The organism is Pseudomonas sp. LBUM1672 (assembly GCF_059695655.1).
The window spans coordinates 2,906,917-3,670,000 of record NZ_CP166781.1; the positions used below are offsets into that span (position 1 = coordinate 2,906,917).

A 763,084-nucleotide genomic window follows, 5' to 3' on the forward strand; every position below is an offset into this window, starting at 1 on the left:
CGGTTACGACCACAAGAAAATGGGCATTACCGCCAAAGGCGCGTGGGTCGGCGTTCAACGTCACTTCCGCGAACGCGGCATCAATGTCCAGGAAGACAGCATCACCGTGGTGGGCGTCGGCGACATGGCCGGTGACGTGTTCGGTAACGGCTTGTTGATGTCCGACAAGCTGCAACTGGTCGCAGCGTTCAACCACCTGCATATCTTCATCGACCCGAACCCGGAGCCGGCGAACAGCTTCGCCGAGCGTCAGCGCCTGTTCGACCTGCCGCGTTCGGCGTGGTCGGATTACGACACCAGCATCATGTCCGAAGGCGGCGGGATCTTCTCCCGTAGCGCGAAAAGCATTGCGATTTCCCCGCAGATGAAAGAGCGCTTCGACATCCAGGCTGACAAGCTGACCCCGACCGAACTGCTCAATGCCTTGCTCAAGGCCCCGGTGGACCTGTTGTGGAACGGCGGTATCGGTACTTACGTCAAAGCCAGCAGCGAAAGCCACGCCGATGTCGGCGACAAGGCCAACGATGCACTGCGCGTGAACGGCAACGAACTGCGCTGCAAAGTCGTGGGCGAGGGCGGTAACCTCGGTATGACCCAACTGGGTCGTGTCGAATTCGGCCTCAATGGCGGCGGTTCCAACACCGACTTCATCGACAACGCCGGTGGCGTGGACTGCTCCGACCACGAAGTGAACATCAAGATCCTGCTGAACGAAGTGGTTCAGGCCGGTGACATGACCGACAAGCAACGCAACCAGTTGCTGGCGAGCATGACCGACGAAGTCGGCAATCTGGTGTTGGGCAACAACTACAAGCAGACTCAGGCCCTGTCCTTGGCGGCCCGCCGTGCTTTCGTGCGGATTGCCGAATACAAGCGCCTGATGAACGATCTGGAAGGCCGCGGCAAGCTGGATCGCGCCATCGAGTTCCTGCCGGCTGAAGAGGCAATCAACGAACGCCTCGTGGAAGGCCATGGCCTGACCCGTGCCGAACTGTCGGTGCTGATCTCCTACAGCAAGATCGACCTCAAGGAAGCGCTGCTCAACTCCCTGGTGCCGGACGACGACTACCTGACGCGCGACATGGAAACCGCTTTCCCGCCGAGCCTGGTGAGCAAGTTCTCCGAAGCCATGCGCCGTCACCGTCTGAAGCGCGAAATCGTCAGCACCCAGATCGCCAACGATCTGGTGAACCACATGGGCATTACCTTCGTTCAACGACTCAAAGAGTCGACCGGCATGAGCCCGGCGAACGTGGCCGGTGCCTACGTGATCGTGCGTGACATCTTCCATCTCCCGCACTGGTTCCGTCAGATCGAAGCCCTGGATTACCAGGTCTCCGCCGACGTGCAACTGGAGCTGATGGACGAGCTGATGCGCCTGGGCCGTCGCGCCACGCGCTGGTTCCTGCGTGCCCGTCGCAACGAGCAGAATGCTGCCCGTGACGTCGCGCATTTCGGTCCGCACCTGAAGGAGTTGGGCCTCAAGCTCGACGATCTGCTCAGCGGCGAGATCCGCGAAACCTGGCAAGCGCGTTATCAAGCGTACGTCGAAGCCGGTGTGCCGGAGTTGCTGGCGCGCATGGTGGCTGGCACCACGCACCTGTACACCCTGCTGCCGATCATCGAAGCTTCCGACGTGACCGGCCAGAACCCTGCAGACGTGGCCAAGGCTTACTTCGCCGTGGGCAGCGCGCTGGACATCACCTGGTACCTGCAACAGATCAGCGCTCTGCCGGTTGAAAACAACTGGCAGGCCCTGGCCCGTGAAGCGTTCCGTGATGACGTCGACTGGCAGCAACGTGCGATCACCATCTCCGTCCTGCAACAGGGCGACGGCACTCAGGACGTGGAAACACGCCTGGCGCTGTGGATGAAAGAGCACAACGGCATGATCGAACGCTGGCGCGCCATGTTGGTGGAAATCCGTGCCGCCAGCGGCACTGACTACGCCATGTACGCGGTGGCCAACCGTGAACTGTTGGACCTGGCGTTGAGCGGGCAAACGGTAGTGCCTGCGCCTGTCACTGCAGCTGCCGAGCTGGAACCGGCTGCCTGATCAGGCGTTGAATGAAAAAGCCCCGCATTGAGAGATGCGGGGCTTTTTTTTGCCTGCAGGTTTTGTGTTGGCTGATCTGGCCTCATCGCGAGCAGGCTCGCTTGTATGTTTAGACTTGAAGGGGTGGGTGGGACTACAGACTCGATTCTGACTCTGACCAGTACAGACTGTGGGAGACTTCTCGTCCCGCCCCTTCTACCCAAAGCGCCGATAAGGAATTCATCGGTAAACCGACGATAGAGACAAGCCAGCGCAACGGTAGACCCCAACAAGCACTTAAACCCTAGCTCCGAGGATTCGTCATGACAATCCTTACTTCGCAGACGGTTGTTGGTATCGATATCGCCAAGGCCCAAATTGCTGTCTATCGCACCGACCTGCAAATCATTCAAGACATCAAGAACGATCGAACCGCCCTCAAGCGTTGGCTTAAAACCCTGCCTGCCCAAAGTGCTATCGCCGTTGAAGCCACCAACATCTACCACTTGGACACGGTAGAGCTGGCCCATGAGATGGGTCATCAGGTCTACGTGGTGGATGCTTATCGCGTGAGTCATTACCGCCGTGGCGTTGGCCAACGAGCCAAGAACGATCCCTGCGATGCGCGTTTGCTGGCGCGTTACCTGGAGAATGAACAAAGCAAACTGCGGGTCTGGAGCCCGCCACCCAAGGCCTACAGCTCGCTGAAAAGCCTGCTTCACAGACGTGCAACGCTGATCCAGAACCATGCTGGGCTGATGTTGAGTTGGGCCAATGAACCCTTGTTGAAGAAAGTGCAGGTCGCTCAGCAGAAGGCGTTCAAGCAAGCGGATCAGGCGATTCAGAAACTGCTGCGCAAGGTCAGCAAAGAGGCGGGAATTGAGGCGAATATTGATCGCTGCAAAGCCATCGAAGGCGTTGGGGAACTGACCGCAACCGGGTTGGCGACGACCTTTATGCGGGGCGATTTTGCGAACAGCGATGCGTTCATCGCATTCCTGGGAATGGACTTGGCAGTCGAAGACTCCGGCAAGAAGAATGGGCAGCGGTACCTGACCAAAAAAGGAGATCCGGAGGTTCGTCGTTTGGCGTACAACGCCGCAATGGCGGCGTGTCGCTCGCCTAAATGGAAGCCGTTTTACGAGGCATACCTGGCTAGAGGCTTCTCGAAAACCCAGGCCTTGGTTGCCTTGGCCCGAAAGCTCTGTCGAGTGGCATTTGCCCTGATGAAAAATCAGAGCGAATACCTGTCAGCCTGAGAATTCAGGGTTGCCGGGCAACATAGAATCTCCCACATTGGAATGCATTTCAAACTGTGGGAGCGAGCCTGCTCGCGATGGGGACATTAGCCTTAATACAACTTCTGAGCTGTTGTGTTATCAATCATCGACACTTTATTTGTCGGTCTGGTCAGTAAATTACTGAGCGACTGGTCAAACTTCTGCAGTGCCCTGACTTGCATGTGCTGCTGTTCGTTAATATCCGCCACGATCTCTTCACTGCGTTTGTAATCCGCCCATACCGGACTCAATGCTCTGGCATCATGCCCTTGTGCAGTGCCGATGTAGTTGAAGTTGGAGTCATAGAACTGCGCACTTACATTCGCCTCGATATCCGAACTGCGCGACGTCATCAATTGGCTGCGGGTGTCGACAATGGCGACCACATCGGGCTTCGCCGCCCTGAGGCTTTGCATATTCGGGTACACGGTTACCGAGCCGAACTGACGTTGCAAGGATGCCTTGACCCAATCTACCGCATGGTCCGGTCTGGAGGTGGCGACGTAGGCGTCGTGGATCGACTGCACCAGCAGGCTCTGGCCGAAACCGGTGCCGGCGTTGGCTTGGTAGTGCTGCAGGTAGGCACGATTGGTCTGGGTGTTGCGGCTGTAGACGACGCCCAACGAAACCTGGCTGCCGTTGGGAACCTGCGTGGCACTGCTGCGGCCAACCGGTTCGCTGAAGAGGCCGTCCAGCGAAGACACGGCTTTGGGCGCGGTGGGAACCGAGCAGCCGGCCAGGAGAACGGTCATTGTTAATGTACTGACGAGCGCAAGTTTCATGGTGTTTCTCCAGTGAAACAACTTGAGTCGGAACGTTGTAATGTCGGATTAATCCGGCGTGGGTCCAGACTAAACCTGTCGCTGCTGAATGAAATAGCCAATGACCGAACTTGTTGGGTGGCCAATAGTTTAATTAGGTTTAAAACATGCCCGGTAATGACGCCGGGAAATAAAAAGACCCGGAAAGTTAATTCGGGTCTTTTTATTTATGGCTATCTCTTCAGCTATCAGTTTTCCAAAGGGATCAACACTTTTTCGTCCGGCGACAAGACCATGAATACCAACAGCTTGGCAGGCTTGGTTGCACTGGCGTTTTTCGAGACCAGGTGTTCCGAACCGGCCGGTTCGTACCAATACTGCCCAGCCTTGTAGGTGGTCGCTTTCTCGCCCTTCACTTGCGAGGTGACCGCGCCATCAAGGACGTAGGCCATGGCGGTGCCGTCATGCTTGTGGGCAATCGAGGATTGGCCGGGTTTGTAGTCGACCTCGATCATCATGGCTTTTTTGCCCGGCACGTTTTTCAGCGCCTCATCCTGCAGAACCGTGACCTTCTCCGAAGGGCCTTCGTGGGCAATGGCAGTCGCTGAAACAGTCAGGGCGAGGGCGGTTAACGGAGCAGCAAGGAAACGCAAAGCTTTCATGGTTCTTCACCTGCGGTGGTTAGTTGTCAAAACCAACGATAGTCCGCAGGTGGGGCCAATCAAACAGCCAATATTCGCGAAGGTGAGGGGACCAATCCAGCCCATGATTGATGTAACTGCCCTGTGGCGAGGGGATTTATCCCCGTTCGGCTGCGAAGCAGTCGTCAATCCTGCAAACTCTGTTCGTCTGGAGGAATGCAGGGGGCCGCTTCGCGGCCCAACGGGGATAAATCCCCTCACCACAGGGTATCTACAGGGCGTTCAGCGAATCGGGAAGCTGTTGAAGTCGACGGAGTTAGCCAATTGGCTGTCGATCAGGCCAATAAACCCTTGTACTTCGGGGCAGTTGAAATGCGATTGCATGGCCGCTTCCGATTGCCAACGGGCGCTGACGGTCCAGCGGTTGCTGTCCTCGGGGCAGCGGTCGACCATATAGGAATCACAGCCCGGTTGCTGACGCAGGGTGTCGACAATCTTTTGCAGTTGCTTACCCAGTTCTTCCGAGCGGCCGGCGGCGGCCTGCACCATTACGGTATTGGTCACTTCGTTGGACATTGCTCACACTCCTGAATCAGGCCGGACGAATCCTGCTCATTGAGGGATAACGCTTATGCAGGATAGGCCTGCACCTTGGGACCGCCAATAGCCAATCACCGGATAAAGCCGCAGACCAATCGGTCAGGCCACCTGCTGCAAAATGTCACGTAAACGGTCCAGGGCGATGTCGATGTCCAGGGTTTCGATGGCGCCAAAGCCCAGGAAAAACCCTGCCCGTGGCGTTTGCTGGTAGAAAAAGCTGTCGATGGCGTAGAGCCCGACTTCGACCTTTTTCGCCAACTCGATCACCAATGGAATATCGATAGGCACTTTGCACATAACCACCATGTGGAACCCGGCGGTGGTGGGCACCGGTTCCAGCCAGGGTGAAAGGTCGCCTGCCATGCGCGACAGGATCCGTTCGCGGCGCCCGGCATAGATCGTATGGCAGCGTCGGATGTGCTTGAGCAGGCAGCCTTCGGCGATGAATTTGGCCAGTGCCCATTGGGGCAGGGTGGAGGTGTGCAGGTCGGTGAGCTGCTTGGCGCGGATCACGGCTTCCAGAATCGCCGGCGGCAACACCGCATAACCGAGCCGCAGCTCCGGCAGCATGGTTTTTGAAAAGGTCCCGACGTAGGCGACGATGCCGCGCTCATCCATGCTTTGAAGTGAATCGGTTGGGCGGCCTTCGTAGCGGAATTCGCTGTCGTAATCGTCCTCGATGATGATCGCGCCCAACTCGTAGGCCCGTTCCAGCAGCGCAACCCGGCGCGCCTGACTCATTGGCATGCCCAGCGGAAACTGGTGGGACGGCGTGACGTAAATCAGCCGGGTGCCCAAGGGGATTTTATCCACCTCAATCCCTTCGGCATCCACCGGCACCCCTATCACCGTGGCCCCGTGGGTGCCAAACAACAGGCGTGCCGGCGGATAGCCGGGGTCTTCCATGGCGACAATGCTGCCGGGACGCGTCAACACGCGGGATATAAGGTCCAGCGCCTGCTGCGCGCCGTTGCACACCACCACGTCTTCGTCCTGGCAATTGACCCCGCGGGAAAACGCGATGTGCCGGGCGATGGCGTTGCGCAGCGCCGGCAAGCCTTCCGGCAGGCTGTAGAAGCCTTTTGAGGCGGCAATCTGGCGCAACGCGTGGGAGGTGCAGCGCCGCCAATCGTCCTGCGGGAACTGGCCTTTGCTGGTCGCGCCACCGATGAAGTCGTAGCGTAATGAGCCTTCCAGCGTCGGGTGGCGCAGAAACACCGGCAGGTTGCGCCAGGACTCGATCACCTCAAAGCTCGCCAGCTGCGAATGGCTTTGCTTGGGTGCGGCTTTGGCTATGCGGGCGTTGACGAAGGTGCCTTTGCCGATCACACCGGTGAGGAAGTTCTCATAGGTCAGTTGCGCGTAGGTGTCGGAAATGGTCTTGCGCGAAATGCCCAGCTGTTCGGCCAGCAAGCGGCTGGGCGGCAGCTGCGTCCCGGCTGCCAGACGACCGGATTCAATGGCGCTGCGCAGTTGGTTGTACAACTGGCCTGCCAGGTCCTTGCGGCCGTTGATGACAACATGAAGTTCCATACCGGCGAGGCTCCTGGGGCGATTGAGGCGCGTGTGCGTCGCGCCAGATTACCCGCATGAGCGGCTGCGCAGAAGTTGCGTGGACGAAAAACCGCGGATTGGTCTGGCGGCGAGTGGTCCACGACTTTTTCGCTGAATTGGATCTGTAAGGTCCGCGCATCAACGCCTACCTTGGAGGTCTCTATTCGATCCCAGAGACCGCCCCCCATGAGTTCCCGCCTGGATTACTACAGCGCATCGCCCAAGGCGATGAAAGCGATGATTGCCATGGAGGCGTTGACCAGCAATCTCAGTATCGAGCCGGCGTTGCTGCATCTGATCAAGATCCGCGCCTCGCAACTCAATGGCTGCGCCTTTTGCACCGACATGCATTCGGTGGACGCCAGGCGCCTCGGCGAGACTGATCGGCGTTTGTATTCGATTGTGGTGTGGCGCGACAGCGGCTTCTTCAACCCTCGCGAACGCGCCGCGCTGGCCTGGACCGAAGCAGTAACGCTGCTCTCTGAAAGCCATGTGCCGGATGACGTCTACGCCTTGGCTCGGGAGCAGTTCAACGAAAGTGAAATGGTCGACTTGACCATCGCCGTCACGACCATCAATAGCTGGAATCGTCTGGCGGTGAGTTTTCGGCAACCCCCCGGCGGCTGAATCGATTTTCCGCTTCGGCTGTCACGTCAGGTTCATAAACGCTGCGCAGGATGAGGGCTTCAAGGATAGATCGACAGGAGTCATTGATGTCATTCATGGAATCCACCCGCGCCGCCGGTATCGATCCGGTACTGGCGCAGTCTTTCCGGGTCAGCGCCCGTTGCGGTTGTTTCATGCAGGCGGCCCGCAGCCTCAATATCAAATCAACCCAGTTGCGCAAACACCTGGCGCAGCTCGAAACGCAATTGCAGTGTTCGTTGTTCAATCATCAGGACAATGGCCTGGCCTTGAGCCGCGAGGGGTTGCAGCTTCAGGCGCAACTGATCGCTCTGGCCCATGAACACGACGTGCCGGTGATCGAACAGCCGTTGATCCGCCTGGCTGTTTCCGAGTCGATTCTGCACGACATCCTGGGCCGCGACCTGGTGTCGCTGCTGCGACGCAACGCCAGCGTGCGCCTCGACATCATCACGTTGGACAGTGAGCTGTCGCTGCAAGCGGTCAGTGCCGACGTGGTGCTATGGCTGGCGGGCCCCGAGTCACCGCTGCCGGGCCCGAGTTTCCCGATCAGCGAGCCTCAGCCTTTGGCCCGACTGGATTATCTGCCACACATCGCCAAACGGTATTCACGGGTTGCGGCCCGGCCCGACAGCCTCGATGACCTGGCCGATTTCATGCTGGTGCAATGGCAGCCAGACCGTCAGGTCGAGTGTTTCCGGCCGTGGAATGGCGTGGTGGATCAGCGTTTGGCCGGTGTGGTGCAGTTGCATTCTTATGAGCTGATGCTGGAGATGATCCGTTGCAGCGCCTGCATTGGTTTGCTGCCCAATTACATGAGCCAGTTTGATCGGGGGCTGGTGGCGTTGTCGGGGTTGTTCGACCAGCCGATGCAGCGCCAGGTGTGGATGGCGGTGAATGCCGAGTCGGCGGGTCAGGCGGAGGTGCAGATGATCGTCGAACTGATCCATAACACCTTCAATGAACGGCGAGACTGGTTCGTAAGCTGAACACTGTCCCATTGTGGGAGCGGGCTTGCTCGCGAAAGCGGAGGGGCAGACAAATCAATGTTAACTGACCCACCGCATTCGCGAGCAAGCCCGCTACCACAAAGGTTCTCGCCAGACAGGAAGAGCGCGTTATAGAGTGATCGGCCATGTCTGCATCAAGGATGAGTCACCCATGCCCGCCACCGATTCTGTCATCACCCTCGAACGCTTCAGCGAATCCCACATCGTCGGCGTCACCGCGCTCTACAACGATCCGGCGATCACCCGTCAGGTCTTGCAAATGCCGTTTCAATCCACCGAGATCTGGCGCCAACGCCTGGCATCGGACAACGAGCGGCTGGTGCAACTGGTGGCGCTGCATCAGGGCGTAGTCATCGGCAACATTGGCCTGGAGCAATTCTCGCGAATTCGCCGCAGCCACGCCGGCAGTCTCGGCATGGCGGTCGCAGTGGAATGGCAGGGCAAAGGCGTGGGATCAAAACTGCTGGCGGCGGCGTTGGACGTCGCCGACAACTGGATGAACCTGCAACGGGTCGAGCTTTCGGTGTACGCCGACAACGAAGCGGCCATCGGGCTCTACCGCAAATTCGGTTTCGAGACCGAAGGCCTGTTCCGCGACTATGCCGTGCGTGACGGCCGACTGGTCGACACCTTGAGCATGGCGCGCCTGCGTCGCACGCCAAGGTCTGACTGACTCAGTCGCCCAACGCGAACGCCACCGCCGCCTGCGCATGCAGTGCGGTGGTGTCGAGCAAGGGCAGGGCGCTGTGCTCGGGTTTGATCAGCAGGCCGATTTCGGTGCAGCCGAGAATGATCGCCTGGGCGCCTTGCCGGGTTAGCGATTCGATGACCTGCTGATAAATCTTGCGTGATTCCTCGCTGATCACCCCGACGCACAACTCGTCATAGATAATCCGGTGCACGGCCTGGCGTTCCTCTGTTTCCGGCACCAGCACCGTCAACCCCATCGTGCTCAGACGATCCTTGAGAAAGTCCTGTTCCATGGTGAAGGCAGTCCCGAGCAAACCGACTTTCAGCGCTCCAGCGTCCACGGCGGCCTGGCCGGTCGGGTCGGCGATGTGCAAGAACGGAACACTGATCGCTGCCTGAATTTGCCCGGCAACCTTGTGCATGGTGTTGGTACACAGCACCACGCACTCGGCGCCTCCGGCCTCGAGCCGGCGCGCCGCATCCACCAGAATTGCCGCCGCATCGTCCCAGCGCCCGGCATGCTGGGCCTGTTCGACAGGGCCGAAGTCGACGCTGTACATTAGCAATTTCGCCGAACGCAACGGCCCGAGCCGGTCGCGAACCTGTTGGTTGATGAGGCGGTAGTACTCGGCGCTGGACTCCCAGCTCATGCCGCCGATAAGGCCGATGGTGCGCATGGCGTGCTCCTGTTGTTGGCAACCCTTTGCGAGAGAGTGTCCAGTGGATCCCGGTTTCGATCTATCAGGAAATTTCACATGCCTGACGTCATGAGTCAGCGTTTGTTCGACGGCAAAGTCTGCCTGCAACTCTTGCCCCGTGCGGCGTACAGCGCGCGTGACGCGGCGCAGTCGCAAACGCTCGGGGTCACGCTGGAGCGTCAGCAGGGCGTACACGCCATCGATTCTGACCGTCGAATGGATTTCGATACCTTGCCCGGCGTCCTGGCTTATACACCGATCGGCGTCGAGGTGTTTTCCGAGTCTGCCACCGGCGGCGAATACCTGCTGATGCGCCTGGACGAACAGTTTGCCGAGGAACAGTTACCCAGCGTCACCCACCGTATGCAGTCTTCAGGCAATCGACCTGCGCTGGCCCTTGCACGAGAGTTGCGGCGGCTGTTGCTCGCGCCGCAGTCCGACCTACTGGCGCTTGAACAATGTGCGCTGGCGCTGGTTGGCCTGACCCACCGGAAAATCGACACCCCGCAGCGGATCACGTCCACGTCCTTCGATCGGGTGCTGGACCAGATCGCCGAACAGTTCCAGCAGCCTCTGACGATCGCGGAATTGGCCGATACCTACGGGCAGACCCCGCTGCGTTTTCTTCGCGATTTCACCCAGGCGATCGGCCTGACGCCCCATGCTTTTCTGGTGGAGGTGCGGCTTCAAGCGGCACGCCGGATGATCGAACACACAGACCTGACCCTGGCCAGCATCGCCCTCGATTCGGGATTCGCCCATCAATCACACATGGGCAGTGCATTTCGCAAATACCTGGCCATGACCCCCAGCCAATACCGTTCACGCTTTTAGTCGTACGCCGATCCCGCGCATCTGCCATGCTCAACGTCCGCAGCACCGCTTCAACCAAAGGAACACCGCAATGGACGACGTACAGCAACTGGGCGAGATGCTTCGCCACTATGCAGAAAGCGAAGCGCACAAGAAGCAAGTGTTTGAGTCGCAATCGGCCGTGTGGGCGACGCGCATCGGTGAACTGTTCGACCAGATCCAGCAGTGGCTGGAACCGGTCCAGGTGCCGAATCTGCTGGAAGTGAGTCGCGAGGTGTACGTCGCTTCAGGGCCGAGCGTTCCCGTCGAGACGTCGACGTTCAAGACCGAGAAACTGAGCATTGTCATCGCCGGCAAACCGGTGGAGTTTGTGCCGGATGTGATGGGCGCCGGTGGTCAGATTTCGTTGGCGGTGATGGGCTTGACGGCTGCCCGGTATGGCAGCATTTCGCTGGTGTGCCTGCCGCCGGCCTCGAGCTGGCAGTGGCGCAAGACCAATGGCTTGAAGGATCCGGATACGTTTGCGTTCGATGCGAACTTCCTGGCGCAGCAGTTGCAGAGCCTTATTCCCCGCGAACGCGGCTGAATCCACCAATCCATTGTGCGGCCGAGCTTTTGTGGCGAGGGGATTTATCCCCGTTGGACTGCGCAGCAGTCCCTTTTTTGGGGCCGCTTCGCGACCCAACGGGGATAAATCCCCTCGCCACAAAGGCTGCCTCCAACATTAGTCAGGTGAGGTGTCAGATTTCGAGGTTGCCCCAACCAAGTTTAGCTTCTTCCGGCGCCACCGCTTTCACGGTTTTCCCCGTCGCCAACTCCACCCGCCGCGCCACCTCAGGGTCATCCGCAAACGGAATCAGACTCGCATCCTCCAGACTCTCAGCCGTCTGGTGTTTCAGGCAATATTCAATCGCCAGCCAAAACCCCACGACCCCAAACAGATTCAGCACAATCTCGGTCATCTCAAACCTCACGCAAACTGCGCATCACGTTCGGCCATCGCCACGTCCGCCACCCGCACGGTGCGCCACACGTTGTACGCCATCAGCAACATCCCGCTGAGGAAGAACACCCCGCCGGCAAAGCGCACCACAAACCCCGGATGGCTGGCCTGCAAGGCTTCCACAAACGAATAGGTCAACGTGCCGTCGTCGTTGATCGCACGCCACATCAACCCTTGGGTGATGCCGTTGACCCACATCGAGGCGATGTACAACACCGTGCCGATGGTTGCCAGCCAGAAGTGCAGGTTGATCAGCGGTGTGCTGAACATCTGCTCGCGGCCGAAGACTTTCTGGACCATGTGGTAGATGGCACCAAAGGTGATCATCGCCACCCAACCGAGGGCGCCTGCATGCACGTGGCCTATGGTCCAGTCGGTGTAATGGGAGAGGGCGTTCACAGTCTTGATCGCCATCATCGGCCCTTCGAACGTCGACATACCGTAGAAGGCCAGCGACAGCACCAAAAAACGCAGGATCGGGTCGGTGCGCAATTTATGCCAGGCGCCCGAGAGCGTCATCATGCCGTTTATCATCCCGCCCCAGCTCGGCGCCAGCAGGATCAGCGACATCGCCATGCCCAGCGACTGCGCCCAGTCCGGCAGCGCGGTGTAGTGCAAGTGATGCGGGCCGGCCCAGATGTACAGGGTGATCAGTGCCCAGAAGTGCACGATCGACAACCGATAGGAATACACCGGCCGGCCGACCTGTTTCGGCACGAAGTAATACATCATCCCGAGGAACCCGGTGGTCAGGAAAAAGCCCACGGCGTTGTGCCCGTACCACCACTGCACCATGGCGTCGGTGGCCCCGGAATACACCGGATAGGACTTGAACCAGTCCACCGGGATCGACAGGTGATTGACCACGTGCAGCATCGCGATCACCACGATGAACGCGCCGAAGAACCAGTTGCCGACATAAATGTGTTTGGTCTTGCGCTGCACCACGGTGGTGAAGAACACGATGGCGTAAGCGACCCACACCACGGTCATCCACACCGCGCCGGAGAACTCGATCTCGGCGTATTCCTTGGTGGTGGTGTAGCCCAGCGGCAAAGTGATCAGCATCACCACGATCACCGATTGCCAGCCCCAGAAAGTGAACGAGGCCAGTTTGTCGGAGTACAGCCGCACCTGACACGTGCGCTGCACCGCGTAGTAACTGGCGGCGAATTGCGCGCTGCCGGCAAAGCCGAAAATCACCAGGCTGGTGTGCAGCGGGCGCAAGCGGCCGAAGGTGGTCCACGGCAGGTCGAGGTTCATCTCGGGCCATACCAGTTGCGAGGCGATCCACACCCCCATCGCCATCCCCACGACACCCCAGACAATGGTTGCCACGACGAATTGGCGCACGACCTTGTAGTTATAGGCCTGTCCGATTGTTGCTGTGCTCATGGTCAATGCTTCCACGGTTGCAAAGTCTTGCCAGGCCACCCGGACTGGCATGCCGTCAACTGTAGAAAGCCTGCCTTAAACAAAACAGACTCAGAAAAACCGAGTTTATGCGGATCAGATATGAGGCCTGCCTGCGGTGATCTGACGCAGTCTGATACGGTTTTTTAGTGCTCAGGTGAATCTGTAACGCGCTGCGCCGCAGGTTCATAGTCACTGCCTCAACGAGCCACAGAGCTCGGCACCCACCGCAATCCCTGTGGGAGCGAGCAAGCCCGCTCCCACAGGTTCTATGCCAGATCCTGATGAGGTAGCCACATGTATCAGTACGACGACTATGACCGGGCCCTGGTCTTCGAACGGGTTGCGCAGTTTCGCGATCAGGTCGAGCGTTTCATGAGCGGCGAGTTGAGCGAAGAAGAGTTCTTGCCGTTGCGCCTGCAGAACGGCCTCTACATGCAAAAGCACGCCTACATGCTGCGCGTGGCGATTCCCTACGGCACCCTCAGCGCCACGCAAATGCGCACGCTGGCGAGCATCGCCCGAGATTACGATCGCGGTTATGGCCACTTCACCACCCGGCAGAACATGCAGTTCAACTGGATCGAGCTGGCGCAGGTGCCGGACATTCTCGAACGCCTTGCCCAGGTCGAAATGCACGCGATCCAGACCTCCGGCAACTGCGTGCGCAACATCACCACCGAAGCGTTTGCCGGTGTGGCGGCGGATGAGCTGATGGACCCGCGACCGCTGGCCGAGATTCTGCGTCAGTGGTCGACCATCAACCCGGAATTCCTCTACCTGCCGCGCAAGTTCAAGATCGCCATTTGCTCGGCGGAGCAGGACCGCGCCGCGATCATGATGCATGACATCGGCCTTTATCTTTATCGCGATGACAACGGGCAAATGCTGTTGCGGGTCATTGTCGGCGGCGGGTTGGGGCGCACGCCGATCCTTGGCTTGCAGATTCGCGAGGGTTTGCCGTGGCAACATTTGCTGTCCTACGTCGAGGCAGTGCTGCGGGTCTACAACCGCCACGGCCGGCGCGACAACAAGTACAAGGCGCGGATCAAGATTCTGGTCAAGGCCCTGGGCATCGAAGCGTTCGCCAGGGAAGTGGAGGAGGAATGGCAATACCTCAAGGACGGTCCGGCGCAATTGACCGACGTCGAATATGAGCGGGTTGCCAGTGCCTTCGTATCCCCCGACTACCGTTCGCTGTCCGACACGGACCTGGATTTCGGCACCCGCCTGGCCGAGAACCCGGCGTTCGCGCGTTGGGTTACACGCAACGTTCAGCCGCACAAGGTCGCGGGCTACACCAGTGTGGTGCTGTCGACCAAACCGGGGTACGACTCACCGCCGGGTGACGTGACGACCGCGCAAATGCTGGCGGTGGCCGAGTGGTCCGAGCAGTTCGGTTTCGGCGAGATTCGCATCGCCCACGAACAGAACATCGTGCTGCCGGACGTGCCCAAGGCCGATCTTTATACGCTGTGGTGCCTGGCCTGCGAGCAGGGCCTGGGCTGCGCCAACATCGGCTTGCTGACCGACATCATCGCCTGCCCCGGCGGCGACTTCTGCGCGCTGGCCAACGCCAAATCGATCCCGATTGCCCAGGCGATCCAGGCACGTTTCGAAGACCTGGATTACCTCCACGACCTGGGCGACATCAGCCTGAACATCTCCGGCTGCATGAACGCCTGCGGTCACCACCACATCGGCAACATTGGCATTCTGGGGGTCGATAAGAACGGCAGCGAGTGGTACCAGATCACCCTCGGTGGCAGCCAGGGCAAGAACAGCGCCTTGGGCAAGGTCATCGGCCCATCGTTCAGCGCAGCTGAGGTGCCCGGGGTGATCGAGCGGATCATCGCCACGTTCGTTGACTACCGCGAGAGCGAGGAACTGTTCGTCGACACCTTGCAGCGCATCGGTCTGGAGCCGTTCAAGGAGCAGGTGTATCCGAAGATGCTGGAGGTTTCGGCATGAACAATCTGTTGCGACTGGAGGAGGGTGACGCGCGGATTGTGACTGACGATCCGTGGGTGCTGGTCCGGGACGTAGAGGGTGAGCTGCCGGCCGGGTCGGTGATTTTGCCGCTGAGTCGCTGGCTTCAAGCGCCAGCACCGCATGCGGTCTGGCTGGGGCCGGACGATGAGGTGGAAAGCCTCAGGCCCTGGTTCGAGAAGCTGCCCTTGATCGCCCTGGATTTCCTGAGTTTTCGCGATGGGCGCGGTTACAGCCAAGCGTATTTGCTACGAACTCGATTGGGCTGGACCGGCGAATTGCGCGCGGTCGGTGATGTGCTGCGCGATCAGCTCAGCCACATGCGCCAATGCGGGTTCGACAGCTTTGCGGTTCGTGAAGACAAATCCGCTGAGGACGCGCTGAAGGGACTGGCCGGGATGAGTGTGCTCTATGGACGTTCAGTGATTGAACCGCGGCCGTTGTTCAGAAGACGCTGACACGAGAGTGTCAGATTTTTTGTAGCAGCTGTCGAGCAGCGCCCTGTGGTGAGGGGATTTATCCCCGTTCGGCTGCGAAGCAGTCGTGAATTCAGACCACGCGGTGCATCAGAAAGACCGTGCGTTCAGGTATTACGACTGCTTTGCAGCCGGACGGGGATAAATCCCCTCGCCACAGTTGCTACGAGGCGTGCTCTTGTATTTTTTCTTGGGCCGATGATGGCATTTTGGTAGAGTCCGCAACTCGAAAGGGAGTCAGTCAAGAAAGGAGTCTGGTTTGAGTGTGGGCAAGAAGGTTTTGGGGCTGATTGCGCTGTTGCTGATGTTGGCGCTGTGGGCCAGTTATTTTTATGTGTTCAAGGAAAACCGTGACGGCCAGTTGGGCGGAGCCTTCGACAGTACGGCGTGGTGCGGCACGCCACCGGCCAGCGATGCCGCGGCGCTGGGCAAGGATCAACTGACGCTGCGCATCACCAACACCGTGCGCGGGGAGTTCATGCTCAGTGGCGCCGTGGTGGTGTCCGAGCGTACCTTCAACCGCTACGACCTGGGTCGCAACGAACTGCGCCTGCGCCTGGAACCCCTGCAGTGGTCGTTCGGCGTCACGCCGATTTTCCTTGAACAGGTCAAGGTTCAGCCGCTGAGCCGCAACCTCGCGTCGGCCAGCAAAAGCGCCTACGCCGAACTCGAACCAAGGCCCATCGGGGTTCAGGGCCGGGCCACGGATTTTCCCTTCGATACCTACCGCTACGGCTACAAACCGGTGTTGTATTACCTCAAGGGCAACGAGCGCATTGATCTGAGGTTCAAGAACATCACCACGCTGATGGAGATGTCGAACACCTTCACGCCTATCCAGAAGTACAACCGCGTCGACTACATCAATGAACGTAACTCGATGATCCGTGACGAGGACTACAAGGCTTACGGCGCCCACGAATGCGCGTTCAGCGTCGAGCGCAAAGGCTCATTCAAAGTGATCGTGCTGCTCTTGTTGCTGGTGCTGTGCCTGCCGCTGCTGCACGTGTTCTACCGCGATGAGCCGGGGATCGATTTTCTCGCCACGCTGGTGAGTATCGGTGCGATCCGGGTCTTGTTGGTGGGGCCGATGAAAGACTTCCAGTTGTACACCATCGACTTCCTGTTCGCCGGGGTGATTATCCTGGTGGGCACGGTGTCGTTGATCAAGGCGATGCGGGCGAACAGTCGGCGGGAGTTGGCGTTGAAGAGTGGTTCTTCGTGGTGAAGACCCGGCGCTTGTGAGCCAATGCGCAGCGATAGATGAATATTGTGCTTTTTGAAAACAAAACGCTGTGTGTTGGCTATAACTGTAATTCCCCTATGCAATACCGTTGTCGGCCTTCTGACAGGAGTTACAGCATGAAGCTTGCGTTAATGATGGGCACGTTGTGCATTGCCTCGATCGGGGTTGTGGGATGTGCCAGCAAAGTCGTTGAGCCGGACCAGTATTCAGGTTTTCTCAAGGACTACAGCCAACTCAAGGAAGCAAAGTCGCCCTCCGGTGCGACGGTGATGCGTTGGGTCGACCCCAAGCTCGACATGAGTAAATTCACCAGCGTCTACATTGAGCCGACTCAGCTGTATCCGAAACCGCAACCGACGGTGAAAATCCCGCAGGCCACCCTCAATGGCATCACCGGTTACTACGACCAGGCGCTGAAGCGTGAAGTGGGTAAATCCCTGCCATTGGCCGCAGGTCCCGGCCCGGGTGTGATGGTGGTGCGTGCTGCAATTACGGCGGTGAGCAGCAAGACAGAAGGGCTGAAACCTTATGAAGTGATCCCGATTGCGCTGGTGGCGGCGGCGGTCAGCACGGCCAGCGGTATTCGTGATCAGCAGACCGATCTGGCTACCGAAGCGGTGTTCCTCGATGGCGGCAATAACCATGTGTTAGCCCAGGTCGTGCGCAAGGGCACCGGCAAGCCGCTGGAAAACGATTCTCAGGTGATGAAGGCCGATGATGTGAAAGGGGTGATCGATGGCTGGGCGTCGGATTTGCATCAGTCGTATCTGAAGCTCAAATCCAAATAATGCGTTGAAGCTGATGGCCTCTTCGCGAGCAAGCCCGCTCCCACAGGTTTATGCGTTCCTCCTGTGGGAGCGGGCTTGCTCGCGAAGGCGGCCTTACAGGCACCCTATCTCTCAATACTCTGCACGGGCCAACCGGTTGTAATGGCTGATCAACGAGTCATACCCACGGGTAACAGCGTAAAAGTCATCACTCAGCCGCTGCGGCTCAGCCTTGTTCTTCCAGTCCCTGTGCAGAGCATTCAAGGCATCCAGATACGTCTGTGTTGGCCTGGCAATGTGCGACCAGAGATAACGGGGTACTTCGTTACGATTTTGCGTTTCCGGTAATTGGTATCGGCTGAACTGCTGCCGGTAATCCCAGGCCAATTGCAGTTCAGCGATGGTTCTAGCCAGTGCCGGCGGCGTCAGGGTTCGATTTTTCACACCCTCGGTTACAAGGTTCAGCGTGTCCCTGGCCTGGATCATGTAGGCCAGCAAATACCAGTGAATGTCCTTGCCCAGACGTGCTTCGATCAGATTGAGTTGCTCGCGCCGTTGTTCAAGGTCGAGCGATTCAACCTGCTGCCTCAGTACCGTTGACGCCGTGAGGTAGTCCTCGGCCCTGGGCCTGAATTGATCGGCAAAGGCGGGCTGCACCTCACTGATGGCGGTCGAAAAACGCGCCTGTCGGTAAAAGGTGATTTGCTGCGTAAAGGGCGTCACTTGCTGTAATGCCTGCGCGTAGGCATCGGCTTTCAACGCCAGCGGTGGGTCGTAGTTCAGTAGCTTGAGTTTTTCGCTTATTTTCGGCGAACAGATATCCCTTTGAATGCCGGGCGCATCACTGGCCCCGTTGTCGTCAAAATCATGCTGGTTGGCGATCCAGTCTCGCACCGGTTCCGCAGGTTGCTTCGGCGATTTGTACAATTCGTAGGCGACCCGCCAATGCACGTCGACCCGGTTGATGCAATCGATCACCGGGCTCAGGGCGTTGGCCTGCGCGGTGAGCGGAGCGTCGTGTCGATCCAGCCACAAATCGATGCGGGCGACAAATTTCGAAGAACCGGCCAGCCCCATCAGGATCAGCATCACAATGGTGGCCCCCGGGAACAGCCATTTCGGGTTCATGGCTGTTTCTCCTGGCCGTACCACTGCTCAACAGTGGCCGGTGCGTTGCAGTCGCTGGCGGTAACCGGCATCCGGCTGCACAAGCGTTCGGTCCACTGTTGCAAGCCCTGGTTGCGGTTGACCGTACCTTGGCTTGAGATCACTTTGAACACGCCGAGTATTAAAACCAGCACCAAAATGCCCGCGCCCATCAGGCAACGTTTGAGCAAGGGGCTGGCGTGTTGCCACGAAACCTGCGGTCTGACCTCCCGCCGGCGTATAAGTCCGACACCCGTCAGTGTGGCGACGTAAACGATGCTGCCGACCACGCCATATACGTTGCCAATGCCCGCCGCCATCGCAATGCAGGGAATCAGATCGCGCAGCACGCCAAACGGCAGGGGCATGAGCGAGGGCGAAAGGCGCACACTCAATCGGTCGTCCAGCAACCAGAAGCGGTGGGCAACGTGCGCCGTCAGCCAGTTGAGTACCCAACCGACGACCGCGAAAATCACCGACCAGAACACAGCGATGCCGATCAATCCGCCCAGACGCGTGCCCAACGGCGCGTACTGAACAAAGGTGCCGATCAGGCAGGCAAAGACGATCCCCAGGTACATCGGCCAACTGTCGTAGGCATGTTCCCAGTCACGCCAGAAGAACGGCGTGCCACCTGGCAGGCCTGCGCAGATGTCCGGGTGGTGGGCGTATAACGCAGAGCTGAGCTTGCGGCATTGCACCCAATCGTCTTCGCGCAAACGTCGGGCGAGGGCGCGGCGCTGACTGAATGAGCCCGGCGCCAAGAGCAAATGGGCAGCGCGATGCTCCGGCGTGGCGGCTGGTTCTGCGGCGAGACGCCGTTGCCCGGCCAGGAATATCGGTGCTTCACGACGCTCGGCCAAGCGCTTGCGCTGCTGCGATAACGCTTCGATCAGCTCTTCGTCCAGTTCCAGTCGCTGCCAGAGACTGAACCAGTGAAACGTTTCCATCGCCCAGTCGAGCAGCGTTTCGGATGTCTCGAAGTGTTCGACGCAATGCCTCAGCACCGCATCTTCCATGACATCGGCCGCGCCATGTTCGACGGCGATGGCATGGCGTCGTTCGAGCTCGACACGGCTGATTCCGTCCAGCGAACGGCTGACCAGTTGCAGCGTGTCGACTTCAACCACCGACAGCCCGGTCAGGTCCCACGGGGCGTCGTCGCTAGCGTCATCCTCGCGCAACTGCTCCCATTCCTTGATGCTCAGCGCCTGCTCATAGGCCTCACGCAGGCGCTGGAAGCCCTCGGGGTCTTCATCTGGGCGCGTCTGTTTGAGCAGGATGGCGTATTGGCGTTTGATACTGCGCGTATCGGCATCGGCCGGGAGACCGAGGAGGGTCCAGCAACTCATTGCGTGTGCAACTCCATGAAAACCCGCGACGCGACAGCTTCCCTGAAACCGGGGGATGGTGGCAGTTTGATTTTGCGCACCCTACCTGTTTCCCGTCGAAAAGTCCTCGGGTCTTGCCTTCAGTCGCCGATCACAGGGGTCAACAGGGGCATTTCCCATTGGCCGCTGGTGACTTCCGGTTTCGGCAGGTACAGGCGTAATACCCCGAAGAACGGGCCTTCTGGCGCTGGCAGCCAGTTGCTTTGCAAGTCCTTGGACGGTGCCTCGTTTTGCAGATAAAGGGTCAGGCCACCGTCGGCGTCGAACTTGAGCTCGCGCAGCATCCGCGAGTTGATCAGATAGCGATTGATCGGGTTGGCCACCAGCAATTTGTTTTTGCCGTCGTACATCGTCAGCGACCAGAACGCATCGGCTGGGGGCAGGGCACCTTTGTCGAAATGCAGGGTGTAATCGTGTTTCGAGGCATCGAACGGTTGGCCATCCTTGTCGACGAAATAGCCGATGTAATTCGCCTCTTCGGCCGAGTTGCCGAAGATCCCCATGTTGGCGCCGGCGTAGCGGTACAGGTAATTGCCCTTGAGGTGATCGCGGGTGCCGTAGAAATCGCTGCTGGTGACCTCGTGAGTATCGACTTTGTCTTTCTTGAACCGGGCGAATTCGGCCTTGGCATCACTGATACCGTCTTCCAGGGCCTGGCGTTGTTCCGATGTGAAGTCGTGCAGTCTGAAAGGTATGCCGGCTTCGATACCGATGGTCTTGAAGCGCGCGAGCAGGTCCTGTTCCGCGTCCTGCGCCGGGGCGAAGGCCAGCATGAAGTTCAGGTAGCGGAACAGGTCCGGCGTATCGCTCATGGTCGGAGTGGGTTTCGGCCAGGCAATCTTCGGCGCGGCGGGCGGGGCCTTCTTTTTGACGTAGTGGCTCAGCGTTTCGACTTTGTAGCCTTTCTGGACTTTCTTGACCTTGGCCAGGTCCTTTTCATCGAACAGCTGCGTGCGATACAGGGCGTAGGCAATGTTGGTTTCGCTGCGCAGCATTCGATCCATTTTTATCGGTTGCTGACCCTGCCAGTTGGGGCCTGCGACCATGAAGTGTCCGCCGTTGTTCCCCGTACTGCGGGTGCCCAGGTACGCAAAGTTCTGCGTGTAGGCGTCGATCAATTGCACAGAGTAGTAACGGTGTTCGTCGATGGGCGGCAAGGTCAGCACCACCGGTTCGGCGCGCAGGTCCATCCAGACGAACGAGTAGGGCGTGTCGGCGTTGGGTGTGACGAACGCAGTGTCCTTGGCGGTGAACGCCTTCGCGGTGTTGCCGATCCGGTTGAACGGCGCCTTGAAGTTCGCGCTATTTTTGTCGACCGCCTGGGAGTAGAGGGTTTTGTACATCTCCACCACCGGGAATCCGTACAGGTAGGCTTCCTTGGCGATGCTCCGGGCTTCTTCAGGCGTGGCGGTGAAGTCGGCCCAGGCGCTGGTGCTCAGGGCGAGCGACAGCGCGGTGAGCAACAGGCGGTTATTCATAAAATTCCTTATTGAACCCTTGGGCGTCATTCCACGTCCGTTGCGTCGTCGTTTGCCGGACGGGACGGCAGATTGATCACCAGCGGACCGGCAGAGAGCCAGGGGATCGCTTCATGGGCCCGCAGACTGTTTTCCAACATCTTGCCGACTCGGGTATCGAGGTCCTGGGCACCGACGCCGCAACTGACGAACATGGTCATCAGGCTGTAGCCGGCCAAGCGAATTGCACCGTGCATAGAGATATCCTCATTTACCGAACGTGACATTGAGCCCGGCGAACAGCGTGAACTGCAGCAGGCCATCGCCTTTGCGCTCCACGGTCCATTGCGGTTCGATGAAGGCGTTGAGAATATTGGCCCCGGATTTCCACACTTTTGCGCCCCACAAATCGAGTGGGATGTAATGGGTGTCGTTCCTTACCGTTTACGACGTAATCTCTTTCCTTTCAAGCCTGTAGGACACGTCTGTTGAAGTTAGCAGCTAACTTCGGGTTAGCCAGTCGGTATGAGGGCGCATTGGATTTTTGAACAAGTTTTCGGAGTTTGTTTGTGTACTGGAGTTAATGCGAATCAGGTGGGGGGGCGCGGACAAGCTCGCGCCGGTAGGACCGAGGCTTGCCCACGAAGAACGATGATGCAGTGGTGTGCCGTTTAATGCCCTGAACGGTTCAACGCTTTTTCATCTGCTCGCGAATCCGTTCTTCCTGCTCGCGCAGTTGCGGGGTGAACTCTTCGCCGAAATCTTCGGCCCCATATATAGGGCGAATCTCGATCTCAGCTTCGGTACCCGGCATCGGATTGGGGCAGCGTTTGACCCACTCGATCGCTTCCTCTTTCGACTTGACCTCCCATATCCAATAACCGGCGATCAGCTCCTTGGTTTCGGCGAACGGGCCGTCGATGACCGTGCGTTTTTCGCCCGAGAATCGCACCCGGGCGCCTTTGCTACTCGGTTGCAGGCCGTCGCACTCAATGAGGATGCCGGCCTTGGTCAGCTCTTCGTTGTAATTGCCCATCGCGGTCATCAGTTCCTCGGTGGGCATTACACCGGCCTCGGAGTCCGGGCTGGCTTTCACAATGATCATGAATCGCATGGTCTTGTCTCCGCTGGATTGTGGGTGATTCGCTGTCTAGTCGAATAACCGGGGCCTGAATCGACAACGCTGACGAAAGTTATTTGTACGCGCCAATCTGTTTTCGACTCGCCGCCTGGATAGCTGTCGACTGTCGGTGTAATGGCCACCCTATAACTATGTACCGCACCGGACCACTGCTCCACCGACATGCTGCGCCCTACAGACAAGGAGTGACTGTATGGCACAACAAATACATAACGATGGAACGTCAGGAAGTGTCGTCATCCGGTCGGGCCCGCCCGCTTCAAGCGGTGGTTCCGGTGGAGGAGGTGGCGGCGGCGGAGGGGTTTCAGGCGGGTTCGGTAAAACCAGCAAGAAAAAGAAGAAGGCCCGAAAGCGGGCCATAGAGGCCGCTCGTCAGGCAAAGGAAAACGAGCGTGTGCAGGCAGGTATTCAAGCGCAAGCCTTGGCGGCTCAAGCTCAAGCTCAAGCTCAAGCTCAAGCTCAAGCTCAAGCTCAGGCAGCCGCGGCACAGGCTCAGGAGCAATCTCGCGTTCAGGCCTTGCACCAATTTCTCAACGGCCTGGCCCAGCGTCATGACGCTATCAGAACCGAGGTGGACCGAAGTTTTGCGGTTAAGGCCAGTCAACTCGCCCCCTCCCTTGAACATGAAATCTCCGGTGTTCGACGACCGCCGGACAGCGGTTCGAGCGAGCGTTGGCAGCTCTACACCATCACCAAGGAAAAAAACGAAATTGACGGGCTGATCGCCCGCAAAACCGCAGAGCTCAATGCAAAGAATGCGGTTGCCAGGTCCTTCGATGGACATGACCCACTCACCCGCACTTCGAACGATTACCTGACACGACTGGGTGAGTTCGGCCAGGCGCTCAACGACGGCCACCAGATCTGGGAAAACGCCTACAACGCCGCCCACGAAGCCCGGCTTCTATCCGCGCAGATAAACGCGCTTACGGATAAATCCAATGCGCTGGGCAGACATCATGCCGAGCAGACCATTGTCTGGCGTGAGCGGGAAGCGGTGTGGGAGGCGCTCCGTCAGTTTTCCGAGCAGCGCGATGCTCGAGTCCGGTTCAAGCAGCAGGCTGATGAAGACTCTCGCGTCGAACGGGTCAGGCGGGTCAACACGCTGACTGTGCCCATGTCGACGCCGGCCACCGGCGGGATGTTTTTGACCCGTGAGGGTGTGCTCGTTGCTCAGGACGTCGCGGCGGCAATCGAGGCTGCTTCCAGAGCTGCGGGCAGGCTCCTTGGCGATTTTGCTCGCATTGCAGCCAGAACAGGACCGGTATTCGTTACCGCCATGGTGTACTCGCCGACGCTTGGCAATGGCGAGCTGACGCCCGAGCAACGCAGGCGCCTGTTCCATTCAGTCGGCGTGCCGGCGCAATCGCTAGGCCTTGCTGACAGCAGCGTCTTGCAATCGATCGCTGATGCGGGCGGATCGGTTGAAATGGCCTATCGGCTCAAAGCCGAAACGGTGCCGGAAGGCACCGCGATCATCGCCGTCAGTACTGGCGGCGGCATTGACGCACAGGTTCCGGTCGTCAATGCAGTGCTCGATCTTCTGACGGGGGCCTATCACGCCGAGATCCCCGGATATCCCGGCAGGCACTTGCAGTTCACTCCAGACGTCCCCTCTCTTCGGACAACGGCGAGTCAATCCGGATTGGCGGTGATCACTGCGCAGGTCCAGAACATCCCGGAGGGTGTCGATCTACGCATACAGGATTGCATTGTGTGCGTGCCAGGCCTGCCACCGACTTACTTCTCTTTCGGTTTGCCGGCGATGGGATCTGGTGTCGTCACCGGCATCGGTCAACCCGCCGGCCTTGACTGGTGGAAAACAGCCAGCCAAGCGAGCGGTGCAGCTATCCCGGTAGAGATTGGCGATCAGTTCCGTGGCCGGGAAGTCAATTCGTTCGGGGCCTTCGATGAAACGCTGTGGCGAACAGTTGGCGAGTACCCGGCACTTGTCGCCGAATTCGATGAGGTGAACAAAAAACGCCTCGAGCAAGGCTTTGCACCCTATGCCCCGAAAAACACCTGGGTCGGTGAGCGGCGTGAATTCGAGTTGCGTTATCAAACGCTCGCAGAGCTTGGCGAAAACCCGTTCAACCTCGACAAAATCAGCATTACTACTCCGCAAAGCAGCCAAGGACGGCTGGGCATAACACCGGCAATTTTGCCTTGGCCAATACGTCCTGTTGGCGTCGGTACCTGGATACCCCTCGTTCCACCGGGGATCGAACACCTCGGTCCTACAACTTCACCGGTCATACCGTCGATTCCTGCGGTTTATCCCGGTACTCCGGCCATCCCGGTCCTACCTCAAAACGAGACGTTTCCGGCTGTTGATCAAGGTCTGGTCGGTGGCAGTATTCCCGGATTCCCGGCGGACATGGAGTTGCCTTCGTCGGATGTTCTGTTTCTTGACCGGCGGGATGATCCGGGGACTGCAACGGGGTGGGGATCCGACGTTTCAGAAGTTTGGCTTGGAGACGATGCGAGGGGAGATGGGGCGCCGATACCAGGGCAAATCGCGGACCATTTGCGGTGGAAGGAGTTTCGAAACTTTCATGGTTTCAGGCGGGCGTTTTGGAGGGCTGTTGCGGAGGATGCAGAGTTAAGTCGCCAGTTTTCTCGAAGCAATCTGGACAGAATGCGGGATGGATCTGCTCCTTTTTCGGCAGTTGTAGACCAAGCTGGTGGACGTAGGACGTTTGAACTTCACCATGAAGTTGAAGTTTCAAAAGGAGGAGATGTCTACGGCTTGGACAACCTCTCGGTGATGACCCCTAAACGTCATATTCAACTTCACATAGAGAGAAACAGTCATGATTTTTAAAAAGAGGTTGGAGGACTACACAGAGACAGAGTTCTTGGCATTTTTGGGGGAGTTTTTCCATCAGACGAGCGACCTGCGAGGGCAGGCACTGGAGGATTACAGAGATGACCTCCTTGATCATTTTGAATTGGTCTCAGAACACCCAGACCGCTCAGACGTCATTTTCTACCCCAAGGAAGGCCAGGAAGACAGTCCCGAAGGCATCCTGAAAGCAGTCAAGGAATGGCGCGCACTCAATAACAAACCCGGCTTCAAGCCGGAGTAATGCAGTCACCTCGAGCGAAAAACCATCTGCTCATCATTAATGAGCAGATGCATCTATCTTGCAGCTGTTAAGTGTCTTCTCTACAAGGAAAAACCAGGGATGGAACTCAAAGCAACACTCAAGGATTACACCGAGCCGGAATTCCAGGCGTTGGTGAACAGAATATGGGCCGTCGATTTGCCTAAAGTGGACCATGACCGACTCATCAACCACTTCGACCGGATCGTCGGCCACCCCAAAGGCGCAGATCTGTTGTTCTACCCTGCAGAGGACGATTACAACGGTCACACCACGGGCTCGGTTGTGTACTACGTCAAAGACTGGCACCACAAGAAAGGGCAGCCTGCATTCAAGGGCGAGGGCATCCCCATGCCGAGCTCCAATGCCAATTGGCCGTCCACTCCGATGACGTTTGCCCAAGTGACGCAACTGCGCATCGCTCAAAGTCTGGCAGCGGCACAAAAAGTCGTCATGGACGTGGCAACTTCCCAGAATGATGTCGAGCCAGCGTTAAGCCTTTTAGAGCGCCGTATCAAGCATCTGCGCAGCCAACAGAACGCTGAAGTGGACATCCGTGGGCGTGAGGCGGACATCCGCAGTCTCGAAATCGCTGAATTTGATACACGTCTGGTGGTCAGGCGCTACGAGTTCTGGGAAATGAGGCTCAAGTTCAAAAGGGACGCTGCCCAACGCGATTTGACTTATGGCCGCGCCGAGCAGGCACAGTGGCAAAACATCGCCCAGTTGATCACTGCCACTGAGTCTCGGTATCTGGCGACGTTGAGCGTCGTCAGGCAGCGCCTGAATCACCTGCAAATCGAGGCTGAAACGTTACTGATCAATGCGCAAACCCAACTGGTACGCCAACGCTATCAGGGCGGAGTGGGTCCCGTTCAGACCCCGGGCCTTTTGTTGGCGTCACTGGGCCACGTCAATTCGCGGCCCGGCGTCTGGATCGATGGGGCGCTTTCGCAGCCAATGGAAACTTACCGGGTCGCTCTGCAAAAATCGGTGCGTTCTGCGGTGGCAGAATTTACCTGGCAGATCACCTCCGGTACCGAAGCCCATCAGGGGCAATACGCGGCGGTTCTACGAATGGAATTTTCAAGTCGCGCCGAGGTTGGCAGGTATGTGGTGTGTGTGCCTTTGCACGAGTTCCAGCCCATCGAGGGGCATGATTGGCACGACCTTGCAGCAAACGCGGCAGACGTGGACATTGCTTTCAGGATGATCAGCGGTACATACGATGTTCCCGCAGGGACGCTGTCTCAAGGCGTGAGATTGATAAGCACGCTGTTACAGGTGGCCATAACGCCAACGAATGGCAACACCTTGTCGTCCAAAGTGAGGGTGCGCCCCGCGGTCTGGAAGGACTCGATGCAAGCTTACTGTCTCACCGCCGATGGACCGGCCCCGGTCACTGTCAGCTGGCGCGCACCTGCGGCGCTTGAAACCACACCGGACCAGGGGTCGACCACCGAGTATCGCCTGGGGTTTTTGCAATCTCCGCCTGTTCCGTTATTGGAGCCATTTGATGGCACGAGCGAGATCAAATTCGATGACTACATCGTTGTCTTCCCGACAGGCTCCGGGGTGGACCCCCTTTACGTCATGTTCCGGGACAGAAGAGAGTTTCCGACCCCCGAAACCATAAATTGATGTGCCTGCCACGCTTGCCACTTCACTTCCTGCCAAACAATGGAATGTCACTGCAAATGCCTGTGTTGCAAATTACTACGCTCATCCCCGGCCGGACACCGGCGCAAGTCCTCGATTACTGCCTGGAAGGTGTCAACTTTCCGAAGATCTTCCCGGGGCGGGTGACGCTATTAAGCAATATCGACTTAAGCAATCTTCGAATCGAAGCCGGGCGCCAGTTCCGTTTTCGACACTGGATGTTCAATTTCATACCTGCCGATTGGACCGTGGTGATTCGCGAGGTTGGCGAGCATCATTTCATCGATGAAATGCTCAAGGGACCAATGGCTGCCTTTCGTCATGAACACCGGGTGGAGACGGGAGAGGGCGGTACGCTGTACACCGATCATGTGACGTATTCGGCTTTCGGTGGCGCGTTGACAGAGGCGCTACTGGTAAATGCGTATATGCGCCGGATCTTCGAGGCGCGACACCGCAATATGTTGCGGTTGCTGGCCTGACCCCGACCCTGTGGACCTTGTGGCGAGGGGGCTTGCCCCCGTTGGGTCGCGAAGCCTCCCCATAGCCGAAGTTCAGGGGACTGCTGCGCAGTCCAACGGGGGCAAGCCCCCTCGCCACAAAGGCTCGCTCCCATCAGGGATTTGGGTTGTATACAAGTTTTGTACAGGGGATAGGTCGTCGGACCATTTCGTGGTTAACTTCGGCCTCTTCAAAATTCTCCACAACAACGTCAGAAGGACTCCGTTCATGGCTCAAGTCACTCTTAAAGGCTCCCCGGTTCAAGTCAACGGCCAATTGCCACAAGCCGGTTCCAAGGCGCCAGCCTTTTCCCTGGTTGCCGGCAATCTGTCCGACGTGACCCTGGCGAACTTCGCCGGCAAGCGCAAAGTGCTGAACATCTTCCCAAGCGTCGACACCCCGACCTGCGCCACTTCGGTACGCAAGTTCAACGCCCAGGCCAACGACATCGCCAACACCGTAGTGCTGTGCATCTCGGCTGACCTGCCGTTCGCTCAAGCACGCTTCTGCGGCGCCGAAGGCCTGGACAACGTTCAGAACCTGTCGACCCTGCGCGGTGCCGAGTTCATCGAGAACTACGGCGTGGCCATCGCTGACGGCCCGCTCAAAGGCCTGACTGCCCGTGCCGTCGTAGTGCTGGACGAGAACGACAACGTGCTGCACAGCGAACTGGTCAAGGAAATCGCTGAAGAGCCGAACTACGAAGCGGCACTGGCCGTTCTGAAATAAGTAAAGCATTACAATTGTTAACGGCCTGGCCCTGTCCAGGCCGTTTTCATTTGTGCTTCAGTGTCTTAGATAAACCTCCTGTTACGTAAGCCGAAGGTAAATTGCCGGTAAAGGCGCTTTGCTTAATACCCACCAGTGCTTATCGTTCAGCCTCCTGTAGAAAGAAGCTCACGCGCCCAATGGTTGATCATTCCATGCAATCCTCCGCTTCCCGTAAACCTCGTCGCTGGCTCCTCGGCCTGCTTGTCCTGTTGGTCATCGCTGGCCTGTGCTGGAAATTCTGGCCCGCCGGTACTGCCAACAAGGACGGCGCTGCGCCGAAAGCCGTGGCCGGCCACACCGGCAAGTCGGGGGGGATGCGTCCGGGCTTCGGCGGGGCGACCGGGCCGATCCCGGTGCGCGTGGCGCCGGCGGTCAAGGGAGATTTCCCGTTGTACTACAAGGCGCTGGGCACCGTTACCGCGCTGAACACCATCAATGTGCGCAGCCGGGTTGGCGGCGAATTGATGAAGATCTCTTTCGAAGAAGGGCAGATGGTCAAGGCCGGCGACCTGCTGGCTGAAATCGACCCGCGTCCTTACCAGAACGCCTTGCTCCAGGCCGAAGGCACGCTGCTGCAGAACCAGGCACAGTTGAAAAACGCTCAGGTCGACGTCGAGCGTTATCGCGGCCTGTTCAAGGAAGACAGCATCGCCAAGCAAACCCTGGACACCGCCGAAGCACTGGTCGGTCAGTACCAGGGCACGGTCAAGACCAACCAGGCGGCGGTCAACGACGCCAAGCTCAATCTCGAATTCACCAAGATCCGCGCCCCGATTGCCGGGCGTGTGGGCCTGCGGCAGCTGGACGTCGGTAACCTGGTGGCGGCCAACGACACCACGGCGCTGGCGATCATCACCCAGACCCAGCCGATCAGCGTCGCCTTCACCTTGCCGGAAAACAGCCTCGACGTCGTACTGGCGCGCTATCGCGCCGGCGCCAAACTGCCGGCCGAAGCCTGGGACCGTGGCGACACCAAGTTGCAGGCCACCGGCGTGTTGCAGAGCCTGGACAACCAGATCGACGTGACCACCGGCACCCTGAAATTCAAGGCGCGCTACGAGAACCGTGATCAGGCGCTGTTTCCCAACCAGTTCGTCAACGTCCATCTGCTGGCCGACACCCTCAAAGATGTGGTGCTCGCACCTTCCGCGGCGATTCAGTTCGGCACCAACGGCACCTTCGTCTACGCCCTGGACGGCGACAAGAAAGTCGCGATCCGTCAGTTGAAAGTCGGCGCCAGTGACGGTGAAAACACCGTGATCACCGAAGGCCTGGCCCCCGGAGATCGCGTGGTCCTCGAAGGCACCGACCGCCTGAAGGAAGGCAGCGAAGTGGAAGTGGTCAACGACACCAAGGACGTGCCGACCACCCCGACCGGCCACCTGCAAGGCAAATCGGCGGCCAGCTCGACTGAGCCGGCGACCACCGACAAGGCGAAAAAGGGCGGCGCATGAACATCTCGCGGCTGTTCATCCTTCGCCCGGTCGCCACCACGCTGAGCATGCTGGCCATCATCCTGGCCGGCGTGATCGCCTATCGGCTGCTGCCGGTGTCGGCATTGCCTCAGGTGGATTACCCGACCATCCGCGTCATGACGCTGTATCCCGGCGCGAGCCCGGATGTCATGACCAGCGCCGTGACCGCGCCGCTGGAGCGTCAGTTCGGGCAAATGCCCGGGCTGACCCAGATGGCATCGACCAGCTCTGGCGGCGCTTCGGTGCTGACCCTGCGTTTCAGCCTCGACATCAACATGGACGTCGCCGAGCAGCAGGTGCAAGCCGCGATCAACGCCGCGACCAATCTGCTGCCCAAAGACTTGCCGGCGCCGCCGGTGTACAACAAGGTCAACCCGGCGGACACCCCGGTGCTGACCTTGGCCATCACCTCCAAAACCATGCTGTTGCCCAAGCTCAATGATTTGGTCGACACGCGCATGGCGCAGAAAATCGCCCAGATCAGCGGCGTCGGCATGGTCAGCATTGCCGGCGGCCAGCGTCAGGCGGTGCGGATCAAGGTCAACCCGGAAGCGTTGGCGGCCAATGGCTTGAACCTGTCGGACGTGCGGACCCTGATCGGCGCGTCCAACGTCAACCAGCCCAAGGGCAACTTCGACGGCCCGACCCGGGTGTCGATGCTCGATGCCAACGATCAACTGACCTCGCCCAAGGACTATGCCAACCTGATCCTGGCCTACGCCAACGGCGCGCCGTTACGCCTCAAGGACGTGGCCGAGATCGTCGACGGCGCAGAAAACGAACGTCTGGCAGCGTGGGCCAATGAAAACCAGGCCGTGTTGCTGAACATTCAGCGTCAACCCGGGGCCAACGTCATTGAAGTGGTCGACCGGATCAAGGCCTTGCTGCCGAGCATCACCGACAACCTGCCGGCCGGTCTCGACGTTACGGTCCTCACCGACCGCACCCAGACCATCCGCGCCTCGGTCACCGACGTGCAACACGAATTGTTGATCGCCATCGCGCTGGTGGTGATGGTCACGTTCCTGTTCCTGCGTCGGGCCAGTGCCACGATCATTCCGTCGGTGGCCGTGCCGCTGTCGTTGATCGGCACCTTCGGCGTGATGTACCTCGCCGGTTTCTCGGTCAACAACCTGACCCTGATGGCCCTGACCATTGCCACCGGTTTCGTGGTGGACGATGCGATCGTGATGCTGGAGAACATTTCCCGGTTTATCGAAGAAGGGGACAGTCCCTTGAATGCCGCGCTCAAGGGCGCCAAGCAGATCGGCTTCACCCTGATTTCCCTGACCCTGTCGCTGATCGCGGTACTGATTCCGCTGCTGTTCATGGCCGACGTGGTAGGGCGGCTATTCCGCGAGTTCGCCATCACCCTGGCGGTGGCGATCCTGATTTCCCTGGTCGTGTCCCTGACCCTGACGCCGATGATGTGCGCGCGGTTGCTCAAGCGTGAGCCCAAGGAAGAAGAACAGGGCCGTTTCTACCGCGCCAGTGGCGCGACAATTGATTGGATGATCGCGGCTTACGGGCGCAAGTTAAAGTGGGTTCTCAAGCATCAGCCGCTGACATTGCTGGTGGCAATCGGCACGTTGGCGCTGACGGTGCTCCTGTACATGGTCGTGCCCAAGGGCTTTTTCCCGGTGCAGGACACGGGCGTTATCCAGGGCATCTCCGAGGCGCCGCAGTCGATTTCCTTTGCTGCGATGAGCGAGCGTCAGCAGGAACTGGCCAAGGTCATCCTGGCCGATCCGGCGGTGGAAAGCCTGTCGTCCTACATCGGCGTCGACGGTGACAACTCGACGCTCAACAGCGGTCGGCTGCTGATCAACCTCAAGTCCCACAGCAACCGCGACCTGAGCGCCACCGAAGTGATCGCCCGCCTGCAACCGGAACTGGACAAGCTGGTCGGTATTCGCCTGTTCATGCAGCCGGTGCAGGACCTGACCATTGAAGACCGCGTCAGCCGCACGCAATACCAGTTCAGCATGTCGTCGCCGGATTCCGAGTTGCTCAGCCTGTGGAGCGGTCGTCTGGTAGACGCACTGGCGCAACGGCTTGAGTTGACCGACGTCGCCAGCGACCTGCAGGACAAGGGCTTGCAGGTCTATCTGGTGATCGACCGCGATGCAGCGTCGCGGGTCGGTGTATCGGTGTCGAACATCACCGATGCGCTGTACGACGCCTTCGGCCAGCGGCAGATTTCAACTATTTACACCCAGGCCAGCCAATACCGCGTGGTGCTGCAATCGCAGTCCGGCGAGAAGATTGGCCCGGACGCGTTGAACCAGATTCACGTCAAGACCACCGACGGCGGGCAAGTGCGCCTGTCCAGCCTGGCGCACATCGAGGAGCGGCAGGCGCAGTTGGCGATCACGCATATCGGCCAGTTCCCGGCGGTGATGATGTCGTTCAACCTGGCACCCGGCGTGGCGCTGGGGCATGCGGTGGAAATCATCGAGCAGGTGCAGAAAGACATCGGCATGCCGATTGGCGTGCAGACTCAGTTCCAGGGCGCGGCCGAGGCGTTCCAGGCCTCGTTGTCGAGCACCTTGCTGCTGATTCTCGCGGCGGTGGTGACCATGTACATCGTGCTCGGCGTGCTCTACGAGAGCTACATCCACCCGATCACCATTCTCTCGACCTTGCCCTCGGCGGCGGTCGGCGCCTTGCTGGCGCTGCTGCTGAGCGGCAATGACCTGGGGATGATCGCGATCATCGGCATCATTTTGCTGATTGGCATTGTGAAAAAGAACGCGATCATGATGATCGACTTCGCCCTCGACGCTGAACGCAACCAGAGCATGGACCCGGAAACAGCGATCTATCAAGCGGCGCTGTTGCGTTTCCGGCCGATTTTGATGACCACGTTGGCCGCGTTGTTTGGCGCGGTGCCGTTGATGCTGGCCACTGGTTCCGGCGCGGAATTGCGCCAGCCGTTGGGTCTGGTAATGGTCGGTGGCCTGTTGTTGAGCCAGGTGCTGACGCTGTTCACCACGCCGGTGATCTATCTGTATTTTGACCGCCTCGGCCGGCGCTGGGGTCGCAAGTCTGAAGCCGCGGAAGCGGTCGAGCAGCCATGAACCTGTCCGGACCTTTCATCAAGCGCCCGGTCGCGACCATGTTGCTGAGCCTGGCGATCATGCTGCTGGGCGGCGTGAGCTTCGGCCTGTTGCCGGTGGCGCCGTTGCCGCAGATGGACTTTCCGGTGATCGTGGTCCAGGCCAGTCTGCCGGGCGCCAGCCCTGAAGTGATGGCCTCGACCGTGGCGACGCCGCTGGAGCGCTCCTTCGGCGCCATCGCCGGCGTCAACACCATGAGCAGCCGCTCCAGCCAGGGCTCGACCCGGGTGATTTTGCAGTTCGACCTCGACCGCGACATCAACGGCGCGGCCCGGGAAGTGCAGGCGGCGATCAACGCCTCGCGCAACCTGCTGCCGAGCGGGATGCGCAGCATGCCGACCTACAAGAAGGTCAACCCGTCCCAGGCACCGATCATGGTGCTGTCGCTGACCTCCGATGTGCTGGAAAAAGGCCAGCTCTACGATTTGGCCTCGACCATTCTTTCCCAGAGCCTGTCCCAGGTGCAGGGCGTCGGTGAAGTGCAGATCGGCGGCAGCTCCTTGCCGGCGGTGCGCATCGAGCTTGAACCCCAGGCGCTCAACCAGTACGGCGTGGCCCTGGACGATGTGCGCAACACCATCGCCAACGCCAACGTGCGCCGGCCCAAGGGCTCAGTCGAAGACGGTCAGCGGTTGTGGCAGGTGCAGGCCAACGATCAACTGGAGAAAGCCAAGGATTACGAGTCGCTGATCATCCACTACGCGGACGGCGCGGCGTTGCGTCTGAGGGACGTGGCCAAGGTCAGCGATGGCGTCGAGGACCGCTACAACAGCGGCTTCTTCAACAATGACGCGGCGGTGCTGCTGGTGATCAACCGCCAGGCCGGTGCGAACATCATCGAGACGGTCAACGAAATCAAGGCGCAGTTGCCAGCGTTGCAGGCGGTGCTGCCGGCCAGCGTCAAATTGAACCTGGCAATGGACCGGTCACCAGTGATCAAGGCGACCTTGCACGAAGCGGAAATGACTCTGCTGATCGCCGTGGCGCTGGTGATTCTGGTGGTGTTCCTGTTTCTCGGTAACTTCCGCGCCTCGCTGATTCCGACCTTGGCGGTGCCGGTGTCGCTGGTCGGCACCTTTGCGGTGATGTACCTCTACGGATTTTCCCTTAACAACCTGTCGTTGATGGCGCTGATCCTGGCCACGGGGCTGGTGGTGGACGACGCCATCGTGGTGCTGGAGAACATTTCCCGGCACATCGACGAAGGCGTACCGCCGATGAAAGCCGCGTACCTGGGGGCTGAGGAGGTCGGCTTTACGTTGCTGTCGATGAACGTCTCGCTGGTGGCGGTGTTCCTGTCGATCCTGTTCATGGGCGGGATTGTCGAAAGCCTGTTCCGCGAGTTTTCCATCACGTTGGCGGCGTCCATCGTGGTCTCGCTGATAGTCTCATTGACACTGACGCCGATGCTTTGCGCCCGTTGGCTCAAGCCGCACACGCCGGGGCAGGAAAACCGTTTGCAGCGCTGGAGTCAGCGGGCCAACGAGTGGATGGTCGGCAAATACGCGACCAGCCTCGATTGGGTATTGCGTCACCGCCGGTTGACTTTGCTCAGCCTGATCGTGACGGTCGGCGTTAACATCGCCCTGTATGTCGTTGTTCCTAAAACTTTTATGCCGCAACAGGATACCGGTCAACTGATCGGTTTCGTGCGCGGCGACGACGGTCTGTCGTTCAGCGTGATGCAGCCGAAAATGGAAATCTTCCGCCGCGCCGTGCTCAAGGACGACGCGGTGCAAAGCGTCGCCGGTTTCATCGGCGGCACCAACGGCACCAACAACGCCTTCATGCTGGTGCGCTTGAAACCGATCAAGGAACGCAACATTTCCGCGCAGAAAGTCATCGAGCGCCTGCGTAAGGAAATGCCCAAGGTCGCTGGCGCGCAATTGATGCTGATGGCCGATCAGGACCTGCAATTCGGCGGCGGTCGTGAACAAACCACGTCGCAGTATTCCTACATCCTGCAAAGCGGCGACCTCGGTGATTTGCGCGAGTGGTACCCGAAAGTCGTCACCGCTCTGAAAGCGTTGCCGGAGCTGACGGCGATTGATGCCCGTGAAGGGCGGGGGGCACAGCAAGTGACCCTGATCGTCGATCGCGATCAGGCCAAGCGCCTGGGCGTCGACATGGACATGGTCACCTCGGTACTGAACAACGCTTACAGCCAGCGGCAGATCTCGACGATTTACGACAGTCTCAATCAGTACCAAGTGGTGATGGAGGTCAATCCGAAATACGCCCAGGACCCGATCACGCTCAAGCAAGTGCAAGTGATCACCGCCGACGGTGCGCGGATTCCGCTGTCGACCATTGCCCATTACGAAAACAGCCTGGAAGACGACCGGGTCAGCCACGAAGGCCAGTTCGCCTCCGAAAGCATTGCCTTCGACATGGCGGAAGGCGTCACGGTGGAGCAGGGCAGTGCCGCCATTGAGCGCGCGATTGCCAAGGTCGGCCTGCCGGAAAGTGTGATCGCGAAAATGGCCGGCACCGCCGATGCCTTTGCGGCCACGCAGAAGAGCCAGCCGTGGATGATTCTCGGCGCACTGGTGGCGGTGTATCTGGTGCTGGGTGTGCTGTATGAAAGCTACATCCATCCGCTGACCATCTTGTCCACGTTGCCGTCGGCCGGGGTCGGCGCGTTGCTGTCGATTTATGCGCTGGGTGGTGAGTTCAGCCTGATTTCGTTGCTCGGGTTGTTCCTGCTGATCGGCGTGGTGAAGAAAAACGCCATTCTGATGATCGACCTGGCGCTGCAATTGGAGCGTCATCAGGGCATGGCTCCGCTGGAGTCGATTCGCAGTGCTTGCCTGCAACGTCTGCGACCGATTCTGATGACCACCCTGGCGGCGATCCTCGGCGCGTTGCCGTTGCTGCTGAGCCGTGCCGAAGGGGCGGAAATGCGTCAGCCGCTGGGTCTGACCATCATTGGCGGGCTGATCTTCAGCCAGGTGTTGACCCTTTACACCACCCCGGTGGTTTACCTCTATCTCGATAAACTGCGCCATCGCTTCAACAAATGGCGTGGAGTGCGTACCGATGCTGCTCTGGAAACTCCGCTATGACTGACCGTTCGCTTATCAATCTGGCCACGCCGTTGGCCGCAGCCCGGGGCTCGCGCTTGCTGAGCCTGGCGCTGTGCGTGGCGATGCTCAGCGCTTGCGCTGTCGGCCCCGACTACCAGCGCCCGCCAGCCGCCGCGCCGGTGCAATACAAGGAAGCCGCCGGCTGGCGTCAGGCCAGCCCGAGTGATTCCCTGGCCCGCGGCGCCTGGTGGGAGTTGTATGGCGATCAGCAGCTCAATGGCCTGATCGAAAAACTCAACAGCTCCAACCAGACCGTCGCCCAGTCTGAAGCCCAGTACCGTCAGGCCCAGGCCTTGGTGCGCAGCGCCCGGGGTGCGTTTTTCCCGACGGTGGATCTGACCGTCGGGAAAAACCGCTCCAGCCAGGGCACCGGCAGCAGCAGTTCAAGCCTGACCAGTTCCTCCAGCGGTATTCGTGACACCTACACGGCGCAAGCCGGGGTCAGTTGGGAAGCGGACATCTGGGGCAAGTTGCGCCGAGGCCTTGAAGCCGACACCGCCAACGCCGAGGCCAGTTTTGCGGATCTGGCGGCGATGCGCCTCAGTCAGCAATCGGAGCTGGTGCAGAACTACCTGCAACTGCGGGTGATTGACGAACAAAAGCGCCTGCTGGAAGCGACCGTCGAGGCCTATCAGCGCTCGCTGAAAATGACCGAAAACCAGTACCGCGCCGGCGTCTCCGGCAAGGACGCGGTGGCCCAGGCGCAAACGCAGCTCAAAAGCACCCAGGCGGACATGGTCGACCTGATCTGGCAACGTGCTCAGTTCGAAAACGCCATTGCCGTGCTGATCGGGCTACCGCCAGCCGAGTTCGACCTGGCCGAAACCAAGAATATTCCGGCGTTGCCCGAAGTACCGCTGGGCCTGCCTTCGCAGTTGCTCGAGCGTCGCCCGGACATCGCTTCCGCCGAGCGTTCGGTGATGGCGGCCAACGCCAACATCGGCGTGGCCAAGGCTGCCTACTACCCGGACCTGACCCTGAGTCTGAATGGCGGTTATAGCAGCAGCACCTATGCCAACTGGATCAGCGTGCCGAACCGCTTCTGGTCGGTGGGGCCGCAACTGGCCATGACCCTGTTCGATGGCGGCCAGCGATCTGCCGAGGTCGATCGCAGCGAGGCCGCTTACGACGAAACCGTCGCCAAGTACCGCCAGACCGTGCTCGATGGTTTTCGCGAGGTGGAAAACTACCTGGTGCAACTCAAGGTGCTGGAAGACGAAGCCGGCGTGCGCCAGGAAGCACTGGATGCCGCGCGTGAATCCCTTCGTTTGACGCAAAACCAGTACAAGGCCGGGGTGATTGCGTACCTGGACGTGGTGGTTGTCCAGGCCACCGCGTTGAGTAATGAACGCAGCGTGTTGAGCCTGTTACAGAGTCGGTTGATTGCCAGTGTGCAGCTGATTGCGGCGCTGGGTGGTGGCTGGGACGGAGCGCTCCAGGTAAGCGAAAACAAATAGCGCGATCCCTGTAGCAGCTGTCGAGCTTGCGAGGCTGCGTTCGGCGACGCAGTCGTCGTAAAACCTGCGCATGCGGTCTTCCTGAAACACCGCGTCGTTTGACTTCACGACGACTTCGTCGCCGGACGCAGCCTCGCAGGCTCGACAGCTGCTACCAGCGATTGCTTGAGTCATCGGGGTGTCAAACAAGCGTTTCATCGGTTTGATGGCCATTTGATTACTTTTGTCAGTGCGTTCTTTTGTGCAATCAGTACAATCGCCCGTTTTGCCCTCCCGAGAACGGAAGCAGTACGGGAGGGCGATCGCGAGATAGTCACATGCTCATCGGTAGCTATTCCCCCACGCTGGTAATCATTTCGCTCTGCGTAGCGATTCTCGCCTCTTACACCGCGCTCGACCTGACCGAGCGCATCGCGACCGCCAAAGGCCGTGCCGTGTTTCTATGGACGGCGGGCGGCGCCTTTGCCATGGGCGTTGGCGTCTGGTCGATGCACTTTATCGGCATGCTCGCGTTCACGTTGCCCATCGACCTGGGTTACGACTTCACCCTCACGGCACTCTCGCTGTTGACCGCGATCCTGTCCTGCGGCTTTGCCCTGTGGCTGGTCAGCCAGCCCCGGCTGCCGTCCTGGCAACTGGGGTTCGGCGCGTTGATCATGGGCGCCGGGATAAGCGCCATGCATTACACCGGCATGGCCGCCATGCACATGCAGCCGGGCATCGATTACGACCCGACGCTGTTTGGTGCGTCGCTGCTCATCGCCGTTGGCGCCTCCGGTGCGGCGTTATGGATCGCCTTCCGCCTGCGTCAGCACACGCCATACGTAGGCCTGCTTCGCGCCGGTGCGGCGGTGATCATGGGCCTGGCCATCGTCGGCATGCACTACACGGCCATGGCCGCGGCGCGCTTCCCGGACGGCAGTTTCTGTGGCGCCGCCATCAGCGGCTTGAACGGCAAGGGCCTCGACAACCTGGTGCTGATCACCACGCTCGCGGTGTTGAGCATCGCTTTGCTGACTTCGGTGCTCGATGCGCGTCTTGAAGCCCGTACCGCCGACTTGGCGCGGTCGCTGACGGAAGCCAACCGCGAACTGACCCAACTGGCCCTGCACGACACACTCACGGGTTTGCCCAATCGCATGTTGCTGGCTGACCGCATCGAGCAGGCCATGTCCAAGGTGCAGGAGCAGGGCGGTTGTTTTGCGCTGATGTTCATAGACCTCGACGGCTTCAAACCGGTCAACGATGCCTTCGGCCACCACATGGGCGATCAGTTGTTGCGCGAGGTCGGTATGCGTCTGCGCGAGGACATGCGTAGTCAGGACACGCTGGCGCGGATTGGCGGCGATGAATTCGTCCTGCTGGTGCGCCTCAGCGAGCCAAACGACGCGCTGAACGTGGCAGCGCGGCAGGTCGGGCTGATCGGCAGTGCGTTCCGGGTCGCCGAACACGACCTGCAGATTTCCGCCAGCCTCGGCATCGCGTTGTACCCGGGCAACGGCCAGACCGCCCAGGAATTGCTGATGAACGCTGACGCGGCGATGTACCACGCCAAGGGCGCGGGGAAAAACGGCTACAGCTTCTTCGACGCGTCGATGAACAGCAACGCGCGCAAACAGCTGCAATTGCTGCAGGATTTGCGCAATGCCCTCGAACAGCAGCAGTTCAGCCTCTATTACCAGCCCAAGTTCGACGCCGGCAATGGTCGCCCGGTAGGCGCCGAAGCGCTGCTGCGTTGGGAGCATCCGACCCAGGGCATGCTGCTGCCGGACAAGTTCATCGATCTGGCGGAAAGGACCGGGCTGATCATTCCCATTGGTGAATGGGTGCTGAATGAAGCCTGCCGCCAGATGCGCGAGTGGTACGTGCTCGGCTATACCGACTGGCGCATTGCGGTGAACCTCTCGGCGTTGCAGTTCTGCCATGCGGGTCTGGTCAAGAGCGTCTCCAAAGCCTTGGCCACGCATAAGCTGCCGGCCAATAGCCTGACCCTGGAAATCACTGAAACCACCGCCATGAGTGATGCCGATGCGAGCATGACGGTGCTTCAGGAACTCTCGGAAATGGGCGTCGACCTGTCCATCGACGACTTCGGCACCGGTTATTCGAGCTTGATGTACCTCAAGCGCCTGCCGGCCAACGAACTGAAGATCGACCGCGGTTTCGTCCGCGATCTGGAACACGACAGTGACGACGCCGCCATCGTCTCGGCCATCGTCGCCCTCGGCCAGGCGTTGGGCTTGCGCATCGTCGCCGAGGGCGTGGAGACCGGCGTCCAGCAAGACTTCCTGACCAAACTCGGTTGCGATTCGTTGCAGGGCTACCTGCTCGGACACCCGCTGCCGGCGGATCGTTTCATGGCCGACATTGTTCGCGGGGAACGATTGGCGACGGCTTGAATACCGTTGTGATTGATGTGAGTCCATGCAAATCCGTGCAATGGCGGGTATTCTTGGCCCCGACTGCTTACGCGTGAAGGGGGAAAGTCAGCATGGACAAAGTCATTGTCATCACCGGCGGAGGCCGTGGTATCGGCGCGGCAACCGCGCTGCTGGCCGCTGAGCTTGGCTATCGGATCTGTATCAACTATCAATCCGACGAATCGGCCGCGCATGGCGTATTGGCGCAAGTCCGCGCTTTGGGCGCTCAAGCCATCGCGGTGCGCGCCGACGTCAGCATCGAAGACGAAGTGATCAGTCTGTTCCACCGGGTGGACACCGAACTGGGTCGAGTCACCGCGCTGGTGAACAACGCCGGCACCGTCGGGCACAAGTCCCGAGTCGACGAAATGTCCGAATTCCGCATTCTCAAAACCCTCAAGACCAACGTCCTGGCACCGATCCTCTGCGCCAAGCACGCGGTCATGCGCATGTCGCCCAAACATGGCGGGCAGGGCGGCAGCATCGTCAACGTGTCCTCAGTGGCTTCGCGTTTGGGCTCGCCTAATGAGTATGTGGATTACGCCGCGTCGAAAGGCGCGCTGGACAGCTTCACCATCGGTCTGTCCAAGGAAGTGGCGGGCGAGGGGATTCGCGTCAATGCGGTGCGACCGGGGTTTATCTACACCGATTTCCATGCGTTGAGCGGTGATCCGGATCGGGTCAGTAAGCTGGAGTCGGCGATCCCGATGGCCCGGGGCGGACGGCCGGATGAAGTGGCAGAGGCGATTATCTGGTTGCTGTCGGACAAGGCGTCATATGCGACCGGGACTTTTGTTGATCTGGGGGGCGGGCGTTAAACCCAAAGATTCTTTTTGCCGGATCTGACCTCATCGCGAGCAGGCTCGCTCCCACAGGGGGTTAGTGTTGTTCACAAATACTGTGTTCACATCAATCCACTGTGGGAGCGAGCCTGCTCGCGATGACGGTAGCCCAAACGACATCAAACCCTCAGAACGACCGCACAATCCGCCCCAACGTCTCCATCGCCTTCTCCGACTCCTCGGTCCACGGGCTCCCATAATTCAGCCGAATACAATTCCTGAACCGCTGCGTCGGTGAAAAGATCGGCCCCGGCGCGATGCTGATGCCTTGCGCCAGTGCCATCTGAAACAACTTCAGCGAATCCATCTGCGGCGGCAGTTCCAGCCACAGGAAATAGCCGCCGGCCGGTTGGCTGACGCGCGTCTGTGCCGGGAAGTAGCGGGCGATGGCGGCGAGCATGGCGCTTTGCTGTTCTTCCAGGGCGTAGCGCAGTTTGCGCAGGTGTCGGTCGTAGCCGCCGTGTTGCAGGTAGTCGGCGATGGCGGCTTGGGCCGGCATCGAGGCGCACAGCGAGGTCATGAGTTTAAGGCGCTCGATCTTCTGCGCGTAACGCCCAGCGGCAACCCAGCCTATGCGGTAGCCGGGGGCCAGGCTTTTGGCGAAGGAACCGCAATGCATCACCAGCCCTTCGGTATCAAACGCCTTGGCCGGTTTCGGCGCCTGCTGGCCGTAATAGAGTTCGGCGTAGACGTCATCTTCGATCAGGGGCACCTGATGGCTGCGCAACAACTCGACCAGCTCCTGCTTCTTCGCCTCGGGCATGGTGGCGCCCATCGGGTTCTGGAAACTGGTCATGCACCAGCAGGCCTTGATCGGGTGGCGTTCCAGGGTTTGCGCGAGTACGCCCAGGTCGATACCGTCACGCGGGTGCACCGGGATTTCGACGGCTTTCAGTTTAAGCCGCTCCAGGATTTGCAGGCAGGCATAGAACGCCGGCGCTTCAATGGCCACCAGGTCGCCGGGTTCGGTGACCGCTTGCAGGCACAGGTTCAGGGCTTCCAGTGCGCCGTTGGTGATCAGCAGTTCTTCCATCGGCAGCATCAGGCCGCCGACCATGTAGCGCAGGGCAATCTGGCGTCGCAATTGCGGGTTGCCCGGTGACATGTCGGTGACGACCATGCGCGGGTCCATGTCCCGGGCGGCGCTGGCCAGGGAGCGGGACAGGCGCTGCAACGGGAACAGCGTCGGGCTGGGGAAGGCCGAGCCGAACGGCACGGTGGTCGGGTCCTTGATCGAGTCGAGGACCGAGAACACCAGTTCGCTGACGTCGACTTCGGTGGATTCATTGACCTGGCTGCTGATCACCGGCTCCGAGAACGGACTCGGCGCGTGCGCGTTGACGAAGTAGCCGGAACGCGGCCGGGCGCGGATCAGGCCCCGGCGTTCAAGCAGGTAATAGGCCTGGAACACGGTGGACGGGCTCACCCCATACGTCTGGCTGGCATAGCGCACCGACGGCACGCGCTGACCGGGGCCGAGGACGCCGGAGCGGATCAGTTCAGCGATGTCGTCGGCGAATTTTTCGTAGCGTTTCATCGAGTGCCTGGTGTGAAGTAATTCAATGGGTACGCTGTTGTGGCGAGGGAGCTTGCTCCCGTTGGGGTGCGAAGCGCCCCCAGAATTTACGACTGCTACGCAGCCGAACGGGGCAAGCCCCCTCGCCACAGGGCACCGCAGTCTAAGGGATCAACGGTTCATCGGCGCAACAAACCGGCTTTTGGCCACGCTATAAATGTCCGGTTCGTCGCTGTCGGCAATCTTGAAATTGATCGTCTGCGAGCTGCTGCTTGGCCGTTCGGTGGTCATGGCCACCGACACCGGCACATCGACAATCTCACCCGGCGCCAGGCTCAGCTCGGTCTTGCCTTGCAGGACGAAGCCTTCGCCGTCCACCAGGCTCAGCCGGTAATCCTGACGCAGCTGGGTCTTGTTGATGACCTTCAGGCTGTAGATGTTTTCGATCTGCCCCTGACTGTTCTCGCGGAACAGGCCACGGTCCTTGCTCACGTCCAGCGACACCATCGGCCGTTCGACCAGCGCGAGGGCGAGGGCACCGATCATCACCAGCAGCACCGCCGTGTAACCGATCAGCCGCGGTCGCAGCAGATGAGTCTTGCCACCCTGCAACTCATGCTCCGAGGTATAGCTGATCAAGCCACGGGCGTAGCCCATTTTGTCCATGATCGAATCGCAGGCGTCGATACACGCCGCGCAGCCGATGCATTCCATCTGCAAGCCGTCGCGAATGTCGATCCCGGTCGGGCAGACCTGCACGCACACCTGACAATCGATGCAGTCACCCAGGCCCACCTCGGCCGGTTTGACCTCACGTTTGCGCGGGCCACGGTTTTCGCCACGGGCCACATCGTAGGAAATGGTCAGAGTGTCCTTATCGAACATCACGCTCTGGAACCGCGCATACGGGCACATGTGCATGCACACCGCTTCACGCAGCCACCCGGCGTTGATGTAAGTCGCACCGGTAAAAAACAGCACCCAAAACAGACTGACACCGCCCATTTGCAGGGTCAGCATCTCTTCAGCCAGGGGCCGGATCGGGGTGAAGTAGCCGACAAAGGTCAGCCCGGTGAGCAGGCTGATGGCCAGCCACAGCGTGTGCTTGGCCGAGCGGCGGACCAGTTTGTTCAAGCCCCATGGCGCGGCTTGCAGCTTGATGCGCTGGTTGCGTTCGCCTTCAGTGATCTTCTCGCACCACATGAAGATCCAGGTCCAGGAACTCTGCGGGCAGGTGTAACCGCACCAGACGCGACCGGCGAACACGGTGATCGCGAACAGGCCGAACGCAGCAATGATCAACAGCGCTGAGAGCAGGATGAAATCCTGGGGCCAGAAGGTCGCGCCGAAGATGTGGAATTTGCTCTCGGAAAGGTCCCAGAGCACCGCCTGACGGTCGCCCCAGTTCAGCCACACGGTGCCGAAAAACAGCAAAAACAGAAATCCTGCGCCGCTCAGGCGCAAAGTGCGGAACAGGCCGGTGAAGCTGCGGGTGTGGATCAGGTTGTCGCTGGACTTGGCCTTCATCTTTGGACGCGAAGGCTCAAAGCTCTGTACTAAAGGGACGCTTTCTACGGTTCGGACGGGGATTCTTTCGCTCATGGTCTTTCGCTCATCAGCCTCCATCAGGCATGAGCACTATGACCAGCGATCTGTTTGCATAACAGACTCAGGTATTGCAATAAAAAGCGGATCAGATGGACTTTGATCCGCTGCCTGCGACAACTTGATGCACCCCGTCACAGCGGGACGCAGACGCCTATAACAGGCGCCTGCGGGCGTTGTTGATCCGCATCAGTCAAATCACCGAATCACTGTCGGTGGCTTTCAAATGCTTACGACCGTCCACTGCGCCTGCTACGGTCAATGCGTCGGCTTCTGCTTCGGTGATGTAGATGCGCTGGCCGTTGAGCTCAACCGCCGACATGGCTTTTTCCGAGTCGGTGATGATCGTGACATCGGGGCACAGGCGAATTTCTTCGCCGTTCTCGGTAACGAAAAAGCAGGTCTGGTTTTCGATGCGCACAGTCATGGAGGTGTCCTTTTTTTAGCGGGTTCTAAACTGTTAGGGCGCATCCGACGGACATCGTTCTGTGCAACTGATTAATGGTCGGCGCGGTCCATCCTCCCATAATGATCAATCACAAGGATTGCACCATGAACGCCTGGTGGCATGAGGTTTGGGTAACGCTGCAAGCGGAGTTCGCCGACATCGGCGATGCGTCACAACTGACGCGTATCACCGTGAGATTGCTGATGGCTGCGATTCTTGGCGGCATTCTCGGCTTCGAGCGCGAGCAAAAGGGCAAGGCTGCCGGGGTTCGTACTCACATGCTGGTGGCGCTGGGCGCGGCACTCTTTGTCCTGGTGCCACAGATGTCCGGCTCCCAGGCCGATGCCATGAGCCGGGTGGTGCAAGGGGTGATCGCCGGGATCGGCTTCCTTGGCGCCGGCACCATCCTGAAAAACCAGGAAGGCGATGAAGGCCACGTCAAAGGCCTGACGACCGCCGCCGGGTTGTGGATGACGGCCGCCATCGGCGTCTCGGCCGGGTTGGGTCGAGAGGCGACGGCGGTCTTGAGTACGATACTGGCATTGGCGATTTTCAGCGTGATGCCGAAAATCGTGCAACTGCTCGACAGGGATAAAGACGAGCAGGAGCGGCCGTAGTCATCACTCGGGCGCAACGATCACCGGCGGCATCGTGCCCGGTGGATCTTCTCTGGGCGGTGGCGTGGTGCCGGGCGGCTCTTGCTCGGGCACCGGTTCCGGTTCGGTCGGCGGAATGGTCGGGGTGTCGATGTTCGGATCAGGCGTCTCGGCCGGGATAGGAATACTCATCGTTGAAGCCTCCAGTGGCACATGGCGTAAGTCGTGCTTAAGTGAGTTGACCGTCGCGCGAGGGATTTGATTCCCCGGCAAATGGGCGTGAACTTTTCCCCGCGCTTGTCGCTCGGAACCTAAGTGAGTTCATTTCGGGACCGACGGTTCTGCGTGAACGACGAACAGACACAAGAGCGTCCATGGGGCGTTAAGGAGAGATGCTCGATGACTGCTGAAAAACCGACTGAGTTGAACTACAACCCTCATATGCCGCTGTCGCAGGCGCTACTGCTGCCGCGCATCGCCATTGAAAACATCATGCCGACCCTCGATGGCGGGCAGTTCGCTGCCAAGGCCGTGGTGGGCCAGGACGTGGTAGTCACCGGCAAAGTGTTCGCCGACGGCCACGACAAACTGGCCGTGCGCATCCGCTGGCGTGCCGATGGTGACGAGGCGTGGCAGAGCGAGGCCATGGCCGAGCTCGGCAATAACGGCTGGCAGGGCCAGTTCCGGGTTGAGGATCAGGGCCGGTACGTCTTTTGTATCGAAGCCTGGATCGATCAGTACGCGAGCTTTCTGTATGAGATCGAGAAGAAACATATCGCCGGCGTGCCCATCAGCCTGGAGTTGCAGGAAGGGCGCAATCAGGTACAGCAAGCGGCCGAGCGAGCAGAAGGGCCACTGAGCGAAGCACTGGCGGCGTTGCACCATGAGCTGTCCGGCCTGCTCGAAGCCGAGCAGGTCGCCCTGTTTCTGCACCAACGCAGTGCTGACCTGATGGCCCAGGCCGATCACCGCGCTTATCTGAGCCTCAGTCCTGAATTTCCGCTGGACGTCGAAAGGGAACTGGCCCAGTTCGCCAGTTGGTATGAGCTGTTTCCGCGCTCGATCACCGACGATCCGGCCCGCCACGGCACGTTCAACGACGTGCACTCGCGACTGGCGATGATCCAGGACATGGGTTTCGACGTGCTGTATTTCCCGCCGATCCACCCGATCGGACGCAGCTACCGCAAAGGCCCGAACAATTCATTGACCGCTGGCCCCGACGACCCGGGCAGCCCGTATGCCATCGGCAGCGAAGAGGGCGGGCACGAGGCGATTCACTCCGAACTCGGCACACGCGAAGATTTCCGCCGATTGGTGGCAGCCGCGGCCGATCACGGACTGGAAATTGCCCTCGATTTCGCCATCCAGTGTTCCCAGGATCACCCGTGGCTCAAGCAGCACCCGGGCTGGTTCAACTGGCGCCCGGACGGCACGATCAAATACGCCGAGAACCCGCCGAAAAAATACCAGGACATCGTCAACGTCGATTTCTATGCCAGCGATGCGATTCCGAGTTTGTGGGTCGAGTTGCGCGACGTCGTGGTCGGTTGGGTTGAAGAGGGCGTGAAGATCTTTCGCGTCGACAACCCTCACACCAAGCCGCTGCCGTTCTGGCAATGGCTGATCGCCGATGTGCGGGCGTTGTACCCCGAGGTGATTTTCCTCGCGGAAGCCTTTACCACGCCAGCGATGATGGCGCGGCTGGGCAAGGTCGGTTACTCCCAGAGCTACACCTACTTCACCTGGCGTAATACCAAAACCGAACTGGCGACCTATTTCACCGAGCTTAACGAGTCGCCGTGGCGGGAATGCTACCGGCCGAATTTCTTCGTCAATACGCCGGACATCAACCCCGCATTCCTCCATGAGTCCGGACGCGCCGGTTTTCTGATCCGCGCCGCGTTGGCCACCATGGGCTCCGGATTGTGGGGCATGTATTCGGGCTTCGAACTCTGTGAAGCCGCGCCGGTGCCGGGGAAGGAGGAATACCTCAATTCCGAGAAGTACGAGATCCGTCCGCGGGACTTCAACGCGCCGGGCAACATCATTGCCGAAATCGCCCAGCTCAACCGCATCCGCCGGCAGAATCCGGCGCTGCACACGCACCTGGGTTTAACGGTCTACAACGCCTGGAATGACAACATTCTGTATTTCGGCAAGCGCAGTGCGGATGGCAGCAACTTCATTCTGGTGGCGGTCAGCCTCGATCCGCATAACGTCCAGGAAGCGAACTTCGAGTTGCCGCTGTGGGAAATGGGCTTGCCCGACGACGCCAGCACCCAGGGCGAAGACTTGATGAGCGGCCATCGCTGGGCCTGGCACGGCAAGTACCAGTTCATGAGGATCGACCCGGCGCATCAACCGTTTGGTATCTGGCGAATCACCACTTCCTGACAGCGGTGAGAGGGGGCTTTTGTGGCGAGGGGATTTATCCCCGTTGGGCTGCGAAGCAGCCCCTAATCCGCCCAAACACCGCATCAGCCAGATCAAAATTATGCGACTGCTTCGCAGCCGAACGGGGACAAGTCCCCTCGCCACAAAGCCCTATACCCAAGCGACTGGCTCGGTGGTGGCTATTTCGAATTCAACAGGAGTTTCAAATGGCGAAGAAACCCAAGGCAGCCACCTTTATCAAGGACCCGCTCTGGTACAAGGATGCGGTGATCTACCAGGTACACGTTAAGTCTTTTTTCGACTCCAACAATGACGGGATCGGCGACTTTCCCGGCCTTATCGCCAAGCTCGATTACATTGCCGACCTCGGCGTCAACACCATCTGGCTCTTGCCGTTCTACCCGTCACCACGGCGCGACGATGGCTACGACATTGCCGAGTACCGCGGCGTGCACCCCGACTACGGCACCATGGCCGACGCCAAGCGTTTCATCTCCGAGGCCCATAAACGCGGCCTGCGGGTGATTACCGAGTTGGTCATCAACCACACCTCGGACCAGCACGCCTGGTTCCAGCGTGCGCGTAAAGCCAAACCCGGTTCGGCGGCGCGGGACTTCTACGTCTGGTCCGATGACGACCACAAATACGACGGCACCCGCATCATCTTTCTCGACACCGAGAAGTCCAACTGGACCTGGGATCCGGTCGCCGGCCAATACTTCTGGCACCGCTTCTATTCGCACCAGCCGGACCTGAACTTCGACAACCCGCAAGTCATGAAAGCGGTGCTGTCGGTGATGCGCTACTGGCTCGACATGGGCATCGACGGCCTGCGGCTGGACGCGATTCCGTACTTGATCGAGCGCGACGGCACCAACAACGAAAACCTGCCTGAGACCCACGACGTCCTCAAGCAGATCCGTGCCGAGATCGACGCCAATTACCCGGACCGCATGCTCCTGGCCGAGGCCAATCAATGGCCGGAAGACACCCAGCTGTACTTCGGTGACACCGACAAAAAAGGCCTTAACGGCGACGAATGCCACATGGCCTTCCACTTTCCGTTGATGCCACGCATGTACATGGCGCTGGCCCAGGAAGATCGCTTCCCGATCACCGACATCCTGCGCCAGACCCCGGAGATTCCGGCCAACTGTCAGTGGGCGATTTTCCTGCGCAACCACGATGAGTTGACCCTGGAAATGGTTACCGACAAGGAACGCGATTACCTGTGGAATTACTACGCGGCCGACCGAAGGGCGCGGATCAACCTTGGTATCCGTCGCCGCCTGGCGCCGTTGATGGAGCGGGATCGTCGTCGCGTCGAACTGCTCAACAGTCTGCTGCTGTCGATGCCGGGTACGCCGACGATGTATTACGGCGATGAAATCGGCATGGGCGACAACATCTACCTCGGCGACCGTGACGGCGTGCGCACGCCGATGCAGTGGTCGATCGACCGTAACGGCGGCTTCTCCCGCGCCGACCCGGCGAGCCTGGTGCTGCCACCGATCATGGACCCGCAATACGGTTACCTGTCGGTCAACGTCGAGACCCAGGCCGGCGACCCACACTCACTGCTGAACTGGACCCGACGCATGCTCGCCGTGCGCAAGCAGTCCAAGGCCTTTGGTCGCGGCACGCTGAAAATGCTGTCGCCGAGCAATCGACGGATTCTGGCCTACACCCGTGAATACACCGGGCCGGATGGAAAATACGAAACCATCCTGTGTGTTGCCAACGTCTCGCGCAGTGCGCAAGCGGCGGAGCTCGACCTGTCGGCCTACGTCGGCATGGTGCCGGTGGAGATGCTCGGTGGTAACGCCTTCCCGCCGATCGGCCAGTTGAATTTCCTCCTGACCCTGGCGCCTTACGGCTTTTATTGGTTCGGACTCGCTGCGGAGAATCAAATGCCGAGCTGGCACGTAGAACCGGCGCAAAGCCTGCCGGACTTCACCACCCTGGTGCTGAAAAAACGCATGGAAGAACTGCTCGAAGCGCCGTCTCGCGCCACGCTGGAGCAGGGCATCCTGCCGAACTGGCTGCAAAACCGCCGCTGGTTCGCCGGCAAGGACGCGCCCATCGAGAAGGTCAACCTGGCCTACGGCGTGCGCTTCGGCGACGCGCAGCATCCGGTGCTGCTGAGTGAAATCGAAGTCACCAGCGGCGGCCAGACCAGCCGTTACCAGCTGCCGTTCGGCTTCATTGCCGATGATCAGGTCGGGCCGGCGCTGCCGCAGCAATTGGCGCTGTCCCGGGTGCGACGTGGCCCGCAGGTGGGGTTGATCACCGATGCGTTCAGCCTGGAAAACTTTATCCGCGCGGTGTTGCATGGCATGCAGGAAAGCACCGTATTGCCTTCGGACGGCGGCGAGATTCGTTTCGAACCGACTGCCGAACTGGCCAAGCTGGGCCTGAACGCAGAATCGGAAGTGCGCTACCTGTCCGCCGAGCAGTCCAACAGCTCGGTGGTGATCGGCAACAGCCTGGTGCTGAAGCTGATCCGCAAGATCGCCTCGGGCGTGCACCCGGAACTGGAAATGAGCGCCTACCTGACCAACGCCGGTTTCAGCAACATCTCGCCGCTGCTGGGCTCGGTGGTTCGCCGCGATGCCCAGGGCGAAGACAATCTGCTGATGATCGCCCAAGGCTATTTGAGCAATCAGGGCGATGCCTGGGAATGGACCCAGAACAACCTCGAACGGGCACTGCGCGACGAACTGGCCGACGCCATGTCCGAGCAAGAGCAACACTACAACGCCTTGGGTGAACTGAAAGACTTCGCCGGCATGCTCGGCCAGCGGCTGGGGGAAATGCACCAGGTGCTGGCGGCCCCGACCGATGACCCGGACTTCGCGCCGCAGGTCACCACGCAGAAAGACGCCCTGGCTTCGGCCAAGGACGTCGCGGCTCAGCTGGAACACTCGCTGAAGTTGCTCAAGCAACATCAAAGCGAACTGAACCCGGCGGACAAAGCGCTGGTCACTCGTTTACTGGACAACAAAAAAGCCATCCTCAGCCATGTCCAGGACCTGGGCAAAAAAGCCGTCGGTGGTTTGCGCATTCGCGTCCACGGCGACTTGCACTTGGGGCAGGTGCTGGTGATCAAGGGCGACGCTTACCTGATCGACTTCGAGGGTGAGCCGGCTCGGCCGTTGAGCGAGCGACGCGGCAAGCACAGCCCCTATAAAGATGTCAGCGGCGTGTTGCGCTCCTTCGATTACGCCGCGGCGATGGCGATCAACGTGCACAACGTCGACAACACGGCCGAGGCCCAAGCGGCACGGCAACGGGTAGCCGACCGCTATCTGAATGAAGCAAAACAGGCATTTGTCGACGCTTATCGGCTGGCGGCAGCTAGTCTTGCTCATGCGTGGCAAGATCCGGAAGGCGAGGACGCCGCGCTGGCGTTGTTCGGGCTGGAGAAGGCGGCGTATGAGGTGGCGTATGAGGCTGAGAATCGCCCCACTTGGCTGCCGGTGCCATTGCACGGTTTGTATGGATTATTGAGTGGGCTTAAACCCTTTTCCGATCTTGGTGGAGAGTAGTTATGAGTTTCTCGAACAAGGAACAGGGTCACGCTAAAGAGGCGCTGCTGCCCAGATCGCGGGATATCGACGCGCTGGTTCGCGCCGAACATCAGGACCCTTTTGCAATTCTCGGCCCCCACGGCGATGACGCCGGTGGGCAATTCATTCGGGCTTATCTGCCGGACGCACTGAGCGTTCAGGTACTGGCCAGGGACTCCGGGGAAGAACTCGGCAACCTCGAAGCCACCCAGACCCCGGGCCTGTTTGTCGGTCACTTCGACAGAGCGCAGCCGTATCTGCTGCGCACCCGTTGGGCCGGCGGCGAACAGGTTTCCGAAGACCCTTACAGCTTCGGCCCGCTGCTCGGCGAGATGGACTTGTACCTGTTCGCCGAAGGCAATCACCGTGACCTCAGCGCCTGCCTCGGCGCGCAATTGAAGAACGTCGACGGTGTCGACGGCGTGCGTTTCGCCGTGTGGGCGCCAAATGCCAAACGGGTGTCGGTGGTCGGTGACTTCAACAATTGGGACGGTCGTCGGCACCCGATGCGCCTGCGCCATCCCACCGGGGTCTGGGAAGTCTTCATTCCGCGCCTGCAGGCGGGGGAAACCTACAAATACGAAATCCTCGGCGCCCACGGCATTCTGCCGCTCAAGGCTGACCCGATGGCCCTGGCGACCTCGCTGCCGCCGGATACGGCGTCAAAAGTCGCTGCACCCTTGAACATCGATTGGCAGGACCAGGCGTGGATGCAATCCCGTGGCGAGCGGCATCTGCCGAGCGCGCCGCTGTCGATCTACGAATTGCACGCTGGCTCATGGCAGTGCGAGCTGGACGATCTGGGTGAAGTGGCACGCCAGTACACCTGGCACGAGCTGGGCGAGCGGCTGATTCCTTATGTGAAGGAACTGGGCTTCACTCACATCGAACTGATGCCGATCATGGAGCACCCGTTCGGCGGTTCCTGGGGTTATCAGCTGTTGTCGCAATTCGCCCCGAGTGCCCGCTATGGTTCGCCGGAAGATTTCGCGGCTTTCGTCAACGCCTGTCACCAGGCTGATATCGGCGTGATCCTCGACTGGGTGCCGGCGCATTTCCCGACCGATACCCACGGTCTGGCGCAGTTCGATGGCACCGCGCTGTACGAATACGGCAATCCGCAGGAAGGTTTTCATCAGGATTGGGACACGCTGATCTACAACCTGGGCCGCACCGAAGTGCATGGCTACATGCTCGCTTCGGCACTGCACTGGCTCAAGCATTTCCACGTCGATGGCCTGCGGGTCGATGCCGTGGCGTCGATGCTCTATCGCGATTACTCGCGCAAGGCCGGGGAGTGGGTGCCGAACCGTCACGGTGGGCGCGAGAACCTCGAAGCCATCGACTTCCTGCGTCACCTCAACGACGTGGTCAACCTGGAAGCGCCGGGTGCCTTGGTGATCGCCGAGGAATCCACCGCATGGCCGGGTGTCAGCCAAAGCACCCAACAGGGTGGACTGGGTTTTGACTACAAATGGAACATGGGCTGGATGCACGATTCGCTGCATTACATCCAGCAGGATCCGGTGTACCGCGGCCATCACCACAACGAACTGAGTTTTGGCCTGGTGTATGCCTGGTCCGAGCGCTTCATCCTGCCGATCTCCCACGATGAAGTGGTGCACGGCAAGCACTCATTGATCGACAAGATGCCCGGTGACCGCTGGCAGAAATTTGCCAATCTGCGGGCCTATCTGAGCTTCATGTGGGCGCATCCCGGTAAGAAGCTGCTGTTCATGGGTTGCGAATTCGGCCAGTGGCGCGAGTGGAACCACGATCAGCAGCTGGATTGGTACCTGCTCCAATACTCGGAACACAAGGGTGTGCAGAAACTCGTCGGCGACCTCAATCGGCTGTACCGCGAAGAGCCGGCAATGCATGACCAGGACGACGCGCCGCAGGGCTTCCAGTGGTTGATCGGCGACGATGCGATCAACAGCGTTTATGCGTTCTTGCGCTGGAGCAAGGAAGGGCGGCCGGTGCTGGTGGTGGCGAACTTCACGCCGGTGCCGCGCCAGGCCTATCGCATCGGCGTACCGTTCGCCGGGCGCTGGGGCGAGATGATCAACAGCGATGCGGCGATGTATGCCGGGTCCAACTATGGCAACAGCGGCGGAGCCTTTACCGAAGAAGAGCCGAGCCATGGTCAGGCGCTTTCGCTGGTGTTGAATCTGCCGCCGCTGGCGGTGTTGATCTTGCGGCCTGAGGGTTGATCTAGAACCGAGCCGCTCCATTCGCAGCAAGCCCGCCCCCACATTGGTTTTGTGTACGACACAGCTCCAATGTGGGAGCGGGCTTGCTCGCGAAGGCGTCCGACCTGACACCGAATCACTCAAGCCGAAAAACCTCACCACCGCATCCGCACCCCAAGACTTCCAATCAACCCGTTCAAATCGTTGTCATCCACATCACTGCTGTAATCGGCGCTGACGTAAAAACTCACCGCAGGCGTGACTCTGGCCACCAGCCCCAACCCCACTTCGACCGTCGATGAATTGCGACTGCTGCTGATCTTGTCGACCTGATCGAGGGTCACGGTATTGCCGGTGTACACGGTGTGCCACAAGTTGGTCCGCACATAGGGTTCGACGCCCAGTCCGTTGATGTCGTAACTCCCTTTCAACCGGGCACCGACCCGGCCGCTCCAGGACGTCAGGTCGCTGGACGACGCATTGCTTGAACCGGCATAAGGCGTATCCAGGGTGATGCGTTGATTGATCAACTGCGCTTGCGGTTCAACCACCCAGTTTTCGCTTACGCCAATCGGAAAACCGCCTTCTACCGACAACGTGACCGCGCTGCCTTCGGTCGCCATCCGCGCGCCCTGGTCGTTACGGCTGTAGCCGTTGACCCGCCCGCCACTGGCCGACAAATCCACGTGCCAGCCTTGTGGCCCGGTCAGGCTCCAGTAGGCGCCTAGGCTCTGGCCTTGCAGGTTGAGGGTGTCGTTTGCCGGGTCGGCGAGTGCACGACTGGTCAACAGGCCGTTGCTGTTGCCTTGTAACTGGGTCATCCCGCCGATCAGACCGACCCGCTGGGTATGGCCACTACCGCTCTGCAGGGTCAGGATCGCCGGGCCTTTGAATTCGGTGCTGCCGGGGATTGAATAACCCTGGGTCATGACATCGGTCTGTGCTTGGCGCGATGCCTGACCGTAAAGCTGATCCCAGGCCGAAGGCGCGGCATCTTCGATGGTCAGGCGTGAACTTCGTGTATCGGAGGCGGCGCTGAAGTGGCCGGGGTAGGGGGCGGTGACAGTGATCGTGGGCAAGGTCATTGCCGGAACATCCTGGCGATACCAGGGGGCGGTTTCTTCCTCTGCGGGCCCTGCTTGCACCTCCATGGAAGAACACAGCAGCAGTGAACTTGAGACAGTGCAAAAAGTGACTTTGATCTCTTGTTGGGTGAATGAAGTTTTCATGGGGGTCTACCTTGCAATCGCATGCCGTATCTCGCTCTGGCGTCTCTCCTACCCCGAATGAGGGGCGACCGAATGGATTGAGGCAAGCCGCTGGCCGCCCGATTTCGCGGGTGTCTGGAGGTTTGCCCCTGGTGGATTTCCGGGGGTAGTAACGTGAAGCTAAGAAGACCCTTGACAAGGCGTCAAGAAAATGGCCGATAAGTGGTAGTGTTATTTTAGTGCTCGCAAGTGACTGATTTTTGCCGCGCATCTAAGTTCTTGTTTGTTCGAAAAATCGTCAAAAACCCCGCGTGCCAGAGCCTTTGGATAGTGGGCTATCGGTCTGCCGGGGTGAGGTAGAGTGCAAGGTTGTACCGCTGATCCGGTGTCTCGATTCTGTCAGTAATGCAGCGCTGAGATGAACGCAAGGTGACCGGCGTCTTCACGCCGGTTTGTCTGTCTGGCGAACAGGGTGGGCCGCGACTAGGCTGAATATTCAGCCATGAAATTCGGCGGCACCCCGGTGCAAGGACAGGAGCGGAACCCATGAAAACCCAACCCAGTGTTTTCTGCCTGATGGTCACCCTGGCCCTTGCTCCGGGGGCTCGCGCCGAAGAAGCACCCCCGGCGGACACTGCCCCGACGATCAACCCTCAGGTGGTCGACAAGTTGATTGATATGGGCGATTACCTGCGCAGCCTGTCGAAGTTTCAGGTAGACGCCGAAGTGTCCCGGGATACCGTTCTGGAGACCGGTCAGAAGATCAAGTCCGAGGCGGCCACGACCCTGAAAGTGCTTGGGTATGATCGAATGTACGCCAGGACAGAAGGCGATATTCGAACGCGGGAATTTTTCTACAACGGCAAGAAACTGACCCAGTACTCACCGTACCTCAAGTACTACACCACGGTGGATGCTCCGCCCAAGGTGGCCGAAGCCCTGCACATGATCGAAGACCATTACGGTATTCAGATTCCCATGGAAGACCTGTTTCTGTTTGGCAGCGATCAGGCACAGATCGATGCCCTGAAAGAAGCCCTGTACGTTGGGCCCTCGACGATCAAGGGTCAGCTCTGTGATCACTTGGCCTTTCGGCAGGAGGGCGTCGACTGGCAATTGTGGATCACCCGTTCCGAGAAACCGCTGCCGTGCAAACTGGTGATCACCACCACCGACGAGAAGAGCTTTCCGGAATACAGCGCGGTGTATCGCTGGAACCTCAAGCCTGGCCTTCAGGAGTCGATGTTCACCTTCAAACCGGCCAAGGGCGACGTGGCGATTCCGTTGAAGAAAGCCGTTGAGCAGGGAGGGGAATGACATGAACCGGACAATGTCGTGGAGCCTGTTGTTATCGCTCGCCGCTGCCACCATGCTGACCGTCGGCCTGATCGCCGAAGCGGATGCCCGACCGCGAGGCCAGGGGCAGGCAAGGGCCTCGGTCAATCGAGCGCCGGCACCCAATGCCCAGCGGGCGCAGCGGATGAATACCTCGCAACGGGCGACCAATGTGAATGCGGCCAATCGGGTGAACTCAGGCAACCGGGTCAATGCCGGGAACAACGTCGGCAACCGCACCAACATCAACAACAGCACCCGTAACGTCAACATCAACAACAATCGCGATGTCGACATTGATGTCGACGGGCGTGGCCGCTATGGCTACGACAATCACTACCACCCGATCGCCGCGGCGGCGGCCGTGACCGCGACGGTCGCGGTGACAGCGGCCGTGGTCGGCTCGATCTTTACGCCTGCGCAAATGCCCACGAGTTGCGTGGAGGTCATGCAGTACAACACGTTGTACATGCAGTGTGGTTCGACCTGGTATCAACCGCAGTATCAGGGCAGCAATGTGACCTACGTCGTGGTCAACGCGCCTTGACGCGCTGACCACTTAGAGGTGCACTTCGACTGCCAACGGCAAGTGATCCGACAGGTGCGTCCAGGGTTTGTTGCCGAGGATTCGCGGGTTGTGGCTGCTGGCGTTGCGCAGGTAGATCCGGTCCAGGCGCAGCAGCGGAAAGCGCGCCGGGTAGGTTTTTGCGGGTCGGCCATTGTGGCGCTCGAACGCTTCGTGCAGGTAATCGCGACGGGCGAGGGCGGCGTTGCCTTGTAGCTGCCAGTCGTTGAAGTCGCCGGCGATGATCACCGGCGCATCGTCGGGCAGGGATTCGAGCAGCAGGCAGAGCAGCTGAAGCTGCAACTGGCGATGACTTTCCAGCAGGCTCAGATGCACGCAGATTGCGTGGACTTCAGCGTGCCCCGGTACATCGAGGATGCAGTGCAACAACCCGCGCCGTTCGGGGCCGGTGATCGAGACGTCAAGGTTGCGGTGTTCGCGAATCGGGTATTTCGACAGCAGCGCGTTGCCGTGATGGCCGTTGGGATATACGGCGTTGCGACCGTAGGCGAAATCGCTCCACATGCTGTCGGCCAGGAACTCGTATTGCGAGGTCTGCGGCCAATCGTTGTAACGTGAAGAGTGCCGATCGTGCTCACCGACCACTTCCTGCAGGAACACCAGATCGGCCGACGTACTGCGCACCGCTTCGCGCAGCTCCGGAAGGATGAAACGCCGGTTGAGGGCGGTAAACCCCTTGTGCGTGTTGACCGTCAGCACCCTCAAGCGATGAATCGCCGGGGGCGAGTCCAAGGGCACTGATTCGACGGCTCGCTGCTCGGCATCGCTGGTCACGTTCACTCCTCTGAATCTGGGCTGCTTAGTCATGCGACTGATTCAGCGGCGGGCAGTTCAGAGTGATTCGTCGCCAGCAGCCTTCACACAAAAATGTAGCAGCTGTCGAGCTTGCGCTGTGGCGAGGGGATTTATCCCCGTTGGGCTGCGAAGCGGCCCCCAGCATTCCGGCATTCACACCGCACTTGCAGGATTCACGACTGTTCCACAGCCGAACGGGGATAAATCCCCTCGCCACGGTGGCTCGACAGCTGCTACAGAGAGCGTGTTCGGTCAGACGAAGACGACTTCATAGGGCAGGCGCATCCGTTCCAGGATCACCCTGGGCAGTAGCGGTGCGATGCCGATGGCCGGTTCGCCGTCGAGCTGGCTGGCGTAGGCGTGGGTGGCGTGGCTTTTGCGCGCGACGGTCCAGGTGTCGAGGCGGATTTTGCGGGCACGATGCCAGGGAAACAATCCTTGATCCCGGGTGGGCCAATGCCAGGCCCAGACCGGCAGTTCGTTGATCGTCGCACCGACCATGCTCGCTGCATTGGCGCTGGCGCGGCCGACGGCGTCATGGTCAGAGGTGCCGTCTTCGCGCCAAGTGCTGAACACCACGTCACCGGGGCGCAAATAACGGGCGATGAATTGCGTCAGTTGGGTTTCACGCTCGGCCAGGGCGTTGTCGGTGAAGCCGCCGCGAATCCACTTCAGGCTGTGCATCGGCAATCCTAGCCGGCGCAAGGCTTCGACGCTTTCCTGGCCGCGAAACACACTCAGGCGCTTCTCTGACCATTGCTGCGAACCCGGATGGCTGGCGCTGCCATCGGTGATCGATATCAATTGCAAGGGATGACCGAGGGAGGAAAGAAGTTGAAGCAGGCCGCCACACATGACCACTTCATCGCCGGGATGCGGCGCGATCACCACCGCGCGGGCGCCAGCAGGGACCAAGGTCTCGGTGTTGATAACGGGGATGTTGTCCAGTTGCTGGGCGTTGTTCCAGATCTGTCCCGGCAAGCTGCTGTCGATGATGGAAACGGGTTTCATCGGGCTACGTCCTTGTTCTGTTTGATAGCAATAGGCAGCGCTCCATACCCTGGATTGCCGCGAGCAGAGTATTGCTCAAGTCAGGCTGTTCGTCGCGTGGTGGTGTTGTCTGAGCCGGTTTTTTTTAACCAACCTGTGCCAGATCCCGCAAATAGTCGCCAAAACCGCCGCGGGCCCGGCTGTCCAGTCGGGCACTGGTGAGCACTTGCGGACGATGGCTCCACGCGATGTTCGCGCCACAGCGTTCGAGTTGCCGCACCAGTTGCACATCTTCATCGCAGGCCAGCGGTTCGAAACCACCGGCGCGCCGGTAGGCGTCGGCACTGATGCCCAGGTTCGCGCCGTGAATGTGCCGATGGCCGTCGCGGGCCTGATAATGCTGGTGATAGCGAATCTGTGCCGACTCATCGATCGACTCGTGCCATTCGTCCACCGTGACCGTGCCGCACACGGCATCGACGTCGAGGGCCAACTGCGCCACCAGCCAATCCTGCGCCACACGGCTGTCAGCGTCGGAACAGGAAATCCAGCGCGCCCCGCGATCCAGCAGAAACCGCGCCCCGGCGGCGCGGGCCTGACCGACGTTACGCGCCTCGATCACCAGGCTGTGCACCGGGTAAGCACTGACGATCTCCAGGGAGCGGTCGGTGCAACTGTCAAGCACCACCAGCACCTCGACGGTTTCACCGCCCAGCAGCTCATGTTTTGCGGCGAGCAGGGCCGCTTCAAGGCAGTCTTCGAGCAAGTCTTCTTCGTTGTGCGCGGGGATCAGAATGCCAATCATCGCAAACCCTCCAGAGCCGCCACGGAGCGGGGTTCACGACTCCAGAGTTCCAGCAGGAAATCCGCTTCCTGATGCAGGACCAGGCGCGGCAGATGCAAATGTTCGTGCAGCAAGTCATGCACTTGCCGGGCATTCAGCGGGCAACCGTCGATGGGCGGGCGCCAGTGGCAGGCCAGCAGTTGGCCGTCGGCGGTCAGCGACTCTGCGGCCTGTTCGATCAGGCGTTTCAGGTCGTCGGCGTCGAGGTAATAGCCGATCTCGCTAAGCACGATCAGATCGAATTTTTCGTCCGGCCAATCCGCGGGCAAGCGAAGGTGACGGACTTCGGCGTGGTCGAACGGGCCGAGTCGGGTGCGGGCCAGCGTCACGGCTGCGGGGGCGGTGTCGCAACACAAAAGACGATCACAACGACTGGCTAGCTCAAAGCTCAGTTCGCCGTTGGCACAGCCGGGCTCGAAGATCGCTCGGTAGTGTGGGCGGGGCAGTGCGGCGAGGGTGATTGCGCGTTTGCGTTGTTCATACCAGCGCTGACGAAAGGACCAAGGATCGTCGTTGCCGGCAAACAAACCGTCGAAGTAGCGATCCTCCACGCTCATAAAAACACCACCTCGAACGGTTGCAACAGTCGTTCCAGCACATAAGGCGCCAGCACTGGCGGCAGGCCGATTTTCGGGTCACCTTCCAACTGGCTGGCAAAGGCGTGGATCGCATGGCGTTTGCGCGCGACCAAATGCGGCGCCAGCAGGATCTTCCGCGCCCGGTGCCATGGCACGAAACTGTCTTCGGGCGTTGCCCAGTGCCAAGTCCACACGGGCAATTCGTGCACGGTCGCACCCGCACGTTTCGCCGCTTCGGCGCTGGCCCGGCCGACGGCTTCGTGATCACAATGACCGTCTTCGCGCCACGTGGTGAACACCACGTCGTTGGGGCGCAAATGACGTTCGATGAATTCGCTCAATTCGTGTTCTCGAGCGGCGACCTGGCTGTCCTTGAAACCGCCGCGCAGCCATTTCAGGCTGTGCAGTGGCAGCCCAAGACGGCGCAAGGCTTCGACCGACTCCTGAGGCCGCACCGCGCTCAGGCGCTCCACCGGCCAACGCTCGGACCCCGGATGACTGGCGCTGCCGTCAGTGACCGAGATCAATTGCAAGGGCCGGCCAGCGGCAGCGAGTAATTGCAGGAATCCGCCGCAGCCCAACACTTCGTCATCCGGGTGCGGGGCGATGATCACCGCGCGGGCGCCTTCCGGCACCAGGCTCAGGATATCGATGACCGGCAACTGCGCCAGGTGGCTGGAGGTCTGCCACCGATGAAGTGGCGTGCCTTGGCCGACGATAGGGTTGGTTTTCATAACGTCCATGTTCCGCTGATGACGGTCTGTCCGAGGGCGGCGAGGTCCCGTTCGGCGTGGCTTTGACGCAGGAATACCGGCAGGTCGGCGATCAATCGGGCGAACTGCCGATCCTTGCAATAGGGGCCCGCTCCGAGGGCGTGGCCGACGTGCAACAGGACTTGTTCAGCAGCGTGTTCCATCACTGCCCGGGCGCGCCGGGCCAGCACTTCGGCGTCGTCCAGCGGCGCGGCGTCGATCATCAGTGAGCTGACCCGCAACACTTCGGCAGCCGCATGCAACGCACTGTCGACGGCGCCCAGATGGGCGAGGGCGTGGGGTTCATCATGTTGAGCGCAGTGCGTGCGCAGGCGTTCGGCGATGCTCTGTGCCGCGCCGTACCAGCAGGCGGCAATGCCGATGCCGCCTTGCCAGAAACCGGGGCGATTCAGGTAGTCTCCCCGGTAGCCGATGGCTTGTGCTTCGGCGCCTTCGAACAGCACCTCGACGCTGCCGGTGGCGCCCATGCCGACCGCTTGCCAGCCCTGATCGGTGATGGTCACGCCGGGTTGATCCAGCGCCACCGCGACCAGTTGCTGGCAGTCCTGATGATCCCAGGCCGTGAGCAACGCATGACTCAACACCGCCGCGCCCGAGCACCAGGCCTTGCGCCCGTTCAGCACGACCATATGGCCCTGCGGACGGACGCGCACCCGCGCCTGTGGTGGTTCGGCCGCCCACATGCCCCACGTGCTGCCGGGGGTTGGCGAGCCACCGAGTTGCTGGATGATCGCCAGCGCGTCGGTATGCCCTTCGTACAATTTGCACAACCCGAGGTCATGAGCACCGACCTCGGCCAGGCGCTGGAACCGCTCCAGCGTCTGGCCACTGCCCGGCAGCGGAAGCTGATCAAGACCGGCCTCCACCAGCGCCCGCAGGCACCGGCCTAGCGCCTGAGTATCGGCGTAGTCCGCTGGCTGGCGATCGAGAAACGCTTGGAGGTCCATTTCACTCATCTTCCTCATGCTGCAATTCGAACAGCAGCAGCGAACGACCGGTGACGGAATATTCGACACCGAACTCGAAGCGTTCCTGCCCGCGAATCGACGGTTGATTGGTGTCGATCATGCACGTCCAGTGACCGCCGTCCGGCACTTCTGGCAAGGTGAAATTGACGATGTCGTGGTGCGCGTTGACCACCAGCAACAAGGTCGCGTCACCGCCCTTGCGGCGGATACCGGTTTCCTGGGCACGGCCATCCATCAGCATGCCGAGGCAGCGGCCGTGGGCTTCTTCCCATTGTTCGATGGACATTTCACTGCCATCCGGGGCGAGCCAGGTCACGTCCTTGACGCCGATGTCTTCGTTGTAATTGCCCACAAGGAAGCGTCCGCGACGCAGGATCGGATAAGCCAGGCGCAACTTGATCAGGCGTTTGACGAACTTGAGCAGGGCCTTGCCGTCTTCGCTCAGGTCCCAATTGACCCAGCCGATCTCGCTGTCCTGGCAGTAGGCGTTGTTATTGCCATTTTGTGTCCGGGCGAATTCGTCGCCGGCCACCAGCATCGGCGTGCCTTGGGACAGCAGCAGCGTGGCGAAGAAATTGCGCATTTGTCGCAGACGCAGTTCGTTGATTTCCGGGTCGTCGGTCGGGCCTTCGACGCCATGGTTCCAGGACAGGTTGTTGTTGCTGCCGTCCTGATTGTTCTCGTCGTTGGCTTCGTTGTGCTTGTCGTTGTACGACACCAGGTCATTGAGGGTGAAACCGTCATGCGCCGTGATGAAGTTCAACGAGGCGTAGGGGCGCCGGCCGCGCTGGTTGAACATTTCGCCGGACGCGGTCATGCGGCTGGCGAAGTCCGCGAGTTGGCCGTCATCGCCTTTCCAGAACGCGCGCACGGTGTCGCGGAACTTGTCGTTCCACTCGACCCAGCCCGGCGGGAAACCACCGACCTGATAACCACCAGGGCCGCAATCCCACGGCTCGGCGATCATTTTTACCTGACGCAGCACCGGGTCCTGACGACAGGCGACGAGGAAGCTGTGACGTTCGTCGAAGCCTTCGTGATAGCGGCCGAGAATGGTTGCCAGGTCAAAGCGGAAACCGTCCACGTGCATTTCCGTGGCCCAGTAACGCAGGGAATCGGTGACCATTTGCAGCACGCACGGGTGACTCAGGTCGAGGGTGTTGCCGGTGCCGGAATCGTTGATGTAGTAGCGCTTGTCATCGGGCATCAAGCGGTAATACGAGGCGTTGTCGATGCCGCGCATGGACAGGGTCGGGCCTTGTTCGTTGCCCTCGGCGGTGTGGTTGTAGACCACGTCGAGGATCACTTCCAGATTAGCCTCGTGCAGGTGCGCGACCATCTCCTTGAACTCGGCGATCTTGCCGCTGGCCAGGTAACGCGGGTCCGGGGCGAAGAAGGCAATGCTGTTGTAGCCCCAGTAATTGGTCATGCCTTTGTGCAGCAGATGCTGGTCGTTGACGAAGGCGTGGATCGGCAGCAACTCAACTGACGACACCCCGAGCTTGCGAATGTGTTCCAGCACGTCATCGACCATCAACCCGGCGCAGGTGCCACGCACGTTCTCGGGGACGGAAGGGTGACGCATGCTGATGCCGCGCAGGTGGGTTTCATAAATGATCGTCTTGTCCCACGGAATGCTGACCCGTTGATCATTGCCCCAGGTGTGAGCCGGGTCGATGACTTTGCACTTGGGCACGAACGGCGCACTGTCGCGCTCATCGAAACTCAGGTCAGCGTCCGGGTGGCCGATGGTGTAGCCGAACAGCGCTTCGGACCATTTCAGCTGGCCGACCAATTGCTTGGCGTAGGGGTCGATCAGCAATTTGTTGTGGTTGAAGCGATGGCCGTTGGCCGGGTCGTACGCACCATAGACACGGTAGCCGTAGATCAGCCCCGGATGGGCGTCGGGCAAATAACCGTGGTAGATCTCATCGGTGTATTCGGGCAGTTCGATGCGCTCCAGTTCCACCTCGCCGGCATCATCGAAAATGCACAGTTCGACCTTGGTGGCATTGGCGGAAAACAAGGCAAAGTTGACCCCCAGACCATCCCAGGTCGCACCCAGCGGGAAGGGCAAGCCTTCACGGATTCGCGAGGCCTCGGCGTGAGGTTCTGGCGCGGCATTCTTTGGATTGGTCATACATGCTCCTGCAAAAAGGGGGGATTCTTTGTAGGAGCGAGGCTTGCCCGCGAAGGCGGTGTTTCAGTCACATTTGAATCGACTGACATGCCGCCTTCGCGGGCAAGCCTCGCTCCTACAGGTTTTTCGTGGGCGAGCGAGCCCACAGTGGCCAGCGGGCTGGCCACGAGGTCAATCAGAACAGGTTTGGGAAGCGTCAGACCGCAGGCGGTTTTCGCGCTGCTTTAGGCTTCTTCTCTGCAGCTTTTTCGCCAGGCGGAATCACCTTCGACGCCGCGGCAGGCTTGGCCTTGGCTTTCGGTTCCGGGACCTTGCCATTGGCGGCTTTGGCCGCAGCAGGCTTGGCAGCCGGTTTGCTGCCGGTGGCTTTCGGCGATTTTTTGGGGGCCAGGGCTTCGGCTTCAGCCAGTTTGCGAGCCATCTCCCAGTGCCGGGCTTCCTGGCCTTCGGGCTTGCCTTCCGATTCCCAGATTTGATAGGCAAATTCGCGAACGCGTTTATCGTCGGTACTCATCGCAATACTCCTGAACTGAACTCAAGCTTGGGTAAACGTTTGAATAAAGAGATTGACCGGGAAATCCCCCAGCGCGGCGCTGATGTTCAGCTCCCTGTGGTGTGTGACTGCCGAGCTCGAAAAAAGTCCCTTCAGATTTTCCTCGGGGGCGGTGAACGGTAATTTCACCCGCGTATCGCCCCAGCGCAGCGCATCCACCAAGGGGGCGGCACTGTTTCCCAGCAGTGGGGCGCAACGGATCGGTACGATCACGAGGGCCCGTTTTCCTTCATGTTCGCGACAAAACGCCAGCACTCGGTGAGCCTGACTGCCGAGGACTTCGAGGGCGTGATACGTCCCTCGCCGAAACAGCTCGGCATGCTCGGCACGCAGGTTCAACACCTGCTTGATCAGGGTCTGCTTGATGCGCCCGTCACGCCAGTTGGCCAGCAGGTCGGGCAGGTTCAACGGCTCCTGCATCGCCTGTTGGCGGTTGACGTAATCCACTGGCCGGCGGTTGTCCGGATCGACCAGCGAGAAGTCCCAGTATTCGTTGCCCTGGTACAGGTCCGGGATCCCCGGTACGGTCATGCGCAGCAAGGTTTGCGCCAAACCGTTGATTGCGCCGGGCGCGGTAATCGTTTGAACCGCTTTGCCGAGGGCCGCGCGTAACAGCTCACCCTCGGGGCTCAGCAGCAGACGCTCGATAAAGAGCTGCATGGCTTTTTCATAAGGCTCGTTCGCCGCGCTCCAACTGCTTTGCAGCTTGGCTTCACGCAAGGCTTTCTGCTGCCATTGCCATAGGCGTTTAGCGTAGTCCTCCAGCGCGGGCTGATCGTCACTGCGCAGGTCCAGCGGCCAACTGCCGAGGATCGCCTGATAGAGGATCAACTCATCGCCCGCCGAGGGCATCTGATCGTCGTCACGCAAGGGCCGGGCGAGTGTTCGCCAGAGCGGAACCTGCTCGGCGTACCAGGCACTGCGTTCACTCAACACCGCCAACCGCGCGCGAGTGTCTTCGCCGCGTTTGTGGTCGTGGGTGGCGGTGGCCAGCAGGTTGTCCGGAAACTGTTCCAGGCGGTTGATGCAGACGGCATGGAAGTCAGACACCGGCGCACTGAACTGCTCGGTGCTGAAGCCCACGTCATTGCGCGACAGCAGCACCGCCGAGCGATAAAACGCAGTGTCTTCCACCGCTTTGGCGGCCGCCGGGGACGTCAGTTGCTGGAATCGCACGCAAGCGTGCTTGAGGATCTTGCGCGGGCGTCCCACCGGGCGTTTGCGCCACGGCTCACCGCCCAGCCAACCGGCCAGACAATCCAGTACAGGCCAGTCGGCCTCGCTGAGGGTTTGCCGTGCACCGTCCATGGCTTGCTGGAAAAACACGTCGTCTTCGGCAGAACGGCCACGCGGGCTGATGTAAGTGCGGTACACCGGGAAGTGCACGATCAGTTCTTGCAACGCCCGACGGATCGCGCCAAGGGTCAGGTCGCGGGTCATTACATCGTCACGGGCCACTTGCAGCAGCGCCTGGGCGACACTTTCGAAGTCACCGGCCAATGAACCGTTGAGAATCTGCTGGCGCGCCAGTTGCGCTTCCTGGCGGAAGTCGGCGGGCCGCTCGCTGTAGCGATTCCACAGCTCACCCAAGGTTTTTCCACCGTCGGGATCGTGCTGCAGCAACGACAACTGATTCATGAATTCATAACCGGTGGTGCCGTCCACCGACCAGTCGCGGTGCAGGGTTTCGCCTTCACCGAGGATCTTCTCGACGTAGATCGGCAAGTGCCGGTCGGGCGACAGCGTATCGACCCGACGCCGCAGTTTGCGGCAATAACCGCGTGGGTCGGCGAGGCCGTCGATGTGGTCGATGCGCAGCCCGTCGACCAGGCCTTCAGCCACCAATTCGAAGATCTTCGCGTGGGTCGCTTCGAACACGGCCGGGCGTTCGACACGCAAACCGCCCAGCTCGTTGATATCGAAAAACCGCCGCCAGTTGATGTCATCCGCCGCCGTGCGCCAACTGGCCAGGCGATAACTCTGGCGTTCGAGCAGGTGATGCAGGCGTTGGAAACCCTCGGGTGTCAGGGAATCGTAGGCGCTGAGATTCTGCTGGATGCATTGCAGGAGTGCAGGGTCGCTGGCCAGTTCACGTAACTCTGCCTTCAGCGGTTGCGCCAGGCTGTGAGCATCGGTCTGGTAGCTCAATGCACTGAAGCGGTCGGCGAGAAACCTGAGCGGTTCGTCGTCGGTTCGCAGCAGCTCACCATAGCTCGACGGGCAGATCGGGAAATGATGCTCGTAGTGCTCGACATAAAACGCGCCGCGCTCTGCATCGAAACGCAAGGGCAGGGTGCCGTCCTGCAGGGCGACACCGTAATCGCTGCCGAGGAATGGCAGCAGCAACTGGCCCTCCATCAACGGATCAGGCGAGTGCCATTGAATGTCGAAGAACTCGCCGTAAGGGCTCAGGCGTCCCCATTCCAGCAAGTCCAGCCACCACGGGTTATCACTGCCACCGACGGCCATGTGGTTGGAGACGATGTCGAGGATCAGCCCCATCTTGTGCTCGCGCAGGGCCGCGACCAAACGGCGCAAGGCGGCTTCACCACCCAGCTCGGGGTTGACCGTGGTCGGGTCCACCACGTCGTAGCCATGCATGGAGCCGGAGCGGGCGGCGAGCAGTGGCGAGGCATAAACGTGGCTGATGCCCAGGCTGGCAAAGTACGGCACCCGCGGCACCGCTTGATCCAGGGTGAAGCCTTTATGAAATTGCAGGCGCAGGGTCGCGCGCAGCGGTTGGATTAACGGATGAGTCATTGGTCACGCTCGCCAGCCTGAAGTCGCGCACAGGCGAGCAATTCCAGGCGCCGTGCGGCGTCCGGGTCATCGAGCAGCGCTTCGCTGCCGCCGGGCAGGCGCCGCGACCAGTTGGGGTGCGTGTCGATGGTGCCCGGCAGGTTGGCCTGCTGTTCAATGCCCAGGGCATCTTCCAGCGGCAGCAACACCAGCGGTGCCTTGGTATGACCGAGGAAACGAACTGCGGCATCCAGCACCTGGTCGGTTTCATGGGACTCTTCGCGAAAGTTTTGCGGGTCCTCGCTCAGCACACGGCGCAGGCCTTCGCGCTCGCGTTCACGGTGCTGGCGCCATTCGATTTCACCCGTGGCATCGACCAGGCCCAGTCGGGCATTCCAGTCGATATCGCGGCCATGCCACCAGCCATTGAGCGTCGGCAAGTCATGGGTGCTGGTGGTCGCGAGGGCGTTGTCCGGCCAGTCGAGAATCGATTTGAAGTGCGCGTTGTCCTGTTCGAACAACAACACCCGCATGCCGAGGATCGAACGGGCGATGAGTTTTTCCCGCAGGCCATCCGCCACGGTCCCGAGGTCTTCGCCCAGGACGATCGCCTGATGACGATGGGATTCAAGGCTGAGCAAGCGCAGCAGGTCGTCCACCGGGTAATACAGATAGGCGCCGTCAGCGGGCGGCGAATCATTGGGGATCACCCACAGCCGTTGCAGGCCCATCACGTGGTCAATGCGCAATCCGCCGGCGTGGGCGAAGTTGGCCCGCAGCATTTCGATGAACGCGCGAAAGCCGTTGCGCACCAGGCCTTCTGGGGAGAAAGCAGAAATGCCCCAGCCCTGGCCGGTACGGTTAAGAATGTCCGGCGGCGCGCCCACCGTCAGTGAGGCGAGTAATTCGTCCTGGCGACTCCAGGCCTGACTGCCACCGCCGTCGGCGCCCACGGCCAGGTCCGCGATCAGGCCGATGCTCATCCCCGCGCTGCGGGCGGCGGTTTGCGCGCGCTCCAGGCAGCGGGTGATCAACCACTGGCTGAACGCGAAGAAGCCAATGCGCCCGGCGTTCTCTTCGGCAAATTCGGCAAGGGCGGCACTGCGCGGGTCGCGCCATTGTTCCGGCCACTCGCGCCAGTCGAGGGTTTCACCCTTGGCAGCGCGGGTTTCTTGAATGGCCTCGAAACGGCAATGATTTTCCAGGGCTTCGCCGGCAGCATGGCGGAAGCTGCTGAAGTCGGCATGCAACGGGTGTTCGCCCTGGACGAAGCCTTCGTACAAGGCTTGCAGCAAACGATGCTTGGCTTCGGCGGCCACGGGCCAGTTAATCAGCGGCTGTTCTTCCAGCTGTTGCAGTTCAGCGGCCAGGCCGGTGGCGTCAATCGCGGCCCGCCATGCACGCTCGCCGAGGATTGCACCCGGCGCGGCATAGAGGCTGTTGAGAAACAAACGGCTGGACGGTGAATACGGGCTGTAGCGCTGGGTGTCGCTGCCGAACATTGCATGCAGCGGACTGATCGCCAAGGCCTCGGCGCCGCGTTCGCCGGCCACTCGGGCGAGGTCTTCCAGCGCCTGGGTATCGCCGAATCCGCAATCGCCAGGTCGACGCAGCGAATACAGCTGCACGCTCAGGCCCCAGGTACGCGGAATCGGACTGTCCACGGCATCGCCGACGCTGTAGCAACGGGTCGGTGCCACGGCCAGGGTAAAAGATTGCCCGTCGATGCTGACGTGTTGATACCCGACCGGAACCAGACCCGGCAGCATCGCCTCGGTATCCAGTTTCAGGTTGAGCCGTGAGCCATCTTCAAGGTGGATCTCACACGGCGTTTCGGGTTCAAAGAAATGCGCCAGATCGAGGCTGACGCCGAAATCGGCTGTGATCAGCGGCGGCAGATGCCGGGTCTGTTGCACCTCCTGCAATTGCAGGAGGCTGGCGTCGATTTCCTGTGCGGTGCTGGCCGGGTGGCCGAGTCCGATCAGGACGTTACGCAATACCGATGGAGCGACTTTCTGCGGGCGGCCGTTGGCGTCGATCCAGTCGACTGCCAAACCGGCACGGCTGGCCAGTATTTCCAGTTGCGCATCACTCATTGGCGCTCTCCATCCGGGGGTAGCAAGGGGGCTGCGGCCATGAGGCTGACTAGCGCGCAATACGGGGCAAGGGTGCCCTGTTCCAACAGGCCGGCGGACTGAGGTGGAGTTTCGAACAACAACCTGGCGTCGGCCTGTGGGGAGTGGACCACTGGCGTGTCGCTGAGGTTCAGGTCAATGCGCAGCTGTCGGCCATTACCCAGTAGCCAGCGCGCCGTCACCGCACCTTCGGCCAGCACCTCGGCCCCCAGGGCCTGAGCCCCCGGCAGATGCGGGATGATGTGGTCATGACGAATCCGCAACAGCTGGTGATACAGGTCCTGCATGGCCGATTGCCGGGTGGCGGTCAGTTTCGGCCGCGACGCTTCAAAGGTCTGTTGCGCGTTCGGATCGGGGATCTGTTCGCGTTTATGAGGATCAGTAAAGGCGCTGAAGGCTGCAAATTCATTACGTCGTCCTTCACGAACCAGTTCCGCCAGTTCACCGTGGTGGCTGGTAAAGAACAGGAACGGTTCCTCGGCCGCGAATTCATCGCCCATGAACATCAGCGGAATCATCGGTGACAGCAACAACAGCGCGGTAGCGGCTTTCAAGGCGTCGAGGTCGGTCAGTTGATGCAGCCGCTCGCCGAAGGCACGATTGCCGATCTGGTCATGGTTCTGCAAGAACAGCACAAACGCGCTGGGCGGCAAGTGACCACTGGGCTCGCCCCGGGTTGTACCGTGTCGGGTCACGTGGCCCTGAAACACGAAGCCCTGACTCAGGCAGCGCGCCAATTGTTCGGTGGGTTTGTCGGCATAGTCGGCGTAATAGGCGTCGGTTTCACCGGTCAGCAACACGTGCAACGCGTTGTGCCCGTCATCGTTCCACTGCGCGTCGAAGCCTTCTTCCAACAGGCTGGCCTGGTTGTGTTCGTTCTCGACCGTCAGCCACACATGCCGCGCCGGATCGGTCTGTTGCCGGACCCGTTGCGCCAGTTCCTGGAGAAAGTCCGGGCTCTCGATGGCGTGCACCGCATCCAGGCGCAAGCCATCGAAGCGGTATTCCAGCAACCACATCAGCGCGTTGTCGATGAAGAAGTCCCGCACCTCGCGCCGCCGGAAGTCGATGGCTGCGCCCCAAGGCGTGTGCTTGTCTTCGCGAAAGAAGCCCTTGGCGTAGTGATGCAAGTAATTGCCGTCCGGGCCGAAGTGGTTGTAGACCACGTCGAGAATCACCGCCAGACCATGGCCGTGGGCGGTGTCGATCAGGTGTTTGAGTTGTTCGGGAGTGCCGTAGGAGGCTTGGGGCGCGTAGGGCAGAACCCCGTCGTAGCCCCAGTTGCGGTCGCCGGGGAACTGCGCCAGCGGCATCAGTTCGATCGCGGTGATGCCCAAGTCGACCAGCCGCGCCAAATGCTGCTCGACCTCACTGAAGCCGCCAAGTGCACCGACGTGCAATTCATAGATCACGGCCTCATTCCAGGGCCGACCGGTCCAGGCGCTGTTTTGCCATTGATAGGCGAGGGGATCGACCACCACGCTGTGGTCGCCGATATCGCCGGCCTGCGCCCGGGAGGCCGGGTCCGGCACCTCCAGTTCGCCATCAATGTTGTAACGGTAACGCGTACCCGCCGGGCAGCGGGTCTTGATCACGAACCAGCCATCAGCCTGAGGCAGTAGCGGCAAGGATTGTCCATCTTCCAGTTCGACACTGACGTAAAACGCATCTGGCGCCCACAAGGCAAAACGCGTGTGTTCTGCGTCCAGCATGATTGCGCCGTGGGGCCAGGTCTCAAGGGTCCGTAACGGCATCGGTGAAAACCTCTTTTTTACTGCCTGCCCGATTTACCCAGGGCTTTGGCGACAAGTTGTTCGTAGAGTTCGGCGTAGGGTTCTACCGCCTTGCACCAGTTGAAAGGTGCGGCCATGGCGCGGCACCGCATGGCGTTGAGCAGGCCGGGGAAGGCAAACACCTTGAACGCGCGGCTCAGGGCTTCCTGGTAGCTTTCGACGGTGGATTCGTCGAACAGGAAACCGGTCACGCCGTTTTCAATGGTGTCGGCCAAGCCGCCGGTGTTGCGCGCCACCGGCAGCGAACCGAAGCGCTGGGCATACATCTGGCTCAGGCCGCAAGGCTCGTAACGCGACGGCATCAGCAGGAAATCGCTGCCGGCGAACATGCGACGGGCGTCGGTTTCATTGAAGCCAATGCGCACGCCGATTTGCCCGGGGAAGCGCAGGGCCAGTTCACGCATGGCTTGTTCTTCTTCCGGCTCGCCTCGACCGATGATTGCGATCTGGCCACCGTTTTCGACGATGTATTCGGAGACCGCTTCGGTCAGGTCCAGGCCTTTTTGATAGACCAGGCGTGAGACCACCGCAAACAGCGGGCCTTCGGAGTCTTCCAGGCCGAACAGCTCACGGACATGGGCGGCGTTGACCGCTTTGCCATCCCAGTCGCCGATGCTGAACGGGCAGAACAAATGCGGATCGGTGGCGGCGTCCCAGCTTTCATCAATACCGTTGGGAATACCGCTGAGCAGACCTTGCTGGGTCTTGGCGGCGAGAAAGCCGTCGAGACCGCAGCCGAAGGCCGGCGTGGTGATTTCCTGGGCGTAGGTGGCGCTGACGGTGGTGATGTGGCTCGAATAGGCCATGCCAGCCTTGAGGAACGACATCTTGCCGTAGAACTCCATGCCTTCCTGTTGCAAGGCATGGTTGGGAATGCCGAGTTCCGGGCACGAACCCAGGCTGGTGACACCTTGATAGGCCAGGTTGTGAATGGTGAACAGCGTCGGGGTGCGCTGTCCACGCCAGTGCATGTAGGCAGGCGCCAGGCCGGCCGGCCAGTCATGGGCATGCACCAGATCCGGGCACCAGTGGATTTGTGCAAGATTGGCGGCAATATCGGCGGCGGCAAGGCCCAGGCGGGCGAAACGAATGTGGTTGTCCGGCCAGTCGCGGCCGTTGTTGGCGCCGTAAGGCGAACCTTCGCGCTCGTAGAGCTCGGGGCAGATCAACACGTAAATGACCAGACCGTCCGGCATGTCCATGCGTCCGATCTTGCAGGGCGGCAGTGCGGCATGCCCACCGAGTTCACCGATGATGTGAATCGGGTTTTCGCTGTTCAGCACTTGCGGATAACCGGGGATCAGCACCCGCACATCGTGCAGCAGCGCCATCGCACGGGGCAGGGCTGCGGACACGTCACCCAAACCGCCGGTCTTGACCAGATCGGCAATTTCGGAGGTGACGAACAACACCTTCTTTCTATTCGGGTTCTGACTGGCAGCCGGTGTCAGCGTCTTGGTGCCCGGTACGCTGATCGATTGGGCGCTCGGAGCATTCACGGCGCTCGATTCGCCGACCTGCTGATGAGCACGCTCTCCCTGAATATCTAAAGCCGCACTAATCATATGAATCTCCCGTGTTGTTGATCTAATTCCAGGTCCGGCACAAACGGTGTTCGTGGCCAAATCCTGTGGCCGGGCGCAAATGCGCTTCGCATCGGTGAGCAATGCTGCCCCATGCGCTAATGCAGAAAGGGTGGAGGGGCCTTTGCAAGGAATGCACCAGTCGCTGTGGCCCTACCTTTAACCTGACCCCCGGTCAGGACCAAAAGTTTCGAGTTTCTTACCGCCAGATGACTGACCGGTTTTACCTCGCGAAAATGAGTCTAGGCCAGATCCTAGAGCGGGGCAGGTCAAGTGGCGAAATTGTTCGACAATCGGTGGAAAGAGGGTAAAGGCACAGCGCCTGTAGGGGGAAACGCACCGACGAAGGGCAGGTTTATTTTTCAGAGTGGGTCAAAACGGGACTGGCCAGTCAGGGAAATGGGCGTGGTTTGGAGCCAAATGCACCATTGCGGTGCGAGGTGTGTGGGGGCTGAGGGCCCCATCGCGAGCAGGCTCACTCCTACAGGGATTGCGTAAATCCTGTGGGAGCGGGCTTGCCCGCGATGAACGATAACTCGGTTTCAGCTGAGCAAACGAATCGGCTCGCCCGCCGACCACGCCTGAATATCCTCGATCATCTGTGAAAAGAACTGATGGTAGTTCTGCTGGCTGACATACCCGACATGCGGCGTCGCCAACACATTGTCCAGCGTTCTGAACGGATGGTTCACCGGCAAAGGCTCCACGTCGAACACATCTAGCGCAGCCCCCGCCAGCCGATTCTTCTGCAACGCCTTGATCAGCGCCGTCTCATCGACAATCGGCCCGCGGGCGGTGTTGACCAGCAGCGCCGAAGGTTTCATCCAGGCCAGCGCCTGGGCGTCGACCAGTCCCCGGCTGCGGTCGCTGAGCATCAAGTGAACCGACAGCACGTCGGCCTGTTCGAACAGCTCTTGCTTGCTGACATAGGTCACGCCCGCTTCGGTGGCGCGTTCGGCCGTGAGGTTTTCGCTCCACGCGATCACCCGCATCCCGAACACCTGACCGAACTGCGCGACACGTTTGCCAATGCTGCCAAGGCCGAGGATCGCCAGCGTCTTGCCGTGCAAATCGCCGCCCAGGCCTTGCTGCCATTTCCCGGCGCGCAGGGCATTGGCTTCGACCACGAGGTTGCGGGTTGCGGCCATGATCAGCGCCCAGGTCAGTTCCGGAGCGGCGTGTTTGTAGCTGTCGGTGCCACTGACCTGGATGCCCAGTGCTGCGGCGGCCTTGAGGTCCAGCGCGGCATTGCGCATGCCGCCGGTGACCAGCAGTTTGAGTTTTGGTAACTGACGCAGCAGGTCTTCATCGAACCGGGTGCGTTCGCGCATCACACAGATCACCTCGAACTTGCCCAGACGCTCAGCCAGTGTTGCGTTATCGGCAGGGTAGTCGTGGATAAAACTCACCTCGCCGAGGCTCTCCAGCACCGACCAGTCGACCACATCACGGGCCACGTCCTGCCAATCATCGATCACCGCAATCTGCACAGCCATCAGCCTTACCTCATTAACGCACGGGATTGGTTTTGTTCAGCCAGTCGAGCAATGCCTGGTGGAATTTCGCCGGTTCTTCCATTTGCGGCGCGTGGCCCATGCCGGGGAATTCAACCAGGGTGGACTGGGGAATCAGTTTTGCCACGTGCTTGCCGAGCACATCGTAATGACCGAGCTTCGCCTTGACCTCCGGGGAGGCAATGTCACTGCCGATGGCCGTGGTGTCGGACGTGCCGATCAGCAACAGCGTCGGCATTTTCAGGTCCTTGAATTCGTAATACACCGGCTGGGTGAAGATCATGTCGTAGATCAACGCCGAGTTCCACGCCACTTGCGTGTGGCCCGGGCCTTTGTTCAAGCCGGCCAGCATGTCGACCCAGCGATCGAATTCAGGCTTCCAGCGGCCGCCGTAATAGGTGTTGCGTTCGTAAGTGCGGATGCCGTCGGCGCTCAGCTTGAGTTCGCGCTCATACCATTGATCGACGGTGCGATACGGTACGCCGAGGGCTTTCCAGTCTTCCAGGCCAATGGGATTGACCAGCGCCAGTTGCTCGACCTGATCGGGGTATTGCAGCGCATACCGGGTGGCGAGCATGCCGCCGGTGGAATGCCCGAGCAAGCTGGCCTTCTGGATGCCGAGGGCTTTGAGCAGTTGCTGGGTATTGGTCGCCAGTTGCTGGAATGTGTATTGATAGTTGTCCGGTTTGCTGGAGGTGCAGAAACCGATTTGATCCGGCGCAATGACCCGGTAACCGGCTTCGCTCAGGGCCTTGATCGAACTGTCCCAGGTAGCGCCGCAGAAATTCTTGCCATGCATCAACACCACGCTGCGCCCGTTGGCCTTGCCATGGGCGGCGACGTCCATGTAACCCATCTGCAGGGATTTGCCCTGGGACTCGAACGCGAAATGCTTGACCGTGTAGGGGTACTCGAACCCTTGTAGTTCCGGTCCGTATTCCGGGCCTTCAGCGTGGGCCAGAACAGGCAGTGCAGCCGTCAGGAACAGGCCGGGCAACCAGCGCGAAAGAGCAAGGGACATGGGTGGACTCCGTAGGAAACGGCCGATGCTGGATCGGCATGATTAGGGCGACATTAAACACAGGCAATTGCCGCCGCTGATCGTTCAACCGATCCAGCCCAGCGTGGCCAGGGCCAGCACCCCGTAACGAGCACCTTTGGCGAGGGTCACGATCAGCAGGAACCGACCCAGCGGCTCGCGCATGACGCCGGCCACCAGCGTCAGCGGGTCACCGATGAGAGGCACCCAGCTCAGCAGCAATGACCAGTGACCATAGCGTTGATAGTGTTTTCGGGCCTGTTCCAGATGGCGCGGGCTGACAGGAAACCAGCGTCGGTCGCGAAACCGTTCGAGGCGACAGCCGAGCCACCAATTGACCACGGAGCCGAGGACATTACCCAGCGTCGCGACGGCCAGCAGCGACCACAGCCAGTACTGCTCGCTGAGCAACAGGCCCACGAGCAGCGCTTCGGATTGCAAAGGCAGCAAGGTCGCGGCACCGAATGCCGCAAAAAACAGCCCGATGTAGGCGCCGCCGATCAATGGGCCGGGTAGTCCGCCACCACCACATCAGTGCCGTCCTTTTTCAGGCCGATCACTTGGTAGGCATCGCTCATGCCGTCCATTTCCATGCCCGGCGAGCCCATGGGCATGCCCGGTGCCGCAACACCCAGCAGGTCATCGCGTTTGCTCAAGGCCAGGACTTGATCCGCCGGCACATGACCTTCAACGAATTTGCCGTTGATCAGGCCGGTGTGGCAGGACGCCAGGCGTGGAGGCACGCCGTGCTGTTGCTTGAATTCGCTCATGTTGGATTCCACGTGGTCTTCAACCTTGAAGCCATTGGCTTCCAGGTGGCTGATCCATTTTTTGCAGCAGCCGCAGTTGGCGTCACGGTGGACTTCGATCGGGACGAGGTCGGCGGCCTGGGCCAGGGAGGAGATGAAAAGGGCGCTCAGGGCGACCAGACGCAGGTGGGTTCGCATGGGGATTTCGTCTCGGGGTGGCGGGCAAAATAAGATGCATTTTGACCATTTTTTGCCGCGAAGAGATACGAGGTTGTTTCGAAGTAATACAGCAAACGCTGAGCCATTGTGTTGAAGGGGGCTGTTGTGGTGAGGGGATTTATCCCCGTTGGGCAGCGAAGCGGCCCCAAAAAATCTACGACTGCTGCGCAGCCGAACGGGGATAAATCCCCTCGCCACAAAAGCTCCGCACCACCACAACCTTTTACTACACCAGCTCCCTGGCCACAGGGAGCTTGTGTCATCGGGCAGCGGTCAACGCACCTTGAATCGCCCCATGATTGAGCTGACGCGCGCGTTGGCTTGCAGCAGTTGCTGGGTGTTGAGCTCACTGGCCTGGCCGCTTTTCACCAGCTCATCCACCATGTGGCGGATTTGCACCATGCTGCGGTTGATCTCTTCGGTTACCGCGCTTTGCTGCTCGGCGGCGGTGGCGATCTGCGTGCTCAGGCTGTTGATGTGGCTGACCGAGCCGGCCATTTCATCCAGCCCCGTGTTGACCCGCGCCGTGGCATCGGCGGCGGACTGGCAGCTGGCCTGGGTGTTTTCCATGGCGCTCACCGACGAACTCACGCCTTGGGTCAGGCGCTTGAGCATTTCATTGATTTGCGAGGTGCTGGCCTGGGTGCGAGCGGCGAGGGCGCGGACTTCATCGGCGACCACCGCGAAACCGCGACCTTGCTCACCGGCCCGGGCTGCTTCGATGGCGGCGTTGAGCGCCAGCAAGTTGGTTTGCCCGGCAATCGCGCCAATCACCCCGAGAATCTCGGTGATGCGCTGCGCATCCTCCTGCATGCTTTCGACTTTATGAGTAGCGCTCGCCACCTCGTCGATCAACGCGATCACGCTGCTGGACGCTTCTCCGACCACGACCCGCGAACGGTCGGCGTTTTCGTTGGCGCGTTGGGTGAAGGCCGCGGTTTCGGCCGCATTCTGCGCGACGCTTTCAGCCGTCGAACTCATCTCGGTAATCGCCGTCACCGTCTGATCGGTTTCAGACGCGTGCCGCACCAGAATCTGGCTGGTGTGGGCCGAGGTGCGTTGCAGGTTGTCGAGGCTGGACGCCATGGCGCCGGTGGCCTGGGTGACTTCGCCGATCATGTTCTGCAGATAAATGATGAACGCGTTGACCGAGTGCCCGATGGCGCCCAGTTCGTCTTCGGCGCGGATGGTGATGCGCTTGGTCAAATCGGCATCGCCAGCGGACAGGGCGTCGATGTTGGCCTTGAGGATTTTCATGCGCTGGATCAGTTGGCGAATCGCGTAGATCTGCAGCAACACCAGCAGGATCACCATCGGAATTTGCAGCAGGCTCAAGGTGCTGAGCACGTCGTCACGCTGGGCGGTGATCAGCTTGGTCGGCAGGGCGGTGGCGAGGAACCACGGCGTGCCTTCGATCGGGCGCATGAAGAAGGTGTTGGCTTCGCCGTTGTTGTCGAACTCGACACGCTGCGACTGATCACGGTTTTGCAGGCCGGCCTTCACTTGACTGGCGAATGGCGAGTTGCCGGCCAGTTCACTGATGTTCTTCAGCACAATCGGCCCATTGATCCGCGAGCTGTTGCTGATGATCTTGCCGTCGGCCTCGACGATCAGCATTTGCGCGCCGAGGTCTTTTTCCTTGCGCGCGATCAGGTCATTGAAAAAGCCCAGGGTCACGTCGATGGTCGAGACGCCATACGCCGCACCATTTTTCTGAATGGCCATGGCGCAGTTGGTGCGTGGCTCGGCGCTGGCGTCATCTTTGTAGGCCGCGGCCCAGGCGCATTGGCCTCGCGGGGTTTGCATGCCGCCCTTGTACCAGGTCTGGTCGTAGTAGTTGGGGGCTGCGTCGCTGTTCCAGAATGTATTGACCGCCAGCTTGCCCGAGGCATCGCGGTGCCAGAACGTGCTGAATTTGTTACGCCCGGCTTCGCGCTGGCCTGGCAACGGCCAGATCCCGCCGCCGAAGACTTTCAACTCGCCATATTGGTCGACCAGGCCCGGCAGCACCGTGTCGATGGCGGCGCTGTCGAGCAGCGGAATGGTCTGGGTGATGCTGCGTTGTTGTGCCTGAACCTTGTTCAGCTCGCCCTGGATGTGCTCGGCCACTTCGGCGATGCGGTTGAGGGCGACCTGTTCTTCGGTGTGACGAAGTTTAGGCGCGACCAACTGGCTGATGCCGACCACTGTCAGGACAAATAACAGCAGGATGAACAGGACCAGAAACAGCGTGTAGCGAGCCTGGATGGTGCGGAATGCGGGCATGGGACCGGTCCTTGTGCAGCGTTTTTTATTGTGGTTTTCGATCAAAAGATCGGCGCTTCGAAGGGCTATCGGCCTGCGAAAGACGAGCTTTAGGTACGAACGTACAAGATGCGGGCGGGGTGACGGACGGTCGGGTCATGAAGGTGTCGATGTGGATACAAACGAGGCTGATCAGTTGCCAGTCCAATGACGGCGAGTTGGTATAGACCAATGAATCAAGGCTCTTGGTGCTTTGTATCGTAAATGTACGAAAACTGTAAAAACCGCAAATACTTGTTGGTATGGCAAGTTGCCACGCTGATACTTGGCCGCTCTAAATCGGGGTTAACAAGGAGTTTTTTATGGTCACGCCGTCGGGAGTGCAATCATGACTATCGGCTACGCCGGGGCTTGGACATCCAAGGCAGGTTTATTGGTTCAGGATACGGGCGGCGGCAAGCCTATCAAGCAAAGCGCCCGGATCAAGCAAATGCTGTCACTGGTGGGGAGCAATCCAAACGCGCTGAGCACGGCGAAAATGGATGCAATGAAAATCCATCGAAACGTAAAAGGTTTCGATCCGGAAAATGTCTCCGCCAAACAACTGGGCAATCTCAGTTCCTTTTTGAGAGGCAAGGGACTGATTTCCGACATCACGTGGATGACGTTGATGAATGCCGGCGACAAGTTTGACCGGTTCGGCGTGCAGAAAGACCCGGATGCAAAATTCAATGCGCTGGAGTATTTCGCCACGCAACTGGACACCATCCAGAGCAACAGCATCAAGGGCGACAAGTATTCCGCTGGCCTGATCCCGGAATTCAAGACGGCAATTTACGTACTGCAGAACTTGCAGACCTACGGCAAGGGCAATGGCACGACGGTGCCTCCTACCGATGGTGGCGTCAGCTCCAAGGCCTGACGCTCGGTAATGCTGGCCCACTCAGACTGAGTGGGCCAGGCGTCGGTTACCGGTCAAGCAACTTCATGACTTCCTCTGGATAGCGCAAGCCGGCGGTGGCATTGGCCGGGAAGATCGCCTCCAGCGCGTGCAACTCGTCACGGCTGAGTTTTATTTCCAGTGCAGCAACATTCTCTTCAAGGTATCTACGCTGTTTGGTCCCCGGAATCGGGATCAGATAATCACCTTGCGCGAGCACCCAGGCCAACGCCAGTTGGCCCGCTGTCACCCCTTTGTCGACGGCCAGGGCCTGAACTTGCTGCACCAGCAACAGGTTCTTCGCAAAATTATCCCCTTGAAAGCGCGGGCTGAAGCGACGGTAATCGTCGGCGGCGAAGTCATCCGCGCTTTTCAGTGCGCCCGTCAGAAAACCTCGACCCAATGGACTGTAAGGGACGAAGGCAACGCCCAGGCGCTGACATGCGGCCAGGCAACCATTTTCTTCCTGATCGCGGCTCCACAGCGAATATTCACTTTGCAGGGCGCTGATGGGATGAACCTTGTGCGCGCGCTCCAGCGTGTCGGCTGACGCTTCACTCAAGCCCAGATAACGCACCTTGCCGGCTTTGACCAACTCGGCCATTGCGCCGACCGTTTCCTCGATGGCCACCTGCGGATCGATGCGGTGCTGGTAGTACAAATCCAGGGTTTCAACGCCCAGGCGTTTAAGCGTGCCGTCGATAGCGTCGCGAATGTACTCCGGGCGACCGTTGACGCCCCGGGCGCCGGGGTTGGACGGATCGCGGACGATGCCGAATTTGCTGGCCAGGAACACCTGCTCGCGCTTGCCGACAATGGCCTTGCCGATCAGTTCTTCGTTGGTGTGCGGGCCGTACATGTCAGCGGTGTCGAGCAGGTTGATCCCCAATTCCAGCGCCCGATGCAGGGTGGCGATGGCTTCGCGGGTGTCAACACCGGTCGTGTAGAAATCGGTCATGCCCATGCAGCCCAGACCGATGGCCGAAACCTGCGGGCCATTTTTGCCCAATTGACGTGTTTGCATAAAATCAACTCCCTGTGGTGTAAGACCCCAGTGTTGACCTCGACAGAAACAAGATAAACCGGGTAAAACTGCTATCACTGTTTGCAAATTCTAAACAATCACTTGGAGCGCTCTGACCATGGACCGCTTTAACGCCATGCGCGTGTTCACCCGAATCGTCGAGTTGGGCGGCTTTGCCAAAGCGGCAGACAGCCTGCAGTTGCCCCGCGCTTCGGTGACCATCCTGATCAAGCAGCTTGAAGCGCATCTTGGTGTGCAACTGTTGCAACGGACCACGCGGCAAATCAGCCTGACCCTCGACGGTGCGGCCTACTACCCGAGATGCGTGCGATTGCTGGCTGATCTGGAGGAAACCGAAGCAGTGTTCTCCGCCGCTCGCCAGAACCCCAAAGGCCTGCTGCGAGTGGACATGCCGTCCGGGATCGGGCGTTTGATCGTGATTCCCGCATTGCCGCACTTCACCCGTCGCTATCCCTTGATCGAACTGGACATCGGCTTGAATGACCGACCTGTCGACCTGATTCGTGAAGGCGTCGATTGTGTGCTGCGCGGCGGTTCGGCGCTGGATGACTCACTGGTGGCGCGGCCGCTGGTCATGCTCGATCAGGTGACCTGCGCCAGCCCCGATTATGTGGCGCATTACGGCGCCCCCCAAACCCTGGCGGACCTCGAGGGCCATCGGATGGTGGAGTACTTCTCCAGTGCAACCGGAAAACGCTTCGGCCTGGACTTCATGATCAACGATCAAATCCGCCAGGTAGATCTGCCCAAGCATGTCTCGGTCAACAGTGCTGATGGTTACATTGCGGCCTGCGAGGCAGGCTACGGGCTGGTGCAGACACCGTACTACCACGTTGCCCGTCAATTGAAGGAAGGGCGTTTGTGCGAAATCATGAAATCGACGCCGCCCCCCGGAATGCCATTGACGGCCCTCTATCCCCCACACCGCCAGTTGTCCCGGCGGGTAAGGGTGTTTGTCGACTGGCTGGTGGAGCTTTGCGCGCAGCCGGGCAATGACTTTCACAGATAAGACTCAAGCAGCTGAGCGAGCGCTGGCCAGTGTTTCGGTATTGCGCTGCAAGTCGTCGTGCAGCTGTTGCATGTAGGGGCAATGCAGGTTGAGGGATCGAGGCTGCGCTCCTCTATGAAACAGGGCGAACCATCCATGATTGCCGGGTGCGGGCATCAACCCGGTGAAGGTGAAACCCAGCAGCGTCAAACTGCGCAGGTCTTCGGTGAAGTGCCGTGATAACGCAACCCGGGTCGAGATCATCCAGTGACCGGGCAATTGCCGGATCTGGTCGAGCAGGCGTTTGCTCAAGCGCTGAACGACCATGTCGAAGCGGTGATGATGTTGCTTGATCTGCAAGGGCATCGAAGGTGGTGCTGGTATTTGCGGATGAGTCCCGAACAGCGAACACAGGTGCTGCATAAATCCTCGATAGCGCTCAGGCCAGGGAATGTCAGGGAGCGGGCGCGCGTGGCCTTCAACCACGTAGCAACCCATCACAATGGTTTCCGGGTGCGGCTCGCCGAAGGGCGAAGGGACGTAGTCGGGAAGCACGCCCGTGCTGTGGAAGCCGATGTTTGCAGCCATGCGTTGAGTGTACGGGTGGTGGGTCACTTGTTTGATCACGACACTCTTGAAGCCCAGTGGTCCGGCCTGCAACAGTAACTCCCGGCCCAGGCGGGTCGCGATACTTTGCCCCTGCGCGGCGGGATGCACCACGCTGAGCGCCAGTTCCGCAGTTTGCGGGAACACTTCCTGGCACAACGCGGCATGCCCGAGAACCCTTACGTCGTCCACCGCCAGCATCGATTTCCAGCGGCCGTCGGCAATGTGCTGGCTGATCATGTTCGGCAGGTAAACATCCGGTTGAACGTAATGATCGCCATAGACCTCACGAAACAGCTCGCTCACGGCGCGGGCGTCGGAAGGGCGAAAGCGTCGAAAAATCAGGTGAGACATCACGCAGTCTCCAGTGATGGCGCGTCATAGGTGCGCAAATCCAAGACCCGCATCTGTTTTCCCGAGCGAGGGTGAAGCTTCAGTTCGGTGGCGGGGCAGGACAGCACCCGCAGCTCCAGCAACCCTTCGCGATTCAGTTGCTCGAGCGCGGGATAGTGGGTCACAAGCGCTGCATACAGCGCCTGGCACATCGGCGCGGTGGTCAGTGCTGGAACGCCGGGCACCCATTTCACACTGACGATGTCCTTGTAGCCGTCATGTTCGATGCGCAATTGCCACTGATCGGTATCGGCAACGCGCTGGACGATCTGCAGAACTTCGTCGATCAACAACGACATAGACCCCACCCGAACCCGCTGACTATGGGCGCTCCGTCCCTTGAGGGCGAATTTGCGCATCGGGGTTGTGCCTGGCTCACGCCAGCAGGCGCGGTCGCCCACCGGATAACGCAGCAGTGGCATCAGTCGGCGTGTCAGGTTGGTCACCACCAACACTCCAGTACGGTCGCATTCTTCGATGACTTCGCCGGTGAGTTCATCGACGATTTCCAGCAAAGTCTGCGGTTCAAACACCCGATGCTCGCCCAGGGCGCAGTCTCGGCTCGTCGCCCCGATCAGACCCGCATCGACGCTGGCATAGCCGATTGAGGCGATGCGCACGTTGGGAAACACCTGGGTGAATATTGCCATTTGCGGGCCGAACAGGCTTTCGCCGCCGTACAGCAACGTTTCAACCCCACACAGAACCCGCTGATGCTGGTTCAGGTAGGCCGCAAAGCGCAATAACTGCGCCGGCACGCCGACCAGCACGTTGATCCGGTGCTGATCCAGCGCATCCGCCAGGACATCCATGCTGACTTCGCCAGTGAACGGAAACTCACAGATAGACCGTTTGACGTGCGTCAGCGAGTCGTGGATGAACAGAAAGCTGGCATAGAGATCGCCGCTGAAGAACAGATTGGCGACGCGGTCGCCGTTTTTCAGTTGGCAGGAAATACTGTCGCCGAACGTGCTGACCAACGTTTGCCATTCATCCTTGGAATACACCGATAGTTTGCCGTGGCTGGTTGAACCCCCCGTTTTGAACACCAGCCCGTTACTGATCTGTCCGGTCAGTACGGGCCATTCAGTTAGATCGTTACTGTCTGCCCAATAGTCGGCAACATTGGTTAATGGAAGGTCTTTTAAAGTGTTTCCTTCCAATGGCAAGTGTTGCAGGTGTTTGCGATAGAAGTTTGAGTGTTGCCTTATGTAATTCACGAGTTGTTCAAGCGAATAAGGTGTGTTCACCGGGTTCTCTTTTTATCAGGCGTTTCTACGGTTGAAAAACTGGCAACAGGTTTATTTCCTGTTATCGATAACCAACGGTGTTTTCCCGCTGTGTTTGTTTCTGGTGAACCCGGATTCAGCGCACTGGTGAACTTCCACCGTTAACAGTGCAGCGTTCACGGCATTGGCCAATGCTTCATGGTTCAACAAGTTTGCATAAACCTGGTCGGCATTCAGGTTCGCTAGAACCGTCAGTCGCTCCCGGCCATCGAGGGCATGGTCCAGGACCAGTTGAACAGGCAGGCCGACACTCTCCTGTAGTGCCAACGGAGAAATGAATTCCGTGCCCATGCGAATCAGCTTGCCGTGACGCTGCAGCAATTCGAATCGCGGAGAGTCGAGCCCGCACGGACAGGCTCCGGGTATCCAGCGCCCGGTGTCGCCAACGTCGTACCGGCGCACGCTTTGGCCTTGCCGGGCGCGGGAGGTGAATAGCAACCGGCCGACCTCATCGGCCTGCACCGGCACATCGTGTTCGAGATGCACGATTTCCAGATGCTGTGTGTCGCACATCAAATGAAAGACGCCGTCTTCGGTTGCCGTGCAGGCATGCCCCAGCGGGCCGGCGTCGACCGAGCCATAGATCGCCGAGCGAATCGTCAAAACCCCGCAGCTTTCCATCAGGCGCAGGCTGGCCTCGCCGGGGTGCTCACCGCCGAGGAACACTTTGCTGATGCCGGCGTATGCGCGAAGTCGGCTTTGTTCGTTGAAAAACAGGCGGTGCAACGTACTTGGCATGCCGATTAACACGGTAATTCGGTGGTCCACAATCAGCTGGGCAATTTCACTGAAATCATCATTGTGCGGCGCGCCCATTGGGAAGTGCGTAACGCCCATCTGCTCCAGAACCTTGGTGAAACTGGAGAAACCTCCATACAGGCTGCCGCCGTAAAACAGGTTCATCGCCCGGTCTGTTGATGGGTCGAGACCGGCGGCAAACATCCCATCAGCCGCCGCGCGCATTTGCCGTAGAAAGTCGTGATAGCTGAACCCGGCCAGGGCCGGCGTGCCGCTGCTACCGCCGGAACGGAAATACAACTGTGCAGAGGCGTTGATCGGTTGGGTCATGAACGCGGTTTTGTCCATGATCGGTTCGTGACGTGTATCGGGAGCGGGAGGTGGCGCATCGAGCGTTGCCCGACCAGGCACTGCTTCCGGCGGCAGACTCACTGAGAGGCGACGACTGAAGCGTGACAGCGCGTACACGCCGTCATGGGGCTCCCCGGGGTAACCGTCATGAATCGAACCGCACGGGGCGATACGCGTGACGCCGGCATTGACCAGCGTGCGTATCAGCCCGGGCGTCTGTGCAGGTGAGCAAATCAACGCGCAGCTTTGCAGGACCGTGCGCCAAGGCAACAGCGTCTCGGCGATCAAGTGTTGCGGCACCGGTTTGAGTAGCAACGTGCGAAACAACGGCGAGGGCGCGAGCGTCTGGTTGTGATCCCAGATGACTCTCCATCCGGGGCCGGCCCAGACCTGACCAGTCCGGTTTGCAAAGCAATGTTCCAGGCGCGCCATGGCGGTGCGGGTGGTGATCTCCGAAGCCTCCTGGTCTGTCGGAATCAGCGCCGGCCAGTGTGAGGCACGACGTGTGAACGCTTCGGCCAAACGTTCACCCAGGTCCCGCAAAACCGCCGGATCGTTGCTGTCCACCAGTAGCCATTGCGGGCTGGAACACGCTTGTTGATCGAGGCTGCACACTTCATCCACCAACGCGTCCAGCGTCGAAGGGCTAGCCGCGTCGGGCGACAGGTAAGCGAAACTGATCCTGTGGCCCCAATCGATGAAGCGACACCCGGCCGGGATCTGCTGACGAATCGCCTTGAGTGCTTGTTCACCGCCCCAGGCGGCGACACCATCAGCGTGGGTGCAGAGTCGCGTTATCTGAGTAGTGCTGACCGGCAACACCGCAATGAAATCAGCCAGCTTGCCGCGGGTATCGCAGTGCACCAGCGCTGCGAGTAACCGGGCGGTCAATCCATCATCGCTGGAGCTGGGGCGCAGCCAGTTGATGTTACCGGCCAACAGGCTTTCGACGACCGCGCAGAACGCCAGCATCGGCGCATTGCCCGGCGTGATGTGAACCACCAGACCCAGCGGGTGCCAGCTCTCAAAGCACGCTTGGCGGTAATCGATACGCCGCAGGGAGCGCGGTTGCACACCCAACTCTCGCTCAAGCTTGGTGACGAGGTTGCTGCGTTGGCAGAAGTCGACAAGCCCCAGTCGTTGATCGTCGTCGAGGGGCACGTCCAGCCTGCCAGCCTGCAATTGCAGGATAAAACGGGCCGCTGCGTCGATCACGGTGGCGCTGTCGATCGGCGCGTTCAGCAGCCGTGGCAGTTGTGGGTGCAGTTCACCGAGGGCGGTTTCGAGGGTGACGTCGTCACGCAGTTCGCCATGGATCAGGTACATATCAGGCTCCTCCAATCAGTTCAGACGCGGCCATTGCGCAGCTTCGGCTGGCGCTCGTGCCGGCGCGTCCATGCAGTTCAAACCAGTCGGTCTGCAAGCCGCATCCGCAGCTTGATCCGGGGTGCAGCGTCGCCAGATCCCCCATGACCACGGCATGCGCGGGGCTGGAAGAAATGTAGGGCGACACGAACTCCAGCAACCCGCGCCGGCCGTAGGGCAGGACGGTGAAGTCGGATGGATTGCGCACGAAGACCTTCGAATAAACCGGCACATGAAAATGCTGGTGAGCGCACTGGACGTAGGGCACGGCATGCTCGACAGCGCCGTAGCCGTCGCGGCAGCGGGACAGGTCGATACCCAGTTGGCGGTTGATCCGTTCATACAACTGCGACAAAGGAATTTCCTGCGCCGCCTGGGTTTTCCAGCCGCCACCGAGAAACACCAGTGACTCGGCCGGCAACTGCAGATCCGCCACGCCGGTGTCTGCCATGTGTTGCAGCGCGTGGGAAAGGAACGCGGGGAAGCCGAGAATACGCACGGGTAAACCTTCTTCGGCAAACGCCTGCAAGGCGCTGATCACCCCGAACAGATCGAACGCGTGACCTTCTCCGGTCAGGCGCAATCCGTAGGCGACGCGGTTGACCGGCGCGTAACTGCACAAAAACTGGTCGGTGTAGGCGGTACCCAATGTGATGGCGGCCTTGGGTTCATAGCTCAGGAGCAAGTAGTTGCAAGGGGTGTCGGGGGTGTCCCAGCCGTAATGGCGAAAAATGTGGCTCACCATCCCTTGGGCGGCGGCCATGCTGCGCTCGTCGTAGCGCAAGCGACTCTTCTGGCCGCTGGTGCCGGAGGATGTCAGCTCCAGCGCGTCTTCGCCTGTGGGACCGAACAACAAGTGACGTTTGAAATAATGGGCGAAAATCGGTGGCAGCCTTGACCAGTCATCCAGTGTCTCCAGGTCTCGTGCAACGAGACCGTTAGCATTGAGCCAGCGCTCGTAGCCGGGCGTGTGGTGACAATGAAACAGGCTGATTTCCCCCATAGCCTGGTCGAACAGGCCTTCAGGCACGGAATCCAGGCAATAGGGGTGCGTTAACGCGCAAAGCGCATCGGTGTGGGGTAAATGGATCATCGAAGGACCTATCGAGTGGGGTCAGGCAGCAAGCGGGGGAAGGGCGCGCCGCAGGAACAGGCGCAAGGGCAGCAGGCACAAGAGCCCTGCGACACCCGCCATCAGGGCGAAGGATTCGTGACTGACGCCAGCGCCGGCCGCTGCCATCAGCGAGCCGCCGCCGCCCATGACGGCGATCGAAATCATGCCGATCATGGCCGAGACCAGGCCTTTGCTGTCGTCGCTTGAAAATAGCGCGAGCCGGTACAGTGCGGCATTGCTCATGCCCAGGCCGATGGCGTAAAGCGCCAGGGCGCTGATCAGCAAAGGCGTCGACGCACCGTAGACACTGCTGGCGAGCAGCGCGATAAGCCCACCGCAAAACGGCCAAAGCGCGTATCGAATCAGTTGTGGCAACTCATTGTTGGCAATCAATCGGTTGAGTATCAGGTTGCCGAGAATGACTGCCGCAAATACCGGGATTTGCCACAGGCCGTACTCAAGCGACGAAAACCCCTGGTTCTGAATCAGCAGGAGTGGCGCCAGTCCGATCCAGGCGATCAATGGCAGGCTCATCACGCCTAGTGCAACAGAGGCCGTCATGAATCGCAGGTTGGTGAGTAAAGCGACATAGCGGCGAAAGGTGCCACGCCATTCAAAGGGCATTGCAGCCAGGCGCTGACCATCGTGGCGCAAAGTTCCCACGGTCTCCGGCATGAAGATGAACAGCGCAACCCAGGCCAGCACGCCAATGACGCCCAGCAGTAAAAACAGCTCCCGCCAGGAGATCCATTCCAGCAACAAACTGCCCAGCAAGGGCCCCAGAAGAGGTGAAAGCAGGGCAACATTCCCTAGTAGCGCCATGATTTTTACTGCATCGGCTTCGCAGAAGACTTCTTGCAAGGCCGGATAGCTGACGGCAATGACAAACCCCAGCCCCATTCCTTGAACCAGACGCAAGGCGTTGAAGGCATATATGGTTTTCACGTTGAACGTGGCAACGCAGGCCAGGGCGAATAGCCCGCAACCGATAAGCAACATTCTGCGGCGACCGTACTGATCGGACAGCGGCCCGATCAGCCACTGCAGGAGAACGCCCCCGGCTAAATACAAATTAAAGGCATAAGGGACATGCTCGGGACTGGAATTCAGTTGTTGGGTGACAGTTAGCATGGCCGGCATGATCATATCGCTGGCCATATAAGTGAGTAGTTCGAAAAGAGCAATTGCGATGCAAAACCCGAATAATCGAATGGGGCTTATAGTTATCAAGGCGCTGCGCATGGAGTTCCTTCGGGGGGCTTAAGTTATAAAGTAAGTTCTCAGGTGGTGGAGCAAGAATAGTCATTATCGATGAGTAATTTCATTGCGATAAGTGAGACACAAAATTTCAGAAGTTTTGCGGCCCGTCTAGTGCGCGGGTCAGAGAACAAAAGAGAGAGTTTTTGTGAAGTGACGTACATTGGTGCAGGAGAAATCCTACACGAAAATACCCGCTACTAAGCGGGTATATCGAAAAGTCTTACAGGGTGCGTTTGTGTTTTTACAAGTGATTAGTTTTACTTTCGAAGAGGTTTTAACGGTGCTGGTAATAACCAGGTCCACCTCTGTCGTAATGGTGGTCACCGTGCCAGCCCCCGTGGGGGAAAACGATGCAACCGCTAAGGGTTAGCAGAGCGATCAGGGGAATCAGCAACGTGATTCGACGTAACATTTGAAAATCCTCATGGTTATCGCTGCAATAAAGCCAAATCTCTTCATCGGCTGTAACATGAGACCCCGTTTGCAGCGTCCCATTCCCGCACAAAGGTAGGGGCTTGGCATGCTTTCAGATACAAAACGGATACATTTTTCAGGTTCAGGAACTCGCAATGACTCAGTCGCAACGTTTGAAATACTCGATTCTGATCTCCCTGGTGGTGCTGGGGATCATGTTCGGCCTTTCGTATCTGCAAAACGCAGGTGTCATCAGCGAGAAGCTGTTTCAGTACATCGCCATCGGCGTGGCGGTGATCGTGGTGGTGATCAATGGCGTGATGCGTCGCAAGGTCAAGCCTTGAACGACGCATTGAACTGATCAGTCGCGATGAAGCAGGGCTACAGCCTGTGGATGCAGGCTGTAGCTTTTGTCCGCGTTGAGCGTGATTACGCCTTCGCTGCACAAGCGTTTCAACACTTCTCGCACACTGAGAAAGGACAGGGGGATATCCAGGTCCAGCAAGTGGCCATGCACGCCGCGCACGCCCAGGCTGCGCTCGCTTTCGGCGGCGGTCAGCAAGGCGTCGATGACCTTGAGTCGAATCAGACTGGTTCGCAGTCCATAGCTTTTGAGCAGCAACCTGATCCGCTCGTTGCCATTGCGCTCGCCTTGTTGGCTGAAGACCCCGGAGCTCATGGCTGAACCCTTGGGCGCGTGACTACCGTCCGTTGGCAGTTGCGAGTTGTACATGCAAAAACTCCTTTTCCGAGCCGGCCAGGAAATGTGATGGGTGCTCTCATTGAATAAGACGTACGAGCACACCAAATAATGAACGCCCGAATGTAGAAAATTCGTCACCGGCATGTCAGCAGCCTGTGAGATGGCCGGAAAAAGCGCCTTTCAGGGCCTAAATTTTTGTCGTCGATTTCGTTCCTAGGGGAAGGCGCGGTGCGTGTTTGACGCAGGGTGTTTGTCTTTTCGATCAGGAGCGAGCGTGATTATTTCCAGGCAATTAACCAGGTTGAGCCTGGCGGGCATGTTGGTGGGGCTGAGTCTTGCGGCAAGCGCGCGCAGTACGCCCGAGGAGGCGAGCGCCGATATTCGCCGCACCAGTTTTGGTGTGCCGCATATCCGTGCCGAAAACGAGCGTGGTCTCGGTTATGGCATCGGTTACGCCTACGCCCAGGACAACCTGTGCTTGCTGGCCAATGAGATTGTCACCGTCAATGGCGAGCGTTCACACTATTTCGGCCCGGACCAACTGACGGTCGAGGAGCGCGAAAACCAGGTCAGCGATCTGTTCTTCACCTGGCTCAATACCCCTGACGCCGTCGCCGGGTTCTGGAAGGCGCAAACCTCACCAGTGCGTGATCTGGTCGAAGGTTATGTTGCGGGCTACAACCGCTCGCTGAGCGAACGCCGCGCACAGGGTTTGCCGCAGCAATGCCAAGGCGAATGGGTACGCGATATCACCTCGCAGGACCTGGTCAAGTTGACCCGCCGTCTGTTGGTCGAAGGCGGAGTGGGGCAGTTCGCCGAAGCGCTGGCGGGGGCGACGCCACCCAAGGCCGTCACGAAGGCCGCAGGCGAAGGGTCGTCGTTTCAGCTGGCGGCCACGCGCATGCAGCGGTTCGCGCTGGATCGCGGCAGCAATGCGGTGGCGGTCGGCAACGAGCGGTCGTTCAATGGCCGTGGGATGCTGCTCGCCAACCCGCATTTCCCCTGGATTGGCGGGATGCGCTTCTATCAGATGCACCTGACCATTCCCGGCAAGCTGGATGTGATGGGCGCGGCGTTGCCGGGGCTGCCGATGATCAATATCGGGTTCAACCAGCACCTGGCGTGGACCCATACGGTGGACACGTCCAAGCACTTCACCCTGTATCGCCTGCAACTTGATCCCAAGGATCCGACTCGTTACCTGCTTGACGGCAAGTCGCTGCCAATGGACAAGCAAACCGTGACGGTGAACGTGAAACAGCCCGACGGCCAGACCCGAGCGGTGTCTCATGTGGTCTATAGCTCGCAGTTCGGTCCGATCGTGCAGTGGCCCGGCAAACTCGACTGGGACAATCAATACGCCTACAGCCTGCGCGATGCCAACCTGGAAAACGACCGGGTGTTGCAGCAGTGGTACGCGATGAATCAGGCCACCAGCCTCAAGGATTTGCAGGCCTCGGTGCACAAGATTCAAGGCATCCCGTGGGTCAACACCCTGGCGGTGGATAGTCAGGGGCAAACGCTCTACATGAACCTGTCGGTGGTGCCGAACGTCAGCGCCGACAAACTGGCCAAGTGCAGCGACCCGCGCATCGGGTTGCAGATGATCGTGCTCGACGGCTCCAACAGCGCTTGCGCGTGGGACAGCGATCCGAACGCCGCGCAACAGGGTATTTATGGGGCGGACAAGTTGCCGCAACTGCTGCGCAAGGATTACGTACAACACTCCAATGATTCTGCGTGGATGGCCAACCCGGCGCAGCCGCTCACCGGTTTCTCGCCCCTGATCAGTCAGGAAGGCCAGGCACTGGGGCTGCGCTCGCGTTTCGCCCTGGATCGATTGAGCACGCTGAGCAAGGCCGGCCTGATCTCGGCGGCGGATTTGCAACGAATGGTGATGGACGATCAGGTCTATCAGGCCGGGCAAGTGATGCCGGATCTGTTGCAGTTCTGCGCTGGCGATCTGGGCGCCGATGCCGCCACGCTCGCGCCGGTATGTGCGAGCCTCAAGGCGTGGGACCGCAGCGCAAATTTGGACAGCGGGCTCGGGTTTGTTCACTTCCAGAACGTAATGGAACCGTTGCAGCAAGTCCCGGACATCTGGCGAGTGGCATTCGATCCGAAAGACCCGCAACACACACCGCGCGGGCTGGCACTGGATAATCCGCAGGTGAGCCGGGCGATACGCGAAGCAATGCTGGCGTCGGTGGAGCAGGTCAAAAAGCTTGGGCTCAAGGATGACAGCCGTTGGGGCGACATTCAGGTGGTCAGCAGCGGCGGCCAGCAGACGCCGATCCACGGCGGGCCGGGCACGCTGGGCGTGTACAACGCCATCCAGAGTGTGCCGAGGACCGATGGCAAACTCGAAGTCATCAGCGGCACCAGCTATTTGCAAGTGGTGACCTTTGATGACAAAGGCCCGCACGCGCAAGGTCTGCTGGCGTTCTCGTTGTCCAGCGATCCGACATCGAAGTATTCCCGGGACCAGACCCTGGCCTTTTCGAAGAAACAGCTGAGTCCGTTGCCGTTTACCGAGCAGCAGATCACGTCAGATCCGCAGTATCAGGCGCAGACGATCCGCGAGCAGGATGAAAAAGCCGGGAAGGTGGCCGCTCAATAAGAAGAGGGCGGTGCAAGCGACAAATGAAAGGCCGCCTCCCGTTGAGGGTTGCGGCCTTTCAGCTTTTCGGGGTTTGTTGCGGGATCGAATTGAGTACCGGATTACCTTCCTTGTTTCGGGTCAGGTAGACCGGCAGTACTTTGGGCAGGGAAGCCACCAGGTTGTTGAGTTCCTTGATGTTGTAGATGCCACCCAGACGAATCGTGCCGGTGCTGTGGTCAGCGACCATGATCGGTTTGCTCAGGTAACGGTTGATCAACGGCAGGGCATCGTTCAACGACAGATCATCAAGCACCAGTTTGCCGCTGCGCCAGGCCAGGGCGTTGTCGTTGGGATAGGTCTGATTGATCTGCGGGGTGAAGTCGCCGTGTTTATAGCGCGCCTGCATGGCAGGTCCGAGACGCAAGCCATCGCCCGGAAGATCATCGTTGCTGCTGACCAGCACTGAGCCCTCAATCAGGTTCACGCGTACCTGATCCTCGTACATCCAGACGTTGAATTTGGTCCCGGTGACCCGAATTCTTCCCTCCGCTGCCCTGACAACAAAAGGGTGAGCCAGGTCGTGGCTGACACTGAAGAAGGCCTCGCCTTTTTCCAGCGTGACCCGGCGCTGATCCTTGTAGTTGCTGAACGTCAGCTCGCTGTCCAGGTTCAACTCCACTTGGCTGCCATCGCTCAGGGTGACCTGACGAACCGTGTCGCTGGCTTCGAAGTGCTGATACGAATTTGGTAGCCAGCCCATGTTCCAGCCGCTGTACGCCGCCAACGGCAACGCCAGGGCACAAACGGCGGCGGCAATACCAATCGTGCGCCAGGGCGTGGCAGGTTTGAAACGAGCAACCGGTGCGACGGCTTCGGGACGCGGCAAATCCCCCGCGACTTCCCAGATTTCCAGCATGGCCTCGTACTCGAACGCATGCAGCGGATGAGCCTCTCGCCACTGTTCGAAGGCGATCCGCTCTTCAGCGGTGCAGTCCACGGCGTGCAGACGCATGCACCAGTGCGCAGCGGCATCGGTGATGGCGTCATATTCGGCTTGCGAGAGAGAATTGTCGGTCATTGACTCATCCTGATTTCCCACATTCTAACCTTGTGGGGAAGCATGCGAGAACAGCCGTCATGGCAATTAACCATCAAATGGGAATTATTTTTGACATCAGGGCGTGCTGACGTGCAGTTGACGGCCCAGATGACTGATCAGCCAGGCGACGCTGTCGGCGTTTGCGAGTTGGACCGACAGCCTGGCCATTGGGTCTTTCCTGAATGTGTGGCGGGCACCGCTCAGGTTTTCTGCGCCGGTCAAGGCCAGGATATGCTCTCTCACACTATCGGTATCTTCACCGGAAGTGCTGCCCAGGTCCTCCCACACCTCGGTATCCGGATCCTGGACCATAAACAACCGGGTAAGAGGGGTCTTCAGCGACAGTGCGGTGCTTTGCAGTTCGCGTAATGCTTTTTTCAGAGCGCTGGCGGTCAGGGTCGCTGTTCCGATCAGATCGGGAAAAGGTCTGCCGGAATCAAGGTACGAAATATCCGAGGCCTTGCAGGCAGTGTGGGCGAGCTCATGAATCAGCGTCGTCGCTCGGGCATGGGTACTGATAGGGAAGGCAGTGTCGGAAAGATGCTCGCGGTAATGATTGAATCCGGGGGCGAAGAATTTTTCTGCCAGATAGATCCTTTGTTTTACATCCGTTGGAACGGTAAAGCCGAACGTATGTTCCGCCCCTTCGATCAGCCTGCCCACCACAAAACGCTTCGATTTGGGCTTCCTGAGCGAGGGATCCAGCAACGCTGCAAAAATATCGCCCACCACTTTTTCAAGTTTTTCCAACTGGGCCGCTGACACCGACGGCACGTCGATAAAATCCATGATGAGCTGATGTGCGGGAGTGACTGTTCCATCGGTCGATTTGAGCAATTCCAGATTCCGAAACGCATTCCAGGCATAGGTGGTCGCCAGGTCCAGCGCGGAATCAATCTGACGCGCCTTCTTCGGAAACAGCTGGCGGATCCGGTGCATGCCATTGGCGTCGACATTCATGCCCTCCCAAACCGTCAGGGCCGTTTCCAGCCGTTTGACGAGGCCGGGCCGTTCTGCCGACGATTGCCTGTCCAGCATCCATTGTTTCGCGACATTCTGGCGCAGTCGAGGCCCCCTTTTTTTTCCGTCGCTGATGCGCCAGCGGGTGCCATGTTTGGCGACGGGATAGACTTTGCCCTCGACTGCCCCGAAGCGCTTTTTGGTTGTCGGGTGCGTGTAGAGCCCAAGCGTAGAGTCGTGTGTCAGCGACCCAAGGTCGGCTTCGAGGCTTTCATGGCGCTGCAGACGAGTGCGTTCCGGTGCCGTTATATCGACGTTCTGCCACTTGACTCGGGTGTCTTGGGGTTGCGTCGCCGGCGCGACTGGCGACGAAGGTTGCTGCGGTTCATCTCCCAGCGATAGGCGTAACGAGGCCAATTGTGAAATGCCGCTGATAAACGCGCTGATCGCCGCGCCCCATTTGTGCATCTGGAGGTCCTCGGCGGACTGCTTGATATCGCGATAACTGCGCCACACCGTGAGGGGGTAAGCGAGTTTGCCCATGCAGAACGAAAAGGCTTCGTGCACATCTTCGCCCAGCACATGCTTGATGGTTGCCCATTCGCCTTGCTTCTGGTTATCCGACTGAAAACCAAGCAATCGCCCCAATAGCGCGGCATTGTCATTGAACAAATGCTTGAACAGATTACCTTTGACTGGATTGGACGCCAGTGTGACCGGCGTCAACTGGGGGCTGGTGGTCATCATCCGGTATTGCACATGCGTGCGGTCAGGCTGTGGGAGGTTCATGAGTACCCAATCCAACAATCCGCCCTGGTTCTTCAGTTCCGTCAGCAAGTGTGTTTCGTTGGCGTATTCTTTGACCCCGTGCTGCGGGCTGTGAGGCGCGACAAGCACGTGTGGCGCCTTGCTATCGGCCTTGGAACCGATCAGATAAACGCCAGGCACTTTGATCGACTGCCCGTTCCCGATACCCAGAAACTCCAGCGGACGAATGATCGCGTTCGCACCCTCGATTGCCGCACGGGCGATGGCGTCGGGCATGTCCATGACTTGCCGGATCAGGTCAAACCCCGTCTCGCTCAGACGCTCCTGGAGTTTTTCCGAGTGGGCGTAGTGCATCAGTTGCCACGGTAATTGGGTGTAGAACCGTTTCCTGCGCCCCGCGTTTGTCTCCGTGTCTGCGAGGGCGTCACTCAAGATCTTTTGTTGATGCTCGCCCGGTTTCAGGTTGCGTATCAGGTCTTTGATGTAGCTTTCGTCCATATCCTCAGGAATCACAGTGGCATCCAGCGACACCAGTTTGAAATGGGCCTTATCCAGATCCTCAAGGTGATTCAACGCAAAATCGGTCAGGATTTGCGGCCTGACCGCAGCGCCTGGGCGTGCGTTGATACGGACCTGGACTTGATCCGGATCGATGTTGAACATGTCTGCCTTGAGCTGTTTCTCAAGTTCATCGTGAGCCGTACGGCGCAGTGACGGAATACCGGCCAGGTAGTCCCGGTCGTCTTTGACGTTATCGAGGTATTGCTGCAGCAGTTCGCCCTGCAGAATCAAGTCTTTGATCGGCGCTTTTGCCAGCCACGCCGGGAGTTTTTGCCGGGTTGTCAGAGACTGGGCAATGTCCTTGGCGCGGCGTAGTCCTGTCTGGGGCTTGCGTAGTCCCACCAGATTCAAAAGGCTGGCGAGTGGCGTGGCGGGGAGCTTCGTGGCGAGCGCGCGGCCGACCATCGTTTCGTCCAGACAGACATAGGGTTTTTGCAGGTAATCGAGAAAATGGCCAAAGATCCGTTGCAGCGGCGCCAGCGTGTAAGTCGTTCCCGGCAAGCGCTCGCTGCGGCCAAGGTTTTCTAAAAGGGTTGTCCGCTGATCATCGTCTTTGAGACGTCGATCGAGTTCGTCCAGCAGCGGCGTCAGAGTCTTGAACGCTTCGAATCCGAACGCAGGTGTCCACAAGATCGCTTTGCCCGAATGCACAGGGTCCAGGCCACCTCGCTCAGTCAGCAAAAAACAACTGGCCAGTTTCAGCACGTCTGTCCCAGCGCCGGCCTTTAATGCCAGGGAGAAGACATCGGGCAAGAAACCGTTTAATGCCGCGCGTTGCAGGTGTACCGGGGAATCGAGCACGGTACTGACGATGGCCTGTTCCGTCGGCCCCAGCGTGCGGGTGACAGCGCGCAGCTTCAGTTCACTGCGCAAGGCTGTTGACAAAGTATGCGTAAAACTCGATTGCAGGCTCGCCACCGATGAGCTGACGAGGTTCAGCGCCTCGGTCAGCGTGCTGGTTGTTGCGGGAATGGCCGGGTGGTTTTCAAGGCGCTGATCAAGCGCCTGCTCAACGGTATCAAGCAGTGCCAGTTCGGCTTTGGCCGACTCGGCGCGCACAGTAGCCGGTCGCGCGCTCCGGCGATGGTCGACCCGGGTACTCCAGCGCCCCCCGGCGTCGCTGGTCAGCAGTCGGTCATCAATCAATCCCCGGACGTCCAGCGCCTTATCAATCAAGGCATAGGGGTTTAGCGTGCCTTCACTTTCGCGGTACAGGCCCAACGCATGGCTCAGGTTATCCCGCTGTTTGATCAGGATGTCGGCCATCAATTGTTTAAACACCGGGCCGACGATCGTTTTGCCTTCAATCACGCGCTCATCTGGCTCGAACGCAAGAAAGGTCTCGCGTTCGTTCAACGACATGAAATTGAATAACGTGTCGTCATGTCCTTCGCTTTTCATCATCTGCAGCACGATTTTCTTGATGGCTGGCAGATTGCTCGTCGCCTCGATACCTCTGGATGGGGTGTACAGAAAGCCCAGGGTGTTGACGCTCCCGATCATCAACGTCGAGGCCAGCTCGGCGAAATGCTTGAGGGGCGCGGTGACACGTACCTTTTCGATACGAAGCGGGTCTCTTCGGTCAGGCGTCAGGCTGACATTCATCAGTCGCAGGTATTCCTGCGTCGTCAACGTCCCTTGTTGACGCTGGTTGAGCAGTCTCATGTGGAAGGTGTCGCGCAGGCACTCGGTGAAGAATTCCAGCCGTGACAGCCCGTTGCTCATGGGCGTATTCCAGAATGTGCCGAGCAGGCTTTGCAGATGGGGCGTAAAGCTGTGCGCGATCTCTTTTATCGCGTTCTCCCAGGCCTGGTTGTCGGCGTCGCTGCTCACACCGTGTTCGTGGTTGGAAAAAACCCTGGAATCACCCGCAGGCCAGTGATGGGTCAGGTAAAAGTGCAACAGCGCATCGCTCAGTGAGTACGAGGAAATCGTATGCTGGTCTTCACCGTCGTCGAAGGCTGAGATCGTCCTGACATAACTCTTGAGGCGCGTCAGGCGCTGGTCCAGTTTGGGGAAGGGTATTTCCAACGCATTCCTGAGGGCGTCGTCGAGCATCGATTGCAGGGTCGGCGTCTTGACCAGTTCAGCCATCATCGTCGTGATGTTTTGGGCCTGATTGCGGTCGAGGATGAGCTGTTGGTCCTGGAAGACCGCGCCTTTGATGTCTTCCGTTGCAATGTCGGGTACGGAGGCGGCGGGCAAGGCGCTGCGTTGCTCGATGGAGAGAAATCGCAGCAGCTCGCGCTTGCCGATGGTCTGCGCCAGCCACTCCTTGAGCCAGCTTTTGAGGTCGTCCATGTCGGCGAATTTGATCAGGCCTTTCCATGGCGTGTAGAGCGTGACTTCGCCGTCGTCGGGTCGACTCATGGCGAAGGCTCCAGCCAAGGGGATATCCGGGGTGCCCGTCACCCGCAGCAACAGCTGACAGGCGAACATCGGGTCTTTTTGCGTGATACGGGCGGCGTGGGTGGCCAGATACACGTTATTCAGCCACTTCAGATCATCCATCGAGAACGTCAACGCTTTCTCGCGATCCCCAGGCTGTTTAGCCTTGGAGGCACGTTCTGCTTCGTCAAAAAAATACGGCAGGGCGGGATCAGTCATGTGTTTTCCTCAGTGTTACGACCGGCGGTTGATCGCGGGTCGTCAGGTCGGGAAAAAACACTACGGTCATTGGAAGGCGTCGGTGCGGTACATATTGCTTGAGAAGAGCAAGCGCTCGAGACTTGACAGGACGCCGGTACAACAGCGCTTAATCGACGTCTGCTGTTGGTTGCCATGCAACCTCGTTTCCCCTGGTGCCCGTATTCAATAATAAAACTGGAGCTTCAGATGACCGCAACGCCCGAAGTGGCCGTCAGTTCGACCACCCCCTCGCTCGATTTCGACGCGCTCGTTCTATTGCTTGAGCAAATTTTTCTGCGCCACGGCACCTCCGCCGATGTCGCCAAGACTCTGGCGCTGAATTGCGCCGGCGCTGAACGCGATGGCGCCCACAGCCATGGCGTGTTTCGTATTCCAGGTTATGTCTCGACGCTCAAGAGTGGCTGGGTCAATGGCCAGGCCGTGCCGGTGGTCGAGGATGTTGCATCGGGGTTTGTCCGGGTCGACGCGGCTAACGGTTTTGCCCAACCCGCGCTGGCGGCGGCCCGTGCACTGCTGGTGGAAAAAGCCCGCAGCGCCGGGATTGCGGTGTTGGCAATTCGTAACTCCCACCATTTCGCGGCACTGTGGCCGGATGTCGAGCCGTTTGCCTATGAAGGGCTGGTGGCGTTGAGCGTGGTGAACAGCATGACGTGCGTAGTGCCACACGGCGCCGACCGGCCGTTGTTCGGCACCAACCCGATTGCCTTCGCCGCGCCCCGGGCTGACGGTGAACCGATTGTCTTTGACCTGGCCACCAGCGCCATTGCCCATGGCGATGTGCAGATTGCCGCGCAAAAAGGTGAGCGCCTGCCGGCGGGCATGGGCGTGGACGGCCTTGGTCAGCCGACTCAGGATCCGAAGGCGATTCTGGAGGGTGGCGCGTTGCTGCCGTTCGGTGGGCACAAGGGTTCAGCGCTGTCGATGATGGTCGAATTGTTGGCGGCGGCACTGACCGGCGGCAATTTCTCCTTCGAGTTCGACTGGAAGAACCATCCGGGAGCCAAGACGCCGTGGACCGGGCAATTGCTGATCGTGATCGATCCGAGCAAGGCGGCCGGGCAGAATTTTGCCGAGCGCAGCCAAGAACTGGTTCGTCAGATGCACAGCGTGGGGCTCAAACGCCTGCCGGGTGATCGACGTCATCACCAGCGAACCAAGTCGAATGCCCAAGGCATTCAACTGGATGCCCAGACGTTGGCGAATTTGCGAGCACTGGCAGGGCTCTGAAACCGGAGCAAAACGCGGACAAGAAAAAGGCGAGCGCAATGCTCGCCTTTTTGCAGTGTGGCTATTGAAGCGGGACCGTTTAACGGCGGCCCAGCAACAACCCGACCACCAGGCCGAAACCGGCTGAGATGGCGACGGTTTGCCATGGATGACCACCGATGTAGGTCTCGGTCGCGTCGACTACCGGTTTGGTGCGGTCGCGAACACTGGTGACCGAATCCCGGGCCTGCTGGAGTTTCTGGGCGATTTGCCCACGAAGGGTCTCTGCTTCCTCACCCACTAATGAAGCGCTGCTTTTCAGCAGTTTTTCCGACTCTTCGATCAAGGATTGAAGTTCGCTGAATGCCTGATCCTTGATCTGGTCATTGGCGACTTGTGTGGCTGTTTTCCGGGCCATTGGGTACTCCTTGCAGGTAAATGGGCAGTGAACAATGGAGTCTGCGGCAACCGAAAAAGTTGCAGTGAATTTGCGCACTGACTGTGAGTCGAGGAAAAATCCCGAGTCAGACATTTCGTCCTACAGTGTAAGATGGCGCCTATTTTTACGCAGCAGGTAACTCCCCATGAGCTTCAATCTGGCCGACAAACCCCTGGCTGAGCGCGCAGCGCTTGAAGATGAGAAATCCCGTCTGTTCGACCTCTGGCAAAGCAACCTTGGCAAATCCAAGGGCGAAGCCGCGCGGTTGTTTGGCGAGCGGGCCAAGCGCAAAGGCAAATGGGCGGAATGGGTTCGTGCCGAACTTGACGCCATGTCACCGCCGGAATTCGCGAACATGGTGCGCAGTGAAGTGAACCGTTTGATGGCCGCCAAGTAAGACCGGCCTCAGGCAAAACTCGCGACAATGGCCTCGCGCACTTTCAACACCACCGGATCGAGTTGCGTGCTGGTACGCCAGCCCAGTTCGATCGGGTAGCGTGGCAAGGCCAGAGGGCAGGGCAGCAGCGCCAGTCCGCAGAGCGCCGCAATGCTTTTGGCCGCGTGGGCCGGAATGGTCGCCACCGCCTGACTGCCCTTGAGCAGGTGTGGCAATGCTGCAAAGTGCGTGGTCGAGGCGCACACCCGCCGATTCAGCCCCAACGCTGCCAAGCCCTCATCGGTGATCCCGATAAAACCGCCCGATGACACCAGAATGTGCTCGCGGGCCACAAACTCTTCAAGGCTGATTGCCTGTTGCCCCGGTGCCAGGCTGAGCGGATCCACCAGGCACAGATAACCGCCTTCCCCCAGCACTTGGCGACTGAGCAATCGCTCGGTGAAACCGCCCGCGGTGATTGCCAGATCAATACTGCGCTCCATCAATGCCTGAGCGACGATCTGACTGTGCGTCTGCCGAAAGATCAGGCGTAATTTCGGCGCGCTTAGGGCAATGGCCTCGATCAACCGCCGACCGTAGGCGATCTCGAAATCATCCGACAACCCCACCGTGACCGAACGTCCGTCGTAATGATTGGCCGCCGGGTCGACCATCGCCAGGCTCTGCCGGCATTTGTTCAGCGCGTCGCTCACCACCGGTTTCAACTGGTTGGCCCTGAGCGTCGGCGCCAGGCCTCGGCCGGTGCGCACGAACAGCTGATCGCCATACAGCTCGCGCAACCGTCGCAGCGCCGCGCTGACGGCCGATTGCGTTACGCCCAGGCGCAACGCCGCACGGCTGGCGCTGGACTCTTCATGCAGCGCTTCGAAGACTTTGAGCAGGTTGAGGTCAACGGTCGCGATATTCATAAGGTTCATATCATTCAGCAGTGAATCGGGCTTTATTGATGATCCGGTGGCGCCTGAGAATGAGCAACACCTCATTGCTTTCGGAGTGACAGACATGCCCAAGTCCATTGTTGCAGCGTTGCAAATCGGCGCCTTGCCCGGCGGCAAGGCCGAGACCCTTGAACAGATCCTTGCGTGGGAAAACGCGATTATCGAATCTGGTGCCGCGCTGGTGGTCATGCCCGAAGCGTTGCTGGGGGGTTACCCCAAGGGAGAGGGCTTTGGCACTCAGCTGGGCTACCGGTTGCCGGAAGGTCGTGAAGCCTTTGCCCGCTATTTTGCCAACGCCATCGACGTGCCCGGCGCCGAGACTGAAGCGCTGGCCGGATTGTCGGCCCGCACCGGGGCCAATCTGGTGATCGGCGTGATTGAGCGCGCCGGCAGCACGTTGCATTGCACGGCGCTGTTGTTCGATCCGCAGGCCGGGCTGGTCGCCAAACACCGCAAGCTGATGCCGACCGGCACTGAGCGTCTGATCTGGGGCAAGGGCGACGGCTCGACGCTGCCGGTGATCGACAGCCAGGTCGGGCGCATCGGTGCGGTGGTGTGCTGGGAAAACATGATGCCGCTGCTGCGCACCGCGATGTACGCCAAAGGCATCGAGGTCTGGTGCGCGCCGACGGTGGACGAGCGGGAAATGTGGCAGGTCAGCATGCGCCACATCGCCCATGAAGGACGCTGCTTCGTGGTCAGCGCGTGTCAGGTCCAGGACTCACCGCAGGCCTTGGGCGTGGAGATCGCCAACTGGCCGGCGGATCGGCCGCTGATTGCCGGCGGCAGCGTGATCGTCGGCCCCATGGGCGACATTCTGGCGGGGCCGCTGCGTGACGGGGCGGGGTTGCTCGCCGCTGAGATCGACACCGACGACCTGATCCGCGCGCGGTACGACTTTGATGTGGTCGGTCACTACGCGCGCCCGGATGTGTTTGAGCTGACCGTTGACGAATGTTCCAAGCCTGGGGTCCGCTTCACCGCATAACCCACCCGTGAAAGCTGATGTTGTTCACTCAATACCATCTTCAGGCGAGCACGAAACCTGTGGTGAGGGGATTTATCCCCGTTGGGTCGCGAAGCGGCCCCCGCGTTTGTTCAGACAGGTCGGTTTGTCTGGATTGACGACTGCTTCGCAGCCGAACGGGGATAAATCCCCTCGCCACGGGCGCTCCCACAGGGGATATTTATCGTCGGTTTTACCGCGTGCCGGTCGTAGACCCCAGGCTCAGTTTGCCGGTGTCCACAAAACGCATCGTGCCAAACAAACCACCCGCCAGTTTGCCGCGCAGCACGTAGGGCAGGTTGTTCAGCGTTTGCGTCTGGCTCAGCCCCAATGTCTGGCGTATCACCGAGAACGCCGAAACGCTCACCGGCACGCTCAGCACGGTTTCGGAAAAGCGTGCAATCGAGCCCGACTGATCACTGACTCCGGAAGCCAGCGGCTGGCCATTGACCTCCAGGTCCAGCGCCAGGCCGTTGTAGTCGATCGGTGTTTCGTTAGGGTTTTGCACGCGGATCTTCACGGCAAAGCGCACTTCCATGTCCTGGCTTTGCAGCGGTTCGATGCCGACCACATTGATGTTCAACGGGTCGCGATGGGGGAAGAGGGCGCAGGCGCTCAGGGAGAGCAACAGCAGGGAAAGGATGACGGCGTGGACGCTGCGCATGTAGACGCTCTCATAAAGAAAAGGGCTGAACCGCCACAGGCTCAGCCCTTGAGCCTTTCTAGCGGTTCAACTGTGCGACCGCTTGAGTGCGTGCGGGTTCACCCTTGGCCGGGACATCGGGGTTTTCCATGACCTGCAGGATCGAAGCTTCCGGGTCGAAATCGTCCTCTTCCAGCTCGATGAACTCCTCGGGCAGGAAGATGTTCAGCACGATAGCGCACAACGCCCCGACGGTGATTGGCGATTCGAAGATGTTGTGCAGCGCCTTCGGCAGCTCGCGCAACACGTCCGGCACCGCCGCGACACCCAGGCCCATGCCGATGGAAATCGCCACGATCAGCATGTTGCGCCGATGCAAACCGGCTTCGGCGAGGATCTTGATCCCGGCCACCGCCACGGTGCCGAACATCACCAGCTCGGCGCCGCCGAGCACCGGTTTGGGCATCAACTGCAGCACCGCGCCGATCATCGGGAACAGTCCCAACAGCACCAACAGACCGGCGATGAAAAACGCCACGTAGCGGCTGGCCACGCCCGTCAACTGGATCACGCCATTATTCTGGGCGAAGGTCACCATCGGCATGCTGTTGAACACTGCCGCCATGGCCGAGTTGAGGCCGTCAGCCAGCAGGCCGGATTTGATCCGGCGGATGTAAATCGGGCCCTTGACCGGCTGCCGGGAAATCATCGAGTTGGCGGTCAGGTCGCCAGCGGCTTCCAACGGCGACACCAGGAAAATCACCGCCACCGGCACAAACGCGACCCAGTCAAAATTGAAGCCGTACTTGAACGGCACCGGCACACTCATCAGCGGCACGTCGGGCAGGCTGGCGAAATTGACGTCGCCCATCAGCCATGCGACGACATAACCCAACGTCAGGCCAATGACGATTGCCCCCAGGCGCAGGAACGGCACATCGACCCGGTTCAACACCACGATCGTGCCGAGCACCAGCGCCGCCAACGCCAGATGACTCGCCGCGCCAAGGTCCGCTGCGCCGAAGCCGCCGGCGATGTCGGTCATGGCGACCTTGATCAGCGACAGGCCCATCAGGGTAATGATGGTGCCGGTCACCACGGGCGTGATCAGCATCCGCAGCTTGCCAATGAACTGGCTCAATACCACTTCGATGAACGCGGCGAAAAAGCACACACCGAAGATCGTCGAAAGGATTTCATCGGTACCGCCACCCCGGGCCTTGACCATGAACCCGGCGCTGAGAATCACGCTGATGAACGAGAAGCTGGTGCCTTGCAGGCACAACAGGCCGGAACCGATCGGGCCGAAGCGCCGCGCCTGAACAAACGTACCCAGACCCGATACAAACAGCGCCATGCTGATCAGGTACGGCACTTCGCTTTGCAGACCGAGGGCACCGCCCATGATCAGGGTCGGGGTGATGATGCCGACAAAACTCGCCAGTACGTGTTGCAGGGCGGCGAAGACCGTGGCGGTGAGATGGGGGCGATCGTTGAGGCCGTAGATCAGGTCGGAACGGGGCTGGGGTTTTGCGTGTTCGGAAGAGGTCACGAGGAAAGCGCCAGGGGCCAGGTCAAAAAATGGAGGCGCAGGATGCCAGAAAGACTTTTTTGTAGCGAGCAATGAACCCGGAACCCAGCACAATCCCAGTTGTGGTGGGGGGATTTATCCCCGTTGGGTCGCGAAGCGGCCCCCGCGTCCGTTCAGACAGACCGGTTTGTCCGGATTGACGACTGCTTCGCAGCCGAACGGGGATAAATCCCCTCGCCACAGTTCGCTCCCGCAGGGTTCGTGCGTGTTCATGCAAACGCGGCGAGCAGGTCTTCTTCAAATGCCTTCTGCGCATCCCCCGGCACCTGCGCACGATGGCGCGCCAGGTGAAACGCCACATCAAAACTCAGGTCATCCCGGCGTACGGCGCGTAGCAAACCTTTGTCTTCCCAGCTACGGGCGAAATGATCGGGCAAATAACCGACATGCTTGCCGGAAAGAATGAAGGCGAGGGTGCCTTCAACCTGCTCGGACCGTGCCGAACATAATTTGCCTTGAAACGGCTCGTCGCTGCGCAGGAAACGATAAGGGTGATCAACCCGATCACACGCCTGCAACGCCAGATCATCCGGCGCATCATCGGTAAACAACGGATGCCCGGGAGCGCAATACAGGTGCTGGGTTTCGCTGAACAGTTCGCGGTAGTCAAACGCGCTTTGTACCTGGGAGAAATAGCCGATCGCCAGGTCCAGTCTCTGTTGCAACAGCAGGCGTTCCATTTCCCCGGGCATGGCACTCATCAACTCGATGCGCACTGACTCGTCCCGCTCACGAAAACGCCGGATCGCACCAGCAACTTTCTGCAGCACCGATTGATCAAGGGCTTCGGACAGGCCCAGGCGCACTTCGCCGATCAACCGTCCCGCCACGCCGTTGGATTGATGACGGAACGCTTCGATGGATTCAAACAGCCCGCGCGTCGCGCTCAGCAACTGTTCGCCCTTGGGCGTGATCCTGAATCCACCCTTGCCGCGACTGCACAAGCGGTAGCCAAGCCGGGTTTCGAGTTTGGCCATTTGCTGGCTGATGCTCGACTGGCTCAAACCCAGTTCACCTTGCGCCGCGCTGAACCCGCCGCATTCCACCACGCGGACAAACAAGCGCAGCAGTTGCAGGTCGAGGTCGTGGAGTTGACCGAGCATCAAACATTGCTCCGCAATAAAGTCAGGTTAACAAACTTGATATTTCGCCAATGTATCCGAGCGCGCACGCTGCAACCACTTCCTCTGGTCAGGTGATCGTCATGGCTCCCGTATTCAAACTGTGTTTGCCCGCGCTGTTTCTCGCCATGGCCGTGTCGGCCCAGGCCGAGGAAAAGACGCTCAACCTCTACAGTTGGGCCGATTACGTGGCGCCCGAAACCTTGCAGCGTTTCGAACAGGAAACCGGCATTCACGTGCGTTACGACACCTTCGATTCGTCCGAGGTGCTGGAAACCAAACTGCTCACCGGCGGCAGCGGCTATGACGTGGTGGTGCCGTCATCCAGCGTATTGGCCCGTGGTTTGGCGGCCGGTGCGTTGAAGGAGATTCCTCACGACGGACTCAAGGGTTACGCCAACCTCGATCCGGACCTGCTGGAAAAACTTGCCGCCGTCGACCCCGGCAATCGTTTTGGCGTGCCGTATACCTGGGGCACGCTGGGTTTGGGCTTGAATGTCGAGGCCGTGAAAAAACGTTTGCCGGATGTCCCTCTCAATAGCCTCGATCTGCTGTTCAAGCCGCAATACGCCAGCCAGCTGAAGGACTGCGGCATCGCGATTCTCGATTCGCCGCAAGAGGTGATCGGCCTGGCGTTGCACTATCTCGGCAAAGATCCCTACAGCACCGACAAGGCCGATCTGACCGCCGCCGAGGCGTTGTTGCATCAGCTGCAGCCCAATGTGCTGTACGTCGCTACCGGGCGGCAGATCAATGATCTGGCCAACGGCAGCGTGTGCCTGGCCTTGACCTACAACGGCGACGCCAGCATGGCCGCCGACCAGGCGCGCAAGGCCAATAAACCGTTCGAGGTGGCCTACCGGATTCCCAAGGAAGGCACGCTGGTCTGGCAGGACAACCTGGCGATTCCCAAGGACGCGCCGCACCCCGAGGCAGCCCGGGCGTTCATCGAATTCATGCTGCGCCCCGAATCCGTGGCGGCGCTGACCAACACGCTGTTCTTTGCCACGGCCAACCAGGCGGCGACGCCGCTGGTGGATGAAGCCGTGCGCACCGACCCGGACATCTACCCCTTGGCCGACACCCGCGAACGGCTATACGCCGACCGCAGCATGAGCCTCAAGGACATGCGTACGCGCACGCGCCTGTGGACCACTTTCCGTAGTCGCCAATAAATAAAAAGGAGATCTCCATGGACGCCCCGATGCAAAACGATCAGGCCCTGACCCGCGACAGCCTCTATGGAACTGCCGCCGAAAGCACCTACGCCGGTATCACCAGTTTTATGCGCCGTCGCTACAGCCGTGATTTGCGCGGTGTCGACGTGGTGGTCAGCGGTGTGCCGTTCGACACTGCCACCAGCAACCGTCCCGGTGCACGCTTCGGACCGCGCGGCATTCGTGCCGCGTCTACCGGGATTGCCTGGGAGCGCCACTGGCCGTGGACCTTTGACCCGTTCGATCATCTGGCGGTCATCGACTACGGTGATTGCGACTTCGATTACGGCTCGCCGCACTCGGTACCGGAAAGCATCGAGGCCCACGCCGAGCAGATCCTGAACGGCGGTTGCGCAATGTTGACGTTCGGCGGCGATCACTTCATCAGCTACCCGCTGCTCAAGGCTCATGCGCGCAAACATGGTCCGCTGTCGCTGATTCACTTCGATGCGCACAGCGACACTTGGCCGGACGAAGAGGGCAAGCGTGTCGATCACGGCACGATGTTCTGGCACGCGGCCAAGGAAGGACTGGTGGATCCGGCGCGCTCGGTGCAAATCGGTCTGCGCACCACCAATGATGACCACCAGGGCTTTCAAGTGCTGGATGCGCGGCACGTGCATCGGCAAGGGTGTGAGGCGATCGTCGAGGCGATTCGTGCGCGGGTGGGGGATAACCCGGTGTACCTGACGTTCGACATCGATTGCCTCGACCCGGCGTTCGCGCCGGGCACCGGAACGCCGGTGTGCGGAGGTTTGAGCACGGTGCAGGCGCTGGAAATTCTCGGCGGGTTGCGCGGGATCAATCTGGTGGGGATGGACGTGGTGGAAGTGGCGCCGGCCTACGATCATGCGGACATCACCTCGCTGGCGGCGGCGACGTTGGCGATGGAGATGCTGTGTTTGTACGCGGCCAAACACAAAACAGACCGTTAAAACACAATCCCAATGTGGGAGCGAGCCTGCTCGCGATAGCGGATTTACATTCAACATCGTCGCTGAATGCAATGGCCTCATCGCGAGCAGGCTCGCTCCCACAATTGGATCTGTGTCAGGCCACGGGAATGATTGGCAGGTCAAGGGTTTCACCGCCGCTATACCGCGCCATCGACCCGGCAATGGATTCATGCGGCACACCTTTCGCCACCTCGCTTACCCCATCCAGCCGCGACAATTGCTCCGCGCTCATTTGCACGTTCAGCGCGCCCAACGTCGCATCCAACTGCTCACGAGTCCGCGAACCCAGGATCGGGATCAACGCCGTCGTCGAGCGTTTGGCCTTTTCGCGCAGCCAGGCAATGGCCACGTGCGTCGGACTGGCTCCAAGCTCCGCCGCAACGGCCAGCAAGGTATCGAGCAGGGCGGTTTCCCGTGCACTTTTTTCGGCGTGAATCAGCATGCCGAGTTTGGCGGCGCGGTTGTCACCATCACTGTTGCGGTACTTGCCGGTCAGGAAACCGCCACCCAATGGCGACCATAACGTCGCGGCCAGGCCCAATGCCTCGGCCATCGGCAGTTGTTCACGTTCAGCCGTGCGCTCGGCGAGGCTGTACTCGGCTTGAATCGCTGCAATGGGCGAAAAACCGCGCACTTCGGCCAACACATCCGCACGAGCGATGCGCCAGGCCGGGAAGTTCGACAGCCCGGCGTAGTGAATCTTGCCGGCACGCACCAGATCGTCGAAGCCACGCAGGATTTCTTCCATCGGCGTGACGCCGTCGCTCATGTGCGCCCAGAACAGGTCGATGTGATCGGTGTTGAGCCGTTTCAGGCTTTCTTCCACGGCACGAACCATGTTCTTGCGGTTATTGCCGGTGTGGGAAATGCCCGCGGCGGGTGTGGTCCCCAAGGTGTATTTGGTGGCGATGACCAGGCTATCCCTTTCCGCTGCAATGAACTCGCTAAGCATGGCTTCCGACTGCCCGCCCTGATAGCCGTTGGCGGTGTCGATAAAGTTGCCGCCGGCCTCCAGGTAGCCATCGAAAATGCGCTTGGCTTCGTCACGCTCGGCGCCATGGCCCCAGCCGGTACCGAAATTGCCGGCGCCCAGCGCCAGTTCCGAAACCCGCAAGCCGGTTTTGCGACCGAAGACTTTGTAATGCATGAGGTGACTCCTGAGGAACAACGGCGGGATTTATTTAAATGTCTATCAGCATGTATTAAATATGATGTCAGTAATATGAGCCGTCAAGGCGCTTTTTCATTCAGGGCAAAACAGCCGACCACCGGGGATAACGTTGTCAAACTCAGCACAATCTTCAGTCGAGCAAAAAACCTGTGGCGAGGGAGCTTGCTCCCGCTTGAGTGCGTTGCACTCATAAAAATCTGCGTTGCTGTCTCATTTTGGGGCCGCTACGCAGCCCAGCGGGAGCAAGCTCCCTCGCCACAAAGTAGGTGTGACTGAGAGTCCGCGCAGCATTTTGCTCCTGCCAGTTTCTGACAGCAGCCTCTGCTAAGCTCCGACGACTTCTCAGGAAAGAGACTACAGATCGTGTCGCGTACCACTCGTTTACTCACGTTGCTGCAAGTGCTGCGGGGCAAAAGTCGTCCCGCTACGGCTGCAACGCTGGCCAGTGAATTGGAGATTTCCGAACGCACGCTGTACCGCGACATCGCCGAGCTGACGGCGCTGGGTGCACCGATTTTCGGCGAAGCAGGGGTTGGTTACGTGTTGCGCAGCGGTTTGTTCCTGCCGCCCTTGATGCTCAATGCCGACGAAACCGAAGCCATCGTGCTCGGATTACGTTACGTCGATCAGCGTGGCGACGAGGTGTTGAGCAAAGCTGCGGCCGACGCCCTGGCGAAGATTGCTGCGGTGTTGGCGCCTGAAGCTCAGGACGCCTTGCGCAACCCGACGGTGCTGCCGGGCCCGCGCGGTTATGGCTATCCGCAAAATGCCGTACCGTTAAACGTGTTTCGCCAGGCCATCCGCGATCAGTCCAAGCTGAACATCGACTATGCAGACGCCCATCAAGTGCCCAGTCAGCGGCTGATCTGGCCATTGGCGCTGGGTTTTCTCAATGAGGTGCGGATCATCGTCGCCTGGTGTGAATTGCGCAGTGCCTACCGCACGTTTCGCACCGACCGGATCTCGGCCGCCACTGAGCAGGGTGAGCGCTATCCGGGGCGACGCAGCGACCTGTTGCGCACCTGGCACAAGCAGATGCAACTGGATGACGCCGGGCGTTTCACTCCTGACAAGAACTGACACAGACCTGTTCTAGCATGGCTCCAGAATCAAACAACAAGGAGCCGCACCCATGTCCAATCCAGCCTCTTCACTGGCACCCGCCATCGCCGCCTACATTGCTGCCGCCAATGCCCGCGACACCTCGCGGGTCGGCAGTTTTTTTGCTGAGGACGCCAACGTGTTCGATGAGGGCCAGCACCGGATCGGCACGCAAGCCATCGCCCAGTGGATGCAAGACACCGCGCAGCGTTATGAACCTCGGGTCGAAGTGCTAGACGTTCAGCAACGTACCGGCAAAGTCTTGGTGCACAACCTGATTTCCGGGACGTTTCCCGGCAGTCCTCTGGAGTTGCGCTACATGTTTCGCCTCAACGAACAGGGCAAGATCGCCAGGCTAGACATCTCTCTGTAAATCCGGGCGCCGTGGCATACTGCCGCGCATGAATGTCGACTCTCCCCTAAGCGCCTGGCAACACGCCATTGAACAAAAGGGCTTCGTCCAGGACGAAGCCCAGGAACATGCCGTGTGGGCGCTGCAAAAATGCCACGAAGCGTTGCATGAAGGGCGCACACCAGTCACCGGCGTTTACCTTTGGGGTCCGGTCGGGCGGGGAAAAACCTGGTTGATGGACCAGTTCTACCAAACCCTGAGAGTCCCGGCCCGACGCCAACACTTCCACCATTTCATGGGTTGGGTGCATCAGCGCTCGTTCCAGCTGACTGGCACCGCAGACCCGCTGAAGGCGCTGGCCCGTGAGTTGAGCCAGGAAGTGCGGGTGTTGTGTTTCGATGAGCTGTTCGTCAACGACATTGGCGACGCGATCATTCTCGGGCGTTTGTTTCAAGTGATGTTTGAGCAGGGCGTGGTGGTGGTTTGCACCTCCAATCAGCCGCCGGACCAACTATACGCCGACGGCTTCAACCGCGACCGTTTCGTGCCCGCCATCGAGGCGATCAAACAACACATGCAGGTGATCGCGGTGGATGGCGGCGAAGACCATCGCCTGCATCCGGGCGCTGCGCTGCAACGTTATTGGGTGGCGGATTCCGGGCAACCCAGCGCGCTCGGTGAAGTGTTCAAGGCGTTGACCGTTGGCCAGTCAACATCCAGCGAGCCGATTACGGTCGGTTATCGCTCGATCAACGTGGTACAGGCCAGTTTGACGGTGCTCTGGTGCCGCTACGCCGACCTGTGCGAACAACCGTTTGCCGCCATGGACTTCATGGTGCTGTGCGACACCTTCAGCGCTATTCTGTTGAGTGACGTGCCCAATCTCAGCGCGCAGAAACGCGAAGGACGTATCGCCCGAGGCACCGAGGACGGTGCCGAGCGGGTCGTGGCCGGTGATCGCGAGCTGCCGCAATTGTCGGTGCATGACGACGGTGTCCGGCGTTTCATCGCCCTGGTGGACGAGTGTTACGACCGCAAGGTGCCGCTGTACCTCGAAGCGCGGGTGCCGATGACGGCGTTGTACACCGAGGGCTATCTGGAATTCCCGTTCCGCCGTACGTTAAGCCGTTTACAGGAAATGCAGCTGCAACGTTTCGCCGAAGCCTGATGGCCGGGAGCCGCGAATATGAATCAGCCTCTGTCTCACCATTTGTTGACCATGGCTTATCAGAATGCCTGGGCCAATCATCGACTCGCCAAGGCCTGGAATCAGTTGAGCCCGGCTGAACTGGCGGCACCGCGCGTCAGCTTCTTCCCCAGCCTCATTGCCACCCTCAACCACATCCTGACCAACGACTGGTTTTACGTGGATGCGCTTGAGCGGGAACTGCGCGGTGACGATCCGCATCCTGATTGCCATGTGTTCTTCGTCAAGGACGAACCGTTCACTGCGGGTGCCGATCTGCAGCGTGAACAAGCGCATGTGGACTGTCGCCTGATTGCTTATTGCGAACAACTGCGCGACGCCGACCTGGGGCGAATCGTGACCATTGCCCGGGACACGCCGCAACATGACAGCCGTTTGCGCCTGCTGTCGCACCTGTTCGAGCACCAGCTTCATCACCGTGGCCAGGTTCACGCGATGCTCAGCGGCACCTCGGTCAAACCGCCGCAACTGGACGAGTTTTTCTGTGCCGGTGAATCGCAGTTAAGAGCCAATGATTTTGCCGAGTTGGGCTGGACCGAAACGCTGATCTGGGGCGTTTGAGGCAGGTTCGGGTTGTCGCCGATTGCGCCTCGCGATAATGTCCGTCGACCTCCCGGCGCGAGCGACGCGCCGGGACCACTTGACGGGACGTTGACGATGGAAATGGAAGCCGCAGAAATTCTGGTACTTCAAGCCAGCTACACCAATCCGCTGCATGCCGAGGCTATCGGTGTGGTGCTCAATGCGTACGCCGAAGACCCGATGGGCGGCGGTCAGCCACTGTCCGAAGACATTCTGCAACAACTGCCGGGAGAGCTGGCGAAGCGTCCCCATGCGTTCAGCGTACTGGCGTTTGTCCGTGGCGAACCGGCCGGGCTGGTCAATTGCTTCGAAGGTTTCTCGACGTTTGCCTGTCGGCCGCTGGTCAACGTGCACGATGTGTCGGTAGCGCCGAAGTTTCGCGGTCTGGGGCTGAGCCAAAGAATGCTGCAAAAGGTTGAAGACATCGCCCGCCAACGGGGTTGCTGCAAAATCACCCTGGAAGTGCTCGAAGGCAATGCCGTCGCGCAGGCCTCCTATGGCAAGTTCGGCTTTGCGCCCGGCATGTTCGACCCGGCCCATGGCCGCATGCTGTTCTGGACCAAGGAGCTTTAACGCCACATGAACAGCCTCGATGGTGCGCAGGACAGCACACCCGTGACAAAAGACAAGCCGTGGGCGATTTTCCTGATCTTCCTCCGTCTGGGGCTGACCTCGTTTGGCGGCCCTGTCGCGCATCTGGGCTATTTTCGCAGTGAGTTCGTGGCGCGTCGGCGCTGGCTGAGCGAAGCCGCGTACGCCGAATTGATCGCCCTGTGCCAGTTTCTGCCGGGCCCGGCGAGCAGTCAGGTGGGCATGGCGCTGGGTTTGTCCCGCGCCGGGTTTTCGGGGGCATTGGCGGCGTGGGCAGGTTTCACCTTGCCTTCGGCGTTGATACTTACGCTGTTGGCAGTCGGCATCACCCACGGTGGCTGGGCGTTGCCAGCGGGTTTGATTCACGGGCTGAAAATCGTCGCCGTCGCCGTGGTGGCTCAGGCCGTGTGGGGAATGGCTCGTACGTTATGCCGAGGTCCGGTGCGCGTGGGCATCATGCTGGTGGCGACGGTCGGGGTGTTGCTCTGGCCAACGACTGGCGGGCAGTTGACGGTGATGGCCGTGGCGGCGGTGATCGGCCTGGTCTTGCTGCACAACGCCAATGCGACGCCACGGGAGGGCTTGTCTATTCAGGTCAGTCGCGTGGCCAGCTGGCTGGCGATTGCTGTGTTCGTGACCTTGCTGCTGGGGTTGCCGCTGATCGCGCATCACTGGCCGGACTCGATGTTGAGCTTGTTCGACGGCTTCTACCGCACAGGCGCGCTGGTGTTTGGTGGCGGCCACGTCGTGTTGCCACTGTTGCAAAGTCAGGTGGTGAATACGGGGCTGCTGAGCAATGACGTGTTTCTCGCCGGGTATGCCGCTGCTCAAGCGGTGCCGGGGCCGCTGTTCACGTTCGCGGCGTTTCTGGGAGCCTCCATCAGTGGCTGGAGTGGGGCGCTGGTGTGCGTGCTGGCGATTTTCCTGCCGTCGCTGTTGTTGGTGATCGGCGTGTTGCCGTTCTGGCAGCGCTTGCGTGGCAATGGCCGGGTGCAAGCGGCGCTGGCCGGAGTGAATGCCGGGGTGGTCGGGTTGTTGCTGGCCGCGTTGTATCAACCGTTGTGGACCAGCTCGATTTTCAGCCCGCTGGATGTCCTGTTGGCGGTGCTGGCGTTGATGGCGCTGCTGTTCTGGCGATGCCCGCCGTGGTTGCTGGTGCTGCTGGGTGGTTTATGCGGCGTGCTGCTGAGCGCTTGAAACCTTTCGATCGGGCATGAAAAAGGGCGTCCACCAGGACGCCCGTTAGTCATCGTTTATTTAGGCCGATAAGTTTCGGTCACTTGTGCGGTTTGATCGTTCGGAACCCTCAGTTCAATAGATCTGGTTTCGACGCCATTAGCCTGCTGTTGTTTGAGATGCAGGGTTTCGAAGTAATACCGCATGCGCTCGGCGCCGCCTTCGGCAAATGCGGTGGTCGAACCGAACATCATCAGACTGGCGAGGATCAACGCAGTACGTTTCATGGTTTGCCTCCCACTACGGATATCGGGTGCCTTTCATCCATGAACCAATGTTGCCGGGACATTATCCGCCGATTCCGGTATTTGGGAATCAACCGCGTTAAAGCTTCCAGTCCAGGCTCAAGGTGACCGTGCGCGGGTCGCCCCAATAGACGCCGTTGTAGAACCCGACGTTGTCGTAATACTTTTTGTCGAACAAGTTGTCGACGTTCAGCGAAGCGGACAGGTGCTTGTCGAACTCATACCGCGACATCAGCTTGACCACGGTGTAGGCCTCCTGGCGGATGTTGGTGCTGGCGGTGATGACCTCGCCATCAGCGCCACGACCGACCGGGCGTCTGGCGGCGCGGTAGACGTCGCTTTGCCAGTTCACCGCGCCGCCCACGGTCAGCGCCTGCCAGTCGCCGGGCAGGCGATAAGCGGTGGAGAAGCGGACCATGTTCAACGGCTGGTTGGTTTTGTTGCGCTGCTTCTCGCCATTGGCCGAGTGGGTGTAGGTGTAGCCGGCCGTCATGTTCCAGCCCGCCATCACCTCGCCGGAGATCTCGGCTTCAAAGCCCTGAACCTTGTTGCCTTTGCCGCCCGATCTGAAGAATTCCTCACCGGTGACCGGGTCTGGCGGTACGGAATCGTCGAGTTCGGCGACGTTGTCCTGCTTGCTCCAGAACACCGCAGTGGTGAGGTTGAGTCGCTCTTCCAGCAGGCTGCCCTTGAGCCCCAGTTCATAGTTGCTGCCGACCACCGGCTCGAGGTATGTGTGATTGCTGTCACGCTCGTCCTGCGGCTTGAAAATGTCGGTGTAGCTGACATACACCGTGTACTCGGGCGTTATGTCGTAGAGCAACCCGGCGTACGGCGTCCACATGTCGTTGTGCTGCTGGCGGTTGGTTTCGACACTGCTCAGTTGCAGATTGCCGTCGTACTTGTTGGCCGTTTTCGAGATTTCCCACGTTCCGTAGCGACTTCCGAGGACTGCGTGCAGGTCGTCGGTCAGGGTCAGGCGCGTGGCCAGGTAACCGGCCTTTTGCCGGGTGCTTTCATCCGAGCCTTTCAGTCCGGTGACGGTGTCCGGGAATTTGGGAATGCCGCCCATGTACTTCCAGTCGGGAACCCTCTCGTAATCCGCCGACCGTGGGCCGTCTACGGTGTAGGGGTTGTCTTCGCTACGCTCGGCTTCGCCATAGCCGATCATCATTTCGTGTTCACGACCGAACAGCGAATAAGGGCCGGACACGTTGAAGTCATAGGCCTTCATTTTCTGCGTGCCGACCATGTGGCTGACGTTGGCAAACATGCCGCTGCGATCCGCCTCGGGGAAACCGCCACCGCCGTAATAGATCTTGCCGTCGGTGTCACTCTCGCGGTGGGTGTAGGCCGCCTTGAGGTGCCAACCGGCACCCAGTTGCTGGTCCAGCGTGGCAAACGCGGTCTTGTCCTTCAGCGGCCAGGAACTCCACGGCGTGGCCATGTTGGTGGAGCGTCCGAGGTTGGCTTTGCTGCCGTCAGCGTTCCAGTACGGCACGGTGCCCCAGGACGTGCCTTGCACCTGTTTGTCCTGATAGTCGTAACCCACGGCCAGCACGGTGTCGTCGGTCAAATCGGCTTCGAGAATCCCGTAGCCGACTTCCCGTTGCAGCGCGTACTTGTCACGGTAGGAACCGCTGTCGCGATAGGCCAGCACACTGCGAGCGCGCAGGCGCCCGTCGAAGGCCAGCGGCCCGCCGACGTCCACATAGCTGTAGTAATCGTCATAGCTGCCGCCGCTGACACCGGTCTGGGCGGCCCATTGTGCGGTCGGCCGTTTGCGCACCATGTTGATAGTCGCGGAGGGATCGCCGGCGCCCGTGGTCAGGCCGGTCGCGCCGCGAACCACTTCGATGCGGTCGTAGATGATGGTGTCGGAATCGGACTTCATGTAGCTGAAGGTGTTGAGCATCCCGTCGATCTGGAAATTGTTGATCGAGTAACCGCGGGACGAATAGCTGACGCGGTCCGAGTCGTTGTGCTGAACCACCACACCGGTGGTCTGGCTCATGGCTTCGGACAACGTACCGAGTTTGAAATCGTCCATCTGCTGGCGCGTGACCACGGACACCGACTGCGGCGTTTCCTTTATCGACAGGTTCAGCCGCGTTGCGGTGCTCATGGCGCCGGTGGTGTACGACTCGGTGTTTTCGGTGGTAGTGCCCAGCCCCTGGGCGGTCACATTGGTGGCGCCGAGTTCAAGGGTGCGGCTCGGCGCTTGTTCCGGGGCGGTTTCAGCCAGCAAATCGGGGCTCAGGGCAGCACTGCACAGGCCCAGGGTAAAGGTCATGGAACGGGTGATAGGCGCGAACATCGCAGCCGACTCCTTGTCTTCGAGGGAAAAATTCCGTTTGTTCAAAGACGAAGGGGGGAGAGGGGATTTAGGTCTAAACGAGAATTATTGTTATTTTAAGGTGTTTCGGAGACGTTAAAGCGGGCGGCTGGTGTAAACCCTGTGGGAGCAAGCTCCCACTGGTTCCTCTACATAGTGAAAGATCGGAGCCGATCCCTCAGGACATCATTTCTGCGCGACTGACGGATCGGACGGCGTGCTTTTCGGTTTCATCAGGCTGAAATCGATCAGCGGGCGCGACTGACGTTCATATGGATTGCCGATCATCAACGGCCGCGGCGTGAAGCTGTCGCTGACCAGGCTCTTGCTGCGGTCCAGTTCATCAAAACTCAGGCCCGCCAGATCGGCCCAGGTGTGGATCAGCTGCGAACTGCTGTAAGGCCGCCCCAGGTCAGCGGCAAAACTCCAGTCGTGGGTTTCACGCCATTTCGGCGAAGCCCAGGCCATGAACGGAATGGTGTACATCGGCGCGGTCGGCTTGGCCTCGTTGCGCCCCAGCGTGCTGTGGCCCGCAGAGTCGAATACATCTTCGCCGTGGTCCGAGAGGTACATCAGGAAGCCGTTCGGATCGGACTTGGCGTAGTCCTTGATCAGGCTCGACACCACGAAGTCGTTGTACAGCACCGCGTTGTCGTAGCTGTTGTAGGTCGGCACCTGATCGTCACGCACGCCGTCCGGCACACCCTTGCGATCGGTGAACTTGTTGAAGGTCGGCGGATAACGGTACTGATAGCTCATGTGCGTGCCGAGCAAATGCACCACGATCAGCTTGCGCGGCGCGGCGTCCGCCAGAGCCTTGTTGAACGGCGCGATCACGTCGCCATCGTACTGCGCGGCATTCTGGTTGCGGTTGTTGTTCAGGTACACCTGCTCGTCGGCTTGTTCAGAGAACGTCGTGAGCATGGTGTTGCGCTTGGTCATGGTTTGCTGGTTGGTGATCCAGAAGGTCTTGTAACCTGCCTGTTTCATCATGCTCACCAAGGACGGTGTGGACAGGTAAAGGTCCGGGTTTTCTTCGTCGGCGAAGGTCAGCACCTGCTGCAACGCCTCGATGGTGTACGGGCGCGGGGTGATGACGTTGTCGAAGACCGCCATCTGATCCTTGAGCTTGTCCAATTCCGGCGTGGTTTCACGCGGGTAGCCGTAAAGGCTCATACGCTGACGGTTGGTGGACTCGCCGATCACCAGCACCAGGGTCGCTGGCTGGTTGGCCATCGTGTCCTTGAGGTTTTTTAGCGGTGGAATCTTGCTCGCGCTGTCGAGCATGTCTTGCATGCCGGCCAGGGTGTCGAGGTAACGGTGATACGCCACCGCCATCTGCCAAGGCACCGCCGGCTCGATACGGGTTTCGAATTTCTCGAAGCCGCCGGCCAGGCTGCCGGTGCGCGCGGTTTGCTTGATCAGCGGGTAACCGACCACGGCCACCAGGATCGCGGTTGCGGCAACCAGTGCGCGGCCGCGAGGCATGTACACCGGACGCAAGCGGGTCCACAGGAAATACGCGAACAGCGTGTGGGCGAGGAACGCCGCCACCATCCACCAGGCGAAATACTGGGTCATGTATTCGCCCGCTTCAGAGATGTTCGATTCGAACATGATGAAGATGACGCTCTGGGAAAATTCCTGCTGATAGATGAAGAAGTAACCCAGGCTGGCCATCGAACAGGCCCACAGCACCACGCCGATCAGCGCGGCCATTACCCGCGTCTGCTTAGGGAACAGCAGCATCGGCGCGAGCCAGATGGCGCTCATCACAAAGGCCTGGCGGAACCCGGTAAAACCGGAGGTGCCCGTCAGTTGGATCAGCAGTTGGGTAATGCCGGAAAAATACCAGAAGAACAGGAACAACCAGAGAAATCCTGCCCAATCGAAACCTTTCGCAGTCGTAGTGCTGCGTTTGAACACACTCATTCAGCGCTCCAGCCAAGAAATCACGTCGACACGTCGGGAGCCTTCCATGTTGCCGACGAACGGAAGCCGCGCGGATACCGAGCGGCCATAATTCGCGGGAGTATCAACAAGTTGATGTGAAAACTTTGTGAGTCGCCGCGAACGGCAAGACAGGCAGGGAAGCGGTGTCGGAAACAGCGGAGGGCTGTTTCCGGATCAAGCGAGGGGATCAGGCGTGTGGAGCACGCTGGGTGACGGGCAAGGGCTGTGCCGTAGAACTTTGTGTGAGTAAGCGCAGCTGCGCGAGCTCCTGCTTCAACAGGTCGCGCTCTTCTTTCAACTGGCGCAATTCATCACGACGGATCGTGACGTAAAGGGTTTGTGCTGGTCGTGCTGCTTGTACTGTGCCCATTGCTCACCTCGCAAATGGCTGTCTCAACTGTAAATCCGCCCCGACATCGGTGCTTATTTACTATCGGCGCCAATTTTGATTTCTTTTGCCCCTGATGGGAACTTTTTTATTTTTCATGGTCGTTGTGTCTTCAGTTTGATTTCTGACGTTATCAGTCAGGATCGGGCACAATGCCCGGAAACTTCACGCCAGCGCTCTGGACTAACCCTCATTAGTCGCGTTGGGCTATAACCTTTGACACACTTTATTTGTAGTAGGGAGCATCAGCACATGCAACTCGGGATTATTGGACTGGGCCGCATGGGCGGAAATATTGCGCGTCGCCTGATGCTCAACGGGCATACCACCGTTGTTTACGACCGCAATACCGCCTTCGTCGACACCCTGGCCGCAGAGGGCGCCAAGGGCGTCATCGACCTGCCGGCGCTGGTCGCCGGCCTGGCCAAGCCACGTGCGGTGTGGGTCATGCTGCCGGCCGGCGCACCGACCGAAGACACCATCGACACCCTGAGCACCTTGCTCGAAGCCGGCGATACCATCATCGACGGCGGCAACACCTTCTATAAGGACGACATCCGCCGGGCGAAAACCCTGTCGGAGAAAGGCCTGCACTACATCGACGTCGGCACGTCCGGCGGCGTCTGGGGCCTGGATCGCGGTTACTGCATGATGATCGGTGGCGAAGCCGAGGTGGTAAAACGCCTTGATCCGCTGTTCGACAGCCTGGCGCCGGGCATGGGTGACATCCCGCGCACCAAGGACCGCAAGTCGGAAGACGATCGCGCCGAGCGCGGTTACATCCACGCAGGTCCCGCAGGCTCTGGCCATTTCGTGAAGATGATCCACAACGGCATCGAGTACGGAATGATGCAGGCCTTCGCCGAAGGCTTCGACATCCTCAAGACCAAGGCCAGCGAAAACCTGCCGGAAGACCAGCGCTTCGACCTGAATGTGGCCGACATCGCCGAAGTCTGGCGCCGTGGCAGCGTGGTGTCGTCGTGGTTGCTCGACCTGACCGCCGACGCACTGGCCAGCGATCCTAAACTCGACGGTTACTCAGGCTCGGTGGCCGACAGCGGTGAAGGCCGCTGGACCATCGAAGCCGCCATGGAGCAATCAGTGCCCGTACCGGTGCTGTCGAACTCGCTGTTCTCCCGCTACCGTTCGCGCGGCCAAGGCACCTTTGGCGACAAGATTCTCTCGGCCCAGCGCTTCGGCTTCGGCGGCCATGTGGAGACTGCGAAAAAATGACGCGTCTGATCCGCAATAAATCAAAGGCAGAACCCGCACCACCGACCACGCTGTTTTTGTTCGGTGCCCATGGTGACCTGGTCAAGCGCTTGCTGATGCCGGCGCTGTACAACCTGAGTCGCGACGGTCTGCTTGGCGATGGACTGCGGATCATCGGCGTTGACCACAACGCCATCAGTGACGAAGCCTTTGCGCAGAAGCTCGAAGATTTCATTAGGACTGAAGCGGCCACCAAAGTCGGCAAGGGCGATGAAGCCCTTGATCCGGCGCTGTGGGCCAAACTGGCCAAAGGCATCAGCTACGTCCAGGGCGACTTCCTGGACGACAGCACTTATCAAGCGCTGGCGGCGAAAATCGCCGCCAGCGGCACGGGCAATGCGGTGTTCTACCTGGCCACCGCGCCACGTTTCTTCAGTGAAGTGGTGCGCCGCCTCGGTGCCGCCGGCTTGCTGCAAGAAACACCCGAAGCGTTCAGAAGGGTGGTGATCGAGAAACCGTTCGGCTCCGATCTGCACACCGCTGAAGCGCTGAACGCGTGTTTGCTCAAGGTCATGTCGGAAAACCAGATCTACCGGATCGACCACTACCTGGGCAAGGAAACCGTGCAGAACATTCTGATCAGCCGGTTCTCCAACAGCCTGTTCGAAGCGTTCTGGAACAACCATTACATCGACCACGTGCAGATCACCGCCGCTGAAACCGTCGGCGTGGAAACCCGTGGCAGTTTTTATGAACACACCGGCGCGTTGCGGGACATGGTGCCCAATCACCTGTTCCAGTTGCTGGCGATGGTGGCGATGGAACCGCCGGCAGCCTTTGGCGCCGATGCGGTCCGTGGCGAGAAAGCCAAAGTGGTCGGTGCGATACGTCCGTGGTCCACGGAAGAGGCCCGGGCCAACTCGGTGCGTGGCCAATACACGGCTGGCGAACTCGATGGCAAACCCTTGGCCGGTTATCGCGAGGAAGCCAACGTCGCGCCCGATAGCAACACCGAAACCTACGTTGCGCTGAAAGTCATGATCGACAACTGGCGTTGGGTCGGCGTGCCGTTCTACCTGCGCACCGGCAAACGCATGAGCGTGCGAGACACCGAGATCGTCATCTGCTTCAAGCCCGCGCCGTATGCGCAGTTCCGCGATACTGAGGTCGATGAACTGCAACCGACTTATCTGCGAATCCAGATCCAGCCCAACGAAGGCATGTGGTTCGACCTGCTGGCCAAGCGGCCCGGGCCGGCGCTGAAAATGGCCAACATTGAGCTGGGTTTTGCCTACAAGGATTTCTTTGAAATGCAGCCGTCCACCGGCTACGAAACGCTGATCTACGATTGCCTGACCGGCGACCAGACGCTGTTCCAGCGCGCCGACAACATCGAGAACGGCTGGCGCGCCGTGCAGCCCTTCCTCGATGCCTGGCAGCAGGACGCGAGCGTGCAGCGCTATCCGGCCGGCGAGAACGGCCCGAAGACGGCTGATGAGCTGTTGGCCCGCGACGGTCGCGTCTGGCACAGCCTCGGATGAGTGAAGCCCCGCAACAGCCCATCCGTTTCCTGCTGAGCGACATGGACGGCACCTTGCTGCTGCCCGATCACAGCCTCAGTCAGCGCACCATTGAGGCAGTTCGTTCCTTACGCGAGGCTGGTGTGCTGTTCAGCCTGGCCACCGGCCGTCCACCCAAAGCCATGCTGCAGCAGATCGAAGCCCTCGGCGTCGACCTGCCGACGGCGGCGTTCAATGGCGGCACGATCGTCCATCCGGACGGTAGTTTGCTGGTTGCGCATTATTTGCCGGCCACCGCTGCGCTGACGGCGCTGGCACTGTTTGCCGATCAGCCGGACGTTGAAGTCTGGGTGTTCAGTGGCGGTGACTGGTTGCTCAAGGACGCGGACGGGCCGATGGTCCCGCGCGAGCAGCACGGTCTCGGCTATCCGCCGGTGGTGGTCGAGAGTTTCGAGCCGTTTCTGACGCGCATCGACAAGATCGTGGCTACCAGCAACAACACGCAATTGTTGATCGAGCTGGAGGCGCAACTGTTGCCGAAAGTGGAAGGCCAGGCGCAGGTCTCACGGTCGCAACCGGTGTACCTGGACGTGACGGCGATGCAGGCCAACAAAGGCGCCGCATTGGCGACACTGGCCGAGTTTCTCGGCGTGCCACTGGAACAGACTGCCGCGATGGGCGATGGCGGCAATGACCCGGCGATGTTTCATTGTGCCGGGTTGTCGATTGCCATGGGGCAGGCGGAAGAAGCGGTGAAGCGCCAGGCCGATGTGGTGACAGGCGCCAACACCGAAGACGGCGCGGCACAGGCGATTGAGCGGTATATCCTGCCCCGGTAAGTACACAACACCAATGTGGGAGTGGGCTTGCTCGCGAAGAGGCCGTGTCAGTCAATATTTATACTGAATGACACACCGCTTTCGCGAGCAAGCCCGCTCCCACATTTTGCTCGGTGTTTACAGCCAGTAACTGACGGCGTACCAACCCAAAACACCCATCACCACCGTATACGGCAACGCCATCAACACCATCCGCCCATACGACAGCCGAATCAGCGGTGCAATCGCCGACGTCAGCAAAAACAGAAACGCCGCCTGACCATTAGGTGTCGCCACGCTCGGCAGGTTGGTGCCGGTATTGATCGCAATGGCCAGCGTTTCGAAGTGCTCACGGCTCATGTGCCCGGAGACGAATGCCTGCTTCACTTCAGTGATGTAAATGGTTGCCACAAACACGTTATCGCTGATGGCTGACAACAAGCCGTTGGCTATGAACAGCATGCCCGGCTGCTGATCGGCCGGCAGCGCCAGCACCCACTGGATCAACGGCGTAAACAGCTGCTGATCGTGGATCACCGCGACCACTGCGAAGAACACCACCAGCAATGCCGTGAACGGCATGGCGTCCTTGAACGCGTTGCCGATGCGGTGCTCGTCGGTGATGCCGGTGAAGGCGGTGATCAGCACGATTACCATCAAGCCGATCAGCCCCACTTCAGCCACGTGAAACGCCAGGCAGCCAATCAGAATCAGTGCCGCCAGCCCTTGAACGATCAGGGCTGCGCGTTGGCGCGAGGTACGCTGGGCGTTGTCTTCGGCCGCATAATTGGCCAGCACCGCGCGTACGTTGTCCGGCAGCAGCGTGCCGTAACCGAACCAGCGCAGTTTCTCCAGCAGCACGCAGGTCACCAGGCCTGCGACCAATACCGGCAATGAAACGGGCGCGACTTTCAGAAAGAACTCGGAAAAGTACCAACCCATCTCGTGACCAATCAACAGATTCTGCGGCTCTCCAACCAATGTGCAAACACCGCCCAATGCCGTGCCCACGGCGCCGTGCATCAGCAGGCTGCGCAGGAAAGAGCGGAACTGGTTGAGATCGTCATGATGCAGTTTGGGCAGGTGCTGGTCATCGCTGAACCCACTGTCCTGACGCGGATCGTTGCCCGAGGCGACGCGGTGATACACCGAATAGAACCCCACCGCAGCGCTGATGATCACCGCCGTCACCGTCAAGGCATCAAGGAACGCCGACAGGAACGCCGAGAGAAAGCAGAACATCAGGGCCAGCAGCGCCTTGGATCGAACCCCCAGCAGCAAGCGCGAGAACAGGAACAGCAGCAGGTCTTTCATGAAGTAGATGCCTGCCACCATGAACATCAGCAGCAGGATCACCGGAAAGTTGTGCACCAGCTCGTCGTAGAGCGCCTGGGGCGTGGTCATTTTCAGCAGCAGCGCTTCGACCAGCAGCAACCCGCCGGGTATCAGCGGATAGCACTTGAGCGCCATGGCCAGGGTGAAGATGAATTCCAGCACCAGCAACCATCCGGCTGCCACCGGACCGACCGTCCACAACACCAGTACGTTAAGTATCAGGAAGCCGACAATGCTCGCCTTGTACCAGCGGGGTGAGTGGCCGAGAAAGTTGTGCGCGAAGGCGTGGGCCATTGAACCGGACATCGGCTACTCCTTGTATTCAGAAGCGCGCAACTTGCCGTAAGCCGAAGGGAAGATCAAGGGTGGGAAAATTCGTTGGCCTAACCGAGATAGCGCGCCACGATCGCCCGGTAGTTACCGTCCAGCGAATAACCCGCTACGACGATTCCTCCATCCGCTTGAACAGCCACCGACGTGGCGGTATCCAGGCTGCGGCCCAGGCGGGTGCGAACCCAGCAGGTGCCCTCGGCAAAGCCAGGATCCAGCTGTCCGCCCGGTAAATACCGGGCCAACAGAAAGTCGGCTTCAACTCCGCCAATCGTGGCGCCCACTGCCAGCACGCGACCGTCTGGCTGGAGCTGTGCGGCGTTCCACTGGCAACCGCTGCGCCCGATCTTTAGCAAGTGTGGCTGGCCACTGTTGCAATGAACGTCCGGGCGACCGTTGCTGTGCAGTTTCAGCGCCAGGCTATGCATCGGGTCGCGGCTGCTGCCAAAACACTGCAAATCGCCATTTTCCTGCTGGACGATCTGACTGACCTGAGCGCTGTGCCCCTCAACACTGAAGGTCATGAAACCATCCACGGCGAAGTGGTTATCCAGGCTGCCGTCGGGGAGGTAGCGCGCCAGCAAGCCTTCTTCAGGGAAATTGATCGAGCCGCCGACCATGATCCGACCGTCCCGCTGCACCATCAGGCTGCTGAGCCAGGAGTTCATCAGCAAATGCCGGACCATGACAAAGCCGCGGCCGTTGAAGGAGCTATCGAGCTCGCCCGTGTCGGTGAGGCGAATCAGCAGGCCCACGTGGTCGGCCAGTTCGAAGGGGTGATTGGCCAGCAGCAGGATGCGACCGTCAGCCTGAACCTGGACGTCGCAGGCTTCGGCTCCCGGGACGCCAGGAGGAAGCCAGGCGTTGCGCACGCCCCGTGACAGATTTCCCGGCAGGCGTATGACGCAGCATCCATCGTCGCCAAAATCTCTGAGTGGTTGACCTTGCGAGTCAAACATCGCCAGAGCCGGCAGTGTCTGGTGAGCGTCTTCATAGTGCAGGCCGGCGACCAGGATGTTGCCGTCTCCCAACACCAGGACCTTGCCCGCCATGGCCTCATAACCGCGCTGGAATTGCCCGATGACACTGCCGCGAGTACCGAATGCCAGGTCCGCCGAACCGTCTTCAAGCAAGCGAGCCAGGCCAAAGCAATGGCCGCCCCGAGTGCCGACTTTCGCCGCTACCAGAATGCGACCGCTGGAATCGATCGCCACGCTGTTGGCGATGCTCGACGTACTGGCGGCGAAATACACCTGGGTTTTGCCATTGGAGGCAAAATTTTTATCGAGGTGACCGGCCGTGTACTGCGCTGCAGGTCGGGCAAAAGCAGTCTGGTCTGGCATGCACGCGTCTCCTTGCGAGCTGACCGAAACCCGGGAACCGGGAGGGCAACTGCGTGTGCAAAACATTCAATCCCTGAACGCTCGATTGCACAACCGTAACAACTAACAGGTGGAGGGTCGCTTTGTGCCAGAACAGTGTCTTTTCGAACCACTGACAAGCCTGCCAAGTAATAAAGCCAAAAGATCGCAGCCTCGTTTCACTCGACAGCTCCTACAGGGGAAAGCGTATCCGTTGTAGGCGCTGTCGAGTGAAACGAGGCTGCGTGCGATCTTTTTTACGCTTTAAATGCGAAATTCTTAGTGCGGCATGGACCACGATTGCAGCATGTAACCTTCTTCGCTCAATTGGGCGCGAGCTTCTTCAAGAAGGTGTTCGAGTTGCGCCGGGTCGGTATAGGCGCTGCATGGGATTTGTTTGCGGCCGAGAGGGGTGCTGGTGCGATCGATCACCGTCAGGCAGAGTTCGCCGTTGCCGTCTTGTGGGGCCCAGGCCACGCATTGGAAAGGTTGGAATGCGCGGTCGGCAATCAAAAGAGCTTCGTTGATACGGAGCGGGGCGGTCATGGGATCTTCTCTCTATTATGCCCAATCAAGTGACAGGCCGTCGGTTGGGCTTACCGTTCGGCTGGTTACTTGTACTGATGCCTTCAACCGGGGGTCAGGTCACACCCAAATCAAAAGAAATTTCAACTTTCTTTCATATACTCAACGCAGGGCGGTTTTTGAAAGCTGAGTGAAAGGTTGAACTCGTTAGGTAACTAACAAACCCGTTCTTATAACTAATAAAGCAATATCCCTATAGTCAAACGGTACAAGGTAGTGTCAAATTCTTGCTAATGTTACAGCCAGATCCGCCAAACGACTGTTTTTAATAATATTTCCTAAAGTTTGGCGTCAAGGAACAGTCATGATCGAAACGCCTGCGTTACGACGTCTGTTAGTAGTAGATCCCTGCGACGACTGCCATCGTCTGTTGCCGGGTCTGCGCTCTGTGGGCTGGGATGTTGACAGCTGTTCCTTGGAGAACGCCGGCGACCGAACGTGCGATGTCGGTCTGTTGCGATTACAACCCTTTCATCTGGAACGCCCCGAAGCCGTCAAAGAACTGATCAGCCGCAGCGGTACCGAGTGGATTGCCGTTCTCAACCAAGAAGTCCTGCGCCTGCAAAACGTCGGTGACTTCGTCTGCGAATGGTTTTTTGACTTCCATACCTTGCCGTTTGATGTCTCCCGGGTGCAAGTCACGCTGGGCCGGGCGTTCGGCATGGCGCGCCTGCGCGGGCAGGGCACGATTCATATCGATCAGCCAGAGCACGAACTGCTTGGCGATAGCAAACCGATTCGCGAACTGCGCAAATTACTCAGCAAACTGGCACCCACCGAGTCTCCGGTATTGATTCGTGGTGAAAGCGGTACCGGCAAGGAACTGGTGGCCCGCACGCTTCATCGACAATCCCAGCGTCACAACAGACCTTTCGTTGCAATCAATTGTGGGGCAATTCCCGAACACTTGATCCAGTCCGAACTGTTCGGGCATGAGAAAGGCGCCTTTACCGGCGCCCACCAACGCAAGGTTGGTCGTATCGAAGCGGCGAATGGCGGCACTTTGTTCCTTGATGAGATCGGTGACCTGCCACTGGAGTTGCAAGCCAATCTGCTGCGCTTCCTGCAGGAAAAACACATCGAGCATGTTGGCGGCAGCCAGCCGATTCCAGTGGATGTGCGGGTATTGGCGGCGACGCATGTCGACCTTGAGGCCGCGGTCGAGAAAAAAAGCTTTCGTGAGGATTTGTACTACCGACTGAACGTGCTGCAAGTCGTCACTGCGCCGCTGCGTGAGCGCCATGGCGACTTGGCGATGCTGGCCAACCACTTCTCCCATTTCTATAGTCATGAAACCGGCCGCCGCCCTCGCAGCTTCAGCGACGACGCGTTGATTGCCATGGGCAAGCATGACTGGCCGGGCAATGTTCGCGAGCTGGCCAATCGGGTACGTCGCGGGTTGGTGCTCGCCGAAGGCCGGCAGATCGAGGCGCGAGACCTGGGGCTGCTCAGCCAGCATACGATTCCCGCGCCGATGGGCACGCTGGAAGATTACAAGACCCGCGCTGAACGCCAAGCCTTGTGCGATGTACTTAATCGCCACAGCGATAATCTGAGTATCGCCGCCAAGGTGCTGGGGATCTCCAGGCCTACCTTCTACCGTTTGTTGCACAAACATCAGATCCGTTAGACGCAAGATCAAAAGATCGCAGCCTCGTTTCACTCGACAGCTGCTACAAGGGTTCCGTGCAAACCTGTAGGAGCTGTCGAGTGAAACGAGGCTGCGATCTTTCAATGTTCCACACACAAAAGCCCCGCCGGGATTGAAGTCGCAGCGGGGCTTTGTTGTTGTGGATCAGAAGTAGTACGGGAATTTCAGGCTGAAGGAAAAGTCTGGGGAATCTTCAGTCAAGCCGACGGCCAGGTTGGGTACGATCGTCAGGTTGTCGGAGGCGGCCAGTGTCATGCCGATGTTGAAGTTGGCCGAGTTGTAATCGCTGTTGGAAATCGACTGCCAATCACCACCGTCCGGCCTGATCTTGCTCTTGCGGGCGAACTGATCGGTGAACGAGAACGACATACTCATCTTCTCGTTCAAGGCGAACGCAATGCCGGCGCCGATCTGCCAGGAATCGCCCAGCTTCACGTCCCCTTTCACCTTGGAGCCGACCTGAGGACTGATGTCGCTGAAAGAGTCCTGCATGTTGTAGGTGTAGGACAGGCTGCCGAACAGCACGGCAGGGTCGAAGGTCTTGACCAGCGAGATGCCCGGAGTGATCGCCCAGACGCCATTGCCGGTCGGCAAGTCCTCGGGGACCGAGAGGTTGTCGTTGGTCGGGTCACTCACCAGCTTGATGCCGTAAGGGTCCTTGCCGGTCGGTGCCTTGACGCGCAGTGTAGCGACCGCGTCGGGCAGGTTGGCCGACTCATCCAGAAACTTGTAGGCAACGCCAACGTTCACATCGCCGATGGTCGGGTCGCGAGTAACGGTTGCGTCAGACGTCACCGGGCCTGCGCCACCAGCGCCACCGGAGGAATACGTCGATTCGCGATAGACGACGGGGACGTTAATGTCGAACTGCCAACGCTGTGCCACGTTGTAGCGGGCGGTCAGGTCCAGGGTCCAGTTGTCGGCCTTGATGCGATCGAGGTTGATGTTGCCGAGGAAAATCGAGTCCAGTGCCAGGAAACCGTTGAGCGTTAAGGCTCGGGTATCGTAGTGGGTGTAGGTCAGGCCGGTTTCGACGCTGAACTTGCCGCCACCAAAGAAGCCACTGGCTTCGTCATACAGGTTGGAAACGCTTTGCGCAGGCTCCGAATCGTCCTTGAGCGATTGGCCGTAAGAACTGCCGGTGGTTCCCGGCGCTCCGGCGGCCACAGCCTGGCCTCCCTTGGTGCCTTCGGCGGGGGATTTGGTCAGGCGTTTGGGAGCAGGTGTTGCCGGTGCTTCTTCGACTTGGCGAACGCGTTGCTCGAGTACCATCAACGCGTTCTGTTGTGCTTCGTAACGCTGTTTCAACTCCATGAGTTCTTGTTTTAGGATTTCGACCTGGGGGTCCGGTGCTGCGTATAGCATTGAGGCCGGGGCCAGGCTACTCAAACATACCAAAGCTCTGAACGTAAAAGATCGTTGCATGGGTTAGCCGTCCCTTCTGACTACATCTGATGAGACTGAGCGTAGATCAGAATCCGAGAGTGCGAAGGCCTTTGAGCTGGTCCAGATTGCCGCTCACCGATCCGGCTGATGGCACGTTGTCACGCAGCACCACATTGAAGGACGTGAGGTTACGGACCTGGTTGCTGCTGCCGAGCAAAGTCGTGTTCTGCATCAGTCCACCCTGGGCCAGGCGTTGTACGGTACTGCCCTGGTTGTTGTTGGCCACGATGTTGAATTGCACACCCGTACCGGTCGAGGAAACGCTCATTGAGCCCGCGCCATTGGCGCCGACCAACGTCGAGCCTGCGGCGAGTGCCTGGCCATGCTGTTGCGTTGTTGGCGCCTGGTTGGCCTTGGTGACGTTGATATCAACGTTGTTGTAGGCCGTATTGTTGTCGCCGGCAGCCCGCACGACCTGGGTGACACCTTCGGTGGTGTTGAGGCCGCTGCCGCCCGTGACGGCGCCGGTGCCGGTACTTTGCGAGCGCGCGGAGCCATTACCTTTTTCGTCGATCATCGACACATAGAACTGTGGCTTGATGGTTGATTGTTGAATTTGCATCGTGGAAGTTGCGCCGATCACTTCACCGTTGGCATTTTGCCAAGTGCTGGTCATGGCAATGCCGAAACTGATGATCCGCCCCGGCATGACATAGCGGCCTCGCAGCGTCGCCAGTTCCTGATCTTTGAGTTCAATGGGTTTGAAAGTCTGTGCCTGTGTCGGCAGGCTGGCGGCCAGGCAAACCACGGCCAGCCAGAATGGAGTCTTCATTGGATGCTCCCGGAGCGTCATGCTCGCTTGTTATTAGAAGAAGTCGCTTTGGATAAATCCAAAATCCATCAACTCTGCGTCCTGCACCGGGCTGAAGGCGTTGATGCGGTTCCTGGCGGTCAATGGCATGGGCGGGTCGAGCAGCGCGTTGTTTTTGTCGTAGCCCTGGCCAATGACGGCAAAGATGATGCCGTTCCAGCCTTTGATGAAATCCTCGACTTTGTAACGTTTATGGCCGAGTACCGGATCTCCGATGTAGACCCAGCCCTGATGGACTCTTTGCATGACCACAAAGTGTTTGTAGCCACGGATATCCATGAGGACTACGACCGGAATTCTGATGTCGCTCAAGGTTTCCGGCGCTACCCGATAGCCGCGGGCCCGCATGCCGATACTTTCCACGTAACGCTTCATGTCGAGCATGGAGAAGCCCTGGACGCGGACAAGGTCTTGATCGGAGTGAGCCAGCATGCCTTCGATGATCTGTTCTTCATCCACGTCGAGCCAATAGGCTTGGCGCAAGATGGTCGCCAACGCCGCTGCGCCGCAACTGAAGTCGGTTTTCTGTTGCACCAGGTCGGCAAATTTACGCTCGCGTACGCTCTGGATCGGCTTGTACACAACGGCGCCGCCCGGCAGGATGGACAGCGGCATTTGTGCGGCCTCGATCACGGTGGCCACGCAAAGCAAAATTGCCAAGGCGATTATGCGCATGGTGGGACGCCCCCTGATGGTGTTGAAAGAGGCCCCCGTAAGGGGGCCTCCAGAGACAGCATTTAGAACGATTGGTTGGAAATGGCCAACGAGTTGCTTTGTTGGTTGCCCACACCAGCCGCCACGTTAACGCCCAGGTTGCCACTGCCGCCATTCACCGAACCGCTCAGGGTTGCAGTGTTGGTCACAGGGTTGGCCCAGCCAGTTGGAGTCAGCACTTGATAAGAGTAGGTGTTACTCAAATCATACGAGCTGCTTTCACTCCAGCTTTTCGCTTTTGCGTACTCAGATTCGGACGACTTGCTGCCCGATTTATCGTACGAGGACGAGGACGATTTCTCGAACGAAGCATCGAACGCTTTCGCGAACTCCGATTCGCGCGATTTGTCGTACGCGGATTCACGGGATTTTTCGTACGAGGAGTCGTAGGACTTGTCGAACGAGGAATCGCGAGTTCTGTCGAACGAGGATTCGCGCGATTTGTCGAACGATTTGTCTACCGACACGTTCAGCGTTGCGTCAAGCGAAGCGTTAAGCGATGCGTCGGACTCTCTGCTGCGGGTGCGATCGCCAAAACCATTGTTGAAGGTAGTGGAGCTGGAAGACGCCGCCGCAGCGTCCAAGGTAGCGCCCAGGGAAGCATCCAAAGAAGCGCTCGATGAACCGCTTGCACTGCTGCTATTGGAACCGCTTGCACTGCTGCTGTTGGAACCGCTTGCAGCAACGCTGTTGGAACCGCTTGCACTGCTGCTGTTGGAACCGCTTGCACTGCTGCTGTTGGAGCCGCTTACATCAATGCTCAAAGAACCGCTGGCATCAGAGCTCCTGGAACCGGCCTTAGCCCAGCTCGAAGAAGCGCTTTGACTGCCGCTGGCCTCGAAGGACTTCTCGCGAGAGGCACTACCGCTAGCGGTTTTGGTAACCGTAATGGTATCGACGCGATAGGTCCGGTCGGCGGTGTTGTTCACAATCAGGCCAGGACCGTCTTGGTTGGCGGAGGCGGTGGCTCTTGCGTTACCCAGTGGCGCATTGGTATTAGCAATTGCCATGGTGTTTTTCTGCTGGTTCAGATCGCCGCCAGCAATGTTGACACCCACATTACCGCTGCTGCCGTCGGCGGATCCACTCATCACGGCAGAGTTGGTTACGCCGAAGTTGTTGACGACGTTACGGTTGCTGGTTTGCCTCACGTTGGCGGTGGCGGTGGCAGTGCCGAACACGAAGCTGTTATCGATCGCGGCGTTGTCGGAGGCTGCGTTGGCGATGGCGGCGGCGTTGTCTTGCTGGTTGCCGTTACCTGCCGCCACGTTGACGCCGACGTTGCCGCTTGCGCCTGCGGCCGAACTGCTCATCTCGGCCGAGTTTTCTACCCCTTCATTCCAGATGCGGTTGTTGGTGCTGCTCTGTCTGTCGTTAGCAGTGGCAGTCGCACTGATAGGGACCATTTTTGGAGGAGGGGTGTTGTTGCCACCGTTGTGATGGTTGCCACGCCGATCGTTTTGCCCAGCTTGTACAGCAACAGCCATGACCGCAGCAATTGCGAAAACCAGAGGCTTTAGTGCCATCGAAGGTTTCATGGTGATTCTCCGTACTTATTTTAGGTTAAGTGTTGTTTCCTACCTTTTTGGGTCAATCCACGACCCGTACGCTGAGGGTGTTGGCCATGCGGTTTCCCACCCCGGCGCTCTGATTCAACTGGATCACCCCACGGCTACCGGTGAAAGCCTGGTCACTGGTAGTGACTTGGCGATGGCCTGGTGCAGAGTCAGTCGGATCGGAGTTGTCGAGCAGCGTCACGTTCTGTTGCCTGAGGACGCTGTCGTCGATACTTTGCGGCTGTGTACTGATGCTGATCCGCAGCGCATTGGCTTGCTGGGTGCTGGCGCCCGCGCTCTGGTTGACGCCCAGCACACCATTGCCATGGCTGAAGGAGTCGCCTTGAATGCTGGAGTGGGCATCCATCCTGGGGTCGACAATGGTGCGCAACCGCTGGCGAATCTCCGTGGTCGCGCTGGCGCCATGGCCATTGGCGAAAGCCCGGGCGTTAGCCTGTTGCTGCAGGTCGCCGGCCGCCTGGTTGACCGCGAGGTTGCCCTGGTATTGCGAGCCCGAACCGTTGATGTCGGCGTTGTTGATGACGGGAGATTGGGCAAAGGTCGATGCACTGCAAAACATGGCGATCATCAGCAGCGTACGATTCATCTTAACGGTCTCCCGTTATGATTTTCAGAGCACCCAGGCCTTGCTGGATGTTGGAATTGACCATGTTGGCAATACCATTGCCCGAATTTCCCGAACGTCCGGCAGGGAGGTTGGAAAGTTGGGTCTGGTTGCTGATATTGCCGCCCAGGTTGTTGGTGTTTTGAGTGACCAGGCGGTTGATGCCTGCACCACTGGCGACGTTGGCAAAGTCGCCGTCGCTCAACTCGTTCGTTTGCTGGAGGATTTGTCTGGACGGGTTGGCATTGACGGTCGTGGGGTTGGGATCGGGGATTAGCGGAGGAATCGTTGCGTTGCGCGTCTGCACATCACGGGTGATGGTAATGAGGCCGTTGTCAGCCTGTGCGGGCAGCGAGACACCGGTTCCCAGTGCGCATCCGATCAACAGTAGGCCATAGATGCTTCTATCAAATTTCCCCACGGCGGCAATTCCTTCTGTAATTGGAACGCTGGCCCTTATCAGCGTTGCGAGGTAGAGAGCAGAAGGTGTGCCGCTTTCTGTTTTTCCTTGAAAAACAGTCGGTTGACTTAAATTGTCGGGGTGGTCAAAAAAATTGTGTAACACCAACGAGACAGAGCCGCGCAAAAACGCGGTCCATGCGGGCGGCGGTGCTCGCTGGGGGCATTGAACGAAGGTTGTATCACTGGCTTAACATTTTCTTGCGGGAACGCTCGAGCCGCTTTAGATCGCGGGTTTGCGCAGGAATGGGTGTTTCAGGGATGGACAGTTTCGGCGGGGTGGGGCACCCAGGTCAGGCCTTGAGCAAGCGCGTCACAGCTTCGAATGCCGCGTCCTTGCGCTGTTGCCAGTCCCCTTGCAAGACCTGGCAAGGCTGGCGGTGCAGGTCAAGCCATTCGCGGCTGGCCTGGAAAAACGTTTGGCGTTCTGCCAATTGCGGTTGGCAACGCTGCCCGTCGTCATGCCAGGCCACGGTTTCAGGGCTTAGCAGTAAATGCAGGTCGTAGTGCCGCGCCAGCAATGCGTGCTCGATCCATGCCGGGCAAGCGCCAAACAATGTGCGGCTCCAAAGGATATTGCTGAGTAGATGCGTATCGAGAATCAGCAGTGACGGTTGCCGGGCTCGTGCTTCGTCCTCCCACGTAAGCTGGCCATGAGCTATCGATGTAATGTCATCGTAGCGGGTTTCTCGAGCTTCGCTTTCGATAAAGTGCCGAACGTACTCTTCGACCAATATGCCGCCAAAGTTGGCGTGTATCTCGCCCGAAAGCCAGCTCTTGCCGCTCGATTCCGGGCCAGTGAGTACCAACACTTTCATGCGTGCAAGGCCGGGTCAGCGCGCCATTCACGCCAGCCTTGTACGGCAAGCAACAGGAACAACGCATAGAGGGCAGCAGTCAGGTACATGCCTTTATAAAGGAACAGCCCGACGAAAATCACATCAAGGGCGACCCACAACGGCCAGCACTGCACGCGTTTTTGCGCCATCCATAACTGTGCCACCAGGCTAAAGCCGGTCAGTGCAGCGTCGAGCCATGGCTGCGCGGCATCAGTCCAGTGCGCCATGGCGGCACCCAGCAACAGACTGCCGATGGCGCCGGCTGCAAGGCTCGTTGCGATCGACTTTCCATCGAGCCGGCTGACCTGCCGACCGGTATTCGCCTCACCCGCGCGGGTCCATTGCCACCAGCCGTAAATCTGCAGCGCGGCGTAGATCACTTGCAGGAGCATGTCCGAATACAGCTTCACTTCAAAAAAGATCCAGCTATAAAGCAGCACCATGACCAGACCGATCGGCCAGCACCAGGGGTTCTGTTTGACCGTCAACCAGACGGCAATCACGCCGAGGGAGGCGGCAAACAGTTCAAGCCCGGACATGGAGGTTCCTTGGTGAAAACGAAAGAGGGGGGCGGATTGTACCGACAGACGTCGCGAAGTAGAACCAACCCATAGCCGCTGTCGAGCAGCGTCCTGTGGCGAGGGGATTTATCCCCGTTCGGCTGCGAAGCAGTCGTAAAACCTAAACGCACGGTCTATCTGGTTTACCGAGTTGTCTGATTTCACGACGACTTCGTCGCCGAACGGGGATAAATCCCCTCGCCACAGGGTTCTGTGTTTGCTTTTACACGCGGAACTGTTTGAGAAGGCTGTTCACCTGCTCGCTCAAGTCCTTGAGCCGAACGCTGGCCACACTCGATTGCTCGGCTGCCAGCGCAGTGCTGTGGGACAAGCCTGCCGCCTGGGTGACGTTCTGATTGATGTCTTCCACCACATGGGCTTGCTGCAGGGTCGCGCTGGCGATCGAGGCGTTCAGTCCGTTGAGGTTGCGCAACGCCTGGCCGATTGCATTCAGGCTGGCGCCTGCCAGACCGGCCTGTTCGATGGTCAATTGCGACGCCCGGCTGCTGTCGCCGATCACTTTGACCGCCGCTTCGGAGTGAGTTTGCAGGCGTTCGATCATCGACTGGATCTCCGCCGTGGACTTCTGCGTACGCTGGGCCAACAGGCGCACTTCATCGGCCACCACAGCAAAGCCTCGACCTTGTTCACCGGCCCGGGCGGCTTCGATGGCTGCGTTGAGGGCCAGCAGGTTGGTTTGCTCGGCAATGGAGCGGATCACCTCCAGCACGCTGCCTATCTGGGTACTTTCAGCCGCCAGGGTACGAATCACTTCAACCGCTTGATCAATGGTGCCGGACAGTTTGTCGATCTGCTGCAAGCTGCCATCAATGTTGATCTGGCCCTGCTGCGCCTGGGATTCGGCATCGCGCATTTCGCTGGCCGCATGTTCGGCATTCTTGGCCACGTCCTGCACGCCGTAAGTCACTTCATTGATCGCAGTCGCCACAAGTTCCATTTGCTGGGACTGTTGCTGGCTGCGCTGCTGAGCCTGTGCGGCGTCGTTGCCCAATTCGCTGGAGGACTGGCCCAGGGCACTGGCGGACACTTGCAGCTCGCTGATCACCCCTCGCAGTTTGGCGGTGAAGGCATTGAAGTGCCGGGCCAACTGAGTGACTTCATCCTGGCCATGGGTGTCGAGGCTGCGGGTCAGGTCGCTTTCACCGCTGGCAATATTGGCCATGGCGTTCACCGTGGCCTGAAGCGGACGTACGATGCTGCGAGCAATCATGATCACCAGCAACGCCATGATCAGCGCAATCACCAGGCCGACGAAAGAAGCCTTCCAGACCTGGGCATGGAACTCCGCCTGCATGTCATCGATATACACGCCGGAGCCAATTACCCAACCCCACGGCTCGAACAGTTTGACGTAAGAGGTTTTTTCAACCGGATCGCTGGCACCCGGTTTAGGCCAGCGGTAGTTGACCGTGCCGGCGCCCTTGGCCTTGGCCACGGCGACCATTTCGTTGAACAGTGCAAACCCGTCGGGGTCGCGGATCGCCGAGAGGTTCTGGCCATCGAGTTTGGGGTTGGCCGGGTGCATCACCATCACCGGCGTCAGATCGTTGATCCAGAAATAGTCGTTCTGGTCATAACGCAGCCCGCGCACGGCGGTCAGTGCCTGTTTCTGCGCGGCATCGCGGGTGAGCGTGCCGGCGGTTTCCAGGCCATGGTAGTAAGTCAGAATGCCGCTGGCGGTCTGCACCACGTGCTGGGTTTTCTGGGCCTTGGCCTGATACAGGTCGTCATGGATCTGCTTGAGCATCAACACGCCCAAGGTTAATAACATCACCACCGACACGATCAAGATGAGCCACAAGCGTCGGCTGATCGACACACTGCGCAAGCTGTTCATAACGCTGTCACTCCGATTTCTTTTTCTTGTAATAAACGATTGCCAGCATCCAACCACGCTTTGCCGGTCGGGCATATGCGACCCAAGTCTCATTACGCGGCAGCGTTATCGAGGCTTGTCTGATAGGATTTCGGCCCCGCGCGGAAAAACCTGAATCCAAGTTGATTTTTCACGGAATTTTTACGGTTTCGTCTGGATCCTTTGTGCGCGGGACTTCGGCTACGCTTGGCGCAGTGAACGATTAAAAAACTAACGGGGCATGCCTTGGCGCATCGCCTTTGGGGGATTGATGGATCTTTGGACCGCCTTTCAGGCATTGATTCTCGGGGTTGTAGAGGGGCTGACGGAGTTTTTGCCGATTTCGAGTACCGGTCACCAGATCATTGTGGCTGACCTGCTCAACTTCGGTGGCGAGCGCGCCATCGCTTTCAACATCATTATCCAGCTGGGGGCGATCCTGGCCGTGGTGTGGGAGTTTCGCCGCAAGATCTTCGATGTGGTCACCGGCTTGCGCACTCAGCCGAGCGCTCGACGCTTTACCGCGAACCTGCTGATCGCCTTCATGCCGGCCGTGGTGCTGGGGGTGATTTTTTCCGATTTGATTCACCACTACCTGTTTAACCCGATCACGGTGGCCACGGCATTGGTCGTGGGCGGTATCGTCATGCTCTGGGCTGAACGGCGCCAGCACGAAGTGCACGCCCACACCGTCGACGAAATCACCTGGAAAGATGCCCTGAAAGTCGGCTTTGCCCAATGCCTGGCCATGATTCCCGGGACTTCGCGGTCCGGCTCGACCATCATTGGCGGTCTGCTGTTCGGGTTGTCGCGCAAGACTGCCACGGAGTTCTCGTTCTTCCTGGCGATGCCGACCATGGTCGCGGCAGCGGTGTATTCAGGCTACAAGTACCGCGATCTGTTCGTGCCGTCTGACTTCCCGGTATTTGCGCTCGGCTTCGTCACGGCGTTCATCTTCGCGATGATTGCCGTCAGGGCCTTGCTGGTCTTCATCGGCAGTCACAGCTACGCGGCATTCGCCTGGTATCGCATCGCGTTCGGCCTGGTGATCCTGGCTACTTGGCAGTTTGGCTGGGTCGACTGGACCGCGGTCAATCCATGAGTGACGCCAGCGCGCGCAACAACCCCGGACGCCGGTCCGGGGGCGAGTGGTTCCAGCATCCACGGCTGAAACTGCTGGTGTTGGCGGTCCTGTGCGCGCTGCCGCTGACGGGCTCGGTGTCGCTGTGGCTGCACGGGGTTTCGCTGATTCCCCTGGCGGCCTATGGCATCGTCAGCGTGCTGGCGTTCTTTCTGTACTGGAGCGACAAGCGCAAGGCGCGCGCCGACAGCTGGCGGACCCCGGAAAACGTGTTGCACGCGGTGGAACTGGCGGGCGGTTGGCCGGGTGCCTTGCTGGCTCAGCAGGTGTTTCGGCACAAGACCCGCAAGGTTTCGTACCAGCTGGTGTTCTGGCTGATTGTGCTCATGCACCAGGTGTTCTGGATCGATCAGCTGTTTCTTGGCGCCCATCTGTTTGCATTGTTCTAAAAGAAAGAACACTAAAGCAGCAGGCTGACCTGGGTACGCTTGGGCAGCTTGCTCACCACCAGTTGGTGCGAACGTTTCAACAATTCCTGCAGTTCCTCGGCACCCAGCGGGTAGGGCGTTTGCATGATGATCCATTGCGCCCGCGCCAGATACGGCGCCGGGTGGATGCCCGGACGGTCGCAATGCCCGAGGAACAGGTCCTTGTCGACCTTGAACGCCAGGGAATCGCCGCGCAGGTTCTGCAAGGCGAACATCTTATTCCCGGCAATCGAAAACACCCGAACGCCTCCCCATTTGTAGTCTTCCCGCGCGCCGGGCAGCGCGAGACAGAATTGCGCGACGTCCTCTTCGCTCATGCGTCCAGCCTTCATATCAATCGGTCCCCGCAGGCATTGAATGATTCGATCAGATGGTCGATCCAGGCCCGCACGGCCGGCATCACGCCGCGCCTATGAGGGTAGACCGCTTGCAGCCAGCCGCCAGGCAATGACCAGTCGGGCAGCAACTGCACCAGCGAACCATTTTCCAGTTCCTGTTCGCAATACATCATCGGCAGCATGGTGAAACCCTGGCCGGCGAGCGTGCAGGCCTTGCGCACGATGAAATCGTCGATGCCCAATCGCGCTTCCAGGCTCAAGTCATAGCTTTTGCCCTGTTGATCGAGCATGCGGATGTGCACCATGCGGTCGGCTTCCAGCGCGCCGAGCACCGGCAAGGTTTTCAGGTCTTCGGGGTGGTTGATCTCACGGCCGTGCAGGAAGGCCGGGCTGGCGACCATCGCCATCTGAGCCTGGCGTAAGCGACGAGTCACCAGTAACGGATCCTCATCGCCCAACTCACGGACGCGCAGCGCGACATCGACGCCCTCGGTCACCAGATCGACCCGGCGATTGAGCAGCATGACTTCCAGCTGCACCTGGGGGTGTTTTTCCAGGAATCTGCTGATCACCGTCGGCAGCATTTCGTGGGCCAGGCCGACGGGGCAGGACACCCGCAAACGCCCCCGGGGTTCGCTGGACATGCTGGCCACGGCCTCATCGGCCATCTCGGCTTCCAGCAGCATCGCCTGACAGTGCCGCAAGTAGCGCTCGCCCACCGCCGTCAACTTGAGCTGGCGGGTGGTGCGTTGCAGCAGGCGTGCGCCGAGGCGTTCTTCCAGCTCGGCAATGCGTCGCGACAGCCGGGACTTGGGAATCCCCAGCAAACGCCCGGCCGCTGCGAAGCCGCCGGCTTCGACCACCTTGGCGAAATAGTAGAGATCATTGAGGTCTTGCATGACTGGACATCCGATTGTTCTATCAGTGGGACGAACTATCGCATTGTTGCGGGCTAATCAGCTATTGGTTTCATCTGTAGGATCCTCCCCATCAGATCGCCCGGTGGCGATCCCCACCTGGAGATCCCTTATGAAACTGTTGCATATCGATTCGAGCATTCTTGGTGACAACTCGGCTTCCCGTCTGCTGAGCAGCGAAGTCGTCAAAGCCTGGCAAGCCGCCGAGCCATCCGCCGTGGTGACCTACCGCGACCTGGCCGCTGATGCCATCAGCCATTTCTCCGCCACCACCCTGGTTGCCGCCGGCACCACCGCTGAACTGCGCAACGCCGCGCAACAGCACGAAGCCGAACTCAGCGCCACCACCCTGGCCGAATTCCTCGCTGCCGACGCCGTTGTCATTGCAGCACCGATGTACAACTTCACCATCCCGACCCAACTCAAGGCCTGGATCGACCGCATTGCCGTTGCCGGTCAGACCTTCCGTTATACGGAAGCCGGTCCTGAAGGCCTGTGCGGTGGCAAGAAAGTCGTGATCGTCTCGACGTCCGGCGGTCTGCATGCCGGTCAGGCGACTGGCGTTGCCCACGAAGAGTACTTGAAGGTGCTGTTCGGCTTCATCGGCATCACCGACATTGAGTTCGTTCGCGCCCACGGCCTGGCCTACGGTGACGAAGTGCGCACCAAAGCCATGAGCGACGCTCACACGCAAATCAGCGAGCAACTGTTCGCCGCTGCGTAAGACTTGCGTAAAGCGCTCAAACAGCTCAGGCACCACCCAAAAAACTCTGTATTCTGATCACGCAAGTGCCAGATACAGAGTTTTTTGTTTCTGGCTATTACAGGTTGTGGCCCGGGTTATGCAGTCCAGGGTTACCGACTCAGGTCCAGTAATAAGGTGGGGCATCCCATGGTGCGTCTTTGTGCAACGTTTCTGATTTGTCTGCTCAGCAGCCTGAATTCAGTGCACGCCGCGCCTGCGCCGCATCCTCACTGGAGCGTCGGCTTTCATGAAATGAGTTTTCTCGACCCGCTGGATTTGCAGCCGATGCGCGCCATTGCGTTCTATCCCTCCAGCGATCGGGAGCACACCAGCAAAATCGAGGGTTACACGGTCGAAGCCGGCGAAGACACCCGCGTTGCCATGGGTCGCTTCCCGATGTTGATGCTGTCTCACGGCAACACCGGAACCCCGCTGGCATTGCACGACCTTGCCACCTCGCTGGCGCGCAAAGGGTTTGTGGTGGTGGCGGTGATCCATCCCGGTGACAACTCCAAAGACCACAGCCGCCTCGGTACGTTGAGTAACCTTTACGGCCGGCCCATCCAGATTTCCGAAGCCATTACCGCGACCTTGGGCGACCGGATGCTCGCGCCGTTCGTCAATGCCGATCAGGTCGGCGTGATCGGTTATTCGGCGGGAGGTGAGACGGCGCTGATCCTGTCCGGCGCGACGCCTGATCTGGATCGTCTGCGCCGCTATTGCCAGGAACGCCCTGACGACCATGATGCCTGCAACACCCAAGGCGAACTGATTGTCGACCGCGACGACTTGCAACCCGTGGCGGATCCCCGCGTGCATGCGTTGCTGCTGATGGCGCCGCTGAGCCTGAAGTTCGGCCGCCACACCTTGGCTGACGTGCATGTGCCGGTGCTGCTCTACAGCGGCGATGGCGACAAACTGGTGGCATTCGACAAAAACGCCGCCGCCCTGGCGCGCAAACTGCCGATCGCGCCGGACTTCAAACTGCTGGCCGGGGCAGGGCACTTCGTGTTCATGGCGCCCTGCAATGAAGAGCAAATCGCCGCCATGCCGGCGCTGTGCACCGATGCCGACGGCGTTGACCGCGAGGACATCCATCGCAACATGGTGTCCGAAGCCGGGCGGTTTTTCTCCCATGCGCTGGGCAAACCTACCCGGGCCGGGATGCAGACCGCCGATCAGTGATTTTCCCCGAACTCCTGTGGGAGCACAGGTGTCAGGCCATTGCGCGGCGTTTGAGTAGCAAGGTCAGTCCGAGTCCGGTCACCGACAACAGCGCCGCATTGAAGAAAATCCACGAATACCCCAGGTTCAACGCGACAGCGCCCATCAACGGTCCGGCAATCGCCAGTGCCAGATCGAAAAACACCGCATAAGCACTCAAGCCCGCGCCGCGACTGGAGTTGGGCACCTGCTTGATCGCCTCGACCCCCAGCGCCGGATACACCAGCGACAGACCGAACCCGGCCAGCCCCGCGCCGATCAGCGTATAAGCGGTCGAGGGCGCGAGCCACAGCAGCACCAGGCCCACGGTTTCAATGCTCATGCAGGCAATCGCCGAGGTGAAACCGCCGAAGCGGCTGATCGCGGAGATAAACAGCAACCGCGACAAAATAAAGCAGATGCCGAAGACCGTCAGGCAGTAGGCCGCGCCGGTCCAGCCACGACTGACGTAATACAAAGTGATAAAGGTCGTCAGGGTGCCGTAACCGATGGAGGCGAGGCTCAGGCTCGCACCAAACGGCGCAATGCGCCCGAACACCGCCCAGAACGGCAGGCGCTCGCCGCGAATCACCGGCACCGAAGGTTTGTTGCGGATCAGCACCAGCGCGGCCAAGGCCAGTAGCGACAGCGCGATCCCAAGGCTGGCAAAGCCGTACTCGGCGACCATCACCACGCCCAGCGGCGCACCAATCGCAATGGCGCCGTAAGACGCAATGCCGTTCCATGAAATCGAGCGTGCGGTGTGCTCCGCACCGACCTGGCCCATGCACCAACTGATCGTGCCCACGCCAATCAAGCCCTGGGCGATGCCAAGCAACAAGCGGCCGGCGATCAGGATCAACAGGCTCGGCAGCGGAAAGCTTTGCAGCAGTGTTGAAATTAACGTCAACACGCCGCTCAACACGATCCCCGACAAGCCGTAGACAATCGCCCGTTTGGTACCAATGGTGTCCGACATGCGCCCGGCCATCGGGCGGCTGAGCAGGGTGGCCAGGTATTGGGAACCGATGGTCAGCCCCGCAACGATTGCGCTGAAACCCAGTTGCTCATGGACATAACCCGGCAACACCGCAATCGGCAAGCCGATGCAGAGGAAGGCAATAAAGGTATAGAAAACGATGGAGACGATCTGCAGGGTGATCGCCATTGAGCTTTGCGGTGGCAGTTGCTGCACAGACATGGCGGCTCGTTCGCGGGCGGCGGTGGGAGAGCTGCATCATGGCTTGGGTAGGGAATAAAAGGAAGCAGGCTAACTATATCGGGCCTCGAATTTTGCGGTGCCATTGAGGGCCTCTTCGCGAGCAAGCCCGCTCCCACAGGGGGAGCGCATTCAAAATGTGGGAGCGGGTTTGCTCGCGAAGGTTTCAGCACCAACGGATTTTTGGGCCCTGAAACGCAAAAAGCCCCGTCACAAGGACAGGGCTTTTCATTTATAGCGAACGCTTAGAACACAACGCCCTGGCTACGCAGGTAGTCATCATAAGTGCCGCTGAAGTCGATCACGCCGCTAGGGCTGAGTTCGATAATGCGGGTGGCCAACGACGATACGAACTCACGGTCGTGGCTGACGAAGATCAGCGTGCCCGGGTAGTTCTCCAGCGCCAGGTTCAGCGCTTCGATGGATTCCATGTCCAAGTGGTTGGTCGGTTCGTCCATGATCAGCACGTTCGGCTTTTGCAGGATCAGCTTGCCGAACAGCATGCGACCTTGCTCACCACCGGAGATGACCTTGACCGACTTGAGGATCTCGTCGTTGGAGAACAGCATCCGGCCGAGGGTGCCGCGAACGATTTGCTCGCCACCCTGGGTCCATTGGCCCATCCAGTCGAACAGGTTGCAGTCGTCTTCGAAGTCGTGTGCGTGATCCTGAGCGTAGTAGCCCAGTTCCGCAGCGTCGGTCCACTTCACAGTACCGGCATCCGGGGTCAGTTCGTTGACCAGGGTGCGCAGCAGGGTGGTTTTACCGATACCGTTCGGGCCGATGATCGCCACACGTTCGCCAGCTTCAACCTGGAAGCTGAAGTCCTTGAACAGCGGCTTGCCGTCGAAGCCTTTGGCCATGCGCTCGACGATGACCGCCTGACGGTGTAGCTTCTTGGTTTGTTCGAAACGGATGAACGGGCTCACACGGCTCGAAGGCTTGACCTCGGCCAGCTGGATCTTGTCGATCGCCTTGGCGCGGGAAGTGGCCTGCTTGGCTTTCGAGGCGTTGGCCGAGAAGCGGCTGACGAACGATTGCAACTCGGAAATCTGCGCTTTCTTCTTGGCGTTGTCCGACAGCAGCTGCTCGCGGGACTGGGTCGCCACAGTCATGTACTCGTCGTAGTTGCCCGGGAACAGGCGCAGCTCGCCGTAGTCCAGGTCAGCCATGTGGGTGCACACGCTGTTCAGGAAGTGACGGTCGTGAGAGATGATGATCATCAGGCTGGAGCGCTGGGTCAGAATGTTTTCCAGCCAGCGGATGGTGTTGATGTCCAGGTGGTTGGTCGGTTCGTCGAGCAACAGCACTTCAGGATCGGAGAACAGCGCCTGTGCCAGCAATACACGCAGTTTCCAGCCTGGGGAAACCTCGCTCATCGGGCCGAAGTGCTGTTCGATGCCGATACCCAGACCCAGCAGCAATTCACCGGCACGGGATTCGGCGGTGTAGCCGTCCATTTCGGCGAATTCGGTTTCCAGCTCGGCCACAGCCATGCCGTCTTCTTCGGTCATTTCCGGCAGCGAGTAGATGCGGTCGCGCTCGGCTTTAACCTTCCACAGCTCTTCGTGACCCATGATCACGGTGTCGATGACGGTGAATTCTTCGTAGGCGAACTGGTCCTGGCGCAATTTACCCAGACGCACGTTCGGCTCGAGCATGACCTGGCCGCCGGACGGCTCGAGGTCACCGCCGAGGATTTTCATGAAAGTCGACTTGCCGCAACCGTTGGCGCCGATCAGGCCATAGCGGTTGCCCGCGCCGAACTTGACCGAAACGTTTTCGAATAGCGGCTTGGCGCCGAACTGCATCGTGATGTTAGCTGTAGAGATCAAAGGTTTTTCCTGCGAAGCATTCAGAGTAGCTAGGGTTGCGGCAGTACCGATTCAGTACCCGTTTCCGGTTTTCAAACCACGGGAAATGCATCCCGGTCAGAAGCGGAAGGTCCATCTGGCAATAAGTGGACAGCAGCAGTTGGAGCGCTTGGCCCGAGTCGAAGTGCGCTGAGACGGGGTTCATTCCCGTCATCAACCAAGGGGGGCGCGTAATGTTTGGCGGCGATTGTACTGGTCTGGCTCTTTAAACGATAGGGCGTTGAGGCCGCACGGACGCTTTGGCGGCACCAGCGGACAGATTTTCACATTTGAAGGTTAACTATTGGTTACAAAATGAGACTAAAATGCCACTTTCCACCAGACGCCGACCGTCGGCGCAGGCTCAAGGACGTGCCACCGGGACCGCTGTTTCGTATTCAGACGCTGCACAAGTCCCCTGTGCCGCTAGGTTGGCCGGGGAAGCAGTTTGTTCACCTCTGACGTGTGACGATTTCTGTGAAACTGATCATTGCCGCTATCTATGTAGTATCCATTGCCTATGTCCATCTGCGCGGTCGGGTGCGCCACAAGCTGGGTCGCCAACTGAGCGATCACTCGTCGTTTCTCGCGCCGATCAATTGCTTCCTTTATCTGTTCTCGAAAATCCCCAACAAGCCTTACCTCAATCCGGCCGATTTCCCGGACCTGAGCCCGTTGCAGGAGCATTGGGAAGAAATACGCGCCGAAGGCCAGAACCTGCTCAGGGCCGGGGAGATCAAGCGTTCGAACCAATACGACGACGTCGGTTTCAACTCATTCTTCAAGACCGGCTGGAAGCGTTTCTACTTGAAGTGGTATGGCGACAGCCATCCTTCGGCGACGAAACTCTGCCCACGTACCACCGAGCTGGTGCAAAGCATCGGGTCGATCAAAGCCGCGATGTTCGCCGAGTTGCCGCCGGGGTCCAAACTGGTCCGCCACCGCGATCCCTACGCCGGCTCTTACCGTTATCACCTGGGCCTGGAGACGCCGAACGATGCCGGTTGCTACATCAACGTCGACGGTGAGAACTACCACTGGCGCGACGGTGAAGCGGTGATGTTTGACGAGACTTTCATTCATTACGCCGAAAACACCACCCAGCAGAACCGCATCATTCTGTTCTGCGACGTCGAGCGGCCGATGAAGTATCGCTGGGCGGCTGCGTTCAACGGCTGGTTCAGCCGTAACGTGATGTCGGCGGCGGGCGCGCCGAATGATGCGGGGGACAAGACTGGTGGCATCAACCGTCTGTTCGCCAAGATTTACAAGATTCGCCTGCGGGGCAAGGCGCTGAAGAAGAGTAATCGCAAACTTTACTACCTTGAGAAGTGGGCGATTTTTGGTGGGTTGCTGGCATTCTTTGTACTGATCTGAACTCTGCGTCGCCGCTTATTACGCCATCGCCAGCAGGCTGGCTACCACAATGAAATGCATTCCAACTGTGGGAGCTAGCCTGCTGGCGATGGGGCCGGTAGATTCTCCGAAAAACGCTCAGACACTCCGTACGATCAACCACTCGACCGCTTCGTGGTTTTTTTCGCTGCTGCCGGTTTCTCCGCAGCCTTCGGTTTCGCAACCGTCTTCCCGCCAGCCTTGCCCCCCAAACTGCGTTTAAGCAACTCGGTCAAATCGATAACATCCGCCGTCTTGCGTTCCTCTTCACCTGTCGCCGTCTCGACATCCTCAATCTTCCCTTCATTCGCCTTCTTCTCGACCAGCGCCATGATCTTGTCTTCAAAACTGTCGCGGTAATCCTCAGGTTTCCAGTCCGCGCTCATGTCTTGCACCAGACGCTTGGCCATGTCGAGCTCGCCCTTGGCCAGTTCGGGCTTGGTCACTTCAGTGCCCAACTCCAGCGTATCCAGACTGCGCACTTCAGCGGGCCAACGCAGCATCACCAACACCATCGCCGATTCCAGCGGCATCAACGCCGCCAGGTGCTGACGGGTATGCAGAACAACGTGGGCGAGGGCGACCTTATTGGTCTTGCTCAGGGTCTCGCGTAACAGCGCATACACCTTGCCGCCGCGTTTATCCGGCGCCAGGTAGTAGGGCGTGTCGATGTTTTGCAGGGGGATCTGTTCGGCGTCGACAAAGGAAAAGATGTCGATGGTCTGCGTGGATAACGGGTGCGCCGACTTGATCTCTTCCTCGCTGAGGACCACATAACGGCCCTTTTCGTACTGCACACCTTTGACGATATTTTCCTTGGTGACTTCCTTGCCCGTGACCTTGTTGACGCGCTTGTAACCCACCGGCTCCATGCTGCGGCTGTCGAGCCAGTCGAAATCCACCCCTTGCGAAGACGTCGCCGAGACCAGCGCCACAGGGATATGCACCAGCCCGAAACTGATTGCGCCTTTCCAGATTGCCCGTGCCATGGTCGTCTACTCGCAAGTGATGTGTTCAGGTGACCCGCAGCGCGGCGCAAAAGTTTCAGCGGGCTGCGGCCCGGTCCTGCTGGGCCGTCAACTGGTGTTACATCTTGTGAAAGAGGTTTTAGTTAACAAATCCGAACCCCGGGCGTAGCGTGCTATCGAAGATCCTATCTACGTCGACGCCCGGAGACCTTCCATGAACCGATTCGTGCTCGCCTGCACCGCACTGGCATTCAGTGGCCTGTTGAGTCAGCTGGCCCAGGCCGACGTCGAAGTACCGTCTTCCACTTTACTGCTGGCCCAAAGTCCGACGGGCGCCGGCAATAACAACCCTTACAACAGCCCGATCCGCCGGGCCAATCCCAATAGCATGCAAGGCACGCAACCGAATGCCCCGGTCATTCGTGGGCCGAACACCGTGCCAGTGCCGCGACCACCCACGCTGGATAACGGCGGCATCGGCAATCGCTATCCCCAGAACCGAACGGCGCCCGCCAGCCCTCCCAAATTCATTCACAATCCGCCTCATCGAGACGCAGACACCAGCAACCGTTGAACGGCAGGACAGCGTTCTTGCCAGCCATTCGAACGACAAAAGGAATCGTGCATGTTGCGTAAAACCCTCTTGGCCACCTTCTGCGCCAGCGTACTGATCACCGCCACGCCCCCCGTTCTTGCGGCGCCGTCCCAAGAAATGAAAAGCGAACAGGGCACTCTTGAGGTCACGCAAGTCGCCAAAGGACTTGAACATCCATGGGCCCTGGCGTTCCTGCCTGATCGCAAGGGCATGCTGGTCACCGAACGACCCGGCAACCTGCGGGTGGTCGGTTACGACGGCAAGCTTTCAGCACCGATCGATGGCGTGCCCGAGGTCTGGGCCAAGGGGCAGGGCGGCTTGCTGGACGTGGTGTTGTCGCCTGACTTCAAACAGGACCGCACGGTGTATCTGTCCTACGCCGAAGGTGGCGGCGCGGGCGACAAGGCCGGCACCGCGGTTGGTCGGGGACAATTGTCCGAAGATTTGAAAACCCTCAAGGATTTCAAAGTGATTTTCCGCCAGGCGCCCAAGCTGTCAGTCGGCAATCACTTCGGCTCGCGATTGGTGTTCGACCGCGACGGCTATCTGTTCATTACCTTGGGTGAAAACAACGATCGGCCGACCGCCCAGGACCTCGACAAGCTGCAAGGCAAGGTCGTGCGGATTTATCCCGACGGCAAGGTGCCGGACGACAATCCCTTTGTCGGCCAGGCCGGGGTGCGTCCGGAAATCTGGTCCTATGGCCAACGCAATCCGCAAGGCGCGGCGCTCAATCCGTGGACCGGCGTCCTCTGGGAAAATGAGCATGGCCCGAGGGGCGGCGATGAAATCAACATCATCGAGCGCGGCAAGAACTACGGCTGGCCACTGGCAACCCACGGCATCAACTACTCCGGCCAACCGATCCCGGAAGCCAAGGGCAAGGCCGCCGAAGGCACTGTGACGCCGCACCATGTCTGGGAAAAGTCGCCGGGCATCAGCGGCATGGCGTTTTATGACGCTGATCGCTTCAAGGCCTGGCAGCACAACGTGTTCATCGGTGCGCTGGTGAGCCAGGAGTTGATTCGCTTGCAGTTTGATGGGGACAAAGTGGTTCACGAAGAACGCTTGCTCGGTGAGCTCAACAAGCGCATTCGCGATGTTCGGCAGGGGCCGGATGGCTACTTGTATGTGCTGACCGACGAATACGACGGCGGGCTGTACAAAATCGGACTGAAGTAACTGGTTCCTGAAACCACCACTTCCCCTGTGGGAGCGAGCCTGCTCGCGATAGCGGTGTATCAGTCACCGACAGTGTCGGATGTGAAACCGCAATCGCGAGCAGGCTCGCTCCCACAATGGATAGGTGGCGTCACCGGTCATGCAGGATAACCGCCGCCCGAAGCTTGCCCCGGCCAAAACTGCACATCTTCTCGAACTCCCCATGGCTGACCGGCAAATGCTGGCAATCCATCGGTTGACGATGCTGGCTGTGGTCCACATCCGGGTCGTGCAGGTAGACGAATTCGTCATCGCAATCGGTGACGATCACCCAATGCGGCGCTTTGGAGCGGGTCAGCCGATAGCTGCTGATCAGCACCAGCGGTTGACCGCCATCGTTCAGTAACCGAGGAAGGTCCAGCGGACCACCTATCACTCGCTCCACATCAGTTTCTTCCAACTGTGTGGTGAATTCGTCGTGCACCAAACGCATTACGTCTTTTTTATGCTCATCGCGTACGCCATCGAGAAACAACGGTCCGGCCATGCTCAGTTGCAGCCGCACCCGAAAACCCCGTCGCCACCCCGCCAACGCCAGGCCTTGAGGGCTGCAGCCGCCATGACCTGAGGTCATGAACACCGTCGTCGCCTCGCGCCAGATTTGCAGTTCCTCGCGACGTTCCAGCCATCGATCACCTTGCAGCGCCCCCATGGCCATCAGCAGGCAAGCCGGTCCACAGGTGAAATCGGTGGTTTGCCGGTACCAGGGCACCTTGATGTTGCGCGAATCGCGGTGCTCAAGAATGCGTTTTTCCAGGCGCAGCGCATCGGCATGATCCTGGTAATAGTCATGGATCAGCGCGAAACGCCGGTAACCGTTGCGCTCATACAAGGCAATCGCCGCGGGGTTGTCGATCCGCACTTCAAGCCGCAAGTAGGCGCAATCATGTTCTAGGGCGCAGGATTCGATGCGTTCGAGCAACTGCTTGCCCAGTCCACTGCCGCGCGCCCCGGTCGCGATGGCAATCGAATACAGCCGCGCCAGCGAAGTGCCGCGGTGAAACAGCACCACCGCGTAGCCGACCAATTGCTCGCCACGCTGGGCCACCAGTAACTGGCCATGCGCCCGGGTGATCATCCACAGAAAGCTGCGACCGTTGAGCCGATCCGTGGTGAAACATTGCTGTTCGAGTTCCAGCAGTGCGGGTAAGTCTTCAACTACCGCCAAGCGAAAGACAGTATTCATATGACCGCCGTAAAAGTTGCGTAACGAAACGGGACTTTCGAAAAAGTTCGTGCTTAATAGGAAAGGTCTTGTTCTCCAACGGATCAATCACTATGTCAGCGGTACAAGGTCATTGGCGCGAAGTATCCGAGCAAACTTTGCCGGCAGCAACTTATTTAAATGACGCAGGCAGAACTTCCAGTCAGTTGATTATCATCGTCGAACGCAAGGAAGACTGGGCCTCGTATTTTCCCAGCGAGGATATTGTCAGCGCCCAGGAATACCTCGAGCAGACGCGGGACAACGAACAGGGCAAACGGGTCCAGGTGATCAACCTGTGCCGCAGCTACAAGTATCTGGGCCACGGTTATTACTGCTCGTTGCTGGCCGAAGCGCGGGGGCACAAGGTCATTCCTTCGGTGCGGACCATCAGTGAGTTGACCAAAAAATCCCTGTACGGCCTGGCGCTGGACGACCTGGATAAACCCTTGGAAAAAGCCCTCAGTAACCATCTTTACAGCGATACCGAAGGCTTTACCCTGACGTTGTACTTTGGCAAAACCAATATCGAGCCGTTGCAGGATCTGGCGCGGCAGTTGTTTGAAGTATTTCCGTGTCCGATATTGTTAGTTGAGTTTCGCCGAACGAATGGCTGGCACATCGAAGGGATAAAGTCGGGCGCCTTGCATAAGTTACGCGAAGATCAGGAAGATCAATTCGCCAACTCCCTGGACAGTTTCAGTCGCAAGATCTGGCGTGTGCCGCGTTCACGGCGGCTGGCCCGTTATGACCTGGCCATCCTGCATGACCCGCAGGAAGCCTTGCCGCCCTCCAACGCGAAGGCGCTGGATAATTTCGTACGCGTGGGCAAGACCTTGGGCATCGATGTGGAGTTGATCGAGCGCAAAGACTACGCGCGCATCGCCGAATACGACGGCTTGCTGATCCGCGAGACCACCAGCGTCGACAACCACACCTATCGCTTCGCGAAAAAAGCCGAGAGCGAGGGACTGGTGGTGATGGACGACCCGACGTCGATCCTGCGCTGCACCAACAAGGTCTACCTGACCGATCTGCTCAAGAGTCATCAACTGGGCATGCCGGTCACCGAAATCCTCTACAAGGATCGACCGGAAGATTTCGAGCGGGTCGGCGAACGCCTGGGTTTTCCCTTGGTGCTGAAGATCCCGGATGGCTGCTTCTCCAGGGGCGTGATCAAGGTCGAAAGCCAGCAAGCCTTGCTCGAAGCCACCGCCGAGCTGTTCGAACACTCGGTGCTGTTGCTGGCCCAGGAATTCTTCTACACCGAATACGACTGGCGCATCGGCGTGCTCAACCGCAAACCGATCTTCGCCTGCCAATACTTCATGTCCAAGGGCCATTGGCAAATCTACAACCACAAGGCCAAGGGCCAGGACATCAACGGCGAGTGCCGTACCCTGGCTGTCCACGAAGCTCCGCGAGCCGTGGTCGACCTGGCCGTGAAAACCGCCAACCTGATCGGCGACGGCCTTTACGGCGTCGACCTCAAGCAGTCCGGCGACAAGGTGGTGGTGATCGAAGTCAACGACAACCCGAACATGGACGCCGGAATCGAAGACGCGTACCTGCAGGACGATCTGTACTCGCTGGTGCTGGAGGAGTTCGTCCGTCGGCTGGAACTGAAGCGTCGCGGCCAGGCCTGGTGATCGGCCGATGATCAGAAGCTTTCAACTGGTCGGCGGCGCCTTGCAATCGGTCGAGCGACTAGACGCTGAGGTGATGTTGTTCAGCAATCCCGATGCCGCCGAACGGGATCTGTTGCACAGCCATTTCAAGCTCGATGAGCACGCGCTGGCCTCGGCCCTGGACCCTGACGAGGTGTCGCGCATCGAGTTTCACCCCGACAACCTGTTCCTGATCTGGAAGCGCCCGGAGAATTACTCCGGCGCCGGCAGCCTGGCCTTTGAAGTGTCGTCCTGTGGCCTGTTGTTTTCAGCGCAGCGATTGCTGGTGATTGCCACCGACGATGCGCCGCTGCACGGGCTCGGCACCCGGCAGCGGTTGAATACGCCTCTGGATGTGCTGCTCGATCTGCTGTTCAACAACATCCATCACTATTTGGGTCATCTGAAGGTGATCAAGCTGGTTGCCCGGGAGTTGCAACAGAAATTCAACGCCTCGATGCAGAACCAGCACCTGATCCAGATGTTCAACCTCAGCGAAAGCCTGATCTATTACATCAACGCGATTCACAGCAACGGCGCGGTGCTGACGCGGCTGCGCAATCACGCGGCCAAGGAACACTTCAGCGCCGAAGCCATCGGCCTGATCGACGACCTGATCATCGAAAACAACCAGTGCTACAAACAGGCGGAAATCTATTCCACGGTGTTCTCCGGGCTGATCGATGCCCGGGGTAACCTGATGAACAACAGCATGAACAACCTGCTGCGCAAACTGACATTAATTAACGTGGTGTTTTTGCCGCTGAACCTGATTGCGAGCATTGGCGGCATGTCCGAGTTCAGCATGATGACCGGGGACACGCCGTGGTGGGTGTCGTATCCGTTGTTTCTGACGGCGATGATGGTTGGAGCGGGGGCGATGGTGCTTGGGCTCAGGCGGTTGGCGAAATGACGGTGTTGGCAGTCAGGCCGCAATCGCGGGCAAGCCCGCTCCCACAGGTCAGGTGTCGTCTGTAAGAACACCGATAACCTGTGGGAGCGGGCTTGCCCGCGATTGCTTTAGCAGCATCAAAACAACTTCCGAATCAGGCTTGCTGGCTCGCATCGACGCAATTCCTGCGGTTCTTAAGCCCCCGAACCACGAGGTACAACAACGGCCCGACAGACACGAAAACCGCGGTGATCAACAAATACGGAATCACCGACAACCCCGACTGCCCACGCTTGCGCGCATCCTGGTACATCCAGACCCCGGCCAGAATCGCCAACAGATAAAGATCAATCACCACCTGCGCAGTATCCGGGCGCGACATCAGGCTGATGCCGAAATCGATCAACGACTGTTCCGCCTGGAGCATCACGGAAACGGTGTAACCGGCAAAGGCGATCAGGGCAATGAGGGGCAGGGCGACAGACTTCATGGTTTCCTTCCTTGGGCGATGAGCAGTGTCGCCAGCCTACAGAGGCCGCAGAAAATTGGCCATTGACTTGCCCTCGATGCCCGGCTAATTTCCAGCCATGACTTCCACCGTATTGCGCTGCCAGCCAAGCATTATTACCGCCATTCCTTATTTGGCGGGCTAGCTCACGACTGCAGCACCCAACCCGCCCTAGAGGCGGGTTTTTACTTTCTGTCTCCCGGGCTTTGATCAATGTCAGGAGACGACCATGAGCAGCACCCCCGCCCAGCAGGCTTTGCTTGAGCACTACGTGAAAAAGATCCTCGCCGCGCCGGTGTATGAACTGGCCGTGCGCACACCCTTGCAACCCGCGCCAGCGCTGTCCGAGGCCTTTGGTAATCAGGTCCTGCTCAAGCGCGAAGACTTGCAACCGACCTTTTCATTCAAGATCCGCGGCGCTTACAACAAACTGGTGCAACTGAGCGATGAGCAAAAGGCTCGCGGCGTGATCACCGCTTCAGCGGGCAATCACGCCCAAGGCGTGGCACTGGCGGCGCGTGAGCTGGGGATCGCCGCGACCATCGTCATGCCCTGCACGACGCCAGAACTGAAGGTGCTCGGGGTGCGCAGTCGGGGGGCTGAGGCGGTGCTGCACGGAGAGAGTTTTCCGTTCGCTCTCGAATTTGCGCTGAACCTGGCCGAGCAAACCGGTCGCACCTTCGTCTCGCCTTTCGACGACCCGGATGTGATCGCGGGGCAGGGCACCGTCGCCATGGAGATCCTTCGCCAACATCAAGGCCCGCTGGACGCGATCTTCGTCCCGGTGGGTGGCGGAGGATTGATCGCCGGCATCGCGGCGTACGTCAAATACCTGCGACCTGAAGTGCGCATCATCGGCGTCGAGTCAGAACATTCGGCTTGTCTGTACGCCGCGTTACAGGCTGGCGAGCGGGTTGTATTGCCCAACGTAGGAACATTCGCCGATGGCGTGGCGGTCGCACAGATCGGCGCTTATGGATTCGAAGTGTGTCGGTTTTGCGTTGATGAGGTATTGACTGTGAGCAACGACGAGCTGTGCGCCGCGATCAAGAATATCTACGACGATACCCGCTCGATCACCGAACCTTCCGGCGCTTTGGCGGTGGCCGGCATCAAGAAGTACGTCGCTCGGACCGGTGCGCGTGGTCAAACGCTGGTGGCGATCGACTCTGGCGCCAATATCAATTTCGACAGTCTGCGGCACGTTGCCGAGCGCGCCGCGTTGAGCGGCGCCTCAGCATGAGGAGGGGCAACGCGATTATTCCTGAACGGCTTTCTCTACCTTGCTCGACGCCGACCAGATCCGATAGCGGACTTCGACGTCCTTGGGCACGTAGAGCACGATCGGCAATTTGCTGTTGTAGCGAAGCATGAAGCCGTCCCCGACCACCGGCACGAACTCCTTTTTACTCTTGCCGTCGGGACAGGCCATCATCGTGCTCATCGGGCCGATGACTTTTTCCAGGCGGTAAAAGGGGTAACCCCAGCCTTCAAGATTCTTTTCTTCAAGGATACCGCCCAGGCGTTGGCGATTGCAGTCTACGGTCAGGGTCTTGCCGGCCAGCACCTCAACCTGGAAGTTTTCTTCCTGGGGCTGCGGCGCTACATGAATGACCTGGCGGGTAAATCCGCTCTCGGCTTTGGGAAACGGCGCGACCGTTTCGAGCTTGGCGGCATGGGCCGCGCCGGACAATCCGGCCACAATCAGCCCGACGGTAGTGATACAGGTCGATGAACCCATGATGCCTCCTTGCGTGTGAGTAAAGTCAGCAGATACTGGATTGAAAGGCGCATTCTTACCGTCGCCCACCACCAATGCAAATCCGCTCGGGGTTGTATGCAAATTGCAGGGCTTGAACGGCCCTTTCTTGCAGATTGCATGAAGCCATTTATATGCAAATCCGCTAAATCATTGATTTGCCGATGAGCTGCACGGCGAAATTTGCGGCATGTTTTATGCTCAAGCAGTTCATAGGTTGACCGGGACAATATTGAGTCAGCTGTGGAACGAGAAAACGGTCCGTTGTTGAGACGCAGATGCCCCGCGAAGGAAGTAAAGCGGGAGATCTCAGCACCCGCCGACGTTGGATATTAATTGGCAATCTCACAATTAGGAGAGGGTCGCCATGTTTCTTTCTGCCTTGGAGTTACGCAATATCGTTGAAAGCAGTTTTCTGCCGAAACGCTGTCAGTGCACGCTGTCGCCGGACCTGTCGATGACCGTCAAGGTGTATTCCGATCGTGAAACCGATCACCTCGATCTGATGGTGACAGGGATAAATGCCAAACACCTGAACGGTTGCCGTGAAATCAACGACTTGATTGCAGGTCTACGTTCTGAGATGCAGCAGCGGGACGCGAGTCAGACACTGCATCCCGACAGGAAAGCGCTTTAGCCCGCAGTTTCGAGTTCTGCTGAAATGCGCCGGGTCTGGATAAACCCCAGTCCCAGCGCCGACTCGACCATCACCGCCAGCAAAATGCCCGGCCCGGCATGGCCATTGAGCCATTCGCCGAAACCCAGCACTGCCAGGCCAAAACAGCCGACGGTAAACCCGGTGCTCAGCGCATTACGGGCGACAGACGTCGCCTCGTTTCGAACCAGATAAAACATCACGCCCAACGCCGCGAACAGCACCGCACTGCGCCGCGCAACAAACCCTGCCGCCGATGAAAATTCAATACTCCAGATCGCCAGTAGCCAATCCGGCATCAAACCCCAGACCAGGGCCAGCAGAAAACATAGAAGGGAAGTGAAGGTCGACAGAGTGCGAAACGATAACTGCATGGCGAATCCTTGCGGCAGTGAGGGAGGCGCCAAAGCATAGCGCCAGAACCCTCACATGAGTACCGCAAAGTGCAAAATCAGACCTTTCAGTCAGTTCTGATAACTGCACGCGTCAGAAAGCTTCCGGTAGCTGATTTCTTCAGGCTTGCCTGACGTATCGATGTACTTCATATCGGCCGTGATCACTTTGCATTCCAGTGTGTTCGGCTCAGTCAGCGCGACTACTTTGCCGATGTTCAGTGGCATGCCGTAGTGATAAGGGGTGGCTTGAGAGGGCGACGTGTCGTTGGCCTGCGCAAGACCGGTAAACGCGGTGCAGGCGAGGGCGGAAGTCATCAGCAGCGTGCGGATGTTCATGGGGCGATCTCCAGTGCAGACGTTGAGTCAGCTCGACGGATTGAGCGTCGAACCTGCCGCACTGGGCGTCAGAGGTACCTGAGGGCGTGCGGTCCAGTAAAGTCTTGGACCGCGCGGTTAACGGATGGTTAACCCGGCTGAACGCCGCCTGTCGCGAGTTTTTTCTGTCGGATGATTCGTTAGGAAAGCGTCTACGAAGTCTTCGGCTTGGTCCTACAAGGTCAGGCGCTTTGTCGACTTTCGCCGGATGGGTTGAAGCGATTACTGTTTGGGCTCGCTGCAAAATCAGCGGACAGGTTTGGTCACCTGTGAGAACAGTGCACATATGTGTGCCATGATTCGCCAAGCGGACATCTACGTCCTTATAGCGCATCGTTGTGGCGGCTGTGTGCAGGACGCCTTCGGGCGAGCTGAGTTACTGTTCTCGGTTGACCAAGCCTGTATACAGTCCGCCTCCCATCGTTTGGTCACGGTGGGGCGGTTACTTCAAAACAGATGAGTAACTTTCTATGACAACGCTAAACGCATTTCCCGATCGCTACCGTTCAATCAACAGCAGCGTTACCGACTCAAGTCCCTTGGTGATCGACACCGAAGCCAATCCCCAAGACATCCTCGAAGCCGCTCTACAGCGGGTCCGGGCTTCCAGTCAGCTGCTTGAAACGCTCCACTGCCAATGCTTCAAGCACGGCGATGTTCAGGATATCCCCCACATCACTCATGCGGTTTACCTTCTGACTCAGGATGGTTGTGATCTGTTGCAGGTTGCCCAGCAGCGGATGATGGGGTGGAAGGCGCCGGTCTGACGCCACTGCGGTACATAACAAGCCAGTCTCCTGCGGACACTGGCTTGTTTACACGCGTACCGAGTTAAAGCATTCCTGAAAACTACGCTGTCCTCAGGTCACTGCTGCTTGCATCAGGAATCATCGCGAGCTGGACCTCGACACTGTTTTCTTTTTTTGCCATCCAGCGATCTACGTTGATTTTATGTTCCGGCGCTTGAGTGGCGGAGCCGTAGATGTCCTCAGGCACTAGTTTGAGGAAGCTAAGGGTGTGAATCCGTTGTCTTGATGTATCAAGCCGTCCAATTTCTGCTCTCAACACATTTGCCTCTTGCTGGTACTGCCGACGGTCAGATTGGTAAGCGAACCTCAGTTCAGCTTCTTTCGCCTTCAGCCGCTCCTGCATCTCTTGCAATTGGTAGTAAACCTGGTCGTACTCTGTTTTGGTAACCACGGTAGTCCCGCTTTCCTGGGTTTGCTGCCAGCGGCGCAATGTTGCCCAAGCGTACGGAATGTAGGAGGGCACCATGTAGTGATCGCTCATCTGGAACAGTTGCATCACAAAAGCATCACGGTCGGGCATATCGCCGAACTTTTTCAATGCCTTGGTGCAAGCCGCCTCTTCGATAGAGTCGCAACCTGGGTCCCAGAGAACCGCGGATTGCTCGCGCCCTTTAAAATGAACGGGCATGAAATGGTGCAGATTACCCTGGTGTTCGTATGGAGCACCGCCAGTTCGCGACAGGCCTATAGCGAAAATAAGTGCGCCTAAAGGGGCGGTGACAAAACTGAGGACCACGCCGGGCATCCAGATACTTTTGCGGGTGTTCATCCAGGGCGCGGGAACACTTGGAATAGGGTCGTTGCTGTTGACCATGCGGTGATGGGCCAAGCCTACCGCGCCATTGACGAAGTCGGCGTCGCCGGCTCGTGGCGAGCCGTAGGTATAAAGCAATATGTCGTACGCATTTGGACTGCGTCGTAATGCTTCTGCGAGCAACGTCGCGATTGCCCCGCCTAGGCTATGTCCGCAAATAATGATCTTTTGCCCCGTGTGGAACTGGTCGAGGTAAACCTGAACAAATTTACTCATCGCCTTATAGGCCTTGTAGAAACCTTGGTGCGTTTTACCTACACCTTCTTCAAATGGAACTTGCTCTGCATCGGTGTCTCGCACAAAGTCCACGAGTTCTTTCGTTCCACGGACGGAAATCAGAATGACTTCGTCATGGTGGGTTATGAAAGCCTGAGTATCACTACCACCTTTTACTTTCCCATCATCAAAGAAATGCCATTTTGCAGGACATTCCTGCTCTTCGCCTAATTCAGGTTTGTTTTTTTCGTAGAGTGTCGGATCAAATGGTAGGACTTCGAAACGCTTCGAGTACGGCACATCTTCATAAAGCGGGTAGTAAGGGGTCGTCTGGGCTGAATTGATTTTCCAAGCTTCTTTGAAACTAGCCAGTCCATTCCCAAACAAGTATCCGACGCTCGGATCAAGAGGGAATTTGACAGTGTCTGTTGGCTGTTCGGCCGGTTCTTGACCAAAATCACAGTAGCTAAGACTGGCAAACAAAGAAAGCTGATACAAATTCAACGCGCTGAATTTATTGTCTTTTGAAAGCATGGGCCGAAAAGAGCGTAATGGACGAACTTCAAGAGCTGTGTGCTTTTCTGGAAGCAACACAACTCCCCATAGGCCCGGTTTTTCTTGACCGAATCCTAGGTCACCCATTAAGTTTAGAAGATTGTGATTCGGTGGGTATTTGCTTTTTGACTCAGGAGGAAGATGGGCATGTATTTTAACTAGGTGTTGAACTTCGACGTGAAAAAATTGGTCAGCTTTCGCTTTTGCAGGATTATTTTCAACCCGTAGGCCATCCTTGCGAATAAAGCGGGTTGTTTCGGCTCGCACCTGTAATTCGGTAATTTTTAGAGGGTAACTCGGTCGTGTCATTAGAGATTTATAGAGCTTATCGTCTCCTTTGTAGCCGCTATCAACTGTGAGAATGACAGGGCCTTCGTAATAGTCGCAAACCTTGGCGAAACCTTCAGAATCTAAAATCCCTTCATGGGATTGCTCGGTACTATCAACAAGTTTGTAGGCTAAACCGGCATAAGGTTTACCATTCCCTGACTCATCCACTAGTTGAAAACTAACCCACGTGCCTCTGAGTGGGCAAGCTTGTTTAGTGTCAGTCAGTAGCGGTTGTACTGGCTTCTTTGCTGGCATGTGTGAATTTCCTTATTCGGTGCAAGCCGGATAGACGGTGCAGTCACGTCCATCGGGCATTTTGAAGGGTTTAAAGTCAGTTTTATTGTCTCCGCAGAACGCATAAGGATCCTCAAGGCTGTCACCCATGCAACGCTTCCAGCCAGACGGGAATTTTACCCAGTTATCACCTACGGCCGGTCTTTCTTCGCTTGAAATAGCAAAAACTACTTTAACCGTCTTTCCTACCAATTGAGCACGTTGCAGCGGACCTTTTGCAACTGCGCCACTTTCCTGTTCAGGCGTTGCCACAGATTTACATTTTAGAATTTTAGCTATGTAACGATTGGGACCTACCGTACGAAACAACCATTCGCACTGTTTCTGTAGTGTCGTAGGTGAAGGAGGGCTGAGATTGTCCGCAATTCCATCCTGAAACGAAATCCCTGTGTAATCCCTGCCTAAATTGAGGCGGGCAGCTCCGTATTTTGCGTCGACCTCATATCCGAAACTTTTAAGTACTAAAGGGCAGCCTCCTTCATTGCTTACCAGTGGGACTTCGAAATGTGCCGTCTGCGCTTCGTTATTAAGTTCTTGCTCAAAAAATTTTTTGCCAGGGTAATTACGCCCATTGCGAGGCGGGATCGTACAATTCTCTCCCGTTCTAGGCACATAAGACGCTTCGCCTTTAATGCTGAATCCGGGTGGCAGTTCAGTGATCAGCGTAAAGCTATCCTGTTGTGCGACGGAGCAACCTGTAGCCCCAAACGCTCCCAAACCGATAGCCGCTGCTCGAACAAGTCCAGTGTAAAAGTCGCGATAAAGCATTTTATAGTCCTTGTTCGGTGCAGTTGGGGTAGACAGTGCAGTCACGTCCATCCGGCATCTTGAATGGTTTGAAGTTAGTCGTATTTCCGTTACAAAACCCGTAGGGGTCCTCGATGCTTTTCCCCAGGCACCGCTTCCAGCCTTCGGGAAATTTGATCCAGGTGTCTCCCATATAAGGAAGCTCTTCATGTGCCAGTGAAAATATAGCAGTTAAAGACTTTCCCAAAAGCTCGTCACGTTGTATGGCTTCGGGAGTAGTAGGGGCGGCGACTGCCTTGCAACTAAGTATCTTGCTGATATTGTTTTTTGGTCCGGCTGTGCGAAATAACCATTGGCAGTTTCTTTGAAGTGTGTTTTGGTGCGTTATTGGTGAGGTACTGATCGCTTTATCTACAAAAGAAATCCCAGCGTAGTCTCTCCCTATGTTTAGCCGGGTTCGGCCATATTTTGCGTCTACTTCATAATCAAAACGTTTAAGCACTAAAGGGCAGCCTCCTTCGTTGCTTATAAGGGGGATTTCAAATCGTGCTGTTTGCGCTTCGATTTTAAGATCTTGTTTGAAAAATTTTTTGCCCGGTTGGTTTCTTCCTTCGCGAGCCGGGACTGTGCAGCTTTCCCCCGTACGCGGCACATAAGACGCTTCACCTTTAATGCTGAACCCAGGTGGCAGTTCCGTCAGCAACGTAAAACTATCGGCAGGCTTGATGGCCGAACAGCCAGAAGCCGCCACCACGCCCGCCGCAGCGAGGAACAAAGGCAAGCATCCAGAAAAGTGTTCAGCCGCAAACGCTGTTATGCCAGCCGCCACAAACTTACTCACGCTCTGGTTTGCCCAAACTCGCGTCAAACACCCGCTGACACCGCGCAAAATGCTGCTCTGGGGTTTCACTCGGCAATGGCTGCCAAGCCACGTCTTCTGCGCATTTGGGATCAAGTCTCAGGCTGAGCATGAATTCGCGTTGTTCTGGCGTGTTCCATTGCCAGGTTTCAAGCAGGTCCATCTGTTCTTCCAGCCATTCGCGGACATTGCGGGTTTCGGAGAGTTTGGCGGCGGCCTCGACGTGGTACACCAGCAGCCAACGTTTCAGGTTTTCACGCAAGATGCTGCGGGTACGCTCCGGCGCGTTTGGAATTCGCAACCACGGCGCGGGGTTGGGCACCGGGTACATGCCGGGGCGGGCGTTATCGGCGCTTTTCCATTGCTCCTCGTCCCAATACAGCACGCTGCTGATCGGGCCTAACAGCAACGGCCATTCGGTTTCGCTCAAGTTAGCGAGGCATCGAGCAATCACCCGATTGTCCTGAAAACGGAACAACGATCGTTCGCCGTCTTCCTCAATGACCATCCGCGCTTGCCAGTGTTGGGTCAGGCCGTCGAGGTCGGCTTTTTCCATGCTGCCGATCCAGCCCCAGTTGCGCTGCGGGTCGTCCAGCAGTTTGCGGAAGGCATCGGCGTTGGGTTCGTGCAATTCGGTCAGCCACGGGCTGATGGCGGCGAAGTCGGCATATTGGGTGCGTCGATAGAGCTGCACCGAGCGCTTCATCAATCCGGCGCTGTAGAGCGAAGTGACCGGGTTCGGCTCAGCGAGGCTGTCCAGGGCCAGGATCAGCACGCGATTGAGTTTTGCCTGTTCGCCGAGCCAGTTGTTCAGTGCGTCGCTCATGCTGCAGTCCCCAGATCGCACTTGCCTTCACGGCAGGCTTCGCAAATCGGGCAGCGTATGTCGCCCGACGCACGGGCGGCTTTGGCCATGGCCATTTGTACGGCGGCCGGGACGAGCAGGGCGCCGGCTTTGTCCTGAGCGGCGGCCCACGGGATGACGGGCGGCAAAATCTGAATCCCTGTCCCCACCCCAGGCGACCCCCCGGTGTTCACTTTCACCTCAGCCCCACTGATCGTCACACCCCCCGCATCAACCTTGACGAAACTCCCGCCAGCCTTGGCCGTCAGTTCCATTCCGCCTTCAACCACCACCTTCTCGCCAGCGTGGTAATGAATCTCCTGACCCGCCTCGACAAACTGCGCCGTCCCGACCTTCACATGCTGGGTCACCGCCACGGTCAGGTGATCATCCGCCCGCGCTTCAGTCTTGCGGTCCAGATGGGTAATCCGGTGTTCTTCAACCTTGAACTCGCTGAAAACATTGGACTCGACCGTGTCATGGCGTTCATTGCCGATGCGGATTTTCTGGTCGTGTTCGATGTTTTCATCCCAGTCGCGCTGGGCGTGCAAGTAGATTTGTTCCGCGCCTTTCTTGTCTTCGATGCGGAACTCGTTGTAACCCTTGCCGCCCGGTGAGCTGAGGGTTTTGAAGGTGCTGCGGGTCTTGTTCGCCGGCAGGTCGTAGGGGACGACGTTTTCCTTGTGGAACAGGCAGCCGGTGATCAGCGGTTGGTCGGGGTCGCCTTCGAGGAAGGTGACGAGGACTTCCATGCCGACCCGCGGGATGGCGATGCCGCCGTAGGCACTGCCGGCCCAGCCGGTGGCGACGCGTAACCAGCAACTGGTCTTGTCGTTGGCCTGGCCGTCGCGGTCCCAGTGGAATTGCACTTTGACGCGGCCGTATTCGTCGCAGTGGATTTCTTCGCCGGGCGGACCGGTGACGATGGCGGTCTGGCTGCCGAGGACTTTCGGTTTCGGGTGTTCGAGGGCAGGGCGGAAGTGCGCGTCCCACGGGGTGGCGAGGAAGCGGTTGCGGTAGCCCTGATGGAAATCGTCTTTGTTGTGGGTGACGTCGCTGGTGACGTTTTTGCCGAGCACTTGCGGCTGCTTGCCTTCGTGCACGACTTCGAGCAACAGCCAGAGGTCGTTCCACTCGGCGCGCGGGTGTTCGCTGAGGGCCATGAAGTGGCCGCTGACCAGGGTGGGCTCGTCGCCTTTGCCTTCGGCGAGTTTGTAGTCGCTGCGATGGCGTTCCAGCGCGCGGGTCGCCAGTTGTTTGCCGCGTGCGCGGTCGGTGAAACGGCCAGGATAGTCGTAGTCTTCGAGGTCTGGAGCGAAGGTACTCTTGGCGGCGCCTTCGGGCAGGATGCGTGGTTTTTCGAAATCGTAGTCGCGGCGGCTGACGCGGGAGGTGCGGGTTTCCAGGCGCAGGTTGAAGCGCTTGATCACCGGTTTCGTGGCGGCCATGCCGGAGTCTTGCTGGTAGGCCACGGGCGCGAGTTTGCGGAACACCGTCTGGTCATCGCCGAAGACGAGTTTGTGGCCGCTGGCGCTGTGTTGGAAGTGGAAGTGAATGCCTTCCTCTTCACACAGACGCTGGATGAAATGCAGGTCGGATTCGTCGTACTGCACGCAGTAATCGCGCTCGGGGTAGATCGCGCCGAGCTGGAAACTGTAGGCGTCAGACAGGATGCCGCGCGCCTCAAGTACCTGGGCGATGACTTTCGGCACACTTAAATGCTGGAAGATCTGCTGGTCATGGTTGTGGCGCAGGTAAGCGAGTTGCGGGACCAGGCTGATGCTGTAGCGCGTCAGGCTTTTGCCGGAGTCGCCTTGCTCGATGCGATAGACCAGACCGTGAATGATGCCTTCGCCGGTTGCGCCGAAGGTCAGGCAGCCAGGCTTGTGCAGCAACTCTTCGAGCTTCAGGTCGGGACGGGCGCTGACCAGTTCGATGTCGAAACAGAATGGCTGATTGAGGGTTTCGCGACCGACGAAGCTGAGCACTTGCAGGTCAACGGAAACGCCTTCCAGCGTCAGGGAAATATGGGTTGCGTTCGCGTCCAGCATGCCTTTAATTCCGTCCTTTGAATAAGCTGGTGCGGATGGTGCAGCATTAAACCGCCTCGTTCAAGGCGCAAATGGCGTAGGTGTGGATGCCTTGGGCTATCAGGAAAACCCCTAGGTACACGGTTTGGGCCAATGAATGCTGGACTTAGTTCGTCATCCGTTCCTGAACATGACAGCGTCACACCTTTGCGGCGATCCCGAATTGACAGTCATTTCAGGCTTTCGATGGTGTGACCGTTGGATTGGCGGCGTGTGTTACATCGCCATCGCGAGCAGGCTCGCTTGTATGTTTAGACTTGAAGGGGTGGGTGGGACTACAGACTCGATTCTGACTCTGACCAGTACAGACTGTGGGAGACTTCTCGTCCCGCCCCTTCTACCCAAAGCGCCGATAAGGAATTCATCGGTAAACCGACGATAGAGACAAGCCAGCGCAACGGTAGACCCCAACAAGCACTTAAACCCTAGCTCCGAGGATTCGTCATGACAATCCTTACTTCGCAGACGGTTGTTGGTATCGATATCGCCAAGGCCCAAATTGCTGTCTATCGCACCGACCTGCAAATCATTCAAGACATCAAGAACGATCGAACCGCCCTCAAGCGTTGGCTTAAAACCCTGCCTGCCCAAAGCGCTATCGCCGTTGAAGCCACCAACATCTACCACTTGGACACGGTAGAGCTGGCCCATGAGATGGGTCATCAGGTCTACGTGGTGGATGCTTATCGCGTGAGTCATTACCGCCGTGGCGTTGGCCAACGAGCCAAGAACGATCCCTGCGATGCGCGTTTGCTGGCGCGTTACCTGGAGAATGAACAAAGCAAACTGCGGGTCTGGAGCCCGCCACCCAAGGCCTACAGCTCGCTGAAAAGCCTGCTTCACAGACGTGCAACGCTGATCCAGAACCATGCTGGGCTGATGTTGAGTTGGGCCAATGAACCCTTGTTGAAGAAAGTGCAGGTCGCTCAGCAGAAGGCGTTCAAGCAAGCGGATCAGGCGATTCAGAAACTGCTGCGCAAGGTCAGCAAAGAGGCGGGAATTGAGGCGAATATTGATCGCTGCAAAGCCATCGAAGGCGTTGGGGAACTGACCGCAACCGGGTTGGCGACGACCTTTATGCGGGGCGATTTTGCGAACAGCGATGCGTTCATCGCATTCCTGGGAATGGACTTGGCAGTCGAAGACTCCGGCAAGAAGAATGGGCAGCGGTACCTGACCAAAAAAGGAGATCCGGAGGTTCGTCGTTTGGCGTACAACGCCGCAATGGCGGCGTGTCGCTCGCCTAAATGGAAGCCGTTTTACGAGGCATACCTGGCTAGAGGCTTCTCGAAAACCCAGGCCTTGGTTGTCTTGGCCCGAAAGCTCTGTCGAGTGGCATTTGCCCTGATGAAAAATCAGAGCGAATACCTGTCAGCCTGAGAATTCAGGGTTGCCGGGCAACATAGAATCTCCCACATTGGATCGTTGCCGGGCACACAACCTGTGTTCACTGAAGATCTACTGTGGGAGCGAGCCTGCTCGCGATGAGGGCCTTACATTCAGCGCATTTCCAACTGCTGCCGATACGGCAAATCCGGCCCGGTCTTGCTGCAGGTCAGCGCCGCGGCACTCACCGCAAACCTCAACATCCCGTCGATTTGCTCGCGCTCAAGCGATTGCACACCTTCAACCGAATCCAGCTGCTGCTCCGTCAGCCAGGTAATCACCGCCGCCTGGAACGTATCGCCCGCGCCCACGGTATCGGCGATTTTCACTGCGCTGGCCGGCACTGACCATGAGCCATGCTTGCGGCTGAACACCGTCGCACCTTCGCCACCGCGGGTCAAAAACACCAATTGACAGCGATGCTGCAGCCAACCCTCAATCACCCGCTGCGGATCCTGCTCGGGATACAGCAGGCTCAAATCCTCATCGCTGACTTTGATCAAGTCGGCCAACTCAACCAGCGTCGCAATGCGCGACCGCCATAGGTCGATATTCGGCTCAGGATTGAGTCGCACGTTCGGATCAAGGCTGATCAGGCGTTTACCGCTTTCGCGCTGCACCAGCGTCAGCAAGGTATCGGCAATCGGCTGCACCACCAGCGAAAACGAACCGATGTGCAAACCGCGCACGTCAGGCCCCAGCTCCGGCAGGTGCTCGGATTTAAGCTGACGATCTGCGCAACCTTCACCGCGAAAGCTGTAGTGTGGTGAGCCATTGGCGCCGACCGCGACCATTGCCAGCGTGGTCGGTGCGGCGAAGTCCACCAGGTAGTCGGGACGCACGCCCTCATTCTGCAAAACCTGCTGCAAGCGTCGACCGAGGTAGTCGGTGGAGAGTCCGGCAAAGAGTGCCGCGTCCACGCCCAACCGCCGCAGTCCGACGGCGACGTTGAACGGCGAACCGCCGGCAATCGCCTTGAAATTCACTTTTGAAGCCAGGCCGCTGGCGTCGTCTTCACTGAAGAAATCGAACAGCGCTTCGCCACACACCAGATACATAATTATTCGCTCGTTAAAGGGTTACGACATGCTGTTGATAGCGTTCATAGGCCTGCTGACAGGCCGCCACATTTTCGGCAATCGGCAAGGTTTCACTGGCCGGGTCGAGCTTCACGCAACGCTCGCAAAGGTCCGCCAGACTGTCCTTGTGGCCGTTTGCCCAAGACTTGCACCACGCCGCCTGAATCGCCGCGCCGAGGGCGGCGGCTTCGCTTTGTTCGGTGCAGATGACCGGGGTGTTCATGATGTCGGCGACGATCTGGCGCCACACCGGGCTTTTCGAGCCGCCGCCGATCAGGCAAATGCTGCGGCTTTGTAAGCCATTCTGGCGCAGCAGGTCCAGTCCATAACGCAAACCGAAGGTCGTGCCTTCCACCACGGCGCGACACAGGTTGGCTTGGGTCAGGTTGGTCATGGTCAGGCCGAGCAGGCTGCCGGTGGCATGGGGCAGGGCGGGGACGCGTTCACCGTTGAGGAACGGCAACATGCACACGCCGTCGGCACCGATGGGCGCTTGTGCCACCAAGGCATTGAACTGTTCGATATCGAGCTCGAACAGCTCACGAATGACCCCGGTGGCGTTGGTCAGGTTCATGGTGCAAATCAACGGCAACCAGCCACCGCTGGAAGAACAGAAGGTCGCTACCGACGCATCCGGGCTGACTTTCGGTTGGTCGGAATAGGCGTACACCGTCCCCGAAGAGCCGAGGCTCATGGTGATCGCGCCGGGCTTGATGTTGCCGGTGCCGATGGCGCCCATCATGTTGTCGCCGCCACCGCTGGAGACCAGCGCTTGCGGGTTGATGCCCAAGTGCTCGGCGATGCTCGGCAGGATCGTGCCGACCGCTTGATGGGCGTCGATCAACTCCGGCAACGCGGCTTGCAGACGGCCGCTCGGGTCGATGTCGCGCAGCAACTGCAAATCCCATTGGCGGGTTCGCACGTTGAAATAGCCAGTGCCGGAGGCATCGCCATACTCGCTGCAACTGCGGCCGGTGAGCCAATGATTGAGGTAGTCGTGGGGCAGGAGGATGCGGGCGATTCGGGCGAAAATGTCCGGGTGCTGTTCTTTGGTCCACAGCAGTTTGGACACGGTGTAGCCCGGCGCGATGACCACGCCGAGGCGTTCCAGTGAGCCCTTTTCTCCGCCGAGGTGAGTCAGCAGACGGTCGTTCTGCGGGGTGGATTCGGTGTCGCACCAGAGCTTGGCCGGACGCAACACCTGGCCCTGTTCGTCGAGCAGCACCAGGCCGTGCTGCTGGCCGGAGACACCGATGCCGAGGATGTCCTGACCGTCGACATTCGCCGCGAGTAACGCGCGGCGGGTGGCCAGGGTGAACGCTTCCAGCCACTGGCTGGTGTCTTGCTCGCGACGACCGTTGGCACCGCTGATCAAGCTGTGCACGGCGGCGCCCTGACCCAGGACCTGGCCGCTGTGGGCGTCGAGGATCACGGCTTTGGTGCCTTGGGTGCCGCAGTCGATGCCGAGGAAGAGGTGTTGGTTTGTCATGGAGAGTCCTTGGTGTGTCAGGTCGATTTCGGTGAAGCCAATCGCGAGCAGGCCCGCTCCCACAGGAGATCTTCAGAGGCCACGATTTTGTGTGCGATACCGATCCAGTGTGGGAGCGAGCCTGCTCGCGATGACGGCAGTCAATCCACCGCCGCACTTACGCCAACACCCGCTCCAACGTCCGCGAAACCCCCACCTCCCGCAAGCTGTTGCAGCACCATTCAAACGCCGCCACAAACTCCGGCGAACGCGGAATCGCCGTACCAAAGATTTCCTCGACCTCCAGCAACCGTTGGGTAATCAACACATCATCCGCCACCAACGCCTGGCAGAACGTCGCCCGCGGATCGGGAATCGAGTAGGTATCGCCATTCTCATCCACGCCCTTCAAATACAACGCCCAGGCCGCCACCACCAACGCCGCACGCTTGGTCTCCTGGCCATCGGCGATCAAACGATTGATCGTCGGCACAGTGAACTTGGGAAACTTCGACGAACCGTCCGAACAAACGCGCTCCAGCTGATCGGCAATCGCCTGATTAGAGAAGCGCGCCACCAGCGTGTTCTTGTAGTCCGTCAGATCAATCCCCGGTACGGGCGACAGTTGCGGTGTGACATCCAAGTCCATGTAGGCACGCATGTAACGCACGAACAGCGGGTCATTCATGGTCTCGTGAACGAAGCGATAACCCTTCAAAAACCCAAGATACGTCAGGGCCAGGTGACTGCCGTTGAGCAGTTTGATTTTCATCTCTTCATAGGGCGTGACGTCGTCGGTGAATTGCACGCCGACCTTTTCCCAGGCCGGACGCCCGTTGACGAACTTGTCTTCCAGCACCCATTGCACAAAGGGTTCGCAGACTACCGGCCAGGCATCGTCCAGCGCATGTTTGTCGGCCAGTTGCAGGCGATGTTCGGTGCTGGTCATCGGGGTGATGCGGTCGACCATGGCGTTAGGGAAGCTGACGTTGCTCTCAATCCAGTCGCGCAGATCGGCATCGCGCAAAGCGGCGAACGCCAACAAGGCTTTGCGGGTGACCGCGCCGTTGTGCGGCAGGTTATCGCAAGACATCAAGGTGAAGGCCGGCGTGCCGGCGGCGCGGCGTTTGGCCAGTGCGGCGCAGAGAAAGCCGAACACGGTTTTCGGTGCGTTCGGGTTCGCCAGGTCGTACTGGATTTGCGGCAGGTGGGCCATGAACTCGCCGTTGCTGTCGTCGATGCAGTAGCCGCCTTCGGTGATGGTCAGCGAAACGATGCGGATCTCTGGGCTGGCGAGTTTGTCGATCAACGCCTGCGCGCCGTCTTCGGCCAACAGCATGTCGCGAATTGCACCGATGACCCGGACTTCGGTGTCGTCGGTATCGCCGAGTTCGAACAGGGTGAACAGGTAGTCCTGCTCCTTCAGATCGTCCCGGGCGCGGCGGTCTTCGGCGCGCAGGCCGACTCCGCAAATCGCCCAGTCCAGGCCTTCGCCGGTGTTCATCAGCGCGTCGGTGTAATACGCCTGATGAGCACGGTGAAAACCGCCGACGCCAATGTGGGCGATGCCCTGGCGCGTATCGCTCAGGGTGTAGGCCGGCAGGACCACCTCGGGGGCGAGGCGGTTGAGGTTGTGTTTATTGAGTTTCATCACAGGCTCTCTAAATCAGGCCGCTGCGCGCAACGGGCGGGTCAGCGCCACGCCGTCGGCATCGAATAAATGGCAGTGTTCGGCGTCCAGGTGCAGGCTCAAGGCTTCGCCGTAGCGGCTGGCCAGGTCGCCGCGAACGCGCATGGTCAGCGCTTCGCCGGAAGCGGTCACGACGTGGCAGAAGGTGTCGCTGCCCAGGCGTTCGCTGACGTCGGCAGTGACTTGCAAGGTGCAGTCGCCTGTTTGCGCGAGGTTGAGGTGCTCCGGACGAATGCCCAGGGTTACGGCGCCACCGACGTTCAGATTGGCGCCAGCCAGCGGAAGCGTGATGCGGGTGCCGGCGTCCAGCAGGACTTCGCAGCTTTGGCTTTCGACGCGGGTGACTTTACCCTTGAGGAAACCCATTTTCGGCGTGCCGAGAAAGCCTGCGACGAACAAATTGGCCGGCTGGTGATACAGATCCAGCGGCGAGCCGACTTGCTCGATTTTGCCGCCATTGAGGACGACCACTTTGTCAGCCATGGTCATCGCTTCAACCTGATCGTGGGTCACGTAGATCATCGTGGCTTTCAGGTCTTTGTGCAGACGCAACAGTTCCAGACGCATCTGCACCCGCAGGGCGGCGTCGAGGTTGGACAGCGGTTCGTCGAACAGGAAGATTTTCGGGTTGCGCACGATGGCGCGTCCGATGGCTACGCGCTGACGCTGGCCGCCGGACAACTGTTTCGGTTTACGTTCGAGCATCGGTCCCAGCTCAAGGATGCGTGCCGCTTCGCCGACTTTTTTCTCGACTTCGGCTTTCGGCACACCGGCCAGGTCGAGGGCGAACGACATGTTTTTGCGCACGCTCATGTGCGGGTACAAGGCGTAAGTCTGGAACACCATCGCCAGGTCACGCTTGGCCGGGCTGACTTCGGTGATGTCGCGGCCATCGAGTTCGATGGTGCCGCCGCTGACTTCTTCCAGCCCGGCGATCAGGCGCAGCAAGGTGGATTTGCCGCAGCCCGACGGGCCGACGAAGACCACGAATTCCTTGTCGTTCACTTCCAGGTCGATGCCCTTGATGATGGAAAAGCCTTCGAAGCCTTTTTGCAGATTCTTGATTTTCAGGTTGGCCATGGTGGCGCTCCTTTGTGCTTATTCTTTGAGGGCTATTTCACGGCGCCGAACGACAGGCCGCGGACCAGTTGTTTCTGGCTAATCCAGCCGAAGATCAGGATCGGTGCGCAGGCCAGGGTCGAGACTGCCGACAACTTGGCCCAGAACAGACCTTCGGGACTTGAGTAGGAGGCGATCAGCGCAGTCAGTGGCGCGGCTTTCGATGAGGTCAGGTTCAGCGACCAGAACGCCTCGTTCCAGCACAGGATCAGTGACAGCAGCACCGTGGACGCGAGGCCGCCCTTGGCGATCGGCAGCAGCACCCGGACCATTTCCTGCCACAGGGTCGCGCCGTCCAGGCGTGCGGCTTCGAGGATGTCTTTGGGGATGTCCTTGAAGTAGGTGTAAATCATCCAGACCACGATCGGCAGGTTGATCAGCGTGTAGATCACGATCAGTGCGATGCGCGTGTCAAGCAAACCGAAACTCTTGGCCAGCAGGTAGATCGGCATCAATACGCCCACCGGCGGCAGCATCTTGGTCGAGAGCATCCACAGCAGCGTGCCCTTGGTGCGCTGGGTTTCGTAGAACGCCATCGAGTACGCCGCCGGCACCGCGATCAGCAGGCTCAGGGCCGTGGCGCTGAAGGAAATCACCACTGAGTTCCAGGCGAAGCTGAAGTAATCGCTGCGCTCGTTGATGTGCAGGTAGTTCTCCAGCGTCGGCGTGAAGATGAACTGCGGCGGCGTGGCGAAGGCGTCGATTTCGGTCTTGAAACTGGTCAGCACCATCCAGAAGATCGGGAAGAAGATCAGGATCGCGATGGCCCAGGCCAGGGTGCCGAGCAGCAGGCTTTGCAGACGGCGGGATTGTTGAAGGGTCATGGCGCAGGCCTCAAGTCTTGTCGGTCAGGTTTTTGCCGATCATGCGCACCAGCACGATGGCCGCGATGTTGGCGATCACCACCGCGATCAAGCCGCCGGCGGACGCCATGCCGACGTCGAACTGCACCAGCGCCTGGTTGTAGATCAGGTACGCGAGGTTGGTCGAGGCATAGCCGGGGCCGCCGTTGGTGGTGGTGAAGATTTCGGCGAACACCGAGAGCAGGAAGATGGTTTCGATCATCACCACCACCGCAATCGGCCGGGCCAGGTGCGGCAAGGTCAGGTGCCAGAAAATCGCGATCGGCCCGGCGCCGTCGAGGCGTGCGGCTTCCTTCTGTTCCTGGTCGAGAGACTGCATGGCGGTCATCAGGATCAGGATCGCGAACGGCAGCCATTGCCAGGAGACGATGATGATGATCGACAGCAGCGGGTAATGCGCCAGCCAGTCCACCGGCTGCGCGCCGAACAGTTTCCAGACGTAGGCGAGAATCCCCGAGACCGGGTGGAAAATCAGGTTCTTCCAGATCAGCGCGCCGACGGTGGGCATGATGAAAAACGGCGAAATCAGCATCACTCGAACGATGCCGCGGCCGAGGAATTCACTGGCTTCCAGCAGCGCACTGATCAGCACGCCCAGCACCACACTGATCAGCAACACGCTGCCCACCAGCAACAGGGTGTTGGTGGCGCCGGGCATGAACCCGGAGTCGGTCAGGAAGTAGCTGAAGTTCTCCAGCCCGACGAACTCGTTTTCACCGGGATAGAGCAGGTTGTAGCGGATCATCGAAAAGTAAACGGTCATGCCCAGTGGCACGATCATCCACAGCAGCAACAACGCCACCGAGGGACTGACCAGAAACCAGCCGGGATTGGCCAGCCGGCTTTTACGCACCGGTTGGGGGATGTCCATGTGAGCTTTGGCAGTTGAAATATTCATGGCATTTAACCGATTAGGACAGACAGACGAAGATCAAAATGTGGGAGCGGGCTTTTGTGGCGAGGGAGCTTGCTCCCGCTCGACTGCGCAGCAGTCGCAAAGCTTTTGGGGGCGCTTCGCACCCCAGCGGGAGCAAGCTCCCTCGCCACAATTTGGATGGCTAGGGGTTATTTGGGATAACCGGCGCGCTTCATCTCGCGTTCTGTGGTTTGCTGGGCGGCCGCAAGCGCCTGGTCGACCGTGGTCTGGCCGATCAGCGCCGCCGAAAACAGCTTGCCGACCTGGGTGCCCACCGCCTGGAATTCAGGAATGGTCACCAACTGAATGCCAATGTAAGGCGCCGGCTTGAGGGTCGGCTTGCTCGGGTCCGCCGCTTTCAGCGATTCCAGCGTGACCTTGGCAAACGGCGCTGCACTCATGTAAGCCTCGCTGTAGGTCGAGGCCCGAGTGCCGGGCGGTACGTTGGCGATGCCATCTTTTTCAGCAACCAGCGCACCGTATTCCTTGGAGGTCGCCCAGGCACTGAAGGTTTTCGCCGCGTCCTTGGCCTTGGAACTGGTAGGGATCGCCAGCGCCCAGGAGTACAACCAGGCCGAACCTTTATCGGTTGTCTCGTGCGGCGCGTAGGTGAAGCCGACGTGCTCGCTGACCTTGCTTTGGGTCTTGTCGGTGACGAAGGAGCCGGCGACGCTGGCGTCGACCCAGATCGCGCACTTGCCGCTATTGAACAGCGCCAGGTTCTCGTTGAAGCCGTTGCTGGACGCGCCCGGCGGGCCGGACTTCTTCATCGTGTCGACGTAGAAGTTCAGCGCGTTTTTCCACTCGGGACCGGTGAATTCCGGCTTCCATTGCTCATCGAACCAGCGCGCACCGTAAGCATTGGCGACGGTGGTGATCAGCGCCATGTTCTCGCCCCAGCCGGCCTTGCCCCGCAGGCAGATGCCGTACTGTTCTTTGTCCTTATTGGTGAGTTTGCTGGCGAATTCACCGATCTGGGTCCAGGTCGGGTGCTCGGGCATGATCAACCCGGCGCCCTTGAACAGGTCGGTGCGGTAATAGGTAATGGAGCTTTCTGCGTAAAACGGCAGGGCGTAGAGCGAGCCCTTCACCGAAAGGCCTTCACGCACCGAAGGGAATACGTCGTCGAGAGCGTAAGTCGCAGGCAAATCCTTCATCGGCTCCAGCCAGCCCTTGGCGCCCCACAGTGCGGCTTCGTACATGCCGATGGTCAGCACATCGAATTGCCCGCCTTGGGTAGCGATGTCAGTGGTCAGGCGTTGACGCAGGACGTTTTCTTCCAGCACCACCCAATTGAGCTTGATGTCCGGGTGCTCGGCCTCGAAGGTTTTCGAGAGCTTTTGCATACGGATCATGTCGCTGTTGTTGACGGTGGCGATGGTCAGGGTCTGAGCGCCGAGGCTGACGCTGCTGAGGGTCATGCAGGTGAGGGCAAGCAGAGCTTTTACAGAAGGTTGCATCGTGCACTCCTTTTCTGCACCCGATGGGGGACAGAAGGACAGTTATTGTTTTTGTGTCTTCCGACGGCAGGAAGAATGTGCACTGATTACAGCCTTCAATTGAGGATGAGACAAATCATCCATCGCACTTGAATCGATACTATTTTGCACTGGGGTTTTCAACAGAAGGCACAGGAAAGCGCCTCTTCTTGATAGTGTGACATCGGATATGTACAGGTTTCAGGCCGTAAATACAGCACTTGTGGGAGCGGGCTTGCTCGCGACAGCAATGTCAGCCACATCAATTATGAATGTGCCGACGCCATCGCGGGCAAGCCCGCTCCCACAAGAATTGTGTTTTTAACCTAGATTCTGTTCGGTCAGCCGCTGTACCGCCAACCGCCGGTAATGCGAAGGCGTCATGCCCTTGAGCTGCTGAAAACGCCGATTGAAATTGGAAATATTGTTAAAGCCGGATTCGAAACACACATCGGTCACCGGCTTGTCGCCATCGGCCAGCAACTCGCAGGATTTGCTGATGCGCAGGCGATTGACGAACTCGATGAAGCAGCGGCCGGTAGCCTGTTTGAACACCCGGCTGAAGTAAGTCGGCTTCATGCCCAAGTGCTCGGCGACTTCTTCCAGCGGCAAGTCGCGGGCGTAATGCGCAAAAATGTAATCCACCGCCCGGTTGGTGCGGTCGATGTTGTGTTCATCCGCCAGTTGCGGCGTGTTGGCGCCCGACAGTAATTGAAAGTCGTCCGACGCCGCAAGCAGCTCCAGCAGAATGAAAAAGTGCCCAAGCCGGGTCACGCCTTGAGTGTCGGCGATGCGTTGCATCAACGTCGTCGCCTGGCGGATGGTGTGCTTGCATCGAAATTCGATGCCGTATTGCGCACGCTCCAGCAAAGGGGCCAGGGATTTGAGTTCAGCGAACACCTGATGACCGCTTTCGAACAACTCATCCGTAAAGTTGACCAGCATGTCGCGTTTGGGCACGACCTCATCCTCGGCCACCTGACTGATCCAGTTGTGAGGCAGATTAGGCCCGGTCAGGAACAGGCTTTGCGGGTAAAAGTTGCCAATGTAATCACCGATGAACACCTTTCCGGAACTGGCGACGATCAGGTGCAGTTCGTATTCCTTATGAAAATGCCAGCGCACCAGCGGGCAGGGGAATCCATGCTGGCGATAGATGATCGACAACCCGTTGTGGTCGTCCATCAGTTCGTAGGAGGGGTCGGTGACTCTGGCGGTTCGGGTCATGTCAGGGCGCTTCTTATTGTCATTGCGCCCTGATCATGCCTCTTTCCGGGTAAGGAATGCCAGCGTACAGCGACCCGGTGTCAGGCGGGTTCCCGATCATGCAAGGCTTCGCCGTAAACAGCTTTCATGCTGTTGGCGCTCCAGCAGTAGCGGACTATTTCCGACTCCTCGAAGAAATCCGTGCTGATGACGCTGCAGCGGGTGACCCAGTCGCGGGTTGTGTGAAACCAGTCGTCGATCTGGGTTTTGATGTGCTGGGGTCCGCCCAGCAGCGAATAGCATGTCGCCGGCAACGACCACAGAAATGTCGTATAGGGCGCGTCTATGAGCGTGGTGCGGATATGGGATTGCAGGTCGCTGGCGTCAGTGAATACCTTGCCATTCCACTTATGCGTGATTGATGGCCAGAAATTATCGCTGTACACCGCGAGATTCGGCGGTGCGGCTAGGACAATACGGCGCTGTGAACTGTCGTTTTTGAGCTGCTCGATGGTCCTGTATGCACCCCAAGCAGAGATCAGGCGCAAACGCAGGCGGCGCATCAGCAAATCATAGAGTTGCGAGTGGTCGAAAGGCTTTGACGCATCACCCAGCTGGTGGAAATCGAAGAGGATGAACTCGTCGGGATTTTCATCGAGGAAAGCCGTCACCGCGTCGATCAACTCATCAAGAATGCGGTGGGATTGGTAGCCGTTGTGATGGAAATAGAACACCGGGTCTTGTGGGCCGGCGGTATAGCCGAGCCGAATATCGAACGCTCGTGCGCCATTAGCCAATTGCCAGGCAAATGAATCGTTCTGGCAGGTCGTCCAGTTACCGAGCACCACCTCGTAGTTGGGTGCCTTTTTGTCCATACCGGCATTGTGCGTGCCGGGCCAGACAAGATCGGTCAGCTTCAACCGGCCGATGTCGAGTACGTTACTCATCCACCGGCGTTTATCTAATGTGATTGCTGTATTGCGGGTCATGACAGTTCCTTGTCGTTGATTCGCTCCATCCGTGAGCGAAACCGTTCAGGTGGGGATGTGGCGACGTGCCACATCCCTATTGATCGCCTGCGTATAAAGGCTTTCATGACCCAGCATAGAACTGTGCGGCAGCATTGCCAGTCGCGGAAATACTTGCTTAAAAATTGCCAATTAATGGCGCAGCAGCTAATGGGCTCGTTTGGCGGCTTTACTTAAATTCACCGCTCGGCAGTACGAAACAATCTTGCTCTCTTCAATAAAATCGACGTTGATAATGTTGCACCGGGTCGCCCAGTCGCTTTTATTCGGGTCAAACCACACGCCAAGTTCATCGTGAATATCAACCGGGCCACCGAGCGCGCTGTAACTGGTCGCGGACAGAGACCACGGTGCCCATGTGCCTGGCGGATATTTCATAACTTTTATAATGTACTGTTCCAATTCGGTGGCGCTCGTAATGCCGTTGCCAGACCATTTGTGCTCGACCTGTTCAATGAATACGTTTTGATCCAGTGCCTTATTCCTGGGGGCCGCCACCAAAATGCGTTGCTCGGAACTGATTTGTCTCAGTTGACGGAGGTTGAAAGTCCGATTCTTTGCAGGGATCAATCGCCATCCCAACATGTGGACAATCATTTTGTTGAAGTAAGTAAAATCAAACGAGTCCCCACTTAACTCATGAAAATCGAGAATGATGAATTCATCGGGGTTGTCCGTAAGAAAGTTCCGGACATCGGTCACAAGGTGTCCCAAGGTGCGACCATTGCGGTAACCATTGTGATGGAGGCAGAATTTCCCAAGCCCCGGGGCGTCGGCGTCGTATGTCAATCGGATGTCCAACGCGCGGGAACCATGGCGAAGCTGGGAGTAAAACGAGTCGTGCTGACAGGCCAGCCAATGGGCACCGGGGATAAGCGGCCAGGACGCTTTCCAGTCGCTACCGGCATTATGGGTGCCCGGCAGTGTCATCTCGAAGAGCGACAACGTATCGATGTCCGGTGTAGCGGCCATCCAGTTGTCCGTGGCGTAGTTATTCTGAACAATAGTGTCCATTTAATGCATCCTTGCATTGATGTGTTTCATTAAAATAAGTTGTACCAAGCCTGTTGATCAAACTTGGGTTCGGCGTGTTGTTTATAGAGCGGGTAACAGGCTTGGTCAATAATCGTGACGATGCAAAGTATGTATCGCCTGTGTGCGGCCGCTAAATCGGATTCCTGTTTTTAGCTTCAATCCATTGCCCCATGTATTGCGTGCTTTTGTGGTGGTGATGACGCAACATGCTGCCCGTAAAGTTCTGGCTTCTTAGTTGCGACAGGTGTTGTTGGCAATGCAATAATTTTTCAATCAGGGCGGGGCCATGTTGCGACTGTCGATATCGATCAGCCAATAATACTTGCCCCCGGGATTGGGCCTCCCTCCAAAACGCTTCTTCCTTGTAAAGCTGCACGGCGCAATCGGCGAATTCCTGCGCCGTGCGGGTCACTGCTCCAGGCCAGCGATGATCACCCTGCATCGCCTCGGCGCCGATGGGCGTCGTCACCGATGGCGTGCCACACAACATGGCGTCGACAATCTTGCCCTTGATCCCGGCGCCGAAGCGCAACGGCGCCAGGCACACACGTGCCACCGACATCACCTGCAAGGCGTCTTCTGCCCAGTTCATGATATGAAACCCTTGGGCCGGGTTATGCAGCGCGGTCGCTTTGGGCGGTGTGTAAGCGCCGTAGATATGCAACTGGGCCGAGGGCAGTTGCTCACGGATCAGTGGCCAGATGGCGGTTTTCATCCAGAGGACGGCGTCCCAGTTCGGCGCATGCCGGAAGTTGCCGATGCTCAGGAAATGCGCCCGTTGTTCGAACGGTATCGGCGTCGAGTCCGGTACGTCGACCATCAACGGACACCAATGCAGCAAGTTGCGTGGCATTCTGAATTGCTCGACCAGCAACTCGATTTCCACTTCGGAGATCATCAGGTTCAAGTCGCAACGATACAGCGCGGCAATTTCTCGTTTGGCTAGATCAGTGTCTGCCATCAACTCGAACTCTTCGCGCAACGCTGGTACAAACAACTCGCTGAAATCATTGTTGTCGTCACTGGCCTTCAAGCGATCCTTGAGCCGTTGATGCCGGGCATGGCGCAGGCTTTGCAAATCCGATGTTTCAAGCACACGCAACGCGTCAGGACAGTGTTTCTCTACACGCCAGCCAAATTGCTCTTCCATCAAAAACTGGTCGAACAACACGATATCCGGCGCCAGTTCGCTGATGAACGCGTCGAAGCTGCTGTTGTTCAACTCGATAGGCACTTCACGAATGCCCAGCGCCGTCAGATCTGCCCGATGTTCGCCGGTCCCGGCCGGGCTGCTGAACGTAATGTCCCAACCCTGCTGCAAGAACGTTTCGAGGATCTGCATGACATGCCCACTGGCCGCCGAAGAACGGGGCTCGGGCCAGACGTAACCAATAACCAATACTTTGGTTGCGCGGGGCTGACTCATTAACGGGTATTCCTTGGTGCGGGTAGAGGGCAGAGGAGAAACGGCAGGGCGAAACGACGAGACTCAGGCAAGCATGCCCTTGACCTTGTCCCGCAGTTGATCAATCGAGAACGGCTTGCCGATCACATGCATGCCTTCCGGCACATCAATGCTCTCGGCATAACCGCTGGCAAACAGGATCGGCAGTTCAGGGCGCAGCATCCGCGCTTGAGTTGCCAGTTCGCGGCCATCCATCACCGGCAAACCCACATCGGTCATCATCAAGTCAATGTACTGGTCTTCATCATTGAGAAATTCCAGTGCCTTTTCGCTGCCATCGGCCTCAAGGACCTTGAACTCCAGTTCCTCCAATACATCGACGATCAGCATGCGCACGATGGCATCGTCTTCTACTACCAGGATGATGGATGGGTCGGAGGACATAAGAGGGCTCTCAAGTTAGGTTCAGGGTCGCCGGACGATCGAAATCGCCGGTCTCTTGCATGAGTAAGTGGCGGATCCCGACAAGTTCCCAACGCGGTGCAAAAAAGAATAGCTGCACAAGAACCGGCAAGGATAACCGCTCCCTTTGCTCCGGAGCAGCAAAATGCGGCAATTCGCACGCAAAGACATCAGAGTGTTGGATCAAGGTGCCACTTCTGGGGCAAACTCCCTGCTTTTCAACAGTTCGACAAGGCCTTCCCATGACCCCTGCGTCTTCGGTTGATGAGCAACGATTCCGTAAACTCCTGAGCCGCAACATCAGCCTGCCGCTGGGTGTCGGTGTGCTCAGCGCGGTGTTCTTTGTCTCGCTGATCACTTACTTGCTATCGGTGATCCAGTGGGTCGAACACACCGATCGGGTGATCAATAACGCCAATGAAGCGGTGAAGCTGACCGTTGATCTGGAAACCGGAATGCGTGGTTTTCTGCTCAGTGGCGACGAACACTTCCTCGACCCTTACGAAACGGCAAAGCCGAGGATCGCGGTCGCGCTCAATACCTTGCTCGATCTCACGGCCGACAACCCGGTGCAGACCGATCGTCTGCGCCGGCTACAGGCCTTGCAAAAGGACTGGGCCACCTACGCGCAGACGATGATCGAGTTGCAGCGTTCTAGCGGCGATTACCGTAGCGCGATCAAAGCGGGCCATGGCAAACGGCTGACTGACGAGATCCGCAAGCAATTCGAAGACGTGATCGACATGGAGCAGCAGTTGCGTACCACGCGCAACGAAGAAGTGCGTCGTACCACAATCTGGAGCATTTCCCTTTACCTGTTGTTCATTCTTGGTATCAGCGGGTTGCTGGCCTACATCGGTCGCCGTGACTTGCTCAATCTTTCCCAAAGCTACAGCGCCAACCTCGCAGCGCAACAGGCCAGCGCCTGGCGCCTGGAACAGCAAGCGTGGCTGCGCAATGGCCAGACCGAACTGGCCGAGCAGGTATTGGGTCAACTGTCTCTTAATGTGTTGGGGCGCAATATCCTGCAGTTCTGCGCCCAATATCTGGGCTCTGCCGTCGCGGCCATTTATGTGCGTGAAGAACATGGCGGCCTGACGCGAGTGGCGTCTTACGGTTTTTCTCGCGAGCAGGAAGAACGTGACCAGCAAATCTACAGCGATGAGGGGATTGTCGGCCAGGTGGCGCGACAGGCTCGCTTGATCCGTCTGGATAACGTGCCCGGCGACTACTTCAAAGTCTGTTCCGGTCTTGGCGAAGGCCTGCCGCATAGTGTGCTCGTGGTGCCGACCAGTGACGATGAACGGGTCAACGGCGTGATCGAACTGGGCTTCCTGCGCCCCTTGGATGATCGCGACGTCGAGTTGCTTGAACTGATTGCCGGTAACATCGGCACGTCGATCGAGGCCGCTCGCTATCGTCAACGTTTGCAGGAAGTCCTTGCCGAAACCCAGCAGCTCAACGAAGAACTGCAAGTCCAGCAGGAAGAACTCAAGACCGCCAACGAAGAACTCGAAGAGCAGTCGAGGATCCTCAAGGAATCCCAGGCTCACCTGGAAACTCAGCAAGTCGAACTGGAACAGACCAACGAGCAACTCGCCGATCAGGCGCAGATCCTGGCCGATCAGCGTGATGCGATGGACCTGAAAAACACCGAACTCAATCAAGCCCAGGCCCAGCTTGAAGAGCGCGCCGAAGAGTTGCAGCGCTCGAGCAAGTACAAGTCCGAATTCCTCGCCAACATGTCCCACGAACTGCGCACGCCGTTGAACAGTTCGTTGATCCTGGCCAAGTTGCTGGCAGAAAACCCTCAGGAAAACCTCAGTACCGAGCAGGTGAAGTTCGCCGAGTCGATCTATTCCGCCGGTAATGACTTGCTCAACCTGATCAACGACATTCTCGATATTTCCAAGGTCGAGGCCGGCAAGTTGGAAATGCGCCCGGAGAACACCAGCGTTGCGCGACTGGTGGAAGGTCTGCGCGGGATGTTCGAGCCGATGGCCACAGACAAGAAGTTGAAGTTCGAAGTCGACTTGCAACCCGGTTCGCCGATGATGCTGTTCACCGACCGTCAGCGTCTGGAACAAGTCATCAAGAACCTGTTGTCGAACGCAGTGAAATTTACCGAAAAAGGCACCGTCAGCCTGACGGTGGCGTCCCAGCCAAACGACGGCATCGCCTTTATCGTCCGCGACTCCGGGATCGGTATCGCCTCCGACCAGCAGGAAAGTATTTTCGAAGCCTTCCGCCAAGCCGACGGCACTACCAATCGCCGGTATGGCGGCACGGGCCTGGGGCTGTCGATTTCCCGGGACCTGGCCGCGTTGCTGGGCGGTTCGATCAGCGTCACCAGCGAACCGGGGCAGGGCAGTGTCTTCACTTTGGTACTGCCTCAGCAATACGTTGAGCCGAACGAAGTGCCGGTCGCGCCGATGCAGGCCACGCCAGTCGCCATGGCACCGAGAGCAGCAACGCCTGCGCTGGTGCCGCTGATTGCCGAAGTCGACATCCCGCGTTTCGACGATGACCGCAGCAAGGCGCCGTTCACCACCCGTTGCATCCTGGTGGTGGAAGACGAGCCGAATTTTGCCCACATCCTCTACGATCTGGCCCACGAACTGGGTTATCACTGCCTGGTTGCCCACGGCGCCGATGAAGGCTACGACCTGGCCAAGGAGTTCATTCCTGACGCCATTCTGCTGGACATGCGCCTGCCGGATCATTCCGGGCTGACTGTGTTGCAGCGCCTGAAAGAGCATGCCGAAACCCGCCATATCCCGGTGCACGTGATTTCGGTGGAAGATCGGGTCGAGGCCGCCATGCACATGGGCGCCATCGGTTATGCGGTCAAGCCGACCACACGCGAAGAGCTCAAGGACGTGTTCGCCCGCCTCGAAGCCAAGCTGACCCAGAAGGTCAAGCGGGTGCTGTTGGTGGAAGACGACGATTTGCAGCGCGACAGCATTGCGCGTCTGATCGGCGACGACGACATCGAGATCACCGCCGTCGGCCTGGCCCAGGAAGCCCTCGATCTGCTGCGTACGACCATCTTCGATTGCATGGTCATCGATCTTAAGCTGCCGGACATGCTCGGCAACGAACTGCTCAAGCGTATGTCCACCGAAGATATCTGCTCGTTCCCGCCGGTCATTGTCTATACCGGACGCAACCTGACCCGGGACGAAGAGGCCGAACTGCGCAAGTATTCGCGCTCGATCATCATCAAGGGCGCGCGCTCACCCGAGCGTTTGCTGGATGAGGTCACACTCTTTCTGCACAAAGTCGAATCCAGGTTGTCCCATGATCGCCAAAGGATGCTCAAGACCGCGCGCAGCCGCGACAAGGTCTTCGAGGGCCGCAAGGTGCTGCTGGTGGACGACGATGTGCGTAACATCTTCGCCCTGACCAGCGCGTTGGAGCAAAAGGGTGCGGTCGTGGTCATCGGCCGGAACGGTCGTGAAGCGATTGAAAGACTGAATGAAGTCGAGGACATCGATCTGGTGTTGATGGACGTGATGATGCCGGAGATGGATGGTTTCGAAGCCACCATCGAGATCCGCAAGGACCCGCGCTGGCGCAAGCTGCCGATCATCGCAGTGACGGCCAAGGCCATGAAGGATGATCAGGAGCGCTGCCTGCAGGCCGGCTCCAACGATTACCTGGCCAAGCCTATCGACCTGGATCGCCTGTTCTCGCTGATTCGCGTGTGGTTGCCGAAGATGGAACGCATTTAGTGGAACGTATTGATTCAGTGGAGCGAAGCAGCGAAATCGAATTGCGGTTGTTGATCGAGGCGATCTACCTCAAGTACAGCTACGATTTTCGCGATTACTCCGGCGCTTCGATCAAGCGCCGGGTCAATCACGCGTTGGTGCAATTTGAGTGCAATACCATTTCGGCACTGCAAGAAAAGGTGCTGCACGATCCCACCGCGTTCATGCAGTTGCTCCAATTGCTGACGATTCCGGTCAGCGAGATGTTTCGCGATCCTTCGCACTTCCTGGCTATCCGCAACGAAGTGGTACCGCTGCTCAAGACCTATCCGTCGATCAAGATCTGGATTGCTGGCTGCAGCACAGGCGAAGAGGTCTACTCGATGGCAATTCTGTTGCGCGAAGAAGGTTTGCTCGACCGCACCATCATCTACGCTACCGACATCAATCCGCGCTCGCTGGAAAAAGCCAAGCAGGGGATTTTCTCCATGGAGAACGTCCGCGCCTACACTCACAACTACCAGCAGGCAGGTGGCCAGCGTTCGTTCGCCGAGTACTACACGGCGGCGTATGGCTATGCGATTTTCGACAAGACGTTATGTGAGAACGTGACCTTCGCCGATCACAGTCTGGCAACCGACAGCGTCTTTTCAGAAACCCAATTAATTTCGTGTCGTAATGTTTTGATCTACTTTAATAAAAAGCTGCAGGACCGAGCATTCGGTTTGTTCCATGAATCCCTTTGTCATCGTGGATTCCTGGTACTGGGCAGTAAGGAAACCCCGGATTTTTCGGCCTTCGGCAACCAGTTTGTGCCCTTGGTCAAACAGGAACGGATCTACCGTAAATCATGAACAGTGCAGCGGATTTGCCTTCTATAGAAGCTATTGTGATCGGCGCTTCGGCCGGTGGGGTGGAGGCGTTGCTCAACATCCTCAGCCCGTTGCGTGAAGGTTTCCTGCTGCCGATCATTGTGGTTCTGCACTTGCCCGATGAGCGTCGCAGCCAACTGGCCGAAGTCTTTGCCCGCCGGGTGGCGATGCCTGTTGTGGAAGCCAGCGACAAAACCGTCGTGGAAGCCGGAACAGTGTATTTCGCTACGCCGGGTTATCACTTGTCGGTGGAACAGGACCGCAGCTTTTCCTTGAGCCTGGAAGAGCGCGTGCACTATTCGCGTCCTTCCATTGATTTTCTGTTCGAGTCCGCTGCCGATGCCTACGGTTCAAGCCTGGCAGCCGTGTTGCTGACCGGCGCGAACCGCGACGGTGCCCGCGGGTTGGCTCAGGTCAAACACCGCGGTGGCCTGACCATCGTGCAGGACCCGGACGAAGCCCAGGTCGCGACCATGCCTCGGGCTGCGCTGGAACTGCATCAACCGGACCACATTCTCCCTATACGCGGCATCGGCCGTCTGCTTGTCGAGCTGGAACGAATAGCATGCTGAGTAACATCCAAGCCAAACTGCTGATTGTCGACGATCTGCCGGAGAACCTGCTGGCGCTTGAGGCGCTGATCAAGCGTGAAGACCGCGTGGTCTACAAAGCCTTGTCCGCCGACGAAGCCTTGTCGCTGCTGCTGCAACACGAATTCGCCATGGCCATCCTCGACGTGCAGATGCCGGGCATGAACGGCTTTGAACTGGCCGAGTTAATGCGCGGCACGGAAAAAACCAAGAACATCCCGATCGTGTTTGTCAGTGCCGCCGGCCGCGAGTTGAACTACGCGTTCAAGGGCTACGAAAGCGGTGCCGTGGATTTCTTGCACAAGCCGCTGGATATTCACGCGGTCAAGAGCAAGGTCAATGTGTTCGTCGATCTGTATCGCCAGAGCAAGGCGATGAAGCAACAGGTCGAAGAACTGGAGCAGGCTCGCCGCGAACAGGAAGCGCTGCTCAAGCAATTGCAGACCACCCAGAACGAGCTGGAACAAGCGGTGCGCATGCGCGATGACTTCATGTCGATCGTCGCCCACGAAGTCCGTACGCCGCTCAATGGCCTGATCCTGGAAACCCAGTTGCGCAAGATGCATTTGGCCAGGAACAACGCGTCAGCGTTCACCCTCGACAAGATGCACGCCATGGTCGACCGTGACGAGCGGCAGATCAAAAGCCTGATCCGTCTGATTGAGGACATGCTGGATGTGTCACGCATCCGCACCGGCAAGCTGTCGATCCGCACGACAAAATTCGACCTCGTACAATTGGTCAGCAACCTGTTGCAAAACTTCGCGCCACAGGTCGACGCCGCAGAGTGCTCCGTGACGTTTACCGCCGAACAGCCAGTGGTCGGCAACTGGGACGAATTTCGCATCGAGCAAGTGATTTCAAATCTGCTGACCAACGCCTTGCGTTATGGTGGCAAGAGCCGGATCGATGTGAGGGTCTACTGTCACGAAGGTCAGGCACGGGTCGAAGTGCAGGATCGCGGGATTGGTATCAGTGAAGAAAACCAGAGGCGTATTTTTCAGCAGTTCGAACGGGTGTCAGCCAAGACCGTGGTCGCGGGGCTGGGACTGGGGCTGTTTATTTCCGAACAGATCGTCGCCGCCCATGGCGGCTCCATCGCCGTCGAGAGCAAGATCAACGAGGGCGCCTTATTTCGCGTTTGTCTGCCGCTGTAGGAAATCAGCCGGATAAACGCAACCTCTGATCGACCCTATGGTCGTATCAGCAGCTATTGACCGAACAAAGGCTTCCCATGAGTGAAGATGCACAAGATGTAGTACTCATCGTCGAGGATGACCCCTCGATTTTGATGGTTTTGTCCGCTTACTTGTCGGGTGAGGGTTACCGGGTTCTGCAGGCCGAAAACGGCGAGCAGGCCTTCGAAATACTGGCGAGCAAGCCGCACCTGGACATGATGATCACTGACTTTCGCCTGCCTGGCGGGATCTCCGGCGTGCAGATCGCCGAGCCTGCCGTGAAGCTGCGACCGGAACTCAAAGTGATTTTTATCAGCGGCTATTCCCAGGAAATCCGCGAGACCGACAGCCCGATCACGCGCAAGGCGCCGATTCTCGACAAGCCGTTCGATCTGGATAAGTTGCAAGAGCTGATGCAGGACATGCTGTCGTAATCGACCCCGCAGCCCCCGTCATGGGGGCTTTCAGATGCGGATCATCTCCCGCACCTTGGCCGTCAACAGGTCGAAGGTGAATGGCTTGGTGATCATCTGCATGCCAGGGTCAAGGAAGCCGCCGCGCACCGCCGCGTGTTCGGCATAGCCGGTGATGAACAACACTTTCAGATCAGGTCGGTACTGCCGACCGATTTCCGCCAGTTGCCGGCCATTCATTCCAGGCAACCCCACATCGCTGATCAACAAATCGATGCGCTGGCCGGAGTCGAGAATCGGCACCGCGCTGTCGGCATCGCCTGCTTCGACGAACGCGTAGCCCAACTCACTCAATACCGCACTGACCAGCACGCGCACTGCCGGATCGTCTTCGACGATCAGTACGGTTTCACCGTCCTGGGCATGAGGCGCGTGGGCGATATTCACCCGTGTGTCCTCGACCACATCTCCGTTGTAGCGCGGTAGATACAGGCTCACTGTCGTGCCGTTGCCCACTTCACTCTCGATGGTCACGTGGCCATGGGACTGCTTGCTGAAACCGTAAATCATCGACAAGCCCAATCCGGTGCCCTGGCCAATCGGCTTGGTGGTGAAGAACGGATCAAAGGCCCTGTTGATGATGCCTTCCGGCATGCCGCAGCCTGTGTCGGTCACGCGTAGCACAACGTAATCACCCGGTTGCAGGTTGCTGTGGGCTTGGGTGAAGCTTTTGTCCAGATGTTGATTTGAAGTAGTGACCACCAGCTTTCCGCCTTCGGGCATGGCGTCGCGCGCGTTCAGCACCAGGTTGAGCAGGGCGCTTTCGAGCTGATTGGGGTCGGCCGCGGCCACCCACAAGTCCTCGCTCAACTGCATGTCCAGTTGAATGCTTTCGTTGATGCTGCGCTGCAAGAGTTCGCCCATGGACACCACCAGGGTGTTCATTTCCACGGGTTTGGAATCCAGCGACTGGCGGCGGGAAAACGCCAGCAGACGATGTGTCAGGCCCGCCGCGCGATTGGCGGAAGTCACCCCCAGATCGATCAGGCTGTCCAGGTCCTCGGTGCGGCCCCGGGCCAGGCGTCGACGCAGCAACTCGAGGCTGCCGATGATGCCGGTCAACATGTTGTTGAAGTCGTGGGCGATGCCGCCGGTGAGTTGGCCGACCGCTTCCATCTTCTGCGACTGCCTTAACGCTTCTTCGTTGTGGCGCAGTTGGGCGGTACGTTCCTCGACTTGTTGCTCGAGGGTTTCCAGGGTGTTTTGCAGCCGCAATTCGCTTTGGCTCAAGTCAGTCAACCGGTCCCTGGCTTCATACTGTCGTCGTCGCCCACGCAACGCGGTGGTGACCAGACTGATCAACGTCACCGGATGAAACGGGCGCTCGAGGAAGGTGACGTTACCCAATTGCGGGCCAAGGCGTGACGCGGGGTTCTGTTCCGGGCCGCCGTGGTGGGTCATCAGTACGATAGGCAGGTCCGACCAGGCCGGTTGTTCCTCGATCAAGCCCAGCAGCGGTTCGAGATCGCAACCCAGCAAGGCTTCCGAAGAAATCACCAGCAGGCCGGCACCCAGCGCCAGCTCGCGGCACAGAGTGACCAGATCCCGGGTGACGATACCTTCGAATCCTGCTTCGTTGAGCATCATCAGCGCAATCTGGCTGTCGCGTCCCAGCGGCGCGAGAATGATCGCGCGCTCGGACATCGCCTCGACCGCATTCACCGGACATCATCCTGAAGGAGTGGCTGGCTGGCGCCCATATAGGTCGGTACGCCGCGCAATACGCCCTGGAACGCATCCAAAGGTTCACCGATGGTCATGCCCGTGCTACCGATGCGGTATTCGCGAATGGTTGATTCGTGGCTGCCGGTGCGTTTCTTGATGATTGAAATGGCCCGGCGAACCTTGCCCAGGGCTTCGAAGTAACGCAACAGAATCACCGTGTCAGCCAGATAAGTAATGTCGACCGGCGCCTGCATGTCCCCGACCAGCCCATGTTGGGCGACCGTCATGAACGTCGCGGCGCCTCGGCGATTGAGGTACAGCAGCAACTCGTGCATGTGCAACACCAGCGCGTTTTCCTCGGGCATCGCGGCCTGATAGCCGTTGATGCTGTCGATGACCACGGTTTTGATATTGCGCTCATCGACACAACGACGAACCCGATGAGAGAACTCGCCGGGGGACAGTTCCGCGGCGTCGACTTGCTCGATCAAAAGGTTGCCGGTGTCTTGCAGCGCTTGCAGGTCGATGCCCATGTTTTTCATGCGCTCAAACAGCAATCCCAACTCTTCATCGAAGATAAACAGCGCGGCTTTTTCACCCCGGGCGACGGCGGCTGCAGCGAAGATCATCGAGATCAGCGACTTGCCGGTGCCGGCCGGGCCGAGAATCAGCGTGCTGGAACCGGTCTCGATGCCGCCGCCAAGCAGGGCGTCCATTTCCTTGATGCTGCTGGTCAGCTGCTGACGGACGTAACCGCCGCGGTGTTCTGCCGCGACCAGCCGAGGGAACACATGAACGCCGTCGCCCATGATGGTGAAGTCGTGATAACCGCCACGGTACTTCTGGCCGCGGTACTTCACGACGCGGATACGCCGGCGTTCGGCGCCATAGTTGGGCGTCAGTTCTTCCAGGCGAACCACCCCGTGCGCCACACTGTGCACGGTTTTATCGAGGGATTCGGTGGTCAGGTCATCGAGCAACAGCACCGTGGCGTCATAGCGCACGAAGTAGTGCTTGATCGCCAGAATCTGCCGGCGATAACGCAGGGAACTCTGGGCCAGCAGACGGATTTCGGAAAGGCTGTCGAGGACTACCCGGGTCGGCTTGACCCGTTCGACCACTTCGAAAATCTGCTTGGTCGCTTCGCCCAGCTCAAGGTCCGAGGAATACAGGAGGCTTTGCTGATGCTCGGCATTGAGCAGACTTTCCGGCGGGGTCAGTTCGAAGATGTGGATGTTTTCATCCAGCTCCCAACCGTGGGACAAGGCCCCTTGGCGCAGTTCGCGCTCGGTTTCGGAAAGCGTGATGTACAACGAGCGCTCGCCGGCACGGGCGCCGGCCAACAGAAAATGCAATGCGACGGTGGTTTTGCCGGTACCGGGTTCACCCTCCAGCAAAAACACATGGCCGCGGGACAATCCACCGGCCAGGATGTCATCCAGACCTTCGATGCCGGTGGCGGCTTTTGCACTGAACAACTCGTTAGATGTAGACAAAAAAAACCCTCTCATGACTAGGGGAAGCGAGGCAGCAGGCCTGAAGTGCCTGAATGGACTGCCTGATCACTTGACCTTTTGCCGTGGCGACGGTTCAACCTTTTTGTTGGCGTAGCGGAGGGTGCTTTACAAGCCTTGTTGCAACGCCGGGTCGTCTGGGTTGAGCTGTTCCAGCTGCGCCAAAAGGATTTGCACGTTCTGCAGTTGTCCGCTTTCTTTCCAGTAATTGATCAACAGCAGCCGGGCCTTGCGATCGGCCGGGTGGCGCTGGACGATTTCCTGCAGCTGTTTTTGTGCCGCTTCCAGCTCTTGCTCACCGTGCAGTGTAGTTGCCAGATCGTAGCGATAGTCCTTGTTGTTCGGTTCGATCTCGACCGCTTTGGACAGACCGAGCAGGGCGAACTCGCTTTGCCCGTGATGCAGCAACCAGAGGCCCAAGGCATGTTGCAAGTAGGCCGAGTCGGGCTGCGCCTTCAACTGTTTCGCCAGCAACTGCCGCGCTGCGTCGCTTTGGCCCTGTCTGTCCAGGACATCAATCTGCATCACCAGCGCCGGCAGATTGCCCGGGTCCAGTTGCACCGTGCGTTCCAGCGCCTGCTGAGCCTCTTTCAGTTCGGCATTGTGCAGGTGCAGGCGGGCTAGTTGGTATTGGGTTTCGGCGCTGGCGGGTTGACTCTTCAGGACCTGTTCCCAGGCATCGATGGCTTGTTGCAGCGGTCCGAAATACAAGCCCAGGTCATCTGGCGACAGGCCCAGCAGTGCGTTGATCGCGGCAAACCGCACGCTTTGTTCGCTGTCATCGAGCAACGGTCCGATCAGCAGGCTGCGTTGCCCACTGGGCACCAGTCCGCTGATGCTTTTGATCGCTGCAATGCGCACGTCGGCCGAAGGGTTTTGCAGGTCTGCGTCTGCCAGTTTCAGTGCGTGCGGGCTCGGGTAATTAGGCAGTTCGGCATGCAACCAGACACGGCGTTTGGCCGACAGGTCAGGGCGACCCAGTTGCTGGTACAAAACTCGTGCGGCCCCCGGTTGCCCGGCGCGCGCCTGGGTCAACGCTTCGCTGTAGCCGCGCTTGATGGCTTCCGGCACCACGGGTGTCGTACTGCGCAGGAAAAACCAGGCAAGGGCGATGGCGAAAAGGACACAGAGGCTGATGAGCAAGTAACGGCGGAACTGGGGCATGCAGGAATCCGGGGGCTGGCGGCTTTTGCAAAGCTGTCAGCTTCGGTCAGGTAGGCGTGTGAGTCAAACCCTGACTCGGTTCAATGTCGACGATTTGGCCTACAGGTCGCGTCGACATTGAAACCCCTCTAAGCCCTGAAGCAGTGACTACGCTTGCTGGAGATGCCTCCACGAGTGTTCCCATGCAACCGCTGCTTCAGTACTTCAAGGCAATGCTCAACCCCGGGCAAGGGGTGCTGTTGTTCGCCTTGAGAACCATCACGGCCGGGCTGCTGACGTTGTACCTGGCTTTCCTGTTCGACCTTGACCAGCCCAAGTGGTCGATCATGGCAGTGGTCATCGTCAGCCAGCCATTGGGTGGCATGGCCCTGGCCCGCAGTTTCGGCCAGGTCATCGGTACCACGCTGGGTGCGGTAGTCGCGGTGTTGATCATGGCAATCTTTCCCCAGGCGCCGATGCCTTTCATTCTTACGCTGGCCTTGTGGCTGGCGCTCTGTACCGCCGGCGGCACCTTGTTGCGCTACACCAGTTCCCAACCTGCTGACCCGGCAGGGCGACTACGCCACGGCGGGGGGCGCGTTGCTGGCATTGGTCGACAGCGATTCGTTTTATGTCAGCGGCTACTTCGAAGAAACCAAACTGCCGCGAATCGGTGAGGGCGACCGGGTCAGGACTGAATTGATGAGCGGCGAAACCTTCGGTGGCATCGTGCAGAGCATTGCTTTTGCGATTGCCGATCGGGAAAACCTGCCCGGTAACCGCCTGCTGGCCAACATCAACCCCAGTTACACCTGGGTCAAACTGGCGCAACGGGTGCCGGTGCGGATTCAGATAGATGCCGACTATGCCGCCAGGAACCGCTTGCGGGCCGGGACCACGGCCACCGTCACCATCCTGGAAAACCACAAATCTCAAGATCAACCCTAACCCTGTGGGAGCGGGCTTGCCCGCGATGACGGTCGAACATTCAATATTGATGGTGGCTGACCCACCGCAATCGCGGGCAAGCCCGCTCCCACAGGGATACGCGTTGCATTCGGAGTGAGCAAAAAAAAGCCCCGCGACTGAATGAGGCGCAGGGCTAAAAAATTGGTTGGTTGCGGCCAACCAAAGGAGCTCTTTAAAAACTTACTTGCTAGCGACCGTCTCTGGTTGCCAGCCACCGCCAAGGGCTTTGTAAATCGCGACAATGCCGCGATAGAGATCGGTTTCCGCCGAGGCTTGGGTATCTTCGGCCGCCAAGCGCTCACGTTGGGCATCCAGCAGGACGAGGAAGTCCACGGTGCCTTCGCGGTAGCGAATCTCGGCCAGGTCCGCGGCGGCACGGCTCGCTTCGCTTTGACGGATCAGCGAGATCAGTCGTTGCTGACGTTTGCCGTAGTCGCTGAACGCGTTTTCGGATTCTTCCAGCGCCAGCAGCACTTGCTGCTCGTAGGTTGCCAGCGCGCCTTCGGCATCGGCATCGGCGCCGCGCAGACGGGCCCGCACGCTGCCCAAGTCAAACGCCGCCCACGTTATGCTTGGGCCGAGCGCCCAGGCATTGGCTGCCGAGGAGCCAATTTGCGAACCGCGACCGGCCGTAAAGCCAAGGAAACCGCTGAGGCTGACCCGAGGGAACAAATCAGCCTTGGCCACACCGATACGGGCAGTGGCGGAGGCCAGTTTGCGCTCGGCGCTGAGGATGTCCGGACGACGTTGCAGCAACTCACCCGGATCACCGATCGGCAAAGCCTTGGCAATCGCCGGCAAGTCTTTTGGACTCAGGTCGACGGTCAGCTTGTCCGGGCGTTCACCCAGGAGGGTGGCGATACGGTTTTTCTGCCGAACCTGTTCGGCCTGCAATTGCGGCACGCTGGCTTCGACCGAGGCGAGGCGTGCATCGGCACGCTCCACGTCCAGTTGATCGCCGACGCCGGCATCGCGCAGGCTTTCGGTAATCTTGCGCGATTCCTGCTGGTTGTTCAGGTTGGCCAGGGCAATCTTTTCCCGCAGTTGTGCACCGCGCAGTTGACCGTAGGCGTCCACCAGTTCGGCAATCATGGTGACTTGCAGTTGGTACAGATCGGCTTCGGCCGCTTGCTGCTCGGCGTCGCTGGATTCCAGGTTGCGCTGGATACGGCCAAACAGGTCCAGTTCCCAGGCCATGTCCAGCCCCAGGTCGTAGCGTTCGCTATTGACCCGTTTGGTGGTCTGGCCCGGAATCTGGCCTTTGCCCAAATCACTGCTGGCACGGCTGGTGATGGTCGGCATGGCGTCATTGCTGGCGTCATCACGAATCGCCCGGGCCGCTTTCCACCGGGCGAAGGCCACGCGCAGATCACGGTTGCCTTGCAGCGATTGAGTCACCAACTGGTTGAGGGTCGGGTCCTCGAACTGCTGCCACCAGATGCCTTCGAAACGCGTGCGGTCGAAGTTTTTCTGACCGGCAGCGCCATCGGTGGCGGTGGTGATGTTTGCCGGTTCAGTCGCTGGAGTCTTGTAGTCAGGGCCGACGGCACAGGCACTCAGGGCCAGTACCAGAAGGCTCGGCAGGAAGGCTTTCAGGCTCATTGTTGCGCCTCCAGTTGCTTTTCCAGTTTTAGCGCCTTGGCCGCTTTGCGCTTTTCACCGCGCTCCACAAAGTTACGGATCAATACGTAGAACACTGGCGTCAGCAACAGGCCGAAGAAGGTCACCCCGAGCATCCCGGAGAACACCGCCACACCCATGGCGTGACGCATTTCGGCACCGGCACCGCTGGAGAAGACCAGAGGCACAACACCCATGATGAACGCGAAGGAGGTCATCAGGATCGGACGCAGACGCAGACGGCACGCTTCCAGTACTGCAGCCAGCGGGCTGAGACCTTCGTCCTGCTGTTTATCCTTGGCAAACTCGACGATCAGAATCGCGTTCTTACACGCAAGTCCCACCAGTACGATCAAGCCGATCTGGGTGAAGATGTTGTTGTCGCCTCCCGAAGCAATTACACCGGTAATGGCCGACAGCAGGGTCATCGGTACGATCAGGATCACCGCCAGTGGCAGGCTCCAGCTTTCGTATTGAGCGGCGAGCACCAGGAACGCCAGCAATACGCAAAGCGGGAACACGAACAGCGCGGTGTTGCCGGACAGAATCTGCTGGTAGGTCAGGTCGGTCCATTCGTAGGTCATGCCGTTCGGAAGTTCTTCCTTGAGCAGTTTCTCGATGGCGGCCTGAGCCTGGCCGGAGCTGTAGCCCGGGGCCGCCGCACCGTTGATTTCAGCGGTGATGAAGCCGTTGTAGTGCATCACGCGGTCCGGCCCCGAGGTGTCGCTGACCTTGATAAAGGTCGCCAGCGGGATCATCTCGCCTTTGTTGTTACGCACTTTCAGCTGACCGATCTGGTCCGGTTCGAGACGGAACTGTTGTTCAGCCTGAACGTTGACCTGGTAGGTGCGGCCGAAGCGGTTGAAGTCGTTGGCATACAGCGAACCCAGGTAGATCTGCAGGGTGTCGAAGATGTCGCTGACGGCTACGCCGTGGGTCTTGGCTTTTTCCCGGTCGATGGCAGCATCGACCTGCGGCACGTTCACGGTGTAGCTGGTGAACAGGGCAGCCAGTTCCGGCACATTGTGGCTCTTGGTAATGATGTTCATGGTTTCTTTGTACAGCTCGTCGTAACCCAGGTTGCCCCGGTCTTCGATCTGCAGGCGGAAACCACCGATGGTGCCCAGACCTTGTACTGGCGGCGGCGGGAAGATCGCCATGTAGGCTTCCTGAATCCCGGCGAACTGGCCGTTCAATGCACCGGCAATCGCACCGGCGGACATGCTCGGGTCTTTGCGCTCGTCGAACGGTTTCAGGGTCACAAACACGATGCCGGCGTTAGGGCTGTTGGTGAAACCGTTGATCGACAGACCAGGGAAGGCCACCGCACTTTCCACGCCAGGCTGTTTCAGAGCCAGGTCGGACATGCGCTTGATCACGTCTTCAGTACGGTCCAGGCTCGAGGCGTCCGGCAGTTGCGCGAAGGCCACCAGGTATTGCTTGTCCTGGCCGGGTACGAAACCGGTCGGGGTGTGGGCGAAACCGAAGAAGGTCAGCACCATCAGGCCTGCGTACAACAGCAGGGCAATTCCGCTGCTACGGATAACCCGCGCTACGGTGCCGACATAGCCATGGCTGGCGCGTTCGAAGAACCGGTTGAACGGACGGAACAGCCAGCCGCCCAGTAGTTTATCAAGCACTTTGGTAAAGCGATCTTTCGGCGCACTGTGGCTCTTGAGCAGCACGGCGGCCAGGGCAGGGGACAGAGTCAGCGAGTTGAACGCCGAGATCACGGTCGAGATGGCAATGGTCAGGGCAAACTGTTTGTAGAACTGGCCGGTGAGTCCGGAAATGAACGCCGCCGGGATAAATACCGCACACAGCACCAGCGCCGTCGCGATGATCGGCCCGGTCACCTCTCGCATGGCTTTCTTGGTGGCTTCGACGGGCGTTTCTCCCAGCTCGATGTGCCTTTCCACGTTCTCCACCACCACGATGGCGTCGTCCACCACGATACCGATGGCCAGTACCAATCCGAACAGCGACAGGGCGTTCAGCGAGAAGCCGAACAAGTGCATCACCGCAAACGTACCGATCAGCGAAACCGGCACCGCCACCAACGGAATGATCGAGGCACGCCAGGTTTGCAGGAACAGAATCACCACCAGAACAACGAGGATCAGTGCTTCGAAGAGGGTGTGGACCACCGCCTCGATGGAGCCGCGCACGAAGATCGTCGGGTCATAGACGATGCTGAAATCCATGCCTTCCGGGAAGTTCTTCTTCAGCTCGGCCATTTTGTCGCGAACTTCGTTGGAGATCTCGATCGCGTTGGAACCAGGGCGCTGGAAAATCGGGATCGCCACCGCCGGCTGGTTGTTCAGCAGCGAGCGCAAGGCGTATTGGCTGGACCCCAGTTCAACGCGAGCGATGTCTTTCAGACGCGTGATTTCACCGTTGTCGCCGGAGCGAATGATGATGTTCTCGAACTCTTCTTCAGAAACCAGACGGCCCTGAGTGTTGACCGACAGCTGGAACGCAGTGGCATTCGGTGCAGGCGGTGCACCCAGTGCACCGGCAGCGACCTGACGGTTCTGTTCACGAATCGCGGTTACCACATCGGTGGCAGTCAGGTTGCGCGAAGCGGTCTTGTTCGGATCGAGCCAGACCCGCAGCGAGTAGTCGCCCATGCCGAACAGTTGCACGTCACCGACACCGCCCAGACGCGCCAGCTCATCCTTGATGTTGAGCAAGGCGTAGTTGGACAGGTAGAGCATGTCGTAACGTTTGTCCGGCGAGGTCAAGTGCACAACCATGGTCAGGTCGGGCGACGCCTTGTCGACGGTGATACCGATGCGCGTCACTTCTTCTGGAAGCTTCGGCTCAGTCCGGGTCACGCGGTTCTGAACCTGTACCTGCGCGTTGTCCAGGTCGGTGCCCAGGGCAAAGGTGATGGTCAGGGTGATCTTGCCGTCAGCGGTGGATTGCGAGGACATGTACAGCATGTTCTCGACGCCCGTGATGGCTTGCTCCAAGGGAGCGGCCACGGTTTCACCGATGACTTTTGGGTTGGCGCCAGGGAAGTTCGCACGGACCACAACGGTCGGTGGCACGACTTCCGGGTATTCGCTGATCGGCAACTGGAACAGCGAGATGGCGCCGGCGATCAGGATCAGCAGCGAAAGCACCGCTGCGAAGATCGGCCGTGAGATGAAGAATTGGGAAAAATTCATCGGAGTTGTCGTCCCTTAACCGCGTGGAGTCGCAGCAGCCAGTTTCACAACCGAACCCGGCGCGACCTTGGCAGGTGCGACTTGGGGCAGGTTGCTGGCTTCCAGCGCTTGTCGTTGTTGTGCGAGTGCCGCGAGGGTTTGTTCACTGGCCATCGAAATCACTTCAGGGGTGACCGGTGAGCCAGGGCGAACCCGTTGCAGCCCCTTGACGATGACGGTGTCATCCTTGTTCAGGCCGCTGCGCACGATGCGCAAACCTTCGATCTTCGGACCGAGCTCGACCGAGCGATAAACCGTCTTGTTGTCGGCATCCATCACCAGCACGAACTTTTTACCCAGATCGGTACCGACCGCTTCGTCGTTGATCAGCACGGCGGAGTAGGTGCCGCTGCCGACCAGTTTCAGCCGCGCGTACAAGCCAGGGGTGTACTGCCCGTCAGCGTTATCAAAAACAGCGCGACCGCGGATGGTGCCTGTTTTCGGGTTGACCTGGTTGTCGACGAAGTTCATCACACCCTGGTGCGGGTTGCCGTCTTCGTTGGACAAACCGAGGTAAACCGGGGTGGTTGCACCGCGTTTGCCCTGACGCGCGAGTTGGGTGTATTTGAGGAACACGCGTTCGTCAGCGTCGAAGTAGGCGTAGACCTTGTCAGTGGAAACGACGCTGGTCAGCGCGGTGGTATCGGCGGTCACCAGGTTGCCGGCGGTGATTTCCGCACGGCTGACGCGACCACTGATGGGCGCGGTGACACGGGTGAAGCTCAGGTTCAGTTTGGCCAGGTCCAGTTGCGCCTGGAGGGCACCGACGGCGGCGCGGGCTTCTTGGGAAGCGCTGGTGCGCGAGTCAGCGAGTTCCGCGGAGATGGCGTTGCTCGCACGCAAGCGTTCACCGCGCTGGGCTTCGTTTTCGCTGCGAGTAGCGTTGGCGCGACCTTGGGCAACCAGTGCTTCGAGGCGGCGGACCTCGGCCTGGAAAGGGCGTGGGTCAATCTGGAACAGCAAGTCACCTTTCTTGACCAGTGCGCCTTCAGTGAAGGCCACTTCATCAATCTGGCCGGAGACCCGTGGACGAATTTCTACGGTTTCTGGCGCTTCAAGGCGTCCTGTGAATTCGTCCCACTCGTTGACCGGTTGTTCCAGCACCTTGGCGACACTGACTTTCGCCGCAGGCATGGTAGCGGCAGACTCCGGAGCCTTGCCGCAGGCGCTCATCACCAGTACGGCCAACATGGCCAATGGGAAGCGCAAATGTTTGAGTGACTGTTCCATGGATGCATCCGCCAATGTATTGAGATGGGCGGATGATGAGCGGCGGGGTGGTAGGGCACGAATCGAATGAAGCGAAGGTAACTATCATTCGGAATGATATAAGTCTGATGCCAGCCCTCTAGCATGCGCCTTACATTCGATGGGGATCAATTGGCTTGATGACAATTCTGTGTTGCGGGGAACGCAAAGAGCAATCTTGGAGACCGAGGTGCGGCCTTCGCGGGCAAGCCCGCTCCCACAGGGAATTGTGGTGCTAATTAAATCCCTGCAGGGGCGAGGCTTGCCCGCGAAGAGGCCATCAGCCCCCACAAAAGATCCGGATCACGCCAAGCTATCCGGATCCCCGAAGAACATCTGGATCCTGGACCGCAACCAACGCTCCCCCGGGTCATTGTCCTGCGACCCACGCCACGCCATGTGCAACTCAAAGCTGCGCACCGGCAACGGTGGATCTTCAGCCCGCACACCGCCAGCCGCTGTCAACGCATCAGCCGTGTAATCCGGCACCGTCGCGACGATATCTGTGCCGCTGAGGAGCGTGCTGAGCCCGTTAAACTGCGGCACTGCAAGCACCACATGACGCTTGCGTCCGAGCTTTTCCAGTTCTTCATCTATAAAGCCGCTCAGGTCACCGGCAAAGGAGACCAGCGCATGGGGGCGGGCGCAGAAGTCATCCAGGCTCAACGGCCCCGGCACTGTATCGGCACGTAACAGCTTCGGCATGCTGCGGCGCAGCACTTTGCGCTTGGCGTTGGCCGGCAGGTCGGCGGTGTAGCTGACGCCGATGGAGATCTCGCCCGAGGCCAACAGGCTCGGCATCAGGATGTAGTTGGCCCGACGCACCACCAGCACGATCCCCGGCGATTCGGCACGCAAACGCTTGAGCAGCATCGGCAATAGTGCGAACTCGACATCGTCCGACAGGCCAATGCGGAACACCGCCGTACTGGTCGCCGGGTCGAATTCCGCCGCACGGCTGACGGCGGTGGAGATCGAATCCAGGGCCGGGGAGAGCAGGGCGAAGATTTCCACCGCGCGAGCGGACGGCTCCATGCTGCGCCCGGTGCGCACGAATAAAGGATCATCGAACAGCCCGCGCAGGCGCGACAGCGCCGCACTGATAGCCGGCTGGCCGAGGAACAATTTCTCCGCAGCACGGGTCACACTGCGTTCGTGCATCAATGTTTCAAAAACGATCAACAGGTTCAGGTCGACACGACGCAGGTCATTACGATTCATCTGGAGTCCTGGCAGAGTCATCAAGCTTGACGAGAGCGGCCATATGAGAACAATGGCCGGCATGAATATTACGGGGAAAGGCTGCTACTCTGCACCGAATAATTCAGTTTTCCTGGAACGGATCCTCCAGATTTTCAAGACAACCGTTGATCCAACGGATGCTGCGGAATCAATGACAGGCATGTCGACTATTAATAGCCACTGATAGTCTTGGGTAGAAAGCCCAGATAGAGTTCAGGGCATTAGAGGTTTCTTTGACGAGGTTTGCGATGTCACGCACGATCCGTTTTCACAAGTTTGGTCCAGCCGAGGTGCTCAAATGCGAAGAGCATGCGGCCGCTCTCCCTGCGCCGGGCGAAGTGCAGGTGCGCGTCGAGGCGATTGGCATCAGCTGGTACGACATTCTCTGGCGCCAGAACCTGGCCTCATCCCACGCTCGTCTGCCTTCTGGCCTTGGCCATGAAATGTCTGGCGTTGTGACCGCGGTCGGCGAGGGCGTCGATGACCTGGAAGTCGGTGACAAGGTCGCCAGCTTCCCGGCTGAAAGCCCGAACGACTATCCGGTTTACGGCGAGCAGATCGTTCTGCCTCGCTCGGCACTGACCCGTTATCCGGACGTGCTCAGCCCGATTGAAGCTGCCGTGCATTACACGCCGCTGCTGATTGCCTACTTCGCTTATGTCGACTTGGCACGGGTCAAGCCTGGCCAGTTCGCTTTGGTGACTGATGCCAGTCACTGTGCCGGTCCTTCGTTTGTGCAACTGGGCAAGGCATTGGGTGTGCGGGTAATTGCCGCCACCAAGACCGCTGAAGAACGTGAATACCTGCTGTCGCTGGGTGCCGAAAAAGTAATCGTCACTGAGGAAGAAGATCTGCTTATGCGGATCAACAAAATCACCGACAACCGCGGCGTGGACGTGGTGTTCGATGGCCTCGGTGGTCCGCAGATGTCACTGCTCGGCGATGTGCTCGCGCCTCGTGGCAGCCTGGTGTTGTACGGTCTGCAAGGCGGTAACCAGACACCGTTCCCGGCCTGCGCAGCGTTCCAGAAGAACATTCAGTTCTTCGTTCACTGCATCGGCAACTTCACCGGCAAGCCGGAACTGGGCATCATCCAGGACCAGGTCGCACTGCAACGTGCCTTGCGCGACATCAACCAACTGACCGCCGACCGCGTGCTGCTGCCACTCAAGACTCGGGTCTTCCCGTTTTCCGAGTTTGTCGAGGCTCACCGCTACATGGACGAATGCCCGTGTCGCGAACGGGTCGCCCTGCAGGTCGAGCCGGCCTGACGTTCTTGAAAAAAGTCCGTGCTTGCACGGACTTTTGCATTGCCCCTCCGAAAATTCGAGACGTCCGGTCAATCTGCGACGGAACCGTTCAGCAACTGAACTGGTTTTTGCTCTCAATCTGTATCTTCTAATCACCTTATAAGCCCCGATAATTGAATGATTACTTTCATCTCAAGGAATGAGCTATGGCTGGGTATTGGATAGATACTTTTCATTGCGCTCCGGTAATACAAACTCAACAAATAGCGCGTTATCGATCATTTGCCGAAAAATTAATGACGACTTCTTTCTTTATTTCTCGTGCTACATGTCTGTGGGACTCTGTCAGATATTTCCTAGGACTCATCATTCAATCGCAGGGTGCTTGCTCTGTGGGGCTTTGCAGCCATCGCAAACGAGTGGTGGCATAAGTAAGCTCGATTCATTTCAAATAATTACAGAAAACTAAGTGTTAGGATTTGATATCAAGCCCAGCACTTTAATCATGACAGGCAGCCGTTTGCGCAATGCATACAGTTGTTTGCGTGACATCGGACCTATGTGTAGCAGGTAAACAATGATGACCCATACCCATGAACAGGCAATGAACTATGTTTATCAGCAAGTATTGCAGCGATTGCTGAGTTTTTTCTCTCGCGCCGAACGCACGGCATTGCAGCTGATGATTCAGCGTCTGGTGGTCGCGGCTGGGGGGATGGAGCGTATCGGAGAATACAAGGTGTTGGCGATCCAGTCCGGGACCCGCGACAGTTGTTACACGCTTGCATTGCTGCGTGCCGCGCAACTGAGCATCGCCGGCCGAGCCCCTGCAACCTTCAAGCTGCGCGTGGCGACTTTGCGCACGAACGGAGCAAGCTCGACGGCCCTTGAAAACATCCATCGCAGTTTCAGCGCGTTGTTTGTCTACGACGATCCTCGGGTCGAAGTGGTGATGGTCGATAATCGTGAAGTCCTGCCATTCAATCATCTGGCGTCCGCCTCCGAAGCGGGCCGCGAGTCAAATCGCCTCAATCTGCTGATGGTTGGCCACCGAAGAGCCTGGACCGGGCCGCTCGATCTATGGGATGACGGGTACCTGGCAACCGGCGAGTTTTATGGGCAGATCTCTCGTTGGGATCGGGGCGTCGATGCATTGGTCAGCAGCGATACACCTCGTCAGCAAAAGCAGTTCATGGATGGGTTGGACCGTGCAGCGCAAAAGGCCGGTCTCAAGGCATCGAGTTACCCTGAATCCGGGTACGAAGAGCTTTTCGCGCGAGTGGATGAACTGGGCGGCGATTGCTATCGCGAGTTCTATGCCGGACATGGCCAGGCCCAGTGGCGTCCGGCCGAATGTTTTGAGGCCTGTCGGCGCACGACCTTCATCGATATTCACGACATGCTGGTCAGCAACCTGGAAGATCGCTGGCCACTGCTCACCGATTTCCTTGGTTTTCAACCTGACGAATTGGCGGTCCAGCTCAGTGATAACGAATTCGTCAGCCTTTCGATTTTCGCGCACGTTCGGGGGCTGGAGGCTTGTTATGTTCACGGTCGCACGTATGAAGCGGGCGTTGCCGAATACGTGCAGCGGACCTTGGTGATGATGCGTCGCAAACAACTTCCCGAGCGCTTTTGCGAGCAGGCTCTGGAGAAGTTCGGCAATCCGACGACAATGTCTGACCAGCGAGCACGGGCATCAACCGAGGCCCAGAAAAACCTCGGTTTGAGCGAGGCTCAGCTCGTGTGTTTGCTGTTCGCACCCTTTGTCGAGAATGGCGCCTCGCTTGAGCGCTTTTTGCGCCAATGTCATCCCGGCATGCTTGTGGCGTTGCCCGACCTTCACCGGGCGATGCAGGGCAAGCCGGCACCCGAGCAGGTTCTGCAATGGATGGCCGACGTCAGCGGGCTGCCCGTCACTCTGATCGGCACGCTTTACCGCATGGGGCCGGTGGCCCGGGGCGAGATGCCTGGCCCTCAAGTCGGCGATACGCAAGTGCAAGCATTGGACATCGACGCGATTACAGCTTCGAGTGGCGAAAGGTCAACGGGGCATTGAGAGTGCCGGATTTTACCGCGTTCATCCGCAAGCGCCCCGTGCGTAGCGTGTTCGGTCGTTACCCATGAAAGGACCACGCGAAACCGACTTCGCCTATCAGGCGGTCTACCGTTACCTGACTAACCTCATCAACGAACCGGTCAGCGACACGCGGGTCCGCCTCCCTTCACTGCGGCAGTTGGCAGACCGATTGAGCGTGTCGATTTCGACAATCCAGTACGCCTATTCGCTGCTGGAAAAGGAAGGGCGGGTGTACTCGGTCGCCAAATCCGGTTATTACGCATTGCCGGTGTCGTCCATTCGCCCGCTCAGCAGCGGCAATGACCTGCTCGAAACGGTCTATGTGAATGCCAGACGTCCGGGAATGCTGGTGTTGAGCGCGGATGAACCGGCGTTGCTGCAGCCCCTGGACAGCCCGTTATTGCTGCTCGAAAGAGAACTGCTGCGTCAATACCCGCGCCAGCCGCAAACGACTTCACAACCTTGCGGTGAACTGGAACTGCGCGCCGCTCTGGCCGCACGATATACCTCCTCTCCGGCACGCTGCTGGCACGCCGATGACGTCTATATCGGCGCCGATTTGCGTGGCGTCCTGGAGATACTGATCGCCGTGCTGTGTCTCAAAGACGCCACGGTCGTCGTCGAGTCACCCTGCGACTGGACGATTCTGCGTTTGCTTCAGGACGCTGACGTTCGGGTCATCGAGCTGCCCCTGCTAGGCAATGGCAGCCTGGACCTTGAGCAGCTGACGCAATTGCTGGAGACCGAGCCGGTTCGGCTGGTCATGCTTTCATCCGGCCTCAACATGCCACGCGGCAGCGTGGCTCCTCACAGCAACAGGCAGGCAACCGCTCAGCTGTTGGAACGTCATGGCAGCTGGGTGCTGGAGAACGACTGTTACGGCGAACTCGAATTCGAGTCCGACGGACTGCGGTTTCGCGATCTGCTGAACCCGGATCGGCTGATCGTCTTCTCCACCTTCGAAAAATCCATCGGGCCTGAGGCGCCTTATGGCTTTGTGCTCTCGCGGCAATTGAGCGTCGAACTGCAGCGGCACTTCTTGTTGCGCTCATTCCGCTTGTCGCCGATTCGCCAGAAAGCCATCGCACGGCTATACAGCAATGGGCGAATCGATCAGCACTTGCTGGTCCTGCGGCGGCTGCTCAAGGACCGCAAGGCGCACATGACCCAGCTGTTGCAGGAACGTCTGGGGGATGCCTTGCACTTCGTCGACCCCGTGGGCGGTGCGACGATCTGGGTGCGGTCTTTGCGTCAGGTCGATGTACGTCGGGTGTTTCAGCGTCTGCTCAAGCATCAGGTGGTGATTGCGCCGGGGGAACTGTTCAGCCTCCACGGATTGCACGCGCAACACTTGCGCCTGAGTCATACCTTCGGCGGCGACCACGACCTCCCAGCGGTCATGGGTTTGCTGGGCGATGCGTTGCGCCTGGAGTCCATTGACTGACCAGGGCCGGGGCGTTGGTGATTGATAACATTTCGCCCGGGATCGATAACGTCGCGCTGCGGTCAAACTGCCAGTAAACTGCATTCCTATTCCTGAACCACTCTATTCCAGAGGTTTTGCATGACACTCAGTCCTTTTGCGGGCAAACCGGCGCCGGCAGAATTGTTGGTCGACATCCCGCGACTGGTAACGGCCTATTACACTGGCCAGCCTGATGCCGCTATCTCGACCCAGCGTGTTGCCTTCGGCACGTCCGGACACAGAGGCAGCTCGTTCGACCTGAGTTTCAACGAATGGCACGTTCTGGCGATCAGTCAGGCCATCTGTCTGTACCGTGAGGCCCAGGGCATCGACGGTCCGCTGTTTGTCGGCATCGACACTCACGCGCTGTCCACTCCGGCCGGCGTCAGCGCCTTGGAGGTGCTGGCCGCGAACGGCGTCACGGTGATGATTGCCGAGGGTGACGAATACACACCGACTCCGGCGATTTCCCACGCGATTCTTTGCTACAACCGCGGTCGCACTTCGGGCCTGGCGGACGGCATTGTGATCACTCCGTCGCACAATCCGCCGCAAAGCGGTGGCTATAAATACAACCCCACCAACGGTGGACCGGCCGATACCCACATCACCAAGTGGATCGAAGCCAAGGCCAACGAACTGCTGAGCAACAAGCTGGCTGGCGTCAAACGCATCAGCTACGAGCAGGCGCTGAAGGCCGGCACGACTCATCGCCACGATTACCTCAACACCTATGTCGCCGACCTGATCAACGTCATTGACTTCGATGCCATCCGTGACGCCAAGCTGCATCTGGGTGTCGATCCGCTGGGCGGAGCAGGGGTGCGTTACTGGTCGGCGATTGCCGAGCATTACCGTCTGGACCTGGAAGTGGTCAACAAGCAGGTCGATCCGACGTTCCGTTTCATGACGGTCGACTGGGACGGGCAAATCCGCATGGACCCATCGTCGAGCCATGCCATGCAAGGCCTGATCGGCCTGAAAGAGCGTTATGACGTCGCATTCGCCTGCGACCCGGATCACGATCGCCATGGCATCGTGACCCCGTCCGGTGGTCTGCTGGCGCCGAACAGCTATCTGGCGGTATCGATCGACTACCTGTTCCAGAACCGTCCGCAGTGGCGCGCCGACGCAGCCGTGGGCAAAACCGTGGTCAGCAGCGGCTTGATCGATCGCGTGGCCAAGCGCCTGGGTCGTCGTCTTTACGAAGTGCCGGTCGGCTTCAAATGGTTTGCTGATGGTCTGTTCGACGGTTCGCTGGGTTTTGGCGGCGAAGAAAGTGCAGGGGCCTCGTTCCTGCGCAAGGACGGCGGCGTCTGGTGCACCGACAAGGACGGCTTGATTCCGGCATTGCTCGCCGCTGAAATGACCGCTCGCACGGGTCGTGATCCGAGCCAGGCCTACCGTGCGTTGACCGATGAACTTGGCGAGCCGTTCTCGGTACGCGTCGATGCCAAGGCCAATCCTGAACAGAAAGCCTTGCTGAGCAAGCTGTCGCCGGATCAGGTCACCTCGACCCAACTGGCTGGCGAAGCGATCCAGAGCATCCTCAGCCATGCGCCGGGCAATGACCAGGCCATCGGCGGCTTGAAAGTCATGACCGAGAACGGCTGGTTTGCGGCACGGCCTTCGGGGACTGAGGACATCTACAAGATCTACGCTGAGAGCTTCGTCAGTGACGAGCACCTCAAGCAGTTGGTTGCAGAAGCTCAGACCTTGGTGGATGGCGCTATTTCTGCGAAGTGATTGAGGGACTTGTGGCGAGGGGGCTTGCCCCCCGTTGGGTCGCGAAGCGGTCCCGGCATTTTCCCGGCTATACCGCGATATAGATCTGACGACTGCTTCGCAGCCGAACGGGGCGATGGGGCTTTCCGACAAGCCCCCTCACCACAAAGGTTCAGATGTAAAAAGGGGCGACCATCAACGGTCGCCCCTTTTTTTGCCCTGCATTTACCCGATCAAGCCAGATCCACCAACACAATCTCACTGTCTTCGATGGCAGTCACTCGCAACACCTGCTCATCCGCCACCGCCACACCGTCTCGGGCTTGGGCCCGCAAGCCATTGACCTCAATGACCCCGGTAGCTGGAACCAGATAAGCGCGACGACCACTGTCCAGGTGATATTCAGCGGATTCACCAGCCTTCAGGTTCGCCGCCACCAGCCGTGCATCAGCGCGGATTCGCAGGCTTTGATCATCGCCGGACTTGCCACTGGCCAGGGTCACGAAACCTTCGCGCTGACCTTTCGGAAAAGGCTTGGCGCCCCAGGAAGGGGCCAGGCCGGATTCATTCGGAATGATCCAGATCTGGAAGATCCTGGTTTCACCCGCCTCCAGGTTGTATTCGCTGTGGGCAATCCCGGTACCGGCACTCATGACCTGAACGTCGCCCGCTTCAGTGCGACCCTTGTTACCCAGGTTATCTTCGTGGGTAATTGCACCTTCACGAACGTAGGTGATGATTTCCATGTCCCGGTGCGGATGTTTTGGAAACCCGGTGCCAGAGGCAATCACGTCGTCGTTCCATACCCGCAGGTTGCCCCAATTCATGCGCTTCGGATCGTGGTACTCGGCGAACGAAAAGTGGTGATGGGCATCCAACCAGCCATGGTGGGCGCCGCCCAAGGATTTGAAAGGTCTGAGTTCAAGCATGATCGTCTCCTGAAAAGGTTCGTCATGGGGCAGAGCGCCTGAGCCACGAAACAAGAACCGGTGGTTGATGGCGGGCATCATCTATCAGGCACCCATCGATAAAAAGCGTAAAAAATGCCTCATCATGATCGAATTAGTTGATGTCAATTAACCTCGAAATATTCTCACCCAGCCTTCACTTCATCGTATAAGCCAATGACCTGTAAGCATTTCACTAGAACTCAACGGCAAATACGGACACCATAGCCCTCGTCAGCCTCACACCCTGGAGTCCGCCCGCGTGCCGCAACACACCCCCGATCTTCCTCCCGAACTTCGCCCCTTGGCCGAGATGCCACTGCTCAAGCGCCTGGCCGCGCGTTTCTTTGGCCATGGCCTGACTCGTCTGCGTGCGCAACACCGTGCGTCGTGGCTACACGGGCAAGCCGATGGTTTTCGCAGCGGTCACAGCGCTGGAGTGGACTACGGCTATAAAGAAGGCAAAGCCGAGGGGTTGGAGGAAGGTCGGCAAGTGCTGTTGATCCGCGATTCGCGCTCGACCGAGCACCGGCCGCCTAATGTCGATGACAACTTGTTCGACGATTGGCGCCTGCCCTTGAGCGCCGAGCTAAAGAAGCGGATGAAGGCCGATGTCGCCCGATTGCTGCCCCCACACGCCCAGCCAAGCGCCGCCCAGTGGAAGATGATTTTCAGCGACACGCCTTCGACGTCGGTGATTGCCGGGGCCGGCGCGGGCAAGTCGACGACGCTGGTACTGCGCATATTGCTGCTGACCCATTACCTGGGCTTCGAGCTGAGTTCGATGACCGTGGTGACCTTCACCCGCGAGTCGCGCAAGGACTTCATCAATAAGCTGATCGAGTTGTTTGCCTTGTGGGATCGGGCCCTGAGCCTCAAAGAGGCGCGGGATCTGGTGCGCACCTTCCACTCACGAATCCTGCCCATGGTTCGCAGTCTGCCGGGCTTCGAACGTCTGCAAGCGTTCGAAAACCTCAGCAATCGCGCGCAGAACGGTGATGAGGAGGTCGACAGCAACCCCTTTGACCTGCGCATCAACGACGCCCAGCGTCAGCAACTCAATGCCTGTTTTCACAGCCTGCATACCCGCGATGAGCGTTTTCGCGAACTGATAAAGCCATTGTCCCGTCATGCCTTGCAGCTCAAGGAGCTGGAGCGTGATCACCCCGACGTGCAGAAACGCATGGCGGTGACCGAGTTGGCGGCCAAGCGTGACGAAGAACTCTGCGACACGATTGAAGACCTGTGGTTTCGCGCAGGCGCGTGGCCAATTAAAGGCATCGAGCCCAATCGACAGACCTTCGACATCAATGGTGCGACCTTCCATTGTCACGGTTACATCCCGACGCTGGATGCCTGGGTGGTACTCGGGTTTGACCCGCGGGAAAATCCGCAAGTGTGCCGTCCAAATGCCAAGTTGACTGTCCGCGCGGAATGGGCAGTAAAGCGCACCCTGTTTCAAGCTTTCTGTCGTAAGCCATTGATATGGATAGATAGTTACGAGTCTTCAAAGCGCATGTTGGCCTCCCTCGCAGGCGACGCCAGCGCCGGGCCGGGCTTCGATTACAAGGTCAAAGGCGAATTGGGATCGGCACCCTTGCTGGACTGTTTTGTCGCGGCAGCCGGGTTTATCGAAAACCTGGGCCTGGATGTTCCGAATGCTGTGGGTCAGATGAGTTTCGCCAAAGATGACCCTGACCGGTTTTTCTTCGAGGCCTTGAGCCTGTTCTGGCGAGCCCTTGAAGATCATTTGCTCGATCAAAAGCCACCGGTAATGACCTACAACCGAATGTTTGCCTTGTTCAGCGAACACTCCCCGGAAAATCTGAAACTGCTGAGTGATGAGCTGCTAAGACCTTTGTCTCACTTGATGATCGACGAATTTCAGGACGTATCGCCGCAGATTGTCTCGTGGATCCGCGCCAGCCTGGCCGAAATTCGCAGTCGCGGCCCGGCGATGCACGTCGGGCGTGGTGCGCAACGCTCATCCTTGCTCTGTGTTGGCGATGACTGGCAGTCCATTTATGGCTGGCGTGGCAGTTCGCCGTCGTATTTCATGGAGTTCAACAAGGAATTCCCGTCGCCGAGCACGACTAAAGTAATGCTCAGCGACAACTACCGCAGTCATCAGCACATCATTGATGCCGCCGAGCATATCGTTCGCGCAGCGCCATCGATCGCTGGAAAGAAGGCCAAGGCTACCGGTGAACCCAAGGCACTATTGCCGGTAAACGTCATGGATCGAGACGATCAGGGCATGGCTCAACGCCTGATCCAGCACTACCGACAGGGCGATTCGATCTTGATGCTTTATCGAAAAAGCAGCGATAAGTTATTGATAGAGCAACATATTCAGTCTGTAGTTAATGTGGATTCTAGCTTGCCGCACAACGCTCGCCGCATCAAACAGCTGACATACCACAGCGCCAAGGGCCTGCAAGCTGACGCGGTGTTCTTGCTCGGTGACTGCCAGCACCTGACCAGTTCTCCTTACAAGAACCAGGTCTATCGCATGGCGGGACTTGGCAAGGCTGGCGACAACGAGCCTTACGACAACGCACAAAAAGACGAAATCCTGCGACTGGCGTATGTCGGCATCACTCGGGCAGTGAGTCATTGCTATTGGTATGTCGAAGGTCAGGACACGCAGGCGGCGAATATGCCCAAGGCATCGGACAGGGTTGGCAAGGACAAGCCGTTCTTCGCTGATCATCGCCAGGGTCAACACCTGGCCTGAACCCGAGGCCCACAAAAAAGCCCACATGATGTGGGCTTTTTGTTGGGTGTTTGACCTTCAGGCATAACTCTTGAGGGCCACGGGAGGAATGAAAGACTCAAGTTCGTCTTCCACGGCTTCGATTATTCGTTCTACGTCCGCAGCATTCATCACAGTTGCGCAAGGAATGCCTGCAATGGCGATCATGGTCTCGCCACTGGCTCGGTCAAACAGGCGGGCAATCATGCTGCCCGGCGCGTCCATGCTCGCCTCGAATCCCATGGGATGAAAATGCCAGCGCATCAGCTGGCAGGCGTTTGGAAAGGTAACTTTGCTGAATGACCCTTTATTCATGTGTTGCCCGCCTTCTTCATCGAGCGCTTCCTTTAGCTCATGTTAGGAGGGAAGAGCCTTCAATGGCTCAACCGGTGACTGCCTTTAAAAGTAGCACCCAGATGTGAAAACCATGTGATTTTTTTCAGTCCGTTTGGCGATTGGTCACGTTTTTTTGATGTGGATCACGTGCCGGGCCTGGCTCGACACTGCGCCGATTCGCTCTGGTCATTGAAGCCGTTACCGAACTTCGGCAAGCTCGGTTTTTTTCGCCGAGTCCTTTATGCACGCCGATGATGATGGCCCCCTGCAAACCCAGGCCACGGGCGAGACGGTCATGCGCTACCACCTGTGCTGGAAACACCGGGATCTGGACGGTGTGATGGCGCTTTATCACCCGGACATTCAGTACAACGACTTTTTCCAGAACCGGGTCATGGGCCTGGACGAGTTGCGCGACTACGTGCGCGGCAGCATGCCGCGTAACCCGGATGAAGCGCTGGAGCATTCGGATCGCATACGCCTGGACGGCAACACAGCGTTCATCCAGTACCAGATGACCTTGCGCGGCGGCGAAGGGCTGGTGTCGTTCCGTTCCAGTGAGGCCATCACGGTGCGCGACGGGTTGATCTGGCGGGTCAACGAATATGCATCCCTGGTGCGCGAACAACCGCAAAGCAGCACCGCTGCGAACTTGCGCCCGGCCGCCAGTCGTCTCGGGCTTTCACCGCGCCAGCTGAGTTTCATGGCTGAGGACTTGCAACAGTATTTCCAGCGCCAACAGCCTTATCTGGACCCCGAACTCGACCTGCAACGGGTGGCGAAGGAGTGCGGCTACAGCCGCAATCAGATTTCCTATCTGCTGAATCAAGTGCTGGGCCAGAGCTTCTATCGCTATGTGAACCAGGCACGGCTGCAACATTTGCTCGCAGCCCTGGACGCCGTCACGCCGCCGGTGCGCATTGATGAGCTGGCGTTTGCCGCCGGCTTCAATTCGTTATCGGCGTTCTACAGTTGTTTCCGCCAGCACACCGGGCTGTCGCCCAAGGCTTACGTCAAACAAATTTCTTTGCGTGCACGCGCGCACGACAGTCCCTGAGCCCACGCACTAGGATCGACGCCATCGAAGTTTGAGTGGCGGAGTCTGGCATGTCGGCGTGGCGCACTATCAGTTTGTGGATGGATCAACTCGACGAGCCGTTGTTGGCACGTCCTGCGCTGGAGCACGACCTTGACGTCGACGTAGCCATCATCGGCGCTGGCTACACCGGACTTTGGACCGCGTATTACCTCAAGCGTCTGGCGCCAGGCCTGGACATCGCCATCGTCGAGGCGCAAACCGCCGGTTTTGGTGCGTCGGGCCGTAACGGTGGCTGGCTGATGGGCAACCTGCTGGGCGAAGACCGTCTGCTGGCCGGTTTGCCGGCGGAGCAACGTCGCGCATCCTTCGATCTGCTGCACAACATTCCTGATGAAGTAGAGATAGCCATCGAACGTGAGGGTATCGACTGCGATTATCGCAAAGGCGGCGTGCTGTACTGCGCCGCGCGTTATCCCGAACAGGAAGCCAGCCTGCGCGAATACCTCGATAAGCTGTACAGCCAAGGCCTGACCGAAAGCGATTATCGCTGGCTCAGCCCTGAGCAACTGGCGCAACAGATCAGAATTGCGAAACCCTATGGCGGTATCTATGCACCGCACGTTGCGACCATTCACCCGGCAAAGTTGGTGCGAGGCCTGGCAGAAACGGTCGAGCGAATGGGCGTTAAAATTTACGAAAACAGCGCGGTCACGCAGTGGCAGTCGGGGAGTTTGCGCACCGCCAAGGCTCAGGTTCGCAGCCGCTGGGTCGTGCCGGCGGTAGAGGGCTATTCGGTCACGCTGCCGCCACTGGGCCGCTATCAGCTGCCGGTACAAAGTCTGATTGTCGCCACTGAACCACTGTCCGCCGCGACCTGGGACGAAATCGGCTTGAGCCGTGGTCAGGCGTTCAGTGAAAGCAGTCGGCAAGTCACCTATGGCCAGCGCACGGCCGACAACCGCCTGGTGTTCGGTGCCCGGGGTGGCTATCAGTTTGCCGGCAAATTACGCCATGACTTTGACCTGACCACCAGCGAAGTGGAATTGCGGCGCTATTTGTTCAGCGAACTCTTTCCTCAACTCAAAAACGTGCAGATCACTCACGCGTGGGGCGGCAACCTGGGCATGTCCCGGCACTTCAAGCCACACATGCTCTGCGATCACGCCAGTGGCATTGCGCTGTCTGGCGGTTATGGCGGGGAGGGCGTCGGTGCCAGCAACCTGGGTGGCAGAACCCTGGCTGATCTGATTCTCGAGCGCGATACCGAACTGGTTCGCCAACCCTGGGTCATGCCCCAGGGCGGTCTCGACACACTCAGGGCCTGGGAACCCGAACCCTGCCGCTGGCTGGGTTACAACGCAATCATCCGCAGCTTCGTCCACGAAGACCAGACCCTGGCCAACCCGGCTACGGCCCCTTGGCGCCGCAAACTGGCGAGCAAGGTGGCGGGGTTCATGGAAGGTTTCATGCACTAAACAGCGCCTCCTCATCTACAGGCTCAATCGACAGGTACTCCCATGGGCATCACCCAATTCAAGAACACCGCAACACTGGAACTGGAAGAGTCGAACCCCGTCGCCGTGCCGCTGGGAACACCGGTGGCGGTGGCTTCGACCACCAGCGTCGAGCGCGACGATGGCGTCGAAACCGGCGTCTGGGAATGCACGCCCGGCCGCTGGCGTCGGCAGATCGTTGCCCAGGAATTCTGTCACTTCATCCAGGGGCGCTGCACTTTTACCCCGGACAACGGTGAAACCCTCTGCATCGAAGCCGGCGACGCACTGATGTTGCCGGCCAACAGCCTCGGCATCTGGGACATCCAGGAAACCGTGCGCAAGACCTACGTTTTGATTTTTTGATTTTTGATCCTTTGATTGCCTGCCAATAGCGCTCCAACAAAAAAAACGGCCCATACAGGAATCGACTCATGATCCGAAAGACACTGACCCTCGCACCCCTTGTGCTTGTCGCGTCCCTCAGCCACGCGGCCGAGACCGTCAAGATCTACAACTGGTCGGACTACATCGCCCCGGACACCACCAAAAACTTCCAGAAAGAAACCGGCATCGCCTTCAGCTACGACGTCTACGACAGCAACGAAACCCTCGACGGCAAGTTGATGACCGGCAAATCCGGGTACGACGTGGTGTTCCCGTCCAACCATTTCATGGCGCGGCAGATTCAGGGTGGGGCGCTGAAGAAGCTCGACAAGAGCCAGCTGCCAAACTGGAAAAACCTCAATCCGGTGTTGCTCACCGCGTTGCAGACCAACGATCCGGGCAACGAACATGGCTTCCCATACCTGTGGGGCAGCACTGGCATCGGCTACAACATCGCCAAGGTAAAAGCCGTACTGGGCGACAACGCGCCGGTGGATTCCTGGGACCTGATTTTCAAGCCCGAGAACATGGAAAAGCTGCAAAAGTGCGGCGTCGCTATCCTCGACAACGGCCCCGAACTGCTGCCTGCCGCGCTGAACTACCTGGGACTGCCGCATCACAGCAAGAACCCGGAAGATTACAAAAAGGCTGAAGCGCTGCTGATGAAAGTCCGGCCATACGTCAGCTATTTCCACTCATCCAAATACACCAGCGACCTGGCCAACGGTGACATCTGTGTAGCGGTCGGTTTCTCCGGCGACATCCTGCAAGCCGAAAACCGAGCGAAAGAAGCCAACAATGGCATCGACATCGGCTACGCCATTCCCAAGGAGGGCGCCGCCATCTGGTTCGACATGGTCGCCATGCCCGCCGATGCCCCGGACGAAAAGGCCGGCTACGCGTTCATGAACTACCTGCTGCGCCCGGACGTCATGGCCAGCATCAGCAACCACGTGCACTACGCCAACGGCAACCAACAGGCCGACAGCCTGATCGACCCAGCCATCAAGAACGACACCAAGGTGTATCCGAGCCCGGAGATGATGGGCAAGCTGTTCGCGCTGGAGGCCATGCCGCTCAACATTGACCGGATTCGGACGCGGGTGTGGAACAAGATTCGGACGGGGAGTTGAGGGTTCATGTTTTGTAGCGATTGCGGCGCGTCGGGTTCGATGGCGACGTTGTAGATTCCGGGCCTCCTTTCAATGGATCTGGAGGCAATGGAATGCCTGTTTGTTCAAATGCGGGCCTGCTACGCACTGGCCGTTTTTCTGAGCCAGGACGTATTTATCTGCTAACGGCTGTCGTTGACCAACGGCAGCCGTTTTTTGCGGATTGGCGGTTGGGAAGGCTGGTTGCTTTGCAATTGCGCGAGGCTCAAGAAAACGGCTGGGCTGATTTTTTAACATGGGTTGTGATGCCGGATCATCTGCATTGCCTGGTGCAACTGCACGACAAGTCATTGGCAGAGTTGATGTGCCGAATAAAATCGCGGAGCAGTTTGGCGGTCAACCAGGCGTTAGGGCGGCGAGGGCGGTTGTGGCAAAAGGGCTATCACGATCGGGCGGTTCGCAGGGAGGAGGGCGTGAAGGATCTTGCTCGATATGTCGTGGCTAACCCGATACGAGCGGGTCTGGTAACACGTGTTCATGATTACCCGCTGTGGGATGCGTGTTGGTTGTGAGTATCTGACGACTGCTGCGCAGCCGAACGCAGCCTCGCAGGCTCGGCAGCTGCTACAGGAACCGCGCACACCGCAATCTTTGTAGCAGCTGCCGAGCAGCGCGAGGCTGCGTTCGGCTGCGCAGCAGTCGTCAAAATCTCACACTTACTACAAATACGACTGATATCAATCCACTGGCACACATACTAATAAGTCCGAAAAAACGAGACGCCTTCGACAAAAAACAACTTACCCATATTTAATATTTAAATACGCAATTGTCAGACAATTAGTCCGAACACCATGAGCTTGAAACTATATTTCGACAGCGCAGGCATTGTTTCCGGGTACTTGCTGGAGCAGAACAATTTGACGTCAAAAAAAATGTAGACGTTTGATTTCGAATTGTGTCAGTTTTCTTTCGCCTTCATTGGGCGAGTGATAGGACGATCTCGCCAGAGATTGTCGCTATCTGACAAAAACTGTTCCATTGCTTAACAAGGAAGTGTGTTTATGTCGAAAGTTAAAAACAATGCTATTGATCTTGCCGAACAGGCCTTTTCGCCATTGCAATCATTGGCGGCGCCCAGTTCCGCCTACAACCAGATCGACAGCTTCAGCCATCAGTATGACCGGGGTGGCAATCTCACGGTCAATGGCAAACCTTCCTATTCCGTCGACGAGGCAGCAACCCAATTGCTGCGTGACGGCGCTGCCTACCAGGACAAGGACGGCAGCGGAAAAATCGAACTGACTTACACGTTCCTGACCTCGGCGTCGTCGAGCACCATGAACAAGCACGGGATTTCCGGTTTCAGTCAGTTCAGCGCCCAGCAGAAAGCCCAGGCCGTGCTCGCCATGCAATCCTGGGCCGATGTGGCCAAAGTCACGTTCACCGAGAAAGCCACAGGCGGCGACGGTCACATGACCTTCGGCAATTACAGCAGCGGCCAGGACGGCGCAGCGGCATTCGCCTACCTGCCTGGCACCGGTGCCGGTTATGACGGTACTTCGTGGTACCTGACCAACAGCAGCTACACGCCCAACAAGACGCCGGACCTGAACAACTACGGTCGTCAAACCCTGACCCACGAAATCGGTCACAGTCTGGGCCTGGCCCACCCCGGCGACTACAACGCTGGTGAGGGCGCGCCGACCTACAACGACGCGACCTACGCGGAAGACACCCGCGGCTACAGCCTCATGAGCTACTGGAGTGAAAGCAACACCGACCAGAACTTCAGCAAGGCCGGCGTCGAAGCCTATGCGTCCGGCCCGCTCCTGGACGATATCGCCGCCATCCAGAAGCTCTACGGTGCCAACACCACAACCCGCACCGGGGACACCACCTACGGTTTCAATTCCAACGCCGGTCGCGATTTCCTGAGCGCGTCTTCGTCGTCGGACAAGGTTGTGTTTTCTGTATGGGATGCGGGCGGCAAGGACACGCTGGACTTCTCCGGTTTCACCCAAAACCAGAAGATCAACCTCAATGAAGCCTCGTTCTCCGACGTTGGCGGCCTGGTGGGCAACGTTTCCATTGCCAAGGGTGTCACCATCGAGAACGCAATCGGTGGTTCGGGCAGCGACCTGCTGATTGGTAATGGCGTGTCCAACGAGCTGAAGGGCGGGGCCGGCAACGACCTCATCTACGGCGCGGGCGGTGCGGACAAATTGTGGGGCGGTACCGGTTCGGACACTTTTGTGTTCGCGGCCAGCAGTGACTCCAAGCCGGGTGTAGCCGACCAGATCCTCGATTTTGTCAGCGGCCTGGACAAGATCGACCTGACCGGCATCACCAAAGGCGCAGGCCTGCACTTCGTGAGTTCGTTCACTGGTGCGGCAGGCGATGCAGTGTTGACCTCCTCGGGCGGTAATAGCCTGTTGTCGGTGGACTTCTCCGGGCATGGCGTGGCTGATTTCCTGGTCAGCACCGTTGGCCAGGCGGCGTTCTCGGACATCGCTGCGTGATGTAATGCGATAAGGAGGGCGGCGCCGATGCGCCGTCCTCTGTGCCAAAGGCCACCAGCCGGAGTACAACAACCTATGGCTCATAAAGCCTTTACCCACCGAACAACCGCGTGGCTCCTGGCGACGTTGATGATTTTTTTTGGAGAGACAGCCATGGCGAGCAGCCTGAAATTAGCAGACCCCTCGGAACTGGCCGGCAAATGGCAGGCGACCCTGAGCGCCAAAGATGACTCGCCCGAGTCCCAGGCGTTGCAGGACAAACCCTCCAATGTGTGCGTCATCGACTTCCAGCTGAAACAAACACTGGGTGACGGTGCCGATTGCCTTAGCGCCTGGCTGAACGGAGAAACCGCTATCGGCTGGTTCCCGGAACCGGACGGCATTGCGATCACCGGCAACGAAGGTTCGAAGATTCTGTTTCTCAGTCGTCAGCGTGATGGCGCTTATAAAGCCACATTGAAATCCGCTCTGGTCATAACACTTGTGCGCCAGGCGCAGTAATGGACAGGCTGCGTCGAAAAGAGTGATGGTCATTATCGTTATAAGCACCCAACCAGATTGAAAGTTGTTATTGGTTTGTAAGCGCTAGTGCGCCAAACCTATATCCGCCGCTGTGCGGGCAGTTAATGGAAACTTCGTCAGGCATGACGAGGGATAACACCTCAGGAAGAACCCATGAAGATGGCAAAGAGCCCAGCCACCGCACCGTTATTCAAGGCACTGGGCGACTATAAAAGCATCCTTATCAGCGTCGGTTGTTTCACCGCGTTAATTAACGTGTTGATGCTGGTCCCGTCGATTTACATGCTGCAGGTCTACGACCGCGTGCTGTCTTCGCAAAACGAAACCACCCTGGCCATGCTGTCGCTGATGGTGGTCGGATTTTTCGCCTTCATCGGTTTGCTTGAGATCGTGCGCAGTTTCATCGTCATCCGCATCGGCAGCCAGTTGGAGCGCCGTTTCAACCTGCGGGTCTATCAGGCCGCGTTCGAGCGCAACCTGCTCAAGGGCGAGGGCAACGCCGGGCAGTCCCTTGGCGATCTGACCCACATTCGCCAATTCGTCACCGGCCCGGCGCTGTTCGCGTTCTTCGATGCGCCGTGGTTTCCGGTCTACCTGTTCGTGATCTATCTGTTCAATGTCTGGCTCGGTGTGTTCGCCACCGTGGGCGCGGTGGTGCTGATCGGCCTCGCTTGCCTTAACGAGGCGATGACCAAAAAACCCTTGGGCGAAGCCGCCGGCTTTTCGCAGAAGTCCAGCCAACTGGCCACCAGTCACTTGCACAACGCCGAAACCATTCAGGCCATGGGCATGCTCGGGGTGTTGCGCAAGCGCTGGTTCCAGGTGCATTCGCGTTTTCTCGGCCTGCAGAATCAGGCCAGCGACACCGGCGCCATCATCAGCTCCCTGAGCAAGACCTTGCGTCTGTGCCTGCAATCCCTGGTTCTGGGCTTGGGCGCTTTGCTGGTGATCAAAGGCGACATGACGGCCGGGATGATGATCGCCGGCTCGATTCTGATGGGCCGCGTCCTGAGCCCCATCGATCAACTGATCGCAGTCTGGAAACAATGGAGCGGCGCCAAGCTCGCTTATCGTCGTCTTGATTCGCTGCTGCAAGCCTTTCCACCGAGTGATGAAGCCATGGCGCTGCCGGCGCCGAAGGGGCAGATCACCTTTGAACAAGTCAGCGCCGGCCCTCCGGGGCAACGTGCCGCGACCCTGCACATGGTCAATTTCAGTCTGGGTGCCGGCGAAGTGTTGGGTGTGCTTGGCGCCTCCGGCTCCGGTAAATCGACCCTGGCCCGGGTGCTGGTCGGCGTCTGGCCAACCCTCGGCGGCACTGTGCGGCTTGATGGCGCGGACATCCATCGCTGGAACCGCGACGACCTCGGTCCCTACATCGGTTACTTGCCCCAGGACATCGAATTGTTCAGTGGCAGCATCGCCGAAAACATCGCCCGGTTTCGCGAGGCCGACCCACAACAAGTCGTCGAGGCGGCGCAACAGGCCGGCGTCCATGAGTTGATCCTGCGCATGCCGCAGGGCTACGACACGGTGCTCGGCGAGGACGGCAGCGGTTTGTCCGGCGGCCAGAAGCAACGGGTGGCATTGGCCCGCGCGCTGTACGGCAAGCCAAGCCTGGTAGTGCTGGATGAACCCAATTCCAACCTCGACACCGTGGGCGAAGCGGCACTGGCCGGCGCCATCGCGCAGATGAAAGCCCAGGGCACCAGCGTGATTCTGGTGACCCATCGTTCCTCGGCCTTGGCCCAGGCCGACAAATTGCTGGTGCTCAACGAAGGTCGTTTGCAGGCCTTTGGGCCCAGCCAGGAAGTGCTCAAGGCACTCTCCGGCGCCCAGGAACAGCAACGCGAAAAAACAGCGCAAGCAGCGGGCGGTCTCAGCATGAGTCGCCAGTATCAGCCCACGACAAGGAATTCGGGTGTATGACCAGCGCTCGCATGAACACTGAAAACGAAGCGACGATGGAACACGATTACATCGCTGAACGCCCGGAGCGCGATGCGCGTTTCTTCGCCCGCATGGGCTGGATTCTGGCGATCGTCGGCGCTGGCAGTTTCTTCACCTGGGCAAGCCTCGCGCCACTCGACCAAGGCATTCCGGTGCAAGGCACGGTCGTGGTCTCCGGCAAGCGCAAGGCCGTGCAATCGATGAGTAACGGCGTGGTCAGTCGGATTCTGGTGCGCGAGGGCCAAGTGGTTAAGCAGGGCCAGCCGCTGTTTCAGCTCGACCAGACTCAGGTCGCCGCCGACGTGCAATCGCTGCAGGCGCAATACCGCATGGCCTGGGCCAGCCTGGCCCGTTGGCAGAGCGAGCGGGACAACCTCAAACAGGTAAATTTCCCCGCCCAGTTGAGCAACGATCCTGATCCGCGCCTGGCCTTGGTCCTCGAAGGCCAGCGGCAATTGTTCAGCAGCCGCCGCGAAGCGTTTTCCCGCGAGCAGGCGGGCTTGCGCGCCAGCATCGAAGGCGCGAGTGCGCAACTGGCCGGCATGCGCCGCGCACGGACGGACCTGACGGCCCAGGCCAGCTCCTTGCAACAACAACTGAGTAATCTGCAGCCCTTGGCGGACAACGGCTACATCCCGCGCAACCGCTTGATGGAGTACCAGCGGCAACTGTCGCAGGTGCAGCAGCAATTGGCGGAAAACAGTGGTGAAAGCGGCCGGGTCGAGCAGGGCATTCTCGAGTCGCGCCTGAAGTTGCAACAGCACATCGAGGAATACCAGAAAGAAGTCCGCACACAACTGGCCGACGCGCAGCTCAAAAGCGTGACCCTGGAAGAGCAATTGACCTCCGCCGGCTTCGATCTGCAACACAGCGAAATCATCGCTACCGCCGACGGCATTGCGGTCAACCTTGGGGTTCACACCGAAGGCGCGGTGGTCCGCCAAGGCGACACCTTGCTGGAGATCGTGCCGCAAGGCACTCGCCTGGAAGTGGAAGGGCACCTGCCGATCAACCTGATCGACAAGGTCGGCACCCACTTGCCGGTGGACATTCTGTTCACCGCATTCAACCAGAGCCGTACACCGCGTGTACCCGGCGAAGTCAGCCTGATCTCCGCCGACCAGATGGTCGACGAGAAAACCGGCGCGCCGTATTACGTGCTGCGCAGCAGCGTCAGCGACCAGGCCATGGAAAAACTCAACGGGCTGGTGATCAAGCCCGGCATGCCGGCGGAAATGTTCGTGCGCACCGGTGAACGTTCACTCCTCAACTATTTGTTCAAACCGCTGCTCGACCGGGCAGGCTCCGCGTTGACCGAGGAATAAGGATGTTCGGCTGTATGAATAAGCTTTCAATGCTCACAGCCACCCTGGCGTTGCTGACGTGCAACAGTGTGATGGCCGCCATGGGGCCGTTCGAGATCTACGAGCAAGCGTTGCGCAATGACCCGGTGTTCCTTGGCGCCATGAAGGAACGCGATGCCGGTCTTGAAAACCGCATCATCGGCCGTGCCGGGCTGTTGCCCCGGATTGGTTACACCTACAACAAGGGCCGCAACACCTCCAAGGTCACGCAAATCAATGAAGGTCGGCCGGACTTCACCGAGGACCGCAACTACAGCAGCTACGGCTCGAACCTGACCCTGCAACAGCCGTTGCTCGATTACGAAGCCTATGCGGCATATCGCAAAGGTGTGGCGCAATCGTTGTTTGCCGACGAAGCCTTCCGCGGCAAGAACCAGGAATTGCTGGTTCGTGTGCTGGAAAACTACACCAATGCGCTGTTCGCCCAGGATCAGATCGACATCGCGCTGGCCAAGAAGAAAGCCTTCGAACAGCAGTTCCAGCAGAACGAGCAGATGTTCCGTCAGGGCGAGGGCACGCGCACCGATATTCTTGAAGCCGAGTCCCGCTACGAGCTGGCGACCGCCGAGGAAATCGAGGCGCGCAACGAGCAGGACGCGTCCTTGCGCGAACTGGGCGCGCTGATTGGCGTGCCGGCCGTCGACATCACGGACCTGGCGCCGCTGGACCAGAACTTCCAGACCTTCAGCCTGCAGCCGGCCAACTTCGACACCTGGCACGAGATGGCCGTGGCCAACAACCCGAACCTGGCCTCCCAGCGCCAGGCGGTGGACGTTGCGCGTTATGAAGTCGAACGCAACCGCGCCGGGCACTTCCCGAAAGTCAGTGCGTACGCTTCCGTGCGTCAGAACGAGTCGGAAAGCGGCAACACCTACAACCAGCGTTACGACACCAACACCATCGGCATCGAAGTCAGCGTGCCGTTGTACGCCGGTGGCGGGGTGTCGGCGTCGACCCGACAGGCTAGCCGCACCATGGAGCAGGCCGAGTACGAACTGGACGGCAAAACCCGGGAAACCCTGATCGAACTGCGGCGGCAATTCAGTGCCTGCCTGTCCGGGGTGAACAAGTTGCGCGCTTACCAGAAAGCCCTGAAGTCGGCGGAAGCGCTGGTGGTCTCGACCAGGCAAAGCATCTTGGGCGGCGAGCGGGTGAACCTGGATGCGTTAAATGCCGAACAACAACTATTTACCACCCGCCGGGATTTGGCACAGGCAAGGTACGACTACCTGATGGCCTGGACCAAGTTGCATTACTACGCCGGGACCTTGAATGAGCAGGATCTGGCCAAGGTGGACGAGGCGTTCGGCCAGGGCCCAAAGACCCAATGATTTCCTGAAGAAACACCCCTGTGGTGAGGGGATTTATCCCCATTGGGCTGCGAAGCGGCCCCAGCAGTTCGTTAGCTACACGCATTTCAGGATTGACGACTGCTGCGCAGCCGAACGGGGATAAATCCCCTCACCACATGTTTCGCCAACTGCTACAGATGCGTTGCGGCCCTTAATGGGCAAACAGAATTCTAAAAACGCCAAAAAAGCGAGAAGTAAACATGGACGTACAGATCAAGCCGATGTCGGTCGGCACGTTGTTGCTCTGGATTTCAGTAGCGCCCGGCTCGGCCCAGGCGCTTTATCAGGAAACCGGCACCCTGGGTGATGCCGCCAGTTGGCGTACCACAGAATTCCAGCGCGATTGGGGGCTGGCCCGCATGCAGGCCGATCAGGCGTACGCCGCCGGCATTACCGGTAAAGGCGTAAAAATCGGCGAGCTCGATTCAGGCTTCGATGCGTCCCACCCCGAATTCGCCACCGACCGTTACCACGCGGTGCTGACCAGCGGCAGTTACGTCGACGGTTCACTGTTCAATGTCGACGGCACCCTCAACGCCAACAACGACTCCCACGGCACCCACGTCGCGGGCACCATCGGCGCCTCCCGCGATGGCACCGGCATGCACGGCGTGGCCTACAACGCGCAGGTCTACGTCGGCAACACCAACAAGAACGATAGTTTTCTGTTCGGTCCCAACCCCGATCCGCGCTACTTCAAAGCGGTCTATAACGCCTTGGCCGACGCCGGCGTACGGGCGATCAATAACAGTTGGGGCAGCCAGCCACCGGACGTCAGCTATCGCACCCTCGGCGATCTGCACGCCGCTTACGCGCAGCACTGGAACAAAGGCACCTGGCTAGACGAAGCGGCGGGCGTTTCCCGACGCGGCGTGATCAACGTGTTCAGCGCCGGCAACAGCGGTTACCCGAATGCCAGCGTGCGTTCGGCCTTGCCGTATTTTGAACCGGACCTGGAAGGCCATTGGCTGGCAGTGTCGGGGCTGGATCAAAGCAATCAGCAAAAGTACAACCAGTGCGGCATCGCCAAGTATTGGTGCATCACCACCCCCGGCGCGAAGATCGACAGCACCATTCCCGACGGCGGTTATGCGATCAAGTCCGGCACGTCCATGTCCGCGCCACACGCCACCGGCGCTTTGGCGTTGGTGATGGAACGCTATCCGTACATGACCAACCAGCAGGCGTTGGAAACCCTGCTGACCACCGCCACCCAACTCGACGGTTCTGTCACCCAGGCGCCGAATACCCGCGTCGGCTGGGGCGTGGCCAACCTTGAACGGGCGATGCGCGGGCCGGGGCAATTGCTTGGGCGCTTCGACGCCAATCTGGGGGCAGGGCAGAGCGATGTCTGGAGCAACGACATCTCGGACAACGCATTGATCCAGCGGCAGAGCGAAGACACCGCCGAACGCAGTGCCTGGCAACAGACCTTGAGCATCAAAGGTTGGCAGAACGGTGTGCCGGCCGGTGCCAGCCAACAGGACCAGACGGATTACGCCGTCGGCATGGCTCGCGATTCAGCCGCCGCCAACCGGGTCTACGAAGGCAGCCTGATCAAGTCCGGCGCCGGTCGCTTGATGCTGACCGGTGACAATAGCTATCGCGGGGCAACCACGGTCAATGGCGGTTTGCTGTCGGTCAACGGTTCGCTGGCATCCCGTGTGACCGTCAATGACAGCGGCACGCTGGGCGGGTCGGGACGAATCGGCGCCCTGACCGCCAACCGAGGCGCTACCATCGCGCCGGGCAATTCCATCGGCACCTTGCAGGTCGCTGGCGACGTGACGTTTGCCCCCGGTTCGACCTACGCGGTGGAGCTGTCGCCGACCGACAGCGACCGCATCATCGCGGGCGGCACGGCCACCGTCAGCGGCGCGACAGTCAGCCTGTCGCTGGAAAACAGCCCGACCTTGCTCAGCACCCACCAAGTGCAAAGCCTGCTCGGTCATCAATACAACATCCTGCAAGCGGCCGGCGGCATTCAAGGTCAGTTCGGTGCGGTGCTGCCCAACTATCTGTTCATTGGCGGCAGCCTCGATTACGCCGCCACCGGTATTCAACTGAGTGTGGAGCGCAACGATACGACGTTCGCCAGCGTCGGCCAGACGCCGAATCAGCGCGCCGTTGCCTCCGCTGTGGAAGGGCTTGGAGCGGGGAATCCGGTTTACGAAAGTCTGCTGCTGTCGCCCACCGCAACGTCCGCACAGCAGGCGTTCCAGCAGTTGTCGGGGGAAATTTACCCGGCGTTGGGCTCGGTGCTGATCAACGACAGCCGTTACTTGCGTGATGCGGTCGGTGAGCGACTGATTGACGCTAAAGGTTCTCAAAGCAATGGCTGGATCAAAGCGTTGGGGGCTTGGGGCAAGACCGACGACCGCCATGACACCGCCGGTTACACCAACTCGATTGGCGGCTTGCTCGCCGGTGTCGATGGCGCGATCGACGAGCAAACCCGCATCGGTCTGGTCACGGGCTACAGCGACAGTTCCGTGAGCATGGGCTCGGGCACCCATTCATCGGCCAAGGTCGACAGCTATCACTTGGGTGCCTATGCCGGCCGCGAGTTGGGCGCCTGGCGCCTGAGTGCTGGTGGTGCCTATAGCTGGCATCGCGCCGACGTCAAACGTGACCTGCAATACGGCGACGTCAGCGCCAAACAGAAAGCTAAAGTCGATGCCGGCATCACTCAAGTGTTCGGTGAGGCGGCGTATCGCCTGAACCTGCAACCGCTGGCGCTCGAACCCTTTGCCAATCTGGCTTACGTGCACCTCGACACCGAAGGCTTCACCGAGAAAGGCGATGGCGCCGCACTGAAAAGCAGTGGCGACACGCGGGATGCGGTGCTCAGCACCTTGGGCGTGCGCGCGTTGAAAACCGTGAACCTGTCCAGCCAGCAGCAACTAGACCTGAGCGGCAGCCTCGGCTGGCAGCACAACCTGAGCAATACCGATGCTGAAGAACATCTGGCATTTGCCAGCGGCAGCACGGCGTTCTCGGTGGAAGGTTCGCCAATGGTGCGTGACGCGGCGCTGATAGGCGCCCATGCCAGCCTGGCCCTGAGCCGGGATGTTCGCGTGAACCTCGATTACACCGGCCAACTGGCCAGCCGCGAGAAAAGTCATGGCGTAGGGCTGAGCCTCAACTGGCAGTTCTGACGCGACCCTTGTAGCAGCTTCACACCATGAAAGTGTGCTTTTCAAGGCACAGGATTTCGCAACACAACTAAGGACGGTAGCTGGATGAATAAGAAGTACAACAACCTTGCCTTGCTCTGCGCGCTGGCCTCGATAGGCACCGCACAAGCGGCGCCCTACGTGGAAAGCGGTCGAGCAGGGGATCCCAACAGCTGGCGCAGCGCCGAATTCAACGCGGACTGGGGCTTGGGCGCCATCAACGCTCAGGATGCCTATGCCGCCGGTTACAGCGGCAAAGGCGTGAAACTGGGGATCTTCGATCAGCCGGTGTACGCCCAGCATCCGGAGTTTTCCGGTGCCAACAAAGTGGTCACCTTGGTCACCAGTGGTATCCGCGAATATACCGACCCGTATATCCCGGTCAAAGCCGGCGATGCGTTTGTGTATGACGGTTCACCCTCGGTCGGTTACGACGGCAAGCTTGGCTCCCACGGCACTCACGTCGGCGGGATCGCCGCGGGCAGCCGTGACGGCAACCCGATGCACGGCGTGGCGTACAACGCGCAGATCATCAGTGCCGACAACGGCGATCCGGGCCCCGAAGACGGGATCATCCTCGGCAACGACGGCGCGGTGTACAAGGCCGGTTGGGATGCGTTGATCGCCAGCGGCGCACGGATCATCAACAACAGCTGGGGCATCGGCATCACCGATCGTTTCGATCTGGGCGGCCGTGACCCGGCGTATCCGCACTTCACCGTGCAGGACGCGCAGCTGCAGTTCAATCAGATCCAACCCATCCTCGGCACACGCCAGGGCGGTGCCTACGATGGTGCGATTGCAGCCGCTCGCAGCGGCATCGTGACGATCTTCGCCGCCGGCAACGACTACAACCTCAATAACCCGGACGCCATCGCCGGCCTGGGCTATTTCGTCCCGGAAATCGCGCCGAACTGGATGACCGTCGCGGCCTTGCAGAAGAACCCGGACCTGAACAGTCCGGACCTCTATAACATCAGCACCTTCTCCTCGCGCTGCGGCTACACCGCGAGTTTCTGCGTGTCGGCACCGGGCAGCAAGATCTTCAGCGCCGTCATCGGTGGCACCAATGCCGATAACATGACCATCGGCTACGCCAACAAAAATGGCACCTCCATGGCGGCGCCGCACGTTGCGGGCGCGGTGGCGGTGCTGATGGAGCGCTTCCCGTACATGACCGGCGCCCAAGTCGCCAGCGTGCTGCGCACCACGGCCACCGACATGGGCGCACCGGGTGTCGACGCGCTGTACGGCTGGGGCATGATCAACCTGCGCAAAGGCATCGATGGGCCAGGGATGTTTGTCACCGAGCAAGACATTCCCGAAGAGTTCCGCATCCAGGGCGCCTACGGTTCCAGCCAGTTTGTCGCGGACTTGCCGGGCATCGGCGCGATCATCGATGCGGGCAAACCGACCGAGCGCGTGTGCAATGACGTGCAGTGTGGGCGGGACGTCTGGCGCAACGACATTTCCGGGCACGGCGGCCTGACCAAGCAGGGCATCGGCACGCTGGTGCTGACCGGCGCCAACACTTACGCGGGACCGACGCTGGTCAATCAGGGCCGATTGGCCATTAACGGCTCGCTGCTCTCGGCGGTCACCGTCAATGACAGCGGGATCCTCGGCGGTAACGGCCGCATCGGCGCATTGACCGCGAAAAGCGGCGGCACCGTGGCGCCGGGCAACTCTATTGGCACTTTGCAGGTGGCGGGCGACGTGACGTTCGAGCCCGGCTCGACTTACGCCGTGGAATTGTCGCCGACCAGCAGCGACCAGATCATCGCGGGCGGCAAAGCCGTGATCGACGGCGCGACCGTCAGCCTGTCCCTGGAAAACAGCCCGACCTTGCTGACCACCAGCGAAGTGCAATCCCTGCTCGGCAATCAATACAACATTCTGCAAGCGGCCGGCGGCATCGAAGGGCGGTTTGGCGCGGTCCTGCCGAACTACCTGTTCATTGGTGGTGCGCTCGACTACTCGGCCACTGGCATTCAGTTGGCGGTAGAGCGCAACGCCGCGTCCTTCTCCAGCGTCGGTCAAACCCCGAACCAACGCGCTGTCGCGGCTGCCGCCGAGCAACTGGGCGCGGGCAACGCGCTCTATGAAACCCTGCTGCTGTCGCCGACCGCCGCCGTCGCACAACAAGCCTTCCAGCAACTCTCCGGTGAGATTCACCCGGCGATCGGCACGTTGCTGATCAACGACAGCCGTTATCTGCGCGACGCCGTCGGCGAACGCCTGCGTGAGCGTGATCTGTTCGATGCCGCGGCACCGACCGATGACCGCAGCAACGCCTGGGTCAAAGTCCTCGGCGCCTGGGGCAAGAGCGATGGCGGGCATGACAACGCCAGCTCGAACAGCTCCATCGGCGGCTTGTTGGCCGGTGTCGACGGTCTGATCACTGAAGATACGCGGCTGGGTTTCGTCACCGGTTATAGCGACAGTTCGTTGAGCATGGGCGATGGCACGCATTCATCTGCCTCTGTCGACAGCTACCACTTGGGCGCTTACCTGGGCCATGAAATCGACGCACTGCGTTTGAGCGTCGGCGGCGCCTACAGCTGGCATCGCATCGACGTGAAACGTGACCTGCAGTTCGGCGACGTCAGCGGCAAACAGAAATCCAAGCGCGATGCGACCACCGCGCAACTGTTCACCGAAGCCGCGTATCGCCTGGACCTGCAACCGCTGGCACTGGAACCGTTCGCCAACCTGGCTTACGTGCACCTCAACCGCGACAGCTTCACCGAGAAAGGTGATGCCGCCGCGCTCAAGGGGGGCGAAGACAACCGAGACGCCGTGCTCTCGACCCTCGGTGTGCGGGCGAGCAAAGCGATTGCGCTGTCGGACAAACAGCAACTGGAACTGTCCGGCACCCTGGGCTGGCAGCACAACCTGAGCAACACCCGTTCCGAAGACCACCTGGCCTTCGCCAACGGCAACACCGGGTTCAGCGTGCAGAGCGTGTCATTGGATCGTAACTCCGCCGTCATTGGTGCGCGGGCCGGTCTGGCGGTGGCGCAGGATGTGCGTGTGAGCCTGGATTACAACGGACTGCTGGGCTCCAACGAGAAAGACCACGGTGTAGGTCTGACACTCGATTGGCAGTTCTGAATTCACGCAAAGGAAGCAAACAACATGGGACTGTTTGATTACAAAAATGCAGATGGCAAGGCGTTGTACAGCGACGCCATCGCGCTGACGCTGTACGCGTACACGCCCACCGGTCAGCCGCTGCCGGCTACCGGATGGGCGCCGATTGGCGCTACGCAGCTGGGTTATCAAGGCAAGGTCGGTGCTCAGGGCACCTTCTATGGCGAGAAGGACGGCTTCACCAGCGCCGAAGCCGAAGTGCTCGGCAAGTACGACGCGGCGGGCAAGCTGATCGGTATCGGCATTGCCTTCCGTGGTACCGGCGGCCTGGGGTACAGCGACACCTTCGGTGACATGAAAAACAACCTGCTGGCCGCCGTCGGCCCGGTGGATTACGCGACGAACTACGCGAAAAACGCCTTCGACAACTTGCTCAAGGACGTTGCCGCGTTTTCGATAGCCCATGGCCTGGGCGCCAAAGACGTCATGGTCAGCGGCCACAGTTTGGGCGGGTTGGGCGTCAACAGCCTCGCCGAACTGAGCGGCAACAACTGGGGCGGGTTCTTCAAGGACGCCAACTACATCGCGTTCGCTTCGCCGACCCAGAGCGCCACGGGCAACAACGTGCTGAATATCGGCTACGAAAACGACCCGGTCTTCCGGGTGCTCGACGGCACCACGTTCAGCAGCGGTTCCCTGGGCAAGCACGATGGACATCAGGACTCGGCGACTAACAACATCGTCAACTTCAATGACCAGTACGCGTCCACGGCGCAGAACCTGGTGCCGTTCAGCATCCTCAATCCGCTGAATTGGTCGGCCCACGGCTCATCGGGTTACGCCGACGGTTTGAACCGGGTGATCGACTCGCGCTTCTACGACCTCACCGACAAGGACTCGACGCTCATCGTGTCCAACCTGGCGCAATCGTCCCGGGGCAACACCTGGGTCGAGGACCTCGGCCGCAGCGGCGAGCCGCACACTGGCAGCACCTTCATCATCGGTACCGACAGCAACGATTTGCTCAAGGGCGGCGCCGGTAATGACTTCATCGAGGGTCGCGACGGTAACGACAGGTTTCGCGATGACGGTGGCTACAACATTCTGCTGGGCGGCAAGGGCAGCAACACCTTCGAGTTGCAGAAGCCGTTGCAGAACTTCAGTGTTGCCAACGATGGCGACGGCACGCTGTACGTGCGTGATGCCTACGGCGGCCTCAGCATGACCCGCGACATCGGCGCGCTGGTGAGCAAGGAGCCGGGTTCATGGTGGGGCAGCAAGGAGGTGACTTACAGCGTCACCGCCAATGGCTTGCTCAATGGCAGCGAATTGACCCACTACAACCACTCGCTCAACGGTGACGCCTACGGCAACACACTGGCGGCCAGCGTCGACGGCGACTGGTTGTTCGGTAATGCCGGCGACGATTTGCTGCGCAGCGACAAAAGCCAGGTGACCTTTGTCGGTGGCGCGGGCAACGACGTGATGCAGGCTTCGGGTGGCAACAACACCTTCCTGTTCAGCGGCGCCTTCGGTTTTGACGCGATCAATGGCTACCAGGGCAACGACAAGCTGGTGTTCCTCGGCGTACAGGGCGCGGGGCAGGGTTATGACTACAAGCAACACGCCTCGCAGTCAGGCCATGACACGGTGCTGAAGATTGGCGATTTTGCCGTGACTCTGGTGGGGGTGGGACTGGATAACCTGTCGGCTTCAGGTATTACGTTTGCGTAAAGGCTGCATGCACTAAATGCTCCGGGGCGCCTCGGGAGCGAGGCGTCCTGGTTGTGAGCTATCTCTGACAATTCCAACAAAGAGAGAGGCAATACCCATGGGTGTGTATGACTACAAAAACTTCGGCACAGCCGATTCCAAAGCGTTATTCACCGACGCGATGGCGATCACGCTGTATTCCTATCACAACCTCGACAACGGCTTTGCCACCGGTTACCAGCACAACGGCTTCGGCCTTGGCTTGCCGGCGACCCTGGTCACCGCGCTGCTGGGCGGCACCGATTCCCAGGGCGTAATCCCGGGCATTCCATGGAACCCCGATTCGGAAAAAGCCGCACTGGAGGCCGTGCAAAAGGCTGGCTGGACGCCCATCACCGCCTCGCAATTGGGCTATGACGGCAAGGTCGACGCTCGCGGAACGTTCTTCGGCGAGAAGGCCGGGTACACCAGCGCGCAGGTCGAGATCCTCGGCAAGTACGACGCGCAGGGTCATCTCACGGAAATCGGCATCGCCTTTCGCGGCACCAGCGGCCCGCGGGAAACGCTCATCAGCGACTCCATCGGCGACGTGATCAACGATCTGCTGGCGGCGCTCGGTCCCAAGGACTATGCGAAAAACTATGTGGGCGAAGCCTTCGGCAATCTGCTCGGTGACGTCATGGCCTTTGCCCAGGCCAACGGCCTGTCAGGCAAAAACGTGCTGGTCAGCGGCCACAGCCTCGGCGGGCTGGCGGTCAACAGTCTGGCGGACTTGAGCACGGACAAGTGGTCCGGGTTCTACAAGGATTCCAACTACATCGCCTACGCGTCCCCGACCCAGAGCAGCACCGACAAAGTGCTCAACGTCGGCTATGAAAACGACCCGGTGTTTCGTGCCCTCGACGGTTCATCCTTCAACCTGTCGTCGGTCGGCGTGCACGATGCCGCCAAAGCCTCGACGACCGATAACATCGTCAGTTTCAACGACCACTACGCCTCGACAGCGTGGAATGTGCTGCCGTTCTCCATCCTCAACATCCCGACCTGGATTTCGCACTTGCCGACCGCCTATGGCGACGGCATGAACCGGGTGATCGAATCGAAGTTCTACGACCTCACCAGCAAGGACTCGACGATCATCGTCGCCAATCTCTCGGACCCGGCGCGCGCCAACACCTGGGTTCAGGACTTGAATCGCAACGCTGAAACCCACAAGGGCAGCACGTTCATCATCGGCAGCGACGGCAACGACCTGATTCAGGGCGGCAAGGGCAACGACTACCTGGAGGGGCGGGACGGCAACGACAGCTTCCGCGACGGTGGCGGCTACAACCTCCTGCTGGGGGGCAAGGGCAGCAACGTGCTGGACTTGCAGCAGTCGGTGAAAAGTTTCGATTTTGCCAATGACGGCACGGGCAACCTCTACGTCCGTGATGCCAGTGGCGGCATCAGCATTACCCGGGACATCGGCAGCATTGTCACCAAGGAACCGGGGTTCCTGTGGGGGCTGTTCAAGGATGACGTGACGCACAGCGTGACGGCCAATGGTCTGGCGGTCGGCAACAACCTGACCGCGTACGCGTCATCGGTGAAGGGCGGCGCGGGGGCCGATACGCTCAAGGCGCATGCAAAGGGCGACTGGCTGTTTGGTCTGGACGGCAACGATCATTTGATTGGCGGCCAGGGCAACGATGTGTTTGTCGGCGGGACGGGGAATGACCTGATGGAATCGGGAGGCGGGATCGATACGTTCCTGTTCAGCGGTGCGTTCGGCCAGGACCGGGTGCTGGGGTATCAGGCAAACGACAAGCTGGTGTTCCTCGGGGTTCAGGGGGTAGCGCCGAATGATGACTATCGGGCTCATGCCACGGCGGTGGGGCAGGATACGGTGCTGACGTTTGGCGCTGATTCGGTGACGTTGGTGGGGGTTGGACTGGAGAGCGTGTCTGGCTCAGGGATCGTAATCGCCTGATGTTGATGTGGCGCCAGTAAAGGCCCCTTCGCGAGCAAGCCCGCACATTTAATCTTCAGTGATCCTGGCAATTGGGCACGACACAGATCAAATGTGGGAGCGGGCTTGCTCGCGAAGAACGATAACGCGGTAAACCTGCCTGGAACACGTGACCCGACAGTCACCTGCGGACTCCAATACCTTGCAATATCAGGATTGAGTACTGAATCAGGAGATTAAGGAACGTGAGTAACCGCAAGAAGCACCTCATCGGTCTGGCGCTGGCCCTGTTATCGGGGAGTGCCGCCGCGGAGTTGCCTCACAGCTCGATTTTGAGCCGCTATGGCATGACGCCAGATCAACTGCCGACGCCGGCATCGCCGGAAACCGTCGAACCCCTTGAAGAGAAAAGCCGCTTCCAGCTCCAGCCGGACCAGCCTTTTGTGACATTTCGCTCGGAGCAAAAGCATCCGGAGATCACCGGCAATATCAGCATCGATCACGCGATGCAGCAGGAATATGACCGCTGCCAGAAGATTAATGAAGAGCTGAGAAGGCGAGGAGGGAAGTTCATCTCCTGCGATAACAGTACGCCGTGGATGCCGTAGATTTTCGGCGTCTGTGAGGGCCTCTTCGCGAGCAAGCCCGCTCCCACATTGGATCCTGCAAACACTGGAGATCCAATGTGGGAGCGGGCTTGCTCGCGAAGAACGATAACGCGGTGTTCAGTCTTCCTCGCGAACCGTGGCCACGTCGTTGGCATTGACCTTCACTTTCGCGCCAGAAATATCCTCGAACTCATAGAAGCCGTCCTTGGTCTTGGTTTTCGGCATGTCCTTGGTCAAATACTGGGTGCCGTTCTGCAACGTCACGACCGTTGGCGTGGAGCAACCGGCCAGGGCCAGGAAGGCCGCCGCTGCCAAAGGCAAACCCAGAGTCTTGATATTCATACTCACCTCTCAAATGCTTGAAAAAAGCCGCTATGCCGGTTGGTGCCGTGGAACGGCAGAAAGTTCGATGGCCACCTGAAAATAACCAAATAGCGCCGCCGCTTATCCTTTTCCGTTTGCACCGGATACGCCGTAGCTGGTATCTGTACGCATAACCAGTACTCGCTTGCCATGGCCCTTTTTCCCTGTGACTGCAAATCCTCTCGACGACCCGTTCTATTACTTGAACAACTTCATGCAAGTGCTTGATTGGCTTGAACATCGCTATGCCGATGTGCTGAGCGTCGAGGAGCAAGCCTTCATCCGTGATTTCCGTCGGCAACCCCGCGAGTCCCGGGCGCTGCTGGTCAGGATGGTGATGCGCAAGGGCCTGCATTTCAGGGCCGGAAAATTGAGTTACATCGAAATCGGTGACATTGCCAGCGCTGCCGAGCCGTTGCTGGCGGCAGGCTGGATCACTGATCAGTCGCCGCTGCAGATCGAGGAACTGTTTGATGTTCTGCTCAAGGCCGAGATTCTTCACTGCTTCGGTGCGGTCATCGAGCAACCGAAAGGCAAGAAAACCGAATGGCTGGCGTTCCTGAGCGAGCAGTTTTGCGAAGCACAAAGCTTCGCGCAATGGTGCCCGCAGCTGAACGACCGACTGTTCACGTTGACTCTTATGGACCTGTGTGACCGCTTGCGGCTGATGTTCTTCGGCAATCTGTATCAGGACTGGTCGGAGTTCGTGCTGGCCGATCTCGGCATCTTTACCTATGAGAAAGTCGAGTTCTGCGTCGAGTCCCGAGGCTTGCGCTGCCGTGAAGACGTGGACGCCTGCCTGTTCCTGCATCACTGCCAGCAACGTTTCGAGGCCGGTGAAGACGTGGCGGTCATTGTCGAGCAGATCAACGAATTGCAACTCGATAACCCTTGGCTGCAACGACGTCGCGGCAAGTTGTTGTTCCAGATCGGTCAGCACTGCGAACGCATGGCGGATTTCTCCACGGCGCTGACGATTTACCGCGACTGCGTCTATCCCGGCGCACGCGTGCGACTTATTCGTGTGCTGGAGCGCTGCGGTGAATATCAGTTGGCCCTGCACTTGGCCATGCACGCGGAACAATCGCCGGAAAGCGCCACCGAGCATCAGCATGTGCTGCGTGTGTTGCCCAGGCTGCGGCGCAAACTGGGCGGGCCGGCGATGAAGCGGCCATCCCCCCGGGAAATGCTGCGCCTGGACCTTCAGTTGCCAAGGACCGATCTGGCGCTGTCGGTTGAATATTACGTTCAGGCGCATCTGGCGGAGGATTCGGCGCCGGTGCATTACGTCGAGAACAGCCTGATCAACTCATTGTTCGGGCTGTTGTGCTGGCCGGCGATCTTTGCTCCGTTGCCGGGAGCGTTTTTCCACCCGTTCCAGCGCGGGCCGGTGGACCTGCTCAATGAGGACTTCCATGCGCGTCGCGCGGATTTGTTTCAGGCGTGTCTCGCCGAACTCGATGACGGCCGCTACCTCCAGACAATTCGTGAACGTTACGTCGCCAAGTGGGGCGTGCAGTCACCCTTCGTGTTCTGGGGCGCGCTGAGCGAAGAACTGCTGGATCAGGCGCTCGATTGCCTGCCCGCCGAACACCTCAAGCACTGGTTCAACCGTCTGCTGCTGGACATCAAGGCCAACCGTGCCGGCATGCCCGACCTGATCCAGTTCTGGCCGCAGCACAAGACCTACCGCATGATCGAAGTCAAAGGCCCCGGCGATCGCCTGCAAGACAACCAATTGCGCTGGCTGGAGTTCTGTCACGAACATCAGATGCCGATCGCCGTCTGCAATGTGCAATGGGCGGAGCAGAGCGCTTGAGCTACAGCATTGCGGTGCGGGCGCTGTGTGAATTCACCGCCAAGGTCGGCGACCTCGACCTGCGTTTTACCCCGTCGCCGACCGCGCTGGAGGGCATCGTCGGGCACCGCACCGTCGCTTCGCGTCGAAGCGAGGGCTATCAAAGCGAAGTCGTCCTCGATGGCCTGTACAAAACCTTGAGGGTCAAGGGCAGGGCGGACGGCTATGACCCGGCGCAAAACTGCCTGGAAGAAGTCAAAACCTATCGCGGCGACCTGAGCAAGCAGCCGGCCAACCACCGACAATTGCACTGGGCACAGGCCAAGGTCTACGGTTGGTTGATGTGTCAGAAGCTGGACCTGGTGCAGATCAATCTGGCGTTGGTGTACTTCGACATCGTCAGCGAAAAGGAAACTTGCCTGGTCGAGGTCTTCAGCGCCGGGGAACTGCAGCAATTCTTCGAGCATCATGGCGAGCTGTTCCTGCAATGGGCGGAACAGGAAATGGCCCATCGCGCGGCGCGCAATCACGCGGCGCAGCAACTGGCGTTTCCCCATGCCGACTTTCGTCCGGGGCAACGGCATCTGGCGGAATCGGTGTTCAAGGCGGTCAGCACCGGTCGTTGCCTGATGGCTCAGGCGCCAACCGGCATCGGCAAAACCGTGGGCACGTTGTTTCCGATGCTCAAGGCCTTGGCGCCGCAGCAACTGGACAAGGTGTTTTTCCTCACGGCGAAGACCCCGGGGCGCAAACTGGCACTGGACGCCGCGCAAGTGATCCTGGATAGCCCCGATGCGCCGCCGCTGCGGGTATTGGAGATGATCGCCCGGGACAAGGCCTGCGAGCACCCGGACAAAGCCTGTCACGGTGAATCCTGCCCGTTGGCCCAAGGCTTTTATGATCGTCTGCCCGCCGCCCGCCAAGCCGCCAGTGAGTTGAGCCTGTTGAACCAGAACGCATTGCGTGTGGTGGCATTGGCGCATGAGGTTTGCCCTTATTACCTGAGCCAGGAAATGGCCCGTTGGGCAGACGTGGTGGTCGCCGACTACAACTACTACTTCGATTTCAGTGCGTTGCTGTTCGGGCTGGCCCAGGCCAATAACTGGAAAGTTGCGGTGTTGGTGGATGAGGCGCACAACCTGGTGGAACGCGGCCGGCAGATGTACAGCGCCACACTCGATCAGTCGACCCTCAACGGGGTACGAAAAACCGCACCGGACGCGCTGAAAAAACCGTTGCAGCGGGTCAATCGTGAGTGGATTGCCCTGCACAATCCGCAACTGGCGCCGTACCAGGCGTACGACAAGGCACCGGAGAAACTTCTCCAGGCGCTGTCGTCGTGCAGCGCGAGCATCGGCGATTATCTCAACGATCACCCCCAGGGCCTGGACAGCGCGTTGCAGGGTTTTTACTTCGACATGCTGCAGTTCTGTCGTGTGGCCGAGCTCTTCGACGAGCAGTTCCTGTTCGACATCAGCAAGCGCGACCTTGACCGTAAGCAAAACCTCTCGCAACTGTGCCTGCGTAACGTGGTGCCGGCCGGTTTCATCCGCCCGCGCCTGACCGCTGCGCGCAGCACGGTGCTGTTTTCCGCGACGCTGAGCCCTCGTCATTATTACGCCGACCTGCTGGGTACGCCGCCGGACACGGTGTGCATCGATGTCGAATCACCGTTCCATGCTGACCAGTTGAAAGTGCACATCGTCAGCCAGATATCGACCCGATTTGTCCATCGTCAGGCGTCCCTCGAGCCTATTGTCGAACTGATCGCCCGGCAATTCAGCCAACGCCCCGGTAACTACCTGGCGTTTTTCAGCAGCTTCGATTATTTGCAGCAAGTGGCGCAGTTAATGGCCGAACGACACCCGCAAATCACTCTGTGGTCACAGTCCCGGGGAATGGCGGAAGGGCAACGTCAGGCCTTTCTCGATCAGTTCACGGCGCACAGTCGGGGAGTCGGTTTTGCGGTGCTGGGCGGCGCGTTCGGCGAAGGCATCGACTTGCCCGGCGCACGCCTGATCGGTGCGTTCATTGCCACGTTGGGGCTGGCGCAGCTCAATCCGGTCAATGAGCAGATGAAACATCGAATGGCAGCGATTTTTGGTGCCGGTTATGACTACACCTACCTGTATCCCGGGGTGCAGAAAGTGGTGCAGGCGGCAGGACGGGTGATCCGCACCCAGCAGGATCAAGGCGTGGTGATGCTGATTGATGACCGCTTCGGCGATAGCAAGGTTAAACAATTGTTGCCGCGCTGGTGGGCGGTTGAGCCGACGCATTTTCACTCTATTGCGTAGGTTTTTTTACCTTTAAAAACAGTGGCATATCTTGAAAGACTCGCTCATTTGAACAATCGGGGAGTACGAGCTTTATTCAAAGGGCCGGCATCACTTTTCAGCCGGTTCTTTGATAAGGAAATCAAGGTATGTCAGCTGCACCGAATTACGCTTACACCTCTGAGCAAGTTACCGCCGCATTCAATGAAATAAAAACCGAGCTGTTTCGCGGTAAAACGGCCGAGGTGACACCCAAAATTCTGGTGGTTGCCGGATTGCAAGGGTCGGGTAAAACCTTTCTGTTGGTAAATAAACTCCTCCCGTCCGAGCGCTACGAAAATTATGTTCGCCTCTACCTGCCCAAGTATCGACAAAAACACCCCCAATACGCGGAGATGATCAAGATCAGTGTCCTGCATGCCTATGAACATACAGAGGCCTTTGTCCTGGAAGTCAGCACCAAGATCTTCACCGAGGCCTTTACCCTCAAATACAACATCATCATGGAGTGCGCGTTCGACGACATCCGTTTCGCTACGTTTGCGCCACTGGCGACGGCGGCCGACTACCAGTTCGAAACGCACATCGTTGCCTGCACGCAGGAATTCGCTCACGTATCGAGTATCAAGCGGGCACTTAAAAGCCTGGAAAGCCGTGAACTTGAACGATTTGTCACCTACAAGGACCTCGACGCCAGCATGAGCAATGCGCGAGCGATCATTCTGGCCTTTGAGGTCGCCTCGAAAGCAGTTAGCGGCTCGCAAATCTCCGTGTATGAACGCGGCCTCGGCGTATTGAATGAGAGGGCACTGCGTCTGCATAACACCTACACCAAGGCTGTCGATGGCACCCCCTCGACAGCGCCGAACCTGTACAGCGCCTATGGCAACATCATCAACAACGACATCTACACCCCTGCCGAGCGTGACGAAATGATCAAGGAGTGCCACTTGGCGTTACTCAAAACTCAAACCTACGCCCAGCTTGTCCCTGACTTCGTCTACAACGACCTGTACGCTTACATCGTCAAACACGTGTACCGATAAGTCGTATCCATTCGGCGGCGAAGCGATGACAGTCTCCCGGCCAGCGAGCGGTCAGCAACTGGCCATCACGGACGATGAAACCTCGTTGTGGCCGGTCCGCCGAATCACGCACTGCCAGGAATGGCCCACGCAGGAAATCCGTCGGACTGGACAGTGCGGCGGTGACTTGCGCTTCGACCGTTTGAGGATAGGTTCGGTAGTAGCGTCCGAGCCAGGCGGCGGTGATTGCCCAGGCAGGCAGTTCCATGGCATTGGCCACCAATGCGGTGACCTTGCGACCCTGCAACACTGAAAACCCGGAGACGGGGTCAAGCGTGCGGGCAAGCAGCAGCACGCCGTGACAGACCGCTGCGACCGGTTTGTCTGCCTTGAAAAAGTGCAGGACGATCCGTCGGGCCTGCTCGGACTCCAACAGGCTGCGCATGCCCTTGGCATGTCCGCCGGGAATCAGCAGCCCGTGGAACTCGCCGGGGTCGACATCGTCATAGGACAGCGGATTGCGAAATGTCGGGTCTTCGATCATCCGGGCGTAGCTGGCAAGGTCGGCCTTGCGTGTCATCAGTAGCGGGTTCAATGGGCCGAAGCCGATGTCCACCAGGCGCGAGTCGGCGTAGGCGGGCAGTCCCTCGGGTGACGCGAAGCGCACCTCGATGCCGGCCTGGCGCATGGCTTGCCACGGAACGCTGCTCTCAGTGGGATCGTAGTCGCAAGTCGGTAACAGAATCAGAATCATCGGGGCGCCTTGAAACCGCCAGGAATGGCGTTTGGCGTCGAGAATAGGTGGTCTGAGCGCTATGCTCCAGTGCACGACCGTTTTCTGGCTTACCAAGTCCTCGGTTTGTCGCATACTCCACAAAACAATAGTCACGGGTGTGATCGATGAGCGATATCCAGTCCAAAACCAAATCTATCGAGGAAATGCGCTTTCGCCTGCTGATTGATGCCGTGGTGGACTATGCGATTTACATGATTGACCCCGGTGGCATCATCACCAGCTGGAACGCTGGCGCCAAGCGGTTCAAGGGCTATGAAGAGGCGGAGATTCTCGGTCAGCATTTCTCGCGGTTCTATACCGAAGAAGACCGACGCATCGGCTTGCCCCAGCGTGCACTGGATACGGCGACTCGCGAAGGCCGTTTCGAGAGCGAAGGCTGGCGGGTTCGCAAGGACGGCTCGCACTTCTGGTGCCACGTTGTGATCGATCCGATTATCGATCCGAACGGCAAGCTGCTGGGTTTTGCCAAGATCACCCGTGACCTGACCGACCGCAAAATGGCCGAGGAAACCCTCAAGCAAAGCGAGCAGCAGTTTCGCTTGCTGGTTCAAAGCGTCACCGATTACGCCATCTATATGCTCGCCCCGGATGGACGCCTGACCAACTGGAACCTTGGAGCCCAGCGCATCAAGGGCTACCGGCCCGAAGAAGTCATCGGCCAGCATTTTTCGATCTTCTACACCCCTGAAGACCGCGAAGCCGGGGAACCGCAACGCGCGCTGGAGACGGCTACGCGGGAGGGTCGCTTCGAAAACAAGGCCTGGCGCGTGCGCAAGGACGGTACACGGTTCTTTGCCCATGTCGTGGTCGATCCGATCTGGGGCGAAACGGGTACGTTGCTGGGTTTTGCCAAAATCACCCGGGATATCACAGAGGCCACGCTCGCACAGAAGGCCCTGGAGCAGACCCGAGAAGCGCTGTTCCAGGCGCAGAAGATGCAGGCCATCGGCCAACTCAGTGGCGGGATTGCCCACGATTTCAACAACCTTCTGACCGTCATCCTCGGCAACCTGGAAATCGTACGCAAACGCGTGGGAGAAGATCCGAAAGTCACTCGATTGGTGGATAACGCCACCCAGGGTGCCTTGCGTGGCGTTTCCCTGACCCAGCGCATGCTGGCTTTCGCAAGGCGTCAGGAACTCCAGTCCGAATCCGTTGAGATACCTGCGCTGGTAGAAGGGATCAGCGGACTGTTGCGCAGCTCTCTCGGGCCTTCCGTACAGCTCGAAACACGCTTTTCCCCTGACCTCGTACCGGTCGTGGCCGATGTCAATCAACTCGAACTGGCGGTGCTGAACCTCGCCACCAATGCCCGGGATGCCATGCCCAACGGCGGCAAAATCGTCATCAGTACCCGGACCGAAGAAATCCCCGATCAATCAACGTTAATGCTGGAGGCCGGCCAATATGTCTGCCTGAGTGTCACCGATACGGGAGAAGGGATGGATGAGGCCACGCTGGCCTCGGCCATGGACCCGTTTTTCACCACAAAAGGCGTGGGCAAGGGCACGGGGTTGGGGTTGTCGATGGTCCACGGCTTTATCGAGCAATTGGGCGGGCGATTCATTCTCAAGAGTCAGAAGGACATAGGCACCACCGCTGAACTCTGGATACCCGCGACCACCGCTACATCGGTCATCAAACCCGCTGCAGCGGAAGTGGAAGCACACCCAGTGGCTCAATTGTGCGTACTGGTCGTGGACGATGACAGCCTGGTGTTGACCAGTACCGGCTTGCTGCTGGAGGACCTCGGCCACCGGGTGCTCAGTGCGATGTCCGGCGCACACGCGCTGGAGTGGTTTAACACCGCGCAGCACATTGACCTGGTCATTACCGACATGGCAATGCCACAAATGAATGGCGCGCAGCTGGCAAAAGCCATCCGGACCCTGAGGCCAGACCTGCCGATTATCCTCGCCACGGGTTATGCCGAACGCCTGGAAGGCTTCGCGACCGAACTCCCGCGTTTGTCCAAACCTTTTACCCAACTCAATCTGGTGGAGGTCATTGCCCTGGCCATGAAATGACTCGCATTGCGCTCAGCCGTTAGCGTTCTTCCTGAAGCCGCGCAAGTTCATGGCACACAGGCAAAACTGCAACACGATCAATGCATAGGCGTGGGTGTGGTAACCCCAGATCACCCACAGCAGGTTGCTGACGATAAAACAGCTGAAGCCCCACACCCTGCGCGAGGGTGTTTGTGAGCCGATCAACCACGCTGCCAGCACCGTGACCAGCATTGCCGGCCATTGCACCCAATCAAGAGAGTCCATGCGTGTCCTTAAAGTCAGAGTCTGTATCTGAGGGGACCACGGCGGCGAAGTAGCGTTCGAGCGAACGCGCATTGAGTCCGGCTGAACTTTACTCGGAAAGGTTTCTTCTAAACGCTTTCCCAGCCCATGTGTATGTCCCGTGCCCAGAATACTGACCGAACCTGCCGCCGAAGAAGCTTTATCCGAGCACAACGCCAAGATGTTCGGCTCACCAAAGGAGCGCCTGGATTTCTACCGCCGGGAAATCCAGTACGAAACCAGCATCCTCGCCAATCGAACCGATGCTTACCTGGCAGCGCAATCGTTTCTTGTAATTGCCTTCGCGTCCTGCATGTCCAACCTCAATCCCGAGTGGGGAAAACTCTTCACCCTGGTGGTGCCGCCGTTCCTTGCGTTGCTTGGGCTGCTCAGTTCGCTGAACGCCTGGCCGGGGATTCGTGCAGCCTACGACATCATCGATCACTGGCACTTCAAGCAGAGTGAGTTGTTGCGCAGCGAGCCATTGATGGGGCTGGCTTACGATGAGTCGCCGCTGTTCAGCGAAATGGAATCGTCCCACAAGGGTTATCGTAAATCGCTGCTGTTTTCCGTGCGCACGCCATGGATCTTCGCGACGTTCTGGGTTTTGCTGGGCAGCTACGCGGTTTACATTCAGGTGACCAACCCTGGCGGCTGATCCGCACATGCAAAAAGCCCGGCAAATGCCGGGCTTCTTTACATAAGTCACCCCAATCATGCTGCCAGATTAGGCGTGCTCATTTCTTTCTTGTACTGGGCTTTCAGCGTTTCCATCTGCGCACCCAACTCTTCGAGGGTGGCTTTGCCCAGCAGCTTTTTGGCCTGAGGGAACATTTCGGTTTCCTCTTCTTCGATGTGGTGTTCCAGCAGCTCCTTGACCACTTTCACACGACCTGCGAATTCCGGGGTGGATGGGTCGGTGACTTTCAGGTCCGGCAGCACCAGCGAATCCACAGTGCGATGTTCTTCCTTGGCTTCGTAATACATGACGTCCTGTTCCTTGCCTCCGGCCTTTTTATACGCTGGATACAAGACTTCCTCTTCGAGGCGGGTATGGATGGCAATTTCCATTTCAAGCTTGGCCAGCAGTTCGGTGCGTTTTTTAACGCCACGCTCGGTGGACTCGCTCAATTGGGTCAGGATGCCCTTTACACGTTCATGGTCGGCTTTCAACAGGTCGATGGCGTTCATGGTCGAATCTCTCAAATAGTCACGGGGATGGGCGCAAACGGTCTCATGGCCGTAGGTCGCTCATTGTCCTGGAGCATTTGTCGTGCCGACTTTGACTCATCAATAAAACCATATAAAACAACAGGTTGAAAAGGCTGATGGCGAACTGAGGTCGTGCAGGCTGCATGAGTCCGGAAATTGACTCATGCAGTTCGCGGCGTGAATTTTTCCCTCGAAAAATGTGAATTTTTAGCATCTTATCGCCGATCAGATTCGCACCACCGAAACCGTGCTTGCCACCTTGAGACTGGAGGGCCGCAGTCTAAGCGGTACCGGTGATGTAACACCTGACTACCAGGCAGCAAAGAGCCCGGCAAATAGCCGGGCTCTTTAGTCAGTGAGCCACAGAATGAGGCGCGCCTGGTGGGCGGCGGCTCAAGCCCGGTCTTCAAGCCGCTGGCGCAACCGGTGAGAGTTGTTCACCGACATCGGGATCGGCGGAAAATCTTCGTTGAGCACGCGCAGATGCTCGATCGCTTCCTGAAACTTCAGATCAGCCTTCCTGCGCATCGCTCGATAGCGTTCAAACCGTTCCATGTCCATCTCGCCGCCCTCAAGCATCTCGAAGGCGCAGCGGTTCAACGCCTGGGCGTCTTCGAACATCTGGCGATTGCATTCCAGGGCGAACGCCCGGCAGGCTTTGATTTGATCGGGGGTTGAACATTGGATCATGACCGGCACCTTAATCTGTTTCGAGGTCCCTTTTTGAAGGCATCGTTGCCACAGTGGAACCGAACCTGTCGGGTCCCGCCGTGCTGAAAAATCAGGCGGAATTAAGGTTGTGACTACCGGGTTGCGCAGGGATTTCAAATATCTGAGCGCGAAAATTCGATGGATCCCACCGTGAACAGGCTGACAAAAAATCAAATAACCTGTTTCTTACGCCGCTCATACCGGGCGAGGGTGGGTTGCGTGCTGACCCCGTGAATCAGGATGCTTAACGCAACCACGGACAAGGTCAGGTCCATACACAGCGTCGACACAGACTGGCCCAACCCGTGATTCACGGCGTAGAACAGGTAAAACAGACTGCCGATGCCACGTATGCCAAACCAGCCGATCAACATTCGCTGGCGCCAATCGAGCAATCGCCCCCACGGCATCACTGCGACACTCAAAGGGCGAATCAGGAAAAACAATACCCCGCCGAGCAGCAGGGCGCGCCAGTCCCAGTGAGCGATCAGCACAACGCCGAGCAGCGTCACCAGAAACACTTCCATGGCCCGCTCCACAAGGCTGCCGAAGGCGAGCATGTCCCCCATCATGATGCCCGCAGCGACCTGAGTGTCTTCAAGATTGTCGGTATCGCCATGCACAGCGTGTTGCGGTTCGACGTTCTGGTGACCGACCACAGGCTGGACCAAATGCTCGGCCGGCAGTTCGTCACTGTCTGTGGAGCTGACTTCCTCCTGGCGCAATCCGAGGCCGGCGGCGAATACCGACAAAAACCCGTAGGCGTGGATTGACTCGGCTCCGACATATGCCAACGCGATCAGGGCGAGGGCGAGGTAATCGTTCGGGGACAGCGTGCTGTCATCATTCTTGATACGCAGCGCCAACGTCAGGCGCCCGATGCCGCGTCCCATCCAGTAACCCGTCAGCAAACCCGCCGGAACGGCCCAGATCAGACTGTGCAACACCCAGTCGCCAAACCAGCCGGGGTTACCCTCGTGTTGCAGCAGGAGCAGGCCGAGGATGACGAACGGAAACGCAATCCCGTCATTGAGCCCGGCTTCACCGGAGAGGCCAAACCGCACGCTGTCGTCATCCCGCGCGTCGTTGACTTGGACGAGCGCGGCGAGCACCGGATCGGTAGGCGCCAGGATCGAGCCGATCAGCACTGACGCGCCCCAAGACAACTGCAGCGCGTAATGCAGCAACAAGCAGATGCCGATGATGGTCAGCAGCATGACCGGGCCGGCCAGGCCGATCGCAATCCTCCAGTTTTTATGCTTGAGCGGCGAGCGCAATTTCAGGCCACAGACAAACAACGAAAAGATCACCGCGACTTCCGTCAGGTGCTCCATCCAGATCGAAGCCTCAGCGGTGTCCAGCTTCAACAGCCCGAACCCGGCCGGCCCGATGGCAGCCCCCAGCACCAGGCACACCGCAGATGTGGTCACCGGCATCCAGCGCAGGTAGGACGAGGTCAGCGCCAGCGTCAGCAGTACTGCACCCAACACGGCCACCCATAAAATGAAACTCATGTTCGGTTCTCGCAGGGGGTGGGCCGCGTGTGTGGGCCTTTAGGGATCAACCGACCGTCGCGCGCAGGTATTCAGGCGTCAGCACGTTGAACCACAGCAGAATCATCTCAACCAGAATAGTCACCAAAACCAGAAGGCCGACGCCCCAGACGCACGCCGCATTCAGCAGGCCTTGCTCCTTGCGTTCGTGCATGAAGGTTGGCAGGCCGACAAACAGCAAAAACGTCGAGTAGAGGGAGGCGGCGCCCAATACCGCAATCGCCAGCCAACGACTCGGGTACAGCCCGGCAAACCCGGCCAGGAAGAACGGCGTCGCGGTGTAGGCGGCAAAACCGATGCATTGATTGAGGGTCGGCCGCGCGTCGAAGGTGCGCGACATCCAGCGGATGAACCCTCCCATCACAGCCACGCCGGCGATGATGGTGATGTACAGCAGCACGCAGAGTTGCAGGGCACTTTGGGTGCTGAGCTTGACGGTTTCGTTCTCGGCCAGGCTCCAGCCGACATAAGTGGTGCCGATGAACAGGCAGACGGCAGGGATCAACGCGAGCAGCAGCAAATGCGCGAGGTAATGGCGCGGGTGTGCTTCCTCTTCGCGGCGAATATCCGTCCAGGCGAAGTTGGGTTGGGTGAAGAGTTTGACGATAGGTGCGGACATGACGACCTCCTCGAACGGCCCGTGATGGGGGGCTAAACGTATTGATCAGGGAGATTTGTCAGGGGTTCATTTTTTTGCGCGCTCGCTGAGGTCTATGTAGCAGCTGCCGAGCAACGCGAGGCTGCGTTCGGCTGCGAAGCAGTCGTAAACCCGGCACGTACGGTTTACCTGAAACACCGTGGCTGAATGGTTTTACGACTGCTCCGCAGCCGAACGCAGCCTCGCGCTGCTCGGCAGCTGCTACAAGAAATCGATCACAGCATCGGTTTACCGCCGGTCACGCCGTAGCGCTGGCCCGTGATGTAACTGGCCTCGTCCGACGCCAGCAGCACATAAATCGGCGCCACTTCCACCGGTTGCCCCGGGCGGCCCAGCGGGGTTTGCGAGCCGAAGTCCTGCACTTCTTCATCGGGCATGGTCGAGACGATCAGCGGCGTCCAGATCGGTCCCGGTGCCACGCTGTTCACACGGATGTTTTTCGGCCCAAGCATCTGCGCCAGGCCGCCGGTGAAGTTGGCGATCGCGCCTTTGGTTGTGGCGTAAGCGAGGAGAGTAGGTTTGGGCATGTCCGAGTTGATCGAACTGGTGTTGATGATCGAACTGCCGGCCTTCATGTGCTTCATTGCGGCCTGGCAAATCCGGAACATGGCCGTGATGTTCACGTCGAAGGTCATCACCCATTCTTCGTCCGGGATGTCTTCGAAATTCTCGTGAGTCATCTGGAAGGCCGCGTTGTTGACCAGAATATCGATCCGCCCAAAGCGCTCGACCGTCTTGTCCACCAGGGCCTGGCATTGCGCTTTCTGTGCGATGTCGCCGGGCAGCAGCACGCATTGGCGTCCGGCCTGTTCGACCCAGCGTGCGGTTTCCTGCGCGTCTTCATGTTCATTGAGGTAGGCGATCGCGACGTCGGCCCCTTCACGGGCGAAGGCGATGGCCACCGCGCGGCCGATGCCGCTGTCAGCCCCGGTGATCAGGGCGATCTTGCCGTCCAGCCGGCCCGAGCCTTTGTAACTTTGTTCGCCACAATCCGGGTACGGCTCCATTTTCTTTTGCGAGCCGGGAACGGGCTGGGCTTGTTTCTTGAAGGGTGGTTTTGGGTAGTCAGTCATGGCAAATCTCCGATCTCGGGGCACAGGATTCAAAGGGTTGACCCTGGTGTTTTGCCTTGAGTTCGGTTGGATTTCGGTGCGTTCACAAAACACCGAATCCACGTTAATTCCTTGTAGGAGCGACCTGTGGTGAGGGGATTTATCCCCGTTGGGTCGCGAAGCGGCCCCAGCGTCCGATCAGACAGACCGGGTTGTCCGGATTCACGACTGCTTCGCAGCCGAACGGGGATAAATCCCCTCGCCACAGGTAGCTCCCCCAGGGGATTTGTTGTGTTGCCGAGGGGTATCAGGCCTTGAGGCTGCGCAAGCTGCGCTCCATGCGCGCCAATCCTTCTTCCAGCAACGCCCGTGGGCAGCCGAAGTTCAGGCGCACGAATTGCCGGGCGTTATCGCCGAAATCCAGGCCAGGGCTCAGGCCGACCTTGGCATGGTCCAGGAAAAATTGCTGCGGATTGTCCAGCCCCAGCGCCGAGCAATCGAGCCACGCCAGATACGTGCCTTGCGGGATGTTCATCGTCACACCCGGCAATCGGCTGCGAACCGCTTCCACCAGGTAATCCCGATTGCCTTGCAGATACGCCTTCAACCCGGCCAGCCACGGGCCGCCTTCGCTGTAAGCCACGCGAGTCGCTTCCATGCCCAGCGGGTTGACGCTGTCGACCATGCCGCAACGGGCATGATTGACCCGCGCACGCACCGCGGAGTCCTGAATGATCATGAAGGAGGTTTTCAATCCGGCAATGTTGTACGCCTTGCTCGCCGACATCAGGGTGATGGTGCGCTTAGCGATCTCAGGGCTGAGCGAAGCCGTGGGGATGTGCTCGCGCCCGTCGAAGCACAGCTCGGCGTGAATCTCGTCAGAGATGATCCACGCGTTGTGTTCAAGGCAGATATCGGCCACCGCTTGCAGCTCTTCCCGTGGGAACACCTTGCCCAGCGGGTTATGCGGATTGCTCAGCAGCAGCGCACCGCCGCCTTTCAGTGCCTGACTCAAGGCCTCGATCTGCGTGCCGTAGGTGCCGTCAGCCAACGCGTCGAATTCCAGTTCAACCTTGTTCAAGCCCCAATGACCCGGCGCATGACGCAGCGGCGGGTAGTTCGGCACCTGAACCACCACGTTCTGTTGCGGCTCGACCAACGCCTTGAGAGCCATGTTGAAACCCGACTCCACGCCCGGCAGGAAGATCAGTTCCTCCGGCAAGACGCGCCAGGCGTATTTGTTCCAGAGGTCGGCGACGATGGCGGCGCGCAAATCGTCCTGAGGCACGCTGTAACCGACCATCGGGTGTTCCAGGCGTTTGCGCAGGGCTTGCAGGATGACCGGCGGCGCGGCGAAGTCCATGTCGGCGACCCACATCGGCAACACGTCGGCCGGGTAGCGGCTCCACTTGGTACTGCCGGTGTCGTGGCGGTCGAACACCTGATCAAAATCGAAGGTCATGCTCAGTCTCATAAAAACGGGGTTGAACGTGGCGCCATGATAAACGCCAAGCCCCTGTGGGAGCGAGACGGTAATCGCCCGAACAGCACAAAACCCTGTGGGAGCGAGCCTGCTCGCGATGGCGTCAGCTCATTCAACATCTATGCAAACTGACCCACCGCTATCGCGAGCAGGCTCGCTCCCACAGGGTTATGTGTGATGGCTGGAATACGGGCACTGCCCGATGGTCGGTTTTCATGCAGTCAGTTCTCCCATTGGCTAGAGTTTGAAATGTCGGTAGTTACGCTGCCGGCACCGTGATCGTCCAGAAAAACCCGGCAAAAGTACCGGGTCTCCACCTGATCAGGAGTGCACGATGGACCTCAACCGTCGTCAGTTCTTCAAGGTCGCTGGTATCGGCCTTGCGGGCTCGAGCCTCGGCGCGCTGGGCATGCTCCCGGCGCCTGCCTTCGCCGAGCAGGTACGCCATTTCAAACTCGCCCACACCCATGAAACCCGCAACACCTGCCCGTACTGCTCGGTCGGCTGCGGGTTGATCATGTACAGCCAGGGCGATACCGCCAAGAACGTCGCGCAAAGCATCATCCACATCGAAGGCGATGCCGACCACCCGGTCAACCGCGGCACGCTGTGCCCCAAAGGCGCGGGCCTGCTCGACTTCATTCACAGCCCCGGGCGCCTGCAATATCCGCAAGTGCGCAAGCCCGGCAGCAGCGAGTGGACGCGTATCTCCTGGGATGAAGCGCTGGACCGCGTCGCCGACCTGATGAAGGCCGACCGCGACGCCAACTTCATCGAGAAGAACGACAAGGGCCAAACGGTGAACCGCTGGCTGACCACCGGTTTCCTCGCGGCCTCGGCGGCGTCCAACGAAGCGGGCTACATCACCCACAAGGTCATTCGCAGTCTCGGCATGCTGGGGTTTGATAACCAGGCGCGTGTCTGACACGGCCCGACGGTGGCAAGTCTTGCCCCGACGTACGGCCGTGGTGCCATGACCAATCACTGGACCGATATCGCCAACGCGAATCTGATCCTGGTGATGGGCGGCAACGCAGCAGAAGCGCACCCGTGCGGTTTCAAATGGGTGACCGAAGCCAAGGCGCACAACAAGGCGCGTCTGATCGTGGTCGACCCGCGTTTTACCCGGACCGCCTCGGTGGCCGATTATTACGCGCCGATCCGTACCGGCACCGACATCGCCTTCATGGGCGGGCTGATCAATTACCTGCTGACCGAGGACAAGATCCAGCACGAGTACGTGCGCAACTACACCGACGTATCGTTCATCGTCAAAGCCGGGTATGGCTTCGAGGACGGCATCTTCAGTGGATACGACGTGGCCAAGCGTGCGTATACCGACAAGTCCGGCTGGGGTTATGAACTCGGCGAGGACGGCTTCGTCAAGGTCGACCCGATTCTGCATGACCCGCACTGCGTCTATCAATTGATGAAGCAGCATTACAGCCGATACAACATTGAACTGGCGAGCCAGATTTGCGGAATGCCGGTCGATGCCATGCAGAAGATCTGGGAAGAAATCGCCACCTGCTCGCAACCGGGCAAGACCATGACGATTCTCTATGCGCTGGGCTGGACCCAGCACTCGATCGGCTCGCAAATCATCCGTAGCGCGGCGATGGTGCAACTGCTGTTGGGCAACGTCGGCATGCCGGGCGGCGGCGTCAACGCCTTGCGCGGGCACTCCAACATCCAGGGTTTGACTGACCTCGGCCTGCTGTCCAACTCGCTGCCGGGCTACCTGACCCTGCCGGGTGATGCCGAGCAGGATTACACCGCCTACATCACCAAACGCACGCAAATGCCGTTGCGTCCGGGGCAACTGTCCTACTGGCAGAACTACAGCAAATTCCACGTCAGCCTGATGAAAGCCTGGTACCGCGACAACGCCACGCTGGAGAACAACTGGGCTTACGACTATTTGCCGAAACTGGACATTCCCAACTACGACATCCTCAAGGTGTTCGACCTGATGGGCCAGGGCAAGGTCAACGGCTATATGTGCCAGGGCTTCAACCCCATCGCCGCGCTGCCTGACAAAAACCGCGTGATGGCGGCACTGGCCAAGCTGAAATGGCTGGTGGTGATGGACCCGCTGTCCACCGAAACCTCAGAGTTCTGGCGCAATGTCGGGCCGTACAACGATGTGGAAACCGCCGGTATCCAGACCGAAGTGATTCGCCTGCCCACCACCTGTTTCGCCGAGGAGGACGGCTCGCTGGTCAACAGCAGCCGCTGGTTGCAATGGCACTGGAAAGGCGCCGACGGACCGGGCGAAGCGCGCACCGACGTGCAGATCATGAGCGAGTTGTTTCTGCGCCTGCGCCAGCGCTATCAAGCCAAGGGCGGCGCTTATCCCGACCCGATCCTCAAACTGTCGTGGCCGTACAAGATTGCCGACGAACCCTCGCCGGAAGAACTGGCGCGAGAAATCAACGGCTATGCCACTGCCGATTTCACTGATGCCACCGGCGCGACAATCAAGAGCAACGCGCAACTGGCCGGTTTCGGCCAGCTCAAGGACGACGGCAGCACGGCTGCCGGTTGCTGGATTTTCTGCGGCAGCTGGACCGAGACCGGCAACCAGATGGCCCGGCGCGACAACAACGACCCATACGGCATGCATCAACATCAGGGCTGGGCCTGGGCCTGGCCGGCCAACCGGCGGATCCTCTACAACCGCGCTTCGGCCGACCCGCAAGGCAAACCGTGGGACGAGAAAAAGCGCTTGGTTTGGTGGAACGGCAAAGCCTGGGGCGGCACCGACGTGCCGGACTTCAAGGCTGACACGCCACCGGAAGCCGGGATGAATCCGTTCATCATGAACCCCGAAGGCGTCGCGCGATTCTTCGCCGTCGACAAGATGAACGAGGGCCCATTCCCCGAGCATTACGAGCCGTTCGAAACCCCGATCGGTATCAACCCGCTGCACCCGCAAAACAAGAAAGCCACCAGCAACCCGGCGGCGCGGATCTTCGATTCGGTGTGGGATTCCCTCGGGGTCGCCAAGGACTATCCGTACGCGGCGACGAGCTATCGCTTGACCGAGCATTTCCACTTCTGGAGCAAGCATTGCAAGCTCAATGCGATTTCCCAGCCGGAACAATTCGTCGAGATCGGTGAAGTGCTGGCCAAGGAGAAAGGCATCGTGGCCGGCGATCGGGTCCGCGTCAGTTCCAAGCGCGGGCATATCGAAGCGGTGGCGGTGGTGACCAAGCGGATCCGTCCGTTGCAGGTCAACAATCAGGTGGTGCACCAGATCGGCATCCCGCTGCACTGGGGATTTACCGGCCTCACGCGCCACGGTTACCTGACCAACACCCTGGTGCCGTTCCTCGGCGATGGCAACACACAGACCCCGGAATCCAAGTCATTCCTGGTCAACGTGGAGAAAGTCTAAATGGCCAGCCAAGACATCATCGCCCGTTCGGCCACCACCACGGTCTCGCCATCGGTGCGCAATCAGGAGGAAGTGGCCAAGCTGATCGACACCACCAAGTGCATCGGCTGCAAGGCCTGTCAGGTCGCCTGCTCGGAATGGAACGAGCTGCGCGACGAGGTCGGCCACAACCTCGGCACCTACGACAACCCGCAGGACCTCAGCGCAGAAACCTGGACCCTGATGCGCTTCACCGAGCATGAAACCGATGCCGGCAACCTCGAATGGCTGATCCGCAAGGACGGCTGCATGCATTGCGCTGAACCCGGTTGCCTGGCGGCGTGCCCAAGCCCGGGAGCGATCATCAAGCACGCCAATGGCATCGTCGATTTCGATCAGGACCATTGCATCGGCTGCGGTTATTGCATCACCGGTTGCCCGTTCAACATTCCACGGATCTCGCAAAAGGATCACAAGGCCTACAAATGCACCTTGTGTTCAGACCGCGTTGAAGTGGGGCTGGAACCGGCCTGCGTGAAAACCTGCCCGACCGGCGCGATCGTGTTCGGCACCAAGGAAGACATGAAGGAGCACGCCGCCGAACGCATTGTCGACCTGAAAAGCCGCGGCTTCGATCACGCCGGTTTGTACGACCCCGAAGGCGTGGGCGGCACGCACGTCATGTACGTGCTGCATCACGCGGACACGCCGACGCTCTACGCCGGTTTGCCGGGCAGCCCGACGATCAGCCCGTTGGTGGAATTGTGGAAGGGCGTGAGCAAACCCTTGGGCTTGCTGGCGATGGGCCTGGCGGTGCTGGCCGGGTTCTTCCACTACGTGCGCGTCGGCCCGCAAGTGGTTGAAGAGGATGAGTTGCCGCCGCTCAACGACCCGGCGGTGCATGAAGTCGATCCATCGGTGCACACCTTTGATCCGCGCGGGGAGGACAGACCATGATCCGCAGACAGATCCTGCGCTACACCTCGAACCAGCGTACCAATCACTGGCTGGTGGCGATTCTGTTTTTGATGGCGGCGCTGTCGGGGCTGGCGTTGTTTCATCCGGCGCTGTTCTGGCTCAGCCATCTGTTCGGCGGCGGACCGTGGACGCGCATCCTGCACCCGTTCATGGGGGTGGTGATGTTTGTGCTGTTCCTTGGTCTGGTGATCCAGTTCTTTCGAGCGAATTTCTTTATCAGCAATGACCGCTTGTGGCTCCGGCGCGTCGGGCGGGTGATGCGCAACGAAGAGGAGGGCGTGCCTCCCATCGGCAAGTACAACCCGGGGCAGAAACTGCTGTTCTGGATCTTGCTGCTGTGCATGCTGGTGTTGCTGTTCAGCGGGCTGGTGATCTGGCGTGCGTACTTCAGCGAATACTTCGGCATCACCTCGATTCGCTGGGCGATGCTGCTGCATGCCTTGGCCGGTTTTGTGCTGGTGCTGAGCATCATCATCCACATCTACGCCGGCCTCTGGATCAAAGGCTCGGTCAGCGCCATGGTGCATGGCTGGGTCAGCCGCGCCTGGGCGAGGAAGCACCATGAGCTCTGGTACCGGGAAGTGACCCGGGACGAGCACTCTGATCCGCCGATCAACAAAAAAGGATAACGACTTGGCGACGATTCTTGAGCCGGGAGAGATCGAAGCGGCGGCGGGTTCACCACCGTTCCTGCACCTGCCACCGAGCAACCTGTTCGCGTTGCGGGCGTTGCGTCTGGAGAAACTCGCGGAAGGGCACCCGCTGGCCGATTACCTGCGACTGGTGATCGACCTGTGCCGCGTTCAGCAGAATCTGTTGGACGATCCACCTTTAACTGCGCCGCTCGACCGCGAACGCCTGCGAGTGTGCCAGCAACACGGTTTGCCACCGTTCGCTGCCGACAGTCTGGTGCGTGAGGACACCTGGTTGGCGTATCTCGACGCCTTGTTGCAGCGTTACTCGCCACCGCCGCACTCCGCTGTCGAGAAAGCCGCCGCCACCTTGCGCAACGCCAATAGCGGGCAACGCAAAGCCTGGGCGATCGCCTTGGTCAGCGGCCAATATTCGATGCTGCCGGCGGCGCTGGTGCCGTTCCTCGGCGCGGCATTGCAAGCCGCTTTCAGTCACTGGCTACTGAGTACGCCAAACCTCGTACTGAAACCCGGCGACAGCCTCAGCCAGTGCCCGGCCTGTGGTTCGCCGGCCATGGCCGGAGTCATCCGTCACCGTGGCAAACACAACGGTTTGCGGTATCTGGTGTGTTCGTTGTGCGCCTGCGAATGGCACGTGGTGCGGGTCAAGTGCGTGTATTGCGAACAAAGCAAAGGCCTGGAATACGTCAGCCTCGATGACGACCGCCATGCCGCCAATCAAGCGCCATTGCGCGCCGAAACCTGCCCCGGCTGCCGCAGCTACCTGAAACTGCTGTACCTGGAAAACGACGCCGAGGCCGAAGCGCTTTCCACCGACCTGACCAGCCTGATGCTGGACATGCGGCTGGAACAGGAAGGCTACGTGCGCCCGGCGCCGAATCTTCTGCTGGCACCCGGAGGCGACTAAGCACAACGGCTACACTCAGGCGCGACAGTCAACGTTTGCGGGAGCGCCTGATGCCTGCCAGATCCGCCAGCCCAGCCTTGCGGCTGCCTTCCATCGACAGTTTGCTGCGCCACCCGGCGTGTCAGCCTTTGGCCGAGCGTTACGGGCGTGACGCGCTGCTGGCCAGTCTGCGGCAGTTGCTGGATGACCTGCGCGAGCCAGTTCTGCTAAGCCAACTCGACGCCGTTGAACTCACCCCCGAAGTCTTGGCCGGCAGAGCCGGCGAGCGCCTGGCCCTGCGGCATCGCAGCCACGTACGCCGGGTGTTCAACCTCACCGGCACGGTGCTGCACACCAACCTCGGTCGGGCGTTGTTGCCGGACGAAGCCATCGAAGCCGTGCAAATGGCCGCCCGTTATCCGCTCAATCTGGAATTCGACCTGCACAGCGGCAAACGCGGCGACCGTGACGACCTGATCGAAGGCCTGATCCGCGAACTGACCGGCGCCGAAGCGGTGACCGTGGTCAACAACAATGCCGCCGCCGTGCTGCTGACGCTCAATAGCCTGGGCGCGCGCAAGGAAGGGATCATTTCCCGGGGCGAGCTGATTGAAATCGGCGGCGCCTTCCGCATTCCCGACATCATGGCCCGGGCCGGCGTCCGGCTGCATGAAGTCGGCACCACCAACCGCACCCATGCCCGGGATTACGAGGCCGCAATCGGCCCGCGCAGTGGTCTGGTGATGCGGGTGCATGCGAGCAATTACGCCATTGAAGGCTTCACCGCCCGGGTGCAGACGGCCGAACTGGCTGCGCTGGCGCATAAGCACGGTCTGCCACTGCTCGAAGACCTCGGCAGCGGCAGTCTGCTGGACCTGACGCGATGGGGTTTGCCCGCCGAACCCACGGTGCGCCAGGCGCTGATCGATGGCGCGGACATCGTCACCTTCAGCGGCGACAAGTTACTCGGCGGCCCTCAGGCCGGGTTGATCGTGGGTCGCAAAGACCTGATCGCAAAGATCAAAAAAAACCCGCTCAAACGAGCGTTGCGGGTCGACAAGTTGACATTGGCAGCCCTCGAAGCGGTGTTGGGTCTGTACCGCAATCCCGATCGACTGGCCGAACGGCTGCCGAGCCTGCGCCTGCTGACCCGACCGCAAGCCGACATCCTTGCTCAAGCCGAACGCCTGCAACCGTCATTGGCGCAGGCCGTGGGCAATGGCTGGACCGTCAGCGCGCTGCCGGCGCTGGGCATGATCGGCAGCGGCAGCCAACCGGTGGCGCGTCTGCCGAGCGCCGCTTTATGCCTGCGACCACAGGTCAGCAAGCGCCTGCGCGGACGGCAATTGCTGAACCTTGAGGCCGCGTTTCGTCAGCTGGCCATTCCGGTGCTGGGCCGACTTGACGACGACGCGCTGTGGCTGGACCTGCGCCAACTGGATGACGAAGCCGCGTGGCTGGCGCAACTCGATCAATTGCAGGTGCCGGGGTGATCGTCGGCACTGCGGGGCACATCGACCACGGCAAGACGTTATTGCTCCAGGCCTTGACCGGCCAGGCCGGCGATCGTCGGCGGGAAGAACGTGAACGCGGCATGACCATCGACCTCGGCTATCTCTACGCGGCGTTGGAACCGGGCGCGGCATTGACCGGTTTTATCGACGTGCCTGGTCATGAACGCTTCACCCACAACATGCTGGCCGGTGCCCAGGGCATCGATCTGGTGTTGCTGGTGGTCGCCGCGGATGACGGCGTCATGCCGCAGACCCGCGAACATCTGGCGATCGTCGAACTGCTGGGCATCCCTCGAGCCTTGGTGGCGATCAGCAAATGCGACCGGGTCGATCCTGCCCGCGTGCAGGCCGTGCGCGAGCAGATCGAAACCTTACTGGCGCCCGGACCTTTTGCCGGCGCGCCGCAGATTGCGCTGTCGAGCGTGACCGGGGAGGGCGTCGAGGCTTTGCGTCAGGCCTTGCTGGATGCGCAGCGTGATGTTCTTCAGCGCAGCACGAGCGGCGGTTTTAGGTTGGCGATTGATCGTGCCTTCAGCGTGGCCGGTGCCGGTATCGTGGTGACCGGCACCGCACTGTCGGGCCAGGTTGTTGTGGGCGACACGCTGATGCTCGGTCCGCTAGGAAAAACCGTGCGCGTACGTGGCTTGCATGCGCAAAATCAAGCCGCGGACAGCGCTTTTGCGGGTCAGCGAGTCGCGCTGAACCTGAGCGCCGAGCGTCTTTCACTGGAGCAGATTCACCGGGGTCACTGGCTGGTGGCGGAGTGGCTGTATGCGCCGACCCAGCGCCTGGATATCGAGATGCAGTTGCTGGTCAGCGAACCCAAGGCCTTCGAGCATTTCCAGCCGGTACACGTTCACTTGGGCACTCAGGACGTCACGGGGCGAGTGGCGCTGCTGAAGAGTTCCAGCCTAGCGCCAGGCGAGCGAATGTGCGCGCAAATCCTGTTGAATGCTCCGGTGCAGGCGGTGAAGGGCGATCCTTTGATTCTGCGTGACCAAAGTGCCCAACGCACCCTCGGCGGGGGTCGGGTGCTCGACCCGTTCGCGCCGACCCGACACCGCCGCAGCCCCGAGCGATTGGCGCAGCTCCAGGCACTCGCCACTCGCAATGAGCTGGAAGACGTCCTGCCTGCGTTATTGCTGAACAGTGAAACCGGGCTCGATCCGCAGCGCCTTGAGCGCCAGTTCAACCGGCCGCGTGACACCTGGGTGCTGCCCGCTAATGTCCGTTTAATCGATACACGCCAAGGTCCATTGCTGTTCAGCGCTGACCGCTGGGAGTCCCTGAAAGTGCCGTTGCTGGAACATCTGGCACGCTTCCACCAACTCGAACCGGACCAGATGGGACCCGACCGGGATCGCCTGCGCCGCTTCACCGGCACTGCGCTGGACCGTCCGACCTTCATCAGCCTGCTCGACGAACTGCTCGCTAGCGGCGCCCTGCATACCAGCGGGCCGTGGCTGCATTTGCCCGAGCATCAGGTGCGTTTGAGTGAAGACGATGAAGCCCTGTGGCAACAGCTGCAGCCGGTGTTCGAACAGGCCGGGTTCAATGCGCCGTGGGTGCGCGATCTTGGTCATGACGAAGCGGCGGTGCGCCAATTGCTGCGCAAGATGGCGAGGCTGGGGCTGGTGCACCAAGTCGTCCGCGACCTGTTCTACACCGACGCAATCATCCGCCGATTGGCGGCTATGCTTGTGCAACTGGCCGCGCAGGACCCGGTGATTCAGGTCGCGGCGTTTCGCGATGCAGTGGGCCTTGGCCGTAAGCGCAGCATCCAGATTCTCGAATACTTCGACCGGCTGGGCCTGACCCGACGCTTTGGCGACAAGCGCCATCTGCGTCTCGACAATGCCTTGGCGCAACGATCAGACAACTGACTTCAAGGAAGGCAATCGCGCCCGGTGGCGCGGCCGGGCTTCAAACCCGGTTGGGGACGGCATCCGTTCCCGGGCAGGTTCGACTCCGGCTGCCTTCCGCCATTTCCAGCGCCATTGATCTCCTGTGGGAGCGAGCCTTTGTGGTGAGGGGATTTATCCCCGTTGGGATGCGAAGCGGCCCCGAAATCGAAAACCACGGTGTATCAGGTATACCGCAAACAATGGTTTGACGACTGCTTCGCAGCCGAACGGGGATAAATCCCCTCACCACACAAGCCCACTCCCACTCTGGGACGGTGGTCACTGCATTACATTCCCCTCACAGATGCCCGACGTTCAGCGGGTACTGGATGACCACGTACACCCGATCAATGTCATCGCCGGCCTGCGCCGTATTGGCCCGATGCGACACATGGGACAGTTGCAGGGACAACCCCTTGGCCTTACCGGACTGCACGATATAGCGCAGGTCGATGTCGCGTTCCCAGTGTCGGCCGCCATCGCCTTGTTGCGGCACGTAGTTACCGACGGACTCATCAAAAGGGTTGTAGGCACCGCCCTTGGGCGCATGGGTGCCGTCGATCTGGCTGCCCATGACGTAGCGCGTCATGAAATTCAGGCCGGGTATCCGGAAGGTGCTCAAGTCGAGGTCGTAGCGTGCCTGCCATGAGCGTTCGTGGGCGCCGTTGAAGTCGGCGTACTTGATCGAGTTGGCGAGGTAGATCGAATCGCCGCCGACAAAATCGAACGGCGTGTCGCCATTGATTTTCTGATACGCCAGGGTGAAGGCATGCGCCGCGACGGTGTACTTGCCCGAGAGGCTGAACGCGGTGTTGTCGATGGCGCCGGCCAGCGCTTTGCCGGTGTCCCGCGTGTGGTAGAGGTTGGCGTCGAGCAACACGCCGGGCTGCTTCAGGTGCAGGTTGGCGTAATACTGGTGCCAGGTGTCGCTGAGCTCTGACGCGTAGAGCGCGCCGCCGACGGGGCGTTGGGTGAACAGGTCGGTGCCGAGAAACGTAATGCCGCCAGCTTCGGTGTTGGCACCGTAGCCGTAGAAGTTGCCCTTGCCCGAAGAACTGTCCTGGTTCTTGAACGCTGTGAAATGACCAGCCACCAGATTCATGTCATCGATTTCGCGGCTGTTCAGCAGCAAGCCTGTGGCGTATTCCGGTTGCAGGCGTTTGTCCGCGGTGTCGAACACCGGGGTTTCCACCATCATTTCACCGAAGGCCAAAGTGGTTCGCGAGGCTCTGATTTTCAGCGCGCCGCCGCCACTGGAATAGCTGTCTTCGCTACGCCCGTCATCATCCACGGGCAACAATCCGGTTCCGGAATGCCCCTTGCCGCCATCCAGTTTCAACCCCCAAAAGGCATGGGCATCCAGGCCAAAACCAAGCGTGCCGGGTGTGAAACCGGATTCAAAAGTGCTGATAAAGCCTTGAGCCCATTCCGCTTTATAGCTTTTGCCTGTCGGCGAAGGGGAGCGGTAATCGCTGTTGAGGTAGAAGTTACGGCTGAGTACATCAAGCGTCGCGCCATCCAGAAACCCTTGTGCGGGTTCATCCGCCAAGGCGGTTCCGGCGAATAGCATCGACAACCAACAGGGAAGGACTTGCTTGCGAAACTTCATCGTCAATCACCACAAAGCAACGACTGCGCAATGTCCGCAGTCGCTGGCTATTTACAGGAAAAGCGCTTAGTGGCCTTCCGAGGCACCGAACATGGTTTTGGCGTAGATCAGGCCAAGACCATAGGAGCCACCGTTGGCAATCGAGGTTTTCACGGTTTCTTCGTAGGTCTCGGTACGCGCCCAGTCGCGCTGCAGTTCGAGCAGGTATTGCAGCGAGGTCATTGGGCGGGCGCCGATCTGGATCATGCGCTGCATGGCCATTTCATGGGCTTCGGTGCTGACGTCGCCACAGGCATCGGCAATCACGTAGACCTCGAAACCCTGGTCGATGGCCGACAGCGCCGGGCCGACGATGCACACCGAGGTCCACAGGCCGGCGAGGACGATTTTCTGTTTGCCGAAGGCGTTGACTTCAACGGCGATGCGCTCGTCTTCCCAGGTGTTCATGCTGGTGCGGTCGATGACGTTGTGTTCCGGGAACACTGACTTGATTTCGTCGAAGATCGGCCCGGAAAAGCTCTTCTCGGCGACGGTGGTGAGGATGGTCGAGACCTTGAAGCCCCGCGCGGCCTTGGCCACCAGTGCGGCGTTGTTGCGCAGGGTGACGGCGTCGATCGACTTGGTCGCGAAGGACATCTGCGATTGGTGGTCGATCATGATCAGGGTGTGGTCGGTCGGGGTCAGCAGGGTTTTGCCGGGAACGGCTTTGGCGATGGCCATGGCGAGGTCCTTACGGGTGAGTGAGGAGGCCATGGTTGCGTAGATTCGGGCGGGGATATTGAGTCGATGTGCTGTGTTTGGGATTTTTGCGAGGACGCGTGAAGAACGGCCCCGCGCACTACCGGTCAGTGTGCGGGGCAGTCTGTCATTGCATCACATAACGCCCGGGCGCGGATTCAATCGCCGTGTATTGCGCATTGCCCGTGTGCAGCACGGAAGGCTGGCGCTCGCCGGACTGCTCTGCGAGCCAGACGAACCAGTCATTCCACCAGCTACCGGCATGTTCCTGGGCATTCATGAACCAGGTTTCAGGGTCCTTCGTGACCCGATTGTTGGTCCAGTAATGGCGTTTTTCCTTGGCCGGCGGGTTGATGACCCCGGCGATATGCCCAGAGGCACCCAGCACAAAGCGCTTGGTCCCGGAGAGCAATTGGGTGCTGGCATAAGCGCTGCGCCACGGCACGATGTGATCATCATGCGTTGCGAGGATGTACGCCGGCGCATCGATAGCGCGCAGGTCGAGCTTGACCCCGCAGCAGTCCAGCTCACCGGATTTCAGGTCATTCTGCAGGTAGGTGTGGCGCAGATACCAGCAGTACATCGGCCCTGGAAGGTTGGTGCTGTCGTTGTTCCAGAACAACAAGTCGAGGGGGATCGGTTTTTGGCCCTTGAGGTATTTGTCGACGTTGTAGTTCCACCACAAATCGTTGGGGCGCAGCAGCGAGAAGGTGTTGCCCATGTCCTCGCCCTTGAACAGTCCGATGGGGCCATCCAGGCCGCCGATGGTACGCTCGCGGTAGGCCACCAGTTGCTCGTCGACGAAGATGTCAATAGGGCCGGTGTCAAGGTAATCGAGGAAGGTGGTCAACAGGCTCACGCTGCCGATGTCCTTGTCGCCGCGCGCTGCCAGCACGGCCAGCGCCGAACTCAACAGCGTGCCGCCGATGCAGAAGCCAACGCAGTTGGGACGTTGCTCGCCGCTGATCTCGCGGGTCACTTGCAGGCCTTTGATGATGCCGGTTTCGATCAGGTCATCCCAGGTGGTGCCGGCGTGCGCCTGATCGAAGTTGCGCCACGACATCAGGAACACCGGGTGGCCTTGTTGCAACAGATGGCGAACCATCGAATTGTCCGGGCGCAGGTCGAGGATGTAGTACTTGTTGATCGACGGCGGGACGATGAACACCGGGCGCCGGTACTGGGTTTCGCTTTGCGGGTAGTACTGAATCAACTGGAACAGTTCGTTCTCGAACACCACTTCGCCGGGCGTATTGGCCAGGTCGACGCCGACGGTGAAGGCGCCGCTGTCACACTGGCGCATCTTGCCTTCCTGCAGGTCGCTGGCCAGGTGCAACAGGCCGGTAAACAAGCTGCCGCCCTGAGTGTCGACGACGCGCTGCAAGGCATCGGGGTTGCTCGCCAGAAAGTTGCTGGGGGCTCCGGCGGCAATCGCTTGCTCCACCAGGTACAGCAGGCGCTGGCGGGGTTTCTTGTCTTTGATCGGCAGTTTATCGAGCAGCTTCAGCAGGAAACCGGCATTGAGCAGGTAGAACGCGGCGAGGGAGCCGAACAGCGGCGTGCTCCAGTTGCCGCTGGCAAAACGTCGATCTTCAAAGGAGAACGGCTGGCCGGTCAGCAGCCGCTGGCCCAGATCACCCCATTGGGTTTGATACTCGGTTTGCAGGCTTTCCAGGGTGGTGCGCGGCAGGTCGAACCACTCTTCGTATTCCTGGCCGGTGAACCATGGATTGGTGCTGACCCACAGGCGTAATTGTTGCACTGCAAAGGAGGCAATGAACGGGACTTGGCCGGACCAGAAGGTGTTGAAAGTGTGCGCGTTATTGTCCATGGAACTCCTTGCCCACATCGCAAAACCGGGCAGAAAAAAACCGCGGTGCCGGAATTCGGCACCGCGTCAGCAGTCAAGCAAGCAGTCCTGTGTTTCTTATTTTTATCGTTCGATGACCAGACTGACGCCTTGGCCGCCACCGATGCACAACGTGGCCAAGCCTTTTTTGCCGTCACGGCGAATCAGTTCGTGCACCAGCGACACCAGAATCCGCGCGCCTGACGCGCCGATCGGATGACCCAGCGCAATCGCGCCACCGTTGACGTTGACCTTGTTCGTGTCCCAGCCCAGTTCTTTGCCGACCGCCAGCGATTGCGCGGCGAACGCTTCGTTGGCTTCGATCAGGTCGAGGTCGTCCAGGCTCCAGCCGGCTTTCTCCAGCACCAGGCGAGTGGCCGGTACCGGGCCGATGCCCATGATCGACGGGTCGACGCCTGCGCTGGCGTAAGCCTTGATGCGCGCCAGCACCGGCAAGCCGAGGGCTTGGGCCTTGGCGGCGCTGGCCAGCAGCAACACGGCGGCGCCATCGTTGAGGGTCGACGAATTGCCGGCGGTCACGCTGCCGTCTTTCTGGAACGCCGGTTTGAGGTTGCTCAATGCTTGCAGCGTGCCGCCCGGGCGCGGTTGTTCATCCGTATCGAACACCAGCGGATCGCCCTTGCGCTGAGGGATCAGGATCGGGGTGATTTGCCCCTTGAAATAGCCCGCTTCGGTGGCGGCGGCCGCTTTCTGTTGCGAGGCGGCGGCGAAGGCGTCCTGATCTTCGCGGCTGAGGCTGTACTTCGTGGCCAGGTTCTCAGCGGTGATGCCCATGTGGTAGTCGTTGAAGGCGTCCCACAAACCGTCTTGAATCACGCTGTCCTGCAATTGCGCATGACCCAGGCGCAGACCGGTGCGTACCTTGGGCAGCACATACGGCGCCAGGCTCATGTTTTCCTGACCGCCGGCAATCACCAGCTCGGCGTCGCCGCAACGGATCGCTTGAACGGCAAGCTGCACAGCCTTGAGGCCCGAGCCGCAAACCTTATTCAGGGTCAGGGCAGGGGTGGTGAAGGGCAGGCCGGCCTTGATCGCCGTCTGGCGTGCCGGGTTCTGCCCCGAGCCTGCGGTGAGGACCTGGCCGAGGATCACTTCATCAATCTGAGTGCCGTCCAGACCGGTTTCTTCCAACAGACGGCGAATCACCGCGGCGCCCAGCTCGGTGGCTGGAATCGCCGACAAGGCCCCTTGAAAACTGCCGATGGCGGTACGAGTAGCGGCAACGATTACGACTTCGTTCATGCGTGACCTCATTAAAATTTTGTCCAGCGGGAGCAGGGCGTCCTTGCCCTGATCGGTCTACTGCATGTTCATGCCGCCGTTCACCGAGAAATCGGCGCCGGTGCTGTAGCCCGATTCATCGGAAGCCAGCCAGGCAACGATCGAAGCGATTTCTTCGGGTTGGCCGAGGCGCCCGACCGGGGTGGCCGCAATCATGGTGTCGAGGATGTCCGGGCGGATGGCCGCGGTCATGCTGGTCTGGATGTAACCCGGGGAGACGGTGTTGACGGTCACGCCCTTGCCGGACACTTCCCGCGCCAGGGCCATGGTGAAGCCGTGGATGCCGGCCTTGGCCGCGCTGTAGTTGGTCTGGCCGAACTGGCCGCGCTGACCGTTGATCGAGGAAATATTGATCACCCGTCCCCAGCCCTTGGCCAACATGCCTTCAATCACCTGCTTGGTGGTGTTGAATACGCCGCTCAGATTGGTGCCGATGACCGCCTTCCAGTCCTCGGGCGTCAGCTTGCGAAAGGAGGCATCGCGAGTGATGCCGGCGTTATTGACCAACACATCGATCGGGCCGAATTGCTCGCGCGCCATCTCGAAGGCCTTGCGCGTCGACTCCCAATCGGTGATGTCGCCGTAGACGCATTCGAACTGATAACCGGCCGCCAGTTGAGTGGCAATCCAGTCATTCTTGCGGGCGGAATCGGCGCTACAGCCGACGATGACCTTGAATCCTTCCTTGTACAGGCGCTGGCTTATCGCCGTGCCAATCCCACCCATACCACCTGTGACCAACGCAATACGACCAAGCGACTTCATAAGCTCCGTTCCTTTTTTGTTTTTGCGCTGCAAGATGGGCGATTGTTCGGTATTGGAGGGGGATGCGGAAGTGTTGGGAGGTGACGGCGTGGTGTCCAACGGTGCCACGAGCGGTTTAGTTGCATCGGGGCGACGAATGGCCCGAAACACTGGCAAAAAGTGAGGAGTACCTATACTGGGATCAATATTGGCAACGAAACAACCCGTTAGAATTTTGCTTCATCGCAGATCAGTCATGGCTCCGGACAGGATGTTCGGTTCCACAGGTCATTGAGGACGCCATGTATAGAATGAGTTCAGGCTATGCCAGCGTGCTGGTAAATACGCTCTCGGCTCAGGGACTGGATGTCGCCAGTCTGTGTCGGGAGGCTGGACTAGACATTAATGTCGCGAACAAACCAGGAGCGTTTTGCGAGCGAAAGGCCATTTATCGACTCTGGGGACTGGCCGCTGAGGCCTCGAGCGATCCGGACATTGGCTTACGGGCCTATGGCAGTTTTCACCCCGGCAGCTTTCAGATCATCGGCTACACCATGATGTCCAGCCTGAATCTGAAAAAGGCCCTTGAACGCCTGGTTCGTTTCAGTCCGTTGATTGGCACCGGGTTCAGTCTTTTCTTTACCGCGGAACAGCAACATTACCGGTTGTCCAGCCTCGACCATCAACAGCATGGTTCGGTCAAACCGCGCCAGTACACCGATGCCGCTCTGGCGTCATTGCTGAGTTTTTGCCGCAAACTGTTGGGCGGCGACGCACCGCATCCCTTGAGCGTTGAGTTCACTTATCCCGAGCCCGAAGACATCTCCGAGCATCGACGGCTGTTTGGCCCCAATCTGCAATTCGATGCACCTTACGACAGCATTCTGTTTGACGGGCAGGAGCTGATGCGACCGCTGAGCATGGCCAACGAAGCGTTGGCGGTGCTGCATGACAGTTTCGCCGAGGCGCAATTGGACCTGCTGTTTGGTTTTTGCATTGTCGGGCGTATTCGCGCGCTGATTACCGAGCGCTTGAGTCAGGGCCAGGGGCAGTGCGACATGGAGTCGATCGCAGCCGCCTTGAACATCAGCAAGCGCACGCTGCAACGGGCGCTGGAGAAGGAAGGGACACAATTCAAGGACGTGCTGAGCGCGGTGCGTCGGCAATTGGCCGATTTCTACCTGCGCCATTCTCACTTCAACATGAAGCATGTCGCGTATCTCCTTGGTTTTCATGACCACAGCAGTTTCAACAAAGCCTGTACCCGCTGGTTTGGTATGACACCGGGGCAGTATCGCTCCGATGTATCGTTCGAGATCGAGGAAACCGCGCCGGTGTGACGCGGTGAACTGCTCTAACATTTTGTAAACAACGAATCCTCTGTGGAGCGCGCTTTTGTGGCGAGGGGATTTATCCCCGTTCGGCTGCGAAGCAGTCGTAAAACCATTGTGCGCGGTGCACCTGATACACCGCGGTTTTCGATTTTGGGGCCGCTTCGCAGCCCAACGGGGATAAATCCCCTCGCCACAGAGCTCGCTCCTACAGGTTGCTCATCACGGTGCAGGAGGTTTCTTCGCGCCTTTTTTGACCTTGGCCGGTTTGCGCGTTTTGGTCGGCGTTACCGGAGCAATCGGCTCAGCGACGACCGCCGGGGCCTTTTGTTTGACGGGCTCTGGTACGACCACCGGTGTTTTCGTCTTGATCGGCTCCGGGATTATCGCAGGGGCTTTCTCCTCGACAACATCGGCTTCACCCGGTGGTCGAGTCAGGTTGAAACCCGGCAGTGGCACGTTGAGCAGCGTGTGCAGCTCACACCAGAACGGGTTATCTGCGCCGCTGGTCAGCAATTCCGGGAGCAAATTGGCGACGGCCGCCAGCACCTGTTGGCGTTCTTCGACCTCGGCCAGCATCAGAGGCAAGCTGTGCAGGCTTTCCTGTGGGTGGGTGGCGACCAGCAGTTTTTGCAGGCGCAGGGTTTCGCGCAGGTCGAGTGGCTCGGCGCTGTAGTCCTGCAGCAGCACCTGCAATTGCAGGATCAGTTTCTCGACGCTTTGCTTGCCTGGTTCATCGCTGTCGCGGCCCAGCAGAAACAGGATCCGGATCAAGGCTTCCATCAAACCGCCCAGGGGCAGGGCGTCCTGAAGGCGTTCAATCAGGACTTTATCGTGCTGCTCGGCATGCGCGTGGAGATCGCGCGCCGATGTGTTGCCGCTGAGGCAGTTGAGCAGGCCATACACGCCGTAAAAACTCATTTCCTGAGCGGCATCACGCAGGTCCCGATAGCCGTTCAAGGCGTCCTGAATCTGGTTGGAAAACAGATCCTGCCAGGCCAGCAACGGATTGGACGGGCTCGCCGGAAGGCGATCCTTGCTCACCTGGGCGGCACTGCCAGCCAGCCACCAGAGCGCCGGGTTCAGGCTGTTCCACATCACTTGTTGCTGGTGGAACGGGTGTGCCTTGCGCATCATTTCGGCGGTCGGCTCGTTGATCAACTGACGCAACCACGGCCGTACACATCCGTCGTAAAGCGTGTTGTTGAAATCGGAGGCACGCTCGACCAGCGCGAATTCGCGATCGTCGTCACGGGCCGGCTGCACTTCACCATGGATGTCGGCGATACGCCGTGGCTCGAAACGCACGGCGTACGGCGTTGGCGAATTTTCCGGCAGGTCATCGATGAGCATTTCATAGAGACCGCCCGGCAGTTCGTTGATCGCGTCGACGGCTCCCAGCAATTCGCGGTGTTCACGCCGCGCGACTTCGCCGGAAACAAAGATGCCCAGATGACCGATGCTCGCGTGCCGCAGGTAAACAATGGTGCGACCGGCATTTTGCAGGGCGAGGTCGCTGGGATAGACGTCGGTGATCCAGTCCAGCGCCTGCTGCGGCGAAGTAATGTTGTCGCCATAGGAGCAAAACACCACCACCGGCACTTCGATGCGTTTGAGGTCGAGCCCGCTGCTCTTGCGCCCGAGGCCACCCGATAACTGATTGCCGATGAACAGGTCGTCGACAATCATCTCGATTTCTTCGCCATTGAGCAGGGTCGGGCTGCCCCACCAGCGTTCGAAATCCAGGAACCGTGGGGCCTCGCTGTCGACTTCGCTGAACAAGTGGTAGTACTTGCCCCACAAGGCGTTGGCCGGGTCGAGGCTTTCGAAATTGCTCACCAGCCAGGTGCCGTCGAAACGGTCATTGCCCAGGTCGCTGCCCAGGCGCGCCATCCAGCCACCGCCCAGCAAACCGCCGGTGTAGCGCATCGGATTGCGGCCATTGACGCCAGCCCAATACGACAGCGGTGCACCATTGACGATGATCAGTCCCGGCAGTTCCGGGCGGGTCGCCGCCAGGCCCATCAATGCCCAACCAGCCTGGCAATTGCCAATGACCACGGGTTTGGCGCTGGCGGGATGTCGGGAGCTGACCTCTTCGATAAACCGCGCCTGGGCTTCAACGATGTCCGCCAGGGTTTGGCCCGGGCGTGGTGAATGGCTGAACGAGATGAAATAGGTCGGGTGGCCGGCACGCAAGCTTTCGCCGATCACCGAATCCTGTTTGAAACCGCCGATCCCCGAACCGTGGCCGCCGCGCGGGTCAATGATGATCACCGGCTGCTTTTTGCTGTCGAGCTGTTGCCCGGGGCCCGCGAGGATCTGCAACAACGAGTAGTTGACCGGGCGCGGCAGGTCTTCGCCGGCGACCAGGGTTTGATGGTTGAACTTGAGCAGCAGCGGATACCCCGCGCGTTCATGGGCCAGGGTGTTGTCGCCGCGCTGACGCAAGGTGTCCCAGAACAGCACGCTACGTTGGCCAAGGTCGGTGAGGTATTCCTGCCAGTCTGCGGCGGTTGGCTGTTTGAGCAACCCAAGGCTTGAAGGCGCGTAGGTTTTGGCCTGGCGCTGTTGCAAGGCGTCGAGAACGTTGCGGGTGTTGAGGCGCTGCAGATGGTTCAGATGCTCGAACAAACCGGACGGAGCAGAGAACCCTTCATCGTGCAGCGCAATATTTTCTTCCTGGCCCATCGTGGACTCCTGACACCCTGCGTGGGAACGTCGCCCTGACTACTAGAAGCCGAGCCGGCCGTTCGATTATCACGAGTGTATAGGGAATATAGGTCAAGGAAGCGAACTTTATTGTGCGCTGCACAAAATAGCCGTTGCCAAATTGTTTTGTGCACTGCAATATTCAACCTAACGCGATGGCTGGCAGGATCGCTTCGCGTCCTCAGGTCCATCCGGGCCTTCCAGTACCAGGAGATTCAAGCATGTCTTTTTTCAATTCGGAAAAACTGCAAACCGCTCAGAAAGCCAACCTCGATCTTTTGCAGCAGATCAGCGGCAAAGTCTTCGCCAGCGTTGAACAGCTGAGCCAGTTGCAGTTCAAGGCACTGCGTGACTCCACCGAAGAGCACTTCGAAGGCGTTCGCAAGCTGTTGGCCGTGCGTGATCCACAAGGTTTTGCTGATTTGCAGGCGTCGTTCACCCAGCCGAGCGCGCAGACCGAACGTCTGGCCGAGTTCAATCGTCAGGTTCAAGCGCTGATCGTGGGCACGCAGTCGGACATCGCCAAACTGACGGCGAGTCAGGTCGAGGCGGGCACCCAGCAGGTGAATGAGTTCGTTGAATCGATCAGCAAGAATGCACCGGCCGGTTCCGAGCCAGTCGTGGCGGCCTTCAAGTCGGGCCTGGCGAATGCCAGTACCGCGTTTGAAAGTGCACAGAAAGCCGTGAAACAGGCTTCCGATGTGGCTCAGAGCAATTTTGACGCGGCCACTGCCGCTGCCACCAAAGCAGCACCGGAAGCGGGCGCCAAGGCTACCAGCGGTAACAAGTAAGTCATATCAGGCCAGCGGCACAAACAATGGCGATGGGTTTATTCCCCATCGCCATTTTTTTTCGGCCCGCTTTCGGTGCCGGGCTTGGCGCCAAACATGCCGAACAGGTTCTGGGTATTGAGGTACAAGGCTTTGGACTGATCGACATACTGGCGCATCAGGTCCTGCATGACCGGAGCTTGTTGATGCATGAAGTCGCTCCAGGCCTCGGACGACTGCGCGCCGGTCTGCGACTGAATGTCGATAACGGTCTGGATGCTTTTGTCCAGGTAACTGCCGAGCACGCCCTGATACGGACCATAGAACTGGATAATCCCCATCAGCATCTCGCTGGTGAAGATCGGCTCACCGCCGCTTTCGGCTTCCAGAATCACTTGCAGCAGGATGCTGCGCGTCAGGTCTTCGCCGCTCTTGGCATCGACCACCTGAAACGCAACTTTATCGACGACCAATTGGCGCACATCCGCCAGCGTCAGATGACTGCTGGTGTGGGTGTCATACAGTCGGCGATTGGGGTACTTCTTGATCAGACGGGGCGTGTTCCGACTGTTATCTGGCATGCGGGGCGTCTCGTGGCGAGCCTGGTTTGCAGGCATCTTAACCTACAATCACCATTGGTGTTTTGGAGGCCGCCTTCGCGAACAAGCCCGCTCCCACACTTGACCGAGTCTCGCATGAGAATGCGGTTAAATGTGGGAGCGGTCTGGCTCGCGAAGAGGCCAGCCATGACAGCGAAAATCCACCATAAAAAAGAGGACTGCGCCGCCAAGCGAGTCCCCCTTGTGAAACATGAATCGGCTTACCAGATCGGCAGGGTGTAGCTGACAATCAAGCGATTCTCATCCAGATCACTGCCAAAGTTGGTCGACCGCACCGTTGCATTCCGCCATTTCACGCCGACATTCTTCAGCGGGCCGCTCTGCACGACATAACCAATGTCGGTATCACGTTCCCACTCCTTGCCTTGCGGACGATTGCCGCCCAGGTCGATATTGTCGCCGGTGATATAGCGGGTCATGAAGGTCAGGCCCGGCACGCCCATGGCCGCAAAGTTGTAGTCGTAACGCGCCTGCCAGGATTTTTCGTCCTTGCTGGCGAAGTCACCGATCTGCACGAAGTTCACCAGGAACGCATCGGTGCCGTTGACGTAGGCAAAACCGGTGTCGCCGCTCATGCCTTGATAACCCAGGCCAAACGCATGCCCGCCGAGGCTGTAGGTGAACATCGCGCCAATCGCATTGTTGTCGACATTGCTGCCGCCATCATCCGTGGAGCGAGCAAAACGCAGGTCCGTTTTCAACGACTGCCCCGTGGTCACCGGCATCACGTAGGTCAGGTTCACCAGGTGCTGACTGTAGAAATTGTCGAGGTGGCCGTAGCTGTAGCCGGTGGCGAGATTGCTGGTCCACTTGTAGTTGAGGCTGGCGAAATCGAAGCTGTCGCTGTCGACATGCCGCGTGGTGATGCCTTTGGCGCCGGTGCGGGTGATGCCCATGTCCTCGTAGTCCGAGGAGTCACGCTGATTGACCTGGCTCAGCCGCCCGGCATCCGCCGTCAGGCCTTCAATCTCCAGCGAGGTCAACTGACCGCCCTTGAAGGTTTGTGGCAACAGCCGAGAATCGTTGGCCAACACCGTTGGCAGTTTCGGCAGCAGCGTGCCGAGTTTCAGGGTGCTTTTGGAGGCGCGCAGTTTGGCGGTCAGACCCAGTTCGCCGTACTCGTCCTGCGCCCCTTTGCTCGTGTCGCGATGGCGTTTGAGCAGGCCGGAGCCTGCGCGATCAGGGCTGGAATCGAGTTTGACGCCGACCAGGCCAATCGCATCGAAACCGACGCCGATCAAACCGTCGGTGAAGCCCGACTCATAGCGCAGCAGAAAACCCTGGGCCCATTCCTCTTGTTTGGATTGGGCGGCGTTGTCCTGGCGATAGTCACGGTTGAAATAGAAGTTGCGCAGCTCGAGGCTGGCCTTGCTGTCTTTGACAAAGTCCGCAGCAGCGGGGGCCGAGAGGCTGATGACGCCGCCAGCCAGTAACAGTCGGGTAGCGAGGGTGCGGGTGTTGCGGTCCATGGTGAAGCCCCTTTGTTTTTATTATGGAAAGACAGGTCCCGCGGCCCTCGCCAGGCAGGCGAGGGCTTATCAATAAAAAAACGCGGACGCCGAATCGAGAGGAGCGTGGCGCCGCGTCGGTTCAATCGTTAGAACTGTTCGGCGCTCAGGCCGTACAACGAGGCGCTGCCGGCGAGAATGGAATGCTCCAGGCTCAACGTGCGCGGGAGCAGGCGACGGATGTAGAAATCGGCGGTGGCGATCTTCGCGCCGTAAAACTTGGGGTCGTCGCTGAGTTTTTTCTTCGCGACCTGGGCCATGCGCGCCCAGAGCCAGGCGTAGGCGACGTAACCGAACAGGTGCAAATACTCGACCGAAGCCGCGCCGATTTCGTTGCGATTGGTCGCGGCCTGGTCTTGCAGCCAGTCGCTGAGGTTTTCCAGACGCTGCACGGCATCGAACAGTTGCACGGAGTAGGGCGCGTCGGGCTGATGGGCGAAACGACGGATCTCCCCGGTGAATTGACGCAGCGCGAAGCCGCTATCGGCCAGCACTTTGCGGCCGAGCAGGTCCAGCGCCTGAATACCGTTGGTGCCTTCGTAGATCTGCGCGATGCGCACGTCACGGACCAATTGTTCCTGGCCCCATTCGCGGATGTAGCCATGGCCGCCGAAGACTTGCTGGCCGTTGATGCAGCTTTCCAGACCGGTGTCGGTGAAGAACGCTTTGGCCACTGGCGTCAGCAGCGCGACCAGGGTCTGGGCGCTGTCGCGCTCCTTGGCGTCATCGGAAAACTTCGCCAGGTCCAGTTGCTGTCCTACATAACTGGCAAACGCACGGCCACCTTCGGTCATGGCTTTCATGCTCAGCAGCATGCGCCGCACATCCGGGTGGACGATGATCGGGTCAGCCACTTTGTCCGGGGCAATCGCACCGGTCGGGGCGCGGCTCTGCACACGTTCGCGGGCATACGCCACGGCGCTCTGATAGGACGCTTCGGCGCAGCCAATGCCCTGAATGCCGATGGACAGGCGCTCGTAATTCATCATGGTGAACATCGCCGCCAGACCTTTGTTGGCCTCGCCGACCAGCCAACCGCTGGCGCCGTCGAAGTTCATCACGCAGGTGGCCGAGGCCTTGATGCCCATCTTGTGTTCGATCGAACCGCAGCTCACGGCGTTGGCATCGCCGAGTGAACCGTCAGCATTGACCAGCACCTTGGGCACGACGAACAGCGAGATACCTTTCGGCCCCGCAGGCGCATCCGGCAGTTTGGCCAGCACCAGATGAACGATGTTTTCGGTCAGGTCCTGATCACCACCGGTGATGAAGATCTTGCTGCCGGTGATGCTGAAGCTGCCGTCAGCCTGAGGTTCGGCGCGGGTGCGGATGATCCCCAGGTCGGTGCCGGCGTGGGCTTCGGTCAGGCACATCGAGCCGGCCCAGCGACCTTCGTACATCGGCGGCAGATAGATTTTTTTCAGGCTCTCGCTGGCGTGGGCATCCAGTGCCAGGCAAGCACCGGAACTCAATGCCGAATACAGGGCGAAACTTGAGTTGGCGCCGTAAAGCATTTCTTCGAACTGCACGGCGAGCATCTTCGGCATGCCCATGCCGCCGAAATCGGCGTTACCGGAAAGGCCCACCCAGCCGCCTTCAATGAAGGTGGCATAAGCCTGTTTGAAGCCGATCGGTGTGCTGACCTGGCCATCGAGCCACTGGGCGCCTTCTTCGTCGCCGCTGCGATTCAACGGCGCAATCAGGTGCGAGGTGACTTTCGCCGCTTCCTCAAGAATGGCGTCAGCGGTGTCGGCGTCGACATTGTCGGCCAAGGCCGGCAAGCGCGCCCACAGGGCCGGGGCATCGAACACTTCATGCAGCACAAAGCGCATGTCGCGCAGCGGGGCGTTGAATTCGGGCATAACGTGAACCTCAAAAGGTGTGCGGTGGGCACGGCGCTGCAATGGCAGGCCGTGCCCTTTCAATCAATGAGCGCAAGCGCTGGCAGCGCCGAGGCCGGTCTGGGCACGAACGAACTGGTCGGCGTAGGCATCACGCTCCTTGTCGGCCCGCACGCTGCGGTCGAGTTTGGAGACGACGATGATCACGAAGAACGCCAGCGGCATGGAGAACAGTGCCGGGTGGTCGTACGGGAAGATCGCTTGGGCATGACCGAGTACGGTGACCCAGACGGCTGGCGACAGGATCACCAGCACCAGCGCGCAGATCAGGCCGGCGAAACCGCCGATGATCGCGCCTTTGGTGGTCAGGCCTTTCCAGTACATGGCCATGATCAGCACCGGGAAGTTGGTTGACGCGGCGATACCGAAGGTCAGGCCCACCAGGAACGCAACGTTCATCTTCTCGAACAGAATGCCCAGCAGAATCGCGATGATGCCCAGGCCAACCGTGGCCATGCGCGTCACACGCATTTCCTCTTTCTGACTGGCTTTGCCTTTCTTGAACACCGTGGCGTAGAGGTCATGGGAAATTGCCGAGGCACCGGCCAGGGCCAGCCCGGACACCACCGCCAGAATGGTGGCGAAGGCCACCGCCGAGAGGAAACCGAAGAACAAGTTGCCACCGACCGCTTTGGCCAGGTGCATGGCAACCATGTTGCCGCCGCCGATCAAGGCACCGCCGACTTCACCATTAACGTAGTACTGCGGGTCGGTGCCGATGATGACCATCGCGGCAAAGCCCAGGGTGCACACAACGAGGAAGAAGAAGCCGATGAAACCGGTGGCGTAGAACACCGACTTACGCGCTTCCTTGGCGTTGGGCACGGTGAAGAATCGCATCAGGATGTGCGGCAGGCCGGCAATCCCGAACACCAGGCCCAGGGACATGGAAGCGGTGTTGATCGGGTCGGCGAGCATCGAGCCCGGGCCCATGATGTTCCAGCCACTGGCATGGGCCTGGACGGCTTTGTCGGCGAGGGTTTCGTAGCTGAAACCGAACTGCGACATGGCCATCACCGCGAGGGTGGTGCCGCCGGCGAGCAGCAACACCGCCTTGATGATCTGCACCCAAGTAGTGGCGATCATGCCGCCGAAAATCACGTAGACCAGCATCAATGCGCCAACGATCACCACGGCAACCGGGTAATCGAGACCAAACAGCAATTTGATCAATTGACCGGCACCGACCATCTGCACGATCAGGTAGCAGCACACCACCGTCAGCGAACCGAACGCGGCGAAGATCCGCACTTTGTTCTGGTCCAGGCGATAGGACACGATGTCGGCGAAGGTGTAGCGGCCCAGGTTGCGCAGACGCTCGGCCATCAGGAAGGTGATGATCGGCCAGCCGACAAAGAAGCCGATGGTATAGATGAAGCCGTCGTAGCCCTTGGCGAATACCAGGCTGGACAGCCCTAGCAGCGTGGCGGCGGACATGTAGTCACCGGCAATCGCCAGACCGTTCTGGAACCCGGTGATGCCACCGCCCGCGGTGTAGAAGTCCGACGTGGATTTGGTTTGCCGCGCGGCCCACCAGGTAATCGCCAGCGTGCCCAGCACGAAGACGAAGAACATGCCGATGGCGTGCAGATTTAGCGGTTGTTTTTCCACTGCGCCCACGGCCGGGGCAGCGAGGGCGATGGAGGCCGGCAACAGGCCGGCAGCGGCGAGGACGAGCTTACGAAGCAGGTTCATTACTTGCTCTCCTCGAGAATGGCGGCGCCCAGTGCATCGAAGCGCGTGTTGGCGCGGTAGACGTACCAGCCAGTCAGCAGCCAGGAAAAAATGATGATTGCCGCGCCCACTGGCATACCCAGGGTCAACATCCGATGTTCGGCGAGCGGCGCATGCAGCCACTGCGGGGCAAACGCCACGACCAGCATGAACCCGTAGTAAGTGCCCAGCACCGCAGCGCTCAGCGACCAGGCCAGGCGCGAACGGCTGCTGACCAATTGCAGGAACTTCGGATTGGTCCGAATGCGTTCGCAACGTTGGGTATCGGTTGAATGGATGTCGATCATGGGTGGCTCCACATGTGTTGTTATAGGCGTTTGAACGGGGCTGAATTCGGCGTGCACGAGCCCGAAGCGGCAGGTAAGGCACCTGCCGCCGGGTGGGGACAACGTCGGTTCGGGTTAGAGCGCTTTAGCCCTGTCGCGCAGGACGTACTTCTGGATCTTGCCGGTGGATGTTTTCGGCAGCAGGGTGAAAATCACCGTGCGCGGGACTTTGAAACCGGCCAGGTGCTCACGGCAGAAACTGATGATGTCGGCCTCGCGCACGTCCTGGTGATCGGCCTTCAAGGTGACGAAGGCGCAAGGCGTTTCGCCCCATTTTTCATCGGGACGGGCGACCACGGCGGCTTCCATCACGCCCGGATGGCGATAGAGCACGCCTTCCAGTTCGATGGTGGAAATGTTCTCGCCGCCGGAAATGATGATGTCCTTGAGCCGGTCCTTGATCTCGACATAACCGTTGGGATGACACACCGCCAGGTCACCGGTGTGGAACCAGCCGCCTTCGAATGCTTCGGCGGTGGCAGTCGGGTTCTTCAGGTAGCCCTTCATCACAGTGTTGCCGCGCATGAAGATCTCACCGATGGTCTGACCGTCGCGTGGGGTCGGTTCCAGGGTCTTCGAATCGCCGACCATCACGCCTTCGAGCGTCGGGTAGCGCACACCCTGACGGGATTTGATCTGTGCCCGTTCTTCCAGCGGCAACTCATCCCATTCGGCATGCCAGGCGCAGAGCGTTACCGGGCCATAGGTTTCGGTCAGGCCGTAGACGTGGGTGACCTTGATGCCCATCTCTTCGACAGCGCCGATCACTTTGGCCGGTGGTGCAGCGCCGGCAACCATGGCGTTGACCGGGTGATCGATGGCCGCTTTCGCCGATTCCGGCATGTTGACCAAGGCATTGAGCACGATCGGTGCAGCGCACAGGTGCGTGATCTGATGCTCGCGGATCAGGGTGAGGATTTTCTGCGGATCGACGCGGCGCAGGAACACATGCACGCCGGCCATTGCGGTGATGATCCACGGGTAGCACCAACCGTTGCAGTGGAACATCGGCAGGGTCCAGAGGTACACCGGATGGTTGCCCATGGCCCAGGTCATCTGGTTGCCCAGCGAGTTCAGGTACGCGCCGCGATGGTGGTAAACCACGCCTTTCGGGTTGCCGGTGGTGCCGGAGGTGTAGTTCAACGAGATGGCTTGCCACTCGTCGGCCGGCCACTGCCAGGCGTAATCCGGATCGCCTTCGGCCAGCAGCGCTTCATAGTCCAGGTCGCTGACGGCCTGGCCTTCACCGTATTCCGGGTCATTGACGTCGATGACCAGCGGCGGGTGATCGAGCATGCCGATGGCGGCATGAATCACATCATGGAACTCGCGGTCGGTGATCAGCACCTTGGCTTCACCATGCTGCAGCATGAAGGCAATGGCTTCGGCATCCAGACGCACATTGAGCGGGTTGAGCACTGCACCGATCATCGGCACGCCGAAATGCACTTCCAGCATCTCGGGGATGTTGGGCAGCATCACCGCCACGGTGTCGTTCTTGCCGATACCGCGACCGGCCAGCGCCGAGGCCAGACGACGGCAACGGGTGTAGGTCTGCGCCCAGGTACGACGGATCGAACCGTGGATCACGGCCGGGTAGTGGGGGTAAACGCTGGCAGTGCGCTCGATGAAGCTGAGCGGAGACAAAGCAATGTGATTGACAGCCGAAGGGCCTAGCCCTTGTTCATAGATCGACATGACGGGTACTCGGTGGCTGATTGTTAGCTCTATGGATGGCCTGTTCAGCTTAGCCGCTGAGGTCATCCTTTATGTCCGGTCTGCTTTATATAACAATCTGCCATGCATATGGAAGTACAACCTACGCAGTATAGTATATGTACTATATTTGATTCTTCGGTGTCCAAATGAATGCGGCGATACCTCTGGCGCCGGTATATTCTTGGCTCCCCCGGACAAAGCGGACCTGTGATGACCCTGACTCCCGTTCGATTGCACAGCTGGTTGCGCCTGCAACGCGAGGGCGTGTCCCTGGCCGCCCGGGCGGATGCGTTGTGCCGAGCGTTGCAGGAATGTCCCGAGGTACGCCGGGCGGTTTATCTGAGCTGGCAACCCACAGCGCGCATTTACAGCCACGAAGGCGCCGCACAGCATTTCCCGCCGGGCCTGGGCGATCCGTCGCTAGCCAGCGATCAGTTGCTGTTTGATCGGCTGGGCGAAACCGGCCGCCTGGACCTGGCCCAGGTGCGGCAACTCGATTGCTGGCTGTCCGGGCGGTTGCGCCGCGCCGCGATCAGCCACGGTCAGGTATTTGATCTGGCGTTGCAGGCGGGTCAGGCAGGCCTGTTGCTGGTGGAAGTCTGTGACGGCGTGAGCCTTGACTGGCTGGGCTGGGTTCAGGATTTGCTGACCACCTTGCTCAGCAGCGTCAACGGCATGCTGCGGGGGTCGCCGCTGTTAGGCCACGATCCGCAACCGAGTCTGTTGCTTGATGCACAGGGCCGGCCGCTGGAGTTCAACGCGGCGTTGCTGGCGTTGCTCGCGGAAAAGCCGCTGACCGAGGTGCTGGGTTTTCTGCCGGTCAATCACCGGGTGCTGGTGCGCGCCTGCCTTGATCAACAGCGCGCTATCGAAGGGGTTGAAGCGCAGTTCGAAGCGCAGATCCTGATCTGGACATTTATCCCCGATCCCCAGGACAACCGCGTGCTCGCCCGTTGCCGCGACGCCACGGTACAAGTGCTGGCCGAGCGCGAAGCCGCCACGGCACGCCGGTTGTATCGACTGATCATCGAGAACACCACCGACCTGATTTCCCGCCACACCCCGGACGGGCGTTTTCTCGATGCTTCGCCAGCGTCCTGGACATTGCTCGGCTACTGGCCCGAAGAGCTGCGCGGGCAAATGGCCCAGGGCCTGTTCCATGGCCAGGACCTGGCCAATCTGGTACAGCGCGCCCGGGATGCGCTGGAGCAGGACGGATATCACACGATGACGTACCGCATTCGCCACCGTGCCGGGCATTACCTGTGGTTCGAAACCGCCAGCCGGGCGATTCGCGAAACCTACACCGGCGCGGTGGTTGAAGTGGTCAGCGTGTCCCGGGACATCACCGCCCGGGTGCAGGCCGAAGAGAACAAGCGGCGCCTGGCCGAAGTGGTCGAGGCCAACACCGATCCGGTGTTGTTTATCGACCCTGACGGGCAAGTGACTTACCTCAACCCGGCGGCGCGGCGCATCCTCGGCATCGATGAGCAGCAACCGATGCCGGCCCTGGCGCAGTTGTTCGCCAGTGCTGACCTGACACGCCTGCAACGTGACGGCTGGAGCTGCGCCGAACGTGACGGCGTGTGGAGCACCGATGCGCGGCTGCAGCCCCCCGGTGGCGGCACGTCAGTGCCGGTGTCGCTGGTGCTGCTGGCGCACCGTTCGGCCGGCGGCGAGCGCTATTACTCCTTAGTCGCCCGGGACATGACCGAGCGCGAACTGCGCGAGGTGCAACAGCGCCGCCATCAAGACGAACTGGCGCACACCGCACGGCTGGTCACGCTGGGCGAACTGGCCTCGGGCATTGCCCACGAAATCAACCAGCCATTGGCCGCCGTGGTCAATTACGCCAATGCCAGCCAGCGCTATTTGCAGACGCTCGATTCCAACCCGCAGGCTGCCGAACGAGTGGCCCAAGGGCTGCAACGTATCACCCAACACGCCACCCATGCCTCGGAAGTGATCAAGCGTCTACGGGCGTTTCTGCGCAAGGGCCAGCGGCGCATGCAGGCGCTGAATTTTACCGACGTCGCCCGCGAAGCCGTGCGTTTGTGCGCCTGGGAAGCGAGCAATTGCCAAGTGACAATCGAGGATCGACTGCCGGATAATCTGCCGCCCGTTTATGCCGACCGGGTGTTGCTCGAGCAAGTACTGCTCAATCTGTTGCGCAACGCCATCGACGCCAACCGCGAACAACATCCGGGGCAGCCCTCGCTGATCGTGATGACGGCGGAGCAGGGCGGTGGTGCCACCGTGGAAATCCGTGTGCAAGACCAGGGGCCGGGCGTCAGCGAGCCCGAACTGGAGCAGATATTTACCCCGTTCTATACCAGCAAGGCCGATGGCCTGGGCCTTGGCTTGTCCATGAGCCGCAGCATCATTGAAGGTTTCGGCGGTGAATTGCAGGCCCGACGTCAACCGGTCGGCCTGCTGATGTGTTGCCGCTTGCCGCTGGCCGGTCCAACAAAACAACAACAGGAATAATTCAATGGCAGGTGTGACGGAGCACGTGGTGTATGTGGTCGACGATGACCAGGGCATGCTCGATTCAACGGTCTGGCTGCTGGAATCGGTCGGGCTCAAGGCCTTGCCGTTCACCAGCGGTGTGGAGTTTCTCAGTGCCTGCGATGCCACGCTCGATGCCTGCGTGCTGCTCGATGTGCGCATGCCCGGCATGGGCGGTTTGAACGTGCAGGAAGAAATGCGCGCTCGGGAGCTGAACCTGCCGATCATTTTCGTCAGCGGGCACGCCGATGTGCCAATCGTGGTGCGGGCGTTCAAGGCCGGCGCCCATGATTTCATCGAGAAACCCTACAACGAGCAGTTGTTGCTGGACAGCGTGCAGCAGGCGCTCAGCAACTGCGCCGCCAACCGTTCGGGCAATCACGGCCATGACGCCTTGCAGGCCCGCTTGCTGACACTGACCCCCCGCGAGCGCGATGTCTTGCTGCCGCTGGTGCAGGGTTACACCACCCGGGAAATCGCCGAGCAACTGGGCGTCAGCGCAAAAACCGTCGACCTGTATCGCTCGCGTGTGATGAAGCGCATGCAGGCCAATACGCTGCCGGACCTGGTGGGCATGGCCATTGCCGCCGGACTGGTCGATCCGCTGAAACTGCGTTGAGGCCTCGCGCCGGGTATTGAGCGTCTATGCTGGGCTAACCATCCCCACCGTTGCAGTGACCTGCAAGGAGGCATCCGTGGAGCCCACGCCCTTTTCCGAGAAAACGCTCGCACGCACGCTGCTCGATGTGCTGATTCGTGCCGGGTTGATCGCTGTCCTGGTGCTTTTTTGTTTCGAGATATTCAGCCCGTTTCGCGACCTGATGCTGTGGTCGCTGATCCTGGCGATCACCCTCTATCCGCTGCAAGAGCGACTCAGGGGGAGCCACAAACCAGGGCACGTGGCGACGCTGATCATTTTGATCGCCATTGTTATCCTGATGGTGCCGATCTACCTGCTGGGCACCTCGATTGCCGATTCGGTCGAGCGGGCGATGGAAGTCGTCAAGAGTGGCGGCTTTCATATTCCGCCACCGGCCCCGTCAGTCGCCAGTTGGCCGGTGGTCGGCCAGCCGCTCACTGATCTATGGATACAGGCCTCAACCAATCTGCCTGACCTGACGGAGAAGTACATACCGCAGATCAAACACGTCAGCCTGGGCCTGTTGGGCAAACTGGCCGGCGTCGGCATGGGTTTCCTGATGTTCATCGTGGCCTTGATCATCGCCGGAATCTTCATGGCCCATGGTGAAGGCGGCAGCCGCGCCGCCGTTCAGATTGCGTCAAGATTCAGCGGTCCAGTCAAGGGGCATAAAATCGCCGAACTGTGCACCGCGACCATCCGTGCGGTCGCACTGGGCGTGGTGGGTATCGCTTTTATCCAGATGCTGCTGGTCGGGCTCGGTTTTGTCTTCAAGGGCATCCCCGGTGCCGGCCTGTTGGCCTTGGCGGTGCTGCTGCTTGGCATCATGCAGTTGCCAGTGAGCCTGATTACGTTGCCAGTGATTGCCTTTGTCTTCGCCACGGAAGGCGCCAACACCGCGACCATTATTTTCGCCATCTATGTGTTCATCGCCGGCCTGGTGGACAACGTCCTCAAACCTTTACTGTTGGGGCGCGGTGTCGATGTGCCGATGCCGGTGGTGCTGATTGGCGCCTTGGGCGGCATGGTCACCAGCGGCATCATCGGGCTGTTCATCGGCCCGGTGGTGCTTGCCGTCGGCTATCAATTATTCTGGCAATGGGTGCAGGATCGACCGCCGGAAGGAGGAGGGCCGCCACTATGACTGCGCAGGACCAAGAACTGCTGGATCAGGTGCTGATCGCCCATGGTGGTCTGGAGCGCTGGAACAGCTTCAAAACCGTACGCGCCACGCTGGTGACCGGCGGTTCGCTCTGGGGCGCGAAAGGGCTGACCCAGGACAGCGCCCCTCGCCAGATGACCGTTTGGCTGCATGAACAGAAAGCCTCGGTAACGCCCTTCGGCGGCCCGGATAAACGGACCGCCTATACACCCGACAGAATCGCCATCGAAACCACGGACGGCACGGTGATCGCCGAGCGCCAGGCACCCCGGGAATCCTTCCGCGATCACGACGTAGACACCCCGTGGGACCCACTGCATCGCGCCTACTTCAACGGCTATGCACTCTGGTCCTACCTGACCATGCCTTTCCTGTTTGCCTTGCCCGGTGTGGTGACCGAAGAAATCGAGCCGTGGCAAGAAGGATCACAAGACTGGCGCCGCTTGCGGGTGCACTTCCCCGAGCACATCGCCACCCACTGCGCCGTACAGGATTTCTACTTCGGCGCAGACTTTTTGCTGCGTCGACACGACTACAACGTCGACGTCAGTGGCGCCATGCCGGCCGCCCAGTATGTGTCTGACTACATCGAAGCTGACGGGCTGCGCATGCCCGGCAAGCGGCGTGCCTACCGACGCGGGTGGGACGGCCAGGCCAACAAGGATGCGTTGCTGGTGGCCATCGACCTGAGCGAAATCGGCTATTCCTGATGCGACGCGGAGGGATCAATCATGACCGTACATGCCTGGGAAAAGCTCTACCTGGATGACCTGAGCCTGGGTCAGCAGTTCGAAAGCGACAGCCTGCGCGTCCATCGCGCCTCAATGCTGGCCTTCGCTCAGGAGTACGACCCGCAACCGTTTCACCTCGACCCTGAGGCCGCCGAGATGAGCCTGTTCCGTGGCCTGGCCGCCAGCGGCTGGAACACCGCTGCGTTGACCATGAAACTGCTGGTGGACAGCGTACCGTTGGCGGACGGCATCATCGGGTTAGGCATCGAACTGAGCTGGCCGACACCGACTTACCCCGATGACCTGTTGCACCTGCAATGCACCGTGCAGGCCATCGACCCGTCCAGCACCAAACCCGACCGGGGCGTGGTGACGATGTTCATGGAAACCCTCAATCAGAATGACAAGGTGGTGCAGCGAGCCACTGGCAAACTGTTGGTCTTCAGGAGACCGCCGCCTGACTGAAGAGTAGTTATAGGTTCCAGGGCACGCGCATGATGGCGCAGGCCAGATTTCACCAAGTCAGTCGAGTGCGCTCTGTCGATGGCAGGGACCGGAGGAGGCGTTGTGAAACCATTTCTGCCCAGGCCCAGCGCCTCAACGATGAACATGTTGCGTGAAGGTTGCCTGCAACGCCGTGACGCGGTGCCGCAAGAACTGACGGAACAAGCGGTCATCCCGGGCATCCCGAATGCGCGTTACTGGCTGGACCGGGACCTGACGTCGTTCATCCGGGATGCCAGCCTGGCCAATGATCGCGAGGTCGAGGCGCTCGCCGACACAGAGTTGCCCCCCGACGCGCTGCCACTGGCTTACTACCTGGCCATTTCGGGGGGCGGCGACGCCGGCACCTTTGCGGCGGGCATCATCGCCGGCTGGAGCTTGCATGGGAGCCGACCGCCTTTCAAAGTCGTCACTGGTATCAGCGCGGGCGCCCTGGTCGCACCGTTCGCTTACCTGGGGCCTGAGTACGACAACATCATTCTGGGAATCTGCAGCGCAATCGGTCCGAAAGATGTTTTCCATGCGCGAAGTGTGCTGACCCGCCTGGCCAGCGACGGCATCGCAGACAGCAAGCCGCTGGCGCGCCTCATTGCCAAGTACATCACCGCCGACGTGCTGGCGGCCATCGCCGCGCAATACGCCAAGGGACGGCTGCTGATGATCGGCACCACCGACCTCGATGCCGGGCGTCCCGTCACCTGGAACATGGGCGCGATTGCTTCCAGCGGAGCACCGGGCGCGCTGCACCTGTTTCGCAACATCATGATCGCCTCGATGAGCATTCCCGGCGCCGTTTCACCGGTCATGATCGATGTGGAGGTCGACGGCCAACAGTTTCAGGAAATGCACGTCGACGGAGGCGTCCTCACTCAAGTGTTCCTTTACCCGCCGGGCACGGTGATAGCGCTGAACAGCGTGGCCGGCGCGCGTATCCGCCAGGCCCGGCATTTCTACGTCATTCGCAACGGCAAACTGGAACCGCAGTGGGCCGGCACCAAGCGCCGCACCTTGAGCATCGGCGGCCGGGCCATCAGCACCTTGATCCAGACCCAGGGGATCAGCGACCTCAATCACATTTACCGGATCGCCCAGCAGGATGGCGCGGACTTCAATCTGGCGTACATCGGCGGCGATTTTATCTGTCCGCGCAATCAGAAATTCGATGGCGAGTACATGAAGCGTCTGTTCGATTACGCCTTCCAACTCAGCACGAAGGGCTATCCGTGGCATAAATCGCCGCACACCTGAGTTGTCCGAATGAAAATTATGCTGTAGTTTTTCATGAAATTATAAAAAGATAATTTCATGAGGCTTGTATGTTTCAGCAGTCCACGCAGCATGTCGCCAGCTATTACGCCCACAGTTGTGCCGATCGCCTGACCACCCGGCCAGCGCTTGCCGGTGAGCAAACCACCGAGATCGTCATCATCGGTGCCGGCTTCAGCGGCCTGCATACCGCGCTGCGCCTGGCCTTGGCCGGCAAACGCGTGACGCTGCTGGAAGCCAGTCGCGTGGCGTGGGCCGCGTCGGGGCGCAATGGCGGGCAGGCGATTCTCGGCTGGTCGTGCGACATGCCGCCTCTGGAAGCGGCGCTGGGCTACGAACGGGCGCGACGGTTGTGGGACGGCATGCGCTGGGCTGCGCAAGAGCTGCGTGAATTGCCGGCTCGCCATGGCTTCGACTGTGATTATCGCGCTGGCCATTTGTGGACATCGGTGATGCCCCGTCGGGTCGGTCTGCTCACCGAGTGGCAGCGCGAAGCCAGTCACAAGTGGGGCCACGATGGCTTGCAGTTCATCCATCGTGAGCAACTACCGGAGTGGGTGGCCAGCGAGCGCTATCAGGCCGGACTCTATGACCCCGAGGGTGGGCATCTTAATCCGTTGAAACTGGCCCTCGGCCTGGCCACCGCCATCGAACATGCGGGCGGGCGTATCCATGAACAAAGCAAGGCGTTGAGTTACCGAGAGGAGGGCGGTCAGTTCCGGGTGAACACCGAACACGGGTCGATTCGCGCGGATGTGCTGGTGCTGGCCAGCAATGCCTATCTCGATCGGCTCGACCCACAGTTGGCCAGTTGCGTGTTGCCGGTGGGCACTTATCAAGTCGCCACCGCACCGCTGACAGCCGAGCAGGCCACGGCGCTGTTGCCGAGCAATGTCTGCGTCACCGACAACCAGTTCGTTCTCGACTATTTCCGTCGTACGCCGGACAACCGCTTGCTGTTCGGCGGCGGCTGCACTTACCTGGGCGGCATGCCCAAGGACATTGCCGGTGCGACCCGGCCATTTCTGGAACGGGTTTTCCCACAGCTCAAAGGTGTCGAGCTGGAATTCGCCTGGGGCGGGCATATCGACCTGACGCTTAAACGCACGCCGGACATTGGCCGTTGGGGTGATCGCTACTGGCTTCAGGGTTACTCCGGGCATGGCGTACTGCCGACGCTGGCCGCCGCCCGCGCCGTGTCCGACGCGATTCTCGGCCAGAGCGATGAACTGACGTTGTATCAGGGCTTGAGTAACCCCAGCTTCCCCGGCGGTAAATACCTGGCCGCGCCGCTGGAAGCCATCGGCAAGGCGTGGTATCGACTGCGCGACAGCATCTGATGAATCACTTGGCGGAATTCCGGGCATGAACAAGCAAGAAGAAATCGCTGCGCTGGCAATCCTTATTCACGACCTGCGCAAACACAAGAAATACACCTTGAAGGACCTGGCCGACCAGATCGGTCGTTCCGTCGGCTTTCTGTCACAGGTCGAACGCGGCCTGTCACGGCCCACCGTGGCCGACCTGACGGCGATCAGCGAAACCCTGGGCGTGCCGACCACTTACTTCTACAGCCTGCCCAAACCCAAGGAACTGCCGTGGGTCACCCGGCCGGATGAACGCCGTACGCTGTATTACGCCAATGGCATCACCGACATTCTGGTGTCGCCGAAAATGCGGGCTTCATTTTCCATGCTCGAAAGTCACCTCGAAACCGGCGCCAGCAGTGGCGAGCGGCACTTGAGTGACAGCTCGGAGCAGGGCGGATACGTGCTCGAAGGCGAGTTGACGCTGTGGCTGGGCGATGACGAGGCTGTCACTTTGCAGGCCGGCGACAGTTTTCAATTCGACAGCCATACCCGTTGCCGCTACGGCAACCTCACCGAGCAGCTCACGCGAGTGCTCTGGGTCTACACCTGACAACCACAATAGGACCAACCATGATGGACGCTGATCTGCTGGCCGAGGTGCGCGCCTTTCGCCAACGCCACCCTGATGTACGTTATGTCGACCTGATTTCCCTGGACATTCCGGGGCACTTCTACGGCAAGCGCTATCCCGTTGAAATGCTGGAAAAGGTCGCGGCCGGCAGCGCGCTGAAGCTGCCGCAAAACTGCGTGCTGCTGGGTGTACAAGGTGGATTGTTCAAGATTGGCGACTACTGCTTTAACGACGGCGACCCGGATGCGCTGCGCCGCCTGGTGCCGGGCACACTCAAACCGGTGAGCTGGGAAGCGCAACCGCTGGGGCAAATGCTGATCACCTCGGACGGCACCGAGCAACCGATCGTGTTCGAACCGCGCCAGGTGCTGGCGCAGGTGTTGGACCGGCTCGCCGGCAAGGGCATTCATCCGGTGGTGGCATTCGAACTCGAGTTCTATCTGTTCGATAAAAAGCTGCGCGACGGGCTGCCGCAGTTTCCCCGGGATGACCTGACCGACGATGCCGACGATCAACCGAACATGCACATCGAGCGCCTGTCGCGCTTTGCGCCGGTGCTTGATGACATGGTCGAGACGTCGCAGGCGCAAGGCATCGACACCACGGTGATCACCGCCGAACTCGGCCCGGGCCAGTTCGAAATCAATTTCGGCCATCTCGATGATGGTTTGCGCGCGGCGGACTGGGCGGCGTTGTTTTGTCGCAGCACCCGGGGCGTGTCCCTGAAACACGGCTACCGCGCCAGTTTCATGGCCAAGCCTTACTTGCAGCACCCGGGCAGCGGCATGCATGTGCACGTCAGCCTTTACGACGCAGCCGGCAACAACATCCTCGCCGCGAATCAGCAGCAATCTCTGCGTCATGCCGTGGCAGGCTGTCTGGAATTGCTGCCGCATTGCATGCCGATCTTCGCACCGAACCAGAATGCTTTTCGTCGTCTGGGCGGCACGACTAACATCGCCACGCGGGCGAGCTGGGGCTTCGAGGATCGTGATGCGTGCCTGCGCATTCCGGAATCCGATGCGAAAAACCTGCGCATCGAACATCGCCTGTCGGGTGCCGATGCCAACCCGTATCTGGTGCTGGCGGCGATTCTGGTGGGACTCGAGCATGGCCTGGAAGCGGGCAACGAACCGATCCTGCCGCTCAACGAAGACCGCAGCAGCGGGGTCGACTTTCCGCTGGAGATGCTCGAAGCGGTGCGCGCCATGCAGCATCAACCGCAGCTGCGCGAAGGGCTGGGTGCGGAGTTCGTCGACGTGTATTGCGAGAACAAGCGCCAGGATCATCTGGCGTTCATGCAGGAGATCAGTGCCCGGGAGTATCGCTGGTATCTGTAATGCACTTTTATAAAGCTTTCGTGGTGCGTCATGCACTACGCCAAGGCAGAAACGGCAGAACCGATCCCTGACAAACCCCGGCGCAAGCCTTAAAACACTGATATTCAGCGCTTGGCACAATCGCTGCATTACATCGATCAGGCCCACCGTAAACGCAGTCGAGTGGGCAGCCCCCTCGGTCAACGACGATCGATTCGTGGGCAACATCGGTGGGTCAGGCATAGACGTCTGGTTTCAACACCGCAAAAGAACAGGCAAAGACGCCTGGAACCGCAAGGTTTCAGGCGTTTTTTTTTGCTTTTTGAACCGTGATGGGCTTAGCCGGGTGCTTCTTATGAATTCCAATGTGGCCGCGTTGAACAAGCTGCAAACGCTGATCGTGATCGGTAACGGCATGGTCGGACACCATTGTGTCGAACAGCTGATCGAGCGCGGGGCGCTTGATCACTATCGGCTGCACGTCTTCAGCGAGGAGCCGATGCGTGCCTACGACCGCGTGCACCTTTCCGAATACTTCACCGGCCGTGATGCCGAATCGCTCGCCTTGGGCGAAGCTTCGCTGTACCAGACCCCGGGCGTCACCTTGCATTTGGGTGTGCCGGTCCTGGAAATCGACCGCGCCCAACGCCAACTGATCACCGCCCAAGGCTGCGTCGCTTACGACAAACTGGTCCTGGCCACCGGGTCCTACCCATTTGTGCCGCCAATCGAAGGCGCCGAGGGCGATTCGCGCCTGGTGTACCGCACCCTTGAAGACCTCGATGCGATCCGTGCCGCTGCGTCCAATGCCCGACGCGGCGTGGTCGTCGGCGGTGGCTTGCTCGGGCTGGAAGCCGCCAATGCCCTGAAAAGCCTGGGCCTGGAAGCCCATGTGGTGGAATTCGCCCCGCGCTTGATGCCGGTGCAGCTGGACGAGCAGGGCGGTCGTGCGCTCAAGGCACAGATCGAACGCCTCGGCGTCGGTGTGCACCTGTCACGCGGCACTCAATCGATCAGCGCCGGTGAGGAATACCGCTATCGGATGAATTTCGCCAATGACGAATTCCTTGAAACCGACCTGATCGTGTTTTCCGCCGGTATCCGCGCCCAAGACACCTTGGCCCGCCAGAGCTCGCTGGAAGTCGGCCCGCGTGGCGGTGTGGTGATTGACAACCAATGCCTGACCAGCGATCCGCACATCTACGCCATCGGCGAGTGCGCCGCGTGGAACGGCAGCATCTTTGGCCTGGTCGCCCCGGGTTACCAGATGGCCCGCGGTGTTGCTGCACTGTTGTGCAACGAAGCCGCCGAGCCGTTCATGGGTGCGGACATGTCGACCAAGCTCAAGCTGCTGGGCGTCGACGTCGGCTCCATCGGCGATGCGCACGGCAGCACACCGGGCTCGCGCAGTTATCAGTTCATCGACGAAACCACCGCCAGCTACCGCCGCCTGGTGGTGGATGCGACCGGCAAACATGTGCTTGGCGCGGTGCTGGTCGGTGACAACAGCTATTACGACACGCTGCTGCAATACATGCAGAACGCGATCGCACTGCCGGCGGAACCTGCGAGCCTGATTCTGCCGTCGTCCGAAGGCGCGCCAACCCTGGGCCCGGGCGCATTGCCTGAGTCGGCCACGGTGTGCTCGTGCCACAACGTCACCAAGGGTTCCATCTGCTCGGCCATCGACGGTGGCTGCACCGACCTCGGCCTGCTCAAGTCGCAAACCAAGGCCTGCACCGGATGCGGCGGTTGTGCCGGGTTGCTCAAGCAAGTGTTCGAGCATGAGCTGATCGCCCGTGGCGTCAGCGTCGACAAGAGCCTGTGCGAACACTTTGCCTACACCCGTCAGGAGCTTTATGCGCTGGTACGGGTTGAAGGCGTCATCACCTTCGAAGAACTGCTTGCCAAGCATGGCCGCGGTCACACCGGTTGCGACGTGTGCAAGCCGGCGGTGGGCTCGATCCTCGCGTCGTGCTGGAACCAGCCGATCATGGACGCCTCACTGGTGCCGTTGCAGGACACCAACGATACGTTCATGGCCAACATGCAGAAAAACGGCACCTATTCGGTGGTGCCGCGCATCCCCGGTGGCGAGATCACCGCCGACAAACTGATCGCCATCGGCGTGGTGGCGAAGAAATACGACCTCTACACCAAAATCACTGGCGGCCAGCGCATCGACCTGTTTGGCGCGCAGTTGCACGAGTTGCCGGACATCTGGGCCGAGCTGATTGAAGCGGGCTTCGAAACCGGGCATGCCTACGGTAAATCGACTCGCACGGTGAAGTCTTGCGTCGGCAGCACCTGGTGCCGTTACGGCGTGCAGGACAGCGTGCAAATGGCGCTGACCATCGAGGATCGCTACAAAGGCCTGCGCTCGCCGCACAAGCTCAAGTTCGCGGTGTCCGGTTGCACCCGGGAATGCGCCGAAGCCCAGAGCAAAGACGTCGGCGTGATCGCCACCGAGAAAGGCTGGAACCTTTACATCGCCGGCAACGGCGGCATGCGCCCGCGTCACGCCGAGCTGTTTGCCACTGACCTGGACGATGAAACCCTGATCCGCTACATCGACCGCTTCCTGATGTTCTACATCCGCACCGCCGACAAATTGCAGCGTACTTCGGTATGGCGTGAAAGCCTGGAAGGCGGCCTCGACTTCCTCAAGGACGTGATCATCCACGACAGCCTTGGCCTGGGTGAAGAGCTCGAATCGCAGATGCAGTTGGTGGTCGACCGTTATGAATGCGAGTGGGCCAACGCCCTCAAGGACCCGGAAAAACTCAAGCGTTTCCGCACCTTCGTTAACGATAAACGCCCGGACCCGGACATCCACTTTGTCCAGGAACGCGGCCAGCGGCGCCCGATTATGGCCGCCGAACTCAACCTTATCCCTGTCACCGAGGAGATTGCCTGATGAGCCAGCCCACTACCCGCCGCATCGCTTCCCTGGAAACCGCCGACGCCTGGCAAACCGTGTGCGAACAACAGGACCTGGTCAGCAACTCCGGCGTGGTCGTGTGGCTCGACGGCGCGCAAGTGGCGCTGTTCTACCTGCCAGGCGCTGAGGGCAAGACCCTTTTCGCCATCGACAACCATGACCCGCAATCCGGGGCGAATGTCATCGGCCGCGGCCTGATTGGCAGCATCAAGGGTGATCTGGTGGTTGCGTCGCCGATCTACAAACAGCATTTCCGGCTTGAGGACGGCAGTTGCCTGGAGTACCCGCAACAGCGTTTGCGGGTCTGGCCAGTGCGGTTGAACGGCGGGGTGGTGGAAGTCGGGGTGGTTTGACGGTCATTAACGGCATTGGAGGCATGTATGAAAACAGCCGCACAGCTGCTCAAACTCAAGGTCGTGCAAAACCGTCAGGTGCACAGCATCGCGCCTGACGAGATGGTGCTGGACGCCTTGAAGCTCATGGCCGAAAAGAACGTCGGGGCACTTCCCGTCATCGAGAAAGGCCAGGTGGTCGGGGTGATCAGCGAGCGCGATTACGCCCGCAAGGTCGTGTTGCAGGGGCGTTCTTCCGTGGGCACGCCGGTGCGTGACATCATGAGCGCGCCGGTGGTGACGGCGCCGAGTCAGCAGAGCATCGAGCGCTGCATGGAAGTCATGACCGACAGCCATCTGCGTCATTTGCCGGTGGTGGACGACGGTGAACTGATCGGCCTGTTGTCGATTGGCGATCTGGTCAAGGAAGCCATCGTCGAGCAGGCCGATCTGATTCGGCAGCTGGAGCATTACATTCGCGGGCATTGAGACGGTGGGTGGTCTTGCGCCAAGGCCATCAGCCGACCGGCTCGACGGTGCAACTCATTTCCCGTGAGCCTGGTTTCTGGAAAAGCACCACGCCGCCGTCCTGCCAGAAACTGTAGTTACCCTGGTAATCCTTGCCGGTATAGCGGGTGCCTGATTCGCTCGGTACCTGGTTCAGGGTGATCGCGGTGTTGGCCCATTTCAGGTACACGACACCCGGTTGTGTGCTGAAGAAGGTGGCGGCAATCAGCGCGTTTAACCCTGCGCAACGATACGCCAGGGGGCCTTCGGTGAGTCGGTCCGGATCCTTGGTTCGGACAATGGCCGAGCCTTGGCGCAGCAGGTGCGCGCGCTCGGCATAACTTCGGATGATGCAGGCTTTTTGCTCCGGTCCCGAGGCACACTCGTTGCGGGCCGCGATCCAGAACTGCTGGTCGATGATGATGCTGTCCGGGGGCGGCACTGAGCGTTGATCCGTGAGTGCCAATCGATAAAGGCGCGTCAGTTCATTGTCCATCTGCATCAGTTGCGGATCGCGACAGATCAGCTTTTCGACGGAGGCTTTTGCCTGGGTGCAGTCGATGCCGGGAGGGGGGGCTGCATTGGCGCAGGTGCTCACCGCCGCGCACACGCTGGCAGCGAGCAGACAGGTGAAAAGGGCCGTGACCGTTTTCATGTTGGCTTCACCCAGATCATTGCTTGATGCCCGGATTGCCGTGGGTGTACGCAGTGTAAGTCAGTGCTCAAAACTTGCCACACCCGCCCGGCGGCGGGTGTGTCTCAGAATCGATCCAGACGGTACGGATCAATGGCTGGTAACCCATCGGCAGCGGTCGCCGGCGAAGCCAGTTGCGCGATGAGTTCGGCAGTGACCGCGGCCTGCGTCAGGCCCAGGTGCTGGTGACCGAAGGCGAGCAGCACCTTGCCGTCGCACACCCGGTCGATGATCGGCAGGGAGTCCGGCAAGGAGGGGCGAAAGCCCATCCACGGCGTGGCAGCCTCGGCGTTCAAATCGCGCTTGAACAGGCCGTCACTCAACCGGTGCAACTGCCAGGCGCGTTCCATCACCGCAGGCCGGTCAAGGCCGGCGAACTCGACGGTGCCAGCCAATCGCAGTCCATCGGCCATCGGGGTCATGATGAACTTGCGCTCCAGCGAGGTGACGGCGAACGGCAACCGCCCGTGTTCATGGGGCAACATCAGGTGATAGCCGCGCTCGGTATCCAACGGTACCTTTTTGCCGGTCAGGGCTGCCGTCAGCTTCGCGGAGTGCGCACCGCAAGCGATCAGGGTCTGGCGGGCGGTCAAACGGCCCTGGTCGGTGATGAGAGAGACGCCGTTCTCCTGCAGGTTTGCGCCCAGAACCTGCTGCTTGAGGAAATGCACGCCGCCGGCCTTGGCGGCATGGACCAGTTCGCAAACCACCCGGTAAGGGTCGAGAAAATGCCCGGTGCGCGGAAAGAACAGCCCGCCCTGAATCCCCTCGCTGAGTTGTGGCGCTGCCTCGCGAACGGCGTTGGTGTCCCAAAAGTCGACCGGCACCTGTTGATGACGCATCCGTGCCTCTAGCGCTTCGATCGCCTGACGCGAATCGGCGCGCTCGAACACCAACAACGAGCCGTCCTCACGCAGCAGGTCGGGGCGAGCAATGTCCCCCAGCAGGCGGTGCCAGGCGCCAAGGCTGTTTTCATTGAGCGCACGGATACCGGCCACGGTCCGCTGGAAGGGAGCCGGGCGCAGATTCAGCAACAGGCGCGTGAACCAGGGCAGGGCGCGCGGCAGGTATTTCCAGTCCAGGCGCAGCGGGCCCATCGGGTCCATGAGCATGCCGGGCAGGCGCTTGAGGATGGACAGGTCGGCGATTGGAAACACCTGTTCGGTCGCCAGATGCCCGGCATTGCCGAACGAGGCGCCCCGGCCGGGGTCCTGCTGGTCGATGACCACCACTCGCAGACCCTGGCGTGCCAGTCGCAGGGCGCAGGCGACGCCGATGATGCCGGCGCCGACCACGGCGACATCCGCGTTGTCGTGCGGGTTGTTTGCAGCGGGGGAGTCAGACATTTTCAGGGGTTTCCCTCTGGCCATCGAGCAGGCGACGCAACTGCAATGGATTGCTGTGCTTGAGCGCCGTAGGCAGCAAGGCATCCGGGAAATCCTGATAACAGACCGGCCGCAGGAACCGCAGGATGGCCGCCGTACCGACCGAGGTCGTGCGCGAGTCGGAGGTGGCCGGGAAGGGACCGCCGTGGACCATGGCGTCGCACACCTCGACACCGGTTGGCCAGCCGTTGACCAGCAGGCGACCGGCCTTGCGTTCCAGTGCAGGCAATAACGCTTGGGCGCTTGGCAGATCGGCGTCATCCAGGTGCAGGGTGGCGGTCAGCTGACCTTCAAGGTGTTCGATGACCTGGCGGATTTGGTGGTCGTCGGCACATTGCACGATCAGCGATGCGGCACCGAACATTTCTGCCTGCAACATCGTGTCGGCAAGGAAATCCTGTGCCTGAGTGACGAACAGATGGGCCTGGCACTGGTTCGGCGTTTCACCCTCAAGGCCGTTGGCGGACGCCTCGACACGTTGAAGCATCGAACCGACGCCTGCCTCATAAGCATTGAAGATCCCGGGCGTGAGCATGGTCTGCGCGGGGCTGCGCCGGACGAGGTCCGCCGCCGCGTTGATGAAACGATCAAGGGCCGGACCTTGACGGGCAATCACCAGGCCGGGGTTGGTGCAGAACTGTCCAGCGCCTTGGGTCAGGGAGGCGACAAACCCTTGGGCCAACGCTTCGGCGCGGGATTCCAGGGCAGTCGGGAACAGCAACACCGGGTTTATCGAGCTCATTTCCGCGTACACCGGAATGGGTTCGGGACGTGCCTGGGCCGCCTGGCACAACGCGATGCCGCCACTGCGCGAACCGGTGAAACCTACAGCCTTGATACGCGGGTCCGTGACCAGAGCGATACCCACTTCGCGGCCAGAACCGAACAGCAGCGAGAACACGCCTTCGTGCAGTTCACATTTCGCCACGGCCCGGGTCACCGCGCGGCCCACCAGTTCGCTGGTGCCGGGGTGAGCGCCATGGGCTTTGACGATCACCGGACAACCGGCGGCCAATGCCGACGCGGTGTCACCGCCAGCGACCGAAAACGCCAGCGGAAAATTGCTCGCGCCGAACACGGCCACCGGCCCCAGCGGCACCTGCCGCTGACGCAGGTCCGGGCGCGGCAGGGGTTGGCGTTCAGGCAGCGCTGTGTCGACCCGAACATCCAGCCATTCGCCGGCCCGCACTGTACGGGCAAAGGTGCGCAGTTGCTGGCAGGAGCGGCCACGCTCACCCTGGATCCGTGGGCGCGGCAGGCCTGTCTCGGCGACAGCCCGCTCGATCAGCTCATCGCCCAGGGCTTCGATCTCATCGGCAATCGCTTCGAGGAACTGCGCGCGTGCTGCCAGTGATGTTTCGCGATAGCTGTCGAAGGCTGAACTCGCCAGAGCGCAGGCTTGTTCGACATGCTCGTGGGTACCACCGGGATAGGCCGGTTCGAGCGGTTTGTCGGTGGCGGGATTGATCGCCCGGATCGCTTCGCGAGTGCCGGTAATGGCGTGCTGACCAATCAGCATCTGGCCTGTCAGAGTCATGGCGCTTTCCTGGAAAAGAGGGTGGCCCGCTGTGGTTTCACAGCGGGCGCGTTCAGGTTAGATCAGGCGACGTTCTGTTCTGCCGACCAGTTTTTGTACCACTGGCGGAACAACGTGTACTGGTTCTCGGCGTAATGACGCTGGGCATCGCTGAGCGCATCGGTCTCGTTGAAATGCAGCGTGTATTCCTTGTCGCCATTGAGCACCATCAAGTGCTTGTAATAGAGCACCAGGTCGCAGCCTTCATCAAAGGACGACAGGACGGCCAGCGCCGATTCCAGCTCCCTCGCCAGGCGACGAGCCTTGGCGTCGCCTTTGGCTGCCTGCTTGCTCAGGGCGACCAATTGCAGCACTTCGCGGGGCAGCGCGTTGCCGATCCCGGTGATGGCGCCGGTGGCATTGCAGTTGACGAAACCGTGTACCACTTGAGTATCGACACCGACCATCAGGGTGACGTCATCGTCCTTGGACGTGATGTTCTCGGCGGCGTAGCGCAGGTCGGCGGCACCGCCGAACTCTTTGAAGCCGATCAGGTTCGGGTGTTCGCGACGCAGTTCGAAGAACAGATCCGCACGGGTGGCGAACCCATAGTAAGGGCTGTTGTAGATCACCGACGGCAGATTCGGGGCCGCCTTCAGGATGGCGGAGAAGTGAGCTTTTTGCGCGGCCGGAGAGGCGCCCCGGGACAGAACGCGCGGGATCACCATCAGACCATGGGCGCCGACTTTGGCCGCATGGGCGGCGTGGGAAATCGCTTCCCGGCTATTGACCGCGCCAGTACCGACAATCGTCGGAACGCCGGCGGCAACCAGGCGGGCCACGCCTTCCTGACGCTCGCCTTCGGTAAGCAGGGGCCAGTCACCCATGGAACCGCAATACACGACCGCACTCATGCCGATATCAATCAGTTCGCGACCTTTGGCCACCAGCGCGTCGAAGTCCGGTTTGCGCTCGGCCGTGCAGGGGGTCATCAGGGCAGGAATGCAGCCAGTGAAGATGCTATCGCTCATTGTTGTAACTCCTTGAAGCGTTCATTCAAATGGATTGAGGGAAGTGCCGCGTGGTCGCTCAAATGCCCCACGCGAAGGGATCTTGTTCGTCGATCAGCAGCGTGCTGTCGGCGGTCATGAAGGCCTGGCCGGTAATGAACGGGCGGACACGTTCGCCTTCCCATTCATAGCTGCCGACGAATTGGCTGGCAGTGATGCTCGCTTGCACCCAAGGCTCACCGGCGGCCAGTTTTCCATCGGCCGCCAGGCACGCCAGTTTGGCGCTGGTGCCAGTGCCGCAGGGCGAGCGGTCGTAAGCCTTGCCCGGGCACATGACGAAGTTGCGGCTGTCGGCCTGGTCGTCGTCGGCGAACAATTCGACATGGTCGATGAGGGCGCCGTCTTCGCCGTGAATGCCCTGGGCTTCAAGGGCTTTGAGCATCGCCCAGGTGTATTCGGTGAGGGCTTCGACGTTGTCGAGTTGCAGCACCTGCCGGTGGTCGGAGACCAGGAAAAACCAGTTACCGCCCCAGGCGATATCGCCATAAACGCAGCCGTGTCCGGGGACTTCCACCGACACCTGTTGACGGTAACGGTAGGCGGGCACGTTGCGCAGGGTCACGGTGCCGTCGTCATGCAGGGTGGCGCTGACCGGGCCGACGGGGGTGTCGATCTTGTGCACGCCGGGGGCGATGTGCCCCAGGTAGTGCAACGAGTTGACCAGGCCGATGGTGCCGTGACCGCACATGCCGAGATAACCGGCATTGTTGAAGAAGATCACGCCGCAAGTCGCATCCGGCGAGACCGGCTCGCAATACAGCGCGCCGACCAGCACATCGTTGCCACGGGGCTCCAACAGGCAGGCTCGGCGCCAGTGGTCATGCTGATCGCGCAGGGCATCGCGTTTCTCGACCATGGTCTGGCCGGGCAGCTGGGGAAAGCCGCTCATCACCAGGCGAGTCGGTTCGCCGCCGGTGTGGGAGTCAATGACATGAACCCGTTTCATAAACCTATCCTTTAGAAGTGAGCAGGGGCAGGGCGCTGGGACGTTGTGGTGTCGGCGCGAGTCAAATCGGCTTCGCTTTCATCGTCCTCGGATTCCAGACGGACCAGATGCGCCGGAACGCCAGTCGCCGCGCCCCAGCAATAGATGCCCAGTGCGCAGACCGCCACGACCAGAGTGTCGAAGGGATGGCTGAGGACGCCCAGGCCACCGAAGCTGCCGAGTTTGGAGAGCACGATGGTCACGGCGTAGAAGCCGATCAGCCATGCGGACGAGCGTACTTGTTGGGTCAGGCTCAGATGCTGGGTCGGCACAAAACGACCACACATCAGGTACACGACGAACATCAGAATCTGCAGGCCCAGCAGCCATGACACGGTGCTCCAGCCCGACCAGTAGACGATCAGCGCCGCGATGACGAATGACAATGGACCGAGGACGCTCATCCACTTGACCCTGAACGGGCGCGGCATATCCGGCGCATTGCGACGCAGCGCGGCAACAGATACCGGCGCGACGGCATAGCTCAACACCAGCGCTGCGGATACCACATTGATCAGGGCTTCCCATGAAGGAAAGGGCAGGGTCCAGAACACAGACAGGGCAAAGGTCAGCCACAGCGCCGGGCGTGGAATGCCGGACTTTTCGTCGATGCGGGTGAAGACCTTGAAGAAGGTGCCGGTTCGCGCCCAGCCGTAGATCACTCGCGGTGTCGCGTTCATGTAGATGTTGCCGCAACCGCTGGGGGAGATCACCGCGTCGGCGACCACGAGGTAGGCCAACCAGCCCACGCCCAGCGCCAGGGCGATGTCGCGATAAGGAAGGGCCAGTTCCTTGGCCACCCCGGCCCAGCCGTTGGCCAGCATCTCGGTGGGTACGCCGCCGAGGAAAGCGACCTGCAATAGCACATAGATCAAGGTGGACAGCAGCACGGACAGGATCAGTGCGATCGGAATGGTCCGTTGCGGATTCTTCACTTCGCTGGCCACCGAGATGATCGGTGTCAGTCCCAGGTAAGCGAAGATCACACCGCCGGCGGACACCGCCATCTCGATGCCCGACAGGCCGAATGGCGCGAAGCCCTGAGCCTGGAAGTTCTCCGGTTTGAAGAAGGTGAACAGCACACCGATGACCAGCAGCGGGACGATGAACTTGAACACACTGACCAGGTTATTGGCCATGGCGAAGGTCTTCACACTCCGGTAGTTGAGCAGGAAAAACAGGCAGAGCAAGCCGAATTGCACGAGCCAGCCGATGATTGTCGGATCGCTCGAACCGGTCTTGGTCAGCTCTGGAAACCAGGCAGCGGCGTACTGGCGAGAGGCGACCACTTCGATCGCCACCAGGCTGGTGAAAGCGATCAGTGTGATAAAGCCCATCAGGTAGCCGAGCAACGGACCATGGGAATAGACCGGATAACGAACCACGCCCCCGGCACGCGGCAGCGCCGCCCCCAATTCGCAATAAACAATGCCCAGCAGCAGGACGGCAAAGCCGCCCAAGAGCCAGGAAAATATACCGGCCGGCCCCGCAATCGCAGAGACGTGACTGGCTGCAAACAACCAGCCGGAACCGAAAATGGCGCCCAAGCCGATAAACGTTAGGTCCATCAACGAAAGTTGTTTTTTGAACTTGCCTTTGCCTGACATAGCGTCGCCTTCTTGTGAGTTATTGGATAGGCAGGTGTGCATGCAATGGCGATAGAGTGAACGCGTCAGGACGCTGGCGATTGATGTTTTGCATGGATGCGAATGACGAAATCAGCACAATGCGGATGGCTGATCCGGCTATGTTCCTATCAGCTCGACACGGGGTAAGCCTTGGGGCAATCTGCCTGCGCGCGCCTCAATAACGCCGCTGAAAGGCACTGGACAACGTGCTGAGCGAAGAGGGCGCAAGCGTGTTTTTTCAGTGGGAGATCAAGATTGATGACGCAGAACGCATTGGCGATCCTGTGCCAGGGAAACGACCAGAATCGTCCCGATACCCTCGAAGCATTACTGGCGGGCGTGGCACTTCTGTTGCCGATGCTGGATGTGATCCCCAATGCCGCGATCTTTATCAAAGACATCAAGGCGCGCTATGTCATGGCCAACAGCACGCTGGTGCAGCGCTGTGGGCTGAAACAGTTGCAACCGCTGCTGGGGAAAACCAGCGCCGAAGTTTTTCCAGAACAATTGGGGCCGGGCTACACCGAACAGGACCGTCGTGTACTGGAACAAGGCTTTGTCCTGGAAGACCAACTGGAATTGCACTTGTACGGCAGTCGAGAGCCCGGTTGGTGCCTGACGCATAAACGCCCGCTGTATAACCGCCAAGGCGAAATCATTGGCCTGGCAGGAATTTCGGTCGACCTGCAATCGGCCAGTGACACACATCCGGCTTATCAGCGCCTGGCCGCCGTGGATGAACACATTCGCGCGCACTTCAATCGCCGCATCACCTTGGGCGAACTCACACGCATCGCCGGCATTTCAGTGGCGCAACTGGAAAGGTATTGCAAACGCGTGTTCCACCTGACGCCGCGACAGATGATTCAAAAGGTTCGCCTGGAACACGCACACCGTTTGCTACACACCGAGATTCCGATTACCGACGTGGCACTGCAGTGCGGCTATACCGACCACAGTGCGTTCACTCGGCAGTTCAAGGCATTGACTGGATTTACGCCTCGGCAGTATCGGCAGGCGACGGGGTATTGAGAAGAGCCAAGCAAGAGTCAGGGCCTTCGCCCCATGCCGGTGGAGAGAGGCGACCTTTGCCACCTAATCAGAAAACAGCTCGAACATCAGCTGGCGAAGCCAACGATTGGCCGGGTCCTTGTTATAGCGTGCATGCCAGAACAAATTTATTTCGATGTTAGGCAGTTCCACTGGCGTCGGTAGAACCACGAGCCCAAAGGGTTGTTCGCAACTGCTGGCGAACCGTTCAGGCACTGTTGCCATTAAGTCGGTGCGTTGAAGGATGTGACCGACTGCGACGAAATGGGGAACCTCCAGGCGTATGTTGCGCTCGATGCCGGCCCGCGCCAGAAACGTATCGACTTCGCCGTGACCTGTGTTCGCCGCTACGACGCGAACGTGGTCATAACTGCAAAAACGCTCAAGCGTTAGCGGCTCCCTGGTAGCCGGGTGGTCCTTGCGGCAAATGCAGACGTAACGATGGTGAAACAGGCGCTGCTGAAAAAAGCCGGCTTGCAGGTGCGGCAGTAATCCAACGGCGAGGTCGATCGCGCCGTTCTGCAAACCTTCGGCCAAGGTGTCGGAGGTGTTGCGTAGCGTACTGATCGAGCAACCCGGAGCGCGTTCAGCCAGAGCGTCCATCAGTCGCGGCATGAAGTAAATTTCACCAATGTCGGTCATTGCCATCGTAAATCGACGACTGCAGTTGAGCGGATCGAACGTGTCCTGTCGGCTCAGCGCATCACGCAACGTCTGGATGGCCAGTGCAACCGGCTCAGCCAACTGCCGGGCATAGGGCGTGGGCTCCATTCCTTGATAAGTGCGAACGAACAGCTCGTCGTTCAACGTGACACGCAGCCGTTTTAACGCGTTGCTGACAGCGGGCTGGGTCAACTCAAGGCTATCCGCCGCCGTTGATACCCGGCGGTCAATCAGCAGTTGGTTAAACACCAGAAGTAGATTGAGATCCAGCTCACGTAATTCCATAACGCCTCGTGCAGATTACGCGCTCATAAGGGCTATAAGTCTTTGCCCGCCGTTGGGTCTGCACCGCGCTGAAATTGCCGCCCAAGAGCCAAAGCCTAACAAGTGCCAGACCGCCGCGTCCATCGTGAGATCGATGGGGCTTTTACTACCCTTCGATCTTTATTCACGTTCGAAATAATGCGTATTCGCCTGGCTGCATTTATCAGGGGTGATGGTTTGCCCATGATTGAATCCATGTCCAGTGCTGAACGCTCTACGAAACACCATTGGGCACCGCGCAATTTCCGGAGGCATCCGATCCTCCGGCTCTATAACAATGACAAGAAGAGCGATGCCATGCGTACGATTGATGTCTCAGCCCTGATTGACGGGGCACGTTTCAATGCTTTCCATGCGCGCGTGCTGTTCTGGTGCGCGCTTATCATCATTTTCGACGGCTACGATTTGGTCATCTATGGGGTCGTATTGCCCTCACTGATGGCCGAGTGGGGCCTCAGTTCGTTACAGGCGGGTGCGTTAGGTAGCTGTGCGCTGGTGGGCATGATGCTGGGTGCGCTGTTTTTCGGTTCACTGTCGGATCGTATAGGCCGACGCAAAACCATCATGATGTGTGTCGCCATCTTCAGCGCCGTCACAGCGATCAATGGCCTGGCACGCAGCCCCGAAGCGTTTGCCTTGTGCCGATTCATCGCCGGTCTTGGGATCGGGGGTGTAATGCCCAACGTTGTCGCGTTGATGAACGAGTACGCGCCAAAGAAATCCCGCAGTACGTTGGTCGCGATCATGTTCAGTGGCTACTCGTTAGGCGGAATGCTATCGGCGGGCCTGGGCATGGTGCTGATCCCGCAGTGGGGATGGCAAGCGGTGTTTTATGTGGCGCTGATTCCTCTGTTGGCGTTGCCATTGCTGATACGACAGTTGCCTGAGTCGATGGATTTCCTGTTGCGCACCGGGCAGACCGTCAAGGCGCAAAACCTGTTGGCACAAGCCGCGCTGTCTTATGAACCAAGCGCCAATGACCAGTTGAACCAGATGGTCGCCAAAGGCACGACCGTGTCGATTGCACAGCTGTTCCAGGACGGGCGCAAGTTGAACACCTTCATGCTGTGGTTGGCGTTTTTCTGTTGTTTGCTGATGGTTTATGCATTGAGCTCCTGGCTGCCAAAACTCATGAGTGCAGCAGGCTATGGGTTGAACTCCAGCCTGGCGTTTCTGGTAGCGCTCAACGGCGGCGCGATTGTTGGGGCGGTGGCCGGAGGATGGCTGGGCGACCGGATTGGAATCGCCAAGGTCTTGTTCGTGTTTTTCAGTTGCGGCGCGTTAGCCCTGAGCCTTTTGGCGCTCAAGGCGCCGTTACCGGTTCTGTATCTGCTCATCGCTATCGCAGGGGCGTGCACCATTGGCACGCAGATCCTGGCTAACGCTTGCACGGTGCAGTATTACCCCGCGCACATACGGTCTACAGGACTTGGTTGGGCGATGGGCGTCGGTCGCACCGGCGCCATCATCGGGCCTTTGTTAGGGGGCGCACTGCACGCTTCTTCATTGCCGCTGCAGGCGAGCTTTCTTATCTTCGCAGTGCCCGGTCTGATAGGGGCCATCGCTGTTCTGGTGTTTCTGATTCAGAACTCTCCAGGCCGTCAAGCCGCATCATCCAAGCAACCGGTGCCGCAGTAACGATTGCAGAAAAAAGCGAGCTCAAGGACGAGCTCTTCTGGCCAATGACGGCTCATCCCGTGCAGTAATATTCACACTCGTAATGGCATGTATGGGAGTTACGGTATTTATCAATAGCGCTCGGATGGTGATGATTTGGTGACTCCAATAACAATCAGCCTCATGGGTAACTTGCTATGCGTACTTCTCAATCCAAACTGCAAATCGGTATTGTTGGCGGCGGTATTGCCGGCGTGGCTCTGGCCCTGGACCTGTGCCGTCATTCCCACCTGAACGTGCAGTTGTTCGAAGCGGCTGCAGCCTTTGGCGAGGTCGGAGCAGGTGTCTCCTTCGGCGCCAATGCCGTTCGTGCCATCGCGGGTCTGGGGATTGCCGAACCCTACCGCAAGATTGCCGACCAGACGCAGGATCCGTGGCAGGACATCTGGTTCGAATGGCGCCGTGGTGAAGATGCCGGTTATCTGGGCGCCAGCCTGGCCGAAGGGGTAGGGCAGTCTTCGGTACACCGTGCAGACTTTCTCGATGCCCTGGCCAGTCAGTTACCCGAAGGAATCGCCCAATTCGGCAAGCGCGCCGTTAGCGTGGAGCAGGGCGCCGAGCAGGCTCGCGTCCTTTTCACCGATGGCACTGAGCATCGCTGCGATCTGTTGATCGCCGCGGACGGTATCAAGTCTTCGATTCGTGATCATGTTCTCAGCGGTCTTGGCCAACCCCTCGTGGCTCCGCGTTTCAGTGGGACTTGCGCCTACCGTGGGATGATCGACAGCCAGCAGCTGCGCGCCGCTTACCGGGCTCGGGGTGTCGATGAGCACTTGGTTGACGTTCCGCAGATGTACTTGGGGCTCGACGCACACATCCTCACATTCCCGGTCAAGCAAGGCCGGCTGATCAACGTCGTGGCCTTTATTTCCGATCGCAGTCGCCCTGATCCAATCTGGCCGAGCGATTCTCCGTGGGTGCGCAATGCTAGCCAGGAAGAAATGCTCTCCGCCTTCAATCATTGGGGAGATGCTGCACGGGTGCTGCTCGAATGCATTCCGTCACCCACCCTTTGGGCGCTGCATGAACTCGACGAGTTGCCAGGCTACGTGCACGGCCGCGTGGGTCTGATCGGCGATGCGGCGCACGCCATGTTGCCGCACCAGGGCGCTGGTGCAGGTCAGGGCCTCGAAGACGCCTGGCTTCTGGCCCGATTGTTGACCGACCCGCAGGTTCTGGACAGCCAGCCTCAAGCGGTGCTCGCGGCCTACGACGCCATCCGTCGTCCGCGCGCCTGCCGTGTGCAACGTACTTCCTGGGAAGCCGGGGAGCTTTATGAACTGCGTGATCCAGCCGTCGCCGATGACGAACAACTGCTGGGCAAAACCCTCGCAGAGCGTTTCGACTGGCTGTGGAATCACGATATGCAGTCCGATCTTCAAGAGGCTCGTGCCCAATTGGGCTGGCGAGCAGTTGCTTGAGGACTTGAACTGACAAGCACAGAGAGAGCCTTCAGCGGCTCTCTTGCTTGCGCCTTCATTGAACTCAGCGGCTGAAACCGTCGAAAGGGGTCATGTACACCGCCCCGAACGGATCAAGGCGTTTACGGATTTCTGCGTCCGGTGTGCCGTAGACCATCAGGCTGGTAACGGTGCACAGCTCGAGGAAGCGCTTGCCGAAGGGGGCGAAGGTGGTGTCTACGTGACTGACGACGGCATCGGCGTTATAGCGTTCAAGGATGTGGACGGTGCTGTTGTCGTCGTTGACGCTGTATTCGTAAACCAGTGTGCCGGGCTCGGCGCGGGTGGCTGCCACGATGTTCGAGATCAGCGCCTTGAACTCTGGAAACACTTCAGGTTTTACAGCGAGGGAAAACAGGCAGGAGATAGGTGGGTGCATGAGTAGCCCTTGCGTCGCAGGCTTCCTAAAAAGCCAGTTGAGTATGCATCGCTGGCCAAGCCGATGCATTCGGTGCTGATGGGTCAGGATTTCTCGGGCGCGTCCCCGAACAGTTTGCCAGCGCCAGCCCAATCCGAAGCCGCAACGTCCTCGAAAATGACGTAGATGAAATTGGCATCTGTACCGGTGTGTTTAACGATGCTTTCGGTGATGTCTGCGGCAACAGCGGCTTTTTGTGCGTGTTCTTTACCTTCGAACCAGCTCACACGTACGACGGGCATGATGGTGTCCTTCTGGGCATTGATGATCGGGAGAGAGGTGCGCGACGTGCGATCACGATCTGCACCGTTACTTTTCTGGAGCCCATCTTACTGTTGAGCATGCTGGTGATAAACGACCTGAAACTATAATCTGGGTAGATTAAAACTCTATAATTATTGAGCTGGCATGGTCCCTATCGACTCGTTTCAAGGCGTCATCACATTTGTCGTGGCAGCGCGCTCGACCAGCTTCACCCAGGCTGCCGAACGCCTCGAAGTGTCCAAATCCGCCGTCGGCAAAGCCATTGCGCGCCTGGAAGAACGCCTGGGCACACAGTTGTTTCATCGCACGACTCGTCGCATTTCCCTGACTGCGGATGGTGAGGCCTATTTCGTGGCGTGCTCCAACGCCCTTGAAGAAATGGGTGCCGCAGAGAGCGGTTTGGGGCCCGATGGTGGTGAGCCCTCCGGACGCCTGCGAGTCGATATTCCCGTGGCATTCGGGCGTCGGGTCGTGGCCCCATTGCTGTTTGAGATCGCCAACAAGTACCCGGCCTTGCAACTGAGCCTGACGTTTTCCGATCACTTGGTTGATCCCTTCGAAGAGGGCATCGACTTGTTGGTGCGTTTCGGAGAACTGCAAGACACCAGCGGTCTGGTGGCGCGGCGGCTGACCCGACAACGCTGGGCCATTTGTGCCGCCCCCGACTACCTGACGCGGTTTGGCGTTCCGCAAACACTGGAAGATCTGAGCCATCACCGTTGCATTGTCGGGCACCGACGCGGTCAACCATTGGCGTGGCGGGTCATGCAAGCAGGGCAGACCGCCCGTTATGCGCCACCCTCAGCCCATCAGATTGGCGACGGCGAAGCCATGATTCTCGCCGCAGTCGCCGGCACAGGTTTGTGCCAGATGCCACGCAGCCTGTTCCAGGACGATATCGAAGCGGGCAGGCTGGTGGAGGTTCTGCACGTGTATGAACCGGAAGCTGTCGATGTGCATGCCCTCTGGCCAAAGGTGTCCCATCTGCGGCCGAAGGTGAGGTATGTGGTCGATGAGCTGGTCAAGCTATGTGCGCACTGGCAGTGATGCAGTCTGACGTCGGGCTTTTCGTCCAGACTAATCCTTTAACTTCATGAGCGGTTGTGACCTTGGATTTTGAGACCCGTTAGCCAGAAACCACGTTAGAGTGTTCATCAATGTCTGTTCATAAGGGCCCTCCATTCGATACGCGTAGCCGCGCCAAGCGGTTCCAGCGAGCGAACCGGGTAAAAAAAACCGTGTATCAATCGTTGTTTGAAGAATGAATCCTCCGCTGTTTGTTTCTCTAGACGGGCCCAAGGGAACCGGCAAAACCACACTGTTGGAGGCCGTTACGAAAGTACTGAGGGCGGACAACAAAAAGGTGATCCGACTTTCCGAGAGTAAAAGCGATCCCTTTAGGGGTGAAACAATGGCCCTCGTTAACAAGCTCGTCAGAAATCCCACCCGGGATTTGGAGTTCGAGGTTTGTGAGCGCCTTGCGGATAGCCGTACCTGGATTTCCCGGCACGTGCTGGCTAAACAGCCACCCGGCAGCATCATCTTGATCGATCGCTGGTACCCGTCTGATGCCGCGTTCCGCCGGATAATTCCGTTTGCGCAGATCCTGCAGTTGAACATTGATCGAAACGTGCGAGTGCCAGACCTGCATGTCGGGGTTGTCACCGTCCCTGAAATTTCATGGGCGAGGGCTGCGGCACGATCGCGTGGGCTGAGCAGTACGGTGATGCATAAGCTGGAAGAACATGTCGCTTGTACCCAGGCGTTCGAGCGAGCGATTGCAGATAACGGCTGGGTTTTATGCCGTAATGAAGGAACGATTGAAGACGCAACGATGCAGGTGATTTCGGAGATCTATAAAGTCCTTTGATGCCCTTTAGGCGAAGTTCGCTGCGCTGGCCTTGATGCGGTTGAGAGCGTTATAGATTTAGATCGTTAGCGGGATCAAAGGGGGATTTTGGGGTGGTCGATCCAAAGCAACACTCCATCCCATGCGCCACGCTAATAGAAAGCCTCGCAGCATAGAGCATTCAGAACAAGCGAAAAGACGGGTGTTGGCAAGCGACGGCTTGGGTAGTACAGGTGATAACCCGAGAACAAAGGGCACCAGTCCTTTAGGACTTTTACCAAACCGCACCGGCACGGTGAGCATCGTTTTCGAATTGCAGAAATTAATAAAGCATCAATGCTCTGTTTCACTCGGGCATATAATAGCGACGGGGAGATACATCAATGCCTAATGCGGTTTTTGTCAGCAGAACCATTTTGTTTGGAGACTGTGATCCTGCGGGAGTGGTTTACACTCCGCGATTTTCATATTTTGCTGTAGAAGCTATTTATGTAGCGCTTGATAAGTGGTTGGGAGTGCCCGGGCTTAGAACTTTGATGGGGTTTGATATATTGCCGCCAGTACGCGCCATGTCATTTGAGTTGCTGGCGCCTGTGACATGGGATGATCAATTAAATATTAAAGTCGGCGTGGCCACGTTGGGTGCTCACTCTTTCACTTTTTTGGTTGAGGGTTTTTTAGATAATGGAACACTGTCCTTCGTCGCGAATATCACACATGTATGTGTCTCGCCAAAAACCAAAGAAGTTGTAGCCGTGCCAGCCCAGTTGAGAGCGCTTCTTTCATAAAAGCGTCAATGGTGGATAAGTCCAGCAGCAGTGTCCCGGCGACAGAGGCACTAAGCCCCACCGCATGCAGGCATACGGTTTTCGTCCGGGCAGAAAATATCAGCCGGCCATCGAAGCGCTGCCTGCGTCCTGGTGGCGGCGGAACACTTCTAGTGCGTGACAGGCTAATGGCCAATCGAAAGCAAGCGGGTGTGCTATTACCTGACTGTTTCTTATAGTGATGCCCTGACCACCAATGGGCAATCAACTGGCTGGGCTCCCGATTCTTCAAGGGTCTCGATCAAGTGCCGGGCAGCCTTGCGACCGATCTCGTAGTACGGCAGTTGCACAGTGGTCAGCGGCGGGATGAACAGCTCGGCAATGCCGATCATGTTGTCGTAGCCGAGCACGGCGACATCGCTGGGAATTTTCAGGCCACGGCCCAACAACAGCTGATAGGCACAAAACGCAATGCGGTCGTTGCCACAGATCAGAATATCGAATTGGGGGCGACCATCAATGATGTGCCGGTCGAGGATGGCGGCGGTTTCACCATAGGCGTCATGATCGGAAAGGTCGTATTGCAGGAGCGCGTCAGGCGCTAGTCCGAATGCCTGGCAGGCACGCTGCATGCCTTTTTGTCGGAGCCCCCAGGCCAGACTCTGTTTTGGCAGATTGATACAAAGAGGGCGCCGATAGCCCTGGCTCAACGCATGATGTACCGCTCGATACTGCCCCGTTTCGTCGTCTGGCACATAACTGACCAGGCGACTGTCATCTGCCAGGCAATTGGCGAGTACCAGGGGTTTGCTCTTCAAGCGCTCGGGAATACTCACGTGGCGAAACCCCATAGCGCTGAAGATCAACCCGTCGGGACGGTGCGATAGCATCAGGTCGATATTCTGGTCGGTGGGCGGGTTGCTTAGCAGGTTGAGGATAAAGACATTCCAGCCGGCTTGTTGCGCAGTCTGTTCGATGGACAGCAGCAACTCGACCGCAAACGGTGTGGTCGCAGTGTCCAGAGCGAACACACCGATGGTGCGCGACTGGAGGTTGTCGCCGCGCATCTTGCGCGCCGACAGGCTCGGTACGAATTGCAGTTCATCAATGGCGAGACGTACCCGCTGAAGGGTTTCGGGGCTCAGTTTTTCCGGATTGTTGAGCGCTCGAGAAACCGTCATCAGGGACACGCCGGCCAGTTGTGCAACGTCTTTCACTGAAGTCATACGAGGCGAGGCCGGTCAGGTTGACGCAGGATCATGACACATGGCCCGCGCTTCTCGCGACTCGAATGAGGCTGCTCATAGCCATCCCGAGGCAAGAGGCCATGCCCTGGGAATCGAGACACGCCCGCCGGTCCCGCTTGCGAGAAGCTTTACACCCAGACTATCGCGTTGTGGATAGATGCGACTGCTGAGGCTGAAGCGCCCGTTTTCGTCGAACACCTCAATGGACGAGCGATCGAGGAACACACGCAATGCCAGCAACGCTTGTGTCGGGTCTATCGCCACGCTGCGCTGACCGGTGACTTGCGCACCCGAGCGGTTGCGGTCCAGCACCAGGCGCTGCAGCGCCGCATCGTAGTAGAGCAGGGTTTGTTCATCGCCATCGTCGCTGCAGCGCAACGCGATTCCCAGGTGGCCGTCGGTACAGCCGAGTAAATCCAGGTTCACATGGATTTCGAGCATATCGCCGTTCACTCCTGGCACCCACCGGGTGCCCGACGCCTCCCACCACGGCGTGCTCGGCAATAGCGTCTTGCGCAGAGCGGTGAGCTCCCGTGCGGGAAACACGCACAGGCGATCTGCGCACAGTTCAAGTTCGCGTGGCAATCCGAGCATGCCGCACCAGTGATGGGCCTGGCTCGGCATCGGGCTGTCCCACATGTCGAGCCACGCCCACACGAGGCGCCGACCATCGGCGGCCAGTAGCGTTTGCGCTGCATAGAAATCGTGGCCGTTATCCAGTTCGATAAAAGGCCCACCCATGAAGTGCCAGTCGCTGTCGAGTCGACCCACGCGATAACCCGTCTGGTACTTGTTGAGCCGTTCGTAACCTTGGGATGACATGCCTTGGGGGGAGTACAGCAGCACATCGCTTCCGTTCAGTCGGAACAGATCCGGGCACTCCCACATATAGCCATCGCCCTCGCTGCCACCGGCCACATAGTCAAGGAACTCCCAGACGTGCAGATCCGTGGAGCGGTACAGCGGGAGCACCGGCCTGTCGCCCAGACGTGCGCCGGCAATGAGGTACCAATAGCCATCCTCCTTCCATACCTTGGGGTCACGAAAGTGCATGATCGTGTCTTGCGGTGCGGTCTCGATGACGGCGCCATGCTTGACGAACCGGACGCCGTCGATGCTGGTGGCCAGGCACTGGACCTGACGGATGAAGCGCTCGTCACCCACTTCCCCCAGCCAGGTGTGCCCCGTGTAGATCAGCGCCAGGGTATCTCCGCACACCACCGCACTACCGGAAAAGCAGCCGTCACGGTCGAATTCATCGTCGGGTGCCAGCGCAATGGGCAGGTGCTGCCAATGAACCAGATCGGCACTCTTGGCGTGCCCCCAATACATCGGCCCCCATTTCGCTTCGAAGGGGTAATGTTGATAGAAAACGTGATATTCGCCACGAAAGAACACGACCCCGTTAGGGTCGTTCATCCAGCCTGCCGGGGGGGCGATATGATAACCGGGGCGATAGTCCTCGATGACGCGAGACAGGCCGTCACTCAGCGCACGCTGCGCAAGGTCAAGGGTAGAAGGCATTGGATCGCTCATGTGATTCGAAGACAAGGTCATAGGGCCCGTGCTCGGACTGAGCGCAGAGAGACATCATTCGGCTGGTTTTCCATGGCTTGTGGGTGGCGCTCCAGGGCCGTGCCGTCGTCGTCGAACAGGTGCAGGTTGTCGATGTCCAGCTGCAGTTCGACCCGATCGCCCACCTGCCATCCGGCGTTGACCTCGCAACGACAGATCATTGACTCGTCCTGCCCCGTTTCGAGGTGCACATACGTTTCGCTGCCCAGGTATTCGACCCCGATCACGACGATGCCGACGGCTCCATCAGCCTTTTTGAGCGAAATGTGCTCCGGGCGAATCCCCAGGCTCAACAACGTCCCCGCCGCCAGGTTCGAGCTGTCGAAGGGCAGGGTGGTCATTCCCAAAACGGGGGTGTCGACCTCGCTTGTTTCGCCCGGGGCATGCAGGCGCGCCGCCATAAAGTTCATTTTGGGTGAACCGAGAAAACCGGCCACAAAGCGGCTCGCCGGGCGCTCATAGAGATCGCGCGGTGAGCCGACCTGCTCTACGTGACCGCCATTGAGCACAACAATTTTGTCGGCCAGGGTCATCGCTTCCACTTGATCGTGGGTGACGTAGATCATGGTCGAGCCCAGTCGATCATGCAGCCGGGCGATTTCGTTGCGCATCTGCACCCGCAACGATGCATCCAGATTGGAGAGCGGCTCATCGAACAACAAAATGTCCGGCTCCCGTGCCATGGCTCTGCCCATTGCCACACGCTGACGCTGTCCTCCAGAGAGTTCTTTTGGTTTGCGTTGCAGCAGTTTGTCCAACTGAAGGATTTGCGCTGTTTTCAGCACGCGCTCGCGCAGGCTGTTCTTTTCGGTCTTGGCCAGCTTGAGGCCAAAGCTGATGTTGTCGTAGACGCTCATGTGCGGGTACAGCGCATAAGACTGAAACACCATGCCGACGCCACGCTCGCGCGGTTCCAGGTCGTTGACCCGTCGCCCGTCGATCAGCAGGTCGCCGCCGCAGATCGAATCCAGTCCGGCGATCAGTCGCAGCAGGGTCGACTTTCCGCAGCCCGACGGGCCAACGAACACCACGAATTCACCCGCCGCGATTTCCAGGCTGACATCGCGAAGAATCCGCATGCCGCCCAACTGTTTGTTCACATTATCCAGTTTCAATTTGATCACGATGCTGTTCCTTGTAATTGTCGGGCATCAACCCTTTAACGCGCCGGCAGTGAGACCGGAAACGATACGGCGCTGGAAGATCAGCACCAGAATCACTAACGGGACGGTGACCACCACCGAGGCGGCCATCAACAACCCCCAAGGCAACTCATGAGGGCTGCCGCCGGAAATCAAGGCGATGGCGACCGGCACCGTGCGTTGTGTGTCGGTGAGGGTGAAGGTCAGGGCAAACAGGAACTCGTTCCACGCTGCGATGAAGGCCAATAAGCCCGTGGTGACCAGTGCGGGCCAGAGCAGTGGCAACAGCACGCGGGTCAGCGTGACCCAGGGGGACGCTCCGTCCATGATTGCTGCTTCTTCCAGCTCATGGGGCAGTTGGCCCATGAACGTGGTCAGCACCCAGACGGTGAAGGGCAGGGTGAAAATCGTGTAGCTCAGGATCAATGCCCAAGACGTGTTGTACAGGCCCAGGGCGCGAATCACTTCGAACAGCCCCGACAGCACAGCGACCTGGGGAAACATCGACACGCCTAGAACCATCATCAAGACCGTGCCACGTCCACGGAATTTCACCCTTCCCAAGGCATAGGCGGCGGTGACACTGAGGAACAACGCCAGCGTCACAACGCTAAGCGCAACTACCAGCGAGTTACCGATAGCCCGCAGGAATGAGGCTTGGTGGAGTACCGCCGCGTAATTGGAGAAGTCGGGGCTTTCGATCCAGTAGCTCACCTGGAACAGGGCACTGGATGGCTTCAGCGAAGTCACGATGGCGTAGTAGAAAGGGAAGACCGCATACAGCAGCAAAACCCCGATCAGACACCAGAATCCGAGGCGCAACAGCGCCTTTTTGAGTAGGCGCAGGCTCATGACCGAACCTCCATTTGACGGCGTCCGAGGTAGAGATAAAGCATGGCGATTGCCGCAACGACCAGAAACAGCAGAGTCGAGGCCGCACTGCCATAGCCAACATCCTGGAACTCCACCAAGTGTTGGCGGGCATAGACCGACATGCTCATGGTGCTCGAAGAATTCGAGGTCAGCACATAGATGACGTCGAATACCCGCAGGGAATCGAGGATGCGGAAGATCGCCGCCACCAACAATGCAGGCATCAACAGCGGAAGCGTGACGCGCCAGAACACTTTCAATGGATGAATGCCATCGACCCTGGCGGCTTCGTAACAATCGCTCGGCAACATCTGCAAGGCGGCCAGCATCAGTAGCGTGACAAAAGGTACGGTCTTCCAGACGTCAACGATGATGACTGCCCACATCGACAGATCCGCATCTGCTGTCCAGGCCAAGGGGGCATCAATCAGACCGACGCTCAGCATCATGTGATTGATGATGCCGAACTGGTCGTTGAGCATCCATGACCAGATCTTCGCCGAGACAATGGTAGGAATCGCCCAAGGAATCAGAATCAACGCACGCACCAAGGAGCGGCCGGTGAACTTGATGTTCAACAGCAACGCCACCAGTAGCCCCAGGACGACTTCCAGTCCTACCGACACCACGGTGAAATGCAAGGTGTTGCGCACAGCGTTCCACCATTGAGGATCAACCAGGATGCCCGACCAGTTGGAGCCGTTGTGGAACAGATAATTGCTCAAACCTATGAAGGTTCCGCCACCGGTGTCCGCCAGGTTGGCATCGGTCAGACTGAACCAGAATGTCCGCAGCAGCGGCCAGGCGGCCACCAGGGTCAGACACAGCAACATGGGTGTCAGAAACAGCCAGGCGGCGCGTACTCGGCGGCGCTGTACAGGCGTTTCCCTGGTGAGCAGCAGCTCGTCACAGGGGGCATGGATAGTAGAGACAGACATGGTGATTTCCTTCCTTGTGGCTTACCAGTTCCGGCGTTTGATGCGCGTGAGTTCGCTTTCCAGTTCAGCCAGCGCCTGATCGACAGGCAACTCGCCCGCCAGCACGCCATGCACTCGATCGAAGAACGCGTTGGAGACCCGTGGATAGCGATCGGCGGTTATTGACGCGGGGCGCATGACCCCTTGGTTGAGAATGCTGAGGAGTTGACTGTAATAAGGCATGGCCGCGAGCAACTCGGGATCCTGATAAAGCGACTCGATAACCGGGTTATAGCCACCTACCAAAGCTCGCTGTTTTTGCTGCTGGGCACTGGTCAGGTAGGTCACCAGTTCTGCGGCAAGTTTTGGATGGGCGCTGTAACGCGATACCGCCAGACCCCAACCACCGAGGGTGGAGGCATGGGTGCCGGACATGCCGCCGCGGGGCAGGGGAGCGACGCCGACTTTATCTTTTACGGCACTGTCCTGGCTTTGTACCAGGGCCCAGACATAAGGCCAGTTCCGCATGAACAACGCATTTCCCGACTGGAATACGCCACGCCCTTCTTCCTCGGTGTAGTTGAGTACGCCACGCGGGGAGATGTCTCCTACCCAACTTTTCGCCAGGGCCAAAGCAGTTCTTGAGGCCTGACTGTTGACCACGATATCGCCTCGTGGGTTGACCAGTCCGCCTTCCGGTTGGCTGCTGATCCACTCCAGCGCATTACACGTCAGCCCCTCGTAAGCGCGCCCCTGAAAGATGTAACCCCATGCATTGGGATTCCCGGCGGTGCGCTCTGCCTGTTGAACATCCCTGGCGGTAGCGGTCATTTCCTCCCAGGTCTGGGGAACCTGCTTGGCGTACTTCTCAAGCAAGTCCTTGCGGTAATACAGCAGGCCCGAGTCGGTGAACCACGGCATCGTCACCAGCCGTCCATTCACTGTGGCGTTATCCACCTGTGCCTGGAAGTAACCGTGAGTGGCGTTGGCGGGCAGCACCTCACGCAGATCCATCAGGTGTTTGGCCAGCATCCCCGGCCACACCATATCGATCTGAATGATGTCGATGTCGCTGGACTGCGCACTGAGGATTTGTTGGTAGAACGACAACCTCTCGGTCGCCGAGTTAGGCGTGGAAACCACCTCAACGTTGTTGCCGGTCTGCTTCGACCAGGCCTCGACAGCTTCCTTGCACAATTGTAATTCCGCACCCACTGCACCGCACGAGATCGTCAAATCGGCCGCGCTCGAGAGCGATGGCAGCCCGGCACAGAGGGTAAGCAGTGCTGCTGGAAGGATAGATTTAAGCAGTTTCATAAAGCCCTCTTTATTTTTGTTTTTAGAAAAGTTAACGTTAACATCGCCAAATGTAGCAGCGTATTTGCGATGAGGCATCCTTTTTTTCGTCGATTGCGACAATTCGCAACTCACGAAAAATGGCCGGTCGCGGGAACAAAACAATAAAAACAAAACAGGGAAATCCACATGCAGAAAGCACCAGGCTGGCTACTCGCAGGCGTGCTCGGCACCTCGGCGGCAACCTCTCAGGCCGCGACTCTGGAAGAACGCATGGCCGCGTTTGAAGCCCGTGCCGCCGCAGCGGAAAAGCGCGCAGCCGCAGCCGAACAGGTAACCCAGGCACTCGCCAGGGAATTGCAGCAGATCAAGCTCGCCACTCCCGCCTCGCAGCCCGTTGCGTCCACTGCGACAACCATTGCGGCGCCCAATTTGGACACCCGGCTGGCAAAACTCGAAGCCCGTCAGCAAAGCATTGAGAAAGAGAGCAGTACCGCACACCTCACTGACGGGTTCAGCTTCAAGGGCTACGCCCGTTCCGGATTGCTGATCAACGATGGGCTGGGTGGTGGTCGTGGAGGACCTTATACAACCCCGGCCGGTTCAGTCGGTGGCGCCGTCGGGCGACTCGGCAATGAAGACGACACCTACATGCGCATCGACCTGTCGAAAGAGGCCTATGCGCAGAACGGCACCCATTCCAAATTCACGGTCTCCATCGCCGATGGTGTGGAAAGCTCCAATGACTGGACGGCCGACGAGAGCAACCTGAACGTACGTCAGGTCTTTACCGAACTCGATCATCTCGCTGCATTCAAGGGTAATTCAGTGTTCGAAAACTCCACCTTGTGGGCAGGTAAGCGCTTTGATCGAGATAACTTCGATATCCACTGGCTGGACTCGGACGTTATCTATCTGGCTGGTACCGGGGGTGGAATCTACGATGTGCAGATGAACAAGAATTGGCGCTCGAATTACTCTTTGATCGGGCGTAATTATGGGGATTTCAGTGAAGGCGGCATCAACGCCGATGTGGAAAGCTACATTCTGACCTCCAACCAGTTCTTCGACAGTGGTCAGTGGCAGTGGATGTTCAATGGCATTGGCTCAAAGAAAAACGACGTTGGCACTCGCAGCAATGAAGCAGGCCTGACGCCTGCGGATTCTGGCTTGCACAGCATGCTGGCCAATCACCAGAAAAACTTCTTCGGCCGGGAAGGCTTCTTCAAAACAGCACTGCTCTATGGGCAAGGTCTGGGGGCAGAGGTCAAGAACGTCGGCTCGGATGGGGAGCTGATTGACGATGCCCGCGCTCTACGTCTGGCACTTTACGGCGAGACTCCCATTGCGCCTGGTTGGCGCATCGGTCCCAGCTTGTTGGCCGAACAAAGCAAGGATAGATACGTCAAGGGTGACAATTACCGCTGGATGACCCTGAACATGCGTTTGGCCAATGAAATCAACAGCAATTTTGAGATGGCCTACGAAATGAGCTGGCAAACCATGAACCTCGACCCGAAGGGGTATCTACAACGTAATGCGGTCGACGGTAACTTCTGGAAATTCACGATCGCCCCGACATTTAAACCTGACGTAGGAGACCTGCTCACACGTCCTGAATTGCGTGTGTTCGCGAGCTTCATGAATTGGTCTTCGGATCTGGACAGATACAGTTCCTCAGACTCCTTCGGCAAGACGGACTTCAACGCCGGAGGTGTATGGCAATACGGTATACAAATGGAAACCTGGTTCTAATGTTTGAACGCGTCGGCCAACACGCCTCGAAAAAGAGGAGGAGGGTGACGCGTGTTCTTGATCTGCTGATCAGGTCTCCGCGAACCTCCATTACTGTCGAGTCGGCTCCAGGCTGCCCGGGAACGGATTCTTCCCGGCGCCCGGGCGAATCAGTGTGCGAACGATCTGAAGTCGCGTATCTGTCAGGCTGCGGAAAATTTGCCGTTTCAGATTGCCGATCAGGGCGACCAGATTGTCGGCTTGACGACCGCTTTGGAGCCAGATGGCGTAACCGTCCTGTAAAGCCAGAATCGCCTCGAAGTGGCAGGCCAGGATTGCGTCATCAATTGAGGTCACTCGCGCGTAGATGTTCCGCCGCTGTGTTGTAAGCGCGGTGCCTGAGTTTTAGTTGGACGTAGATGAACGGAACGAGTGTGGGCACCGGCGCCGCATCTTCAGTCTGCATGAGCAGCGGTGCGCGCTGACCTGAAGAGAAACGGCATTCAATGACTCGCCGTGAATACGTTGCACATGGCCCGTTGAGGGAGTGGGCGTCAGTAGCGGATTCGTAGAGTCAGTGGCTTAGACAGCTCATGAACAAATCCACCATGACACATGATTTAACATAATATACATTATGCGAATGGAAGGCTTGTTCCTGAGTGTTGCGTTACGCAGGAAATTACCTAGGCTCAACTGCAACGCTTCCTGCCAGAAGGAGCAGCTTCAGCTGTTGCGCTTATGCCCATTGTTCGTTTGAAAGACAATTCCGTGCCATCCGGACTCATTGGTTGGTTGCTGACCGATGACCGTGGACGACCACGCTATTGCGTCGACAGTCTGGTCTGCACTGGACGGTGCGAGCTTGGCGCCGTCCACACTACGAACCCAGCTGTCCGTCATCGAACAGCTGTACCAGTCGGCCAAACGGCTGTACCAGGCTGACTGCCTTGATCGCTTGATTGCGGAGCTCAAATTCGATGAGCTTGAAGCCTGTCTTGAGACATTTTTCATCACGGCCAGAAATCATGGTGCCCAGACTGCCGCCAACTACCATCCCAACTGGCGTGTGGCCTACGTTTTCGTCAAAAGTTGTGTTCAGTGTCTGGTGAAAAGTCATGCCGATCCTGACATGCTTTGGCTGCTGAGCATGCGCCTGGAGCGTCTGGAGAAGCTGTTTGACTCGCTGGGTATGGCGCCCGCGCCGCCGGCAGAAATTGTCCGAGCGTTGCCAAGCCCAGTGCTGGATGAGTTTTACCAGATCATTGATCCGTACTCGGTTCGTAATCCCTTTAGAAACAGTACGTTACGCTGGCGCAATTACGTATTCGGTCGCATCACACCGCACGACATGCGGCATACGTGCGCCACGGTCAGGCTGCATCAGTTTGTAGAAAATGGTGACGACCTCGAGATGGCCATCCAGCGTCTGCGTGCCTTTTTTGGCTGGGCCCGCACCTCGGATATGCCGCGACGGTACGCACGAGCTTTTTTTGAGGGTCGCTTAGCCACCGTTTGGAATCATGCATTTGACGTCCATCAGCCATCTGCGCTCCTAAAAGGGGCAGATGAAGGAGCAGCGCATGCAGCGGAGTCAGTCGGGCTTTCTCGGTATCGCGAGACTGATAGAGGCGTTGGCTCCCCTGCCTCCCCTGCCCTCTGTAATCCGTTATTGGGATGATTTTGCAGACTGCTGGAAAACAATAAGAATTCCCACGGAAAACATATTGTCATTCGAGGTTAATGGTGAATTCCTAAGATTCGACTTCAGTTCCTTTGACGGAGAATTGGTACACCTAATGAAGCTGTGGCTTGCTCGTTCCGTTTCTGAATTGGCATGCGCAACCGTTAAGATATTCCAAGCACTGCAAAGGCTCGATAAATGCCTTATATATACGACGTTAGAACCCTCACTAATCCCAACCCTAAGTATCGATGATAAGCGGCGTCGTGAAATAGTTACAGAGTGTAATAATCATCAGCTAAGCGCGCTCAAGTCGTTGCTATTATTTTGTTGCGGTCAATCCTTGGGGCTTCTGAGCAACGATTCCAGACCTCGAATTGCATCACTTCCTCAACACACCGTGGACAAATACGCCAGTGTCCGGAGTGGTGATGTATTTCTTGATTTGTATTTGATTATCTGGACTCGCTCAATGACACCTCAAGACATGATCTGGCATACCTCAAAACCCCTCTTTTAATTTGCGTTTGTATTTTATGTATTTGCTAGCAGCTTGCAATGCGTCCCAAACAGATCGCCAAACTTAAAGTCGAACATCTGAATATATTTAATTTTGAAAACTCCGTCAGTGTGCAGTTGCGATTTTTTTCGAGGGAAACAACGCAAAAGCACAGCCCCTTTAACCAGCACGTCGACGGCGGCGGGAGGCAATTCGCAAACTTTCTTGTTGTTGTTCATCTCGGGCCCTTGTTGTGATTGAAGTCGTGAGACGCGAGGTCTCATCGTCAGGCGAGGTCAAGGTATTCAATATTGAGATATTTTTCAATTTTGATGTTTTTGTCATTGATTTTTGGGATCATGCTCAAGCCGCGACGGGGCCAAGGGGCGAGCCGAATTGCGCGGCGTGAACCGAGTATGCGCGTGTGCCAGTTTCCGACCGGCGACGCTTGGCTTCAGCACCGATCAGCGTTGTCATTGGAGTAATGGCTCAAGACTGCCGAGGTTGGAGAGCCGTTGATTCAAATGGCTGGTCGATAGGGAAGTCGGGCACACCGGTTTTCAGCATCGACCCCCCTGTGAAGCTTCGCGGCGCACAACCCTGTTTTAGTCTTTAGGAATCAACCGTGGCACGTCCGCAGCCCCACCCAGATCCAGTCTTGCTCTGCTGCTTCGAATTCGAGCTCGACGAGTCCAACGCCTGCTTGTTGCGTAATGGGGAACCCGTTGCAGTTGCACCAACGCCTTTCACGTTGTTATGCGTGCTGGCACGCCAGCCAGGGTCGCTGGTGACCAAGGATGCCTTGCTTGATGCCGTGTGGGGGCATCGGTTCGTCAGCGATTCGGTCCTGAAAACGGCCATCAGCGATCTGCGCAAGGTGCTGGGCGACGACCCCAGGCATCCTCGTTTCATTGAGACGGTGTCGCGGCGCGGCTATCGCTTCATCGCCCCACCCTCCTCCGCACTTTTGCCGCCGCCTGCATCCGCGACGGTTACAGCGGCCGGCACACCTTCGTCACCGTCATTCATCGGTCGCACTGACGAGGTTGCGAGGTTGCAAAGGGCCTGGGAGCGGGCGAATGGCGGCCAGCGCGCCGTGGTTTGGCTCGCCGGCGAGCCGGGGATCGGCAAGACCACGTTGATCGAACATTTCCTCACTGGCCTTGGCGACATCGCCTGCGCACGCGGCCATTGCGTGGAGCACTACGGCGCCGGCGAGCCGTATCTACCGGTGCTGGAGGCCTTAGCCGATCTGTGCCGCAACGACCCTACCCTGCCGGCCCTGATGCGTGCCGTGGCACCGACCTGGCTGTTGCAACTCCCGTGGCTGAGTACCGCGCAGGAGAAAGACGCGTTGCGGCGTGAGCTCGCCGGCGTCGGCCCGGATCGCATGCTGAGGGAAATGGGCGAATTGCTGGACCGCTACACAGAGCAGCGCCCGCTGATGTTGGTAACCGAAGACCTGCACTGGAGCGATCGGGCGACAGTCCAGCTCATCAACTATGTGGCGCGGCGACGTGGCGGCACGCGGCTGATGTGGCTGTCGAGCTTCCGCCTGGCCGAGGTGGTTGCACTCGATCATCCCCTCAGCTCATTGCGCCACGAACTGCGTCTGCAACGTCTGTGCGAGGAAGTGGTGCTCGATCCGTTCTCGGAAACCGAGGTCGCTGACTATGTGGCGCTGCGTTCGGCCTCGCTGGCGTGCGATGAAGCCTTCGTGCGCGCCCTGCACGAGCGCACTGACGGTGTGCCATTGTTCGTTTCGTCAATCACCATTGAAGTGATGGACCCAAAGGACGACAAAGCCACCATCGAGGCTCGACTTAAGGATCTGGCGGTTCCCGAAAATCTCGCAGCCATCATTGATCACTACATCGCCAGACTGGGTCCGGAGCAACTTACCCTCCTCTCGGCCGCAGCGGTGTGCGGGGTCGAATTCCGCATCGAGACGGTTTCACTGGCCCTCGAGCGCGACCTCGCTTCGGTGGCCCACGCCTGTGAAGAGCTGATACGCGAACAGGTATGGCTCATACGGTCGCGGGCCACAGAAGTTGAAGAGACGGAAGAGCTACCCCACTCCTTCCGACATGCGCTCTTCCGCCAAGTGCTGTACGACCGCACGCCGCGCTCATTGCGCACCCAACTCCACCGCCAGGTTGGCGCTGCCCTCGAACGCGAGCGCACGGCCGGCGTGCCGGTTGCTGCCCCGGAGCTGGCGATGCACTTCGACCGCGCTCGGCAGCCGCTGATTGCGCTGCGTTACTACGCCGAGGCAGCAGAAGCCGCGCTACTGCACTTCAGCCCGGACTTGTGCATTGGCCTCACTGAGCGCGCCTTGGTTCTGTTGATGCAGGCTCCCGAAGGGACGGAGCGCAATGCCCTCGAAATTACCCTGGCTACGCTGCAGGGTGTTTCGGCTTTCCACATGTTCGGTGTCGGCAGCGAAGCAAAAGGCGCCTTCGAACGTGCCTACAGGCTGCTGACGGATGTACCTGAGCACCCCATGCGTGGTCGCCTGCTGCACGGATTCGGCTATCTGCTTGGTCTGCGCGGCGACTATGCGTTGGCGCTCGAAGTGGCGGAGCGTGCCGAAGCCCTCTCCTGCGACGCAAATGATCAAGAGCTCATGCTGGCGGCGTGCATCGTCCAGGGCGAGGTGCATCACCTCCAGGGACGCACAAAAACGACTCGCCGCTGGCTGGAACGCGCCCTCGCGATCGCCGAACCGCTGGACATCGGGACGAACGAAGTTTTTGCGGCTGATCCTCAGGTCATGCTGCACGGCATGCTGGCTATAGAACTCGTGCGTTCGGGTCTGGTTAAGCAAGCCCGAATCCACCTGCAGCAGGCGCGGGCACGCGCGCAGGCGTTGCGCCAACCCATGACCTGGCTGGTCGCCGCCTGGCAGGAGGTGTTGATCGAGGTGCGGATGGGAAACCACATGCGTGTGGCTGCGCTGGCCGACGACATGCAGGCGCTGGTCGATGAATTTTCGCTCGCACTCGGGCGAACGGCTTGCCGCTGGTGGCGCGGCTGGGCCGACGCGCGCAACGGTGCACCGCGCGACGGCTACCGTCGCATCCGTGAGGCCTATGAAGAACACACCGGGCTTGGAATGCGCTCCGGTGCCAGCGAGATACTCGGCTACGCCACCGAGGCGCTACTGCTCGCAGGTGATTGCAATGCAGCGCAAGTCGAGTTGCAGGAAGCATTTCGGGTGGGCGAGGAACTGGGCGAGCGCGTCTACCTGCCGCAGCTATTGCTGCTGGAGGCAGCGATCGCGCGAGCACAGGGTCAGCCCGACGCCAGCATCGCTACGGTGCGGCGCGCGGTTGATGAAGCTCGCGCCCAGGAAGCACCGTGGCTGGAGCTTCAAGCGCTGGTCGAACTGTGCGAGCACCCTGACGCTACGGCCGAGGACCATCTGGCATTGGCGACGCTGGTTGACCAGTCGCCGGAAACTGACGGAACCGAGCTGGCGAAACGTGCGCGCTCGCTGATTCACGCTGCCAGGCCGGCGTGAAGCGACGCGATTGCTCTGCAGTAAGGATCACTGTCCCGACCGAAGTCTGACCTTTCGCTTACGACTCGCCCCAGAGGGCCGCTTACGCTGTCGTCGAACTTTCCTGCCCCCTGGTCTGCGATGATCCTGAACCCTGAATCCAAGTACCCGAGCCGCCGCTCTTACGTAGTGAAGCTGCGCAGCGACGCCGCGCCGGGGGCCCTGGTGGGCCGCCTCGAAAACCTGGTCACCGGACGACAGCGCGAGTTTTCGTCCGCCGAAGAGCTGTTGGAGTCGATTGCCTCGGACCTCGCGTTGACAGCCGGCGAGCACACGGCAGATACCGGCGGCGAGTGACGCCTCCACCACGAACGAGTGCTCGATATGGCGACCGAACGGCGACCCTTCGCTGACGACTTCGCGCACACCGGGCCCTACGCTGATGCCACCTCGAATTTGCACGAGCCTAATCCGATGCCGCGACTTCCGAACTTCCACCTGTTGACCCGCAACACCGGGCAGACGCCCCTGCAACATGCCGAACGCATAATCGGTGTCGTAAAGGGTGCGGCGCTCGCCGCGTCCATCGCCCTGATCCTGACCGGTTGCTCCACGGAGGTGCTCGCGCCGTCGGTAGACCTGCCGAGCAACTTCTCCGCGAGCACGGCCTCCGAAATGGAACCCGAGGCGGCATGGTGGGAGGTTTACCACGACCCGGTGCTGACGGATCTGGTGCGCCGAGCCGCGCGCGAGAATCGCGACGTCAAGATTGCCGCCGAGCGCCTGCACGCCGCGCGTGCTGGCGAAACGGTCAGCCGTTCATGGCTGTTCCCGAGTGTCGGCGCATCCGCCTCCGGCAGCGATCGCAGCAGCGGCTACAGCTCGGCCACGAAACAGGGTTATCCGGATACCAAGACCACCAGTGCGGGCCTGGACGTCTCGTGGGAGCTCGACCTGAGCGGCCGCTTGCGCGCCGGCGCAGCGGCGGCTGACGCCGATGCGATGGCCGCGGAGCACAGCATGCGCGGCGTACGCCTGCTGGTGATGAGCGACGTCGTCAGCAATTACTTCACACTGCTCGGCGCGCAACGCCAGGTCGCGACACTGCGCGCCATCTCAGCGATGCAGGACGAGACGCTGCGTCTGGTTGTCGCTCGCCAGCAGGCGGGGCTGGCCTCGGCCTTCGACGTCGAACGCGCGCAGACCGACGCCTTGTCGGCGCGGGCGCAGATTCCGCCGCTGGAAACACAGGTGGCTGTGTCGCGCCATCGTATTGCAGTGCTGATTGCAGACCAGTCCTTCAATACCGCGAACATCCAGTCTTCGATCAGCGATGTGGCAGTGGTGCCCGAGGCCAAGCCAGGCCAGCCCGCAGAGCTGCTGCAACGTCGACCTGACGTGCTCGCGTTGATGGCGCAGCTCGATGCAGCCAATGCGCGCCGCAAGCAGGCCGCGGCCGAGTGGTTTCCGCGGCTGTTCCTCGACGCCTCCTTCGGCCGCCAGGGCTTGAGCCTGAACGGCGCCGATCTCGGCGTTGCACGCTTCACTAACGTGGCGGGTTTGCTGGCGATGCCGCTCTTTAACGCCGGGCGCACGCAAGCAATCAACGATGCGGCCGAAAGTGCTCAAAAAGAGGCGCTGCTGCGCGCCGAGGACGGCATCGTACGGGCGCTCGAGGATGTGGAAAACGCCCTTGTCACGCTTGCGCAGGAACGCCGCCGCTCCGGGTCGCTGCAATTGGCCGCCGCGTCCGCGGAGGCTGCGCAGAACCGCGCCCAGTCGCTCTATAACCGCGGGCAAATCGACCTGTTGCCACTGCTGGATTCGCAACGGGCGCGCCTGGCGGCACGCCTGAATTCCAACGAAAGCAACACCCGCCTGCTGCTCGACAGCGTGCAGCTCTACAAGGCACTGGGCGGGGGCTGGCAGGTGTTCGAACAACCCGCCAACTCAACCGCATCCGCCAAAGCCGACCGGCCACCACTTTCCTAAGTATCTGTCGTTTTCCAAAGAGGAACCGTCTTGAAGAATTCCCTTACTGCGGCCGGCGCCTTGGCCGTCGCCGTCATGCTGTCTGCGTGTAGCCCCGACCAGCCCACCGTGCAGGCGCCACGACCGGTGCGCACCGCTGCAATCAGCTACGACAATGCCCGCGACATCAGTCGCTATGTGGGCACCGTACAGTCGCGACATGAAGTCGACCAGGCCTTCCGCGTGGGCGGCAAGGTAGCTCAGCGCAAGGTCGATGTAGGCCAGTTTGTGCGTGAAGGCGACATCTTGGCTGTGCTGGATGACAGTGACTACCGGCTCGCCGAAGAAGCGTCGCGACAACAGTGGACGGTTGCCGTCGAGCAGACGCGCCAGGCCGACTCGGACCGCCAGCGCCTGACCGCACTGAAGGCTGACGGCTCGGTCAGTGCAGCCGACGAAGAGCGCGCGCAGACCAATGCCCAAACGGCGCATGCGACTGCCGAGGCCGAGGCACGCAAGCTCGAACTTGCGCGCAACCGGCTCAAGTACACCGTATTGCGCGCCTCGCGCAGCGGTGTCGTCACAGCGTTGCGCTTTGAGGCCGGCCAAGTCGTGGCGGAGGGTCAATCCGTTGTCTCGATTGCGAATCCGGATGAATCCGAGATCGTCATCGATGTGCCCGAGAATCAACTGGCCGTCTTCAAGGACGCGCGTTTCAAGGCCTCGCTGGCCAGTGCGCCGAACGAGATCTTCGATGTCACGTTGCGTGAGCTGTCGCCACAGGCTGCAGCACAGACGCGCACCTATCGCGCGCGGCTCAAGCCGTTGCAGGCGCTGCCGCTGGGCGCCACCGCCACGGTGATGGCCGAGCGAGTCATGACAAGTGTCTCTGTGGCGGCAGTACCAGCCACGGCATTGACGCAGATCGGCGGTCAGCCGGCGCTATGGGTGGTCACGCTCACGGGCAAGGATCCGGTAGGCATCGTCGATCTGGAGCGTGTGGCAGTTTGGGGTTACCGCAATGACGAGGTACTCGTCTCCGGGCCGCAAGCAGGCGTATTGGTCATCACCGCCGGCGTCCAGAAGATGACTTCCGGACTGAGGGTCGCGCTCCCCGGTGCGGCGATCGTTGACGCCAATACCACGCAGCAGGCCGCCCGATGAACAACTTCAACCTCACCGACTGGGCGCTGCGCCACCGCGCCATCGTTCTGTTCATGCTCCTCATTGTCGCGGTGGCTGGCGCCTTCAGCTTCACCCGGCTCGGCCAGTTCGAGGATCCGAACTTTTCCGTGCCGTCCATGACCGCCATGGTCATCTGGCCGGGCGCCACTGCCCAGCAGTTGCAGGACCAGGTCCTAAATCGCATGGAGAAGAAATTCGAGCAGATCGACAACTTCGAGAAGGTGGTCACCTACGCGCGGCAAGGCTACGCAGGCATGACGCTCACCGTACGCGGCGGCACTTCCAAGGCTGACCAGCGCGAAGCCTGGTACCAGGCGCGCAAGAAACTCAACGACCTGAGCCTCGAGATGCCTGACGGCGTGATCGGCCCGATCCTGAACGACGAGTACGGCGACGTGTATGGCCTGATGTACGCTATCAAGGGCGACGGCGTCGGTCAGGCCGACCTGTCGCACGTGGCCGAGGATATCAAGCGCCAGATGCTGAAAGTGCCGATGGTCAAGAAGATCGATCTCATCGGCAAGCAGGCCGAGCGTGTCTACGTCGAGTTCTCGCACGAGCGCCTGGCCGCGCTGGGCATCACACCGCTGGCCATCGCCGAAAGCCTCAAGAGCCAGAACGCCATGGTGCCGGCGGGCCAGATCGACACCCGCGGCGACCGCGTCATGGTACGCGTGAGCGGCCAGTTCGCCAGCGAAGAGGCGATCCGCAACGTGCCCATCTCTGCGAGCGGCCGGCAGATCAAGCTCGGCGACATTGCGACCGTTACACGTGGGTTCGAAGATCCGCCCACCTACACGGTCCGCCACAACGGCCGGCCCGTGCTGATGCTCGGCATCACGATGACCAGCGACGGCAACATCGTGGACCTTGGCAAAGAGATGGACACGGCCGTCGCCAAGATCCAGTCGGAGCTCCCGCATGGCGTGGAACTGGAACTCGTGGCCGACCAGCCGACCACGGTGAAGGATGCAATCCTGGACTTCGGACGCGCGCTGGCCGAGGCGTTGATCATCGTGATCGCGGTGAGCCTGGCCAGCCTGGGCTGGCGCGCCGGCCTCGTGGTCGCGGCCACGGTGCCGCTGGTGCTGGGCGGCGTGGCGCTGGTGATGCTGGCGATGGGCTGGAATCTCGAGCGCATCTCGCTCGGCTCATTGATTATCGCGTTGGGACTTTTGGTGGATGACGCCATCATCGCCATCGAGATGATGGTGGCGAAGATGGAAACCGGCATGGACCGCGTGAAGGCGGCCGCCTTCTCCTATCAGTCCACCGCCATGCCGCGCCTGACCGGCGCACTCATCACGGTCGTGGGCTTCCTGCCGATCGGCCTCTCGAAATCCACCACCGGCGAGTACGCGGGTGGCATTTTCTGGATCGTTGGCGCCGCGGTGCTGTTCTCGTGGATCTGTTCCGGCATCTTCACACCGTACCTGGCGGTCAAGATGCTGCCCAACGACTTGGGCACCCACCAGCACGGTGATCCACACGACACGAAGTTTTACCGCAGCCTGCGCCGCCTGATCGACACCGCCATCGAGCGTCGCTGGGTGGTCATCGGTGCGACGGTTGCCGCTCTGGTACTTGCTCTGGCCTGTATCAAGCTGGTGCCGCAGCAATTCTTCCCCAACAGTTCGCGCCCTGAACTGGTCATAGACCTGCGCGTCAAGGAGGGTTCCTCGTTCGCCGCGACGACCGAGCAGGTCAAGCACATGGAGGAGATCCTGGCGAAGGACGAGGACGTGCGTTTCTATACCGCCTACACCGGCGCCGGCGCACCGCGCTTCTATCTCTCGCTCAACCCCGAGCTGCCGAATCCGGGATTTGCCCAGTTCGTTGTGATGACCAAGGACCTGGATGCACGCGAGCGGGTACGTGCGCGGCTGGTGGCCTCGGCTGACCAACAATTCCCACAGGCGTGGGTACGTGTGACCCGGCTCGAATTGGGGCCACCTGTCGGCTACCCGGTGCAGTTCCGCGTCGTCGGGCCTGATACCCAGAAGGTGCGGCAGATCGCCCGCGAGGTGGAGAACGTGATTGCGTCCAACCCGAAGGTGCGCGATCTCCAGCTCGACTGGAACGACCCGGTGCGCACGCTGAAGGTCGAGCTTGATCAGGACAAGGCGAGCGCGCTCGGTCTCACGCCGGCCGACGTGTCACTGGCGACCCAAACCGTGATGAATGGCGCAACCTTGTCGCAACTGCGTGAGCACGAGGAACTGATCGACATCGTCGCCCGTGCCGTGCCCGCTGAGCGCTTGAGCCTCGACACACTGAAAGACATCAACCTCTACACTCGCCAGGGAACTGTTGTGCCACTGTCGCAAGTCGCACAAGTGCGCTCTGAGCTGGAAGAGCCAGTGCTGTGGCGGCGCAACCGGGATATGGCAATCACGGTGCGTGCCGATGTGAAGGATGGCGAACAAGGTGTTTCGGTGACTCAGGAGATCCAACCGTTGCTCAAGGACATCGAAGCGAAGCTGCCCTCGGGCTACCGCATCGACACGGGCGGAGCCGTTGAGGAAAGTGACAAGGCCAACAAGGCGCTGCTCGCGGTGGCCCCGCTGATGCTGATCACCATCCTGCTGTTGCTCATGCTGCAACTGCAGAATTTCTCCCGCATGTGGATGGTAGTGCTCACCGCCCCGCTGGGCCTGATCGGTGTGGTGCCGGCGCTGTTGGTGTTCCAGTCGCCGCTGGGCTTCGTTGCGATCCTGGGCATCATCGCACTGGGTGGCATGATCATGCGCAACGCAGTGATCCTGATCGATCAAGTGCAGATCGAAATCACTGAAGGGCGCGACCCGTGGAATGCTGTGCTGGATGCCGCCATTCACCGGGCCCGTCCGGTGATGCTGACGGCGCTGGCGACCGTACTTGCAATGATCCCGCTGACGCGCAGTGTGTTTTGGGGGCCGATGGCAATTGCGATCATGGGCGGTCTTACGGTGGCGACGCTGCTAACGATTTTCTTCGTCCCTGCATTGTACGCCGCATGGTTCAAGGTGGGTCGCCAGACGACCGCTGACGCTCATCAGTTACAGGGGGACGCCACGTTCGCTTCTGACTTATAAATGCCGGGGCACTGTGCCCCGATTTCACCGCAATTAGAAGGCTTGCGAGGCGGTCGTTCAGGCTATCCGGCTTCGAATGCCGCTCTCCAATCGAAGGGCGCCCCGCTCCAGCCTCTCTTTAATAGACTTGAGGAACGATGAGTTCCCGTGGCGTCGGACTGCGGGAGTAATCCTCCTGTCTTACGCGTTGCGGTAGTTCGATCACCGGTAACTCTACTTCTTCATAGGGCATCTGCCCGAGCAGGTGGTGGATGCAGTTAAGTCTTGCTTTCTTCTTATCATCGGCTTGCACCACCCACCATGGCGCTTCGGCGATGTGGGTGCGTTCCAGCATCACTTCCTTGGCCTTGGTATAGGCTTCCCAGCGCCGACGGGACTCCAGATCCATGGGGCTGAGTTTCCACTGCTTGAGCGGGTCGTGAATGCGACTGAGAAAGCGCAGGTGCTGTTCCTGGTCGGAAATGGAGAACCAATATTTGATTAGCTGAATGCCGGAGCGTGCAAGCATTCTTTCGAACTCTGGCACAGTGCGGAAGAACTCTTCGTACTGATCGGCGTTGCAAAAACCCATCACCTGTTCGACGCCTGCGCGATTGTACCAACTACGGTCGAAGAGCACGATCTCACCCGCTGCCGGCAGGTGTGAGACGTAGCGCTGGAAGTACCACTGAGTACGTTCGCGGTCATTGGGTGCAGGCAACGCGGCAACCCGACACACGCGAGGATTAAGCCGTTGGGTAATGCGCTTGATGACACCACCTTTGCCCGCGGCATCACGACCTTCGAACAGAATGACTACTTTGTGACCGGTCTTTACCACCCAGCTTTGCAGCTTCACCAATTCGCCTTGCAGGCGGAATAGTTCGCTGAAATAAACTCTTCGAGCTTCCTTCTCACTTCCTTCCTCTACCTGCTCATCGAACAGAGCATTCGGGTCAGTGCCGTCTTCGGATAATTCCAGTTCCAGCTCTTCGTCACTGTGATCAAGCAGCTCACGGCGGATGCGCTGTATCAGTGTGTCTTCGGTTGATAGCATGGGAGCAACTCGCGTCGGGAAGGGCCTGACTCAGTGTTAGTCGTACTTGGTTACGAAGTAATTACAAAAACTTTTGCTTCAAAGCAGGCTCGTATCAACGGCGGCTACGGGTGCAAGGCGATATCGAGCTGGCAGACAATTCAGTCAGCGGGATCTTGTGCCATCCGACTTTCATAAAAGCGTAACAAGATTGTTGCAGAGTTCCGGAGCCCGCTATCACAAGGAGTTCCTTCGATGAAAAATTTGATGAAGTCTGCTGCGCTCGCCATTACGGTTTCTCTTTGTGCAACCTCAGTGTCTTTCGCTGCTGAAAGCGTTCGACTGACAGGTTCCGGCGCCAGTTTTCCGGCTCCGATTTACCTCACTTGGTTCAAGGATTTCAGCAAGAAAACCGCTGGCGTCACCGTGGATTATCAATCCAAGGGCAGCGGTGCAGGTGTGCAGGACTTTTTGAACAAAACGGTCGATTTCGCCGCCAGCGACTCGGCGATGAAAGACGAGGACATCGCCAAGGTTGCCGAAGGCGCGCAGTTGCTGCCGATGACAGCGGGTGAAATCGTCCTGGCCTATAACCTGCCAGGCAGTCCTAAAGGGCTGAAATTGCCACGCGATGTTTACTCCAACATCTTCCTGGGCAAGATTACCCAATGGAACGACCCGCAGATCGTCGCGGCCAACCCGGAGCTGAAACTGCCTGCTACACCGATCACCGTTGTCGTGCGTGCAGATTCCAGTGGCACCACCGCGGTGTTCACCAAGCACTTGGCGGCAATCAACCCGGCGTTCAAGCAGGAGTTGGGTGAAGGCAACACCGTCAACTGGCCAGCCAGCGACAAATTCATCAAATCGCCTAAAAACGATGGCGTGACCGCTACCGTACGCCAGACCCCGGGCGCCATTGGCTACATCGAGTACGGCTTCGCCAAGCTGGCCAAGGTCGACTTTGCCCAATTGCAGAACAAGGCCGGTCACTACGTTGTGCCGAATGCCGAGAGCGGTGCCGAGGCTCTGGCTGCGGTGAAGATGCCTGAAAGCCTGGTGGCCTGGCTGCCTGATCCGGATGGCGCCAAGTCCTACCCGATCACTTCCTACACCTGGATGATCTTCCGCAAGCAGAACGAAAGCCCGGCCAAGGCCAAAGCCATGCGTGAAATGGTCGAGTACAGCCTGACTGAAGGTCAGAAAATCGCCGATTCGATGGGCTACATCCCCCTGCCGCAATCGGTCGTCGATCAGGTTCGCAAAGCTTCCGCCAACATCCAGTGACGCTCGCGAGACCTCTCGGCGTGTGCTTCCAGCCTCGCCGAGAGCGTTCTCCCCTACGCCGGAACAGCCCATGAACAAGCCATTTGTCGTACCGGTCAATCCGGATTCCGCCTGCCGTCCACCGTCTGCAAAGGATTTTCTGGTTGATCGCACCTTCCGCGCACTGGCGCGCATCGGTGTGGTTCTCGTTCTGGCGCTGGTCTTTGCCTTGGTGTTCGAGGTGGGACGCAAGGCACTTCCAGGCATGGAGAAACACGGTTTTGACGTCCTTTTGGGGACCGTTTGGGACGTGAACCAGGGCAAGTACGGCATTCTGCCGGCCATTTGGGGCACGCTCTACAGCGCCTTCATCGCCTTGATGATCGCAGGCTTTTTCGGCGTCAGCATGGCGATTTTCCTGACCCAGGATTTCCTGCCCGCGAAACTGGCGGCGGTTTTTCGCACCATTGTCGAATTGCTCGCGGCCATTCCCAGCGTCGTTTATGGCCTGTGGGGCATCTACGTGGTGATCCCGGCCATTCGTCCCCTCACGGATTGGCTGAACAGTGAACTTGGCTGGATCCCCTTTTTCGGCACGACCTTGAGCGGACCGGGACTGTTACCTGCCGCGCTGGTACTTGCCATCATGATTCTGCCGACCATTGCCGCCGTTTCGCAGGATGCCCTCACCGGTGTTCCGATGAAAACCAAGCAGGCGGCCTATGGCATGGGCACCACCCACTGGGAAGCGATTCTCAAGGTCATGGTGCCCTCCGCTGCCACCGGCATTTTCGGCTCGCTGGTGCTGGGTCTGGGCCGGGCCTTGGGTGAAACGATGGCCCTGGCCATGTTGGTAGGCAACTCGAACAACATTTCCCTTTCTCTGTTTGCACCCGCCAATACCTTGGCCGCCCTGTTGGCGCTGAACTTCCCCGAGGCGGGACCGACCGAGATCGAGGTCTTGATGTATGCGGCACTGGTCCTGATGCTGATCACCCTGATCGTGAACGTCATCGGATCCATGATCATGGTCTATGCCCAGCGTGGTACTAAATGATGACTGACCTCACTTCCCCTGCGGCCGCGTTGCCCAGTCTGCAGCGCAAGTTTGAAGGCCGCGCCCTGCGCAGCCTGGTGTTGACGACGCTGGTCTGGGCTGGCGCCCTGCTGGCCAGCGTGCCCCTGATTTCCGTGCTCTACATGCTGATCACGCGCGGTGGTGCCCGTCTCAGCCTGGAGGTATTCACCGAACTGCCGCCGACCGGTTTCGAGACGGGCGGCGGCTTCGGCAACGCGATGGCAGGCACCTTCGTCATGGTCGGTATCGCCGCCGCTATCGCGGTTCCGGTCGGCATCATGGCGGCCATCTTCTTGGCTGAATTGGGGCCGGAGAGCAAGCTGGCCAATGCCGCGCGCTTTGCCGCCAAGATGCTCACCGGGTTGCCTTCGATTTTGGCCGGGGTTTTTGCGTACGCCTTGGTGGTGATGACCACGGGTACCTACTCGGCACCGGCAGGTGGCGTGGCGCTGGCAGTTCTGATGCTGCCCATCGTTGTGCTGACCGCTGAAGAATCGATGAGGATGGTGCCCAAGATCATGAAGGACGCCGCCTATGGCATGGGCTGCACCCGATCGCAGGTCATCTGGAAAATCGTACTGCCGACCGGCCTGCCGGCGATCCTGACCGGCGTAATGCTGGCGGTGGCCCGTGCAGCCGGCGAAACCGCGCCGCTGTTGTTTACCGCCCTGTTCAGCAACTACTGGATCTACCACGACGGCAGCCTGGCGGTGATGAATCCGACCGCATCGCTCGCCGTACTGATCTACAACTTCTCCGGCATGCCGTTCGACAATCAGCTTGAGCTCGCATGGGCGGCCTCGCTGGTGTTGGTGATGATCGTGCTGATCGTGAATATCGTCAGCCGAATCTTCGGCAAGCCAAAGTTTTAAGAATGGGAGCACATAGTGTGAATGTATTATCTGCGCAAAAAGTCGCCCCGCTCGAGGCCCAGGTACCTGTGGTCATGGACTGCAAGCTGGACAAGATTTTCTACGGCAACTTTATGGCGGTACGTGACAGCCATGTGCCAATCGAAAAAAACAAGATCACCGGATTCATCGGCCCCTCCGGCTGCGGCAAAAGTACGGTGCTGCGCAGCCTCAATCGAATGAATGATCTGGTGAAAGGCTTTCGTTTCGAAGGCCATGTGCATTTCCTCGGCCAGGACGTCTATGGCAAGGGCGTCGATCCAGTGGTCGTGCGCCGCTATATCGGGATGGTGTTTCAACAGCCGAACCCGTTCTCGATGAGCATTTTCGATAACGTTGCGTTTGGCCTGCGCCTCAATCGCTATCAGGGCGACCTGGGTGACCGCGTCAAGCACGCCTTGCAGGGCGCGGCGTTGTGGGATGAAGTCAAGGACAAACTCAAGGTCAGCGGCCTGTCCCTCTCGGGCGGCCAGCAGCAACGACTGTGTATCGCCCGCGCCATCGCCACCGAACCGGAAGTCCTGTTGCTGGATGAGCCGTGCTCCGCACTTGACCCGATCGCCACCCGTCGTGTTGAAGAATTGATGGTCGAGTTGAAGAAGGATTACACCATCGCGCTGGTGACTCACAACATGCAGCAGGCGATCCGTGTCGCTGACACCACGGCATTTTTCTCGGTGGATATTTCCCAGGGTACGCGTACCGGTTATCTGGTTGAGATGGGCCCCACGGCCCAGATATTCGACAATCCCCGCGAGCAAATGACGAGCGATTACATCAGCGGCAAATTCAGCTAATCGACAAACGTCCGGTCAAGACCGAAAGCAGCCAATGGCAAACGACATTGGCATGCCTTCGGTCTTTTTACCTCTCACACTTCTAATCAGGATTGCCAATGTCCGCAAAGCGTCGTCTTGACTTGCCAGCAATCGAGCGTGCACTCCGTAAGGTGCAGGGTCGCTTTGCCGAGCTCAGCAGGCACTTCACCGAGCCGCGTGATCCCTTGACTGACGAAGTGCTGCGCAATGTGGTTGATGGCTATGCGCTGATTGACGACTATGTCGCCCGTGGTGTCGATCTGTTCGATCTTCAGCAACTGAACCTGATGCTGGAGATCAATGCCACCGTTCTCTGCGGCCGAGACCCGGCACGTCGTCTGGAGTACGCTCAGCACCTCGCGGCGACCGAAGAACACTTCTTCAACAACGTTGAAGGCGGGATAAAGGACTTGTACAACTGGTACTGTGCGTATCGCAGCGAATCTGTCTGGAAGCGTGCGGCCGGTGTCTATGTACGGATCCTCAGCAAGCCGCAATTGTTCATTGAAGGCAATAACCGCACTGGGTCGCTAATCGTCAGTTACTTGCTCATGCGTGCAGGGCTGCCGCCGTTCGTACTGACGCTGGACAACGCCGAGGGTTACTTCAACCCGTCATCCGTCATCCGCAACTCCGCCAAACATGGCGTCAAGGCCTTGTACGAATTGCCCAAGATCAAGAAAAAATATGCAGCCTTCCTGGAAGAACAAGCGCCTGATCCAAAGGAATTTTTTGTGAGCGACAAACCAGTGCCCGTCTATCTGGGGGGCGAATGATGAGCAGGTATCCGATGCTCGACAGATGCCGGGTTTCCAGCGGTCGAGCGTGGCAAGCAATCAAGCGTTCCATTCCGATGGACGCGTTCAGCCGCCAGCGCATCCGTATTTCGTTTGATATCGATGACACGTTGGCCTGTCAGGCCCATCACTGCGCTGTCGAGCACAGCAGGCTGCCGGCTTTTGTTCATCGTTGGCTCGGCGAACCATTGCGTAGGGGAACACGCGACCTGACCCGAGAGTTACGCCGACAGGGATGCAGCATCTGGGTCTACACGTCGTCCGGTCGGACACCATCTTACATCCGGCGCTGGTTATTACTACACGGTATCCACGTTGACGGTGTGGTCAACAGTGTTCGGCATAACCATGCCCTGACAGCGCATGGGCTTTCGAACTCCCCTTCGAAGTTTCCACCCGCATTCGATATCGACTTGCATGTCGATGATTCCGAGGGCGTGCAGATTGAAGGCTATGATCACGGTTTTCGCGTCGTGGTCGTGCGTCCGGATGATGAGAGCTGGGCGCAGAGCGTTTTAAATGCAGCAGCTGAAGTCCAGGCACAGTTAGCTTGGCAGCAACGGCACAGAAACACGGAGCCTGCGCAACAACGCTCAGAAGCTTTTTTCTCCTGAATTTCGAAACATCACGACCTTGTCTTTACTGTGACGAACATTTTGATGCGGTCGTGAATCTCCTGGAGTGCATGACGCAAAGGCTCATGTTTCTCACTGGTCGTCGGGTCTTCAAAACTCCACATGATCGCTTCATCGGAAGACGGCATTCGTGAGGCTTCTTCGGAAGACTTATCACACAGTGTGATGACGTAGTGGAACTGCTGTCCTTCAAATTCATCGATCGATTTGCTACGCAAGCCATTGCTCTCTATGCCTATGTGTTCGAGAGACTCCAGGGTGCGAGGATCAACCTCGCCCGGTTCGAGGCCAGCACTGAAAGCTTCAAAGTGTGAAGAATCAGTGTGGCGAAGCAGCGCTTCGGCCAGCAAGGAACGGACATCGTTTTTAGCGCAGACAAACAGCACCCGGAATTTGTCAGCCATTCCTTTCACCCCGCTTGGACAGTTGATCTGAAAAATGCCAATGCTTAGTTAAGCAGCGTTTTTGATCGCCCGACCTCAAGTCGATGGAATGCACTATTTCGAATTCTTTCAGCGCCCGTGCCGATTCAGCCTGTCTCCTCCAGTACGTGTAAGAGATCAACAAACTGGCCTGTCAACTTGTGATGCCGGTCGAGGTGAATCAAAGGTTGGCAGCGCTCATGTGATTCACGCATCTTCACCGAGCTGCCGAGATACACCGGAAGAATCGGCAGCCCTTCCGCGATGAGCTCTTCGACCAGATTGCGGTGAAAGCCAGTGGTGCTGACGTAATGATTGATGACAATCCCTTCAACGACCAATGACTCATTATGGTCACCCTGAAATTCTGCCACCTGTGCCAGCACCTGGTACAACGCCTGACGAGCGAAGGTATCGCAATCAAATGGAATCAAAACCGCATCCGCTGCGATGAGGGCACTGAACGTATAGAAGTTCATCGCCGGAGGCGTATCGATGTAGATCCGGTCGTAGTCTTGTGAAATGTCGTCCAGAAACCGGCACAGCTTGTTTATCTTGAACTTCGCTTCCAGTTTGGGCTGTAAATCCGAAAGCTCGCGGCTGGCAGTGATGAGGTGCAGATTATCGTAGGGTGTCTCAACGATATGAGCGCGGCTTTTTTTGGCTGCCGGCCCAGAAGACAGGGTTTGCTTGAAAAAATCCGCAATGCCCACCGGGATATCATCCCCAGTCAGGCCGGTGAGGTAATACGTGGAGTTGGCCTGGGCGTCCAGGTCGACAACGAGCGTCCGGTAGCCTTCCATTGCGCTTGCAGCAGCCAGGTTGCACACAATACTCGACTTGCCTACCCCACCTTTTTGATTGAAAACAACACGACGCATCAACACCATTCCTGCGACAAAAGGTTCCAGTCTATCGACTTCCCGCGAATCCACAGCGGCAACTTGATGAATTTTATATTGCAGTGCCCGTGCGCAATGGCTGCAACGAACAATTGCTCTGCGAACCCACTCACAAGCGAGGACGATGATGACTTTTGTCAACGATTTTGTGGCTCAGATCATTTCCCTGGAGGTCTCCCTCTATCACTCGCGCGCTCGGCTGCAAGCCAACAGTGACAGCGAAGCGCTGCATGATCTGAGGATTGCAGTACGGAAAATACGTAGCCTTTTGCGACCGCTGCGCAACATGCCAGAGGTTATCGAATTGAATCAAGCTGCCGCTGAGGTCGGCAGAGCGACGACTCCCACGAGGGATCTGGAGGTCATCGTTGATGAGCTTCGAAAAAAGGGGTACTCGCGCCAAGCAATCAGCCGAAGCGCAACCCTGACAGAGCAGTATCGGAAGATCGCTGCCAGCTCAGTGCTCGACAAACTATTTGCCGAACTGGATCGATGGCCAGAGATATTCAGGACAGCCGAGCGAGCCGGCGAACTGGTTGATGTAAAAAGACAGATTGAGAAAGCCCTGAAGAAAAGAATCACTCAACTGATCGCCGGACTTCGGGACAAACATTTTGATCGGCACGAGCTGAGGATTATTGCGAAAAACGCGAGATACCTCTCCGATGCGTTTCCAACACTGTCACCGCTCAAGGCAAAATCCAGGGATCAATTGAAGTCGGTACAAGCGTCGCTCGGCTCATGGCACGATCATCATCAATGGTGCCTGCGGGCCGAGGAGGAACCTGATTTGCTAGAAATCGCACCCTACTGGAAAGTCGCGTCAGAACAGGCGTTGGCTGATGCCGAGCTAAAATTAGCGTCGCTGCTTGATCACCTGTCGAAAGACCTGGCGAAGTCTAAAAACTGACATCAAATTGCCTTGAAAGGTCTGATGTAGAGCCTCTGACACATTATGAATCATCAAAAAATAGCGTTACCCTCCGCCGCCTCAACAGCAAAGGGTTTGCAGATGAAAATCACTATTGAAACAAATGAGCAAGGAAGCGGTTGCAAAGTTTGGCTAGGCGAAACGGCAGTTTCGATCCCCAGCCTAGAGGACGCTAAATCCTACATTGCCCAACTCGAAGAGCGGATAGAGGCTGCCTCTCATACTTTTGTCCTGGATGCTGGAAACCCAGAGGCGAGGTAAACAACTCGTCAGCGGTCGTTTATAAGGCCAGTCTGCATACGCGACCTGATTGCTCGACGAGGCTGAGCATTGACCATCACCGTTTCCAACAACCATTAGCAGCCACTGCTCGCCTTAAAGAAACCGCGAAATATTCGCCATTGCCCGCGTTATGTAAACGTCCTTCTCCCCCACCGGGGCAACATAGTGAAGAGCACTGCGTGCAGCCTCTACACCAGCTAAACGAGAGATGAACCAGGCCGCCAGATACTGCGACGATAGGCAGCCGCCAGCGGTTGCGACATTGTCCTTGGCCACAAACGGCTGATTGAGCACCGCCACGCCGGCCTCTTCAACCCATGGCTTCGTGATCAGATCCGTACACGCCGGAACGTCGTCTAGCAGGCCGAGCGTTGCAAGTATGAGCGTGCCCGAGCACTGGGCGCCCAAGAGTTGGCGAGCCGGGTCGAGTTTCAGTCGAGACATCAGTGCCTCGTCCGCGACGACGTCCCGAGTCAATCTCCCACTACCCACCAGCACTGCATCCGCGCCGCAGGCTTCCTCCAACGACGCCTGCGCCTCGATTTTCAGGCCGTTCATCGATAGCACCTTATCTGTGGGGCTGGCGATAGACACTCGCCAACCAGGCTTTTGAACCCGGTTGAGGATGCCGAACGAAATGAGCGAATCGAGTTCGTTGAACCCTTCGAAGGTAAGGATCGCAATGTGCATGGTGCGCCTCGTGCCAGAAAAGTCTTGAGGTCCATCGTAAAATCAAAAGACCAATACGTTCAAAAAATTGTAATGGATACATTTCGGTTATCTGAAGCGGCTTCGCAGCCATTTGGCGCCACTCTCGCGAGCGTCCGCAATGGATCGATTGCCGGTCGGCCACAACGAAATCGCAGCTCCTCCGTATTGGCTGTAAAAAATTCTAAGCAACCGTTTTTGGTTCCAATCTCGATCACTGTCGATCCGGGACAATTCGCTCGGAATTAGAACCTGCCTCAATCCCCCCCCCGACGTTTTGAAGCTGCTACGCTGATTTTGCTTACGCGCCACAATCCATAAATGATCCTAGTAACGAAGTTGTGGTTCTTCATTTTCCGCCGCATCCCCAAATCTGAATTGGTCAGCACGCTTGTGGCTCGTAGCGTGCCTCGACCCAGCGGCCGTTGATCTGATCAAGAAACTGCCGTTATCCGAGTTATTTCAGCGGGTTGGGACTCAACGAAGAGATCGTCGGTGTATTCACTTGCCTCGGGCTCAGCAGCATCGCTCCCCCACTGCCGTCCCTAGTCGTATACTAATGAGCGCCCGCTAAATAGCGTATGCGGTCGGTCATAGCGAGGGGTGAACTGAAGGCAACCAACGGTTCTTTCTCCCTTCAAAGTCAATCGCTAAAGCAGCAATGCCGAAAAGCCAGCGTTGTCGTTGTCGACCGGTTGAATCCACAGCCGATAGCTACCAGTTCAGATCCGCCAGCATTACCAAATTCGACAGGCACGCGGGGTTCGAACTCGTAGTTGAGCCAAAAATAGGCCTAAATCGAAAGCAGCATTTCGATAGGCTGCAGTGAATGCTTAAGGCTAAACAGCAACATTTGCTTCAGTCATTCATGCGATTGTTAGCTGAGTTAGCCCAAAAGTGTTGCGCACGGACAAGTCCTTTCACGCAACAAAACCGACTGTATGAATATTGCAACACAACAAATGCAGTTTTTTAATAAAACTCAATAAATTCAATAAGTAATGAGCCGAACAATCATCCGACCATTCCTATTTTCAGAGACATTATGTTTCGAGATTAGCCCGGTTATTACACCCAGATTTTGAGGCGATCAATTGGCCAGGCTCCTCATTCCTGCGTCAACTCTCCAATCAGCTGCGAATGCTCCGGGAATTGCTCGCTGAGCTTCTGCCGATTACCCAACTCCATATCCGCATAATCAAACCCGGGCGAAACCGCTTCACTGATCAAACCGTATCCCGACAATCCATCCGTAAGCCGCGAGGCTTTCCAGACACCGCCCGGCACATGCAGCTGCAAACATTCTCCGGCGATAACGTCGCTGCCCATCACCACAGTTTTCAACGAGCCGTCTGGAAAAATCAGGCTGTACTGAATCGCGTCTCCCAAATGGTAGTAATGCACGATGTTTGATTGGTTGAGATGGAAATGGCCTGTCGGCGAATCCTGGGTCAGCAAATAATATATGGATGTCATCAGGTAACGCGGGCCGCTATCTGTTTCAACCATGGCATGGCGATCCGACTGGAAAGTCCTGCGGTAGAAACCACCTTCGGTATGAGGCTCCAAATCCAGTGCTGCGATTAGTGCATCAACGCCAGGAACGACGGTTTTGAACACATTGTTGGTCATTTGGCTTGAGCCCTCTCATTAAGTGACTATCCACCTTTATATATCTATGAATTATAAATAAGCTAAATACCTGTTTAGTTTAGTTATATGCATTGTTCAACCCTAGCGACCGACCAGCGACGTTTCCAGCAATGCATCCAACCCCATCGGCTTGGCAAAGTAATAACCCTGGGCCTGCCCAGCGCCTATTTCGCGCAGCAAGACCAGCGTCGCTTCATCCTCGACACCTTCGGCCACCACGCTAAGGCCAAGCGATTCAGCCATTCGTACAATCGCCCGCACGATCGCGCGGCTGCGGGTGCTGGTGGTCAGTTCGAGGATGAATGACTTGTCGATCTTCAAGCCGCTGAAACGGTATTGATGCACGTAGCTCAGGGATGAAAATCCTGCACCGAAGTCATCGAGCACTACCGACATGCCGTTGTCGGCCAATTGCTGCATGTTCTGCCGGGCAATAGCCGGCTCGGCCACCAACGCTCCTTCGGTTAATTCCAGGCAGATCCGCGACGGCGCAACCTGGTGCAGCGCCAACAGTGCAAGCACATCACTGGCAAAGTCCGGGCGCGTCATGCTGTAACTGGAGCAATTGACGTGCACCGCCGGCCAATTGGCGTGCTGGGGTTGTGCGAGGATCACTGCGACGCTGGTGAGCATATACAGGTCCAGTCGACCGATCAGACGCAATCCCTCGACATTCGGCAAAAACTCACCTGGCCCGATCACTCGGCCGCCCGGCTGATGCCAGCGGATCAGCGCTTCAAGTGCCAACAGTTCGCCGCTTTCGACGCTGACAATCGGCTGGAAATACGGCAGCAATTCGTCGGTACGTTTGAGCGCATTGCGCAAGGCCCCTTCTCGCTCCATCTGGTCCGAGACTTCGCGGCGCACCTCCTGATTGAACACCGCGTAGCTGTCGCGACCGGCACTCTTGACCCGGTACATCGCCGCATCGGCATCGCGCAGCAAGTCGGCGGGTTCGTGATGGAACTGACTGTCGGCGCTGACAATACCGATACTGCAGGACGAAAAAACTTCATGGCCATTGATGAAAAACGGCAGGTCAAACGCCACCAGGATCCGTTCGGCGATTTCGATCAGCACGTCCAGCGGCGCCTCGGGAGCGAGTACCGAAAACTCATCGCCCCCCAGTCGCGCGAGCATGTCGGTGTCGCGCAGGCAACTGCGTAAACGGTGGGCGGCCTGCATCAACAGCAGATCGCCAAAGTGGTGACCGAGACTGTCGTTGACCATCTTGAAACGATCGAGGTCGATGAACATCACCGCCAGGTGCCCGCCTTCGCTGCCGAATCGCGACCAGGCCAGATTGAGGCGCTGTTGCAGGTAGGTACGATTCGGCAGCCCGGTCAGCGCATCGTGGGAGTTTTCGTGCTGCAACTTGGCATTGGCGTGATCGAGTTCGCGCGTGCGGTTCTGCACCCGGGCTTCGAGCTTGAGGTTGGCAGCGTGGATCGCTTCGGCGGCCGTGCGTCGCGACAACGCTGTATCGATGTGCCGCGACACGAACGTGAGCAGTTCCTGGTCACGCAGCGAGTAGCGCACCTGCGAGGTATAGCTTTGCACCGCCAGCACGCCACGCACCACGTCGCCATCGAACAATGGAATGCCCAGCCAGGAGTAAGATCGGACAGACTCATGGCCCAATTCGATTTCGCCCTGTGCAGACAATCGCTCAGCCTCGCCCGAGTCAATCAGGCAAGGTCGACGCTGGCGGATGATGTACTCGGTCAAGCCCCTGCGCCCACGACGTGCCTTTGGACAAGTCGTCTGTCGCTCATCGACATAATAAGGAAAGGTCACTTCACCGGTCGCGTCGTCGAACAACGCGATGTAGAAGTTTTGCGCGAACAGCAGATCACCGACGATGCCATGCAAAGTTTGGAACAACTCGGCCATATCGCCCGGCTGGCTCGACAGTTCAGCAATCTGGAACAGCGCACTCTGCAGATGTTCGGCGCGTTCTCGCTCTGCCACCTCCTGCCTCAATGCGTCGTTGAGTGCCGAAAGCTCCAGGGTGCGGCGCATGACGATGCCTTCCAGGTTCTCGCGGTGCAGTATCCGGTCCAGCGCCATGGCCACGTGACGGGCCACCACCAGAAACAGCGCGCGGTCTTCAGCGCTGTAGGTACGGGAAACGTCATAGACTTGCATGGCCAGCATGCCAAACACGTCATCCGAGGCGTTTTTCAACGGTGCGCCCATCCAGAACTCGGGACGATCCCCCACGCAGTAAAAGCGACCCTCGGCCTGAGCCTCGCAAATACCGGCGGCATCGATCAGCAGTGGCTGGCCCGTGGTCAACACCTGGCCGGTCAACGACAGATGCGAGGCATCAAGGTATTCGTAGTGCTCGGCCTCCACGGCATCAACGTCGATGATGTCGACGTAATACGGGTAGTCGATCTTGCCAGTGTGCGGGTCATACAGCGCGAGATAGAAGTTCTCGGCATCGATCAGGCTAGCCAGCAACTGGTGAACCCCCACCAGAAACACTGACCGGTCGCGGGTCGAACTGGCGAGATAGGTAATTTCATACAGCACACGCTGAGTAATCTGCGCACGGGCCAGGGTGTTGGTTTGTACTTGAATGCCCAGGCGCTGCGCAAATTCTGCGAGCGCCGACTCCTCGGCGTCATTGACTGGCGCGAGTACCCAACCCAGCACACTTTCGCCTCTGCCGGTTGGCCAGCGGTGCAACTGCCGAGTCAGGCAAAAGGCTTCGAACTCTTCATTGGCAACGCTGGATGGCCACTGCGCCTGTGGGTCGCCCTGCCCGACCAAGTGCATTTGTTCACCGGCGCGGTACACCACCCATGCGGTGGTGTGGCACCAGTGGCGCGCAGAGGCCAGCAATTGTTCGACCGCGTCGTCGTTGTTGGCGTGGGCCATGCCGACAGTTTCCGAATGACCTTTTAGTTGAGCGGCGACAACGTCGCAATCGATCGATTGCCGCGGGGAGTCGGTCAATGGACGAACACTCATCAGCGCTCCCTGAGCCAAAACTGGCGATACTCATTTATTATTTTCCGGCACTACGCCAGAGAGCCTCCCGTTTAAAGCTTATATACGTTTTTATCAATCGTTTTATTCGCTTTAGTACAAACCTACGGGTGTGCCCCAACAAGTTCCGCCGGGCGTTCGGTGGCCCTTGATGGAACGGGTGCAATGTTTCGCAGCAGGAAATGCGACAGCGCCGGGATAAGGATCAGCGCACCGAGCATGTTCCAGAGGAACATGAAGGTCAGCAGGATGCCCATGTCCGCCTGGAACTTGATCGGTGACCAGGCCCAGCACACCACTCCGGCGGCCAGGGTGATGCCGACCAGCCCCACCACCCGGCCGGTGAACGACACCGCGTTACGGTAGGCCTGTGCCAGCGGCAAGCCCTGGCGCTGGTAGTGCAGCTGCACGCTGAGTAAATACAGCGCGTAATCCACGCCGATCCCGACCCCCAAAGCGATCACCGGCAACGTCGCCACCTTCACGCCGATGCCCATGACCACCATCAAGGCCTCGCACAGTATCGACGTCAGCACCAGCGGCAACAGCGCCACCAGCGTGGCGCGCCAACTGCGGAAGGTGATCAGGCAGAACAGCGTCACCGCCGCGTACACGTAAAGCAGCATCGTATGGTTGGCTTCACGTACCACAATGTTGGTCGCCGCCTCGATACCGGCGGTGCCGGCGGCCAGCAGAAATTGTCGGTCCTCGGTGCTGTTTTCCCTGGCGAATCTGTCGGCGATGGCGACCACTGCGTCCAGGGTTTCAGCCTTGTGGTCCTTGAGAAAGGCAATCACCGGCATGACCGAACAGTCGGTATTGAACAATTCCGGCGCATTGACCGAGGCCTGCTGCGCGGCATAGTTCAGCACGTTCTGGTTGCGCTGGATGCTGTTCAGCTTGGGGTTGCCCTCGAACGATCCAGCGGTGATCTGGCGCACCGCGTTAACCAGCGATGAAGTCGCTTGTACACCCGGGTATTGCTGCAGCTCCCAGGCCAGGCGGTCAGCCAGGATCAGCGTCTGATAATTCAGGCAGCCTTCCGGCGGGGTCTTGATCATCACCGCGAACAGGTCGCTGGACAGCGCATAGTGGCTGGTGATGTAGGCGTTATCGCGGTTGTAACGCGAGTCCGCGCGCAACTCCGGGGCGCCGCTGTCGAGGTCGCCGATCTGCAGTTGCAGGCTGACCACGAAGCCCGCTATACCCAACGCCACAGCACCGAGCACGATACCCATGGCCCACTTGCGGGTGGTGAAACGGTCGAGCAAATCCCACAGTTTGCCAAAGCCGCGACTCTGCGCAGCGCGGTTGTCGATCTTCAGTGCGCGCTCGGCAGCCTTGGCGCCAACGCCGATGTAAGACAGGGCCACCGGCATCAGCAACAGCGATGTGAAGATCAGCACCGCGACGCCGATACTGGCAGTAATCGCCAGGTCCTGAATCACCGGAATATCGATCAGCATCAACACCGCAAAACCCACCGCGTCGGCCAGCAACGCGGTGACTCCGGCGATAAACAGACGCCGGAAGGTGTACCGCGCCGCCACCAGTTTATGGGTGCCAAGGGCGATGTCCTGCAGGATGCCGTTCATCTTCTGCGCGGCGTGGGACACGCCAATGGCGAAGATCAGGAACGGCACCAGCACCGAGTACGGATCGATGGCGTAACCCAGCCAGGCCACGATACCCAACTGCCAGACCACCGCCGTCAGCGAGCAGAAAATCACCAACAATGTGCTGCGCAGGCAACGGGTGTAGAGGTAGATGATGACGAACGAGGTGACCACGGCCAGACCGAAAAACATCATCACCTGGATCAGGCCGTCGATCAGATCACCGATCAACTTGGCAAAGCCGATCACGCGGACCTTGTACTTGCCCTGCCCCTCCTCCCCCGCCTGGCGTGCCTTGCTGTCGCCGGCAAACTCGATCTTGTCGCGCAGTTGCTCTTCAAGCATCTGCGCGAACGCGTGGTAATCGATGCTGTGACCGGTCGCCGAGGTCTTGTCCTGCAGCGGCACAATCAACATGCTCGATTTGAAATCGCTGGCCACCAAGCTGCCGACGATGCCCGCGCGGTTGATATTCTGGCGTAGCTGTTCGATGTCTTCGGGGGAGCCGTGGTACGCATCGGGCATCACCGGGCCACCCTGGAAACCTTCCTCGGTCACTTCGTTCCAGCGCACCGAAGGGCTCCACAATGACTTCATCCAGGCGCGGTCAACGCCTGCGGTGAGGAACAAGTCGTCGTTGACTTGCTTGAGCACGGCCAGGTATTCGGGGTCGAAAATATCGCCCTGGGTATTCTCCACCACCACCCGCACGGAACTGCCCAGGCCGCGCAACGATTTGCGGTTCTCCAAAAAGTTTTTAATGTAGGGCTGGCTCTGCGGAATCATCTTTTCGAAGCTGGGACGCAGCTCCAGGCGGGTAGCCGCCATGTAGCCCAGGACCAACGTGATCAACGCCATGAACAGCATGAACAGCGGGCGGTAATTGAATACCCAGCGCTCCAGCCGGTTGCCGGAGTGCTGATCGAAGTCACGCAAGTGGCGGATCACCGGCATGGTGTCTTGCTTGATGTTTGCCATGTCTGGGTACTCGCTCTTATTGATTCGGTTGTTACTTGACGTTCAGTACGCGTGCACCACGGCTGCCCACCAACACCAGGCTGCCGTCGGACGCCTTGATGGCGCCGGCTGATGGGGACAGGTTTTGCTGAGGCACCAATGTCAGGCGCGTGCCGTCTACGTGGACCAGCATTTGTCCTGCCTGGCTAAACAGCAGGTATCGACCCTTGGCGTCCACCGTGGCAGTGGAGATGCTGACCTGCAGGCCGGTCTTGAGCGGGGTCCAGCTGGAACCGCCGTCGAGGCTGCGAAACACATGCCCGCGCAGACCGTAGACAAGCACTTCGCCGGGCCGGCCAATCGCGCCGAAAAAGCTGCCCTGATACGGCGAATCGAGTGCCACGAAACGCTGGCCCGGGTCATCCCACTTGAGCAACAACCCCTGTTCACCAACGATGTAGAGCGCATCCCCTGTCGAGGCGATGGCATTGAGGTGCAACCCTTGCGGGTTGTTGGTGCGGTCCTGGAACGGTGTCCAGTGATGACCGCCATCGTCGGTACGCAGAATCAGGTTGAACGCACCGACCACATAACCGGTTTTTTCGTTGGCGAACCAAACGTCGAGCAGCGGCTTGTCGGCGCCCTCCTCGGTCAGCCGCTGTCCGTCGGCGGCGAGTGTCGCCCATTGTTCATTGGCCGGTTCGGCACGGGCCAGCGCACCGTAATGTTCAACCAGCAACGCACCGATCTGCCGACCGTCCAGTTGTCTGGTCCAGGTTTCTCCGGCATCGCTGCTGTGCAACACCACGCCATCATTGCCGACCGCCCAGCCCTGGGCTGCTGAAGGAAAACTGACGGCATTGAGGTCGGCACTGACCGGTACGGCGGCCTGTTGCCAGTCTTTGCCGCCATCATCGGAATAGAGAATGTGGCCACGTTGCCCGACGGCGACCAGCCGCTCTCCCGCACGGGCCACGCCCAGCAACGGGCTGCTGACCGCCAGGGCGCTGGCCTTGGCCGGCTGGTCCAGCACGTCGACGAAGCTGGTGGCGTGAGCAAAGCCCTGCAACAGAGCAAGGGCCATGCCCAGCGCCAACTGCCGGTACTTTTTGTACGAACACATACGGCGTCCTCATGAAAAAACGGTGCCGGGCGCACGTCGCGTGCAGCCCGGCGTTGCAACAGGTCGCTTTAGCGAATACCGGCGCCCGCCAGGGACTCCGGCGACCACTGCGCCTTGGACAGCGAGTCGATGTAACGGATGCCGCCGTAAGGGCCCACCACACCGTTGATGTTGTAGGACCCGCCGATCAGGTCGTAGATCATGAAAGGCGTGGAGTCAGGAACCTGCTTGTCATAGCTCTGGCTGAGGAACGCGAAAGAACCACGGTAGAGCTGACCGCGCGCGTCGTACTGGTCAGAAGCCAGTGCGGCCCAGCTGTCTTCATCCAGGTAGAAGCGGCGCTTCTGATAGACGTGACGTGCACCTGCCTTGAGGTTGCCTTCCACCACCCACACGCGGTGTTTCTCCCAGCGTACGAAGTCGGGCGCAAGGTGATTGGGCGTGGTCAGGCTTTTCGGATCCTGGGCGTAGGTCAATTTGTAGGTGTTGTACGGCACGATCATTTCTTGCTTGCCGACCAGCTTCCAGTCGTAACGATCCAGTGCGCCGTTAAACACAAACACATCGTCGTAAGTACCGGCGCCGGCAGTCCCCGGGTTCGGCGTGTCGTACGCCAGGTTCGGCGCCAATTTGACGCGGCGCTGGCCCGGCAGGTACTGCCAGGCGCGGCGCGGCTGCTCCAGCGGGTTGGCCGCATCCTTGAGCATGATCGACTCGCCGGCCCGACGCGCCGGCCCGGTGTAATACAACTTCATCTGGTAGTACACGTCAGCGCTGCTGATGGGCTGCGCCATATTTTCGTAGATCGGGTAAGTGATGAACGCCTGCCCCGTGGTCGCCAGGCTCGCCACCCCGGCCGAGTCGACGTTCCAGGAGTCGTACTTGGAGTTGATGTTGACGCCCTGATAACGCAGCAGGAAATTCCACATCGCCTCGCTGCCCGATTGCGGAATCGGGAACGGCACTCCGGGCAATACGTTGTCGATGGCCAGCCCGCCTTCCAGCGACTTGGCGCCATTGGCGTTCTTCACGCTGTTGTCCAGCACCGCTTGCGGCAAGGCGACGGTGCGATGGGTCGGGTAGACATCGACGCGGTAGCTGGGGAAGCGCTTGGCCAGTTCAACCGTGGTGGCACTGAGCATGCCCTTGTACTGATCAACGTTCTTGCCATCGATCACCAACACCGGTTTCTCGCTGGCGAAAGGGTCCGGACGCATGCTGTCGCCGGCCTTGAAACTGGCCGGGGCGGTGGTCAACCCGCCGGCATAGGCGGGAATGGAACCGTCGGCGCTGGCGGCTTTTTCGGCGCCGATCAGGGTCAGGCTGCTGCCCAGCCGGGCGGCTTCTTGTGTCGATACGGCTGCCTGTACATGAACGGCAGCGGCCATGGCCAGGGACGCGGCCAGCAGAGTTGGGACGAATTTCATGGGTCATACTCCTGCTTAGTGACTAAGCATTGGGTGAATCAGAAGGTGGTTTTCAGCGTCAGGTACAGCGCGCCACGGTCTTCGGTGGTCGCACCGCCGCCCGAGAAGGCTGAATAGCCACCGGCGTAGCACGCATAGTTTTCGTTACCGCTGAAGGCGTTCGGCGTGGAGCCGTCGCCACTTCCGGCGTTGGCCGCACCGGTGCTGTTGCCGCTGACATTGCACTTGTCAGCCTTGCCGAACGCGTCCACGTACTTGAGGTCGACGAAGTACTTGTTGTAGATCGCTGCACCAACGCCTAACGCATAGTTGCCGGTGTCTTTCGCGCCACCGCCAGAGACCGGGGAAACACCGTCCAGCCCCACGTTGACGGACATCGGCAGGCTCATGTCCACGCCCGGGAATACCTGGTACCAGGTCGGCGTGAAATTGACCGCGATGCCCCAGTTGTCACGGGTCGGCGCATCGAGACCGCGGTAAGTACTCTTGCCCTTGTAGAGCGCTTCATTCTTGTCATCGAGCTTGAGGAGATTGCTGTAATAGAGCTCGGCGAGCAGAACGGCCGAGTCGAACACCGGGGTCTTGGGCAGGGTCATCAGGCCGTTGATCGTCCAGTGCAGCGTGTCGCCGGTGGCGCTCATGCTGTCGCCATCGTGCGGGGTGTCGTAGATGACACCGGTGGCCGCAGTTCGCGGAGGCAACAGACCGAGGCCTCGGCCCAGCCCAAGCGGACTGCTGGTGCTGACAATCGCCGGGATACTGGCCAGCGGCATGTGATGGCGGATGTTCAGGTCACTGCCGACGCTGATACCGCCGATGTCCTTGGACAGGCTCAGGCCAAAGATGTCGATCTTGTCGGAGTACGCCAGTTGATAGGTGGCGGTGCTCAGCGAGTTCAGCGTGTTGACCACCGCCGGCACTTGACCTGCCGGGGCGGTGCCATTGGCATTGGCCGAGCTCAAACCTCTGGCGTCGAGCCAGGCCTGAGGCAAAATGTCCGACGTCTGGCGGTAGTAAACGCCAAGAGTGCCGTCCAGCCAGGCGGGCGACCATCTGGCCATAACGCCCCAATCGCCAGAATTACGAGGTGTCAGGTCATCGCCACGGCGCACGTTGGTCAATGCGTTGCAAGGTGCCAGGCCGCAACCCAACGGGCTGCCTGGGACCACGGAATTGGTGTTGCCCAGCAGGAACGACTGCGCGCCGAAACCCACCAGATCGGAACCGCCATAGTAGGTGCCCGCCTCTGGCAGGCGCGCGGCATCCCAATCGAAGAAATACTGGGCTCCTACTGTCAGCTCGGGATTGACCGTGAAGGACATCGACATCTGGTTGCGCGGGACAAACAGCTCCTTGGCCTCGGTGCCGGGCGATGCCGCCAGCTTGGCCAGGTCCAGGCCAGCCTGGCCGTAGCTGATCGAATGCACCGGGTTCAGGATGGTTTCGCCCCAGAACACGTTGTGTTGCCCGGCCTTGACGCTGAACAGCGACTCCTCGCCCACTTCGGTGCTGTAGAACACGAAGGCGTCGAGGATTTCACCGGAGGGACCGGTGTAGTAGCGCTGGGCGTAGTTGCTCAGGTGTGGGCTGCCGTTGCCGACATTGTCGCGAGTCACCGGCGCCAGGCGCGGGTCATTGGCGACCAGGCCCGAGGTGCCGCCATTGCCGTTGACGAACGGGTTGGAGTTGGAACCGGTGTTTTCATACGCCTTGTCGTACCAACTCGCGGCACTGACACGAAAACCCATGTGGTCCTTGTAGACCACATCCATCTCGGTCAACAGGTCGACACGGTGGGTGATGTTGGTCCCGGCCTTGCGAAAGTTGTAGTCGCCGTCGTTGTTGTTCGGCGTGCCCAGCATGCGCTTGTCCGCACTTTCGGTGCGCACGCCGTAGTTGTACTTCACGGTGTTATCAAAACGCACGGCCCAGTCAGGATTGCCGGTATCGAGCTCGACGGCGTGGGCCACCGGCATGGATGCAGCGAGAATGGCCAGGGCCAACAGACTGTGACGCGAAGGGTGTGTGTGGCCGTGACTCTTATTGTTATGCATTACGGTGTCTCCGCCATGTTGTACTTATTTTTAAGCGCAGCTTTCCTTGCACAGGCCCTGGTGAAAGGGCCGGCGTTTGTTTCTCGCGTCAGAGCAGTTGCCGGACGTATCGCGGCCGGCCAGATGCCTGACTAGCGATCCAGTTCGAGAATGAGTGCTTCGGCTTGCGGGCAATGGCCAAAGCCCGAGGCAGGGTTGAGGTGGCCGACCTCGCCGAGGTTGACCAGTTCGCTGCCCCAGTCGCGGGCCATTCGGGTGACGGCCTCGAGGCTAGCCAGGTGATCGTTGGTGCTGCCCGCGACGATGCTGCGAAAAGGCAGCTCGCCGGCAGGCAGAGGGTCCCAGCCGTGGGTTCGAAGGGTTTCAGCGGACGGATAGCCCTGGGGCCAGGAGGCATTGAGGTCCGGCGGCGTGGCCAGTAACGCACCCTTGATCGGGGCGCGATGCCGGGCCGCCCAGTGCGCGACCATCAGCACGCCGGCGCTGTGGGCGACGAGAATCACCGGGCCGTCGATCTGCTCCAGTTCATGCTGGATCGCCCGGACCCGGGCCGCGCAGTCGAGCTTGTCGGTTTCAAGCGGCGGGACGCTGCGCACGTTGCTCAACCGGGCCTCCAGCAGCGTTTGCCAGTGCTCGGCAACGTGGTCGCGCAGACCCGGTACGATCAGAACGGTTGCGGCAGTTTGCAGTTTGTTCACTTGAACACCTTCGCCTTCACGATGACTCGACTGGCTGTGTTGCCAGAATCTTTTTGTAGGTCCGACATTAAAGAGCCCACACCTGGTTCGCTTTTCATTTGACGACAGCGATTTTTCTTTTGATGACACCGGGATTGCCGCCGATGAGTCGTCGTTGAGAAGCTGAAAACGCCTCTGCAAAAACTTTTCATTTCATGACGTGCTGGCTATAGTCGGCCACGCTCATTTCCATCGAGTCCCTACCAGGAAAGACTTCTGCATGACCAAGCTTGTTCGCGCCGCCGTCTTGACCAACTACCTGGAAGTGGCCCACTACCTGGCGCTCAACCCCCATGATTTGCTGGCGAACGTCGGACTGAGCAAGGCCCGCCTGCAAGCCCCCGAGCATCGTATTCCGATCGATTCGGCGGTGCGCCTGCTGGAGGATTCGGCGGCGGCCAGCGGTTGTCAGACCTTCGGCCTGAGCATGGCCGAATCGCGTCAGCTCTCGGATTTCGGCGTCGTCAGCCTGCTGCTGACTCATCAGCGAACGCTGCGCGATGCGTTGCACGTGTTGGTGCATTACCGCCACCTGATGAACGATTCCCTGGCGATCTTTGTTGAGGAAGCCGGCAGGATGGTGATCATCCGCGAGGAAGTGGTCACCGAGTCACCGATGCCCTGCCGACAAGCCAATGAACTGGCAATCGGTGTGATGTTCCGGCTCTGCGCCGCCCTGCTCGGTGCGCATTGGCACCCCTACAGCGTCAACTTCACTCACCAGGCTCCGGACAACCTGCAGCTGCATCGGCGCCTGTTCGGTTGCAACCTGGAATTCGGCAGCGAGTTCAATGGCATCGTCTGCCCCGATGCCAGTCTCGACATGACCAACCCTCAGGCCGATCCGGCCATGGCCCGTTACGCCCAGCGCTACCTGGACTCGCTGCAGAGCCCCGAAGGGCCGTCGACCCTGTTCGAAGTGCGTAAAGCCATCTACCTGCTGCTGCCCATGGGGCGCGCCACCATCGAGCAAATCGCCCAGACCCAGGGCATGAACGTGCGCACGCTGCAGCGTCGCCTTAAAGACGATGGCTGCGCGTTCAACGACCTGATCAACGAAGTGCGCCGCGACCTGGTGCTGCGTTATCTGGAGAACCCGAATTACTCGCTGGGCCGGATCGCCGACATGCTCGGTTATTCCATGGCGAGCTCTTTCACACGCTGGTTTATCACGCAATTCGGCATGCCGCCCGCCACCTGGCGCAGCACGCAAAAGCCCGGTCTTTCCAAGGCCTTGACGGACACCCCACCCTCCCCTGGCCCCACATAATCCTGAGCAAAAAAAACGGCGACTGCTGGTGCAGTCGCCGTAAAAAACCGGTGCTTGTGACGCCGGTCGAGTGCCGCACGACGCTGGAGTTAACGCAATGCGGCGGCTGTGGAACAGGGTGCGGCATGCCGTGGGACTTACATCCCCCAGCGCAGTAAAAGCAGCACAAGAATCACAAGGAACACGGTCTCCCCCACCATCAGCAGGATCGGCTTGAGGCCAACGGCGGCCAGTTCCTTGAGTTGGGTTTTCATGCCCAGGGCGCTGATCGAAACCACTAGGCACCAGCGCGACAATTCATTGATCGCCCCCTGCACCTGCGGCGCGACCCATCCGGTGCTGTTGATACAGGCCAGAATCAGAAAACCGACAGCGAACCACGGCAACAGCGGCGGCCGTTTGCCTGTGGGGTCGGCACCTTGCATTCGCGTAATCATGGCCGCGCAGACGATCACTGGCAGCAGCATCGCGACACGCATCAACTTGACGACCGTGGCCGTATCGCCGGTCTCGGTCGACAGGCTGTAACCAGCGCCGACCACCTGGGCGACATCGTGGATGGTCGCGCCCAAAAACACCCCGGCCACCTGCGGCGACAACGACAGCCAGTTGGCGATCATCGGATAGACGATCATTGCCAGGGTTGAAAGCGCCGACACCCCAATCACGGTAAATAACGTGGCACGCTCTTTCTGCGGATGGTTTGGCAGCGCCGCCGCCAGCGCCAAGGCCGCCGAGGCACCGCAGATGGCGGTCGCCCCGCCAGTGAGCATGCCGAACAAACGCTGAAAACCCAGAGCCTTGGCCGCGATCACCGAGACGCCGATGGTCACGACCACCAGAATCACCACCAGGGCCACCGGCTTCCAACCCAGCGCCGCCATCTGTTCAAGGGTGATGCGCATGCCCAGCAACGCCACGCCGATGCGCAATACAGTGCGCGCCGTGAACTCGATACCGGCCTTGCACACGCCGTCACTCGCCAGGAAGTTGAGCGCCATGCCCAGCAACAAGGCAAACAGCATCACCGGCGCACCGTAATGCTCGGACAGAAAGGAAGCGGCAGCCGCGACGATCAAGCTGACGATGAAGCCGGGCGCCAACTCGCGCGTTCGGCTATGGATTCGGGTGAGAGCAATGGCGCTCATGGCGCGGACTCCTGGGAAACGATGACAATAAAGGCCTGGTCGTCGACCACCTCGACCGGGTAGTTGGCGACTTTGAGTGCGTTGGAGTTGAGCAAATAGCCGCTGGCCAGATCGAAACGCAGCCCATGGGCGCAGCATTGAATCGTTCGCCCGTCGAGGCGCCCGCCACACAGCGAGGCGCCTTGGTGCGGGCAGCTATCGTCGATGGCGAACAAATGCCCGTCGACGTTGAACAGCGCCAGACTTTTGTCTTCAAACTCGAACAGCGCACGGCCACCGGCCTGCGGGTGTTTGCCGACAGGTACGGGAATACGTTTGATCATGCCGGCTGCCGCTCGCGATCACTTTCCTTGAGTGCTTCATTCATGGCCCCGAGCAGCGCCTGGGCAGGTTGTGCTCCGATCACTGTCATACGGCCGTCGAACTGAAAGCCTGGCACGCCACTGGTCGCTCCGGGGAATCCGTCAAAAGGCGTGGCGTCGCCCTTCAGGCAATCGAGCACCGTGTTCGTATCGACGCCGCAGGAGCGGGCAATCGCGAGCAACGTCTCACGGCAACCGAGGTTTTCGCCTTTGCGGAAATAAGCGGCGAACAGTCGTTCGAGCAACATTTCACGCTGAGTAGCATTGCCCAGCGCGCTGACCCGCTCGAACAAACGATGGGCGTCAGCGGTGTTGGGCATCGTTTCGATGCGGCCGAGGTCGATGGCCAGTCCAACTGCCCTGGCAGCCTGCTGAACCTGGGCCTGACGCACGGTCATGGCGCCGGCATTACCCAGACGCTTGCGATAGAAATCGGCGAAGGGTTCACCTTCTACCGGCAACTGAGGCAGCAACTGCACCCCATGCCACGCCGTGGTGATCTGCACACCCGGATGGCGACTGCGAAACTGGACCTGCGCATGCTCCAATTGGCGCTTGCCGATCAAGCACCAGGGGCAGATGAAATCGAAAAACACGTCAATCCGTAAACGACCACTCACAACTTCACCTCGCACGCTGCTGTACCGGGCACGTCATCGACGCGCTCATCCCTCATCCGAGTGATGTCTTTGTGGTAATGACACAGGGCATAAAAAAACACCGCCGCCGCCAGGACACTGACGAGGGGCACCAGTTGGAAGGCGCCGTGCAGGCCGATCACATCGGACACTCGGCCGGTGATGAACGGCCCTGGCGCCAGGCCCAGCATGTTGTTGGCCAGGGTCAAGGTGGCGAACGCCGTGCCGTGGACCGAGTGATGGGTCAGATTGGCAACCATGGCCCCGGCCGGGCCGGTGGTGCCCGCGGCAATCAGCATGCCCAGGCAGATCATCCCCAGTTGCGCAGGCCCCGGCGGCAACGCGAAGGCCAGCGACAACAGCACGCAGCTGCCCAGGCAGTATGCGATGGCCAGGGACACCTTGCGCTCCGGTGAATGACGGCACAGACGGTCACTGAGCATGCCGCACAGGATCATCCCCACGCCGCTGCACAGCACGATGATCGCTGCCATGCCCCCGGCTTTGTCCGTGCCCATGTCGTAGTAGCGATTCAAATAACTGGGCATCCACACAATCACCGTGCCGCCGACGAACAGTTGCAAGCCGCTGCCAACATAAGTCGCGATCACAGAGCGGCTGGAAAACAGCGTACGCAACGGGTGCTTGATCGTCGCGGCGGCCTTGCTCACCAAGCGCTGCGGGGCGATGCGTGCTTCCTTGACGATGATCGGGTAAAGCATTGCCAGGACCAGGCCGAACAGCGCCATGCCGGCAAACGACCAGCGCCAGCCAAGCTTGGCCGCGATGGCGCCGCCCAGGGCCATGCCCAATACCGATCCAAACATGCCGCCCGCCATGAAGGCACTGGCCAGCGTGGCCCGCATGTGTTTGGGGAAGACGGAAATCACCACCGCGATGCCGACGCTGCCGTACGCCGCTTCGCCGACGCCGACCATGAACCGTGCAATGAACATCTGCTGATAGTCCTGCGCCACTGCGCAGCCCAGTGTCGCCAGACTCCACAGCAAAGCCATCAGCGCCAGGCTCTTGACCCGGCCGAAGCGATCCGCCAGCAATGACAGGGGAAATGTCAGCAGCCCCACCATCAGCGCGACAATGCCACTGAGCAGGCCGAGCTGACCGTCGCTCAGGGACCATTCGCCCTTGAGCATCGGAAACACCGCGTTCAGCACCTGGCGCGACATGTAATCGGAAATCAACAGCCCGAACGTCAGGGCGAAGACTATCCAGGCATATTTGCGCGCAACCACGACAGCACCGTCGTCATCGTCTGCGGCGATTGGGTGAAAGGCCATGCAGCCTCCTCAAAGCTTTGTTTTATTGTTGTTATCAAGCGTGTTGCAGTGCAGTGAGCGGGAGGCCACTGACCTCCCCCTTCGTCTGTCGATCAGCCGCGTTGCGGCACACCTTTCTGCCCGGCCTTGCGGTTGGGGGCCATGCCGTTGGCCAGCAGCGTTTCTTCAATGCTCTGGTACTGCACGCCGATGCGGTAGATCTCACGGGCTTCTTTGCCGGTGGCGATTTCGCGACCCAGTTCATGGGCGATGCGCACAGTCTGCTGGATCTGCGCAACTGAGCCGAAACGATCGCCCTTGTGATCAATGATAGTGTCTTCATTGCCCACACGCGGGTGCATACCCATGGCCATCGACATGGTGTTGAACGGCATGACGTTCTTGAGCAGCGACTCGGAGGTCAGGGTGCAACCGTCTGGCGCGCGGTGGATGAAGTTGAAGAAGTTGAATGGATTGGGGCCATCGAAACCGCCGCCAATACCGATCCAGGTCAGGTTCAACGGGCCCTTGTAGACGCCCTTGCGCACCAGGCGCTCGAGGGTTTCCAGCGCGTGCATGCCGGTCAGCTGGAAGTGCGGCTGGATGCCGTTGTCCATCAGACGCTTGAGGTGCTCGGCGACCCAGGCCGGGCCTGCCGGCACGGTCATCTCGCTGTACGCTGCCTGAAAAAGGGGGTTGGCCAGGGACGTGCCTTCCAGGTATTCCGGATACAGCAGTTCCATGATGTTCATCTGGGTGGTGTTGATCGCCACGGTGACCTGATCGGGTTTTGGCGTCAGCTCGGCCAGCATGTGTCGCGTATCGTCAGACAGCCACTTGGCCGCTTCGCCATCGCTTTCCGGCGCGAAGGAAATCGAGCCCCCGACCTGAATGATCATGTCCGGCACGGCTTCACGCACACCGGCGATCAACTCGTTGAACTTGGACAGGCGCTTGGAGCCCTTGCCGTCCAGTTCGCGCACGTGCAGGTGCAAAACCGTTGCTCCCGCCTCATAACAATCCACCGCCTTCTGCACCTGCTCGTCCATGGTCAGCGGGATGTCTTCGGGAAAGTCTTCAGGCATCCATTCCGGGCCGTACGGGGCCACGGTGATGACGACCTTTTCCATGTTTTCCGGGTGCAGGGAATCGTCGAAGAATTGCATGGGTTACTCCTGTTCTTATTGGTTATCCGCCCAGCCGGGATCGTGCCCGGTGGGCGCAGTGACGAGTGCGAATGCAGAGGGGTCGATCAGTAAGTCTTGTCGCCGATGATCCCGGCACGCTCCATCTTGCGGTGGCACGGCGGGTAATCCATGACCGCGTAGTGCTGGGTGCTGCGGTTGTCCCAGATGGCGATGCTGTTCGGCTTCCAGCGCCAGCGCACTTGGTACTCGGGGATGTACGCCTGGCTGATCAGGTAACGCAGCAATTCACTGGCGCCCGGATTGGCGTCCTGGCCGAAGCGCACGCGCTCGGGAGTGTGGTAGTTGCTGAAGTGGGTGGTGAAGGCATTGACGAACAGCACCTTTTCCCCGGTTTCCGGGTGGGTGCGCACCACCGGGTGCTCGGCGTCCGGATACATGGCCTTCAGTGCCAGGCGCTTTTCGACCGGCATGGCCGCGCCGAAACTGGCCTCAATGCTGTGCCGGGCGCGCAGGTCGGCGATCTTCGACTTCACATCATCAGGCAGGTTTGCGTAGGCTTCGACCATGTTCGCCCACATGGTGTCGCCGCCCACAGGTGGACATTCCACGCAGCGCAGCACACAGCCCATCGGTGGCGCCTCGCGCCAGGTTGCGTCGGTGTGCCAGGCGTTTTCGTAGCGGTCCATCGGTTGGTCCGGCTTCTTGTAGATGCGCACCAGACCCGGGTGATCCGGGTCACTGCCGGCCACCGGATGATCCTCCAGCTCGCCGAAACGACGGGCGAAGGCCACGTGCTCGGCACGACTGATGTCCTGATCGCGCAAAAACACCACGCGATGCGTGAGCAACTGGGCACGAATCTCGGCAAAAAGACCGTCGTCATGGATCGCATCGGCGAGGTTGACGCCGATCAGTTCCGCGCCGATGTTGCAGGTCAATTGTTCGACTTTCATGGCTGGCCGCTCCCTTAAATGACGAAAATCGACGAGCCGGTGGTCTTGCGTGATTCCAGGTCACGATGGGCCTGCACGGCATCCTGTAGAGCATAGTGCTGGTTAATCTCGATCTTGATCCGGCCGCTGCCGACGAGATCGAATAGTTCGCCCGCCAGCGCGGCTTTTTCCGCAGGATCGGCGATGTAGTCGGCCAGGGCCGGGCGGGTCAGGAACAGCGAGCCTTTCATCGCCAGCATCACCGGATCAAAGGCCGGGATCGGACCGGAAGCCGTGCCCACGCACACCATCAGGCCGCGCCGCTTGAGCGAGTCCAGGGAGCCCATGAAAGTATTCTTGCCCACACTGTCGAACACCACGTTGACGCCGACGCCGTCAGTCAGTTCACGAACGCGCTGGGCGACATCTTCATGGCTGTAGTTGATGACATGGTCGCAGCCATGGGCGCGGGCGATTTCGCCTTTGACGTCCGTGGAGACGGTGCCGATGACCGTCAGGCCGAGCAACTTGGCCCACTGCGAAACGATGAGCCCCACACCCCCGGCGGCGGCATGCAGCAGAATGCTGTCGCCGACCTTGAAATCATAAATACGCCGCATCAGGTACGCCGACGTCAGGCCGCGCATGGTCATGGCCGCAGCGGTTTCGAAGCTGATGGTTTCCGGCAGTTTGATCAGCGGTGCGGCCGCGATCAGGCGCTCGGTGCTGTACGCGCCCAGCGTATTGAGAAAACCGGTGTAGGTAACGCGATCGCCGACTTCGACGTGGGTAACGCCCTCGCCCACAGCCTGTACGACACCAGAGGCTTCAACGCCCATGCCGTTAGCCAACGGGATCGGGTAGGTGCCATTGCGAAAGTAGGTGTCGGCATAGTTCAGGCCGACGGCCACATGACGCAGACGAACCTGACCCGGGCCAGGTTCCCCGACCTCGACGTCTTCATAACGAAGGACTTCGGGACCACCGGTTTCGTGAAAGCGGACGGCTTTGGCCATGTTTTCTTATTCTCCAGTCTGCAATGCGTCGATTTACGCTGACTGGACTGTAGGACGCCGCCTGATGAGACGCTTCTCATCAGACGACAATGGCTTTTCATTTCATGACAATCGTCAGAACTTCTCAGCGACCCGTTTGAGTGGGTAATTCGGTTCACGGTAGCCCCCCGGCCGCTGCCGTTTAGGCAACTTCACTGTCTCGCGCGGCACCTCCTCATAGGGAATACGGCTGAGCAAATCGGTGATGATGTTCAGGCGCGCCCGCCGCTTGTCATTGGAGTTGGCCACCAGCCATGGGGCATGTCCGGTATCCGTCGACTTGAACATGTCATCGCGTGCCCGGGAATAGTCATACCAGCGGCTGTAGGACTTCAGGTCCATGGCAGTCAGCTTCCAGATCTTGCGCCCATCCTTGATGCGTTCCTCAAGCCGGCGAGTCTGTTCTTCAGGGCTTACTTCCAGCCAATACTTGAGCAGGATAACGCCCGAGTCGACTATGGCGCGCTCCACAAGGGGGATGGCCTTGAGGAAACCGGCGACCTGCTCTTTGGTGCAGAACCCCATCACCCGCTCGACGCCCGCACGGTTGTACCAACTGCGATCGAAGATCACCACCTCGCCGGCAGCAGGCAGGTGCGGCAGGTAGCGCTGCACATACATCTGGCTTTTTTCCCGGTCGGTCGGTGCAGGCAGCGCCACGACCCGGAAGATCCGCGGGCTCACCCGTTCGGTCAGCGCCTTGATCGTCCCGCCTTTGCCGGCCCCGTCGCGGCCCTCGAAGACAATGCAGATCTTGATGCCCTTGTGCTTGACCCACTCCTGCAGCTTCACGACCTCGACATGCAGTCGGCGCAGTTCGCTCAGGTAGTCCTTGTTTGACATCTTTACGCTGTCGTCGCTTTTTTTGGCGCTTTTCTTATCCTTTGCCATCACCAAGACCTCACGAGTGCCTCATTCGTTTATAGCCGTGAACCAACCGCGTCAGTCTAGTCCATGGCGCAACTGTCTACCTTCATCGAGCCTCTTCTTGCCGATCCACCTGATGGGTCAGCAAATAGCTGTCGACGGCGGCGCCTATTGTTGGGAAAAACGCCTGTTCGCCCAACTGCTCGAAGAGCCCGAACCGCTTGAGCTTGTCCTTGACCGGGTCTTTCATTTCGGCAATACACAGCTCGATGCCAGCGGCGTGCAACGTTTCGGTCAGTTCAACCAGCATGTCAGCAGAGGTCACGTCCACGCTGGTAACCGGTTCCGCCGTCACGACCAGCCACCGCACTGGCGTCGGCGATGCAGCCAAGGCACTCAGCACGCGGTCCTGAAACTGTTCGGCATTGGCGAAAAACAGCGGTGCATCCCAGCGAAACAGGACCAGTCCGGGGATAAGGCGCGCCTCGGGATAGCGCTGGATGTCATGGTAGCCCTTGAGACCTTCCACGCGTCCGAGCACTGCAGAATAGGGACGCCAGCCATCCCACAGGAATTCGATGACGGCAATCACGATTGCCAGGCCGATGCCCTCAATCGCTCCGAACACGGCCACGCCCACCGTGCAGGCGATCGACAGCCAGAACTCCCAGCGTTGCATGCGATAAATTCGCCGCAAGTCGCTGACCTCGATCAAGCCGATGGCCGATGCAATGACGACCGCCGCCAGTGCACTGGTGGGTAAATGCTGCAGCAAGTTCGGCGCCACCATCAGCAGCAAGGCGACACACAGCGCGCCGACCACGCCGGTTAGCTGGGTTCTGGCACCGGCGGCCTCGGCCACGGGAGTGCGCGACGAACTGCTGGACACGGGAAACCCCTGAAAGAACCCGGCGGCCAGGTTGGCGATGCCAAGCCCGACCATTTCCTGGTTCGGGTCGACATAGGTGCGCGTCCTGGCGGCATAGACACGGGAAAGCACGCTGGTGTCGGCGAACGAGATGAGGGCCACCGCGCAACCACCGATCAGCACGGGGACGATATCGGCGGTCGTGATCCAGGGGATGGCAAAAGAAGGCAAGCCCTGCGGGAGGGAACCGAGAATCGATACATTTGCCCGCTCGGCGAGGTCCAGCCCACCCACGGCGACGGTCGCCCCAACCACGGCAATTAGAATGCCCGGCACGCGCTTCTGGCCTTTGAGCAGCAAGATGACTGCCAGGGTGGACAGGCCGACCGTGAACACGGTCCAGTTGGTTTCGCCCTCCATGACCGCCGTGGCGATGGCCCACAGGTTTCTCAGCGGCCCGTCCGCCTCGATCGAAAAGCCGAAGAGTTTCGGCAGTTGGCTGATCAATACGGTCAGGGCTATCCCGTTCATGTAGCCGTAGCGGATCGGTTTGGACAGCAACTCGGTGACGAAGCCAAGACGTGCGATCCCCGCCAGGACGCAGACCGTCCCTGAGACGATGGCCATCATGCCCGCCAGGGCGACTGCGCGCTGCGGATCGCCGCCGGAGAGTGGCAGGACGACGGCGAGGATGACCGCAACCAATGAGGAATCCGGGCCCAATACGAGAATCCGGCTAGGCCCGAACAACGCATAAGCGAGTAGCGGGACGATGGTCGCGTAAAGACCATAAATGCCGGGCAGGCCTGAAGCTTGCGCGTAGGCGATGCCGACCGGCACCAACATTGTGGTCAGCACCAGCCCGGCCATGATGTCGTGCCGCAACCCGGCAATCGGGTATCCGCGCAGTGTCTGCAGTCCCGGCATCCAGCGACCCCAGCCGGTCTGATCGCCCGCCTTCACCCGCGGTGCAATACGCCCCGGCTCCGGGACTGGGGGCGAAACATTGGAGTCGCTCATAACTCGGTGGCCGCTGAATGGCTGAAAAAAAAAGCATAGCCGCTGGCGAACGCGCATGCCTCGCCGGGGAGCAATCAGGTAGTGCGACGACGGCGAAGGCAAAGAAAAAGCCCGGATGACCAGCGATGACGATCTTGAGATCGCTATCGCTGGTCATCCGGGCTCCATGAGAGCGACCCGTTACCTAAGCGTCATTATTCAACAACACTTCGGTCCAGCCTTGCTGCCGTAACGGGCCTCCTGGCGTTCCCGAAAGAACACCTCATAGCTCATCACCGGTTTGTCCGGGTGTTTGCTCTGCATATGTTCGACGTAGGTGTCGTAGTCCGGCATCCCCACCATCAGGCGTGCGGCCTGACCGAGGTATTTGCCGAGACGACTCAGGTCATTGAACATGGGCGCCCTCCTCCGTCACGCTTGCGGCAGCGCCTGGTACGGTGCTTCTTTATCCGTACGCTCCTTGGTGCCCCAGGCGGCAATGCCGACCTTGAGCGCAAAGAACAGAATGCTGAAGACCACCAGCAGGAACAGCGCCGTGAGCGTTGCGTTGGTGTAAGCGTTGTAGATCACGTGGTGCATCTGGTCGATGCTTTTGGCCGGGGCGAGGATCTGACCGTTGGCCAGCGCATCGCTGTACTTCTTGGCCAGCGACAGGAAACCGATCGCCGGGTTGGCATCGAACAGCTTGATGAAGCCTGCGGTGGTGGTGCAAATCAGCAGCCACACCGCTGGCAACATGGTCACCCAGACGTAGCGCTGGCGTTTCATTTTGATCAGTACGACGGTCGCCAACATCAGCGCGATACCGGCCAGCATCTGGTTGGAGATGCCGAACAATGGCCACAAGGTGTTGATGCCGCCCAGTGGATCGATCACGCCCTGGTACAACAGATAACCCCACATCGCCACACAACCGGCAGTTGCGATCAGGTTGGCGGTCCAGGACTCGGTGCGTTTCAGGGATGGCACGAACGAGCCGAGCAAATCCTGGAGCATGAAACGTCCGGCACGGGTGCCCGCATCGACGGCTGTCAGGATGAACAATGCTTCGAACAGGATCGCAAAGTGGTACCAGAACGCCATGGTGTTTTCACCCGGCAGAACGTGGTGCAGGATCTGCGCGATGCCGACTGCCAACGTTGGTGCGCCACCGGCACGGGCCAGAATGGTGGTTTCACCGATGTCCTTGGCCACCGCTTGCAGCGCTTCCGGGGTGATTGCAAAACCCCAACTGCTGACGGTCTGAGCAACCGAAACAGCATCGGAGCCCACCAGCGCCGCCGGGCTGTTCATGGCGAAATACACGCCCGGTTCGATTACCGAAGCCGCGACCATGGCCATGATGGCGACGAAGGATTCCATCAACATGCCGCCATAACCGATGTAGCGGGCATGGCCTTCACTGGCCAACAGTTTCGGCGTGGTGCCGGAGGCAATCAGCGCATGGAAACCGGAGACCGCGCCGCAGGCGATGGTGATGAACAGGAACGGGAACAACCCGCCTTTCCACACCGGCCCGGTGCCGTCGATGAACTGGGTCAGTGCCGGCATTTTCAGGTCGGGCATGGTGACCAGAATACCGATCGCCAAAGCGACGATGGTGCCGATTTTCAGGAAGGTCGACAGGTAATCACGCGGCGCCAGAATCAGCCACACCGGCAATACCGCGGCGACAAAACCGTAGCCGATCAACATCCAGGTGATCTGAATGCCCGTGAAGGTGAAGGCTTTGGCCCAGACCGGGTCAGCGGCAATCTGCCCACCGAGCCAGATCGAACCCAGCAGCAACAGCACACCGACGATGGAGATTTCACCAATGCGGCCCGGGCGGATGTAGCGCATGTAAATGCCCATGAACATCGCGATCGGGATGGTTGCCATCACCGTGAACATCCCCCACGGGCTCTCGGCCAGGGCTTTCACGACGATCAGCGCCAGCACCGCTAGGATGATGATCATGATCAGGAAGCAGCCGAACAGCGCAATGGTGCCAGGGATGCGGCCCATTTCTTCACGAACCATGTCGCCCAAGGAGCGGCCGTTGCGGCGAGTGGACATGAACAGGACCATGAAGTCCTGAACCGCACCCGCCAGCACCACCCCGGCGATCAGCCACAGCGTGCCGGGCAGATAGCCCATTTGCGCCGCCAGAACCGGGCCGACCAGCGGACCCGCGCCAGCGATGGCCGCGAAGTGGTGACCGAAAAGCACGTGTTTGTTGGTCGGCACGTAGTCCAGGCCGTCATTGTTGATGACGGCGGGCGTGGCACGATTGGGGTCGAGTTGCATCACCTTGGTGGCGATGAACAGGCTGTAGTAGCGGTATGCGACGAGGTAGATAGCGACTGCTGCGACTACGATCCACAGGGCATTGATCGCTTCGCCGCGGCGCAGGGCCACGACACTTAGCGCAAACGCTCCCAGGACAGCCACGGCAAACCAGGCGAGGTGTTTAGCCAGACGGGGCATAGCGTGTCTCCTGCCGACAGCCAGTGACTGCGGCGGTAATTTTTATAATTGTGTCCGCGGTGCGGAGCTGGCCCAATATCCCCGCATGCCGTCTACAAATAAATCCGCGTTACTACGTACGTGGCGTCTACGTAGTTCTACGTAGACGCCACCAATCTGTCAGCTGAAATGCAATACCCCTGTGGGAGCCAGCCTGCTGGCGATGGCGGACTGACATTCACCATTGATGTTGACTGTGCCACCGCCATCGCCAGCAGGCTGGCTCCCCACAGGGGGCTTGCGTTTAATTCCGGCCGCAGGTCATTCCGTCCAGCACCGCTACTGGAGCCGCGTATCTTTGGCATATGATGCCGGGCCATCGCCTTCCCTCGGTCCGGCCAGGAGCCAAGATGCAGCTCAAACACAAAATCGTCGCGCTCGGGATTCTGCCGCTGGTGCTGGCGATCGCCGTGATCTGCGCGCTGGTGATTTCCCTGAATCGCCAGCTCGGCGATCAACAGGCGCAACTGATCGAAGACAGCATTCTGGCGAGCAAGCGTGCCGAGCTGAAAAACTACGTGGAAATGGCGCAAAGCCTGATCGCGCCGCTGTACGACGACGGCCACGGTGACGAGCGTGCCCAGCAAAAAGTGCTGGAGGAACTGCGCAAACTCAGCTTTGGCATCAATGGCTACTTCTTCGTCTACGACCGCGAGGGTCGCAGCCTGATGCACGCACGCCAGACGGAACTGGTGGGCAAATACCTGTGGGACATGAAGGACCCGCACGGTTTGCCGGTGATTCAGGCGCTGCTCAAAAGTGCGCAGTCCGGCGAAGGTTTCCAGCGCTACGCCTGGAACAAGCCCTCCTCCGGCCAGGTGACCGACAAACTCGCTTATGTGGTGATGCTGGATCGTTGGGGCTGGATGCTTGGCACCGGCATTTACCTGGAAGACGTTGAACGCGCCACCCAGCAAGCACGCGACGAAGTGGCTCACGGTATCCGCAAGACCATGCTGGCGATTGCCGCCGTCGCCCTCGTGGCCGTGCTGTTTGTCTTCGCCAGCGGCATGACGCTCAACGTCAGCGAACATCGTCTGGCGGACAAAAAGCTACAGCGTCTGACCCAGCGGATCGTCAGCTTGCAGGAAGAAGAGCGATCACGGGTTTCCCGCGAGCTGCACGACGGCATCAGTCAGGTGCTCGTCTCCATCAAGTTTCAGTTCGAACTGGCCAGTCTGCTGCTGGAGAACGACCAGGGACAAGACAAGGGTTTGAGCACGCTGAAAGACGCCACGGCGCGCCTCGGCGACGCGATTGGTGAGGTTCGCAGCCTCTCCCATGACCTCCGTTCGTCACTGCTCGACACCCTGGGCCTGCCGGCGGCGATCGGCCAGCTCGCCGCAGAATTCGAGCAGCGCAGCGGTCTCACCGTGACCTACGACGACAATGAGTTCGACTGCGATCTGGTGGAAGGCGCAGCGGTCTCGCTGTTCCGTATTGTGCAAGAAGGCCTGACCAACATCGAACGCCATGCGCAGGCTAAAAACGTTTCGATTACCCTGCACGGCTCGGAAGATACCGTTCGGCTGACCGTGATCGACGACGGGATCGGTTTCAACGTCGCCCAGGTCGAACGTCGCCACGCCGGCATTGGCCTGCGTAATATCCGTGAGCGAGTCGAACATTTTGGTGGGCGTTTCGACCTGATTTCGATGCCCGGCAGAAGTGAGCTGGACGTGCTGCTGCCAATGAAAATGCCGGGCACAAAACGCTGACTCGCCCCCTTACAACAAGAGTGAATACCGCGATGAACCTGCCCCACCCGATCCGCGTCGCCCTGGTCGACGATCACTCCCTGGTCCGCGACGGGATCAAAGCGCTGCTGGCGGTCATGGCGCCCCTGGAAGTGGTGGGCGAAGCCGAGAGTGGCGCGCAGGCCATCGAGATGGTCGGGCGCTGCCAGCCAGACTTGCTGCTGGTCGACATCAGCCTGCGCGACATGAACGGGCTTGAATTGACCCGAGTGCTGCGCGCCCAGTATCCGCCGCTGAAGGTTCTGGTGCTGAGCATGTACGACAATTACGAATACGTGAGTGAGTCGGTTCGCGCCGGTGCCAGCGGCTATGTGCTGAAGAACTCACCGTCGCGGGAAATCATTGCGGCCATCGAAGCCATCGCCAGTGGGGGCACGTTCTACAGCGCCGAAATCGCCCAGCGGCTGATTGCCGAAAAAAGCACCGACAACGAGCTGACACCCCGCGAAAGCCAGGTGTTGTACAAAATGGCCCAAGGGCTGAACAACAAGGAAATGGCGCGCGAGCTGGACATCAGCGTGCGCACCGTAGAAACCCATCGCCTGAGCATCCGCCGCAAGCTCAACATCGATAAACCCGCGGCGCTGGTCAAATACGCGATCGATCACGGGATCATTTCGCGCTAGCAGGCAGGCCTCACACCGCGTCTGGAGTGACGACCTTTGCCGTGCGGATAAACAACGCCCGCACCTTCTCCCAGAAATTGCCCCCCAGCACAAAAAAGCTGCCGATCAGCATGGCATCGCCCAGCAATTGAAGCTGCCAAAGGTTCGGTCTGAACCCCGGCCAAAACGTGTCGACGTAGGGTTCAAGAAAGGCCGAGATCAACGGCAGGCAAAACATCACGATACCGATCCTGTGACGGATCGGACCTACTTCGGTGTCCATGGACGGCGCCAGCCCGGATACATAACCGAACAGCTTGCTCTTCAACTGCTGAAATCCGGCCTTGCCCATGACGGCGATGACGATGATCAGCAGGACTTTATTGCTGATGAACAAAACGCCGGTCAGCGCGGCTACTCTTGAACCTGGAATATCGAGCGCCGCGGCAATCGGCACCATCAGCCAAGAACCCAGCATGACGCAGATAATTGCGATGCCTACTTTGAAGCGCCAACCAGCGGAATGCGGTTCGACATAACCTTGGGGGTTACTCATGAGTGTCCTGCCTATAAGTGATCGCAGAAGGTTTGAGGGTGCTTGAGAAGCTTAGCAGCCGGTTGCTCATTTGGACGGCTATGCTCCAGTGACCTTTCCCGGTTGGACGATACGCGATGCATCAAGGCCGTTCCTTGCTGAGGCTGCCAGGCCACCTCCTCTTGTTCGCTGCACTTGGCCTGAGTGGCTGCGTGCGGCTGGGGCCGGACTTCCAGCCGCCGGGCGAAAAATGGGTCGAACGCTGGAACACCGCAGCCCTTGAACAGGCCAGTCAGCGCGCAACCCATCCGGATATCCGCCAGTGGTGGCAGGTCTTCAACGATCCGCTGCTCAATGAGCTGATTGCCGCGTCCGATGCCCATAACTCCAGCCTGAAGATCGCCGGCCTGCGCGTGATGGAGGCCCGTGCCCAATTGGGCATTGCGCAAAGCGGTCTGTACCCGCAACTGCAGCAAGCCAGCGCCGACAGCTTGTACTTCAACCGCCGGCAATCCGGTGGCACCAATCCTCAGGACAGCCATTTCTGGCAATACAGTGGCGGGTTCGACATTGGCTGGGAGCTGGACTTCTGGGGGCGTTTCGCCCGCGCCATCGAATCTTCCGACGCCAATTACTTTGCGGCCCAGGCCAACTATGAAGACGTGCTGGTATTGCTGCGCGCCCAGGTTGCCGACACTTACTTCTCGTTGCGCACCACCGAGGCGCGGTTGCGCGTCGCCCGGGAGAACGCCAAACAGCAAAAGCGCAACTTCGAGATCACCGAAAAGCTGTTCAACAGCGGCCAGCAAGCCGAACTCGACCTGCAACAGGCTAAAACCCAATACCTTGGCACATTGAGCACCATCCCCACCCTTGAAGACCAGTTGCAACGAACCCGCAACGCCTTGGCCGTGTTGATCGGGCAAGCGCCGGGCGCCTTACCGCTGCTGGTGAATAACGAAGGCTTGATCCCGCTGGTCGATCGCGCCGTGCTCCAGGATGTACCGGCCAATCTTTTGCTGCGTCGGCCCGATGTGCGCGCCGCCGAGCTGAATGTCGCGGCCCAGTCGGCGTTGATCGGCGTGGCCGAAAGTGATTTCTATCCGTCGCTGACCTTGCTCGGCAGCATCGTCTGGTCGGCCGATACGCTCAATGGAACGTCCAGAAGCCTGGACCTGATCGGCGGCCCCAGCCTGCGCTGGAACCTGTTCGACCATGGCCAGATCAGCAACAACGTGCGCATCCAGGATGCGCGGTTGCAGCAACTGATCGAGGCGTATCGCGACAAGGTCCGCCAGGCCGCGCGCGAGGCTGACGATGCCGCCACAGGCTTGATCAAATCCCTGGAGCGCGAACGCATCCTCAGTGAGGCCGAAGTGGCGGCCAAACGCTCACTGGTGCTGGCCAGCGCGCAGTACCGCGAAGGTTACTCGGACTTTCAACGCGTGCTGGATGCTCAGCGCGCATTGCTCGAACAGCAGGACAACTACCTGGTCGCCCGCAGCAACGCCGTGAGCAATCTGATCGCCCTGTACAAATCCCTGGGCGGCGGTTGGTACAGCGCCCAGCCCAAAGTCGATGAAGCCACCCGCCAGCAGATGGAGAAACGCACCGACTGGGGCGACCTGCTGAGCGAGCCCGCCGCCCCTCTGCCCCACAAGGTAAACAGCCATGAGTGAAGTCGCGCAGCCTGTCCCCGAGGCACCTGCCCCCAAGCCTCCCGCGCCTGCCGCCGACCCGGCGAAAAAAGGCATCAAATGGGTGCTGATCCTGATCCTCCTGAGCCTGGCGTGGTACTTGGCGGCGGACCGCTTCACGCCTTATACACAACAAGCGCGAGTGGGGGCCTTCGTCATTCCGGTCGCCTCGGAAGTGGCCGGTCGGGTGATTCGCGTCAACGTGCGCAACAATCAGGACGTCAAGGCTGGCGATGTGCTGTTCGAAGTGGACCCGCAGCCGTATCAGATTGCCGTCGACCGCGCCCGTGCCGACCTTGAATCGACCCGTCGGCAGATCGGCGCCAGCACCGCCGGCATCGCGTCGGCGCAAGCCAACTTGCGCGCTGCCCAGGCTAATGAACTCAAGGCAAGACAAGACAATCAGCGCCTAGAAGGCCTGTACCGCGAAGACCCTGGCACCATTTCCGTACGCCTGCTCGAAGTGTCTCGCGCCAACCGTGAACAGGCGGTCAGCCAGGTCGCGGCCGCTCGCGCCGAAGTGCAACGTGCGCGCGAGCAAGAAGGCGGCAGCGAGGAAGACAACGCCCTGCTGCGTAGCGCCGCCACGGCCCTGTCAAAAGCCGAGCTGGACTTGTCCAATACGCAGATTCGCGCCCGCTCAGCGGGGCTGATCACCGACCTGCGCACCGACGCCGGGCAGTTCGCCGCGGCCGGTGGCCCGGTCATGACGCTGATTGCCATCCACGATGTATGGATCAGCGCGGACATGACCGAAAACAACCTCGGCCTGGTGAAAGTCGATACGCCGGTGGCGATCGTCCTGGATGCACTGCCCGGCGAAGTGTTCGATGGGCGGGTGCGCAGTGTCGGGTATGGGGTCAGCGTCGGCCAGCCTCCCGCGCCCGGTACCTTGCCTGGCGTGCAAAACAGCCGCGACTGGCTGCGGCCGGCCCAGCGGTTCCCGGTGATCATCGAGTTCTCCGAGGACGCCCGAAAAGCCTTGCGTGACAGCCGCGCCATCCGTGCCGGCGGCCAGGCCGAAGTCATGGCCTTCCCTACCCAGGGCAATCCGCTGAACCCGTTGGGCCGGGTGTTTGTGGGGTTCATGAGCTGGTTGTCGTATGCCTACTAAACGCACGCCCCGGGAACAACGCGCATTGCGCCTCGCCACGGGCACGGCGTTGTGCCTGGCCGCGAGCTTCGGCCTGGGATTGCCGATCCCCTTTCTGGCGCCGGTGCTGTGCCTGATCCTGCTGGCCTCGATCAACCGCCCGTTGCCGTTCAAGGCCGCGGTGGTGCTCGCACTGGCCGCGATGTTGACCACGGGCCTTGGCCTGTTGCTGATCCCGATCCTGCGTTATTACCCTGTCACTGGCGTTCTGCTGATCGGCTTGAGTCTGTTCCTGGTGTTCCGTTTTGGACTGCGCGGCGGCAATGCCCTGATCGTGACGTTTCTGGTGATTGGCCTGACAATGATTTCCTCGGCCGGGGTCGCCGAATTCGATCTGGCGGCGATGGTCATCGGCGCTCTGGTCAAAGGTTTATTGCTCGCCGTTGCGGTCATGGCGCTCAGTCATGGGTTATTCCCGGATCCGCCCAATGCCCCTTCCCCGCCTCCCGCGCCCGCTTTGCCCGCCGAAGAAGTCAGTCGGGTGGCGCTGCGTGCAACCTTGATCGTGTTGCCGACGTTCTTGCTGGCCTTGATCGACCCGGCCGGTTACCTGCCGATCATCCTCAAGGCCGTCAGCCTGGGTCAGCAAAGCTCCACGACCAACGCCCACACCGCCGGCCGTGAACTCGTCGGGTCGACCTTGCTTGCCGGTTTGCTGGCGATCCTGTTCTGGAGCGCCCTCAGCTTGTTTGTGCACCTGTGGATGTTCTACTTGTGGATGCTGCTGTTCGGCCTGGTGCTCGCGCGCAAGCTGTATGCCCTGAGCCCGACCCGGTTCACCCCAGGGTTCTGGCTCAACACGTTGATCACGCTGATCATCCTGTTGGGCCAATCGGTTCAGGACAGCATCGCCGGCAAGGACGTGTACACCGCGTTTGCGGTGCGCATGGGCTTGTTCCTTGCCGTCACGTTGTATGCCTGCCTGATGGTTTATCTGCTCGAACAACGGCCACAAAAAGCTCAGGGATTAACCTGATAGCCCTTGCCTTGCAGGCAACTGGTGTACGCCGTCGAGGTGTTCGCGGCACTGGTTTTCTCTTGTGCCCGACGCTCCTGACGCTGACGCGAACCGCCGACCACCGCCCCCGCCGCGGCGGTCTCTTTGGCGCGATTCTGCCGATAGTCCTGCTTCACGTCGTCATCGACACGATCATAAGCCTCGTCATGCCGATTCCCACGCACTTGTGCCCCGGCCGCTCCGGCGGCGGCCCCCACGGCAGCACCTTTCAGGCGCCCTCCTGAGGGAGACGGCGCCGTCGACGCAGCCTGGCTGGCCGCGATGCTGTTGCATTCATTGATGTCCAACTGGGTCTGTTGCGAACTCTGCCCTTTCATCGGAACGACCGTTGCAGCCCAAACCGGGGTGCATGAAACCGACAAGAGAACGCACAGGCCAAAGGACGATACCTTGCTCATTTTGACCTCCAAAGCAGCTCGTCACTCTGCAAGAACGCAGGCTGGTAAACCGCTGACGGCTGATGACGGGCTCGATTCAGCAACAAGAAGTGTAGATCACCCGGCACTCGCTCTCCGTTGGAGGCTGCTAATTGAGGGCCTGAATTAAGGGGTCACCTGGTATCCCTTTGCCAGCAGGCAGTTTGTGTACGCCTGTTTCGTGGCGTCATCGCCTCCTTCATAAAATTCGTCATGCTGACGCCCGGGCTGTTCAGCCACGGTTGTACCGGCAGCAGGCGCCGCCGCAGTGCCCTGGCTGAGCGCTACGTCATGGCAGTCATCAATATCGAGTCGGGTTTGTTGCGAGGTCTGTCCCTGCACCGGCACGACCGTTTCGGCCCAGGCCTGGGTGCATGAAACCGACAACAGAACGCACAGGCCAATAGACGGAATCTTGTTCATGGTGACCTCCCCGGGGCCTTGTTGAGCAACCAAGAGTGTAGATCACGCGGCATCCACTCCCTGCGCGGTATTGCCTCTTCCGGACAGTCAGCAGGATTCTTTTCGATCGTTTTGGCGTGATGGCCTAACCTCATAGGTTGAGCGACCCACAACAGAGTCGAGCACTCCCATGCGTAATGCATTGAAGTTAATGATGTTCGTCGTGCTTACGCTGCTGGGAACCAGTGGCGGAGTGCTGTCGGCCGCCGACCTGCCGCCGATGCCAACCCCTATGTCAGGTACTGCGACTGTTGCTATCTCCCAGAGTGATCTGCTGGAACTGCAACTCCGCCTTGACCGAATCAAGCAACAGATTTCGCTGGCCAATAACCTTACCCAAATGACCGGCCTGCAAGACTCCGTGCAGTCGTTTATCAACGATGTGGACAGCCTCCAGTCATCCCTGCTGCCCGAACAGAAGCAACTGCAAGCCCAGCTTGATGTGTTGGGCCCGGTATCACAGGAGGATGTCGCGTCCGAGAAAACGGATATTTCGACGCAAAGAGCCTATCTGTTCGAGCAAAAGACCAAAATCGATTCCAGCCTGAAAACCCTGACGGCGCTTCGAAACAATGCCGCTGACCTCATCATTCAAATCGCCGGCATTCGCCGCAGCCTGCTGGAAACCGAAGTCACGTTGCGCAGCGGCAGCATCCTGGGCCCGGGATTCTGGGCGCCGTTGTTCAATCCGCTGAAGGAGGACCGCCAGCGGCTGAGCGATTTCATCCAGCAGGCCTCCAGTGCCATCAAGAATGCCTGGCAACCCGGCGAGCGTCTGTTTGCCGTCGCGCTGATCTTGCTGGCCGTGAGCATCTGGTCCTGGGGACGAAGAATCGCCGAGCGCGGGCTGACCTGGGTGTGTATTCATCGAATGCCGGAAGGACGTTTGCGGCGAAGTTCGCTCGCACTGGCTTCCGTTGTAGCCACGGTATTGGCCACCGCTATTGCGATGCAACTGCTGTTTTATGCGCTGACTCGACAATTGCCGTTGACGCCCCTGATTCAGACCTTTGCCGAAGAATTCGAAAAAGTCATCTACGTCTGCATCCTGATTACCGGCCTGAGCCGGGCGATGCTATCGACCAAACATCCCTCCTGGCGACTGCCGGCGATCGCCGATCCCGTGGCACTGGCAATCCAGCCGTTCCCCAGGATGCTGGCCGTCACGTTGCTGATTCTGGTGGGCCTGGCACAGATCACCAACGTCACCGGCATGAGCCCGCCCGCCATCCTCTTCGGCCGGGGTTTGATCGCGCTGGCGGTCACCTTGATTATCGGTACGTTGTTCCTGCATGCCAGCAAAGTCCGCAGAGCCGTGGCGGCCACCGGTGAAGCACCGGAGTCGAGCACCACCGTCGCCGGCCTGATTTATTCATTCGCCGGTATCGCCATTGTTGTCGCGATGATTGCCCTGCTGATCGGCTACATCTCCCTGGCGCGATTCATCACCTACCAACTGGTCTGGGGTTTTATCATCCTGTCGGGCTTCTACTTGTTGACCCAGTTGTTCAGAGACAGCTGCGAGTACCTGTTTTCTCCCAAGAGCCCCAGCGGCAAGGCGCTCAAACAGTTGCTCGGGATCGGCGACCTGCGCCTTGAACAAGTGTCGATCATTCTGTCCGGGGTCGGTCGTGCCGGTTTAATGCTGCTCGCCGTCATTTCACTGTTTGTCGGTGGCGTCGGCACCACACTCGGGCAATTGTTCACCCAGACGTTCGCTATCCTTGGCGGCGATGGCCTGCGCAAACTCAATATCATCCCGGGCCACTTGTTGAATGCGCTGCTGGCCCTGTTCATCGGCATCTACCTGATTCGCACACTGCGCCGATGGCTGGACAACGAGTTCCTGCCCAAGACCGACATGGACCCCGGCATGTGTGCCTCGCTCAGCACACTGTTCGCCAACATCGGCTATGCCCTGGTGATTCTGCTGACACTATCGTCTCTGGGCATCAAATGGACCAATCTGGCGTGGATCGTCAGCGCCTTGTCGGTGGGGATCGGTTTCGGCTTGCAGGAAATCGTCAAGAATTTCGTCTCCGGCCTGATCCTCCTGACCGAACGCCCGGTCAAGGTCGGCGACCTGATCAGCATCAGCGGCGTCGAAGGCGACATCCGCCGCATCAACGTCCGGGCCACGGAAATACAACTCAGCGACCGCTCGATCGTCATCGTGCCCAACTCACAACTGATTTCGCAGAACCTGCGCAACGTCACCCTCGGCGGCAGCGCACAAGGGGTGGCGACACTGGAACTGATGTTCCCGCTGGACATTGACCCCGAGGAGGTACAAAACCTGCTGTACACCACCTACGCCGAGCACGAAACCATCCTCGACAAACCGGCGCCCTTCGTACGGTTCAGCAAACTGAGCCCCGAGGGCATCACGCTGACGGTCACCGGTTACGTCAGCAGCCCGAGGATTGTCAGTACGACCAAGAGCGATTTGCTGTTTGAAATCCTCAAACGGTTGGGCGCGGCGGGTATTGAGCTGGCGAAACCCGCATCAACCACTTGATAAAACCGGCTTTGGCGACGTCACGTCAGTGTTGCGCGAGCGTTAACCGCACGCTTCAGCGTTTCACTCGGCAGTTCCTTGAACAACGCCCGGTAACTGCTGGAAAACCGCCCCAGATGCCAGAACGACCAGTTCATCGCCACTTCGGCGACGGTGGTGTCATTCGGTGTTCGCGCGAGCAATTCGCGGTGTGCGCTGTTAAGGCGGCGCAGGCGCAGCCAGTGGGTCGGCGTCATCCCGGTGAAAGCCTTGAACGCGTGCTGCAACTGACGCAGGGAAACCCCGGCGACCTGGGACAGCTCCAGCAGGTTGAGGGTTTCTTCCGGTGAGTCGGCGGCCCATTCGCCGATGCGTTTCATCACCGCGCGTTCTTCGGTGCGGCGCTGCAGGCCGCCGCGATCGAGGCACACGCAGGCGTTGTCGAGGATGTACAGGCAATCCTCTAGCAGTTGCTGGGTCAGCGCTTCTTTGCTCGGCGGGTCAAGCGTTTCGGCGAGCCGAGTCAAGGTGCCGCTCAACCAGCGGCTGAACAAGGCGTTCTGCCCCGAGTTCAGTGGCGACATGAACAAGCCTTCCAGCCGCGCGACATTCAAACCGTGACGCTGCACGAACTCCGGACCGAACACCACGGCAACTTCCTGGTAGTTCTCCGGGGTGATCCAGGTGTTGCGGCTTTCGCCATTCAACACATACAGCGCGTTGTCGCTGCGATCGAAACAGAACGCCAGCGAACCCTCGGGCGCGCTGAAATTCTGTTCGACCCGGGTGTTCATCTGCTCTTCGTAGATTTCCACGCCTTGCAGGTCGAGGTAGCGCACACGCCCGGCGAAATGCCCCGGCGACATCTGCTGATAATGCTGGACCCAACCCGGCGTGGCGCGGATTTGCGCGGCGACATCGTCGGTGTTGAACGCTTGAACCTGAATCGGACTGGACGCTGACATGAATGACCTTACGCACTCGTTTGGTGCGTTTTGGTGCTGCTGAAAGTGGATAGATGGAACCGCAAGGCTCGCCCAAGATAGTCGTCAACGCGCCTCAGGGGAAGTGTGTGGTGGATGAAACCACCCTCCCCGGCGTTAATAAAACCAATAACGAGGTCTTTATGAATGCCCCTTTCGATCAGCTGTTCACTTGGCTGAAAGATCACAAGATTACCGAAGTCGAGTGTGTCGTCAGCGACCTGACCGGCATTGCACGCGGCAAAATCGCACCCACCAACAAGTTCCTGCATGAGCGAGGCATGCGCCTGCCGGAAAGTGTGTTGTTGCAAACGGTAACCGGGGACTTTGTCGACGACGACATCTACTACGACCTGCTCGATCCGGCCGATATCGACATGGTTTGCAAACCCGTCGCCGATGCGGTGTATGTGATTCCATGGGCCATCGAGCCGACCGCCATCGTGATCCACGACACCTTCGACAAGTTCGGCAACCCGATCGAACTGTCGCCGCGCAACGTACTTAAGAAAGTCCTGCAGCTGTACACCGACAAAGGCTGGCGGCCGATTGTCGCGCCGGAAATGGAGTTCTACCTGACCCAACGCTGCGAAGACCCGGACTTGCCACTCAAGGCACCGCTGGGCCGTTCGGGCCGTGCGGAAAGCGGTCGTCAGTCGTTTTCCATCGACGCCGCGAACGAATTCGATCCGCTGTTCGAAGACGTCTACGACTGGTGCGAACTGCAAGGCCTGGACCTCGACACTCTGATCCACGAAGACGGCCCGGCGCAGATGGAAATCAACTTCCGTCATGGCGACGCGCTGGACCTCGCCGACCAGATCACCGTGTTCAAGCGCACCATGCGTGAGGCGGCGCTCAAGCACAACGTCGCCGCGACGTTCATGGCCAAGCCGATCGGCGATGAGCCCGGCAGCGCCATGCACATCCACCAGAGCGTGGTCGACATCGCCACCGGGCAGCCGATCTTCGCCAATGCCGACGGCACGATGAGCGAGCTGTTCCTGCACCACATCGGCGGCCTGCAAAAGTACATTCCGAAAGTGCTGCCGATGTTCGCGCCCAACGTCAACTCGTTCCGCCGCTTCCTCCCGGACACTTCGGCACCGGTCAACGTCGAATGGGGCGAAGAAAACCGCACCGTCGGCCTGCGTGTGCCGACCTCCACGCCGGATTCGATGCGCGTGGAAAACCGCTTGCCGGGGGCTGACGCCAACCCGTACCTGGCGATCGCGGCCAGTTTGTTGTGCGGTTACCTGGGCATGGTTGAACGCATCGAGCCGAGTGCGGCGGTGCAAGGCCGAGCCTACGAGCGCCGCAACCTGCGCCTGCCGATCACCATCGAGGATGCGCTGACGCAGATGGAAGAGAGCGAAACCATCGGCCGGTATCTGGGCGACAAATTCGTGCGCGGTTACGTGGCGGTCAAGCGTGCCGAACACGAGAACTTCAAACGGGTGATCAGCTCCTGGGAGCGTGAGTTCTTGATGCTTAGCGTCTGACATTTGCGTTGTCTGTGAAGGCCTCATCGCGAGCAGGCTCGCTCCCACAGGGGAACGCATTCCAAATGTGGGAGCGAGCCTGCTCGCGATGGCGGCCGCCAGGACACCAGAAAAAATGCGGAAGAATCCAATAATTAGAAGAGGTGTCGAATGCGTCTATTGAAATCCATGGTTCCCGCCGCGCTGGCCGTGCTGTTCAGTGCTGTTGCCCAGGCTCAGCCCACCGTCAGCGTCTACAACTGGACCGATTACATCGGCGAAACCACCCTCGCTGACTTCCAGGCCAAATCCGGGATCAAGGTGACCTACGACGTCTTTGATTCCAACGAAACCCTGGAGGGCAAGTTGCTCGCCGGCCGCACCGGGTATGACGTGGTCGTGCCGTCCAACCACTTTCTGGCACGTCAGGTGAAGGCCGGCGCGTTCCTTAAACTGGACCGCGCGCAGTTGCCCAACTTCAAGAACCTCGACCCGAAACTGTTGGCGCTGCTGGAGAAAAACGATCCGGGCAACGAGCATTCGGTGCCGTACCTGTGGGGCACTAACGGCATCGGCTACAACGTCGACAAGGTCAAGCAAGTGCTCGGCATCGACCACATCGATTCCTGGGCCGTGCTGTTCGAACCGGAAAATATCAAGAAGCTCAGCCAGTGCGGCGTGTCGATGATGGACTCTGCCGATGAAGTGTTCCCGGCGATTCTCAATTACATGGGCATGGACCCGCGCAGCGAGAACCCCGAGGACTTCAAAAAAGCCGAAGCCAAGCTGTTGAGCATCCGGCCGTACATCACCTATTTCCACTCGTCCAAGTACGTGTCGGACCTGGCCAACGGCGACATCTGCGTGGCTTTCGGCTATTCCGGTGACGTGTTCCAGGCCGCGAACCGGGCCAAGGAAGCCAAGAACGGCGTGAACATCGCCTACGCGATCCCGAAGGAAGGCAGTAACTTGTGGTTCGACCTGTTGGCGATTCCTGCCGATGCCGGCAACCAGAAAGAAGCCCACGCCTTCATCAACTACCTGCTCGATCCGCAAGTGATTGCCAAGGTCAGCGCCTCGGTCGGTTACGCCAACCCGAACCCGGCCGCCAAGCAATACATGGACGCTGAACTGGTGAACAACCCTGAGGTGTATCCACCCCAGGCAGTCCTCGACAAACTCTACATTTCGACCACCCCGCCCCAGGCGATCATGCGACTGATGACCCGTTCCTGGAGCAAAGTGAAGTCCAACCAATGAATAACGAACACGCACATTCCTATTACGCGGCCACCGCCAATGGCCTGACGTCCTACCCCACGCTGGCCTCGGACCTTGTGGCCGATGTCTGCGTGATCGGCGGCGGTTTCACCGGGGTCAACACCGCGATCGAACTTGCACAGCGCGGGCTCTCGGTGATTCTGCTGGAGGGTCGGCGGATCGGCTGGGGCGCCAGCGGGCGCAATGGCGGGCAACTGATCCGCGGCATCGGGCATGACGTCAGCGGTTTCACCCGGTACGTCGGTGAGGACGGCGTGCGCTATCTGGAGCGTGCGGGGATCGAGTCGGTGGAACTGGTGGGCAATCGCATCCGCGAACACGGGATTGCCTGCGACCTGCGCTGGGGATTCTGCGAACTGGCCAACACCCAGGCGCAGTTCGCGGCGTTCAGGGCGGAGCAGGAAAGTCTGACCGAATCAGGTTATGCCCATGAAACCCGTCTGGTCGGGCCGGAGCAGATTCGTCAGCAAGTGGTGGATTCAGGCGTCTATGCCGGTGGTCTGATCGACATGGGCTCGGGCCATTTGCACCCGCTCAATCTGGTGCTGGGCGAAGCAAAACTGGCGCACTCCCTTGGCGTGCAGATTTTCGAGCAGAGCCCGGTACTGGAGTTGATCCATGGCAGTACGGTGCAGGTTCGCTGTGCCGGTGGCACGGTGCGCGCCGGCACTCTGGTGCTCGCCTGCAACGCACACCTGGAAGAACTCGAACCGAAACTCAGCGGCAAGGTGCTCCCGGCCGGCAGCTACATCATCGCCACCGAGCCTTTGGCACCTGAGGTCGCCGCGCAATTGATCCCGCAGAACCTGGCGCTGTGCGACCAGAAAGTCGGTCTGGATTACTACCGGCTCTCGGCGGACCGGCGCCTGCTGTTCGGTGGCGCCTGTCATTATTCCGGGCGCGATCCGGCCGACATCACGGCGTACATGCGCCCGCAGATGCTCAAGGTCTTCCCGCAATTGCGCGATGTGCGTGTCGACTATCAATGGGGCGGCCGGATCGGCATTTCTGCCAATCGTTTTCCGCAGGTTGGCCGCTTGAGTCAGCACCCGAATGTGTTTTATGCCCAGGGTTACTCGGGGCATGGGCTGAACGTCACGCATTGGTGCGCGAAGCTGTTGGGCGAAGCGATTCATGCCGGGCACAGCCGAGGGTTTGATGTGTTCAGCGCTGTGCCGCACATGACCTTTCCCGGTGGGCCGATGCTGCGTTCGCCGCTGCTGGCGCTTGGGATGTTGTGGTATCGCCTGCGCGAACTGGTTGGCTGAGTACCTGTGGCGAGGGGGCTTGCCCCCGGTCGCCGTCTATCCCAATGAAATGTTTAGGCCTTTCGATTTGCTCAATCGCAAGGCACTTCTATATTGAGGAGGTGCTCTGACTTTCCTGCGTTCTGGCGAGTGCGGCCTATGGCTACGACTGACCCACTGATCATCTGCGAGCACTGCGACTGCGTGTATGAAAAAGTCACGCTCGCCAAACATCAAAAAACCCTGTGCACACGCTGCGGCGGCGTGCTCCAGCGCTATAACGGCCTGACGGTGGAGCAACGCCTGGCGTTGACCTGGACGGCGTTGATGCTGTGGATTTTCGCCAATTTCTACCCGGTCATGAGCATCAGCCTCAAAGGCCTGAAAAACAGCGCAACCCTCTGGGATTCGGTCTTGGCCCTGAGCCTGGGTCCGATCACCTTCATCGCCATGGTGGCCGCGATCTCGATGATCATCGCGCCGATCTTCCAGCTGTTGTTGTTGATCTGGGTGCTGAGCTACGCCCTCGCCTCCCGACGCGCACCCGGCTTTAAATTCTGCATGCGCTGGCTGGAAACCCTGCGGCCCTGGAGCATGCTCGAAGTTTGCCTGTTGGGGGCGATGGTCGCGGTGATCAAACTCGCCGGGCTGCTCGATGTGCTGCCCGGCATCGGTCTGTTCGCTTTGGCCGTGCTAAGCCTGATGATGATCCGCATCGCCGGGCGCGATGTCCGTGATCTGTGGGACACCTTATGACAAGGCCTCCGGTCGCCAGCGAACTCAACCTGTGCCTCTGTCACAGCTGCGGGCTGGCTTGTGACATGACCCATGATCCCCACGAATGCGAGCGCTGCGGCGCGCCGTTGCATCGGCGCAAAACCAACGCGCTGGCCCGGACCTGGGCCTACCTGTTGGCCTCGTTGGTGTTTTACATCCCGGCCAATCTGTTGCCGGTGATGAACACCAAAATGGTCGGCAACGGTGCTGACAGCACGATCATGAGCGGCGTCCTGGATTTCTGGCAGCACGGCGCCTGGGACATTGCCCTGATCATTTTTATCGCCAGTATCGCGGTGCCGGGCATCAAGTTCGGCGCCCTGATGCTGTTGCTGGTCACGGTGCACCGCAACAGCCTGTGGGCGCGCAAGGAACGCTCGAAGCTTTACCGTTTCGTCGAGGTCATCGGTTACTGGTCCATGCTCGATGTAATCGTGGTGGCCCTGGTGGCTTCACTGGTGAAGTTCCAGGCCCTGGCCGATATCGAACCGCGCCCGGGCATTCTGTTTTTTGGTCTGGTGGTGGTGTTCACCATGCTGTCAGCGATGAGTTTTGATCCGCGCATGATCTGGGATCAGGAGCGCGATCAACCCTCACAAAACGAGGAGGACATGGATGAAGTCGCAAGCCACTGACGGGCCGCAAGCCCCTGGCCAAGCCCCCATCAAGACCCGTCGATTCAGCATTTCGATGGTCTGGATCGTGCCAATCGTTGCGGTACTGGTGGGCATTTCCCTGGTCGTCCACAGCATGATGCAGGAAGGCCCGACCATCACCGTCACCTTCAAGACCGGCAACGGCCTCACCGCCAACAAGACCGAGGTCAAATACCGCAACGTGGTGATCGGGCAGGTCTCGGACGTGGAACTGAGCGACGATCAGAAGAGTGTCAACGCCACGATCAAACTCGCCAAAACGGCGGAAAGCTTCACCCGCGAAGACTCGCAATTCTGGGTGGTGCGTCCGCGAATCGGTGCCGGCGGCGTGTCGGGCATCGACACGTTGCTTTCCGGTGACTACATCGGCGCCGACATAGGCCAGGCCAACAACCGCTCGAAAAACTTCACGGGTCTGGAAAATCCGCCACCCATCACCTATGGCGAGCCGGGCAAACGCTTTACCTTGCACACCCAGGACCTCGGGTCGCTGGACATTGGCTCGCCGGTTTACTACCGGAAAATCCCGGTCGGCCAGGTCGTGGCCTACGCCCTGGACCCTGACGGCAAAGGCGTGAACATCGACCTGTTCATTCACTCACCGAATGACGCCTATGTCACCGAAAATACCCGGTTCTGGAACGCCAGCGGCATCGACGTCAGCGTGGGCGCCAATGGCTTTGCAGTGAAGACCGAGTCGTTGTCCTCGCTGTTGGTGGGCGGCATCGCCTTTCGCGCGCCGGAGTACAGCCCCAACGATAAACCGGCGCCGGAAGAGTATGCCTACGAACTGTTTTCCGACCAGCAAACTGCCCTCGCCCCGCCCAGTGGCAAGGGCCAATACTTGAGCCTGCGTTTCGACCAGGCCCTGCGCGGCCTCAAGATCGATGCACCGGTGGAGTTCCTCGGTGTGGAGTTCGGCAAAGTGGTGTCGATCAATCTGGATTTCGATGCGAAAAAGCGCACCTTCCCGGTCAACGTCGGCATCGTGATCTACCCGCAGCGCCTCGGTATGGCCCACACCAAAATGCTACAGGCGCTCAATCATGATCCCAATGATGAAGCTGCGGGTGTGCGGTTGATGGGCACCTTTATCGAGAACGGTCTGCGCGCCCAGGCCCGTAGCGGCAATCTGCTGACCGGCCAGCTGTACATCTCGCTGGATTTCTACCCCAAGGCCGAGAAAGTCGCGTTCGACCCGAGCGTCCGTCCAGTCAGTATTCCCACCGTCCCCGGCAGCCTCGAACAGTTGCAGGAGAAACTGGAAGGCATGGTCGACAAGATCAATCAACTGCCGATCGGGCGGATTGCCGGCAATCTGGACAGCAACCTCGTCGAACTGCGCAAAGGCCTCGCCCAGTTCAACGCCAAGACCTTGCCGGGCGTGCAAACCACCCTGGCCGACGTGAGCAAGACGCTGCAATCGGCCAGTTCGACCCTGGCCGAAGACTCACCGCAGCGGGAACAGTTGACCCAGACCCTGGACGAACTCGGACGCATGTCGCGCTCCTTGCGTGAACTCTCGGATTACCTGGGACGGCATCCGGAATCGCTGATTCGTGGCCGACCCAACAACGCCGCACCGATGGATCTGCAGGCGCCACCGCGCAACTGACCACAGGAGCAACACCATGGCTTTATCGCTGAAAATCACCTTGGTCACCGCGCTGTTACTGCTCACCGCTTGCCGCAGTGATCCAATCCAGTTCCACACCCTGATGCCGACCCAATTGGGAAATCAATCCAGAGGTGGTGCCGCGGAAATTCAGATTGAAGGCATCAGCGTTCCGCCCCAGGTTGATCGTCCGCAGATCGTCATCCGCCAGGGCAACAGCGGCCTGGCCATACTCGAAACCGAATGGTGGGCCGCCAGCCTGGTGGATGAATTGCGCAGCGCCATGGTCGATCAACTGCTCAACACTAACCCTCAGCGCAAACTGTCCGTGCGCCTGGATGTGCAGCGCTTCGACTCAATTCCGGGGCAATACGCATTGATCGACGTCAAATGGCGCCTGCGCAACCTCGGCGAAAGCGATGCCACGCTGCTGACCTGCCGCAGCACCTTGCAGACCCCTTCGGGCCCCAGCATCGATGAATTGGTGGTGGCGCATCAGAACAACGTCAAGCGTCTGGCCGCGGCTATCAGTCAGGCTGCCGGCGGAGCGTCAAGAGGCTGCCCATCCAGTCAATGATGACATCGTTTGATTCAGATCCATCGGGCAAGGGGCCGAGGTGCTGCTAATCTGAATGAAAATGACATGCATTAACGGTTTCTTTGACGTTATTTTCTCATTTTGCTCTCTACATTCCCTGCGACTCACACCCTGCAAACGGTTCGCATCGATTTGCCAGCGAATAGACGTGCATGACTTCCAACAAGAACAGGAGCTGCCGACAGAATGATCCCCCCTATCCCTTCCTTCCTCAAAACAGCCTTGCTGGCCACCACACTGCTCAGCGCCGGACAGGTGTTTGCAGCGGACACCGACGGCATCGTGGTCTACAACGCGCAACACGAAAGCCTGACCAAAGCCTGGGTCGAGGGCTTCACCAAGGAAACCGGTATCAAGGTCACGGTGCGCAACGGCGACGACACCGAGATGGGCAATCAGATCGTGCAGGAAGGCGCCGCCTCCCCGGCTGATGTGTTTCTGACTGAAAACTCCCCGGCCATGGTGCTGGTGGACAATGCGGGGCTGTTTGCACCGGTTGCGCCAACGACGCTGGAGCAAGTCGATGCGGCTTATCGTCCGGCCCACGGCAAATGGGTAGGGATCGCGGCGCGCTCTACGGTGTTTGTCTATAACCCGAGCAAACTGCCTGAAGCGGACTTGCCGAAATCGCTGATGGACCTCGCCACCCCCGCCTGGAAAGGTCGTTGGGGCGCTTCGCCGGCCGGGGCCGATTTCCAGGCCATCGTCGCTGCCGTGCTGGAACTCAAGGGCGAAGCGGCCACACTCGAATGGCTCAAAGGCATGAAAACCAACTTCACCGCCTATCGTGGCAACAGCTCGGTGCTCAAAGCGGTCAATGCCGGGCAGATCGACAGCGGCGTTATCTATCACTATTACAGCTTCGGCGACCAGGCCAAGACCGGTGAGAACAGCAAGAACACCGCCCTGCACTACTTCAAGCACAAGGATCCGGGGGCGTTTGTCAGCATCTCGGGGGGCGGTGTTCTGGCGTCCAGCCAACACAAGGAACAAGCCCAGGCATTGCTGAAGTGGATCACCGCAAAGGAAGGTCAGGAGATTCTCAAGACCGGCAATTCGTTTGAATATGCCGTGGGCAAAAACGCCCAATCCAATCCAAAACTGGTGCCATTGCAGCAGCTCGACGCCCCTGCGGTCGATGCCTCAAAACTCGACAGCAAAAAAGCCGTGGAGCTGATGACTCAGGCGGGACTGCTTTAAGTGATGCCTGAAACCCTGCCAACGGGTATCCCCACGGCGATACCCGACAACTTGCGACGCCGCGCCCGTGGCATCTTCGCCGGTCGCGGGGGCGCGTGGGTGGTCGGTTTGTCGGTGCTGGTGTCGCTGCTGGCATTAATGCCGATTGCCTTCGTCATCGGCGTGTCGATACAAACCGGTTGGGCGACGCTGGTGCCGCTGGTATTCCGGCCACGTGTCGGCGAATTGCTGGTCAACACCGTGTTGCTGGTGGTGATCACCATTCCCCTGTGCGTGGTGCTTGGCCTGGCCCTGGCCTGGCTGACCGAACGCACCAACCTGCCGGGCCGGCGTGGCTGGTCGTTGTTGGCCACCGCGCCGCTGGCTGTGCCGGCGTTCGTTCACAGTTATGCGTGGGTCAGCCTGGTTCCACCGATCCATGGCCTGTTTGCCGGGGTGCTGGTCTCGGTGATCGCCTACTTCCCGTTCCTGTACCTGCCGATCGCAGCGACCTTGCGCCGGCTCGACCCGGCCATCGAAGACGTCGCCGAATCCCTTGGGCTCAAACCCTGGGCAATCTTCTGGCGAGTGGTGATACCGCAACTGCGCCTGGCCATCTGCGGCGGCGCCTTGCTGGTGGGTCTGCACCTGCTGGCCGAATATGGCTTGTACGCAATGATCCGCTTCGACACCTTCACCACGGCGATCTTCGATCAGTTCAAATCCACCTTCAACGGCCCCGCCGCGCACATGCTGGCCAGCGTGCTCGCCCTGTGTTGCCTGCTGATGCTGACCGTCGAATCCGCCGCTCGCGGCACAGCGCGTTACGCGCGGGTCGGTTCCGGCAGCGCTCGTGAACAGCGGGTTGTGCGTCTGGGCGCGCAAGCCACCGTGTTCGGATTGATCCTGCAAATCACCACCTGCGCGCTGGCACTCGGTGTGCCGCTGATCACCCTTGGCAAATGGCTGATCGCCGGCGGCACGCAAGTCTGGGACCTGGCCGAACTGATGCCCGCGCTGGAACAAACCCTGCTGCTGGGGATTTGCGGCGCAATCCTCACCACCGGCGCTGCCATTCCGATTGCCTGGCTGTCGATCCGCTCACCGGGGCGGCTGCAACGATGGCTGGAAGGCTGCAACTACATCACCAGTTCGTTGCCCGGGATCGTTGTGGCCCTGGCCCTGGTCACCATCACCATTCATTTCGCCCGACCGATTTACCAGACCACGGTCATGGTGCTGCTGGCGTATCTGCTGATGTTTTTGCCCCGCGCTCTGGTGAGTTTGCGTGCAGGCATTGCGCAAGCACCGATAGAGCTGGAAAACATGGCGCGCAGCCTCGGTCGTTCGCCTGCGCGGGCATTGTGGCTGATCACCCTGCGCCTGGCCGCGCCGGGGGCTGCCGCGGGTGCCGCGCTGGTGTTTCTGGCGATCACCAATGAGCTGACCGCGACCCTGCTGCTCGCCCCCAACGGCACGCGCACCCTGGCCACCGGTTTCTGGGCACTGACCAGCGAAATCGACTACGCCGCCGCGGCGCCCTATGCCCTGCTGATGATTGTGCTGTCGCTTCCGTTGACCGGACTCCTTTATCACCAATCCAAACGAACGGCTGGCCGATGAACGCTCTGGAACTCGATTCGATCTACAAATCCTACGGCCCTCTTAAAGCCCTGGAGAACATCAGCCTGTCGGTGCCCAGCGGCAGCCGAACGGTGATCGTCGGTCCGTCCGGCTCCGGCAAAACCACGTTGCTGCGGATGATCGCCGGCTTCGAATCTCCGGACACTGGCAAGCTGTCGCTCAATGGCCAGACGCTGGTGGACGACACCCATGAAGTCCCGGCCCACCAGCGCCTGATAGGCTATGTCCCCCAGGACGGCGCCCTGTTCCCGCACATGACCGTGGCCGCCAATATCGGTTTCGGGTTGGCGACCAAGGGTGACGCCAAACACCAGCGAGTCGCCGAGCTGATGGACAGCGTGGCTCTCGATTCGAGCATGGGCAAACGTTGGCCCCATGAGCTTTCCGGCGGCCAGCAACAGCGTGTGGCACTGGCGCGGGCACTGGCGCAGCAGCCGCGCTTGATGTTGCTGGATGAGCCGTTTTCGGCACTCGATACCGGCCTTCGCGGCGCCATGCGCAAAATGGTCGCGCGGTTGCTGAGCGACGCCGGCGTCACCACCATTCTGGTGACCCATGATCAGAGCGAAGCATTGTCGTTCGCCGATCAACTGGCGGTGATGCGCGACGGTCGGCTGGTGCAGTCGGGCCATCCGCTGGACCTTTACCGCTATCCGGACGATGAACAGACCGCGTTGTTTCTCGGCGACGCCGTGGTCATGCCCGCCCGGATCGAGGCCGGCTGGGCTCATTGCGATCTGGGCCGAATTCCGGTCAACAACCACCGCAACAACAAATCGGCGCAGATCATGCTGCGCCCCGAGCAGCTGCAATTGGTCAGCATCCAGCCCAGCCCGATCGAAGTCGCCGGGTGCCGCGCCGTGGTGACCGAGCGGGATTTCAGCGGCAACACCTGCACCCTGACCGTGGAGTTGCAGCCTACCGTTGCCGGCGACCCGCACGGTCGATCATTGATGGTGCGCGGTTCCGGCATGTACGCGCCACCCGCTGGCAGTGCGGTTCACGTCTCGACCATCGGCCATGCCCATGTGCTGAGCGAACCGTGAACATCAGAGATCGAAGCGATCCACCGCACGCCGCCGCTCGTTGTCGTCGCGCACGTCGTAGTTGGCCGTTGTCTGGATGTTGCTGTGATGAGCGAGTTTCTGCGCGATCGACAGGTCGTGTTCTTCGATCACCCGGGTAATGAACGAACGCCGAAAATCGTGGGGCATGATTTTCACCCCGACCTGCGCGCCGCGCTGACGGGCGATGTAATAGATCGCGTGCTTGGTGATGCGCTCGCGGGTGATGTGGCTGCCACGACGGATGCGGTTGAACAGAAACGGGTCGTCCACCTCGCCTTCCTTGAGGTGCGAACGGCGCAGTTCCAGCCAGGCTTGCAGCTTTTCAAAAGCCCAGGCCGGGGCGTATTTGATCAACTGTTTGTTGCCCTTGGCGGTGACCTGCAAGCTGCGCTCGCTGAAATCCACCTGTGACAGGTCCAGGTTCACCGACTCGGATTTACGCATCCCCGAGCCATACAAAATCCCGATGATCGCTGCGTCTCTCAACCCTTGAGGACGCGGGTCAGCGGCACACACCGCCATCATTTCCTGAATCAGCGAGCGCCGCAGGTTGCGGCCCTGGGACAACCGAGTGCCGGCAATCCCCTTTACCGTACGCATTTTCAGCAGGTGTTCCTGGCTGATCAGGCTCATGCGCCACGCTTCGTTCATCACCCCGCGCACCGCGTTGACGTACAGCGAAGAGGTGTTCGGCGCGTACCCGTCTTCGCGCAACGCCGCGACCAGCGCAATCACGTTGTCGGGTTGGAGTTGATGCCAGGGAATCTCCTCGACGTTCAAGTCTTCGAAACCCAAACGGTCGGCTGCATCCTGCAAAACGTAACGCATGGTCAGCTGACTGGAGGGCGCCAGTCGGGCCAAGTAGACGGTCATCGGGTTGGTCTTTGAAGCAATAGGATCAGTATTAGCTAAGTCAATCAAACGAAACGGCCTTGAGTGGAAACAATTCAGTAAAGACAACTAAGGATTGAAACATTGTTCATATAAAGGGGACACTTCTGTAGGACCATTCTTCTAAAAATCGCGATAAACGGCAGAAGCCTGAACAGTGGCTGTATGACTTTCAGATAAACGATTCGAAGACCGTTTTTTCATGTTCCTTTTACAAAATCGGGCATAACCTTCAATCAACCCGACGAACCCTTGTGGGGCGTCACGCTGCCGGTCGCGGTCCGGAAAGTCAATTGATGGCTTCCTGCTCCGGTGGTCAAACCCTTGAAAACACGCATCTTTCGGCGATTTCGCTGAAGGGCGTCGTTCGCCCGGAGATTCTTATGAATGAGGCGTTTCTGCCCTTCTCCCGCCCCACTATCGGCGAAGAAGAAATCGCTGCTGTAGAGCAAGTACTGCGTTCCGGCTGGATCACTACCGGGCCGAAAACCCAGCAACTGGAAGAGCAATTCGCCCACTATGTCGGCTGCCGTCATGCCGTTGCACTTTCTTCGGCTACAGGCGGCATGCACATCGCATTATTGGCCTTGGGCATCGGTGCGGGCGACGAAGTCATTACGCCGTCCCAGACATGGGTGTCTACCGCCAACATGATTTGCCTGCTGGGTGCCAAACCGGTGTTCGTCGATGTTGACCGCGACACGCTGATGAGTGACCTGGCCAGCATTGAAGCGGCGATCACGCCGCGCACCCGGGCCATCATTCCGGTGCATTACGCCGGTGCCGCCTTCGACCTTGATCCGCTTTACGCCTTGGCCGACAGACACGGCATCCCCGTGATCGAAGACGCCGCCCATGCGGCGGGCACTTTCTATAAAGGTCGGCATGTCGGCGCGCAAGGCACGGCGATCTTTTCGTTCCACGCGATCAAGAACATGACCTGCGCCGAGGGCGCGATGTTCGTCAGCGACGATACCGCGCTGGCCAACCGGGTACGCATGCTCAAGTTTCATGGTCTGAGTGTGGATGCCTACGACCGACTGACCCATGGCCGTAGACCTCAGGCACAGGTGATGGAACCGGGTTTCAAATACAACCTGGCCGACATCAATGCCGCCATTGCCCTGGTGCAGCTGGAACGTCTGGACGCGATCAACGCCAAGCGCACCGAGCTGGCGCGTACCTACCTGCAACGCCTCGAAGGTTCACCGGTGCAACCGCTGGCCATTCCGACGTACCCGCAGCGGCACGCCTGGCACCTGTTCATCCTGCGCATCGATGCCGAGCGCTGCGGACTGGATCGCGATGCCTTCATGAAGTCCTTGCAGGAACAGAACATCGGCACCGGCATTCATTTCATCGCTACGCATCTGCACACCTGGTACCGCCAGCGTTTTCCTGACATTTACCTGCCCAACACTGAATGGAACTCGGCGCGCCTCTGCTCGATCCCGTTGTTCCCCGACATGACCACCGATGACGTCAATCGAGTCGTCGATGCCATTGAACACACCCTGGACGCCAGCCTGTGAAACCCTATCCGATCCGTTGCGTGTCGATCGTCATACCGGTCTACAACGAGCAAGAGAGCCTGCCCGAATTACTGCGGCGCACCGAAGCGGCGTGCCAGCAGCTGCACCATGACTATGAAATCGTGCTGGTCGATGACGGCAGCCGCGACAACTCCGCGCAAATCCTCGAGGACGCAGCCAATCGCGAGTGCAGCCCGGTGGTGGCGGTCATTCTCAACCGCAATTACGGCCAGCACGCGGCAATCATGGCCGGGTTCGAGCAGTGCAAAGGCGACGTGGTGATCACCCTCGACGCCGACCTGCAAAACCCACCGGAAGAAATCCCTCGCCTGGTGGCGCAGGCCGAGCTGGGCTATGACGTGGTCGCCACGGTGCGCAACAACCGTCAGGACTCGGCCCTGCGCCGCTGGCCGTCGAGGCTGATAAACCTCGCCGTGCAGCGCTCAACCGGCGTCGCCATGAGAGATTACGGCTGCATGCTCCGCGCCTACCGCCGCAGCATCGTCGACGCGATGCTCGCCTGCCGCGAACGCAGCACCTTCATCCCGATCCTGGCCAACAGTTTCGCCCGGCACACCACGGAAATCCTGGTGATGCACGCCGAGCGCGAACACGGCGAATCCAAGTACAGCCCCATGCGCCTGGTCAACTTGATGTTCGACTTGATCACCTGCATGACCACCACACCGCTGCGCCTGCTGAGCATCGTCGGTTTCGCCATGGCCGGATTGGGAGTGGCGTTCGCCACCGCGCTGATCATCCTGCGCCTGGTGTTCGGCGCCGAATGGGCCGGCGACGGCACCTTCGTGTTGTTCGCCGTGCTGTTCGTGTTCACCGGCGGGCAATTCATCGGCATGGGCCTGTTGGGCGAATACCTGGGCCGTATGTACAGCGACGTCCGCGCCCGCCCCCGGTTTTTCGTCGAGAAGGTCCTGCGTAGCCAACCCGCCCCCCCGGCGCCGGTTCTCACCTTTGACGGCCTCACTTCCACTTCTTCCGATCAGGTTCTCTCATGAGCGCAAAAGCTGTTGTCTTCGCCTATCACGATATCGGCTGTGCCGGCATCGAAACCCTGCTCGACTCGGGCTTCGACATCGCTGCGGTGTTTACCCACGCCGATGATCCGAAGGAAAACGCCTTTTACGCCTCCGTTGCGCAGTTGTGCGCGCGCAAGGGCATCCCGATTCACGCCCCGGAAGATGCCAATCACCCGCTGTGGATCGAGCGCATCAGCCAGCTCAATCCCGACTACCTGTTCTCGTTCTACTACCGCCACCTGCTGAGCGAACCGCTGTTGGCCACGGCGCGCAAAGGTGCATTCAACCTGCACGGTTCGTTGCTGCCGCGCTACCGCGGTCGCGCGCCGGCCAATTGGGTGCTGGTCAACGGTGAAACCGAAACCGGCGTGACCCTGCACCGTATGGTCAAACGTGCCGACGCCGGCGCGATCATCGCTCAGCAACGGGTGGCCATTGAACGCAGCGACACGGCGCTGAGCCTGCACGGCAAATTGCGCGTGGCCGCCATCGACCTGCTGCGCGATGCCTTGCCGGCGTTGCTCGCGGGTCAAATCAGCGAAACCGCGCAGGACGAATCCCAAGCCACGGTGTTCGGTCGTCGCACCGCGGCCGATGGCAAACTGGTCTGGCAAAAACCGGCCGAAGAACTGTTCAACCTCGTTCGCGCCGTCACCCAGCCTTACCCGGGCGCATTTTGCGCCGTGGGTGAGCACAAGCTGATTGTCTGGAGCGCAAAAGTCGCCAAGGGCAATGAAGGCCTGGCGCCGGGGCGGGTTATCAGCGTCAATCCGCTGCGCATTGCCTGTGGCGAAGACTCTCTGGTGATCAGCGCCGGCCAGCGCAACGACAACGGCTTTTACCTGAGCGGGCCGCAACTGGCCAACGAACTGGGGCTGGTCGAGGGTTCGGTGTTGCGTGGTGCCGAGTCTGGCCGCGCGCCGCGTCGCACTCGGGTGCTGATCCTTGGCGTCAACGGGTTCATCGGCAATCACTTGTCCGAGCGTCTGCTGCGTGACGACAAATACGAGGTGTACGGCCTCGACATCGGTTCCGATGCCATCGACCGCTTGCGCAGCCATCCGCGTTTTCACTTCGTCGAAGGCGATATCAGCATTCATTCCGAGTGGATCGAATACCACATCAAAAAGTGTGACGTGATCCTGCCGCTGGTGGCGATTGCCACGCCGATCGAATACACCCGCAACCCGCTGCGGGTGTTCGAACTGGACTTCGAGGAAAACCTGAAACTGGTGCGCTACTGCGTCAAATACAACAAGCGCGTGATTTTCCCTTCCACCTCCGAAGTCTATGGCATGTGCCAGGACCAGAACTTCGACGAAGACAGCTCCAACCTCGTCGTCGGCCCGATCAACAAGCAGCGCTGGATCTATTCGATCTCCAAGCAATTGCTCGACCGGGTGATCTGGGCCTACGGCCAGAAAGGCCTCAACTTCACGCTGTTCCGGCCTTTCAACTGGATGGGCCCGCGTCTTGACCGTCTGGATTCGGCGCGGATCGGCAGCTCCCGGGCCATCACTCAATTGATCCTCAACCTGGTGGAAGGCACGCCGATTCGTTTGTTCGACGGCGGCGAGCAGAAACGCTGCTTTACTGACATCGCCGACGGCGTCGAAGCGCTGGCCCGGATCATCGACAACGAAAACGATGCCTGCAATGGTCAGATCATCAACATCGGCAACCCCGACAACGAGGCCAGCATCCGCCAGTTGGGCGAAGAGCTGTTGCGTCAGTTCGAAGCGCACCCGTTGCGTGGCAACTTCCCGCCGTTCGCCGGTTTCCGCGACGTGGAAAGCAAGGCTTTCTACGGCACCGGCTATCAGGACGTGTCCCATCGCAAACCGAGCATCGCCAACGCCAAGCGCCTGCTGGACTGGACGCCAACGGTGGAGATGAGCGAGACCATCGGCAACACGCTGGATTTCTTCTTGCGCGAGGCCATGTTCGAGCAAGCGGAGCGCTCTTCAAAAGAGGCATGCTGATGCAGGCAGGCCTTCGAATCGATGTCGACACTTACCGAGGCACCCGTGAGGGCGTGCCGCGGCTGCTGGACATCCTCGATGAAGCGCAGGTCAAGGCGACGTTTTTCTTCAGCGTCGGGCCGGACAACATGGGGCGCCATCTGTGGCGCCTGATCCGCCCGCAATTCCTCTGGAAAATGCTCCGGTCCAACGCCGCCAGCCTGTATGGCTGGGACATTCTGCTGGCCGGCACCGCCTGGCCAGGCAAACCGATCGGCCGCGACCTCGGGCACCTGATGCGTCAGGCCCGGGATGCCGGCCATGAAGTCGGCCTGCACGCTTGGGATCACCATGGCTGGCAAGCCAATGCCGGGCGCTGGAGCGACGCGCAATTGATCGAACAGATCCGCCAGGGCGTGGACAGCCTCAGCGATATCCTCGGGCAAAAAATCGAGTGCTCGGCGTCTGCCGGCTGGCGCGCGGACGAGCGTGTGATCGAAGCCAAGCAAGCCTTCGGTTTTCGCTACAACAGCGATTGTCGTGGCCAATGCCTGTTCCGGCCGACGTTGGCTGGGGGTGGATTGGGAACGCCGCAGATTCCGGTGGACCTGCCGACCTTCGATGAAGTGGTGGGCCCGACCGTCGCAGCCAAGGACTTCAACAGTTTCACTCTCGATCGATTCACCCCCGAAAAACTCAACGTGTATACGGTTCATGCCGAAGTAGAAGGGATTCTGATGGCCAACGATTTCCGCCGACTGCTGGCCGATGCGCGCCTGCGTGGCATCGGCTTCAAACCTTTGGGCGATTTGCTGCCCGAAGCCCTCGACACCTTGCCAACAGGCCGTGTCGTGCGCGGCACGCTCGAAGGCCGGGAAGGCTGGCTGGGAGTGCAAGGCGTATGAGTCAACGCTGGGCACTGCCGCTGCTGCTGGGGATTTTTCTGTTGGCGTATCTGCTGCCATTGAGCAGCCATGGCTTGTGGATCCCCGACGAAACCCGCTACGCGCAAATCAGCCAGGGCATGCTCCTGAGTGGCGACTGGGTGTCGTCGCATTTCATGAACGTGCGTTATTTCGAAAAACCGGCAGCCGGTTACTGGATGATCGCCGCCAGTCAGGCGCTATTTGGTCAGAACCTGTTTGGGGTGCGCTTTGCCTCGGCCCTAAGCACTGGCCTGAGCGTGGTGCTGTGCTTCTTGATCGCCCGTCGACTGTGGAACGAACCGCGCAAGAGCTTTGCCTGTGCGCTGCTGTACATGAGTTTCACCGTCATTGCTGGCGCTGCGGGCTATGCCAACCTCGATCCGCAATTCACTTTTTGGGTCAATCTGAGCCTGGTCGCTTTGTGGTTTGCGCTGGACAGTGTCCGCCGTGGCCCGCGCCTGATCGGCTGGGCGGTGCTGGGACTGGCGTGCGGCATGGGTTTCCTGACCAAGGGTTTCCTGGCCTGGTTGCTGCCGGTGCTGATCGCCCTGCCCTTCATGATTTGGCAAAAACGCTGGCGTGAGCTGCTGGTCTACGGGTCGCTGGCGGTTGTCGTGGCTATCGCGGTGAGTCTGCCGTGGGCGCTGGCGGTTCACGCCCGGGAGCCCGATTACTGGCGGTTCTTCTTCTGGCACGAACACATCCGTCGCTTCGCTGGCGACGATGCCCAGCATGATGCGCCGTGGTGGTTTTATCTGCCGTTGCTGGTCGCCTTCAGTTTGCCGTGGGTGGGTTTATTGCCTCCCGCTTTGAAGCAGGCATGGCACACCCGCGCGCAGGCCCCCATCGGGTTCCTGTTGTTGTGGTTGCTGATGCCGCTGCTGTTTTTCAGCCTCAGCAACGGCAAGTTGCCGAGTTACATCCTGCCGTGCCTGCTGCCACTGGCGTTGTTGCTGGGCCACGCGCTCGCCGACCGCTTGCAGTTGGAACAAGGTCGGGCCCTTGGGATCAACGGCTTGCTGAACCTGCTGTTGGGCCTGACCACCCTGTTCATCCTGGTCTATCTGCAACTGCAAAAGCCGATTTACGACCATGAACTGCACAACCTGATGCTGGTGTTCATCGGCCTGATCGGCTGGATCATGGCCAACCTGCTGCAAGCCTTCAGACCCCTGCAATGTTGGACGGCGCCGGCGTTCGGCAGCCTGCTGCTGATCGGGCTGCTGCCCGCCGGGCTGCCCGATTCGGTAGTGGCCAACAAGATGCCCGACCAATTCATCCGCGAACATGCCCGGGAACTCGGGCAGACCGACCGCCTGCTGAGCAACGATCTCGGCGCTGCGGCCGCCCTGGCCTGGCGCCTGAAGCGCCCGGACGTGGCGTTGTACAACACGATAGGCGAACTGAAATATGGCCTTGCTTATCCTGACTCGGTGCAGCAGCGCGTCGATCCCGATCAGGTTCAGCAATGGATGCGCAACGCCCGGCAGAGCGGCTCGGTCGGCGTGGTGATGCGGGTCAAGGGTGAGGACGAGCTGCAAGAAATCGAACGCCTGCCCAAGGATGGCAAACGCTATGAACAAGGCAATCTGGTGATTCTGATCTTTCCTCAGGGTGCGTCATGAGCCTGCTCCTGCTGTTGGCCGCGTGCCTGCTGACCTGCCTGGGCCAGATCGCCCAGAAGTTCGCCGTCGAGAGCTGGCGCGCGAAGCCGTCGGCCTGGGGCGAGAAACTGCGTTCGCCGTGGTTGTGGCTGGCACTCGCAGCGCTGGGTGCAGGCTTGCTGGTCTGGCTGCTGGTGTTGCAGCGCCTTGAAGTCGGCATCGCTTACCCGATGCTGAGCCTGAATTTTGTACTGATCACCCTGATCGCCCGCTTTGTCTTTCACGAACCCGTCGACCGCCAGCACTGGCTGGGCGTGGCGCTGGTGATCGGCGGCGTGATGCTGCTGGGGCAACACGCATGAGCCTGCGTCGCGGAACTACCTTCGCCATGGGCAGCGTACTGCTCGGCAGCGCGGCGCAGTTGGGCATGCGCTGGAGCATGACGCGCCTGCCGTCGCCAGAACATTTACTGACTTCCAGTATCGATCCGACGGCGGTCGCCGTGGTTCTGGGCGCGATCCTGGCCTACGCCCTTTCAATGCTCTGCTGGCTCGCCGCCCTGCGCGATGTGCCGCTGGGCCGGGCCTATTCGCTGCTGAGCATCAGCTACGCGCTGGTGTATCTGCTGGCGGCCAGCCTGCCGCTGTTCAACGAAACGTTCAGCCTTTCAAAAAGCCTCGGGGTGGCCCTGGTCATGCTCGGGGTCATCACCATCAACACCCGTCCAGCTCGCGCGCCCGAACTCAGGAGTGCCTCATGAAAATCAGTGTATTTGGTAGCGGTTACGTTGGCCTGGTGCAAGCCGCCGTCCTGGCGGAAGTCGGCCACGACGTGGTCTGCATGGACATTGACGAGAAGAAAGTCGAGTTGCTGCAACAAGGCCACGTGAGCATTTTCGAACCGGGTCTGGCCAGTCTGGTGCGTGAAAGCCTGGAAGCCAGGCGGCTGCAGTTCACCACCGACGAAAAACTCGCGGTGCAGCATGGTCAGGTGTTGTTTATCGCCGTCGGTACACCGTCCCGGGACGATGGCTCGGCGGACCTGCGCTATGTGCTGTCGGTGGGCGAAGCGGTAGCGCGGCACCGTGAGCAGCCGGTGATTCTGGTGGAGAAATCCACGGTGCCGGTAGGCACGGGCGACACCTTGCGCGCGCATATCGACAAGTGCCTGATCAAGGTCGGCCGCTTGCTGCAGTTCGATATCGTCTCCAACCCCGAGTTTCTGAAGGAAGGCTCGGCCGTGGCGGACTGCCGGCGCCCGGACCGGATCGTCATTGGCTGCGAAAGTGATGAGGTGCGCGACGTGATGCGTGACCTCTACGCGCCGTTCAACCGCAACCACGACCGCATCATGTTTATGGACCTGCGCAGCGCCGAGCTGACCAAGTACGCGGCCAACTGCATGCTGGCGACCAAGATCAGCTTCATCAACCAGATCGCCGAACTGGCCGAACACTTGGGTGCAGACATCGAATCGGTGCGCCTGGGTATCGGCGCCGACTCGCGCATCGGCTACCACTTCATCTACCCCGGCTGCGGTTATGGCGGCTCGTGTTTCCCCAAGGACATGCGCGCATTGATCCACAGCGCCGAAGAGGCGCACTGCTCCAGCGATCTGCTGCAAGCGGTGGAAGCGATCAACCAGCGGCAGAAGCACAAGCTGTTCGAGCGCATCAATGCGTTCTATCAGGGCGACTTGCGCGGCAAGACGTTTGCGCTGTGGGGGCTGGCTTTCAAACCCAACACCGACGACATGCGCGATGCGCCGAGCCGGGTGCTGCTGGAATCGCTTTGGGCCGCCGGCGCCAGCGTGCGGGCGTTCGACCCGGAAGCCATGCAGGAAACCCAGCATCTGTATCCCGACGAGTCGAAGTTGATGCTGATGGGTACGCCGGAATCGGTATTGGCCGGCGCCGATGCGTTGGTCATTTGCACCGAATGGCAGCAGTTCAAGGCGCCGGATTTCAATCTGATCCAGCAGCGGCTGAATGCGCCGGTGATCTTCGACGGACGCAATCTGTACGACGCTGAACGCCTGGCGCGCAATGGTTTTCTGTACTTCCCGATGGGGCGTGGTGAGTCGCGCAAGTTGCCGATTCCGCATCAGCAATGGCCGGCGGCTCAGGTGGTTGCTTGATTGCGTTGTGCTAGCCCCGTAGCAGCTGCCGAGCACCGCGAGGCTGCGTTCGGCGACGCAGTCGTCGTAAAACCTGCGCATGCGGTTCACCTGATAAACCGCGGTGCCTGACTTCACGACTGCTTCGCAGCCGAACGCAGCCGCGTTGCTCGGCAGCTGCTACAGTGCCGCGCATGAATTTTATTGTCCGCCGCGCGCACTTTGACGACGCCGCCGCCCTCCCCGCCATCGAGCGTTCGGCGGCGGAGCTGTTTCGCTGTGACCCTTCACTGGCCTGGCTCGCCGATGCTCCGGTGCCTAATGCCGTACACCATCAACAGGCAATCGAGCAGGAAGATGTTTGGGTGGCAGAATCCGCCGATGGCGCACTGATGGGATTTGTCAGTGCGGTTGAAATCGACAACGAACTGCATATCCAGGAACTGTCCGTCAGCCAACTCTTTCAAGGCCGCGGCGTTGGACGAAAGTTGCTGTTAGCGACCATTGAATGCGCCCGGGATCGAGAACTACACGGTCTGACCCTGACCACGTTTCGCGATGTGCCATGGAATCAGCCGTTTTATCAGCGCATGGGCTTTGAAACATTGAGCCCGGCACAACTGAGCCCACGTTTAACAGCAGTATTGAACAACGAAGTGGCCCACGGTTTACCCGGCGAACGCCGTTGTGCGATGCATTTGAACCTTAGACCGGCGCCTTCAGATCCACACCCAACGCCCGCGCAAACGCCTTGACCAGCGGACTGCGCACGGTGTTGTGCCGCAGGATCAGATTGAACGGCGTGACGATGCTGATCAGGTCCGGGCGCACCGCGCGAAATTGCCCCTGAGCCACCATCGATGCGGCGTAATGCTGCGGCAGAAAGCCCAGGAAGCGCCCGGTCTTGATCAACAATGCCACGGCTTCCACCTGGGTCGCCGACGCGGAAAAACTGTCGTAGTGGGCAAAATTCAGTTTGTCGCGATGAATCGCGTAGCGGTGGTTGATGAACTCGTAATCCTTGAGCATATGGCTGCCGATTTCGGCGTCCGGCACCGAGAACAAGGGATGGCCGACCGCGCAGTAAACCTCCGAGCGTTCTTCATAGAGCGCGTAGTAATCAAACTCTTCACGCTTCTGATAAACCGGGACGATTCCCGCCACTAACCGCCCCTCGACCACGCCTCTTTCAACTTCATCCAGTTGCGAAGCCTGAAGTTGAAACCTTACTTTAGGCGACTCTTCATTCATCCTTCTAAGTGCAGTAACTAACGGCGAATGAGCATCAGAGATTGTATTGTCAATAACCCCCACACCCAGATCACCGACAAGTTCATTCTGCGCTGAACTAAGCCGATCACGAAAGTTGTCGACCGAGGCAAACAAGTCGATGGACGCCTGATACACCAGGCTGCCTTCTTCGGTCAGGTGAAAACCTTCCCGGCCTCGGGTGCACAGGCGCATGCCGATGCGGATTTCAAGGTCGGAGATCTGTTTGCTGATGGCCGCCAGCCCCACATTCAGCTCGTTCTGGGCCGCACTGAAACCGCCGGCCTCGACCACGGCCTTGAACACTTTGAGCAGTTTGAAATCCAGCCCACTGAGGGTCAGCGGCGCGCGATGCGACGTTTTCAGCGGCGGGTTTCCGGAATTGGAAAGTGGGGTTTCCATAATGCTTATTTACCTCTGGCGCCCTATTCAACACTCTGTGTCCAACAACAAAAACAGTGCTGGTAAATAATAATGACCACAGAAAACCAGGCTTGGCAACCGCTAATAATCCCCGTACTTCAGTGCCAACTCACTGATTCCGAACTATTAAAAGCTGACACTTCGATCAGCTCTCGCAACGATGCAACTGCCCTCTTGAAACCTGCTTTGGCCTAACCACGCCCGAATAATTTCCGGCGAGTGTTCAAGGCCTTGCACACCGAATTCAGTTCGCTTTACCGACGAGGAAAACAACAATGTCTCAAACCACCGACCGTCTCTGGGGTGCGCGCTTCAAAAGCGGCCCGTCCGAAGCCCTGGCGGCCTTGTCCCGTTGCCCTGAGCGCTACTTTCGCCTCACCCCGTATGACCTCGCCGGTTCCAAAGCGCATGCCCGTGAATTGCAACGCGCCGGACTGTTGAGCGAGCAGGAAACCCTGACCATGCTCGATGCGCTGCAGCGCATTGGCGATGACTTCCGCGCTGGCAGCATCGCGCCGACCCTGGATGACGAAGACGTCCACACCTTCATCGAGCGCCTGCTGACCGAACGCCTCGGCGCCCTCGGTGGCAAGCTGCGCGCCGGGCGTTCCCGTAACGACCAGACCGCCAACGACCTGCGTCTGTTCCTGCGCGATCACGTGCGCACCCTGGCCGTTGAAGTGCTGGCCTTGCAGCAAGCGTTGGTGGATCAGGCCGAGCAACACATCGAGAGCATCTGCCCGGGTTTCACTCACCTGCAACAGGCCCAGCCGATTGTCTTCGCTCACCACTTGCTGGCCCACGCGCAATCGATGCTGCGTGACGTGCAACGCCTGGTGGACTGGGACAATCGCACTTCGCTGTCACCACTCGGTGCAGCGGCCATGGCCGGTTCCGCCATCGCGCGCCTGCCACAGCAGTCGGCCAAGGAAATGGGCTACAGCGGCGTCTGCGAAAACTCCATCGATGCGGTGGCCAGCCGCGATCACGTCGCCGAGTTCCTGTTTATCGCCAGCATGCTCGGGATCAACATCTCCCGCCTCGCCGAAGAATTCTGCCTGTGGTCGTCGCGGCAATTTCGCTGGGTCGCGCTGGACGATGCCTACGCCACCGGCAGCTCGATCATGCCGCAGAAGAAGAACCCGGACATTGCCGAACTGGCCCGGGGCAAGGCTGGCCGGTTGATCGGCAATCTCACCGGTTTGCTGTCGACGTTGAAATCCCTGCCGCTGTCGTACAACCGCGACTTGAGCGAAGACAAGAACGGCGTGCTCGACAGCGTCGACACCCTGTTGCTGGTGCTGCCAGCCATGGCCGGAATGGTTGCGACCATGAAGGTCAACGTCGAAGAACTGCGTCGTCAAGCGCCACTGGGCTTCACCCTCGCCACTGAAGTTGCTGACTGGCTGGCGGTGCGCGGCGTGCCGTTCAAGGAAGCGCATGAAATCACTGGTGCGCTGGTCCAGGCCTGCGAGAAACACGATATCGAACTGTGGGAGGCCTCCCCGGCGCTGCTGGCCGAGATCGACCCGCGCCTCAAACCGGAAGTGCGCGACAGCCTGACCCTCGAAGCCGCCATCGCTGCGCGCAGTGGCTGGGGCGGCACCGCGCCGCAGCAGGTGCGCGAGCAGATCGGGCGCTTGAAAACCGCCCTTGCCGCGCAGCACGAGTGGACCGAGAACTATCAGGGTTTCCGACTCTAACGGCCGCCACGCATAACCCTGTGGGAGCTAGCCTGCTAGCGATTTGGCTCTGTCTGACAACCATTCGCTGATTGACACACCGCAATCGCTAGCAGGCTAGCTCCCACAAGGATCTGTGTTGGATTTGAAAGAACAGTGTACGGAGAAACAACATGAGCCAGACTCAGGCAGAACGACTCCAGCGGGAGCGAAAACTGGCGGAAAACCAGTTCGACATCACCCAGTACCACCACGTCCCCCGGCGTTACTACGGGCGGATTTTCTTCGCCACCGTGATCGTCATTGCGATTCTCGGGCTGGTGCGGGCCTTCGCCGAAGGTAAGATCGAATGGTCGTACATCGGCCAGTTCCTCACCTCGCAAGCGATCATGTGGGGTTTGCTCAACACCATCGTCATGGCGGTGCTGGCGATGGCCCTGGGCATCGTCTTCGGGGTCATCACGGCAATCATGCGCATGTCGGCCAACCCGATCCTGCGTTATGTGGCAGTGACCTACACCTGGCTGTTTCGCGGTACGCCGCTGATTCTGCAACTGCTGTTGTGGTTCAACCTGGCGCTGATCTTCCCCACCATCGGCATCCCGGGTCTGTTCGAAATGGACACCGTGAGCCTGATGACGCCGTTCGTGGCCGCCCTGCTCGGTTTGAGCATCAACCAGGGCGCTTACACCGCCGAGGTGGTGCGTGCCGGGCTGTTGTCGGTGGACACCGGACAGTATGAAGCCGCCAAGTCGATCGGCATGCCACGCCTGCAAGCGTTGCGCCGGATCATCCTGCCGCAAGCCATGCGCGTAATCATTCCGCCGGTCGGTAACGAGTTTATCGGCATGGTGAAAATGACCTCGCTGGCGAGCGTCATCCAGTACTCCGAACTGCTCTACAACGCCCAGAACATCTACTACGCCAACGCCCGCGTGATGGAGCTGCTGATCGTCGCCGGTATCTGGTACCTGGCCACCGTCACCGTGCTGTCCTTCGGTCAAAGCCGTCTGGAGCGTCGTTTCGCTCGCGGCGCCGGCAAGCGTTCTTGAGGAGTCGAACATGAGAAGCATCGTCAAGGCCGTGAGCCTGAACAAGTATTACGACCAGTTCCACGCGCTCAAGGACGTCAACATCGAAGTCGAGCAAGGCGAAGTGCTGTGCATCATCGGCCCGTCCGGCTCCGGCAAAAGTACCTTGCTGCGTTGCGTCAATCAGCTGGAAAAGATCGACAAGGGCGGCCTCTGGGTCGACGGCGAACTTGTGGGCTACCGGGTCGTCGGCAACAAACTGCACGAACTCAACGAGTCGCAGATCGCCCGTCAACGCCTGACCACCGGCATGGTGTTCCAGCGTTTCAACCTGTTCCCGCACATGACTGTGCTGCAAAACATCATCGAAGGGCCGTGCCAGGTGCTCAAGCGTTCGCCCAAAGAGGCGCACGAAGAAGCCTTGGAACTGCTCGCCCGCGTCGGCCTGGCCGACAAGCGCGACAGCTACCCGATCGAGCTGTCGGGTGGTCAGCAACAACGCGTCGCCATTGCTCGTGCATTGGCGATGCGTCCCAAGCTGATGCTGTTCGATGAACCCACTTCGGCACTCGACCCGGAACTGGTCGGTGAGGTGCTGTCGGTGATGCGCGACCTCGCGCAAACCGGTATGACCATGATCGTCGTCACCCATGAACTGGGCTTCGCCCGTGAGGTTTCCAACCGCATGGTGTTCATGGACGGCGGGCAGATCGTGGAGGCTGGAAGCCCCGAAGAAATACTAATAAGTCCGCAAAACCCGCGCACCCAAAGCTTCATTTCTGCCGTTCGAACCTAAGCGCCAGCTGGCGTAACAACACTCATAAGAGAACGACCATGAAGAACATAGTTATCCCCGCAGTACTCGCAGGCGTTATGGCTTCCGGCTTCACCTGGGCCGCCGAATTACCGGCCAGCATCAAGGAAAAAGGCGAGGTCGTGGTAGCGATCATGCCGAACTACCCGCCGATGGATTTCAAGGACCCGGCCACCAACACCCTCACCGGTCTCGACGTTGACCTGGGCAACGCCCTGGCTGAGCGCCTAGGCGTGAAGATCAAATGGCAGGAAACCGGCTTCGAGCAAATGATCAATGCCCTGACCACCGACCGCGTGGACATGGTGATGTCGGGCATGACCGACACCGCCGAGCGCCAGGCCAGCGTGACCTTCGTCGACTACTTCACCAGCGGCCCGCAGTTCTACACCTTGCAGAAGAACAAGGACTTCAACGAGATCACCGACCTGTGCGGCAAGAAAGTCGGCACCAGTCGCCGTACCACCTTCCCAGCGGAAATCGCCGAATACAGCAAGGCCCACTGCGAAGGCGCCGGCAAACCGGCCATCGTGGTCGTCGGCACCGAAGGCTCGGCCGACGCCCGCGCGCAACTGCGCCAGAGCCGTATCGATGCGGCGATGCAGGGCAGCGAGACCCTGCCGTATCTCAAGACCCAGGAAAAGGACATGTACAAGACCGTGGGCCTGCCGATCTCCCAGCAGTTCACAGGCCTTGGCGTGAGCAAGAAAAAGCCTGAGCTGAGTGAAGCGTTGAAGGTGGCATTGCAGAGCATGGTGGATGACGGCACTTACCAGACCATCCTGAAAAAATGGGATCTGGAACTGGGTGCAATCAAAACCGTGACCATCAACGCCGGGAAATAACTCGATTCGTAGCAGCTGCCGAGCCTGCGAGGCTGCGTTCGAGGACGAAGTCCTCGCAAATCCTGCGTTCACGGTGTGTCAGGCACACCCGGGCGCCTGATTTTACGACTGCTTCGCAGCCGAACGCAGCCTCGCAGGCTCGACAGCTGCTACGGGTGTTTCAACTATAAATTCCGGAGCGCCACACGATGTCCTCCTCGCCACAGCCAACCTGGCCCGACCAGCACAAAGCCTGCCTCGCCCTGGCCTTCGACCTCGACGGCCCGACCGGCGATGCGATGCTCAACGGCTCGATCTGGCGCAAGCCTGAGTATTTCGGTTTCGGCGGTTACGGCCCCTATCGGGCCTTGCCACGCATCCTCGATCTGCTCGACGACTACCGGATCCCGACGACGTTTTTCGTCCCGGCCTGGGTCGTGGAAAACTGGCCAAAGCAGTGCCAGGCGATTGTCGAGCGCGGGCATGAGGTGGCGTACCACGGCTACAAACACGAATCCTTTTACGCCCTGACGCTGGAACAGCAAAAGGACGTCATGAAGAAATCCCGCGAGGTGTTCTGGAAGCACCTGAACATCCGCGCCGAAGGTTTCCGCACCCCGTCCGGTGACTGGCGAGCTGAGACCCCGGCCATGCTGGTGGAAGCCGGCGTGACCTACTCCAGCAGCATGCGCGGCGATGACCGCCCGTACCTGGTGAAAGTGCCGGGCCATGAAACGCCGCTGGTGGAAATCCCCGGCCGCTGGGAAATGGACGACTACGCCTCCCTCGCCTACACCCGTGCGCCGGACTTTCCTTGCGGGCTGGACCGCACCGCCAGCTACGAACTGACCCTCGACAACTGGCGCCGTGAATACGACGGTGCGATGAACGAAGGGCTGTGCCTGACCACCCTGTTCCACCCCAAAATCACCGGCAAACCCGGGCGCATCCTGCTGCTGGAAAAACTCTTCGAACACATGCGTCAGCGCGATGACGTGTGGTTCGCCACCTGCCGCGATGTCGCCCAGTGGTGGCTCAAGGAGCATCACCATGGCTGATTCGAACGTCTGGCCCAAAGGCTACCGCTGCGCCGTGGTCCTGACCGTCGATTACAACGACGTCCACGGCATCCTGACCCAAGCGCCGGAAGTCGCCGGGCGCGACAAGACGCTGTCGGTCTGGCGTTATGGCAGCCAACGCGGCGTCGACCGTTTGCTCGGTTTGTTCGCCGAACTCGGCGTAAAAAGCAGTTGGTGCATTCCCGGCATCGTCGCCGAGGAAAACCCGGAACACATCCAGGCGATCCAGGCCGGCGGGCATGAAATCGCCTGCGCCGGCTATCGGCATCAGAACTACGACCTGCTCGATCTCGCTGAACAAAACGCCGAGATCGCCAAAGGATGCGACGCACTGACGGCATTGACCGGCCAGCGGCCAACCGGGTTCCGCATCCCGGCCGGTAATGGTGCGCCGGGCTTCATCGAGGCGTTGAGGGACCAAGGCATTCGCTGGTCTTCATCGTGGCGCGGCGATGATTTGCCGTTCGCCCACCCCACGGCACCCGAAGTGATCGAGCTGCCGTTGCACTACGAACTGGAAGACGAACCCTACTTCGCCTTCAACCTCAGCCCGGCGGTGCCGCCGGCGCAATCGCGAATCGCCTCTTACAGCCACACCCTGGGCAACCTGCAAATGGACTTCGCCGGGTTTCATCGGTTTGGCCTGTGTTACGTGCTGCGCCTGCACCCGGAAATCATCGCCACGCCGGGGCGGATTGGCGTGTTGCGAGAACTGCTCCAGGGCATCCAGCAGCACGATGATGTGTGGATCGCCACGGCTGGCGAGGTCGCGCAATGGTGGACGGATTCCGCCGTACCCGTGACCGAGGATCACCCGGCATCAGTGTATGAACGGCATTATCGGGATTACCTCGTATGACTGAACGCATGCAGCGACTGGCGCAGTTTTGCGTCGACACCCGTTTTGAAGACTTGCCACCCGCCCTGGTGGCCCAAGCCAAACGGCACATCCTCGACACCTTCGGCGTGACATTGGCCGGGGCGGATAGCGAGGTGGCAAAACAGGCGCGTCAGGTATTTGCAGGTGAAGCCGGCGACACCCTCGTCTGGGGCACGGACCTGCGGGTCGGCGCCGCTCAGGCCGCGATCCTCAACGGCATCGCCGCCCATGCCCTGGAACTGGACGACACCGGCGGCTGCGACCACTCCGGCGCGGTGGTGCTGCCGGCGATCATGGCCGCGGTGTCGATGCAGACAAAACCGGTCAACGGTCGCGAGTTGATTACTGCGGTGGTAATTGGCTACGAAGTCAGCCGACGCGTGCTCGAAGCCTGCGGCGGTTACTCGGCGCACAACGGCGCTGGCTGGCATTCGACGGCGACTTGCGGGGTGTTCGGCGCCGCAGCGGCGAGTGCACGGATTCTCGGCCTGGACGTCGCGCAAACCGTGTCGGCACTGGGCATCGCTGGAAGTTTCAGCGGCGGTTTGTGGGCCTTCATCCACGACGGCTCGCAGAGTAAAAAGCTGCACAGCGGTCGCGCGGCCGAAGGTGGATTGCTGGCGGCGCGGTTTGCTCAACAAGGCATCAGCGGACCGAAGAAGTTGTTCGAGGATGTCTGGGGCGGTTTTCTCAGAACCCTGGCCGGCGTGGCTTCAGACCCGAGCGCACTCGATGCGGATCTGGGCGTCGTGTGGAAACTCGCGCGCTGTTCGATCAAGCCGTACGCCGCGTGCCGGGGGACGCATTCGGCGATCGATGCATTGGGGTTGTTGCTGGATCAACTGCAGGTCCGCGCCGATCAGATTGAAGACATCGACGTTTCGGTGTGCGGGTTTCTTCAGGACATGTGCGGTGGCCAGGAGGTCCGCACCCTGGCGGCAGCGCAGATGAGCCTGCCGTATGCCCTCGCCGCTCGGCTGGTGCATGGGCATTGCCGGCTGGAGGCGTATGACGAAGCACAACGGAGCGATCCGCGGATTGCCCACTGGATGTCGCGCATTCGTCTTGAAGTGGACCCGCAACTGTCCGAGGATGGCGAGCCCGTTGTCAGTGTGCGGACCTTGGATGGTCGGCGGATGAGTCTGTGCGTCGACCCGCCGTTGGGTGCGCCGGGGAATCCGTTGAGTGATGCGGCGCTGGAGGAGAAGTTTTTCAGTCTGGCGTCGCGGGTGATGCCGCGGGAGCAAGCGGCAGAACTGCTTGAGCAATTGTGGCGGGTTGAAGAGCTGGAATCTGTCGAGGCACTGGGTGCATGGCTTGGGGGTTTGGGTGGTCGTTAAAACCACCCCTCACCCCAGCCCTCTCCCCACAGGGGAGAGGGGAAAGGGAGCTGATCTTCATGCTCTTCAAACCTGAATTCGACTCGGAGTTTCAGGTCGATGTAACTCGAAAAACACATCGATCAGTCCCCTCGCCCCTCTGGGGAGAGGGTTAGGGTGAGGGGTGGATCCCAAGCCAAACACCAAAATAAGGACATCCGCACCACCGTGGCCACTTACTCGCTCGTAATCCGCCGGTTGATGATCGTTTCGCTGACCATCGTCGTCAGCCGCGCCATCACCAGCCCGCTGCTCACCTTGTTCCTGAGCAACAAACTCGGCCTCAACCAACAAGACGTCGGTTTGCTGTTGGGTATCGCGGTGTTTATCGCCACCCTGCTCGCGCTCTACGGCGGTTACATCATCGACCGCCTCGAAAAGCGCCGGCTGCTGATCCTCGCCATGCTCTCCAGTGCCATCGGCTTCGTGTTGCTGACCTTTGCCGAAAACCTCTACCTGACCACCGCCACCCTGGTGATCACCGAAACCGCCTCGGCGCTGTTCCTGATCGGTTCGAAGGCGATCCTCAGCGAAAACCTGCCCATGGGCCAACGCGCCAAGGCCTTTTCGCTGCGCTACACCCTGACCAACATCGGCTACGCCACCGGCCCGATGCTCGGCGTGGTGATTGCCGGCGTGTACCCGATTGCGCCGTTCCTGATTGCCGGCGGCATCGCCTTCTTCAGTATTTTCCTGATGATCGGAATTCCAAAGGACTCCGCGCCGACACCCGCCATCGGACAACCGCAAAGCTTCCTCAAAACCCTGATCACGTTGAAAAACGACCGCACCCTGATCATGTTCACCTTCGGCTGCCTGCTCAGCACCGTGGTCCACGGCCGCTTCACCTTGTACCTGTCGCAATACCTGCTGGTGACTCACGATTCCAAGCGTGCGCTGGAAACCATGGCCGCCCTGCTCGCCTGCAACGCCATCAGCGTGATCCTGCTGCAATACCAGATCGGTCGTTTCCTCAAGCGCGAACAACTGCGTTACTGGATCGCGGGCGGCACCAGCCTGTTCATCGTCGGGCTGATCGGCTTCAGCCTGGCCGACAGTCTGGTGAGCTGGTGCGTGGCGATGTTCATCTTCACCCTCGGCGAAATGATCATTTACCCCGCCGAATTCCTCTTCGTCGACACCCTGGCCCCGGAAGAACTGCGCGGCAGTTACTACGGCGCCCAGAACCTCGCGGCCCTCGGCGGTGCGCTGAGCCCGGTGATTTGCGGATTCCTGCTGATGCACACACCGGCGCCGACGATGTTTTACGCATTGAGCGCGTTAACAGCCATGGGCGGGTTTCTGTGTTTCATGAGTGGCCGCCGAGTCGCTTTACAGCAAAAATAATGCACTCAAACTGCATTAATATGAATTTGTCAGCATCGGCAATGAACGGCACACTGTGTCCCGTTCCTCCCCCAATAGTTGGAACTCTTTCAAGGGCTTTCTGGGTTTCCCAGATAAGCCTTTTTTTTTCCTCGTTTTTTGCCAATGGATCGTTTGCCTCATGCTCGCTCGCTGGTTACCCGCCGCCGTCAACACCCGTCCTTCCGAATGGAGCCGCGCCGCCATTGGCATGTCCTTGGGAACGCTGTTCAGCGTCTGGCTGTGCGCTCAAGTGTTCGGCATGGAAGTGGCCCAGCATCTGATCGGGCCGCTGGGTGCCTCGGCGGTGCTGCTGTTCGCGGTGTCCTCCGGTGCCCTCGCGCAGCCGTGGTCGATTCTCGGCGGCTACTTGAGCGCCGGCGTTGTGTCGCTACTTGTCGCTCACGTACTGGGGCGAACCCTCGGCAGTGCTTGCCTGGCGGCCGGCATGGCGCTGATTCTGATGTGCTGGTTGCGTTGCCTGCATCCGCCGGCCGGGGCGTTGGCGCTGCTGTTGGTGCTGGCCGACCCGGCGACCATCGCGCTGGACTGGAAAGCTCTCGGCGCGGTGATGCTCGCCGCATTGACCATGCTGCTGAGCGCCCTGGCCTATAACAACCTGACGCGCATTCGCTACCCCAAACGTGCCGCAGAACCGGTGGCCGTGGTGCCTGCCGATCATCCGCCGATCGACAGTCAGGCGATCACCGCGCAGGACTTGAAACTGGCGTTAGCGGAGATGGAAGCGTTCTTCGATGTCACGCCGGAAGACCTTGAACAACTGATCCATATCAGTGAGTTGCATGCCAAACGTCGCAGTATTGGTGAAGTGTTGTCGCGTCGCGCATAGCGTCGAGGGATAGACCAGCGAACAACACGTCACCTTGCCTGCCGATAATCTGCGACTAGACTTCCCGGCAGACTCTGACGATGCCAAGCGCTGAAAACCCTGTGGCGAGGGAGCTTGCTCCCGCTGGGCTGCGAAGCTGCCCCAAAAGCCACAACAGCGAGCTTTCAGACACACCGCGTAATCCCGATTTACGACTGCTGCGCAGCCGAGCGGGAGCAAGCTCCCTCGCCACAGGTAAGTGGACCACCTCAGGTAAGTGCTCTCTTCAGAATTGAAGCTAACCCTGCGGGCCGATGTTATCCAGCACCCGGTTCGCCGTGATCTCCGCCATCATGATGCTGTTCGAAATACCCAAAAGCGCGTAACGCGACTCCCCCTCCAGATGATCCACCAACTGATGGACCATCACATCAACCGAGGCCAACGTCTCGACCAGATAAACCGCCAGGGTTTCAGTCGTGGCCTCGGGGTCTACGGAAAACAGGGTGCTGCGAGTTCGCGGGGTGGCTTTGATGTCGGCGTTCGATGGGAAATGGAAGTCGAGGGCTCGCTCGGCAGCCTCGTTGAGTTTTTTGGAATCGGTCGATTCGTAGGGGGAAACGTCGTCGGTTTCTGGTGGGTTGGGTGTTGGTTTGAACATTGGTGAAACTCCTCTCATCATATATAGGAGCCTTCACCCTTTCGCTACCAAACGAATGGGTGGCGGCCATGCACAGGTTGGTAGACCGGGATGTGAGGAGACCGGCGCGCCCGAAGACGCCCTGTGCATGACCACCATAAAACAGAGACGAAAAAACGCCCCAAATGGTGATGCTTAGCACCTCACATGAAACCCGGGGCTACCAAACCCCCATCGCTGTTCTTCAGCGACGGGCAAACGATAAAACCCAGGCCCAAGGCGCACAAGCCGGCGAATTCTGGCGCAGTCGTAGGCAACGGCGCAAGGATGTGTAGCCTGAGTGAGTTTCTGAAGATGTCTATTAAACAACGCTGTTTAATTCTCGCCCTGGCTGAACGGAAGCGTTCTTCGACGTCACCCCGGAAGACCTTGAACAACTGATCCATATCAGTGACTTGCATGCGAAACATCACAGCATTGGTGAAGTCCTGAGCCAAAGTTCCTGACGACACGCCTCCCCCATTTAGAGCCATGCAAATATGCAGGAAGCACCTGCACATATCCCGGTTGTACATCACAAATTTGCACTGTTACGATCCAGCATCGCTCGCGCGCGAGCTTCTCTATAAAGAACAATAAAAGCAGGGAGTTAGTGATGACTGCTCAGGTTTCATCGAAGGGGACTTGGTCCATGGATGCCACCCGAAACGAAGTGCTGGCCGAGGTTCGCAACCACGTCGGTCACCTGACCCTCAATCGCCCCGCCGGTCTCAACGCCATTACCCTCGACATGGTCCGCCACCTGCAGCGCCAGCTCGATGCCTGGGCGTTGGATTCCAACGTACACGCGGTGGTCTTGCGCGGTGCCGGCGACAAAGCGTTCTGTGCCGGCGGCGATATTCGCTCGCTGTATGACAGTTTCAAAAGCGGCGGCACGTTGCATGAAGATTTCTTCGTCGAGGAATACGCCCTCGACCTCGCCATTCATCACTACTTCAAACCGGTGCTGGCCCTGATGGACGGTTTTGTCCTCGGCGGCGGCATGGGTCTGGTGCAAGGCGCTGACTTGCGGGTGGTTACCGAGAAAAGCCGCCTGGCGATGCCGGAAGTGGCCATCGGTTATTTCCCGGACGTCGGCGGCAGTCACTTCCTGCCACGGATTCCCGGTGAGCTGGGAATTTATCTCGGCGTCAGCGGTGTGCAGATCCGCGCGGCCGATGCGCTTTATTGCGGTCTGGCCGACTGGTACCTGGAAAGCGAAAAACTCAGCACCCTCGACGAGCAACTCGATCAGCTCGAATGGAGCGATACGCCGCTCAAGGACCTGCAAGGCTTGCTGGCGAAACTCGCGGTGCAACAACTGCCCGATGCGCCATTGGAAGCGTTGCGCCCGGCCATCGATCACTTCTTCGCCCTGCCCGACGTGCCGAGTATTGTTGAGCAACTGCGCGAAGTGACGGTCGCCGACAGCCATGAATGGGCGACGACCACGGCGGATCTGCTGGAAAGCCGTTCGCCGCTGGCGATGGGCGTGACCCTGGAGATGCTGCGTCGCGGTCGGCACTTGAGTCTCGAAGACTGCTTCGCCCTTGAGCTGCACCTGGACCGTCAGTGGTTCGAGCGCGGCGACCTGATCGAAGGCGTGCGCGCCTTGCTGATCGATAAAGACAAAAAACCGCGTTGGAACCCGCCGACCTTGCAGGCGCTGGACGCCGGGCACGTCGCGAGTTTCTTCAGCGGTTTTGACCAGAGCGGGAGCTGAGCCATGCACGATATCGAATTGAGCGAAGAACAAGTCATGATCCGCGACATGGCCCGGGACTTTGCCCGCGGCGAAATCGCGCCCCACTCGCAAGCCTGGGAAAAGGCCGGCTGGATCGATGACGGTCTGGTGGCGAAAATGGGTGAGCTGGGTCTGCTAGGCATGGTGGTGCCGGAAGAATGGGGCGGCACTTATGTCGACTACGTTGCCTATGCGCTGGCGGTGGAAGAGATTTCTGCGGGTGACGGCGCCACCGGTGCGCTGATGAGCATCCACAACTCCGTGGGTTGCGGCCCGGTGCTCAATTACGGCACCGAAGAACAGAAACAGACCTGGCTGCCGGATCTGGCCAGCGGCCAGGCGATCGGCTGCTTCTGCCTGACCGAGCCGCAAGCCGGTTCCGAAGCCCACAACCTGCGCACCCGCGCCGAACTGCGCGACGGTCAGTGGGTAATCAACGGCGCCAAGCAATTTGTCAGCAACGGCAAACGGGCGAAACTGGCGATTGTGTTTGCCGTGACCGATCCGGACCTGGGCAAGCGCGGCATCTCGGCGTTCCTGGTGCCGACCGACACCGCCGGTTTTATCGTCGACCGCACCGAACACAAGATGGGCATTCGCGCCTCCGACACCTGCGCGGTGACGCTGAGCAACTGCACGATTCCCGAAGCCAACCTGTTGGGTGATCGCGGTAAAGGGCTGGCGATTGCCCTGTCCAACCTCGAAGGCGGCCGCATCGGCATTGCTGCGCAGGCGTTAGGCATTGCTCGGGCGGCGTTCGAAGCGGCGCTGGCTTACTCGCGGGATCGGGTGCAGTTCGACAAGCCGATCATCGAGCACCAGAGCATCGCCAATATGCTGGCCGACATGCACACCCGGCTGAATGCCGCACGTTTGCTGATCCTGCACGCGGCGCGGCTGCGCAGTGCCGGCAAGCCGTGCCTGTCCGAGGCTTCGCAGGCCAAACTGTTTGCTTCGGAGATGGCCGAGAAGGTCTGCTCGTCGGCGATGCAGATTCATGGCGGGTATGGGTATCTGGAGGATTACCCGGTGGAGCGTTATTACCGGGATGCGCGGATCACGCAGATTTATGAGGGGTCGAGCGAGATACAGCGGATGGTGATAGCTCGGGAGTTGAAGCATTACTTAGTGTGATGGCTGGAATTGGGGGGTGGTCTTGAAATCCACCCCTCACCCCAGCTCTCTCCCCATAGGGGAGTGGGGGAAAGGGAGCAGATCTTCAAGCTTTTCAAAACTTGAGTTCGACCTGATATTTCAGGTCGCCAATTTTCTACAATCACATCGGTCAGTTCCCTCGCCCCTCTGGGGAGAGGGTTAGGGTGAGGGGGTGGATTTCAAGGCCACCCCCCGCAATATCACTTACCGGTGAACTCGGCTTCACGCTTGGCAATAAACGCCGCCATCCCTTCCTTCTGATCCTGCGTCGCAAACGCCGCATGGAACACCCGACGTTCAAAGCGCACGCCTTCCGACAGGCTTACTTCAAAGGCGCGGTTGACGCTTTCCTTGACCATCATCGCAATCGGCAATGACTTCTTGGCGATCAACGTCGCGACTTTCAGCGCTTCCTCCAGCAGTTCATCCGCTGGAACGATCCGCGCGACAATCCCGCAACGCTCGGCTTCCACTGCATCAATCAAACGCCCGCTCAGGCACATTTCCATGGCCTTGGCCTTGCCCACGGCGCGGGTCAGGCGCTGGGTGCCGCCCATGCCCGGCAGCACGCCGAGGTTGATTTCGGGCTGGCCGAATTTCGCGTTATCGCCGGCGAGGATGAAATCGCACATCAGCGCCAGTTCACAGCCGCCGCCCAGGGCAAAACCGTTGACCGCGGCGATGATCGGCTTGCGGCGGTTGGCCACGCGATCGCTGTCGCTGAACAGGTCGTCCAGATAGATCTGCGGGTAGGTCAGCTCGGCCATTTCCTTGATGTCGGCACCGGCGGCGAAGGCTTTTTTCGAGCCGGTGAGCACGATGCAGCCAATGTTCGAATCGGCTTCCAGGCCATCGAGGGCGTGGTTCAGTTCGCTGACGATCTGCGCATTCAACGCGTTTAGCGCCTGCGGACGGTTGAGGGTGATCAGGCCGACGCGACCATGGGTTTCCAGCAAAATCGTTTCGTAGCTCACAAATGGACTCCTTTTAAAGATTGCGCGAAATAACCATGCGCTGAATATCGCTGGTGCCTTCGTAGATCTGGCACACCCGCACGTCGCGGTAGATCCGCTCCAGCGGGAAGTCGTTCAGGTAACCGTAACCGCCGAGGGTTTGCAACGCCGAGGAGCAGACCTTCTCGGCAATTTCCGAGGCGAACAGCTTGGCCATGGACGCTTCGACCAAGGCCGGTTTGCCGCTGTCCCTCAGTGCCGCTGCGTAATGCACCATCTGCCGGGCGACGGCGATTTGCGTCGCCATGTCCGCCAGGCGGAAGGCTACGGCTTGATGTTCGATGATCGGTTTGCCGAAGCTCTCGCGTTCACGGGCGTAGTCGCGAGCCGCTTCAAACGCGGCGCGGGCCATGCCCACCGATTGCGAAGCGATGCCGACACGGCCGCCTTCGAGGTTGGCCAGGGCGATCCGGTAACCCTCGCCCTCCTCACCCAAACGATTGGCCACCGGCACTTTGACGTCTTCGAAGAGGATCTGACAGGTGTCGGAGGCGTGCTGGCCGAGTTTGTCTTCGACTCGGGCGACTTTGTAGCCCGGCGAATCGGTCGGCACGATCAGCGCCGTAATGCCGCGCTTGCCGGCACTCGGGTCGGTCACCGCGAATACGATCACCACCCCGGCGTTCTGCCCGGAGGTGATGAACTGCTTGCAGCCGTTGAGCACGTAGTGATCGCCTTCCAGGCGCGCGCGAGTTTTCAGGCCGCTGGCGTCGGAGCCGGCTTGCGGTTCCGTCAGGGCAAAGGCGCCGAGCATCGCACCGCTGGCCAGCGGCTTGAGGAAGCGTTCTTTCTGATCGTCGTTGCCGTACTTGAGGATCGGTACGCAACCGACCGAGTTGTGCACGCTCATGATGGTCGAGCAGGCGCCGTCACCGGCCGCGATCTCTTCCAGGGCCATGGCGTAGGCCAGGTAACCGGTGTCGCAACCACCCCACTCCTCCGGCACCAGCATGCCGAAGAAACCCAGCTCGGCCATCTCGCCGATGGCTTCCTTGGGGAAGCGATGCTCGCGGTCCCACTCGGCAGCGAACGGTTTCAGCCGTTCCTCGGCGAATTGCCGGGCCATGTCGCGGATCTGTTGTTGGTCGTCATTGGGAATCATGGTGAATCCTTAAAATCCGGGGTACGACACAGAACTCTGTGGGAGCCAGCCTGCTGGCGATGGCGTCGTATCAGTCAATGTCGACTTTTATGACACACCGTCATCGCCAGCAGGCTGGCTCCCACAGGAGTGAGGTTGGCCTAGTAGAGGCATTCCACGGCCATGGCCGTGGCTTCACCGCCGCCGATGCAGATCGCTGCAACGCCGCGCTTCAGGCCTTTCTGGCGCAGGGCCGAGAGCAAGGTCACGAGGATTCGCGCGCCAGACGCACCAATCGGGTGGCCCAAGGCGCAAGCACCACCGTGAACGTTGATCTTCTCGTGGGGGATTTCCAGTTTGGTCATGGTCACGAGGCTGACGACGGCGAACGCTTCGTTGACTTCGAACAACTCGACGTCGTTCACCGACCAGCCGGTTTTCTTCATCAGCTTCTTGATCGCACCCACCGGCGCCACGGGAAACAGGCCCGGGGTATCGGCAAATGCCGCGTGGCCGTGAATGACAGCGAGCGGTTTCAAGCCTTGTTTCTCAGCCTCGGACCGTCGCATCAACACCAATGCCGCCGCACCGTCGGAGATCGAACTGGAGTTGGCCGCCGTCACCGTGCCGCCCTCGCGGAACGCCGGTTTCAGCGAAGTGATCTTGTCCAGCTTGGCTTTTGGCGGCTGTTCGTCGTTGCTGATCAGCACCTGTTCTTTGCCGACGGTCACCGTGATCGGCACGATCTCGTCCTTGAAGTTGCCATCCTTGATCGCCTGCTGTGCGCGGGTGGTCGAGGCGATGGCAAACGCGTCCTGGGCTTCGCGGCTGAAACCGTTGGTTTCGGCGCAATCCTCGGCGAAGGTGCCCATCAGGCGGCCCTTGTCGTAGGCGTCTTCGAGGCCGTCGAGGAACATCGAATCAAGCACGCGGCCATGGCCCATGCGGTAACCGCTACGGGCGCGGTCCAGCAGGTACGGCGCGTTGGACATGCTTTCCATGCCGCCCGCAACGACCACGTCGGCGCTGCCGGCGACGAGCATGTCGTGGGCCAGAATCGCCGCTTCCATGCCCGAGCCGCACATCTTGTTCAGCGTGGTGCAGCGGGTCGATTTATCCAGCCCCGCGCCCAACGCGGCCTGGCGCGCCGGTGCCTGGCCGAGACCGGCGGGCAGTACGCAGCCAAACAGCACTTCTTCGACCGATTCAGGGGCGATACCGGCGCGTTCGACCGCTGCACGAATCGCAGCGGCACCGAGTTGCGGTGCGGTCAGGCTTTTCAGTTCGCCCTGAAAACCGCCCATCGGAGTGCGGACGGCGCTGACGATAACAATAGGATCGTTGGAAGTAGTCATGACAAATCCTCCTTATTTGGCGGCCATGCGCAAGGCACCGTCGAGACGGATCACCTCGCCATTGAGCATGCTGTTTTCAATGATATGCCTGACCAGCGCGGCATACTCGTCCGGTTTGCCCAGGCGCGGCGGAAATGGCACGCCGGCCGCCAGGGAGGCGCGGACTTCCGGGGTCATGCCGGCCATCATCGGGGTTTCGAAAATGCCCGGGGCGATGGTCATCACGCGGATGCCGAAGCGCGCCAGTTCACGGGCGGCGGGCAAGGTCAGGCTGACGATCGCGCCTTTGGACGCTGCATAAGCCGCCTGACCGATCTGGCCATCGTACGCGGCCGCCGATGCAGTGTTGATGATCACGCCGCGCTCGCCGTCGGCATCCGCTTCGGTTTCGGCGATGGCCGCCGACGCCAGACGCAGCATGTTGAAGCTGCCGATCAGGTTGACGTTGATCACCTGGCTGAAACTGGCCAGCGCGTGCGGGCCGTTCTTGCCGAGGATCTTCTCGCCCCGCACGATGCCGGCGCAGTTGACCAGACCGTTGAGGCCGCCAAAGGCTTTTACCGTCGCTTGCACGGCAGCTTCGGCGGCAGCTTCGTCGCTGATGTCCGCCACCACGCTTTGCGCGCCGAGACGTTCAGCCTGTGCCGCAACGGCCTCGGCGTTCATGTCCACCAGCATCACTTTGGCGCCGGCTGCGACCAGCATTTCCGCGGTGGCCGCACCGAGGCCCGACGCACCGCCGGTGACGAGAAAAACCTTGTTTTCGATCTGCATCATTGTTTCCTTGATTCAAGCTGAAACGTTCTTCGCGGCGGCCTCTTGAGCCTTTGCGATTTCCTGGTTGCGCAAGATAAAGCGCTGCAATTTGCCGCTTGGGGTTTTCGGCAACTCGCTGACAAATTCGATTTCACGCGGGTACGAATGCGCCGCCAGACGCTTGCGCACGTGTTGGCGCAGTTCTTCGGCCAGTTCCGGTGTCGCGCGGTATTGCTCACAGATCACGACGAAGGCCTTCACCAACTCGGTACGTTCCGGGTCGGGCTTGCCGACGACGGCGGCTTCGATCACGGCCGGGTGTTCGATCAACGCACTTTCCACGTCGAACGGGCCGACGCGGTAACCGGATGTGGTAATCACGTCATCGCTGCGGCCGACGAAGCTGATGCTGCCATCCGGGTTCCACTCGACGGTGTCGCCGCTCAGGTAATAGTTGCCGACGAACGCTTTGGTTGGCGCGCCTTCGTAACCGGCGAACCAGCACATCGGCGACTGGGTGCGGTCGATGGCGAGGATGCCGGGCTGACCGACGCCGAGTTCCTTGTATTCGTCGTCGAGCACCACGATGCGGTGGCCCGGCGAGGCGAAACCGGCAGCGCCCATGTGGATCGGGTGCTCCAGGCCGTGGTGATTGCACAGGACCATGCCCAGTTCGGTCTGGCCGTAATGGTCGTGAATGACCACGCCGAGGTTGTCGGCGAACCAGCGGATCACTTCCGGATTCAGCGGCTCGCCGGCGCTGCTGACAATGCGCAGTTTGCCCTTGATCGACTTGGCGAATTCATCGCCGCCGGCAATCAGCAAGCGGTAGGCCGTCGGGGAACCGGTGAGGTTAGTGATGCGGTATTTGTTGATGACCCGGCAAGTGCTTTCGAGGGTGAACGGGCCGTCGTAAAAGGTGATCGGATGCCCCATCGCCATCGGCCCGGTAACGCCGAAATAGATGCCGTAGGCCCAGCCCGGATCGGCCACGTTCCAGAACGCGTCTTCGGGGCGCAGGTCTACGGCGTCGCGGGTGTAGCTTTCGAAGGCGACGATGGCCTTGAGCGGCACCGACAAGGCTTTCGACGGGCCGGTGGTGCCCGAGGTGAACATCAGCAGGAACGGGTCTTCGCCGGTCAGCAGCACCGGTTCGCACTCGGCAGAGTAATTGGCCAGTTCGGCCCAGAAACTGTAATCGCCACGGACGATGCCTTGGCCTTTCGCACCGCCGACGGTGACGATGGTCGGGCAGTCGGCAACTTCAGCGAGTTTGGGGCGATTGACCGCGTCGGTGACCACCACTTTGGCGCCGGAGCTACTGAGGCGGTGCTCGATGGCTTTCGGGCCGAAGGCGGTGAACAGCGGCTGATAGACCGCGCCGATGCGCCAGGTGGCGAAGACGGTGACCAATAATTCGAAATTGCGTGGCAAGAGGCCTGCGACCTTGTCGCCTTTCTTCACGCCTTGGGCCAGCAGGAAGTTGGCAAAACGCGCGGCCTTGTCCTGCAGGTCGCTGAAGGTGTACGTCGCGCTGGCGCCGTCGCGGCCTTCCCAGAACAGCGCAATGCGCCCCGGCAAGGCATGCCGGTCGCAACACTCGACGCAGGCGTTGAGGGCAGTCAAATCACCGGCAAGAGCGGCGTCGACGGTGTGCTGATAATTGAACTGTGACGTGGCAGACAAGTAATCGCGCATTGCCAGAATCCCTCTGTATTTTTATTAGGTTGGGGGGAACCGTAAAAATCACAGAAATACTCGCCCCGCGCGGTGATCGGGGCAATGGTCAAAGCTATCAAGTTGTCTGACTGGTTTGGCCAAGGTTCAAGAGGTGGGTTGCCTTTCCGGGCCTCATCGCGAGCAGGCTCGCTCCCACAGGGTTTTGTGGTGTGGACACTATCTATGTCACACCAAAGCCCACTGTGGGAGCGAGCCTGCTCGCGATGGCGTCAGCCCTGTCAACACAGAATCCAGATCAGTGTGCTTCGTTGAGGATCAAGCTCCGGTAATGCCCCGGATTCGACCCCGACCACTTGCGAAACGCCTTGTAGAACGAACTCGCATCCGCAAACCCCAGCCGCGTGGCGATTTCGGCGAAGCTAATGTGTGGCTCGGCCAGCCACACAATGGCCAGCTCCTTGCGCACGCTGTCCTTGAGCCCTTGATACGTCTGCCCTTCTTCCGCCAGCCGCCGGCGCAAGGTCGAAGCCGACATGCACAGTTGCTGCGCCAGCGGTTCGGTCTCCGGCCATTGTTCGGCGGGCAGTTGTCTCAGATCATGCTTGATCCGGCTCGCCAGGCTTTCCGGGTCGCGGTACTTGACCAGAATGTTCGCCGGCGCATGGGCCAGGAACCGCTTGAGCTCTTCCGGGCTGCGCTTGATCGGCAGGTCCAGGCAATCGGCCGAGAAAATCATCCGCGTGCGAGGCCGATCGAATCGCAGGTTTTCGGAGAACATCACCTGATAGTCATCGCAGAAATCCGGCTCCGGGCAGCGCAGTTCGATGGCCAGAATCGGTATACGTCGCCCGGCCAACCAACAGGCGACACCATGCACGATCATCCAGTAAGTGAAATAGGTAAAGGCGCGGCGCGGGTCCTGGTCGTCTTCCAGCAACACGATCTCCGCAAGGCTTTGCTGATGAACCAACTGCGCGGGCATGCGTTCGAGCATCAACGACAGAAAACTCAGGCCTGAGGTCAGGCCGGCCGCCAGGCTCGGCTGGATCATCGAGCTGCGACAGAGAAACTCAAGGCTGCCGGACTTGAGCTTGCGCGGGTCCATGCCAAAAAACTCGTCATCCCCACGCCGGGCGAGCAAGCGCCATAGCCGCGCATAGGCAGTTGCCGGGACCCGGGCATCGGTGGTGTGCAGCAGCGCCGGATCGATGCCGACCTTATTCAACACCTCGTCGGTGGCGGCTCCAGGGGCGCAGCTCTGCAACAGCGCTTCACGCACCAGTTGAATGGCGATGGTGTCTTTTTCCGACATTGAGCGAGGTGGGCCTTGTACTTGTTTGAGTGCCGGCATATTAGCGCACAGCGACCCAATCCTGTAGGAGCGAGGCTTGCCCGCGAAGCAGGCGACTCGGTCTTGCCCTGAAACCGCGTAATCGTTCTTCGCGGGCAAGCCTCGCTCCTACAAAGGTACGGGGTGATCTTTGATTTGTTCAGGTTAGGTTCAGGTAAATGCCAATGAATGCCATTTGAGAATGAGTGTCATTATGTTACAAATTAGCACCCTATCTAATTTCGCGACGGTGCTGAATGCTTGTCCCTTTTTTGATCATGCTGCGCGAAGGCATTGAAGCTGCGTTGATCGTTGGCATCATCGCCAGCTACCTCAAGCAGACCGGCCGTGGCCAGTGGATGCCCGCCGTGTGGATCGGCGTGTTCCTCGCCGTTGCGCTGGCCCTGCTGGTGGGCGGCGGTCTGGAACTGGTGAGCGCCGAGTTCCCGCAGAAGCAACAGGAACTGTTTGAGGGTGTGGTCGGCCTGGTGGCCGTCGGCATTCTCAGCTCCATGGTGTTCTGGATGCGCAAAGTGGCGCGTTCGATCAAGCACTCGCTGCACGTCTCCCTCGATCACGCGCTGACCGGCTCCAAACATCAGGTGACCGCGCTGATCGCCATGGTGTTTTTTGCTGTGGCCCGCGAGGGTCTGGAAACGGTGTTCTTCCTGCTCGCGGTGTTCCAGCAGAGCGAAGGCCCGGCAGCGCCGATTGGCGCCCTCCTCGGCCTGATCCTTGCGGTCATCGTCGGGTTCCTCATTTACACCGGCAGCATGCGCTTGAACCTCGGCGCATTCTTCCGCTGGACCGGTCTGTTCATCCTGGTGGTCGCGGCCGGCATTCTCGCCAACTCGGTACAGGCGCTGCATGAGGCCGGGGTGTGGAATCACCTGCAAACCGTGCTCTTCGATTTCAGTGCGACGCTGCCGATGGACGGCCCGGTAGGTTCGGTGCTGGCCGGCATGTTCGGTTACCAGGACGCGCCGACGGTCAGCACCCTCGGGGTCTATCTGATTTACCTGGTGGTGGCGCTGGTGATGTTTTTTCTCCCTGCGCCCGCACTCGCTGAACAACCCTCTTCCGTTTCCAGCCAGTAAGGGCACCCATGCCAAATCAAGCCCCTCTCCAGGCCTTGCCTCCCCGCGCCTTGCGCTGGGCGGTGGCCGGTTCGGTGATCGTGATGATCGCCGCCGGTGGCCTGTTCTATTACGCCTCGAAAATGGCGGCAGCCAAGCGCCAGACCAACCACGATGAGGTTGTGGTGACCATTCACGCGCACAGCTGCGAGCCGAATGCGCTGACCGTTCCCGCGGGCCGCGCCAGTTTTCGCATCGTCAACCGTTCGGACCGGGCCGTTGAATGGGAAATCCTCGACGGCGTGCTGGTAGTCGAAGAACGGGAGAACATCGCGCCGGGCCTGAGTCAGGTCATCAACGCCAACCTGCTTCCCGGCGACTACGCGATCACCTGTGGACTGCTGAGCAACCCGCGCGGCACTTTGCACGTGACCCCGACCGCCGCTTCCGACGCGGCGGCCAAGGCCAAACCGTCGATGGTCGCGTTCGTGGGGCCGTTGTCGGAATTCCGCGTGTACCTGAGCAGCCAGGGCAGCGCACTGATCAAAGCCGTCGCCGCCCTTGAGCAAGCCATTGCCGCCGGCGACCTGAGCCAGGCACAAGCGCTATATGTGCCCGCTCGCGTCGCTTATCAACGAATCGCGCCGGCTGCCCAGCGTCTGGCCGAGCTGGACAACGCGATCAACGCCCGCGCCGATTACTTCGAGAAACGCGAGCAGGACCCGGCCTTCAGCGGTTTCCACCGGATCGAATACGCGCTGTTCCAGCAACGCAACCTCGACGGCTTGACGCCGGTTGCCCAGCGCCTGAGCAACGACGTCACCACGCTTAAGCAGCAACTGCTCGCCCAGTCGCTGCCACCGGAGCAACTGGTGAGCATTGTCGTGCGCAATCTCAACAGCCTCTCCGATGTGCGCGCCAGCAGCGGCGAAGAAGAACGCTACAGCCACATCGACCTGAACGGTTTTGCCGCCAACCTCTTTGCTGCGCGCAAAGTTGTCGACCTGTTGCGCCCGTTGTTGACCAAGTCTGCCGCCGAGTTGCTGCCGAAGATCGACGGTGCGATCACCGCGCTCGATGCCGAACTTAATGGCCTGAAGGTCAAGGACGGCTACGCGACCTATGACACGGTCACCGCCGAACAGCGCAAACAGATCGCCGACAAGACCAAGGCCCTGGCCGACGCACTCGACGCCATCGATCCCGCCCTCGGCCTCTCCGGCCTTTAAGCAGAAGACTCAAAACGATGAACGATTCAGAACACTTCAACCTCCAGCGTCGCCGGGTATTGATGGGCATGGGCGCCGCCGGTGTCGCGCTGGCAGGCTCCGCACTGAGTTGCCCGGCAATGGCCGCGAGCCCCGCGCAAGTCACCGAGGCGCCGAGCAGCGACAAGACCGAAGACCGCCACGCGTTCCACGGCCAGCACCAGACCGGCATCGTTACCCCGCGTCCGGCGTCCGGCATGTTGGTCTCGTTCGACGTGTTGGCCAGTGATCGCGAGGACCTGGAGCGGCTGTTCCGCACCCTCAACGAGCGCATCGCGTTCCTGATGCAGGGCGGCCCGGTGGCGCAAGTCGATCCGAAACTGCCGCCGGTGGATTCAGGAATCCTCGGCCCGGTGGTCACGCCGGACAACCTGACCATCACCGTGTCGGTGGGCGATTCGCTGTTCGACGAGCGCTTCGGCCTGGCCGCTGCCAAACCGAAACGGCTAATGCGCATGGTCGGTTTTCCCAACGATGCGCTGGAAGCCGATTGCTGCCACGGCGACCTGAGTCTGCAGTTCTGCGCCAACACCACCGACACCAACATCCACGCCCTGCGCGACATCGTGAAAAACCTGCCGGACCTGCTGCTGGTGCGTTGGAAACAGGAAGGCAGCGTGCCGCCTCAGGCCCCGGCGAAACCCGGTGTGCCGGCGCAGAGCGCGCGCAATTTCCTCGGTTTTCGCGACGGCTCGGCGAACCCGGATTCCAACGACGTCAAGGCCATGGACGGCATCGTCTGGGTGCAACCGGGCAGCGACGAACCGGCGTGGGTGGCCAATGGCAGCTACCAGGCGGTGCGGATTATCCGCAACTTCGTCGAGCGCTGGGACCGCACGCCCTTGCAGGAACAGGAAAGCATCCTCGGACGCATCAAAAGCACCGGCGCGCCCATGGGCGGCGAACATGAAACCCAGGTCCCGGACTATGCCAAGGACCCGGAAGGCAAGCTGACCAAGCTCGACGCGCACATCCGCCTCGCCAACCCGCGCACCGCCGCGACCCAGGCCAACCTGATCCTGCGCCGGCCGTTCAACTACTCCAACGGCGTGAACAAAAACGGGCAGCTGGACATGGGCTTGCTGTTCATCTGCTACCAGGCCGATCTAAAAAAAGGCTTCATCACCGTGCAGACCCGACTCAACGGCGAGCCGTTAGAGGAATACCTCAAGCCGGTCGGCGGCGGTTACTTCTTCACCCTGCCGGGTGTAACGGGCGACAAGGACTTCATCGGTCGCTCGCTGCTTGACGCTACCTCACCCAAAACAAACACCTGATCAACCCCCACACGGAACCGTCCCATGAAAAAGTCGCCACTCGCGTTATTGCTGACCCTTGGCTTGCTCAATACCCCGCTTTCGGCTTTCGCGGCGACGGCGCCGTTGGAGCTGGTGCAGCCGATTTCCGATTACAAAATCTACGTCACCGAGCAACTGGATGAGTTGGCCAGCCACACCCAGCAGTTCACCGATGCCGTGAAAAAAGGTGATCTGGCCACCGCCAGGAAACTCTACGCGCCGACCCGGGTTTACTACGAGTCGATCGAGCCGATTGCCGAGCTGTTCAGTGACCTCGATGCGTCCATCGACTCGCGCGTCGATGACCACGAAAAAGGCGTGAAAGCCGAAGACTTCACCGGTTTCCACCGCATCGAGTATTCGCTGTTCTCGGAGAACAGCACCAAGGGCCTCAATGAACTGGCCGATGGCTTGAACAAAGACGTCAAAGACCTGCAAACCCGCGTCGCCGGCCTGACCTTCCCACCTGAGAAAGTGGTAGGCGGTGCTGCTGCGCTGCTGGAAGAAGTGGCGGCCACCAAGATCTCCGGTGAAGAAGATCGCTACAGCCACACCGACCTGTACGACTTCCAGGGCAACATCGACGGCGCGAAGAAAATCGTCGACCTGTTCCGTCCGCAGATCGAGAAGCAGGACGCGGCGTTTATTGCCAAGGTCGACAAGAACTTCGCCAGCGTGAACAAGATTCTGGCCAAATACAAAACCAGGGATGGCGGGTTTGAGACGTATGACAAAGTGAAAGATAACGACCGCAAGGCGTTGGTTGGGCCGGTGAATACGTTGGCTGAGGATTTGTCCACTTTGCGTGGGAAGCTGGGTTTGAACTGAGGATTTTGTAGCGTTTTGGCGGGCCCCTTCGCGGGCAAGCCTCGCTCCTACAGGGGAATGCGTCAACTGTAGGAGCGAGGCTTGCCCGCGAAGGCATTATCACGCTCACCAATATTCCTCCTACCTTGCACATAACCCGCGCTAACATCCCCCGCCAATAACAAAAGCTCACGGAAGACTCACCATGACCACCCCTGCCTTCGACCTGCGCCCACTCATGGTCGCCAACATGGCCTGTTCCATGTCGATGATGGCGTTCGTCTCCCTGATCGGGCCGATCGCTCGGGTGTTGGGCCTGGCCACCTGGCAGGCCGGCGCGGCGGTGACGGTGTCCGGGGTGATCTGGATGTTGCTCGCCCGTCCGTGGGGCCAGGCCAGTGACCGCTATGGCCGGCGACGGATCCTGCTGATCGCCACGGCCGGCTTCACCCTCGCCTACTGGGCCTTGTGCCTGTTCATCGACGCCTCGTTGCGGTTTCTGCCATCAGCGCTGCTGGGGTTTATCGGGTTGATGATCGGACGCGGCCTGATCGGCGTGTTCTATGCCGCGATTCCGGTGGGTGGCAACGCGTTGATCGCCGATAACATCGAGCCGCAACACCGAGCCAAAGCCATGGCTGCCTTGGGCGCGGCTAACGCCTGCGGCCTGGTGATCGGACCGGCGATTGCGGCGTTGTTGTCGCGCTTCAGCCTGAGCTTGCCGTTCTATGCCATGGCGGTCCTGCCGTTGCTGGCGTTCGTGGTGCTGCACTACAAGCTCAAGGGTCAGGAACTGCACCTGCGGCAAGCGCCGCGCAAGGTTCATCTGAACGATCCACGGCTACGCCGCCCGATGGCCGTCGCGTTCGTGGCGATGCTCTGTGTGTCGATTGCGCAGATCACCGTCGGTTTCTTCGCCCTCGACCGTCTCGGCATGAGCCCGGCCGATGCCGCGCAAACCGCTGGCATTGCCTTGACCATGGTCGGTTTCGCGTTGATCTGTTCGCAACTGGTGGTGCGCCGGCTCGAATGGCCGCCGCTGCGGCTCATCCGCGCGGGCGCGCTGGTGGCGGCCGTGGGCTTTGCCGGCAGCATCCTGGCGGATACAGCATGGGGGTTGTGGCTGTGCTTTTTCGTGTCGGCGGGCGGGATGGGCCTGATCTTTCCGTCGTTCGCCGCACTGGCGGCCAACGCGGTCGATGCCTCGGAACAAGGCGCCACCGCCGGCTCCATTGGCGCCGCGCAGGGCTTTGGCGTGGTTATCGGGCCGCTGGCCGCGACATTGATCTACGACATCGAACCGCGCCTGCCCTACCTGGTTGCCGCTGCGCTGTTGCTGCTGGTGGCGCTATGGCCACAACCCCGGCAACACTGAGCCTTACAGAATGCGATAGAGCAACCGCTCGATCCGCACCCGGCTGACGCGCTTGAGGAACTTGGCCACCGCCGCCGGGTATTCCAGCAGCGTCTCCAGATCCTGATAACGCTGGATGCGCGTGGTGTTCTGGAAAATCTCCTCCAGCTCCTTACTGCGCGGCTCCAGCAGTTCGCCTTTCGGGTCATCGATCAACAGCGCGTTTTCCAGGTCAAGACGGAACGCCCGTGGATTGAGGTTATTACCGGTCAGCAAGGTGTAGCGCTTGTCGATCCACATGCCTTTAAGGTGATAGGTGTTGTCGCCGTCTTTCCACAAATGCAGGTTCAGCTTGCCGCTGTCGATGCTGTGTTGGTGCCGTTTGGCGAAGCGTCGCAGGCTGATCTCGTAGAGATAAGGCAGCGCCGCAATCACCTTGAACGGCTCGCTCGGCGGAATGTAGAAGTCGTTGGCGGTCTTGTCGCCGACCACGATGTCGATCTTCACGCCACGGCCCAGGGCCCGGTTGATTTCCCGGGTCACCGGTAGCGGCAGGTTGAAGTACGGGGTGCAGATGGTCAACTGATGCTGAGCGCTGGCGATCAGTTCGCAGATCACCCGACTCAACGGGTTGTTCTTGCCCACACCGAGCAGCGGACTCACCGACAAACCGCCTTTCGCGGTACTGCCGGCGGTGGTGTCGTACGCCGCGTGCTTGAGGCGGCTGCGCAAATCGCCGATGTCGTTGCGCAGGCTGCGGGTGGTCGGCAGGTTCGGCAGGTCGAGGCGATGCACCGCTTTGGAGGCGACCAGACCGTGCTGGATCAAGTGCTGCATGGAATCAGCCAATGCGGCGTTCCGCAGCAGGTGATAACGGTCGTAGCGGTACTTGTCGAATTTGTGCAGGTAAACGTTGTTCAGGCTCGCGCCGCTGTAGATCACGCAGTCGTCGATCACGAAGCCTTTCAAATGCAGCACGCCAAACAGCTCGCGGGTCTGCACCGGCACGCCGTAAACCGGCACAACACTTTCGTGGGTGCGCGTCGCCTCTTGATACCAGGCGGAGTTGCCCGGCTGCTTGCCGGCACCGATCAAGCCACGCTGGGCGCGCAGCCAGTCCACCACCACGACCACGTCCAGTTCTGGACGCGCCAGTTTGGCGGCGTGCAAGGCATCAAGGATTTCCTGGCCGGCCTCGTCCTGCTGCAGATACAACGCGACGATGTAGATGCGCTGGGTGGCGCTGGCGATTTTTTCCAGCAGGCAACGACGGAACTCGGCAGCGCCGGAAAGAATGGTGACGGCATCGGCGGTCAGCGGAAAACTGCGCAGTTTAGGCAGCAGAGAGCGTTTGAAAAGCGACGGCATAGGGCTCGCAATGGGTCAATTCCGAAGAGTCCGAGAGCTTACACCATGGATGGGCTTGGGTCTTGCTGGTGTCTGTGCTGTCCCCATCGCTAGCAGGCTAGCTCCCACATTTGAAATGCATTCCCCTGTGGGAGCTAGCCTGCTAGCGATGGCTTTCTAATCGCCAAAAAATATTTGCTTGACCAAGGAGAACGATCGTTCTACTGTTTGCCGCATGAACGAAATCACAAGCAACGACACACGCGACATCATTCTGGATGTCACCGAAAAGTTGATCTATAAAAGTGGCATCGCCGCCACCGGGATGGATCTTCTGGTGAAAACCGCCGGCGTCTCCAGAAAAAGTATCTACCGCTACTTCGCCAACAAGGAGGAGCTGACCGTCGCCGCCCTGCAACGCCGCGACGTGCGCTGGATGCACTGGTACAGAAGTGAAGTCGATCAGGCTGAAACCCCGGCCGACCGCCTCCTTAACCTGTTTGCCGTGCTCAAGGCCTGGTTCGCCTCCGAAGGCTTCCGTGGCTGCGCATTCATTAACACCAGCGGCGAAACCGGCGACCCGCAAGACCCGGTCCGCCTGGTCGCCAAAGACCACAAACAGAAGCTGCTCGACTACGTGCGCGAGCTCTGCACCGAACATGGCGCTACCGACCCGGAGACGTTGGCCAAACAGCTGCTGATCCTGATCGACGGTGCCATTACCGTAGCGCTTGTGATGGGTGATCACAGTGCCGCCGATAATGCGCAATGCATGGCGCGAAAGTTATTGGACCTGTAACACTTGAACCAAGCCCGACAACTTGCTTGAACTTTAATTTGAGAGGGAGACGTTAAATGTCTAACGCAGAAGTTCGTCCGCCATTGCCGCCCTTCACCCGTGAATCGGCCATCGAAAAAGTTCGCCTGGCCGAAGACGGCTGGAACTCCCGTGATCCGGAACGCGTGTCGCTGGCCTACACTCTGGACACCAAGTGGCGAAACCGCGCCGAGTTCGCCTACAACCGCGAAGAAGCCAAAGGTTTCCTGACCCGCAAATGGGCCAAGGAACTGGATTACCGCCTGATCAAGGAACTCTGGGCCTTCACCGACAACCGCATTGCAGTGCGTTATGCCTATGAATGGCACGACGACTCGGGCAACTGGTTCCGTTCCTACGGCAACGAAAACTGGGAGTTCGACGAGAACGGCTTGATGGCCAACCGGTTTGCCTGCATCAACGACATGCCGATCAAGGAAAGCGACCGCAAGTTCCACTGGCCGCTGGGGCGTCGCCCTGACGATCACCCAAGCCTGTCCGACCTGGGCCTGTAACTTCACCTAAATCCATTGTGGGAGCGGGCTTGCCCGCGATGACTGACTGACATTCAACGATGATGTTGTCTGTCACTCCGCTATCGCGGGCAAGCCCGCTCCCACAGGGATCTATTGTGTTCAGACGACAGCCGTCTGCTTCTTGATAGCTGCTTTCGCTTCAAGCTCCCGCACCAACGGCAACACCCGCTTGCCGAAATACTCCACTTCTTCCTGGAAGTGCAGGAACCCCGCCAGCACCAGGTCCACGCCCACCGCTTTCAACGCCACGATGCGCTCGGCAATCTGTTGCGGCGTGCCGATCAGGTTGGTCTTGAAGCCATCGTTGTATTGCACCAGATCCTCAAACGTCGATTTCGCCCAGTTGCCCTCGCCCTCTGGTGACGCCCTGCCCGCTTGCTTTGCCGCGTCACCAAAGGCACTCACTGCTTCCGGATCGGCCTGATCGATGATTTGCGCCAAGACTGCCCGGGCCTCTTCTTCCGTGTCGCGGGCGATGACAAACGCATTCACACCGATTTTCACCGAGTGATGATTGGCTGCCGCCTTGAAGCGGATGTCGTCGACCTGAGCCTTGATGCCTTCAGGCGTGTTGCCGTTGGTGAAGTACCAGTCCGACACCCGCGCGGCCATGTCCCGGGCTGCGCGGGAACTGCCGCCCTGGAATATTTCCGGCTGGCCCAGTGGCTTGGGCTTGAGGCTGTAGTTGTCGAAGCGATAAAAGTCACCACGATAGGTGAAGTTGTCCTGAGACCAGATGCCTTTGAGTGAGCGAATGAATTCTTCGGAACGGCGATAACGCTCGTCGTGCTCGAGCCAGTGTTCGCCAATCGCCTGGAATTCGCCCTTGAACCAGCCGCTGACGATATTCACCGCGACCCGGCCGTTAGTCAGTTGATCGATGGTCGCCAGTTGCTTGGCCGCCAATGCCGGTTGCCAAGGCCCCGGCAGGATCGCGGCGATCACCTTCAGTTTGGTGGTTGAGGCCAGCAGCGCATGGCTGAAGGCGACCGACTCGTGCTGGAACTCGGCACCGTAACCGGCGGTGAAACGAATCTGGGTCAGGGCATATTCGAACCCGGCCTCTTCAGCCAGTTGCGCCAGCTTGCGGTTGTAATCGATGCCCCAGTGGGTGCGTTGTTCGATCTTGCTGACCACCAGCCCGCCGCTGACGTTCGGCACCCAGTAGGCAAATTTGACGGATTGCTGACTCATTGGCTTGTCCTTGGGACGTTGGGAAGTCCTTGGGTCGGAGCAGCAACCGTGCCAGTGCTGGTTACTTGTGAGAGAACTGTGGCGAGGGAGCTTGATCCCGCTTGAGTGCGCAGCGCTCACAAAAATTCTGGGGCCGCTGCGCAGCCCAGCGGGAGCAAGCTCCCTCGCCACAGATGTCGGTGTGTCCGGGGCAATTTGCGGATGCGCTGTTGGCTGGGCAACAGTTGGGCACTTCTGAACAGCGACCATGTCGCGCAAAACCTGGCCTGAAGCGCCAGGCATGGTCCGTGCAATCCCTCCTTGCCATTCACTGCCCAAGGAACCCTCCCATGACCGAACACCAGATCATCAACCCTCTGTCCATTGGCACTGACTATGAGGCGTTGGCCTCAAGATTCCGCCCGATCTTCCAACGCATCGCCGCCGGCGCTGTGGGGCGAGAACAGTCCCGCAGCCTGCCCTTCGAGCCGATTCAATGGCTCAAGGACGCCGGCTTCGGCGCCGTACGGGTGCCGGTGGAATATGGCGGTGGCGGCGCGTCCGTGCCGCAACTGTTCGAATTGCTGATCGAACTGGCCGAAGCCGATTCCAATGTGCCCCAGGCCCTGCGCGGGCATTTCGCCTTTGTCGAGGACCGCTTGAACTCGTCTCCGGGACCGGGCCGGGATTTGTGGTTCAAGCGCTTTGTCGACGGTGACATCGTTGGCAATGCCTGGACCGAAATTGGCAGCGTGGCCATCGGCGACGTCATCACCAAAGTCTCGCTCCACGGTGATCAATGGCGACTCAATGGTGAAAAGTTCTACAGTACCGGCAGCCTGTTTTCCGACTGGATCGACGTGTACGCCCAGCGTAGCGACACCGGCGGCGATGTGATTGCCGCGGTCCGCACCCGCCAGCCCGGGATCGTGCAGAGCGATGACTGGGACGGTTTCGGCCAACGCACCACCGGCAGCGGCACCTCGCGGTTTATCGACGCCGAAGTGGACGCCGAGAACATCATCGACTTCGCCACCCGCTTCAAATACCAGACTGCGTTTTATCAACTAGTGTTGCTGGCCACCCTGGCCGGGATCGGCCGCGCGGCATTGCGCGACGTGGCGCATCAGGTGCGCGAGCGCAAACGCATTTACAGTCATGGCAATGCTCAGCATGTCAGCCAGGATGCCCAGGTTCAGCAAGTGGTCGGGGACATCGCGGCATGGGTGTATGCCGCAGAAGCGAGTGCCTTGAAGGCTGCGGAACCGGCGCAACGGGCGTATCTGGCGCGGTTTTCGGGTGATGAAGTGCTGGAGCGGGCAGCGAATGTCGCGGCGGAAATCGAGTCGGCCAAGGCACAGGGGGTGGTTTCCGAGCTGATACTGCGGGCGACCACCCAGTTGTTCAATGCGCTGGGGGCTTCGGATGTTCGCGAGGGGAAATCGCTGGATCGGCATTGGCGCAATGCGCGGACGGTGTCGTCGCACAATCCGCTGATCTACAAGGCGCGGATTGTCGGGGACTGGACGATCAACGGGACCGAGCCGCCGTTTGTATGGCAGATCGGGAATGGGCCTTCCAGCCAGTGATGTAGCGTCTGGAAGTCAGTCATCGCGGGCAAGCCTCGCTCCTACGGGATTGTGGTGATCACAAACTGGTCGGACGACATAAATCCCGTAGGAGCGAGGCTTGCCCGCGAAGAGGCCAGACCAGTCGCCGCAGAAGTCGGATATAGGTAAGATATCGGCCCTTCCCCGCAGCCCCTTGCTGCACCCCGCCGAATAAGCAGATTTCCATGCCTTTCGAACTCAGCGTTGACCTCACCACTCTGGCCATTCTGGCCTTCGTCGCTTTCATTGCCGGTTTTATCGACGCCATTGCCGGCGGTGGCGGTCTGCTGACCACTCCGGCGCTGTTGACCGCCGGCCTGCCGCCGCACCTGGTGCTGGGCACCAACAAACTGAGTTCGACTTTCGGCTCCGCCACCGCCAGTTTCACCTTCTACCGCCGCAAGCTGTTCCATCCAAGGCAGTGGGTGCACGCCATCGTCGGCACGCTGGTCGGTGCGCTGACCGGCGCCGTGGTCGCGCATTACCTGCCCGCCGAATGGCTGAACAAAATGCTCCCGGTGATCGTGTTCGCCTGTGGCCTGTATTTGTTGTTCGGCGGCACGCCAAAAGCGCCGCTGGACAGCGACGCACCGATCAAGAAAAAGTGGCAATCGACCCAAGGCTTCAGCCTCGGTTTCTACGACGGCGTGGCCGGTCCGGGCACCGGCGCGTTCTGGACCGTCAGCAGTATGCTGATGTATCCGATTGACCTGGTGAAGGCCAGCGGCGTCGCGCGCAGCATGAACTTCGTCAGCAACATCGCGGCGCTGTCGGTGTTCGTGTTTTCCGGGCAGGTGGACTGGATCATCGGCCTGAGCATGGGCCTGTCGGTGATGGTCGGCGCGTTCTTCGGGGCTCGCACCGCCATCAGCGGCGGCGCGAAGTTTATTCGCCCGGTGTTCATCACCGTGGTGCTGGGCCTGACCGTGCGGTTAGCCTGGCAACACTGGTTCAGCGTGGCCTAAGCGCCGCGCCACGTAGACGTCGATGAGGTAACGGGCAATCGAGCGCGACGCCGGCAAAGGCGGCAACTCATGCACGTTGAACCACTGGGCGTCTTCGATCTCGTCTTCCTGGCAGACAATCTCGCCGCCAGCGTATTCGGCGTGAAAACCGAGCATCATCGAGTGCGGGAACGGCCAGCACTGGCTGCCCAGGTACTGGATGTTCTTGACCTCGATCTGCACCTCCTCGCGCACTTCGCGAATCAGGCAATCCTCGGCTGACTCACCGGGTTCGGCAAACCCGGCCAACGTGCTGTAGACCCCAGTCACAAAGCGCGGCGAACGGGCCAGCAGCACTTCATCACCCCGGGTCACCAGCACAATCATGCTCGGCGAGATGCGCGGGTAATAACGCAAATCACACGGCTCGCAGTACATCGCCCGTTCACGGGGCACTTGCGCCGCCGCCTGGCCACAGTTGCCACAAAAGCGATGCTCGCGGTACCAGGTGCCAATCTGCGCGGCATAACCGAGCACCTTGTACACCGTGTGATCGCCGTCAAGCATGAACGCCCGCAGGCCTTTCCAGTTGCAGCCCGGCACGTCGCTGTGACTGCGCAATTCCAGCAGATAGACCGGTTCGCCATCCAGGTGACCGATGCCATGCTCGGCCAGGATCGACAGGTCCTGGCGCTTGAGCCATTCGCGAGGGAACAGCGCGCCATTGTCATCGAACAGAAAGCCTTCGGGGCTGCGGGCCACGGCCCAACCGCCGGGTTGATCGGTGTCCAGTACTGCAGTGGTCCAGCGTGAAGTCATGTTTAATCAATCCAGAAATTCGGGTTTCTGTTTGCTCATATGGGCGGCCATGGCCACGCGCAAATCGGTGGATTGCAGCATGGCAGCGTTCCAGGTGGCGACGTATTCGAGGCCGTCGTCGATGCGGTGGTCGCGCATGTAGCTGATCATCTCTTTGGTGCCGGTGACCGCAATCGGCGACTTGCTGGCGATTTCCCGGGCAATGCCCATCACTCCGTCCAACAGGCTGGCATTGTCGCTGTAAACGCGATTGACCAGACCGATGCTGCGCGCTTCCTCGGCGCCGAAGGTGCGACCAGTGTAAGCCAGTTCACGCAGCATGCCGTCACCGATGATCCGCGGCAAGCGTTGCAAAGTGCCCACGTCGGCGGCCATGCCGATGTCGATTTCCTTGATCGAGAATTGCGCGTCTTCAGCGGCGTAACGCATGTCGCAGGCGGCAATCAGGTCAATGGCGCCGCCCAGGCAATAACCCTGAATCGCTGCCAGCACGGGCTTGCGGCAATTATCGACGGCATTGAAGGACGCTTGCAGGGCGAGGATTTTGCGACGCAGCAGGCGCGCATTGCGGCCGACGTCCTTGCCCAGTTCATTGGCCACCCCGGCCAGCATCATCAGATCGATGCCGGAGGAAAAGTGCTTGCCGGCGCCACTGAGCACCACCACCCGGGCTTCGTCGGTGTCGTCGATCCACTGGAAAATCTCGATGATCTCGCTCCAGAACGCGGCGTTCATCGAATTGATCTTTTCCGGGCGGTTAATCTGCACATGGGCGATTTTATCGGCCAGTTCAACGGTGAACGCGGTGTACTGAGACATGGCAGTGATCCTTTACCGGGGTAGAAATGAGGCCCGGACTATAACAAGGCATCAAGGTGGGGAGTAAGGCAGTGGTTCGGCCAAAAGCGGGACTGGCTCATGAATCTTAAGTGGATGGGCCGGCCTCTTCGCGAGCAAGCCCGCTCCCACAGGGGATTTGTGAACGTCACAGATCCCCTGTGGGAGCGGGCTTGCTCGCGAAGGCCGCACCGCTGAATCAACTGCCCTTCACCGCCACAAACGCCACAGTTTCATACGGCACGGTCACCACATCCTTCCCGCGCAACTCAGGTTCCCCGGCTATCAACGCGTGCAGCTGTTCATCCACGATCTTGCGCTGCTCTTCAGGCAACGCCGCAATAAAACTGGTCGAGCGCACCCGATTGAAAATCACATCCTCCGGCGCTCCCGTGTGCCCATGGCTGAAATGCTGCGCCTGCAACGGCCCGAACGCCGGATGAGGAAAGGCCCGACGCCAGGCTCCCGTGTAATAGCGCGGCGTATCGCCTTCCAGCGCATTGACGATCGCATCCAGTTTCGGCACCCAACTCACCTTGGTGTCCCGCCGGTTCCACACCAGGCCCAGCTTGCCGCCGGGCTTGAGGACCCGGGCGATTTCGGTCAGCGCTTCGGTGCTGGCAAACCAGTGAAAGGCCTGGGCGCAGACCACCACATCCACCGAGGCATCGGGCAGTGGGAGATCCGTCGCCGTGCCACTGACTGCCAAAACGTCCGGGAAGGCCAGCGTCAGTTTTTCAAGCATCTGCGCCACCGGCTCCACCGCAATCACCTGCGCGCCGGTCGCCACCAGTCGTCCGGTAAATTTACCGGTGCCCGCGCCCAAGTCGATGACGGTGGTGTCCGCATTCAAACCCAGGGTCTCGCTCAGCCACTCGGCCACTTGTGGTGGATAATCCGGCCGCCCGCGTACATAAGTGTCGGCGGCGGTTTTATAGCCCGCGGCGGCAGAATGATGGACCTGATCTTTCATGACAGTGCTCCCGATCGACAACGAATGCTGTCGAGCATAGCGCCTCGATTTGCGCTTTCCCTGCCAAAGAAATGAATAATTGTTCACCCTGCGGTGTTCTCCAATCAACACTCCATGAGAATTGCCCGTGAACAACCTGAACCCCAATTCACCGCCCCGTTACGACCGCCTCACCATGAGCCTGCACTGGCTGACCGCCCTGCTGGTGATTGGCCTGTTCGCCAGCGCACAGGTCTGGCAGCAACTGGAAAAAGGCACGCCGCTGCGCAAGGAATTGCAGGCGCTGCACATTTCCTGCGGCATCTTGTTGGCCGTGATCGTGATCGGCCGACTGCTCTGGCGCCTGTCCCGTGGGCGTCGGCTGCCATCCGCCAACCGGGGCGTGATGAATATGCTCGCGACGACCGCGCACTGGGCGCTCTATGCTTTGTTGTTGAGCCAGATTGTGCTGGGTTTCGTGTTTCGCTGGGCTCAGGCAGAACCGTTCAACTTTTTCGGCCTGTTCGATGTCCCAACTCTGCTGACGTTCGACAAAAGCATGCGTTCGGTCTTCGGCGGCCTGCACGAACAAGTGGCTTGGGCCATCATCATACTGGCCGGTCTCCATGCGGTCATGGCACTGGTTCACCATTACGGCTTGCGCGACAACACCTTGCGCCGGATGCTGCCCGGGCGTGGTTCAAACTGAAATGAATTCAACTGCGGAGCCTTGTTCATGAACATCCGTCTTGCTGTTTTCGCCGCCGCCCCGCTGTTGCTTGCCGTGGCATTGTCCGGCTCGCTGGCCCTGGCCGATGGCGACGATGACGCCCCTGCCAAACCCAACTGCCCCAAAGGCCAGGTTTTCGACACCAAGTCGCAGAAGTGCGTGATGCAGACCAGCAGCCTGGTTCCGGACGCCGACCGCACCGATTACGCTTATCGCCTGGCCAAGGACGGTCGTTACGAAGAAGCCCTGGCGCTGCTCGACACGCTCAAGAATCCCAATACCGCCAAGGCCCTTAACTATCGTGGCTACGCCACGCGTAAACTGGGGCGCACCGACGAAGGCATCGGTTATTACCTGCAATCGGTCAAACTCGATCCTCGGTATGCGCAAGTGCGTGAATACCTCGGCGAGGCCTACGTGATCAAAGGTCGGCTGGACCTGGCGCAAGAGCAGTTGCAGCAGATCAAATCGATCTGTGGCAGCACGTGCGAGGAATACCAGGACCTGGCCGACGCCATCAACGATTCATCGAAAACCTGACACACCGAACAGATGGAGGTCGCCATCGCCAGCGATCAGACAATACGAGCAGAACTGGGCCAGCATCTGACGCGTTTATGGCGTTACGGCCTGCTGCTGTCCCGGCAACGACATGTCGCCGAAGACCTGGTGCAAGCCACCTGCGTTCGGGCGCTTGAACGTGCCGGGCAGTTTGTCCCAGGCACTCGCATGGACCGCTGGCTGTTGAGCATTCTGCACTCGATCTGGCTCAACGAAGTGCGCTCCCGGCGGGTGCGCCAGGGACAGGGCCTGGTCGATGCCGATAGCCAGTTGTCGTTTGACGGTGAATCCGTGGCGCAGACCCATGTGCTCGCCGCCCAGGTCATCCGCCGCGTCGACGCTCTGCCCGAGGCCCAACGCGAGACGGTGTACCTGGCGTATGTCGAAGGCTTGTCGTATCGCGAAGTCGCCGATGTGCTTCAAGTGCCCATCGGCACCGTCATGAGCCGCCTCGCCACTGCCCGGGTGAAGCTGGCGGAATATCCGCCGCTGCACACAGTACCGAACCCTTTCACGGGAGAACGTCGATGAACGACCGAACGACACCCACGGACGAGCAACTGGTGGCGTACCTCGACGATCAACTTGATGCCGACCAGCGCACCCGCATCGACGCGGCCATTGCTGAAGACTCGACACTCAACCTGCGCCTGCAATGGCTGGCCCGCAGCAGCCTGCCGTTCAAAGAAGCCTACGACGAACTGGCTCAGCAGGCGCCCGTCGACCGCTTGCAGTCGATGCTCGACACCTTACCCACACCTGAACGCCCGGCCCTGAATCGACGCTGGTTCCTTGCCGCTGCGGCGAGCCTGGTGGTGGGCGGTGTGGTAGCGGATCGTTTGTTTCTTGGCTGGCAAATGAGCCAGGAAAAGAGCAATTGGCGGGGCCTGGTCGCCGACTATATGTCGCTGTACGTGCCGCAAACCCTGGAGCACTTGCCCGTCGACGAAGCTTCGCAACGGGCGCAATTGCGCACCATCGACGCGCGTCTGGGCCTGAACCTTACGCCTGCGCAACTGGCCCTGCCTCGGTCCGAATTGAAGCGTGCGCAAATCCTCGAGTACGACGGCATGCCCATCGCGCAGATTACTTATCTGGATCCGTCGCATGGTCCGATAGCCTTGTGCGCCAAGCGCTCCAACAGTGGCAGCCGGCATTTCACCCATGAGATTCGGCACAGGATGAACGTGGTGTATTGGGCGGACATGGAGCACGCGTGGATGCTGATCGGGCATAACCCGGCGGCGGAACTGGAGAGCATGGCGAAGTTATTGCGCAGCCGACTTAGCGCGTGAGCGAAGTTGTCCTATGCTTGGCGTCCGTTTTCCAAGGAGGAACCTAACCATGCCCAACGCTTCTCGCACAGCCTTGCTGGTCATCGACGTACAGAACGACTTCATTCCCGGCGGCCAACTGCCGGTGCCTGAGGGTGACCTGATCGTGCCCTTGATCAACCGACTCGGCGGCCAGTTCAAACAAGTCATCATCGCCCAGGACTGGCACCCGCCGGGCCACGCCTCGTTCGCCTCCAGCCACCCTGGCCGCCAGCCTTACGATGTGATTCAGTTGCCTTACGGCGCGCAAACGCTGTGGCCGGACCATTGTGTTCGGGCGACGACCGGGGCCGAGTTGCACAAGGATCTGGACCTGCCCCACGCACAATTGATCATCCGCAAAGGCTGTAATCCGGACATCGACAGTTATTCGGCGTTTCTGGAAGCGGATCGCACGACTACCACCGGGCTGGCCGGCTATTTGAAAGAACGCGGCATCGACACCGTTTACCTGGTCGGACTGGCACTGGATTTTTGCGTGATGTTCTCGGCGCTGGATGCACGGGCGGCAGGGTTCAATGCGTTTGTGGTGATGGATGCGTGCCGGGCGATTGATCTGGACGGATCATTGGCAGCGGCGATCGAGCGGATGCAGGTGGCTGGGGTTGGGTTGATTTCCTCCACTGAAGTACCGGGCTAACCCCCTGTAGCAGCTGCCGTTGTGGTGAGGGGATTTATCCCCGTTGGGCTGCGAAGCGGCCCCCAGCGTCCGTTCAGACAGACCGAGTTGTCTGGATTTACGACTGCTTCGCAGCCGAACGGGGATAAATCCTCTCGCCACAGGGCAGCTGCTACACCACGTGCGTCAGGCTGAGGTGGGGAGCCACAATCGGAACCGTGCACCACCCAACGGCGACGATTCGACGGTCAGCGTGCCGCCCTGCGCTTCCAGCGCTCGACGGCTGATCGCCAGCCCCAGGCCAAACCCACCCGTTGCCCGGTCGCGGCTGCGGTCCAGTCGATAGAACGGTTCGAATATCCGCTCGCGTTCATCATCGGGAATACCGATGCCGTCGTCATCGACCCAGATTTCGCAACCCTTCGCGCACACCTGCACGCCAATCTGAATGCGCTTTTCGCAGTAGCGCATCGCATTGCGCAGCAGGTTTTGAATCGCGCGAGCGGTCAGTCGCGGATCCAGCACAAAGCGTTCGAGCTGCCCATGCAGCACTACATCGATCACGATGTCCGGCGATTCCAGCTCTTCATCGACGCTGCCCAAAATACTGTCGATAAACTCATCCAGCGACACTTCGACCTGCTCCGGCAGCCGCGCCGGGTTTTGCAGGCGGCTGTAGGACAGCAACTCCAGCACCAACTCGTCCAGTTCACGAATGTGCGCGACCAGCCCTTGCAGGCGTTCGCGGCTGGCGGCCGGCAAGTCGTCGGACAGCGCCAGGGCCAGGCCGAAGTCCAGCCGCGTCAGTGGCGTGCGCAGTTCGTGGGAGACGGCGTTGAGCAGGTCGCGTTGCTGGTTGAGCAGGTTTTCGATATCGCCGGCCATGGTGTCGAAGACGTTGGCCAGGCTGCCGATGTTGGAGTGCGGGGAAATCTGCGTGCGCTCGTCGAGGTGGCCTTTGCCGAAGCGTTCGGCGGTGCCTTTGAGGCGTTCCAGGTCGCGCCAGTGCGGGCGCAGCCACAGCAAAAGGCAGGCGAGCATCGTCGCGCCAATCAGGACGTTGATGCTCCAGTACAACAGGCTGACGTCCATCGGGTCCGGCGGCACGACCATTTGCACGACCGTCGTCTTGTTCAACGGCGCCACGGCCAGGGTGCGCCAGCCCCAGTCGCCGATGCGCACGACGTTCTCGCCACGCTGCAAACGCTGGCGTTCATCGAGGGTGAAATCGGGGTCGTCATGGCGGGTCAGGACGATGTGCAGCGGCGCGAATTCCTTGTCCATCTCGCTCGCCAGCGCCGGCCACTGCGCTTCGGGCACGGCGTGGAACTGTTTGACGATGAGGGTTTGCAGCCCGCGCGAATAATCGAGGTTGTAGGTGACAAACCGCTCATGGAATACCTTGATCACCAGGTCCGGCATCAGGTAGATCGCCGCGCTGTACGAAACGATCATCACCAGGTAGAGGCGAAACAGGATCCTGAACATCGTCTCAGCATTCCCACTCGGAACGGCTGAACAGGTAGCCCTTGCCCCACACGGTCTTGATCTTGCGCGCCTCGCCCGCGTGGTCGTCGAACTTGCGCCGCAACTTGGAAATCGCCACGTCCACCGAGCGGTCGGTGCCGTTGAATTCGATGCCGCGCAGGCGTTGCAGGATCTGGTCGCGGCTCAGCACTTCGCCGGCATGCCGGGCCAGCACCACCAGCAGGTTGTATTCGCCGCTGGACAGTTCGACCAGTTGTTCGCGCCAGGTCACGGTGCGCTCGGACAGGTCGATGCACAGGTTGCCCATGAGGATGCGGTCGTTGGCGGTCTGCGGTTCGCTGAGGCTGCTGCGGCGCAACAGCGTGCGCACGCGGGCCAGCAACACGCGGGGCTCGCAGGGTTTGGTGACGTAATCGTCGGCGCCCATTTCCAGGCCCAACACCTGGTCGTGGCTGTCGTCGCGGGCGGTCAGCATCAGGATCGGCAATGTCGCCGAATCCGCCCGCAGCAACCGGCAGACTTGCAGGCCATCGAGCCCCGGCAGCATCAAGTCGAGGATCACCAGGTCCGGCGGATTGACCCGCGCCCGCTCACGCACGTGGTCGCCACGGCTGATCACACTGACGCAATAGCCATTGCGCTCCAGGTAGCTGGCAATCAGTTCGGAGAGCGCGGTGTCGTCTTCGACCAGGAGGATGTTGGGCATGGGGTGTTTCCAGAAAGTGCAGTGGCGCCTGTCAGGCCGCCATCGCTAGCAGGCTAGCTCCCACAGGGATTTGATGTGAGCACAGATTTTGTGAACATCCCCAATCTACTGTGGGAGCTAGCCTGCTGGCGATGGCGGTATGACCGTCGCAAAAAGTTTCAAGCGGCCAAGGATATACGCCCGCGCCCGCCCGTGAGTAAAACCCTTACACAATTTCACACAGCACCAACAAAGCTTCACCGCTACTCTCCTCGCCTCCCCGTAGGATGCGGGCAGTCATTATTGGGGTATTTACATGTCAAAGAACCTGCTTGCCAAGCTCAGCCTGATGGCTTTGGCATTGACACTAAGCGCTTGTGACAAGTCCTCAAGCGCCGAAGAACAGGCGCCTCTGGCCACGGTCCGCGTCGAAACCATCGAAGCCCGGCCCTTGTCGATCACCAGCGAATTGAGCGGGCGGATTGCCGCGCCACGGATTGCCGAAGTGCGTGCACGGGTTGCCGGCGTCGTGTTGCAACGCGCCTTTCGCGAAGGCAGCGACGTGAAAAAAGGCGACGTGCTGTTTCGTATCGACCCGGCGCCGTTCAAGGCAGACCTGGACAGCGCCGAAGCATCCTTGCGCAAGGCTGAGGCCAACGCCTTCCAGGCCAAACTGCAAGAACAGCGTTATGCCCAGTTGATCGAAGGCAACGCCATCAGCGGTCAGGATTACGACAACGCCCGGGCCAGCGCCCGGCAAACCGCCGCCGACGTCGCCGCCAACAAAGCCGCCGTGGACCGGGCGAAACTCAACCTCGGTTACGCCACCGTCACCGCGCCGATTTCCGGGCGCATCGGCCGTGCGCTGGTGACGGAAGGCGCACTGGTCGGGCAGAACGAAACCACGCCACTGGCACTGATTCAGCAGCTGAACCCGATTCACGCCGACCTGACCCAATCAACCCGCGAACTCAACGACCTGCGCCGCGCCTTCCGCTCAGGCCAATTGAAAGAAGTGGGCCAGGGTCAGGCCAAGGCCACGCTGATTCAGGATGACGGCAGCCTCTACCCGCTGCCGGGCAAATTGCTGTTCACCGACATTACCGTCGACCCGGGCACCGGCCAGATCATCGTGCGCAGCGAATTCCCCAACCCGGACCTCGATTTGCTGCCGGGCAGCTTCGTGCGGGTGCGCCTGGAGCAAGCGGTGAACCAGCAAGGCATCAGCGTTCCGCAACGGGCCATTCAGCGTGACAGCGCCGGTATCGCCCAAGTGCTGGTGCTCGACGCCGAGCAGCGCATCGGCCAGCAACCGGTCGAACTGGGCGCGGTGCAGAACGATCGCTGGATCGTCACTGGCGGCCTCAAACCCGGCGACCGCATCGTCACCGAAGGCCTGCAACACGCCAAGCCCGGTGAAAAAGTCCAGATCGACAACACCCCTCTTCCACTTGCCCAGGTTTCTGGTCAGTAAGCAGGACGCTTTTTATGCCGCAGTTCTTTATCGATCGCCCGGTGTTCGCCTGGGTGGTTGCCTTGTTCATCCTGCTGGCCGGCGCGCTGGCCATTCCGCAATTGCCGGTGGCGCAATACCCCGATGTCGCGCCGCCGCAGATCGAAATCTACGCCGTGTATCCTGGCGCCTCGGCGCAGACCATCGACGAGAGCGTGGTCAGCCTGATCGAGGAAGAGCTCAACGGCGCCGATCATCTGCTGTATTTCGAATCCCAGAGCAGCCTTGGCAGCGCCACCATCAAAGCCACTTTCCAGCCGGGTACCAACCCTGAAATGGCCCAGGTTGATGTGCAAAACCGCTTGAAAGTCGTGGAGTCGCGTCTGCCACAAGCGGTCAATCAGCAAGGCTTGCAGGTGGAGAAAGTCTCCGCCGGTTTCCTGTTGCTGATCACCCTGACCTCCAGCGACGGCAAGCTCGATGATGTGGCGCTCAGTGATTATCTGGCGCGCAACGTCATGAACGAGATCAAGCGTCTCGACGGTGTCGGCAAGGCCCAACTGTATGGCGCCGAACGGGCGATGCGCATCTGGATCGACCCGCAGAAGCTGATCGGTTTCAACCTGACCCCGGCCGACGTCAACGCCGCCATCGTCGCGCAGAATGCTCAGGTCTCGGCCGGCAGCATCGGTGATTTGCCGACGCGCACCACCCAGGAAATCACTGCGACCATTCTGGTCAAAGGCCAATTGTCGACGCCGGAAGAGTTCGCCGACATCGTCCTGAAAGCCAATCCCGACGGTTCCACCGTCCGGATCAAGGATGTGGCGCGAGTCGAGATCGGCAGCCAGGAATATCAGTTCGGCACGCGCCTGAACGGCAAGCCGTCCACCGCCGTCAGTGTGCAGTTGGCGCCGGGCGCCAATGCCCTGAGCACCGCGACCCTGGTGCGGGCGAAGATGGATGAACTGGCGCGCTATTTCCCGGCAGGCGTCGAATACAAGATTCCGTACGACACTTCACCTTTCGTCAAAGTCTCGATCACCAAAGTGGTTTACACCCTTGGCGAGGCGATGCTGCTGGTGTTTGCGGTGATGTTCCTGTTTCTGCAGAACATCCGCTACACGCTGATCCCGACGCTGGTGGTGCCGGTGGCGCTGATGGGCACCTTTGCGACCATGCTGGCGCTGGGCTTCTCGATCAACGTGTTGACCATGTTCGGCATGGTGCTGGCCATCGGCATTCTGGTGGACGACGCCATTGTGGTGGTGGAGAACGTCGAGCGGATCATGGCCACCGAGGGCCTGTCGCCCAAAGAGGCGACGCGCAAAGCCATGACGCAGATAACCGGGGCGATCATCGGCATCACCCTGGTGCTGGTGGCGGTGTTCCTTCCGATGGCGTTCATGCAAGGTTCGGTTGGGGTGATTTACCGCCAGTTCTCGCTGTCGATGGCCACCTCGATCCTGTTCTCGGCGTTCCTTGCTCTGACGTTGACCCCGGCGTTGTGCGCGACGCTGCTCAAGCCGATTGCCAAGGGCGAGCACCACGAGAGAACCGGTTTCTTCGGTTGGTTCAACCGTGGTTTCGAGCGGTTGACCGCGCGTTATCAAGGCTGGGTCGCCTATGCGCTGAAACGCACGGGCCGATATCTGCTGATCTACGGCGTGCTGCTAATCGGGCTGGGCTTGTGCTTCAGTCGCCTGCCCTCCTCGTTCCTGCCGGTTGAGGACCAGGGCTACACCATCACCGACATCCAACTGCCACCGGGCGCGAGCAAAAACCGCACGGTGCAGGTCGTCGAGCAAATTGAAGCGCACAACGCCACGGAACCGGGTGTGGGCGACAGCACGGTGATTCTCGGCTTCAGTTTTTCCGGCAGCGGGCAGAACGCCGCACTGGCATTTACCACGCTCAAGGATTGGTCGGATCGGGGCAGCGACGACTCGGCAAGTTCCATCGCCGACCGCGCCAACATCGCGCTGAGCCAGATCAAGGATGCCGTGGCCTTCTCGGTGCTGCCGCCGCCGGTTGACGGTCTCGGCACCTCCAGCGGTTTCGAGTTTCGCTTGCAGGACCGTGGTGGCCTGGGTCATGCCACGCTGATGAAAGCGCGCAGCGAATTGCTCACCGCCGCCGAGAAAAGTCCGATCCTGATGAACGTGCGCGAAAGCGCGCTGGCCGAAGCGCCGCAGGTGCAGCTGGAAGTAGACCGCAAACAGGCTAACGCGCTCGGCGTATCGTTTGCCGACGTGGGCAACGTGCTGTCCACGGCGGTCGGTTCGGCCTACATCAACGACTTCCCCAATCAGGGACGGATGCAACGGGTGGTGGTCCAGGCTGAAGGCGATCAGCGCAGCCAGGTCGCCGACCTGCTGAAGATCCACGTGCGTAACGATGCCGGGAAGATGGTGCCGTTATCGGCGTTTGTTCAAGCGAAATGGATTCAGGGGCCGGCGCAATTGACCCGTTACAACGGCTACCCGGCGATTGCCATTTCCGGCGAGCCATCACCCGGTCACAGCACCGGTGAAGCCATGGCGGAAATCGAGCGGCTGGTTGCGCTCGGCCCGGCGGGGTTGGGTCAGGAGTGGACCGGGTTGTCATTGCAGGAACGTTTGTCCGGCAGTCAGGCGCCGATTCTGCTCGGCTTGTCGCTGCTGATCGTGTTTCTGTGTCTGGCGGCGTTGTATGAGAGTTGGTCGATTCCGACGTCGGTGCTGTTGGTGGTGCCGCTGGGTGTGCTCGGCGCCGTGCTGGCCGTGACCTTTCGCGGAATGCCCAACGACGTGTTCTTCAAGGTCGGGCTGATCACCATCATCGGACTGTCGGCGAAGAACGCGATCCTGATCATCGAGTTCGCCAAGAGCCTTTATGACGAAGGCCATGATCTGATCGACGCAACCTTGCAAGCCGCCCGCTTGCGTTTGCGGCCGATTGTGATGACTTCACTGGCGTTTATCCTTGGCGTGGTGCCGTTGGCGATTGCCACCGGAGCCAGTTCGGCGAGCCAACAAGCGATCGGCACCGGGGTGATTGGCGGGATGATCACGGCGACACTGGCGGTGGTGTTTGTGCCGGTGTTTTTTGTGGTGGTGATGAAGTGGGTGAAGCGCATGAATAAAGGATGAATACCGCCCTAGCGGGTGACAACAATAGTTTTCACCCGCCGAACACAAGTCTGGTCTCAGCCAGAAAAAATCCACTTCAGTTATAAAAAACAGGAATCTTACACCTGTTATATCTGACAGTTACTAAGGAACGATCAAACACATAAGCTGTTTCCTGCCGCGCGGCAATTAAATACTCCCCTACCGGTTCAGGAGCGCATATGGAAATCACCACCACGGGCTTTATCAAAGCGGACTTGAGTGAAGAGTTCAACTTTCACGGAGACAAAAAACCGACTCTTTACCATGACCCTGTGCACAATTTTTGGGTCGCGAACTCAGCCGATGTAAAAGACGACGGGCAAAGCTTCTTGATCGAGCTGCGGATACCGGATGAGGGAGATGTGACGAACAAGGAGTATTCCATTGACAGTGACTATTCAAACCTTGCCACCGCCAAGGCAAGCTGGATTGAATTTCGGGATTCTAACTGGACGCCTTTTCTGGCTAAATCGGGCAAAGTAAAAGTAACCATCGATACTAAGCAACAAACTGTAACGGGCACTTTCGATTTCACCGTTCGCCTTCCAGAAAACAAGGAACTTGTCGTCAGTCAAGGCTTATTGGAGATGAAAGACTTTGAAGTCCTGGCAGCTTCAAAGGCAGATACTGCCGGCGCCTTCACGGCTACACTTGAGGGTGGCGCGTATCAAAAATACAACCCCAATCAATTCCTGCTCGTGGCACGCCCCGGGAATCCGGAGGTAGGCCTGAAGGTTCCACATTGGCTGGCATGGTCCCAGACCTATTCACACGGTGTGCCCAACCGCCCGCTGGATATAGTCACTATCTCATTTGCACGCGACCTTGGACCTGGCACTTATGACCTGGCCGCATTCAAGGATAAAATCCTCGTCAGTTACAACGAGGTTTATCCCGGAGCAGCAGGCTATCCGGCACAAAGCGGCATATTGGTGGTTGAGGAAGTGCCCGCGGATGGTTCATCGCATGGTTTGTTCAGGGGACGCCTGGAATTCATCAGTGAAGAAGCCTCCAACGGGATGCGAATTACGTTTAAAAACGGAGTTTTCACTTTCGACAGTAATCCTCAAACCCCTTGACGCTTTTGACCTGCCTTTGATTGATCTGAAAGGCAGCGCTTGATGCACCACTCACGGCAAGGCTATGGTGCTGCAAAAGGCCCTGACCGTGAGTCTCCATGCCCTTCCTCGCCCGCACCCACCCTCGCCTGTCCGCCGCCACCACCCTTGGCGTCGCGGCAGGCATCCTGGCTCCGGCCGATTCGATCATCAGCAAAATCCTCATCGGCTGGAATGTCGGGGTCTGGACGTACCTGATCCTGATGCTCTGGCTCACCACGCGCGCCAAGGCCCCGGACGTGAAGCGCATTGCCGAAGTCGAAGATGAAAACGCCGGTCTGGTGCTGTTCGTGGTGTGCATCGCCGCGATTGCGAGCCTCGCGACCATCACCTTTGAACTGGCCGGCAGCAAAGACCTGGAAACCACCCGCAAGCTGCTGCATTACGGCTTCACTGCGCTGACGGTTCTCGGTTCATGGCTGCTGATCGGGGTGATTTTCAGCGTGCACTACGCCCGTCTGTTCTACACCTGGGATGGCAAAGACCTGGCGCTGCGCTTTGCAGAAGGCCTGGAAACGCCCAATTACTGGGACTTCCTGTACTTCTCTTTCACCATTGGCGTGGCGGTGCAGACCTCGGACGTCGGCGTGGCGACCCGGGGCATTCGCAAAATCGTGCTGGCACAATCGCTGATCGGTTTTTTGTTCAACACGGCGATCCTCGGCTTCTCGATCAACATCGCGGCAGGACTGTTCAACTGATGCGTGCACAAACGTTCTAGGCATCGACCTCGGCATCGGCGTTAAATAAACCGGCAATCCGTCCCACAGGTGCAGCATGACCACTCACAACTGGATCGATCTGGCCCAGGACGCCGATACCGCCATCGAGACCCTGCGCGCGCATTTCCAGGGCCACGCCTACGACCCGCATTGGCACGACAGCTACCTGGTGGGCGTCACCGAACAAGGCGTCCAGCAATTCAATTGCCGGAGGGCGACGCATCAAAGCACGCCGGGCAAGGTATTCCTGCTCGAACCGGGTGACATCCACGACGGCGACGCGCCGACTGAAGACGGTTTCACCTACCGCATGCTGTACCTCGATCCGCAGTGGCTGAAACGTGAACTCAGTGCCGTCTTCGAAAATGCCCCCGACAACAGTCAATTGAGTTTCGCCAACATCCTGGCCAGCGATCCACGACTGGCCCACGCCACCAGCCTGGCGTTTCAAACGCTGCATCACGGCGAGCTGAAAATCGTCCGCCAGACCGCGCTCGATAGTTTGCTCGAACGTCTGACCAGCCATTTACACTGGCGCACCCGTTACGGCGAAGACCCGCGCCTGCCGTTGGTGGCGCAGAGGGCTCGTGAGTATCTACACGCCAATGCTCAATACGATATCGGCCTCGATCAATTGGCCGCAGCAACGGGTGTCGACCGTTTTCGTCTGACTCGCGCCTTTAAGGCCGCCTATGGCATGGCACCCCACGCCTACCTCGTGCAATTGCGCCTCGCCACGGCCCGGAGAATGCTGGCCCTTGGGAGTCAACCGGCAGCAGTGGCGATGGAACTGGGCTTTGCCGATCAGAGCCATCTGGGCCGCTGGTTTGTCCGGGCATATGGCTTGACTCCGGCGCTGTACCGCAAGCGCTGCTCAAATCTTCCAGACGCATGACCCGAACTTTGTGAGGATCGGCTCCAGAGATCATTCACGGAGCCCGCTGCCATGTTGTCCACCGTTCCCACACTGCTGCCATTTTTGCTGTTCGCTTTTGTCGCGTCCATCACGCCGGGGCCAACCAACATTCTGGTGCTGAGCAACAGCGCCCGCTTTGGCTTCAAGGCAGCGCTGCCGATCATTTTCGGCGCCTGTGCCAGTGCGGCGCTGATTGTGTTGCTGGTGGGGAGCGGTGTGGGTGAGTCGCTCTCCGGATTGCCAGGGGTGCAATCGCTGATGAAATGGGCCGGGATCGCCTGGCTGAGCTTCCTGGCATGGCAGATTTACCATGCGCCGCTCTCGACATTCACCGTGGAAGGTGGAAAAAGACGCGAGTTTGGATTGTGGGCAGCCGCGAGCTTGCAGTTGGTCAATCCAAAAACCTGGATGATGGCGTTTGCCGTGGTGGGTGTGTTCGCCGGGGTCGGCGATGATCGTCAACTTCAGATTGTCGGGCTGTCGCTGGCATTTTTTCTGGTTTCGCTGCCGTGCCTGACTGTTTGGGCACTGTTGGGAAAGGGTGCAAACCGATGGCTTGGCTCGGCAAAGGCCCTCCAGCGTTTTAATCGCGCAATGGCGTTGCTGCTATTGGTTTCTGCCTTGCTTGCGCTGGCGTGACGCGAGGCTTCAGCTAAAAAAATGCCCCGAAACGTTCGGGGCATTGTTGTATTGAGTTAGCTGACAGCAGCTGTCTCCATTAAAAGAAGTAGCTCAACCTCAAGCTCCCGCTCCAGTCCTGACTGACTGTCCTACCTTTGCTACCACCCATTTGACCGGACACCTGCCAGTTTTTTTGTGCAGGTGTCCATTTCAGGACTGCACCATATTCAACGGCACTGCGACCACGATCGTCATCGAAGGCGTCATCGTCATTGATCGTGACCTCGTTGGTTTTTACAAACTCATGAGTGACGGCGGTGACCAGACTCGGCTCCAACACGCCCCCACCTTCGAGCGCAATTGCTACCCCGCCCCGGATGCCGACTTTGCCTTGAAACGAACGCATGGCATCGCTTTCTACTTCCAGCCCATTGTCCAGTCGATAGTTGTCGCTCTGGGTGATGGCTGTGGCCAGTTGCACTTTAGGTTCGATAAAGTAGCCGTTGTCGAAACGAATATGTTTGCCCACCGCCACCGACCCGCTGACACCCAATGCTTTGAAGTCACCTTTGGCACGCGTGAGGTTGCTCATGGTGACCTTGGCCTTGTTATCAAACTGGTTGATCTTGGCCATGACGTTCACGAAGACACCGCTATCAACATCGGACGTGTTGCCATAGACACCGGCGTGCCGGCTTTCAACCGTTGCACTGGACCCGTACTTGAGATCCATTCGGGTATGGCTCGAACCAACGAACACGCCCAGCCCCCATGACCGGCCCGCCAGTTCGACTGTTGTGTCGGCACCGGCAGTAATACCCGTCTGGTTTTGGGTATACCCGTCGCCGTAGGCGTTCTTGATGCTGTATTGATTGCCGTACGTGCGCACCCATACGCTGTTGCTGAGGTTCTTGACCGCGCCGTCATCGGCTGCACGTACCGAACCCATCTGATTGTCGCTCATGCCACGCTCGCCCAACTGGTCGCTGAGCAAGGCCATTTCAGCGTTCATGATACTGCGAGCGCTGCCTGCCAATGCCAATACCGTATTGGTCGACGTACTGACTGTCTCCTTGTCCGGGCGCAGGTACAAGCCCTCGCCCTCCCTCGCCAGCCGGTAGACAAACGTGCCGCCGTCCACTGTTTCCCCATTATTCAAGCTGACGTCAGCGTTGCCCGAATTGATAATGCCGATGTGTACGTCCTCGGCAGTCAGCGGATTGTTGCCGGTAGCGGTGACATCAAATTTAATTTGACCGTCCGCGTGCCCGGCATTGAAAAAATCGGTATTGCCGGTGCTCAAGTCTGTCCCCGTGAAAACAGTGACGTTTCCGGAGACGTTAGCGACATCCAGCCGAAGGAACTGCTCGTTGGTGCCCATACGCACGATACCGCCGTTGGACGTCAGGTTCTGTATGGCGTTATTCCCGGTCATCACCCACTGCGCCGCGTTGTTGATGCTCAGATTGCCTGAATTGTTGACTTTGCCGGTCAATACCGACCCATTGTCCAGCAGCACGTTGCCATTGATACCGGTAACTACATCACCGGTCATGTTGCTGTCATTTTTCAGCGTAAGGCTGGAAACATTGTCGACATTGCCGTTGAGCACAGAACGGTTGTCCAGCAGCACGCTGCCAGTGGCATCAGTGAGTACGTCACCGGTCATGTTGCTGTCATTGTTCAGCGTAAGGCTGGAAACATTGGCGACATTGCCGTTGAGCGCAGAACGGTTGTCCAGCGACACGCTACCATTGGCATCGAAGAGCACGTTACCGGTGATACGACTGCCATTGTTCAGTGCGAGGTTGTCGACATTGTCGACATTGCCGTTGATTGCAGAATTGTTGTTTAAATTGACCGTTGCCGCTGTCCCCGCAACAGCCTGCACATTACCGTTCAAACTGCTGCCGGAATCGAGACTGACCCGCGTAACGTTTTGCAGATTGCCGTCAATAGAGGCTGCGTTTTGCATCGCCAGTGCGATGGTGCTGCCGGTATCGGCAATGAAATTGCCGCTCAAGGCACTTCCATCGACCTTCACGTTGGCGGTGGAACGATTGGTCGCCTGCAACGCTGTGCCATTACCACCGACAAGTTTTGTACTGCCCAGAATATTAATGTCTGCGACCGAACCCGCGGCACCGGACGAACCCAGTACGATTGCCGAACCCGACCCTCCCTTCACGAGGGTATCTTTGAGCGTTGCGGAACTGGCGTTCACGCCTGTGTTGTCAGTGATGATTTGCAGGCCATCTTGCCCGCCGGAAATGGTACTGCCCGTCGCCGAAAGTGTGGCGCCACCCAATTGCACGCCGTAGCTGGTTGCACCAGTACCAAGAATGGTCGAGTTTTCAACATTCAAAACCGCGAAACCCACGGCATTCGCGCCACCGGGAAGCCCCGTAATTGTGCTACCGCCCTTGACGGTCGCACTTGAGGAGGTGGGAGTATTGATGTTGCGCCCCAGTAGAAGTCCAAAACTATTGGTACTGGTGATTATTCCGTTATCGATAGTGGCAGAACTGTCGCTGAGCGAAATGGCGCCCCGGCCTGTTGAGCTATTAACGGTGACCCCTGTCAGCGAAAGCACTGAACTATCGCGGGCTTCGATCCGCTCACTCTGACCACCATTGAAAATGACATTGGCGCTTTGCGAAGTGATCGACAGTGCGTTTGCATTATTGATCGTCAGTGTTCCGCCTTGGGATACCGACCATGCCTCCGGCGCGGGTGGATTGGTAACGGTTGCGCTTTCTCCTGGAATAAGCGTTCTGGCATTGGCCACGGGAGTACTGAGAATAATTGCGGTAAACAGGCATCCAGTTGTTTTGCAACGTTTGAAACTTGATAGTAGGGGCATAAGAACTCCACGCAGCGAACAAATCCGAAAGCGACTTTTCTGATAAACCAAAAAATCGCCCCAAAAAACGTCCGACAGACTAATCAGCAATCTGCGAGTTAGATGTAGGAATAGTCCCTGTTCCTGTAGGATTTATCTGCAAAATGAAGGGAATTATTGAGAGTCCCCTCGGAGAAATATCAATATCGTGGGAGAGATCAATCTCTCCCACGATATACCTCCCTTACGATTCAACCATCATGTCAGCGGAACAGGGGTTCGGTCGCAGTACTCGGCACTTGAGGTGATCGTGTCCAGTTTTTTGATGATCGGAATCGAAGTTTGAACGCCCCCGATATTTGCCGTGTACCAATACATGATCCAAGCCACCGCACCCCGTCTAGGTTGTGCAAGCTTGAAGATTTCTGCACTGCCAACAGCTGCGACATCGGGCGTACCGGGGTCCTTAATGGTATACGGTTGGGAATCCGCCGTGCCCGGGATCAAGTTAGTACCCGCTTCATCGCTGTACGCTGCAATGTTCATAGTGATGACGGTACCCTGCGGCAAATTGACCGCATCTTTGGGAACACCGATTGCCACCTTCCAGTCAGTCGCCGCATTGTCCATTGCGTAGCAATCCATCTGATCTCTTAAAGGGTTGCGGATCCGGATGGTTGGCGTGAGCAAATCGATTTTCTTGCCACTGACTAGTACAGTTTCTGGACTGGACTTGATAACGTTTTTGTCAATGCCCGTCTTCTGGCGTGTCCAGTAGGCAGTTGTTTCCGGTGTCGGCAGCGAAGCCATGTGCGCAGGGGCAATGACATGACTAAATTTTATCATGTCATCGAATGGTGTAACTTCTCCTACATATTTATCGTTCAGGTAAAACCTGGCCGTTTCAGTCGAACTAAGCGGCGGATCTGCAAGGTTCAACGTCACTTCGATTTTTCCCGGTTTGTCGCGATCTCCCGGTTGTAAGTCATTCGGTGTATTGGAGGCACCGGTGACTACAGGCAAGGCAAAGGCCGGGTTTACATCGCCAGGCAACTCAGGAAACACCCCTCCAGACGGGAACAAATCCATCCAGAAGAAACGCTCTGGCGATGGAAAAGTATCGATTCCCCGAACAATCTCAGTCCATATTTTGAACTCCGAAGCTTCCTCATATGTTCCAAATAGCTCTTCAAAAAAGCCTTTATAGTCAAGTGTGAATGATACATCCGCGTCAATGATAGGGACAGGACCTACCTGTTTAAAATTAGTAACGTCCGAAGTATCTTCAACGTATATCATTGCCTGATCGCCTGGCTCCAGGTTATCAATGAATGCGCGCTCGACGATCGCCTGTATGTTGCCTGTTGCACGAAAGTCATCCAGATAAATTGTGGTGGTACCATCGGGGTCAGTCGCCGGCACCAGCGGTGCTTTATGCAAAACAGGAGGCAATGCAAGACCTAGTGTCATGAGGGGCGCGGGAGTGGAACTTGCGCTTCGGTTTCCAGCATGGTCAGTCAAGAAAAAAAAGGCCATGACCCGGCCGTTCGGGAGTTTGCGCAGTTCAGTGTTGGGCACTGGAACTGTACCGCCAGCCGGAACCGTGCCTTTGAATGCCACAATATCCACGCCACCCGAAACCAAATGGAGCTCGAGCTCATCATCGGGACGGCGATTCGGATAAGCGACGCCAAACACCAATTCCGCGTTCGCATTTGCAGGCACCTGCATCCAGGCTTCATTGACGGTCCTTTGCGGATCGGTCGGTGCATTGGTGAAAACGGCTGCGGGAACTGGTGGGGTCAGTCTTACCGTAGGAAACTTGAGCCCGAATGGCGCGTTTTTGTCAATGACGATCCTGACCTCATTGGAAGGGTCGTCGGTACCGGCACCGTCCTTGTAGACCAAGACTTTCACTATGTACGCAGTAGGACCAGCAGGCTGAGGCAAGTCCGGAAAAAGCGCTGCGTCCAGTTCAATCAAGACAGGGTCGGGACGACTGGCGACCAGGCCAAGTGGCACCATTTTAGCTATTCGGATAGGCGTTTGCCCCTCAACAGCAGCCCAAACATCACAATCATCACCGTCGCGTGGATCTACAAAGGCAGCCAACTTGATAATGATTTTTTGGGTATCCAACTGACTCTTATGAATAAAGTCATCAGCTACCGTCTCCACCGAGATTTCAGTTGCAAGAATACTATTAGCACGCCCACCAAGTTCCGGTGGAGTACCTCTGACTTTAAATACCTTTTCTTGAGCAGTCATTTCCCTTTCTCCTTCATTAAGCCCGGACGGGCCAATTTCACCAGGTGTTACTTGGTCGATTTTCACAAGCGCTTTACTTGACTCGGCAATAAGCCGGCCACCACGAAGTAATTGGCAGACAACAACTGCCGAATCATTATCGAACAGCGAAATTATGTGCGGCAGATACGGCACAACATGATCAAATCCATTTGCTATATCGGTAGCAGAGAGAGGCTTATCCCAAACACCATATGTGCCAGGCAGCTCCGGCCCACTACCGTTCAAGGATGAATATCCTCGCCAGTGAATCCTTGCAATGTCCCCGGGTACGGCGATGGTTGTAAAAGCAGAAATTCGAACGGTAGCGCCACTTGTCAAAGGAGGTTTTGTCGAGTTATTCAGATAACCCCACAATGTGGCGTGCGCAAAGACGGGCTCCGGTAACGTTACTAACGGGGTGTGATCGATGGTCAGTTGTCTGTCAGGCGAGGGATCATCGGTACCGCCTGAACCTTTCCAGATTTTGTAATACAGGTATGCGATGCCGTCAGAAGCCAAGTGTTGCGCCGTCAAATCGAAATACAAGAACGGGACGGTCAGAGGCGTTGGATAAAACTTCCTGTAGAGCCTGCGTCCCACACCGTTCTGACGAAATATCACCCACAGTTCATCGTTTGGTACCGGATCAATCCAATACGGAATAACGATACGAGTTCCTTTAATCAAAAGGTCACGAGGGACATGCCCGGCCGGATCGTTGTCGTCGACGCCTTCCACAGTAAGCGGCTTTGCCAATACGCCTACATTTCGTGGTTTATTAAATGTCATTGAGGTCATTCTTCTACCATCGACGTATAAAACACATTCGAAATACTTTGGTTTTTGGTTTGCTGTCCCGTCGAAGAAATTAGGCGCTTCAACTTGGGTATTGCCTACTGTCAGATCTGACAGGTTTTTCAACCGCCCGTCGGATATATCGGCTTCATACCCCGCTGCCGGAAACATCTGCCCTTGACGAAAACAACGAAACTGTTGTCTCCTGAAACCGGTTTCAGACAATAAGAAGACTCAACCGTGAACGATTTCTCCGCCGCCCAACGCAGCCGCGTCACCATGCTCGACGTCGCCGAACATGCCGGCGTTTCCAAAGCCAGCGTCTCGCGCTTCATCGGCGATGACCGCGCCCTGCTCTCCGATGCCATTGCCCTGCGCATCGAGCAGGCGATTGCCGAACTGGGCTATCGCCCCAATCAGATGGCCCGTGGCTTGAAACGCGGTCGTACGCGCCTGATCGGCATGCTGGTGGCCGATATCCGTAACCCTTATTCGATTGCCGTGATGCACGGGGTGGAAACCGCTTGCCGTCGTCATGGTTACAGCCTGGTGGTGTGCAACACTGATCGCGATGACGAGCAGGAACGTCAGCACTTGGCGCTGCTGCGCTCGTACAACATCGAAGGCTTGATCGTGAACACCCTGGGCCATCACCGCGATGAGTTGCGCGAGTTGCATCGGGAAATGCCGATGGTGCTGGTGGATCGCAAGGTCGAGCAGCTGGAGAGTGATCTGGTCGGGCTGGACAACCCGGCCGCCGTTGAAATGGCCCTCGCCCATTTGCAGGAGCGCGGTTATCGCGATGTGCTGATGGTGACGGAGCCGTTTGACGGCACTAGTTCGCGGATTGAGCGGGTGAGCAGTTTCAAGGCGCAGACTCAGCGACGCCCTGCTTTAACCGGCGCGGTCGTTGAGACCGGCAGCGAACTGACCTCACGGCTGAAAACCTTCCTGAACACGCCCGGCCCTGGCCCGAAAGCGTTGTTCTGCGCCAACGGCATTGCGGCGCTGGCCAGTACGCATTCGTTGCGCGAGTTGCAGTGCAATCTGTTTGAGGATGTGGGGCTGATCGCGCTGGATGATCTGGATTGGTATCCACTGGTGGGCAGCGGAATTACGGCGCTGGCCCAGCCGACGGCGGAGATGGGCGCGAGTGCCTTTGAGTGTTTACTCAAGCGGTTGCGCGGGGATGATGGGCCGGTGCGGACGATGGATTTTTCGGCGCGGTTGATTGTGCGTGGGTCGACCCTTGGGAATATTCGGTGAATATTAGGGCCCTATCGCGAGCAGGCTCGCTCCCACACTGTTTTTGTGCACGCCACAGATCCCCTGTGGGAGCGAGCCTGCTCGCGATGAGGCCCTAAAGAACAGCACAAAACTTAAGACAGCTCCTTTTTTTTGAACAAAAATGAAACCGGTTTCAGAGGTGCAAAACAATGAATAAACCACCCGTTTCCATCAGCCTGTCGAGCTATGGCGCCGACCTGGTCCGCCAACGCGGCCAAGGCAGTTTTGTCGAGGTCTTGGCCGCTGCCGGCGCCTCGCGCATTGAATGGCGCGAAGAGTTGCTGACTGATGAAAATCCGCTGCAACTGGCCGCCGACACCCAGGCCCGAGGTCTGGAAAGCATCTATTCCTCGCCGATGGAGTTGTGGCTGGCCGGCCAGTCGAGACCCAATCCTCAACTGCTCACCACCCTCGAGCGCGCCGAAATATTCGGCGCCAAGTGGCTGAAAGTCTCCCTGGGCTATTTCACCGACAACAACGATCTCCAGGCCTTGAGCCGAATCCTCGCGCAAAGCCCGGTGCAACTGCTGGTGGAAAACGACCAGACCCTCCACGGCGGTCGCATCGAACCGTTTCAACGCTTCTTCGGCGACGTCGAACAACACAACCTGCCGATCAAGATGACCTTCGACATCGGCAACTGGCAATGGCAGGACCAGTCCGCCGCCAGCGCTGCGCGGTTGCTCGGCCGGCATGTCGGCTACGTGCATTGCAAAGCCGTGGCGCGCCGGGCCGACGGCAAACTGGTCGCCACCCCGCCGGTGGCCAGCGACGTGCATCTATGGGAACAACTGTTGCGGCACATGGGCCATGGCGTGATGCGTGCGGCGGAATATCCGCTGCAAGGCGATGACCTGGTGCAGTTGACCACCGAACACGTCGCCACCCTCGCCCGCCTCGGCCAATCCCGCCGGGAGAGTGCTCATGTCTGAGTTCGATATCCTGTCGTTCGGTGAAACCATGACCATGTTCGTCGCCGAGCAGAACGGTGATCTGGCGGCCGTCAGCCAATTCCACAAGCGCATTGCCGGGGCGGACAGCAACGTCGCGATCGGCCTGTCGCGGCTGGGGTTCAACGTGGCGTGGCTGAGCCGGGTCGGTGCCGATTCGCTGGGGCGGTTTGTCGTCGACACGCTGGAAAAAGAAGGCCTGGATTGCAGCCATGTCGACATCGACCCTGCGCACCCGACCGGGTTTCAGCTCAAGTCCCGAGCCGACGATGGCAGTGATCCGGTGGTTGAGTATTACCGCCGTGGTTCGGCAGCCAGTCACTTGTCGGTGCAATCGATCTCCGAGCAGTTGCTCAATGCCCGCCACTTGCACGCCACCGGCATTCCGGCGGCGCTGTCTGCGTCGACCCGGGAAATGTCTTTCGAATTGATGTCTCGCATGCGCAACGCCGGGCGCAGTGTGTCCTTCGACCCGAACCTGCGCCCGAGCCTGTGGGCCAGCGAACAATTGATGATCACTGAGATCAACCGCCTCGCCGCCCTCGCCCACTGGGTGTTGCCGGGGTTGAGTGAAGGCCGTTTGCTGACCGGGTTTGAAGACCCGGAAGACATTGCCGCGTTTTACCTCGATCAGGGTGCAGAAGCGGTGGCGATCAAGCTCGGCCCGCATGGCGCGTATTACCGCACGCCTCTGGATCAGGGATTTGTCGCGGGCGTGCCGGTGGCAACGGTGGTCGATACCGTCGGCGCCGGTGATGGCTTTGCCGTCGGCATGATCAGCGCCTTGCTGGAAAACCACAGCTTTGCCAATGCCGTGCAGCGGGCCAACTGGATTGGCAGCCGGGCGGTGCAGAGTCGGGGGGATATGGAGGGGTTGCCTACCCGGCTGGAATTATCTGTGGAATTCGAGGCCGCCATCGCGAGCAGGCTCGCTCCCACAGGGGATTTGTGTCTGACCTAGATCCAATGTGGAGCGAGCCTGCTCGCGAATGAGGCCCGCCCAGTCACTGAAGATGTAACTACCTGCTGCGACAAAAACAACAAGCTCAGGAGCACCACCATGAAAACCGCCTCACTCGCCACCCGCCGCTGGTGGTACATCATGCCCATCGTCTTCATCACCTACAGCCTGGCGTATCTGGACCGCGCCAACTATGGGTTCGCTGCCGCCTCCGGGATGGCCGCCGACCTGATGATCACCCCCGGCCTGTCGTCGATGCTCGGCGCGCTGTTTTTCCTAGGCTACTTTTTCTTCCAGGTACCGGGCGCGATCTACGCGCAAAAGCACAGCGTGAAGAAACTGATTTTCGTCAGCCTGATCCTCTGGGGCGGGCTCGCCACACTGACCGGCATCGTCTCCAACGCCTATTGGCTGATCGTGATCCGCTTCATGCTCGGCGTGGTCGAAGCCGCGGTGATGCCGGCGATGCTGGTGTACCTGTGCCACTGGTTCACCCGGGCCGAACGCTCGCGGGCCAACACTTTCCTGATCCTCGGCAACCCGGTGACCATGCTCTGGATGTCGGTGGTGTCGGGTTATCTGGTGCAGCATTACAGCTGGCGCTGGATGTTCATCATCGAAGGCTTGCCGGCGGTGCTCTGGGCATTTATCTGGTGGCGTCTGGCCGACGACCGCCCGGCCCAGGCCAAGTGGCTGACCGACCAGGAGAAGCACGACCTGGAAAGCGCCCTCGCCGCCGAACAGGTCGGCATCAAGGCAGTGAAGAACTACGCCGAAGCCTTTCGCTCACCGAAAGTAATCATCCTGGCGTTGCAGTTTTTCTGCTGGAGCATTGGTGTCTACGGTTTCGTGTTGTGGCTGCCGTCGATCCTCAAGGCCGGCGCGCAGATGGACATGATCGAAGCCGGCTGGCTCTCGGCGCTGCCGTACCTGGCCGCCGTCATCGGCATGTTGCTGGTGTCGTGGGGCTCGGACAAATTGCAGAAGCGCAAACGCTTCGTCTGGCCGCCGCTGCTGATTGCCTCGATTGCGTTCTACGGCTCCTACGCCTTGGGCGCTGAACATTTCTGGTGGTCCTACACACTGTTGGTGATTGCCGGCGCCTGCATGTATGCGCCTTACGGACCATTTTTCGCGATTGTCCCGGAGATTCTTCCTGCCAACGTAGCCGGCGGCGCGATGGCGCTGATCAACAGCATGGGCGCGCTGGGTTCGTTTGGCGGTTCATATCTGGTCGGCTACCTGAACAGCTCCACCGGGTCGCCCGGTGCTTCTTACCTGCTGATGAGCGGTGCGTTGATGCTCTCGGTGGTGCTGACGATTTTCCTCAAGCCCGGCGCCAGTGACCGGGTCGTGGCCAAGGCCGCTGCGCAACGGCCAGTGACGGCTCACCCTTGAATTGAAGTTGAGATGATGACGATGAAAAAGCAGGTCGTGCTGTACAAGAAACTCTCGCCGCTGTTGATGGCTCGCCTGCATGAGCACACCGAGGTGACGCTGATCGACAATCTCAAGCCGGAGGGCATCGCGCAACTGCGCGACGCCCTGCCCCGCGCTCACGGACTGCTCGGTGCAAGTCTGAAGCTGGACGCCGAACTGCTTGATCTGGCGCCCAATCTTGAAGCCATCGCCAGTGTCTCCGTCGGTGTCGACAACTACGACATCGACTACCTGACCGAGCGACGCATCCTGCTCAGCAACACGCCGGACGTGCTGACCGAAACCACCGCCGACACGGGTTTTGCGCTGATTCTGGCGACGGCCCGGCGGGTGGTGGAGTTGGCCAACATGGTCCGCGCCGGTCAGTGGAACCGCAACATTGGCCCGGTGCATTTCGGCACCGATGTGCATGGCAAGACGCTGGGCATCATCGGCATGGGGCGGATTGGCGAGGCGCTGGCGCAACGTGGGCATTTTGGCTTTGGCATGCCGGTGATCTACCACAGCCATTCGCCGAAACCGGCGGTTGAGCAACGTTTTGATGCTCAGTACCGCAGCCTGACGGAGCTGTTGCAGCAGGCCGACTTCATTTGCCTGACGTTGCCGCTGACGGCGGAAACCGAAGGGTTGATTGGCGCTGCAGAGTTCGCACTGATGCGGCCGGAGAGCATTTTCATCAACATTTCCCGAGGGAAAGTCGTGGATGAGGCAGCGCTGATCGAAGCGTTGCGCACCGGACAGATTCGCGCGGCGGGCCTGGATGTGTTTGAGCGTGAGCCGCTGAATGTTGACTCGCCATTATTGACGTTGAACAACGTGGTGGCGACGCCGCACATGGGGTCGGCGACGCATGAGACACGGGAGGCGATGGCTCAATGCGCGGTGGATAATCTGCTGATGGCGTTGGCTGGGGAGCGGCCCAAGAATCTGGTGAATGTTGGGGCGTGGCAGGCTTAGGACATTTGACGCCTGTCAGGCAGCCATCGCGAGCAGGCTCGCTCCCACAGTGGATTTGTGAACGCCACAGATCCCCTGTGGGAGTGAGCCCGCTCGCGATGAGGCCGGCACTGACAACACAAATCAGTCAGGCGCGCCGCGCTTCCAGCAGGTCCGCCGCACACAAGGCGATTCGCCGACAAGCATCGGCCAGTTTCACTTGATCCACCACCAACCCGATCCGGATATGCCCCGCCGCACTCGGCCCGAACGCCTCACCGGCCAGCACAGACACGCCGTACCCCTCCAGCAAACGCTCGGCAAACCCTTGGGCACACAACCCGGTCGGGCGCACATCGACCATCACGAACATCCCGCCATCCGGCCGCACCGGTCGGAGCCCCGCGCAATTGCTCAACCGCGCACACACCAGATCGCGACGCTGGCGATATTCCTCACGCATCAGCGCGACTTCCGGCAGGTCTTCATCCAGCGCCACTTGCGCGGCTTTCTGCACAAAATCGGGAATGCCGAACAGCATGCACAACGACAAATGCACCAGATGCTCGGCCAGCATTTTCGGGCCGATCGACCAACCCACGCGCCAGCCGCTCATGGCGTGGGACTTGGACAAGCTGTTGATGGTCGCGGTGCGTTCGGCCATGCCCGGCAGGCTCGCCGGGCTGGTGTGCTCACCCTCGAACAACAGATCGCTGTAGACCTCGTCACTGATCAGCCACAGATCATGGCGCACGCACAACGCGGCCAGCGCTTGCCAGGTCTTGAGCGGCAAACTGGCACCCGACGGATTGTTCGGACTGTTGAGCAACAGGACGCGGGTCTTCGGCGTGATCAGCGCCGCCACATCCGCCGGGTCAACGCGAAAGCCGTCCTCCGGGCGCACCGCCACCGGCACCACTTTGGCGGAGCAGGCGCCGAACACGCCTTCGTAGGTGACGTACATCGGCTCGGCAACGATCACCTCATCGCCTGGATCGAGCAGGCATTGCGCAACCGAATACACCGCACACTGCGCCCCCGGAAACACAATCACATGATCGGCGTCCACCGCCTGACCACTGCGCTGTCGATGGCGCCGCGCGATGCTGCTGCGCAATCCGCGACTGCCACGCACCTCGGGGTAATGCGTTTCGCCGGCCCGCAAGCTGTCGATGGCGGCCTGGACGATGGGCGGCGGTGTGTCGAAATCCGGATCGCCAATCGACAGAAGCAGCACATCGATTCCCTGCTCGCGCATTTCCAGCGCTCGGTCATGAATCTGCCAGGCTGCCGCTCCGTCGCCGGCGATTCGTTGGGTCAAGGCTGAATAGCGCATGTAATTCTCCTGTCGCGCGCGGACTCCCAGCCACAACCCTATCTCAAATCACGAAACGCGCCACCATCGCATTCAAATCCACCGCCAGGCGCGACAGTTCATGGGTCGAGGCGCTGGTCTGATTGGCACCGGCGGCGGACTGGGTGGCGAGGTCGCGGATGTTCACCAGGTTGCGGTCGACTTCACGGGACACCTGGGCCTGTTCTTCCGAGGCGCTGGCGATCACCAGGTTGCGTTCGTTGATCAAGTGGATCGACTGGGTGATCTGCTCCAGCGCCACACCGGCGGCGCGGGCCATCTCCAGCGTGCTTTGGGTGCGCTGATTGCTTTGCTGCATCGACGAGACCGCTTCGCCCGTGCCGTTCTGGATGCCGGCGACCATTTTTTCGATTTCCTGGGTCGATTGCGCCGTGCGATGAGCCAAGGCCCGGACTTCATCCGCGACCACGGCAAAACCACGTCCGGCTTCACCAGCACGCGCCGCTTCGATCGCCGCGTTGAGGGCCAGCAGGTTGGTTTGTTCGGCGATGGCGCGGATCACGTCCAGCACTTTGCCGATGTCGCGCCCCTGTGCGGCCAGGCCTTCGATCATCAACGAAGTGTTTTGCACGTCGTGGGTCATGGTCTGGATCGCGTCGACGGTTTCCACCACACGGTCGCGGCCTTCGCGCGCGGCCTGGGTCGACTGGTTCGAGGCTTCAGACGTCGACACGGCATTGCGGGCGACTTCTTCCACGGCGGCGGTCATTTCGTTGACCGCTGTCGCGGCCTGTTCGATTTCGTTGTTCTGTTGTTGCAGGCCGCGGGACGCTTCCTGGGTCACGGTGCTCAACTCTTCAGCGGCGGCGCCCAGTTGCGTGGCGGAACCGGCGATCTGTTCGATGGTTTGGCGCAGGTTGGCCTGCATGACGGACAAAGCACCGAGCAAACGGGCCGGTTCGTCCTTGCCGTCGATCTCGATGGCTTTGCTCAGGTTGCCGCCGGCAATGGTTTCGGCGGCTTGCACGGCGCGGTTCAGCGGCGTGACGATGCTGCGGGTCAGCAGCCAGGCCAGCAGCACGGTCATGAGCGACGCCACCACCGACACCGCGATAATGCCGGTCACGGCGGTGTTGTAATTTTCTTGCGCGATAACACCGGCCGCTTTGGCGCCCTCCTGGTTGTACGCCACCAGTTTATTGAGCTGTTCGCCCATCTGGTCGGTGCCTTCCTTGATCCGCGTGTTGATCAGGGTGCGCATCTCATCGACCTTGTTCTGGCGCGACAGGTCCAACATCTCGCGCTGCGCTTGTATGTATTTGTCCAGCGTGGCGCTGAACACTTTATACAGCGCCGCTTCGTCCGGGCCCGCCTTCAATTCGGCATAACTGGCCTGGGCCTTGCGCGCTTTGTCGGTGAGCACGGCAATCCGGGCTTCAGCTTCCTGCAGACTGGCCGGCTCGCGGTTGACCAGAATGCGGAACGACAGAATGCGCATGCGCAGGATGTTTTCGGTGACATTGCCCAGGTAGCCAACGCTGGGCAGTTGGGTACTGCCCATCTCGACCGAGGCGTGACGGATGATCGACATGCGGTTCACCGCGAATACACCCAGCACGATGACGAGCAAGGCAATGAACGCAAAACCCAGGAAGGCTCGAGGCGCGATATTCAGATTACGCAGGGACATAGGACGATACTCGGGTGATTGAAGCGGCGAGCGTCCTTGCGGTGATGGCTGAGTGGCGGGCATGAGGCGCGCGCGGGGTCAGCGTGGCGCCACTGTTGTAATAGGTTTGTGTGCGCCTATTGGATGTATCGGCTGGGGATGAGGTTTTTCGCGGGGATTTGAGAAAAATATTTTTGCTGGGCGACATCTGTTTCAACGCTGAAACACAGTGGCGGCCCTGATGAACATTTGTGGCGAGGGAGCTTGCTCCCGTCCGGCTGCGCAGCGGCCGTAGATTTTGGGGCCGCTTCGCAGCCCAGCGGGAGCAAGCTCCCTCGCCACAAGATTCCTGTGTGCTGACAGTTTTGGTCAGCGCTTGCGGCTGGCCATCCGCCAAACACGCGCGATATCACTCGCCCGATCACGCAACAACCGCGGCGCCTCGGCACACGCCTGTTCCAGCGTCATCGGCCCGCTGGCCAAGGCAAACGCCGCATCAATGCCATGTTCATACAACGCCTGATAACCCTCACCCAACGTCCCCGCGATCACAATCACCGGCACGCCCTGCTCACGGGCAATGCGCGCCACGCCAAACGGCGTTTTGCCGCGCAACGTCTGGGCGTCAAAACGGCCTTCGCCGGTGATGACCAAGTCAGCGCCCTTCACCGCTTCTGCGAGCCCGACCAACTCGGCGACGACTTCCACGCCCGCCTCGAATTGCGCCTCCAGAAACGCCTTGGCCGCAAACCCCAAGCCACCCGCCGCGCCGCTGCCCGGTTCGTCCTGGACGTCCTTGCCCAACGCCTGGGCGCAGAGCTTGGCGAAGTGCCCGAGGGCAGCGTCCAATTGCCGGACCTGCTCAGGCGATGCACCTTTCTGCGGACCAAAAATCGCCGAAGCGCCGTGAGGACCGCACAGGGGATTGTTGACGTCGGCAGCGATGTCGAAGCGCACGTTGGTCAGACGCGGATCGATTTCACTCAGATCGATCTGAGCCAGGTGCGCCAACGCCAGACCGCCCGGTGCCAGCGTTTGGCCTTGCACATCCAGCAACTTCACGCCCAACGCCTGCATCGCCCCGGCACCGCCATCGTTGGTGGCGCTGCCGCCAATGGCCAGGATCACCCGTTGCGCTCCGGCATCCAGCGCGGCACGAATCAGTTCACCGGTGCCAAAGGTGCTGCTGACGCACGCATCGCGCTGCCCCGGTGGAACCAGTTGCAGCCCGCTGGCCTCGGCCATTTCGATGATCGCGGTGTGGGTGTGCGGCAACCAGCCCCACGCGGCATCGACGGTGATGCCGAGCGGACCGCTAACCTGGTTCCTGCGCAATTCGCCTTCGCACGCCGCCAGAATCGACTCGACAGTGCCCTCGCCGCCGTCGGCCATCGGGCATTTGACCAATTGCGCTTCGGGCCAGACCTCTGCCAATCCCAGGGCAATGGCATTGGCCACACCCTGGGCACTCAGGCTGTCCTTGAACGAATCGGGGGCGATGACGATTTTCATGCGAATTCTCCAGTTCCAATGCGTTCCATGCTGCCAGCAGCCCCGAACAATAACGCCGGTCCGCTGCACAAGCGGGGGTGGCGTTTATTGTTCATTTCTACAAACCCTGCCGACCTACACACTTGTTGTAGCAGCTGACGTTGTGGCGAGGGGATTTATCCCCGTTCGGCTGCGAAGCAGCCGTGAATTCAGATAGCGCGGTGTATCTGATGGACCGTGCATTCAGGTTTTACGACTGCTTCGCAGCCGAACGGGGATAAATCCCCTCGCCACAGGGCAGCTACAGAAAGAGGGCTTCAGTCGGTTTGGGGGAGGAGTTGGACGCCTAAGTACAGCGCAAGCATCCCGTCCAGTTTCAGCGGGTCAACCCCGCTCAACTCGGCAATCCGCTCCATTCGATAGCGCAAGCTATTGCGATGAATCCCCAGCGCATCCGCACACGCCTGACTCTGCCCGTCGTGCTCACACCAACTGCGCAAAGTCGCCAGCAGTTGACCGTTGCCATCCTTGGCGATGACTTTGCGCAGCGGCTTGAGCAATTCATCCAGCGCATCGTCGTTGCGATGTCGCCACAGCATCACCGGCAGCCGATACCGGTGGAGCGTCAGCAACCGCGAACACGGCAACACATCGCGCCCATACGCCAGCAAATCGCCGACCCGTCGATAACAGCGGCGCAACCCGGACAACCCATCCGCCTGCCCGCCCACGGCAATACGCAAAATGTTCCAGCCCAGACCGTCAAGTTTCTCCAGCAACCGTTCATTCTCGATCGCCTGACTCGCCGGCCGGCACCACAGCAACGAAGACTTCGCCGAACTCACGCACCAACTGTCCGGGTACCGCGAGGTCAGCCAGGCACTGAGCGCATCAACCGTTTGCCCCGGCCCATGCTCCATGCCCAGCTCGAACAGATACGGCACCCGCGTCATCTGCGGCTTGAGTCCCAACTGCTGCGCTTCATCCAGCAAGCGCGGTGAATCTCCGGCCTCGCTCAGCAGCAACGCCAGTAGATCGTCGCAACGCTGACGCCGCCATTGCTGCTCGGCCTGCTGATTGCGCTGGCCGACCAGCATCTCCGCCGTCATCCGCACCAGCTCGGCATAGGTGCGCAATTGCTCGGGCTCGCCGGTAATCCCCAGCACACCAATCAGGCGCTGATCGAGCAACAACGGCAAGTTGATCCCCGGCTGCACGCCTTTGAGATGAATCGCCGTCTGCGCGTCGATTTCCACCACGCGCCCGTTGGCCAGGACCAGTTGCGCGCCTTCATGGCGGGTGTTGATCCGCTCCGGTTCGCCGCTGCCGAGGATCAAGCCCTGACTGTCCATGACGTTGACGTTGTACGGCAGGATGGCCATCGCCCGGTCGACGATGTCCTGGGCCAGGTCGTGATCGAGTTCGAACATATCGGGATCCTTGGGAGCGTGATGGGACGGCTTGTTCACCCGCACAGGGCTTGGTTGCAAACCCTGTGCTCAGGCACAAAGACAGCAACCCCGAGGGTGGCCGAGACTCTCTGGGCGATCAACGTTACCCTGCGCATCGCAAAAAATCATAATAAAGAGAGAGCCCGCCATGTCACAGAGCGCCGCCGCTACCCAGGCCATCGTTGACGACAAAAACGCCGTCTACAAACGCATCACTCTGCGTTTGATCCCCTTCATCTTCATCTGCTACCTGTTCAACTACCTCGACCGGGTCAACGTTGGATTCGCCAAGCTGCAGATGCTCGACGCACTGAAATTCAGCGAAACCGTGTACGGCCTCGGGGCCGGGATCTTCTTTATCGGCTACGTGCTGTGCGGTGTACCGAGCAACCTGGCACTGACCAAATTCGGCCCACGGCGCTGGATCGCGTTGATGATGATCGTCTGGGGCACGCTCTCGACCTGCCTGCTGTTTGTCACCACCCCGACCGAGTTCTACACCTTGCGCCTGTTCACCGGCGCGGCCGAAGCCGGGTTCTTCCCGGGCGTGGTGCTTTACCTTTCGCAGTGGTTCCCGACCTTCCGCCGTGGCCGCATCATGGCGCTGTTCATGTCGGCGATCCCGGTGTCCGGCCTGCTCGGCAGCCCGTTTTCCGGCTGGATTCTTAACCATTTCGCCGCCGGCCAGGGCGGGTTGGCCGGCTGGCAGTGGATGTTCCTGCTGCAAGGCATTCCGACCGTGATCCTCGGCGCCCTCGCCTATTTCCTGCTGAGCGACAGCTACGCCAACGCCAAGTGGCTGACGCCGTTTGAGCGTTCGGTGCTGGAAGCCGACCACGCCATCGATCTGGCCAACAAACCGAAAACCTCTACCGACTCGTTGCTGGCCGTATTCAAGAACCCGGCGATCTGGGCGTTCGGTTTGATCTACTTCTGCATCCAGAGCGGCGTCTACGCGATCAACTTCTGGCTGCCGTCGATCATCAAGAACCTGGGCTTCAGCGATAACCTGGTGATCGGTTGGTTGAGTGCGATTCCGTATCTGCTGGCGGCGCTGTTCATGTTGATGGTCGGTCGCTCGGCGGACCTGCGCAAAGAGCGTCGCTGGCATTTGGTGGTTCCGATGCTGATGGGCGCGGTCGGTCTGCTGATCGCCGTGAACTTCGCCACGACGCCGGCCATTGCGATCCTCGGCCTGACCATCGCCACCATGGGCGCCCTCACCGGCCTCCCGATGTTCTGGCCAGTGCCTACAGCGATGTTGAGCGCAGGCGCGGCGGCGGGCGGTTTGGCGTTGATCAACTCCATGGGGCAGATGGCGGGTTTCCTGAGCCCGTACCTGGTGGGTTGGGTCAAGGACAGCACCGGTTCGACGGATGCTGCGCTGTATCTGCTAGCGGGTGTGATTGTGTGTGGCAGCTTGCTGGCGTTGCGCATGACGCGGACGTTGAGGGTTTAAAGATCAACAAAAAACGGCCCTTTCGGGCCGTTTCTTATTTCGCATGTGTACTCAGATCTTATGTGGCCAGACACACTTTTTTGGCCACACAGGCATTTGTGGCGAGGGAGCTTGCTCCCGCTGGGATGCGAAGCAGCCCCAAAAGCCGCAACCGCGAACTTTCAGGCACACCGCATATGCCGGATTTACGACTGCTGCGCAGTCGAGCGGGAGCAAGCTCCCTCGCCACAAGTAAGTGCACTTACATAGCAAAGTGTTCTTCTCAGAACTTAAGCTACCCCTGCGGGCCAACGTTATCCAGCACCCGGTTCGCAGCAATCTCCGCCACCATGATGCTGTTCGAAATACCCAAAAGCGCATAACGCGACTCCCCCTCCAGATGATCCACCAACTGATGGACCATCACATCGACCGAGGCCAGCGTCTCGACCAGGTAAACCGCCAGGGTTTCGGTCGTGGCTTCGGGGTCCACGGAAAACAGGGTGCTGCGGGTTCGCGGGGTGGCTTTGATGTCGGCACTCGACGGGAAGTGAAAATCGAGCGCTCGTTCGGCGGCTTCGTTGAGCTTTTTTGAGTCGGGGAATTCGTAGGGGGAAACGTCGTCCGCTTCTGGTGGGTTTGGCGTTGGTTTGAACATAGATGAAACTCCTAATTGAGATTAAGGAGCCCTCACCCTCGCTACCAAACGAGTGGGTGGTGGCCATACGCGGGTTGGTAGACCGGCAATTAGGACCCGGCGCCCCCGAGGGAGCCCTGCGCATGACCACCATAAAAACAGCGACCTGAAAAGGCCTGCAAACGGTGGCGCTATGCGCCTAATTGCCGGGCTACCAAACCCGATCGCTGATATTCAGCGACGGGGAAACGATAAAACCCAGGCCCAAGGCGCACAAGCCGGCGGATTCTGGCGCAGTCGTAGGTAACGGCGCAAGGATGTGTAGCCTGAGTACGTGTCTGAAGGTGTCCGTTAAACAGTGCTGTTTAATACTGTCGCGCCTGCGCCGATAAATTCACTTTTCTGCGCCCGAACGTTCTGGTATTTGATTGAAGCTTTCCCACCGGTAAAAGGATTTCGTCATGAGCTATCGCACGCTGGGTCATTCGGGTTTACAGGTGTCGACCCTGACGTTGGGCACCATGATGTTCGGCGAACAGACCAGCACCGAAGATTCCCTGCGGATCATCGACAAGGCCTGGGACCAGGGCATCAATTTCATCGACACGGCGGACGTTTACACCAACGGCCGTTCCGAAGAGATTGTCGGCGAAGCGATCGCCGGCAACCGTCACGAATGGGTGCTGGCGACCAAGGTCGGTTTTGGCCCGGTGGATGGCGTGCCGAACCGCGCCGGTTTGAGTCGCAAGCATATTTTCAATGGCCTCGATGCCAGCCTGACGCGTTTGGGCACTGACTACCTCGACATTTATTACCTGCACCGCGAAGACCACAACACACCGCTGGAAGTAACCGTGTCGGCGATTGGCGATCTGATTCGTCAGGGCAAGATTCGCTATTGGGGGCTGTCGAACTACCGCGGCTGGCGGATTGCCGAGGTGATTCGGGTGGCGGATCAATTGGGTGTTGATCGGCCGGTGATCAGCCAGCCGCTGTACAACATTGTCAACCGTCAGGCCGAGACTGAGCAGATCACGGCCGCGCAGAATTATGGCCTGGGCGTGGTGCCTTACAGTCCGTTGGCGCGAGGGGTGTTGAGCGGTAAATATGCACCCGATGTCAAACCGGATGCCAACAGCCGTGCCGGACGTGCGGATAAACGCATCCTGGAAACCGAATGGCGCGTGGAGTCGTTGCGCATTGCCCAGCAGATTCAGGGATACACCCAGGGGCGCGGCGTGGGGATTGTCGAGTTTGCGATTGCGTGGGTGTTGAACAACAGAGCCGTTGCTTCTGCCATCGTCGGGCCGCGGACCGAGGAACAATGGGATGCGTATACCAAGGCGCAGTCGGTGAAGATCACGACGGAGGATGAGGCGTTTATTGATTCGCTGGTGACGCCAGGGCATTCGTCGACACCGGGGTTTAATGACGTGAGCCATTTTGTGTCGGGGCGTAAATCGCGTACGGCTTGAGATTTATCGCGGGCAAGCCCGCTCCCACAGGATTTGTGTTGATCCGCTGGCGGTGATTTGACGCGCATACTTGTGGGAGCTGGCTTGCCTGCGATGCCGGTCTATCATTCATGCGATGTTGGAAATATTGAGCACCCGACCAATATTCAGCACAAAAAACACGTATCCTCTGCGCCCGTTTCACCTTCGACCTCGCGAGGGCAGTTTGTCTAAAGGTATCGCTTTATCGGTTTCAGCCTCGGTGCTGTTTGCCGTCATGTATTACTACACGTCGTTGCTCACGCCTTTGAGCGGCGTGGAAATTTTCGGTTGGCGCATGCTGCTGACCGTGCCCTGCATGACCGTGTTCATGGTGGTCTCCGGCGAGTGGAGACGCGTGACCGATATTCTTCGGCGCCTCAACGGCCAGCCGAAACTGATCGCTGGCCTGATCGTCTCCTCGGCCCTGCTTGGTGTGCAGCTCTGGCTGTTCATGTGGGCGCCGCTTAACGGCTACAGCCTCGATGTGTCCCTCGGCTACTTCCTGTTGCCGCTGACCATGGTGCTGACCGGGCGGCTTGCCTATGGCGAGCGCCTCTCCTACCTGCAAAAAATCGCCGTGGTGCTGGCCTGTCTCGGGGTGGTCAACGAGGTGTATCAAGTCGGTGGTTTTTCCTGGGCGACCTTGCTGGTCTGCATCGGCTATCCGCTGTATTTCATCCTGCGCAAACGCCTGGCCGCCGACAACCTTGGCGGTTTATGGCTGGACATGGCGTTGACGCTGCCGGTGGCGTTCTGGTTCGTGCAGAGTGGCGAACAGGGTTTCGGCGTGTTTGACCAACATCCGTGGTTGTCACTGCTGATCCCGATACTCGGGGTGATCAGCGCGTCGGCGCTGGTGGTCTACATCATCGCCAGCCGGTTGTTGCCGTTCAGTCTGTTCGGGCTGTTGAGCTATGTGGAACCGGTGTTGCTGCTGGGCGTTGCATTGCTGCTTGGGGAAAGCATCAAACCCGGGGAATGGTTGACTTACATCCCGATCTGGCTCGCGGTGGTGGTGCTGGTGTTTGAAGGGTTCAAGCATTTGATGCGTCAGCGCAGACCTTAAATACAGCACAAGCAAATGTGGGAGCCAGCCTGCTGGCGATTGCAATCTGTCAGTCAACATCAATGTTGACTCTGGAGACGCTATCGCCAGCAGGCTGGCTCCCACAGTTTTTTAGCGGTGAGGCGGCTTACTCGGTGGCGAGTACGCCACGACGAACCTGATCCCGCTCGATCGATTCGAACAGTGCCTTGAAGTTGCCTTCACCGAAACCATCGTCGCCTTTACGCTGGATGAATTCGAAGAACACCGGGCCCATCAGGGTTTCCGAGAAGATCTGCAGCAGCAGACGCTTGTCACCTGACTCGGACGAACCGTCCAGCAGAATGCCGCGCGATTGCAGCTGATCAACCGGCTCACCGTGGTTCGGCAAACGGCCTTCGAGCATTTCGTAATAGGTTTCCGGTGGCGCGGTCATGAAGCGCATGCCGATGCTTTTCAGGTGATCCCAGGTCTTGATCAGGTCATCGGACAGGAAGGCAACGTGCTGGATGCCCTCGCCATTGAACTGCATCAGGAACTCTTCGATCTGACCGGCACCCTTGGACGATTCTTCGTTCAACGGGATGCGGATCATGCCGTCCGGTGCGGTCATGGCTTTCGAGGTCAGGCCGGTGTATTCGCCCTTGATGTCGAAGTAACGGATCTCGCGGAAGTTGAACAGTTTCTCGTAGAAGTTGGCCCAGTAGGCCATGCGACCGCGATACACGTTGTGGGTCAGGTGATCGATGATTTTCAGACCGGCGCCGACCGGGTTACGGTCCACACCTTCGATGAACACGAAGTCGATGTCGTAGATCGAGCTGCCTTCGCCGAAACGGTCGATCAGGTACAGCGGCGCGCCGCCAATGCCTTTGATCGCCGGCAGATTCAGTTCCATCGGACCAGTCTCGATATGGATCGGCTGGGCGCCGATTTCCAGCGCGCGCTTGTACGCCAGTTGCGAATCCTTGACGCGGAACGCCATGCCGCACACCGACGGACCATGCTCGGCCGCGAAGTACGAGGCGACGCTGTGGGGTTCGTTGTTGAGAATCAGGTTGATCTGGCCCTGACGATACAGGTGCACGTCTTTGGAGCGGTGGGTCGCGACCTTGGTGAAGCCCATGATCTCGAAGATCGGCTCCAGGGTGTTCGGGGTCGGCGATGCGAATTCGATGAATTCAAAGCCCATCAGGCCCATTGGGTTTTCGTATAAATCTGCCATTTTGGCGCCTCATCATTTTTTAGAATTAACGGAACGTTAGATGCTAATAATGCTGAAGCCGGCGGGTGGCGCGCAGGAGATGCCCCGCACGCTGCGGGCGAGGAAGTCACCGTAGATCAATTGAAACCCAAAACTCTTCATTGTCGACCCAAGGCTGATGCGGGCGAGGCTTCTGCTGCCAGAAGACGATTATTATTGTATGCGTAACCCGATTCTACACAGCGTAAATAGGTTTGTCCGCCTTCTGTATCAAATCCCCTTTTTCCCTGATCGCGCAAGGGGTTTGTTGCACAGGAAAATCCCCACAAGAATCAACCCTCCTCCCAGGCACATCGCCAGCGTCAACTGCTCGTCCAGCAGCAGCGCACCGAGGATCACGGCGGTCAGCGGATTCAAGGCAATGAACACCCCCGAACGCGTCGCGCCAATCTGGCGAATGCCGTCGTAATAGCCAATGTAGGCCAGCGCCGAGCCCAATACGCCCAAATACATCAGGCTCAACCACTGTTGCGGGCCGAGGCTGACAAGCGCGCTGACACTCAGTTCACCACTTACCGCGCTGGTCACCCAAAGCATCAACGTGCCCAGCAGTATCGAATAGGTCACCGTTTGCACCGGCCCCAGCGAGTGGTTCAGTTCTTTGGAGCACAGCGAGTAAATCCCCCAGCCGAGCACGCAGCCGAAAATCAGCAGGTCGCCGACCCAGGCGTCGGCATTGCTAGCCAGCAACTGCGGGTTGCGGCTGACGATCACCAGGCTCGCCCCGGCGATGCACACCGCGATCCCGACAACCTTCGCCCGACTCAAGCGCTCCTTGAACAGCAGCCACGACGCCAGCCCGATCACGGCGGGGTTTAGCGCCACAATCAATGATGCACGGGACGCATTGATGTAATGCAGTCCATAAAAGAAGCACAGGTTATAGAAGAAGATCCCGAAGAACCCCAGCAGCGCCAATTGCAGCCATTGCCTGGGGCTCGGTTTCGCCAGAGGCACGCGGGCCAGCAGCAAAAACAGCAGCAACGCCACGCTGGCCAGCAAGAATCTCAGGCTGGCGGCGAACAACGGACTGAGGCTGTCCGCGAGAAACCGGCCGGCCACGAACGTGCCGCCCCAGATCATGGTGACGGCGGCGAGTTTGAAATAAACCGGCACATCCGATGACGTTGTTTGCGCGTAAGTATTCATAAGGCGTCGGGACTTCAATCAGGGTAGATGACGTATCATTCGACTAATGCACGATCATCGTAAAATGAGTAAATCCTCATGACCCTGACACAACTCGAGATTTTCTCGCTGGTCGCCGAACTGCGTGGCTTTACGGCGGCGGCCAATCGGTTGGGGATTTCCCAATCGGCGGTGTCGCATGCCCTGAAGTCGCTGGAGCAGGAATTGGGCGTCGAGCTGTTCAGGCGCCATCAGTCTCAAGTCGAACTGAGCGATATAGGCGAACAGCTCTTGTCGCGTGCTCGGGCGATGCTCGGACTGGCCAACACGTTGCGTCAGGAAGCCGCCGATGCTCGCGGAATGAAGCGCGGCACCCTGCGCATCGGCTCGTTCGGTCCGACTTCATCGATCAAACTGCTGCCGCAGATCCTGCAGCACTACCGCGCTGCCCACCCTGGTATCGAAGTCCACATCGACGAAGGTCCGGACCGGCAGATTATCCAGTGGCTGGAAGAGCGACGAATCGATATCGGTTTTGTGGTGTTGCCAGAAGATCGCTTCGACACCTTCGCGTTAATGGAAGACCAGATGGTTGCACTGCTGCCCTGCGAACATCCGCTGGCAGTCCGCGACCACCTGAGTTTGAGCGACTTGTGTCACGACCCGTTCGTGCTGACCGAAGCCGGGTCCTCGGAGCTGGTTTCACGGCTGTTCAATACTGCCCGGCTGACACCGAACATCCGTTATCGCTGCTCGCAGTTGCTCAGCACCCTCGACACCGTGGGCCGCGGCGACGCCTTGACCGTGGTCGCCGAAAGCTCATTGCCCGACGACGACAGCCGCTACGTGAAAAAACCACTGTTGCCATCGGTTAAACGGCAGGTCGGTCTGGCAGTGCTCGACCAGCGTCAGTCGTCACCCGCAACGCTGGCGTTTATTCAACTGGCTTCAAGCCTTGACTATGGTTGAGCGGCATAAGTGTTGATGGCCATCTATCATGCCCACTGTCTGAACTCTTTATGGGAGGCATGCCGTTGTCCTCCCGGCTTTTGAGAGCCGTCTTTCATCCTCACAGGCTTTGCGAATGCCACTGAACGCCAAAACCCGCCATAAACGCGGCAAACGAATGGCTGTAACCATTTTGAGCGGGTTGCTTCCGGTGCTCTTGGGGAGTCTCATCCTCTATGCGCAGGCTGAGCGTGCGCTCGAGCAAAGCACTGAGCTGACGGCCGAAGAAGCCATCCGCCAATTCGAACTGATGCTCGACAATACCGCCCAGGCCGCACGGGAATTGTTGCCGCTGGCCGGCCAGACCTGTAACGACGTCAAGTTGGCCCTGCGCGAACAAGTTACCCGCCGACCGTTCGTGCGCTCGACGAACCTGGTGTGGGACAACAACCTCTATTGCAGTTCGTTGTTTGGTGATTATCAGGAGACGGTCAATCCGGGCGACTACACCCAGGGCAAGTTGTGGTTGATGAATGGCAACCCGGTCACGCCCAATACCGCACTGTTGGTGTATCGACTCAGCGAAGGTAACCAGGGGGCGCTGACGACCCTGGACGGTTATCACTTGAGCAACGTGTTGCGACTGATTGGTCGCAAGACATTGCTGTTGTTGCAAGTCGGCCCTGATTGGTTGTCCGCCGACGGCAAGGTTCACGAAGATGCCCTGCCCGCCTTGCCCGTGGCCAAAAGCAAACTGACATCCTCGCGTTATGCCTTTACGGTCGCGGCCGGTTTTCCCGAAGGTGAAACCTGGCGTTACATGAGCAGCGAGTACCCGCCGCTGTTCAGTTTGCTGATCTTCTTCGGCGTGGTCTCGGGCGCAATCGGGCATGTCCTGCAACAGCGTTCGTCGTCCCCCAGCCACGAATTGCGGCGCGCGCTGGAGGCCGAAGAGTTTGTTCCGTACTTTCAGCCCGTGGTGTATGGCGATACTAAAGCGTGGTCCGGGGCCGAAGTGCTGATGCGCTGGAATCATCCGAAGGAAGGCCTGGTGCGACCGGACCTGTTCATTCCTTTTGCCGAACATTCCGGGTTGATCGTACCGATGACCCGCTCGCTGATGCGACAGACCGCAGTGTTGCTGGCGCCTGCTGTTGCGTCCTTCGACGGCCCCTTCCACATCGGGATCAACATTACCGCCAGCCATTGCAAGGACCTGGAGCTGGTTGAGGACTGCCGGGAGTTTCTCAGTGCCTTCGCGCCGGGTGCCGTCAATCTGGTGCTGGAGTTGACCGAGCGCGAACTGATCGAGCCGACGACCATCACGCTCCAATTGTTCGAGCAGCTTCATGCCTTGGGCGTAATGATCGCTATCGATGACTTTGGCACGGGTCACTCAAGCCTTGGTTATCTGCGCCAGTTCAATGTGGACTTCCTGAAGATCGATCAGAGTTTTGTCGCGATGATCGGCGTTGACGCGCTTTCCCGGCACATTCTGGACAGCATTATCGAACTGTCGGCCAAGCTTGATCTGGGCATCGTCGCCGAGGGCGTTGAAACCGAGGAGCAAAGTGACTATCTGGCCGCACACGGCGTTAACTTCCTGCAAGGTTATTTGTTCGGTCGACCGATGCCCGGCGCAGAATTCATTAAAGCATTAAGGCACCATTAACCTGCCGTTTAAGCGACGAGGCAACGAAACGGCGCACCAAATTGAATCAAAAGACTACTGTTGTTACATGAAGAAAAAGACAGGATTTACTCTTGGCCAATTAACTACTACAATTTTTCATGCCTGCGCAAGATTGGCAGGTGAGCCACTTATCACCGAGTCGCTTCAAGGCTCTTGGCTTATAGCTTTGTTTGCGGTTGGTATCAGCCAAACACACTATTGGAGTAATGAATTTGTCCAGACTCGCTGAATTTCGTGCCGCTGAAAAGGCCCTTCAAGAACAGCTCAAGCAGCTGGAATCGCTGAAGAATGACGCCGGGCTCAAGAAAGAAATCGAATTCGAAGAAAAGCTCCAGGGGCTGATGAAAACCTACGGCAAAAGCCTGCGTGACATCATCGCCATCCTCGATCCGAACCCGACAAAATCCGGACTGCAGGCAGCCGCTCCGAAAACCCGCCGCGCTCGCGTGGTCAAGGTTTATCACAACCCGCACACTGGTGAGCTGATTGAAACCAAAGGCGGCAACCACCGCGGCCTGAAAGCCTGGAAGGAACAATACGGCGCCGCTACCGTAGATTCCTGGCTGCGAGGTTAAGCACTCGCGGTGATAAAAAAAGCCCTGCCGATGCAGGGCTTTGTTTTATGGAAGACCTTTGAATTCAGCGGGCGCAGCCGATCAACTCGCTACTTGCCGACTCAACTTTAACGCTTAATCCGTTTAGGTATCTAAAGATTTCGGATCGTGCTGAAATCTGCAGTCATGCAAACCACCTACTAAAGTTTCAAGCTGTTACGGGCCGCCGTTATTTCCTCTTGACTTGCCTTATAAGCCTCGGCCTGCCCCGCGAAGGAAAGAACATAGGCTTTATCGGCGTCCACCGCCGCAACCAATGTTTGCGACAGAACATGTCGACCATTCTGTGTAATCGTGCAGGTAGTTTCCAATCCCGATAAGCGGCTCAAGGTCGCTGGATGGATTTTGTTGCAGACGCTTTGATAGCCGCCTTTAAAGAAGTCCTTCTGCACCGACTTGCGCATTTCCAGCAATACACCTTCCAGATTGACCTGATGACCGCGCTCAACTTGGGTCATGGTCAACTCCATTACCATCACCGGCGTGCCGCCCTGGTCGTTTTTCACGGCACGCTGGCGTGAAACCGTTGAGTTGGCATCGTCCAGCGGGACGGCCTCGACTTCCCAACCTTCCGGCCACGTCACCACTGGCGTATCCGCATGAGCGCTGGCAATACCCGACAGCAGGCAGAACAGAACGAAGGTCGATTTACAGAATCGGATCATTGCAATGAGCACTCACGAATTGAACCGTAAAGTCTGAGCCTCACCCGTCCGTCAGGCAATAGCCGACTGTTTGCGTTTGGTGATGTCCCAGCCCTTGCGTATCATTGTCGCCATTTGTTAGCCCCACTTATTTTCCGGAGGGCCCATGAGCCTGCACGAATTGAACGCTTTCCCCGGCGTTACCGCCCAACCCGACACCGCCACCCAGAAGTTCGTCTTCAACCACACCATGCTGCGCGTCAAGGACATCACCAAGTCCCTGGATTTCTACACGCGCATCCTGGGTTTTTCGCTGGTAGAAAAACGCGACTTCCCGGAAGCCGAGTTCAGCCTGTACTTCCTGGCGCTGGTCGATAAAAACCAGATTCCGGCCGATGCTGCCGCGCGCACCGAATGGATGAAATCCATCCCCGGCATTCTCGAACTGACCCACAACCACGGCACCGAGAACGACGCAGATTTCGCCTACCACAACGGCAATACCGACCCGCGCGGTTTCGGCCACATCTGTATCTCCGTGCCGGACATCGTCGCCGCATGCGAGCGCTTCGAAGCGCTGGGCTGCGATTTCCAGAAACGCCTGAATGATGGCCGCATGAAGAGCCTGGCGTTTATCAAGGATCCAGACGCTTACTGGGTTGAAATCATCCAGCCAGCGCCGATGTGACACTTAGCCCGCTCTCACATTGGGAATGCGTGAGACACAAAAAACCCCATGATTGCTCATGGGGTTTTGTGTTTTCAGCGTCGGCGTTTAGGCCGGTGCGGAGGTACGGATCAAGTGATCGAATGCGCTCAGCGAAGCCTTGGCGCCCTCGCCCACTGCGATCACGATCTGCTTGTACGGCACGGTAGTCACATCACCGGCAGCGAACACACCCGGCATTGAAGTTTCACCACGGGCATCGACGATGATCTCGCCGCGAGGCGACAGTTCGATGGTGCCTTTGAGCCAATCGGTGTTGGGCAGCAAGCCGATCTGCACGAAGATCCCTTCCAGTTCGACGTTACGCAGTTCATCAGTCTGACGATCCTTGTAGCGCAGACCGTTGACCTTCTGGCCGTCACCCAACACTTCAGTGGTTTGCGCACTGGTGATCACGGTGACATTCGGCAGGCTGTGCAACTTGCGCTGCAACACCGCATCGGCGCGCAGCTGTACATCAAACTCCAGCAACGTAACGTGAGACACGATGCCCGCCAGGTCGATGGCCGCTTCGACGCCGGAGTTACCGCCGCCAATCACCGCTACACGCTTGCCTTTGAACAGCGGACCGTCACAGTGCGGGCAGTACGCAACGCCTTTGTTGCGGTATTGCTGCTCGCCCGGGACATTCATTTCACGCCACCGCGCACCGGTCGCGAGGATCACGGTCTTGGCTTTCAGGGTCGCGCCGCTGGCGAAGTGGACTTCGTGCAGCTCACCACTCTTGCCCGGCACCAGTTTGTCGGCCCGCTGCAGGTTCATGATGTCGACGTCGTATTGCTTGACGTGTTCTTCCAGCGCCACCGCCAGTTTCGGCCCTTCGGTTTCCTGCACAGAGATGAAGTTCTCGATGGCCATGGTGTCGAGCACCTGCCCACCAAAACGTTCAGCAGCCACACCGGTGCGAATGCCTTTACGAGCGGCGTAGATCGCGGCCGAAGCACCGGCCGGGCCACCGCCGACGACCAATACGTCAAAGGCTTCCTTGGCGCTGATCTTTTCGGCTTGACGCTCGATACCGCTGGTGTCGATCTTGGCAAGGATTTCTTCCAGGCCCATGCGCCCCTGGCCGAAGTTGACGCCGTTGAGGTAAATGCTTGGCACGGCCATGATCTGACGATCATCGACTTCAGCCTGGAACAGCGCGCCGTCGATGGCGACGTGACGGATGTTCGAGTTCAGTACCGCCATCAGGTTCAGTGCCTGGACCACGTCCGGACAGTTCTGGCAGGACAGCGAGAAGTACGTCTCGAAGCTGAACTCGCCTTTGAGCGAACGGATCTGTTCGATCACTTCAGCACTGGCCTTCGATGGGTGGCCGCCGACTTGCAGCAGCGCCAACACCAATGAAGTGAATTCGTGGCCCATCGGGATGCCGGCGAAACGCAGGCTGATATCGGCACCCGGGCGGTTGATCGAGAACGATGGTTTGCGTGCATCGTCACCGTTATCGAGCAAGGTAATTTGGTTGGAAAGACTGGCAACGTCTTTGAGTAATGCGAGCATTTCCTGGGATTTCGCACCGTCGTCGAGGGAGGCAACGATCTCGATCGGCTGGGTGACCCGTTCCAGGTACGATTTCAACTGGGCTTTAAGATTGGCGTCCAACATACGGGCGATTTCCTTTTTGAATTCGAAAAAAAACGCCCGAGCGAATCTCGCCCGGGCGTTTTTGAGGGCGGTTGCGGCTTACTTAGGTGCGGAAACCCGCCCTGATAGTGCTTTCACAGACTTAGATCTTGCCGACCAGGTCCAGGGACGGAGCCAGAGTGGCCTCGCCTTCTTTCCACTTGGCTGGGCAAACCTGGCCTGGGTGAGCAGCGACGTATTGAGCAGCCTTGATTTTGCGCAGCAGCTCGGAAGCGTCACGGCCAACGCCGCCATCGTTCAGTTCAACGATTTTGATCTGGCCTTCAGGGTTGATCACGAAGGTGCCACGGTCAGCCAGGCCAGCGTCTTCGATCAGCACGTCGAAGTTGCGGGAGATGGCGTGAGTCGGGTCGCCGATCATGGTGTACTGGATTTTGCCGATGGCTGGCGAAGTGTTATGCCAGGCAGCGTGAGCAAAGTGGGTATCGGTGGAAACGCTGTAGATCTCGACGCCCAGTTTCTGGAACGCGTCGTAGTTGTCAGCCAGGTCTTCCAGTTCGGTCGGGCAAACGAAGGTGAAGTCGGCTGGGTAGAAGAACACGACAGACCACTTGCCTTTCAGGTCAGCGTCCGACACTTTTACGAAATCGCCATTTTTGAAGGCGTCAGCTTTGAACGGTTTAACTTGGCTGTTGATGATAGGCATCGATGACTCTCCGTCAGGGTTGAAAAGTTTGGTTGAGAAGTTGATGGGGGGAATCCTACCCACTCGATCGCCGCCTGGCTCATTGGCAAAGCTCATGCTGCTGATTGGTTTTCGCTATTAGGGGACAGTATTAATAGAAGAAAACGGTATCTAGCGCGCCAACGGCTTTTCAGCGACCCGAGCCATTCCGAGAAACGGGCTGGCTTCAACATAGCGCATGGCTGACTTCACATCCTTCCATCCCACGTAATTCATCAACGATTTCAGATCCCAACCACTTTGATGGGCCCAGCTGGCAAAGCCGCGTCGCAGGGAATGGCTGGTGTAGTGCTCGGCGGGGATACCGGCACGTTCCAGGGCTTGGCGGAGCAACGGGATCACGCTGTTAGCGTGCAAACCCTCCTCGCTCAAGTTGCCCCAACGGTCGATACCGCGGAACACCGGACCGCGGACCAACGCAGCTTCGGTGATCCATTGGATATAGGCGTTGACCGGGCAAAGCCGTTGCAGAGCCGGGGTCTGGTAAGTCTTGCCGAGGTTTTCGCGATCGCTCTTGCTGCGTGGCAGGTAGAGGGTGATGCCTGAACCGGCGCTCGCCTGCACATGCTCGATCTGTACGCGGCACAACTCATCGCTGCGAAATCCGCGCCAGAAGCCCAGCAAGATCAGCGCGGTGTCGCGTCGGGCGCGCAGCAAGCCCGCCTGATCGTTTTGCGCCTTGGCGGTTTGCGCTTCCAGTTCCAACCACGCCACCACTTGCTCCAGATGCTGAAGTTGCAAGGGCTCGGCCTGCTTCTCCTGCGCCGGGTGCAGCGCACGAATGCCTTTGAAGACCTTGCGCACCACCGGCGACTTGGTCGGGTCAGCGAAACCCTGGCTGTTATGCCACTGCGCCAGCGCTGACAACCGCAGCTTCAACGTATTGATCGACAGCACGCCCGCATGAGCCACGAGGTAACGCGCCACGCTGTCGCTCGTCGCCGGCAGGAAACCACCCCAATGGACTTCGAAATGTTCAATGGCCGCTCGATAGCTACGCCGGGTGTTGTCGCGGGTGGCGGCTTGCAGGTAGCGATCCAGATCGGTCATGGGCTCATCTCTCGAAAACGTACCGCTTTAGCGGTGTAAAACCCGCCGTACGGCGCATCACACGGGGTAATACCAGTATATCCCGCATCAGTATCCTACATTTTTTATCTTTTTATAAACGATGGTACACTGCTTACTTTAGTGGCATGTACCACAGTACGAAATCGTAGGAGAGCACATGGCTCGTGGCGGCGTAAATAAAGCGGTAGTGCAGGCGGCACGTTTGGCAATCCTTGCCCGTGGCGAAAACCCCAGCATCGATGCAGTACGGATCGAGATGGGCAATACCGGCTCAAAAACCACCATTCACCGCTATTTAAAGGAGCTGGATGACGGCGGCGAACGCGTCGAAACGCCCTCAGAGCCCATTGATGACGAACTGGCTGGTCTGGTTTCGCGCCTGGCGCAACGCCTGAAGGAACAGGCCCAAGAACCCATCGAACACGCACGCGCGCAGTTCGATCAGCAACGTAAAGAACTGGAAATCCACCTGACTGCGGCCCGGCAAGACAACGCGGAATTACACCAGCAATACGAGATTCAAAGCCTGGCGCTGACTCAAGAGTCCGAAGCCCTGCAAGAAACCCGCTCCATGCTGCAGGCAGAACAAACCCGCAACGCCGGACTGAACCAGGCACTGGCCGATTTCGAACTGCGCTTGCAAGACAAGGACGAGCAGATCCGCTCACTGGAAGAAAAGCACCTGCACGCACGCGATGCCCTGGAACACTACCGCAACGCCGTCAAGGAACAGCGCGAGCAAGAGCACAGCCGCCACGAAGGCCAGGTGCAGCAGATTCAAATGGAATTGCGCCAGGCCCAGCAAAGCGCATTGGTGCGCCAGGATGAGATCACTCAGTTGCATCGCGACAACGAGCGCTTGCTCACCGAGAACCGTGGAACGCTGCGGGAACTGGGGTTATTGCAGGAGCAACTCAAACACACCCACAGCCGCCAGGACCAACTGCTGGAGCAGGTCAACCGCATCGACAGCGAACGCACCCTCCTCCAGGAACGCTTGCGTGCCGCCCTGCTGGAAAGTCAGTCGCTCAAGCAGAGCGTCGACGAGCAGTCGCAGATCAACAAAGGGCTGGAGATTGAATTGCTCAAGACTCAGGCGAGCCTCGATGAAAGCCTGCGCCTGGCGGCTGTCATTGCAACAGCGCCAGACGCATCAGAGGCCGATAAAAACGATTAACCGCTAACCGGCGTACGCATGGTGACGAACTCTTCGGCGGCAGTTGGATGCACGCCAACTGTTTCGTCGAAGTCGCGCTTGGTCGCGCCAGCCTTCAAGGCAATCGCCAACCCCTGAACGATCTCACCGGCATCCGGCCCGACCATGTGGCAACCCAGGACCTTGTCGGTCTTGGCATCGACCACCAGTTTCATCAGCGTACGCTCCTGACATTCGGTCAGGGTCAGCTTCATCGGACGGAAACGGCTTTCGTAGATCGTGACCTCGTGGCCGGCCTCGCGAGCCTCTTCCTCGCTCAAGCCAACCGTGCCGATGTTCGGCAAGCTGAACACAGCAGTCGGGATCATCTTGTAATCCACCGGACGATATTGCTCAGGCTTGAACAGGCGACGCGCCACGGCCATGCCTTCAGCCAGCGCGACGGGGGTCAGCTGAACACGACCGATCACATCGCCCAGCGCCAGGATCGACGGCTCGGCGGTCTGATACTGATCATCGACCTCGACGAAACCTTTCTTGTCGAGTTTGACCCCGGTGTTTTCCAGCCCGAGGTTATCGAGCATCGGACGGCGACCGGTGGCGTAGAACACACAATCCGCCTCCAGCTCACGACCGTCCTTGAGCGTCACCTTCAGGCTGCCATCGGACTGCTTGTCGATACGCTCGATGTCGGCGTTGAATTGCAGGTTCATGCCGCGCTTGGTCAGCTCTTCCTGCAAGTGCTTGCGTACCGCTCCGTCGAAGCCACGCAGGAACAGCTCGCCGCGATACAACAACGTCGTGTCGGCGCCCAGCCCGTGGAAGATCCCGGCGAATTCGACAGCGATGTAACCGCCGCCCACCACCAGAACGCGCTTTGGCAGCTCTTTGAGGAAAAACGCCTGGTTGGAACTGATTGCATGTTCATGCCCCGGAATCTCCGGGATCTGCGGCCAACCGCCGGTGGCAATCAGGATGTTCTTGGCGGTGTGGCGCTCGCCATTGATCTCGACCGTGTTGGGGTCGACGATTTTGGCGTGGCCTTCATGCAAGGTCACACCGCTGTTGACCAGCAAGTTGCGGTAAATGCCATTCAGGCGATTAATCTCGCGATCCTTGTTGGCGATCAGCGTTGCCCAATCGAACTTCGCTTCGCCCAACGTCCAGCCAAAGCCCGAAGACTGCTCGAAGTCTTCGGCGAAGTGCGCGCCGTAGACCAGCAATTTCTTCGGCACGCAGCCGACGTTCACACACGTACCGCCCAGGTAACGGCTCTCGGCCACAGCCACCTTCGCTCCAAAACCGGCAGCAAAACGAGCAGCCCGTACACCGCCGGAACCGGCACCAATCACATAAAGGTCAAAATCGTAGGCCATTTTCAATCTCCTCGGCAGGAAACCAGCATACCCGCAGACGTCCGTTGGGCAAGCGCTGCAAGCGATATGGGGGCGGAAAATGAAAAAGCCACCCGAAAGGTGGCTTTTCAATACAAGCGGGTAAGGCGCTATCAGTAAGCCTTGCCAGTCTTGTAGAAGTTCTCGAAGCAGAAGTTGGTCGCGTCGATGTAGCCTTCTGCGCCACCGCAGTCGAACCGCTTGCCCTTGAACTTGTAGGCCATGACGCAGCCGTTCTGGGCCTGCTTCATCAGGGCGTCGGTGATCTGGATTTCACCACCCTTGCCTGGTTCGGTTTGTTCGATCAGGTCGAAGATGTCCGGGGTCAGAATGTAACGGCCGATGATCGCCAGGTTCGACGGTGCATCTTCAGGCTTTGGCTTTTCGACCATGCTGTGAACACGGTAGATGTCGTCGCGGATCATCTCACCAGCAATCACGCCGTACTTGTGAGTTTCTTGCGGATCGACTTCCTGGATGGCAACGATCGAGCAGCGGAACTGCTTGTACAGCTTGACCATCTGGGTCAGGACGCCGTCGCCTTCGAGGTTGACGCACAAGTCATCCGCCAGGACCACGGCGAACGGCTCGTCGCCGATCAACGGGCGACCGGTCAGAATCGCGTGACCCAGGCCTTTCATTTCGGTCTGGCGGGTGTAGGAGAACGAGCAGTTGTCGAGCAACTTGCGGATACCGACCAGGTATTTCTCTTTGTCGGTGCCTTTGATCTGGTTTTCCAACTCGTAGCTGATGTCGAAGTGGTCTTCCAGGGCGCGTTTGCCGCGACCGGTGACGATGGAGATTTCAGTCAAACCAGCGTCCAGTGCTTCTTCGACGCCGTACTGGATCAGTGGCTTGTTTACCACCGGCAGCATTTCTTTGGGCATGGCTTTAGTCGCTGGCAGGAAGCGAGTACCGTAACCGGCTGCTGGGAACAAGCATTTCTTGATCATATAAGTCCTTGAAAGGGCTGTGTGTACGAGTTTCGGCGCAGTCTAATCAGGCGGAGTGCACCTTACAATGCCCCGCGCTGGCTAACCGATGCCATCATAGAGAAATATTCCCGCGGATAGTTCCATCCGGATTTTTGCGCGGTCAAATCAGCGTAGCTCAAAGAGGCCGGCAAACTGGACCACCATACGCTTATCGCCCCCCAATGCGAGCATTTGCCGGTATCATGGCGACTTTGAACCAGTGAACGAGACAGATAGATGACCGCAGCAAAAATCATCAACGGGTACACGGTCGACAAAGGAAAAGATGGCCAGTGGCACATTACCGCCACCAATGGCGAAGATGTTTCCGGGCCGTTACCCAGCGAAGCGATGGCGATTGAAGTGGCTTCGGTGCTCGACTACACACCTCCCGCGCCGAAGCGACGCGGCAAGAGTCAGGACTGATAGCCTGCGGCACGCGCAGAGCCCTGCCATCGAGCAGGGCTTTTTTGTGGCCAGATGCAAACAAGTGGCCAATCGCTATAACCTTTTCACACTGGCGCTGTCAGAGCGTCTAGCCCCCTCGCTGAAGACGACTATGAACATGAACAGATTTTTGCCCCTGATTGCACTCCTGGCCCTGAGCGGCTGCGCCACTTCCGAAAAGATGTACCTGAACAACGGCGAGCAAGGACTGGCGATCGACTGCTCCGGTGAAGCCAACTCCTGGGCCACGTGCTACGAAAAAGCCGATGCCTCTTGCGCCGGCACCGGCTACCGGATTGTCGGTACCGACGGCACACCATCCACCAAGGAAAGTGACAAGACCCTGGGGGTCGACGTCGGCAACTTCAAGAACCGCAGCGTCGTGGTGGTCTGCAAGTAAGGCGCCCTGCCCTACATGTGAATTTCGGCGAATTTGATCCCGAGGCCGCGCACTGTCTCGATCAAATCGTCGAGACGACCAAACGATTCGACCTCATCGTTATCATCCACCAGGAAATAACTGCGCCCGGCGCTTTTCTTGAAAAACACGATCCATTCCCCGGGGTTTGCCGGATTTTGAATGACGTGGGTGGCAGAGATCAGTCCCTCTGCATGGCGTTCCCGAACTTGCTCTCGCTTCATGCGCGACTCCAGAAATGACAATGCCGCCAAAGCATGACTTTGACGGCATCAGTATGAACGGTGGCCAGTCTATCAGCCGGAAATGCACGCATTGGCGGCTTTCTGCACGTCCTTCGGACGCACCGGCACATTGGACATGCGCTCATGCAGCTTGATACCGCTGCCACCCGAGCGGTCTTCGATGTCGAATACGGCTGCCGGGGCCGACGAGAATTTCGCCGGCACGATTACACGCATCCCGTCCTTGTGCGACTCCACTTGCAGGGCGCCACGACTGTCGGCCAGTTTTTCAACCAGGCATTGCGCGTACTCATTGGGCTTTTTGCCTGAGATCACGTTCATGGTAGGCAACGTCTCGTTAATCTCCGAGACATTCGCACAGCCACTCACTACCAATGCCAACGGCAAGACCAACACACCCCACTTCATACAAAACCTCCGATAAAGACCCTCCGACAGCACAAATGCTGATTTTCTCCGAGGTTCGTTGCGTTTATCGCTCATAGAATTCCGAATAACTGTTTTTAATTGTCAAAGCGAACCCCGACGACCGGATAATAACCTGTTCGGGCTGATAAACTGCGTCAATCGCCCATGCTATCGTTTTGATTTTGTAGAAAAAGCCCTTCTGGAGGCGCCTCATGAAATTTATCCACCAGCGCGAGCACCTCAATGAAGACGACATTGTCGTCATCCAGTGCTCCCAAACCTGCAACATTCGCTTGATGAACGACGCCAACTTTCGCAGCTTCAAGAACGGCGGCCGTCATACTTATCACGGCGGTGCGTTCGACACGTTCCCGGCGCGGATTACTGCACCGAGCACCGGTTTCTGGAACATCACCATCGACACGGTCAACCGCCGGCCGATCAGCGTGACCCGCAAACCGACCCTGACGCACTCGATCAAGATCATCCGTCGCTCCAGCACAAAACTGAGCTGAGTGACGTTCCCGCACGAATAAAAGAAGGTATGACCGTGGCCCAAACGACCAAGTACGTCATCAAATACAAACTCAACGGCGAACGCCGTTTCGAATTTGCCCAGCTCGAAAACGGCACAGAAGAAGAAGCCAAGGCCGCGCTGGACGCCATTCATGGTTCGAGCGAAGACGTCATCAGCGACATCGCCGTCAGCAAAGCGCTGTAACGCGACCCGGCACCCGGAGCGACAACAAGGACGTCATGCTCCGCGCCTATATGAATTCCACCGCAAGCGCCGGAGTGTTCACTCCCTTGGCGCTCCCTAGACTGGCCACCTCGACCTTTGGTTAAGGAGTCAGAACATGTCTACTTCCTCGATTCGCTACATCAGCGGCACTTCCAGCCTTGGCGTCCTGTTACTGGCATTCAGCGCCGAAGGCCTGTGCGCGTTGTTGCTCGGTGACGACTTGATCACGCTCGAGCAGGATCTGGCACGGCGTTTCCCTGGATTGCCAACTTCGCAGCGCGATGAAAGTCTGATGCCGGCCTTGGAGCAAACCCTGCGCCACCTCGACGACCCGCGCATTGCACTCGATCTGCCGCTGGACCTGACCGGCAGCGTATTTCAACGGCGCGTCTGGGAAATCCTGCGGCAAATCCCCGTCGGCGAAACCGCCAGCTACCTGGATATCGCCCAACGCCTCGGCCAGCCCAGCGCTTTTCGGGCGGTGGCGAATGCCTGTGGGGCTAACCCGATCGCCGTTGTCGTGCCGTGCCATAGGGTGCTGCGCCAGGATGGCAGCCTTGGCGGCTATCGCTGGGGACTGGAGCGCAAACGGCAGTTGCTGGACCGTGAGGTTTCACGATGAGCGAGCAAACCTTCGATTCGCTGGACTGGGCAACCCTGGAGCAACAACTCGATCAGGATGGCTGTGCCGTCATCAAGTCGCTGCTGAGTGCAAAGACGTGCAACGAAATCAGCGCCCTCTACGCTCAGACAGCGCCCTTCCGCTCTCAAGTGATGATGGCGCGTCATGGCTTTGGCCGTGGCGAGTACAAGTATTTCAAATACCCGCTGCCGGACACGGTCGCCCGACTGCGCAGTGCGCTCTACCCTTGTCTCGTGCCAATCGCCAATCGCTGGTACGAATGCATGGACCTGCCGATCCGTTTTCCTGAAAGCCACCAAGCATTCCTGCAACGCTGCCATGCCGCCGGTCAGGAGCGCCCGACGCCGTTATTGCTGCAATATGGCCCGCAGGACTACAACTGCTTGCATCAGGATCTGTACGGCGAACACGTGTTCCCGCTGCAGGTGGCGATTCTTCTGTCAGAACCGGACGAAGATTTTACCGGCGGCGAGTTTGTGCTGACCGAACAACGCCCGCGGATGCAGTCACGCCCGCAGGTGATCGGCCTGAAGAAAGGCGATGGTGTGATCTTTGCGGTCAGCCAGCGTCCGGTCAAAGGCGTTCGCGGCTATTACCGGGTGACGATGCGACACGGCGTGAGTCGCCTGCACAGCGGAAAACGGCATACCCTTGGAATCATCTTTCACGATGCGTTATGACCCCATGATCCCGACCACCTTCGATCTGTTTGCCGATGCCGAGCCCGAACAGAAACCCAGGCGCGAGCAAATCGGCGAACAATCCTACGTCTTGCGCGGCTTTGCCCTGCAGTGGATAGATCAGTTGCTGCCGGCACTGGAAGCGATTCTAACGGCCGCCCCCTTTCGGCAGATGGCCACGCCGGGCGGTTTCACCATGTCGGTGGCGTTGAGCAGTTGCGGCACCTGGGGCTGGACCACGGATCGCAGCGGTTACAAATACACACGCAACGACCCGCAGACCGGACAACCCTGGCCCGCGATGCCCGACGTGTTTTTCGAATTGGCACAAGCGGCGGCCCGGGAAGCGGGATTTGCGGACTTTATTCCTGATTCCTGCCTGATCAACCGTTATGTCCCCGGCGCCAAGATGTCATTGCACCAGGACAAAGACGAAGGTTCCTACGCCGCTCCGATTGTTTCGGTGTCATTGGGATTGCCTGCCATCTTCCTGTTCGGCGGGTTTCAACGCAGCGATAAAAGCCAACGCGTGCCATTGCTGCATGGTGACATCGTGGTCTGGGGCGGCGTCGATCGTTTGCGTTATCACGGAGTGCTGCCGATCAAGGACGGCCATCACCCGCGCCTGGGCGAACAACGGATCAACTTCACCTTTCGAACCGCCGGATGAAACCCTCGAATTCAACCGCAAGACTCGGGGTGCAGCGCTGTTGCCGGATGGTTAATCTGCATGAAACGAGTCAACGGACATGAAGCCATGACAACTCATTCGACCAGGATCGCCACCGAAAACGATCCTCGCTGGGCCGCCGTCGTTGCACGAGATCCCAGCGCCGACGGGCAGTTTGTCTACGCCGTGAAAACCACCGGAATCTATTGCCGTCCCAGCAGCCTCGCTCGCCTGCCGAAACCGCAGAATGTCGAATTTTTCGACACCGCCGAGCAGGCCCAGGCGGCGGGATATCGTCCGAGCAAACGAGCCACAAAGGATCAAAGCGACGTCGCCGCACAACACGCGGCAACCGTAGCGGCCGCCTGCCGGCACATCGAATCCGCGGAAAACCTGCCTGCGTTAAATGAACTGGCGGACGTAGCGGGCCTGAGCAGCTTTCACTTTCATCGCGTGTTCAAAGCCGTGACCGGCCTCACACCCAAGGGTTACGCCACCGCCCATCGTTCACGCAAGGTTCGAGAACGCCTGGCCGACGGCGGTTCGGTCACCGACGCCTTGTACGACGCCGGGTTCAACTCCAACAGTCGCTTCTATGAGTCGGCCGATCAGTTGCTGGGCATGACGCCCGGTGATTACCGTGCGGCGGGCCAGAACAACGATATCCGCTTTGCCGTCGGCCAGTGTTCTCTGGGAGCGATTCTGGTGGCACAAAGTGAACGCGGCGTTTGCGCAATTTTGTTGGGAGACGATCCGCATCAACTGGTCTGCGATCTGCAGGACAAGTTTCGCCGTGCGAATCTGATTGGCGCCGATCATGCGTTCGAACAGCTGATCGCCAAGGTGGTCGGTTTTATCGAGGCGCCGGCGATTGGCCTGGACTTGCCGCTGGACGTGCGCGGTACGGCGTTTCAGGAGCGGGTCTGGCAGGCGCTGCGGGAAATTCCAGCGGGCAGCACCGCCAGCTACGCCGATATCGCTCAGCGTATCGGCGCGCCCAAAGCCGTGCGCGCCGTGGCCCAGGCCTGCGGCGCGAACAGTATCGCGGTAGCGATTCCGTGCCATCGCGTGGTGCGCAGCGACGGCAACCTGTCGGGCTATCGCTGGGGTGTAGAACGCAAGCGCCAGTTGCTGGAACGCGAGACTCGCTAATCAGCGATTCACATCAACTACAACCCGCCCGCGCAATTGCCCGGCGAGCAAGCGTGGCGCGGCGTCGATGGCTTCGCTCAAGCCGATCTCATGGCTGATCAGCGGTAGCAACGCGAAGTCCAGATCCTTGGCCAGACGATTCCAGGCTTCTATCCGCTTGGCTTTGGGTTGGGTCACGCTGTTGATTCCGACCAATGTCACGCCGCGCAAAATGAACGGTGCGACGGAGGCTGGAAAGTCCATGCCTTGCGCCAAACCGCAAGCGGCGACCGTGCCATTGGCCTTGGTGCTGGCGCAAGCGTTGGCCAACGTGTGACTACCGACGGAGTCGATCACCGCAGCCCAACGCTCCTTGGCCAACGGTTTACCCGGCGCGGACAGCGTGGCGCGATCGATGATCTCGCTGGCACCCAGTTGCTTGAGGTAATCGTTCTCGGAGGTGCGGCCCGTGGATGCCACGACCCGATAGCCGAGTTTGCTCAGCAGCGCGATGGCGAAACTGCCTACGCCGCCGTTGGCCCCGGTGACCAGCACTTCACCCTGCTCAGGCGTGACGCCGTTGTGTTCCAGCGCCAGGATGCACAACATCGCCGTGTAACCGGCGGTGCCGATTGCCATGGCCTGGGCCGCGGTGAATTCCTTGGGTAGCGCAATCAGCCAGTCACCCTGGAGGCGTGCCTTTTGTGCCAGCCCGCCCCAGTGCCCTTCGCCCACACCCCAGCCGTTGAGCAGTACCTGGTCACCGACCTTGTAGTCCGGATGATCACTGACTTCGACCGTACCGGCCAGATCGATCCCTGGCACCATCGGAAATTTCCTGACCACCGGACTGCTGCCGGTGATCGCCAGGCCATCCTTGAAGTTCAGCGTGCTGTACGCCACGCGTACCGTCACATCACCCTCGGGCAGCTGGTCGTCATTGATCTCTTGCAGTGTCGCCCGGTAACCGCTGTCGTCTTTGTCGATCAAAATACCTTTGAACATCATCGCCTCTCAATGGAGTCAATCTGGGGGTGGGGCCATTGAAATACCACAAAGAAACATCGCGCCGTACAAGACTTTAGCCAAACCGCCAACGCGCCGAGCGTTTCCATGACGTGCGGCTACGCTTTTTTTCCGCGCTTATGGAAGACCTGAAAACCTCCCGGATACAAAAGTCGGCTGGCCCTGCGACAGCCATTGCTGGTAAAAAACCGGTTCTACCCGTCGGAGAATCATTGAAATGAGCCAATGGCCAGACACCCGCATCCTTGACCTGCTCGGCATCGAACTGCCGATCATCCAGGCGCCCATGGCTGGCGCTACCGGCTCGGCCATGGTCATCGCCGCGAGCAACGCCGGCGGCCTGGGCTCGATGCCCGCCGCAATGCTGAGTATCGAGCAGTTGCGCGAAGAGCTGAAGACGATTCGCCAACACAGCCAGCGCCCGTTCAACATCAACTATTTCTGCCACCAGACGCCGGCGGCCGATGAGCAACGTGCCCGGGACTGGAAGAATTTGTTGGAGCCGTACTATCGGGAACTGGGCGTCGATTTAGAGGCGCCTACCCCGGTGTCCAATCGCGCACCTTTCGATCACGCTGCCTGCGAAGTGCTCGAAGAATTTCGCCCCGAAGTTGTGAGCTTTCACTTCGGCCTGCCGGAAAAATCCTTGATGGATCGCGTAAAAGCCACCGGGGCGAAAATTCTCTCCTCGGCGACGACGGTCGAAGAAGCCATCTGGCTGGAGCAGCATGGCTGCGACGCGATCATCGCCATGGGCTACGAAGCCGGCGGGCATCGCGGGATGTTTCTCAGCGATGACTTGAGCAGCCAGGTAGGCACATTCGCCCTCGTGCCTCAGGTCGTCGACGCGGTGAAGGTGCCGGTGATTGCAGCGGGCGGGATCAGCGATGCACGGGGCGTTGCGGCGGCTTTTCTGTTGGGCGCTTCGGCGGTGCAGGTGGGGACGGCCTACTTGTTCACGCCGGAAGCCAAGGTCAGCGCGTCTCACCACAAAGCATTGCGCACGGCCAAGGAAAGCGAGACTGCGGTGACCAACCTTTTCACCGGCCGCCCTGCACGGGGGATTCTCAATCGGGTGATGCGCGAAATCGGGCCCATGAGCGATAAAGCACCGGCCTTCCCGCTGGCTGGCGGAGCGTTGATGCCGTTGCGGGCGAAAGGTGAGGCGGACTTCAGCAATCTCTGGGCTGGGCAGGCGTTCACGTTGGGGGTTGAAATGGGGACGGCGGAGCTGACTCGGCGGCTGGCGGAGGAAGGCTTGGCCAAATTGCTTCGTCGGTAGCGAACGTTGTTGTAGCAGCTAACTTGTGGCGAGGGGATTTATCCCCGTTCGGCTGCGAAGCAGTCGTCAATCCTGACAACTCACTGTTTGAACGGACGCTGGGGCCGCCTCGCAGCCCAACGGGGATAAATCCCCTCGCCACCGGCAACAGGTCGTGCGCAATCTCAGTACCGACACATTCCGTTGGCAGGCATTTCGCTATATATTCCGCTATACAGCGTTCCATCCCCTCGTTGCATTTGCCGATAACGGAGCCGTTTCATGAGCATTCGTGCCTCACGTTTTGCCCCCACCCGCCTCGCAAGCCTGCTCGCCGTATTCGCCTTCGGGTCCGCCCAGGCGGACGAAGTCCAAGTGGCCGTCGCCGCCAACTTCACCGCGCCGATCCAGGCCATCGCTGCAGATTTCGAGAAAGCCACCGGGCATAAACTGGTCACTTCCTTTGGCGCAACCGGTCAGTTCTACACCCAGATCAAAAATGGCGCACCGTTCGAAGTGCTCCTCTCGGCGGACGACACCATCCCGCAAAAACTTGAGGCTGAAGGCGACACCGTCAAGGGTTCGCGCTTCACCTACGCTATCGGCACACTGGCGTTGTGGTCAGCCAAGGAAGGTTACGTCGATGCCAAGGGTGATGTGCTGAAAGCGAACGAGTACAAGCACCTCTCCATCGCCAACCCGAAAACGGCACCCTACGGCCTGGCTGCCACTCAAGTGCTGGCCAGGCAGGGCCTGACCGACAAAGTCAAAGACAAGATCGTTGGAGGTCAGAACATTACCCAGGCCTATCAGTTCGTTTCCACCGGCAATGCTGAGCTGGGCTTCGTGGCCTTGTCGCAGGTCTACAAAGACGGCAAAGTCACCGGCGGTTCGGCCTGGATTGTTCCGGCCGACCTGCACGACCCGATCAAACAAGACGCGGTGATCCTCAACAAAGGCAAGGACAACCCGGCTGCCAAGGCGCTGGTTGACTACCTCAAGGGGCCCAAAGCCGCCGCGATTATCAAATCCTACGGTTATCAACTCTAAATGACGCTGACGAGTGCCGACTTTTCCGCCATCTGGCTGACCTTGAAACTGGCGTCCCTGACGACGGTTATCCTGCTGATCATCGGTACTCCGATTGCGTTATGGCTGTCCCGCACCCAATCCTGGTGGCGTGGACCGGTCGGGGCGATCGTCGCCCTGCCCCTGGTCTTGCCGCCCACAGTGATTGGCTTTTATCTGTTGCTGGCGCTCGGCCCGAACGGCTTTGTTGGCCAATTCACCCAGTCACTGGGGCTCGGCACGCTCACCTTCAGTTTTGCGGGGCTTGTGATCGGTTCGGTGCTGTACTCGATGCCGTTCGTGGTCCAGCCACTGCAAAACGCTTTTTCCGCCATCGGCACTCGCCCGCTGGAAGTGGCCGCCACCTTGCGCGCCAATCCCTGGGACACTTTCTTCAGCGTGATCCTGCCGCTGGCTCGACCCGGCTTCATCACCGCGGCCATTCTCGGTTTCGCCCACACCGTCGGCGAGTTCGGCGTAGTGCTGATGATTGGCGGCAACATTCCCGACAAGACCCGCGTGGTCTCGGTGCAGATCTACGATCACGTGGAAGCCATGGAGTATGCCCAGGCCCACTGGCTGGCCGGGGCGATGCTGGTGTTCTCTTTTGCCGTGTTGCTGGCGCTCTACTCCAGCCGCAAAACCAAAGCGGGCTGGAGCTGATCGATGATTCAGATGCGTCTGAAACTGCGTTATTCGGGATTCGCCCTGGAGGTGGATCTGCAAATGCCCGGCCGTGGAGTGACTGCACTTTACGGTCATTCCGGCTCGGGCAAGACCACATGCCTGCGCTGTATTGCTGGCCTGGAGCGGGCTGAGCAGGGCTTTATCCGGGTCAACGACGAAGTCTGGCAGGACAGCGACAAGGGCATTTTCGTACCTCCGCATAAACGTGCGCTGGGGTATGTGTTTCAGGAAGCGAGCCTGTTTCCTCACCTGTCGGTGCTCGCCAATCTGGAGTTCGGCCTCAAGCGCATCCCTAAGCAACAACGCCGGGTCGACATGGCGCATGCCACTGAACTGCTGGGCATCGGTCATTTGCTGGACCGCCATCCGCAGCACCTGTCCGGCGGTGAACGGCAGCGAATCGGCATCGCCCGCGCGTTGCTCACCAGCCCCAAACTCCTGCTCATGGATGAACCGCTGGCGGCGTTGGACAGTCAGCGTAAAAACGAAATCCTGCCTTACCTGCAACGCCTGCACGATGAACTCGACATCCCGGTGTTGTACGTCAGCCACTCGCAAGATGAGGTCGCCCGCCTCGCCGACCACGTCGTCCTGCTGAGCGACGGCAAGGCGCTGGCCAGCGGCCCCATCGGCGAAACCCTGGCGCGTCTCGACTTACCCCTGGCGCTGGGCGACGATGCCGGCGTGGTGATCGAAGGCCATGTCAGCGCCTACGACCCCCACTATCAATTGCTGACGTTGCAACTGCCCGATACCAACCTGAGCATTCGCGTGACGCATGCACCGATGACTCCGGGTCAGGTTTTGCGCTGCAAAGTCCAGGCGCGTGATGTGAGCCTGAGCCTGCAAGGCGTCGAGCACAGCAGCATCCTCAATCGCCTGCCGGTGACGGTGATCAGTGAAATCGGCGCCGACAACGCTGCCCACGTACTGATCCGATTGAACGCCGCCGGCACGCCGCTGCTGGCACGCATCACCCGCTACTCCCGGGACCAGTTGGGCGTGCACCCCGGCCAGCAACTCTGGGCGCAGATCAAAGCGGTGGCAGTGCTGGCGTAAATCTGTCGGCACCACGGCGAACGGGCGCGGTCAATGGCTGTACAGGCCCCCTGACTTGATCGCCAAGGATTTTTCGCCATGTCCGATACCGCGCTGCCCGATGTGCTGCCACCCGACCTGCATTATGTCGACGACACGCAGCCTGGAATCACCCGCAAGCGCTTGCGTGGCAAATTCTGCTATTTCGATCCCGCGGGCCAGCGCATTACCGATCCAGACGAAATCAAGCGCATCAATGCCCTCGCCGTGCCGCCGGCCTATACCAATGTGTGGATCTGCGCCGATCCGCGCGGCCATCTACAAGCCACCGGGCGTGATGCTCGCGGTCGCAAGCAATACCGATACCACGCACGCTGGCGCGAAGTGCGCGATGCCGACAAATACTCGCGCCTGCGGGACTTTGGGCTGGCGCTGCCGAAACTGCGCAAACAGCTTGAAACCCTGCTGGACGCTCCGGGGTTCAGCCGGGACAAAGTCATGGCGACCGTCATTACTTTGCTCGATGCGACGTTGATCCGCGTCGGCAATACGCAGTACGCCCGGGAAAATCGCTCCTATGGCCTGACCACCCTGCGCAGCCGTCACGTCGAGGTCAACGGCAGCGCGATCCTGTTCCAGTTTCGCGGCAAGAGTGGGGTCGAGCACCAGATCACCGTGAAGGACCGGCGCCTGGCGCGAATCATCAAGCGCTGCCTGGAAATTCCCGGGCAAGACCTCTTTCAGTACCTGGACGAAAATGGCGAGCGGCATACCGTCAGCTCCTCAGACGTCAACGCCTACCTGCAAACCCTCACCGGTGCTGACTTCACGGCCAAGGATTACCGCACCTGGGCGGGCAGCGCGCTCGCATTGTCGGTGCTGCGCGAATTGCAGTGGGAACCCGAATCGGACGCAAAACGGCATGTGGTGGAGATGGTCAAGAATGTCGCCAGGCAACTCGGCAACACCCCGGCGGTGTGCCGCAAGTGCTACATCCACCCGGCGGTAGTTGAAGGCTTCATGCTCGGTGCCTTGGCCCAACTGCCGCGGCCGAGACTGCGTAAAGGGCTCAGGGCAGAGGAAGTCGGGCTCGCCATGTATCTGGAGAAGATGATCGAGGCGGCCGACTCGACGAAATGACTCGTCCATTTTTTGCACGATCGCCAGGAACTTCTATAGTTGTTGTGGACATGAATCAGCCGCGGTGACGCCATGGAAGACATTTTCGTTGTGAAGCGTTGCAACAAGATCATCATTCATGGCCGCCGGGCCGGAGAGGCCGGCCACCCGCCACCCGACGCTGCGGAGTTTTATCGAATCTTCGACACCCGCACCTTGGGCTTCTGCGGTGACGACTACGATTGTGAAGAAGATGCCCAACGTAAATGCCTACAGCTCAATGCCAAGTCACAAGTGACGGCCCGACAAGCCTGAAGTCCGGGTCTATACTGAAATCAGCTGAAGGAACGGCGACCCCATCGGCAGAAAGCTCGCACACAGCGGGCTTTTTGCTGCTATTTGCCAGGTTTCTTGAACGGAGGTGTTTGCCATGTCCGAAAAAGAGTCCATCACCACCCTGCTCACCCTGCTCGACTCCCGCCAGGCTCGACTTGCCGCTGCGTGCAAGGAGATTGCCGACTGGGTAGATCATCAAGGAGGGCACCCGACAGCCCTCAGAATTCGTGACCGCCTGAACGACATCGAGAAAGACGCGCCACTGATTCGAAATACCCTGTCTTCGTTAAAACCTGTCGATCCCCCTCTTCCGCGGTTCAGATGATCCGATCTGGACGCGCGATTCGAGAAAGGGCCTGATACAGGGAGTATGAACGGCGACCTCATCGTCACCGTGCTCGTGCCTGTCTGATTATCTTGTGTTGCACCCGCACCCGGCCTGGCGCCGGGCTTTTTTTTGCGACCGTCTTTTCACGTAATGTTCACAACACACGCCTTACAGTGAACCACTCCTTTGAGAAATACCCTGGTCTGCCCGCATGCAGACCTTTTTTTTGCCCGCCAGTCAGCCGGCGAACGTCACTGACTGCTGGAGGTCAAACAATCACACGTCACGAAGGAGACGTTCCATGGTCACCCACTTCAAAGTTGGCGGGCATCTGGCCTGCGGTCACAAGGGCAGCAATCTCACCTCAAGCAGCGAATTGACCCGCGTCAAGTGCAGAAGCTGCCGAAACACCGACGCGTTCAAGGACGCGCGCAAAGCCGAACGTAATGCAGCACGCCGTGCTGCGCGCAAGGCCAAAGTCACTCACACCGCCAATGATTGGCGCGCAGCCTGGGTAGAACGGCTTACTGCCATGGCCGGGCGGCAAAGATTACCTCGTGGTTTTACTGGCCAGCCTTTTGTTTAGAGGGCTGATTCGATACCTGGGTCGACTTTGCTCGACCCAGTCCTGTCGATGTCTCGGGCGTATTCATGCTCGCGGGCTCCATGATTTCAGCGAGCGACATGCGCTTGAACGCTTCAAACAACCTCCTCCCCTCTTCGGGCGCACAAGAAATGGCCAGGCGCATGGTCGCTTCACCGAGTTGCCAGATCAGAAAGGCACAATCCGTAACCCGCTGTGCATCGCGACCTGGAAAAACCCGCAACATCGCATCGGCTAGTATTCCGCCCGCCACACGACTCTCCTCCAGCTCCAACGCCAACAACTGCTTGTCCGCCTGCATGCCTGACCAGATATCACGCATCGCGGGCTCGGCCTGAACGATTTCGTAATACTGATCCAGCAGGTTCGAAAAAGCATCCGCCAACCCTTGGGCATCCTCAACCGCCACCAATAACTCTTCGATACAACGACGGCTGGCAGCGTTATAGCGCTCGGCCAGCGTGCGAATGACCGAGCTCTTGTCGGGAAAGTACTGATAAAGCGATCCGATCGAGATCTCCGAGCGCTCGGCAATTTCGCTCATCTTGACCTGGTCGCTGCCCTTGGTCGCGATCAGTTGAGTCGCCACGGCAAGAATCCGCTCCTGCCGCTCACGACTGCGTTGTTGAGTGGGATTGCGTCGGCTCGGCTCTGAAACAGATGGCTCAAGCCCGGCGGCGACTTTCTTTGGCACTGGTGTGATTCCGTTAACAACATGACAAGCACTCACCTTAGCACTAGCCACGGATGCCCCCAAGCGGTTGTGTCCGTACGTCGGCTTCCTTTCTAAGGTTGGTTGACGAAATAACGTGAGGGATTATCATCTTTTTAACGTGAGTATCACTCACATTAAAAAGATGGAGATGAACGCGATGAAATCCACTCAAGACACTTTCCTCGTTCTCGGTGCGACCGGTAAAACAGGAAGCAGGGTCACTCAACAGCTCAAAGCCTTGGGGTTGCCTGTGCGCCTCGGGTCGCGCAATGCGAATCCGCCCTTCGACTGGGAAGACCGGGCGACTTGGGATGCAGCGCTTGATGGCGTTCACGCGGTTTACATTTCCTATCAACCGGACCTCGCCGTTCCGGGTGCCGTCGAGACAGTCCGGGCGTTCACCGACTTGGCCATCAACAGCGGTGTCGGCAAACTGGTTCTGCTATCCGGACGCGGCGAGGTCGAAGCGGAAGAAGCCGAACGCGTGATTCAGAACAGTGGTGTCGACTGGACGATCCTGCGGGCCAGCTGGTTTTTCCAGAACTTCAGCGAGGCGCATTTTCTGGAACCGATTCTTCAGGGAGAACTGGCCCTGCCCGTCGGCAATATCGCGGAGCCCTTCGTTGATGTGGATGACATTGCAGAAATTGCCGTCGAGGCTCTGACCCAACCCGGACACTCACGCCAACTCTATGAATTGACCGGACCTCGCGCGCTGACGTTTGCCGAGGCGGTCAGTGAGATTGCTCAAGGGACCGGGCTCGAGATCGGCTTCGTCGCTGTTACGCCGTATGACTATCGGCAGGCGCTGGAACAGGCACAACTTCCAGCCGAGCTTATCGACCTGGTGCTGTATCTCTTCACGACGGTGCTCGACGGACGCAACACACCACTGTCTGATGGCGTTCAGCGCGCACTGGGCCGGCCAGCGCGAGATTTCAGCGATTATGTGCGGCGCACGGCTGCTACCGGAGTCTGGCAGAAACAGGTTTGAGGTCGACGAGACGGCCTGTCAAAAAATCACGGAGCAGAAACGACAAAGGCCTGCATGAGAAAACTCATGCAGGCCTTTGATATGTATGGTGCCCGAAGCCGGAATCGAACCGGCACGCCCTTACGAGCGGGGGATTTTAAGTCCGCATACATATCTTTATAAATCATGCATTTATGATTCATATTTTTCCGCCAGCTCCGAAAATTACAGTACCTGGAACCCAATAAAATCGAGGACTCCAAAAGAATTGCGGAATGAGCTTTCGTCGTTTCCACGAGCTATGCCGATCGACTGAATCGTCTCTTTGCCCCCCATCCATGGGGGGGAGTCCTCGTAGGATATGAAACAGACTACCGAGGAAGCCAACTCAAGTTCATTGGAGAGCTGACCAATGCATATCCTTATTGTCCAGGCACACAACGAGTCGCAGTCGTTTAACGCAGCCATGAAGAATCTCGCGGTCCAAGAACTACTGGCACAAGGACACTCCGTTGAGGTTTCTGACCTGTATGCCATGGGATGGAATCCAATCGCCAGCGCCGCCGACTTTGGCAGCCGCGCCAATCCTGAGTACCTGATCTATGCCTTGGAGCAGCGTCACAATCACTCGCAGAACACGCTTGCACCCGATATCCAAGACGAGTTGGACAAGTTACTCAAAGCTGATCTTGTGATCTTCAACTTCCCAATTTATTGGTTCTCGATGCCAGCGATCATGAAGGGCTGGATAGACCGGGTACTTATTTCCGGTGTTTGCTACGGCGGTAAGCGCTTCTACGACCAGGGAGGTCTGGCTGGCAAAAAAGCAATGCTTGCCATCACCATCGGCGGTCAACCTCACATGTTGGTCAAGGACGGCGTTCACGGTGAACTCAACGATATGCTCAAGCCCATCCTACGTGGCACGCTGGCGTATACTGGAATGGCTGTGTTGCCGACCTTTGTGGCGCATAATGTGCCGTACATCTCCTTGGAAGCCCGCGCAAACTTATTGGAGCAGTATCGTCAGCACTTGAGATCGCTGGACACGCTACAGACCGTTACATTCGTCTCACTTAATGAGTTTGACGAAAAATTGCATCCAGTTTCCGCTACGACCATCTAACTATGCTCGAACAGCCCATCGTTGATGTCCGCTTTGGGTCCAGGCTGTGTGAAAACGCCTGCGATTGTCTAATCTTCTGATCGTCGAGATCGTGGCGGGGACGATCATGAAGCGATTCATTGAAGGTGAGGCTCGGACGCAAGTCACGTTGCTGCCTGAGTGCTTGGACGATTACGTTGCCGAGGAAAATCCAGTGCGCGTGGTCGACGTTTTCGTCGATGAACTCGACTTGGGTGCACTTGGGTTTGAAGGTGTTTATCCTGCTGCAACGGGCCGTCCTGCCTACCATCCTGCGATCTTGCTGAAGATCTATATCTACGGCTACCTCAATCGGATTCAGTCCAGCCGCCGGCTTGAGCGTGAAGCCCAGCGTAACGTCGAGTTGATGTGGCTGACGGGCCGCTTGGCTCCAGATTTCAAAACTATCGCCGACTTTCGCAAGGATAACGGCAAGGCTATTCGGAGTGTCTGCCGGCAATTCGTAGTGCTTTGCCGCAACCTCAATCTCTTCTCCCAATCAATTATCGCCATCGACGGCAGCAAATTCAAAGCCGTGAACAACCGCGACCGTAACTTCACCCAGGGCAAGGTGAAGGCACGCATGCTGCAGATCGAGCAGAGCATTGATCGATATCTGGCAGCGATGGATTCGGCGGATCGGGCAACGCCCGAAGTCGCCGAGGCCAAAGCAGAGCGGCTTAAAGAAAAGATAGAAACACTGAAAAAGCAGATGCAGAAACTCAAGGAAATCGAGGCGCAGCTCCACGAAAGTCCAGACCAGCAGATCTCCCTCACAGACCCAGATGCACGCTCAATGGCCACGAGCGGTCGAGGCACCGGAACGGTTGGCTACAACGTACAAACAGCTGTCGACGACAAACACCACCTGATCATTGCCCACGAGGTGACCAACGTTGGTAATGATCGTGGGCAACTGAGCAATATGGCGAACCAAGCGCGTGAAGAAATCGAGGCTGAATCGCTAACGGTGGTGGCCGATCGGGGCTATTACAAAGGTCTGGAAATCCTTGCTTGCGAGCAAGCCGGCATCACTACCTTCGTACCGAAGCCCCTCACATCTGGCAGCAAAGCCGAAGGCCGATTTGGTAAGCAGGACTTCATCTACCTTGCTGCATCGGACGAGTATCGATGCCCGGCGGGGCAGTTACTGACTCGGCGGCATTCGTCGATGGAAGACGGCATGTTATTGCATTGTTACTACTTCTCGGGCTGCCAGTCTTGCTCAATGCAAAAGCAATGTACGACGGGTAAGGAGCGCCGTGTGAAACGCTGGGAACATGAGGCTGTAGTCGATGCGATGCAAGTTCGGCTAGAACATGATCCAGCGATGATGAGGGTTCGTCGACAGACCGTTGAACATCCTTTTGGAACGCTCAAGTACTGGATGGGAAGTACCCACTTCCTGACCAAAACCCTTCCGAGGGTGAGCACTGAGATGAGCCTTCATGTGCTCGCCTACAACCTCAAACGAATGATGAGCATCTTCGGCACCGCAGGACTGCTTGAGGCGATCAGGGCGTGAATCCAGCCGCTTGGCTCGCCCGTTGGTAGCCAATTGGGCCGCTGACGCGGCCCAATCGGCATTACAAACGTCTATGTAGCTGACTAAGCTAATTCGCGCTTCCGCCCGCTGATTCCATAGGCAACCCTCGCGACTCTCAGTTTTCGAGGTGTTTAGCGCGTTTTCACACAGCCTGGGTCGTTTTCTGCCCATCGCGACAGGCCGCAAACGACTCAAAGCGGGCATTTGACATTAAGTACTCGATAACTAACTTTTCACTGTGGCTCCAATTCTGACCATAAACAACTGCGGCCAATGCCGGCCATTAACGTTCCGTAATCTTCAAATTTACAGACATTCACCTCAGTCTGGCTCGTCCACGTTGCCTCACACTCTTCGCACACCCACAGCAAAATTTTTGTAGAGCGAACCCGCATTGCTCGAACGTAACCTTGGCCGCACCTTTGGCACTCAATCAGCATGTAAATAATCTCTGACAGGACTTCGGTGTAGTTTAATCCGATTGACCGCTTTTGGCCGTTATCTGCCACTCGTGAAATCGTAGTCCTTACAGAGACGTTGATAAATACGGCAGGTCCATTTGGAGGCGAGTGTCGATAGCGCAGCGACCCTTGCATCAGTTTCACTCGCGCACTACCGCGATGGGGTGAACATTGCCCAATGAGGCTACTTTCGCCTGAAGCAGTCATTCGCTTATCCATTGCTTACCCTCTCTGTTCGTTCAATGCCCCCCGGCGTGGGGGGGCGCCAAGGGTATCGAACTCACTATTTTTGAGCTGTGCAGGTAGCGGTGTCATCAATCGCGTTGCCTCTATTAACGACTTGAACATTCAAGTGACAGCGCGGAGTGACAGCAGTTACAGCACCGACAGTGACGAGATGCAGCCACCCGAGATGCCAAGTAAATCTTGAAAATCTCGGCTTCTGCGAACTGTCGTGCATCGCTCCACCCTTCTCGCATACCCAACAACATCAAGAGAATAAAAAATGGCTAAGCATCCCGTCGTTGTCTATGGCGCCAGTGGTTACACCGGCATGCTCATTATGGATTGGCTGATCGATCAAAACATTGCGTTTACAGCTGTGGCGCGCGATGCCGGGCGTACCCGTGAAATGATGGCGCAGCGTGTGGTGCGACTGGAGTCTGCCACCTACGAAATCATTGAAGTTGACCATACGGTCGAGTCGCTGACCCAAGCGTTCCGGGGTGCCAAGGTTGTGTGCAATACCGTAGGGCCGTTCGCTAAATTCGGGCTCACCACAGTCGAAGCGGCGCTTAATGCCGGCTGCCATTACCTGGACACCACCGGCGAGCAGTCGTACGTGCGTAGTGTTCGCGATCAGTTTGGAGAGCGCTTCGCCCAGGCCGGCTTGTTGGTTTCGCCATCACTGGCTTACATGAATACCTTCTCTGAGATCGCTGCCGAATTGGCGCTCGAACACCCTGGCATCGACTCGCTTGAAACCTCGGCATTGTGCCGTGGCCAACGCGGTGTTGGTGCTGGTGTAACGGTCGGCTCCACGGCTTCGATCTTCGAGATGTACCGCGCCGAGCATTGCTACCTGTGGGACAAAAAACTGGTGGCACACCCGGTCGATGCTTCGTTCCTGATCCCTTCGCCCCACTTCATGCAACCCGTGTTCGCCTTGCCATGGGGCGGCACTTCGTTGCCGATCTATTTCGAGAATGATCCGCGCGTTCGTTCCTGCGTTTCCTGCGTCGGTTTCTATGACAATGACGCAATGAAGATGGTGCATTCGCTGCATAAGAAGTGGGAAGCCGAATACAAGCATCTTCCGATTGATGTCCAGGATGAGGTACTCAAAGACATCGTTCAGGCGACGACCCCGGCGATGCCACCACGCGAGCGCACGACTTTAATGCGTACGGTCGACACAGCAATCGGCCGTGGTCAGCTCTCGGCCGTGCGCGCAGAAGTTCTCGGTACTACTGCTTACATTGCCACTGGCGCCTTGCAAGCCGCGGGCGTGATCAAACTGCTCGACGGTGACACCGCCAAAGTGGGCTTCGCATCGGGCTCCAAGGCATTCGGTCACCGCTACCTGCTGGGCTTCTGCGAAGAGCGCGGTTTGGCTCGCGCCGTTGTCACCAAGCTCTGATCAGCAACATAGCGGAACGTCGCGCCAGCCCGCTGGCGCGATCCGCACAAGTAAAGGTTTCGATGGAATCGGCAGGTGTTCAGGCCTGAATCAGGCAACCCAGACACGTCACGCTCAACCAGTCGACTCAAGAATACCCAGCATGTAGGCACGGTCCACCACATGCCTGCGGGTTCCCGCATGAAATTTCCCGTACAGGTTTTTCAGATGCCACTTCACGGTTTCATCACCGACATTCAGTGCCAGGGCTATCTGCTTGTTCGTAAGGTTGCGTGCCAGCAACTGCAGCACCTCGCGCTCTTTTGGCGTCAGCAGTCGGCTGGGAGAAACGCCTGCGCCAGCAGGCTCCGGCCGGCGAACCGGAACGGACGGGTTGGTTTCCTCCGCAGCTATCGGAGCATCGTTTTGGCGGACCTTCTGCGCCCACGTGACGAGATCGGGGTGGGTGTCCTGCAGGATACGCTGCAGACCGTAGGTATCGGCCAGGCTGATCGCTTCCAGCAAACAAGGCAGTCCATCCCCTCCTGAATCCTTGAGCGCCAATGCCTTGAGCAACTTGACCTGAACGATTTCACGACCGTGCTGCAGACGCTCGGCAAGCTCGTTTGCGACGGCGAGCACGCTCAGCATCGCCTGCCAATCGCGCTGAACGAGATACGCATAGGCATTACTCACCCCGGCTAACAGAGCCAACTCCTGCCCCAGCAGGCCGTGCTGCTGACGAGCAACATTTGGCATCAGCGCATCCAGCCGTCGCCAGAGAGACTGGCAAGAATCGCCTCGGCCATGCAACGCATGCAGGCGAATTTGCTCACCCAGCGAAACCATGCAAAAACGCGCGATGCCCCGCTCTTCGCCGAGCGCGAACAAGGCCGTCAGCAAGTCATGGCTGCGATGTGGCTGACTCTGCAATGCAGCCAGACGTGCTGCCGTGAGAAAACCCATTGCAATGGCATCCGGCGACGCCAACCGCTCGACGACATCCAATCGATTGGCGAGGACCGTTGTGGCCTCAAGGATCTCACCGCGTTCCAGAAGCACCGTGGCCAGCCCACAGGCCAGCATCACCGCCACCGAACTGCGGCGGCCGATATCCTGTTCGGCGCGCAGCAAGCTCTTGCGAAAAGCCGCCTCGGCCGGCGGCATACGTCCTTCGTACAAGTAGGTCATGCCGACGACCCACTCACCGTAGCCGCGGATGCCATCTAGCCCGGGCGTCCACTCATAATGCGGCGCGCGCTGGAAGATGCGCCGGGCCTTTTCCGGTTGGCCCTGGAACAACGTTATGCGGGCGACCAGGTTGGCAACGATGGCTTGTAACTTGATCGAACCGGACGCCAGTTTGTCCATCCACGGAGCCAGCAGTGCCATTGATTCGTCTGGCTGGTCGGCAAAGTAGGCGGCAGCGGCCGCTATCGCCGCCGCTTCGCAGCGCGTTTCGTCATCCGCGGCCGGATCCTGTTCGATGCAGGCGATCAACCTGGCCGCCTCCACATGACGCTCGCTCATCGCCAGGGCCCAGGCTGCCGCCAGAGACAGGCGCGGGCGGGACTCCACTTCCTCGGCAGGCAGCTCTTCGATCCACTCCAGCACCCGGCTGAACTGACCGCGCAACATGACCTCGTAGAGGCATTGTTCGATCATCGAATAGCCTTGGATGGCTTGCCCGGCTTGCAAGTATTGCCGCGCTGCCTCCTCGAAAAAAGCATTGGCCTCCAGCCAGTTCGCTGCACGCTCATGGAGGTCCTTTCGTTGCGCCTGCGGGAAGCCACGAAAACGGCTCTGCAAGAACTCTCTGGCCAAGGGATGGAAGCGAACCCAATCGCTGTCGACCCCTTCGGCGAAGATAGGCGTTGAGGCGCATAACTCATGCAGCACTTCCCCTGCCCGCTCACTGCCGGTAAGCGCGGCGCATAGTGAAGGGTGAACGACTTCCAAAAGGGAAAGAGAGGTAATGAAATCGACTTGTTCGGCAGACAGGCGGGTGATCAGCCTGTCGACGAAATAACCCTGGATATCACCGGAACAGGCCGAGAGATCCTCGACGGCGGTTTGCAGATGGGCACTCTTCTCGATCGCCGCAATCGCCAGTTGCAACCCCAGCGGCCAACCTTCAGTGATTTCATGCAGGCGCAGGCACAGATCAGCGTCGATGCGTGCTCCGAAACGGTTGCTGAGCAACGCGACGGTTTCTTCGACGCGGAATCGCAAGGCATCCACCGCGACCCGGACGTAGAGCCCTCTGGCCACCAGGTCAGCGGTGTTGAGGTTCAAGCGACGACGCGAAGACATGATGATGCGCAGGTTGGCCGGGGCATTGTGTATCAGGTAAGTAAGACAATGGCGGGCGGTGGACTCCGGCAATGTGTCCGCCTCATCAAGGATCATTACCGCCTCGCCGCCGAGGTCGGCCACTTCCGCCAGCCAGTGGGTCAGCCCTTCCAGTTCGTCGCGACCATGGCCGGATGTTCCATCGCTGGTACTTGTAAAGGACTGCCGGCCGCTGCCCAACGCCATGGCCGCCGATAGCCCAAGGGCGAGACGGCTGCCATCGTCACGCGCATCCAGGGTCAGCCAGGCAACCACGGCCCCGCGCGACAAAAACTCCCGTCGCCACTGCGCCAACAGCATCGTCTTGCCGAAGCCGGCCGGCCCCTGCACGCTGATCGCCATCTTGTCCGCCAGTTCGGGTGCATCAATGCTCAGTCGATCGCGAAACTGCGCGCCCCTCTGGCTGCGCGGAGGGGTTGTCTTGAGCACCAGTTCAGGCTCTATGCGATCCACGTTGGCGATGCCTCTCTACAATCCGTGCACGGTGTGAAAGAGACTGGGCATCGATGGTTGATGCCATCCATGCCCTACTCAGCTAGTTGTTCCAAGGGTGAAGGTCTTGCGTATAGACGATAGCCCCGGAACGGCTTACGCGGCTTCATTTATTGAACGCGATTACACCCCAAACTCAATCCGGCAGCGCAAAGCCTGCGGTCAGCCCGCCGTCCACGGTGTGGCACGACCCATTGATATAAGCGGCCTTGTCCGAGGCTAGCCATGTCACCAGGTTGGCGACATCCTCCGGAGTGCCTGCACGGCCACCTTGGGGAATCATAGCCTCTAACATGGCCTGCTCGTTCTTGCTGAGGTTATCTTCGGTCATGGCGGTGCGGATGTAACCGGGGGCAATGGCGACGCTGCGAATGTTCTGCCGTCCATGCTCCAGCGCGCAAGCCTTGGTCAGTCCGACGACGCCATGCTTGGCAGCCGTGTAGTGTGGCAGAGTCGCCATGCCCACCAGGCCATCCACCGACGCCGTGTTGATGATAACCCCGCCGCCGTTGGCCAGCATGGCCGGAATCGCCGCCCGGGCGCAGAAGAAAACGCCGTTCAGATTGATATCGATGACACGACGCCAGTCGGCCACGGAGACTTCGGCTGTCCGCCCGCGAACCCCGCAGATACCGGCGTTGCTGAACAGTACGTCTACACGCCCGAATTTGCTGACCGCTCTGTCGACCATGGCCTGGCAGGCCGCTTCATCGGCGACGTTGGTGGTAACAGCGATCGCGTTGTCGCCAATCACTTCAAGGGTCTCGCGCAACCCTTGTTCATCGACGTCCGCCAGCACCAGATGCGCACCCAGGCGGGCAAACTGAATGGCTGAAGCACGACCAATGCCGTTGGCGGCGCCCGTAACGATGACAACCTTTCCGGTAAATTCCACGGTCAATCTCCTCACTCATGCCAGATGGTTTTTATTGTTCACCGCCAAACTATCCCTCCGCCTGCCTCTGGGCTTGTCCTTGCAAGCACAAGTCTTGTCCCAAGCACGACGGCGCCGCGCAAGGTCGATTTGTCCCGGCGCACTCGACTTGTTATCAGCTCGCTTATAGTGCAATTACAAACGTCGAGCATTGTGGATACTGGCCATCACGTAAATGGAGGAGTCGCTATGAGTACCGATATTGTTATCGCCGGAGTAGGCATGGTGCCCTTCCGAAAACCGGGTCAGTCGCAAAACTACGATGTCATGGGCGAACAAGCCACGCGGGCGGCGCTCAAGGATGCCGGCATCGACTATGCGCTGATCGAGCAAGCATTCTGTGGCTACGTCTACGGGGATAGCTGCGCGGGACAGACGGCGCTCTATCGGGTGGCTATCAGCGGCATTCCGATTTTCAACGTCAACAATAATTGCGCCAGTGGCTCTTCGGCGTTTGCCCTGGCGGTCCAGGCCGTTCGTGGGCAACAAGTCGAATGCGCACTGGCGCTTGGGTTCGAACAGATGCCCGCGGGCGCCATTGATATGGTCTTTCCCGAAAAGGTGAGCCCACTGGCGCGGCACTCGGATGTCATCGCCAACCTCATGAACCTCAGTGACGAGGAGCGCGATACACCGCCGGCGGTCTGCATGTTCGGTGCCCAGGTCGATGCCATGCTGGAGATGGGCGTGACCGAAGAGACCTTGGCCGAGGTGTGCGTCAGATCCCGCGAGCACGCTGCCCATAATGACAACGCCATTTTTCGCACACCCTTGACGGTCGAAGAGATCCTAGCGACGAAGCCGATTTTTCGCGGGTTGCGCAAAAACTTCGCCTGCCCACCGAGCTGTGGCGCCGCTGCGGTAATTGTCTGCACCCCGGAATTTGCCCGCGCTCATGGCATACGCTCTGACGTGCGCCTGGTCGGTCAGGGCTGGTGCAGTGACCAGCGCAGCTTCTTTGAAGGCAGCATCATGGATGTCATGTTTCAGGCACTAAGCCGAACTGCGGCCAACAAGGCTTATGAAGACGCCGGCATCGGTCCGACGGATGTCGACGTCATCGAGTTGCACGACTGTTTTGCGAGCAATGAATTGGCTACTTACGTCGCACTGGGCTTGTGCAAGCAGGAAGAGTTGAATGACTTTGTTGCGTCCAGACGCGGTACCTATGGCGGCCAATGGGTGATCAACCCGTCGGGCGGCCTGCTGGCAAAGGGTCACCCGTTGGGTGCGACGGGGCTGGCCCAACTGACAGAACTGACCTGGCAGCTACGTGGCGAGGCAGGTGCACGACAGGTCCCGGGGGCAAGGGTCGCGTTGCAGCACAACGGTGGCCTGGGCAGTGCCGGATTCGTGCACATTCTCAAGAAGTATTGAAACCACGGTCGAATTGCAGATACCAAGAGGAACTCATTTTGATGGCACTACTGAAACTCCTGTGCATCGGCGTCTATGTTCTCGGCGTCGCAAGTGCCGTGGGCTTGCTGCCTGCTGCATGGTCATTCTGGAAAACCATCGCCGCGGTGCTGTTGCTCGCGCATCTGCTTGAGGTGATCGTTATGTTCAAGTACGTCAAGCGCTACCGGGGCTCGCTGGGAGCAAGTCTGGTCCTGACGCTGCTGTTCGGTTTTCTGCACTGGAAGCCCTTGATGCAAGCCAAAGAACGCGCCTGAACATCAGATGTGTCCATCTTCCGATGGGATTGCGCAGCGACAATGCCATCGGTATGAGCTTAAAGAGGTACAGATTGTGAATTGCACGATTTCCACGCTGGACGGCAAGCGCCGCAAGCTCGACGGGGGTGTGATGTTCGGCAGTACCCCACGTGAGTCCTGGGCCAGCTGGGTCACGCCAGATCATGACAACCGGGTCGAACTGGCCTCTCGCGGGTTATTGGTGCAGCAGGACGGGCGCAATATCCTCGTCATGGCCGGTGCCGACGCCCTGCTCGCCCCTGCGCCACGCACCTGTCGTTGCCAGCCGGGAAGCCCCGGACTGCTGGATTCCCTGGGTCGGTATGGCCTGAATGAGCACGACATCCATGTGGTGCTGCTGACGCATCTGCACGCTCGATTACCAGCCGATCTCAGCGCGCTGATCAAGGAAGGCGAGACACCTCGCCTGCTGTTTCCCGCGGCGCGCTATCTCACCAGCAAGCGCCATTGGACACGGGCAAGCCAACCCCACCCGCGGGACCGGGCGCTGTTTGTTCCGCAGATACTGCGGCAACTGGAAAGCAGTGGTCGGCTGGCGCTGATCGAAGGGCCCGACTGCGAGGAGCTCGGCACTCGTTGGCGTTTCCATGTCAGCGATGGCTACACCCCTGGGCAACTATTGCCGGAGATCGACATGCCGGGCGGCCCAGTGATTTTTGCCGGTGACCTGGTACCAGGGCTGCGATGGCTGCAATTGAGCGTGACCAGCGCCTACGACCGCAACCCTGAATCCCTGATCGACGAAAAAGAAAGTTTACTGGATCACCTGGTGGCCAGCGGTGGCCGGTTGATCATGCCGCGTGACCCCGAGGTCGCGATGATCAGCGTCATGCGTGACCGGCAATCGCGGTATGTGCCATTCGACCCGTATCAGGTGCTCAATGGCTTCGACACTTGATCTCGATTGCGTTCTGCCCTGCCTTGTCAGCGCTCCAACCCAAGGCTCTGGCGATATTGGCTCGGTGCCATACCGGTCCAGCGCTTGAAGGCACGGGTAAAGTTGCTGACTTCGGAAAAACCCAGGGAAAAGGCAGCCTCGGTCACTGACACCGAGCTGCGCGACATGAAGGCCAGCGCATTGGTGCGCCGTGTATGGTCGAGGATTTCCTGAAAACTGGTGTCCCTGGCTGCGAGCTTCAGTTGCAAGCCGCGAGTACTGATGTGCAGCCGCTCAGCCACACGATCCTTGTTCAGGACACGCGAGGACAATTCACTGCTGACAATGGCCCGGACGCGATTGACGATATCGCCCCGTTCGATTCGCTGAAGATATTCCATCACCGTGCGGTCATGGCTCAATGCTAGCTCTTCGTTGGCCCCCGGGAGCCGCTTGTCCACCAGGTCCAGATCCATTGTCATCACGATCTCGGGCCGACCGAATTCGACGTCGCACTGGAAGTACTCGGAAAAGATCTGTGCCATACCTTCAGAGGCAGGCCGGATCAACTCGAGTGTCCGCAAACGGAAGCGGTTGCCGGAAATGGTCCGCAGAAGCGTAAAAATCATGGCGATGTAGGCGTCATGAGTTTCATGGCACACGTGCGCCCCCGCTACGCTTGAAGTGATGAGCTGGAACCTGTTGTTTCGTTCCTCCACCCGGATGTTGGCATTCTGCGAAATGACACGGTAGAGCGAACTCAGCCGTTGCGCGAAATCCCGTATCGAAATGCTGGCCAGCAGTGCAAAGCCCATCGCATGGAGATTGGCCGGGCGCAAGGTTTCACCGGCCCGCAGGCCGAAACACGGATCTTTTGTCGCCTGTACAGCCGCGGCATATAGCTTTGCGATCGTTTGATTATCGATGCGCAGCATCGGATCAGTGGTTGCAGGCAACATCACTCCACAGGCGCGGAACACCTGATCCGAGCTTGCACCTTGATTTTCCAGCGCTTCGGCAATCGCAATGGCATAGGCACCAATGATCGATGAGCCAGGGTTTGGCGTGACCGGCGCAACGCTGTCTTTCAGCGTCCGATGCACTTCAATGACATCGTTGTACTCATTGCTGTTCGTCACGGTACACCCCTCTGATTGTCCAACTCGGCAATGAGCGCTTTTTGCCTGGACTGACGGGACCATTTTAGGCACCTGCGTATGCAGTAATTTTGTTAATGCACGCCAAACATTTGTGATTGAATGCCGTTTATGGCAGCCACGTCATCAAGGAGAAGTGGTTATGACGCCGTACATGCGCGGCTGGGTGCTGCAGGGCTTCGCGAACCTGATCGAAGAACTGGGTGGCGACGTGGCGGGTTACGAAAAACGCTTCCAACTGCCGCTGCAAGGGCTTGATCAAAGTGAAGTACCCATTCCAGGCTCAGCGCTGATCCGCTTGATGGAAGCTTGCGCCGATGACCTGGAATGTCCGGATTTCGGTATTCGACTCGGTACGGTGCAGGGGCGCGCTCCCCTTGGTCCGGTGATGCTGGCATTGACTCAATGCGCCACCGTTGGCGAGGCGATCGGCGCGGCTGCGCGCTTCATCAGCCTGCTCAACCCCGCCGTGGAGCTCAAATGTGAAGGCATCGCCAGCGGGCTGCGACTGACCTATCAGATCAAAGTGCCCAGAGTGGGTATCGCGCGCCAGTTTGAGCAATGGTGCCTTATGGCGGGCGTCGGTGTTTTTCAGATACTGGCCGGTGCCAATGCCCGGCCGCGAGGGATTTTCTTCACCCATGCCCCCTTGCTATCGAAGGATTACTACTCTCGTACCTTCGGTTGTACCTCCAGATTCTCGCAAGCTAATTTCGGGCTCGAATTTTCTGCAAGTGATACTGCGCGCCCGATGGACGGCAACGATCCGGAGATGAAAGCCCTCGTCACCGACTATCTGGAACGGATTGCCGACGCGTCCGGGCTCGACCTCGAACACCAGCTGGACGCGCTGATTCGTAAACTGCTGCCGACCGGCCGTTGCACCCTCGACACCATCGCCAGCCACTACTTCGTCAGCGTGCGAACCCTTCAGCGGCGCCTGGAAGATCAAGGGTTGGCATTCGAGAAACAGGTGGACGACATCCGCCGCGAACGTGCGGCCTTGTACCTCAGTGATCCGACATTGCGAATCTCACAAGTGGCGTTGTTGCTCGGTTATGCCGAACAAAGCTCGCTATCACACGCGTTCAAGCGCTGGTATGGAATGTCGCCGAGTGCCTGGCGCCGCGTTCAACCGACCTCACTTCAGGCTGTGTGACATCCAATCACAAATGTTTGTCGTGCATTAACAAACCATTGATGCGGAGCAGTTCTCAGAATAAGCCAGCCAAAATCGGCTGGATGACTTCGTCCGCATCAATGGAGAACAACAAGAATGACATTGCCCCAAATGAGCCGTGCAGGCGTCGCACGCAGACTTGAGTCTTCCCTCTGCGTCGTGCTCGGTTTACTCATGGCTACGACGGCAGTTGCCCAGTCCTACAAAACCGATATCCCGTCTTCGATCGTGACTCCCGAAACCCTCGATACACGGCTAGGCACCCTGCGCTTCACCGACGGTTTCCCGGATGAGGCGACCGTGCAGAAGGTCTATGACAACCTCGATTTCCAACGCGGCGTACAGGCGTTTATTTCGACGATTCCCGCCGCCTCACAAGTGGCAATGCGCAGGGGCCTGCGATCGCTCGGTCCAGACAACGGAACGCTGTTCATCACCGAGACCCTGATGGACTCCCGATCGTTGTTCCTGACGGGCAATAGCGAAAGTGTCTACGCCTCAGGATGGATCGATCTGAAGAACGGACCGGTCGTGATCGAAAGCCCACCCAATACCCTCGGCTTCGTCGACGACTTCTGGTACCGCTACGTCACTGACCTCGGTAACGCCGGGCCTGACAAGGGCCAAGGCGGCAAGTACTTGTTGCTTCCTCCGGACTATGAGGGGCAAGTGCCTGAGGGTTACCACGTCTTCAAATCCCGAACCTTCAACAACTGGTTCGCCAGCCGCGGTTTTGTGGTGAACGGCGACCCGAAACCTGCGGTCGAGAGTTTCAAGAAGCAGTTGCGCATCTATCCGCTTGCGCAGGCCGCCAATCCACCGGCGGCGACCTTCGTCAACATCTCCGGAAAAACGATCAACACCATCCATTCCATGGACTTCGCGTTCTTCGAAGAGGTCAACGAGGTGGTGCAGGAAGAGCCGAACGCGGCGCTCGATCCGGAGACACTCGGCCTGCTCGCCGCCATCGGCATCGAGAAAGGCAAGCCATTCGCGCCGGACGCGCGGATGAAGAAAATTCTCACCGAAGCGGCGTCGGTCGGCAGCGCTACGGCGCGGGCCGTTGCCACCAGGCCCCGTTCGCAGGATGCCTTTCACTACCCCAACAGTGGGTGGCGCAAGCTGTTCGCCGGCGGTGACTATCGATTCCTGCAAGACGACGTCCGCCAGCTCGACGCACGCTTGTTCTACTTCTTCTATGCCACCGTTAATACGCCCGCGCTGGTCAGGAAGATGGTCGGTGTCGGCTCGCAATACGCCGCAGCATTTGTCGACGCCAAAGGTCAGCCACTCGATGGCGCCAAGAACTACCACCTGCATTTGCCCCCAAACATTCCGGCGAAGAACTTCTGGTCGGTCGTGCTCTACGACAATCAGACGCGCTCGATGCTGCAGACCGACCAGCAGTTCCCGAGTATCGGCAGCCAGCGCAAAGGCATCGTGATCAACCCCGATACCTCGGTAGACCTGTACTTCGGTCCCAAGCCGCCACCCGGCAAGGAAAGCAACTGGGTGCAGACCCTTCCCGGCAAAGGCTGGAACACCCTCTTCCGTCTCTACGGCCCGCTCGATGCCTGGTTCGACAAGACCTGGCAACCGGGTGAAATTGAAGAGATCAAGTGAGCCTCTGGCGCGGACAATGTAAGGAATCAATCAATGAACATCAGACTTGCAACCCTGATGCTGCTCGGTGCCTCCACGGTGTCGTCGGCATTCGCCCAGACCTACAAAACGGACATCCCGCCTTCGATCGTGACCCCCAATAGCCTCGAGACGCGGCTCGGCACCCTCAGTTTCACCGACGGTTTCCCGGACGAGGCGACCACGCAGAAGGTCTACGACAACCTCGACTTCCAGCGCGGCGTGCAAGCATTCCTCACGGCCATGCCGGCGGCTTCGATGTCGGCGATACGCAAAGGCATCACCCAATTCGGACCGGCCAACCAGACCGTTGCGCTGTTTGAGAACCTGATGGACGCCAAGTCGCTGTTCCTGACGGGCAACAGCGAAAGCATCTACGGCTGGGCCTGGATCGACCTCAAGGACGGACCGATCGTCATCGAAAGCCCGCCCAACACGCTCAGCATCATCGACGACTTCTGGTTTCGTTACGTCGGCGACCTCGGCAACGCCGGACCCGACAAGGGCAAGGGCGGCAAATATTTACTTCTGCCTCCGGGATACGATGGCCCTGTGCCGGAAGGCTACTTCGTGTTCAGGTCACCGACCTTCGGCAACTTGTTCATCACCCGGGCGTTTCAGGTCAATGGCGACCCGAAACCTGGCGTCGAGAACATCAAGCAGAACCTGCGTATCTATCCGCTGGCGCAGGCCGCTACCCCGCCGACGACGAATTTCGTCAATGTCTCCGGCAAGGCGTTCAATACCATCCACGCCATGGACATCAACTTCTTCGACGAGGTCAATGAAGTGGTGCAGGAGGAACCGAATGCGGCGATGGACCCGGAAACGCTGGGCCTGTTGGCTGCTATCGGCATTGAAAAAGGCAAACCCTTCGCACCTGACGAGCGGATGAAGAAGATCCTCACCGACGCCGCAGCCGTTGGCAGCGCCACGGCACGCACGCTCACCTTCCGCTCGCACATCAAGGATTCGTATCTCTATCCGGACAGCGCCTGGGGTACGCCCTTCATCGGTGGCGGCCATCGCTACGAGCGTGACGGCGTTCGCTTGCTCGACTCACGCACGTATTTCTACTTCTACGCCACCGGCAATACACCGGCGATGATCGCCAAAATGGTTGGCGTCGGGTCGCAGTACGCATTGGCCTTCGTAGACGCCAACCAGCAGCCCCTCGATGGAGCCAAGACCTACCGGCTGCACCTGCCGGCCAATATCCCGGCGAAGAACTTCTGGTCGGTCGTGCTCTACGACAACCAGACGCGCTCAATGCTGCAAACCGACCAGCAGTTCCCGAGTATCGGCAGCCAGCGCAAAGGCATCGTGATCAACCCCGACACCTCGGTGGACCTGTTCTTCGGTCCCAAAGCGCCGGCAGGCAAGGAAAGCAACTGGGTTCAAACCATGCCAGGCAAAGGCTGGAACACCGTGCTTCGTCTCTATGGACCTCTTGAGCCGTGGTTCGACAAGACTTGGCGGCCAGGCGAGATCGAGGAAGTGAAACCATGACTCCAGTTCGCACCCTGTCAAACAACTACACCAATGGGCTGTTCAAATCCGCCGCTTGCTTCAACGTGCTCGCAGGGCTTCCGTTGCTGGTGGCCATGGGTCCGGTTGCGGATCTGATGGGACTGGAAATCACGCCGACGTCTGCCCTGTTCATTCATCTCACCATGACGCTGGTGGTCATGTTCGGTGGGGTGTACTGGATGATCAGCGTCGATCCAGTGCGCTATCGCCCGTACATCCTGCTCGGGGTGCTCCTGAAACCTGTGTTTGTGATCCTCATCTATGGCCATTGGTTGGCAGGCAGTATTCCCTGGCCGCTGCCGGCCTTGGCATCGATGGACATTCTCTACGCAGCGCTGTTCTGGCGCTACTTGAGCAACACCCGATTTGCGCTGGCTAACCGCATTTAGCAGATCCCCCTCCCGACTTATCGAGCCCCTTCAAATAAGGGTCACAGGGACAAGTGCTGTGCCCGATTCGATAAGTCGGCGTTTTCGTAACGGATTACTCTCGGTCAATCGGTTGGAACAATAACAAGAGGAATTATCGATGTTCGATCTGGAGAAAATTGTCGAGCCTGTCCTGGGCCTTTGCGGTCTGGAAAGTGACTTGACGGAAGAAGAACGGGCCATTCAGGAAGTGGCGCACAGCTTCGCCAAGAACGTCATGCGCCCGATTGGCGCCGAGCTGGACAAGATGACTGCCGAGGAAGTGGTTGCGCCGGGCTCTCCCCTGTTCGACTACATGCGTCAGGTGCACGAATCCGGCCTGCTCGATCTGGGCGCACTGGCGGCCATGGACAGCCAGCAAAAGTCGCGCATCATGCCGATCATTTTTGAAGAACTTGGCTGGGGCGATTCGGGCCTGGCCATCGCCACACTGGCATCTTCGTTCCCGGCGTACGCGGCGCACAATTCCGGTAACCCGGAACTCATCGAGCGATTTGGCGGACTCCCCGGCTGCTGGCTCGCGACCCAGCCCGACCGTGGCAGCGACATCGTCGACATCGACGCCGACCTGGTTCAACGTGGCACCAAGCAATCGCGTGGCAACCTTTACGCGCGGGTCGACGGCGATGAAGTGATCGTTCAAGGCCAGTCCTCGGCGTGGGTTTCGTATGCGCCGTTGGCGGCGACTGCCTTGGCCTACATCCCTTGCGACTACGGTAATGGCCTGGAACATGGAAATGGCGCGGGGTTGAATCACATCGCCATTCTCATCCCCCTCGACCTGCCGGGTGTTTCGAAGGGCAAGCCGCTGGAAAAACTCGGCCAGCGTGCCCTGCCCCAGGGTGAGATCTATTTCAATGAAGTGCGTGTGCCTCGCAAATACGCCCTCGCCGAGGGTGAAGCGGCCATCACCAGTTTCTTCGGCGCCCTGACGTTCGGCAACATGGAAATGGCCGCGACCTTCACTGGCGTGGCCCGTGCGGCCTTCGAACATGCACTGGCGTATGTTCACGAGCGCAAGCAAGGCGGCACACCGATCATCAACCATCAGAGCGTGCAGCTGCGCACCTTCGACTTGTGGCAGAAGGTCGAGCTCTCGCGCGCGATTGCCCATCGCGTGTTCGCCTACAACTACAGCGAAAAAGGCCCTCACCTGCTGGCCTCGATCACCAGCAAGACCTATGTCACCGAGACTGCGTTCCAGGTAGCCAGCGAAGCGCTGCAATTGTTCGGCGGCAATGGCCTGACCAGGGAATACCCGATCGAGAAGCTCATGCGCGACGCCCGGGCATCGATGATCGAGGATGGTGAAACCAACGTGCTCAAACTAAAGGGCATGCGTTGGCTCAGCCGCGCCTACCAACGCGCCAACTGATTCCCCCAACGACCCAATCCACCACATTCCCGGGCTGCCATGAGTGCAGCCCGAGGATAACGCTGTGTCGAAAAAGCCAGTCGTTGTGGACACCTGTTTAATGGAGTGCATTTGCCATGCGGATCATCGATCACTTCGATAACGCAGTACGTTTTTACCCGCACAATCTGGCCTTCGTCGACGTTGGCAACGATGCCAGCGCGGTGACCTATGCCCAGGCGGCGCCCGTGACGCAAGCCATAGCCGGCGCAATCGCCCACAACGGCTTCAGTGCCGGTGGCCATGTCGGCGTTCTGGCCCCCAATAGCACTGTCGCCTTCCTGGCGCTGCTGGGCGTGTTCCGCGCACGTTGCGTCTGGCTGCCGGTCAATCCGCGCAACACGGTGGCGGCCAATGTTGATCTGTTCAATGATTTCGAAGGCGAGTTGCTGCTGTTTCATAGCACCTACGCCAATGAGGCGGCGCAACTGAAAGTGCGTTGCCCCGGGCTTCGGGAGCTTGTTTGCATTGACGGCGATTGCGGCGTCGGGACTTCCCTCGAAGCGTGGTCGCAAGGTGCTCCGGCGAGCTATACCCCCGCCGTCAGAACCGGCAGCCTGGACGATACCTTTGCCCTGTACCCCACCGGTGGCACGACCGGAAAATCGAAGGGGGTGATGATTACCCATCGCAACATCCACACCTTCTTCAGCAACTTCTACGCACACTTCGATTATCACGACTCCACCTGCCATCTGGTGGTGGCGCCAATGACCCATACCGCCGGCCTCACCGGATGCCTGCACTTCGCGCGTGGCGGGGCCAACGCGATCATGGCCGGCGCCGTCCCGGAAGCGGTTGCCGATGCGATCGAAAAATACCAGGTCACCCATCTTTTCCTGCCGCCGACTGTGCTGTACATGCTGCTGGCGTTGCCGGACATCCGCCAGCGGAACTACCGCTCGCTGAAGCATTTCCTGGTCGGTGCTGCACCGACGTCACTGGAAAAGCTCAAGGAAGCCGTGCAGGTGTTCGGCCCGGTTATGTCCGAGGCGTTTGGCCAGTCCGAAGCGCCGGCGGCGATTACCGCCAAGGCACCCTGGGACTACATCGACGCGGACGGCACCATCAATGAGGCGCGCCTGCAATCCATTGGCCGGCCCTGTGTACTCAACACCGTCGCCATTCTGAATGACGAAGGTGAGGAAGTGGCGCGTGGCGAGGCGGGGGAAATCTGCATTCGCGGCGATCTGGTGACGCCGGGCTACTTCAAGAATCCTCAGGCGACTGCCGAAGTCCGTCAACAAGGCTGGCACCACACCGGTGACGTCGGAGTCATGGCTGAGGACGGCTATATCACCATTGTCGACCGCAAGAAGGACATGATCATTACCGGTGGATTCAACGTCTATCCGAACGAGATCGAACAGGTACTGACCACCCATGACGCCGTTCAGGATTGTTCCGTCATCGGTATTCCTGACGACAAATGGGGCGAAGCGGTGAAGGCAATTGTCCAGCTTAAGCCGGGCAAGAGCTGCACGGGCGATGACCTGATTACATTGGTCAAGGACCGACTCGGAAGTGTCAAGACCCCCAAGAGCGTCGACTTCATCGAGCAATTGCCACGCAGCCCGGCAGGCAAGGTCCTGAAAACCGAACTGCGTAAAGCGTATTGGCAGGGTAAGACCAGGGCTGTGCACTGAGTACTCCCACGCCTACCACCGCCTATTTCAGCAACGACAACGGCATTGCGAGCAATCATGAAACTCGAACAGAAATACCCGGCAAAACGCGCCTTCGTGACAGGCGCCGCCAGTGGTTTTGGCCTAGCCATCTGCATGCACCTGGCAAGCAGGGGCTGGAAACTGCTGATCGCCGACATCAACGTGATAAGACTGGACCAGGCTGAGGCGCAGCTGCGCAAACACGGCGCCGAGACCTTCAGCATGGTGTTGGATGTCACCCGGCAGGAGGCTTTGCAGGAGGCCGCCAACACCGTCAAACAACTGTGGGGCGGCGTCGACCTGGTATTCAACAACGCGGGTATTGCCTCTGCGGGAATGATTGATGACCTGCCCCTGGAAGAGTGGGAAAAGGTCATCAACGTCGATCTGTGGAGCGTTATCTATGGCTGCCGGGCCTTCGTGCCTTTGCTGAAGAATCAGGGCGGCGGCTGCATTATCAATACCGCTTCGAGCGCCGGTACCTTGTCCGGGCCAGAAATGTCGCCCTACAACGTGGCCAAGGCGGGTGTGGTGTCCCTGTCGGAGACCCTCAAGTCCGAGCTCAGTGGATTTGATATCGGCGTCACCGTGGTGTGCCCGACCGTGTTCGCGACATCGCTGGGCGACTCGCTTACCAGCGAGCGCGCTATGGAAAAGCGCCTGTTGGCCCAACTGAAAAAATCCCGATTCACCTCCGAGCACATTGTCGCCGATATGTTTCGCGCACTGGAAAAAGGCCGCCTCTACGTTATGACCCAGCCTGACGCCAAATGGGCCTGGCGCCTCAAGCGCTGGATGCCGGAAAGCTATTTCCGCCTGATTGCCTACCTGTACCGCAATCGCAAGTGGCTTTACGCCGAGCAGAACTAGTTTCGGTTGGCAGCCATTCTGACATGACCCCGTCCCTCCCCCCCCATCAAAGGGGGGGAAAGAACATTTGGATCGGGTCATTTTTTGTGCTGAACAGTTAGATGCTCCAAAGAGTCTCCAACACTACTCGCAAGCAGGTAGATGAGATGAAAACAATAATAATGTTCTCTGCAATTCTGTTGCTGGCCGCCACCCCCATCCTCATCGACGTTCTGAGTGCTTTTCAGATAAAGCCGCAGCAACTGACGGCAAATGAATGCCAGTCAAATCACTACGCCTGTTTCAGGCCAGAAGTGAGTTTTTCTTCGTTGCGTTGATTCACTCATCACTTTGATAACCACAAATGAGAACGCCTGTGAATCTCCGACCCTTTTGGCTGGGAACCAGTCTCGCTCTATGGGTTGCTGCTGCGTATGCCGATGCGCCTGCTCAACCGACGGCCGTATCTGAGTTTCGCCCCGGTCTGTTGACCGGTTATCTGTCGCCTGAATCCTTACCCGACAGCCGCGCATTGCTCCCTGCCCCTCCCGAGCAGAACTCCGCAGACATGGCGCGTGACGAAGCGATTTCTCGCGCTGCCCTCGACTTACGGGATACACCGCGATGGGCGCTGGCAACCGCCGACAACGATCTGCGATTTCCGCAGGCCGCCGAGACATTCAGCTGTGCGTTGAATGCCCCGATTAGCAGCGACGACACACCCTACCTGTATCAACTCTTGCGTCGCTCGCTGACGGATGCCGGACTGGCAACCTATGCAGCCAAGAATTTCTACGTTCGCACACGCCCCTTGATGGTGAATCAGGCACCTATCTGTGCCCCGGACGCGGGCCCCTTGAAAAAAGACGGATCCTACCCGTCCGGACACAGCGCCGTCGGCTGGGCATGGGCACTGATCTTGTCCGAGATGGCACCTGAACGTACCGATGCCCTTCTTGCACGGGGTTTTGCCTATGGCCAAAGCCGGGTGATTTGCAACGTACATTGGCAGAGCGACGTCGACGCAGGGCGGCTCATCGGTGCAGCCGCAGTCGCCCGTCTGCACGCTGATCCTGTATTCCTCGACGATCTGGATATCGCCAAGCGGGAACTCGCTGCGGTACGTGCGAAAGGCCTGAAACCGGCACGTGACTGCCAAGCAGAGACACAGTCGCTCGCCACCCGCCCTTAGTGGCGCTCCTCCATACAGCAGGAAACATTCATATGAGCAACGCAACAATGGCCATCGTCGGTGACGTAGCAACCGTCACGCGCGCCGAACTGGGCTGGTCATTCATCCGCTGGGGTCTTGGCTTGTTCATTACCGGTTTCGTCGTTGGCTTCATCCCGATCCTGCACTACATGGTCGGCGCCCAGCAGGGAGATGTCGGACCGGTATTTCTGAAGAACGTCACGCTGTGGTGGGGCTGCCCCGCGGTCCTGGCCGAGATGACGCTCAAAATCGGCAGCCTTGGCATGATCGCTATCGGGTTGTGCTACCTGGCCACGATCCGTCAAGGCGCTATGCCGAGCGTTTCCAGACTCGAGCGCATCGCCGCCAGGCTCTGTGCATATGGCCTTATCGCCGAACTTGTGGCAGCCGGCGTGGGCTTTTACGTGGGCAACAAGATCTGGCCGAATTTCTATTTCGAACCGGTGCAAGCCGGAAAGAACCTATGGCTCGCTGCGCAGGGAATCAGCATCCTCGTCTATTTTGTCGGTGTTTGTTATGCGGTCTCTGGCGTGCGCAAAGCGGCGGCGCAACGGTGATGACCAATTATCTGCGCAAGTGGCTCTGGCAAAACGGACGTTGGCAGGCCATTGCCTGGGTCTGCGGCATTACAGCCTCGGCATATTGGGTCTATTCAGGCATGCCGATGATTTGCCATTGAGTGAGTGAATAGCTCGAGACCTACCACAAACCAGAAGCCCGGCAGCATATCGCATGCCGGGCTTCTTTTTTTACCGGATTCCCACAAGCGTGACGCCGGAGCTGCGGGCCCCTGTAGGAGCGAGCCTGCTCGCGATGTGGCCGGCACATCCAACAGCACTGGCGACTGACACTCCGCCATCGCCAGCAAGCCTGCCCCTACAGGTCGTTTTCTTTTTAATGTGCGCGTCGGAGGAGGAAATGCGACAGAGCAGGTATTAACACCAACGCCCCGATCATGTTCCAGATGAACATGAAGGTCAGCAGGATGCCCATGTCGGCCTGGAACTTGATCGGTGACCAGGCCCAGGTAATGACACCTGCCGCCAGAGTGATTCCCACCAGCGCCACGACCTTGCCGGTGAACGCGACCGAGTTCTTGTACGCCTCGGTCAACGACAGTCCCGCACGTTGTTGAGCCAGTTGGACGCTGAGCAGATACAGCGCGTAATCGACACCGATACCGACACCCAGGGCAATCACCGGCAATGTCGCGACCTTGACACCCATACCTAGCCAGACCATCAACGCTTCGCAGAGAATCGACGTCAGCATCAACGGTACGACCGCCACTACTACGGCGCGCCAGCTGCGAAAGGTGATGAAACACAGCACGATCACCGCGCCATACACATAAAACAGCATGGTGCGGTTGGCATCACGCACGACTATGTTTGTGGCGGCTTCGATCCCGGCGCTGCCGGCTGCGAGCATGAATTGGCGATCGCCATTGCTGTGTTCGCGGGCGAACTGATCGGCGACCTTCACCACATGATCGAGGGTTTCAGCCTTGTGATCCGAGAGATAAGCGATCACCGGCATCATCGAGCAATCGTTATCGAACAACTCCGGGTTGTTCACCGAAGCCTGCTGCGCGCCGTAGTTGAGCACGTTCTGATTGCGCGCGATGGTCAGCATTTTCGGGTTGCCCTCGTAGGAACCCGCCGTGATCTGCCGCACCGCATTGACCAGCGACACCGTGGTCTGCACGCCCGGCTGCTGTTGCAGCAACCAGCCGAGACGATCGGCTTCCACCAGGGTTTCGTACTTCAGGCAGCCTTCGCTGGCAGTTTTGATCATCACCGCGAATTGGTCGCTCGACAGCGAGTAGTTGGCCGTGATGTAGGCGTTGTCGCGGTTATAGCGCGAATCGGCACGCAGCTCAGGTGCACCCGGATCGAGATCGCCGATCTTCAAGTGCGTGCTGACCACGAAGCCGCCCACCGCCATCAACCCTGCAACCACCACCGCCACCGTCGCCCAGCGGCGTTCGGTAAAACGGTCGAGCAGGTTCCACAGACTGCCGAGGCCCTTGCCTTTGAGCTCCTTGTTCTCCTGGCGCAAGCTACGCGCCGCCGCTTTCGGGCTGACGCCCCAATAGGACAGCAACACCGGCAGCAGCACCAGGTTGGTGAAGATCAGGATCGCTACGCCAATACTCGCGGTGACGGCCAGATCCTGGATGACTGGAATGTCGATCAGCATCAGCACCGCAAAACCCACGGCATCGGCCAGCAGTGCGGTCAGTCCGGCCAGGAACAACCGGCGGAAGGTATAACGCGCAGCGACCAGTTGGTGGGTGCCGCGTCCGACATCCTGCATGATCCCGTTCATTTTCTGTGCTCCGTGGGACACGCCAATGGCGAACACCAGGAACGGCACCAGAATCGAAAACGGGTCGAGCGCGTAACCGAACAAAGTGATCAAGCCCAGTTGCCAGACGACCGCGATCACTGAGCACAAGATCACCAGCGCGGTGCTGCGCACGCACCGGGTGAACGCATAAATGATGGCGGTGGCGATCAACGCGGCCGCGCCAAAGTACATCATGATCAGTAGTAGGCCATCGATCAGGTCACCCACCAGTTTGGCGAATCCGATCACGCGGATTTTGATCGAGCCCTTGCCCTCTTCACCCGCCTTGTGTTCCGCGCTGCTGCCGGCAAATTCGAACTTGTCACGCAGTTGCTCTTCGAGCATCCGCGAGAACTGGTGATAGTCGATGGCGGCGCCCGTGACCGGATCCTTCTCCAGCAGCGGCACCACAATCATGGTCGATTTGAAGTTGTTGCCGACCAGACTGCCAATGATGCCGGAGCGGGCAATGTTCAAGCGCAGCTGCTCGACGCCACTGCCCGTGCCGTCGTAGGAGTCCGGCATGACCGGACCGCCACGGAAGCCCTCCTCCGTGACTTCAGTCCAGCGAACGGCCGGCGTCCACAAAGACTTCATCCAGGCCCGGTCCACACCCGGCGTCAGGAACAACGTGTCGTTGACCTGCTTGAGCACCTCCAGGTATTTCGGGTCATAAATGTCGCCGTCGGTGTTCTCCACCACCACCCGAACCGTATTGCCCAGCCCGCGTAGTAACTGCCGATTTTCAAGGTAATTTTTGATGTACGGCTGACTCTGCGGAATCATCTTTTCGAAACTGGCATTGAGCGTCAGCCGAGTGGCTGCGAAATAGCTCAGCAATACCGTCACGATCAGGCAGGTCAGCACCACCAGCAGGCGATTGTTGAAGATCAGGCGTTCAAGGACATTGCCGGAACGTGCATCGAAGCCCTTGAGCTCTCGGATCACCGGCATCGTATCGAGGTTGTAGTTACCCATGACGTGGCTCGTCTCTTTTTATTGTGTGAAGTGGGCTTATTCGAAGGGCAGCTGACGCAACCCCTGGGTGCCCGCGACCACCACGGCATCTGACGCACTGGTCTGCACCGCAGTGGCAGGCCCCAGACGTGTTTGTGGTTGTTGTGTGAACGTTGCACCGTTGTCAGCACTGACCATTACGTGGCCGGCCTGACTGACCAGGATGATTCGGCCTTCAGTCGTGACCGTGCTCGTGGTGATGCTTGAGGACAGGCCCACCTCGACTTTTTCCCAGTTCGCGCCGTGATCGACGCTGCGGTAGACATTGCCCCGCAGGCCATAAACCAGCACGGCGCCCGGCGTGCCGGTGATGCCGAAATAGCTGCCGCTGTAGGGCGTAGGAACGTTGACGAAGCGCTGCGTTGTCGGGTCCAGTTTCAGAACCAGACCTTGCTCACCGACGATGAACAGGTCGTCGCCGATTGCGCGCATCCCATAGAAATTCAGCGCCCCAGGATTGTCAGTACGATCCATCAAGGGAACCCAGGTCTGACCACCATCGTCGGTACGCAAAATCAGGTTGAACGCGCCGACCACATAGCCGGTTTTCTCGTCGGTGAACCACACATCCAGAAAGGGTTTATCCGCCCCTTCATCGATCATTCGTTGGGCTTCGGCCAATAACACGTCATTCGGTGCCGATTGGCGCTGATAGTGTTCGAGCATGATCTGCCCGATCTGACGGCCATCGAGCTGACGGCTCCAGGTTTCACCTTTGTTGTCGCTGTGCAACACCACGCCATCGTGGCCGACTGTCCAGCCCTGTGTCGGGCTGGGGAACTGCACGGCTACCAGGTCGGAACTCACCGGTACTTGTGCCTGATGCCAGCGCACGCCGGCATCATCGGAATAAAAAATATGGCCTCGCTGACCCACCGCGACCAAACGCTTTCCAGCACTGGTCAGTCCCGTAAACGCGCCTAAAACCGCCTTTTCACTCTGAATGGCCGGACTGTCCAGGGTATCGCCGAACGGTGCCGCCACCACGGGTCGGGTGAACGCCAGCGCCAGCGCCGAGGCCAGTGCGGCCAACGCCATCCACTTGAAGTTTTTCATAACTGTTTCCCGGATAAAAAAACCACCGGGAAGCTCTACCGCTTCCCGATGGAAAGTGACGCTATGGAGTTCGGTTAACGGATACCCGTGCCGGCCAACGACTCAGGCGCCCACTGCGCTTTTGAAAGCGGGTCGATGTATTTGATGCCGCCATACGGGCCGTAGATGCCGGTGATGTTGTAGCTGCCGGAAACAAAGTCATAAATCATATGGTTGTCCGAGTTCGGCGCCTGTACGTCATAGCTGTAAGCCAAGTGCGCAAAGGAACCGCGGTACAGCTTCCCGCTGGCGTCATATTCGTCCGAAGCCAGGGCGATCCAGCTGTCTTCGTCGAGGTAGAAGGTGCGCTTGCTGTAGATGTGGCGTTTGCCTGGTTTCAACGTGGCTTCCACGACCCACACGCGGTGCAGCTCCCAGCGCATCAGATCCGGATTGACGTGGTGCGCGGTGGTGATATCTGCTGCTTCCTTGTGGTAGTTCAGCTTGTAAGTGTTGTAAGGAATGATCATTTCCTTCTTGCCGACGAGTTTGAAGTCGTAACGGTCCAATGCGCCGTTGAACACCCAGGCATCGTCATAAGTCGAGGCACCGGCCGAGCCAGGGTTAGGGGTGTCGTAAGCGATGTCCGGCGCAAGTTTTATACGGCGTTGACCCGGGAGGTATTGCCAGCCACGACGTTCCATCTTCAGAGGGTTGACGGCATCCTGTACCAGGATGGCTTCACCCGCACGGCGGGCCGGGGCCTGGTAATAGAGTTTGGTCTTGAAGAACAGGTCACTCTCTTTCGCCGGGTCAGTGCGTTTCGGATCGTAGAGCGGGTATTCGAGATAGGCGTTACCGGTGGTGGCCAGAATCGCCTTGCCGGAACCGTCGACGTTCCAGGAATCGTATTTGAAGTTGGTGGCGTAACCCTGGTAGCGCAGCAGGTGGTTCCACATGGCCTCATAGCCATCTTTCGGGATCGGGAAAGGAATGCCTGGCAGCGCGTTTTCCAGTGCGACACCGCTCTCAAGCGTTCGGGTGCCGACAGCGTTTTTCGCGGTGTTATCCAGCAACCGCTGCGGCAGCGCAACGCTGCGATGGGTTGGGAAAACATCGACACGGAAGGTCGGGTAACGCTTGAGCAACTCTTGAGTGGTGGCGGTCAGTTTGTCCGAATATTGAGCAACGTTTTTTCCATCGATGACGGCACGTGCCTTATCGGCCTCAAAAGGATCTGGGCGAAACGAGCTGCCCGACTGGTAACTGGCTGGCAGCGTGGTAAGGCCGCCGGTGTAAGCCGGGATGCTGCCATCAGCATTGCCGGCCTTTTCAGCGCCGACGCCCGTCAGACTGGTGCCGAGTTTTGCCGCTTCGTCCGGGGAGACGGCTGCGTGTGCCACGCCTGCGACGGCGACGGTCAAGGCAGTAAACAATAGAGTATTTACGAACTTCATGGAGTGACTCCTGCTATCTAGCAAAGACTTCGATCAAATGGTCGTTTTGAACGTAAAAGTGACCATGCCCCGATCCTTGAGCTGAGGCTGAGTACCGCCAAAGGCAGTGGTCTGCCCCGGTACGCAGTTGTATTGCCCGTTGGCACCTGGTGTAGCGCCGTCTCCCTGATTGCCAGCGCTGCCTGCCGAACTGCACGTGTCGAATGGACCGAAGTTGTCCACGTACTTAAGGTCGAACCGATACTGGTTATGCACGTCCATGCCAACACCCACCGAATAACTGCCAGAGTCTTCGTTGCCGCCTAACTGGACGGCAGAGTTGCCATTGAGGCCGACGTTGTAGGTCATCGGCATGAACATATCGATGCCGGGGAACACCTGATACCAGGTCGGGTTGAAGTTGACGCCGACGATGTAGTTGTCCTTGGTGACCTTGTCAGTGCCGTGGTACCAGTCCTCGCCCTTGAACAGTTGTTTGTTCTCGGTCACATCCAGCCAGCGGCTATAAGCAAGCTCGACCAGCAGCGAAGAACTGTCCCAGACCGGTGTGTCACCAAAGGTGGTCAGACCGTTGAGTACCGCGTGCACGGTGTTGCCGCGGGCCACGCCGTTTTCACCGTTAAAACTGCCGATGAAGCCGGGCACACCTGCGGCTGCCGCGGCCGGGCTGACGGAGCCCGCCACGCTCGCAAGGGGCATGTTCTCGCGGTAGTTCAGATCGAAACCGACGCTGACTCCACCAAGACTTTTCGACAGGCTGATGCCATAGATATCGATGTCATCGACGTAGAACTGGTTGTAGCTGCCGATGTTGCCGGAGATCAGTTGCGCAGGACCTACAGCGGTCGGCTGCAAGGCCAGGTTTGGCAGAATGTCGGAGGTTTTTCGGTAGTAGACGCCCAAGGTGCCTTGCAACCAATCCGGACTCCACTTGGCCATCAAACCGAAGTCGCCTCGCTTGTCGGGGGTGAAGGTATGACCATTGCTCAGGCGCAGGAACTGATTGGCACCAAGCGGTCCAGGAGTACCAAACCGCGGATTCTGCCCGCCAATCAGTGACAGATTGTGCCCACCACTTTGAATACCGTCGTTAAACCCAAGGTAGGTACCAGACTCCGGCAGTCGGGCGGCATCCCAATCCAGAAAATATTGCGCCGCGACGGTCAGTTCCGGGTTGAACGTGAAGCTGGCGGACAACTGGTTGCGCGGGATGAATAGCTCTTTGGCTTCAGTTCCCGGTACGGCCAGCGCTTTTGAAAGATCAAGCCCGGATTGCCCGTAACTGTTGCCGTGGGCAAAGGCCAGGAGGCTCTCGCCCCAGTAGAGGGTGTGCTTGCCTGCCTTGCCGCTGAGCAGCGACTCATCGCCAACTTCCGTGCTGCCAAAAACGAAGGCATCGAGGATTTCGGAAGAAGGCCCATTGTAATAACGATCGGCGTAACCACTCTGGTGGCGAGAGTCTGGCACACCACTATTGAGCTGGTTGGTCGATGCGTTATCACTGCCGACATCGTCGTAGGCATGGTCGTACCAGGTATTCGCACTGACGCGAAAGCCAACCTTCTGCTTGTATACAACGTCCAGTTCGGACAGCACATCCATGCGCTGAGAAACGGGACTGCCGGAGGAGAAGTTTCGATCCCCGTCATTGTTGTTCCATGAGTTGGCCAACTTGCTGTTGGCTGCCTCCACCCGCTGGGCGTAATTGAACTTCACTGTGTTGTCGAAGCGAACAGCCAGGTCCTCGTTGCCGGTATCAATTTCCAGTGCGTGTGCCGGTGTTATGCCCAGACCCGCCAGGATGGCTGAAGTCAGCAACCCCTTGTGGAGGTTTGCATGGCAGATCTTATTATTTTTGTTCATCTAACTTGCCACCTGCTCTTGGTTTACGAAAAACTTGGGTTGAATTCACAGCTCGCAAAGCCTGCGATCAAGTGCGTTGCAAAAGAGTGATCGACACCGAGCGACCCAGTGCTGTGCTGTGCTGGAGTGCTGTTCGGGCGCCTGCAATCTGCCTGCCCCCGGCCGTGCCGCGCAGTTGCCAGACCAGTTCGACCAATTGCGCCAGACCGGTGGCACCCGGGGCGTGTCCACGGCCCAGTAGTCCGCCCGATGGGCACACCGCATTCATCTGTCCTTTCAGCCGATGACCTAACTGCACAAAACGGTCGATGTCTTCCTCTCGGCAAAAGCCCAGAGCTGCACTGTTGACCATGAAGTCACCAACGCTTTGATCGTGCAGCTCAACCACATCAATGTCTTCGGGGCCCAGGCCAGCCTGCTGATAGGCCTGTTGCACCACGCGCCGAGTGGTTGCCCGTCCCAGCACATCAAGCACACAACCGGATTCCTGTTCCGACGCGCAGTCGCTGCCTCGGGCACTCGCCAGAATGCTCACGTCAGCCCGAACGCCATAGCGCAGGGCGAAGGCCGGAGAACAGATCAAGACCGCCGCCGCACCGCAAGCTGGCGGGCTAAGGTAAGGCGGAAGCCATCCATCACGATCCGGACTGCGGTTCAGTAGCGCATTGGGATTGACTGCGGCCTGCGCTCGCGCCCGACCGAGCACGTCATCGAAGCGCCGCTCGGTAATACCCATACGGGTCAACAGCCACCTGGTTTGAGCCGCAAAAAGTACGGCCGGATGCTGTCGACGCTCCAGTACGACGGAATTCCGGACTTGCCCGTCGTGTCCGAACAGATCTCCAGCGGGATCCTTCAATCCAAAAAACTCGCGATTGGAAATCTGTGCGGGCATGCACTCAACACCCACGACCAACGCACACTCGGCTTCACCGCAAAGAATGCTGTGCCGGGCCAACTGAAAAGCACTGCTGGCCGACGTACATCCATCGCTGAGGCTGAAAATCGGGATGCCCGAATAGCCGATCCCGGACAGCATCTGCGATCCGATAGAGACATCGCCTTGAACGCATGAGGTGAAAACCTGATCGACCAGGTCATAGTCGATTCGAGCATCCTCCAGCGTCGAACGAATGGCCTGGTCCGCCAACGCCGAGTGAGTGTCACAGCCACCCAGCGGCAGGAATGGCGCCATACCCACGCCGGCGATCAGCACTCTTTCACTCATATGCCCTGCTCCCCGCCAGCTGATACGCACCACACTCTTGTTGAGTCCAGACTATTGCGTAGCCAACCGACGTCCCCCCCATCGTCAGGGGGGGTGGGTCGAAATCAGGGGGGGGAATGAAAGGATGATCCGAACAGATCACCTCGGGGTTGCAACACTAGAAGGAAGGGATTGGCGTAGGCGCGGGCTGAAACCGTGGTCAGGACGTGCTCAAAATCCGCCGAGGACAAGTGTTCTGCATCCTTAAGCGGGCGACGGATAGCCACCGTCAGGCGGTTTTCGATTTACCAGGGGTCGGTCTTTTGCGCAAAAAACAAGGGCCTGCGTGAGGTATCTCACGCAAGCCCTTGATATATATGGTGCCCGAAGCCGGAATCGAACCGGCACGCCCTTACGAGCGGGGGATTTTAAGTCCCATGCGTCTACCAGTTTCGCCATTCGGGCGGTAGCGCGGTGAAGCGGTCTGGCTTGTGCAGCAGAGGACGAAATATATACATCCCGTCCCGGTGAAGCAAGTTCGCAGATACCCTTTTCAAGACAAAATCTTGCAAGGCTGCGGAAATAAAAAAGCTCCGTAAATCATAGATCTACGGAGCTTGTTTATAGTGGAGGCCGAGGTCGGAATCGAACCGGCGTAGGTGGATTTGCAATCCACTGCATAACCATTTTGCTACTCGGCCTCAAACATTTGCTGTCATGTAGCGCGACTTCAAATGCATACAAACTTGGAGCGGGAAACGAGACTCGAACTCGCGACCCCGACCTTGGCAAGGTCGTGCTCTACCAACTGAGCTATTCCCGCGTCTTGGTGTGGCGCATTCTATAGAATCCAGAAGCCCCGTCAACCCTTTGATTCAAAAAAGTTTTATTTCTTTTCCACGTCGGTCTTCAGATGCGGCCAGGCAGCCCGCAGGTATTGGACCATGGACCACAATGTCAGGCCGGCAGACACCAGCAGCAAGGCATAACCGATCAAGACCCAGAAGGTGAAGTCTGACGGATTAGCCAGCAGGATCACCAGCGCCAGCATTTGCGCGGCGGTTTTCCATTTGCCCAGGTTCGACACGGCAACGTGAGCGCGGGCGCCGAGTTCGGCCATCCATTCGCGCAGTGCCGAGACGACAATTTCGCGACCGATGATGACGGCGGCCGGCAGCGTCAGCCACAGGTTGCCGTGTTCTTGCACCAGCAGCACCAGCGCAACGGCCACCATCAGCTTGTCAGCCACGGGATCGAGGAAAGCCCCGAACGGTGTGCTTTGCTCCAGACGACGGGCCAGATAACCGTCCAGCCAGTCTGTGGCGGCGGCAAATGCGAAGACCGAGGCAGACGCCAGGTAGCTCCATTGGTAAGGCAGGTAGAACAGTAAAATGAAGATCGGGATGAGCAGGACGCGTAGTACGGTAATCAGATTAGGGATATTCATCGGCACAACTGGCTACGAGGTGAGGTGGCATTCTACTCGCTGTGCAGATTTGCATAAATCAACTCTGCGAGCTTTTTACTGATCCCGGGTGCTTTGGCGATCTCTTCGATGCTGGCACGAGACAGCTCCTGCAATCCACCAAAATGTTTTAACAAATCGCGCCGCCGTGTCGGACCGACGCCGGCAACCCCCTCAAGTGTCGAGGTGCGACGGGTTTTGCCACGGCGCGCGCGGTGACCGGTAATGGCAAAACGGTGGGCTTCGTCGCGTATCTGTTGAATCAGGTGCAGCGCGGGGGAATCGCCGCGCAAGGTGAATTCGTGGGCCGCGTCGTTGAGGTACAGGGTTTCAAAACCGGCCTTGCGCGTCGCGCCCTTGGCCACGCCCAACAGAATCAGGTCAGGCACCGCCAGTTCATTGAGCACGTCGCGAGCCATCGACAGCTGCCCCTTGCCGCCATCCACCAACAGAATATCCGGCAGCTTGCCCTCCCCGTCCTTCAGCTTGCTGAAGCGTCGGGTTAGGGCCTGGTGCATGGCCGCATAGTCGTCGCCCGGGGTAACGCCTTCAATGTTGTAACGACGATAGTCGGACTTGATCGGGCCTTCCGGACCGAACACCACGCAAGACGCCACGGTGGCTTCGCCACTGGAATGGCTGATGTCGTAGCACTCAAGGCGCTGCGGCGGCTCGTCCAGATTCAACACTTCGGCCAAGGCATCGAAACGTGCGGCGACGTGCTGACGGTTGGCCAGCCTCGCGCCCAACGCTTGCTCGGCATTGGTGACGGCCAGTTGTTGCCAGCGCGCTCGGGTACCGCGCACCCGATGGCTGATGGTCAATTCACGACCGCGCAACTCTTCTATGGCTGTGATGAGCGTCGGGAAGTCCTCGTGAACCACGTTGACGATCAGTTCGCTCGGCAAGTCGCGCTCGGGACTGGTAATGAAGTACTGCCCCAAAAAGGCCGCCATGACCTCGGAAACGTCTTCGTCGATGCCGACCTGAGGGAAGAAGTTCTTGCTGCCCAGCACCCGCCCACCGCGCACGCTGATCAAGTGAACGCAGGCGCCGCCCGGATTGACGAACGCAGCAATCACATCGATATCGCCCGTTCCACCCTCCATGCTTTGCTGGTCCTGGACCCGGCGCAACAGTGAAATCTGATCACGCAGCTCGGCCGCGCGTTCGAACTCGAGGTTGATCGCCGCTTCTTCCATGCCGGCGGACAACTCGTCCGTCAGCGCATTGCTGCGACCTTCGAGGAACATCACCGAGTGGCGAACGTCTTCGGCATACACCTCGGGCTCCACCAGCCCGACGCACGGGGCCTTGCAGCGTTTGATCTGGTATTGCAGACAAGGACGCGTACGGTTCTTGTAATAGCTGTCTTCGCACTGGCGAACAAAAAAGGTCTTCTGCAGCAGACTCAGACTTTCGCGAATGGCACCCGCGCTGGGATACGGACCGAAATACTTGCCCTTGGCCTTTTTCGCACCGCGATGGATGCTCAGGCGAGGAAACTGGCCATCCGAGAGAAAGACGTAAGGGTAGGATTTGTCGTCGCGCAGCAGGATGTTATACGGAGGACGCCATTCCTTGATCAGCGTCTGCTCAAGCAGCAACGCTTCCGTTTCGTTAGCCGTGATGGTCGTTTCGACCTGGGCGATACGGGCGACCAGCGCAGCGGTCTTGGGCGCGAGACCGGATTTGCGGAAGTAGCTCGACAAACGATTTTTCAGGTTCTTGGCTTTGCCGACATACAGCAGACGTGCATCGCTATCGAACATGCGATAGACGCCCGGACGCCCACTGACCGTGGACAGAAAAGCGCCTGGATCGAAGACTTCAGTCATTTTCAGAGGCTGGCATCGACCATGCCGTGACGCACCGCCAACAGCGTCAGCTCCACATCACTGCTGATCGAGAGCTTCTCGAAAATGCGGTAACGGTAAGTGTTGACCGTTTTGGGTGACAGGCAGAGCTTGTCGGAAATGATCTGGACTTTCTGACAGCCGACAATCATCAATGCGATCTGGATTTCCCGCTCCGACAGCGCGTCGAAGGGCGAATCGTTGGTCGGCTGGAAGGATTTGATCGCCAATTGCTGGGCAATCTGCGGGCTGATGTAGCGTTGCCCGGCAAAGACCAGGCGAATCGCCTGAACCATTTCCGGCAACCCGGCGCCCTTGGTCAGATAACCTGCGGCACCGGCCTGCAACAGCCGCGTAGGAAACGGATCTTCTTCGCACACGGTGACCGCGACGACTTTGATGTCCGGATGACTGCGCAATAACTTGCGCGTGGCTTCAAGACCGCCGATCCCGGGCATCTTGACGTCCATCAGCACCACATCGGGTTTCAACTCACGCGCCTTAAGCAGGGATTCCTCCCCTGACTCAGCCTGGCCGACTACTTGCAGGCCATCGATGTCAGCCAGCATTCGTGTAATGCCTGTACGAACGAGATCATGGTCATCGACTACTAGCACCCTAATCAAGCAGACACCTCGCGATATGGTCTTATTGGGTTGCCGGACACCTTAGCAAAAAGCGACTGGCAGACCTAGCGGCAAGCGCTATATAAAAAGTTTCAATACATCTTGAAAGGCTTGTCGCCAGCGTGTTTCAGCGATGTAGCTCATCGACATCGCGCTGCATTCTCAGGAAACACTCGTCTTGGCCGACCACCTTCAGCCCTTTTCGCTCATAAAGCGCCTTGGCTGGATTCGTTTCAAAAACTGTCAGGCGTAACCCCGGACGCCGTTCCTTGCATGCCATGGCGAATACCTGATCGATCGCCCAGGAACCGGCACCCTGCCCCTGGAACGCTTCGAGCACGTGCAATTCGCGGATGTACAAGGCTCTGGCGTCGCGACTGAGACTGACATAACCCACCGATAAGTCGCCGCACACGATCACCCGGCTCTCGCGCCCCGCCCAAGCCACATCGAACGCCTCGTCCAGCCAGAGCAGATCATTCTGAATGTAATAGCGGAGCATATTGCGACAGGTCAGCTCGCGAGCGAAGTCAAGGTCGCCGGATGTCGCCGGACGCCAGTCAAAAGTCATTGAAACCTCCGCGGGCGGCAATGCTCAGTGCCGTCATGGTTTGTCCTTGTGGCATCACGCGTTGACCGAAGCGCGAAGTGTGTCATAAACCCCGATGCGCTCAAGCGATAGAAAACAGGATCGGTCATCGATAGCATTTTCTGATTGAAACGGCGCACCGGCCTCTAGTAAGCTCGGCGCATTCATTGGAGACAGACCATGTTCAACGCCCTCTCACAGCTTCGTACCGCCAGCGCCCCGCGCTCGGTTGCGGCTGCCCGGGCGACTGACGTTTGTGCTCCGGTCAGCTTTTATTTTGGGTATTGGTTTAGCCACTGGCGCGCCTGATACCCACACGGCGCCCATTTTAAAGGGGTCGCCGCCAGAGAATTCTCAACCCCCGGTCGGCCTCCCGACCGGGGGTTTTGTTTTTTCAGCCCCACTCATTTTTAGCGACACACCAGACAACCAGAGGATTCACGAAATGAACTACGCCACTTATTACCGTTACGACAGCTTTTCCGCCTGGCGATTTAGCAGCCTCCGCTCGGGACAGCCTGCCGCCTCCGATCGGTCACCCACAGGTGGCAAGCACACACACGCAGCCAATCCGGCCAATTGTCGAACACCCCAGTAGGGCCGAGCGCGCGGGAACGAACCCGCCGCCAGCCCAGGAAGCCTGAATATGAACTCGTCCGTCTCTGCTCTGCCGCTGTCCACCTTGAGCCCTGCCAATGAAGCGCTGACCCTGCGTCTGCCCAGCTCATTGCAACTCAAACAGCAACTGCCCCTCAGCAATGCCCTGACCCGGCAAGTCGCAGATCACCGCGATGCGGTACGTGCGATCCTCAACGGTGAAGATTCCCGTCTGCTGGTCATCGTCGGCCCTTGCTCGATTCACGATCCCCGGTCAGCCCTTGAATACGCGGCCAACCTCGCCCGCCTCGCCACCGAAGTCAGCGATGAAATGCTGCTGGTGATGCGTGCCTACGTTGAAAAACCCCGCACCACAGTCGGCTGGAAAGGCCTGGCCTACGACCCGCAGCTCGATGGCAGCGATGACATGGCCGGCGGTTTGACGCTGTCACGCGAACTGATGCGCGAAATGCTGCGGCTCGGCTTGCCGATTGCCACCGAACTGTTGCAACCGATGGCGGCCGGCTACTTCGACGACCTGCTGAGCTGGGTCGCGATCGGCGCCCGCACCACCGAGTCGCAAATCCACCGGGAAATGGCCAGCGGCCTGAGCATGCCGGTCGGCTTCAAGAACGGCACCGATGGCGGCGTCGCCGTAGCCAGCGACGCCATGCGTTCGGCCGCCCACCCGCATCGCCATTTCGGCGTCGACAGCCAAGGGCATCCTGCGATCATTCAAACCCCAGGTAATCCCGACACCCATCTGGTGTTGCGCGGCGGCCATCGCGGGCCGAACTACGATCGCGACAGCGTCACCCAGGTAAATAGCGATTTGGCCAAACTGAAGATCCCGGCACGGATCATGGTTGACTGCAGCCACGCCAACAGCGGCAAAGACCCGGCGCGCCAGCCCGCCGTGTTCAACGATGTGCTGGAGCAACGCCTGCAGGGTGATTGCTCGCTGATCGGCATGATGATCGAGAGCCATTTGTTCGAAGGCTGCCAGCCATTGAGTCCATCGCTGCGCTACGGCGTATCGGTAACGGATGGCTGCCTTGGCTGGACCGCAACCGAACAACTGCTGCGCCAGGCAGCAGGCCGGTTGCGAGCACAGAACAGCGTCCAGCAACCGGCATAACCACTGCCGACCTTCCAGCCCTCGATCGAGGGCTGGGCGTCTGAAAAGCGAATCGGTTTACAGGTAAACGGCGTGCGCACGGTAGGCCGTTGCAATGATGTGCGCCACGAACGACAAAAAGATGTCCAAATATTCCGAACAGGACCTCAGGCTCTTTCGAACTTTCCTACGTTTTCTATACCTTTTTCATCAGCTTACAGCGGATTCCTCATACATCGCCGAGCTGCCGGTGTGCTTTAGAGTGAGCCCATATTCACACCTCTGAACCACCGAGAAAAAGGAATGAACATGCTACGGAATGCAACCACTCAGTATCCAATCCTGCTGATCCACGGGCTCTTCGGCTTTGATCGCATTGGTAAAGTCGAACTCTTCCATGACGTCAAGCAGGCCCTCAGGAGTGCTGGCGCAAGAGTGTTTGTCCCCCACCTCTCGGCAACCCATAGCAACGAAGTGCGCGGCGACCAACTGTTGGCACAGATCGAACGGGTGCTGGAAGGAACCGGCGCCCGGCAAGTCAACCTGATCGGTCACAGCCAGGGCGCCCTTGCGGCGCGTTACGCTGCGGCCATCGCGCCGGAGATCATCGCGTCTGTAACTTCGGTGAGCGGCCCGAACCACGGCTCGGAACTGGCCGACTTCCTGCGCAAGGCATTGACACCCGGGCGCCTGCCGGAACACGTCGCATCCACGGTTGCAACGCTGTTTGCGGACTTTGTGTCGTTGCTCAGCGGCCACCAGGCCCTGCCGCAAAATGCCGTCGCCGCGCTGAATGCGTTGACCACCGAAGGTGTGGGCGCTTTTAACGACAAGTACCCACAAGGGCTGCCGAAAACCTGGGGTGGCAAGGGCCGCGAATTGGTTAACGGGGTGCGCTATTACTCCTGGAGCGGGATATTGCAGGGCGATCTCCTGGACAAAGGGCTGGATGCGATCGATCCGCTGCACGGTTTCCTCCAGGCCTTTTCGCGCTATTTCACCACCGAAGCAGAGCAGAATGACGGCATGGTTGGCCGCTACAGCTCCCATCTGGGCAAAGTTATCCGCTCCGACTATCCGCTGGATCATCTGGACAGCCTCAGCCAAACCGCCGGGGCACTGCGCAAGGGCATCGACCCGATTACCTTGTATGTGCAACACGCCGAGCGCCTGAGAAAGGCTGGCCTATAATCCGTGCGGAACTTTGACGAGAAATAGCCCACTGAATCCGGTAGGCTCCGCACTTTACTGAACATTGAAAGGAGTATTCTTCCATGGCTAAAGCCACTGCCCGTCACATCCTGGTTGCCTCTGAAGACAAGTGCAACGAACTCAAAGCCCAGATCGAAGGCGGCGCCGATTTCGCCGAAGTTGCCAAAGCCAACTCCACCTGCCCATCCAGCCGCCAAGGTGGTGACCTGGGTTCGTTCGGTCCAGGCCAGATGGTCAAAGAGTTCGATACCGTCGTCTTCAGCGCACCTATCAACGTAGTGCAAGGCCCGGTGAAGACCCAGTTCGGTTATCACCTGCTGGAAGTGACCAGCCGCCAGGACTGATCAGCGCCCTGGTTTTGTGTATGACGGCCCACCTTTTGGTGGGCCGTTGTGTTTCGGTTAGTAATACGGCTGGCGAGGGACGCGCCGCTAGCGTACAAATTGCGGTTATCGATCACCCGGCTCTAAGGCTGACAATGCGACTGGCTTTCCCCACTTTGTTGTTCACTGCCGTGGCCCTGCTGTTGGGCGCCACCGGTGTGAATGCTGCACCGCAACAGGCGTTGACCGTGTACGGCGAACCGGCGAAGTATCCCGCCGGCTTCAGTCATTTTGCCTACGCCAACCCGCAAGCCCCCAAGGGCGGCACGATGCGTCGCTCCGCCATCGAGATCGGGCATTTCGACCATATACTGCCGTACATCGACAAAGGCATCGGCGTCACGCAAATCGACGGTTTGCTCTACTCGCCCCTGGCCCAGCGTTCGCTGGACGAGCCCTACACCGTCTACGGTCTGGTGGCACAGAAGATGGAGCGCTCGGAGGACGGCATGTCCCTGCGCTTCTACCTGAACCCAAAGGCGCGTTTCGCCGACGGCACCCCGATCACAGCCCAGGACGTACGCTATACCTTTGACCTGCTGATGACCCAGGGCAGCCTGCGTTATCGCACCCAGTTCGCCGACGTCAAAGGCGTCGAAGTCGAAGCGCCGCTGACGGTTCGGTTCGACTTCAAAAGCAACGAAAACCGCACCCTGCCCCTCGATATCGCCACCTTGCCGGTATTTCCCGAACACTGGTGGAAGACCCGTGACTTCGCCAATGGCGGTGGTTATGAAGCACCACTGGGCAGCGGCCCGTACAAAGTGGGCAAGGTCGATTCCGGTCGCAGCATCACCTTCGAGCGCAACGCCACCTGGTGGGGCAAGGATCTGCCGGTCAGCCGCGGCCTCTATAACTTCGATCATTTCAGCATCGAGTACTTCGGCGACACCGACGTCGCACGCCAGGTCCTGCGGGGTGGCGCCTATGACTACAACCGCGAATTCTCCGCCACCGGCTACTCGATCGGCTACGAAAGCCCGGCCCTGAGCGATGGTCGACTGCAAAAAGCGCATCTGGCCAAAGAAGCCCCGCAATCGGCCCAGGGCTTTGTCTTCAACCTGCAAAACCCGATGTTCCACGACCGCCGCGTGCGCCAGGCCCTGGCCATGCTCTGGGATTTCGAGTGGAGCAATCGGCAGATGATGCGCGACCTGTACATCCGCCAGCAGAGCTTCTTTTCCAACACCGACCTCGCCGCCCGCAAACTGCCGGATGCCGGCGAGTTGGCGATTCTCGAGCCACTGCGTGGGCAGATCCCCGACGAGGTCTTCACCCAAGTCTTCGAAGCACCGAAAACCGATGGCAGCGGCCTGATTCGCGACAAGCAACTGCTGGCGCTGAACCTGCTCGAGCAAGCCGGCTGGAAACCCGATGGCGACCAACTGGTCAACGCCGAAGGCACGCCGCTGAGCTTCACCTTTCTGGTCAGCCAGAACGGCATGGACCGACTGCTATTGCCGTATAAGCGCACCTTGAAACAGATCGGCATCGACCTGAACATCCGCCGCATCGACTCCTCTCAGTACGTGAATCGCCTGATGAGCCGCGACTACGACATGATCGTCACCGGCTATCCGGTCACCACTTCCCCCGGTGGCGAGCTGTTCAACTACTTCGGCTCGATCTCGGCCAACGACCCCGGCGCCAACAACTACATGGTGCTGAAAAACCCGGCGGTCGATACGCTGATCAACGGGCTGGTGCGCGCCAACACCCAGCCAGAAATGCTGCGTTACGCCCATGCGCTGGACCGGGTGCTGCAATGGAACTACTACTGGATTCCCAACTATTACCCGCCGGGCACTTCGACGGTGTGGTGGAACCGCTTCGGCATGCCCAACGAGCAGGCCAGCAATGACGAAGCCATCGAAAGCTGGTGGGAGGTGAGCTCCACGCCGCTGACCAACCAGCAGATGACGGCCGAGAAAATCCGCCGTGGCAAACCCGGAGGGCCGCATTGATGTGGGCTTACATACTGCGGCGCCTGCTGCTGATCATCCCGACGCTGGTGATCATTCTTCTGGTCAACTTCATCATCGTCCAGGCCGCACCGGGCGGTCCGGTGGAACAGGCCATCGCGCACTTGCAAGGCATCGGCGGCGCGAGTGTCGGCGGCGGCTCCGGGGAAACCATGTCGGGCACCTCCCGGGCCAGTCGCGGCCTCGACCCGCAATTGATCAAGGACATCGAAAAGCAGTACGGCTTCGACAAGCCCGCGCACGAACGCCTGTGGCTGATGCTCACCAGCTACGCGCGCCTGGACTTCGGTAAAAGTTTTTTCCGCGGTGCGACCGTCACCGACCTGATCCTGGAAAAAATGCCGGTGACCATTTCCCTCGGGCTCTGGGCCACGCTGATCACCTATCTGGTGTCGATCCCGCTGGGCATCCGCAAGGCCGTGCACCATGGCAGTCATTTCGATATCTGGAGCAGCACCGCGATCATCATCGGCTACGCGATGCCGGCGTTCCTGTTCGCGATGTTCCTGATCGTGGTCTTCGCCGGTGGTACCTCGCTGAACTGGTTCCCGGTGCGCGGGCTGGTCTCGGACAACTTCGAATCGCTGTCGACCGTGGGCAAAATCGCCGACTACTTCTGGCACTTGGTGCTGCCGGTGACGGCGTTGGTGATTGGTGGTTTCGCCACCCTGACGATCCTCACCAAGAACTCGTTCCTCAATGAAATCACACGCCAATACGTGGTCACCGCACGGGCCAAAGGCTTGAGCGAACGACGCGTGCTGTACGGCCATGTGTTCCGTAATGCGATGCTGCTGGTGGTGTCGGGGATTCCCCAGGCGTTTATCAGCGTGTTCTTCGCCGGCTCGCTGCTGATCGAGGTAATTTTCTCGCTCGATGGCCTGGGGCGCATGAGCTATGAAGCCGCCGTGTCCCGGGACTATCCGGTGGTGTTCGGCTCGCTGTTTATCTTCACGCTATTCGGGCTCTTGATAAAACTGATCGGCGACCTGTGCTACACCTTGGTCGACCCGCGTATCGACTTCGCCGCGAGGAACGCCTGATGTTCAAGCTCTCGCCGTTAGGCCGTCGCCGCTTCGAACGCTTCAAGAAAAATCGCCGGGGCTGGTGGTCGCTGTGGCTGTTCATCGGTCTGTTTCTGCTGACGCTGGGCGGCGAATTGATCGCCAACGACAAACCGCTGGTGGTCAGTTATCAGGGCCAGTGGTACTTCCCGGTGTTCAAGCGCCACACCGAGCAGGAGTTCGGCGGGCAACTGCCGTTCCAGGCCGACTATCGCAGCGACTACGTGCAGAAGCTGATTCACAAGGACGGCGGCTGGATGCTGTTCCCGCCAATCCCGTTCAGCGATGACACGCCCAACTATGAACTCAATAAACCGGCGCCGAGCCCGCCCTCCAGCGTCAACTGGCTGGGCACCGACGACCAGTCCCGGGACGTCATGGCCCGGGTGATTTTCGGTGCGCGGGTGTCGATCCTGTTTGCGTTGATGCTGACCTTGGTCAGTGCGTTGATCGGTATCGCCGCCGGTGCGCTGCAAGGCTATTACGGCGGCTGGGTCGACCTGTTGGGTCAACGCTTGCTGGAAGTCTGGTCGGGGCTCCCGGTGCTGTACTTGCTGATCATTCTGTCGGGGTTCGTCGAACCGAATTTCTGGTGGTTGCTGGGGATCATGGCGCTGTTCTCCTGGCTGGCGCTGGTCGACGTGGTGCGCGCCGAGTTCCTGCGCGGGCGCAACCTGGAATACGTCAAGGCCGCCCGGGCACTGGGCCTTTCGGATCGAAAAGTCATCGTCCGGCATATCCTGCCCAACGCCATGAACGCGACATTGAGTTACCTGCCATTCATTCTCACCGGGGCCATCTCCACCCTCACGGCGCTGGACTTCCTCGGCTTCGGCATGCCGGCGGGCAGCGCATCGCTGGGTGAGCTGATCGGCCAGGGCAAGCAGAACCTGCAAGCGCCGTGGCTGGGGCTGACGGCGTTTTTCACCCTGGCGCTGATTCTTTCCTTATTGGTGTTTATTGGCGAGGCGTTACGCGATGCGTTTGATCCTCGATCTTGAAGCGGGACGGCTGACATGAGTACCAACCTGATCGAAATCCGTGACCTCTGCGTGGCCTTCAATGGCCAGACGGTGGTGCGCAACCTGTGCCTGGACATCCGCCCCGGTGAATGCCTGGCGTTGGTCGGTGAATCGGGCTCCGGCAAATCGGTGACCGCCCACTCGATCCTGCAACTGCTGCCCGAGACCGGCACCCAAACCACTGGCAGCATTCGCTATCGCGGCAAGGAACTGCTCGGCGCTCCGACCAAGGTGTTGCGTGAGTTGCGCGGCAACCGGATCGCGATGATCTTCCAGGAACCGATGACCTCGCTCAATCCGTTGCACAGCATCGAAAAACAGATCGGCGAAACCCTGCTGGTGCATAAAGGCCTGACGGGCAAAGCGGCGCAAGCGCGGATTCTGGAATTGCTGCAACTGGTGGGTATCCAGAAGCCCAAGGAACGGCTCAAGGCCTACCCCCACCAGCTGTCCGGTGGCCAACGGCAACGGGTGATGATCGCCATGGCCCTGGCCTGCGAGCCGCAGTTGCTGATCGCCGACGAACCCACCACGGCGCTGGACGTGACGGTGCAGCGCAAGATTCTGATTCTGCTCAAGTCCCTGCAACAGCGGCTCGGCATGTCGCTGCTGTTGATCAGCCACGACCTCAATCTGGTGCGCAGCATCGCCCAGCGCGTGTGCGTGATGAAGGCCGGGGAAATCGTCGAAGAGGCCACGTGCGAAACGATCTTCACCGAGCCGAAGCACCCCTACAGCTGCGTGCTGCTGAACGCCGAACCGGAAGGCGAAGCCCTGCCTCGGGACGAGCGCGAGAACGTGCTGGAAGTGGACAATCTGCGCGTGCAATTCGCCCTTGGTGGCGGGCTGTTCCAGCGCAAGACTTACCTGAACGCGGTGGACGGCATCAGCCTTAACATTCAACGCGGCAAAACGTTGGGCATCGTCGGCGAGTCCGGCTCGGGCAAGTCGACGCTGGGTCAGGCGATCCTGCGCTTGCTCGATTCCGAAGGCAGCATTCGCTTTCAGGGCGAGGCGCTGGACGGCCTGACGCAAAAGCAGCTACGGCCATGGCGCAAGAAAATGCAGGTGGTGTTCCAGGACCCCTTCGGCAGTCTCAGCCCGCGCATGTCAGTGGCGCAGATCATCAGCGAAGGGCTTGAAGTGCATAGTCAGCTGACCGCTGAAGAGTGCAAAGCCGAAGTGATTCGCGCGCTGGAAGAAGTCGGGCTCGACCCGCAAAGCCGCAATCGTTATCCCCACGAGTTCTCCGGCGGCCAGCGTCAGCGCATCGCCATTGCCCGGGCGCTGGTGCTGAAACCGGCACTGATCCTGCTCGATGAACCGACCTCGGCGCTGGATCGCACGGTGCAGAAACAAGTGGTCGCCCTGCTCCGCCAGCTTCAGGAAAAACACGGACTGACCTATCTGTTCATCAGCCATGACCTGGCGGTGGTGCGCGCGCTGGCCCACGACATGATCGTGATCAAGGACGGCAAAGTGGTGGAAAGCGGCGCCAGCCATAACGTGTTCGATTCACCGCAGCATCCGTACACCAAAGAGCTGTTGGCGGCGGCGCATACGCGGTAGGCACAGGACCGCGTCGCCTCAATCGCCAGCAGGCTAGCTCCCACATTGAATCGCGGTCCACTGTGGGAGCTAGCCTGCTAGCGATAGGGCCCGCCAAGACAACACATATTCTGGATCTGACCTCTATGAACACCACCGAAAACCTCAAGGATTACCAGCGCGTTCGCCTGCTGGCGATCCGTTCGCTGTTCGAAATCATCGAGCAATCGAGCGAAGGCACGGTGATTGTCGACCGCGACGCGAACATCGTCTGGATGAACGAGCGTTATGCCCGGCGTTTCGGCCTTGAGTCCGCCGAAGTGGCCATCGGCAAGGCCTGCGAAAGCGTGATCCCCGGCAGCCTGTTGCGCGAAGTCGTGCGCACCGGCCGGCCGATCTTGCTGGACATGCAGGACACGCCGAAAGAACCCCTGGTGGTGATGCGCCTGCCAATCCATGACGACGCCGGCGCGGTGATCGGCGCCATCGGTTTTGCGCTGTTCGACGAGTTGCACAGCCTGTCGCCCATGCTCAAACGCTACCTGAGCATGCAGGAAGAACTGGCCTCCACCCGCTCGTTGCTGCGGTCGCGGCAGACCAAGTACAACTTCGCCCACTTCATCGGCACCAGTGCCGCCAGCCTCGAAGTCAAACGTCGCGCCCGGCGCAGTGCCAGTGCCGAGTCGCCGGTGCTGTTGCTCGGCGAAACCGGCACCGGCAAGGAGTTGCTGGCCCAGGCGATCCACGGCGCTTCGCCGCGCGCGCACAAAGCCTTCGTCAGCATCAACAGCGCGGCGATTCCCGAGTCGTTGCTGGAAGCCGAGTTCTTCGGTACCGCGCCCGGCGCCTTCACCGGCGCCGATCGCAAGGGCCGCGCCGGCAAGTTGCAGATCGCTCAGGGCGGCACGCTGTTTCTTGATGAAATCGGCGACATGCCGCTGCCGCTGCAAAGCAAGTTGCTGCGCGTGTTGCAGGAAAAGGAATTCGAGCCGGTCGGCTCCAATGAAGTGATCCAGAGTGATGTGCGGGTGATCGCGGCGACCTCCACCGATCTGGAAGCAGCGATCAAGCGTGGCGAATTTCGCGCCGATTTGTATTACCGACTCAACGTGCTGCCGATCAACGTGCCGCCCCTGCGCGATCGCCTCGATGACGTGCCGGCGCTCAGCGAAGCGATCCTTGAGGAACTGCGCAGCCAGCATGAACTGAACCGCGAAGCGTTGGATCTGCTGGGGCAGCATGCCTGGCCGGGGAATATTCGCGAACTGCGCAATGTGCTGGAACGCGCGGCGCTGCTCAGTGATGACCTGGTGCTGAATGCGGGGGATATTCGCGCAGCAATCGGGACGTTTACCCCGGTAGAGCGTGTGGCGCCGAGGGTGATGGAGGCAGTTGCGCATGAGACATTCAGTGAGGCGCGGGAGCGGTTTGACCGGCAATTGATTGAAACGGCCCTGGCGCAATGCGGGGGCAAAGTCATAGAAGCGGCTGCGCGGTTGGGGCTGGGGCGGTCTACTTTGTATAAGAAGATGGTGGCGTTGGGGATTGTTGAGTCTCTATAGAGAGACATTGGTCTCTATTGGTAGATAGGGCCTCTTCGCGGGCAAGCCCGCTCCCACAGGGTTTGCGCCGAGCCATAAATTCAAAGGCAACCAAAAAACCTGTGGGAGCGTGGCTTGCCCGCGAAGACGTCCGTACAGCCACTACAAATCTCTAAAAAGAGACAAATAGTTCAAAACCGCCTCACAAATAAATAAATATCCTTATATTTCAACACCTTAAACAAATGGCACGAATCTCGCTAAAGCCCTCTCCCACAAAAGATCCACCCACAAAAATAACAATCCAGGAGACACACCATGAGTGTGATCATTGCCTTGGCAGCCCTCACGCTGCTGATGCTCGCGGCCTACCGTGGCTACAGCGTTATTCTCTTCGCCCCGATTGCCGCCCTCGGCGCTGTCTTGCTCACTGACCCGTCCGCCGTCGCCCCTGCCTTTACCGGGGTGTTCATGGAGAAAATGGTCGGCTTCATCAAACTGTATTTCCCGGTGTTCCTGCTCGGCGCGGTGTTCGGCAAGCTGATCGAGCTGTCGGGTTTCTCGCGCTCGATCGTCGCGGCAGCGATTCGCCTGCTCGGCACCCGCCAGGCGATGCTGGTGATCGTGCTGGTCTGCGCACTTCTGACTTACGGCGGCGTGTCGCTGTTTGTGGTGGTGTTCGCGGTCTATCCGTTTGCCGCTGAAATGTTCCGCCAGAGCAACATTCCCAAGCGTCTGATCCCGGCGACCATCGCCCTCGGTGCGTTCTCGTTCACCATGGACGCCCTGCCCGGCACCCCGCAGATCCAGAACATCATCCCCAGCACCTTCTTCAACACCACCGCGTGGGCGGCGCCGTGGCTGGGTGTGATCGGCGCGATCTTCGTGTTCAGCGCCGGCATGCTGTTTCTCCAGCGCCAGCGCAACAAGGCTCAGGCCTCCGGTGAAGGCTATGGCACCGAACTGCGCAACGAGCCTGAAACCGCGCCCGACATCAAACTGCCGAACCCGTGGATCGCCCTCTCGCCGCTGCTGGCCGTGGGCATCATGAACCTGCTGTTTACCCAGTGGATTCCGCAGTGGTACGGCAAGACCCACAGCCTTGCGCTGCCGGGCATGGCCGCGCCGGTGACCACCGAAATCGCCAAGCTCACGGCGATCTGGGCGGTCCAGGCCGCCTTGCTCGTGGGCATCATCATGGTGCTGGTGTTCGGCTTCAAGGCGATTCGCGGCAAGCTGGCCGAAGGCAGTCGCAGCGCTGTCGGCGGTTCGCTGCTGGCGGCGATGAACACCGCATCGGAATACGGCTTTGGTGCGGTGATTGCTTCCTTGCCAGGGTTCCTGGTATTAGCCGATTGGCTCAAGAGCATTCCCAATCCGCTGGTCAACGAAGCGATCACCGTGACCCTTCTTGCCGGCATCACCGGTTCAGCGTCGGGCGGCATGAGCATTGCGCTGGCGGCCATGGCCAATGACTTCATCGCAGCGGCCCACGCGGCCAACATCCCGCTGGAAGTGCTGCACCGGGTGGCCTCGATGGCCAGCGGCGGCATGGACACCCTGCCGCACAACGGCGCGGTGATTACCCTGCTGGCGGTGACCGGCCTGACCCACCGCGAAGCCTACAAAGACATTTTCTGTATTACGCTGATCAAGACCCTGGCGGTCTTTGTGGTGATCGGTACTTTCTACGCCACTGGCATTGTGTGAGGTATTCATGACGACTCTTTCGGGCAAGACTGCACTGGTCACCGGCTCCACCAGCGGCATCGGCCTGGGCATCGCCCTGAGCCTGGCCAAGGCTGGCGCCAATCTGATCCTCAACGGTTTCGGCGATGCTTCCAAAGTGATTGCCGAGGTTGAGCAATTCGGTGGCAAGGTCGGCCATCACCCGGCCGACGTCAGCGATCCGGCGCAGATCGCCGACATGATCGCCTACGCCGAGCGTGAGTTCGGTGGCGTGGATATTCTGGTGAACAATGCCGGGATCCAGCATGTGTCGCCAGTGGAAGACTTTCCCGTGGAGCGCTGGGATTCGATCATTGCAATCAACCTGTCGTCGGTGTTCCACAGCACCCGCTTGAGCCTGCCGGGCATGCGCGCCAAGGGTTGGGGACGGATCATCAACATCGCTTCGGTGCACGGCCAGGTCGGATCGGTGGGTAAGGCTGCATACGTGGCCGCCAAGCATGGTGTGATCGGCTTGACCAAAGTGGTCGGGCTGGAAACGGCAACGACCAATGTGACCTGCAACGCCATTTGCCCGGGTTGGGTATTGACTCCGCTGGTGCAGAAGCAGATTGATGATCGCATTGCCAAAGGCACCGACCTGCAACAGGCGCAGCATGATTTGCTGGCCGAAAAGCAGCCGTCGCTGGAGTTCGTCACGCCGCCGCAACTGGGTGAACTGGTGTTGTTCTTGTGCAGTGAGGCCGGCAGCCAGGTGCGTGGCGCGGCGTGGAATATTGATGGTGGGTGGTTGGCGCAGTAATTAGTCACCCCCCTGTGGCGAGGGAGCTTGCTCCCGCTGGGTGGCGAAGCCGCCCCAAATGGGTTGCACCAGCCTATTTACGTCTGCTGCGCAGCCGAGCGGGAGCAAGCTCCCTCGCCACAGAAGCCTGCTCCACAGTAGCCTGTGTGTACGCATAAGAACAAAGAGGCAAGCCATGTCCGACATCCTCTGGCAACCCAGCGCCGAGCGCATCAACAAAACCCGCATGGACGCCTTCCGGCGCTTCGTCATAAAGCGGCACAACATCCACCTCGACGACTACCCCGCCCTGCACCAATGGTCGATCGATCAGCGGGTCGCATTCTGGCAGGCGATCGTCGACTTCTTCGACATCCGTTTCCACGATCAACCGGACACGGTGCTGCTGGAAGGCCTGCAAATGCCCAGCGCCCAGTGGTTCCCTGGCGCCACGCTTAATTTCGCCGAGCACCTGATGCGCCGTCGCGACGATGCCATCGCGGTGATTGCCATTGGCGAGAACGGCCAACGTGAACACCTGACCTGGGCTGAACTGGCCGAGCATGTCGCCGGTTTTCAAAACAGCCTGAAAGCCGCCGGCGTCGGCCTCGGCGACCGGGTCGCTGCGTGCATGCCCAACACCTGGCAAACCCTGGTGGCCATGCTCGGCACCACCAGCCTGGGGGCAATCTGGTCCTGCTCATCGCCGGACTTCGGCACTCAGGGCGTCATCGACCGCTTCGGTCAGATCGAACCGAAAGTGCTCATCACCTGCGCCGGTTACCGCTACGCGGGCAAGGACATCGACCAGACCACCAAGGCCAATGAAATCCTCGAACGCCTGCCCTCCTTGCAACAGTTGATCGTGGTGCCGTATGCCCGGCCACAGGCACACATCGAGCAGTTCCACACCCGGGCCAACGTAACGCTGTGGGATGATTTCTACGACATCGGCGGCGAGCCGGATTTCGTCCCCGTGCCTTTCGCCCGTCCGCTGTACATCCTTTATTCCAGCGGCACCACCGGCGTGCCGAAATGCATCGTCCACAGCACCGGCGGCGTGCTGCTGCAACACGTCAAGGAACACGGCCTGCATTGTGATCTCGGCCCCGGTGACCGACTGTTCTACTACACCACCTGCGGCTGGATGATGTGGAACTGGCTGGTCTCGGCCCTGGCCGTGGGCAGCGCAGTGGTGCTGTACGACGGCTCGCCGTTTCATCCAGAGCCTCAGCGTTTGATCGACCTGATCGACGATGAACGCATCAGCGTCTTCGGCACCAGCCCCAAGTTCCTCGCGACCCTCGAAACCAACGGCGTCAAACCGCGCGAGAGCCATGACCTGACCAGCCTGAAAACCTTGCTTTGCACCGGATCCGCCCTATCGCCGCAGAGCTACGATTACGTCTACCGCGATTTCAAGAGCGACCTGTGCCTGGCCTCAATGTCCGGCGGTACCGACATCGTTTCCTGCTTTGTGAACAGCAACCCTTTTGAACCGGTGCGCCGTGGCGAAATCCAGGGCAAGAGCCTGGGCATGGCGGTTGAAGTCTGGAACGACGACGGTAAACCTGTGATCGGCGAAAAAGGCGAGCTGGTCTGTACCCGGCACTTCCCTGCAATGCCCATCGGCTTCTGGAATGACCCACAGCAAGAAAAGCTGCACGCTTCATATTTCAGTCAGTTCCACGGCGTCTGGGCCCAAGGCGATTACGCCGAACAACTGCCCCACGGCGCGATGATGATCCACGGGCGCTCGGACGCGGTGCTGAACCCTGGCGGCGTGCGCATCGGCACGGCGGAAATCTACCGTCAGGTGGAAAAAGTTCCGCAGGTGCTGGACAGCGTGGCCATCGGTCAGCAGTGGCAGGATGACGTGCGGGTGGTGCTGTTCGTTAAGTTGCGCGACGGTGTCGAACTCGATGAAGCACTGCAGCAGCAGATTCGCCAGGTCATCCGCGCCAACACCACGCCCCGGCACGTACCGGCGAAGATTGTCGCGGTGACCGATATTCCGCGGACCATCAGCGGCAAAGTCGTCGAATTGGCGGTGAGGAACGTGGTGCATGGGCAGAAGGTGAAAAACACCGATGCGCTGGCCAATCCCGAAGCGCTGGAACAATTCCGCAACCGCCGCGAACTCCAAACCTGAAGAAGATCCACTGTGGGAGCGGGCTTGCTCGCGAAGGCGGAGTATCAGCCAGCATCAACGTAGGCTGACACACCGCTTTCGCGAGCAAGCCCGCTCCCACATTTGATGGATTTCAGTCCATTAATCCCCACTCTCCCGAGGGCGGTTGAGTCGGCGGTGACGCATCGCTATGCAACTTCAGCCGCAAGCGCAAGTTGTTCACCGAATCCGCATGCTTCAACGCTTCCTCCTCATTGATCGCCCCTTCGACAACCAACGCATACAGCGCACCGTCAAACGTCTGCATCCCCAATTCCAGCGATTTCTCCATGATCCCCTTCAGCTCGGCAAACTCATTGCGCCGGATCAGGTCACCGATGGTCGGTGTCCCCAGCATCACCTCCACCGCCGCCCGGCGCTGCCCGTCGCGGGTACGCACCAATCGTTGGGACACGAATGCTTTGAGGTTGTTGCCCAGATCATGCAGCAGCTGCGTATGTCGCTCCTCAGGGAAGAAATTGATGATGCGGTCCAGCGCCTGATTGGCGTTGTGCGCGTGCAAGGTGGAAATCACCAGATGACCGGTATCGGCAAATGCCAGCGCATGCTCCATGGTTTCGCGGTCGCGGATTTCGCCGATCAAGACGACGTCCGGCGCCTGACGCAGGGTGTTTTTCAGGGCAGCATGAAAACTGCGAGTATCGACGCCGACCTCACGCTGGTTAATGATCGACTTCTTGTGCCGGTGAATGTACTCGATCGGGTCTTCGATGGTGACGATATGGCCACTGCTGTGACGGTTGCGGTGATCGATCAGCGCCGCCAGGGAGGTCGACTTGCCGCAATCGGTGGCGCCGACAAACAGCATCAGGCCTTGTTTGAGCATCACGGTTTCGAGCAGCACCGCCGGCAACTTGAGGTCTTCGAAGCGCGGAATGTCGAGCTTGATGTTGCGTGCCACGATTGACACATCGTTGCGTTGCTTGAAGATGTTGACCCGAAAGCGCCCGACACCTGCCAGGGAGATCGCCAGGTTCATCTCCAGTTCGCGATCGAACTCCAGACGTTGTTCGGCGTCCATGATGGACTCGGCAATGGCTGCGACTTCCCCCGGTTTGAACGGTTGATCGGTCAGCGGTTTGAGCACGCCGTCGAACCGTGCACTGGGTGGCGCGCCGGGGGAGAGATAGAGATCGGATCCGTTCCGGTCAGCCAGTATCTGCAACAGTGCATCGATTTCCATGGCAAAAAGCACCCGCGAAGCATTCAATGAAAAAACAATGACCCCAAACAGGTCATCCAGCGTCTACCGCCCTCCAAGGATAGTAGACGCCGCCACACCGACTTAAGCGCAGGACAATTTGATGAACGCATCACCGACGGGCAGCGATGCCCAGGCCTTGATCGCCAGACTGGACTGGACACGCACCCCGCTGGGCGCTGCCAGTACCTGGCCACAGAGCCTGCGCACCGCGGTGGACATCGTGATTCACTCACCGATGCCCATGCTCTTGCTGTGGGGCCCGCAGCTCACGCAGATCTACAACGACGGCTTCGCCCTGCTTGCCGGCAGCAAGCATCCACACGCTTTCGGACAACCGACGCACCAGATCTGGCCTGAACTCCAAGACTTTACCGACCCCATTTACAGCGCCGTCCTACAAGGACAGGTGCGAACCTACAGCGAACAACGCTTTACCTTGCAGCGCGACGAAGGTGATTCCGACTTCTGGCTCGACCTGACCTACAGCCCGATTCGCGATGAAAACGCTCAGGTCGCCGGCATTCTGGTCACCGCCATCGAAACCAATGAACGCCGCCGCATCGCGCTGGAACTGGAACAGCGTTCAGCCGCGAGCCTCAAGGCCCAGCACGAAACCGAAGAGCGCCTGCAACTGGCACTGGCAGCCACCGACGCCGTCGGAACCTGGGACTGGGACATTGGCGAAGACCGCTTCATTGCCGACACCCACTTCGCCGAATTGCACAACATCGACCCGCTGCTCGCCAGTCAGTTGCCCATCAGTGCCTACCTACAGGCCGTGCACCCGGAAGACCGCGCGATGGTCGCCCGCAGCATCAAATATTCCATTACCCACGGCACGGAATACGCCGAGGAATATCGGCTGCTGCGACCCGACGGCCACCTGCGCTGGGTGTTTGCCCGCGGTCGATGCTACAAGGACCACCACGGCCGGCCGATTCGGTTCCTCGGCGCCGCGCTGGACCTGACCGAACGTAAACTCACCGAGCAAGCCCTGCGCCAGAGCCAGACCGAGCTGCAACTGATCATCAACGCCATGCCCATCCTGATCAGCTACGTGGACAGCGAAGAGCGCTTTCGCTTGAACAACGCCGCTTATCTCGACTGGTATGGCCTGACGCCCCAGGAACTCTACGGCCGGACCATTCGTGAAGTGTTGGGCGAAGAAGCCTATGCCTTGCGCGCCGAGCACATCGCCTTGGCACTGACGGGCAAGTCCTGCTGTTTCAGCATCAGCACCCCGCACCGGGACGGCAGCATCCGCCATGCCCTGATGAATTATTTGCCGCGCCACGGTGCCGACGGGGCGGTGAATGGTTTTTACATCTTCGTGATCGACGAAACCGAGCGCAAACAGACCGAAGAAGCCCTGCGCAATCTCAACGAAACCCTTGAGGAACGGGTCGCCGCCCGTACCCAGCAACTGGCCGAAGCCAACCAGCGGCTGCAAAACGAGATGTTCGAACGTGAGCGCGCCGAAGATGCCCTTCGCCATGCGCAGAAGATGGAAGCGGTCGGGCAGCTCACCGGCGGCATCGCCCACGACTTCAACAACATGCTGACCGGGATTATCGGCAGCCTCGACCTGATGCAGCGCTATATCGCTGACGGGCGCGCCGCCGAGATTGGCCGCTTCACCGAAGCCGCCGTGTCTTCTGCCAACCGAGCCGCAGCCCTGACGCATCGCTTGCTGGCGTTCTCCCGGCGCCAGTCGCTGGATCGCAAACCGCTGAATGCCAATGCGCTGGTGCACTCCCTGGAAGATTTGTTCAGCCGAACCAAGGGCGACCACATCGAGCTCAAACTGCTGCTGGCCGACGAGGTGTGGCCGGTGAGCACCGACGTCAGTCAACTGGAAAACGCTCTGCTCAACCTCGTCATCAACGCCCGGGACGCCATGCCCGATGGCGGCGAGTTGTTGATCGAAACCGCCAACGTGTACCTCGACGGCAGCGACATCACCACACTGGAACCGGTCAAGGCCGGGGATTACGTGATGATTGCCGTCAGCGATAACGGCACCGGGATGACACCGTCGGTGCTGGCCAAGGCTTTTGACCCGTTCTTCACCACCAAACCCATCGGCCAGGGTACCGGCCTGGGCTTGTCGATGATTTACGGGTTTGCCCAGCAATCGGGCGGGCATGTCAGCCTGTTCAGTTTGCCGGGCAAGGGCACCAGCGTTCGCCTGTACTTGCCGCGGTTTTATGCCATGGAACCGGAAAACGTGCTGATGCCGTTGACGGGCGAAGCGCCGCCAGCGATTGCCGGTGAGACCGTGGTGTTAGTGGAAGATGACCCGGCAGTGCGCATGCTGGTGCTCGACCTCCTCAACGAGCTGGGCTATCACGCCCACGAAGCCGAGGACGCGAAGACCGCCTTGCCCTTGCTGGAATCCAACCTGCGGGTCGATCTGCTGGTGACCGACGTCGGCTTGCCGGGAATGAACGGTCGACAGCTGGCAGAAATCGCGCGTCAGCACCGCCCCGAACTCAAAGTGTTGTTCATGACCGGTTACGCGGAGAAAGCCGCCGAGCGCCAGGGCTTCCTGGAAGAAGGCATGGACATGGTGGCCAAACCGTTTTCCATCGACCTGCTGGCCAACAAGATTCGCACGATGATCGGCCAACCGTAGTGAGTTGAGGCATAATCGCGCGCCCCCGCCGTCACCAATGTTGCAAGGTACGCCCCATGAAAGCTCAAGCCCGCCATATTCTGGTGAAAACCTCGGAAGAAGCCGAGCAGCTCAAACAACGCATCGCCAAGGGCGAAGCCTTTGATGTGCTGGCCAAGAAATACTCCACCTGTCCGTCCGGCAAACGCGGCGGCGATCTGGGTGAAGTGCGGCCTGGGCAGATGGTCGGGGTGATCGACGCGGTGATCTTCAAAAAACCGCTGCGCGTGGTGCATGGGCCGATCAAGAGCAAGTTCGGGTATCACCTGGTGCAGGTGTTTTACCGGGATTGATTGGGTTGCCTGAGGCCTCTGTGGTGAGGGGATTTATCCCCGTTGGACTGCGCAGCAGTCCCATCTTTTGGGGCCGCTGCGCGACCCAGCGGGGATAAATCCCCTCGCCACAAATACATCCCTTCATCCAGATACACCCCTTCACCACAGGGTTGCATTTCAATCTTTGGGGATAAGCGCTCCAGGCACTTGAATCACCCGACTTGCCAACCGATGCCCCGCCTCCGCTGCCTCAACCGCGCTCCCACCCTTGAGCCGACTGGCCAGATACGCCGCACTGAAGGAATCCCCCGCCGCCGTGGTGTCCACCACCCGCTCGACCTTCTGCGCCGGCACCTCGAACGACTCGCCAGCACAGCGAATCAGACACGCCTCGGCACCGCGCTTGAGCACCACTTCCGGTGTGCCAATCTGTTCGTAAGCGGCGAACACCGCCTCGCAATCGGAAAAATGAAACAGCGCTTGCTCGTCATCGACGGTCAACAACGCCAGATCAACATAGGGCAGGACGCTGCGATAAGCTGCCCGCGCCTCTTCGACTGACGCCCACAGGCGCGGCCGGTAGTTGTTGTCGAAGACGATCCGCGCATCCCGCTGCCGGGCCTCGATCAGGGTTTCCAGCAACTTCTCCCGACCTTGCACGCCGAGCACCGCCAAGGTAATGCCGCTGAAATACAGCACGTCGTAATCCGGCAGCGCGGCCAGGATCGGCGCGGCGGGCGGGGTGGTGAAGCAGTCGCGCACGGCCGCTTCGTTGCGCCAATAGAGGAAACGTCGCTCGCCAGCCGCATCGGTCTGGATGCAGTACAAACCGGGCAGTCGCCCGGGCAGGCGCTGGACCATGCCGAGCCCGATGTTTTCATCGGCCCAGGTCTGGCACATGGCATCGCTGAAACTGTCGTCGCCCAGCGCGGTGACGTAATCGACGACGCCGCTCGCGCCCAGTTCCCGGGACAAATAGACCGCGGTGTTGAGGGTATCGCCGCCGAAGCTTTGTTGCAGCGTGCCGTCGGCGCGTTGTTGCAGCTCGATCATGCACTCGCCGATCAGGGCGATGCGCGGGATGTTGGGGCCGAGGGTGTTGATGGTGTTCATTGTTGTGGGGTCTCTGGTATTGCGGTGTTGTCTGGTCGGGCGACTTCGCGAGCAAGCCCGCTCCCACAGGGATCTTGTGAACACTGAAGATCTAATGTGGGAGTGAGCCTGCTCGCGATGGCCGCGCCTCGGTCCGAAGCCTTAGAAACAGGTTTCCATGGTTTCGATGACGTTCAACTGCTCATCCACCAGACACCCCGTGCGCCATTTGTCGAACGTCAGGCACGGGTGCGACGTGCCGAACGAAATGATGTCGCCCACCCGCAACTCAACCCCCGGCGCGACCGTCATGAATGCATGCTGGTCCATCACCGCCGTCACTTTGCAGGTGCTGACATCGTCGCCATTCGCCGGCACGACGCCGGCCTTGTAACGTAGCAGCGGCACTGGCAAGCCCGCGTCGTAGGCCACATCGCGCTTACCCAGGGCAATCACCGCGAAACCCGGCTCCGGCAACGACTGCACATGCGCCCAGACTTCCAGCGCCGGGCGCAGGCCCTCGTGCAGATCGCTGCGGCGGTCGAGCACGCAGCATTGTGCTTCTTTGTAGATGCCATGGTCGTGAGCCACGTAGCTGCCGGGGCGCAATACGCTGAGGAAACGTCCACCCGCGTTCTGCGCTTCGAAGGACTCAGCGATCAAGTCGTACCAGGCCGAACCCGAGGCGGTGATGATCGGCTTGGGAATCGCAAAGGCGCCGCTGTCCTGCAACTGCACGGCCAGACGCACCAGGGACGCAGCGAATTCACGAATGCCCGTGACCGCATGATCACCATGGATCACACCTTCGTAGCCTTCGATACCGGTCAGCGCCAACGCCGGTTGCGCATTGATGGCTTTGGCCAGAGCGATGACTTCATCTTCAGTGCGGCAACCGCAACGCCCGCCGACCACGCCGTACTCGATCATCACGTTCAGGCGCACACCGCGCGAGGCGAAATACGCGCCGAGGTCAGCGACGTTGTCCGGGTGATCGACCATGCAATGGAAGTCGAAGGTCGGGTCCGCCAGCAAATCGGCGATCAGCGCCATGTTCGGCGTGCCGACCAGTTGGTTGGCCATCAGCACCCGACGCACGCCATGGGCATAGGCCGCGCGGGTTTGCGTGGCGCTGGCCAGGGTGATACCCCAGGCGCCGGCGTCCAGTTGGCGGCGGAACAGCGCTGGGGTCATGCTGGTTTTGCCGTGGGGCGCGAGTTCGGCGCCGCTGTTGCTGACAAACGCTTGCATCCAGCGAATGTTGTGCTCCAGCGCTTCGCGGTGCAGCACCAGCGCAGGCAGGCTGACGTCGCGTACCAGGTTGGCGCCGGTCTGGGCAAAGCCCTTTTCCACGGCAGCAGTATGTTGGGCAGAAGACATGGTCGAACTCCTCACAGTCGCGGCTGCAGCCAGCCGCTGTTATTCGTTGATACGCCGGGCCAGGCTATTGGCGCTGTCGATCAGCACCCGGCGATAGTCGTCGTAGTTGTTCTTGGCGTCGTCCCGCGGGGCGACGATGCACAGGGTCGCAATGGCCACGCCGCTGGGGTCTTTGACCGGGGCGGCGAAGCAATGGGTGAAGGTGTCGGCGACGCTATCGAAGGAGAAAAAGCCATCGATATCAGCCTGACGGATTTCCTTGAGAAACTGCTCCAGCGGCAGCCGGTCGCCGTCGGGCAGGATGAAGTCGTCGTGGTCGATCAGGTCGACGATCTCCTGATCGCTCAAGTGCGCCAGCAGCAGGCGCCCGGATGCGGTCCAGGGGATGGGCGCGTTCTCACCTATGTCCGAGGAAATGCGGAAATGCCGCTCGCCCTCCTTCATCAGCGCCACGGTGTATTTGCGCCCGTTGAGCAGGCACATCTGCGCGGTTTCGTGGGTCTGGCTGACGATTTCCTGCAAGGCGTGATCGGCCTCACGGGTCAGGTCGAAATGGCGCAAATGTGCCTGCCCGAGGAAGTACAGCTGACGGCCAAGGTAGACGTGACCGTCCTTGCCCACGGGCTCGAGAATGCGTCGTTCCAGCAGGGAAGCAACCAGCTCGTAGATCGTGGATTTCGGGCTGTCGATGCCGCTGGCGATTTCATTCGGACGCAGCGGTTTTCCGACTTCCTTGAGGAAATCGAGGATATCGAACGCCCGGTCCAGACCGCGAGCCCGGCGCTTGATGGTGTCTTCGGTCATGTCAGTGGTTCCCATTAAAGTGCCGGGAGTTTAACCAGAGTGTGGTGGTGACTGTTAGGGCGCCTTCGCGGGCAAGCCTCGCTCCTACAGGTGAATGCGGTCTCATGTAGGAGCGAGGCTTGCCCGCGAAGAAGTCACCGCAAATCTCAGGCCTTTTTCTTGTATGCGATGCAGTCGATCTCGACCTTGCAGTCGACCATCATGTTCGCCTGCACACAGGCCCGGGCCGGTGCGTGTTCACTTTTGAAGTACTCGGAAAACACCTTGTTGAAACTGGTGAAGTCCCGCGGATCCTCCAGCCACACGCCAGCACGCACCACGTCTTCCAGGCCATAACCGGCCTCTTCGAGAATCGCGATCAGGTTCTTCATGGTCTGGTGGGTCTGCTCGACGATGCCGCCAGTAATGATCTCGCCGTCCACCGCCGGCACCTGCCCGGAAACGTGCAGCCAGCCATCGGCTTCAACGGCTCGGGCGAAAGGGCGAGGCTGACCGCCAGCGGCGGTGCTGCCGGTGCCGTAACGAGTAATGCTCATGAGTGTTTCTCCTGATTGAAAATGATGTTTAAAACCGCGTGTTCTTGAGAAATTCTGCCAGGCGCGGTGATTGCGGGCGTTCGAACAGTTCCTTGGGAGGCCCCTGCTCTTCGATCCGCCCCTGGTTCATGAAAACGATTTTGTCCGATACCTCGAAGGCAAAACGCATCTCGTGGGTGACCAGCAACATGGTCATGCCCTCATCGGCGAGGCCCTTGATGACGTTCAGCACTTCGCCGACCAGCTCCGGGTCGAGGGCCGAGGTCACTTCGTCGAACAGCATCAGGCTCGGGTTCATCGCAATCGCCCGGGCAATCGCCACGCGCTGTTGCTGGCCGCCGGACAACTGACCGGGATAGTGATCACGGCGTTCCAGCAAGCCGACCCGCTCCAGCCATTTTTCCGCCAGCGCCACGGCTTCGTCCTTGTGCAGCTTCTTGACCTTGAGCAAGCCGAGGGTGACGTTCTGCAACGCAGTCAGGTGCGGGAACAGGTTGAACTGCTGGAACGCCATGCCGGTCATGGCGCGATGCCGGGCGATGACTTTTTCTGCGTGACGCACGCGTTTGCCGTTGACCTCGTCATACCCGATGGACTCGCCATCGAGCATGATCTGCCCGCCCTGGAATTCTTCGAGCATGTTCACGCAACGCAGCAACGTGGTCTTGCCCGAGCCGCTGGAGCCGATCAGCGTGACCACGTTGCCGCGCTGCATGGTCAGGTCGACGCCCTTGAGCACTTCAAGCTTGCCGTACTGTTTATGCAGGCCGCGAATGTCCAGCAAGGCCTGGTTTTGTGTCGAAACTTGAGGTTGAGTCATGGCAAGGCCACCCGCTTTTCAATGTGCCGGCCGAGTAATTCGATGGCGTAGTTGATGACGAAAAACAGAAATCCGGCGAACAGGTAAAACTCCAGCGTCATGAAGGTACGGGCGATGATCTGCTGCGTGCTGAGCAGCAATTCCGCCACACCGATGACCGACAGCAAGGTCGAAGCCTTGACGATCTCCGTGGACGAGTTGACCCAGGTCGGCAGGATCTGCCGCAACGCCTGGGGCAACAACACGTAGCCGAGCGCTTGATAAAACGTCAGGCCAATCGCCTTGCTCGCTTCCATCTGACCGCTGGGCAACGCTTGCAACGCACCGCGCACAATCTCCGCGACGTGGGAGCCGCAAAACAGCGTCAACCCCAAGGCGCCGGCCTGAAACGCACTGATCTGCCAGCCCAGTGCGGGCGCCATGTAAAAGCAGGCCAGCACCAGCACAAACACCGGCGTACCGCGAATGATGTCCACGTAAAACCGGAACGGCGCGCGCATCCAGAACTTGCCGTAAGTCAGCACCAGGCCGGCGACAATGCCGACCAGCGTGCCCAGCAAAATCGCCAGGGCAGAGACCTGCACACTGGTCAGAAAGCCTTGCCACAACACTTCGCGGGCAACCCATAACTCATGCAACCAACTGGGTGATTCGTACATGGGGCCTCCTATCGGCGGATCGCCAGACGCTGCTCGAGGTAACGCAGCATCATGGCAATGAGGTAACAGGCCGCAACATAGAGCGCTGTGGTCACCATCCAGGTTTCAATCACCCGGTAGCTCTCGACATTGATCTTGCGCGCGTAATAGGTCAGCTCCGGCACCGCAATCGCAGCGGCCAGCGAGGTGTCCTTGAACAGCGAGATGAAGTTGTTCGACAAGGCTGGCAGCACGTTGCGCAGCATCACCGGAACGGTGACGTAGGCCTTGACCTGCCACTCACCGAGCCCGATGGCCAGCCCTGCTTCACGTTGTCCTTTCGGGATGCTCAACAAGCCGCCGCGGAACACTTCAGTCAGGTACGCCCCGGCATACAGCGACAGGGTGATGATGAACGACGGGATCTTGTCCAGGCGGATCCCCAGGCTCGGCAAGGCAAAGTAGATCAACAGAATCAACACCAGAATCGGCGTATTACGGATCACCGTCACATACACCGACGCCAGCACCCGCAATGCACGGTGCTTCGAGAGCAAAGCAAACGCCATCATCAGGCCGATCACGCAACCGATGGCGATCGACACCAGCGCCAGTTCGAGGCCCAGACCGAGCCCCGCCAGCAAGGTGTCGAAATCGCGCCACACGGCGGCAAAGTTCAACTGATAGTTCATGGTCAGCAGTACCTTGAACGGGGCGATGCATCACCGCCCCGCTCTCACGGGATCATTTGAATTCGACAGGGAAACCGATGGCTGGCGACGGCAGATCGACACCGAACCACTGCTTGAAGGACGCCGCGTAAGTCGGGAACTCAACGCCGGTCATGGCTTCATGCAAGGTGGTGTTGACGAAGTTCAGCCAGTCCTGATCGCCGCGTTTGACCGCGCAAGCGTAGGTCTGTGGGCTCCAGGCGTAAGTCGGGCTGCGATAGCGGCCAGGGTTCTGCACCATCAGGTATTTCACCGACGACTGATCGGTGGCAGCGGCGTCGGCACGGCCGGAGTTCACGGCCTGATACATCAGGTCCACGCTGTCGTACTGATCGACCTTGGCTTTAGGCAGTGCCTGGTGCACCAGCTCTTCGGCGTACACGTTCTGCAGCACGGCCACGGTGACGCTGTCGTTCGCCGCTTTGAGATCTTCGATTTCCTTGTACTTGCTGTTGGCCGGCAACAGCAGGCCGACGCCTTCGCGGTAGTACGGCAAGGTGAACGCCACCTGCTGGGCGCGGCTGGCAGTCACGGTGATGAACTGGCAACTGATGTCGACCTTGTCGGTCAGCAGGTTGGGAATCCGCGCATCGGAGGACTGCACCACGAATTCAACTTTGGTCGGATCGTTGAACAACCCCTTGGCAATCATTTTCCCGATATCGATATCGAACCCCTGCAACTTGCCATCCGCTCCCTGGAAGTGCCACGGCGCATTGGTACTGCCCGTACCCACAATCAGTTTCCCACGGGACAGCACGCTATCGAGCTTGCTGTCCGCCGCCTGGGCCACGCCCATGGCAGCAGCCGAAGCGGCGACAAAAAAAATACACGCTTTGAACAAAGAAGGTCGGCGATGCATGGCAAGCACTCCAGGGTGATGTTTATTCCGCTATACCGGACGTTGGTATGTAACAACGGAATAGACAGCAGAAAGTGTGCCACAGGATCGGCGCGGAATCCTAGGGTGAGGTAAAGCTAATGAATTCAACCGGATAGTTAATATTCAAGTTGAACGGCTGCATTGCGCCGTTCGTGGGAAAGCGCTACCCCAAGCAACAAGTTGGGTAACAAGGCCACATTTGGGTGCGTTGTCACCCACTCAGAAGCGAGCGCGAACGAGGAAGAAATACCGATTTTCACGGTGCCGTTCGTCTGGAAGTGCGCTTTACCTGTCAGATCTGACAGTTGTGGTGACGCTGATATCAGCGCTCAATCTCTTCACCGTCGCCCGGGCGTATGCCAAGTGATGGAACACCGAATTGATGTATTGCCACTGACAGGAGTTTTTAAATGTCCCAACAATCCGAAAAAGATAATTCCAATTTACTGCTCAACGGTAATTTCCTAAACGGCGGTACGCACTGGAATCCTAACTCGCAAGCCAAAGTCAGGTTTGAAGAGGGTCACTGTGCCTTGCAGGTCGGCGCCCTGATTACTCAACGCGTCAAAATCAACGCGGAAGGTGATTTCGAGTTTTCCGTGCGAATGAAAACGGACGGCGGTTCCGCGTGTCGAGCAACATTGGAGTTGCTGCCTTCAAATCAAACCGTTCATCTCAACATTGGCGGCGGCACTCCATGGACGAAGCAAGAACAGATTGTCAACGCGCCTGCTGGCACCACCGAGATGATTGTAACGTTGAGCGCAAACGATGGTACCCAAGGCGAGTTTGGGTCCTGTTTTGATTTTGCTTTGCTCATTCCTTTATCAAACTGAGCAGCTCTAACCGGGCTGGCCATCGATTGGTGATCAGCCGAGGTTCACTCCCCCGCTAAAATAGTCCTTGTGCGTTTGTTGAATAAAGAGATTTCAATGCGCTCGATAACTGCCCACAACGCAATGCCCCTGGTCTACCGCAAATCCCTGAAAACCTGGCGTCCAGTGATTTTGTACTTCGGCAGTCAGCACTGTCCGGCCTGCGATTGGGCCGGGCCGATCTTCCGCCAGATCGCCGAGTCTTATCGGCATCACGCGCACATCTACATGCTGGACACGGGTGAATCGCCTCGACACCCGTGCGTCACCGGGACACCGACCGTGCTGTTTTACAAGGACGGGAAGCTGCTGAAAAAGCTCAAGGGCATCGGCACTGAACAAACCCTGCAGGAAGACTTCGCCAGGCACATCGGAAACGTGAGACCGGCAACGGTGGCCCGTAAACCGGCTCACGATCTGGCGTGGTTACGCCAGACCCTTCGCAGACTGTGCACTGTTCCTCGGGCGCGAACGTTGATGGGGGTTTGAGAGGATCGTTCCCACACGTGGGAACGATCTAAACAGCGCGCACCAGCAACACCCGCGTCACCCGCCGCTCCTCGACCGACGCCACCGTGAGCCGCCAGCCTTCCCACTCGTGGCTGTCACCGATCATCGGCAGGCGATCCAGCAGGCTGACCACCAGCCCGGCCAGGGTTTGATAGTCATCGGTAGGCTCTGCCGCAAAACCGGTCCGCTGTTGCACCCGCGCCAGGTTCAACGCGCCGCTGACCATGAAACCACCCTGCTCCTCGACCACATCCGGGCCCTCGATTTCGCTGGCGTCCGGCAACTCGCCGGCAATCGATTCGAGAATGTCAGTCATGGTCAAGACACCGACAAAGTCACCGAACTCATTGACCACGAACGCAATGTGAGTCGAGGCTTTGCGCATCTGTTCCAAGGCATTGAGGATCGAGTAACTGTCCAGCAAATTGATGGTCTTGCGAGCCAGATACTCAAGACCTGGCTGGTTACCAGCCAGGTATTCCTTGAGCAACTCCTTCTTGTGCACGAAGCCCAGCGGCTCATCCACCGCACCATCGCGAATCAGCGGCAGGCGTGAATAGGACGAATTCATCAGGCGCGTGCGAATGGCTTCGGCATCATCAGACAGGTCGATGTGATCCACATCAGCGCGCACGGTCATCAAGGTGCGGATCGGTCGCTCGGCGAGTTGCAGCACACCACTGATCATCACCCGCTCGCGACGGTCGAACAGACTTGTGCTCGGTGCTTCACCGTTGTCCAGCATGTCGGCAATCTCCTCGCCAACCTCTTCCACCGCGAGCGTGCGACCACCCAGCAAACGCATCACGGCGTGGGCCGTGCGCTCACGTATCGGTCGCAGGCCCTGCACCGATTTTTTACGGCGAGCCCGGGCAATCTGGTTGAAGATCTCGATCAGGATCGAGAAACCGATGGCCGCGTACAGGTAGCCCTTCGGAATGTGGAACCCCAAGCCTTCAGCAGTCAGCGCGAAGCCGATCATCATCAGAAAGCCCAGACAGAGCATGATCACTGTCGGGTGTTCATTGACGAAACGGGTCAGCGGCTTGCTGGCGACGATCATCAGGCCGATGGAAATAATCACCGCGATCATCATCACGGCCAGTTCATCGACCATGCCCACAGCGGTAATGACCGCATCGAGGGAGAACACCGCATCGAGCACCACGATCTGCGCCACGATCGGCCAGAACATCGCATAAACCGCATTGGAAGCGCGCTGGCCGACATGGCCTTCGAGTCGCTCGTGCAATTCCATGGTGGCCTTGAACAACAAGAACACACCACCGAACAGCATGATCAGGTCACGGCCGGAGAAGCTCTTGTCAAACACCTCAAACAACGGCTGAGTCAGGGTCACCAGCCACGAAATACTCGCCAGCAGGCCCAGGCGCATCAGCAACGCCAGGGACAAACCGATGAGTCGCGCACGGTCACGTTGCTCGGGCGGCAGCTTGTCGGCCAGGATGGCGATAAACACCAGGTTGTCGATGCCCAGCACCAGCTCCAGCACAATCAAGGTCAATAGCCCCAGCCATGCGGTGGGGTCAGCTATCCATTCCATAAAAACGTCTCGATCTCTTCAGTAAATTCAGAAAGCCGGGCACGGCAAGGCGCGACGCAGAGGCCGTGGCGGTGAAGTGACAAGGGGATTCGGAAGTCGGAAAACCGGATGTTTCGCGTGCATCAAGACCGCGTGGAAGCGCGAGGAGAAAGGATAACCGGGAGGCTCCAAAAGGGTGTTCATGCAAGTCCTGAAAGGAATATGGCCTTGGATCGTACAGGCGAAAGCGACATTTCCTACAGTTGGAAATCATTACAAAAATTGTAATCAGCGCTTTTTGACTTGCTCGATGTACCTGACCACCGCTGCCGACTTCTCGAACCGCCGATGAATCAACGACAACCACGATGTCGCCTCGCAGCCCTTGATCGCCCGGTACAACACACCCGGCAATCCGACATGCCCGACCACCGACTCCGGCACCACCGCCACGCCCTGCCCCAACGACACCAGCGCAATCACCGCCACCAGCCCGCCCGGCTGCGCACCCAGTTTCGGTGCAAACCCGCCCTCGGCGGCGACTTGCAACGTCCCGCTGATTTGCTCCGGCAGGATGAACGTCTCGCTTTGTAGATGCTCGGGACTGATGTCCGGCAGATGACACAGCCAGGACTCGGTGGACAGCGCCAGCACGAAGCCTTCCGAATTCAGGCGAATGGCCTCCAGGCCGTCAGGCAGAGTCATGGGCGAGCGGACGTAACCAATGTCGAATCGTCCCTCGACCACCATGGTCGGCAATGACGCCATGGGGCTTTCCCGCACGTTCAGGCTGACGTCCGGGCACTCGCGACTGAAGGCCTGCACCTGCCTTTGCAGCACCCCCGAGTACACCGCCGACGCCACGTAACCCAGTTCGATATGACCGATATCGCCGCGTCCGGCGCGCTGGGCATTTTGCTGGGCGTACTCGAATTGCCGCACCGTCGCCTCGGCTTCGATCATTAGTGCAGCACCGGCCTCGGTCAGGCTGACTTCACGGGTCTGGCGCACGAACAGTCGCGTGCCGAGTTCGTTCTCCATGTCCTGGATCTGTCGAGTCAGCGTCGGAGGCGCGATACCGAGTTGTTCGGCGGCGCGAGTAAAGTTGCCTTGCCGGGCAACGGCCAGAAAGTAGCGGAAATGCCGTATGTCCATGGGTGCATTAGCTCAAAGGTAATGAAATCCCGATAACAGGCTAATAAAGCCTGTAATCGATCGCGATAAGCTCAGTGCCAATCACAGTAGAGAGCCAACCTCATGTACGTCAAACCTCTTTTCGCTGCCGCCGTCATCGATCTTGCCCAAAAGGCAATCACACCATGAGCCGGGTCAGTCCACGCCTGACACTGCTGACAGCCTCCGGCGTCTGCTCGCTGATCGTGCTCGACACCAACATCGTCGCCGTCACCCTGCCGACCATCGCACGAGACCTGGGCGCGAACTTTGCCGACATTGAATGGGTAGTCAGCGCCTACATGCTGGCGTTCGCAGCGTTGTTGTTGCCGGCAGGCAGCATCGCCGACCGCTTTGGCCGGCAGAAAACGCTGCTGTGGGGCCTGGGCATTTTCATCCTCGCCTCCATCGGTTGCGGAGCGGCGCCCACGGCGTTGTTCCTCGACATCGCGCGGGCGGTCAAGGGTGTCGGCGCGGCCTTATTGTTGACGTCGGCGCTGGCCTCCATCGGCCACACCTTTCACGACGAAGTCGAACGGGCCAAGGCCTGGGCGTTTTGGGGCGCGTGCATGGGCGTGGCGATGACCGCCGCGCCGACGGTCGGCGGGGTGATCACCGAATATGTCGGTTGGCGCTGGATCTTCTACCTTAACCTGCCGGTGGGCGCGTTCCTGATGTTCATGGTCTGGCGCGCCGTGCCGGAATCCCGGGACACCCAGTCGGCGCGCCTCGATCCTTGGGGCAGCCTGGCGTTCAGTGCGAGTTTGCTGTGCCTGATCTGGGGCTTGATCGAAGCCAACCGGATCGGCTGGAACAACCCGTTCACCTACGCTCGGCTCATCGGTGGCGCCCTGCTGTTGGGATTGTTCGTGCTGATTGAGCGGATGCAGCAGCGGCCGATGGTCGACCTGCAATTGTTCAGGCATCCGCGTTTCATCGGCGCCCTGCTCGGCATGTTTGCCTACGCCGGTTGTGCCCAGGTGATGATGACGTTGTTGCCGTTCTACCTGCAAAACGGCCTGGGCTTTTCGGCCATCGCGTCGGGGCTGGGGATGTTGCCGTTTGCCGTGACCATGTTGATTTGCCCGCGCATCGGCGCTCGGCTTGCCCATCGATTTGCCCCTGCGACGCTGATGGCGGCCGGTTTGACCCTGGTCGGCAGCGGTAACCTGCTGAGCGCCTGGGCCGTCAACAGCGGCGGCTACCTGCCCTTCGCTCTGGCCATTGCCGTGACGGGCGCCGGGGCCGGCCTGCTCAATGGCGACACGCAAAAAAACATCATGGCTTGCGTCCCCCGCGAGCGCACCGGCATGGCCTCGGGCATGAGCACCACCATGCGTTTCAGCGCGATCGTGCTGGGCATCGGTGTCTTTGGTGCGTTGCTGTCCAGCCACACCGAATTGCTGTTGCGCACCAGCCTGTCGACGCAGGGCACGCAATGGCTTGGCCAGACCCAGGGCATTGCCTCTCGGGTGGTCGCCGGTGACATGACGGCAGCGATGAACCTGCTACCGGAAACCGCGCGTGCGTTGGTCGAGCCGCTGGCACGCCAGGCGTTCGTCGGTGGCTTCAGCCTGCTGCTTTTGGTCGCCGGTTTGTTGGCCTTGCTGGGGGCGTTGGTGGTTGGCACGCTGATGCGCAATCCGATCCCGGCGCAAAAAAGTTTTTCCCTGGGCCTGGAATAAACCTCGACGGGGCTCGTCGTACTGCCACTGAAATCGTTCAGTAGCCACTACGAGAGCCCCATCATGAAACGCATTCTGTCCGCCCTGTTTCTCATCAGTCTGAGCGGTGTTGCAGCGGCCGCTTCCGTCGATAATTCCAGCACGCCGAAAGTCGAGGACTATAAGTATTCGACCCCGCTTCATATCGCTAAAGTGCTCAACATGACCAGCAGCGATGGGTGCGGTCCCCTGCCTCGGGAAATGACCTACATTGATACTGCGGGCACCACTCACGTCCTGCGTTACCAGGCCTTTGGCGAAAACTGCCTCGGTCAGAACTAATGCTTCATCGACGCCAGCACCCGCTCGGCATTCTCACCGCAGGCCATCCCTTCGGGCCGTGCCTGGATGTTCTCGATCAACCCCAGCAACTGCGCCTTGCTCTGAGCCAGGTGCAGTTGCATCGCTTCGATCTGTTCGACTTTGCGCCCTAGGCTCGCCACCAGTTCATCGTGCTTGAACTCACCCGTCACCGTGTCCGGCAACAATAACTTCAGCTCTTCAAGGCTGAATCCGGCCTGCTGCGCGCACTGGATGATCTTCAGGGTTTGCAGGACTTGCGGTGGGTAACGCCGGTAGCCGTTGGCCAGGCGTTCCACTTGCCGGATCAGGCCTTGAGCCTCGTAAAACCGAATGCGCGACGCGTTCAACCCGCTCAACTGCGCCAATTCACCAATCTTCATCTCGGCCTCATTTGCCTGCTTGACATTAAAGTTAACTTTAAGCTTAGCCTCTACGCATCACTGATGAGGAGTCAAGCATGTCGCCTTTCCAAACGCTGAATTTGCCCAACGGCCAGACCCTCGGCAATCGCATCGCCAAAGCCGCGATGGAAGAGAACCTCGCGGACACCGGGCAAGCACCGTCCAGCGCGCTGTTTCAGCTGTATCAAGCCTGGGCCGAGGGCGAAACCGGCCTGTTGCTGACCGGCAACGTGATGATCGATCGCCGCGCCATGACCGGCCCCGCAGGCGTGGTGCTGGAAGACGAACGGCATCTTGAGCAGTTCCGGCAGTGGGCGACCATCGGCCGATCCGGCGGTGCGCACTTTTGGGTGCAGCTCAATCATCCTGGCCGGCAGACCATGGCCAACCTCGGCCAGCAAGCCTGGGCACCGTCGGCCGTGGCGCTGGACCTGGGTTCGTTCTCCAAGATGTTTGCCGAACCCAAACCGATGTCGGAAAGCGATATCGCCGAGGTCATCCAGCGCTTCGCCACCAGTGCTGCACTGGCGGAAAAAGCCGGCTTCACCGGCGTGCAGATTCATGCCGCGCACGGCTACCTGCTCAGCCAGTTTCTCTCGCCATTGACCAATCGCCGCACGGACCGTTGGGGCGGTTCCCTGGAGAATCGCGCCCGTCTGCTGCTGGACGTGGTCAGCGCCGTTCGCCAGGCCGTGTCGCCAGAGTTTTGTGTGGCGGTAAAACTCAACTCGGCGGACTTCCAGCGCGGCGGTTTCGACGCCGACGACGCCCGGCAAGTGATCCTGTGGCTCAACGATCAGAACATCGATTTGCTGGAACTTTCCGGGGGCAGCTACGAAGCGCCGGCCATGCAAGGCGAAGCCCGCGACGGCAGGACCTTGGCGCGGGAGGCGTACTTTCTGGAAATGGCCGGCGAACTGGCCAGCGTCGCGAGTATGCCGGTGATGGTGACCGGTGGGATTCGACGCCTGGCCATCGTCGAACAGGTGCTCGATAGCGGCATCGCCATGGCCGGTATCGGCACGGCGCTGGCCATCGAACCGCAGCTGGTCAGGCGCTGGCGCGAAGGCCAGGACAGCCATCCGCAATTGCCGCCGATCCGCTGGAAGCGCAAACCGCTGGCGGCCCTGGCGAGCATGGCCGTGGTGAAATTCCAGCTGCATCGCCTGAGCCGTGGGCGCAAGACCCGGCCACAGGTTTCGGCGATATGGGCGTTGATCCTCGATCAGTTGTACATCGCCCGGCGCACGCGTCAGTACCGGCAGGCGATGGGCAAGTAATCACACATCCGGGTGAGTCATGGTTGCCACCGTGTTGTCCTCTTTTAATCGCGAGGACAATTCATTCATCAGTGGAGCACCCCATGGCGAAAATCAACCTTGCCCAACAACTGGCAACCACCCTTGAACAGGCCGGCGTCAAACGCATCTGGGGCCTGACCGGCGACAGCCTTAACGGTCTGACCGAGGCCCTGCGCACTATGGACAGCATCGAGTGGATGCACGTGCGCCACGAGGAAGTCGCCGCGTTCGCCGCCGGTGCCGACGCGGCGGTGACCGGACAACTGGCGGTGTGCGCCGGCAGTTGCGGGCCGGGCAATCTGCACTTGATCAACGGGCTGTACGATTGCCACAAAAACCATGTGCCGGTGTTGGCCATCGCCGCGCAGATTCCATCCTCAGAAGTGGGCCTGAACTACTTTCAGGAAACCCACCCGCAGGAACTGTTCAAGGAATGCAGCCACTTCGTCGAACTGGTGAGCAATCCGGCGCAGATGCCTCAGGTGCTGCATCGGGCGATGCGCAGTGCCATCCTCAATCGCGGCGTCGCGGTGGTGGTGATTCCCGGTGACGTGGCGCTGCAGGAAGTCGAAGACAACCTCAAGCCCTGGCCGGCGCTCTCAAAACCGCGCACCCTGCCCGCGCCTCAGGACCTGGATCGGCTGGTCGAATTGCTGAGCCAAAGCAAAGCCGTGACGCTGATGTGTGGCGCCGGCTGCGCGGGTGCCCACGATCAGGTGGTGGCGTTGGCTGACGCCCTAGGCGCGCCGGTGGTACATGCGTTGCGCGGCAAGGAGCACGTGGAGTGGGACAACCCGTTCGACGTCGGCATGACCGGGCTGATCGGCTTCAGCTCCGGTTATCACGCCATGCTCAACTGCGACACGCTGGTGATGCTCGGCACTGACTTTCCCTATCGCCAGTTCTATCCCACCGACGCCACCATCATTCAGATCGACCACGACCCGCAAGCCCTCGGCCGGCGCACTACGCTGGATCTGGGCATCGCCGCCGACGTTAGCGAAACCCTCGCCGCGTTGCTGCCGCACCTGCCTTATCAGGGCGACCGCAGCTTTCTCGAGTCATCCCTCAAACACTACCAAAAGGCGCGTCAGGGCCTGGATGACCTGGCTCAACCGTCGGCGCCGGGTCGGCCGATTCATCCGCAATACCTCACTCGCCTGCTCAGCGAGCTGGCCGATGACGATGCAATCTTCACCGCCGACGTGGGCACGCCGACGGTCTGGGCCGCGCGCTATCTGAAAATGAATGGCCAGCGCCGACTGCTCGGCTCGTTCAACCACGGCTCCATGGCGAACGCGATGCCTCAGGCCATCGGCGCGCAAGCGGCGTTTCCCGGGCGACAGGTGATTTCGCTGTCCGGCGACGGTGGTTTCAGCATGCTGATGGGGGATTTCATCTCGCTGGCGCAACTGAAGCTGCCGGTGAAAATCATCGTCTACGACAATGCCTCGCTCGGCTTCGTGGCGATGGAAATGAAATCCAGCGGACTGCTGGACACCGGCACCGACCTGCACAACCCCGACTTCGCCGCGATGGCCAACGCCATGGGCATTCTGGGGATTCGCGTCGAGGAATCCGAGGCGCTGGAACCGGCCTTGCGCCGGGCGCTGGCCCATGACGGGCCGGTGCTGGTGGACGTAATAACGGCGACCCAGGAACTGGCGATGCCGCCGTCGATCAAGCTGGAACAGGCCAAAGGGTTCAGTTTGTACATGCTCAAAGCGGTGATGAGCGGGCGTGGGGATGAGGTGATTGAGTTGGCGCGCACGAATCTGTTTCGCTGACGCGCTGAAACCGTGTCGCCCCCATCGCTAGCAGGCTAGCTCCCACAAGGATCTTCGTCATAAGGAGATCCAATGTGGGAGCGGGCCTGCTCGCGATGGGGCCAGTGAGGCCAACGATTACTGCCCGGAAAAACGCAGTCGCGACAACTGCCGCAAATTCCCCTCAACATAATAATCATCAGTCCAACGGTCATCCGCCGCCAACGGCTTGACCTGCTTGAGCGCCAGTTTTTTCGCGTAATAGCGAAACCGGTAATGCTCATAAAACCGCAGCAATTCCAGACCATAACGGTCCGCCAGGTCAGTATCGCCGCGGATGATCAGGTAGTTTTCGTCATTGCTGTGACTGGCTGCCGCACTGAGGTTATGGCTGCCGCTGATGATCGTCGGCGAATCGCTAGTGAAATCCGTGACGATGGCTTTGGTGTGCACCAGCAGGTTGCCCTTCTGGCCTTCCTTGCTTTCCAGGAGCCAACCTTCCAGGCCGGTATTGAGCAGCGCAACCGTGGTGAACTCGGCGGTGCGGTCGGCGTGAAATCCGGTGATCTTGCTCGCGGAGTTTTGCAGGCCATAGCGCAAAATGTCGTCGTGGGGTTCGCCGAGTAACGCATTGAGGATGGCGTCGGGCAAGGTGAACGCGGTGACGAACAGCAGGTCTTTTTTCGCCGCATTGATGATGTCGACGAACTCATGCAAGTCGCCCTGACCCGAGCGCGGGGAAAAACCGGCGAACATCGGTTGCGTCGGGTCCATCGGGTTGTGTTGCGTGATCCATTTCCGCGTGGCACCGACATCCGCCGGTGTGTTCCAGACCTGCTCGAACATTTGCAGGTAGCTGGCGCCGACCCGATGATCGTCCAGCACATGCACCACGTTGGCCTGGCGGTAAATGCCGTTGGGTGTGAAGTTGGTGCTGCCGCAGAGCACGGCTTCAGGCTGGCGCAGACCCGCGCCGTCGAGCCGGCTCAGGACCATAAACTTGTTGTGAAAAATACTGTGGGTGACCCGCCCGCGCTTGTTCGCCGCCGGGATCTTTTCCAGGCTCGCCTCGTTCAGGGCGGTGGTGTCTTCGTCCGGTTGCGCGTGATAGAGGACGCGAACCTTTACGCCACGCTCGTGCGCCGCGTTCACCGCCTCGACAATCACCGGCAACTGGTACTCGTAGATGGCGATATCCAGTGCCCACTGGCCATCGACGGCCCGCTCGATAAACCCCAGCAAACGCCCGAGCAGCCCGTTCTCCAGCCACTGGCGCGGGGCATCGGGCCAGGCTTCGATGGGCAGTCTGTCTTGGCCGCTGAGGAGTGTGTCGAGCTCGGGAAACTTGCGCTGGAATGCCTGGCTGGCAGCCACGGCGCGGTTGAAATTGACGCTTTGGTTGCCGGGATGACCGTCATCGGAAACGACCGTCACCTCCAGGAACTCACCCAGTTGCGGCGCATCGACGCTGCCGTAAGCCAGATAGATTCGGTAATGGATGGTCAGCCCCGGATTGACCGCGTAATCGGCCCAGCGAAATTTCTGCAACGGCGCGATATCGCTCGGGGTGGCGCGATATTGGGGGAAGGTATGGGCCTTGCCCGGGAACGTCAGGCTATTGAACAAAAACAGCCAGGGCTTGCTCCCCTGCTGTTTTTCGATGGCGAAACCCAGCATTCCTTTGCGACGGGGTTCGGCCACGTCCATGGCCAACAGCACACCATTGGTGCCGGCGTAGGCTTTGACGCGGAAGTCGTTCTGGGGGTTGACGGCCAGTACGCGCATGATTCATTCCTTTGATCGAATGCATTCAGAGCATAGGGGAGCGATGCGGATTCGCCATGAATATCCGGAATCGAGGTGATGCCTTCGCGAGCAAGTCCGCTCCCACAGGGTTTGTGAACGCCACAGGTCCCCTGTGGTCGCGGGCTTGCTCGCGAAGGAGCCCTTGCAGACAACACAGTCCTCAGCCTGAAACCAGCGCATCAATGTGCCGATAATCCGCCTGCAACTCTGCCGCCATCTGTCTGGCCCGCCCTAATCGAATCGGCCCGCGCTCGATATCAATCAATAATCCCGGACAATCCAGAACCGGCAACCCCGGCCATTCCTTCAATCGCCCATCGGTCACCAGCAGCAGCCTTTGCTGTTCCGCCGGAAAGCGTTTTTGTCGCGCCGCAAGCCAGCGCCCCGCTTCGCCCAGCGCAGCCAACATCGGCGTACCGCCGCCCGCACCCAAGCCATCGAGCCAGGCACGCAACCCCGTCGACGCTTTCAAGCCTTGCACCTGCCACTTCGGCGCCTGGCCGCTGGCGGTCAGCAAAGCCAGGCGCGCGCGCTGTCGATACGCATCGTCGAACACTTGCGCGAGCAACCCCTTGGCATCGCTCAATGCCTGATGACGGCGAGTCGAGGCCGATGCGTCAACGATCACCAGCCACAGTTCATGAGGGCAACGGGTGCGCAGGTGGAACAGCACATCGCTGCGCTGACGCGGCCGGCCATTGAGCAAGGTGCCGGGCCAGTTGATCGAGCCGCTGCGCGCGGCGTGGCGCTTGCCCTGTTTACCGTTATCCAGCCGTCCTGCGCGGGGTCTGGCATTCGCCCCCGCGTCAGATCGAGGGCGAATGCCTAGGGCTTTTTTGGCCAGCTCGGCACTTCACGGCGGGCGCCGACCGGCAGCGCCTGAGCGGGCATTTCACCCCATTGGCCCTGGCCCTCGCTCGGGCTGGAAGACTGCGCCGAGGGTGACTGATTGTGTTGCGGCGCCGGAGGCGATGGCTCGCGACGGCGATGACGCAACGCGAACTCGGCAACGGCGTCGATATCGTCCTCGCTGATCGCACCCGCGCCTCGCCAAGCGGCGTGGGCCCGGGCCGCGCGCAACCAGACCAGATCGGCGCGCAGGCCATCGACACCGGCGGCAAAACAGCGCTCGGTGATCTGCGCCAGTGCTGCATCATCCAGAGGGATGCTTGCCAATGCGCTGCGCGCCTTCTGGCAACGTTCTCGCAACGACTGTTGCTGGCTTTCCCACTCGACGCAGAAACCTTGGGGATCGCTGTCGAAATCCAGGCGCCGACGGATGATCTGCCCGCGTTCGGCCGGTGCTGTATGACCACTGAGGGCGACGTTCAGGCCAAAACGGTCGAGCAGTTGCGGACGCAGCTCGCCCTCTTCCGGGTTCATGGTGCCGATCAGGACGAACTTCGCCGAATGCCGATGGGAAATGCCGTCGCGCTCGATCAGGTTGGTGCCGCTGGCGGCCACGTCGAGCAGCAGGTCAACGAGGTGATCGGGCAGCAGATTGACTTCATCTACGTACAGCACCCCGCCGTCGGCCTTGGCCAATACGCCGGGGGAAAATTGCGCGCGGCCTTCGCTCAGGGCGGCGTCGAGGTCGAGGGTGCCGACCAGCCGTTCTTCAGTGGCGCCCAGAGGCAGCGTGACGAATTGACCGCTGGCGAGTAGATCCGCGAGACCTCGGGCCAGGGTGGATTTGGCCATGCCGCGCGGGCCTTCGATCAGCACGCCGCCGATTTTCGGGTCGATGGCGGTCAGATAGAGGGCGAGTTTCAGATCGTCGGCGCCGACCACGGCGGAGAGTGGGAAATGGGGGGTGTCGGTCATCTTCAATACTCAGTCATGGTCGGTAAAAGCGATCTCAAGAACATACTCCAAACCTGTGGCGAGGGAGCTTGCTCCCGTCTGGCTGCGAAGCAGCCGTAGATGCTGACACTAAGCAATGCCTGAAAAAATGTGCATTCAGGTTTTAGGGCTGCTGCGCAGCCCAGCGGGAGCAAGCTCCCTCGCCACAGATCCATTTCAGCTGTCTTCTTCTATGTCCAGCAACAGGTTTTCCAGTGCCTCGCGATACGCGCCCGGCTCCTGCCACATCCCCCGCTGTTGCGCCTCGAGCATGCGCTCGGTCATGTCGCGCAGCGCGTGGGGATTATGCTCGCGGACAAAATCCCGGGTCGCCGGATCGAGCAAATACGCATCCGCCAGCAACGCGTATTGATGATCGTCGATCAGTTGGGTCGTAGCGTCGAACGCGAACAGATTATCCACCGTCGCTGCCAATTCGAACGCGCCTTTATAGCCGTGACGTTTCACGCCGTCGATCCACTTCGGATTCGCCGCCCGGGAGCGGATCACCCGATTCAGCTCTTCCTTCAAAGTGCGAATCTTCGGCAAGTCTGGCTGACTGTGATCGCCATGGTAACTGGCCGCCGCTTCGCCGCTGAGGCTTTCCACGGCGGCGAGCATGCCACCCTGGAATTGGTAATAGTCGTTGGAATCGAGCAAATCATGCTCGCGGTTGTCCTGGTTTTGCAGCACAGCCTGAACCTGGCTCAGGCGCTGGGCGAATTGTTCGCGAGCGGCGGTGCCTTCATCGGACCCGCCGTAAGCGTAGCCGCCCCAATTCAGGTAAACCTCGGCCAGGTCCTCGCGGCTTTGCCACAAGCGACCGTCGATGGCGCCTTGCACACCTGCGCCATAAGCACCGGGCTTGGCGCCGAAGATGCGCCAGCCGGCCTGGCGCTTGGCCGCTTCTTCATCAAGGCCCGCCTGGATCAACGCTTCACGCTCGGCGCGTACTTTGGCGGCCAACGGGTTGAGGTCGTCCGGTTCGTCCAGCGCAGCGACCGCTTGCACGGCGGCGTCGAACAGGCGGATCAGGTTGGCGAAGGCATCGCGGAAGAACCCGGACACGCGCAAGGTCACGTCCACGCGCGGGCGGTCGAGCAGGCTCAGCGGCAGGATTTCAAAGTCGTCGACCCGTTGACTGCCAGTGGCCCAGACCGGGCGCACGCCCATCAAGGCCATGGCCTGGGCAATGTCGTCGCCGCCGGTGCGCATGGTCGCCGTGCCCCAGACGGACAGGCCGAGCTGGCGCAGGTGATCGCCGTGGTCCTGCAAATGCCGTTCGAGAATCAGGTTCGCCGACTGGAAACCGATGCGCCAGGCGGTGGTGGTTGGCAGGTTGCGCACGTCCACCGAATAGAAATTGCGCCCGGTGGGCAGCACGTCCTGACGACCGCGACTCGGCGCACCGCTGGGACCGGCCGGGACGAAACGACCGCTCAGGGCATCGAGCAGGCCGCGCATTTCTGCGGGGCCGCAGGCATCCAGACGCGGGGCGACGACTTCGCACAGGCTGTCGAGGATGGCGCTCACTTCAGACCAGGGTGCCTCCTGTGGGAGCGGGCTTTTGTGGCGAGGGGATTTATCCCCGTTGGATTGCGTAGCAGTCCCATTTTTTGGGGCCGCTTCGCAGCCCAACGGGGATAAATCCCCTCGCCACAGAAGCTTGTTCTCACGGGGTTCGGCGTCGGTATCCAGAGTATGCGCGATGAGTTGGGCGGCGAACAGTTCGAGGCGTTCGCGTGTGTCACCAGTCGTGCGCCACACTTCATCAGTAACGCTCAGAAGTTCAACGGGGCGCGGTCCGGTCCATGGCTCGGCCAACGCGCAATCCAGCGGATCAAACCCCAACTCGAACGCCTTGGCCAACGCCCGCAACAGACTCGATTGCGCCCCACGACCATCGCCACGGGGGATCCGCAACAGCGCCAACAACGTATCAATGCGCAAACGCCCGGTCGGCGACTCGCCAAAGATGTGCAAGCCATCGCGGATCTGCGACTCTTTCAAGTCGCACAGGTACGTGTCCAGCCGAGGCAACCAGATCGCCGCATCGGCGTCGCTGTTGAGCTTTTCGTCCAGTTGCAGTTCACGGTCGATGTGCGTGTCGCGCACCAGTTGCAGGATGTCGCGCTGCAACTCCCGGGCGCGGCGCGGATCGAGCAGCTGCGCTTCGTAATACTCGTCCGCCAGCAACTCAAGGTTGCGCAACGGGCCGTAGGTTTCGGCGCGGGTCAGCGGCGGCATCAGGTGGTCGATGATCACCGCCTGGGTGCGACGCTTGGCCTGGGCGCCCTCGCCCGGATCGTTGACGATGAAGGGATAGATATTCGGCAACGGCCCGAGCAGCGCATCCGGCCAGCAATTTTCGGAGAGCCCGACGCCTTTGCCCGGCAGCCATTCAAGGTTGCCGTGCTTGCCGACGTGAATCACGCCGTGGGCGCCATAGGTGTTGCGCAACCAGAAGTAGAACGCCAGGTAGCCGTGGGGCGGTACCAGATCCGGGTCGTGATACACCGCGCTCGGGTCGACCTGATATCCCCGCGCCGGCTGAATGCCGACGAAGGTCAGGCCAAAGCGCAGCCCGGCGATCATCATGCGTCCGTCGCGGCACATCGGATCGCTGTCAGGCGTGCCCCAGCGCTCCAGCACGGCTTGCTGATTGGCTTCGGGCAAGGCCTTGAACATCGTCCGATAGTCGTCCATCGCCAGGCTTTGCTGACAGGGACGCTGATCAATCGTGTCGAGGTCGTTGCTGACGCCGCCGAGCAATTGCTGGATCAACGCAGTGCCGCTGTCCGGCAACTCGGCGGGCAGCGGATAGCCTTCGGTGTGCAGCGCACGCAGGATGTTCATTGCAGCAGCCGGGGTGTCGAGGCCCACGCCGTTGCCGATGCGCCCGTCGCGGGTCGGGTAGTTGGCGAGGATCAGCGCGATGCGTTTTTCGCTGTTTGGCACCCGCGCCAGATCGATCCAGCGCCGCGCCAGTTCGGCGACGAAATCCATGCGTTCCGGTTGCGCCCGATAGCACACCACGTCCGACTGACTGCGCTCACTGCGCCACGCCAGGTCCTTGAAGCTGATCGGTCGGCTGATGATCCGTCCGTCCAGCTCCGGGAGCGCGATGTGCATCGCCAGATCACGCGGGCCGAGACCTTGTTCGCTGGCGAGCCAGCCCGGCTCGTTGTCCTGGGCGCAAATCGCCTGGATCACCGGAATGTTGCGGCGAAACGGCCGCAAATGCGGCGCTTCAGGGCTTGATTGCGCGAAGCCGGTGGTGTTGAGAATCACCGCCGCCTCGACTTCGTCCAGCAGGTCCTCGACCACCGTCAGGCAGCCGGGTTCTTTCAAACTGGCCAGCGCAATCGGCAACGGATTCAAACCCGCCGCCTGCAAACGCTGGCAGAAAACATCGATGAACGCAGTGTTTGCCGCCTGCAAATGCGAGCGATAGAACAGCACCGCCGCCACCGGTTGACCGGCCTGCCAGTCGGCTTGCCAATCGCTCAGTTCAGCGGGGCTTTTTTGTGGATGGTAAATCGCTGTGCGCGGCAGGGTTTGCGGCTCGGCCCAGGCGTAGTCGCGATCCAGCCAGCGATTGGCCAGACAGCGGAAGAAATCCAGGGCATTGGCCATGCCGCCCTGACGCAAAAACTGCCAAAGCCGGTCGCGGTCTTCGGCTATCGCGGTGCTCAGGTCACTGAGCTCCGGGTCCGGACGATCATCGCCGGGCACCAGAATCAGTTGCACACCACGTTGGGACAGCTCCACCAGACGCTCGACACCGTAACGCCAATAGGCGATGCCGCCGTGCAGCGAAATCAGGATCACCTTGGCATGGCGCAGCACTTCGTCGACATACAGGTCGACCGAGGCGTGATTCTGCACCTGCATCGGGTTGGCCAGACGCACGCTGGGGTAATCGTCGGGCAACTGCTGCGCCGCTTCGGCGAGCAACGCCAGGCTGGAATCGCCGCTGCACAGGATCACCAACTCGGCGGGGGTTTGTCCAAGGTCGGCAATGTTGTCATCCGACACGAAACCGCCGGGCTGGGTCCTGAGCAGGTGCATGGCTTAAACGCTGAGCGCGGCGCGCAATTGCGCTTCAAGCAGCGTGGCGTCCAGTTCCTGGCCGATCAGCACCAGGCGCGTGGTACGCGCTTCTTCGGCGCCCCACTGACGGTCGAAATGCTTGTCGAAACGCGTGCCCACGCCCTGGATCAGCAAGCGCATCGGCTTGTTCGGAATCGCGGCGAAACCTTTGACGCGCAGGATGCCGTGCTGGACCACCAGTTGGGTCAGCGCGTCCAGCAGCAGGCTTTCGTCGGCTTGCGGCAGTTCGATGGAGATGGAATCGAAGGCGTCGTGATCATGATCGTCTTCACCTTCATGGTGGTGATCGTGATGGCTGTGACGGCTGTCGATGTGTTCTTCGGAACCGGCACCGAGGCCGATCAACACGTCCAGTGGCACACGGCCGCTGCTGGCTTCGATGACTTTGACGGCGGGCGGCAACTCTTCGGCGACTTCCAGGCGTACACGGGCGAGGTCTTCAGGGCTGATCAGGTCGGCCTTGTTGAGGATCACCAGGTCGGCGCTGGCCAGTTGGTCGGCGAACAGCTCGTGCAGCGGCGATTCGTGGTCCAGGTTCGGGTCGAGTTTGCGCTGGGCGTCGACTTGGTCCGGGAAAGCCGCGAAGGTGCCGGCGGCAACGGCCGGGCTGTCGACCACGGTGATGACTGCGTCAACGGTGCAGGCGCTGCGGATTTCCGGCCACTGGAAGGCTTGAACCAGCGGCTTTGGCAAGGCCAGGCCCGAGGTTTCGATCAGGATGTGATCAAGGTCGCCGCGACGGGCGACGAGTTCGCGCATCACCGGGAAGAATTCTTCCTGGACGGTGCAGCACAGGCAGCCGTTGGCCAGTTCGTAGACGCGGCCGTTGGCTTCTTCTTCGGTGCAGCCAATGGAGCATTGCTTGAGGATTTCGCCGTCGATGCCCAGCTCGCCAAACTCGTTGACGATCACCGCGATGCGGCGGCCCTGCGCGTTGTCGAGCATGTGCCGCAGCAAGGTGGTTTTGCCCGAGCCGAGGAAGCCGGTAACGATGGTGACGGGGAGTTTGGCCAGTGTTTTCATCGGATGCCCTTTGGCAAGGTGGCGGGCATACGGGACGACAATCGCAGCGACGGGCGCGCGCGGAAGAGTTCGCCACCGGATCACCCCGCCCGGTTGTAGTGAGAATCTGTGTCGAGGCAGGTCTCCTGGCTGACGGTGTGCCAAATGCAGATTGGCATTCGCTGCGCCTTCCCGCGAACCCGCTGGACAGGGTTTGCAGTGGCGTGGCAGCGAACATCACCGTTCACAGTTGCGGGGGCAGCCGCGGCATCGACCGCGTTCCCTTCTTAGCTTCGACAAATGCCGAAGAACCTCGAAAGCGCAAGGCTACGCATCGTGTGGGGGCGGGTCAATGTCCGTCAGTTGATTAGCCCCTTGTGGGAGGAGGCTTACCTGTGGCGAGGGGATTTATCCCCGTTCGGCGGCGAAGCCGTCGCAAGACCTGTTTGCGGGGTATGTCTGAAGAAATGCAGGGGGCCGCTTCGCAGCCCAACGGGGATAAATCCCCTCGCCACAGATAAATCCCATCGCCACAGGAGTCCTCCTCGCCTCAGAGATGAGAACCCATGGCAATTGACGCCAAACCCCCGCCCATGCTCTCCTACACGCCTTGTTACGGGTGCCCTTCACAGGGTGAAACGGGAAACCGGTGAATCATGTGCTTTACTCAAAGCCATGTCAGTCCGGTGCTGCCCCCGCAACGGTAAGCGAGCGAAGCGTCAGATCCACTGTGCCAGCAGTTCGGCATGGGAAGGTGATGCTTGCAGGTTCCGGCGAAAGCCAGCCCCCCTCGTGAGCCCGGAGACCGGCCCGCAACACAAAGTGACCACTACGATCACTGAATAACAAACCCGCGGTGGGCGGGCGCTGTTGAGCCTCTGCGTGCCCGACTCGCAGGGGTCTTCCATGCGCTCTATTCACCCGCTGACAGACCAGAGGGAAGCGCCATGTCGATCATCAGCAGCACCGGCCACAGCACCGCCAGCACCACCACAACCCTGAGCCAACGCCTGACCGCCGCCGTGTGTGCGTCGATCCTCGGCGCGTGTCTCGTCTATTTCGCCGGTTTCTCGCACATCGAAGCGGTGCACAACGCCGCGCACGATACCCGTCACAGCTCCGCCTTCCCGTGCCATTGAGACCTGTCGACATGATCAAGCGTATTGCGCAAACCGCAGGTTTCAGCGGGCTGCTGGCCGCCCTGTTGCTGACCCTACTGCAAAGTTTCTGGGTGTCACCGCTGATTCTGCAGGCCGAAACCTACGAAAAATCCGAGCCGGCCGCGGTTGAAGTCCACGAACACGCCGCCGGTGTCGCCGCTCACACTCACGACGCCGAAGCCTGGGAGCCGGAAGACGGCTGGCAGCGCCTGCTGTCGACCACGGGTGGCAATCTGGTGGTGGCTGTCGGTTTCGCCCTGATGCTCGCCGGTCTCTACACCTTGCGTGCACCGACCAAAACCTCTCAGGGCCTGCTCTGGGGCCTGGCCGGTTACGCGACCTTCGTGCTCGCGCCGACCCTCGGCCTGCCGCCTGAACTGCCGGGCACTGCCGCGGCTGATCTGGCCCAACGGCAACTCTGGTGGATCTGTACGGCCGCTTCCACCGCCGTCGGCATTGCGTTGATTGTGTTCAGCCGCCACTGGCTGATGAAGATCCTCGGCGTGGCGATTCTCGCCGTTCCGCACGTAATCGGCGCGCCACAACCGGAAGTGCACTCGATGCTGGCTCCGGAAGCCTTGGAGACGCAGTTCAAAATCGCTTCGCAGTTGACCAACGTCGCGTTCTGGCTGGCCCTGGGCCTGATCAGCGCCTGGTTGTTCCGCCGCAAAAGCGCTGGCCAATACCACGCATGATTGATACCCGCACAGCGCCGACTTTAGTGGTCGGCCTGGGCTGCCAGCGCGGCTGCCCCGCCAGCACGCTGCGGGCGTTACTCGATCAGGCACTGCAGGCTCATAAAATCGGACTTCACCAGATCAAGGCCCTGGCCAGCATCGACCTGAAGCGTGATGAGCCTGGCCTGGTCGAACTCGCCGAACAACTCGCGTTGCCGCTGATGTATTTCAGCAGTGAGCAATTGAAAGGTTACAAACCGCAACTCAGCCACCATTCGGACATCGCGTTCGAGCGCACCGGTTGCTACGGCGTGGCGGAAAGTGCCGCCCTGGCCCTGGCCGAACACCTGGCCAAGGCACCGGCGAAACTGCTGATTTCGCGACAAAAATATGCCCAGGCCACCCTCGCATTGGCCTGCGTTGCGTAAGATCCCCGATAATCCCCGCCTCCGATCATGAGCAATCTTCATATCAGGCGTTGCCCGAGCCCTTTTTCCAACAGACTCTCTATTCAAAGGAACGGACGATGACCGTCTACTTCATTGGCGCAGGTCCCGGCGACCCGGAACTGATCACCGTCAAAGGCCAACGGCTGATTCGCAGTTGCCCGGTGATCATCTATGCCGGCTCTTTGGTGCCTGCCGCGGTGCTCGAAGGCCATTGTGCCGAACAGGTGGTCAACAGCGCCGAGTTGCACCTGGAACAGATCATCGAACTGATCAAAACCGCCCACGCCAACGGTCAGGACGTGGCGCGGGTGCATTCGGGTGATCCGAGTCTTTATGGAGCGATTGGTGAGCAGATTCGCTATCTGCGTGAACTCGGGATTGCGTTTGAAATCGTTCCCGGGGTCACGGCGACGGCGGCGTGTGCGGCGCTCTTGGGGGCGGAACTGACGCTGCCCGACGTCTCACAGAGTGTGATTCTGACCCGCTATGCCGACAAGACCGTGATGCCGGCCGGTGAAGAGCTGGGTAGCCTGGCGCAGCATGGGGCGACCATGGCGATTCATTTGGGCGTGCAGCATCTGGAAAAGATCATCGCCCAATTGCTGCCGCATTACGGCGCAGACTGCCCGATTGCGGTGATTCACCGGGCGAGCTGGCCGGATCAGGATTGGGTCGTCGGGACGATTGAGGACATTGCCGGGAAGGTTGCGGCGAAAGGGTTTCGGCGTACGGCGTTGATTCTGGTGGGCCGGGTGTTGGGGAGTGATCAGTTCAGCGAGTCGTCGCTGTATCGCGCGGGGCATGCGCATCTCTACAGGCCCTGAGCCAAGCACAACGCTGAGATAAGTGGCTCTGTGGTGAGGGGATTTAGCGAAACGTCGCACCGCCCCGTTCGGCGGCGAAGCCGTCGCTAAACCTGATTGCGAGGTGCACCCGGAAGAATGCAGGGGGCCGCTTCGCTGCCCAGCGGGGATAAATCCCCTCGCCACAGGTAAGTCCATTCACTCACAGATAATCGATCACCCATAAAAAAACGGCACTCACGGGTGCCGTTTTTTCATTTCGCAGCGAACACCTTAGTAGTAGGCGTTTTCTTTCTGCGTGTGGTCAGTCACATCGCGTACACCCTTGAGCTCGGGAATGCGCTCGAGCAAGGTGCGCTCGATGCCTTCGCGAAGGGTGACGTCTGCCTGGCCACAGCCCTGGCAACCGCCGCCGAACTTCAGCACCGCGATGCCGTCTTCGACCACATCGATCAGGCTGACCTGACCGCCGTGGCTGGCCAGCCCCGGGTTGATCTCGGTTTGCAGGTAGTAGTTGATACGCTCGTTGACCGGGCTGTCGGCGTTGACCATCGGCACTTTGGCGTTGGGCGCCTTGATCGTCAGCTGGCCGCCCATGCGGTCGGTGGCATAGTCGACAACCGCGTCGTCCAGAAAAGCTTCGCTGAACGAATCGATGTAAGCGGTGAAGCTTTTCAGCCCCAGCGCGGTGTCTTCAGGTTTCTCTTCGCCCGGCTTGCAGTAGGCAATGCAGGTTTCGGCGTACTGGGTGCCAGGCTGGGTGATAAAGACGCGGATGCCGATACCCGGGGTGTTCTGCTTGGAGAGCAGATCAGCCAGATAATCGTGGGCGGCGTCAGTGATGGTAATAGCGGTCATGGAAACTCCTCGCAGGCTTGGGCGCAGTTTACGCCAATCATCGCGCCGTACAAAGTCCTAGTATTTTTGTCGGGAAAGAGCCGGGACAGCGTTGCTTGCCGATTCGCCGTCAATCCAGCCTTTAAGCCACCGATAGCTGCTTTTTTCCACAAATTCGTAACTCGCCCAGGAGGCCACGCCGATGGTCAGCACGCAAACAGCGAACATCACGTAGGGATTTACCCCATAACGCTGTGCGACAAAACCACCAGCAGACAGCACCAGCACATGCATCAGGTACACCGAGTAAGAACAATCGCCGAGCACCTTGAACAACCGGGTGTTCTCGAAAAAGCGTTCCAGCGCCATACACGCCATCACCAACACCGCACTGGGCACGCCCCAGGCCAGGAAACGCGGCTGCGGCGCCAGGTTATAAATCGCCAGCAAGGCGCCGCCAATCCCCAGCAAGGGCAGCCAGAAACCGGGTTTGATCCAGCCGCGCCGGTAAATCATGCCGATGGCGATCCCCAGCAGAAACTCATAAACAATGTCCGAATGGTAGAACTCGCTGATCCAGCCATATCCGGTCCAGGCCTGACACACCGCAAACAACAGCGCGCCAACAATCAGCAGCCGAACCTGCAAGCGAAACAGCAATGCCCAGGCAAACAGCACGTAGAAGAGCATTTCGTAATTCAGCGTCCAGCCGACATTAAGCGTCGGATAAATCCCGTAGCCGCCGGGGTTTTCCGTGGGAATGAACAACAGCGACAGCAGGAAATGCGACCAGTCGATCGTCTGATCCGGCAATACAGGCTGTGCGAACACGACCACCAGCGCCATCAGCATCGTGTACAGCCAGTACGCCGGAACGATGCGAAACAGTCGATACAGAAGAAACCGCCCGGGCGGCAGCGATTTGCCTTCGGTGGACAGGAAGATCACCAGCCCGCTGATGACAAAGAAGATATCAACACCCACCGCGCCCTTATCGATGAACATCTGCCCCACCGGGCCACGGGCCTGGAAGTCGAAGAAAATCTGCATGAAGTGGTGGCAGACCACCGTCCAGGCTGCAACGGCGCGCAGTGCCTGTACCGAAATCAACATCGACGCCCCTCCGATCGAAAAGCCAAAATCTCCGCAGATCCTTGTGGGAGCGGGCTTGCCCGCGATAGCGGTGGATCAGTCGCCATCAATGTTGGATGTGAAGGCGCTATCGCGGGCAAGCCCGCTCCCACAGGGTTCAACGGTGCCTCCAGATTGGGACACCATGCATCCATCAAAGGTCGATCAAAGATTCTCGTACCGGTTCATGTCCAGCACGCCCTCTTCCACCGGCTCGGTTTCGTGGATATAGCGACTCAGGTCATGGAAGTAGAACCAGAACTGCGGATGGCTGCGGCGAATGCCCCAGCGCTCGACGATTTTTTCGAAACGGTGCGCGTCCTTGGCGCTTTCCATCGCATCGACGAACGCCGGCACCTGATCGGCCGGAATGTTGAACATGAAATTCGGATAGCTGCTGAGCACGCCCGGAAAAATCGTCACGGTGTCGAGCCCTGGCTGATAACGCCGCGACTCACCGAGCAGGAACGCCACATTGCTGTGGGCCCGGTTGCGCAACAGGCTGTAGACCTCACGCTTGCCGCTCGCCGTCTCGATGCGCAGCATGGTCGCCTCCGGCAACTGATCGATGACCTTCAAACCCGCCGCCGGGCGTGACGTCAGGCGACTCAAGGCCTGCTCGGCACTCTGCAATGCCGGGTCGATGTTCGGCCGCGAGCAGTAAGCGCCATCGCAGCGGTTGATTGGATCGGGCCTGGCATTGAGTTCGCCGTAACGGGTCAACAACTGCATCGCGAAGTCGCGTTTGGGATCTTTCTCATCCAGTTTCAGCGCCGTTGGCGTGTCGTTGTCGATGGCTTCGTAATCCAGCCACATCTTGAATTGGCCGCCGGCCTGATACCAATCGTTGAGGTAATCGTCCCGTGAATCGGCCGGCATCAGGCGCAGGAAATTCTGCTCTGCGCCGTTGCGGATCAGGTCGAAATACAGGCGCGTCTGCGCTTGGTGCGACACGTTGCCGAACACGTCGAAGTTGACCGCCAACTGATAATACGTGCGTTCCAACAGCGGAAAGTCGAACAGCCAGAGGGTTTGCGGCACGTCGCCGATCAGGCCTTTGTTTACCGAAGCACTGTCGAAATGCCGAAAGATGCTCAACAGCGCGTTGTCATTGCCCGCCCACAAGGTCGACCAACTCGGTGCTGGCAATTCCCCGTAATTGTCTCGACGCAGCGCTTCGTACTCGTTGCGTTTGTTGCGGTAGTCATGCCACAGGCTCAGGACGCTGCCCACATCGTCGTTCTGCCCCGGCATCGCCAGCAACGGCGTGGCCTGGCCGCGGTAGTTCGGGTCGGTGATGTAGAGGTCGTGTTCCGGCGCCTGGAACAGTGCCCAGAAGTGATCACGGATCACGTCGGTAGCAATCTGGCCACGGCAGACCGGCCCACGAATGAAGGTGCGCACAAAGTATTCGGCGTTATCGAGCATGAACTGATAACGCGCCTGCGCCGGGATCGCTTCGAAAGTGGTGAACGGATTGGCCCGGCGTTCCGGACCGTACCCCGGCAAGGCGTTGACCTGCCATTGACCGTTGTAAAACAGGCTTTTGATCCGCGCCATCTTCGCTGCGCTCAGCGGATAGGTGATGTGGGTCTTGTGCACGATTACGCCTTGCACCGGCCACAAGCGGTAATACACCTGGGTGCCCGGATCGTCGTTCGGGCGCCGGGTATTGATCAGATCGATCGGCTGGCCAGTCGGGGTTCGCGAACGGACCCACTGGAAGAAGTGTCCCGGCTCGCCGTCCTTGAAATAGAGATGAGCGAGGAACCAATGCTCGAATAACCAGCGGCCGACCAGGCTTTGTCTGGCACCCGGCGAATTGAGCAGGTTTTCCCACTGCACCACCTGCAAGGCTTCTTTCGCTGAAGGCACCAGGCCTTGCTCATCAATGGGCGCGCCGGAGGCCAGCCAGCGTTGCAGCGTCTGGTATTGCTGGTCGGTCAGGCCGGTGACCGCCAGCGGCATGCCTTCTTTCGGATGGGTGCTGGCGTAGCCGCCGAACTCCGCCGGCATGGCGCACATGTTTTCCCGGTTCAAGCCCAGGACGATGTCTTGCGGCAACTTGGCATTGGGTTGCAGCGGGGTTGTGTGGCCCAGCTCCAGCATTCGCGCCATCAAAGCAGCCTGGCTGCCTTGGGCGTCAAGGACCGAATAGAAGCCCTTCTGCTGCCAGGCGCGTTTACCGAACGCGTCATAAAACAACCGGGTCGGCGCGGCGGCCTGGCTGCGTTCGCCATCGTAGACCGGGGATTTGGTCGCGCCACGCGCCACCCCTTCACCGCTGCCCAGATTGAGCTGACAGGCGGAGTCGTAGCAGGCATGGCAGGCCACGCACTTTTCGGTGAAGATCGGTTGGATATCCTGCGTGTAGGAAATCGCCGGACCTTGCGCAACGGCACCCCAGCTTAAAAGCAGCATAAAAATGCTGGTGATGACGCGATACGACATGTCCCTGGTCCTGATCCTGAAAAAACGCCGCGATTCTACCGGGCCAGCACGCGCCCCAACATGAGCGATATTCATGCAAAACCGGGACATGCTCTAAAACCGCACAGGTTTGCTATTATCCCGGCCCTTCGTCATGGTCTTTTCGAGTAGTCCCAATGTCCGATCGCAGTGTTCGCCTTCAAGCTCTCAAGCACGCCCTCAAAGAGCGCATCCTGATTCTCGATGGCGGCATGGGCACGATGATCCAGAGCTACAAGCTCGAAGAGCAGGATTACCGGGGCAAACGCTTCGCCGACTGGCCGAGCGACGTCAAGGGCAACAACGACCTGCTGGTGCTGACCCGCCCTGACGTGATTGGCGGCATCGAGAAAGCCTACCTGGATGCCGGCGCCGACATTCTGGAAACCAACACCTTTAACGCCACCCGGATTTCCATGGCCGATTACGGCATGGAAGAGCTGGCCTACGAACTGAACGTAGAAGGTGCCCGCCTGGCGCGCAAGGTCGCCGATGCGAAAACCCTGGAGAACCCGGACAAGCCGCGCTTCGTTGCCGGCGTCCTCGGCCCGACCAGCCGCACCTGCTCGCTGTCGCCGGACGTGAACAACCCCGGCTATCGCAACGTGACCTTCGATGAACTGGTGGAAAACTACACCGAGTCCACCAAAGGCCTGATAGAAGGTGGCGCCGACCTGATCCTGATCGAAACCATTTTCGACACACTGAACGCCAAAGCGGCGATCTTCGCGGTGCAAGGGGTGTTCGAAGAGCTGGGCGTCGAACTGCCGATCATGATCTCCGGCACCATCACCGACGCCTCCGGCCGCACCCTGTCCGGCCAGACCACCGAAGCGTTCTGGAACTCGGTGGCCCACGCCAAGCCAATCTCGGTCGGCCTGAACTGCGCCCTCGGTGCCAGTGAGTTGCGTCCGTACCTGGAAGAGCTGTCGAACAAGGCCGGCACCCACGTTTCGGCGCACCCGAATGCCGGTCTGCCGAACGAATTCGGTGAGTACGACGAACTGCCGTCGGAAACCGCCAAGGTCATCGAAGAGTTCGCCCAGAGTGGCTTCCTCAACATCGTCGGCGGCTGCTGCGGCACCACGCCGGGTCACATCGAAGCCATCGCCAACGCCGTGGCCGGTTATGCGCCACGTGTTATTCCGGAAATCCCGAAGGCTTGCCGCCTCTCCGGTCTGGAACCGTTCACCATCGATCGCAGTTCGTTGTTCGTCAACGTCGGCGAGCGCACCAACATCACTGGTTCCGCCAAGTTCGCCCGGCTGATCCGTGAAGACAATTACACCGAAGCGCTGGAAGTCGCCTTGCAACAGGTTGAAGCCGGCGCCCAGATCATCGACATCAACATGGACGAGGGGATGCTCGATTCGAAGAAGGCCATGGTGACCTTCCTCAATCTGATTGCCGGTGAACCGGACATCTCCCGCGTGCCGATCATGATCGACTCCTCGAAGTGGGAAGTGATCGAAGCCGGCCTGAAATGCATCCAGGGCAAGGGCATCGTCAACTCGATCAGCATGAAAGAAGGCGTCGAGCAATTCATTCACCACGCCAAACTGTGCAAGCGCTACGGTGCCGCAGTCGTCGTGATGGCATTCGACGAGGCTGGTCAGGCCGACACCGAAGCGCGCAAGAAAGAAATCTGCAAACGCTCCTACGACATTCTGGTCAACGAAGTCGGCTTCCCGCCGGAAGACATCATCTTCGACCCGAACATCTTTGCCGTGGCCACCGGCATTGAAGAACACAACAACTACGCCGTGGACTTCATCAACGCCTGCGCCTACATCCGCGACGAGCTGCCGTACGCGCTGACCTCGGGCGGCGTTTCCAACGTGTCGTTCTCGTTCCGTGGCAACAACCCGGTGCGCGAGGCGATCCACTCGGTGTTCCTGCTGTACGCGATCCGCAACGGCCTGACCATGGGCATCGTCAACGCCGGCCAGCTGGAGATCTACGACCAGATCCCGGCCGAGCTGCGCGATGCGGTTGAAGACGTAGTACTCAACCGCACTCCGAACGGCACTGACGCCCTCCTCGCCATTGCCGACAAGTACAAGGGCGACGGCAGCGTCAAGGAAGCCGAGACCGAAGAGTGGCGCAACTGGGACGTCAACAAGCGTCTGGAGCATGCGCTGGTCAAGGGCATCACCACGCACATCGTTGAAGACACCGAAGAATCGCGCCAGTCGTTCGCCCGCCCGATCGAAGTGATCGAAGGCCCGCTGATGTCCGGCATGAACATCGTCGGCGACCTGTTCGGTGCCGGCAAAATGTTCCTGCCGCAAGTAGTGAAATCCGCTCGTGTGATGAAGCAAGCCGTAGCCCACTTGATCCCGTTCATCGAGCTGGAAAAAGGTGACAAGCCGCAAGCCAAGGGCAAGATCCTGATGGCTACGGTGAAGGGCGACGTGCACGACATCGGCAAGAACATCGTTGGCGTGGTGCTGGGTTGTAACGGCTACGACATCGTCGACCTCGGCGTGATGGTCCCGGCCGAGAAGATCCTGCAGGTTGCCAAGGAGCAGAAGTGCGACATCATCGGCCTGTCCGGTCTGATCACGCCTTCGCTGGATGAAATGGTTCACGTGGCCCGTGAGATGCAGCGTCAGGATTTCCATCTGCCGTTGATGATCGGCGGCGCGACCACTTCCAAGGCGCACACGGCGGTGAAGATCGAGCCGAAGTACAGCAACGATGCGGTGATCTACGTCACCGACGCCTCCCGCGCCGTGGGCGTGGCGACGCAGTTGCTGTCCAAGGAATTGAAACCGGCGTTTGTCGAGAAGACCCGCCTGGAATACATCGACGTTCGCGAGCGTACCGCCAACCGCAGTGCCCGCACCGAACGCCTGAGCTACCCGGCCGCCATCGCCAAGAAGCCGCAGTTCGACTGGAGCGCCTATGAGCCGGTCAAGCCGACCTTTACCGGATCGCGTGTGCTGGACAACATTGATCTGAAGGTGCTGGCCGAGTACATCGACTGGACGCCGTTCTTTATCTCCTGGGACCTGGCCGGCAAGTTCCCGCGCATCCTCACGGACGAAGTGGTCGGTGAAGCCGCCACCGCGCTGTACGCCGACGCCCAGGAAATGCTTGCCAAACTGATCGACGAAAAACTCATCAGCGCCCGTGCGGTGTTCGGCTTCTGGCCGGCCAACCAGGTGCGTGAGGATGACATCGAAGTCTACGGCGATGACGGCAAGCCATTGGCCAAGCTGCATCACCTGCGTCAGCAAATCATCAAGACCGACGGCAAGCCAAACTTCTCCCTCGCCGACTTCGTCGCGCCGAAGGACAGCGAAATCACCGACTACGTAGGTGGCTTCATCACCACCGCCGGCATCGGTGCAGAAGAAGTGGCCAAGGCCTATCAAGACGCTGGCGACGATTACAACTCAATCATGGTCAAGGCTCTGGCCGACCGTTTGGCCGAGGCCTGCGCCGAATGGCTGCACCAGCAAGTGCGTAAAGACTACTGGGGTTACGCCAAGGATGAGACGCTCGACAACGAGGCGCTGATCAAAGAGCAATACACCGGCATCCGCCCTGCTCCCGGCTATCCGGCCTGCCCGGATCACACCGAGAAAAGCACCCTGTTTGCCTTGCTCGACCCTGAAGCCAGCGAAATGCAGGCTGGCCGCAGCGGTGTGTTCCTCACCGAACACTACGCAATGTTCCCGGCAGCGGCGGTCAGCGGCTGGTACTTCGCTCACCCGCAGGCGCAGTATTTTGCGGTAGGCAAGATCGACAAAGACCAGGTGCAGAGCTACACGTCGCGTAAAGGGCAGGAATTGAGCGTGACCGAACGTTGGCTGGCACCGAACCTCGGTTACGACAACTAACCCAGTGTCATGGCCACAATACTGTGGCCAACAGAGATCCCCTGTGGGAGCGGGCTTGCTCGCGAAGACGGTGTAACAGTCAGCGAAAGTGTTGGATGTTACGGCCCCCTCGCGAGCAAGCCCGCTCCCACAGTTGTTTTGGGTCGTTCACAAATGTGCGGATCAACCCGCTCCCACATTTGGTTTGTGCATGCCGGGGATTGTCTATGCTTAGCTCTCACACATAAGTGACGAGGGGTTTATGGACGATCCAGTCGACAACAAGCCGCCGAGCTTCTGGCAGATGCTGCACAGTGTCATGGCTGCGGCGTTCGGGGTGCAGAGCGGGAAGAACCGGGCGCGGGATTTCACCCACGGCAAGCCGAGTCATTTCGTGATTCTGGGGATTCTGTTCACGGCGGTGTTTGCCCTGACGCTGTTTGGCATCGTGCAATTGGTGGTGCATCTGGCGGGACGTTAGTGCATCAGGGTTTTCAGGCTGAACGGATAGCGATAGGACGTCGGCCGCCCCTTGGCCGACAAGCGACGGAAGTTCACCCCGTAATTCGGCGATGCGCCCATGGCCAGCAACCGCTTGGCCTGGGCCTTGTCGATCAATTGCAGTAACGGAATCAGCCGGTCGCGCCCGCCGTACTGGTCCAGGTCCACACCCTTTTCATGGTCATGCAACTCCACGAGCGCCCAACCGCCCAACGTGAAGTGTCCGCCCAACAATACGCTCAAACGCCCATCAACCATCGCCTGCAACGCGGCGGGCGACGCGTTCACTCCGCTGAACAACGCATCTTTGCCGGGCACTCCACCCGTCTCCGAATACGCCTGCATGGCGCCAAACGCCATTTCGTCATTGGCCGACCACACCAGCGAGACCTTCGGATAACGCCGGAACAGCAATTTGGCTTGTTCATAGGCCCGGCCCTGGGTCCAGCCGCCGTAAACCAGTTGGCGCAAACGCACTTCAGGGTGCTCGGCCAAGGCGCGCATCATGCCTTGCTCGCGCAACTGCGCCGACGGTGTGATCTTCAAGCCGGAAAACGCCAGTAGCTCGATGACCTCGCCGGGCGCTACCGGGGGATGCTGGCGGATCAGATCCTTGAGCATCAGGTAACCGCCCTCCTCGTCGTTCGGCACCAGGCTGCCCAATCGATCGGAGCGTTCGCCCAACAGACTCAGCTGGTTGGCCGTCAGCGCAGCGTTGACCGTGAACAGTTTGACCCCGCTGCCTTGGGCCAGACGCAAAATTTGCGGAGCGACATACTGTTCGTTGACGAACACCAGATAGTCCGGACGATCAGGACCTTGCAGCGCAAGACGGGCTTGCGCCACGGTGAGTTCGGGCATGCGTTGGGAATAGAGAATCCGCAGATCGATGCCCAGATCCGTGGCAGCCGCCTGCATAAATTGCGAATAGCTGACCCAGAAGGTTTCATCCGTCTTCCCGGGATTCAGGAACAACACCGATTCCGCATGCGCAGCAGGGCCGTAAGCCGCGCCAAGCATCAGCAAAAAGGTGTAGAAAAACTTCAACATTAACGTCCGAGCCCCCGAAATTTCGCCGCGCATTATAGCCAGCGAAGCCCCGGAAAACGGCGTTTATTCCGGTTTTTGTCCGACAATCGTCGGAACCGGGCCCGGACGGGGTCGGTTATTGATGGCTGACCCAAAATACCGCAGTGCCCACGACCAGGATGATCAGGAACAGAATCGCCCAAGCATCGACCGTGCTGTCAGGCTTTGTCGCTTTGGTAGGGTTGCTCATTGCATCGCCTCTTGTCGGTTTTATCGGTGATTGCATAAAGACTCGACCACAGTAAAGACGACGATTGCCCGCACGACAAATACGGGTTTATCAATAACGGCTCTCGTTAGTCGTTTTGGTTCTTTACATATACTCAAACATCACTTTTGCGCATAACTGCAAACTGGTATCTTGCCCCGGCTCCATAGGGAGTGCGCGGCCGTGCGCGCAGAATTGCCGAGGCAGTACCGGAGACCTCCAGGCGAAAAAACGCAACGGGATCCGACCGGCCCAAGCCTGAGAACAGGACTTATATGTACGTATATGACGAGTACGATCAGCGGATCATCGAGGACCGCGTCAAGCAGTTCCGTGATCAGACCCGACGCTATCTGGCAGGCGAGCTGAGCGAAGAAGAATTCCGCCCCCTGCGCCTGCAAAACGGGCTTTATATCCAACGCTTCGCGCCGATGTTGCGGGTGGCGGTGCCTTACGGCCAACTGACTTCGCGCCAGACGCGAATGATGGCCAAGATCGCCCGCGACTACGACAAGGGCTATGCCCACATCAGCACCCGGCAGAACGTGCAGTTCAACTGGCCGGCGCTGGAAGACATCCCGGACATTCTCGCTGAGCTGGCCACCGTGCAGATGCACGCGATCCAGACCAGCGGCAACTGCCTGCGCAACGTCACCACCGACCAGTTCGCCGGTGTCGCGGCCGATGAGCTGATCGACCCGCGCCCATGGTGCGAGATCGTTCGCCAGTGGACCACGTTCCACCCTGAATTCGCTTACTTGCCGCGCAAGTTCAAGATCGCCATCAACGGTTCGACCTCCGACCGTGCTGCCATCGAAGTCCATGACATCGGCCTTGAGCCGGTGCACAACGCCGCTGGCGAACTGGGTTTCCGTGTGCTGGTCGGTGGTGGCCTCGGCCGTACGCCGGTGGTGGGCGCGTTCATCAATGAATTCCTGCCGTGGCAAGACCTGTTGAGCTACCTCGACGCCATCCTGCGGGTCTACAACCGCTATGGCCGTCGTGACAACAAGTACAAGGCGCGGATCAAGATTCTGGTGAAGGCCCTGACGCCTGAAGTCTTCGCGCAGAAAGTCGACGCGGAAATGGAACACCTTCGCGGTGGCCAGACCACGCTGACCGAAGCCGAAGTGCATCGCGTCGCCAAACACTTCGTCGATCCGGACTACAAGGCCCTGGACAACCAGGCAGCCGAACTGGCTGAGCTCGACAAACAACATCCGGGCTTCGCCCGCTGGCGCACCCGCAACACCCTGGCCCACAAGAAGCCGGGTTATGTGGCAGTGACCCTGTCCCTGAAGCCGACCGGCGTTGCGCCGGGCGACATCACCGACAAGCAGCTGGACGCCGTCGCCGACCTGGCCGATCGCTACAGCTTCGGTCAACTGCGCACCTCCCACGAACAGAACATCATTCTGGCCGACGTTGAACAGACCCAACTGTTCGCGATGTGGGGCGAGTTGCGCGAGCAAGGTTTCGCCACGCCGAACATCGGCTTGCTGACCGACATCATCTGCTGCCCCGGCGGCGATTTCTGCTCGCTGGCCAACGCCAAGTCGATCCCGATCGCGGAGTCGATCCAGCGTCGTTTCGAAGACCTGGACTACCTGTTCGACATCGGCGAGCTGGACCTGAACATCTCCGGCTGCATGAACGCCTGTGGTCACCACCACGTCGGCCACATCGGTATCCTCGGGGTGGACAAGAAAGGCGAAGAGTTCTATCAGGTATCCCTCGGTGGCAGCGCCAGCCGCGATGCCAGCCTGGGCAAGATCCTCGGCCCGTCCTTCGCCCAGGAAGCCATGCCTGATGTGATCGAGAAGCTGATCAACGTGTACATCGAGCAACGTACCGAAGACGAGCGTTTCATCGACACTTATCAGCGTATTGGCATCGACCTCTTCAAGGAGCGCGTCTATGCAGCGAATCATTAAGAACAACGAAGTCGTCGACGAAACCTGGCACTTGCTGCCCAAGGACTTCAACATCGACGAGATCAGCAACTGCGACGACCTGATCGTCCCGCTGACGCTATGGCGTGAACACAGTCGCATGCTCAAGGCCCGCGATGGCGGCTTGGGCGTGTGGCTGGATGCCGATGAAGAAGCCGAAGAAATCGGTGACGACGTCGATCAGTTCCAGGTGATTGCCCTGAATTTCCCGGCCTTCACCGATGGTCGCAACTACTCCAACGCCCGTCTGCTGCGTGACCGCTACGGCTTCAAAGGCGAACTGCGGGCGATCGGCGATGTGCTGCGCGACCAGTTGTTCTACCTGCATCGCTGCGGTTTCGACGCATTTGCCATTCGCGCCGATAAAGACCCGTACGAAGCCCTTGAAGGCCTCAAGGACTTCTCGGTGACCTATCAGGCCGCCACCGACGAACCGCTGCCGCTGTTCCGTCGTCGCTGATCGTCACACCTTGAACCCCTCCCGGGGTTCAAGGTTCTCCCTTTACGGCGCATCTATCGGAAACGGCTGCCCCAAGGCCACCCAATCCCGATAAAGCCGGGCACGGCCTTCAAGTGCCGTGAACAGCGTAAACGGGTTTTGCGGATCGACCTGAGCCGCTTCAATTTTCTGAACCAGTCGTGTCCACAGCGCTTCTGACGCATCGGCGTCGCCGAGAAGTTGCCACACCCTCGCCTGAAGCGACAGATAGTCAACCCGGAAATCCGCCGTCAGGCTCAGTCCATCCACTATTCTCACGAACCGTTCGCCATGGGGCCGGGCTGCGAGTCTCTGCCACGTCAATACTCGGGCTTCCCGTTGCCCGTTATTGCCTTCGCGCAACCACTCGATGGGGTTGCCGTAATTGGGGCCGGGCTCGCTCAACCACAGGTTGATTCCTGTTCGCCGCCGGTGGCCCATGATACGCAACAGGGTGTCCTCGTCCGTTAACTGATTACCCTGCAGCAGCACGCGATCCCTGGCGATAGCTTGATTCAGCACCGGCTGGGGAACCCGGTTTATCCAGTTATTGCGTAGATCCAGGCTCTCCAGATAAGGCAGGTCCATAATCCCGATCGGGCAAGTACTGATCCGGGTATTTCTCAAGTCGAGCCAACGCAAGTCGTTCATCCCCAATACCAAAGGCGGGACACCCAATGGGTTGTCGCTCAGAACCAGAGTGCGTAAACCGGTCAGATCAGTCAGTTGAGAAGCCGAGTGTTCACTGAAAGTCAGGTTTGTCGACCTGAGATTCAGCGTAGTGAGATGCCGCATCTGATTGATTGCAGGAGGCATGGCGCGTTGCGCGTCCCCGCCCGGGTTGAAGTGACTCAGGTCGACACTTTCCAGATTCAGCCCTTCAAGATTTGGAAAACTCTCTAGAAACCCGTTCAGGCTTTCCTATTCGGTCAGGTGGAAGCCGCGCATCGATAATTCGAGAACGTTATTGAACCGAACATTCAAATCAGGCAATCGGTGGTAATTCTCGAAGTCGAGATCCAGCTTGACGCCGCGTATCTGATTCCCTGCCGGGAGAACATCCTGCGGCGGTCTGCGCTGTTGCCAAATGTCGACCAACTGCTCCGCCAACTCATTTCGAATGGCACGTTCGTTTTGTATTTCAATCTGTTCCAGCTGAGCGTTATAGGCTTCGATTTGGGCAGCGTTCAGTCCCGCCGCTGCGGGATCATTCGCGTTCAGAAAATCGATATCCATGTCATGGACGTCGTCCTCCACCTGATTTACCCAGGCGGTCAGGTCGGTGTCGAGTTGCTGCAGCTGTTGCTTCAACCACTCAATGTGAGTCTGTGCGTTTACGCCTTCCCGTTGCAGAACAACATCCGCCTGGGCATCGGTGAACTCCGGATAGACCTCTTTGAGTTGCAGCCGCATCATCTGGTGCGTCAGCGCCTCGGACTGGGGCGTTGACGGAAAGCCGCCGCCTCTGAGTCCCTGCGGCTCGAAGGGTAACCGGGCGTCCATTCTCCCGAGGCCGAGTCTGAATTCTGACCGGGGTAATGCCTGATCACTGATTTTCAGCCGCAATTCACTGGCCGGATCAAGCGATACCAAATGCAACGCTGAACGCTCGTCTTCTGACAGCACACCCAGCAGCGCTTGGTAGAAGTCAGTCTGCATGCCGTGATGCAGGTAGTGATCGCTGGTCTTGATCAGGTGTCGGACGTTCGTTGCGTCAAGTGGACCGCTGCGGTCCAGCACTCTTCCGATGGCGGTTTGATCGAGCACATCGATCCGAAGGCTTTTCGGCCAACCGGGCAGATTCTGGAGTGAGTGCAAAGCCAGTGTGTCCGACTCCGGATTAACGACGGAACGAAGATATAGGCTTTCATAGGCTCGATTGAGCCGCACATGCTGCTGGTATTGCCGTGCCTTGCCGTCCAGGCGTGCGAACACTTGCCTGACCTCCGTCACGTTGGGCGCCGCTTGGATATTCACGCCGTAGCGGTCGAGCATTTGTTCAATGGCGTTTTTGGGCAGTCCCGGATATTCGCGTTGAAACAGCCGAACCCACTCATGCTCCGAGTGTTGAAGCGCTGCGTAACGGCTGTTGAACGGCTCGGCTGCGCCGCCCGGACCAAGATCCTGATCGATCTTGAAGCGACTGATGGTGTCAGCCAGCAGAGGCGTCGGTGGATGCCCTGTCTGCATCAGCCGCAACATATCGTCGTCTATCGCGCTGACTTTGCCGATCTGTGCCAGGACGTCATCACTGAAAGACGCCACGGACGGGCCGATGCCGCGGATCAGCTCGACCCGTGTCGGCAGTGCCAGGCTCGTTGGTTGTGGCGCTGAGGCAACGGATATTTCCGTCGCAGGTCTCACACCTTCTTCTGAATGGGCGACCGCGGTTTCACCCTTCAGCGCCACCTCAGCGGCTATCGGCAGCGCATTCAGCAAACCGAACACGGTGCGCGTCACGCCTTCCGACCGTTCGTGCGGTGTTTCACCGTTTACTGCCTGATCAAGACCGTAACCGGCGTCAATAAGCCCGGCCAGCGCCAATACGCCTTCGCCTCCCGGAACGAACAACGCCAAGGGCCCGAACCGGTTGATCCATTGCACCACCGGTTCGACAACCGCACTTAAATTGTCACGATTGACCTGTGCATCGGTACGAATGCTTTTGATACTGGCGCGGGCGGCTTGCTTCATGGTCAGCACCAGTTGCGCAAACGGATCGGTCGCCGATGGGGGATCGTCGTAGCCAATGTAATCGGCGGGGCTCCAGTAACCGTCGTTATTGAAAAAACCGGCGTTGTTGGTCAACCGGTGTATCGCGGGATATTGCGCCATGCCGTCCAATGCCGTCAGCACGCCCGCATGAAACGCACCGTCCTCGCGATCCTCTTCGGCAAAATGGGCGGCCAACGCCTGCTTTGTCTCGCTGAGGTTGCCCTGCGCGACAACCCATTGGTGCAGTTGAGTGGCATCGGTGAATTCGTGCATCGGTGAAGAGTTACCGGGGATGTACAACAGCACTCGGGTACTGGCAATGTCACGGAACGCCCAGATATCCGTTGCGGTGTAACGGTACAGCTTCAAACGCCCGGCCCTGACGGACAATGGGGTGCACGTCGCTGCTTGCAGTTGTTCGATGGTCGTAGTTTCCCATGCCTGACCGGGCGGCAAGCCAGCCGCTTGCATCGCGAGTTCAAGTCCTTTTTGAGACAGGCATCGTTCCTTGAACTGCAACCAGGCCGTCATTACGAACGCAGCTTTGACCGATGTCCTCAAGGCGTACGGTCTGGACGCCATGAGCATCTCGTCAGAGGGCCAGGCCTGATCAAGATAGGCCTCGTATACGCGCTTGAAGTCCAGCTCCCAGATCCATTTCTTGAAGTCGGCCGGCCTCAGTTTCAATTGTGAGGCGGGACCGTAAGTCTGCGGAGTTGTTTGCCGATAGATGCCTTCATAGGTTTCGTGATTGCCGCTGCCGTGATCGGCGAACTCGTCGACATGCTCGACAATCCGCACCGTCGGTCCAACGTCTGGCGGTGTGTACAGACCAAAGGCGGTCTCGGCAAAACGCCCGTCTCCAACCGTCTGATAATTTGAAAGCAGCGCTTGCAGCAGCGACAGCGAGCTCGCCACCTGGCCCTGCTGGAAACCGTTCTCCTCTGGGTGGCCCTTGTAGTGGTAATCGAGGGTGACCATCAGCGTCGTCTGCGGGTCAATGTCCTGCCCCCATTTTTCCTTGATCAGGCGTTCGCCCCATTGGCCGGGCGTTTGTGGAATGGCGATGTCCAGAGCAGCTTTCAGTTCGTCGCGCATTCGCAGCGACGGGGCCGGATGAGGGTTGGCAACGTGGTGAGGGAGATCATTCATGGTGCAATCCATTGCAGTCAATTCAGGTCTGTCACCCTACCCGACCTGACTCCCCACGAAAGCGCGACCGTTCGACAATGGCATTAGGAAAATTCGTTATTTACGCAAGAAGCATGAACACGTTCTGAAGGCCAAAAAAAACCGTGGGCATTCCACGGTTTTTTTACTGACGGTGATGCCTGGGACGATTACCAGAAACGTTGCTGGGTCAACCGGCTCCACCAGCTCAGCAAGACGCGATCGACCGAACCACTGGCCGCCATGCCGATGCGCTCCTGCAGGCTTTTGCGTTCGGCGTAATGCAAGTGGTACAGCTCGGACTTCTTCGCCCGTTCAGCGAGGTATTCGTCACTGGTCTTGAGCTCGTCCACCAGCTGTTTGTCCAACGCAGCGATGCCGAGCCAGATTTCGCCGGTGGCGACCTCGTCGATGGCCAGTTGCGGGCGATAACGCGAAACGAAGTTCTTGAACAGCTGATGGGTGATGTCCAGGTCTTCCTGAAACTTCTCGCGGCCCTTCTCGGTGTTTTCGCCAAACACGGTCAAGGTGCGCTTGTATTCGCCGGCGGTTAGAACTTCGAAGTCGATATCGTGTTTTTTCAGCAAGCGATTGACGTTGGGCAACTGCGCCACGACGCCGATAGAACCCAGGATTGCGAACGGGGCGCTGATGATCTTCTCGCCGATGCACGCCATCATGTAGCCGCCGCTGGCCGCGACCTTGTCGATGCAAATGGTCAACGGCACACCCGCATCGCGAATGCGCGCCAGTTGCGAAGACGCCAGGCCGTAGCTGTGAACCATGCCGCCGCCGCTTTCCAGACGCAGCACAACTTCATCCTTTGGCGTCGCCAACGTCAACAGCGCGGTGATCTCGTGGCGCAGGCTTTCAGTGGCCGACGCCTTGATGTCGCCGTCGAAATCCAGCACGAACACCCGTGGCTTGGCCTCGGGTTTCTTCTTTTGCTTTTTATCGGTTTTAGCCTGGGATTTGCGCAAGGCCTTGAGCTGGTCCTTGTCGAGCAAGGTTTGCTCCAGGCGTTCACGCAACTCTTTGTAGAAATCATTCAGTTTACTGACTTGCAACTGCCCGGCCGACTTGCGCCGCCCCTTGCTGCGCAACGCCGCGAAACTGGCCAGGACCACCAGAATGGCGATCACCAGTGTCACGGTCTTGGCCAGGAAACTGGCGTATTCGGACAAAAACTCCACAGTGACTCCTTCAAAAACGATGCGCAGCCTGATAAACGCGCGGGATAACTCAAGCATACCCATGCTCCGCCTCGGCGGCCAGCCGTGAAACCTCTGGCAACAAGCCTGTAACGGGCATTTCAAACAAGCGTATGTTTTTTCATTGACAGCTCACTGCCATACTCATAACCTCGCCAGACCTTCAACGTACCGGGATGACGCGGACGTGGGCAGCATCTACTTGATTCGACATGGCCAGGCCTCCTTTGGTGCAGACGACTATGACGTCCTGTCGCCGACCGGTGTTCGCCAGGCAGAAATCCTCGGCAAGCACCTTGCCGAGCTGGGTGTCAGCTTCGACCGATGCCTTTCGGGCGACCTGCGCCGCCAGCAGCATACGGCCACCAGCGCGCTGGAACAGTTCGCTGCCGTGGGCCTGCCGGTGCCGACCCTGGAAATCGATTCCGCCTTCAACGAATTCGACGCCGACGCGGTGATCCGCGCGCTGCTGCCAGCCATGCTGGAGGATGAACCCGAAGCACTGGAGATCCTGCGCAACGCCGCGCAGAACCGCGCCGAGTTCCAGCGCATCTTTGCCCTGATCATCGAACGCTGGCTTGCCGGCACCTATGACACGCCGGGGCTTGAAAGCTGGCTGGGCTTTGTCGAACGCGTGCAGGCCGGTCTTCACCGCATCCTCGAAAGTGCCGACAACACCCAGAAAATCGCCGTGTTCACCTCCGGCGGCACCATCACTGCCCTGCTCCACCTCATTACGCAAATGCCGGCACGGCAGGCATTTGAACTGAACTGGCAAATCGTCAACACCTCGCTCAACCTGCTGAAGTTTCGTGGTCGCGAGGTGGCACTGTCTTCTTTCAACAGTCATGCGCACTTGCAACTGTTGAAGGCACCGGAACTCATCACGTTTCGCTGAGTCCGGACTATTGTGACCCTGGCTGTAATCACCAGCTGTAATTACCCTGCTCTTATTACCCAAGAAAGGATCGAACCATGACCTCCGTAGCTGATGCCGTACAAGCAATGAAAGCCAAGTTCAACCCAGCCGCCGCTGCCGGTCTGGACCTGGTATTCGGTTTCCGCATCGACGACACCAAGAACTTCTCGCTGATCGTCAAAGACAGCACCTGCGAGCTGCAAGAAGGCGAAAACCCTGACGCCCAGGTCACTCTGGTGATGGACGGCGAAACCCTGCAAGGCATCGTCGACGGTTCGACCGACGGCATGCAAGCGTTCATGGGCGGCAAACTGCGCGCTGAAGGCGACATGATGCTGGCCATGAAACTGTCCGAGCTGTTCCCGGCCTAAGCGCGCCGCTCCCGGTCTTCGGGAGCACGTCTGGCTGCAAACGAATCCCGCCCCTCGAGGCGGGATTCGTCGTTTTCTGCCCTCGGAAAACGGCTACCTACGGATTTGCCGTCTATATTCCTTCTGGCCGCATGCGTCAGACATCGGCTGCTTGCCTCCCAAATGAATTGCGTGGAGCACTGCCATGAGCCCACCTGACGACCACGACGGTTTCAATCGCCGACGTGTACTGCAAGGCCTTTCGGCAGGTGCCGTCGGTGCCTGGATCAGCCCGCTATTCGCAGGGAGTAAAACCATGCCCGATGCCCCCGCCGACCTCATTCTGTACAACGGACGCCTGCACACTGTCGATCGCAAGAAACCCCAGGCCAGCGCCGTCGCGATCAAGGACGGACGCTTCGTGGTGGTCGGCAGCGACGCCCAGGCCATGGCGCTGCAGGGCCCCGGCACGCAGATCATCGACTTGCATGGCCGCACGGTGATCCCCGGCCTCAACGACTCGCACCTGCACCTGATCCGCGGTGGCCTGAACTACAACCTCGAACTGCGCTGGGAAGGCGTGCCGTCACTGGTCGATGCCTTACGCCTGCTCAAGGACCAGGCCGACCGCACGCCCACGCCGCAATGGGTGCGGGTGGTCGGTGGCTGGAACGAATTCCAGTTCGCCGAAAAACGCCTGCCGACGATTGATGAGCTGAACAAGGCTGCGCCGGATACCCCGGTGTTTGTCCTGCATTTGTACGACCGAGCCTTGCTCAACCGCGCCGCGCTGAAGGTGGTCGGTTATACCCGCGACACGCCGAATCCGCCCGGCGGAGAAATCCAGCGTGACGCCAACGGCGATCCAACTGGCATGCTGATCGCCCGCCCGAACGCGATGATTCTCTACTCGACCCTCGCCAAGGGACCGAAATTGCCACTGGAGTATCAGGTCAATTCGACCCGCCAGTTTATGCGCGAACTCAATCGCCTCGGCGTGACCAGCGCCATCGATGCCGGCGGCGGTTATCAGAATTACCCGGACGACTATCAGGTCATCCAGCAACTGGCCAAAGACCAGCAGCTCACGGTGCGCATCGCCTACAACCTGTTTACGCAGAAGCCCAAGGAAGAGCTGACCGATTTCAAAAACTGGACCAGCACTTCCCATTACGGCCAGGGCGACGACTTCCTGCGACACAACGGTGCGGGGGAAATGCTGGTGTTCTCGGCGGCGGACTTCGAGGATTTCCTCGAACCGCGCCCGGACCTGCCGCAATCCATGGAACAGGAGCTGGAACCGGTGGTGCGCCATCTGGTGGAGCAACGCTGGCCATTCCGCCTGCATGCCACCTACAACGAATCCATCAGCCGCATGCTCGACGTGTTCGAGAAGGTCAATCGCGACATTCCGTTCGACGGTTTGCCGTGGTTCTTCGATCATGCGGAAACCATCACACCGCAGAACATCGAGCGGGTGAAAGCCTTGGGCGGCGGCATCGCCATCCAGGATCGCATGGCCTTTCAGGGCGAATATTTCGTCGACCGTTATGGCGCCAAAGCCGCCGAAAACACGCCACCGATCGCGCGCATGCTCGCCGAAGGCCTTCCGGTCGGCGCCGGCACCGACGCCACGCGGGTGTCCAGCTACAACCCGTGGACTTCGATGTACTGGCTGGTCAGCGGCCGCACCGTCGGCGGACTGGAGCTGTACCCGCAAGGCTTGAGCCGCGATACGGCGCTGGAACTGTTCACCCACGGCAGCGCCTGGTTTTCCTCCGAACAAGGCAAGAAAGGCCAGATCAAAGTCGGGCAACTGGCGGATCTGATTGCACTGTCGGCGGACTACTTTCACATCGACGATGAAGCGATCAAATGGATCGAGTCGGTGTTGACCATCGTCGACGGCAAGATCGTCTATGGCGCCGTCGAGTTCGAAAAACTCGGGCCGCCGTCCGTGCCGGTGGTGCCGGAATGGTCGCCCGTGGCCAAGGTGCCAGGCCATTGGAAGCCCATGGCGCCGCTGACGGCGCAGATGCATCAATGCGTCGGCGCGTGCGCGGTGCATGCGCATAGTCATGAGCGGGCACGGTTGTCGTCAGCCCCTGTCAGTGATTTCCAGGGATTCTGGGGGGCGTTTGGCTGTTCCTGTTTCGCGTTTTGAACAAAGACCTCACCAACACCGACTATCCCCTGTGGGAGCGGGCTTGCTCGCGAACGCGTCTTGTCAGCCGACATCAATGCTGAATGACAGGATGCCTTCGCGAGCAAGCCCGCTCCCACAGGGGTACTGCATCGACTTCTCAAACTGTATAAGCCGTCGCGAACCCATCCATCCCCTTCGTTCGCTACCGCCGCCATCACAAACTCGTCTAAAAAACTGTTAGTTCTTACAGGTGCCAGTACGAGTGCGTCCGCTCTACTCTTTCAACTGACAAGCAAGCCGGAATGGTTTGACCCAAATCAACTTCCAGCGCCTGTAATTCCCGCACGATAACTTGCATCGAAGGCCAATGAAGGCCCAGTCGAGGCCGATGGCCAGTGGTGATTATTCATCCAGGCATTGTCGGTGACCGGGGCGCCAGCGCACTCGACTGGGCCATCACCCATAAGCTGACCCGTTGGGGTGTCACTGCGCTGCAAGCCGTGGAAGAAATGGATGCCGGGCCGGTCTGGTCCACCTGCGAGTTCAACCTGCCCCAAGGTCTGCGCAAATCCGAGCTGTACAACGGCCCGGTCAGTGATGCGGCGGTCCGCTGTATTCTTGATGTCGTGGACAAATTCATCGACGGTTATGTGCCGGTACCTTTCTCGCGGTGCGTGACGACGCGGTCTTGGTCGCCACCGGCGATCGCAGTGTGTGGATCGGTTCGTTGCGCCGCAAACCCCGGCCCGGCGAAGAAACCTTCAAACGTCCGGCCCGGCACGTACTGGCTGCACAGCTGAAGGACGTGCCCATCCTCCACGGATCGATCGCCTCAACCCCTGACACCGAAACCTATCAACCGATCCGCTACCGTGAATCAGGGCCTGTCGGTGAGCTGACCTTCGAGTTTTACAACGGCGCCATGAGCACCGAGCAATGCCAGCGACTGGTCACCGCTCTGCGCTGGGCCAAATCCCGAGACACCCAGGTGCTGCTGATCAAGGGCGGGCGCGGCAGTTTCTCCAACGGCGTGCACCTCAACGTGATCCAGGCCGCCGAGGCGCCAGGACTGGAGGCCTGGGCCAATATCCAGGCGATCGACGACGTCTGCGAGGAATTGCTCAGTGCCCGGCAATTGGTGGTCAGCGGTCTGACGGGCAGTGCCGGGGCCGGGGGCGTGATGCTCGCGCTGGCCGCCGATTTTGTCTTCGCCCGAGCGGATATCGTGCTCAACCCGCACTACAAAACCATGGGGCTGTATGGCTCCGAATACCGGACCTACAGCCTGCCCCGCGCCGTCGGCCCACAGATGGCGGAAAAACTCTGCGAGGAGTGCCTGCCGGTCAGCGCGACCCAGGCGATGCAACTGGGCATGGTTCAGGAGATCGGCCCACGCTGCCCGGAGGCGTTTGGCGTATGGTTGTTGCAACGGGCGGGCAATGCGCTGACCGATCCGGCCTATGCCGCTGTGCGCGAGCGCAAGAACCGGCTCGACACTCAACTTCTGCAGCATTGCAGAAATGCCGAGCTGGAGGAGATGGAACTGGACATGGTGCACAACCGCAGTCAATTTGCCGAGAAGTGCCGTCACTTTGTGTTCAAGCGCAAGGCGTGTGGTACCCCGGTGCGACTGGTAGCGCAGTGGGCACGCCAGCGCAGTCGGACGCAGGCATTGGCCGCGGCGACCTGAGCCGGCCCACGCATATCCGTTTACAATGCTGGCACTTCCCGCACCGGCCTGCCCATGGACATCGATCTCGCTCGCACCTTTCTGGAAATTGTCCGTCACGGCAGCTTGGCTGCCGCGGCTGAAAAACTCCACGTCACCCAGACCGCAATCACGGCGCGCGTGCAAAAACTCGAGAGCCAATTGGGCAGCACGCTGTTCGTGCGCAACCGCGCCGGGGCGCGGCTGACGCCCAATGGCGAGGCGTTTGTGGTGTACGCCAATCAACTGGTCGAAACCTGGGAAGCTGCGCGTCGGGACTTGCCGCTGCCCGAGGGTTACCACGACGTACTGCACATCGGCGGCGAAGTCAGTCTGTGCAACCCGCTGATGCTCAGTTGGGCCGGCGAATTGCGCGAGAAGATTCCCAGCCACGCCCTGCGAATGGAAATCCGCGACGGCGAGACGCTGTTGCGGCAACTGGAACTGGGAGTGCTGGACGCAGCGCTGGTCTATCAGCCGGAATACTGGCCGCGCCTGCAAGTCGAGCAGATCCTCGAAGAAAAACTCATCCTCGTACGCCTCGCCGGGCGATCCGATCCTTACGTGTATATCGACTGGGGTCCGGATTTCCGCCGCCAACACGATGCCGCCCTGCCGGAAAAAGCCAAGGCTGCCTTGAGCTTCAACCTCGGTCCGCTGGCCCTGCAATACATCCTGGAAAACGGCGGCAGCGGTTACTTCCGCACCCGCGTGGTCCAGAGCTACCTGGAAAGCGGCGTGCTGGAGCCCGTGCCCAAAGCTCCGGAATTCAGCTACCCGACCTACCTGGTTTACTCCCGCGATCGCGACTCGGCGACCTTGCAACAGGCCTTCGATCTGTTGCGTGAAGTGATCAAGACCGACGACGACTGGTCCCAACGCTGGAACCCGCTGACCTGATACACCGGATCATGGCGCTTGTGTCATCCAGGTTTGCCCGAGGCTGCGCGGGCAGATCAGCTAATCTGCTGGTGATAACAATAACCAGAGGTGACCGCAGTGAGGCAGACCACCCAGGCATTTCGCGACCGCTATCGCGCTGACATTCATCCGCTCTACAACCCCTGGCTGCACGGCGCCTTTGTGCTGCTGTTCGGCGTGCTGGCCATCGGCGGGTTCTGGAGCACCGTGCATCAGGTCCAGCCGCTGGAATGGCTGGCGGTGCCGTTGACGCTGCTGTTCTTCAATTTCGGCGTGTACATGGTGCATCGGCATCTGGGGCATCACAAAAAGAGCTTCGCGCGGATGTTCTACGCCCGCCATGCCGGCGACCATCACAGCTTTTTCGCCCCTGGGCACATGACCTACGACAGCGCTCGGGACTGGCGGGTGATTCTGTTTCCGGCCTGGTTGATCGTGTTGCACACCGTGGTCATCACCCTGCCCCTCTGGTGGCTGCTCAAGCAGGTCGATGCCAATGTCGCGGGACTGTTTGGCGGCTGCCTGGTCCTTGGGTACCTGATGTACGAGGTGTTTCATGCCTGCGAACATTTGCCCCCGGGCAACCCCGTCACACGTCTGCCATGGATCCGCCAGATGCGTCGCCTGCATGAACTGCATCACCGCCGCGAGCTGATGCAGGAACGCAATTTCAATATCGTCTTTCCGCTGATGGATTACCTGTTCGGCACCCTGTACTGGGAACCGGAGCCTGCCCCCTTGCCCTTGACGAGAACGGCCATGACCCGCATGCAGCACCAGATCGCTATCGCTGGAAATCCGATAGATGTGCTCGCCTATGCCAGCACCGTCACCCGGTGGCCGGAGTGGCATCCGTCGTCCCTCAAGGTCGAGGGGCAAGGTGGCCCGCTGCATGCCGGCCAGCGGTTCGAGGAGGACATTCGTGCCGGCGGGCGTACGGGGCACTTGAGCTGGGAGGTCAACGAATACTTGCCAGGCCGCCGCTGGAGTGCCAGGGCGCGCGGTGATCATGGGTTGTCGCTGGTCGTGACCTACGAATGCGAGGCGCAAGGCGAAGGCACGCGTTTTGTGCGGACGCTGGAGTATCAGTTTTCGGGCCTGGCGATGCGTATCACCAATCGATTGCTGCTCAAGCGGCGTATCGAGCATGAGTCCGCAGCATCGATGCTGGCGCTGCGCGAAATGGCGCAGAAAAACCTCACCCCTGCGGGAGTCAGCGTGTGAGAAGAGCCTTCAGGTTTCGCCATCTGCTGTGGCTGCTGATCATCGTCCTCGGCGCTTTTCTGTTGTTTTTCCCGACCAAGGTTCGGCCGGTGGCCTGGACACCGTCGCCGGCGCCTTCCCTCACCAGCGGTGTATATGCCGACAATCAGCGTCTGAAAGGGGTGGAGCGCGTCGGCCCGGCCGGCATCGAAGGGCCGGAGGCGCTGTTGCTGGAAGACAACGCGCTCATCACCGGGCTGCACGATGGCCGGTTGATCCGCACCAGCCTCGACGGCAAGGACACCAAGGTGCTGGCCGATACCGGTGGCCGGCCTCTGGGCCTGGCGCGGCACCCGAGCGGGTTGCTGGTGATCGCTGACGGCGTCAAGGGGTTGCTGTCCCTGGATGCCCAGGGCCGGCTGATCCCGCTGGCCACTGCGGCCGCCGACGTGCCTTTCGGTTTTACCGATGACGTGGTCATCGACAAGTCCGGGCACTACGCCTATTTCAGCGACGCCTCCAGCCGCTGGGGCTACGGCAGGGATGGCGAGGCGATCATCGAGCACGGTGGCGATGGACGTTTGTTGCGCTATGACTTCCAGACGGGCAAGACCTTGGTGTTGCTGGACAAGCTTGAGTTTGCCAATGGCGTGACGCTGGGACCGGATGACAGCTATGTACTGGTCAACGAAACGGGCGCTTACCGCATCACCCGCTTTTGGTTGAGCGGGCCGAAAGCCGGAACCCACGACGTGTTTATCGACAATCTGCCGGGCCTGCCGGACAACCTCGCGTTCAATGGCCGCGACCGTTTCTGGGTAGCGCTCTACGCACCGCGCAATGCGCTGCTCGACGCCACGGCACCGCACCCGTTCGTGCGCAAGATGATCGTGCGAGCGATGACGGTCTTGCCCAAACCGGTGGAAAAGCGCGCGTTTGCGCTGGGCCTGGACCTTGAGGGCAAGGTGATTGCCAACCTGCAGGATGCGGGCAATGGCAATTACTCGCCGATTACCACCGTGCGCGAGTATGGGGACTGGTTGTATTTGGGTTCGCTGAAGGCCATGAACATGGCGCGCCTACCCCTGACCACGGCCCTCCAGAAGTAAGACACAAACCCCGTGAGAGCGGGCTTGCTCGCGAAGGCGTCGTGTCAGTCGATATCTGCTTTGGCTGATACATCGCTTTCGCGAGCAAGCCCGCTCCCACAGGAGATGTGTGGTGGATTAGGTTAGCGGGGATCGATCTCGTTATCGCGCACGGCGTTGTCCGTTTCTTCGCGCACCCGTTCCGGGTCCATCGCGGTGGAATCGTCCTCATCCAGCGGGCGCACACCTTCGTTGTTTGGCAATTCGTCGATGCCCGGCTCGTCTTCGGGGTTGATCGTCGTGCGGCCGGGGCTTAGCGGCTCAGGATGAGTCGGGATCGGGTCGAACCCGCCCTGCTCTTCACTAGGAAATTTCGGGTCGGTCATAAGGCACCTCGCAGGGAGTCGAAAGGGTCGGACTCTTATCTTTCGAGGTGCCGGTTTTGATCACCGTTCCAATTTTTCAGTCACCGGTTGTCGGTGAGTGGGCAAGGCGCGTCAGGATGGCGATTGGAGCCTATCAACAATCTTTTGCTTAACCTGCACACGCGCCTCCTTGAGCTTCTTCAGTGCGTCATCGCTCGGCGCATCCGATTTTGCGGTTTCAGCCTTGACTACCTCGGCGTCCGCTTGCGAATACTTGTTGATCAGTGAATCAAGTAACGGATCCTTGGAGCGTTTTTGCTGGATATCTTCCTTTGAAAGTTTCAGGTCCTGATAAAGGTCGTGTGGCACCGGCATGGAACACCTCCGTTTGTTGATCGGCAGCAAACGCGATCAATTGCGTTCGCCAACTATCAGAATGGCCTCGGTTGACGGGTTCTGTCGACCGCCTATCAGACCAGCGGTGTCCGTTCGTCGTCCGGCCGCAAACCCGATAAAACCTTTGCGTGAGCGCCTGCCTCCATTGAATAACGATCACCTCGATCGCTTACCCAAACCTGTGTGGAGAATGACCAATGGACGGATTCACCCTGCGCCACCTCGCTCTGGCCGTAGCCTTGAGCACCAGCATGGGCACAGCTTTTGCCGCCACTTCCAATGACTTTGTCGACAACGCGGCCGCGGGCGGTATTGCGGAAATCGAAACCAGCCGTCTGGCGCTGGAAAAAAGCTCATCGGCCGACATCAAGGAATTCGCCACCATGATGATCACCGATCATTCCAAGGCCAACGATGAACTGGCGGCCTTGGCGAAAAAGAATGACATCGAAGTGCCGGACGAGACGACGCTGGTCAAACAAGCCAAGGAAAAAATCCTCGACATGCGTGATGAGTCCTTCGACGCGGCCTATGCCAATAATCAGGTGAAGGCCCACGAAGACACCATCAAGCTGTTTGAAAAACAAGCCAACACAGTGACGGATGACAAGGTAAAAGGCGCCACCGAGCTGAAAGGCTTCGCGCAAAAAATGTTGCCGGCACTGGAAAAACACCTGGAGATGGCGAAAAAACTCCAGGCGGCGCACCCAAGCAAATAACGCACAAAAATAAGGCCGCATCGATGGATGCGGCCTTTTTGCATGCTGCCGGAACTAGCCGCCATCGGTATCGATGTCGGCATCCGTGTCTTCGCCGGGTTTCGGCCGGTCGGGTGTCGGTTTGAAACCAGGGCTGAACTCATTGTCGTTGTCATCGTGATGATTCTTCTGATCCACCGCCTCATCGGCGCTCTGCGAGTCGGTGGATTGGCTCTGACGCTGCCCCTCTGGCGCGGCTTCACCCGGAGTTTGCGGGTCTATGGCCGGGTCATTGCGGTCGACCGGCGTTCCCGATTGATCCTGTTGTTGTGTCGATTCGTCTTTCATACGTACCTCGCTTGTGACGGCCAGCCCGATTGAAACAGCCGGGGCCTTGAAAGTTCGAAGCCATCCCGGCACAGGGGTTCAATCCAATGGTCCGGCACCCGACAGGATCAAAGTCAAAAAATCGCCGTTGGCGGCAGTGCCGACTAGAGTTACCGGGCAAGTGCGGGCCAGGACGAAAAAAACCTGCGCACAGCAAACAACTATTTCAGACGGCAAATGTCACTGATTCGGGTCGATTGTATTTTGGGGAATCGGCCCGTCATATTTCAGGAGCACAAGGACATGGCAGCAATGCAAATCAGCACACTCGACGCGATGAAAAACAACCACACGCAGTTGCTTGGGGAATGGATCACCAGCCTGGAAGCCAGTGGTGCCAACCGTAATCTCAAGGACCAGGATCTAAAGCAGCAGACCACGGACTTCCTGCAACTGGTGGTCGCGGGCCTGGAAAACGGCAACAGTCAGAACATCGCCGCGCCGGGCTGGGATGAGGCTCGACAATTCCTCGAGAAACTCTCCCACAGCCGCGCCCTGCTCGGCCAGGATTCGCACCAGACTGCCAGCTTCATTTTCTCGCTGAAAGGCCCGCTGTTTTCCTTGCTGCAAGCTCACTACAAAGACAATCCGGGCGTATTGGCCGAACAGCTCTGGGAAGTGTCTGAGCTGCTCGATGCACTGGGCATGCACACCATCCGTACTTTCCAGAAATCCCGTGAAGCGGTGATCAAACGTCAGCAGGAAGAACTGCTGGAGCTCTCGACCCCGGTGGTCAAGCTCTGGGACGGCGTGCTCGCCCTGCCGATGATCGGCACCCTGGATTCGCAACGCACCCAGGTGGTGATGGAATCGCTGCTGCAACGGATCGTTGATACCGGTTCGGAAATCGCCATCATCGACATCACCGGCGTGCCGACCGTCGATACCCTGGTGGCGCAGCACTTGCTCAAGACCGTGACCGCGATCCGCCTGATGGGCGCCGATTGCATCATCAGCGGCGTGCGTCCGCAAATCGCCCAGACCATCGTTCACCTGGGCCTGGACCTGCAAGGCGTAGTCACCAAGGCCAACCTGGCCGACGCCCTCAAACTGGCTCTGACCCGCCTGGGAATCACCGTCAGCAAGGCAGTCTAAGCCGATGGATAGAATTCCAATTCTGCAGATGGGCGACCTTCTGCTGGTGACCATCCAGGTCGACATGCACGACCAGCTCGCCCTGACGCTTCAGGACGATCTCTCAGAGCGCATAAGTAAGACCACGGCACGCGGGGTTCTGATCGATATCTCCGCCCTGGACATGGTCGACTCATTCATTGGCCGCATGATCGGGACGATTTCCGGGCTGTCGAAAATCATGGACGCCGAAACCGTGCTGGTCGGCATGCAACCCGCCGTCGCCATTACCCTGGTCGAACTGGGCCTGACCTTGCCCGGCGTCAGCACCGCGCTGAACGTCGAGCGCGGGATGAAACTGCTTCAGGATCGAGTACGCGAGCAATGACTCTGCGCAGCAGCGGCACTCAGCCGATTCAGATCGAGCAGGACGTGGTCCTGGCCCGGCAGACTGCGCGCAAGCTGGCCACTGAATGCGGCATGCGCCTGATCGACCTGACCAAACTGGTGACCGCCGTCAGCGAGCTGGCGCGTAACACCATGGTGTATGGCGGTGGCGGCGACATGGACTGGCAGATCCTCGACGAAAACTCGAGGGTCGGTTTGCGCCTGACCTTTCGCGATGAAGGCCCGGGCATCCCGGACATCAAACTGGCCATGACCGACGGCTGGACTTCCGGCAGCGGTCTGGGCCTTGGCCTGACCGGCGCCAAACGGCTGGTGGATGAGTTCGAACTCGACACCGCGCCCGGCCAGGGCACTCGCATAACGATCACCCGATGGACATGAATATCGGGGGGTCGCTGACCCAAGTGCTGTTGATCGAGGACAGCAGCCAGATCGGCTTTGCCCGGCGCACCGCGCAGAAGCTCGCCGAAGACAATGGTTTCGACATGACCGATGCCGGTCGCGTGGCGCTGGTGGCCACGGAATTGGCCAGCAACGTGCTCAAGCATGCAGCCCAGGGCGAATTGCACCTGCGAATCCTGCCCGGTAAAAGCGCCAACGGCATCGAAATGCTCGCGGTGGACCGTGCCCAGGGCTTTGACCTGCAAGCGTGCATGACTGACGGGTTTTCCACGGGAGGCACGCAGGGCATAGGCCTGGGCGCGGTGTCGCGCCAGACCGAGGTCTTCGATGTTCACACCGACTCGCGCGGCACAGTGTTGCTGGCCCGTTTGTACCCGCGCGCCAGCAAGGACGCGGACTTGCGCATCGGCATCAGTCAGCACTCGCTGCACAACGCCCCTGCCTGCGGTGATGTCTGGCACCTGGCGTTCGACGGGGCAAACCTCAGCGTTTTGGTGATCGACGGCCTGGGCCATGGCGAAGAAGCCGAACACGCTGCACGCGCCGGGGAAAAAGCCTTCGCCCTGGCACCGTTCGCCTCGCCGGTGTTCCTGCTCGAAGACATTCACCACGCGATGATCGGCACCCGCGGCGGCGCCCTGGCGATTGCCCAATTCGACGGCCACCGTGGCACGCTGAAATTCACCGGCATCGGCAACATCGGCGGCAGCCTGATCAGCCCGGACAAGTCCCGTGGCCTGGCGTCCCACCCGGGGATCGTCGGCGGGCAATACCGCAAAGCCCAGCCTTTTGACTATGCACACGTGGACGGACATCTATTGATCATGTACAGCGATGGCCTGCAGTCCCGCTGGAACCTGCACGACTACCCTGGCCTGGTGCACCGTCATCCCGCCGTGATCGCAGCGGTCCTGCATCGCGATTTCTGTCGCGGCCGGGACGATGTCACGGTCCTGGTCGTTGCCTTGGAGGCCGCCCATGGCTGAGTCGCCCCTGCCGTCTATCGACGAACAATCGGCGCTGATTGCGCACTTGCAGAGTGAATCTGCAGCACTGCGCGAAGAGCTCGACGAAACCAATCAGGGCGTGCTCGCGTTGTACGCCGAGCTCGACAACCAGGCTGAAGAACTGCGCCAGGCGTCGGATCTCAAAAGTCGCTTCCTGTCCTACATGAGCCACGAGTTTCGCACGCCGCTCGGCTCGATCCTGAGCATTGCCAGCCTGCTGACCGATGAAATCGACGGTCCGCTGAGCCCCGAGCAACACAAGCAGGTCGCGTTCGTCAGCACCGCCGCGCGGGAGCTGAGCGACATGGTCGACGACTTGCTCGACCTTGCGAAAATCGAGGCCGGGCGCATCACTATCTCACCCGCCTGGTTCGACATGTTCGACTTGTTTGCCGCCCTGCGTGGCATGTTTCGGCCTATCGTCGACGCTACGGCGGTGGATTTGATCTTCGAAGAACCGGTGGGATTGCCGCGCCTGTACACGGATGACAAGAAGCTGGCGCAGATCCTGCGCAACTTCATTTCCAACTCGCTGAAGTTCACCACCCGCGGTGAAGTGCGGGTCTCGGCCTCGCTCGATGGTTCCAGCCAGGTACGCTTCGCCGTCACCGATACAGGAATAGGTATCGCTGCCGAGCTACATGGCGCATTGTTCGAGGACTTTTCCCAAGTCGATTCGCCGCTGCAAAAACGCCTGCGCGGTACGGGCCTGGGCTTGTCGTTGTGCAAACGCTTCGCCGCATTGCTGGGTGGCGAGGTCGGGGTCGAGAGTACGCCCGGGGTCGGTTCGACCTTTTTCGTGATCATCCCGCTGGCCATCGCCATGGAGCCTGCCGATGAAACGTGACATTCGCCTGTTGATCGTCGATGACAACGCCGCCACGCGCTACGCTCTGCGTCGACGCCTGGAGCCGCACGGCTACATCGTGCTGGAGGCCGGAACTGGTGGCGACGGTCTGGCGCTGATTGACAACGAATGCGTCGACGCGCTGATTCTGGACGTCAACCTGCCCGACATGAGCGGCTTCGATATTGTCCGCAAACTGCGTGCGGAAGCGGTTACAGCGTTGTTGCCGGTGATTCACGTGTCGGCGGCATCGATCCAGACCGGTGACATCATCACCGGTCTGGACGCCGGGGCCGATGCCTACCTGATCCATCCCGTGGACCCGGACGTGTTGCTCGCGACCCTGCGCACCCTGTTGCGGGTGCGTGAGACGGAAAACGCCCTGCGTGATAGCGAGGCGCGGTTTCGCGAGATTTTCGTCAACGTCTCGGCGCCCATCGCGGTGCTGGACGCCCAGTTCAAAGTCCATGAATGTAATCATGCCTTCTCCCGACTGATACAGGACAACCGCGACCCGGACTCCTTGCGCGAGTGCTTCGCCGACCAGCAGCAGGCGATCCTCGATGAACTGCGCCTGCGCCTGACCGCCGGGGAACGCTGGAAAGGCACGCTGAACATGCGCATCGAGGGCGAGCTGCGGGAAACCGAGTGGCAGATTTCCCCCTACCGCACCCCTGAACTGAGCCTGGTGTTCGTCGAGGATGTCACCGAACATCGTCACCGCGAACGCTCGCACCTGGCCCGTCTCGACGATGCCACGTCGCAACTGGAACACGAGATCGCCGCGCGCGTGCGCACCGAGAGCCAGTTGTTGCAAGTGCAGAAAATGGACGCACTGGGCAAGCTCACCGGCGGCATCGCCCATGACTTCAACAACCTGCTGACCGGCATCATCACCAGCTTGGAATTGATCCAGAAACGGGTGGCCGATTCGCGTACCGACAAGGTCCAGTTCTACGCCGAAGCCGCGCTGAACTCGGCCATGAGTGCCGCTTCCCTGACCCATCGCTTGCTGGCCTTTGCCCGTCAGCAGCCGCTCAACACGCGGCCGGTGGACATCAACGAACACATCCGCTCCCTCGAAGAATTGCTGGTGCGCACCATCGGCGAACACATTGCGCTGAAACTCGAACTGACCTCCAAAGCCGCCATAGCCCTGGTCGATCCGATCCAGCTGGAAAGCGCCGTGCTCAACCTGGTGATCAACGCGCGCGATGCCTTGCCGCAAGGCGGGAATATCTGGGTCAGCACTTACGCGGCGTATTCCCACGGAGACCTGAAACTGGCGGACGGGGCGTATGTTGCGCTGTCCGTGCGCGATGACGGAACGGGCATCGAGCACAATGTGATTGACAAGGTCTTCGACCCGTTTTTCACCACCAAGCCACTGGGCCAGGGCACCGGGCTGGGGTTGTCGAGTATTTACGGGTTCGCCCGGCAATCGGGTGGCGACGCGCACATCCGCAGCGTGGCCAGCCGCGGCACCGAAGTGACCATCATGCTGCCCGCCAGCGCCGACCCGAGCACCACGCAAGCAGAACCTGCGAGCGTCGATCAACAGGGCTCGGGTGAGCATGTATTGATTGTCGAAGACATGCCGTCGGTGCGCATGTTTGTCACCGAAGTGTTGGTGGACGCCGGATATCGCTGCACCCAGGTGGGCGATATCGAAGACGCCCTTGAACGCCTGAAAAACGACCCCTCGATTGATCTGATGCTCACCGACGTGGGGCTGCCGCGCATGAACGGCCGGGAACTGGCGGATGTCGCCCGAGGCTGGCGTGAAGGGTTGCCGATCCTGTTCATGACTGGTTACGCAGAAAATGCGATCAACCGTCAGGTGTTCCTCGGTGAGGGAATGGAGATGCTGATCAAGCCGTTTCAGATCAATGAACTGCTGGACAAGGTCCGGCGCACGCTCGACTGCGCCTGACAGGCCTCTTCTCGAGCAAGCCCGCTCCCACAGTGGATCGGTGTGACTCCCATATCCTGAGTCCGCAGAGATCAAATGTGGGAGCGGGCTTGCTCGCGAAGAAGCCAGCAAAACCACCACACCTCTCAAGCTACGCCTAAGGTCCTGGCCAGGAACGGGGCCGTTCGGCTCTTCTTGCTCTTGGCCACTTTCTGCGGCGTGCCGGCAACGACGATCTTCCCGCCCTGATCCCCCGCCCCCGGCCCGATATCGATCACCCAGTCACTCTGCGCAACCACACGCATTTCATGCTCAACGACAATCACCGTGTGCCCCGCCACCACCAGCGTATTCAACTGTTCAAGCAGCCGGTCAACGTCCCGGGGATGCAAACCGGTGGTCGGTTCATCGAGCACATACAAGGTCGCGCCACGCTGGTTACGTTGCAACTCGGTTGCCAGTTTGATGCGCTGGGCTTCGCCCCCCGAGAGTTCCGTGGCCGGCTGACCGAGGCGCAGATAACCCAGGCCGATGTCGCGCAGCACTTCCAATGAACGACGAATGCCCGGTTGCTCGGCGAAAACCTCAACCGCTTCGTCCACCGTCAACTGCAACACTTGGGCAATGGTCAAACCTTGCCAGGTGATCGCCAGCGTCTCGGGGTTGTAGCGAGCGCCATGGCAGGTCGGGCACGGCGCATAGACGCTGGGCATGAACAGCAACTCAACGCTGACAAACCCCTCGCCTTCGCAGGTCGGGCAACGGCCCTTGGCGACGTTGAAAGAGAACTGGCCGGCGTCGTAACCCTCGGCTTGTGCCTGGGGTGTGGCGGCGTACAACTTGCGCACGTTATCGAACAGCCCCGTGTAAGTCGCGAGGTTCGAGCGCGGCGTGCGGCCGATGGGTTTCTGATCGACCTGCACCAGGCGCTTGATCGATTCCAGCCCTGCCGTCACCTGACCGCCGCTGACTTGCGGTGCATCGTCCTCAAGGCTCAGCTCTTCAGGCTCGCTGGCATCGGTGCCGCGCCCCAGATGCGCACCGACCAATTCCAGCAACGCCTGGCTGACCAGGCTTGATTTGCCGGAACCGGAAACACCGGTCACCGAGGTAAAACACCCCAAGGGAAACTCGACGCTGAGGTCGTTCAGGTTATTGCGCGTGATGCCTTCCAGGCGCAGCCAATCGGTCGGCTTGCGGCTGGTTCTGACATCGGTGACCTGCTTGGCGAACAAGTAGGCGCGGGTCTGGGAGTCCTTGATTTCCGCCAGTCCCTGGGGCGGTCCGCTGTAGAGGATCCGTCCACCATGCTCACCCGCCGCCGGGCCGACATCGATCAACCAGTCCGCGCGACGCATGGTTTCCAGATCGTGCTCGACCACAAATAGCGTGTTGCCCGCCGCCTTCAAGCGTTGCAGCGCTTCGAACAGCGCTTCGCCATCCGCCGGGTGCAGACCCGCCGATGGCTCATCCAGCACGTAGATCACGCCGAACAACTGCGAACCCAATTGAGTGGCCAATCGCAGCCGCTGCAATTCGCCGGATGACAGCGTTGGCGTGCTGCGCTCCAGGGCCAGATAACCGAGGCCCAGGTCGGTCAGAGTGCTGACCCGCTCCAGTAAATCCTGAGCGATCCGTTGCGCGGCCAGCCGCTTTTCAACCGACAGGTTTGGCGTATGCCGCACATCCGGCGCGTTGGCATGAGCCCTGGCGCCGTGGGCTACACGCTGTTCACGGGCCTCGCGGGTCTGGCTGTGAGTCAACACTTCGCCCGCCTCGTCAACCTGTTCCAGGTAACTGTGCGCCGCCACCGGTTTCAACACCTCGGCCACTTGCAGCAACGGCATTTGCGACAGCTCGCCGATGTCATAACCGGCAAAGGTCACCGACAACGCCTCGCGCTTGAGCCGTTTGCCGTCGCACAACGGGCACGGGCTGCCGAGCATGAATTGCGCGACGCGTTTCTTCATCAGCGCACTTTGCGAGTGGCTGAAGGTGTGCAGGATGTAACGTCGGGCGCCGGTGAAGGTGCCCTGATAGCTGGGCTCCATTTTGCGTTTGAGCGCGACTCTGGTTTCTTCCGGGGTGAGCCCGGCATACACCGGGACGGTCGGCGTTTCCTCGGTGAAGAGGATCCAGTCACGCTGCTTTTTCGGCAGCTCGCGCCAGGGTTTATCGACGTCGTAGCCCATGGTCACGAGGATGTCGCGCAGGTTCTGTCCTTGCCACGCCGTGGGCCAGGAAGCCACCGCACGCTGGCGGATGGTCAGGCTCGGGTCGGGGACCATCAGGGCTTCGGTGACTTCATAGACCCGACCCAGACCATGACATTCGGCGCAGGCGCCTTGAGGCGTGTTGGGCGAGAAGTCCTCGGCGTACAGCATCGGCTGGCCCGGCGGATAGCTGCCCGCCCGTGAGTACAGCATGCGGATCAGGCTCGACAGCGTTGTCACGCTGCCCACCGAAGAGCGCGTACTCGGTGTGCCGCGCTGCTGTTGCAGGGCCACGGCCGGTGGCAAGCCTTCGATGGAATCGACGTCCGGCACGCCGACCTGGTCAATCAGCCGCCGCGCATACGGCGCCACGGATTCGAAATAGCGACGTTGTGCTTCGGCATACAGGGTCGAAAACGCCAGTGATGACTTGCCCGAACCCGAGACGCCGGTGAACACCACCAGGGCGTCCCGTGGAATGTCGACGTCAATGTTCTTGAGGTTGTGTTCCCGGGCACCGCGTACCCTGACCATGCCGGAAGGAGGGTTGGAGGTGCGCTTTGAAGTCATCGGGAGCCCTTGATAAATAACTGAAAAAATATAAAACCCATGTGGGAGCGAGCCCTGTGGCGAGGGGATTTATCCCCGTTGGACTGCGCAGCGGTCCGATTTTCAGGGGCCGCTTCGCGACCCAACGGGGATAAATCCCCTCGCCACAGGGCTCGCTTGTATGTTTAGACTTGAAGGTGGTCAGCCGCTGAGGACGGTACGGATCATGTGCATCAGCGCTTCGGGCCCATAGGGTTTGCTCAGCAGATGGGTATCCGGGCTAAGTTGGTGATTGCGCGAAATGATGTCCCGGGTGTGGCCGGAGGTAAAGAGCACCGCCACCGGAGGATTTTGCACCTTGGCCCAGGCCGCCAGGTCCGAGCTTTTGATCAGGCCGGGCATGACCACGTCGGTGAAAATCAGGTTTACCGATACGCCCTCCAGCAACATCTGCATCGCCTGGTCGCCGTTGGCCGCGGTCAGGACCTGATAGCCCTCTTCGCGCAGCAGCTCCACCGCCGAGCTGCGCACCGCTTCGTTGTCCTCGACCACCAGAATGGTTTCGTGCCCGCCCCGTTGGGGTAAATATCGCAGCGTCGTTTCAGTCGGCAACGCGTGCAAGCTGCGCGGAAAGTAGAGCTGTACCCGAGTGCCCTGCCCGACCTCGCTGGAGATGTCGATGTGCCCGCCGCTCTGTTTGACGAAGCCGAACACCATGCTCAATCCCAACCCCGTGCCCTGGCCGTCACCCTTGGTGGTGAAGAACGGCTCGAACGCCTGCCCGAGCACTTCGGGCGACATGCCGGCGCCGGTGTCAGCCACTGCGACGCGCACATAGTCGCCCGCCACGATGCCCTTGCCGACACAGAATTTACGGTCGAGCGCGACATTCTCGGCGCTCAACTCAATGGTCCCTTCGCCCTGCATCGCATCACGGGCATTGATCGCCAGGTTGAGAATGGCGTTTTCCAACTGGTTGCGATCGACGTTGATGTGCCAGGGCTCTTGCGGCACCTGCACATTGATCTGGATGGTTTCCCCCAGCGCCCGCTGCAACAACTCGCCCAGGCCTTCGAAGATCTGCTGTGGATCGCACACCGCCGGCGACAACGGTTGGCGCCGGGCAAACGCGAGCAGTTGCGACGACAGTTTGGCGCCCCGTTCGACGGCCGCAATCGAAGCGCTGACCCGGCGCTGCACATTGGCGTTATCCGGCTCATGCCGCGCCAGCAAGTGCAGGTTGCCGGCGATCACCTGCAGCAAATTATTGAAATCGTGGGCCACGCCGCCGGTGAGGCCGCCGATGGCTTCGAGTTTCTGTGATTGGCGCAATTGTTCTTCAGCCGCCAGCCGCGCGTCGACTTCATCAGCCACGCGCTGTTCCAGGTTGCGGGTGAATTTGAGCAAGGATTCTTCAGCTATCTTGCGTTCATGAATGTCGATCAACACGCCGGGGAAGCGGAACGGCTCGCCCTGCTCGTTGAACTCGCAGCACCCGCTCGCCTGCACCCACAGATAGCTGCCGTCGGGTCGCAGAACCCGGTATTCGGCATTGAACGGCTCGCCGGTGGCCACTGACTGACTGACCTGTTCCTGGACCCAACTGCGGTCGTCAGCGTGAATCTTGGCTTCAGCGATGTCGGTAGGAAGGTCGGCGAGGTTCTGCTCGGAGGGGTAGGAAAAAGTCCGGGCGAAGCGCTCGTCGCCGGACAGTACATTGCCCTTGATATCCCAGACGAACGAGCCGAGTAACGCCCCGGCATTGAGCGCCAGGCGCACCCGTTCGTTGTCGGCGCGATAGGCGTCTTCGGCTTCCTGGCGTCGGCGTTCGGAAATCACATGTTCAGTGGTTTCGACGACCATCGCCATGACCCCGCCCGGGCAACCTTCATCATTGGCGACCGGGCTGTAATAGAGGTCGAGCCAAACGTCTTCGGGGACCCCGTTGCGCAGCAACTCCAGCTCTTTATTGCGATAGGACAAGGTGCCGCCCGCCAGACAGGTATCGACGACATGACGATTGAACTCAGCCACTTCCGGCCAGCCCAGCTCCACCGGAGCACCCAGCAGATAAGGATGGCGGCCACCGGCAAATTGCGAGTAGGCGTCGTTATAGATCATGTAACCCGCCCGCCCCCAGAGCATCACCATCGGCAGTGGCGACGCGAGCATCAGCTGCACTGTGCTGCACAGGCTGGCGGGCCAGGCGTCGATGTTTCCAAGCTCGGTCTGGCTCCAGTCGAACGCGCGGATGCGCCCGGCCATTTCACCGTTCCAGCCGGCACACCCGTGGCTATCAGATAGAAACTGCATCGACTGGCTTTATGTCCCTTTGATTGGCTGGCTTGCGGAATCGCAACGACGAGAGGACGACGCGGGCCCGTTTGTTTCGAGCACTACCGACGCCAATGGTTTCATAGAGATTAGCCGATTCTTGATCTGCAGATTTGTTGTGTACTTGCCGGACAAAGAACCCTGCAGTTGCGTTGTGGCGAGGGGATTTATCCCCGTTCGGCTGCGAAGCAGTCGTGAAGTCGGAGTATGCGGTGTGTCATACAAAATGTGTTTATCGATTTTGGGGCTGCTTCGCTCCCAGCTTCGATGAGTTGACGACTGCGGGGCTGACGGCGATTGCCGGGGCCACGGTCAAACTGCCCACGGATCGGCGAGGCGCCGGTGGCGTTGGAGTGTCGGCGGATGCACCGGAGGGGAATGGTTTGGCCTGTCACCAAGTAGACGAAACTCGCCACAGGAAGCAGCCCCACACAGGGAGCCGTTCACAGGAAGCACCTCACTACAGGAGCTTCCTTAAACAGACCGGGTTCAGTCAGTACCGTATTTCGGCGAACGCGGTCCATACAGCAAGCCCGCCGGTTGCCCCGCCGACAGCAGCCGCGCACTGGTCACACCGGCAATCGGGTGGCCGGCGTCGGTGGAGCTGTTGATCACTTGCTTGACCGCGGCGGTAATCAGCATGCCAACCAGACCACCGCCACCGTTGTTGCCGCCCTCTTCGCTCGACGCCCGGGCCGAGCCGGTCCACAGGGTGGTGCCGCTCTTGAGGTCCACCAGTTTCGCGGTGGCGGTCACCACGGTTTCGCTGCTGATGATCATGTAGCGCGTGCCGTAATCGGTCACGGTGATGTACAGCGCCGCGTCGGCACCGAAGATTTCCTGCAGCTTGTTGGCCGGTGCCTGATGAATGTCCGCCGGTGTGGTCAGGCCGTTCTGGCGGAATGTCTCATCGACCAGGGTGATCGGCAGCACGTAGTAACCGGCTTCCGCCAACGGGTACGTGACCTGCGACAACATGCTGTAGGACGCCTTGACGTCCGGCGAGTTGTTCAGGGGCGGCAGTACCAGAATGGTTTTCGGACGGGCTTGCTTGTACGCCGAATAATCCACGGTCTTGGGGCTGACGCAGCCGCCGAGCACGGCCAGCGCCAGCAACCCGACCAGCAGTTTCAATGCGCGCGCGATCATTGGGTGTCTCCGGTCTTGGCGTTTTTAAGCAGAAAATCCATGTACGGCGTCGACTCGGGAAACAGGGTTTTCTCGGTCCTGAACTGCTGCACCATCTGATCGTCCTTGCCCATGCTCAGGTACAACAGACCCAGGTGAGCGTGGTAGCCGGGCGGTGGCGTCTTGCCGGTCGACCGGATCTTCTGCAGGTCGCGTTCCAGCGCTTCGGCCTGGGCTTCCTTGGGTTCTTCACCCTTGAAGTACTCGTAGACTTCCGGCTGGTAGCTTTCCCACTGATAAAGGGTTTTCGGGCCGGCGCAACCGCCCAACAGGCCACTGACCAGCAATGTCGACGCCATCAGCGCCCACGATACATACGTCTTGAACATGCTTTTACCGCTCCTTGTCATCAACCTTGATCAGTTACCTGGTTTCCATGCCCCGGCGTTCATGCCGTCCACCAGGCGGTTGATCGCCTCGCGCATGGCCAGGTCGAGCACTTTGCCGTTGAGGGTCGAATCGTAGGCAGCGGTGCCACCGAAGCCGATGATTTCACGGTTGGACAAGGCGTACTCGCCCGCGCCCTGAGTCGAATAAACCACTTCGGAAGTGCTGATGTTGACAATGTTTAGGTTGACCTTGGCGTAGGCAACTTGGGTCTTGCCGCGACCAAGAATGCCGAACAGCTGGTGATCGCCGGTTTCTTTGCGCCCGAACTCGGTGACATCACCGGTGACCACAAAGTCTGCACCCTTGAGGCGCTGGGACTGGCCCTTGATTGCGGCTTCCTGCTGGATCTCGCCCATGTTGTCGCGGTCCAGCACGCTGAAGCGGTTGGTTTGCTGCAAGTGAGTGATCAGGATGGTCTTGGCCTGACCGCCGAGGCGATCCACCCCGTCGGAGAAGATCCCGCGCATATAGCTCGAACGGTTGTCGAATTTGCCGACCGCCATCGGTACGCGTACACCGGCATAGGCCACGCTGGCGCTTTCGACTTTGGCGACCGGCAAGGCGCGCGAGCTTTCGGTGGCGCACCCGGCCATGCTGCCCAAAAGGGCAATCGCTGCCGCCGACACCAACATCCGAGAGATCATTCTCACTGTGCATTCCTTCTGAAAAAACGGTTTATCCCGGCACGGCAATAGCCAGCCGCTGCGGGGGGCAGCGGCGAAAAAAGCGAGGGGGAGTCGAATCGATAATCGACGTGCTGGACGTCGACGGCCGGCATTATGCCAAAGTGCCATCATCGTGGACAGTGTTTAATTTTTTATTGGCGCCAATGCATTGGCTGCCGTATTGATCGTTCCCACGCGAGCGTGGGAACGATCAGTGGCGATCAGTGGTTGGGATCAGTGGAAATCCCGGCTGCGTACGCTGATGCCATCCAGCAAAGGACTCAAGTCGCTCAGGCGTCCGGCAATCAGGTGTCGCACCTCGCCTTCCTTTTCCCAGCGGCCATCGACCTTGAGCAATTGCGAGCCGACGAGGACTTTTCGCTGCCGGTCGGCGAGGTCGCGCCAGACGATGACGTTGATGTTGCCGAACTCGTCTTCCAGGGTGACAAAGGTCACGCCACTGGCCGTGCCCGGCCGTTGCCGACCTGTGACCATCCCGGCGACGCTGACCGGGCGCCCGTGTTCGACTTCCATCAGCTCTTTCGAACTGCGGCAACGCCGGGCTTTCAATTCACCGCGCAGCAACGCCAGCGGATGCGGGCCGAGGGTGGTGCCGACACTGTTGTAGTCGGCCAGCAGGTCCTCGCCCACCGTGGGTTTGGGCAGATAGATCGCAGGTTCTTCCTGGCTCGGCAGGCCGGCAAACAAACCGAGCTGCTTCTGCACCCCCGCCACTTCCCAGCGCGCCCGATGACGGTCTCCCGCCAGGCCACGCAGCGCACCGGCGTCGGCCAATTGCTCCTGGGCACGGGCATCAAGTCGCGCGCGCTCTCCCAGGTCGGCGATGTCGACAAAGCCCCCCTTCGCCCTCGCCGCTTCGATGCGCCGGGCATCGTCCTCGCGAAAGCCCTTGATCATCCGCAGCCCCATGCGAATCGCCGGTTGCGCGCCGGTAATCGGTTCGAGACTGCAATCCCAGTCACTCGCGCGCACGTCCACCGGGCGAATCTGCAAATGGTGCCGGCGCGCGTCCTGCAGAATTTGGTCCGGGCTATAGAAACCCATGGGCCAGCTATTAATCAGTGCACAGGCGAAAGCTGCCGGCTCGTGGCATTTCAACCAGCAACTGGCGTAGGTCAGCAAGGCGAAACTGGCGGCGTGGGACTCGGGAAAACCGTAGCTGCCGAAGCCTTTGATCTGTTCGAAGATCTGCGCGGCGAACTCGGCCGTGTAGCCGTTTTTCTTCATCCCGGCGGCCAGGCGATCCTTGTGCGGTTCCAGTCCGCCGTGGCGTTTCCAGGCGGCCATGGAGCGGCGCAACTGATCGGCCTCGCCGGGGCTGTAGTCGGCGGCGACAATCGCAATCTGCATCACCTGCTCCTGAAACAGCGGCACGCCCAAGGTGCGCTTGAGCACGACTTCCAGTGCCGGGGACGGGTAAACCTCCGGTTCTTCCTTGTTACGCCGGCGCAGGTACGGGTGCACCATCCCGCCCTGAATCGGTCCCGGACGGACGATCGCCACCTCGATCACCAGGTCATAAAACTCGCGGGGCTTGAGCCTCGGCAGCATCGACATCTGCGCCCGAGACTCGATCTGGAACACGCCGATGGTGTCGGCACGGCCGATCATGTCGTAGGTTGGCGAGTCTTCGGCCGGGATCGTCGCCAGGCTCAAGTCCAGATGGCGATGACGGCGCAGCAAATCAAAACAGCGGCGGATCGCGCTGAGCATGCCCAAGGCCAGAATATCCACTTTGAGCAGCCCCACCGCGTCGAGATCGTCCTTGTCCCACTGGATGATGGTGCGCTCGGCCATGGCGGCGTTTTCCACCGGCACCAGAGTGTCCAGCGGCTGCTCGGAAATCACGAAACCGCCGGGGTGCTGGGACAGATGCCGGGGAAAACCGATCAGTTGCCCGGTCAAACTCAGCACCCGGCGCAGCACCGGGCTCTCGGGATCGAAACCGCCTTCAAGCAGGCGCTCCACGGGAGGCGTTGTATCGCTCCAGTGGCCGCAGCAATCGGCCAAAGCGTTGATCTGATCCGGCGGCAGGCCCAAGGCCTTGGCCACGTCGCGCACCGCGCCGGCCGCGTGATAGGTGCTGACCACCGCCGTGAGCGCCGCGCGGGTCCGGCCATAACGCTGGAACACGTACTGCAAGACTTCTTCGCGCCGTTCGTGTTCGAAATCGACGTCGATGTCCGGCGGTTCATTGCGCTCTTTGGAGAGAAAACGTTCGAACAACAGCGTGGTGCGATCCGGGTCGATTTCAGTGATGCCCAAGGCAAAACATACCGCCGAATTCGCGGCAGAACCCCGGCCCTGACAGAGGATTTTCTGCTCACGGGCAAACCGCACAATGTCATGCACCGTCAGGAAGTAGCTTTCATAGCCCAGCTCGGCGATCAGCTCCAGCTCCTTGTCGATCTGCACCAGCACCTTGGCTTGCGGACCGTTTGGCCAGCGCCACGCGACACCCTCTTTGGTCAGATGCCGCAACCAGGATGTGGCCGTCTGGCCTTCCGGCACCAGCTCGCGAGGATACTGGTAACGCAACTGGCCGAGGTCGAAGGTGCAGCGCCGGGCAATGGTCAGCGTTTCATCGAGCAGCGCTTGCGGGTAGATCGATTGCAGGGCATCGAGGCTGCGCACATGCCGCTCGCCGTTCGGATGCAGGCGCAACCCGGCCTCGGCCACCGGCAGGTGATGACGGATCGCGGTCATGGTGTCCTGCAAGGCGCGCCGTCCACGGCTGTGCATGTGCACATCGCCGCTGGCCACCGCTGGAATCCGCAGTTCCCGCGCCAGTGTCAGCAGTGCGTCCAGTCGTCGGGTGTCGTCCTGTCCGCGATGCAACTGCACGGCCAGCCACAGGCCATCGGTGAACGTCTGTTTCAGCCAGTGACCGCTGGCAAAATCATCGACCGCGTCCGGCACCCACAACGCCAGCAGCCCCGGCATCGGCTCGCTGAAGTCCTCACGCAGCACCTGATATTGACCTTTCTGCGTACGGCGCCGCGCCCGGGTGATCAACCGGCACAGGCTCTGATAACCCTCAAGATTCTCCACCAGCAGCACCAGTTTCGGGCCGTCCTCGATGCGCATTTCGCTGCCGATGATCAGCGGCAACTCCACCGAACTGGCCGCTTGCCAGGCGCGGACGATGCCCGCCAGGGTGCATTCATCGGTGATCGCCAGCGCTTGATAGCCGTGCTTTTTCGCCCGCTGAAACAGCTCAAGGGCACTGGACGCACCGCGCTGGAAACTGAAGTTCGACAGGCAGTGCAGCTCCGCATACTCGACGCTCATGCGAACCAGCCTTGCAGCCACAACGGGCCGCCCTCACCCACCGCCCGGTAGGCCCAGCCCTGCTGGCCGGAACGGGTTTCGATCAGGTAGTAATCGCGGCGCACATCATCGCCATCCCACCAGCCGGACTCGATGCGCTCCGGCCCCATGAGGATCCGCGTCGAGCCTTCGTGTACGGCTTGCGGCTCGGTCAGCAACCAGCCCGGACGCTGCACCCCCGCCAATCCCTCACACAGTTGATTGTCGGCCCGTGCCTGCCACGCGCACTCTGGCCGGTGATCGGCGTGGAAGCGCAAGCCATGCACCGCGTCATCGCCGAGCCGTGCGCGCAAGCGTTCGCGCAGTTGCTCCCAGGGCAAGGACTGCTGCGGACGGTCGTCAAACAGTTCCTGACGTTGCGGGACGAAGCTCGGCAGGTCTTCGGCGCGCAACCGAAAACCGCGCACCGGGGCCTCGACCTGGACCTGCTCCAGCCGCCCCCGGGCGAGTTCGAAGAGCATCGCCGGATCGCGCTCGGCGCTGAGCAGGCCGACCTTGATCACCGTGTCCGGCAAGCCGGCGTGCTCCAGGTGCAGGTCGAAACGCTGCACGCCACTGTCGCGGCCGCAGAGGAAGGCCGACAGATCGCCGGTCAAACGACGTAAGGGAAACAGCAGCGCCTGATGCGATTGCACATCGAAGTTGAGCTCGATGCGCACATCAAACCGGTCCGGCGGCAGGTAGAACGCCAGCGCCAGCCGCCGCTCACCGAACAAGGCATCCAGGTGCTTGAGCACCTGCGCCTCGAACCGTCGCGCCAGGCTATTGCGCGGCAACGCCTGCACCTGATTCAAGGTGCGCAACCCCATGCGCGACAACGCCGTGGCCACCGCCGGTTCCAGGGCAATCCGGTCGACAGGCAACTGCCCCAGGTGATAGCGCAAGGCTTGATCGTCCGGCACCACCAGTCCGTCATACACGTTGGCCAACACCCGCGCGGCCACCGGGTTCGGCGCGGCGACGATGCGGTGACGGAAGCCAAGCTCGCCGAGCTCGGTACGCAACCGCGCCTCGAACTGCGGCCAGGGCCCGAACAATCCCAGGCTGGATTCAATTTCAAACACCACGGCACGCGGGTAATGCACGCTGACCTGAGAGCTGAACCGGTAGGCCCATGCCGCCAGGAACTGCTGCCAGTGTTCGATCTCGGCGACGTCGTATTCGGCCGTGACAAAACCTTTGCTCAAGGCCTGGGCGGCGGTCATTGACTGGCCCGGACGCAAGCCCAGTGCCCGCGCCGGAGCGTTGACCGCTTGCAGCACCCGCCGTTGTGCCGGGCCCGTCAGCAGCGCCAAGGGTTCATCGGGATCGGGACGCTGACGCAGTACCGCGTCCAGCGCCAATTGCGGGAAGAGAATGCAGACCCAGCGCATGGCAACCTCAATGCCCCACAGGGAAGGCAATCGGCGCCGAACGGGCCAGCCCGCCCCGGCACTTGAGCACGCGCAACTGTGCTGGCCGGGCATCGATGGCGATGCGTAGGGCCGCGGGCGAAGGGTTGATGGCTTCGTTGATCGGGCGGTAAGCAAACGCCAGGGTCGAGCCGGTTTCCGCCGCCACCTGCAAGCGCCGCAACGCCCGGTCATCGGCCTTGTGCGGCCAGCACAGCACCGCACCGCAACTGCCCGAACGCAGGCATTGTTCCGCCGCCCACAGCGCATCGCGCTCGCTGGCCTGGATGATCGACAACTGGCGCAGATCGACCCCGGCGTTCTGCCAGGCCTGGGGATACGGCACGTAAGGCGGCGCCACCAGCACAATGCGTTCGCCCGCCGCCGACAGCCGCGCCAGCGCCGGCCACACCAGCTGCAACTCGCCAACGCCCTGCCCGGCCAGGAGGATTTCCGTCAGGGCCGCTTCCGGCCAACCGCCGGTGGGCAACGCCGCGTCCAGCGCGGCATGCCCGGTGGGTTGCGGGCTGACCGCCGGTGGCGCAGGCCGGCCCTTCCAGACCTGGCCGCCATTGAACAGCGTATCCAACGCAACGACGGCGCCCATCACCCTTGCCTCACCAGACCGCAGAACACCCCTTCGATGGCCAGGTCTTGAGTGGCCTCGACAATGATCGGCTGATAGGCCGGGTTGCGTGGCAGCAACCGGACAACGTCGCCGCCCCGTTCGAAACGCTTGATGGTCACTTCGCCGTCGAGCCGCGCCACCACGATCTGGCCGTTGAGCGCCTCGGGATTGCGGTGCACGCCCACCAGGTCGCCGTCGAGAATGCCGTCCTCGATCATCGAATCACCCTGGACCCGCAGCATGTAGTCCGGCACCCGCGAGAAGATCGACGGATCAAGCAGCAAACGGCTGTGCACCTCGGCATCGGCACCGATCGGCGCACCCGCCGCGACCCGGCCGAGCACCGGGATGTCCAGCAACTCGGGCCGCGCCGGTTGCCCGAGCAAACGAATGCCCCGGGCCTGATGCGGGTTGACCTCGATAAATCCGGCTTCGGTCAGCGCCAGCACGTGCTTGCGCGCCACGCTACGGGAGGCAAAACCAAACGCCTCGCTGATTTCAGCGAGGCTCGGGGACTGACCGTGCTCCGCGATTCGATCGCGGATAAAGGTCAGGATGGCAGTACGGCGAGGGGTTAAAGTCGTCATGGAGTACATTTGTACTCTTTCAGTATTTTCCTGGCAAGGACCGCCAGTCAGCTCAAGCCACGAGACGCCAGGAACCCTGCGATGTAATCGATGAACGCCAGCACTTTCGCGGTTGCCCGCCGATGACTGGGGTACACCGCCAGGATGTACGAGCCGAAGCTGTCGGGATCGATGGCGTAATCGGCCATCACCCGCACCAGCCGCCCGTCGGCGATGTACGGCGCAGCGCTCCACAGCGGCGTGTGCAGCAAGCCGCGCCCGGCCAGTGCGTTGCCCAGCAGCAAGTCGTAATTGTCGCTGCGCAACCGCGGTGACTGCGGTTGCGCCAGGCTCAAACGTTGCCCGTCGCGTTCGGCCCACCAGAATTCGCGGCTGAGCAACGGATGGCGGTAGAGCAGCCATTCGTGGTCATCGAGGGTGTCCGGCGTGACCGGCAACCCCTTGCGCGCCAGATAATCAGGGCTGGCGCACAACGCCAGCCGATTGCTGCCGACGACGCGGGCGATCAGCCCCGGCAAATCGTCATGCCCCTCGCGCAACGCCAGGTCGTAGCCGCTTTCCAGCAGGTTGACGAACTCATCGCACAAATCCACTTGCAGGTTGATCTGCGGATATTGCTCCAGAAAACCGCCGCACACCTGATCCAGAAATGCATGCCCATACGCCAGCGGCGCGGTGATTTTCAGGTTACCGCGCAGACCATGCTGCAACTGCTCGATTTCCTCGCCGGCCTCGTCCAGCCGCTGTAAGACCTGGCGCGCGGTTTCCAGATACAGACGACCGGATTCGGTCAGCAAAATCCGCCGGGTGCTGCGCTCGAACAACCGGGCGCCGAGCTCCGCCTCCAGATGATTGACCGCTTTGGTCAGGGCCGACGGGGTCTTGCCCAGTTGCTCGGCGGCGCGGCTGAAACTGCCCAGTTGCGCGGTGACCACAAACATTTTTAATGCACCCAACTTGTCCATTCTTTTTCCATTCAGGCAAAAACGTTTTTCGTGAGCGAGGCGTTCTGCTGGCCGTGACAAGCCACTAATCTGGCCATCAGACGCAATAACAAGGAAACATTCAATGAAAAGATTCATTCCGAATCTATTGGTGGCCGCCGTCAGTTTTGCCTCGATGGAAGCCATGGCCGCCGCCGATCTGGTGCTGATCAATGGCAAGATTTTCACCGCCGACCGCGCCCAACCGAAGGTGCAGGCGTTGGCGGTACAGGACGGCAAAGTGCTGCAAGTCGGCAGCGATGCGCAGATCAAGGCCCTGATCGCGTCGGGCACCAAAGTCGTCGACCTCGGCGGAAAGGCCCTGATGCCCGGCCTGATCGACAGCCATTCCCACGCGGTCTTCGGCGGCCTGGAAATGGTCTCGGCCAACATGGCAGACGAGGTGGTCGACCTCGACGAACTGGAAAAACGCCTGAAAGCCTGGCGTGACGATGGCAAGGCCCGGCATGGCGATGTGTTGAGCGTGGCCGGCATGAGTTCGACTTATTGGGCCCAGGCCGAAGCCCTAGGCAAGAAATTCAACAGTGGCGAATGGGCCAAGGTGCCCGTGGTGTTCACCGGCAGCGATCACCACACCGCGTGGGCCAACAACGTGATGCTCGAACGCGCCGGGATTGATGCGGCGCTGCTCAAGTCATTGCCGGACGCCGAGAAAGACACCATCGGCAAACTCGCCGATGGCAGCCCCAACGGTTTCCTGGTGGACGCCGGCTGGGATCGCGTCGCCTCGAAGATGCCGGTGCCGAGCCCCGCCGACATGCTGAAAGCCGCGCAATCCGCCGTGCGCTACAACAACAGCCTGGGCATCACCGCGTGGATGGACCCCGCCGCCAACGCCGCGCCCGGCGAGCCGGTGTTCGCGCTCAAACCCACGGAGAAAACCGTCGGCGTGCTGCCGGTGTACAAAGCCTTGGCCGAAAGCGGCGGTATGAGCGCCCACGTCGCCGCGCTGTTGGTGGCCAACTCGAAAAGCGTGCCGGCCGATCTCGACACACTGGACAAGGTCCGCCAGCAATTCCAGGGCATCCCGAACCTGACCTTGCCCGGCATCAAAATCTTCGCCGACGGCGTGATCGAATACCCGGCGCAGAGCGCGGCGATGATCGATCCGTACAACAACTCGCACAAACAGGGCGAACTGCTGATCGATCCGAAGCGCTTCGGTGAACTGGTCAGCGCCATCGATCAGCGTGGCTGGCTGGTGCACATCCACGCCATCGGCGACCGCGCGGTGCGTGAATCGTTGAACGGCATCGCCCAGGCGCGCAAGGATCGCCAGAGCGGCGTGACCCACTCGATCACCCACCTGCAAATGGTCAACCCGACAGAGTTCGCGCGGTTCAAGCCGCTCAACGTCATCGCCTCGATGCAACTGCTGTGGGCCAGCGCCGACGAATACACCCTGGACATGATCAAACCGTATGTCAGCGCGCAGGCTTTCCGTTATCAGTACCCGGCGCACTCACTGCTCAAACAGGGTGCGACCATTGCCGGTGCGAGTGACTGGGCGGTGTCTTCTCCCAATCCATGGAACGCCATGGCCCAAGCCATCACCCGGGAAGGCCCGCTGGGCGTGTTGAATGCCGATGAGCGTATTGACCGCGAAACGATGTTCTACGCCTACACCTTGAACGCTGCCCGGACCATCGGGCTGGAGAAGCAAATCGGTTCGTTGAGCCCCGGCAAGCAAGCTGATTTCATCGTGCTGGACCGCGACGTATTCAGCGTCGACAACAAAGCCCTGCACGACACCCAGGTGCTGCAAACCTGGTTCGCCGGACGCGAAGTCTACGCACCGACGCTCTAAGAAAAACCAGCTTCACCCGCTGCCCTGCCCCGCGTTTGTCGCCGGGGTTCGGCGCAGCCTTGCCGCAAAAAATCTGCCCATAACAATCACAATAACGGGACGCACCCCATGAAAGCTTTCACCCTGTTCGCCCTCGGTTCCTTGAGCCTTCTTCCCTTGAGCAGCCAGGCCCTGCCCTTGAATGACGACTTCGCCCTGCTGGTCGATCTGACCCTGGCCAGCGACTACCGCACCCGTGGCATTTCGCAAACCCAGAATGACCCTGCGGTGCAGGCCGGTTTGACCCTGGTGCACAGCAGCGGCCTGTACCTCGGCGCATGGAGTTCAAACGTCGATTTCGGTGGCGGTTTGAAAACCCGGCAGGAAGTCGATTACTACGCCGGTTGGCTCTGGCAAGCGACCGATGCGGTGAGCCTGGACCTTGGCTATCTCAAATACACTTATCCAAAGGAAAGCCAGTTCAACCAGGGCGAGACCTACGCAATCCTCAGCGCTTATGGGGTGAAGCTGGCGGCCTATTACTCGGCAGATTCGCCGGGCATCGACAGCAAGCAGAGCTCGCTGTACAGCTACGTCGGCTATGAAACCGAGTTGCCTTACGACACAGGTCTGAAACTGCGATACGGCAATATGGATTTCAAGGACCCGCACCTGTACACGATGTCGGGCGAAGCCGAAGACTCGTACCGCGAATGGGAAGTCAAACTGACCCACGAACTGGCCGGTGTGATGCTGGGCTTGAGTTACATCGACACTGACCTGTCGAAAAGCCAGTGCGCCGGCAACTGGGGCTTCGACGATGTGTGCAGCGCCACGGTGGTGGCAAGCATCAGCAAATCCTTCTGACCCACAGGGAGTTCGGCCGTTCCCAGGAGTGAGGTGTGTCATGTAAGGCCACGGGTAAACCGCCACGGTGGGTCATGCCTGATTCCCTTTTTGCCGGTCGATCCGCAAGCGGTACTGGAAGGCATCGCCACGGTAGTAAAGGTGTTCGAAGTGCACGGGAAGGCCTGCGGCATCGTGGGTCAGGCGTTCGATGCGCATGATCGGCGAACCGGCCTCGACGTTCAGCGCCTGGGTCAGGTCGCTGTCGGCCAGCACCGCGTCGATGGCCAGGTCGGCGTGATCAAGCGCCAGGCCGCAGTCGTTTTCGAGGATCAGGAACTGGACGCAGGCTTGCCTGCGGTTAGCCGATTACGTCGTTGATGAGAACGGGAAAAGCCGTTGCACCACCCGATCGGCCAGTGCCAGGCAACTGGTGAGCCCCGGGGATTCAATGCCGAACAGGTTCACCAGCCCCGGCACGCCATGCTCGGCCGGGCCGCTGATGATGAAGTCGGCGGCGGGTTCAGTCGGGGCGGTGATTTTCGGGCGGATGCCGCTGTAGGCCGGTTGCAGGCTGCCATCGGGCAATGCCGGCCAATAGCGCCGGATCGCCTGATAGAACCCGTCGGCCCGGCGCGGGTCGACGCGGTAATCGATATGGTCGACCCATTCCACGTCGGGCCCGAAGCGCGCCTGGCCGCCGAGATCGAGTGTCATGTGCACGCCCAGCCCGGCGCTTTCCGGTGCCGGATAGACCAGATGCCGGAACGGCGCCCGGCCGCTGAAGCTGAAATAACTGCCCTTGCACCAGCGTGCCTCGGGAACGTACTGCGACGGCAAGCCTTGAATCTGGCTCGCCACCTCAGGCGCGGACAACCCGGCGCAATTGATCAGCTCGCGACAGGTCAAGGTCATCGGCTGTGCGCCGCCCATGTGCAATTCGAAACCCTGTTCGATGCAACGGGCGGACACCAACGGTGTGTGGAAGGCAATTGAAGTGCCCGAGGCTTCAGCGTCTGCCTGAAGCGCCAGCATCAACGCATGGGAATCGACGATCCCGGTGGACGGCGACCAGAGCGCGGCGACGCAGGACAGCGCCGGTTCAAGTGACTGCGCCTGCCCGGCGTCCAGCCATTGCAAGTCATCGACGCCATTGCGCCGGCCCTGCTCCAACAATGTCTGCAAGGCCGCGCACTGGCTTTCATCCGTGGCCACAATCAGCTTGCCCAGGCGCTGGTAATCGACACCGCGCTCATCGCAAAAGGCGTACAGGCGCTGCTTGCCTTCCACGCACAATTGCGCTTTCAGGCTGCCGCTCGGGTAATAGATGCCGGCGTGGATCACTTCTGAATTGCGCGAACTGATGCCCACGCCAATCCCCTCGCCGGCTTCGATCAGGACCACTTCACGCCCGCTTTGGGCCAGCGCCCTGGCCACCGCCAGGCCCACCACGCCGGCTCCGACCACCACATATTCGATATCGACGCTCACCTGCCCTCCGCTCATGTCAAGCCAGCCCCCGCTCCCGATAATCGATCAGGCTGGAGAATATCGCCAGCAGCATGGCCATGACCACGAAGAAGATCAGCACCAGGAAATACGACCCGGTGAACTGCACAATCAGCCCGATCAGGATCGGCACGATCACCCCGGCCATGTTGCCGCAGAAGTTCATGGTGCCCGCCAGCACGCCGGTTTTCGAGGTGCCGCCGAGGATCGAGGGAATGCACCAGTACATGCCGCACCAGCGAATGAAAAACATCGCCACGCAGAGCAGGCCGATCGCCTTGCCGGCCTCATTGGTATAGGCCACCGCCAGCATGCACAGCGCCGCAACCAGCGCTGAGCCGCTGAACATGCTGCGCATCACCAGATTGGGCGAGGCGCCGCTGGTTTTCCATTTATCGCCCAGATACCCGCCCACCAGTTCGCCGACAAAACCGCACATGAAGATCAGGAACGTCGCACCGCCCATGCTGGAAATGTTCAGACCGTGGGTCTGATGCAAGTAACTCGGCATCCAGGTCAGCAAACCGTAGAACACGCTGAGAATGCAGCAGTAACCGGCGAACATCGCCAGCACCGAACGGTCCTTCAGCAGTTCTTTGAGAGGGATGCTGGTCACCGCACCGGGTTGGCTGACTTTGATATTGCCCTCGGTGATGTGCGCCAGTTCCGCCGCGTTGACACCGGGGTGTTCGCTGGGATGGTTGCGGATGTATTTCCAGGCCAGCACACCGGCAAGCATGGTGCCGATACCGGCGATGACGAAGGCGATACGCCAGGAATCGAACCAGCCGATCAGCCCGGCAATGATGATTGCGCCGAAGGCACTGCCCAACGGCGCGCCGCCATCGACCAGCACCGCGCCGCGTCCGCGTTCGTTGGGGGTCAGCCAGGCGCCGTTGAGCTTGGCCCCGGCCGGCATGATTGGCGACTCGGCGATACCCAGGCCCATGCGCGTGATCATCAGCGTGATCCAGTTGTGCGCACCGGCGGCCAAGGCCTGGAAGGCGCCCCAGGCAACGGTCGCGATGACAATGACGCGGCGGGTCTGAAAGCGGTCCAGCAGCATGCCGCCGGGAATCTGCATCAACGCGTAGGACCAGAAAAATGCGCTGAGCATCAAGCCTTCCAGCGCGGGCGGGATCTGGAATTCACTGGAAATCAGCGGCAAGGCCACCGACAGCGAAGCGCGGTCGATGTAGTTGATGGCGGTCAGCAGCAACATGATGAGGAAGATCCGCCAGCGCACGCTGGTGGGACGTTCGGTGGCAGACGCGGCGGACAGCCGCAGGGTTTCGGCACTCGGATTGTTCATGAGGGGCGCTCTTGTTGTTGTGGGTGCAAGCGGCCCAATACCTGTCAGTCATGGTTCTGAATACTGCATTCCCCTGTGGGAGCGACCTGTGGTGAGGGGATTTATCCCCGCTGGGTCGCGAAGCGGCCCTGAAAATTTTGGCTGCAACATAGATTTTTACGACTGCTTCGCAGCCGAACGGGGATAAATCCCCTCACCACAGAGGTCCGCGCCCACAGGTTTTGCGTTTTGACTGATCAAGTATTGGGCAAGCGGTCCCACTCTAATCACGCGCCGTCGGGGTGAATAATGATGGGATCTGATTGGGGGATCACCAAACGTCATCCCCCGAAAAGATCAAAACGTCCCGGGGTAACTGCCGCCGTCCAGCAACAGGTTCTGCCCGGTGAGGAATCCAGCGTTGGCGCTGCAGATGAACGCGCAGTAGGCGCCGAACTCATCGGGTTGACCGAAGCGCTGGGCCGGCACGTGCTTGCGCCGCTGTTCGCTGATGCTTTCGACACTGGTGCCATTGACTTCGGCGGCAGCGCTCAGGGTCTTGTGCAAACGCTCGGTCTCGAACGGCCCCGGCAGCAGATTGTTGATCGTCACGTTGTGCCCGGCCAGCCGCGACTGACGTGCAAGCCCGGCGATGAAACCGGTCAGGCCGCTGCGCGCGCCATTGGACAGGCCCAGCACATCGATCGGCGCCTTTACCGCGCCGGAGGTGATGTTGACGATGCGCCCGAAACCCCGCTCGGCCATGCCATCGACGCAGGCCTTGATCAGCTCGATGGGTGTGAGCATGTTGGCATCCAGCGCCTTCAGCCAGTCTTCGCGCTGCCAGTCTCGGAAGTCGCCCGGTGGCGGGCCGCCGGCGTTGTTGATCAGGATGTCTACCTGCGGACATGCCGCCAGAACCTGCTCGCGCACCGCGGGCGTGCTGATGTCCCCGGCCACCGTGCGCACTTCGATGCCCGACGCCAGGCTGCGCAATTCTGAAGCAGCAGCTTGCAACGTTTCGTCGCCCCGGGCGTTGATCACCAGGTTGACGCCCTCCTTCGCCAAGGCCCGCGCACACGCCAGCCCCAAGCCCTTGCTGGCGGCGCAGACGATGGCCCAGCGACCTGAAATACCCAAATCCATGACGATGCTCCTGACGGTTGGAAAACCTCACGTTACCACCGCAACCCGACACGCCGGGGGATGACAAAGGGTGATCGGCGGATCAGACCTTTTCATTATCGGCCACCTCCCACGCTTATTACTGTCTGCGGACCAATAAGAACCGGAGAAACCCATGAACCCGTTCCAGTTTTATTTCCCCACCACCTTGAAGAGCGGCAATGGCCTGGTGCGTCAGGCCGGTGCATTGCTCAAGCCCCATGTTCGGAAAAAACTGCTGGTAGTCACCGACGCAGGGCTGATGGCGTCGGGCGTGATGGAAGGTTTTTTTGCCTCGCTGGCCGAGAGCGACATCGGCTATGAAGTGTTTTCCGGCGTCGAGCCTAACCCCACCACCGATGTGCTGGAACGCGCCGTGGCCTTCCTGAAAAACCACGACTGCGACTCGGTGATCGGCGTCGGTGGCGGCAGCAGCATCGACACTGCCAAGGGTGTGGCGGCCATGGCCACCAACCCCGGCAACATCCTCGACTACGAGGGCTACGACAAACTGCTGCACCCGCCCCTGCCGATCTTCGCGATCCCGACCACCTCCGGCACCGGCAGCGAATGCACCGCCTCCACTGTGTTCACCAACACCAAGACCCTGTTCAAAACCGTGATCATCAGCCCGGCGCTGTTTCCGAAACTGGCGATTCTCGACGCCGAGCTGACGCTCAAACTGCCGCCGTCGATCACCGCCGCCACGGGCATGGACGCCTTGACCCACGCCATCGAATCCTACGTCTCGAAGCAGGCCAACCCGGTCAGCCAGGCCCTGGCGTTGCAAGCGATCAAGATGATCTGCACCCACCTGCCAAAAGCCTTTTTCACAGGTTCCGACCTGCACGCACGTGAACAGATGCTCCTCGGTTCTTTCCTCGCTGGCGTCGCGTTCGCCCAATCGAAACTGGGCAACGTGCATGCGATCTCCCACACCTTCGGCGGCGTCTTCAACATTCCCCATGGCATCGCCAACGCCACGCTGCTGCCCTACGTCATCGAATACAACCTGGCCGCCTGCCCGGAACTGTTTCGCGAAATCGCCATTGCCATGGGCGAAGACGTCGACGGCCTGAGCCCTGCCCGCGCCGGACACAAAGTGGTGGAGCACGTGGTGGCGCTGAACAAGGCCATCGGCATTCCCGACACCATCAAGGACCTGGGCGTGGACCTGGACTACATGCCGCAAATGGTCAGTGACTCGATGCGCAGCGGCAACGTGCTGGTCAACCCACGCCTGACCACCGCTACCGACATCGAACGAATCATCAGCAACGCCTGGCACGGCATTCATTCCTGAGAGACGACGCCCATGTTTTACGAAATGCGCACCTACACGATTCAAATCGGAAAAATGCAGACCTACCTCAAGCACTTCGAAGAGGCCGGGCTGCCGGTGATCTCCCGCTACACCACGCTGGTGGGCTGGTGGTACACCGAAATCGGCGAGCTGAATCAGGTGATCCACATCTGGGCCTACGAGAGCCTCGATGACCGGATCAACAAACGCGCGGCGTTGTATCAGGATCCGGACTGGCTTGAAGGTTTTGTGCCGAAGGCGTTCCCGATGCTGGAAAAGATGGAATCGAAACTGCTGATCGCCGCTGATTTCTCACCCATCAAATAAACCCCTGTGGGAGCGAGCCTGCTCGCGATAGCGGTATGTCAGACGCATCAAGGTTAACTGATACTCCCACATCGCGAGCAGGCTCGCTCCCACACTGGGATTTGTGCTGGCCTGCCGAATCCGCTCAAACCAAGGACAACCTCATGTGCGACCACAATCCCAATAACACCGCCGCCGAACGTTCTCCCGACATCAAAGCCTTGCTCGAAGGCTTGCCCACCAACTGGGGCAAATGGGGCCCGGACGATGAAGTCGGCGCCCTGAATTACCTGCAAAGCGCAGAAATCCTGCGCGGTATCGCCTCGGTCCGCCAAGGCAAGACCTTCACCCTGCAAGTGCAGATCGGCCATCCCAAGGGCGAACCGTTGTGGCCCGGCCGACGTCCGTCGATGCGCGTCAACGTGCTGGACAAGGGGCACTTCCTCGCGGGCAAAACTCACTTCGATGGCCACGTGGAATACGCCGACGACGTGATTTTCATGCACCTGCAAGGCTCGACCCAATACGATGCGCTGGGCCACGTCTGGCACGACAACAAGCTGTGGAACGGCTACGACGCCATGAGCACCATCGGCAGCATGGACAAGGCCAGCATCCTGCCGATTGCCGAACGCGGGATTGTCGGGCGGGCGGTGCTGATCGACATGGCGCGCCATCGCGGCAAGTCCGTGCTGGACAAGGGCGAGACCTTCAACCACCTCGACCTGCTGGCCGCTGCAACGGCGCAAGGCATCGAGATCCAGAAGCGCGACATCCTGATCATCCGCACCGGCTGGATCGGCTCGTTCTACGAGCGTGAGCCTGAGGAGTTCTACAAGGACTTCGCCGAGCCGGGCCTGACCTTCAGCCGTGAGTTGGTGGAGTGGTTTCACCAGATGGAAATCCCCAACCTGGTCACCGACACCATGGCCAACGAAGTGGCGGTCGACCCGACCACAGGCGTGCTGATCCCGCTGCACAACGCCTTGATGCGCAATCTTGGCGTGACCTTCACCGAAGTGGCGTTGCTCGACGACCTGGCCAGCGATTGCGCCGAAGACGGCCAGTGGCAGTTCCTCTACACCGCCGCGCCGCTGAAGATCGTGGGCGGGACTGGTGCGCCGGTGAACCCGATCGTGATCAAGTAATCAGGTCCTGCTTCAGTTCGTTGATCAGCAGGGTCGCCGCCGGAGACAAGTCGGCGCCGGCCCGGCTGATCACGCCATAAGGCTCAATCAACGCGCGCATGGACACCGGCAATTTCACCAGCAAATCGTGTTGCTCGCAGAATTGCGCAACTTCCACCGGGATCACTGCCAACAAGGTCGGATCCTGCTGCACCAGCAGAATGGTGGCGAAGGTCGATGAGGTTTCCAGCGGATAACGCGGAATCTCCAGCCCCGCCTCATTCAACTCACGCTCCAGGGCTTGGCGCATCGGCATGTCCTTGGGGTAAACCACCCAGCGGTAATCGCTCAGTTGCGACAGCTGCAACGACTCGGCACGGGCCAGCGGATGGTCCTTGCTGGCGACCACCGCCAAGGGCTCTTCGCTGAGTTCGATGCAGTCGTAGGCGTCCGAACGCTGGCCGACGCTGGTGCGACAGATCGCCAGGTCCAGCCGTCCCTGGTCCAGCAACCCGAGCAACGTGGCGCTGGTGTTTTCCACCAGTTCCACGGACAACTCCGGCTGTTTGAGGCGCAACTCGGTCAGGGCCCGGGTCAGCAACGGCACCGCGCCCATAATCACGCCGACCGACAGCCGCCCGCCCTGGCCCTGCATGATGCTGAGCATCTCTTCGCGCAGGTGCTCGACATCGCTGTAGATCAGCCGCGCATAACGAATCATGCAACGGCCCATTTCATTGGCGACCAGGCCTTTGGGCTGGCGTTCGAACAGCGGCATGCCGAGCAACGACTCGACCTCGTGCAACGCCTTGGTGGCGCCGGACTGGGAAATCGAGATCTGCTCGGCGGCCTTGTGCAACGAGCCTCGATCGTCCAGCGCGATCAGCAACCGCAGTTGTTTGAGTCGAAGGCGAGAAGCGATGCTGCCAAGGGAAGGAACCATGTCGGTGTGTGCTCGATTCAATGGACAAATCCGTCAGAGCCCACGCCGCCATTTGCCGGCGCGGGCCAAAAGGTCAGCTCAGGGGCGCCCTGCTCCACTGGCCGTCGACCAGTCGATTGAGGCCCAGCGGATTAGCGTTTTGCAGCGCCTGGGGCAGGTACTCATCAGGATAGTTCTGGTAGCAGACCGGCCGCAGGAAGCGATCAATGGCCAAGGTGCCGACCGAGGTGCCGCGCGCATCCGAAGTGGCCGGATACGGCCCGCCGTGCACCATCGCATCACTGACTTCGACGCCGGTCGGGTAGCCGTTGAGCAGCAGGCGTCCGACCTTGTCTTCGAGCAATGGCAACAGCTCACTGAAGCGATCCAGGTCCGCCGGTTCGGCAATCAACGTGGCCGTCAGTTGACCGTGCAAACTGTCGAGTACGGCACGCAGTTGGTGCGGGTCGGCGACTTCCACCACGACCGTGGCCGGGCCGAAGATTTCTTCTTGCAACAGCGGATCGCCGTCGAGTAACAGTTGCACATCGGCCTTGAACAGTTGCGGTTGTGCCTTGGATTCGCCCTGTGGCTGACCGCCCAGGTGCTCGACCCGCTCGTGGGCCGCTATGTGTTGAAGGCCTGCACGATAGCTTTCCAGCGCACCGGCGTTGAGCATGGTCTGGGCCGGTTGGCTGCCCATGTTCTGCGCGAAGCCTTTCAGGAACTCGCTGAACTGCGGCGAGCGCAGCCCGATGATCAGGCCGGGGCTGGTGCAGAACTGGCCGCAGCCGAGGTTGATCGACGCGGTCAGTTCCTCGGCGATTTTAATACCACGGGTGTTCAGCGCTTCAGGCAGCAGGATCACCGGGTTGATGCTCGACATCTCGGCGAACACCGGGATCGGTTGCGGCCGTGCGGCGGCCAGATCGGACAAGGCTCGACCGCCCTTCAATGAACCGGTGAAACCGACGGCTTTGATGCCCTCGGCCTTGACCAAAGCCTGGCCGACACCCGCACCGTAAATCATGTTGAACACGCCCGAAGGCATGCCGGTACGCTGTGCTGCGCGCACGATGGCGCTGGCTACGCGGTCCGCCGTCGCCATGTGCCCGCTGTGGGCCTTGAACACCACCGGGCAACCGGCAGCGAGCGCCGAGGCGGTATCGCCACCGGCCGTGGAAAACGCCAAGGGGAAATTGCTCGCACCAAACACGGCGACCGGGCCGACGCCGATGCGGTACTGACGGATGTCCTGTCGCGGCAACGGCATGCGTTCAGGCAATGCCTGATCGATCCGCGCACCGAGAAAATCACCGCGCCTCAGCACTTGGGCAAACAAGCGTAACTGGCCTGTGGTGCGACTGCGCTCACCGCGAATCCGCCCCTCGGGCAAGGCGGTTTCCTGGCACACCAGCGCGATGAAATCGTCGCCCAGTGCATCGATTTCATCGGCGATAGCGGTTAGGAATTCGCCACGTCGTAGCGGCGAAAACTGGCGAAAAGGTGCAAAGGCTCGCGTGGCCGCCGCCACTGCCAGCGCGACTTCCTGTTCGTTGGCCTGATGAAAAACGTAGGGCAGCGGCTGCCCGGTGCTGGCGTCGAAACTTTGCAACGTCTCGCGGCCCAGGGCACTGCGCTGCCCGTCGATAAACTGCTGGCCCAAAATAGCGGACATCAAAAACTCCCTCGCCCGCATTCGGCAGGCGATCACTCGAATTGAAGGGGTACGCCCAAGGCGCACGCTTCACTTTATTGGCCGGGGTGATGGGCAACAAATGACAACAACGGGCCGGGGGATGAGTGTTTGTCATCCCCCGGCCCGTCTTTGGTTGGCAGTCGGTGTCAGTGTATCGCCACCGGGTTGATGTTGACCTGGGTCGAGCCCTTGTACAGCGGTTGTCCGAGGACAAACATGAATTCCCAGGCCTTGTCTTTCACCAGTGCGCGGCTGTCGATCAGTTCAAGGTTGTAGATGCCGTTCTTGGCCAACATGAACTGGTTGACCGGGAATTCCTGGCCGTCTTTCGCCGGGTAAATTTCCGAAGCCCAGGTGTCGCCACCGAACGCGACGATCTGTTTGTCCGCCAGCCACTTGGCCGCTGCCATGCCGATGCCCGGTTCCACGGCGAGGAACTTCTCGTTGTCCTTGCCCAGCAGTTCCAGCCAACCAGTGTTGAACAGCACCACGTCGCCCTTCCGAATGCTGATGCCTTGCAGGTCCAAGGCCTTCTGAATGTCGGCAACGCTGAACTCGGTTTTCTCCGGCACGATGGCGCTGCCGTAAACGGCGGTCATGTCCAGCACCACACCACGGGTGACGATGGGCGGGACTTTCTCGATGCCGAGCTTTTTCACGCCTTCGACGGTGACGAAGTCGGCGGCACGGTTGCCGTTGTAGTAGACATTGTCGATGCCAATATGGCCGATGCCGTTGAGTTGGGTGCCGACACCAGTCCAGCCGACCACCAGTTCATCGTTGAAGGTGAATTTGTTCGGCCCCATGGTGGTGCCGCCCGCCTCGCCCGGCTGGATGTTGGTCAGGTGAAAGCTGCGGTGACGGAAGGCCGGCAGGGTTTTGTCGATGGGCACGGCCAGCGGGTAGGTTTTGCCGGTCTTGATCAGTTTGGAAGCATTGATCACCGATTCGGCGTTCAGCAGATTCAGCGCGCCGATTTCATCGTTGGCGCCGTATTTCGAGGGATACCATTTTTCGCCATCCGCGGCGTGGGCGGCATTGACGGTGAACAACAGGGCAAACGGCAGTACCAATCGGGTCAGCATGAGCGGGTCCTTGTGAGGTTGCAGTGGACCCAAGGTACGCAGCCCGTGTGTGGGGAAACAGACAGGGATGGGCAATACAATTGTTCTGGATTGTCACGAGTGACATCTGTCGGAGGGGCCTGTGTGGCGAGGGGATTTATCCCCGTTGGGCTGCGGAGCGGCCCTGAGCCAGTGATTACGGTGTTTCAGAAAACCGAATACACCGGTTTTACGTCTGCTTCGCAGCCGAACGGGGATAAATCCCCTCGCCACACAGGCTCACTCCAACAGGGGATATGTAAGCCGGGGGCCATTTAGAGGGCTGGCAGCCATTTCGTCGTTTGAAGGTTGATCTCTGCCGGCCGCAATGACATAAACCCCGCAAATCCGGCCGTTTGAATCGGCGTCGCTGACAGCCAAGACCATGAACGAAATCACCCGGACACCTCATCCCGATCAGCCGCGCTCTATCGTGTTCGTCGCGTTCCCGCAGATGGGCCTGCTGGACCTGACCGGGGCGCAAACTGTATTTTGGGCCGCCTCCAAAGCCCTGGCCGAGCGCAGTTTGCCGGGTTACATCCGGCACACCGCAAGCCTTGCCGGCGGGCTGATTCAGACAGCGGAAGGCCTGGTGGTAGAGACCTTGCGATTGAGCGACCTCGACGAACACTCGATCGATACCCTGATCGTCCCCGGCGCGCCGGATATTCGTCACGCGATGGACAATTCCCAGGCGTTGGTCGCCTGGCTGAAATCGGCAGCGGTCAACGTCAATCGCACCGCTTCCGTGTGCAGCGGCGCTTTCCTGCTGGCGCAAGCCGGTTTGCTCGACGGCCGCCGCGCGGCGACCCACTGGGCCATGTGCGACATGCTCAAGCGGGGTTTCCCGCTGATTGAAGTCGACAGCGATGCAATTTTCATTCAGCAAGGTTCGGTGTGGACGTCGGCGGGTGTCAGCGCCGGTATCGACCTGGCGCTGGTGGAGGCCGACTGCGGCCGTGAGGTGGCGCTGGAGGTTGCCCGGGAACTGGTGGTGTTTCTCAAGCGCCCCGGCGGCCAGGCCCAGTACAGCCAATTGCTGCAATCGCAAACCGAGGACGGTGCTGCCTTCGACGATTTGCACCTGTGGATCGCGCAGAACCTGAGCAGCGAAAAGCTGACCGTTGAAGCGCTCGCCGACAAGGTGCAAATGAGCCCGCGCAACTTTGCCCGGGTCTACAAACTCAAGACCGGCCGCACCCCGGCCAAATCGGTGGAAGTGTTGCGCCTGGAAGCAGCGCGACGCCTTCTGGAAGAGTCCGAGCGCAACATCGATCAAATCGCCCGGCAATGCGGGTTTGGTGATGAAGAACGCATGCGCTTCACCTTCCAGCGCAACCTTGGCATTTCGCCGAGGGATTATCGCAATCGTTTCTCCCGTTAATCACTGAGATAGTACTAACTGTCATTTAGCTGAACCAATTCCAACTTCAATATAAAGAGTCGATGTTTTTCCATTCAGCTCCGCATTTAGCGGCTATTGAAGGTTGACTTCACCGACCTCCCTGAGTAAATTGCCCGGGCCTTCAACGAAGGCCTTTTTTCAACTTACAAAAGAATCCAATGGACACAGTATCTAGTCGCTGTCGGGGCACTGCGAATTTGCGGAACCTGGCACATAACCCAGTAAATGACGGGACTCGACTTTTCGGTCGGATAAGCTGCGCTAGAGCATGATGCTCCACCGTAACTTGCCTCACCGGTGTCCGTCCGGTCCAGAGGCATGTTATGAACTTCAAAACCACCATAATGCCGGGCGTACGCGCCTTCGCATCGACCATGCGGGTCAAGCTGTGCCGTGAGCGTCTGCTGACGACTCGGGTCAGCGCCCCGTTTTCCACCCTTTCTTCCCCGGCCAAGGCACACCCTCGTGCCAACTGGCGCGTCTGCCCGATGACGGGTCGGCTTCAGCAGCGCTGGAGCTTCGACGACAGCCAGGAACCACCGAGTCGGCGCATCGCGCGCCTGTTCGGACTGACCCTCAGGGCTCGCACTTTCTGTTGATCTGAAGGCACTTCAAAGTCCTTCCCTCAACGTTTTCCTTAATAGGGAATTCGACAACTTCTTATTGCCTGTTAAAACATAAAATAATTGGAGTTAGTTATGGACGAAGCCAGTAGACGGTTCGCTGCGCATCAACTTTCCATTGATACGCAGCGAACGTTAAAACACAAGAACACAAGAACACAAGAACACAACACTTCCGAATCGATCGCCTGTTTGCGACTCGACATACATTCGCTCGCCTATGAATAGATGAGTGGACAGTGTGTCGTGCCGCAAGACGGCGGCAGGAGCACACACCATGACGACTGTAAAAACGCCGGATATTCGCGCCAAAGGCGCCAGCAACGACAACGCCAAACTGTCGATGCGCGCCGCCCGGGAAGCACAAAACGGCCTGGCCGTGACCCTCGCCAACCTTAACGCCACCCCTGACGGTTTGACCGAACTCGAGGCCGAAGGCCGGCTGGCCCGTGCAGGCTTCAACGAAGTCGCCCACGACAAGCCGCCACACGCCCTCGTCCAACTGCTCAAAGCCCTGAACAATCCCTTCATCTATGTCCTGCTGACCCTGGCCGGCATCAGTTTCTTCACCGATTACTGGCTGCCGATCAGCCAGGGTGAAGGCGACGAGGCGGACCTGACCAAGGTCATCATTATCATGACCATGGTCACCCTGAGCAGCCTGCTGCGGTTCTGGCAGGAATACCGCTCGGCCAAATCCGCCGAAGCGTTGAAAGCGATGGTGCGCACCACGGCGACTGTGCTGCGGCGCGGACAAAACGGCAACCGCCCGGTACTGCGCGAAGTGCCGATGCGCGAACTGGTGGCTGGCGACATCGTCCAGCTCAGTGCCGGCGACATGATCCCGGCGGACATCCGCCTGATCGAATCCCGTGACCTGTTCATCAGCCAGGCGGTGCTGACCGGCGAAGCCTTGCCCGTCGAGAAATACGACACCCTGGGCGACGTCGCGCAGAAATCGGCGAGCCGCGCCGCTGCCGATCAATCCAACCTGTTGGACCTGCCAAACATCTGCTTCATGGGCACCAACGTGGTCAGCGGCACCGCCAAAGCGGTGGTGGTCGCGACCGGGCCGCGCACCTATTTTGGCTCGCTGGCCAAAGCCATTGTCGGCTCGCGGGTGCAAACGGCCTTCGACCGTGGGGTGAACAGCGTCAGCTGGTTGTTGATCCGCTTCATGCTGGTCATGGTGCCGATCGTGTTCCTGCTCAACGGTTTCTCCAAAGGCGACTGGAGCGACGCGTTCCTGTTTGCCCTGGCGGTCGCGGTCGGCTTGACCCCGGAAATGCTGCCGATGATTGTCAGCGCCAACCTGGCCAAAGGCGCGATGGCCATGGCCAAGCGCAAAGTGGTGGTCAAGCGCCTCAATGCGATCCAGAACTTTGGCTCGATGGATGTGCTGTGCACCGACAAGACCGGCACCCTGACCCAGGACAAGATCATTCTTGAGCACCACGTCGACAGCCACGGCCGGCGCGACGACAAGATCCTCGAACTGGCGTGGCTCAACAGCCATCACCAGAGCGGTCTGAAAAACCTGATGGACCAGGCAGTGGTGCAGTTCGCCAACGAAAACCCAAAGTTTCGTATGCCGTTTGCCTACAGCAAAGTCGATGAGTTGCCGTTCGACTTCGTCCGTCGGCGCCTGTCGATCATCGTCAAGGACAGCCGCGACGATCACCTGATGGTGTGCAAAGGTGCGGTCGAAGAGATGCTGACCATCGCCAGCCACATTCATGAAAACGGCACGGTGGTGGCACTCGACGAACAGCGTCGCAAAGACCTGCTTGCCCTGGCCAACGAGTACAACGAAGACGGTTTCCGGGTGCTGCTGGTCGCCACCCGCGAGATCCCGAAAGCGCAGAGCAAAAACCAGTACACCACCGCCGATGAACGCGAGCTGGTGATTCGTGGCTTCCTGACTTTCCTCGATCCACCGAAGGAAACTGCGGGCCCGGCGATTGCCGCGCTGCGCGACATGGGCGTGACCGTCAAGGTGCTGACCGGCGACAACGCCGTGGTGACTTGCAAGATCTGCCGCGAAGTCGGGCTGGAACCCGGCACGCCGCTGCTCGGGCCAGACATCGAGAACATGGACGACACCACCCTCAAGCTGCGGGTCGAAGAGCGCACAGTGTTCGCCAAGCTGACGCCGCTGCAAAAATCCCGGGTGCTCAAGGCGTTGCAGGCCAACGGTCATACCGTGGGTTTCCTCGGCGACGGCATCAACGACGCCCCTGCCCTGCGCGATGCCGATGTCGGCATTTCGGTGGACAGCGGCACCGACATTGCCAAGGAATCAGCCGACATCATCCTGTTGGAAAAGAGCTTGATGGTGCTGGAGGAAGGCGTGCTCAAGGGCCGCGAGACCTTCGGCAATATCATGAAGTACCTGAACATGACCGCCAGCTCCAACTTCGGCAACGTGTTCTCGGTGCTGGTGGCCAGTGCGTTCATTCCGTTCCTGCCGATGCTGTCGATCCACCTGCTGTTGCAAAACCTCATGTACGACATCTCTCAGCTGTCGCTGCCGTGGGACAAGATGGATAAGGAATTCCTGCGCAAACCACGCAAGTGGGACGCGAAGAACATTGGCCGTTTCATGCTGTGGATCGGGCCGACCTCGTCAGTCTTCGACATCACCACCTTCGCCCTGATGTGGTACGTGTTCGCCGCCAACAGCGTGGAAATGCAGAGCCTGTTCCAGTCCGGCTGGTTCATCGAAGGGCTGCTGTCGCAGACGCTGGTGGTGCACATGTTGCGCACGCAGAAGATTCCGTTCTTCCAGAGCACGGCGGCGTTGCCGGTGATCCTGATGACCGGGTTGGTGATGGCGCTGGGTATCTACATTCCGTTCTCGCCACTGGGCACCCTGGTCGGCCTGCAACCGTTGCCGTGGGCTTATTTCCCTTGGCTGGTGGGCACCCTGCTGAGCTACTGCGTGTTCGCGCAGATCATGAAGACGATCTACATCCGCCGCTTCAAGCAGTGGTTCTGAGGGCCTGACAAACCCAAATCACCTGAACACCACAATCCCATTGTGGGAGCGAGCCTGCTCGCGATAGCTGACTGACATTCAAAAGAGATGTCGACTGATCCACCGCTATCGCGAGCAGGCTCGCTCCCACAGGGGAATGTGCTTAACCCTATCGAAAAAGGGAGAGTCCTGATGTCGGGAACTACTCTGCTGATCAACCTCGCAGGCGCCATTGCACTCTTGCTCTGGGGCACTCACATGATTTCTTCGGCGTTGTTGCGCGGCTTCGGCACGCCGCTGCGCCAGTGGCTGGGCCACAACCTGAACAACCGCTGGATGGCGCTGCTTTCGGGCATCGGCATCACCGGCATCTTGCAAAGCAGCACCGCCGTCAGCCTGATGGCGACGTCGTTCACGGCCGCCGGCACCCTGGGGCTGGCGCCCGCGCTGGCGGTGATGCTCGGCGCCAATATCGGCTCGACCCTGGTGGTGCAACTGCTCAGCGTCGACGTTTCAATCCTCACGCCCATCGTGTTGCTCGCGGGTTTGATGGTGTTCCGTCTGCGCGACGACTCGCGCTACGAAAGCGTCGGCTGTGCGCTGATCGGTCTGGGCCTGATGTTGTTAGCCCTGCGCATGCTCGGCTCGACACTGGCGGAAGTCGAAGGCGCGCCGGTCTTCCAGCTGATCATGCAGAGTCTGGACGGCGATCTGCTGATTGCGTTGCTGGTGGCGCTCATCCTCACTTGGCTGTGTCATTCCAGCGTCGCCGTGGTGTTGCTGATCGTCTCGCTGGCCGCCACCGGCCTGTTGTCGGCGAACACCATCGTCGCGCTAGTCCTGGGCGTGAACATTGGCGGTGCGCTGCCTTCGGTGATCAATGCCGGTTCCAGCGTCGGCCGACGTTTGCCGCTGGGCAATCTACTGGTGCGGGCGGTCGGCGCCCTGGTGGTGCTGCCATTTGCCGGACTTCTGGCCGAGCTGAAGCTGGAGCCGTCGGTGCTGGTGGTGTCACTGCACACGGGTTTCAATCTGCTGCTGGCGCTGGTATTCATCGGCTTGACCGATGTGCTCGCCAAATGGCTGACCCATGTGTTGCCGGCGCCGGAGCGGGATGTCGATCCGGGCATGCCGCACTACCTCGACGAAGCGGGTCTGGAAGTCGCCAACATCGGCCTGTCCAACGCCGCCCGCGAAGCCCTGCGCATGGCTGACATGCTCTCGGCGATGCTCGGCCGGTTGGTGCAGCTGTTCCACACCTCGGTGCCAGCCTGTGCCGATGAAGTGCGACGCATCGATCAATCCCTGGACCTGCTGGGCGCGGCCATTCGCGCTTATCTGGCGGACATCGGCAAGGAAGGCATCAGTGACAGCGATGCCGATCGCTCCCAGGAAATCCTGCTGTTCGTGATCAACCTGGAACATGCCGCGGACATTCTTTCCAGCAGCCTGACGCAGTTGGCCATGCGCCGCTTGCGCCGTGGCGAACAATTCTCGGCCTTCGAGCTGAGCAACATTGCGCCGCTGCACGACGCGTTGCTGGAAAGCCTGAGCCTGGCGATCACCGTATTCCTGCGCGAAGACATTCCAACCGCGCACCACTTGATCCATCGCAAGGAGACCGTCAGAAGGCTCGAAGCGCACGCCAGCCGCGAGCATTTTCGCAAGTTGCAAGAAGACAAAAACACCTGGGCCGAGTCCGGCGACATCTTCCAGCGAGTCCTGCGTGACTACCGCCGCGTGCATCACCACATCGCCGCCTTGGGCTATCCACTGTTGGAGCGTGCCGGTGAACAACCGGTCGAGAACACCGACCTGACCAAGGAAAACCCGTCATGCGCCTCTTGATCTGCGCGGGTCGCCATTACACCGACAGCCGTCTGTGTCGGCGCGTGCTCGACGCCTTTCAGCGTATGCACCCGGTGCGCGTGCTGATCCATGGCGGCAATCAATACCTGGGCGGCGACATCGAAGAATGGGCGCGGGAACACGGCGCCGACATCGTGCGCTACCCACCCAACTGGCAGCGCCACGGCAAGTCGGCCGAACGCCTGCGCAATCGCTTCATGTTGCTCGACAGCCGACCGGACGTGGTGATCGCCCTGCCCGGCGGCGAAGACACCGAAGAACTGGTCGCCCAGGCCCGGGCGGCCGGTTTGCAAACCTTATCGGTAGAGGATCTCAGCCACAACACGGTCCTGTAGCAGCTGCCGAGCAGCGCGAGGCTGCGTTCGGCTGCGCAGCAGTCGTAAAACCTGAGATTGCGGTACTTCAGGAAGAACGCGTCAGCCGGACTTACGACTGCTTCGCAGCCGAACGCAGCCTCGCGCTGCTCGGCAGCTGCTACAGGACCGCGGTACGGCTGGGGCCATCAAAAAACTTCGAGGTAACACTCATGCAAAAACCCACTCGTCTATTCGCGTCCTTCGTGCGCAGTCTGCCAGCCGCTCAAGGCCGGCGCCTGCGCCGCAATCTGTTGTTCGTCAGCCTCACCCTGAGCGTGATTGCATTGCTCAGCATTATCTCCAGCGCCAACGCTGCCGGCGGTGCCTATGTGGTGGATGACGCCGGAATCAATGCGCCCGGCGAATGCAACATCGACGCTTGGTACCAAAACGGTCGGCACAGTTCAGCCAGCAACAGCGTGGTGTCACAGGACTGCACGTTCAAGGGTCTGCCCAACGTGCAACTCGGCGCCGCCGTGCAACACAGCCGCGATGACGGGGACTCGGAAACGCAGTTGAGCCCGCAATTCAAGACACAAATATTCGCTCGGGATGACCTTGGCCTTGAGCTGGCACTGGCGGGTTCAGCGCACTTTGCCTTCAATCGGGGCCATGCTTTCGATGGCGCCGACCTGAACCTGCCTTTCACCTACCAGCCGCTCGAAAACCTGCGCCTGAACCTCAATGCCGGCTGGTCCCACGCCTATGACGACGGCGAGCAAAACCATCGCTGGACCTGGGGCACCGGCGTCGAATACGACCTGGCCCGTTCCCTGACGCTGATCGCTGAACGCTATGGCCAACAAGGCGGCGAACAGGCGTGGCAGGCCGGGCCGAGGTTGCATATCGGTAAGCGTATCGATGTCGATCTGGTGGTGGGACGCAACCTGACGGGGGAACGTGATCAGTGGCTGACCACCGGGGCAACGCTGCGGTTTTGAACGGTATCGGGCGCGGATAACGCACCCACAGGGAACTCCTGACGTGCGCCAAGCATCCTAAATGTGAGGTACTCCCTTTTTGCTTCACGCTTCAGAGGACATTGCTATGCGCCGTCTGATTATCATTTCTTCATTCATGTTGTGTTTGCCCTTCGGTTCGGCCTTCGCCAAAGTGGACGCAGGCGATGTCGCCACCTCTGCGGGGGTTTCCGCATCGCTGTACTCGACGTTCAAGGACCACAAACTGGCGATTCCCGCCCGCGATGACGCCTCCAGCTTCGTTGCCAGTGGCGGTACGATTCGCGGTGTGTACCTGGAGTCGGTGTTGAATCAGATTCGCCAGGAAAATCCCGGACTCAAAGCCAGCGACGAAGAACTGGCTAGAGCCATCCTGATCCGGGAAGGCGTTGCTGCCGGCCAATGAAGGTTTAAAAATTAACGGTGGGGCTCGCGACAGCCGGAGAGTGTGCAGCCCTGCCTTGCTTCACCCCGCGGGCAAGCGCGCCCACCCGGCCACCAGCTGCGCGCTGATGCTGACCCCGCCACACACCACAATCACCACGTCATGGGCTGCGGCGATCGCCGGATGGTCCAGGTACGCCACTGCCAATGAAACACCGCACGCCGGTTCGACCAACTGGCGCAGGTCGTTTGCGTAACGCACAACACCCATGATCGCCTCGTCATCACTAAGCACCACACATTCGTAAGGAAAATCGAGGAGGTGCTGCACCGGCCATGCCGCCACTTTTGCAGCGCCCAGCGATGTCGCGACGGTGTCGATGCGCGCCAACCTGACGGGATGTCCAGCCTCGATAGCCGCAGCGAAGGACGCCGCGCCTTGGGTTTCGCACGTAATGATCCGGCAATCCATGCGGTTGTGTCGGATCAATCCAGTCAGCAGGCCCGCCAGCAATCCTCCACCGCCCACCGACGTCACCATTGCATCGACCTGGGGACAATCCTCAAGGACTTCATCAATCAGGGTGCTGTGCCCTTCCCACAACACGGGATGATCGAAGGCTGGCACGTATTCGGTATCCGCTTCCTGTGAAAGCTCTTTGGCCCGCAAATTGGCCTCGTCCCAGACCTTGCCGTGGACGATGACCTCGGCGCCGGTTTTCCTGATCCTGGCGCGGGTGGTTTCCGGGGTGGTGTGCGGCACGACAATGCAGGCTTTGAGCCCGAGGGCAGCGGCGGCCATGGCGGTGGCAAAACCGGCGTTGCCACCGGAAGGACACACGACTTTGCGCTTGCCCTGCGCCTTTGCCTGACTGCACAGAAGGCCCATGCCACGCAATTTGAACGAGCCGCTGGGTTGCAGGTTTTCCAGCTTGAGCCAGATGCGCCGGGTCGGCGTTGACAGGCCTGGGTGCAGAATCAAGGGCGTTCTGATGTGAAGCATTGTGTGCTCCCTTGGGCAGCACCGGCTTGTCGAGGTTTTCGCCAAGCCGGTGGTGAACAGTCCTTATCCAAGCTTAGTTCACCCTGCCCCCTGGGGTTATGGACTTACCGGTAGCGCGGGGCCGCCGATGAGTGACCAAACGAACCGGACAGCACTTGGCGCTGAGCCTCGTAAGCGTCCCATTTTTCGACCTCGTGCAGTCCCGGGATGGTCACCACTTCCCCTTGCGCCAACCCGACCAGCGCGGCATCGACCATGTCCTCGGCGGACATCACGATCTCTTGCGGCAGGTTCTCCACCGGGTTGCCCGCCTCGCTCCAGAAGTCGGTGGCGGTGGCGCCGGGCAACACCGCCTGGACGCGAATGCCTTTGTCGGCCAGTTCGTGGTGCATCGATTGGCTCAGGCTCAGCACAAACGCCTTGCTCCCGCCATAAACGCCATTGAGGATTTCCGGAGCGATGGCGACGATGGAGGAAATGTTGATCACGGTGCCGGCGCCCCGTGCAACGAAGCCAGGCACCACGGCATAAGAAAGACGCATCAGCGCAGTGACGTTGAGGGTGATCATGTCCTCCATGGCGTCCACCGGGCTTCCAAGCAACGGCATCACACCGCCAACACCGGCATTGTTGACCAGCAAGGTGATGCTCGCATCGTTGCGCAGAATGCTTTCCACCCGCAGCAGGTCGGCCTTGTCTTTGAGGTCGGCGGCGACCACTTCCACGGCGCGGCCGGTTTCGTTGCTCAAGTGGTTGGCCAGGGCGTTGAGTTTGCCGTGGCTGCGGGCGACCAAAATCAGGTCGTAACCCTGCCGGGCGAGACGGTCGGCGTAGACCGCGCCAATGCCCGAAGAAGCGCCAGTGATCAGTGCGGTGCCTTTGGATGAGAGAGCCATGTTCAATTTCCTTCACAGTGAGGCGATAAGGTCGCCGGGTGTGAACCGTTATAAATTGACTTCCGCTCGTCTCAAATGACGTTTAAAGTACGTTTTTCGGACACTGGCTTTTCGAGGGCTTCATCATGACTTCCGTGGCGTTTGTGGTTTTCGAGGGGTTCCAGTCCATGGCGCTGGCGGCCATGCCGGTGTTCGAGTACGCCAACTTCAGCGCCGGTGAAGCGCTTTATGAGGTCAGCGTGATCTCCGAAGATGGCCGTTCCCTGCGGGCTTCCGGCGGTTTGAGCGTCGGTACCCAGGCGTTTGATGAGCGGGTGTTCGACACCGTAATCGTGGTCGGCGGCGATTCGATTCTCGAGCAGGCGCCCGAGGGTGTGTTGGCGTACTTGCGCGACAGCGTAAAAACCGCACGGCGCACGGCGTCGATCTGTTCGGGGGCGTTCGTGCTGGCGCAGGCCGGTCTGCTCGACGGACGGCGCGCCACCACGCATTGGGCGTATGCGCGGGATCTGCAAGCACGCTTTCCATCGATCAAGGTGGAAGAGGACCGAATCTACGTGATCGACGATTCCATCTGGACCTCCGCTGGCATGACCGCGGGCATCGACCTGGCGCTGGCCATGGTCGAAAAGGACCATGGCGCTGAACTGGCCCGGTCCGTCGCACAGAAACTGGTGATGTACCATCGCCGCGCTGGCGGCCAGTCGCAGCATTCGGCCTTGCTGGAACTGGAGCCCAAATCCGACCGTATCCAGACCGTCCTCGGCTATGCCCGGGAACACCTGACATCCGCGTTGTCGGTGGAGCAACTGGCGGAAGTGGCACGCCTCAGTCCAAGGCAGTTCAGTCGGACCTTTCGCGCCGAGACCGGGCAGTCCCCGGCCAAGGCCATTGAAAACCTGCGTCTGGAAGCGGCGCGGCAGATGCTCGAACGCGGGCGCCTGACCCTTGACCAGATCGCCGCTGAGGCCGGTTTCACCGACCGGCGCCGCATGCGCGAAGCCTTCCTTCGGGCGTTCGGCCAGCCGCCGCAGGTGATTCGACGCAATGCCAGGTCGCAGATGACGGCTTGATCGTCAGCGCCGGGGAAGCGCCGCCCGAAGATCAACCGTTTGATACAGCGGCATCAGCCGCAAGGCCACGCCATCGGCCAGGGCCAGTGGCATCAGCCTTTGCATCGCCACCTCGAAGGGGTCCATCCACGCAGGCATGTGGTGAAAAGTCCTGCACGACGCGGACTTTTACCTGGCCGAAAAACTAACTCAGACTAGCCCAAACCGGCAAATCAGCATGACCTTCTACACTGAGGAAATCGGTCAATAACGGGAATCAGTGCCCATGAAAATCTCGGCCAGGCTGGCGTTTTTCGCCATCGTCTCTACCCTCGCCTACCTCGGTCTCGCGGTGTGGGGACTGGGTGGGTTTGCGGCGTTCTTCGCCCATGCGCCGCTGGTGGTCGTTGTCATCGCCACCTTGGCGATGGTCGTTGCCTCGTTGTTCACCGAGGTCAATCTGAGTTCAGGGGAACGTGAAGACCGGGCGAATCGCTGGGTGCTGCCGGCATTCGGCGTCATCGGACTGTTGAGCGGGTACCTGCCGGCCTACACCGACCGGATCGACTTCTGGACCTTCGGTGGCGAAGGTGTGCGCTGGCTCGGGGCGGTGCTGTTCATCGTCGGCGGCGCGCTACGGATGTGGCCAGTGTTTGTGCTGGGCAAGCGGTTTAGCGGGTTGGTGGCGATTCAACCGGGCCACAGTCTGGTGACCGACGGGATTTACCGCCGCTTGCGCAACCCCAGTTACCTGGGAATGTTGGTCATCGCCGTGGGTTGGGCCCTGGCGTTTCGCTCGGGGGTCGGGTTGTTGCTGGCGGCGCTGACGGTGATCCCGCTGATTGCGCGAATTCACTCGGAAGAGGCGCTATTGAAGGCGCAGTTCGGGAGTAAATATGAGGCTTATTGCGCCCGGAGTTGGCGGTTGATCCCCGGGTTGTACTGAATAAACACAATCCAAATGTGGGAGCGAGCCTGCTCGCGATAGCGTCGGCACATCCAGCATTTATTTGACTGAAAGACCGCTATCGCGAGCAGGCTCACTCCCACATTAGAGTGGGTGCAGGCGAATATGGTTGTCGATATCTACTTGCGCCGCGACCAAGTCATAGCCGGCCAGCGTCGCATGCTCCGTCTGAATCGGATGGTCGTGGGTCGAAGTGATGATCACAAGGTCCGCCCCTGCCGCTTCCGCAGCAAGAATCCCCACCGTGGCATCTTCAAAGATCAGGCAATCGGTCACCTCGACACCTAACCGTTTAGCCGCCAGTCGATAGCCCGCAGGATCCGGTTTGCCAGCGCTGACCTCTTCGGCCGTGACCATGACATCGGGTTCGGGAATCCCCGCTGCCGCCATCCGCCGCAACGCCAGCGCCTTCGGTGCAGAGGTCACGATCGCCCATTGCTTGGCTGGCAAAGACTTGAGGAAATCCGCCGCACCGGCCACCTCGACAATCCCCTCCACGTCTTCGATTTCCGCTTCGGTAATCCAGTTGGCCTCGGCCTCGGCATCCACCCCGGGCAACGCCAGACGGTTGATAGTGTCGATGGCGCGGGCGCCGTGAATGGTCGGCAGGAAGGACTCGACATCCACCCCGTGGCGCAAGGCCCAGGTGGTCCAGATGCGCTCGGCGGCGGCGATGGAGTTGAGGACGGTGCCATCCATGTCGAACAGGAACGCGCGATACGGGGTACTAAAAACGGATTCGTGGGCAAACAAGGATGAGCTTCCTTTGTGTGTCAGGCAGGTCCGTCAATGTACACGACCTACGCGGACCGTCGCGACCTGAAGGCCTCTTCGACACTATCCAGCAGTTGTCCCAACGCCCAGGGTTTCTTGATGAACGACACTTCATGCCGCACCCCGGAGCTTTCGGGAGTTTCATATCCGGACATGATCATGATCGGCTTGTCCGGCCAGCGATCGCCGAACTGGTTGGCAAGGTCCGCGCCATTGAGTTTGCCGGGCATGGTGATGTCCGTGAGCAACAGTCCCACCTCATTCGCGTGCAACTCCAGATACTGCGACGCGGCGTCGGCGCTGACGTGCGGTTCAACCTTGAAGCCTTCCTCCTGAAGAATTTCGCAGAGAAATTCAAGAATCAGCGGGTCATCTTCAACCACCAGAATCAACCCGTCAGGAAGATGCTCGCCCGCGGTCGTTTTTGGAAACATGACTTTGCCACTCCCTGATTGCCTAAATGATTTCGCGGGCTCAAATCCGCTGCCTACAGGTAGGAGCAGCGGACTCGGCGGAAATTCATTTTTGATACGCGTGTCTTGAAATTTGTGAGTACATCCCGACCATCGCAGCCGTTCGCCAACCCACAATTGTGTAAAATGCCCCCCCTCAGACTGCTGGCCCTGCCCGATGAACGCTGACGCTCTCTCCACCCTTCACGATCATTTGCTGACGGCCCTGGCTGATGCACCCGCAGAAACCCGTCGGCTGTTCCATGGCCGGGGTCGTTGCTGGCCCGGGCTGGAACAAGTGACCGTTGACTGGCTGCAGGGCGTGGTGCTGGTGTCGCTGTTCAAGGAACCTGAAGCAGCGCAGCTGGAAGCATTGAAGCAGTTGCTGATGGTGATCACGGAAACGGCGCAGTGGCAAAAATCAGGGGCGAAGACTCTGTTGCTGCAACACCGCTACCTGCTGCAAAGCACCACCGAATGGCTGCTTGGGGACGCGATCGAAGAATTGATCATCACCGAGGGCGGCCTGCGTTATCGCGTGGACCTGGGCCGCAAGCAGAATACCGGACTGTTCCTCGACATGCGCTACGGCCGCGACTGGGTGCGAGCGAATGCCGAGGGCAAGCGCGTGTTGAATCTGTTCGCCTACACCTGCGGTTTTTCGGTCGCCGCCATCGAGGGTGGCGCCGAGCACGTGGTCAACCTGGACATGTCCAGCCCGGCCCTGAACCGTGGTCGCGACAACCATCGGCTCAATGGCCACGACATGAGCAAGGTGAGTTTTCTCGGCCATGACTTGTTCAAGTCCTGGGGCAAGGTGATCGGCAAAGGGCCTTATGACCTGGTGATCATCGACCCGCCATCCTTTCAGAAAGGCAGTTTTCTGCTGACCAAGGATTACCAGCGGGTGTTGCGTCGGCTGCCGGAGTTGCTCAGCCCCGAAGGGACAGTGCTGGCGTGCATGAACGACCCGGCGTTTGGCGCGGACTTCCTGATCGACGGCGTCGAGCGAGAAGCACCGAGCCTGCGTTTCGAGCAGCGGTTGGAGAATCCGCCAGAGTTTCCGGATGCCGATGTTGAGTGCGGGTTGAAGGCGCTGGTGTTCAAACTCGGGAGCTAAGTGCTGTTCACTGTGGGAGCGGGCTTGCCCGCGATGAGGCCGTCAGATCCAACATTGATTTCGTCAATTACACTGCCATCGCGGGCAAGCCCGCTCCCACAGGGATCTGTAGCGGACCCAAGATCGGTGGGCGGCCTCGGATCAACGCGGCTGCAACACCAGCGCAAACAGCTCGCTGTGACCGTTCACGTTGAGCTTGTGATAGAGATTGCGCCGATGCACTTTCACCGTCTCCGGGGAGATTCCCATTTGCTGGGCGATGGCTTTGCTTGAGAAACCCTGGAGAATCAGTCGAGCCGTTTCGACTTCGCGCACGGACAATCGCGCGTCGAAGCGATCCAGCAGGGTTGCCAGATCGCCGGCCACGGCCTCGGCAGTGGTGCCTTGCGGCGGCATCAACTGCGAATGCCGGCGCATTGCCGACAGCACCCAATCCCGCACACACAGCAAACGCCCCTGCTCTTCGAGGGTATACCGCGTCGAGCGCCCCAGCGATAAACCGAGCACGGCACCGTCGATGTTGACCATGAATTGCAACTCGTCTGCGCCCACCACCGAACGGAAGTAACTCAGGTAATACTCGCTCTGTTGAAACTGGTCGGGGGCCACCGAATCGAGGCTGTGCAAGCCATCGGCGATGCCCGCGCAAACGGCCTGGTAAAAGGGATCGAGCAAGTACATGCCAGCGCTGTAGTCCGCCAGTTCTTCGTGCTCGGTGGTGCCACCCTTTGAGTCGAAGTCGATCAGCAAGCGCGGCACTCGGCCCGTTCGCATTACCGCCACCAACGCGTTGTCCAGCGGCACCAGCAGCCGCAGCGTGTCGACCAGCGCGCGCCAGAAACCGTCCTGGCCCAACCCGCCAAATACCCGCGCCAGCCCCTGGTGCACCGGCAACTCTTTCAACAACGCGTCCACGCACTACCCCTTTCGAGTAACCCATGATGGGAATGGGTGTGTCCCCCGCCTGCCGATACGCTGCAAGCACCTGTTCATCACCGGCCTGCAGCAGGCCAGGAGTGCCGCATCATGAGTCGTCGCCGTCAACAGATCAATCTTGGACTGAGCGCCTGTTTGTGCGTTTCGCTGTCGGCGGTGGCTGCCGAGGGGCCCACGGTTCATGTCTACAACTGGTATGACTACATCGGTCCCACCACCCTGCACGACTTCAAGCGCGACACCGGTATCGAGCCGGTCTACGACACCTTCGACAGCGCCGAAGTGCTGGAAGGCAAATTGCTGACCAGCCGCAGCGGATACGACGTGGTGGTGGCGAGCAACTTCAGCCTGCCGACCCTGATCAAGGCCGGCGCCCTGGCGCCACTGCCCCGCGCGCAGCTGCCGGACTTCAAGAACATGGACACCGAGCTGCTGGCAAAACTGGCCAACAACGACCCGGGCAACCTGTACGCCGTGCCATACCTGTGGGGCACCAACGGCATCGGCTACAACATCGACAAGGTTCGCGCCGCGCTGGGCGACAAGGCGCCGGTGGATTCCTGGGACCTGGTGTTCAACGAAGAGAACCTGGCCAAGCTCGGCCAGTGCGGCGTGGCGATGCTCGACTCGCCCTCGGAGATGTTGCCGGTCGCCCTGCACTACCTGGGCTTGCCACCCAACAGCACCAACCCCGAAGACTACAAAAAGGCCGAAGCGCTGTTGCTCAAGCTGCGTCCGCACATCGCCTACTTCAACTCCTCGAAGTTCATCAGCGACCTGGCCAACGGCAACATCTGCGTGGCGGTGGGCTGGTCCGGCGCGATGCTCGAAGCCAAGACCAATGCCGAGCAGGCCAGGAACGGCGTGAAGATTGCCTACAGCCTGCCGAAGGAAGGTGCGCCGGTCTGGTTCGATACGCTGGTGCTGCTCAAGGACGCACCGCATCCGGAGCAAGGCCTGGCCTTCATCGACTACCTGATGCGCCCCGAAGTCATAGCCCCGGTCAGCGATCACCTGTCGTACCCCAACGGCAACCGCAGCGCGACACCGCTGGTGGCCGAAGCGACCCGCAACAACCCGGCGGTTTATCCGTCGGCTGAAGCACTGGCCACGTTGTTCACCTTGCAGCCGTTGCCGCCGGCCACCGAGCGAGTGCGCACGCGGATCTGGAGCAAGGTGAAGAACGGCCAATAAAACACGACCGGCCAATGTAGGAGCTGTCGAGTGAAACGAGGCTGCGATCTTTTGACTTTGATTTTCCAGAAGCAAGATCAACAGATCGCAGCCTCGTTTCACTCGACAGCTCCTACAGGACTTAACGATCCCATGAAGATGAGAGAAACGATGAAACCACGTGCCCGCGATTTGAATATCCAGTTCGGCCAACTGCAACCCGGCCCCCTCAACGCCATCACCGATGTTCCCGGCGTGCGCGTCGGCCACAGCGATGTGCGCGGCCGCACTGCCAGTGGCCGCGACATTCACACCGGCGTAACCCTGATCGAACCGCGTGCCGGGTCCACCAATCAGCAACCGTGTTTTGCCGGCGTCCATGTGCTCAACGGCAACGGCGACGCCACGGGGCTTGAGTGGATTCGTGAAGCCGGCCTGCTGACCAGCCCGATCGCCTTCACCAACACCCACAGCCTGGGCGTGGTGCGGGATGCGCTGATTGCTTTGGATCGCGAGGCTCAGCCCGATGACAGGCGACTTTACTGGAACATGCCGGTGGTGTTGGAGACCTTCGACGGCCTGCTCAGCGACATCAACGGTTTTCATGTGAAGCCCGAGCATGTGGCCGAGGCCCAGCGAAATGCCGTCGGCGGACCAGTGACTGAAGGCGCGGTAGGCGGCGGCAGCGGGATGATCTGTCACGAATTCAAGGGGGGCATTGGTACGTCCTCGCGCCAATTGAGCAAGGCTCAAGGCGGCTGGACCGTCGGCGCCATCGTCCAGGCCAACCATGGCATTCGCAATGAGTTGCGCGTCGATGGTTATCCGGTCGGGCGTTATATGGAACAGGCAGACTCACCGTTCCTCAGGGCATCGCTGCCCTATCCGGGCATGGGCTCGATCGTCGTGTGCCTGGCAACCGATGCACCGCTGCTGCCGCATCAATGCACGCGCCTCGCACAACGCGCCAGCCTCGGGCTCGCCCGTACCGGCGGCGGCAACGAAGACCACAGCGGCGACATTTTCATCGCTTTCGCCACGGGCAACCAACACGTGCCACCGGCCGCTTATGAAGGCAAAGGTGCGTCCACTTGCGACAACCTGAGCATGGTCAACAACGACCACATCAGCGAGTTGTTTTTGGCCGCGACTGAAGCGGTAGAGGAAGCGATCATCAACGCCGTGCTGGCCGCTGAAACAACTGAAGGTAACGGCCACACCGTGCCGGGTCTGGACGCAAAAACACTGCTCAAGGCCTTGCGTCAGGCCGGTTGGCCAGGGGAAACAGGCGAGATCTGAAGACTCGGTGTAACGAGGCCGCCCGATGCGGTGCATCGGGCGGCTATCGATTAGTCTTTAAGGATCAGCAGCGGTGTGTCTTTTTTCACGAGGTAGGTCGCCAGCTCCGAGGCTTTGCCGTCACCGACGTTCTTCGCAACATGCACGGTGCCTGCGGGGATGTACAAGGAGTCGCCGGCTTTGAGCGTCACTGGCGCGCGCCCTTCGAGCTGATACTCAAACGTGCCTGAGATGACGTAGGCGACTTCCACGCCGGGGTGCGAATGCTTGGGGGATACGACGCCCGGATCGAAATCGACACGAACCTGAATGACCTCACCCTTGGAAATGTCGAGGTCCTGGCGCACCAGGTCCGTGCGATGAAGGCCGGTCTGCCAGCTTTTTGCCGGCGCGGCTTGCGCGGGCGCTTTTGCTTCTTCAGCCGCGAACGCGTTGAGTGATACAGCGGCAGCCAGGGCGATGCCAAGCAGGCCTGCGGTGTGACGGGATGTGATACGGGACATCGCAATTCTCCAATGAATGCCGCGGTTGCGGTGGCTTCATTACGAGGTCGCGGTGTATCGCGCAAGTGTCGAGAACAGCATGGTTTTGTATGCCCAGGTAACGACTGGCGCCGGGGATACGTTCGGATACAACCGCGGACGCACGTCAGTGCGGTACGCCGAACTTGGTCACGATGTCTTCTGGCTTGAGTGCTCGTCCGTCCGTTGAAACCAGCTGCAGTTTCTGGATTGGCTGACGATCCTTTGCGTCGACCATGACGGATCCCGCTTCGCCGGGCTCGTACAAAAACTCGTTACCCCACTGGGACAGGGCAATCAGGACAGTCTGCAACGCCCTGCCCTTTTCGGTCAGCACATACTCCTTGTAAATGCTCCCGTCAGTCGCCGGTTCCATGCGCATTACACCCTCTGCCACCAGGCCTTTGAGGCGGGCACTCAGAATGTTCTTCGCGACATTCAGGCTTTTCTGAAAGTCACTGAAGCGTCGCGTGCCAGACAGCGCATCACGAATGATCAACAAGGACCACCAGTCGCCAATCAGATCCAGGGACCGAGCGACCGGACAGGGACTGCCCTGCAAGCTTTTGCGCTTCACGTAAACGAACCTCCGACAAAAAGGTGCCAACGCTGACGCAAATCAGTCAGATGGCAGGTGGTTGCATAATACAACCTACGCTGGTAAAAATCACTTCCATCGGTTTCATTATGAAACCGACAACCCGATTTCGAGCGATACCCTGTGTCAGACGCACAGTGATTTCGCCCTCAATGGTTGCATGATAAAACCGTAGGAGATTCCCAATGAAACTGGCTGGAAAAACTGCATTCATCACCGGCGGCAACAGTGGCCTCGGCCTGGCCACCGCCAAACTGTTCATCGCTGAAGGCGCAAAAGTGGCGATCACCGGTCGCAGTCAAAAAACCCTGGATGAAGCCCGGGAAGCGCTGGGTCCAAACCTGTTGGCGATCAAGGCGGACCTGACCGATGTTAAAGAGATCGAGCGCGCCGTAGCAGAAACCGTCGCGGTATTTGGCAAGCTCGACATTGTGTTCGCCAACGCTGGAATTGCCGGGCAGACCCCGGTTGGCGGCACCACATTTGAAACGTTCCAGAACATCATCCAGACCAACCTCACCGGCACATTTTTTACCGTGCAGGCAGCCGAACCGCACCTCAACCCAGGTGCCTCGATCATTTTGAACGGCTCGGTTCACGCCGTCATGGGATGGCCTGGTTACAGTGCGTACGCAGCGAGCAAGGGCGCCGTTCGTTCCATGACCCGTGTGATGGCCGCAGAGTTTGCCCCGCGTGGCATTCGCGTCAACCAGATTACCCCCGGTGCGGCGCGCACACCGGTATGGAACCCGCACACGGTGAAAGTGGGAATGGATGCGCTGGAGGAAAAACTGAACACCACTATTCCCCTCGGTCGCATAGGCGAAGCTGACGAAGTGGCCACCGTCGCCTTGTTCCTCGCCTCCAGCGACTCTTCGAATGTCGTAGGCGCCGAGATTGTCGTCGATGGCGGTGCAACCAGTTCGCCTCTTGGCGCACCGGCTCACCGAAAAAACTGGCAGGCGTAACGGGTTTGTATCGGTGTGTATTTTCGCTGGCGATCTTACACAGCGATACACAACCACCTGATCAGGACATATAGGCACTACATAAAAGTGAAAAAGTGGGGACCTCATCCGTTCGCCCCTTAAACCGGCGACATACCGGGTGATGCCCCCAACACTTAGCAGGAACCCGTCATGATCAATGAAATCGACACCGTGCTTTATACCGGGAAGACCCACACCACCGGCGGCCGCGACGGCGAATCGAAGAGTTCGGATGGACGTCTGGACGTCAAGCTTTCCCCACCCGGCTCTTCCGGAGCTGGCACCAACCCCGAGCAACTGCTGGGTGCGGGCTGGTCGGCCTGCTTCATCGGCGCGATCGGTAAAGCGGCTGCCGCGCTGAAAGTGACCTTGCCGAGCGGCGTCGCGGTTGATGCTGAAGTGGATCTGGGCAAGACCGACAATGCCTTCTTCCTGCAGGCGCGCCTCAATGTCAGCCTTCCGGGCCTCGACCCGGTTGTCGCACGGACGCTAGTGGATGCCGCGCACCAGACCTGCCCGTACTCCAAAGCGACCCGTGGCAACATCGACGTCGAGATCAATCTGGTTTAAACCGGGCACCGCGTTCGGCCTGTCTTCCCCGGCAGGCTGTACCGGCTTGTTCCCTATAGCATTTATCCATCCTGCCGCCCTTGCCCAAGGACGAAATCGGTCTAAAAAGTCCGGTTTGCGTTTCGCAGGCTTTGCTATTCTGAATTCTGTAGGTGAAGACGCAGACTGATGCGCAAGAGGATAGCGAGGAAGCGTAGGGCGCGCTCCTAAGGGTACACGGTTAGAAAGACGCTCCGAGGTGAGGTCCAGCCCTTATGCCGTGTGAAGCAGGACAGCACAAAACTGTTCTGTCAGAAGCCTGATAAACCTTGTAAGCCAGAGACCAGCGCTGGCCACCTACTCGATTTCGAAGCCCGCCCTGTGCGGGCTTTTTCGTTGTGTGCAGGAACAGGGAGCCAATGCCACCTCCCCCAACCCTGACCATTCGTCGCCAAGCACGCGTTTACCCTATTGACTTCGATTGGCGACTGCGCGAGTATTATTTGCATCGCATACGATACAAACGTATACGTTATACAATCAAACCCTACTGCACCTTTGAGGATTCACCCCATGAGCAAGATCGAAAAAGTCCTGGCCTCCGGCAAAACCCACACCACCATGAGCAGCACCGGCACCACTTCGCGTGGCCATAACGGCACCCTCGACATCGTGCTGACGTCGCCTGGCAGCGACAAACCAATCCATGAATTCAAAGGCACCCAGCCACACCCGAAAGCCGAGCAACTGTTTGCCGGTGCCTGGTCGGCCTGCTACATCGCCGCCGTCGGTCTTGCCGCCAAGCAGCGCAACGTTGAGCTTCCATCCGATTTGTCCGTCGATATCGAAGTCGACCTCGGCCAGACAGGCGACGCTTACTTCCTTCAAGCACGCCTGACACTGCGCGCTCCAGGTCTGGATCAAGCTGTGGCGACTGAAATCGCCCACGCCGCCGACCAGATCTGCCCGTACTCCAAGGCAACCCGGGGCAACATCGACGTGGCCCTGAACGTTCTCACGGCTTGAAACACCGCGAAGTTTTGACATCAACCGGCATTCTAGAAACATTACACATATCGCATGCGATGTAAGCGCATACGAATAACAAACTTATTAAACATTCAGGTAATCACCCATGAGCAAGATCGAAAAAGTACTGGCCACCGGCAAAACCCACACCACCGCCAGCAGCACCGGCAACACCTCGCGCGGCCATAACGGCAGCCTCGACATCGCCATCTCGTCGCCCGGCAGCGCCCAACCCGCGCATGTGTTCGCCGCCACCCAGCCGCACCCCGCCGCCGAGCAATTGTTCGCCGGTGCATGGTCGGCCTGCTACACCGCCGCTGTCGGCCTGGTGGCCAATGACCTGAACGTGGTGCTGCCGGCGGACATGTCCGTCGACATCGAAGTCGATGTCGGTCAGACCGGTGCCGAGTACTTCCTTCAAGCTCGCTTGACCCTGCGCGTGCCCGGCCTGCCGGATGATGTTGCAAAAACCCTGGCGCACACCGCTGACCAGATCTGCCCATACTCGAAGGCGACCCGTGGCAACATCGACGTAGACTTGAACGTCCTCACGGCGTGACGCACCGCGCGGCGGGTTCGACGTTGCCCTGCTCGTCGGCCCGTCGGAAGGCAGAAACGAGGTTCTCGGGCGCGACCGGTCTGATGCAGAATGAGTTCACGCCACTGCAGACGTCGATCAAGACCCTGTGCAACAACCTGATCAAATCAATCAACACTGAGGAGCAAGCGATGACCACGCACACTGAAACCGCAATCCTGGCCGGTGGCTGCTTCTGGGGCATGCAGGATCTGATAAGGAAACAAAAAGGCGTGTTGTCGACTCGCGTCGGTTACTCCGGCGGCGACGTACCGAATGCGACTTACCGCAACCATGGCACCCACGCTGAAGCGATCGAGATCGTGTTTGATCCGTCCATCATCAGCTACCGGGAGATCCTTGAGTTTTTCTTCCAGATCCATGACCCGTCGACAGCCAATCGTCAGGGTAACGACATTGGCCTCAGCTATCGCTCGGCGATTTTTTATATGAACGAAAAGCAACAAACGGTGGCGAAAGACACTGTGGCCGACGTGGATGCCTCCGGGCTCTGGCCCGGCAAGGCAGTCACCGAAATCGTACCCGCCGGGCCGTTCTGGGAGGCAGAACCGGAGCATCAGGACTACCTCGAACGACTGCCGACCGGTTACACCTGCCACTTCATTCGGCCGAACTGGAAATTGCCAAAACGAGCGTGACGCGGCGGGGCCTGGGTTCGCGCAACGCAACCCAGGTTTTGCGTCAGGTTTGGGTACCCGGGTGGCATTCGCCCTGATGAAAAACCAGAGCGAATGCCAGCCGAATTCAAGGCTGCCGGGGTCCTGTGCAACATAGAATCCCCCACAGATTTTTCGGGTCTATCCAGAATTCAGGTTTCTGGCTGCACCACGCCCCGCTCCTCCAGCAAGCGCACAAACATGGTCAAACTCTGCGATACCGTGCCTCTGCGCCACACCAGCCAGGTGCGCAAATACCGGAAGGATTGCGACAACGGCCAGACGCTCACCGTGGTGCAGCCCGGCATGCTTTCGAGCATGCTGCGCGGCATCAGCGCCAGGCCGGCACCGGCGCTGACGCAGGCCAGCATGCCGTGATAGGACTCCATTTCGAAGATTTTGCCGGGCACCGCCGCGTCCTTGCTGAACCAGCTTTCGAAGTGGTGTCGATAGGAGCAATTGGAGCGGAAGGCATAGATGTTTTCGCCGTTGACCTCCCGCGCGCGGTGGATCGGGGCATGGTTGAGCGGCGCGATCAGCACCATTTCTTCCTCGAACGCCGGCACGCCTTCGAGTGCCGGGTGCAGCACCGGGCCATCGACAAACGCCGCGGCCAGTCGGCCTGACAGCACGCCGTCGATCATGGTCCCGGACGGTCCGGTGGACAGGTCCAGCTCGACCTTGGCGTGCTTCTGGTTATAGGCGGCCAGCAGCTCGGGAATGCGCACCGCCGCCGTGCTTTCCAGCGACCCCAGCGCGAAAGTGCCCTGGGGTTCTTCACCGGCCACCGTCGCCCGGGCTTCCTGCACCAGGTCGAGAATTCGCCGGGCGTAATCGAGAAAACTCCAGCCGGCAGGCGACAGGCGCAGGCGGCTTTTCTCGCGGATAAACAGGTCCACTCCCAGGTCCTGCTCCAGCTGCTTGATCCGTGTCGTCAGGTTCGACGGCACGCGATGGATGTGCTGGGCGGCCACGCTGATGCTGCCGTGCTCGGCCACTGCCTTGAAAATTTCCAGCTGAACCAGATCCACAGTCATTCTCCAAACGTGAACGATATGCTCAGCATTATTCAGTTTCCAGAAAACAAACGCCACTTTAACCTGAACGCATTCCCACCCTAGCAGGACGGTGCCATGACCAACGTATCCAGCCTCACCCACGCCATTTCGATCAACCCCGCCACGGGCGAGCAGATCGGCCACTACCCTTTTGAATCCGATTCGGCGCTGCAGGCTGCGCTGTCCCGTGCCGCTGCCGGGTTCCGCGTCTGGCGCAGCACCTCGGTTGCGCAACGCTCGCAACGGTTGATCACCCTGGCCGGGGTTTTGCGCGACAACGCGGCAGCGATGGCGAACATGATCACCCTGGAGATGGGCAAGCCAATCACCCAGGCGCGCGGTGAAATCGAAAAGTGTGCGCAGCTCTGCGAATGGTACGCCGAACACGGCCCGGCCATGCTCAGCGCCGAACCGACGCTGGTTGAAGGTGGCAAAGCGCGCATCGAGTATCGCCCGCTCGGCCCGATTCTCGCGGTGATGCCGTGGAATTTCCCGATCTGGCAGGTCCTGCGTGGCGCCGTTCCCGCGCTGATTGCCGGCAACACCTACGTGCTCAAACATGCGCCGAACGTGATGGGCAGCGCTTACCTGCTGCTGGAAGCCTTCAAGCAAGCCGAGTTCCCTGAAGGCGTGTTCGAGGTCATCAACGTCACGCCGGAGGGCGTTTCCACAGCCATCGCTGATCCACGCATCGCCGCAGTGACCCTCACCGGCAGCGTCCGCGCCGGCATGGCCATCGGCGCGCAGGCCGGTGCAGCGTTGAAGAAATGCGTACTGGAATTGGGCGGTTCGGATCCGTTCATCGTGCTCAACGATGCCGACTTGGACGAAGCAGTCAAAGCCGCCGTGATTGGCCGTTATCAAAACACCGGGCAAGTCTGTGCAGCCGCGAAACGCTTGATTGTCGAGCAAGGCATCGTCGAAGCATTCACGCGCAAGTTCGTCGAAGCCACACGCAAACTGGTGGTCGGCGATCCACTGGCCGCTGACACTTACGTTGGCCCGATGGCTCGCTTTGATCTACGAGATGAACTGGATCAACAGGTGCGCGACACCTTGGAAGAAGGTGCGACCTTACTGCTGGGCGGCAAGAAGGCTGAAGGCCCGGGCAACTTCTACGAGCTGACCGTGTTCGGGGATGTCACCGACCAGATGACCTCGTTCAAGCAGGAACTGTTTGGCCCGGTGGCCTCCATCATCACCGCGCGCGATGCAGCTCATGCGCTGGAATTGGCCAATGACAGCGAATTCGGCCTCGCCGCGACGATCTACACCGGTAACGTCGAACGTGCCCAGCAGATGGCCGGCGAGCTGGAAACCGGTGGCGTGTTCATCAACGGCTACTGCGCCAGCGACCCGCGCGTCACCTTTGGCGGCGTGAAGAAAAGCGGTTTTGGTCGAGAGCTGTCGCACTTCGGGGTACGTGAGTTCTGCAACGCACAGACGGTGTGGCTGGATCGCCGCTGATAGCCTCCAATAGCCCGGGAGTCTTTAACTCCCGGGCCAAGTTCTATTCGTTCAAAAAATACACCTTGTTCACAATCATCCAGCGTTCATTGATTTTCAGTAACGACAGATAATCCGTGAACCGCATGCCAACGTAGTCATCAATGACTTTCACGGCGGCGGCATCACCCGTTATGTCGACGCTAACGGTTTGCCAGAACGGTTCGACCTCTTTCGCTGCCGGGCCTTCAGCCTTGATCGCGCTGATAAAGTCCTCCAGCGATAACCATTCCAGCGTTTGTTGAAAGTGACCGATGATGCGACAAGCGGGATGAAAAGCCTGCCGCAGCAACGCTTCGTCCGCGAAAACCATGCCCTCCACGTAATTGCGCACCACAACGCTGATGTGCTCCTTGTCCATCGATTGAGCCGTCATGTCATACCTCCAACTGACTCATCCCACCTGAAAAGTCTAGCACTGCACCCGGACATTCTTGGGCGGCGGCTATGCTGATGAGGGCAAATTTTCTGGAGGAGCTCAAAGATGTCGCTGACGTTTTACTTCCCTCCGCTGGCCTTGTATTGCCACAAACACGCTCAGCCGACGATATCGATCAACTGCTCACGCTGCGCACCGGTCAACATCGGCCCGAAACCGGCGCCGGCGTTGTCCGCCATGTAGCGCGGATTGCCGGTGCCAGGGATCACGCAGGTCACTGCGGAATGCGACAGCAAGAACTTCAGCGCCAGCTGCGCCCAACTGTTGACCCTCACGTCCGCCGCCCAGCGCGGCAAGGGTTTGTCCTTCAATCGAGCGAGCAAGTCACCGCCGCCGAACGGTCGATTGCAGATCACCGCCACGCCGCGCTCGCGACACAACGGCAGGATGCGTTTCTCGACGCCACGGTCATCCAGCGCATAGTTGATCTGCAAGAAATCCAGCGGCTCGGCCTTGAGCACTGCTTCCACCTCGTCATACGCCGAGGCCGTGTAATGGGTGATACCGATGTAGCGGATGCGCCCTTCTTCTTTCCATTTGCGCAAGGTCGGCAAATGGGTTTGCCAGTCCAGCAGGTTGTGGATCTGCATCAGATCGATGCGATCGGTTTGCAGCAGTTTGAAGGACTGTTCCATCTGCGCGATGCCTTCTTCGCGGCCCCGGGTCCAGACCTTGGTAGCGAGGAAGGCCGGCGAGCGCGGCTCGTGAATCGACAGCAATTCACCGGTCGTTTCTTCCGCCCGGCCGTACATCGGCGAGCTGTCGATCACCGTTCCGCCCTTCTCGAACAATGCCCGCAGCACGGCGGGCAGCTGTTTGTAAGCCGGGCTCGACGGCGCGACATCAAAACCGCGATAAGTGCCCAACCCGACGATGGGCAATGGCTCGGAGCTGGAAGGAATGGCGCGGGTCAGCATGTTCTTGCCTCCTGTTTCCTTCGACGGCGTGGTTTCTGCAAAGGCCGGACCGAAGGTAAAAACCGCCGAAGCCCCGGCAGCCAGCGTGAGTATTTGGCGACGCGTGTATCCATCAGTGTGGCTCATGGAATGGCCCTTCCACCTTTTTGCTGTCAGCCCGTTGTTCCTGGTGCCTGGCCAGCCACAGGCATAACCAGCCCCACAGCCCGGCAAACGGCACGATCACCAACGCTATCAGACCAAAACCGGCGCCCAGTGCCGTCAAACCCACCGACAACCAGCCACTAGCGGCATCTCCACCGCGATACACCAGGGTTTCGATCACATTCTTGGCCTTGTACTTTTCCTCGCGGCTCACCACGGTCCACAACACCTCGCGCGCCGGACGCACGATGGCGAACTCGACGGCGCGGCGCAGCCCCTGCGCCAGGGCGACGGTGGCGGGCACGGGCGCCAGGGCCATGGCGGTAAACGCCACGATGGTCGCCAACGGCAACGCCACCAGCGCCCCGCCGACACCGACCAGACGAATCAACGGCGCCGTCAGCAGCAGTTGAAAGATCAAGGTCAACGCCGACACGATCAAATCGACCACTGCGAAGAATTGCGTGCGGCTGGCCACATCAGCATAGCTACCCGCCACAATCCGTCCCTGTTCGAAATACAACAAGGTCGCGGCGCTGGTGTGAAGCAGCATGAACAACACCAGCCCCAGCAGATAGGGCGAGCGCACAATCAGGGTGATCCCGGCCAGCATGCTGCCGCCCATGCGCCGATCATCCCGCAAGCGACTGCCGGACTGCGATCGGGTCCGGGACAGCAGCGCCCGATAGCAGCGAACCGCGATTTCCAGCAACACCGCCGCCGCGACGGTCAACGCCACCGGGCCCAGGCGCGTGGCCATGGTCGCGGCCAGCAACGGCCCGATGAATGTGCCCAGGGTCCCACCCGCCGCGATGAACCCGAACAGCCGTCGTCCTTGTTCACTGGAAAAGCGGTCGACCAGCACGCTCCAGAAAATGCTGACGATGAACAGGTTGTAGATGCTGATCCAGACGAAAAACACCCGCCCGACGGCCACCGGCGCGACGTGATTGGCGATCAACACACCAAACACCAGCATCGACGCGGCGATCACGCGATAGATCAGCGGCACGAACCGCGTGGCCGGCAGCCGCGAAGCCAATGCGCCAAACACCGGCACCATCAACAGCATCACCACGAAGGTCGCCGAGAACAGCCACTGCAATTTGTCGGCACCGCCCTCAAGCCCCAACGCATCGCGCAGCGGTCGCACCAGGTAATAACTGGCCAGCACGCAGAAATGGAACGCGAACCCCAGCATCAGGGCGGTTCTTTCGCCGGGTTGCACGTTGAGCCACTGTGCAGCGATGGGCATGGGCGCCCTCCTCTGTAGCCGGGCTCGGAGTGCCCCGCTACCGATGAACTAAACTCTGGCTCCAATCCCGTGGATTGGGTTCCTCAGCCCAGAGCCGTCAATGTCGCCCACTAAAGTTAGTCGAATGCCACGAACCCTGGTGTTAATCGTCGTCATCCTCGCCGCGTTGTACCTGGCGCTCTGTGCGGCGCTGTTCGTGTTTCAGCGTGCGCTGATCTACTTCCCACAGCCCAGCGCCATCGAAACGCCCGAATCGCTGCTCAAGCTGACCGTAGAGGATGCCGAGGTGAGGGTGTCGGTCAGGCCCCACGACGGGCCAAAGGCGTTGATCTATTTCGGCGGTAATGCCGAGGACGTCTCTCGCAACCTGCCCGGGTTCGCCCAGGCTTTCCCGGACCATGCGATCTATTTGCTGCACTATCGAGGTTTCGGGGGAAGCTCGGGCTCGCCTTCGGAGGAGTCGATCCAGCGCGATGCCATGACCTTGTTCGACAAGGTCTACAACTCCCACTCCCAAATCGCCGTGGTCGGACGCAGCCTCGGTTCAGGCGTCGCCGTGCGCCTCGCCAGCCAGCGCCCGGCCTCGAGCCTGATCCTGATCACGCCTTACAACAGCCTGGAAGACCTCGCCGTGCGCCAGTTCCCGTGGTTTCCGGTGAAGTGGCTGCTGCAGGAGCGCTTTGAATCATGGAAGTACGCGGCGCACATCACGATGCCGACGCTGCTGATCGCGGCGGAGCACGATGAAGTCATACCGCGCTCCAGCACCGAGCAGCTCTTCACGCATTTCGCCAAAGGTGTGGCCACGCTGCGGGTCATACCGGGCGTGGGCCACAATTCCATTTCCGAGAGCCCTGAATACCTCAAGCTGCTGGGCGCAGCCCTGTGAACAAAATAGCTCAGCCACCTGTAGCAACTACCTTGTGGCGAGGGGATTTATCCCCGTTGGACTGCGCAGCAGTCCCAAACCAGGCACCGAGTTTTATCTGGAAAATCGCGTGAGGCTGGACTGCGACTGCTTCGCAGCCGAACGGGGATAAATCCCCTCGCCACAAAGCCGCAGCTACACCCTGGAGGATCCATTTGGTCGCGACGAAAACGACCTGCCGATCGATGCCATCGTGCGCACGATCGAGCGGGAGATTCTTGCAGCGCTGGGGGAAACACAGCTGCCTCCGGCACTCGAGCCGGTGGATTTCGTGTTGGGGTGAGCGCAAGGCTCATCGCTTATAAAAGTGGCGATACCACGTCACAAATTGCCTCACACCTGCTTCTATTTCTATGTGGGGCGAGAAGCCGACCCAGTCTGCCAACGCCGACACATCGGCCCACGTCTTGATGACATCGCCCTTTTGCATCGGCAAATAGTTGCGCTGGGCTTTTATGCCCAGCGCCGCTTCCAGGCATTCGACAAATTCCAGTAACGCGACCGGTTTCCCGCGCCCGATGTTGAAAATCCGGTTGCCCCCTTCAGTTTCCTTGTCCGGTGCCGGCGGCTTTGAACGCAAGCGGGCGATACTTTCGACAATGTCGTCAACATAGGTGAAGTCGCGCGCCATCTGGCCATGGTTGTAAATATCGATCGGCCGGCCATCGAGCATCGCTTCGGTAAAGGTGAACAGAGCCATGTCAGGACGTCCCCAAGGCCCGTACACGGTAAAAAAACGCAGGCCGCTGGCGCGTAGACCGTAGAGATGGCAGTAACTGTGGGCAAGCAACTCATTGGCTCGCTTGCTGGCGGCGTACAGCGAAACCGGTTGATCGACCGGGTCGTCGACGCTGAACGGGAGCTTGTTGTTGGCGCCGTACACCGAACTGCTCGACGCATAGATCAGGTGCGCAGGCCGATAGTGGCGGCAGGCTTCCAGCACGTTCAGGAAGCCCACCAGATTCGATTGCGCGTACACATCCGGGTTATCCAGCGAATAACGAACCCCCGCTTGCGCCGCCAGATGCACGACCTCGGTGAACCCACTGTCTTGAAATAACGCCATTAACGCCGGCTTATCGACTATATCCATCGTCCGAAAACGGAAACCGTGCAACTCGCTCAACTGTTTGAGCCGAGCGTGTTTCAATTCCACACTGTAATAATCGTTAAGGTTGTCGATACCGACAACTTCTCGCCCCTCCTGGCACAATCGTTTGACGGTGTGATACCCGATGAAACCCGCCGCACCTGTCACAAGAATGGTCATGATGGTTATCCCGCTTGTCCAAGCCCAGGCAATTAGTTATAGCGTTGCGATAGACTTGGATCCAGATTCTATTAAAAGACCCAATAAGGAGTGATCAGTCTCCCGATCTTCGCCGCAGCGCAAGACTATAAATATCATAAAAAGTTTAAACCGTTTGACGGAAAACAAATCAGCTTAAAAAACAAATACTTGACCACAACCGAATGCATTACTGGACAAAAGGCATATTTTTTGACAAGGAACGTTTGACAGATTATCGAGACTGGTCAATAACTATCCGTGGTCTGGAGAAACAGAATACGAGTGCAGTTTTCTTGTTTGCGCTGCTTCGCCAGATAACTCCTGAAATCCTTGTTTTTGATGGCCCCCTGATAGGGACCCTGCGGTAGCTTTGCCTTCGATAAACAACCCAAGCTTTATACCCGATACACTGTCAGATATAGCGCACCATCATTACCACACTGTTTCAACAATGAGACATGTCATGACTCATTATTGAAACACCCTAACAAACCTAATAAAAATAACCTCTCTATTTGGCTTAAATACTCTTCGGGCCTTAATAGAGCCTCCTGCCTGCCTAAACTTTCGAATTTCACGAGGTTTACCAGCATGTCAGCCATCAGCTCCGAACGTTCCAACTGGTATCTGTTGCAATGCAAGCCTCACCAGGATGAACGCGCCCACATCAACCTCCTTCAACAAAACTATGTCGTGTTCCACCCACAACTGTTGAGCGAACGCATCCTTCGCGGCAAACGACACCACGTACGCGAGTCCCTCTTCCCCGGGTATCTGTTTATCCATCTTGGCGGTAACGATAACTGGGCGCCCATACGCTCCACGCGCGGCGTCAGCCGTATTGTCGAATTCAATCATGGCCCTGCGACGGTGACCGAACACGTCATCGAGCATCTTCGTGCGCGTTGTTGCGAATCGGCAGAATCCTCCGACGCCCCACCCCTGACGCCCGGCGAACACCTGCAAATCATCCGTGGTCCGCTGTCGACGCTCGAAGGTGTATTCATAGCTCCCCATGGCTCTGAGCGCGTCATGATCCTGATGCAGTTTCTTAATCGGGAACAGACTATCTGCTTGCCATTAAGTGACCTTGAACGTCAGCAAGCCTCATCCCACGCCACGCTCTAACTCTCTGACTCTCATGTTTTCCAGGAGCCATGACATGGCCTTGAACTCACGTTGCCCTTTTGCACTGATCATGGCCTCTCTCTACCCTGGAATGGCCTGGAGTATTGATCCGGCGCCTATTGATGTTTACGGGTTCGATTTCACCCCCACCTTTCTGGTTTCAGAAAGCCATGATGATAACTTCCGGGAGGTGGAGAACAACAAGCAATCCTCCATGATCACCAAGCTGGTGCCCAACTTTGAGCTCAAGGCGGAAGATCGCAACAGCGCCACCCGGCTGATCTGGCAGCCTGCCCGCTACATTTACCATGACGAGTCGGATGCCTCGTATACCGCTCAACGGGTGCGGGCGGACAGCGTCATGGAATTCACCGACCGGCACCGTCTGAAACTCGAAGCCGAATACCGTAAATATGAGCGTACCGAATCGACGGCGGTCGAGGGCGTCAATGACAAGCTCAATAACAAACGGGTGAATGGCCTCTACACCTACGGCGCCAAGAGTGCTGACAATCAGATCGATTTCGGCGCCAGTTACGCGGAGCTTCGCTACGACAATGCCGATGGCATCAATGACGACAAAGAGCGCAATACCGCAGGCCTGACCACCACCTGGTATCACCGCATCGGCAGCAATACCCGTGGCCTGCTCGAATACGACCACACCAACTTTGATTACCAGCAGCCTGACAGCCCGCGCAGCAGTAAATCCAACGCGGTTCTCGCCGGTGCCGTCTGGGACATCACCGCAAAGACCACCGGTAAAGTCCGTGTCGGCTATGAGAAAAAGGACTTCGACAGCAGCGAATCCAAAGACCTCGATAACCCCACCTGGCAAGTGGACTTGCAATGGAAACCACGCACTTATTCAACATTCACCTTCGTGGCCCGTCAGGCCCTCGCCGAGGGCGACGATGGCGCCGATGCCGTCAAGTCGACCTTCACTCAGGTGGGTTGGCGCCATGGCTGGACCGAACGGATCACCACGGTGGCACAAGCCGGATTCGGTCGTTATGTCTACGAGGGCCAAAGCCGCACGGACGATCTGCAGGACTACAACCTGGCCGTGATCTATGCGATGCGCCGGTGGCTGGATATCGAACTCGGCTATCGGTTCCGCGATAACGACTCCGATGCCGACAACGAAAGTTTTACCCGCAATGTGGTTCAGATCAGCTTCAACGTAAGCCTCTAAGAGGGTTTCGCCATGAACGCACACACACTTGGCTTGTTGTTCGCACTGGCGGTCCTGCCCAATACGTATGCAGCTGACCCCGGCACCCAGTACAAACTGGCCGCTGGTGATGTCTTGCGCATCATCGTGTTTGGCGAGCCGGAGTTGAGCCTGAAGAAGATCCGCCTTAGCGATGCCGGCACCTTTTCCTACCCTTTTCTGGGTGAGATTTCCGCGAAGGGACTGACCCCCGGCCAAGTCGAAAAAATCATCGTCGACGGACTGAAACAAGGGTATCTGATCGACCCGAAAGTCAGCTTGAGCCAGATCGAATACCGTCCCTTCTACATCAACGGCGAAGTCAAAAAACCCGGCAATTATCCCTTCATACCTGGGCTAACCCTGGAAAAAGCCATTGCTCTGGGCGGTGGCTTGACCGAACGGGCGTCGATCAAACGCGTGACCATCGTGCGCGGTGATGGCGGCACCACACTCACCGACGAAGTCACCCGAAGTACAACGATTGCCCCCGGCGATACCATTTCCATTGCACAAGGGTTTTTCTGACCATGGACAACAGCCCTAGCCCCTACGTCGAACGTCCTCTTCAAACGCATGTGCATCAGCCGTACAGCGAACATCAGGACACCATTGACCTGCTCAACATCTGGAGGGTGATCTGGCGTGCCAAATGGACCATCGGATGGTTTGTGCTGTTCTGCTGTGCACTGGCGGCCATTGCAGTGTCGACCATTACCCCGCAATACATCGGCAGCACCACCTTGCTGTTCAACGATAAAACACCGCCGCTGATGTCCTTTCAGCAGGTCAAGGATTCAGGCAGCAATGCCACCGAATACTTACAGACACAACAAGCGCTCCTGCAATCGCGAGACCTTGCCGAACGCGCGGTGAAAAAACTCGGCCTGACGACCCACCCGGTCACCGACCCGCGCCAGCAACCGAAGCCGTGGTTCACGCCGCGCAAATGGCTGGCGGACCTCGAACTTGACCAATGGCTGCCAGGACTGGGCACGTTGATGCCGGTGAAAGACGTGCCCAGCGAGGAAGATGTCTTCAATCAGGTCACGCAGAACCTCATGCTGCACACCAGCGTCAAGTTCGTCGGCAAGAGCCAACTGCTGGAAATCGAAGTCGAATTGCCGGACCCGGTTCTGGCGGCGGCGGTGGCCAACGCCCTGGCTCAGGGCTTTACCGACAGCCAACTGGACACCAGCGAGAAGTCCTCGCAGACCACCACGGCGTGGATGAACACACGACTGGTCAAGCTGCGTGATAACTTGCGCGCCGCCGAGAAAAAGCTTCAGGGATACCGGGAAGAACAAGGCCTGGTCGACGTTGGCGGGGTCGCAACCATCAGCGCCAACGAACTGGAAATGACCGGCAATCGTATGGTCGACGCCCGTCGCAACCGTGCTGAAGCCGAGAGCGAATACCGCCAGGCGAAGGCCCTAAGCAGCGGCGACTTGAGCCGGCTCTCCAGTGTGCCGGCGGTCTTGAGTAACCCGTTGGTCCAGCAATTCCAGGCGGACCGGGCCAAGGCACAAGCCAAGGTCGATGAGTTGGCGGGACGCTACGGGTCGAAACACCCTAGCCTGATTTCCGCGCAATCGGAATTGCGCGCCGCGACCACCAGCCTGCAGTTGCAGGTTCAGCAAGTGGTCGCCGGGATCGAACGCCAATTCCAGCTGGCCTCGGCCAGTGAAGCCTCGCTCCGCCAATCCTTCAACAGTAACAAGGCGCAAATCCAGGACATTGCCCGCAAGGAATTCCAGCTGCGCGAGTTCCAGCGTGAAGTCGACAGCACGCGCGCCCTGTATGAAACCTTCGTCACCCGCTTGAAGGAAACCGCCGCCACCGCCGACATGGACTCCACCAAAGTGCGCATCGTCGATCCGGCCATTGTGCCTGTCGAAGCGAGCAAGCCCCGTAAAACATTGATTGTGGGGATCGTCGGGTTGATCGCGACGGTAATCGGCATGGCGCTGGCGTTGCTCATGGACAAACTGAGCAACACCTTCAAGACCGATGAGTCGATTGAAAGCACGCTGAACATTCCGCTGCTCAGCGTCGTTCCCCTGGTCATGAAGAAAAGCCGTCGGCAACTGGCGCGGTTGTTCGAAGACAATGAAAATCCGCGCTTCTCCGAGACCATTCGCAACCTGCGCACCTGGCTGATGTTGCAGAGCAGTGACATGCCATCGCAGGTGGTGCTGGTCACCTCGACCGTCGCCGGTGAAGGCAAAAGCACGATTGCCAACAACCTGGCCAGCTCACTCACACCCCTGGAGCGTGTGCTGCTGATCGATGCCGACATGCGTCAGCCAACCCTGTCGCTGAACTTCGACTTTCCGCCTGACAGCCCGGGACTGGCGAATGTGATCGCAGGCACTGCCCGGCTCGAAGACTGCATCGTTTCGGTGGGCAATCTGGACATGCTGCCAGCCGGGAGGATGGCGCCTGTATCGCAGGATCTGTTCACCGCACCGCGCCTGCCGTCTCCTGCGGACCCACTCAGTTCGGCACGCCAGCCGCCGCCACAGGACCTGCTCAGCTCACCGCGCATGGCGCGCATGCTTGAGGTGCTCAAGTCGCGTTACCGCCACATCATCATCGACTCTCCCCCTGCCGAGATGATCAGTGACGCGCTGTTGCTGGCCAGGCATTCGGATGCCGTGATCTATGTGGTCAAGGCCGACAGCACGCCGATCAATCAGGTGCAGCGAGGCATTTCGATGTTGCAACAAAGCCACGTGCCGGTGTTTGGCGCAGTGCTCAATCAAGTCGATCTGCGCAAGGCGCGCAAGTACGGCTACAACCATTCCCGAACGTTCTACAACTACGACTTCGCGCCCCGGTAACTACCCCGCGCGGCAGCCTGCCGTTACACCGCTTCTGCCATCACGACACCTTGCTTCACCTCTGCCGACTCCTCAAAAGCCTGCGGGAGCCACGCCTGCCTGCTCCATCAGCGCCGACGAATCCACTCTGCCTCGAGGTCAAGCCCATGACTCCGCAGTACACCGCTCACGTTGCACATCGCCGAGGCCTGACGTTCTGGGGCCAGTGGTTGTGCGCGATGACACTGGCCATCTCGCTGCTGACGCTCCTGGTGTATTGGCGTGTCGGCAGTCTGACCAGCGAATACCGCATCCTGATGATTCTGACCGTGCTCGGTTCGGTGCCCATCTACAGCATGATGCAGGTCTACCACAAGCGACATGGCCTGGTGGTCGGGCTCGGCCGGTTATTGGCCGGCTGGTTGATCCTGCTGGCGGTGCTGGCGGCCATCGCGTTCATCACCCAGACCAGTGCGATTTACTCGCGCCAGGTCATCATGGTCTGGGCAGTGCTGGGCTTTTTCGTCCAGGCGGCGAGTTTTCTGCCCTTGCATTATTTCGCCCGACTGCACTCGCGAATGATCTTCAAGGAACGTCGCTCGGTGATCATCGGCACTTGCCCGACCGCCCACGAACTCGCGAAAAAGCTCTCCCGGCCGAACCGTGCGCAGGTATTGGGGTTCATCGCCGCCGCCGATAACAACGGCCCGGCACCGAGCATTCTGCCGCTGCTGGGTCACGTCGACGGGATCCGCGAGATCATCACTCGCCTGGACGTACGCCGTGTCTACATTGTCCTGACGATGGCGCATGCCGCCACCATCGAAGCGCTCTACATCGATCTGCTGGACATGAACGTCGACGTGGTGTGGATCCCGGATTTCGGCAGCATGGTGCTGCTCAACCACTCGATCTCTGAAATCGAGCGAATGCCGGCGATTTACCTCAACGAGAGCCTGATCAGCTCGCACCCCGCCAGCCTGTTTTGCAAGGACCTGTTCGAACGCAGCCTGGCCGCCGTGGCCATTGTTGCCCTCAGTCCGTTGCTCTTGCTGGTGGCGATCGCCGTCAAGCTGACCTCCGCCGGTCCCGTGCTGTTCAAGCAAAATCGCCACGGCTGCAATGGCGAAGTGATCAAGGTCTGGAAGTTTCGTTCGATGCGCCTCCACGACGATCGCGAAGTGCAGCAGGCCACCCGTGACGATGAGCGCGTCACGCCGCTCGGGCGCTTTCTGCGCCGCAGTTCCATCGACGAGTTACCGCAGCTGTTCAACGTGTTGTTCGGGCAAATGGCCCTGGTCGGCCCCCGCCCGCATGCCGTCACCCACAACATTTACTACACCGGCAAAGTCCGCGCCTACATGGCCCGTCACCGCCTCAAACCGGGGATTACCGGGTTGGCCCAGATCACCGGGCATCGGGGCGAAACCGAAACGGTGGAAAAGATGCAGCTACGGGTCGCCCAGGACCTCAACTACATCAACCAATGGTCGCTGTGGCTGGACATCAAGATCCTCATCAAGACGCCCTTCACCTTGTTCTCGAAAAACATCTATTGACCCCTGCCCAACGTTGATCGCTGTCACGACGACCTGAGGTTTGATCATGAATGTGAGCGTATTCGGTATTGGTTACGTGGGACTTGTCCAAGGCGCCGCGCTGGCGGAAGTGGGCCACAACGTCCTCTGTGTGGATGTCGACGCCGACAAGGTGCAGGCACTGAAGGACGGCACGCTGCCGCTCTATGAGCCGGGGCTGAAAAGCCTGGTCCTCAACAATTACCACAGTGGACGACTGCAGTTCGGCACCGACCTTGCCAGCGCCGTCCACCATGGTGATGTGCTGTTGATTGCCGTGGGCACACCGCCTGACGAGGACGGCTCGGCAGACCTCAAACATGTACTGAGCGTTGCGCAAACCATCGCGCTGAACATGGACCGGCATCACATCATCGTCGATAAATCCACCGTACCCGTCGGGACCGGCGACCAGGTGCGCGCGCACATCGAACAGGTGCTGGCCGACAACGGCCGCGGCGACCTGACCTTCGACGTGGTCTCCAACCCCGAATTTCTCAAGGAAGGTTGCGCGGTCGAAGACTGCATGCGCCCGGACCGGATCATCATCGGCACCGACAGTCAGCACGCCGAAGAGGTCATGCGGGAACTGTACGAACCGTTCAATCGCAACCGCGAAAAGATCATCGTCATGGACCTGCGCAGCGCCGAGCTGACCAAGTACGCCGCCAACAGCATGTTGGCGACCAAGATCAGCTTCATGAACGAAATGGCCAGCCTCGCCGAAAAACTCGGTGCCGATATCGAGATGGTCAGGCATGGCATCGGCTCTGATCCGCGCATCGGTTATCAATTCATCTATCCGGGTGTGGGCTACGGCGGATCGTGTTTCCCCAAGGACGTCAAGGCGCTGATACACGCCGCCGCCAGCGTCGACATCGACGCTCGGTTACTCAAGGCCGTCGAGTCGCGCAACGACGAACAGAAAGCCAGCCTGTACACGAAGATTTTCAATCACTTCGACGGCGCACTCCGCGGCAAGACCTTTGCCCTGTGGGGCCTGAGCTTCAAACCCAACACCGACGACATGCGCGAAGCCCCCAGCCGGGTGTTGATGGAAGCCTTGTGGCGCGCCGGCGCCAGCGTCCAGGCGTTCGACCCCAAAGCCATGGAAGAGGCCCAGCGCATATATGGCTCGCGCGATGACTTGACGCTGGCGGGCACCAAGGAAGCGGCGCTGAAAAATGCCGACGCCTTGATCATCGTCACCGAGTGGCAATCGTTTCGCGCGCCTGACTTCGACCTGCTCGGCCGGCAGCTCAAGCAACCGCTGATTTTTGACGGACGCAACTTGTTCGATCCGCAGCGGTTGAGCAAACGCGGCTTTACCTACGTCTCCGTGGGTCGCCAGACCTGCCCGGTCCTCTGAAAGGAGTCGCGCCATGATCAGGTTGCAAATAGTCAGGCATTACTCACCGAAGTTACTCGACGCCAATCAGGCTTATTCCTTCATCAACTTTGCGTCTATCGGCTGCCTTTTCGAACAGGCCCCAGGCACCGTCGCCTACTTTTGCGACGGCATGCTGATGTCGACGTTCATGTCGCGCGTGACCGGCCGGACGATCGGCCGGGTCAGCTTTGATTTCACGTCGATTGCCGACGCTGTGCTCAGCAGCGCCGAGCAACAGGGCAAGCGCGTGTATTTCGTCGGCGCCCGCCAGGCTGAACTCGATCTGTTTGTCGGCAAGATCAAGAGGCTCTACCCCCGGATGGCCATTGCCGGTTATCACAATGGCTACTTTGATGCGCCCCAGGCCCGGTGCATTCAGGCCGACATCTGCCGCAGCGAAGCAGACATCCTGATCGTCGGCCTGGGTGCCGGGCTGCAGGAACAGTTCGAACAGGATGCGCTGCGCGCAGGTTTTCGCGGTGTTGCCTTCACCTGTGGCGGGTTCATCCGCCAGGAAGCCATGGCCACGCGGCCTTACTACCCGGCGGTGATCAATCACCTGCATATGCGCGCGTTTTATCGGATGTATCGCGAGCCCCATACGATCAAACGCTACCTCATCGACTACCCCAGCAACTTTTTGCACCTGTTGACGATGATCGTTCAGCGCAAAGTCGCCATCAGCGTTGGGGAATGACCATGCACATCCTCTTCATTCTCAAGGACTTCAAAACGGGCGGCGGCATCGAGCGCGTCCAGCAGCGGTTGTCCGAGCAGTTTCTCAAGGACGGCCAGCGTGTGAGTTTTTTCGTCATGAACGGTGACACGCCAGACACTGAAGGTGCGCCGACGCTGGGCAGCGCCAGCGCCAGCGGCAGCGGCCTCTTCGGCCTGCTCAAGTCCGTTGTGCTGTTGCGCCGGCTCATTCGCCGTGAGGGCGTTACCCACCTGATTTCCGCCAAGGAGCAGGCCAATCTCTGCACCTGGTTCGCCACCCTGGGCCGTCCTTGCAAAGTCATCTATAGCCGCCACGCGGCACTGGATTGCACGGAACAGAAAACCGGCCCTTCAAGCCTGCGCCTGCTCTATTCGTTGTACCTCTGCGGCAGCGGCAACGTGGTCACGGTCTCCACAGCCTTGCGCCAGTCCCTCGTCAACTGGATGCCTTGGGGTCGGCAACGGATCCGCTATTGCCCCAACGCCGTCGTCACCGAACAACTGCTTCACGCCGCACAAGCGCCGCTGCCCGCCGATTTACCCCGCGACTATTGGTTGAGCCTGGGCCGACTGGTAGAACCTAAAGGGTTTCATCTGTTGCTGGAGGCCTATGCCCTGGCGTTGCGCAGCGAAGCACTGCCGGATCTGGTGATCGTCGGTGACGGTCCCTTGCTCGACGCACTGACCACTCAGGCCAACCGACTGGGCATCACGCACCGGGTGCATTTCACCGGTTTCCTGAGCAATCCCTATCCGCTGCTGAGGCACGCACGGCTGTTCATTCTGAGCTCGGTGCAGGAAGGCATGCCGACCGTCCTGATCGAGGCGCTCGCGCTGGGCACACCCGTGCTGGCATGCGACTGCGAGACCGGGCCCAGGGAACTGCTGGACAACGGTCGACTGGGTCAACTGGTTGCCGTGAACGATGCACCGGCGTTAGCGCGGGGAATGCTGCAAAGCCTGGCGGCACAGAACGGCGTTGCACCCAGCGCAAAAATGCTCAGTGACGCCATCCATCCGTACACCAGCCAGTACGCCGCACAAGCGTATTACCAGGTATGGAACCAATGAAAAAGTTGCTGATTATCCTGCATGACCTCAGCGCAGGCGGGGCTGAAAAAATGATGGCTCGCCTTGCCGGTGCCCTGGTGGACGCAGGCAATGACGTGACATTGCTGATGCTAACCGGCGGCGGTTTCCATGCGGTGAACCTCGACCCGCGTGTCAAGAAAGTCGAATTGCAAAGCCAGCGCACCGCCCGTGCGGTGCCGGCCCTCGCGAGATTTCTGCGCGCCAATCGCTTTGACGCACAACTGGCGGCCCTCACTCACGTCAACGTGGTGGCCATCATCGCCGCCTCACTGTCAGGGACACTGGCACGGCTACACGTCAGCGAACGCAACACGTTTTCCCATGACAAGCACGTCAACCCCGGCTTCATGGTGCGCCTGGCGTACCGGGTGGCACCGCTGTTGTATCGGCTCATCCCCAACCCTGTCATCTGCGTCTCGCGAGGCGTCGCCCAGGACCTGGTCGACACCACCCTTGCACGTCTGAAGGACGTGACCATTGCCGACAATCCGGTCCTCGATGACGACTTTCGCGACAGGCAACCGGGGCCGCCGAGCCACCGCTGGCTGCTGCAAAAGTCCAGCCCGGTGATTGTCGCCGTGGGTCGTCTCGCCCCGCAAAAGGGCTTTGACACCTTGATCAACGCCTTCGCGAGGTTGCCCGACGCCAACGTTCGTCTGATCATTTTTGGCGAAGGCGCGCTCAGGGCGCAGTTGCTTGAGCAGGCACGCACGCTGGGTGTGGCTGATCGATTCGACTTGCCAGGCTACACCCGCGATCCCCTGGCAGAAGTGGCCGCGGCCGACTGCTTTGTCCTGTCGTCACGTTTCGAGGGCAGTCCCAACGCGCTGGTCGAAGCCTTGTCCACTGGCACCCCGGTGGTGTCGACACGCTGCCCCCATGGCCCACAAGACATTCTCATGGGTGGCCTCGTCGCGCCGCTGGTGGCCGTCGACGACCCAAGCGCGTTGGCGCAGGCGATCGCCCTGCAACTCTCGACACCGCCAGACCTGCAACGCCAGTCCCGCATCGAGGCCGCCGCGCGTTTCATGAATGCCAGCGCGGTAGAAACCTACCTCGCCGCGTTGCTCCGCAGGCCATCGCCATGAGCACACTGGAAATCAGATATTCCACGCTACGCGACGCGTTCACGTTGTTCGGCGTGCTGTTCTACATCCAGGTGATTACGTTTGTCCTCAGCCTGGGTGGCGCCTCCAGCTTCGGCGACATCGATAAAGACCTCGAAGGCAACGTCGCCAACCAGATCTGCGGTCTCATCACCCTGCTGGTGCCCTTGTTCTTCTTCATCCGCAACAAGGTGTTCCTCAGCAAAACCTTTTACCGCAGCAACTTCTTTCTGCTGCTGTTCATGTTCTGTGTGATCGCGTCAATCGGCTGGTCCCACGACCCGATGCTGAGTTTCAAGCGGTTTATCGCGATGCTCAGCGTGGTGTTTTTTGCCGGTTTCATTGCCTACAACTACCCCCTTGAAAAAATCACCTTCATGCTCGGCTGCGCCATCGGCGTGGCGGCGTTGATCGGGTTGATGCTCGCCGTCGTCATGCCGGACGTCGCGTTCTTGTCCGGTGGGATTCGCGACGGCGCCTTCAAGGGGATTTTCGCCGAAAAGAACGCCGGGGCACGGCTCAACGCAATCGCCATCCTGCTGTTGCTGCCGATGATCCGCCAACGTAACCGCTGGGCGCTCTTCTGCTCGTTTTTTTCACTAGTCGCCATCCTGCTCGCCCAGTCGGCGACCGGCGTGGCATTGATCATTTCCGGCACGCTGAGCTACTGGTATTTCCTCACCTTGATCCGCTTGCGCATGCACCGCTCGCAGTGGCTGTTCTTCGGTTGCACGCTGGTGTTTCTGCTGGTTTGCCTGTTGTTGTACAGCCACGTTGCGTGGTTGCTGGAGATCGCCGGTCGCGATCCGTCGCTCACTGACCGCACGTTGATCTGGGAGCTGCTCGCGCCGTTTGTCGATCAACAATGGTTCAAGGGTTACGGCTTCGGTGCCTTCTGGGCCAGCCCCGATGCCAGTGTCTTCATCAATCGCTGGGGCTACATCGGCAACGCCCACAGCGGCTACATGGAGACCCTGCTCAACGGCGGCGTTATCCAGTTGACGGCGCTGGCGTTGCTGCTGGGCGAAGCGCTGTTCAAACAATACCGCGCCGTGACGGCGAACCAGGCAGCCCGGTTTCGCGCCAGCGCCCTGGTCATCATCGGTTTGTTCGTCGTCACCAATTATGTGGCGTACGTGATTCCCAACTATCGCTCCGCCGAGTTCCTGGTGTTCTGCACATTGGCCCTGTCCTTTCGGCATCACCACGCGACATTCCCCGAGTTATCACCGACACCCCTACGTCAGCGTCCGTCTGGCAGGGATTTAGCGCGCGATTCAGCCCAGGCGTGACAAAAGGAGAAACACCCGTGCCCAACCAAGCCTCCCCTTTACCTCATTCAGTGTGCGTCGTAATCCCGATGTACAACGGCGCCGACAGCATCGAGCAAACGCTGGCGTCCCTGGTCGAGCAAACCCGACTGCCCGATCACGTCATTGTCGTCGACGATGGTTCGACCGATGACGGGCCACAACGGGTCAGGGACTTCGTGGCGCCGTACCGCCTGACGCTGTTGCAGCAGGCCAACGAAGGCCAGGCCAGTGCCCGCAACCACGGAATGCGACACAGTGAAGAAACGTTTGTGGCGCTGCTCGATGCCGATGATCAATTTCGTCCGCAAAAGCTCGAGCTGCAATTGGCGCTGTACGACGAACTCACTCGTCAGGGACGGCCGGTGGGGCTGATCGACTGCTACACCCAGGTCAATTACAGCGACGGCCGGCGGCAACTGGACAACCGGCGCAAGAGTGGTCGGCATTTCTACGATTTCATCCACGCCAACGTCCTCAATGGCGTATCCACCGCGCTGGTCAAGCGCGAGGTGATCATGCAGTACGGTGGCTTCGATGCCAGCCTGCGTTACTCCGAAGACCGCTTCATGTGGACCCGGATCGCCGAACACTGGGAGGTCCACACGGTGCCACAGGTGCTGCTGGAGCGCACGGTCAACGGCGGCAACATGACCGCGCAACCGAAAAAATACTATGGGAACAAACTCAGGTTCATCGACGTGTACCTCGCCCGCTATGGCGAGCAGCTCAGCAAGCAGCAACGGATCGATTTCGTGCTGGGCAACCACACCGATTTTCTCAATGCCTTTTCCCGACGTGGCGAGCATGCCGAAGTGATCGGCGTGTATCGGCGAATGCTGGAGTATTCCTGGCAAACGCTGATCTTCGCCAACGGCAAACCGACCTTGCGCTACCTCTACGCCTGCGCCCGAACCTTGCGCAAGGCAAGGGCCTCAACCACCGCCCATTGAACCGGTATTCGCCATGGCCAATCACCGTCTGGTGACATTGATCTGGATCTTCACCGAAAAATTCGGCCTGATCTTCCTGTCGATGATTACCTTTGTCGCGTATGCCAGGCTGCTGTCGCCGGCAGAGTTGGGTATGGGCACCGTCATCATCGCCGTCGTCGAGTTGATCGGCCTGGTGTATTCATCGGTGCTGGAAGACCCGCTGGTACGACTCGAACGGCTGGAGGACAAACACATCACCACGGCGTTCTGGGCGGCGGTACTCGTCAGCCTGGTGTCCATCGTCGTCATCTCGGGCGCAGCGATGCTGTACACGCCCGATCCGGTGTTGCAATGGATGACGGCGGTGGCCTCGGTGAAAATCCTGTTCACCATGATGGCACGGGTCTATGTGGCGCAAATGCGCCGCAGCGGTAACTTCAAGATGCTGGCGTCACGCACCTTGCTGGGCAAGGTGTGTGGAGGTGTCGGCGGCATCGCTGTCGCGCTGTGGGGGTTCGGGGCCTGGGCGGTCGTTGCCCAGGCACTGATCATGGAGTTCGTCTCCATCATCGTATTGATGCGCGCGGATCCGCGACGCATTGCCTTTCATATCGACGGCCCGGTCTTGCGCGAACTGTTGAAGTCCGGAGCGCCGGTGGCCGTCAACGCGCTGAGTTCGCAAGCGCTGCAACGCGGGGTCAATGTGGTTTTGGGCATGACGGCCGGCACCAACGCGGTGGGCATGTTCAACATGGCGATGCGCATCATCGATCTGCCGCGCACGGCGATCTACCACGGTCTGATCAGTTACGCGCTGCCGGTGTTTGCCCGGCGTAGCGCCGATCCATCACGGTTGCGCGCGATCATCAGCGATTCGACCGCCGTCAGCGGCTTCCTGCTGACGCCCCTGTTCATCGGCATCGCACTCACCGCGCACGACGTGATCCTGTTGATCTTCGGTGCCAAATGGACCGAGGCCATTCCCCTGCTGCAAGTGCTGGCGTGCACTGCTGCCATCGGCAATACCGCCATGTACGCCACGACCGCACTGGTCGCCGTCAATCGCAGCCACCTGACCATCAAGGCCGAAGTGGCAACCACGGTACTGGCACTGGCGCTGGTTTACAGCTTCGGCAGTCTGTATGGCGGCATGGCGGCTGCCCTCGCTCTGCTGGCGAGGATGCTGATCATCACACCGCTGCAAATCCGCGGACTCAACACGGCCATCGGTTATGGCTGGCACCGATTCTTCGACGCCAATTACCGCAGCATGATCGCCTCGCTCGTCATGGCCGCAACCGTCCTGATGGTTGCTCCCCGCATGGGTTTTGAAGGCTATCTGAACCTGATTTGCACCATCGGTATTGGCGCCCTGAGCTATGCCGTGGCGTACAGCGTATTGCACCCACGCTGGCCGCAAGAATTCAAAACGGTTTTCACCGCCCGCTGAATTCCCCCCTGAGACAGGAACACCTCACCATGTCTAAAACCACGCTTATTACTGGCGGGGCCGGCTACATTGGCTCCCATACTGCATTGGCGCTTATCAATGCCGGGCACTCTGTGCTGGTGCTCGACAACCTGTGCAACAGCTGTCGAGAGTGCATCGCGCGCCTAGAGCTGCTGACCCACACCCGGGTCGATTTCATCAATGGCGACATTGGCGACTCGGTCTTGCTCGACCAGATTTTCAGCCGTTACGACGTCGATGCCGTGGTGCATTTTGCGAGCCTCAAATCCGTCGAAGAAAGCCTTCGCAAGCCTTTGGACTATTACGCCAACAATGTCGCCGGGACACTCAATCTGTGCCGGGCGATGGTGCGTCATGAAGTCTTCAATCTGGTGTTCAGCTCCTCGGCGACGGTGTACGGCGACCCTGCGCAAACCCCGATCCTGGAAGACATCGGCACCGGCAAACCGGTCAATCCCTATGGCCGCACCAAACTCATGATCGAGGAGTTGCTCACCGACCTGTGCCACGCGGACCCACGCTGGAGCATTGCCTTGTTGCGCTACTTCAACCCGATCGGTGCCCACGAAAGCGGGATAATCGGCGAAGACCCTCGCGGGCGCCCCGCCAATTTGCTGCCGTGCCTGACCCAGGTGGCGATCGGACGGATTCCCGAACTCACGGTGTACGGCTGCGACTATCCCACCGTGGACGGAACCTGCGTGCGCGATTACATCCATGTGGTCGACCTTGCCATCGGCCACCTCAAGGCGCTGGAGGTGTTGCAAGGCAAAGGCGGCATCAACGCCTGGAACCTGGGCACCGGCATCGGCTACAGCGTGTTGCAGATCATCCAGAGTTTCGAGGACATTACCGGTATCACCATTCCCTACCGCTTCGCCCCGCGACGTGCCGGTGACATTGCCAAATGCTGGGCGGACCCGAGCAAGGCTGGACGTGAGCTGGGCTGGAGCGCGCAACGCGACCTGGAACAGATGATCGTCGATACCTGGCGGTGGCAGTCGCGCAATCCGCAGGGGTATCAGTCGGCCCTCGACATACCGGCCCTGGTGACGGCGAAGTAATGCAGATGCTCAGCCACTATCTGCTGGTCCTGCTGTGGTCGGTTTCACTGGCTGGCACGGCGGCGCAAGCGGCCTCCCGTCCGCCGGCCAGCGGCCTGGTGCTGTGGCTCGACGCGGCCGACGCATCAACCTTGACGGTCGATGCGCAGGACCGTGTGCAGTCCTGGCGCGACAAATCCGGCCATTCCAACGACGCCACGGCAGACGATGCCGCCTTGGCACCGAAGCAGGTGGCGAACGCCCTGAACGGTCAATCGGTGCTGCGTTTCAGTGGCGTTTCGGGGTTTCTGGGCAAAAACATCCGCAACGCAAAAGGCCCGGTCACGGTATTGCTCGTCTCCCTTCGGCCAGAAGAAGCCAATGTTGATCCCTGGCAGCGGCTGTTCAGTTCGCGACCGCAAATCGCAAACAACGATAACGTGTTGCCGAATTTCGCCATCAGCCTGCGACAGACCACCGCGTATGCGCCGACCATTTCCGTGCTGGAGCTTTTCGATGTGCCGATCGGTCCGTATGCCGTCGGGCGCAACGTGGGTGGCAAGGACGAAAACTTCCGCGGCGACATCGCCGAAGTGCTGGTCTACGACCGCCCGTTTGCCTCCCTCGCCGAGCGGCAACAAGCGTTTGAGTACCTGGCGGACAAATGGTCCATGGTCGTTCCCAGACTGGCCGACACCTGGACCCGTGTCGGACCGCTGGGCACGTTGCCGGTCCATACCAACCCCGACCTGCCGCTGTCTGATCAGGCCAATGCCGGCCAGTGGGCACTCGACACCAACCTGTCCGACGACTTCAACGGCCCCACCCTCGATCTTGCACGTTGGCACGTCAACAATGCCCAAGGGAACGAATCGCTCGGACGCAAACCGGCGCTGTTCAAGCCGGACAATGCAAGGGTCCACGATGGCCACCTGAACATCGTCTTCCGCAAGGAAACCTTGCCGCAGAAGTACGTCAAGCTCGGCTTCAAGGACTACTCCTCGGCGATGGTTCGCACCCATTCGCGTGGGCTCTTCGGGTATTACGAAGCGCGCGCCAAACCCATGAATTCGGCAGGCTCCAGCGCCTTCTGGCTGGCCTGGACGGGCATGGCCGACAACGCCACCGAAATCGACATCTTCGAAATCGGCGGCAAGACCAAAGGCGCGGCGCTCGACCGTTCGTACAACATGAATGCCCACCTGTGGGCCACGCCACAAAGCACCGAACATATTGCCGATGGCAGCACCTGGATCAGTCCATGGCGCCTGGCGGATACCTTCCATATCTACGGCTTCGACTGGCAGCCCGACACCCTGCGCTGGTATGTCGATGGCGTGCTGGTCCGGGAATCGAAGAACCACCATTTCTTCTTCCCGATGCAGATTGTCTTTGACAGTGAGGCGATGTGGCAGTGGTTCGGCGTGGTTGACGATGCTGACCTGCCCTCTACCTTCAGCGTCGATTACGTCAAGGTGTGGCAACGCAGTCGATAGCCGCCACACCAGATCGACAACCGCACGGGTCAAATCTCTATCGGCAGATGGTCAGTTTTTCAGTCAGCGCTAACACGTCTGGAGCGCATTAAAATGATCAAACGCCGGCTGAATGAACTGGATTTGCTGCGCTTCCTGGCGGCTATCGCAGTCGTGTTTTTTCACTATGCCTTTCGCGGGTATGCAAAGGGCGACATGTCGGCAATGCCCTACCCGCTATTGGCTGAACCTGCCAAATACGGTTACCTGGGTGTCGAACTGTTTTTCATGATCAGCGGGTTCGTCATCCTGATGACGGCTTCGAGCAACAATCTCAAAGTGTTTTTCATCTCCCGCGTCGTTCGTATCTGCCCGGCTTTCTGGGTGTGCTGCACCCTCACTTTCGTCATCACACTTGCCATCGGACAACCCCGGTATACCGCTGATCTTTATCAATACATTGCGAACATGACTTTTCTGAGCGACTTGATGGGTATCGCGCCGATCGACGGCGTTTACTGGTCTCTGTTTGCAGAAATCAAATTTTATCTAATGATCTCCATTGTGCTGGGCTTCAAGAAAATAGAAAAAATAGAGACCTACCTCATGCTTTGGCTGCTGGTCTCTGCCATCGCTGAAGTATTCACGTTAGAGAAGATGCGTTCGGTACTGGTGACCGATTACGCGGCCTATTTCATAGCGGGTGCAACGTTCTACCTAATATGGGCCAAGGGCATCACAACATCACGGGTTCTGTTGTTGGCGGGGGCATTGGCCTTGGCCAACTTCACCGCCATTGTGTGGGCCCAATTGCTCGAAACAAAATATTCGACCGAATACAATCCTTTGATCGTCTGCTGCATTATCATCCTGTTTTTCATGACGTTTTTCCTGGTCGCAACGAACAGGACGGGAGTCATAGGGACATTGAACTGGACTGCATTGGGAGCACTGACCTACCCGCTTTATCTCTTACATCAAATGATCGGCTTCATGATCTTTAACATCGCTTATCCGGCGGTGAATCCGCACCTGCTGCTTTGGGGCACTATCGCCTTGATGATCGGTGCGTCTCATATCATCCACAAACAAATAGAAACCCCGATGGCCAGGTCAATGAAAAAATTCCTTTCACTGTCCTTCAAGCGTGTTGAGGTTAATAAGCCGTAACCGGGCGTACAAAGTCGCTGAGCGCTCATGCCGATCAACGGATAGTCGCGAAGGCCTTACGTTGGGGTTGGGGTACATATCCGTTTCTGCGGTAACGGCGGGTATTGGTTCCGCCCTTACGGCGGGTCACTTTGGAAAAGCCCCAAAGTAACCAAAGGGCTCTTGCCCCTGACGTTCGGTACCTCGCCAAGGCTCGGCATGCCCTCGCTCCGGCCTGGCTCTTCGTGTGAATGCATTTCCCCTGTGGGAGCTAGCCTGCTAGCGATGGACGTTAACGATTACGCGTTCGGTCTGAATGAACGCGGTGTCTGGACGTCCATCGCTAGCAGGCTAGCTCCCACAGGTTTTTTTGGCGGACATGACATGGTGTTCACTACCGATGACCTTGACGCACATCAGGTCGGCTATCAGTCCGCCTCGTTTTGGTTTTTGATCTGGCTTTTGATCTTGATCTTGATCTTGATCTTGCTTTTGATCTTGATCTGCCCCGTCGGAAGGCCGAGCGCAGGTTCTGCGCAGTGGGCACCGCGGCAGGGATGCCGCGGTAGCCGCCCCCGGCCATGGATGGCCGATGGCGGCGGGCCCACGGAGCAGGACCGGAGCGAGGCACCGTACGTCAGGGGCGAAAGCGTTTGGTTACTTTGCGCTCTTCAAAGTCACCCGCCGTAAGGGCGGAACCAATAGCAGCCGTTACCGCAGAAACGGATATACCCCCCGACACCAGCCACCTTCAAATCATCGGCGAAGCACTCACCACCCGCAGCGCCAACCCTTCATAGGCATCCAGCGTAATAGTGAAATCCCCCTCCTGCGTCAAATCCCCTTCAACCCGCTCGTTAATGATGTCGACCACCGGCCCCGGCGCAATATTGGGCAGGTGCAAGGTTTCGGTGATCGGCGTCGATCCGAAATTCAGCGCGGTGATTTGCGTCCCCTTACCGGCCGGCAATTCGTGAACCATGACCAGCAGCCCGGGATGCTGCACATCCGGAATCAGGATCTGACGACTCGCGGCAATGTCGTAGGCGCGACGCGCGGCGAGGATTCTTTTGAGTTGCGAGACGAACGAATCCGGGTCCTTCAATTGACTGGGCAAGCTGCCATACAAGGTCTTCGGACGCGGCATTTCACCCGCGGACAGTGGCGCATCCGGATTGAGGTCCACCAGATCGTAGGCACCGCGGTGAATCCAGCGCGTGTCACCGTCGCCCATCAAATGCTCGACCTGTTCCGCCGGCAACGGTAGCGCGCCGACAAGGTCCCAGCCGGACAACGCGAACACGCCCGGTTGCATGGCGTTGTACATCACCAACAGCAAATGCACCTGGCGAATCTGCTGGATATCCGCCGCTGTGATCGAGTCGAGATCACGAATGCCCAACGCCGCCGTGATGATGCTGGCGGTGGTGCACGACACACCGTTGGTGACAAATTTCAGATTGTAGGGTGCATGCTCGCCCGCCAGACGCTCGTACATCTGCTCGCGAATGTGTTCACGCAAGATGCTGCCTGGAAAGGTCTGGCCCTGATAGAGGTAGGTGTCATGGGCGTGCAACGTCCAGAAATGCACCAGTTCCAGGGTCAGTTCGTCGTGGTTCTGCAAGGCGTGGATCAGCGAACCGGGGTCGATGCCGAGGGTGTGCATCTGCCGCAGCATCAAGCGCAGGAATTCGGTGTCGCCCATCAGCAACGCGTGCTGGTAGGCTGGTCGGGTGATGAAGTCGTAGGAAAGATCGGCGCCGCCGTGGGACATGCTGGCGATATCGTCGACGGTCAGGTTCAGCTCCTGGAAACTGAAACCGCCGGCCTTGCGGATCGCCCCGGCGAGCAACTGGTTACCGGTGATCGATAACGGGTGGCTTTCAGACCAGGCGGTGCCGTCGAGCTTGCGCTCCACGCCGAGGAATCCGTTGGCGTCCAGACGCAGGATTTTCGCGCCCATGACGTCAATGGCGTGCAGGGCATCGCCGATGATCATCTGTTGTGCGGCGAAGGTCGGGTCCAGCCAGTTCAGAGACGGCTGCCCTTCCTTGAAGTAATGCAGATAAACCCAGCGCCGTGGTTTGCCATCGACGCCGATCACGATCGGAGTCGCGCTCCAGTCGGTTTCCTTGACCCCCGGCTCGAAGAAGATCACGCGCTGCAACTGGCCGACGATGTAGTGCTTGTCCCGGAGCACGTCGACCTGCATAGGGCTGAGATTTTGCGCATCACGACCGTCGGCGATGTCCGGCAGCAACGGCCAGTCCTCCTCGCGGATTTCGACCATGTGGTAGAGACCCGGGTAGTCTTCGTAGGCCATCTCGGCCAGGCGGAAATCCGCGCCTTTGCCGGTGTGCGAAGGGATCACGTCATCGATGATCACCGCGTTGTGCGCGGCGGCCATGCGCACCAGCGCCTGGAGCTGCGCCTCGGTGCCCAGTTGCGGGTCGATCTCGAAACTGATGCGGTCGAAATTGCCGTCAATGGTCGGTGTGCGTTGGGTGCCGGTCAGGCCGCCAGACATTTTCAGCGGACCGTTATGAATGCCCTGGATGCCGATTCTCGACAGCGCATGCCATAAGGTTTCATCGCCCAGGGCTTCCAGCACGGTGCCGTCTTCGCGAGTGACGATGGACGCCGGGTAGGCAGTGAACCACACCGACGCCAGGGCCGAGGCATCGCGGGGCCGGGTATGGGCATAGGGCTGTTGCCACAGCCGACCTTGCCCCGAATAGAGCTTGGCCCGCTGCCGGGCGGCATGAAGCATCGATTGTTCAACCAGCCAGGTCACATGATTTTTGTCAGCCGCGGTCATAAAAACTGTTACCTGTTGTCGGGGTAAATTTGCGCTTGGCCATCCCATGCGTACCTGCACCGGCGGACCCGTCCTTTTCATATGAGGCCCTGAGGCGGCATTCGTTGCATCGACGCTGGACGAATCAGAGCCCGCCTGCTGTTTCAAGTCATACCTGGGAATGAGTTGTTAACACCTACATATCCCCGCAGACAACCTAGGCATAAGTGACGCACCTGCGCGTCTCTTTAAGATACAGCCATCAAATACCCACGCTTGATCAGACAAAAAACGTTCCTGGGTCGCGTCACTACGACGGTCTCTCGCGGACCGTTGCACGCATGCAAAACCCTTGTTGCTTGAACATCCCTTGATCAAATAAGGAGAACAGGATGAAAACTCCAAACGTCGTATTGGGCATCGCCCTGCTTGCTACCACTGGCTTGATAACGGCAACGATTCACGCCGCCGAACCTCGCGACGCAGCTGCCAGCGGCAGCCGAACAGGCGGAGATCGGGATGCTGTTGCACCGTTGGTCCAACACGCTTCCGACAAACCCACCCACCCGCACGTTGCCGAAGGCGGTGCCGATCGCTTGAAAGAACGGCAATTGGCGTCGGACGGCTCTGATCGCCTCAAGCAGAACCGTGTCGCCGAGGGCGGTGCCGACCGCCTGAAAGAACGGCAACTGGCAGCCGACGCCTCCGATCACCTCAAGCAGAATCGCGTCGCTTTCGGGGCCAACAGTCGGATGCGTGGCACGCGTGTCGCGGAAGGCGGCTCCGATCGTTTGATGCAGAACCGTGTTGCCGATGGTGGCTACGACTCCGGTTCAGACATGAACGCCGACTTCTGCTTCGCCTGCCGCTGATCGAGCATTGATTCAGGGCTCGGCTGACGGGCTCGATAAACAGAAAGCCCCTCCATGAGGGTAATGCGGTTCACTTAAGCGCGGTACTTCAGACATAGCTACTTTTGTGGCGAGGGAGCTTGCTCCCGCTGGGCTGCGTAGCGGCCCCAAAAATCCGACAACACCGTCGATTTTTGTGAGTGCTCCGCACTCAAGCGGGAGCAAGCTCCCTCGCCACAGGTTCTCTGTGACTGAAGAGGTTTAAGTGAACAGCATCACCTCCACGAGGGGCTTTTTTCATACGCCAATATTCAGGACGATTTTTGGCCGAAATTCAGGGGTTTATGTCCTATTGAAGGGCAAACATTTGCTTCTAGCATAGGCACCCGACTCCGCCCCTCGATACCAGGAGTGCATGACCGAGATGAACAACAACAGGTCTTTCAATGCGCGCAAAGCCTTTCCATTTTTCAACAGTGCCAACGGCAAAGGGCAACGCATACCCTGCGAGACGAGCATTGGTGCAGCGATCGGCATCAGTTCCAACCCGCTGATCAACGCCCTGGGATGGCTGATCGGGCTGCTGGTGGCGTGCGGCATCGTGATCATCAATTCCGAGACACACACTGACCTGGCCCCGACGATTCTTTACATCACGTTGCTGTTGATGGCGGCGAACCTGTTTTCAATCAACGCCGTTATTTCAATCGCGCTGATGTGCATGCTGCTGCTGACGGCGACCTTTTTTTATAACGGCGGCTATCAACGCTGGGACTCGACAACGGGGTTCTTCCGCTGCCTGACCGCGCTGTCGGCGATCACCTTCCTGGCGCTGCGCAGCAAATATGCTGCCGACCGGCTGCGTCATAACGAGGTGTACCTGATCGGCGCCCAACGCCTGAGCCAGACCGGCAGCGTCGGCTTTCGCGCCGGCGCCGAAGCGATCTCCTGGTCGGATGAATCGGCGAGGATTTTTGAGTACCCGCTGACCGAAGCCCCGACCTTCTCCAAAGTCCTGGCACGCACTCATCCCGACGACCTTGCGCTGGTGCACGAGATCTTTGCCAAGGCGACGCGTCATGAAGCGCTGATTGAGGTCAAGCACCGCTTGTTGATGCCGGATGGACGCATCAAGCATGTGCACATGATCGCCAGTCCGCTGTTTACCCAGCATGAGCGCTCCAAATACGTCGGCGCACTGATGGACATCACCGCCAGCAAGCAAGCCGAAGAGGCCCTCTTCTGCGCCCAGGCACAACTGGCCCACGTCACCCGCGTCACCTCGCTGGGCGAGCTGGCCGCGTCGATTGCCCATGAAGTGAACCAGCCGCTGACGGCCATCACCAGCAGCAGCGAAGCCTGTCGCCGCTGGCTCGACCGCCCCGTCCCGGATCTGAACGAAGCGATCGCTTCCCTGGACCGCATCATCGCCAGCTCGTGCCGCGCCAGCGATGTCATCAGTCGCATCAGGACGCTGTCACGCAAGTGTGGGCCGCTGCGCCAGAGTGAGTCGCTGAACGACATCGTCAACGAGACGCTGAGCCTGGTTCAACAAGAGTTGGCACACCACAAAATCAGTCCGAAGGTCGATTTGGCCGCGTGCGCGGGTCGTGTCCATGCGGATCGGGTACAGCTGCAGCAAGTGATCATCAATCTGATCATCAACGCATGCCAGGCCTTGGCGGAGGTCGAAGTCTGCGAACGAATTCTGCACGTACGCACGTGGGTCAAGGACAACGAGGCGGTGGTGGAAGTGGCTGACCTGGGTTCGGGCATCGCGGCCCATGTCCTGCCGTCCTTGTTCACCCCCTTTTTCACGACCAAGGACAACGGCATGGGCATGGGCCTCTCCATCTGCCGCTCGATCATTGATTTTCATGGCGGCAGGATCTGGGCCACCAGCGCCATCGGTCACGGCGCCTCGTTCAAGGTCGCCTTGCCGCTGCTCGTCACCGTCGCCCACTAAACGGCTTGAACACCAGGACAACTGCTCCCAGGGAAGCTCCATGAACAAATACCACCCCATGAACAAAGTCAGCAACACCGAGCCTTTGGTCTTCATCGTCGATGATGATGCGCCGCTGCGTGAAGCACTCGGCAGCCTGCTGCGTTCCATCGGCCTGCAGGTCGAGCTGTTCGGTTCCGCTGCCGACTTCATGAAGTACAACCGTCCGGACATCCCCAGCTGCCTGGTGCTGGATGTGCGATTGCAAGGCTCCAGCGGGCTGGATTTCCAGCAGGAGCTGGTGGCCGCCAACATTAACCTGCCGATCGTTTTCATGACCGGGCACGGCGACATTGCCATGACAGTTCGCGCGATGAAGGCCGGCGCGGTGGATTTCCTCGAGAAACCCTTTCGCGAACAGGACTTGATTGATGCGGTATCCGCTGCCCACGCACGGGACAAGGTGCGGCGCGAGTCGGAGCGCGAAAACGATGAGTTGCGCAGCCGCTTTGCCACGCTGACCCCCAGAGAGCAAACGGTCATGGCATTGGCCGTGTCAGGCCTGATGAACAAGCAGATCGCCGGGGAAATCGGCTTGAGCCAGATCACCGTCAAGATCCACCGCGGCCAGGCCATGCGCAAGATGTTCGCCCGCTCGTTTGCCGACCTTGTCCGAATGGCGCAAGCGCTGGGAATCAACCGCCCTTAGGGACGGGTCTATACGCAGGTATACTGTGCCGCGCTTGGGGATTGGGTATCTTGCACTGATGGCGGGCACTCTTTATGGGCTACCCGATATCACCCAGGTACTTAAATGTCCTACCCCTTTATTGTTTCCGTGGTCGACGATGACGAGTCGGTTCGCATTGCACTGGACAGTTTATTGCGCTCCAACGGCTACACCGTCCGGGTATTCGCCACGGCCGAAGAGTTCCTCTCGACTAACGGTCCGCTGATCACCTCCTGCCTGATCTCCGATGTTCAAATGCCCGGCCTGTCGGGCATTCAGATGTATGAAGAACTCTCAGCCCGAGGCATTCACCTGCCGGTCATCTTCATCAGCGGATACCTGGATTCCCTGCCCCAGGTCAGCGCTACAGCCGTCAAACCCGTCGCATTTTTTCCCAAGCCATTCCCCTGTGGCGAATTGATTGCCTGTATCGAAGACATCCTCAATCGCTCCGCTTGAGCCCGCTCACCTGCGGTCAAATCACTCGGTCTGTGCGTTTTCATTTTGCCCGCTTAATACACGGGTATGCCTTGCTCATACTCATGCGTGTTTGCACTGACCCCAGGTAGAAGTGTCCCGCCCTCTTCCCGTCGATAACATCTCCCTTGTCTTCAGGTGTAGGGCGGTGACTGGCGTGTATGGCTTTTTTGAAAATCAGTATCGGGTGTTGAAGTTGTCTCATGTGCTGCTGATCGGCGGGCTGATCATGTTGGCGGTCGGGATCATCCTGGCCTACGGCTGTGAGGCCTACCTGACGCTGCCTGCCCTGGTGGGCGCGCATGCCATGACGATTCTGGGCCCGACGGCGATCAAGCTTGGTTATGTCATGCGGCTGCTGGCCCATAACCGCCTGCGCCTCAATCTGAAAGCGCAACTGCAGGACGCCGCTGCCTGATCCACCTTTTATAAAAGACCCGGCCAGCTCCCTCCTTGCTGAACCGGCGATTCCCAAACGCCCGCCAACCCGTTTTTTTGGCGGGTTTTTTTTGCTTCGAATTTACGCCGCCGCGCGTTCATTGTTCAGGGCTGGCAACGCAATGGCGAGCGCAAGGCCGATCAGTCCCGCAGCGACCAAAAAGGTGATTGCCATGCCATGGGCGACCGCTTCCGGGGCTGCGCTGGTGATGTCGGTTGTCGATGATGCCAGCGCAAACACCGCCCCCATGACCGAGGCGCCGGTGATGAGTCCGAGATTGCGCGACAGGCTGAGCAGGCCAGCGATAACGCCGCGCTGATCCTGACTCACGCCGATCATGATCAACGTGTTGTTGGCCGCCTGAAACAGCGCATAGCTGGCGGTGATCACGGCGATGGGCGCGAGGTAACCGAAGACGCCGAAACCCGTCGGCATCATGGACAGCACGCCAGCACCGAGCGCCATCGCGACGAGCCCGGAAGCGGTCATGCGCTGCGCGCCAAAACGGTCCACCAGGCGTCCGGCCGGTACGCCAGCCAGCGCGGCCACCAGCGGGCCGACTGACAACGTGAGCCCGACCAGCGCTGCATTCAACCCGAGTGCGCCCGAGAGATAAAACGGCCCGACCACCAGTGTCGACATCATCACCGTCGAGACGAGCATGCTCATGGCCAGACTCGCGCTCAACCCCCGCTCACGCAACAGCGTCAGTTTGATCAGCGGCGATGCAACCGTCGCCTCGATGAACAGGAAGACTCCGCTGCCAGCAACGGCGATCAGCAATAACGCGAGGTTGAGCGAACTCCAAACCCCTTCACCCAACGTCATTGCCAGTGCATACGCGCCGAGTGTCAGCGCCAGCACCAGCGTGCCTGCAACGTCAAAAGCACCGCGTTGAACCTTCGGCATTTGGCGATCAGCAGGCAAGTAGAGATACGCGAGCACCCCGTTCAAAATGCCCAGCGGCAAGTTGATCAGAAAAATCGCCTGCCAGCCGAAACCGGAGATCAGCACGCCGCCCAGCGCCGGACCCAGCGTGGTGCCGATCGCCGACATCGTGCCGAGCAAGCCCATGGCGCTGCCAGTCTGCGCTTTGGGCACCGTCTCACCGACAAAAGCCACAGTGAGCGCCAACATGATCGCCGCGCCGAGGCCTTGCACCGCTCGCGCGGCGACCAGCCACCACAGCGACGGCGCCAGACCACAGGCCAGTGACGCGAGCGAGAAGATGCCGATGCCGGCCAGCAGCAACCGGCGACGACCGACTATGTCGCCCAAGCGTCCAACGCTGACGATTAGCGTCGTGATCGCGAGCAGATACGCGAGGACGATCCACTGCACTTGCTGGAATGAGGCGTCGAGTGCCTGGGACAAAGTCGGCAAGCCTGCATTGGCGATGCTGGTGTCGAGCGAAGGCATCAACATCGACAACGAAAGGCTGGCGAGCGCCCAGCGGACCGAGCGGGATTGCGTGATGGTTTTCATGGTTGGGCCACTGATGAAGAGTTGGCCTTCAGCGTATGCCCGCGCCTGATAGGGCGGAAGACGCACCACTTGCACTTGATACCTGCACGCAACGCCATGTCATCGTCCGGCCGTGCTAACGTTGAAGCATGACAACTCCTGACCTGAACCTGCTGATTACCCTCGATGCGCTGCTCGCCGAAGGCAGTGTGGCGCGTGCCGCCCAACGACTGCGACTGAGCCCGTCGGCGATGAGCCGGGCACTGGCGCGCCTGCGTGAAACCACCGGCGACCCACTGCTGGTCCGCGCCGGACGCGGGCTGGTACCGACACCCCGAGCGCTGGAACTGCGTGAGCAGGTCAGCCAACTGGTGCAGCACGCCGAAGCGGTGCTGCGCCCCGCCGTGCAGCTCGACCTCAAGCAGCTAGTGCGCACCTTCACCCTGCGCACCAGCGACGGCTTTGTGGAGAATTTCGGGCCGGCGCTGATTGCTCGCCTCAGCGAAGAGGCACCCGGCGTACGGCTGCACTTTTTACAGAAACTGAACCAGGACAGCGCGCTGCTGCGAGACGGCACGGTCGATCTGGAGACCGGCGTTGTCGCGGACAGCACCAGCCCGGAAGTGCGCACCCGCGCGTTGTACCAGGACCGTTTTATCGGCGTGGTACGCCCGGGTCATGCACTGAGCAAGGGCAAGATCACCCCCGCCCGGTATGCGTCCGGCCGGCATGTCCTGGTCTCGCGACGCGGGCGGGACAAAGGGCCGATGGATGACGCCTTGAAACCGCTTGGACTGACGCGGGAGATCGTGACCATCGTCGGCGGCTTCTGCGCAGCGCTGGCGCTGGCTCGGGCGTCGGACCTGATCGCTACGGTGCCCGAACGCCACACCCACAATCTGCGTGCCGGCCTGCACAGTTTTGCCCTTCCGGTTTCCACGCCGGTGATCACCATTTCAATGCTCTGGCACCCGCGAATGGACGCCGACGCCGCGCACCAGTGGTTGCGCGGATGTATTCGCGAGGTGTGTGCGGGGTCGCTGGATTAGCGCTTATTGAATGCTTTCGCTCCCACAGGTTCGGCGGCCAAGTCGGCGAACCGGGTCTAGACTCAATGCGTTGCTTCGGGCCACACCGGTCAGGCCAGCGATCTGGATATGAGGGAACGTCATGAGCGACAAAATTGATTTACGCAAGTACTCCTCGCAAGTGGTCGACGGCGTGGAGCGCGCGCCCGGCCGTTCCATGCTGCGTGCCGTGGGCTTCACCGATGAGGACTTCAAAAAGCCGCAGATCGGCATCGCCTCGACGTGGGCGATGGTCACGCCGTGCAACATGCACATCGACAAGCTCGCCGTTGAAGCGGAAAAAGGCGCAAATGCTGCCGGCGCCAAGGGCGTCATTTTCAACACCATCACCATTTCCGACGGCATCGCCAACGGCACCGAAGGCATGAAGTATTCGCTGGTGTCGCGGGAAGTGATCGCCGATTCCATCGAGGTGGTGGCCGGTTGCGAAGGCTTTGACGGCCTGGTGACCGTGGGCGGTTGCGACAAGAACATGCCGGGGTGCCTGATCGGCATGGCGCGGCTGAACCGCCCGTCGATCTTCGTCTATGGCGGCACCATCCGCCCGGGCGCCGGCCACACCGACATCATTTCCGTGTTCGAAGCCGTGGGCCAAAATGCACGCGGCGATATCAACGAGATTCAGGTCAAGCAAATTGAGGAAGTGGCGATTCCCGGTCCCGGTTCCTGCGGCGGCATGTACACGGCCAACACCATGGCTTCTGCCATCGAGGCATTGGGCATGAGCCTGCCGGGTTCCAGCTCCCAGGACGCCGTCGGCAGCGATAAGGCGTCAGACAGTTTCCGCGCCGGTCAGCAGGTCATGGAGCTGTTGAAGCTGGACCTCAAACCACGCGATATCATGACTCGCAAAGCTTTCGAGAACGCCATCCGCGTGGTGATCGCCCTCGCCGGCTCGACCAATGCAGTGCTGCATCTGCTGGCCATGGCGCATGCGGTGGATGTCGAACTGACGCTGGATGATTTCGTCGAGTTGGGCAAGGTCTCCCCAGTGGTGGCCGACCTGCGCCCCAGCGGCCAATACATGATGAGCGAGCTGGTGGCCATCGGCGGCATCCAGCCGCTGATGAAACGCATGCTCGCGGCCGGCATGTTGCACGGCGATGTGATGACAGTGACCGGCAAGACCCTGGCAGAAAACCTGGAAAACGTACCTGATTATCCCGAGGGCCAGGACGTGATCCTGCCGTTCGACCAGCCGGTCAAAAAGGACTCTCATCTGGTGGTGCTGCGCGGCAACCTTTCACCCACTGGCGCCGTAGCCAAGATCACTGGCAAGGAAGGTTTGCGCTTTGAAGGCACGGCGCGCGTTTATCACGGTGAAGAAGGTGCGTTGGCCGGGATTCTCAATGGCGAAGTCAAAGCCGGCGACGTCATCGTCATTCGCTACGAAGGGCCCAAAGGTGGGCCGGGCATGCGCGAAATGCTCTCGCCGACGTCAGCGGTCATGGGCAAAGGGCTGGGCAAGGAAGTCGCGTTGATCACCGACGGCCGCTTTTCCGGTGGCTCCCATGGTTTTGTCGTGGGGCATATCACGCCGGAAGCCTTTGAGGGCGGGCCGATTGCGCTGATTGAAGATGGCGACACGATCACCATCGATGCAGAAACCCGGCAGATTACGGTGGATGTATCCGACGCTGAATTGGCTGAGCGCAAGACCCGTTGGGTGAGGCCGGAATCCAAGTACAAACGCGGGGTGTTGGCCAAGTATGCGAAGACCGTGTCCAGTGCTTCGGAGGGGGCGGTTACGGATAAATATCTTTAGGGATGGGCGCCAGACCTGTGGTTTTGCGTTGTCTGATCTGCCGCCTTCGCGAGCAAGCCCGCTCCCACACTTGATCCGCGTCAAACACAAAACCTGTGTTCAATGAAGATCTAATGTGGGAGCGGGCTTGCTCGCGAAGAGGCCTTCACAATCACTGCAAATCAATGGATCGGCACACGAACCTCAAAGCCGAAACCGATCCACCGACTGCGACAGCTTGCCCGCCAAGGTCGACAACTCATCGGTCGTCGAAGCCGTCTGGCCAATCACCTTGCTGTTGCCTTCCGACATGCCCGCAATCATGTCCACCTGATGGGCGATTTCGTTACTGGCCAGGCTCTGTTCACCAATCGTGCGGGTGATGTCGTTCACCAGCTCGGTGGTGTTGAGCGTGGCCTGGAGGATTTCGCGGATGGCGCGTTCGACGTCGGCGGTCACGGCCATGCCTTTGTCGACCTGTGCAACGCCCGCCTCCATGCTGGTCACCGCCTCGCGGGTGCTTTGCTGGATGCGCGAGACCATGCTGGCAATTTCCTGCGTAGAGGCGCTGGTGCGTCCCGCGAGGCTGCGAACTTCGTCGGCCACCACGGCAAAACCACGGCCCTGCTCACCGGCACGGGCAGCTTCGATCGCGGCGTTGAGGGCCAGCAAATTGGTTTGATCGGCGATACCCTTGATCACCTGAATGATGCTGAAAATCCCCTCGGACTCCTTGTCCAGCGTGCGGATCACTTGGGCTGACTGCTGCGCCGAACGGGCTATGCCATCCATGTCGTTGACCACTTGATGAATCACGCGACCGCCATCCTTGGCCAGTGCCTCGGCCTGGTTAGCCATGTTCAGTGCGCGTTCGGCGTGACGGGTGATTTCCTCGATGCTCGCGGTCATTTCACTGGCGGCAGCGGCCATGGTGCTGGCGGCGACGCTCTGCTGCTGGCTGCTGTCGGCGACCTGGTGGCAGCCACTGCTTAACTGCACGCTCATGCCACTCACGCCGTGAGCGTTGCTGCGAACCACCTCGATCATGCCGCGCAAGTCGCGCTGCATGGTGGCCAGACTGCGGATCAAGGCACTGGCTTCGTCGTTGTGGGTCGGTTCGACGATCGGCTCGCTCAGGTTGCCGTGGGCGATGCTTTTGGCAATGCGGCTTGCGGTCTGCAACGGCCCCATGATGCTCAGAATCACCCAGCGGCCCTGGATAAGCAGTAACAGAAGGCTGGCGATCAGGACGATACCCAGCGTGAAGTTGGCGCTGCTGATGGCCTGCTCAGTGCTTTTGCTGGTCTGTTGGGTGTTGGTTTCGATCACCTCGCTGAGGGCCGCCATCTGGTCTTCCAGCTGGCTGAACGCGGTATTGAACGTGCCCAGTTCCTTTTGCGCGGAATCCGGATTTTCCAGCGCCAGACCGACAATGCGCTCGGCCGCACCGATGTAGGTATCGAGGCTCGGCTTGACCTTGTTCAGGCCAGTCTTGATGGTGTCGTTGACCGGCAACTTCAGGTTTTCACCCAGCACGTCACGAAAATGCGCCGCATGCCCCTCGATGGAACTGCGCACCTCGGCTTTGCTGCTGGTGCTTTTGCCCAGACCGACCACCATCGCAGACAGCACATCGGCGCGCAGTGCGTCGTGCATCATGTCGGCTTCAAGGTGATTGCGCAGCGCGGTCATGCTGACCTCGTTGTCCTTCACCGCCTCGGCCATCCGGGTGTTTCCCACGTAACTGACCAGGCTCACGATCAACGCGGTGAGCAAGCTCGTACCAATCAGCAGCAACAAGCGTAATTTTATAGACATGGGGTAACCCTCTCGGTACGTCGCATTTATGAACACGTTATCGGCTGCGCCGGCAAGTCTTTGAAGCCTGACGCCGGACTTTCGGTGTTTTGCGACATGCGGTAGTGACAGCCGGTTTTTCCAGCGCAAATTTCCCCTCTTCACGCCTGAACCTAGTGCCTGAACGCAAGTCTTAGCCGAGCCATGAATTCCCATTGCCGCTGTCATCTCATCAGAGCTGCCCGTCACATGCGCCAACCTCGCCATGCCTTTCGTCTTGTTTCGCTCTGTTTCATAACTTTGCTTCCTCTGTTTGCCGGCGGATCGAGCAAGAGCCGCTGGTTACCGAGGCCGGCAGATCGGCGAAAACATCGCCGCCGGGCAGAGCTCACCGGGCAAGGCAATGGCAGGTTGGCTGGCCAGCCCCGGGCATTGCGCCAATTTGATGAACCCTATGTTTACCCAGGTGGGCGCGGCGTATGCGGCGGACGCGCGCAGTGATGAAGGGGTTTACTGGACGATGGTGTTTGGTTCGCCGTGATCCTGATTCTGCGCTGTCGCTTTCTGAGCGGTGAAGTCATGGCCAAACCTTGCGCCGGGCCGCTAAAGTGGCGCGACGAAAATCAGGGAACCGATGAACATGGATGAGCTTCACCAAGGCAGTTGCCTATGCGGCGCCGTTGAATATCACGTATCCACTGAACTGAAAGCCGTCACCCACTGCCATTGCAAAAAATGCCAAAAGAGCCATGGAGCGGCATTCGCGACGTATGCGAGCGCTCCCAGGTCGGCGATTTCAGTAATTGCGGATGCAACGGCGCTCAAGGGCTACGAATCGTCCAAAGGCGTCACACGCCAGTTCTGCTCCCACTGCGGGTCTTCGCTGTTCTGGTCAGATTCGAAGGGGGCGTTTTCGGACTGGGTTTCGATAGCGATCGGTACGCTGGATACGCCTTTCCTGACCTTAAAGCAGAAACACACCTGTATTGAGTCCAAAGCGTGCTGGTACGAAGCCGATTCGCTATAGGGCTAGCGCTTGCGCGCCAGCCGCTGCTTCCAATTGCCACCATTGGCGCGCTGACATTGCTCTTCAGAATCAAACTGCACATGGGCCGCGACCGATCTGACGTGTACATCCGCTTCGCTTAATGCTGTCGCCGTCAGTTCGACCATGCGCTCGCCCTGCCCGCTCGCCAGCGCCTGATCCTTGTTGGCCTGGGTGTCGAAGATCCAAATTACCCTGAGGCTGGATGGAAACACGTCGTAATCGACTTCGTGGGTCAGCCATTCAAAGCCGACGATGTGCACTTTGGCCGTTTCGCATGCCTCGGTCAGGGTGGCAATCAGGCGACGCTCGATGTGTGCCTGATCGCGTTTGCTTAAACCCATGGGGAATCCTTGAAATTGTCGAGATTTAAAATCAGGTTCAATGGTGCATTGTTTTCGGGCAATTGATGCCCCTGACAATCATTGTCCGATTTCTTGATAAACAGCGAGTTCAGGACGAAGATATTCGTCCGGAATGAAGGCCGGCTCTGCCACCTTCAACTGCCGAATCCGGTAATCGCCGAGACGCCCGGCAATCAACCTGCACGATTGCGAGAGGGAATGACATGAACACCTATCAGCCGTTGAACTGCGATCTGCACGACTACCTGGAGATCGCCTGCCTGTACGGTTATCGCCTGGATATCGAGTTGAACGACGGCGCACGTCTGGTCGCCAAGGCACTGACGACGCGAACCTCCAGCGACAAGGAAGAGTTTCTCTGCCTTAAGACCGCTGACGGCCAGCATGAAGTCCGCCTGGATCAACTGCTGGCCATCACGCCGCTGGATGCCAATGCGCAGTTTGGGCGGGTGGTGCTTCAGGGAGCGGTTTGCCGTTTTTGAGCGGCCCATTGGGTGCTTCAATACAGCACGCCCCCAGCATCACGCATGAATCTCGATGGTCTTGGGCCCAACCCCTTCGAACGCTCGGTGGTAGTCCTCTCCCGCAATAGCGCGCAGATACGCTTGATCCGCCTCAACCCTGAGGTCGCGCCACTCCTGCCAGCTCACGATGCCCAGGCGATCCATCTCGTCAGACTGACGAATCAGTTCTTCGTGATAGGCGTCGGGACACTCCATGCGCAGCCTCAAATCCTCAAGGGCAAGATGCCAGGCGTTGAGCGCTCGCAGCTTTAGCTCTTGAGCCGGTGTCAGCAGATTGGCAAACGAGTGCATGGCAGCGCCCCCCGAGAGTTCTTTCAGAATGGATCAATCCATCGTGAACACGGTTCAGGCATGCCGACCAAAGGCAGGTTTTTCAAGGCTGCGCCCCAATGGCTACGTGACGACCTGGCGGATGAAGGTGGTGCTGGACCTGCTGTGCGACGGAGTTCAGATCAAGGTGATCGCTGCGTCAGCCGGGTACAGCTCGCAAGCTTCTTTCTCCCGCATTTTTGCGTCTTCCATCGCTTTAAGTTTTATACTTCTGTCCCCGCGGCCAATACACCGGGGTGCGTTATCGCCACCCCCCATGGAAGACGTCCGCGCACGACACATCAATCGAATGGAATCCATCACAATGAGTTTCACTGCTATACAAAAAGTATCCACTAAAGCCTGGTTCGCGATTGTGGCCCTGGTGACAGTTCTAAGCGGCATTGCAACGATTTACGCCACGTTTCACGAAGCCAACCCCAACAATCCCCGCTTCATCGGTCGCTGGACGACCGATTACACCTACCCGTTCACCAACGGCACGTTCGAATTCAAGGGCATGACCGAGTATTTCCGCACAGGCCGGTACAACGTCAATGGCATTGTCATTCTTGACGGAACCGCTGAATCCAAACCCTACCGTCTTGAGTACAGCGTAAACGGTGCCGGCAGTTGGACCGCCGATTCCAGCCTGCTTTCGTTCACGTTGGCTGACATGAAGTCGATGCCCAAGTCATACGTGATCAACGGCACTGCCGTTCCCCCCTCGCTGGTTGCCAGGTTGGCTGGGCCCTCCATGCCTACCTTTAGCGACGGTTTAGCGTCCGGCGCTTCCGACGAATTCAAAATCCTGACGATCAAGGACGATGAAATAACGCTTGAGGGTAAAGACCCGGCGGGGAATGCCTTCACCCTACAGACATACAGACATACAGACAGCACTAGGTTTGTGCGGGTCTGATCTGAAAACTTCAGTGGCTGTGCTGCCGTCTTCGCGGGCAAGCCACGCTCCCACAGGATTTGCGTCGTTGACATGAGGAGTGATCGACAAAAATCCCCTGTGGGTGCGTGGCTTTGCCCGCGAAGAGGCCCATAAACAACCCAAATCCTGATGATTCGACCGTCACTGCCACGGCCTTTGCGACTAACGGTGATATCACCTTACAGCCCGCCTCAATCCCTCTAATTCGGCGGTCTCAGACACCCAATCAAACTTCGCACATCGACGCGGCAGCTTGCTACAAATACCTGCTTACAATTTAGCCAATCATAAAACCCGATCCTGTACTACAGAGTGTTACGTTGAGCGCCTTATCGGGCCATGAGATGCCAACGTAGTCATGCGCATCAAACTTCACCGTTTTCCTGCCTTCTGTGCCTACCTCACACTGTTCTGTCTTTTTGCGACCGCATGGGTGATCAATCCTGCCAATACGCATTCTTCCTTTGCCCTGATCAGTCCAGTGATGGCAGTGGCCGGAAAAGTGGCCGAGCCCATTTATACCAGCCGGTTCGCCTCCTCCGGGCTCGTCGATTTCGTGCACTCCTCAGCGGTCACCGCCTTGCCCGACGGCAGCCTGATGACGGTCTGGTTCGCTGGCTCGCGCGAAGGCGCCGCCGATGTGCAGGTGCGCTCCGCCCGGTTCGATTCGAAAACCGGCGAATGGGGAGCGGAGCAGGTCCTGGCGACTCGGGACTCGACCCAACAGGGCACTCGGAAATACATCCGCAAACTGGGCAACCCGGTGGTAGCCCTCGCGCCGGATAACCGCGTGTGGTTGTTCTACGTGTCGGTGTCCATGGGTGGCTGGGCCGGTAGCGCGGTCAATGTGATGGTTTCCGACGACTTCGGTGAACACTGGTCCGCTCCGCGACAGCTGATCACGTCGCCCTTTCTGAACATCAGCACCCTGGTCCGCTCGGCACCGGTGTTTCATGCTGACGGGTCCATCGGACTGCCGGTCTACCACGAGTTTCTGGGCAAGTTTGCCGAGTACCTCTACTTGAGCGCCGACGGCGATGTGATCGACAAATTCCGCATCAGCCACGGCAAGAATTCTTTGCAGCCCACGGTGGTTCCGCTCGACGGCAAGCGCGGCATTGCCTTGCTGCGTTATGCCGGCAACACCCACCACCGTGTTCTGGCGGCCCGCACCGAAGATGCCGGGCAAACCTGGAGCGAGCCCTATCCGCTCGATCCCTCGAATCCGAACTCCTCGCTGGCAGCCGTCGCGACACCCGAACACGGCTTGCTGGTCGCGCTCAACGACCTGCAGGAGGGACGCTTCAAGCTGAGCCTGTACGGGACCGATGCCAAAATGGACGATTGGCGCTCATTGCGCGACCTGGATAAATCACCTGATCCACAGGGCGCTCCGTTTTCTCCTGAAGCCTACAAGGAGATCATCGGCAGAGAGTTCCGTGGGTCGAGCGGTGCGCGCCGCCAACCGCTGGAAGCGGAGTTCCTGGATAACCTCGACAACCGTGTCTGTAAAAACCAGGAGTGTGAATTCGAATACGAATACCCGTATTTCATCCGCAGTCCTGACGGCATGTATCACTTGGTTTATTCCTGGAACAACACCTTCATCAAGCACGTTACCTTTAACGATGCATGGCTTAACGAGCGTCTCAAATGATCAGCCTGTGGCAAGCCCATGTCAGCTTCGCAATGATCATCTTCCTGGTGCTGCCTTCGTTCGGCTTGCCCAGAACCTCGCGGATCGCACTGCTGGCCGCATTGCTGGCCGTCAGCTTCATCTCGCCGGACGGTTTGTCGTTTGCCGCGTATTTGCGCAGCTACATTGATGACCTGGCGATCACCACCCTGGTGTTCATGGCGTGGGGCTGCTTGCGCCGGCTGGACATGTTGCCACCGGCACGGGGCAAAAACGGCGTATTGATCCTCTTCGCCGCGATGGCCGTGGTGCTGTACCCGGCCACCCTGGGCATGAGTGATCTGGACCCCTATCGCTTCGGGTACAGCCCGCGGCCCATGTTGATTCTCTTCGCCGCGCTCACACTGGGCCTGTTTTACCTGCGCAATGGCCTGGCCGTCTTGATGCTGGCCAGCGCAACCCTGGCCTTCATCGCCGGGATCAAGCCTTCGCAAAACTATTGGGATTACCTGGTCGATCCGCTGCTGGGTCTGTATTGCTGCGGCGCCCTGCTGATGCTTGCCGTACGCTGGATGTATCGCCGCTCAAACAAACGCCGTACTGCGATGAGCGACCAGATTAAATCCGCTTGAGATTTAACGACTTTTTAACAGGGGAACAGGGATGGGTTGGCTGCACTCGAGACGTTTACATTACTGGCTAGGCGCTACAGCGATTGCGTTCGTGCTGTTTGCACTGCTGAGGGTGGTGTTCTTCTTCGGCTTTTCCGGGTTCGAACCCAAAGCCCTGAGCGACACACAAGGCGTCTGGGAAACCCTGAGCATCGGCTTTCGTTTCGATCTGCGCCTGGCCATCCTGATGATGTTGCCGCTGGCGTTGCTGGCCTGGATTCCGCGCTGGAACCTGCTCCGCAGCCGTCTGCTAAGGCGCATCGCACGCGTCTACCTGGTCGCAGTCCTGAGCGTACTACTGCTGATCTACATCATCGATTTTGGCCATTTCGCCTACCTGGGCGTGCGAATCAACGCCACTGTCCTGCGCTTCATCGAGGATGCGCAAATCTCCCGCGACATGGTCTGGCAGACTTACCCGGTGATCTGGATTTCGCTGGGTTGGCTGGCCACGGTCGCGTTTGTGACCCTGGCGCTGGTGCGTCTGGAAAGCGTCACGCTGGATCGCCCTCGCAAAATCATTCACCCGCTCTCCGCAACATGGGGCGGCGCGGTCATGGTCGTACTGGTGCTGCTGGGCATTCTGGGTCGTGTGGAAAACATGAACCTCGAAAACCCGGTGCCGTTGCGCTGGAGCGATGCGTTCTTCTCGGGCAATAACCAGATGGCCGCGCTGGGCCTGAACCCGGTGTTGTTCCTCTACGACACGGTCAAGGTCGGCCAGTCGCGTTACGACGAAGCGCAGGTGCGCGAACATTACCCGGTCATGGCCAACTACCTGGGGGTCGAAAAACCCGATCCGCAGACCCTGAATTTCGTCCGGCACCAGGCACCACAACCGTACAAAATTCCGGGCTCACGTGCGCCGAACGTCATGTTCATCATGCTTGAATCGCTGGGCACCAGTGCCGTCGGCGCCTATGGCAATCCGATCAATCCGACGCCCAATCTCGATCGCCTGGCCACCCAGAGCTGGTTCTTCGAGCACTTCTATGTGCCCGTGACGGGGACCGCAAAAACCGTCTGGGCCAGCATCAGCGGCGTACCTGACGTCACTCGCCAGGAAACCGCAACGCGCAATCCACTGATCACCCAGCAAAACACGCTGATCAATGCCTTCACCGGTTACGAGAAGATCTACACCATCGGCGGCAACTCCGGCTGGGCCAACATGAATGCACTGATTCGGCAGAGCATCGACGGCGTGCGCTTGTTCGAAGAGCGCGACTGGAAATCGCCGGTGGTGGACGTCTGGGGCATTTCCGATCTGGACCTGTTCAAGGAAACCGATCAGATCCTGCAAGCACTGCCCAAGGACAAACCGTTCTTCGCGTATGTGCAGACGGCCGGCAATCACCGTCCGTTCACGATTCCCAAGAGCAATGACGGCTTCGAGGTCAAGCACCCTACCCTGGCCGAAGTACAGGCCGCAGGATCGCGCAGTGTCGAGCAGTACAACGCCGTGCGTTTGCTGGACTTCAATCTCGGACGCTTGATGGAAATCGCCAAGGCCGGCGGCTGGTATGAGAACACCATTTTCGTGATGTTCGGCGACCACAACACCCGCATCGCACAGATCCCGTTCCTGGCACCGGCCTACGAGCAACTGGGCCTGGAAAGCAACGCGGTGCCAATGATCATCCACGCACCGGGCTTGATCGGAACGCGCAAGGTCAAGGAAGCGGTTGGCCTGGTGGACTTGCTGCCCACCGTGGCAGGCATGGCCGGTCTTGAGTTCCGTAACAGCGGCATGGGCCGTGATATCCAGCAGCCCGCGCCAGAAGGCGAACGTGTGGTGCCGCTGGTATTGCGTGAAGGCACATTCCCGTTGATCGCCGGCGTCACGCAACACTACATGGTGCAGATGGAGCACGACGGCAGCTCGCCAACCCTTCACGACCTCGCCTCGATGACGCCACGGGACAACGTTGCCGAGAAAAACCCTGAAGAGTTCAAACGCCTGTCGGCGCTGACCCGCGCCATGCATGAAACCTCACGGTTGATGCTGTACCAGAACGTTCGAAAGTAACCGTTCAGGCCTGAAAATCCGCGTCTATGCTTCGGATAGACGCGGGTCCTCCCCGCAACATCCGTAAAAGACTCTGCCTATTACCTCCTAATACTCCACCTATTAGCTGACTCCCCAAGTGGGGTCTAACCTGTATCCAGCGCTGGCGGAACAAGCCGGCCGGTTTAGTGCTGATAAGGAGACAGGAATGAGTCCGAAGCTTGACTAGGCCACCCGTGGGCCACCGCCGCTGTCCAATTCCCGTGTGGTCCAGACGATCAGTTGATCCAACTGTTGGTCCTGCAGCCTATGTCATTGAATTCGCTCGTTGCTATCTAACGCCCACCCCGGGCCGATAGCCGGATGAAACACGACCAAAGGTAGCTCACACATGGCAAATGAATCGAAATGCCCGTTCAATCACGCCGCTGGCGGTGGCACGACGAACCGCGATTGGTGGCCGAACCAACTGAATCTGAAGATCCTGCACCAGCACTCGTCCCTGTCCGACCCCATGGACGAGGGCTTCAACTACGCCGAAGAATTCAAGACCCTGGACTTTGAGGCGGTCAAGCGTGACCTGACGGCTCTGATGACCGACTCGCAAGACTGGTGGCCAGCGGACTTCGGCCACTATGGGCCGCTGTTCATTCGCATGGCTTGGCACGCCGCAGGCACGTATCGCACGGGCGATGGTCGTGGCGGTGCCGGCTCCGGTCAGCAGCGCTTTGCACCGCTCAACAGCTGGCCCGATAACGTCAGCCTCGACAAGGCGCGCCGGCTGCTCTGGCCGATCAAGCAAAAGTACGGCCGTAAAATCTCCTGGGCGGACCTGATCGTCCTCACCGGCAACGTCGCGCTAGAGTCCATGGGCTTCAAGACTTTCGGTTTTTCCGGGGGTCGTGCGGACGTTTGGGAACCGGATGAAGACGTCTACTGGGGTTCGGAAAACAAATGGCTGGGCGGTGACACCCGCTACGGCAAAGACAGCGCTCCCGTGGAAGCTCCCGGTGACGGTCCACTTGTCGCCGAACCCGGTAAAAACGAGGAGAGCCGTACCGAACACGGCCGTAATCTCGAAAACCCGCTGGCCGCCGTGCAAATGGGCCTGATCTACGTCAACCCCGAGGGACCGGAAGGCGAGCCAGACCCAGTCAGATCCGCCATAGACATCCGCGAAACCTTCGGCCGCATGGCAATGAACGACGAAGAAACCGTGGCGCTGATCGCCGGCGGTCACGCCTTCGGCAAAACCCACGGCGCAGGGCCTGCCGACAACGTCGGCGCCGAGCCCGAAGCCGCGGGCCTCGAAGCCCAGGGCTTTGGCTGGAAGAACAGCTTCGGCACCGGCAAAGGTCCGGACACCATCACCAGCGGCCTGGAAGTGACCTGGACCACCACGCCCACCCGGTGGAGCAACAATTACCTGGAAAACCTGTTCGGCTTCGAGTGGGAACTGAGCAAAAGCCCCGCCGGTGCGCACCAGTGGATTGCGAAAAACGGCGCGGGCGCCGGCACTATTCCGGATGCTCATGACCCGTCCAAACGGCGTAATCCGACGATGCTGACGTCGGACTTGGCCTTGCGATTCGACCCGATCTACGAACCGATTTCTCGGCGTTTCCTGGAAAATCCGGATCAACTGGCCGATGCGTTCGCCCGCGCCTGGTTCAAGCTGATCCACCGTGACATGGGCCCTCTCTCCCGCTACCTCGGCCCGGAAATGCCCAGCGAAGAATTGCTGTGGCAAGACCCGATTCCGGAGGTCGACCATGCCTTGGTCAACGAAAGTGACGTCGCCGCGCTCAAGAGCAAAGTGCTTGCTTCGGGCCTGAGCGTCTCGCAGCTGGTATCGACGGCGTGGGCAGCAGCTTCCACCTTCCGTGGCTCCGACAAACGTGGTGGCGCCAATGGGGGGCGTCTGCGTCTGGCGCCGCAGAAATCCTGGCAAGCCAACCAACCTGATCAACTGGCGAATGTGCTGGCGAAACTCGAAAGCATCCAGAGCGAGTTCAACAACAGCGGCAAGAAAGTCTCGCTGGCTGACCTGATCGTGCTGGCGGGTAACGCTGGCGTCGAACAGGCGGCGAAAAATGCCGGTCACAGCGTCACGGTGCCGTTCACCCCAGGACGGATGGACGCTTCGCAAGAGCAGACGGATGTCGAATCCTTCGGCTTCCTCGAACCCATCGCCGATGGCTTCCGTAACTACCTCAAGTCCCGCTACAGCGTGTCGGCCGAGCATCTGCTGATCGACAAAGCGCAACAACTGACGCTCACCGCGCCAGAAATGACCGCGCTCGTGGGTGGCCTGCGCGTGTTGAACACCAATGTCGGGCAAACCAGACACGGCGTGTTCACCCAGCAGCCAGAAGCGTTGACCAATGACTTCTTCAAGAACCTGCTGGACATGGGCGTGGAATGGAAACCGACCTCAGAATCCAATGAAGAGTTTGAAGCACGCGATCGTAAAACCGGCGAAGTGAGGTGGACCGGAACCCGTGTTGACCTGGTCTTTGGCTCTCATGCGCAGTTGAGGGCGCTGGCTGAGGTTTACGCGAGCAGTGACACGAAGGAGAAGTTTGTGAAGGACTTCGTGGCGGCGTGGACCAAGGTGATGAACCTGGATCGCTTCGATGTGAAGTGATGCACTCGTTGAATCGGTAAGGCTTGAAAGGACCACCCCGACCCGGTGATACGGGTCGGGGGAATCCCTCTGAACTCACCTGCTTATATAAGCTGCTGAATCTTCGCGATCCGAGCGTGTTCCCAGTATCGCGATGGCCTGCGCAGTAAAGCAGTAACTCTTGTCTGCCCCAAAAACGATGACCCCCTCTTCACAGAGACGCTTGAGCACTTCCCGCACGCTGATAAACGGTAAATCGGTTGAGAAGGATTGCAGATATGAATGCACTCCGCGCACACCTATGGGCGTTCCTTCCTTCGCGGCGACCAACATGGCATCGATCACTTTCAAGCGAATAAGGCTGGTGCGCAATCCGTAATAGCGAAGCAACGCCCGGATGTGCTCGTTGGAACTGCGCTCGAAATCGAATGCCCGGTGAGCAGTCGTCGATTGGAATATCAAGGGTGCGAGGGTCGCCGATGCTGAGGTGTTTAACATTCGAATACTCCTTTTCACAAAACGTTCAGGCATCAAAAAATGCAGACGTGGCTATTCACCGAGCGTTATCGCCGACGACCCGTCTTCATCAAAAATCGACCGTAGCCGACAGCTGCAGCGTCCGCGGATAACCCGCAGAGAACGCACCATACGAGGCGACGCCAGACCAGTACTCTCGATCGAAGACGTTCTGCACCGTGGCGCGGAACGTCGTAGGTCGACCTTCGATTTTGGTGGTGTAGCGAGCGCCCGTGTCGAAGCGCGTCCAGGCATCCAGTTTCTGGGTATTGGCCTGATTCACATATTGGCTGCCGGTATAGATCGCGCCGCCAGTGAGCGTGAAGCCCTCCAGCCACGGGGTGTCCCATTCGGCCCAGAGGTTGGCTTGTACGTCGGGCACGCCCACCGGTTCGTTGCCTCGGTTAGCGGCTGTGGCGGAATCCGTCAGTTCGCCATCGAGGAAGGTCACGCCGCCCATCAAGCGAGTACCCGGCGCAACTTCGCCGAACATGCTCAGCTCAACGCCGCGGTTGCGTTGTTCGGCCTGCACCGAGAACACGTTGCCTGCGCCGATTTCTCCGCTGGGCTTTTCAATCTGGAACAACGCCAGGGTGGTCATGAACGTGCCATGTTCATATTTGACGCCGATTTCGTGTTGCTTCGACTCATAAGGCGCAAAGGTTTCACCGGAGTTGGCGGCGGTGCCTGGTGCTATATCACCTTTACTCAAACCCTCGACATAGTTGTAGTAAAGCGACACGTCTTCCCAGGGTTTGACCACCACGCCGACCAGCGGCGTCGTGGCGCTGTCGTCATATTTGGAGCTGACCGAACCTGTCGCGGTGTAGTTACGCGACTCGATGTCCTGTTTACGCACACCCAAGGTCAGCTGGATACGGTCGTCCAGCACGGACAAGGTGTCGGTCAGCGCCACACCGGACAACTCCGACTCGGAAATGCGCAGCACCTTTGGCGCGTTGAGGAATTGTTCGGGCACCTCCACCGGGTGGTAGATGTTCGAACGGATTTCGGTTCCGTTGGTGATGCCCCGCGACAATTCGTCCTGATACCGGGTCGCCATCAGCGTGGTCGTGTGGGTGACAGGCCCGGTGGCGAACACGCCACGGATACCCACGTCGGCCGTCGATCGATCGACGTTGAATTTGTAATAACCGGGAATGTTGCTGGTGTCGCCGGCGTTGTTGAGGATTCTCGGCACCTGGTCGGACTTGCGCTTGACGTCTGCCTTGCCGCCACCGGCATGGGCGAATACGGTGACCGCATCAGTCAGATCATATTCGCCGCCCAGCAATGCCGACTGCTCCCTGGTGTCGGACCATCCCCAATCCTGCGTCAAGTTAGTACGACCATTGGGCGCAGAGGGAGTATCGACACCCAGCGCCACCGTAAAGGGCCGCGAGGGAGCCTCGAAGCTTTCTTTCTGGCTGATGAAGTCAAGGTTCAAGCGCAGTCGCTCCCCTTGATAATCGAGCGCAATGGCCCCGATATCGACCGATCGTTCCTGGTCGTCAACGGCGGTATCGCCCCCCTGGAGGCTGCCGTTGAAGCGCACGCCGAACTGGTTCTCGTCGCCAAAACGACGGCTGATATCCAGATGACCGCCTGCTTGCGAGTCCGACGCGTAACTCGCGGTAAAGCGAGTCAGGTCTTCGGCCAGTGGCCGCTTGGGCACGATATTGATCACGCCGCCGACACCGCTGTTCGGCGAGATCCCGTACATCAAGGCCCCCGGCCCCTTGAGCACTTCGACGCGTTCGGCGTAGTCGGTGAACACCCGATAGTTGGGCGCCACGCCATACACGCCGTCGAAGGCCAGCTCGCCCAGGTTGCCTTCGCCCACCGCGAAACCGCGAATGAAAAAGGAATCGACGATGCCGCCGGTTTGACCGGTGGAGCGCACTGATGGATCTCGTTCCAGGGCATCGGCAACGGTCACCGTTTGCAGGTCGGCGAATGTCTTGGCGGTGTAGCTGGTTACACTGAACGGCGTATCCATCACATCTTTGTTGCCCATCATCCCCAGGCGCGCACCGCTAGCAACCTGCCCACCGGCAATGACTCCCGGCAGCACGGTCGGGCTGGTGTAATCGGCAGTGATGTTGGTAGAGCCGAGTGTCAAGCCATCGGCATTCGGGTTTGCCGAAGCGTCAGGTGTCTTGGCGACGTCAGCATCCTGTTGCTGTTGGGCGGCAGCCCAGGTGTTGGCGCTTCCTGCGACCAGGGCAAAACTCAGCATGGCGGTACGAATGGCCTGCGTTAACGCGCGCTCACCGCATGGTCGACTGGCAACGGACATGACGTAAGGATCCTTTTGGGCAAGAGAAAATGGTAATCACTCCTATTGCCAGTCGACCCGCGAAAAAGTATCACCCTCTCTTTGAAAATTTTTGGGCTCCTCGGCCGTAAAGCCGAGGAGCCTGCCCGGTCAATCACACGTACAGGCAGTCGAGCGGTATCGCGATCACCGGCAAGGCCGGGTTGAACGCATGCCGCGTGGTCTTGTACGGAAACAGCTCGCCACGGGCGATCGTGGTGAAAATCCGTGGCACCTCGAACGTTTGCCCGGTCTGCCAATGCCACACACAAACGCGCGGGTCGGCGTAATCGAGCTGGATGCACGGGACCCTTTTCAACCCCAGTTGCAGCGCCGCGTTGAACCGGTGATTACCGTCCATCACGATGCCTTTCGAGCGCTCGACGATGATCGGTTCCAGCCAATGCCCGGCCCGGATGATGGCCTCGCGCAGCAACGCCACATTGGCTGGATCGACCTGTTCCGACTGCAACACATCGCACATTGGCCGCAGCGCAATCTGATAACCGTGCCCCATGATTCATCTCCTGTTCGACGGTGGCTCAGCAGGCATCGGCCTTGGCAACCAGCGCGTATCGACTGGCCACGTCCAGCAGACGCTGCGCCTGTTCGATGAGGGGCAGATCGACCATCTCACCGTCCACTTGCACCGCATGACTGCCTCCGGCCACGGCGCTCAAGACTCGATCCGCCCAGGCCAGCTGGCGCGCATCAGGCAGGAAGGCTCGCTGGACAGTGCCCAACTGTGCGGGATGGATGCAGAGCTTGGCGCCAAACCCCAGGGACCGGGCGTAATGCGACTCCTGCGCAACCACCGTCATGTCACTGATCGCCGGTGTCACGCCATCGATCGGTGCCGGCAAATCGGCGGTACGCGAGGCCAGCACAATCCGGTTTCGAGCGAACAGAAAGGCCTCGGGGATCTGGCTGCAATTGATATCCAGGGAAAAATCCAGCGAGCCAAATGCCAGGCGCGCCAGCCCAGGTATTGCGGCAATGTCCTCGACCTGTTGCAGGCCTTTGGCGGTCTCGATAATGGCGACGATCTTGAGTTCGGGATTCCATGCCAGCAGGTCTTCGACGACCCGGGACAAGTCCTTGGGGCGTTCCGCCTTGGGCAGGAAAATACCCGCGCAGCGCTCGGGATAACGCATGTCCCTGAGCCAGGTCAGGTCTTGGCGAAAAAGCGCACTGCTGACGCTGTTCAGACGGATGTAACGCTGGCAGCGCACCGTCGGCGTGCTCTCCTGCCAAGCCCAGATTGCGGCTCGCGCGGCGGCTTTGCTTCCCGGATGAACGGCATCCTCGAGGTCAAGAATGATTGCATCCGGAGCCGCATCGACCGCTTTGGAAAAACGTTCGGGACGATTGCCTGGAACGAACAGGTAGCTGATGGGAAGCGTGGCTTGGGTGCTGAGACGATCAGTTGTCATGAATCTCTCCTTGGCATGCATCAGTCGTGGGTTTCAAAAAAATTTCGGGTATCTGCGGCGTCGCATTTCCGAGCCTGGAAACGGCGTGTTGCTTCAACCTTCAACGCCTTGTTCATCAAGGTTTTAAGGTGTTTTTTCAGGCAGGAACGCATGCTTGCAAGAGCGTGCAAATAATCGCTTTTGCACTCTTGCTCAACGGGTGGATATCCAAAATATTTGAAAACCTTACTTGATAATCGTTCGCGTTAGCAATATTGTTCTCGCCGCCAAGAGAAACAATTCTCGAATCAAAGCAAGCGTTCATGTTTACGGGAAGTACAGAGCAGTGATGTCATTTGAATGTCAGCTGCTGGCACTTTACAGGGGGTTAGGCCATCAACTAATGGCCGAACAATCTGTCCCTATAAACCTTATGGAATGGGGTTCTCATGCAATTGTTTTGTATAGCATTTATGACGACTATTACCCCTGACACATTCTCGGGTTTTATCTGGCATCCGCCTCCTGAATCATTAAACGCTCGTGCCTGACGAGCGCAAAGATCACACCTATCGATAACGTTTAGTTGTCGAAATATGAATGGCGAGATTTTCGATGCCAGGGGTTAACTATGCCTATTACAATTGCGTCGTCATTAGATGAACGGATTGAAGTTCATCAGCCAGAACTGCTTAAACCGCTGCTCGACCCTGTTGTGGCACAACTGATTCATCAGTATCCGCAAACACTTCTGGAACTGGTGTCTCAATACGGATCACCCTTGAATCTGGTGTGGCCACATGCCTTTGAACTCAACACCCTCGCCCTCTTGGCGGTGTTGAAACAGCACGATGTGCAGCACGCTATTTTCTATGGCGCCAAAGCCAATAAATCCCAATGCCTGCTTGGCGCGGCATCAGACTCTGGCATCGGCATCGACGTTTCAAGCCTTCACGAAATGGACGCAGCGCTGCGATCCGGCCTACCGGCGCAACGTTTGTGCGCCACGGGACCGGCCAAAACCACGGTGTTTCATCGCGCGTTGGTGCAGGCCGGCTCACTCATTTGCGTGGACTCCCTGGAAGAGTACGGTCACCTCACTGCGCTGATCGAATCCATGCCGGAACCCGTGAAAGCCAGGGTTTTACTGCGTTACAGGCCACAGAGCTGCCCGAGCAGCCGTTTCGGAATGGGTGCGAGTGAGGTGCTTCAATGCCTGCAACACCTGACTGAACACCGCGAAACTTTCCACTTCGAAGGTTTCCATTTTCACCTCGGCGGCTATGGATTCGAAACCCGGGTACAAGCCTTTCGCGAGGTGAGCGGTTTCGTCGAAGCGGCACGGGAAATGGGTTTAAACCCGACCATGATCGACATCGGCGGAGGCTTGCCGATGCGTTATGTCGAGTCTCAGGCCTATAGCAGTTTTTTACAAAACGATAATAAGCCGAGCAACTATGAAAACCAGAAAGTTCCAGCCTCTTTTTACCCATACGGCAGTAGCCTGACTGCCTGCCAGTGGCTGGCCTTATTTCTCGAAGCTGATTATTCAGCAGGACAGTCCATTGCGAGCTATTTGAAAGCCCAGCCTTTAACGCTGGCACTGGAGCCCGGCAGAAGCCTGGTGGATCAGGCGGCCATTTCCGTGTTTCGCATTACACGCACCAAACAGCTCACAAACAACAGAACCGTCATCTTTGTTGAGGGCAGTAGTTTCAGCGCTTGCGAGACGTGGTTCTCATCCGAATATCTCGTGGACCCGATACTCATCAGCTCCGGCCAACTACCGCACTCCCCGATACAAGCTTACATCGCCGGCCACAGTTGTCTGGATGACGATGTCATCACTCATCGCTTAATCAATTTCAGTACTTCACCGCAGGCGGGTGACTTATTGATTTACGTCAATACCGCCGGTTATCAGATGGACTTGCTGGAGAACGAGTTTCATCGCCATCCCCTGCCCCGGCGATTGATGGCGACCTGTTGTACGGAAGGTAACTACGCGTTTTCACCGGACTACTAAAAGGGAATATTTCAAATGATACTGAATAAAGTCTCGGACCTTATTGGCAATACGCCAATGTTGGGTATTGATGTTCCTGATACGAACGCCAGGTTGTTGCTCAAGATTGAAAAGAACAATCCCGGCGGCAGCATAAAAGACCGCATGGCACGCAACATGGTGCTCGCGGCGCTCAAGTCAGGAAGGCTGAAACCGGGTGGCGTGGTCGTCGAATCGTCTTCCGGCAACACCGGCATCGGCCTGGCCATGGCGGCCGTCGAGTTTGGCCTGCATTTCATCGCTGTGGTCGATCACCACGCGGCTCAAGACAAGATCGCCGTGATGAAGGCACTGGGCGCCGAAGTCCGGTTTGTCGCGGGGACCTACCGCGAAGATGAAGTCGCCGTGGTCGAGCGCCAACGGTTAGCGGCCGAACTCGCGTCGCAGATTCCGGGCGCGGTGTTCATGAACCAATCCGACAATGCCGCCAACGCCGGCGGGTATAGCGATTTCGTGCGCGAAACCATTGCCCAGGCCGAAGGTCGTGTCGGCGCCTACGTCGGTTGTGTCGGCACCGGCGGCTCGATGACAGGAATCGCTCGAGGGCTGAAACTGCACAACCCCGACACCGTCACAGTCGCTGTCGAACCGGCCGGTTCCATCGTCTTTGGCCATCCCGGCTATCCGTACTATCAATCAGGCACCGGCACCCCGGCCGGGGACACCGTGGGCCTGGTGCTCGACTACAGCTGCATCGACCTGGGTGTGCAAGTCACCGATTCCCAAGCCTTCGAAACGGCACGGTACATCGCTCGCAACCTGGCCTTGCTGGTCGGCGGATCCACTGGTGGCGCCATCTTCAAGGCACTGGAACTGATTCACAAAGGCGTGCTGACCGGCAACGTCGTGGTGCCGATCGCCGATGGCGGCGAGAAGTACCTGCACACAGTATTTGACGACAAATGGCTGGAAGAACGCGACCTGCTGGACCCGAATGTCGCGCCGCAACTGGATATCTGGCTGGGCAAGACCCAATGGCTGGACTCCGTCTCCACGCCTCTGCAATTGAGCGTCGCATGACGCGCCTCCCACACAGGAACGCCTCTCAATGAAACCGCTGAAAGTCGCCATCTGTGGCGGAGGCAGGACCGGTCACCTCAATGCCATCCTGTTCAAACAGCTGCCCAATGTTCAGGTCTCGATGCTCACCAGCAACCTGGAGATCGTTGATCAACACGCTCGCCATACGCCGATGCAGGCGTTGATGCCGGACGGCTCGACGCTGAGCGCCCGGCTGGACCGGGTGACCACGGATGCCAGCGCAGCCGTCGAGGATGCCGACATCGTCATCATTACCGTGCCGGCCCATGCCCGGCCGCACACTCTGCAAGCGATTGCCCCGCATCTGAGTTCGAGCAAACCGGTGTACATCGGTGCGATTCCCGGCTTCTGCGGTTTCGACTGGCTGGCCGAAGCCACGCTGGCCGACCGGCCGAACCTGGTGATCTGGGGCATGAAAGATGTCCCGCACACGGCTTTCGATCTCAAGCCCGGGCTGTCGATCAAAATGGGCGGCGGCAAAAGCCAGTTATACGTGGCGACCCACGCCAGGGAGTCGCAAGCCTCCCGCCAGCACCTGCAGGACATGCTCACCGTGCTCTACGGCCCGTGCGTGACGATGCTCGACAACTACCTCGAAATCACCCTCACCCCGGGCAACCCGATCATGCACAGCTCGGTGATTTACGGGCTGATCGGGCCCTACGGCCAATGGCATCGCAAGATCTTTCCCCAGCGCATGTGCTGGTGGACCGAATGCCCCGAATTGGGCGCCTATTTCCTGGAGCGCATGGATCAGGAAAGTCAGGACCTGTGCGCCGTCATCAGCCAGCGAATGGGTGTCGACCTGTCTTCGGTCAAATCCCTGAAGCAGGAAATTGTCGAGGCGTACGGTGAACAGATTCGCGACCAGAGCAGCATGCTGTCGATCCTGCGCACCAATCAGGCCTACAACGACATCCTTGCGCCCATGGTGCCCGCCGATGACAACCGCGCCGGTTACGTGATCGAACGCGAGAGCCGCGCCTTCAACGAAGACGTCGCCTACGGCCTGGTGCTGCTGGTGGAAATGGCCAGGCGTTTCGAGCTCAAAGTCCCCTACATCGAGGAAGTTCTGCACTGGAGCGTTTCCTACATGCAAGGCCTGCGCGACTCGGCGCTCGATTACTTCCCAAGCCAATGGCCGCGCACGGCATGAGTCGCGCCCTCACCTCTTCATTTACTTATCGACGAGCAGATAGCTGATATGGATGACCTCAAAACACTGATCGCCTACTCCCGCAAAAACGCCATGCGACGGATGATTCGTTGCCTGTTTGCCGAAAACATTCTGGACCGTTCGGCCCTGGTTTTTTCCGCCGAGGGAAACCAGGCCACCTACCCACTGGAGAACGCCCGTGCCCACGTGTTTTTCACTGAAATCGCCATGGGACCGGCCGACACCCTGGTCAACGACGGTGACGTGGTGCTGGTGACCGATGAAGGCGTACGCCAGGTGATTCACAGTCATCAGGACTTGCTGGACGTGCTGCGTGACAGCTTCGACTTCGAACCGACGGATGAAGGCATGGCCGGGCTCAAGTCGGACATGGAAAACAGCCTGCTGAACGATGCCCATGCTCGCCAGTATCGCCAGGAATGGAACGCGCGCCTGGCCGACGCCGCCAAAAGCCATGGCCTCGACAGCCTTACCGACTATCTTCGCCAACACGCCAGCACCAAAGATGCGGCCATCCTGCTGGACCAATGGGGCTCGCTGGAAGGTCATCCGTACTATCCGACGTGGAAATCCCGCCCGGGCCTGAGTGACGCCGAAGTCGAGCAACTGTCGCCTGAATTCAACGCCCACGTACCGCTGCGTATTGCAGCGTTGCGCGCCGACATGGCCAAAAGCGAAAGCATGCCGCACGTCACCAGTTACCACGCCTGGTTTGCCACGAACTTCCCGGTGCAATGGGAACAATGGAAGGCTTCGCTGAATGACAAAGGCCTGGACGAAACCCGGTGGCTACCGCTGCCGATTCACGCCTGGCATCTGCAGGCCTACGTCCTCAAGACGTTTGCCGCGGAAATCGAAGAAGGCATCCTGATCACTGAGGGGCCGGACCTTCAGACCCTGCCGACCATGTCGTACCGCACGATGATGCCGGTGCTCGACGAAACAGCGCCGCTGATCAAATTGCCGATCGCGTTGTGGATGACCAGCGAACTGCGCAGCCTGCAAGCGAAGTCAATTCACATGGGGCCGCGCATCAGCACGGTGATCACCAAGATCCTCGCCGCCGAAAACGGCTTCGACCAGCAACTGGAGATTTTCCCGGAAGAGATCGGCGTGCGTTATAAAAACGCGATCACACAGGACGATGCGCCTGGCCGTCATCTGTCAGTGGTCTATCGCGCCAGTCAGCAGGCGTTTGAACGCAGCGACGATTGCCTGCCGATTACCGTGGCGTCGTTGTTCACCCGGTTGCCCGGCAGCGGTCGTCCGCTGTTTACCGACCTGATCGAACGCGACGGCGTTCGGGCCAGCGCCGACACGGTCGAGACCTGGTTCCGCCAATACGCCAACGTGGTCACCCGCCCGGTGGTGGCGATCTATCTGCTGTACGGCATCGGGCTTGAAGCACATCAGCAAAACACCATGGTGCTGTTTTCCCCCGATGGCAAAGCACGTAGTCTGCTGATCCGCGATTTTGGCGATGGCAGGACCTATGCTCCGTTGCTGGAGGAACGCGGTTACACCCTGCAACCGCATGTTCAGCCCGGCATCTTGCCGACGGTGTTCGTCGAGGATATCGAGCCGGTGCGCATGTTCGTACTGGACGCGGCATTCCTCACGCACCTGCACGAAATGGCCCTGTGGCTGACGAAGGAGTACGCGTTGAACAACCCCCGGATGTGGGAGATCTTGCGTGAAGAAACCGAGAACGCCTTCGCAGCCGTGCGTGACCGGGTCTCGCCAGCGCTGTGGGAAGTCGAGCGCAAAGCGTTCGTTCAGGACCCATGGCCCACCCGGTCGTTGTTGCGCATGCATTTGATGCAGTACTCCAACTATCGTTTGCAGCACACGCTGACCAACCCGCTTGATGCTGTTTAACCACCGAGGCTGACTCATGTCCCATGCAGGTCCCATCCAGGGTTCGCGAGTAAGAATCCTGATTTATCTTCTGTTCGCGATCCAGCTCATCTCCATGGGCGCGATGGAAATGAGCGGGCCGTTCTGGCCCGTCCACCTGCGTGGGCTGACCGCTTCGGAATCGGTATTCAGCTTCGCCAGCATCGCCGTCTACGTCGGTCCGATGCTGGGGATTATCCTGACCAGCGCCTTCTGGGGCCGTATCGGCGATCGCTACGGCCACAAGCTGATGATGATCCGCGCCCTCGCCGGTTTGTCATTGACCCAGCTTGGCCTGGCCCTGTTCAGCGACATCTGGGTGATCCTGATCCTGCGCTTCCTGCAAGGCGCTTTCGCCGGGTACATCGCCCCGGCACAGGCTTACGGTGTCAGCATCGAAGCACCCTCGCGGCGGGCGCGACTGTTTGCGATCCTGCAGATATCGACCAACGTCGGCTCGTTGCTCGGCGCCGTCGTCGGTGGCCTCATCCTCGATTACGCGACCTTCTTCTGGATCAACATCATCGCTTCGGTCCTGTGCGCCATTTGCACCGTGGTGGCGGCCGTGACGTTGCCGGATGTTCCGCCCGTAAAGAAAACGCCGGTCGTGGACACGGCGACTCCGGTCAGGCGCTCAGGTAGCGTCTGGCAAGGTTCGCCCCTGTTGTCGCTGCTGGGCGTCATGGGCATTCTGCTGTTGGCGCGGATGCTGCCGCAGACCTCCTTCTCGCTGTATGTCAGCTCGGTGTTCGAGGTCAGCAACTCGGTCGTCGGCTTGTGTTACGGCTTGCTGGCACTGGGTTTCATCCTCTCGGCCACCGCGTGGTCGCGCTACTTCGAGCACCGCACCCAACAGGAAACCCTGCACCGCATCACCTACATTGTCATCGGCTGCGTGGTCCTGACCGCGGTCGCTGGTGTCACACGCAGCCCCGCCGTGTTTGTCATTGCCTACTTCATATGGGGCGTACTGCTGGGCGCCACCACACCAGTGCTGATGGCCCTGATCTCGAAAACAGCCGACAGCTCACAACAGGGCTATGTGCTGGGGATTGCGCAGAGCACCGCGCAATTCGCCTCGATTGCGGGGATCTCGGCCGGTGGTTTGCTCAGCCAGGTCTATGGCTTGCAGTACACCTACCTGTTTGTGTGTCTGGCCTATGTCGTCGCGCTGATTCCCATCATCGCCCTGCGTTACTGGCCGGTGGTCATGCAAACGAGCCAAGCCCCACCCGGCGACTGATCTAGGAGTCTTGCGTTGAACATTGCACAACTGCGTGCCGACACCCCCGGTGTCGAGCAGCTGATTCACTTTAACAATGCCGGCGCGGCCTTGATGCCCGACCCGGTGATCGATGTCATGACCCGCCACCTTCAATTCGAAGCCAGACTCGGTGGCTACGAGGCGGCCGGGCAACGTGCGGCTGAACTGGAGAATGTCTACGGCGCCATCGGCCGCCTGATCAATGCTGACCCCGACGAAATCGCCGTCATCGAAAACGCGACCCGCGCCTGGGACATGGCCTTTTATTCATTGCCGCTGCAACCCGGTGATGTGGTGCTGACCTCCACCACCGAATACGCCGGCAACTTCATTCCTTATCTGCAGCTGAAACAGCAGCGCGGCATTGAAATCCGGGTCATTCCCAACGATGAACAGGGCCAGGTTTCACTTGGCGCCTTGCAGGACATGCTGGGCGATGAGCGCGTCGCGTTGGTGTCTTTGCCGATGATCGCGACCAACGGCGGACCGGTTCAGCCCATCGAGCAGATCGGTGCGCTGGCCCGGGATGCCGGCGTGCTGTTTTTGCTCGATGCCTGCCAGGGTGTCGGGCAAATGCCGATCGATGTGCGCAAAATCGGCTGTCACCTCCTCGCCGCGACCAGTCGAAAGTACCTTCGGGGGCCCAGGGGCATGGGCTTTCTATACGTTGAAAAGTCGCTGTGCCAAAACCTTGAACCGGCGTTTCTCGACCTGCATGCCGCATCGTTGCTGACGCCAGACACCTTCAAGATCCGTGACGATGCCCGCCGCTTCGAAAACTGGGAATGCAACGTGGCCGCGAAACTGGGCCTGGGGGCAGCGGTTGAATACGCACTGGCACAAGGCATCGAGCCGATGTGGCAGCGCATTCAGCAACTGGCGAACCACTTGCGGCATCGACTGGCCGAAGTCCCTGGCGTCACACTTCGCGACAGAGGTGCGCTCACGTCCGGGATCGTGACGTTCACGCGTCGGGACAGCAGCGCCGCAGACGTACAGCAATGGCTTGCGGGACAAGATAAACGGATCAACGTCTCCACCTCGACATTCCGCTCAACCCTGCTCGACATGCAGCAACGAGGTTTGCAGGAAGTCAGCCGCGCTTCGGTCCACGCTTACAACACCGAAGGCGAAATCGACGCCCTGATTGAAGCGCTGATGCGCATGCCGCGAATCTGAAAACGGGATGCAGAATCGCCCTTGCGTCGGAGCGTCTTTGTCACTTAGCATTGTGAATACTTCTCAATTGCAAAAAAGCCGCCGCCATGAGCGATACCCTTCCCGCGAATAACAGCAATCATCTGCGCGCGATCGAAGCCCTGTACAGCGGCCATCACGGCTGGCTGTACGCCACGCTGCGAAAAAAACTGGGTAACGCCATGGATGCGGCGGATCTGGCGCAGGACACCTTCACTCGCATACTGGCCTCCCAAGTCACGGTCATCGAGCAACCCCGGGCCTACCTGAGCTGCGTGGCCAAGGGCATTCTGGTCAATTGGTATCAGCGCAAGGCACTTGAACGCGCCTACCTTGATGCCCTCGCGCACCTGCCCGCGCCCGAAGTGCCTTCGCCGGAATTGCGCTTCATCGTGCTGGAGACCCTGCACGAGATCGACGCGATGCTCGACACCCTTCCCCCGCTGGTCAAACGCGCATTTTTGCTGTCGCAGATCGGCGGCCTGAAATACGACGACATTGCCGAGCAGTTGAACGTCTCGCTGATCACCGTCAAGCGCTACATGAAGCAAGCCTTCGTGCAGTGCCTGATGCTGGTGGAATAAATGCTCACTCGGCGCAATGACCCGCAGCTCGATCCCAAGGTGCTTGAAGAAGCAGCCGAATGGCTGATGCGCTTGAGTGAAAGCGAGCTCAGCGACGCCGAGCATGCCGAATGGGAATGCTGGAAGGCCAGCACGCCCGAACGTAATCGTGCGTGGTCGCGCGCGCAGTTGCTGCAGAGCAAGCTCGGCGGGCTGCCATCGTCCTTGGCGATGTCGGCACTGGATCGCCCGAGCAATCCCGAACGTCGCGTCGCCCTGGGCAAACTGGCGATGCTCCTGGCCGTTCTGCCTGCCGGTTGGGGCAGCTGGAAACTGGTGGAATCACAGCAATGGTCCGCCGATTACCGGACGGCCGTGGGTCAGCGACGCGAATTGACCCTCGCCGACGGGTCGAACATCACCCTGAATACCGACACCGCCATCGATGTGATCTTCGACGCCAATCAGCGGCTCATCAACGTGCGCGAAGGGGAAATACTGGTGCAGACCGCCCCCGATACTTCGCCGCTGGCACGCCCCTTCCTGGTCAGCACACGCCAGGGCCGAATGCAGGCATTGGGCACGCGATTTACGGTTCGCGAACTGCAGTCCCGCACCCATCTTGCTGTACTGGACGGCGCGGTGAGGGTCGAATTGTCAGATAGCAGCCAAGCAGTCCCGCTGATCATCAACGCCGGACAACGCACCGATTTTTCATCCCGCACGTTTGGCCAGGTGACCCCGACAGACCGCTACGTCGGGGCCTGGACCCAAGGCATGCTCATGGCCGACAAGATGCGTCTTGCGGATTTCGTCGCCGAGCTGGCGCGTTATCGCAGAGGATTCGTGCGGTGTGATCCGACCATTGCCGAGCTGCGCATTTCCGGCGCCTTTCCGATCAGCGATACCCAGCGCACGCTGAACATGCTGGTGCAAACCTACCCGGTACTCGTCACCGGTCACTTGAGCGGTTACTGGGTGACGCTCTCTCCCGCCTGACCTCGTGCCAAAAAAGTTGCCGCAAGGGTGATACTTTTTTTGATCTCAACTGGCAAGGACAGGAACAACCTTTTCACCTCGTCCATAGGTCATCCATTCATGCTCGTTGCGCGGCCCTCACGGCCGGACCGTCTGCTCAAGCCAGTGATTCGCAGTGTGTTGCTCAGCCTTGCCTTGGCCGGTGCCGCGTGCCCGCTTGTCTTGGCCGCCGTACCGTCGCAACAGGACTCCACGGTTGTCCGCGCCTACAACATTGCTCCCGGACCGCTTGGCGCAACCCTGTCGAGTTTTGCCGTGGATGCCGACATTGCCTTGTCGTTCCAGCCCTCGATCACCGAAGGCCTGGTCAGTCCGGGGCTGTCCGGTACTTACTCCACACAGGAGGCGACTACACGGCTGCTGGCCGGAAGTGGCCTGGAAATGGTTTTACGCGACGACGGCAGCTACACCCTGGTGGTACGCCAGTTGACCCTGGAAGAAACGGCGATCAATGGCACCGACCGACGTACCCAAGGCTTGCCCCCGGTGTATCCGGGAGGCCAGGTCGCCAGCGGCGGGCGCCTCGGCATGCTGGGCAATACCGATGTAATGGACGCACCCTTCAGCGTCAGCAACTACACCTCGACGTTGATCAAGGATCAGCAGGCGGTCACCGTGGGCGATGTGCTGGAGCGTGACTCCTCGGTGCGTTCCACGGGACAGACCGGAGGCATAGTCGATTCGTTCTTCATCCGTGGATTTCCGGTCGGTGAAGGCAATCTCGGTGAACTGGCGTTCGACGGGGTTTACGGTGTGGCCTCCAACTACCGGGTGTTCACCGAGTACGTCGAACGCATCGAAGTGGTGAAAGGTCCTGGTGCCCTGCTCTATGGCATGTCACCCAACAGCGCCGTTGGCGGCGTGATCAACGTCGTGCCCAAGCGTTCTCTTGACGAGGATTTGACCCGGTTCACCGCCAGTTACGCCATGGATTCGCAGCTCGGCGGCCACCTCGACGTCAGTCGACGGTTCGGTGAGGAACGCCGGTTCGGTGTTCGGATCAACGGCAGTGTCCAGCAAGGCGACACGGCCATCGACAAGCAAACCCGGGACATCGACATCGGCGCCATCTCCCTGGACTATGCGGGTGATCGCCTGCGGACTACCTTGGACCTGATCAGCCAGAAAGAACAATTTGACGCCGCGTCCCGACCGTTTCTCATCGCTCCCGGCGTACCGATTCCCTCTGCGGCCAACGGTCGTACCAGCGTGAGCCAGGACTGGGGTTGGTCCGAAACCCGTGACCAGTCGGCGTTGTTCGGCGGCGAATACGACCTTGACGATGCCCTGACCGTATTTGCTCACGCCGGTGGCGGCAAATCGGAGGTAGCGCGGATGTCCGATCAGACTCCGACGATCATCAACGCGGCTGGCGACACCTCTTCCATCCCCGGCTACTACAAATTCGAAGTCCAGCGCTACACGGTCGACGCCGGTGCCCGCCTGCGCTTCGACACCGGGCCGGTCAGTCACAGCACCGCCCTGCAAGTCACCCGTTATCGCGATGAGTTGTCCCGAGGCATCATTTCCGGCCCGGTACTACTGTCGAATATCTACCACCCGGCCGACCGTCCAGAACCCTCTATTGCCAAACCGGATACGCCGAAAATCTCCGAGAGCGAACTGTCAGGCGTGGCCCTGGCCGACACCCTTTCAGTGCTGGACGAGCGTTTTCAAGTCACCGTCGGCTTGCGCAAACAGAACATCAAATCCGATAACTTCAATGCGGCCGGGACGGTCACGACCTCCTACGACAAAAGCGCTACCACGCCGTTGTTCGGCGTCGTCGCCAAACCCTGGGACCACGTGTCGTTCTACTACAACTACATCGAAGGCTTGAGCAAGGGTGACACTGCGCCATCCGCGGCCTCGAATGCGGGGGAGATTTTTTCACCTTACATCTCCCGGCAACAGGAAGTCGGGGTCAAGGTCGACTACGGCACCTTCATGTCCACACTCGCCCTGTTCCAGATCAAGAAACCCAGCGGCGAATTGGCCTCTGGCGTGTTCTCGGTACAAGGCGAGCAACGCAATCGCGGTGTGGAGCTCAATGTGTTTGGCGAGATCGCCCCAGGCACCCGCCTGCTCGGTGGCGTGACCCTCCTCGATGGCGAACTGACCAAGTCCGGCGTTGCCGCCAACCGTGGCAATAAACCGGTCGGTGTCCCTGACGTTCAGGCCAACCTCTGGGCCGAATGGGACACGCCGTGGGTCGAGGGCCTGACGCTGACCAGTGGCGCGATCTACACCGCCAGCCAGTACGTGAACCAGGCCAACACCCAGGAACTGGATGCCTGGACCCGCTTCGATGTCGGTGCGCGCTTCGCGACCCGCATTGCGGAACACCCGACCACATTGCGCGCCACCGTGCAGAACGTGTTCGACCGCGAGTATTGGTCGGGCGTCGCCTCGTACGGAGCGTTCTCCCAAGGTTCACCCCGCACCCTGCTGCTGTCGGCCACCGTCGATTTCTGAAACGTCCGGCCCGGCAACTTGAGTCGCTGTCCGGTCCTGACTTCTGCAAAGGAACAAACCATGGTTACCTTCTTCCGACGCCCCCAAACCTTCGCTGCGCTGCTGTTCGCAGGACTGCTGGGCCTGTCGCTGTGCGCTCTGACGCCACGCCACGCGCTCGCCGCCGACCCGGATCCCGCGCTGGGCACGGTGACCGATTTGCTCGGGCGCAAGATCAAGGTTCACCTTCCGGTCAGGCGGGTCATCCTCGGCGAGGGACGCCAGTTGTACCTGGTCGCCGCGCTGGATACGCAAAACCCCATTGAACGCATCGTCGGTTGGCGCAAGGACCTGATCCAGTCGGACCCGGACACCTACGGCGCCTACCTGCGCAAGTTTCCCGCCATCGCCAAGATCCCGACATTCGGCGGGTTTGAAGACGGCACTTTCGACATCGAGCAGGCGATCTCGCAGCAACCCGATGTGATCATCCTCAATATCGAAGCGCAGCACGCCACCGAAGATGCGCGCTACATCGAGAAACTCGACGCCCTGGGGATTCCCGTGGTGTACGTCGACTTTCGCAACAACCCGATGCAAAACACCGAGCCGACCATGCGCCTGTTCGGTCAGCTGTTCGGCAAGGAAGCGCGCGCCGAAGCCTTTATCGATTTTCGCAACCAGCAGATCCATCGCGTCACCGACGTGATTGAGGCGCGCCACCCTTCCCGTCCCAGCGTGTTTATCGAGCGCATCGGTGGCTACACCGATGATTGCTGCCTGAGTTTCGGCAACGAAAATTTCGGCCTTTTTGTCGACATGGCCGGTGGCAACAACATTGCCCGAAACATCATCCCCACCACCTTCGGCCAGCTGAACCCCGAGCAAGTCATCGTCGCCAACCCGGACCAGGTGGTTGTCACCAGTGCCAACTGGGAAGCCTTTGCACCCGGCGGTCATTGGGTCGGCGTCGGCCCCGGTGCAGACATGACCCAAGCCAGGCACAAACTGGCGTGGTACACACAACGCCCTGCCTACGCAGGCATCAAGGCTCAGGACGACCAGTCCTTTCATGCCATCTGGCACCAGTTCTACAACAGTCCCTACCAGTTCGCGGCCATCCAGCAACTGGCGAAATGGTTTCATCCGACGCTGTTTGCCGATCTCGATCCGGACGCGTCATTGCGCGAACTGCATGAGCGATTTCTGCCGGTGCCTTACGAGCCCGGCTACTTCGTCAGCCTGGACAAGCCTGAGGTGAAGCAATGAGCTCATTGAACGAAGCAATGGTCGTTCAACGCGACACCTACCGTCGACTGGTGCTGCGCAAACGCCTGATCCTTGGCGGGCTCCTGGTGTTATTGATTTGCAGCGTGCTGCTTGACCTGGCACTTGGGCCGGCGAGCTACAGCCTCACCGAAGTGCTCGGCGCGCTGTTTTCGCCGGACACCGCTTCAGCGCAAGTACGCGTGGTGATGTGGGAAATCCGTCTGCCCGTGGCGCTGATGGCCGTCGCGGTCGGTGCCGCGTTGTCGTTGGCGGGCGCACAGATGCAGACGATCCTCAACAACCCGCTGGCCAGTCCGTTCACGCTGGGCATTTCTGCTGCCGCCAGTTTCGGCGCCGCCATGGGGCTGGCCTTTGGTGTGGCGCTGTTCCCGCTGGCGGCGCAGTACATGGTGCCGGTGAATGCGTTCATCATGGCCATGCTGTCAGCGCTGCTGATCCACTTCCTGAGCCTGCGCCGGGGTGTCACCGCCGAGACCATCGTGCTGCTCGGCATTGCCCTGGTGTTTACCTTTAATGCGCTGTTGGCCCTGGTGCAGTTCTTTGCCACCGAACAAGCCGTGGCGGCCGTCGTGTTCTGGACCATGGGCAGCCTGACCAAAGCCACCTGGCCGAAACTCGGGGTGATCTGCCTAGTGATCCTGATCACCCTGCCGATCTTTGCCAAACGCGCCTGGGCACTGACGGCCCTGCGGCTGGGCGATGACAAAGCCGCGAGTTTCGGGATCAACGTGCGCAGTCTGCGATTTCAGACGCTGATCATGGTCAGCCTGCTCGCCTCGTTCCCGGTGGCCTTCGTCGGCACCATCGGGTTTATCGGACTGGTCGGCCCACACATTGCGCGGATGCTGATTGGCGAGGATCAACGGTTCTTCCTGCCAGCCTCGTTACTGACCGGTTCGCTGATACTTTCCGCCAGTTCGGTCGTCAGCAAAACCCTGATCCCGGGCGCGATTTTCCCCATCGGCGTCGTCACGTCACTGATCGGCGTGCCGTTCTTCATATCTCTGATTCTCAGCGGGAAGAAAAACTCATGGTGAAGATCCAGCTCGATAACCTCGGCGCCCGTTATGGGCAGCGCGAGATCATTTCAGGCGTCACCACGGCCGCCTTCACGGGGGGTCAGGTGGTTGCCGTGGTCGGTCCGAACGCAGCGGGCAAATCCACCTTGTTCAAACGCATGGCCGGGCTGATTGAAGGGCCGGGCCAGGTCATCCTGCAGGACTCGGAAAAAGGTCATCAGGGCATCAGCTACATGCCGCAGGGCCTGAATGCCAGTGCGCGCCTGACGGTCTACGAATCAGTGCTGCTGGCGCGTAAACAACTGACACCGGGCTGGGTCGTCCACGACGATGAATTGAAGCTCGTCGATGAGATTCTCGGCGCGCTCGGGATTACCGAACTGTCTTTTCGCAACCTCGGTGAACTCAGCGGCGGCCAGCAACAACTGGTATCCATCGCACAAACGCTGGTGCGCGAACCGGAGATCCTGCTGATGGACGAGCCGACCAGCGCGCTGGACATGCACCGGCAAGTGCAAGTGCTGAATTTCATGCGGGCACTGGCTCGAAAACGCGAGGTGATCGTGTTCATCGCGATCCACGATCTGAATCAGGCGTTGCGCTTTGCCGACCAGGTATTGGTGATCGCCAACGGGACGACCCAAGGCAGTGGACCGAGCAACGAAGTGATTACCGAGCGGATGCTGCGTAACGTCTACAAGGTCGAGGCGCGGATAGAAACCTGCAGTCGCGGGCAGCACCATATCCTGATTGACGATATCGTTTGATCGCGTGAGCCATCCCGGATTGAGTGACGTGTCAACCACTGGCGGCCGAGCCGGATTCAACGAGGATCCGGACTCAGGGCTGGCGCTGGACCATTGAGAAAAGCACTCCAGACTTCATAAGCATCGTGATGTCGTTTAGTCGCAACGTCCCAGTCGGGCCCGGAAACACAACGGGATGACACCAGCGTCATCATGCCCATCGTGGCAGCATCCAGTTCGATCAGCAGTGCATGAGAATGGATTCTGAAGTCTTCTAGCGAAGTCATAATGTAAGTCCCAGCGGATATCACCGCTATCGAGAAGCAAGCACCTCTCAGGGTGTTGAGTGCCACCACCCCGAATAATTCATATTTTCCAACGTCATCCTGCAATCACCTGTTGCTCTCCTCGATTGTCCCTTTCTGGTTGACAGTCAAACCGTTTCCACCCTCTTTTTCCCCTTCCTGCAGATCATTAATCTGAGCCCATGTTGAACGAAGCCACTTACCCCTCTCGATAAAGGATTTCATCATGAGCAACGCCACTTACAACCGCCTGAACAAAGACGACGCCGTAGTGTTGATGATCGACCACCAGACAGGTCTGATCTCGCTGGTGCAGGACTTCTCGCCCAACGAGTTCAAAAACAACGTACTGGCCCTCGCTGACGTGGCGAAGTTCTTCGAACTGCCAACCGTCCTGACCACCAGCTTCGAACAAGGTCCCAACGGCCCACTGGTACCGGAGCTCAAGGAAATGTTTCCGGACGCGCCTTACATTGCCCGTCCTGGCCAGATCAACGCCTGGGACAACGAAGACTTCGTCAAGGCGATCAAGGCGACCGGTCGCAAACAGCTGATCATTGCCGGCGTGGTGACCGACGTCTGCGTGACCTTCCCGACGCTGTCGGCCCTGGCTGAAGGGTTTGAAGTGTTCGTGGTCACGGATTCTTCCGGCACCTTCAACACCACCGTGCAACAGGCGGCGTGGAACCGCATGACCCAAGCCGGTGCGCAAATGATGAACTGGTTTTCGGTAGCCTGCGAGTTGCAGGGCGACTGGCGCAACGACATCGAAGGCCTGGGCAACCTGCTGTCCCAGCGCATTCCGAACTACCGCAACCTGATGAACAGCTACTCGGCATTAGCAGCCCGCCAGGCGTAAACCTGACGCGCAAAAACCAAGGCCCGCTTTTGCGGGCTTTTGGCCGTCTCCTGCCTGTACACCCCGATTTTCAATCGAACCCCTCCTACCCCGAAAGGTCTGCATCTGTATTGCCTCTCTGGATTAAGCTGCCATGTCTGCGCACCACAGCCTTGTTGTACTCGCTCGGGGTGGATATGCCGCTCGAGGCGTTCTTTACCTGATCATCGGCATCTTCGCTTTGCTGGCGGCTCAAGACTCGTCTAAACCGAAGGACAGTCACAGGAGCCTCGAGGCCGTATTAAGCCAGCCTTTCGGTTATGTATTGGTCGGATTGGTGGTGGCTGGTCTGCTTGCTTTTGCCTGTTGGCGAGTGTTGCAGGCCATACGCGACGTTGATCATCACGGTAACGATATGAAGGGGCTGGTCATCCGGGCAGGATTGTTCGCAGGAGGTTTGGTCAACGGCGCGCTGGCGTTTTTTGCGTTGGGCTTGCTGATCAGCGGCATCCGAAACTCGGGGGATTCGGGCGGTGGGCAGACTAAGGATCTATTGGCGCATCTGTTGTCCTGGGAACACTCGAATCTATTGGTGTACCTCGTTGCACTCGTCCCTCTCGGCGTGGGCATCGCTCACATCATCAAGGGCTGGAAGTCCACGTTCGAACAATATTTTGAAGCGGACGAAGACGTGATGCGCTACGTCCGCCCGGTCTCTCGGTTCGGCCTTATCGCCCGTGGCGTCGTGTTTATCGAGATCGCCCTGTTGCTGATCATCAGTGGCTCCCGCTATAAAGCCATGGACCCACCCGGCATGAAGGAGGCGCTCGATGCGCTGCAGAATCTGCCGGCCGGCGGCGTGATTTTGATGGTGATGGCCTTGGGCTTGATCGCCTTTTCGGTCTACAGCTTGTCCGAAGCCGCCTGGCGCAAGATCAACATGGATGTGCCTGGCGTACCGGGCGCATAACGGCATGAACGGCATGAACGGCATGAACGGCATGAACGGCCGACAGCATTTTGCAAACCCACACCGCTGACCTCAACCAAAGGACTGATGATGACCTTTCTGATTTTTCTTCTGGCCTGCGCGGCCGCGGCCAGTACAGGCATTCTTTTCAAACCGGGCCAATGGTACGAATCGCTCGTCAAACCCAGCTTCACGCCACCCGATTGGCTGTTCCCGGTCGCCTGGTCGATTATCTATCTGCTGCTGGCCTGGGCCGGGTACCGGTTGTCCCTGATACCTGGAAGTCAGGTGGTGCTGGCGTTATGGGCGGCGCAGATTGCCCTGAATACGCTGTGGACACCGGTGTTCTTTGGCGCGCACCGCATTTTCGCCGCCATGGTGATCCTGGCGCTGCTCTGGCTGGTGGTGGCAGCCATGGTGGTGATGGCAATGCGGCTGGATGTGATCACGGGCCTGATCCTGTTTCCTTACCTGGTGTGGCTGTGTGTAGCGGCTGCGTTGAATTTCTCCATCTTGCGCAATAACCGCTGATGGAGCATTCCGAACTCGCTACTCAAACACCTTGGCCTGCTGGCGAGCAGACGTGGGAGCAAGTGCGCAACTTCAACAAGAAGCTCGCCTGGTTGCCGCGCTTTCGCATCCGCAATCGCATCACGCCTCGGGTGATCCAGACGCTGCTGCGCGCCAGCCAGATCGGCGGCGCGGGTCTATTGCTCAAGCATGGGCTCAAGGCTGAAACAAAGGTGATTGGTGCGGGCGGCGGCGTGCCAGTGTCCGTACGGATCATCCGGCCGAAAGGCAAAGCAAAGGGCGTTGTGCTTGATTTCCATGGCGGCGGATGGGTGATCGGCAATGCGCAGATGAATGACGCCTTTAACGTGGCCATGGTGAATACGTGCAACGTCGCAGTCGTCTCGGTCGATTACCGGCTTGCCGTATCGACTCCGATTGAAGGCCTGATGGAAGACTGCCTTTCTGCCGCTCGCTGGTTACTGAAGGACTGCACCGAGTTTGCGGATCAGCCCGTCATTGTCGTGGGCGAATCGGCCGGGGCTCATCTTGCGGCGGCAACGTTGCTGTCGCTGAAACAATCGCCCGGCTTGCTGCAAAGGGTGCGCGGCGCGCTGTTGTATTACGGCGTCTATGATTTGACCGGAACACCGAGCGTCCGCGCAGCGCCCCCCGAAACGCTGCTGCTGGACGGTCCTGGCATGGTTGAAGCGTTTCGCATGCTGACGCCGGGCCTGAATGACGAGGAACGCCGGCAGCCACCGTTATCACCGCTGTACGGCGACTTTACGGATTTCCCGCCGGCGCTGCTGTTTGCCGGCGAGCTGGATCCCCTGAGAGACGACACTCTCGACATCGCCGAGCGCTGGAGGCAATCGGCACCTGTCGAGGTGCACTTGCTGCCGTCTTCTCCCCACGGGTTCATTCATTTTCCGACGGCGATTGCACGGAGCGTGCTTGCGTATAGCCGGCAGTGGATAACGGCTCGAATCGACGGGTGAGGCCATTCCGCTGTGACTCACGATTCGCCGTCAACCAGCCTCACCCTGTGGCAGTCAGAGGGTCCGAGTTTATGCCCACTTGATGAACGAACATCCATCGGCATCAGAGGTTGGCCAGACGCGTTGTCCAGCAGTACAGAACGCGTCTCCTGGGGCTGGAACAGGTAACGTTCGCCCCACTGCCTCATGCTGACCACCACCGGAAAGATCTCCCGTCCTTTGTCCGTCAGGACGTACTCCTTGTAGGCGCTTCCATCTGATGCGGGTCGAACGTCGAATACCCCGACCTCAACCAAGGTTTTCAGGCGCGAAGCCAGAATATTTTTGGCCACGCCCAAGCTCTTCTGAAATTCACTGAAGCGGCGAATGTCGTCAAAAGCGTCGCGAATGATCATGAGCGACCAGCGATCCCCGATGGCCTCCAGTGTTCTCGCTACCGGGCATTCGCTGCTCTGCGGTGAAATGCCTTCAACCATCGTATTTACCTTTTGGATAAGGGTTGCCAAGTCTGCCGACCAAGCTGGTTGCAATTTGAAACTTGATTCAGCAATATTCGAATCCAGTTTTTATTTGAAACCAGTTTAACGCCATGGAGGCGTGCATGACAGCAGATACCGACACAGTCGCCCAACGTAGCACCAGGCAGCCTTCGGGATTGCCGCCTGGGGAAACCAGGACCGACCAGTCTGCGGGGCTTTCTCCGGCGCTCACGTTATTGTTTTCGGTCACCTGCGCACTGGCCGTCGCCAACGTCTACTTTGCCCAACCCTTGCTCGCTTCAATGGCTGAAAGCCTTGGCGTCAGCTCAGGATTGATCGGAGTCGTGGTGACGGCCACTCAGGCTGGATACGCACTGGGGTTGCTGTTCATCGTACCGCTGGGCGACCGGGTCAACCGTAAAAGGCTGATTTTGACCCAAGTGATACTGTCTGCCATTACGCTGGCGGCCGTCGGCGCCTCACAGCAATGGCTGGCGCTTTTGGGCACCATGATGGTGATGGGTTTACTGGCCGTGGTGGTTCAGGTGCTTGTCGCCTATGCCGCCGCGCTGGCAACGCCCTCGCAACGTGGGCAGGCAGTGGGGACCATCACCAGCGGAGTTGTCCTGGGCATTCTGCTGGCGCGGTTTACCTCTGGACTGATTGCAGACATCGCTGGCTGGCGCGCCGTTTATTTCGTTTCCTCAGGATTGATGCTGAGCCTCGCGGTGGTGCTATGGAAGTCGGTGCCTGCCGCCGTGTCGGCACGCAATCAGGACACCTACCCAGCGCTCATCGGGTCGCTCTTCAAGCTGTTCATGACCGAACCGGTTTTACGGATCAGGGGTTTGTTGGCCTTGCTGATCTTCGCTGCGTTTTCCGTGCTGTGGACCGCCATGGTGCTACCGCTGAGCGCCCCACCACTGTCGCTTTCACACACCGCCATCGGCATGTTTGGCCTGGCCGGCGTCGCCGGTGCCCTGGCGGCGAGAAGAGCCGGCCAGTGGGCCGATAGAGGTTGGGGACAACGCGTGACCGGCATTTCGCTGGGGCTGCTGACGCTTTCCTGGTTGCCCATTACTTTTGCCGAGACGTCCTTAGTCGCTCTGGTCTGCGGCGTGGTCGTGCTCGATTTCGCGGTGCAAGCCGTACACGTCACCAACCAGAGCTTCATTTTTGCGGCACGCCCCGACGCCCAAAGTCGCATGGTCGGCGCCTACATGTGCTTCTACTCGGTCGGCAGCGCGTTGGGCGCGGCAGCCGCGACCCAGGTTTATGCGCTCTGGGGCTGGACGGCAGTGAGCCTGCTGGGCACGTTGATCAGCGCTGCGGCTTTGGCGCTGTGGGCTCTTACGAGTCATCTCTCACCAACCATTCAAGGAAGATCAGCATGAAAGCCGGACACCTGCTGCTCGCCATCACGATTACAGCCATTTGGGGCGTGAATTTCTCGGTGATCAAACTGGGCCTCACCACCGTTGACCCGCTGATTCTTGCCGGCATTCGCTTTACGCTTTGCGCACTGCCAGCGATCTTTTTTATTCCGAAACCCGACGTACAGTGGCGCTACATCATTGGTTATGGTCTGGTCTTCGGCATCGGACTCTGGGGCGTCGTCAACCTTGGCATCAAGTCGGGCCTCTCCGCAGGCATCGCTTCGCTGGTGCTTCAGTTCAGCGCGTTTTTCACGATCCTGCTGGGCTCATGGATTTTCAAGGAAAGGATTTCCCGCTACCAACTGGCGGGCATGGGCATCGCCTCCTGTGGCTTGCTGAGCATCATCTCGATTGTTGACGGGACAGTGACGACCGCCGGGCTGATCCTGGTCCTGCTGGGTGCGGTGGCCTGGAGTGCGGCTAACGTGATCAACAAAAAAGCCAGGACCACTCAGGTCTTCGCTTTCCTGGTGTGGTCCAGTGCGTTTTCACCCATCCCGCTTTTTGCGCTTGATTACGCGGTCAACGGCTCGACGGGTTACAGCGCGTTGGTGAATCAACTCGACTACCGTGCCGTCCTGTCGATCCTGTTCCAGGTCTACCCCAATACCCTGTTCGGCTACTGGGTGTGGAATTCACTGCTGAAACGATACCCGGTGTCTACCGTCGCGCCGTTGTCGTTATTGGTGCCGGTGTTCGGCCTGATGGGTTCAGTCCTGATTTTCCATGAGAGCCTGTCCCTCAACAAAATCGTTGCTGTCGTTCTCATTGTGTCGGGGCTTGGCGTCGGGTTATACGGACAGCGTGTCCTCCGTGCCGTGCTCAGGCATCAACCGGGTTGATCCGCGACCGTGATCTGCGTCAGCCCTACCCGCTCGGCCTGTTGCAGAATCTGCGCCGGCGTCGCGTCTGCGGTGGGCATCATCAGGCTGTTCTCAGCGTCCCCATAATGCAGCTGTAGCAAGTGCATCGCGGCCTCATGGACGGGCAACTGAGGCTGTTCCAGTTCAAACAGGTAGGTGCGGGGTTCGCCGTTGAACAGGTAATTCAGGGTCCATTCGTGCATGGTGGAATCCTCTTATTGGAAAAGTGCAGCTGATTATCCTGACTTAACGATCAGCTTTTCGTTCAACTCTTCGACCAGGAAACAGCCATAGGAAAACTCGTCGAACTCTGATGGAGCCGTCGTTACCATGGACATCGTTTCAACAGGAGGAATGCAATGGAGCTGAAGTTCAGTCACGTCGATGTACTGGTCAAGAATCTCGAGGAAGCCTGCGCTTACTACGCACAGATTCTGCAAGCCAGGATCTCTAAAACGCTGGTCTGGGAACGCGGTGGCCTGCACGTGCGCTACGCGATTGCGTTGATCGGGCAGGAGCGTTTCATGCTGGTGCAGCCGTTGGCGGGGAACCTGAAGGATCTGCTGGATTGCGCGGGCGAAGGCATGATTTACCGCCACTGCTACTCCACACCGGACATCGAGAAGGCCTATGACGACTTGATCGCCGCGGGTGTTCAGCCAGAAGACGAAAACGGAAAACCACTTGCCCGCGCGAACCTGCAATCCCCGTCAGGGACCCGCATCATCTGGTTGCCCAAGCGCTTCGGGCACTTCTCCATCGAGATATTGGAAGACAAGGCGCTGGAGGCATTTATCGAGGAGGCGTTTGCCTGAGAGAGGCTGCGGCGAATGTCCGCTTTCGCCCCGCCCAGTCACTGTCGCACTTTAGCGGCCGTCAGTCGTAGAACGGCTCAACCGACACCCGACTGCCGACAAAAAAGCTGTCGGCCACCAACCGCAGCGGCTGGAGGTCCAGGTCGCTGGCTTTGTCGCCAATCAGCTGTTGGAAATGTCGATACACCGCCGCGTACTCGCCCTCCTCCGAGACGGCCTGGCGCACGCCGTCGATAGTCAGGAGTGCACCACCGTTGTCCAGGCGCAGGGTGCCTTCGGTGCTGCGGATTTCGATGCTCCAGAGTTCGTCATGACCGTGGTCGAAATCGAACTCCGCGCGGACATCGAGGTGACGCGCGTCAGACATTTTGATCGAAGCGGCAATCGGCGACTGGCAGTTATTGGGGACTCGCAGTTCGGCAGACTCGACGAACAGCGGCAGCGCCAGCAAATGGGTGACGATCGACAAGGCATTGATGCCCGGATCGAAGACGCCCAGGCCTCCGGGTTGCCAGATCCAGGCCTGGCCGGGGTGCCACTTGCGCACGTCTTCCTTCCAGTCGATCTGCACGCTTTGCAGGGTGCGGGTGGCCAACCAATCACGGGCGGCCTCGATACCCGGCGCGTAGCGTGAATGCCAGGCGAACAAACCGCTGACGCCTTGTTCTTCGGCCTGGCTCACCAACGCCATCGCCTCACCCAACGTGGCGCACGGTGGTTTTTCTACCAGCACGTGTTTGCCTGCAGCCAGCGCTTGTTGCACCAAAGCAAATCGTCCCTGCGGCGGTGTGCAAAACGCAATCGCATCGACCTGAGGGCCGTTTTCGAGCAGTTCGCTCAGGGACTTGAAGTTCTCGACCCCGGCGCAAGGCTGCCCTTGCGTGGCGACAGACACCAACTGGAACGCGGGGTTGGCGTGGATAGCGGGAACGTGTTGATCCTGGGCAATCTTGCCGTAGCCCACCAGACCGAGACGGATCGGTTGCATCGATGACTCCTGATTGTTTTTGTATTGGTACGCAAGCCGGCAAGATTACGTTTGTACAGCGGGGAAGTCATTGACGACGTGCTGATGCTGCACCCAAGCGGCGAGCTTGAACGCTGCCAGCGCCTGGAAACGACCTTTACCCGGGTCCGCCAGCTATTGCCAACCGCCTCCAGCAGCGCTCTGCGCCGCCCATTCGGCGAGCCTCCTAAGAAGGCTGCTATGTGCGCCAGCGAACAGACGAACAGCCCTTCAGGTCTCCACACTCAAGTTGAAAAGCTACGTCCAGCAAGTGCTGTCCGGTGCTGGCGCAATGCGTTGGCGTACCTATCAAAATGCACGCAATCGCATCATGCGTTTCAGGCTCGGGACCTTATGAACAGCATATGGACACGCATACAGAAGGTATTTCCCCGCTCGTCCGGCTTTTGGCGGACTCATCTGTTTCCCCAGCCCCGATTCAAATACGAGCCCATCTTGCGCTCGGAGCTTTTCAGCGCCGACCAGATGGCCAGTCACGGCATCGCCCTGGCCGGGCAGCATCGCCTGACCACGCTGTCTGCACGGGACTCGATGCTGCACCGGCTCGATGATAACGAGCAGTTACTCAAACGCAGCTGCACGGCGCTGACCAGCGCTCAATTGTCCAGCCGACGAGTGACTCCGGCAGCGGAATGGCTGCTGGACAATTACTACCTGGTCGAAGACCACATCCGCACCGCCAGGACGCACCTGCCCAAAGGCTACAGCCGTGAGTTGCCACGCCTGATCAACGGCCCGTCTGCGGGACTGCCACGCGTCTATGACATCGCGCTGGAGACCATCTCCCATGGCGACGGTCGGGTCGACGAAGAGAGTCTGAGCCGCTTCATATTTTCTTATCAGACCGTGATGCCACTGGCGCTGGGCGAACTGTGGGCGATACCGATCATGTTGCGCCTGGCACTGATCGAAAACCTGCGGCGCGTGGCCTCGCGGGTCATGGCCAACGCCGACGAGCGCAATCTGGCCGATGACTGGGCCGAACGCTTGATCGAAACCTCGGAACAGGACATCAAGAGCGTGGTGCTGACCGTTGCCGACATGGCTCGCTCCGCACCGCCGATGACCCCCGCCTTTGTCGCCGAATTCACCCGCCGCCTGCAGGGCCAAAGTGCAGCCCTGGCCCTGGCGCTGAACTGGATCGAGCAAATGCTCGGTGAGACCGGCTCCAGCATCGAACGCCAGGTGCAGCTCGACGCGCAACAACAGGCCGCGGATCAGGTGTCCATAGGCAACAGCATCGGCAGCTTGCGTCTCTTGTCCGCCACGGACTGGCGCGAGTTCGTCGAGTCAATGAGTCACGTCGAACAGATTCTCCACGAAGACCCGGCGCAGGTTTACCGGGCGATGGATTTCAAAACCCGTGACAGCTACCGGCATGTCATTGAGCGCCTTGCCCGACGAAGCCCCCAGCACTCGGAAGTCCAGGTCGCCCGCGCCGCGATCAATCTCGCCGAAGCCGGAACCGCCTCAGTCTCCTGCCCAGTGCTGGCTCACCACGTCGGGTATTACCTGATCAGCGCCGGGTTACCGACCCTGGAGCGACGGCTCATCGCCCGAGTACCGCTTCATGAGCGCTGGAAACGGCTGTTGCAGCAGTCACCGCTGATGTTTTACCTGGCGCCGGTGGCTTTCCTGACGCTCATCTTCGCCTGGCCCCTGCTGGCTTCTGCACAGCGCGATGGAATGCCCGATGCGGCGCTTCTGCTGATGGCGATTCCATGCCTGATCATGACCAGCCGACTGGCAATCAGCCTGATCAACTGGTTGGTGACGTTCAGCCTGTTGCCGACGACGCTGCCGAAAATGGATTTCGCCAACGGTATTCCCGATGGCGCGCGAAGCCTGGTGGTGATCCCGACGCTGATCGCCAGCCTGGCCGATGTGGACGAACTGGCGGAAGGTCTCGAAGTGCGCTTTCTCGCCAACCGCGACAGCAACCTGTATTTCGCGTTGCTCAGCGATTTCCTCGATGCGCCTGAAGAGTCTCAGCCACAAGACGCCGAACTGCTCACACAGGCGTCCCGTGCAATCACCCTGCTCAATGAAAAATACGCGGATGGACTCGGCGACCGATTCTTTCTGTTGCATCGGCCACGGCGCTGGAACGCGAGCGAACACGTATGGATGGGCCACGAGCGCAAACGCGGCAAGCTGATCGAGCTCAATGCCCTGCTGCGCGGCAATGGACAGGACCGTTTCAACGCCATTGTCGGCGACATCACGCCGTTGCGCGGCGTGCGTTACGTCATCACGCTGGACACAGACACCCTGCTGCCGCGCGATGTCGCTCGCCAATGTGTGGCGGCGATGATGCACCCGTTGAATCGTCCGTTGTTCGACAGTGCTGGCGAGCAGATCATTTCCGGCTACGCGGTGTTGCAACCGCGAGTCGGCATCGGCCTGACCAGCGCCACGCGCTCGATCTACGCCCGGTTGTTTGGCAGTGATGCCGGTGTCGATCCTTACACCCGGACGGTGTCGGACGTTTACCAGGATCTGTTCCAGCAAGGTTCCTTCATCGGCAAGGGCATCTACGATGTCGATGCGTTCACCTGCGCACTGGAAGGCTGCTTGCCGGATAACCAGATTCTGAGCCACGACCTGATCGAGGGGTGTTATGCACGATCCGGCCTGCTCAGTGACGTGCAGGTCTACGAGCAATACCCCTCGCGCTACGGTGCCGATGTCAATCGCCGGCATCGCTGGATACGCGGCGACTGGCAGCTGCTGCCGTGGACTTTACCCTGGGCGCGCAACGCCGATGGCAAATGGGTGCGCAACAGGCTGAGCGTCATGGCACGCTGGAAGATTCTGGATAATCTGCGACGCAGCCTGGAACCGCTGGCGCTGTTGTTGATGTTTGCATGGGGCTGGTTTGCCAGCAGTCAGCCCATGAACTGGACCCTGACAGTCATCGGGTTGATGGTGATTCAACCGTTGCTCCGGGCGGTGACCGATCTGATGCAGGCCCCCGCCGATGTGTCCTTTGGACAATACCTGAGGGCGTTGCTGGGAGATCTTGCGAAGGACCTGGCCCGGGCATGCCTGACGCTCGCCTGGCTGCCCTTCGAGATGTTCTACAGCGCCGATGCAATCCTGCGCTCGCTCTGGCGAATCGGCTTTAGCAGACGCCGACTGTTGCAATGGCAGCCCTCGCGCGAGGTGGAGCGCACGACCGATAACCGTCTGTCCGGCCTCTATCGCCAGATGTGGATCGAGCCGGCATCGGCCCTCATCGCGGTGGCCCTGTTGGTGAACGATCCGCAGACGCTGGCCATCGCCAGTCCGCTGCTGTTGTCGTGGCTGGTGGGCCCCTGGATCGCCTGGCGGCTCAGTTTGGCGCCCAGGCAGTCGGTGTTTGCCCCCTCGGCAGATGATCTGCGTTTCCTGCGGTTGCTGGCGCGCAAAACCTGGGCGTTCTTCGATCAATACGTCGGGCCTCAAGATCACTGGCTGCCACCGGACAACGTGCAGGAACAACCCCGGCCTGCCGTTGCCCATCGGACCTCGCCGACCAACATGGGCATGTCCCTGCTCGCCCATCTGGCCGCTCGCGATTTCGCGTACTTGAGCACCGAACGACTGCTGTCCCGGCTTGCGGCATCGCTGGACAGCATGGACGGACTGGAGCGTTATCGGCAGCACTTCTACAACTGGTACGACACGCTGACCCTCGAACCGCTGCGCCCGCATTACGTCTCCACCGTCGACAGCGGTAACCTGGCGGGCCTGCTGCTGACCTTGCGCACCGGCATCGAGCAGCTTGCAGACGCCCCGCTGTTCAGCCCTGCCGTGATCAAGGGTCTGCGCGATACCCTCGATATCCTCATAGAGTCCCAACGCGCTTCAGGGACGGATGAAAACGCCCTGAATCAATTGCGAAAAAGCCTTGAACAAGGCTCGCAAACGGCGACCACTGACGCGATGGCAGAGCTGCTGCAAACCGCTCACCTGATGGTCACAGGCCAGCAAGCGGACACCGATGAGGAAAGCCTCTACTGGCGAGAAGCGTTTACCCGTCAATGCATCGACTGGACAGAAGAACTGCAACGCTATCGCCTCCCTACCCCCCTGGTGACGATGGAGTCGCCTGGCACCTTGCGTCAGCTGGCAGCGCTGAATTGCGCTGACTGGGCAATCGACCATCACCCTCGAATCGAGCAGGTCCGCACCGACGCCAGGGAGCGCCTGAAGACCCTGGAACGTCTGGCCTTATTAGCGACGTCATTGGCGCAAATGGATTTCTCGTTGCTTTACGACAATCAGCGTGACCTGTTCGTCATCGGTTACAACGCCGAAGAATGCCGGCTCGACACCGGCTATTACGACCTGCTGGCATCCGAGGTGCGGCTCACCAATTTCGTGGCCATCGCCCAAGGACAGATTCCCCAACGCGCCTGGTTCACCCTGGGAAGACTGCTGGGCGAAAACGCTGGCATACCGACGTTGCTGTCCTGGTCGGGGTCAATGTTTGAATACCTGATGCCAATGCTGGTGATGCCCAACTATGAAGGCAGCCTGCTGGACCAGACTTGCCGCGCCGCCGTGTCGGTGCAAATCGAGCATGGCAACAGGCTGGGCATTCCCTGGGGCGTTTCGGAATCGGGTTACAACACCGTCGACGCGCACTTCAATTATCAATACCGCGCCTTCGGCGTTCAGGCGCTCGGGCTCCAGCGCGGGTTGAGCAATGACGTCGTCATAGCGCCGTATGCCAGCGCCCTGGCGTTGATGGTCGATGCCGATGCGGCTTGCAAAAACCTGCAACGCCTCGCCCTGCAAGGCTCTTCGGGGCGTTTCGGCCTGTATGAAGCGGTGGATTACACCGAGGCCCGCTTACCGCGCGGCCAACCCTTCGTCGTGGTCCGGTCGTTCATGGCGCACCACCAGGGCATGAGCCTGCTGGCCTTGATCAGCCGACTGCTCGATCAACCGATGCAACGGCGATTCGAGTCCGACCCGGCGCTGCAATCAGCCCTGCTGCTGTTGCAGGAGAGGGTGCCCAAATCCGCCGCGCCCTACCTGCAAACCGCCCAGGCGCCGGCACTCGGCGATGTTGGCCAAGGCCAGGATTCGGGGCTTCGGGTGTTCTCGGATCCGGGACGCAAACGTCCAGCCGTGCAATTGCTCTCCAACGGTCGCTACCACGTCATGCTGACCAGCGGCGGCGGTGGTTACAGCCGCCGCAATGAAATGGCCGTCACCCGTTGGCAGGAAGACACTTCACAGGACAATTGGGGGATGTTCTGCTACCTGCGCGATGTCCAGACCAACACGGTGTGGTCGGCTGCGCATCAACCGACTTTGCATAAACCCGAGAGCCACGAGGCGATCTTCTGCGACTCCCGGGCAGAGTTTCGCGCACGCAACCTGGATTTCGACACGCATCTGGAGATTGTTGTCTCGCCTGAAGACGACATCGAACTGCGCCGCCTGCACATCACCAACCGAGCCTCATCCGCCAAGACACTGGAGATCACCACCTACGCCGAAGTCGTGCTGACTTCTCCCGGCAACGACGCGATGCACCCGGCATTCAGCAAGCTGTTCGTGCAGACCGAATTACTGCCGGCGCTCCAGGCCATTGTCTGCAGCCGTCGCCCCCGGGCCAACGATGAGCCGACGCCGTGGATGTGCCATTTGCTGGCTGCACACGGGGTGGACATTGATGCGATCTCGTACGAAACCGATCGCGCCCGGTTCATCGGCCGAGGGCGCAGCCTGGTGTCACCTGCCGCCCTGGATGCCGATTGCCAGCGCTTGTCAGGCAGTGCAGGCCCGGTGCTTGATCCGGTGGTCGCGATTCGCTGCAGGATTACCCTGCAACCCGGCCAACAGGCAACCATCGACCTGGTCACCGGAGTCGCCGACAGTCGCGACGATTGCCTCTATCTCATCAACAAATACCGCGACCGTCACCTCGCCGACCGGGTGTTCGACCTGTCCTGGACCCATAGCCAGGTGCTTTTGCGTCAACTCAATGCCACGTTGTCCGACGCCCGTCTGTTCGAGCAGATGGCCTCGTCGCTGCTTTATGCAAACGCCTCGATGCGCGCCGACAATGCAGTGCTGATTGCCAATCGACGCAATCAGCCGGGACTCTGGGGTCAGGCCATTTCCGGCGATCTGCCTATCGTTCTGCTGCAGATCCAGAGCCTGGACAATATCGCCTTGGTGCAGCAGTTGATTCAGGCCCACGCCTACTGGCGGCAAAAAGGGTTGGTGGTCGACTTGTTGATCTGGAACGAAGATCAGGCGGGTTATCGCCAGCAACTGCAAGACGTGATCATGGGCCTTATCACCTCCGGCAGTGAAGCCGCTTTGCTGGATCGTCCGGGCGGGATTTTTGTGCGCCCCGCGCAGCAGATGTCGACAGAAGATCGCGTGCTGGTCCTTTCGGTGGCCAGGCTGGTGCTGAGCGAAGAGCTGGGCAGTCTCGCGGAACAGATTCATCGACGCAAAGGATTGCCGTTGCACGCGCCGTTTGTTGCGAGCCGGCATTATCAGGCCGGGCCGGCACCGGTACGACCGAACCGTCCCTCACTGCTGCTGGGCAATGGATATGGCGGTTTCAGCGACGATGGCAGTGAGTACATTGTCACCGGGCTGGCAGCCAATCCGACACCCGCGCCCTGGGTCAATGTGATTGCCAATGCACACCTCGGCACCGTGGTCTCGGAAGCCGGCAGCGCGTATACCTGGGCCGAGAACGCCCATGAATTTCGCCTGACGCCGTGGCACAACGACCCGGTCACCGATCGGAGCGGCGAAGCCATTTATCTGCGCGATGAAGAGACCGGGCACTTCTGGTCGGCATCGCCTCAGCCCTGCCCCGGGCAAGGCCCATACCGGACCCGCCATGGTTTCGGCTATAGCGTGTTCGAGCATGAAGAGGACGGCATTTACAGCGAGCTGTGGATCTATGTAGCGCTGGATGCGCCGATCAAATTCTCGCGACTGTTATTGACCAACCGCTCGGGACGCAGCCGATCATTGTCGGTCACCGGGTATGTGGAATGGGTGCTGGGCGATCTGCGCAGCAAGTCGGCGATGCATGTGGTCACCCAATCGGATCCCGCCAGCGGTGCCTTCTTCGCCCGCAACGCCTACTCGGTGGAGTTTTCCGAGCGGGTGGCCTTCTTTGACACCGACACGGTCGATCACGGTGTCAGCGGTGACCGTACTGAATTCATCGGCCGCAGTGGCAGCCTCGCCTCACCGGCAGCGATGCAACATGAAGGGTTGTCTGGGCGCATGGGGGGCGGCATGGACCCTTGCGCCGCCCTGCAAGTGTCGGTTGATCTCAACGATGGCGACAGCAAGGAAGTCATCTTGCGCCTTGGGGCGGCCTCGTCCAGCAACGCCGCTACCCAGTTGGTGCAACGCTATCGGGGCAGACTTGCGGCCGCAGCAGAATTGCAAAAGGTACGGGAACACTGGCGCTCATTGCTCGGGGCCATTCATATCGAAACATGCGAGCCGGCGGTCGATGTCATGGTCAACGGCTGGTTGATGTATCAGGTCATCGCCTGCCGATTCCAGGCCCGAAGCGGCTACTACCAGTCGGGTGGCGCCATCGGTTTTCGCGATCAGTTGCAGGACAGTATGGCGATGATCCATACCGATCCGGCCACAGTGCGAGCGCATCTGTTGCTGTGCGCCGCCCATCAGTACGTGGAAGGCGACGTGCAACACTGGTGGCACCCGCCGATGAATCGAGGGGTCCGCACCGCCTGCTCCGACGACTTTTTGTGGCTGGTGGCCGCCACCAACCGCTATGTCGAAATGACCGCCGATGTGGGTGTACTGGAAGAGCCCGTCGGGTATCTGGAAGGACGCGTACTGGCGGCTGGCGAAGAGTCCTACTATGACCTCCCTGGGGTTTCGCACCTGCGAGAATCCCTTTACCAACACTGCGTGCGCGCCATCGAACATAGCCTGCGCCGCGGTCATCACGGGCTGCCGCTGATGGGCTCGGGTGACTGGAACGACGGCATGAATCGCGTCGGCCATCTGGGTGCAGGAGAAAGTGTCTGGCTGGGCTTCTTCAGTTATCAGGTGCTGGAGCAATTTGCGGTGACCGCCCGCCTGCACGGTGATCACGCATTTGCCAGGCGCTGCAGCGACAGCGCGGTGACACTGCAACGCAACCTCGATCAAAGTGCCTGGGACGGCGCCTGGTATCGCCGTGCCTGGTTCGATGACGGGCAAGTGCTCGGCTCGGCGAGCAATGAAGAATGTCGCATCGATTCCATTGCTCAAAGCTGGTCAGTGCTGTCAGGGGCCGGACCTGCCAACTGCCAGATCAAGGCCATGCAATCCTTGGATGAGCATCTGATCAAACGTCGCATCCGCGCCGTGTTGCTGTTTGATCCACCGTTCGACAAGGGCACCCTGGACCCGGGCTATATCAAGGGCTACGTGCCTGGCGTGCGCGAGAACGGAGGTCAGTACACCCATGCCGCCGTCTGGGCGGGCATGGCGTTTGCGCAGTTGGGTGAAGCCGGCAAAGCGTGGGAACTGCTGAATCTGATCAACCCTGCCGCGCCGGCCAACAACGCTCGAATCGACACCTACAAGGTCGAGCCCTATGTCATGGCCGCGGACGTCTACGGCGCCGGCCCCCATGCCGGGCGCGGTGGCTGGACCTGGTACACCGGTTCCGCCGGCTGGATGTACCGGCTGATTGTCGAATCATTGCTGGGCGTACTACGCAGCGGCCATACGCTCAGAATCGAACCGTTGATGCCCGCTCACTGGCCGGGTTTCATCTTGCACTACCGCTTTGGCAAAACCCTCTACCACTTTGATGTGCGTCAAGGCAGTTCGGCCTTCACCTCGATGACCCTCGACGGCCAGCCATTGACTGACGCAGCGCTGACACTGGAGGACGACGGCCTGGAGCGCTGGGTTCAGGTCGATTGTCGCGCCCGATCACCCAGGCCTCAGGCGCTGGAATACGAGCACACCGCCGATGAATAGACATTGACCACCCGCCGGATGCGCATGGGAGTACCCTGAGTCGGCACGCCCCTGTTCCGCCAAGGATGCTCTGCCATGCCTGCTTCTCCCAAGCCAAGCGACAATCATCTCCTTGCAGCGCTGCCGGCCGACGACCTCCAGCGCCTTGTTCCGCACCTGGAGCAGGTCAGCCTGGCGCTAGGCGATGTGCTGTATGAACCGGGAGACACCTTGCGGCACGTTTACTTTCCGACGGACTCCATCGTGTCCCTGCTGCATGTCACGGAAAACGGCTCATCAGCAGAGATTGCCGTGGTCGGAAACGAGGGGCTGATCGGTATTGCGCTGTTCATGGGCGGCGAAAGCACGTCTAGCCGCGCGGTGGTGCAAAGTGCCGGAACTGCGTTTCGTCTGCCCGGGCAAAAACTCAAGAAAGAGTTCAACCGTCATGGCGACCTGCTCCTGCTGATGCTGCGTTACACCCAGGCGCTGATCACACAGATGTCACAAACCGCCCTGTGCAACCGCCATCATTCGATCGATCAGCAACTGTGTCGATGGCTCCTGCTGTCGCTGGATCGCCTGCACGGCAATCGCCTGAACATGACCCAGGAGCTGATCTCCAACATGCTGGGTGTGCGCCGCGAAGGCGTCACCGAAGCAGCCGGCAAACTACAACGCCAAGGCGTCATCGAGTACAGCCGAGGCCAGATCACCGTACTGGATCGAGCGCGCCTCGAACGACTGAGCTGCGAGTGCTACCTGGTGGTCAAGACCGAGACCGATCGGCTGTTGCATTACACCCGCCGTCAGGACGAGTGATGCGTTCAGACTGATTGCCAGCTGCGATACCGACTTCTGTCAATCGTTCAGTACCGATAAGTTGCCTGCACCGAAATGCCATTCGCACTGTTTTCATAGTTGGCGCTATATTCCGGTTGCAGACCGGAGTTGTTCGACTGCTTGACAGAGACTTTAGAATCCCAGAGATAACCATAAGCAAAGTCTATCGTCAGATCGGGGTTCGGCGAGTAAGCGCCGCCAAGGGTCACGGCCTGGCGATTCCCGACCGGAATGCGCACGCTGCGATCGGCATTTCTGATGGGCGACGGATCATAGGCGTAGCCTGCGCGCAACAGCCATTGCTGATTCAATTGATAGGAGGCGCCCACCGCAGTGGACCACGTGTCGCGCCAGTTCATTTCTTCAGTCACACGGCCCAGGCCGGCCGCCTGGCCCAGGGGGGAAAGACCGCTGTTGATGGCCTCGACCTGCTGGATCCGGCTCCATCGTGTCCAGGTAGTCCCCAGGTATCCGGTCCAGCGACTGTTGAATCGATGGGTGATGGACGTGTCCACTGATTCGGGCATGGTCAGATCCAGCTTGGCGTCATAACTTCCGTCCAGCGGGACAACGCTCGGGGAACCGGAAACATCGGTATGCCCCTTGAGGTGATAGTTCACCTTCGAGTGATAGGTAATCCCCCAACTCGTTGCCTCACTGAAATCGACCAACAGGCCGACGTTGTAGCCAATCGCCGTGTCATCGCCTTTGATGGTGACCAGGGTGTCCTGACCGTTGTTCAGGGCACCGGTGGCCAGGTAATTCTGAAGCTTTGCGTTGAAACGGTTCAGGGTCGGCCCGCCGCCAATGGACACGTAATCATTGATCCGCCAGGCAATGGTTGGCTGAAGGGTTACCTCCTTGGTCGTGCTATAGGAACCATGGTAACGGCCTTGAAAAGAGCTCTCGTAATCGTTGATCAGACCACTGGGGGCATAGAGGCCCAGCCCCATCGAAAAACGATCATCAAGGGGCGTCGACATATAGGCGAAGGGCACAGCGCCCAAAGGCACCGAATCTCCTTTGTTGGTGCCTGCTGCACTGCTTTGCGCATCACTGATGTCGTCACTCACCGACACGACCGCTGCCCCGCCGGAAATCTCGCTGCGTTTCAATTTGGTCAGGCCGGCAGGGTTTCCGTAAATAGTGCTGGCATCCAGCGCCGAAGATGACCTTCCCGCATACGCCGTTCCTGCGCTGCTTGCACTTTGTTCGTTAAGGGCAATGCCATTGGCGCTTGCAACTGTAGAGGCGCCAAAGAGTGCCATGGCACCGGTGAACTTGATCCAGGCAACGCACTTTCGCTGAGCAAAGAGACACGGAATCACACGGCTTTTGAGTTTCATTTTCCACCTCTGGTTTATTGTTTTTATTGATTTCACGCAGGCAAGGCTTCGCCGTCCTGTGCACTTTTCAGTGCCGGTTGGCGTTGATCGACGTTGTGTAAAAGGCCCTGGCTAAACAGCGCCAGGGCTTGATGGCCGGATTAGAATCAGGGACTTAACCAAGCCACTCGATTTGAAAGCTGTAGCGCCCCAGGAGCGGAGCCAATAGTTCCTGGCCAGTTCCGGCCCGGATGCAGGCAACATGCCCACGGCGATTGTCCTGCACGACCTCGACAGCAATGTCCAAAAGCCCCAGGCGCCCTGCTTCCTGACGGACGACTCTGGCAATCTCGCGCTGCTGCAAGGCGGGTTTGAATATCTTGCCGACAGCCGTCAGTGGCAACGCACCAAGGATTTCAATGCGCTTGGGCACTGCTGCTCGCTCGCTGATGTGCAGATGCGCAAACTCCTCAAGTTCTTCGGCGTTGCACACTTGCCCGGGGCGCAGCTGAATGTAGGCTACCGGCACTTCGCCCGAGTAGGCATCGGGGCTGCCGATGGCAGCGGCCAGGGCGACGGCGGGATGCGCTTGCAGAGCCTCCTCGATTTGCTTGGGATCGATGTTGTGACCGCCGCGAATGATCAACTCCTTCTTGCGACCGGTCAGCCAGAAGTAACCTTGCGCATCCTGACGACCCAAGTCGCCCGTATTCAGCCAGCGCTGACCGTCGATATCGATCCAGAGGCCGTGGTTATGACGCTCCTCCAGATAGCCTTCGAAAAGATTCGGGCCGCTGATCGTGATGAGGCCGATCTCATCCACTTCGGCGTCACGCAGGTACGCTCCAGCATCGTCGAGCAAGACCGCGCGCATCTTCTGGTAGGCGATCCGTATCCCGATGGAGCCGATACTACGCTCGCCATGGGGCGGATTGATTGAGGAAACGCAGGCCCCTTCAGTCAGGCCGTAACCTTCCAGGATCTTTACCCCGGTCCGGCGCTCGAACTCGCGGAAAAGCTCGGCCGGCATGGGCGCGGCGCCACACATTGCAAAGCGAAGACTGGAGAGGTCGCGGCCCTGCCATTCGTTTTGCAGCAGTGCGGCATAGACAGTCGGTACGCCGGAAAAGAGGTTGATTCCGAAGTGCTCGACCATCTCCCAGAAGCGTGGGATCACCCCCTCGCCACGGTACCCATGAGGTGTCCCGAGTATCACATGATCGCCTTGAGTCCACGACATCAACCCGGTCACCATTTGTCCATTGACATGAAACAGCGGCAGGCCACAAAAGATCACCTGTCCACCACTGCGTGGCTGCAAGTGAGCGGCCACGGCCCATGCATTGAAGACTTCCGAGCCATGGGTACGCGCGGCGATCTTGGGCAGCCCGGTGGTGCCGCCCGTACAGATGTAGGAGGAGCACTCATCCGGGCGGATTTGCCGGCCGCTCTTCAGGTGGGTGTGCGGCTGGGTGCTCATCAGCGATTGCCAATCGTGGATCTCGATATCGCGGTGCTGGCCTCGCTCCATCAGTGCCGCGGCTTTCAGGGCACCACGCACCGGCTCGGGGGCATAGGGTTCCATGCTGACCCAGACCACCTGCCGGACCGTGGGTAGCTGATGCAGCTGCGAAGCCAGTTTGGGCCACAGATCGCTGCCCGGCGTCGGCGCGAGTGTCACCACCACGGATACCTTCGCGGCATTGAGCAAGCTCGCCATCTGCGTGGCCTCGAGCAGCGGATTGATCGCCATGACGATGCCGGCCGCCTCCCCGCCCCAAATCGTGAAATGGGTTTCCGGCAGATTGGGCAGGATGAAGGCCAGCACCTCACCCGATGTTATGCCCAGGTCATGGAAGGCATTGGCCGCGCGGGTGATGTCCGCGAAGAGCCTGGAGTAATCCCACTCAAAGGTGTGTTTGAAATCCGCAGCGTCAGCGAAGAAGCTTAGCGCCGGTGCCTGCGGGTTGCCCTCGGCCGCCTCGCGTAGCGCTTCATACGTGCTGGAAGCCAGGCCACGCTCCGACAACGGGACTCGTTCGAGACGTTCGATGTCGCACAGGGTCTGCACCACCATCAGGCTTGCTCCACGACGCGGTTGCGTTGCACGCCGAGGTCGACCACGCCATCGGCGCTGCGAATGCGCGCCTCGACCACGTCACCGGCCTTGAGATACTGCGTCCGGCCCTCTTGCGCCTTGAGGAAAAGTTTCCACTTGGTGGCTTCTGGCATCAGGGCCGCAATGCGCTGTTTGGCAGGCGAAGGAATCGTCAGAGCGCAGCCCGCAGGCGTGCCGGTAGCGATCAGGTCGCCAACGTCGAGATCTTGCACGGACGAGAGCTCGGTCAGGGTTTCAGCGGGGCCGTAAACCAGGTTGGCCGTGCTGTCGTTCTGTCGCACCTGGTCGTTGACGGTCAGGCGCAGTTGCAATGCTTTGAGGTAATGCATGTCCTTTGCATCCAGCAGACAGAGGTACGGGCCGACCGGACCAAAAGTGCGGAAGCTCTTGCCCTTGTAGAACTGCATCTGCGGAATCTGAACGTCTCGCGCCGAGTAGTCGTTTACGATGACGACGCCTGCAATGAACTCATGCAGATTGGCATCGGTGACGGCAACGGCGCCGGTGATCGCGCGTTTCATCACCAACCCCAGTTCGATTTCGTAGTCGAGGAAGCGTACGGTCCGCGGCTTGATCAGGTCGCTGTCAGCCGCCACCAGGCAACTGGTCGCCTTGGTGAAGATCATGTTGAATTTTTTCGCATCCGGGTCCATGCCCGACTCGATCATATGCTGACGGTAATTGGCACCCTGGCAGACGAACTGCTGGTTACGGGTTACCGGCGACAGCAGTTTTACTTCACCCTGCGCAAGCTCCGAGCCTTTGAGTTGAGCGAGGTCTTCGATACTGTTCTGGCTAATGAAGTCACCGGTGGTTTCAAAAACACCGGGGACCACCGTAATACGGCCCTGGCGAAGCACGCCCCAGTGGATACCGTTCTCAAATTCGAAGCGGACGACGTGTACAGCAGACATTGAAGGTACTCCTGGAGCGGCGTTTGTCCCGAACTCGGTGGCGCGGGAACTGTGGTGTTGTTCTGAAACGGGGCCGGCAACGGTGTAGACCCACGCACCGCCAGCAATCAAAGCGCCGGCTTTAAGTACGTCCCGCCGGCGAAACCGGGTTGAGTTTTTCGACATGGCGGCAGCTCTACCCGAACATCCGCATGAGGGTCATCAACTTGCGCAAGGTCAAATCCGGGCTGCGTCGTAGGTTGCGGATCAGTGCACGCAGGTTGGCCAGGCTTATCTTGGGTTTGGTAAAACTCTTGGGCATGCGCTGCCCCCACTGGGCCATTGCCTCTGGGCTTACCGGATGAATACCCGTCGGCCGAGTGGCCGTGAACAGATCCCCGTCGCAGTAATGCTCGTGCTTGTCGCCCCATGGGTCTTGCCAGTAATCGAAGATCTGGCTGCCCAGAATGTGCCGGCCGATGCCCCATGAGTGTTGCCAACCGCGCTCGCGCAGGACGCGCTGGCCCATGCCCACCGCGTCTGCATCGACGACTTCATAGGCGCTATGGCTGTAGGTCGCCATGAACCCTTGCGCAATCGCGAGCGTATGGTGATCCGCGGGACTGTCACCAAGATCAAGGCGCATGAAAGTGACGATAGGCGTGCCGTCGGGAAGCACCTGCACATCGCTGGGAATCAACCCGAAATGCTCCGTGTACCAGGCGCAGGTCGCCTGGTAGTCGGCCACTTCAATGACGATGTGGCCAAGTTTGAGGACTTCAGGGGGCGCAATCGGCGGGCGCTGCGTGGCATTGATTCGTGGCTGCTCGTGCGCCAGATTCCAGTGCAGAGGCGCTCTGTGTGCCAGCGCCTTGCCGGGGGCCTGGTCGCAAACCGCTTCCACGATAAAACCGGAAGGATCGGTCAGCCGGACGGAAAACCCTTTGCCAGGATGCTCCGACTTTTCTACCGATGACGCCCCTGGAATTTGAGCGAGCTTTTCCAGATCTTCAAGCGACGACACTGCGAGTCCGAAGCCGATAAATCGTGCCTGCTCGGCACGATGGACACGGTAGCAATAGGAAGTGGCGTCGGTGGCCCGCAGATACAGCGTATCGGCGTCCTGCCGATTGACCGTCAGGCCGAAGTCGGTCAGGAACCGCGCCGCCTCATTCAAGTCCGGCCGTTGAAAGATCAGGTGAGTCAGATCCCGGGCCTTCACGGTCGGTTGTGGATGCCGGGAGGGTTGTGGTGTCGCCAACCGGTGCAATTGGTTTATGTCATTCATTGTTTTTGTTTTCCGGTTTTTTCAGGGCAAAGCAGTCCCGAACCCCTGAAAAAACAGGGGTGTTTTCTAGTTGAATCAGTTAGGGCTCAGTCCAGAGACGGAAGCGCCGGCAACTCTATTGTCGCCATCGCGCGTGCCTCATCCGGTGGCACACCCAATGCCCGCAGTACCAGCTCGGCGGTGTCAGAGCCCGATTCGCGCCACGTCCGGTGACCTTCCAGCACCAGGAAAATCGAGCCCAGTACGCTGCTCGATATCAGCGTCAGCACTGAGAGCAACTGCGCCTGCTGAAACGTGTAGCGCCCGGTGGAAAGCCCGCTCAGAAGGTCCGTGGTCGCCTGGCTGCTGAACATTTCGCGCAATGACGCATTGCTCATGGCGAACTTATGGATGAATGCCCCCCACTGGGAATCCTCGTGCGCTCGACGGATGAAGAATCGAATGCCATTGGCCAGGCGCTGCGCCGGATTGGTGAGGGAATCGAAGCTCTTGTTGACGCGCTCATGCATCTCCCTCGCCAGTTGGCCAGCGACGGCTTCGAACAGGCTTTCCATGTTGTCGATGTTGCTATAGACGGTTCCACGCGCCACGCCGGCCTCTTGTGCGAGGTCGAGAATGTTCACTTGTGAGGTGCCTCTTTCAGCGAACAGCCGAAAGGCGGCTTGATGAATGCGGCGCTGTGTTGGATTCAGGGATTGCACGGTGCTCTCTCCAGGATTACCCTATGGCCCTATTGAACACGCGTGTTCAGTTGTCGTCAACAACGTTTTGGCGCTGAAGCACGTCCAACTCAACGGAAACCGTTATATGCCAATGGAAAGGGATGGATACGACTAGACCACCGGCAGGTTTGGCACATGAAAAATGAACACGCGCGCTCAGCTGCACCGTATCTCTGACAGGTGATCAATTTGGTTTGCTGAATCACATCAGATCAGGTGGGTAGCGGCTTACCAGCGATTTTCCGGGCTTTGGCGGGTGTCACGCCCAGAGCCTGGAGCGTCATTTCCGCGACCCGCACATCGTGCTCCGCGCCCGCACGCCCTTCGACAACCGAGCGCATTGCTCCGGTTGTGCAGGATAAGACGATGTCCAGGGCGACCCCTTCGTCCACGTAAGCAAAAGTGCCCGCGCGCAGCCCCTCACGCAGATCGCCCAGGACATGGGCAGCCAGACGCGAGCGCATGGTCTGGTCGAAATGGATGATGCGCAGCAGCGCATTCGCCCATTGGTGGTCGGCGGCGGCCCGACAGACAAACATGCGAACCCCAATCGAAAGCCGCTGCGCACCGCACTGCTCGTCCGCGCTCAAGACGGATATGGCATCGGAAAACTCGGCGGCCATGGCAATGCCCACGGCCTCCAGTACTTCGTCGCGCGTTCGAAAATAGTTGTAGATGGTGCCGTTGGATACCGCAGCTTCCGCGGCGACTTCGAGCAGCGCGATTTCCCCCACTTCCTTGCGTGCGACAAGACGCAACGCCGCGTCCACCAGGCCACGACGGGTGCGCTCGCGTTTCTTGTGGCCTCTCGTGAGAGGTTCTGACGCAACAGTTTCTAAAGAAAGAATGGGGGAATGCATGATCAAGCTCGTAATCTAGTGGGCTCGTTGATGGTAATGGAAACGCTATCAACCGTGGCGTCTTTGCTACCCAGCAGGCTCCTGCAATCTTGAAGCAGACTGCCCGCCTCTGCGCCTGGGGCGTGATGCATGATGATCCGGTCGGGACGAACCGCGACCAGCGTTCCTTTGGGAGCCAGTGGCAGGATGTCATGGTTCATGTCTTCAATGAAGTCACAGCCGCCGCCGGAGCGTTGGCCGCGTGTTCTGACCTCGAGGAAATGGCCGCCCATTTTTCCCCAGGCAATGATCTGATCAGGGGTGAGCAGTGACAACGGGTCTACACCGAATCCAACCAGGGTCAGGTTGTCTCCAAGCGCATCGTCGCTCAGCTTGATCTGCTTTTGCAGGGTGCGAATCCAGGCTTGGGGAAACAGGCTGCCACGCACCAGTTTATCGCCCCGCCGATGCTGCACGAACAGGCCGTGTGTGAAGGTGTTCTTCGGCTTGATGTCCAACTGCTCGAAGTACCTCCTGGTCGCGGGGGTCAACGCCAGCGTGCGCATCAGGCCGTGGATGAAGAACGCTGCAATCTTGTTCTTGGGCATCACCAGACGACCCATGAGTTTTGCCAGATTGATCATCGCCTGGGCATGGGGACGGCGCTCTACGTCATAGGTATCGAGTATTGCAGGGGCGGCATGGCCGCGAAGAACCCAGGCCAGTTTCCAGGCAAGGTTGGCGCCATCTCGCAGCCCCGCTACCAGGCCTTGCCCGACAAATGGAGGGGTGATGTGCGCAGCGTCGCCAGCGAGAAAAACGCGACCCTTGCTGAATCTTTTGCAGCAGCGCGCGTGGAATCGATACACCGCCTTGCGCTCGATTTCCAGCTCCTGCGGGTTGATCCATGGCGCGATCAACCGGGCGATGCTTTCCGGGCTTTCCAGTTCTTCCCGGCATTCACCGGGTTGCAGCATGAACTCCCAACGCTCCCTGCCGCCCGGGGCAGGCATGTGCGGCGTTGGGCGCTGCGGATTACAGATAAACTCAATGTGATCAATCGCTGACTCATGCCGGTTTTTGACATCGACAATCAGCCAATCCTCTGCATAGGTCTGCCCTTCGAACTCCTGGCCGATCAGTGCTCTGATCCTGGAGCTTGCGCCATCCGCACCGACCAGGTACTGGGCGCGAACGGAATGCGATTGCCCGTCTTGATCCCGTACGGAGGCGACAATGCCATCCGCCTCCTCGACCAGACTTTCAAGCTCGAAGCCACCCAGGCTGGTCACTGACTTCAACCGGGAAACCTGGCTGCGCATCGCGTGTTCGAGGTCGGGTTGATAGAACGTAACCAGCTTCGGATGACCGTCGATGCACCCCTCGGTATTGGCGCGACCGAATTGCCCGAGCACCGGGGAGTGCATTCTTACTTCAGGAATAGCGATCTTCTCGAAAGCGTCTTCCGACAAACCAGCGAGTTGCAGGATGCGCAACGCCTCGTTGTCCAGCGCAATGGCGCGAGGCATCAGGACGACCTCATGGGTCTTGTCCAGCACCAAGGTCGTGACCCCATAGCGGCCGAGCAGCGCCGCAATGGTTGCACCTACCGGACCGTTACCGATGACCAGCACGTCGACGGTGGAGGGAGGCAATTGGCAAACGTTCTTGTTGTTCATCTCGAGCCCTTGTTGTGATTGAAGTCGTGAGGCACGCAGGTCTCATCGTCAGGCAGGGTCAAGGTATTCAATATTGAAACTAATTTCAATATTGAAATTTCTGTCATTACATGCGAAAGATCATTTCCGGACCACCATGAGAGAAATTCGAGGCGTCAGGCGCTTGCAAATCGAGTTCGAGTTGAAGCGAAGAATGCCCACTCATCGATTCCAAGGCGCTTCGTCAACAGCTTCAATGCCGTATTGCGCGCGGGCCTTGGCATGAGCCTGCGTATCCACCATGGCGAGCGCCGCCAGCACGATGTGATAGCGATCGACTTCAAAAAAGTCGCGCAAGGCCGAACGCGTGTCGCTACGGCCAAAGCCATCAGTTCCCAGGCTATTGAAGGGCGCCTGTACATAAGGCGCGATGAGTTGCACATACCCGCGGACATAGTCACTGGCCGCAACGATCGGAACGAGTCCTGGCAGGCAGGCCTGCACATGACTCGTGAACGCGAAGTCCCCGCCGAACAGTTGCTGACGTTGCACTTCACGTGCGTCGCGAGCCAGTTCGGAAAAACTGCTGACACTCCAGATTTCGCTGCTCAGTTGCCATTGTTCGTCGAGGATCTGTGCCGCCGCTATCACCTCTCGCAAAATAGCCCCCGAGCCCAGCAGGCGGACTGCGGGGGCATCGTCGCCCACTCGTTCATACAAGCGCATGCCGCGGATGACATCCTCATACTGGCTCGGCTCGAGTGACGCCTGAACGTAGTTTTCGTTGGTCACTGTCAGGTAGTAAAACTCATCCTTTTGCTGCTCGAGCATGCGTCGACATCCATGATCAATGATCACGGCTGCTTCACTGGCAAATGCCGGGTCATAGGCCCGGCAGTTGGGCACCGTCGATGCTATCAACTGGCTGGAGCCATCCTGATGCTGCAGCCCCTCCCCGGCCAGCGTCGTCCGCCCGGACGTGGCGCCGATCAGAAACCCTCGCGCGCGCTGATCGGCAGCGGCCCAGATCAAGTCGCCGATGCGCTGGAAACCAAACATGGAGTAATAAATGTAGAACGGCAGCATGGCTTCGCCGTTGACGCTGTAAGACGTTGCCGCGGCCGTCCATGATGAGATTGCGCCGGCCTCGGTGATGCCCTCCTCCAGCAATTGCCCGTCGGTCGACTCCTTGTAGTACAGCAGGGCATGGGCATCTTCCGGCTCATAAAGCTGCCCGACTGACGAGTAGATACCGATCTGGCGAAACAGATTGGCCATGCCGAACGTGCGCGCCTCATCGGCGACGATGGGGACGATGCGGGGTCCCAGTTGTTTGTCCTTGATCAGGTGGGCGAACAGCCGCACCACGGCCATCGTTGTTGAAATTTCTCGATCATCGGCACTCAACGCGAAGCGCGCATAACTGTCGAGCGGCGGGACGCCAATGGTCGCTGCCTGGCTGCTGCGCTTGGGAAGGTAGCCGCCCAGCGCACGACGTTGCTGATGGAGATAGCGCAACTCGGGACTGTCATCTGCCGGTCGGTAGAAGCGAAGCTCCTCCACCGCTTGATTGTCCAGCGGCAAGGCGAAACGATCACGAAAGGCTTTAAGGGCATCGACATCGAGTTTTTTCTGCTGGTGAGCGGTGTTGCGCGACTCACCGATCTGGCCCATGCCATAACCCTTCTTGGTTTTCGCCAGGATCACAGTCGGCCGGCCCTTATGCCGCCTGGCCGCCTCGAACGCCGCGTGCAACTTGCGAAAATCGTGTCCGCCCCGGCGCAGGGCTTCGATCTGCTCGGTGCTCATGTGTGAAACGAGTGCTTGCAGTTGCGGATCCTGGTTAAAGAAATGACTGAGGTTGTAAGCACCGTCATTGGCGCCCAGGGTCTGGTATTGCCCATCCACCATCTGCGAGAAATGACGTAACAACGCTTGCCCGTGATCCCGGGCAAACAAGGCATCCCAGTCAGATCCCCACAGCACTTTGATCACGTTCCATCCGGCACCGCTGAAAAGCGATTCCAGTTCCTGGATGATCTGGCCATTGCCCCTGACCGGACCGTCCAGGCGTTGCAGGTTGCAATTGATCACAAAGGTGATGTTGTCCAGGCTTTCACGTGCCGCCAGTGACAGCGCAGCGATCGACTCGGGCTCGTCCATTTCGCCATCGCCAAACACGCCCCACACCCGGCGGCTATCCGTCGTTGCAATGCCGCGGTGCTGCAAGTAACGCAGGAAGCGCGCCTGGTAAATCGCATTGATGGGGCCGATGCCCATCGAGCCCGTCGGAAACTGCCAGAAGTCAGGCATCAACCAAGGGTGCGGATAAGAGCATAAGCCTCCGCCGTCGACCTCTTGCCGATAGCGTTCCAGTTGCGCCTCTTGCAGACGCCCTTCCAGAAAGGCTCGTGCATAGACGCCGGGCGCAGAGTGCGCCTGGAAGTACACCAGATCGCCCCGCCCCTCGGCGTTATCGGCCCGGAAGAAATGATTGAAGCCGACCTCGAAAATTTCTGCGGCCGAGGCGAAACTGGCAATGTGGCCACCGAGTTCGCCGTAGGCTTTATTCGCTCGCGCCACCATCGCCAAGGCATTCCAGCGAATGATCGAAGTGATGCGTTCCTCCATCACCAGGTCGCCGGGGTACACCGGTTGTTGCTCTAACGCCAAGGTGTTCTGGTAGAGCGAATGGGCGTTGGACGCTGATTGAATCCCGAGGCGGTTGGCTTGCTCGGCCAGACGCTGCAACAGGAAGCGGACCCGCGGGGCGCCTGAGACCCGGGCGACACCCGCCAGGGCATCAAGCCACTCGTTGGTCTCGATGACGTCAATGTCCTCGTGGACAGGTGTTGCAGCCTGTGGCTGTTGCGCAGAATCTTTCACAGCAGAGCCCTCGATACATAGGACTGACCATCAGACGCACTGAGTGCGTCTGGCCGGTTAAGTAGGCTGATGCAGCACTGAGTCACTCTAAGTCGAAATCTGCTCAAGGAATATAAGCTGCAAGGGCTCGGCCAGCAGGTCGTCGCTGGCGGCGGCAAAACGCTGAAAGTACGGCATGGCAGAATGCGCATCGAGTGCAGCCTGATCCTTGAAGGCCTCGCGCATGAAGAACGTGCCGGGTTCATCCTGTCGTTCAAACAAGACGTAATCCAGGTTTCCTGGCTCCTCTCGTGTCGGTTCGATCAAGGCCAGGAGTGCTGCTTTCAAGGCCTGCTGTTTACCCGCTTTAGCCTTGAGGACCGCAATCGATAAGTGGAACCTGGGTTCCCGTACTATCCAAGTATCCGGACCGCTGTTCAGTGATGACGCCGATATAGCCCGGCGCTGGGCCATTGAAGGCGAAGGCATCGCCTACAAGTCCTGGCTGGATGTGAGCGCAAATGTCACGGCAGGACGACTTGTGGTGTTGATGGAGAATCATCCGGGTGAGGGTTTACCGCTGAGTCTGGTCTGTCCCCATCGCAAACAGGTATCCCCGGCTGTTTCCCGGCTCCATGCATGGTTGAGGAGTAAGTTCGTGACACTCAAGCCAGTTTGACGTGGTTACGCCACTTTTCTACGGGCAAAACAAAACCCCAACTGCTTTCGCAATTGGGGTTTCGGAATTTAATCTTGACGATGACCTACTCTCACATGGGGAAACCCCACACTACCATCGGCGATGCATCGTTTCACTGCTGAGTTCGGGATGGGATCAGGTGGTTCCAATGCTCTATGGTCGTCAAGAAATTCGGTAGCCAGGTCGTGGGCCCTTGCGGGTTCACGCTCCAGCGAATGGGTATGTGACAGCTTGGTGTTTTGTGAGTATCTCGAACTTTCGGTTCGTTTCGTCTTCACACACCGCAATCTGGTGCTCTTTCGCCTTTGGGCTCGAAGCAAGCAAATTGCTTGGGTGTTATATGGTCAAGCCTCACGGGCAATTAGTATTGGTTAGCTCAACGCCTCACAGCGCTTACACACCCAACCTATCAACGTCGTAGTCTTCGACGGCCCTTCAGGGGACTCAAGGTCCCAGTGAGATCTCATCTTGAGGCTAGTTTCCCGCTTAGATGCTTTCAGCGGTTATCTATTCCGAACATAGCTACCCGGCAATGCCACTGGCGTGACAACCGGAACACCAGAGGTTCGTCCACTCCGGTCCTCTCGTACTAGGAGCAGCCCCTCTCAAATCTCAAACGTCCACGGCAGATAGGGACCGAACTGTCTCACGACGTTCTAAACCCAGCTCGCGTACCACTTTAAATGGCGAACAGCCATACCCTTGGGACCGGCTTCAGCCCCAGGATGTGATGAGCCGACATCGAGGTGCCAAACACCGCCGTCGATATGAACTCTTGGGCGGTATCAGCCTGTTATCCCCGGAGTACCTTTTATCCGTTGAGCGATGGCCCTTCCATACAGAACCACCGGATCACTAAGACCTACTTTCGTACCTGCTCGACGTGTCTGTCTCGCAGTCAAGCGCGCTTTTGCCTTTATACTCTACGACCGATTTCCGACCGGTCTGAGCGCACCTTCGTACTCCTCCGTTACTCTTTAGGAGGAGACCGCCCCAGTCAAACTACCCACCATACACTGTCCTCGATCCGGATAACGGACCTGAGTTAGAACCTCAAAGTTGCCAGGGTGGTATTTCAAGGTTGGCTCCACGCGAACTGGCGTCCACGCTTCAAAGCCTCCCACCTATCCTACACAAGCAAATTCAAAGTCCAGTGCAAAGCTATAGTAAAGGTTCACGGGGTCTTTCCGTCTAGCCGCGGATACACTGCATCTTCACAGCGATTTCAATTTCACTGAGTCTCGGGTGGAGACAGCGCCGCCATCGTTACGCCATTCGTGCAGGTCGGAACTTACCCGACAAGGAATTTCGCTACCTTAGGACCGTTATAGTTACGGCCGCCGTTTACCGGGGCTTCGATCAAGAGCTTCGCGTTAGCTAACCCCATCAATTAACCTTCCGGCACCGGGCAGGCGTCACACCCTATACGTCCACTTTCGTGTTTGCAGAGTGCTGTGTTTTTAATAAACAGTCGCAGCGGCCTGGTATCTTCGACCGGCATGGGCTTACGCAGTAAATGCTTCACCCTCACCGGCGCACCTTCTCCCGAAGTTACGGTGCCATTTTGCCTAGTTCCTTCACCCGAGTTCTCTCAAGCGCCTTGGTATTCTCTACCCAACCACCTGTGTCGGTTTGGGGTACGGTTCCTGGTTACCTGAAGCTTAGAAGCTTTTCTTGGAAGCATGGCATCAACCACTTCGTGTTCTAAAAGAACACTCGTCATCAGCTCTCGGCCTTAGAATCCCGGATTTACCTAAGATTCCAGCCTACCACCTTAAACTTGGACAACCAACGCCAAGCTGGCCTAGCCTTCTCCGTCCCTCCATCGCAATAACCAGAAGTACAGGAATATTAACCTGTTTTCCATCGACTACGCTTTTCAGCCTCGCCTTAGGGACCGACTAACCCTGCGTCGATTAACGTTGCGCAGGAAACCTTGGTCTTTCGGCGTGGGTGTTTTTCACACCCATTGTCGTTACTCATGTCAGCATTC

General features: G+C 59.5%; 630 protein-coding genes, 4 tRNA genes, 2 rRNA genes, 16 pseudogenes and 2 riboswitches (2 of these 654 running past the window's edge). Of the genes and pseudogenes, 355 read left to right on the forward strand and 297 right to left on the reverse strand.

Annotation, left to right across the window (positions count from 1 at the left end; translation table 11 throughout):
- Positions 1-2,056 carry the 3' end of an NAD-glutamate dehydrogenase gene (locus ACA053_RS13335; RefSeq protein ID WP_497395866.1) on the forward strand. It extends 2,846 nt beyond the left edge of the window, so the window shows 2,056 of its 4,902 coding nt (coding positions 2,847-4,902); its start codon lies beyond the left edge, outside the window; its stop codon occupies positions 2,054-2,056.
- A 302-nt stretch (positions 2,057-2,358) separates the two neighbouring features.
- A complete protein-coding gene (locus tag ACA053_RS13340) occupies positions 2,359-3,294 on the forward strand; it encodes an IS110 family transposase (RefSeq protein WP_497312732.1) in 936 nt (311 codons plus the stop codon).
- Between the two features lie 92 nt (positions 3,295-3,386).
- Here the strand turns inward: ACA053_RS13340 and ACA053_RS13345 are convergent, their stop codons facing one another.
- From ACA053_RS13345 to pdxR, 4 genes are all read right to left on the reverse strand, one after another.
- Complete coding sequence (locus ACA053_RS13345) at positions 3,387-4,097, reverse strand: ATPase (RefSeq protein ID WP_497395868.1); 711 nt, start codon at positions 4,095-4,097, stop codon at positions 3,387-3,389.
- Positions 4,098-4,324: 227 nt separating this feature from the next.
- Positions 4,325-4,738 carry a cupin domain-containing protein gene (locus ACA053_RS13350; RefSeq protein WP_497317753.1) on the reverse strand — a complete coding sequence of 138 codons (414 nt, stop codon included), beginning with the start codon at positions 4,736-4,738 and terminating at the stop codon, positions 4,325-4,327.
- A 261-nt stretch (positions 4,739-4,999) separates the two neighbouring features.
- Positions 5,000-5,293, reverse strand: a complete 294-nt coding sequence (locus ACA053_RS13355) for an antibiotic biosynthesis monooxygenase family protein (RefSeq protein WP_109630639.1) — start codon at positions 5,291-5,293, stop codon at positions 5,000-5,002.
- A gap of 123 nt (positions 5,294-5,416) precedes the next feature.
- Entirely contained in the window at positions 5,417-6,850 is a 1,434-nt protein-coding gene (gene pdxR, locus ACA053_RS13360) for a MocR-like pyridoxine biosynthesis transcription factor PdxR (protein ID WP_497395870.1), read from the reverse strand.
- Positions 6,851-7,057: 207 nt separating this feature from the next.
- On the opposite strand from pdxR, the gene ACA053_RS13365 reads away from it, so the two are divergent.
- The 3 genes from ACA053_RS13365 (at position 7,058) to ACA053_RS13375 (ending at position 9,199) form a co-directional block, all read left to right on the forward strand.
- The gene (locus ACA053_RS13365; protein WP_497395872.1) at positions 7,058-7,498 is read left to right on the forward strand and encodes a carboxymuconolactone decarboxylase family protein; all 441 of its coding nucleotides are present in this window, start codon (positions 7,058-7,060) and stop codon (positions 7,496-7,498) included.
- Between the two features lie 86 nt (positions 7,499-7,584).
- A complete protein-coding gene (locus tag ACA053_RS13370; RefSeq protein ID WP_497317759.1) occupies positions 7,585-8,505 on the forward strand; it encodes a LysR substrate-binding domain-containing protein in 921 nt (306 codons plus the stop codon).
- A 172-nt stretch (positions 8,506-8,677) separates the two neighbouring features.
- Positions 8,678-9,199 carry a GNAT family N-acetyltransferase gene (locus ACA053_RS13375; protein WP_497317761.1) on the forward strand — a complete coding sequence of 174 codons (522 nt, stop codon included), beginning with the start codon at positions 8,678-8,680 and terminating at the stop codon, positions 9,197-9,199.
- A gap of 1 nt (position 9,200) precedes the next feature.
- On the opposite strand, the gene ACA053_RS13380 is transcribed toward ACA053_RS13375, so the two are convergent.
- Positions 9,201-9,893 (reverse strand): aspartate/glutamate racemase family protein, encoded by a 693-nt coding sequence (locus tag ACA053_RS13380; protein WP_497317763.1) that lies wholly within the window; start codon positions 9,891-9,893, stop codon positions 9,201-9,203.
- Between the two features lie 78 nt (positions 9,894-9,971).
- On the opposite strand from ACA053_RS13380, the gene ACA053_RS13385 reads away from it, so the two are divergent.
- Together ACA053_RS13385 and ACA053_RS13390 are read left to right on the forward strand one after the other, a co-directional pair.
- Positions 9,972-10,748 carry a helix-turn-helix domain-containing protein gene (locus tag ACA053_RS13385; RefSeq protein ID WP_497317765.1) on the forward strand — a complete coding sequence of 259 codons (777 nt, stop codon included), beginning with the start codon at positions 9,972-9,974 and terminating at the stop codon, positions 10,746-10,748.
- 70 nt (positions 10,749-10,818) lie between these two features.
- The gene (locus ACA053_RS13390) at positions 10,819-11,313 is read left to right on the forward strand and encodes a hypothetical protein (RefSeq protein ID WP_497317767.1); all 495 of its coding nucleotides are present in this window, start codon (positions 10,819-10,821) and stop codon (positions 11,311-11,313) included.
- A 154-nt stretch (positions 11,314-11,467) separates the two neighbouring features.
- On the opposite strand, the gene ACA053_RS13395 is transcribed toward ACA053_RS13390, so the two are convergent.
- Positions 11,468-11,689, reverse strand: coding sequence for a cbb3-type cytochrome c oxidase subunit 3 (locus tag ACA053_RS13395; protein ID WP_497395874.1), 222 nt, complete (start codon positions 11,687-11,689; stop codon positions 11,468-11,470).
- A gap of 8 nt (positions 11,690-11,697) precedes the next feature.
- Positions 11,698-13,125, reverse strand: a complete 1,428-nt coding sequence (gene ccoN / locus ACA053_RS13400) for a cytochrome-c oxidase, cbb3-type subunit I (RefSeq protein ID WP_497395876.1) — start codon at positions 13,123-13,125, stop codon at positions 11,698-11,700.
- Positions 13,126-13,440: 315 nt separating this feature from the next.
- Here ccoN and nirA point away from each other — a divergent pair, with 315 nt between their 5' ends.
- From nirA to ACA053_RS13420, 4 genes are all read left to right on the forward strand, one after another.
- Positions 13,441-15,114 carry a nitrite reductase NirA gene (gene nirA / locus ACA053_RS13405; RefSeq protein ID WP_497317771.1) on the forward strand — a complete coding sequence of 558 codons (1,674 nt, stop codon included), beginning with the start codon at positions 13,441-13,443 and terminating at the stop codon, positions 15,112-15,114.
- Positions 15,111-15,590, forward strand: coding sequence for a DUF934 domain-containing protein (locus ACA053_RS13410; RefSeq protein WP_497395878.1), 480 nt, complete (start codon positions 15,111-15,113; stop codon positions 15,588-15,590). Before nirA ends, ACA053_RS13410 begins: the two co-directional genes overlap by 4 nt.
- A 277-nt stretch (positions 15,591-15,867) precedes the next feature.
- Positions 15,868-16,836 (forward strand): hypothetical protein, encoded by a 969-nt coding sequence (locus ACA053_RS13415; RefSeq protein WP_497395880.1) that lies wholly within the window; start codon positions 15,868-15,870, stop codon positions 16,834-16,836.
- Between the two features lie 134 nt (positions 16,837-16,970).
- A complete protein-coding gene (locus ACA053_RS13420; protein WP_497317777.1) occupies positions 16,971-17,642 on the forward strand; it encodes a DUF3313 domain-containing protein in 672 nt (223 codons plus the stop codon).
- A 111-nt stretch (positions 17,643-17,753) separates the two neighbouring features.
- Here the strand turns inward: ACA053_RS13420 and ACA053_RS13425 are convergent, their stop codons facing one another.
- The 6 genes from ACA053_RS13425 to ACA053_RS13450 all read right to left on the reverse strand — a co-directional run bounded on the left by ACA053_RS13425 (position 17,754) and on the right by ACA053_RS13450 (position 22,729).
- Positions 17,754-18,710 (reverse strand): DUF3829 domain-containing protein, encoded by a 957-nt coding sequence (locus ACA053_RS13425; protein WP_497395882.1) that lies wholly within the window; start codon positions 18,708-18,710, stop codon positions 17,754-17,756.
- A 35-nt stretch (positions 18,711-18,745) separates the two neighbouring features.
- The gene (locus ACA053_RS13430; RefSeq protein WP_497395884.1) at positions 18,746-20,119 is read right to left on the reverse strand and encodes a J domain-containing protein; all 1,374 of its coding nucleotides are present in this window, start codon (positions 20,117-20,119) and stop codon (positions 18,746-18,748) included.
- Positions 20,120-20,238: 119 nt separating this feature from the next.
- Complete coding sequence (locus ACA053_RS13435) at positions 20,239-21,636, reverse strand: DUF1254 domain-containing protein (protein WP_497395886.1); 1,398 nt, start codon at positions 21,634-21,636, stop codon at positions 20,239-20,241.
- A 26-nt stretch (positions 21,637-21,662) separates the two neighbouring features.
- Positions 21,663-21,872 (reverse strand): hypothetical protein, encoded by a 210-nt coding sequence (locus ACA053_RS13440; protein WP_497317785.1) that lies wholly within the window; start codon positions 21,870-21,872, stop codon positions 21,663-21,665.
- Between the two features lie 10 nt (positions 21,873-21,882).
- On the reverse strand, positions 21,883-22,008 hold the full coding sequence (locus ACA053_RS13445; RefSeq protein ID WP_256597507.1) for a hypothetical protein: 126 nt from the start codon (positions 22,006-22,008) through the stop codon (positions 21,883-21,885).
- Between the two features lie 295 nt (positions 22,009-22,303).
- A complete protein-coding gene (locus ACA053_RS13450) occupies positions 22,304-22,729 on the reverse strand; it encodes a YciI family protein (protein WP_109630691.1) in 426 nt (141 codons plus the stop codon).
- 220 nt (positions 22,730-22,949) lie between these two features.
- Between ACA053_RS13450 and ACA053_RS13455 the strand changes: the two genes are divergently transcribed.
- The 11 genes from ACA053_RS13455 (at position 22,950) to ACA053_RS13505 (ending at position 41,169) form a co-directional block, all read left to right on the forward strand.
- A complete protein-coding gene (locus ACA053_RS13455) occupies positions 22,950-25,580 on the forward strand; it encodes a pyocin-S2/colicin E7-DNase domain-containing protein (protein ID WP_497395888.1) in 2,631 nt (876 codons plus the stop codon).
- Positions 25,570-25,845: a bacteriocin immunity protein gene (locus ACA053_RS13460; RefSeq protein ID WP_497395890.1), complete on the forward strand. Its 276-nt coding sequence runs from the start codon at positions 25,570-25,572 to the stop codon at positions 25,843-25,845. Before ACA053_RS13455 ends, ACA053_RS13460 begins: the two co-directional genes overlap by 11 nt.
- 99 nt (positions 25,846-25,944) lie before the next feature.
- Positions 25,945-27,504 carry an S-type pyocin domain-containing protein gene (locus ACA053_RS13465; protein WP_497395892.1) on the forward strand — a complete coding sequence of 520 codons (1,560 nt, stop codon included), beginning with the start codon at positions 25,945-25,947 and terminating at the stop codon, positions 27,502-27,504.
- Between the two features lie 56 nt (positions 27,505-27,560).
- Positions 27,561-28,004: an SRPBCC family protein gene (locus ACA053_RS13470; RefSeq protein WP_109630702.1), complete on the forward strand. Its 444-nt coding sequence runs from the start codon at positions 27,561-27,563 to the stop codon at positions 28,002-28,004.
- Positions 28,005-28,251: 247 nt separating this feature from the next.
- Complete coding sequence (gene tpx, locus ACA053_RS13475) at positions 28,252-28,752, forward strand: thiol peroxidase (protein ID WP_438659180.1); 501 nt, start codon at positions 28,252-28,254, stop codon at positions 28,750-28,752.
- A gap of 179 nt (positions 28,753-28,931) precedes the next feature.
- Positions 28,932-30,248, forward strand: coding sequence for an MdtA/MuxA family multidrug efflux RND transporter periplasmic adaptor subunit (locus tag ACA053_RS13480; RefSeq protein WP_497317793.1), 1,317 nt, complete (start codon positions 28,932-28,934; stop codon positions 30,246-30,248).
- Complete coding sequence (locus ACA053_RS13485) at positions 30,245-33,349, forward strand: MdtB/MuxB family multidrug efflux RND transporter permease subunit (protein WP_497395894.1); 3,105 nt, start codon at positions 30,245-30,247, stop codon at positions 33,347-33,349. The genes ACA053_RS13480 and ACA053_RS13485 overlap by 4 nt, the downstream gene beginning before the upstream one ends.
- Positions 33,346-36,453: an efflux RND transporter permease subunit gene (locus ACA053_RS13490; RefSeq protein ID WP_497395896.1), complete on the forward strand. Its 3,108-nt coding sequence runs from the start codon at positions 33,346-33,348 to the stop codon at positions 36,451-36,453. The genes ACA053_RS13485 and ACA053_RS13490 overlap by 4 nt, the downstream gene beginning before the upstream one ends.
- Positions 36,450-37,931 carry an efflux transporter outer membrane subunit gene (locus ACA053_RS13495; protein WP_109630715.1) on the forward strand — a complete coding sequence of 494 codons (1,482 nt, stop codon included), beginning with the start codon at positions 36,450-36,452 and terminating at the stop codon, positions 37,929-37,931. The genes ACA053_RS13490 and ACA053_RS13495 overlap by 4 nt, the downstream gene beginning before the upstream one ends.
- Before the next feature lie 317 nt (positions 37,932-38,248).
- On the forward strand, positions 38,249-40,330 hold the full coding sequence (locus tag ACA053_RS13500) for a putative bifunctional diguanylate cyclase/phosphodiesterase (protein ID WP_497395898.1): 2,082 nt from the start codon (positions 38,249-38,251) through the stop codon (positions 40,328-40,330).
- A gap of 92 nt (positions 40,331-40,422) precedes the next feature.
- Positions 40,423-41,169: an SDR family oxidoreductase gene (locus tag ACA053_RS13505; protein ID WP_497317799.1), complete on the forward strand. Its 747-nt coding sequence runs from the start codon at positions 40,423-40,425 to the stop codon at positions 41,167-41,169.
- A 151-nt stretch (positions 41,170-41,320) separates the two neighbouring features.
- Here ACA053_RS13505 and mapR read toward each other — a convergent pair whose 3' ends face one another.
- From mapR to ACA053_RS13520, 3 genes are all read right to left on the reverse strand, one after another.
- On the reverse strand, positions 41,321-42,730 hold the full coding sequence (gene mapR, locus ACA053_RS13510; RefSeq protein WP_497317801.1) for a GntR family transcriptional regulator MpaR: 1,410 nt from the start codon (positions 42,728-42,730) through the stop codon (positions 41,321-41,323).
- A gap of 150 nt (positions 42,731-42,880) precedes the next feature.
- A complete protein-coding gene (gene ccoG, locus ACA053_RS13515) occupies positions 42,881-44,311 on the reverse strand; it encodes a cytochrome c oxidase accessory protein CcoG (protein ID WP_497395900.1) in 1,431 nt (476 codons plus the stop codon).
- Positions 44,312-44,507: 196 nt separating this feature from the next.
- Positions 44,508-44,741 (reverse strand): DUF3203 family protein, encoded by a 234-nt coding sequence (locus ACA053_RS13520; RefSeq protein WP_497317805.1) that lies wholly within the window; start codon positions 44,739-44,741, stop codon positions 44,508-44,510.
- 125 nt (positions 44,742-44,866) lie between these two features.
- Here ACA053_RS13520 and ACA053_RS13525 point away from each other — a divergent pair, with 125 nt between their 5' ends.
- Positions 44,867-45,379, forward strand: a complete 513-nt coding sequence (locus ACA053_RS13525) for an MgtC/SapB family protein (RefSeq protein WP_109630733.1) — start codon at positions 44,867-44,869, stop codon at positions 45,377-45,379.
- 3 nt (positions 45,380-45,382) lie between these two features.
- On the opposite strand, the gene ACA053_RS13530 is transcribed toward ACA053_RS13525, so the two are convergent.
- Complete coding sequence (locus tag ACA053_RS13530; protein WP_497395902.1) at positions 45,383-45,550, reverse strand: hypothetical protein; 168 nt, start codon at positions 45,548-45,550, stop codon at positions 45,383-45,385.
- 207 nt (positions 45,551-45,757) lie between these two features.
- Here ACA053_RS13530 and ACA053_RS13535 point away from each other — a divergent pair, with 207 nt between their 5' ends.
- From ACA053_RS13535 to glgB, 3 genes are all read left to right on the forward strand, one after another.
- Entirely contained in the window at positions 45,758-47,755 is a 1,998-nt protein-coding gene (locus tag ACA053_RS13535; RefSeq protein WP_497395904.1) for an alpha-1,4-glucan--maltose-1-phosphate maltosyltransferase, read from the forward strand.
- Positions 47,756-47,961: 206 nt separating this feature from the next.
- A complete protein-coding gene (treS, locus tag ACA053_RS13540; protein WP_497395906.1) occupies positions 47,962-51,303 on the forward strand; it encodes a maltose alpha-D-glucosyltransferase in 3,342 nt (1,113 codons plus the stop codon).
- 2 nt (positions 51,304-51,305) lie between these two features.
- Positions 51,306-53,537: a 1,4-alpha-glucan branching protein GlgB gene (gene glgB / locus ACA053_RS13545; protein WP_109630741.1), complete on the forward strand. Its 2,232-nt coding sequence runs from the start codon at positions 51,306-51,308 to the stop codon at positions 53,535-53,537.
- Between the two features lie 134 nt (positions 53,538-53,671).
- Here glgB and ACA053_RS13550 read toward each other — a convergent pair whose 3' ends face one another.
- Complete coding sequence (locus ACA053_RS13550) at positions 53,672-54,745, reverse strand: autotransporter domain-containing protein (RefSeq protein ID WP_497395908.1); 1,074 nt, start codon at positions 54,743-54,745, stop codon at positions 53,672-53,674.
- A gap of 525 nt (positions 54,746-55,270) precedes the next feature.
- Between ACA053_RS13550 and ACA053_RS13555 the strand changes: the two genes are divergently transcribed.
- Positions 55,271-56,041 (forward strand): DUF2092 domain-containing protein, encoded by a 771-nt coding sequence (locus tag ACA053_RS13555; RefSeq protein WP_497395910.1) that lies wholly within the window; start codon positions 55,271-55,273, stop codon positions 56,039-56,041.
- 1 nt (position 56,042) lies between these two features.
- Positions 56,043-56,606 carry a hypothetical protein gene (locus ACA053_RS13560; RefSeq protein ID WP_109630749.1) on the forward strand — a complete coding sequence of 188 codons (564 nt, stop codon included), beginning with the start codon at positions 56,043-56,045 and terminating at the stop codon, positions 56,604-56,606.
- A gap of 12 nt (positions 56,607-56,618) precedes the next feature.
- On the opposite strand, the gene ACA053_RS13565 is transcribed toward ACA053_RS13560, so the two are convergent.
- From ACA053_RS13565 to ACA053_RS13645, 17 genes are all read right to left on the reverse strand, one after another.
- Complete coding sequence (locus tag ACA053_RS13565) at positions 56,619-57,419, reverse strand: endonuclease/exonuclease/phosphatase family protein (RefSeq protein ID WP_497317819.1); 801 nt, start codon at positions 57,417-57,419, stop codon at positions 56,619-56,621.
- 273 nt (positions 57,420-57,692) lie between these two features.
- Complete coding sequence (locus tag ACA053_RS13570; protein ID WP_109630755.1) at positions 57,693-58,451, reverse strand: PIG-L deacetylase family protein; 759 nt, start codon at positions 58,449-58,451, stop codon at positions 57,693-57,695.
- Positions 58,452-58,575: 124 nt separating this feature from the next.
- Positions 58,576-59,235, reverse strand: coding sequence for a glycosyltransferase family 2 protein (locus tag ACA053_RS13575; RefSeq protein WP_109630757.1), 660 nt, complete (start codon positions 59,233-59,235; stop codon positions 58,576-58,578).
- On the reverse strand, positions 59,232-59,831 hold the full coding sequence (locus tag ACA053_RS13580; RefSeq protein WP_497317822.1) for an SAM-dependent methyltransferase: 600 nt from the start codon (positions 59,829-59,831) through the stop codon (positions 59,232-59,234). The genes ACA053_RS13575 and ACA053_RS13580 overlap by 4 nt, the downstream gene beginning before the upstream one ends.
- A complete protein-coding gene (locus ACA053_RS13585) occupies positions 59,828-60,586 on the reverse strand; it encodes a PIG-L deacetylase family protein (protein ID WP_497395912.1) in 759 nt (252 codons plus the stop codon). The genes ACA053_RS13580 and ACA053_RS13585 overlap by 4 nt, the downstream gene beginning before the upstream one ends.
- Positions 60,583-61,572 (reverse strand): acyl-CoA dehydrogenase family protein, encoded by a 990-nt coding sequence (locus tag ACA053_RS13590; RefSeq protein WP_497395914.1) that lies wholly within the window; start codon positions 61,570-61,572, stop codon positions 60,583-60,585. Before ACA053_RS13590 ends, ACA053_RS13585 begins: the two co-directional genes overlap by 4 nt.
- Before the next feature lies 1 nt (position 61,573).
- Positions 61,574-63,733, reverse strand: coding sequence for a glycogen debranching protein GlgX (glgX, locus tag ACA053_RS13595; RefSeq protein ID WP_497317828.1), 2,160 nt, complete (start codon positions 63,731-63,733; stop codon positions 61,574-61,576).
- Positions 63,734-63,929: 196 nt separating this feature from the next.
- Entirely contained in the window at positions 63,930-64,247 is a 318-nt protein-coding gene (locus tag ACA053_RS13600; protein ID WP_497317830.1) for a DUF2934 domain-containing protein, read from the reverse strand.
- Positions 64,248-64,268: 21 nt separating this feature from the next.
- Positions 64,269-67,046 carry a malto-oligosyltrehalose synthase gene (locus tag ACA053_RS13605; RefSeq protein ID WP_497395916.1) on the reverse strand — a complete coding sequence of 926 codons (2,778 nt, stop codon included), beginning with the start codon at positions 67,044-67,046 and terminating at the stop codon, positions 64,269-64,271.
- On the reverse strand, positions 67,043-69,121 hold the full coding sequence (gene malQ / locus ACA053_RS13610) for a 4-alpha-glucanotransferase (protein ID WP_497317834.1): 2,079 nt from the start codon (positions 69,119-69,121) through the stop codon (positions 67,043-67,045). Before malQ ends, ACA053_RS13605 begins: the two co-directional genes overlap by 4 nt.
- Positions 69,118-70,914: a malto-oligosyltrehalose trehalohydrolase gene (treZ, locus tag ACA053_RS13615; protein WP_497317836.1), complete on the reverse strand. Its 1,797-nt coding sequence runs from the start codon at positions 70,912-70,914 to the stop codon at positions 69,118-69,120. Before treZ ends, malQ begins: the two co-directional genes overlap by 4 nt.
- Before the next feature lie 17 nt (positions 70,915-70,931).
- A complete protein-coding gene (gene glgA, locus ACA053_RS13620) occupies positions 70,932-72,518 on the reverse strand; it encodes a glycogen synthase GlgA (RefSeq protein WP_109630780.1) in 1,587 nt (528 codons plus the stop codon).
- A 560-nt stretch (positions 72,519-73,078) separates the two neighbouring features.
- A complete protein-coding gene (locus tag ACA053_RS13625) occupies positions 73,079-74,032 on the reverse strand; it encodes a D-2-hydroxyacid dehydrogenase family protein (RefSeq protein ID WP_497395918.1) in 954 nt (317 codons plus the stop codon).
- A 13-nt stretch (positions 74,033-74,045) separates the two neighbouring features.
- Positions 74,046-75,071 (reverse strand): alpha/beta fold hydrolase, encoded by a 1,026-nt coding sequence (locus ACA053_RS13630; protein ID WP_497317840.1) that lies wholly within the window; start codon positions 75,069-75,071, stop codon positions 74,046-74,048.
- A gap of 84 nt (positions 75,072-75,155) precedes the next feature.
- The gene (locus ACA053_RS13635; RefSeq protein WP_497396159.1) at positions 75,156-75,590 is read right to left on the reverse strand and encodes a YqaA family protein; all 435 of its coding nucleotides are present in this window, start codon (positions 75,588-75,590) and stop codon (positions 75,156-75,158) included.
- Complete coding sequence (locus ACA053_RS13640; RefSeq protein ID WP_109630789.1) at positions 75,590-76,036, reverse strand: DUF411 domain-containing protein; 447 nt, start codon at positions 76,034-76,036, stop codon at positions 75,590-75,592. Before ACA053_RS13640 ends, ACA053_RS13635 begins: the two co-directional genes overlap by 1 nt.
- Before the next feature lie 294 nt (positions 76,037-76,330).
- Positions 76,331-78,322: a methyl-accepting chemotaxis protein gene (locus tag ACA053_RS13645; RefSeq protein ID WP_497395920.1), complete on the reverse strand. Its 1,992-nt coding sequence runs from the start codon at positions 78,320-78,322 to the stop codon at positions 76,331-76,333.
- Positions 78,323-78,689: 367 nt separating this feature from the next.
- Between ACA053_RS13645 and ACA053_RS13650 the strand changes: the two genes are divergently transcribed.
- On the forward strand, positions 78,690-79,223 hold the full coding sequence (locus tag ACA053_RS13650) for a hypothetical protein (protein WP_109630794.1): 534 nt from the start codon (positions 78,690-78,692) through the stop codon (positions 79,221-79,223).
- 46 nt (positions 79,224-79,269) lie between these two features.
- On the opposite strand, the gene ACA053_RS13655 is transcribed toward ACA053_RS13650, so the two are convergent.
- Positions 79,270-80,265: an aldo/keto reductase gene (locus ACA053_RS13655; protein ID WP_497395922.1), complete on the reverse strand. Its 996-nt coding sequence runs from the start codon at positions 80,263-80,265 to the stop codon at positions 79,270-79,272.
- Between the two features lie 118 nt (positions 80,266-80,383).
- On the opposite strand from ACA053_RS13655, the gene ACA053_RS13660 reads away from it, so the two are divergent.
- Positions 80,384-81,295 carry a LysR family transcriptional regulator gene (locus tag ACA053_RS13660; protein WP_497395924.1) on the forward strand — a complete coding sequence of 304 codons (912 nt, stop codon included), beginning with the start codon at positions 80,384-80,386 and terminating at the stop codon, positions 81,293-81,295.
- Positions 81,296-81,298: 3 nt separating this feature from the next.
- Here ACA053_RS13660 and ACA053_RS13665 read toward each other — a convergent pair whose 3' ends face one another.
- Genes ACA053_RS13665 through ACA053_RS13685 form a run of 5 tightly spaced genes read right to left on the reverse strand, consistent with a single transcriptional unit; the run spans position 81,299 to position 88,372 of the window.
- A complete protein-coding gene (locus tag ACA053_RS13665; protein WP_109630801.1) occupies positions 81,299-82,234 on the reverse strand; it encodes a GNAT family N-acetyltransferase in 936 nt (311 codons plus the stop codon).
- Positions 82,234-83,523: a phenylacetate--CoA ligase family protein gene (locus ACA053_RS13670; RefSeq protein ID WP_497395926.1), complete on the reverse strand. Its 1,290-nt coding sequence runs from the start codon at positions 83,521-83,523 to the stop codon at positions 82,234-82,236. Before ACA053_RS13670 ends, ACA053_RS13665 begins: the two co-directional genes overlap by 1 nt.
- A gap of 51 nt (positions 83,524-83,574) precedes the next feature.
- A complete protein-coding gene (locus ACA053_RS13675; protein WP_497395928.1) occupies positions 83,575-85,977 on the reverse strand; it encodes an aldehyde dehydrogenase family protein in 2,403 nt (800 codons plus the stop codon).
- Between the two features lies 1 nt (position 85,978).
- Complete coding sequence (locus tag ACA053_RS13680) at positions 85,979-87,109, reverse strand: LuxE/PaaK family acyltransferase (RefSeq protein ID WP_497317851.1); 1,131 nt, start codon at positions 87,107-87,109, stop codon at positions 85,979-85,981.
- Between the two features lie 21 nt (positions 87,110-87,130).
- Entirely contained in the window at positions 87,131-88,372 is a 1,242-nt protein-coding gene (locus tag ACA053_RS13685) for an MFS transporter (RefSeq protein ID WP_497317853.1), read from the reverse strand.
- A 587-nt stretch (positions 88,373-88,959) separates the two neighbouring features.
- On the opposite strand from ACA053_RS13685, the gene ACA053_RS13690 reads away from it, so the two are divergent.
- Positions 88,960-89,148: a hypothetical protein gene (locus tag ACA053_RS13690; protein WP_008024801.1), complete on the forward strand. Its 189-nt coding sequence runs from the start codon at positions 88,960-88,962 to the stop codon at positions 89,146-89,148.
- 17 nt (positions 89,149-89,165) lie between these two features.
- Here the strand turns inward: ACA053_RS13690 and ACA053_RS13695 are convergent, their stop codons facing one another.
- On the reverse strand, positions 89,166-89,537 hold the full coding sequence (locus ACA053_RS13695) for a fe2+ zn2+ uptake regulation protein (protein ID WP_497317855.1): 372 nt from the start codon (positions 89,535-89,537) through the stop codon (positions 89,166-89,168).
- A gap of 244 nt (positions 89,538-89,781) precedes the next feature.
- Here ACA053_RS13695 and pvdQ point away from each other — a divergent pair, with 244 nt between their 5' ends.
- Positions 89,782-92,127, forward strand: coding sequence for a bifunctional acylase PvdQ (pvdQ, locus tag ACA053_RS13700; protein WP_497395930.1), 2,346 nt, complete (start codon positions 89,782-89,784; stop codon positions 92,125-92,127).
- 58 nt (positions 92,128-92,185) lie between these two features.
- Here pvdQ and ACA053_RS13705 read toward each other — a convergent pair whose 3' ends face one another.
- Complete coding sequence (locus ACA053_RS13705) at positions 92,186-93,187, reverse strand: FecR family protein (RefSeq protein ID WP_109630819.1); 1,002 nt, start codon at positions 93,185-93,187, stop codon at positions 92,186-92,188.
- Between the two features lie 96 nt (positions 93,188-93,283).
- Complete coding sequence (locus ACA053_RS13710; protein ID WP_497395932.1) at positions 93,284-98,104, reverse strand: dermonecrotic toxin domain-containing protein; 4,821 nt, start codon at positions 98,102-98,104, stop codon at positions 93,284-93,286.
- A 228-nt stretch (positions 98,105-98,332) separates the two neighbouring features.
- On the opposite strand from ACA053_RS13710, the gene ACA053_RS13715 reads away from it, so the two are divergent.
- Entirely contained in the window at positions 98,333-99,373 is a 1,041-nt protein-coding gene (locus ACA053_RS13715) for an Ldh family oxidoreductase (protein WP_109630825.1), read from the forward strand.
- A gap of 79 nt (positions 99,374-99,452) precedes the next feature.
- On the opposite strand, the gene ACA053_RS13720 is transcribed toward ACA053_RS13715, so the two are convergent.
- The gene (locus ACA053_RS13720) at positions 99,453-99,770 is read right to left on the reverse strand and encodes an ElaB/YgaM/YqjD family protein (RefSeq protein ID WP_109630828.1); all 318 of its coding nucleotides are present in this window, start codon (positions 99,768-99,770) and stop codon (positions 99,453-99,455) included.
- A 166-nt stretch (positions 99,771-99,936) separates the two neighbouring features.
- Between ACA053_RS13720 and ACA053_RS13725 the strand changes: the two genes are divergently transcribed.
- On the forward strand, positions 99,937-100,188 hold the full coding sequence (locus ACA053_RS13725) for a hypothetical protein (RefSeq protein ID WP_010460650.1): 252 nt from the start codon (positions 99,937-99,939) through the stop codon (positions 100,186-100,188).
- Positions 100,189-100,196: 8 nt separating this feature from the next.
- Here ACA053_RS13725 and ACA053_RS13730 read toward each other — a convergent pair whose 3' ends face one another.
- Positions 100,197-101,105: a LysR family transcriptional regulator gene (locus tag ACA053_RS13730; protein ID WP_497395935.1), complete on the reverse strand. Its 909-nt coding sequence runs from the start codon at positions 101,103-101,105 to the stop codon at positions 100,197-100,199.
- Between the two features lie 85 nt (positions 101,106-101,190).
- Here ACA053_RS13730 and ACA053_RS13735 point away from each other — a divergent pair, with 85 nt between their 5' ends.
- Positions 101,191-102,114: a carbon-nitrogen hydrolase family protein gene (locus ACA053_RS13735; protein WP_497395937.1), complete on the forward strand. Its 924-nt coding sequence runs from the start codon at positions 101,191-101,193 to the stop codon at positions 102,112-102,114.
- A gap of 211 nt (positions 102,115-102,325) precedes the next feature.
- Here ACA053_RS13735 and ACA053_RS13740 read toward each other — a convergent pair whose 3' ends face one another.
- From ACA053_RS13740 to ACA053_RS13750, 3 genes are all read right to left on the reverse strand, one after another.
- Positions 102,326-102,796 (reverse strand): LEA/WHy family protein, encoded by a 471-nt coding sequence (locus tag ACA053_RS13740; RefSeq protein ID WP_497395939.1) that lies wholly within the window; start codon positions 102,794-102,796, stop codon positions 102,326-102,328.
- A gap of 58 nt (positions 102,797-102,854) precedes the next feature.
- Entirely contained in the window at positions 102,855-104,327 is a 1,473-nt protein-coding gene (locus ACA053_RS13745) for a nucleobase:cation symporter-2 family protein (RefSeq protein ID WP_497395941.1), read from the reverse strand.
- A 248-nt stretch (positions 104,328-104,575) separates the two neighbouring features.
- Positions 104,576-105,469, reverse strand: coding sequence for a LysR family transcriptional regulator (locus tag ACA053_RS13750; RefSeq protein ID WP_109630842.1), 894 nt, complete (start codon positions 105,467-105,469; stop codon positions 104,576-104,578).
- 101 nt (positions 105,470-105,570) lie between these two features.
- Here ACA053_RS13750 and ACA053_RS13755 point away from each other — a divergent pair, with 101 nt between their 5' ends.
- Both ACA053_RS13755 and speB read left to right on the forward strand, forming a co-directional pair.
- Positions 105,571-106,662 (forward strand): polyamine ABC transporter substrate-binding protein, encoded by a 1,092-nt coding sequence (locus ACA053_RS13755; RefSeq protein ID WP_497395943.1) that lies wholly within the window; start codon positions 105,571-105,573, stop codon positions 106,660-106,662.
- A 17-nt stretch (positions 106,663-106,679) separates the two neighbouring features.
- Positions 106,680-107,639 (forward strand): agmatinase, encoded by a 960-nt coding sequence (speB, locus tag ACA053_RS13760; RefSeq protein WP_497395945.1) that lies wholly within the window; start codon positions 106,680-106,682, stop codon positions 107,637-107,639.
- A gap of 115 nt (positions 107,640-107,754) precedes the next feature.
- Here the strand turns inward: speB and ACA053_RS13765 are convergent, their stop codons facing one another.
- A complete protein-coding gene (locus ACA053_RS13765; RefSeq protein ID WP_497395947.1) occupies positions 107,755-108,807 on the reverse strand; it encodes an aldo/keto reductase in 1,053 nt (350 codons plus the stop codon).
- A gap of 387 nt (positions 108,808-109,194) precedes the next feature.
- On the opposite strand from ACA053_RS13765, the gene ACA053_RS13770 reads away from it, so the two are divergent.
- From ACA053_RS13770 to chrA, 6 genes are all read left to right on the forward strand, one after another.
- On the forward strand, positions 109,195-109,911 hold the full coding sequence (locus ACA053_RS13770; protein WP_497317872.1) for a helix-turn-helix transcriptional regulator: 717 nt from the start codon (positions 109,195-109,197) through the stop codon (positions 109,909-109,911).
- A 52-nt stretch (positions 109,912-109,963) separates the two neighbouring features.
- Positions 109,964-110,305 (forward strand): nuclear transport factor 2 family protein, encoded by a 342-nt coding sequence (locus ACA053_RS13775; RefSeq protein ID WP_077747789.1) that lies wholly within the window; start codon positions 109,964-109,966, stop codon positions 110,303-110,305.
- A gap of 28 nt (positions 110,306-110,333) precedes the next feature.
- Positions 110,334-111,452 carry a cell division protein ZapE gene (zapE, locus tag ACA053_RS13780; protein WP_497395949.1) on the forward strand — a complete coding sequence of 373 codons (1,119 nt, stop codon included), beginning with the start codon at positions 110,334-110,336 and terminating at the stop codon, positions 111,450-111,452.
- 18 nt (positions 111,453-111,470) lie between these two features.
- Positions 111,471-112,052 carry a DinB family protein gene (locus tag ACA053_RS13785; protein ID WP_497395951.1) on the forward strand — a complete coding sequence of 194 codons (582 nt, stop codon included), beginning with the start codon at positions 111,471-111,473 and terminating at the stop codon, positions 112,050-112,052.
- Between the two features lie 102 nt (positions 112,053-112,154).
- Complete coding sequence (locus tag ACA053_RS13790) at positions 112,155-112,646, forward strand: GNAT family N-acetyltransferase (protein WP_497318234.1); 492 nt, start codon at positions 112,155-112,157, stop codon at positions 112,644-112,646.
- A gap of 6 nt (positions 112,647-112,652) precedes the next feature.
- Positions 112,653-113,861, forward strand: coding sequence for a chromate efflux transporter (gene chrA / locus ACA053_RS13795; RefSeq protein ID WP_497395953.1), 1,209 nt, complete (start codon positions 112,653-112,655; stop codon positions 113,859-113,861).
- 56 nt (positions 113,862-113,917) lie between these two features.
- Here the strand turns inward: chrA and ACA053_RS13800 are convergent, their stop codons facing one another.
- The 4 genes from ACA053_RS13800 to ACA053_RS13815 form a co-directional block, all read right to left on the reverse strand.
- Complete coding sequence (locus tag ACA053_RS13800) at positions 113,918-114,127, reverse strand: hypothetical protein (RefSeq protein ID WP_109630869.1); 210 nt, start codon at positions 114,125-114,127, stop codon at positions 113,918-113,920.
- Between the two features lie 97 nt (positions 114,128-114,224).
- Positions 114,225-116,462 (reverse strand): TonB-dependent siderophore receptor, encoded by a 2,238-nt coding sequence (locus ACA053_RS13805; RefSeq protein WP_497395955.1) that lies wholly within the window; start codon positions 116,460-116,462, stop codon positions 114,225-114,227.
- Between the two features lie 204 nt (positions 116,463-116,666).
- Positions 116,667-118,412, reverse strand: coding sequence for a phosphoethanolamine transferase CptA (locus ACA053_RS13810; RefSeq protein ID WP_497317882.1), 1,746 nt, complete (start codon positions 118,410-118,412; stop codon positions 116,667-116,669).
- A 208-nt stretch (positions 118,413-118,620) separates the two neighbouring features.
- Positions 118,621-118,803 (reverse strand): DUF6026 family protein, encoded by a 183-nt coding sequence (locus ACA053_RS13815; RefSeq protein WP_497317884.1) that lies wholly within the window; start codon positions 118,801-118,803, stop codon positions 118,621-118,623.
- 270 nt (positions 118,804-119,073) lie between these two features.
- Here ACA053_RS13815 and gnd point away from each other — a divergent pair, with 270 nt between their 5' ends.
- From gnd to ACA053_RS13830, 3 genes are read left to right on the forward strand one after another with little or no spacing between them, the layout of a single operon-like run.
- Positions 119,074-120,054 carry a phosphogluconate dehydrogenase (NAD(+)-dependent, decarboxylating) gene (gnd, locus tag ACA053_RS13820; protein WP_497317886.1) on the forward strand — a complete coding sequence of 327 codons (981 nt, stop codon included), beginning with the start codon at positions 119,074-119,076 and terminating at the stop codon, positions 120,052-120,054.
- Complete coding sequence (gene zwf / locus ACA053_RS13825) at positions 120,051-121,574, forward strand: glucose-6-phosphate dehydrogenase (RefSeq protein WP_497317888.1); 1,524 nt, start codon at positions 120,051-120,053, stop codon at positions 121,572-121,574. The genes gnd and zwf overlap by 4 nt, the downstream gene beginning before the upstream one ends.
- Entirely contained in the window at positions 121,571-122,392 is an 822-nt protein-coding gene (locus ACA053_RS13830) for an HAD family hydrolase (RefSeq protein WP_497317890.1), read from the forward strand. The genes zwf and ACA053_RS13830 overlap by 4 nt, the downstream gene beginning before the upstream one ends.
- A 117-nt stretch (positions 122,393-122,509) precedes the next feature.
- Here the strand turns inward: ACA053_RS13830 and nhaB are convergent, their stop codons facing one another.
- From nhaB to ACA053_RS13845, 3 genes are all read right to left on the reverse strand, one after another.
- Entirely contained in the window at positions 122,510-124,012 is a 1,503-nt protein-coding gene (gene nhaB / locus ACA053_RS13835; RefSeq protein ID WP_497317892.1) for a sodium/proton antiporter NhaB, read from the reverse strand.
- A 77-nt stretch (positions 124,013-124,089) separates the two neighbouring features.
- Positions 124,090-125,379 (reverse strand): hypothetical protein, encoded by a 1,290-nt coding sequence (locus ACA053_RS13840; protein WP_497395957.1) that lies wholly within the window; start codon positions 125,377-125,379, stop codon positions 124,090-124,092.
- 297 nt (positions 125,380-125,676) lie between these two features.
- Positions 125,677-125,943 (reverse strand): DUF1652 domain-containing protein, encoded by a 267-nt coding sequence (locus ACA053_RS13845; RefSeq protein ID WP_497317896.1) that lies wholly within the window; start codon positions 125,941-125,943, stop codon positions 125,677-125,679.
- 343 nt (positions 125,944-126,286) lie between these two features.
- On the opposite strand from ACA053_RS13845, the gene ACA053_RS13850 reads away from it, so the two are divergent.
- Positions 126,287-127,612 carry a sigma-54 dependent transcriptional regulator gene (locus tag ACA053_RS13850; RefSeq protein WP_497317898.1) on the forward strand — a complete coding sequence of 442 codons (1,326 nt, stop codon included), beginning with the start codon at positions 126,287-126,289 and terminating at the stop codon, positions 127,610-127,612.
- Positions 127,613-127,777: 165 nt separating this feature from the next.
- On the opposite strand, the gene fapF is transcribed toward ACA053_RS13850, so the two are convergent.
- The 9 genes from fapF to ACA053_RS13895 form a co-directional block, all read right to left on the reverse strand.
- Positions 127,778-129,058, reverse strand: coding sequence for a fibril amyloid transporter FapF (fapF, locus tag ACA053_RS13855; RefSeq protein WP_497395959.1), 1,281 nt, complete (start codon positions 129,056-129,058; stop codon positions 127,778-127,780).
- A gap of 46 nt (positions 129,059-129,104) precedes the next feature.
- Entirely contained in the window at positions 129,105-129,851 is a 747-nt protein-coding gene (fapE, locus tag ACA053_RS13860) for a fibril amyloid subunit FapE (protein ID WP_497395961.1), read from the reverse strand.
- A gap of 33 nt (positions 129,852-129,884) precedes the next feature.
- The gene (gene fapD / locus ACA053_RS13865; protein ID WP_497395963.1) at positions 129,885-130,565 is read right to left on the reverse strand and encodes a fibril amyloid maturation endopeptidase FapD; all 681 of its coding nucleotides are present in this window, start codon (positions 130,563-130,565) and stop codon (positions 129,885-129,887) included.
- A 62-nt stretch (positions 130,566-130,627) separates the two neighbouring features.
- Positions 130,628-132,142, reverse strand: coding sequence for an amyloid-like fimbrin subunit FapC (fapC, locus tag ACA053_RS13870; protein ID WP_497395965.1), 1,515 nt, complete (start codon positions 132,140-132,142; stop codon positions 130,628-130,630).
- 52 nt (positions 132,143-132,194) lie between these two features.
- On the reverse strand, positions 132,195-132,767 hold the full coding sequence (gene fapB / locus ACA053_RS13875) for a fibril amyloid subunit FapB (protein WP_497395967.1): 573 nt from the start codon (positions 132,765-132,767) through the stop codon (positions 132,195-132,197).
- 1 nt (position 132,768) lies between these two features.
- Positions 132,769-133,206: a functional amyloid chaperone FapA gene (gene fapA, locus ACA053_RS13880; RefSeq protein ID WP_497318236.1), complete on the reverse strand. Its 438-nt coding sequence runs from the start codon at positions 133,204-133,206 to the stop codon at positions 132,769-132,771.
- 331 nt (positions 133,207-133,537) lie between these two features.
- A complete protein-coding gene (locus tag ACA053_RS13885; protein WP_109630916.1) occupies positions 133,538-134,062 on the reverse strand; it encodes an AAA family ATPase in 525 nt (174 codons plus the stop codon).
- The gene (pnuC, locus tag ACA053_RS13890; protein ID WP_497317909.1) at positions 134,059-134,622 is read right to left on the reverse strand and encodes a nicotinamide riboside transporter PnuC; all 564 of its coding nucleotides are present in this window, start codon (positions 134,620-134,622) and stop codon (positions 134,059-134,061) included. The genes ACA053_RS13885 and pnuC overlap by 4 nt, the downstream gene beginning before the upstream one ends.
- Positions 134,623-134,866: 244 nt before the next feature.
- Positions 134,867-136,501 carry a methyl-accepting chemotaxis protein gene (locus ACA053_RS13895; RefSeq protein ID WP_497317912.1) on the reverse strand — a complete coding sequence of 545 codons (1,635 nt, stop codon included), beginning with the start codon at positions 136,499-136,501 and terminating at the stop codon, positions 134,867-134,869.
- 289 nt (positions 136,502-136,790) lie between these two features.
- Between ACA053_RS13895 and ACA053_RS13900 the strand changes: the two genes are divergently transcribed.
- Both ACA053_RS13900 and ACA053_RS13905 read left to right on the forward strand, forming a co-directional pair.
- Entirely contained in the window at positions 136,791-137,621 is an 831-nt protein-coding gene (locus ACA053_RS13900) for an undecaprenyl-diphosphate phosphatase (RefSeq protein ID WP_109636040.1), read from the forward strand.
- Positions 137,618-138,049: a DUF1294 domain-containing protein gene (locus ACA053_RS13905; RefSeq protein ID WP_497317914.1), complete on the forward strand. Its 432-nt coding sequence runs from the start codon at positions 137,618-137,620 to the stop codon at positions 138,047-138,049. The genes ACA053_RS13900 and ACA053_RS13905 overlap by 4 nt, the downstream gene beginning before the upstream one ends.
- A gap of 11 nt (positions 138,050-138,060) precedes the next feature.
- Here ACA053_RS13905 and ACA053_RS13910 read toward each other — a convergent pair whose 3' ends face one another.
- Together ACA053_RS13910 and ACA053_RS13915 are read right to left on the reverse strand one after the other, a co-directional pair.
- Entirely contained in the window at positions 138,061-138,420 is a 360-nt protein-coding gene (locus ACA053_RS13910; protein ID WP_109630928.1) for an MmcQ/YjbR family DNA-binding protein, read from the reverse strand.
- Positions 138,417-139,325 carry a LysR substrate-binding domain-containing protein gene (locus tag ACA053_RS13915; RefSeq protein ID WP_109630931.1) on the reverse strand — a complete coding sequence of 303 codons (909 nt, stop codon included), beginning with the start codon at positions 139,323-139,325 and terminating at the stop codon, positions 138,417-138,419. The genes ACA053_RS13910 and ACA053_RS13915 overlap by 4 nt, the downstream gene beginning before the upstream one ends.
- Positions 139,326-139,455: 130 nt before the next feature.
- Here ACA053_RS13915 and ACA053_RS13920 point away from each other — a divergent pair, with 130 nt between their 5' ends.
- Entirely contained in the window at positions 139,456-140,067 is a 612-nt protein-coding gene (locus ACA053_RS13920; RefSeq protein WP_497317918.1) for an FMN-dependent NADH-azoreductase, read from the forward strand.
- A 168-nt stretch (positions 140,068-140,235) separates the two neighbouring features.
- Positions 140,236-141,273: an alpha/beta hydrolase family protein gene (locus ACA053_RS13925; protein WP_010460523.1), complete on the forward strand. Its 1,038-nt coding sequence runs from the start codon at positions 140,236-140,238 to the stop codon at positions 141,271-141,273.
- A 31-nt stretch (positions 141,274-141,304) separates the two neighbouring features.
- Here the strand turns inward: ACA053_RS13925 and ACA053_RS13930 are convergent, their stop codons facing one another.
- Both ACA053_RS13930 and ACA053_RS13935 read right to left on the reverse strand, forming a co-directional pair.
- Positions 141,305-142,492: an MFS transporter gene (locus ACA053_RS13930; RefSeq protein WP_497395969.1), complete on the reverse strand. Its 1,188-nt coding sequence runs from the start codon at positions 142,490-142,492 to the stop codon at positions 141,305-141,307.
- 263 nt (positions 142,493-142,755) lie between these two features.
- The gene (locus ACA053_RS13935; protein WP_010460520.1) at positions 142,756-144,345 is read right to left on the reverse strand and encodes an ABC-F family ATPase; all 1,590 of its coding nucleotides are present in this window, start codon (positions 144,343-144,345) and stop codon (positions 142,756-142,758) included.
- A 495-nt stretch (positions 144,346-144,840) separates the two neighbouring features.
- Here ACA053_RS13935 and lpxO point away from each other — a divergent pair, with 495 nt between their 5' ends.
- Positions 144,841-145,740: a lipid A hydroxylase LpxO gene (gene lpxO / locus ACA053_RS13940; RefSeq protein WP_109630942.1), complete on the forward strand. Its 900-nt coding sequence runs from the start codon at positions 144,841-144,843 to the stop codon at positions 145,738-145,740.
- 134 nt (positions 145,741-145,874) lie between these two features.
- On the opposite strand, the gene ku is transcribed toward lpxO, so the two are convergent.
- Complete coding sequence (ku, locus tag ACA053_RS13945; protein ID WP_497317925.1) at positions 145,875-146,747, reverse strand: non-homologous end joining protein Ku; 873 nt, start codon at positions 146,745-146,747, stop codon at positions 145,875-145,877.
- A gap of 193 nt (positions 146,748-146,940) precedes the next feature.
- On the opposite strand from ku, the gene ACA053_RS13950 reads away from it, so the two are divergent.
- Both ACA053_RS13950 and ACA053_RS13955 read left to right on the forward strand, forming a co-directional pair.
- Positions 146,941-147,300 carry a hypothetical protein gene (locus ACA053_RS13950; protein WP_497395971.1) on the forward strand — a complete coding sequence of 120 codons (360 nt, stop codon included), beginning with the start codon at positions 146,941-146,943 and terminating at the stop codon, positions 147,298-147,300.
- A 51-nt stretch (positions 147,301-147,351) separates the two neighbouring features.
- Complete coding sequence (locus ACA053_RS13955) at positions 147,352-148,503, forward strand: PQQ-dependent sugar dehydrogenase (RefSeq protein ID WP_497395973.1); 1,152 nt, start codon at positions 147,352-147,354, stop codon at positions 148,501-148,503.
- 130 nt (positions 148,504-148,633) lie between these two features.
- Here ACA053_RS13955 and ACA053_RS13960 read toward each other — a convergent pair whose 3' ends face one another.
- Complete coding sequence (locus tag ACA053_RS13960) at positions 148,634-149,728, reverse strand: peptidase C39 family protein (protein ID WP_497395975.1); 1,095 nt, start codon at positions 149,726-149,728, stop codon at positions 148,634-148,636.
- A 92-nt stretch (positions 149,729-149,820) separates the two neighbouring features.
- On the opposite strand from ACA053_RS13960, the gene ACA053_RS13965 reads away from it, so the two are divergent.
- Both ACA053_RS13965 and ACA053_RS13970 read left to right on the forward strand, forming a co-directional pair.
- Entirely contained in the window at positions 149,821-151,395 is a 1,575-nt protein-coding gene (locus ACA053_RS13965) for a RimK family ATP-grasp domain-containing protein (protein WP_497317933.1), read from the forward strand.
- 7 nt (positions 151,396-151,402) lie between these two features.
- Entirely contained in the window at positions 151,403-152,326 is a 924-nt protein-coding gene (locus ACA053_RS13970; RefSeq protein WP_497317935.1) for a magnesium transporter CorA family protein, read from the forward strand.
- Between the two features lie 133 nt (positions 152,327-152,459).
- Here the strand turns inward: ACA053_RS13970 and ACA053_RS13975 are convergent, their stop codons facing one another.
- Complete coding sequence (locus tag ACA053_RS13975) at positions 152,460-152,795, reverse strand: DUF2834 domain-containing protein (RefSeq protein WP_497395977.1); 336 nt, start codon at positions 152,793-152,795, stop codon at positions 152,460-152,462.
- A gap of 247 nt (positions 152,796-153,042) precedes the next feature.
- Between ACA053_RS13975 and ilvA the strand changes: the two are divergent.
- Positions 153,043-154,038 (forward strand): annotated as a pseudogene (ilvA, locus tag ACA053_RS13980) (threonine ammonia-lyase, biosynthetic); the annotation flags it as partial.
- 33 nt (positions 154,039-154,071) lie between these two features.
- Here the strand turns inward: ilvA and eco are convergent.
- Positions 154,072-154,554 carry a serine protease inhibitor ecotin gene (gene eco, locus ACA053_RS13985; protein ID WP_497395979.1) on the reverse strand — a complete coding sequence of 161 codons (483 nt, stop codon included), beginning with the start codon at positions 154,552-154,554 and terminating at the stop codon, positions 154,072-154,074.
- Positions 154,555-154,939: 385 nt separating this feature from the next.
- Here eco and ACA053_RS13990 point away from each other — a divergent pair, with 385 nt between their 5' ends.
- Entirely contained in the window at positions 154,940-155,209 is a 270-nt protein-coding gene (locus ACA053_RS13990) for a DUF1652 domain-containing protein (RefSeq protein ID WP_497395981.1), read from the forward strand.
- Here ACA053_RS13990 and ACA053_RS13995 read toward each other — a convergent pair.
- Together ACA053_RS13995 and ACA053_RS14000 are read right to left on the reverse strand one after the other, a co-directional pair.
- Complete coding sequence (locus ACA053_RS13995; RefSeq protein WP_497395983.1) at positions 155,206-155,601, reverse strand: hypothetical protein; 396 nt, start codon at positions 155,599-155,601, stop codon at positions 155,206-155,208. The genes ACA053_RS13990 and ACA053_RS13995 overlap by 4 nt on opposite strands.
- Positions 155,602-155,691: 90 nt before the next feature.
- On the reverse strand, positions 155,692-155,958 hold the full coding sequence (locus ACA053_RS14000; RefSeq protein ID WP_497395985.1) for a DUF2790 domain-containing protein: 267 nt from the start codon (positions 155,956-155,958) through the stop codon (positions 155,692-155,694).
- A gap of 509 nt (positions 155,959-156,467) precedes the next feature.
- Here ACA053_RS14000 and ACA053_RS14005 point away from each other — a divergent pair.
- Positions 156,468-156,764 (forward strand): hypothetical protein, encoded by a 297-nt coding sequence (locus tag ACA053_RS14005; RefSeq protein ID WP_109630981.1) that lies wholly within the window; start codon positions 156,468-156,470, stop codon positions 156,762-156,764.
- An 82-nt stretch (positions 156,765-156,846) separates the two neighbouring features.
- On the opposite strand, the gene ACA053_RS14010 is transcribed toward ACA053_RS14005, so the two are convergent.
- The 5 genes from ACA053_RS14010 to ACA053_RS14030 are packed head-to-tail and all read right to left on the reverse strand — an operon-like array spanning position 156,847 to position 163,516.
- A complete protein-coding gene (locus ACA053_RS14010; protein ID WP_077747820.1) occupies positions 156,847-158,976 on the reverse strand; it encodes a lipase family protein in 2,130 nt (709 codons plus the stop codon).
- A gap of 12 nt (positions 158,977-158,988) precedes the next feature.
- The gene (locus ACA053_RS14015; RefSeq protein ID WP_497395988.1) at positions 158,989-159,834 is read right to left on the reverse strand and encodes a hypothetical protein; all 846 of its coding nucleotides are present in this window, start codon (positions 159,832-159,834) and stop codon (positions 158,989-158,991) included.
- Positions 159,785-160,603 (reverse strand): hypothetical protein, encoded by an 819-nt coding sequence (locus ACA053_RS14020; RefSeq protein ID WP_497395990.1) that lies wholly within the window; start codon positions 160,601-160,603, stop codon positions 159,785-159,787. The genes ACA053_RS14015 and ACA053_RS14020 overlap by 50 nt, the downstream gene beginning before the upstream one ends.
- Complete coding sequence (locus ACA053_RS14025; protein WP_497395992.1) at positions 160,596-161,447, reverse strand: DUF4123 domain-containing protein; 852 nt, start codon at positions 161,445-161,447, stop codon at positions 160,596-160,598. The genes ACA053_RS14020 and ACA053_RS14025 overlap by 8 nt, the downstream gene beginning before the upstream one ends.
- A complete protein-coding gene (locus ACA053_RS14030) occupies positions 161,444-163,516 on the reverse strand; it encodes a type VI secretion system Vgr family protein (protein ID WP_497395994.1) in 2,073 nt (690 codons plus the stop codon). The genes ACA053_RS14025 and ACA053_RS14030 overlap by 4 nt, the downstream gene beginning before the upstream one ends.
- A gap of 483 nt (positions 163,517-163,999) precedes the next feature.
- On the opposite strand from ACA053_RS14030, the gene ACA053_RS14035 reads away from it, so the two are divergent.
- Positions 164,000-164,935, forward strand: coding sequence for an IS110 family transposase (locus tag ACA053_RS14035; protein WP_497394665.1), 936 nt, complete (start codon positions 164,000-164,002; stop codon positions 164,933-164,935).
- A 119-nt stretch (positions 164,936-165,054) separates the two neighbouring features.
- Here the strand turns inward: ACA053_RS14035 and ACA053_RS14040 are convergent, their stop codons facing one another.
- The 12 genes from ACA053_RS14040 to ACA053_RS14095 form a co-directional block, all read right to left on the reverse strand.
- The gene (locus ACA053_RS14040; RefSeq protein WP_497395996.1) at positions 165,055-165,999 is read right to left on the reverse strand and encodes a carbohydrate kinase family protein; all 945 of its coding nucleotides are present in this window, start codon (positions 165,997-165,999) and stop codon (positions 165,055-165,057) included.
- Between the two features lie 13 nt (positions 166,000-166,012).
- Positions 166,013-167,509 carry a xylulokinase gene (xylB, locus tag ACA053_RS14045; RefSeq protein WP_497395998.1) on the reverse strand — a complete coding sequence of 499 codons (1,497 nt, stop codon included), beginning with the start codon at positions 167,507-167,509 and terminating at the stop codon, positions 166,013-166,015.
- A 157-nt stretch (positions 167,510-167,666) separates the two neighbouring features.
- Positions 167,667-169,139 (reverse strand): mannitol dehydrogenase family protein, encoded by a 1,473-nt coding sequence (locus tag ACA053_RS14050; RefSeq protein WP_497396000.1) that lies wholly within the window; start codon positions 169,137-169,139, stop codon positions 167,667-167,669.
- Between the two features lie 15 nt (positions 169,140-169,154).
- Positions 169,155-170,258 (reverse strand): ABC transporter ATP-binding protein, encoded by a 1,104-nt coding sequence (locus ACA053_RS14055; protein ID WP_497396002.1) that lies wholly within the window; start codon positions 170,256-170,258, stop codon positions 169,155-169,157.
- Between the two features lie 32 nt (positions 170,259-170,290).
- Entirely contained in the window at positions 170,291-171,121 is an 831-nt protein-coding gene (locus ACA053_RS14060) for a carbohydrate ABC transporter permease (protein WP_462010068.1), read from the reverse strand.
- A 10-nt stretch (positions 171,122-171,131) separates the two neighbouring features.
- Positions 171,132-172,058 carry a carbohydrate ABC transporter permease gene (locus tag ACA053_RS14065; RefSeq protein ID WP_497393206.1) on the reverse strand — a complete coding sequence of 309 codons (927 nt, stop codon included), beginning with the start codon at positions 172,056-172,058 and terminating at the stop codon, positions 171,132-171,134.
- Between the two features lie 167 nt (positions 172,059-172,225).
- Entirely contained in the window at positions 172,226-173,536 is a 1,311-nt protein-coding gene (locus ACA053_RS14070; RefSeq protein ID WP_497317964.1) for an ABC transporter substrate-binding protein, read from the reverse strand.
- Between the two features lie 339 nt (positions 173,537-173,875).
- Positions 173,876-174,781 carry a helix-turn-helix domain-containing protein gene (locus ACA053_RS14075; RefSeq protein ID WP_497396004.1) on the reverse strand — a complete coding sequence of 302 codons (906 nt, stop codon included), beginning with the start codon at positions 174,779-174,781 and terminating at the stop codon, positions 173,876-173,878.
- An 80-nt stretch (positions 174,782-174,861) separates the two neighbouring features.
- Positions 174,862-175,749 (reverse strand): phosphatidylinositol-specific phospholipase C domain-containing protein, encoded by an 888-nt coding sequence (locus ACA053_RS14080; RefSeq protein WP_497396006.1) that lies wholly within the window; start codon positions 175,747-175,749, stop codon positions 174,862-174,864.
- Between the two features lie 186 nt (positions 175,750-175,935).
- The gene (locus ACA053_RS14085) at positions 175,936-176,802 is read right to left on the reverse strand and encodes a phosphatidylinositol-specific phospholipase C domain-containing protein (RefSeq protein WP_497396008.1); all 867 of its coding nucleotides are present in this window, start codon (positions 176,800-176,802) and stop codon (positions 175,936-175,938) included.
- Positions 176,803-176,953: 151 nt separating this feature from the next.
- Positions 176,954-178,249 (reverse strand): glycosyltransferase, encoded by a 1,296-nt coding sequence (locus ACA053_RS14090; protein ID WP_497396010.1) that lies wholly within the window; start codon positions 178,247-178,249, stop codon positions 176,954-176,956.
- Between the two features lie 63 nt (positions 178,250-178,312).
- On the reverse strand, positions 178,313-178,672 hold the full coding sequence (locus tag ACA053_RS14095; protein ID WP_497317972.1) for a response regulator: 360 nt from the start codon (positions 178,670-178,672) through the stop codon (positions 178,313-178,315).
- Between the two features lie 260 nt (positions 178,673-178,932).
- On the opposite strand from ACA053_RS14095, the gene ACA053_RS14100 reads away from it, so the two are divergent.
- The 5 genes from ACA053_RS14100 (at position 178,933) to ACA053_RS14120 (ending at position 185,477) form a co-directional block, all read left to right on the forward strand.
- A complete protein-coding gene (locus tag ACA053_RS14100; protein WP_497317974.1) occupies positions 178,933-182,424 on the forward strand; it encodes a response regulator in 3,492 nt (1,163 codons plus the stop codon).
- On the forward strand, positions 182,424-183,257 hold the full coding sequence (locus ACA053_RS14105) for a CheR family methyltransferase (RefSeq protein WP_109631028.1): 834 nt from the start codon (positions 182,424-182,426) through the stop codon (positions 183,255-183,257). Before ACA053_RS14100 ends, ACA053_RS14105 begins: the two co-directional genes overlap by 1 nt.
- Positions 183,254-183,847: a chemotaxis protein CheB gene (locus ACA053_RS14110; protein ID WP_497317976.1), complete on the forward strand. Its 594-nt coding sequence runs from the start codon at positions 183,254-183,256 to the stop codon at positions 183,845-183,847. The genes ACA053_RS14105 and ACA053_RS14110 overlap by 4 nt, the downstream gene beginning before the upstream one ends.
- Positions 183,841-185,022: a hybrid sensor histidine kinase/response regulator gene (locus ACA053_RS14115; RefSeq protein ID WP_109631035.1), complete on the forward strand. Its 1,182-nt coding sequence runs from the start codon at positions 183,841-183,843 to the stop codon at positions 185,020-185,022. Before ACA053_RS14110 ends, ACA053_RS14115 begins: the two co-directional genes overlap by 7 nt.
- Before the next feature lie 77 nt (positions 185,023-185,099).
- Positions 185,100-185,477, forward strand: a complete 378-nt coding sequence (locus ACA053_RS14120; protein WP_109631038.1) for a response regulator — start codon at positions 185,100-185,102, stop codon at positions 185,475-185,477.
- A gap of 30 nt (positions 185,478-185,507) precedes the next feature.
- Here ACA053_RS14120 and ACA053_RS14125 read toward each other — a convergent pair whose 3' ends face one another.
- The 3 genes from ACA053_RS14125 to ACA053_RS14135 form a co-directional block, all read right to left on the reverse strand.
- Positions 185,508-187,160 carry an ATP-binding protein gene (locus tag ACA053_RS14125; RefSeq protein WP_497396161.1) on the reverse strand — a complete coding sequence of 551 codons (1,653 nt, stop codon included), beginning with the start codon at positions 187,158-187,160 and terminating at the stop codon, positions 185,508-185,510.
- A gap of 14 nt (positions 187,161-187,174) precedes the next feature.
- Entirely contained in the window at positions 187,175-188,677 is a 1,503-nt protein-coding gene (locus ACA053_RS14130; protein WP_109631044.1) for an ATPase domain-containing protein, read from the reverse strand.
- Positions 188,678-188,803: 126 nt separating this feature from the next.
- On the reverse strand, positions 188,804-189,859 hold the full coding sequence (locus ACA053_RS14135; protein WP_497317979.1) for a tetratricopeptide repeat protein: 1,056 nt from the start codon (positions 189,857-189,859) through the stop codon (positions 188,804-188,806).
- Positions 189,860-190,041: 182 nt separating this feature from the next.
- On the opposite strand from ACA053_RS14135, the pseudogene ACA053_RS14140 reads away from it, so the two are divergent.
- Both ACA053_RS14140 and ACA053_RS14145 read left to right on the forward strand, forming a co-directional pair.
- Positions 190,042-190,392, forward strand: a pseudogene (locus ACA053_RS14140) (FUSC family protein); the annotation flags it as partial.
- Positions 190,388-190,786, forward strand: a pseudogene (locus ACA053_RS14145) (HlyD family secretion protein); the annotation flags it as partial. The pseudogenes ACA053_RS14140 and ACA053_RS14145, both read left to right, overlap by 5 nt.
- A gap of 201 nt (positions 190,787-190,987) precedes the next feature.
- Here the strand turns inward: ACA053_RS14145 and ACA053_RS14150 are convergent.
- The 4 genes from ACA053_RS14150 to ACA053_RS14165 form a co-directional block, all read right to left on the reverse strand.
- On the reverse strand, positions 190,988-192,409 hold the full coding sequence (locus ACA053_RS14150) for an efflux transporter outer membrane subunit (RefSeq protein WP_497396012.1): 1,422 nt from the start codon (positions 192,407-192,409) through the stop codon (positions 190,988-190,990).
- On the reverse strand, positions 192,406-195,600 hold the full coding sequence (locus tag ACA053_RS14155) for an efflux RND transporter permease subunit (protein ID WP_497396014.1): 3,195 nt from the start codon (positions 195,598-195,600) through the stop codon (positions 192,406-192,408). The genes ACA053_RS14150 and ACA053_RS14155 overlap by 4 nt, the downstream gene beginning before the upstream one ends.
- Before the next feature lie 15 nt (positions 195,601-195,615).
- Positions 195,616-196,869 carry a multidrug efflux RND transporter periplasmic adaptor subunit MexE gene (gene mexE / locus ACA053_RS14160; RefSeq protein ID WP_497396016.1) on the reverse strand — a complete coding sequence of 418 codons (1,254 nt, stop codon included), beginning with the start codon at positions 196,867-196,869 and terminating at the stop codon, positions 195,616-195,618.
- Between the two features lie 321 nt (positions 196,870-197,190).
- Complete coding sequence (locus ACA053_RS14165; RefSeq protein WP_008026287.1) at positions 197,191-198,108, reverse strand: LysR family transcriptional regulator; 918 nt, start codon at positions 198,106-198,108, stop codon at positions 197,191-197,193.
- A gap of 269 nt (positions 198,109-198,377) precedes the next feature.
- On the opposite strand from ACA053_RS14165, the gene ACA053_RS14170 reads away from it, so the two are divergent.
- The 4 genes from ACA053_RS14170 to pgm all read left to right on the forward strand — a co-directional run bounded on the left by ACA053_RS14170 (position 198,378) and on the right by pgm (position 204,670).
- On the forward strand, positions 198,378-199,400 hold the full coding sequence (locus ACA053_RS14170) for a zinc-dependent alcohol dehydrogenase family protein (protein ID WP_109631067.1): 1,023 nt from the start codon (positions 198,378-198,380) through the stop codon (positions 199,398-199,400).
- Between the two features lie 559 nt (positions 199,401-199,959).
- On the forward strand, positions 199,960-201,438 hold the full coding sequence (locus ACA053_RS14175) for a hypothetical protein (protein WP_497396018.1): 1,479 nt from the start codon (positions 199,960-199,962) through the stop codon (positions 201,436-201,438).
- 64 nt (positions 201,439-201,502) lie between these two features.
- Positions 201,503-202,903, forward strand: coding sequence for an aminotransferase-like domain-containing protein (locus tag ACA053_RS14180; protein ID WP_497317988.1), 1,401 nt, complete (start codon positions 201,503-201,505; stop codon positions 202,901-202,903).
- Positions 202,904-203,023: 120 nt separating this feature from the next.
- On the forward strand, positions 203,024-204,670 hold the full coding sequence (gene pgm / locus ACA053_RS14185) for a phosphoglucomutase (alpha-D-glucose-1,6-bisphosphate-dependent) (protein ID WP_109631076.1): 1,647 nt from the start codon (positions 203,024-203,026) through the stop codon (positions 204,668-204,670).
- Between the two features lie 212 nt (positions 204,671-204,882).
- On the opposite strand, the gene ACA053_RS14190 is transcribed toward pgm, so the two are convergent.
- Positions 204,883-205,578, reverse strand: coding sequence for a pirin family protein (locus ACA053_RS14190; RefSeq protein WP_497317992.1), 696 nt, complete (start codon positions 205,576-205,578; stop codon positions 204,883-204,885).
- Between the two features lie 280 nt (positions 205,579-205,858).
- On the opposite strand from ACA053_RS14190, the gene ACA053_RS14195 reads away from it, so the two are divergent.
- A complete protein-coding gene (locus tag ACA053_RS14195) occupies positions 205,859-208,333 on the forward strand; it encodes a UvrD-helicase domain-containing protein (protein WP_497396020.1) in 2,475 nt (824 codons plus the stop codon).
- A 57-nt stretch (positions 208,334-208,390) separates the two neighbouring features.
- Here ACA053_RS14195 and ACA053_RS14200 read toward each other — a convergent pair whose 3' ends face one another.
- Complete coding sequence (locus ACA053_RS14200; protein ID WP_109631085.1) at positions 208,391-208,666, reverse strand: DUF1652 domain-containing protein; 276 nt, start codon at positions 208,664-208,666, stop codon at positions 208,391-208,393.
- A gap of 262 nt (positions 208,667-208,928) precedes the next feature.
- On the opposite strand from ACA053_RS14200, the gene ACA053_RS14205 reads away from it, so the two are divergent.
- The 15 genes from ACA053_RS14205 (at position 208,929) to ACA053_RS14275 (ending at position 230,969) form a co-directional block, all read left to right on the forward strand.
- The gene (locus ACA053_RS14205) at positions 208,929-209,744 is read left to right on the forward strand and encodes a helix-turn-helix domain-containing protein (protein WP_497396022.1); all 816 of its coding nucleotides are present in this window, start codon (positions 208,929-208,931) and stop codon (positions 209,742-209,744) included.
- Between the two features lie 50 nt (positions 209,745-209,794).
- Entirely contained in the window at positions 209,795-211,201 is a 1,407-nt protein-coding gene (locus ACA053_RS14210; RefSeq protein ID WP_497317998.1) for an NAD(P)/FAD-dependent oxidoreductase, read from the forward strand.
- 42 nt (positions 211,202-211,243) lie between these two features.
- The gene (locus ACA053_RS14215) at positions 211,244-211,585 is read left to right on the forward strand and encodes a cupin domain-containing protein (protein WP_497318000.1); all 342 of its coding nucleotides are present in this window, start codon (positions 211,244-211,246) and stop codon (positions 211,583-211,585) included.
- Positions 211,586-211,653: 68 nt separating this feature from the next.
- The gene (locus ACA053_RS14220; RefSeq protein WP_497318002.1) at positions 211,654-212,739 is read left to right on the forward strand and encodes a polyamine ABC transporter substrate-binding protein; all 1,086 of its coding nucleotides are present in this window, start codon (positions 211,654-211,656) and stop codon (positions 212,737-212,739) included.
- 92 nt (positions 212,740-212,831) lie between these two features.
- On the forward strand, positions 212,832-213,290 hold the full coding sequence (locus tag ACA053_RS14225; RefSeq protein WP_497318004.1) for an REP-associated tyrosine transposase: 459 nt from the start codon (positions 212,832-212,834) through the stop codon (positions 213,288-213,290).
- A 492-nt stretch (positions 213,291-213,782) separates the two neighbouring features.
- Positions 213,783-215,240, forward strand: coding sequence for a serralysin family metalloprotease (locus ACA053_RS14230; protein WP_497396024.1), 1,458 nt, complete (start codon positions 213,783-213,785; stop codon positions 215,238-215,240).
- 75 nt (positions 215,241-215,315) lie between these two features.
- Entirely contained in the window at positions 215,316-215,741 is a 426-nt protein-coding gene (locus tag ACA053_RS14235) for an AprI/Inh family metalloprotease inhibitor (protein WP_497396163.1), read from the forward strand.
- A gap of 174 nt (positions 215,742-215,915) precedes the next feature.
- Positions 215,916-217,691, forward strand: a complete 1,776-nt coding sequence (locus ACA053_RS14240) for a type I secretion system permease/ATPase (protein WP_497396026.1) — start codon at positions 215,916-215,918, stop codon at positions 217,689-217,691.
- Positions 217,688-219,037: an HlyD family type I secretion periplasmic adaptor subunit gene (locus ACA053_RS14245; RefSeq protein WP_497318012.1), complete on the forward strand. Its 1,350-nt coding sequence runs from the start codon at positions 217,688-217,690 to the stop codon at positions 219,035-219,037. The genes ACA053_RS14240 and ACA053_RS14245 overlap by 4 nt, the downstream gene beginning before the upstream one ends.
- 2 nt (positions 219,038-219,039) lie before the next feature.
- Positions 219,040-220,407 carry a TolC family outer membrane protein gene (locus tag ACA053_RS14250; protein ID WP_497396028.1) on the forward strand — a complete coding sequence of 456 codons (1,368 nt, stop codon included), beginning with the start codon at positions 219,040-219,042 and terminating at the stop codon, positions 220,405-220,407.
- Between the two features lie 221 nt (positions 220,408-220,628).
- The gene (gene eprS, locus ACA053_RS14255; protein ID WP_497396030.1) at positions 220,629-223,586 is read left to right on the forward strand and encodes an autotransporter serine peptidase EprS; all 2,958 of its coding nucleotides are present in this window, start codon (positions 220,629-220,631) and stop codon (positions 223,584-223,586) included.
- Positions 223,587-223,670: 84 nt separating this feature from the next.
- A complete protein-coding gene (locus tag ACA053_RS14260) occupies positions 223,671-226,718 on the forward strand; it encodes an autotransporter domain-containing protein (protein WP_497396032.1) in 3,048 nt (1,015 codons plus the stop codon).
- Positions 226,719-226,742: 24 nt separating this feature from the next.
- Positions 226,743-228,431, forward strand: coding sequence for a polyurethane esterase (locus ACA053_RS14265; RefSeq protein ID WP_497396034.1), 1,689 nt, complete (start codon positions 226,743-226,745; stop codon positions 228,429-228,431).
- Positions 228,432-228,528: 97 nt separating this feature from the next.
- The gene (locus tag ACA053_RS14270) at positions 228,529-230,382 is read left to right on the forward strand and encodes a polyurethane esterase (RefSeq protein WP_497396036.1); all 1,854 of its coding nucleotides are present in this window, start codon (positions 228,529-228,531) and stop codon (positions 230,380-230,382) included.
- A 224-nt stretch (positions 230,383-230,606) separates the two neighbouring features.
- Entirely contained in the window at positions 230,607-230,969 is a 363-nt protein-coding gene (locus ACA053_RS14275; RefSeq protein ID WP_497396038.1) for a hypothetical protein, read from the forward strand.
- 117 nt (positions 230,970-231,086) lie between these two features.
- Here the strand turns inward: ACA053_RS14275 and ACA053_RS14280 are convergent, their stop codons facing one another.
- Positions 231,087-231,311, reverse strand: coding sequence for a YgdI/YgdR family lipoprotein (locus tag ACA053_RS14280; protein WP_109631133.1), 225 nt, complete (start codon positions 231,309-231,311; stop codon positions 231,087-231,089).
- 187 nt (positions 231,312-231,498) lie between these two features.
- On the opposite strand from ACA053_RS14280, the gene ACA053_RS14285 reads away from it, so the two are divergent.
- The 3 genes from ACA053_RS14285 to ACA053_RS14295 all read left to right on the forward strand — a co-directional run bounded on the left by ACA053_RS14285 (position 231,499) and on the right by ACA053_RS14295 (position 236,452).
- Positions 231,499-233,151 carry a VRR-NUC domain-containing protein gene (locus ACA053_RS14285; RefSeq protein WP_497396040.1) on the forward strand — a complete coding sequence of 551 codons (1,653 nt, stop codon included), beginning with the start codon at positions 231,499-231,501 and terminating at the stop codon, positions 233,149-233,151.
- Complete coding sequence (locus tag ACA053_RS14290) at positions 233,148-235,427, forward strand: ATP-dependent DNA helicase (protein WP_497396042.1); 2,280 nt, start codon at positions 233,148-233,150, stop codon at positions 235,425-235,427. The genes ACA053_RS14285 and ACA053_RS14290 overlap by 4 nt, the downstream gene beginning before the upstream one ends.
- Before the next feature lie 128 nt (positions 235,428-235,555).
- On the forward strand, positions 235,556-236,452 hold the full coding sequence (locus ACA053_RS14295; protein ID WP_497396044.1) for a zeta toxin family protein: 897 nt from the start codon (positions 235,556-235,558) through the stop codon (positions 236,450-236,452).
- Here ACA053_RS14295 and ACA053_RS14300 read toward each other — a convergent pair.
- Positions 236,433-237,185, reverse strand: coding sequence for a DJ-1/PfpI family protein (locus ACA053_RS14300; protein WP_497396046.1), 753 nt, complete (start codon positions 237,183-237,185; stop codon positions 236,433-236,435). The genes ACA053_RS14295 and ACA053_RS14300 overlap by 20 nt on opposite strands.
- A 146-nt stretch (positions 237,186-237,331) precedes the next feature.
- Between ACA053_RS14300 and ACA053_RS14305 the strand changes: the two genes are divergently transcribed.
- Positions 237,332-239,254 carry a hybrid sensor histidine kinase/response regulator gene (locus ACA053_RS14305; RefSeq protein WP_497318032.1) on the forward strand — a complete coding sequence of 641 codons (1,923 nt, stop codon included), beginning with the start codon at positions 237,332-237,334 and terminating at the stop codon, positions 239,252-239,254.
- 12 nt (positions 239,255-239,266) lie between these two features.
- On the opposite strand, the gene ACA053_RS14310 is transcribed toward ACA053_RS14305, so the two are convergent.
- Positions 239,267-239,500: a hypothetical protein gene (locus ACA053_RS14310; protein WP_109631148.1), complete on the reverse strand. Its 234-nt coding sequence runs from the start codon at positions 239,498-239,500 to the stop codon at positions 239,267-239,269.
- A gap of 139 nt (positions 239,501-239,639) precedes the next feature.
- On the opposite strand from ACA053_RS14310, the gene ACA053_RS14315 reads away from it, so the two are divergent.
- Entirely contained in the window at positions 239,640-240,176 is a 537-nt protein-coding gene (locus ACA053_RS14315; protein WP_109631150.1) for a hypothetical protein, read from the forward strand.
- 56 nt (positions 240,177-240,232) lie between these two features.
- Here ACA053_RS14315 and ACA053_RS14320 read toward each other — a convergent pair whose 3' ends face one another.
- The 6 genes from ACA053_RS14320 to ACA053_RS14345 all read right to left on the reverse strand — a co-directional run bounded on the left by ACA053_RS14320 (position 240,233) and on the right by ACA053_RS14345 (position 246,166).
- On the reverse strand, positions 240,233-240,709 hold the full coding sequence (locus ACA053_RS14320) for a PA2171 family ribosome-binding persister protein (protein ID WP_109631154.1): 477 nt from the start codon (positions 240,707-240,709) through the stop codon (positions 240,233-240,235).
- 414 nt (positions 240,710-241,123) lie between these two features.
- Positions 241,124-241,420, reverse strand: coding sequence for a hypothetical protein (locus ACA053_RS14325; RefSeq protein ID WP_109631157.1), 297 nt, complete (start codon positions 241,418-241,420; stop codon positions 241,124-241,126).
- A gap of 191 nt (positions 241,421-241,611) precedes the next feature.
- Positions 241,612-242,955, reverse strand: coding sequence for a cation:proton antiporter (locus ACA053_RS14330; protein ID WP_497318037.1), 1,344 nt, complete (start codon positions 242,953-242,955; stop codon positions 241,612-241,614).
- 46 nt (positions 242,956-243,001) lie between these two features.
- Positions 243,002-243,613 (reverse strand): Yip1 family protein, encoded by a 612-nt coding sequence (locus ACA053_RS14335; protein WP_109631161.1) that lies wholly within the window; start codon positions 243,611-243,613, stop codon positions 243,002-243,004.
- 254 nt (positions 243,614-243,867) lie between these two features.
- Positions 243,868-244,725, reverse strand: coding sequence for an SDR family oxidoreductase (locus tag ACA053_RS14340; RefSeq protein WP_497318039.1), 858 nt, complete (start codon positions 244,723-244,725; stop codon positions 243,868-243,870).
- A 286-nt stretch (positions 244,726-245,011) separates the two neighbouring features.
- Positions 245,012-246,166, reverse strand: coding sequence for a MalY/PatB family protein (locus tag ACA053_RS14345; protein ID WP_497318041.1), 1,155 nt, complete (start codon positions 246,164-246,166; stop codon positions 245,012-245,014).
- A 355-nt stretch (positions 246,167-246,521) separates the two neighbouring features.
- Here ACA053_RS14345 and fdnG point away from each other — a divergent pair, with 355 nt between their 5' ends.
- From fdnG to ACA053_RS14380, 7 genes are all read left to right on the forward strand, one after another.
- Entirely contained in the window at positions 246,522-249,587 is a 3,066-nt protein-coding gene (gene fdnG, locus ACA053_RS14350; protein WP_497396048.1) for a formate dehydrogenase-N subunit alpha, read from the forward strand.
- Positions 249,588-250,523 (forward strand): formate dehydrogenase subunit beta, encoded by a 936-nt coding sequence (gene fdxH / locus ACA053_RS14355; protein WP_109631175.1) that lies wholly within the window; start codon positions 249,588-249,590, stop codon positions 250,521-250,523.
- Entirely contained in the window at positions 250,520-251,173 is a 654-nt protein-coding gene (locus ACA053_RS14360) for a formate dehydrogenase subunit gamma (RefSeq protein WP_497396050.1), read from the forward strand. Before fdxH ends, ACA053_RS14360 begins: the two co-directional genes overlap by 4 nt.
- A 4-nt stretch (positions 251,174-251,177) precedes the next feature.
- Positions 251,178-252,104 (forward strand): formate dehydrogenase accessory protein FdhE, encoded by a 927-nt coding sequence (gene fdhE / locus ACA053_RS14365; RefSeq protein ID WP_497396052.1) that lies wholly within the window; start codon positions 251,178-251,180, stop codon positions 252,102-252,104.
- A gap of 50 nt (positions 252,105-252,154) precedes the next feature.
- Positions 252,155-253,576, forward strand: coding sequence for an L-seryl-tRNA(Sec) selenium transferase (selA, locus tag ACA053_RS14370; RefSeq protein ID WP_497396054.1), 1,422 nt, complete (start codon positions 252,155-252,157; stop codon positions 253,574-253,576).
- Complete coding sequence (selB, locus tag ACA053_RS14375; protein ID WP_497396165.1) at positions 253,573-255,480, forward strand: selenocysteine-specific translation elongation factor; 1,908 nt, start codon at positions 253,573-253,575, stop codon at positions 255,478-255,480. Before selA ends, selB begins: the two co-directional genes overlap by 4 nt.
- A gap of 6 nt (positions 255,481-255,486) precedes the next feature.
- Positions 255,487-255,582 (forward strand) — tRNA-Sec (locus ACA053_RS14380).
- Positions 255,583-255,799: 217 nt separating this feature from the next.
- Here ACA053_RS14380 and ACA053_RS14385 read toward each other — a convergent pair.
- From ACA053_RS14385 to phbB, 5 genes are all read right to left on the reverse strand, one after another.
- A complete protein-coding gene (locus ACA053_RS14385) occupies positions 255,800-257,110 on the reverse strand; it encodes an OprD family porin (protein WP_497396056.1) in 1,311 nt (436 codons plus the stop codon).
- A 66-nt stretch (positions 257,111-257,176) separates the two neighbouring features.
- On the reverse strand, positions 257,177-257,830 hold the full coding sequence (locus tag ACA053_RS14390; RefSeq protein ID WP_094467459.1) for a hydrolase: 654 nt from the start codon (positions 257,828-257,830) through the stop codon (positions 257,177-257,179).
- Positions 257,831-257,975: 145 nt separating this feature from the next.
- Complete coding sequence (gene phaC, locus ACA053_RS14395) at positions 257,976-259,679, reverse strand: class I poly(R)-hydroxyalkanoic acid synthase (RefSeq protein WP_497318053.1); 1,704 nt, start codon at positions 259,677-259,679, stop codon at positions 257,976-257,978.
- Positions 259,680-259,781: 102 nt separating this feature from the next.
- Positions 259,782-260,960 carry an acetyl-CoA C-acetyltransferase gene (locus tag ACA053_RS14400; RefSeq protein WP_497396058.1) on the reverse strand — a complete coding sequence of 393 codons (1,179 nt, stop codon included), beginning with the start codon at positions 260,958-260,960 and terminating at the stop codon, positions 259,782-259,784.
- 57 nt (positions 260,961-261,017) lie between these two features.
- The gene (phbB, locus tag ACA053_RS14405; RefSeq protein WP_497396060.1) at positions 261,018-261,764 is read right to left on the reverse strand and encodes an acetoacetyl-CoA reductase; all 747 of its coding nucleotides are present in this window, start codon (positions 261,762-261,764) and stop codon (positions 261,018-261,020) included.
- A gap of 281 nt (positions 261,765-262,045) precedes the next feature.
- Here phbB and ACA053_RS14410 point away from each other — a divergent pair, with 281 nt between their 5' ends.
- Entirely contained in the window at positions 262,046-263,083 is a 1,038-nt protein-coding gene (locus ACA053_RS14410) for an AraC family transcriptional regulator (protein ID WP_497396062.1), read from the forward strand.
- Positions 263,084-263,296: 213 nt separating this feature from the next.
- Here ACA053_RS14410 and ACA053_RS14415 read toward each other — a convergent pair whose 3' ends face one another.
- On the reverse strand, positions 263,297-265,765 hold the full coding sequence (locus ACA053_RS14415; RefSeq protein ID WP_497396064.1) for a DUF3141 domain-containing protein: 2,469 nt from the start codon (positions 265,763-265,765) through the stop codon (positions 263,297-263,299).
- A 242-nt stretch (positions 265,766-266,007) separates the two neighbouring features.
- Between ACA053_RS14415 and phaP the strand changes: the two genes are divergently transcribed.
- A complete protein-coding gene (gene phaP, locus ACA053_RS14420; RefSeq protein ID WP_497318061.1) occupies positions 266,008-266,577 on the forward strand; it encodes a TIGR01841 family phasin in 570 nt (189 codons plus the stop codon).
- Positions 266,578-266,615: 38 nt separating this feature from the next.
- Here the strand turns inward: phaP and phaR are convergent, their stop codons facing one another.
- From phaR to ACA053_RS14450, 6 genes are all read right to left on the reverse strand, one after another.
- Positions 266,616-267,137 carry a polyhydroxyalkanoate synthesis repressor PhaR gene (gene phaR / locus ACA053_RS14425; RefSeq protein ID WP_497318063.1) on the reverse strand — a complete coding sequence of 174 codons (522 nt, stop codon included), beginning with the start codon at positions 267,135-267,137 and terminating at the stop codon, positions 266,616-266,618.
- Between the two features lie 239 nt (positions 267,138-267,376).
- Positions 267,377-268,645: an OprD family porin gene (locus ACA053_RS14430; protein WP_497396066.1), complete on the reverse strand. Its 1,269-nt coding sequence runs from the start codon at positions 268,643-268,645 to the stop codon at positions 267,377-267,379.
- A 128-nt stretch (positions 268,646-268,773) separates the two neighbouring features.
- On the reverse strand, positions 268,774-270,546 hold the full coding sequence (locus tag ACA053_RS14435) for an acyl-CoA dehydrogenase C-terminal domain-containing protein (protein WP_497396068.1): 1,773 nt from the start codon (positions 270,544-270,546) through the stop codon (positions 268,774-268,776).
- 63 nt (positions 270,547-270,609) lie between these two features.
- The gene (locus tag ACA053_RS14440) at positions 270,610-272,280 is read right to left on the reverse strand and encodes a cation acetate symporter (RefSeq protein ID WP_497396070.1); all 1,671 of its coding nucleotides are present in this window, start codon (positions 272,278-272,280) and stop codon (positions 270,610-270,612) included.
- Positions 272,280-272,606 (reverse strand): DUF485 domain-containing protein, encoded by a 327-nt coding sequence (locus ACA053_RS14445; protein WP_109631221.1) that lies wholly within the window; start codon positions 272,604-272,606, stop codon positions 272,280-272,282. Before ACA053_RS14445 ends, ACA053_RS14440 begins: the two co-directional genes overlap by 1 nt.
- Before the next feature lie 114 nt (positions 272,607-272,720).
- On the reverse strand, positions 272,721-274,343 hold the full coding sequence (locus tag ACA053_RS14450; RefSeq protein WP_109631224.1) for an acyl-CoA synthetase: 1,623 nt from the start codon (positions 274,341-274,343) through the stop codon (positions 272,721-272,723).
- A 231-nt stretch (positions 274,344-274,574) separates the two neighbouring features.
- Between ACA053_RS14450 and ACA053_RS14455 the strand changes: the two genes are divergently transcribed.
- The 12 genes from ACA053_RS14455 to ACA053_RS14510 all read left to right on the forward strand — a co-directional run bounded on the left by ACA053_RS14455 (position 274,575) and on the right by ACA053_RS14510 (position 288,197).
- On the forward strand, positions 274,575-276,851 hold the full coding sequence (locus tag ACA053_RS14455) for a PAS domain-containing sensor histidine kinase (RefSeq protein WP_497318070.1): 2,277 nt from the start codon (positions 274,575-274,577) through the stop codon (positions 276,849-276,851).
- 4 nt (positions 276,852-276,855) lie between these two features.
- Positions 276,856-277,491: a response regulator transcription factor gene (locus ACA053_RS14460; protein WP_109631233.1), complete on the forward strand. Its 636-nt coding sequence runs from the start codon at positions 276,856-276,858 to the stop codon at positions 277,489-277,491.
- 76 nt (positions 277,492-277,567) lie between these two features.
- A complete protein-coding gene (locus tag ACA053_RS14465) occupies positions 277,568-278,656 on the forward strand; it encodes an AI-2E family transporter (protein ID WP_497318072.1) in 1,089 nt (362 codons plus the stop codon).
- Positions 278,653-279,384 (forward strand): hypothetical protein, encoded by a 732-nt coding sequence (locus ACA053_RS14470; protein ID WP_497318074.1) that lies wholly within the window; start codon positions 278,653-278,655, stop codon positions 279,382-279,384. Before ACA053_RS14465 ends, ACA053_RS14470 begins: the two co-directional genes overlap by 4 nt.
- Before the next feature lie 21 nt (positions 279,385-279,405).
- On the forward strand, positions 279,406-279,870 hold the full coding sequence (locus ACA053_RS14475) for a MaoC family dehydratase (protein WP_497318076.1): 465 nt from the start codon (positions 279,406-279,408) through the stop codon (positions 279,868-279,870).
- Positions 279,871-280,014: 144 nt separating this feature from the next.
- Positions 280,015-281,157, forward strand: coding sequence for a patatin-like phospholipase family protein (locus tag ACA053_RS14480; protein ID WP_497318242.1), 1,143 nt, complete (start codon positions 280,015-280,017; stop codon positions 281,155-281,157).
- Positions 281,158-281,225: 68 nt separating this feature from the next.
- Positions 281,226-282,515, forward strand: coding sequence for an NAD(P)/FAD-dependent oxidoreductase (locus ACA053_RS14485; RefSeq protein ID WP_497396072.1), 1,290 nt, complete (start codon positions 281,226-281,228; stop codon positions 282,513-282,515).
- Between the two features lie 25 nt (positions 282,516-282,540).
- Complete coding sequence (locus tag ACA053_RS14490) at positions 282,541-283,095, forward strand: helix-turn-helix domain-containing protein (protein WP_497396074.1); 555 nt, start codon at positions 282,541-282,543, stop codon at positions 283,093-283,095.
- Positions 283,096-283,115: 20 nt separating this feature from the next.
- Positions 283,116-284,456 carry a glutamine synthetase family protein gene (locus ACA053_RS14495; protein WP_497396076.1) on the forward strand — a complete coding sequence of 447 codons (1,341 nt, stop codon included), beginning with the start codon at positions 283,116-283,118 and terminating at the stop codon, positions 284,454-284,456.
- 334 nt (positions 284,457-284,790) lie between these two features.
- Positions 284,791-287,352: a nitrite reductase large subunit NirB gene (nirB, locus tag ACA053_RS14500; protein WP_497396078.1), complete on the forward strand. Its 2,562-nt coding sequence runs from the start codon at positions 284,791-284,793 to the stop codon at positions 287,350-287,352.
- Positions 287,352-287,729, forward strand: a complete 378-nt coding sequence (gene nirD / locus ACA053_RS14505; RefSeq protein ID WP_497318084.1) for a nitrite reductase small subunit NirD — start codon at positions 287,352-287,354, stop codon at positions 287,727-287,729. The genes nirB and nirD overlap by 1 nt, the downstream gene beginning before the upstream one ends.
- Before the next feature lie 27 nt (positions 287,730-287,756).
- Entirely contained in the window at positions 287,757-288,197 is a 441-nt protein-coding gene (locus ACA053_RS14510) for a CBS domain-containing protein (protein ID WP_109631260.1), read from the forward strand.
- A gap of 28 nt (positions 288,198-288,225) precedes the next feature.
- Here ACA053_RS14510 and ACA053_RS14515 read toward each other — a convergent pair whose 3' ends face one another.
- The 6 genes from ACA053_RS14515 to ACA053_RS14540 all read right to left on the reverse strand — a co-directional run bounded on the left by ACA053_RS14515 (position 288,226) and on the right by ACA053_RS14540 (position 295,472).
- A complete protein-coding gene (locus ACA053_RS14515) occupies positions 288,226-288,870 on the reverse strand; it encodes an MliC family protein (RefSeq protein ID WP_497318086.1) in 645 nt (214 codons plus the stop codon).
- Between the two features lie 104 nt (positions 288,871-288,974).
- On the reverse strand, positions 288,975-290,255 hold the full coding sequence (locus ACA053_RS14520) for an NAD(P)/FAD-dependent oxidoreductase (protein WP_497396080.1): 1,281 nt from the start codon (positions 290,253-290,255) through the stop codon (positions 288,975-288,977).
- Complete coding sequence (locus ACA053_RS14525; RefSeq protein ID WP_497396082.1) at positions 290,248-291,831, reverse strand: aldehyde dehydrogenase (NADP(+)); 1,584 nt, start codon at positions 291,829-291,831, stop codon at positions 290,248-290,250. The genes ACA053_RS14520 and ACA053_RS14525 overlap by 8 nt, the downstream gene beginning before the upstream one ends.
- A gap of 62 nt (positions 291,832-291,893) precedes the next feature.
- Positions 291,894-292,841, reverse strand: a complete 948-nt coding sequence (locus tag ACA053_RS14530) for a dihydrodipicolinate synthase family protein (protein WP_109631272.1) — start codon at positions 292,839-292,841, stop codon at positions 291,894-291,896.
- A 58-nt stretch (positions 292,842-292,899) separates the two neighbouring features.
- Positions 292,900-293,826: a 4-hydroxyproline epimerase gene (locus tag ACA053_RS14535; RefSeq protein ID WP_497318094.1), complete on the reverse strand. Its 927-nt coding sequence runs from the start codon at positions 293,824-293,826 to the stop codon at positions 292,900-292,902.
- A gap of 11 nt (positions 293,827-293,837) precedes the next feature.
- Entirely contained in the window at positions 293,838-295,472 is a 1,635-nt protein-coding gene (locus ACA053_RS14540) for an APC family permease (protein WP_497318096.1), read from the reverse strand.
- Between the two features lie 279 nt (positions 295,473-295,751).
- Between ACA053_RS14540 and ACA053_RS14545 the strand changes: the two genes are divergently transcribed.
- Positions 295,752-296,525, forward strand: a complete 774-nt coding sequence (locus ACA053_RS14545; RefSeq protein ID WP_497318098.1) for a PAS domain-containing protein — start codon at positions 295,752-295,754, stop codon at positions 296,523-296,525.
- Between the two features lie 63 nt (positions 296,526-296,588).
- Here the strand turns inward: ACA053_RS14545 and ACA053_RS14550 are convergent, their stop codons facing one another.
- Entirely contained in the window at positions 296,589-297,491 is a 903-nt protein-coding gene (locus ACA053_RS14550; protein WP_497396084.1) for a LysR family transcriptional regulator, read from the reverse strand.
- A 336-nt stretch (positions 297,492-297,827) separates the two neighbouring features.
- Between ACA053_RS14550 and ACA053_RS14555 the strand changes: the two genes are divergently transcribed.
- Positions 297,828-299,168, forward strand: a complete 1,341-nt coding sequence (locus tag ACA053_RS14555; protein ID WP_497396167.1) for an MFS transporter — start codon at positions 297,828-297,830, stop codon at positions 299,166-299,168.
- Between the two features lie 176 nt (positions 299,169-299,344).
- Complete coding sequence (gene salA, locus ACA053_RS14560) at positions 299,345-300,628, forward strand: salicylate 1-monooxygenase (RefSeq protein WP_497396086.1); 1,284 nt, start codon at positions 299,345-299,347, stop codon at positions 300,626-300,628.
- Positions 300,629-300,692: 64 nt separating this feature from the next.
- Here salA and ACA053_RS14565 read toward each other — a convergent pair whose 3' ends face one another.
- Both ACA053_RS14565 and ACA053_RS14570 read right to left on the reverse strand, forming a co-directional pair.
- Positions 300,693-301,046, reverse strand: a complete 354-nt coding sequence (locus tag ACA053_RS14565; protein WP_497318104.1) for a putative quinol monooxygenase — start codon at positions 301,044-301,046, stop codon at positions 300,693-300,695.
- 83 nt (positions 301,047-301,129) lie between these two features.
- Positions 301,130-301,327, reverse strand: coding sequence for a tautomerase family protein (locus ACA053_RS14570; protein WP_497318106.1), 198 nt, complete (start codon positions 301,325-301,327; stop codon positions 301,130-301,132).
- 166 nt (positions 301,328-301,493) lie between these two features.
- Here ACA053_RS14570 and ACA053_RS14575 point away from each other — a divergent pair, with 166 nt between their 5' ends.
- Both ACA053_RS14575 and ACA053_RS14580 read left to right on the forward strand, forming a co-directional pair.
- Positions 301,494-302,396 (forward strand): LysR family transcriptional regulator, encoded by a 903-nt coding sequence (locus tag ACA053_RS14575; protein ID WP_497396088.1) that lies wholly within the window; start codon positions 301,494-301,496, stop codon positions 302,394-302,396.
- Positions 302,397-302,610: 214 nt separating this feature from the next.
- A complete protein-coding gene (locus ACA053_RS14580) occupies positions 302,611-303,219 on the forward strand; it encodes a dTMP kinase (protein WP_109631282.1) in 609 nt (202 codons plus the stop codon).
- Between the two features lie 131 nt (positions 303,220-303,350).
- On the opposite strand, the pseudogene ACA053_RS14585 reads toward ACA053_RS14580, so the two are convergent.
- Positions 303,351-303,479 (reverse strand): annotated as a pseudogene (locus ACA053_RS14585) (LysR family transcriptional regulator); the annotation flags it as partial.
- 102 nt (positions 303,480-303,581) lie between these two features.
- Between ACA053_RS14585 and ACA053_RS14590 the strand changes: the two are divergent.
- The gene (locus ACA053_RS14590) at positions 303,582-303,986 is read left to right on the forward strand and encodes an acyl-CoA thioesterase (RefSeq protein ID WP_497318110.1); all 405 of its coding nucleotides are present in this window, start codon (positions 303,582-303,584) and stop codon (positions 303,984-303,986) included.
- A 212-nt stretch (positions 303,987-304,198) separates the two neighbouring features.
- On the opposite strand, the gene ACA053_RS14595 is transcribed toward ACA053_RS14590, so the two are convergent.
- The 6 genes from ACA053_RS14595 to ACA053_RS14620 form a co-directional block, all read right to left on the reverse strand.
- A complete protein-coding gene (locus tag ACA053_RS14595; RefSeq protein ID WP_109631287.1) occupies positions 304,199-305,191 on the reverse strand; it encodes a LacI family DNA-binding transcriptional regulator in 993 nt (330 codons plus the stop codon).
- A gap of 75 nt (positions 305,192-305,266) precedes the next feature.
- Positions 305,267-306,769, reverse strand: a complete 1,503-nt coding sequence (locus ACA053_RS14600) for a glycoside hydrolase family 32 protein (RefSeq protein WP_497396090.1) — start codon at positions 306,767-306,769, stop codon at positions 305,267-305,269.
- Positions 306,766-307,911 (reverse strand): ABC transporter ATP-binding protein, encoded by a 1,146-nt coding sequence (locus ACA053_RS14605; RefSeq protein WP_497396092.1) that lies wholly within the window; start codon positions 307,909-307,911, stop codon positions 306,766-306,768. Before ACA053_RS14605 ends, ACA053_RS14600 begins: the two co-directional genes overlap by 4 nt.
- Positions 307,912-307,938: 27 nt before the next feature.
- Entirely contained in the window at positions 307,939-308,781 is an 843-nt protein-coding gene (locus tag ACA053_RS14610) for a carbohydrate ABC transporter permease (protein ID WP_109631296.1), read from the reverse strand.
- A complete protein-coding gene (locus ACA053_RS14615) occupies positions 308,778-309,740 on the reverse strand; it encodes a carbohydrate ABC transporter permease (protein ID WP_109631298.1) in 963 nt (320 codons plus the stop codon). The genes ACA053_RS14610 and ACA053_RS14615 overlap by 4 nt, the downstream gene beginning before the upstream one ends.
- 21 nt (positions 309,741-309,761) lie before the next feature.
- Entirely contained in the window at positions 309,762-311,036 is a 1,275-nt protein-coding gene (locus ACA053_RS14620; RefSeq protein WP_497396169.1) for an ABC transporter substrate-binding protein, read from the reverse strand.
- Between the two features lie 168 nt (positions 311,037-311,204).
- Here ACA053_RS14620 and ACA053_RS14625 point away from each other — a divergent pair, with 168 nt between their 5' ends.
- On the forward strand, positions 311,205-312,770 hold the full coding sequence (locus tag ACA053_RS14625) for a carbohydrate porin (RefSeq protein WP_497396094.1): 1,566 nt from the start codon (positions 311,205-311,207) through the stop codon (positions 312,768-312,770).
- Positions 312,771-312,860: 90 nt separating this feature from the next.
- Here ACA053_RS14625 and ACA053_RS14630 read toward each other — a convergent pair whose 3' ends face one another.
- Positions 312,861-313,106 carry a hypothetical protein gene (locus ACA053_RS14630; protein ID WP_256597418.1) on the reverse strand — a complete coding sequence of 82 codons (246 nt, stop codon included), beginning with the start codon at positions 313,104-313,106 and terminating at the stop codon, positions 312,861-312,863.
- A 448-nt stretch (positions 313,107-313,554) separates the two neighbouring features.
- Between ACA053_RS14630 and ACA053_RS14635 the strand changes: the two genes are divergently transcribed.
- The 6 genes from ACA053_RS14635 (at position 313,555) to ACA053_RS14660 (ending at position 324,664) form a co-directional block, all read left to right on the forward strand.
- Positions 313,555-314,430: a hypothetical protein gene (locus tag ACA053_RS14635; protein WP_497396096.1), complete on the forward strand. Its 876-nt coding sequence runs from the start codon at positions 313,555-313,557 to the stop codon at positions 314,428-314,430.
- A gap of 1,127 nt (positions 314,431-315,557) precedes the next feature.
- Entirely contained in the window at positions 315,558-318,455 is a 2,898-nt protein-coding gene (locus ACA053_RS14640) for an ATP-binding protein (protein ID WP_497396098.1), read from the forward strand.
- Positions 318,456-318,575: 120 nt separating this feature from the next.
- On the forward strand, positions 318,576-318,791 hold the full coding sequence (locus tag ACA053_RS14645) for a hypothetical protein (protein ID WP_497311548.1): 216 nt from the start codon (positions 318,576-318,578) through the stop codon (positions 318,789-318,791).
- Between the two features lie 117 nt (positions 318,792-318,908).
- Positions 318,909-320,426 carry an efflux transporter outer membrane subunit gene (locus ACA053_RS14650; protein ID WP_497318248.1) on the forward strand — a complete coding sequence of 506 codons (1,518 nt, stop codon included), beginning with the start codon at positions 318,909-318,911 and terminating at the stop codon, positions 320,424-320,426.
- 30 nt (positions 320,427-320,456) lie between these two features.
- Positions 320,457-321,569, forward strand: coding sequence for an efflux RND transporter periplasmic adaptor subunit (locus tag ACA053_RS14655; protein WP_497396100.1), 1,113 nt, complete (start codon positions 320,457-320,459; stop codon positions 321,567-321,569).
- Positions 321,566-324,664, forward strand: a complete 3,099-nt coding sequence (locus ACA053_RS14660; RefSeq protein ID WP_497396102.1) for an efflux RND transporter permease subunit — start codon at positions 321,566-321,568, stop codon at positions 324,662-324,664. The genes ACA053_RS14655 and ACA053_RS14660 overlap by 4 nt, the downstream gene beginning before the upstream one ends.
- 118 nt (positions 324,665-324,782) lie before the next feature.
- On the opposite strand, the gene ppk2 (ACA053_RS14665) is transcribed toward ACA053_RS14660, so the two are convergent.
- Complete coding sequence (gene ppk2 / locus ACA053_RS14665) at positions 324,783-325,700, reverse strand: polyphosphate kinase 2 (protein ID WP_497392894.1); 918 nt, start codon at positions 325,698-325,700, stop codon at positions 324,783-324,785.
- Positions 325,701-325,934: 234 nt separating this feature from the next.
- On the opposite strand from ppk2 (ACA053_RS14665), the gene pstS reads away from it, so the two are divergent.
- The 6 genes from pstS to ACA053_RS14695 all read left to right on the forward strand — a co-directional run bounded on the left by pstS (position 325,935) and on the right by ACA053_RS14695 (position 331,163).
- Positions 325,935-326,966, forward strand: coding sequence for a phosphate ABC transporter substrate-binding protein PstS (gene pstS / locus ACA053_RS14670; protein WP_407011532.1), 1,032 nt, complete (start codon positions 325,935-325,937; stop codon positions 326,964-326,966).
- A gap of 70 nt (positions 326,967-327,036) precedes the next feature.
- A complete protein-coding gene (gene pstC, locus ACA053_RS14675) occupies positions 327,037-328,002 on the forward strand; it encodes a phosphate ABC transporter permease subunit PstC (protein ID WP_090454569.1) in 966 nt (321 codons plus the stop codon).
- Positions 328,002-328,895, forward strand: a complete 894-nt coding sequence (gene pstA, locus ACA053_RS14680; protein ID WP_497299277.1) for a phosphate ABC transporter permease PstA — start codon at positions 328,002-328,004, stop codon at positions 328,893-328,895. Before pstC ends, pstA begins: the two co-directional genes overlap by 1 nt.
- Positions 328,896-328,897: 2 nt before the next feature.
- Complete coding sequence (pstB, locus tag ACA053_RS14685) at positions 328,898-329,731, forward strand: phosphate ABC transporter ATP-binding protein PstB (RefSeq protein ID WP_497311552.1); 834 nt, start codon at positions 328,898-328,900, stop codon at positions 329,729-329,731.
- Between the two features lie 98 nt (positions 329,732-329,829).
- Complete coding sequence (locus ACA053_RS14690; protein WP_497302942.1) at positions 329,830-330,528, forward strand: hypothetical protein; 699 nt, start codon at positions 329,830-329,832, stop codon at positions 330,526-330,528.
- Positions 330,528-331,163 (forward strand): hypothetical protein, encoded by a 636-nt coding sequence (locus tag ACA053_RS14695; RefSeq protein ID WP_497311553.1) that lies wholly within the window; start codon positions 330,528-330,530, stop codon positions 331,161-331,163. The genes ACA053_RS14690 and ACA053_RS14695 overlap by 1 nt, the downstream gene beginning before the upstream one ends.
- Before the next feature lie 11 nt (positions 331,164-331,174).
- On the opposite strand, the gene ACA053_RS14700 is transcribed toward ACA053_RS14695, so the two are convergent.
- Together ACA053_RS14700 and ACA053_RS14705 are read right to left on the reverse strand one after the other, a co-directional pair.
- Positions 331,175-331,588 carry an arsenate reductase ArsC gene (locus tag ACA053_RS14700; protein WP_497311554.1) on the reverse strand — a complete coding sequence of 138 codons (414 nt, stop codon included), beginning with the start codon at positions 331,586-331,588 and terminating at the stop codon, positions 331,175-331,177.
- Positions 331,589-331,713: 125 nt separating this feature from the next.
- Positions 331,714-332,487: a ParA family protein gene (locus ACA053_RS14705; protein ID WP_497392895.1), complete on the reverse strand. Its 774-nt coding sequence runs from the start codon at positions 332,485-332,487 to the stop codon at positions 331,714-331,716.
- Positions 332,488-332,635: 148 nt separating this feature from the next.
- On the opposite strand from ACA053_RS14705, the gene ACA053_RS14710 reads away from it, so the two are divergent.
- On the forward strand, positions 332,636-333,418 hold the full coding sequence (locus ACA053_RS14710) for a CHAD domain-containing protein (protein WP_497392896.1): 783 nt from the start codon (positions 332,636-332,638) through the stop codon (positions 333,416-333,418).
- Positions 333,419-333,814: 396 nt separating this feature from the next.
- Here the strand turns inward: ACA053_RS14710 and ACA053_RS14715 are convergent, their stop codons facing one another.
- The 8 genes from ACA053_RS14715 to ACA053_RS14750 all read right to left on the reverse strand — a co-directional run bounded on the left by ACA053_RS14715 (position 333,815) and on the right by ACA053_RS14750 (position 346,954).
- Positions 333,815-334,411: a DJ-1/PfpI family protein gene (locus ACA053_RS14715; RefSeq protein ID WP_497311556.1), complete on the reverse strand. Its 597-nt coding sequence runs from the start codon at positions 334,409-334,411 to the stop codon at positions 333,815-333,817.
- Between the two features lie 1,125 nt (positions 334,412-335,536).
- Positions 335,537-336,061, reverse strand: a complete 525-nt coding sequence (locus tag ACA053_RS14720) for a cupin domain-containing protein (protein WP_497392897.1) — start codon at positions 336,059-336,061, stop codon at positions 335,537-335,539.
- Positions 336,062-336,163: 102 nt separating this feature from the next.
- Positions 336,164-339,061, reverse strand: a complete 2,898-nt coding sequence (locus ACA053_RS14725) for a sensor domain-containing phosphodiesterase (RefSeq protein ID WP_497392898.1) — start codon at positions 339,059-339,061, stop codon at positions 336,164-336,166.
- Positions 339,062-339,183: 122 nt separating this feature from the next.
- Positions 339,184-341,673 (reverse strand): efflux RND transporter permease subunit, encoded by a 2,490-nt coding sequence (locus ACA053_RS14730; protein WP_497392899.1) that lies wholly within the window; start codon positions 341,671-341,673, stop codon positions 339,184-339,186.
- Positions 341,674-341,704: 31 nt separating this feature from the next.
- On the reverse strand, positions 341,705-342,775 hold the full coding sequence (locus ACA053_RS14735) for a WD40/YVTN/BNR-like repeat-containing protein (RefSeq protein WP_497392900.1): 1,071 nt from the start codon (positions 342,773-342,775) through the stop codon (positions 341,705-341,707).
- Positions 342,776-342,843: 68 nt separating this feature from the next.
- Entirely contained in the window at positions 342,844-344,202 is a 1,359-nt protein-coding gene (locus ACA053_RS14740) for a DUF1329 domain-containing protein (RefSeq protein WP_109631568.1), read from the reverse strand.
- A gap of 38 nt (positions 344,203-344,240) precedes the next feature.
- Positions 344,241-346,256: a DUF1302 domain-containing protein gene (locus tag ACA053_RS14745; protein ID WP_497392901.1), complete on the reverse strand. Its 2,016-nt coding sequence runs from the start codon at positions 346,254-346,256 to the stop codon at positions 344,241-344,243.
- A 131-nt stretch (positions 346,257-346,387) separates the two neighbouring features.
- Entirely contained in the window at positions 346,388-346,954 is a 567-nt protein-coding gene (locus tag ACA053_RS14750; protein ID WP_497311561.1) for an RBBP9/YdeN family alpha/beta hydrolase, read from the reverse strand.
- 259 nt (positions 346,955-347,213) lie between these two features.
- Here ACA053_RS14750 and ACA053_RS14755 point away from each other — a divergent pair, with 259 nt between their 5' ends.
- Positions 347,214-348,263, forward strand: coding sequence for an AraC family transcriptional regulator (locus tag ACA053_RS14755; protein ID WP_497311562.1), 1,050 nt, complete (start codon positions 347,214-347,216; stop codon positions 348,261-348,263).
- A gap of 137 nt (positions 348,264-348,400) precedes the next feature.
- Here ACA053_RS14755 and ACA053_RS14760 read toward each other — a convergent pair whose 3' ends face one another.
- The 11 genes from ACA053_RS14760 to ACA053_RS14810 all read right to left on the reverse strand — a co-directional run bounded on the left by ACA053_RS14760 (position 348,401) and on the right by ACA053_RS14810 (position 360,047).
- Positions 348,401-349,411, reverse strand: coding sequence for a YeiH family protein (locus ACA053_RS14760; protein WP_109631576.1), 1,011 nt, complete (start codon positions 349,409-349,411; stop codon positions 348,401-348,403).
- Complete coding sequence (locus ACA053_RS14765; protein WP_497311563.1) at positions 349,408-349,734, reverse strand: Rieske (2Fe-2S) protein; 327 nt, start codon at positions 349,732-349,734, stop codon at positions 349,408-349,410. Before ACA053_RS14765 ends, ACA053_RS14760 begins: the two co-directional genes overlap by 4 nt.
- A complete protein-coding gene (locus ACA053_RS14770; RefSeq protein ID WP_109631581.1) occupies positions 349,731-350,393 on the reverse strand; it encodes a DsbA family oxidoreductase in 663 nt (220 codons plus the stop codon). Before ACA053_RS14770 ends, ACA053_RS14765 begins: the two co-directional genes overlap by 4 nt.
- A complete protein-coding gene (locus ACA053_RS14775; protein ID WP_497392902.1) occupies positions 350,390-351,709 on the reverse strand; it encodes an MFS transporter in 1,320 nt (439 codons plus the stop codon). Before ACA053_RS14775 ends, ACA053_RS14770 begins: the two co-directional genes overlap by 4 nt.
- A 92-nt stretch (positions 351,710-351,801) precedes the next feature.
- Positions 351,802-352,854: a beta-keto acid cleavage family enzyme gene (locus tag ACA053_RS14780; protein WP_497311565.1), complete on the reverse strand. Its 1,053-nt coding sequence runs from the start codon at positions 352,852-352,854 to the stop codon at positions 351,802-351,804.
- An 86-nt stretch (positions 352,855-352,940) separates the two neighbouring features.
- Positions 352,941-353,789, reverse strand: a complete 849-nt coding sequence (locus ACA053_RS14785; protein WP_497311566.1) for a TauD/TfdA dioxygenase family protein — start codon at positions 353,787-353,789, stop codon at positions 352,941-352,943.
- Positions 353,790-353,803: 14 nt separating this feature from the next.
- Positions 353,804-354,784: a quinone oxidoreductase family protein gene (locus ACA053_RS14790; RefSeq protein WP_497392903.1), complete on the reverse strand. Its 981-nt coding sequence runs from the start codon at positions 354,782-354,784 to the stop codon at positions 353,804-353,806.
- 114 nt (positions 354,785-354,898) lie between these two features.
- Positions 354,899-355,714, reverse strand: a complete 816-nt coding sequence (gene ppk2 / locus ACA053_RS14795; protein ID WP_497311568.1) for a polyphosphate kinase 2 — start codon at positions 355,712-355,714, stop codon at positions 354,899-354,901.
- Positions 355,715-355,796: 82 nt separating this feature from the next.
- Positions 355,797-357,578 (reverse strand): SulP family inorganic anion transporter, encoded by a 1,782-nt coding sequence (locus ACA053_RS14800; RefSeq protein WP_497392904.1) that lies wholly within the window; start codon positions 357,576-357,578, stop codon positions 355,797-355,799.
- A 198-nt stretch (positions 357,579-357,776) separates the two neighbouring features.
- On the reverse strand, positions 357,777-357,974 hold the full coding sequence (locus ACA053_RS14805) for a YbdD/YjiX family protein (RefSeq protein ID WP_109631600.1): 198 nt from the start codon (positions 357,972-357,974) through the stop codon (positions 357,777-357,779).
- 15 nt (positions 357,975-357,989) lie between these two features.
- Positions 357,990-360,047 carry a carbon starvation CstA family protein gene (locus ACA053_RS14810; RefSeq protein WP_497311570.1) on the reverse strand — a complete coding sequence of 686 codons (2,058 nt, stop codon included), beginning with the start codon at positions 360,045-360,047 and terminating at the stop codon, positions 357,990-357,992.
- 389 nt (positions 360,048-360,436) lie between these two features.
- Between ACA053_RS14810 and ACA053_RS14815 the strand changes: the two genes are divergently transcribed.
- Together ACA053_RS14815 and ACA053_RS14820 are read left to right on the forward strand one after the other, a co-directional pair.
- Positions 360,437-361,804 (forward strand): cache domain-containing protein, encoded by a 1,368-nt coding sequence (locus tag ACA053_RS14815; protein WP_109631606.1) that lies wholly within the window; start codon positions 360,437-360,439, stop codon positions 361,802-361,804.
- A 32-nt stretch (positions 361,805-361,836) separates the two neighbouring features.
- The gene (locus ACA053_RS14820; protein ID WP_497392905.1) at positions 361,837-362,469 is read left to right on the forward strand and encodes a response regulator; all 633 of its coding nucleotides are present in this window, start codon (positions 361,837-361,839) and stop codon (positions 362,467-362,469) included.
- Between the two features lie 10 nt (positions 362,470-362,479).
- On the opposite strand, the gene ACA053_RS14825 is transcribed toward ACA053_RS14820, so the two are convergent.
- A complete protein-coding gene (locus tag ACA053_RS14825) occupies positions 362,480-363,004 on the reverse strand; it encodes a transporter suffix domain-containing protein (protein ID WP_497392906.1) in 525 nt (174 codons plus the stop codon).
- A 116-nt stretch (positions 363,005-363,120) separates the two neighbouring features.
- On the opposite strand from ACA053_RS14825, the gene ACA053_RS14830 reads away from it, so the two are divergent.
- The 3 genes from ACA053_RS14830 to ACA053_RS14840 are packed head-to-tail and all read left to right on the forward strand — an operon-like array spanning position 363,121 to position 366,809.
- A complete protein-coding gene (locus ACA053_RS14830) occupies positions 363,121-364,662 on the forward strand; it encodes an efflux transporter outer membrane subunit (protein WP_497392908.1) in 1,542 nt (513 codons plus the stop codon).
- Positions 364,655-365,794: an HlyD family secretion protein gene (locus tag ACA053_RS14835; protein WP_109631618.1), complete on the forward strand. Its 1,140-nt coding sequence runs from the start codon at positions 364,655-364,657 to the stop codon at positions 365,792-365,794. Before ACA053_RS14830 ends, ACA053_RS14835 begins: the two co-directional genes overlap by 8 nt.
- A complete protein-coding gene (locus tag ACA053_RS14840) occupies positions 365,784-366,809 on the forward strand; it encodes a DUF2955 domain-containing protein (protein ID WP_497311576.1) in 1,026 nt (341 codons plus the stop codon). The genes ACA053_RS14835 and ACA053_RS14840 overlap by 11 nt, the downstream gene beginning before the upstream one ends.
- Here the strand turns inward: ACA053_RS14840 and ACA053_RS14845 are convergent.
- Together ACA053_RS14845 and ACA053_RS14850 are read right to left on the reverse strand one after the other, a co-directional pair.
- On the reverse strand, positions 366,794-367,249 hold the full coding sequence (locus ACA053_RS14845; RefSeq protein ID WP_109631623.1) for a YMGG-like glycine zipper-containing protein: 456 nt from the start codon (positions 367,247-367,249) through the stop codon (positions 366,794-366,796). The genes ACA053_RS14840 and ACA053_RS14845 overlap by 16 nt on opposite strands.
- Before the next feature lie 144 nt (positions 367,250-367,393).
- Positions 367,394-367,690: a hypothetical protein gene (locus ACA053_RS14850; RefSeq protein WP_109631626.1), complete on the reverse strand. Its 297-nt coding sequence runs from the start codon at positions 367,688-367,690 to the stop codon at positions 367,394-367,396.
- Positions 367,691-367,859: 169 nt separating this feature from the next.
- Here ACA053_RS14850 and ACA053_RS14855 point away from each other — a divergent pair, with 169 nt between their 5' ends.
- Complete coding sequence (locus ACA053_RS14855; RefSeq protein WP_497392910.1) at positions 367,860-370,247, forward strand: DUF3772 domain-containing protein; 2,388 nt, start codon at positions 367,860-367,862, stop codon at positions 370,245-370,247.
- Between the two features lie 20 nt (positions 370,248-370,267).
- Here ACA053_RS14855 and ACA053_RS14860 read toward each other — a convergent pair whose 3' ends face one another.
- Complete coding sequence (locus ACA053_RS14860; RefSeq protein WP_497392911.1) at positions 370,268-371,191, reverse strand: helix-turn-helix domain-containing protein; 924 nt, start codon at positions 371,189-371,191, stop codon at positions 370,268-370,270.
- A 161-nt stretch (positions 371,192-371,352) separates the two neighbouring features.
- On the opposite strand from ACA053_RS14860, the gene ACA053_RS14865 reads away from it, so the two are divergent.
- From ACA053_RS14865 to ACA053_RS14910, 10 genes are all read left to right on the forward strand, one after another.
- On the forward strand, positions 371,353-372,711 hold the full coding sequence (locus ACA053_RS14865) for a glutamine synthetase family protein (RefSeq protein WP_109631634.1): 1,359 nt from the start codon (positions 371,353-371,355) through the stop codon (positions 372,709-372,711).
- Between the two features lie 150 nt (positions 372,712-372,861).
- Positions 372,862-373,950, forward strand: coding sequence for a polyamine ABC transporter substrate-binding protein (locus ACA053_RS14870; protein WP_497392912.1), 1,089 nt, complete (start codon positions 372,862-372,864; stop codon positions 373,948-373,950).
- Positions 373,947-375,239 carry an NAD(P)/FAD-dependent oxidoreductase gene (locus ACA053_RS14875; RefSeq protein WP_497392913.1) on the forward strand — a complete coding sequence of 431 codons (1,293 nt, stop codon included), beginning with the start codon at positions 373,947-373,949 and terminating at the stop codon, positions 375,237-375,239. Before ACA053_RS14870 ends, ACA053_RS14875 begins: the two co-directional genes overlap by 4 nt.
- 138 nt (positions 375,240-375,377) lie before the next feature.
- Positions 375,378-375,974, forward strand: coding sequence for a paraquat-inducible protein A (locus ACA053_RS14880; RefSeq protein WP_497311582.1), 597 nt, complete (start codon positions 375,378-375,380; stop codon positions 375,972-375,974).
- Positions 375,971-376,630, forward strand: a complete 660-nt coding sequence (locus tag ACA053_RS14885) for a paraquat-inducible protein A (protein ID WP_497392915.1) — start codon at positions 375,971-375,973, stop codon at positions 376,628-376,630. Before ACA053_RS14880 ends, ACA053_RS14885 begins: the two co-directional genes overlap by 4 nt.
- The gene (locus ACA053_RS14890) at positions 376,611-378,266 is read left to right on the forward strand and encodes a PqiB family protein (protein WP_497392916.1); all 1,656 of its coding nucleotides are present in this window, start codon (positions 376,611-376,613) and stop codon (positions 378,264-378,266) included. The genes ACA053_RS14885 and ACA053_RS14890 overlap by 20 nt, the downstream gene beginning before the upstream one ends.
- Positions 378,267-378,282: 16 nt before the next feature.
- On the forward strand, positions 378,283-378,843 hold the full coding sequence (locus tag ACA053_RS14895) for a PqiC family protein (protein WP_497311585.1): 561 nt from the start codon (positions 378,283-378,285) through the stop codon (positions 378,841-378,843).
- Positions 378,844-379,050: 207 nt separating this feature from the next.
- Positions 379,051-380,064, forward strand: a complete 1,014-nt coding sequence (locus tag ACA053_RS14900) for an iron ABC transporter substrate-binding protein (protein WP_497311586.1) — start codon at positions 379,051-379,053, stop codon at positions 380,062-380,064.
- A 3-nt stretch (positions 380,065-380,067) separates the two neighbouring features.
- Positions 380,068-381,666, forward strand: a complete 1,599-nt coding sequence (locus ACA053_RS14905) for an ABC transporter permease (RefSeq protein ID WP_497392917.1) — start codon at positions 380,068-380,070, stop codon at positions 381,664-381,666.
- Positions 381,663-382,733 carry an ABC transporter ATP-binding protein gene (locus tag ACA053_RS14910; protein WP_497392918.1) on the forward strand — a complete coding sequence of 357 codons (1,071 nt, stop codon included), beginning with the start codon at positions 381,663-381,665 and terminating at the stop codon, positions 382,731-382,733. The genes ACA053_RS14905 and ACA053_RS14910 overlap by 4 nt, the downstream gene beginning before the upstream one ends.
- A 3-nt stretch (positions 382,734-382,736) precedes the next feature.
- Here the strand turns inward: ACA053_RS14910 and ACA053_RS14915 are convergent, their stop codons facing one another.
- A complete protein-coding gene (locus tag ACA053_RS14915; RefSeq protein ID WP_497311588.1) occupies positions 382,737-383,627 on the reverse strand; it encodes a site-specific integrase in 891 nt (296 codons plus the stop codon).
- Positions 383,628-384,028: 401 nt separating this feature from the next.
- Here ACA053_RS14915 and arnB point away from each other — a divergent pair, with 401 nt between their 5' ends.
- From arnB to ACA053_RS14960, 9 genes are all read left to right on the forward strand, one after another.
- Entirely contained in the window at positions 384,029-385,177 is a 1,149-nt protein-coding gene (arnB, locus tag ACA053_RS14920; protein WP_497392919.1) for a UDP-4-amino-4-deoxy-L-arabinose aminotransferase, read from the forward strand.
- Positions 385,174-386,193: an undecaprenyl-phosphate 4-deoxy-4-formamido-L-arabinose transferase gene (gene arnC, locus ACA053_RS14925; protein ID WP_497392920.1), complete on the forward strand. Its 1,020-nt coding sequence runs from the start codon at positions 385,174-385,176 to the stop codon at positions 386,191-386,193. Before arnB ends, arnC begins: the two co-directional genes overlap by 4 nt.
- Positions 386,190-388,196, forward strand: a complete 2,007-nt coding sequence (gene arnA / locus ACA053_RS14930) for a bifunctional UDP-4-amino-4-deoxy-L-arabinose formyltransferase/UDP-glucuronic acid oxidase ArnA (RefSeq protein WP_497392922.1) — start codon at positions 386,190-386,192, stop codon at positions 388,194-388,196. Before arnC ends, arnA begins: the two co-directional genes overlap by 4 nt.
- Positions 388,196-389,080, forward strand: coding sequence for a 4-deoxy-4-formamido-L-arabinose-phosphoundecaprenol deformylase (gene arnD / locus ACA053_RS14935; RefSeq protein ID WP_109631673.1), 885 nt, complete (start codon positions 388,196-388,198; stop codon positions 389,078-389,080). The genes arnA and arnD overlap by 1 nt, the downstream gene beginning before the upstream one ends.
- A complete protein-coding gene (arnT, locus tag ACA053_RS14940) occupies positions 389,077-390,726 on the forward strand; it encodes a lipid IV(A) 4-amino-4-deoxy-L-arabinosyltransferase (protein WP_497392923.1) in 1,650 nt (549 codons plus the stop codon). The genes arnD and arnT overlap by 4 nt, the downstream gene beginning before the upstream one ends.
- Positions 390,723-391,067, forward strand: coding sequence for a 4-amino-4-deoxy-L-arabinose-phosphoundecaprenol flippase subunit ArnE (gene arnE, locus ACA053_RS14945; RefSeq protein WP_497392924.1), 345 nt, complete (start codon positions 390,723-390,725; stop codon positions 391,065-391,067). The genes arnT and arnE overlap by 4 nt, the downstream gene beginning before the upstream one ends.
- Entirely contained in the window at positions 391,064-391,465 is a 402-nt protein-coding gene (arnF, locus tag ACA053_RS14950; RefSeq protein ID WP_497392925.1) for a 4-amino-4-deoxy-L-arabinose-phosphoundecaprenol flippase subunit ArnF, read from the forward strand. Before arnE ends, arnF begins: the two co-directional genes overlap by 4 nt.
- Entirely contained in the window at positions 391,462-392,841 is a 1,380-nt protein-coding gene (locus ACA053_RS14955) for a UDP-glucose dehydrogenase family protein (protein ID WP_497392927.1), read from the forward strand. The genes arnF and ACA053_RS14955 overlap by 4 nt, the downstream gene beginning before the upstream one ends.
- 173 nt (positions 392,842-393,014) lie before the next feature.
- On the forward strand, positions 393,015-393,575 hold the full coding sequence (locus ACA053_RS14960; RefSeq protein WP_497392928.1) for a GNAT family N-acetyltransferase: 561 nt from the start codon (positions 393,015-393,017) through the stop codon (positions 393,573-393,575).
- Here ACA053_RS14960 and ACA053_RS14965 read toward each other — a convergent pair.
- Positions 393,526-394,491 (reverse strand): LysR family transcriptional regulator, encoded by a 966-nt coding sequence (locus tag ACA053_RS14965; protein WP_109631689.1) that lies wholly within the window; start codon positions 394,489-394,491, stop codon positions 393,526-393,528. The genes ACA053_RS14960 and ACA053_RS14965 overlap by 50 nt on opposite strands.
- A gap of 296 nt (positions 394,492-394,787) precedes the next feature.
- Here ACA053_RS14965 and argH point away from each other — a divergent pair, with 296 nt between their 5' ends.
- The 9 genes from argH to ACA053_RS15010 all read left to right on the forward strand — a co-directional run bounded on the left by argH (position 394,788) and on the right by ACA053_RS15010 (position 404,416).
- Entirely contained in the window at positions 394,788-396,215 is a 1,428-nt protein-coding gene (gene argH / locus ACA053_RS14970) for an argininosuccinate lyase (RefSeq protein WP_497311597.1), read from the forward strand.
- A 152-nt stretch (positions 396,216-396,367) separates the two neighbouring features.
- The gene (locus ACA053_RS14975) at positions 396,368-397,246 is read left to right on the forward strand and encodes an amino acid ABC transporter permease (protein WP_109631694.1); all 879 of its coding nucleotides are present in this window, start codon (positions 396,368-396,370) and stop codon (positions 397,244-397,246) included.
- 10 nt (positions 397,247-397,256) lie between these two features.
- Complete coding sequence (locus ACA053_RS14980) at positions 397,257-398,021, forward strand: amino acid ABC transporter ATP-binding protein (RefSeq protein ID WP_497392930.1); 765 nt, start codon at positions 397,257-397,259, stop codon at positions 398,019-398,021.
- Between the two features lie 38 nt (positions 398,022-398,059).
- A complete protein-coding gene (locus tag ACA053_RS14985) occupies positions 398,060-398,884 on the forward strand; it encodes an ABC transporter substrate-binding protein (RefSeq protein WP_497311600.1) in 825 nt (274 codons plus the stop codon).
- 188 nt (positions 398,885-399,072) lie between these two features.
- The gene (locus ACA053_RS14990) at positions 399,073-399,921 is read left to right on the forward strand and encodes a polysaccharide deacetylase family protein (protein ID WP_497392931.1); all 849 of its coding nucleotides are present in this window, start codon (positions 399,073-399,075) and stop codon (positions 399,919-399,921) included.
- Positions 399,914-400,801: a polysaccharide deacetylase family protein gene (locus ACA053_RS14995; RefSeq protein ID WP_497392932.1), complete on the forward strand. Its 888-nt coding sequence runs from the start codon at positions 399,914-399,916 to the stop codon at positions 400,799-400,801. Before ACA053_RS14990 ends, ACA053_RS14995 begins: the two co-directional genes overlap by 8 nt.
- Positions 400,798-402,162 carry an MmgE/PrpD family protein gene (locus tag ACA053_RS15000; RefSeq protein WP_497392934.1) on the forward strand — a complete coding sequence of 455 codons (1,365 nt, stop codon included), beginning with the start codon at positions 400,798-400,800 and terminating at the stop codon, positions 402,160-402,162. Before ACA053_RS14995 ends, ACA053_RS15000 begins: the two co-directional genes overlap by 4 nt.
- Positions 402,163-402,369: 207 nt before the next feature.
- On the forward strand, positions 402,370-403,548 hold the full coding sequence (locus ACA053_RS15005) for an MFS transporter (RefSeq protein WP_497311604.1): 1,179 nt from the start codon (positions 402,370-402,372) through the stop codon (positions 403,546-403,548).
- A 160-nt stretch (positions 403,549-403,708) separates the two neighbouring features.
- Positions 403,709-404,416: an HPP family protein gene (locus tag ACA053_RS15010; protein WP_497392935.1), complete on the forward strand. Its 708-nt coding sequence runs from the start codon at positions 403,709-403,711 to the stop codon at positions 404,414-404,416.
- Positions 404,417-404,693: 277 nt separating this feature from the next.
- Here the strand turns inward: ACA053_RS15010 and ACA053_RS15015 are convergent, their stop codons facing one another.
- Positions 404,694-405,056 carry a DUF6124 family protein gene (locus ACA053_RS15015; RefSeq protein WP_497392936.1) on the reverse strand — a complete coding sequence of 121 codons (363 nt, stop codon included), beginning with the start codon at positions 405,054-405,056 and terminating at the stop codon, positions 404,694-404,696.
- 377 nt (positions 405,057-405,433) lie between these two features.
- Here ACA053_RS15015 and ACA053_RS15020 point away from each other — a divergent pair.
- The 3 genes and pseudogenes from ACA053_RS15020 to ACA053_RS15030 form a co-directional block, all read left to right on the forward strand.
- Positions 405,434-405,541 (forward strand): annotated as a pseudogene (locus tag ACA053_RS15020) (HPP family protein); the annotation flags it as partial.
- Between the two features lie 149 nt (positions 405,542-405,690).
- Entirely contained in the window at positions 405,691-406,797 is a 1,107-nt protein-coding gene (locus ACA053_RS15025; protein WP_497392937.1) for an enoyl-CoA hydratase/isomerase family protein, read from the forward strand.
- A 3-nt stretch (positions 406,798-406,800) separates the two neighbouring features.
- Positions 406,801-407,952 (forward strand): acyl-CoA dehydrogenase family protein, encoded by a 1,152-nt coding sequence (locus ACA053_RS15030; protein WP_497392938.1) that lies wholly within the window; start codon positions 406,801-406,803, stop codon positions 407,950-407,952.
- A gap of 221 nt (positions 407,953-408,173) precedes the next feature.
- Here the strand turns inward: ACA053_RS15030 and ACA053_RS15035 are convergent, their stop codons facing one another.
- The 6 genes from ACA053_RS15035 to ACA053_RS15060 all read right to left on the reverse strand — a co-directional run bounded on the left by ACA053_RS15035 (position 408,174) and on the right by ACA053_RS15060 (position 415,170).
- Positions 408,174-408,947 carry an enoyl-CoA hydratase gene (locus ACA053_RS15035; protein ID WP_109631725.1) on the reverse strand — a complete coding sequence of 258 codons (774 nt, stop codon included), beginning with the start codon at positions 408,945-408,947 and terminating at the stop codon, positions 408,174-408,176.
- Positions 408,948-408,960: 13 nt separating this feature from the next.
- On the reverse strand, positions 408,961-410,088 hold the full coding sequence (locus ACA053_RS15040) for an acyl-CoA dehydrogenase (RefSeq protein WP_497392939.1): 1,128 nt from the start codon (positions 410,086-410,088) through the stop codon (positions 408,961-408,963).
- 140 nt (positions 410,089-410,228) lie between these two features.
- Positions 410,229-411,422 (reverse strand): acetyl-CoA C-acyltransferase, encoded by a 1,194-nt coding sequence (locus ACA053_RS15045; protein ID WP_497392940.1) that lies wholly within the window; start codon positions 411,420-411,422, stop codon positions 410,229-410,231.
- Positions 411,423-411,434: 12 nt separating this feature from the next.
- The gene (locus ACA053_RS15050) at positions 411,435-412,196 is read right to left on the reverse strand and encodes an SDR family NAD(P)-dependent oxidoreductase (RefSeq protein WP_109631732.1); all 762 of its coding nucleotides are present in this window, start codon (positions 412,194-412,196) and stop codon (positions 411,435-411,437) included.
- A 15-nt stretch (positions 412,197-412,211) separates the two neighbouring features.
- Positions 412,212-413,876 carry an AMP-binding protein gene (locus ACA053_RS15055; protein ID WP_497392942.1) on the reverse strand — a complete coding sequence of 555 codons (1,665 nt, stop codon included), beginning with the start codon at positions 413,874-413,876 and terminating at the stop codon, positions 412,212-412,214.
- Between the two features lie 277 nt (positions 413,877-414,153).
- Positions 414,154-415,170, reverse strand: coding sequence for an AraC family transcriptional regulator (locus ACA053_RS15060; protein WP_497392943.1), 1,017 nt, complete (start codon positions 415,168-415,170; stop codon positions 414,154-414,156).
- A gap of 275 nt (positions 415,171-415,445) precedes the next feature.
- Here ACA053_RS15060 and efeU point away from each other — a divergent pair, with 275 nt between their 5' ends.
- The 5 genes from efeU (at position 415,446) to ACA053_RS15085 (ending at position 421,012) form a co-directional block, all read left to right on the forward strand.
- On the forward strand, positions 415,446-416,285 hold the full coding sequence (gene efeU / locus ACA053_RS15065; RefSeq protein WP_497392944.1) for an iron uptake transporter permease EfeU: 840 nt from the start codon (positions 415,446-415,448) through the stop codon (positions 416,283-416,285).
- Between the two features lie 8 nt (positions 416,286-416,293).
- The gene (gene efeO / locus ACA053_RS15070; protein WP_497392945.1) at positions 416,294-417,493 is read left to right on the forward strand and encodes an iron uptake system protein EfeO; all 1,200 of its coding nucleotides are present in this window, start codon (positions 416,294-416,296) and stop codon (positions 417,491-417,493) included.
- Positions 417,494-417,510: 17 nt separating this feature from the next.
- Positions 417,511-418,809 carry an iron uptake transporter deferrochelatase/peroxidase subunit gene (gene efeB / locus ACA053_RS15075; RefSeq protein ID WP_497392946.1) on the forward strand — a complete coding sequence of 433 codons (1,299 nt, stop codon included), beginning with the start codon at positions 417,511-417,513 and terminating at the stop codon, positions 418,807-418,809.
- A 24-nt stretch (positions 418,810-418,833) separates the two neighbouring features.
- Positions 418,834-419,658 (forward strand): iron uptake system protein EfeO, encoded by an 825-nt coding sequence (gene efeO / locus ACA053_RS15080; RefSeq protein ID WP_497392947.1) that lies wholly within the window; start codon positions 418,834-418,836, stop codon positions 419,656-419,658.
- A 184-nt stretch (positions 419,659-419,842) separates the two neighbouring features.
- Entirely contained in the window at positions 419,843-421,012 is a 1,170-nt protein-coding gene (locus ACA053_RS15085; protein WP_497392948.1) for an MFS transporter, read from the forward strand.
- 3 nt (positions 421,013-421,015) lie between these two features.
- Here ACA053_RS15085 and pssA read toward each other — a convergent pair whose 3' ends face one another.
- Complete coding sequence (gene pssA, locus ACA053_RS15090; protein WP_497392949.1) at positions 421,016-422,359, reverse strand: CDP-diacylglycerol--serine O-phosphatidyltransferase; 1,344 nt, start codon at positions 422,357-422,359, stop codon at positions 421,016-421,018.
- 214 nt (positions 422,360-422,573) lie between these two features.
- Between pssA and ACA053_RS15095 the strand changes: the two genes are divergently transcribed.
- Positions 422,574-423,137 carry a TetR/AcrR family transcriptional regulator gene (locus tag ACA053_RS15095; RefSeq protein WP_497311617.1) on the forward strand — a complete coding sequence of 188 codons (564 nt, stop codon included), beginning with the start codon at positions 422,574-422,576 and terminating at the stop codon, positions 423,135-423,137.
- Between the two features lie 56 nt (positions 423,138-423,193).
- On the forward strand, positions 423,194-423,670 hold the full coding sequence (locus tag ACA053_RS15100) for a nuclear transport factor 2 family protein (RefSeq protein ID WP_497311618.1): 477 nt from the start codon (positions 423,194-423,196) through the stop codon (positions 423,668-423,670).
- Between the two features lie 120 nt (positions 423,671-423,790).
- On the opposite strand, the gene sfnG is transcribed toward ACA053_RS15100, so the two are convergent.
- Positions 423,791-424,885: a dimethylsulfone monooxygenase SfnG gene (gene sfnG, locus ACA053_RS15105; protein WP_497392951.1), complete on the reverse strand. Its 1,095-nt coding sequence runs from the start codon at positions 424,883-424,885 to the stop codon at positions 423,791-423,793.
- Between the two features lie 329 nt (positions 424,886-425,214).
- On the opposite strand from sfnG, the gene ACA053_RS15110 reads away from it, so the two are divergent.
- On the forward strand, positions 425,215-426,453 hold the full coding sequence (locus ACA053_RS15110) for an acyl-CoA dehydrogenase family protein (RefSeq protein ID WP_497392952.1): 1,239 nt from the start codon (positions 425,215-425,217) through the stop codon (positions 426,451-426,453).
- 206 nt (positions 426,454-426,659) lie between these two features.
- Positions 426,660-427,439, forward strand: coding sequence for a TSUP family transporter (locus ACA053_RS15115; protein WP_109631768.1), 780 nt, complete (start codon positions 426,660-426,662; stop codon positions 427,437-427,439).
- Here ACA053_RS15115 and nudC read toward each other — a convergent pair.
- The 3 genes from nudC to ACA053_RS15130 form a co-directional block, all read right to left on the reverse strand.
- Complete coding sequence (nudC, locus tag ACA053_RS15120) at positions 427,407-428,237, reverse strand: NAD(+) diphosphatase (protein ID WP_497392953.1); 831 nt, start codon at positions 428,235-428,237, stop codon at positions 427,407-427,409. The genes ACA053_RS15115 and nudC overlap by 33 nt on opposite strands.
- Positions 428,238-428,243: 6 nt before the next feature.
- Positions 428,244-429,056: a crotonase/enoyl-CoA hydratase family protein gene (locus ACA053_RS15125; RefSeq protein WP_461959001.1), complete on the reverse strand. Its 813-nt coding sequence runs from the start codon at positions 429,054-429,056 to the stop codon at positions 428,244-428,246.
- Positions 429,057-429,273: 217 nt separating this feature from the next.
- Positions 429,274-430,047 carry a class I SAM-dependent methyltransferase gene (locus ACA053_RS15130; protein ID WP_497392954.1) on the reverse strand — a complete coding sequence of 258 codons (774 nt, stop codon included), beginning with the start codon at positions 430,045-430,047 and terminating at the stop codon, positions 429,274-429,276.
- 127 nt (positions 430,048-430,174) lie between these two features.
- On the opposite strand from ACA053_RS15130, the gene ACA053_RS15135 reads away from it, so the two are divergent.
- Genes ACA053_RS15135 through pncA form a run of 5 tightly spaced genes read left to right on the forward strand, consistent with a single transcriptional unit; the run spans position 430,175 to position 433,291 of the window.
- On the forward strand, positions 430,175-430,735 hold the full coding sequence (locus ACA053_RS15135) for a cytochrome b (protein WP_497392955.1): 561 nt from the start codon (positions 430,175-430,177) through the stop codon (positions 430,733-430,735).
- Positions 430,736-430,762: 27 nt separating this feature from the next.
- Positions 430,763-431,296 carry a tetratricopeptide repeat protein gene (locus ACA053_RS15140; protein ID WP_497392956.1) on the forward strand — a complete coding sequence of 178 codons (534 nt, stop codon included), beginning with the start codon at positions 430,763-430,765 and terminating at the stop codon, positions 431,294-431,296.
- Between the two features lie 12 nt (positions 431,297-431,308).
- Positions 431,309-431,848 carry an RNA polymerase sigma factor gene (locus ACA053_RS15145; RefSeq protein ID WP_178082307.1) on the forward strand — a complete coding sequence of 180 codons (540 nt, stop codon included), beginning with the start codon at positions 431,309-431,311 and terminating at the stop codon, positions 431,846-431,848.
- Positions 431,845-432,612 carry an anti-sigma factor family protein gene (locus ACA053_RS15150; RefSeq protein WP_497392957.1) on the forward strand — a complete coding sequence of 256 codons (768 nt, stop codon included), beginning with the start codon at positions 431,845-431,847 and terminating at the stop codon, positions 432,610-432,612. Before ACA053_RS15145 ends, ACA053_RS15150 begins: the two co-directional genes overlap by 4 nt.
- Positions 432,613-432,661: 49 nt before the next feature.
- Positions 432,662-433,291, forward strand: a complete 630-nt coding sequence (gene pncA / locus ACA053_RS15155) for a bifunctional nicotinamidase/pyrazinamidase (RefSeq protein ID WP_497311628.1) — start codon at positions 432,662-432,664, stop codon at positions 433,289-433,291.
- A 165-nt stretch (positions 433,292-433,456) separates the two neighbouring features.
- Here the strand turns inward: pncA and ACA053_RS15160 are convergent, their stop codons facing one another.
- Entirely contained in the window at positions 433,457-434,758 is a 1,302-nt protein-coding gene (locus ACA053_RS15160) for an ATP-binding protein (RefSeq protein WP_497392959.1), read from the reverse strand.
- A 4-nt stretch (positions 434,759-434,762) separates the two neighbouring features.
- A complete protein-coding gene (locus tag ACA053_RS15165; protein WP_109631796.1) occupies positions 434,763-435,464 on the reverse strand; it encodes a response regulator in 702 nt (233 codons plus the stop codon).
- A 295-nt stretch (positions 435,465-435,759) separates the two neighbouring features.
- Between ACA053_RS15165 and ACA053_RS15170 the strand changes: the two genes are divergently transcribed.
- The 6 genes from ACA053_RS15170 (at position 435,760) to ACA053_RS15195 (ending at position 443,443) form a co-directional block, all read left to right on the forward strand.
- A complete protein-coding gene (locus ACA053_RS15170) occupies positions 435,760-436,917 on the forward strand; it encodes an efflux RND transporter periplasmic adaptor subunit (RefSeq protein ID WP_109631799.1) in 1,158 nt (385 codons plus the stop codon).
- Between the two features lie 14 nt (positions 436,918-436,931).
- Positions 436,932-440,027 carry a multidrug efflux RND transporter permease subunit gene (locus ACA053_RS15175; RefSeq protein WP_497392961.1) on the forward strand — a complete coding sequence of 1,032 codons (3,096 nt, stop codon included), beginning with the start codon at positions 436,932-436,934 and terminating at the stop codon, positions 440,025-440,027.
- Positions 440,028-440,227: 200 nt separating this feature from the next.
- Positions 440,228-441,127 carry a hypothetical protein gene (locus ACA053_RS15180; RefSeq protein WP_497392962.1) on the forward strand — a complete coding sequence of 300 codons (900 nt, stop codon included), beginning with the start codon at positions 440,228-440,230 and terminating at the stop codon, positions 441,125-441,127.
- Between the two features lie 98 nt (positions 441,128-441,225).
- On the forward strand, positions 441,226-441,867 hold the full coding sequence (locus tag ACA053_RS15185) for a DUF1345 domain-containing protein (RefSeq protein WP_497311632.1): 642 nt from the start codon (positions 441,226-441,228) through the stop codon (positions 441,865-441,867).
- A gap of 76 nt (positions 441,868-441,943) precedes the next feature.
- On the forward strand, positions 441,944-442,783 hold the full coding sequence (locus ACA053_RS15190) for an AraC family ligand binding domain-containing protein (RefSeq protein WP_497392963.1): 840 nt from the start codon (positions 441,944-441,946) through the stop codon (positions 442,781-442,783).
- A 51-nt stretch (positions 442,784-442,834) separates the two neighbouring features.
- Positions 442,835-443,443: a LysE family translocator gene (locus ACA053_RS15195; protein WP_497392964.1), complete on the forward strand. Its 609-nt coding sequence runs from the start codon at positions 442,835-442,837 to the stop codon at positions 443,441-443,443.
- Positions 443,444-443,522: 79 nt separating this feature from the next.
- On the opposite strand, the gene ACA053_RS15200 is transcribed toward ACA053_RS15195, so the two are convergent.
- Both ACA053_RS15200 and ACA053_RS15205 read right to left on the reverse strand, forming a co-directional pair.
- Complete coding sequence (locus ACA053_RS15200) at positions 443,523-446,288, reverse strand: autotransporter outer membrane beta-barrel domain-containing protein (RefSeq protein ID WP_497392966.1); 2,766 nt, start codon at positions 446,286-446,288, stop codon at positions 443,523-443,525.
- Between the two features lie 237 nt (positions 446,289-446,525).
- Positions 446,526-449,576 carry a hypothetical protein gene (locus ACA053_RS15205; protein WP_497392967.1) on the reverse strand — a complete coding sequence of 1,017 codons (3,051 nt, stop codon included), beginning with the start codon at positions 449,574-449,576 and terminating at the stop codon, positions 446,526-446,528.
- Between the two features lie 15 nt (positions 449,577-449,591).
- Here ACA053_RS15205 and ACA053_RS15210 point away from each other — a divergent pair, with 15 nt between their 5' ends.
- The 5 genes from ACA053_RS15210 to ACA053_RS15230 all read left to right on the forward strand — a co-directional run bounded on the left by ACA053_RS15210 (position 449,592) and on the right by ACA053_RS15230 (position 454,946).
- Positions 449,592-450,617, forward strand: a complete 1,026-nt coding sequence (locus tag ACA053_RS15210) for a LacI family DNA-binding transcriptional regulator (RefSeq protein WP_497392968.1) — start codon at positions 449,592-449,594, stop codon at positions 450,615-450,617.
- 170 nt (positions 450,618-450,787) lie between these two features.
- Positions 450,788-451,570 (forward strand): sugar phosphate isomerase/epimerase family protein, encoded by a 783-nt coding sequence (locus ACA053_RS15215; protein ID WP_497392969.1) that lies wholly within the window; start codon positions 450,788-450,790, stop codon positions 451,568-451,570.
- A complete protein-coding gene (locus tag ACA053_RS15220) occupies positions 451,563-452,549 on the forward strand; it encodes a sugar kinase (RefSeq protein WP_497392970.1) in 987 nt (328 codons plus the stop codon). The genes ACA053_RS15215 and ACA053_RS15220 overlap by 8 nt, the downstream gene beginning before the upstream one ends.
- 99 nt (positions 452,550-452,648) lie before the next feature.
- A complete protein-coding gene (locus ACA053_RS15225; RefSeq protein ID WP_109631829.1) occupies positions 452,649-453,947 on the forward strand; it encodes an MFS transporter in 1,299 nt (432 codons plus the stop codon).
- A gap of 21 nt (positions 453,948-453,968) precedes the next feature.
- Positions 453,969-454,946 (forward strand): NAD(P)-dependent oxidoreductase, encoded by a 978-nt coding sequence (locus ACA053_RS15230; RefSeq protein ID WP_497396171.1) that lies wholly within the window; start codon positions 453,969-453,971, stop codon positions 454,944-454,946.
- Between the two features lie 127 nt (positions 454,947-455,073).
- Here ACA053_RS15230 and ACA053_RS15235 read toward each other — a convergent pair whose 3' ends face one another.
- The 5 genes and pseudogenes from ACA053_RS15235 to ACA053_RS15255 form a co-directional block, all read right to left on the reverse strand.
- Positions 455,074-456,261, reverse strand: coding sequence for a pyridoxal phosphate-dependent aminotransferase (locus ACA053_RS15235; protein ID WP_497311640.1), 1,188 nt, complete (start codon positions 456,259-456,261; stop codon positions 455,074-455,076).
- A gap of 160 nt (positions 456,262-456,421) precedes the next feature.
- Positions 456,422-457,411, reverse strand: a pseudogene (locus ACA053_RS15240) (methyl-accepting chemotaxis protein); the annotation flags it as partial.
- 42 nt (positions 457,412-457,453) lie between these two features.
- Positions 457,454-457,993, reverse strand: a pseudogene (locus ACA053_RS15245) (MCP four helix bundle domain-containing protein); the annotation flags it as partial.
- 285 nt (positions 457,994-458,278) lie between these two features.
- Positions 458,279-459,421: a glycerate kinase gene (locus ACA053_RS15250; RefSeq protein WP_497392971.1), complete on the reverse strand. Its 1,143-nt coding sequence runs from the start codon at positions 459,419-459,421 to the stop codon at positions 458,279-458,281.
- A 296-nt stretch (positions 459,422-459,717) separates the two neighbouring features.
- On the reverse strand, positions 459,718-460,830 hold the full coding sequence (locus ACA053_RS15255) for a sugar diacid recognition domain-containing protein (RefSeq protein WP_497392972.1): 1,113 nt from the start codon (positions 460,828-460,830) through the stop codon (positions 459,718-459,720).
- A 169-nt stretch (positions 460,831-460,999) separates the two neighbouring features.
- On the opposite strand from ACA053_RS15255, the gene ACA053_RS15260 reads away from it, so the two are divergent.
- Positions 461,000-462,310 carry an MFS transporter gene (locus tag ACA053_RS15260; protein ID WP_497311643.1) on the forward strand — a complete coding sequence of 437 codons (1,311 nt, stop codon included), beginning with the start codon at positions 461,000-461,002 and terminating at the stop codon, positions 462,308-462,310.
- Between the two features lie 274 nt (positions 462,311-462,584).
- On the opposite strand, the gene ACA053_RS15265 is transcribed toward ACA053_RS15260, so the two are convergent.
- Positions 462,585-462,947: a DUF6124 family protein gene (locus ACA053_RS15265; protein WP_109631839.1), complete on the reverse strand. Its 363-nt coding sequence runs from the start codon at positions 462,945-462,947 to the stop codon at positions 462,585-462,587.
- Positions 462,948-463,387: 440 nt separating this feature from the next.
- Here ACA053_RS15265 and ACA053_RS15270 point away from each other — a divergent pair, with 440 nt between their 5' ends.
- Together ACA053_RS15270 and rarD are read left to right on the forward strand one after the other, a co-directional pair.
- The gene (locus ACA053_RS15270; protein ID WP_497392974.1) at positions 463,388-464,401 is read left to right on the forward strand and encodes an aldo/keto reductase; all 1,014 of its coding nucleotides are present in this window, start codon (positions 463,388-463,390) and stop codon (positions 464,399-464,401) included.
- 205 nt (positions 464,402-464,606) lie between these two features.
- Positions 464,607-465,488 carry an EamA family transporter RarD gene (gene rarD, locus ACA053_RS15275; protein WP_497311645.1) on the forward strand — a complete coding sequence of 294 codons (882 nt, stop codon included), beginning with the start codon at positions 464,607-464,609 and terminating at the stop codon, positions 465,486-465,488.
- A gap of 127 nt (positions 465,489-465,615) precedes the next feature.
- Here rarD and hppD read toward each other — a convergent pair whose 3' ends face one another.
- Both hppD and ACA053_RS15285 read right to left on the reverse strand, forming a co-directional pair.
- Positions 465,616-466,692: a 4-hydroxyphenylpyruvate dioxygenase gene (gene hppD, locus ACA053_RS15280; RefSeq protein WP_497392975.1), complete on the reverse strand. Its 1,077-nt coding sequence runs from the start codon at positions 466,690-466,692 to the stop codon at positions 465,616-465,618.
- Positions 466,693-466,941: 249 nt separating this feature from the next.
- Positions 466,942-467,880, reverse strand: a complete 939-nt coding sequence (locus ACA053_RS15285; protein ID WP_497392976.1) for a DMT family transporter — start codon at positions 467,878-467,880, stop codon at positions 466,942-466,944.
- A gap of 78 nt (positions 467,881-467,958) precedes the next feature.
- On the opposite strand from ACA053_RS15285, the gene ACA053_RS15290 reads away from it, so the two are divergent.
- From ACA053_RS15290 to ACA053_RS15300, 3 genes are all read left to right on the forward strand, one after another.
- Positions 467,959-468,828, forward strand: a complete 870-nt coding sequence (locus ACA053_RS15290) for a LysR family transcriptional regulator (protein ID WP_497392977.1) — start codon at positions 467,959-467,961, stop codon at positions 468,826-468,828.
- A gap of 115 nt (positions 468,829-468,943) precedes the next feature.
- Positions 468,944-470,479, forward strand: coding sequence for an EAL domain-containing protein (locus tag ACA053_RS15295; protein ID WP_497392978.1), 1,536 nt, complete (start codon positions 468,944-468,946; stop codon positions 470,477-470,479).
- A gap of 233 nt (positions 470,480-470,712) precedes the next feature.
- Positions 470,713-471,075, forward strand: a complete 363-nt coding sequence (locus ACA053_RS15300) for a histone-like nucleoid-structuring protein, MvaT/MvaU family (RefSeq protein ID WP_497392979.1) — start codon at positions 470,713-470,715, stop codon at positions 471,073-471,075.
- Between the two features lie 179 nt (positions 471,076-471,254).
- Here ACA053_RS15300 and ACA053_RS15305 read toward each other — a convergent pair whose 3' ends face one another.
- Complete coding sequence (locus ACA053_RS15305; protein ID WP_497396173.1) at positions 471,255-471,779, reverse strand: DUF4946 domain-containing protein; 525 nt, start codon at positions 471,777-471,779, stop codon at positions 471,255-471,257.
- Positions 471,780-471,924: 145 nt separating this feature from the next.
- Here ACA053_RS15305 and gloA point away from each other — a divergent pair, with 145 nt between their 5' ends.
- Positions 471,925-472,446, forward strand: coding sequence for a lactoylglutathione lyase (gloA, locus tag ACA053_RS15310; RefSeq protein ID WP_109631853.1), 522 nt, complete (start codon positions 471,925-471,927; stop codon positions 472,444-472,446).
- Positions 472,447-472,533: 87 nt separating this feature from the next.
- Here gloA and ahpF read toward each other — a convergent pair whose 3' ends face one another.
- The 3 genes from ahpF to ACA053_RS15325 form a co-directional block, all read right to left on the reverse strand.
- Positions 472,534-474,096 carry an alkyl hydroperoxide reductase subunit F gene (gene ahpF / locus ACA053_RS15315; protein WP_497392980.1) on the reverse strand — a complete coding sequence of 521 codons (1,563 nt, stop codon included), beginning with the start codon at positions 474,094-474,096 and terminating at the stop codon, positions 472,534-472,536.
- A gap of 121 nt (positions 474,097-474,217) precedes the next feature.
- Entirely contained in the window at positions 474,218-474,781 is a 564-nt protein-coding gene (gene ahpC / locus ACA053_RS15320; protein ID WP_010460707.1) for an alkyl hydroperoxide reductase subunit C, read from the reverse strand.
- A gap of 150 nt (positions 474,782-474,931) precedes the next feature.
- Positions 474,932-475,870 (reverse strand): site-specific integrase, encoded by a 939-nt coding sequence (locus tag ACA053_RS15325; protein WP_497311651.1) that lies wholly within the window; start codon positions 475,868-475,870, stop codon positions 474,932-474,934.
- Between the two features lie 178 nt (positions 475,871-476,048).
- Here ACA053_RS15325 and ACA053_RS15330 point away from each other — a divergent pair, with 178 nt between their 5' ends.
- Positions 476,049-477,068 (forward strand): DNA-binding protein, encoded by a 1,020-nt coding sequence (locus tag ACA053_RS15330; protein WP_497392981.1) that lies wholly within the window; start codon positions 476,049-476,051, stop codon positions 477,066-477,068.
- Here the strand turns inward: ACA053_RS15330 and gorA are convergent.
- Both gorA and galU read right to left on the reverse strand, forming a co-directional pair.
- A complete protein-coding gene (gene gorA / locus ACA053_RS15335; RefSeq protein ID WP_497311653.1) occupies positions 477,065-478,423 on the reverse strand; it encodes a glutathione-disulfide reductase in 1,359 nt (452 codons plus the stop codon). The two genes, ACA053_RS15330 and gorA, sit on opposite strands and share 4 nt — an antisense overlap.
- 131 nt (positions 478,424-478,554) lie before the next feature.
- Positions 478,555-479,394 carry a UTP--glucose-1-phosphate uridylyltransferase GalU gene (gene galU / locus ACA053_RS15340; RefSeq protein WP_010460715.1) on the reverse strand — a complete coding sequence of 280 codons (840 nt, stop codon included), beginning with the start codon at positions 479,392-479,394 and terminating at the stop codon, positions 478,555-478,557.
- 258 nt (positions 479,395-479,652) lie between these two features.
- Between galU and ACA053_RS15345 the strand changes: the two genes are divergently transcribed.
- Complete coding sequence (locus ACA053_RS15345; RefSeq protein WP_109631862.1) at positions 479,653-479,841, forward strand: hypothetical protein; 189 nt, start codon at positions 479,653-479,655, stop codon at positions 479,839-479,841.
- 139 nt (positions 479,842-479,980) lie between these two features.
- Positions 479,981-480,262, forward strand: coding sequence for a hypothetical protein (locus ACA053_RS15350; RefSeq protein ID WP_497311654.1), 282 nt, complete (start codon positions 479,981-479,983; stop codon positions 480,260-480,262).
- A gap of 11 nt (positions 480,263-480,273) precedes the next feature.
- On the opposite strand, the gene ACA053_RS15355 is transcribed toward ACA053_RS15350, so the two are convergent.
- Entirely contained in the window at positions 480,274-480,504 is a 231-nt protein-coding gene (locus ACA053_RS15355; RefSeq protein WP_109631864.1) for a hypothetical protein, read from the reverse strand.
- A gap of 72 nt (positions 480,505-480,576) precedes the next feature.
- Positions 480,577-480,933, reverse strand: coding sequence for a hypothetical protein (locus ACA053_RS15360; RefSeq protein WP_109631865.1), 357 nt, complete (start codon positions 480,931-480,933; stop codon positions 480,577-480,579).
- A gap of 212 nt (positions 480,934-481,145) precedes the next feature.
- Here ACA053_RS15360 and ACA053_RS15365 point away from each other — a divergent pair, with 212 nt between their 5' ends.
- The 6 genes and pseudogenes from ACA053_RS15365 to ada all read left to right on the forward strand — a co-directional run bounded on the left by ACA053_RS15365 (position 481,146) and on the right by ada (position 484,820).
- Positions 481,146-481,448: a DUF1883 domain-containing protein gene (locus tag ACA053_RS15365; RefSeq protein ID WP_007946189.1), complete on the forward strand. Its 303-nt coding sequence runs from the start codon at positions 481,146-481,148 to the stop codon at positions 481,446-481,448.
- 29 nt (positions 481,449-481,477) lie between these two features.
- Positions 481,478-481,654, forward strand: a complete 177-nt coding sequence (locus ACA053_RS15370; RefSeq protein ID WP_178082308.1) for a hypothetical protein — start codon at positions 481,478-481,480, stop codon at positions 481,652-481,654.
- Between the two features lie 358 nt (positions 481,655-482,012).
- Positions 482,013-482,297 (forward strand): annotated as a pseudogene (locus ACA053_RS15375) (methylated-DNA--[protein]-cysteine S-methyltransferase); the annotation flags it as partial.
- Positions 482,294-482,998 carry a 2OG-Fe(II) oxygenase gene (locus tag ACA053_RS15380; protein ID WP_109631869.1) on the forward strand — a complete coding sequence of 235 codons (705 nt, stop codon included), beginning with the start codon at positions 482,294-482,296 and terminating at the stop codon, positions 482,996-482,998. The pseudogene ACA053_RS15375 and the gene ACA053_RS15380, both read left to right, overlap by 4 nt.
- A complete protein-coding gene (gene alkB, locus ACA053_RS15385) occupies positions 482,988-483,668 on the forward strand; it encodes a DNA oxidative demethylase AlkB (RefSeq protein ID WP_497311657.1) in 681 nt (226 codons plus the stop codon). The genes ACA053_RS15380 and alkB overlap by 11 nt, the downstream gene beginning before the upstream one ends.
- An 87-nt stretch (positions 483,669-483,755) precedes the next feature.
- The gene (gene ada / locus ACA053_RS15390; protein ID WP_497311658.1) at positions 483,756-484,820 is read left to right on the forward strand and encodes a bifunctional DNA-binding transcriptional regulator/O6-methylguanine-DNA methyltransferase Ada; all 1,065 of its coding nucleotides are present in this window, start codon (positions 483,756-483,758) and stop codon (positions 484,818-484,820) included.
- Here ada and acuI read toward each other — a convergent pair whose 3' ends face one another.
- On the reverse strand, positions 484,821-485,804 hold the full coding sequence (gene acuI, locus ACA053_RS15395) for an acrylyl-CoA reductase (NADPH) (RefSeq protein WP_497392982.1): 984 nt from the start codon (positions 485,802-485,804) through the stop codon (positions 484,821-484,823).
- 238 nt (positions 485,805-486,042) lie between these two features.
- Here acuI and ACA053_RS15400 point away from each other — a divergent pair, with 238 nt between their 5' ends.
- From ACA053_RS15400 to ACA053_RS15435, 8 genes are all read left to right on the forward strand, one after another.
- The gene (locus ACA053_RS15400) at positions 486,043-487,107 is read left to right on the forward strand and encodes an NAD(P)H-dependent flavin oxidoreductase (RefSeq protein WP_497392983.1); all 1,065 of its coding nucleotides are present in this window, start codon (positions 486,043-486,045) and stop codon (positions 487,105-487,107) included.
- A 261-nt stretch (positions 487,108-487,368) separates the two neighbouring features.
- Positions 487,369-488,136, forward strand: a complete 768-nt coding sequence (modA, locus tag ACA053_RS15405; protein ID WP_497392984.1) for a molybdate ABC transporter substrate-binding protein — start codon at positions 487,369-487,371, stop codon at positions 488,134-488,136.
- Positions 488,137-488,817 (forward strand): molybdate ABC transporter permease subunit, encoded by a 681-nt coding sequence (gene modB, locus ACA053_RS15410; protein WP_497392985.1) that lies wholly within the window; start codon positions 488,137-488,139, stop codon positions 488,815-488,817.
- A gap of 3 nt (positions 488,818-488,820) precedes the next feature.
- Positions 488,821-489,900: a molybdenum ABC transporter ATP-binding protein gene (gene modC / locus ACA053_RS15415; protein WP_497392986.1), complete on the forward strand. Its 1,080-nt coding sequence runs from the start codon at positions 488,821-488,823 to the stop codon at positions 489,898-489,900.
- 78 nt (positions 489,901-489,978) lie between these two features.
- Complete coding sequence (locus ACA053_RS15420) at positions 489,979-491,019, forward strand: DNA topoisomerase IB (protein ID WP_497392987.1); 1,041 nt, start codon at positions 489,979-489,981, stop codon at positions 491,017-491,019.
- Between the two features lie 72 nt (positions 491,020-491,091).
- Positions 491,092-491,313 (forward strand): hypothetical protein, encoded by a 222-nt coding sequence (locus tag ACA053_RS15425; RefSeq protein WP_109631885.1) that lies wholly within the window; start codon positions 491,092-491,094, stop codon positions 491,311-491,313.
- Positions 491,314-491,428: 115 nt separating this feature from the next.
- On the forward strand, positions 491,429-491,659 hold the full coding sequence (locus ACA053_RS15430) for a hypothetical protein (RefSeq protein WP_010460746.1): 231 nt from the start codon (positions 491,429-491,431) through the stop codon (positions 491,657-491,659).
- A gap of 304 nt (positions 491,660-491,963) precedes the next feature.
- Positions 491,964-492,248: a hypothetical protein gene (locus ACA053_RS15435; protein ID WP_497311664.1), complete on the forward strand. Its 285-nt coding sequence runs from the start codon at positions 491,964-491,966 to the stop codon at positions 492,246-492,248.
- Here the strand turns inward: ACA053_RS15435 and ACA053_RS15440 are convergent.
- Positions 492,226-492,960, reverse strand: a complete 735-nt coding sequence (locus ACA053_RS15440; protein WP_497392988.1) for a TetR/AcrR family transcriptional regulator — start codon at positions 492,958-492,960, stop codon at positions 492,226-492,228. The two genes, ACA053_RS15435 and ACA053_RS15440, sit on opposite strands and share 23 nt — an antisense overlap.
- 178 nt (positions 492,961-493,138) lie before the next feature.
- Between ACA053_RS15440 and ACA053_RS15445 the strand changes: the two genes are divergently transcribed.
- From ACA053_RS15445 to ACA053_RS15460, 4 genes are all read left to right on the forward strand, one after another.
- Positions 493,139-493,975 (forward strand): NAD(P)H-binding protein, encoded by an 837-nt coding sequence (locus ACA053_RS15445; protein ID WP_497392989.1) that lies wholly within the window; start codon positions 493,139-493,141, stop codon positions 493,973-493,975.
- Between the two features lie 391 nt (positions 493,976-494,366).
- Positions 494,367-495,080 carry an NAD(P)H-dependent oxidoreductase gene (locus tag ACA053_RS15450; protein ID WP_497392990.1) on the forward strand — a complete coding sequence of 238 codons (714 nt, stop codon included), beginning with the start codon at positions 494,367-494,369 and terminating at the stop codon, positions 495,078-495,080.
- 106 nt (positions 495,081-495,186) lie between these two features.
- Positions 495,187-496,623 (forward strand): IS1182 family transposase, encoded by a 1,437-nt coding sequence (locus ACA053_RS15455; protein WP_497392991.1) that lies wholly within the window; start codon positions 495,187-495,189, stop codon positions 496,621-496,623.
- A gap of 987 nt (positions 496,624-497,610) precedes the next feature.
- On the forward strand, positions 497,611-498,744 hold the full coding sequence (locus tag ACA053_RS15460) for a saccharopine dehydrogenase family protein (RefSeq protein WP_497392992.1): 1,134 nt from the start codon (positions 497,611-497,613) through the stop codon (positions 498,742-498,744).
- A 114-nt stretch (positions 498,745-498,858) separates the two neighbouring features.
- Here the strand turns inward: ACA053_RS15460 and ACA053_RS15465 are convergent, their stop codons facing one another.
- Together ACA053_RS15465 and ACA053_RS15470 are read right to left on the reverse strand one after the other, a co-directional pair.
- Entirely contained in the window at positions 498,859-501,504 is a 2,646-nt protein-coding gene (locus tag ACA053_RS15465) for a winged helix-turn-helix domain-containing protein (RefSeq protein ID WP_497392993.1), read from the reverse strand.
- Between the two features lie 199 nt (positions 501,505-501,703).
- Entirely contained in the window at positions 501,704-502,462 is a 759-nt protein-coding gene (locus tag ACA053_RS15470; protein ID WP_497392994.1) for an SDR family NAD(P)-dependent oxidoreductase, read from the reverse strand.
- 228 nt (positions 502,463-502,690) lie between these two features.
- On the opposite strand from ACA053_RS15470, the gene ACA053_RS15475 reads away from it, so the two are divergent.
- From ACA053_RS15475 to ACA053_RS15485, 3 genes are all read left to right on the forward strand, one after another.
- Positions 502,691-503,878, forward strand: a complete 1,188-nt coding sequence (locus ACA053_RS15475) for a thiolase C-terminal domain-containing protein (RefSeq protein WP_497392995.1) — start codon at positions 502,691-502,693, stop codon at positions 503,876-503,878.
- A gap of 41 nt (positions 503,879-503,919) precedes the next feature.
- On the forward strand, positions 503,920-504,174 hold the full coding sequence (locus tag ACA053_RS15480) for a hypothetical protein (RefSeq protein WP_497392996.1): 255 nt from the start codon (positions 503,920-503,922) through the stop codon (positions 504,172-504,174).
- A 133-nt stretch (positions 504,175-504,307) separates the two neighbouring features.
- Entirely contained in the window at positions 504,308-505,114 is an 807-nt protein-coding gene (locus tag ACA053_RS15485) for an MBL fold metallo-hydrolase (RefSeq protein ID WP_403098587.1), read from the forward strand.
- A 26-nt stretch (positions 505,115-505,140) separates the two neighbouring features.
- On the opposite strand, the gene ACA053_RS15490 is transcribed toward ACA053_RS15485, so the two are convergent.
- Complete coding sequence (locus tag ACA053_RS15490; RefSeq protein WP_497392997.1) at positions 505,141-506,232, reverse strand: AraC family transcriptional regulator; 1,092 nt, start codon at positions 506,230-506,232, stop codon at positions 505,141-505,143.
- 160 nt (positions 506,233-506,392) lie between these two features.
- Here ACA053_RS15490 and ACA053_RS15495 point away from each other — a divergent pair, with 160 nt between their 5' ends.
- The 9 genes from ACA053_RS15495 to ACA053_RS15535 all read left to right on the forward strand — a co-directional run bounded on the left by ACA053_RS15495 (position 506,393) and on the right by ACA053_RS15535 (position 516,729).
- Positions 506,393-507,409 carry an AraC family transcriptional regulator gene (locus ACA053_RS15495; RefSeq protein ID WP_497392998.1) on the forward strand — a complete coding sequence of 339 codons (1,017 nt, stop codon included), beginning with the start codon at positions 506,393-506,395 and terminating at the stop codon, positions 507,407-507,409.
- 117 nt (positions 507,410-507,526) lie between these two features.
- Positions 507,527-509,053, forward strand: a complete 1,527-nt coding sequence (locus ACA053_RS15500) for a DUF1254 domain-containing protein (protein ID WP_497392999.1) — start codon at positions 507,527-507,529, stop codon at positions 509,051-509,053.
- Between the two features lie 33 nt (positions 509,054-509,086).
- The gene (locus ACA053_RS15505; RefSeq protein ID WP_497393000.1) at positions 509,087-510,580 is read left to right on the forward strand and encodes a DUF1254 domain-containing protein; all 1,494 of its coding nucleotides are present in this window, start codon (positions 509,087-509,089) and stop codon (positions 510,578-510,580) included.
- On the forward strand, positions 510,577-510,990 hold the full coding sequence (locus ACA053_RS15510; protein WP_497393001.1) for a hypothetical protein: 414 nt from the start codon (positions 510,577-510,579) through the stop codon (positions 510,988-510,990). The genes ACA053_RS15505 and ACA053_RS15510 overlap by 4 nt, the downstream gene beginning before the upstream one ends.
- A 139-nt stretch (positions 510,991-511,129) precedes the next feature.
- A complete protein-coding gene (locus tag ACA053_RS15515; RefSeq protein WP_497393002.1) occupies positions 511,130-512,404 on the forward strand; it encodes an acyl-CoA dehydrogenase family protein in 1,275 nt (424 codons plus the stop codon).
- A 116-nt stretch (positions 512,405-512,520) separates the two neighbouring features.
- Complete coding sequence (locus tag ACA053_RS15520) at positions 512,521-514,089, forward strand: AMP-binding protein (RefSeq protein WP_497393003.1); 1,569 nt, start codon at positions 512,521-512,523, stop codon at positions 514,087-514,089.
- A 57-nt stretch (positions 514,090-514,146) separates the two neighbouring features.
- On the forward strand, positions 514,147-514,980 hold the full coding sequence (locus ACA053_RS15525) for an SDR family NAD(P)-dependent oxidoreductase (RefSeq protein ID WP_497393005.1): 834 nt from the start codon (positions 514,147-514,149) through the stop codon (positions 514,978-514,980).
- 547 nt (positions 514,981-515,527) lie between these two features.
- Positions 515,528-516,151, forward strand: coding sequence for an acid phosphatase (locus tag ACA053_RS15530; RefSeq protein ID WP_497393006.1), 624 nt, complete (start codon positions 515,528-515,530; stop codon positions 516,149-516,151).
- Positions 516,152-516,183: 32 nt separating this feature from the next.
- Complete coding sequence (locus tag ACA053_RS15535) at positions 516,184-516,729, forward strand: hypothetical protein (protein ID WP_497393007.1); 546 nt, start codon at positions 516,184-516,186, stop codon at positions 516,727-516,729.
- Positions 516,730-517,066: 337 nt separating this feature from the next.
- Here the strand turns inward: ACA053_RS15535 and ACA053_RS15540 are convergent, their stop codons facing one another.
- The 12 genes from ACA053_RS15540 to ACA053_RS15595 form a co-directional block, all read right to left on the reverse strand.
- The gene (locus tag ACA053_RS15540) at positions 517,067-519,502 is read right to left on the reverse strand and encodes an efflux RND transporter permease subunit (protein ID WP_497393008.1); all 2,436 of its coding nucleotides are present in this window, start codon (positions 519,500-519,502) and stop codon (positions 517,067-517,069) included.
- A 36-nt stretch (positions 519,503-519,538) separates the two neighbouring features.
- Entirely contained in the window at positions 519,539-520,597 is a 1,059-nt protein-coding gene (locus tag ACA053_RS15545) for a WD40/YVTN/BNR-like repeat-containing protein (RefSeq protein WP_497393009.1), read from the reverse strand.
- A 74-nt stretch (positions 520,598-520,671) separates the two neighbouring features.
- Positions 520,672-522,033 (reverse strand): DUF1329 domain-containing protein, encoded by a 1,362-nt coding sequence (locus ACA053_RS15550; protein ID WP_497393011.1) that lies wholly within the window; start codon positions 522,031-522,033, stop codon positions 520,672-520,674.
- Between the two features lie 33 nt (positions 522,034-522,066).
- Positions 522,067-523,896 carry a DUF1302 domain-containing protein gene (locus ACA053_RS15555; RefSeq protein WP_497393012.1) on the reverse strand — a complete coding sequence of 610 codons (1,830 nt, stop codon included), beginning with the start codon at positions 523,894-523,896 and terminating at the stop codon, positions 522,067-522,069.
- A gap of 67 nt (positions 523,897-523,963) precedes the next feature.
- Complete coding sequence (locus ACA053_RS15560) at positions 523,964-525,124, reverse strand: thiolase C-terminal domain-containing protein (protein WP_497393013.1); 1,161 nt, start codon at positions 525,122-525,124, stop codon at positions 523,964-523,966.
- A gap of 357 nt (positions 525,125-525,481) precedes the next feature.
- Positions 525,482-525,568, reverse strand: a tRNA-Leu gene (locus ACA053_RS15565).
- Positions 525,569-525,730: 162 nt separating this feature from the next.
- A tRNA-Cys gene (locus ACA053_RS15570) sits at positions 525,731-525,804 on the reverse strand.
- Between the two features lie 46 nt (positions 525,805-525,850).
- A tRNA-Gly gene (locus tag ACA053_RS15575) sits at positions 525,851-525,926 on the reverse strand.
- A gap of 63 nt (positions 525,927-525,989) precedes the next feature.
- Positions 525,990-526,550: a CDP-diacylglycerol--glycerol-3-phosphate 3-phosphatidyltransferase gene (pgsA, locus tag ACA053_RS15580; RefSeq protein WP_109632018.1), complete on the reverse strand. Its 561-nt coding sequence runs from the start codon at positions 526,548-526,550 to the stop codon at positions 525,990-525,992.
- A 32-nt stretch (positions 526,551-526,582) separates the two neighbouring features.
- On the reverse strand, positions 526,583-528,406 hold the full coding sequence (gene uvrC / locus ACA053_RS15585; protein ID WP_109632020.1) for an excinuclease ABC subunit UvrC: 1,824 nt from the start codon (positions 528,404-528,406) through the stop codon (positions 526,583-526,585).
- A gap of 2 nt (positions 528,407-528,408) precedes the next feature.
- On the reverse strand, positions 528,409-529,050 hold the full coding sequence (gene gacA, locus ACA053_RS15590; protein WP_008015884.1) for a response regulator transcription factor GacA: 642 nt from the start codon (positions 529,048-529,050) through the stop codon (positions 528,409-528,411).
- A 127-nt stretch (positions 529,051-529,177) separates the two neighbouring features.
- The gene (locus ACA053_RS15595; RefSeq protein ID WP_497311667.1) at positions 529,178-529,621 is read right to left on the reverse strand and encodes a GNAT family N-acetyltransferase; all 444 of its coding nucleotides are present in this window, start codon (positions 529,619-529,621) and stop codon (positions 529,178-529,180) included.
- A gap of 664 nt (positions 529,622-530,285) precedes the next feature.
- Between ACA053_RS15595 and ACA053_RS15600 the strand changes: the two genes are divergently transcribed.
- The 11 genes from ACA053_RS15600 to ACA053_RS15650 all read left to right on the forward strand — a co-directional run bounded on the left by ACA053_RS15600 (position 530,286) and on the right by ACA053_RS15650 (position 544,727).
- A complete protein-coding gene (locus tag ACA053_RS15600) occupies positions 530,286-531,374 on the forward strand; it encodes a 3-deoxy-7-phosphoheptulonate synthase (RefSeq protein WP_497393014.1) in 1,089 nt (362 codons plus the stop codon).
- Positions 531,375-531,662: 288 nt separating this feature from the next.
- Positions 531,663-532,544 (forward strand): lipase family alpha/beta hydrolase, encoded by an 882-nt coding sequence (locus ACA053_RS15605; protein WP_497311669.1) that lies wholly within the window; start codon positions 531,663-531,665, stop codon positions 532,542-532,544.
- An 83-nt stretch (positions 532,545-532,627) separates the two neighbouring features.
- A complete protein-coding gene (locus ACA053_RS15610) occupies positions 532,628-532,909 on the forward strand; it encodes a peptidylprolyl isomerase (protein ID WP_003445034.1) in 282 nt (93 codons plus the stop codon).
- A 134-nt stretch (positions 532,910-533,043) separates the two neighbouring features.
- Positions 533,044-534,912, forward strand: coding sequence for an extracellular solute-binding protein (locus ACA053_RS15615; RefSeq protein ID WP_497311670.1), 1,869 nt, complete (start codon positions 533,044-533,046; stop codon positions 534,910-534,912).
- A complete protein-coding gene (locus tag ACA053_RS15620; protein ID WP_438657734.1) occupies positions 534,912-535,973 on the forward strand; it encodes a microcin C ABC transporter permease YejB in 1,062 nt (353 codons plus the stop codon). The genes ACA053_RS15615 and ACA053_RS15620 overlap by 1 nt, the downstream gene beginning before the upstream one ends.
- The gene (locus tag ACA053_RS15625; RefSeq protein WP_497393015.1) at positions 535,973-536,995 is read left to right on the forward strand and encodes an ABC transporter permease; all 1,023 of its coding nucleotides are present in this window, start codon (positions 535,973-535,975) and stop codon (positions 536,993-536,995) included. Before ACA053_RS15620 ends, ACA053_RS15625 begins: the two co-directional genes overlap by 1 nt.
- A gap of 15 nt (positions 536,996-537,010) precedes the next feature.
- The gene (locus ACA053_RS15630) at positions 537,011-538,585 is read left to right on the forward strand and encodes an ABC transporter ATP-binding protein (protein WP_497393016.1); all 1,575 of its coding nucleotides are present in this window, start codon (positions 537,011-537,013) and stop codon (positions 538,583-538,585) included.
- Between the two features lie 125 nt (positions 538,586-538,710).
- Positions 538,711-540,126, forward strand: coding sequence for a sigma-54 interaction domain-containing protein (locus tag ACA053_RS15635; RefSeq protein ID WP_497393017.1), 1,416 nt, complete (start codon positions 538,711-538,713; stop codon positions 540,124-540,126).
- Positions 540,127-540,423: 297 nt separating this feature from the next.
- A complete protein-coding gene (locus tag ACA053_RS15640; protein ID WP_109632035.1) occupies positions 540,424-541,815 on the forward strand; it encodes a GntP family permease in 1,392 nt (463 codons plus the stop codon).
- Between the two features lie 7 nt (positions 541,816-541,822).
- A complete protein-coding gene (gene hbdH / locus ACA053_RS15645; protein ID WP_497393018.1) occupies positions 541,823-542,596 on the forward strand; it encodes a 3-hydroxybutyrate dehydrogenase in 774 nt (257 codons plus the stop codon).
- Between the two features lie 175 nt (positions 542,597-542,771).
- Entirely contained in the window at positions 542,772-544,727 is a 1,956-nt protein-coding gene (locus tag ACA053_RS15650) for an acetoacetate--CoA ligase (protein ID WP_497311673.1), read from the forward strand.
- 112 nt (positions 544,728-544,839) lie between these two features.
- Here ACA053_RS15650 and ACA053_RS15655 read toward each other — a convergent pair whose 3' ends face one another.
- Positions 544,840-545,949, reverse strand: coding sequence for a PilT/PilU family type 4a pilus ATPase (locus tag ACA053_RS15655; protein ID WP_497393019.1), 1,110 nt, complete (start codon positions 545,947-545,949; stop codon positions 544,840-544,842).
- Between the two features lie 121 nt (positions 545,950-546,070).
- Here ACA053_RS15655 and ACA053_RS15660 point away from each other — a divergent pair, with 121 nt between their 5' ends.
- Together ACA053_RS15660 and ACA053_RS15665 are read left to right on the forward strand one after the other, a co-directional pair.
- Entirely contained in the window at positions 546,071-548,605 is a 2,535-nt protein-coding gene (locus ACA053_RS15660; RefSeq protein WP_497393020.1) for a hybrid sensor histidine kinase/response regulator, read from the forward strand.
- A 56-nt stretch (positions 548,606-548,661) separates the two neighbouring features.
- On the forward strand, positions 548,662-548,937 hold the full coding sequence (locus tag ACA053_RS15665) for a peptidylprolyl isomerase (RefSeq protein WP_007898282.1): 276 nt from the start codon (positions 548,662-548,664) through the stop codon (positions 548,935-548,937).
- A gap of 159 nt (positions 548,938-549,096) precedes the next feature.
- On the opposite strand, the gene ACA053_RS15670 is transcribed toward ACA053_RS15665, so the two are convergent.
- The 8 genes from ACA053_RS15670 to ACA053_RS15705 all read right to left on the reverse strand — a co-directional run bounded on the left by ACA053_RS15670 (position 549,097) and on the right by ACA053_RS15705 (position 555,782).
- A complete protein-coding gene (locus tag ACA053_RS15670) occupies positions 549,097-550,032 on the reverse strand; it encodes a sugar kinase (protein WP_497393021.1) in 936 nt (311 codons plus the stop codon).
- 141 nt (positions 550,033-550,173) lie between these two features.
- On the reverse strand, positions 550,174-551,391 hold the full coding sequence (locus ACA053_RS15675) for an amino acid deaminase (protein ID WP_497393022.1): 1,218 nt from the start codon (positions 551,389-551,391) through the stop codon (positions 550,174-550,176).
- Positions 551,392-551,430: 39 nt separating this feature from the next.
- Complete coding sequence (locus tag ACA053_RS15680) at positions 551,431-552,195, reverse strand: IclR family transcriptional regulator (protein ID WP_109632048.1); 765 nt, start codon at positions 552,193-552,195, stop codon at positions 551,431-551,433.
- A 146-nt stretch (positions 552,196-552,341) separates the two neighbouring features.
- Positions 552,342-552,731, reverse strand: a complete 390-nt coding sequence (locus tag ACA053_RS15685; protein WP_497293752.1) for a RidA family protein — start codon at positions 552,729-552,731, stop codon at positions 552,342-552,344.
- A gap of 28 nt (positions 552,732-552,759) precedes the next feature.
- The gene (locus ACA053_RS15690) at positions 552,760-553,551 is read right to left on the reverse strand and encodes an amino acid ABC transporter ATP-binding protein (protein ID WP_497311679.1); all 792 of its coding nucleotides are present in this window, start codon (positions 553,549-553,551) and stop codon (positions 552,760-552,762) included.
- Positions 553,548-554,210, reverse strand: coding sequence for an amino acid ABC transporter permease (locus ACA053_RS15695; RefSeq protein WP_109632052.1), 663 nt, complete (start codon positions 554,208-554,210; stop codon positions 553,548-553,550). Before ACA053_RS15695 ends, ACA053_RS15690 begins: the two co-directional genes overlap by 4 nt.
- 8 nt (positions 554,211-554,218) lie before the next feature.
- Entirely contained in the window at positions 554,219-554,881 is a 663-nt protein-coding gene (locus ACA053_RS15700) for an amino acid ABC transporter permease (protein WP_109636084.1), read from the reverse strand.
- A 52-nt stretch (positions 554,882-554,933) separates the two neighbouring features.
- A complete protein-coding gene (locus ACA053_RS15705) occupies positions 554,934-555,782 on the reverse strand; it encodes a transporter substrate-binding protein (protein ID WP_497311680.1) in 849 nt (282 codons plus the stop codon).
- A 431-nt stretch (positions 555,783-556,213) separates the two neighbouring features.
- Here ACA053_RS15705 and ACA053_RS15710 point away from each other — a divergent pair, with 431 nt between their 5' ends.
- Positions 556,214-556,639: a hypothetical protein gene (locus ACA053_RS15710; protein ID WP_497311681.1), complete on the forward strand. Its 426-nt coding sequence runs from the start codon at positions 556,214-556,216 to the stop codon at positions 556,637-556,639.
- A gap of 96 nt (positions 556,640-556,735) precedes the next feature.
- A complete protein-coding gene (locus ACA053_RS15715) occupies positions 556,736-557,167 on the forward strand; it encodes a thioredoxin family protein (RefSeq protein WP_497311682.1) in 432 nt (143 codons plus the stop codon).
- Between the two features lie 28 nt (positions 557,168-557,195).
- Here ACA053_RS15715 and ACA053_RS15720 read toward each other — a convergent pair whose 3' ends face one another.
- Together ACA053_RS15720 and ACA053_RS15725 are read right to left on the reverse strand one after the other, a co-directional pair.
- On the reverse strand, positions 557,196-558,752 hold the full coding sequence (locus ACA053_RS15720) for a TerC family protein (protein WP_497311683.1): 1,557 nt from the start codon (positions 558,750-558,752) through the stop codon (positions 557,196-557,198).
- 267 nt (positions 558,753-559,019) lie between these two features.
- The gene (locus ACA053_RS15725; protein ID WP_109632061.1) at positions 559,020-559,886 is read right to left on the reverse strand and encodes a LysR family transcriptional regulator; all 867 of its coding nucleotides are present in this window, start codon (positions 559,884-559,886) and stop codon (positions 559,020-559,022) included.
- Positions 559,887-560,050: 164 nt separating this feature from the next.
- On the opposite strand from ACA053_RS15725, the gene ACA053_RS15730 reads away from it, so the two are divergent.
- Positions 560,051-561,589, forward strand: a complete 1,539-nt coding sequence (locus ACA053_RS15730; RefSeq protein ID WP_497393024.1) for an MFS transporter — start codon at positions 560,051-560,053, stop codon at positions 561,587-561,589.
- A 63-nt stretch (positions 561,590-561,652) separates the two neighbouring features.
- Positions 561,653-561,910, forward strand: a complete 258-nt coding sequence (locus ACA053_RS15735) for a DUF2790 domain-containing protein (protein ID WP_109632065.1) — start codon at positions 561,653-561,655, stop codon at positions 561,908-561,910.
- On the opposite strand, the gene ACA053_RS15740 is transcribed toward ACA053_RS15735, so the two are convergent.
- Positions 561,907-562,311, reverse strand: a complete 405-nt coding sequence (locus tag ACA053_RS15740; RefSeq protein ID WP_109632067.1) for a MerR family transcriptional regulator — start codon at positions 562,309-562,311, stop codon at positions 561,907-561,909. The two genes, ACA053_RS15735 and ACA053_RS15740, sit on opposite strands and share 4 nt — an antisense overlap.
- A gap of 77 nt (positions 562,312-562,388) precedes the next feature.
- Between ACA053_RS15740 and ACA053_RS15745 the strand changes: the two genes are divergently transcribed.
- On the forward strand, positions 562,389-563,612 hold the full coding sequence (locus ACA053_RS15745; RefSeq protein WP_497393025.1) for an NADH:flavin oxidoreductase/NADH oxidase family protein: 1,224 nt from the start codon (positions 562,389-562,391) through the stop codon (positions 563,610-563,612).
- Between the two features lie 83 nt (positions 563,613-563,695).
- Entirely contained in the window at positions 563,696-565,420 is a 1,725-nt protein-coding gene (poxB, locus tag ACA053_RS15750; RefSeq protein ID WP_497311688.1) for a ubiquinone-dependent pyruvate dehydrogenase, read from the forward strand.
- 117 nt (positions 565,421-565,537) lie between these two features.
- On the opposite strand, the gene ACA053_RS15755 is transcribed toward poxB, so the two are convergent.
- The 5 genes from ACA053_RS15755 to cobW form a co-directional block, all read right to left on the reverse strand.
- A complete protein-coding gene (locus ACA053_RS15755; protein ID WP_497393026.1) occupies positions 565,538-567,184 on the reverse strand; it encodes a phospholipase D-like domain-containing protein in 1,647 nt (548 codons plus the stop codon).
- Between the two features lie 181 nt (positions 567,185-567,365).
- Entirely contained in the window at positions 567,366-567,977 is a 612-nt protein-coding gene (locus tag ACA053_RS15760) for a vWA domain-containing protein (protein ID WP_109632076.1), read from the reverse strand.
- A gap of 53 nt (positions 567,978-568,030) precedes the next feature.
- Positions 568,031-569,029 carry a magnesium chelatase ATPase subunit I gene (locus ACA053_RS15765; RefSeq protein ID WP_497393027.1) on the reverse strand — a complete coding sequence of 333 codons (999 nt, stop codon included), beginning with the start codon at positions 569,027-569,029 and terminating at the stop codon, positions 568,031-568,033.
- A 195-nt stretch (positions 569,030-569,224) separates the two neighbouring features.
- A complete protein-coding gene (gene cobN, locus ACA053_RS15770) occupies positions 569,225-573,118 on the reverse strand; it encodes a cobaltochelatase subunit CobN (protein ID WP_497393028.1) in 3,894 nt (1,297 codons plus the stop codon).
- 3 nt (positions 573,119-573,121) lie between these two features.
- Positions 573,122-574,183, reverse strand: a complete 1,062-nt coding sequence (gene cobW, locus ACA053_RS15775; protein ID WP_497311692.1) for a cobalamin biosynthesis protein CobW — start codon at positions 574,181-574,183, stop codon at positions 573,122-573,124.
- Positions 574,184-574,281: 98 nt separating this feature from the next.
- Positions 574,282-574,493: riboswitch (cobalamin riboswitch) on the reverse strand.
- A 269-nt stretch (positions 574,494-574,762) separates the two neighbouring features.
- Positions 574,763-574,990, forward strand: a riboswitch (cobalamin riboswitch).
- Between the two features lie 119 nt (positions 574,991-575,109).
- Here cobW and ACA053_RS15780 point away from each other — a divergent pair.
- The 4 genes from ACA053_RS15780 (at position 575,110) to cobM (ending at position 577,272) form a co-directional block, all read left to right on the forward strand.
- Positions 575,110-575,301: a CbtB domain-containing protein gene (locus tag ACA053_RS15780; RefSeq protein WP_084322810.1), complete on the forward strand. Its 192-nt coding sequence runs from the start codon at positions 575,110-575,112 to the stop codon at positions 575,299-575,301.
- Between the two features lie 11 nt (positions 575,302-575,312).
- Positions 575,313-576,017, forward strand: coding sequence for a CbtA family protein (locus tag ACA053_RS15785; protein ID WP_497311693.1), 705 nt, complete (start codon positions 575,313-575,315; stop codon positions 576,015-576,017).
- The gene (locus ACA053_RS15790; protein WP_497311694.1) at positions 576,014-576,427 is read left to right on the forward strand and encodes a cobalamin biosynthesis protein; all 414 of its coding nucleotides are present in this window, start codon (positions 576,014-576,016) and stop codon (positions 576,425-576,427) included. The genes ACA053_RS15785 and ACA053_RS15790 overlap by 4 nt, the downstream gene beginning before the upstream one ends.
- A gap of 98 nt (positions 576,428-576,525) precedes the next feature.
- Positions 576,526-577,272, forward strand: a complete 747-nt coding sequence (cobM, locus tag ACA053_RS15795; RefSeq protein WP_109632086.1) for a precorrin-4 C(11)-methyltransferase — start codon at positions 576,526-576,528, stop codon at positions 577,270-577,272.
- A 252-nt stretch (positions 577,273-577,524) separates the two neighbouring features.
- Here cobM and nfuA read toward each other — a convergent pair whose 3' ends face one another.
- From nfuA to ACA053_RS15810, 3 genes are all read right to left on the reverse strand, one after another.
- On the reverse strand, positions 577,525-578,109 hold the full coding sequence (gene nfuA / locus ACA053_RS15800) for a Fe-S biogenesis protein NfuA (protein WP_007898222.1): 585 nt from the start codon (positions 578,107-578,109) through the stop codon (positions 577,525-577,527).
- A 57-nt stretch (positions 578,110-578,166) separates the two neighbouring features.
- Complete coding sequence (locus ACA053_RS15805) at positions 578,167-579,201, reverse strand: acyltransferase family protein (RefSeq protein ID WP_497393029.1); 1,035 nt, start codon at positions 579,199-579,201, stop codon at positions 578,167-578,169.
- 183 nt (positions 579,202-579,384) lie between these two features.
- Positions 579,385-581,670, reverse strand: coding sequence for a fatty acid cis/trans isomerase (locus ACA053_RS15810; RefSeq protein ID WP_497393031.1), 2,286 nt, complete (start codon positions 581,668-581,670; stop codon positions 579,385-579,387).
- A 155-nt stretch (positions 581,671-581,825) separates the two neighbouring features.
- Between ACA053_RS15810 and metH the strand changes: the two genes are divergently transcribed.
- Positions 581,826-585,536, forward strand: a complete 3,711-nt coding sequence (metH, locus tag ACA053_RS15815) for a methionine synthase (RefSeq protein WP_497393032.1) — start codon at positions 581,826-581,828, stop codon at positions 585,534-585,536.
- A gap of 241 nt (positions 585,537-585,777) precedes the next feature.
- Positions 585,778-585,996: a DUF2970 domain-containing protein gene (locus ACA053_RS15820; protein WP_109632093.1), complete on the forward strand. Its 219-nt coding sequence runs from the start codon at positions 585,778-585,780 to the stop codon at positions 585,994-585,996.
- On the opposite strand, the gene ACA053_RS15825 is transcribed toward ACA053_RS15820, so the two are convergent.
- Positions 585,993-587,066: an ABC transporter substrate-binding protein gene (locus ACA053_RS15825; protein WP_497393034.1), complete on the reverse strand. Its 1,074-nt coding sequence runs from the start codon at positions 587,064-587,066 to the stop codon at positions 585,993-585,995. The genes ACA053_RS15820 and ACA053_RS15825 overlap by 4 nt on opposite strands.
- 522 nt (positions 587,067-587,588) lie before the next feature.
- Here ACA053_RS15825 and ACA053_RS15830 point away from each other — a divergent pair.
- A complete protein-coding gene (locus ACA053_RS15830; RefSeq protein WP_497311701.1) occupies positions 587,589-589,247 on the forward strand; it encodes a nitrite/sulfite reductase in 1,659 nt (552 codons plus the stop codon).
- The gene (locus ACA053_RS15835) at positions 589,231-589,725 is read left to right on the forward strand and encodes a DUF934 domain-containing protein (RefSeq protein ID WP_109632099.1); all 495 of its coding nucleotides are present in this window, start codon (positions 589,231-589,233) and stop codon (positions 589,723-589,725) included. Before ACA053_RS15830 ends, ACA053_RS15835 begins: the two co-directional genes overlap by 17 nt.
- 42 nt (positions 589,726-589,767) lie before the next feature.
- Here the strand turns inward: ACA053_RS15835 and ACA053_RS15840 are convergent.
- Both ACA053_RS15840 and sohB read right to left on the reverse strand, forming a co-directional pair.
- Positions 589,768-593,610, reverse strand: a pseudogene (locus ACA053_RS15840) (leucine-rich repeat domain-containing protein).
- 188 nt (positions 593,611-593,798) lie between these two features.
- Positions 593,799-594,821, reverse strand: coding sequence for a protease SohB (sohB, locus tag ACA053_RS15845; protein WP_010460936.1), 1,023 nt, complete (start codon positions 594,819-594,821; stop codon positions 593,799-593,801).
- 205 nt (positions 594,822-595,026) lie between these two features.
- Here sohB and ACA053_RS15850 point away from each other — a divergent pair, with 205 nt between their 5' ends.
- The 7 genes and pseudogenes from ACA053_RS15850 to ACA053_RS15880 all read left to right on the forward strand — a co-directional run bounded on the left by ACA053_RS15850 (position 595,027) and on the right by ACA053_RS15880 (position 603,195).
- A complete protein-coding gene (locus tag ACA053_RS15850) occupies positions 595,027-595,737 on the forward strand; it encodes a histidine phosphatase family protein (protein WP_109632102.1) in 711 nt (236 codons plus the stop codon).
- Positions 595,738-595,814: 77 nt separating this feature from the next.
- Positions 595,815-596,129, forward strand: a complete 315-nt coding sequence (locus tag ACA053_RS15855; protein WP_426205832.1) for an SCP2 sterol-binding domain-containing protein — start codon at positions 595,815-595,817, stop codon at positions 596,127-596,129.
- A 295-nt stretch (positions 596,130-596,424) separates the two neighbouring features.
- Complete coding sequence (locus ACA053_RS15860) at positions 596,425-598,272, forward strand: amidohydrolase (RefSeq protein ID WP_497396176.1); 1,848 nt, start codon at positions 596,425-596,427, stop codon at positions 598,270-598,272.
- A 374-nt stretch (positions 598,273-598,646) separates the two neighbouring features.
- A pseudogene (locus ACA053_RS15865) lies at positions 598,647-599,944 on the forward strand (enoyl-CoA hydratase-related protein); the annotation flags it as partial.
- Between the two features lie 54 nt (positions 599,945-599,998).
- The gene (locus tag ACA053_RS15870) at positions 599,999-600,862 is read left to right on the forward strand and encodes a LysR family transcriptional regulator (RefSeq protein ID WP_497311706.1); all 864 of its coding nucleotides are present in this window, start codon (positions 599,999-600,001) and stop codon (positions 600,860-600,862) included.
- A 99-nt stretch (positions 600,863-600,961) separates the two neighbouring features.
- Positions 600,962-602,107 (forward strand): sterol desaturase/SRPBCC family protein, encoded by a 1,146-nt coding sequence (locus tag ACA053_RS15875; protein ID WP_497393035.1) that lies wholly within the window; start codon positions 600,962-600,964, stop codon positions 602,105-602,107.
- The gene (locus ACA053_RS15880) at positions 602,104-603,195 is read left to right on the forward strand and encodes an SMP-30/gluconolactonase/LRE family protein (protein ID WP_497393036.1); all 1,092 of its coding nucleotides are present in this window, start codon (positions 602,104-602,106) and stop codon (positions 603,193-603,195) included. The genes ACA053_RS15875 and ACA053_RS15880 overlap by 4 nt, the downstream gene beginning before the upstream one ends.
- Positions 603,196-603,317: 122 nt before the next feature.
- On the opposite strand, the gene ACA053_RS15885 is transcribed toward ACA053_RS15880, so the two are convergent.
- Together ACA053_RS15885 and ACA053_RS15890 are read right to left on the reverse strand one after the other, a co-directional pair.
- Positions 603,318-603,560, reverse strand: coding sequence for a hypothetical protein (locus ACA053_RS15885; protein WP_497393037.1), 243 nt, complete (start codon positions 603,558-603,560; stop codon positions 603,318-603,320).
- Positions 603,561-603,671: 111 nt separating this feature from the next.
- Positions 603,672-603,914 carry a hypothetical protein gene (locus ACA053_RS15890; RefSeq protein ID WP_497311710.1) on the reverse strand — a complete coding sequence of 81 codons (243 nt, stop codon included), beginning with the start codon at positions 603,912-603,914 and terminating at the stop codon, positions 603,672-603,674.
- Positions 603,915-604,132: 218 nt separating this feature from the next.
- On the opposite strand from ACA053_RS15890, the gene ACA053_RS15895 reads away from it, so the two are divergent.
- Entirely contained in the window at positions 604,133-604,654 is a 522-nt protein-coding gene (locus ACA053_RS15895; protein ID WP_109632116.1) for a DUF4142 domain-containing protein, read from the forward strand.
- Between the two features lie 54 nt (positions 604,655-604,708).
- Here ACA053_RS15895 and ACA053_RS15900 read toward each other — a convergent pair whose 3' ends face one another.
- Positions 604,709-604,981 (reverse strand): hypothetical protein, encoded by a 273-nt coding sequence (locus ACA053_RS15900; RefSeq protein ID WP_497311711.1) that lies wholly within the window; start codon positions 604,979-604,981, stop codon positions 604,709-604,711.
- Positions 604,982-605,263: 282 nt separating this feature from the next.
- Between ACA053_RS15900 and ACA053_RS15905 the strand changes: the two genes are divergently transcribed.
- The 6 genes from ACA053_RS15905 to ACA053_RS15930 are packed head-to-tail and all read left to right on the forward strand — an operon-like array spanning position 605,264 to position 610,691.
- Positions 605,264-606,115, forward strand: coding sequence for an STAS domain-containing protein (locus tag ACA053_RS15905; protein ID WP_109632119.1), 852 nt, complete (start codon positions 605,264-605,266; stop codon positions 606,113-606,115).
- A gap of 4 nt (positions 606,116-606,119) precedes the next feature.
- Positions 606,120-606,482, forward strand: coding sequence for an STAS domain-containing protein (locus tag ACA053_RS15910; protein WP_109632121.1), 363 nt, complete (start codon positions 606,120-606,122; stop codon positions 606,480-606,482).
- The gene (locus tag ACA053_RS15915) at positions 606,479-606,883 is read left to right on the forward strand and encodes an anti-sigma regulatory factor (RefSeq protein WP_109632122.1); all 405 of its coding nucleotides are present in this window, start codon (positions 606,479-606,481) and stop codon (positions 606,881-606,883) included. The genes ACA053_RS15910 and ACA053_RS15915 overlap by 4 nt, the downstream gene beginning before the upstream one ends.
- Positions 606,880-607,890: an ATP-binding protein gene (locus ACA053_RS15920; RefSeq protein WP_497396178.1), complete on the forward strand. Its 1,011-nt coding sequence runs from the start codon at positions 606,880-606,882 to the stop codon at positions 607,888-607,890. Before ACA053_RS15915 ends, ACA053_RS15920 begins: the two co-directional genes overlap by 4 nt.
- Positions 607,883-608,758, forward strand: coding sequence for a sensor histidine kinase (locus tag ACA053_RS15925; protein ID WP_497393039.1), 876 nt, complete (start codon positions 607,883-607,885; stop codon positions 608,756-608,758). The genes ACA053_RS15920 and ACA053_RS15925 overlap by 8 nt, the downstream gene beginning before the upstream one ends.
- The gene (locus tag ACA053_RS15930; protein ID WP_497311713.1) at positions 608,748-610,691 is read left to right on the forward strand and encodes a PAS domain-containing hybrid sensor histidine kinase/response regulator; all 1,944 of its coding nucleotides are present in this window, start codon (positions 608,748-608,750) and stop codon (positions 610,689-610,691) included. Before ACA053_RS15925 ends, ACA053_RS15930 begins: the two co-directional genes overlap by 11 nt.
- A 125-nt stretch (positions 610,692-610,816) precedes the next feature.
- Here the strand turns inward: ACA053_RS15930 and uvrA are convergent, their stop codons facing one another.
- A complete protein-coding gene (uvrA, locus tag ACA053_RS15935) occupies positions 610,817-613,453 on the reverse strand; it encodes an excinuclease ABC subunit UvrA (RefSeq protein WP_497393040.1) in 2,637 nt (878 codons plus the stop codon).
- 180 nt (positions 613,454-613,633) lie between these two features.
- Entirely contained in the window at positions 613,634-615,745 is a 2,112-nt protein-coding gene (locus tag ACA053_RS15940; protein WP_497393041.1) for a hybrid sensor histidine kinase/response regulator, read from the reverse strand.
- A 272-nt stretch (positions 615,746-616,017) separates the two neighbouring features.
- On the opposite strand from ACA053_RS15940, the pseudogene ACA053_RS15945 reads away from it, so the two are divergent.
- Positions 616,018-616,132 (forward strand): annotated as a pseudogene (locus ACA053_RS15945) (flavin reductase family protein); the annotation flags it as partial.
- Between the two features lie 123 nt (positions 616,133-616,255).
- Here ACA053_RS15945 and ACA053_RS15950 read toward each other — a convergent pair.
- The 8 genes from ACA053_RS15950 to ACA053_RS15985 all read right to left on the reverse strand — a co-directional run bounded on the left by ACA053_RS15950 (position 616,256) and on the right by ACA053_RS15985 (position 624,931).
- Entirely contained in the window at positions 616,256-616,915 is a 660-nt protein-coding gene (locus ACA053_RS15950; protein ID WP_497393042.1) for a DUF799 domain-containing protein, read from the reverse strand.
- Complete coding sequence (locus ACA053_RS15955) at positions 616,912-617,253, reverse strand: DUF4810 domain-containing protein (RefSeq protein ID WP_497318264.1); 342 nt, start codon at positions 617,251-617,253, stop codon at positions 616,912-616,914. Before ACA053_RS15955 ends, ACA053_RS15950 begins: the two co-directional genes overlap by 4 nt.
- Before the next feature lie 60 nt (positions 617,254-617,313).
- Complete coding sequence (locus ACA053_RS15960) at positions 617,314-617,988, reverse strand: CsgG/HfaB family protein (protein ID WP_497318266.1); 675 nt, start codon at positions 617,986-617,988, stop codon at positions 617,314-617,316.
- A 255-nt stretch (positions 617,989-618,243) separates the two neighbouring features.
- The gene (locus tag ACA053_RS15965; RefSeq protein ID WP_497393044.1) at positions 618,244-621,321 is read right to left on the reverse strand and encodes an error-prone DNA polymerase; all 3,078 of its coding nucleotides are present in this window, start codon (positions 621,319-621,321) and stop codon (positions 618,244-618,246) included.
- Positions 621,318-622,733, reverse strand: coding sequence for a Y-family DNA polymerase (locus tag ACA053_RS15970; RefSeq protein ID WP_497393045.1), 1,416 nt, complete (start codon positions 622,731-622,733; stop codon positions 621,318-621,320). Before ACA053_RS15970 ends, ACA053_RS15965 begins: the two co-directional genes overlap by 4 nt.
- A 7-nt stretch (positions 622,734-622,740) precedes the next feature.
- On the reverse strand, positions 622,741-623,358 hold the full coding sequence (gene imuA, locus ACA053_RS15975) for a translesion DNA synthesis-associated protein ImuA (protein WP_497393046.1): 618 nt from the start codon (positions 623,356-623,358) through the stop codon (positions 622,741-622,743).
- The gene (gene lexA / locus ACA053_RS15980) at positions 623,358-623,975 is read right to left on the reverse strand and encodes a transcriptional repressor LexA (RefSeq protein ID WP_497393047.1); all 618 of its coding nucleotides are present in this window, start codon (positions 623,973-623,975) and stop codon (positions 623,358-623,360) included. Before lexA ends, imuA begins: the two co-directional genes overlap by 1 nt.
- Before the next feature lie 38 nt (positions 623,976-624,013).
- Positions 624,014-624,931: a LysR family transcriptional regulator gene (locus ACA053_RS15985; protein WP_497393048.1), complete on the reverse strand. Its 918-nt coding sequence runs from the start codon at positions 624,929-624,931 to the stop codon at positions 624,014-624,016.
- A 103-nt stretch (positions 624,932-625,034) separates the two neighbouring features.
- Here ACA053_RS15985 and ACA053_RS15990 point away from each other — a divergent pair, with 103 nt between their 5' ends.
- Together ACA053_RS15990 and ACA053_RS15995 are read left to right on the forward strand one after the other, a co-directional pair.
- Positions 625,035-626,777: an amidohydrolase gene (locus ACA053_RS15990; protein WP_497393049.1), complete on the forward strand. Its 1,743-nt coding sequence runs from the start codon at positions 625,035-625,037 to the stop codon at positions 626,775-626,777.
- A 108-nt stretch (positions 626,778-626,885) separates the two neighbouring features.
- A complete protein-coding gene (locus ACA053_RS15995) occupies positions 626,886-627,623 on the forward strand; it encodes a TorF family putative porin (RefSeq protein WP_497393050.1) in 738 nt (245 codons plus the stop codon).
- Positions 627,624-627,695: 72 nt separating this feature from the next.
- Here ACA053_RS15995 and ACA053_RS16000 read toward each other — a convergent pair.
- The 4 genes and pseudogenes from ACA053_RS16000 to ACA053_RS16015 form a co-directional block, all read right to left on the reverse strand.
- Positions 627,696-627,941 (reverse strand): annotated as a pseudogene (locus tag ACA053_RS16000) (UTRA domain-containing protein); the annotation flags it as partial.
- A gap of 30 nt (positions 627,942-627,971) precedes the next feature.
- Positions 627,972-629,093 carry an NAD(P)/FAD-dependent oxidoreductase gene (locus ACA053_RS16005; RefSeq protein ID WP_497393051.1) on the reverse strand — a complete coding sequence of 374 codons (1,122 nt, stop codon included), beginning with the start codon at positions 629,091-629,093 and terminating at the stop codon, positions 627,972-627,974.
- A gap of 16 nt (positions 629,094-629,109) precedes the next feature.
- Complete coding sequence (locus ACA053_RS16010) at positions 629,110-630,423, reverse strand: MFS transporter (protein WP_497311722.1); 1,314 nt, start codon at positions 630,421-630,423, stop codon at positions 629,110-629,112.
- Positions 630,424-630,759: 336 nt separating this feature from the next.
- A complete protein-coding gene (locus ACA053_RS16015; RefSeq protein WP_497393052.1) occupies positions 630,760-631,548 on the reverse strand; it encodes an SDR family oxidoreductase in 789 nt (262 codons plus the stop codon).
- Between the two features lie 154 nt (positions 631,549-631,702).
- Between ACA053_RS16015 and ACA053_RS16020 the strand changes: the two genes are divergently transcribed.
- The 3 genes from ACA053_RS16020 (at position 631,703) to ACA053_RS16030 (ending at position 634,323) form a co-directional block, all read left to right on the forward strand.
- Positions 631,703-632,869 (forward strand): iron-containing alcohol dehydrogenase, encoded by a 1,167-nt coding sequence (locus tag ACA053_RS16020; protein ID WP_497393053.1) that lies wholly within the window; start codon positions 631,703-631,705, stop codon positions 632,867-632,869.
- A 12-nt stretch (positions 632,870-632,881) separates the two neighbouring features.
- Positions 632,882-633,196, forward strand: a complete 315-nt coding sequence (locus tag ACA053_RS16025; protein ID WP_083376488.1) for an NIPSNAP family protein — start codon at positions 632,882-632,884, stop codon at positions 633,194-633,196.
- A gap of 143 nt (positions 633,197-633,339) precedes the next feature.
- Complete coding sequence (locus tag ACA053_RS16030; protein WP_497393055.1) at positions 633,340-634,323, forward strand: cyclase family protein; 984 nt, start codon at positions 633,340-633,342, stop codon at positions 634,321-634,323.
- On the opposite strand, the gene ACA053_RS16035 is transcribed toward ACA053_RS16030, so the two are convergent.
- The 3 genes from ACA053_RS16035 to ACA053_RS16045 all read right to left on the reverse strand — a co-directional run bounded on the left by ACA053_RS16035 (position 634,316) and on the right by ACA053_RS16045 (position 638,008).
- On the reverse strand, positions 634,316-635,245 hold the full coding sequence (locus tag ACA053_RS16035) for a LysR family transcriptional regulator (RefSeq protein WP_109632155.1): 930 nt from the start codon (positions 635,243-635,245) through the stop codon (positions 634,316-634,318). The two genes, ACA053_RS16030 and ACA053_RS16035, sit on opposite strands and share 8 nt — an antisense overlap.
- A 73-nt stretch (positions 635,246-635,318) precedes the next feature.
- The gene (locus tag ACA053_RS16040; protein WP_497393056.1) at positions 635,319-636,902 is read right to left on the reverse strand and encodes an aldehyde dehydrogenase (NADP(+)); all 1,584 of its coding nucleotides are present in this window, start codon (positions 636,900-636,902) and stop codon (positions 635,319-635,321) included.
- A 167-nt stretch (positions 636,903-637,069) separates the two neighbouring features.
- Positions 637,070-638,008: a cyclase family protein gene (locus ACA053_RS16045; protein ID WP_497393057.1), complete on the reverse strand. Its 939-nt coding sequence runs from the start codon at positions 638,006-638,008 to the stop codon at positions 637,070-637,072.
- A 403-nt stretch (positions 638,009-638,411) separates the two neighbouring features.
- On the opposite strand from ACA053_RS16045, the gene ACA053_RS16050 reads away from it, so the two are divergent.
- From ACA053_RS16050 to ACA053_RS16080, 7 genes are all read left to right on the forward strand, one after another.
- Positions 638,412-639,410 (forward strand): GlxA family transcriptional regulator, encoded by a 999-nt coding sequence (locus ACA053_RS16050; protein ID WP_497393058.1) that lies wholly within the window; start codon positions 638,412-638,414, stop codon positions 639,408-639,410.
- A 344-nt stretch (positions 639,411-639,754) separates the two neighbouring features.
- Complete coding sequence (locus ACA053_RS16055) at positions 639,755-640,030, forward strand: hypothetical protein (RefSeq protein ID WP_109632163.1); 276 nt, start codon at positions 639,755-639,757, stop codon at positions 640,028-640,030.
- A gap of 301 nt (positions 640,031-640,331) precedes the next feature.
- Positions 640,332-643,052, forward strand: coding sequence for a magnesium-translocating P-type ATPase (mgtA, locus tag ACA053_RS16060; RefSeq protein ID WP_497393059.1), 2,721 nt, complete (start codon positions 640,332-640,334; stop codon positions 643,050-643,052).
- Positions 643,053-643,223: 171 nt separating this feature from the next.
- Positions 643,224-644,879 (forward strand): Na/Pi cotransporter family protein, encoded by a 1,656-nt coding sequence (locus ACA053_RS16065; protein ID WP_497393060.1) that lies wholly within the window; start codon positions 643,224-643,226, stop codon positions 644,877-644,879.
- Positions 644,867-645,235 (forward strand): DUF2493 domain-containing protein, encoded by a 369-nt coding sequence (locus ACA053_RS16070; protein ID WP_497311731.1) that lies wholly within the window; start codon positions 644,867-644,869, stop codon positions 645,233-645,235. Before ACA053_RS16065 ends, ACA053_RS16070 begins: the two co-directional genes overlap by 13 nt.
- Positions 645,236-645,426: 191 nt before the next feature.
- Positions 645,427-646,197: a PA4824 family protein gene (locus tag ACA053_RS16075; RefSeq protein ID WP_497393061.1), complete on the forward strand. Its 771-nt coding sequence runs from the start codon at positions 645,427-645,429 to the stop codon at positions 646,195-646,197.
- Positions 646,198-646,303: 106 nt separating this feature from the next.
- Positions 646,304-646,621, forward strand: coding sequence for a DUF2388 domain-containing protein (locus ACA053_RS16080; protein ID WP_109632186.1), 318 nt, complete (start codon positions 646,304-646,306; stop codon positions 646,619-646,621).
- A gap of 60 nt (positions 646,622-646,681) precedes the next feature.
- Here the strand turns inward: ACA053_RS16080 and ACA053_RS16085 are convergent, their stop codons facing one another.
- Both ACA053_RS16085 and ACA053_RS16090 read right to left on the reverse strand, forming a co-directional pair.
- On the reverse strand, positions 646,682-647,602 hold the full coding sequence (locus ACA053_RS16085; protein ID WP_497393062.1) for a pyridoxal-phosphate dependent enzyme: 921 nt from the start codon (positions 647,600-647,602) through the stop codon (positions 646,682-646,684).
- A gap of 104 nt (positions 647,603-647,706) precedes the next feature.
- A complete protein-coding gene (locus ACA053_RS16090) occupies positions 647,707-648,498 on the reverse strand; it encodes an SDR family NAD(P)-dependent oxidoreductase (protein WP_109632190.1) in 792 nt (263 codons plus the stop codon).
- Between the two features lie 125 nt (positions 648,499-648,623).
- On the opposite strand from ACA053_RS16090, the gene ACA053_RS16095 reads away from it, so the two are divergent.
- Positions 648,624-649,571 (forward strand): GlxA family transcriptional regulator, encoded by a 948-nt coding sequence (locus tag ACA053_RS16095; RefSeq protein ID WP_497393064.1) that lies wholly within the window; start codon positions 648,624-648,626, stop codon positions 649,569-649,571.
- A 3-nt stretch (positions 649,572-649,574) separates the two neighbouring features.
- Here the strand turns inward: ACA053_RS16095 and ACA053_RS16100 are convergent, their stop codons facing one another.
- The gene (locus ACA053_RS16100) at positions 649,575-649,709 is read right to left on the reverse strand and encodes a hypothetical protein (RefSeq protein WP_497393065.1); all 135 of its coding nucleotides are present in this window, start codon (positions 649,707-649,709) and stop codon (positions 649,575-649,577) included.
- Between the two features lie 127 nt (positions 649,710-649,836).
- Here ACA053_RS16100 and ACA053_RS16105 point away from each other — a divergent pair, with 127 nt between their 5' ends.
- A complete protein-coding gene (locus ACA053_RS16105; RefSeq protein ID WP_497393066.1) occupies positions 649,837-650,496 on the forward strand; it encodes a methyltransferase family protein in 660 nt (219 codons plus the stop codon).
- A gap of 105 nt (positions 650,497-650,601) precedes the next feature.
- Here the strand turns inward: ACA053_RS16105 and ACA053_RS16110 are convergent, their stop codons facing one another.
- The gene (locus ACA053_RS16110; protein WP_497393067.1) at positions 650,602-651,270 is read right to left on the reverse strand and encodes an HAD-IA family hydrolase; all 669 of its coding nucleotides are present in this window, start codon (positions 651,268-651,270) and stop codon (positions 650,602-650,604) included.
- A 47-nt stretch (positions 651,271-651,317) separates the two neighbouring features.
- Positions 651,318-651,725, reverse strand: coding sequence for a response regulator (locus tag ACA053_RS16115; RefSeq protein WP_497311737.1), 408 nt, complete (start codon positions 651,723-651,725; stop codon positions 651,318-651,320).
- 196 nt (positions 651,726-651,921) lie between these two features.
- Here ACA053_RS16115 and ACA053_RS16120 point away from each other — a divergent pair, with 196 nt between their 5' ends.
- Entirely contained in the window at positions 651,922-652,863 is a 942-nt protein-coding gene (locus tag ACA053_RS16120) for a class I SAM-dependent methyltransferase (RefSeq protein ID WP_497311738.1), read from the forward strand.
- A 141-nt stretch (positions 652,864-653,004) separates the two neighbouring features.
- On the opposite strand, the gene ACA053_RS16125 is transcribed toward ACA053_RS16120, so the two are convergent.
- Positions 653,005-653,778 carry a helix-turn-helix transcriptional regulator gene (locus ACA053_RS16125; RefSeq protein ID WP_497393069.1) on the reverse strand — a complete coding sequence of 258 codons (774 nt, stop codon included), beginning with the start codon at positions 653,776-653,778 and terminating at the stop codon, positions 653,005-653,007.
- A 111-nt stretch (positions 653,779-653,889) separates the two neighbouring features.
- On the opposite strand from ACA053_RS16125, the gene ACA053_RS16130 reads away from it, so the two are divergent.
- Both ACA053_RS16130 and ACA053_RS16135 read left to right on the forward strand, forming a co-directional pair.
- On the forward strand, positions 653,890-654,993 hold the full coding sequence (locus tag ACA053_RS16130) for an extracellular solute-binding protein (RefSeq protein ID WP_497311740.1): 1,104 nt from the start codon (positions 653,890-653,892) through the stop codon (positions 654,991-654,993).
- A 150-nt stretch (positions 654,994-655,143) separates the two neighbouring features.
- Entirely contained in the window at positions 655,144-656,271 is a 1,128-nt protein-coding gene (locus ACA053_RS16135; protein ID WP_497393070.1) for a DmpA family aminopeptidase, read from the forward strand.
- Between the two features lie 50 nt (positions 656,272-656,321).
- Here ACA053_RS16135 and ACA053_RS16140 read toward each other — a convergent pair whose 3' ends face one another.
- Together ACA053_RS16140 and ACA053_RS16145 are read right to left on the reverse strand one after the other, a co-directional pair.
- Positions 656,322-656,774: a cupin domain-containing protein gene (locus ACA053_RS16140; RefSeq protein WP_497393071.1), complete on the reverse strand. Its 453-nt coding sequence runs from the start codon at positions 656,772-656,774 to the stop codon at positions 656,322-656,324.
- A 145-nt stretch (positions 656,775-656,919) separates the two neighbouring features.
- On the reverse strand, positions 656,920-657,369 hold the full coding sequence (locus tag ACA053_RS16145) for a winged helix-turn-helix transcriptional regulator (RefSeq protein WP_497311743.1): 450 nt from the start codon (positions 657,367-657,369) through the stop codon (positions 656,920-656,922).
- Between the two features lie 206 nt (positions 657,370-657,575).
- Between ACA053_RS16145 and ACA053_RS16150 the strand changes: the two genes are divergently transcribed.
- The 5 genes from ACA053_RS16150 (at position 657,576) to msrA (ending at position 661,193) form a co-directional block, all read left to right on the forward strand.
- The gene (locus ACA053_RS16150) at positions 657,576-658,358 is read left to right on the forward strand and encodes an SDR family NAD(P)-dependent oxidoreductase (RefSeq protein WP_497393072.1); all 783 of its coding nucleotides are present in this window, start codon (positions 657,576-657,578) and stop codon (positions 658,356-658,358) included.
- A gap of 171 nt (positions 658,359-658,529) precedes the next feature.
- The gene (locus tag ACA053_RS16155) at positions 658,530-658,949 is read left to right on the forward strand and encodes an organic hydroperoxide resistance protein (RefSeq protein ID WP_497311744.1); all 420 of its coding nucleotides are present in this window, start codon (positions 658,530-658,532) and stop codon (positions 658,947-658,949) included.
- A gap of 552 nt (positions 658,950-659,501) precedes the next feature.
- Positions 659,502-659,954, forward strand: coding sequence for an Ohr family peroxiredoxin (locus ACA053_RS16160; RefSeq protein WP_497393074.1), 453 nt, complete (start codon positions 659,502-659,504; stop codon positions 659,952-659,954).
- A 109-nt stretch (positions 659,955-660,063) separates the two neighbouring features.
- Entirely contained in the window at positions 660,064-660,516 is a 453-nt protein-coding gene (locus tag ACA053_RS16165) for an Ohr family peroxiredoxin (RefSeq protein ID WP_109632220.1), read from the forward strand.
- Positions 660,517-660,686: 170 nt separating this feature from the next.
- Positions 660,687-661,193 (forward strand): peptide-methionine (S)-S-oxide reductase MsrA, encoded by a 507-nt coding sequence (gene msrA, locus ACA053_RS16170; protein WP_497396180.1) that lies wholly within the window; start codon positions 660,687-660,689, stop codon positions 661,191-661,193.
- A 170-nt stretch (positions 661,194-661,363) separates the two neighbouring features.
- Here msrA and ptrR read toward each other — a convergent pair whose 3' ends face one another.
- Positions 661,364-662,242, reverse strand: coding sequence for a putrescine utilization regulator PtrR (gene ptrR / locus ACA053_RS16175; RefSeq protein ID WP_497393076.1), 879 nt, complete (start codon positions 662,240-662,242; stop codon positions 661,364-661,366).
- Between the two features lie 102 nt (positions 662,243-662,344).
- On the opposite strand from ptrR, the gene ACA053_RS16180 reads away from it, so the two are divergent.
- On the forward strand, positions 662,345-663,736 hold the full coding sequence (locus ACA053_RS16180; protein ID WP_497393077.1) for an aldehyde dehydrogenase family protein: 1,392 nt from the start codon (positions 662,345-662,347) through the stop codon (positions 663,734-663,736).
- A gap of 43 nt (positions 663,737-663,779) precedes the next feature.
- On the opposite strand, the gene ACA053_RS16185 is transcribed toward ACA053_RS16180, so the two are convergent.
- From ACA053_RS16185 to ACA053_RS16195, 3 genes are all read right to left on the reverse strand, one after another.
- Positions 663,780-664,151, reverse strand: a complete 372-nt coding sequence (locus tag ACA053_RS16185; protein ID WP_109632226.1) for a nuclear transport factor 2 family protein — start codon at positions 664,149-664,151, stop codon at positions 663,780-663,782.
- Between the two features lie 161 nt (positions 664,152-664,312).
- A complete protein-coding gene (locus ACA053_RS16190; RefSeq protein ID WP_497393078.1) occupies positions 664,313-665,257 on the reverse strand; it encodes an aldo/keto reductase in 945 nt (314 codons plus the stop codon).
- Positions 665,244-666,530 carry an NTP/NDP exchange transporter gene (locus ACA053_RS16195; RefSeq protein WP_497393079.1) on the reverse strand — a complete coding sequence of 429 codons (1,287 nt, stop codon included), beginning with the start codon at positions 666,528-666,530 and terminating at the stop codon, positions 665,244-665,246. The genes ACA053_RS16190 and ACA053_RS16195 overlap by 14 nt, the downstream gene beginning before the upstream one ends.
- A 100-nt stretch (positions 666,531-666,630) precedes the next feature.
- Here ACA053_RS16195 and ACA053_RS16200 point away from each other — a divergent pair, with 100 nt between their 5' ends.
- Together ACA053_RS16200 and ACA053_RS16205 are read left to right on the forward strand one after the other, a co-directional pair.
- Positions 666,631-667,419 carry an alpha/beta hydrolase gene (locus tag ACA053_RS16200; protein WP_497393080.1) on the forward strand — a complete coding sequence of 263 codons (789 nt, stop codon included), beginning with the start codon at positions 666,631-666,633 and terminating at the stop codon, positions 667,417-667,419.
- Positions 667,420-667,600: 181 nt separating this feature from the next.
- Positions 667,601-667,741: pseudogene (locus tag ACA053_RS16205) on the forward strand (bestrophin family protein); the annotation flags it as partial.
- Positions 667,742-667,750: 9 nt separating this feature from the next.
- Here the strand turns inward: ACA053_RS16205 and ACA053_RS16210 are convergent.
- The gene (locus tag ACA053_RS16210) at positions 667,751-668,728 is read right to left on the reverse strand and encodes an NAD-dependent epimerase (protein ID WP_497393081.1); all 978 of its coding nucleotides are present in this window, start codon (positions 668,726-668,728) and stop codon (positions 667,751-667,753) included.
- A 612-nt stretch (positions 668,729-669,340) separates the two neighbouring features.
- Here ACA053_RS16210 and rfaH point away from each other — a divergent pair.
- The 15 genes from rfaH (at position 669,341) to ACA053_RS16285 (ending at position 687,198) form a co-directional block, all read left to right on the forward strand.
- Positions 669,341-669,877: a transcription/translation regulatory transformer protein RfaH gene (rfaH, locus tag ACA053_RS16215; protein WP_497393083.1), complete on the forward strand. Its 537-nt coding sequence runs from the start codon at positions 669,341-669,343 to the stop codon at positions 669,875-669,877.
- Between the two features lie 34 nt (positions 669,878-669,911).
- Positions 669,912-671,072 (forward strand): outer membrane beta-barrel protein, encoded by a 1,161-nt coding sequence (locus tag ACA053_RS16220; RefSeq protein ID WP_497393085.1) that lies wholly within the window; start codon positions 669,912-669,914, stop codon positions 671,070-671,072.
- A gap of 12 nt (positions 671,073-671,084) precedes the next feature.
- On the forward strand, positions 671,085-671,618 hold the full coding sequence (locus ACA053_RS16225; protein WP_497393086.1) for a polysaccharide biosynthesis/export family protein: 534 nt from the start codon (positions 671,085-671,087) through the stop codon (positions 671,616-671,618).
- A gap of 2 nt (positions 671,619-671,620) precedes the next feature.
- Positions 671,621-673,933 (forward strand): GumC family protein, encoded by a 2,313-nt coding sequence (locus ACA053_RS16230; protein WP_497393087.1) that lies wholly within the window; start codon positions 671,621-671,623, stop codon positions 673,931-673,933.
- 146 nt (positions 673,934-674,079) lie between these two features.
- Complete coding sequence (locus ACA053_RS16235; RefSeq protein ID WP_497393088.1) at positions 674,080-675,471, forward strand: undecaprenyl-phosphate glucose phosphotransferase; 1,392 nt, start codon at positions 674,080-674,082, stop codon at positions 675,469-675,471.
- 46 nt (positions 675,472-675,517) lie between these two features.
- Entirely contained in the window at positions 675,518-676,858 is a 1,341-nt protein-coding gene (locus ACA053_RS16240; RefSeq protein ID WP_497311758.1) for a UDP-glucose dehydrogenase family protein, read from the forward strand.
- Positions 676,859-676,871: 13 nt separating this feature from the next.
- On the forward strand, positions 676,872-677,576 hold the full coding sequence (locus tag ACA053_RS16245) for a WecB/TagA/CpsF family glycosyltransferase (protein WP_497393089.1): 705 nt from the start codon (positions 676,872-676,874) through the stop codon (positions 677,574-677,576).
- Positions 677,577-677,578: 2 nt separating this feature from the next.
- Positions 677,579-678,667: a glycosyltransferase gene (locus ACA053_RS16250; RefSeq protein WP_497393090.1), complete on the forward strand. Its 1,089-nt coding sequence runs from the start codon at positions 677,579-677,581 to the stop codon at positions 678,665-678,667.
- A complete protein-coding gene (locus tag ACA053_RS16255) occupies positions 678,664-679,776 on the forward strand; it encodes a glycosyltransferase (protein WP_497393091.1) in 1,113 nt (370 codons plus the stop codon). Before ACA053_RS16250 ends, ACA053_RS16255 begins: the two co-directional genes overlap by 4 nt.
- On the forward strand, positions 679,773-681,086 hold the full coding sequence (locus ACA053_RS16260) for an O-antigen ligase family protein (RefSeq protein WP_497311762.1): 1,314 nt from the start codon (positions 679,773-679,775) through the stop codon (positions 681,084-681,086). The genes ACA053_RS16255 and ACA053_RS16260 overlap by 4 nt, the downstream gene beginning before the upstream one ends.
- A gap of 17 nt (positions 681,087-681,103) precedes the next feature.
- Positions 681,104-682,057 (forward strand): glycosyltransferase family 2 protein, encoded by a 954-nt coding sequence (locus ACA053_RS16265; RefSeq protein ID WP_497311763.1) that lies wholly within the window; start codon positions 681,104-681,106, stop codon positions 682,055-682,057.
- 13 nt (positions 682,058-682,070) lie between these two features.
- Positions 682,071-683,489, forward strand: a complete 1,419-nt coding sequence (locus ACA053_RS16270; RefSeq protein ID WP_497393092.1) for an oligosaccharide flippase family protein — start codon at positions 682,071-682,073, stop codon at positions 683,487-683,489.
- Between the two features lie 29 nt (positions 683,490-683,518).
- Positions 683,519-684,574: a UDP-glucose 4-epimerase GalE gene (galE, locus tag ACA053_RS16275; protein WP_109632260.1), complete on the forward strand. Its 1,056-nt coding sequence runs from the start codon at positions 683,519-683,521 to the stop codon at positions 684,572-684,574.
- Entirely contained in the window at positions 684,574-686,049 is a 1,476-nt protein-coding gene (locus tag ACA053_RS16280) for a family 16 glycosylhydrolase (RefSeq protein ID WP_497393093.1), read from the forward strand. Before galE ends, ACA053_RS16280 begins: the two co-directional genes overlap by 1 nt.
- Before the next feature lie 93 nt (positions 686,050-686,142).
- Positions 686,143-687,198 (forward strand): acyltransferase family protein, encoded by a 1,056-nt coding sequence (locus ACA053_RS16285; protein ID WP_497393094.1) that lies wholly within the window; start codon positions 686,143-686,145, stop codon positions 687,196-687,198.
- Between the two features lie 730 nt (positions 687,199-687,928).
- Here ACA053_RS16285 and treS (ACA053_RS16290) read toward each other — a convergent pair.
- Entirely contained in the window at positions 687,929-689,995 is a 2,067-nt protein-coding gene (gene treS / locus ACA053_RS16290) for a maltose alpha-D-glucosyltransferase (RefSeq protein WP_497393095.1), read from the reverse strand.
- Between the two features lie 371 nt (positions 689,996-690,366).
- Here treS (ACA053_RS16290) and ACA053_RS16295 point away from each other — a divergent pair, with 371 nt between their 5' ends.
- The 5 genes from ACA053_RS16295 (at position 690,367) to ACA053_RS16315 (ending at position 694,395) form a co-directional block, all read left to right on the forward strand.
- The gene (locus ACA053_RS16295; protein ID WP_497393097.1) at positions 690,367-690,846 is read left to right on the forward strand and encodes a phage infection protein; all 480 of its coding nucleotides are present in this window, start codon (positions 690,367-690,369) and stop codon (positions 690,844-690,846) included.
- 394 nt (positions 690,847-691,240) lie between these two features.
- Positions 691,241-692,791 (forward strand): sensor histidine kinase, encoded by a 1,551-nt coding sequence (locus ACA053_RS16300; protein ID WP_497393098.1) that lies wholly within the window; start codon positions 691,241-691,243, stop codon positions 692,789-692,791.
- A 40-nt stretch (positions 692,792-692,831) separates the two neighbouring features.
- Positions 692,832-693,479: a response regulator transcription factor gene (locus tag ACA053_RS16305; RefSeq protein WP_256597428.1), complete on the forward strand. Its 648-nt coding sequence runs from the start codon at positions 692,832-692,834 to the stop codon at positions 693,477-693,479.
- A 105-nt stretch (positions 693,480-693,584) separates the two neighbouring features.
- Positions 693,585-693,959: a response regulator transcription factor gene (locus ACA053_RS16310; RefSeq protein ID WP_497393099.1), complete on the forward strand. Its 375-nt coding sequence runs from the start codon at positions 693,585-693,587 to the stop codon at positions 693,957-693,959.
- Positions 693,960-694,134: 175 nt separating this feature from the next.
- Complete coding sequence (locus ACA053_RS16315; RefSeq protein ID WP_497396182.1) at positions 694,135-694,395, forward strand: transmembrane sensor/regulator PpyR; 261 nt, start codon at positions 694,135-694,137, stop codon at positions 694,393-694,395.
- Positions 694,396-694,497: 102 nt separating this feature from the next.
- Here ACA053_RS16315 and ACA053_RS16320 read toward each other — a convergent pair whose 3' ends face one another.
- Positions 694,498-695,901 (reverse strand): MFS transporter, encoded by a 1,404-nt coding sequence (locus ACA053_RS16320; protein ID WP_497396184.1) that lies wholly within the window; start codon positions 695,899-695,901, stop codon positions 694,498-694,500.
- 128 nt (positions 695,902-696,029) lie between these two features.
- Here ACA053_RS16320 and ACA053_RS16325 point away from each other — a divergent pair, with 128 nt between their 5' ends.
- Both ACA053_RS16325 and ilvD read left to right on the forward strand, forming a co-directional pair.
- Positions 696,030-696,929 (forward strand): LysR family transcriptional regulator, encoded by a 900-nt coding sequence (locus ACA053_RS16325; RefSeq protein WP_497393100.1) that lies wholly within the window; start codon positions 696,030-696,032, stop codon positions 696,927-696,929.
- A 121-nt stretch (positions 696,930-697,050) separates the two neighbouring features.
- The gene (ilvD, locus tag ACA053_RS16330; RefSeq protein ID WP_497393101.1) at positions 697,051-698,733 is read left to right on the forward strand and encodes a dihydroxy-acid dehydratase; all 1,683 of its coding nucleotides are present in this window, start codon (positions 697,051-697,053) and stop codon (positions 698,731-698,733) included.
- 183 nt (positions 698,734-698,916) lie between these two features.
- Here ilvD and ACA053_RS16335 read toward each other — a convergent pair whose 3' ends face one another.
- Together ACA053_RS16335 and ACA053_RS16340 are read right to left on the reverse strand one after the other, a co-directional pair.
- Positions 698,917-699,780 (reverse strand): methyl-accepting chemotaxis protein, encoded by an 864-nt coding sequence (locus ACA053_RS16335; RefSeq protein WP_371922082.1) that lies wholly within the window; start codon positions 699,778-699,780, stop codon positions 698,917-698,919.
- A pseudogene (locus ACA053_RS16340) lies at positions 699,775-700,776 on the reverse strand (MCP four helix bundle domain-containing protein); the annotation flags it as partial. The gene ACA053_RS16335 and the pseudogene ACA053_RS16340, both read right to left, overlap by 6 nt.
- A gap of 46 nt (positions 700,777-700,822) precedes the next feature.
- Here ACA053_RS16340 and ACA053_RS16345 point away from each other — a divergent pair.
- Positions 700,823-701,050, forward strand: a pseudogene (locus ACA053_RS16345) (CAP domain-containing protein); the annotation flags it as partial.
- Between the two features lie 99 nt (positions 701,051-701,149).
- Positions 701,150-701,536, forward strand: coding sequence for a GFA family protein (locus ACA053_RS16350; RefSeq protein WP_497311772.1), 387 nt, complete (start codon positions 701,150-701,152; stop codon positions 701,534-701,536).
- A gap of 2 nt (positions 701,537-701,538) precedes the next feature.
- Here ACA053_RS16350 and ACA053_RS16355 read toward each other — a convergent pair whose 3' ends face one another.
- Positions 701,539-701,898 (reverse strand): hypothetical protein, encoded by a 360-nt coding sequence (locus ACA053_RS16355; protein ID WP_497311773.1) that lies wholly within the window; start codon positions 701,896-701,898, stop codon positions 701,539-701,541.
- A 224-nt stretch (positions 701,899-702,122) separates the two neighbouring features.
- Here ACA053_RS16355 and ACA053_RS16360 point away from each other — a divergent pair, with 224 nt between their 5' ends.
- Positions 702,123-702,401 (forward strand): Rho-binding antiterminator, encoded by a 279-nt coding sequence (locus ACA053_RS16360; RefSeq protein WP_497311774.1) that lies wholly within the window; start codon positions 702,123-702,125, stop codon positions 702,399-702,401.
- Between the two features lie 39 nt (positions 702,402-702,440).
- Here the strand turns inward: ACA053_RS16360 and ACA053_RS16365 are convergent, their stop codons facing one another.
- The gene (locus ACA053_RS16365; RefSeq protein ID WP_497393102.1) at positions 702,441-702,734 is read right to left on the reverse strand and encodes a hypothetical protein; all 294 of its coding nucleotides are present in this window, start codon (positions 702,732-702,734) and stop codon (positions 702,441-702,443) included.
- Positions 702,735-702,762: 28 nt separating this feature from the next.
- Between ACA053_RS16365 and ACA053_RS16370 the strand changes: the two genes are divergently transcribed.
- From ACA053_RS16370 to katG, 5 genes are all read left to right on the forward strand, one after another.
- Entirely contained in the window at positions 702,763-703,674 is a 912-nt protein-coding gene (locus ACA053_RS16370; protein ID WP_497393103.1) for a helix-turn-helix transcriptional regulator, read from the forward strand.
- 379 nt (positions 703,675-704,053) lie between these two features.
- Positions 704,054-705,352, forward strand: a complete 1,299-nt coding sequence (locus ACA053_RS16375) for a sialidase family protein (RefSeq protein ID WP_497393104.1) — start codon at positions 704,054-704,056, stop codon at positions 705,350-705,352.
- Entirely contained in the window at positions 705,349-705,963 is a 615-nt protein-coding gene (locus ACA053_RS16380; RefSeq protein WP_497311778.1) for a hypothetical protein, read from the forward strand. The genes ACA053_RS16375 and ACA053_RS16380 overlap by 4 nt, the downstream gene beginning before the upstream one ends.
- Before the next feature lie 31 nt (positions 705,964-705,994).
- Positions 705,995-708,031 (forward strand): LTA synthase family protein, encoded by a 2,037-nt coding sequence (locus ACA053_RS16385; protein ID WP_497311779.1) that lies wholly within the window; start codon positions 705,995-705,997, stop codon positions 708,029-708,031.
- 370 nt (positions 708,032-708,401) lie between these two features.
- Complete coding sequence (katG, locus tag ACA053_RS16390) at positions 708,402-710,657, forward strand: catalase/peroxidase HPI (protein WP_497393105.1); 2,256 nt, start codon at positions 708,402-708,404, stop codon at positions 710,655-710,657.
- Between the two features lie 75 nt (positions 710,658-710,732).
- Here katG and ACA053_RS16395 read toward each other — a convergent pair whose 3' ends face one another.
- From ACA053_RS16395 to ACA053_RS16410, 4 genes are all read right to left on the reverse strand, one after another.
- Positions 710,733-711,134 carry a fe2+ zn2+ uptake regulation protein gene (locus tag ACA053_RS16395; RefSeq protein WP_497393106.1) on the reverse strand — a complete coding sequence of 134 codons (402 nt, stop codon included), beginning with the start codon at positions 711,132-711,134 and terminating at the stop codon, positions 710,733-710,735.
- Positions 711,135-711,222: 88 nt separating this feature from the next.
- Positions 711,223-713,451 carry a TonB-dependent receptor gene (locus tag ACA053_RS16400; protein ID WP_497393107.1) on the reverse strand — a complete coding sequence of 743 codons (2,229 nt, stop codon included), beginning with the start codon at positions 713,449-713,451 and terminating at the stop codon, positions 711,223-711,225.
- A gap of 133 nt (positions 713,452-713,584) precedes the next feature.
- A complete protein-coding gene (locus ACA053_RS16405; protein ID WP_497393108.1) occupies positions 713,585-713,986 on the reverse strand; it encodes a transcriptional regulator in 402 nt (133 codons plus the stop codon).
- Positions 713,987-714,011: 25 nt separating this feature from the next.
- Positions 714,012-714,902 (reverse strand): HpcH/HpaI aldolase/citrate lyase family protein, encoded by an 891-nt coding sequence (locus ACA053_RS16410; RefSeq protein WP_497393109.1) that lies wholly within the window; start codon positions 714,900-714,902, stop codon positions 714,012-714,014.
- A gap of 610 nt (positions 714,903-715,512) precedes the next feature.
- On the opposite strand from ACA053_RS16410, the gene ACA053_RS16415 reads away from it, so the two are divergent.
- The 16 genes from ACA053_RS16415 (at position 715,513) to ACA053_RS16490 (ending at position 734,255) form a co-directional block, all read left to right on the forward strand.
- Positions 715,513-716,907 (forward strand): Y4yA family PLP-dependent enzyme, encoded by a 1,395-nt coding sequence (locus tag ACA053_RS16415; RefSeq protein WP_497393110.1) that lies wholly within the window; start codon positions 715,513-715,515, stop codon positions 716,905-716,907.
- Positions 716,908-716,922: 15 nt separating this feature from the next.
- Complete coding sequence (locus tag ACA053_RS16420) at positions 716,923-717,966, forward strand: PLP-dependent cysteine synthase family protein (protein WP_461974384.1); 1,044 nt, start codon at positions 716,923-716,925, stop codon at positions 717,964-717,966.
- 28 nt (positions 717,967-717,994) lie between these two features.
- A complete protein-coding gene (locus ACA053_RS16425; RefSeq protein ID WP_109632316.1) occupies positions 717,995-719,143 on the forward strand; it encodes an NAD/NADP-dependent octopine/nopaline dehydrogenase family protein in 1,149 nt (382 codons plus the stop codon).
- Between the two features lie 48 nt (positions 719,144-719,191).
- On the forward strand, positions 719,192-721,042 hold the full coding sequence (locus ACA053_RS16430; RefSeq protein ID WP_497393111.1) for an IucA/IucC family protein: 1,851 nt from the start codon (positions 719,192-719,194) through the stop codon (positions 721,040-721,042).
- Between the two features lie 16 nt (positions 721,043-721,058).
- A complete protein-coding gene (locus ACA053_RS16435; RefSeq protein ID WP_109632320.1) occupies positions 721,059-722,303 on the forward strand; it encodes an MFS transporter in 1,245 nt (414 codons plus the stop codon).
- Between the two features lie 15 nt (positions 722,304-722,318).
- On the forward strand, positions 722,319-723,503 hold the full coding sequence (locus ACA053_RS16440; protein ID WP_497393112.1) for an aminotransferase class V-fold PLP-dependent enzyme: 1,185 nt from the start codon (positions 722,319-722,321) through the stop codon (positions 723,501-723,503).
- Between the two features lie 86 nt (positions 723,504-723,589).
- Positions 723,590-724,105, forward strand: coding sequence for a sigma-70 family RNA polymerase sigma factor (locus ACA053_RS16445; protein ID WP_109632323.1), 516 nt, complete (start codon positions 723,590-723,592; stop codon positions 724,103-724,105).
- Positions 724,106-725,083 carry a FecR domain-containing protein gene (locus ACA053_RS16450; protein WP_497393113.1) on the forward strand — a complete coding sequence of 326 codons (978 nt, stop codon included), beginning with the start codon at positions 724,106-724,108 and terminating at the stop codon, positions 725,081-725,083.
- A gap of 99 nt (positions 725,084-725,182) precedes the next feature.
- Entirely contained in the window at positions 725,183-727,597 is a 2,415-nt protein-coding gene (locus tag ACA053_RS16455; protein WP_497393114.1) for a TonB-dependent siderophore receptor, read from the forward strand.
- A 60-nt stretch (positions 727,598-727,657) separates the two neighbouring features.
- Positions 727,658-728,845, forward strand: a complete 1,188-nt coding sequence (locus ACA053_RS16460; protein ID WP_497311792.1) for an ABC transporter substrate-binding protein — start codon at positions 727,658-727,660, stop codon at positions 728,843-728,845.
- On the forward strand, positions 728,842-729,903 hold the full coding sequence (locus tag ACA053_RS16465) for a FecCD family ABC transporter permease (RefSeq protein WP_109632332.1): 1,062 nt from the start codon (positions 728,842-728,844) through the stop codon (positions 729,901-729,903). Before ACA053_RS16460 ends, ACA053_RS16465 begins: the two co-directional genes overlap by 4 nt.
- Entirely contained in the window at positions 729,897-730,652 is a 756-nt protein-coding gene (locus ACA053_RS16470) for an ABC transporter ATP-binding protein (protein WP_497393115.1), read from the forward strand. Before ACA053_RS16465 ends, ACA053_RS16470 begins: the two co-directional genes overlap by 7 nt.
- A 510-nt stretch (positions 730,653-731,162) precedes the next feature.
- The gene (ycaC, locus tag ACA053_RS16475) at positions 731,163-731,795 is read left to right on the forward strand and encodes an isochorismate family cysteine hydrolase YcaC (RefSeq protein WP_105348963.1); all 633 of its coding nucleotides are present in this window, start codon (positions 731,163-731,165) and stop codon (positions 731,793-731,795) included.
- 133 nt (positions 731,796-731,928) lie between these two features.
- Positions 731,929-732,744 (forward strand): DUF1206 domain-containing protein, encoded by an 816-nt coding sequence (locus ACA053_RS16480; RefSeq protein ID WP_497311793.1) that lies wholly within the window; start codon positions 731,929-731,931, stop codon positions 732,742-732,744.
- Between the two features lie 90 nt (positions 732,745-732,834).
- On the forward strand, positions 732,835-733,275 hold the full coding sequence (tspO, locus tag ACA053_RS16485; protein ID WP_497393116.1) for a tryptophan-rich sensory protein TspO: 441 nt from the start codon (positions 732,835-732,837) through the stop codon (positions 733,273-733,275).
- Positions 733,275-734,255 (forward strand): alpha/beta hydrolase, encoded by a 981-nt coding sequence (locus ACA053_RS16490; RefSeq protein ID WP_497311794.1) that lies wholly within the window; start codon positions 733,275-733,277, stop codon positions 734,253-734,255. The genes tspO and ACA053_RS16490 overlap by 1 nt, the downstream gene beginning before the upstream one ends.
- A gap of 17 nt (positions 734,256-734,272) precedes the next feature.
- Here the strand turns inward: ACA053_RS16490 and ACA053_RS16495 are convergent, their stop codons facing one another.
- On the reverse strand, positions 734,273-734,731 hold the full coding sequence (locus ACA053_RS16495) for a winged helix-turn-helix transcriptional regulator (protein WP_109632341.1): 459 nt from the start codon (positions 734,729-734,731) through the stop codon (positions 734,273-734,275).
- 125 nt (positions 734,732-734,856) lie between these two features.
- Here ACA053_RS16495 and ACA053_RS16500 point away from each other — a divergent pair, with 125 nt between their 5' ends.
- Together ACA053_RS16500 and ACA053_RS16505 are read left to right on the forward strand one after the other, a co-directional pair.
- Positions 734,857-736,128: an MFS transporter gene (locus ACA053_RS16500; RefSeq protein ID WP_497393117.1), complete on the forward strand. Its 1,272-nt coding sequence runs from the start codon at positions 734,857-734,859 to the stop codon at positions 736,126-736,128.
- Positions 736,125-737,012, forward strand: a complete 888-nt coding sequence (locus tag ACA053_RS16505; RefSeq protein ID WP_497393118.1) for an EamA family transporter — start codon at positions 736,125-736,127, stop codon at positions 737,010-737,012. The genes ACA053_RS16500 and ACA053_RS16505 overlap by 4 nt, the downstream gene beginning before the upstream one ends.
- On the opposite strand, the gene ACA053_RS16510 is transcribed toward ACA053_RS16505, so the two are convergent.
- On the reverse strand, positions 737,000-737,236 hold the full coding sequence (locus ACA053_RS16510; protein ID WP_109632345.1) for a hypothetical protein: 237 nt from the start codon (positions 737,234-737,236) through the stop codon (positions 737,000-737,002). The genes ACA053_RS16505 and ACA053_RS16510 overlap by 13 nt on opposite strands.
- A gap of 156 nt (positions 737,237-737,392) precedes the next feature.
- Here ACA053_RS16510 and ACA053_RS16515 point away from each other — a divergent pair, with 156 nt between their 5' ends.
- Positions 737,393-737,848 carry a VOC family protein gene (locus ACA053_RS16515; protein WP_109632346.1) on the forward strand — a complete coding sequence of 152 codons (456 nt, stop codon included), beginning with the start codon at positions 737,393-737,395 and terminating at the stop codon, positions 737,846-737,848.
- Between the two features lie 61 nt (positions 737,849-737,909).
- Here the strand turns inward: ACA053_RS16515 and ACA053_RS16520 are convergent, their stop codons facing one another.
- Positions 737,910-738,836 carry a Gfo/Idh/MocA family protein gene (locus ACA053_RS16520; RefSeq protein ID WP_109632348.1) on the reverse strand — a complete coding sequence of 309 codons (927 nt, stop codon included), beginning with the start codon at positions 738,834-738,836 and terminating at the stop codon, positions 737,910-737,912.
- A gap of 372 nt (positions 738,837-739,208) precedes the next feature.
- Here ACA053_RS16520 and ACA053_RS16525 point away from each other — a divergent pair, with 372 nt between their 5' ends.
- Together ACA053_RS16525 and ACA053_RS16530 are read left to right on the forward strand one after the other, a co-directional pair.
- On the forward strand, positions 739,209-747,860 hold the full coding sequence (locus tag ACA053_RS16525; protein ID WP_497393119.1) for a GH36-type glycosyl hydrolase domain-containing protein: 8,652 nt from the start codon (positions 739,209-739,211) through the stop codon (positions 747,858-747,860).
- 75 nt (positions 747,861-747,935) lie between these two features.
- Positions 747,936-748,661 (forward strand): Crp/Fnr family transcriptional regulator, encoded by a 726-nt coding sequence (locus tag ACA053_RS16530; protein WP_497311797.1) that lies wholly within the window; start codon positions 747,936-747,938, stop codon positions 748,659-748,661.
- 47 nt (positions 748,662-748,708) lie between these two features.
- Here the strand turns inward: ACA053_RS16530 and ACA053_RS16535 are convergent, their stop codons facing one another.
- The 9 genes from ACA053_RS16535 to ACA053_RS16575 all read right to left on the reverse strand — a co-directional run bounded on the left by ACA053_RS16535 (position 748,709) and on the right by ACA053_RS16575 (position 760,808).
- A complete protein-coding gene (locus ACA053_RS16535; protein ID WP_497393121.1) occupies positions 748,709-750,028 on the reverse strand; it encodes an outer membrane protein transport protein in 1,320 nt (439 codons plus the stop codon).
- 154 nt (positions 750,029-750,182) lie between these two features.
- Complete coding sequence (locus tag ACA053_RS16540; RefSeq protein WP_497393122.1) at positions 750,183-752,084, reverse strand: acyl-CoA synthetase; 1,902 nt, start codon at positions 752,082-752,084, stop codon at positions 750,183-750,185.
- Entirely contained in the window at positions 752,084-753,040 is a 957-nt protein-coding gene (locus tag ACA053_RS16545) for a fumarylacetoacetate hydrolase family protein (protein ID WP_497311800.1), read from the reverse strand. Before ACA053_RS16545 ends, ACA053_RS16540 begins: the two co-directional genes overlap by 1 nt.
- A gap of 175 nt (positions 753,041-753,215) precedes the next feature.
- Positions 753,216-754,307, reverse strand: coding sequence for a VOC family protein (locus tag ACA053_RS16550; RefSeq protein ID WP_109632360.1), 1,092 nt, complete (start codon positions 754,305-754,307; stop codon positions 753,216-753,218).
- A gap of 86 nt (positions 754,308-754,393) precedes the next feature.
- Positions 754,394-755,008, reverse strand: a complete 615-nt coding sequence (locus tag ACA053_RS16555; RefSeq protein ID WP_497393123.1) for a TetR/AcrR family transcriptional regulator — start codon at positions 755,006-755,008, stop codon at positions 754,394-754,396.
- A 233-nt stretch (positions 755,009-755,241) separates the two neighbouring features.
- Entirely contained in the window at positions 755,242-755,889 is a 648-nt protein-coding gene (locus tag ACA053_RS16560; protein ID WP_497393124.1) for a TetR/AcrR family transcriptional regulator, read from the reverse strand.
- A gap of 2 nt (positions 755,890-755,891) precedes the next feature.
- Positions 755,892-757,547: a bifunctional 3-(3-hydroxy-phenyl)propionate/3-hydroxycinnamic acid hydroxylase MhpA gene (gene mhpA / locus ACA053_RS16565; protein ID WP_497393125.1), complete on the reverse strand. Its 1,656-nt coding sequence runs from the start codon at positions 757,545-757,547 to the stop codon at positions 755,892-755,894.
- Between the two features lie 201 nt (positions 757,548-757,748).
- Complete coding sequence (gene mdeB / locus ACA053_RS16570; protein ID WP_497393126.1) at positions 757,749-760,412, reverse strand: alpha-ketoglutarate dehydrogenase; 2,664 nt, start codon at positions 760,410-760,412, stop codon at positions 757,749-757,751.
- An 87-nt stretch (positions 760,413-760,499) separates the two neighbouring features.
- Positions 760,500-760,808 (reverse strand): putative quinol monooxygenase, encoded by a 309-nt coding sequence (locus tag ACA053_RS16575; RefSeq protein ID WP_497396186.1) that lies wholly within the window; start codon positions 760,806-760,808, stop codon positions 760,500-760,502.
- Between ACA053_RS16575 and ACA053_RS16580 the strand changes: the two are divergent.
- Positions 760,777-761,070 (forward strand): annotated as a pseudogene (locus ACA053_RS16580) (LysR substrate-binding domain-containing protein); the annotation flags it as partial. The gene ACA053_RS16575 and the pseudogene ACA053_RS16580 sit on opposite strands and share 32 nt — an antisense overlap.
- Positions 761,071-761,142: 72 nt before the next feature.
- Here the strand turns inward: ACA053_RS16580 and rrf are convergent.
- Both rrf and ACA053_RS16590 read right to left on the reverse strand, forming a co-directional pair.
- Positions 761,143-761,258: ribosomal RNA gene (gene rrf, locus ACA053_RS16585) — 5S ribosomal RNA — on the reverse strand.
- A 173-nt stretch (positions 761,259-761,431) separates the two neighbouring features.
- A 23S ribosomal RNA gene (locus tag ACA053_RS16590) occupies positions 761,432-763,084 on the reverse strand; it runs 1,239 nt beyond the window's last position.

Excerpts from the sequence above, each read along its gene's own strand:
- ACA053_RS13340 (WP_497312732.1), top strand. The coding sequence starts at position 2,359 with ATGACAATCCTTACTTCGCAGACGGTTGTTGGTATCGATATCGCCAAG.
- ACA053_RS13345 (WP_497395868.1), bottom strand. The coding sequence starts at position 4,097 with ATGAAACTTGCGCTCGTCAGTACATTAACAATGACCGTTCTCCTGGCC.
- ACA053_RS13350 (WP_497317753.1), bottom strand. The coding sequence starts at position 4,738 with ATGAAAGCTTTGCGTTTCCTTGCTGCTCCGTTAACCGCCCTCGCCCTG.
- ACA053_RS13355 (WP_109630639.1), bottom strand. The coding sequence starts at position 5,293 with ATGTCCAACGAAGTGACCAATACCGTAATGGTGCAGGCCGCCGCCGGC.
- pdxR (WP_497395870.1), bottom strand. The coding sequence starts at position 6,850 with ATGGAACTTCATGTTGTCATCAACGGCCGCAAGGACCTGGCAGGCCAG.
- ACA053_RS13365 (WP_497395872.1), top strand. The coding sequence starts at position 7,058 with ATGAGTTCCCGCCTGGATTACTACAGCGCATCGCCCAAGGCGATGAAA.
- ACA053_RS13370 (WP_497317759.1), top strand. The coding sequence starts at position 7,585 with ATGTCATTCATGGAATCCACCCGCGCCGCCGGTATCGATCCGGTACTG.
- ACA053_RS13375 (WP_497317761.1), top strand. The coding sequence starts at position 8,678 with ATGCCCGCCACCGATTCTGTCATCACCCTCGAACGCTTCAGCGAATCC.
- ACA053_RS13380 (WP_497317763.1), bottom strand. The coding sequence starts at position 9,893 with ATGCGCACCATCGGCCTTATCGGCGGCATGAGCTGGGAGTCCAGCGCC.
- ACA053_RS13385 (WP_497317765.1), top strand. The coding sequence starts at position 9,972 with ATGCCTGACGTCATGAGTCAGCGTTTGTTCGACGGCAAAGTCTGCCTG.
- ACA053_RS13390 (WP_497317767.1), top strand. The coding sequence starts at position 10,819 with ATGGACGACGTACAGCAACTGGGCGAGATGCTTCGCCACTATGCAGAA.
- ACA053_RS13395 (WP_497395874.1), bottom strand. The coding sequence starts at position 11,689 with ATGACCGAGATTGTGCTGAATCTGTTTGGGGTCGTGGGGTTTTGGCTG.
- ccoN (WP_497395876.1), bottom strand. The coding sequence starts at position 13,125 with ATGAGCACAGCAACAATCGGACAGGCCTATAACTACAAGGTCGTGCGC.
- nirA (WP_497317771.1), top strand. The coding sequence starts at position 13,441 with ATGTATCAGTACGACGACTATGACCGGGCCCTGGTCTTCGAACGGGTT.
- ACA053_RS13410 (WP_497395878.1), top strand. The coding sequence starts at position 15,111 with ATGAACAATCTGTTGCGACTGGAGGAGGGTGACGCGCGGATTGTGACT.
- ACA053_RS13420 (WP_497317777.1), top strand. The coding sequence starts at position 16,971 with ATGAAGCTTGCGTTAATGATGGGCACGTTGTGCATTGCCTCGATCGGG.
- ACA053_RS13425 (WP_497395882.1), bottom strand. The coding sequence starts at position 18,710 with ATGCTGATCCTGATGGGGCTGGCCGGTTCTTCGAAATTTGTCGCCCGC.
- ACA053_RS13430 (WP_497395884.1), bottom strand. The coding sequence starts at position 20,119 with ATGAGTTGCTGGACCCTCCTCGGTCTCCCGGCCGATGCCGATACGCGC.
- ACA053_RS13435 (WP_497395886.1), bottom strand. The coding sequence starts at position 21,636 with ATGAATAACCGCCTGTTGCTCACCGCGCTGTCGCTCGCCCTGAGCACC.
- ACA053_RS13440 (WP_497317785.1), bottom strand. The coding sequence starts at position 21,872 with ATGCACGGTGCAATTCGCTTGGCCGGCTACAGCCTGATGACCATGTTC.
- ACA053_RS13450 (WP_109630691.1), bottom strand. The coding sequence starts at position 22,729 with ATGCGATTCATGATCATTGTGAAAGCCAGCCCGGACTCCGAGGCCGGT.
- ACA053_RS13455 (WP_497395888.1), top strand. The coding sequence starts at position 22,950 with ATGGCACAACAAATACATAACGATGGAACGTCAGGAAGTGTCGTCATC.
- ACA053_RS13460 (WP_497395890.1), top strand. The coding sequence starts at position 25,570 with ATGATTTTTAAAAAGAGGTTGGAGGACTACACAGAGACAGAGTTCTTG.
- ACA053_RS13465 (WP_497395892.1), top strand. The coding sequence starts at position 25,945 with ATGGAACTCAAAGCAACACTCAAGGATTACACCGAGCCGGAATTCCAG.
- ACA053_RS13470 (WP_109630702.1), top strand. The coding sequence starts at position 27,561 with ATGCCTGTGTTGCAAATTACTACGCTCATCCCCGGCCGGACACCGGCG.
- tpx (WP_438659180.1), top strand. The coding sequence starts at position 28,252 with ATGGCTCAAGTCACTCTTAAAGGCTCCCCGGTTCAAGTCAACGGCCAA.
- ACA053_RS13480 (WP_497317793.1), top strand. The coding sequence starts at position 28,932 with ATGGTTGATCATTCCATGCAATCCTCCGCTTCCCGTAAACCTCGTCGC.
- ACA053_RS13485 (WP_497395894.1), top strand. The coding sequence starts at position 30,245 with ATGAACATCTCGCGGCTGTTCATCCTTCGCCCGGTCGCCACCACGCTG.
- ACA053_RS13490 (WP_497395896.1), top strand. The coding sequence starts at position 33,346 with ATGAACCTGTCCGGACCTTTCATCAAGCGCCCGGTCGCGACCATGTTG.
- ACA053_RS13495 (WP_109630715.1), top strand. The coding sequence starts at position 36,450 with ATGACTGACCGTTCGCTTATCAATCTGGCCACGCCGTTGGCCGCAGCC.
- ACA053_RS13500 (WP_497395898.1), top strand. The coding sequence starts at position 38,249 with ATGCTCATCGGTAGCTATTCCCCCACGCTGGTAATCATTTCGCTCTGC.
- ACA053_RS13505 (WP_497317799.1), top strand. The coding sequence starts at position 40,423 with ATGGACAAAGTCATTGTCATCACCGGCGGAGGCCGTGGTATCGGCGCG.
- mapR (WP_497317801.1), bottom strand. The coding sequence starts at position 42,730 with ATGAAACGCTACGAAAAATTCGCCGACGACATCGCTGAACTGATCCGC.
- ccoG (WP_497395900.1), bottom strand. The coding sequence starts at position 44,311 with ATGAGCGAAAGAATCCCCGTCCGAACCGTAGAAAGCGTCCCTTTAGTA.
- ACA053_RS13520 (WP_497317805.1), bottom strand. The coding sequence starts at position 44,741 with ATGACTGTGCGCATCGAAAACCAGACCTGCTTTTTCGTTACCGAGAAC.
- ACA053_RS13525 (WP_109630733.1), top strand. The coding sequence starts at position 44,867 with ATGAACGCCTGGTGGCATGAGGTTTGGGTAACGCTGCAAGCGGAGTTC.
- ACA053_RS13530 (WP_497395902.1), bottom strand. The coding sequence starts at position 45,550 with ATGAGTATTCCTATCCCGGCCGAGACGCCTGATCCGAACATCGACACC.
- ACA053_RS13535 (WP_497395904.1), top strand. The coding sequence starts at position 45,758 with ATGACTGCTGAAAAACCGACTGAGTTGAACTACAACCCTCATATGCCG.
- treS (WP_497395906.1), top strand. The coding sequence starts at position 47,962 with ATGGCGAAGAAACCCAAGGCAGCCACCTTTATCAAGGACCCGCTCTGG.
- glgB (WP_109630741.1), top strand. The coding sequence starts at position 51,306 with ATGAGTTTCTCGAACAAGGAACAGGGTCACGCTAAAGAGGCGCTGCTG.
- ACA053_RS13550 (WP_497395908.1), bottom strand. The coding sequence starts at position 54,745 with ATGAAAACTTCATTCACCCAACAAGAGATCAAAGTCACTTTTTGCACT.
- ACA053_RS13555 (WP_497395910.1), top strand. The coding sequence starts at position 55,271 with ATGAAAACCCAACCCAGTGTTTTCTGCCTGATGGTCACCCTGGCCCTT.
- ACA053_RS13560 (WP_109630749.1), top strand. The coding sequence starts at position 56,043 with ATGAACCGGACAATGTCGTGGAGCCTGTTGTTATCGCTCGCCGCTGCC.
- ACA053_RS13570 (WP_109630755.1), bottom strand. The coding sequence starts at position 58,451 with ATGAAACCCGTTTCCATCATCGACAGCAGCTTGCCGGGACAGATCTGG.
- ACA053_RS13575 (WP_109630757.1), bottom strand. The coding sequence starts at position 59,235 with ATGATTGGCATTCTGATCCCCGCGCACAACGAAGAAGACTTGCTCGAA.
- ACA053_RS13580 (WP_497317822.1), bottom strand. The coding sequence starts at position 59,831 with ATGAGCGTGGAGGATCGCTACTTCGACGGTTTGTTTGCCGGCAACGAC.
- ACA053_RS13585 (WP_497395912.1), bottom strand. The coding sequence starts at position 60,586 with ATGAAAACCAACCCTATCGTCGGCCAAGGCACGCCACTTCATCGGTGG.
- ACA053_RS13590 (WP_497395914.1), bottom strand. The coding sequence starts at position 61,572 with ATGGACCTCCAAGCGTTTCTCGATCGCCAGCCAGCGGACTACGCCGAT.
- glgX (WP_497317828.1), bottom strand. The coding sequence starts at position 63,733 with ATGACCAATCCAAAGAATGCCGCGCCAGAACCTCACGCCGAGGCCTCG.
- ACA053_RS13600 (WP_497317830.1), bottom strand. The coding sequence starts at position 64,247 with ATGAGTACCGACGATAAACGCGTTCGCGAATTTGCCTATCAAATCTGG.
- ACA053_RS13605 (WP_497395916.1), bottom strand. The coding sequence starts at position 67,046 with ATGACTCATCCGTTAATCCAACCGCTGCGCGCGACCCTGCGCCTGCAA.
- malQ (WP_497317834.1), bottom strand. The coding sequence starts at position 69,121 with ATGAGTGATGCGCAACTGGAAATACTGGCCAGCCGTGCCGGTTTGGCA.
- treZ (WP_497317836.1), bottom strand. The coding sequence starts at position 70,914 with ATGCCGTTACGGACCCTTGAGACCTGGCCCCACGGCGCAATCATGCTG.
- glgA (WP_109630780.1), bottom strand. The coding sequence starts at position 72,518 with ATGATTAGTGCGGCTTTAGATATTCAGGGAGAGCGTGCTCATCAGCAG.
- ACA053_RS13625 (WP_497395918.1), bottom strand. The coding sequence starts at position 74,032 with ATGGCTGTGCAGATTGCGGTGATCGATGATTGGCAGGACGTGGCCCGT.
- ACA053_RS13630 (WP_497317840.1), bottom strand. The coding sequence starts at position 75,071 with ATGTCCCTTGCTCTTTCGCGCTGGTTGCCCGGCCTGTTCCTGACGGCT.
- ACA053_RS13640 (WP_109630789.1), bottom strand. The coding sequence starts at position 76,036 with ATGCGAACCCACCTGCGTCTGGTCGCCCTGAGCGCCCTTTTCATCTCC.
- ACA053_RS13645 (WP_497395920.1), bottom strand. The coding sequence starts at position 78,322 with ATGCCCGCATTCCGCACCATCCAGGCTCGCTACACGCTGTTTCTGGTC.
- ACA053_RS13650 (WP_109630794.1), top strand. The coding sequence starts at position 78,690 with ATGACTATCGGCTACGCCGGGGCTTGGACATCCAAGGCAGGTTTATTG.
- ACA053_RS13655 (WP_497395922.1), bottom strand. The coding sequence starts at position 80,265 with ATGCAAACACGTCAATTGGGCAAAAATGGCCCGCAGGTTTCGGCCATC.
- ACA053_RS13660 (WP_497395924.1), top strand. The coding sequence starts at position 80,384 with ATGGACCGCTTTAACGCCATGCGCGTGTTCACCCGAATCGTCGAGTTG.
- ACA053_RS13665 (WP_109630801.1), bottom strand. The coding sequence starts at position 82,234 with ATGTCTCACCTGATTTTTCGACGCTTTCGCCCTTCCGACGCCCGCGCC.
- ACA053_RS13675 (WP_497395928.1), bottom strand. The coding sequence starts at position 85,977 with ATGTACCTGATCCATGGCGAACTGCGTGACGACGTCACCCTCGAAACC.
- ACA053_RS13680 (WP_497317851.1), bottom strand. The coding sequence starts at position 87,109 with ATGATCCATTTACCCCACACCGATGCGCTTTGCGCGTTAACGCACCCC.
- ACA053_RS13685 (WP_497317853.1), bottom strand. The coding sequence starts at position 88,372 with ATGCGCAGCGCCTTGATAACTATAAGCCCCATTCGATTATTCGGGTTT.
- ACA053_RS13690 (WP_008024801.1), top strand. The coding sequence starts at position 88,960 with ATGACTCAGTCGCAACGTTTGAAATACTCGATTCTGATCTCCCTGGTG.
- ACA053_RS13695 (WP_497317855.1), bottom strand. The coding sequence starts at position 89,537 with ATGTACAACTCGCAACTGCCAACGGACGGTAGTCACGCGCCCAAGGGT.
- ACA053_RS13705 (WP_109630819.1), bottom strand. The coding sequence starts at position 93,187 with ATGACCGACAATTCTCTCTCGCAAGCCGAATATGACGCCATCACCGAT.
- ACA053_RS13710 (WP_497395932.1), bottom strand. The coding sequence starts at position 98,104 with ATGACTGATCCCGCCCTGCCGTATTTTTTTGACGAAGCAGAACGTGCC.
- ACA053_RS13715 (WP_109630825.1), top strand. The coding sequence starts at position 98,333 with ATGACCGCAACGCCCGAAGTGGCCGTCAGTTCGACCACCCCCTCGCTC.
- ACA053_RS13720 (WP_109630828.1), bottom strand. The coding sequence starts at position 99,770 with ATGGCCCGGAAAACAGCCACACAAGTCGCCAATGACCAGATCAAGGAT.
- ACA053_RS13725 (WP_010460650.1), top strand. The coding sequence starts at position 99,937 with ATGAGCTTCAATCTGGCCGACAAACCCCTGGCTGAGCGCGCAGCGCTT.
- ACA053_RS13730 (WP_497395935.1), bottom strand. The coding sequence starts at position 101,105 with ATGAACCTTATGAATATCGCGACCGTTGACCTCAACCTGCTCAAAGTC.
- ACA053_RS13735 (WP_497395937.1), top strand. The coding sequence starts at position 101,191 with ATGCCCAAGTCCATTGTTGCAGCGTTGCAAATCGGCGCCTTGCCCGGC.
- ACA053_RS13740 (WP_497395939.1), bottom strand. The coding sequence starts at position 102,796 with ATGCGCAGCGTCCACGCCGTCATCCTTTCCCTGCTGTTGCTCTCCCTG.
- ACA053_RS13750 (WP_109630842.1), bottom strand. The coding sequence starts at position 105,469 with ATGCTCGGTCAACTCCACGACCTCGACCTGCAACTGCTGCGCTTGTTT.
- ACA053_RS13755 (WP_497395943.1), top strand. The coding sequence starts at position 105,571 with ATGGCTCCCGTATTCAAACTGTGTTTGCCCGCGCTGTTTCTCGCCATG.
- speB (WP_497395945.1), top strand. The coding sequence starts at position 106,680 with ATGGACGCCCCGATGCAAAACGATCAGGCCCTGACCCGCGACAGCCTC.
- ACA053_RS13765 (WP_497395947.1), bottom strand. The coding sequence starts at position 108,807 with ATGCATTACAAAGTCTTCGGTCGCAAAACCGGCTTGCGGGTTTCGGAA.
- ACA053_RS13775 (WP_077747789.1), top strand. The coding sequence starts at position 109,964 with ATGTCCAATCCAGCCTCTTCACTGGCACCCGCCATCGCCGCCTACATT.
- zapE (WP_497395949.1), top strand. The coding sequence starts at position 110,334 with ATGAATGTCGACTCTCCCCTAAGCGCCTGGCAACACGCCATTGAACAA.
- ACA053_RS13785 (WP_497395951.1), top strand. The coding sequence starts at position 111,471 with ATGAATCAGCCTCTGTCTCACCATTTGTTGACCATGGCTTATCAGAAT.
- ACA053_RS13790 (WP_497318234.1), top strand. The coding sequence starts at position 112,155 with ATGGAAGCCGCAGAAATTCTGGTACTTCAAGCCAGCTACACCAATCCG.
- chrA (WP_497395953.1), top strand. The coding sequence starts at position 112,653 with ATGAACAGCCTCGATGGTGCGCAGGACAGCACACCCGTGACAAAAGAC.
- ACA053_RS13800 (WP_109630869.1), bottom strand. The coding sequence starts at position 114,127 with ATGAAACGTACTGCGTTGATCCTCGCCAGTCTGATGATGTTCGGTTCG.
- ACA053_RS13805 (WP_497395955.1), bottom strand. The coding sequence starts at position 116,462 with ATGTTCGCGCCTATCACCCGTTCCATGACCTTTACCCTGGGCCTGTGC.
- ACA053_RS13810 (WP_497317882.1), bottom strand. The coding sequence starts at position 118,412 with ATGAGTGTGTTCAAACGCAGCACTACGACTGCGAAAGGTTTCGATTGG.
- ACA053_RS13815 (WP_497317884.1), bottom strand. The coding sequence starts at position 118,803 with ATGGGCACAGTACAAGCAGCACGACCAGCACAAACCCTTTACGTCACG.
- gnd (WP_497317886.1), top strand. The coding sequence starts at position 119,074 with ATGCAACTCGGGATTATTGGACTGGGCCGCATGGGCGGAAATATTGCG.
- zwf (WP_497317888.1), top strand. The coding sequence starts at position 120,051 with ATGACGCGTCTGATCCGCAATAAATCAAAGGCAGAACCCGCACCACCG.
- ACA053_RS13830 (WP_497317890.1), top strand. The coding sequence starts at position 121,571 with ATGAGTGAAGCCCCGCAACAGCCCATCCGTTTCCTGCTGAGCGACATG.
- nhaB (WP_497317892.1), bottom strand. The coding sequence starts at position 124,012 with ATGTCCGGTTCAATGGCCCACGCCTTCGCGCACAACTTTCTCGGCCAC.
- ACA053_RS13840 (WP_497395957.1), bottom strand. The coding sequence starts at position 125,379 with ATGCCAGACCAGACTGCTTTTGCCCGACCTGCAGCGCAGTACACGGCC.
- ACA053_RS13845 (WP_497317896.1), bottom strand. The coding sequence starts at position 125,943 with ATGACCGCCCCGCTCCGTATCAACGAAGCTCTTTTGATTGCCGACCGC.
- ACA053_RS13850 (WP_497317898.1), top strand. The coding sequence starts at position 126,287 with ATGATCGAAACGCCTGCGTTACGACGTCTGTTAGTAGTAGATCCCTGC.
- fapF (WP_497395959.1), bottom strand. The coding sequence starts at position 129,058 with ATGCAACGATCTTTTACGTTCAGAGCTTTGGTATGTTTGAGTAGCCTG.
- fapE (WP_497395961.1), bottom strand. The coding sequence starts at position 129,851 with ATGAAGACTCCATTCTGGCTGGCCGTGGTTTGCCTGGCCGCCAGCCTG.
- fapD (WP_497395963.1), bottom strand. The coding sequence starts at position 130,565 with ATGCGCATAATCGCCTTGGCAATTTTGCTTTGCGTGGCCACCGTGATC.
- fapC (WP_497395965.1), bottom strand. The coding sequence starts at position 132,142 with ATGAAACCTTCGATGGCACTAAAGCCTCTGGTTTTCGCAATTGCTGCG.
- fapB (WP_497395967.1), bottom strand. The coding sequence starts at position 132,767 with ATGAATCGTACGCTGCTGATGATCGCCATGTTTTGCAGTGCATCGACC.
- ACA053_RS13885 (WP_109630916.1), bottom strand. The coding sequence starts at position 134,062 with ATGAAAGTGTTGGTACTCACTGGCCCGGAATCGAGCGGCAAGAGCTGG.
- pnuC (WP_497317909.1), bottom strand. The coding sequence starts at position 134,622 with ATGTCCGGGCTTGAACTGTTTGCCGCCTCCCTCGGCGTGATTGCCGTC.
- ACA053_RS13895 (WP_497317912.1), bottom strand. The coding sequence starts at position 136,501 with ATGAACAGCTTGCGCAGTGTGTCGATCAGCCGACGCTTGTGGCTCATC.
- ACA053_RS13900 (WP_109636040.1), top strand. The coding sequence starts at position 136,791 with ATGGATCTTTGGACCGCCTTTCAGGCATTGATTCTCGGGGTTGTAGAG.
- ACA053_RS13905 (WP_497317914.1), top strand. The coding sequence starts at position 137,618 with ATGAGTGACGCCAGCGCGCGCAACAACCCCGGACGCCGGTCCGGGGGC.
- ACA053_RS13910 (WP_109630928.1), bottom strand. The coding sequence starts at position 138,420 with ATGAAGGCTGGACGCATGAGCGAAGAGGACGTCGCGCAATTCTGTCTC.
- ACA053_RS13915 (WP_109630931.1), bottom strand. The coding sequence starts at position 139,325 with ATGCAAGACCTCAATGATCTCTACTATTTCGCCAAGGTGGTCGAAGCC.
- ACA053_RS13920 (WP_497317918.1), top strand. The coding sequence starts at position 139,456 with ATGAAACTGTTGCATATCGATTCGAGCATTCTTGGTGACAACTCGGCT.
- ACA053_RS13925 (WP_010460523.1), top strand. The coding sequence starts at position 140,236 with ATGGTGCGTCTTTGTGCAACGTTTCTGATTTGTCTGCTCAGCAGCCTG.
- ACA053_RS13930 (WP_497395969.1), bottom strand. The coding sequence starts at position 142,492 with ATGTCTGTGCAGCAACTGCCACCGCAAAGCTCAATGGCGATCACCCTG.
- ku (WP_497317925.1), bottom strand. The coding sequence starts at position 146,747 with ATGGCACGGGCAATCTGGAAAGGCGCAATCAGTTTCGGGCTGGTGCAT.
- ACA053_RS13950 (WP_497395971.1), top strand. The coding sequence starts at position 146,941 with ATGAACCGATTCGTGCTCGCCTGCACCGCACTGGCATTCAGTGGCCTG.
- ACA053_RS13955 (WP_497395973.1), top strand. The coding sequence starts at position 147,352 with ATGTTGCGTAAAACCCTCTTGGCCACCTTCTGCGCCAGCGTACTGATC.
- ACA053_RS13960 (WP_497395975.1), bottom strand. The coding sequence starts at position 149,728 with ATGAATACTGTCTTTCGCTTGGCGGTAGTTGAAGACTTACCCGCACTG.
- ACA053_RS13965 (WP_497317933.1), top strand. The coding sequence starts at position 149,821 with ATGTCAGCGGTACAAGGTCATTGGCGCGAAGTATCCGAGCAAACTTTG.
- ACA053_RS13970 (WP_497317935.1), top strand. The coding sequence starts at position 151,403 with ATGATCAGAAGCTTTCAACTGGTCGGCGGCGCCTTGCAATCGGTCGAG.
- ACA053_RS13975 (WP_497395977.1), bottom strand. The coding sequence starts at position 152,795 with ATGAAGTCTGTCGCCCTGCCCCTCATTGCCCTGATCGCCTTTGCCGGT.
- eco (WP_497395979.1), bottom strand. The coding sequence starts at position 154,554 with ATGGGTTCATCGACCTGTATCACTACCGTCGGGCTGATTGTGGCCGGA.
- ACA053_RS13990 (WP_497395981.1), top strand. The coding sequence starts at position 154,940 with ATGTTTCTTTCTGCCTTGGAGTTACGCAATATCGTTGAAAGCAGTTTT.
- ACA053_RS13995 (WP_497395983.1), bottom strand. The coding sequence starts at position 155,601 with ATGCAGTTATCGTTTCGCACTCTGTCGACCTTCACTTCCCTTCTATGT.
- ACA053_RS14000 (WP_497395985.1), bottom strand. The coding sequence starts at position 155,958 with ATGAACATCCGCACGCTGCTGATGACTTCCGCCCTCGCCTGCACCGCG.
- ACA053_RS14005 (WP_109630981.1), top strand. The coding sequence starts at position 156,468 with ATGACAACGCTAAACGCATTTCCCGATCGCTACCGTTCAATCAACAGC.
- ACA053_RS14010 (WP_077747820.1), bottom strand. The coding sequence starts at position 158,976 with ATGCCAGCAAAGAAGCCAGTACAACCGCTACTGACTGACACTAAACAA.
- ACA053_RS14015 (WP_497395988.1), bottom strand. The coding sequence starts at position 159,834 with ATGGACGTGACTGCACTGTCTACCCCAACTGCACCGAACAAGGACTAT.
- ACA053_RS14025 (WP_497395992.1), bottom strand. The coding sequence starts at position 161,447 with ATGAGCGACGCACTGAACAACTGGCTCGGCGAACAGGCAAAACTCAAT.
- ACA053_RS14030 (WP_497395994.1), bottom strand. The coding sequence starts at position 163,516 with ATGCTGGACGCGAACGCAACCCATATTTCCCTGACGCTGGAAGGCGTT.
- ACA053_RS14035 (WP_497394665.1), top strand. The coding sequence starts at position 164,000 with ATGACAATCCTTACTTCGCAGACGGTTGTTGGTATCGATATCGCCAAG.
- ACA053_RS14040 (WP_497395996.1), bottom strand. The coding sequence starts at position 165,999 with ATGTATCTGGTGTGTGGCGAAGCGCTGTTCGATTTCTTCAGTGAAGAC.
- xylB (WP_497395998.1), bottom strand. The coding sequence starts at position 167,509 with ATGACAAACCAACACCTCTTCCTCGGCATCGACTGCGGCACCCAAGGC.
- ACA053_RS14050 (WP_497396000.1), bottom strand. The coding sequence starts at position 169,139 with ATGAAACTCAATAAACACAACCTCAACCGCCTCGCCCCCGAGGTGGTC.
- ACA053_RS14055 (WP_497396002.1), bottom strand. The coding sequence starts at position 170,258 with ATGGCCAACCTGAAAATCAAGAATCTGCAAAAAGGCTTCGAAGGCTTT.
- ACA053_RS14060 (WP_462010068.1), bottom strand. The coding sequence starts at position 171,121 with ATGACCCTTCAACAATCCCGCCGTCTGCAAAGCCTGCTGCTCGGCACC.
- ACA053_RS14065 (WP_497393206.1), bottom strand. The coding sequence starts at position 172,058 with ATGAATATTTCAACTGCCAAAGCTCACATGGACATCCCCCAACCGGTG.
- ACA053_RS14070 (WP_497317964.1), bottom strand. The coding sequence starts at position 173,536 with ATGCAACCTTCTGTAAAAGCTCTGCTTGCCCTCACCTGCATGACCCTC.
- ACA053_RS14075 (WP_497396004.1), bottom strand. The coding sequence starts at position 174,781 with ATGACCCGAACCGCCAGAGTCACCGACCCCTCCTACGAACTGATGGAC.
- ACA053_RS14080 (WP_497396006.1), bottom strand. The coding sequence starts at position 175,749 with ATGACCCGCAATACAGCAATCACATTAGATAAACGCCGGTGGATGAGT.
- ACA053_RS14085 (WP_497396008.1), bottom strand. The coding sequence starts at position 176,802 with ATGGACACTATTGTTCAGAATAACTACGCCACGGACAACTGGATGGCC.
- ACA053_RS14090 (WP_497396010.1), bottom strand. The coding sequence starts at position 178,249 with ATGAGTCAGCCCCGCGCAACCAAAGTATTGGTTATTGGTTACGTCTGG.
- ACA053_RS14095 (WP_497317972.1), bottom strand. The coding sequence starts at position 178,672 with ATGTCCTCCGACCCATCCATCATCCTGGTAGTAGAAGACGATGCCATC.
- ACA053_RS14100 (WP_497317974.1), top strand. The coding sequence starts at position 178,933 with ATGACCCCTGCGTCTTCGGTTGATGAGCAACGATTCCGTAAACTCCTG.
- ACA053_RS14110 (WP_497317976.1), top strand. The coding sequence starts at position 183,254 with ATGAACAGTGCAGCGGATTTGCCTTCTATAGAAGCTATTGTGATCGGC.
- ACA053_RS14115 (WP_109631035.1), top strand. The coding sequence starts at position 183,841 with ATGCTGAGTAACATCCAAGCCAAACTGCTGATTGTCGACGATCTGCCG.
- ACA053_RS14120 (WP_109631038.1), top strand. The coding sequence starts at position 185,100 with ATGAGTGAAGATGCACAAGATGTAGTACTCATCGTCGAGGATGACCCC.
- ACA053_RS14125 (WP_497396161.1), bottom strand. The coding sequence starts at position 187,160 with ATGTCCGAGCGCGCGATCATTCTCGCGCCGCTGGGACGCGACAGCCAG.
- ACA053_RS14135 (WP_497317979.1), bottom strand. The coding sequence starts at position 189,859 with ATGCCCCAGTTCCGCCGTTACTTGCTCATCAGCCTCTGTGTCCTTTTC.
- ACA053_RS14150 (WP_497396012.1), bottom strand. The coding sequence starts at position 192,409 with ATGAGCCTGAAAGCCTTCCTGCCGAGCCTTCTGGTACTGGCCCTGAGT.
- ACA053_RS14155 (WP_497396014.1), bottom strand. The coding sequence starts at position 195,600 with ATGAATTTTTCCCAATTCTTCATCTCACGGCCGATCTTCGCAGCGGTG.
- mexE (WP_497396016.1), bottom strand. The coding sequence starts at position 196,869 with ATGGAACAGTCACTCAAACATTTGCGCTTCCCATTGGCCATGTTGGCC.
- ACA053_RS14165 (WP_008026287.1), bottom strand. The coding sequence starts at position 198,108 with ATGAATCGTAATGACCTGCGTCGTGTCGACCTGAACCTGTTGATCGTT.
- ACA053_RS14170 (WP_109631067.1), top strand. The coding sequence starts at position 198,378 with ATGTCACGCACGATCCGTTTTCACAAGTTTGGTCCAGCCGAGGTGCTC.
- ACA053_RS14175 (WP_497396018.1), top strand. The coding sequence starts at position 199,960 with ATGACCCATACCCATGAACAGGCAATGAACTATGTTTATCAGCAAGTA.
- ACA053_RS14180 (WP_497317988.1), top strand. The coding sequence starts at position 201,503 with ATGAAAGGACCACGCGAAACCGACTTCGCCTATCAGGCGGTCTACCGT.
- pgm (WP_109631076.1), top strand. The coding sequence starts at position 203,024 with ATGACACTCAGTCCTTTTGCGGGCAAACCGGCGCCGGCAGAATTGTTG.
- ACA053_RS14190 (WP_497317992.1), bottom strand. The coding sequence starts at position 205,578 with ATGCTTGAACTCAGACCTTTCAAATCCTTGGGCGGCGCCCACCATGGC.
- ACA053_RS14200 (WP_109631085.1), bottom strand. The coding sequence starts at position 208,666 with ATGAATAAAGGGTCATTCAGCAAAGTTACCTTTCCAAACGCCTGCCAG.
- ACA053_RS14205 (WP_497396022.1), top strand. The coding sequence starts at position 208,929 with ATGCACGCCGATGATGATGGCCCCCTGCAAACCCAGGCCACGGGCGAG.
- ACA053_RS14210 (WP_497317998.1), top strand. The coding sequence starts at position 209,795 with ATGTCGGCGTGGCGCACTATCAGTTTGTGGATGGATCAACTCGACGAG.
- ACA053_RS14215 (WP_497318000.1), top strand. The coding sequence starts at position 211,244 with ATGGGCATCACCCAATTCAAGAACACCGCAACACTGGAACTGGAAGAG.
- ACA053_RS14220 (WP_497318002.1), top strand. The coding sequence starts at position 211,654 with ATGATCCGAAAGACACTGACCCTCGCACCCCTTGTGCTTGTCGCGTCC.
- ACA053_RS14225 (WP_497318004.1), top strand. The coding sequence starts at position 212,832 with ATGCCTGTTTGTTCAAATGCGGGCCTGCTACGCACTGGCCGTTTTTCT.
- ACA053_RS14230 (WP_497396024.1), top strand. The coding sequence starts at position 213,783 with ATGTCGAAAGTTAAAAACAATGCTATTGATCTTGCCGAACAGGCCTTT.
- ACA053_RS14235 (WP_497396163.1), top strand. The coding sequence starts at position 215,316 with ATGGCTCATAAAGCCTTTACCCACCGAACAACCGCGTGGCTCCTGGCG.
- ACA053_RS14240 (WP_497396026.1), top strand. The coding sequence starts at position 215,916 with ATGAAGATGGCAAAGAGCCCAGCCACCGCACCGTTATTCAAGGCACTG.
- ACA053_RS14245 (WP_497318012.1), top strand. The coding sequence starts at position 217,688 with ATGACCAGCGCTCGCATGAACACTGAAAACGAAGCGACGATGGAACAC.
- ACA053_RS14250 (WP_497396028.1), top strand. The coding sequence starts at position 219,040 with ATGTTCGGCTGTATGAATAAGCTTTCAATGCTCACAGCCACCCTGGCG.
- eprS (WP_497396030.1), top strand. The coding sequence starts at position 220,629 with ATGGACGTACAGATCAAGCCGATGTCGGTCGGCACGTTGTTGCTCTGG.
- ACA053_RS14260 (WP_497396032.1), top strand. The coding sequence starts at position 223,671 with ATGAATAAGAAGTACAACAACCTTGCCTTGCTCTGCGCGCTGGCCTCG.
- ACA053_RS14265 (WP_497396034.1), top strand. The coding sequence starts at position 226,743 with ATGGGACTGTTTGATTACAAAAATGCAGATGGCAAGGCGTTGTACAGC.
- ACA053_RS14270 (WP_497396036.1), top strand. The coding sequence starts at position 228,529 with ATGGGTGTGTATGACTACAAAAACTTCGGCACAGCCGATTCCAAAGCG.
- ACA053_RS14280 (WP_109631133.1), bottom strand. The coding sequence starts at position 231,311 with ATGAATATCAAGACTCTGGGTTTGCCTTTGGCAGCGGCGGCCTTCCTG.
- ACA053_RS14295 (WP_497396044.1), top strand. The coding sequence starts at position 235,556 with ATGTCAGCTGCACCGAATTACGCTTACACCTCTGAGCAAGTTACCGCC.
- ACA053_RS14300 (WP_497396046.1), bottom strand. The coding sequence starts at position 237,185 with ATGATTCTGATTCTGTTACCGACTTGCGACTACGATCCCACTGAGAGC.
- ACA053_RS14305 (WP_497318032.1), top strand. The coding sequence starts at position 237,332 with ATGAGCGATATCCAGTCCAAAACCAAATCTATCGAGGAAATGCGCTTT.
- ACA053_RS14310 (WP_109631148.1), bottom strand. The coding sequence starts at position 239,500 with ATGGACTCTCTTGATTGGGTGCAATGGCCGGCAATGCTGGTCACGGTG.
- ACA053_RS14320 (WP_109631154.1), bottom strand. The coding sequence starts at position 240,709 with ATGAACGCCATCGACCTGTTGAAAGCCGACCATGAACGTGTAAAGGGC.
- ACA053_RS14325 (WP_109631157.1), bottom strand. The coding sequence starts at position 241,420 with ATGATCCAATGTTCAACCCCCGATCAAATCAAAGCCTGCCGGGCGTTC.
- ACA053_RS14330 (WP_497318037.1), bottom strand. The coding sequence starts at position 242,955 with ATGAGTTTCATTTTATGGGTGGCCGTGTTGGGTGCAGTACTGCTGACG.
- ACA053_RS14335 (WP_109631161.1), bottom strand. The coding sequence starts at position 243,613 with ATGTCCGCACCTATCGTCAAACTCTTCACCCAACCCAACTTCGCCTGG.
- ACA053_RS14340 (WP_497318039.1), bottom strand. The coding sequence starts at position 244,725 with ATGACTGACTACCCAAAACCACCCTTCAAGAAACAAGCCCAGCCCGTT.
- ACA053_RS14345 (WP_497318041.1), bottom strand. The coding sequence starts at position 246,166 with ATGACCTTCGATTTTGATCAGGTGTTCGACCGCCACGACACCGGCAGT.
- fdxH (WP_109631175.1), top strand. The coding sequence starts at position 249,588 with ATGGCCAGCCAAGACATCATCGCCCGTTCGGCCACCACCACGGTCTCG.
- ACA053_RS14360 (WP_497396050.1), top strand. The coding sequence starts at position 250,520 with ATGATCCGCAGACAGATCCTGCGCTACACCTCGAACCAGCGTACCAAT.
- selA (WP_497396054.1), top strand. The coding sequence starts at position 252,155 with ATGCCTGCCAGATCCGCCAGCCCAGCCTTGCGGCTGCCTTCCATCGAC.
- ACA053_RS14385 (WP_497396056.1), bottom strand. The coding sequence starts at position 257,110 with ATGAAGTTTCGCAAGCAAGTCCTTCCCTGTTGGTTGTCGATGCTATTC.
- ACA053_RS14390 (WP_094467459.1), bottom strand. The coding sequence starts at position 257,830 with ATGGCCATCGCCAAAGCCGTTCCCGGCAAAACCCTGCTGACCCCGACC.
- phaC (WP_497318053.1), bottom strand. The coding sequence starts at position 259,679 with ATGGACAATAACGCGCACACTTTCAACACCTTCTGGTCCGGCCAAGTC.
- ACA053_RS14400 (WP_497396058.1), bottom strand. The coding sequence starts at position 260,960 with ATGAACGAAGTCGTAATCGTTGCCGCTACTCGTACCGCCATCGGCAGT.
- phbB (WP_497396060.1), bottom strand. The coding sequence starts at position 261,764 with ATGAAGTCGCTTGGTCGTATTGCGTTGGTCACAGGTGGTATGGGTGGG.
- ACA053_RS14410 (WP_497396062.1), top strand. The coding sequence starts at position 262,046 with ATGTATAGAATGAGTTCAGGCTATGCCAGCGTGCTGGTAAATACGCTC.
- ACA053_RS14415 (WP_497396064.1), bottom strand. The coding sequence starts at position 265,765 with ATGGGCCAGGAAGAAAATATTGCGCTGCACGATGAAGGGTTCTCTGCT.
- phaP (WP_497318061.1), top strand. The coding sequence starts at position 266,008 with ATGTCTTTTTTCAATTCGGAAAAACTGCAAACCGCTCAGAAAGCCAAC.
- phaR (WP_497318063.1), bottom strand. The coding sequence starts at position 267,137 with ATGCCAGATAACAGTCGGAACACGCCCCGTCTGATCAAGAAGTACCCC.
- ACA053_RS14430 (WP_497396066.1), bottom strand. The coding sequence starts at position 268,645 with ATGGACCGCAACACCCGCACCCTCGCTACCCGACTGTTACTGGCTGGC.
- ACA053_RS14435 (WP_497396068.1), bottom strand. The coding sequence starts at position 270,546 with ATGCCCGAATTCAACGCCCCGCTGCGCGACATGCGCTTTGTGCTGCAT.
- ACA053_RS14440 (WP_497396070.1), bottom strand. The coding sequence starts at position 272,280 with ATGAACCTGCTTCGTAAGCTCGTCCTCGCCGCTGCCGGCCTGTTGCCG.
- ACA053_RS14445 (WP_109631221.1), bottom strand. The coding sequence starts at position 272,606 with ATGATCGACATCCATTCAACCGATACCCAACGTTGCGAACGCATTCGG.
- ACA053_RS14450 (WP_109631224.1), bottom strand. The coding sequence starts at position 274,343 with ATGTCGATCTATGAACAAGGGCTAGGCCCTTCGGCTGTCAATCACATT.
- ACA053_RS14455 (WP_497318070.1), top strand. The coding sequence starts at position 274,575 with ATGACCCTGACTCCCGTTCGATTGCACAGCTGGTTGCGCCTGCAACGC.
- ACA053_RS14460 (WP_109631233.1), top strand. The coding sequence starts at position 276,856 with ATGGCAGGTGTGACGGAGCACGTGGTGTATGTGGTCGACGATGACCAG.
- ACA053_RS14470 (WP_497318074.1), top strand. The coding sequence starts at position 278,653 with ATGACTGCGCAGGACCAAGAACTGCTGGATCAGGTGCTGATCGCCCAT.
- ACA053_RS14475 (WP_497318076.1), top strand. The coding sequence starts at position 279,406 with ATGACCGTACATGCCTGGGAAAAGCTCTACCTGGATGACCTGAGCCTG.
- ACA053_RS14480 (WP_497318242.1), top strand. The coding sequence starts at position 280,015 with ATGTTGCGTGAAGGTTGCCTGCAACGCCGTGACGCGGTGCCGCAAGAA.
- ACA053_RS14485 (WP_497396072.1), top strand. The coding sequence starts at position 281,226 with ATGTTTCAGCAGTCCACGCAGCATGTCGCCAGCTATTACGCCCACAGT.
- ACA053_RS14490 (WP_497396074.1), top strand. The coding sequence starts at position 282,541 with ATGAACAAGCAAGAAGAAATCGCTGCGCTGGCAATCCTTATTCACGAC.
- ACA053_RS14495 (WP_497396076.1), top strand. The coding sequence starts at position 283,116 with ATGATGGACGCTGATCTGCTGGCCGAGGTGCGCGCCTTTCGCCAACGC.
- nirB (WP_497396078.1), top strand. The coding sequence starts at position 284,791 with ATGAATTCCAATGTGGCCGCGTTGAACAAGCTGCAAACGCTGATCGTG.
- nirD (WP_497318084.1), top strand. The coding sequence starts at position 287,352 with ATGAGCCAGCCCACTACCCGCCGCATCGCTTCCCTGGAAACCGCCGAC.
- ACA053_RS14510 (WP_109631260.1), top strand. The coding sequence starts at position 287,757 with ATGAAAACAGCCGCACAGCTGCTCAAACTCAAGGTCGTGCAAAACCGT.
- ACA053_RS14515 (WP_497318086.1), bottom strand. The coding sequence starts at position 288,870 with ATGAAAACGGTCACGGCCCTTTTCACCTGTCTGCTCGCTGCCAGCGTG.
- ACA053_RS14520 (WP_497396080.1), bottom strand. The coding sequence starts at position 290,255 with ATGTCTGACTCCCCCGCTGCAAACAACCCGCACGACAACGCGGATGTC.
- ACA053_RS14525 (WP_497396082.1), bottom strand. The coding sequence starts at position 291,831 with ATGACTCTGACAGGCCAGATGCTGATTGGTCAGCACGCCATTACCGGC.
- ACA053_RS14530 (WP_109631272.1), bottom strand. The coding sequence starts at position 292,841 with ATGAGCGATAGCATCTTCACTGGCTGCATTCCTGCCCTGATGACCCCC.
- ACA053_RS14535 (WP_497318094.1), bottom strand. The coding sequence starts at position 293,826 with ATGAAACGGGTTCATGTCATTGACTCCCACACCGGCGGCGAACCGACT.
- ACA053_RS14540 (WP_497318096.1), bottom strand. The coding sequence starts at position 295,472 with ATGTCAGGCAAAGGCAAGTTCAAAAAACAACTTTCGTTGATGGACCTA.
- ACA053_RS14545 (WP_497318098.1), top strand. The coding sequence starts at position 295,752 with ATGACGCAGAACGCATTGGCGATCCTGTGCCAGGGAAACGACCAGAAT.
- ACA053_RS14550 (WP_497396084.1), bottom strand. The coding sequence starts at position 297,491 with ATGGAATTACGTGAGCTGGATCTCAATCTACTTCTGGTGTTTAACCAA.
- ACA053_RS14555 (WP_497396167.1), top strand. The coding sequence starts at position 297,828 with ATGCGTACGATTGATGTCTCAGCCCTGATTGACGGGGCACGTTTCAAT.
- salA (WP_497396086.1), top strand. The coding sequence starts at position 299,345 with ATGCGTACTTCTCAATCCAAACTGCAAATCGGTATTGTTGGCGGCGGT.
- ACA053_RS14565 (WP_497318104.1), bottom strand. The coding sequence starts at position 301,046 with ATGCACCCACCTATCTCCTGCCTGTTTTCCCTCGCTGTAAAACCTGAA.
- ACA053_RS14570 (WP_497318106.1), bottom strand. The coding sequence starts at position 301,327 with ATGCCCGTCGTACGTGTGAGCTGGTTCGAAGGTAAAGAACACGCACAA.
- ACA053_RS14575 (WP_497396088.1), top strand. The coding sequence starts at position 301,494 with ATGGTCCCTATCGACTCGTTTCAAGGCGTCATCACATTTGTCGTGGCA.
- ACA053_RS14580 (WP_109631282.1), top strand. The coding sequence starts at position 302,611 with ATGAATCCTCCGCTGTTTGTTTCTCTAGACGGGCCCAAGGGAACCGGC.
- ACA053_RS14590 (WP_497318110.1), top strand. The coding sequence starts at position 303,582 with ATGCCTAATGCGGTTTTTGTCAGCAGAACCATTTTGTTTGGAGACTGT.
- ACA053_RS14595 (WP_109631287.1), bottom strand. The coding sequence starts at position 305,191 with ATGACTTCAGTGAAAGACGTTGCACAACTGGCCGGCGTGTCCCTGATG.
- ACA053_RS14600 (WP_497396090.1), bottom strand. The coding sequence starts at position 306,769 with ATGACCTTGTCTTCGAATCACATGAGCGATCCAATGCCTTCTACCCTT.
- ACA053_RS14610 (WP_109631296.1), bottom strand. The coding sequence starts at position 308,781 with ATGAGCCTGCGCCTACTCAAAAAGGCGCTGTTGCGCCTCGGATTCTGG.
- ACA053_RS14615 (WP_109631298.1), bottom strand. The coding sequence starts at position 309,740 with ATGTCTGTCTCTACTATCCATGCCCCCTGTGACGAGCTGCTGCTCACC.
- ACA053_RS14620 (WP_497396169.1), bottom strand. The coding sequence starts at position 311,036 with ATGAAACTGCTTAAATCTATCCTTCCAGCAGCACTGCTTACCCTCTGT.
- ACA053_RS14625 (WP_497396094.1), top strand. The coding sequence starts at position 311,205 with ATGCAGAAAGCACCAGGCTGGCTACTCGCAGGCGTGCTCGGCACCTCG.
- ACA053_RS14635 (WP_497396096.1), top strand. The coding sequence starts at position 313,555 with ATGACCGTGGACGACCACGCTATTGCGTCGACAGTCTGGTCTGCACTG.
- ACA053_RS14645 (WP_497311548.1), top strand. The coding sequence starts at position 318,576 with ATGATCCTGAACCCTGAATCCAAGTACCCGAGCCGCCGCTCTTACGTA.
- ACA053_RS14650 (WP_497318248.1), top strand. The coding sequence starts at position 318,909 with ATGCCGCGACTTCCGAACTTCCACCTGTTGACCCGCAACACCGGGCAG.
- ACA053_RS14660 (WP_497396102.1), top strand. The coding sequence starts at position 321,566 with ATGAACAACTTCAACCTCACCGACTGGGCGCTGCGCCACCGCGCCATC.
- ppk2 (WP_497392894.1), bottom strand. The coding sequence starts at position 325,700 with ATGCTATCAACCGAAGACACACTGATACAGCGCATCCGCCGTGAGCTG.
- pstS (WP_407011532.1), top strand. The coding sequence starts at position 325,935 with ATGAAAAATTTGATGAAGTCTGCTGCGCTCGCCATTACGGTTTCTCTT.
- pstC (WP_090454569.1), top strand. The coding sequence starts at position 327,037 with ATGAACAAGCCATTTGTCGTACCGGTCAATCCGGATTCCGCCTGCCGT.
- pstA (WP_497299277.1), top strand. The coding sequence starts at position 328,002 with ATGACTGACCTCACTTCCCCTGCGGCCGCGTTGCCCAGTCTGCAGCGC.
- pstB (WP_497311552.1), top strand. The coding sequence starts at position 328,898 with ATGGGAGCACATAGTGTGAATGTATTATCTGCGCAAAAAGTCGCCCCG.
- ACA053_RS14690 (WP_497302942.1), top strand. The coding sequence starts at position 329,830 with ATGTCCGCAAAGCGTCGTCTTGACTTGCCAGCAATCGAGCGTGCACTC.
- ACA053_RS14695 (WP_497311553.1), top strand. The coding sequence starts at position 330,528 with ATGAGCAGGTATCCGATGCTCGACAGATGCCGGGTTTCCAGCGGTCGA.
- ACA053_RS14700 (WP_497311554.1), bottom strand. The coding sequence starts at position 331,588 with ATGGCTGACAAATTCCGGGTGCTGTTTGTCTGCGCTAAAAACGATGTC.
- ACA053_RS14705 (WP_497392895.1), bottom strand. The coding sequence starts at position 332,487 with ATGCGTCGTGTTGTTTTCAATCAAAAAGGTGGGGTAGGCAAGTCGAGT.
- ACA053_RS14710 (WP_497392896.1), top strand. The coding sequence starts at position 332,636 with ATGACTTTTGTCAACGATTTTGTGGCTCAGATCATTTCCCTGGAGGTC.
- ACA053_RS14715 (WP_497311556.1), bottom strand. The coding sequence starts at position 334,411 with ATGCACATTGCGATCCTTACCTTCGAAGGGTTCAACGAACTCGATTCG.
- ACA053_RS14720 (WP_497392897.1), bottom strand. The coding sequence starts at position 336,061 with ATGACCAACAATGTGTTCAAAACCGTCGTTCCTGGCGTTGATGCACTA.
- ACA053_RS14725 (WP_497392898.1), bottom strand. The coding sequence starts at position 339,061 with ATGAGTGTTCGTCCATTGACCGACTCCCCGCGGCAATCGATCGATTGC.
- ACA053_RS14730 (WP_497392899.1), bottom strand. The coding sequence starts at position 341,673 with ATGGCAAACATCAAGCAAGACACCATGCCGGTGATCCGCCACTTGCGT.
- ACA053_RS14735 (WP_497392900.1), bottom strand. The coding sequence starts at position 342,775 with ATGTGTTCGTACAAAAAGTACCGGCAGTTGGCGCTGGGCATGGCCCTT.
- ACA053_RS14740 (WP_109631568.1), bottom strand. The coding sequence starts at position 344,202 with ATGAAATTCGTCCCAACTCTGCTGGCCGCGTCCCTGGCCATGGCCGCT.
- ACA053_RS14745 (WP_497392901.1), bottom strand. The coding sequence starts at position 346,256 with ATGCATAACAATAAGAGTCACGGCCACACACACCCTTCGCGTCACAGT.
- ACA053_RS14755 (WP_497311562.1), top strand. The coding sequence starts at position 347,214 with ATGACCAAGCTTGTTCGCGCCGCCGTCTTGACCAACTACCTGGAAGTG.
- ACA053_RS14760 (WP_109631576.1), bottom strand. The coding sequence starts at position 349,411 with ATGAGCGCCATTGCTCTCACCCGAATCCATAGCCGAACGCGCGAGTTG.
- ACA053_RS14765 (WP_497311563.1), bottom strand. The coding sequence starts at position 349,734 with ATGATCAAACGTATTCCCGTACCTGTCGGCAAACACCCGCAGGCCGGT.
- ACA053_RS14775 (WP_497392902.1), bottom strand. The coding sequence starts at position 351,709 with ATGGCCTTTCACCCAATCGCCGCAGACGATGACGACGGTGCTGTCGTG.
- ACA053_RS14780 (WP_497311565.1), bottom strand. The coding sequence starts at position 352,854 with ATGCAATTCTTCGACGATTCCCTGCACCCGGAAAACATGGAAAAGGTC.
- ACA053_RS14785 (WP_497311566.1), bottom strand. The coding sequence starts at position 353,789 with ATGAAAGTCGAACAATTGACCTGCAACATCGGCGCGGAACTGATCGGC.
- ACA053_RS14790 (WP_497392903.1), bottom strand. The coding sequence starts at position 354,784 with ATGGCCAAAGCCGTCCGCTTTCACGAAACCGGTGGTCCCGAAGTCCTT.
- ppk2 (WP_497311568.1), bottom strand. The coding sequence starts at position 355,714 with ATGGCAAAGGATAAGAAAAGCGCCAAAAAAAGCGACGACAGCGTAAAG.
- ACA053_RS14800 (WP_497392904.1), bottom strand. The coding sequence starts at position 357,578 with ATGAGCGACTCCAATGTTTCGCCCCCAGTCCCGGAGCCGGGGCGTATT.
- ACA053_RS14805 (WP_109631600.1), bottom strand. The coding sequence starts at position 357,974 with ATGTTCAATGACCTGAGTCGTCTCGGCAAATACCTCGGTCAGGCCGCA.
- ACA053_RS14810 (WP_497311570.1), bottom strand. The coding sequence starts at position 360,047 with ATGCCCCGTCTGGCTAAACACCTCGCCTGGTTTGCCGTGGCTGTCCTG.
- ACA053_RS14815 (WP_109631606.1), top strand. The coding sequence starts at position 360,437 with ATGCAGCTCAAACACAAAATCGTCGCGCTCGGGATTCTGCCGCTGGTG.
- ACA053_RS14820 (WP_497392905.1), top strand. The coding sequence starts at position 361,837 with ATGAACCTGCCCCACCCGATCCGCGTCGCCCTGGTCGACGATCACTCC.
- ACA053_RS14825 (WP_497392906.1), bottom strand. The coding sequence starts at position 363,004 with ATGAGTAACCCCCAAGGTTATGTCGAACCGCATTCCGCTGGTTGGCGC.
- ACA053_RS14830 (WP_497392908.1), top strand. The coding sequence starts at position 363,121 with ATGCATCAAGGCCGTTCCTTGCTGAGGCTGCCAGGCCACCTCCTCTTG.
- ACA053_RS14835 (WP_109631618.1), top strand. The coding sequence starts at position 364,655 with ATGAGTGAAGTCGCGCAGCCTGTCCCCGAGGCACCTGCCCCCAAGCCT.
- ACA053_RS14840 (WP_497311576.1), top strand. The coding sequence starts at position 365,784 with ATGCCTACTAAACGCACGCCCCGGGAACAACGCGCATTGCGCCTCGCC.
- ACA053_RS14845 (WP_109631623.1), bottom strand. The coding sequence starts at position 367,249 with ATGAGCAAGGTATCGTCCTTTGGCCTGTGCGTTCTCTTGTCGGTTTCA.
- ACA053_RS14850 (WP_109631626.1), bottom strand. The coding sequence starts at position 367,690 with ATGAACAAGATTCCGTCTATTGGCCTGTGCGTTCTGTTGTCGGTTTCA.
- ACA053_RS14855 (WP_497392910.1), top strand. The coding sequence starts at position 367,860 with ATGCGTAATGCATTGAAGTTAATGATGTTCGTCGTGCTTACGCTGCTG.
- ACA053_RS14860 (WP_497392911.1), bottom strand. The coding sequence starts at position 371,191 with ATGTCAGCGTCCAGTCCGATTCAGGTTCAAGCGTTCAACACCGACGAT.
- ACA053_RS14865 (WP_109631634.1), top strand. The coding sequence starts at position 371,353 with ATGAATGCCCCTTTCGATCAGCTGTTCACTTGGCTGAAAGATCACAAG.
- ACA053_RS14870 (WP_497392912.1), top strand. The coding sequence starts at position 372,862 with ATGCGTCTATTGAAATCCATGGTTCCCGCCGCGCTGGCCGTGCTGTTC.
- ACA053_RS14875 (WP_497392913.1), top strand. The coding sequence starts at position 373,947 with ATGAATAACGAACACGCACATTCCTATTACGCGGCCACCGCCAATGGC.
- ACA053_RS14880 (WP_497311582.1), top strand. The coding sequence starts at position 375,378 with ATGGCTACGACTGACCCACTGATCATCTGCGAGCACTGCGACTGCGTG.
- ACA053_RS14885 (WP_497392915.1), top strand. The coding sequence starts at position 375,971 with ATGACAAGGCCTCCGGTCGCCAGCGAACTCAACCTGTGCCTCTGTCAC.
- ACA053_RS14890 (WP_497392916.1), top strand. The coding sequence starts at position 376,611 with ATGAAGTCGCAAGCCACTGACGGGCCGCAAGCCCCTGGCCAAGCCCCC.
- ACA053_RS14895 (WP_497311585.1), top strand. The coding sequence starts at position 378,283 with ATGGCTTTATCGCTGAAAATCACCTTGGTCACCGCGCTGTTACTGCTC.
- ACA053_RS14900 (WP_497311586.1), top strand. The coding sequence starts at position 379,051 with ATGATCCCCCCTATCCCTTCCTTCCTCAAAACAGCCTTGCTGGCCACC.
- ACA053_RS14905 (WP_497392917.1), top strand. The coding sequence starts at position 380,068 with ATGCCTGAAACCCTGCCAACGGGTATCCCCACGGCGATACCCGACAAC.
- ACA053_RS14910 (WP_497392918.1), top strand. The coding sequence starts at position 381,663 with ATGAACGCTCTGGAACTCGATTCGATCTACAAATCCTACGGCCCTCTT.
- ACA053_RS14915 (WP_497311588.1), bottom strand. The coding sequence starts at position 383,627 with ATGACCGTCTACTTGGCCCGACTGGCGCCCTCCAGTCAGCTGACCATG.
- arnB (WP_497392919.1), top strand. The coding sequence starts at position 384,029 with ATGAATGAGGCGTTTCTGCCCTTCTCCCGCCCCACTATCGGCGAAGAA.
- arnA (WP_497392922.1), top strand. The coding sequence starts at position 386,190 with ATGAGCGCAAAAGCTGTTGTCTTCGCCTATCACGATATCGGCTGTGCC.
- arnD (WP_109631673.1), top strand. The coding sequence starts at position 388,196 with ATGCAGGCAGGCCTTCGAATCGATGTCGACACTTACCGAGGCACCCGT.
- arnT (WP_497392923.1), top strand. The coding sequence starts at position 389,077 with ATGAGTCAACGCTGGGCACTGCCGCTGCTGCTGGGGATTTTTCTGTTG.
- arnE (WP_497392924.1), top strand. The coding sequence starts at position 390,723 with ATGAGCCTGCTCCTGCTGTTGGCCGCGTGCCTGCTGACCTGCCTGGGC.
- arnF (WP_497392925.1), top strand. The coding sequence starts at position 391,064 with ATGAGCCTGCGTCGCGGAACTACCTTCGCCATGGGCAGCGTACTGCTC.
- ACA053_RS14955 (WP_497392927.1), top strand. The coding sequence starts at position 391,462 with ATGAAAATCAGTGTATTTGGTAGCGGTTACGTTGGCCTGGTGCAAGCC.
- ACA053_RS14960 (WP_497392928.1), top strand. The coding sequence starts at position 393,015 with ATGAATTTTATTGTCCGCCGCGCGCACTTTGACGACGCCGCCGCCCTC.
- ACA053_RS14965 (WP_109631689.1), bottom strand. The coding sequence starts at position 394,491 with ATGGAAACCCCACTTTCCAATTCCGGAAACCCGCCGCTGAAAACGTCG.
- argH (WP_497311597.1), top strand. The coding sequence starts at position 394,788 with ATGTCTCAAACCACCGACCGTCTCTGGGGTGCGCGCTTCAAAAGCGGC.
- ACA053_RS14975 (WP_109631694.1), top strand. The coding sequence starts at position 396,368 with ATGAGCCAGACTCAGGCAGAACGACTCCAGCGGGAGCGAAAACTGGCG.
- ACA053_RS14980 (WP_497392930.1), top strand. The coding sequence starts at position 397,257 with ATGAGAAGCATCGTCAAGGCCGTGAGCCTGAACAAGTATTACGACCAG.
- ACA053_RS14985 (WP_497311600.1), top strand. The coding sequence starts at position 398,060 with ATGAAGAACATAGTTATCCCCGCAGTACTCGCAGGCGTTATGGCTTCC.
- ACA053_RS14990 (WP_497392931.1), top strand. The coding sequence starts at position 399,073 with ATGTCCTCCTCGCCACAGCCAACCTGGCCCGACCAGCACAAAGCCTGC.
- ACA053_RS14995 (WP_497392932.1), top strand. The coding sequence starts at position 399,914 with ATGGCTGATTCGAACGTCTGGCCCAAAGGCTACCGCTGCGCCGTGGTC.
- ACA053_RS15000 (WP_497392934.1), top strand. The coding sequence starts at position 400,798 with ATGACTGAACGCATGCAGCGACTGGCGCAGTTTTGCGTCGACACCCGT.
- ACA053_RS15010 (WP_497392935.1), top strand. The coding sequence starts at position 403,709 with ATGCTCGCTCGCTGGTTACCCGCCGCCGTCAACACCCGTCCTTCCGAA.
- ACA053_RS15015 (WP_497392936.1), bottom strand. The coding sequence starts at position 405,056 with ATGTTCAAACCAACACCCAACCCACCAGAAACCGACGACGTTTCCCCC.
- ACA053_RS15025 (WP_497392937.1), top strand. The coding sequence starts at position 405,691 with ATGACTGCTCAGGTTTCATCGAAGGGGACTTGGTCCATGGATGCCACC.
- ACA053_RS15030 (WP_497392938.1), top strand. The coding sequence starts at position 406,801 with ATGCACGATATCGAATTGAGCGAAGAACAAGTCATGATCCGCGACATG.
- ACA053_RS15040 (WP_497392939.1), bottom strand. The coding sequence starts at position 410,088 with ATGATTCCCAATGACGACCAACAACAGATCCGCGACATGGCCCGGCAA.
- ACA053_RS15045 (WP_497392940.1), bottom strand. The coding sequence starts at position 411,422 with ATGACTACTTCCAACGATCCTATTGTTATCGTCAGCGCCGTCCGCACT.
- ACA053_RS15050 (WP_109631732.1), bottom strand. The coding sequence starts at position 412,196 with ATGCAGATCGAAAACAAGGTTTTTCTCGTCACCGGCGGTGCGTCGGGC.
- ACA053_RS15055 (WP_497392942.1), bottom strand. The coding sequence starts at position 413,876 with ATGCGCGATTACTTGTCTGCCACGTCACAGTTCAATTATCAGCACACC.
- ACA053_RS15060 (WP_497392943.1), bottom strand. The coding sequence starts at position 415,170 with ATGTCGGAAAAAGACACCATCGCCATTCAACTGGTGCGTGAAGCGCTG.
- efeU (WP_497392944.1), top strand. The coding sequence starts at position 415,446 with ATGCTTGTCCCTTTTTTGATCATGCTGCGCGAAGGCATTGAAGCTGCG.
- efeO (WP_497392945.1), top strand. The coding sequence starts at position 416,294 with ATGCCAAATCAAGCCCCTCTCCAGGCCTTGCCTCCCCGCGCCTTGCGC.
- efeB (WP_497392946.1), top strand. The coding sequence starts at position 417,511 with ATGAACGATTCAGAACACTTCAACCTCCAGCGTCGCCGGGTATTGATG.
- efeO (WP_497392947.1), top strand. The coding sequence starts at position 418,834 with ATGAAAAAGTCGCCACTCGCGTTATTGCTGACCCTTGGCTTGCTCAAT.
- ACA053_RS15085 (WP_497392948.1), top strand. The coding sequence starts at position 419,843 with ATGACCACCCCTGCCTTCGACCTGCGCCCACTCATGGTCGCCAACATG.
- pssA (WP_497392949.1), bottom strand. The coding sequence starts at position 422,359 with ATGCCGTCGCTTTTCAAACGCTCTCTGCTGCCTAAACTGCGCAGTTTT.
- ACA053_RS15095 (WP_497311617.1), top strand. The coding sequence starts at position 422,574 with ATGAACGAAATCACAAGCAACGACACACGCGACATCATTCTGGATGTC.
- ACA053_RS15100 (WP_497311618.1), top strand. The coding sequence starts at position 423,194 with ATGTCTAACGCAGAAGTTCGTCCGCCATTGCCGCCCTTCACCCGTGAA.
- sfnG (WP_497392951.1), bottom strand. The coding sequence starts at position 424,885 with ATGAGTCAGCAATCCGTCAAATTTGCCTACTGGGTGCCGAACGTCAGC.
- ACA053_RS15110 (WP_497392952.1), top strand. The coding sequence starts at position 425,215 with ATGACCGAACACCAGATCATCAACCCTCTGTCCATTGGCACTGACTAT.
- ACA053_RS15115 (WP_109631768.1), top strand. The coding sequence starts at position 426,660 with ATGCCTTTCGAACTCAGCGTTGACCTCACCACTCTGGCCATTCTGGCC.
- nudC (WP_497392953.1), bottom strand. The coding sequence starts at position 428,237 with ATGACTTCACGCTGGACCACTGCAGTACTGGACACCGATCAACCCGGC.
- ACA053_RS15125 (WP_461959001.1), bottom strand. The coding sequence starts at position 429,056 with ATGTCTCAGTACACCGCGTTCACCGTTGAACTGGCCGATAAAATCGCC.
- ACA053_RS15130 (WP_497392954.1), bottom strand. The coding sequence starts at position 430,047 with ATGAAAGATCAGGTCCATCATTCTGCCGCCGCGGGCTATAAAACCGCC.
- ACA053_RS15140 (WP_497392956.1), top strand. The coding sequence starts at position 430,763 with ATGAACATCCGTCTTGCTGTTTTCGCCGCCGCCCCGCTGTTGCTTGCC.
- ACA053_RS15145 (WP_178082307.1), top strand. The coding sequence starts at position 431,309 with ATGGAGGTCGCCATCGCCAGCGATCAGACAATACGAGCAGAACTGGGC.
- ACA053_RS15150 (WP_497392957.1), top strand. The coding sequence starts at position 431,845 with ATGAACGACCGAACGACACCCACGGACGAGCAACTGGTGGCGTACCTC.
- pncA (WP_497311628.1), top strand. The coding sequence starts at position 432,662 with ATGCCCAACGCTTCTCGCACAGCCTTGCTGGTCATCGACGTACAGAAC.
- ACA053_RS15160 (WP_497392959.1), bottom strand. The coding sequence starts at position 434,758 with ATGTTCAGGATCCTGTTTCGCCTCTACCTGGTGATGATCGTTTCGTAC.
- ACA053_RS15165 (WP_109631796.1), bottom strand. The coding sequence starts at position 435,464 with ATGCCCAACATCCTCCTGGTCGAAGACGACACCGCGCTCTCCGAACTG.
- ACA053_RS15170 (WP_109631799.1), top strand. The coding sequence starts at position 435,760 with ATGTCAAAGAACCTGCTTGCCAAGCTCAGCCTGATGGCTTTGGCATTG.
- ACA053_RS15175 (WP_497392961.1), top strand. The coding sequence starts at position 436,932 with ATGCCGCAGTTCTTTATCGATCGCCCGGTGTTCGCCTGGGTGGTTGCC.
- ACA053_RS15180 (WP_497392962.1), top strand. The coding sequence starts at position 440,228 with ATGGAAATCACCACCACGGGCTTTATCAAAGCGGACTTGAGTGAAGAG.
- ACA053_RS15185 (WP_497311632.1), top strand. The coding sequence starts at position 441,226 with ATGCCCTTCCTCGCCCGCACCCACCCTCGCCTGTCCGCCGCCACCACC.
- ACA053_RS15190 (WP_497392963.1), top strand. The coding sequence starts at position 441,944 with ATGACCACTCACAACTGGATCGATCTGGCCCAGGACGCCGATACCGCC.
- ACA053_RS15195 (WP_497392964.1), top strand. The coding sequence starts at position 442,835 with ATGTTGTCCACCGTTCCCACACTGCTGCCATTTTTGCTGTTCGCTTTT.
- ACA053_RS15200 (WP_497392966.1), bottom strand. The coding sequence starts at position 446,288 with ATGCCCCTACTATCAAGTTTCAAACGTTGCAAAACAACTGGATGCCTG.
- ACA053_RS15215 (WP_497392969.1), top strand. The coding sequence starts at position 450,788 with ATGAATAAACCACCCGTTTCCATCAGCCTGTCGAGCTATGGCGCCGAC.
- ACA053_RS15220 (WP_497392970.1), top strand. The coding sequence starts at position 451,563 with ATGTCTGAGTTCGATATCCTGTCGTTCGGTGAAACCATGACCATGTTC.
- ACA053_RS15225 (WP_109631829.1), top strand. The coding sequence starts at position 452,649 with ATGAAAACCGCCTCACTCGCCACCCGCCGCTGGTGGTACATCATGCCC.
- ACA053_RS15230 (WP_497396171.1), top strand. The coding sequence starts at position 453,969 with ATGAAAAAGCAGGTCGTGCTGTACAAGAAACTCTCGCCGCTGTTGATG.
- ACA053_RS15235 (WP_497311640.1), bottom strand. The coding sequence starts at position 456,261 with ATGCGCTATTCAGCCTTGACCCAACGAATCGCCGGCGACGGAGCGGCA.
- ACA053_RS15250 (WP_497392971.1), bottom strand. The coding sequence starts at position 459,421 with ATGAAAATCGTCATCGCCCCCGATTCGTTCAAGGACAGCCTGAGTGCC.
- ACA053_RS15255 (WP_497392972.1), bottom strand. The coding sequence starts at position 460,830 with ATGTTCGAACTCGATCACGACCTGGCCCAGGACATCGTCGACCGGGCG.
- ACA053_RS15260 (WP_497311643.1), top strand. The coding sequence starts at position 461,000 with ATGTCACAGAGCGCCGCCGCTACCCAGGCCATCGTTGACGACAAAAAC.
- ACA053_RS15265 (WP_109631839.1), bottom strand. The coding sequence starts at position 462,947 with ATGTTCAAACCAACGCCAAACCCACCAGAAGCGGACGACGTTTCCCCC.
- ACA053_RS15270 (WP_497392974.1), top strand. The coding sequence starts at position 463,388 with ATGAGCTATCGCACGCTGGGTCATTCGGGTTTACAGGTGTCGACCCTG.
- hppD (WP_497392975.1), bottom strand. The coding sequence starts at position 466,692 with ATGGCAGATTTATACGAAAACCCAATGGGCCTGATGGGCTTTGAATTC.
- ACA053_RS15285 (WP_497392976.1), bottom strand. The coding sequence starts at position 467,880 with ATGAATACTTACGCGCAAACAACGTCATCGGATGTGCCGGTTTATTTC.
- ACA053_RS15290 (WP_497392977.1), top strand. The coding sequence starts at position 467,959 with ATGACCCTGACACAACTCGAGATTTTCTCGCTGGTCGCCGAACTGCGT.
- ACA053_RS15295 (WP_497392978.1), top strand. The coding sequence starts at position 468,944 with ATGCCACTGAACGCCAAAACCCGCCATAAACGCGGCAAACGAATGGCT.
- ACA053_RS15305 (WP_497396173.1), bottom strand. The coding sequence starts at position 471,779 with ATGATCCGATTCTGTAAATCGACCTTCGTTCTGTTCTGCCTGCTGTCG.
- gloA (WP_109631853.1), top strand. The coding sequence starts at position 471,925 with ATGAGCCTGCACGAATTGAACGCTTTCCCCGGCGTTACCGCCCAACCC.
- ahpF (WP_497392980.1), bottom strand. The coding sequence starts at position 474,096 with ATGTTGGACGCCAATCTTAAAGCCCAGTTGAAATCGTACCTGGAACGG.
- ahpC (WP_010460707.1), bottom strand. The coding sequence starts at position 474,781 with ATGCCTATCATCAACAGCCAAGTTAAACCGTTCAAAGCTGACGCCTTC.
- ACA053_RS15325 (WP_497311651.1), bottom strand. The coding sequence starts at position 475,870 with ATGACCGATCTGGATCGCTACCTGCAAGCCGCCACCCGCGACAACACC.
- ACA053_RS15330 (WP_497392981.1), top strand. The coding sequence starts at position 476,049 with ATGGCTCGTGGCGGCGTAAATAAAGCGGTAGTGCAGGCGGCACGTTTG.
- gorA (WP_497311653.1), bottom strand. The coding sequence starts at position 478,423 with ATGGCCTACGATTTTGACCTTTATGTGATTGGTGCCGGTTCCGGCGGT.
- galU (WP_010460715.1), bottom strand. The coding sequence starts at position 479,394 with ATGATCAAGAAATGCTTGTTCCCAGCAGCCGGTTACGGTACTCGCTTC.
- ACA053_RS15345 (WP_109631862.1), top strand. The coding sequence starts at position 479,653 with ATGACCGCAGCAAAAATCATCAACGGGTACACGGTCGACAAAGGAAAA.
- ACA053_RS15350 (WP_497311654.1), top strand. The coding sequence starts at position 479,981 with ATGAACAGATTTTTGCCCCTGATTGCACTCCTGGCCCTGAGCGGCTGC.
- ACA053_RS15355 (WP_109631864.1), bottom strand. The coding sequence starts at position 480,504 with ATGAAGCGAGAGCAAGTTCGGGAACGCCATGCAGAGGGACTGATCTCT.
- ACA053_RS15360 (WP_109631865.1), bottom strand. The coding sequence starts at position 480,933 with ATGAAGTGGGGTGTGTTGGTCTTGCCGTTGGCATTGGTAGTGAGTGGC.
- ACA053_RS15365 (WP_007946189.1), top strand. The coding sequence starts at position 481,146 with ATGAAATTTATCCACCAGCGCGAGCACCTCAATGAAGACGACATTGTC.
- ACA053_RS15370 (WP_178082308.1), top strand. The coding sequence starts at position 481,478 with ATGACCGTGGCCCAAACGACCAAGTACGTCATCAAATACAAACTCAAC.
- ACA053_RS15380 (WP_109631869.1), top strand. The coding sequence starts at position 482,294 with ATGAGCGAGCAAACCTTCGATTCGCTGGACTGGGCAACCCTGGAGCAA.
- alkB (WP_497311657.1), top strand. The coding sequence starts at position 482,988 with ATGCGTTATGACCCCATGATCCCGACCACCTTCGATCTGTTTGCCGAT.
- ada (WP_497311658.1), top strand. The coding sequence starts at position 483,756 with ATGACAACTCATTCGACCAGGATCGCCACCGAAAACGATCCTCGCTGG.
- acuI (WP_497392982.1), bottom strand. The coding sequence starts at position 485,804 with ATGTTCAAAGGTATTTTGATCGACAAAGACGACAGCGGTTACCGGGCG.
- ACA053_RS15400 (WP_497392983.1), top strand. The coding sequence starts at position 486,043 with ATGAGCCAATGGCCAGACACCCGCATCCTTGACCTGCTCGGCATCGAA.
- modA (WP_497392984.1), top strand. The coding sequence starts at position 487,369 with ATGAGCATTCGTGCCTCACGTTTTGCCCCCACCCGCCTCGCAAGCCTG.
- modB (WP_497392985.1), top strand. The coding sequence starts at position 488,137 with ATGACGCTGACGAGTGCCGACTTTTCCGCCATCTGGCTGACCTTGAAA.
- modC (WP_497392986.1), top strand. The coding sequence starts at position 488,821 with ATGATTCAGATGCGTCTGAAACTGCGTTATTCGGGATTCGCCCTGGAG.
- ACA053_RS15420 (WP_497392987.1), top strand. The coding sequence starts at position 489,979 with ATGTCCGATACCGCGCTGCCCGATGTGCTGCCACCCGACCTGCATTAT.
- ACA053_RS15425 (WP_109631885.1), top strand. The coding sequence starts at position 491,092 with ATGGAAGACATTTTCGTTGTGAAGCGTTGCAACAAGATCATCATTCAT.
- ACA053_RS15430 (WP_010460746.1), top strand. The coding sequence starts at position 491,429 with ATGTCCGAAAAAGAGTCCATCACCACCCTGCTCACCCTGCTCGACTCC.
- ACA053_RS15435 (WP_497311664.1), top strand. The coding sequence starts at position 491,964 with ATGGTCACCCACTTCAAAGTTGGCGGGCATCTGGCCTGCGGTCACAAG.
- ACA053_RS15445 (WP_497392989.1), top strand. The coding sequence starts at position 493,139 with ATGAAATCCACTCAAGACACTTTCCTCGTTCTCGGTGCGACCGGTAAA.
- ACA053_RS15450 (WP_497392990.1), top strand. The coding sequence starts at position 494,367 with ATGCATATCCTTATTGTCCAGGCACACAACGAGTCGCAGTCGTTTAAC.
- ACA053_RS15455 (WP_497392991.1), top strand. The coding sequence starts at position 495,187 with ATGAAGCGATTCATTGAAGGTGAGGCTCGGACGCAAGTCACGTTGCTG.
- ACA053_RS15460 (WP_497392992.1), top strand. The coding sequence starts at position 497,611 with ATGGCTAAGCATCCCGTCGTTGTCTATGGCGCCAGTGGTTACACCGGC.
- ACA053_RS15475 (WP_497392995.1), top strand. The coding sequence starts at position 502,691 with ATGAGTACCGATATTGTTATCGCCGGAGTAGGCATGGTGCCCTTCCGA.
- ACA053_RS15480 (WP_497392996.1), top strand. The coding sequence starts at position 503,920 with ATGGCACTACTGAAACTCCTGTGCATCGGCGTCTATGTTCTCGGCGTC.
- ACA053_RS15485 (WP_403098587.1), top strand. The coding sequence starts at position 504,308 with ATGTTCGGCAGTACCCCACGTGAGTCCTGGGCCAGCTGGGTCACGCCA.
- ACA053_RS15495 (WP_497392998.1), top strand. The coding sequence starts at position 506,393 with ATGACGCCGTACATGCGCGGCTGGGTGCTGCAGGGCTTCGCGAACCTG.
- ACA053_RS15500 (WP_497392999.1), top strand. The coding sequence starts at position 507,527 with ATGACATTGCCCCAAATGAGCCGTGCAGGCGTCGCACGCAGACTTGAG.
- ACA053_RS15505 (WP_497393000.1), top strand. The coding sequence starts at position 509,087 with ATGAACATCAGACTTGCAACCCTGATGCTGCTCGGTGCCTCCACGGTG.
- ACA053_RS15510 (WP_497393001.1), top strand. The coding sequence starts at position 510,577 with ATGACTCCAGTTCGCACCCTGTCAAACAACTACACCAATGGGCTGTTC.
- ACA053_RS15515 (WP_497393002.1), top strand. The coding sequence starts at position 511,130 with ATGTTCGATCTGGAGAAAATTGTCGAGCCTGTCCTGGGCCTTTGCGGT.
- ACA053_RS15520 (WP_497393003.1), top strand. The coding sequence starts at position 512,521 with ATGCGGATCATCGATCACTTCGATAACGCAGTACGTTTTTACCCGCAC.
- ACA053_RS15525 (WP_497393005.1), top strand. The coding sequence starts at position 514,147 with ATGAAACTCGAACAGAAATACCCGGCAAAACGCGCCTTCGTGACAGGC.
- ACA053_RS15530 (WP_497393006.1), top strand. The coding sequence starts at position 515,528 with ATGGCGCGTGACGAAGCGATTTCTCGCGCTGCCCTCGACTTACGGGAT.
- ACA053_RS15535 (WP_497393007.1), top strand. The coding sequence starts at position 516,184 with ATGAGCAACGCAACAATGGCCATCGTCGGTGACGTAGCAACCGTCACG.
- ACA053_RS15540 (WP_497393008.1), bottom strand. The coding sequence starts at position 519,502 with ATGGGTAACTACAACCTCGATACGATGCCGGTGATCCGAGAGCTCAAG.
- ACA053_RS15545 (WP_497393009.1), bottom strand. The coding sequence starts at position 520,597 with ATGAAAAACTTCAAGTGGATGGCGTTGGCCGCACTGGCCTCGGCGCTG.
- ACA053_RS15550 (WP_497393011.1), bottom strand. The coding sequence starts at position 522,033 with ATGAAGTTCGTAAATACTCTATTGTTTACTGCCTTGACCGTCGCCGTC.
- ACA053_RS15555 (WP_497393012.1), bottom strand. The coding sequence starts at position 523,896 with ATGAACAAAAATAATAAGATCTGCCATGCAAACCTCCACAAGGGGTTG.
- ACA053_RS15560 (WP_497393013.1), bottom strand. The coding sequence starts at position 525,124 with ATGAGTGAAAGAGTGCTGATCGCCGGCGTGGGTATGGCGCCATTCCTG.
- pgsA (WP_109632018.1), bottom strand. The coding sequence starts at position 526,550 with ATGAATATCCCTAATCTGATTACCGTACTACGCGTCCTGCTCATCCCG.
- uvrC (WP_109632020.1), bottom strand. The coding sequence starts at position 528,406 with ATGACTGAAGTCTTCGATCCAGGCGCTTTTCTGTCCACGGTCAGTGGG.
- ACA053_RS15595 (WP_497311667.1), bottom strand. The coding sequence starts at position 529,621 with ATGACTTTTGACTGGCGTCCGGCGACATCCGGCGACCTTGACTTCGCT.
- ACA053_RS15600 (WP_497393014.1), top strand. The coding sequence starts at position 530,286 with ATGAACTCGTCCGTCTCTGCTCTGCCGCTGTCCACCTTGAGCCCTGCC.
- ACA053_RS15605 (WP_497311669.1), top strand. The coding sequence starts at position 531,663 with ATGCTACGGAATGCAACCACTCAGTATCCAATCCTGCTGATCCACGGG.
- ACA053_RS15610 (WP_003445034.1), top strand. The coding sequence starts at position 532,628 with ATGGCTAAAGCCACTGCCCGTCACATCCTGGTTGCCTCTGAAGACAAG.
- ACA053_RS15615 (WP_497311670.1), top strand. The coding sequence starts at position 533,044 with ATGCGACTGGCTTTCCCCACTTTGTTGTTCACTGCCGTGGCCCTGCTG.
- ACA053_RS15620 (WP_438657734.1), top strand. The coding sequence starts at position 534,912 with ATGTGGGCTTACATACTGCGGCGCCTGCTGCTGATCATCCCGACGCTG.
- ACA053_RS15625 (WP_497393015.1), top strand. The coding sequence starts at position 535,973 with ATGTTCAAGCTCTCGCCGTTAGGCCGTCGCCGCTTCGAACGCTTCAAG.
- ACA053_RS15630 (WP_497393016.1), top strand. The coding sequence starts at position 537,011 with ATGAGTACCAACCTGATCGAAATCCGTGACCTCTGCGTGGCCTTCAAT.
- ACA053_RS15635 (WP_497393017.1), top strand. The coding sequence starts at position 538,711 with ATGAACACCACCGAAAACCTCAAGGATTACCAGCGCGTTCGCCTGCTG.
- ACA053_RS15640 (WP_109632035.1), top strand. The coding sequence starts at position 540,424 with ATGAGTGTGATCATTGCCTTGGCAGCCCTCACGCTGCTGATGCTCGCG.
- hbdH (WP_497393018.1), top strand. The coding sequence starts at position 541,823 with ATGACGACTCTTTCGGGCAAGACTGCACTGGTCACCGGCTCCACCAGC.
- ACA053_RS15650 (WP_497311673.1), top strand. The coding sequence starts at position 542,772 with ATGTCCGACATCCTCTGGCAACCCAGCGCCGAGCGCATCAACAAAACC.
- ACA053_RS15655 (WP_497393019.1), bottom strand. The coding sequence starts at position 545,949 with ATGGAAATCGATGCACTGTTGCAGATACTGGCTGACCGGAACGGATCC.
- ACA053_RS15660 (WP_497393020.1), top strand. The coding sequence starts at position 546,071 with ATGAACGCATCACCGACGGGCAGCGATGCCCAGGCCTTGATCGCCAGA.
- ACA053_RS15665 (WP_007898282.1), top strand. The coding sequence starts at position 548,662 with ATGAAAGCTCAAGCCCGCCATATTCTGGTGAAAACCTCGGAAGAAGCC.
- ACA053_RS15670 (WP_497393021.1), bottom strand. The coding sequence starts at position 550,032 with ATGAACACCATCAACACCCTCGGCCCCAACATCCCGCGCATCGCCCTG.
- ACA053_RS15675 (WP_497393022.1), bottom strand. The coding sequence starts at position 551,391 with ATGTCTTCTGCCCAACATACTGCTGCCGTGGAAAAGGGCTTTGCCCAG.
- ACA053_RS15680 (WP_109632048.1), bottom strand. The coding sequence starts at position 552,195 with ATGACCGAAGACACCATCAAGCGCCGGGCTCGCGGTCTGGACCGGGCG.
- ACA053_RS15685 (WP_497293752.1), bottom strand. The coding sequence starts at position 552,731 with ATGAGCATTACTCGTTACGGCACCGGCAGCACCGCCGCTGGCGGTCAG.
- ACA053_RS15690 (WP_497311679.1), bottom strand. The coding sequence starts at position 553,551 with ATGACTCAACCTCAAGTTTCGACACAAAACCAGGCCTTGCTGGACATT.
- ACA053_RS15695 (WP_109632052.1), bottom strand. The coding sequence starts at position 554,210 with ATGTACGAATCACCCAGTTGGTTGCATGAGTTATGGGTTGCCCGCGAA.
- ACA053_RS15700 (WP_109636084.1), bottom strand. The coding sequence starts at position 554,881 with ATGAACTATCAGTTGAACTTTGCCGCCGTGTGGCGCGATTTCGACACC.
- ACA053_RS15705 (WP_497311680.1), bottom strand. The coding sequence starts at position 555,782 with ATGCATCGCCGACCTTCTTTGTTCAAAGCGTGTATTTTTTTTGTCGCC.
- ACA053_RS15710 (WP_497311681.1), top strand. The coding sequence starts at position 556,214 with ATGTCCCAACAATCCGAAAAAGATAATTCCAATTTACTGCTCAACGGT.
- ACA053_RS15715 (WP_497311682.1), top strand. The coding sequence starts at position 556,736 with ATGCGCTCGATAACTGCCCACAACGCAATGCCCCTGGTCTACCGCAAA.
- ACA053_RS15720 (WP_497311683.1), bottom strand. The coding sequence starts at position 558,752 with ATGGAATGGATAGCTGACCCCACCGCATGGCTGGGGCTATTGACCTTG.
- ACA053_RS15725 (WP_109632061.1), bottom strand. The coding sequence starts at position 559,886 with ATGGACATACGGCATTTCCGCTACTTTCTGGCCGTTGCCCGGCAAGGC.
- ACA053_RS15730 (WP_497393024.1), top strand. The coding sequence starts at position 560,051 with ATGAGCCGGGTCAGTCCACGCCTGACACTGCTGACAGCCTCCGGCGTC.
- ACA053_RS15735 (WP_109632065.1), top strand. The coding sequence starts at position 561,653 with ATGAAACGCATTCTGTCCGCCCTGTTTCTCATCAGTCTGAGCGGTGTT.
- ACA053_RS15740 (WP_109632067.1), bottom strand. The coding sequence starts at position 562,311 with ATGAAGATTGGTGAATTGGCGCAGTTGAGCGGGTTGAACGCGTCGCGC.
- ACA053_RS15745 (WP_497393025.1), top strand. The coding sequence starts at position 562,389 with ATGTCGCCTTTCCAAACGCTGAATTTGCCCAACGGCCAGACCCTCGGC.
- poxB (WP_497311688.1), top strand. The coding sequence starts at position 563,696 with ATGGCGAAAATCAACCTTGCCCAACAACTGGCAACCACCCTTGAACAG.
- ACA053_RS15755 (WP_497393026.1), bottom strand. The coding sequence starts at position 567,184 with ATGCGCGTACTGGCCGTCAACCCCCAGAACGACTTCCGCGTCAAAGCC.
- ACA053_RS15765 (WP_497393027.1), bottom strand. The coding sequence starts at position 569,029 with ATGACCGACACCCCCCATTTCCCACTCTCCGCCGTGGTCGGCGCCGAC.
- cobN (WP_497393028.1), bottom strand. The coding sequence starts at position 573,118 with ATGCACCTGCTCAGGACCCAGCCCGGCGGTTTCGTGTCGGATGACAAC.
- cobW (WP_497311692.1), bottom strand. The coding sequence starts at position 574,183 with ATGAAAACACTGGCCAAACTCCCCGTCACCATCGTTACCGGCTTCCTC.
- ACA053_RS15780 (WP_084322810.1), top strand. The coding sequence starts at position 575,110 with ATGTCGATCATCAGCAGCACCGGCCACAGCACCGCCAGCACCACCACA.
- ACA053_RS15785 (WP_497311693.1), top strand. The coding sequence starts at position 575,313 with ATGATCAAGCGTATTGCGCAAACCGCAGGTTTCAGCGGGCTGCTGGCC.
- ACA053_RS15790 (WP_497311694.1), top strand. The coding sequence starts at position 576,014 with ATGATTGATACCCGCACAGCGCCGACTTTAGTGGTCGGCCTGGGCTGC.
- cobM (WP_109632086.1), top strand. The coding sequence starts at position 576,526 with ATGACCGTCTACTTCATTGGCGCAGGTCCCGGCGACCCGGAACTGATC.
- nfuA (WP_007898222.1), bottom strand. The coding sequence starts at position 578,109 with ATGACCGCTATTACCATCACTGACGCCGCCCACGATTATCTGGCTGAT.
- ACA053_RS15805 (WP_497393029.1), bottom strand. The coding sequence starts at position 579,201 with ATGTTGATTTCGGTACAGGCACTGCGCGCCGTTGCAGCCTGGACGGTG.
- ACA053_RS15810 (WP_497393031.1), bottom strand. The coding sequence starts at position 581,670 with ATGTCGTATCGCGTCATCACCAGCATTTTTATGCTGCTTTTAAGCTGG.
- metH (WP_497393032.1), top strand. The coding sequence starts at position 581,826 with ATGTCCGATCGCAGTGTTCGCCTTCAAGCTCTCAAGCACGCCCTCAAA.
- ACA053_RS15820 (WP_109632093.1), top strand. The coding sequence starts at position 585,778 with ATGGACGATCCAGTCGACAACAAGCCGCCGAGCTTCTGGCAGATGCTG.
- ACA053_RS15825 (WP_497393034.1), bottom strand. The coding sequence starts at position 587,066 with ATGTTGAAGTTTTTCTACACCTTTTTGCTGATGCTTGGCGCGGCTTAC.
- ACA053_RS15830 (WP_497311701.1), top strand. The coding sequence starts at position 587,589 with ATGTACGTATATGACGAGTACGATCAGCGGATCATCGAGGACCGCGTC.
- ACA053_RS15835 (WP_109632099.1), top strand. The coding sequence starts at position 589,231 with ATGCAGCGAATCATTAAGAACAACGAAGTCGTCGACGAAACCTGGCAC.
- ACA053_RS15855 (WP_426205832.1), top strand. The coding sequence starts at position 595,815 with ATGACCTCCGTAGCTGATGCCGTACAAGCAATGAAAGCCAAGTTCAAC.
- ACA053_RS15860 (WP_497396176.1), top strand. The coding sequence starts at position 596,425 with ATGCCCGATGCCCCCGCCGACCTCATTCTGTACAACGGACGCCTGCAC.
- ACA053_RS15870 (WP_497311706.1), top strand. The coding sequence starts at position 599,999 with ATGGACATCGATCTCGCTCGCACCTTTCTGGAAATTGTCCGTCACGGC.
- ACA053_RS15885 (WP_497393037.1), bottom strand. The coding sequence starts at position 603,560 with ATGACCGACCCGAAATTTCCTAGTGAAGAGCAGGGCGGGTTCGACCCG.
- ACA053_RS15890 (WP_497311710.1), bottom strand. The coding sequence starts at position 603,914 with ATGCCGGTGCCACACGACCTTTATCAGGACCTGAAACTTTCAAAGGAA.
- ACA053_RS15895 (WP_109632116.1), top strand. The coding sequence starts at position 604,133 with ATGGACGGATTCACCCTGCGCCACCTCGCTCTGGCCGTAGCCTTGAGC.
- ACA053_RS15900 (WP_497311711.1), bottom strand. The coding sequence starts at position 604,981 with ATGAAAGACGAATCGACACAACAACAGGATCAATCGGGAACGCCGGTC.
- ACA053_RS15905 (WP_109632119.1), top strand. The coding sequence starts at position 605,264 with ATGGCAGCAATGCAAATCAGCACACTCGACGCGATGAAAAACAACCAC.
- ACA053_RS15910 (WP_109632121.1), top strand. The coding sequence starts at position 606,120 with ATGGATAGAATTCCAATTCTGCAGATGGGCGACCTTCTGCTGGTGACC.
- ACA053_RS15915 (WP_109632122.1), top strand. The coding sequence starts at position 606,479 with ATGACTCTGCGCAGCAGCGGCACTCAGCCGATTCAGATCGAGCAGGAC.
- ACA053_RS15920 (WP_497396178.1), top strand. The coding sequence starts at position 606,880 with ATGAATATCGGGGGGTCGCTGACCCAAGTGCTGTTGATCGAGGACAGC.
- ACA053_RS15925 (WP_497393039.1), top strand. The coding sequence starts at position 607,883 with ATGGCTGAGTCGCCCCTGCCGTCTATCGACGAACAATCGGCGCTGATT.
- ACA053_RS15930 (WP_497311713.1), top strand. The coding sequence starts at position 608,748 with ATGAAACGTGACATTCGCCTGTTGATCGTCGATGACAACGCCGCCACG.
- uvrA (WP_497393040.1), bottom strand. The coding sequence starts at position 613,453 with ATGACTTCAAAGCGCACCTCCAACCCTCCTTCCGGCATGGTCAGGGTA.
- ACA053_RS15940 (WP_497393041.1), bottom strand. The coding sequence starts at position 615,745 with ATGCAGTTTCTATCTGATAGCCACGGGTGTGCCGGCTGGAACGGTGAA.
- ACA053_RS15950 (WP_497393042.1), bottom strand. The coding sequence starts at position 616,915 with ATGATCGCGCGCGCATTGAAACTGCTGGTCGGGTTGCTGGCGCTGGCC.
- ACA053_RS15955 (WP_497318264.1), bottom strand. The coding sequence starts at position 617,253 with ATGGCGTCGACATTGCTGGTCAGTGGCCTGTTGGGCGGTTGCGCCGGC.
- ACA053_RS15960 (WP_497318266.1), bottom strand. The coding sequence starts at position 617,988 with ATGATCTCTCGGATGTTGGTGTCGGCGGCAGCGATTGCCCTTTTGGGC.
- ACA053_RS15965 (WP_497393044.1), bottom strand. The coding sequence starts at position 621,321 with ATGAGCGTCGAGTATGCGGAGCTGCACTGCCTGTCGAACTTCAGTTTC.
- ACA053_RS15970 (WP_497393045.1), bottom strand. The coding sequence starts at position 622,733 with ATGCGCTGGGTCTGCATTCTCTTCCCGCAATTGGCGCTGGACGCGGTA.
- imuA (WP_497393046.1), bottom strand. The coding sequence starts at position 623,358 with ATGGGCGCCGTCGTTGCGTTGGATACGCTGTTCAATGGCGGCCAGGTC.
- lexA (WP_497393047.1), bottom strand. The coding sequence starts at position 623,975 with ATGTACTCCATGACGACTTTAACCCCTCGCCGTACTGCCATCCTGACC.
- ACA053_RS15985 (WP_497393048.1), bottom strand. The coding sequence starts at position 624,931 with ATGGACAAGTTGGGTGCATTAAAAATGTTTGTGGTCACCGCGCAACTG.
- ACA053_RS15990 (WP_497393049.1), top strand. The coding sequence starts at position 625,035 with ATGAAAAGATTCATTCCGAATCTATTGGTGGCCGCCGTCAGTTTTGCC.
- ACA053_RS15995 (WP_497393050.1), top strand. The coding sequence starts at position 626,886 with ATGAAAGCTTTCACCCTGTTCGCCCTCGGTTCCTTGAGCCTTCTTCCC.
- ACA053_RS16010 (WP_497311722.1), bottom strand. The coding sequence starts at position 630,423 with ATGAACAATCCGAGTGCCGAAACCCTGCGGCTGTCCGCCGCGTCTGCC.
- ACA053_RS16015 (WP_497393052.1), bottom strand. The coding sequence starts at position 631,548 with ATGGATTTGGGTATTTCAGGTCGCTGGGCCATCGTCTGCGCCGCCAGC.
- ACA053_RS16020 (WP_497393053.1), top strand. The coding sequence starts at position 631,703 with ATGAACCCGTTCCAGTTTTATTTCCCCACCACCTTGAAGAGCGGCAAT.
- ACA053_RS16025 (WP_083376488.1), top strand. The coding sequence starts at position 632,882 with ATGTTTTACGAAATGCGCACCTACACGATTCAAATCGGAAAAATGCAG.
- ACA053_RS16030 (WP_497393055.1), top strand. The coding sequence starts at position 633,340 with ATGTGCGACCACAATCCCAATAACACCGCCGCCGAACGTTCTCCCGAC.
- ACA053_RS16035 (WP_109632155.1), bottom strand. The coding sequence starts at position 635,245 with ATGGTTCCTTCCCTTGGCAGCATCGCTTCTCGCCTTCGACTCAAACAA.
- ACA053_RS16040 (WP_497393056.1), bottom strand. The coding sequence starts at position 636,902 with ATGTCCGCTATTTTGGGCCAGCAGTTTATCGACGGGCAGCGCAGTGCC.
- ACA053_RS16045 (WP_497393057.1), bottom strand. The coding sequence starts at position 638,008 with ATGCTGACCCGATTGGTACTGCCGTTTGCCCTGTTGTTCACCGTCAAT.
- ACA053_RS16050 (WP_497393058.1), top strand. The coding sequence starts at position 638,412 with ATGAACGAAATCACCCGGACACCTCATCCCGATCAGCCGCGCTCTATC.
- ACA053_RS16055 (WP_109632163.1), top strand. The coding sequence starts at position 639,755 with ATGAACTTCAAAACCACCATAATGCCGGGCGTACGCGCCTTCGCATCG.
- mgtA (WP_497393059.1), top strand. The coding sequence starts at position 640,332 with ATGACGACTGTAAAAACGCCGGATATTCGCGCCAAAGGCGCCAGCAAC.
- ACA053_RS16065 (WP_497393060.1), top strand. The coding sequence starts at position 643,224 with ATGTCGGGAACTACTCTGCTGATCAACCTCGCAGGCGCCATTGCACTC.
- ACA053_RS16070 (WP_497311731.1), top strand. The coding sequence starts at position 644,867 with ATGCGCCTCTTGATCTGCGCGGGTCGCCATTACACCGACAGCCGTCTG.
- ACA053_RS16075 (WP_497393061.1), top strand. The coding sequence starts at position 645,427 with ATGCAAAAACCCACTCGTCTATTCGCGTCCTTCGTGCGCAGTCTGCCA.
- ACA053_RS16080 (WP_109632186.1), top strand. The coding sequence starts at position 646,304 with ATGCGCCGTCTGATTATCATTTCTTCATTCATGTTGTGTTTGCCCTTC.
- ACA053_RS16085 (WP_497393062.1), bottom strand. The coding sequence starts at position 647,602 with ATGCTTCACATCAGAACGCCCTTGATTCTGCACCCAGGCCTGTCAACG.
- ACA053_RS16090 (WP_109632190.1), bottom strand. The coding sequence starts at position 648,498 with ATGGCTCTCTCATCCAAAGGCACCGCACTGATCACTGGCGCTTCTTCG.
- ACA053_RS16095 (WP_497393064.1), top strand. The coding sequence starts at position 648,624 with ATGACTTCCGTGGCGTTTGTGGTTTTCGAGGGGTTCCAGTCCATGGCG.
- ACA053_RS16100 (WP_497393065.1), bottom strand. The coding sequence starts at position 649,709 with ATGCCTGCGTGGATGGACCCCTTCGAGGTGGCGATGCAAAGGCTGATG.
- ACA053_RS16105 (WP_497393066.1), top strand. The coding sequence starts at position 649,837 with ATGAAAATCTCGGCCAGGCTGGCGTTTTTCGCCATCGTCTCTACCCTC.
- ACA053_RS16115 (WP_497311737.1), bottom strand. The coding sequence starts at position 651,725 with ATGTTTCCAAAAACGACCGCGGGCGAGCATCTTCCTGACGGGTTGATT.
- ACA053_RS16120 (WP_497311738.1), top strand. The coding sequence starts at position 651,922 with ATGAACGCTGACGCTCTCTCCACCCTTCACGATCATTTGCTGACGGCC.
- ACA053_RS16130 (WP_497311740.1), top strand. The coding sequence starts at position 653,890 with ATGAGTCGTCGCCGTCAACAGATCAATCTTGGACTGAGCGCCTGTTTG.
- ACA053_RS16135 (WP_497393070.1), top strand. The coding sequence starts at position 655,144 with ATGAAACCACGTGCCCGCGATTTGAATATCCAGTTCGGCCAACTGCAA.
- ACA053_RS16140 (WP_497393071.1), bottom strand. The coding sequence starts at position 656,774 with ATGTCCCGTATCACATCCCGTCACACCGCAGGCCTGCTTGGCATCGCC.
- ACA053_RS16150 (WP_497393072.1), top strand. The coding sequence starts at position 657,576 with ATGAAACTGGCTGGAAAAACTGCATTCATCACCGGCGGCAACAGTGGC.
- ACA053_RS16155 (WP_497311744.1), top strand. The coding sequence starts at position 658,530 with ATGATCAATGAAATCGACACCGTGCTTTATACCGGGAAGACCCACACC.
- ACA053_RS16160 (WP_497393074.1), top strand. The coding sequence starts at position 659,502 with ATGAGCAAGATCGAAAAAGTCCTGGCCTCCGGCAAAACCCACACCACC.
- ACA053_RS16165 (WP_109632220.1), top strand. The coding sequence starts at position 660,064 with ATGAGCAAGATCGAAAAAGTACTGGCCACCGGCAAAACCCACACCACC.
- msrA (WP_497396180.1), top strand. The coding sequence starts at position 660,687 with ATGACCACGCACACTGAAACCGCAATCCTGGCCGGTGGCTGCTTCTGG.
- ACA053_RS16180 (WP_497393077.1), top strand. The coding sequence starts at position 662,345 with ATGACCAACGTATCCAGCCTCACCCACGCCATTTCGATCAACCCCGCC.
- ACA053_RS16185 (WP_109632226.1), bottom strand. The coding sequence starts at position 664,151 with ATGACGGCTCAATCGATGGACAAGGAGCACATCAGCGTTGTGGTGCGC.
- ACA053_RS16190 (WP_497393078.1), bottom strand. The coding sequence starts at position 665,257 with ATGAGCCACACTGATGGATACACGCGTCGCCAAATACTCACGCTGGCT.
- ACA053_RS16195 (WP_497393079.1), bottom strand. The coding sequence starts at position 666,530 with ATGCCCATCGCTGCACAGTGGCTCAACGTGCAACCCGGCGAAAGAACC.
- ACA053_RS16200 (WP_497393080.1), top strand. The coding sequence starts at position 666,631 with ATGTCGCCCACTAAAGTTAGTCGAATGCCACGAACCCTGGTGTTAATC.
- ACA053_RS16210 (WP_497393081.1), bottom strand. The coding sequence starts at position 668,728 with ATGACCATTCTTGTGACAGGTGCGGCGGGTTTCATCGGGTATCACACC.
- rfaH (WP_497393083.1), top strand. The coding sequence starts at position 669,341 with ATGTCAGCCATCAGCTCCGAACGTTCCAACTGGTATCTGTTGCAATGC.
- ACA053_RS16220 (WP_497393085.1), top strand. The coding sequence starts at position 669,912 with ATGGCCTTGAACTCACGTTGCCCTTTTGCACTGATCATGGCCTCTCTC.
- ACA053_RS16225 (WP_497393086.1), top strand. The coding sequence starts at position 671,085 with ATGAACGCACACACACTTGGCTTGTTGTTCGCACTGGCGGTCCTGCCC.
- ACA053_RS16230 (WP_497393087.1), top strand. The coding sequence starts at position 671,621 with ATGGACAACAGCCCTAGCCCCTACGTCGAACGTCCTCTTCAAACGCAT.
- ACA053_RS16235 (WP_497393088.1), top strand. The coding sequence starts at position 674,080 with ATGACTCCGCAGTACACCGCTCACGTTGCACATCGCCGAGGCCTGACG.
- ACA053_RS16240 (WP_497311758.1), top strand. The coding sequence starts at position 675,518 with ATGAATGTGAGCGTATTCGGTATTGGTTACGTGGGACTTGTCCAAGGC.
- ACA053_RS16245 (WP_497393089.1), top strand. The coding sequence starts at position 676,872 with ATGATCAGGTTGCAAATAGTCAGGCATTACTCACCGAAGTTACTCGAC.
- ACA053_RS16250 (WP_497393090.1), top strand. The coding sequence starts at position 677,579 with ATGCACATCCTCTTCATTCTCAAGGACTTCAAAACGGGCGGCGGCATC.
- ACA053_RS16255 (WP_497393091.1), top strand. The coding sequence starts at position 678,664 with ATGAAAAAGTTGCTGATTATCCTGCATGACCTCAGCGCAGGCGGGGCT.
- ACA053_RS16260 (WP_497311762.1), top strand. The coding sequence starts at position 679,773 with ATGAGCACACTGGAAATCAGATATTCCACGCTACGCGACGCGTTCACG.
- ACA053_RS16270 (WP_497393092.1), top strand. The coding sequence starts at position 682,071 with ATGGCCAATCACCGTCTGGTGACATTGATCTGGATCTTCACCGAAAAA.
- galE (WP_109632260.1), top strand. The coding sequence starts at position 683,519 with ATGTCTAAAACCACGCTTATTACTGGCGGGGCCGGCTACATTGGCTCC.
- ACA053_RS16280 (WP_497393093.1), top strand. The coding sequence starts at position 684,574 with ATGCAGATGCTCAGCCACTATCTGCTGGTCCTGCTGTGGTCGGTTTCA.
- ACA053_RS16285 (WP_497393094.1), top strand. The coding sequence starts at position 686,143 with ATGATCAAACGCCGGCTGAATGAACTGGATTTGCTGCGCTTCCTGGCG.
- treS (WP_497393095.1), bottom strand. The coding sequence starts at position 689,995 with ATGACCGCGGCTGACAAAAATCATGTGACCTGGCTGGTTGAACAATCG.
- ACA053_RS16295 (WP_497393097.1), top strand. The coding sequence starts at position 690,367 with ATGAAAACTCCAAACGTCGTATTGGGCATCGCCCTGCTTGCTACCACT.
- ACA053_RS16300 (WP_497393098.1), top strand. The coding sequence starts at position 691,241 with ATGACCGAGATGAACAACAACAGGTCTTTCAATGCGCGCAAAGCCTTT.
- ACA053_RS16305 (WP_256597428.1), top strand. The coding sequence starts at position 692,832 with ATGAACAAATACCACCCCATGAACAAAGTCAGCAACACCGAGCCTTTG.
- ACA053_RS16310 (WP_497393099.1), top strand. The coding sequence starts at position 693,585 with ATGTCCTACCCCTTTATTGTTTCCGTGGTCGACGATGACGAGTCGGTT.
- ACA053_RS16320 (WP_497396184.1), bottom strand. The coding sequence starts at position 695,901 with ATGAAAACCATCACGCAATCCCGCTCGGTCCGCTGGGCGCTCGCCAGC.
- ACA053_RS16325 (WP_497393100.1), top strand. The coding sequence starts at position 696,030 with ATGACAACTCCTGACCTGAACCTGCTGATTACCCTCGATGCGCTGCTC.
- ilvD (WP_497393101.1), top strand. The coding sequence starts at position 697,051 with ATGAGCGACAAAATTGATTTACGCAAGTACTCCTCGCAAGTGGTCGAC.
- ACA053_RS16335 (WP_371922082.1), bottom strand. The coding sequence starts at position 699,780 with ATGCAGCGCGACTTGCGCGGCATGATCGAGGTGGTTCGCAGCAACGCT.
- ACA053_RS16350 (WP_497311772.1), top strand. The coding sequence starts at position 701,150 with ATGGATGAGCTTCACCAAGGCAGTTGCCTATGCGGCGCCGTTGAATAT.
- ACA053_RS16355 (WP_497311773.1), bottom strand. The coding sequence starts at position 701,898 with ATGGGTTTAAGCAAACGCGATCAGGCACACATCGAGCGTCGCCTGATT.
- ACA053_RS16360 (WP_497311774.1), top strand. The coding sequence starts at position 702,123 with ATGAACACCTATCAGCCGTTGAACTGCGATCTGCACGACTACCTGGAG.
- ACA053_RS16365 (WP_497393102.1), bottom strand. The coding sequence starts at position 702,734 with ATGCACTCGTTTGCCAATCTGCTGACACCGGCTCAAGAGCTAAAGCTG.
- ACA053_RS16370 (WP_497393103.1), top strand. The coding sequence starts at position 702,763 with ATGGATCAATCCATCGTGAACACGGTTCAGGCATGCCGACCAAAGGCA.
- ACA053_RS16375 (WP_497393104.1), top strand. The coding sequence starts at position 704,054 with ATGCGCATCAAACTTCACCGTTTTCCTGCCTTCTGTGCCTACCTCACA.
- ACA053_RS16380 (WP_497311778.1), top strand. The coding sequence starts at position 705,349 with ATGATCAGCCTGTGGCAAGCCCATGTCAGCTTCGCAATGATCATCTTC.
- ACA053_RS16385 (WP_497311779.1), top strand. The coding sequence starts at position 705,995 with ATGGGTTGGCTGCACTCGAGACGTTTACATTACTGGCTAGGCGCTACA.
- katG (WP_497393105.1), top strand. The coding sequence starts at position 708,402 with ATGGCAAATGAATCGAAATGCCCGTTCAATCACGCCGCTGGCGGTGGC.
- ACA053_RS16395 (WP_497393106.1), bottom strand. The coding sequence starts at position 711,134 with ATGTTAAACACCTCAGCATCGGCGACCCTCGCACCCTTGATATTCCAA.
- ACA053_RS16400 (WP_497393107.1), bottom strand. The coding sequence starts at position 713,451 with ATGTCCGTTGCCAGTCGACCATGCGGTGAGCGCGCGTTAACGCAGGCC.
- ACA053_RS16405 (WP_497393108.1), bottom strand. The coding sequence starts at position 713,986 with ATGGGGCACGGTTATCAGATTGCGCTGCGGCCAATGTGCGATGTGTTG.
- ACA053_RS16410 (WP_497393109.1), bottom strand. The coding sequence starts at position 714,902 with ATGACAACTGATCGTCTCAGCACCCAAGCCACGCTTCCCATCAGCTAC.
- ACA053_RS16415 (WP_497393110.1), top strand. The coding sequence starts at position 715,513 with ATGCCTATTACAATTGCGTCGTCATTAGATGAACGGATTGAAGTTCAT.
- ACA053_RS16420 (WP_461974384.1), top strand. The coding sequence starts at position 716,923 with ATGATACTGAATAAAGTCTCGGACCTTATTGGCAATACGCCAATGTTG.
- ACA053_RS16425 (WP_109632316.1), top strand. The coding sequence starts at position 717,995 with ATGAAACCGCTGAAAGTCGCCATCTGTGGCGGAGGCAGGACCGGTCAC.
- ACA053_RS16430 (WP_497393111.1), top strand. The coding sequence starts at position 719,192 with ATGGATGACCTCAAAACACTGATCGCCTACTCCCGCAAAAACGCCATG.
- ACA053_RS16435 (WP_109632320.1), top strand. The coding sequence starts at position 721,059 with ATGTCCCATGCAGGTCCCATCCAGGGTTCGCGAGTAAGAATCCTGATT.
- ACA053_RS16445 (WP_109632323.1), top strand. The coding sequence starts at position 723,590 with ATGAGCGATACCCTTCCCGCGAATAACAGCAATCATCTGCGCGCGATC.
- ACA053_RS16450 (WP_497393113.1), top strand. The coding sequence starts at position 724,106 with ATGCTCACTCGGCGCAATGACCCGCAGCTCGATCCCAAGGTGCTTGAA.
- ACA053_RS16455 (WP_497393114.1), top strand. The coding sequence starts at position 725,183 with ATGCTCGTTGCGCGGCCCTCACGGCCGGACCGTCTGCTCAAGCCAGTG.
- ACA053_RS16460 (WP_497311792.1), top strand. The coding sequence starts at position 727,658 with ATGGTTACCTTCTTCCGACGCCCCCAAACCTTCGCTGCGCTGCTGTTC.
- ACA053_RS16465 (WP_109632332.1), top strand. The coding sequence starts at position 728,842 with ATGAGCTCATTGAACGAAGCAATGGTCGTTCAACGCGACACCTACCGT.
- ACA053_RS16470 (WP_497393115.1), top strand. The coding sequence starts at position 729,897 with ATGGTGAAGATCCAGCTCGATAACCTCGGCGCCCGTTATGGGCAGCGC.
- ycaC (WP_105348963.1), top strand. The coding sequence starts at position 731,163 with ATGAGCAACGCCACTTACAACCGCCTGAACAAAGACGACGCCGTAGTG.
- ACA053_RS16480 (WP_497311793.1), top strand. The coding sequence starts at position 731,929 with ATGTCTGCGCACCACAGCCTTGTTGTACTCGCTCGGGGTGGATATGCC.
- tspO (WP_497393116.1), top strand. The coding sequence starts at position 732,835 with ATGACCTTTCTGATTTTTCTTCTGGCCTGCGCGGCCGCGGCCAGTACA.
- ACA053_RS16490 (WP_497311794.1), top strand. The coding sequence starts at position 733,275 with ATGGAGCATTCCGAACTCGCTACTCAAACACCTTGGCCTGCTGGCGAG.
- ACA053_RS16495 (WP_109632341.1), bottom strand. The coding sequence starts at position 734,731 with ATGGTTGAAGGCATTTCACCGCAGAGCAGCGAATGCCCGGTAGCGAGA.
- ACA053_RS16500 (WP_497393117.1), top strand. The coding sequence starts at position 734,857 with ATGACAGCAGATACCGACACAGTCGCCCAACGTAGCACCAGGCAGCCT.
- ACA053_RS16505 (WP_497393118.1), top strand. The coding sequence starts at position 736,125 with ATGAAAGCCGGACACCTGCTGCTCGCCATCACGATTACAGCCATTTGG.
- ACA053_RS16510 (WP_109632345.1), bottom strand. The coding sequence starts at position 737,236 with ATGCACGAATGGACCCTGAATTACCTGTTCAACGGCGAACCCCGCACC.
- ACA053_RS16515 (WP_109632346.1), top strand. The coding sequence starts at position 737,393 with ATGGAGCTGAAGTTCAGTCACGTCGATGTACTGGTCAAGAATCTCGAG.
- ACA053_RS16520 (WP_109632348.1), bottom strand. The coding sequence starts at position 738,836 with ATGCAACCGATCCGTCTCGGTCTGGTGGGCTACGGCAAGATTGCCCAG.
- ACA053_RS16525 (WP_497393119.1), top strand. The coding sequence starts at position 739,209 with ATGAACAGCATATGGACACGCATACAGAAGGTATTTCCCCGCTCGTCC.
- ACA053_RS16530 (WP_497311797.1), top strand. The coding sequence starts at position 747,936 with ATGCCTGCTTCTCCCAAGCCAAGCGACAATCATCTCCTTGCAGCGCTG.
- ACA053_RS16535 (WP_497393121.1), bottom strand. The coding sequence starts at position 750,028 with ATGAAACTCAAAAGCCGTGTGATTCCGTGTCTCTTTGCTCAGCGAAAG.
- ACA053_RS16540 (WP_497393122.1), bottom strand. The coding sequence starts at position 752,084 with ATGGTGGTGCAGACCCTGTGCGACATCGAACGTCTCGAACGAGTCCCG.
- ACA053_RS16545 (WP_497311800.1), bottom strand. The coding sequence starts at position 753,040 with ATGTCTGCTGTACACGTCGTCCGCTTCGAATTTGAGAACGGTATCCAC.
- ACA053_RS16550 (WP_109632360.1), bottom strand. The coding sequence starts at position 754,307 with ATGAATGACATAAACCAATTGCACCGGTTGGCGACACCACAACCCTCC.
- ACA053_RS16560 (WP_497393124.1), bottom strand. The coding sequence starts at position 755,889 with ATGCATTCCCCCATTCTTTCTTTAGAAACTGTTGCGTCAGAACCTCTC.
- mhpA (WP_497393125.1), bottom strand. The coding sequence starts at position 757,547 with ATGAACAACAAGAACGTTTGCCAATTGCCTCCCTCCACCGTCGACGTG.